The following is a 905444-nucleotide window of genomic DNA, read 5'->3' as shown; positions in this document are numbered from 1 at the left end:
CTCGACCGGACTGCCGTGCGTGAGGCACTCTCTGACCGGTCGGCCAGCGCTCTCGGCGAGGGCGTCCTGTCAGCGGATGCACTCGAAACGTGCGTCGATCTGGTCACCGGCCAGTTCGAGGGGAATCTGCGGTGGGGAATCGAGCTGCTTCAGATCGCTGCCGAACAGCTACTCGCCCGTGATGGAGCGAGGCTGACGCGATCCGACGTGGACGATGCCCGAACCGATCTCGAAACGAGACGCATCACACGAAGCCTGTTGGACGCGCCCGTACATCGGGCATTCACCTTCTTCGGCCTCGTTGTACCGACGCTCGATGAGCCTGCACCGAGGATTGGTGACGTCTACGAGTCCTACCAGCGAGTCTGTTCCGGGGCCGACGCCGATCCGATCACGGTTCGTGCGCTGCACGATCACCTCGATTCGCTCCGGTCCGACGGATTCGTGTCGGTGACGTCACACAGATCGGGAACCCCGGGTCACTACTACCGATACCATCTCGAAGCGAGTCCTGCGGCTTCTCGTCGCGCGCTCGTCGATCTGCCGCACGTCGATTCCACGCTCGTCGATCGGTGCGTCGGTGACCTCCATTCCTGATTGGAGCGATCTATGCACTGCCGATTGCCGGGGTCCGCGGCCTCCTCGAATAGGGGCCAGGCCAGGTTCACACCAGCAGACGGCTCGTCGTCGGTGCCACACGACCGGAGAACATCGTCGATACTCATTTGACCGTGGAAGCGCTGTTCCTCGATATGTCTGCTGGGCGTCCCCCAGTGCGAGTGCTGTACGTTACGGGGACCGAGCACGCCGTCGAGCTACCGACTGCAGGGCTCGAACGTCACGGGACGCTCGACGTCGAGATCGCGCTCTCCGAGGATGAGGCGATCTCGGCCATCGGCGATGGATTCGGCTGCGTCGTTTGCTCGGTCGATCTTCCTGACGAGGACTTCCAGGCCGAGGACGGCTTCGAGCTTGCCGGACAGTTAGGCGAGGACGGGGCCGTCTCGACCGTGCTCGTGGGCGAGCAGTCTGCGACCGAACTCGGTCAACGGGCGATCGAGGCAGGTGCGGTCGAGTATCTCCCGCGGAACCTTGCAACGGAATCGCCCGCGATGTTCGCAGGCAGGATTCGTCGCGTCGCGACGACAGTGGACGGCGCTGGCGATGCCGGTCCGTACCAGAGCCTTCCGTTACCAGTCCTCGTCGGTGACGACACCGTTCACTACGCAAACGACGCTGCATGCGAGCGCTTTGCCGGCGGCGGCGATCTGACGGGTCGGCCGATCGACGCGCTGTTCGAAGACGTGGCGTCGTTGTCGACGCTCGTCGACGACGGACGAAGCACGCTCCGACCTGCCGAAGCCGACAAGCAATCGGTCGTGCAAACGATGCGTACAGCAGGTGTCGTCACCGCAGTATTCGTCGGGGACGCGACCAGCATCGGGTACGACCGCGGGCCGATGGATAAGGGAGAGATGCTCGACTCCCTCCTCGAGACCATACCCTTCTCGATCTACTTCAAAGACGAGCAGAGCCGACACGTCCTCGTGAGCGAAGGCCTCACGGGAATGAATCCAGACTGGCGAATGGTCAACAGCGAGGGCAAGATCCACCACACGGCCGAAGACGTTCTTGGGAAGACCGACTTCGATCTCTACCCGTCACACCACGCGGAAGCCGCCATCGAGGACGACAAGCGTGTTCTGGAAACCGGCGAGCCGATCTACAACCAGACCGAGAATACCCACACCTCCGAGGGGGAGCCCATGACCATCTCGACGACGAAGGCGCCGTGGTACGATGCTGCGGGGAACGTCGTTGGTGTTGTCGGCGCCTCACTCGAGATCACTGACGAAGAACGCTATCAGGACGTAGTCTCTCACCAGGAGTTCGTCGTGGAGCTGATCCTCGAGGCCATCGGCGAGCACCTCGAACCTACCGCTCAGGACGTGATCGATCAGCTCAACGCAGTCAGCAATGAGACGGATGCCTCGACCACGACCGATAAGGGGGAGAGAGTTGCCGAAGCGGACGGGACGATCGTTGCCGAACTCGAATCCCATATCGACTACATGGCGACGCTCGCGGGCTATGGCTCCATCTCGACGTCGAACGAACTCGTCGACCTGGAGGAGGTTGCAGACGCGGCTTGGGCGGCCATCGACGTCGACGCATCCACCGAGGACGACGTTGCCACCGCCCCACACGCCACCGATGGCCAGCGTTCCGATCGTAACGCGACACTGTCCGTCGACATCGACGACGTCGCTCTGGCGAACCAACGGAAGGTGCGCGAGCTGCTCGAACTCCTCCTCGAGAATGCGATCGTCCACGGAGGTGATGCAGTCAGCATCCAGATCACGCAGCTTCCGAACGGATTCTTGATCGCCGATGACGGCCCCGGGATCCCATCACGTATCCGCGATCAGGTGACGGCCTATGGCTTCTCCACTCGCGAAAATCGAACCGGTCGCGGGCTCCCACTGGCGCAGGCAATCGCTGGTTCGATGCGGTGGGAACTTTCGATCACGGACAGCGCGAGCGGGGGATGCAGAGTCGATATCACTGACGTCGAATTCGAGTGACGGAGGGGTTTCGCTTCGTCGTGGGCGCTCGTTCGGCTTCGCAGGAGTAACTCCCCGTTTCGCGCGCGTTTCCGTGAACGACTTCGAATGCCGTCGGGCACACCCGCTTCGACGTTGAGTCCGACGATGTAGGTGCCCCTGACGGCGAGGGTGCTACGAATAGTGAACCACAGTCCGACCACGGCGATGATTCCGGCACCCTTCGTCAAGCCCCCACACGCAAACAGAACGCGACGACGACCTGCATGGATGACGGCGCTGGCGTCGAATTCGATGAAAGCACGTTCGATCCGACTCGCGCTCGTCGCGAGACGGTTCGTCCAGCGAGAACTCGGCGATTCGGACGCTCGCGGCATCACCAGTGGCGATCGGTTCGCTATCGAGTGGTTCGACGCGATCGTTGGGTACGAGGAGGTAGCCGTCGAATCGCTGTAGATCGGATCGGGATCGCAGCGTGGACGTCGATGGTGATGACGGATCGGCGACCACGGCCCGGCGCACTGCAGCGCCGTCGCCCTCACGCGAAGTTGGCCAGCACCTGAACGGTGAAGTAGTCGATCGGGAACGGCGGCTCGTCCCCGAACGTCACGGCCCACTGCCACGTCTCACCGGTCTCGAGACGACCGTATTCGGTCCGTGCCGACACCGAATCGTGGACACCGGATCCCTCCTGGTCGCGGTCGTAGAGCGCAACCACGACGTTGACCGGTTGTAGTGCGCTGTCACCAGTGTTGGTCGAATCGCCCGCAACCACGATTCCACGCTCCCCAGCCCGCTGGAAAATCACGTTTTCGAGGGAGAGCGCATCGGATCCCTGTGGAGGCACTTCGGTAACGGAGTCCTCGTAGGGAGCCTGATTTTCTGGAGCGTTACGCCCGATGGCTACCTCGACGTCCGCGTCGTCCGCCGAGATGGTGGAGGATCCACCGCCGTTTGTGCCACTCCCGGGACAGCCCGCGAGACCGACGCTCGCCGCCGCGGCCACCGTGGTCTGGACGAATGTTCGTCGGTTCATGGTGTTTGACGGTTGTTTGTACGGAGGCTTGAAACAGCTTCGCACGGAACGGGGACGGCATCGCACGATCGGACGGGCCGGCGTCGCGTGGAATGAGCGGATCGACGAGGGACTGCAGAGTATCCGGTCCGTGTACGCGGTCGCGACGGCCGGCCCGACGCATCGGGCGCTGCAATCGAATCGGTGAAAGCGTGCGTACCGACGTCGACGACCCGGAAAAACCCGGGAGTCAGTTCAGGCGTCGTAGCGAGGGTAACAGCTGCGATCGAATCGGACACGACAGGACTACTGGAACGTGGCTCGCAAGCATCGACCAACTGCAGAAGTCGGCGGCGGCGGATCGTTCCGTAGCTCGAACCGGCAGGGCCGTCACGCACGGTGCCGTCTCGCCTCGCCCCCAGCAACGGCAACGATCGTGCCGTGTGATTCCCCAGCCCTACTCGCGGGCTGGCTCCTCGCCACAGCTGTACGGATCTACTAACTTTTCGTCAGGGTCGTGAAGCCTCGACCGATGACTCGCAGACGATACTACGCAGCGGCGATCGCGGCGCTCACGCTCCTCGTCGTGGCCGGGCTGGTAGCACCGTCGCTCGGTGTCGGCACGTCTGCCGTCGCACCGACTGCGCCCGCCGATGACGACGCATCGACAACCGACGATCCATTGGAGGCCGACGGTGCACTGCTCCAGCAACAGCAGGCCGACGGCGCTTGCAACTACACCGAACTGTACGACGAGACGATCGACGCGGTGGTGACCGTCCAGCGTGGAGGCGGCCAGGGCTCGGGGTTCGTGACACAGATCGGTGCGAACGACTCCACACAGTACGTCGTCACGAACGCGCACGTCGTCGGCGACGCAGCGAACGTGACGATCCAGTTCGATCGTGGGGAATCCAGCACCGGGCAGGTCGTGGGAACGGACGTCTCCAGCGATCTCGCCGCGGTGAGAGTCACGGACGCGCCGGACTACGTCGAAGCGCTCTCCCTGACCAACGAGAGCCTCGAGCACGGACAGCACGTCGCCGCGCTCGGTAGTCCGTTCGGCCTCGAAGCGACGATCACGCACGGCATCGTCAGTGGGCTCGATCGCTCGCTGCCGACGAACCGGGGGTACACGATCCCGAACGTGATCCAGACGGACGCCCCGATCAGCTCCGGCAACAGCGGCGGTCCGCTGCTCACCTGCCAGGGCACCGTCGCTGGCGTGAACACGGCCGGGATCGCGGCCCAGGGTGCCGAGAACATCGGCTTCGCCGTCCCGGCCTCGACCGTCGAACTCGTCGTCCCGTCGCTCGTCCAGAACGGTACGTTCACGCACCCGACCCTGGGCGTGAGCGGCGTCAGCGTGACCCCGGCGATCGCTGAGGCGAACGACCTCGACGTGACCGGCGGCTTCATCGTGGCGACGGTGGATCAGTCCGCGCCCGCCGCGTCGGTACTCCAGGGAAGCGACCAGCAGGTGCAAGTCGCCGGACAGGTCGTGCCGGTCGGTGGCGACGTCATCGTCGCCGTCGAGGGCCAGCAGGTCGCGAATCGCGAAGACATCGCCTCGGTCCTGCTGGCCGAAACGCGACCGGGCGAGGAGGTCGATCTCACGATCGTCCGCGACGGGCAGGAGATGAACGTCACGACGACGGTCGTCGAACGGCCCGAACCGGAGCCGGTGGCGCCGTAGCGGCCGGAGAGGCGGGACGGAGCGCCGACCGTTCACCCATCCGGGTCGGACGCTGCTGGATCGAGCCCGGCGTCCTGCATGTACCCATCGAGGAGCTCACAGAGCCGTTCGGCGAACGCGTCGTCGTTCACGTCCGTCGCCAGTTCGACCAGTTCGACGTGATCGTCGAGGTTCGAACGGATCGCGTCGAACAGCGCCGCGTCCGCCTCGGGATCGTAGAACGCCTCGCCCTCGACGTCGAGCATCGAGACGCCCGCCGTAGGAAGGACGAGCGCGGTCGGGCCGGTCGCGGCGTTGCATTTCTCGGCGATGATCTCACCGAGTCGCGCGTTCTCTTCCGGCGTCGTCCGCATCAACGTTACCTGCGGATTGTGCTCGTGAAACTGGCGATCCGCGAACCGATCGGGCACCGAGTCGCGCGGGCCGAAGTTGACCATGTCCAGCGCGCCGACGGAGACCACCTGCGGGGTGCCGGTCTCCGCCGCCGCGTCCAGTCGCTCCGGACCTGCACTGAGCACGCCACCGACCAGCTCGTCGGCCCACTCGGTGGTCGTGACATCGAGGACGCCGTCGATGACGCCCTGACGGACGAGGTCCTCCATCGCCCGACCGCCGGTGCCGGTGGCGTGGAAGACGATCGTCTCGTACCCCCGGTCCTCCAGGATCTCGCGGGCGGTCTGGACGCACGGCGTCGTCACCCCGAACATCGTGATGCCGATCGTGGGGCGATCCTCGACCTCGACATCGGGCTCGTTCGTGACCATCCCCACCATCGCGAGCGCGGCGTTCGCGATGACCGTCCGGGTGAGCTGGTTGAGCCCCTCGATGTCGGCGACCGAGTACGTCATCGTGACGTCCGTCGCGTCGACGTAGGGCTCGGTGTCGCCCGAGGCCATCGTGGAAACCATCAGCTTCGGCACGCCGACCGGGAGCGCTCGCATCGCTTCGGTCGCGATGGACGTGTTCCCGGAGCCGCCGAGGCCGAGCACGCCGTCGAGCGTCCCCGCGTCGTGCATCTCACGGACGATCGACGCGGCGCCCGCTCCCATCGCATCCATCGCTTCACCGCGGTCGGCTTCATCGCGGAGGTGTTCGAGCGTCGTTCCACCAGCCGAAGCGACCGCTGTAGCGTCCGTGTCCGGCTCGATCTCCGGCTCGCCCATCACCCCGGTGTCGATCAGGTGGACGTCGACGCCCTGGGCCTCGAGGACGTCCCTGGCGAACCCGATCTCCTCGCCTTTCGTGTCGAGCGTACCGACGATGACGACGGCCATCTCAGAGATCGATCTCCTTGAACTCCCGCGCCTGGTTCTCGATCGCCGCCTCCGTGGGGAGCCGTTCGATGCTCGACGCGCCGAAGAAGCCGACCACGCCCTCCGTGTGCTCGAGGACGTACTGCGCGTCGTCGGGCCACGCGATCGGGCCGCCGTGGCAGATGACCATAACGTCGTCGTTGACGTCCGTCGCGGCGTCGTGGTGAGCCTGGACGCGCTCGGCGGCCTCGTCGAGGTCCAGCGCGGTCTCGGCGCCGATGTCGCCCGAGGTCGTCAGCCCCATGTGTGAGACGATCACGTCGGCGCCCGCCTCGGCCATCTCCCGAGCCTGGGACTCATCGAAGACGTACGGGCAGGTCAGCATGTCTTGCTCGGCAGCCTCCTGGATCATGTCGACCTCCTTGTCGTACCCCATCCCGGTCTCCTCGAGGTTCACCCTGAACTGACTGCCCTCGTCGATCAGCCCGACCGTCGGGAAGTTCTGGACGCCGGAGAACCCTCGGCGCTTGAGATCCTCGATGAAGACGTCCATCTGCCGGAATGGGTCGGTTCCGTTGACGCCAGCGAGCACCGGCGTGTCCTCCACGACCGGCAGGACCTCGTGGCCCATCTCGACGACGATCTCGTTGGCGTCGCCGTAGGGAAGCAGGCCGGCCAGCGATCCCCGGCCGTTCATCCGGTAGCGGCCGGAGTTGTAGATGATCAGGAGATCGACGCCGCCGCGCTCAGCGAACTTCGCGGACATCCCCGTGCCCGCTCCAGCGCCGATGATCGGGTCGCCGTTCGATACCGTCTGCTCGAGTCGGTCGAGGGACTCCGTTCGCGGGAACTCCATGCGTAGGTTTGGCAAGGGCGCGATCGACCTTCAAACCCGGGCAGGATCGCGACCCACCCAAGGCAAGTCCGCGAGGATGAACGTCGGGGGTGCTCCACACAGCCACGGTCACGACGCGAAGGAGAGGTTCCCGGAACTGCTTCGCCTGCTCCCCGCTCTGACTACTCCTGCTCGTACTGATCCTACCGATCCTGCTGCTCCTCGAGATGCCGGTAGCGTTCGATATTGGGGTTCTGCCGCCCTGCTGAGACGCCGTTCCGTCGACACATCGAGCCACAATCTATTTCTTCCAATCTGCCAACCGGGTGAACGATGACGCGGACACGCACCGTTCTCGCACTGGGGCTGCTGCTTGTACTCGCCGGCTGTGCCGGTTTCGGCGGGACCGACGGCGACTCCGGACCGAACGCGTCGGCGGACGTTCAGTCGCCAGCCGAGGACCCAGCCAACGGAACCGACTCCGGGACCGATCAGGACGCGAACGGTGAGGAAGACTCCGAAGACGGGCAGCAGACGACGTCGCTCGACGGGCCGCATCCCTACACGTCGGAAGGAAGCCCGAACGTCTCGGCGCTCGTCGGTGGGCACCTCGTGACGCTCCAGGACGAAGAGACGTTCACGCTCACCGACACGGCGACCCTGCGAAACGCTGCCAACGGATCGCTCCAGCTCGAGGTGACGACCGAGAAACGCTTCGACCTCGCCAGCGAGCAGCTCCTCATCGAGCGGTGGCAGACCGAGGGTTCCGGTACGGAGACCAAGACACTCGGACGCTATCAGAACGCGACGACGATCTGCACGCAGGACGGCGACAGTGTGGACTGCGGTCCCAGCGAGTTCGATTCCGGGACCGCCCTGGGACGCGTCGTCGAGATTACGACTCTCGAGAGCGTCGCCGCACCCGCGTTCAGCGCGAACGGAACCACGACGGTCGACGGCCAGGCAGTCTATCGGTTCTCGGCGGACTCGATCCGCGACGACGCCCCCGAGCAAGCGATCACCGAGCTGGGACAGAACGCGACGATCGAATCTGCGACGCTCCTGGTCGCCCCGGACGGCCACGTCGTCCGGTACGACGTCAGCTACGCCGTGGACGGCGATTCGGGCCGGGTCGCGATCGATCGGCGATACCAAATCACTCTGACAGATCAATCGTCACTTACGCCGCCAGAGTGGGTGCCGTCCTGACGGCTATCGCCACCGTGCAGGCGGAAACCGGCACTGCTCAGAGGTCGGACCGGACCGGCGGCGTCGGATGACGAAAGGTCTGGACCTCGAGCGTTCGACCGTCGGGGTCGTCCACGAAGAACTGGTAGATCTCGAAGTCCTCGTTCGTTTCGGGTGGGCCGTGAGCGACGTCGGACAGCTCGCTGTATCGGGCGTCGACCGCAGCTTCGTCGTCGAGAACAACAGTGACGACGCCGTCGGTATCGGCGGGCGCACCGTCGCAAAATCCGACGAGGAGGTTGTCGTACTCGAAGATCGTACACCCGCCGTCCTGTTCGAGCCAGCGGTCGAAGTCGAGTCGCTCGACGTAGAACTCGACGACCTCGTCGCGGCGATCGGTCCGGAAGAAGACGATTCCCGACATGGCGCTGTCGAGGAACGCGGTGCCCCTGAATGTACTGCCGTTCGCAGCGATCGGGAGGACAAACCATGGGAAAGTCACTGCGAGACGGTCCAGGTCGGGGTCACTCCCAACTCGCTTTCGGGACCGAGGACAGCCGAACGTCATCGTGGGCGCAGCATACCGCGACGAGCGAAGCGAGTCGCGGTTTCCCCGGACGCGAACGGAGTGAGCGTCCGGGTAGTTTTTCCCCCAAGTTTTTGCGACCGAGGGGCCCCGCAGCGAGCCTCCGGCTCGCGAGGAGACCCGAGGGAGTAAAAAGTGGGTGCGTATGCCGCCTCCCGGATTTGAACCGGGGACAGCTCGATCTTCAGTCGAGTGCTCTCCCAGTCTGAGCTAAGGCGGCGCATCTCCGTCTCGGTCGAAGTGACGCAAAAGGATTTCGAACCACGGCGGCGGGGAGCGAGTCGCTGGCCCCGGCTCGACCGGAAATGGGTGACCAGGCTCCACAACGGCAGGGGCCGAACGCGGAGAGCAGATGTTCGAAATTGTCCACGAAGACCCAGCCCTATTCACCGTCTCCCGAGTAAACAATCTGCACGTTGTTACCGGTAGCAACAACTGTTATACGCTGCCGTCACAATACCTAGCACAGTGGCACAGGTCGGTGGCTCTCGGCACGCGATCGATCCGCCTACCATCGAGAGCGGCTGCTCTGGTATCGCCTGCGAGGCGAACTCGATGCTCACGCTGATCGTCCTGCTGGGGGCCATCACCCTCGGTACCGTCGCCTTTCTCAGCTGCGTCCGTCGGGCGCGAGGTGCGGTCTCCTTCGAGCGCGAGCGCCTGCTCGACGAGTACGACGCCTTCCTCGAGTTCGCGGATCGCGTGGCGAACGTCCCCGTCGCACCGCGCCCCGACGGTGGTCGACCGATGAGCGGCCCGCTGGTCTCGGGCGCGAAGGAGGACAGCGGACTGAGCGAGGTCCGAACCGCCTACCGCGAGACCGTGATGGACGTTCCGCACTTCGAGACGGACTACGACGAGTCCCTGCAGGAGCATATGGCAACCGAGCTGAGTCCCGAGCTCGCCTCCGCTGTGGTAGAGGGATCACAGTTCACCCCTGCCTTGCGCCAGCCGCTCGTGAACAGCGCCAGGAGTGCGGCACACGACAGGCGGGTGCTCGCCGATCAGCTCCAGGACGAGCTCTCCGATCTCGAGGACGCCGAAGACCATTATACGGAGATCTCGAAGCGCTTCGAGGTCACGGACGGCGACGGCCTCGTCGACCGAACGTTCCCGGATCTCCAGTCGCGCTGGCGGCGACTCGACGGCCTACAGAGCGAGTGTTCCTCGATGCTCGAGCAGCGACAGGCACAGCTCCGGGACAGGACGCCCTCCTCGGGGACTCGCCTGCAGTCGCCGACGGCGGTCAGCAACTACCTCTACGCCGATCTCGACGTGGACTTCCCGGTGCTGTCGGCGGGGACTAGGCTGCTCGAACGCATCGAGGCGGAGAAGGCCAACACCGTCGAGGCGCTGACCGAGCGACGGCGATAGCGACGAGGGCTCCGTTCTCCGAGTTCGACGCCGATCGTAGCGACAGCGCTGGCGCGTCGTCTCGGCCGGGAGCCGATCGGCGGTACTCCCCGGGTGAGCGCCTCGCGATCGGCGGACGGGCCTTTTTTGGTGCCCCCACGCTTCCCTCCGGGCATGCCCGATCTCGTTTCGACCGGCGTCGATGGGTTGGACTCCATCCTCAACGGGGGAATCACGGAGCACTCGACGGTGCTGGTCTCCGGCAACCCCGGCACCGGCAAGTCGATCCTCGGCATCCAGTACCTCTACACCGGCGTCATGGAGGATGACGAGCAGGGGATCTACGTGACCTTCGAGGAGGACGCCGACGACGTCCGCATGGCCGCGGAATCGATCGGCTTCGACCGCTGGGGCGAGTTCGTCGACGACGGCTCGATCACGGTGCTCGACAAGAAGGAGATGCTCCGCGACCAGGAGTTCTCCCGCGCCGTCGAACTGCTGCTCGAGGTCGTCCAGGAGGGCGGCTACGACCGACTGGTACTCGACTCGCTGACGATGTTCGAGCTGTTCTTCGAGGACGAACACGAGCGTCGCGTCTACCTGCTGAAGTTCTCGGACATCCTGAAGGCCAACGACCTGACCTCCCTGCTGATCAGCGAGCAGGAGGCCGTCTTCCCCGAGACCGACCTCGATCTCGAGAACTTCCTCACCGACGGCAACGTCTACCTGATTCAGACGCCGACCGACAGCGGCGTCAGCCGGTACGTCTGGGTCTCGAAGATGCGCAAGCAGAACATCGACACCGACATCTTCCCGATGGAGATCGGCCAGGGCGGCATCACCGTCCACGAGCAGGCCGGCGGCTTCTCGCTGGTCGATCGGCCGGGCGGCACTTTCTGAGCGGGATCGATCACGGTACCGTCCGCGCGAGACGGGCGGCGCCCGGACGGCGACTCCGCCGCCGGCGCCACACGTAAGCCGCGGGCAGCCGACGGTCCATCTATGCTCGACGCCGTCACCGTTCGCGACGTGATGGTCGACGCCGTGGCGACCGTGTCCCCCGACGCGTCGATTCGCGATGCAGCGGACCGGATGGCCGACCGAGACGTGGGCTCGCTCGTCGTGACTGACGACGGCGAGACCGTCGGCATCCTCACGCAGTCCGACGTGATCGACGTGATCGCGGCGGGCAGTGATCCGTCGGCCACGACGGTCGCGACGTGTATGGCCGCACCGCCGGTCACGATCGGCCCGGACGCCGACGTGGTGGCAGCCGCGACGCTCCTCGCACGCGGGGGGTTCAAGCGCCTCCCGGTCGTCGAAGATGGAACCCTCCTGGGAATCGTCACCGTCACCGACCTCTCCTACTTCCTCCCGCAGTTCGCACTCGGGCGCGCCTCCGACGACGGTCGGCGACGGCCGGCTTCCAGACCCGAGATGGCCTACGACGACGAGGAGTGGACGTCCGACCTCCAGACTGGCGACGAGCCAGACGTCGGCGACACCGTCCGGTTCACCAAACGCCTCACCGAAGACGACGTCACGGACTTCGCACGCGCCAGCGGTGACACCAACCGGCTCCACCTCGACGAGGGGTTCGCCGTCGGCACTCGCTTCGGGGAGCGGATCGTCCACGGCACGCTCGTCGCCGGCGTGATCAGCGCCGCACTCGCGCGGCTCCCCGGCCTCACGATCTACCTCTCCCAGGATCTCAGCTTCCGGGCACCGGTCCCGGTCGGCGCGACCGTCACCGCCGCCTGCGAGATCACCGAAGCGCTCGGCGGCAACCGATTCCGCGTCGCGACCACCGTCTACCACGAGAGCGAGCCCGTCGTCGACGGCCAGGCCACCGTCATGATCGACCAGCTCCACGAGGCGGTGGCGCTCGGCCCCGCCGCAGTCGGCGCCGAGAACTGATCCCTCACGACGACCGCCCGCGCAACCGCCTGGATTCCGTGAGATTGCTGCTTCCGCCGGGTTTCGTGATCTTCGATGAGGACTCCGGGTGGGAATGGAAGGGGCCGACCGCTCGGCGATCGCTGACGACGGTGAGCCGAGCAGCGTCCTCGTGAGCGCAGCGAACGAGGGCTCGAGAGACGAGCAAGGCGAGTCTCTCGGTGCGAGGCGAACCTCGACAGACGAGCGCAGCGAGTCTGTCGGTGCAAGGACCGCAGGCGAGCGTAAGCGAGCCAAGGACCACAGCGAGTCAGGATCGTCGAGCGGGAGGGGGCTTCCAATTGCTGTGCTGCCGCTGGAACGCAAGAGAATACAGCGACAAGTACCGTTACTCCGAATCCCGCGTCACGTCCCCACCGAGATGGGAGAGCACGTCGAAGAAGCCGGGGAAGGAGACGTCGACGTGCTCGGCACCGGTGATCTCGACCGGTCCGTCGGCAACGAGCCCGGCGACGGCCAGCGACATGATCACCCGATGGTCACCCCGCCCCGCCACCGTTCCACCGGTCAGCTCGCTCTCGCCGCCGTGGACGTAGAGTTCGTCCTCGAGCTCGGTGACCTCGGCACCCAGCGTCGAGAGCGACTCGGCCATCGCACTCACGCGGTCGGTCTCCTTGTAGCGGACGTGCTCTGCGTCGACGATCTTCGTCGTGCCGTCGGCGATCGCACCGAGCACCGCGATCGTCGGCAGGAGGTCCGGCGTGTCGCCGACGCCGACCTCGATGCCGGAGAGCGGGGAGCGAGCGACCGCGATCTCCCCCGCGTCCCGATCCCAGGACAGTTCGGCGCCCATCCGTTCGAGGATCTCGACGATCGCGCTGTCGCCCTGCGCGCTCGGCCGAGCACCCGTCACGGTCAGCCCGTCCGGCGACGCGACGGCACCGGCCGCGAGCAGGTAGGACATCGACGAGAAATCACCCGGCACGGCGTAGCTGCCGCCCTCGGGATCGTAGGTCTGTCCGCCCGGGACTTCGTACCCGCCCTCGATCTCGGCGGTTTCGACGCCAAAATCTGCCAGCAGCTCACGCGTGATGTCGACGTATGGTGCGGACTTTAGCTCCGTCGAGAGGTCGACCTCGATTCCCGACTCCGTCACCGCACCGGCCATCAGCAGGGCGGTGACGAACTGCGAGGAGACGTCGCCGGGGATCGCTGCTGTCCCGCCGGCGATCGGCCCCTCGATCACGAGCGGCGCCTGGCCGTTTCCGCGCGTGCTGCTCGCGCGCCCGTCGAGCTGTTCGATCGCGTCGAGGAGCGGGCCCTGTGGCCGGGAACGGAGCGACTCGTCGCCGGTGAGCACCGTCGCCCCGTCGGCGAGCGCCGCCGCGCCGGTCACGAGCCGCATCGTCGTCCCGCTGTTCGCGCAGTCGATCACGTCGGCGGGAACTGCTGGCTCGCCGTCGAACCCCTGCACGCGCAGCCGCCCCTCGGGCTCCTCGCGCTCGACGGCGCCACCGAACGCTTCGACCGCACGGGCGGTCGCACGGGTGTCGGCACTCCAGAGCGGATCTTCCACGATCGCGCCGTCGGCGTAGCCCGCCGCGAGGATGGCGCGGTGGGTGTAGCTCTTGGACGGCGGGGCGCTCGCGGTCCCGCGGACCGTCGAGGCGCCGATTGCGACGTTCATGGCCGATGGCTCGCGGGGGATCGCTATGAGGGTGGCGATCGATTCGGAACCGTCCCGGAACGGTGCGACGTCGACCATCGATTCACTGGCTGTCGACCACAAGAAACTTGCCGGCTATGGATCACCCCCGACCATGCGGTCACTGGTCCCCGACGAACGATCCGGTCGCACCGAGTCATCGGCGGAACTTCCGAGCACACACAGGCGCCGCTTCCTGGCGAGCGCGACGGGTGCCAGCGCAGTGGCACTCGCGGGCTGTCTGGATCTCGGAGGCGACGGCTCTGGAGGTTCGTCGTTCGAACCGACCGACGGCTGGCCCACGTACCGCGGCGATCACCAGCGGACGGGTCGCGCTCCCGCCGAGGCCGGTCCCGGCGAATCGCTGTCCGTCGCGTGGGAGACGTCGGTGTACGACCTGATCGAGACGCGAGAGACCGTCGCGGCGGAGCGACCAGTCGAGGCGGACGAGAACGACCCCGTCGCGAGCGGCTACTGTTCGGACGTGACCCTGACGAAGGAGTTCGCGCTCTGCTCGATGTACTACCAGCTTCACCTGGAGAGCGAAGACGGCACCGCCTGGGGCGGCGTCGTGGCACTCGACGCGGCCAGCGGATCGATCGAGTGGACGATCCCGGGCACCCCGGCGATCATGCAGGCACCCACCGTCGTCGGCGACAGGCTCTACCTCTGCGTGGTCTATCCGATGACCGACGCCGTCGACGAGCCACACGTGCTCGTTGCCGACGCGTCGTCGGGCGAGGTGCTACACAGACGAACTGGCCCGACGATTACGCGAGACTCGCCGACGTTCACGGACGACGGCGCGTACCTGGTAGCCCCGGGCGAAGCCGGATACACGCTGCAGTCCGTGGATCCGGCGGACGGTGAACAGCGCTGGACTGCCGATCCGCCGACCCCGACGGCGAGGGGACTACCACTGGCGTCGCGCGACGGGTCGCTGGTGTACGCCGGTCACAACGAGGACGGTTCGGACGATCTCGTTTCGCTGGCGAGTGACTCCGGCGACGTCCAGTGGCGCCGGTCACCCGAGATGGTGACGGAGCCAGAGTTCGCCACCCCCGAAACGCTCGGGATGCCGACGATCGTCGGAGAGAGCGGGTACGTCGCGGGCCCCTTCGACGGCTACTGGCAGGGCGACGTCTACGGCGGGCCGCTCCACGCCTTCACCGCCGATAGCGGGAAACGGCAGTGGCAGTTCCGACCGAAGGCGGCTCCCTACAACGAGGTGCTCGGGGGCCAGGACGCCGTGAGCTTCTGTGGAGACGACGAGTCCTGTGAGGAGCCCCAGTTCGCGACGCTCCACGGGACGCCACTCGCTATCGACGGACGGGTCGTTGTGGGCGGCGTGGGCAAACCGGCACAGGGAGGCGAATCACACGAGAAGCACCGACACCTCTACGCCGTGGACGAAGCGGACGGATCGCTCGAGTGGTCGGTACCCGGCGCCACCGCCTCGGCGGTTGCCGCTGGCGACGTGATCTACGCGAAGATGACCCGAGGCGGCGTCCAGGCGATTTCGACCGACGGAGAGGTCCTCGCAACGGTCGAGACCGACGCCGGCCCCTCCCGGAGCAAGTCGCCAGCCGTCGCACACGGGCGCGTGTACGCACAATGGGGATCGAACGAGAACAGTCTGAACAGCCCAGACACCGTCGTGGCGATCGAGTAACGTCGCTGGCCGAGCGGCCGGCGAACCGATGCAGCGGCGATTGCCGCCGTGCACCAGCTTCATTGTGCCGGCGTGGGTTGCAGCTATCGTATATGGCATCCAACGGATCACTGTTCGGACAGATCGCAAGCAATCTCGTCGCCGCAGCGCTCATGATCTTCCTCGCCGTGCTCTCCTTCTTCGTCACGGTGTTCGTCGTCGACGTGGGCGCTGGCCTCGCAGGCTACGACAGCAACCCCCTCTTCGTGCTCGCGGCGGCGATCCTGGCCGGATCGGCGATCGTCGCGGGCGGCGTCGCGCCGATCGGCGAGGTTGCGGGCGTGGGCGGCGACGACGTGCGCGACCCGCTGGAGTAATGGGGCGAGCGATTTCTCGGACGACGATACCGGCACCGGAGTGACGGTTCCGGTCGCCGGAGCGCCAGCGTTTTTCACGACAGCCCGCCCAGCCAGTAGCATGCACGACGCGACGCCGCTCGACGCCGCGCTCGCCGACCACGGCGCCGACGGCTACGTGATCGACGCCGACGCGACCGAGGCCGACCAGTACTACCTCGCGGGCTTCGGCGCGCCGGACCCGTTCGTCACCTGCTACACGCCCGAGGGCATCCACCTCCTCGTCTCCGGGCTGGAGTACGGCCGCGCGAACGCCGAGAGCAGTGCCGACTCCGTCGCGCGCCACGCCGACTACGGGCACCGCGAGAACGTCGCCGAACACGGCGCGCTGGCGGGGCGCAACCGGACGATCGCCGCCTTCCTCGAGGACCACGGCGTCGAGCACGCGCTCGTCCCGGATCGATTCCCGACGGCGACCGCCGACGGCCTGCGCGAGCAGGGCATCGACGTGACCGCCGATCTCGAAGAGACCGTCACCACGATCCGTGCGCGGAAGACCGACGAGGAGGTCGAACACCTCAAGACCGCCCAGCGGGCCAACGAGGTCGCGATGGACCGCGCCGCGGCACTGATCGCCGGCGCTGAGATCGTCGAGGAGGGCGATGGCGTGGACGACGTCGGCGGCCCGGTCCTCCACCACGACGGCGAGCCGCTGACCAGCGAGTTCGTTACGACCGAAATCGAGATCGCGCTGCTGCGGGAGGGCTGTGCGCTGGACGAGACGATCGTCGCCGGCGGCGCCGACGGCGCGGATCCCCACGATCGCGGAAGCGGCCCACTCCCCGCCCACGAGCCGATCGTGATCGACATCTTCCCACGGGACAAGGAGACGAAGTTCCACGCGGACATGACCCGGACGTTCGTTCGCGGCGAGCCCAGCGAGGAGGTCCGACGTCGCCACGAGGTGACGCTCCAGGCCCAGCAGGCCGCCTTCGACGCGATCGAACCGGGCGTCACCGGCGAGGCGGTCCACGACGCGGTCTGTGACGTCTACGAGGCCGAAGGGTACGAGACGCTCCGGAGCGACCAGTCCACCGAGACCGGGTTCATCCACGGTACGGGCCACGGGCTCGGCCTCGAAGTCCACGAGCTCCCCCGGCTCGCGCCCGACGGCGCAGAGCTCGAACCGGGTCACGTCGTCACCGTCGAACCGGGCGTCTACGACCCCGCCGTCGGCGGAATGCGGATCGAGGACGTCGTCGTCGTCACCGAGGACGGCTACGAGAACTACGTCGACTACCCGAAGGAGCTGGTGCTGGAGTAGCAAGTTCGCTGGAGGAGTGTAGCGAGACGTACTGCGGCGAGGCAGCTGTCCAGAAGCGCTCTGAGCGTGTCACCGGCATCTTCTTATCACGTGCGTACAGGCCATCGAATATGCCCTCCCAGGACCGCGACGTTATCGACAAAATCGGTCGGACCCTCGTCGTTGCCTTCCTCATCTATCTGACGACGTTCCTGCTTCTGTTTGGTAGCGGCATGTCCGGCGTTAACACCCCGCCGCTTCTGGCTATTTTCCTCGGCTTCTTCCTCGTGTTTGCAGGATTCACGCTGTACTACTACCGGAATCCAGAGGAGGCCGTGGAGTAGCCCACTCGAATCGATCACCGAGCTGCGGTTCCTTACCGGTGGGTTCGGTACCAGAGAAGGAGCGGTTCCGACGACGTCGAATCCGGGCTGCAGCTGCCCCGGGCGCAGTGAACTCGAACCGCGAGGCGTCAGTCCGCTCGATCCAGCCCGGAGAGCGCGCCGTCGGAGCCAGTGGCCTCGTCGTCGTCCGACGCCGCATTCCGCAACCGATCCAGCCCGAGTGTCGCCACGAACAGTGCACCGCCGAGGTAGAGCAGCGACTGCGGATCGACGACGATCCGAGAGAGGAGCGTCGAGCCGTAGCCGATCGCGGTGACGAGATAGCCGAGAATCGAGGCCGTCCATCCAAGGCCGGTGATTCCGGCGAGCTGGTTCAGTGCGTCTCGGTCCTGAGTCAGGCGATGTAGCAATGACATAGAGGGCAACGTGGGCGGTACGTAGCGCCTACTCGGGAGCACCTCAAGAGTGTAGTTTCGGTGTGCGTGTGGCGTTGTTGCCAGTCGGGTTCGGGCGAGCCAATCCTCAGCGCTCGACGACGTAACAGTACTGCGTGAGACTCACGAACGTCTCGCCGCGCTCCTCCCGCGCCTCGACGTCGCGTTTCCAGGCCGACGCCGTCTGTTCCCCGACTGCCTGGTGGTCGCGGGCGTGCTCGACGACGAACGGCAGATTGTGGCCGAAGAAGGAGTCCTCGAGCGTACGTTCGGTGATCGTGAACGGCTGGACGTCGTGCACGCTGAAGCCGGCGTCCCGTAGCAACGGTGCCAGCCTCGATCCGATCCGCGGATTCGGGCAGCGTCGCTCCCACGCGTCGAGGATCCGCTGGGACCGGCGGTCGCCGTCGGCCCGCCAGACGAACGTTCGCCAGTCGGTGTCGAGGACGACCGCACGGCCACCGGGTCGCAGAATCCGGGCGAACGCAGCGAGCGTCGTCGCCGGATCTGGGAGGTACTCGAGGAGCTGTACCGCCGTCAGCGCGTCTGCCGCGTCGTCGGCGAGTGGCAGTGCCGTGGCGTCGGCACGATGGAGGTCGATCCCGTCGCGGCCCCCACAGCGATCGCGGGCCAGTTCGAGCATCGCCTGGCTCTCGTCGAAGCCGAGGACGTGGCCGTCCGTATCGAGCGCGACGAGTTCGTCTGCGATCTCCGCGGGCTCGAACCCAGGTCCGCAGCCGACGGAGGCGACGGTTTCCCCGCCCTGGAGCGCCAGCAGATCGCGAACGAACGCACGCCGACGCACTGCCGGCTCGGTTCGGTAGACCGCGAGCTCCTGGCGAGCCGCCGCCTCGTCGTAACCATGGTCGTCGCTCACGAGCCAGCGTGTGCTGCGCGCGGTGAAATTCGTTCTGGAGCAGCACAGCCACGCGACGGGCGACGACCATCGACGAATCGATCGGCCGGGGTGCCGGCCGCGATAGGGCGGATTTTTCCCCACCGGGACGCAACGGACTGCCAATGGAGCTACTCGTCGTGGGCGCGGGCACCATGGGCCGGTGGATCGCCCGCACCGTCGATGCCGAGGTCGCCTTCGCGGATCGCGATCCCGAGGCGGCCGCGGCGGCCGCCGAGGCGATCGGTGGACGGACCGTCGCACTCGACGGTGCGGAGACGTTCGACGTCGTCTGTCTCGCGGTCCCGATGTCCGCTGTCGAGGGGACGATCGCCCAGCAGGCCGGGCGGGCCCGCCACGCGATCGTGGACGTCGCCGGTGAGATGGAGCGGCCGCTCGCCGCGATGGCTGAGCACGGCCCCGACCTCGAACGCGCGAGCCTGCATCCACTCTTCGCTCCCGAGAACGCGCCGGGGACGATCGCCGTCGTCGTCGACGCGGCCGGGCCGTCGATCGACGCGCTGCTGGCGGATCTCGAAGTCGCGGGGAACGAGCTCGTCGCCACCACGCCGGAGGAGCACGACCGGGCGATGGAGAGCGTCCAGGCGGCCGCCCACGCTGCAATCGTCGCGTACGGCCTCGCACGCGAGTCGGTCCCCGAAGGGTTTGCGACGCCGGTGTCCGCCGCACTCGACGATCTCCTCGAACAGGTGACCTCGGGAGATCCCGGCGTCTACGCCGAAATTCAGGACCGGTTCGACGGCGCGGCGGAGGTCGCCGACGCGGCGACGGCGATCGAGGACGCCGACCCCGCGGAGCTCCGTGAGCTGTTCGCCGCAGCGCGGATCGAGGAACCGACGCCGTCCGAAACAGGGCCGACCCCGACGACCGAGGACGATGCCTGATCGCGAGGCCATCCGGTCGAACGCGAAGTATCTCCGGCAGGTCAGACCGATCGATCCGGAGGAGATCAGCGAGTACGTCGAGGGCGGTCCACACCCCGCCGTCGTCCGGCAGGTGCTCCGCGAGGAAGCCTTCGATCTCGGACTCGAGGAGCGCGAAGACGGCACGTTCGTCCCGATCGAATCGGGATCGATCGCGCCACCGCGACTGCCGATTACCGAGTTTCCGGACCGCTACGCTCGCGCGCTCGAGGAGCAACTCGAGGACGCCTTCGGGTCGGACTGGCACCGCGGGAGTTCCGGGGAGTCCCTCCGTGAGGCAATCCGCGAGCTGAAGGAGGCCTACCACCAGGGCTGGTCGGTCTCCTACGACGACGAGACTGCGGCGCTCGCCTACGCGATCTACCACCTGCCGGATTACTACGCCGCGATCCAGTACGTCGTCGCAGAGCTGGCCGAGGTCGGCCTGCTCGATCGCAAACTGCGGGTGCTCGAGGTCGGGGCTGGCACCGGCGGTCCGGCCCTGGGCATCGCCGACGCCGTGCCCGAGGACGCCCTCCTCAAACTCGATGCGATCGAGCCGAGCGCGAGCGCCGACGTCCTCGACGGCATGCTCGAGGCGACGGGGTCGCACGTGGATGCGACGCTCCACCGGACGACTGCGGAGGCGTTCGACGCGGACGCGTTGGCCGGCGACGGCGGCGGCGAAGGCGAAACGGAGTACGACCTCGTGGTGTTCGCGAACGTCCTCAGCGAGCTCGACGACCCCGTCGCGACGGCGCGGCGCTACGCCGACCTCGTCGCCGACGACGGCGCGATGGTCCTGCTCTCGCCGGCCGATCGGCGGACCACCGGCGTCCTCCGGGGCGTCGAACGCGCGCTCGCCGACGGGACGATGCCACAGGGCCTCGGCGACGTCTCCGACCTCCCGGATCCGGACGATCCAGGTGCCGATGACACCGCGACAGTCTTCTCGCCGACGGTTCGACTGTGGCCGAACCGGGCGCCGGCGGACGAGGGCTGGTCCTTCGCCGTCCGGCCGGATCTCGAGGTCCCCGCCTTCCAGCGCCAGCTCGACGAGCCAGCGGGTGCGGGGGGCGAGTTCGTCAACGTCGACGTACAGTACGCCTACGCGACGCTCCGATGGGACGGCGAACGCCGCGTCGCGTTCACGCCCGACCGCGGCGACTGGGCGCCGCTGGCCGAGTCCGGAGACCACGTCTCCGAGCGCATCGACTGCGTGGCGATCAAGCTCTCCCACGACCTCTCGGAGGACGGCCACCCGCTCTTCCGGATCGGCGACGGCAGCCAGGCCGTCGATCACTTCGCCGTGCTGACGAAGGAGACGACGCTGAACGACTCGCTCGCGACGGCGGCCTACGGCGACCTCCTGACCCTCGAGTCCGCGCTCGTGCTCTGGAACGACGACGAGGGCGCCTACAACGTCGTCGTCGACGGCGAGACCGTCGTCGAGTCCGTCGCGGCGCCGATTCGATAGCCACACGTCTCGACGCCGCCGGATCCGACGGGTCTCCGTGGCGCCTCGAGTACGAGGGGACGGCTGCTGTGAGTCCGCGGCCGATGACGCCGGGTGCACTGCGACGACCGCGCTATCCAGGGTTCGACGATCGTAGAATCCCGTTCGTTCGATGCCCCTATCCGTTCGATAGAGAACGTTCATCCAGAGATTTCCAGTGTCGTATCACGAACGTTCCGAAATCGCCGCGATCGGTCGTGCGTGAATCGTGCACGTGCGCGAATGGCTAACGTTCCGCGGACAGCAAGGTTACAAGGCAGGATCCCTTGATAGGGGTATTGTGACCCCTCCGCACGCCTGCGCGGGAAGTCGGGACGACGGAATCAACTCACAATGACGGACACGAACACATCACGAGTCGACGACGCGTCGCTGGAGGGGACGATCGAACCACTGCCGATCGACGCAGCTGGCGAGGTCGCCGAGGACGTCGTCGAGAACGTCGAAAAGGTGATGGTCGGGCAGCGAGCGACGATCGAACACGTCTTCGGGGCGCTCCTCGCTGGCGGCCACGTCCTGATCGAGGACGTGCCGGGCGTGGGCAAGACGATGCTCGTCCGCTCGCTCTCCGAATCGGTCGACTGCTCCTTCGGCAGAGTGCAGTTCACGCCGGACCTGCTGCCCTCCGACGTCACCGGCGTCAGCGTCTACAACCAGCAGACGCGGGAGTTCGAGTTCCAGCCGGGGCCGGTGTTCGCGAACCTCGTGCTCGGTGACGAGATCAACCGGGCACCACCGAAGACCCAGTCCGCACTCCTCGAGGCGATGGAAGAAGAGCAGGTGACGGTCGACGGCGAGACCCGGTCGCTGCCGGACCCGTTCACCGTCGTCGCGACCCAGAACGCCGTCGAGCCGAACCGGACCTACGAGCTGCCGATGGCGGAGCTCGACCGCTTCATGAAGAAGCTCTCCGTCGGCTATCCCGACGCCGAGCAGGAAAAGGAGATGGTCGATCGCGTGCTGGGGACGCATCCGATCGACGACCTCTCGCCCGTCACCGACGTCGAGACGCTCCAGCGCCTGAGCCGCACCGTCGCGGAGGTCACCGTCCGCGAGCCCGTCCGGGCGTACGCGACCGCGCTCGCCGGATTCACGCGGGAGAACGCCGAACTCGGCGTCAGCCCGCGAGGAACGGTGACGCTCCTGCAGGCCGCACAGGCCCGGGCCGTCCTCGACGGGCGGGAGTTCGTCGTCCCCGACGACGTGAAGGCCGAGGCCCGCCCCGTCCTGACGCACCGGATCCGCACCGGCGTCGAAGGCGAGTCGCCGGGCGACCTCCTCGATCGAGCGCTCGCGAGCGTGACACCGGAGTAACGGCGCTGGACTCGGCCACGACCAGATAGCACCCACGTCACACGCCACGTCACATACAAGCCACACGAATACACCTCCGATGGACACACGCCTCACGCGCCGCGGCAAGGGCATCCTCGCGATCGTCGTCGTCTGCGTCCTCCTGGGAGCGGTGTTCGGGGCCAGATCGCTCAACGCCGTCGTCGCGCCAGCCGTCGTCGCGCTCGCGGCAGGGGTCCTCGTGGTCAGACGGTCCTCGACGCCGACAGTACGCCGGGCTGCGCCATCCGACGGCCACCCCGGCGAGCGCCACGAGGTCACGCTGACCGTCGAGAACTGTGGCCCAGGGAACTACGAGCTCCGGGACATCATCGGGTCCGGGCTCCGGACCGACGAGGCGACTCACTACGTCACCGAGTCCGAGCGAACGATTCGCTACGACGTCGAGTACACCCATCGCGGCGCGTACGAGTTCGGCCCCATCCGCGGGACGGTCACGGATCTGTTCGGGCTCGCCGAGCGACCGGTCAGGATCGAGACCGTGGACGAGGTCCTCGTCTACCCGCGGCTCGTCGACCCCCCGGCCGCCGTTCGATCGATGCTCGAGACCGTCGTCGACCTCGAGCGCCGTCCCGGCCGCGACGAGTTCGACTCGCTCCGGGAGTACGTTCGCGGCGACTCGCCACGCGACGTCCACTGGAAATCGAGCGCGAAACAGCCCGACGCCGACCTCGTCGTCAAGGAGTTCCTCGGCACGACGCCAACGGATTCGGTGCTGATCGCCGTGGGCGCCCACGGATCGCGTTCGAACGTGGACGCTGCCGCACGCGCCGCCGCGAGCGTCGCGATCACGCTGCTCGAAGAAGGCGTGGAGGTGGGCCTGGAAACGCCCGATGCGACCGTCCCCGCGAGCGTCGGCGCGGACCAGCGCACAGCGATCCTCGCGGCCCTCGCCCGGCTCGGGACCGGGAGCCCGGAGACCCACGACGAGACGGTCCGGATCACGGCCGACGGGAGCGACGCACTGGTCCACGTCGGCGGCCGCGCCGTATCGTTCGGTGGCGGCGCGGAGCGGGTCACCGATCCCGAGGAGACCGAGTCACCGGGGCAGTCTCGCGAGCAAACCGGGGTGGTACCGTGAGCGCAGGTACCTCGATCCGTCGTCGTGATCCGAGACGTTCTGTGGAGGTGGGCCAATGAGCTCGACCGAGCCGACGGACGGGCGATCTGGAGCGACTGGGCCGACGCCACGGCGATCGCCGACTGCGGACGCCGACGGAAACCGGCTGCTCGACGAGTTCGCGACCCCGCGTTCGTTCGCACTGATCGGGCTCGCGACGATGACCGCGGGCTACCTGGCGACGTTGCACTGGCTGACGACGGTCGTCGGCGGTGCGTTGTGGCTTGCAGGCGGCGTCGCAATCGGCCTCGGTGCCGGCGTGCTCTGCAGAACCGTCGACGAGCGCCGGATGCTCGGCGTCGCGGCCACGGGCGCCGTGCTCGCCACGGTCCTGTACTACGCGACGGCTGCCCCCTCGATCGGCGTCGGCTCCGCCGCGCAGGCCGTCCTCGACGGGCTCGTCATGCTCAGCGGGGTCAGCGTCCTCGAGCTCACCGCCGCCGACGTCTGGATCGCGGCGCTCGTCCCGGTCCCCGTCTTCCTCACGACGTACTTCGGGCTGCGTGGCCGATACGTGCTCGCCGCCGCGGCTGGCGGGTGGCTCCTCCTGTTCCTGGCCGTGACGGGCGACGCGACCGTGCCCGAGACGCTGCTGGGGACCGTCGGCGCGTTCGCGGCGGTCGGCTTCGGCGAGCAGGACCGGCGCGGCGGCTCGGTCAGCGGGGCGAACGCGCTCATCGTAGTGATCGTCGTCATGGCGGTGCTGGCCGTCGCCGTTCCGCTCGTCCCGTCCGGCTCCGCGAGCGCACTGGACCCCGGCGGACTCGGACCGGGAGACGGCTCCGGCGAGGGCGGCAGCGATGCGGCGCCCACGCCGCTCGACGAACAGCTGATCGGCGGGAGTAGCATCACCGCCGGCGGCCCGATCAACCTCTCGACGGACGTCCAGTTCGTCGTCGAGTCTCCCGAGAAGCTGCGCTGGCGAACCGGGTCGCTCGGCGCCTACGACGGCAACTCCTGGTACCGTGCGGGCAGCTCCATGCCGTTCATCGGTGCACCGAACGGCCCGCCGGGAGCGACGCAGACCGTCGAGCAGCGCTACCAGCTTCGTGCACCGGCGACTTCGATACCGGCCGCCTCCTATCCGGTCGAGATCGACGGGATCGCGCCCGGCGCCCTCCAGCTGTCGAGCACCCAGACGATCGACGCCGCCGGGCAGATCAACGCGGGGACCAACTACACCGTCGAGAGCGAGGTGCCGACGCCCGACGAGTCGACGTTGCAGTCGGCTGGCACCGACTACCCGCAGGCGGTCGAGCGACGCTACACGAGGTTGCCGACCGACACGATACCCGACCGCGTCTACGAGATCACGAACCAGATCACCGCCGACGCCTCGACGCCGTACGAACGTGCACGCGCGGTCGAGGCCTATCTCGAGAGCGAGAAGCAGTACTCCCAGGACGTGCAGGCGCCGTCCGGCACGATGGTCGACGGGTTCCTCTTCGAGATGGAGGCGGGCTACTGCACCTACTTCGCGGCGTCGATGGCGACGATGCTCCGGACTCAGGGGATCCCGACGCGCGTCGCCGTCGGCTACGCCAGCGGCCAGTGGACCGGGAACGACACGTGGGTCGTTCGGGGCACCGACGCCCACGCCTGGGTCGAGGTGTACTTCCCCGACGTCGGCTGGATCGAGTTCGATCCGACGCCGGGCGGGCCCCGGGACTCCGCGCGGAGCAGCGCCATCCAGTCCGCCCGCGAGAACAACGCATCGAACGTGGACGTGCCCGAGTCCGTCGACGAACCGATTCGGTTCGAACCGCCGGAAGACGGAACGGGCGGCGGCACGGGGCCGTCGGGCGGCGACGTGACCGGCCCCGGCGGATCCGGCCAATCCGACGCCGGCGAGGGCACCGGCCTGGAGCGAGGCCGGCCGCGATTCTACAGCGGCAGCGGCGCGAACGCCACCGTGGCGTACGTCCAGCCGGAGCTCGGGAACGTGTCGGCGATGGAGGAGTCCGGCGGCAACGCCAGCGGCTCGAACGGCGCCACCGGCTCGCGGCCGGCAGCGGGCGTCGTCGGCGACCACAAGGCGGCAATTCTCGCCGTCCTCCTCGTCGCTGGCACGGTAGCGTGGGGTCGCCAGATCGGTGCCCGACGGCGACTCTGGCGAACGGGAAGCGTGCTCTGGCAGCGACGGACGGGGCCAGAAGCCGACGCCGAGCGCGCGATGCAGCGCCTCGAAACGCACCTCGGACGGCGGTACGAACCACGGGCCGACGGCGAGACCAGGCGCGAGTTCCGCGATCGACTGCCCGCGTCGGTCGATCCGGCGGTCGGCCAGGCATACGAGATCCACGAACGCGTCTGCTACGCCGGCGAGGTCGACCGGGCGACTGCCGACGAGCTGGTCGAGACCGTCGACGGCATCGTTCGACGGGACATCCCCGGAATCCGTCGGTTGACCTGAGCGTTTGGATGCGTCGTCGTCCCGGTCGAGGGCGATTCGCCGTTCCTGATCGCTCGAGAGAGAGAGAGAGGACCGCCGCGTCGGCCGTTCGTTTCCGGCACGGACGAGCCGTAACAGGGAGACGCGATGGCCTCGGCGACAGGGTTTAATACCACGCTTCCCAAGTTGGAAATCGTAATGTCGGAAGTCTGCTCGACGTGCGGGTTGCCCGAGGAGCTCTGCGTCTGCGAGGACGTCGCCAAGGACTCCCAGGAAATCCAGATCCGCATCGACGAGCGCCGATACGGGAAAGAGGTAACGATCATCGACGGATTCGACCCGAGCGACGTGGACCTCGACAGTCTGTCCTCCGACCTCAAGAGCAAGTTCGCCTGCGGAGGCACGGTCGAGGACGGCCACATCGAGCTCCAGGGCAACCACACCGGACGAATCGAGGACTTCCTCCGGGACAAGGGCTTCAACGTCGCCTGATCGTTTCGGCTCCGGTCTGCGGTGTGTCTCCACGTCGAGCAGCCGAGCGTCCGACCGAGCGTCCTCGATAGTCCTGGCTGCCATCCCGTTCCCGAGTAGCGCCGACCCCGTCGACGGCTACAGGTAGCCGTCTTCGGCCGCGAGCAGGAGCCCTTCGAGCGTCGCGTCGTTGGTCGGTGGTTCGCGCGCGAGCGCCAGCGCCTCCTCGACGGGTACGTGCTCGACGGAGAGGAACTCGTTCTCGTCGCGATCGGGCTCGCCGGCGGTTAGCCCCGTCGCGGCGACGATCCCGCGTCGGTGTCTGAGGACGCCGGTCGCGACGGCGTAGGACTGCAAGAGCGCTACGTTCTCGGCGACGTAGCCGGTCTCTTCGGCGAGTTCCCGCTTGGCGGCGGCCTCGTAGGCTGCGGGATCGACCGGAGCGGCGGGCGCGCCGTCGTGCTCGTCGACGATCCCCGCGACGAGTTCGTACTGGGACTCGCGGACGGTCGGCCGGAACTGCTCGACGAAGACGACGTGCTGCTCACCGTCGGCTGCGGCGTCGTCGGGGATCTCCCCGCCGTCGACGACGCCGACCACGACCACCGCCGGCGCCAGCGCGGCCCAGTAGTAGTTCTTCGCCGAGCCGTCGGGCTGGGTGAAGCGATCGTAGCCGCCGTCGTACCAGCCGGTCTCGTACTCCGTCACGGACTCGAGCAACGTCCAGTCACCGCTCATGCCCGAGCGAGTCCGCGCTCGCTCGTGGATCTTTCGGGAGGACATGGGGAAATTCGTGAAGACGTGGGAAGCACTGGTCGAGAGAGACGCTCGGGACAGCGGGAGGCGAAATCGCCAAGGCGGTAGCGCCCGCAGCCACAGTAGTGACACGCGTCTGTCTCCTGGGAAGCGAAGAGCATGACCTCCGCTTCGAGTTGCTCTCCAGGGAGACCTCCAGGGAAGCGCTCTCGACCTACGACCTCAACCAGCCCTTCGCCAACGCAGTCGGGCTGGAGACCGTCAGCCTGGGCGCTGCCGTCTCCCTGCTCAACGACCTCAACTGGTACGTCGTGCGCTTCGCCGACGACGCGTTCGTGCTCGATTCCTCCGTCAGCGAGACCGAGTGGCTCTCCCGCTCGCTCGCCGAAGCCGTCCGCGCCGACGAGGTACTGCCCGAGGAGACCGCCGAGTACTGCACGATCTACGGACTCGAACGAGAGGCGCCGTCAGACCCAGGGACGCTGGTCGAACCGCTCTACGCTCGTCGAACCGACGACGGCCTGCCCGAGTACGATCTGCGCGACGTCGACGAGACCGTCGTCGTCCGCGTCGCGGAATCGGAGTTCGACGCGTGACGACCGACAGCCCGGAGGCGTCGATGGCCACATGATCGCACACGATACCGTCCCCGGCGCAGACTCGCTCTACGTCGACGCCGACGGCCGACGGCTCCACTACCTCCGGGCTGGCGATCGCGAGGATCCACCGCTCGTCCTGCTCCACGGGAGCGGCATCGACGACGCCGCGCTCTCCTGGCGTCACGTGATCCCCGCGCTCGCCGACCGCTACTGCGTCTACGCGCCGGACTGGCCGGGCTACGGCGAGAGTCCCCGACCCGAGGTCGATCCCGACGGCGAGTACTACGCCGACGTCCTCGCGTCGTTCCTCGACGCGCTCGAGATCGAGACGGCGACGATCGCCGGGCTCTCGATGGGCGGCGGGGCGGCGCTGGGGGTCGCCCTCGCGACGCCCGAGCGCGTCCGACAGCTCGTCCTGGTCGACAGCTACGGGCTCCGGGACGCCGTGCCCGGCGGGAGCGCGTCGTACTATCTCGCGAACACGCCGTTCGCGCGGACGTTCGGCCAGCAGCTCGCGGGCGCGATGCCGGGCGGCGCCCGGGCAGCGATCGGGCCGTTCGTCGCGGATCCGGACGGACTGGATCCGGCGTTCCTCGACGCCGTCTCGGAGCGGCTCGACGATCCGGAGGCTGGCAAGGCGTTCGTCGACTTCCAGCGCGCCGAGTTCAGTCCGGACGGCGTCCGAACCCACTACGAGGAGCAGCTCGGGGAGCTGGCGGTTCCGACGCTCGTGATCAACGGCGACAGCGATCCGCTGATCCCGCTCGCGTGGGCCGAGGCCGCGGTGGCCGAGATACCGGACGCGGAGCTGGCCGTGATCGAAGACTGTGGCCACTGGCCGCCGCGGGAACGGCCGGAAGCGTTTCTCGACGCGCTGGTGGCGTTTCTCGACGCCGGGACCGCGTAATCGGCATCGCGGCGTTGGGCTCCCGTGATCCCGAATCCCGCAAGGCCTTTGCCGGTTTGTCGCGCAGGCAACTGTATGATCGACGAGACGGCCGCCGAGATCGAGGCGATGCGGACCCACAGCTCCTCGGAGGTCGCCATCAAAGCCGCGCGGGCGCTGGTGGAGCTCCGCGAGCGCGAGTACGCGACCGTCGAGGAGTTCGAGCGCGACGTGGAGCGCAACGCCAGTGCGCTCCGGCGGGCGAACCCCTCCCACGCCTCGCTCGCGACGGCGCTCGACGAGATCGAGTCCGCGGTGATCGACGGCGAGTTCGGCGACGTCGGCGCTGCCCAGGACGGGCTCGTCGAGGCCATCGACGCGACGGTGTCCGTGATCGAGGAGGCGAAGGACGAGGCAGCGGCGGTCGCTGCCGGCCTGCTCGAGGACGGCGACACCGTTCTCACGCACGACTACTCCTCGACGGTGCTGGGCGCGATCGAGCGCGCAACTGCCGACGGCGCGGAGCTAGAGGTCTACGTCACCGAGGCGCGGCCCCGTTTCCTCGGCCGGCGAACTGCCCGCCACCTCGCCGAGGTCGACGGCGTCGAACCCACGATGATCGTCGACTCGGCGACGGGCCACGCGCTCGAGTCCGTCGATCGCGTGCTGACTGGGATGACCTGCGTCGTCGGCGAGACGCTCTACAACCGCGTGGGGACCTACCCCCTCGCCGCGACGGCCGCCCAGTCCAGCGTGCCGTTCACCGTCACCGGATCGAGCGCGAAGATCGTCGACGGCGGCTTCGTCTTCGAGAACGACTTCCGGGACCAGATCGAGGTGCTCAGAGAGCCCGCCGAGGGGTTCGATATCGAGAACCCTGCCTACGACGCGACGCCGCTCGACCTGATCGATCAGCTCGCGACCGAACGCGGCGTTCGCGACCTCTGAGAACGGAGCTTCGTTCTGCGCCGGCGCAGAGGTCACGGGACCGTCCACCAATCGTAGCTACTGCGCTTCGACCAAAAAACGGCAATCTGGCCACCCACCGGGCTCCGGCCGATAGCCAAACCACAGGGTGGGACTGGAAGGGGCCGACCGGTCGTGGCTTCCGACGAAGCAAGCACGGCAAGCGGGCGGCGTCGCCGCCCGCTGCGGAGCGCAGCGAGTCAGAAGCCGCGAGCGGGAGGGGCTGTCGCGGCGACTGCCGCGACGTCGGGAGACCTTCGGTCTCCCGGAATCCGGACGGTTCGCAGTCCTCGTGATGCTCGTAGAAAGTGTCGAAGAACAACGTCCAAACTTCAGAACGAAACCCCGCCGAAATCCGATCCCTCGCGACTACTGCTTGGGTTGTCCCCAGTACTCCTGCATGCGCGGGCGGTCCTGGACGGACTTGACGTCGAGGGGCTCGTCCTGGGCCTCGATGGCCTCCAGGGCTGCCTTCGCGCTCGGGAGCGTCGAGAAGTATGTGATCTCCTCCTCGACAGCAGCCTCCAGCGGCGCGCGACGGCGGCTGATCACCAGATCGACCTCCTCGGCCTGGATGGCTTCGACGAACGACTCGTCGTCCTCGAACTCGAGCAGGTCGAAGTGTTCCTCGAAGCCGGCGCGGAGTTCCTCGCCTGCGGCGGAGTCGGGCGCGGGGAACTCGCTCTCGGAGAGGTCGACGACGGCGGTGCCCTCGAGCGGGATAGGCTTGCCCACGGCCATCTGGGCCTTCTGGTAGGCCTTGCCAAAGGTGTCGGCGGTACCCATGACCTCGCCCGTGGACTTCATCTCCGGGCCGAGACGCGGGTCCGAGCCCGGCAGGCGGTCGAAGGGCAGGACGACCTCCTTGATGGAGGTCTGGCCGGGGACCTGCTCGTCGACGTCGAGCTCCGCGAGGCTGGTCCCTGCCATGACTTTCGCGGCGAGCTTCGCGATCGGGACGCCGGTCGCCTTCGAGACGAAGGGAACTGTGCGCGAAGAGCGCGGGTTCGCCTCGAGCACGTAGACCTCGCCGTCGCGGACGGCCAGCTGGACGTTCAGCAGGCCGACGGTGTCGAGCTCGCGGGCGATCTGCTCGGCGACCTCGCGCACCCGGCGGTTCACGTCGCGGCCGAGCGAGCGCGGCGGGATCATACAGGCGGAGTCGCCGGAGTGGACCCCCGCGGACTCGACGTGCTCCATGATACCGCCGATGAGGACGTCGTCGCCGTCGGCCACGGCGTCGACGTCGAGTTCGACAGCGCCCTCGAGGAAGTCGTCCACGAGGATCGGGCGGTCGGGGCTCACGCGAGCGGCCTCCTCGATGTACTTCTCGAGAGAGTCGTCGTCGTAGACGACGTCCATCGCGCGGCCACCCAGCACGTAGCTCGGGCGCACGAGGACCGGGTAGCCGATATCGTGGGCGAGCTCGAGCGCCTCCTCCTTGCTGTGGGCGGCGCCGCCCTCGGGCTGTGCGATGCCGAGCTCGTCCATCAGCGCGTTGAACCGGTCGCGGTCCTCAGCGAGGTCCATCGCCTCGACGGTGGTGCCCATGATCTCGCAGTCGAGATCGCGGCGGGCGAGCTCGTCCTCGAGGGGCTCGCCGACGGCGACGGACGTCTGGCCGCCGAACTGGACCATCACGCCGTCGGCGCCGGTGGCCTCGACGACGTCGGCGACCTCCTCCGCGGAGATCGGCTCGAAGAACAGGCCGTCGGAGGTGTCGTAGTCCGTCGACACCGTCTCGGGATTGTTGTTCACGACGTGGGCGTCGATGCCCTGCTCGCGCAGGGCCTGCACGGCGTGCACCGAGCAGTAGTCGAACTCGACGCCCTGGCCGATGCGGATCGGACCGCCGCCGACCACGACCACGCTTTCGAGGTCGCGATCGACCTGCACCTCGTCGAAGCCGGTCGAGGTGTCGGCCGCGGCCGGCTCGCGCGCGGAGTAGTAGTACGGCGTCGAGGCGGCGAACTCGCCGGCACAGGTGTCGACCTGCTTGAACGAGCGGTCCGGCGTCTGCGTCTCGACGTCGGCGACGGTGCCGCCGTCGGCGCGTTCGAGCTCGGATGCCTGGGTGGCGTCGACGCCCGCAGCGAGCTGGGCGTCGGTGAAGCCAAGTTCCGCAGCCTCGCCGAACTCGCCGTCCTGTGCCGCCCGCGCAGCGTCGGCGATCCGGCCGAACCGCTCGAGGTACCACTCGCGGATCTCGGTCAGGTCACGAAGTTCGTCGACGGTGTAACCCCGGTCGAACGCCTCGAAGATCGCGTAGGGACGGTCGGGCGTGGGCCTGATCAGGTACTCGTCCTCGAGCTCCTCGTCGTCGATGGCCTCCCAGACGACGTCGGGCTTGTACTCCGACGATCTGAGCGCCTTCAGCAGGCTCTCCTCGAAGGTCCGGCCGATCGCCATCGCCTCGCCCGTTGACTTCATCGCCGTCGTCAGCTCGAACTCGACGTCCTCGAACTTGTCCTTGGGCCAGCGCGGCACCTTGGTGACGACGTAGTCGATCGCGGGCTCGAAGGCGGCGGTGGTCTCGCCGGTGATCTCGTTCTCGATCTCGTGGAGACGCTTGCCGAGCGCGACCTTCGCGGTCACGCGGGCGATCGGGTAGCCCGTCGCCTTCGATGCGAGCGCGGAGGAGCGGGAGACGCGGGGGTTGACCTCGACGACGCGGTACTCGCCGCCCGGCGTGCCGTCGTCGCGCCACGCGAACTGGATGTTACAGCCGCCGTGGATCTCGAGATCCCGGATGACTTTCAGCGCGACGTTGCGCATCTCCTGGTGGCCCTGGTCGGGGATGACCTGGCTGGGCGTGACGACGGTGGACTCCCCGGTGTGGATCCCCATCGGATCCAGGTTCTCCATGTTGCAGATGATGACCGTGGAGTCGTCGGCGTCACGCATGACCTCGTACTCCAGCTCGATCCAGCCCTCGATCGACTCGGTGATCAGGACGGTGTCGTCGCGGGAGAGCCGGAGCCCCTTGCGGACGCGCTCGTAGAGCTCTTCAATGTCGTCAACGACGCCCGAGCCGGATCCGCCGAGCGTGTACGTCGTTCGCGCGATGACCGGCAGGCCGTCGACCTCCTCGAGGGCGGCGTCGACGCGGCCCTGGAGCTCGGCCTCGCTCACGTCGGCGGCCGTCTCCTCGTTCTCCTGGAGCGAGACGGATGTCGACTGCGGGACCGGCTCGTCGAGCTCGTGCATGCGCTGGCGGAAGAGGTCGCGGTCCTCCGTTGCGTAGATCGTGTCCAGCGGCGTGCCCATGATCTCGACGTCGTGTTCCTCGAGGACGCCGAGTTCGGCGAGCTCTGCGGTGACGTTTAGGCCGGTCTGGCCGCCGAGCCCTGCAATCACGCCGTCGGGCTGTTCCTTCCGGATGATCTCGGCGATGGCCTCGGGGGTGATCGGTTCGATGTAAACCTCGTCGGCCATCTCCGGGTCGGTCATGATCGTCGCGGGGTTGGAGTTGACGAGCACGACCTCCGCGCCCTCCTCCTGGAGCGCGCGGCAGGCCTGTGCGCCGGAGTAGTCGAACTCCGCGGCCTGCCCGATCTGGATCGGCCCGGAACCGATCAGCAGGATGGTGCGATCCTCCACGTCAGTCTGGGCGTCGCTCATTGCTATCCCAGCGGAGTTCGCACATCGTAATAAGGCCGGCGATACAGTGCGAAAAGCGAAGTCGAATTTCGAAATTCGAATCTGTGAGTGATCCCCACGGTGGTCGGCCCCCAGAAACGGGGAGCGAACCCCGCGGGCCGCGTTCACGATAAGCAGCTAACCGGGATCGGTGGGCGTCCCACGCCCACACCACGAACGGGCGTCACGAACCGGAAACGCACTCCTACCGGGACGGGAGGACCCAACGCCCCTTATCGTTGCGCTTCTGCATCCAGCGGTCGCGGCCGCCCGTCCCGCCGCGAACGATCGTACGATGTTAAGAGGTTCCGGTGGCGAGAACGACGTATGCACACCTGCCGGAACTGCAATCAGACGTTCTCCACGGAGCTCGCACTCGAGCTCCACCGGGACGTCTGCCGCGAGGGCGACCTCCGCTGCCGGGCCTGTGGCGCTCGCTTCACCGAAGCCGAGGCGACGACGGACGGCTGGCACTACGAGTGCCCGAGCGAGGATTGCGACGGCGAGGGGCGGGGCGACGCCATCGTCGAGGTCGATCGTTCGCAGATCGAGCACCGCGCGAGTCGGTAGCGCAACCTCCACGCAGACGCGGATCGGGCGTTTCGGATCCGAGCGGCCCACCGAACTGAACGGTTTTTTACCCCTCCCGAGCCGACGTGCAGGCAATGACGACTTCCGAGGACGACGCGCTGGCCGATCCGGGCCCGCTGGACTACGAGGCGCTCGGGCTCGTGGCCGGCCTCGAGATCCACCAGCAGCTCGACACCGCGACGAAGCTCTTCTGTTCGTGCCCGACCGACCTCCGCGAACCCGAGGCCGCCACCCGGCGGTTCACTCGCTACCTCCACCCGACGAAGAGCGAGCTCGGCGAGATCGACGAGGCCGCGCTCGAGGAGAGCGTCGTCGACCGGGAGTTCGAGTATCTCGCGTTCGACTCGACCTGTCTCGTCGAGGAGGACGACGAGCCGCCGCGAGAGCTCGACGCCGACGCCCTCGACGTCGCGATGGAGATCGCCGCGCTGCTCGATATGACCGTCGTCGACCAGCTTCACGTCATGCGAAAGATCGTCGTCGACGGCTCGAACACGACCGGGTTCCAGCGGACCTCGAAGGTCGCCGACGGCGGCGAAATCCAGACTGAGGAGGGCCCCGTCGGCATCGAGGATCTCATGCTCGAAGAGGAGAGCGCCCAGCGCATCGCGGAGACGGAGTCTGGCGTCCGCTTCGGCCTCGATCGGCTGGGCATCCCGCTCGTCGAGATCGGTACGAAGCCCGACATCCGCTCGCCAGAGCAGGCCCGCGACGCGGCCGAGCGCATCGGCATGCTCCTGCGCTCGACCGGCGCGGTCAAGCGGGGCCTGGGGACCATCCGCCAGGACGTCAACATCTCGATCGCCGAGGGTGCCCGCGTCGAGCTGAAAGGCGTCCAGAGCCTCGACGACATCGACGACATCGTGCGGAACGAGGTACGCCGACAGAAGCGCCTCGTCGAGATCGCCGAGAAGCTCCAGGAGCGTGGCGCGTCCGTCGGCGAGCCCCAGGACGTGACGGGCGTGTTCGAGGGGACCGACAGCGGCGTGATTCAGGGCGCACTGACCGGCGACGGCGAGGACGCCACTGGCGGTGCGGTCCACGGCGTCCGGCTGGCTGGCTTCGACGGCCTCGTCGGCGCGGAGCTCCAGCCCGACCGACGGCTCGGCACCGAGCTCTCAGATCACGCCAAGCGCCACGGCGCCGGCGGCATCTTCCACACCGACGAACTGCCGGCCTACGGCGTCACCGCCGAGGAGGTCGCGGCGCTGCGCGAGGCGGTCGACGCCGGACCAGAGGACGCCGTGGCCATCGTCGCCGCCGACGCCGCGGTCGCGGAGCGCTCGATCGAGGCCGCTGCCGACCGCGCTGCCGTCGCCATCCAGGAGGTTCCCGAGGAGACCCGCGACGCACAGCAGGACGGCACCTCCCAGTATCTCCGGCCGCTCCCCGGCGCGGCGAGGATGTACCCCGAGACGGACGTGCCCCCGGTCGAGCCAGATCCCAGCGAGGTCGAGGTGCCCGAGCTCCTGACCGAGAAGGAGGAGCGCTACGTCGAGGCCTACGGCCTCGGCGCCGGGCTCGCAGAGCAGGTGGCCTACGGCGAGCACATGCCGCTGTTCGAGACGCTGGTCGAGACCGACGGCGTCGATCCTACGCTCGCCGCGGACACGCTCGCCTCGGAGCTGACCGGGCTCCGGCGCGACGACGTGCCGGTGGCGAACCTCACCGACGAGCACCTCCGGGACGCGCTCGTACTCGTGGATTCGGGCGAGGTGCCCAACGAAGGGCTGGAAGACCTGCTGATCGCGCTCGCGGAGAATCCAGAGTTGACTGCTGAAGAGGCCGTCGAACAGGAAGACCTCGGTGGCGTCGCAGAGGCAGAAGTCCGCGAGGCCGTCGTCGAGGTCGTCGAACGGAACAGCGAGCAGGTCGAGGAGGAGGGGATGGCCGCCTTCTCCGGGCTGATGGGGGAATGTATGGGCGCGCTGCGCGGGAAGGCCGACGGCGATACGGTGAGTGAGATTCTGCGCGAAGAGATCCAGCAGCGCGCCTAGGAATTGTACGGCGGAGATTGGTCTTCGGCGCTGTTTCTCAGAACGAAAGCCCCCGATCGCTCGAGGGCTGCGGCTCGCTGTGCTCCTCAGTCGCATCGCTTCGCTCGCTCCCTGCGGTGCTTACGTCGCCTCGCACCGTCGAGCGATCGGCCCCTTTCGATGTCCACCCAGACAACCTCAATCCTCCCCAGCCTTCTGCGCTGCTCGGGTTCGCTTCGCTCACCGCTGTGCTGCCTGAGGTGAAGCCTCAGACTTGCTGGATCTCCGATCCAGCATCGCTCGGCCCTCGCACGGTGCCTGCGATGGGCTGCTCGCCCGCTTCGGGGCTCGCAGCCCATCGCGTAGCGCGCGCCGACGCGATCCACCGGAGCGTCGCGATACCGCGCAAACAACGCCGGGTGGGAATGGAAGGGGTCGTTGACGGACTACGTCCGTCTGCTCGGGAGACCTTCGGTCTCCCGGTGACCGCTCGCAGCTCCTGAAGAAGTAAGCACCGAGCGACCAGAGGGAGCGAGGCGCGCAGCGACTGTTCCGCGAGCGTAGCGAGCGGAACGTCGGAAGTCGAGCGAAGCGGGTCTTCCGGAACAGGGGCTGCGAGCGCGAGGGGCTTCCGACGCCGTTACTGCAGAGATACCAACGTCATTCCTCTCGCGCTTCCTCGGGCGGATCGGCGAACTGCGCCCCACGCCGGAAAATCCCCGTCAGCGTACTCGCCTCCCGGTTCGTCGGATGCGCGCGAGCGACCAGCCGCCGAAACATCCGGCTGGCCTTCGGGCGCTTCTCCTCGGGGTGGCCGTTCGAGGCCAGGAAGTCCTCGAAGTGCTGGTAGAGCAGTTCGATCTCGCGCTCGCTCGCGCGGTCGTGGTCGGGATCGGGGAGCTGCGTCTCGTCCATCGCCAGCTCCCGGAGTTCGTACAGCGAGATGGTCGCCGCCTGCCCGAGGTTCAACACGGGATACTCCGCGCTCGCTGGAATCGAGCAGATTCGATCGAGGCGTTCGAGCTCCGCGTTGTCGAGCCCGTTGTCCTCGCGGCCGAAGACGAACGCGACGTCGGCGTCGACGTCGGCCAGCTCCTCGGCGAGTTCCGCGGGCGTCGCGAACGGATAGCGGACGTGGCTCGTCGCGTTCTCGTTCGTGATCGCGGTGAAGCCGACGGTGTAGTAGGATTCGACGAGTTCGTCGAAGCTCGGCCGGTCGTGTTCGGGGAGAATGTCGTCCCGGGCCTGCCCGGCGAAACCGTATGCCTCGCCCGCGGGATCGAGTTCGGGCCCGTCGATCACGAGGAGGTCTTCGAACCCGAAATTCTTCATCGCGCGTGCGATGGTGCCGACGTTCCCGGGCGTCTGTGGATCGACGACAGCAACTGCGGGGGTAGACCGCTCTGTCGAAGCAGCGTCGGCCTCGGACGGTTCGGCCGGAGCGTCCTCCGCCATGCTACTTCGAGGGGTAGTCCTGCCCGAGATCGACGTCGCGGACGTCGATTTTCTCGCTGACCTCCCACTGCTCGGCGCGCTCCTCGGCGCTGGGCGCGGAGGGCGTCGGCACGTCGAGTGGATCGGTGTCGACGTGCTCGATGCCGTCGAAGTCGTCGGGCGCGCGGTTCCCGGCTTCGAACCACTCGTAGAACTCGTCCTGGAACGCCTCCGTCCCGCGGTACTCCTTGCCGCCGGCCTCGCGGTACCAGTAGACGAGGTCGTTCTCGTGCTCGGGACAGAGGATCACTTCCGCGGCGAGCTCGCCGTAGACCGCCTCCGCGACGTTACACTCCGCGATGTTTTCGTCGCCGTGGATCAGCCAGCACGCGTCACAGGGCGAGGCGACGAGTTCGGCGAGGCGGACGACCCGCTCGCGGACGTCCTCGTCCATCTCGTCGAGCGGCAGGAACTCGCCGTCCTCGTCGAAAACGGCGTCCTCGTCGAAGCGCCACCCCCGAAGTCCCACGCTCACCTTGGCCATGCCCGCGGGTAGCTGCCGCGGGCGTATAGCGTCTGCGAAGGCAGGCGACGGAGCGAACCGATCGGGCAGGTCGAACGGTTCCACCGGTGCGATCGTGCCGGAATCGGTCGCCATTAAAGTCCGGCAGCCCAGGCACTGGTATGCGAAGCGTCGACGCCGCGGGGCTCCAGATCGGCGACGGACATCCGCCGCGGATCATGGGCGTGCTGAACGTCAGCGAAGAGTCGCCCTACGACCCCAGCGTCTTCGACGATGCAGGAGAAGCCGCCAGCTACGTCGACGAGGAGCTCATCGCGGAAGGAGCCGACATCGTGGACGTCGGACTCGAGAGCGCGAACAAGCGCTACGACGTCCTGACGATCGAGGAGGAACTCGACCGCCTGGACACCGCGGTCGACGCGATGGAATCGACCAGCGGCGACGCGGTCTTCTCGATCGAGACGCGCTACGCGGAAGTCGCGGAGGCCGCGATCGAGCGCGGGTTCGACATGATCAACGACGTCTGCGGGTTCGCCGATCCCGCGATGCCCGAGGTCGCCACGGAGTACGGCGTCGCCGTCGCCAAGATGGCGAGTCCGCCGGATCTGGAACGCCCAGGCGCGATCGACGACACTGACTGGGTGGAACGCCACTCGGCGGAGTGGCTCGAACAGTCCGACTACGTCGATCGGGTGTACGAAGCACTCAAACAGAACGGTCTCACCGACGAGACGATCGTAGATCCGGCTTTCGGCGGCTGGAGTGAACGCAAGACCCTCCGGCACGATCGCGAGACGTTCCGACGCCTCCGGGAGTTCCGGGCGCTCGGCCAGCCGATCCTCGTCTCGATCAACCGGAAGAACTTCCTCCGGACGATCGCCGACCGCTCGACGGAGGACGCGCTTCCCGTGAGCCTCGCTGCAACGGCGATGGCGATCGAACGTGGCGCAAACGTGGTCCGGACCCACGACGTCGCCGAGACGCGCGACGCAGCGCTGATCGCCGACGCCTTCGACGAAGAACCGGCTGCTCGCGTCGTCGAGGACGACGTCACCGTCGAGCAGATCTCCGTTCGAACCCGGCGGGAAGCAGCCCGTCACGTCGAGGCGGCCGGCGGCGACGCAAGTCTCGCGGGCGAGGCCGTCTCGTCGATTCTCGCCGTCGATGGGCTCGATCCCACGAGCCGAGAACGACTCCGCGACCGCGCGGAGGCGGCGGGAGCGATCGTGACCGGCGATCGTCCGACGCTCGTCATCGGATCCCGTCAGGTAATTTCTACTTTATCGGCAGAACTCACAGCAAGCGGCGGGATGGAACGTCTCGGAACGGCGATACAGTCCCTTCCTACCCTAAGAGAAAACTTATGACGGATGCCATGCAAGCCTCGGGTGCACGCCGGGAGGGCGCTCGGGTAGGGGTACACGATCGCCATTCCGGCCCGCGACAGCGGTTTCTTGCGAGTGATCGATCGCTAAGCAACGGGTGTCCCCAGCACTGACTATGGAGTTCCACGAGTGGGAGCCGTTCTACGACGCGATCCTGGCCGATTTCGGCTACGACCGGTCCAGCGACGAGCGTGCCCGAGACTGGCTCGTCGAGCGCGTCGACCAGTTCGATCTCGACGAGATCGGACTCTCCGCCGACGATACGGTCGCCGTCGCGGGCGCTGCCCCCAGCCTGGAAGCCCAGCGGTCGCTCGCCGAGGACGCAGACGCTGTCGTCGCCGCCTCCGACGCGGGCACGAGGCTCGCGGCACAGGGGATCCGCCCCGACCTCGTCGTCACCGACCTCGACGGCGATCCCAAGGGGACACTCGCCCTCGCGGGGGAGGGCGTCCCGGTCGCGATCCACGCCCACGGGGACAACCGTGATCTCCTCGAGGAGTTCGTCCCACAGTTTCCCCGGTCGCGGATCGTCGGGACGACGCAGGCCAAGCCGGTCGGCCCGCTCTACAACTACGGCGGCTTCACGGACGGCGACCGCGCCGCCTTCCTCGCCGACGCGATCGGTGGGAGGCAGCTCGTCTTTCCGGGGTGGGATCTCGACGCAGCGGCCGGACTGAAAGCACGAAAGCTCGAGTGGGCGGGGCTGCTCCTGCACTGGCTCGAGCGTCGTCGCGACGAGCGCTTCGACGTGCTCGACGGGCGGCGTGAGCGGATCGACCTCTCTGGCTATCCAGAACCCTGACTCGGACCCACGGCAGGCCAGCTACGGTCGTTCCGGGAGCTGCGACGCCTCGACGAGCACGCTCTCCCCCGCAGTCACGCTCTCGCCTTCCTCGACGGCGAGATCGCTGCGATCGACTCCCGGCGGAAACAGCACGTCGACGCGGCTGCCGAAGGAGATGTGGCCGATCCGCTCGCCGCGCTCCAGTTCGTCGCCAGTCTCGACGTAGGGATGAATTCGTCGCGCGAACGCGCCGGCGATGAGCGTCACCGTCACTGGACCGCGAGCGGTGTCGAGGTCGACGATCACTCGCTCGTTGCGCTCGGACTCCTTCGAGAACGCTGGCCGGTGGGCGCCCGGCTGGTGCTCGACGCCAGTCACGGTGCCGGAGAGGGGCGAGCGGTTCACGTGCACGTCGTGGACGTTCATGAAGGTGCCAACGAGCAGCCGCGAGCCGTCGGCGGCGTGAGCGGCGTCGTCCTCCGTCCGGACGACCGAGACCGTCCCATCCGCCGGCGCGACCGCGCCCGACGCCGGGATCGTCCGATCCGGATCGCGGTGGAACCAGACCGCAGCCAGGCCCAGGACCACGAGCAGTGCCGCCGGCGCCGGGCCGATCAAGAGCGCGGGGGCGCCCGCGGCGACGAGCACTACTCCGTAGCGGAGGCCACCGGGCGCGATGTCCATCGAGTATCCGTAGGTCGGCGCGGCCCAAACCGATTGCGGGTCCGAGGCAAGCCGGGTCGGGCCCTACGCGACGTCTCGCTCGGAGCGCACGGGCGCTCGCCAGTCGCTCGTGCGTTCGAGAAGGTCGACGAGGATCCGTCCCGTCGCGCCCCAGACGGTGTAGCCGTCGACGCGGAAGTAGTGGACGACGACCTCGCCGTGGGTCGGGTGCTCGCGGCGTTCGTACTCGTAGTTCGCCGGGTCGGTCAGCGCCGCGACGGGGAGCACCGCGATCTCGGTCGCCTCGACGCCGTCGGGCGTGTACTCCCGGTCGGCGATCGTCCCGACGAACGGCGTCACGGCGTACTCGGTGACGGTCCGGATGTCGTCGAGCCGGCCCAGGACGCGGGCTTCGTCGGCTTCCAGTCCGATCTCCTCGTTGGCCTCGCGGAGCGCCGTCGCCTGAAGGTCCGCGTCCTCCGGTTCGGAACCGCCGCCCGGGAAGCCCATCTGGCCGGGATGTTCGCCGAGGTCCTCGGATCGCTTGATGAACAGCAGCGAGTGGCCGTCGTCGCGCTCGATCACGGGCGCGAGCACGGCAGCGTCCCGCGGCTGGTCCGCCACGACGTGTGGATCGCGTCCGATCACAGCGGACAGGTCCAGCCGCATGGGGAGCCGTACACGATCCACGGTTTAGCGTTTGGCGTTCGGCGTAGCGACCGGCAGTTGCCGAGCGAGCCCGTCCATCTACTGCCTGCGAGGCTTCACACGCAGACCGGTGTCAGTCACTCGTCGGGTTCGTCGCCGGATCCGTCGTCGATATCGACGTCGAGATCGATGTCGAGTTCGTCGTCGATGCGATCGCGCACCCCATCGAGTTCGACTGCACCCCAGGCCTCGATCTCGTAGCTGCGATCGATGAGCCGCTCGCAACGCTCGCGGTCACCCGCGTCGATCGCCGCGACCAGCTCCGCCTCGAACCGATCGACGACGGTGGCGGCGACCGCGTCCCGATCGACGTCGCGCCGGCCGGCGTCGAGGATGTGCGGGAGGTCTTCGGCGCCGTCGGGGAGCGTCGGAAACGCCGCGGGTCCGGGGACGAGCCGCCCGTCGTGTTCGACGAGCGCGTAGGCGTCGATCGCGTCCTCGATCGCAGCGTCGACGACGTCGTCCTCGAGATCCGCTCCGCGGCGAAAGGCCGTCTCCGAGCACGCCCGCTCCAGCTCCGCGCGCTCGAGTGCACCGAACGTGTCGACGATCCCCGCGAGCTCGTCCGGCTCGAACATACCCGGTGGTCGCGGGCCGGCGGGATGAATCCAGCGCTCGAACCGGACGTGGTACCCGTCGATCGGGCGTTGAGGGAGCAAGGGCGCTCGAACGAGCGATCGGCGCCGGTCGCTGTTTCCGTGACGTGCACCACGAAACATTAGTACCACCGTCCCATTGTCCCGGGCGATGCGCCGTCATCGATTCCGACCGGGCGACGACGCGGTCTCGCCAGTCGTCGGCGTCGTGTTGCTCGTCGGGATCGCCGTCATGCTGACGGGAACGATTGCCGTGTTCGTGCTCGGGTTCGGCCCCGGCGAACCGACGCCGGAGACCGAGATCCAGTTCCACCAGGAGGACGGCAACGTCACCGTCACGATGGTCGAACCACGGGGCGTCAGCGCGGGCGAGCTGACGATCGAACTCGACGGGAGCGAGGCCTGCACGAAGGACGGGAGCTCGTGGTCCGGTCAGCTCGACCCCGCAGATACGATCACGGTCTACAGGGGGTCGGGTTCCAACTGTACGCCCGGATCGTCGATCGCCTCGGGTTCGGAGGTCCGGGTCATCTGGGAGTCCTCGAGTGGCGGCGGCTCCGAGATCATCGGCGAGTACGAGACGACCTGACCATCTGGTCGGCCACGACAGATATATGTGGGGCTCCGCTACTTCGGGCCGAGATGAAGCTCGGCTCCCTGTGCCGCGACGACGACGCCATCTCCTCGGTGCTCGGCGTCGTGTTGATGGTCGCGGTGACGATCATCCTCGCCGCGGTCATCGGCACGTTCGTCCTCGGCATCGGGAGCGAGCTCACCGACTCCAGCCCCTCGGCGAGCTGGGAGTTCAGCGAGAACGTGAACGACTCCGCAGCCAACAGCACCGTCACGATCCTCCACGGCGGCGGTGAGGACGTCGATGCGTCGACACTCGAGGTGACGGTCGGCGGCGTGACTGCCTACGCCGACGGTGAGGCCGAGAACGGGTTCACGCTGATCCAGAACGGCTGGGGCGACACGGTCACGGCTAGCGACCGGCTCGTCATCGAGGGCAACACCTCGGAGATGGACGGGAAGAAGATCCGCCTCTACTGGAGCGACGGCGACTCCTCGAGCATCCTCGCGGACGAGCGACTCGGATAGGAGCCGGACCGCGATTCGCACCGCCGCGGACCGTGACGCCAGCGCAGTCGGCACGAACGCTTTTTCCACGCCTGCCCCAACTGACCGAGGAGTCGCGTGTTCGACGACACTGATCGATATCCCAGCGGCGTCCCGGTGGCGAGAGTCGTACTCGTCGTGTGTCTGGTGGTCGCCGGAGCGCTGGTGGTGGCGGCCTACGCCGGCGTGCTGGCCGACCAGTATCGCGGCAACCCGACGCCCCAGGCCAGCTTCGCCTTCGACTACGACGACGAGACGGAGACGCTCACCGTTCGCCACCAGGCTGGCGACGACGTCGACGGTCGATACCTCTACGTGGTGGTAGCGAACCGGTCGGCGGCGAACTTCTCCGCCCACGAAACGGTCTCCTCGGGCGATTCGATCACTGTCGCTGGCGTCACGCGATCCGACGACGTCCGGGTCGTCTGGTGGAACGGAATCAGGTACACGGAGCTCGCACGCTGGCGATAGCGACGGTCCGATCCCGACCGGAGCGGTGCCAGCGACCCACGCCGTGGCGCTTTTGCCCCCACCCGGGGAAGGCAGCGTATGGACCGGCTGCAGGCGTCGCTGCGCGACGCGCCGATCGTCGAGAAGGACGGCTACCACTACTTCGTCCATCCGGTGAGCGACGGCGTGCCCACGCTCGATCCCGCGCTCCTTCGCGAGATCACCGTGAAGATCGTCCGGAAGGCCGAACTCGCGGACGTCGACAAGATCGTCACCCCCGCGGCGATGGGGATCCACATCTCGACCGCGCTCTCCCTGGCGACGGACCTTCCGCTCGTGGTGATCCGCAAGCGGGAGTACGGGCTGGAGGGCGAGACGCCCCTTCACCAGGAGACGGGGTACGGGGAGAGCCAGATGTTCGTCAACGACGTCCACCCCGGCGAGCGCGTGGTCGTGATCGACGACGTGCTCTCGACCGGCGGCACGCTCTCGGCAGTGCTCGGCGCGCTGGAGGAGATCGGCGCGGACGTCGTGGACACCGTCGCTGTGATCAAGAAGGTCGGCGGCGTTACCGAACTCGACGACGACCAGGACGTGAAGACGCTCGTGAACGTCGACGTCGTCGACGGCGAGGTCGTCATCGTCGACGAGGACGGCGAGGTCGTCATCGTCGACGAGGACGGCGACGGGTAGCGGATCTCCGACCGGAGTCGTCCGGCGGGATCCGCGAATCTGACCGTTACTCCTCGGTCTGTGGACAGCTCGGGTGGTAGTCGGTGGCGTACTCGCCGGGCTGGTCGTCCAGTCGATCGGGGTTGATCCGACCGCCCAGCAGCATGAAGTCGAGGATCGTACAGTAGAACAGCGCCTCGACGACAGGCACTGCGCGGGGCGGCAGCGAGGGGTCGTGCCGGCCGGTGACCTGGATCGTCTTCTCCTCGCCGGTCTCCCAGTCGACGGTCGTCTGCTCTTTCGGGATCGATACCGGCGCGTGCCAGGAGATCTCGCCGTAGATCGGCTCGCCCGTGGTGATGCCGCCCTGCAGGCCGCCGTGGTCGTTGCCGACGGGGACCGGGTCGCCCTCCTCCGCGACGACCTCGTCACCGCGCTGGCCGGCACCGGCCTCGCCGCCGTCGCCGTCCGGATCGAAAGCCTCCCAGTCCTCGTTGCGATCGTGACCCTTCACCGAGCGGGCCTCCTTGCCGATGCCGTACTCGAAGGCAGTCGTCGCGGGGATCGAGAACACCATCTGGCCGAGCCGGGCGGCGAAGCTGTCGAACCGCGGAGCGCCGAGCCCGCGGGGGACGCCTCGGCACTCGAAGTAGACCGAGCCGCCGACGGAGTCGCCCTGGCGCTGGACCTCTTCGAGGTGCTCGCGCATTTCCTCGGCCGTCTCGGGATCCGCACAGCGGACCTCGTTCTCCTCGGTGTGTTCGAGCATCTCCTCCCAGGTGACCGGCGGGGCCTCGATGTCGTCGATCTGGTTGACGTGGGCCTTGACGGTCACGTCGTGCTCGGACTGGTCGAGGACCGCCTTCGCGATCGCTCCGGCGGCGACCCAGTTGACGGTCTCGCGTGCTGAGGATCGCCCGCCGCCGCCCCAGTTCCGGGTGCCGAACTTCGCGGAGTAGGTGTAGTCGCCGTGGGAGGGTCGCGGGGCGGTGACGAACGGCTCGTACTTCCCCGACCGGGCGTCCTTGTTCTGGATCGTCATGCCAATCGGCGTCCCGGTGGTGTACCCCTCGAGCGTCCCGGAGTTGATCGTCACCTCGTCCGGCTCGCCGCGGCTCGTCGTGATCATCGACTGGCCGGGCTTGCGCCGGTCGAGTTCGCGCTGGATCCGCTCCTCGTCGAGTTCGACGCCAGCGGGGCAGCCCGAGACGGTGCAGCCCATCGCCTCACCGTGGCTCTCGCCGTAGGTGGTCACCTGGAACAGGCGACCGAACGAGTTCCCGTTCATGTCCGCCGACTCGGGGGCGGGGGCATTTATCCTTTGTATTCGTGCGGCAGCATCCAAGCGCCCCGGAGCGGGCTACTGGCCGACTGCCGAAAACGGAAGGTCCAAACGACGACCGCCACTCCGCCCGTACGAACGGACGAGCAGACGCCACGAAGCGAAACCCAGCATGGCAGGAACGAGCCTCCGGACGATCGGCCGCTACGACGCGCTGCTGTTGACGTCGCTGCTCTGGTTCCTCGCGAAGCTGTTTCGCTACGCGTTCCCGCCGCTGTTCGAGACCCTCGGCGCGGAGTACGGCGTCTCGACGGCCGCGCTCGGCTGGGCGTTCACCGGCTTCATGCTCGTCTACGCAGCGATGCAGTTCCCCTCCGGCGTGCTCGCGGATCGGATCGGTCCGACGCAGGTGCTGACCGCCGGCGCGATCGTCGGGGCCATCGGCGCGTTCGCGACCGTCGGCGGCGGACCCTTCGCGTTGCTGGTCGGTGCCATGCTACTGCTTGGCGCCGGCACCGGCGTCCACAAGACCGTCGCGATCGGTCTCCTCTCGCGCACCTACCCGGCCCGGAGCGGGCGGGCGCTGGGCGTCCACGACACGGTCGGAACGTTCGGCGGCGTCGTCGCACCGGCTGTTGTGGCGCTCGTCCTCCAGACCGACGTGGTCGGCTGGCGGGTGCTCTACCTGCTGGGTGGCGGGATCGCCGTGCTCGGTGCGGGCGCGTTCTCCGTTCGCGTGCCGCGACGCGTTCCGGATCCTCGGGCGGCCGGAGCGGCCGAGACGACCGGCGAGGCCGACGGTGCAACGTCCGAGCGCCCGTCGCTCCGATCGTACGCGCGCCCGTTCCGCAGGCCGCGATTCGCCGCGTTCGTCGCGGTGACGCTCGGTTTCGGCTTCGCGTACAACGGCGTCGTCGCCTTCCTCCCGCTCTACCTGGCCCGTACTGCCGGCGTCTCGACCGCAATCGCGAGCGTCCTCTACGCGCTCTTCTTCGTCGTGAGCCTGATCCAGCTGGGGACGGGCGAGGCGAGCGACCACGTCGGTCGTCTCCCGGTCGTCGTGGCGACGATCGGCGTCGCGACACTGGCGCTCGCGGCACTGCTCGTCGTGCCGGCCGGCGGCCCGACGATCGCGGGCGTCCCGCTCGCGACGGGTGGAATCGTCGCCGCGCTCGGTATCGGCGCGCACGGGTTCCGGCCGGTGCGAGCCGCACACCTCGAGAGCCTGCTGCCCGACGACCTCGTTGGCGGCGGGCTGGGCGTTGTCCGAACCGGACTCATGGGCGCCGGGGCGATCGCACCGGGGATCGTCGGCGTCGCCGCGACGGCGACGAGCTTCCGCGGAGCCTTCGCGGGGCTGCTGGCGGCGCTGGCGGCGTCGCTGGTGATCGCAGTCGTGCTGTGGATGAGCGAGTAACCGTCGAAAACGCTCCCCGTCCGATCGTCACGAACCGAGCCGCACCGGCGGCCAGCTACGCCCCGTCGCCGAGGATCGCGTCGACGTCCGCGTGATCGCCGAGCAGTCCCTGCATCCGCTTGACTGCGTCCGGGTCACGCGTCCGACCGCCGCTGACGACTTTCTCCGCGCGGTCGATCGTCGTCAGCGTGTCCGTCTGGACGAGCACGATCGGGACGCCCTTCTCCTCGGCCGCGCCGACGACCGCGCTGGAGGGGCGGTGGCCGCCCGTGAGGATCAGGCAGTTGACGCCGGGTGCCTCGAGCGCGGCAGTCTGGACGTCCGAGCGGTCGCCGCCGGTGATGACCGCCGCGTCGCGGGTCCGCCGGAAGTGCCGGAGCGCGGAGTCCGCGCCCATCGCGCCGACGGAGAAGCGCTCGACGTAGTCGTCGGTCGGGACGTTCGTCAGGACCCGCGCGCCGAGTTCGTCCGCGAGGTCGCCGACGGTGACGCCCGCGAGCTCCTGAACCCTCGGGATCGCGCCGAGGACGGGGACGTCGCGCTCCTCGAGAAACGGGACGGCGTCCTCTTCGAGCCCGTCGAAGGCCGCGTCGTCGACGGCGTTGAAGAGGACGCCACGAAGGCGATCCTGGCCGACGGTGTCGACGGCAGCCAGGACGTCGTCGAGGTCGCCCGGCGAGTCGTAGCCCGCGATGACGAGTACCTCGGCGTCGACGTAGTCGGCGACGTCGGCGTCGGTGAGGTCGACGATGCCGCCGGTCGTCAGCGTGCCACCGCCCTCGAGGAACATCCGGTCGGCCTCGGCCGACAGCGTATCGAAGTGCTCCTCGATCTGGGCGCGGAGGTCAGCCGGATTGGCCTGCCCGCGCACCGCCTGCTCGACGAACGTCGGCGAGTAGACGACGGGCTCCATCTCGTGCATCTCCGCCTCGAACCCGAGCAGCTCGCGGGCGAGCATCGGGTCCTCGTCGACCGTCTTGCCGACGCGGCTGCGCAGGCGTGTGCCCTTGGGTTTCATGTAGCCGACGGCCTCGTCGCGATCCCGGGCGTGGAGCCCGAGCGCGATCGTGACCGCCGTCTTGCCGGTGCCGTCCGCGAGTGCCGTGACGAGTAGGGTGTCGTCGCTCATTGGTCTGGGGTGGAGGTGGTGTCGGTCGGGGCCGTCGCCGGTGGCTCGTCGCTCCCGGAGGCGACCTCGTCGGTGCCGGGAAGCTCGGTTCGTGGCGCGTCCGCGAGCTGGTCGGGGTCGACGGTGAGCCGGACGTCGATCGCGCTCGCGCCGTCGGGACCGGCGACGAGCGGGTTGACGTCGAGCTCGAGGATCGCCGGGAACTCCCAGACGAGCTGGGAGAGGCGCTGGAGCGCCTCGACGACGGCGTCGACGTCCGCAGGCTCGCGGCCCCGCGCCCCGCGGAGCAGCGGTGCCGCCTTGATGTCGTCGACCATCGCCCGGGCCTCCGGCTCGGAAATGGGGCCGACGCGCAGCGCCGTGTCCTCGAGCACCTCGACGAAGATACCGCCGAGGCCGAAGAGCACGAGCGGGCCGAACTGCGGATCCCGGTTCGCGCCGATGATCGTCTCCGTCGCGTCGTCGAGGTCGACCATCGCCTGGACCTGGACGCCGAGGACGTCCGCGTCGGGCTGGTAGTTGTGCGCCCGCGCGACGAGGTCCTCGTAGGCGTCCCGGACGTCCTCGTCGGCGACGCCGACCCGGACGCCGCCGATGTCGGACTTGTGGAGGATGTCCGGGCTGACGATCTTCATCACGACGTCGCCATCGATCGATTTTGCGACTTCCTCTGCTGCAGCGGGCGTGTCGACGACCTCGCCGTCGGGCGTCGGGATCCCGTAGGCGTCGAGCAGGTCCATCGCTTCCACGCCGAGGCGGTTGTCCGAGCGACCCTCGACGCGGCCCAGGATCTCGCGGGCGCGCTCGCGGTCGACGTCCTCGAACGTCTCCGGTTCGGGGTACTCACGCTCGGAGATCTCGCGGTACCGGGAGAGCGCCTCCAGGCTGTCGACCGCGCGGGCGGGATCGAAGTAGTTCGGGATGCCGTGCTCGCGCAGCGCGGCGGCGCCGCGATCCGCGCTCTCCCCGCCCATGAACGCGCCGACGACGGGCTTGCCGTACTCGGCCTGGAGCGCGCCGACGGCGTCGGCAAGCTCCTCGTAGTCGAGGACGGCCGTGGGCGCAGCGAGGACGATCGCCGCGCCGACGCCGTCGTCGTTCAGCGCGACGTCGAGCGCGCCGCGGAACCGATCGACGTCGGCGTCGCCGATGACGTCCACCGGGTTGTAGCCAGTCGCCTCTTCGGGCAGGAGCTCGGCGAAGGACTCCAGCGTCTGGTCGCTGAACGACGCGAGGTTCAGCGACGAGTCGCCGACGGCGTCCGTCGCCATCACGCCGGGGCCGCCGGCGTTCGTGACGACTGCGACGTCGTCCTCGGGTAGCGGCGGGAGCCCGGAGAGCGCCCGCGCGGCGTCGAACAGTTCCTGAACGGTGTCGACGCGCAGGACGCCGGCCTGATCGAGGCCAGCTTCGTAGGCCGCCTCGCTGCCGGCCATCGTCCCGGTGTGGGAGGAGGCGGCCTGCGCGCCGGCCTCCGTCCGGCCCGACTTGACGAGCACGATCGGGGTGTCCTCGCTGGTCTCACGAGCGGCCTCGATGAACTCGCGGCCGCGGTCGATCCCCTCGAGGTAGCCCACGATCACGTCGGTATCGTCGTCCTCGCCCCATGCCCGGACGAAGTCCGTCTCGTCGAGAACCGCCTTGTTCCCCAGCGAGACGACGTCCTTGAAGCCGATCTCCTGCTGGATCGCCCAGTCCAGCACGGCGGTGACGAACGCGCCGGACTGACTCATGAAGGAGATCGAGCCCGCCAGCGCGTTGTCGGGACCGAAGGTGGCGTTCATCCCGACGGGCGTGCTCATGATGCCGAGGCTGTTCGGCCCGACGACGTTGAGGTCGTACTCGCTCGCGACGGCCTGGAGCTCCTGTTCACGCGTGGCGCCCTCGCTGCCGGTCTCGCCGAAGCCGGCAGTGATCACCACGACGTTGTCGATCCCGACCTCCCCCGCCGAGCGAACGGTCTCGATCGCGGCGTCGGGCGGCACCACGACGACGGCCAGATCGACGCGCGGCGCCGACTGGAGGTCGTCGTAACAGTCCAGCCCGAGCACTGAGCCCCGGTAGGGGTTCACCGCGACGATCTCCCCCTCGAAGTCCGCCTGGAGGTTCTCGACGATCGCCCGGCCGACGGAGCCCTCGCGGTCCGTCGCACCGACGACGGCGATCGACGACGGTGCGAACAGTTCCGATAGGCGTCCCATCAGTGATCGGATATCGTCGGCGGAGGGAGATAAAGCCAGGTGGGATTCTCGGGATGCGGGGCCGGCGCTACGCTCGTTGGGGCGTCGCCGTCAGCGATCCCGCGGCACAATCGCTCGCTCAGGCCGGGGCGAAGTCGTAGCCGTAGACGTGGTTGAGGATCACGTACGTCACCACGCCCAGCACGAGGCTCAGCACCCACGACGCGGCAGCGATCCGCCCGACGCGGGGATGCAGGGAGTCACGCAGCTCCGCGGGCGTATGCGAGATGCCCAGCAGGAACGCGTAGATCACGACCGGCATCGCGACCGCGGAGAGAACGATGTGGATCGCGAGCATGACGAAGTAGCCCAGCGCGATCGGATCCGGCACGGACTCGACGAGTCGCTTCTCGCCACCGCCGCCGACCTTCGGCAGATAGAGCGTGAGGAAGAGCAGGATGAGCCCGAACGCCGCGGTCATCGATTTCGCGTGCTTCTCGATCTCACCGCGCTTGACGTAGCGCCAGCCGGCGATCAGGCAGGCCGTCGCCGCGAGGTTGACGACGGCGATGGCGTGGCCCAGCCAGTTCACGCCCCGCTCGCCGAAGTTCGGGTAGAACGGGATCAAGCCCTCGAACGTTCCGATCACTGCGACGAACCCGACGAGGGTCAGGACTGCGGTGGCAGCCGTCACGTTGTCCTTCAGCCACGACGGTCCGTCACCCTGCAACTGCGTCCACGCGTCGGCCATTGTCGGGGGATCGTGGGCCGGATTCATGGCCGTTCCGTTTCGGCGATCGCTGACCCAATATTCTTCGGGTCCGGCTGGCACGACTACGCGGCTACCCAGGGAGGGAGACGATGCCCGAACTTGCCCGCCGATGCACGCCTCGGCCCACTCGCCGCCACCAACTCCCCGTTAGCGTGAAATGCCAGCCCCGCCAAATCGGGGTATGAGCGCGGACGCGGAACAACGGACGATCCGCTGCCTCGTCGCGAAGGTCGGCCTCGACGGCCACGACCGCGGCGCGCACGTCATCGCGCGGGCCTTCCGCGACGCGGGCTTCGAAGTCATCTACTCCGGCCTGCACAACGCCCCGGACGAGATCGTCCAGGCGGCGGTCCAGGAGGACGTCGACGTCCTCGGCATCTCGATCCTCTCGGGCGCGCACAACACGCTCGTCCCGAAGGTCATCGAGGGGCTCGAGGAGTACGGCGCGATGGACGACACGCTCCTCATCGTCGGCGGCGTGATTCCCGACGACGACGAGCAGGAGCTGAAGGAACTGGGCGTCGCCGAGGTGTTCGGCCCCGGGACGGAGCTGGAGACGACGATCGAGTTCGTTCGCGAGAACGTCCGGGACCGACGATGACCGAGGAGTCGGTCGCGGGCGACGCGTCCGATGGAGCAGCGGCTCGAGACGCCGAGGCAGCGTTCGACGTCGAGGCACTCGTCGAATCGCTGCTCGCTGGCGAGCATCGCGCACTCGCGCGAGCGATCACCTACATCGAGGACCGGACGCCGGGCTACCGGCAGCTCGTCGGCGCACTCCACGAACACACCGGGAACGCCAGCGTCGTCGGGATCACCGGCAGCCCCGGCACCGGCAAGTCCACGCTCGTCGACAAGCTCGCCCTCGAGTACCGCGACCGCGGCGAGACCGTCGGCGTGATCGCCGTCGATCCGGCCTCGCCCTTTACCGGCGGCGCGGTGCTCGGCGACCGGATTCGAATGGGCTCGACCGTCGGCGACATGGACGTGTTCGTGCGCTCGATGTCCGCCCGCGGTGCACTGGGCGGCCTCGCCGCCGCGACCGCCGACGCCGTCCGGGCGCTCGACGCCTTCGGCAAGGACCGAATCATCATCGAGACCGTTGGCGCCGGCCAGAACGAGATCGACGTCGTACGGACCGCCGACACCGTCGCCGTGCTGGTCCAGCCCGGCGCTGGCGACGACGTGCAGATGCTCAAGGCCGGCATCCTCGAGATCGCGGACTGTTTCGTCGTCAACAAGGCCGACCTCGACGGCGCGAACCGGACGGTCCAGGAGCTGACCGAGATGCTCCAGCTCGAACGGGACGTCGATCCGATCGTGCGGACCGGCCACCACGGCCCCGACGGAGGCGAAGCGCCGACGTCGGAGAGTGACGAATCTGCAGTGGAGCCGGACGGTGACACCGGGGACGGCGAGTGGCGGACGCCGGTCGTCGAGACGGTCGCGACCCACGGCGAGGGCGTCGACGCAGTGATCGAGGCGTTCGACGACCACCGCAGCTATCTCGCGAACACGGGCGCGCTCGAGGACCGTGCCAGGACGCGATACGCCGAGGAGATCCGGACGCTGCTCCGCGAAGACCTCGGTACGCTGCTGGAGGCCGAGATCGACGAGCGTGGCGGGATCGAGTCACTCGCCGCCGAAGTCCACCGCCGAGAGACGAATCCCTACGCCGTCGCCGACGAACTCCTCGGTCCGATCCGGGACTGCGTCGCCGAGGACCGGGACTGAGTGACGGACCGCGACTACGCGAGTCGAGGGCGCCCGAGTCGGCCAGCCGACTACTCGTCCGTCGGGTAGGCCTCCGCCAGCCCGTCGAGCGCGTCGTGGTGCTCGGTGGTGTGAGGGGCGGTGAGCGGCGAGACGCTCACTGCGCCGTCGAGGATCGCGTGGCGATCGGTGCCCGGAAGCTCTTCGAGGTCGCCCTCCGCCATCAGCTCCCAGATGCGGTCCTCGAGACGGACCCGGTCGCCCTCGCGAACGGCGTCCATCTCGTAGCGGTGCGACGGCGAGGTGACGCGCATCTGCGCCGGGGCACCGCTGACCGCTGTGCCGTCGCCCGCTCCCGTCTCCCCCTCCGCGTCTCCGGACGCCGTCGCGGCGAGGCGGCCGTCCGGCACTGGTGCGTTGACGTTGAGGTAGTCGGCGTGCTCGAAGACGCCAGCGTCGAGCGCGTGCTCGACGAGGAACCGGGTCGCGCGGACGGCCTCGCGGAAGTCCCGCTCCTCGACCTCGGCGTCCTCGAAGGCTGCGTCGTCGACGGGAACGTACAGCGAGGATGCGATGGCGGGCACACCGTGGAAGGCGGCCTCGACGGCCGCGCTGACCGTTCCCGAGCGGCCGAGCACGTAGCCGCCGAGGTTCGCGCCGCGGTTGCAGCCCGAAACGACGAGGTCGGGATCGGTACAGAACTCCTGGAGCCCGGCGATCACGCAGTCCGCGGGCGTACCAGTCAGCGCGACGCCGCCGTTGTGGCGCTCGATCACGACGTCCGTGGAGGTCTGGCGGCCGACCTTGCTCTGGTCGGTCGCGGGTGCGACCACGGTGACGTCTGCGACCGCGGAGAGGCCGGCTTCGAGCGCCGCCAGCCCGGGAGCGTCGATCCCGTCGTCGTTCGTGAGGAGGATTTCGGGCGGCTCGTCCATGCACGAGCCCTGTCGTGCCGGGGCGAAAAGCACTCCGGAAGTGTGGACTGCCGGGTCGACTCCGGGCACGGGAATCGCGACGAGAGGCCCCGTGCGACCGTTCGCGTGTGCCAAGACTCAAGCGGCGGCCGTCCGTCGGGGGATCCATGGCTGTCGCGGGGCTCTCGACGGGCGCCCTCGTCGTCTTCGCGCTGATCGCCGTGGCGCTCGTGCTCTTCGTCTCCGAGACGTTCCCGAGCGACGTGACCGCGATCGGGATCGTCGTGGCGATCGCGATCGCCGAGCCGTGGATCGGACTCTCCCCGGCAGAGGCGATTTCGGGCTTCTCGAACCCCGCCACGATCACGATCGTCGCGATGTACATGCTCAGCGCGGGCGTCCAGCAGACCGGCATCGTCGAGCGTCTCGGCGTCGCGCTCGCCTCGTTCACGCACGGGGATCCGGATCGGGCGCTCGTGGCGACGATCTGTACGACGGGGCCGATCGCCGGGATCGTCAACAACACGCCCGTCGTCGCGGTGTTCATCCCGATGGTGCAGGACCTCGCCCGCGACGCGGGGATCTCGCCCTCGAAACTACTCCTGCCGCTGTCCTACGCCGCGATCCTCGGCGGCACGCTGACGCTGATCGGAACCGCGACGAACATCCTCGCGAGCGACGTCGCCGGGGAGCTGATCCCCGGTCGCGACGGCATCGGGATGTTCGAGTTCACGCCGCTGGGGATCGTCGTCCTCCTCGTCGGCATCGCCTACCTCCTGACGGTCGGGCGGGCGCTGACGCCCGCTCGCGTTCCGGTCGACGCGGATCCGCTCGAACGGTTCGACATGGAGGACCACCTGGGCCGAGTCGTCGTCCGCGAGGGATCCCCACTCGTGGGCCGATCGGTCGACGACGTCGCCGAGAGCGCCGACGCCGAGATCTCGATCCTCCAGCTTCGCCGCGACGGCGAGGTGTTCGCACTCCCCGACGGTGAGGCGACCGTGCGACCCGACGACCGACTGATCGTCCACGGAACGCTGCAGGCGATCAACCGCTTCCGCGAGACGAACGACCTCCGGCACCTCCATCGCGAGGACGTGACGGCGGCGACGTTCGACGAGGCACCGACGGCGTACACGCTCGCGACCGCGGTCGTCCCCGAGGACTCCGATTTCGTCGGCGAGACGTGGGCAGAGACGGGCCTCGAGCGGTTCCACCGGACGAGCGTACTTGCCATCCGGCGGGAGGGGTCCCTCCACCGTACCGATCTCGGGGCGCTGGAACTCCAGCCCGGTGACCACCTGCTCCTGCGAACGACCCCCGAGACGATCGAGTACTTCGCCGATAGCCCGGAGCTCTGGATCGTCGACGAGCGCGTGCTCGAGGCCCGCGACGCGACCGATTCCGACGCTGTCGCGCCGCTGTCCCCCCGGACACCGGTGGCGCTCTCGATTGTGCTCGTGGTGGTGCTCGCCGCGGCGGCGACGCCGGTTCCGATCGTCATCGCCGCGCTCGGCGGCGCGTTCGCGATGTTCGTCACCGGCTGCCTCTCGCCGTCTGACGCCTACGAGGCGGTCTCCTGGAACGTGATCTTTCTCCTGGCTGGCGTGATCCCGCTCGGGCTCGCGATGGAGCGCACCGGCGGCGCGACCGCGATCGCCGACGCGCTCGCGGCGAGCGGCGAGGTGCTCCCGGCGCTGCTCGTGCTCTACCTCTTCTACGTCGTGACGAGCGCGCTCGCGAACGTCATCACGCCGGTCGCGACCGTCGTGCTCATGCTCCCGGTGGCGGTCGACACCGCGCTCCAGCTCGGCGCGAACCCCTTCGCCTTCCTGCTCGCGGTGACGTTCGCCGGCGCGACGGCGTTCATGACGCCGATCGGCTACCAGACGAACCTCATGGTGTACGGTCCCGGCGGCTACAAGTTCACGGACTTCCTGCGGGTCGGCGCGCCCCTCCAGCTCCTGCTGTCGGTCGTGACCACCGCCGGAATCTGGGTGCTCTGGGGCGTCTGACCGGAGGTCGCGCAGTTCGGGGCCGTCTGGGCACCACGGGGCCGTCGACCGGCGGTGCGTTTATGCCACTGCTCCGGCACTCTCCGGCGAATGAGCGACAGCGGAGACGCGGGGAGTGCCAGTGGCGGGGCCGGAGACCCCGCCGACGGAACGTGTGACGCCGGAACGCCGCCGCCCGGCCCCTCCCGAGATCCGGACGTGGACGCGCTCCTCGACCAGCTCGAGGAGCTGGAGGAGACCGTCGACTCCGAACACGAGCGCGAGCAGGTCCAGTCGACGATCAGTCTCGCCGAGCGCATCCCTGGCGGCGGCCTCCTCAGCGGCCACATCCAGAAGTACACGACGCGGGACGTCGCCGAGGCGGTCGTCGGCGCGATCCTCATCTCCATGCCGATGCTCGTCGAAGGGGGCGTCTTCGAGGTCGCGGCGTTCCTCAGCGACCGGTGGCGCTTCGGCGTTCCGATCTTCTTCATCGGCAACGTCGCCTTCGTCGTCGTGATGAGTATCGGGTTGCTCTACTGGGCGGACATTCGCGAGGTCAAGATCTCGAATCCGATCCTCGGAATCGTCCCGAGACGACTGGTCGGCGTGCTGGTCGCCTCCTTCCTCACGGCGGCGGGACTGTTCTTCCTGTGGGGCCGTCATCGCGTCGGGAACCCCACGGAGTTCGAGGTGCTCGCCCGGATCGTCGTGATCTGGACCGCCGCCGCGTTCGGCGCCGCGCTCGGTGACATCCTGCCCGGCGAAAGCGCGGGCTACGACATCACCATCGAGAACCTCGACGACATCGTGAAGCCGGAGGAGTAGCGGATTTCAGCGGATAGCGACCCCAGCTGGATGGCTGGAACGAGCAGTACGGCGCGTCACGAACGGCGGCCGGTGGGGCCGGTGTCTCAAGAGTTATGCCGGGGGCCGGGAAAGACGCGACCATGACGAAGTTCGGCTGGTTCGCCTCGCTCGAGGAGTTCTCCCCCCAGCAGTGTCTCGATCAGGTGGACATCGCGTACGCCAACGGCTTCGACTCGATCACCGTCAACGACCACTTCCACCCGTGGTTCCACACGAAAGCGGGCGGCGAGCCCGCGAACTGCGGGAACTGCTGGTCGTGGATGCCCGCAGCGCTCGAACGCACGGAGGACATGGAGATCGGCACGGGCGTTAGCGCGCTGCTCCGGCGCTACCACCCCGCGAACGTCGCCCACCGACTGGCGACGCTGGCGGAGCTCTACCCCGACCGGGTCTTCCTCGGCGTGGGCACCGGCGAGGCGCTCAACGAGTCGCCGCTGGGCAACCCGCTGCCCGACTACGGCGAGCGCGCACGGCGTACCGCGGAGGCCATCCGGCTCATCCGGCGGCTGTTTGAGGAGGAGTTCGTCACCTTCGACGGCAACTTCTACCAGACCGACGAGGCGAACCTCTACACCGGCCCCGACGAGGCGCCGCCGATCCACATCGCCGCGAGCGGTCCGACCGCGGCGCGGATGGCCGGCGACCTCGGCGACGGTCTCATCACCGTCTACGGCGACCCCGAGTTCATCCAGGACACCATCTTCACGCAGGTCGAGAACGGCGTCGCGAAGTCCGATCGCAACGAGCAGTTCGACGACGTCGAGAAGACCATCCACATCCACGTTTCCCTGGACGACGACTACGAGGCCGCACTGGAGCCCGCGCTGCCCTGGCGAGGCACGCTCGTCGACCGGTTCTACACCGACGACGTCGCCGATCCCCGCGTCATCCAGCAGGCCGGCGAGGAGGAGGTCAGCGAGGAAGAACTCACCGACGCCTACGTCGTGACCGACGATCCCCAGGACATCATCGACGTGACCGAGACGTACGTCGACTGCGGATTCGAACACGTCGTCTACCAGAGCCACAGCCCCGACCAGGAGCGCTTCGCCGAGTTCGTCGCCGACGACGTGATGCCGTCGTTCTGACCCCTCCGGCTGGACGTTCGGCGACCGGTTCTCGTCCGGGACCGTTGCTCACCGCAGACGTGCTTCTCTCGGAAATCGGCAGCCAGCGGCCGCATTCGCCCGCTTCGCGGTCGCATAGCTGGCCACAACTCACTTGTTCGGTCCCACCCACCTTGGGCTATACCGAATGCCGACGCTACTGCTGGTTGGAACGGTTTCGGGGACGACGATCGCCACCCTCGAAGACCGCGGCTTCTCGATCGAGGCCAGTGCGTACGAGCAGGTGAGCGGGACTGACGAGCGCTCGCGGGAGGAGCAGATGCAGAGCGACGGCGAACGTGGGGATAGCGAGCGTGTGGCGGGTGAGAGCTCGACGGCTGAACGACAGGAACCCGAACGGCGGGATCGTGAACGGCAGGAACGCGAGCGGCAGCAAGGCGACCGGCCGCGAAGCCAGCTCTCGGACGGAGGCATCACGCCCGACCGTCCGGCGGTCGCGGCGGCTTCGTCGGCGGACTGTTCGATCGTCTGTGCGGGAGACGGCGACGTCGAGACGATCGATGCGCTCCGCGCCGCCGCCCCGGAGCTGCCGATCCTCTATGCGGTGCCGGCCACGGCGGCCGACCGGGCCGGCGCCGCACTCGAAGCGGGCGCCGACGATCGGGTGCTGACCACCGGCGAGCGCGACGGGCAGCGGATCACCCGACGACTCCAGGCGCTCGACGGCGTCGCGGGCGAGTCCAACGATGTGACGACGGCCCCCGATCGCGACGATCGAACGGGCCAGTACGGCGGATCGAGCGACGAGCGGATCGGCGCGCTGCTGGAGTGCGCGCAGGCGTTCATGGACGCGGACGAAGCCCGGACCGTCGCGACGACGGCCGTCGAAACCGCCGAACGGGCGCTGGGTTACGAACTCGTGAGCGTGCACCTGTTCGAGGACGACGGCGAGACGCTTCGCCAGGTCGCCAGCTCCGACCGCGCCGAGGAGATGATCGGAGGCCTGCCGGCGGTGCCACTCGAAGAGAGCGCGCTACGGCCGGCGATCGAACACGAGCGACCGCACGAACTCGACGCGGCGACCCTGTCGGACGCGGGGATCACGGAGATCGAGTCGGCGCTCGCCCTCCCGCTCGGCGATCACGGCGTCCTGAGTTTCGGAGCGACCAGCGCCGACGCGTTCGGCCACGGCGATCGCCACGTCGGGGAGCTGCTGGCGGCGAACGCTCGCAGCGCGCTCGACCGGATCGAGCGGGTCGACCGCATCGAGGCGGTCCACGGAACCATGCGGGAGCTGCTGGACGCACGGAGCCCGGAGGCAGTTGCCCAGCAGGCAGTCGACGCCGCCGCCGATATCCTCGGCTTCCAGTTCGTCGTCTGTTTCCTGGAGGGAGCGTCTTCGGGATCGCTCGAGCCGGTCGCCTGGACCGACGCCACCGAAGCGCTGACGGGTGGCACGCTCCCGAATCCAACCGAGGGTGACGGTGCCGTCGAGGCCCTCGAGAGCGGCACCGTCGTCCGGCGGGAGAGTACCGAGACCGGCACCGGGAACGCACTGCCCGCAACGAGTAGACTCCACGTGCCGATCGGCGAGGTCGGCACGCTCCTGATCGCGACCCCCGGACCGGGCGCGTTCGACGAGTCGGACGTGCAGCTGGCGCGACTCCTCGCGACGAACGTCGCGCGGGTGCTCGACCGCGTCGAGCGCACCCGCGAGCTCGAGCGGCTCGAGACGGCCTTCGAGACGGTCGACGACATGGTCTACGTCCACGACGAGACGGGGAACATGCTCCACTGTACGCCGGTGCTCGCGGAGCGCCTCGGCTACGACCGCGAGGAAGTGCTCGGGATGAACGTCGGGGACTTCATCGACGACAGGTCCGAGGGCGATGGCGCCGAGCTGATCCGAGAGCTGCTCGACGAGCCACCCGGTGCGACCCGGACCCAGCAGATCGACCTCACCACTGGTGACGGCGAGGAGGTGCCCGTCGAGCTGACCTACAGTCTGTTGCCCGGCGACGAGTTCCGCGGCGTGGTCGGGACGGTACGGGACATTAGCGACCTGCTCGCCGTCCGGGAACAGCTCGACTCCCAGGAGGACCGCTTCGAGTACCTCTTCGAGAACATTCCGGATCCAGTGGTCGAGGGGTACTTCGAGGACGAATCGGTGATCGAGTCGGTCAACGAGGCCTTCGAGGAGACCTTTGGCTTCCGTGAAGAGGAGATCGCGGGCGATCGACTCAACGACGTGATCGTTCCCGAAGAGGACATGGATCGGGCGAAAGCACTCGACGAACAGACGGCGACCGGCGAGGTGAACCACGCCGAAGTCGAGCGAGAGACCCAGTACGGGCGCAGGGAGTTCCTCTTCCGTGGCGTTCCATACGAGGCGACCGACGGAACGACGCGCGGCTTCGGCATCTACACGGACATCACCGAGCAAAAGGAACGCGAGCGACATCTCGCGGTCCTCCAGCGGCTCCTCCGGCACAACGTCCGGAACGAGGTCAACGTGTTGCTCGCCGGAATCGACCAGCTCGAACAGGCCCGGGCGGAGGGCGACGTGCGCGAGGGCGAACTGCTCGAGACGCTCGACGAAACGGCGCGTGACCTGCTCTCGATGAGCCAGAAGGCCAAACGGATCAGTCGGGTCATCGACGCCGAGCGCCGCGAGCTCGGCGAGGTCGACGCCGCCTCGATCGTTCGATCCGTGGTCGACCGATCCCGCCGAATGGATCCCGACGCAACGATCGAGGTCGACGCTCCGGAGACGTGCCCGGTCCTCGGGTCGGGTGCGATCGAGCGAGCAGTCGAGGAGCTGGTCGGGAACGCGCTCCAACACGCCGGCCCGAATCCGACGATCACCGTCACGCTCGAGCAGGTCCCCGACGGCGCCGAGCTCACGGTCGCCGACGACGGCCCGGGGATCCCCGACGCCGAGCGAGAGGTGCTCGAAGCCGGCGAGATCACGCCGCTCCAGCACGGCAGTGGACTGGGACTCTGGCTGATCGCGCACGCGACGGCGGCCAGTGGCGGCACCGTGTCGTTCGACGACGAGGCCGACGGTGCACGGGTGACGCTGTCCTTCCGGTCGGTGGAGAGCATCGAGTGATAGTCCGGCGAGCGTACCATCGATTGGCGGCCTGGAGGCTCGTCGTCCACCGGCGAAAGAGAGCCTTCAAGGGTCTGGACGGGGAGGTTCGCCCATGGCCGAGACGTACACGCTGACCATCGAGTCGGATTCCGAGCACGAGACCGAAGAGATCGAGGTTCCCGTCGCCGCCATCGAGGCGCTCGGCGAGGGCGAATCGCCGACCGAGATGTCCGGCGACCTCGTGTTGCTCGGACTCGCACAGCAGATGCACACGCGCGTCTTCCACGCCGACGAGGCGCCCCAGGAGACCGTGAAGGAAGCCAACGACCTGCTCGAGGACCTCTTCGAGGAGCGGTTCGGCCAGACCTTCCAGGAGATGGCCGGTCACGACCACTGAGCGCACCGACCACCGACGGTGAGGAGCCGTCAGTGCGGAGTTCACGGGCCGACCGAGTGCGACCAAACTCGCCGTGACGAACGAGCCGTGACGAACGAGGGCAAATCGCCCGTGAACCGCCCACACGGCGGTTCCGCGCCCTGCCGACGTGGGCTGCTTCGACGACTTTTTATAGCCCATGACCATCGTTTCCGACGAGACAGGCTTGGCCTGTTTCACTGATCCGTAGGAGCCACAGGCGCACTACGGAGGTGAACAATGGCAGATCAGGAAATCGAACTAGCAGTTTCTCGCGCACTCGACGAGTCGCCGGACCGGAACTTCACCGAGTCCGTCGATCTCGCGATCAATCTGCGCGACCTCGACCTTGACGATCCGTCGAATCGCGTCGACGAGAGCATCGTCCTTCCTGCCGGTACCGGTCAGGAGACGAACATCGTCGTGATCGCCGAAGGTGAGACCGCGGTCCGCGCCGAGGACGTCGCCGACGACGTCCTCTCCGGCGACGACCTCGCTGACCTCGGCGACGACGACGATGCGGCGAAGGAGCTCGCGGGCGAGACCGACTTCTTCGTCGCGGAGGAGGCGCTCATGCAGGACGTCGGGCGCTACCTCGGGACGATCCTGGGGCCCCGCGGCAAGATGCCGACCCCGCTCTCACCGGACGACGACGTCGTCGAAGTCGTCGAACGGATGAAGAACACCGTCCAGCTCCGCAGCGGCGACCGGCGCACGTTCCACGCGCTGGTCGGCGCCGAGGAGATGTCCGCCGAGGAGATCGCCGACAACATCGACGTGATCCTCCGGCGACTCTACGCGGACCTGGAGAAGGGCCCCCAGAACGTCGACACGGTCTTCGTGAAGACGACGATGGGTCCCGCCGAGGAGGTGGTGTAGATGAGCGCCGAACATCGCACCGAGACGATCCCCGAGTGGAAGCGCGAGGAGGTCGACGCGATCGTCGACCTGCTCGAGAACTTCGAGAGCGTCGGCGTCGTGGACATCGCGGGCATCCCGAGCCGGCAGCTCCAGGACATGCGACGTGGCCTCCACGGCACCGCGGAGCTCCGGGTTAGCCGGAACACGCTCCTGCGCCGTGCACTCGAAGAGTCCGACCGCGGGCTCGACCAGCTCACCGGACACGTGACCGGACAGGTCGGCCTCATCATGACGAACGAGAACCCCTTCGGGCTCTACCAGCAGCTGGAAGCCTCGAAGACGCCCGCGCCCATCGGTGCGGGCGAGGTCGCTCCCAACGACATCGTGATCGAGGAGCAGGACACGGGGATCGACCCCGGCCCGTTCGTCGGCGACCTCCAGACGGTCGGCGCGGCCGCACGGATCCAGGAGGGATCCATCCACGTCACGGAGGACAGCACGGTCGCGGAGGCGGGAGACGAAGTCTCTTCCGAGCTCGCGGACGTCCTTTCCGAGCTCGGACTCGAACCCAAGGAGGTCGGTCTCGACCTCCGTGGCGTCGTCGCCGACGGCGTCCTCTTCGAGCCCGACGAGCTGGAGATCGACGTCGATGAGTACCGCGACGACGTCGCGACCGCCGCGGCGCGCGCTCGCAATCTCTCGGTCAACGCAAACTACCCGACGGCGACGACCGCGGGTACCCTCATCGCGAAGGCCCAGGGCGAGGCCAAGAGCCTCGGTCTGCAGGCCTCGATCGAGAGCCCGTCGCTGGCCGACGACCTCGTGAGCAAGGCGGACGCGCAGGTTCGCGCGCTCGTCGCACAGGTCGACGACCCCGACGCGCTCCCGGAGGACCTCCAGGACGTCGAAGCGCCCGCCCAACCGGCTGCCGAGGAGGCGGCCGACGACGGCGACGCTGCGACGGACGACGGATCCGAGGACGAACAGGCCGACGACCAAGCGGACGCGGAGGCCGACGATGACGACGACGCTGGCGACGGCGACGAAGACGCAGGTGCGGAAGGCCTCGGCGACATGTTCGGGTGATTACAAATGGAGTACGTATACGCAGCACTCATCCTCAACGAGACCGGCGAAGAGATCAACGAGAGTAACCTGACCGACGTGCTGGAGGCCGCGGGCGTGGACGTCGAGGAGTCCCGCGTCAAGGCCCTCGTGGCCGCCCTCGAGGACGTCGACATCGACGAGGCCGTCGCGGAGGCGGCCGCAGTCCCCGCTGGCGGCGCGGCCGCCAGTGGTGCCGCGGACAGCGGGTCCGCGGACGCAGACGAGAGCGACGATGACGACGAGGAGGTCGAGGAGGCCGACGAGGATCTCCCCGACACCACGGACGACGACGAGGACGAGGAGGCCAGCGGCGAGGGCCTCGGCGACCTCTTCGGCTAACTCGGGATTCGCCGTTTTTCCCGTTCGCTCGATCGCTCCGGAGCGATCGCTATCTCGAACCGTCGCTCGATAGGAAGCACGTTCGATAGCAACCTCGTTCGATGGGTAGCTCGTTCGGTGAGCGCTCACTCGAACGCCGAGAGCTGGGACTGCACGCCCGCGACCATCTCGGATTTCCGCCGCAGCTGGTCCATCTCGACGGGGAGCTCCGAGGCCACACCCTGCACCGCTCCGTGGAAGGTCTCCGCCGTCGCTGGCCGGTCCATCACGCCGTCGCCGAAGGCGTTGCGGACGGCCTCGCGGACCTGCCAGACGCCCACGGGCGCCCAGTACTCGTCGGTGACCTCCCGGAGCACCAGCGCCTTCGCCTGCCGGTCGCGTTCGACGAGCTCCTCGAGGACGCCCAGCCGCGAGGCGTAGTAGGCCCCGGCGGTCTCGTCGACGTAGCCGGTCCGGCCCTCGTACCCCTCGCTGGCGGAGGCGAGGAAGTACTCGGCCTCGTCCGGGTTCCAGACGCTGCCCGGACCCTTCATCTCGACGAGTTCGAACTCCCACTGCCCGGGCGCGAGCACGATCCAGTAGCGGTTGCCGACGTACTCGTTGTACCAGACTTCGACCTCGTCGACGCTCTGGCTGTTGCGGATCTGCCCGCGCATGAACTGCCCGACGGTGTCGTCGACGGCGGTGATCGACCACCGCGTCGGGACGAGCCGGCGGTTCGCAGATTGGCCCAGCGCGCCCGCCGAGAGGATCGTGTTGATCTCGTAGACGTCGAACCCCCGCTGCCAGAGGTAGTTCATCGCACCCTGGGCCTGCCAGTCGTCGTCCTCGAGAGTCTTCTTGACCGCTCTGGGAACGTAGGGATTCTCCGTGAGGTCGACGCGTTCGGCCGTCGCGTTCGGGCCGGTCGGCGTCGCCACGGCGTCCGTCGAGAGGTCGATCTCCGGGCGGTCGTCCAGCCCGATCTCGACGCCGACCGGCCGGTCCGCGATCGCGACCTCGCGCTGCGCGCCGACGAACCCGTCCCAGACGTCGTCGACCTCGACCTTCGCGCGGCGCTGGGAGTTGAGCAGCCCTGTCCGGCGCTGGAGCACGTCCTCGACCCCCAGGCCGTTCGCATACCAGTTCCCGCTCGTCGCGTACTCCTCGGCCTGGTCCTCGTCGCCGACGGGTGAGAGCACGCCCGTCGAGACGTCCGGGTAGCCACTCCGGCCGACGAAGATCTCCGGCGACGTCGACCCGACGAGCGTGTCGCCGGAGAGCGCGCTCTCGAACCGCGTCTCGACGTCCTCGAGGTGGTCCGTGATCGCGTAGGACTTCTCCTCGGCGAGCCGCCGCTTCTCGGCGTCGAGGTCGCGATCGAAGTCGTCGAGGAACTCGTCGAGCCGCATCTGAGATTTCGTAGGAAGTCCGTTCGTTTGAATCTCCCGCTCGGGACAGGTGTATCACGTTCAATTTCGACGGCTGCGACCGCGAACAGCCAGGAAGCCCCCTCCCGCTCGACGGTTCTAACTCGTTGTGCTCCTCGCTCCCTTCGGTCGCTCCGGTGCTTACGTCGTTAGAACGCGACGAGCGGTCGGCCCCTTCCATTCCCACCCGGCGGTTATCGGTGTCGAACGCCGAAACGGTCCCTGTCTGCTCGCGTTTCCGCCGGATCGCCACCGTCTTGCTGCGTCGGCGGATACTCGGGGTCGTGAGCGAGTTTCGCGCGGTCCTCTTCGACATGGACGGCGTCCTGGTCGACACGGAGGCCCACTGGCACGAGCTCTGGGAGTCGGCGGTCTTCAACGAGGCCGTCGACGGCGAGCCGACTCGGGACGACGTGCGCGGCCGGAGCTACCCGGAGTCGATCGCCGATCTGGAGAGCCAGTACGGACTCGAGCGCGACCGCGCCTACTACGAGGAACTGCTCGAAGAGCGCGCGATCGACCTCTACGCGAGCGAGGCCGACGCCGATCCGGCGGTGCACGAGCTGTTCGACCTCGTGCGCGAGCGCGGGCTCCCGGTCGGAATCGTCTCCTCGGCTCGTCGGGACTGGATCCAGGCGGTCGTCGATCGCTTCGATCTCGAACCGCTGGACATCGTGCTGAGCGCCTTCGACGCGCCCGGTGCCGGCAAGCCCGCACCAGACGTCTACGAGCACGCGGCCAGCGAGCTCGGCGTCGATCCGGCGTCGTGCATCGTGATCGAAGACTCGACGAACGGCGTTCGAGCGGCGGCCGGCGCGGGCGCGACCGTGATCCGGTTCGCGCTCGGCGAGGACGTCGACGCGATGGCCGGGGCGAACTACGTGGCAAACGACGCCGCCGAGCTGGAGCGAATCCTCCAGGATCTGCTCGACGGCGAGTAGCGAAACCCCAGAGTCGGAAGCGGCCAAGGATTGGCCTCAGTTTCAATCGTCTCCCGGTGCCGTATCCGGCCGGAACTCCCGGCTGATCGTCTTCCACTCGCCGGTCGCAAAGCGGTGGTAGTTCACCGCGGCTGGCACGATCGTCTCCGCGAGAATGGATGCGTAGATCCCCCAGAGCGCCAGCGGCGTCCACGCACCGAGCGCGGCGAGCGGGATCGCGAACCCGTATCGCCCCAGCAGGTTCGCGTAGAACGGCCAGCGCGTGTCACCGCTCGCCCGGAGTGGCCCCGTCGCGGCCCCGCTGACGCCCCAGAACACCACGCTCAGGGCGGCGACGCGGACGAACTTCGTCGCGAGAGGAAGCGTCGACGCCTCGTTGACGAACCCCATCGCGATCGGGCGAGCGAAGATCACGGCCAGGGCCGCGCCGATGGCGTACGTCGCGACGGCGAGGCGGAGAATGTCACGACCGTAGAGTCCGGCCTCGCGTTCGTCCCCGGTTCCCAGTTCCTGGCCGACGAGGCTCGACGACGCGAGGCTGAACCCCCAGCCCGGCGTGTTCAGGAGGTTCCTGACCTGCCGGCCGATGACGTAGGCAGCGACGGTCGTCTCCCCGAACTGGCCGACGAGGAACAGGAGGGGGAAGCGCGCGACGTTGCCAGCCGTGTTCGAGACGACCAGCGGACTCGCGATCCGGACGAGGTCGCGGAGGATCTCCCGGTCGAAGATCGGCGCGCTCCCGAGCGCGACCGTCACCGGGAACTCGCCGATGCCGGGGAGGCTCCCGCGGAGCATCCCGGCGGCGAAGGTTCCGGCGACGAGGACGTTCGCGAGGACGGTGCCGAGCGCAGCACCAGTGACGCCCATGCCGAGCCCGAAGATGAACGTCGCGTTGAGCGCGATGTTGACGATCGCGCCGCCGCCGCGGACGAGCATCGGGGTCCAGGCGTCGTCCGCGCCCACGAGCGCTCGCGAGCCGATGAGGTTCAACCCAGCCAGCGGCACGCCGATCGCCAGTACCTGGATGTACTGTGCGCCGTACTCAATGGACGCCTCGCTCGAGCCGCTCCCGACGAGCCCGATGAGCGTCTCCGGGATCGCGGCGAAGAGGACGGCGATCGGGATCGTGATGAGGAGTGCGGCCACGGCGGAGCAGGTGACGACCGTGCTCAGCTCGTCGTAGGCCTCCGCGCCGTAGCGCTGGGAGACGAGACTGATCGTTCCGCCGGCGACGCCGCCGCCCAGCGCGAACGCGAGTCCCCAGAACGCGCCGCCGAACCCGACGCCAGCGATCGCGGCCGGGCCGATCGCGAGGCCGACCATCGCCACGTCGGCGACGGACTTCGACATCCGCGCGATCCCGGTGAGGATCCGGGGCCACGCGAGGTCAGTGGTCCGCTCGATCCGCTCGCGGTCGACCAGCTCGACGCGGGAGAGCCAGCGGCCGACCGCCAGCAGGAGCCAGCGGAGGGGGTTGGGGACCGACACGTGCCGGCGTAGCTCGTAGCCGTATTAAGGGATTGTCACCGCGGAAAGGGCCGCGGGGAAAGCCAGCGCCGATTGGAGCGTAGCTCCCCCGGTCGCGAGGCTCACTCCTCCTCATCTGCCCCCTCCTCGAGTTTGTCCGTGAGATACTCGGTATCGCCGACGAGCGCCCAGTCGCGCTTGGGTTCGGGCACGTCCCAGTCGAGTGACTCGATGTCGCTGTCTTCCTGGAGGATGAACGGTCCGGCAGCGAGGGTCCTGAGCGTCACAGAAACGGATCGCACCACGTACGACGTCAGGACGAGGTAGGGGGTGAGAGCAACGGCGTAGGCGAAGACGACGCTCAACAGCAACGGCGAGAGTCCGTACACCGACACGTTCGGGAAGATTCCAGCGTCGATCGCCAGAATGACGTACGACGTGAAGACGATTACGGGCAATGCGACGTAGAGGAGCCGGCTCGAGAGATAGGCGAGTTCTCGCTTGTAGTAGAGCGATTTGAAGTATTCCCGGCTGGTGCCGACGTGTTGTAACACGTCGATGAGCTCGTCGATTGCCCGCGTTTCTTCGTCGGTGAGATCGCCGGCGTGTTTGCGTTTGAGCCCCCGAATCGCGTGGAGCTGTTCGGAGTAGTCGTAGTCGAGCCCGGCGAGCAATACCTCGAACGCACCCATATCGGCCTTCTCGAGCGCCCAACGCGATCTCTGGACCGATTCGGAAACCTCCTCGGCAAGCGTCTGGACGTCGGATCGGAACGCCTCGTTCGTGCTGTCGGCGGCCACTGCAGTCAGTTCGCGGAGCTGGGTGGAGATACCATAGAGTACGGCGACCATGAAATCGGCCGGGCGCGCGGGCGTCACGTCAGCCTCGATGTACCCCTCGACACGCCGGTGAAAGTCGAGCGATGCCTCGATGCGAGCCTCCTGATCTTCGAGGTCCGTGATCTCCTGAGAGAGAACCACGGAGTTGATCGAGACGACGACGGAGACGAGCAAAATTGCACCGCTGAGCAGGGAGCTGAACAGCCGCTGAGTGGCGTTGGACTCGTTGAGTAGTTCGTGCATCCCGACCGGTTTGAGTAGCGCGAGTCCGAGAATGACCCCGAAGACGGCGGCCATGAGCACGAGCGTCACCGTCATTCGACCGCCAGTCAGCAACAGCCAGCGTTTGAGTCTGTTCTCGCCGGGCGAGGAAAGCGGGACGTTCAGCGACTCGTCGGATTCAGCCACGTTCAGACCACCGGGGTATCGTCGCCCGTCGCTGGGCGTCGACGCTTGCACGGTCGCCGACTCCCAGCACAGATTGTGTGCACATATGATGACACGTTCTAGATTTCTGTGGAACGAATAGTAGTGAAATCCGGCATACGTCGGTATATTTCCTGTGATGATATCGAGGCCATTACAATCATATGATTGTAGAGTATTCTGGGAACAGCCTGGCCAGCAGCGAGTGTGTTGCTCCGTCGACGACCATTCATCGCCCCCCACGCAACCGTCGGTTCCGGCGTTCGTGGAGTCGTCAGCTTCTTGTCCTGCGGTCGCCGACCTGTTCTCAACACGATGGTCTCCGTGGTCGGGCTCCTCGAGGCGCTGGGCGGCTACTCCACGCCGCTCATCTGGCTCTCGATACTGGCCTTCGTCGCCGGGGCGGTCCTCGAGGTGACCGATCGCCGCTCGCTGGCGGTGCCGATCGCCGCGGGTGGCTGGGTGCTCTTTGGCGTCTACTGGTTCTCGATGTTCCACTACTTCTACGTGGAGTTCGGGAGCCCGCTGGAGGGCGTGTTGAGTCTCGCCGCCCTCCCGCTGTCCCTCTACGCGGCGTACCTGCTGCTCGACGGCCGGGACTCCCTCCTCGTCGTCTCGCGTGCGATCGCCTGCATGGGACTCATCTACCTCCCGATCGCGACGATCGAGCCGGTCAAAGTGTTCCTCATCGAGTCGGTCGCCCAGCAGTCCGCGTGGGGCATGGAGCTTCTCGGCTACGACGTGACGCTCACCGAGGGATCGAACGGGTACCAGAGCCGGTTCACGTTCGCGAGCCGACCCGAGGACAGCTACACGACGTACATCGTGCTTGCGTGTACTGGCATCGGGTCGATCTCGATTTTCGGCGGCCTGACCGCGGCCGTGCAGGCGCCACTCCGCAGGAAGCTCGGCGGGTTCCTCGCAGCCACCGGGATCATCTACGTGCTCAACCTCTTCCGGAACGTCTTCGTCGGGCTCGCAGCGCCCTTCGGCTGGTTCGGCGGCCCGCACTTCCAGACGATTGCGTCGACGCTGGGCGGCGGGGACGTGCACACCTCCTTCTTCGTCTCACATCACCTCATCTCGCAGTCGCTGTCCGTCGTCGCGCTGATCGCGATCACGCTGATCGTGATCCGGATCGTCCCCGAGGTCGTCGAGCCCCTCGAGGAGGTACTCTACGTCCTGACGAACACGGAAGTCGACTTGCGGGCAGCGATCGGCGAGCCCAGCACCACGGCCGGCGGCGTCGACGTATCGTCCGGAGGCGACGCATCGTCCGGTGCAGGAGACGGCGGGGGCAGCCCACCCGGCGAGGCGTCCGATGACCTGCAGCCCGACGGCGGATCCAGCGATGACGCCGGTCGCGACGCCAGCCGGAACGCGAGCGCCGATGACGACGCCTGAGCTTCGCGACCGCACCGCCTACTTTCCCGACGCCGACACGGTCGTCTGTGCAGATCTCCACCTCGGACGAGACCGCGAGTCCAACGTCGAACTGCCCCTCGGCGAGCGCCGGCGGATCCCCCGGCGGATCGAGACGCTGCTCGACCAGTTCCGGCCAGCGCGTCTCGTCGTCGCCGGCGACGTGCTCCACGCCTTCGACGACGTGGACGACTCCGTCACCGAGTCGCTGGCAGCGGTCGAGACCGCTGCAGCCGACGCCGACGTCGAGCCGATCTTCGTCGCGGGGAACCACGACGGGATGCTCGAGACCGTCGCCGAAGCGGCGGTCGTGGACAGCTACGATCTCGGGACGGGAACGGTCGTCGTCCACGGCGACGAGCAGCCCTCGTCGCTCGACGCTGAACGCTACGTGATCGGGCACGAGCATCCCGCCATCGTCATCGAGGGACGCCGGCACGCCTGCTACCTCGAAGGGCCGGCGCCGGATGCGGGCGCGTCCGTGTTCGTCCTCCCCGCGTTCAACCGGCTCGCGCGTGGAACGGTGCTCAACGGTGCCGCGTCGGGCGACCCCGCCTCGCCGCTGGTCCAGGACGTCGATCGGTTTCGGCCGGCCGTTCGTGACCCGGAGGCCGAAGAGACGCTCTGGTTCCCGCCGTTCGCCGAGCTACAGCCGCTCCTCTGAGACGCAGTGCGGTCCGCTCGTTCGACCGTAACGAGTCGGCCTCGACCGTCGGAGAGATCGTTTGGCCACCGGTGAGATCGACCAGGCGACTCGACCGACCGAGCAACCCTTCGTTCGACCATCGAGCCGGGACCGATCGACCGAACGTCGGCAGTCCACTCGGGGAGAGCGCAACAGGTATACCGGTCCGGGCAGGACACATCCAGCATGAAGGAGTACAAGATGCGACGCGGCGAGTACCTCGACGAACGGATGCCAGAATTAGAGGACACGATCGAGGAGGAGTTCGGGCCGATCACGGACACGGAGTCCTACAAGGGTAACGACCTCCACGTCGTCGAGGAGCCCGACAACCCCGTCTTCGAGCGAATCGTCGTCGGCAAGACCGAGTACGGCTCCAAGAAGGACAAGATCGCCGTCGAGTTCCACGAGCGCGACGTCGCCGACCTCGGGCCCGAGGAACTCGAGTACGCGGAGGAGGCCGTCTCTCTGAAGAACGATTTCCTCGAAGCTGCGACCGGCCGCGACGCCAAGTCCCGACGCGAGTCGCTCAAGCGCGAGGTCGAGGACGACCCCGACCACGACGTCGACGCGTAATCGCTTTCTCGCACGCTGTCGCGCAGCGGGCTGGTCTCGTCTGCACTCACCGAACCGATCAGCTGCGACCACACGCTTAATCCATTGACGAGCGTAGCGATCGTCGTGTGTACGATCGCGTTCGCCTGGCAGGTGCTCGCCGACGCGCCGATCGCCGTCGCGGCGAACCGCGACGAGGCGCTCGATCGTGAGTCGCTGCCACCACAGCTCCTCGAGGGCGATCTCGAGATCGTCGCTCCGCAGGACGCCGAAGCCGGCGGCACCTGGATCGGCGTCACCGAGCGCGGGCTGTTCGTCGCGATCACGAACCGGTGGACAGCCGAGGCACCACCCGATCTCCCCGCCGAGCGATCGCGGGGGCTCCTCGTTCGCGACGCGCTCGACGCGGCCGACGCGTCCGCCGCGGTCGATCTCGTCCGCGAGCAGGTGGACACGTACCGCTACGCCGGATTCAACCTCCTCGTCGCCGACGCCAATCGCGCGACCTATCTCGAGTGGGACGGCGACCTGCGCGTCGAGGACCTCGACCCCGGCGTCCACGTAATCGTGAATCCGGGTATCGACGAGGCCGACGAGCGGGCCGTCAGACTGCGCGACGCACTCGAGGAGCGGATCGTCGCCGACGAACCCCCGACCGTCGACGCTGGCGGCGGAGAACTGCCGGCGGTCGACGGCGACGCCGGCGACGCACCCTCGCCTGCCGCCGGGACGGACGCTTCACGGACGGCAGCGGCGTGGCTGGCCGACGCGGCGTCGCTGCTGCGCGATCACGAATACGAGGTGTGCATCCACCGCGACGAGTTCGGCACGCGATCCTCGTCGCTCGTCTCGGTTGGCGACGGCGGCACGGCGACGTACGCCTTCGCCGACGGCCCGCCGTGTGAGACCGACTACGTAGGGTTGGAGCTCCCCGCGTCGTTTCTCGACTCGACGGCTTCCTTCCTCGACAGGAGGGGTTAAGTAACTCCACGGCGGTCATCGTACATACGTATGCTCAGCGACCGCAATTGCTCGGGTGGTGCGCCGTGAGCGCGACGGCAGCGGAGACGGAGCTCTCCGAGGAGGAGCGCGCCGGTCTCGAGCTGGTTCGCGAAACTGGGGGCATCCACCAGAGCGAGTTCTGGAAGGAGCTCGACGTCTCCTCGCGGAAGGGCAGCCGCATCGTCGATTCCCTGCACGAAAAGGGGCTCGTCGATCGCGAGGAGGCCGTCTACGAGGGGCACAACACCTACTACATCGCCCCGGTCGCACGCGATCTCGATTTCTCCCTGCTGATGGCCGGCGACATGCTCTCTCCGTTCATCGGCGAGGAGGAGGTCGATCCACAGAGCGACGCGTTTTCCCAGTGGATCATGAACCTCGCCTACGAGGAGTGACTCGCTGCGGGCGGTCGCCGAACCGCCACCGCCGCTCCGGCCGGCGCCCTTCGAACGAATCCTGACCAGCCGTCGGTTCCATCGTCCAGTCTCGACAGTTGAAAAGAGTTAATGCCGCTGCTGGGGTCACGTTCACCAAGAGCTTTCTGCAGGTTCACGATGCCAGAAACACCCATACCCGACGGCGGCGACGAGCAGCTCCGCACCCCGATCGTCGCCGTGCTCGGGCACGTCGATCACGGCAAGACGAGCCTCCTCGACGAGATCCGGGGCTCGGCGGTCGCGGCGGGCGAGTCCGGCGCGATCACCCAGCACATCGGCGCGACGGCGGTCCCCCTCGACACGATTTCGGGGATCGCCGGCGCGCTGGTCGATCCCGACGACTTCGACCTGCCCGGCCTCCTCTTCATCGACACGCCGGGGCACCACTCCTTCTCGACGCTCCGGTCGCGCGGCGGCGCGCTCGCTGATATCGCCGTCCTCGTCGTCGACGTCAACGACGGCTTCCAGCCCCAGACCGAGGAGGCAGTGGACATCCTCCGGCGGACGGAGACCCCCTTCGTCGTCGCGGCGAACAAGGTCGACACCGTTCCGGGCTGGCGGCCGAAAGAGGGCTCGCCGATCCAGGAGAGCTACGACGCCCAGAGCGATCGGGTTCGGGGCGACCTCGACGAGGGACTCTACGAGATCATCGGTCAGCTCTCCGACGCCGGCTTCTCCGCGGACATGTACTGGCGCGTGCAGGACTTCCAGGCCAACGTCGGCGTGGTGCCCGTCTCAGCCGAGACCGGCGAGGGCATCCCGGACCTCCTCGCGGTGATGATGGGCCTCTCCCAGCGCTACATGCGCGAGGCGATGGAGATCGACACGACGGGGCCCGGCGTCGGCACCGTCCTCGAAGTCAAGGAGGAGAAAGGATTCGGCTCGACGATCGACGTCGTACTCTACGACGGACAGATTCGGCCCGGCGATACGATCGTCGTCGGGAGCCAGGACGACCCGATTGTCACGGACGTTCGCGCGCTGCTCCAGCCGAAGCCGCTCGCGGAGATTCGCACGGAGAGCCGCTTCGAGCAGGTCGACTCGGTCTCGGCTGCGGCCGGAATCAAGGTCGCCGCGCCGGACCTCGAGAACGCGATGGCTGGCGCGCCCCTGCGCGTCGTCCGCGACCAGTCCGTCGACGCCGTCATCGAGGAGGTCCAGGCGGAGCTCGCGGAGGTCGCCGTCGAGGCAACGGACGAGGGCGTCGTCGTCAAGGCCGACACGCTCGGTAGCCTCGAGGCGATCGCCAACGCGGCCGAAGAGGAAGAGATCCCGATCGTCCGCGCGGAGGTCGGTGACGTCGCCCCGCGGGACGTCGCCGTCGCCGAGACCGCGGAGGAGCCACTCCACCGCACGATCTTCGCGTTCAACGTCGACGTGCTCGACGACGCCGCTGCGGAGATCGAACGTACCGACGTCGAGCTGTTCGCCGACGACGTCATCTACCAGCTCATCGACGACTACGAGCGGTTCGTCACCGAGCGCGAGGAGGCCCAACAGGAGCAGATCCTCGACAACATCACCCGGCCCGCTCGCTTCCAGATCCTCCCCGACCACACGTTCCGGCAGTCCGACCCTGCCGTCGTCGGCGTCGAGGTCGTCGCCGGGACGCTCAAGAACAACTCCACCGTCGCGCGCTTCACCGGCAGCGAACCCGAGCGCATCGGCGAACTCTCCGGCATCCAGGAGCAGGGCGAGGACGTCGACGAGGCCCGCCGCGGCGACCGCGTCTCCGTCGCTATCGACGGCCCGACCGTCGGCCGCCAGATCGAGGAGGGCGACGAGCTCTGGACGCTGATCCCGGAGAAGCACGCGAAGATCCTCGAACAGGAGCTGACCGACGACCTCCCTGGCGACGAGATCGAGGCGCTGAACATGTACCTCGAGAAGCACCGGAACCGGGATCCGTTCTGGGGGAAGTAGCTGAATCGTGTAGTCAATTGACTACACAGCAGAGAGACACATACTCCCGATAACTCCGTCCCTTCTCGCGGTTAAGACGCTATGGCGACTCAGTCCGCTACTGCGAACGTGACAAAATTATTCTAACAGAATAGTTATCTTGAAGCACTCTTGCGATCGGGGTTTCGGGACGTGGGTTGACCCTGCCTGTGGCTAAATTAGGTCATTTCAGTGGGTCCTCACGGGCGTGGCTTGTGGGAGATTCATTTCCGATCTCTCGGATTACTCCATGCCACCCCATACATAACTATCATTATAAATAACCCTAGTCTTAAGTCGTATCAACCGTTTAACCACAAGTATGAGCAACGTAACGGAAGAGGCTGTGTTGCTCGCTCTCGACACACGGGACGATCTCTTCGACAGCCTCTATGAGATGTTGAGTAGTGACAATTATGTGAGAGTGCTAATGGCACTTGAGGAAGGAATGACTCAGACGGAAATCGCAGAGGAAGTGGGCATTGGCAACGCCACCGTTTCCCGAGCGATCTCCGAATTACAAGAATACGATCTTGTTGAAGAGGCGGATAGCGGCTACAGGAAGACTCTCGCGTCACTCAACCACCCGATGTTGCAGCACTTCTACGAAACGGAGGTTTTAGAGAATGAGTGAGACCGTCGAGGTATTGAAGGACATCCGTCGGTGGGTTAAGGTGATCGGGCTTCAAGAAGCCAAGCCGCTCTTAATGGATGCCTTATCCGACGAGGACGAGGAAAGGCAGCGAGATCTCCGAATCACGTATCACCTGACTGACGGAGAACACGGTCGGCGCGATATCGAGGACTACATTTCTTATTCTCGTGGCTGGGTAGGAGCCCGCCACACGGAATGGGCGAATATGGGGTTAGTAGAAAGAGACAGCTCCTCGTCGTCCTATCGCCACGTGATTGAACTCGAGGAGGCGGGGCTGGAAGTTCCCGAAATCCCTGATCTAGAGGAAGAAACGGAGGACTAGAAATATGGATCGAGATTCCAAGGAACTCCTCGAAAGCATAGATAACCGCCTAAAGTGGCTTCTGCAACTGCGTGTCGAAGAGCAGTTTGACGACGGAGCCACCAACAAAGAGAAGGTCAAAATGCTGTATCGGATGGGGTTTAGCACCCAGGAAATGGCGGAAGTAGTCGGTACCTCAGAAAGCAGTATCAGAGGCACCGTTTCCCAGCTACGTGACGAGGGGTTGGTTGAATAATGACTGACGAAAAAATCCTATCCGAGTTGCGTACCATTCGGACGCTTCTCGCCCTAGACAAGGAGGAGCGACTGAATGAGCGGCTAAATGGCCACAGTGACATTCAGGAACAGGTGTTAGACCAGCTTTCTGACGAGAATTGGGCTCAATTGCCGACGGCAGACCTCGCCGATGAGCATGATGTCTCTAAGAAGACCATACAAAACCACGTTGGAGATCTAATCGACGACGGCCTAATTGAGCGAAAGGGGCAGGGCGGGGGAATCGAATATCGCAAAACTGGGCTCCTGAGTGCTGCAGAGCTTGTCGCAGATTACTAACACAACTCAATCATGCCTGAAGACGACCTACTACGTGAACTGAATCAGAAGGTGGACAATCTTCAGCGGGACATCAACGATATCCAGGGAGATGTAAATATCCTCTCGACACTCAACAAAGAGCGTCACAGAGATGACCTAATGAACCTGATTGAAGGGAAATTAGGCAAATCGACCAACAAACGTCTTTGCTGGTATTACGCAGATGGTAGCTTAGATCCAGAAGGGCTTGCTGAGGAGGCTGATATCCCCATCGGGAGCGTCTACCAGTGTGTCTCCGACTTGAACCGTGAGGGACTATTAATCAAAAATGAGCGCAACGGGACTGTGTACTATGATAAGGCCGAAATCTCTGTTGATATTGGTCTTGAGAGCCGTCTAGAGGACGAACTAGACGAACTGTGACACTCTCTTCGACAGTCTATTTTGGAATCTGGGGAACCGCAGTTCTGGCTTGGTTGACCTTGGGTCATAACTATCGGAACAAGCGCGAAAAGGAACTTACTGAGCTTGGTGACGTTATCCGTAGTGTAAATGCCAGGAGTGGGTACGACCAGAGTGTGGGTCGAGAAACCTTAGCTAAGCAGTTCTACCACCCAAGAAAATCAGATAAACTTCGGGAATTTGCTGAGAATAACGATGTTTCTGAAGGCGAGTATATCACCGAGTTAGTTAATGAGATTGGCCGCCCTCGCCGACTTATTTGGGAAATTCGAATCTATCTTGCAGGCTTGCTCATTGCCTTCAGCGGAATCACCTTCGGGCTAGAACGGGGTATACTACCTGCGGAAATCTATCTGGTAGTAGTATACGCTCTTCTCCTAGTGAGCTTCGGACTTTATTGGAAATGGTGACATCTCAATCAGGTAGAGCCGACATCAATTTTCGCCCCACGGTGTAGTTTGGTATCTTTCTGAGCGCGTCTGTGTCTCTCCCCGTGGTGCACGGCTCTCGACCCCGTCGTCACCCCCTTCCAGAGACTCGGCTACCTCACGGATGTCCTCTGCAGCGGTACTTACACTCGTCTCTCGACTGAGATACCGTGCTGCCTCTTGGTCGCTGAGACCGTCGGGTCGAAGTTGACCAATTACCAGCGGGCTGAGGGGGTCGGCTTGCACACGCTGTAATAATATTTAATTAGCTCGCGACGCTGGCCATTCACGTGCACCGATCGGTCTCCCGGTACGACCTCCTGCTCGCCGTGATCGCCCTCCCCGTCGCCATCGCCGGCGTCCTCGGCGCAGTCTCGACGCTGGCGATGTCCACAGCGCTCGCTGCAGGGAGCGTGCCCGCGACCGGCGGCATCGGCTACGCGCTGTTCGTCGAGGAGCCGACCGCCGACGCGAGTTGAAGTAGTACTCGAACGTTACGCACCTGCTGAGTATCCGCCCATCCCCTCGCGTGGTTTTCATCGCAACGCATAAGCCGGCCAGCCTCGGATTTGAAACTGCGCCACGGTGGCAGAGTCCGGCCGAACGCAGCGGCCTGCAGAGCCGCCCATCCCCGGTTCAAATCCGGGCCGTGGCTTTCTGCGAGGAACGGACGTGACGAGCAGAAGCCATCAGAGGATTTGAACCCTGGAAGTCGCAGCGGCCGAGCGAAGCGAGGCCGACCGTCTTCCTCAGGTTCACAATCCGGGCCGTGGCTTCTTGCGGGGAATTTTATCGACAGTACTGACCGGTGACAATTTAACGAGGGCCTTCGAACCGTCTCGCATGCCCTCCCGGCGAGCCGTGCTGAGAGCTGCTGGACCGCTCGCGCTCGCGAGCGTAGCCGGGTGCTCCACGTTCGAAAACAGTGGATCCGACAGCCAGCCCGTCGCGATCGATCGAATCGGCGTGCTCAACCGCCGTTCCACGACGCACGCCTACCAGTTCGCCGTCCGTCGCGACGGCGAGACGATCCTCGCGCGCTCTCGGACCATCGAGGGCTCGGAGAACTCTTCCGAACCAACGCCACACGATTTCAGTGACTGGCCCGACGAGCGCCACGAATACGAGTTCGCTTTCAAGGTCGACTCGGATGACGCATGGCTTCGGACGACGCCTGCCGAGCTCGGCGTGCCAGAGGACGGCGTGGACTGCGTCCGGATCCTCTTCGTGATCAATCTCGGTAGTCGTGTGACGGCGCACCGCGCCCCAGGGTGTCCGGAGTCAGCGTAACTCTCTCGCGACGGACCCTCACGCCCGCTGACTCGTCCCGGCGATCACATCGACCCCCGGACTGTAGTACCGAACCGGCTCGCCATCCGGTACGTCGAATCCGTTCGCCCGGAACAGCGTGTTCGTCTCGATCTCCGCGTCAGCGGGATAGAGCGTCCAGGGCTCGTGATCGACGTCGGTGTAGCGGAGGGTGCCATCGGGTGCCTCGGTGTAGAACCGATACCGCTCGACGAGAAAGGATGCGAGCGAATCTTCGGGGGCGGAAAACGACTCGCCGGACGGCTGGTACGTCCCCTCGTACCGGGCCGGGCGAGCGCCCGGATGCCAGCGACGGCTCCGGAAGGCGATCCGACCGTCGGCGCCCGTCAGCGAGATTCGCGCGTAGAAGTACGGGAGGTGCTGAAACAGGCGAGCTCCGAGCACGCTCGCAAGTCCCTGCGCGTCGAGACTGAAGAAGTAGGTGGCCGGCTCGCCGTCGTGGGTAACGTAGGTCCGGAGATTGAGTTCGGGAAGGCGAATCCCCAGCGATCGCGGGAGGCCCGCCGGTCGAACGGCGACGTTGGTGAACGGCACGACCGAGAGCCAGGCCGACCCGTCGAATACGTCGGGCGACAGGGCTTCCGGGAGGTGTGCGTCCAGCAGAGAAGCATCGACCCGCCAGCTCTCGAACAGCAGATGCCGCCAGCCCATCGCCAGGGAAACGACCATAGGTGGCCTTGATCTGGCAGCTACAAGTCAGTTCGCCGCAGCCACAGCTACTCCCGGCTCGGCCGCTCCATCGCCTCGATCCGCCGAATCGCGTCGGTCTTCTCGATCTTCGCGTACTGGTCGCTCCAGGTCTCCGGATCGTAGATCCCGTTCTGGTCGAAGAAGGCCCGCGCCTCCTCGGTGACGTAGTAGAAGACGTAGGGCAGGTCGCGGGAGCGTTCGCCCACGGGGATCTCGGTCCTGCCGACGATACCCGCTTCCTGGAGCGCGTCGAGGTGCTCGCTGATCGCGCTGCGGTGGACGTCGGGGTTGACGTAGTCGAGTTCGGGGACGGAGGCCATTCCCTCCGGGTGACCGACGAGGTCCGCGACGATGCTCGCGCGGGTCTCCTGGGTGACGACCTGCATCGCCTTCCAGGTGTCGAAGCCCTCGGCGCTGTCGCCGGCGCTGGGATCGAGCGTTGCCATGTGCGACACAACGGGCCGACGCACAATAACTGTGTGGGTGGAGACCGATACGGTTCGGAACGAGTCGATACCGGCCGCTCCGATCGACGACAGCGGACGAACCGCATTGAGAAACCGAGACGCCGACGAACCCTCCTTCGACGATCGTCTATCGGAACGCGGCGGAATTATTACCCACCGCTGCGCAGGCACGGGATAGACCGATGGCCGACGATTCGGATCTCGCGAGCGTCTTCGAGGAGACCAGAGAGCTCTCCGCGAAGGAGACGCTCACGCCCGAGGAGTACCAGGCCATCAAGCGCGCCGTCTTCGGCGACGTCTTTCGCGGCATCCTCCAGGCCGACGTGACGTATTTCGTCCTCGGACGGTACGACGACGGCCCGAAGGAGCGCCGGCTCGAGGCCGTGAAGGCCCAGCTGAACGACCGCGACGGCGCCTTCGCCTACCTGATGAAGGACGTGCCCGAGGCCTGGGAGTTCTGGCCGACGAAGTTCCGTATTCTCGCCGATCGCGCGGACGCGATCGTCCCGGTCCTCGAGGACACCGCCGGCAGCCACGAGTGGGAGTTCGGCGTCGTGTCGGGACCGGACTACCGACCGAAGGTCCACGTGTGCAAGCGGGAGTACCCGACCGAGGCCGCCGAGCACGAGCAGTTCGACGCGCTCCCGGCGCAGTTCGTGGACGTGCTCGAACGGGACGGGCGGGTGGTGCGGTGGGAGACGGAGGACGAACTCGCGGCAGCGGTCGAACGGTTGCCCTGAGACCCCAGAAATCCGCAGTTCCGTCGTTTTGCTACAGCTCGATTCGGGAGCGGAACTCCTCGACGCCGCTGACGCCGGGATCGAACCGGAACAGCGAGCCGGCGCCGTCGCCCTCCACGTCGCGGCCGGTGTCGCCCTCGCCGAGCGCGGTCGTGACGTAGGCGTCGGTGTAGTCTTCGCCGCCGAACGTGATACAGGAGACCTTCTTCGCGGGGAACTCGACGCGCTCCTGCTCGACGCCGTCGGGATCGTACCGGGCCACGCGCTCACCGTCCCAGAACGCGATCCAGACGTCGCCCTCGGCGTCGACGGTGAGGCCGTCGGGGACCTCCGGCCCGTCGACTTCGAGGAAGGGGTCGAGTTCCTCGATCCCACCGGTCGCGCGGTCGTAGTCGAAGCAGTGGACGAGCCGGGCGTCGGACTCCGCGAAGTACATCCGCTCGAGATCGGGCGTGAACCCCATGCCGTTGGGGATCGCGAGGTCCTCGACGACGCGTTCCAGTTCGCCGTCGGTGTCGAGACGGTAGAGGTTCCCGCCGCGCTCCTCGGTGGGCATCGTGCCCGCGAAGACGCGGCCCTCGGGATCGGCGATCACGTCGTTGAACCGCGTCTCCGTCTCCCGCGGAATCTCCTCGATCACGACCTCGATGTCCCCGTCGTCGAACTGCTCGACGCGCCCGCGGTCCTCGAACAGGAGGAGCGAGCCGTCGGGCTGGATCGTGTAGCCGCCGATGGCGGCGGGGTCGTCGTAGACGAGCTCGTTCTCGCCGGCCTCGGGATCGTAGCGGAACAGCTCGCCGTCGGGGACATCGAGCCAGTAGAGGACGTTCTCGTCGGGGTGCCAGATCGGACCCTCGCCGGTGAGGCTGTGCGAGTCGACGACGCGTTCGGATTCCATGGCTGCAAATTTCCGACGCCCGAATATAGTTCGGTCGTATCGGACTGACCAGCCGCCGAACGCCGGTGGAGCCCCGCCGCGACGCTCCGTGGCACGTTCCACCGGGGTACCAGCCCAGCCGACAGGCGAAATTGGGTGGGAATGGAAGGGGCCGTTGACGGACTACGTCCGTCTGCTCGGGAGACCTTCGGTCTCCCGGTGACCGCTCGCGTCTTCTGACGACGGTGAGCCGAGTAACGCGAGGCGAACCTCGACAGGCAAGCAGAGCGAGTCTGTCGGTGTAAGGACCGCAGGCGAGCGACAGCGAGCCGAGGACCACAGCGAGTCAGCAGACGCGAGCGGGAGGGGGCTGTCGCGGGCCACGCCCGCGGCGTCCTGGCGAGCACCAGCGAGCCAGGGCTCGTCGATCTACGATCGACGGCGTCGGGAGATCTCCGATCTCCCGGTATCCAAGCGGCCAGTGGTGGCTGTCGAGCTATCGATCTCGCATGAGAAAACGCCGCCAGAAGCTCGGACCCGATTATTCGGCCTCGAACTCCAGTGAGACGGAGTTGATGCAGAACCGCTCGCCCGTCGGCTCGGGGCCGTCGTCGAAGACGTGACCGAGGTGCCCCTCACAGGTCGCGCAGACGACCTCCGTCCGGACCATCCCGTGGCTGGTGTCCTCCCGGTACTCGACGCGGTCCTCGGCGACGGCCTCGTAGAAGCTCGGCCAGCCGCAGTGGTGGTCGAACTTCGCGTCGCTCTCGAAGAGGACGGTGCCACAGCCCGCACAGCGGTAGATTCCGTCCTCCCAGTGGTCGTCGTAGATGCCGGAGCCGGCGGGCTCGGTGCCGGCCTCGCGGAGGACGTGGTACTCCTCCTCGGAGAGAATTTCGCGCCACTCGGCATCGGTCTGTGGGAGTTCGTCGGGAGCGGTTTCGGACATGCAAGGTACTATGTGACGGTCGCTGAAAAACGCGCGGTCGACGGCAGTATAGCAGTTCTGTCGACTGGGACTACCGACCGGAACGAAGCTGTAGCCCGACAGCAAGTAGTCCGCAGCCAACGAGCACCGCGAACAGTGGCTCCCACGTCAGATACGCCCAGACGGTCTGGCCGAACTGCTCGGGGTACGATGCGCTCTGATCGTAGACGAACTCCTGACGATTTCGAATGCGTTCGAGGGCGTCCTCGAACGTCGTGCCCGCTGGAAGCGAATCTTGGATCGCAATCGTCCTGATCCCGGGAAGCGTGAGAGCGGACCAGAGCGCGAGACCGCAGCCAGCCAGTATCGATGCGAGCGCCACGAGATAGCGATCCACAAAATAGTGGCCGGTAATCGGCGTCGGAGTGCAACTCGGGCCGTCGGCACGTGGCGCTTCTGGGGGCGAAAGCATGCCTACACCTGGAACGTTTCCGCCGTTGAGATAAATATTTACTGAAAATGTTGCAAATTTTTGTGTGTTCTGACGCGGTACGCGATTGCGACAGGAGTGGCGATCGAGGAGAGAGGGAGAGTGAGAGGTCGGCGACTCTCGAGCGTGCTCGACACCGCCCGCCACGAGCAACTTTTCCCCGCCCAGCACGTCCGGTCGCCGTAGATGCAGTCCGGTCGCGTGTCAGTGGTCGATTCCGACGCCCTCGCGGAGCTGACGACCGTCCAGCTACGGGACGCGATCGCGGCGACCGATCCCCACGCGATCGTCGCGACGAGCCCCGGAGCGCGGGTTCGCCTCCGCTCGACGCTCGCCGAGTGCGACCGGCCAGTGATCACGCCGGGAACGGACGCGAACAGTGACGATTCGGGAGCCAGCGAGTTGTCCGTTCACCGGCTCGGCGAGATTTCGGTGGTGGTCCCCGAGTCGACGTCGGCGCTCGCGTCACTCCCCGAACTAGAATCCGACGGCGCGATCGACGACGCCACCGAGACCTACGTTCTGACCGATCACCTCGAACTCTCCGTTCGGCCCACCGAACTCGCGACGGTTCGGGTGGGGCTCGAGGACTATCGCGACGCGATCAGGCGCGGAGAAGTGAGCAGCAAAGGGGACGCCGGGGACTCGCTCCGGGGCTCGTACACTCACCTCTCGACGGGACTTCCGACGGGCTACTACGGCGACTGGGAGGGGCTGACGGTCCGGGGAGCCGCGCCGGGGCAGATCGACGGCGCCCCGACGAGTGGAACCGCCGGCACGGAAACGACGGTGCCGTGCCTGGAACTCGGTACGGACGGCGCGGTTGCGACGACCACGTACCGACGGGACTCACTGGGCCTCCGGGCGATCGACGGCGTGGGAGAGCAGCGAGCGCGGACGCTCCGGGACGCTGGCTACCCGGATCGGGACGCGCTGGCGACCGCCGACGTCGCGACGCTCGCCGACCGGGACGGGCTCGCTCGCTCTACAGCCTCGAGGCTCGTCGATCGGGCCAGGGCGTTCCAGAACGGCCGCGTTCGCCGCACCTCCGACGAGCGCCTGCCCGGTCCCGAACCGATCTTCGTCGACATCGAGACCGACGGCCTCTCGCCGTCGGTCGTCTGGCTGATCGGCGTGCTGGATCGCGAGGCCGAAACGCCGTATCGGTCCTTCCTCGCCATCGATCCGGACGATCCCGCTACCGCGCTCGCGGACTTCTGTACCTGGCTCGCCGGCCACGCCCGAAACGCCGAGAACGCGCCGGATCGCCCGATCGTCGCCTACAACGGCGATTCCTTCGACTTTCCAGTGCTCGCGGAGCTGATCGACCGCCACTGCCCTCGGTTCGGCGAGCACTGGGCCGACGCCTGGACGTTCGACCCCTACTCGTGGGCGGTACGAGCGGGGAACGCCGTCCTGCCCGGGCGGACGAACCGGCTGGAGGACGTGGCGGAAGCGCTGGACGTCGATCCCGTTGATCCTGCGGGCCGGGCCGATGGTACACCACTCTCCGGCGCGGAGGTCGCTCGCATCTATCGATCGTGGATGGATCACCCAGTGCCCGAAAACGAACCGGAGTGGGAGCGCCTCGAGGCCTACTGCGAGGCCGACGTCCGAGCGCTCGCTGGCGTCTACGACGCCATCGCGGCCGCGGATCGCGTAGCGGGCGAGCCCCGGGACCGCGAGGTTTCGCCCGAGACCACACAGGGTAGCCTCGGTGATTTCGGATGAGCGACGACTCGTCCGGTGGCCGCGCCACGGACGACGGAGTGGGGGAGGCCGGGACCACGGCCACCGACGGCGGCTGGAGCGAGCACGCCGACGTGCTCGATCCCGACCACCTCCGCGAGCAGTTTCCCTCCTACGACGACCAGATCGTCCACACGCAGAGTCAGCCCGCCGAAGCCGCCGATACCGTTCCAGCGAGCGACGTGCTCCCCGACGACCTCGCCGACCGGCTCGGTCACGACCTCTACGCCCACCAGGCCGACGCGATCGACCGACTTCGCGAGGGCGAGAACGTCGCCGTCGCGACGCCGACGGCCTCCGGCAAGACGCTGGTCTACGCGCTCTACTTCGCGATTAGAAAGCGAGCGGATCCCGACGCCCGGGCGATCGTCTGCTACCCGACGAAGGCCCTCGCCCGCGACCAGCGAGCATCCATCGTGGAGCTCTACGACCGACTCGGGTTCGATCTGGAGGTCGCGGTCTACGACGGGGACACGCCCGACCACCGTCGGCCCGAGATCCGCGAGAGCGCCGACGTCGTCATGACCAACGCCGCCGGGCTCAACGTCTACCTCGCTCACCACACGCAGTGGCGGGAGTGTTTCGGCAACTGCGCGCTGCTGGCGATCGACGAGGCCCACGCCGCCTCCGGAATCCACGGGATGCACGTTGCCTGGGTGCTCCGACGGCTCCGCCGGATCCTCGACGTCTACGACGCCGATCCGCGGATCGTCTGCACGTCGGCGACGATCGGCAACCCCGCCGAGCACGCCCACCGGCTGACCGGCGAGGAACACGCGGTGGTCGATACGGACGGGAGTCCGCACGGCCGTCGCGAGATCGCGTTCTGGAAACCGCCACTGGAGGACGATCTCGACGAGGGCTACAGCATGGACGAGTATCTCGGCGCGGTGAAGCGCGCCGGCGCCGCGACCGGCGAGATCGTCGCGCATCTCGGACGCCACGGCGTCCAGACGCTGGCCTTCTCACGCTCCCGGCAGGGCACGGAGCTGACCGCGAAGACGGTCGAGCGCGAGGCCAGCGATCACCCCGCCAACAGTGGTTCGAGCAACGGGGCGGACGGCGGAGCGGTCGGCGGCTACGTCTCCGTATCCCCCTACCACGCCGGCCACGGCAAGCAGACGCGACGTCGGACCGAGGAGCGACTGCAGTCCGGCGATCTCGACGCCGTGATCTCGACGAGCGCGCTCGAACTCGGCATCGACGTCGGCAGCGTCGACGCCACCGTGCTCTCGGGCTATCCGGGCTCCAGACAGTCCTTCTGGCAGCGCCTCGGGCGCTCGGGCCGTGGAACCGACGACGCGCTCTCGGTGCTGGTCGGCCGCGCCGACGCCATCGACCAGTACGTCCTCGACCACCCCGAGTTCCTCTTCGAGGACGACGTCGAAGACGCGGTGATCGACCTCGGCAACGACGCCGTCTACGCGCGGCACCTGCTCGCCGCCGCCTCGGAGCGCCCGATCGATCGCGACGACGAGCGGTGGTTCGGTGCCGCCGCGGTGCCGGAGGGTGAGGCGGGCGGCGACGAGGACGGTCCGAGCGCCGACGACCGGCTCGACCGCGCCGTGGCTATGTGGCGAGAAGCGGGCCTCCTCGTCGGCAGTCTCGATCGCTCCGTCCAGTACGACGGCCCGCCGCGCCCGGAAGCCGATATCTCGATGTACGCGACCGACTCGGAGACGTTCCAGATCCGGAGCGCCGACGACGAAGACGACCTGGACATCGCCCCGATCGGACGCGACCGGGCGTACCGGGAGTACCACCCCGGCGCCGTCGTGCTCCACGACGGCACCGAGTTCGAGGTCGTCGAGTTCGAGGAGGACGCCCCACAGCCCTGGGTGACGCTCCAGGCGATCGACGAGGAGGTCTACACGAAGACCCACTCGACGAAGTCCGTCACCGACGTCGAGCCGCGAGCGTCCCGTGATCTCGGCGACGGCTGGCACCTGAAGTTCGGGATCGGCACCGTCAGCATCCACTACGCCCACTACGAGCGCCGGGACGTCCAGAGCGGCGATCTGATCGGCGACGTCCGCGAGACGGGGCTGGGGCCGATCGAGCTCCGCACGCAGCTCACCTGGGTCGAGGCGCCGAAGAGCCTCCGCGAGACCGCGCTTGCGGACGTGCCCGCCGACGACCTCCTGACGGAGCCGGCCCAGTACGGGAAGGGCCAGCGCCAGTACACGTTCCTCGGCGGGCTCCACGGCGCCGAGCACGCGATGATCGAACTCGCTCCGCTCGAACTCCGGCTCGACAGCTCCGAGATCGGCGGGCTGAGCATCGACCCCCATCCCGAGACCGGCGTGCCGACGTGGTTCATCCACGACGCCGTCGACGGCGGCATCGGCTACGCTCGCGGGATCTACGACAACGCCGATTCGCTCGTGGCGCGGACCCGCGAACACGTCACCGACTGTGGCTGCGACGGCGTTCGGGGCTGCCCGGCCTGCCTGATGGACGTACAGTGTGGCAATCGGAACGAGCCGTTGCATCGGCCGGCGACGGTGGCGATTCTCTCCGAACTCGAAGCGCGGCTGGAATGAGTAGTTCGCCCCGTCGTGGTCGTTGCTTGCATCGTGACTGTGCCCGCGACAGCGAAGCACTTGGAAGCCCCCTCCCGCTCGCCGCAGCTACCTCGCTGCGGTCCTCGCCTCCCTGCTGGTCGGCTGCGGTCCTTACTTCGGTACCAGCGGCGACCGGTCGGCCCCTTCCAGTCCGGGAAGAGCAAGCTCTTCCGACCTTCGCAGAATCAAAGATTCTGCTCAGTCCCACCCGGTGACGCCTATCGAATCGCACGAAACTCCGGTGGATCGTGTCGTCGAGCGTCGTCCTGAATCGGCGGCTGCGGCGCGGTGGGTCGTCGAGAGAGCGTCGGTGCCGGTGGATTGTGCGCGTCACATCGTCACCGGACGGCAAGCGTTTTTGCGCGGGTTCCCCTCCGACCGAACATGGAGACGGTCACCGATTCCGAGGGCGAGACGCTCTACGTCGCCACCGACGAGGGCGACCGGGGGTCTCGCGGTCCGTTCTTCGTCGCATTTCGAGATCGTGATCGCGAGCGGCGCTACGGCTGGTTCTGTGGCGCCTGTGACGGACTCGACGCGATGATGGACACGATGGGGCGGATCGAGTGCCGGGATTGCGGCAATCAGCGAAAGCCGACCGAGTGGGACGCCGCTCACGAGTGACCGGCGGTCCCGATTCCAGCGCCCGATTCGACGGAAATCAACTCCCGAGCGGTGCGAAAACCGCTTCGACGACCGTCGTACGCGAAGATTTAGGATGTCGTGTGCCCACAGTTCACATGGATGGCGAGCGCATCCCCCTCCCTGACGACCCGAGCGCGATCGATCTTCGACGACCTGGGCTACACCCTCGTGGGCGAGGGTGCCGAGTTCCGAGCCGAACGCGACTGGAAAGTCGTCCGCGTGACGGCGACGGACGGTGGCGCCGAGCCCGATTGCGACGGACTGCACTGCTACGTGACCTCCAGCGACCGCGCCGGACGACTCCGTCGAGAGCTCGACGGCAGCGAGGCCGACGAGTGGGCGATCATCGCGATCGACGGCGAGGAGTACGAGGTCGTCCGCGCACCCCCGGGGCCCGCCGGCCCGACCTGAGCCGTCGATCGGCGTCGATCGTCCATCGCGGCGCCCCCGGAACGCCCCGCTTGCCGGCCACGAACCGCACGCGGGAGCGGCTGCGATCACCAACACCTAAATGCGTTCCTGCGTATTCCCGAACCGATGCCCTCCACGAGCCTGTCCCGCCGATCCCTCCTCACTGCAGTCGGGACCGGTGCCGCCGCTGCGGCCGCGGGCTGCTTCTCCGAGATCCGCTCACAGATCACGTACGACGCCGCCGAGCAGATCTCGCTCAGCGTGAAGACCGTCCCCGCGGACAGGGACCCGAGCGCCGTCCTGATCGGCCAGCGCCTCCAAAACAACCTCGACGCCGTCGGCATCGACGCCTCCCACGAACTGCTGGACGAGGTGCAGCTCCTCCGTGACGCCTTCCTCAATCACGACTACGATCTGTTCGTCACGAAGATGCCAGGCCACCGCGATCCCGACGAGCTCCGTGCGCTCCTCCACTCCCAGTTCGGGCCCGAGCTCGGCCTCCAGAACCCCTTCGGCTTCGCCTCCTCGCGCAGCGACGAGCTCCTCCGGGCCCAGCGACTGCCACCAGGTGGCGTCGAGCTGGGAGAGGGCGATCAGACCGCGGACGGTTCGCCAGACGGCGCCTCGGCGGGCGACCAGGCGGCCAGCGGCAGTCAGTCCGCGACCAGCGGCTCCTCGGGGACCGGGTCGTCGGACGGCGGCGCGCCAGGCGCCGAATCGACGGACGAACTGACACAGGACGACGTGACGGTCGACGATCGAACCGAGATCGTCGAGCAGCTCCAGCGCCAGCTCCTCGATCAACAGCCGTTCCTCACGGTGGTGTCCAGGCCACACGTGGCCGCCGTCTCGCCGGACGTCTCCTTCGACGGCGCTGTCGGGTTCGCGTCGTCGCTGGCGTATCTCACGATCGAGGGGACAAACGGCAGCCTGGAGACGCTCAACGTCGGTCTCCAGCGCCCAAACGTCACCGAGAATCGGAACGTGCTCGCCGCAGAGTATCGACTCCACGACCGGTTGACGGACCTGCTCTACGACCCGCTCGTCCGCTGGATCGACGGAGACTACGTGCCGTGGCTCGCCCGCGATTTCTCGATCTCGGACACGAACATCGCCACGGTCGATCTCCGCCCGAACCTCTCCTGGCACGACGGCACGCCACTCACCGCCGAGGACATCGCGTTCACATACCGGTTCTGTGCCGATACCGCGCTCGGCAACACCGACTCGCCAGTCCCCGCGCCGCGGTTTCGCCAGCAGACGAGCCTCGTCCAGGACGCCCGGACGGTCGACCAGACGACCGTCGAGATCGACATCGATCCGACGCGGGACCCGCTCGCTCCGTCCGCGCTGACGGTCCCCATCCTCCCGAAAGCGAAGTGGGAGAAGCGCTCGTCGCTGGAACACGAGTACTTCACGAAGGCGTTGACGGCCTCCGTCGAGTCACCGGTCGGGAGTGGGCCGCTGCGCTTCGAGAGCGCGAACGCCAACAACTCCGTCACCTTCCGGCGGTTCGAGGACCACTTCCTCCGGACGACCTCCGACCTCGCGGAGCCGCTCCAGCCCTTCTCCGGCGGTCCCACCTACGAACGGTTCGAGGCTGAAGGCGCGCCGAACATCGGCGTCGTCCTCGAGGACATCGCGGAGGGCTCCGTCCACGTCCTCGACGGCACGCTCCCCGTCGAAGACGTTCCGGACGCGCGAAACCGCGACGACGTCCGGGTCATCGAATCGCCGACGCCGGACTACTACATGATCGGGATCAACGCCCGGCGGTATCCGCTCTCGAACTACACATTCCGCTCCGCACTCGGCCGGCTGATCGACCGCGACGCGATCGTCGAGACCGTCTTCGACGGGGTCGCGACCGCGACGGAGACGCCACTCCACCAGACCGCCTACGTCTCTGAGGAACTGGAGTGGGACGGCGAGAGCGTCACCGGCCCGTTCCCGGGTGAGAACGGCAATCTCGACGCCGAGACCGCTCGCCAGCTCTTCCGGGACGCCGGCTTCCGCTACCACGACGAGACGCTCCGGGGCCGGTAGCGCGTCAATGTCGGATGCCACGTTCGACGCCGGCGTACGGTGCTTGCGGTCGACGGGGACGTTCGATGCCCGCGTTCGACGCTGGCGTACGGTGCCTGCGGTCGACGGGGACGTTCGATGCCTGCTGTCGACGCCGGCGTACGGTGCCTGCAGTCGACGGGGACGTTCGATGGCTACCGCCCACGTCCGCGTTCGGCGCCGCCGCGAGGCGCCGGCGATTCCGGGGAGCTTTTATTTGGACGCCGGACGACGTATCGGTTCCATGGTATTCAAGAAGATCACCCTGATCGGCACCAGCCCCGATAGCTTCGACGCCGCCGCGGACGACGCGCTCGATCGAGCGGAGAACACGCTCGACAACATCCACTGGGCGGAGGTCGAGGAGCTCGGCGTCGAGGTCGCTTCCGTTTCGGGCCGGGAGTACCAGGCAGAGGTCACCGTCGCGTTCGAACTCGACCAGTAGCGCCGCCCGCGCTCGCTGGCAAATTTCGCGCCGCACGGCCAGTCAACTGCCGGTTAGTCGATGTTCTCGATCGCCCTGAGACGGCTGCGAACCGGCCCTGGCGTCGCCCCGTAGCCGCCCGTCACGCGGTGGTCGGGAAGGACGAGCGGAATGGGATTGTTCGCGAGCGCACTCCGGACGGTCTCCGGAGCGTCGTCGCCGTCGGGATCGAGGCCCGGAGTCCGACGGACGAGCGAATCGACGCTGGTCGACTCGCCGTAGGGGACGGTCCGCAGCGTCTGGAGCACCGTTCGCTGGTCGGTGGGAACCGTCAGCGCGATCTCGACGTCCCGGAAGTCGTCCTCGGTCTCGCCGCTCGCGTATGCCTCGATCCGATCCAGGAGCTCGTGGTCGTCGACGGCGTTCTCGTCGGCTTGCTCCGGAAACGAACACTGAATGAGCTTGCCGCTCGCGACGCCGAGTTGCACCGTCGCTTCGAGGGGCGGCACCGACCGGGCGTAGATCCCTGCTAGTTCGTCCATGGGCAGGATCCGGTGCGCGGCTCCTAAACAGTCCCGACGTGGCGAGTGCCTTCGCGGCGTGGTGAACTGGATCACCCCGGATCGCGCGCTCGCCGCCGACCTCGCGATCGCGGTTCCCGCAACGTCTTGTGTCAGGCGCTCGTCGCCGGGCGTATGCAGACCGTTCGCACGCTCCTGGTCGACGCGTTCACGGACGAGCCCCTGTCGGGCAACGCAGCGGGTGTCGTCCCCGACGCCGGCGAACTCTCCGAACCGCAACGACAGGCGATCGCCCGCGAGCTGTCCGTGAGCGAGACCGCCTTTCTCGCGCCGAGCGACGTCGCCGACTACCGGATCCAGTACTTCACGCCCGCCCAGTCGGTCGACCTCTGTGGCCACGCCACGATCGGGACCTTCGCCGGCCTCGCGGCGATCGACGAGCTCGACCCGGGGACGGTCGAAGTCGAGACGCCCGTCGGCGTCCTCGAGGTTACGGTCGAGGACGACGGCGCCGTCTGGATGACCCAGGACGATCCCTCGATCCGACGGGTCGACCTCGACCGCGACCGGCTCGCCGCAGCGCTCGGACTCCGCCCCTCCGCGGTCACCGACCTCGAAACCGAACTCCCACTGGCCGTCGCCTCGACGGGGCTCCCCTGGCTGCTCGTGCCCGTCGCATTCCTCTCACAGCTCGGCGACGCCGACCCCGACCTCGACGCAGTGTCCGCGATCGCCGACGAGGTCGATGCGGTCGGAATCTATCCGTTCACGTTCGACACGCTCGAACGCGACGCGCACGTCCACGCACGAGCGTTCGCACCGGGTGCTGGCGTCACCGAGGATCCGGTGACGGGGACCGCAGCAGGCGCGACCGGGGCGTTTCTCCGACACGTGGGCGCTTTCGACGGCGACCTGCCCGAGGAGCTGATCGTCGAACAGGGCCACTACGTCGATCGGCCCGGACGCGTTCACGTTCGCGCGGGCGAGACGGTCCGCGTCGGCGGCGACGCCACACTCGCACTGGACGGCGAGCTCGCCGTTCCCGAGATCGAGGCCGACGAGATCGTCGAGGCGTAGGCGCGAGTGAAGCCGTCGAAAAATCAGCCGTCTCGACCGATCGTCAATCAGCTGTTTCGGTAGTACTCGCCGTCGTCGTCATCGCCCTCCCACTCGAAGCCGTCGTCGCCAGCGTCGTCTTCGTCGTCGTCACTGTCGGCGACGTCGTCCGTGGACGCCTCGTTCGCGCTCGTCGCCGCGTCGCGATCGTCGTCGGCAGCGGTATCGTCGGCCCCGGAAGCTGCCTGCTCCTGACCGGCGTCGTTCGCGTCGGGAGCGGATTCCGTCGTAGACCCAGTCGAGGCGGTGGCGTCGTCGCCTCCTGCGTCTGCGTCGGTGGCTGCTGCGTCGGTGGCAGCCGTGCCGTCGGCAGCCGCGTCCGTGGCAGCCGCGTCGTCGGCACCAGTCGCGTCGGTGGCTGCCCCGGAGCTCGCGTCACTCGCGGCCCCAGCGCCCGCCGGTTCGGCGCCGCCGGTCCGCGCGGCGTCGGGGCTGGGATCCAGTTCGTCGTTACCGAGCTCGTCGCCGCGAACTCGCTGTTCGAGGTCGGTCGTCTTCCGGCTGACCTGTTCGACGTCGTTCTCGACGTCCGCGATGCGATCGTCGACCTTCGTCGCCGCGGCGCTGGCGATCCGTTCCTCGTCGACCTGTTCGTCGATGCGGCCGTCGATGGCGGAGTGCATCGCGTGGTGGCGCACGGCGGACCGACCGATCTGCCAGACGAGGAGGCCGAGCACGACGCCCACGCCGACCAGCACGGGACTGGCCGGCGAGCCAGCGTCGGACGGATCGCCGAAGAGGAGTTCGTTCAGGTAGGCGCCAGCGCCCAGCCAGACGCCGGCCCCCAGGATCGCCAGTCCGAGCAGGAAGGGAAGGAGTGCGAGCGCGCGGTCGTAGAGGCTCCACCGGAGCGACGACTTCAGTGGCATAGCCGGTGTAGAGGGCGGGAGTGGCTTAAAGGCAGTCCCCGACGTCCCAGCGAGCCGACGCCAGGGGCTCCGGTCGAGGATCGATTGGGATCCGTCGGTCGCCAGTCAGCGCCGGATTTCGAACCCCGACTCGCCCTCGGACGATGACCGCTCGACGTCGACGGTCTCGACGCGCGCCGCGTCACTCCCCTCGTGACAGAACTCGACCATCTCGTCGATCTGCTCCTCGGTACCTTCGAAGACGGCCTCGACGCGGCCGTCGTCGAGGTTCCGGACCCAGCCGTCCACGCCGACCGCTTCGGCGCGCTCGCGGGTGGTCGCGCGGAAGAACACGCCCTGGACGCGGCCGGTGACGAACACGTGTGCGCGGGTTCGATCGCTCATGGCTGAGCGTTCGGTGCGAGGCACTAAAACGGTGCGTCGGCCCGGGTCGCCGTCAGCGGCCGACGCCTTCCCCACCGTCGGCCGCCCGAAGGCGCGCGTAGTGGTAGACGCCGTCGCCGACGGGCTTGGCTTCCGTATCGCCGACCTCGACTGACACCGGCTCCGCGAAAATCGGCCCGTCGTAGACGAACGTGTGAAAGGCGCCGTGCTCGCCGCAGGGATCGACGTCCGCCGGGAGTGAATCGAGAAAGGACCGATCGAAGGACCGCCCCGCGAACGAGGCGTCGAGCGGGTCGCCGTCGACCGAGACCACCACCGCTTCGAAGCCGGCGTCGAGGAACGCGTCCGCCTGCTCCGCCGTCGACCGCCCCCAGATCGGAAACGCGGGATCGACGCCGCTCTCGGCCAGCCGCTCCTCGCGATACGAGCGAACGTCCTCGAGGAACAGGTCGGCGAAGGCGATCCGATCGACACCGCGCTCGGCGTACTCCGCGACGACCTCGGCCATGACCGACTCGTAGGCGTCGTTGTCGGGCTCCGGCGGGAGCGTGACGATCCGGAGGTCCTCACCGAGTGCCGCTGCCTGCAGTTCGTACAGCGATCGACGGACGCCGTGCATCGAACTCCGATCGGTGTCCGCAGCGACGGTCGTCAGCAGCTCTACGACGTCGTGATCGGACGCCCGCAGTTCGGCGAGCGCAGCGGCCGCGTCCTTCCCGCCGCTCCAGGAGAGGACGGTTCTCGGCATCGAGTGAGCAGACGGCCGGGGTGCGCAACGTCGTTTCGGTTCGGACCAGCCGACGAAACGATCACGCGTTCGGGCGGATCACTCGCGCGTCCGAAGATAATGGAAGACGTAGGTCTGGACATACCCCGCGTATTCCCCACCGAAACGCTCCCGGATCGCCCGCGACGTCTCGGCGTAGCCGCCGCGATCGCACTCGGGGAAGTGATCGGCGATCGCCGACTGGATCCAGGTGTCCAGCGGGACGGCCTCGAGATAGCCCAGCGAGAAGAGGAGCACGCAGTCCGCGACCTTGTCGCCGACGCCGACGAAGCCGGTGAGCGTCTCGCGGGCCTGCTCGTAGGGCTGGTCGAGCGCGTCGGTCGGGTGGAGCTCGCCGCTGGCCACCAGCTCGGCGGTCTCGACGACGTAGGGCGCGCGATAACCGAGGCCGAGATCGCGCAGCTCGGCTTCGGTCGCCGCGGCGAGCGCTTCGGGCTCGGGAAAGGCGTGGTAGGTCCGGTCGTCGAGCGTGGCCGTCTCGCCGTAGGCGTCCGCGAGTGCGGTGACCATTCCGTGGATCCGCGCGACGCGCATCTGCGTCGAGCAGATGAACGCGATCAGCGTCTCGAACGGCGGGTCCTTGACGAGTCGCATCCCGGGCGCGTACGCGATCGCGGGCTCGAGGAGCCCGTCGCTGCCGCCGCGATCATCATCGCTCGACGCGGACCCGAGGATCGCGGGCAGGTCGTCGTCGAGCCGGAGCAGCTCCTGGAGTTCGTCCTCGAGATCGGCCGTCGCTTCCCACTCGAGGCTGCCGCCGCTGTTTCCCGGCCCAGCGTCGTTCACCCGCTGGCGCACCCGCAGCACGTCCCCGTCGACGACCCGGACGTACCACGGCGGATCGCCGTCCCACGATTCGGGACCGTCGCCAGCATAACACCGACCGTCCGCCCGGCGCCAGCCGTAGGACTGGCCGCTCTCGAGCGTCGCGTAGAGGTCCAGGCCGCAGGGGAGGGCGTCGAGGTCGATCGAGCCGCTGTGCATCTGCTCGCCCTCCGCACCCACGGCGTATGGGGATTTCGCCTCCGGTGTGGCGACCTGGATTCGTCCGCGCTGGCGGTCGCCAGTGGTGACTACCGCTGACCGTCCCACATACCGGAGCGTCGCGAGCCGTTAAGTGGATCCGCCACCGATCCCGCCCATGGCGACAGTGACGGATACGGACTCGCTGATCGTGCTCCGCCGGGACCTCCACCGCCGTCCCGAGCCGGCGTGGTGTGAGTTCTACACGACGGCGCGGATCGTCGAGGCGTGCCGGGAGGTCGGCGTGGACGCACTCCACGTCGGGCCGGACGCGCTGGCGAGCGACGAACGCATGGCCGTCCCCGACGACGAGACGCTCGCTGAGTGGTACGATCGGGCGCTCGAAGCGGGCGCCGACGAGTCGATCCTCGCGGAGCTCGAAGGGGGCCACACGGGGTTGATCGCGGAGCTCCACCGCGGCGAGGGACCGACGATCGCGCTCCGGGTCGACATCGACGGACTGCCACGTGGCGAGTCGTCCGACCCCGATCACGAACCCGCTGCGGAGGGCTTTCGCTCGGAGAACGACGGCGCCATGCACGCCTGCGGCCACGACGCCCACGCGGCGATCGGCGTCGGCGTCCTCCAGCGAATCGCCGACAGCGACGCGTTCTCGGGGACGCTGAAGGTGCTCTTCCAGCCCGCCGAGGAGCAGGTCGGCGGCGCGAAGGCGATGGCCGAGTCCGGTCACCTCGACGACGTCGATTCGCTGCTAGCGATCCACATCGGGCTCGACCACCCGACCGGCGAGATCGTCGCCGGCGTCGAGGGGTTCCTCGCGGTCGCACAGCTCCAGGCGGAGTTCGAGGGTGCACCGGCACACGCCGGGGGGCAGCCCGAGGAAGGGCGCAACGCCAACCAGGCGCTCGCCGCAGCGATCCAGAACCTCTACGCGATCCCCAGACACAGCGACGGCCCGACGCGGGTCAACGCCGGGGTCGTAGAGGGCGGAACCGCGTCGAACATCATCCCCGAGTACGCCCGACTCGTCGCGGAGGTCCGCGGTGAAACGACGCCGCTGATGGAGTACATGGACGAGCGTGCGCGGGAGGTCCTCGACGGCGCGGCGACGATGCACGATTGCGACCTCACAATCACCGACGACGGCCGGGCACCCTCCGCGGAGAGCGACGACGAGCTCCGGGCGATCGTCGGCGACGTGGCGAAGACCCACCCCGACGTCGAGCGCGTGCTCGATCGCGACGACCTCGGCGGCAGTGAGGACGCGACCTACCTCATGCGCGAAGTGCAGGACAACGGCGGGCTCGCGGCCTACGTCGGCGTCGGCACCGACCACCCCGGCGGCCACCACACCGCGACGTTCGACGTCGACGAGAACTCGATCGAGATCGGCGTCGACGTGCTCGCGAAGGCCATCGAGCGGATCGCAGCCGAATCGCCCTGAGAGCGATGCCAGATCAGCCGACGGATCGCGACGAACAGGCCGATCCCGATCGACAAAGCAGTCGCGAGCAGTCGGCTGATGGTTCATATCGCCATCGAACGGGCGAATTGAAGTAGTGCCCCGAGGAGTACCAGTACAATGATTGTCGGACTCTTTCTCGCCATTGTGATCCCGCTCGTGGTGATCGGAGCCCAACGATTTCGAGTCCCTCCGTCCATTCAAGAGAAGCGTCGCTGGCTGTACTTGGTCGCTCTCCAGGTATGGATCCTCTCGATAATCGGTGTGTATGGTGTGGAAACGCAGCCGTACTTCGCCGCACTTCCTGCAATCGTGGGAGCCTCGGTTGGGGCGTGTCTCGTTATTATCTACACCCACTACGCGTTCGGTAGCATCGATTGATCTCGCAGAGTTTTCGGACGGGGCAGAAAGGCACCGAATGAGCTACCCGCCCGACAGCACCGCTGACTACTTCTCGATCCGGAACAGGGCTGCATACCGCACCCGATTTCCTATCTCTGGATCGGCCACTCCGACTCCAGCGAGGTACGTACCCGCCGGAAATTCGAACTCCCAGGCCGCGAAGTAGTCCGCAATCTCCATCGCGCCCCACTCGTGGGTCTCGCCGGGCGGGAGTTCGAGGGATCCGCTCGCGACGCCGCCGGTGTACTCGATCGCTCGCCAGCCGTCGGATCCCTGCGTTCGAAGCGCCCAGTCCCACGGATCGACGTGGAGGGTCCGGTCCGAGTCATTCGTCAGCGTCAACGTGAGTTCCGCCGGATCGTCGGCTCGCTCGACGGACGGCTGGAGGAAGATCTCGGCAGCGCCGGGATCGACGGTGTGTGAGCAGACCGTCGGCGTCCAGTCCTCTCCGCCCTCGAACGGCGGACAGTCGTACTCCGCGAGCGGCCTGTCACTGACCGACGAGCCGCGAGTGCGGAGTTCGAGAGCGGCGGCTCCGGCGAGCACCGAGCCACCGAGCGCCAGGAGGTAGGCTCGCCGACGCACGTCGAGATAATTCGACCGCAGCCAAGGTAATAATTGGGGAGACGACGATGCCGATTTTCGTTTCCGAGGTGGCCGATTATCCGATCCAGAGCGGTGACGTGGCGTCCGCTACTCGTAGTGCTTGAACAGGAGCGCGCGCACGTCGTCCTGGGTGTTCGCCGATTCCGTCGAGCCGTCGGGCAGTTCGACCTCGTAGCCGGTGTCGCCAGCGGCCGACTCCCACTTGTCGTCGTGAGTATCCATCAGCGCCATCATCGCCGAGAGCATTCCGTCGTCGCCGCCACTGGCGGCGGCAGCCATCGGCGGTGAGCTGGCACCACCGGAGTCCGCTTCCTCGTCGTCCTCGTCCGCTGCCTCGTCAGCGTCGGCTTCCTCCTCGTCGGTCTCGCTCTCGTCGTCCGCCGCGTCCTCGTCGGCGCCCGCGTCGTCTCCGTCTTCGGAATCCTCGGCGGCTCCGTCGGAGTCCTCCGCCGAGTCGTCGGCGTCCTCGGCCGGCTCGTCTGCCGGGTCGACGGCGGGCGTGTTCTCCGCGGAGACTTCCGGTCCCGCGGAGGGTGCGGTCACTGTCGCGTTGATCTCCCCCTCGTGGTTGTCGATGAGGTACTGGACGGCGTCGACCATCCGGACGTGGGCGTACTTGCCGACGACGTCCTGCTGGATGTCGTCGCGGAGGGCATCGAGGTACTCGTGCTGGTCCTCGGTGATCTCGATCGTTGGCATGCCCGTGGCGACGGCCCCGGGGCTAATAAGCGTGGAGTCTCCCGGGGCGGGCCGCGTCGATACGTCGTCCGAACGTCCGGGGAGTGGGAAGAGCGGGACCACTCGCCGCGAACGCGAACCCCAAACGAATACGGTCCTGCACCGATCATCGGCTGGTATGGAGCAGCTATACGTCGCGGCAGCTGGGGTCGGACTGGTCGCCCTCCTCCTCGTCTTCCTGCTACTCCTCCGGCGCCACCGATCCAGCGACGCCGCGGCGTCCAAGCGCGCACACGACGCCGCACAGGACCGCGAGCCGCCCGTCGAGATCGGCGAGACGTACCAGTTCGCAATCACCGAGTTCACCGACCACCACTCCGGCGAGCAGGTCGCCGTCGGGAAAGTCGAGGGGTTCGTCCTCTTCGCCGGCGAGGTCCCCAGCGGCGCTGGCGAGGGCGACGTCGTCCGCGCACGCGTGGACTCGTTCAACCGCGGCAAGACGTCCGCCGACGCGACGGTCGTCGGCACGGCCTGATCGAACGGGCCGACGGTTTCTCTCGACCATTCTCGCTGTCCGCATCCGCGAGCACCGGCGCCCGTGGCGGCGCCGCTCCCGTGCGTTCAAGACCCCTGCTGGCGAGGATCGCGTATGGTCGATCTCGACGCGCGAGCGAATCGTCTCGACGATCTCCTCGACGCCGACGGCCTCGACGCGGTCTGGTTCGCACGGCCGAACGGGTTCGCGTGGCTGACCGGCGGCTCGAACGTCGTCGATCGGGACGGCGACGTCGGCGTCGCGGCCGCGGGCTACGACGGCGAGTTTCGCGTCCTCACTGACTCGATCGAAGCCCAGCGGCTCCGCGACGAGGAGGTTCCCGACGCCTTCGACGTGGAAGCGTTCCCGTGGTACGACTCTGACCTCGGCGCGGAGCTGGCCGAACGATCACCGACGCCCGCGGCGGCCGACTTCGGCGTCGGCACCGACGGCGTCCGCGAACTCGACGCCGCGGAACTCCGCCAGCCGCTGACCGACGACGACGTCGAACGCTACCGCGATCTCTGTGAAGACGCTGCCGCCGCCGTGGAATCGGTCGCGAGGGGGCTCGAACCGGGCGACACCGAAGCCGACGTGACCGTCGACCTCACCGCGGCACTCCGTCGCGAGGGGATCGAGGTGCCGGTCGCGCTCGCGGGCGGCTCCCGCCGTGCGCAGACGTACCGGCACTACACCCCGAAGGACGAGCCTCTCGGTGACTATGCACTGCTCTCGGTCACTGCCCAGCGCGAGGGACTGTATGCCTCGCTCACCCGGACGGTCGCGTTCGATCCGCCGGCGTGGCTCGCGGAGCGTCATCGCAACGCTGCGCGGGTCGAAGCGACTGCACTCGCGGCGACGCGGGCCGCTGCGAACGCCGAGTTCCCGGCAGACGCTGGGGAGAACCAGCCAGGGACGGCAGGCGACGTCTTCGGTGCTATTCAGGATGCCTACGCTGCGCTCGGCTGGGAGGGCGAGTGGGAACTGCACCACCAGGGCGGCGCCGCCGGCTTCGCCGGACGCGAGTGGATCGCGACGCCGGACGCGACGGATCGGGTCCACGCGCCGATGGGCTACGCCTGGAATCCGACCGTCCAGGGCGCCAAGAGCGAAGACACCCAGCTGGTGACCGCCGACTCCATCGAGCCCATGACAGTCACCGGTGACTGGCCGACGATCACGGTCGAGTCCGTCGACCTGCCTGGCGTGCCGACGATCGAGCTGGAGCGACACGCACCGCTCTAGGCCGGCGGCTCACCGATCGCCACGGAACGCCAGACAGACCGGCTCGGTGACCGAGAGCGTCTCGCCCGTCGGCGAGAGCGATCCGTCGGTGGCGTCGACAGCGAAGGTGACGATCTCGTCAGTGTGGCGGTTCTCCACGAACAGGTGCTCGCCGTCGGGGGTAAGTTCGATGTCCCGCGGCCACTCGCCGCGGACGGGTTCGATGGCGATTCGTTCGATCGTGCCCTCGCCGTCGAGTTCGAAGATCGCGATCGAGTCGTGGCCGCGGTTCGAGCAGTACAGCCAGTTTCCAGAGGGATGGACGGAGATATCCGCGGTCTTGCTGGCTTCGCGCTTGTCGTCCGGGAGCTCCGCAGGTAGCGTGTCGAGTGTGTCGAGGGGCTCCAGCGCGCCGGATCCCTCGTCGATCGCCAGGACCGTCAGCGTCGAGTCGAGCTCGTTCAGGAGGTAGGCGAGGTCTCCGTTCGGGTGGAAGGCGAGGTGGCGCGGCCCTGCGCCCTCGTGGATCTCGACGGTCGGCTGCACGGCCGGTTCGAGCCGGCCCGCCTCGCGATCGAGCTCGTAGCACCAGATCTCGTCGGTGCCGAGATCGGCCGCGTAGACGAACCGGTCGCGCGGCCCAGGGACGATCGAATGAGGATAGGCGGCGTCCTGGCGCCCGGGGTGTGGGCCCGAGCCCTCGTGCTCAATCAGCTGCGCCCGCTCGCCGAGGCTCCCGTCAGCCTCGATCGGGAACAGCGAGACGGAGCCGCCGGAGTAGTTCGCGGTGAAGGCGAACTCCCCGGCTGCGTCGACGCTGACGTAACAGGGCTCCGCGCCGCCGGTCGGGTGGCGAGCGGTCTCCGTCAGTTCGCCATCGCTTCCGATCGAGATGGAGCTGATCTCGCCCCCGGCGTCGTCGTGGACGACGTAGCAGTGGTCGCCGTCCGGGGCGAGCGCGACGAACATCGGCGTCGGCGTCTCGGTCGCGGTCGTCTCCGAGAGTTCACCCGCCGACGCGGCGATGCCGAGGAGCTGACCGGCGTCGCCGCCGCTGAACGAGCAACAGATTCCGGCTGGTACGTCTTGCACGCATGCTACGACGGCGGGCTCCCCATTCAATTGGTCGGTCGTTCGATTTGTGGATCGTCGCCGCGAACGGGCAGGTAGCCGGGGACACTCGAGCGCTAACCGCCACCTAGCTATACGGATCCCAGTCGTAGTGGGGCTGCATGACCACTGTCAAGATCGTCAAGGTGCTCGGCACGTCGGAGGAATCGTGGGACGACGCGGCGGACGAAGCGGTTCGGACCGCCAGCGAGACCATCGAGGGAATCACCGGTGTCGAGGTCGAGGACAAGACCGCGAAGGTGGAGGACGGTGAGATCACGGAGTACAAGACGACCGTCGAGGTGGCGTTCCCGGTGCGGTCGGGAGGACAGTAGGGAAGCCACCACCGGGCTGCCCGACGTTTATACCGGATGCCGCGGCAATCCGGTGTACTTCTCGAAGATGGACCAAGTACCTCCACAGAGTGGACGCTACAGGCACCCTCTTCCGCCCTCGATTGCGATGCAGGGCCGAGCAGAAGTGCTAATACAATTCGATACAAATAGATACAACAATGCCGATCTCACGTGAGGACTTCCGTACAATCGGCGACGGGGAAGCGATCGATCTCTCCCGGGACACGACCCAGGGTACGATCTACCGCTTCCTCCTCGGGAACGCGAACGCGGCGTTCCGGCAGCGCGAGCTCGCAGCGTCACTCGACGTCCCGCGAGGTAGCATCGGGCCGACGCTCTCGCGACTGGAAGACCACGGACTCGTCGAACACCGGGGCGAGTACTGGTCTATCGCGGATCGCGAACACGCGGTCGCGTCGGCCGGCAGGCTCGGTGCCGCCACTGCTGACGAGCGCGACGGGGGCTTCTCCGAAGCCACCGTCGACGCGTGGCAAGCGTCGGCCGTCGATCCGATCGAAGACCGGAGTGAATCTGACGTGGACGGTTCGGAATGACCGAGCGAGGCGAGGTGATCTGGGCGCCAGATCCGTTTGCGGCGGGCGACTCGAATCCACGACCGTGGTTGCTCATCTCGACCGATCGACTGCCGTACGCGAACGAGGAGTCGATCGGCGTTGCGCTCACCACGCAGTCACACCACCCCGGCAGCTTCGACGTCACCAGTAGTGCCTGGAACAGTGGCGAGCCGTCGACCCCGAGCTACGTCCTGCCGTGGACGATCGCGACGCTCAAAGACGACCTCCACGTTGTCGGGAAGCAAGGAACAGTCACGGAGGCGTTCGTCGAACGCGTCGCGGAAACAACAGGGTCGTATCTCGATCGGTCCACAGCCGATTCGCAGGATCAGTAGAACACGCTAGCGAGTGATGCAGATACTGCAGAACAAAGGCGAGCGGACGATCAGTCGCTGATAAACTTGTTGTCCCGCCAGTTGACGCCGCTCTGAGCGGCGTCCTCGTCGGCGGGCCCCTCGACGACCTCGATGCTGGAGGGACGCTCGTCGCCCTCGACGATTCGCCAGGAGTCGAGTTCGCCGTCCTCGCAGGTGATCGCGGTCAGCGTGCCCTTCTCGGAGATGAGTGCGATCTCGCGGAGCACCTGGAACATCTCGTACTGGAGTTGGGTGTTCTGGAGCACGGTCTCGCGGTCGCCCTTGAACGCGGCGTACTCGACGAGCTCGGACTCGATCTCCTCTTCTTCCTCGTCGCCCCAGCTGGGGCCGCCCTGGCGCCGTCGGACCTCCTCGGGGTCCTCCTCATAGACGCGGTTCTCGACGACGCTCGCCTTGAGCTGCGCCGTGGGCGTGTACTTGCTGATCGAGGTGTCCTCCGCCGTGGCGCTGAGAATGAGCGTGTTGTTCCGTCGTGTGACGTCGACGTCGGCGACACCCTCCGGGAACTTCCCGTCGTCCATGAGTTCGTGGACGTCCTCGAGAGGTAGTTCCAGGGTGGAGTGGAGCCGGTAGACGCTCGCTGTGGGTTCCGATGACATGGTTGGGTGAGAGCTGCGGCAGGTAAGCGGTCGATCGTTACTAGGGCTCGGGAACTTATAGTGGCTACCGTTCGTTACGCTCAAAAAGTTGCTGGAAAAAGTTAGCAGGGGCGAGCCAAGGGCTCACACGTCACGGAGTCACGTCGGCGTACGTTCGTCGATCACGGGAGAATGCTGGCCAATACAAGCCGGCAGTGCTCGGTCACGCGACGCGTCAGTTGCAGGGCCAGTGTTCCGAACAGTTGGATTGAAGCGACGACAGCGAGGACGGGGCGCGATCGCGTCGCCGGAGTCCGTTCGGGAGAGCGCGTGCAAACTGCGGCCGATCCTCCAGTAGCGCCGCTGGAGTCCGCCAAGACGACCTCGTACGCGCGAGTTACTCGCCGGCGACGGAGATGACCTGCAGCAGCGAGTAGACCGGCACGCCCTCGATCTCGTCGACGCCGCGCTTGTCGACGAGCACCATACAGGCGACGGGCTCGCCGCCCTCGTTGCGGATCGCCTCCACCGTCTCGGTCATCGTCGTGCCCGACGTGATCGTGTCGTCGACGACGTAGCACTCCCGGTCGCGAATCCCGGCAAAGTTCCGGGAGAACGTGCCGCCGTGCTCGTCGATGTCGCCCTCCTCCCACTGGTGTTTGCGCGGGGCGTAGGCACCGAGATCGGTGTCGAGGATGCGTGCGACGCTCGTCGCGAGCGGCACGCCGGCCTTCTCGATCCCGATGGTGAGGTCGACGTTCTCGGACTCGCTCGAAAGCATGTCCGCCATCGCCGCGCCGAGGTGATTCAGTCGCGTGCTGTCCCGGCCGAACGCGCTCCAGTCGACGTGGATGTCGCTCGCGCTCGAGGAGACGACGTCGCTCGCGCTCGCGTTCGTGCCGCCGCGCTCGACCAGCCAGCTCGCCGTCTCGCGGGAGACGTTCAGTTCGTCCGCGATCTCGCCCTTGGAGAGCCCCTGCTCGGCGAGCTCCGAGGCGCTGTCGATGAGGTCGTCGACGTTCTTCATCTCGTCGAGAGTTCGACGGCCGTTTTTATAGTCGTGTTGCTGTCGTCGAACGCCGCGTCGAGCTCGTCGGTGCCGTAGACGCCGGTGATCACGTCGTCGATGAGCCAGTCGGGGAGCGCCTGCAGGTCCTCGATCGCCGCCTCGAAATGTCGGACGTGGGAGTTTACCGACCCGATCAGCGCCTTGTTGTGGAGGACCAGCTCCTCGTGGAGCGCGCCGCCGTCGACCTCGAACTCCCAGCTGCCGGGGATCCCCAGCAGCGCACCGACGCCGTTCGGTGCGAGCGCTTCGATCGTCTGGTACGCGTGGGGCGCGTAGCCCGTCGCCTCGTAGACGAGGTCCATCGACTCGACAGCGCCGGGCAACTCGTCGACGGGCGTCTCCCGGGAGTCGACGTAGGTCGCGCCGAGTTCCTCGATCACGTCGATCGTCGGATCCGGCCGGTCCCGCCGACCGAGACAGTAGCTCCGGTCGATGCCCTCGGTGTGCTCGAACATCCCCAGCGTGAGGAGGCCCAGGCACCCGTTGCCCAGCACGATCGCGCTTTCGGGGTTCCACTCGAAAGCCGATCGCGAGGCGTAGGACAGCTCCAGCGCCTTCTCCGTGATCGAGAGCGGCTCGACGAGGAAGCCGATCTCGGTCAGTTCGGGCGGGAGCGGGACGAGATACTCCGCCGGGCTGGTGAAGTACTCCGCCATGAACCCGTGTGCGCCGACGATCCCGCGCTCGTGGTACTGGCCCTCTGGCGCCATGTCGGGCTCGCCACGCTCGAAGTACTCGTTGGATTCCTGGCCCTGCGGCGCCCGTCGGACCGTCGGGACGACCACGTCGCCCTCCTCGAACGCCGTACCGTTGGGATCCGCGACGACGCCGACTGCCTCATGGCCGAGCACGAGGTGGTCCTCGCCCTCCGGAAAGCCGCCGTGGCCGCCGTTGAGCACCTCGTGATCCGTTCCGTCGACGCCGACCCGGAGCGTCCTGACGAGCGCCTCCCCCGCCAACGGGTCCGGTCGCGGTTTCTCCAGCACCGTCGGCGTCTGCTCCCCCTCACGAACTGCGACGACCTTCATGCGACAGCGATGCACATGGGTGAGGGTAAACGTTCGTATTCGGATCGTAGTAAATCAGCAGTGCAGATGGAGATGGCACCGCGAACCTCAGTCGGTCCGCTCGGCGACCGTCCGGATCGCCCGCTGGCCGATCTCGGCGACGTCTTCGTCGAAGCGGCCGTCGTCAGCGAGCTCGTCGGCGTCGAACCACTCCCAGGCGTCAGCGGGCTCCTCGCCGTCGGCCGGGTCGATCGCTCGCTCCTCGGCCGCGGCGTAGTAGACCAGATCCACGTGCTGGTGGCTCACGTCGGCGTCGGGTGCTCCTGGCTCTCCGTGGACGTTCACGTCCGCGAGCTGGAAATGCTGGGGCTGAGGCAGTGGCTCCACCGTCGGCGATCCGATCTCGTCGCGCTCCGCGACGATCGTCGCCTCGAGTCCCGTCTCCTCCTCGATCTCACGGAGTGCGGCCTCGTGTGGGAGTTCTCCGCGATCGACGTGGCCGCCCGGTGGCAGCCACTTGCCGGTCCGATCGTGCAGGTGGAGGGCGACGGCCCCGTCCGCTACGACGTACGTCGTCGCCGTGAAATGTCGCGTCGTCTCCATGGACTGATCTGCGGATCGGAGTGGTATGCTCGTTGTGGTCTCTGTGGAACGGGCGAGAGTTCGCTCAGACGAATACGACGGCTGCAAACCGCTTGGAAGCCCCCCGCTCGTCGGCCCCTTCCAGTCCCACCCGGAGGGTCTGGGCAGGTCTTCGTCGCGGTGGAACGTCGATCGGGTCGTAGCCGGCGGCCGATTCCCAGTGCATCGATCGATCGGCGGCCGGCTGATTTCGTTTCGGGGATGTACTCGCCTCCGGAGCAAGACGTGCGGAAGCAACCCTTTTGCCGCGCTGTGCCGCCAGCCAACCCATGGAGCAGTACGACCGCCTGTATCGACTCTACGCGGAGTTCGACACCGGGCGGCTGCGTGACCACCAGGCGTTCGTCGACCTCTTTCCGCCACTGGACTCCCGGGTCGCGCTGGAACACTGGGAGACGGTCAGCAAGGAGCTCGCCGAACAGAAGGCCGGGATCGTCGACTCGTTCGCAGCGGACGCGCCGCGCTCGCTCGCGACGCGACCGGACGTCGCCGCGATCAGCGACGACGCGGCGGCGACCTACGCCGAGATCGCGGCGCGGGCCTCACGCGACCAGGCGTTCACCGCACTCGACCTCCTCTCGACGTACGATCGGCCGGTGAACGTCCTCGTGCTCGACGTCGACGAGACGCTTCGCTCGGCGGGGAGCACGGACAACGAGATTCCACGGGAGACGCTCCACCTCCTGACCGAGTTTCACGAGATGGGCGTCCCAATCGTCGTCTGTACGGGCCAGACCCTCGAGAACGTCAAGGGGTTCCTGATCCAGGGCCTCGGCAGCGAGCTCGTCCACTCCGGCGAGCTGTCGATCGTCTACGAGTCCGGCAACGGCGTGTTCACGCCGGGCCACGGCGCGGACTCGAAACGACTCCTCTACGAGGACCTCGACGAGACCGTCGTCGCGATCTTCGAGGGCGTGCGCTCCCGGCTCTTCCGGGACGCGTCCGCCGACCTGCGGCGCGGGTCGCACCTCCAAGGCAACGAGTTCAACGTCACGGTCAAACCTAACGCGGCGACGGGCTCCGACCGCGCACGCGAGCTGATCGACGACGCCCTCGTCCACCAGCTCGACGTGCTCGGTGCGGTCGCGGCGGAAACCGTCGCCGACGAGGCCGTCGATTCCGCTGCCGGCGGGACCGACGCCGATGAGGTCGGTGCCAACGGGATCGGTGCCGACGAAGCGGGCGAGTGGGCCCGCGCCGCGTACGCTGCCGCTGACCCCGAGATCCGTGCCGTCCTCGAATCTCGCGACGCCGTCCCGGATCGCGACCTCGCCGACGCGCCGCCCGCACTCACCGCCGTCTTCGAGCGCATCGACGTCGCGTACTACGAGGCCGACGCCGCCGAGCTGACGAGTCGCGAGCTGACGAAGCCAGACGGCGTCGCCGCGGCCTACGACGTGCTCGGGATCGACGACCCGTTCGCGCTGGTGATGGGCGACTCGAAGACCGACCTCCGGATCATGGAGTGGGTCGACGCCGCCGGCACCGGGATCGCCGCAGCTCCCGAGCACGCCTCACCGGACGTCCTCGAACACGTCCGCTCGACGGACGATCTCGTCTTCGATCGGGGCGACGCCGCGAGCGTCCTGCGGATCGCGTACGCGCTCGATCGGCTCGCGGAGCTGGAGGCGTCGTAACCCGAGGCGGCGAGAAACTGCGCGATCAGGTCCGCAGCCGGCGCTGATCCCCGGTCCCGGCGGTCATCGCGCTCGCGACGGCCCCCTTTACGACGACGTCCTCGCCCAGCGTCGTCAGCTGGACGTCGGGGATGTTGGTGAAGACCATGTCGTCGAGGCGCTCGCGGATCGGCTCCAGCGTGAGTTCGGGGTTGTTCATCGCCACCGCGCCGCCGACGTAGATAACGATCGGCGCGTACGCGTGAACGACGTTGGTGACGCCCATCGCGTTCCAGTGGGCGATCTGGTCGACGACGTGGTCGGCGAACTCGTCGGAGCCGGCGTGTTCGAAGACGTCGGCCGCAGAAAAGTCGGGGTCGTCGAGTGGAACCGCAGTTTCGATCGGGTCGTCGTCGTGGAGGAATCGGGCGTATTTCGGGATGTTGTTGCCCGAACAGTAAGCCTCCCAGTGGCCGTCGGAGCCACAGCCACAGGTGAGGTGGCCCTGGGGGTCGAGCATCATGTGGCCGACCTCGCCGGCGTTGCCGTCCCAGCCGTCGAGGACGTTGCCGTCCACGCAGACGCCGGCGCCGATCCCCGAGGAGATGGTGAGGTAGACCATGTCGTCGGGGTTCCGGTCGCTGAAGAATCGCTCGCCGATGACGCCGGCGTTGGTGTCGTTGTGGAGGTAGACGTCCTCGCTCTCGATGAGATTCCCGATCGGTCCCGTCAGCGGGATGGTGCCGATGTTCCCGGGGAGGTTCGCGGGGTTCTCGATCGTGCCGTTGGCGAGGTCGAGCGGGCCGATCGAGCCGATCCCGGCCGCTGCGATCTCCTCGGGTTCGACGCCCGCGCGATCCGCGGCGGTCCGGAGCGCGTCGAGGATCTCTTCCGTCACGGCGATCCCGGTCGGGCCGCGCGGCGTCGGGCGCTCGTCCGCACCCAGCGTCGCGCCGTCTCCGTCCGCGACGACGACGTGCGTGTTCGTGGCGCCCAGATCGACGCCGGCGAAGTACATGTGCATGCAAGGGGCGCCCCTCCACTTAAGCGACGTTCTTCGATCCCGAGTGAAGGTTCCGGGGATGGTCCAGTCGAGTGGGTTCCGGTCACGGTCCAGTCGAGTGGGTTCCGGTCACGGTCCAGTCGAGTGGGTTCCGACGGGATCAGTCGAAGTCCGGGAGGTCGTCGGGCGACTCGTAGTCGTTCTCCCACTCGACGTACTCGGATTTGAGCACGTCACAGACGATCTGGCCCAGCTCGGCGAGCTCCGCGTTGATCGTCGAGGCGCGCTCCCAGGTGTTCAGCTCCGGGTGGACGTCCATCTCCTTCCAGTTCTCGGGGACGCCCGGCGAGTGGTAGCCGACGCGGTCGGCGAACGCGTCCCAGAAGAAGTCGAACTCGGAGAAGAGGTCGAGATCTTCGACGACGGCGAAGGTGTCCTCGTCCATGTCCGTGTCGTCACGCCAGGTGTCGAAGGCCTCCTCCCAGGCGCCGTCCTCGAGGAAGTCGCCGAGCTCCTCGCGGCGGTAGTCGCTGTCGGAGACGACCTCGACGTCGTCGTAGTCGTCGGGATCGATCGGCTCGAGCTCCGGCGGTTCGGGCGCACCAACCTCGAGTGTCATAGCGAACAGTACGCCCGGTCCGCGGATAAGGGTTGGCGGCGACGGAGCGCCGTGGCGTCCCGAGCCGGATCGACCCGGTCTAGGCCGCCACGAACTCGAACCGTGCGCCGCCGTCGGCGCTCTCGGCGGCTGTCACGCTCCAGCCGTGCGCGGCGGCGATGCGCTGGACGATCGCCAGCCCGAATCCGGTCCCCTCCTCGTCGGTCGTGAACCCGGTCTCGAAGACGTCGTCGCGTTCCTCCGGCTGGATGCCGGGGCCGTCGTCCTCGACGTAGAACCCGTTTTCGACGCAGCCGACGCGGACGACGACCTCGCCGTCGCTGTGGTCGATGGCGTTCCGAAAGCAGTTCTCCAGGAGCTGGAGCAGCCGATCGTGGTCGGCGTCGATCGTGCAGCCCTCGCAGTCGACGGTCAGGGTCGCGCTTGGCGTCGCGACGAAGTTCCAGGCCTCGTCGGCGACGGCCTGGAGATCGACCGGAGCGGTATCGGCCACGTCCTGGCCCTCGCGAGCGAGCCAGAGCATGTCGTCGATGAGCCGCTCCATCCGGTCGAGCGACTCCGTCACGGCCTCGAACGAATCAGAATCGCCGGACTCCCGCGCGAGATCGAGGTTCCCCTGTGCGATCGTTAGCGGATTCCGGAGGTCGTGCGAGACCATGGACGCGAACGCGTCGAGGCGATCGTTCTGTCGTTCGAGCCGGGTCTCGCGGCGCTCCCGCTCGAGCTCGTAGGCCATCCACTCGACTAGCAGTTCCACGAACGCCTCCTCGTCGGATCGGAACGGATGCTCCCGTGGCTCCGTGTCGGCGAAACACAGCGTGCCGTAAATCTCGCCGTCGACGAGCAGCTTGCCACCGACGTAGGTCTCGAGGCCGAAAGCGTCGTAGGCTTCCTCGGGGACCCACTCCCCCTGTGGATCCCTGGTCGCCATGAGTTCGTCCGTCTCGATAGTCCGCTGGCAGTAGGCCTGGGAGAGCGGACAGGACTCGCCGCGGACGAGCAGGTCGTGGTCGCCCTGGCAGGCGATCACGCGCTGGACCCCCTCGCCGTCTTCGGTCTCCTCGATCCGCGTGAGGAATCCCAGGCGGAGGTCGAGGCGGTCTCGGCCGAGGTCGAGCAGCCGGACGAGTTTCTCCTCGAAGGCGAGCCCCTTGTCGGCGGCGACGTCGTGGAGGTCCCGGAGCGCTTTCTCGTTCTTCGCGACCGCCATCTCGGTGCGCTTGCGATCGGTGACGTCCTCGAAGAACACGGAGAGGCCGGTTTCGCCCGGATAGGCCGCGACGGCGAACCAGGCGTCAAGTGGCTCGTAGTAGGCCTCGAACTGGCGGGGCTCGTCCGTCGCTACTGCCTCACGAAACTGCTCGTCGAAGGTCGATCCCAGCCCCGCCGGAAAGAGTTCGTCGAGTTCGATCCCCACGACGTCGCACTCGTCGACGTCGAGGAGCGCCTCTGTGTGACGGTTGACGTGCGTGACGCGCCACTCGGTGTCGACGGCGAAGAACGCCTCCGCCATCCGATCGAGGAGCTCCTCGCGGTCCCAGCGTGCGTGGACCTGCTCGGTCACGTCGCGAGCGCTGATCACGAAGCCATCGATCGCCGTGTCGACGGGATCGGTGACGGTGACCGCCGCCCACCGCCACGCTCCGTCCGCGTCCGCGATCCGCACCTCCGCTCGCTCGGTCCCGCCGGGCTCGATCCGGTCGACGAGGTCGCCGATCGCCTCGCGATCGTCGTCGTGGACGAGCGCCGCCGTGTCCCGTCCGACCAGCGCGTCGGTCTCGTAGCCGAACGCGCTCGAAACCGAGGGGCTCTGGTAGACGATCCGCCCGTTTCGGTCGGTCACCAGCACGGCTGCGCTGACCGCCGCGAGGATCGCACCTTCCGTGGATTCGACGTTCTCCAGCGTCACGACAGCGCCCCTCGATGTTCACCGATCTTCGCGGTTCCCGGAGTCATGTGGAACTTATAGAGCGACGGCGGGATAACCGTGCTGGCAGTTCCAGACCGCCACCGAGACGAGCGGGAACGGGGGTGAGCGGGGGCCAGAGTAAACGAGGACCAGGTCGCTCGGCGCAGGTCCAGTCCGAACGGTCGGCGTCGAGTCGATACCGGAGGATCAGACTGCAGCGTCGGCACGCCTAAGTTACGGCCGGCCGAACGAGGAGCCATGAACGGACGCTCCGTCGCACTCGCAGCCGGTGCCGGCATCGCAGCGGTCGGGAACCGGGCGCTCGGTCGGGGCGGCGGTGAGCTCCCGCCCGGGCTGCCGGGCGACCAGGACCACTATCGCTGGCGGGGGATGGACGTTGCGTACGCGTCGCTGGGCGATCCGGACGATCCGCCGGTCGTCCTGTTCCACGACGTCGGCGTCGTCGGCACCAGCCGGGAGTTCGTCGGGGTCGCCGAGACCCTCGCGGAGGACCACCGCGTCTACGCGCCCGATCTCCCCGGATACGGCCGCTCCGATCGCCCGCCGCTCACGTACTCCGCGAGCATCTACGAGGCGTTCGTCGGCGACTTCCTCGAGGAGGTGCCCGCCAGCGAGGACAGTCCCGCCGTCGTCGCGGGTGGGCTCACGGGGAGCTACGCGGCGCTGGCGGCGCCGGCGGCCGACGTCGACCAGCTCGTCCTCGTCACGCCAGTCGCCGACACCGGCGGACAGTCGGTCGGTCGCCGTGCACTCGTGCGTTCGCCCGTCGTCGGAACCGCGATCTACAACGGCCTGACGAGCAGCGCCAGCCTGCGAAGCGGCGCCGTCGGCGGCCGATGCTACGGCGCCCCGCCCGCGGAGTTTCTCGAGTACTGCTGGACGGCCGCTCACCAGCCCGGGGCACGGTACGCGCCGGCGTCGTATCTCAGCGGCCACCTCGATCCCGGCGTCGACGTCGAGACCGCGCTGGCAGACGTCGATGCCGACGTAACGTTGCTCTGGGGCCGGGAGTCCACCGACCCGTCGCTCGAGGCTGGCCGCGACCTGGCGAGTGCGACCGACGCCCGGCTGGTCGTGGTCGATTACGCGAAACGACTGCCGCACCTGGAGCATCCGGCGGAGACGCTCGCAGCGCTGGAACTGGGGCTCGTTCCCGCGAACGCCTGAGTGCGTTCGGGTAGGGAGCCAGAATCACCCGACGCAGCCTTCCCACCCGCTCGAAAGGAGAGCGACGCGACTCAGACCGGTCTGAAGACGATCAGCGGCTCGCCCGTCGTCTCGCGCTCGACGACGTCGGGCGAGACTGTCGCGCCCACCGCAACCTCGGCGGGGTCGATCCCACGGAGCTGTCCCGTAACTCGAACGTCGCCGAAATCGACGATCGCGACGACGTACGGTGCGTCCTCTGAGAAGCTCGGGATCGGCACCTGCGTCTCCGTGAACGTCTCGATGGTGCCGGTCTCGGGGAGCGTCCGCTCGGTCAGTTCACCGCTCGAGCAGTGCGGGCAGCGACGGCGCGGCGGGAGCGAGCCGTGGTCGTTGGGGCAGACGAGGTAGTAGCCCTCGCCCTCCGCGAGCGCAGCGAGCCACTCGTCGTAGCCCTCCTCGCCGGCGGCATCCTCCCCGCCGGCAGTGTCCTCCCCGCCGTCGGTCACTAGTGGTCGGTTCCCGGCCGCCACACCGGCATTGGCGCCTTCGTCCGTCATTCTGCCACCTCCACGACGTGGACGAACGCGCTCGCGACCGTCCCGCCGGCGTTGTGGGCGAGGCCGACGGTCGCGTCGGGAACGGCGTCGCTGTTGACGTGATCGCCCCGCAGTAGCTGGGTCAGCTCGGCGATCTGTGCGGTCCCGGTGGCGCCGACGGGATGACCCTTTGCCTTGAGGCCGCCCGAGAGGTTGATCGGTCGGTCGCCAGTCGCAGTCGTCTCGCCGCGGCGGGCCGCCCCGATCGCCTCGCCCGGCTCGTAGAACCCCAGGGATTCGAGCGCCAGCACTTCCGCGATCGTGAAGCAGTCGTGAACCTCGGCGACTTCGACGTCCTTGGGACCGATCCCGGCGTCGTCGTAGGCCTCCGTCGCGGCAGCGTCCGCGGCCGGCGAGCGGGCGAGATGCTCGCGATCGTGCAGTGCGAGGTTGTCGCCGCCCTGACCAGTGCCGGTGATCGAGACCGACGCGTCGAGGTCGTGCTCGGCGACGTACTCGTCGCTGGCGAGAACGAGCGCGCTCGCACCGTCGCTGATCGGACAGGAGTCGTAGAGGCCCAGCGGTGCGGAAACCGTCGGCGCCTCGAGCACGTCGTCGACGTCGATCCGTTGCTGGTACTGTGCGTGCTCGTTCTCGATGGCGTGCTCGTGGTTCTTGACCGCGACGTGTGCGAGGTCCTCGCGGTCGCCGCCGAACTCCTCGAAATACGCGGTGGCCATCAGCGCGTACGCGCCGGGGAACGTCACGCCCGCGCGGACCTCCCAGAGGTCGTCGGCCGCGATCGCGAGCGCCTCCGTCGCCCCGTCGGTGCCGAGATTCGTCATCCGCTCGGCGCCGCCGACGAGCAGGAGGTCAGCCTCGCCGTTGCGGAGCGCCTGGACGGCGTGTCGGACCGCTGCACCGCTCGATGCACACGCCGTCTCGAAGCGCGTCGCTGGCGCCTGGATTCCCGCGGCTTCGGCCATCAGCGGCCCCTGGTGGCCCTGATGCTCCGCGAGGGCGCCCATGAAGTTGCCGTAGTAGAGAGCGTCGACATCGGCCCGGGGGACGCCCGCGTCCGCGAAAGCTGCGTCACTGGCCTCGGCGAACATGTCCCGCCCGGTCCGCTCGGGCGTCGTTCCGAACGGCGTGAGCCCCACGCCGGCGATTCGTACCATGCCACCCGGTAGCGGAGGCGCTCAGTAAAGCGTGCCGCACTTATTTCCCTGACAGGTTTTCGTGAATCGGCAAACAGGATCGGGGGATTTTCAGATGGTATCAGATGGTTTCGGGAACGCCAGGGAAAAATCGGTCGCGATCGGGCACCGACAGCCCGCCTCACTCGAGGTCGTCCAGGAGTGACTCGCCCGTCATCACCGGGGGCTGCTCGACGCCGATCAGTCGGAGGATCGTCGGCGTGATGTCCGCGAGGGTGCCCCCGTCGCGGACGCGGTAGCCGCCGGTCCGATCGTCCGCCACCGACTCCGTTTCCGACGGCGATTCTGACGTCGACTCCGACGTCGAGCGCGATCGGGATTCCGACGCCGATTCAGACGGCGCCAGCGAGACGAACGGCACCGGATTCGTCGTATGAGCGGTGTGGGGCTCCGCCTCGGTGCCCATGTCATCGGCGTTGCCGTGGTCGGCCGTGATCAGCACGTGGGCACCGTGGTCGTCGAGGGGTTCGAGGAGTCGACCGAGCTGGGCGTCGACGGCTTCGACGGCCTCGATCGCAGCCTCGAAATCGCCCGTGTGCCCGACCATGTCCGGATTCGCGTAGTTGATTACGAGCACGTCCGGGTCGTCGGCGTCGATGATCGCGATCGCCTCGTCGGTGACGCCCTCGGCGCTCATCTCGGGCTGGAGATCGTAGGTCGGAACGTCCGGCGACTCGACGATCTCCCGGCGCTCGCCCTCGTAGGCGATCTCCCGGCCGCCGTTGAGGAAGTAGGTGACGTGGGGGTACTTCTCGGACTCGGCGAGGCGGAGTTGGGTCAGGCCGTGCTCGGCAAGCGTGCTCCCCAGCGTCGCTTCGGGTGCCTCGGGCGGGAAGGCGACGGGGAACTCGAACGTTTCGTCGTACTCCGTGAGCGTGGTCATCGTGATCTCCGGCGGATCGGTCTCGAACGGCCACGCGGGCTTCGTGTCCGTGAGCATCCGCACGAGCTGGCGAGCGCGATCCGGCCGGAAGTTGAAGAAGACGACCGCGTCACCGTCGGCGAGTGCAGGCCGGTTCTCGATCAGCGTCGGCTCGATGAACTCGTCAGTCTCGTCGCGATCGTACGCCGCCCTGACTGCCGTGGTCCCGGTTGGCGCCTCGTACTCGGCCTCGCGCTCGACGATCGCTTCGTAGGCCTTCTTCGTCCGGTCCCAGTTCGTGTCGCGATCCATCGCCCAGTACCGCCCGGTAACGGTCGCGACGTCACCAGTGCCCGCTCGCTCGGCCTGGGCTTCGAGCTCCTCGAGGTAGCCCGCACCTGCGTCCGGGTCCGTGTCCCGGCCGTCGGTGAACGCGTGCGTGACGGCATCAGCACCGCGCTCGGCGGCGAGGTCGATGAGCGCGTGGAGGTGCTGCTGTGAGGAGTGGACGCCGCCGTCGCTCACCAGTCCCATGAAGTGAACGCGGCCGCCACGCTCGCGTGCGCCGTCGATGGCGTCGAGCAGCGCCTCGTTCTCGGCGAGTTCGCCGTCCTCGATGGCGTCGTTGATCTTCGTGAACGGCTGTTTGACCACCCGGCCAGCACCGATGTTGAGGTGGCCGACCTCGCTGTTGCCCATCTGGCCGTCCGGCAGCCCGACCGCGCGACCGGAGACCGTCAGGGTTCCGTAGGCGCCCTGCTCGGCGGCGCGGTCGAAAACCGGCGTGTCCGCTGCTTTTACGGCGTCTCTCCTGTCGTGGTCGCCCAGGCCCCAGCCATCGAGGATCACCAACGCCGCCTGCATGTGTTGGATTGGAGTCCGTTCGCCCGCCGTAACTACGTATCGCTCCGTCGGCGATGGTCCTCGATGGTCTCAGATGGTGTCGGGATTTTTGCCGGCGATTTGACCGCCTACGGAAGCCCCCTCCCGCTCGACCGTCCGCGACTCGCTGCGCGCTTCCCTCGCTTCGCTCGGTCCAGTGCTTATTCCGAAACGCTCGCTGTCGCTCGCGTTTCGACGTTCGCCTCGCATCCGCTCGGCTCACCTTCGTCGAGGACGGATCGACCGGTCGGCCCCTTCCGGAGTCCCACCCAGGGAATGAGCCTCCGGTCACGACCCCCGGTGGACCACGTCGGCGCGCGCTGGCGTGGTCGGGAGCCCCGTAGCGGGCGAGCGGCCGCGGCAGACAGCGCGCGAGGGCCGAGCAGCGCAACGAGCGCTAGCGACGTGAGCAGCGCAGAAGGCTGGGGAGGAGTGAGGCTGGGCGTGACATCGAAAGGGGCAGGGCGACTCGGTTGTCCCCGGGCGACGCAAGCACCGCAGGCCGAAGGCCGAGGAGCGCAGCGAGCGTCACGCGAACGAAGTGAGCGTGACCTCGAAAGACGAGCGTAGCGAAGTCTTTCGGTGCCCGGGATATCGAGCGCTCTGGGGCTTTCGGAGATCCCAGCTTATGGAACACTGACGCTCCACAATCGACCGAACCAAAAGCGACCGGAGTATATCCTCAGCCAATGCCCTACTGGCTCCGGGAACACACCGCCGACGTCGCGGTCGAGGCCGAGGCCGAAACCCTCGACGGCGCGTTCACCGCGATCGCGGACGGCCTCGCGGCGACGATGTGTGATTCGATTCCGGAGGACCGCGGCGTGCGGTTCGACCTCGAGATCGACGCCGAGAACCGCGAGGCACTGCTCTTCGACTACCTCGACGAACTCATCTACGAGCGGGACGTGCGATCGGTACTCCCAGTCGACAACGATGCGGCGGTCCGCGAGGAAGACGATCGGTGGATCGTCGAAGCCAGTGCTCGTGGCGTCCCCCTCGACGAGATCGACGCCCGCGAGATCAAGGCCGTGACCTACTCCGATCTGGAGCTGGAGACGACCGACGACGGCTGGCGAGCATACGTCGTCTTCGACGTGTGAGACGGGGCACTCGCGTCGAGCCGAAGAGTAAGGCCCTTATCCGACCTTCCGGTAGCGGTTGGTAGGCGCCGATGGTCTAGTGGTAGGACCTGAGCCTTCCAAGCTCATGGCCCGGGTTCAAATCCCGGTCGGCGCACTCATTCCTCGCTACGCTCGTCATTCGCACACCGGAAACGTCGCTTCGCTCCGTTTCCGAGCCCGGCCTCGCTACGCTCGACCGGATGCCGACCGACCTGTTGGCGAGCGGAGCGAGTCTCTCGGCGCATACGAGGTGCGAACGAAGTGAGCGTCTCGAATGTCGCGACGAACGAAAAGAACGACCCGAAGCTGCACGGTGGCCGACACGCCTTTGCCGGCGGACGGGGAGTACGAAGCAATGAACGAGCAGATCCGGATCCTCCACGTCGACGACGATCCGGGATTTCTGGAGGTTGCAGAAACCTTCCTCGAGCGCGAAGACGATCGGTTCAGCGTCGAGACGGTGACGAGTGCGGACGCAGCGCTCGACACACTGTCGGACTCCGTCGATTGCGTCGTCAGCGACTACGAGATGCCAGGGACCAGCGGCGTGGAGCTCCTGGGGGACGTACGCGACCAATTTCCGGACCTTCCATTCGTCCTCTTCACCGGGAAGGGGAGCGAGGAGATCGCCAGCGAAGCGATCTCCGCGGGCGTGACTGACTACCTCCAGAAAGAGACCGGGACGAGCCAGTACGCGGTGCTCGCGAACCGGATCGCCAACGCGGTCGAACAGCACCGCTCGGGCCGGGAACTGCAAGCGAACCGCCGACGGCTCTCGCTTTTCTTCGAGCGATCGCCGCTCGGGGTCGTCGAGTGGAACGACGATTTCGAGTTCGCACGCGTGAACGCGTCCGCCGAGGAGATCCTCGGCTGCGACGAGGCGGAGCTCCTGGGCGAGCACTGGAGCGCGATCGTCCCCGAGTCCGAACGGGCGGACGTCGAAGCGGTAACCGACGCGCTCGTCGAGGACGAAGCCGGCTATCACAGCGTCAACGAGAACGTGCGCGCGGACGGCAAGCGGATCGTCTGCGAGTGGCACAACCGCGTCATCACCGACGACGACGGGGAGGTGATCGCGATCTTCTCGCAGTTCCAGGACGTGACGGAGCGCAAGGAACGGGAGTGGGAGCTGGAGCGCCACCAGGAGAACCTCGAACGGCTCCACGAGGCGGCAAACCGGCTCTACGCCGCCGATTCCGTCGATCGGTGCTACGACATCATGATCGAAGCCGCGGTCACGATCCTGGGGTTCGACTGGTGTACGATCGCCACGCCGGCCCCCGACGACGAGGACACGTTCGAGATCCGGGCGATCTCGGAAGCGACGCCGCTCGACGTCGGCGATCGGCCTTTCGGCACCGAGGAGGGAATATCCGGGATGGTCTACCAGACGAAAGAGGCCACCGTCATCGACGACGTCACGGAGCGACAGGAGGGCAAGCCCACGGACGACGCCATCCGCTCGGCGCTGACGGTGCCGGTCGGCGACAGAGGCATCTTCCAGGCCGTCGCGACGACCCCCGGCGCGTTCGACGAACACGACGAGAAACAGGCGGAGCTCCTCGTCGCGTCGATGCTCGCAGCCGTCGAGCGCATCGAACAGCAGGCCGAACTCCGCGAGCGACAGCGAGCGCTCGAACGGCAGAACGACCGGCTCGACCAGTTCGCGAGCGTCGTCTCTCACGACCTCCGGAACCCGCTGACCGTCGCCGACGGACGCCTGGAGCTCGCTCGCCAGGAAGTCGAGAGCGACCACCTCGAGATCGTCGCGCGATCACACGATCGGATGCAGACGCTGATCGACGACCTGCTCTCGCTGGCCCGCGAGGGCGACGCGCCGATGGATCCGACGATCCTGGACCTCGCCACGGTCGCCGAGCGGAGTTGGCGGTCCGTCGAGACGGGCGAGGCGACGCTGGTGGTGGACGTCGACCTGGCGATCCGGGCCGACGAGAGCAGACTCCGCCAGGTGCTCGAGAATTGCTTTCGAAATTCCCTGGAACACGGCAGCGAGACGGTCACCGTTACGCTCGGCGAGCTCGACGACGGGTTCTACCTCGAGGACGACGGCCCCGGCATTCCACCGGAGGAACGCGACGCCGTCTTCGAGTTCGGCTACTCGACGACGGCCGATGGTACCGGGCTCGGCCTGAGCATCGTCGCCCAGGTCGTCGACGCCCACGGCTGGGAGATCGACGTGACCGAGGCGACCGACGGCGGCACACGCTTCGAGATCCGTGACGTCGAGGAGGAACAGGAGCGCTGACGGCAGGCCCGGCGGGATCATCTTCGAGCCGCGTCGCGACGCCGTCGGAGAGACATCCTTATAGAGCGTCCAGACCGCGTGAGGGACATGTACGAGGTGGAGGTGAAGGTCGAGGCCGATCACGACGCCATCCGCGAGCGCCTCCCGGCGGAAGCCGAGCCGCTCGGGACCGTCGAGCAGGTCGACACGTACTACGACGCGCCCCACCGTGACTTCGCGGAGACGGACGAGGCCCTTCGGCTACGGCGAGAGCGCCGGGTCGACGCCGATCCCGACGATCGGGACGCTTCACCGGACGGCAAGCGGAAACCTGGGAAGCGCGAGGAGGCGAGTCCCGAGAGCGAAACGGCGAGTGCAGAGAGCGAAAAGACGATTGCCGAGGGCGAACGCACGGCTGCGGAGGGCGAACGCACGATTTCCGCGGACGAGTGGACGACGGCGGTCACGTACAAGGGACCGCTCCTCGAGGCCGCGTCGAAATCGCGCGAGGAGTTCGAGACGGTCGTCGCCGAGGGAGCGGAGCTCGCGGCCGCGTTCGATCGACTGGGGTTCGAGCCCGCCGCGGAGGTCCGGAAGGAGCGCCAACGCTACGCACTCGGTGAGTTCACGATATCGCTGGACGCCGTCGATGGGCTCGGCGAGTTCCTCGAGGTCGAGACGGAGATCCCGGAGGACGCTGGCGAGGGGAGCATCGCCGAGCCCCGCGAGGCCGCACGGGCGCTACTCGCGGATCTCGGCTGCGATCCGGAGGAGCAGATCCGAACGTCCTACCTCGGACTCCTGCTTGCCGAGAACGACTGACCGGTGAGACGCATCGGCGCTCCGTGGACGAGCTGCCGGGGACGACCGAAAACCCGACGCGAAATCGCCAGTATCGCAAGCTATAGGCCGAGGCATCTAGAACCCCAGACCAATGACTGACCGGAACATCCGCGTCGAAGCGATCGATCGCGACGCGGTCGAAGATCAGGAGGTCGAAATCGTCGAGCGGAAAGGCATCGGCCACCCCGACTCGATCTCCGACGGCGTCGCCGAGCACGTTTCCGAGGCGCTGGCGCAGGCCTACCTCGATCGCGTCGGCACCGTCCTGCATTTCAACACCGACGAGACCCAGCTCGTCGCCGGCGAAGCCGCACCGGCCTACGGCGGCGGCGAGGTCCAGTCGCCGATCTACCTGCTGATCGTCGGCCGCGCGACCAAGGAGTACCAGGGGACGAAGATCCCGACAGAGCGGATCGCCCTGGAGGCCGCACGTGAGTATCTCGAGGAGAACATTCCGAAGCTCGACGTCGGCTCGGACATCGTCGTCGACGTCAAGCTCGGCGAGGGCAGCGGCGACCTGCAGGAAGTCTTCGGCGAGGACGGCGTCTCCGTGCCGATGGCCAACGACACGAGCTTCGGCGTCGGTCACGCGCCGATGACCGAGACCGAGCGGATCGTCTACGAGGCCGAGCAGCGGCTCAACGGCGAGTACGCCGAGACGAACCCGGAACTCGGTCCCGACGTCAAGATCATGGGCAAGCGCGAGGGCGACCAGGTCGACGTCACCGTCGCCGCCGCGATCGTCGACGAGTACGTCGCCGACCTCGAGGAGTACGACGAGGCCGTCCAGGGCGTCCGGTCGTTCGTCGAGTCCGTCGCCGACGAGATCACCGATCGCTCCGTCGACGTCTACGTCAACACTGCCGACGACTACGAGCAGGAATCCGTCTACCTCACCGTCACCGGCACCAGCGCCGAACAGGGCGACGACGGCTCCGTGGGGCGGGGCAATCGCGTCAGCGGACTGATCACCCCGAACCGCTCGATGTCGATGGAGGCCTCCTCCGGCAAGAACCCCGTCAACCACATCGGGAAGATCTACAACCTCCTCTCGACGGAGATCGCCCAGGACGTCGTCGACGACGTCGAGGGGATCCGCGACCTCCGGGTGCGGCTCCTCTCCCAGATCGGCCGGCCGATCGACCAGCCCCACGTCGCCGACGTCCACGTCATCACCGAGGAGGGCGTCGCCGTCGCCGACATCGAGGCCGAAGTCACCGAAATCGTCGACGAGCGGCTCGCGGACGTCACGTCGATCACCGAGCGCGTGATCGCTGGCGAACTGGACACGTTCTAGTCCACGCCGCGTGCGTACTATCACCAGGAGGCCTACCGACACTCGGAGACCTACCGACGTCGCCGGGCCGGTGACCGAACGGAATCACGGGGACACCGCGAAAGGAATTTAGTGTGACGGCATCCATCTCTCAGTCATGACTGCCGCCGGGACGGAGACCTGCGACGGCTGCGACCGCGAGGGGCCCGCCCAGCAGCTCGAAGAGGTGATCCTTCCCAGCGGCTCGATGGTGGTCTGTCCGGAGTGTCGCTACCACGCCGAGGAGCTCGCCGAGCGCTCGACGGCCGACTGCGAGGGCTGTGGCGAGGGCGTGACTGCTGCTACGCTCGCCCGGACGGAGCTGCCCGACGGCACGGAGATGATCCTCTGCCCGGAGTGCCAGGACGCGGTTTCGGCGGGCGAACGACCGGCGGGCGCGACCTCGACCACCGACGAGGAGGAGAAGGAGGACGCCTCGACCGCCAGAAGGGGTAGCGAGCCTGACGCTTCGAGCGGGAACGCTACCGGAACGACCGCTGCCGGATCGCCAACAGACGGCCCGACCCCCGAGGAACCCACCGCGAGTACGAGCGACGCCAACTGCGCGACCGCCACGGGAACGGCGTCGAACGCCGGGGAAGCGGTCACCGACGGGGCGACCGGCAAGCCGGCGACGACGAACGACACCTGCGACCAGTGTGGCGGGCTCTTCTCGATCGAGCTCTATCAGGTCGTCACCGTCGACGGCCGGACCGAGCAGTTCTGCCCGGACTGCAAGGACGACGGGCTCGAGAACGGGATCGTCCGAGACGTGGAGCTCCGCCGCGCCCAGGCCTACGAGGTGCTGGGCCTGGAGTGGAGTGCCTCCAGCGACGACGTCCGGCAGTCGTACCTCGAGCAGGTCAAGGAAGTGCATCCCGACCGCGCCGACGGCAGCCGATCGGAGTTCATGCTCGTCCAGCAGGCCTACGAGCGGCTCCGGGACGACTGAGTTCGGCGTCGGCGCGGTGCCAGCCCGTGCCGGAGCGATCGGACGTTCGGATCACTCCTCGACGAGTTCACGAACGTACTGGCCGACGTGGTCGTCCATCCGACGTTTGTAGCCGTTCTGGCGAGCCAGTCGGTCGAGTTCGCGAGAGACGAGCGAGCCGTACTGGAGCGCCTTTTTGTCCCGGCTCGCCACCGAGGCGGGGAGCCGATCGCTCGCGACCCGACGGAGTGCCACCTTGCGTTCCTCGTCGCGGACGAGCAGCGCCTCGGGGAGGGCGAGTGCGGCCCGTACGACCCGATCGTCGAGCAGCGGCGCGACGGGCTCGACGCCAGCGGCTCGAATCGTGAGCACGTCGCGTGGCAGCTGCTCCGGGAGCGTCCGGAGGACCTCGTCGCGTGCGGCCGTGACGGAGTTCGCGTCGACCCGGTGATCACCGTTCGCCTTCGCCACCTTCGCGTAGCCGCCGAACAGCTCGTCGGCGCCCTGGCCGACCGCGAGGGCGTCGTGGCCGTCGGCGGCGACGCGCTCGGCGACGAGGTAGAGCGGAACGGCGATCGAGACGTCCATCGGGTTGGTCCGCCCGGTCGCGGCGGCGACAGCGCGAACCGCCCGAACGAGCTCGTCGTGGGTCAGCTCGATCTCCCGTAGCTCGCGGTCCATCGCCGCCGCGGCGGCGCGAGCCGCTTCGAGATCGTGGCTGTCCGGGAACCCCGCGACGTAGAGCGGCCCGTCGGTCCCGGTCGCGACGAGGGCGGAATCGACGCCGCCGGAGAAGGCCACGGGCGTCTCGGGATCGAGCGCCCCGAGCGCGTGGTCGATCGCCGACCGGAGTTCGTCGACCTCGGTTCCGGGCACGGCGGCCGCGGTCCCGCCGACGTCGCCGACGCCGGAGTTCCGCGGCAGGCGCAGGCGCTGGCGCCGGCCGTCGGCGTTCTGGATCGCACCCGGAGGGAACTGTTCGGGATCGTCGAGCACCGTGGGGTCGAACGCCCACTCTCCGGCGTCGGGATCGAGCAGTTCGTCGGTCGATGCATCCCGCTCGACGAACAGCGGCTCGCGGCCGAGCACGTCGCGAACGAGTACGTTGGAGGCGCCGTCGTCCGCACCCGAGCGATCCAGCAGCCCGGCGAAGCCGTTCGCCCCCGAGAGCGGGTCGCCCTGTTCGACGGCCGCCCGAGCAGCGTCCGGGTCGCCGCAGAAGCGCGCCCGGTTCTCGGCGGGCCGTGCGTCCGCCGCGCTGGCTCGCGAGGAGCGATCGTCGCCACGCTCACTCGAATCACCGGCTCGCTCCTCGGGATCGGTGTCCACGCGTACTCACCTCAGCCCTGTGACGGCACGTGCCGGCGGATTCGCCGCGTGACGCCGCCGGCGAACTGTCGAAGACTGATGCGCCAGGGCGTTCGCTTGCCGTCGATCTTCGTGTCGCCAGCGCGGATCGCGTCGAGCACTCCCTGGACGGATCGCTCCTTGGCGTCGATCAGCGTGCGGGCCTGGCCGACCATCTCGCTGATGTGCGCGTCGCTTCCGGCGGTCATCGGTAGCCCCTGCTCCTGTGCGAAGCGGCGGGCCTGCCGGTTCGCGCGGCCCGTGAACAGCCGGGAGTTGTACACCTCGATCGCGTCGGCCATCGCGAGCTGGTCGCGGGTGACGTTCGCCATCACGCCGTGGCGGGACTCCTGGAAAGGATGGGGGATCACCGCGATGCCGCCAGCGTCGCGAATCCGGTTGAGCGTGTTCTCGTAGGGAAGCCCTGGCTCGATGCGTCGATCGACGCCGAGCCCGAGAATGTGGCCGGCCCGGCTGGTGACCTCGAGACCGGGGATCCCGATCATACCGCGTTCGGTCGCGAGCTCCGCCGCTTCGATGCTGGCCTCGATCTCGTCGTGGTCGGTGACGGCGAGCGCGTCGAGGCCCACGGCGTCCGCCTGTTCGACGAGGAGGTCGACGGGGTCGCGTCCGTCGTGGGACAGCTCCGAGTGCGTGTGGAGCTCGCACGATAGCACGGCTCGCCGTTGGCGCGCTGCCGTCAAAAGGGGATCGGAACGCAAGAATCGCCTGCGGCCCCGCTCGGCCGGGGAGCGGCGACGGCGATCCCGTCACTCAGGCGGCGCGTCCCACGCCTCGCCCTCGTCCTCGGGCTCGTACCCGATCGTCTCGCGTGCGTATTCGAGGTCGTCGAGCCATCGGCGCTCGTTCGCGCTGACGCCGAAGAAGTGATCCCACTCGACGGACTCGTCGGTCAGACAGCACTCGACGAGGTGGGCGCAGTCGCGACGGGACTGCCAGAGCCCCTTCATCCGCGCGACCATCTCCTCGTAGTCGTCGCTCCCGCGCTCCCAGCGGCCCTCCTCGACGCCGGCCTCGGCGTCGCCATAGGGGTGATCGTAGGCGGGGTCCCGAATCGCGCCGAACCGGAGGCCGTAGAAGCGTACGTCGTGGACCTCCGCGAGGAAACGCCCGAGGTCCTCGCCGTAGCTCTTGGTGAGGCCGTACGTGGAGTCGGGCCGGTGGGGCTCGTCGTGGCCGGCGACGATCCCCTTGTCGTGGTAGACGTCGGGCTTGTTCGTCACCTCGACGAGCCCGACGGCGTGGTTCGAGGAGGCGAAGACGAGCGAGTCCACGCCGGCGTCCTCCGTCGCTTGCGCGACGTTGTGGAGCGCCTCGAGGTTGTCAGACTGCGGGTCGTCCCACGGAATGTCCCGCGCGTCGGCACCGCCAGTGCCGGGGATCAAGGCGAGGTGGACGACCGCGTCCTGCCCATCGAAGTGGGGCCGGAGCTGGTCGTACTCGGTCACGTCGGCCGTGACGACCTCGCCGGGCGGATCGCCGTCGTACGCGCCATCGGGCTCGGCGACGTCGAGCAGCGTGAACTCGAAGCGATCGTCGTCGCCGAGGTGGTCCGTGATGGCGGTGCCGACGGTGCCGTGGGCGCCGGTGATGAGAACGTTCACGTACGGAGCTTCGTTCGCTCGGACCTTAGTACACCGTCTTCTCCCGCTTCGCTGCCGCTGTCTGCGGTGGGGACCGGCACCTACCCGGCGAGCAAGAAGCCGAACCCAATTAGCACGAACACGACGCCGATACCGCGGGTGAGCGTCACGCGCCAGTCGGCGGGCTCGACCTCGGACCACGACCGCTTGCTCCCGATCGCGTCGATTCGCTCCTCGAACCGGGCGATCTCGTACGGCCAGATCACCGCTGCGAGCCCGAACGCGAGGAGGGGAATTCCGAGCGGGTTCACCATGAGCGGCGTGTTCGACGAATGCCGGCATATGTTTTGGGTCGGCGCGTCGGGGCACACCGCCGGTCGGCAGTCATGTGGGTGCTCGACGGGACGCGTGGAATTCGTTCCTTCAGGGGCAGCCGTTCCCCTTCGTGTGATTTCCATTCGTCATCCTCGTGGGTAGGCTGGTCGGACTACAACGGGCCTATACCGAAAGTCGTCGACATCCAGGAACGTCGCGCCCGTAAGGACCGCCAGATGGGCGTGAGAGAGCGCGATGGGGAATCGCCCTATCTGGAGCGTTCGCGGACCTGCGGGTGGCGGTCGGCTTCCATCCGACGGGACCCGAGCCGGCAGTCGACCTTGGCTGGGTCCCCGCAATCAGTCATAGCGGAGTGGTAGTGTGCCGGATAGAGGTTCTTACAGTTCGTATCACGGAGAACTGCCGGGCAGCGATACGACGCCCGTCGCAAGCGCAGCGATCACGAACCCAGTAATCATCGTACCTGCTCCCCAGAGGAGACTGGACGTACCCGAGTTTGACAGTGCAAGGGACAGACCACCGTATATGAAGAACGCTGCCAGTGCGAGATAGATCAACGTCGCCACTGTCGAGAGCAGTGCATCCTTCCTTGCGGAATAGATCGTCGTGTAGAGCTCTTCCTGGCTATAGGAGACTTCGGTGCCGTCCCTCGCAGGTTGTTCTTTCGAACCCATACACTGTATCTATCGTGTCTGAGGATAAAAGATTGACCCGAGCAGTGGTTCGCAACCGCCTCCATAGCCACTCCTTTCCACAGATGTCACTACTGCATCAGCTTTCGGACCCCGGCGTCACGACGAAACGTCTCCCACAGAGGAAGACAGAACAGCGTCCTTCCACGACGAAGCGGCGCATCCGGCCCGCACATCGGAAGCCATTTCTCCGGTTGCTGGCAAGCCACGATCAACATGCCCCTCGCCGAGGCCGACCGCGAACTCGTCGTCGACGAGCTCGGTCGGGAGCCCACGCGCGCCGAAGCCGCGCTGTTCGAGAACCTCTGGAGCGAGCACTGTGCGTATCGCTCCTCGCGCCCGCTGCTCGGAGCCTTCGACTCCGAGAGCGACCGGGTCGTCGTCGGCCCCGGCGACGACGCGGCCGTCGTCGCGCTGCCGGATCCGCTCGCAGACGCCATCCAGGCCGCCGCTACCGACGGCGACGCCGTCGAAGAACGGAGCGACGGTGGTGCCGTCCCCGACCTCTCCGACGCCCCGAACGGCGACGTCTACGTCACGCTGGGGATCGAGAGCCACAACCACCCGAGCTACGTCGATCCCTACGACGGCGCCGCGACGGGCGTCGGCGGGATCGTCCGGGACACGCTCTCGATGGGCGCCTATCCGATCGCGCTCACGGACTCGCTGTACTTTGGCGAGTTCGACCGCGAACACTCCCGGTACCTCTTCGAGGGCGTCGTCGAGGGGATCGCCGACTACGGCAACGCGATCGGCGTGCCGACCGTCGGCGGCAGCGTCGACTTCCACCCGGACTACGAGGGGAACCCGCTGGTCAACGTCGCCTGCGTCGGTCTCACGACGGAGGATCGGCTCGTTCGTGCGGCCGTCAACGAGCCCGGCAACAAGCTCGTACTCATCGGGAACTCGACGGGGCGGGACGGCCTCGGCGGCGCGTCTTTCGCGAGCGAGGACCTGGACGAGGACGCCGAGACGGAGGATCGGCCGGCGGTGCAGGTCGGCGACCCCTACACGGAGAAGCTGCTCATCGAGTGCAACGAGCAGCTCGTCGACGAGGATCTGATCGAGGCCGCCCGGGACCTCGGCGCAGCAGGGCTCGGCGGGGCGAGCAGCGAGATGGTCGCACAGGGGAGCCTCGGCGCCGAGATCGCACTCGAACGGGTTCACCAGCGCGAGCCGAACATGAACGCGATGGAGATCCTGCTCGCGGAGTCCCAGGAGCGGATGTGCTACGAGGTCGAGCCGGAGAACGTCGATCGCGTGGCGGCCGTCGCCGAGCGCTACGATCTCGGCTGCTCGGTTATCGGCGAGGTTACCGAGGGCAACTACGTCTGCACGTTCGAGGGCGAGACGGTCGTGGACGCGCCTGCGGCGTTCCTCGGCGACGGTGCGCCGTTCAACGACCTCGAGATGGAAGAGCCCGTGCCCCAGGATCGCGACCGCCCTGTCGGCGTCGATCCGGTCGACGCGTTCGAGGCCGTTCTCGCGAGCCCGAACACTGCCAGCAAGGAGTGGGTCTATCGCCAGTACGACCACGAGGTCGGCGCACGCACCGCGCTGAAACCCGGTGACGACGCGGCGATCGTCGCGATCAGAGAGGCCGCCGACGTCGAGGAGGGCGCCGACGAGACCGGGCGTGGCGTCGGTCTCGCGATCTCCGCCGGCGCCGCACCGAACTGGACGGCCGCAGCGCCCTACGACGGCGCCCGCGCAGTCGCCGTCGAGAACGCCACGAATCTCGCGACGGCGGGGGCGACGCCGCTCGCCGCGGTGAACTGCCTCAACGGCGGCAATCCCGAGAAGCCGGACGTCTACGGCGGGTTCGCCGCGATCGTCGACGGGCTCGCCGACGGCTGTTCGGCGCTCGACGCGCCGGTCGTCGGCGGCAACGTCTCGCTGTACAACGACTCCGTCGCCGGGCCGATCCCGCCGACGCCGACGCTCGCGATCGTCGGCACGCGAGCGGGCTACGACGCGCCGACGATCGACGCCGAGCCCGAAGGCGAACTGCTGCTCGTCGGCGACGCGGCGATCGATGGCGACGCGGCAGACAATGCCGGCCACGACCTCGGCGGCTCGGAGTATCTCGCCCAGTTCGGTGGCACCGATCGATTCCCCGCACCGCCGGCGGATCCCGCACCGATCGTGTCCAGGATCGCGGACGTCGCGCGCAGCGACGACGCCCTCGCCGTGCACGACGTCTCCCACGGCGGCCTCGCGGTTTCTCTCGCGGAGATGGTCACTGATTCGGCCGGGCTCACCGTCGAACTGCCCGGCGAGGACCCCGCTGGCGAGCTGTTCGCAGAAGGGGCGGGCCGCGTGCTGGTCCAGACGACCGACCCCGACGCCGTCGCGGCGCGTTTCGAGGGCGTGGCGCCCGTCGAGCGAATCGGGACCGGGACCGACGACGGCCGCCTCTCGATCGCGGTCGGCGAGCACGAAATCGACGTCTCCGCCGACGAGATCGCCCGGTCGCGTTCGACCATCGACCGAGCGCTCGACTGATTTTCACCGATCGAACCCACGACCGGATCAGACCGTCCGATCCAAAACGCCGACGGGTTGAAATATCGGGACTCCGTGGAACTGAACCATGTACGCGTCCGACGGTGATCCGCCGTGACCGGCGCCCGGCAGCCGGTCGTCCTCATCGTCGAGGACGAGTCCGACCTCGCCGACCTCTACAGCGCCTGGCTCGGCGACCACTGTGCGGTGCGAACCGCTTACGACGGCGACGAGGCCGTCGACGCGCTCGACGACACGATCGACGTCGTCCTGCTAGACCGCCGGATGCCCGGGCTCTCCGGCGACGAGGTGCTCGACGTGATCACCGAGCGCGGCATCGACTGCGAGGTCGCGATGGTCACCGCCGTCGAGCCGGACTTCGACATCGTCGAGATGGGGTTCGACGACTACCTCGTCAAACCCGTCTCGCGGGAGGATCTCGTCGAGACCGTCGAGCAGCTGCTCCTGCGCTCGGAGTACGACGAGCGGATCCAGCAGTTCTTCGCGCTCGCCTCGAAGAAGGCGCTGCTCGACGCCGAGAAGACCGAGCCAGAGCTGCGATCCAGCGAGGAGTACGCCCGGCTGGTCGATCGGCTCGCGGTCATCCGCGAGGAGAGCGACGAGGCGCTCCTGCAGCTCTCCGAGACGGATTCCTATCGGCAGGTGCTCGAAGACCTGTCCTGAGACGAGTGGCAGGGATCTGTTCTGAGGCGAGTTGGAGATCGGTCGGGGGAGCGAGGAGAATTCCACGGGCTCGACGGCGAACTCACGCTTCGAATCCTTCTGGATCCTCGCCACACCACGACGGATTGTGCGTCTTCCAGATCGAGAGATACGGAGAGCCGTCCCGGTCGTCGACCTGTATGCTGATCCCGATGCAAGCCGTGGAGTACTGGCCGACGTCGAGGCGTCGCCACGCCGACGGCGACGCCTCGCCGAGCCGAGCGTAGATCACGTAGGGTTCGGGCCCAGTCGGTTGCTGCTCGAACTCGGCAAAGCTCGAGGCGTCCGCAGACGCACCTGCGAGGCGTACGGACCGCCAGAAGACGGGGGTGCCGTCCTCCAGCAGGAGTACCTGGACCGTGTGCGGACTGTCGTCGTCGTTGAGGACCTCGATCGATCCGAGCTCCGGCGGCTGCGAGGAGGAATCGGCGAGCAAGCTGCATCCCGCGAGGCCAACGACAGCCGACGTGCTCGCGGCCTGCAGGACGTTCCGACGAGTCAGAGAAGGCATCACTTTGGAGCACCCACGGAGCGTGTATAAAACCGCGGTCGGACCCACCTCGAACGCGCGGCCGACGCCGATCGCGCTCACTCCTTCGTCGGTGAGAGCGTCGTGACGTCGGTGATTTCAAAGCGCATGCCGTGCTGGGTCGGGTCCGCAGTCAGCTCCCAGCCGTGGTCGCGCGCGAGCAGCCGCGCGAGCTCGAGTTCCAGCCCCACCGTTACGTCGCCGGCGTAGGGGTCAAAGGGCGGATCGCGCACCCGCCGCGGGATCACGTCGCCGTCGTCCTCGACGTAGAACCCCGAGAGCCGGCGGACCCGGGAGCTGGTGGCCTGAAGCACGCCGAGACTGATCGCGTTGGCGTCGCGCTGGGTGGCGTTCCGGACGAGCGCGCCGAACAGTTCGATGAGGTGATCGTGGTCGGCCCGGAGCGTGCCGTCGCCACTGACGACGACGGTCGGCGACTGGCGTTCGGTCTCGGCCGCGGCCGCTTCGAGTGTCTCGCCGAGCGTGAGACCGGTCCGGGCGCCGGTGGCATCCGGACGATTCGCGTACGTGCCCGCGACGTCGACGAGTCGGCGGGCGCGATCGATGGCGTCGCGAGCCTCGTCGATGGTGCCCGACTCGAACGTCTCCTCGACGTCGTCGAGCGTGGCGTTGATCGGCCCGGAGAGGACGCCCTCCAGCGAGGCGAGGCGTTCGTTCTGGCGTTCGAGCTCCGTCGCGCGGTCTTCGAGGAGCTGCTCGCGTTCGAGGCGATCGAGCACGGCCTCGGTGTTCGCAGCGAGGATCTCCGCCAGTTCGACGTCGGTGTCGTCGAACTGGCCCGGTTCGGTATCGCCGGCCATCAGGACGCCCCGGTTACCGATCGGCACGATCAGCTCGCTGCGGATCGGCGTGTCCGGATTGTAGACGTCCTCGGCGTCGGTGACGTCGTCGTGGTGCATCACTTCGTCGCGCTGGTAGGCTTTCCAGGCGATCCCTTCGCCGTCACCGAAGACGGGGAGCCCGCCGACGGTGTCGTGGGCGCCGGCGGTCGCCGCGACCGGTTCGAGCCGGTTCCGCTCCTCGTCGAGCAGCCAGATGCCGCTGATCTGGAGATCGAGCAGGTCTGCACCGGTGTGGACCGCGGCGGCGCAGGCGTCGATGATGTCCTCCGCGCGGAACAGTTCTCGGGTCGCGGCGTGGAGCGATCGGACCACGCGCTCGCGATCGCGGCGTTCGGTCACGTCACGGACGACCGCCGCGACGCGATCGTCGTCGCCACCGGGGAGCGGAGAGAGCCGAACCTCGACCGCACCGGGCCGGCCCTCGGTGTCGGGGACGGAGAGCTGGATGCGGTGATCGGTCGTTCCCGCGGACCGGACGTGTTCGATCCCCGCGCGGAGCGTACGGACGTCGCCGTCGGTGAGTTTGGTCGCCGTGGAGAGCGCGTCGAGGCTGGTGTTCAACAGCGTCGATCGGCCGGCGTCGAGCAGGCCCGTGAGCGCCTCGTTGACGAGGACGACGCGATCGTCTTCGTCCACCGCGAGGACGCCGTCCGTGACCGCCTCGACGACGGTCGCGTGTCGGGGGCCGTCCCCCGCCGGGAGGCTCGCATCGACGTCGCGGAGGAACACCTCGATACCACCGTCGTCGGTCGGATAGACGCGAACGCGATATGCCGTCTCGGTGTGGGGCCAGAACGCCTCGAACGCCGTCGACTCCCGATCGGCCATCGCCTGCCGATAGTGCTCGGCGAACGTCGTCTCGATCACGTCCGGCGCCACGGTCCAGAGATCGGCACCGAGCACGTCGCCGCGTTCGCCGCCGAGCAAGGCCGCCGCGTGGTCGTTGCACTCGACGATCCGCCACTCGTCGTCGATAGCGAGAAACCCCTCCGTCATTCGATCGAGGAGGGCGGAAAACCGCGTGGAGCGGGCGGGCGGATGCTCTGGCATGGATGACGAACTCGCTGGGTCGAACTGAATTTGGACGAGCCCCTACTTACGTCCGACGGCCGTTCTGCCCCCATCCGTGTGGAAAAAGTGAGACGGCGGCGCGGTCGGCGCCAGTTCGTTTCGGCAATTGCCGAAATCCTCCAGTGGCCGATCGCGGGGACGTTTCTCGGTGGGGACAGCCCGATCCCAATCGCAGCGCTGCGCTCCGACGGCCATCGCGCACCCTTTTGACCGATGCCGACGAAGCCACTGCCAGTGAAGACGATCAAGGACAGCGTCCACGATCACATCGACGTCCAGGGGCTCGCCCGGGCCCTGCTGGACACGCCCGCCCTTCAGCGACTCCGCCGGATCTCACAGCTCGGGACGGTCTCGCTGGTCTACCCCTCGGCGAACCACACCCGCTTCGAGCACAGCCTCGGCGTCTACCACCTTGCCGACCGCGCGCTCGCACATCTCCCCGCGCGCCAGCAACGCGCCAAGCGCGTCCGGGCGGCCGCACTCCTCCACGACGTCGGGCACGCGCCCTTCTCCCACAACGTGGAGGAGCTCCTCGCGCGGCGGACCGGAACCTACCACGACGAGGTGCACGACCGGCTCGATTCCGGCGAGGTCGGCGAGGTGCTCCGGGAGTTCGACGTCGATCCCGACGACGTCGCCGACCTCGTCGCTGGCGAGGGTCGGTACGGTCAGCTGGTCTCCGGCGAGCTCGACGTCGACCGGATGGACTACCTCGTTCGCGACGCCCACCACACGGGCATTCCATACGGCACGATCGACCACAGCCGACTCGTCCGCGAGCTGACCTTCCGGGACGGCCAGCTCGTCCTCGATGAGGGGAACGTCCAGACCGCCGAGAGCCTGCTCATCGCTCGCGCGCTGATGAACCCGACCGTCTACCGCCACCACGTCGCCCGGATCAGCAAGTCGATGCTCCGGCGCGCGACGGAGGCGCTGATCGACGAGGGAGCGCCCGACGCCGAGGCCGTCCAGCGGATGGACGACCCGGAGCTGCTCGTAGCGCTCCGGAACTGCGAGCCCGCCGCCGTCTACGCCCGCCGACTCGACGATCGGGACCTGTTCAAGCGCGCGGTCTGGGCAGAGTTCGAGGACGTTCCCGAGTCTATCGTCGACGCGGACCACGAGACCGTTCGCGAGCTCGAACTGCAGATCGCCCGCCGCGCCGAGGTGCCCGACGAGGCGGTGATCCTCGACGTTCCGGGGCGGCCCTCGATGCCCGAGAGCAGCTCCAAAGTCGTCGTCAACGGCGAGGCCCGGCCACTCGCCGAGCAGTCGCCGCTCGTGGAGGCGCTCCGGGCTGCCCAGCACTCACAGTGGCGCCTCGGCGTCTACGCGCCGCCGGAGCGAACCGAGGCCGTCGGCCCTGCGGCCGTCGACGTACTGGGAATCGACGTGGAGGACGTGCTCGTCACGGAGGTCCGTGGCTACCCCGCGACGCTCTCGGAGTTCACCGGCGAGGAGTAGCGATCGGAGCGGGACCAGCGCCTGGACAGCCGGTCGGTCCCGGGACGACGGGGTTCGCCGACGCAAAGGCCCTTGCCGCCGGCGGTCGCAGATCGAGCCATGTCTGCAAACGAGAGCGACACGTTCGACCTCGGCGGCGAGATCACGGTGCACCGGCTCGGCTTCGGCGCGATGCGCCTCACGGGCGAGGAGATCATCGGCCCGCCCGAGGACGAGGCGAACGCGCGGCGCGTCGTCCAGCGCGCGCTGGAACTCGGCGTCGACCTCATCGACACCGCCGACTCCTACGGCCCCGGCGTCAGCGAGCGGATCATCCGCGAGGCCCTCGAGGAGTCCGACGAGTTCGACCACGACGACGTCACGATCGCGACGAAGGCCGGGCTGCTCAGAGAGGCCGACGGCGAGTGGCTCAAACACGGCGCGCCGGAGTACGTCCGGAACCAGGTGCTCGTGAGCCGGGACCGCCTCGGCGTCGACACGATCGACTGCTACCAGTACCACCGGCCCGATCCCGACGTGGACTTCGAGGAGGCCGTCCAGACGTTCGCGGAGCTCAAAGACGACGGGTTCGTCGAGCACGTCGGGCTGAGCAACGTCTCGGTGGAGCAACTGGAACGAGCGCAGGACGTCGTCGACATCGTGACCGTGCAGAACCAGTACAACGTCGGGAATCGCGACGACGAGGCGGTGCTCGAAGCCTGCGAGGAAAGCGGCATCGGCTTCATCCCGTGGTTCCCACTCGGCGGTGGCGACCTGGGGGAGAAGCAAAGTGTGGTGGAGGAGGTCGCAGCCGCTCACGACGCGACACCCCAGCAGATCGCGCTCGCGTGGCTCCTCGAGCACTCCGACGTGATCCTGCCGATTCCGGGCACGTCGAGTATCGAGCACCTAGAACAGAACGTCGCCGCGACGCAGATCGAGTTGACCGACGACGAGTACGCTCGGCTGAGCGAGTAGGGCCGATCAGGTTCCGAGAGTTCTCCACAGCAGCGGCCTACGGAAGCCCCCTCCCGCTTCGGTCGGCTCCCTCCGAAGTCCTACCCCGCTGATAGTCGAGTTGGCTGAAACCGTGGGCATGCGGTGGCGCGCGTTTCGCGGCTGTGAGCCGAGCGTAGCGAGGCGAACGCCGTCGGAGCTTGCTCCGACGGAAGCGTCAGCAGCCGCGTAGCGTGCGAGGTCCTCGTGAGCGAAGCGAACGAGGGCTCGGAAGACGAGCGTAGCGACGTCTTCCGGTGGACGACCGAGCGTACGCGAGGGAGGAGGCTGGGGAGGATTGAGGTGCGGTGGGTGGGGGTGAGCGAAATCTTCGATTTCGCGATCTACGGAAGATCTCCGATCTTCCGGTACTGAGCGAGACCTTCGGTCTCGCGAGGTACGAAGGATCTGCGATCCTTCGATACATCGAAAGGGGCAGGGCGATCGATCCATCCCCGACGAAGCAAGCACCGCAGGGAGCGAGCGGAGCGACACGACTGAGAAGCGTCGTTCGAAAGGCGCGGTGCGCCTTTCGTGATCACGAGAGAGCTCTGCTCTCTCGGACGACAGCGAGTCGCGGATGGTTGAGCGTCCTGGGGCTTTCGGAGGCAATAGCTCATGGACCCCAACCATAGGATCCTCCAGATCGGTTCACCCGCGAGCGTCGGGTACAAGCCACCCGCCACCGAACCCCCACACATGCAGCTGTCGGGGACGATCCTCCGGGGTCGCGAGTTCGAGCCGGTCGAGGGAACGCTCCACGTCGAAGACGGTGAGGTCGCCGAAATCGAGGAACACGCAACCGAGTCGGACGACATCGTCTGTCCGGCGTTCGTCAACGCGCACACGCATCTCGGGGACTCGATCGCGAAAGAGGCGGGCGAGGGGCTGAGTCTCGAGGAGCTCGTCGCGCCGCCGGATGGCCTGAAACACCGCCTCCTCCGGCAGGCCGATCCCGAGGAGCTGATCGGGGCGATGGAACGGTCGCTCCGGTACATGCAGGAAGGTGGCACGGGCGCCTGCATCGAGTTCCGGGAGGGCGGCGTCGAGGGCGTCGAACAACTTCGGGCCGCAGCCGCGGCTGAGGGCATCGACCTCGATCCGGTGATCATGGGCCGCGAGGAAATCGAAGTGCTCGACGTTGCGGACGGCTACGGCGCGTCGGGGGCCAACGACGCGAACTTCGAGGCCGAGCGCACCGCCACGCGCGAGGCAGGCAAGCCCTTCGGCATCCACGCGGGCGAGGTCGACGAGAGCGACGTCGACCCCGCGATGGATCTCAATCCCGACTTTCTCGTCCACATGGTCCACGCCGAGGACCACCAGCTCGACCGGCTCGAGGACCGCGGCACGCCCGTCGTGGTCTGCCCGCGTTCGAACCTCGTCACCGACGTCGGCGTGCCGCCGATCGCCGAGCTCGCAGAGCGGACGACCGTCGCGCTCGGAACGGACAACGTCTTCCTCAACTCGCCGTCGATGTTCCGCGAGATGGCGATCACCGCGAAACTGACCGGGCTGCCGAGCGCCGAGGTCCTCGCGATGGCGACCTACCGCGGCGCCGAGATCGCGGGATTGGACTGGGGCGTCCTCGAATCGGGCAAGCCGGCCAAGCTGTTCACCCTCGACGGCAACACGCACAACCTCGCGGGCGCGAAGGATCCGGTCCGGACGGTCGTGCGCCGGGCGAGCCACGCGGACGTCGATCGCGTGGTGCTGTAAAACCGGAGACGTTCGTCCACCGATCGAGCCGATCGCTCGACGATCCGGGAACAAGGTTTTTATCAGTTCGACGTTCACGGCTAGGTGAGACCAATAAGACCACATCCAGAAACAAATATGAAGATATCGCCACCATCCGGTCGGGAATGTTTGCAGGAACGGGACGGATGCCAATCGAGAGTTGGCTGCCACCGTACGGGCCCGGAGGAGCATGCCCCAGGCCGGCAAGCGACGAGCACGCGATGACCGTTCCGGGGCGGCTGATCGAAGCTGTCGCCCGGCGGCCACTTCTGCGTCGGCTCGTTCGCCCGGTGCTCGCGTTCGGTGCCGTCGTCGCAGCGGGCGTACTCGGCTTCGTCGCGCTGACGGGGATCGGGCCCGTGAACGCTGCGTTCTGGCTGCTCGATCCCACGAGTATCGAGCTGTACTTCGAGCACCACGACGGGCCCGCACGCGTGGTCAAGGCCTACGCCATCGCCGTGCTCTCCGGGCTCGTCGTGACCGGCATCTGGACGGGCGAGACGCTCTTTTCCGCTGCCTTCGGCGGCCAGCTCACCGACGAACTCACCGCTATGACCATCGATCGACGCATCGACGAGCAGGAATCGCACGTGATCGTCTGTGGCTACGGGACCTTCGGACGGACCGTCGCCGAAGGACTCCGCGCCGACGATCGCGAACCAGTGATCGTAGAGCAGCAGCCCGAACTCTACGAACGAGCGGTCGACGACGGGTTCCTCGCCGTCGAGGGCGACGCCCGGACCGACGAGACGCTCCGCACTGCGGGTGTCGAACGCGCGGAAACTGTCGTCGGGGCCGTCGACGACACGAGTACGAACGTCCAGGTCGCCGTCGCGGCGACCGAACGCGCTCCCGACGTCCGGCTCGTCGTGCGCGCCGGCGACGAGATGGACGAAGCGCTGGCGCGGCGAGTAGGCGCCGACGACGTGATCGTCCCCGAGGTCGTCAGCGGCCAGCAGGTCTGCCAGGGGCTGTGAAACTGGGGAGCATCGTCACTTCCGGCGATCCGGCTACTATCCAGCGTGAGCGTCCGGTGGCGCTCCCGGCCGAGTGCCGACCCGTTCGAAGACGGCGTCGGCGACGCACGCCGGGCCGTCGATCGCCGACCAGTGCTCGTCGCCCCGCCTGATCGTCGCGTCCTCGAACGTGATCGCGACGGCGTAGGGCTGGCCGGAATCTGGTACCGCGAACGCGTAGGCGATCAGCCGGTCGGTGTCGTCCCGGACGAGCACCTCGATGGCGTCGTCCTCCGGAAGAGTGTCGAGGTCGACCGTGGAGATCGGCCGGACGTCGAACACGGTCGGCGTGCCGACGAGCGGCGTAGCCGGGGAATCGCAGTCCGGACAGCGGCCGTCGTCGACTGCCAGCGGAACGTACTCGGAACCGCAGTCGTAGCAGCGATCTGTGAGGGCGGTCATGGTGATCGGGGACAGTCAGTGGTTACCGGGACCCATTTTTCCACACCCCGTGAGCATTAAACTACCGGCGCCGGTGATCCGTGGGCCCGGTCGAAACTGAGGAGCTTGATGAGTGCTCAGCTACCTGCGAACCGACAGTAGCGGCGATAACGTTGCTAAGACGTGAACTCTATACAGGTCAGACACATCGCGACCCGGGGAAATTCGATATACCAAGATACGATTTAGTATATAAACACGCGACTAGATCGACGTTTCGATAGCAGCGGAGTACCGCTGCAGTACGAAGAATTGTCACTGGGAGCGGCGCAAGGAGGCGAGCTACGCACCGGTGAAGAAATCGAGAGTAGCCCTGGGCGGATTCGAACCGCCGTCAACGGCTTGCCTCCGCATCCGGCCGTGACCGAACACGTCCAAAGGCCGCTATGATTGGCCGCTACACCACAGGGCTTCGAAGTCAGCTTTTGCGCCCGTATACAAGTGCATTACCCATCTTCCGGGGACGGCAGCGAGATGGAACCGGCTTCGACTTTCCGGTGACACGGTCGGCAGAGCGAAACGACGTTGTCGAGTCGGTGTGCTTTCCCGGGATCGTCGAACGAACGGACGGGGCGGATGTGGTGTACGTCGGGATTTCGCCCCGTTTGGGACTTCTCGATTCCACAGACCTGACAGCGATACTCGTCCCTGACGCGCGCGGCGCGCCGGACAGCCGACCATCCGTGCGCGTACACGGGATCTGAAGCCGTTTGCAGATGGGACTGGCTCAGTCCGCCCGTTGCTCGACTTCCAGGAACTCACAGCAGTCCGTCTCGGCGTCGAAACAGTCCGGACACTCCTCGCGGCGGTCGATGATCGTGTCCAGTCGCTCCGCGACGGTGTCGTCGATGACGCTCTCCAGCGCCCGGGCCTCCCCGCGGAAGTCCTCGACCTCGAGGACGTTGTAGAGGAATCGCTCGATGATGCAGTACGTCTGGAGGGTATCCTCCGCCCGGACGATCCCCTCGTCGGTGAGCGTCGCGCCAGCGTACTTCTCGTGTTCGACCAGTCCACGGGACTCGAGCTTGCCGACCATCTCGTTGACGCTCGCCGGCGAGACGTCGAGCATGTCGGCGAGCGTGCCCGTCGCGGCGGGGCCGTCCTCCAGTCGTTGGGCGAGGTAGATCGCCTTGACGTACTGATCGGCTGAATTCATTCGCGTGCCTCCATGATATCGGTGACCTCCTGGACGCCCTCTTCCTCTTCGGCGCGGATCTCCCGGAGCGTCGTGAGCACGTGCTCCCGATCCACGCTGAACTCCGTGTCGCTGTCCTCGATCGCGGTGATCAGGTCGTCGTAGAACTTGTAGGCGGTCTCCTCGCTAAACAGCTGATCGTAGAGCACGCCGTCGGTGTTCCCCGGCGCGGAGTAGTGCTCCTCGACGAGGGCCTCGATCTCCTCGAAGCCGGTCGCCTCGGCGTCCAGCTCGTCGGCCAGGTCCGCGACGCGATCGCGGTGCTCGGCGGACTCCTCGGCGGCCTCCGCGAGCAGCGCCTCGACCTCGTCGTCGAGAGCGGCCCGCTCTTCGGGGTCGAGCTCCGCGAGGTGGCGCTCCGCGCGGGCCTCGACGACCTCCTCCAGCACGACCCCGATCTGCAGGAGTCGCGCGAGCTGGTGGTCGGTCGAGACGCGCTGCCCCAGACTCATACACTCCGGTCAGCAGGCCGCGCACTTACCGCTTCCCCTCTTCAGCGAGCGTGAACGGGCTGGCACAGCGGAGACTTTTGGGAGATCGGCGAGAATCTGCACCCATGGAGCGGCCCGATCTCGCCGACGCGCTCGAGGAGGCCTTCGACGCCGATTCCGACGCTGCCAGGGTCGTCGCGAGAGCCGCCGGCGATCTCGAGGACGCCGGGACCTACCGGGAAGACGTCGGCGTCGAACTTGACGTTGAACTGATCGTCACCGAGCTGGCGGACGCCCCCGAGGGGATGGAGCTCCTCGAACGCTGGAACTGGTGGATCGGCTCGCTGGATCTCGCCTTCGACGGCTACGATCGATTTCTGGTCCGCGACTAGGGGAGAGATTTGCTGGAGACGGTACTCCGACCTCGAGCGACAGCACCACAACCACCTACGGAAGCCCCCTCCCGCTCGACGGTCCGCGACTCGCTGCGCGCTTCGGCTCGCTTCGCTCGCCTCAGTGCTTACTTCGTCGGGAACGGATCGAGCGGTCGGCCCCTTCCGGAGCCCCTCCCTGTGGAGTTTCAAACGGGCATAGCACCGGTGGAACACCCACAGAGCGTCGAACAGAGGGTCAGAAGTGCGATACAGGTCTGAAACTCCCACCGAATACAGAGCCCAAAACCACCACCGGGCGGGACTTCGGAAGGGGCCGACCGGTCGCGGATTGTAACGACGTAAGCACCGCAGGGAGGGAGCGAACGCGACCGACTGAGGAGCGTCGTTCGAAAGGCGCTCCGTGCCTTTCGTGATCACGAGAGAGCGAAGCTCTCTCGGACGACAGCGAGTTAGAATTCGCGAGCGGGAGGGGGCTGTCGCGGGCCACGCCCGCGACGTCGGGAGACCTCCGGTCTCCCGGAATCCGTGTACGGCTGCTGCATCGAAACCCGTGTCCCCAGCAGCACGCGAACGAACCGACGAGGGAATAGGGCCGCCACGAGAAACTACTCCCAGATGAAACTGGAGTTCCTGGGCGGCGCCCAGGAGGTCGGGCGGAGCGCGATCCTCGTCAACGATCGCCTCTTGCTGGACTACGGCATGGCCTCGGGCACGCCCCCGGGGTTCCCGGTCGGCGACGTGGAGCCGGACGCGGTCGTCGTCAGCCACGGCCATCTCGACCACGTCGGAACCGTTCCCACCCTCTGCTCGGGCGACCGACGGCCGCCGATCCACTGGACGCCGCCGACCCGGGACCTCTGTCTCACGCTCGCGCGAGATACTCTCAAGCTCCGCGGCGGGACCTACGACTGCCCGTTCACCGAGACGGAGATCCAGCGCGTGACGCAGGTCTCCGAACCCCACGGCTACCGGGAGTCCTTCGAGGCCGCCGGCCACGAGATCACGTTCTACGACGCCGGCCACATTCCCGGGAGCGCCCACGTGCTGATCGACGACGGCGACACCCGGCTCTTCTACAGTGCTGACTTCCACACCGAGGACCAGCGCCTGCTCCCGGCCTCCACCGCACGGCCCGAGGCCGACGCCGTCCTCCTCGAGAGCACCTACGCAGACGTCGAGCGCCCGCCGCGACCCGAGATCGAGCAGTCGTTCGTCGACGCCGTCGAGACGACGCTCTGGGAGGGCGGCACCGTCGTCGTCCCCGCGTTCGCGATCGGCCGAACGCAAGAGATCCTCATGGTCTGTGCCGCCCACGACCTCCCCACGTACGTCGATGGCATGGGCCAGGACGTCACCCGGACGGTGCAGCAGTACCCCGAGTTCCTGCGAGACGCCGACGCACTGCGGGACGCAGCCGGCCACGCACGGTTCGTGCGCGGGAAGGAAGGCCAGCGGGAACGCATCGCCGAGGAGTCCGCCGTCATCGTCACCACCAGCGGGATGCTCAACGGTGGACCGGCGATGACCTACGTTCCGGAGATCGCCGGCAATCCGACGAACCTGATCGCGATGACGGGCTACCAGGTCGAGGGGACGCCCGGGCGGGAGCTACTCGACACCGGCAGCGCGCCGATCGACGGCGACGTCCTCCGGGTCGCCGCAGGCGTCGAGCGCTTCGACTTCTCCGCGCACGCGGATCGGCCGGGACTCGGAGAATTCCTCGAACCCTACGACGACGCGACGGTCCTCGTCAACCACGGGGACCGGTGTGCGGAGTTCGCTGCCGAACTGCGCGACGAGGACTACAGCGCGAGCGCACCGGAGATCGGCGACGTCGTCGAGCTCTGAACGCTGCGGCGCATCCATCGCCCGGCCACCGATCGAAGGTCTCGGCTATCGGGTCAAGTGCGTCGGTAGCACCGCTCTAACAAGGGGCCGTGATTGGGAGATTCTGGCCATCGATGGCACCCAGACACCGTCACGACCGCAACCCTGCTGATCGCGGCCGCGTCCCACCGAAGTACGACACCGCCTCGGCGGAGCACGGTCGTTCATCAGCGGAGCACGGCAGCGGGCCAGCGGAACACGACAGCACCTCAGCAGATCACGACGCTCCCACCGGCCGCGACGCCTCCGAAGACCGCCACGTCTCCGAGGACATTCACGCCTCCGACGATCACGACGATGTTCGGCACTAGCGGGATCCGCGGCCCGTTCGGCGAGACCGTGACGACCGACGTCGCGCTCTCGGTCGGTCGCGCGCTCGCGACTCACGGGGCGGAACGTATCGTGATCGGACGCGATCCCCGGTTGACTGGTCCGCTGCTCGCAGATGCCCTCTCCGCCGGCGCACGGGAGCGCGGGGCAGACGTGCTCCGGATCGGCGTCGCCGCGACGCCGACGGTCGCCCGGAGCGTCGGCTGGTACGACGCCGACGCGGGGGTCGCGGTCACGGCCTCGCACAACCCACCGGCGGACAACGGCCTGAAGTGCTGGACCGACGAGGGCGCGGCCTTCGGCGAAGAGCGTCGCGAACGGATCACCGAGATCGTCCGCGAAGGAGCGGGGGAGCCGGCCGCGTGGCACGAGGTCGGGACGGAGACGGTCGTCGGCGACGATGCGGTCCGCGACCGATCCGACGCGACCGACCGGCACCGGCAGGCACTCGCCGACGCAGTGTCGCTCGAGGAGCCCCTCTCGGTGGTCGTCGACGTCGGCAACGGCGCGGGCGGCGTCACCGCCGACGCGCTACGAGATCTCGACTGCGACGTAACCACGCTCGGCGGCGAGACCGACGGCCGGTTCCCGAGCCGCCCCAGCGAGCCGACCGCTGGGACCTGCGATGCCCTGGCTGCGCACGTCGAGGCCACCGACGCCGACCTCGGCGTCGCCCACGACGGCGACGCGGATCGAGCGATGGCCGTCGACGACCGGGGTCGATTCTGCTCGGGCGACGAGCTGCTCGCACTGTTCGCCGGCGACGCCGTCGCCGACGGCGCAGAAGTCGTCGCGCCCGTCGGGGCGAGTCTCGTCGTCGACGACGTCGTCGAGCAGGCCGGCGGCCGCGTCGAGCGCTGTCGCGTCGGCGACGTCTTCGTGGCCGAGCGCGCACGCGAGCCCGGCGTCACGTTCGGCGGCGAGCCGAGCGGTGCCTGGATCTGGCCCCAGGAGACGCTCGCACCCGACGGCCCGCTGGCGGCCTGCAAGCTCGCGGCGCTCGTCGCGCGCGCGGGGCCGCTCTCACGGCAGATCGCCGCGTTGCCGAGCTACCCCGTCGAGCGCGGTCAACTGTCCGTCGACGGCGAGCAGAAGTACGAGATCGTCGAGGCCGTGGCCGGGCTGGCCAGCGGCCGATACGCGGAGATCGACGAGCGCGACGGCGTCAGAGTCGAGACGGAGTCCGGCTGGTTCCTCGTTCGCGCGAGCGGCACGCAGCCCCTCGTCCGGGTGACGGCACAGGGCCGAACGGAGGACCGGACGGTGGAGCTGACGGAGACTGCGCGGTCGTTGATCGACGACGCGCTCCAGACTGCCTGATCCCGTGGACTGGGCCGCCACTTGTAGTTGGATCCGAAGCCGGCCCAGACTCCACCATCGTTACCAACCTGCTACCGGATCGAACGGTCTCGGGTGATTATGAGCGGTCCGACCGCTGCCTGCGGCATGGACGCGATCGTCATCGCCGCCGGCGAGGGAACGCGAATGCGACCGCTGACCGACCGACGACCGAAGCCGCTGCTCCCGGTCGGGGCGGAGACGCTGATCCAGCGGATCATGGACCAGTGTCTCGGCCCCGTCGATCGGTTCGTGCTCGTCGTCGGCTATCGAGCCGAGGCGATCCGGGAGCAAGTAGGCGAGGACCATCGCGGCGTCCCCGTCGAGTACGTCGAGCAATCCGAGCCACGGGGGACCGCCCACGCGATCGGGCGGGCGAGAGAGCTCGTCGACCGGCGCTTTCTCGCGTTGAACGGCGACGTGCTCGTCGACGACGGCATCGTCGAGAACCTCGCCGACGCCGGCGGCACGGCGATGGCGGTCCGGTCCGTCCCGGACCCGCGCAACTACGGCGTCGTCGAGACCGAATGGGACGCGACCAGCCCGCGAGTCACGGGGCTGGTCGAGAAACCCCGGGAGCCGGCCTCGGACCTGATCAACGCTGGGCTCTACGCGTTCGAACCGTCGATCTTCGACGCGATCGACCGGATCGGCGCGAGCCCGCGCGGCGAGTACGAACTCACGGACGCGATCGTGCGCGAGATCGAGAACGGCACGACGGTCCGGGCCGTCGAGCACGAGGGCACCTGGCTCGACGTCGGCCGGCCGTGGGAGCTGCTCGCTGCGACCGAACACGTCCTCGGCCAGCTAGGCCGAGGGGAGCTCGCCGACGGCGGAGACGAAGACCAGACCGCCACGGGGGACGCCGAAGGCCGCACAGATGGGGACGGGGGCACCGAACCGGAGACAGGCGCCCGACGACGCATCGAGGGAGCGGTCGAGACCGACGTCCACTTCGACGGCCCGGTCGTCGTCGAGGCGGGCGCCCGCGTCCGGTCTGGGAGCTACGTCGAGGGGCCGGTCGTGATCCGAGAGGGCGCGGACGTCGGGCCGAACGCGTACGTCCGCGGCGCGACGGTCCTTGGCCCTGACGCCCGCGTGGGCAACGCCGTCGAGGTGAAGAACTCGCTCTTGCTGTCCGGAGCGACCGTCGGGCACCTCTCCTACGTCGGCGATTCGATCCTCGGGCGCGACGTCAACTTCGGCGCCGGAACGACCGTCGCGAACCTCAGACACGACGACGAGACCGTGCGAACGTCGGTCAACGGCGATCACGTCGACACCGGCCGGCGGAAGTTCGGCGTCGTCGTCGGCGACGGAGCGAAGACCGGCATCGACACCAGCCTCGACGCTGGCGTGCAGCTCTCGACGGACGCGCGAACGGGGCCGGGGGAAACGGTCCTCCGGGATCGGTGAGCGAGATTTGGCGTCGCGGTGCTGTGTCACTTGATTGGCGATTCAGCGAGTCCTCGGACGGGGCGTCCACCAGCGAGTCGCGGCGGATCGGCGGCGCCGGGGAGGCGACCTCGACCACCCCGCTCCCGGTTCGTTCGGGGACGGGCAAGCCCTCGATCGCCGACAGCGTGGATCGCCAGCTCGCACGGTATAAACCCGGCAGACCGATGGATTCCGTGGCTGTCTAAAGGATGCGGCCCGAGAACACAGATGGGATATACGGATGGGTGATGCTTCGCGGACGCCGCTCTCGGTTCGCGTCGTCCGCTCTCTCGCAGACGCACGCGACGTCGATCCGATGGAACTCGAGTTCAGACTCGGTGACGCGATCGATACCGACGCACTCGACGCCATGGGCGACCACGACGGCGCCGACTGGGAGCTCGAGTTCGAGGTCGACGGGCACGAGGTAACCGTCGCACCGGGGGAGCGCGTGCGGGTCGACGGAGCACCGTATCGATAGGCCGTTCACGACGTGTGTCGGAGTTCCGACCGATGCCGTCGAGAGCCATGCGAGCGGACGGGACCGTTTCCCGTGGCCGCCGTCTCCAGTTCTACTGTCCGCTGTCAGGACAGACTCTCACTCGCCAACGTCCTGCATCGCCGGCCGTTCGACCGTACACCGCGGCGCAGCCTCGAGTGCAGCGCGGCAGCCGTCACACAGGGCGACGGAGACCCGTTTGTCCTCGCGCGGAAACACGACCGTGACCGGCGCAACGGCTCCACCGTTGCAGTTCGAACAGGTCATTTGGGGAACCTGGGCGGCCAGCAGTGAATAGTATTGATCGGCTACCGAGCGGCCTGCGGGGTCTCAGTGGAGCTGGTTCGTTCGCGATCGCTGGTCGATGCGCTCGAGGAGTGACTCGGCGAACTCGTCGGGAACGTACGCGACGCGCTCGCGGTCGGCATCGTAGTCACAGAGTCCGACGTCGTCGAGCGTGGGGAGGTGGACGTGGCGGAGCTGGATCGCGATCTCCGATCGCGTTCGGACCGGGGGCGGTGAGCGGTCGATTCCGTCGAGCACCGTCTCTTCGAGAACGCTGACGGGACACTCCTCGGCGGGTCGCGTCGCGAGTTCCCTGAGCACGATCCGGCGATGCGAGTTCGCGAGCGCCTGGAGGAGCTCGTCGACTGAGACGGTTGCGTCCATCGTACGATCACCTCACAGCCGGTAGTCGATTCGGTTGGGATGGCACTGGCTGATCGACCTGTTGTCGTAGCAACGTGGTCGGCCCCCTAATGATTTGTGTCGGTTGATAGCACACAACGCGGGCCTTCCACGGAGCGCCGCCCCTCGTGGCCCTGTGCACGACCCGATCCCCTGCGCGCCAGCGGCCAGGGACCGCGTCCTACTCGAATTAAGCCGATCCGGCGCTTGTGTTAACGGGGAATGGTAGCTATCCGTAGGAAGCTGGCACGGACGTGGAACGCCAACAGCTCCACGTCGCCAGCGTTCGGCCGAAACGTGCCACTACGTTTACGTAGGTAACTCCTGCCTACCGGGATATGCATCGACGGCTCTGTGGCAGTGCAGTCCGGAAGGCTCCGCGTAGCTGTGCTTGTGGCTCGGGTATCAGGACGTTACCAGCAGTAGGGTGGGCGAGAACCCCCTCCGCGCGAAGAGGTGTATCGTCGTGGTGACCGAGTCCGAATGGGAGGCGGTGGCCGACGATCCGCACCCTCAGCGTGACCTCGGGTACCGCGGCGAAACCTGGGAGGTCATCTCGGTCGAGCAGCGCGGCAGCGAACACTGCCTGTTTCTCCCGCCAGAAGAGGAGTGCATCTGGCGCGAAGAGTTCGTCATCGCCGAGGCGGAGCTCGTCTGTGACCTGACCGACGCCCGTTGAGTGACCCGAGCCGACGACAGTGAGCGGGTCGGGCCGAATGCTCGAATCAGTGGACTGCGGAGGGTACGACGGTCCTACTCCCCGTACCAGCGGCATTACAAAGGTCGCTACCTCGGCAGTGACAGCCAGCTCGCGCGGCACGACGCCGCGCAGAGGATACAATGCACGTGGAACATGCTGGACGGAACAGCGGGGGAGCGACGCGACGGGGAACCACGCAGAAGCTCGCGCTCGCTGTCGGGTTTCTGGCGCTCGCAATCGGAATCGCGATGGCGTATCGCTCGCCCGCGACCGGCTACGAACAGTCGATCTACCGGGCCACGCCGATCGCCTACTGGATGGCGATCGGTCTCGCAACGCTGATCGGCGGCTGGGTCGCGGTGACGGCCTCGCGCCGGCGGCGGGACGCCGCGCACCTGCTCGTCGCGGTCGCGGTCGTCTCGGTGCTCGCGCTACCCGCGATCAGGGGCTACTACTTCTACGGCGCGGGCGACTCGCTGACCCACCTGGGCTGGGCGAAGGAGATGGATCGCGGGACGTGGGGGCCACTCCAGAGTCTCTATCCCGGGATTCACCTCGGCGGCATCGTCTTCGGTCACGTCGCCGGTATCGAACTCCGGCGAGCGCTGCTCCTCTTGCCGCTCACCGTCTTCCCGCTGGCGTTCGTGACGTTCGTGAGCCTCAACGTCTCGGTCGTCTCGGATCGGCCGTGGGCGGCGACGATCGGCCTCCTCTCGGGGCTGTTGTTCGTGCCGATCAACGGGCTCACGATCCACCCGATGGCGCACCCATCGAGCATGGCGATCATGCTGGTCCCGTTCGTGATCTACCTGATGATCCGGTATCTCACGGCGGAGGTGAGCGCGCGCTCGCTGTTTTCGGCCAGCAGCGTCGCGTTCGGGATCGCGGCGATCGCGCTCGTCTTCTATCACCCCCAGGAGACGATGGATCTCGTCGCGATGTTGCTCGCGATCGCGGTGGTGCAGTACTGCTACCGGCGGTGGTACCCCGATCACCCGATCGCGAGCCACCACTCGATCCGGGTCCACACCGTCGTCGTTGGGCTGGCCTTCCTGGTGTGGACGTTCAGACATCCACGGGCACGCGGCCGGACGGAGTACGTGATCACCGGACTGCTCGGCGAGGGACCACAGACCGTCCAGCAGGCGGGGACGTGGTCGAGCTCGCTGCAAGCCGTCGGCGGGAGCGTCGAAGTCCTCTTCCTCAAGCTGTTCGCCGTCACCGTCGTCTTCGGCGTCCTCGCGGCGCTGCTGGCCCTGCGGACGTTCCGGAGCGACGCGCGGCCGACCACGCGCGACGCGCTCGTGACCTACCTCGTGGCCGGGTTAATTCCGCCGGGACTGCTGATGGCGTTCGTGTTCGTCGCCGACCAGGGCGACCACTACTTCCGCTTCCTCGGCTTCCTCGCGGTCCCGATCACGATCCTCGGCGCCGTCGCGATCGCGGAGTCCGTCGAATCGCTGGGCGTCAGGAGCTCCGGACGGACGGTCGCCGTCGCCATCTGCACGCTGTTCGCAGTGATGCTCGTCGTCCAGGCTGCCGGCTTCCACCAGAGCCCCTACATGTACAAGTCGAACCAGCAGGTCACCGAGGGCTCGGTCGAGGGGTACGAGACGACGTTCGAGTACCGCCAGGGCGACACCGTCGTCCTGGGGATCCGCGGCGGACCGAGACGCTACGTCGACGCGATCTACGGCACGGAAACCGCCGACACCACGCCCGCGCTCGACGCGACCGATGGGGTGAGCGGTCCGGTGTTCAACACGAACCTGACCACGGCCTACGAGGAGGATCGCTACCTCACGATCGACGACGGCGACTACCAGCGGGAGGTCGAACTCTACGAGGGGCTCCGGTACAAACAGGAAGGGTTCGACCGGCTCGAGCGCGATCCCGCGATCTCGCGCGTGATCTCCAACGGCGATCTGGAAGTCTACCGGGTGGCCGGCACCGAATCGTAGCGATCGAGAGAGAGAGAGTGAGTGAGTGAAGGAGTGAGATCGGACGTCGACCGATCGCGTACGACGGCACTGCTGTGATCGCTCGAGCAGTGGAACGGCTTTCCAGTCCACGGCTGCGTGTCGATCGGATGGAACCTTCCTGCCGGGGCGTGGCGATCGGAGTTCGCTTTCCGTGAGCAGCCGGACCGTCGGGAAAAGCAGAGAATCTGCGCTGTTCGTGAATCGTCCAGTCTACAGCCCCGCCGACAGCGTAGCACACGCTGGAATGCGTGGGGAACCTGCAGACGCCTCGGCAGGCCCATACGGCGTCCGCCCCGGAACCGAACTCGTCCGAGCCTGTCCCGTTACTCGACGGTCGGCGCGCTCGCTTCCTTGCCCAGTGCAGCCTGCCCCTCGCAGAGCTCCGAGAGGGTCATACACTCCACGCAGCCGTGGACCGTCTCGTCGTTCCCGCCGAAGACCCTGCGGAATCGGGTGCTGACGGAGGTTCCACATCGCTGGCATCGTCCGTCCGACGCGTCGCCTGACTGGGACATGGCAGTTCGGTGGGGAGCCCCGTTGTTCGTTATACAGTGCTTCCCGACTGGAACGGGCTGCTACGGCCGAATTACCGACGTTTCGGCGGTCGGCTACCGACGTACGTGGTGGTGATTACCCCGTACGTTGGCGCGGGATACCGGGCCGTCGTCGACGGGTACCCGAGTGGCGGCGGCAGGTAGCTGGAGAGTTCAGGCGACAACGGGCGGCCGACTGGCGGCATCCCAGGCTGGGGAATGCAGTCGTGGCGCGCGTCGGCGACAGCGAGTCGGTAACGAAGGCGCCCTGTCGCGAGCGTTCCATCGATCCCCGTGTCTGGACTGTTCGATCGCCACGCTCCCTACGTCGCGCCGCTGGTCCTCGGCCGATTGGCCGACACAGCCACCACGCTCTACGGGCTGACGATCGCTGGAATCTACGAGCGCAACCCCCTCGTCGCCGGACTGATCGACGCCCTCGGACCCGGCGTGGGCATGCTGCTCGCGAACCTCGTCTCGGTCGCCGTGATCGTCGCCGCCGTCGAGACGGGACTCGCGATCGCCGACCCGGTTCGCGACACGGTCGACTGGCGAGTGGAGAAACACCTCTTCGACATCGGCTATCTTCCGGCGGTCGCCGTCTCCTTCTTCGCCGCCATCCACAATCTCGGCGTGATCGCACTGGCCTGAAGCGGTGCCGGCCCGCGGAGCCAGTACACGATCAAAAAACGGCCCGTCCCCCGGCCTCACTCGACGGTGACGCTCTTGGCGAGGTTCCGGGGTTTGTCGATGGGGCGGTCGAGCAGATCCGCGACGTGGTAGGAGAGCAACTGGAGCTGGACGTTCGCCAGCAGGCCAGCGAGCTCCGGCTCGGTGTCGGGGATGGGGAGGAGGTCGTCAGCCGTCTCGACGACGCTGTGTGCGTCCTCGCTGGCGATCGCGATCACCGGCGCACCCCGGGCCTGCACCTCGCGGACGTTCGCGAGCGTCTTCTCGTCGTGCCGGCCCGTGAACACGGCCACGATCGCCGTCTCCTCCGTAACGAGGGCGAGTGGCCCGTGTTTGAGCTGCGCGGCTGCGAACCCCTCGGCGTGCTCGTAGGTGATCTCCTTGAACTTGAGCGCCCCCTCGAGGGCGACGGGATGGGCGACGTCCCGACCGATGAAGAAGTGGGAGTCGCGGCCGTCCGCGCGACGAGCGATAGTCCGGGCGTCCGTCCCGTCGACGACCGTGCGGAGCTGCGCCGGCAGGGATTCGAGCGCCTCCAGGACCGCCGTCGAGTCCTCACTCCCGGCGTCGTCGACGTCGGCCGCGACGCGCTCGGCGAGCAGGAGGATCGTCGCGATCTGCGAGCTGAACGTCTTCGTCGCTGCGACGCCGATCTCCGGGCCGGCGCGGATGTAGAGAGCGTCGTCGGCCTCCCGTGAGATCGTCGAGCCGACGACGTTCGTTACTGCGAGGGTTCGAATATCCGCGTCGGCGATTCGCCGGAGCGACTGGAGCGTGTCGGCGGTCTCGCCGCTCTGGCTGACGCCGACGACGAGCGTGCCCGACTCCAGCGTCGCGCCGGTTTCCGTGTACTCGCCCGCGCGGTGCGCGGTCGCGGGGATCCCACGGTGGGAGAAGAGACGCTGTGCGTACGCTGCTGCGTGATAGGACGTTCCGCAGGCGACGAGCTGCACGCGCTCGACGGTCTCGAAGGTGCCCGGCGGGAAGTCCTCGAGCTCGACGGTCCCGTTCTCGGCGTCGATGCGGCCCTCGAGCGTGCGTTCGAGGGCGCCGGGCTGCTCGTCGATCTCCTTGAGCATGTAGTGGTCGTAGCCGCGCTTCTCGGCGTCCTCGGCGTTCCAGTCCACGGTCTCGGGCGGTCGAACGACCATCGCGCCGTCGGCGTCCGTGATCGTGTGCGTCGACGCCGTGACGGTGGCGACGTCGCCGTCCTCGAGGTAGACCACGCGGTCGGTGTACTCGAGGAACGCCGGCACGTCGCTCGCGAGGAAGTAGCCGTCGTCGGCGATGCCGAGCACGAGCGGCGAGCCCGAGCGCGTCGCGTAGACGGCGTCGCGACCGTCGACCATCGCGACGATAGCGTAGCTGCCATCGAGCCGGTCGATCGCGGCACGGAACGCGGCTTCGGGGTCGTCGCCGGCCGCGAGCCGAGCCTCGATCAGGTGCGGGACGACTTCGGAGTCCGTCTCGCTCGTGAACTCGTGACCGGCGGATTCGAGCTCCGCGCGGAGCTCGTCGTGGTTCTCGATGATGCCGTTGTGGACGACCGCCACGTCGCCGGCACAGCACGTGTGGGGATGCGCGTTCTCGTCGGTCGGTGCGCCGTGGGTCGACCAGCGCGTGTGGCCGATGCCGATCTCGCCGCTGGGGCGGCGTCGACGGACGGCCGCGTCGAGGTCGGACGTTTCGCCCTGGCGTTTGTAGACGTCGAGTCCGTGGCCGTTCTGCAGTGCGATGCCCGCGGAGTCGTACCCGCGGTACTCGAGATTACCGAGGCCGTTCAGGAGGTCGTCGACCACGTCGTCGCGGCCGGTTCGTGCGGTGATGCCACACACGGTCAGGGCACCTCCAGCGCGGCGATCGTCGGGGGGATCGTTGCTGAGATCATCGTGTAGAGGTCCGCAGGCCGGTGCTCTCGGCCCGATCGGAACGCGCGAACCGTATCGCTGCCCCCGAATTGTTATAGAGACGTTTGCGAGATCCGCCGATAACGGGGTGCTGGATAGCCGTCTGCTACGATATCGGAGCGACTCACCGCGGTACTCGGAAGCAGGCAGCTACTTCCGGCAGCCACCGGGTTCCACGAACCCGCGCTGGACGCCCACGGACTCCCGATTCCCGATCGGCGTGTCGCTCGAGGCGTGGCTGCACGAACGCCGCGATGACGCGGCTATCTGGATCGAGCGTCGGATGCGAACGGAAGGAGCGGGGACGGGACGACGACCGAAAGTCGGCGTCCGTCGACCGGGTGTCAGGGTCGTTTCGTGAAGAGGTGCACCGCGGAGAGGACGACTGCGCCCGCGACGAGCAGGCCGACCACGAACAGCTGCGCGGCGGCAGGAGCGCCCCACGCCAGCGCGAGACCGGTTAGCACGCCACCGACGCCGTAGAGCGCGTAGTACGTGGACCAGTCCTCGGGCTCGGAGTCGTCCTCCGCGGATTCGAGCTGGTCGTACACCTGGCCCGCGTGGGGACCGAGTTCGACGGTACCCCGGTCGCCGTCGAAGTCGACGACGCCGGCGTCGTCCATGCGCGGGAGGTGACACTGGTAGAGGCCGACGTAGACGCGCTTGCGTTCCTGGGCGTCGAGCTGGGAGCGAGGTTTGTCGTTCTCGATGGCGGCGATCCGCTCGGCGAGATCGCCGAGCGTCGTACCGTCGACGTCCTCCTCGTGGAGCAGGTGGAGTACCCGACGCCGCCGCGTGTTCTTCAGGATGTCGTACACGACGTCCAGCGAGAGATCTGCTGGCTCGACTGTCGTCGTGGATTCCTGTGCTGGCTCCGACGTGGTCAGCTGTTGATCGGGCTCGATCGGCTCCGACTCGGACGCGGTCGAACTCATGGATGGGTCACTGCTGTATGATACCGATGATCGGGGGTCGTTTCCACTGCAGTTCGTCCCGGTTGGAGGCGTCGATGCTCGTTCAGATCGACCTCGGCGGCGTCGCGAGACCGTGTAGGATCCCGGATCTGAAATCGCCGTTTGCGCTCGCCGATCGCCGAACCACCCGTCCAGTTCGGCGACCGGTTTCGTCGTTGTAACATTGCACATACCACCCGTGGCAGTAGCGTCAATACTACCAACCTGTATTAATGGCCCGTACTGTTCATTGAGAGGGCCCGCTGTAAATAGGTCCTACTCGGCGACCGGGCGAGATGGTGAATGGAAACTGCCGGCAGTCCCAGCGGATACACGAGTCCTACCGAGACCGCCACGATCGGGAGAAAGCCACCCCAGTGTAGGAGTAGTGAACCACTAGGCAGTCACGAGCGCCGATCGGCGCGAGCCCGCGATCGATCTCCAGTTGAAACTATACTGTTCGAAGGGGTGTGGGGCCGTAGTCTCCCGATACCGTTGGCAATAGCACCAGGAACTGGATAGCGTCGACAGGACCCACCTGCCGAGGTCCGGCGGCTCGTCTCGATCGCCCGCCCGCGGACGCTGGGCCTGGGGTATCCGAGGGCATACTCGCTATCGGGTGGCCGTCGGCCGAGCGTTACCGACTGTCGTTGCACACCTGCCGGAGTGGGAAAATACTGCTGACAACAGCGAGACCGTGTCCAGCTGTTCACTGCCAGCTCATCCCGCGTTCGAGGACGCCCGGCGGCGCGCCTCGAGGACGGACTCCAGGCCCTCGGCGAGGTCGACCTGTGGCTCGAACTCGAGCAGATCGCGAGCCCGTTCGATGGAGGCCAGACTGTGCTCGACGTCGCCGGATCGCGGTGGTGCGTGCTCGACCTCGACGGTCTCCGCCGACCGTTCGCGGAGCAGTTCGGTGAGCTCGACGATCGAAATCCGATCGCCCGTTCCGACGTTAAAGGCGAGGCCGGTGTGTGGCGTCGTCGCGGCAGCGAGCGTCGCCCGGACGACGTCGTCGACGTGGACGAAGTCGCGGGTCTGCTCGCCGTCGCCGTGCACGCGGAGCGTCTCGCCGTCGACCACCCGGTCCGCGAAGGCCTTCACGACCCCCGCGTTGGCATCGGGACCGTAGACGTTGAAGAATCGCAGGACCGTAACGGGAAGGTCGAACCGGGCAGCGTAGACGCGGGCGTAGTTGTCCGCGGCGAGCTTGTCCACGCCGTAGGGTGACTGTGGGCGCTTGGGGTCGTTCTCGGCGACCGGCACCGACGCCGGATCGCCGTAGATGGCGGCGCTGGAGGCCAGCACTACCCGGGCGTCCTCGCGGCGGGCGAGTTCGAGGACGTCGAGCGTCGCCGCGACGTTGGTCTCGTGGCTCGTTGGGGGATCCGCCACCGACGCCTCGACGCTGACCTGGGCTGCGAGGTGAACGATCACGTCGGCGCCCGTCACCGCCTCCGAGAGGAGCGGCCGGTTGCGGACGTCGCCCTCGATCGTCGTCACCTCGTCGGGGAGCGCCGACCGGCTTCCCGTGTCGAAGGTGTCGAGGACGCGAACGTCGTTGCACGCCACGAGCGCGTCCACGAGGTGGCTGCCGATGAACCCGCCACCGCCCGTGACGAGGACCGTCCCGAGCCTGGGCACCTCGATCGTCCCACCGGCGGACCGCTCGCCGGCGCCCGGTTCGGTCGACGCCGTTTGGGGCGGCGCCGACCGCTGGCCGGTGAGATCGGTCGACGTCTCGCCGTCCTCGTCCGTCGATCCTGCATCACGTCCCGCTACGTCGGCGTCCGCGAAGGTCCGATCGTCGGTCATCTGGCCTGACTCGGCCGTGGAACGGACATTGTAATAGAGCGGTTTACCCGCCGAAGGGGCCGACGTACCGCTCGATCCGCTCGTGGCACTGTTCACGGTGGTCGTCCAGGATCGCGGCCATCGGCCGGTCACTCGACCCCCAGAGCCCGGGATGAACGAGCAGCTGCATCGCGTCGGGGACGCCCGCGGCGAAGGGACGCTCGGTTCGCCACTTGCCCGCGGAGTCGGAGACGTACTCGACCTCGGTGAAGTAAGCGGGTTCGTAGGTGTTCTCGAAGGCGTCGAAGGTCGCTCCCAGCGCCCACTCCGGCGGCTGGTGGATGGAAGTCGCGGCGACCTCGGCCACGCTCGTGTCCATCGAAGCGGCGTCGATCGCCTGGAGTTCGGCAGCGGCATCGCCCGCCGCATCGTCGACGACTCCGGACGCCGTCTCGCTGGCGACGAACCCGATCGCCTGTTCGAGCGCCGCGCGATCTTCGAGCACGCAGGCTTCGAGATCGTCGACGACGGGCTCGGCCTCCCAGTAGTAGTGTGGATCGAAGTGGAGCCCGACGTCGTGGCCCGCTTCGAGGATCGTACCGAGGTGCCGACGGCTGTCCGGAGCGAGCAGGTCGTAGAGCGGGTTCGTCACGAGGAGGCAGTACGTCGACGCGATCCCCAGGTCGGACTCGACCCGGGCCATCGCCGCGGCGCGCTCCAGCGAGATGTCGACGTCGTGTCTGAGCGCGATCTGGCCGTCGTCGATCGCGCCCTCGAAGCCGACGAACTCGTAGCCTCGTGCGAGGAGCCCCTCGAGCAGCCCGGCGTAGACGTCGAGCTCGTAGGCGATTCCCGCCGATGGGTCGGCCGATGCCGCGCCCTGCCAGAGATCCGGCGACGTCTGGCGCGGATCGAAGCGCCCGACGCCGCCGTCGGTCCGGTGATCACCGTCGCTGCAGGAATCCCCGACGCTACGTTCGTCTCCAGTGCTGCGCGAGTCACCGGCACCGGCCCCCGTCTCGTCCTCACGCATCGGGCGCCCCCGATCCCGTGAGATGCTCGCGGTGCTCGTAGCGATCGACGCGATCGTGCTCGCCGCGGGACTCGAACCGACGGCCGGGAGCGGGCTCCCAGCTGCCCTCGGCCTCCCAGTCCGTGACGAGGAGCGTACCATCCGGCGTCGCGACGACAAAGTCACCCAGTTCGAAGGACTCGACGATCACGCCCGGCTCGACGTCGAGCGCGAACTCGTCGGAGAAGGGCGTCGCCTCCCAGATCTCGACCGGGGTGCCGTCGTGGAAGGTGAACGCACCCGGGTAGGGATCCGTGACCGCCCGGACCTGGTTGTAGATATCGCGGGTGGTGTTCCCCCAGTGGATCTCGCCGTCCTCGGGGTTGCGCTTGGGGTAGTACGTCACCTCGCCGCGCTGCTCGCCGTACTCGACCTCGCCGCGAAGCACCGGCCCGAGACTCTCGAAGAGCATCTCCTCGATCGCCATCGTCACCTTGTGGTAGAGCGTCTCGATCGTGTCGTAGGTCGTCAGATCGAACTTACGGGTCGTGACGACCTCCCCGGAGTCCGCCCCGGGATCGAGCTGGATCACCGAGAGCAGGAATCGGTCGAGGTCCTCGACGAGCGACCAGTTCAGCGGGGATCGACCGCGCCCGCGCGGGAGCCCGAAGGCGCTGCCGTGGTTGCCGAGCGCGCCACGCTCGAACGTGTCGAGGATCTCGCCGGGCACGAGGCGCTGCCAGCCGTTGACGATCATGCAGTCGGCGTCGATCGTCTGGAAGTGATCGAGGTCGGCGGGATCCTCCATCGCGTACTCCTGCGGGTAGTAGATCGGGAGGTCGTGGGCCTCCGCGATCTCCGCGAACGAGCGGTACTTGCAAACCGAGCCGCGTTCGGCCATCTCGGGCGTGATCGAGACGATCTCGCTCACCGGCGCGTCGTGCTCGAGGAGGGACTCGAGCACCTCGTGACCGGGTCGGGTACAGCTCGCGTAGACGATCTCGGCGTCCTCCGGGACGTCGAGCGTGCGGTCGCCAGGAACGTACATCCTGCCGGGGACTGCCCCTGGATCGGGCTTTGTTACGACCCGGGTAGCCGGCCGTAGGGGGCTGCTACGCCGGGCAGCATGCTCCATCCGCCCAGACCACTCACTTGCCGCTCCGGAGCTTCCGCGAGAGGCCGGTCAGGAACGGCGCGGGATCGTCGAGCCGGAAGAAATCGAAGCGAGGCTCCGCGAGGCAGGACGCGGCGATCACTGCCGCCGTGCGGACGAACGACGGCCGTTCGACGAGCGGAGAGTCCTCGAAAGCGACGCTGTGGAGGTGCCCCAGCTCGCCGTGCAGGAGGTGGCTCCCGACGCCGGTCTCGTAGGTCGGGTCGATCTCGTGGCTACGGCCCGTCGCCTGGAGCCAGTAGTACGCTGGAAAGTCCGCCCCCGCCCGGACAGTCGCGGGCAGGGACTGCCAGAACCGTGGGTTGATCTCGGTGAGGACGTACTCGCCGGTCCGGGCGTCGCGCATGTACTCGATGCAGGCGAGCCCGTGCCAGTCGAGTTCGGCGAGGAGGTCGCGGGCGACGGTCTCGAGCTCGGTGTCGTGGATCGATCGCCGGTAGACGCCACCGCCGCCGGTGTAGGAGTCGCCGCGGAGCTGACGGTGCTGAAAGGTGGCGACGGGCTCGCCGCGATCGTAGAGCGCTGCGATCATGAACTCGCCGTCGGTCGGGACGAACTCCTGGACGATCGGCACGTGATCGAACGTCGCGACGACTGCGTCGACGTCCGGCTCGGTGCCGGGCGGAACGTGTTCGATCGACTTCACGACGTCCACGTCGGCCCCGGCGCGCTCCGAACAGTACGCTTCGCCGAGCACGTTGTACCGCGACTTCACGACGTGTCGCCCGTCCCAGTCCTCGACCTCCTCGAGGGATCGGGTCTCCGGGACGGGAACGCCGGCCGCCTCCGCAGCCGCCGACAGCGCGAGCCGGTCGTGGACGCGCTCGATCGCGTCGAAGGGCGGCACGACCAGGGAAACGTGTTCGGCGAAGGCGTCGGCGTATCGCGACAGGACGTAGCCGTCCTCCGCGCGAATCGGGAGGATCGTCTCGACGTCGGGACGAGTTGCGAGTGCGAGCAAGGCGTCTCGATAGGCGATACAATCCTCTCGAGGATCGGGTAACGTCGCCGTTCGGCCGACGAACCGGGAGGCGGCCGCGGGGACGTCCGTCTTCTCGGAGGCGACGATCGGCTCGACGTTCCTCGCCGCGAGCGACCGGACGCAGGCGTACGTCGCAGCCTCTCGTCCGGTCGGCAACAGGGCTGCAGTCACCGAGAGCTCCTCCCCATGTGCGGAGAAAGCAACGGCTGGCGTCAAGAGTATACTCTGCTGATCGATCCGTCCGCGCGAATAAGCCGTTCGTACGGCTGCCGGGGAACCGCTACCGGACGGCGGATTCACCGGCCGACCGCGTCACGTGGTTGGGTAGGACCACGTCGATGGAGGTTCCGACCGTGCCCGCTCCGCGACGGCACCCACCGTCGCCACGTCGACGCCGTCCTGGCGGCGGTCCGCGATCGCGGTACAGATGGCCTCGAGGCGCGCCTCGCCGTGATCGTCGACGACATCGACGGGCCGCAACCGGACGTGGAACACGCCGTCCTCGGTGTCGGCGACCCGAGCGAGGCCACGGTTCACCGCCGCGATCGCCGGGTCTGCGATCGTCCGACCGGAGAGCCAGCCAGCGGCGCCGTCGAGCCTCGCGAGATCCAGGGAGGTCGGGAGCCCGACCAGGCCGTACTCGTCGATCGTCGGGCGAACGATCGGCGGCCCGGCGATCGTCGCGTTCGCGAGCCGCCGGGCAGAGCGCGGGAGCGAGAACGACGAGCTGCGCCCGGGGACGGCCCTGCGGTAGCACTCGAATCCCCACTCGGCGAGCACGCCCCGGTGGCCGACGTCGGTGCCCAGGAACGCCGCGGTCCGTGGAACGGGCAGCGAGGCCGACGGTGACGAGGAGAGCGCGTCGAAGAAGCCGACGCACTCCGCTCTCGCGAGGTCCAGGCTGACGGCATCGTCGCCGAATTCGACGCCAGAAAAGGGCAGGAAGGCCAGTTCGTGCCCGGGCGCAGCGTCGACGGTCTCCGCGACCAGATCGGGCGCGAAGCGCAGCTCCGGGCGCTCCGCCCAGCCCTCGCGCTCGCAGGCGAACCGTCCGGGTGCCAGCGGGTGGTGTTCGTGGACGCCGTCGCAGTCCTCGAGCAGGAGGTGGCCGGCGACGCCCCAGGTAGCGGGGAAATCGTGCCGTTCGAAACGGGCCAGCGTCGTCCGCCAGCCCGAGCGAGCGGCCTCGACGCGGTCGGTCGCTGGCGGCTGGCCGTCGATGCAGTTCCAGCCCAGCGCTGCGTCCACCGAGATGACGACGGTTCCCATTCGACACGGCAGTCGGGAGATCGTCGAATAAACCCAGGCGACCGTTCGAGGGCGTAGACGGCTGTTACCAGGGAACTTCGCCGATTCGAGGTTCGTAGCACGGGGCTACGGCCGAGCGAACGCTGGTCCGAGGCTCGCGACGGGCGCTGACGACGAAATTCCGGGGACGGGATCGACCTTCGGGGAGCGACCGACGTCGATCCAAGGGGAACGGATCGCATAACAAAGCGGATGCTCGGGCTGGCTCCGGCCACACCCCGCTACGGCGGGCACTCACCTATGACGAGGGCGACACAGCGAGCGACGGACCCGATTGCATCGACCGAGACGGGATCGGTCGCCGAGGCACTGAGCCCGGCGACGGTCGAGGAACCAGTGGCCAGCGGTGGACGGGCCGCGGAATCGACTCCCGGAACGTTCGCCGACGAGTCGGCGACCGGAGGACGGTGCGCGTGACCGACGCCGCCCAGCTCGACGGCGAGAACGTCGACGTCGCGCCGACGGCCAGCCTCTCCCCGGCCGGCGTCGAGGGCGAGCCGCCCAGGATCGGCGCGAACGCGACGATCCGGGGCGGGACGGTGATCTACCCGGACGTCGTCGTCGGCGAGAACTTCTCGACGGGACACCACGCGGTCGTCCGGGAGTCGACCCGGATCGGGGACGACGTGCTCGTCGGCACGAACGTCGTGATCGACGGCCACGCCCGGATCGGCGACGGTGCCAGTCTCCAGACGAACGCGTACGTGCCGACCCAGTCGGTGCTCGGCGATCGGGTGTTCCTCGGTCCGGGCGCGACGCTGACGAACGACGCGACGCCCGTCCGGAGCGAAGACGAACGGCTCGAGGGGCCACAGCTCTGCGACGACGTCACGATCGGCGCGAACGCGACGATCCTCCCGGGCGTCGAGGTCGGCGAGGGCGCGTTCGTCGCTGCCGGTGCCGTCGTCACGAGAGACGTGCCCGCACGGACGCTCGCGATCGGAACGCCGGCCGAGCATCGCGACCTGCCCGCGGAACTCGAGGGAGGGAACCAGCTGTGAGCGACGTCTTCACCGTCGATCGACTCTACGGGACGCTCGCACCGGACGAACACCGGCGTCGTTCCTTCCAGAACGGGGAGATTCCGGTCGCGGTCTACGGCCTCGGCAAGCTCGGTCTCCCCGTGGCAGCCACGCTCGCGGAGGCGTCGAGCAACGTCGTCGGCGCGGACGTCGATCCCGAGGTCGTCCGCGAACTCCAGGCGGGCCGTTCCCACGTCGACGGCGAGCCGGGCCTCGACGAACTCGTCGAGGACGTCGTCGAGGAGGGCGCGCTCCGCACCGTGCAGGACCCGGCGAAAGCTGCCAGCGAGGCTGCGGTCCACGTGATCGTCGTCCCGACGCTGCTCGACGACGAGAACGAACCGGACCTCGCGACGCTGGTCGCAGCGACCTCCTCGATCGCTGCGGGACTGGATCCGGGTGACCTGGTGTTGCTCGAATCGACGGTACCGCCCGGAACCACCGCGGAGATGCTCGAACCCTCCCTCGCGGCCGCCAGCGGTCTCGACGCCTCCGAGTTCGGCGTCGCCTTCTGTCCCGAGCGGATCAGCTCCGGGCGCGCCCTGAAGGACATCCGGCGCGCGTACCCCAAGCTCGTGGGGGGCACGGACGAGGCTGCGACTGAGGCCGCCGCGATGGTCTACGACCAGGTCACCGAGAACGACGTGATCGAGCTGGCCGACGCGACGACGGCCGAGGCGGTGAAGGTCTTCGCCGGCGTCTACCGCGACGTCAACATCGCGCTCGCCAACGAGTTCGCCCGCTACGCGGACGAACTCGGCGTCGACGTCGCGGCGGTGACCGAGGCCGCGAACTCGATCCCGGTCACGCAGATCCTCGACCCGGGCATCGGCGTCGGCGGCCACTGCATCCCCGTCTACCCGCACTTCCTCACGAAGACCAACGCCGTCGACGGGCCGGTGATCCCCGCCGCCCGGGCGCTCAACGACGACATGCCGGCGTACGCCGTCGACCGCCTCGCGGACGAGCTCGCGGCCCGGGACATCGATCTCGGCGACGCGACGGTGCTCTTGCTGGGGCTGGCCTACAGGGGCGACGTCGCGGAGACGCGGAACAGCCCGCCGATCGCGATCGCGGAGCTACTCGCCCAGTTCGGGACGCAGGTGCTCGCCGTCGACCCGGTGCTCGACGACGAGGCGCTCGACGAGCTCCCGGTCGACGCCGTATCGATGCGGCGCGCCGCAGCGGCGTCGCCCGACGCGACGATCCTCGGCACCGACCACGAGGCGTTCGGGACTATCGACTGGACCGCCTTCGAGGAGATGGTCGTACTCGACGGGCGCAACGCGCTCGACCTCGGTGGAACGCACCATCGCCACGTCAGGATCGGGGACGGCGACGTGCCGGCGGTCGGCTCGCACTGGCTCGACGCCGACCCGCGGCGCACCGACGGGTGAGAGCGGTGGCTTCGACGACGGAGAGCCGCGAGCGCCTCGATCCTCAGCGATCACGATCCAAGATGCGCGTGCTGAACCTCGTGACGAACGACCGGGCGCGCTTTTTCACCCAGCAGGTGGCCGCCCTCGAGGAGCGCGGCGTCGAGTTCACGACGATCCCGGTGCCGAACGATCACGGCCCGGACTCGAACCGATCGGTGGTCGACTACCTCCGCCTGCTCCCGCCGACGATCCGCGAATCCTTCGGTGAGTACGACCTCGTCCACGCGAACTACGGGCTGACCGCGCCAGCAGCGCTCGCACAGCCGAAACTCCCGGTGCTCGTCTCGCTGTGGGGCTCGGACCTTCTGGGTCGCTACGGACCGATCACGCGCCGCTGTGCAGCCCGGGCAGACGACGTGGTCGTGATGTCCGCCGAGATGGCCGACGCGCTCCCCTTCGAGCCCCGAGTGATCCCTCACGGCGTCGACCTGAATCGCTTCGCTCCGCAAGACCAGCGTGCCGCCCAGCAGGCCGTCGGCTGGGATCCCGACCGTCGGCACGTCCTCTTTCCCTACGACACCGCCAGGGAGATCAAGGACTTCCCGCGGGCCAAAGCGATCGCCGAAGCGGCGAGCGCACAGGCCGACGCCGGACTCGAACTCCAGACGATCAGCGGCGTTCCCCACGAACAGGTCGCGACGTACATGAACGCCGCCGACGTCCTGCTCCTGACCTCCAGGAGCGAAGGCTCACCGAACGTCGTCAAGGAGGCGATGGCGTCGGGGCTCCCCGTCGTGGCGACGCCCGTCGGCGACGTGCCCGAGCGGCTCGCGTCCGTCGAACCCTCCGTCGTCGACGACGACGACCAGCGACTCGCCCGTGGCGTCGCCGAGATCGTCGATCGAGGTGAGCGCTCGAACGGTCGCGAACGGGTCGCCGCCGAGTTGAGCGTCGACGCGACGGCCGATCGGCTGTACGAGGTCTACCGGTCGGTCGCGAAGCAGTAACCCCGATTTTCCGTTCAGGCGGACTCCTCGACGACGGACGGCGCCGCGTGCGAGTTGATCGCGCGCTCGACGAGGAACTCCACCGCACTGCGGACGTGGTGGGAGAGCGTCTGGCGGGTCGTCCCGTACTCCTCGGCCAGCTCCGTCAGGGTGACCTCCTTGGGGGTCGCGAAGTAGCCGCGCTCGAAGGCGAGCGCGAGCGCCTGCCACTGCTTCTCGGTGATCTCACAGGACTCGCCGGTGGCCCGTATCTCGGGGGAGATTCGCTCGACGGAGACGGTCGCGCCGCGGTCGGTGAGGTCCGACTCGAACGCCCGGAGCGCGTCGCGGCTCGGGGCGCGAACGCGGACGTGGAAGCCGTCCGCGTCCCGCCGCGACTCGAGGACGGTCACGTCGTGGCGCCGGCCCAGCGGAAACACGAGCGGATCCGTCGACGCCGATCGCGAGGTGGTCACGATCCGGTAGAGCGCCCGGTCGTCGAACTCGACCAGTCGGGACCAGCCCGAGAGGGAGGCGTCGCCGTCGATTGCCGACTCGAAGTCGCCCAGCGGCGCGTCGCGAACCCAGCAGAAGAAGACGTACTGGACCGCGTCCGGTCCGGACTGGACGTAGTGGGCGTCTTCGACGGTGAACTCGGCGTTCGGAACGGTCTCGAACGTCGGGCCGAAGAAGATCGGATCTGGTAACGAGAGGTCCGCGATGTCGCTCATTCGGCCGGCAGTTGGCAGCCACCGGGAAAGTGTTTGTCGGCCAACACCTTGTCAGGAGATAGCTGGTGGCATACCTGGTCTGCCAGGATCGCGTGCTACGGGGATCGCCGGCCAGGCCACCGACGGGGAGTACCCCGACCATAACAAACCCCGCTTGGTTCGCCCCTCCTGTCGATCGACGCAATGCGCGTTCACTTCGACGTCACGCATCCCGCCCACGTTCACCTGTTCAGGCACGCGATCGAGTCGCTGGCCGCCGGAGATCACGCGGTCGGCGTCACCGCCAGGGAGAAAGAAGTGACGACGCAGCTGCTCGACGCCTACGGCATCGAGCACGAGGTGCTCTCCCGCAAGCGGGCGCCCACGTGGACCCTCGGACCGGAGTGGGGACTGCGGACGCTCAAGACGGTGGACTACGTCCGGCGGTTCGAGCCGGACGTCGTCGTGAGCCAGCTCAACCCCGCGGCCGTCGGCGCGGCCGCACTCACGAGGACGCCGAACGTCGTCTTCCACGACAGCGAGACCGCCGGCAAGCTGGCGGACGTGCTCGCGCCCCTCTCCGACGCCGTCCACTCGCCCACCGGCATCCAGCAGGATCTCGGCGCGACCCACCACGCCTACGACGGGTTCCACGAGCTCGCCTACCTCCATCCGAATCGGTTCGAGTCCGACGCCGACCTGCTGGCCGAACACGGCGTCGACCCCGACGAGCCCTACTCCGTCCTCCGGTTCGTCTCGATGGGCGCCTACCACGACGTCGGCGAGGCGGGGCTCACGCCGGCACAGAAACGCCGCGTCGCCGCGGAGCTCGCCGAGCACGGCCCGGTCTACGTCAGCAGCGAGGGCGAGCCCCCGGCGGACCTCCCCGGCGAGCCGGTGCCGGTGCCGCCCGAAGCGATCCACCACCTCCTCGCCGAAGCCGCAGTGTTCCTCGGCGACTCCGACACGATGGCGATCGAGGCGGCAGTCCTCGGGACGCCGTCGGTCCGCGTCGACTCCTTCGGCCAGGGCGACGTGCTCGGCTGTTTCCACGAACTCGAACGCTTCGACCTCGTCGAGTCGACGACAGACGGCGACGAGGCCATCGAGAGCGCCGTCGAGCTGGCCGGAGATCCCGACGCCGCGGAGCAGTGGCAGCGTCGACGCGACGACCTCCTCGACGAGACGATCGACGTCTCCGCGTACATGCTCGAGACGATCGAGGAGGTGGCGCGATGAGCGGCGAATCAGCTGACCCGCCGACGGAATCGGGCGGCGGGGTCGCCAGTGAGACAGAAAGGAGCGCTGCCGAGCGAGACGTGACTGCAGGAGAAGGTGGCACGACCGCGAGTCAGCCGAGCGAGGCCGGCGAGCGCGTGCACGGGCAGCCGCCGCGGCCGCTCAACGAGGCGACCTCCCGTCAGGACGTCCGCCACACCGTTCACGGTGGCGCCGCGAACGTCGACGTTCCGGTCGGCAGTGCCACGACCGGTCCGACCGCCTCGACGCCTGATCCGCCCGCGAGCGGGAGTAACCCGAGGACCGATCCGCCAGAGGTCGTCAATCGGATCGCCGACGGGGGTCCGCAGGTCGGCGAGGACCTCCTCACCGACCACAGCTTCGCGCTCTGTCTGACGCACGACGTCGATCGGCCGTACAAGCTCGCCCAGGCGGGCTTCTACGCGCTCCGGGACCGAGATCCGAGACAGCTCCTCGACCTACTCCCCGGGAGACAGCCGAACTGGACGTTCGATCGACTGCTCGCGATGGAGGCCGAGCTCGGCGTCCGATCGGCATTCTACTTCCTCGACGAGCAACGGCTCTTCCGCGATCGGCCGATCCGGGACTGGTTCGACCTCGACGCCTGGCAGCTCTATGCAGACCGCTACTCGCTCGAGGATCCTTCGATCGTCGAGCTGATGGACCGCCTGGATCGCGGCGGCTGGGAAATCGGCCTCCACGGCTCCTACGAATCCTACGACGACCGACAGCGACTCCGCGCCGAGAAGCGCCGTCTCGAGGACACCTTCGGGCAGCCGGTGCTGGGCGGTCGCCAGCACTACCTCAACCGGACGCTTCCCGAGACCTGGGAGCACCACGCCGCGCTCGGGCTTGGCTACGACGCGACGGTCGGCTCCTCCAGCGAGATCGGCTTCGACTTCGGTGACACGATCGATCGGCCGTTCGACGACGCGTTCGTCGCCTTTCCGCTGACGATGATGGACGTCGCGATGCCCGACCCCGGCGAGAACTCCGCAGAGGCGCGGGCCGCCTGCGATCGCGTCCTCGCCGAGGCGGCGGACCGGGGCGCGATCGCCACGGTGCTCTGGCATCCGCGCGTGTTCAACGAGAGCGACTGGCCGGGGCACACGACGCTCTACCGACACCTGATCGAGCGCGCCCAGGAGCTGGGCGCCTGGGTCGGCTCGCCGGGCGAGCTCTACGCCAGGCTGGACCATCCGGAGTGACGGCGCGAAGTCGCTCTCCTCGGCGCTCGATCGCACTCGCCGTACTGCGGTAACGGACCACCCGAACAGAACGCCTTCGCGGGCGGTACCGCGGCACTAACAATCACCCGGTACTGCGTGGCTCCGCGCGTTCGATGGATCTCCACAGACTGACCCGCGAGGAGTGGGCTGATGCACTTCCGAGTGGTGGGTTCGAGCCGTTTCACCACCCCGAGGCACTCGCCGTCCTCGACGAGCACAGCCAGGGCGAACTCCGACTGTACGGCGGCTTCAAGGGCCAGCAGCCGGTCGCGCTCCTCCCCGCAATCGTGCAGGATCGCTCCGTCGGAACGGCGGTGCTCTCCCCACCACCGGGCCGCGGCGTTCCGCGGCTCGGCCCCGTCCTGATGCCGGCGAGTCCGAAGCAGCGCAAGCGCGAGAAAGTGAATCGCACCTTCGCGGAGCTCGTTCTCGAGGATCTCCAGGTCGACGGGCGCACGACGCTGTTCCGGATGACCTGCAACGCGGACTACGTCGATCCCCGGCCCTACGTCTGGTCGGACCTGGACCTCGACACCGCGTTTACCTACCGGCTCGACACGGCGGGGAGCGATCCCGAGACGATCCGCAAAAATTTCTCGAAGAGCCTCCGCCGCGAGATCGGCGACGCGGAGGACCTCGACGTCACCGTCGAGCGGGAGGGGCTCGACGGCGCCGAAGCCATCTACCAGGAGACCAGCCGGCGCTACGCCGAACAGGATCGACCGTTCCGGCTCACCTGGCCGTACGTCGGCGATCTCTTCGACGCGCTGGGCGACCGCGCACGCGCCTACGTCGTTCGCGGCCCTGACGACGAGTTCCTCTCCGGCGTCACGGCGCTGTACTCCGACGACGCGGCCTACTACTGGCAGGGCGGCGCCCGCGCGACGTACGAAGGCACGGCCGTCAACAGTCTCGTCCACTGGCAGATCATCGAGAATCTCGCGAGCGAGTCCCCACGGGGCGCGACCACCTACGACCTGATGGGTGCCAACACCGAGCGCCTCTGCCGGTACAAGAGCAAGTTCGGCGCGGAGCTGGTACCCTACTACGTCGTCGAATCTGGCGGTGCCGGGATGGACGTCGCGAAGAAGGCGTACAGCCTGGTCGCGCGGTAGGATAGCAGGCTTTTTTCAGAGATATTGACGGTAACGCTCATTACGTCCCCTACAGTAGTTACAGTCATGTCTATCGATCGCGATACGTTCGATCGGTCCAGCGAGAGTGAACTCGAGGACCTCTCGACGGCGGATCGCGTGCTCGCCTTCCTCGGGACGAACGACGACCGTGCGTTCAAGGCGAGCGAGATCGCCAGCCGCATCGACCGCGAGGCCAGCGCAGTGAGCACCGCTCTCACGAGGTTGAAGGATCGTGGCCTCGTCGAACACAAGGGCAACTACTGGGCGATCACGACCGACGACGAACGACTCAGTGACCACGACGGCTACGCACGAGCGACCGCGCTGTTCAACGAGCAGCTGGGTGAAGAAGATCGAGCTGCCTGGCGCGAGCACGCTCCCGAGGACCCCCACCCGAGTGTCGGGGAGGACGACGCGTGAGCGAAGACGAACCACCGATCTACGAACCAGCGGACGTCGTTTACGGGGCAGATCCGTTCAAGCGGGGAACCGCTGGTCGCCCGTGGGTCGTTCTTTCCAATCACGAGGGGCGTCCATTTCACGGTCAGCAGTACCTCTCACTGGCACTGACGACGCGTACCTGGATGGAAGGATTGGTCGAACTCGAGGAGGGAGATTGGGTTCGAGGCGGGACGCCGAGCGAGAGCCGCATCGTTCCCTGGGGCGTCCAATCAATCGGTCGTGAGGACATCGAGTATTGGCAGGGACGACTCGATGACACAGTCGTACGGGAAGCGGCGAGAGTGCTCGTAACGGAACTTGAATCGGCCGTCTGAACGCATCGAGACTCCGAGCTAACTACTCCGATTCGTCCGTTCGTGGACCCGATCCCTCGGGAATCCGCTCGGTGTAGTTGTAGCTGCTGTTCATCACCGCGTCGAGGAGCATCGCACCCAGCAGCGCGGCGACGCCGGCGAGGACCAGCGCCGCCCAACGAGCGACGCTACCCGGACGAGGACCTGGAGCGTCGGGAGGTGCCTTGCTGCTTTCCGATTCGCCAGCATTGGCAGTGGCGTCGGATCGACCGTCGCCGACCGCCCCCGCTGAACTCGCCTCGTCGTCAGGCGCGTCCGCGCTGGTCGGTGGCTCGTCGTCATCGGCGGTCACGTCGTCGATGGCGGCCCGCGCAGTTCGCTCGGTGCCCGGAGAGCCGGCGTCGTCCCCGCTCGCGGCCGACAGGCCGGACGCGACGACGCCGAGAAGCCCACCGGCCGTCGCAATCGCACCGCCGAGGAACAGCGCCAGCCGCCCGCGACCGCCGTCGGCGTCGCGATCGACCCAGAGCCGGCGGAGGAAGGAGCGGAGCAACATCCCCGACACGCGCGGGATGTACGAACTGTAGGCGATGTGGCTCTCCTCGTCGGCGTAGGTCAGCGGGCATGGGACGTCGGCCACGCGGAGGTTCTCCGCGCTCAGCCGGATCAGGAGGTCGTTGCAGTAGCCGAAGAACTCGTAGAGCTCGTCGATGCCGGCGGTGTCGAGTGCCTCCAGCGAGATCGCGGTGTAGCCGTGCTGGGGATCCCCGACGGACCAGTAGCCCGTCGCGATCTTCGTGAGCACCGTCAGGATGTGGTTGCCCACGAAACGGTGGCGCGGCATCGTCTCGTGGTGCTCGTCGAGGAGCAGTCGGTTGGCCTTCGCGTACGCCGCGCGCCCGTCGACGACCGGATCGAGCAGGTCGGGCATCCAGTCGGGATCCATCTGCCCGTCGCCGCCCATCACGACGGTCACGTCGATCCGGTCGGCCCGCGCGCGCTGGTAGCCGGTCTTGATCGCACCGCCGACCCCGCGATTTGCTTCGTGGCGGATCGGAACGACGCGGCGGTCGAACGCGGCAGCGGTCGACCCCGTCTTCGCGCTCGATTCGTCGACCCACTTCGCACGTCCGGACGCCGTGGGATCCGTGCCGTTCGTCGCTACGTCGTTCGTTCGAGGCGGGCTTTCGGAGTCGACCGCGTTTTCGCTCGCGGGTCTGGTGCCGCCGTCGGGACTCATCGACCGGTCCTCGGCGTCGGACTGTCCGTCGCCGTCGGACCGTTCGTCGCCATCCGCCGATCCATCGGCGTCGATCCGTCCGTCGCCGTCCGAAGGTCCGTCGCCAGCTGCAGGATCGTCGCCGTCGATCCGGGCGGCAGCCGTCCGGATCTCCTCCCAGCTGCCGTCGGTTGAGCAGTCGTCGACGGGGTAGATCCGGTCGACGTAGTCGGGGATCGTCTCGATCACGTTTCCGACGAAACCGGCTTCGTTGTAGGTCGGGATCACGACGGCGACGGTGTGGTCCTCGTACATGTCGTTCTCGGGCGATCCCTCCGACGGCTACCGGTTTGTTATGGTGGCGGTGCCCGTTGGCGGTGATCGGTATGCTGCTGCTACGAGGACTGGAACGCGGAAGCGCGGCGAGAGCCTGGAGACCAGGAAAGAGGGACGAACGACGGCCGAACTGCGAGCGGATGGCCGCACCGGGCGCTACGCACCACGCGTCGAATCGCTCTCAGCGTTCACGGCCCGCGGCGCCGGCGACGCGCTCGGCAGTCCGGAGCACCTCGAGCCCCTGCTCGCCGGTGACGACGGGATCGTTCCCGTTGCGCGTGGCGTCGACGAAGCCGGAAAGCTCGCGCTTGAGCGGCTCGCCGTTCTCGACGGTCGGGCGCTCGACGACGTTCTCCGTCCGGTACCGCACGTCGCCGTTGATCTCGACGTACTCCGGCAGCGAGCGGTGGTTGATCTTGACGGACTGTTCCATATAGTCGACGGTCACCACGCAGTCCGTGGTCGTGATCGAGAGCTCGCGGACCTTCTTCTGGGTGACGCGGCTCGCGGTGAACGTGCCGACGACGCCGTCGCCGTAGTCGACGGTCGCGGTGACGTACTCGCCGTCGGCGCCGGCGCGAGCGTCGACGTCGCGTGCAGTCACGTCGAGCACCGACCGAACGACGTCGAGGTCGTGGATCATCAGGTCGAAGACGACGCCGCTGGAGACGCCGCGGTCGCCGTCGAAGGGCGGCCCGAGGCGACGGGCCTCCACGGCGATGACCTCGCGGTCGGCGAGCACGTCCTGGAGCGCGCGGACGGCGGGGTTGAACCGCTCGACGTGGCCGACCTGGAGCGTGACGCCGGCCTCGCGGGCCGAGCGGACGATCTCCTGGCCCACCTCGGCGTCGTCGACGATCGGCTTCTCGACGAGGAGGTCGACGCCGGCGTCGATCGCGGCATTGGCGAGCTCCGCGTGGTACTCCGTGGGGACGACGATCGAGACGAGGTCGACCGCCTCGAGCAGCGACTGGAGATCGTAAGCGGTGGTGTCATAGTTGGCAGCCACCGACTCCGCGCGCTCCCGATCGACGTCGTAGACGCCGCCGAGGTCGACGCCCGGTAGCTCGTGGTAGACACGGGCGTGGTGGCGGCCCATCGAGCCGACGCCGACGACGCCCGCAGTGAGGTCGGCCATCTACGATCCCTCCGGGTCGTACGCCGCGAGTAGCTCCGCGATCGACTCGATCTCCGCGGCCGAGAGCCCGGGATGAACCGGGAGCGAGAGCACCTCCTCGGCGGCCCGCTCGGCGACGGGGAGCGTCGACGGCCGGTCGTAGGCCGGCTGGCGGTGGATCGGCGTCGGGTAGTAGATCCCCGTGTCGACGCCGTTGCGATCGAGATAGGCCTGGAGATCGTCGCGATGGGGCGTCCGCACGGTGTACTGGTGGTAGACGTGGCGGGTGCCCGCGGGCTCGATCGGTGCGAGCACGGACGGCGTCTCCTCGAGCGCCTCGGTGTACTGCCCGGCGGCACGGCGTCGGGCCGCGGTGTAGCGCGGGAGCTTCCGGAGCTGTGCGCCGCCGATCGACGCCGCGAGGCTGGTCATCCGGAGGTTGTGGCCGACGGACTCGTGGACGTCGGCGTCGCTCCGGCCGTGGTTCACGAACCGTCGCGCGCGCTCGGCGACACCGTCGTCGTCGGTGACGAGCATGCCGCCCTCTCCCGTCGTCGCGTTCTTCGTCGGGTAGAAGGAGAAGCAGGCGGCGTCGCCGAGCGAGCCGACCGGCTGGCCCGCGATCTCCGCGCCGTGGGCCTGCGCCGCGTCTTCCAGCAACGGAACGTCGTACTCGTCGGCGATCGATCCCAGCTCGTCCATCGGGGCCGGTAACCCGTAGAGGTGGACGGCGACTATGCAGCTCACGTCACCCCCGTACTCTTCGATCGTCGCGCGCACGGCGTCGGGATCGAGCGTGTAGCGCTCGGGATCGACGTCGGCGAACACCGGCGTCGCGCCGACCAGCCGCGCGGCGTTGGCGGTCGCGACGAACGACAGCGGCGTCGTCACCACCACGTCGCCAGCGCCGACGCCGAGCGACCGGAGCGCCGTCGTCAGCGCCGCCGTCCCGTTCGCCGCTGCGACGCCGTGGCTCGCGTCGCAGTAGTCGCTAAAAGCCGTCTCGAACTCGCGGACGACGGGCCCGTCGGCGAGTCTGCCGCTCTCGGCGACGTCGATCGCTCGCGAGAGCTCGCGTGCCCCCAGATCGGGAGCGGCGATCGGGATGCTCACGCGAGCGGCACCCGTCCGGCGGCCTCGCTGTTCGATGGAGTCGATGCCCGCGTCGCGATCCGGACTGTAGCTACTGTCATTGTGACGTGTCCCCACCGCGGGGCGTGTTGGCCTGCTACCGACGATCCGGGTTTTGTTATAGCGAGCATTGCACGGCGGGTACAGGCCGGCTACGCGGCGTTCGCGGCGGACGGCGGAGTCGGGGAGGTCCGGTCGTGCCGACAGCGACCGACTACGCGCATCGAACGGCGGCGCGCACCCTCCTACCGGCGGCTGTGCGGTTCGGTCGGTCCGCTGAGCAGGTCGCCTGCTCACCGATGGAGTTCGAGCGGCACGTCGGACAGGTTGATCGTCGACGATGCGGTTCCAGCGGCAGTCACCCAGAGAGACCGGCCAGCACCACAGCGAGAACGAGGGCTATGCGCCGCGAGGATCGTCGGGATCGGACAGGACCCATGCCCGGATCGTTCCGATCCCTGGACGGCCGTCGATCACCCAGACCGCGAAGGTCGTCCCGAGGAGCAGCCCCTCGAACACGACGTAGATCCGGCCGCGAGTGGTCCGGAGGAACTCGAGGAAGGTCACGAGCACCTCGTTGGTCCGGGCCAGGAGCCCCGGCGTGTCCGCCACCGGGAGATCGATCAGCGGGTACAGCAGGAACCGGTACGCGGGAGGATGGCCGAGCGCGACCGGGAAGAACACGTCGCCAGCGAGGTGGAGGAGGTAGCTCACTGCGAAGGCGACCGCGATCCGCCGTCCGGCGGCGAGGGCAGCGAGGAGGATCGCCGGCCCGGCGAACAGCAGCGAGTGCGCGAGGGACTTGCCGCTCGGCAGGACGCCGGCACCCCAGGCCAGGGGCTTGTCGATCAGGTCGGGAAGCAACGCGGCGAACGCGACCACGACGACGGCGTCGCCGGTCGGTGCTCGGCGGTAGCGGAGACGGGCGAACAGCGAGTAGGCCAGGTAGCCGACGGCGGCGTGCTCCCAGGGGAGCATCTCAGGCGTCCCCGTCCGCCGTGGAGAGCCAGAAGTAGAGGTGGCGGTACGCCGATTCGGCGTCGGCCTCCGGCGGCGCGTCACCCCGGTAGAGGTAGTAGTGGACGCGGAGCTGCGAGCCCGAGAGCGCCGGGCGAAGCGTGTGTCTGTGGGCCCACCGCTCGCCCGGTTCGACGCTCGCGCCGTAGCGATCGAGTTCGACGGTCCGACCGGATCCGGCCGCCGATCCGTTTCCGCCGGGCGCCGTCTCGTTCCGTTCGAGCGTCACGACGACCGTGTAGTCAGTCGTCGTCCCCTCGTGGTTCTCGACGGTCGTCACGAGCGACGCCGACTCGTTGGGGGCGAGCTCGGCCGGATAGTCGCCGGCGACCAGCTGCCCCTCGTCGTTCTCGGTGAGGACGGCGAAGTTCGTGAACGTCTGGCCGTCCTGGGGCATCGCGAGCACACCGCCGACGGTGAGCAGCGCCACGATCACGCTCGCGATCACGAGCACGTTGACCGCCCGTTCCGCGGGCGACCCGCTAACGAGGGCCGCGCGGAGCTCGCCGGCCCAGCCGGCGAGTGGGATCCGGAACCGTTCCTGCGGGGGCAGGCGGCGGCGAACGAGCGCCGCGAGCAGCCCACCGATCGCGACGAACGCGACGAGCCCGCCGACGACTGTCGTTTCGGAGAACCCCCAGGGCGAGACGGCGACCGCGATCCCGAGCACTGGAAGGAAGGCGATGCTGAGACCGAAGGACAGCGCCACGCGCTCGCGGGCGGTCACCCTGTCGAGCCCCCTGAGCGACGACAGTCGGCCCGGCGCAGCGACCGGTCCCCTGTGTGGGAACAACAGTGCGACGAGGACGTACCCCGGCAGCACGAACAGCGCCGACCCACCGATGCCGATGCGGATCGTCGCTGGCGCGTCGATCGCCACGACGAGGTAGGTCGCGGCCGCGAGCAGCCACGCGAGGACGACGTCCACAGCGACGCGATCGGAGAGCGCGCGTTGCCACGTGGGCATGCGGGACTCACCGTACGTCATCGTTCGGTCGAACGGTCAGTGGGACGATGGCAGTTAGCCGGAGAACTCATTCTGGGCGGAACTCGGGGACCGACCCTGTATTGTTATACTCGGCATAGGGGTGGTAGGACCGGGCTCCCTTCGCCGTCGCTCCCGGACCGACACATCGGGCAACGAACGGATCCAACGTGGAAACAACGATGCCGTCCTGCGATTCGATCGGGTTCGGTGGAGGAAACCGGGTTGTAACAAAGTGCTAGACTCCGGAAAGGTCCGCTGTACCGAGCGGATCCACGCCGCCACAGCCGGCATCTACAAACGACCCAGCTAATGTCAGAATCCGACCAAGAGTTGTCGTCGCTCGACACGATCTTCGACCTGCTCAGCAATCCGCGTCGGCGGTTCGTGCTGCACTACCTCAAGCGCGTCGAGGAGCCCGTTCAACTAACCGAGCTCGCGGCCCAGATCGCGGCGAAAGAAAACGACGTCCCCGTCGACGAGCTGACCAGCCAGCAGCGCAAGCGCGCGTACGTGTCGCTGTACCAGACCCACGTGCCCAAGCTCGAGGAGGTGGGCGTCGTCACGTACGATTCGGAGACGGGGAACGTGGCGCTCACGGCGAAGGCCGACGACATCGACGAGCAGCTCGACCGGAACGAGACTGACGTCCCCTGGCAGTGGCTCTACCTCGGGGTGGCCCTCGCCGGTCTCGTCGGCGTGCTGGTGGCGCCGCTGGCGGGCGGCGGGAACGCGATCCAGTTCCGCATCGGCCTGTTCGTGCTGGGCGCAATCGCGGTGATCGCGCTCGCGAACTACGTCTACGCGCGCCGATCGAAGCGAGATACGCTGGCGCTCATCGAGGACGAGTGATCCGACCGTGATACACCCCATCGACGACGGACGACGACAGCACCACCCCAAGACCAGCCCGAAGAACCGGCGGCGCACTCGCTCGGGTGCCCCGCTCGGCGTGACGCGACACGAGCACAGACAACCATGAACGACGAGTGGGACGAAATCGGCTACGTGATCAGTTCGAACTACCGCACCGAGGTCCTGAGCTGTCTCGCGAACGGACCGGCGACGCCATCGCGCATCGCCGACGAAACCAGCATCTCCATCGCACACGTCTCGCGGGCCCTCCAGGAGCTACGAGAGCGCTCGGTCGTCGAGCTACTGGTGCCGGAGGATCGACGAAAGGGCAGGATCTACGGGATCACGGAGAAGGGGGATCGCGTCTGGTCGGAGATGGAAGCGGAGAACCTGATCGACTAGCCGAACTGCGTCGGTTCGCTCCGTTGCCGGCATCTCGATCGAGCGCCGACAGCACGGTCGGCGCCAGCATCGCCATCAGGCGTTAGCAGCGTCGTCGGGCAGAAACGGTCTGATCGACCACCGGCGCCTCTACGTCTCGTCTTCGACCGCCGGGGGTGCGCCGAGTGGCCTCGAGCACGCCGTCTCGGCGAGCCATCCACAGGTCGATCCGCGCTACTCCTCGGTCTCTTCGGGGGCCAACATCTCTGGCGATCGCTCGTAGCCAGGTGTGTTTGCGAACTGTGAGATTCGCTCGAGTTCGTCGTCCGACAACCACTGGGACATACAGTACGCCCGAGGACATCCGAGGGTAAATACCTACTGGACGAGGCAGAACACTACTTTCCGAAACGGCCAAATTCAGGAGTTACGGACGCCTTAAACCGAAAGTAGCGAAATCATTCTCGGCAGTTCGAAGGGTGAAATTCACTCCGCACCGACGGCTCGTCGCTGGGGAACTGTGGCCTGGTACGAACGTCGTTTCGAAGTGCTAGTGAGTAGATACGATCACGTCTGAGCCACCGTCAGCGACGGTGACTTCACACCCATCGAGCAGGAACTTCGCCGAGAGCGGCTCTCCACCGGACGCGAACAGCTGCCGAAGCGCGTCCGCGTCGACGACGTCGTTGAGCTGCTGATCGAGCCCCATCGGGTCGACGCCCTTCGCCGCGGCGACCGCGTAGACGATCGCTACGTCGAGTGGTTCGTCTGGAGCCACGCTGTACCGTCGGGTCGACACTGTTTCGAACTCTCCTGGTCGAGTCGCTTCCTGTACGCCGCCACTGTCGATGTTCGGGTCAGTTTCGCGCATTGTGGATCTCTCCCCCGTACCTCAGACGAGGTGTTGTGATAGTCGTATATATGTCTTGTGAGAATCCTGCGATAATTCATTCGAATGTGAAGAAAATACCTAGAAAAAAGAATATACTATCAGCTAATGATCTACTTCCCGGACGAAGCACCAATTACATGCCAGCAGTCAACGACCACCTCCAACCAGCTGTGCACCGTCAACGTCCCGGCGGAACCCGTCGTACGCGTACCCGACGATACCACGTTGCTGGTGATCCCGTACGATCGGAGCGTGGGCCAGCGAGGTCGTCCCCCACGCGGTGCGCCCCGACGCGGTCGCGATCCCCCGTGCGGAGGGCCCCGGATACCGGCGCTTCGATTGTAGTGATTCGAAGCGTCCAGCAGTGGCCGGCTGGCCACAGGGTGCCGTCGGCCGTACCGGGTCGATCATCGGCGTTCGATAGTCCGTCCCCCTTCAAAAACGGGGGCGATCGTTCGCACCCCGCCGCAGTCCATCGTACCACCGTACCGCGATTTTCCGTTGCCCGATTCGTGATGTTACGATTCGTAGGACGAGGTTACCAGGGACGTAGGCACAGCTTTATCACCGAACCCGCGGCGAACCCGCCTCGTGCCAACCACGACCGAACTCCTCGGGGACGGCGGTGACGCGATCCGCGTCCTCTCCGGAGACTGTACCGTCGTCGCCGACGGCGACCGTCGCGAGGAACGCCGGGGTCACGTCACCGTGGTCCTGAAACCAGATAACACCGTGCTCGTCCACGACGCGGACGGCTACCAGCCCGTCGCGTGGCTGACCCGCGCAGACGCGGTGTCGTGCTCGCGCGCGGACGACGCTCGCGGCCGTGCCACCGCCCGCACGATCGTCGGCTCGCGAATCGCCGGTGACGCTCCAGAGGCGGGCGAAGACGACGGTGCTGCGTTTACCGTCGACGCCCGCGACGGCGACGAACGGCTCCGCGTGGTCGCCCACACCGAGGACGGCTACGCCAGCTATCCAGCGACCCGCGCCGGCCACCCCGTCGGCGAGTGTCCGGACTGCGACGGCACGCTCGTCCGGTCCGGTCGCGCGGTCAACTGCATCGGCTGTGGCGATCGCTACGGCCTCCCCGACGGCGCGACCGTCCGCGAGGAGCGCTGTTCCTGTGGCCTGCCGCGGCTCCGCGTCGAGCGCGGTGCGCCCCTGGACGTCTGTCTCGATCGGAGCTGCGATCCGCTGGCCGACGCCGTGGAGGAGCGCTTCGACCGCGAATGGGCGTGTCCGGACTGCGGCGAAGACCTTCGGGTGATCCATCGCGGCGCACTCCTGCTGGGCTGTGACGCGTTCCCCGACTGTGAGGTGAGCTTCGGGATCCCGACCGGGACCGTCGTCGACACCTGTGGCTGTGGCCTCCCGATCTTCGAACTCGCCAGCGGCCGTCGCTGCCTCGACTCTGCGTGCGATCGACAGGGATAGGGAGGAAAACGCCGCGTCACGCGCACCCGATGCCACGAGAAGCGACGCGCCCGCACGTCGTTCAGGGCCCGGACGCCGCGGACCGTCGCCTCTTTGAGTACGGGCGCCGCCCACTCGCGTATGGACGCCCGCACGGAGGACGGCCGCGTCGTGGTCGGTGGCGACGCCCGGCAGCGGTTCTACGACGCCCGGGGCTACGGCTACCCGCTCGAGGGCAACGAGATCGCGCTGTCGTGGGTCGAGGCAGCGCACCTCCTGTTACGGGGCGACCTCGACGCCGTCGACGGCGCGGCCTTCGAGACGTTCCTCCGGGACGGAGCTGGGGGCGTCGAGGGCGGCGACCGGGCGGCGCTGACCTTCCTCGTCTACCTCGACCTCCGCGAGCGCGGATTCTATCTTTCGCCTGCGCGCGAGGAGTGGGTCGACGGCCCGAGAGAGGGAGTCGAGTTCGTCGTCTACCCGCGCGGGAAAGGGCCCGCCGACGACGCCGTGGCCTACGAGGTCCGCGTCGTCGGCGAGCGCGAATCCGTGCCCGCGAGCGCGCTCGGAGACTGCACGCTCGCGATCGTCGACGAGGAGAGCGAGGTGACGTACTTCGAGACGGGGACGCCCGAGTGGGAGGGATCGGCAGCGTTCGAGCGCGAAGCGCCGACGGAGGCCACCCTGCTCGCCGATCGGGCCCTCTGCTGGGAGCCGCCAGGCGCGTTCTACCAGCAGGCGTTCTACGGCCAGCCACTCGGCAAGCGTGACGAAGGCGTCGACGCCCTCCAGCTCTCGCTGGTCGAGACCGCCCAGCTCGTCGCCGCCGGAGCGCTGACCGTCGACGGCGGCTACGACGCCGTCGTCGAACGCGGCCGGGCCGTCGAGGGCGACCGCTTCGACCGCCGGCTGCAGGTCTACGCAGCACTCAGAGAGCGCGGGATCGTCCCCAAGACCGGGTTCAAGTTCGGCGCGGACTTCCGGACCTACTCCGCAGTCGAGTCCGTCGATGACCTCGGCCACTCCGAACGGCTCGTCCGGGTGGTTCCGCCGGCGTTCGCGTTCGATCCCCGGGATCTGGCGCTCGACGTTCGGCTCGCTCACGGCGTTCGGAAACAGCTTGTGGTGGCCTGGCCCGACGACGGCGCCGTGGAGTGGATCTCCGTCGAGCGACTGACGCCGTGAATTCGGTGTCGGAGCTATCGCTGCTGGCTTGACTGCGACAGCAACCGCGCACGGAATCCCCCTTCCGAAGTACCGGAAGAGCGGAGCTCTTCCGTGCCTCGCGAGATCTCCGCTCTCGCCGCAGCCCCACCCGGATCGGATTTCACCGATCGTGACACCCCTGTGGACCACGTCGGCGCGCACTGGCGGGATGAGTCGAGCGGAGCGAGGCGACCTCGTCGGAGCTTTCTCCAAAGGTGTCCTCGCGAGTGGAGCGAGCGAGGGCCCGTCGATCTTTGATCGACGGTGTATCGAGCGCTCTGTGGCTTTCGGAGATCAAGAAATTCGCCGAGTGACCCACTCCGTTCTCGGTGTGTCAATCGCTCCCTTCGAACAACGCAAGCTAATTACAGCGAGGAGCGCCTACGAGCACACATGAGCCAGCCTCACGTCGAAGTCTACACGAAGGAGAACTGCTCCTACTGCGAGAAGGCGAAGGACCTCCTCGACGCCAAGGAGGTCGAGTACGAGGAGTACGTGGTGACGGGTGACGAGGAGCTCTTCGAGGAGATGGTCGAGCGGGCGGAGGGCCGCAAGACTGCCCCCGAGATCTTCGTCGACGACGAGCTGATCGGCGGCTACGACGACCTCTCGGCGCTGGAGGAGAACGGCGAGCTCGACTCGAAGCTGGGAATCGAGGGCGACAGCATCGACGGGGAGGAGGCCATCGCCGCCGCGGACGGCGCTGCTGGCGTAGACGAACACCGACGCCTGATCGTCGCCGGCAGCGGCATCGCGGGGATGACCGCCGCGATCTACGCCGGGCGGGCGAACAACGATCCACTCGTGATCGAGGGCGACGAGCCCGGCGGGCAGCTCACCCTGACTACCGACGTCGAGAACTACCCCGGGTTCCCCGATGGGATCTCCGGTCCCGAGCTCATCAACGAGATGCGCGAGCAGGCAGAGACGTTCGGCGCCGACTTCGAGAACGGCATCATCGAATCCGTCGATGCCGACAGCCGTCCGTTCCGCGTCGAACTCACCAACGGCGACGTCTACACCGCCGACGCCGTCATCGCCGCATCCGGCGCCAGCGCGCGAACGCTCGGCGTCCCCGGGGAAAACGAACTCATGGGCTACGGCCTCTCGACGTGTGCGACCTGCGACGGCGCCTTCTTCCGCGACGAAGACATGCTCGTCGTGGGCGGCGGCGACGCCGCGATGGAGGAGGCCCACTTCCTGACGAAGTTCGCGGACACCGTCTACGTCGCCCACCGCCGCGACGAGTTCCGCGCGGAGGACTACTGGGTCGACCGCATCGAGAAGAAGGTCGAGGCCGGCGACGTCGAGATCTTGTGGAACACCGAACTCGCGGAGATCCACGGCTCGCAGGCCGACGGCGTCGATCACGTCACCCTGCTGCGCCACCCCGATGGACACCCGAAGGACAAGCGCGACGACCCCGCCTTCGAGGGCGAAGTCGAGGTCTTCGACCACGACGTCGGCGCGGTGTTCTACGCGATCGGCCACACGCCGAACACCGACTACCTCGAGGGCACCGGCGTCGAGATGGACGACGCCGGCTACCTCGCGACCCAGGGCGGCTTCGAAGGCGGCCAGACGGCGACCGACGTGGAGGGGATCTTCGGCGCGGGTGACGTCGTCGACTTCCACTACCAGCAGGCGATCACGGCCGGCGGCATGGGCTCGAAGGCCGCGATGGACGCCGACGAGTGGCTGGAGAACGAGGCCGACCTCACCGCCAGCGCCGAGGCCGACGCCGCGGCCGGACAGGCCGACGACTGAGCTCGCCCGACGGCTCGCTTTTTCGACGTTTCGTCGAAACACAGCTATAAGCGCGGGCGTTCGCAATGCGGCAGTACGAGGATGCAGTTCGACGCCTACCCGTCGGTGTCGCTCCACAACGTCGCCGAGGTACAGCCCGCCGCGTGGGCAGGCGACGGCCACCGCCTCGCACGCGTCCCGGGCGAGGTGGCGGCCCGGCTGAACGTCGCCGCCCGCGAGCGACTGGGCCACCCGACGGGGGTGGAGCTCCGGTTCGTCCCGACTCGCGACGACGCCAGCATCGAGGTCACGCTGTCCGCGCCGGAGCGGACGACGGTCTGGCCGTTCTGGGGCGCTTTCCAGTCGGCGGAACCGACCGAGATCGGGCGGCGCCCGCGCGCGATCACGCTCGGGCTCCCGGATCGGATTCGCGATCTCGATCGCGACGAGCAGCCCCGCGCGTTCGATCCACGAGTGTGTCGCCTCCGCTTCGACAGCGCCGCGCCCGTCGCGCTCCACGACGTCGAGGGGCGGTGCCGACCGCCGTCACCGGAGGAACGCCCCGAGGACCGGTACCTCGCCTACGGTACCTCGATCACGGAGGGTGCCGCGAGCACCGCCCCACACCTCGCCTACGTCGCCCAGACCGCTCGACGGCTCGGCGTCGATCCGCTCAATCTCGGCTGTTCGGGCTCGGCCTTCTGCGAGCCCGCGATGGCCGAGTACCTCGCCGACCGCGAGGACTGGGACGTGGCGACGCTCTCGCTGTCTGTCAACATGGCGAACCGGGGGTTCACCGTCGAGCAGTTCCGGGAGCGCGCTGGCCATCTCGTCGACGCCGTCGCGAGTACCCACCCGGAGACGCCGATCGCCTGCATCACGCTCTTTCCCTACCACGCGGACCTCGTTCGCGGCGACGATCCCGAACGCGCTACCGAGTTCCGGGCGGCCCTGCGAACGACCGTCGAGGAGTCACAGCACGAGCATCTCACGCTGGTCGAGGGGCCCGAACTGATGGCCTCGACGGGGCTGACGACCGACGCGCTCCACCCCGGCGACCACGGAATGATCGAGATAGGCCGTCGACTCGCCGATCGAATGGACGATATCATCGAGTAAACCGGCACCCGAAAAACCCCTCCTGCCAGACGATCCGGGGATCGACGGCAGCGATGGACGCCGACGAGTGGCGGGGAAACGAAGCTAACCTCGCTGTGGCGAAAGTGAGGCAAGGCTGCAACGGCGGAGCCCGACGCCTGATGACCACTGTAGGATCTGCGCCACTGGACCGGCCAACGCCGGCCTGTCATTTTTCAGCCTCGAAGCACAACTGGCCGGTGCAATGAGCCTGGACCTCGACGGGCTCGACAGTCTAGAAGAGCGCATCGAGGCGGTGAAAGAATCACTGGCCGACGGTACGCTCGATCCGGACTCGGTGTTCTCCGGGGAGTTCATGGCGACCAACACCGACCACGGCTCGCTGACCGACTTCTACCGGGAGAGTCCCCGGACGCTCGCCGATGACGAGCCGAACCTCCGGGACGTCGACGATGCGGGTTTCGACGCCTACGTCTCCGACAACTCGGTGTTCAAAGACTGGGATTCGATGGTTAACAAGGCCGCAGAGGACCACGTCGAAGGCCACTTCGGGAACTGACCGACGATCGTCCTCGCGACTGGACCGGCGGCCGTCCCGCAGATGCGCCGTCTGTGCACCACGCTACTGGCCGAGGTGCAACGATCCAGCCGATAACGAGCGGTGAAGGCGGACGCAGGCCAAAAAGGAGCGGAGTGTCGGCCTCGCTAGCCGAACATCTGGCGCATCAATGGCCAGTTGAGATAACATTGTAAATATTGAGGACAATATTGCTTGTAACTGCTCAAACGGAATGCCGCGTCTACAACAAATAGAACACCGCAAAATTATTCCTCTCGTCGGGTCTGATCCCGGTCGTTAATTCGCCGGATCGGCGGGACCATTTTGCAAATCATTTTTATACTACATGAGTAGCGGAGCATGCAGGTAGAAATTATGAAAGAAACAACAGAAAGCACACCCCCGCCCTTTGAGCAGCTCGCCGAGGAGATCGAAGAACGCGAGCAACAGCGCTCGCGCCGCGATCGCATGGAGCGAAGAGCGCGGTGGCGGAACAAGTACCGACTGCTGCGAAAATGGCAGTCCGCGCTCGAGGAGTACCGTGGTCCTGGTGACGCCCACCTCGTCACCGGCTACAGACCGAGTGGCTTTGTCGCCCCGATCGATGCCCCGGAGATCGCCGGACTCGCCATCTGGGATGCCACCGGAACGGCACACCACTTCCGGCTGTATCGTGATGAGACGGTCGCGTTCATCGAGTCGCCGAACGATCCCCGCGCCCCGCCTCTGGTTGATCCGATGCGCCATCCCCGGAGCGACCCTGCAGAACACCCTGGGGGGCGCCGACCGAGGTCCTCGAGCGACTCGATGCTCTGGATCTCGAACCCGCTTGGATGGACGTCTGCGACGACGACCACGATTTCGAGACCATAAACGAGGACACGGCGCGCCCAATCGTTCGCTGCGCAGAGTGTTCGACCAAGGCCCACACGCTTGGCTGGCTCGGTCACTCGCTCCCCGACGAGTAAGCCCTACGGCGCTTAGCGGGCCTTGAGGGCGCTACATCACCTACAAGTTCGAGTACGGGGAGAGCCGGGAGCACGTGCTTTGCTGCTTATTACACGGAGCGCCTTGGACCACTCAATGATGCCGATTGCACTGTGGCCCTTGGGCGTCAGGGAGGTGAGAATATGCGAACTCGACCAACACAAAACCGCCTCGAGGTGGATTACCTTCCACCGTTCGGACGGTCTGAGGTGACGGTCGTCGGCCCGGCTGCGTTACCGATTGCGATCGTAGCAGTGGTCCTAGCCGCTGTGCTCGCGTCCGATCTGAGCGATTGACTCCGCCGGTATCGCGTTCGGCCGGGAACTCGCACACCATCTGCATCGCCAACGCCTCGAAGCCGTCGCTCCGAAGGGTACGATTCTCTGGGAGGACTACGACGAATTACTCGCCCAGGCCGAGACGGAGATCGACGCAGAGGCGTCCCACGATACCGGCCTCGTTCGATTCGCAGCCTTCGAGCTCCAGTTCCTCCTCACTGGCCGTCGCTACTACTTCTACTCCGAAGAACTCGATGCCGTCTCGCCGGCGGAGCTGTGTTGTCACCCCTCTTGATCGACGACGGGAGTCGCCACCGCTCGTACTGTCTCCTCCTACTCAGACACCTCAACGTTGACGAGGAGGTCCGGCGAGAGCAGGGAGCGAAGTATGGCCTCGAAGACGAAATCGACGCCTTGCTGCGCTACCTCGAGGCTCACGGCGAGGTCCTCTTAGTTATTCGGCTGTTGCCGTTACCAGAAACGTTTCTGGCCGTACCGCTTCGAATTCGACTGTGAATCCGTGCTGACGGAGCGCACTCGCCGTCTCAGTGGCGGAATACCGCTCGTCAACGGATGGGCCGTGAGACCCACTTCCGGAAGCTGCCCAGTCCACGATAACGAGCGTCCCCTGTGAGGTGAGCACGCGACTGAGTTCGCTGAACGCCTGTTCGTTCGCGAACTCGTGGTAGGTCATCGTCGAGAACGCCGCATCGAGACTGTCGGAATCGAGTGGAAGGTCATCGACGCCACTCGTCACGAGATCGACGTTCTCGGGGACGCCTTTCTCCCGGTAGTAGTCATGCATCGCATCCTGGATGTCGACGGCGTACACGTGGTCGACAGCTGGTGCGACGTCGTCCGTATAGAACCCGGTCCCGCTACCGAGATCTGCGATCGTCTCGTCGCCGTCTGGTGACAGCGCCCAGAGGAGCTCCTCCACGGAGAGGAAGCGGTACCGTCGCTGTGCGTCCTCGAGTTTGTCGGCGCCGTCGGCGTCGAACGTGTGATATCCCATCTTAGAGGTTCGCGAACGCCTTGTCGACGAGTTCGCCAGTGTCGGCGACGATGTCGGCCATCTCCTCGTTGTCGGGCGCCATCCCGACGAGGCGGGCGATGCGCATGATGGAGACGTGGTAAACGACCTGTTTGCCCGGTTCTTCCTCCCAGATAACGACGTTACAGGCCATGAGCGCGCCGAGTTTGTTGTCGGTCGCGTCGAGCGCACGGTCGGCCACCTCGGGATTGCACGCACCGAGCACGTAGTAGGGGTCGCGGCCGGCGTCGACCTTCTCGTTGAGCATCTTGGAGGGCGAGAACTCGACGGGAACGCCGAAGCCGGCGTCCGTGAACACGTCGCGAACGTGCTCGATTGCTTCCTCGTGGCTCATCTCGAGGGTCGCTTGTTCTTCGCCGATGTCTTCCGGGTCTATCTGGCTCGGGTCGATTGGGAGCGTCATTCGTGTGCTATATTGGGCCTATAGCACAAAGTCTCTTCGGATATTTTTCCGAAGTCTGGGGCATCTTGGAGTGGAACAGGGACTCCACTGCCTGTTGCCGATCAGGTTAGATAAGACGTATTGTATTGTGTGGTAGGCCCAAGACTATTAACCATCCGGTGCGTAGAGTCTCCTAATGGCAACACAGACAGCGAAGACGGACCGCGTGGTCTCGATCGGTGACGACGACCTCGAAACGGTCGTCGAAGGCAGCAACGTCGCGCTCGTGGAGTTCTATACGGAGTGGTGTGGCACCTGCAAACGAATGAAGCCGGTCCTCGAAGCACTCGCCGAAGACACTGACGCGACGGTCCTGACGATCGACATCGAATCGAATCTCGAAACGGCAATCGAGTTCGGTGCCCAGAGCACGCCCACGTTCGTCCTCTTCGTCGACGGGCAACCGGTGAAACGGCTTCGTGGCGGCCAGAACGAACAGACACTCCGCGACCTGATCGCCCGGTATCGGGACTAACTCACCGACAACGAGATGAACCCCAGAGAACTCCGCGCCGACACGCCCGCCCTGCAGGAGGACGTCTACCTGAATTTCGGCGCTCACGGGCCGAGTCCACGGTACGTCGTCGAGGCTGCTGACGAGTTCGTACGGTCACACGAGTACGAGACGAGCACGCGAAACGACCCCTACGAGGTGGCGTTCGACGCCTACGACCGCGTGCGGGAGCGCGTCGCCACGTTCGTCGGTGCGGACGACGACGAGATCGCGCTCATGGAGAGTACGACTGCGGGCATCAACGCTGTCGCGACCGCCATCGACTGGGAGCCTGGCGACACCGTCGTTCGAACCGACCTCGAACACCCGGCCGGGACGCTCCCGTGGCAACGCTTGGAACAGCAGGGCGTCGAGGTTCGCGTCGTCCAGACGGAGAACGGTCGTGTCGATCTCGACGCCTTCGCCGAGGCTGTCGCCGACGCGCGCCTGGCCTGTTTCAGCGCGGTGACGTGGACGCACGGCACCCAGTTGCCCGTTGCCGACCTCGTCGACATCGCTCACGAGGCTGGCGCGTTCACGCTCGTCGACGCTGTCCAGGTTCCGGGACAGCTTCCGATGGACGTCGGCGAGTGGGGGGCGGACGCCGTTGCGGCGGCCGGTCACAAGTGGCTGCTGGGGCTGTGGGGCGGCGGCTTCCTCTACGTCGACCGGACAGCTGCTGATTCCCTCCTACCCACCACAGTTGGGTACCGAAGCGTCGAGACGCCGACTGCAGATCCCTACGAGTTCGCAGCTGGCGCCCGCCGATTCGAGGTCGGCTCGGCGAACCCGGCTCCACACGTCGCCCTGGCGGAAGCCATCGAGGCGATCGACAATGTTGGAGTCGACCGTATCGCTGCCCGAATCCAGGAATTGGCTGGCCAGCTGGCCGATGGGGTTCCCGACGACCGGCTTCTCAGTCCTGCAGACCCCGAGTCAGGACTCGTGACCATCGACGTGGACGACCGCGAAGCGACGGTCGACCGACTCGCGTCGGAGGGAATCGTCGTTCGTGCTGTGCCGACGCCGGACGCTGTCCGCGCGTCGGTCCACGCGGTCAACACTCACGCTGAGGTCGAGCGGCTGCTGGACGCACTCGAATCGGAGTGGACCTGACGCGACCGCTGTTCTCCGCTGCCTCCCGCTTCGACATTCGCTCAGCGTCTACTCGTTGAACTCGGATGGCGCTCCTGGAGTGGCCGTCGGGGGGATTCCGCTATCGAAAATTGCTGGCGGCTTCAGTCGACCTGTACGCGACCGCTGTCGTCGACGACGACGTCGTGACCACGATACGCGAATCGAACTTCGAGTTCAGACGCCGTCGAATCCGCGACCAACCGTTCTACTGCATCCGGATCGATGACCTCAGCTAGCGGTGGATCGAGTGTGACTGGCTCGACGCCCTCTGCCTCCGCGACGGCATCGACAATCCGGGGAATCGGATTCTCGAGTTCGTTCATCAGAGTTTAGACGAGGAGCTGGATGTCGGCGTCGGCCATGTCTTGGAGAGCGGTCGCCGCGCCGACGCCCGTGGTGACGCCGTCGTAGAAGTCGTCCTCGTCGTAGTCCATCAGGTCGATGGTCATCTGACAGGCCTGGAACTCCACGCCCATGTCGAGGCTCGTCTCGATGAGTTCCTCGATGGTGGCGGTGTCGTTGTCCGCGATCTTCTTCTCCATCATCTTCGTCGTCACACGGTCCATGCCCGGGAGCGCCGCGACGGCGTTCGGGACGGGCATGTTGGGGTTGCCGACGGAGCTGAGTTTCAGGTTCTTCGAGCGCTCCTCGTGGAGGATGTCCAGCCCCCAGAACGTGTGGAAGACGGTCACCTCGTAGTCGAACGCGGCCGCGGTGCTAGCGAGGATGAGCGGCGGGTACGCCATGTCCAGCGTCCCCTTCGTCGCGATGATGCTCATCTTCTTGCCGTCGTCCTCGCTCGTGGCTTCGGCGAGCGCGTCCTCGAGTTCGTCGACGCGCGCGGCCAGTTCCGCACGCGAGGGCGCGTCGTCGGCCGACGCGTCGGGTGTGTCCGTACTCATCGTTACTCCGTCTTGCGGACGTAGTGTTTGTACACGTCGTCGCCTTCCTCCTGCTCGACGAGCTCGACGCCCTTGGTTCCGGACGCCCAGCCGTCGATGTCGCTCATGCTCCCCGAGTCAGTCGCCAGCACTTCGAGGACCTCACCTTCCGCGAGATCGTCGATGGCGGACTTCGTCTTCACTACTGGCATGGGGCACGATGCGCCTTTGACGTCGAGCGTCTCCGTGATGTCGAATTCAGCACTCATTGGTTATCTGCTCCGTTTGTCTGTATTGGAGCTATCGCACAATACCCCCTACCCAAGTAAAAGATTGTCGGTTCTTGGGAATACTACAATAATCCAAGCAGCGGTATATCCTCCATATACCGGTCTATATGCCTTATTCCGAATGTCTGAGGAAAACGGGGCCGTCGATATCCTGGATTAGTATTGTGCAGTTGGGGAACTTCTATGCAAATGCTTTTGTACGTCCACCCTGTAGAAGCGACTGCACAACATGAACGCTGACGACTTCCCGACTCCGGACGTCGACGTGGACTCCGTCGACCCGGAGACGCTGAAGGATCGTATCGACGCCGGCGAGGACGTCACACTCCTCGACGCGCGTATGCAATCAGACTACGAGGAGTGGCGTATCGACGGTAAGAACGTCACGTCGATCAACATCCCGTACTTCGAGTTCCTCGAGGACGACATCGACGAGGACGTGCTCGCCGAAATTCCCGACGACCGCGAGGTGACCGTCCTGTGTGCGAAAGGCGGCGCCAGCGAGTTCGTCGCGGGCACGCTCGCGGAGCGTGGCTACGACGTGGATCACCTCGAGGACGGCATGAACGGCTGGGCGAGCATCTACGAGGCCGTCGAGGTCGAGCGCTACGACGGCGCCGGCACCCTGCTCCAGTACCAGCGCCCCTCCTCGGGCTGTCTCGGCTACCTGCTGTACGATGACGGAGAGGCCGCGATTATCGACCCGCTGCGGGCGTTCACCGACCGCTACCTCGAGGATGCCGACGAACTCGGTGTCGACCTGCAGTACGCATTAGACACGCACGTCCACGCCGACCACATCTCGGGCGTCCGCGATCTTGACGAGGAAGGTGTCGAGGGCGTCATCCCCGAGGCTGCTGTAGACCGTGGCGTCACGTACTCGGACGAGCTGACCACGGCCGCGGACGGCGACACCTTCGAAGTCGGCGACGCCACCATTGAGGCGGTCTACACGCCCGGCCACACGACTGGGATGACCTCGTACCTCGTCGACGACAGCCTGCTCGCGACCGGCGACGGACTATTCATCGAGAGCGTCGCCCGCCCCGACCTCGAAGAGGGCGACGACGGCGCACCCGACGCCGCACGCATGCTCTACGAGTCGCTGCAGGAGCGCGTGCTGACGCTGCCCGACGACACGCTCATCGGTGGCGCGCACTTCAGCGACGCCGCCCAGCCCGCTGCGGACGGCACCTACACCGCACCGATCAGCGAGCTCGTCGCGGAGATGGACGCGCTCACGATGGACGAACAGGAGTTCGTCGACCTCATCCTCTCGGACATGCCGCCGCGGCCGGCCAACTACGAGGACATCATCGCGACGAACCTGGGCCAGAACGTCGTCGACGACGACGAAGCGTTCACGCTCGAACTCGGCCCGAACAACTGCGCCGCCAGCCAGGACTCTCTCGCGGGTGACTAACGACGCCGATGGTTGCTGACCCAGTACTGCTCCAGGCGGTTGCCGACCTGTTCCCGAACGGGATCAGTCGGTACGCCGTCGGCGGACTGCTCGTCGGGCTCGGCACCGTTCTGATTTACATCGGGACGGGAATCCCAGCCGGGGCGAGTACGTTCCTGGAGTCGACGCTGTCGTACGTCTCCGACCAGTCCCGCTTCCAGCAGTATGTCGGCTCGCGCGACTGGCGGCTCGTGTTCACGGCCGGCATCATCCTCGGTGGGCTGGCGTTCGCGGCGACGTTCCAGTCCGGGCTGGTCACGAGCTCGCTGTACGAGCCCGGGACGACCGGCCAGCTGTATGAGGTCGCCGGGGTGACGCTCTGGACGACCGACGTCCAGCCGTGGCGACTGTTCGTCGGCGGCATCCTCGTCGGCATCGGGACCCGAATCGGCAAGGGCTGTACGTCCGGGCACGGCGTCTGCGGCGTCGGCTCGGCGTCGAAGACATCGCTGGTCGGCGTCGTGACGTTCCTGACCGTGGCGATCGGCACGGCACAGGTCGTCGCCGCACTGGGGGTGAGCCCATGAGCGACCGCCACCCGCTGTTCAAGCCGCTGATCTTCGTCGGCGGCATCGTGTTCGGGTTCGGGCTCGGGTTCAGCCACATGGCGCGGCCGGAGGTCGTGCTGAACTTCCTCCAGTTCGACGACCTCGGCCTCCCGTTCGTCATGTTCGGGGGCGCCATCGTCTCCGGAATCGCGTTCGCCCTGCTGCCCCGGATTCGGGACGCCGCCCCCCTCACGGGCGACCCCTACGAGCGCCGCCTGAAACCGTTCGACCGGAACGTCCTCGTCGGCGGCGCCATCTTCGGCGTCGGCTGGGGACTCTCCGGCATCTGCCCGGGCGCTGCGTACGCGAGCCTCGGCGTCGGCAACGTCACCATCCTCTGGGCACTCGCCGGCATGTTCGTCGGCGCGTACGCCCAGGGCTACTGGCGGAGTCGTAGCCAGAGCCGCGACACATCCCCAGCGGGCGCAGACTAACCCACTTCTATGGACCCCGCTCTCATCGCCCTCTTCGTCGGTGCAGCGCTCGCCAGCCTGTTCATGGCGTGGGTCATCGGTGCGGGGTCAAGCGGCGCAACACCGTACGCCCCTGCTGTCGGCGCGAACGCCATCGGGACGATGCGGGCTGCGTTCCTCGTCGGCATGTTCGGCTTTGCCGGCGCCGTCACGCAGGGAGGGAACGTCTCGGAAGCCATCGGGAGCGGCCTGGTCGGCGGCATCAGCCTGCCGATCGCCGGTGTCATCCTCGTGCTCGTGTTGGGTGCGGGGCTCATGGCGGTCGGTATCACGACCGGCTATCCGATCGCGACGGCGTTCACCGTGACAGGCGCCGTCATCGGTGTCGGCCTCGCCCTCGGTGGCACGCCGGTCTGGCCAAAGTACCGCCAGATCGCCGCCGTCTGGGTGTTGACGCCGTTCGTCGGTGGTGGTATCGCGTTCACAATCGCGAGCCTCCTCCCGCGTCCCGATGTCCCCGAGCGGTACAGCATTCCTGTCCTCGCCGGGCTCGTCGGGGCCGTTCTCGTGAACATTCAGTTCAGGTTTCTCGGCAAGGGAAGCGCGGCGGGAACCGTCCGCGGTTTCGGACAGCAGGTGCTCGCAGTCGACGGGCTCGCCTCGGCGGTCGGGATTACCGGCCTCGCAGCGCTGGCCGTCGCGGCTGTCGTCTGGTGGGACGTCAGTCGCGACGAACGCGGCGGCCTGCGTAGGGTGCTGCTGGCCCTCGGGTCACTCGTGGCGTTCTCCGCGGGCGGGAGCCAGGTCGGGCTCGCCGTCGGGCCGTTGCTGCCGCTGCTCGACGAGGTCGGGGTGGTCTCGACGTTCGCCGTGCTCGTCGGCGGCGGCCTCGGAATGCTCGTCGGCTCGTGGACGGGAGCGCCACGTATGATCAAGTCGCTCGCCCAGGACTACTCGTCGCTCGGTCCGCGGCGTTCCATCTCGGCGCTCGTGCCGTCGTTCTTGATCGCACAGCTGGCAGTGCTGCTTGGCGTCCCGGTCTCGTTCAACGAGATCGTCGTCAGCGCCATCATCGGAAGCGGTGCCGCCGTTGGTGGTCGGGAAGCTGTGGATGCCAGAAAAATCCTCCTGACAGTTGGGGCGTGGGCAGGGTCGTTCTTCCTCTCGTTCGCGCTCGCGTATGGCACCGCGTTCCTCCTACTGTAACCAACAGGTGAACCTGCTGAGCTCAAGAACGAATGACTACGACAACTGAACTCGAACAAGGAATCCGCGAACACCTCGGGCAGTTCTCGCTGCACGTCCTGCTCGTCTTCGCGACTGGGCTGACCATCGGCTCCGAACGGACCGTCGTCCCCGTGCTGGGGGAGGACGTCCTCGGCGTCGAGTCGTTCCTCGTGATCGGCTCGTTCGTCGTGTCCTTCGGCGTCGTGAAGTCGATCCTCAATCTCTACGCCGGCAAGTGGGGTGAGGAGTACGGTCGGAAACCCGTCCTCATCGCCGGGTGGGCGACAGCGCTTCCTCTACCGATCATCCTCATCTTTGCCCCGAGTTGGGGCTGGATCACGGTGGGGAACATTCTGCTAGGGGCCAACCAGGCGTTGACCTGGAGCATGGCGATTAACGCGAAGATCGACCTCGCAAGTCCCGACCAGCGCGGTCTTGCGGTCGGCATCGACGAGGCGTTCGGCTACACTGGCGTCGCCGTCGGCGCTTGGGTCACGGGCGTCATCGCCGGCCAGTGGAGTCTACGGCCCGAGCCGTTCTACTTCCTCGGCGTCGTCGTCGTGCTGGCGTTCCTCATCTCGATCTTCCTGATCAAGGAGACCGTTCAGTACGCGCAGGCCGAGGGTGACGACGACCATCACGACGCGAACCTCCCGTTCAATGAGGTGCTGAAGCGAGCGACGTACGGCGACCGGACGCTTTTCGCGGCGGCGCAGGCCGGCCACATCGAGAACTTCGTCGATACGCTGTTCTGGATCGCCGTCCCGCTTTATTTGGTGAGCCAAGGGCTCGGTATCGCGGCGGTCGGGGTCGTCGTCGGCGTCCACAGCGCGATGTACTTCCTCCAGATTGCGACCGGCGGGCTCGCGGACCGCATCGGTCGCCGCCCGCCCGTCATCGCCGGGATGTTCCTCGCGGGCGCGGGTGTCCTTGGGATGGTGCTCGTCGATGGCTACCTCCAGTGGGCCGTGCTGGCTGGCGTCTCCGGTCTGGGGATGGCGCTGCTGTACCCGAACCTGATGACGGTTCCGAGCGACGCGGCCCATCCGACGTGGCGCTCGGCGGGGATGGGCGTCTACCGGATGTGGCGTGACTCCGGGTACGCTGTCGGCGCGGTCCTGATCGGACTCTCGATGGAGTTCGTGAACGTTGAAGCCGCGTTTTACCTGACCGCTGGTCTGATGTTTGTTTCCGGCGCGGTGGTGTATCTCTGGATGGAGGAGACTCATCCCGAGTTCGGTACTCACGAGCCACCCGCGCCTGCGAGGGCCGGAAGGGGAAGCGTCACTGAAGACTGAATGCTCCGTGGGGGCCCGTCTCGTGGGGCCCCACGCGTCCTGAGAGCTGACAAGGGCTGCCGACGCCCAACGATATCCCAGCCCTGGTGTTGTCTCTCTCAGACTGCCCGGGGTGGCGGGACGAGAAAGACGTTTCCCGTTGCCTGTGCGACGATCTCCTCGGAGACACTCCCCAACAGGAGCCGCCGGATACGGCTTCTCCCTTTCGACCCGACAAGGACCGTCGACGGTGTTACCTCAGATTCGACGGCGAGGATTTCGTTGGCGGGATCGCCGTGTCGGACCTCGACCTGTGTCTCGATGCCCCAGTTTTCCAGCGTGCTCGCATGCTCGGCCAACTGTCCCTGTGGGCTGGCATCGGCGTCGACGTCCTCGTCTTTCGGCGACCGAACGTGAACGAGCGTCACCTCCTCGGTCGCGTGACGGAGGTACGAGAAGGCGTCGAACGCTCGGTTGGCGTTCTCAGAGAAGTCCGTCGCGAAGAGAACACGTTGAAAGAGATGTTCCCGGAGAACCACGGGGTCGTCGGTCCCCCGCTCGACGCGGTTGACCAACAACGGAACGACAGTCGTCCGCGCGAGGTTGCGAGCCGTCGAGCCGATGATCCGGTTCTCTAATGGGCTTTGTCCCCGTGAGCTGACGACCGATAGATCGGCGTGGACAGTCTCCGCGATGCCGTTGATACGTCGATAGGGAGTTCCACGGACGACGTGAGTCTCGACGTCGAATCCGGCGGCCTCAATGACCGTCCGATACTGGTCCAGCGCTCGTCGACGTTGCTCTTCGAAATTCACGCCGGGCATCCCGGAGTGAACGTTCGCCGGAACGACCGTCACGAGGTGGATCGTATCGACGCCGATGCGGCCCAAGCACTCGAGGCACGTTTCGTTCTCTATTGCGGCCTCACTTGCAGCCGACAGGTCGGTCGCGCACAGGGCCCTCATAGCGGCACTTTAGTCGAGTGTCCACAACATGGTTTTGTTCGTTTTTGTAGGAATAGTCGACAACGGCATCTCCGCTGAGCAGTTTCGTGAGCGGCCAGCGCCCATATGTTTCCCATAAGTTATCGATACTCTGTGCGAGGTTACTGGAATATAGTATTGTGCGGTAATCCCAAAATCGTTATAGGCACGAGGCGGGTAGAGCCTATTGAGCAGAAATGTGCAAACAGCGAATTTCCGTGTTCGAAACTCAGTGGGAGAACCGATGGCAGGATTAGAGATTCCCACATGGGATCCGGAGACAGCCTTGCTTATCGGCACGATACTACTGGAAGCGATCGTGCTGTACGTGGGCTACGGCGGCCTCGAACGGCTCTTCGGACCGTATCTGATGAAGCTCCTCGTCGGGGGTGACGCGGATGCTCGATAGTCTCCTCGACGGCCTCGGGATCTTGGGAACCAGTCCTGAGATGCTGGCACTGTTCGTCGGGTTCGGCCTTGTCGTCGGGGTCCTGTTCGGGTTCTTCGGCATGGGCGGGTCGTTCCTCGTCACCCCTGCACTGCTGATGCTAGACTACGAACCGTCGGTCGCCGTCGGGAGCGGGATGGCGTTCGTGTTCGGGACTGCCGTCATCGCGACCTTGAAGCACCACGATCTCGGGCAGGTCGACTACAAGCTCGGCGCCATCATGATCACTGGGACGACAATCGGTATTGAGGCCGGCCGTGCCAGTGTCTATTACCTCGAGTCGTTAGGACTCGCTGGCGGTATCATCAGCGTCGCCTACGTGGTCTTGCTCGGCGGTGTCGGGGCGATGGTGACTCGTGACGCGTTGAAGAGTAATGGCGGTGGTATCGATCACGAGGCTGCTGACAAGGACCTCGACGAGTACGAGATCCCAGAAATCGCCAAAACGATTCAGCAGACCGTTCGAATACCGCCGATGGTGACGCTCCGCGGGGACGTCCGTGTCTCCGTGTGGGTCATCACGGCCGTCGCCTTCGCGACTGGTCTTCTGTCCGGCTTCCTCGGCGTCGGTGGCGGGTTCATCCGGATGCCGGCGATGATCTACGCCATCGGCGTCCCGGTACCCGTCGCCGTCGGGACCGACCTCTTCGAGATCGTCTTCTCCGGCGGTCTCGGAAGTTACCTCTACGGACAGGGCGGCGGCGTGAATCTCGGTATCGTCGCCCCGCTGTTGTTCGGGAGCGCACTCGGTGCGCGCATCGGCTCTGCTGCGACCGCCGTCGTCGACGCTGACGGCATCAAGATCTACTTCGGGGGGATGCTTCTGATCGGTGCCGTCGCCGTGGGTATCGGCGAGATCGGCTCCTACGTCGGAAGCCCGACGATCGAGCTGCTCGGGCTGGTACTGGTTATCGGCGCGGCGGTCGTCGTCGCCTTCGCGATTCTGTACACGACGATTTCGTCGCTCCGGCAGAAGCGTCATCAGGGAACCACGGTTACCGACTGATCTGTTATTCCGCCAACCCGCTACCCGGTCGAATTAATTTGATTGTTTACTCCCTGGATCTCCCCAGAGCGACGAGTAGCTGTACACGCATTTCCTGTTTCCCTCTCTTGGTTCACCGCGAAATTGTGCGAACTGTGCAAAAGTCTTTTAATAGCTCAGTACGTACGTAGTTTCGATAACGATGCCAGATTCGATGTCTGAACAACTCCGCAGTGACATGGAGTGTGAGGGGCTGCTGGAGTGCTTCCACGGCCTCAAAGAGCTCGACAAGGAGTGCTTCCAGGCGCTCGTCGAGACCGAAGAACCGCTGACCGTCGACGAAATCGCCGACACGGTTGATCGCGAACGCTCGACGGCCTACCGCGCCATCCAGCGCCTGCTCCAGACCGGGTTCATCGAGAAGAACCAGATCAACTACGACGAGGGGGGCTACTACCACGTCTACTCGCCGGCGGACCCCTCGAAGATCGCCGACGATATGCAACGCCTGCTCAACGACTGGTACGCGAAGATGGGCCAGCTCATTCAGGAGTTCGAGACCAAGTACGAACAGTCCGAGGCTGCGGCCCCGGCCGCCGAAAGCTAACGTTTTCTTCTTCTCTCCCTCGGGTTCTGGCACTCGTCTCGGGAAGCAGACTCTTGCGTGATACAGGTTACGACCGCTCTTTCCTGCCGACAACCTGTATTGGATAGTATTGTACATATTATCCAAAACCCTTAATTAGCGCTGGTGCATACATACTGGTGATGGCAACTGATACTGCATCCGACGCTGGCACCGCGTCCACGACCGAACCGCTCCACGTCGACGGGCAGTCCCAGCTCGACGACGTCATCGCTGCGAACGACGTCGTCCTCACGGACTTCTACGCCGACTGGTGTGGGCCGTGCCAGATGCTCGAACCGACTGTCGAGGCGCTCGCCGCCGAGACCGACGCGACCGTCGCAAAAGTTGACGTCGACGCCAACCAGCCGCTCGCTGCTGCCTACGGCGTCCAGGGCGTTCCCACGCTGATCCTGTTCGCCGACGGTGAACAGGTCGAGGAAGTCGTCGGTCTCCAGGGCGAAGACCAACTCCGAACGCTCATCGAGACCTACACCGAGTAAATGACACAGGACATCCACGACCTCGTCATCGCCGGCTCGGGAATCGCCGGCCTCTCGGCAGCCGTCTACGCTGCGCGAGCCGACCTCGACCCACTCGTCCTCGAGGGCGACGAGCCGGGCGGCCAGCTCACACTGACGACCGACGTCGAGAACTACCTCGGCTTCCCCGACGGTGTTGGCGGCATGGACCTCGTCCAGCGCGGCAAAGAGCAGGCCGAGCAGTTCGGCGCCGAGTTCGAGCACGGTCGCATCGAGGACGCGGACCTGGACGGCCAGCCGCTGGAACTATCGCTGTCGACCGGCGACACGATCTACACGCTGTCGCTGATCGTCGCGACCGGCGCGAGCGCGCGCTGGGTCGGTGCCGAGAACGAAGACGACCTGATGGGGCACGGGCTGTCGACGTGTGCGACCTGTGACGGCGCGTTCCACCGGGGCGACGATGTCCTCGTCGTCGGCGGCGGCGACAGCGCGATGGAGGAGGCGTTGTTCCTCGCGAAGTTCGCCGACTCCGTGACCGTCGTCCACCGCCGCGAAGAGCTGCGAGCATCGGAGATCATGGCCGACCGCGCCCGCGAAAACGACGATGTCCAGTTCCGCTGGAATACGGAGCTCGAAGCCATCCATGGCTCGCAGGAGGAGGGCGTCACCGGTGCCACGCTGGTCTCACACCCTGAGGGGCATCCCAGAGAGAAGGCCGAGTCCGGTGCCGACGTCGAGCGAGAGACGGTCGACGTCGGCGGCGTGTTCTACGCCGTCGGCCACACGCCGAACACGCAGTTCCTCGACGGCACCGGCGTCGAACGGGACGAGGACGGCTACATCTTCACGCAGACCGACGACGCTGGGCGGCCCACAGCCCAGACGGCCGTCGATGGTGTGTTCGCTGCTGGCGACGTCGCTGATCCCCGCTACCGACAGGCGATCACGTCTGCCGGCACCGGGAGCATGGCTGCCCTCGACTCCGAGGAGTTCCTCGAAACACTCCATAACGCAGGCGAATCGACCGCTACTGCGATATCCCGTCCGGAACAATCTGCACCATGACCTCCAAGTTCACAACCACAATCGCTCGCGGTACTGCTGGCTCCATCCTACTGAGTGCATTTACTGGGATCGCCACAGCACAGGCCGGCAGTGGTCACTCCGGTGGGATGGGTGGAATGGACGGCGCAATGGGTGGCTTCGGCTGGTGGCCATTTCTCTGGTCACTCATCCTACTGAGTGTGCTTCTCATTGTCGGCTACGGAGTTTATACACACGGGCGTACCCCGGTTAATGAGCAAACTCACACGGATACTGCACTGTCGACGCTACGTTCCCGGTACGCTCGTGGAGAGCTCTCCGAGGAGGAATTCGAAGAGCGTCGTCGCCGACTTGAGGAGTAATTTGAGGACAACTACCCTTGTACCGCCAATTCGAATTACTTAGCTCTGCTACCGTCAGCCACCGCCGACTCCCTTGGAAGAGTGCGCGGAAGGCAGTGGAGCGTTGCCTTTGCGAGCACAAACCCAGGTTGTACCTCCCGGCTAGTACCGGGATCCGGTCTGTGGGATGCGGACCGACGAAGGCGGCCTGACGATGACGGCCCGACGGCAAGACCTACCACTTCTACGCCGATCGGTGCCGGCGGGCGTTCGAGGAGGCCCTGGACGAGTACGTCGGGGTCGATCCGGACGCCGACGCGGCATCGGGCGGCCACGAGCACTACTGATCGATCTTCGGACCGCGGGTGACCGGTCCGGCGCCCAGCCCGCTCAGGAGGGCGTCCCAGTCTCTCCCTCGACGACGGCCCGCCGAGAGACCACCTCGATCGCCGTCTCGGCACCCATTGCTGTGCCACCCTCGACCGTCTCGACGCGGAGGACGACGTCTTCGGGGCTCGCACAGCGGCAGTTGACGAACTCCGCCCACTCCTCGCCGACGGCGACTGGCCCGGCGTGGGCCCACCGGAGATACCGACGGTAGGTGTCCTCGTTCATGTTTTCCGTAAGCCACTCGCTGTCGGCGATCCACCAGCTCTCGTCGTCCGGATCGGTTTCGGGCGCCCGGAAGGAGACGACGATCCGGTCGGCCTGGTCCTCGACCGTCGCGGGGTCGGTCGCCCGCGGCGTTCCAGCGTCTGCTGGCGTGTCGGTGGTCATCACGTGATCGTAGGGGCCCACACGACGTAAGGGTTGTGGACAATCCGTACAATACTAAAGTCGCTCCGTCGCGGCGCCCTCGTCCGCTCCGATCCGGCCGCCACGGCCTGCTGGCCGTGGAGGAGACCGGCGTCGGGACGGTCGCCTCGACGCCCATCCAGGAGGTCGTCGTGGCGATGGAGGCTGGCCCGGGGCCGATCGCCGACGTCCTGGAGTGCGTTCACCTCGATTCCGCGCCACCTGCTCGAGCGGGGTCGAGCCCCACGTTCGCACCTCACCCGCCGTCGCCGATCACGATTCCCGGTGAGCGCGCACGAACACACGTCGCAAGACGGTCAGAAGCACGTACGTCTCGTACTTCTGGTCCCGACAGTGGTCGCAGGGCTGCATCTTCTCCGTGATCGTCTCGATCGTCTCGCCGCACAATCAAAACTCAAGCGGCTGTTTATTTTGATCTTGATGGATTAGTTATGCTTTTGCGAGGATGTCGAGGTAAATAGACCTACTTCCATGCGTTATAATCCGGTACTGTAGTATAGATTATTTGATAATATTTCGCCGGCGTGATTACTCCTCGGGTCGTGAGGCGTATCGACAGCCAGCGACCCTAATTCTAGGGGGCTATATTATAGAACCCAAGCGCCGACTTATTTTGCTAACAGCAACTGTTGTCGTCAGCTGAATTGAGGGCAATCAGTTATTGCGTACCACGGCTTACAATTATCTATATCGAATGTACGACGGCCCTCCAATCGACCATACCGATGGCTCAGCTCCTGATCAGGCACCAGATGATGGTAGGTACATAGCGCCGACTGCCTATTCGCCGTTTCTAGAGAAGGATGGCGTTGACTCGGATGGACGGAATTATGGACCGATAGAACGCCGTGGAATCGACATCGAGATCTCTTCGCCCGTTGATGACGTTGAGAGGTTATACCGACGAACACATCTCACAGCTCAGTTTCACGCCGAGAATCGTGATTTCTGGAGTGATATATCTGAGTATGCGAATGATGGCGGGGTGCTCTATGATGAGGTTGTTCTGAATCTCTGCGAGGAGAAACTGGAACTTGAGGGGATTAATCCGGCGGCCCTTGATATCCCCGAACGCCGGCTGAAAACGCTCTTTCTGCGACTAGCCCGCGGGCTAAATGGGAGGGAACTGCATACGTATTTAACTGGTCCCAATCCTGCGGATTCTGTCGTTCATACGCTGCTTGGATACGAGGGGCCGGATACTATCCCCTCGTACAATGTCTTACAGCGTGAGTTCCGCGAGCTTAGCGAGGGCAACGAATTAGATCTGAATGCCTTCGAAGATGCGGTTACCAGGACGGTGTATGCGGTCTATCGAGCGGGAGTTGTTCCACCGGAAACAATCATAGAGTCGTACCGTTTTGATGCTGTTTCGCCGCCGCTAGATGAGAAGTCCGTCTCACGTGAGACGAAAAAAGAAGAGCTGCGGAATTGGGTGCGCCTCTTGCTAGACCACACGACCGACCCGCTGACCTTCGACCGCACTACCGAGAACGCTGAACATGACATGCGAGCGTTTGTCGGTGCTCTCGCTTCATCGGCACTATTTGACTGTGGCTTAGAAGAGATGAAAGATGTCTGTGATTGGGACTATCCCCGAGAGAATATCCCGGGGGGCGGCTGGCTCCACAACTACGTCCCTGAATCAGTATCGTCCGAATATGACTTGGGCGACTTTACTCCCGACGCAGATACCGATTCGGTACCATCAATCGAGACACAATTCGATGCGGTGCACACTCAGACGCTGGACTTAGCGAAGGAGTTTGGATTTTGGTCGCAGGCAGATTCAATCAATATTGGTGCTGATATGTTCCGCATCGATTGGACGGGAGAATCTCTTGAAGCCACAATCGGTCGTCCCCCGAAGGCTGACAACGAGGCAGTTACCGAGCAGTGGACCTTTCTCGTCGCCGGTGGCATTGACACAGAGAGCCGGTTTCTCCTCGGTGGCCGATTGGTGCCGACACGGGATGACTATCCGACGGCTCTTGACGAGATTCTATCGAACGCTTCCGACACCGTCGATATCGATTCGATTTTTATCGACAGCGAAAACGTCGGTGGAGAACTGATCAAGACAGTCCGAAGTTCCGCGGACGATTGGGTCATCAGCGCGCCCGACCATACTATCATCAAAGGGTTGAGACGGCTGACACCAAGCAACCACATTGGATTCGCGCAGGACGTGAAGTGGAACGTGGAGCCCAAGCCGAATGTTGTTACATACCCTTACGATGGCGATGATCCGGATCTTATCGAAATCAACCCTGACAAGGTGTTGACTGAAAATATCCAACATGAAGAAGACGGCGAAAAAATCGCCGTCCCACTTGCTACCAATGATGAAGAGGATACCAGAGTCCAGGGCCCCCTGGTGCCTGACGATTACATACCTATGCTGACTGAAGCATTTTCGGACGTGGCCGCTCAGGATGGAGTCGGCATAAATAAACACAAAACACATGCAACATATCTCACGGATCGGTCTCTACGGGATCGCTCGGGTTCCGGCGTTCGATTTCAGTATATGCAACGGTGGGCTATCGAATCGACTATCAACCAGATTGTGAATAATTTCATGCCGCACATTAAGAGCAAAGATGACAGAAAGCGTCTGTACGGTATGCACATCGCTATTCTGCTTTATAATTGGCACACCCTGATCAACCGGTGCCTTTCCCCACGCGGACTTCGGCTTGATGTGACCCATACCCAACTCCTCCAAGCAATTCGGGACGTTGCTTTTGAGCCAGCGGATTACGATGCGTTCTGGACGGAATAGAATGTGACTGTCCCGGGGTGGTGCCAGACCCAAGTGATTAACTTCATTTCATGTGGTGGTGCGACTATGAAGCTCTGCTACTATGCTGACGCCGATATCCGGGAGTGGCACGAGCATATACTGCGATTGTTGCGGGCGTTTCACGAAGACCACGGCATCGAGGTGGAAATCGATCGGATTGACGAACAACACGACCCGATACTGGAGTTCCCCGGCGAGGTCCGGTCTTCCACGCCAGAAGCCGTCTACGAACGTGACCTCAAACGGAATCGTGCTCTGAACCAGTCCATCGAGCCGACCCCTTCAGAGGGGTTCAAACGGTACGGGGAGCTCGACATCGCCGGCAACGTCGCGCTCGTCGACGACGCGGAGACCGTTCAGTGGGCGTCGACGCTGCCAGGCTATGCTGATGGCTACGGACCTGGTGTTGAAGACCAAACTGTGATGGACTTCCTCGAAGAAATCGCCACCGCTCCAAGCAACCGCTTCTGTGTCGAGTGTCTGCACCTGCTGGGCGGCGACGAACGCTTCTGTCCGAACTGTGGCTCAGAACTCCGGTAACGAACAGTAGTAGTCCCGCGATTCCGCAGCATCGATTTGCTTCTGCGTAACCGGGTACCTGCAGGCGCCTGCCGAGTGATTGGCAGCAACGCTTTGGGAAACAGAATCGAAAATGTCGGTGCTATTCTCTCGTCACCGGTCGAACCCACAGCTCACGACGCACCTACTGCGACGCGCCCGGATCAACGATCTGCTCAAGACCAAACAACTGCAGGTCATCGCGGTCGGCTGCCGAATCATGAACAGATTGCGTGAACCCGTTCCGCGCGAACAACGCATACTCGTGCTCAACGCCCGCACCATCGGACGACCATCGAATCTCCTCCGTGTGGGATTCGAGTGAGGCGAGCGCGCTGTAATCGAGTGGTGCAGTCGTGAACTTGCACTCGCCCGTCACCATCGTCCCGTTTGCGGTGAGTCCGACGACATCCACCTCGTGCTCGTTGTACCACCAGCGCCCGATGTCGGTGAACCTCTCCTCGGGATAGAGTGCAGGCAGGATATCCTGACACCGTGTTTCGAACGCCGGACTCACGAAATCCGCTAGTTCCGGTTCGATAACCGTCTCGTACGCATCGTTTCCCAACCGCTCGTACCGGTCTTCGTTTCCGTAGACGAACCGGAACCAAAACCGGAACAACGGGTCGAGAATCCGGTACCGCCCGCGCCGAGACTTCGTCTTATTCTCCGTCACCGGCACCTCCCGTTCGACTAGCCGTAGCCGCTCCAGTTTCTGCGTATACGTCGAAATCTGCTTGCTCTCGATCCCGACTGTTTGCGCGATTTCATTCGACGTCGTGTTCCCCGCCGCAATGGCTTTCAGGATGGCAAAGTACCGATTCGGTTCGGTTAGCTCGGTTCGAAGCACGTACTCTGGCTCGTCGTGCAGGAACCCCTGCCGTGACAGCAGCGACTGCTGGATGACTGTTCCGAGATCATTGTCCAAATCGACGCCGTCCAGATAGTATGGCGTCCCGCCAAACACACCCCACGCGAGCAGCAGTTGTTCCGGAGTATAGTTCTCGGGGAAGAATGTTCGAGCGTCAGTGAAATCGAGTTGGCGCAGATCGAGTTTCTCGGTGAACCGGCCGTACAGTGGACTGTTCCCGAGGAGCGTCGCCTCCTCCATCATACTGATCGAAGATCCCACGAGTATGAGCGTCACGCCCGTTTCACGCAGTTCCTGATCCCACAGTCGCTGAATCACCGACGGGAGGCTTTCGTCGGCGTCAATCAGGTATGGGAATTCGTCTAACACGATGACTGCGTCCTGCTCGGCGAGATATCCAAGTAGCACTTCCCACTCGTTCTCGATTCGGTTGATCCCCGGGAACGACTCCGCCGCCGCGTCTACGAATGCGTCGAGTTGGACATGTCGAGTTGTTTCTGTAGCTTGGTACAGGACGGCGTCATCGCGGTCCGCCAGCGATTCTCGGACGAGTTCAGTCTTCCCGAGACGACGACGCCCGAAAATCACAACCATGTCTGCGTCACCCGACTCGTAACAATCTCGAAGCCGACTGAGTTCGTCCGTCCGATCCACGAATTGCTCCATACCCTGTGATTGGTAGCAAGACACAAAAAAGGCCCGAATAGACTAATCCAGATTAGGCTAATTGATAATTGACTATCTGAATATAGTCTCCTAGATGAGTAATGGTGACAGAAGAAGCGGTTATCTTCCTGCTGGCACCCTCGCTATCGAACGCGATCTCACCACCAATCAATACCTCAGCTACACGGCGCAAAAGTCTTCCACAGTACGTCTCCCGCCAAATTTCGACTCTTCCCACTACTCGCCTCGACACTCCCAATACTTCACCGCAACATACATCGAATCCTTCATGATCCAGAGACGGTCTCGTTCGTCGCGTAAAATCACCTGCTTGCAAGCCGCTGAGGGGGTACTCGCAGCAACTATCAACGCGTCCAATGGCGGGGATGGGGCTTGCAATCCGGGACACACACACACACATCGATCCCAACCGAGACACAGGGAGGGCCGAATAAGACACGCTGATTGAGAGCAGTCAGGAGCGACTTACAGTACGACCATTTCGCGGAACTGACTGGGCCGCCCACCACGCATCGCTGGCATCCTGACGGGCTCCTTGTGGTTCTGGACGATCTCCCCGGCTGAGCCCGCATCGTCGGTATCGCAGTTCGTCCCGAAGAGTAACTTTACCAATGTTTTTTGTGGTTGATGAGTGCGATCTGAGTAGCGCGGCTCGCCCACAGACAAGTGGGCCCCGGAGTCGAATTGGACCTCGTCCGGGGCGCCGTGCCGCCAACCATGACGGCAGAGCACAATACCAATAGCAGGAGTGATAACTCTGGTGAACAGCTGGAGGACCCTGCACCGACTACGGCGAACACAGAACCGGTTCTCAGATATCTCCAGGAGCACGAGCGTCCTGCCTCGCGGGCGGAGTTGATCACCGAGTTCGGCTACTCCGCGGCGACGATAGACCGGGCTCTGGATGCCCTTGAGGAGCGCGACGTCGTCGCCATCGATCGTGGCGAGGCCCACGACCTCGTGCAGGTCTCCGACGCCGACGAGACGATCGCCACGGCCTCCCAGGAGCAGGGGCCGGTGGTTGCTGGCACGATCGATCTACGCCCGCTGATCGCTTTCGACATCCTCGGATCGCGGCGCAGGCGGGAATTCCTTCGCCTCTTGGCCTCCGACGAGTTGTTCGACGATCCCCGAGGACACACGATCGTCCATCTGGGCGGCGCGCTCGCCGCCAGAGAAATCGGAATCGACGTTCGGGATGTGTCGGTCCAACAGCGTAGCGCCCGTGCGGCGGAACTCAAAGATCGCCACCTACCGCTGTTCGATGACTACGACGTCGTCGAGTGGGACCGCGACACCGGCCGAGTCCGCGCGACCGACACCCTCGAACAACTCGTCGAGATCTTGGACGCGCTCGGTGAGGAGTTCGACTTCGTACCGAGAGAATGACTTCTCTCTATCAATTTTCGCCGACATTCCTGTCATGCGTACACAAGTTATTTTCGATAGTGAATTGGCTATGGATAAAATAGTCGTGCGGTCGTTATTGGAACGACGCTACGAGTACGACCATGGTGTGCCTGGGTTGGGAAGGGAACATTAAGCGACGATGACCACGAGTGGTGCGACGACACTCAGGAAATCCGTGCAATACTCTTCGCTACTTGCTCTGGGCAACCTCCCGTGTTGGCTTATTCAGCCAGTACTCGTCCCACTCTCTGTAGACGTGGCTGATTCAATCGCCGGTTTGCACGACGGCTCGCTGTCGCGCTCACGAAGTCGATTGCCACGAGTTTCGGCAGTCTATCTGAATCTTGACCGTTCTAACGTTGTCCCGTTCTGCTCAGCCCTGAATTTCTTCTTCAGGACTAGGGTTCTGGCGGCCACTTGTGTCCTTTCAGGTTGATGAGGGTATCACTCCGGCTGACCTTCCGCCGCTGTGTAAACCAAAATGTAGAAAGTCGTTTAACTGTTGAGACAATATAGTTAACAAGAATGGTTACGAAGGCCGGGCTCGCTATTCTGGACGTGCTGAGCTCCGGGCGAGACGCAACTGCCCAAGAGTTGGCCACAGAAACCGGTTATAGTCGTAAACAGGTCTACCGCGTCGTCGACGACTTACTCGACAATGGGGTACTGCGCGAATCCCGAGCGCAGCACAACCAGCGTATCGTGCGCGCCACTGACGATCCCGTTGTTGAAGCGTACCGACATCTGAAATCGAATCTCGGGCAAGTGGACTGGGTAGACCTCCTCTCACCCGCCACGATACAGGTCTGCTGGTACCTCGATGAACCACGCCGCATCACCACAATCGCTGACCGATTAGGAATCACGCGACAGGCCGTCCACAAGGCCATCTCCCCACTAAAGAACCGCGCAATGCTCACTCCGGCTGGCCCAGAGTACGCCCTCGCTGACGACCTCCACCCATTACTCGAATTCACCAACACCATCGTCAGGCACGAGCACCACAATCGCGCTCGGCGGCTGGCACCAAGCGCCACGATCACGTGGTGTGACCCGAAACGCGCACTCGTCCAAGTGCAGAGCTCCGAAGACACGGACAGACTCCAGGAAGCCGATGACTGGGATGTAACCGGATTAGCGAAGTTCCAAGCGTACGGCCTGCAGTTCTTCCTCGCAGGAGAACCCGCCTTCTGGTACGCCCCAGACGATGATCTCACCCCTGCGGATGTCGTTTGCCATACACTCGCCCTCGACGCGGACTCCCGACGCGTGAGCTACGCGATGCTCCTCATTGAGCAGGAACGAATCGAACAGAAATTACTCACCGAGACTGCGACCTGGTACGGTCTGGATTCAACGATATCCCGAATGTATCGTCTGATAGACGAGGGCACTGACGGCACCGATGAGATGGAGACGGGAAGTCCCTTGCCGAGCGCTCACGAATACGCGATGCTGAAAGACCAATACGAAGTCGCATAAATGGCTGTCTTCAGTGGCGAGGATGCCCTCAGGTCGTTTCTGCTGAGTTTGACGAGCGGCTCTCAGAATCGGGGGACGTGCACTTTCTTGGGGACAGTTAGTTGACGGAGACCTATCTCTCAAACGATTTATCGAACGAGTGCTGCAAGTCTTCGTTCGACGATTTCGGATGGCCATGACGACTCTACTGTCTCGCGTTCAACGCCGAAGGTTTCCACCGCCCGATTGACGGAGTTCGTTGAGTGCTGCTGCTGCTCAAAAATGTACGAGTAGGCGGTTACCTGGAGCTCGTACCGACGTTGGGTCTCTGGTGTTTGGTCTGTCAGCGTGATCTTCACGTCGTCGACGTACCGTTCCCCGGAGGGCATTTCGACGACGAAATCGCACGTTCCGTGGATCTCGATTTCGACGTCGTCGATGGTGACGAGGCCGTCGATCGGTTTTTCGACGGTCACGTTTTCGGCCTGCTGGATCCGACTCCACAAGTCGGAGGTAAGGAAGTCGTCTAAGACCTCCTCCCTGAAGAACGCGAACAGACCGTCGCGTTCGTTGTCGTCGATTCGTGGAGCGTGGCCGTCCACGACATCGTCGAAGAGGGACCGAACCTCGTTCCCTGGGGAATGGAGTGCTCGTTCCGGCATCTCGCGTTTGACGAGTGTGGTGAGGACTTCGTGAAGGCAGGACCCGACGTCGTCTGGCCCCAATTTATCGAACTGTAGGGGGACGTGATCAGGAACGTCGTTGGCATCGGTGTGCAGGGGGTTCCCCAGGAGGTGGTTGAGTACCTGTTCGTCGAGATTTTCGGTGAGCGGGTACAGTGTTGACGGGTTGGTGAATCGTGGCACCCAGGGGACGAGTTCGGCGCGACGCGGTGGATTGACGGCGACGTCGACGTCGCGTGATGTGGATGAGTTCGTCCATGCTCCTTGGAGTGCGACGTCGTTGACGCCGACGTCGAACGAGGCGTCGTTCGTCTCGGCGTCTGGATCAACGGTGTACGTCCCTGTCTCGTCACCGGTGAAGTTGAGGCCGTCTCGAATCGTGTCGAGCCATCTGTCACGAGGTTGGGGTTCTCCGGGTAAGGACTGTGGGAGTGGTACGACGAGATGGTCCTGTGCACGGGTGAGTGAGACGTAGAGCAGTCGCCATGCCTCAGCTCGCTCGTTTGCTGCAACTCGTGTGAGTCGTTCAGGGCCGACGAGCGACGTCGAGTCCGCGGATTTGGCGACGTCGTCGGACCAATATCCTGTGGCCCAGCGAAGTCCGACGTCGCGGCTACGCGTGTCTTCCGGATCGTAGAGGCCGTTGAGGACCGTTGGGAGTGTAACGTCGGAAGGGATGTCGGTGTTTGTCGGCGGGGCGAGCCCGGCGATGTTTCCTTGCGTGATGAAGCGTTTGGCGTGTGGACCGTGGGCCCAGAGGTCGAATCCGGGATTCGCCACGACGATGACGTCGTCTTGATCGCCTTTCGAGTCGTGTACTGTGCGAAATTCGATGTCATGATTCGTGTCGGCGGTGCTCGGTTCGTTCGGTCCCATGTACGGGTCTTCTCTGAACGGGGCGAGTAATTCGGCGAGTTCACGAGGAGTGAGCTGTTCGTCTCCTTCCCATTCACCGATCGTCTCGATGAGGGCGTCGAGATTGGCGACTCGTTGTGCAGGATCGACGTCGAAACATCCACACGGATCTGCTCGGAGGGCGAGCGTCTCGATGACATCCTCTACATATGTTCTCGCTGGACGCGAGAGGCAGTCGCCGCGCCATTCGCGGAGTTCGACGAGCCCTTCGAGCACGTGCTGGTGATCGGCCGTGAGGTCGCCGTTGTCGAGAACGGCGTCAATGTCCCAGTTATTGGTCTCGAATACGTTTTCGAGAGAATCGATACCGAGATTCGACTCGGCGATGAGGCCACGCGTTCGCTCGGCGTCAGCTGGTGCGACGAGCCATTCACAGACGTCGAGAACTGTCTTGACGACGTCGCATTCGAAGAGGTGTTCACTGGCGTTCCGAACGTTGAGCCCCTCCTCTTCGAACGCTTCTTCGTACGCATCCATTTTCGAGGACCACCGGAACAATACGGTGATCCCGAGAGGGTCACCGTCATCGTCGGTGAACGTCCCATCTGCGAGCCCCTTGGAGAGGAGCGTCGCCAGCGTCGTTGCTTCCCCACGACCTTCGTGAGGTTTGACCCAGGTGTAAGAATCTGGGTTCGAAGCCACGGGGTCGAAGGCAGCGATGTGAACGTTAGAGTGTCCAGTCGGATCTCGTGCAGCATCGAGGCCCGGGTACTGGACGTCCAGCTCTCCGAGATCCCCGCGTGCCGGATCAGTGAGGGCTGCCTCAGAGATTTCGTTGATCGCTTTGGCGATGTCGGGGACGCTCCGATACGTGGTCTTGGCGGTCCGGTGCTCGTGGACGTCCCAGTCGATCCCGAGATACTTCCCGGCGGTCGTTGCTGTCCCGAAGAGGGTTGGTTCAGCGTGCCTCCACAGGTAGACGCTCTGGAGGAGGTCACCGGCTGCGAACACTCGCGTACGAGGCGTGACCAGGTGGGAGAGAGCAGCGTGCTGAATCGACGAGACATCTTGAGCCTCGTCGATGATCAAGCTCTGAATGCGAGTCTGGTACCGTTGTCTGGCTCGAGTTCGATGAGCCTCATCGACGTCGTCGATGCGTCCGTCGAAATACGCGTCCACGAGGTACGCCACGTCCGTGTGCGAGACGACTCCTTGATCGCGGATGGTTCGTCGATACGCCCGCCGATACGCTTCGAGCACGGCGCAGAAGTCCTCGATGCGGGCACTCCAGTCGTCGTAGAGCCGAGAATCAGCGTCACTGATCGTGCTTCGTTCATCGTCACCGATGTTGTCGTAGATTCTAGCGTCGACATCTGTTCCCACGTAGCGATCAACTGCAGCAACGACGTCGTCGACCGATTCGAACGTCTCGTCCCCGCCGGTGAGGATCTCGTCGATCGTCTCGGAATCGTCGTCGTCTGGAGCGTCGACGGTCGCATCGCCGATTCGATCGAGCACCGACGCTCGATCGACCGGGAACTCGAACTCGTCGTCGAGGAACTCGTGTAGGTGTGGAGGTCTCATCGTATCTCGTCCCCGTGGGTGCGGGACGCCTGGCCCCTTTCGACGGGGACCGTCCGCGAAGGTCCAAGCACCCACTTGATACGGGAGCAACACCCAAAACGCTGCCCCTCAGGTTCGTTGGAGACGGTGTTCGCGCTCGATGTCCTGCAGCTGTGGAATCAGTTCCGAGTCCGCTACCACGTGGATGATATAGCGCGGGACGTTCTGTGTCGTCCGGGCCATGAACGGCTCACCCCAGAAACTCAAGAGTGCGTCCGTCTCCTCGTGTTCCGTCCCGCGAAGGATGAACGAGACGTTCTCGTCGAGGTCGCGCCAGACGGGTTCCTTCACCGTATCCGCACCGCTGCACTCACGCACCTTCGGCTTGACCTGGGTCTTCCAGCGCTCACGTTCACTCTCGTCGAGAATGAACTGGATCGAGTCGACGTTCGGATTTTCGATCGGAGGTCGAAGCAACGCATCGAACAGATCCTGTGGAACGAACATTAGCAGACAGACGTTGAACCAGATCATGTCGCCACGGGCACCCTGACCGAACTGCGTACTCCGCGATCTAAGCTCTCCTGGGCCGATGAGTTCGAGGTCAGGAGCATCCAAACTGGCACGGATATCTTCGACGGTGCGTTCGGTGTGAGCGACGGAGTCTGAGAGATTCTCCGTCTCCGATTCACGTCTGAGATGGCTGATGAACAGGAACGCCATGAGAACAAGCGTGATCTGCAACAGTACGGCTTCGTCCACGATGTGCAAGAAGTGGAGCACGAGCGCGAGCACCGCTGCCACAATGCCCGCGACAGCCTCCCACTCGATGTCCCTGATTTGCCACCTCATATCGTTTGCATCCTTGTCACGGGGTTCTGGCTAAAGAACCATTACTCTGTTCGGTCACGCGATGGATCCCATTGCGATTCCTGGTTCTTCTGACGAGATGCCCTCAGGTCCGGTGATTCGGCGTCGGCGTTCGAGTGCACGTCTCACCTCTCGACACGGCGTCCAGAAGCGGATTCGTCTGAACGTTCATACGTCTCTACCCCGACGCTCTAGGCCCCATGGATGTCGTCGACCCTTCCACCGGCGAGCGGATCGAAACGTACGAGGAACACTCCGAAGGCGAGGTCGCAGCGGCGCTAGAGAAAGCGGCCGAGCGGTTCGAGGACTGGCGCGACCGCTCGATCCGTGACCGCGAGCAGCTGCTCGCGTCCGCGGGCGAGGTGCTCCGCGAGAACAAACGCGAGTACGCGGAGACGATGACGCGGGAGATGGGCAAGCCGATCACGCAAGCGATCGCGGAGGTCGAGAAGTGCGCCTGGGCCTGTGATCACTACGCCGAGCACGCCAGCGCGTATCTCGAGCCCGACCACCACCCGAGCCCGCCTGGAACGACGGTCAAGACCGAGTACGAGCCGCTCGGGCCGGTCCTGGCGGTGATGCCCTGGAACTTCCCGTTCTGGCAGGTGTTCCGGTTCGCCGCCCCCTACACCGTGGCCGGGAACGTCGGACTGTTGAAACACGCCTCGAACGTGCCCGGGTGTGCACTCGCCATCGAGGAGGTGTTCCGCGAGGCCGGCTACCCCGAGGGCGTGTTCCAGTCGCTGCTGATCCCCTCCGACCGCGTCGAGGGCGTCCTCGAGGACGATCGCGTCCGGGCGGCGACCCTGACCGGGAGCGGGCCGGCAGGACGGTCCGTCGCCGCGACGGCCGGCGAGCAGCTCAAGAAGACGGTGCTGGAGCTCGGCGGGAGCGACCCGTTCGTCGTCCTCGACGACGCCGACGTTCCCGCTGCGGCCGAGACCGGCGCGTGGGCGCGCAACCAGAACGGCGGCCAGTCCTGCATCGCCGCGAAACGGTTCGTCGTCCACACCGACATCTACGACGAGTTCCTCGACGCGTTCGTCGACGAGATCGAGTCGCTCGCGGTCGGCGATCCGACCGAAGATGACACCGACGTCGGCCCGCAGGCCCGGGCCGGCCTCATGGAGGAGCTCCACGGCCAGGTCGAGGACAGCGTCGCTGCCGGGGCGACCGTCGTCACGGGCGGCGAGCCCATGGACCGCGAGGGCGCGTTCTACCCACCAACCGTGGTGACCGACGTTCCGCCTGGCTGTCCCGTCGACGACGAGGAGACGTTCGGTCCCGTCGCCGCGGTCTACGAGGTGGGCGACGAGGCCGAGGCAGTCAGGAAGGCCAACGACACGCAGTACGGGCTCGGGGCGAGCGTCTGGACCGAAGACCGCGAGCGGGGCGAGCGAGTCGCCGGTCGCATCGACGCCGGCTGCGTCTACGTGAACCAGCTCGTCAAGTCCGATCCGCGGGTCCCCTTCGGCGGCGTCGGCGACTCGGGCTACGGCCGCGAGCTCGCCGAGCCGGGGATCACGGAGTTCGTCAACCGCAAGACGGTGTGGGTGGAGTGATGAAGGCCTCCGACTTGCTGGTCGCCGCGCTCGAACGCGAGGGCGTCGATCACGTGTTCGGCGTTCCGGGCGAGGAGCTGGAGGATCTCCTCTTCTCGATCCGGGACTCCACGGTCACCTTCGTCCCGGTCCGCCACGAGCAGGGCGCGGCGTTCATGGCCGACGTCCACGGCCGCCTGACCGGCGACGCGGGCGTGTGCCTCGGGACGCTCGGCCCGGGCGCGACGAACCTCCTGACGGGCGTCGCCGACGCCCACCTGGACAAGAGCCCGCTGGTCGCGATCACCGGGCAAGGCGGGCTCGAACGCCTCCACCAGGAGAGCCACCAGGCCATCGACGTGCTGCGGACGTTCGGACCGGTCACCAAGTGGAACACGCAACTGGACAGCCCTGACATCGTCCACGAGTCCGTCCGGAAGGCGTTCAAGCTCGCCGAGTACGAGAAACCCGGCGCGACGCACCTGGAGCTCCCCGAGGACGTCGCGAGCGAGGAGACCACTGCGCGGCCCCTCGAACCCCGGGGCCGCATTCGGTTCGCCGCGCCCGATCACGACACGCTCGATCGGGTGCAGGACCTCCTGGCGGCTGCGGATCGCCCGATCCTGATCGCCGGCAACGGCGCCGTCCGGACCCAGGCCGCGGCGCAACTCCGGACGTTCGTCGAGGCGACCGACGTCCCCGTCGTCTCGACGTACATGGGGAAGGGCGCGGTGTCGGACGCCGACGAGCGATCGCTGCTGACGCTCGGCTCCGGCACCGACGGCGAGGCGGCACAGGCCATCTCGCGGGCGGACCTCGTCGTCACCGTCGGCTACGACGTCGCCGAACACGACCCCGCGGACTGGAACGACGGGAGCACCCCGCTGGTCCACGTCGACAGCGAACCCGCGGAGGTGTACGAGGCCTACGACCCCGACGTCGAGGTGATCGCCGATAGCGGCCGGACGCTCGAGGCGCTGACCGACTGGCATCGCTCCGCCGACGCGTCCTTCGAGACGGGGTGGTACGACGACCTCCGAGAGCGGATCGTCGAGGGGATCGACCGGAGCCCGCGGGCGAGTGCACCGTTCACCCTCGAAGGGGTCCTCCCCGTGCTGCGCGAGGCGATGGCCGACGAGGACGTGCTCGTGTCGGACGTCGGCAACCACAAGATGGCCATCGCACAGCGGTTCCCGACGTACGAGCCGAACACCTGCATCATCTCGAACGGGCTCGCGTCGATGGGCATCGCGGTCCCGGGCGGGCTCGCTGCGGACCTGGCGGTCGACTCGAACGTCGTCGCGGCGACCGGCGACGGCGGCTTCCTCATGAACGCCGCCGAGATCGAGACCGCGACCCGGACCGGCTGTGGGTTCACCATCGTCGTCTTCAACGACGACGATTACGGGTTGATCTCGAAGAAGCAGCGCGATCACACGGGGGAGTCCTTCGGAACGGGACTCACGAACCCCGATTTCGTGACCTTCGCGGAGAGCTTCGGTATCGAGGGGTACCGGCCCGAGACGCGGGCCGAACTCGAGACGGCGCTCACCTCGGCGGTCGGCGGAGACATGTCGCTCATCGAAGTGCCGATCGCGTGAGCATGGTTTCCAGTCCAGAGAAATTGAGCCGAAATCTATTGAAACAGAGGAGGATACCGAGTCAACAGTGGGATTTCTCACCCGGTTGCTACGCCAATAAATGGTTGAACCAGTTTTATATCGCGTCGAAGTATGATGACCGGGCAACGTCCCAATCAGTGTCAACGTATGTGATCGTTGTTTCGAGCTTCGCGTGACCGGCCATCATGCGGATGAAATTCAAATCCAGGTCCGTTTCATTCGCGAGGTACGTGATTCGGCTATGGCGAAGACGGTGGGCAGTATACAAATGCTGCTGGACCGACCCATCGGGCTTTCGTACCAGAGGCTCCTGAATACCAGCGTTAAATGCAGCGTCTTTCACGATCCGACTGATAGTACTTGGTTCCAGCTGACTCCCCCTGTCGCCAATGAACAGGTACGGCGATGATTGATCCGGATCGGCTTCAGAGCGCTTTGATTCCCACCGACGCATCAAGTAATCTAAATTCGGTTCCCACCAGATATGCCTGTAGTACAGGTCTGGATGATCGTCCCGATTGAGTTTCGCTGAGCGGAGTTCAATATCTCTGTCGTCCCACGTGATATTGTCTAAACGGAGTCGGCTCAATTCGCCGCTTCGGACTGCTGTCTGCCAGAGTAACCGGCATATCAACTCATTTCTGGTCTGGGTGAACTCCTTTTTCCCCGGTACATGATCAAATATCGGCTTGAGGTTGTCGAATGATGGCGCAACGATGTCTTTTCGACCTTCCCTATCGAGGATTCGATAATAATCGCTCGTATTTTTTATATTATGATCTCTTCGGAGGTTAATGTCGGCTGTGGGGTTTTCAATATCAGCATCTATCTGCGGATCGGTGGAGACAAAGTGGTAGTACTTTGAGACAGAGGCGAAGCGGCGAGTGATTGTTGTTTCTGCGAAATCTTCCCGAATCAGATCTCGGATATAGGCGTTTACAGAGTTCCCGTCAGCATTTAGCGGATCCAAATCGCTCTCCTGGCACCAGTATAGCCAAGCTTGGACACCCGCTTTCAAACGATCAACTGTTGATTGTTTCTCCACCGAGGATGTAACCCACCCACTGTAATCAGTGAAGAATTCTTTATACTCCGCAGTGAGATCCTGGGTAGAATCAAACTGTCCCTTGTTGTTTCTTTCCATGGTTATCCCACCTAGTTGCTTTTGTTGAATAGATCGGCAGTTTCACCGGTTCCTTGTTCTTCGAGAAAATCGAAGTCGGGACTTGCGTCCGGATCGCGGACGAACCATCTCCGCTCCCCTTCATCAACCACACTCTCTACAAGCATCCCTGTGTCAGACTGCTCAAGAAATATCAGAGCCTGACGCACGTGATGAACGGGTTCCTCAAGAGCATCGGCAAGGTCCTCCGGACGCCCAGTAATCTTCGCTCTAATGCTCCCCACAGGATTCGTCACGTTATTGGACTTCACCTCTTGTTCGTATTCCTCCGGAATGTCGTTCAGATCAACCGATAGGGATCGCTGCAGGGGAGGAAATTGAATTTCGCTTTGCAGACGGGGGAGCAAGTCGTGACAGTTATTGGCCAATTTGATGAGCTCGTCGCGAGAGAATTCAGTGTCCGAATCTGCGTTTGATTGCAACGATAGGTCGTTGATTTGCTGTTCAACGACCGAAAGCCGATCATTGACCTCGGAAATCCCCTCTTCTAATCCTGCGGTATCGATTTCCGTGTTCGCCTGGTGTTTCTCCTCCAAGACCCACGTATCGTCGATCGTGTTGGAGACGGCGTCTTTGATCAGATCAGTTAGATTTCCGTGATGGTGCTCATCAGCATATTCGAGCCACTCTTTCTTCTTTCGAGGATCAATCCTGATCCTGATGTGCGGAGAAATATCCTCTAATTCGTCGTCCTCGGATGACATGGGGAGCCGTTTGTGGCCCCCCACAATAAGTGTTCAGGCTGTGTTCACAGTCAGCCGAACATCTGGCGCATCATCGGATGCATCTCCATCAACTGCTCTTCGGCGATCTCTTCGTAGAGCTTGTAGGTGATGGAGACAGTCAGCAGCAGGCCAGTGCCGGAGACGCCACCGATCGCGCCGAGCATATTGGCCATGACCGCGAGCAGCCCGACGAGGGCGCCGCCGATGACAGTCACGTGCGGGATGTACCGCTCCATGACTTTCTCGACGACGCCGACGTCCTGCCGGAACCCGGGGATCTGCATCCCGGAGTTCTGGATCTGCTGGGCCGTCGCCTCCGGCCCCATGTCCGTCGTCTCGACCCAGAAGATCGCGAAGATCGCGCCGCCGACCACCATGAACGTGAGGTCGACGCCGACGCGAATCATGATCTGCCAGGATTCGATCCCGGCGGGCGTCAGACCGGCGAACCACATCCAGTCGCCCGGGTTGTAGATCGGCGCGAGATAGTACATGAGCCCGCCGACGGGGTTGCCGTCGCTGGTGTAAACGCCCAGCCAGGACGGCATCATCCCCTGTCGGTTCAGCAGCTGGCCGAAGAACTGCACGTTCGCCTGCAGCGCGCGAACGAGGATCATCGGCAGGACGCTCGCGTAGATGAGCTTGACCGGGAACCGTCCCCGGGCACCCTTCACGCGAGCGTGGGAGAGGGGAATCTCCACGCGGACGGACTCCGCGTAGACGACCACGACGAAGATGAAGATCGTCGTCGCGAGCGCCAGCAGATTCCCCGGTTGGAGTAGCAGGCTCATCAGCCCGCCGCCGCCGACGATCGGCCCGATCTGCGTGCGGCCGGTGATGATGTCGAACCAGTTGGCGAAGAACCCGCCGTCGAGGCTGAGGAACCCGCCGACGAGCCGCTGGCTGACGCCGGCGATAATGAACAGCCCGACCCCGCTCCCGACGCCCCACTTCGAGACGATCTCGTCGAGGTAGAGGATGAGGAGCCCACCGATGAAGATCTGGGTGACCAGCAGTAGCTCGATCACGCCGGTGCTAACCCCCAGCTGGGCGGCGACGCCCTGATCAGGCCGGATGAAGCCGGCGTAGACCATCGGGATCGCCGTCAACAGCGTGACGATCACCACGAGCAGCTTCTGGAGCCCCTGGTAGAGCACCTGATCCCGTGGGTCGTCGGTGTCGAGCCCGAGGAGGTTCGCACCGCCCAGTAGCTGGAGTACGATCGAGGCCGTGACGATCGGACCGATCCCGACCTGCAGGATCGATCCCTGCGCACCGGCGAGGACGGTTCGGAACTGCCCGAACGCGTCCGTGCTGTCGGACATTCCCCACAGGAAGACGTTCGTGAGGAAGAAGTACAGTACGAGCACGGACGCGGTCCACGCCAGCTTCCGCTTGAAGGGGACGTGCGAGTCCGGTCGACGGACGACCGGCATCCGCGCGAGCACCGGTTCGGCGACCTCCTTCCAGCCCATTGGTTACTCCCCAGCGGACTCCGGTGATACGTCTTCTGATTCGGTGGCCGCTTCGTCCTCGGCGTCCGCCTCCTCCGCAGCCGCCTCGCCGCGGTCGGAGAGGACTGCCTCGCCGCCGGCCTCCTCGATGAGACCGCGGGCACTCGCGGAGAACGCGTCGGCGACGACGGTCAGCTCGCCGCGGACCTGCCCGCCACCGAGCACCTTCACCGCGTCGGCCTCGAACCCGTCCTCGACGACCTCGCGGGCGTCGATCTCGTAGCCACCGTCGGTCTCTTCGGCGAGCCCGTCGGCCGCGTAGAGGGCGGCGTCCTCGTCCAGCTTGGAAGCGTTGATCTCGAGGATCTCCTCCTGGACGGACTGGGGCCGGCTGAAGCCGTGCTTGCCCAGCGGCTCGTAGTTGTGGAACTCGTGCTTGTCGCGGCCCGCGCGACCCCGACCGCCACGGTGGCCGGCACCACGTCGGTTCTTGTGGGTGCCGCCGCCGTGCGTGCGGGAGCCACGCTGGCGTCGTTTCTTGCTCGTCATTGTTATCGCATCGACGTGAGCAGCTCGTCGATCTGCTCTGTTGTGTGGACGCCGAGCTGGCCACCCGATCCGGCGGGCTGCTTGATGCCGTCGTGACCGCCGCGGGGCGGGTGCAGGCGCAGGACCGGAGAGAGTCCCTCCTCGCGGAGCGTCGTCTCCTCGGCGACCAGCGCCGCTGCCAGCGCGTCGACGTCGTCGTAGTCGGTGTTCGATTCGATCCACTCGTCGTCGACCTCGGCCTCGCCCTCGAGGGGCTCGGCGCGCGTGCCGAGCACCGTGGCGACGACGTCCTCGGAGGGTTCGCCGTGGGCCACGACGTCGTGGACCTTCGTGATCATTCCCTCGTAGGTGTCCGTCTCGGGGACGAAGGTTGCGTGGTTGACGTGGTGGAGGTTTAGCATCTCGAGGGTGTCGACGACGTCCTCGGAGACGTTGACCTCGCCACGCAGCTGGACGATCGCGTACATCACTCGATCACCTCGCGCTGTTCGAAGGCGTGCTCGGGCACGCGAGCCTCCGCAGTCTTGCGGAGCGCGTTGAACGTCGCCTTCGCGAAGTTGACGGTGGTGCGGGTGTTCCCGCTGGCCTCCGTCCACGCGTCCTCGATGCCGGCGAGCTCGAGCACGTGCCGGGGCGTCTCGCCACCGGCGAGCCCGAGTCCGCGCGGCGCGGGCTGGAGCGTGACCTCGACGGAGCCGGCCTTGCCCTTCGTGCGCAGCGCGACCGTGTGGGGACGGCCACAGCCACACTCCCAGGAGCCACAGCCCCGCGAGACGTCGATGATGTTCAGCTTCGCGATCTCGATCGCCTTCTGGATGGCAGCGCCGACCTGGTCGTCGCGACCTTCCGCGTAGCCGACGTAGCCGTCGCGGTTGCCGATTGCGACGACGCAACGGAACTTCACGCGCCGTCCGGAGTCGGTCATCCGCTGGACCATGTTGATGTCCAGCACCTCGTCTTCCAGCCCGGGCAGCAGCCGGTCGGTCACCTCGGGCTCCTTCAGCGGAAGTCCCGAGTTGAGGGCGTCCTCCATCGTGTCGATCTCGCCCTCCTGGACCTGCCGGCCGAGCCGGGTGACCGGTTCCCAGCCGTCGTCGTTGTAGTTGTCGCTCATTGGATCTCCTCCCTGATCTGATCGAAGTGCTCGGGCAGGTCCGCCGCGTCGAACTCGCCGCTATAGAGCGGCTCGTCGAGTGACTCGGCGTACTCGGCGATGTGCTCGCCGCGATCGCGCTCCCAGTCGGGGAGGACCGCCTCGTTGTGGGGGATCTCCAGGCCCGCGTCGATCGCGCCCTCCTGGATCGCGAACACCTTGCTACCCGGCGTGGGGCTGTTCAGGCCGATGTCGAGCACGGCCTCCTCGATGCCTTCGTCGACCGCACGGGTTCCCGCGAGGAGCCCAGTCAGGTACGCGCTCGGAAGGTTCCCGGTGGGAGCCTCCCAGCCGTACTCGGCCAGGTCCGCGGAGTGTGCGCTCGCTACAGTCTCGTCGCCGTCGGGTCCGGTGGAGATCAGCTGCGCCCTGACGTGCCCGTTGCTCGTGCGCGCCACGAGTCGGGGCTTGCCGGATTTCAGCAGGCGCAACCTCTGGTGGTAGTCCGTCCGGACCTCGCGCCGACGCCGCATCGGAACGTTGTATCGTGGTCCAGTCGCCATGTTAGTACTCACTCCTGTCGATATCGATCTGGTACTGCTCCTCCGCGAAGTTGAGCAGACGGCGAACGTCGGGGAACTCGCCCCCGCGCGCCTTGTTGTAGAGCGCGCGGTACTGGGCGGGCGTCACGACGCCGTCGTCGCGCAGCTCGCGGAGCGTCTGTCGCTGTGCGCGCGCGGTGCGCGTCCAGCGATCTTTCTCGGACTGGCGGCCGCCGGACTTCCCCTTGCGGGAGCCGGCCCCGGTCTTGTGCCCGTAGGCGCGCTTCTCGGAGCGCTCGCGGGCCTTGCCACGGGAGTTGCCGGATGCGGGCTTGGCGCGTACCGCACCCTCGTCGACCAGCTCCCGAATGTCTTCTCGGGTGATGGCGTCGACCAGTTCGTCCTGTTCGTCGGGATCGAGCCAGATGCGGTTCTCGCCGACGTCGAGGACGTCTGCTGCGAGTCGCTTCTGGGCGCTGAGGTCGGTCATTGCTCGGTCACCTCGACTTCCTCGTAGGTGGGGTTGAGCACGCGAATGCCCGCCTCCTCGGCGTCGTCCTCGATGCGCTCGCGCTTGCGGCCGCCGACGCCGGAGGCGATCCGCACCGCCTCGGTGTCGCCGTCGACGCCCTCGAGGTCGTCGGGGTTGTGGACCCGAACCTCCTCGAAGCCGCTGGGGTGACGGCCGCGGACGGCCTCCGGTGATCGGAAGCCGGCCTCGACTTTTGCACCCTTGCCCTTGATGCCGCGGCGCTGCTTCGACAGCTGGCCGCGGGGCGCGCGCCACGAGGTGGGAACGCGCTTCTTCTTGTGGTAGTCCTGCCGGTTGAACTGCGGCGTGGACACCGTGCTCCGGCGCTCGAGGAGACGCTCCTCCTCGTCGCTGAGCTCGGGCGTCTTGTCCGCGTGACCGCGGGCACGCAGTTCGGTCTCGACGGTATCCTCGGTTTCCTCGGGACCCTCGTCCTCGACCTCGCCTTCCGGCTCGGCGTCGACGTCGAGGTCCCCGACGTCGGCCTTGATGCGGGCCGCCAGCGCGTTGCCGACGCCCTCCACGCCGGAGAGATCGGACTGGCTGGCACCGCGCACGTCGTCGATCGTGGTGTAGCCGGCCTCGCGCAGCGCGTCGGCCTTGCTGGCACCGACGCCGCTGATGTCCTCGAGGTCGCGGTCCTCGGGTTCGGCGTCCGCCTCGGACGCCTCCTCCGCGGCCGCGTCGGATTCCTCGGCCTCGTCGGCGTCGGAATCGCTCGCCGCACTGTCTTCCTCGTCGGACTCGACGTCGAGTTCGCCGACGTCGTCCTTCATGCGGGCGGCCAGTGCGTTACCGACGCCCTCGACCTCGGAGAGCTCCTCGACGGAGGCGGCTCGAACGTCCTCGACGGACCCGAAGCCGGCCTCGCGGAGCGCCTCGGCCTTGCTGGCTCCGACGCCAGCGATGTCCTCGATGGTGGATGGATCGCTCATCTAGGCACCTCCCTTGCGGGGCTTGTTGGTGATGTAGACGCCGTCCTGGAAGACGCGCACGTCCTTGTCGTTCACGCGTGTGAGCTGTTCGATGTCCGCGGCTGTCTGGCCGACTGCCTCCTTGTCGGGGCCGGAGACGGTGATCTCCTCTTCGTCGACCTGGACCTGGGTTGCGTCGCCGTGGATCGGCGCCCGTCGCGGGGCGCGCTCGCCGAGGAAGTTCTCGATGACGACTTCCTCGCCCTCCACGGAGACCTGCATCGGGAAGTGGTTGTAGAACACTTCCATCTCGTAGGTCCAGCCGTCGGAGACGCCGTGGAACATGTTCTCGACGTGGGACTCGAACGTGCCCAGCGTCGACATGGTCTTGGCGTCGTCGGCGTCGCTCTCGATGACCACGGCCTCGACGGACTCGGAGCCGGCCTCCTCGCCGTCGTCGCCGTCGCCGTCCTCCACGACCTCGACCTCCTCGATGGAGACCGAGACGTCGGGGTACCAGAGCCGCCGCGTCACGCTGCCGTTGTCGCCCGAAACCGTGAGGTCGAGATGGTCGATCTCGACGTCGACGGCCCCGGGGATCGGGAGTTCTGTTCGTGGCATTTGTCTAGTACACGTAGGCGATCACCTGCCCGCCGATCCCCTCCTCACGAGCCTCGTAGTGGCTCATGATGCCGTGACTCGTCGTCACGACGAGGGCGCCGTAGTCCCGAGCGGGGAGGAACCGCTTCTCCCACTTCTCGTACTCGTCGGCACCCGCGGAGTAGCGGGGCTTGACGGGACCGCAGTCGTTGATCGCGCCGTTCAGTTCGACCTCGAAGCGACCGGCTTTGCCGTCGTCGACGTGCTCGAATCCCTCGATGTAACCGCGATCGTAGAGGACCGAGAGCACGCTGCCGACCTCCTCGGAGGCGGGCGATACCTCGTGGGTGAGGTGCCCGACGCTCTCTGCATTGTCGATGCCCGAGAGCGCGTTCGCCAATGGATCGTCTGCCGTCATGGTTATCGATACTTCTTGAATCCCATGTCACGTGCGATCTCGCGGAAGCACTGTCGACACAGCCAGATGTCGTACTTGCCGACGAGGCCCTGCTCGCGTCCGCAGCGACGGCAGGCCTCGAGCTGGCCGGTCCGCTTCTCGGCGTGCTCGCCCGTGTCCTGGGTCTCCTCTTGTTCACTCTCGCTCATGCTGTCACCTCTACGTCGTACGTCGACTCGACGAAGGCCACGGCGTCCTCGGGATCGAGGCGGTGGCTCGCCGGAATCTTGCGGGTCTCCGCGTCGCGCTTGGTGACCCGGTAGCCCGGTCGGACCATGTTGACGGTCACGTCGAGTCCGAAGATCCCGATCGAGGGATCGTACTCCTGGCTCGGGAACTCGGTGTGCTCGGCGATGCCGAAGCTCACGTTCCCGGTGTCGTCGAACTGCCGTTTCGAGAGGTCGGCGATCGGCAGCGCGGTCTCGAGGAACTCGTGTGCGTCCTCGCCGCGCAGCGTCACCTTCGCGCCGATCGGGTCGCCCTCGCGGATCCCGAACTCCGGCTCGGCGGTCTTCGCCTTCGTCCGGACGGGCTGTTGCTCGGTGATCTCGCCGAGGATGTCCTCTGCGAGTCCGAGCGGCTCACCGCCCTCGCCGACGCCCATGTGCACGACGACCTTCTCGACGGTCGGCTCGCGCATCTCGTGGAACTCGGCCTGGCTCATTCGTCGTCACCTCCGTCCTCGGCGGACTCGTCGTCCGCGTCGGCGTCCTCGGATTCGGCCTCGTCAGCGTCGGAATCGCTAGTGACCTCGTCCTCCTCGTCAGCCTCGTTCGAGGCTGGCTCGTCGTCGACGAAGTTTTCGTCGATGACGACGACGTACTCCTCGACCGTCTCGAAGGTCTCGCCGTCGAGCCCCTCGACGACGACGCGATTCGGGGAGCTCCCCGCCGCCACGTCGATCGTCTCGAGTTCGCCGATCTGACCGGCGTGCTGGCCGCGAACGGCGGTCACGAGTTCGCCCTCCTCGTAGGGGAAGTGGGCGACGATCTCGCCGTCCTCGTTGTCGACGACCAGCGAGTCCTTCGGGGCGTACGGCTCGCCCGCCTCGACGACGAGCGTCTCGCCGTCGTGGAGGGTGAGCTGCACGTCGCCGCCGGCGACGTCGCGCTTGCCGACGACCTTGCCGAGCTTGGAGCCCGCGGCGTCCTCGTCGATTTCGGAGAGAGCGAGTCGACCGCCCTCGTCCGGGAAGACGCGGTAGAACTCCTCGCGCTCGATGAAGGCCAGGATGTCGAACATCCCGATCGGCCGGCTCTCGTCGCTGATCCGGTCGCCGTTGACGCGGACGGAGCCCGCCGACAGCGCGTAGCGGGCCTCCTTCCGGGAGTCGACGTAACCGAGGACGTCGCGCAGCACGACGACCAGCGGGACGCCGTCCTCACCGTGGGGGCCGGCGTCGGCCTTGACGGTGAACGTCTCGGTCTTGCGCTCGACCGGCCAGGACTTCGGCACCGAGAGGCGCTTCTGGTGGTTACTCATGATTCGTCCTCCCCGCGAATGCGGGATTCCCGCTCGGGATCGCGGTCGACCTCGAGCCCAGTGACCTTCAGGTTCGAGGCGTCCAGCGGTCGGGGGACCTCCTCGCCGTCGGCGGTCTCGACCGTGACGTCCTCGACGTGGACGACCTCGTCCTTGAGGTCGACGCGGAGCACCTCGCCGGACTCGCCGGCGAAGTCGCCGCGCATGACCTCGACGGTGTCGCCCGCGTTGACGCGGACGCGTCGAGTGTCGTACTCCTCGCGGAGATCGTCGGCCAGCGTCGAGCGAACCTGGTCGTGGCGCTCGTGGAGATCCGCGTTCGCGGTCTGGTTTCGCTGGGTGCGTGGTTGCTTGCTCATGCTATCACTCTCATACGATCATCGTCGCCGCGCTGGCGATCGTTCCGAACCGCTCGGCGACCTCCCGTGCGACGGGACCCTTGATCTCGGTCCCGCGGGGCTCCTCGTTCTCGTCGATGATGACGGCCGCGTTGTCTTCGAACTTCACGCGCTGGCCGTCGGGTCGCCGGATGGACTTGCGCTGCCGGACGACCACTGCCTCGAGCACCTGGCGACGCATCTCGGGCGTCCCCTTGGTGACCGACACGGTGATCTTGTCGCCCAGGCCCGCCTTCGGATGGCGGTTGATCGTCCCACTGTAGCCGTGGGTACTGATCACTTTGAGCTCGCGTGCGCCGGTGTTGTCGGCACACGTAATGATCGAGCCCTTCTCGAGTCCCTGGGTGACGTCGGCATTGAGCGCCTCCATCAGGCGTCACCTCCGTCGATTACTTCGACCACCACGTGACTCTTCGTCTTCGAAAGCGGTCGACACTCTGCAATCCGGACCGTGTCGCCGTCCTCGATACCCTCGAGGACGCCCGGCACGTGGGCCGGGATCCGGGAGCGACGCTTCATCAGCCGGTCGTACTTCTCGACCGGGACGTCGTACTCCCGCTGGACGACGACGGTCCGATCCATGTCCGTCGAGACGACCTCCCCTTCGAGGATCTGTCCTCGAACGGAGAGCTCGCCGTGGAACGGGCACGTCTCGTAGTCGTAGTCCTCCGGGTTCTCTGGTTCCGGAGGCGCTGATACGTCTAGTCCTATCGCCATGTGGAATCACTCCGTGTCTCCGTCCGCTCCGCAGGTCGCGCGTGGAGTCGCGCTCCATCCACCGTAACGTGGGCCACGCTCTCGCCAGCCGCCGCGGAGTCGGCAGCCAGTTTGAACGCAGTCCCCGACCCCTTGCGGGCACCCGCCGCGGGTGGGCTCGCGCCGTCGGCAGTTTCATCTGTGAGCGCAAATTCGAACGTCGTCCCGCGCTTTGGAACCTGACGATCCCGCGGCTCCCCACCGGCGGCCCCCTCGCGGTGGCCGCAGATCGTGAGCGTCGACGTCGTCTCGGCGACGACGCGGCCGGCGATCCCGGTCAGTCCGGAATCGCTGGCGTCGGCTACCCGGACGGGTAGACCGACCAGCTCGTGTCGGGGAAGCGACGCGGGCGTCAGGCTCATTCGTCGAGGTCTCCCTCCTCGTTCTGGATCGTCTTGATCCGGGCGACCGCACGCCGGAGCTCCTTGATGCGGCCGGGGTTGTCCGGGGCACCACCCGCTGCCTGGACGGACTTCGCGTTGAGCAGCTCCGTCTGGAGCTCCTCGAGCTCGGCCTCCCGCTCGGCGGGCGTCATGTCGCGGACCTCGACAGGGTGAATCTCGGTCATTCCTCGTCACCTCCATCGTCGGACTCGTCGTCCGCGTCGGCGTCCTCGGGATCGTCGTCGTCGGAGTCAGCCTCGTCGGACTCGCTCGTCGCACTGTCCTCGTCGTCGGCCTCCTCGGAGGCCGACTCCTCGGACTCCATCTCTTCGACGAGCTCCTCGGCTTCCGCCTCGGTGTCCTCGTCGAGATCTTCTTCGACGGACTCCTCGAGTTCCTCGAGCTCCTCGGCGACGTCGTCGTCATCGGGGATCTCGGGGTCCTCGAACTCCTCGTCCTCTTCGACGACTTCCTCCTCGGGGAGGTCGGCCTCGGAGACCTCGGTTGCGTCGTCTTCGGGTGCGGCCTCCTCGAGCTCTTCGAGGTCGTCCTCGTCGGGCTCCTCGAGCAGCTCCTCGACGCCGGCCTCTGCCTCCTCGGGTTCGAGCCCCTCGGTGGAGGCGCCCTCGGCGATCTCGAAGTCGTCGGGCAGCTCTGCACCCGGCGGGATGATCTTGACTGTCACGCCGATCGTGCCGAGCTTCATGACGGCGACGCCCTGGCCGTGGTCGACGACCTCCTCTGCGGGCTCGCCGTTGTGCTTGATGTAGCCGTCGGAGAACTTCTCCACGCGCCCGCGGGCGCCCGTGACCTTCCCCGACAGGACGATCTCCGCACCGAGCGCGCCGGCGTCCATGATCCGCTCGAGCGTCGTGTGGCCTGCCTTCCGGAAGTACCACCCTCGCTCGAGGGCGTTCGCCAGGCGGTCGGCGACGATCCGGGCGTTGAGGTCCGGCTCGTCGACCTCCTGCACGTCGATCTGGGGATCCTCGAGGTCGAACTCCTCCTCGAGGGTCGTGGTGATCGAACGGATGTTCTCACCGCCCTTGCCGATCACCATACCGGGCTTCTCGGCCTTCAGGACGATCTGGGTGCCCATCGGCGTCTTGGCGACGTCCATGCCGCCGTAGCCGGCGCGGCCCAGCTCCTCGGCGAAGAACTCGTCGATCTGGCTCCGCTGGAGGCCGTCCTCGATGAACTGGTGTTCGTCCGCCATCAGGCGTCACCTCCCTCGTCCTCGACGGTCTCCGCGAGCACGAGCTCGACGTCGACCTCCGGGGTGTTCCAGGCGCCCGCACGGCCCATCGCTCGGGGCTTGCGGCCCTGGCTCTCGCCGACCTTGTGGGAGGCGACGTGGGCGATCTCCATCGTCTCGCCCTCGAATCCCTGGTGCTCGGCGTTCGCGATCGCGTTCTCGAGCAGGTCGAGGAAGCCCTCGCTGGCCTTCTCGGGGTAGCGACCGGCGTCCCAGCCGTCGATGTCGGATCGGTGCCCGACGCCGCTGTTGTGCTCCCGGAAGGGGACGGAGCGCTCGCCAGCGATGACCGCTTCGAGGTAGTCGACGGCCTCCTCGGCCGTCTTGCCCTTGAGCTCGCGGGCGATCGCCTTGCTGTGCTTCTGGCTCATCTGACGCTCCCGGAGCATCGCTTTCGCCGTCGCGTCCGGGTCTACGTCCACGCTGTAGCTGATTCCCATCCTATCACCTCACTTGAGTGGTACGAACTTCGACGATCGAGTCGCACCGATACCGGCCTGACCGTGCTCGACCTTGCCCCGGGTCTGCTGGAACTCGCCCAGGTAGTGTCCGAGCATCTCGGGCTCGACCTCGACGCGCTCGAAGTCCTGCCCGTCGTGGACGGCGAACGTGAGGTTCACCATCTCGGGAAGGATCGGCATGTCGCGCAGGTGCGTTCGCAGCGGCGACTGGGCCGTTTCCTCGGGCTCGGCCTCGCGGGCGTCCTCGAGGAGCTTCTGCTTCTCGGGGGAGAGCCCGCGCGTGATACTTCGCCGCTGTCGGGCGGGGAGCAGTTCCGCGACGTCCTCGACGCTCATGTCCTGCAACTCATCGAGCGTGTGGCCACGGAAGGTAAACTCGCCCTCGTGACCGGTTCTGTAGCCTGTTTCACTCATTCGTCACCACCCCGTCCCGTCCGGCGGGATGCGATGTCGCCGACCTTGCGGCCCGGCGGTGCGTCCCGGGAAACGCTCTTCGGGCGTCCCGGGTGCTGTCGACCGCCGCCACCGAATGGGTGGTCGACGGCGTTCATCGCGACGCCACGGACCCGCGGCCAGGTCATCGCGCGCGATTTTACCTTGTGGTACTTGTTGCCGGCCTTGACCATCGGCTTCTCCGTCCGGCCACCACCCGCGACCACGCCGATCGTGGCGCGGCAGTCGGGGTCGAGACGCTTGACCTCGCCGCTTGGCAGCTGGACGACCGTAACGTTTCGATCGTGCGTGACCACGCGTGCGCTCACGCCGCTGGCGCGCGCGAAGGTCCCGCCGTCGCCGGGGTTGGACTCGACGTTACAGACCGGCACGCCCTCCGGGATCTCCGCCAGTGGGAGCGTGTTACCGGGCTCGATCGACGCCGAGATGCCGACCTGGATCTGATCGCCGACGGCCACGCCCTCGGGGGCGAGGACCAGCCGCTGGTCCCCGTCCTCGAAGGTGACCTGGGCGATCGGCGCGGATCGCGCCGGGTCGTGCTCGATGTCGACGACCTCGCCACTGACCAGGTCGCCGTCCTCGTTCTTCTTGTGTTGCTTGTCGGACTTGTAGCGGTGGGAGGGAGCCCGGAAGGTTGGGCCGCCCCGACCTCGCCGCTGTCCGCGAATGCGTCGTCCCATGTTCAGAACACCCCGATTCGCGAGGCGACTTCGTCGGCGTCGTGATCCTCGCTGAGCTCGACGATCGCCTTCTTGTAGCCGTCCATCGTCACGTGGGCGTTGACCGACGTGACGTCGACCTCGAACTGCTCCTCGACGGCCTCGGCGATCTCCGGCTTCGAGGCGTCGGTACGGCAGGCGAACTGGAGCTTGTTCTCGAAGTCCATGTCGTTCATCGCCTTCTCGGTGACGAGCGGGTGCTTGATGACGGACTGCGTGGAACTCATCGCTCGCTCACCTCCTCGAGAGCGGCCTCGGTGTACACCGTGAGCCGGCCCGGGTGCGTCCCGGGCGCGAGGTCCTCGGCGTTGACCTCGTCGCCAGTCGCCACGTCGGCGCCCGCGAGGTTGCGGGCGGCTTTCGAGGGACCGGCGTCGCTGGAGGTCACGAAGCAGATCGACTTGGGCTCCTGCGTCCGGCGGCCACGGGTCGTCCCCTGGCCCGCTCGAACGGTGCGACCCTCGTCGGCCCGAACGATGTCGTCGTGGAGGCCCGCTGCCTCCAGGAACGCGACGACCTCCTGGGTCTTCACGAGGTCCTCGAACTCGTCGTCGACGACGATCGGCGTCTCGAGTTCGTCGTCGAACTCGTGACCGCGCTCGCGCACGAGGTCGGCGTCCGCGGTGGCCGCGATGGCCGAGCGGGTCGCCGCCTGGCGCTCCTTGTCGTTGACGTCGAGACCGCGATCTTTCTCCGCTTTCGGCGGGTGTGCGCTACGGCCACCGACGGTCTGGGGAACGCGGCGAGCCCGCCCGTTCTGCTGGGGCACGTGGGCCATGCCGCGACCGCTCCCCTGGGACTCCGCGGGTGTGCGGAGGCCAGCGAAGTCGTCGGCACCGTAGTCCTGTTTCCGGTTTGCCTGTGCGGCGAGGACGGCGCGCTTGATGAGGTCGGGCCGGTGGTCGGCGTCGAACACCGACGGTAGCTCGACCTCGCCCGCGGCCTCGCCATCCAGGTCGTGTACTGTCGTCATAGATTATCCCTGGTTGGATGCCGTCGAGACGTGGCGCACCTCGGGGTCGAGGCGCGGCTGGTCTCCGGGGCGGACTGCCGGTCGGAAGCGGAGGAGCCGCTTGTCCGGACCGGGCAGCGAGCCCTTGACCAGTGCGTAGTTGCCCTCGACCTCGCCGTAGTTGACGAAGCCGCCGTCGGGCGTGACCTCGTCGTCGCCGGCGTCGACGAGGCGCTTGTTCAGTTCGGTCCGCTGGTGGTACCCCGTCTGTCCCTGCTGGGGCACCGTCGAGCGGACGCGGGAGGGGTTCCACGGGCCAAGGTTGCCGATGCGTCGGCGCCATCCCTGGCGTGCGTGCTTCCCCTTGCGTTTCTGGACGCCCCAGCGCTTGACCGGGCCCTGGGTGCCCTTGCCCTTCGTGACGCCCGCGACGTCGAGATACTCGCCGGTGCGGAAGACGTCGGTCATCGAGTGCTCGCCGCCCTCGGTGACCAGATCGAGCCCGTGGTCGACGCGCTCGTCGATCGAGCTGCCGCCGATCCGGGTCTCCATCACGTCGGGGGTCGTCCGCGGGACGCCCTGAAGCTCGCCGGGGGAGGTGTGGGTGATCGCCCGCACCTCGGCGACCTCGCCGTCGGCGGCGAGCTCGCGCAGCTCCTCGGCCTGGGCCTCGAGGTCGTGTCCCTCGGGGACGTCGAGCGCCCGCTCGAGTTCTGGGCGCGCGTCGTCGGTCCAGACCTCCGTCGTCGGACGGAGTCCGTATGGTGTGTCCTCGTACGCTCGCAGCGCGACCGCGTACATCGGCGGCGTCTCCACGATGGTGACCGGGACCGTCTCCTCCATCCCTTCGCGGGGGGAGCCAGACTGGTCGTTGATCACCACGACGTGGGACATGCCCGCCTTGTACCCGGCGAAGCCCTGCAGCGTCGGCTGTCCATCGGCGTCCGGCCACGAGTTGAAACGCGGGACCTCCGAGGTCGCGCGCTTGCGTGGACCGAACCCCATCGAGCCTTTGCGTGGTCGGCTGGGTTGTGGCATTGTGTCACTCCGTGAGCGTGCAGGTCGCGAGCGACGCGAACAGAGCCTCCTCCGTTCGCACCGTCTCGCTGCCTTGGTTCGGGATCGTGTTGAGCCAGCAGTCGAACCCGCCCGTCGCGGGTCCGACGTCCGCGTCGCCTGACGACTCGATCCCACGCGCAAGCGCGCTTGGCGAGTCGTCGACCGAATCGGCGTCGACGTCGAGGATCTCCGGCAGGCCCCGGGCGGGCGCTCCCAGTGCGAGGGTCAGCCCCTCGTCCTGGATGCGTCCGACCAGGTCCGTGAGTCGTGGCGCGGTCAGCGGCGTCCCGTGGCGGGAGGCCGCGATGCGACACGTCGATCCGGAATCCTCGATGGCCGTCGGCAGGTCCGCGCGATGAACCTCGAAGCCCGTGAGGGGCTCGTCGACGATCTTGGCGCGGACCGGTCGTCGCGAAGAGACCCTGACGGTCACGCGCTCCCCCTCCGCGACGTCCCGTTCATTGGGAGCCGGGAGTGAGATCGGGTGTTGCAAGCCGCAATTGACCCGTACGCGCCCCTCAGGTCCGACCTCGGTCACGATACCCTGTCTCAACGACCCCGGACCGCTCGATCCGGAGCCGGTCCGTGAAGAGGCGTGGAGCGGCGGCAAGACGCCCGCGAACTCCAGTTCGTCCCGCTGCCCCCATGCCTCCTTTCGGAGGTGCGGGGGCGTCGCGGCGTACCGCAGCACGGTACGGACGAACCCGCCGTCCAGCGAGCCGGTCTCGCCCGCCGGGTCGTCGAAGACGACCAGGCGATCCACCCGGTAGATCGTCGCCGCGCGGGCGACGTAGCCGAGCTTGCGAGTTGCCTCGCGTTTGTCCTCGGCTTCCCGGGCGAGGGACGACGGCACGAGTACGCTGACGTGCATGCCGTGACGCTTCCACGCCTCGCCACTAGACTGTAGCGATCTGTTTTCGATCCGGTACTAAAAGGGTGCCGCTTCCGATCCCGGAGTGTCGCGGTGTGGCAGGGGTCGAGACGGCCGTACGCGGTGTGTGACTGCGTGGCGCGTCGGCGGCGAGTGGGGACAGGCAGGTGGCGGGTGGACGTCAGCAGATCGGGCGTAGATTGCAACCAGATAGCGAATGGATGCAGCCGGATAGCGGTGGACGGCAGCCAGATCGTCGGAGAGGGCAGCGTGACGGCGGCCCCACCGTACTGGCCCAGAGTGGACAGTCGCCATTTCCAGGGGAAAATCCAATAGGGCGGCGATCGATCGCCGTGAGCATGGGCGAGACCACCCCCGACGGTGCCGACGAACTAGCTCTCCTCGTCGCCGGGTTCATGCTACTGGTCGGGCCGTTCATCTCGAGCGTGCTGGCGGCGTTCCATCCGATTCTCTGGATCGGGACTGCGCTCGCCATGATCGTGATCGGAGCTACAAAAGGCAGTTCGGGGGAGAGGCCGGAGGCGAGGACCCGCCACGGACGAACTGCAGTGACTGCGGTGCCCGGGTCCCCGCCGACCGCCCCGACTGTGACTACTGCGGCGAGCCGCTCGCGACGCAGTCCGGCGCGTAGCGGTCACCATCGACGGATCACGAACTGATTTGAGGCGCTGCAGGACGCTTTCGAGAGAGCGCGAGTGAGTAAGAGAGAGGAGAGAGAGAGAGGAGAGAGAGAGAGGAGAGAGCGATTTGCCACGTCGAACGTCCCGTGGCCACGGTCGCTTAGCGAGTCGGACTCCCAGCTACCGAGAACCAGAGCGAGGGATAAGCGTCGGGACGACGGACATCCAGCCATGGCCACGACCGGGACCCGCGACGCGGCGTTCCCCGAACCGCCGCACTCGTTCACCGATCAAGAGGGGCGCGATCACTCGATCGAAGTGTACGACGGCGATCCGGCGCCGCTCGAAGCCCTCTACGAGCAGTTCGGCGACGAGTCGCGGGCCCAGGGGATCCCACCCCGGTCCGCCGAGCGCAGGACCGAGTGGATCGAGGAGCTCCTCGAAGGGCACAACCTCGTCGCGTGGCACGACGGGGCCGCGGTCGCCCACGCAGTGTTGCTCCCCTACGACGACACGGCGGAGCTCGCCGTGTTCGTCCACCCCGAGTACCAGTCCGCTGGGATCGGCACGGCGATCGTCCGCTGCCTGCTGGAACTGGGTCGAGCAGTCGGGCTGGAGCGAGTCCGACTCGTCGTCGAACCCTCGAACACGATCGCCGTGCGGCTCTATCGGACCGTCGGATTCGAAGTCACGGACCGGCACCGCGGCGAGTTCGAGATGGAACGGACGCTGTAGCGCAATCGCCGCCGCTCAGGGCACCAGCTCTACCATCTCCCGGAGCGCTTCGTCGGGATCACCGGTCGCGTCGAACTCCGCACCGACGTACCCGTCGTAGTCCAGTGCATCGAGTTCCCGGAGGATCCGCTCGATCGCCAGTTCGCCAGTTCCAGGCTCGTTCCGACCGGGCGCGTCCGCGACGTGAACGTGCTCGACGTGATCGAGCGTGGCCTCGATCGTCGAGAGCACGTTTCCGTGCTGGCGCTGGTGGTGGTAGACGTCGAAGAGGAAGCCGACGGCGGAGCTGTCGACGGCCTCGGCGATCGAGTACGCCTCGCCGGGATCAGTGAGCAAGTAGCCGGGATGGTCGTCGACGGCGTTGAGCACCTCTGGAACGATCGTGACGCCCGCGTCCGCAGCCGCGGGCGCGACCGCGCGAAGCACCTCGACGATCGCGCTCCGCTGCTCGTGCCGGCCGAGCGTGGGCTGGCGCTGGCCGACCAGGAGGAGGACGTTCCGGGCCTCTGCCGCCGTCGCGATCTCGATCGATCGTTCGAGGTCGGCGATCGACTGCTCGACGCTGCCTGGGTCGGCGATCGCCGGCGTCGCGTCGTCGATGGTGACCGTCTCGCCGACGCCCTGCAGGACCGCAATCTCGATGCCGTGATCGGCGGCGTGATCGGCGGCCTCACCCGGTGATAGCTCGCCGAGATCCAGCAGCTCGACGGCATCGACGCCCGCCGCGGCCATCCGTTCGATCTGCTCGGCGGTCGACGCCTCCGGGAAGAACCCCCACGGGACGGCGCTCAGCTTCATCGCTCGGCCCCCGCGGGTCCGCTCCGTCCGACAGTGCGTACGACCCGCCACCCGGCAGTGTCGCTGGGACCGACGTAGCCGATGATCGTCATGCGGAATGATTGGTCGGGCCGCCCGGAAGAATGGTCCGACCGGCGATTGGATCGCCGGAACAGCGTCTATCGCGAGCGAGTTTCACTGCGAGCGACGTCGTGGCGAACGATTTCGTCGCAGCAGAGAATCCCGATCGCAGCGACCACAGCGGCGAGTCCCGGTATCACCACGAAACCCATTTCCCCGCCGCGGCGTTCCCTCACGCCATGAGCCTCGACGACCTCACCGCCGACGTAGAATCGACCTACGACGACCTCGAAGGCGACCTCACGCTCGACCTCGACGAAGAGACTCGCCGCGAGCTGACGATGCTCCAGGCGGCCCTCGACGCGGACGACTCCGAAGAGATCGTCAAGCGGGCACTCCACCTGTTCTTCCAGTCCACCGTCGAGTCCGGGCGGCTCGACTTCCACCTCCGGAGCACCTACGACGTCACCTACGACGAGTATCTCTCCGGGATGACCTACGACGAGATGACCGGCGCCGACCAGTTCCCGCAGCCCGCCGAGAACGACGATCGACGGTATCAGTTCTGAATGCAGACTGGCGTGGGTCGGGTAGGTCGTGGATAGATAGTTCGTGATCGATTCGACTACTAGGGAGATCAATTGCTGACTGCGGTGAGACTTGGACAGCAGACAGCTTGGAAGCCCCCTCCCGCTCGCGCCCGCTCGCTCGCTGCGCGCCTCGCTCAGTCGCTCCGCTCCTTCGCTACGGTGCTTGGCGTCGCGAGCGAACGCGAGCGGTCGGCCCCTTCCAATCCCACCCGGTGGATTTTGGGAGGGCCTTCACTCCGGTGGATCGCCCAGCGGGCGGATGCCGGCGGGCGATCCCCAGTGCAAAGCACACTCGAACAACCGCCGCACTTCGCTCTCTGGGACGGGCGCTGGGCGGGACTCCGGAAGGGGCCGACTGGAGCGGGAGGGGGCTTCCGTAGCGGGCTGCTGTCAGCTCACTCCACAGCTCGAAACTGATCTCCCTAGTAGTCGAATCGATCGCAACGATCCGCTCCAGCCTGGAGAGATACGTCACTCCTCACGCACGCCCGCGACCGACTGCACGGCCTCCGCGAACAGCTCGACGCCCATCGCGATCTCCCGCTCGCGGACGTCGAGCGGCGGCAGGAGCCGGATCGTCTCGTGCCCGCAGCCCAGCACGAGCAGTCCGCGCTCGAAGCACTCGCGGACGACCGCGTCGCGGCGCTCCTTGCCGTCGAACTCCACGGCGAGCATGAGTCCACGCCCGCGCGCGTCGACGGCACCCGGCAGATCGGCGTCGTCGAGCAGGTCGAGACACTGCTCGCCGCGCTTCGTTGCGTTCGCGAGGAGATCCTCGTCGTCGATGACGTCGAGCGTCAACACGCCCTGGAGCGCGCCGAGAATATCGCCGGCACCCCACGTCGAGGAGAGCCGCCCCTCGGTCTCGGGGAACGTGTCGGAACTGGCGATCGTCGCGCCGACGCGGAGTCCTTTCGCGGCAGCGATGACGTCGGGGTCGATCGGCCCGTGATCGACAGCCCAGAACTCGCCGGTACGGCCGATGCCCGACTGGATCTCGTCGACGACGAGGGGGATGTCGTGGAGGTCGGCGAGGTCGGCGAGCTCCTCGAGGAAGGGATCGGAGGGGATGCGGTAGCCGCCCTCGCCCTGGATCGGTTCGACGATGATGTAGGCCACTTCCTCGGGCGGAAGGTGGCCCGTCTTCGGATCGAGCTTCCGGCGGAGAACCGATTCGGCGGTGGCGGTGCCGTCTCCGTCGCCAACGACGCGACTCCCACCGCCGTCACCGACGAAGAACCCACAGTCGCAGTTCGCGGGGTCGTCGCCGGCGTCGTCGCAGAACGGCGCGTCGACGACCCCGCCGACGTCGGGGAACCCGCGGCGCTGGACGTGTTTGGATCGGTTCAGGGATAGTGCACCGAGCGTCCGGCCGTGGAAGGCGCCCTCGAAGGTGATCGCGCGGTGGCCGCCGGTCTCGTCGTAGCAGATCTTGATCGCGTTCTCGACGGCCTCCGCGCCGGAGTTCGAGAGGAAGACCGTGTCGAGGCCGTAGTGGCCGGCCCTGTCCGCGAGCCGATCCTGGAGCTGGGTCGGCCCCGGGAACTCGGGATCGGCTGGGGAGCCGCTCCCGCCGGCGACGTAGAAGTCCTGGCCGGCGATCTTCGCCGGCTCGGGAAGGTCGAGCGCGTCGAGGCGCTCGCGGATCGCGGGGTTGTCGTAGCCCAGCGGTGCCGCGCCGACGTGTGCGGTGAAATCCAGCAGGACGTTGCCGTCCACGTCGGTGCAGAAGGGACCGCTCGCCGGCGCGGTGTGGTCCCAGACGAACTCGTAGACGTACGTCGACGGCGCGGCGTGGGCGTGGTGGGCCTCGACCCACTCGGCCGCGCGCTCCCCGGGGATTCCCTCGTCGGTCGGCGTCGCTGTCTCGCGGTCCATGGTTTTCGTTTACGGACGACCGTGAAAAATCCGGGGGAGGGCGTAGCGGCGCACTCGTGGACAGACAGCCGATCCGATGGACAGACCGGTCGCTCAGAGCACGACGATCAGCGTCGCCGCGGTCGCGACCGCGAGCACCAGCGCCGAGCGGATCGCGACGGCCCGCGCGAACGCGCGATCGCCACCGACGCCAGTCAGCACTGCCTTGACCACGATCGAGGCGGCGGTCGCCAGCAGGACGCCGATCGTCGCGGTACCGGCCCCGATCGTTCCGGAGCGATAGAGGATGACCGCGGAGGTCGTCGCACCGCCGGAGGAGACGAGCCCGGTCGCGGCGGTCGCGGCGTAGAACCCGAGCTGGCCGAGCTCCTGTTCGGCGGCGGAGCCGGCGACGAGGACGATCGCGAAGACGGCCCCGAAGCCGACGACGTTCCGGACCGAGAAGGGGCTCTCGAGCTCGAACTCGACCGAGTCCGACCACGCCGCGGAGCGGACGGCCAGCACGAACGCGGCGACGACGATGGCGAGCAGCGGGGCCGCGACGTCGAGGAGCAGCCCCTGGTTGATCGTGAACGCGAGCGCGATCGCCAGGTTCCGGATCGCCATCGCGGCGGTCGCGAGCAAGATTGCGGCGACGGCGTAGCCCCGCGCGTCGGACTCCTGCTGGACGTAGTCGATCATCGACCCCACGACGGCCGTCGAGGAGGCCAGTCCGCCGAAAAAGCCCGTCATCGCCACGCCGCGGCCGCCGTACGTCGTCACGATCACGTAGTTCACGATACCGATCGCGGCGACGGTGACGACCATCAGCCACGCGACCCGGGGCTCGAGCGTCACGGTGACCGACTGGACTGCGAGTTCGACGGAGCCCCGGGGAAGCAACGGGTAGATCACGAACGCCAGGATGGCGAACTCCGAGGCAGAGCGGAGTTCGGGCCGCGTGAGCCCGCCAGCGATCGAGTGGAGCTCCCGCTTCTCGACGAGCAACAGGGAGGTGATGACCGCGACGGCGACGCCCTCGAGGACGAGTTCGGCCGCGACGAGCGCGCCGACGGCGTAGGCGACGAACATCGCGACCCACGTGGTCAAGGAGAGCCCCCGATCCCCGTCGAGCAACCCGCGAACCGAGAGCACGGTACCCTGCGCGAGCACGAGGACGCCGCCGAGCGCGAGGAGTATCGGCTGCTCGAGGAGCACGAACGTCGCGGCGAGTAGACTGATCAGCGCGAAGGTCCGCACGCCGGCTGCTTTCTGTGACCACTCCCGTTCGAGACCGAGGAACAGCCCGAGGGCAGTGGCGAGCACGAGGCGAACCACGGGCTGTTCGAGCGGCACACTCCCGAGCTGGAGGACGAACGACACCAGCGGCGGTACGGTTGGGCGTTACTTAATCGTAGTGCGGATCGAGACGGTGAACGGTCCGAGACCGAGATCCATCGGGATCGTCGGGGCACTCGGACGGTGCGTCGCGGAAGTGACGTCGGCCGGGAGCTGCGTCGCTCGGAACTGACGTCGCCCGTGAGTGGCGTCGCCTGTCAATGTGGTCGCTGGCGGTGGCTCGCTCGAAAACGCTATCGAAAGAGAATGTGTGAGTGAAAGTGTAAGTGGGAAGTGAGTGAGTAGTGAGTGAGAAAGGCCAGACGACTACGTAGGGAAGCGACCGAAAGCGGTCACCGAAGCGCGATGGAGCCTCCTCTGGCGGGCCGGTTCAGAGATCGACGTACTGATCCTCCCACTCGCGGCGGGCTTCGATCTCGCGCGTGCCGCGGCTGGTGAGCATGTAGTAGTTGGTCCGGCGGTCGAGCTGGCCCTTCTCGACGAGCCCCTTGTCGACGAGCGTGTCGAGGTTGGGGTAGAGCCGGCCGTGGTGGATCTCTTTCTCGTAGTAGTCCTCGAGTTCGTCCTTGATGGCGAGGCCGTGTGGCTCCTCCTTGCCTGCGATCGTGTAGAGGAGGTCGCGCTGGAATCCTGTCAGATCGTACATGAGGTGGGTTCGATCACCAGTTATTGTCGGAATGAAATAAGTATATCGGCTTTCGACGGATCGGGGGCCCTACCCGGGAGAATCCGCTGTTGTAGCGTCCAGTACTGCCGTTCTATCACCAGTACGGCCGGCGTCAGACGCTCATCAGCATTCCAGCATATCCGCGCACCTCACTGGCGGACTGTCCGGTACGGTACTGCGTCAACGGCCGATCAGGAATCGGCGTAGAGTGAGCAACTGGGAAGCATCGACACCGAACTGGACAGAGGCAAGCGGCGAATCGATCGAGAGCTCCCGTGGACGGACACTGACGCTGCTGCTGGATGGGCGTCCAGCGTCCGATCGAGAACGGGAGCGTGTCCGAATCACCGACGGCCGTCGCTACGAACCAAGCTAGTCGCGTACAGTGAAACAGAAAGCAGGAAACGGCCGGACGAAAAATCCGGCCGTTTGCCGCCCTGAATTGGTCCCCGCTGACGCTTCGGCCCTCCAAAGCGAAGCGTCACCTGAGGCAAATTGCCGTTTCCCCTTAAACGTATCGAAGCAATCGGGCGGAGTAGCCCGAGCCTACCCGACGCGGGCTGTGAAAGCAGGGCGAATTTGCCGGTTCGTCCGCCGGCCTCAGATATGCTCCTCCTCGAGCACCCAGCCGATCGCCCGTTTGTAGTGCGAAAAGAGCTCACGAACGCCCTCGTGACGCATGTCGTCGTCTTCGAGCTGTTCGGACAGGTACTCGTACTGCTCGCGGATCTCCTCCTCGGAGCGCATGCGGGTCGCTTCGACGCCCAGCTACGTCAGTCCGGTGGGAACGTGCGCCCACACACCGTCGAGGAGGACCGAACGGGCAGCGGGTCGAGACGGAACGGCCGGCGTGGACCGCGCGTCGCCAGCACTTTCCGTGCCGGTCGCGTACTCGCTCGCAGATGACAGGCGAATTCGGCCTCGTGGATCCCGAGGAATCCGAGTCCCCCGGCGACGAGTGGCCGGAGCTGGACGTCAGCGACACCGAGGCCGATCGCATCGCGCGAGAGCGGGACAGGGAGTTCGACGAGTTCCGCGAGCGCATCCGGGACGCGGACCAGTTCAAGGTCGAGGACTCCGTCTTCGACGACGCGACGTTCGCGGCGCTCTACAAGCTGGTCCAGGACGGCTACGTCGCGGCCTTCGGTGGTCCGATCTCCACCGGCAAGGAGGCGAACGTCTACGAAGCGCTCGCAGGCGACCGCGCTCGCGACGTGCTCGCCGCCGAGGACGTCTCCGCACCGATCCAGTCGGCCGGCGAGATCGAGGGCTCCGCTCGCCAGCGCGGCCGCGAGGACCAGGACCCAACCGAGGAGCTCGCCGTCGCGGTGAAGGTCTACCGTATCAACGCCTCGAACTTCCAGGACATGAGCGAGTACCTCGTCGGCGATCCGCGCTTCGAGGAGCTCGGCGACAAGAAGAAGATCGTGCTCGCGTGGACGCGTAAGGAGCTCTCGAACCTCGAACGGGCCCGCAAGGCCGGCGTCAGGGTACCGACGCCGATCGCCGTGGAGCGAAACGTCCTGATCATGGAGTTCGTCGGCGCCGACGGCGAGCGGGGCCGTCGCCTCGACGAGGTCCACGTCGAGAACCCCGAGACCGCCTACGAGGTCGTGCGCGAGTACGTGCGCCGGCTCTACGACGCGGGGCTCGTCCACGGCGACCTCTCGGAGTACAATCTTCTGGTTCACGACGGCGAGCTCGTCGTCATCGACGTCGGCCAGGCGGTCACGATCCACCACCCGAACGCGGAGGAGTTCCTCGACAGGGACTGCGAGAACGTCGCCGCGTTCTTCTCGCGGCAGGGCGTCGAGGCCGACGGCGACGAGCTCGTGGCGTGGGTTCGCGAGAACGCCGACCCACGGAGCTGAGCAGCCAGAATTCGAGCAGCCGAGCACCGAGCGCGAACGACCTACCAACGCACGATGTACCTCGTCGAGATCAAACCCGCCGCGCGTCGCCACAACGCAGCCGTCGGTGAGACGGTCAACCGCGAGGGCGGTCGTCACGAGTTCGACGATCGCGAGGCGGCGGAGGAGTGGGCCCGGGTGCTGTCCGACGACGGCGAGCACATGGTCTGGATTCAGGATGCGCCACCGCACGCGGGCGGACTCGTCGACGGCTACCTGATGAGTCGCGGATCGGTGCGGACGGCTGCGGCGCCCTTCGAGAGCGAGCAGCGGGAGCTCTCCCGGACCGGATCACGGTCGTGAGCACTGCCCCCGCGGAACCCTGATCCCTGCGCGAACTGAGCCTGCGTTGCCAGACGTACGTGGGCGGTCCGTATCGCATCCGTCGCGATCGAAGCCGAAATCGCCAGCAGCCTCGTCGGTTTGCACCACGCGTAGCGACGACCGGAGGAGCCGATACCCACGACGCGGGATGGATTCCCTTGAGCTATCGAAAGAAGTTACCCTCCGAAGAGTTTAATAATGTCCTACTATATAGTGTAATTATACGAGGTGGCGTGAAACCATGCAAGATCAACTCGCACTCGGCGTCGTGCTGTTCGGACTGCTCGTCGCACCGTTCCTGGCCTACGGCGTCCTCTCGTGGTTCGCCAGGCGGGATTTCAAGCGCAGCGACTCCCGCGAGGAGACGACGCCGTCGACGACCGGCCAGCCCCGTCGGAACATTCCCGGTGGCGGTCGGCGCAACAACTGATCCGCGTGCCTGTGCTCTAGTCCTGGTCCGGACGCGGCCATCGATCACGACGATCCGGTAGCGCGGAGATTCGATGGCACAGAGATTCGATGGCATAGAAATTCGATAGCACCGAGATCTGCGAGGGAGCAGATTCCATAGCCGCGAGGTCGGACGCTATACGCGCACGAGGAACGTTTCACTCCCGCAGGCTGCTCCTACTGCGGCCAGCCGGCTCGTAACAACGACCATCCGGTGCCAGGCCGACGTATGTTCGACTGGGGAGTGGTGGCAGTTGCCCTGTTCGGCCTGCTCGGATGCCCGTTCGTCATCGTCGCGATCCACCAGCTGTTCGCGACCGCAGATCGATCCGGAGGACGCGATCGCGGCGCGGTCGATCCGCCGTCTACGCACGAGACCTACCAAAGCCGGCGAATCCCAGGCAGCAACAGCGCTGCAGACGGTGACGGTACCGAGCGATCGAGCAGATAGCCCCGCTCACCAGGTGCCGTGGAAGGTGTCGAAGGACAGCGAGTCCAGGGGTTCGTTGCCGACCGCGATCTCGTACTCGCCGGGCGTGAGCATCGGCTTGTGGAACTGGGGGCCGTCGTCGGTCGTGATCCGCGGGCAGCCGGTGTTGACGAACGCGTCCATGTCGAAGTTCCGGAGCCGATCGGGGGTGACCTCGTCCATCGTGATGAGGTAGGCGTCGTCGTTATCCTCGAGGATCGCCTCGGCCTGCTCCCAGCGACCCTGCCCGATCTTGGTGCAGTAGATGACGCCCCACTTCTCGGCGTCCATCGCCTTGTGGACGGAGGCGTAGCGCTGCTTCAGGAACTGCTCGGTGTCGGCGACCGTGACCACGTTGTTGACGGGATCGGCGATGACGACGGTCTTCTCGGGGTGCTCCATCGCGAGCCCGAGCGGGTGGAACTTCCCGCCGCCGACGTAGAGTACCTGCTCGGCGTCGACGTCCGCGGAGGCGTAGTTACAGCCGAGCACCTGCCCCTCGTGGGTCAGCCGGTCGTCGCCGCGACGGACGTGGACATTGTAGTCTCGCTCCTCGAGCCACTCGCGCATCTCGTCGAAGCGGTTCATGTGCTGGGCCGTCGTCACGAGCCCGACGTCGGGATCCTCCGATGGATCCTCGAGCTCCGCCAGCGACTCCTCCATGATCGGGAACGGATCGACGTTCGAGAACAGCGGGACGTAGATGATCTTCTCCGACTCCTTCATCGGCGAGTGACCGAAGTGGACGAACACGTCCGAGCGCTTCATCAGGAACGTGTCCAGGTCGCAGGCGCCGTAACAGGGCTGCCCGGAGAGCATCACGGTGACGTCCTCGTCGATCAGCTCCCGGATGTCGTCCGCGACGGCGGGGCCGCGGCGTTTCAGCCCTTCCGGAAACTGCAGGCCCACAGTGTCGGCGTCGCGCTCTACGACTGCCTCCTCGATCCGCTCCAGCTCGTAATCCCACTCCCGATCGTGTTTGAGCGACATCCCCGTGTTACGGAGGTCACCCTCCGATCTGTCGCTCGACTGCTGACTCATTGTCCCGTCGTACCGGCCGCGAGCGGATAACGCCGACGCTTTCGAGATTCGACGGGCTGGTCGGTGGGGAAGGGGTTCAATGCTACGTCGGCAACACCGCTCGCTTGCTGCTTGCATCGGACGATTTCGTGATCGATTCGACTACTGGGTATTGCAAATCGCTGACCGCGGAGTGAGCTGGACGGCGAACCGCCTGGAAGCCCCCTCCCGCTCGCGCCCGCTCGCTCGCTGCGCGCCTCGCTCGGTCACTTCGTTCCCTCGCTACGGTGCTTGCTTCGCGAGCGAACGCGAGCGGTCGGCCCCTTCCAGTCCCACCCGGTGGATTTTGGAAGGGCCTTCACTCCGGTGGATCGCCCAAGAAGCAATAGCCGGCGGGTGATCCCCAGTGCAAAGCACACTCGAACAACCGCCGCACTTTGGTCTCTGGGACGGGCGCTGGGCGGGCTCCGGAAGGGGCCGACCGCTCGGCGGTGTAGGCGACGGTGAGCCGAGCAAAGCGAGGCGAACCTCGACAGACGAGCGTAGCGAGTCTGTCGGTATTAGCACCACAGCCGACCGAAGGGAGGCGAGGAGCGCAGCGAGCGTACACCGTCGAGCGGGAGGGGGCTTCCGGAGCGGGCTGCTGTCCAGCTCACTCCACAGCTCGAAACTGATCTCCCGAGTAGTCGAAGTAAGCACGCAGAAAAGACCGAGAAACCGCCCACCGCCCGAACGGCCGCTACTCCTTGCGCGGGAGGAACGCCATCCCGATCAACACGATGAAGGAGACGAGACTGATCACGCTCGCCATCGTGAGCCCGTCCATTCTGGTCTCGAAGGCCTGTTTGTCGTCGTGCTTCTCGAGGTAGGCCTCGATTCCGGCCTCGGACGTGGCGACGTCGAGAGTGCCGTCACCGGGGATGTGGACGGTGAGGTTCTGGCCGTTGATCTCCGAGCGGGAGGTCTGGCGGGCGATCCGCTCGACCTCTCTGGGATCCGACCAGCTGACGGTGACGCTCGCGTTGGTCACGGCGTCGACGCGGACCTCCCGTGACTCGTTGCCGGAGCCGATCGTCAGCATCGAGCCGTTCTGGACCTCGACACGCTCGAAGGCCTCGTAGTCCTCGAGGTCGACGTACTCGCCGTCGTCGTTGACGATCCAGTTGCCGTTCCCGTCACCGAACACGGAGACGTTGCTGCCCTCCGCGGGAGTCTCGAGCAGCGTGAAGCTGCTCGGGGACGCAGTCTGTGGGATGCGGACCCAGTATGAGGCGTTCTCGTAGGTAACGGTCGTTCCACCCGGTTCCGCGGCGTGTGTCCACTCCTCGAGCGAGCGCGCATCCTCGTCGGTCCAGACGAGCGTGGCGGTCGGCTGCCCGCGCTGGCTGCCAAAGCCAGTCAGTTCGTACTCCCGATCCCCCAGGGTGACCACCTCGCCCTGCGAGACGGATTGATCGGGGGTGTCCATCGTGGGCTCTGGCGGCTCGGCGACCGAAGCGTACGTGAACGCGCCCGCGGCGACGAGCAGAAAGACCAGCCCGTAGACCGCCGCTGCACGACCTTGCATATCTGCCGAATTGCTTACCCCCGGGTAAAACGATTGTCTTTCTCGCGCCCGCGAACCACCACGCGGTGCGATCGCCGTCCCCGTATACCGGGGGCGGCCGTGGGGAACCGCTGCAGACGAGAAGTATGTGCGCGTGTGAGTGATCGAGTGTGTGAGCGGACGAGTGGCCTCGATCCTATTTAGTCCGCACCGACGGACTCCAGCAGCCCGCGCATGTAGCCGATCGCCCAGAGCCGGCCCTTCGTGTGGTAGCCGGGGTTGGAGTTGTCCTCGCCGGCCATCGTCGGCACGTGGTCGGGACGAATCGGGCCGTCGAAGCCGACGTCGTCGTAGGCCTCGAACGCGGCGAGCATGTCCGTCGGCCCCTCGTCGTGCCAGGTCTCGACGAACGCGTCGGCGTCGCCGCGAACGTCCCGGAAGTGCGCGAAGTTGATGCGGTCGCCGAAGTGCCGGATGGTTTCGGGTACGTCGGCGCCCATCGCCGCGAAGTTGCCCTGGCAGAACGTGGTCCCGTTGTACTCCGAGTCGACGACGTCGAGCGCGCGGTCGTAGGCCTCGACGCTGTTGACGATCCGCGGGATACCCTTGACCACTTCGCGGGGCGGGTCGTCGGGGTGGAGCCCGAGTTTGACGCCGGCCTCCTCCGCGACGGGGACGACCGCTTCGAGGAAGTACTCGAGGTTCTCCCAGAGCTCCTCGTGGGTCACGTCCGCGGCTTCGTGGGGCGACGTGCCGGGCATGTCGGCGACGTCGTACTCGCTGGTGAGCGAGCCGCCACGGGCCTCGACGGTGACGTTCGTCCGCGCCCAGCGGATGCCGGCCATCCAGTCGTAGCAGATGGTATCGATGCCGAGGTCGCCGCAGTCCCGGAGGAACTGCTTGAACTGCTCGATCTCTTCGTCGCGGCCCTCGAGCCCGAGCCGCGTCGTGTCCGTGACGGGCACGGAGCCCTCGATCACGCCGATCTCGATGCCGGCGTTCTCGAACCAGTTCTGCATCCCCTGCAGGCGGTCGTGATTCCACGCCGTCCGATCGTCGCCGATCTCGAGGGCGTGGACGACGGCGGTGTCGACGCCGACCTGCTTGGCGAGGTCCCAGCGGTCGTCGGGCTCCGGCGGCATCACGAGTGCGAGTTCGACCATACCGGCCCTGGCGCACGCCGGAGTATCAGTGCTGCGAAGGTGGAAGACGGACGCCGCGGTGCGAAGAGCAGCGATCACCGCGGACCGAAAGGACTGCTCAGCTCGACCAGTCCAGGCCGTCAGGTGAGCGGGGCGGCTCCAGCGGGCTCGCGGGGACGGGCCCGTCGTGCTCGGGATCGTTGTAGCCCCGCGGGGCGACGTCGTTGGGCGCGTCCGAGCAGAACAGCGACGCGAGCGCGTGGAGGTGTTCCCGGCCCGGCCCGAGCTCGAACTGGCCGCCGAGATAGACCGTGAGGTCCTCCGATTCGCAGTGCTCGAAGGCCGCGAAGAGCGACTCGATCGAGCCGAACCTGGAGGGTTTGACGTTCAGACAGCCGGTCTCGGGCAGCTCCGCCAGGTCGCTCACGTCGTGGATCGGCGCGTCCCAGGAGATGCGATCCCACTCGTCCGCGAGCACCGGATCGGTCTCGGCGGTCACCGCGGGATCCTCGACGATCACGTCCGGGAAGGCGTCGAGCACCCGCCGGTAGAACTCCGGATCACCCGGGTTGTCGACGTCGGTGCCCTCGTAGTGGCCCTTCAGATCAACGAGTCGGACGGCGTCCGTGTCGGCGAGCGTCGCGAGCAGGTCGTCGTCGCAGTCGGGCGTCAGGTCCAGCTTGAACTCCCTCGCGGGATCCTCGGCGAGCAGCGATTCGACGCGATCGGCCGTCGGCGGATCGCCGAGCCGGGTGCTGATCACGAACCGGACCGGATCGTAGCTGGCGTCGAGCGCGGAGGCGAGCGTCTCGTCGGCCTGCTTCAACGCGAGATCGAGCGCGGCGCTCTCGAACCCCCAGCGCCGGTAGTGCCGGAAATCCTCCCGTTCGGGCTCGTCGTCGGGGAAGAGATCGAGGTCACCGACGATCTCCGAAAAGGTGTCGAGGTCGCACTCGCCCTCGAGCGGCGGCGGCCCCGTCCGCTGGATGGAGTCGTGGTGGCTCGTCTCGTAGGTGACGTCCTCGCCGGTGCCGACGTGGCCCTTTCCGGAGAGGCGGATTTCAGTGGAGACGCGCGTGAAGTCGGAGGTCGTCTCGCCCTCGAGCTGGCGGAGCTCGCAGTCCCTGATCGTGACCGGAAGCTCCGCGAGGGCCTCGTAGCCGTCCATGCGAGCCCGTAGCACCGCCGGCCACCTAACCGTTATTGCGTCGGCAGGCGAGGACGGGCAGCCGCCGACGCCGTGTGCCACCCGATCGAGCACGGTCGAGTGGGAGACCGCCGATCCGGGACGAATTCTAGAACGACTCCGAACGGAGTCGAGACGGACTCCGAACCTATCTTGAAAATTACTTTTCCCCGATCGCGCTGCAGCCTCGCTCGCAATGGCACGACGCGCACTGCTGGTCGGTCTGGTGGTACTGTGTACGATCGCGGTCCCGCTCACTGGCGGGGCCTTCGCCGCCGGGCCGGACGCCGTGGCCGCACAGGACGACGACACGGAGAACGGAAGCATGAGCGGCGACGGTGAGATGAACGGATCCATGCAGAACGATTCCACGAGCGACGACGGGGGCATGGGCGACGACTCAATGCAGAACGGCTCGATGGACGACGGGTCGATGCAGAATGATTCGATGGACGACGACGGATCGATGGACGACGGTTCCATGGAGAACGACTCCACCGGCGACAGTGACATGAGCGGCGAGGACGGAATGGACGGGAACGACATGAGCGATTCCGACGGCGGCTCGGACGACGATTCCCTGCCGCTCTCGAGCATCGCCGCCATCGGCATCGGTGGCCTCGTCGTGCTCGGCGGCGTCGGCGTCTACGTCACGAGGGGGTAGATGAACGCACCACTCCAGCCGAAGCGAACGGCGTTCTTCGCGACCGTCGCGGGGCTCGCAGGGCTCGCGGTCGGGTACGCGAGCGGCGGCTGGACGAGAGACTACTACGCCGTGGTCGTCTCCGATTTCGTCACCGAGTGGACCCCTGCAGCGGTGATGAACTGGGCGATCCAGGAGCTAGGCTCGACCGCCGAGACGCTGCAGCTACTCGGTGCGATCGTACTGGCGTTCGCACTCCTCGCTGGCGTCGCAACCGCGGGGCTGCTCGTCGGTTACCGGCGTTCCAGCCTCGACGCAGCCAGCCGCCGGATCCCGCTCGGGCTGGTCGGCGGTGTCGGGGGTGCAACACTTCTCGCGGGCGCGATCGCGTGGACCCTAACTGCCAGTCCGCTCCAGACCGTCGCGGTCGGCGCTGGCGTCGGCGTCCCGGTTGCCGTCGGCGTGCTGGGAGCTCGCGCTGGGACCGACGCTCGCGGTGAAGGCCGGTCGGTCGATCCGGAGCGCCGAGAGGTCGTCGGCGTCGTCGGTGCGCTCCTCGGCATCGGAATCATCTCGTCGGTGCTCGGGGATCTGGTTACCAACGAGGCCCGCGCGATCGACGCCGAGGGACTCGCGGACGCCGAATCGCTGCGAGCGCAGATCGAATCGGCACAGGCTGCGAGTCTCGGAATCGAAGGGGTCCAGCCGCCGATCAGCGAGATCGGGGGGTTCTACACGGTCTCCAAGAACGCCGTGCCGGAGATCGTCGACGAAGACGCCTGGACGCTCTCCGTGACCGGCGCGGTTGCGGAGGAGATCGATATCGACTACGAGGCGCTACGCGATCGGCCCGCCGAGGATCGGTTCGTCGCGCTCCGGTGTATCGGCGACGACCTCAACGGCGACCTGCTCGATACGGCGCTCTGGACGGGGTTCCCCCTCTCGGAGCTCCTCGAGGAAGCCGGCGTCGAGGCGAGCCACGTCGAGATGCACGCCGCCGACGGCTACGTCGCGAGCGTCCCGCGAGAAACCCTCGAGAACGGCTTTCTCGCCTACGGCATGAACGGCCAGCTGCTGCCCCGGACTCACGGCTTCCCGGCTCGGATCCACCTGCCAGGGACGTGGGGCGAACTCAACGTCAAGTGGATCGAGAAGCTCCACGCCACGGACGATCCCGTGGAGGGCTTCTACGAGGAACGTGGGTGGAACGGCCACGCTCGTGTGCCCGGCGTCGCGAAGATCTGGACGGATCCAGCGAACGAGCTCGACGACGGCCGCCTCGAAGTCGGCGGCCACGCCTACGCTGGCGACCGCGGCGTCGAGCGCGTCGAGGTCTCCGTCGACGGCGGGGAGACCTGGAACGACGCCGAACTGGCAGATCCGCCGCCGGGCGAGGACGTCACGCGACAGTGGCGCTACCGGTACGAGGCCGAGAACAGACACGAGGTCGTCGCCCGGACGATCGACGGCGAGGGCAATCTGCAGCCACAGGAGCGCTCCGACGCCTTCCCCGCCGGCCCGAGCGGGTGGGTCAGCAAGACGGTGGATCCGTGACCGGGACGGCGACTGCAGACGGAGCGATCGCACGCAGCAGTGGATTCGGCGAACGAGCGGGCAGCCCCCGTCCCGCCGAAGTGAATCGCACAGCGTTTTCGTACGACCGAGACCCCCTGCATCTATCACCCCCGACCGTGAACGCCCGAGGCGAGACGTGTATGGAGCAGGCGCTGTGGTACCTGTTCGTCGGGACCCGCGGGGGATCGACCCGCGTGGCGATCGTCCGGGCAATCGACGAACGGCCACGGAACGCCAACCAGCTCGCGGAGGCCATCGAGATGGACTACAACACCGTGACCCACCACCTCGACAAGCTCGAGGAGCACGACGTCGTCGAGCCCGGCCAGGAGGGCTACGGCGCGCTCTACTTCCTGACCGACCGCTTCGAGGCCCACCGGGAGGCGTTCCACGAGATCGTCGACGCCGGAGGTGAGGACTGAGCCATGGTCGATCCACTCCACGTCGCCACATTCGTCTCGGCGCTGAACATCGCGGTGCTCGCCGCGCTCAGCGCCGTCTGGATCCGGAACTACCGGGAGTTCCGCACGCCGCTGGTGCTCGCGCTGGTCGTCTTCGGGCTCGTCCTGCTCGCGGAAAACGGCGTGGCGATCTACTTCTTCTTCAGCATGAAGATGCTCTACGCCGCCGACTCGACGGTGCAGTCCGCCGTCGCGGTGCTCCGCGCGATGCAGTTGGTCGCGCTCGCCTTCCTCGCGTGGGCGACGCTGCAGTAGCGGTTCTGGGACGCACCGAACGGAACCGAAGAACTGGGCCCAAAAAGTACGGTCGCGACGCTACTCCGCAGAGTCCTCGGGCGCGTCAGGGGCATCCGGCGTCGCTGGACTCGTCGTCTCGCCGCGTTCGGCCTCGGCTTTCGCCGATTCCGCTGCTTCCGCGGCCTGCGCCGCGCCGGCGACGCCACGCCGGCGAACAATCCCGACGTTGTTCGCGACGCGCTGGGTAATCTCGCCGAAGGCGTCGGCAGCGTCGGCCTCCTCGTCGAGGACGATCGGCCGGCCGTCGTCGCCGCCCTCTCTGACTGCGGGATCGAGCGGGATCGAGCCCAAAAAGGGCATCTCGTGGACGTCCGCGAACTGCTCGCCACCGCCCGCGTCGAAGATGTCGTGCTCGCCGCCACAGTCCGGGCAGACGAACGTCGACATGTTCTCCGCGATGCCCAGCACGGGCGTATCGTGCTTGCCGAACATCTCGAGACCCTTCCGGGCGTCGTCGAGCGCGACGTCCTGGGGCGTCGTCACGATCACCGAGCCCGTGACCGGCACGGACTGGAGGAGGGTCAGCTGCGTGTCGCCAGTGCCCGGCGGCAGGTCCACGACCATGTAGTCGAGGTAGCCCCACTCGACGTCCTCCCAGAGCTGGGTCAGGACCTTGTGGACCATCGGCCCGCGCCAGATGACGGGGTCGTCCTCGCCGACGAGATAGGCCATGCTCATCAGCTTCATCCCGTACTGCTCGGGCGGGACAAGCGTCTCGTCGCGCGTCGCCTGCGGCGGTTCGTCCGCCTCGACCATCCGCGGGACGTTCGGGCCGTAGACGTCCGCGTCGAAGAGGCCTACCTCCGCGCCCATGTCCGCGAGCCCGGCCGCGAGGTTCACCGCGACGGTGGACTTCCCGACGCCGCCCTTGCCCGAGGCGACAGCGATCACGTTCTCCACGCCGGGGAGGATGTCCTCCTCGGTAGTCTCGCTCCCGTCGTCGATCTCGGCGTCGAGCTCGACGGTCAACTCCGTGTCCGCGAGCGCTTCGCGGACCTTCGCCGCCATCGCCGTCTCCGTGGGCGAGTACGGCGCCCCGAGCGCCAGCGAGACGTGCACGGTGTCGCCCTCGAGTTCGACGTCGTTGACGAGTCCGAGCGAGACGATGTCGTCGCCGAGATCCGGGTCCTCGACGGTCGCGAGTCGCTCCCGCACCGCTTCCTCGTTCATGGGTTCGAATAGGCGACGAAGCGGCGATAAGGCTTGTCGTCTGGAGAGGAATGGTGTCGTGGGGCGGTGTGCCACCGTGATGAGAGAACGGAAGTCTCAAGTGCGATTCCGGTTGTAGAATGGGCTGCGGGCTCGTAGATCAGCGGTAGATCGCTTCCTTCGCAAGGAAGAGGCCCTGGGTTCAAATCCCAGCGAGTCCACTAACCACTTTTTACTCCCTCGGGTCTCCTCGCGAGCCTCCGGCTCGCTGCGGGGACCACTCGGTCGCAAAAACTTGGGGAAAAACTACCTCGCTGCGACCGACGGGAGCAGCGAGTGAACCGCGCTCGCTCCGCTCGCGCGGATGCTCGTGCACGCCCCCGCTTCAGCTGTCGTAAACGCTTCGCGTTTGCTCGGTCCGGGCGAGTCCATCCCGCCGAACTCACCCCCGCATCTCGCCGTAGCGGAAACCCCCAAGAGCCTGCATCGAAAATGCCAGTCCGTAATGGAGTACGTACGACTCGGAGAGACTGGACTGCAGGTCTCGCCGCTCTGTCTGGGCACCTGGCGCTTTGGCCAGGAGTCCGGCGGCGTGGTCGAGACGGATCGCGAACGGGCCCACGAGCTGCTCGACGCCTTCACAGAGCACGGCGGGAACTTCATCGACACCGCCAACGGCTACGGCGGCGGCGATTCCGAGCGGTGGATCGGCGAGTGGCTCGAGGACGAGGACCGCGAGGAGTACGTGATCGCCTCGAAGTGCTACTGGTCGCAGGTCTCGCGCTTCCAGGAGAACCTCTCCCGGAAGAACGTTCGCGCGGAGGTGGAGGGAAGTCTCGACCGCCTCGGCACGGACTACCTCGACATCCTGTACCTCCACCGCTTCGACGACGACACGCCGATCGAGCGCACGCTCCGCACGATCGACGACCTCGTCTCGGAGGGAAAGGTCCACCACGTCGGGCTCTCGACGGCCGACGCCTGGAAGCTCACGAAGGGGCTCTGGAAGGCCGACGTCAACAACTACGAGGCGTTCACGGTCACGCAGCCGATGTTCCACGCGGCGTACAAGGAAGACGTCGCGGACTACCTCGACGTCTGTGCCGACCAGGACCTCGCGGTCTGCCCGTACTCGCCGCTGGGCGGCGGCTTCCTCACCGGCAAGTACGAGCGCGTCGGCGACGGCACCTACGACGTCGAAGCGCCCGACGGCTCGCGTGGCGCACTCACCGACGTCTTCGAGGACTGGTACGTCTCCGAGCGCGGCTGGCACGTCCTCGACGCGATTCGCGCCGTCGCCGACGAGGAGGACGCGACCCCGGCACAGGTCGCACTCGCCTGGCTGATGGCCCAGGAGGAGTTCACCTGCGTCCCGATCGTCGGCGCGCGGACGACCGACCAGCTCGACGAGAACGTCGGTGCCGTCGAGGTCGAGCTCTCCGACGAGCAGTTCGCGCGGATCGACGAGGCCCGCTACGACGCGGACGGGAACGTCTACGAGAGCGACGCGTAATCGCTTCGGACTGCCCAGAACCGGGTGGCCACCCCGCCGCAGGGCGAGCCGGAAAACCGACCCCGGCGAAATCGTCAGCGCGAGTACAACAACGCGTTTCAGCGGAGCTATTTGTGGACTCCGTCCGTGCGCTCGAGCGATGCCAGCCCTCGACGCCGATCGGTATCTGCAGCGCATCGACGTCGACCCGCAGTCGGTCGGCGATCCGGACCGCGAGACGCTCACCAGACTCCAGTCCGCGCACGCCCGCGCAGTCCCGTTCGAGACGCTGGCGATCACCGGCGACCCCCACGCAAACGGCGACGTCGAAGGAACGACCGGCTACGCGGGCGAGCCGATCGACCTCGACCTGCCCGCGCTCTACGAGAAGATCGTCGAGCGCGAGCGCGGCGGCTTCTGCTACGAGCTCAACGGCTGCTTCGCGTGGCTCCTCGAAGAACTCGGCTTCGAGGTCCGGCGCTGTGCAGCGCGGGTCGCCGCCGAGGACGGCGGCTACGGCGTCCCGGCGGACCACCTGACGCTCGTGGTCGATCCCCCCGATTCCGGGCGGGTGCTCGTCGACGTGGGCGTTGGAGCGCCGGTCGTCCGGCGACCCGTCCCACTCGACGGCAGCGTGGTCGACAGCGGCGTCGGCGTCGAGTGGCGCCTCGTCGAGTCCGATCGGCCGGACGCCGACTACCGGCTGGCGTACCGCAACGAGCCAGCCGGCGAGACGGACTGGACCGATCGGTACATCCTTCGAGACGAATCCCGCGAACTCACCTTCTTCGCGGCGTCCTGTGAGTACCACTCGACCGCGCCGGATTCGCACTTCACCGGCGAACCGATCGCGATGCGACCGACCGAGGACGGCCACGTTTCGCTGTCACCGGAGACGCTGACGCGGACGGTCCGCGGAGAGTCCGAGAAGCGGTCGATCGACTCCGCGGAGTACGAGCAGCTGCTCGCAGAGACGATCGGTATCGAACTGGACCCGACGTAGCGAACGTTGTGGATCCCCAACGGCGAACTCGCAACGGGCCCTGAGGTAAAGCCCGCCTTTGAGCCTGCAGTAGGCCTTCTACACTATGGCCCGTTGCCACTCGTGTATGCAGCGACGAACGTACATCGCAGGCCTCGGCACAGCACTGGCAACTGGACTCGCGGGCTGCTCCGCGCTCGGCTCCGACGGCGGCGACGATGGCAACTCGAGTGACGACGAACCCAACGGCAGTCCGTCCGACGGTACTACCGACGACGGGAACGAGCAGAACGAGGACGGCCAGGGAGACGACGGGGCCACCCCCGAGCTCGTCAACGGCTCCTTCGAGTCCGGGTTCCAGGGCTGGACGATCGGTACTGACCTTCCCGCCGTTCCCGGTGCGGAGGACGGCACCGTCGACCACGGCGTTTCGGTCCTGAACGGCGAGGCTGCCGACGGGAACGCAGCCGTAGAGTTCTACATCTCTGGCATCGCCGACGACGGGACGGTCTGGGTCGAGCAGCAGGTCGATCTCTCGGACGTGTCCACGGTCGAACTCGACGCCTACAGCGAGCAACAGTCGTTCAACGAGATCGCGATGGTCGCCTTCTTCGCGGGCGAGAAACCCGAGGACGGCCTCGAGGAAGCGGACTTCAATCGCGAGGAGAACGTCGAGGACCACGAGGGGTGGAAGACCTACAGCTACGACGTCGAGGACGTCGAGGGAGTGGCCACGATCGCCGTCGGAATGACCGTCATCTGGGAGACCGAGGTCCGGCGGCTGTTCGACGACGTCCGGCTCGTCACACAGGACGCCTGAAGGGATCTACTCGAAGAGCGCCCGGGTCCGGAAGCGCCTGCGGCGAGCGGCCGGTCCTGGATACCTGCAGTGAACGGCCAGCTCCAGGGACGCCTGCGGCGAGCGCCCGGGTCTGGGCGCCTGGAGTGAGGGCAGGCTCCGTGGACGCCTGCGTTGAGCGACCGGCCCGTTACAGCAACAGCGTGACGATCGCCAGCACGACGAAGATGATCACCAGCCACTTCGCGATCGCCATCGACACGCCCGCGACGTTGCCGGCACCGAGCACAGCGGCGACGATCGCGAGCACGAAGAACAGGATCGCGTACTCGAGGAAATCGCCGGTGAGCTGTGCTGGCAGCGCGTCGAAGGCGAACGCGAGGATCGTCGCCGGGAGGGTCAACGACATACAGACGGGTTCGGCCAGGAGTCATTTAGTTACACCCCACGTTCGAGCGGCCGGATTCGCTCGAAATTCGCCAGCCGCGGGCCAGCAGGCGGAGCTTACGCGTCCCCGGCGTCGAAGGACTGCTGGAAGGACGCGGTCGCGTCCCGCCACGCGTCGATCAGGTCGTCGTCCCGTTCGCTGTCCCAGTCGTCGATCTCGCCGTGTTCGTCGAGCCACTCGACGGTGCGCCGAACGCCCTCCTCGAAGGAGACGGTGCACTCGAAGCCCAGGTCCCGCCGCGCTTTCGCGTTGTCGAACACCGTCGAGAACTGGAAGTGGTCCACGAGCATGTCGGTACGGTCGGGCAGCGCCTCGCGGAGCTGTTCGACAGGGACGTGGACGAGCTCGGGCTCGGGTGCGTCGAGCGCGGCAGCCACAGTTTCGTGGTACTGGTTCCAGGTGATGACCTCCTCGCTGGTGACGTGGTAGGCCTCGCCGTAGGCGTCCTCGTTGCCGACTGCGCCGACGAACGCGCCGGCGACGTCGTCGCGGTGGCAGGGGCCCCACAGCGACTGGCCGGAGCCGTGGACGAGAATGGGTTTGCCCTTCCGGATGCGGTCGACGTAGTAGGTGCCGACGCCGAGGCTGTGGAGGAGGGGGCCGCCCTCGCCGTACGTGCTCCAGGGGCGGATCACCGTCGCGGCGAACGCGCCCTCGTCGTGGGCAGCCATGAACGCGTCCTCGGCGGCGGCCTTGTTCGCGCCGTACTCGCTGACGGCGGGCTCGCGCGGGGCGTCCTCCTGGACGGGGTTGGTCGCGAGCGGCCGGTGGTAGACGTCGACGGTCGAACAGAAGACGTACTGCTCGATCTCGCCACCGAAGACCTCGATCGCCTCGCGTGCCGTGTCCGGATCGAACAGGATCATGTCGATCACGACGTCGGGATCGACCGCGTCGCGCGCGTCCGCGAGGTCGGTGGGGTTCGAGCGATCGCCGTGGACGAACTCGACGGCGTCGGGCACGCGCGCCTCGCTCTCGCCGCGAGTGAAACAGGCCACGTCGTGCCCAGCCTCGACGAGCTGGCGCGTGATCCCTGTGCTGATGAGTCCGGTACCGCCCACGAGGAGTACCTGCATACCCGTGGGCGGACCGCCCGGTACAAAACTCCCGCGCACGCGGCAGTGTAGCTCTTCAGGGGAAGCAGGGCTAGTCGTCGGTGGAAACGGAATGGAAAGGGGCAGGCGCGGAGTGGGCCGGGACGGAGTCAGTTGCCGTCCGGGAGCGGCAACGTGACGAGTGCGAGCGTCTCGCGTTTGCTGCCGGTTCGACGTGAAAAGCGCCGTGTACCGGCATCTACTGGTAATGCCTCTCGGTACTTAAAGTGTCGCCCGCGAATCGGGCTGTCGGCCCGCGGGTTGTGGTGCGGCGTGCGGCCCGCACCGGTCGAGACCGGCTACGGTCGCCGGTCGTCCAGCGCGGGGAACTCCTCGCGAACGTCGGCGATCCGGTCGGGCTCGACCCTCGCAGCGACGATCGTCGCCTCGGGACCACTCGACGCGATCGGCGTTCCCCACGGATCGAACACCGTGGATCGGCCGACGAGCTGGGGGCCACCCCCGTCGGCTCCGTCGCGTTCGTCCCGACCGACCGCCGCGCCGTTGACCGCCGCGACGTAGCAGAGGTTCTCGATCGCACGCGCTCGCGGGAGGGTCTGCCAGTGCTCGAGGCGAGGCTGTGGCCACGCCGATGGAACGAGCACCAGCTCCGCGCCGGCGTCGAGCAGTTCGCGGTACAGCTCGGGGAAGCGGAGGTCGTAGCAGGTCGTGACGCCGACCTCGACCCCGCAGACCGTCGCCGTCTCGATCCGCTCGCCCGGCACGAGCAGCTCGGCCTCCGCGGAGTCGTACCCGAAGAGGTGGTGTTTGCGATAGACCAGCTGGCGTTCGCCGTCGGCGTCGAGCAGGACGGCGGCGTTCGCGAGCCCCGATTCTGCCGGCGTCGGGACTGTCGTCTCCGCCGCAGTGGCTGCGAGGTCCTCGACGATCGTCCCGGCGAGGACCGCCACATCGTGCTCGCGAGCCGCGTTGGCGAGCGCGCCGATCGTCGGCCCCTCGATGGATTCTGCTGCGCGCTCGTACGCCTCGAAGGCGAAGTAGCCGAGGTTGAAGATCTCCGGGAGCGCGACGAGGTCGGCACCGTCCGCGGCTGCCGTCGCGATCGCGTCGACGGCGCGCTCGACGTTCCCGTCGACGTCCCCGTCCTCGATCGCGAGCTGGGCGAGCGCGAGCTTCATCGCCCGCACCTCCGTCCACCCGCCGCGCCGAATCGGGGAGTCACCGAGGGCCGTTGCACGATCGGTGCTCGCCGCGGAACGGCCAAAGACGTTCCGGCACCGTCCGGCCGACGGACGTGTGAACAGGTCGCGTGCCGACGGAACGCCTAAGTAGCGGTCGGTCCTCGTCTCGGGCAGTTCCGATGCTCGCCGTGCTGTAACTGGGCCTGGACCTCGCAGGCCCACGGTCGGTCGCCTCGATCGACAGCCGCGGCGACGATTCGTGCTTCACTGGTCGTACTGACGCCTCCTCCAGAGGCATCGGTTCGGCGGTCTGTGGCGTTCCAGCGTGTCGAGCTGTAGCGAGCGACGAGAAACGCCCACGAACCCACGATTGCGAATGCGACGAACCGAACACATCCACGCCAAACGAACTGCACGGCCCGGACGAGACGCAGATCCCTCGCGACCGGCGAGCCCGGGCGGACCGACGCACAGCCAGCCGAACGCGCACGCGACTGGATCCGAAACCAGCGGACGCGGGGAGGCCACTCGATGAGCGACGCCGCGAGCGATCACTCGCGCCGGTTCACCGAGGGGCCGATCGTCTGGCCGCTCCTCGCGCTCGCAGGACCGTTGACGATGACCCAGCTCCTCCAGGTCGCCTACAACCTCACGGACACGTTCTGGGTCGGCCGGCTCGGTACGGACCCGGTGACCGCGCTGTCGTTCGCGTGGCCGATCGTCTTCCTGCTCGTGAGCCTCGGTGCCGGGATGACCAACGCCGGCACGATCCTCGTGGCACAGCACTCCGGCGCTGGCAACGAGGACCGGCTCGGCCACGTCACCGGCCAGACGATGGCGTTCAACGCGGCGCTCTCGGTCGTCGTCGCGGCGTTCGGGTTCGTCTTCGCGCCGTACCTGCTGACGGCCATCGGCGCCACGCCGGGCACTGCGGTTCACGATCAGGCGACCACGTACCTCCGGATCGTCGTCCTCGGGATGCCCTTCACGTTCGGCTTTCACGTGTTCATGGCCGTCCTCCGGGGCTGGGGCGACACGAAGACGCCGATGTACCTGATGGTCTTCAGCGTCGGACTGAACGTCCTCCTCGATCCGTTCTTCGTGCTCGGGTTCACCGGGAACCCACTGTTCGGCTGGCTCGGTCTCGAGGGGCTCCAGGCGACGCTGCACGGCGCGACCGGCTTCGGCGGCCTCGGCGTCGCGGGCGCTGCGTTCGCGACGGTCCTCTCCCGGGGGCTGGCCGCGGTCGTCGGTGCGTGGCTGCTGTTCGGCGGGCACGTCGGGCTCCGGCTCTCCATCGACGACCTCCTGCCCGAGCGCGCGACGATCGAGAAAATCGTCCGGATCGGCACGCCGGGCGCGATCGACCAGAGCACCCAGTCGATCGCGGCGATCGTCATGACGGCGCTCGTCGCGACCGTCAGTGCGGACGCCGTCGCGGCCTACGGCATCGGCAACCGGTTCGTCTCGCTGGTCTGGCTCCCGATGGCGGCGATGGGGATGTCCGTCGAGACGGTCGTCGGGCAGAACCTCGGCGGCGGCCACCGCGATCGCGCACGGCGGACGGTCTACGTCGCGATCGCGATCCTCGGGACGGTCTTCGTCGTCGCGAGCGCGCTGACGGTCGTCTTTGCCGAAGGGATCGTCGACCTGTTCGTCACCGGCGAGGGGTCGGACGCGGTCGTCGACCACGGTGCGACCTTCCTCCGGTTCGTTGCGCCGACCTGGGCGATCATGGCCGTCTACCACATGATGAACGGGGCGTTCTACGGCTCGGGATCGACCCGGCTTGCCATGATCGTCGGCGTGACGACGCTGTGGGGTGCCCGCGCAGTGCTTGCGATCGCGCTCGTGCTCCTGCTCGGACTCGGCGCGACGGGCGCCTGGACGGCGATCGCCCTCTCGAACGTCACCGCGGCGATCGCCGGTGCGTACGTCTTCCACAGGGGGTGGTGGCTGGGCGACGTTCTCGACGACGCGTCGCCAGCCGCCGCCGACGCCGAACCGGAATCGGAGGCCGACCGATCGGCAGCGGAGTGAGAGGATCGGGACCGACGACCTACCGGCTGCACGCCCGTCAGAACCCTTAAACCGGGAAACGGCGTACGAGTGATCGGTAGAGAGAGTCCGGCTCCCGCGCGTCGCACATGCGACCGTGAGGAAAGTCCCCCCACCGATCGGGCAGGCGACCGGGGACAACCCCGGGGCGGGAGACCGCCGGCGCTGGAACAGCAACGACACGTCTCCGTGCGACCGATGAGGTGCGCGACCCCGGAGCGAGCAAGTCGCGGTCCGCGCGTGGGGTGACCCGCGTGCGGCCGTCGGCAATTCAAGCGACGGGAAGCTGACCCACCGAGGGCAGACCGCGGAGGACCGATGGAACGGCGAATCCTCGCCGGTGCAAGTCGACGGCCCGATGGTAGCCCGGACACCCGCAAGGGCGGTCGTCGACGCCGAGCCGAATGCCGGAAAAACAGAAGGGGGCTTACTCCTCTCTGCCGCACTCGCTTCCCGAGCGACAGCACAAGCCCGATTTGGGTAGCCGCCTCCGCTCGAGCGATCCCCAGTTAGCGAACGACCGTCCCGCTCGTCAACCCAGCCAGCGTGCCGCTCCGGGTCCACGCCGGCGTCTCCAGCGTCAGCACGCTCTCGGCGTCGACGTCGACGAACCGGAAGGAGACGTCGAAACTGCCGTCGGCCCCGATCTTCGCGGGCTCGACCTGGCCGGTCGGCTCGTGGCGCAGGTCGACGAACTCACCGGCGTAGCTGGGATCGACGGCGCCAGAGACGACCCGCTGCTCGGCGAGCGAGACCGCGCCGTTGGAGCTTCGCATCGGATAGTCCCGCTCGAACCATTCGGCGAACCCCTCGTCGAGCGCGAACACGGCCTCGTGGCCGTTCGCGATGAGACTCGACGCCCGCTGGGAGGAGAGGTGGTGCGGGCAGCCACAGTACGTGACGATGCGCTCTGCTTCCGGCCAGGCGTCGGTTGGGTCCGAGTCCTCGAACCCGTTCGGTGCGGGACTGAACACGGCGCCCGCGACGTGGGAGTGCTCGTACTGTGCCATGCCTTTGCGGGCGTCGACGAAGCGGGCGTCACGGCGGCGGTACCAGTCGTAGGCGGCGTCGATCGGGAGCAAGGGGACGGCCTCGGCGTTGTCGGTGTTCGTCTCGAGGGCATCGACCTCGACCCCGGGAGCGGGAACGTCCGCCGTTTCGGGTGCGAGCCCGGCCTCGGTGATCGAGGGATCGGGAGCGACGCCGATCTCGACGTCCGCCTTGCCGTTGCCGTCGCTACCGCCGAGGCTACCGATACAGCCCGCGAGGAGGCCTGCAGTCGCGCTCACAGCGACGCCCTTCGCGAGAAACGACCGTCGGTGCATACGCGGTCCTGGGAGTTCGCGCTGCAAAACGGTGCCGATGGCGGCCCCCGGCGTTTTGGGCCCGTGGCTCACGGCGAGCGGCCGACAGGCACCGCGTGCCGTGCGCCTTCAGCCCGCGTGAAGGCTGGAGGACTGGGAGGCCGCCAGATCTGGAAGGTGAACGGAAACGACGGTGCCCCGCGGCTCGTTCGCGGCGAACTCGAGCCGACCGCCGAGCTTCGCGGTCGCCCAGTGGACGATCCAGAGCCCGATGCCGCTGCCGTGGGCGACGGGCGTCTCTGCGCCCTCGACCAGGACGTTGCGTTCGTACTCCGGGATTCCCGGCCCGTCGTCGGCGACCGCGAGCGTCGCGCCGTCGGCGGCCTCGGCGACCCGGACCGTCACCGTCGGCCGCTCGCGATCGCTGTGCTCGATGGCGTTGTCGAGGAGTTCGTCGAGGAGCAGTCGGAGGAGCGCTGTATCGGTGTCGAGTCGAACGGCTCGATCCGGAGCGTCGATCGAGACGTCGACGGTCCCGGCGGCGTCGGCCACATTGACTTCGGCGACACGGGCTTCGGCGACAGTGCGAAGATCGCAGGGTTCGATCGCCAGGGAGTCACCGGAGAGGAGTCGTCCAGATCGATCGACTGCGGCCGACAGCTCCACCAGGTCCGAGGCCAGCCCCTCGATGCGGTCGAACTGCGCGGCCCCGGCCTCGACGCGACCGTCGCGGACGGGCTCGGCGAAGCCGCGGATCGCGTCGAGGTCGTTCCGGAGATCGTGACGCAGGAGCCTGTTGAGTACTTCCAGTCGCTGTTCGCGGGTTTGGCGGTCCGTCACGTCCCGGAAGCGGTACGCGAACCCGAGCGGCCCGTCGTCGTTGCCGGCGATCTCGTTCCGGGTGACCGCGAACTCCCGCCGTCCGGCCGTGGTCCGAATCGACACGGGTCCCGAGAGCTCCGTCTCCGCGTCGACGCCGGCAACCGACGGGAGCGTCAGCTCTCGAAGCGGCGAGTCACCGACGCCGAAGGTCTCCCTCGCGGCCGCGTTCACGTCGAGGAGGCGGTGGTCGCGATCCGTCACGACGATCGGCGCAGCGATCGTCTCCAGCACCCTCTCCCGTGCGAGGTGACCCGCGGTCGGGGCGGGTTCGAACAGCCCATCACGACGCTGCACCAGCCCGATCAGCCCGACGATCCCGCCGATCTGGACGGCCGCGATCGAGAAAGCCGTCGCACCGCCCAGTTCCTGCCCGATCCAGATCGAGAGGGGGAGCGAAGCGACGCCGAGGCCAGCGAGGGCGAGCCCGCCACCGCGGCGGACCGGCAGGTCGTCGTAGCCGATCGTCGAGCGGACGAGCAGGACGACGCCGAGCAGTCCGAGCGAGAAGACGCCGATCTGCAGGAAGAACGTGACGATATAGGAGAGCTCGCCGATCGTCCCGAGCTCGACCCGGTCGATCTCGTGGAGCCAGGTGATCGCGGTGCTCGCCACGGTCGCGACGCCGAGCGCGCCGAGTCCGACCGCGCGATAGCTGGTCACCGCCGGACCGCGCCCTGTGTACGCGACGACGAACGCGATCCAGCACAGCGACGCGAAGACGCATCCGGCCAGTAGCCCCATCCTGGCGGGCGCGCCCGGCGCCAGACCGATTGGAGCCGTCTGCACGATCGCGACCGCGAGAGCGAGCGTTCCGAGGAGCGCGACGAGCGACGTCGCAGGCAGGACGCCCGGACGATCGGCGGCACGGCGCAATTCGCGCACGACGGCGACCGCCCCGCCGGCCACGACGAGTCCGGCGAGGAGCCACGCCCCAGTCATCGGCCGTCCTCCCCGGCCACGTCCGGTGGATGCGGGACGGTCGTCGACGGACCAGCAGCTCCCGCGCTCTTCTCGCGGACGCGATCGAAACGACCGGGGGGCGACGCGGCCAGGCGATCGCCGTCCGCTGCCGGCGGCGGCAGCTCGATCGTGACGCAGCACTGCTCGTCCGTCTGGCCCTCGACGCGGAGGATCCCGCCGGCGTGGTCGACGGCGAGTCGAGTCACCGGGAGCGAGCGATCGTCGCCGGAGACGCCGTCGGATCCTTCCTCCGCTGGCCGGTCGAACCGGAGGTGGATCGTCGGATCGCTGGCCGCCGTCGCCGTAATCGTCACCGGACCCTGCGCGAGCCGTGAAGTCTCCTCGAGGACCGTCCGCAGCAACGTCTCGAACAGGGGTATTGGCACGGCCGTGCGAAACGGGGCGTCCGGAAGCTCGACGGTCGGCGAGCTGTCGGTCCCCTCGCTGACGGACGCGACGACCGTCTCGATCCGGTTACCGAGATCCGTCTTGCCAGCGTGACTCCCGTCCGGGGCCTCGGACCTCGCGATGGCACGCTCGACGTCACGGGCGTTCGAGACGAGCGTCGTCAACGCGGTCGTCGTCGTCCAGACGTCCTCCGCGCGATCGGCGAGGTCGTGGCCACCGGAGCCCGTCGTGCGATCGTCACGTTCGAGGCCCTCTCCTGGGTCGGCCTCCGCCCCAGCAGAATCCGGACGCTCGTCAGCCTCGTCGCGCTGGGCAGCGGCGGCGGACGTCGCGACGTGCTCCATTCGGTCGCCCACGACGTCGACGACGAACTGCCGGAGGATCGAGAGTCGTTCCTCCCTGCGCCGTCGCTGCGTCACGTCTTCGCACAGCAACAGCGTTCCGAACGATCGATCCCCCGTCCCGGTGATAGGACTCCCCGTCAGCTCGACGACGGTGCCGCGATCGAGGACGAGCTCCGTGGGCTCCCCGGCCTCTGCGAGGGCCTCGGGTGCCACCTCGACGCCCAGCAGATCGGCAAGCGGGTCGCCCGTCACCGTCTCGGCGCGCACGTCGAAGAGCGACTCGGCGCGAGCGTTGCAGTCCTGGATCCGGCCGCGTCGGTCGACGACGAGGACGCCCGTGGACAGCTCGTCGACGACGCGATCCCGACCGGCGACGCGCGCCGCCGGGAGGGTGTCGAACGTCGGATATCGCCCGACTGCAGCCAGGAAAGCGCCACTGGCGATCGCTATCGTCGCGGGGAAGAGCCACGGCGCCCCCGACAGCTGTGCGAGGAAGACGCCCGGGAGGAAAACGACGACGCCGCCCGCCAGGAGCAGCGGCTCGACGGTCGGGAACGCGTTCCGTCCGCCCGAGGTCCAGAGGAGCAAGCAGACGCCGACCGCGGCCGAGAGCGCCGCGAGCAGGAGGAGCACTGCGAGCCCGTCGACGATGGCCTGCGAGGAGCCGCGGACGGCTGCGCGGACGGTCAGGAGCGCGGCGCCGATGCCGAGCAGTGTGACGCCCGCGCGAAGGCCGCGGATCGACGCGTGACTCCTGCCCGTGTAGGCGAAGGCGAACAGCGTCCAGCTGCCACTCGCCAGGATCGTCACCGTCGCCCCCTGGACGACCCACCAGTCGTCGGCCGGTTCCAGCCCGATCCGGGCGAGCGCGTCGTCCGCCGGCGACGGACCGGCGACCAGCGCGTGAGCGAGCGCCCCGATCGAGAGCACGACTGCCACGCCGAGCAACGGACGAGCGGCCGCCCTGTCTCGGCGGCCGAAGAGGTACGCGCCGAGCGCGACGGATGTACCGATCGCGAGGAGCCAGACGGCGAACCGGCCGGCAGTGATGACGTGTTCCATGGTGAATCTCGTCGATCGTCGGCGTGGCCGTCGACGCTGCCCCCGGCGGCCGTCCAACGCGAGCTGCCGACGCCGCCCTTCAGCTGTCGTTCGCCCACTGACGACGGAGTTCCGTTAATTCTGTGCAGTCCGCCCGGGGAGCCGTCAGTCGTCGAGCGGCGCCACGCACGCCACCCGTTCGCGCTCGGCGTCCTCCGGTCGGACGGTGACGTCCAGATCCTCCTCGCCGAAGGAGACCGAGATCGAGTCGACGACGAGGCAGTACTCCTTGTGGTGGTGGCCGGCGTCGGGGTCGATGCGGTGGCGAGTCGACGCGAACCCGATCTCCACCAGTTCGTTGAGCCGCCGGAACGCCGTCGGCTTCGACATCGACGTCGCTTCGGCGACCTCCGCCCCGCTCATCGGACCGTCCCGGATCGCGGAGAGCGCGAGCCGCGTGTACTCGTCGCCCAGTACGTCGAGGAGGTCGTCCGGGAGGAGGTCGTCTGGCAAGAGGTCGTCCGGTCCCGCCGAGGGGCGCCGGCCGCCGGCCGCCGTCTCCGGATCCGACGCTCCCCCCAGCGACTGCGATCCGACCGATCGGTGACGCTGCTTCTGCATGTGCTTCGAGGCAACGCGAGCGACTGCCGAAGCAGGGAGTGCTAACTATCACGAGTCCCCGGGCGGACGCTCGTCTAGCTATACAGACGCGGACCGACCCACGTCGGGAGACGGGATCGGTAGCCAGGGGGACGTGACCGGTGGCCGGAAGACGGAACCGCTGGCCAGTGGAAGGGACCGGAGGCCGGGAGACGGGACCGCCGATGAGCGACCCGGTGGCGCCGGCCCAGCCCGGAACGACAGCCGTTATGGGAGCGCAGCCGGATACTCGACACGACAGATGGCCGACCAGCCCGCCGACGACCGGTCCGATAGCGCTCGCCCACGGACGCTCGTGGTCGACGACGAGCGCGAGGTCGCGGACGCCTACGCGCTGCGGCTCCGGGAGCGGTTCGAGGTCGAGACGGCCTACGGCGGCGACGCGGCACTCGACGCCGTCTCGGATGGCGAGTTCGACGTGGTGATCCTCGACCGGCACATGCCCGGGACGTCCGGCGACGACGTGCTCGCGGCGCTGGACGAGTCGGACTTTCTCGGGCGGGTCGTCATGGTCACGGCCATCGATCCCGGGTTCGACATCCTGGACATGCCCTTCGACGACTACCTCTGCAAACCGGTCGATCGCGAGGACCTGCGAGCAGCGGTCGACCAGCAGTGCACGATTCTCGGACACGAAGTGCTGGGCGAGTACTTCGGTGTCGAGGCAAAGCGTCGCGTGATCGCGGCCGAGCTTCCCGAGACCGAACGCGCCGATCACGAGGCCTACGGGAGGGTCGAGACGCGCGCCGACCGGCTCCGGCGGCGGGCCCAGCGGCTGCTCGGCGACCCCACGGAGCTGCTCGCCGCGTTCGACGACGTCGGCCGCGAGAGCACCTGATCGGCCACTACTCTCGACGGGCTCCACTCTCGACGTGTCCGAGCAGGGATGCCACTCGATGAGCGAGCAGCAGTTCCACCGCGAAACGAGCCAGCCACCAGCCACGCGATCGCGTCTGTATAGCTAGACTCTACGCCTTTCCGAGAGCCCACCAAACGTCAGGGCGAACGCACCGATGACGCTGGACGGCCCGGACGCAGACGCGATGTCGCTGGCCGCTTGGCCGTCGCCGATCTGTTACGTCGAGGCGGCGGACGCGGCGGGGAGCGACGGCGCCGTCGTTCGAGCCGCAAACGCGTCGTTCGAGTCGACGTTCGGGTCGGATCCCACCGGCGACTCGGTGGCGCAGGCGCTGACCGCGGTCGGGATCAACGCCGACGCGCTCCCCGACGTGAACGGGCTCGTGGCAGGCGACGAACACCGACCGGCCAGGGTTTCGACGCGAGGGGTGCGCGACGCGCCCGTCGATACGTATCTCGTCCAGGGATTTCCGGCCGACGCGAAGCCGGGTCGCTATCTCGCGTTCACGCCGCTTCCCGCCGACGAGCCGAGCGAGCAGCCGTCTGGCGAACGACCGTCGGGCGAGCAGCAGTCTGGCGAACGACCGTCGGGCGAGCAGCCGTCTGGCGAACGACCGTCGGGCGAGCAGCAGTCTGGCGAGCGGCCATCGGGTGAGCAGCCGTCGGGCGATCGACCGTCGCGCGAGGTCGAACTCGAGACCGTCGCGAGCGCCATCAGCCACGATCTCCGGAACCCGCTCGACGTCGCGACGGCGCGACTCGAAGCTGCCCGCGAGAGCGACGACCTGCAGGCGGCCGAGGAGCACCTCGAACACGTCTCGCGCGCCCACGACCGGATGGAGCGACTGATCGACGACGTGTTGACGCTCGCCGGCACCGCAGGGGCGGTCGACCCGTCGGAGGAAGTCGACCTCGGTGCCGTCGCGGAAGCCGCCTGGTCGACCGTCGACACCGACGACGCCAGTCTCGTGGGGCCAGCGGACTGTCCGCCGATCGTCGCCGACGAGGGCCGACTCCGACGGCTCCTCGAGAACCTCTTCAGGAACGCGGTCGAACACGGTTCGACGAGCCCTCGTTCGCCGGTGCCTCACGAGGACGCCGTCGAGCACGGCGCCGAACGCGGCGATTCCGATCGATCGGCCAGCGGCAGCGACGACGGCAGCGACGGGCTCACGGTTACCGTCCGTCGGCTCGACGACGATGCGCCCGAGGGATTTGCCGTCGCCGACGACGGCGTGGGCATCCCGATCGACCGCACCGAGTCGGTGTTCGAACCGGGCGTCAGCTCCGAGGACCACGGCACGGGGCTCGGACTGGCGATCGTCGAGCGCATCGTCGCTCGGCACGGGTGGTCGATCGCGGTCGCCGACTGCGGCGACGGCGGTGCCAGGTTCGAGATCACCGGCGTGTCGTTCGCGTCGAACCGCTGACCGACGGTCGGACCGAGCAACAAGCGTTTACACCGGGCCAGACGACAGGAACAACGGATGGACGAACCCCTCGAACGTGCACCGATCGGCGTCGTCGAGGTCACGCCAACGGGGCGAGTGCGATCGCTGAACCGGAGCGCCGCGACGCTGCTGGAGGTCGACGCCGAGGAGAGCGCCGACGAGACCATCGACGACGTGATCCCGCCGTCGGTATCGGACGGCGTCCCGAACGCGTTCGGGTCGCCGCCGGACGCCGAGCGCTCGATCGAGGAGTACTACCCCGAGCTCGACCGGTGGCTGTCGGTGACCATCGTGCCCGGGGACGAGCGCGTCTTCGTCTATCTCGAGGACGCGACCGAGGCACACCGCTCGCAGCGGCGCCGAGAGCGTCTCGAGGCGGACCGTCGGCGGCTGACCGTCACGAACGAGCTCATCGCGGATATTCTCGCCGCGCTCGTCGACGCCTCGACGCGGGCCGAGATCGCGACGACGATCTGTGAACACCTCGGCGAGACGGAGCTGTACGACTTCGCGTGGGTGGGAGAACGCGAACCCGGCTCGGCGAACGTCGCACTCCGCGCCTCTGCCGGGACGACCGACCGCACGCTCGACGCGATCGAGGCCGCCCTCGCGGACGGCGCGAACGTCCCGGAGCGGCGTGCGATCGAGAGCGGGACCGTGGAGACCGTCCAGCCCCTCGGCGACGACGACTCGGTGCCGGAGTCGATCCGGCGCGCCGCCTTCGCCGACGGGCTCCAGTCGCTGCTCGCGATCCCGCTCCGGCACGGCTCCAGCGTCCACGGCGTCGTCGGCCTCTACACCTCGGAGCGCGACGCGTTCACCGATCGAGAGCGGAGTAGCTTCGGCACCGTCGGCGAGATGGCCGGGTTCGCCGTCAACGCGACCCGGCACCGGTCGCTGCTCCGTTCGAGCACGGTCGTCGAACTCACGTTCGCCCTCCGCGGTGCCGGGACGCCGCTGGCCGCCGCAGCGATGGAGACTGGCGCCGAGCTGTCGGTCGAAGGCGTCGTCCAGCGCGACGACCAGCTCCTCAGTTACCTGACCGTCGAGGCGGGAGGGGCCGGCCCGGTCGCCGACGCGCTCGGCGGCGTCGACGGCGTGGAGTCCGTGCGGATCGTCTCCGAACACGACGACGGGGGCTCGGTCGAACTCGTCGTTGCGAGCGACACGCCCCTCGGACTCCTCGCGTCGCAGGGCGTGACCATCGAGTCGGCGAGCTTCGGGGACGACGGACACCGGGTCGTCGCCGAGCTGCCACCGGACGAGGACGTCAAACGGATCGCTGCCGCGTTCACGCGCCGGTTCGACGCCGAGGTGATCGCGAAGCGCGAGCGCGAACGGGAGGTGCGGACCGACGCCGACTTCGAGAGCGCGCTCGCCGAGCGGTTGACCGACCACCAGACGGACGCCCTCAGAACCGCACTGCTGGCCGAGTACTTCGAATCGCCGCGGGGGAGCACGGCCGAAGCGGTCGCGAACTCGCTGGGAATCACGGGGCCGACGCTCTTGCACCACCTCCGGGCCGGACAGCGCAAGCTCCTCGAGGCGTACTTCGACCATGCCAGCGACTGATCGGCACCGGGCGCCGTTTCAGCGCCGGAAACTGTGCGGGGTCCATACTACTGATCGAGGCGTACCGGCCACTGCCCGCGGCCGGATTCGCGGGCAAGCAACGCTCGGACTCCGACAGTCGCGAGCCGAACGCCGACGGGCTCCCCGCCCATCCGATCGCCGCCGGGCGTCGGTCACGACCGACGTGCTCCGCTCCCGGCGGCTCCCCGATCGCGGACCGAGCCCGCTGGAGGTGTCGTGTCGTCTGATTGCACCAAGACCGTATCGAACCGGTGAACGCTCCAGTCACCCCGCCAACGCGAGAGGCAGTTGCCCGCGAACGACCGACAGCCGACGGTCCACGACGAGCCGGGGTTGGTCGTCGGACGACCGCGAGAACGACCGCTTTTGTAGCCGTGATACCTGAGCCCGACGTACGACCAGCTGCGCGACGGAGCGGTCGAAACCAATCCACGGAGCACCCATGACACGGCTCGATCGCCGCGGCGTCCTCCGGCTGGGAGCCGCCCTCACGGCTGCGGGCGTCGCGGGCTGTTTCGCCGATACGGGAGACGATCGGAGCGATCACTACGAGTGGGCGCCGGCCGACGAATCCACGATCGTGACCGCCCACGTCGACCTCGGCATCCCGGAGTCGGCCTCGAAGGCGAACGAACTGTTGCCGGTGATCCTTCCCTCGCGGGACGACGCCGAGACGGCCGAGTACGCACCCCGGATCTCCGGCCTCGACGAGGTCGACGATCCGCTCTTGACCGTTCCGATCGCACTCGGTGGCCGGATGCTCGCCGCCACCATCGGCTTCTACGCCGCGGGGCTCGGCTATCTCGTCGACCCGGACGGATCACAGGGAGGCGCGACCGACCTCTACTACGTGAACGGCGTCGTCGGCGTCGCCGGCGACCTCGACGTCGACCGGGCCGTCGAGAACCTCCGGTCGGGGACCGAGGGGCCGGTGTTCCAGAACGCGTTCGAACGGACTGGCGACCGCGGCGGGTTCGAGCTGTTCGAATCCACGAGCGACGGCGACGGCGCCGTCGTCGCGGTCGACGGATCGGCCGCGTTCATGGCGAACGACCGACGGGAGCTCGTCCCAGTCGTCGACGCCGCCAGCGGTGCGTCCGCACGCGCGATCGAGGAACGAGATCGGTTCGAGTGGCTCGCCGAGACGGCCGGAGAGGGACATCTCTCAGTCGGCTGGATCGGCGCGCCCGACCTCGAGCAGTTCTTCTGGGGGAACGCCGAGGAGCAGCTCTCGACGGAGTTCGCCGCCAGCCGGAGTTCCCTGTTCGCGTCCGTCAGCTTCGAGCCGGACGGAGCGCAGACTACCGCGCGCCTCGCGACCGAAGCAGTCGGCGACGACGCCAGGAAGCGTCTCGAGTCGCGACTCGGGACCGCGAGCGACGACCACGAGTTCAGCGTCGACGGCGATCGCGTCTCGGTGGTCGGGACGTACGCGAGCGACGTGCTCGACGTCGAGTACACCAGGCGCGGAGATGGTGGCGACGACGGCCAGCAGATCGACCCCGACGAGGATCCACCGCCCGTCGTCGAGGAGACCGTCCCCGACGACGCGTTCCGGTTCGACTACCACGAGTCAGAGAACCGCGTCGACGTCCACGTCGAGAAATCGTTCGCGGCGGACGAACTCACCGTCCGAGCGGTCGAGTCGGAGTGGTCGAGCTCGGTGTCGCCAGTCGAGGGTGTGAACTACCTCACCGTCTACGTCGATCCCGAGGGCGACCAGGTGGTCGTCACCGTGACGGTCGGCGACGAGTCGGGCGTGGTCGCAGCCCGGGAGTTCCAGTAGCGATCTGGCTGGGATCGGTGCGGTCGGAGCGCACTCCTTTGAGCACGCGCATTCCTGCGTCATGCCGTGGTTTCGATGGCCGGTCAGTCGCGGACGACCGTCGTCCCGCCGAGGCGGTCGCCGAGTCGTTGCTGCTCGTCAGAGACGGCGACGAGGAGGATCCCCAGCAGGTAGAACATGGGGAGCCAGTCGACGATCCGGAGGCCGTTCCGCACCAGCGACGATCGGAACGAGAGCGCGGAGCCGTCTGCCGCTGCCGCGCGAATGCCGACGAGATACTTGCCGAGCGTCTTCCCCGACCGCCACTCGAGGAGCGTGTGATAGCCGACGCCGAGACCGAGCCAGACCGCGAACCCGACCGTACCGAGCGTTCCCTCGAGTTCGGCGCTGGTCCCCTCCGGCGTGCTCTCGACCTGTCCAGTCGCGAGCGCGATACCGTACGTGGAGACGAAGAACAGCGCGAACCAGACGACCGCGTCGATCGCCATGGCCACGCCGCGGATACCGACTCCACACCGTTTCAGCCCATTGTCGTGCATCGGTACGTCGGCATCGGACGACGGCGGCAAAGGGCCGTTCGCGGAGTTTCTGGACGAGAAACCCGGCGCGGATCGTCTTTGTCCGGGCGGCCGACGGTCCGATGAAGCCGATCGGCTTCGACTCCAGAATGAACGCAGACGAGTTCACCACCGCGTACGAACCCACGGACAGCGATGCGCCGTTCCGGCGCGAGAACAGCTACGCCCTCGCGGTCGACGTCGACGGGACGACGATGGCGAAAGCCGACTCGATGGTCGCCTACACCGGCGATCTCACCTTCACCGGGAAGGCCTCGGTCGAAGGCGGCGTCACGGGCTATCTGAAGGACGCCGTCACCGGCGAGGGGACGCCGATCATGCAGATCGAGGGGCAGGGCACCGCCTACCTCGCGGACACGGGCAAGAAGATCCAGGTGCTCGAACTCGAGGCCGACGACAGGATCACCGTCAACGGCGAGGACATCCTCGCCTTCGAGTCCGACCTGCACTACGAAATCACGACGATAGACAGCCTCAGCGGCGCGCTGGCCGGCGGGCTCACGAACGTCGAGCTGGAAGGCCCGGGACTTGTCGCGCTGACGACCCACTGCGACCCGGTCGTCCTCGAACCGCCCGTCAGGACCGACCCGAAGGCGACGGTCGCCTGGACTACCGCCGAGTCGCCGTCGGTCGGGACGAACAAGAAACTCGAGATCGGCCAGACCTCGGGCGAGGCGATCCAGATGGACTTCGGCGGCCAGGACGGGTTCGTCCTCGTCCAGCCCTACGAGGAACACGGCGGCGCGTAAGGCACGGAGACAATATCCGACGAATGGGGCCCGCTGGGACTGAGCGAAAGCGGAGCTTTCGCGAACACCGGGAGACTCGCTCCGCTCGACTCCCAAGGTTCGGCTCGCGCCGCTCGCCGAACGGTCAGCGGGCCCACGACGAGGAGCGAAGTGACGAGGAGTGGGCCCGCTGGGATTCGAACCCAGGGCCACCCGGTGTCCCACGGTGTCGCCAGCGACGACGCCGATATGAGCCGGGCGCTATAACCGGACTAAGCTACGGGCCCTCGGGCAAGTGATTTCGCTGGGCGACACATTAGGGTATCGGGTCGATTTGCGGAACGGATCCCGTTCGTCGACCGTCGGGAGCTTCCTCGAAGACGCCCGGGCACTGGAGCTGCAGCGATCGCCAATACCGTCGGAAATCGCCAACGGAGACCGGTGCCAGTGGAATTTTGTACGTAGCGACTCGATATCACAGTCGGATGGGTGTGGAGACCGAGGCGAAGCTCGCGGCGTTGCTGGACATGTACACGGGCGCCGCGTTCGTCATCGACGGCGACGGCCGCTACAGGGAAATTCTCGGCGCCAGTAGTGATGACGAACTCCTGGCTGATGAGGCGTCGACGCTCCAGGGACAACGGTTCCACGAGGTGCTCCCGACGGCGCTGGCGAATCGGTTTCTCGACACCGTTGAGCGGACGCTCGAGACGGATGCGCCGGAGGTCATCGAGTACGAGATGGACGTCCAGAGCGGCACGCGCTGGTTCGAAGCGTCGGTCGCACCGATCCCCAACGGGAGCGAGCGGCCGGAATCGGTCATCTGGGCGGCACGCGACGTCACCGAGCGCAAGCGCTTCGAGGAGTCCCTGACCGCGCTCCACGACGCCGGCACGGCCATCGCGTCACAGGAATCCGCCGCCGCGATCTGCGAGGAGACGATCCACGCCGCCGAGAACGTCCTGGAGTTCGACCAGTCGATCGTCGCTCTCGAGTCGGACGGAGTGCTCGAAGCCGAGGCGACGTCCGAACGCCTCTCGGAAGCGGACGTGGCGTCGATCCCGATCGAAGAGGGGCTCGCGGGGAAGACGTACCGCACTGGCGAGAGCCAGCTGGTCGAGGACGTCGACGACGTCGAGGTCGCACGGACGTCGACGTCCTACAAGTCCGGGATCAGCCTCCCGATCGGCGATCACGGGAACTTCCAGGCGGTCGCCGAAGCGCCCGGAGCGTTCGACGAGGCGGATCTCGAGCTCGCGGAGATCCTGCTCTCACAGACCGAGGCCTCCCTGACCCGACTCGAACACGAGCAGGAGCTCAGGCGGCGCAACGAGCGCCTCGACGAGTTCGCGAGCATCGTCTCCCACGACCTCCAGAACCCACTGAACGTCGCCTCGGGGCGGCTCGAGCTGGCCAGGGAGGAGTGCGACAGCGAGCACCTCGACGAGATCGCCAGCGCCCACGACAGGATGGAAGGGCTGATCGAGGACCTCCTGACGCTCGCACAGACCGGGCGAAACGACGGCGATCTCGAGCCGGTCGAGCTACCCACGCTCCTCGAGGAGTGCTGGCAGCTCCTCGAGAGCGGCGACGCGACGCTCGACGTCCGGACCAGCAGGACGATCAGGGGCGATCCAACGCGGCTACACCAGCTGTTCGAGAACCTGCTCGGGAACGCGATCGACCACGGCGGCGACGCCGTGACTGTCACGGTCGGCGACGTCGAGGACGGAATCTACGTCGAGGACGACGGGCCGGGAGTGCCCGACGGTGAGCAGGATCGGCTGTTCGAGGCGGGGTTCTCGACCGCGGAGTCGGGGACCGGCTACGGGCTCCACATCGTCGAGACGATCGTACACCACCACGGGTGGGAGATCGCCGTCGAAACGGAGAGCGACGGTGGGGCCAGATTCGAGATCACCGGCATCGACGCGGCGTGACACCGCTCCGAACGGCCGCCCCAGGACCGATCAAACGGCCGGACAGCACGCGAACGCCGGCTGGCACGCGCCGCAGCTACCGCCGCTCGCGCAGCTCCGCTCGCAGATCCTCGACGTCCATGTCGTGCATCGACAGGAGCACGAGCAGGTGGTAGACGATGTCCGCGCTCTCGTGGGCGATCTCCGCCTCGTCGTCGTCCTTCGCGGCGAGGACGAGCTCGGTGGTCTCCTCGCCGAGCTTCTCGAGCACGGCGTTCTGGCCCTTCCCGTGCGTGAACAGCGAGGCCGTGTAGGAATCGTCGGGGAGCTCGGCCTTGCGATCCTCGATCACGTCGAACAGCTCGTCGAGCACCGGATCGGTCATGGCGTGGTGGATGAGGGCAGGGGTGAAAAACGCCTCGCGACGTCCGTAGGTGACTTGCTGGTCGATCGGGACCCGTCGAGCGTTCCGGATGTGATCGATTCGACTACTAGGGAATCAGAGTGGAGCGTGGGAGCTGGCTCGATTGCAGCTCGCCACGGAAGCCCCCTCCCGCTCGACTCGGGCGGCTCGTTGCGCTCCTCGCCTCCCTACGGTCGGCTGCGGTTCTTATTCCGAAAGACTTCGCGCCGAGAGACTCGCTTCGCTCGCCTCTCGAGCCCTGCCTCGCTCCGCTCGGCAGGACTTCGCTCGTCGTTCGACGTTCGCCTCGCTTCGCTCGGCTCACCGTCGCCGTCCTTCGTCGAGCGGTCGGCCCCTTCCGAAGTCCCGCCCTGGGAACAATTCGAGGAGCGATGTGCCGCGGGAACTCGGTCATGCTCAGCACTGGGGATCGCCCGCTGGCTCCCACTCGCCGCGGCGATCCACTGGAGCGATGACCGACTCTAATTCAACCGGGTGGGACTGGAAGGGGCCGACCGCTCGCGTTCGCTCGCGAAGTAAGCACTGGAACGAGCGACCAACGGGAGCGAGTGAAGCGCATGGTTCGAGAGAGCGGGGCTCTCTCGTCATCTCGAAAGACGCTGTGCGTCTTTCGGCGACAGCGAGCGAACGGGCGCGAGCGGGAGGGGGCTGTCGCGGGCCACGCCCGCGGCGTCCTGGCGAGCAACAGCGAGCCAGGGCTCGTCGATCTACGATCGACGGCGTCGGGAGACCTTCGGTCTCCCGGAATCCAAGCGGTCTGCTGTCCTAGTCATTCCGCGGTCAGCTAGTGATTTCCCTTGTAGTCGATGAGAGCAGCAGGGACGGCTCAGACCGTTCGAGGTCGGACAGGACGCACGATTGCCACGCGTCCTGTCCCCTACTGGATCGTGTCAGCGAACTTATCGCGGCGGTAGAGGTCGATCTCCGAGACGCCGCTACGCTCCCGCGTCGCCGCGAACCGGATCGCCTCGGCGATCTCGATCGGCTCCGTGACGCTCCCCGGCTCGAACCGCTCGGCGAAGGAGTCGCCGTCGTTCCCGCCGAACTCCGTCCGGACTTCCGAGGGATTCACGACGGACACCGCCACGCCCTGGTCGCCGACCTGCGCGCCGACGCTGTGGGCGAACCCCCGGACCCACCACTTCGTCGCAGCGTAGACAGGGTTGAACGGCCGGGGGTACTGGCCTGCGAAACTGCCGACGAAGATCAGGTGCCCCTCGCTGTCGGCGAGGTGGGGGAGCGCCGCCCTCGTGGCGAAGAAGACGCCGTCCTCGTTGGTCTCGGTCATGGTGCGGTACTCGTCGGTCGCCATCTCCGCGACCTCGCTCCCCCGGGCGAGACCGGCGTTGTTGACGAGGACGTCGAGCCGGCCGAACCGCTCGACGGTCGCCTCGACCAGCGCCTCGACGGCCGCTTCCTCGCGGACGTTCGTGGGGACGGCGACGGCGTCGACGCCGTACTCTTCCTCGAGTTCGGCGGCGATCGATTCGAGGCGCTCCGCACGACGTGCGGCGAGGGCCAGATCCAGTCCTTCCTCGGCGAGCTCGTGGGCCGTCGCCTCTCCGATCCCAGACGACGCGCCAGTGACGATCGCGGTTCGTGGCATGGGCGAGCAATGGTGTGGTAGCCGCTTCGGTGTTTGGGTGCCGGTCACACCGATCGACGGTGTCGCTCGCTCGATCCGGTTCGAAACACCCTACCGCCCCCGTCCCGTCGCTCCGGCCATGCACGGCGAGCCCGAGGTGGCAGTGCTCCGACTCGGCCACCGCCCCGGTCGCGACGACCGGATGACGACCCACGTCGCGCTGACGGCCCGCGCGCTCGGTGCCGATCGCGTGCTCCTCCCGGCCAACGCGACCGACGCCCACGACACGGCAACCGACGTCACCGGGCGGTTCGGCGGCCCGTTCGCCGTCGAATCCACCGAGCGGACGATCTCGGTCCTCGAGGAGTGGGAGGGCTCGATCGCCCACCTGACGATGTACGGCGAGCCGGTCCAGACCGTCGAGGAGGACGTCCGGGCGGCCCACCGCGAGGAGTCGTTGCTCGTCGTCGTCGGCGCGGAGAAGGTCCCCTGGGACGTCTACGAGCACGCCGACTGGAACCTCGGCGTGACGAACCAGCCCCACTCCGAGGTCGCGGCACTGGCGGTGTTCCTCGATCGGCTGTTCGAGGGCCGGGAACTCGAGCGGGAGTGGGAGAATGCCGAGCGGGCGGTAGTGCCGAAAGCTGAGGGGAAGCTGATCGAGGAACTCGACGAGGAGTGAGGTCAATTCGAACCCGGAGAGAGAAAGACGGCGCCACTGCGTACGCTACCGGGCGGCCAACAGTCGAAATGGACGCGTGAATCGGCGGAGGAGTCCGCCCGCAACGCTCGTGACGAGGTTCAGGACGAACGGAATCGGTCCGAACGCGGACTCGTCGAGGGCGTAGCAGTTTCCGTCACGCTCCACGGCGCCTTCCGATACCAGGAAAGCGAGTGCACGCTCGACGCGGGAGACGGTGAGGTTCGCGTCGTCGGCGATCTCATCGACCGTCTTCGGGCCGTCCTTGAGCGTCTCGACGATTTCCCGCTGTGCCCCGAGTCGGAGGAGTACGTCGTCCCGCTCGCCATCGACGCAGGACCAGCTGTCGGCGTGAGGATGACGATCGACGTCTGGGTCGGCGGCCGAGCCGCCGATCCGTCGATTGACGATTCCGTCCAGTGCGAGCCACCCCGCTGCGACGAGGAGTACGAGATAGACGAGGCGAGGCCCCTCGACGACCACGAGACCGACCATCACCGCGCCACCGAGCACAGCGACCACGAGCGTCGCGAGGTCGCGATCGACGGCCCGGGTTTCGGTCGCGACGTCGAGAAGTTCGAGTGCCAGAAACCCCAGGCAGATCCCGAGGAGGGTGTCGATGCCAGTACCGAAGTACCAGCCCAGCATCGCCAGGATCGTGGCGTATGCGAGGAGCGTCCGGAGGGACACCGCATCGCGGAGGGCTGTGCGAATGCCGTGGGTCATCACCCGTCGGTATGTGGCTCCTGCGTGTAAACGCCCAGGGACCGTTGCAGGGTCTGGGGCTGTGGTTCGCCGTCGGGGCCTGCCCAGCACGCAGCGCCAATCAGTCGACGACTGCTCCGGTGGGTTTAAACGACTCACGCCCCCAGAATCGGGCAATGGCTTTTGAGGATCTGCTCGAGGACCCGGTGATCCAGAAGTACCTCCACGAGCTTGTCGGTCCGAAGGGCATGCCCGTCGCCGCGGCACCGCCCGACGGCGAGGTGACCGACGAGGAGCTCGCCGAGGAACTCGACATGGAGCTCAACGACGTCCGGCGGGCGCTGTTCATTCTCTACGAGAACGACCTCGCGACCTACCGTCGGCTGCGCGACGAGGACTCCGGCTGGCTGACCTACCTCTGGACGTTCCAGTACGACAACATTCCCGAGAATCTCGAGGAGGAGCTCTACCGGCTCCACGACGTGCTCGAGGAGCGGGAAGGGTACGAGCGCGACCACGAGTTCTACCTCTGTGAGGTCTGCTCGATCCGCTTCGAGTTCGGCGAGGCGATGGAGTTCGGCTTCGAGTGTCCCGAGTGTGGCTCGCCCCTGGAGACGATGGACAACGACCTCCTCATTCAGGCGATGGACGAGCGGATCGCGGCCCTTCGCGAGGAGCTCCACATCGAGGGTTCGGACGCATAATGGCGGAATCGGTGGTCCTGGCCCGAAAGTGCTACGTCGAGGGCGACGCCCGGGAGCGCACGCTCCGGAGTCTCCGCGGGCTGCTCGGCGATCGGCTGAGCGACCTCGACGCCGACGTCGAGCTCGAACTGCGCGAGGACGACTTCCCGGTCGTCACGCTCACCGGCGAGGACGAGGTCGTCGCGCGGAATCTCGTCGCCGATGAGTTCGGCGAGATTCCCGTCGGAGCGGTCCAGGACGACGGCAGCTACAGCAGCCCGCGCTTCGAGCCCGGCGAGAGCTACGTCGGCACGCTGGAATCCTGGGACGAGGGCGGGTTCGTCCTCGACGCCGGCCGGCCGGTGCGGATCCCGCCCGACGGCATCGACCTCGGCCCCGGCAACCCCGAGCAGATCGTCGAGCGGTTCGGCCTCGTCCAGCACCTCGCGATGACGTTTCGGGTGCCCGATCCCGAGGATGACGCTGACGATCGCGACGGCCAGATCGTCGCGGAACTCGCCGATGCCGAGCGCGACCGTCTCTACGACTGGCAGCGGGGCCCCGGCCGCGTGACCGTCAACAGCGCCACGCGATCGGAGGTCCGCGCGACCGTCAACCGCGCCGGCCACGCCCAGGACATCGTCACCGTCGAGCGGCTCGGACTGCTGGAGCAGTCGATCGTCTGCAAGGACGGGACGGACCCGCCGGGACTGATCGCTTCGATCGGCGAGTACCTGCCCGCGGAGCTTCGCGCCGTCGTGTAAGGATGTCCTCGAACAGTTCGACTCGCCGCGTGCTCGTGCTCCTCGCCCTCCTGGGCCTGATCGCGCTCACGGGATGTATCGGGCAGTTCGGAACGGGCATCTCTCAGGACGAGCTCGCACAGAACAACTCCTACCAGTGGAATCAAAGCGCCACGATCGAGGAGTGGCCGACGAACGTCACGGTCCAGGTCGAGATCAAACAGGCCGGATTCTTCGCGACTGACAACTACCGCGCGATCTATACGGGGAACGAGACGCAGTTCACGCTCTCCGAACGCGGGTTCACGCGCCCACACGCCATCGACATTCGCGCGGTGAAATACCAGTACCCTAACGGCACCATCGTCGGGCCCGAGGCCGTCGACGTCGACCAGAACGCGCGCCGCACCCGCGTCCGACTCCCCGAGGGGCCGGGCCGCTTCGCGTTCACCGGCGACCGCCGCAACAAGGAGCTCCACCTCCCGGCGTTCACGGGCGGGAACTACACCGTCACGCTCCCGAAAGACCACAGCGTCGGCGACCTCTTCCTCTCCGACGTCTCGCCGCGCAGCTACAGCACGAGCACGGAGGACGGCCACACCGTGCTCCGGTGGAACGGCGTCGACGGCGATCAGACGGTGCTCGTCCGGTTCTACCGTGACCGCGACTTCTACATCTTCTACGGGCTGGTGGGCCTACTCTCGGTCACGGGCGCCGGCGTCTTCGTCTACTACCGGCGGAAGATCCGCGAGATCCAGCAGTGGCGCGCCCAGCAGGGACTGGATCTCGATCGGGACGACGATGACGACGACAGCCGGCCGCCGCCCGGGATGGGATAGTCGGCAGCGAGTCGTTTCGATCGGGCAATCCCGCCCCGCGAGCCTTTTGGCCCCGCCAGCGCAAGTGGGCCCATGAACGTCGCAGTGGTCACCGTCGGCGACGAGCTGCTCGCCGGCGACACGGCGAACACGAACGCCACCTGGCTCTGCGGCGAGCTGACCGACCGTGGCGTCGACGTCCGGCGCGTGATAACGCTCCCCGACGTCGTCGGCGACATCGCTCGCGTCGTCAACGAGTACCGCGCCGAGTACGACGCCGTCGTGATCACCGGCGGACTCGGGCCGACGCACGACGACCTGACGATGGAGTCCGTCGCCGCCGCGTTCGGGCGCGAGGTCGCCCCCAGCCAGGCGGCGGAGGACTGGCTCGTCGAACAGGGCGGTTACTCGGCCGACGTCCTCGATCCAGGTACCACATCGATCCCGAAGGGTGCCGAGCCTCTCCACAACCAGGTCGGGGTCGCGCCCGGTTGCGTCCTCGAGAACGTCTACGTCCTCCCCGGCGTCCCCGCAGAGATGAAGGCGATGTTCGCGGACGTCGCCGGGAACTTCTCCGGCCCGGAGCGGTTCGTCCGCCAGGTCGCCGTCGACGAGCCCGAGAGCCACCTCGTCGATCGGTTCGAGGCCCTCCGGGAGCGCTTCGACGTGTCGGTGGGGAGCTATCCCGGCGATCACGTCCGGGTGAAGCTCTCCGGAACGGATCGGGAGGCGGTCGAGGGTGCCGAAGCCTGGCTCCGGGACCGCGTGGACGTGCTCGAGGAGTGAAGCGGGGACGTCGGCGCCCGTGCGGCGCTCGAATCGAGACCGGGGCGTCCCAGCGAGTGGCGAGCGCCGACGCAGCTAGTACTGGCCGAGCAGTCCCTTCTGCCGCGCGCGTCGCTGGGCGAACTGGAAACAGGCGTAGCCAGCGAGCAGATACGCCGTCGACGTCGCGAACAGCAGGCCCAGCTCCCAGGCCGGCATTCCCCACAGCGGCGTGCCCTCGGCCATCGCCTGACTGGTCAGGTGGCTTCCGTGGCTCATCGGGAGCAGCCGGAGCGCGGGCACCTCGCCCACCGGAGCGGCGATCAGGCCGACGAACGCGAACTGGACGAGCTGGAAGAGGTTCTCGACGCGCTTGAACAGGAGCGCGAGGCCGGCGAACGCGAAGCCGATGCCGACGACGGAGGCCAGCGTGAGGAGGAGCAGCGGGACGACGGTCACTGGACCGACGGAGAGCGTCCGCCCGGTCACCGCCATCATCAGGGCGAGCATGACGCCGCCCCAGAGGAAGCTCAACAGGACGTTCACCGCGGTCTTGACGCCCATCACGCGGCCGAACCCGTGTGGCGACATGAACAGTCGCTCGAGCGTCCCCCACTGCGCTTCGCGCGTGACGTTCCAGGAGAGCCCCGCGTACGCGACCGTCGCCATCGTCCAGAGGAAGAAGCCGACGATGAGGCCGTCGAGCGAGTCCGTGAGCGAGGCGCCGGCGACGGCCTGCCCGCCGTAGAAGATCGCGAGGAAGAACGCGAAGATCGTCGCGAACTGGCTCGCGGTGTTGAGCGGGTAGCGCACGAGCAGGAGGAACTGCTTGTGGAGCACGACCCGAATCAGCGCGAGCAGCGACGGGCTGCTCCCGCGCTCGCCGCGATCGGCAGCCGTCGGCTCGGCTTCCCTACCGCTCGCCATCTGCGATCACCTCCGTAGCCTCGCCCGCAGCGCCGGCGGCGTGCTCGGCGGCCGCCCTCGCGTCACCGTCTTCCGCCGCGTCGCCCTCCGTCAGTCGGAGGAAGACGTCCTCGAGCGTCGGTTCGGCGGTCTCGACGTCCAGTAGCGGGTGGTCGGCCGCCCGGAGGACGTCGAGCAGCTCGGCCGCGGCTTCCGCGTCGATCCCCGTCGCGTCGATGATGCGCGTATCGTCTCCAACTGAGACGTCTTCGCCTTCGGGCACGTCCTCGTGATCGGGGGCGTCCCCTTGACCGGGGACGTCCTCCCGGTTGGGGGCGTCCTCGTGATCGGGCACTGTCGAGGACGCCGCCCGCTGGCCCGGTTCCTCGCCGGCCGCCGTCCGGATCGTCGCGTCGAACCGCTCCCGCAGCGTCGCTGTCAGCGCCTCGTCGATCGGGCCGGTCGTCGTCACCGAGAAGCGCTTCTCGCGGAGCACGTCGACCAGCTCGTCCATCGGATCGTCGGCGATCACGCGGCCGTTCTGGAGGATGACGATCCGGTCGCAGACGGCCTCGATGACTGCCATGTCGTGGCTGCAGAGGACGATCGTCACGTTCTCGCGCTCGGCGAGCCGCCGGAGTTCGCTCTGCAGTTCGATCGAGGACTCGACGTCGAGGCCCAGCGTCGGCTCGTCGAGGAAGACGACGTCGACGTCGCGGGCGAGCGTGGTCGCCAGCGAGACCTTCTGTTTCATCCCCCGGGAGAGCTCGTTGACGACCGTCCCAGCGACGTCGGCGAGATCGAGCGAGTCGAGGAGCCGGTCGTGGCGATCGGTCAGCCGGTCCGGATCGACGCCGCCGAGGCCGGCGAAGTACCGGAGGTTCTCCCGGACAGTGAGCCGCCAGTAGACGTTTCGCGCGCCTTCGAGCATCGCGTCGACGTGGCGGTAGGCGTGAGCGGGGTCGTCGTGGACGTCGACGCCACAGACCTCGACCGTGCCGGTGTCGGGCAGGACGAGGCCGAGCATCGACTTGATCGCGGTCGTCTTGCCGGCGCCGTTCGGGCCGAGCACGCCCACGACCTCGCCGTCCTCGACGGACAGCGAGAGGTCGTCGACGGCGTGGACGGCGTCGGCGCCCTCGCCGAACGTCTTCGCGAGCCCGTCGACGCTGAGGGCGGGCGCCGACCCGTCGCTCGACTGTCGCCTCGATCCGTTCTCCGTCATTGTGATAAACACGGGGAGGGAGCGTGGTAAGCGTTCCCAGAACGGCCGTTCAGTTTGGAACCTGATAGCTCGTCCCGCCCGGGTGGCTCGCGCCACGTTTTCAGCTGCCCGAATGTTCACTGTGGACAGTCGCTGCACGAGCAGTCCGGGAAGCGACGACCCGGGCATCGCGAGCAGCCACGCCGCGTCCCCCGGTTTCGCACCGACCACAACCGATACGGTCACGGCGACGAACGGGCAGTCATGACCGGAGAGGAGCCCGCTTCGCTCACCGGCGACACGGAGGCGGTGTTCTCCGCGCTGGGCGACGAGACGCGCCTGCGGATCCTGCTCGAGCTCGCGGAGCGACCGGAGCCGGATCGGTCGACGGAGCCCTACTCGTTCTCCGAACTCCGCCGTGCCGTCGGCGTCGAGGACGCTGGGCGGTTCAACTACCACCTCGACGAACTCCAGGACACCTTCGTCACCAAGAGCGATGCGGGGTACCGGCCGACGCTCGCGGGACTCAACGTGGCCTCCGCGATCCACGCGGGACGGTTCGCCAGCGGCGAGCACGAGCTCTCTGCTGAGACGGCGTTCGACTGTTCGGCCTGTGCAGCGCCGCTCCGCGCTCGCTACGTGGACGAGTCGGTGCGTCTCGAGTGTGCGAACGACCACCGATGGTTCTCCTACCCGGTGCCGGCCGGCGCGGCCGCGAACCGGTCGATGGCGGAGCTCCTCGACGTGACGGTCCGGCGCACCGCGACGAACGTCGAACTGGCACGAACCGGGCTCTGCCCGCGGTGCTGGGGCAGGACGACGGTGCAGGTCGCCGATCCCGACGGGAGCTTCGCGGAGCTCGACGAAGACTGGCGGCGCGTCGACGTCGAGTGTGCGCGGTGCTGGCTGGCGTACAACGTGCCGCTCCCGCTGTTCGTCGCGAACTCGCCGCCAGTCGTCGCCTTCTACCACGATCACGGGCTCGAGCCGAACGCTGCGATGCTCAGCGAACGCACCGTGCTGGAGGAGGCGACGACGGAGCGCGTGGGGACGTCGCCAGATCGCTTCGAGGTGACGATCGAGCTGGACGACGATCGACTGGCGCTGCTCGTCGACCGGGAGGGGACGCTTCTTGAGTACGACCCCCAGGAGAGCGCCGCTGTCGAGGACTCCTCGGGGTAGCGTTCGCGTATCCACGGCCAGGATCCGCGAGAAACCGCACTGTGACTCCCGGAAGGTCGTGCCCGCCGCGTCAGGGCCGTTCGTCCCGAACGGACTCCAGCAGGAGGCGTTGCTCGACCCGCTCGACCTCGCGCTGGACGTCCGCGACCGCGTCGACGTTCGCGGAGATGGAGGTGATCCCCGCGTCGACGAGGTGGCGGACCATCGCGGGTTTCGAGCCCGCCTGCCCGCAGATGCTCGTGCGCACGTCGTGGGCGCGGCAGGTCTCGATCACGTCGCCGATCAGCTCGAGGACGGCGGGGTGGAGCTCGTCGAAGCGATCGGCCACGCGCTCGTTGTTCCGGTCCACCGCGAGCGTGTACTGCGTGAGGTCGTTCGTGCCGAAGGAGACGAAGTCGACGCCAGCCTCGCAGATCCCCTCGACACAGAGCGCGCTCGCCGGCGTCTCGACCATCACGCCCCAAACTGTGTGCCGGGGATCGAGCCCTGCAGCCTCCATGTGCTCCTTCGCGGCACGGACGTCCTCGGCATCAGTCACCAGCGGGAGCATCAGCTCGACGTTGTCGTAGCCCAGCTCGTGACACTTCGCGACGGCCGCCAGCTCCGCGCGGAACGGATCGGGCCGATCTAGCGAGCGGCGGATCCCGCGGTAGCCGAGCATCGGGTTGTGCTCCTCGGGCTCGTCGGCGCCGCCCTCGAGCGTGCGGAACTCGTCGGTCGGCGCGTCGAGCGTTCGTACGCGCACGGGCCGCGGATAGAACGCCTCCGCGACGGGCTGGATGCCGTCGGCGACGACGTCGACGAACGCGTCCACGCCCTCCTCGGCGATGAGGTGTTCGGGCGTCTGCCCGGTCGAGAGGACGACGTGCTCGATCCGCAGGAGGCCGACGCCGTCCGCGCCGGTCGCCGCGGCGCGCTCGGCGGCCTCCGGGATCGAGACGTTGACCTTGACCTCGGTCGCGGTCGCTGGCGGTACGCGATCAGTCGCGCGCGAGCCTGCACCTGCGGCCGTCGCGGCGGAGTCGGCCGATTCGTCGGCGGCCTCGGGGCCGTCCACGTCGGTCTCGGTCGCCGCGTCTGCCTCGACTGCAGCAGCGTCGCCCTCGGTCACCCGTCCCGTCTCGCCGTCCACGGCGATCGGCTGGCCGTCGCCGATCTCGGTCGTCGCGACGCCGGCCCCGACGACCGCCGGCACGCCGAGCTCCCGCGAGACGATCGAGGCGTGGCTCGTCATCCCGCCCTCGTCGGTGACGATCGCGGCCGCCCGCTGCATCGCGGGCACCATGTCCGGCGTCGTCATCTCGGTCACGATCACGTCGCCCTCCTCGACCTTGTCCAGCTCGTCGAGCTTGTCGACGATCCGCGCCGGGCCGGCGGCGGTCCCCGGCGAGGCGCCGAGCCCGTTGACGAGCAGGGTGGCGCTGGCGAGGGCCTGGCTGCCGCCGTCGGCAGCGCTGGCCGGTTCGGCGCTGTCGCCGTCTGTTGCCGCAGAGAGTTCGGTATCGGACGCAGTGGCGCCCGATCCTCCCGAATCGTCGGCGGCGGGCAGTTCCTCGGTGGGCGATTCGACCGTCCCCGCGTCGTCCGGTAGCGTCGTGATCGGCCGGGACTGTAGCAGGTAGACCGTCGCGCCGTCGAGGCCCGCATCCGGATCGACGCCGCTAACTGGCACCTCGTCGCTCCCACGTTCCCGGTCGCCGTGTTCGACGAGGGCCCACTCCACGTCCTGTGGCGTCCCGTAGTGGGACTCGACGCGCTCGCCGATCTCCCGGAGTCGTTCGAGCGCGTCCGCACCGAGTACGCGCCGCTCGCGGTCGTCGTCGGGCACCGGCTCCTCGATCGTCTCGCCGGTCTCGGAGTCGCGAACGTACTGGATGCGTTTGTCGGCGACTGCGACGTCCGCGACCGTTCCCTGTTCGCGGTCGAGAACGTAGTTGTCCGGCGAAACCTCGCCGGCCACGACGGCCTCGCCGAGCCCCCACGCTGCTTCGAGGATCATCCGGCCGTCACCGGTCGAGGGGTGGCTGGTGAACATGACGCCGCTCGCGTCGGCGTCGACCATCAGCTGGACGACGACGGCGATGTCCACGTCGCTGGCAGGATAACCCTGCTCCTGGCGGTAGTAGATCGCGCGCTGGGTGAACAGCGATGCCCAGCACTCACGGACCGATTCGAGCAGGCCGTCCCGACCGACGTTGAGGAAGGTCTCCTGCTGGCCGGCAAAGCTCGCATCGGGCTGGTCTTCCGCGGTCGCCGAGGAACGAACCGCGACGAACGGATCGTCCTCGAGCGCCGCGCCGAGATCGTCGTAGGCCTCCAGCAGCTCCGCCTCGAATCCCTCAGGCGTCGGCGCCTCCCGGAGCAGCGTCTGTGCGCGCTCGGCGGCGCCCGCGAGCTCGCCGGGATCGTCCGCGTCGACCGACACGGCGTCGTCGAGCTCGGTCTCGATGTCGGCGGCCTGGAGGAAGGATCGAAACGTGTCGGCCGTGACGACGAAGCCGGGTGGGACGGGGAGCCCGGCGGCGGTCAGTTCGCCCAGCGAGGCGCCCTTGCCGCCCACGCTCGCTCCGTCGTCGGCCCGGACGTCGGACAGCCATCTGAGGCCCATCTGTACCGGACTGCAGGCCGACGGCGACAAAGAATGTTCCGAACGTTCATGATGAAAATGAATTCGGACGCGAGTGACCGTCCCGGACGATTGTCAGGTAGGCGGTGGCTTCGCTCGGGGGGTGAATAAGCGGCGAGTGCGATTGGATGGACGGGATCGGCCAGCGGACGAACTACGGACCAGGCACCACCGCGATTGCCTCCCCGAACGGCCGCTCAGCGCTCGTCGTCCTCGTCGCCCTCGCGTTCGATCGTCTCGACGACGTCGAGGGGCACGTCCCGGAGCGCGCCACCGACCTCGCTCTTGGCGATGCGCTGGGCGTGCTCCTCGCTGTCGGCGTTGAAGACCTCCATCTCGAGGACCAGCCCGACGAGTGCGGTCTCCGCGGCGATGAACGCCGAGTCGAAGGGCTCGCCGCAGGCCGGACAGCCAGTCGCGCCGACGTCGACCTCGACGTAGTCCATCTCTTGGTCGTTGAGGCGTTTGCCCGCCTCGCTGACGGCGACCCCGATGGCGTCGTCGATCGACCCGACGTCTCGAACGAGCCACGCTGCCTCCATCACGACGAGGTAGTTGCTCATACACCGTCGTCTGGGCCGCAGGGAGTGATACCTTGTGGTTCGGCCGCGTCGCGAGCCGCGATCGCGGCGTACCGATCTGTGCGCACGATCCCTGGATAATGGGCATAAGTTATGCCTCGCCACCGGCTCAATCAGCGCTCACTTCGGCGTCACAGCGCGCCGAACCCCCATCCGTTTGAGACGAGTACAACTCAGGTTGAATCGCAAGACTGCGCAGGGGCGATCTGTCACGATCGACCGAACTGTCCGGCAGCGGGCAGTAACGCTTATGTACGGCCCGGGGACCACGGTGGAGGTACGCCCGATGATCGATCGCGCCCACCGCGCAACCCTGTTCGCACTGTACCAGCTGTCGATCGCGCTCGGCATCGTCATGCTTCCCGTTGCCATGGCAGCCAACCGCGTCGGTCTGCGATTCCCCTTCCACCGGCTGGTCGAGGGACTCGGAAGCAAGTACGAGGCAGCCCGCGCACGCTGAACAGATGCGAGATTCGCTCCGCGATCGACCCCTGACCGGCTTCTGTAGAGAGTTCTACGCTCTCAAGTAAAGGTACCCTCGTCTACTCCCTGGCTCGTGTACCCCCGACCAATCGTCGCGTAGCGCACGGGTTCTCCGATGCGGTGAGTGGAATGCGTTGAGTGGAGTGGTTCGTCTGCAAGCCGAGTGCGATGCGCTAGTTCGTGCTGAAAGCAGCCGGATACCGCCGACGCAGGACCCGCCAGAGGACGATACCCGCAGGAATACTGGCGAGGTACGCTCCGAACAACCACCAGCCCGCCTGGTCTGCCAGAACGAGATACAGCGCGAGGAATCCAAAGACGATCCCGCCCGAGATCGCGACCAGGAGCTGTCCACCGTCGGTTTCGACCTTCAGCTCGCTGCCGGTCTCGTATCTGACAGCGACCATGACGAGGGTGAGCCCGAGAGCGGTCAGTGCTGGTAATCCAAACACGGTGAAGGCGGTTGCGGAGACCGTTGTCGTCGTAACGATGACCGACCACGCGATGAGACTGCCGAAATACCACGCAACGCCACGCAACAGTTCTTCGCCCACGACGAGGTACGAACTACTGTAGGTGAGATAGCCACCGCCGAAGTAAAACACGCCGAGTGGGCCCGCCCAGCCGAAGAACAGTCCGACGACGTTGTCCGGTCCTCCGAGTGCGTAAGCGAGGACAGCGACGGCGGAGGCGACCACCGATAGAGCAGCCCCGTACCTGTGGATGGCCTCGAACGTGGAACTGTCCATATCGGCAGTTGCATCGTCGGACGGATGTATTTACCGCGAGCATCGATTGCCGTTCCAGGTCGTGAGACGCTGCTCCCCCATCTGTGAGACAACGACTCAGTAACACCTGCCACCGCTCTCTCACGCTCTCCGCAGCAGCGCCCGACGCTGGATCGCATGCGCTATCGTATTCGCGACGAGGCCGGAGCACGACGTCCCCCGGATCGCGTATCGGCCGCTACCGGACGCCTTTTTATGCTCGGGGCCAGAACCACGACCCAATGCGACAGCCACCGACCGCCCCGCAGACGCCCGCCGGCATCGACGACGGTCCCGAGGACCCCTTCGAGCCCCGTCTGGGGTCCCTTCCCGACAACGGTAGCGAGGATCTCGACTCCGTGGCCAAGACCGGCACCACGACGATCGGCATCGCGACCGAGGAGGGCGTCGTGATCGCGACCGACCAGCGCGCCTCCCTCGCCGGCCGGTTCGTCGCGAACAAGAACGTCCAGAAGGTCGAACAGGTCCACCCCACGGCCGCACTGACGATGGTCGGCTCCGTCGGCGGTGCCCAGTCCTTCATCTCCAGTCTCCGTGCCGAGGCCAACCTCTACGAGGCCCGCCGTGGCGAGTCGATGAGCATGCAGGCGCTCTCGACGCTCGCCGGGAACTTCATCCGCGGCGGCCCGTTCTTCGCGATCAACCCGATCCTCGGCGGCGTCGACGAGGATGGCAGCCACGTCTACACGATCGACCCCGCCGGCGGCGTCATGCCCGACGACTACAGCGTCACCGGTAGCGGGATGCAGCTTGCCTACGGTACTCTCGAACAGAAGTACGCGGACGACCTCACGAACGACGAGGCCATCACCGTGGCGGCCCACGGCATCCAGAGCGCGACCGAGCGCGACACCGGCTCCGGCAACGGGATCTACGTCGCCGAGGTCACCGAGGACGGCGTCGAGATCCACGGCCACGAAGATTACGACGACGTCGTATAGCGCCCCTTCTCCGGCGGTGTATTTTCTCACGATGTCTGGTGAGCGGTGCGACGGATAGCCAATCGAGTGGGCACCTCGTGGGTCGCTCGCCACCCCGCTGAACCGTACCACCGAGCTTGTCGTTCGACGACCGCAGTTCCTCGCCGGCCGCTATCGGTGCGTCTCCGACGACGCGTGACGACGCCGGCGCCGCGTGACGGCGACCGTTTCGAATTTTCTCGAAAGTAAGTTCTAAGCAGATTATGAAGCCCAACCACAGTAAATACCACTTCTATAATATTCATTCGAACACCTTTAGGAGAATTATGCGCCCGTTTGCCAAGCATTGATACGTGCCGGTAGCCACCCTCCCAGTAATGCGAACGCAGCAGGGAACGCCGGCAAACGACGCGCTCGACGCCGAGCGCTTTGCCCACCTCTTCGAGCACGTCCAGGACGCGATCATCGACTTCGAACTCGTCGACGACGAGCCGATCGTCCGGGCAGTCAACGACGCCTTCGTCGAGCTGTTCGGCTACGATCCCGACGACGTCCGGGGCGAGTCGCTCAACGGATTGATCGTCCCGAGCTGGCTCGCCGGCGAGAGCAACCGCTTCGATCGTCGGACGGCGAGCGGCAAACAGAACCACGCCGTCGTGGATCGTCGCACGAACGACGGCGTGAAGACAGTCCTCTACCGCGGCGTCCCGTACGACGACGGCGATCGCGGGTTCGCGATCTACACGGACCTCACCGACGAGATTCGACAGGAACGGCAACTCGCCGTGCTCAATCGCGTGCTCAGACACAATCTCCGCAACGAGGTGAACGTACTCACCGGCCACGCCGAAACACTCCTCGAGTCAGCTGAATCGCCCGAACAGGCGGCCGCCGCGGAGACGATCCACGACAGCGCACTCACGCTCTCCCGGCTCGGCGAGGAGGCCCGCGACATCGAGCGCGTGCTCGACGCGGACCCGGAGCTCGAACCGACCGACGTCGCGAGCGCCGTCGAGGACGCCCGAGAGGCGGTCCCACTCGTCGACCGTGCGGACCTCGCGGTCGACGTCGTCGACGCGCCGTCCGCACTCACCGGGGGCCACCTCGACCGCGCACTCGCCTCGCTACTGGACAACGCGGTTCGGCACTCCGACGCCGCGACGCCACGCGTGACCGTCTCCGCTGCCGAGACCGACGACGGCGTCGCTGTGACGGTCGCAGACGACGGGCCGGGGCTTCCCGATCACGAACGTCGGTTGCTCACCGGCGAGCTGGACCTCACGCCGCTGGACCACGGCAACGGGCTGGGGCTCTGGCTGGTGCGCTGGATCGTCACCGCATACGGCGGGGCCGTGGAGTACGCCGACCGACCGAACGGCGGCAGCGCGATCACGATCCGACTCAACGCGGCCTGACCGTTCGGAAAAATACGGCGTGACCGTCCGGTTCGACGCGGCGTGGCTTCCGACACGGGAGGCCCGGTCGCACGAACCATTTTGACGCGACGATCGGTACACCCTGGCATGAGCGAGGACGACAGTGCGGAGGACGGAGCAGGCGCCGATGGGCGGAGCGGCGACGAAGAGCGGGGCGGCGACGAGGCGGAGCCCCGCGAACAGCCCGGGCCGACCAGACAGCGCGAGATCTACATGCAGGGGATGGCCGACGTGACGCCGGACCTCCCCGTCCGGTTCGAGGCCCTCGAGCGCGCCGCGATCGAGGCGCTCGACGACGGCGCCGCGGGCTACGTCGCCGGCGGTGCGGGCGGCGAGGAGACGATGGACGCCAATCGCGAGGCGTTCGACCGCTGGCGGATCGTCCCGCGGATGCTCCGAGACGTCGCCGATCGCGATCTCTCCGTCGAGGTGCTCGGCCAGGAGCTCGCCGCACCGGTGATCCTCGCACCGGTCGGCGTGCTCTCGATCGTCCACGAGGACGCCGAGCTCGCGGTGGCGGAGGCGGCCGCTGACCTCGACGTGCCGATCTGTCTGAGCACGGTTTCCTCCTACCAGCTCGAAGACGTCGCGGAGACCATCGACGACGTAGCCGGTACCGGCTGGTTCCAGCTCTACTGGAGCAGCGACCGCGACGTGACGACGAGTCTCGTCGAGCGCGCGGAGGCGGCGGGCTACGAGGCGCTCGTGGTCACGCTCGACACCCCACTCCTGAGCTGGCGAGAACGGGACATCGAGGAAGCGTACCTTCCCTTCCTCGACGGCGAGGGACTGGCGAACTACTTCTCGGATCCCGCCTTTCTGGACCGGCTCGACGTCGATCCCGGGGAGAACGAGCTGGCCGCGATCCGGGAGTTCGTCGATATTTTCGGGGATCCCTCGCTGACGTGGGAGGACCTCGACTGGCTGACCGACCAGACGGACCTACCCGTCGTCGTGAAGGGAATCCTGCATCCCGACGACGCCGCGGAGGCGATCGACCGCGGTGCGGCCGGCGTCGTCGTCTCGAACCACGGTGGGCGGCAGGTCGACCGGGCGGTGCCGGCGCTGGAGATGCTCCCCGAGGTCGTCGGCCGTGTGGGCGAGGAGGCGGACGTACTGTTCGACAGCGGAATCCGCCGGGGATCGGACGCGATCGTCGCACTCGCACTCGGTGCGGACGCAATCATGCTCGGCCGGCCCTACGTCTACGGGCTCGCGCTCGACGGCGCCGACGGCGTGCGAGCGGTCGGACAGAACTTCCTCGCGGATCTCGATCTCACGCTGGGACTGGCCGGGCAGCGGTCGATCGAGGGGCTCGATCGGTCGGTGCTTAGCGAACGACACTGCTAAGCGGTCGTTAGCCGGACGCTGCGCGCTCCTGGATTTTCGATCGGCGGTACTCGGGTATCGGACGGAAAACGCCGAACAGCAATCTGTTGAGTCCGATCCCGAACCACACTCCGAAGGTAAACATCCGTGATCCGTCGACGAGAGTCGGAACGCCCGCCAGCACCGCGACGATCAGCACGCCGCCGGAAACGCAGACCAGCCACTCTCCGTAGCGGCTCCGATCGGCAGCCATCCACAGCAGCGCGGTTCCCACCGCCGTCACCACGCCGAGCCACCAGTACTCGAGAGCGGGCCCATACCTGAGCGTCAGAAACGCCTCGAACGCCACTGCGAGGCCCGCTACCAGAAACTCCCAGCGATAGAACCGGGAGTCACCGTCCGGCAACATAGATCAGTGTACGGAACTGCGAGTGAAATAATTTCGGCCGCCCGGGGCTCGACGGCCGCGGCAACTCAGGGCTCGTAGTGGACCCGGTGGACCACCGTCGCCTCGTCGCCATCGATCGCCGTTACCACGATCTGGTCGCCGTCGGGATTCAGCTGGACCGATCCCCAGGAGCCCGCCCAGGTCGTCGACGCGGATTCCGTCTGCTCGTCGTAGAACTCTACCTGGGTCCCGGCGATGGTCGACTCGATGCGGACGGTGTCGGCCTCGACGCCGGGGTCGTCGGTGAGGATCACTCGCGCCCACTCGGCGTCAGCGTCAGCAGCGGCCCCGCTATCGCTCTGCTCCCAGTCCCAGTCGACCTCGGCGACGACGTCCCCCGCCTCGTCCCTGATCTCCGGCTCGAAGGCGTCTTCGGGGTTCTCCGGGGTATCGGCTTCTGTGCTCGCGAACAGGACCGTCCACTCCCCGTCGTCGGTGGCGAGCGCCCAGGTGTCCTGGTCGCTGGCCTCGAGCTCCTCGGCCGAGACCTCGACGATCGCGAGATCCGCGGAGCCGATTGCCTCCTCGAGCTGGTCGGCCTGGAACCACCGGTCGGCGTGTTCGAGCGCGAGCACGTCCTCGACGGTGGCGCCGATGGAGATGGAATCGATCTCGATCGGTTCGGGGACGGTGCCGCCCTCGAGGGAGAACTCCCAGTCGCCGCCCTCCCAGCGGTCCGGGTGCATGGGACTCGCCGGGTGGACGGCCGCGGCGAAGGCCTCGACGTCGCCGTCGACGCCCGCCTCGAAGTAGGCCTCGATGGCTGCCCGAAGGTCGGTCTTCTCGATACCGTCGTCGTTCCCGGGGAGCTGGGACACGACGTTCGAACACCCCGACAGTGCCGCGGCGATCGTGGTTCCGGTTGCGAGCAGTACGCTCCGTCGGTCGGTGGCTCGGAGGGCCATGGTGTCTCGTCGGTCCGGGAGGACCCTGTAACGGGATCCGCCGTTTCCGAGCGAGAAACGGCCCGGGACTGTATCGATCGCCTCGCGAACCGGCGCGGAGCGGTGGGCGACGTAGGACTCGGGGACGTCGTCCGATCCACTGCGGAGCGGATGGTCGTCGGGGCCGAATCGTCCTCAGTCCCCTCCGGAAAGCTCCGCACCACAGTCCGGACACCGCTCGTGGCGCAGCTCCGCGCTCGAGGAGCGGACCTCTCGCATAACCGCGGAGATCCGGTCCTCGGCTTCGAGTTCGTCCTCCACCGATAGCTCGACGCCCTCGACCTCCAGCAGGAACTTCGCGACCTCGGTGGCCTCGTACATCACGTCGTCGAGCTCCTCGGCGGTGAAGAAGTCACACATCGCGCCGTAGAGGAAGGTCGCGCCGGCGGTCCGGACCTTGTCCTCGAAGGACGACCTGGCCTGGTTCACGGCCTGGGGCGTGTAGGTGTCCGTCATGAACGGCACCAGCTCCGGCAGATTCTCGCCGATCTTCGTCATCTCGACGCCGGTCTCGGTGCGGAAGTCCGAGCACAGTCGCGCGATCGCCCACTCGCGGGCGGTGATGTATGTGCGATCGCGGAGGAACTCGTTGACGCGGTCGTACTGCGAGCCGTCGACCTTCTTGAAGCGGTCGTACTTCTGGACGTCGTCGGGGACGCCGGGCTGGTGGCCGTTGTCGGTGGCATCGGACGGTTCCGCGTCGGTCGATGCTTCCTCGTCGGATTCCGCCTCACTTTCGGCGGCGTCGTCTGCGGGCCGTGACGCCGCTTCCGAGTCGGCAGCCCGAGCGCCGGATTCGTCGTCGGTGTCGGTCTCGGCTTCCCCCTCGGAGCCTCCGGATTCGGCATCGGCGTCGTCGGTCGCCTCCTCGGCGTCCAGGGCGCTGGTCACCTGGGGTTCGTCGGGATCGCGAACGAGATCCTCGGGGTTGGGCTCCTCTCCCTCCTGCTCTTCCTTCGCTGCTTCCGTCTCTTCTCCCGCATCTGCCGCCCCTTCGGCGTCTGCGGACGCTCCGTCTGGTGATTCAGTGGCCTGCTGGGTCGGTGGCTCGTCGGGCGAGTCCTCCCGCTCACCAGGCACGCTCTCGCCGTCCGCTCCGTCGCCGGCTGGCTCCCCTGGCTCCGCGTCGTCGCTGTCGGCGTCATCGGTCCGCCCGATGGCTTCGAGCTCCTCCCTGGCGGCGTCGACGTCGGGCTCCTCCTCGCTCCGTGCCGGCGCGAGATCGCCTTCGTCCACCCCGGGCGATTCGTCCGAATCGTCCGCGGTCTGGGCATCATCGGCGTCGTCGGGGGCTCCGTCCGGATCGCGGGCGTCGGGGTCCCGGTCCGCATCGTCGGCGGACGACTCCTCGGTCATGCACCGGGGTTCCCCGCCTGCGAGCAAAAGCGTTGTGCGGTGGGGAGCGCGGAATCGGGTGGATTCGGCCGTTCGGGCGCGGCGCGAGGGGCGCCAGCGACGGTGCCCTCAGTTCGGTAGTGCCACGGCCTCGGACACGTCGATCGGGACGTTGCCGACCTCGAACCCCTCGATCCCGCGATCGGGCCGGGCCCGGATCACCAGCGTCGGCTGGTAGGGCAGGTCGGGGTGTTCGGCGCGAAGCGATCGCCAGGCGTCGTCGGGGAAGCTCGTGCAGTCCACGACGAGTAGTGCGCCGGCGTGCGTGTCGAGCTGGCCGCGGCCCTTCGAGCGGGCGGTCTCCCTGACAGCGGCGATCGGGGTGTTCGCGTTCGTCCGACGGGCTGGAGGCTGTGGCCGCGCGACCTCGACCAACGTGTCGTCGACGCGGTAGTCCAGGGCGTAGCCGCTGCCGAGCTCGATCTCGGGTTCGAGATCGTAGCCGGCGTCGTGGAGCAGCTTGGCGACGGTGAACTCACCCATCGCGGCGCGCATTCGAGTGAGGTCCAGCCGGCCGCTCGTGCCGAGCTTCCCCGCCATGGTCTCGCGGTGGGCTTCCAGCACGCCGCTTTTGAGAAACTCGTCGTAGAAGTCGAGGCCAGCCTCGCGGTTCGCGTTCGGGAACCCCGCGGCGTGCTCCTTGAAGAACTCCAGTGCGGTCTCCGTGCCGTCCTTGCTCATCAACACGGGGAGGAAGAACCACGTGAGATACTCGTAGTCCGCCAGCCACGGCGCGCGATCGTAGAGGTCGACGACCAGCTCACGTCGTGCCCAGCGCGCGAGCTCGAAGGGGACCTCCTCCCAGCCCCGCTTGTTCGTCTTCCAGAGCGCGCTCGGCGTCTCGGTGTTCCCGAGCCAGTACGCCTCGCCGTCGCGCCACGCGAACAGCGCGAGGTCACCGTTGTCGAGTTCGAACCGCGCTGCGTCCCAGCCGTGGAGGTCGTGCTCGGGTTCGACCCACGTCACGCCGGCGTAATCGTCGAGCGACTGATAGAGCTCCCGGCGGACCCGTTTGTCGGACCAGCCGCCGGGATCGAAACGAAATCGAAGCGGGCTCGCCATGGTCGTACTCGGCGTTCGCCCCGGATACCGCTTCCGGGACGGTGATTCACACGGTTTGTGGCCGGAGAGAACTGTATCGGCGGGGGCGGGACCGAGACGCAGGACACTTTGGTTCGCGCCACCAACGTCGTCGCAATGGCCACCGCCGACGCCGGCCACGTCCCCGACGACGCGGAGCTCGACGTGCCCGAGGGCACCGAAATCTACCGGTGTCCCTACTGCGACTACCCCCTCCAGACCGAGCGGCTCTGGGTCCTCCACCTCGGGATCGAGCACGAGTCCGAGATCGACGACGCCCAGCGCCAGCGCTTCGAGGAGGAACGCGACGAGGAGACCCACGACCTGTTCACGCTCCATGTCAAGCTGACCGTCGTCATCATCCTGCTGTACTTCGGGCTCTCCTACTCCTACATGTTCGTCTGGTCCTGAGGGGATCTGTTGCTGGCGCTCCCGTGCTCTCCAATCGCCCAGCAGACACGGGATTCCACCGGACCAGGCGCCGACGCCCTCGCAAATCGAGACCGCTACGCGAGCGACAGAGCCTTGACAATCCTTAAGAGCGCAACCCCGGTAGCCGACACCAACATGAACGTCGTCGTATCCGTGGGCGGCAGCGTGCTCTCGCCGGGGGATCCAGAGCGCGTCGCCGAACACGCGGCCGTGATCGAATCGCTCCGGGAGGCCGGCCACACGATCTCGGTCGTGGTCGGCGGTGGATCGACCGCGCTGGAGTACATCGACGTCGCCCGGGAGCTGGGCGCCAACGAGATGAAACTCGACGAGATCGGAATCGCCGCGACGCGGCTCAACGCCCGACTCCTCATCGAGGCGCTGGGCGACGCGGCCGTCCAGACGCCCGCCGAGACCTACGAGGCAGCGGGCGAGGCCCTCCGCCGGGGTGAGGTCGCGGTGATGGGCGGCGTCGCGCCGGCCCAGACCACCGACGCCGTCAGCGCCGCGCTCGCGGAGTACGTCGACGCCGACTTGCTCGTCTACGGCACCAGCGTCTCCGGGGTCTACACCGCGGATCCGAACGAGGATCCCGACGCCGAGCACATCCCCGAGATCTCCGCGGCTGACCTCGTCGAACGAATCGCCGGGATCACGATGAACGCGGGCGCCGCCGCGCCGGTGGACCTCCTCGCCGCGAAGGTGATCCAGCGCTCGGGTCTGCGCACGATCGTCCTCGACGGCACCGACCCCGAGCGGATCGGTCGTGCCGTCGAGACCGGCGAGCACGAGGGGACCGACGTGCTGCCCGAAAACGGCGGCGCGGATCCAGCCGACTGGGACGAATGAGCACCGACGACGCCGAGGAATCCGGCGAGGGAACGCCGTCGGCTAGCGTTCCCGGCGGAGACGATTCCCCGTCGGCATCCGACGACGCCGATCCCTACACGCTGCAGACGACCGGCGGCGACGAATCCACAGAGGACGAGAGCGCCAGTAACGATCACCACGCGTTCTGGGCCGACGAGATCGCGGATCGAATCGAACGCCGCGATCCCGACGAGCCGATCGTGCTCAAGGGCGGCATCTCGCCGTCGGGGATCCCACACCTCGGCAACGCCAACGAGATCGTCCTCCCCTACTTCGTCGCAGAGGTCCTCCGCGAACGCGATTTCGAGGTCCGACAGGTGTTCACGACGGACGACCGGGATCCGCTGCGGGGACTCCCGCGGAAGCTCGCGGATCTCGACGGCGAGATCGTCGGGCTGGGCGACGTCGACGCCGGCGCGCTCGGCCAGAACCTCGGCAAGCCCTACACCGACATTCCGGACCCCTTCGGCTGCTGTGACTCCTACGGCGCGCACTTCTCGACGCTGATCGCGGGCATCGCCGAGCAGCTCGACGTGCCGATGGACGTCGTCTCGAACACGGAGCTGTACGACTCGGGCGCGTTCGACGACCAGACCCGGCTCGTCCTCGAACGCGAGGACCTCGCCCGCGAGACGCTCGCCGAGTACCAGGACAAGGTCGACGCCGACTACGTGCCGTTCAATCCGATCTGTGCGTCGTGTGGGAAGATCACCGAGACCGTGACGGGCGTCGATCTCGACGCGGCGGATCCGACGGACGACTCTGACGACGGGGGCGACGCTGCTGATCCGATCGGCACCGTCGACTACCGCTGCACCGACCTCGAGGCCGGCGACGACGTCATCGAGGGCTGTGGCTACGAGGGGACCGCCACGCTCCGGCAGGGCAAGCTCCCCTGGCGCTTCGAGTGGGTCGCCCAGTGGGCCGAACTCGGCGTGGACTTCGAGCCATTCGGCAAGGACCACGCCGAGGGCTCCTGGCCCAGCGGCGTCGACATCGCCGAGACCGTCTTCGAGATGGAGCCACCGCTGCCGATGGTCTACGAGTGGTTCACCCTCGACGGCGAGCCCTTTTCCTCCTCCTCGGGCCACGTCGTGCTCGTCTCGGAGGTACTGGAGCTGATCGAGCCGGAGATCCTCCGCTACTTCTTCGCGAAGGACCCCTCGAAGGCCCGGGACTTCTCCATCGAGCGTCTCGACCAGCTCGTCGGCGAGTTCGACCGGCTGGAGCGGCTCTACTTCGCCGCGCAGGGCGGGCTCGATCCGGCGACGCTCACGGACGACCCGCACGCGGTCGAGGGCGTCGACGGTGCGACTGCATCCGAGCTCTCCTTTGCCGAACGGGTCTACCCGTTCCTCGTCGACGAGGTCCGCGAGGAGCGGATCCGGATCCCCTACTCCTTCGCCGCCGTCCTCGGGATGACCGACGATCCCGACCTCCGCGAGGAGATCGCACGCCGCGAGGGGCACATCCCCGACGACGCGCCAGAGTGGGCAGTCGAGGCGGCCCTCGGACGGGTCGAACGCGCCCGTCGGTGGGCCCGCCGGACGGACAACGAGTACAACTACGAGCTCAAGCGCGAGGCGATGCCAACCGTCGAGCTGGATCCGGCAACGGAGGCCGCCCTCGACGACCTCGCCGACTTCATCGCGGCCAACGACGATCCCGAAGCGATCCAGGGTGAAGTCTACGAGGCGGCGAAGCGCCACGACGTCGACGTCGGCAACTTCTTCGCCACCGGCTACCGGCTCTTCTTCGACCAGGAGGAGGGTCCGAAGCTCGGCCAGTTCCTCGCGAAGCTCGACGAGGCGTTCGTCCTGCGGCGGCTGCGGCGTGAAGGGTAATCCGTCGCGTCCGGCGCTAGGCCGCCGGAACTCCAACGGATTCACGGCCCGCTCGACTCACTCCGCGGATAGCTCGGCCGTCAGTTCGTACGTCTGGCCGCGAACCGCGACGAACCGGGTCGTTCCGTCGTAGCCGACGGCGCCCTCTGCGCCGTGCTCGTCGGTCAGCACCACCACGCGCTCGACGCCGGCCTCGAAGGCTGCCAGGGCGTTCCGGAGCCCGGTCGCGTCGCCGAATCCAGATCCGCCCATCACCTGTTCGGGAATGATCCGGTCGACGTCGGCGGCGTCTCCTGGCTCGCTCCGCTCGACGGTCAGCGTCGCGTCGGGCGGATGCTCGCCGTCGCCGTGGGCGTCGGTCGTCACGACGACCTCCGCGCCGTCCTGCTCGATACTCGCGTCGTCGGTGGGTTCGAACGTCACCGGATCGCCAGTCAGCTCGACGAGTGCTCCCGTCTGGTCGGCGGGGTATCCGAAACCGACGACGACGGCGTAGATGCCGGGGCCGAGATAGCCGCGGGTGAGACCTGCGGCACAGCCCAGTCCATCCCCATTGCCGGGCACCGCGGGCCCGTTGAACGCGCGGAGCCGCCAGTCCATCCGCTCCCCGGGCGCGATGGATCGGCAATCGCTGTAGTGGTACCACGGTCCCACTGCGTACCACTCGCCGTCGACGAGCTTGTGGAGGTCCCAGTGGCCACAGCCGGCGGACTCGCGAGCGTTGTAGACGAGTTCGAAGTCGACCGCGCCGTCGAGAGTCACCTGCTCGCGATCCGGCCGGAGCGTGACGCCCGTCGATTCGTCGGCCTCGTGGTACCACTGGATCGATGCCTCCTCGTAGATCGGTGGGACGGTCTGGCCCGCGAAGTACGAGTCGCTCTCGGGCCCGGGCGCGTCGGTGTCCCAGACGGCGATCTCCACGCGCTCGTCGCTGCCCCAGAACTCGTAGATTCCCGTCGGACGGCCCGGCGTCCCTGTCTCGCCGACGAGGAGGTACTCGAGCTGTACCTGTTCGTCGGGGTCGAGCTGCACGTGGTCCTGTATCCAGTCCCCCGCGGCTGCGACCTGCCAGAGTCCCTGTTCGTTCCGCGTACTGTCGGGGACGATCTCCGCGATTTCGTTCTGTTCCGTCGGCACGAGGTGGAGCCGGCCTTCGTGGTCGGCACCGGGGGACGTCTGGCCGTGCGGATCGCCGACGGCGGGGATTCGCTCGAGGTCGAACGTGTTCATGTAGTCGTTCTCGTTCACGAGCCAGCCAGTGAGCCTCGCGGGCGCCTCGGCGGTCGCCGTCCGGTCGAACCAGAGCGCGACGCTCGCGTCGTCGTCCGTGTGGAACTGCGTCGGCGAGAGCGCGCAGGTGCGGCCGATCGTCTCGAGGTCGATCACGCTGGCGAGACCGTCCGGCGGTTCGGGCGATGGTGAACCGTCGTCCCCGTCGTCGGTGCCGTCGCTGTCGGTTCCGTTGGTCCCGTCGGTCTCGGTATCGTTGCCGTCGTCGCTCGCCAGCTGTCCGACACAGCCGGAGAGACCGGCGGTCCCAGCAGCTATCGTCGTGAGGAGGGCTCGACGTCGCATACTCGTCGCTCTCGGGCGGGCGGCAAGTGCCTTCAGTACGGTCAAAAATCGACTGTAGTGACCGGCCGCGTCCGCCAGCCCTATGCCCGGTGACGCCCGACCTGCGTGCAATGAACGTGCTGGTGTGGGTCGTCGTCGGGATCCTGGCCTACTGGCTGCTGGCGGTGACGCTCGACCGGCAGGGCGTGCTGCCCGAGTGGGCCCACGTTAGCGGGCCGCTCCTGACGCTGCACACCCAGCGCGGCAAGCGGTTCCTCGACTGGCTGGCGCGGCCCAAGCGGCTCTGGCGTGCGTGGGCGAACGTCGGTCTCGGCCTCGCGCTCGTCGTGATGGTCCTGTCCTTCCTGTTCGTCCTCCTCTCGGCGATCCTCACGATCCAGAACCCCGGGCCGACGACGCAGGTCACCCAGCCCCGGAACGTCCTCGTCATCCCGGGCTACAACGACTTCCTGCCGTGGGAGGTCGCGCCCGAGATCCTGCTCGGCCTCCTCGTGGGCCTCGTGGTCCACGAGGGCGGCCACGGGCTGCTCTGTCGCGTCGAGGACATCGAGATCGACTCGATGGGCGTGGCGTTGCTCTCGATCGTCCCGATGGGCGCCTTCGTCGAGCCGGATGAAGAGAGCCAGCGGGCGGCGAACCGCGGCGCGAGCGCGCGGATGTTCGCCGCGGGCGTGACGAACAACTTCCTCGTCACCCTGCTCGCGTTCGCGCTCCTCTTCGGGCCGGTGGTGGGCTCGATCGGCGTCGCCGCCGGCGCGGGCGTCGGCGGGTCGCTCTCGGGCTCGCCGGCGGACGAGGCCGGCATCGATGCGGGCGATCGGATCGTCGCTGTAGGCAACGAGTCGGTGGACTCCAACGAGGAGCTCCAGAACCTGCTGGCCAACGACACCTCCGAACAGATCACGATCGAGACGAGCGACGGCCAGCAGCGGAGCCTCGATCGACGGCTGATCGTCACCGCAGCGCTCGAGGACAGCCCGGTCGAGCCGGGCGACGAGATCGTGGCGGTGAACGGAACGGCCGTTCGCACCACGCCCGCGTACGAGGACGCGCTCCGCGCCGGTGGCGAGCGCGCGACGCTCACCGTCGAGAACGACTCGACGACCTTCGAGACGACGATCGTCGCCGGCGGTCGCGTCGGAGTGCTCCCCGGCGATCCGCTCTCGGCGGCCGGCGCCGCCAGCGGTGAGGACCTCACGATCGTCTCGATCGGCGATCGGCGCGTGATCGACTACGAGGACGTCGGCGACGCGATCGACGCCCACGAGCCGGGCGAGACGGTCACGGTCGTCGGGTACGCGGACGGCGAACGCCGGACCTTCGACGTCGAAATGGGCGAGCGCAACGGCGACGCGTTCCTCGGCGTGCAGGGCTACCCCGGCACCGACGGTCTCAGCGTCGACGACCTCGGGGTTCGCTACTACCCGGCCGGCAACTACCTCGCGGTGCTCGGCGGCGACGGGAACGTCGAGGGGATGACGACCGATTCCTTCATCGGCCAGACGCTCTCGGCAATCTTCCTCCCGATCGCCGGCTTCTCGAGTGGCGGCGGGGGCGCACTGCCCTTCAACTTCGCTGGCTTCACCGAGAACGTCCAGAACTTCTACGTGATCGACGGGCCGCTCGAGTTCCTCGGCGGCGGCGTGTTCTGGCTCGCGACGGCACTGTTCTGGATCGGCTGGATCAACGTCAACCTCGGTATCGTCAACCTGATCCCGGCGTTCCCGCTCGACGGCGGCCACCTCCTCCGGACGGCCACGGAGTCGGTCGTCTCGCGGCTGCCGATCGACGCCGACTTCGCGCTGACGAAGCTGATTACCGTCTCCGTCGGGCTGGCGATGGGGCTCGGGTTCGTCGTCATGCTGTTCGGTCCCCGGTACCTGTTCTGAGGGCAGAAACCGCGACCTGGCGGTGGAGAACGCGGGAGCGTGCCGCGGCGGCGAACCGGCGGCTGCCGCTCCTCTGGATCGCAGTCAGTCGTCGTTGCCGACGCCGTGGCGCTCGTAGAACTCCTCGGGCGTCTCCTCGATGCGCTCGAATTCGCCGAAGTCCCGCTCGTGGTGGCGGATCATCTGTTCGATCATCCACGCGCTGAACGTGTCGTCGAAACACCAGGCGTCGGACCGGCAGGGAACCTCGAAGCGGTCGTCGCCGGCGAGGGCGACGTAGACGTGGTAGAAGCCGAGAATGGTGTCCGCGAAGTCGTGGGCCTTCCCGGCGCTCTCTTCCCGGCGATCCTCGAGTTCGTCCGCTCCGGCCGCCGTTAGCTCGAAATACTTGCGGTCGGGCTCGTCCTCGCGTTCGATGCGCTCGGCCCAGCCCTCCTCCTCGAACTTGTAGAGAACGGGGTAGACGGAGCCGTAGGACGGCTCCCAGTGGCCGCCGCTGATCGACTCGATTTCTTTTAGAATCTCGTAGCCGTAGCGTGGCTTCTCCTCCAACAGCTCCAGCACGAGGTAGGAAACCAGCCCCTTCGGGGCACCGCTGTACTCCATTTGTATGTGATGGGTCACGGGCGAGAAAAGGGGTTTCGATTACCGAGACGGGCCAACTGCGACGGATCGGCGATTCGGCGCGCACGCGGAACGCCGTCCACGAGCCAAGCGAACGCCGCTGTGCACGGTCGCCGACGCCGAGGAGCGCTCGTGGAGCGAGGGAATTTTTCGATCGTGGAAGAATTTCGATCGCGGTAATGCTCGATCGTGAAAACGGCCGATCGGAAGGACGGGCGTTCGTGGCCACGATCGATCGGGTGACCCTCGATCGTGGGGGACGATCGTTCGAGGCGACACTCGTCGGGATGCACTCGGCCATGGAGACACTCGACCATAGAGACGCTCGATCAGGGAGACGCTCTAACCGCGAGGGCGCATGGTGGTTCGAGCGGGTCGCTGTGGCGAAGATTCGCCGGTGCAGTGCTCGCCTCGCACTGCGCACGAACGCCCAGTTCGAGCGCCGACTCGCAAGGGACAAAGGCCCCGGCCGAGAACCGTTTCGTATGCCACGACCGCCCGAAACGGACGAGGGCTGGTACGTCCTCCACGACCTCCGGTCGATCGACTGGGACGCCTGGCGCGAGGCGCCCGGCCGGGAGCGCGACCGTGCGATCGCGGAGGGCCGCGAGTATCTCGAAGACGCCGTCGCCGTCGAGGACGCCGACGCGGGCGGCTCCGCGACGTTCGCGGTGCTCGGCCACGAAGCGGACCTGCTGATCCTCCACCTCCGACCGACGCTGGACGACCTCGACTTCCTCGAGCGGCAGTTCGCACAGACGGCGCTCGCCGGGTTCACCGAGCGCACAGCCTCCTACGTCTCGATCACCGAGGCGTCGGGCTACACCGGCGCGGAGGATTACTTCGATCCCGACGCCGAGGCCGATCCGGGGATGCGGAACTACATCGAATCGCGGCTCTATCCCGACCTCCCGGACGCGGAGTTCGTGAGTTTCTACCCGATGGACAAACGCCGCGAGCCCGAGCAGAACTGGTACGATCTCTCCTTCGACGATCGCGCGGAGTTCATGGAGGCCCACGGCGAGATCGGCCGGGAGTACGCCGGTAAGGTGAGCCAGATCATCTCGGGCTCGATCGGGCTCGACGACTTCGAGTGGGGCGTCACGCTCTTCGCCGACGACCCGACGGACGTCAAGGAGTTGCTCTACGAGATGCGCTTCGACCCATCCAGCTCGCGCTTCGCGGAGTTCGGCCCGTTCTACTCCGGCCGGCAGTTCCCGCCTGCGGATCTGGAAGCGTTCCTCGCCGGCGAGCGCGTGCCGACGGCCGACGGGTCGGCCGCCGAGAGCGTCGGTGCGGAAGCGACCGACGGCGACGCTGCGATCGACGGCGACCTCGCCGCGATCGGCGTCGACGCGCCGGCCGACGGACACGCCGTGCTCGTCCGCTCGGAGGCCGACAGCGACGCCGTCCAGTCGGAGGTCGAGGGGCTCCGCGGAAACTTCGAGCACTACGACACCCACCGCGGGACGGAGGTCCACCCGACCGACGACGGTGCCGTCGTCGTCTCCGTCTGGGAGACCGCCTCCGCCGCCGATACGGCGAGCGGGTTCCTCGCGGAGCTCGACGGAGCGATCGAGACCGTCGTCGGCGTGGTCGGTTCGGACGAGGACGTCGTCGACGCCGAAGGAGCCGATCGGGCCGCCGGGGCCGACGGCACCGACGACGCCGCGCGGGACGGTGGCTCCGCGGCGGCGACCGACCACGACCTCCGCGCCGACCTCGAGGAGCAGGGCATCTACGCCGGATCGCCCCACGGCGAAGACGTCTACGCGCTCGTGCTCTACTCCGAAGCCGACGATGCCGCGCTCGCCGAGGCCGTCGACGACCTCGCGGACGGGTTCGATCGCTACGACACGCACCGCGGCACCGAGGTCTACGAGGCCGAGGACGCCCACCCCGCGGTCGTCTCGCTGTGGGACACCGAGGACGCCGCGGAGACCGCCAGCGAGTACCTCTCGGATCTCCCGGGGATCGTCCGCGAGGCCGGCGAGGGCGAGGGCTTTGGCACGATGGGGATGTTCTACACGGTCAAGCCGGAGTACCGCGAGGAGTTCCAGGAGCAGTTCGCGACCGTCGGCGAGCTCCTCGGGGACATGGACGGCCACCGAGAGACGACGCTCTACGCGAACCGCGAGGACGCCAACGACATGTTCATCGCTTCGCAGTGGGCCGCGAAGGAGGACGCGATGGCGTTCTTCCGCTCCGACGCGTTCGCCGACACCGTCGAGTGGGGCCGCGACGTGCTCGCGGATCGGCCGCGGCACGTGTTCCTGGCCTGAGGACGACAGACGCGAAGCGGTGCGCTTCGGTACCGAACCACACGGAACGACGACGTTCTTAGGCGGACCAAAACCCTTTTTGCTTTAGGTGTGCCTAATTTCTTCCAGAGATGGAATCCGTCGACGCGAACGACGTCGAAACTGCTGTGGAGGGGGAGGATGGGAGTTCGACAGAGATCTGTATGGCCGAGAGCTGTCCCGGACGGACCGTCTTCTCCGAACGGGACAATCCCGACGGCTGGATCGGCACCGATCTCACCGTCGAGGTCGAGCCCTAGCACGGGATTCTGCGGGATTTTCTCACTCTGGACGTCCTCGAGCGACGTGCTCCTCTGAATTGGCGCTTGCGTGATCGACTCGACTACTGAGGAAATCAGAGTGGGCGTGGGAGCTGGCTTGATTGCAGCTCGCCACGGAAGCCCCCTCCCGCTCGCGGATTCTAACTCGCTGCGCTCCTCGGCTCACTACGCTCGCCTCCGGTGCTTACTTCGTTACAATCCGCGAGCGGTCGGCCCCTTCCGAAGTCCCACCCGGTGGATTTTGGGAGGGTCTTCGCTCCGGTGGATCACCCCAGAGAGTGGAGCTAGCGGGCGATTCCCAGTGCTGAACGCGCCCGATTTCCCGCCGCGCTTCGCTCCTCGAACCTTTCTCAGGGAGGTACTGGAAAGGGCCGATCGCTCGTCGGTTTAGGCGAAGGTGAGCCGAGCGAATGCGAGGCGAACGTCGAAACGCGAGTGTCAACGAGCGTTTCGGAATAAGCACCGCAGGCGAGCGTCAGCGAGCCGAGGAGCACAGCGAGCGTACACCGTCGAGAGGGAGGGGGCTGTCGCGGGCCACGCCCGCGGCGTCCTGGCGAGCAACAGCGAGCCAGGGCTCGTCGATCTACGATCGACGGCGTCGGGGGATCTCTGATCTCCCGGTATCCAAGCTGTTTGTTGTCGAAGCCACTCCGCGGTCAGCAATTGCAATACTCAGTAGTCCAGTCGAGCACCGATCCAGTCGCGAGCAGATCGGCGGACCGACGACTGTACCAGCAGCTACCGAAAGACGGAGCGACGAAAAATCGACGTCGCTACGCGGCGGTCGTCGGCCGGGCTACTCCATCGCGCCCTCGAAGACGAGGGTGTCGTCCTCGAGGTAGTGCTCGATGTGGTGGGCGTGTTCCTCGGTCGTCTCGAGGATCTCGCGCAGCTCCTCCTCGGTCGCGTAGTCGCCGAGGTTGTTCGCGAGCGCGATGTGCTCGCGGAGCGACTCGATCACGTCGCCGTACAGCTCCATGTCGTTGGCGAGGGACGTCCGGATGTCGTAGACGTCGTCGTCCTCGGGCTCGATGGAGGCGTGGTCCTCGAAGGTGGCGCCGCCGGAGAGCGGGACGCCGCCGAGGGCCTGCACGCGCTCGGCGAGGACGTCTGCGGCCTCCTCGGCGTCCATCGCAGCGTCGCCGAGGAACAGGTGGAGGTCGCGGAACTCGGCGCCTTCGACGATCCAGTGGTGCTTCTTCAGCTGGTGGTAGAGGACGTACGTGTCCGCGAGGTCGGTCTGGAGGGCCTCGACGATCTCCTCGGCCTTGTCTGCGGGCATCCGCAGCGCTTCGCTGCCCTCGACGGTGCCGGCCTCCTGACGGACGGTCTTCTGTGTGCTCATGTGCGTCTCCAACTACGGCCCCATCACACTTAAAGATTCACTTCCAGAAAAGGGAAGTTCGATCTATTAAAAGATATGTTTACGATTGCACAATCGATGTCCGGTAGAGCGGGGCCTCGGTCCCGGTGCCATGGCGAGCGTTTCATCACCCGTGACTGCACACGACCGTCCATGACCAACGGGCAGCCACTCGTCGCGGGCGAGACGCTGATCGACTTCGTGCCGGCGACGGACGATCCCCTCGCCGAGGTCGAGTCCTTCGATCGCCGCGCCGGGGGCGCGCCCGCGAACGTTGCCGTCGGCCTCTCGCGGCTCGGCCGGCCACCGCTGTTCTGGACGCGCGTCGGATCAGATCCGTTCGGCGACTATCTCGCGGACCGGCTCGAGCGAGAGGACGTTCCGCAGCGCTTCGTCGAGCGCGACGGGGACGCTCCGACCACGCTCGCGTTCGTCAGCGGCGCGGAATCGGGCCCGCGCTTTACCTTCTACCGCGACGCCACCGCCGACACGCGGCTCCAGGACGGGACCGTCCCCGACGAAACCCTCGCGTCCGTCCCGTGGGTCCACGTCGGTGGCGTCGCGCTCGCCGACGAGCCTGCGCGGAGTGCGACGCTCGATCTCCTCGAACGGGCAGTCGGGGCCGGGTGCACGGTCTCCTTCGACCCGAACGTCCGGCCCGAGCTCTGGGGGAACGAGGCCGAGCTGGCGACGGTCTGTGGCTGGGCTGTCGACCACACGGACGTGCTGATCGCGACGCCAGCGGAGCTCCGGACGCTCGGCTGTGCGGGCGAGGACCCGGCGAGCCTGACCGAGAGTGCGACGGAGCTCGGCCCCCACACGGTCGTCTCGACGCTCGGCGCCGCCGGATCGCTGGCAACCGCCACCGCCGACGCTCCCTGGGGCGCCGCGACGGCCGACCACGGCGGCTACGAGATCGACGCGATCGACGACACCGGGGCCGGGGACGCCTTCACCGCAGGACTGATCGACGCACTCCTCGATTCGACGGCGGAATCCACCGACTCACGGCCGCTCGAGGACGCGCTGGCGTTCGCCAACGCCGTCGCCGCGTCTTCGACGACCGAGCGTGGTGCGATGGAGGCGCTGCCCACGAAGGCAGCGGTCGCGACGCTGCTGGAGGAGTAGTTCGGACCGGTTGCGATCGATACTACCGGAGGGGCGTCGACGCCGCACGCGATCAGACGTCACGCGATCAGGCGTCGCCGTCCGCCTCGACGGCCCGCGCCTCGGCTTCGCTCGGCGGCTCGGAGCGCTCGGCGAACCCCGCGGAGATCACCCGAATGAGCGCGTCCTCGACGGACTCGTCGGCGGGGATGATGCGCGACTCGTCGAGTTCGATCACCCAGCCGACGAAGATCACCGGCGACGCGGGGACGTAGACGGTCGTCCGACCGTCCTCGGTGTCCCGGCCGGTCGGGAACGCGGTCATCCTGGCGTCGTTCCAGAGCTCGACCTTCGCTGGCGAGGTCAGGTCGACGTCCTCGTCGACGACGGTCTCCATCGCAATCTTGGAGGCGTTGTAGACCACCCGGAAGCCGGGCAGGTGGTTGACGCTCGCCTCGATCCGGGCGTCGAGGAAGGGCCCGAGCTTGGTGCGCATCAGCCAGGAGGAGACGAGCAGAGCGCCGAGGAGAAGCCCGATGGTGAGGAGCGCGCGAGCGATGGCCGGATCGAGCACGTCGAGGAACGTGATCCGGCGGGCGATGGTCCCCATCAGCGGGACGCCCGCGACGAAGTTGAAGATCCACCAGAGGGTGTACGCCGTCGCGAACAGGGGCGTCAGGACGATGAGCCCGCTGGCGGCGTCACGCTTGACGGAGGACCACACGGGCCGTGGTTACGCGGCCACCGTTATCGGTGTTTTCGTATCGGCCGGTTCGGAGCGCGTCGTTGCCAGAGGAAACGAGTGAGAGAACCGCTGCAGACGGGTGGTCCGGCGTCGGAGCTCAGGGATTCGGATCGAAGATCTCCGGGCGCTCCTCGCCGCTCACCTGGACGACGCCCAGGGCGCCCTTGCGCGCGGCCCGCGTGAGCGCGTGGTCCACGATCTTGATCGGCTGCGGGACCGGCGTGTCGATCTCGGCCGCTGCCACGGTGCCGGGACCGACCGGGCAGGTCTCGACGTACTTGTCCGGGGGCGACGCGAGGGAGCCGTCCCGGTAGAGGTTCGTCCAGACGTTGCCGATCGCGTGCCAGGAGCTGGTGAGATTCGGCCCGCCGTTGGAGAGGAAGATCCGGACGGTCTCGTCCTGCTCCACCTCGATCGGGCCGTACCGGTCGCTCGTGAACGCGTGGGGCTCGCCGTTGAACGTCACGTAAGTCGGCTCCTCGTTTTTCATCGCCTCGAAGTCGAACTTGTGGTGGCCCTCCTCGCCGGGATCGCCGTTCGTGTAGATCTCGTTCTGGCCGAAGAACAGCTCCCGATCGACCTCGGGGAGCCCCTCCTTGGGCTCGACCAGGATCGCGCCGTACATCCCGGCGCTGATGTGCTGGTCCATGTTCGCCACGGCGCAGTGGTAGATGTGGACCCCGGGGTACATCGCCTTGAAGCTGATCGAGGCGGACTCGCCGGGCGAGATCGTGGTGTCCTCTGCCCCGCCGCCGGGGCCGTAGCACGCGTGGAAGTCGATGTTGTGCGGGAGGCTGTTCTCCTCGGAGCTCTCGAGGGTGAGGTTCACCGTGTCACCGCGTCGGACCCGGATCATCGGCCCGGGAACGCGCCCCTCGAAGGTCATGAAGTCGAACGTGACGCCGGGCTCGAGCTCGGCCGTCACCTCCTCGGTGGTCAGCGTGACGTCGTGCTCGCGCGGGCTCGTCCAGTCGACCGGATCCGGAACGTCGGTCGGATCCGCAGCCACGCGGTCGACGTCCGTGGACTTGGCCGCGTCGAGCGGTTCGTCCTGGGTCGCCGGATCGGTCTCGTTCGCACTGACGGAGCCGTCCTCCGGTGCCGAGATACAGCCTGCCAGGCCGAGCGCTGCGCCCGCACCGAGTGCCGTCATGATCCCCCGTCGGGAGCTATCTGGGAATTCCATGGGTGGTCACCTCTACACCTCTATCTCGGTGCTGCTGTCCATATACCGGGGGCGCCAGTTCCTGTCTCCCGGGCGAGACCCCGGATATGTTCACCGAATCTCCAGTATCTGGGAATCAGTAGACGGGGCGACCGAAACCGCCGAATTCAGGCGGGAACGAGCGTTTCGGCACCGAACACGTTCAGGGCGATCTCGGTTCGACACGCTCTCCACTGGGGCGTCCAGGCTCGCGAGACTGGAACGTCGACGACGGAATCGCGAACTCAAACGTGGACAGCGGAATCGTGAACGCGAACGTCGACGGCAGAACTGGGGACGGGAACGGGGCTCCCGGATCAAGGAGCGCCCCGGACGCGGAACGACCACCGGATACGGTCTGTGGCGACCGCGTCGGAGCATGCGACAGTCCGGACTCGCCGCCGAGTCGAACGACCGACAGAGTAACCGGGACGTACTGCCAAGCGCACTGCGTGCAGCAGGGGACCACGCTCCCGGGGGTCGAGACCGGCGAGGACGAGGAGCGCATCGTCGTCCACGTCGACCTCGACTGCTTCTACGCGGCCTGCGAGCGGCTCCGCGAGCCCGAACTCGAGGGCGAGCCGCTGGTGGTCGGCATGGGCTACGAAGCCGGCCAGCCCGACGGCGCGGTCGCCACCGCCAGCTACGAGGCCCGCGAGTACGGCGTCGAGAGCGCGCAGGCCATCTCGACCGCCCTGGATCGGCTCCCGCGGGCAGAGACGGCAGCCGACGATACGTCCGACGCCGACGGGCCCGACGGCGATCCCGACGCCGTTGGACACTACCGCCCGGTCGACATGGGGTACTACGAGTCGATCGCCGCCGACGTCAAGGACGTCCTCCACGACTGCGCGGAGACGGTGCGAGAGGTGTCGATCGACGAGGCCTACCTCGACGTCACCGAGCGGACCGACTGGTCCGTCGTCGAGGGGTACGCCCGCCACGTCAAACAGCGGATCGATCGCGAGATCGGGCTCACGGCCAGCGTCGGCGTCGCGCCGACGATGCACGCGGCGAAGGTCGCCTCCGATCACGACAAACCCGACGGCCTGGTCGTCGTCGAACCCGGCGAGGTCGAGTCCTTTCTCGCACCGCTCCCGATCGACGAACTCCACGGCATCGGCCCCGTGACGGCTCGAACCCTGCGCGAACACGGCATCGAGACCGTCGCCGACCTCGCCGACGCCGACCGGGAGTGGGTCGTCGAGCAGTGGGGCGATCGCGGCGGCGAACTCCACGACAGGGCCCGCGGCGTCGATCCGCGGAGCGTCGAGCCGCGGGGCCGTCCGAAGAGCCTCTCGCGGGAATCGTCCTTCGGCGGGGCCGAGGACGATCCCGACGCCGTCGAGGAGCGGATCAGGGCGCTCGCCGAGGCCGTCGCCGACCGCGCTCGCTCCAAAGCAGCGCTCTATCGCACGATCGGCATCAAGGTCGTGCTCCCGCCCTTCGACGTCAACACCCGGGCGCGATCGCTGCCGGGCCCTGTCGACGACCCCGACCTCGTCGAGAGCGTGGCGCTCGACTTGCTCACGGAGTTCGACGGCGAGACGCCCCGCAAAGTCGGGGTACGCGTCTCGAACCTCTCCTTCGCCGACGCGGATCAGTCCACACTCGGGGGCTGGGACGACGAGCAGTCCGCTGCGGCGCTGGATCCAGCGACCGCGAGTGCCGCGTCCGACGACGACGCTGTCGATGGCGACAGGACAGCTGCCGCGGAGAACGCCGGCGGAGACGACGAAGCCGACGGACCGGCGGACGGCAGCGCCGACGGCAGCCCAGCTGGCGCTGAAGCCGCTGCAGACGCAGCCGCCGAAGACGCTGCGTCGGCGGAGTCGCCCGAATCGACCGACGACGAGCGTCCCGGGCAGTCCGTGCTCGATCGAGTCTGGTCTGACGGGCCGGCCGAGCACACCGATCCCGAGCCGATCGGGCAGCCCCCGGATCAGACCACGCTCTCGGAGTTCGAGTGAGTGCTCACCGATCGAACTATTTTCCACAGATATTCGCAGGTATGGAACTACCCCGACGCCGTCCCATGGAAATTATAAACCTGGACCCGTTCCCGCTGGGTATGGAGGGCATCTCGCATGGCGGATGACTTCTACGCGCTCCTCGAGGTGCCCCGGGACGCGTCGCAAGACGAGATCAAGACCGCGTTCCGGACGAAGGTCCGCGAGTACCACCCGGACCACAACGACGATCCCCGCGCCAACGCCCAGTTCACGGCGGTGAAGAAGGCCTACGACACGCTGGGGGACCCCGTCGAGCGCAACGCCTACGACCGGATGGGACACATCGACTACGTCGCGAAGCGCCTCTCCGGACTGCCGGATCCCGACAAGTGGGCGCCGGACGCTGACGACGACAGTTCGACCGCGAGCAGTAGTTCGGGCTCGACGGGGTCGAGCCGAACGTCGACGTCCGGAGGAAGCACGGCGACCGGAGCCTCGTCGGGGGCGACCGGGGGCAGCAGTTCCACCGCGTCGACCTCGACCAGCACCGGCGGCCGCTCCGCGAGCGCGGCCGGTAGTTCCTCGACGGGCAACGCAGGCTCCTCCGGCGGGGCCTCGACGAGCTCACCGTCGAGCAGCGCCCAGCGGACGGCGTCGGACGGCGCCGGCGCGACGGCCTCGGGGCGGAGCGTCGCGTACGCCGACGATCCGATCGTCGACTTCGTCGCTCGCCACAACTGGGTGCGGAAGGCCGTCGGCTGGCCACTGCTGTACTTCGTGATGGCCATCTACGCGGCCGGGCTCGGGGCCGTCGTCGGGGCCAACGCCGACGCCGTCGGGTCGCTCGTCGATCGGATCACTGCGGCCGGGACCGACACCGACGCGCTCGCTGGCGCCTTCGAGCGCGAGGGCGTCCCGATCGTCTACGAGGCGACGATCGGCGAGTTCGTCGCCGGCTCGACGCCGGAGCCGACCGTGATCGCCGGTACCGTCCTCCTCGCGCTCGGCGCGCTGGTGCTCCCGGCCGTCGTCTTCCTTCTCGTCTACCTCACCCGGCTCTCCGCGGGCTGGAAGCCGACCTATCTCTATCCGCTCGCGGTGCTCGGACCGCTCGCCGGGCTGGCCGCCGGTGCCGCGGTTGAGGTTCCACTGGCCGCCGAGCTCGCGCTGTTCGGCCTCCTTCCCTTCGGCGCGCTGCTGGTGATGGTGTTGAGCGCGTTCGTGCGACCGAAGCTCAAGGCGGCGCTGTTCTCCTGACGCACAGTAACTGCTTGGCTTGCCGCCGTGAACTGTAGCGAGCCGTCCACGCAATTGCACGCTCCACCGGAACGTCGTGAGCTTACGCCGATCTCACCGGGTGGGACTGAGCAGGATCTCCGATCCTGCGAAGGTCGGAAGAGCTTGCTCTTCCGGAACTGGAAGGGGCCGACAGCTCGTCGATAGCTGACGAAGGTGAGCCGAGCACCGCGAGGCGAACCTCGACAGACGAGCGTAGCGAGTCTGTCGGTGTAAGCACGACCGAGCGATAGCGAGGTCGCGCGCAGCGAGTGTTCCGCGAGCGTACGCGAGCGGAACGTCGGAAGACGAGCGAAGCGAGTCTTCCGGAACAGGATCGACGAGCGGTCGGGGGCTGTCCCGGCGCAAGCCGGGACGTCGGGAGATCGAAGATCTCCCGGAATCCAAGCGGTTTGCCGTCAAGCATACTCTGCGGTCAGCGCACGAATCCCAGATCCCTCTCGACGCTTCCAGAACGCAGGCTCGCAGAGAGGTGCCCCTGTCGAGTGGAAGTCCATACGACTCACAGCGCCGCAGCTACGAACTGTTGCTTCTGAAAGAATCGCGCTCAGCGTCGAACCTTACAGCCGGGTGACGTTGGTCGCGCGGGGGCCCTTGGGGGCCTGTTCGATTTCGAATTCGATCTCCTGGCCTTCCTCGAGGTCGGGGCCGCCAACGTCTTCCATGTGGAAGAAAACGTCCTCGTCCGCGTCCTCAGTTTCGATGAAGCCGTAACCGCCTGTGTCGTTGAAGAAGTCAACCGTACCGGATGCCATTGCAACCCATCAGAAGTCCGGATCCCGGATAAGGCTTCCGAGACGGGATGCAACACGCCACGTGCTCGCACGGCCCGACGACGCTGCCACCGCTCAGCAGCCGATTGGCGCCGGTACCCCGTGCGTGCACTTTTGACAGCGTAGTGCCAATCGCCGGCCGTGACCGAGGAGGCCGACGCCGTCGGTATCGCCCGAGCTGCCGACAGCTGGATCGCCGTGGCGTTCGACGGGGAGACGTACGTCGAGGCCGTGGCGACCGACGAGATCGGGGCGCTCTGGGGCCGCTACGGCGAGTACGCCGAGCGGATCCTCGTCGGCGTCCCGATCGGACTGTTCGGGAGCGTCGGCGCGACCGCGGACGCCGGAGACGGCCCTCGGCCCCCGGAACGGGAGTGCGACGCCCTCGCGCGCGAGGTCCTGGGCGATCGCGCGCAGGCGATCGTCACGCCACCGTCACGGGAGGCCACTCGTCGGCGCCGCTTCCCCGCTGCACGACGAGTCCACGAGCGAACGACCGGCGGCGAGCTCTCGCGGGCCGCGTTCGAGCAATCCGCCGCGATCGCCGCCGTGGACGAACTTCTGCAAGAGATCCCGGAGTCGCGATCGGTGCTCCGCGGGAGTCACCCGGCGCTGGCGTTCCGGGCCTTCGCCGGCGAGCCGCTCGAACGCGACCCGGCGACGGCGGGCGGCTACGCCGAGCGGATGCGGACGCTCGCCGACCTCGACCGCGACGCGCCGCCGACGGTCCAGTCCGCCGCGGAGGCAGTCGCCGGCGCGGCCGTGCCGATCGAGAGCGTGCTCGACGCACTGGCGCTGGCCTACACCGCACGCTCGGACCCCGACGCCGCCACGGAGCTCCGGTCGCTACCGCCCGCCCCGCCGACGGACCCGACCGAGCTGCCGATGGAGCTGGTCTACCGGTCGGCGACCCCGCTCTGAGGGCGTACGCTGCAGTCCGAGAGCGCGGCGGTCGGTCAGTCTTCCTCGTCCTGGCCTTCGCGTGACGACTGCTCCTCGCCCGCTCGTTCGGCGGGCGGCCGCTCGGCAGCGCGCTCGCGGGCCTCCTCGAGGAACTCCTCGGGCAGCGATTCGATCTCGCCGGCCTGGACGCCCCAGAGCGAAGCGTAGAGGTCGCCCCGGTCGATGAGTTCCTCGTGCGTGCCGCGCTCGACGATCTGGCCGCCTTCGAGGACGAGAATCTGGTCGGCCTCGCGGATCGTCGAGAGCCGGTGGGCGATCACGAACGTCGTGCGGTCGGCGGCGAGTCGATCCAGCGAGCGCTGGATCAACAGCTCCGTCTCGGTGTCGACGGCGCTGGTAGCCTCGTCGAAGACGAGAATCTCGGGATCCCGGAGGATGGTGCGCGCGATCGAGAGGCGCTGGCGCTGGCCGCCGGAGAGCTTGACGCCGTCCTCGCCGATGCGGGTGTCGTAGCCCTGCGGGAGGTTCTCGATGAACTCGTGGGCCTCGGCCATCTTCGCGGCCTCGACCACGTCCTCGCGGGTGGCGTCGAAGCGGCCGTAGCGGACGTTGTCCTCGACGGTGCCGTCGAAGAGGACGACGTCCTGGCTGACGTAGCCGATCGAGCGCCGGAGACTCGACAGCGAACACTCCCGGACGTCGTGGCCGTCGACGCGGATCGCACCGTCGGTGACGTCGTAGAGCCGAAGGAGGAGCTTGCAGACCGTCGACTTGCCCGCGCCGGTCGGGCCCACGAGCGCGACGGTCTCGCCGGGTTCAGCGGTGAAGTCGACGCCCTCGAGGACCAGTTCGCCGGTGGAGCGGGGCGGGTGGTCCTCGCCCGCCCGAGCGTCGGTGGCCGCCGTCGCGGCGTCAGACCCGCCGTCGGTGCCCATCCGGTCGCGTTCTGCGCCCTCTGCAGCCGCCAGCGCGCTCTCGGGGTAGGCGAAGTCGACGTCGTCGTAGACGACTCGCCCCTCGGGATCGTCGAGCTCGACGGGATCCTCGGGGTCCTCGATCCGGACCGGGACGTCCATCAGGCCGAAGACGCGCTCGCTGGAGGCCTTCGCGTTCTCGTACTGGTCGACGATGTTGCTGACCTCCGCCAGGGGCGTGACGATCCGCTGAGTCATGAAAATGAACGTGACGAACTCGCCGACGGTGAGCGAGCCCGAGAACGGTCCCGGCGGCCCGGAGAACAGCCAGACGCCGCCGACGATGAACGTCGCCGCGAAGGAGACGCCCGCGAGGAACTCCATTCCGGGCCGGTAGAGGTAGTTGAGCTTCAGCACCGACATCGTGTGCTGGAAGTAGTCGTAGGAGGCGTCGGTGACCTTCTCGGTCTCGCGGTCCTCCGTCGCCGAGGCCTTGACCAGCTCGATGCCGCTGAGGCTGTTCTCGAGGCGCGTGTTGAGGTCGCCGACGCTCGAACGCTGGGCGACGTAGCGGGGCTCGACGGCGCGCATGAACCAGAGCGTGAAGCCGATCATCACGGGGATGACCGTCAGCGTCACCAGCGCGAGCTGTGGGTTGATGTAGAAGAGCAGCGCGGCGATGCCCAGCAGCATGACGCCCAGGCGCGCGGAGTTCTGGAGCGCGTTGTCGAGGAACACCTCGAGGTTCGAGGCGTCGTTGTTCAGGACGCTCATGACCTCGCCGGTCTGCTTGTCGTCGAAGAAGGGCATGTCGAGGCGCTGCATCCGCGCGAAGGTGTCGGTCCGCACCTCGTGCATCACCCGGTGGGCGAAGATATTGGCTGCAACGCCGTAGACCCAGGTGAACACGCCCGTCACGACGAACGCGCCGACGATGAGCGCCGCCGAGAACCAGAACTGCCCGGACTGGCTGCCCGGCACCCACGCCTGGGGAAGCAGCGGCAGCGTGTACTGCGAATCGCCCACGAACACGGCGTCGATCGCGACGCCGAGCACGAGCGGCGGCAGCAGGCTCGCCGACCGCGCGATCACGTTCGCCACCATCCCGATCGAGAACCACCGGAGCTCCGGGACGCCGTACTCCTTGAACAGCCGCGACAGCGGCCGGTCGACCTGATCGCGGTAGCGCTCGAAGACGCTTTCCTCCGCAGCAGTCGCCATTCTCGTTGGGGGAGTCCGTGGAGGCCGATTAAACCCTCGACAACGGCAGCACCGCCCGTATTTCGGTCCGGTCGGAGCGACGGAGCGGCGACTCCCGGATTTGCACGGATGATGATTCTACCACGGCAAATCGCTCGCTCGTCAAGCCAACGCTCCTGGCGGACTGAAAGGGCGAGGCGGGCTCGCGCTTGTCATGGTCGTTCGGCGGCCCCTATCGCGCCGCGGGTGGTGCGGAGAGCGGCGCGATATGCCGCCGAACGGCCGCGAGCGCGCCGAGGGCTTTCGAGGCCGTATCGGAGCATTGGAAAATCGTCGGTCGGCCTGAACTCGAGAGACCGACTCCAGCTACAACTGTGTTGATTGCTACTGTCAGCCGAAGGCCAATCGTTTTCCCGACCGGGCGGGTACGCCCCGGCATGATGAAGTGGCTGCTGGCACTGCTGCTGGCGATCCCGCTCGTGGACGCCGCGGTGCTGGCGTGGCTCGGCACGAAACTCGGCTGGGCGGAGGTGGTCCTCCTCGTCGTGCTCACCGCGCTGATCGGCGGGATTCTCGTCCGCGCAGAGGGACGGCGGACGATCCGCGGCATTCAGCAATCGCTGGCGAAGGGCGAGCCGCCGACGGACGGGCTCATCGACGGCGGCCTGCTCATCGCCGCCGGCGCGTTCCTCGTCACGCCCGGGATCGTGACCGACGCCATCGGCTTCCTGCTCGTCATCCCGGTTACGCGCGCGCCGATCCGGTGGGTGCTCAAGAAGAAGGTCATCGTCCCGAAGCTGGATTCGAAGACGGGCGGGTTCGCCTCCGGCAACGTCTACACCTTCGGCTTCCCGCAGTCGGAGGGCACGGAGTCGGTGAACCCCGAGGACTTCGACCTCGGCGGTGCCGGCGGCCCTGGCGCTCCCGGCGGACCCTTCGGCGGTACGGGCGACAGTCCAGACGTCGATTCGGACGCGGGTGAGTCGGGCAGTGCGAGCGACGACGACACGGTCGACCTCGACAGCGACGAGTACGACGTCGAAGACGACGATCAGTGAGCTGGCGGGCCGCCCGCGGGCAGTCAGTTAGTAACCCTTTTGAGCAACCTCCGATTAGCGGGAAGCGCGAGGGCCACTAGCTCAATCAGGTTGAGCGCTCGGCTGATAACCGGGAGGTTCTCGGTTCAAATCCGTGGTGGCCCATGTTTTCCGCGAACCACGTGCGAGGAGCGATAGCGACGAGCACCTGTGAGCGGAAAACTTTCGCAACGAGGATTTGAGCCCTGGAAGTCGCAGCCCGGGAGCGCAGCGAGTGGAACGAGTGAGCACCCCGGACCGTCTTCCTCTGGTTCACAATCCGAGTTGGCCCATTTTCCTTCCGAATCCCCGACGACAAGCGATAGCGAAGAATACGTGCCTCGAGTAGTCGCGTGGCGTTGAACAAACTCCGAAAGCTCGATTCGGACACAATTGGCGTAACGATCCCGAAGGACCATCTCCGGCTCGATGGACTCCTCGACGAGGCGGGCGACCTGGACGGCGAGCACCACGTCCATGTCGACCGCAAGGACTCGAGCGAGTGGGAACTGACGCTCATTGAGGGGCATAGATACTCTACTAACATTAGTTGGCAGAGTGGTTTAAGTTTCTAAAGGGAGTGGGCAATGGTGATGGATAAGAGCGAGGCTAAAGATCTGTTGAATGAATTGGGCGGTGATGAACATGCCTGGGTTGACTTCAAAGTAGATTACAACATCGGGGGAATCGCCCCGAAAAAAGCAGAGTTCATACGAGATATGGCATCTCTTGCGAATGTACTGTCTGATCGGAAGGAACACTATCTGTTCGTAGGGGTAGATGATGACGGCAATATCGTGGGCATTTCTGATGATAGCGATACATACAATGGCTCTGGCCCACGTCACCTCTTCAGCTACGACGATAGTGACATTCAGGAAATTGTAGATAGTAATATCGATCCAGCACCGACACTATCATGGCATACCTTTGAGGACAGCGGAGATAGTTGGGGAGTCCTAGTTGTGAGACCACTCAGGGAACCCCCTGCAGTGATCAGTCAGCACATCAATGATACCTCTGGGAATAGATTGATCCACGAGGGTCTTGTCTTCATTAGAAAAGCTTCCGGCAAGAAGGTGGCAGGGAGAGAGGAGCTGGAATCGATAATTGACGGTCGAATCCGTCAACAGCGGGATGAAATTCTTGACGGAATCCACAAAGCCGTTGAGTTAGGGCCTGAATGGATAGATCGGCTTGAAGGCACCTTTGAGAATGCACCCGATGTTCCCTTGGCTACCACCGGAGATGAAGATGAAGCCGATCTCGCAGTCGCTCAGCGAATCACTCGGGAACCAGCCTCTACACTGGATGGGCAACTAAATGAAGATATTGCACAGTGGCAGGGGCGTGGTGATGACTACATCGAACCGGGCCCACTCTGGGAATATTATGCAAATCACGAAGAACTCCGACTTGACGAGGTTGCAATTCGGTTTCTCACGCAGAGCGCTTTGAAAAATTATCAACTTGGTTCTTATTGGATAGAAAAGACTGGTAAAGAATATTGGAGAGATATCTTACTGGAGACCCCAAATAAGCAGCATCGTCTGGAGAGGGCAGGGAAGCTTCTACTGCTTATGAACGACAGTGACTCCTTTGATAAATTAATTGATCAATCTTCAACTGATGCAGTCACCGGTGATCTAAAAACCTGCAAACGGAAAATAGGTAACACAATGGACGACCGTGTTCGATATTTGCTAGAATCTAATAGTGGATACACCCTGAAATATTCCGACTGGCGTCGAGATTTCCAACCCCGAAGCCTTGATGAAATGGAGATACGGGAGTTGATTCCGGATATCGCCGACCAACTAATTGAGTTACAGCCACTTTACGAGAGACAAAAAGCCTGGGACAGAACACGAGAATTCAGAGCCGCCCTTTGGGATCTTGAGGTGGTGCTCGGTAGAGAGGTCTTCTCGTGATTGTTTTTAACATCTGTGTCAGTTGCCACATAGAATTAATACTCGAATGACATTCCTCAGAGCCAGGTGACCTTCTCCCTTTCCCGCCGCTGTGCTTCCGTGGAATACGTCCCCCGGTAGTGATCGAGGAAGGTTTCCAGATTGTTCCAGCCGCCCCAGTCACATACCAGGAGCGGATCTACGTCAGAGGCTGAAAGCGACGTAGCCCACATCCGTCAGAGATCGTGAAACGCTAAGTGATTCCAGCCGTCCCCGCCAGTCTCATCCGCAAGCTCCTCGGCAGTCGACCGGACCCATCGCCGAAGCGATCGTGTGCTGGTGACCTCCAGGAGCGGGCTGTTCGCTGGCGCGTCGCGCACGTCGGCAACGATTCGAATCGTCGTGGCGAGATCGCGCGGAACGAGTGTCTCGCGGAATTGGTCGCCCTTCCCATGCCAAACGCGCAGGACTGTCCCGGCATCGGTGTCGACGACGTGCTCGGGCGCTACGTCGAGGACCTCGTGGGAGCGGAGCCCACAGCGCGCACCGAGTGCGAATGCGAGTCGCTGCTGGGTGCCGTCGGCGCGATCGAGGAACTGTGCTACTTCGGACTGGCTGAGCCAGACCTTCACGTCGTCTCGATTGTCGTGTTCTCGCAGATTCATGCTGTCCGGGTAGCCCGTTTCCCGGTCAGCTTCGGTCCCGTAGATAGGCGTTTGGGTGTGGTGGGCGGCGTGATCGAGCCGGAATCCGTCCGACTTGAGCGTAAAGCGGACTTCCGCCAATTTACTCGACTTCCTGAGTAGACCAATCGATCTCTGTATGCATATCCTCGGGATTGTACTCCGTGTCAAGGCGTGATTCAATTTCCCGAATAGCTTGCAACCTGAATTCACCCATCCGAATTAAGTGTTCAATGTGGGCTCGATACCTTCGAAGAGCGACATGAGGATTTTCTTCGAACATCTTCGTATCTCGCTTGTATTTGTCCAGTAATGTATAAAGCCGAATCAAAGATTGCACCTCATCCGGATGGAGTTTCCCAAGTTGGTGTAAATTCTGAGAATATACCTGAGATGGCATCATTTCTCCTTGAGGTATCATTGCGCTTTGTAGTTGGTTGAAGGAATAGACAACATCTTCAACCGGTTCTGGCTTGAGAGAGTCCATTGCGTAAAGCTCGGCAAGGAATGCTTTTCGAAGGCGTTCCCTCTCCCGATTTTGTTTCCTCCGATACAGTAGAAAACTGCCCCCGACAGTTACTGTCGCCGGGATGAAGAGACCCCAAAATACAGGAGATTCAACTAATCCATGTACACCTCCAATAACAGCCACTTGAGGGACAATTCTAGCTTGAACGATGAGAGATATGTGGGGTAAGGGCATGGTGAATTCAGATGCGACTTTGCACTTAAAATTGTACTCAAACCAATGACTTTCAATTCTTTTCACGCCAGACTTCCAGCAGTAGAATACGTAATCTCTTATGGCATTTAACCCTCTTCCTTGGATTTGCCTTCAATTCCTTCTTCACGCAAAGTCTCTATCCAGTCTGCCAGTGTTCCCGCGATCTGATCGATCAAGCGGGTCACTCCGTCTGGCATTCCGCTCAAATCTAGTTTAAGATGGAACTCATTCGATGGAGAATATTCAATATCGACGTAACCACCGGCCGGTTCTTCCGAATCAATCTCCTCCTCAGTCATGGATATCCCATTCGGCCATGTCCATATAAAATAAAGACGTTTCTTCTTCTCATCTCAATAATGTCATTTTCGAACGCCACTACAGATTCAATATATTTCAAGTACTAATGCCGACGGCAGAGGCAAGCTCATTGAACCTACTTCTTATTGTGTCAATGTGTACATCTGAAACATCACTCACCTGTTGCTGTGTCACTTTATTACCCGACATTAATGAAGCGAGGTATACTGCACCTGCTGCAAGACCACGTGGCGATTTACCTGAGAAATTAATCCGTCCCTCGCTCGCTTCCAAAATTTCGTTGGCATATGCCCCGACCTGTTCATCATCTACCGGAAGGTTTGAAACATAGCGGGGCACGTACTCCTTAGGATCTACGGGGCCAACCTCCAGTTCCAAGTCTGATACTAATTTAGTGTATATCGAATGTTGTGGCGCCATATCCTCCGAAAGCGCATTTGCAATATTCTCAAATTCATATGGTTCCCCCTCAATTCGTGCTGCTGCGTGGAATGATGCTACAACGATTTGACCAACCGTACTATATTCGATAACCTTCTCGTCAAGAGATCGTCGATAAATCGCCTGTGCGACCTGGATGGTGCTGTCGGAAGCACCTAGTTCATCGCCAATATGCTTGAAATACCGATTAACCACCTCTGTGAGGTCTTCACCGTTTGGTTTTGTCCGAATGAGCTGGTCTATCACGCACTCTCACCGTTCGGTCTGATGCCAGACTGCGACCTCTGCTGCAACGAGAGCCACAATTAGGTCACCAATCCGCTCAACAGTGAATTTCGCAAGGTAGCTGACGCCTATGAACCCGCCCACTAAAAAACCAATAATCAAAGTAAGTAGTACTGCGGAGACTGCACCTAGGATCGAGAAATCGGCCGGAGTGGGCGGAAACTTAAATAGGGGGTCCGATCCCTTCCTCTATCGGATCCTTCCTTACTCACCCAAGCCGCGCTCACGAGAATAGGAATTCTGAGCGCGGTAATTGGCACCAGGGTCTGTAGCCCGGGGATGAACCATGGTTTATCATTGGTCTGAAGGATTATAAAGAATGGTCCTTATCTGGTCGCCGAATATCTAATCCCGTTCGAGTCGGTCGGCATCAATATCTCCGACGAGATATGCCCGGCCGAGATCGCTGATCTGGTAGTAACCACCGTTAATTTTCGCTTCAAGTCGGATCGCGGTTTGGCATCGCTCCGATGTATCCACAAACTCAAACGCATCCAGAGAGATAGCACGAATACGGTACTCGCAGTCCACATCTATCTGAAGGACGAAGAGCGTCTGGTTTGAGCACTCGCCCACTCACACGAACGCAACGTCGAGCGCGTCCCGAACCCCATCGACGTCGAAGTCGTCGTCAGCGACTGCAAGCGTCTCTCCGAGCTCGATCGCCGAGCCGGCTATGAACGCGTCGCGAGCCGAGAGCGCAGCGCCTTGCTGGTGGAGTTGGTCTTGAAGCTCTGCGGCGGCTCTCGCCATCGCGGGCGTCTCCTCCACGATATCGAGCCAGGCGAGCGCTTCCTCGAGGTCGTCGAACGCCGTCGTGCCGGTCTTGAACACCTCTCCCTGGTAGAGTTCGAACGCGACGATCGGCGGCGCTACGGCACGCTCTTCGGCCCGGTTCGCGACGAACTCGACTGCGTCCTCGTCCCCGTCGAGGTAGTCGACGAGGACGCTGCTATCGTAACACGTCATCGCGAACCGACGTCCTGCTTCATCTCCGCTCGAGCGTCGCGCGCCCGTTCGGCCGCGTCGGTATCTTCCCAGAGCCCGGCGCCATCGTGGACGCTCTGGCGACGCTTCTCGACGAGTCGGCTGAGGAGCTCGTCGAACGTCTCGTCGTCCCCTTTCAGGGCGGCGAGCGCGGCATGGGTGTCTTCATCGACGCGGATGCTCTTGCTCACACAGAACCGTATACGGGCGAGTATACAAAGCAGTTCTCCCGACAGTGCGGGAGCGGACTCGTCGAACAGCAGAATGTAGCAAACCGATTCGAGAGCAACTCGGAACGTGACGCTACCTCGAATTCAGTCGTCCCCCTCCGCCCGCAGCCGGTCCGGAATCGACCCCGGCGCGTCCTGCGGCATCGAGACGTCTCGCAGCGCGAATCGCTTTGCCACCATGTCCCAGCAGAAGATCAGCGTGCCGACGATGATCAGCGTGTCACCGGGCAGGCGCGCCCAGAACAGCAGTTGGATCAGGTCCCGCTCGTAGAACGCCAGACTGCGTGCGGCGTCGTAGTTCTCCGTGAACGCGGTCTCGAGCTGGATGAACCCCACCGGGAGCACGGAGACGAAGACCATCACCGCGAGGCCGATATTCCAGCACCAGAACGCCCAGCGGAGGCGGCGCTCGGTCCACTTCTCGGGCACGGTCGCGATCCGGAGCATGTAGGTCGCCATGCCCAGTGCCAGGAAGCCGAAGGCGCCGAACATCGCCGCGTGGGCGTGGCCGACGGTGAGGTAGGTGCCGTGCTCGTAGTAGTTGATGATGGGGAGGTTGATGAAGAAGCCGAGCACCCCCGCGCCGACGAAGTTCCAGAAGCCGGAGGCGATGATGAAGGTAAAGGGCAGGGTGTAGGCGAAGTCGTCGCCGGTGGCCATCGCGCGGTACTCGTTGATCGCCTCGAAGAGGATCAGGATGAGCGGGATGAGCTCCAGCGTGGAGAAGACGGTCCCCAGCGGGAGCCAGACGTCGGGCTGGCCGACCCACCAGTAGTGGTGGGAGGCGCCGATGATCCCGCTGCCCATCACGAACAGCGCCTGGAAGGCGACGGCTTTCTCGGCAGAGCGCTTCTTCAGCAGCCCCATCGAGACCAGCGTGATCCCGATGATGGCGACGATGAAGAACTCGAAGGCGCCCTCGACCCACATGTGGACGACCCACCAGCGCCAGAACTCCGTCATCACGATGTTCGTCTCGGGCGTGTAGAACATCCCGGCGACGAACAGCAGGCCGATCGAGCCGCCGGCGTAGATGATCATGTGCGCGAGACCGTAGCGGGACTCCCGCTGGAGCAGCGGCCGGAACCCCCTGGCGACCAGCCCGGTCCAGATGACGAACCCGGCGAGCAGGCCGACCTGCCAGAGGCGGCCGACCTCGAGGTACTCCAGCCCCTCGTTGCCGATGATCCACCAGAGCTCGCCGTCGATGTAGCCGTTCGCGCCGAGCCAGACGCCTGCGAGCCCGCCGACCGCGGCGACGACGAGCGCGATCAGCAGGACGTGGACGTAGCGGTGCTGGCCGTCGGGCTCGTGGCCGGTGAGCAGCGGCGGGAGGAACAGTCCCGCAGCGAGCCAGAGCGTCGCGATCCAGAGGATGCCCAGATCGAGGTGGAACGTCTTCGCGATCGCGAAGGGCAGAATCTGCAGGACGTGCGTCCCGAAGATCTCCTCGATCCCAAAGAAGCCGGCTCGCTCGACGTAGTAGTGTGCGAGCAACCCGCCGAGTAACACCTGCGCTGCGAACAGCCCGGCGGCCACCGGGAGGAACCTGGTCGCCGCGCGCTGGCTGGGCGTCAGCGCGATCTCGTCGGGCTCGGGCACCTGGACGGCGTCGACCTCCGGCTCGGGGAGTTGGACGGCCTTGTAGAGCCAGACGCCGATCCCCACACCGGCGACGAGCAGGACCATGCTGATCACGCTCCAGATCATCGTTCCGCCGGTCGGCGTGTTCCCGGCCAGTGGCGCGTACGGCCAGTTGTTCGTGTAGGAGCTATCGGAGCCCGGCCGATCCGTCGAGGCGATCAGCGCCGTCCACATCGCGAAGTCCGCGAACTCGCGGGCGTCGGATTCGGAGTCGATCATTCCCTCGGGGACGCCTCGCTCGTGATCGCCCTCGTGGTAGCGCTCGACGTAGACCTCGCGCACCTGCTCGTGGGCGTACACCTCAGCGGCGGTGTACTGCAGCGTGCCGCCGGTGCCCGAGCGTTCCAGATCGGTCTCGACGAGCGAGTCGACGCTGGCCTGCTCGGGCGGATCGAGGGCCTCGTACGCGGTGCCGTAGCGCTCGTCGGCGTAGTACTCCTGCATGAACTGCACCTTCAGATCGAGCGCGTCGGCGGTGTAGTCCTCGCCGTAGTAGGCGCCGTTGCCGAGGATCGATCCGTGGTTCATCAGGCCGTTCTGCTGGAAGGCGATCTTGCCGTCCTGAACGCCCTCCTGGGTGACGATCGTCTCGCCGTCTGGCCCTTCGACGGCGTCGGGGATCGGCGGCGTCTGCTGGTAGGAGTACAGCGCTCCGCCAGCCATGACGACGAGGTTGACGACGAACACGATCGCGAGGAGTTTCGCAATGGTGGACCGGGTGACCTCCATACCCGGCGATTCCGGCACCCGGGACATAGCACCGGTTCCGAGTCCAACGCGCTCGAAACCCCACCGAACATTTTCGGCGGTCGCTCGGTTTCGCCGAGCATGGGGACGGGCATTTATACACTCGCGAGAGAACGCCACACCGTGACGCTCGACGGCATCGACGAACTCGATCGGGCGATCCTCTACGCGCTCCAGCGGGACGCACGTGGGATCTCCTCTGGAACGATCGCCGAATCGGCCGGCGTCTCCGCGAGTACGGTCCGGAATCGCATCGGCCGCCTCGAGGACCGTGGCATCCTCCGTGGCTACCACGCCGACGTCGATTACGAAACAGTCGGCTACCAGCTGTACACGCGGATCGTCTGTACAGCACCCGTTCCCCGTCGGGAAGAGCTCGCCTCGGCGGCCGTCGACGTGCCCGGCGTCGTGCGGGTGACGGAGGTCATGACGGGGGAGGGGAACGTGCAGGTGAGCGCAGTGGGCACGGACGGCGACGACCTGAGCCGGATCGGCCGCGACCTGGACGAGCTCGGTCTCGAGGTCGTCGACGAGGACGTGATCCGCAACGAGTACACGGGCGCCTTCGACGGCTTCCGGACCGGGGACGTGGACGACGGCCAGGACGGCGAGGGAGCGGACGTGGGGCAGCGTACCGACGCCGGGCAACGCGACGAACAAGCGAGCGGTGGCCTGTCGAACGACGGGGCGAACGACGCTCGACCGAACGACGTTCCGACCAACGACGGCGAGGCGAACGACGCGGGAACGGACGCCGAGAACGCCGGCGGGACCGAGACGAACTGATCGACGTTCCGCGGCGTGTGGCGTTGACAGTGACCCTGTCGAATCGCCAGAAAAGGTGCCATTATTTTCGCGCCTCGTTACCTACTTCGGGGAGTTTAACCACTCCCGTCCGGTATCAGGGAGTATCTACGGCGCACACACATCGATCCGATCGCAGGCGAACGGACCCCCGACGACACGCCGCTGCCGATCGAGTCCCCGACTACCGTTCAGGCAATGAAGCAACTCGAACGCGACCTCGGCCTCCCCGCGGTCCTCGCGATCAGCATCGGGGCGATGATCGGGAGTGGCATCTTCATTCTTCCCGCGCTCGCCCTGGAGATGGCCGGCCCGGCCGTCGTACTCGCGTATCTCCTCGCCGGCGTCCTCGTCGTGCCGGCCGCGCTCTCGAAGTCCGAGATGGCGACGGCGATGCCCGACGCCGGTGGGACGTACATCTACATCGAGCGGGGGATGGGGCCGATGCTCGGGACGATCGCCGGCGTCGGGACGTGGTTCTCGCTGGCGTTCAAGGGCGGGCTCGCGCTGGTCGGCGGCGTCCCCTACCTCGTGCTGGTATTCGATCTGCCGGTCAAACCCGTCGCGCTCGGCCTCGCTGTCGTGTTGATCGGCGTGAACCTGCTCGGCGCGAAGCAGACCGGGCGGCTGCAGGTCGCGATCGTGGTCGTGATGCTCGCCGCGCTCGCGTGGTTCGTCGCGGGGAGCTCGACGAGCGTCTCCGGCGGTAGCTTCGATCCGTTCCTCGACGGCGGCGTCAGCGGACTGCTCGGCGCGACGGGACTGGTGTTCGTCTCCTACGCGGGCGTCACGAAGGTCGCCAGCGTCGCGGAGGAGGTCGAAGACCCCGATCGGAACATCCCGATCGGTATCCTCGGATCGCTGGCGTTCACTACACTGTTGTACGTGCTCGTCGTCGCGATCATCGTCGGCGTCACCGACCACGGCGCGATCGTCGGCTCCCAGACGCCCGTCGCCGAGGCCGCGGAGGCGACGCTCGGCAATCCGGGCGTCGCGGCGGTCATCGTCGCAGCCATCCTGGCACTGATCTCGACGGCAAACGCCGGGATCCTCTCCTCCTCGCGCTACCCCTTCGCGATGGCACGGGACGGGCTGGTCCCCGAGTCCCTCGCCGACGTCAGCGACCGCTTTGGCACGCCGTCGGTCGCGATCTCGCTCACCGGCGCCGTGTTGCTGGCGCTGATCGCGTTCGTCCCGATCCTCGAGATCGCGAAGCTCGCGAGCGCGTTCCAGATTCTCGTGTTCGTCCTCGTCAACGTCGCCGTCGTCGCGTTTCGAGAGGGCCACGTCGACTACGAGCCCAGCTTCCACTCGCCGCTGTACCCCTGGATGCAGGTGTTCGGCGTCGTCAGCGGACTCCTGCTTCTTACCCAGATGGGACTGGTCCCGATCGTCGCAGCGGTGGGAATCACGGTCGGAAGCGCCCTCTGGTACCTGGCGTACGCGCGACCGCGCGTCCAGCGCGAGGGCGCGATGGCCGACGCCGTCCGCAGACAGGTCGGCGAGACGGTGCTCGCGGACACCGAGTCCGCGATCGAGTCCGAGACGTACGAGGTACTGTTGGCGTTCACCCGCGAGGTCGATCGGGATCGAGAGCGCGCGCTGTTGCAGCTGGCCGCCGACCTCGTGCGGCCACACGACGGCCGCGTGGCAGTCGTCTGGTTCGAGGAGACGGCAGACCAGACGCCGCTGGACTACGCCGCCGAGACCCAGTCGCCGGCGGAGATCCGCTTCGAGGAGCAGACCGAGTCCCTCGCTGCCGAGCTGGACGTGGACGTCGAGGTCGCGGAGGTCGTCAGCCACGACACCAAACACGCGGTTGTCAACCTCGCGCGCCACCGCGACGTCGACTTGCTCGTCACCGAGCACGAGCGGCTCCGGCTGCGCTCCCGCATCCTCGGCCGACCCGTCGACTGGATCGTTCGCCACGCGCACTGCGACGTCGTTCTGGTCGGCGACGGCGAGTACGTCTCGCCCCGGGAGGTCGCACTCGTCGGCGACGGCGGGCCGTTCGACCCGCTCGCGGTGTCGGTCGCGGAGGCCATCGCCGAGGCCAACAACGGACAGCTCCTGCTCCGTGACCGGAGCCTCGAGGCGGTTCCTGACCAGCAACGGGCGGCGCGAGAGGAGTACCTCAAACGCGTCGACGGCATGCTTTCCGTTCCCACCAGGCACTGGCACGGCGACGTCGACGGCCGGGATAGCGTGGATCGAGAGTACGCCGAGGCCGATGGGATCCCGCCAGTGACCGTCCACCGGGGCAGCGACCACCGGCTCCGGAGCGTCCTCCTCGACACGCCGTGGCGGGGGTTCGACGGCAGTCTCGACGTCTCCGTCTACGCCCACGAGTCCGACCGGCCGACCGTCCGGCAACGGCTGCTCGAACGGTTCCTGTTCTAGTGCGGGCACCGTAGTAACCGCCTACCAGATTTCGAACCCGTGAACGCTGCACAAACCCTTTCCGCTGGCTGTCGTAGTGGGAACTATGGCACGAACGGCGATCCAGCTCTACACCCTCCGTGACGTCGACAGTCCGCTCGAAGATCTGCTCGAGATGGTGGCTGCCTCCGGGTTCGAGGCCGTCGAGCTTGCCGGTCGCGAGACCGACCACGAGCCGGACGCAGTCAAGTCCATGCTCTCGAGGAACGGGCTCGATCTTGCCGGCGCACACGTCGGGCTCGACGACCTCGAGGCCGACCCCACGGGACTCGCCGAACGCTACCAGCGGATGGGCTGTACGGACCTGATCTGTCCGGGCGTGGGCGAGGAGTACTTCCAGAGCATGGAAGGAGTCGCCGGCGTCGCGACCCGGCTCCAGGCCGTCGCCGACGAGCTCGACGACACGGACTGTACTCTTCACTACCACACGCACGACCAGGAGTTCCAGCCGATCGAGGACGGCGTGGCGTTCGAGGCGTTCCTCGCCGCGACGGAGATCCCGATCGAACTCGACGTCGGCCACGCGTTGCGCGCGGGCGAGGACCCCGCCGAGTGGCTCCGCCGGCTCGACGGCCGTGCGGAGTTCGTCCACTTCGCGGATGTCGACGTCGCATCCGACGAGTCGGTGCCCCTCGGCGAGGGCGACGTCGACCTCGAGGCCTGTGCAGACGCCGCCGCCGGGATCGGCGCGGACTGGTACGTCTACGAGTACGAGGGCGCCGATCCCCTCGACTCGCTGGACGACTCGGCCCAGTATCTCCTGAACCTGAAGTAGTAGCAGGAATCCGCTCCGCCCAATCCCAGCAGAACGCTACGCTCGCCGGTCAGTCCTCACAGCAGCCGCCGGCCTTCTGCCCGAAGTCCATGTCGAGTGGGTCGGAGATCGCGTCGTTGATCGCCTCGAGACGGCCGGTCAGCGCGGCCTCGGCCTCGAGATACTCCTCCATCACGGGGAGCTCGTGGAGCTCGCTCTGGGCGGACTGGAGCGCCTGGAGGTCCTCCTGGCTCGCCTCGCCGATCTGGCGGGCCAGCATGAACTCTTCGCGGAGCTGCTCGACCTCGGCGATGCGCTCCTGTGCCGTCTCGTGGTCCTCGACGGCGGCTTTCGCCGATGCGTAGCGCTCGTACTCGGGGAGTCCGGTGATCGCCTCGCCGAGCTCGCGAGCGAGGGCGTCGGCCTCGGTTCCGACGCTCGTTTCCGTCTCGACGTCAGCGTCGATGCTCATACGAGCCCGTTGCCGACGAACGCGTTTCAAGCTGCCGGAACGGTGCGTCTCCGCCGGCAACACACCGATATATCGGGGGCACCCGCCGACTCGTCTGCCGGCGAAGCGCCGACTCGCTGAAACTGACAAGACTTAACCGAAGCCACGGCCAACGCCGCCCATGGCCAAATTCGAGCAAGCGGAGGATCGACTCCTGAACAAGTCGATCTGCATGCGGTGCAACGCCCGGAACGCAACGGAAGCCGATCGCTGCCGAAAGTGCGGTCACGGCAATCTCCGACCGAAGGCCCGCGAATCGCGCTCGGCCTGATCCGGTCGGCGCTCGTTCTTCCGCGGTCTTCTCCCGCCGTCTTCCCGTGGATCAGTCGTACTTGGGTTCGCGTTTCTCGGCACGGCCGAGCGCCGTCTCCACGACGTCGCGGACGTCGCCGTGGAACTCGCCGCCGTGGCCGGCGTACATGTGCTCGACGGAGTCAGGCAGCCGATCGAGCAGCCGCTCGAGCGACTCGATCAGCGTCTCTCTGGACTGCCCGGGCATGTCGGTCCGGCCGAAGCTGCCGTAGTCGAACGCGCCGTCGTCGTGGACCACGACGTCGCCGGAGTAGAGCGTCGACCCACTGACGAAGGAGAGGTGGTCGGCGGCGTGGCCCGGGGTGTAGACGGCCTCGAAGGAATCGTCGCCGATCTGTAGCTCGTCGCCGTCGTCGAGCGCGTGCGTCCGGCGGGGATGCTCGGCGTAGGCGTACAGCTCGGGGTCGAACGCGTCGAGGACGGCACCCAGTTGCTCTACGTGGTCGCCGTGCTGGTGGGTGAGCACGACGGCGTCGAGGCCGTCGGTGTGCTCGGCGATCACGTCCTCGACGCCGGCCATCGCGCCGGCGTCGACGAGGACCGTTCGCTCACCGGTGACGAGATAGGCGTTGCAGGTGAACGTCTCCGCGTCGGCGGTGACGGTGTGGACTTGCATAGTTCCGTGTTCGCTCCGGCGGCGTGAAAAGCTACGGCCCGCGGAACCCGCCGCGTGATCGGTCAGTCGAGTTTCCCTTCGATCTTGAGCAACTGCCGGAGCGTGACGCCGCTGCACTCGTAGCACTTCTCGGCGATCGGCGAATCCGCAGTGCGATAGCGAGTCGACTTGCCGACCTGGAGCTCCTCGGCCACCTGGAGAGCGACAAGATCGTCGATGTGTTCGTAAACGCTCGCGCGCGTGTGCCCCGTCTGTTCGGCCAGCTCCGTGATCGTGAACTCGCGGGACCGCTCCGTCGCGAAGATCGAGACGAGCCTGGCTCTCGCAGTGTCGCCGAACAGTTCGACGAGCGGGAGTCCGTCGGCTGCCCTGTCTCGGTCGTCCTTCGTCGCCGTGGTCATACGAATTCTGCATGTCCAGCCATACAAAAGTTTGATGCTGGCCAATACATGAAGTAGAAAAGATAATTGGTGCGCTGATAACGAGTGCATTTTGGCCAATGGAGAAAATGGCCATCTGTCCTTGATCGTTAGCTGTACGTCGTACCTGATACAATCCAGAAAGTATAGGCCGTAACAAAGATTACGTGAATGGAATGAAGGGGACCAGACGAAAGGCCCTCGCCGCGGGTGCTGTCGCGCTCCCAATCGTGACGGCCGGCGTTCTCACTACGCTCGATTGGGGTGGAAGAGAGGGTGAGACGCTGAAAACCACGACGGCCCTCGTGGAGCAGCAGTCCACCAGTGGAGAGGATACTCCCCTCGTAGCAGGCGGACTGACGGGGCACGGAGAAGCGAGGCGGCGTGCGATCCTGTTCGATTCTGAAGATGACTTGGAAGCCCTGAACCGCGAGCGGTTGCGGGCGATCGACGGAGAGCGCGCCGTCACCGTCGCTGAAACAACGGACTTTTCGAGTTCCTTCCTCGTCGTCGTTCAGGTGGTCCTTCCCTCGATCGGTCTGACGCTTCGCCTCGACCGTGCGGTTGCTCACGGGGAGGCGGTCATCCTTGATCTGACGGCAGGGTCCTCGGATGGTGGAGGGGGCGCGTCGGCTGAGGAGTTAGCAACGTTGTTCGTCCGGTGCTCTCAGGATGGTATCTCGACAATCGATACAGTGGACGTGGAATACGAGGGCCCGGGTCCCGAGGGGTCCTTCGAGGCCAGATCGTGACCGTTCAGTCGATCCTGTCGTAGCAGCCGTAGACGACAGGGCAGAACGTACGGGTCTCGTCCGCTGCCGATCCCCGTGTCGGAACCGCTTTACGCCCGACGGCCATTTCGAATCGTATGGAATACGAAGCCAGCCTCGACCGAGCCTACGACGATCTCCCCGAGCTCGGGACCGAGGAAGACCGCCTCGACGTCCCCGATCCCGCCCTCGAGACGGACGGCGCGTTCGTCCGCTTTACCAACATCGAGCGCGTCGCCGACGCCCTCGACCGCGAGCCCGACCACCTCCACCGCCACGTCCAGGCCGACCTGGGGACCGCCGGCACGTACGAGGGCGGCCAGGCGCGCTACAGCGGGTCCTTCTCCCGCGCGGACTTCGAGGCCTCCCTCGACGAATACATCGCCGAGTACGTCACCTGTTCGGAGTGTGGCCTGCCGGACACGAAGCTCGTCAAGGAGAACCGGACGCAGATGCTGCGCTGTACGGCCTGCGGTGCCTTCCGCCCGATCTCCAAGCGCACCAGCTCCAGCGCGAACCAGCAACAGGAGACCGTCGAGGAGGGCGGCACCTACGAGCTGGAAGTCACCGGCACCGGCCGCAAAGGCGACGGCGTCGCCAACCGGGGCAAGTACACGATCTTCGTGGAGGGCGCTCGCGAGGGCGAGACCGTCCAGGCCTACATCAAGTCGACCTCCGGCGACCTCGCGTTCGCGCGGAAGGCCTGAACCGGACCCGACTGCATTCGTTCTTTTCCGTATTCGCGTCCGCCAGAGCGACGGCTCGCGCCTCGCCGGCTGGCCAAGGTGTTTCACGATCCGCCGCGTACCGCCGGGCATGGAAACCAGACCGCTCGGCGAGACCGGCCACGAATCGAGCGTCCTGACCTTCGGTGCGATCGCGCTGAACTTCCTCGAACAGGAGGAAGCCGACGCGATGATGCAGGACGTCCTCGACGCGGGCGTCAACCACGTCGACGTCGCGCCGACCTACGGCGACGCCGAACTGAAACTCGCGCCGACGCTCGAGGACCATCGCGAGGACGTCTTCCTCGGCTGCAAGACCCAGGAGCGCACCTACTACGGCGCCTGGGGCGAACTCCAGCAGAGCCTCGACCGGCTCGGCGTCGACAAGCTCGACCTCTACCAGTTCCACGCCGTCACGAGCTACGACGAGCTCCGTGCGATCACGGGCGAGTACAGCCCAGAGATGGCCCAGGGCGACCACGATCCCGGCGCGCTCCAGGCGTTCGTGGAAGCGAAAGAGGAGGGACTGATCGACCACATCGGGCTGACGAGCCACGGCGATCCGGCGCTCATTCGGTCCGCGATCGACCGGATGCCCGAACTCGAGACCGTCATGTTTCCCTACAACTACACCCTCGCCGGGAAGGAGGGTCCGGAGTACGACTACGACGCAGTGCTGGAGAAGGCCCACGAGGAGGGCCTCGGCACGCTCTGCATCAAGGGGTTCGCGAAGGGGCCATGGCCCGACGACCTGCCCGAAGACGAGCGTCCGTACGACACCTGGTACGAGCCCTTCGACGACCCCGAGGAGCTCGAGGAGTGCCTGCGCTTCTCGCTCTCGAACGGGATGACCTCCATCCCGAACGCCGGCGATCCGAAGCTCGTGCCCGCGATCCTCGAAGCCGCACAGAACTACGAGTCCCTCGACGACGAGACACAGGACGAGCTCCGGGCACGCGGTGCCACCGGCGAGTCGCCGGTACCGACGACGTACATCGAGTAGGATCGCCGATCGGGCCGGAAATCGTCGTTTACAGATCCGTGGGCCAGCCCTCGTCCAGCACGACCGGTACCGAACGCTTCGCCACGTCGCTCGCGAAGGCGTCCGACTCCGAGCGGAGCGAGTCGAACGTATTGTAGTGGATCGGCAGGACGATCGCCGGATCGAGCCGCTCGGCGAGCGCGGCCGCCTCGTGGCGATCCATCGTGAACGAGCGCGCGATCGAGGGGAGGAACACGTCGACGTCGAGGGACTCCTGTTCCGGAATCGCGTCGGAGTCGCCGGTCCAGAAACAGCGCGTGCCAGCGACCGTGACGACGTAGCCACAGCCCAGTTCGTAGGGATGGGTGACCGGGACGTCCGGATCCGCGTCCGGGCCGTCCGGGAGATTGTACGCCGGGACGGCCTCGATTTCAATGGGCCCTGCCGCCCCATCGCCGCCGACCGAAATCGAATCGCCGTAGCGTACGCGCTCGACGGCATACGGTAGTTCCTCCGGTTCGACGACGTCCCGGCCGCTGTTCGCGGCGACGCCGTCCGCGGAGACGCCCTCGTAGACGACGACCGTGGCGTCGGCGCTGGCGACCCGGTGGATCCCGTCGTCCGAGTAGTGATGGTCGTGGGTGACGACGACCACGTCGCCGTCCTGGGCGTCGAACGCCGGGCCCGACGGGTGGTCGTCGCGCGCGGCGTCCTCTGGGTGCTGCTCCGCCCAGGTGCCGTCGAGCACGCCGTAGCGGCCCGGATCCGTGTATACCACCGTGCCGTCCGGGCCTTCGATCCGTGCAGTCGCGTAGCCGAGCCAGTCGAACCGAACTCCCGAAGCGTGTACTGTCACTACCGACGGCGAGGCGGCCAGGCCGGGAAAAGCCAGCCATGTCGGCAACGCGTTCGCGACCGACGGCGGATATTTCTACCCGGCACACCTACCCACCAGCGTGCCCGGTCAGGTCCACGATACCTACGTCGCTGCGATCCAGCACGACCTCGTCGAGCTCCCCGACGACGCACAGCGGATCGGCGTCGTACGCCGACCGACGCCGTGGTTCCACGGCGCCGTCGACGAAAACGTACCAGCGCTCGGGCCGCCGGAGGCGCTCCTCGACGACGCCAAGCAGCGCGAGGAGGAGCTCAAGATGCAGGGAATCTGTGACGACGACGCCCAGAACGTGGCCTGGGACGAGGTCGACTTCGCGGATCGCTATCGCGAGTATCTCGCGACCGAGACGGGATCGGAGGCCGTGACGAGCGTGGTCGAGACGCTCCGGGACGGGAGCGACGTCGTCCTCGTCTGCTTCGAGAACACCCAGAAGAAGCGCTGCCACCGGACGATTCTCCGGGACGAGATCGAGCGCCGCATCGGGTGATCGAGGGCCGCTAAGCCAGCACGATCCGGGTTTCCGACACGAGGATTTTTCAATACGAAGAAAACTGCTAGTGGGCATCGCAGACCATGGTCTCGACGAGCCCGACGCTCTGCCCGCCGTTACCGTCGAAGAGATTTTCGAGGCCGAAACCATCGAACGCCATCCGGAGGCGTCGATCGTGATCGTCGACGGCGAGCCACGGTACGATCCCTACGGCGAGTTCGCAACGGACCAGTCCGAGGAATAGCGCGCGAACACTCACACCAACACACGCTCTCGATCCGTCGCCCTGTCTGCGCTGTCTCGAACGCGATCTCCTCGAAAAATAGTGGGGACGCCGCGTCGCGGCGACGTCGTCCTACCAGTCGGCGACCGCGCTCGCGACCGCGTCAACGACCACGTCGGCGTGGTCCGTCCGAATCTCCGGGGGCTGGCCGATCCAGACGCCGTTCCCGCTGGCGCGGTTGGCGAGCACGTCCGGGTCCTGCGCGGAGAAGCGACCGTTCGCGATCTCGGCACGGGAGGCGCTCGCCGGCAGGTGGTAGTTGATCGAATCGACGACGTGTTGCTTGACGGATTCGGGGGCACCGCCGCCCACGCGGACCTGGTTCGTACAGATCCCGTGGAAGCTGATCGCATGGTCGTAGTCGTCGGCGAGCAGCGCCTCCAGCTCCGGGAAGGAGGCCGGGCTGATGGCGTCGCTCGGGACGTGCCAGCGCAGGAAGGCGCCGCCCTCCGGGCGGTAGCCCAGGGCGCGCCAGACGCTGGCGTCGGCGTCGACCGCCGCCTTGAGGTCGCTGGCCTGCTCGGCCGTGTAGGGCTCGACGTCTCCGCCGTGTGGAGCGAGGATCGCGAGTTCGGTGCCGTCGCCGGCGGCGTCCTCGACCAGTTCGCCGTTCTCCTGGGCGGCCTCGATCGAGCTGTCGCTAACGACGACCGGGTCCGCGATCGCGTCGAAGGTCTCGTCGACGAGGTCGGACGTCCCGAGCAGTTCGGGACAGCCCGTGCCGTAGTCGCCGACCTGCGCCCAGGCCGTGTTGGCGATGTCGAGACGCGCCCGCGCCCGGCGGTTCATCCGCACGGTCGAGGCGTCGGCCTCCGTCATCGCCGCGGCGACCGTGTAGATCGCGCGGTCGGTGTCGCCGCGGTGGAGCCGGACCTGGTCGCCGACGTCGACGTCCAGATCTTCGAGCAGCTCCGGATCGAGCGTGATCTGCGTGTAGCGGTCGTCTTCGATGGGATGCCGGCCCGACGCGAAGTCGACGGTGACGTCGGCGGCGTCCGCCGACGGGCCGATCGACTCGGCGTCCGCGAGGTCCGCGTCGGTCAGCCGGCGAACCGTGTCCGCTGCACCGACGCCGACGCCCCCGAGTACGGGGATGCCGAACGTCGCTGCCAGTATCGATCGTCGTGATGATACGATGCTTGTGTCGTCCGCTGAGTTGGTGTCGTCCATGGCGTGTCTGGTGTCGCTGTGGGTTCGGTGTTCGTGCGTTCAGTCGTCCAGTTCGGCCGATCCCGCATCCACGAGTCGTTCGATCCAGTCGTCGCCGAAGTCGTCAGCTCTCGTTGCCGCCGAACGTCGGGCCCGCCGGCTTCGGACGTTCGGCGATACCCCGCTCGCCGCCGGGGCGCTCGTCGCTGGACTGCTCGTCGTCGGGCTGGCCGCCTTCGTGCCGTCGATTCCGCTCGCGTGCGTCGCCAGCGCCGTCGCTGGCGGTGTCGATCTGGTCGATATCGATCGGTTCGGGGCCCGTGCGATCGTCGCCGATCCGGTCGCGCTCGCCGGCGTTGGGGCCCTCCTCGATCCGCTCCAGCTGTGCGGCGCGCTCGTCGATCGCCGTCTCCAGGTCGCGCATGAACCCGGCGACGGTGTTGCCCATCAACACGACGGGCCAGTCGTCGGCCAGCGCGTCCTCGAGGACGCGGTCGGCGTCGGCCTCGGGACCGTGCTCGACGACGGGGAAGTCGGCCTTCCGGGCGAACGGATCGGTGTTCTCGCCGACGACCCGGGCCTGCTCGACGACGCCGCTCTCGGCGAGTGAGTCGAGATAGGAGACGAACGCGTCCGAGCGCGCCCTGCGGTCCCGCCGGAGGTAGACGAGTGGCTGGATCACCGGCGCGTTCTGGCGCGCCAGCGACCGGCGGATCGCCTCCGTGCTCTCGACGTCGTTGACGGAGGCGGCGTTGAACACGCGCCCCTGTGGCAGGCGCGTCCACTCGACGTCCATCTCCTCGAGGTAGCCCTCGAGGACGCGCCCGCCGATGGGCTCGCCTTCGAGCCGGTGGACGACCGCGTCGACGGCGTAGACCACCTCGGCGCCAGGGATCGACTCGCGACCCTCGGGCAGACTGACGTGGGTGAGCGGGCAGTTTCGTCGGTTCAGCTCGCCGGAGAGTACCGAACGGATCCGCTCGTCCTGCTCGCCGCTGACCACGCGGGTCCCCTCCGGGACCGACCGGGCGAGCGCCTGGGCGATCGCCGTCCGGTCGCGGCCGAGCGTGTCGCGGTGGTCCTGGCGGACGTTCGTGAACAGGACGACGTCGGGATCGGCGAAGTAGCGGTTGAACACCCAGTTGGTGTAGTCGCTGATCGCCTGGTTCTCGAGGATCAGCACCTCCGGCGTGCCGTGTTCGCGCAGCTCCCGCTCGTTTTCGTAGAGCGTCACGGAGCCCTCGCGGTCGATCGGGTGGCGTTCGCCGTCGCGCAGACACACCGGCCGATTGCCGGTGATCTTCGCGAGCACGTCGTAGCCACGGCGCTCGAACGCCTCGTAGAGATACCGCGTCGCGCTCGACTTGCCGCGGACGCCAGAGACCACGATCGTCGTCTCGACGTCCGCCAGCCGGTCGCGGTGACGGCTGCCGCGGCCGAGCAGCGACCGCGCCCCGCTGGCGACGCTGTCGAGGAGATCGCTCACGAGTCGACACCTCCGCGGAGGCCGCCGAGATCGCTGGGCCGGCTCCCCTCGAGCACGACCAGCTCTCGCAGGGCCAGCAGGGTGACCACGCCGCCGGCGACGACCGCCGGCACGGAGGGCGCGACTGCGGGGTCCGACGCCACCGCCCAGAAGCCCGCCAGGAACCAGACGAAGACGGCTCCGGAGAGCGTCAGCGCGGCCCGTCGCTCGGCCGGCGGAACGCGATGGACGTTGTACCCGCCGACGCCGGTCAGGAGCCCGAGGAACAGCAGGACGAACCCGGGCAGCGCCGGCCCGACCGCGCCGATCACGAGCGAGAGGACGATCCCGGCGCCGATCGCCAACGAGAGCAACACCCGTCCGTAGACGAGCGTCGCGTGTGCGACGGCGCTGACCAGCGCGAAGACGAGGGCGATCCCGACGACGTACGCCGCGAGCGCCGCGGGATACTGGAGGGTGAACAGGGCGATCAGCGGGAGCGCCGCCATGCCGGTCAGGCGGACGCCCCAGCGCGCGTAGATCCCCTCCGTGACGCCGATCCCGAGCAACAGCCCCAGCGTGCCGATCCAGTGGGGCAGTGCGGGCTCGTACTGGTAGGTCGGTACGGCGACCTCGCGAGCGCCCGCGACCGCGGAGTGCTCGCTGACCAGGATCGCCGGCGTGCTCGTGCCGAGCATCGATCCGGTCGTCGGATTCACCAGCATGTAGCCGACGGCGAGCAGGCTCGCGAGTCCCGCGAGGCTCGCGACGACGTCGCGGCGACGTTTGGTCCGGTCCTCTCGCGAGTAGTTGTACGCGGCGACGCCGGGGAGAATGCTTCCGACGAACGCGACGTGGACCGGTCCCGTCGGGTTCACCGCGGAGAGCAGCGTGATCGCGACGACGGGGACGAGCGCTCCGGCGACGATCCCCGCGATGAGGAGGCTCCGCCCGAACAGCAGCGTCCACCGGCGGAGCGCGAGGATCGTCGCGTACGCGACCGCCACGCCGAAGACCGCCAGCGGGAACATCGCGAACTCGTAGAGCACGTACACCGCGGTCATCGGCACCACGACCACGCCGGACAGCCGGACGTCGGCGAACTGGACGGCGACGACGCTGTAGGCGAGGCCGAGCAGGACGATGAGACTCGCGACGAGCATCGTCAGCGGGGACCCCCAGCGACGGACGGTGATCGGTCCGCACGAGGGCGGGCCGGCGCCAGTCGAACCGGTTCAGACTGGGTCGGTCGCGATCGGCTCGAGCGCGACCAGTGCGGCAGCGATCCGGTCGTCGCGGACCGGTCCGGCCGTGGTCGGTTCGGCACTGGAGCGATACCTGTCGCTATCGGTGGGCAGTGGGTGTGCATCGGTTGGAGGGCTCCGGGATCGGCATTCCACTGTAACGCGAGCACCCCACATAAAATCAGGCTATTTCGAATGTAACAATCTTCTCGCGAGCCGGCGACGGACCTTCACGGAGCGCGCCGATCGGTCTTCGATCCAAATCTGTCAACGAACGGACCACGGCCGAGACGGCCAGCATATTCCGGAAATATCGGACGTATAGACCCCATACACGGAGAATAGCAATTGTCTGACGCGGAGCTGACGCCAACCGGATTCCGTACCTGTCTATATAGACATACGTTCGCCACACGCGGCGCTCTCCGCGAGCGTGTCGATCGTGCGCATGCTCCCCAGCGTCTCCGCGCGGTCGACCAGCGGCGCCTCGTCACGCTCCACGGCCTCGGCGAACCCCTCGACCTCCAGCGTGTACTGGTCGACCGCGTCGAAGGTCTCGGTGACCTCCCTGCCGTCGACTGCGTACGTCAGCGTCGGCTCGGTCTCGGGCGAGACGTCGAACGTGTCGCTGGCCTCGAGCCAGCCGTCGACCGTCTCGACGCGGTAGTGCTGGACGCTCTCCGTGTCGAACCCGCAGTGGACCCGCCCGGTCACGCCGTCTCCGTACTCGAGGATGCCCGAGAGCTGCGTGTCGACGCCCGAATCGCGAGTGTCGGCGGCGTGGGCGTATGCCCGCTCGGGCTCGCCGAGGAACCCCCTGACTGCGCTGACGGCGTAGCAGCCGACGTCCATCAGGCTGCCACCGGCGAGGTCGGGATCGAGCCGGATGTCGTCCTCGTGGCCCGGCCACCGCATGTTGAACGTGAACGAAGCCGTCGCGGAGCGGACCTCGCCCAGCTCGGTCTCGACGATCTCGCGCGCCCGGCGCGTCCGCGGGTGGAAGCGATACATGAACGCCTCCATCAGCGTGACGCCTGCGGCCTCGCAGTGATCGAACACCTCGGCGGCCTCCGTGGCGTCGGCGGCGAGGGGCTTCTCACACAGGACGTGCAGATCGTGATCGGCGGCTTTCTTCGTCCACTCCGCGTGGAGCCCGTTCGGCAGCGGGTTGTACACCGCGTCGAGGTCGTCGGCCGCGAGCAGCGCCTCGTAGCTGCCGTAGGCTCGCTCGATGCCGAGCGCGTCGGCCGCGTCCCGGGCCCGTTCTTCGTCGCGGGACGCGATCGCGGCCACCCGGTGGTCGCTCTTCTGGATACCGGGAATCACGTCCTCGGTGCCGATGTCCGCCGTCGAGAGCACGCCGAAGTCCATGGCCGCAACGACGGCGAGAGCGGGGATAAAGGTGCGGCGAACCCCCGGCGTGCTCCCCGCGGCGTTCGCGCTCGCCGCATTCACCGTCGCCGCCGCCCGCACCTTCACTTTCACTCCACTTCAGGCACCCATCCTTTAGCTTGCGTACCAAACGATCGCCATCATGCCCGCACGCGTCGACATCGAGATCGAGAACCGCCACGACCGCTGGCGCTACGTCTGCCCGATGGGGCATCGCTCCTGGGAGCCGACGAACCACCACTTCTGGTGCAAGCTCTGTGCGAACCACGAGGACGACGACGGCACGTTCGACGCGCTGCTCGACCGCAAGACCGACGAGCTGCTCCAGCGTGAGGAGGTCCGGCTGCTCACCGAGGCGGGCCCCTACGACGGCGACTTCGATCGGCGCGAGTCGGCCTGAGCAGCGCGGGCGCGGCAGGTGCGTTCTCGCGACTCATTCGCGGTCTCTCGACTCACTCGCGGTCGGCAGCGTGGTGCTCCAGAAAGCCGAGCAGCCGGTCGTTCAGCGGCCGCGAGCGCTCGATCGTGACGAGGTGGCCGGCGTCGGGGAAGTCGAGCCGCTCGGTCGTCGGGAGCAGCTCCGCGAGCCGGTCGGCGTTGGCCGGCGACACGACCGCGTCGGCGCCGCCCTGGACGAGCAGGGCGGGCTCGGTGACCTCGTAGGGCGGCCAGTCGCGCTCCCAGTCGGTGAACGCCGGCGCCTGCGCGTCCCAGCCCGCGCGACCGGCGTCCTCCTCGGCGCGCCACGCCGCGATTCCCTCGATCACGTCGGGGTGCTCCGCTCGAAAGTCCGCAGACAGCACGTACGAAAGCGATTCGCGGAGCGCCGCTGGATCGTTCGGCGGTGCGTGGAGCGCGTCGACGAGCCCGCCCGGCAGGTCGGCACCGGGCACGTCGGCCTCGGGCAGCCCCGGCGTCGTTCCGAGGAGTGTCAGCGAGCGGGCCCGGTCGTAGCGCGCGACGTGCTCCAGCGCGACGTGGCCGCCGAGTCCGAGGCCGACGAGATGGGCCCGGCGGGCGCCGGCGTCCGCGAGCACGGCCTCGAGGTCGTCGGCGAGCGTCGGGACGTCACAGGGGCCTGGCGGTGTGTCGCCACCGGGCGGAGCATCCGCGGCGCCGCTTTGCGCGGTGCCCCGCAGCTCCATCGCGACGGCCTGGAACGGGCCGGCGACGGCCGGGACCTGCCAGCTCCACTGCCACGCGCCGTAGCCGAGCGTGGGGACGAACGCAACGACCTCGCCGCTTCCGGCGGTCTCGTAGGCGATCTCGACGCCGCGGTTGGTCGCGGTGGGCATGGGCGCTACAGGATGGTTCGGAAGCGGCCTACTGAAAGGTCGGGGTCGCGGCGTGGGATCGCGCCGGGATCAGTCGTCGTCGACGGGCGCGGTCGCGGAGTCGCCGTCCTCGCCCGTCGTGTTTCCGGACGAGCCGGTAGCGTCGCCGACGAAGCCGGGCGGGGCCTCGTTCTCGTCGATCGCGGGGCCGCCCTCGACGGTCGGGTCGAACAGCTGGAGGGCGGTCTGGATGGTCGTCCAGTCGTCCTTGGCAGCGGCGTCCCGGAGGCTGCTCGTCGGCGCCGCCAGCAGCTTGTTGACGAGCGCGTCGGCCATCGACTCGATCGCCTCCCGCTGCGCCGCGGAGAGCTCGCCGTCAGCCTCGGCCTGCTCGATGGCGCGCTGGACCTCAGCGGTCTTGATCGCCTCTGCGCCCTCGTACATCCCGGCGATGACCTCGTCGGCGCGCTTGCGCTTGTACCGCTCGAGCAGGTGGGCGAACTCGTCGTCGATGATCGCCTCGACCTCGGTGGCGGCCGCGCGGCGCTGGCGACGGGTGCGCTCGGTCACGTCCTCGAGGTCGTCGAGGTCGTAGACCGTGGCGGGCTCGCGCTCGGCGACCGCGGGATCGACGTCCCGGGGCTGTGCGAGATCGACGAACGTCGTCTCGTCCGCGCCGTCGGCGTCGTCCGCGTCGATCAGCGGCTCCTCGCTCGCGCTGGAGGTGACGACGACGTCGGCCTGCTCGAGGACGGCCGGGATCGCGGAGAGGCCGTGGGCGCTCGCGTCGGCGTCGACCGCGGCAGCGACGTGTTCGGCGTGGGGTACCGTCCGGTTCACGACGAGCAGCTGGTCGATCCCGCGGTTGGCCAGGGCCTTCGCGGTGGCGGTGCCCATCTCGCCGGCACCCACCACGGCGGCGGTAGCGCCGTCGAGATCGACTTCCTCGGCGGCGAAGGCCGCGGCCGCCGAGCCCAGCGAGACGATCCCCTCGTTGATCTCGGTCTCGGTGCGGACGCGCTCGCCGACGTGGATCGCCTTCGTGATCGCCTCTTCGAGCGTCGGGCCGATGCCGCCGACGCCGCGAGCGTCCTGGTAGGCCTCCCGGACCTGTCCCAGCACGTGATCCTCGCCCAGCACGAGGGATTCGAGCCCGGCAGCGACGCGCATGACGTGCCGCAGGCTCTCCTCGTGGTCCATCCGCGTGACGGCCTCCTCCCGGACCGACGGCGCGAAGTCGTCGAAGGCGGCACGGCCTTCCGCGGCGTCGGCAGTGACGACGTAGGCCTCCGCACGGTTGCACGTCTGGATCGCGAACGCCTCCTGTACCTCCTCGCGAGCGGTGAGGCAGGCGACCTCGGCGCGCTGGCTCTCCGCGCCGGCGTCGGCGATCTCGTCGACCGTGGCACTATCGTGAGCCACGCTGACACCCGTGATGACGCCGGATCCCCCGAACATTATCTATGGTTCGACCCCCATCATTGTGGGTCCTCGAGGACCTCCGCCAGGAGATCCTCAGTGATCGAATCGGGATTGGCATCGCCCGCACGTAAACCTGTCCAAACGCGCGAGGATCGCGCGGCGGCCCGCACCGCGTCCCGCCGGTCCGCGGGATCGACGCCCTCCGCGCGCAAACGTTCCCGGAGCTGCCCGGTCAGATCGGCCATCGTACCGGCGCCCTCGATCTCCGACTCGACGCGCTGGCGGAGCACCCGCGCGAGCGCCGGGCTCGTCCCGCCGGTCGAGATCGAGACGACCACCGGCTCGTCGCGGATCGTGGCTGGAACGGCGACGTCGTCGACGGGCCGATCGCCACCCGACTGGTCGGTCCCGGCCGCCGATTCGTCGTCGCCGCTGTCAGATACGTCCGACGCCGCAGCGCTCCGGTCCGCGCGGTTGACGAGCGCGCCGTGGTCGCTGGCTGCGGTCGCAGCCGCGTCGTTGATCGCCGCGTCGTCGGTCGCGGCGACGACGAGGGCGGGATCGAAGCGCTCGATCCACTCCGGTACGTCCGCCGGCTCCGGGACCGCCCTGACGCGATCCGCGTCGCCAAAGTCCGAATCGGCGAACGCCGGGCTCACGACCACCACGTCCGCTTCGATCGCGAAATGTCGGGCTTTCCGGGCGCCGACGCTGCCGCCGCCGAAGATCAGCACCGTCTCGTTCGTGAAGTCGTGGGCCAGTGGGATCATTCGCTGCTGGGAGTGTCGGCGTCCGCACGGTCGCGATCGGTCGGTGCGCCGGCCTCGTCTCCATCGCCGTCCTCATTTCCGTCCCCGTCCTCATCTCCGTCCCCGTCCGCCGCGCGCTCGGCGACGTTGATACCGGTCTTCTTGAGGATCTCCGTCGAGAACAGCGTGTCCCACTGCCGGACCTCCGTCAGGTCCGCGATCGTCTCCCGGACCTCCTCGATGCGGGCCTCGCTCTCGGCCTCGGATCGACCGTGGGTCATCGCGAAGAGGTTGTACGGCCAGACGCCATCGTGGCGCGGACGCTCATAGCAGTGGGTGACGAAGGGGAGCGCGGCGACCGTCTCGCCGACCTCGCGAACGTCCTCGCTTTGCACGTCCCAGACGGTCATCCCGTTCTCGGAGTAGCCCAGCGCGTAGTGGTTCGGAACGACGCCGATCCGGCGGATCTTTCCCTCGGCCTCGAAGCGCGCCAGCGTCTCCCGGACCCACGAGGGGTCCCGACCCAGCGTCTCCGCGACGTCGGCGTAGGGGGTCCGGGTGAGCGGGAGGCCGTCCTGTACCGCGGCGATCAGGTCCAGCTCGTCGGCGGTGAGCGAATCGCGTCCGGAGCGGGCAGCAGCCTCGCCGCCGCCCGATCCGAGGTGCGTCAGGTCGATACCGTCGCCCTCGAGTGGACCCTCGACCGGGAAGTGCGCCGACACCCGGAACTCCTGGAGCTTCGGGAGGTCGTACGTCTCCTGGCCGGTCTCGGCTTCGATCTCCCCGAGGACGTCCTCGACCTGCTCAGCGTCGGCGACGGAGACGACGAACCAGACGTTGAGGTGGGGATGCTCGCGGGCGTAGTTGTGGGCGACCTCCGGCCGTGCGTTGATCGCCTCGACGACCTCGTCGTAGCGCTCCTCGGGCGCGTGGATCGCGACGAGCGTCGCGGTCCCGCCGATCTCGTCGGCGTTCACCAGCGGGCCAAAGCGCGAGAGCGTGCCGGCCTCGTCCATCGCCGCGATCCGGTCGAGCAGCTCCTCGGCGTCGATCTCGATCCCGCGCTCGGCGAGAGCGGCGGCGGCCGGCTCGAAGGGATCGGCGACGACCGGAAACCCGCCCTGATAGGCGTTGACGATCGCGCGATCGCGCGCAGAGAGATCCGCGTTCATGTCCGGCGAAACGGGGGCGAGTGGCATAAGGCGTGCGACCGTGCTGGGAGGTCTGTGAGCGGCGCTACCGGCTCAACAGGAGCGCGAACAGCCCGACTGCAGCGACGAGAACGCCCGCAGCGGTGCTGGGCTGGCCCGTTCGCGCGAGCAGGAAGACGACCGTCGTCAAGAGCACGATCCCGATCACGGCGAGACTGCTCGCGCCGACGTGGACCAGCACGCCCCGGCGGGCCGAAGCATTCCGGCCGACCTGCTGTCCGAGTCCGATCGCGTGTTCGCCGGCGTCCCAGGCCAGCACGGCGCCAGCACCGCCCAGGAGCGACAGCGCCGGCGGCGCACCGAAGGCCGCAGCGAGCAACACGCCACCGAACGCGACCGCGCCGCCCGCGGTGTGGAGCCGGCGGGTGCCCCGCTGGACGCCGACGGCCATCAGCACCGTCCCGAGCAGGGTCAGCGCCGCGGCGGGGATCGCGACCGCCGTCGCGATCACGGCGATCGTCGCGGGGACGACGGTTGCGCGCACGCCGGGCGTCGGGGCACCGACGTCGAAGGCCGGCTCGCTCACGCCGACCACCGCCGGTTGGACCGGATGATGGCGTGTTCGAACGGCTCGTCGCGGCTCCAGTCGATCGTCGGCAGCCCGGCGTGGCGCGTCGTCGTGATCCGCAGTGAGCGCGAGACGGCCGCGGTCTGGTGGCCAGCGGTGTCGCCGACGCAGGAGTCCGGGCTCACGACCGTCGTCAGGTGGCCGTGGGCGTCGAACCGGTAGGCGATCTGGGCGCTGGCGTCGTCGATCATCGGGGAGACGAAGACGACCTGCGTGTCGCTGGCGAGCCGTCGTCGGATCTCGCGGCCGGCGGCGTAGGCGTTCGTCGACGCCTCGGGCGGCCGACGGACGAACGCCTCGTGCTCGGCGAGCGCGGTCGTCAGTTCGAGCTCGTGCTCGAGCCCCTGCCCCGGTGTGATCCAGCAGGGGCGCGGCGAGACCGCCGCGAGGCCGACGGAGTGACCGTCTGCGAGCAGGGAGGCGGCGACGGTGCGCGCCGCCTCGACGCACCGATCGACGGTCGTCTCGCCGTGGGGATCGTGGGACGCGTAGGCCGCCTTCCGGGCGTCGACGACGAGCAGGACGGAGGCAGCGCGCTCCCGGCGGTACTCGACCGTCGTGAGATCCCGCGTTCTGGCGGTTCGCTTCCAGTCGATGCGGGAGAGCGGATCGCCGGCGCGGTACTCCCGGGTCGCGTGGAACTCGACGCCCTCGCCACCCTCCTCGGCGGACGCCCGGCCGGTGTAGCGGGTCGTCTGCGCGCGGAGGGGAAACGCCGGCGGATCGGCCGGGAGCGGCGGGGCACAGCGGATCCGATCTCCGGCGTCGATCTCGACGGCGCGTTCGGTCGCGCCGGTGACGTCCCGCACGATCGCCACCAGCGGATCGAACTCGTGGGCGCCGCGGGCCGCGTCGATCTCGTAGGAGAGTTCGAGGCTCTCGTCGGGCCGGAGCGCGCTCGCCGTCCGTGGCGAGCCGTTGGCGACCGACAGCCCCTCGGGGACGCCGTCGACGACGCGCAGATCGGTCACCGACCGGTCGCCCTCGTTCGTGACCGTGACCGTCACAGACACGTCGTCGCCGGGCGACGGCTCCTCGTCGGCGATCGATCGCTCGACGTCGAGGGTCGGCTCCGGTGCGGCACCGACCTCGCCGTAGGCGGCGAAGGCGACGCCGAACACGCCGGCGAGCAGCGCGGCCGGCTGTTGGATCAGGATGCCGACGCCGATCGCGACCAGCGTCAGCGCGGCGATCCCGCGCCACCGGTTCGTGCGACGGAGACCGGTCGGCACGTCGCGCGGATCCACCTCCGCGCCCCGCTGCTCGACGACTTCGTCGGGGAGATTCTGGGCCGCGGCGGGGACGCTCTGTGCGGTCATCGCTCGCCCTCCACGATCGCGGAGAGGACGTCGATCGTCCGCCGTGCTCGGCGGGTGTAGGGATGTTCGGCCCCCTCGGAACGGCGGATCGTGTTCGAGAGCTGCTCGCTGACCTCGCTCCCGCCGCCGTACGTGAAGAACTGGCTCGCGACCTCGTCGTCCGTCCAGCTGCCGTCGCGGAGGCGTTCCCGCGCTTCCGCCTCGGAGTACCCTCTGTGGATCTCGAGGACCTCGATCGCCACCGCGAGGAGTTCGTCTCGCGTCTCCGATCGGTAGAACCTGATCGACTCCGTCGAGCTGGCGACCGACCGGAGCCAGAGGAGCTCGTCGAACTCGTCGCCCGGAACGTCGACCGGGAGAACGCGTTCGCGATCGGGCGGTCGGTACCCCTGGTCCTCCTCGTCGATCCACCCCTTCAGCAGGATCGCACCGACGCCGACGCCGACGATGCCGACGGTGATCCGGAACCGGTCCTGGACGATGCCGCTCAGGTCCAGCGAGGCGGTGAACACGCTGACGATCCCCAGCGTCGCGACGATCGCGGCGACGGCGATGCCGACGGTGACGATGTCGATCCGGGGAAGGCGGTCCGTCGCCGCGCTCATCGTTCACCGGAGAGCTTCGCCCGCGCTCGTTCGGCCCGCTGCTCGATCCCGCTCGTCGGCTCGCGGTCGCCGTAGCGTACCGACTCGAACAGCGAGGTGATCTCCCGCGCCGCCGCCTCGTCGACGCCAGCGTCGACGGCGCGGTCGGCCACCTCCTCGGGCGTCTCCTGGCGAGCGTTCGCGTTGGCCGCGTTCGCCAGCGAGAGCCACGCCCGGTAGACCTCGTTGTCGGCGGGCGGGCTCGCGACGGTCGCGCCGCCGAGCGCCACGCCGCTGGTGCCGCCGCCGGACTCCTCGGGCTCCGAGGCCACGCTGGCGGCGGCGCCGTCGTCCTCGTCCTCCGCCGAGCGAGCGATCAGCGCCAGCAACAGCAGCAGGACGATCACGATGGCGATGCCCACCGCCGCGGTGAGCTCGACGCCGGTCGCCGAAGCGGTGTCGCTGACGCCCTCCGCCCCGGAGCTGAAATCGCCGGTAGAGCCGCCACCGTTCGAGAACGTCAACAGCTCGAACAGCGCGTAGATCGCGACGACGCCCAGCACGAAGAGAGCGAACGTCTGGGCTCGCGATCGAACGTACGCGAGCAGGTCGTCCCAGTCCCAGCGCAGGATCGCGAGCACGGCGGCGACCACGGCGACGACGAAGCCGCCGACGGCCACGATGCCGATCAGCATCGCGAGCACGTCGCCGGGGAACAGCGGCTCGGCCTCGTCGGGCATCGGGGCGAAGCCGCCGCCCTGGCTGCCGCCCGATCCGGACGTCGTCCCGCTGCCGGTACCGCTCGATCCGCTTCCACCGCCACCGCTGCTGTCGACGGCCGCACCCGCCGCCCCGAGCGCAGCGACTGCGAGCAACAACACGACGCCAGCACGCAAACGACGCGTCTCCATGTGCGGATCGGTAGCACAGCCCCCCGTTTGCGTTTTTCGGTTGGGACGACCCGCAGCGGCGCCGCTGATGGTGGCACCGACGCCGATGGCGACGGCGAGGAACCCGCTCGTTTCCCGACGGGATTACTCCCCGGTGACTGCCGTCGTCGGGAAGCCGGTCTCCTCGCTCGCGGCCTCGGCGATCGCCTCGCGGTCCGCACTGGCCTCGAAGTAGAAGACCACGTCGTAGCTGCCGGCACGGAGGAGCTGCTGGCACTCCCAGACGAATTCGTCGCCGTCGAGAGTCAGTCCCTGGTGCTGGTTCGAGGAGAAGTCGGGGTCGTCGTTGCCGGAGTAGACGTAGGTGTCGTTGGGGTCGTGGCCCGCGTGATCGGCGATCACGTCGCCGACCGCGAGCGTCGCGTCGAGCATCTCGATGTCGTCCTCGCTGGGGAGATCGGTGTGGACGATGAGCCCGTCGAGCTCGATCTCGCCCGGTTCGAGGAGTCGCTGGGTCCGCTGGTAGAGGTCCGGATCCGTGACGTCGTCCATGTGCGATCCTGGCAACGGGCGCCTTTACCGCTCACGATCCGCGACCGCCACCAACCAGTCTCGCGACCGCCACAGGATCCGCACGAACCCGGCTGGCCACGGCGGCGCTCCGTCGCCAGCCCTAACGAATCCGCGGATCGGCCAACCGCCTCCCTGGCGGACTGAAAGGGCGAGGCGCGCTGGCGTTCGCTCAGTCGGCCCTATCCGAGCGAGTGAAACGAGCGAGGATATCCGGCTGAGCGAGCGCGAGCGCGCCGAGGGCTTTCGAGGCTGTTGCTGTCCTATCGAAGCGGTTGCTGTCCGCGGAAGCGGCTGCTGTTCAGCGATTCGACCACACCCGCAGCTACGAAACGCAAAAAACGAAGGATCGCTTTTCGCGGGGCGCCGGCCGCTCCCGGAGTCTGGACCGCCGGTTCGTCGGATTACAGGCGAGTCAGGTCCTTCGCGCGCGGGCCTTTGTCGGCCTGCACGATCTCGAACTCGACCTCCTGACCCTCCTCCAGGTCGGGACCGCCGACGTCCTCCATGTGGAAGAAGACGTCTTCGTCCGAGTCCTCGGTTTCGATAAACCCGTAACCGCCCGAATCGTTGAAGAAGTCGACCGTACCAGTCGGCATTGCAACTCGAAAGCTCGCTCCCCAGGTATATAAAATACGTGCCACCAGAAATATAACGTTCTCAAACAAGCCGATAACTCCTATAACGCTCTCAGAACCAGTATACCGATCGAGGACGCTGGCGTCGAAACCCCTAACCGCCGTAGCATGGTAGCATATGGCATGTCCAGCGATCGAGGAACGTCGACGGACGGGGACACCGACGACGAGACGGTCGCCGCCCTCCACGAGGTCGAACTCGGCTGCGAGTGGCTCCAGCGCGCGAACGGCCACCTGCTGCAGTTCCACCACGCGACGGGCCACGGGATGGACCACCTCGCTGCGGCCGAGGAGCACCTGCGGGAGGCGGGACACACCGAACTGGCTGACGTGATCCGTGACGAGCTGCTTCCCGGTGGCGTTGTGGACGACGATCGCTGGTCCTACGACCTCGTCGAGTCCTTCCAGCAGGGGCTACTGGGCGACGTGGAGGGTTTCGAGCAGCGGAGCCGCGACGAACTAGCCGACGGCGACCGGCACGTCGCGGAGCGTCAGCAGGAACGGCGCTGGAAGGAGCGAAGCGAGGTGAGTCGGGACGAGTAGCGACGCGCCCAGGGATCTACCGCAAAGAGTCAACCCCGAGAAACGGCGGCACTATAGGCCCGGCAGCCGACAGATTCGGTATGCTCGACGTCGACCTCGCCGGACGGACAGTGCTCGTCACCGGGAGCTCACGGGGACTCGGCCGCGCGACCGCGATCGCCTGCGCGGAGCGGGGCGCATCGGTCGCGATCCACTACAACACCAGCGAGGAGGCTGCCGAAACTGCCGCCGAGGAGGCCCTAGATGCAGGGGCGGGAGGAGCCACCACCGTCCAGGGCGACGTCACCGACCCCGACGAGGTCGAAGTGCTCTTCGAGCGCGTCGAAGACCGCCTCGGCGCGGTCGACGTCCTCGTCAACAACGTCGGCGCGTTCGCCCCCGCTCACTGGACCGAGATCGATTACGAGACGTGGCAGCGCGTCTTCGAGACGAACGTCGACGCCACCTACCTCTGCTCGAAGCGCGCGCTCCCGGCGATGCGCGAGCAGGGGTACGGCAGAATCGTCAATATCGGCTACGCCTCCGCGGATCGGGGGATGGTCAGTCCGAAGAACTTCCCCTACTTCGCGGCCAAGGCCGGCGTGCTCATGTTCACGCGGATGCTCGCCGCGGACACCAGCGACGACGGCATCACGGTCAACGCCGTCTCGCCGTACGTGATCGAGAACTCCGACGAGTTCCCCGAGGAGCTTCCCCGGGACCGCCCCGCGGCCTTCGAGGACGTGATCCAGGCGCTCCTCTTCTTCCTGCATCCCGACAGTGACTACCTCAGCGGCGAGAACGTGGAAGTCGACGGCGGCTGGCTCCCCGAGCGGGTGTAGCTCGTCGATCGGCGCGGGCCGCAGGCAGTCGGTGCGTAGCGGCACCGAGGTCCCGCTCCTGCCCAGGACGCGAGACTTTTGCACGCGACCCCCGAACGTCTCGAAGTGACCGACAGAGTCGCGATCGTGGGCGCAGGCGCAGCCGGTGCCGCCACAGCCTACGGACTCCGGGGCGCCAACGCCGACGTCACCGTCTTCGAGCGCCGGAGCGAGGCGGGCGGCCGCGCGGCCACCCGCCGCCGGCGCGACTGCGTCTACGACGTCGGCGCGAACTACCTCTCCGTGGAGAGCGACCGGGTCCAGTCGCTCGTCGACGGGCCGCTCGCGGACGCGCTCGTCGCCGTCGACGGGGACGTCTGGACCGTCGACGCCGAGGGAGAGATCGCCCCAGGCCGGGACGCTGACGATCCGAAGTTGACCGGCCGCGCGGGCGTGGCGGCGATCGCGGAAGAGCTGCTCGAACGCGCCGGCACGACGCCCGTCTGGAACACCGACGTCGTCGGCGTCCAGCAGTCGGACGCCGGGAACTGGGCGATCCAGACCGGCCCGAACGAGTCGATCCCCGCGGATGCCGACGGGCGAGCGCGGAGCTCCACGTTCGATCACGTGGTGCTCACGCCGCCGGCACCCGCCACGGCGGAGCTGCTCCTCGAGGTCCCCGTCGCCGACGGGCTCCGCGAGGCCGCCCGATCGATCGAGTACCGGCCGATCACGACGGTCGCGGCGGCCTACGACCACCGCGTCGAGTGGCCCTACTACGCGCTCGTCGACACCTCCAAAAGCCGGGCTCTCGGCTGGGTCGCCAGAGAGGAGTGCAAGCCCGATCACGTCCCGGCGGGCGAATCGCTCCTGATCCTCCAGGCCAGCCCGGAGTGGTCGCGAACCCACCGGCGGACCGCGGCCCCGGCGGTGGCCGAGGCGGCCACCGATCTCGTCGCGGCGCTCGTCGACGATCCCCGGCTCGCGACGCCGGAGTGGACCGACGTCGTCCGGTGGCGACACGCGCTCACCGACGACGGCCTCGCACCGGGCGTTCGCAGTGAGCCGGCAGCCGCCGGGCTCCACGTCGCGGGGGACTGGGTCGAGGGAACCGCGAGGATCGACGCCGCGCTCCGGAGCGGGCTCGAGACGGCGGAGCGACTGGACGAGTAGCACGAAGCACGGCACGGTCGGGGGCGAACGTTCTCGCTGGGTCGAGAGTGCCCCCGAAGACGCAGCAACGAACAGAACCCACGAACGGCGAGAATCCAGCGTCAGCGCTGCCGGTGACGTTCCGGTCGATAGTGGCGTTCCAGTCGCCAGCGCTCAGCGTCGGCGGGCGAGCACCGCCACCGCCGCGAGCACACCGACGAGCGCGGCTACGACGCCAAAGCCGGGCGAGCCGTCACCGGTACCCCCGTCGTCGCTGTCGTTGGCGTCGCTGCTGCCGTTCCCGTCGCCCGAGGATCCGGAGATGCCCGTCACCGTGGCCGACTCCGCACTGAGTCCGTCGTACTCCGCCCCGACCTCGAGCTCGCCGGCGCTCGGGATTTCGACGTTCGCGACGCCCTGGGCGTCGGTTTCGCCGGCAGTTTCACCGGCAATGGAGACGCTCGCCCCCTCGACGGGCCGGTCGTACTCGTCGGTCACTTCGACGCGGAGGGTCTCGCCGACCACGACGCGTTCGTTGCTCAGGGACAGCGAGATCGACGGCTCGCGGGTGATGTTGAACGTGAACGAGTCGTCGCTCTCGCCCGTCGCGAGGCTCGTCGTCAGGTCGCTGTAGTTCGCCTTCGAGATCGTGACGTCGTAGTTCTGGTTGACTTCCAGGATGACCGAGCGGGGTTCGTCCTCGCGGGTGGTCGTGGTCAGCTCCTCGTCACCGTCGAGCGTGATCGCGACGTTCGCGCTCACCTGCCCCGGCCCTTCCGGCGTCGGATCGCTGGTGACGAGGTCGATCGTCACCTCGCCGGCTTCGATCTCGATCGTCTCGTTGGTCTGGCCCGTGACGTCGATCTCCTGTTCGACGTCGTAGTAGCCCGGCTCTTTGACGCTGACGCTGTAGGTGCCCTCCTCGATCTGCTCGGAGGTGAACGTGCCGTCGGCAGCGGTGTCGCCGCGATCGACGACGACGCTGTTCCCCTGCTTGCGGAAGCGAACCGTCGCTCCCTCGACGGGCTCGCCCTCGGTGTCGACGACAGTGATCTCGCCCGTCGCGGGCTCGAACATCGTCGTTTCGACGGTCTGGCCCGACGCGGCGTCGTCGAACTCGTGGGCGAGGTTCTGGACGTACTCGCTGTGGTTGAGGGAGACGGTCCCGTCGGCGCCGGCGGGTACGTCGAAGTAGACGCGACCGTTGCTGGTGGTCGTCTTCGTTTCCGCATTGCCGTTCACCTCGACCGTCGCTTCGGCACTGCCGATCGGGTCACCACCGGGCGTCGTGACGACGAGTTCGATCGTCACCTCCTCAGAGTCCTGTACCGTGGCGCTGCTTGCCGTCGCCAGCCCCGCCGCCCCGATCACGAACGCGAGGACGACGGCGGCCGCGACGATCGTCGTTCGTAACATTGTGCTGAGCCAAGACACGGTGCAACTTAAATGGGGGCGCTCCCTGGCCGCCGTCCGTCGGTCGATCGTCCCGGTTCGCCTCAGATACCTCGACTCGCGGCACGTAGCTACCGGTCGAGTCCGTACTCGATCGCGACCAACAGCAGGGTGCCCAGAACTGGAAACAGGATCCCGGACAGGCGGGGGAGCCCGTAGAGTGCCTCCAGCACCGGTGCGAGCGCGCCACCCGGGGAGTCCCGCAGGTCCGAGGGCGCAGAGACCACCAGTGCGAGATACACCGAGAGCACGTACGCGAAGCCGGCGAGCCCGAAGGCGAACTGGCGCTCGGGGCGGCCCTGCCGATGCCGGCGCACGACGAACAGCATCGGAACGACCATCGTCGCCACGACCGCGAGCCCGACGAGCCAGAGGAGCCCGATGCCGATCCGCTGGAGCGGCCCGCCGCCCGAGTCTGCGATCTCGACGACCCAGACCGGCAAGGCGAGCACGAACACCATGCCGACGAACAGCGCGAGCAGACTCCCGATCGCCGCGTAGCTGCGGAACAGCCGCGACTCGCCCCGAACGACGGCGTACTTCACGGCCCCGAGGACGGCGCTTCGCGAGCGGGGCACGTCGTCACTCATCGCGATTTGATTCGGCGGGTTCGCGGTTAAGACCGACGATACGGGAGCGTCGGTACGGTCGATACCCCACCCAGGTGCGCCCAGCAACGCCCGCCCGGCGGTTTCGATACCCCTTTCGGCGCCCGGTCCGGAGCACGAACGAATGACGCTTCGCGTGACGTTCCTGGGGACCGGCGGTGCGGTGCCGACCACGGAGCGCAACCCCAGCTCGATCCTCGTCAACCGCGAGGGCGACCGCCACCTCTTCGACTGCGGCGAGGGGACCCAGCGCCAGCTGATGCATTTCGGTGCCGGGTTCGACCTCTCACACGTCTTCGTCACGCACCTCCACGGCGACCACGTCTACGGGCTTCCGGGACTGCTCGAGACGCTCGATTTCAACGACCGGGAAGCCGCGCTCACGATCCACGTCCCGCCGGGGACCAAGGGCGACGTCCGCCAGTTTCTCGAGGCGCTGGGCGGCAGCCCGTCGTTCCCGCTCCGGCTTTCGACGGTCCAGCCCGAAACGGTGGTGCTGCGTCGCGAGGAGTACGAGATCCGTGCCTTCGACGTCGACCACCACACGACGGCGATCGGCTACGCGCTAATCGAAGACGATCGGAAGGGCCGATTCGACCGCGAGCGGGCCGAGGAGCTCGGGGTTCCCGTCGGCCCCGCGTTCTCCCGGCTCCACGAGGGGGAGTCCGTCGAACTGGACGACGGAGAGACGATCGAGCCCGAGCAGGTCGTCGGCGATCCGCGGCCGGGCCGGACGCTCGTCTACACCGGCGACACGCGGCCGCAGGATCGGACGGTCGAGGTCGCGAAGGACGCCGATCTGCTGATCCACGACGCGACCTTCGCGTCCGACCGGGCCGATCGAGCGCGAAAGACTGGCCACTCGACGGCCAGGGAAGCCGGCGAGATCGCGGCGCGAGCCGACGCCCGACAGCTCGCATTGACCCACATCTCCTCGCGGTACGCCCACGACGTGGCGGGCCACGAGCAGGAGGCCCGGGAGGCCTTCGACGGCGACGCGTTCGTTCCCGACGACGGCGACGTGATCGATCTGCCGTTCCCCGACGCGGACGACGCCTGAGAATCGGTCACATCGCGGTGCCGCCGCGCGTTTTATTGATCCCGAGCACCTAGTGCGTGTGTACCAATGCCACTGGGCTTCGAGTCCGGCGTCTGGCTGTGGGTGGCGGCTGCAGCGTTCGCGCTCGGTCACCTCCTCGTCCTCGCGTACTTCGTTCGCGGGAACGGGGGCCGCTCGGGGCCGTCGGTGGACGCACCGCCGGAGTTCTCCGCGGAGGCCGGTCCGGGGCGATCGAGCGACGCCGACCTGCAGGCGTCCGGCGATCCCGACCCCAGTCGGTCGCACGACGCCACGCACAGCGAGGCCAACAGCGGAAGCGGAGATGGCGGCACCGAGGAGCTCCCGCCGATCGAGCGAGAACAGGTCGTCCAGTGTCCCCACTGCGGCGTCGAGAACGCCGCGGAGTTCCGGTTCTGTCGCTTCTGCGTCGGCGAGCTCGCCGGCGGCACGACGCTGGCCGACGGCGGCGGGGCGTCGCGGGACGGCCAGGCGTTCTGAATCGGAGCCGTGCCGTCAGCTCCGTCGTGACCACGTTGGCGATCGCTCTGGCGAATCGACGGTATTTACAGGCCGGCCGGCCCAGCGCTCAGTATGGACGACCGTACCTACACTGCCGAGGCCGAGCCCGGCACGACCGCCACTATCGCCGGCTGGGTCCACGAAGTCCGCGACCTCGGAGGCATCGCCTTCGTGATCGTTCGGGACGCGACCGGCCGCATCCAGGTGAAAGTCGAGAAGGGCGAGATCGACGAGGAGCTGGAGACGCTGGCCACGGAAGTCACCCGCGAGAGCGTCGTGCAGGTCACCGGCCCCGTCGAGGAAGAGGAGCGCGCACCGACGGGCGTCGAGATGACGATCGACGAGTTCGAGGTCGTCGCCGAGGCCGAACCCGAGCTGCCCCTCGACCCCTCCGGGAAGGTCGACGCCGACCTCTCGACGCGACTCGACAACCGCACCCTGGACACCCGCAAGCCCGAGGTCCGCGCGATCTTCGAGATCCGATCGACGGTGCTCGAGGCCGTCCGCGAGGAGTTCCGGACCCTCCACTGCACCGAGATCACGACGCCGAAGATCGTCGCGACCGGCACCGAGGGCGGGACGGAGCTGTTCCCGATCACCTACTTCGGGCAGGAGGCGTTCATGAACCAGAGCCCGCAGCTGTTCAAGCAGCTCGCCAGCGGCGGCGGCTTCGAGCGGGTCTTCGAGATCGGCCCGATCTTCCGCGCGGAGGAGCACAACACGCCGCGGCACCTCAACGAGGCGACCTCGATCGACTTCGAGGGCGCGTTCTGTGACGCGCCCGACGCCATGGACGTCGCGGAGTCGATCGTCAGCGCGGCCTACGAGGCCGTCGCCGAGCAGAACGAGGCGGAGCTCGAACAGCTCGGCCTCGCCGAGGAGTTCGCCGCGCCCGAGAGCGACTTCCCCCGGCTCACCTACGAGGAGGCCCTCGAGCGCGTCAACGCGACTGGCGAGCTCGACGAGCAGCTCGTCTGGGGCGACGACCTCTCGACGGAGGCCGAGCGCGCGCTCGGCGACGCCGTCGGCGAGCACTACTTCATCACGAACTGGCCCAGCGAGGTCAAGCCGTTCTACATCAAGGACACCGACGAGGACCCCCAGGAGTCCACCGGCTTCGACCTGATGCACCCCGAGATGGAGCTCGTCTCCGGCGGCCAGCGCGAGCACCGACACGACGCGCTCGTCGAAGGGTTCGAACAGCAGGGCCTCGACCCGGCGCAGTTCGAGTACTACACCAAGATGTTCAAGTACGGCATGCCGCCCCACGCAGGCTTCGGGCTCGGCGGCGAGCGGCTCGTGATGACGATGCTGGATCTGGACAACATTCGGGAGACGGTGCTGTTCCCGCGAGATCGGCAGCGGCTCTCGCCATAGGCGAGTATCGGGTACCGGTTCTCTGACCGTATTCAGACATCCAAATACGACAGCCTCGGGACCGCCACTGCAGTTCAGTACGACAGCTCGAAAGCCCTCGGCACGCTCGCGCACGCTCATCCGGATATCCTCGCTTCGCTCGGATAGAGCCGGCTGAGACGCACGCGAAGCGGCCTCGCCCTTTCAGTCCGCCAGGATGCCGGCTGCTCAGTGGTCTTTCGCCGGCGCCCCACCTGGCGGACTGAAAGGGCGAACCCGTCTCGCGTGTCGCTGAGTGACCGCTATCCGAGCGAGCGGTAGCGAGTGAGGATATGTCGCTTGGTTCGAGAGACGAAGTCTCTCGTCATCACGAAAATCTTCGATTTTCGAACGACAGCGACCGCGAGCGGGTGAGGGCTTTCGACCGCCTTGCGGTAGTGGCTCTGATCGTCCCGAAATTAGGCATCTGCAAGGTCGATCCGTTCTCTCCCAGATCGCAGACACTCTCTTAGCCGACGCTGTATCCGACAGTCACAGACGCAGAGACACCCGCCGCCGCGCGACAGCCCGACACACCTTCGGGACGTTTATGCCCGCAACCGCACACGATTCGCCTATGACTGACGACGACGCCCAGGAGCTGGGCATCACCGAGTCGAAGGAGCACGCCACCGGCGACTGGTACGCCGAGGTCGTCCAGAAGGCAGGCATCGCGGACTACGCACCGATGGGCGGGTTCATCGTCACGCGGCCCCGCGGGTGGGCGCTCTGGGAGTCGCTGAAAGACCACCTCGACGCGAAGTTCAAGGCGACGGGCGTCGACAACGCCTACTTCCCGCTGTTCATCCCCGAGTCATATCTCGAGAAGGAGAAGGACGTCGTCGAGGGGTTCGACCCCGAGGTCGCGTGGGTGACCCACGGCGGCCACGACGAGCTGGAAGAACGGCTCGCGGTGCGTCCCACCAGCGAGTCGATCATCGCGCCGTTCATGGCGCAGTGGACCCGCAGCCACCGCGATCTTCCGATGCGGCTGAACCAGTGGTGCTCGGTCGTGCGCTGGGAGGCCACGGAGACGAAGCCGTTCTTCCGCACGAAGGAGTTCTGCTGGCAGGAGGGCCACACCGCTCACGAGACCGCCGAGGAGGCCTGGGAGGAGACGATGCTCCGGCTCGACCAGTACGAGGAGACCTACGAGGAGCTGCTCGCGATGCCCGTGCTCCGCGGGCGCAAGCCCGACCACGACAAGTTCCCCGGCGCGGAGACCACGACGACCGTCGAGGCGCTGATGCCCGACGGCAAGTCAGTCCAGGGCGGGACGAGTCACGACCTCGGCACCTCCTTCGCGGAGGCCTTCGAGATCACCTACACCGACGAGGACGAGGACGAAGCGCTCGCCCACACCACCTCCTGGGGACTCTCTTGGCGCGCGCTCGGGGCGCTCATCATGACCCACAGCGACGACCAGGGGCTCGTCCTGCCGCCCGCGATCGCGCCCACGCAGGTCGCGATCGTCCCTATCTGGCAGGAGGACACCCGCGAGGACGTCCTCGACTACGCCGACGAGCTGGCCGCGGACCTCGAAGACGCCGGGCTCCGCGTGGACCTCGACGACCGGGACACCCGCAATCCCGGCTTCAAGTTCAACGAGCACGAACTCCACGGCGTTCCCCTCCGCATCGAGATCGGCCCCAACGAGGTCGAGGACGGCGAGGCGACGCTCGTCCAGCGCCCCGACGGCGAGTCCACCGTCGCGGAGCGATCGAACGCCGTCGGCGCCGTCGAGGGGGCGCTCGACGAGGTCTACGACACGCTCTACGACGCCGCCGAGGCCAACCTCGAGGAGAACGTCCGCGAGGCCGACTCGCCCGAGCAGATCCTCGGCACCATCGGCCAGCACGGCGGCTACGTCCAGTGTGGCTGGTGTGGCGACGAGGCCTGCGAGACCGTCATCAAGGACGAGATCGCCGCGGAGATCGTGATGGTGCCCCTCGACGAGGACGAGGAGCCCGTCCACGACGACTGTGCGATCTGTGACGACAAGGCGGTGGAGACGGCGTACTTCGCACGGACCTACTGAGCGGAGGCGTCGGCGGTGCGGCTTTTCATCGACGTTTTTGGAGGGTTCCGGAGCGAACGGAGTGAGCCCGGAGCTCCTCCAAAAAGGTCGGACCGCGTACTTCGCACGGACGTACTGAGGCAGCTTCGTTCGGTAGCGGCCCGCCGACGGCCGGCGCCTACGCTGTATCGCCGTCCGAGTTCCCGCCACGGAGCCGGTGGAGCATCGCTGCACCCGCGAGCCCGCTTCCGGCGGCCAGGACGCCGAAACCAGGCGATCCGTCGCCGCTGCCGTCGGACGCAGGCGCTTCGACAGTTATCGTGCGCTCGACCGACGCTGTCCTTCCGTCCGTGGTCTGAACCGTCGCTGTGAGGACGTGTTCTCCAGTTTCAGCGAACGTCGTCGTTCCTGAGCCACCAGTCGTGACGACGGACCCGTCGACCGACCACTCCGTCTCGAGCAGCGACTGATCGTACGCACCGCTGTCAGCGACGGAGAACTCGACCGTCTCCTCGGGCGTGACCGTCGTCGAACTGACGTCGGTCTGGAGTTCGGCCGCGTCGATCGGCGTCGAGATCCGAGCGAGAAACAGCGCCGAATCGTCGTCGCCCGCCGTCCCGATCAGGTGGACGCTCCCGTCACTCAGTGCGAAGAGCCGTTGAGTCGAGGTGAACTGATCGAACTGCTGCGACGTCGACAGCTTCTGGAGGGACTCACCGGAACGGAGCACCCCCGAAGAATCGTTTGCACCAGCGAAGATGGGAACCTTCGATCCGACGGCGCGGGTCCCGGTGTAGATGCGAGTGACACTGGGGTACGTCGATCGCCACGACGGCTTCGCTCCGACCTCGGAGAGCCCCATCGCCCAGCCTTCCCCCGTGGGGGACCCTTGCTGGTCGGTCAGCTCTCCAGTGACCAGGATCTGGTCGTCGAGCTGTGATACTGATCGTGGGTACCGTCCACCGTCGACTACGGGAATCGTCGGACCAGTGGTGATGCCTTCGACGTTCGTCCGAGCCAGAACCGGTTTCGGTGGTTTGGTCGTGTTTTGGCTGGTGCCACGGATGCCGAGGAACACGACACCACCGTCGACGGGTACGAGATCCATCGGTTCGACGCCAGGTGTGAACGTCCCGTCGAACCCGGCTCGCCACCGCTCTTCTCCCGACTCGTCGTAGGCCACGAGGCCAGCCGCAAGCCCGGAGATACGCTCGCCGACTGCGACGACGTACCCCTCGTCGTCTGGAGCGACCTCGACGATCCGGGGGAACGTCACGTCACCTGGTGACGGGCTCGGGACCGTCCAGTCGACGGTCCCGTCGCTGGACACGTGTCGGAGCGGATGGTCGCTGCCGGCCAGCTCTCCGTTCTCCAGTTCCAGCTCCATGCCGCCGATCACGTAGCCCCCGTCGCCGTCAGCGGCGATCGTCTGCGTCCAGTGGGCAGTGCTGGCATCACTCGGATCCCCGATGGTAGCAATTTCGGAGACGGCTCCGTCGACACCGACGTGGATGAGCTTCGTCGCTGGGCCGAACACTCTTTCGTCGAGGAGGTTACAGACCGCAACGAATCCGTCGTCAGGGGCCCGAACGGCGTCGGTACAGCTCCAATCCAGTTCCCCGGATTCGGTGGCAGTCCACTCGAGGACGAGTTCGTCGCCGTCGGTGCTGTCGTCGCTCTGTTCCTGTCCACCGACGCTCGAACTGTTCCCGTCCTGGACTGCTGTGGCAGTCGCTGGAAGCAGCTGACTCGATACGCCGGCACCGATCGCGGCGAGCGCGGTCCGCCTGGTTGGAGGCATGCGACGGGTTCGCCGCGGCATCGTACTTGAACCCATGGAGCAACGGTCCGGTCAGTCAGTTTGACTGACGGGCCTCAGTCGGAGGACGCAGTGACCTCGCGCTGCGCGCTGCAGGCAGCCAGCATCGGGGATTCGTCGTCCGCAGCCGTGGGGTCCGCGTCGTCGCCGTCGCTCCCGCGATCTTCGGCGTCGCCGAGGACCGACCGGTAGATCCCGAGGTGCTGGCCGGCGACGGTCTCGAAGCTGTTGGCGTCCTTGTAGCGGCCGACGTTCTCGGAGAGCTGGGCGCGGCGACGGTCGTCCGCGAGGAGCGCCTCGACCCGGTCGGCGATCGTCTCGACGTCGTCGATCGCGACGGTCTCCAGGGCGCCCCACTCGGACTCGATCTGCCGGAAGTAGGACTCGTCACTCGCGAGGACAGGCAGCTCCTGTGCCGCACACCAGTTGAAGGTGCCACTCTGGGTCACGACCCGATACGGCAACAGTGCGAGGTCCGGCGTCGCGAGCGCGAGCGGGAACTCGTCGTCGTCGAGAACGCCAGTGATCGTCACGTTCGGGGGCGCCGCCGACTGCAGTTCCTCGAAAAATTCCTGATCGAACCCCTTCGATCTGGCACCGCCGGCGATCAGGAACTCGACGTCCGCAAGCTTCCTGGCGACCTCGATAAAGACGTCGTGGCCCTTCGGCGGTCGGACGAACCCGGGGATCGCCACGATCTCGTCGTCGGCATCGAACCCGAAATACTCCCGTGCGGTCGCCCGGTCAGCCGAACTGGCGTCCGCGACGTTGACGCCGTGGGGAAGGACGCTGTAGGCGTCGGGGTCCTGAGCGACGTCGTCGTGGAACCGCTCCTCGCAGTCCTCGGAGAGGAAGATCACGTGGTCGGCGACGCTGGCGATCAGCCCGTGCATCACGAAGAGGTAGAGCCGCTTCGAGAAACGCGCCTCCTCGGGAGCGGGTCTGAGAACCGAATGCATCGTCACGACGACAGCCTGCCCACGGAGCCGGGTCGCGAGCCAGAGGACCGGGAAGAAGACGAGCCCGAGCACCCCCGGGTAGATGCTCCCGGGGCGACGGAAGAGCCCGTACTCGTGCTGGACGTGGACGACGTCGGAGCCACGGAACGCGGCCCGGAGCGCGACCGAGACGAAGTGAGCGACGCTCGGCTCGTCCTGTTCGAGTTCGATCGCGTCGGTCGACGCGCCGGAGTGCGCTGCGGGGGAAGCACTGGCGTCCGATCGGGCCACTGACGCTGCACGACGATCGCTCCGGGCGTCGCTCCGGTCCACCGCGGCCCTCGCGTTCGTCGAGTCAGCACCGCCGGCCTGCCCGGTGCCACGATCGGTCGAGACCCAGCCATTGCTGGCCGTCGTCACGGTCGAAGCGTCCGAACGGTCGGCGTCGTTCGACTCGTCCGCAGTCGTCGTTCGTTCGACGTCGTCGAGGGCGTTCCGGAGGTCGCGCCCGTACGTGCCGATCCCACAGGAGGCGTCGCCGGGCGTCGCGATCATCGTCACCGAGACGTCCGACGCCTGCCTCGCCGGTGCCGTCCGCTCGTCTGCTGTCGACTGTTGGTCTGTCATGTTCGTCGAGTAGCTCAGGCCCGTCCCGTCCGTCGCGCCGCGACCCCCGGGACGTGACCGCGCTATGCGAACGAGGGAGAACAGACATACTGTAATGCGCCTCGTTGTCGGCGGTAACATCGGCGAACCACGGTTCGATCGACGGCGTTCCGTCGGCCCAGTTCGACGACGAAGGGTCGGCAACTGGCGGTCGGCTCGAAGCGCATCCCGAGCCCGGCCGGTGGCTCGCTAAGCCGGGCGTACGCCGACCGGGCCGGATCGACGGGGCGTGCGTGTGGACCGTGACGCCGTGGTCAGTGGCTCCGCGGCCGTGGGACTGCCGGGGATCTCGAAAATCGACCCCTGGAACCGCTGCGTCGGTCGCACCCTAACGCGGCCGCTCTGGGCGGCCGCTCGGGGGCACACGGGGCCGCACGGGGTGCCAGTCGCTACGATCGGCTCGAACGTGCCAGGTACTCCGCCCCTACCCTGCTGCTTGCTGGCGATTGAACCCACCCAGGTCCGGGGACGGTAACGAGGGGCTTCGGCCGAATCGTGGCCGGCAAGCAGTCGTCGGCACTCGTCGTGCAATCGGGGTAACGTGGTTGGCAGCGGGCACGCTCCCGGCACGTACCGGGCTCGCAGGGCGAACAAACGGCAGGCTACCCCGTAAAAAAGGGGATGACCCCCCAGGCCGGACGGTCGGGTAGCGATGGATCATCGACCCCAGACCGCTGGTACGGATAGCTTTCCAAGGACGCGAGCGACACAACGCGACGTTACCGGAACGGGTGAGCACGAATGACTCCCCACCGCGTCGCCTTCGTCGGAACGGGCGCCGACCCCGAAAACCCCACCAGCGACGGGTTCGCGATGGCCTACCAGCACGCTGCGGGCTACGAGAAGCTCGGGTCCTGCGAGCTCGTCGGCTGCGCTGACATCGTCCGCGAGAACGCCGAGGCCTTCGCCGTCCGCCACGACGTCCCGGAGGAAGGCGTCTTCGAGGACTACGAGGAGATGCTGGCTGCCGTCGAGCCCGATATCGTGAGCATCTGTACGCCGCCGTCGACCCACTCCGATCTCGTCGTCGGCTGTGCAGAGAGCGGCATCGTCGACGCGATCCACTGCGAGAAACCGATGGCGATGACGTGGGGCGGTGCCAAGCGGATGGCCGCGACCTGTGAACGCGCGGGCGTCCAGCTCACCTTCAACCACATGCGCCGGTTCGGCGATCCCTTCCGCGACGCGAAGGAGCTGCTCGACGACGGCGCGATCGGCGACCTCCAGCGCATCGAGTACAGCTGGGGGAACTTCTACGACAACGGCACCCACGCCATCGACATGTGCAACTACTTCAACGACGAGCGGCCCGCGACGTGGGTGATCGGGCAACTCGACTACCGGAGCGAGGAGGTCTATTTCGGAACGCACAACGAGAACCAGATGCTCGCCTCCTGGGAGTACGACAACGGCGTCTACGGCATGGCGACGACCGGCCCGGCCTCGGAGATCGCCGACGGCGACTGGCGCCTCGTCGGCTCCGAGGGCGTGATGGACGTCCACCTCACCGACGAGGTCGCGGTCCGCGTCCAGTCCTACGAGGACGGCCGTACGATCGACCGCGAGTACGACGACCTCGCCCCCGGGGAGACCTGTATCGACCGCGCGATCGCGGAGATCGTCCGGGCGTACGAGACGGGCGAGGAGTCCGAACTCAGCGCACGAAACGCGCTCAACACGACGGAGATCATCTTTGGCGGCTACGAGTCCGTCCGCCGGCGCGGGCGCGTCGACCTGCCCCTTGACATCGAGGACAATCCGCTCGAGGCGATGGTCGAGTCCGGCGCGCTCTCCCCACAGCCCGGCGACTGAACGGCAGTACGGCTCCCTTTCTCAGCCAGTTCCGCGACCGCGTCCCGCTACAGCCCTCGTACTTACGCCGCTCGCGGACCCCACGTCCGTCCATGCCACAGCCAACCGTGCAGTCGATCGACCAGAGCGACGACTTCGTCCACGTCCGGTTCCGCGATCCCGACGAGTTCGACGAGATCCGCACGCCCGACTGGGCCGCGAACGTCGGCGACTCCGTCGTCGAGGGCGCCGAAGTCCGGATGGGCGACGAGAGCGGCAACGAGGACTGGGTGGTCCAGAGCGTGCTCGTGCCGACCCCCGTCGACGCCGACACCGCGGAGCAGCAGGCGACCGAGATCGTCTCGAAAATCCGGTCCTGAACGGAGATCTGGCGATCGAGTGGCAGCGGCGATCGATCCCTGCGTCACTGCTCGCTCGCCGTCTCGAACGCCTCGTTCGTCATCCCGACTGAGTACTCCCCGTCCGTGCAGCGGTCCTGTTCCTCGACGTTGCCGCCGACGAACGCGGCATCGATGCGCGTCTGGACCGGCGCCTCGTGTCGCCAGAGCGTGCCGTGGACGTTCGCGCCGTAGAGCATCCCGAAGCGGTTGATGTTCGCCTCGTCGCCGGCGATGAGGACGCCGTCCTCGCAGGCCTCGACGTTCAGCCACTCGACGACGTTCGCGAAGGAGAGACCGCCAAAGCGCAGGGAGACGCCCTCCCGGCTGCAAGCCGAACCGGTCAGGCCGCCGAACTGGACCTGGCGCTGGTCGAGTGCGATCCCGCCGACGGTGTTGTGGACGCCGAAGTGGCGGCTGTTGAGCACGAAGTTCAGCCGACACGCTGCCGTCGCGTCGGGCGAGCCGTTGTTGGTCGCGACGTGGAGCTCGCAGCTGTTGAACGCGTCCCGGAAGTCGTCGCTCCCGAGCCGGAAGAGCACGCCGTCGCGGTGGCCCTGGAATCCGACGCCGGTGATCTCCGTGTAGAAGACGTGCGCGCGGTCGTCGTCTGCCGCCGGGTCGTCGCCGCTTCGGTCGACGATCGAGAGCCCGTCGCCCGGTCCGCGTCCGAAGTCGACGACGCTCGCTGCGGGACCGGCACCCCGGATCGAGACGTCGTTCTGGAGGTGCTCGTACTCGCCGAGGTCGATCGTCGTCGGCTCGCTCCGGGTGACCCCGCTCGGGACCCAGATCACCCCGCCGCCGCGCTCGTCCAGGCGGTCGAAGGCAGCTTCCCAGTCGCCGTCGTCGAGTCGAACGGCCTCGTCGAATCGCTGTTGCATGGGCGTACCGCGAACGACCGGGACGGGCGTGGAATAGTAGGATGGACGTAGTCGGCACGGGGCGATCGATTGCCCGACCTTACTTTGCCGCGTTCGTCCTGCTGGCGTTCCATCGACCGGTGCCGCGGGTTCGCGGACCGTTCGATCGTCCCACGCCGTCCGGCGGTCCCCGCGACCACATCGGTTTTCACGCTGGCAAACGGAGTCGGCCACATGTCCCGCTCGCGGAAGCCCGAGTGGCTCCGATCACAGATCCCCACGGGCGCGGAGTTCACCCGCGTGAAGGCGACGCTCCGCGAGCACGACCTCACCACCGTCTGCGAGGAGGCCAACTGCCCGAACCTCGGCGAGTGCTGGTCCGGCGCCGAGGGTGGCGGGCCGGCGGCATCCGAAGGTGGTGGGAGCGCTGCTGGAGATCCGGGAGCAGCCGGAAACCGCGGCGGTACGGCGACGTTCATGCTGATGGGCGACCAGTGCACGCGCTCCTGTGGTTTCTGCGACGTCGACACTGGCGGCGGACAGCCCCTCGATCCCGACGAGCCGGCGAACGTCGCGAGCGCGGTCGCGGAGATCGGCCTCGAGTACGTCGTCCTCACCTCCGTCGATCGCGACGACCTCGACGGGCAGGGCGCGGCCCACTTCGCGGAGACGATCCGGGAGCTCAAGCGTCGGGATCCTGGCGTGCTCGTCGAGGTTCTGATTCCAGACTTCCAGGGCGATCCCGATCTCGTCGGAGAGATCATCGACGCTGGCCCGGACGTGATCGCGCACAACGTCGAGACCGTCGAGCGCCTGCAGGGCCGGGTCCGGGATCCGCGGGCGGGCTACGAACAGTCGCTGGCCGTCCTCGAGCAGGTCGCGGACGAGGCCGACGCGCACGCGAAGACGTCGATCATGCTCGGCCACGGCGAGCACGCCCACGAGATCTACCAGGCGCTCGCGGACTGTCGCGAGGCGGGCGTCGACGTGATCACGCTCGGCCAGTATCTCCGGCCCTCCCGTGACCACCTCCCGGTGCGGGAGTACGTCCATCCTCAGACGTTCGAGACGTGGCGCCAGGTGGCGGAGGAGGAACTGGAGTTTCTCTACTGTGCCTCCGGACCGATGGTTCGATCCTCCTATCGCGCCGGCGAACTGTTCGTCGAGGCGCTCCAGCGCGAGGACGTGAGCCTCGCGGAGGCGCGAGCAGAGGCTCGCGCCGCGACGGCCGGTCGCAGCGGGGCCACCGCCGACGCCGAGCGGCGCAGTGCAGACGCTGGCGATCGCGCCGACTGACCGGCGCCGAGCAGTGCCGTTCGATGCCCGGCAACTTTCGCCAGTGAATACATCCGTCCACTACTGCCCTGAAGAGAGAAATGTGCGTCCAGTTCTGAAGGCGTGTTCGAGACGGAACCCCCGTAGAACCGCCGTCCTGCGTTCGTCGTGAACAATGATGACGAAAGCACTATTAGCCGAGCGACCGACGCTTCTGGTATGCTTCGGAGGGATTCGTTTTGAGCGTCTTGCAGCCCACGCCCGACGATCGCAGGCGAGTGATCGACGAGTCGGGTGCGGTGGTCGAGGGAGCGGAGGTCCCCGACCTGACCGACGACGAGCTCGTCGAGATGTACGAACACCTGCGGCTCGCCCGCCACTTCGACGAGCGCGCGGTGAGCCTCCAGCGCCAGGGGCGGATGGGCACCTACCCGCCGCTCTCGGGACAGGAGGGCGCCCAGGTCGGGAGCGCGTTCGCGCTCGGGGACGAAGACTGGATCTTCCCGAGCTACCGGGAGCACGCGACCCTGGAGATCCGGGACGTCCCACTCGAGCGCATCCTCCTGTTCTGGATGGGGAGCGAGCGCGGCAGCAGGATGCCAGAGGACGCGAACGTGTTCACGCCGGCAGTGCCGATCGCGACCCAGATCCCCCACGCCACCGGCGCGGCCTGGGCCTCGAAGCTGAAGGACGAGGAGGACAAGGCATTCCTCTGTTACTTCGGCGACGGCGCCACGAGCGAGGGCGACTTCCACGAGGGGCTCAACTTCGCCGGGGTGTTCGACACGCCCAACGTCTTCTTCTGTAACAACAACCAGTGGGCGATCTCCGTGCCGCGGGAACGACAGACCGCGAGCGCCACGCTCGCCCAGAAGGCGACCGGGTACGGCTTCGAGGGGATCCAGGTCGACGGGATGGACCCGCTCGCGGTCTACCAGGAGACTCGCCGGGCGGTGAAGAAGGCGAAGGACCCCGATTCCGTCGAACCGCGGAGCGGGGGAACGAGCGATGGGACCGGCGGCGGTGCGGCCCCCGAGGAGATCGGCGACGCCCGTCGCCCGACGCTGATCGAAGCGGTGCAGTACCGCTACGGCGCCCACACGACCGCGGACGATCCCTCGGTCTACCGCGACGAGGCCGAGGTCGAGAAGTGGCGCGAGCTCGATCCGATCCCAAGAATGGAGTCGTTCCTGCGCGAGCACGGCCTGCTCGACGACGAGCGCGACGACGCGATCCAGGCCCGCGTCGAGGAGCGCGTCGCGGAGGCCATCGAGACTGCCGAGTCCGTCGAGCGACCCGACCCCGAGGAAATGTTCGCGGACGTGTACGCCGACATGCCAAAACGGCTCCAGGAACAGCTCGACTACCTCGAACGACTGCGCGCCGACCACGGCGACGAGACGCTGCTCGAATAATCATGGCAACGGACCAATCACCGCCCGAGACCGACGACGCTCGGGGGACCGACGCGGGCGTAGAGGAACCGGACCGATCCGACTGGACGGTGTCACCCGATCCCGAGACCGTCGAGACCGAGGACCTGACGCTCGTCCAGGGCGTGCAGGACGGCCTCGCCACCGAGATGGCGCGCGACGACAGCGTGCTCGTCCTGGGCGAGGACGTCGGCGAGAACGGCGGCGTGTTCCGCGCGACGGAGGGGCTCTACGACGAGTTCGGCGAGGATCGCGTGATCGACACGCCGCTGGCGGAGTCCGGCATCGTCGGCACCTCGATCGGGATGGCGGCCTACGGCCTCCGGCCCGTCGCCGAGATCCAGTTCATGGGGTTCATCTACCCCGCGTTCGACCAGATCGTCTCCCACGCAGCCCGGCTCCGCACCCGCTCGCGAGGGCGGTTCACCGCACCGCTGGTGATCCGGGCGCCCTACGGCGGCGGCATTCGCGCGCCCGAGCACCACTCGGAATCCACGGAGGCGATGTTCGCCCACCAGCCCGGGCTGAAGGTCGTCATGCCATCCACTCCCTACGACGCGAAGGGGCTGCTCGCGAGCGCGATCCGTTCGCCAGATCCGGTCGTCTTCCTCGAACCGAAGCTGATCTACCGGGCGTTCCGCGAGCCCGTGCCCACCGGCGAGTACACCGTCCCGATCGGCGAGGCCAACGTCCGGCGCGAGGGCTCTGACGTCTCCGTGTTCACCTGGGGTGCGATGGCCCACCGGACCGTGCAGGCCGCCGAGGACCTCGAGGGCGAGATTGACGTCGAGGTGGTCGATCTCCGGACGGTCTCGCCGTTGGACACCGACGCCATCGTCGAGTCGTTCAAGAAGACTGGCCGGGCCGCGGTCGTCCACGAGGCCCCCAAATCCGGCGGGCTCGCCGGCGAGATTGCCGCGACGATCCAGGAGGAGGCGCTCGTCTACCAGGAGGCACCGATCGAGCGGATCACCGGGTTCGACACGCCGTTCCCGCTGTACGCGCTGGAGGACTACTACCTGCCCGAGGCCGCCAGGATCGCAGACGGCATCCGGGAGGCGTTCGAGTTCTAGACCATGCCACGCGAGTTCAACCTCCCCGACGTCGGCGAAGGGGTCCACGAGGGCGAGCTGATCGAGTGGCTCGTCGAGCCCGGCGACACGGTCGCCGAAGACCAGCCGGTCGCGAAGGTCGAGACCGACAAGGCGCTCGTCGACGTGCCCTCCCCGTTCAACGGCACCGTGCAGGAGCTGCGCTGGGAGGAGGGCGACGTCGTCCCCGTCGGCGACGTACTGCTCGTGTTCAACGTCGAGGGCGAGGACGACGACGCGATCGCCGCCGGCGGCGAGACGGAGGGTGGCGATCCCCAGGCCGACGCTGCCACCGCCGACTCGGCCGACGAGCCGAGCGCGACGGAGAGCCCACCACCAGCCGGCTCGTCCGAAGCCGCCGAGGCCGCCAGCGCCGGCGACAGCGGTCGCGTGTTCGCCGCGCCGAGCGCCCGCCGACTCGCCCGCGAACTCGGCGTCGACATCGGCGCGATCGATGGCTCCGGCCCCGGCGGTCGCGTCTCGGAGCAGGACGTCTCCGCTGCGGCACAGGCCGAGCCCGAGCCGAGTGACGATGCGAGAGCCGACGCGGCTGGCGACGCCGCTACTGGCCCTGAAGACGGCGACGGCAGCCAGGACGACGACGGCATCGCGGCCGCCGTCGACGCGGGCGTCGCAGACGAATCCGCGTCGGCGACCGCCACGGAGCAGGGCTCCGGATCTGCGAACACGGCCGAGCCCGCCGACCGCGAGCGAACGCTCGCCGCACCGGCGACCCGACAGATCGCCGAGGAGGCTGGCGTCGATCTCGACGCCGTCCCCGCGACCGAGGAGCGCGACGGCGAGCCGTTCGTCACGCCCGAGGCGGTCCGGGAGTACGCCCAGGCCCAGCAGTCGGCCCAGGCCGCCGACGCGGCGGCCGTTCGGCAGGACGACGCTGCCAGCGAGAGCAGGCAGGCCGCAGACGCAGGTGAGGCCGGCGAAACGGCGGCCGGCCGCACCGCTGGCGATCGCGAGCGGCCCGAACGCCGCGAGCCCTACCGGGGCGTCCGCCGCTCGATCGGCGAGGCGATGGCCGAGTCGAAGTACACAGCTCCGCACGTCACCCACCACGACGAGGTCGACGTCACGCAGCTCGTCGAGACGAAGCAGCGACTCGCCGAGCGCGCCGAGGAGCGCGGGATCAAGCTGACCTACATGCCGTTCGTGCTGAAGGCCGTCGTCGCGGCGCTGAAGGAGTACCCGACGATGAACGCGGCGCTCGACGACGAGGCCGAGGAGATCGTCTTCAAGGAGTACTACGACCTCGGGATCGCGACAGCGACGGACGCCGGGCTGATGGTGCCGGTGCTCGAGGCCGTCGACGAGAAGGGGATCCTGCAGCTCGCCTCCGAGCTCGACGAGCTCGTCGAGAAGACCCGCGAACGCACGATCTCACGCGAGGAGCTCCAGGGCTCGACGTTCACCGTGACGAACGTCGGCGCGATCGGCGGCGAGTACGCGACGCCGATCCTCAACTACCCCGAGGTTGGGATCCTCGCGCTCGGGCAGATCCGACGGAAACCGCGCGTGGTCGAGCGCGAGGCCGCCGGCGAGGACGGCGGCACCGAGGAGTCGATCGAGCCTCGATCGATCCTCCCGCTGTCCCTGTCGATCGACCACCGGATCGTCGACGGTGCGATCGCCGCACACTTCACGAACACGGTGATGGAGTACCTCGAGGATCCCGAGCTACTGCTGCTGGAGTGAAGAAGCTCGGAGGGCGTGCGGGTCGTCCGGTGATCCGGCGAATGATGACAAACATTCTACAAAAACGCGCTTCAGGGAAGGGTTATCGGGGAGCCGGTCGTAAGTGAGAACGCAATGGCCGAACGCTCTACTCCCGATCTGCCGGCACTGCCCTACGACTACGACGCGCTCGAACCGCACATCTCCGAACAGGTCGTCACGTGGCATCACGACACCCATCACCAGGGCTACGTGAACGGCCTCGACAGCGCGGAAGAGACCCTCGCCGAGAACCGCGAGGCAGGCGAGTTCGACGGCTCCGCCGCCGCGATCCGGAACGTCACGCACAACGGCTCCGGTCACTACCTCCACACGCTGTTCTGGGAGAACATGGATCCCAACGGCGGAGGCGAGCCCGAGGGCGACCTCCGCGAGCGAATCGAGGAGGACTTCGGCTCCTACGAGGGCTGGAAGGGCGAGTTCGAGGCCGCCGCGTCCGGTGCCGGTGGCTGGGCGCTACTCGTGTACGACCCGGTCGCGAAACAGCTGCGCAATCTGGTCGTCGACAAGCACGACCAGGGCGCGCTCTGGGGCTCTCACCCGATCCTCGCACTCGACGTCTGGGAGCACTCCTACTACCACGACTACGGCCCTGCCCGCGGCGACTTCGTCGACAACTTCTTCGAGGTCGTCGACTGGGACGACGTGGCAGACCAGTACGCGAACGTCGTCTCCCGCGTCGAGTAAGCGAGACTCCCACGCCGAGTCGTCGTTCCCATCCCGAATCGTCTTTCCGCGGCCGAACCGTCGCACCCGCGGCCGAATCGACGACGCACCGCGGTGCGTGGCTGGCATCCCACCACCGCACCCGCAGCGTTTTCCCGCTGACCGCTCCGTATCAGAAGTTTTTCGCCCTCCGTCTTCGAGTCGCCAAGACGTGACGCCCTCCACCGCCATCCACGCCGACGGGCTCGCCAAGCGCTACGGCTCAACGACGGCAGTCCGCGGCGTCGACCTCGACGTCCCCGAGGGCTGCGTCTACGGGTTCCTCGGCCCGAACGGCGCCGGCAAGACGACGACCATGCGGATGCTGACCGGGCTGGTCGCGCCGTCCGACGGGACCGCACACGTCGCCGGCGTCGACTGCACGAACCGGGAGCGCCTCGTCGAGCAGATCGGCCTGCTGCCCGAGACGCCGCCGCTCTACGAAAAGCTGACCGGCCGCGAGCAGCTCCAGTTCGCCGCGGACCTCCGCGGGCTCGACTGGGAGACCGTCGCCGACCGCTCGCTGTCGCTGTGCGAGGATCTCGCGCTCCTGGAGGACCTCGACCAGCGCATCGAGGGGTACTCGAAGGGGATGCGCCAGAAGGCGGCGCTCGTGCAGGCGCTCCAGCACGATCCCGCCGTCGTGTTCGCCGACGAGCCGACGAGCAACCTCGATCCGCGCGTGTCGGCGATGGTCCGCGAGCTGCTCGTCGAGCACGCCGAGGACGGGACCGTCTTCCTCTCGACGCACGTGCTCTCGCTCGTCGAGGAGGTCGCCGACACCGTGGGCGTGCTCCACGAGGGGAAGCTGGTGGCGGAGGGGCCGCCCGAACAGCTCTCGACGGACGTCGGCGGGGACCTCGAGGACGCGTTCCTGTCGATCACCGGAACGCCCGGGACGTCCGGCAGGACAGGGACGCCCGATACGGCCGGAACGCCAGAAACGGCCGATACGCCCGATACGCCGTCGCAATGACGCGGAATCCACCGGACCGACAGGCAGACGGTGTCGATTCGCCCGGTAGTGCTGGCTCGACAGGCCGCGGCGGCGTGCCCGGCTGGAACCATCCCTCCGTGGTGATCGCCCGCATGGAGATCGTGACCGGCACGCGATCGGTGCTCGGCAACACCCGGCAGCTCGCCGGCTTCGCGCTGATGGCGCTGTTCGTGCTCCAGATGCAGTTTCTCATGCTCGGGCAGGCGATCGGTGCCGGGGAGGCGCTCGTCGGGAGCGATCCGCCGATCGGATCGGTGGCGGGCGTCCTCGTCGCCGTCGTGGGGATCGGTGCCTACAGCGGGATGCACCAGGTCGCCCGGGGGTCGGACGCGGCGACGCTGCGCCCGCTCCTGTTGACGTCGGCGTCGCCCCGCTCGGTCGTCTTCGGCCAGTCCCTCGCGGAGTACCTGAAGCTACTCGGCCTGTTGGGCGCGCTGACGGCGCTGCCGATCCTCGCCGTCGGCGCCGGCGCCCGGAACCCGCTCGTCCCGCTGGCGCTCGTGGCCGGTGCGCTCCCGCTCGCGTGGGCCGGGCTGCTCGTCGGCCGCGTCGTCGGACTCGCGCTGAAGAGCGCCTATCGCCGGATTCCCGGCGCGCAGGCCGTCCGGATCGTCGTGATCGGCGGCCTGACGATCGGCGCGATGATCTGGTGGCTGCGGGTCGTCGAGGCCGAGCGCGTCGGCGCCGCCGCGTCGAACCTGCTCACGCTGGCGTCGGTCGGGCCGATGGACGCCTACGTCCGGACGCTGCTGGTCCCGATTGGCGTGGCTGCCAGCCCGGTGGACGCGATCCTCGCAGCGGGCGTCCTCCTCGCCGTGTCTCTCACGACCGCGATCGTCGTCCGGATCGAAGTCGCTCGCGACGCGTGGGAGCGTCCCGAACGAGGGAGTACGGCGGGCAGCCGGTCCGTGCCGGTCGCAATCGGCTCGCGGCCGAGCCTCCGGATCGGCTGGCGCTATCTCGTGCTCGGGATCCGCAGCCCCTCGCGGTTCTCCCACCTCGCCGTGTTACTCATCATGTTCGTCTCCGCGGGCGCGCCGGCGCTCACCGATCCGTCGATCGCGGTCGCGTACGCGCCGGAGCTCGGCCTCGCCCTCGGTACCGCCCTCGCCGGCGGTGCATTCTGTCTGAACCCGCTCGGCGACGACCGGGAGCAGCACCCCCTCTTGCTGACGACGGCGCCGTCGTTCAAGCCGCTGTTGCGAGGCCGCGGCGTCGCCGGAATCGCACTCGCGAGCGTCGTGCTCGCACTGGGGCTGGCCGTCGGACTGCTCGACGGCCGCGTCCTCACCGTCGTTGGCTACCTCGCTCTCGCGCCGTTCCTCTTCCTCTCGAGCGTCGGGACCGCGCTCGGGTTCGGCGCAGCGGTCCCGTCCTACGAGTCGAACGAGGACGGCGGGACGATCCAGCCCTCGAGCATGGCGACGATCCCGTTCCTGTTCGGTGCGATGATCGTGGGGGCGCTCGGCGCACTGCTCGTCTACGCGACGGTCCAGGGAGCGGCTCTGTCCCGGCTCGTGGCCGGCTGGGTCCTGTTCGCGGCCACGATCGGTGCAACCGGGGTCCTCGGCTACCGCTACGCAGTTGGGCGGTTCGATGAGTTGACCCTCGACGCGTACTGACCGCCGGATCGACACACGGTGTCCCCGTGGTCACCGGTGTTCCCGGTGTGTTTTTCCCGGTTCCAGTCGATCGCACCAGTTGATGTCGATCTACCGCTCCGGGACTGGCCGCGAGCGCCTCCACGAGTGCTACGACCGGGCGCTGGACGGGCTCGACGTGCCGATCGACGAGCGGACAATCGCGACGCGCCACGGCGACACCCACGTCCTCCTCGCGGGGCCAGCCGACGCCCCGCCCGTCTACTGCTTCCACGGCGGGAACGCCACGAACCCGATGACGCTGGCCTGGTACACCGACCTCGCGGAGGACTACCGGCTGATCGCGCCGGACACGATCGGCCAACCTGGCTACAGCGCCGAAACGCGGGTGAATCCGGTCGGCGACGGCTACGGCGAGTGGGTCGTCGACCTGCTCGACGCATTCGACTGTGAGTCCGCGCCGATGATCGGGACATCCTACGGCGCCGGGATCGTGCTGCGGACGGCAGCGCTGACGCCCGAGCGCATCGATCGTACGGCGCTCGTCGTCCCCGCGGGGTTCGGGACCGGCTCGATCGGATCGCTGGCTCGCGTGGGCGTGCCCGCACTCCTGTATCGCTACCTCCACCGGCAGTGGGCGCTCGATCGGATGCTCGACGCGATGTGCACGTCACTGGCGCCCGACCCGATGGTCCGCGAGACGATCGCGGCGTCGCTGCGCTACGTCGATCTGGAGCGGGAGTTTCCGACCGCGACCGCCGAGGAGTTGCAGGCGTTCGACGCGCCGACGAGGGTGTACCTCGGCACCGAGGATCCGTTCTTCCCCGCCGATCCGATCGACGCGCAGGTTCGCGATCGGCTCTCGAACGTCGAGGTCGAGACGCTCGACGAAGAGAAGCATATCCTCTCCGATGCTGCACAGGAGCGGGTAACGGGTCGAATTGGGGCGTTTCTCGGGGACTGAGCGACAGGCCAGGTCTGGTGGCCCTCTCGACCGGAACGACGTGGTGGTGCACCGTGGCCCACTCCCCCTGGTCGCACGCTGTCGGAGGTGCCTCGCGAGCTGGTGATCCGATCCACTGGTGACTGGTCGAAGGTGAACAGGACGCCGCAGTGATCGCCAGATGGGCCCACCAGCACGCAGCGAGCTCCCTGCGGCATTTATGACGCCGGCGCCCCTCGGTTCGGACAACATGGTCGTCGGCGACGTCTCCACTGGCACGGACGTACTGGTCATCGGCGGCGGGCCCGCGGGTTACACCGCGGCGATCCGCGGCGGGCAACTGGGACTGGACGTCACGCTCGTCGAGAAGGAGGCCTACGGCGGCACCTGCCTGAACCACGGCTGCATCCCCTCGAAGGCGCTGATCACCGCGACGGATCTCGCGGATCGCGCCGGCGACGCCGAGCACATGGGGATCCACGCCGACCCGGCGGTCGATCTCAACGCGATGACCGACTGGAAGGACGGCGTCGTCGACCAGCTCACCAGCGGCGTCGAGAAGCTCTGCAAGGCCAACGGCGTGAATCTGATCGAAGGAACCGCGACGTTCGCGGGCGAGGGGCGCGCTCGCGTCGCCCACGGCGGCGAAGGCCAGGGCTCGGAGACGATCGAGTTCGAGCACGCGATCGTCGCGACGGGCTCCCGGGCGATGGCCCTCCCCGGCTTCGACTTCGGCGACGAGCCGATCCTCGACGCGCGGCAGGCGCTGGCGCTCGAGGAGGTACCCGACTCGATGGTGATCGTCGGCGCGGGCTATATCGGCATGGAGCTCGCCGGCGTCTTCGCGAAGCTCGGTACCGACGTCACGATCCTCGAACTGCTGGACTCCGCGCTCCCGAACTACGACGACGAGCTCGCACGGCCGGTCAAGAAGCGACTCGAGGATCACGGCGTCGAGTTCCACTTCGGCGTCGGCGCGGAGGAGTGGACCGACAACGGCGACGGGACGGTGACGGTGACCGCCGCGGCGATGGACGGCGGAGGCGGGAGTGACGGTCCGTCGGGCGGCGGAGAAACGATGGCGGACGGCGGCGAGGCCGAGACGGCGGACCCCGGGGGAGCGAGCGATGCGGACGAGGACGCCGCCGACCCCGAGCAGTTCGTCGCGGAGAATGTCCTCGTCGCCGTCGGTCGCGAGCCCGTCACCGACACGCTCGGCCTCGACGCGATCGGCCTCGAACCCAACGAGCAGGGCGTCCTCGAGACCGACGATCGGGCCGAAACCGCCGTCGACGGCGTCTACGCCGTCGGCGACGTCGCCGGGGAGCCGATGCTCGCTCACAAGGGCTCCGCGGAGGGCAAAGTCGCCGCCGAGGTCATCGCCGGCGAACCCGCCGCGCTCGACCACCAGGCGATCCCCGCGGCGGTGTTCACCGAGCCCGAGATCGCGACCGTCGGCCTCACCGAGGACGAGGCGTTCGAGGAGGGAATCGACCCCGTCGTCGGCGAGTTCCCGTTCCGCGCGTCGGGCCGGGCGCTGACCGCCGACGAGTCCGACGGGTTCGTCCGCGTCGTCGCCGACGCCGAGACGGAGTTCCTGCTCGGCGGGCAGATCGTCGGCCCGGACGCCTCCGAGCTGATCGCCGAGATCGCGCTCGGGATCGAACTCGGCGCGCGCCTGGAGGACGTCGCCTCGACGATCCACACGCATCCGACGCTCGCGGAGGCCGTGCTGGAGGCCTGCGAGAACGCTCGCGGCGAGGCCATTCACACCCTGAATCGGTAACGGTGCGGGCGTAGCGCCGTCGAACCAGCGCTTAACTCGACGCGCGCCCAACGCCGACCGTGCCCCACGCCGGCTTCCTCCCGGATATCACGGCCCTCGGCGATTACACCTATCTCGCGACGGAGGTCGCCTTCGGTGCGCTCGCGCTCGCCCTGCTCTATCGCGCCGACGCCCTGCGGAAAGCCGGCTGGACGGTCCTCGCGTTGTACCCGATCGCGTACATTTGGGACTGGTACACGCTCCACGTCGGCGTCTTTTCCATCGAGGAGCGGATCGGCGTCGATCTGCTCGGCATCCCGATCGAGGAGCACCTGTTCATGCTCGTCGTCCCGGCGCTCGTCGTCGGGATCCACGAGAATCTGCACGGAGAGGACGGACTGCTCCGCGAACGGAATCCTGAACACGATTGATCACACGGAGGGCAAGACCGCCCTCGCTCGGTTAGACCGACCAGTCGTCGGGCGCCACCGGCTCGATCGCGATCCGCTCGGCGTCGGCGGCGTCAGCCGCGGCGCGCTCGAAGAGATCGTCGGGTTCGCGCTCGCGGATGCGGTCCAGCGAGCCGCCCGTCTCCGCGCTGTCGGGGGCGAACCGGTTGCAGCCCGCGGGGATCGTCGACTCCGCGAAGGTGTCGAGCGCCCGAGCGCGGTTCGAGATGTCGTCCTTGTCGCGGGTGAGCAGCGGCCGGTGGACCGGCAGGTCGGTCGCGGCGTCGGTGACCGCGAGGTTCCGGACGGTCTGGGAGGACTTCTGGCCGATCGCCTCGCCGGTAACGATCCCGGCAGCGTGCTGGTCCTCGGCGATCGCTTCCGCGACGGCGACCATGTAACGCCGGAAGGCGAGCATCCGGCCGCGATCGAGCGCGTCGGCGATCTTCGCGACCGACTCGCCCGCAGGAACGCGGTGGAGCTCCCAGTCCTCGCCGGGCGCGTGCCAGGCCAGCTTCCGAACGGTCTCGACCGCGCGGGCCTCGTGATCGGGGCCGCCGTAGTCCCCGAGGTCGAGGTACACCGGGACGATCGGGCTGCCCCGCCGCATGACCTCGTAAGCCGCGACCGGCGAGTCGATGCCGCCGCTGATCAGCGCGACGAGCGGCGCCTGCGTGTCGTAGGGCAGGCCGCCAGGGCCGTCGATCCGCTCCAGCGAGACGTAGGCGCGCTCCTCCCGGACCTCGACCTCGAAGGTCAGGTCGGGATCGTCCAGGTCGACGTCCGGCTCGACGTGAGCCTGCGCGCCGGCCGCGACGGCGTCGCCGCCGAACCGGCCGACGTCCTCGCTGGTGAAGGGATGGCCGTCATACGAGCGCCGGGCGTCGACGGCGAACGTCCCGCCGTCGTAGTGGGCCGCCGATGCGTCCGCGAGCGCGCCCTCGATCGCAGACTTGGTCGGCTCGACGGCGAGTGCGGCACTCGTCGAGACCGCGCCGAAGACGTCCGCCGCGGTCCCTGCCACTGCCTCGACGCGTTCCGGATCCGTCTCGAGGACAGTCCGCGCGTGGCCGACGTCGACGGTCGCTTTGAGGTCCCGATCGTCGAGGAGCGATTCGAGGTGGACCGCCAGCTTGTCACGCATCCGGGTCCCGACGGCGTGGCTCTTCGTGGCCAGGTCGCCGTAGCGCAGGAGGACCGTCGAGGCGCCCGGGGGGTGCATGGGCGTGCGTAGCTGGTTCGGGCGTTTAGCTTCATCGCACTCGGGGCGGCTCCGTGGGATCTGGACGTTGGACGGCCTCCCAGACCTGCGACGATCGACCCACCCACTACCGTACACCGACGAGCAGAACCTATAGGCGGTCCGGCGGCGTAGGCGCGGCCGAGATGTCGTGGTACATTCTGCTCCTCGCGGGCCTGTTCGAGATCGGCTGGGCGATCGGGCTCGAGTACTCCGATGGACTGACGAAACCGGTCCCGACGCTCGGCACTGCCCTCGCGCTCGTCGTCAGCATGGTGTTACTGGCGCAGGCGGTGAAGGACCTCCCTATCGGCACGGCCTACGCCGTCTGGACGGGGATCGGGGCCGTCGGAACGGCCTCGCTTGGCATCGTCCTCTTCGACGAACCGGCCAGTCTCCTCCGGGTAGGGTTCATCGGCGTGATCGTCGTCGGGATCGTCGGCCTCCACACAGTTTCCGGCGGACACTGAACCGGGGTCCGCACAGACCCCCTTGAACTATCCCGGTCGCGGACAGGAGCCGCTACCGGAGCCGCTCCTGCACGGTGACCTTCAGGATAGACTTCAGGATCGCGGCACCGCCCTGGATCGGATCGAGCTTCGTCTCGCCGGCGCGCTCCCGGTAGGGGATCGGCCGCTCGCGGACGTCGTAGCCCCGCATCAGCGGGCGGATCAGTAGCTCCGCGGAGAGCCCGGTGTTTTCCGTCCACTCGATCGCGTCGATGACCTCCTTGCGGTAGGCGCGCATGCCGGTCGTGGTGTCGTGGACGCGCCGGAGCATGAGGACGCTCGCGACGAGCGCGAACACCTGATTTCCGAAGCGGTTGAATCCCGGCATCGCGTCGGCGCCGGGCGAGATCCTGTCGCCGCTGACGACGTCGGCGCCGTCGTTGATCTCCGCGAGAAAGGCTGGCAGTTCCTCCATCGGGTAGGTGTCGTCGCAATCGGTCGTGACGACGATCGGCCGGTCGGGTGCCTGGACCGCCGCCGCGACGGCGACGCCGTAGCCCTGGGGCTCCTGCTCGATGACGGTGGCGCCGTGCTCGCGGGCGATCTCCGGCGTGCGATCGGAGGAGCCATCGACGCAGACGACCTCGGCCTGCCCGTCGGTCACCTCGTCGACGTCTTCGAGCACCGTGGCGATGGCCTCCTCCTCGTTGTAGGTGCCCATCACGACCGCGAGGTCCTCGAAGGTGTAGCCGTCGGCGTCGCCGCCGTCGGCACTCGACGCCGTCTCGCCCGTCCCGTCCGCTGCAACCCCGTGCTGGCTCATTACAATCGATTCGCGACCGGCCACGGTTAAGTTTTTAGGTTTGCCTAAAACGATGCGACGGCGTCACACGGGGGAGGGGACCGGAGCCGCGGAACGGAAGCGCGGACCGGTGCTACAGCGCCTCGTTCACGTGATCCGCGGCCTTCAGCGCGAGTGCCGCGATCGTCAGCGTCGGGTTGAGCGCGCCGCCGGTCGGGAAGACGCTGCTGGAGGCGATCCAGCAGTTCTCGAGGTCGTGCGTCTGGAGGGAGGCGTCGACCACGCTCGAATCGGGATCGCTTCCCATCCGCGTCGTCCCCATGTGGTGGTAGGCGGGGCCGGTGGCGTCCGGGCCCACGGTCCAGGTGATCTCCGCGCCCAGCGCCTCCAGGATCTCGTGCTGGACTTCGTTGGCCCGCTCGATGGTCCGGCGGGCACGGTCGCCAATCGACCAGTGGACGTCGGGAACGGGGTTGCCGTGGCCGTCGGTCTGTTCGGGGTGGAGCCCGACGTAGCTCTCCGCGCGGGGGAGCTGCTCGACGAGCCCGCCGACGGCGACGTTGTTGCCGTAGGACTCCTGGAGCCGATCGAGTAGCTCGTCGCCCCAGTCGTCGCCGGTGAGCGCGAGTTCGACGGGCGAGGGGCCGGCGTAGTTGAAGAACTCGAGTTTGAACGGTCCGACCTGTTTGTCGGCGTCGTCGTAGAACTGGTGGGACTCGCTGGTCATGAACCCGACGTGGTTCTGCCGGGTCGGCTCGTCGAGGACGCCGCCGGCACCGGCAAAGAGGTGATCCATGAAATATCGGCCCACCGCGCCGCTGGAGTTCGCGAGGCCCGCTGGGTAGTGCTCGGATTCGGAGAGCAACAGCAATCTGGGCGTCTCGACGCCGCCGGCCGCGACGACGAACGCCGACGCCTCCTGTCGGTGCTCCTCGCCGTCCGGCGTCGCGTAGACTGCCGCCTCGATCCGATCCGGGCCGTGTTCGAGACGCTGGACGGGCGCCCTATCGATCACGGTCGCGCCCCGCTCGATCGCCCGATCGGCGTGGACCGTCGCGTCGTACTTCGCGCCGGAGGGACAGACGGGCTGGCAGGTCCCGTAGCCGACGCACTGGCTCCGGCCGTCGTAGGACTCGGAGTTGCGCGCGTTCGGCACGGAGTGCATCGCGATCTCGGCCTCCTCGCAAGCCTCCGCGAACAGGCTGTCGCTGTAGGAGGGCGGAAAGGCCGGCATCGGGTGGGGCTCCTCGCGGGGCGGCGCGAAGGGGTTGTCGTCGGCGCCCGAGACGCCAAGCTCCGTCTCGGCGTCGGCGTAGTAGGGCCGGAGGTCGGCGTAGTCGATCGGCCAGTCCGGGCCGACGCCGCGCCGGGTTCCGGAGGCGAAGTCGTCCTCGTGGAGCCGCATCACCATCCCCTGCCAGTGGAGCGTCGAGCCGCCGATGCCCTTCGCCCGCGCGTAGTTGAGCGGGTAGAACTGCTCGCCCGTCGAGGCGTAGGCGTCGCGCTCGCCGCCGCCGTCCCAGACGTCGGGCCGGTCGTAGGCCGGCCGGATCGCGCGTTCCATCCGCTCGATCCGGTCGGCGTCGTCGAAGCGCGGGCCAGCGTCGAGCACGACGACCTCGTGACCCCGCGCCGCGAGTCGGTCGGCGACCAGGGAGCCCGCCGGGCCGGCGCCGACGACGCAGACGTCGGCACCGGAGACGGGGGTGCGGTCGACGTCGTCCTGGGTGGCAGTCGCGTCCGCCCCGGACGCACCGGTGACCGAGCGACCGGACGCCGCCCCGGATCCGCCCGGCCCGCTCATCCGTTCGGCCCCCGCTGGTAGCTCTCCAGGCCGCCTGGGTGACCCTGTGGGTTCTCGATTCCGACCAGCTTGCCGCCCGTCGGCGACGTGTAGAGCGCGAGCAGGAGGTCGTTCACGACGTAGTAGCGGATCCGCTCGGCGGTGGAGCCGTCGGGTGCTTCGTCGACGCCGTCCGCGCCGGTCTCCCGGAGGAGCGCGTCACGGTCCTCGGGAGGGAGCTCCGCGACCGGCGCGTCGTACCAGGCTCGAGCGAGTTCGTCGAGCTCCGCAACCGCTCGCCGGAGTCCCTCGCCGTGGCCCTCGCGGTCGATCCTGCCCGCGAGGAACCCCTCGACGAACGGCTCGATGCCCGTGACCTCGCTGGGGTAGAGCACCGCCGCCGCCGCGACCATCGTTCGGCGCACCTGCTCGTCGTCCGCGAGATCGCCGGCCGCAGTCCCGTCGTCGACGGATCGCTGCCACTGCCGAGCGCCGAGCGCGACCGCGCCGCCGGACCCCAGCGCCGCCAGCGCCGCGGCGGCGTCCCGTCTGGTCAGCTTCACGCGGGGGATTAGGCAAACCTAAACCTTATACCCGTTGGAACGGCTTCGTGCAGGTATGCCGGTGCGCGAGCGGCTGGGCAGCGCGGACGCGGAGCGACCGCCACTGCCACTGCTCGCGCTCAGCGGCGCGATCGCGCTCGTGGTCGTGTTTCCACTCGGCTGGCTACTGGTGATGGCCGCGGGGATCGACCCCGGGACCGCGTGGGAGCTGACGAGTAGCGAGGGCGCCCGGGAGGTCATGCTCAACAGCGTCTACCTGATGGTGGGCGTCACGATCGGCTCGATCTGCCTCGGCGTGCCGCTGGCCTACCTCACCGTCCGGACGGATCTGCCCTTCCGCCGATTCTGGACGATCGTCGTGGCGCTCCCGCTGGTGATTCCCAGCTACGTCGGCGCGTTCACCGCCGTCTCGGCGTTCGGACCGCGCGGGGAGTTCCAGGAGGTGCTCGCGCCGCTGGGCGTCGAGGAGATCCCGGAGATCTACGGGCTCCCCGGCGCAGTGCTCGTGATCACGCTCTACACCTATCCCTACGTCTACCTCACGACGCGAGCCGCTTTGCTGAACTTCGACGCCAGGCTCGTCGACGCGGCGCGAACGCTCAACCACGGCCGGCTCTCGGCGTTCTGGCACGTCACGCTGCCACAGATCCGCCCGGCGATCGGCGCCGGGGCGCTGCTGGCAGCGCTCTACGCCATCTCCGATTTCGGCACGCCCGCGATCATGCGGCTCCCCGTCTTCACCCGCGAGATCTACCGGGAGTTCAACATCTCCGGGCTGACCGAGGCCGCCGTGCTCTCCCTCCAACTCCTCGCGCTCGTCGTGCTCGTGCTCGTGCTGGAACGGTGGATATCGAGTGACGGCACCGCCAGCGAGGCCGAAACCGGCAGGGGACGGCCGGTCCGGCTCGGGCGCTGGCGGTGGCCGGCGACGGCGTTCCCGGCGGCGGTCGCGACGCTCGCACTGGTCGTCCCGCTGTGGATCCTCTACCAGTGGCTCTCGAGCCCCGGAACGACCCGCCGGCAGGACCTGGCCTTCGAGTGGGCGATGGCGTCGAACTCCGTCCAGATCTCCTTCGCCGCGGCCGTGATCGCGGCGCTCGCGGCGATCCCGATCGGCTACCTCTCCGCCCACCACGACTCCCGGCTCGGCGACCTCTTCGAGCGGGGGACCTACCTCGGCTTCGCCGTCCCGGGGGTCGTGCTCGGGCTCGCGCTGGTCTACTTCGGGACGCGACTGGTCCCGTGGGCCTACCAGGCACTCCCGCTGTTGATCTTCGGCTACGTCGTGCGCTTCCTCCCGGAGGCCGTCGGCAACGTCCGCTCGACGTCGCTGCAGGTCGACGGGCGGCTCGTCGAGGCCGCACGGACGCTCGGCGACTCGCCGTTTCGGGCGTTCCGGCGGGTGACGCTCCCGCAGATCCTTCCGGGGATCGTCGCCGGCGGTGCGCTCGTCTTCCTCACGACGATGAAGGAGCTGCCGATCACGCTGATGATCAAGCCGACGGAGTTCGAGACGATCGCGACGCAAATCTGGCGCGCCCAGGACGCCGCCTACTACCAGTACGCCGCGATGCCGGCGTTCATCCTGATGGTGATCTCCGGGCTCTCGATGGTCGTGTTGCTCCTTTCGGAGGGCGGCGAGCGGGGCCTGTGAGTCCCGGCGTGGCGGTCCGGGCTGCTCGTTTCGGTCGATTCCCTCCGTTCGGTCTCGTGGCCGCGGATCGAACCGCCTGAGTACACGGGGCGAACCGTAGGGGGTTTAAGCCACGCCGCGCAACCGTTTCCCCAAGGTGATTACGCATGGAGATGCCACGCCGCTTTAACACGTACTGCCCGCACTGCAAGGCACACCACGAGCACGAGGTCGAGAAGGTCCGAACCGGCCGGACGACCGGTCTCAAGTGGGACGCGCGCCGCCAGCGCGCCGGTCGAAAGGGCATCGGGAACCGCGGTCGGTTCTCGAAGGTCCCCGGGGGCGACAAGCCCACCAAGAAGACCGACCTCAAGTACCGCTGTGGCGACTGCGGCAAGGCCCACCTCCGCGAGGGATGGCGCGCCGGGCGCCTGGAGTTCCAGGAGTAACGATGGCGGGAGATTTCATCCGGGTCGAGTGCCCGGACTGTGAGAACGAGCAGGTCGTCTTCGGCAAGGCCGCCAGCGAGGTCGTCTGTGCGGTCTGTGGCACCACGCTCGCGACGCCCACCGGCGGTCTGTCGGCGGTCGACGCCGACGTCGTCGACGTCGTCGAATCCCGAGAGTCCCACTCATGAAGTACAGCGGCTGGCCCGAGCCCGGCGAGCTCGTCGTCGGCGAGATCGACGAGATCGAGGACTTCGGCGTGTTCGTCGACCTCAAGGAGTACGAGGACAAGCGCGGGCTGGTCCACATTAGCGAGGTCGCCTCCGGCTGGATCAAGAACGTCCGCGACCACGTCCAGGAGGGCCAGACCGTCGTCGCGAAGGTCCTCGACGTCGACGAGTCCAGCCAGCAGATCGACCTCTCGATCAAGGACGTCAACGACCACCAGCGCTCGGATACCATCCAAGAGTGGAAGAACGAGCAGAAGGCCGACAACTGGATGGAGATCGCGTTCCCCGACGGCGACGACGAGGAACTCACGGAGATCGCGAACGCGCTGCTGGCCGAGTACGCCAGCCTCTACGACGCCTTCGAGGAGTCGGCGATCCACGGCCACGAGGTGCTGGAGGACGTCGATCTCGAGGACGACGAGATCGACGCGATCGTCGAGGCCGCCCGCGAGAACGTCTCGGTGCCCTACGTCACCGTCACGGGCTACGTCGATCTCGAGAGCCCGGACGCCGACGGCGTCGACGACGTCAAGGAGGCGCTGCAGGCCGCGGAGGGCAACGGCGAGATCCCCGACGAGATCGAACTCGAAGTGACCTACGTCGGCTCGCCGGAGTACCGCCTCCGCGTCAAGGCGCCCAACTACAAGACTGCCGAGCGCGAACTCGAGGAAAGCGGTGCGCGAGCGGTCGAGGCCATCGAGGGCATCGGCGGCGGTGGGGAGTTCCACCGAGACCGCCGCACCGAAGACGAGTAGCGGATCAGCGGCCTGACGCGGCCACCGTTTCCACTTCGATGAAATCCGACATCCACGTCTGTTCTGTCTGGGAGTCCGCCCACGAGCGACCGATGTACACGCTCGGCGAGACGTGTCCCGAGTGTGGCGCAGAGGCGATCAACAGCGCGCCCGCTCCGTTTTCTCCGGAAGATCGGTACGGCGAGTACCGGCGCAAGGCGCGGCGGCGACGCGAGTAGCTGACTGGGCCGACAGGAGCCAACGGATCGGACGATCTCGTATTCGATATCGCACTTCCGTTCGTTTTCGACTCGACCGAAACAGATGGGACAGAGCGATCGCTCCCGCGACGATTACGCCGGGATGACGTCCAAGTCGTCGGCGTCACCGGGCGCGACCTGGATGTCGATCTCGACGGTGTCGTACCAGACGACCGGTCGCTTGGCCCTCCCCTGGTCCTCGAGTTCGACGAGTCCGAGCTCGGCCAGCTCGTTCACCGCCGTCGAGACGTTCTTGATGTCGCGATCGACCAGCCTGGCGAGATCGCGAACGCTCTTTGGCTCCTCCGTCGCAATCGTCCGGACGAGTTCGAGATTCTTCGCGCGCAGCACTCGCTCGAGTGCGTCTTCGTCGGGGAGACTGAGGACGTACTCGTCGTCGGTGGCTTCGTCGGTCTGCAGCTGGCGAACGTCCTCGAGCGCCGCCTCGAAGAACGCCGCCGTCGGTTCGACCGTGATGTGAAGCGTTTTCGTCGTCATGGATCAGGGGGAGACGTGGTCGGGAAGTTCGCGGATGAACCGCTGGAGGAGCGCTTCGACGCCCGGATAGTCGATCTCCTCGCGGTCAGTGCCTTCGTGACGCTCGTGGATGCCGTGATGGTTGCGTACCGAATGATCGGATCGTCGCTCCCTTTGGAGCCGAAGTGGAATGCATACTTGATACCCTCCGGGAATTTCTCGGACGGCGGAACGCGCAGCACGCGAATCCGTACGATCTCGTCGCCGAAGTCGCGGCGGCGTTCGCGAACGACCTCGACTGCACCGTCGCCGTCACGCTCCATCCTCGATTGATGGTATGTCTGCCATCAAAATAAATGTGTTGGTGAATTCACCATCGAACTTCCGATAACGAGTTTCGTCGTTCGACCGACAGCTCTGTGATCGGGGCACTGTACCATACGGAAGGAGCCGATCGCTCCAGTGCGAGTCGGACGATCGGAAAACGAAACCATGCAGGGACGCTGAAACCAGTCACCGGTACGCTTAGACGTAATCCAGATCATTCGTCACGGCGTCGAACGCCGTCACGATCACGGCGCCGACGATCGCGACCGCGATCGCCGCGACGAGCTCCACGGCGGAGCCGCCCATCGCGTTGCCGGCCATGCGCCCGGGCGGGAACAGGCCGCCGGCCATCAGCCCGACGAGGATCGCGATCGTCGTCGCGCGATCGCGCTCGAGTGCGCGATCGACCAGCCGGCCGATCGTCAGCAGGCCGATGACCGCGCCGGAACAGAAGGCGACGACGACGATTCCCGGCTCGATTAGCGCGGAGGGCGAGTCGCCGGTCGCGGTGCCGGCGAGTGCGGAGAGGAACTCGTCGAGCTGCCCGAGGAGATACTCGTACTGCCCGAGGATCAGGAGGAGCAGGGCGCCGGAGAGCCCGGGAAGGATCATCGCCGAAATCGCGATCGCGCCCGCGACGAAGACGAACAGCGGCGAGGGGTTGGCGAGGCTGACGGTGACGGTCGCGACGGCCACGACCAGCGCCGCGGCGACTGTCGCGAGCCCGGCCCGGACCCGCGTCCAGGGCACGTCGCGTCCGATGAGGACGACGGAGGCGGCGATCAGCCCGACGAAGAAGGCGCCCGTCAGGGCCCGGTGTTCCTCCAGCGCGATGGGGATGAGCTGGGAGAGCACGACGACCGCCGAGATCATCCCCGTGCCGAGCACGAGCAGGAAGGTAATGTCCATCTCGCGCCAGGCGTCGGCGAAGGCCGCCCGCGAGTCGGGGTCGTGGGGGCGCAGGAGATGCCGGAGTGGCGCGGGATGCAGCGCAGCGATCGCGCCGATGAGCCGGTCGTAGATCCCGGCGATGAGCGCGACGGTGCCCCCGGAAACGCCCGGCACCATGTCGGCGGTGCCCATGGCCGCGCCCTTGAGCACCGTCGTGAGGGCAGCGCGTGGCTTCACGAGGTTACCCCACGAGCGGCAGGTTCTGGAGCGGATCCACCGTCGCTCGGACCGGTGCTGCGAGGTCGCTCGCGAACGCCGAGAGGCCGGAACTGACGCCGTCGAACGCCTGCGTGACGCTGGCGGTGACGGCTGCCGTCGAGTAGCTGTTCGCCGTGGACTGGCTCTGTGCCGCGCTGGTCGTCGACGAGGCGCTCACGGAGTCCCCGGCCGGCGACCCGGCGCTCGTCGCGTCAGCGGACGAGCCACTGGCCGTGATGGCCGAGGAGCCACTCGCAGTGTCGATGCTCGTCGCGTTGCCGGTCTGGTTGCCGCCGTCGGTGCCGTTCGTTCCGTTCGAGCCGTCGGAGTCCTCGACTTCCTCGAGGTCGACGTCGATCGTGTCGCCGTCGTAGATCGCCTGTTCGGGGACGGAGACGTTCTCCGCCTCGGCTTGAATATTCAGGAAGTTCCCGGCGCTGACCGTGTAGGTGCCGTTCGCGAGCACGGAGCTGTTCGTGTAGCCGTCCTCGGTCCCGAGGTCGTTCGTCGTCGCGTACGGGACGGTGATCGCGAACTGGCCGTCCTCGCCGACGGTAGTGGACTGGGCGTACGTGAACGTGCGGCCGGTGTTGGTCTCGAGCTCGACGGACGCCTGGACGGTCTGGTTCGGCTCGGCCTCGCCGGTGATCGTCGCGCCCTCGACGCGCTCGTAGGTCTTGACCGCGGACTCCGAACGGATGTCGTACGGAACGTACGGCCCAGTGCCACTGCTGATCGAGCTGTAGACGCTCGGGTAGTACTGCTGGAGCGTGCCGATGTCGATGCCGACGAGCCCCGTGCCCTCGAGCCCGTTCTGGGTCTGGCGGGCGATCGAGAGGACCGTCGACTGGGTCGGGCTCTCGTAGACGAGCCGGTAGTGCTCCAGCGCGTTGGCGTTGGCCTGACCGACCGAGCTCCCGTCGTTGAAGTACATCCGGGCGAGCATCGTGCTGTCGTACTGGTCGCTCAGCGCCGGCAGTGAGACGGACGAATCGTTGCCGGTCGGGAACTCCTGCTGGCCGTAGTAGGCGCCGCTTCCCGGGCCGGTCCACTCGGTGATCGCGCTGAACTTCCCGCCGGCCATCTGGTCGTCGATCATGACGTAGCGAGTCTCCTCACCGGCCTCCTGTTCGGTGCGGGCGTCGATGGCAGCCTGGAGTTCGGACTCGTTGGCGCTATACAGGGCACCACCCCCGATCTCGCCGGACGGGAGCGCCTCGAGATACATGTTGGCACGTGATTCGTTGGTCTCCTGGAAGTACGCGCTCGCCGACGTCGCGCCTTGCTGGAAGGGGTTCGCAACCGGAATTCGTTCTCCCTCGGTGGTGATCCAGTGGCCATAGTCCCACCACGACATCACGCCGTAGGCACCCTCGGGATACTCGTAGTCGTCGATGGAGTCGTAGGGCCCGTAGTAGCTCATTTCGTTGTCTGCACCGCCGTAGGTGCCTGGCACGGGCGTGTTCTCCTCCATCCAGTCGAGGTTGTCGTCCCAGAAGACGACGCTACCTGGTCCGTTGTTCTCAGCCTGCTCCGCGGAAGTCGCGACTGCGAGCGGCCCAGCGATCGGGACGACGAGGAGCATGATCACGGCGATGATCGTCAGGACCTGATAGGTCTGTATGTCCTTGAAGTCGGCGAGCGACGGGAAGGCAGCGAGGCGGGCGATCTGGACCACGAGCCAGCCGTTGAGCACCGCAACGGGGAGCACGAGGTAGTAGTGGAAGCGAACCTGTGTCAGCGTCATCAGCAGGACGAAAATCGTCCAGACCGCGATGAGGAGGTACTCCTCCTTCGGACGCTCGGCGAGGAATCCCCTCGCAGTCATCCAGAGGAGCGCACCGAGTGCGGTGAACGCCGTGAACCCGTACCCGTTCCAGAACTGCTCGCCGACTGGCGGGCGATTGTCGGCGAACATCGACTGGGCCTCGCTGATGGTGAGGGTGTTGTCCGACTGGCCGAGGAACAGGATGCGCTCCATGTTCGTCCAGACGGAACGTACGAGCTCGGGGAGGACCAGCCAGAGCACGCCGATCGTAACGATGCCGAGAACGCCGATGACGGCGGGGTATCCCCACGCCTCCAGATCTTCCCGCTCCCAGTAGCGCGCGAGGGCGCCCATCACTGCACAAGCGGCGGCAACGCCCGACAGTGCAAGCACCTGAAGGAGCGAGAGAGTGGTCGTCGTCGCCTCCAGTGACTGAACGAACGGTAGCGTGACCACGAGCGCAACCGTGAGCGAGATTGTACCGGTGAACGCCAGGTGCTCGGGACTCCGACCAGTCGCCACGGCGAACGTCATCGCGATCACGAAGAACACGCCGAAGATACCGACGAGGACCACGCCAGAGGGCCACGTGAGCAGATACGCGGCGAGAGCGATCCCAGCGAGAGTGCTCGCCGTGACCGTCGGTTTGAGCCCATCCCAGTCACGATCCTGGACCTGCTCGAAGACCGGGCGTTCTCGACGGACTTTCGAGAGCGCATACACCATGCCGAACACCGCGATCGCCATCATCAGCGACTCGGCGATGTGGTGATCGTAGAAACCGACGGTGCCGCGCCGGACCCAGCCACCCTGTGGGATCAAAGCGAGGATCACTGCGGCCGTGACGCCACCAATTCGTGACCCGGAGAGCTGTTTGGCGAGGAAGTAGACCGGGACCGCGATCAGAGCAGCGATGACAGCAGGTGCAACCACCGCGACGATAGCGATCTGTCGAGACGATGGATCGCCGAGCCCGACGATCAGTGCGGCGGTGCCGACGACCTGATCCATCAGCGTTCCGTACTGGCCCACGTTCGACCCGAACGGGAACTGTGTCCAGGCGTCCCCGTAGAGTCGTCGCGGCCAGTTCTCGACGGTGTACGTCGTCGAACGGAGGTGATAGTACGGGTCGTTACCGCCGAGGTAGACGGTGTCGTCTCGCACGAAATTGTCGTAGGCCCGCGTCCGGGCCCAGAGCATGAACGCGACGACGGCCGCAATCGCGGGAACGTGATACCACCGCTGGAGGGTCTCGGCGATCGCGTCGGGGTTCGCGATCCGATCGCCGTCGGACTCGGCACTCATTACGCAAAGTGGAGTCACAAACGGGGAATAAGCCTTGTGAAAGCCAATTTAGTGATGGTCCCGTTCCCCGCGAAAAAGAGGGCAGTATAGAGAGCCGTTTGGGAGAACGTTGGCGGGAGGCGCAGGGAGGTGAGACGAATATGACGTTTGCAGCCCTCAGCACCAGCGTTCCAGTAGAGAAAATGGTAAAACGAGTGTCTGCTCCGCACCGCGAACTCCGAAGACGAGAAAAAGAGCCACGGCGGAACTGGCTGTAGAGCGTTGGGTCCATTTGAAGACTCCACTAGTGGTAAGTAGGGGTCGTTCCCTACACAGAACTATGCCAAACACCGTCGTCGTCGGACTCGACGGAGCAAACTGGGAATTACTTCAGCCGTGGCTCGATGATGGCGACCTCCCGAATCTAGGAGAACTTCGCACGTCCGGCGTGGACGCGGATTTGCAGAGCTGTCTACCTCCCGTCACCTGTCCGAACTGGCGATGCTACTCGACGGGGAAGAATCCCGGCAAGCTCGGCGTCTACTGGTGGGAGAAGATCGACGCCGAAAACCGAACGCTTTCGACGCCGAACTCTCGATCGTTCAAGAGCGCCAACTTCTGGGACTACCTCAACGAAGACGGCCAGACGGCGGGCGTCGTCAATCTCCCGATGAGCTATCCGCCCTTCGAACTCGACGAATTCATGGTCGCCGGCGGACCTGGAAGTGAGCAGGAGGACTATACAACGCCACCGGAACTGGGCGACGAACTCGACGCGGCGGGCTACGACGTCCATCCAGCGGCCGCTGTTACGTCGTCGGACGACACTGACGCCGCCGAAGCCATCGTCGACCTCATCGATCAGCGATTAGAGACATACCGCAATCTATTGCAGGACCGGGACGTCGACGTGGCTCACTGCACGGTGTTCTACGTCAACGTCCTTCAGCACTACTTCTGGCGCGACGAACCGACCCATCGTGCCTGGCAAGTAATCGACGATCATCTGGGAGCGATTCGTGAGGAACATCCCGAAGCAACGCTCGTACTCCTCTCGGACCACGGCTGTGCGGAGATCGACACGATGTTCTACGCGAACGCGTGGCTCGAACGAGAGGGGTTCCTCCAGACGAAAACGGACGCAACGTCCGCGTTCGATCGGTTCGGAGTCAACAAGAAGCGCGTTTCAAAGATCGCCGAGCGCTTCGGAGCCCGGAATTTCGTCGCGACGATCACACCCGAATTCGTCAAGCGACGCGTTCCGATGGACGAGGAGGGTGCAAAGCGAGAGCAGAAGCTCGAACGCGTGGACTGGTCCAACAGCAGAGCGATCGCGAGCGGCCAGGGATTGATCTACGTCCTCGACGACTCCGAGGAGACCCGAAACGAGATCATGGATCGGCTGAGCGACCTCGAGAGCGACGTCTCCGGGACGCCCATTGCACGCGAGGTATTGACCCGGGAGGAAGCGTACGAGGGTCCATACGTCGAGGACGCTCCAGAGATCGTATTCGATCAGACGCCAGGGATTCACACCAGCGGTGCGATCGGGGACAACCCCGTCTTCGAGGACGTTAGCCACTGGCGCGCCGAGAACGTCCGAACCGGCCTCTTCCTCGCTGATGGCCCCGACGTTGTGACGTCGGACGTGGACGGCCCAGTCGACATCACGGCAGTCGCTCCGACCGTCCTCCACTCCGTCGGCTGTCCGGTTCCCGACGACGTCGACGGCGAGCCGCTCCAGCTCTTCGATCGCGGGGAACCGACCTACCGCGACCCAATCACACCCGAGTTCGTCACCGGAACAGGGAGCGAAGAAGTCGAAGACCGACTGGAGGATCTGGGCTACCTGCAATGACGGTCTGTGTCACTGGCGACGTCCACCACATGTCGCTGGGGACGCGCGACCAGGAGTACATGGACCGGACGGAGGTCGAGGTCGCGATCGAGTACGCGGAGATCGCTGCCGAGTACGACGTGCCGGTGACGCTGTTCTGTACTGGGAAGTGCGCCGTCGAGGAGCCGGATCGGATGCGCGAACTGGCCGCGATGGAGAACGTCGAGATCGGGGGGCACAATTTCTACGCGTTCGATACGGTGGTGCACAAGGGATGGCGGGGGCTGGCGAAGGTTACGGGAGGACGCGTGGGATCGTGGAACGGACCGCGGCGATTCCAGTCCTGGGAGATCGGGAAGACGATCGCGGCGTTCGAGGAGCTGGGGATCGAAATTACGTCGTGGCGAGATCACGCGTACCGGCACGACGGTCGGACTGCATCGCTGCTTGCTGAACACGAGGTCACACACTTTTCGGACGCCAGGGGTCCCGACGAGCGCCTTCGACGCGAAGACGGCCTCACTGTCGTCCCGATAAACACACCCCCGGACCACGAACACGTTTTTCACGCGTTCCGGCAACCTGATTCCGAAGCAGTTCGCACGTTCGAGGGACCGTTCGGCTCCGAATCGATGTATCCCGACGATTGGACCGAGTGGGTACTCGAGCACGTCAACGACGTCCGCGACACCGCAACGGTTCTCGGGCATCCGGCGTGTCTCTGGCTCGCCGACGAGTTCGAGTCGTTCACGAATCTCTGTCAAACCCTCCGAAACCGCGAATCCGTGCAAATGCGTGATATCGGCGTGGCACCCGCAGGCAGGGGCGGCCGGTCGACGGAACCGACCGATACACAGCAGACAACTGAAGTATGAATCAGAACCACGTCCACGTCGGATTCGTCGGCGGCTTCGCCATCGCTGGCAACGTCAGGACGCTCCTCGAAAACCTGCGACGGCTGCTGCGAAGCCAGCCAACGGAGTTCGAGTGCGATCTACTGCTGGCGGACGGCGAATCCCTACCCGCGGGCTATCGTGGCATTCGAATTGATGCGCCGCCCGTGAACACGGCACGCGAGCGAATCACCACGTTGTCGCGCGCGATTCGGCGCTACGTCGGTCGTGAGTCTCCGGACGTGCTCGTCCAGCTCACGAAGTTCCCGACACACGGAACGGCCGTTGCGATCGCTGGCAGACTAAGTGGGACACCGACGATCACACGGCTCGCTGGCGACAACTTTCGGGAACACAAGTTCGTCCGAGGGCTTGGAGCCAGAGCCAAGACGTTTGCTCTGAAGAACGTGATCGGGCTCGCCGCGGTCCACCTGCCGAACGCGGTGATCGCACTCGGTCCCCAGGGCCGCCGCGATCTGGCGAAACGGCTTCGACGCCGGAACGTCCGGGAGATCCCGCAGCCGATCGACCGAGAGCAGTTCTTCCCGGTCGAAATCCACGAGCGCGAGCAGATCCGAGAGGAGCTCGGGATGCCAGCGCTCGGTGATGGACGAATCCTGTTGACCGTCGGCCGCGTAAGCCGCCGGAAGGGTGCCGAGACGATCCGTAAGGTGGCCGACGAGCTGCCCTCGGACATCCGGTGGTACGTGGTCGGCGATGGACCGATGCGCGAGGAACTTTCGAGCGTCGACCGGGTCCGGGCCGTCGGTCGCGTGCCCCACGACCGGATCGCGGACTACTATCGGGCGGCAGATCTCTACGTTCATCCGTCGCTACACGACGGGCTCCCGAACGTGTTGCTGGAAGCTACTGCGTGTGGAACGCCGTCGATCGCTCGCGACGTCGGGGAGTGTTCGACCGTCGCGACGGAGACCTTCGACGACGAGGACCAGCTCCCCGGACTGGTACTCGCTAACTATCCCGAGCCTGAACTGCCGGGAAGGTTCAAACCGGATCGCCTTGGAGGAGTCTACGAGGATCTGCTTGCCAATTCAGACACGGCGTGACCCGAACGCATACCGTGTAAGGTGCCTGCGGAGTAACGGGAGAGTCATCACCTTTAGGATAGATACCAGGTGAATACAAAGATACCAAGCTCCACTGGTAGTTTGTCTCGGCCTCGATATCATTGGCTATGCCGCCAGCGCGGGCTTGCAGGTCGTAAGAAGCATTGATGGTACCGAACTACCATCTAGAACCGTTCATGAATGCTGTATGGCCTCGAAGCGAGGATATCGTCGTGCCGTCGAGTATCTCAGAGAGACTATGGAGTATGACGACATCGCTATTCCACTTCAGGAATGGAGTCGAAAACGGCCGCAGTAGCATCGGGAGCAGTTCAATTGGGGCTGGCAACGCTGGGGATGGGTCAAAGTTGTCGCCAACTCCGAAAACGTAGAGACATAGATTACCTCTGGGGTGCTATCGGTAGCCCAGCGCCTCGAGACGAGCCTCCGTTTCGCCGGAAACACCCCCATGCCGATCCCTGACGGCGTCGTCGGCCCGTTCGAGAGGAACGAATGCATCCGCGAAACGATCCCCGACATCGGTATCTAGGTACTCGGTAGACCGGACATGGGTGCAGTCGAGTCGCGCCAATCGATCCCCGGTAGTCACGTACTTCAGGACGCGATCGTCATGGCGCTCGTAGACGACGCGTGCGCTGCCCTCGTACGCTGAAATGTCGACTCCGTCGGGCACGCTTTCCCGGACGTGGGGCGGCAACGACCGCAGCGAGGCGAGAACCGGCCCCTCTGGCACGAATCCATCGTGGCTCCAATCGCCGTTGATGACGTCGTCGACGACTGCGGGAAACTGCGACAAAGTTGCAGGCTCCTTGACGTGCATCTGCTCGCGCTGACCGGGGAACTGCACGACCAGCGGGACTCGAAGTACGCCCTCCTCAACGCCGCCGGTGGAGCCGTGCCCGATCGACGGCGCGTCGCGGACCTCGCCGGGTTCGCCAAACCCTTCGCCATGGTCGGCCGTAACCACGACGAGGGTGTCCTCAAGGTCGCCAGCGCGCCGCAGGTGCTCCAGTAGCCGGCCGACTTCGGCGTCGGCCTGGCGGATTCCGCCATCGTAGCAGTCTTCCAGATCCTCCAGCGTCTCAAGGGGCTCCGAGCCGCGGACGAAGTCCCAGACATAGTCGTTGACCGACGCGGCGAGAGCCCGCGCCTTGGCGTCCGCCCATTGGTCGTGCTCCGAACGAGGCTGATATGGCGTGTGCGCGTCCATGTAGTTGACGCAGGCCGCCCAAGGACCGGACCGGTCCTTGTGCCAGTCGACGAACCGGTCCGTGAAGAGCTGGCCGTCCACAGTCGTGTCGCCGGGCAGCCAGTCGGTACTGGCCGCCTTCACGGCGAGCCCGTTGACCAGCGAAGTGCCGAGCGTCCCGTCGCGGCGGGCCGCCACGAGGAACTCGCGGACGCCAGCGTCCTCCGCGAAGTCGTAGGGATTCAGCGCCTCCGGGTAGGGGAGCCGCTGCTCGCCGGCGACAACCACGTCGAATGCGTCGGAAAGTCCGATCGGCGCCTGTGTGAGGTAGGAGTTGTACGAGAAGACGCCGGTGTCGTAGCCCCGCCCCGCGAGACGATCCCATACTGTGGCCTCAGGGTCGATGGCCTTCTCGGTGCTGTTCATACCATGTTCGGCCACGTGGAGACCGGTGAAGATGCTCACGTGACTCTGAACGCTGCCAGTTCCCGGCGCACGGGCCTGCGTATAGAGCGTTGCATCCTCTGCGAACGTCTCGAGGCACGGCGTCGTCTCCCGGTCATACCCGTAGAGACTCGTGTTGCGGGCGCGAACGCTGTCGAGGACGATCAGCAACACGTTCGGTGGCATTTCCCCTATACTATCACAGGGGCCTGTATATCGCTATTGATCAGTCGTGGACCGGATGGCGCTAGTGATCGGTCAATCGGTCCGCGAGCCCCCCAGGCTGAAACCGGCTAGCGGATCCGACGTGAGCCGGCGACCGAGTCGACATCTCGATTTATCCGGGCACACAGGTCCGGAGCTGGCGCGTGACCGCAGAGCGTAGCGAGTCAAGGCCGATAGCGTCGACGAACTCCTCTGGGTGGCGGTGTAACTCTAGGAGGCGCCGGAGGCCGAGCAGCTGGAGTGCGTCGAGTTGGAGCTCAAGCAAACGGACCTGCTGGTCGTAGTGCCGGATATCGCCCGCGCCGTACTTCTCGAGGATCTGCTTGCTCTCGGCGGCCATCTCGTCGGAGACCTGCTCGGTCTTGCGCTCCTCGTGCTCGCGGTGGCCGTATAGGAGGTCGGGTACGTAGGTGAACGTCGCTCCGTGGCTCGCGCCGCGCAGGTAGAGTTCGCGGTCGCTTACGTGCCGGTACTCGTCGTTGAGGCCGAGCGACCGGAACGTGTCGCCGTCGGCGAACACGATGATCGCGAAGTTCGACAGAAGGAGCCGCTTGTGCGTCGGCCACGGATACGGCACCTTCACCTGCTTGACAGTCCCCTCGGGCCCGAGAAAGGCGTGGGAGCCGTAAACGAAGTCCGTCTCTGGCTTCCGCTGGAACGTCGACACGACGCGGCTGATGGCGTCACGCCGCGGCAGCACGTCGTCGGCGTTCAGCCAGACGACGATGTCGCCGTCGGTCTCCTCGAGCCCTCTGTTGACCGCCCTCGTCATCCCGCGGTTCTCCTGGCGCACGAGGCGCAGTTCGTGGTCGTGATCGAACTCCCGGACGAGCTGTGGCGTTTCGTCGGTTGAGCCGTCGTCGACGACGACGTGTTCGATCCGCTCGTACTCCTGCTGGCTGACGCTGGAGAGCGTCTCCGACAGGAAGCCACGCGTGGCCTCGTTGTACGCGGGGGTGACCACGCTGACGAGTGAACCTCGACGACCGTCTCCGGACAGCGACCTCGTTCCCATTACAAGAACCGTCGGTGCTTTCCTACATACCTATTGTGACGCTAGAGTCGCGGCGATCGTGCTACGTCTCGACAGCTACTAGCGTTCGCAGTGGGGCATCAGTGACGTCGGGCTCTGCATCGCGTATCGGCGTTGTGCAATGACCAGTTTCCGCCGTCGCATGGTTTGTGGTCATCGGTACCACCTCGGCCATCGGTCACCGGCCCTCCGATCTGCCATTCGCGAGAAAGCGAAAGATAGTCGTCTACCCTCGTCGATTCAACTTTTCATGGCAAACGTTCTGGTGACTGGAGGACTCGGCGCAGTCGGTTCCCCACTCGTCAACGAGCTGGAGGACAGAGGCCACGATGTCTGGGTAGCCGATATCCCCTGGAACGAGCGAGATCAGTACTACCGGGTGGACGTTAGCGAGTACCGGCAGCTCGCCAGGATCTTCGAGGATCGCGAGTTTGACTACGTCTACCACCTTGCGGCGGAATTCGGCCGCAAGAACGGCGAGGACTACTACGAGACGATGTGGAACTCCAACGCCGTTGGAACCAAACACATGATCAGGCTCCAGCGCGAGCACGGGTTCCGTATGATCTTCTCCTCCTCCAGTGAGGTGTACGGCGACTACGACGACGTGATGGAGGAGTCGGTTCCCAGGGAGGTTCCAATCAGGCAACTCAACGATTACGCTATATCGAAGTGGGTGAACGAACTCCAGATCCGCAACGCCGCGGATCGGTCCGGCACCGAGACAGTCCGCGTCCGGCTGTTCAATACGTACGGACCCGGTGAGCGCTACAGCGAATACCGGAGCGTAGTGGCGAAATTCTGCTACCACGCCCTCCACGACCAGCCTTACCACGTCTACGAGGACCACCATCGTGCGTTCACGTACGTTGAGGACACGGTCGAGACCCTGGCGAACATCGTCGATGCATTCGAACCTGGCGAGGTATACAACGTCGCCAGCACCGACTACCGCAACATCAAGGAGCTATCGGACATCGTCCTCGACCACCTCGGCAAGGACGACTCAAAAGTCGAGTACAGGGGGCGAGAAGAGCACAACACGCTGAACAAGCGACCGAGTATAGAGAAGGCCAAACGGGATCTCGACCACGACCCTAGCACGCCGCTTGAGGAAGGTATTCCAGAGACCATCGAGTGGATGCGAGACGTCTACGATGTCTGATATCCAAAAAGTCGTCGTCGTCGGGACAGGGTTCGTCGGGCTCCCCCTCGCACTGGTACTGGCCGACAACGAAACCGATGTCGTCGGCGTCGACATCGACGAGAACCTGACGCAGGCGATCAACGACGGCACGCTGAACCTCGACGAGGACGAGCTCCAGTCGCTGCTCGAGGACGAGACCGTCCAGGAGCACCTGATCGCCCAGAACACGCCCGAGTCGGGCGACGCGTTCGTGATCTCGGTGCCGACACCACTGATCCACCCCGAGAAGAGTCCCGACCTCTCGCACGTCGAGGCCGCCATCGAGTCCGTGCTCCCGCACCTCTCCGAAGGCGACGTGCTCAACATCGAGTCGACGCTCCCGCCTCGCACCTCCGACACGCTCGTTACCGACCTCCTCACCGACGCCGGGCTCGTCCCCGGCGAAGACGTCCACCTGGCGCACTCCCCCGAGCGAATCCTCCCTGGGAACGTGTTCCACGAGATCGTCCACAATGATCGCGTGATCGGGGGGGCAACCCCGGAGTGCGCCCGCCAGGCCGCCGAGATCTACGAGCCGTTCCTCGAGGGCGAGGTGTTCCAGACAGACCTCGTCTCCGCCGAGCTGTGCAAGCTCATGGAGAACACGTACCGGGACATCAACGTCGGCGTCGCCAACGAGTTCGCACTCATCGGCGATGAGCTCGGCATCGACATCCACGAGGTCATCAAACTCGCGAACAACCATCCCCGCGTGGACATCCTCACGCCCGGCATCGGGGTTGGCGGGCACTGCCTTCCGGTCGATCCCTGGTTCCTCGAGGAGGTCGATCCTGAGCACACGAACCTGATCACCACTGCCCGCCGGGTGAACGAACTGATGCCGCCGCGAGCCGCGCGACAGATCCGTCGTCTCGTCGCCGATTACACTGATCCGCAAATTCTCGCTCTCGGCAAGTCCTATAAGCCCGGCACGTACGACCAGCGGAACAGTCCCGCCAACGAGATCGTCGAGGATCTACTACTCGACGGGTACGCCGTCGCCCAGTACGACCGCCACGTCTCGGAGGCCGACTACGGCGACCTCCGCACGCTCGTCGAGCGCGAGGAACCGGACGTGATCGTTCAACTGGTCCACCACGAGGAGACCGTCGCGGAGCTGGACGGCCTGACGGACTGGCTCGCCGACCGCGGCGTCGAATCCCTCCGGTTCGAGGGCGCCGCGCTCCGGCCGATTGGCGGGGACTGAGTGCCCCAGCTTCCGACATCGAGTGATCATGCCAAGCACCGATACCGAAGTCCTATTCGTACTCGGAACGCGCCCCGAGATCATCAAGCTCGCCCCAGTGCTCCGGTCGATGGCGAGTTCCGACCAACTCTCAAGTCGGCTCCTCCATACCGGCCAGCACTACGACGACGAGTTGAGCGACGCTTTCTTTGACGACCTCGGAGTACCTGCGCCCGACGATCACCTCGGTGTGGGCAGCGGGACGCAGGCCGAGCAGACCGGGGCCGCGATGAGGGGCGTTGAGCGCATCGTCCTCGAGCGCGAACCCGATGTCGTTATCGCCGTCGGCGATACCAACGCCGTGCTCTCGGCCGCCCTCGCGGCGGCGAAACTTGACCCGTTGTTTGCCCATGTGGAAGCCGGCATTCGGTCATTCGACCGAAGTATGCCTGAAGAGACTAACCGCGTCGTCGCGGATCACGTGGCCGACATTGCGTTCGCACCGACGGAAACGGCAGTCGAGCAACTCACCACCGAGAGCGTCGCGGCCGACGTCCACATCGTAGGGAACACCGTTGTGGACGCCTGTATCGAGCACGTCTCAATCGCTGAACGTCGTTCGACCATTCGTGAGGATCTAAGCGTTAATGATCGGCCCTATGCGGTCGCAACAATCCATCGACCTCGCAATACCGACGACCGGGCTCGGTTACAGACGATTGTTGAGGCACTTGACGAACAACCTTTCCCGGTTGTGTTTCCTGTTCACCCGCGGACCGGCGCTGCTCTCGAAGAGATTGAGTTCGAGCCAACCGACTCGCTACGATTGGTTGATCCCTTGGGCTATCTCGACTTTCTCAATCTCCTCAGTGGCGCAACGGTTGCGATCACCGATTCGGGAGGTGTTCAGGAGGAGGCGTCGATCCTTGGGGTTCCCTGCCTTACGGTTCGACCGAACACGGAGCGTCCCGAGACGGTGGAGGCAGGGGCGAACCGCCTGGTTGAGCCCCACGAGCTATTCGAGTGTCTCGGGGCGGTCACCAGTGACCCGGAGTTGCATGCGAAGATGACCGGAGCTACGGACCTCTATGGTGACGGGACTGCGGGGGACCAGATCGTATCAATCCTCGAAGAGGTCCTCGACTGATCGTGACTGGACCGTCGTAGCAACCATAGTGAAGAGTATCCGTAGTGCCGGAAATGGAGTCAGAAACCGGCTCACACGCCATAATCCACCTTGTCACTCGCCGATACCGTCAATGAAACATTAGTCTCACGTAACGGGCTGATCTTCGTCGTGAACGGCGGCACACGACACTGGAGGCATTTCCAAGAACGTACCAACGATACTTTTGTGAGTAACTCGTGTAAGAACACGGTGATGAAGTACCAGAATAACCTGCTGATGGCCTTGTTTAGACGCCTGAATTCATACGTTTGAGCCGCTAAGCGCGAGTTCGACGTTTCTGACGGCGCACTTCAGCACGAACTCGCGGAATTGACCGAACCACGTTCTCGCTTGCACGATCTCGCCGTATTTTCGCCGGAGCGCGAAAAAAAAAACGTCGCTTCGATTTTCGACCGTGGATGGTACGTAGTGTCATCGAGCAAGATATTGTTGGCGATGCCATGCCAACCGAATTCGCGGTGCTTGATCACCGGTTTGACACCCTCAGAACGAAGTTTTCGTCGAAGTAACTCCCAGTCGTAGCCTTTGTCGGGGTTAGTACGTTCAATTTGTCGAGATTTCTCATGAGCAGCTGCCATGCGACTTGCGAGTCTTGCGGTTGTTTCATCGAGCAATGTATATTTAGGATTATACAAGATCTCCAGTCGATCAACGCGGTCGTTTTGACCGCTCTAAACGTGTAATTCGTCCGTTTGGCATAGTGCTGGCTCGCCGCGATCCGATCCATGCCGGCTGCGTCAATTGCCTGGATCTCGCCCGTGTCGTGCAGTTCCGCCGACAGCCGCAGAAAGTCGCGCCAGATCGACATTTTTAGTCCCGGCATGCGCGAACAGACGGTGGTAAAATCGGGCAGTTTCCTTGGTTCTGGGTTGAGAATTCGATCGATCCGCGGCATTTCATACAGGACATCCAGGAGTCGGCGGTACGGCAGATCGAGATAGGTTTTGAGGCCATGAATCGAAACGATCACCCAGTCAGCATAGCCCCCTTTTGCCACACTGTACCGCGGGTTGCGGGATTCCGACGATGGCTTTTTGAGCGAGCGAATCGACGCGCCTAGTGAAGCGGGCTAGTTTCGATTGCACCAACCGAACCTACCCGCCTCACCCTCTCGTAAGTTAGACATTTATCGTGAGCTACTAGGAACATGATACTAGTTCGTGAGTCGCTGAGCTGCCGAGTTTCGAGCGTCTAAACAAGGCCCTATCATCTAGAATCGAAATAATTTCATAGTGAGAACTGTACCCATCCCTAAATTTCAGCGATAAGGATGCCCCGGCCGGGAATCTCTTGGTCGTGGGAAATCACCGTGTACCCCTTATCACAAAGCGCGTTTCGCACATCGTGTTCTGACGAGCCGAGGTCTGCATGGTATTCGACGATGACTTTATCGGGACCGATCGACATATCTTCAATAATCTCTAGTTCCGCACCTTCACAGTCCAATATCAGTGCGTCACATGAAGATAAGTCGGAGGGGGAGACTGTTTTCGATGAAATGGAGCGGCCGTATACAGACTTAGGATCACCTACCGCCGCCTGCTTGATTGAGACAATGTCATCAACATCGTTCAGCCAAATTGTTTTCTTGAGAGCCGATGCTCTCCCAGGGTTCGCTTCGTATGTGATGAGCTCACCATTTTTACCAATTTCTGAGGCAGTTGCTAGGCTTGAAACTCCAATACCACCACCCACCAGTATCACGGTGTCTCCGAGCTCAACCGTACGCTCAATCGCTGAGGTAAGATCACGTTCCCAGTCATCTTTCTTGTCGTCAACCCACGGGGCAAAGAGACTTGAAGAATAGACGGCATATTTACCGTTTACTAGCGCAAGACGTTTGGGGACGCAATGCTCTATACGGCCGATATATAAATATTCATATAGGAGCATGCCGAGCTTTTTGGCTAAGATACGAATTATGGATCTACTATACTGAAATTGCTGTATAAGTCTAATCTTTCGTTGCTTCCTTTGCATGTAGATAGCGAACAAAATTATCCAAATTAGAATTTAACGATAGGGGTTGATAGATCGTTGCGGGACGCCATTAACCGACTCTGTTGCTTTATATAAAATAGTATTTGCAGCGTATAACGATATTTTTGAACGGGCAGTGTGCCTTGGTATTCACGATGTAGCTAGATGGTGAAGCCCAGATCCCAACCGAATCCACAATGATGTAGAACATCGGAATTTACGCCATGTGATTCCAACACTATATTATATACAATATTATAATATATAATTAATGCGTATACCTGAGATTCATCGTTGAAATGTGAAACGAACAGGACGCCAAGCATGCATTCAAGGTCGGAACAGGGCACTTTTGTCAGTCGGAACTCTGACGATAGAGTAATGGACTGCCAGAATATCCTGCTAATCACGGTCGACAGTCTTCGGCAGGATTTTGTTGGTAGTACGCAAAATGGAGAGAGGGTATCTCCCCGCCTCGACGACCTGGCGAGTCAGGGTGTTCAGTTCTCACAAGCCGTTGCAAACGGATCCAACACGCCCTCGAGTTTTCCATCGATTCTGACCAGCACCTATCCACTGATGTTCGGTGGATATCGATACCTTGACAGGGCGAGGCCTTTCGTTGCGGAAACGCTTCAAAACGCCGGATTCGAGACCGCCGCTTACCACTCGAATCCCCATCTCGGACCAGATATGAATTATGACCAAGGGTTTGCGCGATTCAACGACCGAGGAGCTTCCGAGAATCGTTCAGATATCGGCGTTCTCAACAAGGCCAAGAACGCCGTGGAACAGCGGATAGATCGGGATAGCCGATTATACGGAATACTTCGCCGAGGATGGCATCTGCTGTCGTTGACGGCGGATACTGCAGCATACGCTGATGCGACTGAAATTACCCAGTCCGCAATCGAGTGGATCGAAGGGAGGGACCCCGAACGGCCGTTTTTTACCTGGCTTCACTACATGGACGTCCACTATCCGTTCATGCCGCCCGCGGAACACCTGGCGGCTCTGGACATTGATCCACCGTCGAAGCGACGGATCGCAAAGCTCAATGGGTTAATGCACGAGAATCCCGATCAGATAACCGAATCTGATCGAGAGCAGTTGTTGGATCTCTACCGGGCCGAACTCCACTACACCGACGCCGAAATCGGACGCGTCTTGGACAGATTGGCCGAAGCCAACGAGCTCGAAGATACGATCGTCGTCGTCACTGGCGACCACGGGGAAGCCTTCGGGGAGCACGGGCGATACGGTCACCATCCGTACCTCTACGACGAGCTACTGCGCGTTCCGCTCATTCTGAACGGGCCAGGGCTCGGTGCTGGGACAGTTGTCGACGATCAGGTGTCGTTGATCGACATCGGCCCGACGCTGTACGATCTCACGGGGGTCGAGACGCCCGAGGCAGTGCAGGGGGAGAGTCTCGTCCCATTGATCGACGGCGAGGAATCCGACGAACGAGTCGCACTCTGTACTGCCCTCGGCGGTGATACACTCGCTGCGAGAACGACGGAGTGGAAATGCTTTTGGCGGGTTCGAGATGGCGAGGTTGAACTCTACGATCTCGAGGAGGATCCAGAAGAGACGAACGACGTTAGCGCGCAACGGCCCGAGGTAGTGGAACGGTTCAAAGGCGAGCTGGAGTCGTATTTGGAGGCGGCCGAAGCGACGGACATCGACCTTCCCGAGCCGACGGTCTCCAGTGAGACGAAGGGGCGGCTCCGAGACCTCGGATACGTGGAGTAACATAATCGTACTATTGCCCTACGGTTTAATTCATGACATATATGAATAGGACAGAGTGGATAGCCAGCGGTGGTCAAAAATTTAGTTAGATCAGATAATCTGCCGAACTATCGCTGCGCATCACTGTAGACAAGTTTTTTCAGGAAATTCCAGCGCGCGTAGAACCGCCCGACATTTCGAAATGTTGATGCTACTCTCTGAATGAACTGCTCACAGTGTTCGAAACGCTAGAGCGCGTCTTTGCTGGTCTAGGGTACTGCACGGTATTTATTGCGCTGGTAGCATGTATCGGCGTAATCCTTCCGCAGTTTGCCGTGCCGATCTACGTTCCCCTCGCAGCCGTTTTGATCGCAATACTATGGTTCGTTCTGAGTTTTATCTCCTTTCGAAAGGTTGTCAACCAACAAGCACCCTCTGGAAACTACCTCTGGAAAATCGTATTCATTGCATTCGCTCTCTATATACCCTTTAATTTGATACTGCTCGCTGCTGGAGTTGTAGAACTGCGATTAAACGACTTCGGTGCCTACTACAACGCAGCCGTTCGCTTCCTCGAGAGCGCACCATTATACAAGACTACTGCGGAGATACCGACGCTCGAAGCCCGGACTTCCGAGAATATGGGATATCTCTACCCACCTCTCTATGTCTTGGTATTCGTCCCATTTACACTATTCTCACCGTTCGTGGCCGGGATTCTCTGGAACGTGATCGTACTTCTATTTCTGCTCTGGTCCGTATCCAGACTGATCTCCACGTTCGATTTAGATGTTACACGGAATGAGCGCATTCTTCTCTACGTGCTCGTTGCCTCGTTTGCCCCCACAATTACCTGGATGAAGTTGGGCCAGATATCTGGTTTGCTTGCAGCCTTCTTGTGTTTATCCGGGGCAGCCCTGCGCTCGAAGCGCCACAAGCTGAGCGCGGTGACAACCGTCCTCGGGAGTTCATTTAAACCATTTTATGCAACGAGCGGCGCACATCTTCTTCGAGATCGAAGGCGGTTTCTTAGCGCCATCGCGTCGGTAGGAGGAATCCTTCTGCTGAGCGTGATACTGTTCGGAGTCGAGACTCATCTCGAGTACATCGAGGTGCTGAGAGAAGGGAAAGGTTGGGAAACTAGCCGTGGCCCGAGTGATTGGCACGCAACGCATTTCAACCCATTTTATCTACTTGGTCCATTTAAACAGGTCCCGAGAGTTGGAATCGTTCTTGGGACTGCAGCGCTGGCGTTGTATTCCAACAAGCTTGAAACCCCCATAGAATACATATTTGCGCTTGGAGTTGCAATCGTTCCCCTGGCAGGACCGACGACGAATACACTCGCATTAAATGCAGTAATTCCAGCAATGCTGATGGTCGGGTTGTACGAGTTGGAGACAGAGGGAGAAGTCCCAGCCGTACTACTGATTAGCGCCCTTCTCATCCACATGCATCCGTACACCATCGAGATTCTCGGGAAGCTTGGCCCACAAATCTATCCTCCGCTCGAAATGCTCGCTCCCGCACTTCCACTCCTCCAGCCAGCGCTATACGGAATGATACTGTTGGTCGGCTATATTCTATATCGTTCGCTCGAGACTTCTTCGGTCCAAAGACCGTTCCTAGCGTGAAAGCGTATCGAGATAGATTCCAAATACCCGACCATCACGAGAAGCGGCGGATGAGATAGGAGAGTAGCCGGTTCTCGATACCATACTTGTCTTGAAACGATTCGAGAATCATGATTTCGGTCTCTGTGAGCCCCAATAGGAAGAATATCGCAGCGAAATACAAGGTGGAAAAGACTACACACACCCCAAATATCCAAAATAATGACGTGGGGACGTAAGTCGAGACGAGATATAGAAGTCCTGTCAGCGGAAGTAAGATGGCAATTGGATTCGCAACTTTCCAACCCATCGTGGTGAACCCGGAGATGTACTTCACCTCAAGGACCGGAAGAAGTCCGAGGACGAGAAATGAAACCGTCGTTGCAATTGCCGCTCCCGTATAGCTGTACTGTGGGATGAGCAGCAGATTCAATCCTAGATTGACCCCCGCAGCAGAAGTCGTATTGAAGGCCGATAGTTTCGAAAGACCAAGCGCCTCCATCAGCGGTCCGTGGGTCAGTAGGACGTTCTTCACAGCAAACCCTACTGCGAGAATTGCGAGAGCCGAGCCGCCGACCGCGTACCCAGGCCGGTAAATAATTGCAATAATTTCATCAGAAAAAATAACCATTGGAACCAGCGCCATCCCACTGGCGATAGTCAACCAACGAGCGAATTCCTGCTGTACCTCTACCGCATCGCTCAATCGATCCTCACTCTCGAGCTCGCTTGAGACGGGCGTTCCGAGATAACTGGCTGCAGTGGAAAACATCGCCAGCAGTCGCGCTAGTGCGTATGCGACCCCGTATATTCCAACGGCAGTGCTCCCGACGAAGTACAACAGAAGGAATATATCGATGGATCGGTAGATAAAGGATGCGAGGCCGGAAACAGTGAACGGCAGCGAATAGCGCACGATCTCTGGAAGTCGGTTACGTGCTGCTGTCGAATCGCCATCCTCGGGTAGAGTCCGCTCGAACAGAACTGTCGCGATGGCCGCTCCGACGACGAACGGAATCGCGTACGCAACAGCAAAGCCAGCCTGGCCTGCACCAATGACAACGGCGACGATGATGAGAGCGAACCGGGAAGCAGGATGGAGCAAGTTTCTGACGTAAACGCGGAAGCGAGAGATCTTCTGGCCCCGAATACCGCCAATCGCGAGGTTCATTATCGCGGCGAAAGGGATCGCAGCACCAAAGACACGGATACTCGACGCGACACTTGGGTCACGGAAGATTTCGGCCGCGATGAAGTCCGCATAGACCACGGTGACCGCTGCAAGGGAGATTCCGACGGGGATTGTGAACGCGAAGAGGTACGTCGCGATAGGCCGCTTCTCGGCTGCTTCGATACGAGGAAGGTATCGCGTCAGACCCGACGAAAGCCCCAGTCCAGCCACGATACCACCGAGACTCAAAAGCGCGGTCCCAGTAGTTAGTCCGCCGAATCCGCTGATCGAGAGATGCACTGCGGCGAACCGTTGTGCGAGGAATGCGAGCGCCATCTGGGCCACGAGACCACCGTAGACGACGCCAGCTCCTTTCACGATGTCGCGTACTGCCTGGTCCTGGGTGAGCGGGGACTCGCCTTCTGCAGATGAGTCGGCCTCCTCCACGGAACTCCGATCGTCCGTCCCGGACTCGTCCGATTTCTCCCCCATGCCTCATCCACCTACCTGCTCGAGATACCGCTCGTACCGATCGTAGAGCTGTTCCCATGACCACTGATCGACGACGCTCCCGCGGCCAGTTCGGCCGATAGAACGACACCGGTCAGGATTTGAAGCGAGTTCCTCCAGCGCATTGCCGAGTTCGGCCACATTCCCCGGTTCGTACAGCATGCCCGTCTCACCGTCGTCGACGACTTCGGGGACGCCGCCGACCCTAGACGCGATCACGGGCACTTCCATCGCCTGGGCTTCGAGCACTACCCGGGGGAGTCCCTCAGTGTATGACGGCAGCACGAGGGCGTCCATCACATCGTACACTGCAGGCATTGCATCATACGGAACCGATCCGAGAAAGGTCCCTTGATCCCCGAGCTCGTCGGCCAGCCTTTCCCGCTCCGGGCCGCCGCCAGCGACCAGTAGTTGAATGTCGGCCTCCGACTGTTCGATCGCTAGCGGAATATCGCGAACGCCTTTGTACTCGTGGAGCCCACCGACGTAGCCGAGGACGAACGAATCGCCCGCGTCGTCGACGGCGTTCTGGAGCCACGTCGGATGATCAGATGCGGCCCCAGGCGAGAAGACGTCCATGTCGACTGCGTTCTTTACGTCGTAAATGCGGTCGGCGGCGACGCCCAGCTCGGTCAGGACAGTAGCGATGGCCTCGCAGACGACGAAGTATCCATCGTGGGGAGCGCGGAGTCGAGTGCGAAATGAAGCCGCGTCGAGCCGATCGAAGAGGCTTCCACCAGTGGCTTCGGGGAGGGCGCCAACGTGCGCGACGTGGGGTACGCCGACTCTTCTGGCAGCGACCAGCCCCGCGAGGTAGGTCTTCCGCGTCTTGGAAACGATCACGTCGACGTCCTCCGCTCGTGCAACCTCGATCGCGCGTCGGGTCGTACGGAGCGGCCCGTCGACGAACCGCGTCTTCGGTTGAATCGAGTGCTGGAACGGCCGTTCCGGTGAATCGTTCCAATCGACGAGGTGCACCTCGTGGCCCCGCTCGCGAAGGCCTTCGACGACGTTGCGAACGTGGATTGCGCCCCCTCTCACCATGGCGTCGGTGAAGGAGATGGGTTCCTCGGTGAGATAGAGGACGCGCATACGCCCAAGTCCCGCGCCGATCCTGTATATGCTGTTCGTTTGCTATCCGGCCCGAGAGATAGCCTGCGTCCAGTCACGATCTGGAGAGGAGTGTTTCGTACAGATCGAGGTACGTAGCAGCGACGTCGTCCCACGTTTGCAGTGTGTTCTCGAGAGCTGTCTGCGTAGACGCTGATCGCACTGCATCGGCGATCGTCTCTGGATTCGTGTTCCCGACGCCAACCACGCCGTCGCGTCGCGTCCAATCGGCCAGTGCACGAGTTTCACGGACCACTGCCGGAGTGCCAGCCGAAAGTGTCTCCCCAACGGTCATACCGTACGCCTCGAATGCGGAGAGATTGAGATATGCATCCGCGCCAGCATAGAGTCCCGGAAGTCGTTCGTCGTCGACGTAGCCGAGGAAAACGACGCGATCCTCGACCCCTGCATCTCTTGCAGTGGTTTCGAGCGTCTCTCTGTGGGGCCCTGTCCCCGCAATGAGGAGGTCGTATTCGGGGAGCAGTGGTAGCGCCCGAATCGCGTACTGGACGCCCTTGTACTCCTCCAGTCGACCGACTGTGAGGAGGTACTTGCCGTCGTAGGACTCGGGCATCGCGTCCTCGAACCGGCCGACGTCGAGTCCGTTCGGAACGACTGTGGCAGCTACACCGAAGTCCGATCTGAGCTGTGTTCGCTCCCACTCGCTGACGGCGGTGACGGCGTCAGCACGCTGCAGAACCCATTTGCCCAAGGGGTGATAGATTGAGAGCATACGATCCCTGAGAGAGCTCGCGCTCCCACCGTGGTAGTGCGGAGTGACGACCAAGGGTGCGTCGCGTGCAGCGGCGCCAGCGAACAGAACGGGTAACGCATGGTAATTGTGAGCATGGACGATATCGGCGTCGTGTCGCCGGACGGCTCGATAGATTCCAGGGGCGATATGAAAGGCACCGCCAGGAGACAGGCCGTGATACCGCTCGATCGAAACCCCCGAACGAGTCTCCCGGCCAGGGACGTCGCCGCCAGCGTCCGCAGTCAGGACAGTTACCTCGATGCCGTTGTCGGCGAGTCGCTCGCTCACCGATTGGACGTGTGTCTCGACGCCCCCGGTACGTGGCGGATACCGTGGAACGACCTGCAACACCTTCATCGGCTGGACCAAGCCGGAAGATCAGCGTGCGATCGTTCGTTCGGTTCGCCGCGAACGGTCACTCGTAGACCTCCCTGAGTTCCGCATCGACGTCCCAGATGGCGCTGCCCTGACCGGCGAGTAACTTCACCGCGGCTCGGAGGAGTGACACTTGCGTGTCGAACACGGAATATAGCGGCTGCAGCGGGCCGAGCACGTCCCGTGATCCAGCGAGAACGAACAGACCGACTGCTGCGGGGACACCGAGACCGAGGGGACCGAGAACTAACAGGCTCGTTACGGTCGCGAGAACGAGACCCCCGGCGAGCAACCAGGGCGAGACGATCATGAACCACCAGTTGAACGGGAGCACCACACGGCCGTATCGGCCGTAGCTCCCGAGGGCGTCTCGCTGTCGGACCAGCAATCTGAGTAACCCCATGGCTCGACGATCCTTCTGTTTTCGGCGCTTTCGAAATGCAGAGTGGGCTGCCTCGCGGTACCGGATCGCTGGATCGAAGAGTACGCGCTGTCCCCCTCGCCGAATACGTAGTGCGAGTTCCGTGTCGTCCGCAATCGAGTCCTCGTCGATCGGAACGATCGCGTCGTTCTCGAAGGCAGAGAAGGGACCATGGAAGATCAGCGTCGAATCCAGGTGGGACTCCAGGGTCTGGATGTGTGACTGCACGCCGCGATAGCCTGCCTCCACGTCACTCCCTCCCAAAACGTCGGCGTTCCGCCCTGTAACGGCTGCAACGTTGGAGTCCGATAGATTGGCAACTGCCTCGCGGAGTGCGTCGTCCGCCACCTCCGAGTCGCAGTCGGTCTTGACCACGACCTCGTTAGTCGCGCTAGCGTAGGCGTCGTTGAGTGCGGGTGCGAGTCCGCGGCGAGTTTCCTCCTCGAGAAGTGTTAGCTCCGGATGTTCTCGATCCTCGAAAAACTCCCGGATCAGGTCGGGCGTTTCGTCGTCACTCGCGTCAACTACGACGATTTCCATCTTGTCGAGCGGATAGTCGAGCGAACAGATACCCTCGAGCTTGCCCTCGACGATTCGCTCTTCGTTGAAAGTAGGCAGGACGACACTCACCGTTGGTTCCTGTTGTTCTTTTCTGGCTGGCGACCCTGCCGGTCGAAGTACGGCGTATAGTCCAAGAAAGCAGACGTACGGTACGGCTGCGATGGCGAAGATGGCCACTGTCGCAGCCACCAAGAGTTCCATATCTCCGAGAAGCAGTCCAGCCATTAAAATGTCTATGGGGTCGACGTTTCGCAATACACCTCAAGCAGACAATCAGCAGTGTCGTGATTCGTGGCAAATTTCACTAGCTCTCGACGCACTCGTACCCCCACACCAGATCGAAATACCGCTTCATCCCCGCCACGAACGACCCGTTCTCCGTGATCGCGGCTTGCCGCCGGTGATTGGGCACCTCTGGTTCTTCGGTCAAGAAGATCGCCTGCCCGCTCTCGTACTCCCCGCTCGGATCGATAAACGTCCCGCGCCACGGTAGCCGCTCCTCGCTGAACCGATACTCTACGTCCGGATAGTCCGCCTCGATTCGATCCACCACCTCCGCCTGCACCTCGGCCTTCTCTTCTGGCAGATGCTCCGGATCCAGAAACAGCACCGAAACCCCAATACCACGCTCCAGCGCATCCTGTACGGCCGGATCCACCGCTTCGAAGTAGGCGAAACTGTTCGTGATCACATACACGGCCTCCTCCGCGACGTTGTACAATCGCCGCGTCTCGGTCTCGCTCGGCTCACCAACGTCGACGACGTGGAACAGCTCCGCCGTCGGCGAAACGTCCTCGTCGGCCTGCTCGTACAGCGGCCCGAACGTCTCGAGCACGTCCTCGCGAAGCTCCTCGACCTCCCCGCGGAAATCCTCGTACTCCTGCCGGCGATTCTCCTTGGCCCGCTCGAGTACCTCCTCGGGAGCCTTCGGCTGGTACTCCTTCGGACGGCCGGGAATGACCTTGACGTATCCCAGATCGCCCAGTTCGGCGAGCACCTCGTACACGCGAGCCTTCGGGATCCCCGTCGCGTCGGCAACGTCCGGTGCCGTGGTCCGCCCCGCGCGCAGGAGGTGGGCCAGCGCCGTGGCCTCGTACTCCCGCAAGTCCAGCGATTCGAGCAGTGCCACGCGCTCGGACTCGTCCCTCATCGATCGATTCTCACGCCCGCATCCTCATGAATCTCCCTTCCGCTCGAGCAGTTCGCGGACCGACGACTCGACGTCGAACTCGGGCACCCAGCCCAGTCGCTCGCGAGCGCGGGACGTGTCGACAGCGAAGTCCTCGACCATCGTCTCCGCGGATCGGGGGTTCTCGACCAGTTCGACGTCGATCTCCCGGTCCAGCTCCTCGGAAGCGAGCCGCTGGACTGTCTCGGCGACGCTCATCACGGACGGGTCTTCGTCGCTGGCGATCTCGTAGGTCTCGGTTCCGGTCTCCCCAGCTTCCAGCTGCTCCAGCAACCGCTCGGTGCTGTGGAGGTACACCCGCGCCACGTCCTTCACGTGGACGAAGTTCCGGGACTGCGTCCCCGGCTCGTAGACTGTCAGCGGCTCGCCCGCGAGCGCTCGGTTCACGAAGAAGTTGATCACCGTCGGCTTCGAGACGACCGTCCCGTCGACGACGTGATCGCCGTAGAGGTTCGACTTCATGAACAGGTGTGCTGGGAACGCGCCCGCAGCGAAGGACTCGATGCTGCCCTCGCTGATCGCCTTCGTGCGACCGTACCAGTTCATCGGATCCCGCGGGAGGTCGGCCGTGATCGGGAACTCCTCGGGATCGCCGAGCACCGCCATCGAGAAGGGGAACGCCATCGCCGCACCCGTCTTCCGGCAGAACCATGCGACGTTGTTCGTCCCGGTGACGTTCACGTCGTAGGCGAGGTCCGCGTTCTGATCGCAGTCGTCGACGCCGCTGACCGCCGCGAGGTGGAGGACGACGTCCGCGCCGTCGAGCGCAGCCTCGAGCCGACCGCGGTTCCGAATGTCGACGTGATCGATCTCGACGTCGCCGACGGACGCGACCTGTGAGCGGTAGCCGTTGTCGATGCCGACCAGCTCCCATTCGGGATGCTCGCGTTCGAGGATCTCGAGCACGCGGCTGCCGATGTAGCCGCCAGCGCCGGTCACCGCGATCCGCGGCGTATCGCCGACGGTCCGGCCGTTCTCCGACGGAGCGCTCGGCGTCACGCCTCGACCACCCCGGACTCCACTCCGGTTTCCAGGAGCTGCGTCGCGATGTCGCGGACGCCCTCCTGGAGCGTCCACTCCGTCTCGAATCCGGTCTCGTCGAGTCGGTCGAAGTTCACGTGATAGGACGGGCCGGGGTGTTCCTCCTCGAGGTAGGTGATCTCGAGTTCCCGATCGAGCTCCTCTCGGACGATCCGCGCGACGTCCTCGATGCGGTAGTTCGCCTCGCCGTTGCCGACGTTGTACACCTGCTGTGGCCACGTGTCGGGATCGAGCGCCGCCTCCAGATACGCCCGCGCCGCGTCCTCGACGTGGACGAAGGGCCGCCAGTTCGAGCCGTCGCCGTAGACCGTCAGCTGGCGGTCGGTCAGCCCGCGGAACACGAAGTGATTCACGACGAGATTGAAGCGGATCCCCGGTGCCCAGCCGTAGACGGTGCTCATCCGGAGTGCCGTGCCGTCGAACCCGTGCTCCGCCATCGAATCCGCGAGCAGTTCCTCGCTCGCGACCTTCGACTCGGCGTAGGGATTCAGCGGGTTCTGTTCGGCGGTCTCGTCGATGTCCGTGCTCGCGACGCGGCCGTAGTTGTTGCAGGACGACGCCAGAACGACGGTTTCGACGTCGAACTTCCCGGCCGCTGTGAGCACGTTCTCCGTGCCGTCGCGGTTGACGGCCATCGTCTCCTCGCGACGATCGTGCGTCGAGTCGGCGCCGGTGATCGCCGCGAGGTGGATCACCGCGTCCACGTCCCGCGTGGCGCTCTCGACGTCGCCGTACTCCCGAACGTCGCCGCGTCGGAATTCGAGGTGATCGCCCACCGACCCGGCGACGTTCGCGGGCGAGCCGGAAGCGAGCGAATCGAGAACGACGACCTCCTCGACCCGATCGTCCGTGAGCAGCTGTGGCACGAGCGCGCTGCCGATATAGCCACAGCCACCGGTGACGAGGACTCGCTTGCCGGCGACCGCCGCGGACTCAGCGCTCGAGGGCGCGTCACTCATCGTCGGTCAACACGCCCGGCAGGAACCGGTCCTCGTGGGCCTCGATCGTGCCCTGGTGCTCGACCAGCGTGCCCAGAATCTCCCGGACGCCCTCCTCGTACGTCACCGACTGCCCGCCGATGAGGTCGGCGTAGCGGTCGTTCGCCATCTCCATCTTGTGGGTCTCGTCCTCGTCGCGGGGGTTCTCGAAGTGTTCGACGGCGACGTCGAGGTCGAATTCCCCGGACACGTCGGCGATCGTCTGGGCGATCTCGACGATGCTGATCGCGCGGGTGACCTGATTGTAGACGACGTGGTCGCCGGGGCGATCGGCGGGCTCGGCGTCGGCGCTCTCCCCGACGGCGAGTCGCGCGAGCCCCTCCACGGCGTCCTCCAGCGCGACGAAGGGCTTGCGCTGCTCGCCCTTGCCGTAGACGGTCATCGGGTAGCCAGCGACGGCCTGGGCGCAGAAGCGATGCGCGACGACGCCGAAGTAGTAGTCGAAGTCGAAGCGCGTCGCGAGGTCGGGATGGGCGGCGGTTTCCGGCGTTTCCGTGCCGTAGGTGATCGCCGTCCGGACGTCCGAGATCGGAATGTCGAACTGGTCGTGCGCGAGGCGCATGTTCGCCGCGTCGTGGGACTTCGTGAGGTGGTACCAGCTGCCCGCCATCGCGGGGAAGGGCACCTCGTCGCGCTCGCCCTCGTTCTCCATCACGGCACCGCCCTCGGGGATCGGGAACTCCGGAGCACCATAGACGCCCGTCGTCGTGGTCTCGACGAAGTGCGTGTCGGTCATCCCCGCCTCTTCGAGGCCCCAGAGCAGGTTCCGCGTGGCCTGCATGTTGTTGTGCTGGGTGAAGTTCGCGCGCTCGCCGTTGATCTGGGAGTAGGGCGCGGAGGGCTGGGCCGCCGCGTGGACGATCGTATCGGGCTCGTGCACGGAGAGCAGCCGATCGACAGCAGCGCGATCGGTGAGGTCCGCCTCGACGGCAGAGAGGTTCGACAGGCCGAGTTCGCGCTCGGCGGCCGCGACCCGCTCGTCCATCGACGCGATGGGCACCGCGCTCGTCGAGCCGACCGACTCGACCCACTCGCGACGACCGCCGTTGTCCACGAGGACGACCCGGTCGTCCGTGCGATCCGCGATCCGGAGGGCGGTCGGCCAGCCGATGTAGCCGTCCGCACCCGTCACGATGACTGACATAGTTACTCAGTTCTTGAGTTACTCCGGCGAGCCATAAATCTTCTCCCACGAACCGGCGGTCGAGCGTGGCTGGAATTTGAAAGAGTCTCCAAAAACCTCCCTGCCCGAGGGTTCTTATACGAAAACGGCCAATCACCATCTACGGATGGCGACGACCGACAGCCCCGAAGAGGGCCAGCGGATCGATCTCATCGAGAACCCGAGCGGACGGTGGACCGCGCGGGACCGGGAAACTGGCGTCGCTAGCCAGGGCGAAACGCGGCAAACGGCCCTCGAGAATCTCGACGAGGCACTCGCTCTCTATCGGGGCGAAACCGGCCACGAGCCGACCGACGAGGAGCTGCGCGACCTCGGCGTCGACCCGGACGTGGCCCGGTCGCAGGGAGATACGCTGCCCGACGTGCTCGAATAGATGGGCACGCGAGATTTCTCGGGCGAAGACGTCTACAAGGTGCTGGTCAACACCGGCAATTTCCGTCACGTCCGGACCAGCGGCAGTCATCTCGTCGTGGAGGGACCCCACCGCCAGACCACGATACCGATCCGCGACACGTCACGATCCCACTACACGACAGAATCGATCAGGGCACGCTCCGGAGTATCGCCGAGCAGGCCGGAGCGCACGATTTCGACGCCTTCTGCGAGTGGATCGACAGGAACCGATAACTGAGCGTTCGGCACGTCGGGCAGGACTTGACAGACGACGAGCCACCAGAACCGTCCACGCGAACGAGGGGCTCCCACGGAGTCCCACCTGTCCGAGACACACCGCGCACTCGACGATTCTCATCCCGTTCGAACTCACTCCATGTAGCCGAGCTGCTTCAGCCGGTCCTCGACGTCGTCCTGGGCGCTCCCACGATCGTCACCGAGGTCGATGGGCTCCTGCGTCCCCGGATCCGAATCCTCTGCCAGAATCGGGAGCACATCCCCGTCGACGTCGGTCGGAATCGCCACGCCGTGAGCGGCCAGCAGCGTCGGAGCGAGATCCACCAGCGACACGTCGTCCAGCTCTCCCTGCGGCTCGAAGTCCGGCCCCTTCGCGAGGAAGATCCCGGTCATCGTGTTCTCCGCGGCCCAGCGATCGGGCTCGGTGACGACCTCGCCGCCACCGAGACCGTCGTTGACGTGGACGCCGGGACGCTGCTCGACGACGACGTCGGGGCCCTCCTCGACGTACTCGCCGGAGTAGACCTCCTCGCCGCGGTAGACTTCGGGGAAGAACGGCTCACCGTCGGCGTCGGTCACAGCAGCCAGCTCCTCGATCAGCCGCTCGCGCGTCGCCTCGTCCGCCACGTCGGGGTTCAGGTAGATCGGGCCCTGGCTGCTCGCGACGGCGGCGGTGTGCTCGAGGTCGATCGCCTCCATCTTGCGGCCGCGCTTGACGCCGGCCTCCTGGGGGACCATCTGCTGGAGCCGCTCGGGAACCACCCTCGCGAGCAGCCCCACCGCACCGAGTCGCTTGGCCACCGACAGCACGTTCTCCCGGGTCAGCCCGAGCCGCTGGAAGTAGTAGTCCGCGGAGCGGTCCTTCTGCAGGTAGCCGTGCTCGGCGAGCCACTCGTTGATATAGAACTCCGCCTCCGTCTCGATGGAGCCGTGATCGGAGGTGATCACGAGATTCACGTCCTCCATTTCGTCGATCTCCGCGAGGCGCTCGTCGACGAGCTGCCAGGCGCGCAGGCTGGGCTCCTCGTCCCAGAAGAAGTGGTGGATGACATTGAGATAGAACAGCGTGACGTGGACGAAGTCGTGATCGCGTGCTTCCAGCGCGTCGATGGCGACGTCGAAGCGGAGATCGAGCAGGCGGAGGATCTCCTCGACCTCCGCGCCGGTCTCGGCGTTCGAAGAGAGCAGCGGATCCGGATGGACGTCGTAGTCGAAGCGCTCGTGGAGTTCGTCGGCGAGTTCAGGCGGTTCGGTGTAGCCCGATTCGATCGAACGGTACTCGCCCTCTGCGGCGTCGGGCCCGCCGGCGACCATGATCCCGTCGATCTCGCGGGGCGGGTAGGTCGAGGGCATGTTGACGACGCCCGTCGAGTAGCCGGCGTCGTTGAGGTAGTCCCACAGCTCCGCGGTGTCGAAGTCCGCGCCCTCCATCACGTCGATGGAGCCGTTCTCCAGATCGACGCGTTCGAACCAGAACACGCCGAGCTTGCCGGGGTTCTTCCCCGAGGCGTACACCTTCCAGTTCGGGAAAGTGACCGGCGGATGGCAGCTCCGGTTCGTCGCCCAGCTCCCCTCCTTGCGGAGCGCCGCGATGGTGGGGAGGTGTCCGGCCTCGATCCAGGGGTCGAGCAGGTCCCAGCTCGCCCCGTCGAGGCCGACGACGATCGTCTTGGTCATAGACTCGGGTTCCGGTCCGTGAGGAAATACCGTTTCGCTTCTGATCGTCGACGGACACCGATCCACGGGTACTACAGCGACGAAAGCGACGGTTTGCGACCGGGCTACGACCTATCGCCACCTGCGGACTCCCCCTGCAACAGCCGACCGAGGTCCACGTTCATCATCGGCAGCCACCCCACGAACGCGGGGAGGTAGACCCCGAGGAACCGGTCGATCAGGATCGCCGAGACGATCGCGGCCTCGGGGACCCCGAGCGCGACGAACACGTACAGCGCGGAGAACTCGGCGACGCCGACCCCGCCCGGCGTGATCGGCATGATCGTCAGGCTGTATGCGGCGACGAGCGCGATCGGCAGGACGAGGGCGGGTTCGAACGGCTCGCCGAAGGCAGACAGCAGGAGTCCCACCCGAATCGCCGGAAACACGGCAACCGTGCCCGCCATCGCGAGCGCGTACTCGATCACGCTCCGGGGATCGGTGACGGTCGCTTGAAACGTCTCGCGTGCCGGGCCAGCAATCGCTGGCAGCGCACCCCCGGCGCGGGCGACGAATGAACCGACGACCGGGACGGACGCACCGATCGCGAGGAGCCGCTGGCCGTACCGCCTGCCCACGCCGAAGCCCGTGAGCCAGATCGCGACCGTCGCGAGTAGGTACAGCCCAGTCGAGGCGGCGATGCCGACGAGTAGCCACAGCGGGAGTTCGAACGCGAAGACGGCGAGGCCGACGATCGCCACCAGCCCGTAGCAGAGGCTGTAGAGCGCCGTGTTCGAGCCCGCGATGGCGACGGCGTCGCTCCACTCCAGATCCGCGAAGTGCCGGAGAACGAGCGGCGCGACGGCGTGGCCGGCGGCTTTCGAGGGCACCACGTGGTTGATAAATTTGATGCTGAGGTCGACCTCCGCGACGGTACGCGTCGAGTGCTGGCCGACGTTGCGAAGGAGTGCGTGCCACATCGCAAAGCGCGTCCCGAACTCGAGAGCGGTGACGGCGAGGATCGCGAGCAGGACCCACGCGTCCACTCGCACGAGATTGTCCTGGAGTGCGGACCAGTCGACGCTCGAGAGCACCCAGCCCAGCAGCGCGACGCCGACGAGGAACTTCGCCGCCGTCAGCAGGCGCTGTCGGTTCACGTTCGGCCCTCCGTATCGGGAGTCCGGGACGTGCTCGACCCGACCGGCGCCTCGGTCGCGAGCGTGCGTGCCGTCACGAACTCGAAGGGCTGGTCGAGGATGCGCTCAAGCGCCCGCCAGGTCCACTCGCCCGTCCGAACGGTCACGCGCCGCGGGACGCCCTCCACCGACGGCAAGTCGGCGAGCTCCCACGGATGGACGTAGAGTACGGGCGCACGGCCGCGTCGCGCCTGGAGGCGTATTCCCGCGAGCGCGTAGTGGATCCCGAAGAGCCGCAGCCACGCGCCCGTCAGTGGGAGGCGAAGCCCCGGCATCACGGACACCGGAAGCTCGCGCAGGGCGGCGGGAGCGTCAGACCGGACCGCCGTCGCGTCGCAGGGATCCTGCAGCTGCGGGCCGCCGCCGTACCACCCGATCGAGCGGGCGGCGACGACGCTCGAGTCGTACGCGTAGCCCGCGTCGGCGAGCAGATCGAGGTAGTCGTCGCTCCGCTGGAAGGAGGGCGCACGGAAGCCGACGACGTCGGTTCCAGCCGCACGTTCGAGCGTCGCCCGGGAGTCGACGATCTCCGCGCGGCGCTCGTCGGGATCGAGCTCGGGCAGGTGGCGGTGTGAGTGAGTGTGCGAGGCGATCTCGTGTCCTCGGTCGGCGACCTCGGCGAGCAGATCGGGGTGGTCCTCGGCGACGCTGGAGACGGTGAAGAACGTGCAAGTCGCGTTGTACTCGTCGAACAGGTCGAGGAGAGGCTCGACCTGCTCGATTCCGAGATCCTCGCGATCGGTGGTCCCTTTGGCGCTGCGGTAGGCCGGCAGCTGCTGGAAGGTCTCGAGGTCGACGGTCAGGGCAGCCCTGCCTCGCACCATCGTCTACCTGTGAGGATCAGTGACGCGTACTTGGGTCTGTTGACACCCACGAGACGGCTGGTGGCAGCCGAATTCGCAAGACAGGTGGGCGATCGGGCTCGGATAGGAGCCTCCTATTCAGCGTTTCGTAACGACTAACTCGCGGGAGCGTCGTTACTTCGGTGATACCCGTGTCCGTATCGTCGCTCCCGGCGGTTGCGATCCCCGGCCTCGGGAACACCGTACTCCAGCTGTTCCTGGTCGCCGTGGCGGTGATCGTCTTCGCGTGGGGGTTCGAACGCTACCGGACGAACTTCTCCCGTACGGAGCTAGCCGTCGCAACCGCGATCTCGCTCGGCATCCTGACCGTCGGCGTCCTCCCCGGCGTGTTCGGCGCGATCGGCGGCGTGCTCAACGTCGAACGGCGCTCGCTGGTCGTCTCGCTGCTCGCGAACACCGCCTTCGCCTTCCTGTTGCTCTACGCGCTCGCGATGATCCGGGACAACCAGCTCGCCGTCGGCGAGCTGACCCGACAGCTCGCGATCCGGAAGGTCGAGGGCCCCGAGCACGACGAGCCGACGGTCGGCGTCGTGATCCCGGCCTACAACGAGGCCGACAGCGTCCGCGGCGTGGTCGAGTCACTCCCCGGGCGGGTGCTGGACCACCGCGTCGAGGCGATCGTCGTCTCCGACGGCTCCGACGACGACACCCGTGACGTCGCGGCGAACGCCGACGCGATCGTCACCGAACATCCGATCAATCAGGGCCAGGGCGGCGCGCTCAAGACCGGCTTCGCGATCGCCCAGCAACACGGCGCCGACGTCGTCGTCACGATGGACGCCGACGGGCAACACCGCGCCGAGGACCTCCCCGCGCTCGTCGCGCCGATCGTCGAGGATCGCGCGGACTACGTCCTCGGCTCCCGGTATCTCGGCGAGGACGACTCCGGGAACAGCTCGACGCGGCAGGCCGGGATCCGCGCGTTCACGGCGTTCATCAACGCCGTCTCGAAGGCGGACATCACCGACTGCACGAACGGATTCCGTGCGATTCGTGGCGACCGCCTCGACGAACTCACGCTCACGGAAGAGCGCTTCAGCGCCCCGGAGCTCATCATCGAGGCCCGCAAGAACGGGCTGCGCATCGAGGAGGTGCCGATCACGGTCCGGAGCCGAGAGGCCGGCGAGACGAAGAAGCCGAAGCTCGGCTACGCGATGGGATTGACGCGAACCATCCTCGTGACCGTCGTCCGGTGAGACCGCGACGACTGTGGCGAGGGCTCGCTTTCACAACTATGATGCCACCCGGGCGCTCACGCCCGGATATCGACCGATCGCCGTTCGAGCATCACCGATCGCCGTTCAGACAAGACCGACCGTCATTCGAACAATCGCCATGATCGCACACCGCACCGATCGACGACCGTCGGCGGGTCCCATCACGACGGAATCGACGACGCCGAGGGACCCATGAGAGACGTCGTCCTCGTCACCGCCGACTCCGTCCGGCACGATTTCGTCGACGAGATGGCGTTCGTCGACTCCCTCGACCCGATCCTCGGCGTCACCGCCGGTCACTACACCCGACCGAGCCTCGGCGGCTTGCACTCGGCGCGCCTCGCCGGATCGGTGCGCTCGAAGGCCGTATCGCCGACCATCGCGGAGGTGCTCGACGATGCCGGCTACAGCTGCCTCGGCGCCGCCGCGACCGCCCAGGCCGACCCGGCCTTCGACTTCGACGCCGGGTTCGACGAGTACGAGAACTTCATGGACGGCGGCGGGAACGCGGTGGAGAACCGCCGGAGCTCGCTCAGAGAGTATCTCGGCCAGTTCGAGATCGTCCGCGCGGTCTACCACCGGTTCTTCCCGATGGAAGCCGTTCTCTCGGGGCTCCCGCCGGACGACGACGTGATCGACCACGCTATCCAGACGTTCAACGACGCCGAGGGGCCGCGCTTCCTGTGGGTCCACCTCATGGACAGCCACCGGCCCTACGGCCGCGGCGACGACGCGCTCCCCGTCGAGATCGACCGCAAGGCCGAGGCGAGCGGGCGGGACTCGATCCTCCCCGATCCCGAACTCACCGACGCCGAACACGAGGAGCTCCTGGACACCTACCGGGAGTCCCTCGGCCGGACGGACGAGCGGATCGAGCGACTCTACGAGGAGATCGACGCTGAGGATCCGATCTTCGCGGTCACGTCCGACCACGGCGACGAACTCGGCGAAGCGGGCTACTACTACCACCAGGGGTACCGCCGCCGGGTTCCCGATCCGATCGTCCAGGTGCCACTCGCGATCGACGGGCTCGACCTCGCCGCCGATCGCGGGAGCCTGCTCGACCTCGGCCCGACGATCGCCGGCGCCGTCGGCGCGGAGGCACCCGACGTCTGGCGCGGGAACGATCTCCGAGAGACGAGCACCGAGCGGGCCGTGACCGTCGCGCCGTGGCACGAGGACGCGACGGTCGCCGTGCGGGATCGGGAGAGCACGCTGATCGCCGCCGACGCCGACGTCTCCTTCGAAGAGGCCGGCGAGGAGGCCGCCGTTGGTCGCGCCGACGTCGACGAATCGGTCGAACAGCGTCTGCAGGAGCTGGGCTACACCGATGCCGGGTGAGGATGCGGCGGGTGGTGGCCGCGAGGGCGATACGGCGAACGAACGCGATGCCGTGACTGATACTGCGCCGACCGACCCGGCACCGCCCGACGCGCCGGACGTCCTCTTCGTCTGCATCGACTGCCTCCGCGCGGACTTCGTCGGGAGCGACCACGCCGACACGCCGTTCATCGACCGGCTCGTCACGGAGGGCACCGACTACGGTTCGATGTTCGCGACCGCGACGACGACCACGCCAGCCGTCGCGAGCTTCATGACCGGCCGCTACTCCGAGGGCAACGGCGTCCACTCCCTCGACGAGGGACGGCTGCGCGAGGACGTCGGGACGCTCGCGGAACGGTTCTCGGCGGCGGGCTACGACACCACCGCGATGGTGACGGGCCCGCTCGTCGAAGACACCGATCTCGATCGCGGGTTCGACGAGTACCGTTTCCGCGATCGGCGGGAGAAACTGACCGGCGAGTGGGAGGCAACGGCCACCGAAAGAATCGAGGCGCTCGCCGAGGGCGACGACCCGTTCTTCTGTTATCTCCACCTCTGGGCGATTCACAAGCCCATCGACGTGCCGCCCGCGTTCGACGACCCCGCCTACGGCGAGACGCCCTACGCCCGGACGCTCTCCGCGCTCGATCGCTCGCTCGAGCGGGTCTGCGACCGGCTGCCTGAGGACACCGTGATCGCCCTCCACGGTGACCACGGCGAGTCCATCACCTGGATCCACAACCCCGTCCACAAGCTCGGCAAGTACGCCCGGACCGGCCTCCGGTACTACCTGGGGCTGGACACCCGCGGGATCGAGCGCCGGATCGACCGGTTCGTCGAAGACCGGTGGCCGAGCCACGTTCCGGACCGCTTCCTCGACGACCGCCACGGCGAGAACGTCGCCGACCACGTCGCGAACGTGCCCTTCGTCCTCCACGGCCCCGGCGTTCCGACGGCCAGCGTCGACGCGCAGGTCCGGCAAGTCGACGTGTTCCCGACGCTCGTGGACGTGCTCGAACGAGGAGGCGACGAGCCGGCAGCGGACGAGGAGCCGACCGACGACGACGGCGACGCCGACGTCGACGGCGAGACGCTGCTACCACCCGAGAACGTCGGCGAGCGCGACGCATACATGCGCGCTTGCGGTGCCTCGCTGCTGAAACGCGAGAGCTGGGCGCGGGCGATCCGCGCGGACGGCAAGAAGCTCGTCGTCTACCCCGACCGCGACTGGGAGCCGGAGTTTTACGACCTGGAGGCCGATCCGCTCGAACATCACCCACTCGCTGACGCCGAGGACGAGATCGAGGCCTACCGCGAGAAGTTCCCCACGCCGGAGCTCACCGAGGGCGAGCGCCTCGAGATCGACGACCTGCTCGAGGATCTGGGGTACAAGTGAGGATTACGCCGCGCAATGCTCGCCCTCGCCGGCGGGGACCGTGGGCTTCATTACGACGATTCGTGGGTTGTTCTCGTTCCGGGAGGGCGGTTCGAGCGCGAGTGCGCGTTCGAAGTTCGCGTCGGCGTCGCGTTCGAGGTTCGGATCGCTCGGGCCGAAGTCGGTGACGACCTCGTAGCCCGCGTCACCGTCTAGCAGCGAGCGGTAGAACGCGGTGCGGTTCGGCGAGACCACTGGGTCCTCGAAGTAGCGCTCGTAGTGGAAACTCGAGAGCACGAGGAAATCGGTCCGGTGGCAGCGAACGCGCTCGAGGACCCGCTCCTTCCGTTCGGCCGTGTGTCTGTCGTAGAGTGGATCGATCGAGGCTTGCGTCACGTTCGCGCCGTCGGGGATCGAGGGCAGGTAGGTCGGCTTGGTGAGCAGCGTGACCCGATCGCCGTCCTCGATGTTCGCGTGCGTCCACTCCGACGCCTCGCCGCGGGAGGTGCTCCAGGCGACCGCGCCGCTGGCGGTGTAGAACAGGGAGAGCAGGAGGACGACCGCCAGCACGGGGCCAGCGACCCGTCGCAGCCCGCTGGGCCGCTCGGCGTCGATCGCCCACCCGCCGACGAGGCCGACGAAGAGGGCGAGCAGCGGCACGATCAGCAAGATGCGGTTGTACTGCGTACTCGAGGTGAACGAGTCGACGAGATAGAAGGCGACCGCGAACCCGAGTGGGTAGAGCGCGAAGGGGCTGATCCGATCCGTCAGCGCGAGTACGGCGACCCCGACGACGGCCAGGATCGACAGCGCCAGCAGCGGCACGCCGAGCGCGGTCACGAGGTGGCCGAGGTGGGCGATCCAGCCCGGCTCGTTGGCGGCGTAGAAGGTCGCACCGCCGGACTTGACGACGAAGTAGCGGCCGATCTCCGCGGCGTAGCGGTCGGGGCGGACGAGCAGGGATGGCGTCGTCGCCACGTACGTCGCGATGGCGAGCGCCGGATACCGGATGAGATCGCGGATCGCGTCGCGAGTCAGCAACTCTTCGGGCTCGTACCGCCGGAAGGCGAGGATCGCGACCACGAACACGAGCACGCCCGCGGTCGCCTTCGTCGAGATCGCGAGCCCGGTCGCCGCCGCGCCGTAGAGCAGGTAGCGGTCCTCGCCGGTGTCGTAGTGATACGCCAGCAGGAGGAAGCTCCAGACGACGAAACAGGCGACGACCACGTCCTCCGTCGCGTACTTCGCCGTCAGCACGAACCCGAGACTGACCGACAGCGTCGCACCCGCGAGGACGCCAGCGGGTCGCCCGCCAAGCCGACGTGCGAGCAATGCGACGCCGAGCACGGTCAGCAGTCCGGCCGTCGCAGAGACGAAGCGGCCCGTGGTCACGAGCAGGTGGTAGGTGTCGAGGAGTTGCTGGTTGGCCGCGGCCCACTGGCCGCCGGCAGTGTACTGGGAGACGCGCTGGGCCTCGTCGAGCACCGCCTCGACCTGTCCGGTCAGGAACCAGTAGGTGCCAAGCGGGATCAACACGACGAGGTAGGCGAGGACGAGCAGCCAGATGTGGAGATTCCCGCCCTTCTTGAACTCGTTCATTCCGTAGGGTTCCTGGGCGATCGTCAGCGGCTGGGTCGTCGCCGCGATCTCGTCGGGGATGAACTGGTAGGGCTCGACGCGCCAGATACCGAAATAGAGGAGGACAGCGGCGACGACGAGCACGCCCGCGAGCCAGGGGTTCGCCCGGATCGCGCGGCGGATCCGATCGCGATTCATCTACCCCGAGCCGAATCTCCACAGGCGTTTCAACAGTTCGATTCGGCCCGCCTCGGGGGATCGGCCGCGAACGCGTCGCTGCGTGCGATCACGCCGCCGATTCGGTGCAGGGGTAACGCGATCTCCAGCGACACCCACAGGACTTATTACGACTGCCAAATATGAGTGACTCATACAATGAGTAACTCGGATCCCGACCGCGAGGAGCCCTCCGACGACGACCACCTCGCGGACGTCGAAGCGGGTGCCGGCTGCACGGAGATCTGGGAGCATCTCTCCGAGCGACGCGCCGCTGCGGACGACTAGCAGTCTCCGGCAATTCGATCCGAATTCTGCTCTCGGTGGTTTTTCGATTCGTCGAGAAGCGAACGCGCTCAGTGTTGGAACGAAGTCCGTTCGCGGTACAGAAAGAGCAGGAGAAGAACGGAAAGCACAGCTGTAACTATAGCGCCACTGTCGCCGTTCAACGCCATCAATCCGCTCCGAACCGACTCGATAATGAACAGGAGCATTGCAGCTCCCAATCCCCAGAGAGAGTTCGTCCAGAGGCCGTATGCGGCTGCGAGCGAGATAGGTACGAGTATCGCGTGAAACAACGACCCCTGGGTAGCTGAGATGAGCGCGCCGATACCGATAAGAAGAGAGTACGCAGCGACGATCGTGAGTCCCACCGAATGAGTTCCATTCATGAGATTGGAGTGTCTCATCAAGGAAGAATTTTAACGCGGAATTGATAGTTCTTCGGTCCAAATGCGTCTCTGGTCTACCGGTAGCAAGCAGTTCTTCGACTGCTGCGGACGTACTGGATTTGTGTCGGCAGAGTCGAAAAATACGTAAGAGCAGACGCGGACGGCTGTGATCATGTCCGAGACACAGCTACTGACTGTTGCTGTGGTGGGGATTCTCTTTGGCCCTCCGCTGGCGATATGGCCGAGAAAGCTGGCTCGCTGGGAGGAGGTCCTCGACGCGATTGGGCGGAAACCAGCCGGGAGAGTTCAGCCAGCAGACTGGAAGGTCAAACTGACGCGAGTATTTGGAATCGGCCTCTCCATTGCCGGAGCGATATCGGCACTACTCTTTTTGTTCTGACGGTGTACCCGTCCGCTTACCAATCGACTGTTGCACAATGAACCGCGACGGCTGGATTTCGAAACCTGCACTCCCTACTCCACCGTCACGCTCTTCGCGAGGTTCCGCGGCTTGTCGATCGATCGCCCCTTCGAGTCGGCCACGTAGTACGCGAACAGCTGCCAGTAGACGTTCGTGATCAGCGGCTCCAGCAGTCCGGCGTCGGGCACCGGCCACTCGACGTCGAGGTACTGGCCCGCCCCGTCACCCGACGACGCGCCGACCACCGGCGCTTCGCGCGCCTGCGCCTCCTTCACGTTGTTCAGCGTCTCCGTCGGCCGCGATCCTTCGGTCAGCACCGCGAGCACCGGCGTCTCCGGCGTCACGAGTGCGAGCGGTCCGTGTTTCAGCTCGCCCGCGGCGAACCCCTCCGCGTGGTCGTAGGAGATCTCCTTGAGCTTCAGGGCGCCCTCCAGCGCGACGGGGTGGCCGAGCCACCGCCCGACGAAGAAGAACGCATCCGAATCCGCGAGCTCCAGCGCGACCTCCTCGACGGCGTCGGCCCGGTCGAGCACCTGCTGGATGGCGCCAGGAAGCCCGCGTAGCGAGGACAGAATTTCGCTCGCACGGTCGGACGAGAGCGTTCCGCGCTGGCGGCCCAGCGCCACCGAGAGCATCGTCATCGTCGCGACCTGCGAGCAGAACGTCTTGGTCGCGGCGACGCCGATCTCGGGCCCGGCACGGATGAACAGGCTGTCGTCGACCTCGCGGGTTACGGTACTGCCCAGCGTGTTCGTCACCGCGAGCGTCCGCGCGCCCGCTCGGCTCGCCTTCCGGATCGCCGCGAGCGTGTCCGCGGTCTCGCCGCTCTGGGTCACCGCGACGACGAGCGTCCGCCAGGGATCCCGGCCGCCGTCGAACTCGTACTCGCTGGCGATCTCGACGGTCGCCCGGACGTCGGCGAGTTCCTCGACCAGCTCCGCGGCGTAGCGCGCCGCGTAGTTCGAGGTACCGGCGGCGACGAACTGCACCTCCTCGAGCGAGCCGACGTACTCGGCGGGCAGGTCGAGGTCGAGATCGACGGTGCCCGCGTCGGGGTCGATCCGGCCGGAGAGCGCTTGCCGGAGCGCCGTGGGTTGCTCGTGGATCTCCTTGAGCATGTAGTGCTCGTAGCCGCCCTTCTCCGCGGCGTCGGCCTCCCACTCGAGCGTCTCGCGCTCGGGCTTGATCCGCTCGCCATCCCGCTCGATCGTCACGCCATCCGGATCCAGAATCGCCAGGTCACCGTCCTCGAGGTAGGTCACCTCCCGAGTGTGTTCGAGAAACGCGGTCACGTCGCTCGCGACGAACGCCTCGCCGTCGCCGTGTCCCACGACGAGCGGGCTGTCCTGCCGGGTCGCGAACAGCGCGTCGACGCCGGCCATCGTCACGACGACCGCGAAGCTTCCCTCGAGCCTGCCGACCGCCCACTGGACGGCGTCCTGCGGGGACTTCCCGTCGGCCAGCGCCGTCTCGATCAGGTGCGGGACGACCTCGGTGTCCGTCTCGCTCGTGAACTCGTGGCCTGCAGCCTCCAGCTCGGCTTTCAGCTCGTCGTAGTTCTCGACGATCCCGTTGTGGACGACCGCCACGTCGCCGGTGCAGTCGGTGTGGGGATGCGCGTTGGCGTCCGTTGGCGGGCCGTGTGTCGACCAGCGCGTGTGGCCGATCCCCAGTCGGTGCTCGGCGGACTCCGGCAGCGCGGCCAGCAACGCCGAGACCTCGCCGGAGCGCTTGTAGACGTCCACCGATCCATTCGAGAGCGCAACGCCCGCGGAGTCGTAACCCCGGTACTCCAGGTTCTCGAGCCCCTCGGTGACGATCGGGAGGGCCTGCCGTGGGCCGTTGTAGCCGACGATCCCACACATGCTACCCCCTCCGGATCTGCGTGCCCTGCTCGACCGTCCCGCTGACGCTCGCACCAGGAGCCACGTCGACCTCGTCGTGGAGGACTGCGCCGGGCGCCAGCACGGCACCGCCGCCGACGCTCGCGTTGTCGCCGACGACGCCGCCCAGGCGGACGTCCTCGTGGACGCTCCCCTCGACGATCACCGTCGCCTCGCCACCTGGAACCGTCGCGTTCGCGCCCACGGTCGCGTTCGCGCCGACGACGCAGTCCCGGACGACGGCGCCAGGGCCGATCGTCGCGTCCGGGAAGACCACCGAGCGCTCGACGACGGCGTTGGCGCCGACGCTGGCATTGTCGGCGACTGCCGTCCCTCTGCCGAGCGTCGCGTTCGGACCGACGCGCGCACCAATTGCCAGATGTGTGGCGTCCGAAACCGTCGCGCTCTCCGCGACGGGGCCGTCGACCGCCCCGCCCGACCGGTCGAGCATCCGGCCGGTCACCGAGAGGAGGTCCCAGAGGTGAGAGACGTCGAGCCAGAGCCCGTCGTAGCGGACAGCACTGACCGCACCCTCCGCGATGGAGTCCGCGATCGCCGCCGTGATCGACTGCTCGCCGTCGGCCCCGGTCGGCGTCGCCCGGATGGCGTCGAACACGGCCGGCGTGAACCCGTAGACGCCAGCGTTGATCAGCTCCGAGGGCGGCTCGTGCTCGGGCTTCTCGACGAGGTCGACGACGCGATCGCCTTCGACGGTGACGACGCCGTAGTCGGCGGGCGTCGGCGAGCGCGTGACTGCCATCGCGAAGTCGTTCCCAGCAGCCTCGGGGGACGTCTCGTCGAGCACCGCGTCGTTCGCCAACGTCTCGCGAACGGACTCGACCGCCGTGGGCTCGATGATCCGGTCGCCGTTGAGTACGAGGAACGGTCCCTCGACCAGATCCTCTGCCTGGAGGACGGCGTGGCCGGTGCCGAGCTGAGTCTCCTGGACGGCGTAGCTGATCTCGACGCCCCAGTCGTCGCCGTCCCCGAAGTGCGTCTGGATGCGGTCGCGCTCGTAACCGACCACGAAGACCACGTGGTCGATGCCCGCGTCCGCGACTGCCTCCAGCACGTACTCCAGCAGCGGCCGGTCCGCGATCGGAAGCATCGGCTTCGGCCGACGGTTCGTCAGCGGCTCCAGCCGGCGGCCCTCGCCCGCCGCGAGGATCACCGCCGTCGTCGCGTCTGTCATGTGACTTCGTATCGCTGGCGCACACTTGAATACACCGTCGGCCGGTGGCCGTTCGGGGCTGCTGTCGCTCACACCCAGCTCAGAAGAGTGGGCTCGGCCTCGGTACGTGCAGATTATCCAGCCATTCGGTCGGTCCCGCAGAAAGATGCGTCGAGACGACAACCGTTGTTTATGGTGCGGAGGTCGCCGTGTCGCCAGCATCCGGATCGAACGGGAGGTTAATGACCAGTTCGTCGAACCAGACGACAGGGCGCTTGCTCTGGCCGTCCTCCTCGAAGAAGATGATGCCTAGCTGGGCGAGTCGACTGAGTTCCTCGTGGACGTTCTTGACGTCTCTATCGACGACCCGTGCTGTCTCGTTGATACTGGATGGTTCCTCTCGCCGGATAGCTTCGATGAGATCGAGGACGCGTGGCGTCAGCGTCTCCATGAGGTCATCGTAGCTAGTAAACGAGAGCGTCGGCGTGGAATCGGCCTCGTTGCCACGTTCGAGATCCTCGATGCCAGTGAGTACGTCGTCGTAAAATTCACTAGAACTGGTGACGGTTACGACGAGGGTGGATTCGCCCCGGAGCTGTTCACGCTCCATCGGGTGCAGCGGTGGCGTTGAATCAGTCATGGTATCACCGTGGTGGGGTGGCTTCAGTTGACCTCGAATTCCAATTTCGGAATTTCGCTCCAGAACCGTTCCCAGAGTTCGACCATTCCGGGGAACGTAACGTTGGTTGGTTCGGGATCCGGTGCGACGTGGAGTTCGTGCCCTTTGGTGTCCTCGTGTGAGTTGTCGTATCGTCGAATCGTGCCGTCCTCGAGTGTGCGGGGCGGATCCGGCTCAGTGTCACCATAGTGGAGTTTGTAGGCCCATTCAGACGGGTACGCCTCACGATCTGTCCGCATGCAGAACACGCGGACGACGGTCCCATCGGGGTACTTTCTCCCCTCACTCACGCCATCCAGGTCGTCACCGGTCACCGAGGCCATCCTCTACCATTGGTACGCAGACCAATGCAATAAGCGTGCTGGTCGAGGGAACCCCTGAGCGTCCGGCGCAACCTTATATGCCGAGACGAACCACGATTGCCTATGGCGACTTCCGGATCGGGCTCCGGGACGCCCTCAGACGTCGACGTGCCACGAATCGTCAAGACCGAGGGTGTTCTCGGCGGCGACCCACGCATCGACGGGACGCGAATCGGCGTCTTTCACGTCTACCAGCGCTACGTCGATGGCGACGAAGACCCCAGTTCTATCGCCGGCGGGCTCGACATTTCGGTCGCCGAAGTCCACGCCGCGCTGGCGTACGCGTTTCACAACGGCGAGGAGATCCGTGCCATCGAGGAGCGCGACCCGGATCTCCCGGGTCGCCGCGTCACACCGGACGACTAGTTCTAGCGATATCGGCACGTACGACCGATCAATGAGCAACGGTGAGCCAGTATATCGCGACTGAACTCACTCCCGGCCGCGATCCCGCCGCACGGACTCGCCGGGCTCCGTCGCTGCTCCCGTCCCGAGCACGACTCCGGCGTTCAGGCTCGTGTCGATCCCGGTCTTCGCGCCGTCGCCGAGCACTACCCCGAGCTTCCGGCGACCGGTGTCGACCGCCTCGCCCTTCACGCGCATCCGGACGTTCGCGTCGTCGTGCCGGAGGTTGGCGACGACGGTCCCGGCGCCGAAGTTTACGTCGCGACCGAGCACGGAGTCGCCGACGTAGGAGAGGTGGGCGGCGTGTGCACCCGCCATCAGGACGGAGTTCTTGACCTCGACGGCGTTGCCCACGCGCACGTCCGGACCCAGGACGGTCGCACCGCGAACGTAGGCGTTCGGCCCGACGTCGGCACCGGAGCGGATCACCACCGGGCCCTCGACGTACGTACCGGAACGCACGCGAGCACCATCCTCGACAACGACCGCGCCGTACAGGTGAGCGCCGTCCTCGACAGTGCCTTCGATCATCTGCTCGGAAGCGTCGTCGCCATCCAGCTCCCCCAGCACCGCCTCGTTCGCCGTGAGGAGGTCCCAGGGCCGCCCGACGTCGAGCCACGTGCCGTCGTACTCGACGGCGGTGATCTCGGCGCCGTCCTCGAGAAGGAGCTCGATGGAGTCAGTGATCTCGTACTCGCCGCGGGGGCTCTTCGTCGTCCGGTCGATCGCGTCGAAAATCGATGGCTCGAAGGCGTAGACGCCGACGTTCCCGAGGTCCGAGGGCGGGTCGTCGGGTTTCTCGACGATCCCCGTGACGCGGGGGAGGCTGTCGTCCGCCCCGGACCCAGCGATGCCGTCGCCACCCGCGACGTCGACGACGCCGTACTCCGTCGGATTCGGCACGGTCGTCACCGTGAGCGCGTGGCCGTCGGTCGCCGCGAGCGCCTCGAACAGCGAGTCGTCGAGCACGAGGTCGCCGTTACAGACGACGAACCGATCGTCGACGACGTCGGCGACGCACCCGACGGCGTGGGCGGTTCCCAGCCGCTCGCGCTGTTCGACGTACTCGACCGGCGCGCCCTCGAAGGACTCGCCGATCGCCTCGCGGATCTGCTCGCCGCGGTAGCCCACGACCAGCACGAATCGCTCGACGTGGGGTGCACACTGTGCCATCGTCCGCTCGAGTAGCGTCGTCGTGCCGACGGGCAGGAGCGGCTTCGGTCGCTCGTCGGTCAGCGGGCGCATTCGGGTTCCCTTGCCCGCGGCGACGATCACGGCGTCCATGGCTGTGGGTTTTCGCGTGTCGAGGTAAAACGGTTCGGCTCGGCGTGCGGGTCGTCCATTTCCGCACGCCGACAGACGTATCGAGCCGACTCACTCCACGAGCGCGTCGTCGAGCAGCGAGTGGCCGGTTTCGAGGAGGTCGTCCGCCCGATCGGGCTCACGAGCCTCCGCGGTCAGGCGGATCAGCGGCTGGGTGCCACTCGCCCGGAGGAGGAGCCAGCCGTCGTCGGTCGTAATCCGGACGCCGTCGATATCGTCGACGTCGGCGTACTCCGCCGTCGCAGCTGCCCGGATCCGGTCCATCGTCGCGCCCTTCTCGGCGACCTCCCGGCTGTCGCGACGGATCGGATACTCGTCGAGCTGCCCGACGAGCTCTGAAAGCGGGCCGCGCTCTGCGACCATCGCTGCGAGGTTGCAGGCCGCCAGCGGGCCGTCCGGGCACAACGTCTCCGCTGGCCAGATCCACGCACCGCTCGGCTCGCCGCCGAAGACGACGTCCGGTTCGTTGGCTCGTTCCGCGACGAACACGTCGCCGACGCGCGTCCGGACGACCTCGGCGCCGACGGCCGCGAGCGCGTCGTCGACGGCGAGGCTGGTGTTGACCGGTGCGGCGACGCGGCGGTTTTCGCGGTCCGCATCGCCGTCGACGGGCGCCGAATGACGCACCGCGTCCACCGCGAACAGCGCGAGGAGCGCGTCGCCGCGGACGAACGCACCGGTCTCGTCGACGGCCATCGTTCGATCCGCGTCGCCGTCGTGGGCGACGCCGAGATCGGCGTCCGTCGCCGCCACGACGGAGCGAAGCGTCGAGAGCGTCTCCGCGGTCGGCTCGCTCGGACGGCTCGGGAAGTGACCGTCGGGCCGCTCGTTCAGCGCGGTCACCGAACAGCCGAGCGCGCGGAGCGCCTGGACGGTCAGCCCGCCCGCGCCGTTACCGACGTCGACGACGACATCGAGATCCGAGAGCGAGCTCGTGGAGTCTCCCCCAGTGACGGCGCTCTCGATCGCACCGACGTGGCGATCCGCCGCACCGTCCCACGCCGATCGCTCGCCGACCGCGTCCCACGCGGCCGCCGTCGCGTCGTCCGCCCGGACACGCTCGGCGATCCGCTCGCGGCGCTCCTCGTCGAAGGCCTGTCCCGAGCGCTGCCAGAGCTTGATCCCGTTGTCCTCCGGCGGGTTGTGCGAGGCCGTGACCGCGATTCCGGCGTCCGCGTCCTGCCACGCGACGCTCCGTGCGATCGTCGGCGTCGCAGCGACGCCGAGGTCGATCACGTCCGCGCCGCACTCGCGGGCACCCGCGGCGACCGCGTCCGCGAGGAGGTCGCCCGTCGTTCGCGGATCCCGGCCGATCACGATCCGGTCGGCGCCGTCGGCCGCGACCGCGCGGCCGATCGACAGCGCGAGATCTGCCGTCACGTCCGTGCCGAATGGCCCGCGGACGCCGCTCGTTCCGAACACGACCGGGCGTTCGGCGCAGGGGTACTAAGCAACACCGGAGGGGAGCGGCCGCTGGTCGGCGGCGTCCATTGGGTCCCGTCGTCCCGACCGAGGCGCCGCTACGGCTCCTCGTCGGGATCGGCGAGATACTCCTCCTGCACGGCCACGACGTCGGCCGAGTCGGCACATGCAGCGTACCGCCGTAGCGGCTCGTCGTTCATGTCGATGAACGCCTGGCCCCAGGAAAAGCCCGCGAGCAGCTCCTCCGCGGCCTCGCGCTCGCCCAGGATCGCGAGCCCGGCGGCAAGCGCCTCCGCCGTCGTCAGCTGGAACGGCTTGCCGAAGTTCACGGGGTTCGCCGCGACGAGGAATGGGAGCGCACGGTGCTCGCCGGCGATCGAGAACTGCGCGGCCTCGGCGGTCTCCCAGGAGCAATCGAGCGCGATCAGCCGGTTGCCGACGGCCCGATCGGCCGGCGAGAGCGCCTGCTCGGCGTGGGGGTTCAACACGATGCCGTAGGGCGTCTCGCGGTCGCTCCGGTGGAGCGTGAGGTGGCCCTCGCGTTCGAGCCGGCGGGCGGTGCACTTCTTGGGATCGTCGTCGCCCTCGTATCGCGCGTGCAGGGCCAGTGGCTCGCGGGCTGGGTCGTCGCTTGGAGCAGACGGGGAAGCGTCCCGTGGATCGCCTGGCGAATCGTCGAGCGAATCGTCGGCCACGTCCTGGCTACTCGGGCCGATACCAAAAGCGCCGCGGGGTAGGGCGGCCGCGCCGGGCTCGATCGTGTGGGCGTCTGCAGTGTGGGGGTCGGTGGCGCTCGCCGGTCGAAGCGCTACTCGGAGGGGTCGTTCCCGCGCCGGTGGAGGTACACCATCTCCCAGAGTGCCGCCTCGAGGTCCTCTTCGGCGGCCTGGTCGAGCTGGCTGTACAGGGAGTCTGACACCGTGATCTCGGGCATCATCGGAGGAAACGTCGGGGAGGAGCATTAAACTACTGCAATTCGTAATAGAGTTAATAAGGTGGTTCGGGGACGATCGTTTCCGGGGTCCCAGCGGGGCAGATCGCTGGAGCGGATGGTGTCCAGGTGGACGACGCCGGACCCGGAGCCCGGTCCGGACTGCCAGAACACTCTTGTCCGGTCCGCTCTCCCTCCCATATGATGCGCGTGGCAACAGGGGTCCCCGGGTTCGACGAACTCGTCGACGGCGGGTTGCTGACCGATCGGCTGTACATCGTCAGCGGTCCGCCTGGCAGCGGCAAGACGACGTTCGCGTCCCAGTTCGTCACCAAGGGGGCCATCGACGGGCAGACGTCGCTGTTCCTCTCCCTCCACGAGACGCGAGACGAGCTGGTCGAGGACATGGGCAACTACGAGTTCGGATTCGACAAGGCCGTCGGCTCGGGCCGGGTGAAGTTCCTCAACGTCTTCGAGAGCGAGGCCAAGCGCCTGCTGGCTCCCTCCTCTCGGTCCGGCGGGGACTTCCCCGACAACGTCGAGAACATGACCAACCAGATCGTCTCCTTCATCGAGAACAAGGAGATCGATCGGCTGGTCATCGACTCCGCGATGTTGCTCGAGTACTACTTCTCCGACGACCTCGACGACTTCATCAAGTTCCTCACCGCGCTCAAGCGCGCGGACGCGACCGCGCTCGTCATCTCGGAGATGACCGACCCGACCTCCTACTCCGACGAGCACTACCTCGCCCACGGCGTGTTCTTCATGCACAACTATCTGGAGGAGGGCGGCATGCAGCGGGGCGTCCAGATCATCAAGATGCGCGGGACCAAGATCGACAGCAACATCCACGCCGCCCGCTTCAGCGAGCGCGGGCTGCGCGTCGATCCCGACGCGATCATCGGTGACTGATCCGGTGAGTTCCATGCCCGGGAGACCCACCTGAGATGTACGAAGACCGCTTCGGCACCGACTGGACGTCGATCGACGACCGCGAAGAGGCCGTCCGCCGCGCGTTCGCACTCGGCGTCGACGCGCGAATGGGGGAGCACTACCCCGGCGAACTCGACCGGATCAGCGACGAGGTCGAGTCGAACTACGACCGGAGCTTCGTCGAGCTCGCCTACCACGAGGGCCGGGACAAGGCCGACCGCGTCGATCCCGAGCCCGGCGACGATCCCAACGACGTCTGGGAGCAGGTCGTCGCGGAGACGACCCAGCTCGACCCGTCAGACCGGCCCGACGCCCCCGAACCACACGAGAAAGAGGGCCTTCCGGGCGCGCTTGGCGGGTACGACCTCGACAGCCGTCCCGACGATTCCCGGGAGGCCGTCGGCCGGCCGAAGTTCCTCAGCAGGCAGGACGCCGAGGAGCCCGAGCACCGCCGTCGGCGCCGACGGAGTTCTGGCCCCTCGGGTGGCGGCGACGATGACGAGGAGGGGCCCAGCGAGGAGGAGCGTGCCGAGTTCGAGGAGATCCTCGATCCCGATAGCGGGAGCAGCAGTGGCAGCGACGGCGACAGCTGATCCGCGTCGGATCACACGTTCTGGTCGTTCGCTATGGAATCGGAAGCTCAGCGCCCGCAGCGCTGCGTGTGCGGTGCTCAGACCGCTCCGGACCGCGACTCGCCGTCCGTCGGGTCGCCGAGCCCGCGAAGGAGAAGCGCGACTCCCGCAGCGTAGAGCCCGAGCGGCACGAACACGATTAGGAGACCGACGATCGCGCCGGCGTCGACGGAGACCGCGACGGTGAACAGCAGGAACGCGATCGGCACCGTCAGGACCAGCCCCGCGATCCGGAGGAGCCGGAGTCTGGTCTGCACTCGCATACGCTCTCTCGGGTCGCCGGACGTTTCACGGTGGCGCTCACCTGCCCGGAGCGCCGGTGCTTTAGGCGGCACAGCCCAAGCGCGGGCATGAGCGGACCGACTGATCGCAACCGTCTCGACGCCGAGGCGAGCCCCTACCTCCAGCAGCACGCGGACAACCCCGTCAACTGGCAGCCCTGGGACGACGCCGCACTCGCGGCCGCCCGCGAGCGCGACGTCCCGATCTTCCTCTCGGTAGGCTACGCCGCCTGCCACTGGTGTCACGTGATGGAAGAGGAGAGCTTCGAGGATCCGGCCGTCGCCGAGACCCTCAACGAGAACTTCGTCCCGATCAAGGTCGACCGCGAGGAGCGCCCCGACCTCGACTCTGTCTACCAGACGGCTTGCCAGATGGTCTCGGGACGGGGCGGCTGGCCGCTCTCAGCGTGGCTGACGCCCGAGGGCGAGCCGTTCTACGTCGGGACCTACTTTCCCAGGGAGGCCCGCCAGGGGATGCCCGGCTTCCTGGATCTGCTCGACGACGTCGCCGACTCCTGGGCGGACCCCGAAGAGCGCGCCGAGTTCGAGGACCGCGCCGAGACGATCACTACTCGAATTCGCGGCGAACTGGAGCACACCGACGACGATACGCCGACGGCGTCGGCAACGGGCGTCGACAGCGACGGGGTTCCCGGCGGAGCGGACGACGAGGGGCCGAGCCCGCTGGAGCGCGCCGCCAGCGCCGCACTCCGGAACGCCGACCGCGAGCACGGCGGCTGGGGCCAGGGGCCGAAGTTTCCCCAGCCCGCCCGGATCGAGGCGCTGTTCGACGCCGGCGCGGGGGATCGGACCGACGATACCGAGGAGAATAGCGACACCGGATCGCACTCCGAGTTCCACGCCGTCGCGAACGCAGCGCTCGCGGCGATGGTGGACGGCGGCCTCTACGACCACGTCGGCGGCGGGTTCCACCGCTACTGCACCGACCGTGACTGGACGGTGCCCCACTTCGAGAAGATGCTCTACGACAACGCGGAGCTTCCGCGCGCCCTCCTCGCCGCCCACCAGCTCACCGGCCACGATCGCTACGCGACCGTGGCCAGGGAGACGTTCGACTTTCTCGACCGGGAGCTGGCCCACCCGGACGGCGCCTTCGCCGCCACGCTCGACGCGCGCAGCGCCGTGCCCGCGGATCGTACCGACGACGGCGAGCCCGGCGAGCAGGAGGAGGGCGCGTTCTACGTCTGGACGCCGGCGGAAGTCCGAGCCGTGCTCGAGGATCCCGAGCTCGACGACCTCGTCTGCGACCGCTACGGAATCACTGAGCGCGGGAACTTCGAGGGCGCGACGGTGCTCACGATCGCCGCCTCGATCGAGGAGCTCGCGGGGGAGCACGATCTCGATCCCGAGCCGATCCGTGCGCGCCTCGACGACGCTCGACAGCAGCTCCGCACCGCTCGCGAGGACCGCCCGCGCCCGCGTCGGGACGACAAGGTGATCGCGGGCTGGAACGGGCTCGCGATCCGCGCGCTGGCGGCGGGCGCGATCGTGCTCGAAGACGACGATCTCGCCGAGCGGGCGAGTGACGCGCTCGAGGCCGTCCGGACGAATCTCTGGGACGGCGAGTCCCTCGCGCGGCGATACGTGCCGATGGGCGACGGACAGGACGCCGACGGCTCGGCGGGGTCGGCGGCGGTCGACGTTCAGGGGCGGGGCTATCTCGAGGACTACGCCTTCCTCGGCCGCGGCGCGCTCGCGTGCTATGAAGCCACCGGCGACGTCGACGCCCTCGCGTTCGCGCTCGATCTCGGCGAGAGGATCGTCGAGCAGTTCTACGACGAAGGAGCCGCGACGCTCTACTCGACGCCTGCCGGTGGCGAGGACCTGATCGCCCGCCCGCAGGAGCCCCGCGACCAGTCGACGCCGTCGAGTCTCGCCGTCGGGACCGACCTGCTGCTCGCCCTCGACGCGTTCCGACCCGACGATCGGTTCGACCGGGTGGGCCGCCGCGTCCTCGCCACGCACGCCAGCCGGCTGGAGAAGCGACCGCTGGAGCATCCCTCCCTCGCGCTCGCGGCCGAGCGGGCCCGCGCCGGATCGACGGAGGTGACGATCTCGATAGAGGGACTCGGATCGAGTGCTGGCGACGACGAGTCTGCGGGACGCGTCGGCGTCCCGGGGCCGTGGGGAGCCTGGCTCGCCGACCGCTACCTCCCGCGACGGCTGCTCGCACCGCGACCCGCGACGGCAGACGGGCTGGCGGACTGGCTGGACCGGCTCGACCTCGACGAAGCGCCGCCGATCTGGGCGGGACGAGAGGCCCAGGACGCCGATGCTGCGGAGGCAGCCGGTAGCCCGACGGCGTACGTCTGCCGCGATTTCACGTGCTCGCGGCCGCTCACGGATCCGGCCGAGGCCGACGAGTGGCTCGACGGCTGAGTGGCGCACGCTGTCCGTCGTTCTCGGCCGGAGGGCGCCAGGAACCATTTGCCCCCGAGTCAACTTCCAATCAAAGCAAAGTTTATTGTCACCGCACTCGCTACGTGTGAGCATGGCAGACGAAGCCGAACTCCGCGAGCAGATGATCGAGGCGTTCGAAGGCGCAGACTACCCGATCTCGAGTCCGATGGACCTCGTGCCCGCGCTGCCCGAGGGGCCCTCGACGACGTTCGAGTCGGGCGACTTCTCGATGACGGCGATGGAGCTCAACACCAAGCTCGGCGGCGGGGACTTCCCCTACGACGACGTCGAGGCGTTCGTCGACGACGTCATCGACCAGCTGAACGACCAGGACCTCATCTAGGTCGAGCCGACGGTCGTCGGCCGAACCAGCGGACGATTTTTCGAAGCAGTAGTTCGAGCGACAGCAAGCGGGCCGAAACGAGCGAACCGAAGCGAGCCGGGGACGTCCTCAGTCGTCGCTGGCGGGCTCCGCATCGCCGAGGCCAGCGGACGCGTCGGAAGCCAGCTCGGTTCGGGCCCACTCGGGTCCGAGGAACCGCGTCCAGACGACCAGCAAACTCGGCAACACGGCGACGCTCGCGAGGAACGCGAACCCGATCGACGTCGCGGTGATGAGACCGAACTGCTGGAGCACCGGGAGGAAGGCGAACGTCAACACGCCGAACCCGCCGGCCGTCGTCGCCGCGCTGCCCAGCAGCGCGCCGCCAGTCCCAGTGACGGTCGACCGGAGTGCGTCCGCGACGCTGTCGCGATTCGCGAGCTCCTGATTGTAGCGCTCGGTGACGTGGATGGAGTAGGCGACGCCGATGCCGATCGTGAGGCTCGTGATCATCCCCGTCATCGAGTTGAAGGGCATCCCGATCAGCCACATCGTCCCCAGCACCCACGAGAGGGCGAGGAGGATCGGTGCCATCGCGACGAGGCCGAGCGTGCCCCGGCCGGCGGTGAACCGATACGCCACGATCAGGAGCACGCCGACGGCGGCGAGCGTGACGACGAGGCTCCAGAGCACCGTGTCGAGGATGTCCGAGGCGACCTGCTGGGTCAGCACCGTCCGCTGGCCGGTCGCAATCGCCTCGACGGCACCGTCTCCGCCTGCACTGGCTGCCGTTCCGCCCTTGGCGTCGATCCGCGACGCGGCGTCGCGAGCGTTCGCGACGAGCGCCGCCCGCTCGTCGCTCCCGGTAGCGAGCACGGTGAGTCGGAGCGAGCGATACGATCCGTCGTCGGTGCGATCGACGACGGCCGACGCCGCGGCGGGGTCCGCCGCGTAGAGCGCGTCGTAAACCTGCTCGACGTTGCGATCGGGGAGCCCGTCGCCGTCGGTGTCGCTGGCTGCGAGCGTCGCGTTGAACGACTCGTTCTCGGCGGCGACCCGTCGCATCGTCGTCGTGGGGCCCGTGATCGCGGCGCGGCCGTTCGGAAGCCTGGCCGTGGAGTCGGCGGCGGCGAGATCGCCCGACGCCGCGTCGACGCGCTCGAGCGTCGCCGGGTCCGTCACGGCCCCCTCGATCAATATCTGTGCGTCGAGGTCCTGGCGGACGAACTCGTTCTCCAGGACGTCCATCGACTCGACGGCAGTGTACTCGCTGGGCTGCATCGCACCGGGCAACGACTCGGTCCACCCCGGCGGATCGTCGGCGAGGAAGTCCCGACTCTCGAAGCTCGAGTCGACCTGCGTCGCGCCGTAGGCGCCGCCGAGGCTCACGAGCAAGGCGAGCACGAGGACGATCGCCGGTGCGCGGCGAGCGACCGTCGCGGTGGCCTCGAGGAGCCCGTTGAGTCGGCCACCGGAGCCGAAGGCCGCGGCGCTGCGATCGCGGCCACGGCGCTCGAGCCAGGCGTCGATCTCGACTTTGAGCGTGGGCACGAAGATCGTGAAGACGACCAGCGCGGCGACGATCCCCGCGGCGTTGACGATCCCGAACTGCGCGATCGGCTGGATCGGGCTGACGACGTTCGAGAGGAACCCGACCGCGGTCGTAACCGTCACGAGCACGAGGGCGAGGCCAACTCCAGCGAGCCCGCCCTTCATCGCTTCGTCGACCGAGGGCATGCGGGCGGCGGGAGCGGCGTCGGCGCGTGCAGTCGCGTCGGCGGTGTCGCCAGCCGTGCGGGCCTCCCGCGAGCGCATGAAGACGTGGATCGCGTAGTCGATCGAGAGCCCGATCAGGAGGACCGGCACCGCGACGAACAGCTGGTTGAACGGGATGCCGACCCAGCCCATGAAGCCGAAGGTCCAGACGAGCACGAGGAAGATGCCACCGAGCCCGAGCGCGACGTCGATCACGTCGCGGTACGCGATCGCGAGCACGACGAGCACGAACAGGAGCGCGAACGGCCCGACGATCGCGAGGCTCTCGTTCAGCGACGCGGTGAACTCGTTGGCCGTGACGCCGACGCCGAAGACGTGGTAGTCCGCGCCGGTTCGTGCGTCCCCGAGATCGATCATCGCCTGCTGACTCTCGATCAGGTGATCCGGCGCGGTGTCGATCGAGACGTACTTGCCGCGGGTGTCCTGCCGGACGAGCACCATCGTCGCGTCCGCGGAGGTGTCACCGACGGCGTAGTCCTCGGGGAGGAGCATCAGCAGCTCCGGACGATCGGCGGTGAGGACGGACTCGACGGTCGCGTCGATCTCCGCGTCGCTCATCGATTCGAGCTGTGCGATCTGGGCGTCGAGCGACGACGGCGCGGCGGCGCCCGCGGCGGCCGATCCGTTGTTGCTCCCGTTCGCGGAGCCGGAATCGCCCGGTTGGGCCAGTTGCTCCTGCCGGATCGCCGCGGTGGCGACCGTGGAGGCGACGCTCGTCGTCGGCGATCCCTCGGCGGCGAGCGTCGGCGCGATCGTCTCGTCGCTGGCGAGCGCGCGCTGGTAGCGCAGCGTCTCGAGCAGCCCGGCCTTGCTCAGGACGTCCTCGCGCTCGACGACGACCTGCGCCGTCGTCACGTTCTCGCCGGATCGGTCGTAGCGCTCCTGGATCCGATCGAGCGCCCGGGACTCCGGGGAGTCCGTCTGGAACCCGTCGAGCGAGCTCTGCTGTTCGACCTGCGTCGCCCCAGCGACCATCCCGGCAGTCACGAGGAGGAAGGCGACGATCACCAGCCGGCGGTGGTCGACGATCGTCGCAGCGAGATCGCTCACTCGCACGAGCCGTCACCACCGTCGGAGCCGACCGAACGTTCGGTCATATCTCGAACGAACGTTCGGTTTGCATTAACCGTTGCGGAACCGGGGCGCGGCTCGTTCGTCGCGTCGTTTAAACGGCGGCGGACCGAACGATCGGTCGAGATGGCCACGCAGGTCGACCTGTTCACGGACCCGGAGACGAGCGAGGAGGAGATCTTCCGGGCGACGTACCAGGCGCTCACGCGCCACGGTTTGGCGGACCTCTCGATCCAGCAAATCGCCGACGAGGCGACGCTGGGCAAGTCGACGATCTACCACCACTTCGACAGCAAGGATGACCTGCTCACCTCCTTCGTCTCGGAGTTCATGCGTGCCCACGTCGACGCGCTGCTGATCGAGCTTCCCGAGGGCGGCCTGCAGGAGCTCTTCGCCTACGCGCTCGACATCTTCATCACCGGCGAGGCGCCGGACGGCACCGAGCGCGCGGAGCTGGACGGTGCGGACATCGATCAGGTGTACCTGCAGCTCCGAGCGCAGGCGGCGATGGACCCCGCGTACAAGACCGCGATGGCCGAGGCCGACGCCGTCGCGCGCGAGCGGATGGCGGACCTCGCCGAGCTCGCTATCGACGAGGGGTTCTTCCGGGAGGACGCCGATCCACAGCGCGTCGCCGCCACGCTCTACGCGTTCATCGAGACGTCACTGCTCGTCCAGAGCACCAGTGACGACGTCGACTGGCTCCGCCACGTCCGGGCGAGCGCCGACGATTACATGGAGTCGATCGTCGCGGAGGACGTCGAGTGGCAGCGATCGGAGGTCCTCGCGCGCGACGACGCGTGAGTGTCCGAGGAAGAGCGAGCGGTCAGTGAATTTCGTCGAGCAGACAGCTGCCGGCTCACTCCGAGAGACTTTACCGGGGCGATCGCCAGCGCTCCAACGTGATCGGCATCGTCGAGAGCAGGGCGGACGAGGCCTCCGAGCACGTCTGTGAGCACCTGCACAGACTCGGCGCGTTCGAGGAGCGCACTGACGACACGCTGTCCGACGGCGCGGGCGGCGGCACCGTCTACCGCTCGGACGCCTTCGAGCTACGGAGCTTCGACGACCTCCACCTCGAACTGGACGGCGTCGCCGACGCCTTCGACGATCCCGAGTTCGTGATCTTCGCCTCGCGACATTCCGGGGACACCGGACCCCTCCTCTCCGCGCACTGTACCGGGAACTTCGGCGACGCGGAGTACGGCGGCGCGGACCGATCCCTCGCCCGCGCGCCGCCGAACGCGCTCGCGGCAGTGCTCGATCGGCTCGCCGAGCACGCCCCTGAGGAGTACGACGTCAGCCTGGAGTGCACCCACCACGGCCCGACCGACGTCGGCGTGCCGTCGATGTTCGTCGAACTCGGCAGCGGCCCCGAGGAGTGGGCGGATCCGGACGGTGCTGCGGCCGTCGCACGAGCGATCCTCGATCTCAGCGGTGTGGCCGCAGACGGAGAGCCTGACGCCTCCGCCGACGCTCCGTCATGCGAGGGTGCGTACCGTCATCTCGTGGGCTTCGGCGGCGGGCACTACGCGCCGCGGTTCACCCGGATCGCCCGCGAGACGGACTGGGCCGTCGGACACGTCGCCGCGGACTGGTCATTGGAAGAACTCGGTGCGCCCTCCGCGAACGCCGATGTCCTCGAGGCAGCCTTCGAGCAGAGTCGCGCAAGCCACGCCGTCGTCGAGGGCGAGCGACCCGGGCTGGCGTCCGCGATCGAGGATCTCGGCTACCGGATCGTCAGCGAGACCTGGGTGCGGGAGACGAGCGACGTTCCGCTGTCGCTCGTTGGGATTCTCGAGGAGCGGCTCTCGACCGTCGACGACGGGCTCCGGTTCGGGGATCCGGCGCGGGAGTGGGATAATGGAGGGTCGGCGGCGAACGCAGCGACTCCCGCCGAAGCCACCGAACTCGAGAACGTGACGGTCGTCGATCTCCCAACGGAGCTCCTCGACGCCGCGGCGAGCGTCGATCGCGAGGCGACGATGGCCGTGCTCGGAGAGACTGCGCTCGCGTTCGAGACGCGAGAGGGTGGCACGCTTCCCGGCGAGCGCGCGTGCTTCCCTGGCGGTGGGCTTCCGGAGACCGTGGTTGGACAGCTCGCCGCAATTCTGCGCGAGCGCTACGACTCGATCACCGTCGAGGCCGAGCGGATCGTCGCCGAGGAGACGGCGTTCGATCCGGGGTTGGCGAAGGCAGCCGGGGTTCCAGAGGGGCCCGCGTTCGGGAAGCTGTCGGCCGGGGAGTCGGTCGAGGTGGATGGCCGGACCGTCGAGGCATCAGACGTTCACGAGCGACGCACGGTGACCTTCGAGATTCCGAGTTGGCGGACGGGAGACTGATCGGCGGAGGCGAGGGCGTTGGTCGTTTCGATCTGCTGGAATCGGCGATAGTTCTGCTGGATTCGATCGTCGTTCTTCGGTGGCTTCGTCGCTGAAGTCCGGTGGCGGGTATCTCCGATCGCATCCCGGCCCGTACGGAAGCCCCCTCCCGCTCGTGCACTCTCACTCGCTGTGCTCCTCGCCGACCTCCGGTCGGCTGCGGTGCTTGCGTCGTGAGAGTACACGACCGGTCGGCCCCTTCCGGAGTCCCACCCGGAGAGTTGTTTATGCAACGCGATTCGGCAGTGGGAAGCGCGGTGGCGCGCGTTTCGCGGCTGTGAGCCGAGCGTAGCGGGGCGAACGCCGTCGGAGCAAGCTCCGACGGAAGCGTCAACAGCCGCGTAGCGTGCGAGGTCCTCGTGAGCGAATGAAGCGCGCAGCGAGCGTCACGCGAACGAAATGAGCGTGACCTCGAAAGACGAGCGAAGCGAAGTCGTTCGGTGCTGAGCCGAGCGAACGCGAGGCGAAGCCCGTCGGAGCTCGCTCCGACGGTGCCCGGGTCACCGAGCGGCCTGGGGCTTTCGGGGCTGGTTGTAACAGCCAGAACGGAACCAACCGCTACACAATTCGCCCGATCTTCGAAACGCGTGTTCGCTCCCCTAGCAGCCACTCGACACACCCCCACTCGCGACCTTCGATTCACGTGGAAATCAGGCCGACCTATCGAGTAAATAAGGATTGGGGAAGGGGAATCGCCGAAAATCGCCAGACTCGGCCACGTCTTGCGCGCGTCTGACAGAGGGGGAACAATAATAACCCTTCACCCGCTATCCGTTCGCCAAATGGACTCGCTCGTAGACGAGGCAATCGAAGAGGCGGAGGATGGGGAGACCGAATCCGGCGCTGAGCCGACCGACGACGAACCGGTCGAGTCCCAGAACCGGACCGGGAACATGACCGACGAGGAGCTCGAGGACGTCCTCGAGGACCTCCAGACGAACATCACCGTGGTCGGCTGTGGCGGCGCTGGCAACAACACGGTCAACCGGATGTTCGAGGAGGGCATCCACGGCGCGTCCCTCGTCGCGGCGAACACCGACGTGCAGCACCTCGTCGAGATCGAGGCCGACGAGAAGATCCTGATCGGCGAGGAGAAGACCGGCGGTCGCGGTGCCGGTTCGCTCCCGCAGGTCGGCGAAGAGGCGGCCCTGGAGAGCCAGGAGGAGATCAACGAGGCCATCGACGGCTCCGACATGATCTTCGTGACCGCGGGGCTCGGCGGCGGTACCGGGACCGGCGCGGCACCCGTCGTCGCGAAGGCCGCCCGCGAGTCCGGAGCGCTGACGATATCGATCGTCACGACGCCGTTCACCGCGGAGGGCGAGGTCCGGCGGACGAACGCCGAAGCAGGGCTCGAGCGCCTCCGCGATGTCTCCGACACCGTCATCGTCGTTCCGAACGACCGCCTCCTGGATTCGGTCGGCAAGCTCCCCGTCCGACAGGCGTTCAAGGTGTCCGACGAAGTCCTGATGCGCTCCGTCAAGGGCATCACCGAACTGATCACCAAGCCCGGCCTCGTCAACCTCGACTTCGCCGACGTACGAACCGTTATGGAGCGCGGTGGTGTCGCGATGATCGGTCTCGGCGAGTCCGACTCCGAGGCGAAGGCCCAGGACTCCGTCAAGTCCGCGCTCCGCTCGCCGCTGCTCGACGTCGACATCTCCGGTGCGAACTCCGCGCTCGTCAACGTCACCGGCGGCAACGACATGGCCATCGAGGAGGCCGAGGGCGTCGTCGAGGAGATCTATGACCGGATCGACCCCGACGCCCGCATCATCTGGGGGACCTCCATCGACGAGTCCCTCGAGGGCTCGATGCGTACGATGATCGTCGTCACGGGCGTCGAGTCGCCACAGATCTACGGCGGCGGCGACACCCAGCCCGACATGTCCGCAGCTGCCGCGAGCGCGCCCGAGCCCGCCGCGAGCCAGCCGCCTGTGGATGACGACGACGGCGACGACATCGACTTCGTCGAGTAATCGCGGCCGACCCTCGTCGGATCGATCCCGTTGCCGTAGCCTTCCACCGTTCCTCCCCCTTCCTTCCGGTGATCGACGATCTGTCTGCAGAATCAGTGAGGCCAATCGACATTTATCATCATTATTCATTTCAAAACCTTCTGTGTGCATTGTTGTGTATGCCCAAACTAAGAGCCATCTAAACTGACTATACAGCAAATATATTCCAGAATATCCAACAGACACAGATAGATTTCCCAGTGTGACCACAGTCCAGGAAGATATTTCCCAAATCCTCTCAAAGATCCACAAAATCATTTAAGTAGTTTCAGTGTACTAACTAGTCTGCAGCTAGAGACCGACCGCTATCTGGGGAGTAGCGGTACACTGGGTGGAGACAATGAACTGGAACAGTGGGGGAGACGACCACGCGAGAGGGAATCGAGAGCTGGACATCGGGAGAGAGCAGTCGGGACCGGACGACGGCGAGTTCACCAACCTGAAAGCCGAGACGAAGCAACTGGACTACGAGGGGCTGCTCGACGATCCCGAGTACGTGGATTTTCTCGAGGCGTTCGGCGAGCTCGAAATGCCGAGCGACGGCGGCGTCGACATCTCGGAACTGCTCGAATCCGACGAAGACGAAGAAGCGGAAGCGGTGGACGAGCCGGACGACGACACGAGCGCGAAGCTGTCCCTGGGCGAAATCCCCGAGGAGGTTGCCAACGGCGGGCGCTCTGATGCCGACGTGGCGGAGTCGAACGCCGACGAAACAGCCGACGTCGCCGTCGAGGGGACAGGAGACACTCGGGACGGCGATGTCACAGGCGAGCCCACCAGCGACAGGTCAGAAGATGGCGATGCCGTCGCCAGTGACGACGCCGAATCAGACGAGGTTCCCGAAACGCGTTCTCCACCCGTCGACGACTTCATCGAATCGGTCTCCGCGGAGGACGTGACCGACGAACAGCGGGCGGAGATTCGCAAGGCGCTCGGCGTCGGCCCGCCCAAGCGCGTCGAAGTACAGCTCAACCACCTCAAATCACGGTTTCTGGATCTCGAAGCGTACATCCAGGCGATGGAGGACATCCTCGACGCCGAGGCGGATCCGCTGGGCGACATCGAATCGCTCGAGGAGGACGTCGCATCGCTGCAGCGCGAACTCGACGCAGTGACTGACCAACTCGATTCGCTGGAGTCGTCGGTCGAGTCGTTAGAGGCCGCTCAGACGGACGACGTCGAGCGGATGGAGGCGTCGATCGAGGAACTCCGGTCGTCCGTCCAGCACGACGTTTCGGCGCTCGCCCAAAACCTCCGGTCGTTGCTCACGTGGCGCGAGCGACTCGGCGAGGCGATGCAGCACGACGAGTCGCGGGGCGCCACCCGCTCCACGGCGATCGGGCGCCGTGCGACGGACGAGGATCGGGATCCCGACGCTGCGATCGATCAAACGTTCGAATTCCCCGAGCAGTGAGCGTCAGGTCGGTCGTTACGCGGACTCGTCCAGTCGCTCGATTTTGTCGACCCGCTCGTCAGCGTCGGCCCACGCATCGAGCGTGGCATTGGCGCGACGCCGAGCCCCGACGGGTCGCTGAAATCCTGGACGAAGTGATCAATGTAGATGACGGTGCGCTCGAACGGGCAGAACGAGAGAGGGAGAAAACAGGGGCGTGAGAAGCATAAAAATTCAAAGAGTAGTAGAAATAACACAGAAGTGTGTCATATAACTATGGGGCGTGGAGATTGCGGACGGGATCTTCGGCCGTTCCGGCCCCAGAATCGACTATATGACACAAGATATCGCAAAAATATGGCCAGAGCGCGCATTTGTAGAATTAAGATTCAAATACCGAATGACACCCCCTTAGATCGTGGGGCCCCAGGATCGAGAGCCCGATCGATCCATCACTGCCGAACTATCCGACCCTTCTGAACGTAGTCAGCCACGTACTACCGTGAATTTGTGGCCATACTGAGGATGAAAAATTCATCTTGGAGGAGGCCACCGGACGGACCAGCAGATCCATTTCTGACGCCAATATATAAATTATAAATACAATACTACGAATTGGTAGTATTCTCTCCATCGGGGAGTGGCAGAGGGCCGACTGCTGTGACACGAGCGGCGATCCAGCGGAGCGAGTGAGAGCGAGAGAACCACAACAATCGGTGTCGACTCCGCTCGAGGCTCCGGGACTGGCGGCAGGTACGCACCCCGCCGGTCAGCGGCCAGTCACCGAGAGCGCCGACCGGTCACACTTGACGACGCAGAGATCGTAGGCGCCGACGGTGCCGTCACCGACGATCCAGGTCGCGTCCTCGGGCACGTCCACCGACCGGGGCTCCCCAGTGAAGTTCGTCACCCAGACGTAGCCGTCTCGCTGTGCGATGCGGACGCCGTCCCGGAGCGGATCGTGCGTGGGAACGCCAGCGCGCTCCAGCAGCGACCCCGTGATCGCGTCGGCGAGCTCGCGCTCCGGCCACACGCCGCAGTACGTGACGGAGCCGTCGCCGCGCTCGGCGTCGACGATCGCCGCGCGACCGGATCCCGTCCCGCTCTCGTACCGGCCGCGAACCGTCGCATCGTCGACGTCGAGCCACTCCGCCCATGTCCGGTAGTCGTAGGGATCGCCGTCGTAGGTGACGCGCGTCTCGAGCTGCTCGGGCAGGCTCTCGTGCTGGTCGACCGTCGCACCGACGAGCGGCGCGAGCGGGCCGGGCTGAAGCTCCTCGTGGAGCTGGTTGTACTGGTCCTTTTCGCCGGTTCGTGCCGTCAGGAGGAGCTCGCCGCCCTCCCGCACGTAGTCGGCCAGTCGCTCGCTCAGATCGTCGCCGAGGAGATACTGGAGCGGGGCGACGACCGCCGCGTAGTCGTCGAGATCACGGTCCGGCGGGACGACGTCGACCTGGACCCCACGGCGGCGGAGCGCGCCGTAGTAGGTTTCCAGGAAGTCCCAGTAGTCGAAGTCGGGTGAGTGGGGCTGGACGCCGATCGCCCAGAGGTTCTCGTAGCTGTGGAGCATCGCCACCGGGGCGTCGACGGGGCCGAGGTCGAACAGTTCCTCGGCGGCGTCGGCCGCATCGGCGTAGCCACGGTCCGGCGACCCGTCCTGCTTGCGGAGTCCGGCGTGGTACTGCTCCTGGCCCTCGCGGCAGCGACGCCAGCGGAAGTACACGACCGCGTCGCCGCCGTGGGCGACGGCGTGGTGGGCCCACAGCCGCATCGCTCCCTCGGCGGGCTGTGGCGCGTGGGGCGGCCAGTTGATGTCGCCGGGTTGCTGTTCCATCACCCAGAACGGCCGGTCGAGGGCTGCCCGGTAGACGTCGTGATTGATCCCCACCTGGTCGGGGTTGCCCGCCCGGAGTTCCTCGCGCGTCGGTTCGTCGGTGTGGCGGTCCTGGACGAACCCCGTCGGGTAGGAGTCCCACGAGACGAAGTCGAGGTCCTCGGCCACGTCGTAGGCGTCGAGCGTCGGGAACTTCCCCATGAAATTGTGCGTCACGGCCCAGTCGTCGTTGGCCTCGCGGAGGAGCTCCGTCTGTAGCTGGTTGTACTCGACGACGCTGTCGCTCGCGAACCGGTAGTACTCGAGCAGCCGCGAGGGATGCTGCTCTGCCGCGGTGTGTCCCGGCGGGTCGACGGCCTCGAAGGACGGGTACTGCTGGCTCCAGAACGTCGTCCCCCAGGCGTCGTTGAGCTCGTCGACGTCCTCGTAGCGTTCCCGGAGCCACGTGCGGAAGGCGCTCGCGCAGTCGTCGCAGTAACACCGGACGGTGCCGTGACAGCCGTACTCGTTGTCCGTCTGCCAGCCCGTCACGTGTGGATCGTCGGCGTACCGTTCCGCCATCTTCGTGACGATCCGGCGCGTCTCCTCGCGGTAGGCCGGCGAGTTGAAGCAGTAGTGCCGGCGGCTTCCGAACTGTCGAGTGGTGCCGTCGATCTCCTCCTGGAGGATTTCCGGGCGCTCGTCGACGAGCCACTTGGGCGGCGTCGCGGTCGGCGTACAGAGCACGACCTCCATCCCGTGGTCGCCGACCAGTTCGATCGCCTCGTCGAGCCACTCGAACTCGAACTGGCCGCGCTCGGGTTCGAGCCGTGCCCACGAGAACTCCGCCATCCGGACGTACTCCAGCCCGGCCTCGGCCATCTGTTCGACGTCGGTCTCCCAGCGGTCGGGGCTCCAGTGTTCCGGGAAGTAACAGACACCCACACTCATGGCGAACGAATCGCAATCCGCGGTTATAGGATTTCTGTTCGACCACCGATCAGACGCCGTGACGCCGAAACGATGCGAGGCTCGTCGTGGGGCTCCGTACAGAAGGAGCGGAAAGCGAGAGAGAGAGAGAGAGAGAAACCGCGTCGTCAGTGGCCCTTGAAGCCGCCACTCGCGAGTCCTTCGACGACCCACCGCTGGACGATGGCGAACAGCGCGACGACTGGCGCCATCGTCACGACGGCGGCTGCGATCAGCAGGTTCCACGCGACCGTGTTCTGTGACTGGAACAGCTGCAGACCGAACGGGAGCGTTCGCGTCGCGTTGGTCTGTGAGAGGATCGACACGAGCAGGAAGTCGTTCCACGACAGGATGAACGTGTAGAAGCCCGCGACCGCGATCCCGGGCATCGCTAGCGGGATGATGACCCGCCAGAGCACCTGCAGGCGCGAACAGCCGTCCATCATCGCCGCCTCGTCGAGCGCTTCGGGAATATCGTCGATGTACCCCTTCAGCAGCCACGTACCGAGCGGGATGCCGATCACCGAGTGCGCGATGATGATCCCGAGCAGCGTGTCGAGCAGCTCCAGCTGGAACATGACCACGTAGAACGGGATCAGGATGAGCACGATCGGGAGCATCTGGGTCGACAGGAACGCGTACAGCAGCCCAGAACGACCGGGGTACTCGAAGCGACTCATCGAATAGCCCGCCAGGAGACCGACGGTCAACACGAGCAACGTCGTCGAGGTCGCCACGATCACCGAGTTGACGAAGTACGTCTGGAACTCCCCGCGGCTCAGCACGGTCCGGTAGTTCTCCAGCGTGAGGTCGCTGATCGACGGGACGAGCTCCGGCGAGAACAGGAACTCCTGCGTGGTGAACGACACGATGACCATGTACAGCACCGGCGACAGCAGGAACGCGAAGTAGAACCCCAGGACTGCGTAGACGGCCAGCGCGCGACGGGGCGACACGTCGTTGTCGAGCCACGCGTCGAGCTTCTGGACGACGTTCCGGTCGTCGGTGTCGGACTGTGTCGCCATTAGTCGACCTCCTCCAGTTTGACGTAGATCACTGTGAACACGAGCATGAGGATCAGCATGACGACGCCGATGCTGGCGCCGTAGCCGAGTGCGTACTGCTGGAACGCCTGGTCGTAGACGTACGTCGCGAGCACCTCGGTGTTACCCAGCGGACCGCCGCCGGTCGCGAGGTAGATGATGTCGAAGTTCTTGAACGTGTAGGTAACGTGCAACACGATCATGATCATCGACACGTACGAGATCTGGGGCAGCGTGATGTACCGGAACCGTTCGAGCGGACCGGCACCGTCGAGCCGCGCCGCCTCGTACTGCTCCTCCGGGATCGCACTCATCGCTGCCAGCAACGAGATGGCGTAGAACGGGACGTTCCGCCAGACGTGCATGACCACGATCAGCGGGAAGGCGACGCCAGGTTCGCCGAACCAGTAGGTCGTCTCCATCCCCAGCGAGTCGAGGATGATGTTGACCGGGCCGAACCCGTTCTGCACCAGGAACCGGAAGATGATGACCATCACGATCACCGGCATCACCCAGGTCACCATCGACAGGCTCCGGAAGATCCCCGCGCCCGGCACCTTCTCGCGCAACGCGAGCGCGAGTCCGAGGCCGAGGAGGTACTGCAACGACACCGCGGCGCCGGTCAACACGACCGAGTGCCACAGCGCCTCCTTGAACACCGGGTCGCTGGCGAGAGCAGTGAAGTTCTCGAGCCCGACGAACTGCATCTCGTTGGGGCTCAACAGCGACACTTCGAAGAACGCCAGGTAGATCGCTCGAACCGTCGGATAGCCGATGACGACGGCCAGAAGCAACGCTGCCGGGACGACGAAGGCGTACCCGAGCCACGTCTCCCGCAGGAACGACGAGAATTCGTTCCTGTACCGACCGAACCACGATTCAGACTGGGTTGCCATTATCCGGGTTAGAGTTCACTTTCCAGACCCTTCAGCGTCTCGTGGAAGCTGTCGCCGGCGTTGTACGGATCGGTCTCCCCGTACGCGACCTCCTGCATCACGGTGTAGAACTCGTTCCGAACGGGCCCCCAGGTCACCTTCGCGAGGGCTCGGCCGGTCTCGAAGATCTCCGTGAACGGCTGCCAGTTCTCGTTCTCGATGGTCGACTCGACGTCCTCGTGGACGGGCGTCATCGCCTTCCCACTGGCCTCCGGGTCCTGTGCCATGCCCTGGTTCAGCGTCTCGGGGTCGGAGTAGGCTGCCGCAGCCGCCTCGCCGTTCTCGAGATTGTCGGCGTGAGCGTTGACCATCACCGGCTTGATCTCGAGGAAGGTCCCACGGGAGGCACTCTCGGCGTGTGGCGGATGCGCGATCTGCGTGCGGTTGTTGAGGATGTCGGCTGCCTGGTCGCTGTTCTGGATGTTCTCACCGGACGTCCAGTTTCGCATCCACGTCCCGCCCGGAACCATCGCGTAGTTCCCGTTGATGTAGCCGGGATCGTTGGTCTGCCACCCAGTGCCGAGATCGTCCGGATCGCCGATCGGGTCGTCCGCGGCGTAGATCTGGTAGTACCAGTTGTCGAAGATCTGGCCCAGCGCGTCCGCCTCGATGTTGAGCGACCAGCTATCGCCGTCCGGGACGTAGAGCTGGTCGGTGTGCTGGTACACGTGCGTCATCCACTCCTGGAACGACCTCGTGCCGCCTGCCATCGTGCAGTTGTGGAAGGCGGTCATGTCGTCGTACTCCTGGTTGATCAGCCGGCCGAGCTGCTGGAACTCTTCGGCGGTCTCCGGGACGTCCTGTCCGAGATCGTCGAGGACGTCCTGTCGCACGAAGAGCGCTCGAGCGTTGCCCTCGTAGGGCAGACCGTACAGCGTGTCCTGGTAGGTCATCGCGTCGATCGCACTGTCGAGATAGCCGTCGAAGTGTTCGAGCGACTCGGCCAGGTCGTCGAGTGGCTGCAGGTTGTCCGCCGCGATGTACTCGCCGAGGTGGTTCAGCGTCCCCTCGATCGCGTCGGGATCGCCCGTCTGGGCACCCGTGAGGAAGTTCTGCCGGAGGTCCTCGTAGGCGTATCGGGCGATTTCGATGTTCTCTCCCGTCCGTTCCTCGTAATTCGCTTCGAATTCGTTTCGCCAGACCGGCTCGGCGCCCTGGGTATTCGGGAAGCCGTACTCCCACAGCAGGGTTTTCCCGCCACCGCCGCCGGTCAGGAAGCTACAGCCGGCGAGTCCGGCCGTAGCTCCCACGCCGAGCGTTTTGATGAGCGATCGCCTGTTGAGTCCACTGGCATCCGGGTCGTTCACGATAGTACACCCAATACCCACGTGCTCCTCTTATTATTTATATTTTACTAGGGCACCCCGTGGGTCCGGTACAGAATTCTCGTGAGACCGGGGACGATCTACCGAGAGATCGAGGAGAACCCCGCCAGTGTTCGTGGTCGCCGACGGCGAGCCCTGCACGCGCAGTCGCCACCGGTGAATGGATACCGGTGAATGGAGGTGCGAATCGAGAGGAGTGGATCGGTCGGCGGCGTCACGAGCATCCGCGGGATCGCTGAACGACGGCCCGTTACGACGCTCCAGAAACGACGACCGCGGAGACGGCCGTCACTCGACCTCGGCGCCGACGCTCTCGCCGTCCTGGAGGCCACGGAGGGCGTCGATCGTATCGTCGTCAGTGGGCTCGCGGTGTCGAAGTGCCGCACCAGTTTCGCCGTCGAACAGGTGGATCCGGTTCTGGGGGAATCTGACCGTGAGCGCTCGCCCGGAGTCGATCACGAAATCGCCCTCGACCGTCGCCGTGTACTGCTCGCCCTCGACGTCGAGGTAGACGTACGTGACCTCTCCGAGCGGCTCCGTGACCTCGACCGTCGTCGGGATGGCGTTGCGTTCGTCCGCCGTCGCGACCTCGATGTCCTCCGGGCGAATGCCGAGCGTGAACCGATCGCCGTGATCGACGACGTCCTCGTAGACGTCCTCGTCGAGTTCGTAGGTGAACCCCGGATGGCTCAGCGCGGGGGTGCCGTCGTCGACCAGATCGACCTCGAAGAAGTTCATCGACGGCGATCCGATGAACCCGGCGACGAACTCGTTTTCCGGTTCGTGGTAACACTCCAGTGGCGTCCCGATCTGCTGGAGCTGCCCCTCGTCGAGCACGGCGATCCGATCGCTCATGGTCATCGCCTCGGTCTGGTCGTGGGTGACGTACAGCGTCGTCACGTCGAGATCCTGCTGCAGGGACTGCAACTCGGTGCGCATCTGGGTCCGGAGCTTCGCGTCGAGGTTCGAGAGTGGCTCGTCCATGAGGAACACTTCCGGATCGCGAACGATCGCGCGGCCGAGCGCGACCCGCTGTTGCTGGCCGCCGGAGAGCTCGTCGGGCTTCTTCCCCAGGAGCTCCGAGATGCCGAGCATCTCCGCCGTCTCGGTGACGCGGGACTCGATCTCGTCGCTCGAGAGGTCCGTCGCCATCTTGAGACCGAACGCCATGTTCTCGCGGGCCGTCATGTGCGGGTAGAGCGCGTAGCTCTGGAACACCATCGCCATGTCCCGCTTCTTGGGCTTCTGGTCGGTGACGTCGGTGCCGTCGAGGACGATGTCGCCGCTCGTCGGGTCTTCCAGCCCGGCGACGCAGCGCAACGTCGTGGACTTGCCACAGCCCGACGGTCCGACCAGTACGATCAGCTCCCCGTCCTCGATTTCGACGTCGAGGTCGTCTACTGCGACGATGTCGCCACCGTCGTCTTCGAATACCTTCGTGAGGCTCTGGATGTCGAGGTCTCCCATGGCAAGAGCATCTCGACTCGTACACTTATATTTCTAGTACCCGGAGGTCGGCGGCCCTCGCACGGACGCGAGCGGTGACGATCCGAGAAACGAGATTATCCGGGGGAACGAGGGGTTCCGGAGAAACGGGAGGTTCCGGAGGAACGAAGGCTCGAACGCGACGGGACGCTGACCGGGCGGCGAAACGTCGACAGATCGCCGGAACGGCGGTCCAACGGCGTGACAGCAGCGTGACAGCGGCGTGACAGCGGCGACCGGTGGAACGGCAGGGGACCACGAGACGCCGACCGCGCGAGGGGACGAGCCGGTCGTCGGGCCGAAAACCGGATCGGACGCTCCAGAACTAGGAAAGAGTTATTCCGATAGCCTCTTCATCCGCACTCATGTCCACCATCTCCTTCATTGGAGCCGGCAGTATGGTGTTTGCAACGAACCTCGTCGGAGACATCCTCTCCTACGACGCCCTGGCCGACAGCGAAATCCGACTGATGGACGTCGACGACGCCCGACTCCAGCAGACGACCGCGGTCGCCGAGGCCATGGTCGAGAACGAGGGGCTCGACGCCACGGTCGAGGCGACGACGGACCGCTCGGCCGCACTCGAGGGAGCGGACTACGTCCTCAACATGATCAACGTCGGCGGGGTCGAGCCATTCGAGAACGAGATCAGGATCCCCGAGAAGTACGGGATCGAGCAGGCCATCGGCGACACGACGGGGCCGGGTGGCGTGTTCCGCGGGCTCCGGACGATACCGACCATGCTCGACATCGCGCGGGACATGGAGGAGCTGTGTCCCGACGCGCTCCTGATGAACTACACCAATCCGATGGCGATCGTCTGCAAGGCGATCTACGAGGCGACCGACGTCGAGGTCGTCGGGCTCTGCCACTCGGTGCCTCACACCGCCGAGGCGATCGCGGAGTACGTCGACGTCCCGCAGGAGGAACTCGACTACTGGGTCTCGGGAATCAACCACATGGCGTTCTTCCACGAGGTTCGCCACGACGGCGAGTCCGTCTACCCCGAGCTCCGCGAAGCATACCACGACGAAGCGACGTATCGCAAGGACACGGTTCGCTTCGAGATGCTGCGCCACTTCGGGCTGTTCCCGACCGAGTCCAGCCACCACCTGAGCGAGTACGTCCCCTACTTCCGGACCGACGAGGCGACGATCGAGGCGATGAACGGGACCGGCTACGCCGAGCGAATGCCGACGGCGTCGTACCTGGAGGGTTGGACGGAGCGCTCTGTGGAACGGGACGATCCCGATCTCGACGTCGACCTCGCCGACGTCGAGGTCGAACGATCCGAGGAGTACGCCGCGCGACTCATCCACTCCCTGGAGACCGGCACGAAGCGCCGGTTCAACCTCAACGTCCCCAACCACGAGAACGCGATCGAGAACCTGCCGAACGACGCCTGCGTGGAAGTTCCGGCGTTCGTCGACGGAACCGGGATCCACCCGAGCGCCGTCGGCGAACTGCCGCCACAGATCGCAGCGCTCGACCAGCAACACACCGCCGTCTACGAGCTCGCCGTCGAGGGAGCCCTCGAGGGGAACCGGGAGAAAGTCCACCAGGCAATCAAGCTCGACCCGCTCTCGGCGGCGGCCTGTACGCTCGATGAACTCCACGAGATGACCGAGGAGCTCATCGAGGCCAACGAGGCGTACCTGCCGGAGCTTTCGTTCCCGGCCGAGACGCGGGCGAGGTCCGCACCGCCGCTCGACGACTGATGCCTGTCCCACGCGCGTTGCCGAGTGGCCGAGCCTGCCAGCGCCGAGGGTACGAACCGGCCGATCGGCGATCTGGGACCCAGTCGTTCACGAAACATGAACGGCTGCAGAACGGCTACAGAACGCCGACGAACGCGCGAATCCCTGTACGCTTCGCAGGGACGGAGCAGCGAGATCGGCGCGTGAACGTACGCCAGATCAGTTCACGCATCATGAACAGTTATCCCGCTGGACCGTGACCGATGCACATGGACAGAACGGAAATCCCGCCGGCGGACGAGTTCGACCGGCAGATCGCGACGACGCCCGTCACGACGTTCAGGATCGTCGAGACGCTCAAACGAGAATCACTCGCGCGCGTGAGCGACGTCGCCGAGGAGCTCGACCTGGCGAAAGGCACCGTACACAAACACCTCACGACGCTCGAGGCGGTGAACTACGTCGTCCAGGAGGGCGATCAGTACCGGCTGAGCCTCCGGTTTCTGGGGCTGGGGACGAGCGTCCGGTCGCAGCTGGACGTCTACCAGGCGGCGTACGCGCCCCTGGAGAACCTTGCCGAGGCGACGGGGGAAGTGGCGAGCGTCATGGTCCCCGAGAACGACCGGGGCGTCTACGTCGTCCGTATCAGCGCCCAGGGACGTCCCGACGTCAACATCCGGCAGGGAGAGAGCGTTCCGCTGACGGCGACGGCTGGCGGGAAGGCCATCCTCTCGCAGCTGGAGCCGGCCGCCTGGGACCGCATCGTCGAGCGCCAGGGGCTGCCGGAACTGACCAACGAGACCGTGACCGACGCCGAGGAGCTGAAAGCCGAACTCCGCCGCATCCGCGGCAAGGAGCACGCCGTCGATCGGGGGGAGTACCGGTCCGAGCACCACTGCGTCGCGTCCCCGATCACCGACTTCGACGGGACGGTCGTCGGATCCGTCACGGTGTCTGCACCCGCGGAACGGATGGACGAGAAGCTCTCCGGCGCGGACTTCGTGAGCCTCGTCGGCAGCACGGTCGACTCGATCCAGAGCAGACTGTGATTCGACGCACTCGCTGCGAGCGAAGAGTACATACGATCTCCGGCGCCATTCACGAACCATGAACGAAAACGAGGCCCGGCCGAACGTCGTCCTGGTGCTGACCGACCAGCAGCGGTGGGACACGCTGGGAGCCTACGACAACCCGATGGGGTTGACGCCCACGCTCGACGAGCTGGCCCGCGAGGGGACGACGATCGAGCAGGCCATCTCGCCACAGCCCCTCTGTGGCCCGTTCCGGGCCGCACTCCAGACCGGGACGTACGCCACGGAGACGGGGGTCTGGGAGAGCGCGATCCCGCTGGACGAGGACGAACAGACGCTCGCTCACCTGTTCAAAGCCGCTGGCTACGACGTCGGCTACGTCGGGAACTGGCACCTCGCCCGGACCTTCGACGATCCGGTGCCGCCGGAACAGCGAGGCGGCTACGAGGACTTCTGGGTCGCCGCCGACGTCCCGGAGTTCACCACCGAGCCCTACGAAGGGACGCTGTACGACGACGAGGAGGAGCCGGTAACCTTCGACCAGTACCGCGCCGACGCGTTCACCGAGTACGCGATCGACGGGATCGACTCCCTCTCGGAGCCGTTCTTCCTCGTCGTCGGCTACGTCGAGCCACACGACCAGAACGATCTCTGGACGTTCGTCGCGCCCGATGAGTACGCGGATCGGCACCGGACGGATCCGTACGTCCCAGCGGATCTGCGGGATCGCCCCGGGGACTGGAAACGCGAGCTCCCGGACTACTACGGGATCGTCCAGCGCCTCGACGAGTGCGTCGGCGACCTCATCGACGCCCTCTCCGACCGCGGAATCCGCGACCGGACCCTGTTCGGCTACACGGCCGACCACGGCTGCCACTTCCGGACCCAGCCCGGGGAGCACAAGCGGACGCCACACGACTCCGCGATCAGGGTCCCCGCGATCCTCTCCGGGCCGGGGTTCGACGACGGGCAGAACGTCCAGCGCGTGACGAGCCTGCTCGACCTGCCGCCGACCCTCCTCGACGTCGCCGATATCGACGTGCCCGAACACATGCGAGGTGAGAGCCTGCTCCCGGTCGTCAACGGCGACGTGCCCGACGAGGACGGCGAGGCGTTCGTCCAGGTCAGCGAGTCCCAGGTCGGACGCGCACTCCGGACCGATCGCTGGAAGTACGCCGTCGCCGCCCCGACGATGACGGGATGGCGTGGCGGGAGTGGCGAGCCCTCGAGCGATCTCTACGTCGATCGATACCTCTACGATCTGTGGCGCGATCCCGGTGAGCAGGTCAACCTCGTCGGCCACCCGAACTACCGCGATACCGCCGCGGACCTGCGGGAGCGGCTGCTCTCCTACATCGAGACGGTCGAAGACGAGCAGCCGACCATCAAACCGTTCGACATGGGGTATCCGTGACCGACCGGAGTGGCGCCGATACGCAGCAGAAATTTACAGAACTACGCCTGTAAAGCAATGGCCGATCCGTCCTCGCTGGTCCAGACAGCACCGCCGTAGCGAAGGAGAGCCACACAGTCAGCGAACCCACCGACTCAGATTTCCCGGACGTAGTCGTAGGAATCGGAGATCCCGGCGGCGTCCTCGGGGAGCAGGACGACGACGAGGTACTCCACGTACGACTCGAAGTACTCGATCAGGCTCGCGATGCGGTCCGTGTCGATCGCCTCCAGCGAGTCCAGGAGCATGACCGGCAGCTCCTCGCCGAGATCGTGGACCAGGAACCCGGCGAGCGCGAACACCAGCCCCGTCACCGCCCGCTCGCTCTCCGAGAGGTGCTCGACGGTGTCGCGATAGGTCGTTCCGTCGGCAGTCGTGCGGACGACGTGGAGGTCGAACACCGTCTTCGTGACCGTTCGGCGGCCCTCGCGCGTCTCGCGTTCGAGTCGCTCGATCCAGATCCGCTCGATGTTGTCGTACGCGAGCGTCTCGAGGATCGAGGCCATGTGGTCGTTGAACGACTCCACGGCGTCGGCCTCGATCGTGTCGACGCGCGTCCGGAGGTCGGTGAGCTCCCCCTGGAGGTCGTCGCGCTCCCCAGCGAGCTCGTCCCGGCGTTCGAGGTCCGCTTCGACCTCCTCGATCCGCTCGACGACGGACGCCCGGTCGCTCTCGAGGCGGTCGATCTCGAGCTCCAGCTCGTTGACCTCGCGATGGGCCTCGAGCAAGTCGTCCTGGTCGGCCGTCTCGAACTCGTCGACCTCGGTCTCGAGACGCTCGACCGCCTCGGCGGCCGACTCGCGATCCCGCTCGAGCGCCTCGATTCGCTCCCGAGTCCGCTCGACGTCGTCCTCGAGCGAGTCGAGGCGGTCGCGCTTGCGTTCACGCTCGCGCTTGCGCTTTCGACGCTCGTCCCGTTGCTCCGTGAGCGAGCCGATCTCGTCCTGCAGTTCGTTCCGATCGTCGACGAGATCCGTGCGAATGGACCGGAGCTCGTCGATCGTCTCCTCGACGTGGTCGGTCGTCACCTCGGAGCCACAGGTCCAGCAGCGGAGGTCGTCCGAGTCGGCGACGAGCGCGTCGGTGACTGGGCCGTCGTCGGCCGATCCGACGCTCCCTGCCAGATCGGGGCCACCACCCTCGAGCGCGTCCTCGTTGAAGCCGATCACGCGCTGGAGCTCGTTGAGGGTGCTGTCGAGGGACTGTTTCCGCTCCCGGAGGTCCTGGATGCGGCTCTCGAGCGCCGCGGGGTCCTCGACGTCGTCGGACGTCGCCTCGAGCTCGGCCGCCACGCTCTCCCGCTCGGCTTCGAGCGCCTCCAGGGACTCCCGCTCGGTCTCGAGGTCGAACTCGACGGATTCGAGGGCGGACTGTTTGTTCCGAAGCTCGTCGAACAGCGCCTCGAGCTCCTCCTTCTGTTCGCGGCGTTCAGCCACGTCGACGTCCCGTTCCTCGACCTCGGCCCTGCGTTCCTCCAGCTGCTCTCGCGTCTCCTCGAGTTCGTCCTCGATCTCCCGCTTTTTCGCCTCGAGCCCCGGGAGGTCGTCCGCGAGCGAGGAGAGTCGATCGAGTTCGTCGTCCAGCTCCTCCTTCTCGGCTTCGAGGCGCTCGATCTCGGCCTCGATCGAGGCGGTGTCGACGGGGTCCATGATGACGTCGTAGAGGTCGTCGCCGCGCTCGACCGCGAGCCGCGCCTCGTTGTCGCCGAGGAGGAAGGCGAAGGTGTCCGCCAGATCTGCGTCGTCGAGATATGGGTCGCCGGAGAAGGTGACGCCGGCGCTCGTTCGCTCGAGGGTCCGTCGGTACGTCTCGTCGCCGACGTCGAGGACCACCTCGCCCGACTCGGCGTCGCCTTTCAGCGACGACTCGGTGCTCCCCATCCCGGCCATCACCGCCTGGAGAAACGACGTCCGGTTCGTGGCGTTCCGACCGGTGAGGATCGTCACGCCGGGATCGATCGCGACCTCGGTGTGATCGATCCCGCCGATGTTGTCGGCAGTGATCGTCAGGGACTCCACGTCGGCGTCAGCCAGTGACATGTATCGATCCGCGACGCCCCGTATATTAAATCTGGTTGCTCCACGTCCGGATCGAATCACCCACGCACGTCGAGTAGCTGCAGACAGCTCGTGTCGGGCAAGTACCGACAGTCACGACGAGCAGGTACAGCCGCCTTCGCGCACCAGATCGGCCGCGTCGTAGCTCGTGCCACAGTCCTCGCAGACGACCTGGACGTCGGCGAAGACCTCGTACTCGTGGTCGGTCAGTGCGTCACGGTCGATCAGCCGATCGATCGTCGACTCGACGACGACCGTAGCGCGCCCCTGGAGGCGCTGAATACTGTCGGCTTCGCGCTCCGGCCTGGGAGGCGTTTCCGGCAGCGACGCACCACGCTCGGACGTGAGATACGTGTGGATCGTCTGGTGAGTCACGAAGTCCGAACGTACCGCGTCGACGTCTAGTCCCTCCTGCTCGAGTTCGCGCTCCTTTCGCAGCCGGTCCGCCTGCGAGACGGAATCGTCGGTGAGCGTCTCGTAGGCACTGCCGGCGTCGCGGTCCGTCATCGAGATGCCCGATCGATCGAGCGCCGTCTCGAAGACCGCGCGGTTCAGCGACGCAGCGAGGTCACGGAGGCTCTCCCGATCGCCGTCGGCCCCGGTCCAGCGGTCCTCGAGCCGCTGTCCCCAGCCGTCGAGGTCGTACTCGTCGATGACCCGCGCGACCTTGTTGTCGGGCGGTGAGTCGGCACCACTCATGTACTGACGAAACCATCTGTGCCGTCCAGTATAGGCGTACTGGTGTCTGTGCGGGCCGGTCCGTACGATCTCCGGACCGGGCCGTGGTCGTAGCCGGCCGAGGATTACAGTAGAATCGGCGTCAAGCGCTGTGCCTCACGGCTCCGTCGAACCGGCGTGATAGGTCCCAACGCCCGGCCTGTGGCCGGACCGCGGACGGTCGCTGGGGAGCGAGGGCGCGCTTGAGGACGGAAATATATAATATTTCGATAATAGAAAGGAAAATGAGTTCTATACACGAGAGAACGCGAGTCCTCTGCCACCGAGCGCAATAAGAGAGGCGACTGACGGTGCGATCGTTTGAAAGGGGACGGAATAATAGTAATCGGATAGAATACGTCGAAATATCACATAAATATCCCCATATACTACTTCATGGTTCCGGAAACAAAGATAGGTCAGCCAATCCCACAACGAATAGGAAGACAGTGAAATCGATACCCCCGACCAGTTTGTTCGCTCAGCTCGAACACGCGAAACGAGCCTGACACCACTAAACGGGAACGAATAAGCGGATATCGATACCGAGCTCGCCGGTCGATACCCTGGGCTGTTGGCGTGTCGGGAGTTCGTGACCGCAGCCACAGCGAGGCGTTTCACGGAGCTCGGACGATCCCGACGATCGAGGCCGACGGTTGATGATGGTTAGATTATGGAAATAGAATACGATCAAAAAATCGTTATTTAGTTTCACGGTTCAGTCGGCGCCACGCTCACCGGTCGGTTGTTTGCGGTGTGAGCGGTGGACGGAACGCGAAGCTACGGGGTAGCGTTCTCCAGACCGTCCAGGTCGCACGTCGCGATCGCTACCCGGCGGCTGAAATCGATTTCAGTAACGCTCGTTACAGAAGTATCATTCAGGATACAGTTAAGGAGTTCGCACCCCACCGTTCGCATATGAGGAGAAACACGCCCCTTCCAGCGTTCGACGCCAGAGCGAACCGTCCCGATCCCACGCTCAGAGGTACGCTCGGCGCGGCGTTGCTTCCCGTGGCATTCGTCGCACTGCTCGCCGTTCCCGAACTCGTGCTGGCCGGCGTGATCGGTGCCGTCGCCGTCCCGGCCTGGCGGCGCATTCGGAGCGGCATCGAGCGGCTGGCGAGCCGACGAGCGCCGGTGGCCGTCACCGACAGTCCGACCGCGTCCCGATAGCCCGTCCATTCTACGGCGGCCAAACCCGCCAATCGACCCGCGCCGGCGGGTCTCGCGGATCAGTCCTCGCCAGTCAGCGCCGCCGACCGCGATTCGTCGCCGATCTCCGCCAGCACTCGCTCGTGGAACTCCTGTAACACCGCGCTCTCGTCCTCGGCGAGCACCACGTCGCTGGCCGCGAGCGTCGCCAGCCCGAACGCCGCGGGCGACGGCGTGTCGACGGTGAACTGCTCGATCGCCAGATCGCCGGCCTGCACCCGCTGGCAGGCCCACTCGATCCCGGCGACGTGGAGTTTGTCCTCGAGGATCTCGCGGTAGGTCTCCTCGATCACCGCGAACTCCTCGAGCCCCTCGGCGAACGAGAGGAGCATCTCGCTGGAGACCTGCTGCTCGCTGGCGGACTTCTCGTAGCCCTTGTACCGCTTCAGGATGAGCAGCGACCGCGTCGCGTTGATCCGGAAGTAGCGCTGGAGGAGGTCGGTGCCCTCGAGCGACGCCCGGAGATCCTCGCGAACCGCCGCAGGGTCGAGGTCCTCGAGCAGCCCCTGGAGGTCGACCTTCCGGTTCAGCGGCATCGTGAGCGTGAAGCCGGTGTCCGCGACGGCGATCGAGACGTTCGCGCCGGTCGCCTGCGCACAGCGGTAGGCGAGCAGGCGCGAGAGCCCGTCGTTGAACCGCCGGCCGTAGCAGGAGCGGACGTGGTAGTGTCGACTGTAGTCGTCGTGGTCGCGCTCGACCTCGACGACGAGCCGGTCCGGCGTGCTGACGCTCTCCGCGCCGGCGAACTCGAGTTGCGTTTCGAAGAAGCGCACCAGCGCGCGGACGGTGTTGTCGTCGAGGGGGAACTCCCGCAGCCAGGTCCGGGCAGCGGCGGGCCCCCGGTTCTCGAGGACCTCGATCAGCTCCTGCTGGAAGGTCAGGATCTCCCGGCCGAGATCGAAGGAGAGGGGCAGGCGTTCGGAGTACCAGGAGGGGACCGTCGGCCGCGAACTCGTCGGATCGACGTAGACCTTCGATCCGCGTCGGTAGCGGTACTCGAAGCGCTCGCCGCCGAGGACGAACACGTCGCCGGGTTCGAGCGTGTCGAGGTAGCCTTCGTCGAGCTGGCCGGCCCACTCGTCGCTCCCGCGGGTCACGACCTGGCAGGTGAAGGAGTCCGGGATCGTCCCGATGTTCGTCATGTAGATGACCCGCGCCAGCCGGCCCCGCTTGCCGATCAGCCGCTGGCCCACGTCGTACTCGTCGTAGTGGTGCGGGCCGTCCGGCGGGTCGTTCTCGTCGCGCCAGATCTTCGCGTAGACGTTCCTGTCTTCCAGGTCGTCGTACTCCGCGCGGAGGTAGCGGACGAGCTGCTCCCACTGGGCGTCGTCGTAGTTCCGGTAGGGGTAGGCGCTGCGCAGGATTCCGACGACCTCCGATTCGGGCCGGGGCCCGTTGATCGCCATGCCGTAGACCTGCTGGGCGGCGACGTCCTGGGCGTTCTCCGGGATCGAGACGGAGTCGACGAACCCCTCCTCGGCCTTCTTCAGCATGACCGCACACTCGATCAGCTCGTCGCGGTCGAGCGCGATCACTCGCCCCGTCACGGTCTGGCCAACGCGGTGGCCCGCCCGCCCCACCCGCTGGAGCAGTTCGGCGACGGACTTCGGCGAGCCGACCTGGACGACCATGTCCACGTGAGGCATGTCGATTCCCAGTGCGAGGCTCGTCGAGGAGGTGACGACGTCGAGGTCGCCGTCCTTGAGGCCCTGCTCGATGCCTTCCCGCTTCTCCCGTGAGAGGCTGCCGTGGTGACAGCCCGACGTCTCCTCGTCGTAGTCGTCGTAGCGGTCCCGGAGCGTCTGGAGGACGCGCTCGGCGCCCGAGCGCGTGTTCGTAAAGACGATCGTGTTGGTGTTGGCCTGAATCAGTTCGTGCAGACGGTCGTAGAAGCGGCCGGTGACGGCCTCCCGTGGCGTCCCGATCAGATCGTCCGTCGGACACTCGAGCGCGAGGTCGAACTCGCGGGCGAAGCGGGTGTCGACGATCTCGACGTCGCGATGCGGTCCACCCGGTTCTCGCTGCCCGACGAGGAACTCACCCACCGCCTCCAGGGGCTCGATCGTCGCCGAGCAGCCGATCCGCGTCGGCGAGCCCTCCGCGAGCGCCTCGAGGCGCTCTAAGGAGACCGAGAGGTGGGTGCCGCGTTTGCCGTCGGCGAGCGCGTGGATCTCGTCGACGATCACGTACTCCACCGACCGCAGCTTCTCCTTGAACTTCGGCGAGTTCAGGAGGATCGCGAGCGTCTCGGGCGTCGTGTTGAGAATGTGGGGCGTCTCCTCGAGCATACGCTGGCGCTCGGCGTCGTCGGTGTCGCCGTGGCGGATCGCGTGGCGAATCTCGACGGGGTCGTCCTCGGCATCCGCTCCTGTCTGGCCGTCCGCCATGCGGTTGCCCTCGGCCATCAGCTCCTGAATGCCCTCCAGGGGCTCGGTGAGATTCCGGTGGATGTCGTTGGCGAGGCTCTTCAGCGGGGAGACGTAGAGGCAGTAGACCTCGTTGTCGAGGGTGTCCGCCCGGCCCTTGCGAATGAGGTCGTCGATGACCGCCGTAAAGCTGGCAAGGGTTTTGCCTGATCCGGTCGGCGCACAGATCAGCGCGTTCTCGCCGTCGAGCACGTGCGGGATCGCCTCCTCCTGTGGCGGCGTGAAGAAGCCCTCGTTCTCGGGGACGAACTCGCCGAACTGATCGATCCACCACTGGCGCACGGCGGGGTCGAGACGGTCGAGCAGGTCCGCGTCCGACACCCGATGCTCGTCGGGGTCGAATCCGGTTGCAGCGGCGAATCCGTCCCGCCAGGTCATCGCCACGTGTTCGGGCCCCAGGCCGTAAGACGATTCGCCTCCCGGAGTGAAAGTGGTCGATGGCGACCGGATGGAGACGGCTGGTACCCGGAAGCCGACGGAGTGGATCCGGTTCGATCTGGGCAGGCATCCGATGCCGGCCACGTACCGTCGATTCTGGATCTGGACGTCGCCGGGTGGGTGCGCGATCGAATCGCCCCGCCACGACCGGGGGACCATTATTGTCGTCCGTGCTGAACGAGTCCGTATGTCCGCTGACGGCGCCACCGAGGCCGAGACGGTGCTCGCCGATCTGGAACTGTCACGGAGCCTCGCGATCCAGTGGGCCGTCGTCGGGACGATGGGCGTCGGCGTCGCGCTCGGCGCGTTCAGCGGCCTCTATCAGGCCGCGACGGGGCAGACGCCGTCGTACCTGATCGCGCCGTCCGGGGTCGGTTGGTGGGTCGAGCCGCTCTCGGTGCTGGCGATCCTCGCCCTCGCGAGCGTGATCATCGTGCCCCACGAGTGGCTCCACGGCCTGGCGATCGCTACTACGGCGGCGAACCGCGGTACGGCGTCGGCGTCGCACACTTCGTCCTGCCCTATGCCTACGCGACGACGGACCACCGCTTTTCGCGGAACGAGTTCGTCGTCGTGTGCCTGACGCCGCTGATCGTCCTCACGCTGGTCGGCGTCCCGCTGATGATCGTCTTCGAGTGGGGCTGGCTGGTCCTTCCCCTCGCCGCGAACGCCGGCGGCGCGGTCGGTGATCTCTGGATGGCGATGGTGCTACTGGGCTACCCGTCCCACGTCCGGGCGGAGGACCACAAGACCGGGATCCGAATCCTCGGCCAGCCCGGCGACGAACCCCGCGATCTCCCGATGACGAGGGCGGTCTGGGACGCGCTCGTGGGGGCGGCCCTCGTGGCGATCGGACTTCTCGTCGTCCTGAGCTTCGGCGGCCTCTTCCTGCTCGACGCGCTCGGCGTCGAGTCGCTGACTGTCGGCGAACCGGGGACGATCACGTTCGTCTTCGAGTACGTCAACACGCCGGAGGAGATCTCGATCGGCGTCGGATCGGGCGTGTTGCTCATCGGCGCGCTGCTCGGACTCGTCTACTCGTTCGCCCGGAGCTATCTGCGGGTGCGGACGCCCAGCACGGCGGAAGCCTGAGCTGGCCGCGATGGCCCACGGACAGGCCGAGCTCCGCAACGTTTGTATACATTGTCTGCATTGTAAACAGCATGGGGACGATCTCCGCTCGCGTACCGGACGACCTCGAAGACGAACTGGAGGCCTATCTGGAGGCCGAACAGTTCGACCGCAGTACTGCCGTCCGAAAACTACTCGCCGAGGGACTCGACGCGTGGCGAAAGGAGCGTGCGCTCGATCTGCTGGAGGCTGGTGAGGTCTCGTTCGCCCGGGCCGCCGAGATCGCCGACGTGTCGGTGTGGGATTTCGCCAGGCTCGCGGAGGAACGAGACGTTACCTGGGTGGGCGGCGACCACCTCGCCGAGGACCTCGAGGAGCTTTGAGGAATGTACGTCTTCGACGCGACGCCGCTGATCTACCTCGCAAAAGTCGAGCGCCTCTCACTCGTCCTCGGTACCGTTTCGGAAGCGGTCGTTCCCGAGCCAGTCCACCGGGAGGTCGTCGTCGACGGGATCGAGGCGGGGCACGCCGACGCCCGGCGCGTCGAGCGAGCGATCGACGAAGCGGCGCTCCGGGTCGTTCCGGTGTCCGACGCCGATACGTTCGATCGGATCGTGCGGAACGAGCGACTGACCGACGCGGACGCAGCTGTCCTCGCAGTCGCAGCCTCGGCAGACGCGATCGCAGTCATGGACGAGCAGTACGGCCGCGACGTCGCCGACGCGGAGGGGATTCCCACGCGCGGGACGGCGTTCCTCGTGCTCCGCGCGCTGCGCGACGACCACATCGATGCCGAGGAAGCCCGGACGATCGTCGACGACATGGTCGACGCCGGCTGGTACTGTGCGCCCGATCTCTACGCCAAACTGCTCGAGAAGATCGAAGAGCTCGGCTGACCCACGCGGACCGGAGCGCTTTTGCTCGCGACGACAGCACTCCGATGCATGACCGAGGACGGGGCCGACGGGACGGACGACCCGGCGACCAAACCGGGCGAGGAGGGGCTCACCTACTCCGAGGCGGGCGTCGACATCGGCGAGAGCGAGGCCGCGACCGCCGCGTTGCTCGACGCCGTGGGCAACGTCGTCGACACTGAATACGCGGGCATGCTCGAGGTCGGCGACCAGTATCTCGCACTCGCAACCGACGGCGTCGGAACGAAGCTCATGGTCGCCGAGGCCATCGAGGACTACACCACGATCGGCATCGACTGCGTCGCGATGAACGTCAACGACCTCGTCGCCGCGGGCGTCGAGCCGCTGGCGTTCGTCGACTACCTCGCCGTCGACGAACCCGGAGAGACGCTCGCCAACGAGATCGGGCAGGGGCTCGCCGTCGCGGCGGAGGAGACCGGGATCGCGCTGCTCGGCGGCGAGACCGCCGTCCTCCCGGAGGTCGTCACCGGGTTCGACCTCGCGGGCGCCTGCGTCGGGATGGCCGATCAGGACGCCGTCTTCCCCGGCGAGGCCGAGCCGGGCGACGCGCTCGTCGGCGTTCCCTCAACGGGGATCCACTCCAACGGCCTCACGCTCGCTCGCGAGGCAGCCACGCTCGATCACGAGTACGCGGACCCGTTCCCCCCGGAGCCCGACCGGACGATCGGCGAGGTCCTCCTTGAACCGACCGCGCTCTACGTCGACCTGCTCGAGCCCATGCGAGCCCACGGCGTCCGCGCCGCTGCCCACGTCACCGGCGGCGGCTGGACGAACCTCGAGCGGATGGGCGAGTACCGTTACGAGATCGAGAACGCGTTCGATCCCCAGCCCGTCTTCGAGTTTATCCAGAAATGTGGCAACGTCTCCGAGGAAGAGATGCACCGGACGTTCAACATGGGCACGGGCTTCGTCGCTGCGCTGCCCGAGGATCGGGCCGCTGCACTCGCCGACGCCGTCGACGGGCGCGTGATCGGACGCGTCGAGGAAGGGAGCGGCGTCTCGATTCGCGACGTGGAACTCTGAAGAGTAGGTGCAAATCGGCGACAGCACAGGTCTGTCCGGCCGGGATCCAAATCGGAAAGGGCCAGCCCTATCTGGCGATACGCATCGTCGCTATGCACGCCAGATCGGACCATGGCAGTGACCTGGAGTCACACATGCAGACACGTTTATTACGCTGGGACGGCACGATCTGAACATGAGTCGTTCTCGTCCCGACGATGGGCAGGAAAACGGCGACGAGGATCCACAGCGTCCGGAGGTCCCGGAGGGTGTCCTTCGCGGGATCGAGGACATCGCGGAGGGACGGACGGCGAGCAAAGAGGATATCGAGGCGCTTCTGGAGTACTGATACGGTTTCGAGGTAGCTGTGCGTCGCGTTCCGCTATCGGACGAAGAAACGAGAGTAATCTTTGCTGGTGAAGCAGCGCGATGCCTGGCCGAGCTCGACGCAACGGGACAGGAAGAGATAGTCAGCAGACTTCTGAATATCGTCGCGAGCGATGCTCTCCCGAGTTCGTTTGTGCACGAACGAATTGCCAATCTCGATATTATCACTGTTGGCGATCAGTGCCGATTGTACACCAGAGTCGTGGACGAGATCCCGCGAGGAGACACGGAATACCACGTCCTATTTCTCTTCTTCATCGACCCCACACACGAGTATCCCCACGCTACAATGGCTGAATACAGCCGGAGTGCAGAGGCGAAGGCCGAGATCGTCACTGCCCTCGAGACGGTGCCGGACGTCGATAGTTTCTCGCGGCCCGCGATGCACTCGACGAAGATGACTTGCGGGATCTACTCCCATAGCGCTCTCTGGAACTCGAGGCACCGAATCGGTATTTCCCAGTCCACCGCATTCGGCCAGTGATTGTTCCCTACCCGAGGCTCACGTCGAGGAACAGCATCACGATCGTCCCGACCATGAGCCCGAGCGTCGCGAGCCGCTCGTTCCCGCGGAGGTGCGTCTCCGGGATGATCTCGTCGGAGATCACGAACAGCATCGCGCCCGCGGCGAAGCCCATCGCGTAGGGGAGCAACGGCTCGACCTGGGAGACGGCGACCGCGCCGAGCACCGCCAGCGGGATCTCGACGACGCCCGCACGCAGCCCTGCGACCGCCGCGTAGAAGCGCCGGTCGAGGCCGGCGTTGATGGCCGCGACGGAGACGGCCAGCCCCTCGGGCACGTTCTGCAGCCCGATCGCGACCATCAGCGCGAGTCCGTTCTCGACCTCGCCGGAGCCGAAGCCGACGCCGACGGCGAGCCCCTCCGGCATGTTGTGGAGCGTGATCGCGAGGATGAAGAGGACGACGGGCGCGAGACGCTCCTCGTCGAGGTCGATGTCGTCGGGCGGGTTCGCGGCGTCGCTGCGACGGCGCCCGGTCAGCAGGTAGTGGGCGTGGGGAACCAGCCGGTCGGCCTGGTCGAGAAAGAGGGCACCGAGCGCGACGCCGACGAGCGTCGGGATCGGGTCGCCGCCGGAGTACTGCTCGATTCCCGGGATGATGAGGCTCGTGAACGCCGCGGCGAGCATCACCCCTGCCGCGAACCCGAGCGCGGCGTCGAGCCCGCGCTGGGTCGGGTTCCGCCAGATGAGCACGAGCGACGCGCCGAGGAGGTTCATGGCCGCGATGACGAGCCCGCCGACGAACGCCTGGAGGACGGGATCCGTGCCGACGAGATCGACGAACGCCTCGGCGAGACTCATCACGACCGGACCTCGTCGAGACCGCCACACCACCGCGACGGCAGTCGATGCCCAGCGCTCCTTCGCATGTTTCTCGAACTACGAGACGGACTGCCAAGAACCCACATGGTCTGGATTGGGACCGTAGCCGGGATCGAACTGGATTCGGCGAAGGGTCCACTCACCGCCGCCGCTCAGGAGACCTGCGCGGCGATGTCGGCCTCGGTGATCACGCCGACGAGCTCGCCGTGGGAGACGACGAACACTGCCCGATTGTGGTCGAGGTAGCTGTCGACCTCGTCGAGCGGGGCGTCCGGCTCGACGGTGCTCACCGACTCGTGCATGACCTCGGAGACGGGCAGCTCGCCGATCGTGTCCTCCGGTCCCTCGCGGGCCTCCCGGATATCCGTGTTCGAGATGATCCCCTGCGGGGCGCCGTCCCGGACGACCGGGAGCTGGGAGTAGCCCTCCTCGAACATCACGTCCTTGGCCTCCCGGACGGCGTCGTCCGGGGCGACCGTGACGACGTCCTCGTACATCAGATCCTCGGCGCGGACGACGCCACCCTCTGCCTCCTCGAGCCCCTCGACGATCCGCCGCAGCGTCGAGAGCCGCGGATCCACGTCGCCGCCCTCGATGCGGGCGATCAGGGGCTGTGAGACTTCCGCGGCGTCGGCGAGCTCGCTCTGGGTGAGGTCGAGCTCGTTCCGGCGCTCTCGGAGGTCCGCAGGCGTGGGGAGTTCCATGACGGGTGATTACCTTGGGTTATACTAAAACGTTCGGGTGGACGGTGTTGGTCCCTGACGTCCACCCGACGGATCACGTCGGACCGCGTGCTCACCGATTCCCGATCCTTTTTCGCCGGCACGACCCACGAGCCGACCATGACAGTGCGACTGGTGGGCCAGGGGCCGGCGATCGACGCCGTCGCGGCCGCACTCGGCGACGTCGACGTCCGGGTCGAGCGCGGCGGCGTCGACGGACTGACCGACGCGAGCCTCGGCGTCGTCTGTGCCACCGCTGGCGACGGCGTCTTCGAGCGCGCGAATCGCCTGCTCGCGGACGGAGGAGCAACGGCCGACGACGGAGCTGGTGGCCGCTGGATCGCGATCGAGGTCGGCGGGATCGGCGGCGTGCCGATCGAGGGCATCGACGCAGCGATCACCGGCTTCGCGCCCGGCGGTCCCTGCTATCACTGCCTCCAGCAGCGCGTCGCGGCGAACGGGCCGGAGCCGGCCGACGCGGCCAGCGCGGACCGGAGCGCCGTGCGGATGGCAGGCGCGGTTGCGGGGCGGGAAGTCGTCCGCGCGCTCGCGGGCAAGGATCGGCTCTCCGGGCGCGTGATCGAGATCCCTCACGCCGAACGAGAGCTGTTGCCCGTCCCCGGCTGTGAGTGTGCGGACAGTGGGGAGAGTAGCGACGATCGCGACGCCGCCGGGGGATCGGTCCCACGAACGTTCGAGGATCGGCCGCTCGAGGAGACCGTCGCGCGGATGGACCGGGCGATCGACCCCCGCGTCGGGATCGTCTCCGAGATCGGCGAGGCCGAGTCGTTCCCAGCGCCGTACTACCTCGCGACGCTCGCGGACACGACCGGGTTCAGCGACGGCGACGCGCCGCGGCAGGCCGCCGGGATCGCCGACGACTGGAACGCAGCGCTCGCGAAGGGCGTCGGCGAGGCACTGGAGCGCTACGGTGGCGCGATCTACCGGGAGGACGCGTTCCGGCGGGCTGCACCCACATCGCTGGACGGCGCCGTGGCACCAGCGGCGTTCGCTGGCGCGGGCGAGGATGCGCCGGACGGCGAGGCCGAGCGATCGATCCCCTGGGTTCGTGGCGAAGCGCTTGCAACAGGCGACGAAATTGGGCGGAACGGCGAAGACGGCGACGCGTGGCTCCCCGCAGCGGCGGTCCACTTTCCGGGGCCCGAGCCCCGCGTGGTCCCCAGCATCACCACCGGTCTGGGCCTCGAATCCTCCGGCGTCGGCGCCTTGCTCGCAGGCCTCACGGAGTCGATCGAGCGCGACGCGACGATGCTCGCGTGGTACTCGACGTTCGAGCCGCTCGGGCTCACCGTCGACGACGAGGCCTTCGACCGGCTCGCGAAACGGGCCAAGAGCGAGGGGCTGGACGTGACCCCGCTGCTGGTCACCCAGGACGTCGACGTGCCGGTCGTCGCCGTCGCGGTCCACCGCGAGGATCCCTGGCCGCGGTTCGCAGTCGGCTCCGCCGCCGCGCTCGATCCGACCGCGGCCGCGACTGGTGCGCTCGAGGAGGCGATCCAGAACTGGATGGAGCTGCGCTCGATCGGCCCCGAGGCCGCTGCGGACCGCCAGGACGCGATCGGCCACTTCGCCGACTTCCCCGACTCCGCGCGGGAGTTCGTCGACGTCGACCCTACCGTCGCCGCGAGCGACGTCGGGCCCGCGGACCCGTCAGAGGGCGAGGCCGCGCTGACGGCGCTCCTCGAAGCGCTCGGCGACGCCGGAATGGAAGCCTACGCGGCTCGATTGACGACGCGAGATCTGGAACAGCTGGGGTTCGAGGCCGTTCGGGTGCTGGTACCCGACGCACAGCCGCTGTTTACCGGGACCGCTCGGTTCGGTGAGCGGGCCGAGCGCGTTCCGGAATCGCTGGGCTATGAATCCCGGCTGGATCGCGAGCACCACCCGTACCCCTGACTGGCGCCGTGGGAGTTCGCAACGTCTCGACATTGGCACAGCGACTCGATGCACGTCACGGTGGCGTGCGCGGGCCGGTTTCCCGGTAATCCCACACGACGGCGACGAGCCTTTCGGGCCAGCCGCCCTATCCTCTCCCACCCATGAACATGCTCGTCGACGGCGAGTGGCGGACGGACGCTTACGAATCCACGGACGACGACGGCTCCTTCCAGCGCCAGTCCACGGATTTCCACGACGTCGTCGAAGACGATCCCGATGCCGATCATCCCGCGGAGGCCGGTCGCTACCACCTGTACGTCTCGCTGGCGTGCCCGTGGGCCCACCGGACGCTCCTCGCCCGGTCGCTGAAGGGGCTCGAGGACGCGATCAGCGTCGACGTCGTCGACCCGTTCCGCGCCGACGACGGCTGGCAGTTCACGCCGGAAAAGGAGGGCTGCACGCCCGACACCGCCAACGGCGCGGACTACCTTCGGGAGATCTACGTGAAGGCCGACCCCGACGCGACCTGCCGGGTGACGGTGCCGGTGCTCTGGGACAAGGAAGCGGAGACCATCGTCAACAACGAGTCCGAGGAGATCCTCCGGATGCTCGACACCGCGTTCGACTCGATCGCGACCCGCGACGTGGACCTCTACCCAGAGGGCTACCAGGACGACGTCGACCGGATCATCGACGAGATCTACGAGCCGATCAACAACGGAGTCTATCGGACGGGGTTCGCCGAGACGCAGGAGGCCTACGACGAGGCAGTCCACGAACTGTTCGACGCGCTGGAGCACTGGGATTCGGTCCTCGCAGACCAGCGCTACCTCGCCGGCGATCGGCTGACTGAAGCCGATATCTGCATGTTCACGACGCTCGTGCGCTTCGATTCGGTCTACCACACGCACTTCATGTGCAACCACAAGCTGATCAGAGAGTACGAGAACCTCTGGCCGTACCTGCGCGACGTGTATCAGACGCCGGGCGTCGCGGACACCGTGAATCTGGATCACATCACGGAGCACTACTACACGACCCACCCCGACGTGAGCCCGAAGCGGATCGTCCCGATGGGCCCAGACCTCGATTTCGAGGCACCGCACGACCGCGACGAACTGGCCGGCGAGCCGCCCGAAGCGCTGGCCGCGCTGGTCTGAGGCGGCGTCCGGAGCCAGGTGTAGCCCCGTCCAGAATCGCAGAACCGCGCCTCGCCGAGGCCTCACGTTAAGGCCCTGCCTTCCCAACGTCGTAGCATGCCGAGCTTCCGGATCGGATCGGCCTTCGGCGTGCCGGTCAAGCTGGACCTGACCTTCCTCCTCGTGTTGCCGCTGTTCGCGTATCTCATCGGCTCCCGGATCGAGGACACCGCGGAGCTGTTCAACGAGACGCTCGACGCGGGACTGTCCGTCGGCTCGCTGACGGCCGGATCGACGCCGTGGCTCCTGGGGATCGTCGCTGCACTCGCACTGTTCGCCTGCGTGCTCGCCCACGAGTTCGGCCACTCGCTCGTCGCGATGCACTACGGCTATCCGATCGACTCGATCACCCTCTGGATCTTCGGCGGCATCGCGTCGCTGACGGAACTCCCCGAAGACTGGAAGCAGGAGTTCCAGATAGCGATCGCGGGACCGGCGGTGAGCGTCGCCATCGGGATCGGGAGCTTCGGGCTCGCGACGGTCCTCCCGATCGGCAGCGACGGTCTGACCTACCTCCTGCTCTACCTCGGCGTCTTGAACGTCGCCCTCGCCGCGTTCAATCTGCTACCGGCGTTTCCGATGGACGGGGGACGGATCCTCCGGGCGCTGCTCGGGCGGACCCGCTCGTTCGCGGAGGCGACCCAGACCGCCGCCAACGTCGGCAAGGCGATCGCGATCCTGATGGGGCTCGTCGGGCTGCTTCGGTTCGACATCATCCTCGTCGGCATCGCCTTCTTCGTGTACATCGCGGCGGCCGGCGAGGCCCAGCAGGTCACGACCAAGGCCGCATTCGAGGGCGTTCTCGTCTCTGACGTCATGACGCCCGTCGATCGCCTGCACGTGATCGCGCCGGACGCGTCGGTCCAGGAGCTCCTCCAGCGGATGGTCCAGGAGCGACACACCGGCTACCCAGTCGTCGAGAACGGCGAGCCCGTCGGCATCGTCACGCTCGACGACGCGCGTGAGGTCCGGGAGGTCGAGCGGGAAGCGTACGAGGTCGGCGAGATCATGAGCACCGACCTCGTCACGATCACGCCGGAAGAGGAAGCGATGACGGCAATGACCCGCATGCAGGAACACGGCGTCGGCAGACTCCCGGTCGTCCACGACGGCACGCTCGTCGGACTCGTTTCGCGGAGCGACCTGATGGCCGCGCTGGACGTGCTCCAGGAGGGCGGGAGTCTCACCGAGACCGCCGCGGCCGGTCGTGGCCCGGTGGACCGCCCCCGCTGACAGCACGCTGTCGTCGCCGACCCCCTATCGCTGGGGCGTCGATCGGCTCCGTGCCGGTTCCTTTATGGGGCGCGCAGGTCGTGATCCGGTCGATGGTTCGGGATCCGTTCGAGGAGGCCGACACGCCTGACCTCGCCACCCTCCTCGACGCGCTGAGCGACCCGGACTGCCGCGAACTCGTCAGCGCGATCGACTCCCCGATGACCGCGGCGGAGCTCTCGGAGGTCTGTGACATCCCGCAGTCGACGACCTACCGGAAGCTCGACCAGCTCTCGGAGGCGACGCTCCTCGAGGAGCTGACCGAGATCCGCTCGGACGGCCGGCACACGACCCGCTACGCCATCGCCTTCGAGAACGTCGACGTCGGCCTCGACGAGGATCGAACGTTTACGGTGGAGATCACGCGGCCCACGCGGACCGCCGACGAACGGCTGGCCCGCATGTGGTCGGAGGTACAGAAGGAACTATGAGCCCCCACGCAACCGTCGGCGTAGAGGTACAGCTCGCGATCATGATCGTCAAGACGTTGATCCTCGTGACCGGCGGAGCGGTCACCTTCTTCGCGTACAAGGCGTACGCCCGCACGGAGGAGCGATCGCTGGGGCTGCTCGCGACGGGTTTCGGGTTGATCACGCTCGGCGTGCTACTCGCGGGGTTCCTCTCGGAGCTACTGCACCAGTCCCTCGGCGTCGGCATCCTCTTCGAGAGCCTGCTCGTGCTCGCGGGGTTGCTCGTGATCGCGTACTCGCTGTACGAGCCCTGAGACGTCAGCTCGGAACCGTTCCGCGTCGCGTCCCGCGTTCGAGGAAAACGTTACTCCGCTGCCTCGGCTTCCTCGCCGCCGTCTGCGGCCGCCTGGTCTTCGCTCTCGTCCTCGGCATCGCCGTCTGCCTCGAGCGCAGCGGCAGCGTCCTCCAGATCGCCCCGAAGCTCCGGGATCGTCGAGGTGAGGTCGGCGACGTCCTCGTGGGCGTCCTCGACGGTCTCGAGCAGCTCCTCGACCGTCTCGATCTCGGCCTCCAGATCCTCGGCGTCGTCGAACGCGTCGGCGCGCTCGCCCATCGTGTACCACTTCTTGGCGTCCCGCAGGTGCTCCTCGGCGTCGCCGACGTCGAGGGCAGTCTTCAGCCCGTTGAGCACGCCGAGCGTGTTGTCCGCGTCGATCTCCCAGACGTCGTCGGCCGCGGGGAGGGCGCCGCGAGCCTGTGCGAGCGAGTCCTCGACGTCGGCGCGCATCTCGGTTGCCGCCTCGCCGAAGAGGTCGTCGTCCGCCAGCGTTGACTGGCTCATACCTCGGCTACGGGCCGCGGGTGATTAAGCGATGTCCCGAGAGTGAAAGTGAAACTGAACGACTCGACCGGCGAAACGGCAGAATTCGACCGGATGCCGTTTCACTATCGATTCGCAGCCAGATCGCGACGGGGTGGCCCCGCCGAGTACCAGTTCAGACGGTTGATCGTCGGGCCCGAACTGCGCAGCTCAGACAGCGATGCCGTCCTCGCTCCGGGTTTCCGCCCGGAGCTCCGGGATCAGGTCGAGTTCCCCGTCGACGTCGCCCAGCACGAGCAGGGCGTAGATCCAGAGGTAGCACTGGAAGGGCACGGCAATCACGGCCCACGCGGCGACCCCGACGAGCACGAAGATCGCGAGCAACACTCCGAGCACGGCGATCGCGACGCTCCCCAGCGAACCGAACCCCCCGGCGAGCACGATCGCGATCGCGGCGAGCGTCCCGAGCACGACTCCGGCGAGGGCCAGAATCACGACGATCGCGATCGCAGCCGCGATCCCCACCGCGACGCCCAGCCCGATCCGCACGACGCCGTAGAGCAGGTACTCGACGGGATCGCCACGGAGCGTCGGCCAGAACCGCCGCCAGCCGGCGACGACGCCGCGATCGGCCGCGATCATCGTCGGCACGACGAACTGCAGGGTCAGTACCTCGATCGCCCACGCGACGACGAGGACGACCGTCGCTGCTGTCCCGAGGACGGCCCCGCTGGTGCGGTCGAGCGAAGAAACGTCGAGCCCGGTGCCGACGACGGCCACCGCGACGAGTCCGAGCGTGACGATCGTCAGCCCCCAGATCACGATCCTGAGCACGAGCACCCCGATCGCGTTCCGGAGATGCCGCCGGCCGTCCCGCCGGATCCGGACCCCGTCGGTGCGCAGCGCCTCGACGAGAACGAACCGCATCAGCGTCCCGACCAACACGTACGCGACCGTCAACAGGAGGACGATTCCCAGCACTGCGAGCAGCCAGCCGGGCCAGGTCCCCGGCGACGCGAGTTCGACGCCGTCGGCGAGGATCGTCGCGTCGGGGTCGGCGTTCGTCGCGGCCGTCGGATCATATATCTCCCAGAACCGCGGATCGGCGAACTGTGGGTTCGCCGGGATCGGCGTCCCGGGCGTCCCCATGAACAGCACGACCAGCGCCAGCGACGCGACCCGGTGAATGGAGAGGGGCAGCACGAACAGCCGCGTGGCCTCGATCGCGTCACTGACGCTTCGAAGCGCCGTGCGAGCCATGACCGGTCGGTTGCGCCCAGGGCGGCTAATAGCTCCCGGTCGGACCGTCGACCACGACCGGGGCGGTTGAGCTCTCGTGCACGAGCGCGTCGGCCGGATTGCCGGTCACGAACGGGCCGGTCGGACGGGGCGTGGCGGTCACGCGGAGTCGTCGCTCGTCTCGTCCGCCCGCTCGACCTCGTCTCCTTCGGCCTCGTCTCCCCCGACTGCCTCCCGCTCCGCGTCGGTGCCCGCCGCTCCGTCGTCGGCGTCCTCGGCCGACGCTTCGACCTCGGCGGTCTCGACTTTCGGCAGTTCGACCTCCAGCGTCCCCCGGTCGGTCAGCGTCGCCTTCGCGTGCTCGGCCGTCACCACTGCGTTCTCCGGGAGCTCGACCTCGCCGTCGAGTGAGAGACCGCGGCCCGGGAAGCGCATGGAGAAGCCGTCGTGGAACTCCCGAAAGCGATCGACGCGGACGAGCACGCGACCGTCGGCGTAACGCACCTGCACGTCGCTGGTCGTCGCGCCGGGCGCGTCGAACACCGCCAGGTACCCCTCGTCGCTCTCGAGGAGATCGACCGGGAGCGAGCGTCGCTCCTGGACGCGCGCCGCTGCTCGCCCGGCGCGAGTCGCCACGGCGTCGCCGACGGACTCCCCGAACTCCCTGATCACAGCTCGATCGCCCGGAGATCCCCGGACTGGCAGACGGGACAGACGAGGTCGTCGATCCCGTAGTCGTCGGGCACGTCGTAGGTGTAGTGGTTCTCGAACATGTCGAGGAAGCAGTCCTCGTTCTCGCAGGCGACCTCCTGAGTCGGTGGCATGGGAGCGGGTTCGGTCGCGGCCCTATTCAATGGCGGGTGTCCGGGTGGCTCCGCCGGTACCGGGACGTCCGCGAGACGCCGGTCAGGCCCAGTGAGCGGTCGGATGCCCGTGAGCGGTCGGATGCGGCCGATCGGCGCGAACGAATCGGACAAACCAACTAAGATTGTCCTACACCAACTGAGTTGGGAAACCTTTATGGCCCGTCCAACAGACGCCACATATTGCGGCCAGTACGACCGACGCCCCATATGTAGGCTGAAGGGCCTGGAGGTACGACCAGTGACAACCATGCACTGCCCAGACTGCGGGCACGACCGGACGCGCGTCGTCGACACCGGCGCGAGCGACGACGGTTCGTCAGTGCGCCGTCGCCGCGAGTGCCAGCGCTGCAGCTTCCGGTTCACGACCTACGAGCGCCCGGAGTGGGACAGCCTCCAGGTGAAGAAACGAGACGGCGAGATCGAGCCGTTCCGCCGCGAGAAGCTGCGGGCGGGCGTCGAGCGCGCCGTCGAGAAGCGACCCGTCGACGACGCAGCGGTCGACGAACTCGTCGACGACGTCGAGGCGGAGCTGCGCGAGACCGACACCCGAATCGTGAACACGAGCGTCGTCGGCGACCTCGTCTCCTCTCGACTGCGGGAGCTCGACTCCGTCGCGTACATCCGCTTCGTCTCCGTCTACAAGGCCTTCAGCGAACCAGAGGAGTTCCTGCGAGAGCTCGACGCAGTGCTCGACGCGGAGCTCCCCGGCCACGGGGCGTCGGCTGCTGGCGCCGCCGACTCCCACCCAGATTCTCCCGATCATGAGCCAGACCACGACACCGACTGAGAGTCAGACCGAGACCGCTCGCTCGATCCTCGAGCGGGCACGCACCGGCCACGAAGCCAGCGTCACCGACGCCGACGTCGACGAGATCGTCGAGGACGCCCAGCGCGACCTCTACGACGGCGCCGACCGCGAGACGATTTACGAGGCACTCCTCAACGTGACGACCGCCCGGATCGAGCGCGATCCCGTCTACAAGCAGGTCGCCGCGGACGTCTTTCGACAGCGCTACTATCGCCGCCTGCTCGGCGACGAGTTCGGCCTCGACGCCGACGAGCCGGCACCGCTCGAGGGCTACGAGTTCGACCGCGCCTACCGGGAGACGTTCGTCGAGAACCTCCATCGCGGGATCGAGGCCGGCCGCCTCGACGACCGCCTGATCGAGGACGACCGGTTCGACCTCGCCGCGATCGGCGACGCGCTGGTCCCCGAACGTGACGAGAAGCTGGAGTACCTGGCGATGTCGACGCTGGAACAGCGGTACTTCCTCCAGCTCGACGGCGACGACCAGCCCCTCGAACTCCCGCAGGCGTTCTGGATGCGCGTCGCGATGGGCCTGGCCATCGAGGAGGACGATCCCACCGAGCGCGCCCTGGAGTTCTACGAGGTGCTCTCGACGCTGCGCTTCACGCCCTCCACGCCGACGCTCTTCCACGCCGGCACCGCCCACCCGCAGCTCTCCTCCTGCTATCTCACCACCGTCCAGGACGATCTGGAAGACATCTTCGAATCCTACAAACACCACGCCCAGCTCTCGAAGTGGAGCGGCGGGCTCGGCAACGACTGGACGAACCTCCGTGCGGCCGGCTCGCTGATCGAGTCGACCGGCGTCGAGTCCACCGGCGTCGTCCCCTTCCTCCGGATCAGCAACGACGTGACGGCCGCGATCAACCGCTCGGGGAAGCGCCGCGGCGCCGCCTGCGCGTACCTCGAGTGCTGGCACCTCGACTTCCCGCAGTTCCTCGATCTGAAGCGCAACACCGGCGACGAGCGCCGGCGCACCCCCGACATGAACACCGCCGCCTGGATCCCGGACCTGTTCATGGAGCGCGTCCAGGCCGGCGAGGAGTGGACGCTGTTCTCGCCCGACGAGGTGCCGGACCTCCACGGCACGTACGGGGAGGCGTTCGCCGAGCAATACGAACACTACGAGTCCCTCGCGGAGGCCGGCGAGCTTCGACAGTACGAGAAAATCGAGGCCGCCGAGCTCTGGCGACAGCTCCTCACCCGCCTCTTCGAGACTGGCCATCCCTGGGTGACGTTCAAGGACCCCTGCAACGTCCGCAGCCCGCAGGACCACGAGGGCGTGATCAACTCCTCCAATCTCTGTACGGAGATCACGCTCAACACGAGCCAGGACGAGCACGCGGTCTGCAACCTCGGGAGCGTGAACTTCGCGAACCACGTGGCCGCTGCCGCAGACGGGGAAAGCGCCGACGCGCCCGGCGCCGGATCGCTGGACCGCGACCTGCTCTCGGACACGATCGAGACCGCGATGCGGATGCTCGACGACGTCGTGGACCTCTGCTTCTACCCCACTGACGAGGCCGAGGACTCGAACATGCGCCACCGGCCAGTCGGCCTCGGCACGATGGGCTTTCACGACGCGCTGATGGAACTGGAGATTCCGATGGCCTCCGAGGACGCCGTCGAGGCCGCCAACCGCTGGCAGGAGTTCGTCTCCTACCACGCGATCCTCAACTCCTCGAAGCTCGCGAAGGAGCGGGGCACCTACCCCTCCTTCGAGGGCTCGAAGTGGGACCGCGGGCTGCTCCCACAGGACACCGTCGACCGGCTCGAGGAGGAACGAGGGCAGGAGATTCCGACCGAGCGCGAGGAGACGATGGACTGGTTCGTCGTCCGCGAGCACGTCGCAGAGCACGGCATGCGGAACTCGAACACGATGGCGATCGCGCCGACCGCGACGGTCTCGACGATCAACGGCACGACGGCCTCCATCGAGCCGATGTACTCGAACCTCTACGTGAAGTCCAACATGAGCGGCGACTTCACGATCGTCAACGACCACCTCGTCGAGGACCTCCAGTCCCGCGACCTGTGGGACGAGGAGATGATCGACCGGATCAAGTTCCACGACGGCTCGATCCAGGAGATCGACCGGGTGCCCGACGACGTCAAAGAGCTGTACCGTGGCGCCTTCGAGATCGACCCGCGCCACCAGCTCCGATTGACCGCCCATCGCCAGACCTGGATCGACCAGTCCGTCTCCCACAACGTCTTCTTCCCGTCGACGGACGGCTCGCTGCTCGACGACGTCTACACGGAGGCCTGGGAGCTCGGCCTGAAGACGACCTACTACCTCCGGACGCTCGGCGCGTCCCAGATCGAGAAGTCGACCCTGGACATGGCGGAGTACGGGAAGACGCAGCATCGCGACGGCGAGGCGATGACCGACGGTGGTTCGCGGCGATCCGGTGGAGCGGGCTTCGACGACGGCTCGAAAGAGCTCTGTTCGATCGAGGACCCGACCTGCGACGCCTGTCAATGATGGGCTGAGATCGGTTCAAATCCGGGAGGCGGAGTTGAAATCCCTCCACCGGCTTCGTTCCCTCCTCGACGTTCGAAGCCCTCCCCGGGCATCGGATCTCGGCGCACTGCACCGTTCGCTCACCGACTGCGGCCAATTCAAACGATACCACAATGCCAATCCTCGACACCGACACGCAGCACGACCCGAACAAGATCCTGCCCATCGACTACGACTGGGCACGAGAGTACTACGAGGCGGGCGTCGCCAACAACTGGGTTCCCGCAGAGATCCCGATGCAGGACGACGTCTCCCAGTGGAACGGCGACGAACTGACCGACGCCGAACGCCAGCTCGTCGAGTGGAACCTCGGCTTCTTCTCGACGGCCGAGTCCCTGACGGCGAACAACGTCGTCCTCGCGATCTACGAGCACGTCACCGCGCCGGAGTGCCGGCAGTACCTCCTCCGACAGGCCTACGAGGAAGCGATCCACACGGACACGTTCATCTACTGCTGTGACACGCTCGGGTTCGACCCCGAGTACCTCTACGGCATGTACGACCGCGTCCCCTCCATCGAGGAGAAGGACGAGTTCGTCGTCGAGCTTACCCGGACGATCGACCAGGACGACTTCGAGATCGAGACGGTCGAGGACGTCCGGGCGTTCCTCCGGGACCTCGTCGGCTTCTACGTGATCATGGAGGGGATCTTCTTCTACGCCGGCTTCGCGATGATGCTCGGGCTGCGCCGGCAGAACAAGCTCCCCGGCATCGGCCAGCAGTTCGAGTACATCATGCGCGACGAGTCCCTCCACGTCGGGTTCGGCGTGGACCTCATCCAGCAGCTCCGCGAGGAGCATCCCGGCGCCTGGACCGACGAGTTCGGCCAGGAGGTCACGGCGCTGATCGAGGAGGCGGTCGAACTCGAGCAGATCTACGCGCTGGAGGCCTGCCCCGAGGAGGTGCTGGGGATGAGCGGCGACCAGTTCGCAGAGTACGTCGAGTTCGTCGCCGACCGCCGACTCCGACAGCTCGACCTCGACGAGCGCTTCGGCACCGAGAACCCCTTCCCCTGGATGTCCGAGCAGGTCGACCTCAACAAGGAGAAGAACTTCTTCGAGACGCAGGTGACCGAGTACCAGAGCGGCGGGGCGCTGGAGTGGTGATCCGCGGTCACCGCCAGCGTCGCTGGAAGGGCGATCACAGAACGACCGACTGAACGAAGCTGGCCGAGGGGGAGCGAGCGTCGACCGCTAGATCGCTTCTTCGACGCCGTCGTCGATGTCGCCGCCCTGGGACTTCTCCATCGCCCGCAGCGTGTCCTCGTTCAGCTTGACGATGTGACAGAGCGGATTGCCGGGGTAGACCACCGGGTTCTCGAGCACCCCGGCCAGCAGCCCCGTGAACGGCGCCTCGACCACGTCGCCCTCGCGCTTGAACGGGCTGGTGATCGTGCAGATGGCCTCGCCCTCCCGGACGAGCCCGCCGCGGTCGGCGTGCATGTCGACGATCCCGCCGATGTCCGCGCGGAGCCACGTCTTCTCGGAGCTCTCCTCGATGACGGTGCGCCAGCCGGGCCACATTACCGGGGCGTCGGGATGGAGACCGAACTCGGCGAAGACGCTCGCGACGCCCGTGAGCGCACGGTCGATCAGCCCGCGCTGGAAGCGGTGGGCCTCGCCCATCTCGACGGTGATGGTCGGGACGCCCGCCTCGCTGGCCTCCCTGCGCAGCGAGCCACTCGGGCCGTCGGAGTCGATGATCACGTTGGAGGCGAACCCCCGCGCGACGCGGGCCACGTCGTCGTTCGCCATCTCCGCGCGGACGTGGAGCATGTTGGTCCGCCCGCGCGTCGAGGTGTGGAAGTCGATGCCGAGATCGCAGGGCTCGACGAAGTTCTGGAAGATCGCGTGGGCGATACGCTTGGCGCTCGTGGAGTCCGCGTCGCCCGGGAAGGATCGGTTGATGTCGCGGTCGTAGATCGGGAGGTAGCGCTGCTGGGCGAGGAATCCGGGGACGTTGAGCACCGGCAGACAGACGAGCGTGCCGTGGAGGCTCTCGTGCGACCAGTCGTGGGCGACCTCGCGCACGACCTCGATCCCGTTGAGTTCGTCGCCGTGGGCCGCCGCAGTCAAGCAGACCGTCGGTCCGGGATGAGCGCCGTTGACGATCGTGACGGGGATCCGGACGGGGTCGCCGAGGTACGTCTCGCTGACGGTGAAACGGAGGTTGGCGGTCTCGCCGGGCTCGACCTTGCCTCCGCTGTAGGTAAAGTCGGCCGCGTCGGGCATACGCACCGTGGGGGTGCCTGTGGGATAAAGCCGCTGGCACGGTGACGTCGCCGCCGGTTTTCGCGGATCCTGGCACAAGGCCCATCCGCCAAGGCGCCGTACGACCAGTGAGATGCCCGAGCAGCAGCTCGGTCTCGTGGCGTGCGTCTCGATGGCACTGGGCGGAATGATCGGCGGCGGGATCTTCGCAGTGCTCGGCGTCGTGGCCCAGCTCACGGGCCCGGCGACGTGGGCGGCGTTCGCGCTCGCCGGTGCGGTCGCGGGCTGTGCAGCCTACTCGTTCAACGCCCTCAACCGGATCGTCGACGACAACGGCGGCTCGGTCACGTTCGTCCAGACGTTCACCGGCAACTCGACGCTCGCCGGGATGACGGGCTGGACGTTGCTCGTCGGCTACGTCGGCTCGATGGCGATGTACGCGTACGCGTTCGGGAGCTTCGCCGTCGGCCTTTCCGTCGTCCCGGGGAGCCTCGCGGGGGTCGGTCTCCGGCCCGTCGTCTCCGTGCTCGCGATCGCCGCGTTCGTCGGGCTCAACCTCCTCGGCGCGCAGGCGACCGGCTCCACGGAGAACGTCCTCGTCGGGCTGAAGGTCGGCATCCTGCTCGTGATGGGGCTCGGCGGGCTCTACTACGGCGCGACACACGAGGGGCTCTCGACGGGCGTCGGCCGACTCACGCAGATCTCTCTGGACCCGATCATGGCCGCGGCGGTCTCCTTCGTCGCGTTCCAGGGCTGGCAGCTGCTCTTCTACGACCAGGAGTCGATCGAGAACGCCACGGAAACGATTCGAAACGCGATCTACGTGTCGATTCCGACGGCGGCGCTGCTCTACGTGATCGTCGCGATCACCACGCTGTCGCTGGCGCCCGACGACGTCATCCGGAGCCATCCCGAGCGCGCGCTGGCGGTGGCCGCCGATCCGTTCCTCCCGGCGGGCTTCCTGCTCATCTCGCTGGCGGCGCTGTTCTCGACGGGGAGCGCGATCAACGCCACGCTCTTCTCCTCGGGCTACCTCGCGAAGGGGATGCTCTCGGCCGACCTCCTGCCGGATCGCGCTGGCGATTCGAGCGCGAGCGGCGCGCCTCAGCGGACGGTCCTCTGGCTGGGCGCGATCACGGCACTCTTCTCCGTGGTCGGCAGCCTCGGCGCGATCACCTCCTTCGCCTCGCTGGCGTTCATCGTCGTGTTCGGCGCGATGTGTGCGATCGCTCTCGATCAGCGCGACGCCGAGGCGATCAACCCCGTCCTGCCCGCTGCCGGCCTGATCGGCTGTGTCTCCTTTTTCGTCCTCATGTTCTACCACCTCTACCGATCCGAGCCCGGAACGCTCGTGACGGTGATCGCGATCTCCGCTGCCGTCATCGGTACGGAGCTACTGTACTTCGAGCGGGACGTGCTCGAGGAGGAGATCGAGGAAGTCGAGGAGCTGGTCGAGGACGCGGTGCCGGGTAGAGCGGACGCGGCGGACGGGGAGTGATCCAGGCGAAGCGCTCGCTGCCACGTTCACGGAGCACGCTCGTCATCCTACTCTCAGCAAGCATCCGCGCGAGCGAAGCGAGCGCGGTTCACTCCGCGCGAACAGAGTGAGCGCCGAGGGCGGTCTTTTTCCCCAAGTTTTTGCGACCGAGTGGTTCCCGCAGCGAGCCAGCGGCGTAGCCGCTGGCGAGCGAGGAAACCCGAGGGAGTAAAAAGTGGGTGATGGAGCGGGCCGGGAGGGACTGAGCGATTCCATCGGAATCGCGAAGGTCGAAAGGCGAGCGAAGCGAGTCTTTCGGGAGTTGAACCACGCCGAGACGGTCCGGGCTGCGGCCTCGCTTGCGCTCGGCCGGTCCGGGCTGCGACTCGTCTACTTCAACTCCCTTCGTGGCCGCTTCGCTCCTCACGTCCGTTCGTCGCGAAGCGGGCCGGGAGGGAGTTGAACCCCCGACCATCTGGTTAAAAGCCAGACGCTCTGCCTGACTGAGCTACCGGCCCTACGAGACGACTCGCCGGCCGCCGATTAAAACGCTTCCCACTCCGCCAGCGCCTCGTCGACGATCTCGCCGGGGGACCGCCCCTCCGTCGCCGCCCGCCGTCGCAGCTCGCGGTAGGTGTCCATCGGGAGCTGGAGCCTGAGCGCGCCCGGCTGGACGCCGTGAGCGGAGAGCGCCGCTGCCGGCGTCGCGCCGTCGTTGATCTCGCTGGCGATCGAGCGGACGTCGCGAACGGTGAGATCGTGGTCGAGCGTCGCCCACGCGAGATCGTAGCGGGCGGGACCGCTGACGCGCGCGATGTGTTTGGCGGCGGTGGGCGCGATCTCGCCCATCGCGACGTGGCGGCGGACGGCCCGCGGGAGGTCGTGGACGCGCGCCCACTTGCGGATGAACGCGACTGTGACCTCCTCGCCCGCACGTTCGGCTGCGGCCTTGTATGAGCCCTCGCCACGGACGAGTGCGGCGCAGGCTGCGGCGCCGCGGAGCATGTAGATGTTGTCCTCGGCACCGACGGTGTCCGTGGCGAAGGAGTGCACGACGTCTGCGGCGCGAGCGAGGCTCTCGGGATCCTCCGGGTCGAACTGGACGGCCTCCTCGGCCCGCTGGCCGGCGATCTCCTCGTCGCCGCGGATCACGGGCTCGCCGACCGGCGACTCCCGGTCGGCCGGAATCTCCTCGGTCCCTCGCTCGCCAGTCATCGATTCCCGGTTCGACCCCAGCGGGTAAAAACGGTCGGCCTCCGGCGGATCCCCGGACGTGATCGATCCTGCGGCTGTCGAGCTACGGTGACAGCACTGGAGATGCGGCTCGTCACTCCTCCCGGCGCTCGGAGAGGTGCTCCCAGATCTCCGTACATCCGGCACCCTCCTCGACGTCGGCCAGGTGTTCGTCTGCGCGCTCTTCCTCCTGTTTCGTCGCCCCCTCGGTCATCGCGAACCCTCCGTGGGCGACCCTGCTCGATGCAGGTCGTCGGACGACACTGCGTAGACGCTCATCGATACCCCGTATTCGGGCGACGCTCATAAAGCAACGTGCGCCAACAAGCATGGCCCGCGCTAGCCAGAACAGGATATTGTTTCCTCTATCTGGGTCAGGTGAATCGGCGGAAATCGCCAGCAGGCAGCCCGATCCCTGGAAAACGGGCGTCGCGAGTCAGCCGTCGTCGTCCGGCGCCGGTACGGCCGAGCCGCGACGACGGTATCCCCCGGCGTTCGACCGGCGGGGCTGTCGAGACCCCCTTGCAGCGACGAGTGCTGCCAGACCTGGCCTGGCCGTGGACCAGGGCCCCGGTGAAATCTATCGGCAAAATCGTCCTGTTTCCCTGCCGACTGGCAGGGATCCACCCCAATGTCGGTCCCTGGACCCATGCTGCCACGCGACCGGCGCCATCCACGGCACCGCCGCCCAGTTCGTGGGCTACCCATAGGCCAACGATTAAGCGGCTCCCTCCCGATACTGTGAGCACATGATCGGGCGAAACAATCGAGGGGGCAGACGGGCGAGGCCCCCACTACATGCTTGAGGACAGTCAGGTCGAGCGGAGCCGGGCGATCCAGCGGCGCACGGGACCCACCTTCTACTTCGCGACGAAGTTTCTCCCGGACCGCGTCCGCGAACCGACGCACGTCCTCTACGCCTTCTTTCGGATCGCCGACGAGGTCGTCGACGACGTCGAGGCCGTGGACCGGCCCGCCGGGGAGAAGCGCGAAGCCCTCGAGTCGTTCCGGGCCGAGGCCATCGGCGACGCCGAGCCGAGTGACCCGGTGCTCGACGCGTTCCGCGAAGTGAAGGCCGCCCACGACATCCCCGACGAGGAGGTCCACGCCTTCGTCGACGCGATGGAGACCGACGTCGCGAAGTCCCGGTACGCCGACGTCACGGAGCTTCGCGAGTACATGCGCGGCTCCGCCGCCGCCGTCGGTGCCATGATGACCGCGATCATGGAGCCCGCCGATCGCGACCGGGCGATGCCCCACGCGAAGGCCCTCGGCGAGGCGTTCCAGCTGACGAACTTCCTGCGGGACGTCCGCGAGGACGTCGTCGACCGCGACCGGATCTACCTCCCACAGACCACGCTCGACCGCCACGGCGTCGATCCCCAGCAAATCGCCGACCTCGAGTTCGACGCGAGCGTCGCAGCCGCGATCCGGGAGGAGCTCCACCGCACCGAACGGTTCTACCGCCACGGCGTGAGCGGGATCGAGACGCTCCCCGCGGACTGTCAGTTTCCCGTGCTCCTCGCCGCGGTCCTCTACGCGGACTACCACCGCTCGATCCGCGCGAACGGCTGCAACGTGATCGACGCGGCGCCGACACTGACGCGGCGGCGCACGCTCTCGCTGTTCGCGAAGACCCGCCTGCGCTGGCAGTTCGATCGCGATCCCGCCTCCGTCTTCGACGCGGTCAGTCCCGTCGGAATGCCGGATCGGACCGACGAGGAACCGACCGGCGAGCCGTTGACGTTGCCGACGCCCTGATCCGTCGATCCGGGCGAAACGGCTGCTCTCGATAGACGGTCTCGAAATTACTCGATCGTTCAGTTATCGCTCGACTGTCCAGGGACCGACGGACAGTCCAGCGAAGTCGAACCACGGCGCCCGCACGAGCACGAGGAGGATCCCGAGTGCGATGAGCGCCGGAACGACCTGTAGCGACGCCGCGTTGACCAGCCCCCAGAAGATCGCGAAGTTGATCAAGTCGTCGAGCAGGTACGGACACGTCTCGAGCCGCGCGACGATCGCGTCGTGATCGAACGCGAGCGTGAGGATCCCCACCGCGACCGTCGCCGCGAGGATCCATCCGAGGAAGTTCACGATCGGCACGCCGTAGTACGGTCCCGGCTCCGCCCAGCCCCAGAACGACAGCGAGACTGCACCGGGATCGAGCACGAGATCGAGCACGACGACGAGCGCTACGACGATCGGGAACCGGACCGCGAGCCGATCGGCCCGATCGCCGAGGGCGAGCACGCCCAGGAGATAGCCGTTGAGCAGGATGGGAACGAAAAACACCGGCAACGCGAGCGGAATTTCGCCGAACAGCATCGGGCCCAGCTCGCGCTGATAGGCGAACTCGCCGTAGGGAAGCCCGGTGGTGACGCCGACGTACTCGATCGTCCAGGTGAACGCAGCGAGCGCAAGCAGTCCGAATGCGGCCCGGCGGTCCACGAGCGGCGCGATCCCGGCGATCAGCGGCAGGGCCATCACCGTCACCGCCGCGACCATCATGTAGGGGTTGAACGCGAGCGCGTCGGGGACGTAGCCCGCCTCGCCGGCGAGCAGCAGGACGACGCCCACGAGCGGGACCGTCACCGCGATCGTCACCCGGTTCTCGCGGACGATCGCATCGAGTGCGGACTCGACGCGCTCGCGATCCGTCGCACCGCCGAGGCGATCCATCGACTGTGGCTGGCAGCCGCTGGGACAAGAAGGGTGCGCTCGCGGCGGGATCTGGACCGTCAACTGTGCTGCGGTGGGTCGATCGTCACAGCAGCGAGGACGGCGGCACCACCTGCGCGAGCCCCCACATCGTCAGCCCGGCGCCGACGAGCCCGTTGATCGCGGGATACCACCAGTACGCGCGATCGACGGAAACGCTCGACAGCCAGACGGCGGCGACGAGCACCGGGTACAGCGCCAGCACCGCACCGGCCCGGAGATCCGCCAGCGCGAACGCCGCCGCGGCGAGCGCCCAGACGCCGAAGCAGTACGCGAGCGTCCGCGGCTCGCCCAGCAGCGTCGCGGTCGTCTCGATCCCGGCCGCACGGTCGGGCTCGACGTCCGGGATCGCCGAGAACGTGTGCATCGCCATCGTCCAGAGCACGCCGCCGAGGAGCGGCCAGAGCGGCGGCTGGGCTCCGGCGACGGTCGCGTACGCTGCGGCGCCCGGGAGCACGTAGAGCCCGTTCGAGAGCGAGTCCAGCAGCGGCGTAGTCTTGAATCGGAGCGGCGGCGCGCTGTAAGCCGTTGCGAGCAGCCCGAACCCCGCGAGCCAGGGCCACGCGATCGGATCGACCAGCGCGACGACGCCGAGGAGCGCGATGCCGGACGCGAACACGACGATCGGGACGAACCGCTGACCACGGTAGCGGACCTCCCGCTCGTCCTTCTTCGGGTTCTCAGCGTCGATCGGTGCGTCGAAGACGTCGTTGACGCCGTAGAGGTAGACGTTCGCGGGCAGGAGGAAGTAGGCGAACAGCGCGACTGTGGCCGGCGTCACGAGGTCGGCGCGGGCGTCCGCCGCGTAGACGACGCCGACCATGACCGGGCCGGCGAGGTAGAGCCAGAAGCGTGGCCGCGAGAGCGCGAGGAGGTAGGCGAGGGCGTCGCGCAGCCCAGCGTCGGACCCCTCGTCGCCGTAGTCGTCTTCCGAGTCCTCCGCACTCACTCCCGTCATCGGTTCAGGCGCCGTAGTCCTCGAGGACCTTCGTCGCCGTGTGCTCGCCACCGATCAGACACATCGGCACGCCGATACCGGGCGACGTGTAGGAGCCGGTGAAGTACAGGCCGTCGACGGCGTCCGAGCGGTGCGACGGTCGCATGACCGCAGTCTGGGTGAGCGTGTGGGCCAGCCCGAGCGCGGTGCCGCCCGGCGCGTTGTAGCGCTCGCCGAACTCCGACACGGAGAACGACTCCTCGACGACGATCCGATCCCGAACGTCCTCGCCGGCGTGCGCTGCGAGATCCGCGAGCACCTGGTCGCGGTAGGCCTGGCGCGTCGTCCGGTCGTCGTCGAGCCCGGGTGCGATCGGGACGAGTACGAAGAGGTTCGAGTGGCCGTCGGGAGCGACCGCCTCGTCGGTGACGGAGGGCGCACAGACGTAGTACGCCGGATCGTCGGGCCACGCCGGCTCCTCGAAGATCTGGTCGAAGTGGCCCGACCAGTCCGTGGGGAGGACGAGCGTGTGGTGGTCGAGGTTCGGCACGTCGCCCTCAACGCCGAGGTACAGCAAGAATGCCGAGGGCGCGTAGGTTCGATCCTCCCAGTACTCGGGGTCGCGATCGCGCCGGCCCGCTTCGAGGATCTCGGTCTCGACGTGGGCGAGGTCGGCGTCGGAGACGACGACGTCGGCAGGGACGGCGGCGGTGGGCGTCCGTCCGCTGGCCGTGCCGCCGTTTGGCGCGGCCGTGGGATCGGTCGATTCGGCTGCGTCGGCCTCCGCGCTCGGAACGAGCCGTCGGTTCCCCGTCGGCGGGCCGTCCTCGGCCAGCGCGATCGCTGGCGGGAGCTCGCCGGGGATCTCGGCGGCCGGATCGAACCCGCCGTTTCTCTGCGTCCGCGCCACGTCGAGGCTGAACCCGCCGCGACGGCCACGGATCGCGGTCACGTCGCAGTTGACGCGGTACTCGACGCCCAGCTCGGTGCCGAGCTCGACGAGCGCGTCGACGACGACGCCCATCCCGCCCTCGGGATACCAGACGCCGAGACCGAAGTCGACGTGGCTCATCAGGTTGTACAGCGCGGGCGTGTTCGAGGGCGAGCCGCCGAGGAAGACCAGCGAGTACTGGACGATCTGGCGGAGCTTCGGGTGCTCGAAGTAGTCCGCGACGTGGTCCTCCATCGAGCCAAGGAAGGAGAGTCCGCGGCCGTGTTTCGCGAGCCCGGGGTCGAGCCAGTCCTCGGGCCGCGAGCGGTCCTCGTAGACGAAGTGCTCCATCCCGGTCTCGTAGGTGCGCTCGGCCTCCGCGAGGTAGCGCTCGAAGGCGGCTCCGGCGCCCTCTTCGTACTCCTCGAAGAGGGGGATCGCGGCGCGGGGGTCCGCAGGAATCTCGACGCTGTCGCCGTCCTTGAAGAAGATCCCGTAGTGGGGATCGAGGTGTTCGAGGTCGTAGAAGTCAGTCGGCTCGCGATCGAAGTGAGCAAAAAAGCGCTCGAAGACGTCGGGCATCAGATACCACGACGGCCCCATGTCGAACCGGAAGCCGTCGCGGTAGAGTCGGCTGGCCCGCCCGCCGAGCTGCTCGTTGCGCTCGTAGACGGTGACGTCCGCGCCGGCGTCCGCGAGGAAGCACGCCGACGCGAGCCCGCCGAAGCCGCCCCCGATCACCGCGACGGACTGCTCCCCGATCTCGGTCATGCCACCGACTTCGGAGCGCCGGATGTTAAACAGTCACCATCCGGTGGCCCACGCCACCGCGATTTGGGAGTCGATCCGCCACCCGCAACGAACCGCGACCGCCACCGCTCGGCGCTCCACTCCACAGTCCACAGGGTAACAGCCTGCTCGACGATCACACCCGGGTGGGACTGGAAGGGGCCGACCGCTCGACGGATTAGGCGAAGGTGAGCCGAGCGTATGCGAGGCGAACGTCGAAAGGCGAGTGCAGCGAGCCTTTCGGAACAAGCACTGGACCGAACGAGCGTAGCGAGTGAGGGAAGCGCACAGCGAGCGTAATCCGTCGAGCAGGAGGGGGCTTCCGAGCGGTTCGCTGTTCCAGCAGTACAATCCGCGGAACTGAAGCGAAGGAACAGCAAACCGGCCGATCAGTACAGCTCGCCGACGAGCGGAACGTCCGAGTCCGGGGTCACGAGCACGGGATTGCCGTCCTCGCCCGGAACCCCGACAGTCAACGCCTCCGAGGTGAGTCAGCGATCTTCACGGTCCCGAGGTCGGTCGCACGGAGCACCTGTCGACCGGGGAGCTCGCCGATATCGTAGTTGAATCTGGCTGCGCTGCGGAGTACACAGTCTCCTCGCCCAGATCGATCTCGAGTTTCACCAGCGCCTCGGTCCGGGCTTCCTCGAAGGGCGCTGCGTCGACGATTTCGCCGACCTGGAACGTGGTCTCGAAGGGGCCGTCGCTCATGCGTGGATCGTCGGCAGCGGCCGAGAAAACGTTGGGGTCGCCAGTAATCGAGGTGCTCGCAGCAGGGTACCAGCCAGTCCGCCCTACCCGATGTAGCGCAGATCGTCGTCGGTCGGCGCGGGCGCCTGCTGCTGTTGCTCCATCTCGCGGATCTTGCCGACGACCTCCTCCATCTCCTCGGCGCGGTCCTCCAGGTCCTCGTCGTCGACCTCGATCTCGAGGACGGCCTCCAGCACCTCGAGCACTGCCTGGGCGGACTTCGGATCGACGAGGTAGCCGGAGGTCTCGCCCATGAGACACGCGGCGTCGAGGCCACGGCGGGCGCCCATCCCGAGCAGGAGGCCACTGACGCCGACGATGCCGCCGGCGGGCTCGTCCTCGCGGAACTCGACGCCGTGGCCCTCCAGCGCCTCGACGATCTCGTCGCTGCTCGCCGCGCCGAGGACGTCGTACTCCTCGATCAGTTCGCCCGTCGGGACGCCGCCGAGCGCGTAGACCTCGCTGACGTCGAACTCGCTCGCGACGTCGAGGATCGCGTCGGTGAGGTGGTAGTGCCCCTCGTTGCTCTGGGCCTGGTGATCGCCGGTGAGCATGAGGAGATCCCGCCCTTCCGTCGAGACGGCGTGGAACTCCGCCGCGGCGAGGCTCGCGACGCCGTCGTCGGCGACGGTGACCTGCGGCGGGAAGTGTTCGGAGTGGATCCGACAGACCGTCTCGGCGTCGAGCTCCTCGACGAGGTGCTCGGCCGTCAGCTTGCCAACGTGGCCGACGCCCGGCAGCCCCTCGATGAGCACTGCGTCCTCGAGGTCGACCTCGGCGGGTCGCTCGATTTCGAACTCGTCCATGCCCGAATCGGGGAGGTCACGGCGTATCAACGCGTCGGTCGCGGGACAGGTCTCGAAGGCAGGTGGCGAGAGCGAGCGCCGATACAGCCCGGCGATTCAGTCCCGCTGAACGTCCGCGATCGACATCAGCGGGTAGTCGCCCGCCGTCGCCATCTCGGCACGAACGGCGACTCCCTCGCGCTCGATCTCGATTTTCGCGTCGAAGAGCGTGCCCGTGAGTTCGGTGTAGTCGGCCTCGTCGGTGGCGTCGCCTGCGGTGGACTCGGCGTCGCTGGCAGTGGATTCGGCGTCGGAACTGGAATCGGTCGGGGCGTCGTCGCCGAGCGGATCCAGACCGGCGATCGCGCGCTCGATCCGATCCTCGTGGGGCCGGACCTCGACGTTCGTACAGAAGGGCTGGTTCTCGATCGACTCGGCCATCGCCGTCGCGAGGCTGTCGGCGCTGTCGGGGGAGACCGGGGTGCCGGCGAACTGGTGGTAGAGCGCGCCGAACTTGATGCCGGCCTCGAAGGCGGCCTGCTCGGCGTCCGTGGGCTCGGGCATGGAATTGGGTGAGTCCGCCTGTGGCAAGTGCGTGCCGGTCGAACGGATCAGATTGACGGGGAGAGAAATTGCTCGTGAGCTTGGGAATTGCTTGCACCGAGAACCGCCAGGAAGCCCCCTCCCGCTCGACTCGGGCGGCTCGTTGCGCTCCTCACCTCGCTCCGCTCGGTTGCGGTGCTAACGTCGCCGTCCTTCGTCGACCGGTCGGCCCCTTCCATTCCCACCCTGCCCGGGTGGCCCAGGAGCTACGATCCGGAGAGGTCCACCGGAGCTCTGCGGTAGGGGTTCACCAGGCTACGCTCGGTGGACATCCCCTGGCGCTACGCTCGGTATAATCACCAAAGGGTGGGACTTCGGAAGGGGCCGACTGCTCGTCGGATGTAACGAAGCAAGCACTGCAGCGAGGCCGGAGGCCGAGCGAAGGGCGCAGCGAGTTAGATCCGACGAGCGGGAGGGGGCTTCCGTGGGCGGTTGCAGTCACGATCCAGACTTCGCGACCGGTCGGAATCCCATCCGCAGATCCACCAGCACCAGATCGTCGTTCCCCACTCGCTCACACACCACCGCTCGAAGCGTAACCCCCTTATCGGCCCCATCCGTGGCTCCGGTCGAGCGATGGACGAACCGGTCGTACTGACGGGGGCAGGAGGTCGCGTCGGCACCGCGATTCTCGAGGGGATCGGCGAGGCGTACGACTGGCGGCTGTTCTACCACAGCCATCCCGACGAAGTACTCGTCGACGGCGAGGTGATCGTCGGCGACGTCACCGAGGAGGAGAAAGTCCGCGAGCTGGTCGAGGGCGCCGGCGCAGTCATCCACCTCGCTGGCGACCCGCGACCGGAAGCGCCCTGGGACAGCGTCCTCGACAACAACATCCACGGGACGAAGGTCATCATGGATGCCGCTGCCGAGGCCGGCGTCGAGAAGTTCGCCTACGCCTCCTCGAACCACGCCGTCGGCGCCTTCGAGACCGACGAGCGTACCCCGGAGATGTACCGTCCGGAGGACGAGTTCCGCCTCGACGGCTCGGAGTTCCCGCGCCCCTCCAATCTCTACGGCGTCTCGAAAGCCACCGGCGAGGTGCTAGGGCGCTACTACTACGACCACTCCGAGATGGACGTCGTGAGCGTCCGGATCGGGAATCTCACGCGGGACCACCCGCCGAAGGAGTACGAACGCGGCCAGGCGATGTGGCTCTCCTACCGCGACTGCGCCCACCTCTTCGATCGCTGTCTCCAGGCCGACTACGAGCACGCGATCGTCTACGGCATCTCCGACAACGAGCGGAAGTACTACTCGCTGGAGAGCGCTCGGGAGGTGCTGGGCTACGAACCGCAGGACGACTCGGCGGAGTTCACGTTCGAGGGCGAGCCGAAAGACGCGCAGTAGACTGCAACCGTCCGGCGTTTTCTCGGCAATCGTGGCGAACGTCCCAGTGGCGTCACCCACCCAGCGTCATCACGTTCCAGGTCTTCGTCGCAGCGTACGCACCGATCGGGAAGAAGATAATGCTCAGCATCAGGAGCACCGACGCCGCGAACCAGAGCGCGGCCAGCCACCACCCGATCAGCAGGAACCAGACGATGCGGATGAGGAGGTTCACGGACGGTCAGAGGGCCGCGACGCAGTTGGCGCTTGCTACCGATTCGAGGCACGATGGTGACGACGTTGGCCATCGACACACCTCCGCGAGGACGACCCGTACCGATCAGTCTTTCTCGGTCAGGAGTGGATACGCGACCTCCCACAGGTGACCGTCCGGATCCGCGAAGTACCCAGAATACCCACCCCAGAACGTATCCTGTGCGGGCTTGACGAGCTCGCCGCCAGCGTCGACCGCTTCGTCCAGCACGTCGTCGACTGCCGCCTTCGTGTCGACGTTGTGCGCGATCGTCACGCCGGCGAAGCCCGATCCGTCGTCGGGTACGGTCGCGTCCTCCGCGAGCAGTTCCCTGGGATACAGGGAAAGCCAGGTCCCATCGAGTTCGAAGAAGGCGACGTCGCTATCGGGCTCGCGATCCTGCATCGGCAATCCGAGCCCGTCGCGGTAGAACCGGATCGATTCCTCGAGGTCCGTGACGCCGAGCGTGACCAGCGAGATGGAGGGATCCATACGTGAGTATCGCTGCACCGTGGCATAACGGTACGCCCCATTGCGTGCGAGCGGTCCGGAATGCGAGCGAGAGGGCTAGATTCTTTGGCGTGGCACGAACCGGATGAAAGTATGCTACTTCCGCTACCGGAGAAGCGAGCGGCGTGGGTGGACGCCCTCGAAGCGATGTACGAGCTGCAGCTCGACCGGGAGCGGCCGGTAGTCTCGGACGACGAATCGGAGCACGCGTTCGCCGCCGGGCTGAGCGCCGAGCGCATCGCCGCGGAGGCGGACCTCACACGCGAAGCGATCCGCGACGCACTGGGCGTGCTCCGCGAGCTTGGGCTCGCTACGGGGAACGTGTCTGACGACACCCTCGACGACTTCGGACTGACAGCGGACGGGGTGACGATGGCGCACAGGGTCAAGACCGAACGACAGCAACGGCGAACCAATCAGCACTTGCTGAGCATCTCGATCCTCCTGTTGGTGCTCCTGACGTTCGCTATCGTCCTCTAGCTCCCCTCGAACAGTCCCTCCACGTCCCGATCCCGCGCTTCCTCCCGCTCGACGTGCTCGGCCAGCCGCTGGAGGACGATCCCCCGCGAGTCACTCGACGTGACGAGATCCTCCAGCAGCGCCCGGAACCGCGATGCGTTCTCCGTCGATCCTCGCTCCAGCCGTTCAGCGGCCCGCTCGGGGACCGTCGCGTCGAGCCCCTCGTCTGCAGCCACGGTCGCCGCCGCGATCCCCAGCTCCGTCGCCGACAGCTCCCCCACTACGATCGCCTCGCCGTCGATCGCGAGCGGCCACGCCGGCGCGCGCTCGATGCGCTCGGGATCGCTCGCGAGCAGGTCGAGGTACTCCCGCGCTCTCGCGACGTCGACGTCGCGGTAGTCCGTCGGGATCTCCGAGAAGTAGGCCGCTCCGCTCTCGGCGAGGCCCACCGCGCCGGCCCAGTTCCGATTGGTCGCGTGGTGGATGGCCGCGGTGTACTGGATGAGCCCGTGGAGCAGCCGCTCGTCGTCGGTGCCCGCCTCGAGATCGAGCCAGTGGGCCTCCCAGGCGTCGTGGGCGGCGTGGTACTCGCCAGCGTTGTAGACGGCGAGGCCGGCGCGGAGGCGCTGCTTCATAGCGGACTCCAGCGGCGCTGGCGACAAAAGGAACCCCGTCTACAGGTGGGGCATCGCCGCGATCGCCGCGCCGATCGCGAGCACGATCGCGCCGACGGCGCGTGCGGCCCAGCGGTGCCAGGATTTGAGTTCGAGCGTTCCGTCGTCGTCGCCCCAGCGGCCGCTGCGACCGGTGGTGGACGCGTCGAACAAGAACCACTGGAGGCGGAGCACGGCTTCGGGTTTGAGGACGAGCGCGATCCCGAGCACGCCGGCGAGGACGATCGCGAGCAGATCGCGAACGGTGTACATGGACGGGGGCAGTCACGCGGGATGCAAAAAGCTACCCGAGCGGATCGCTCGGCACGGCAAGAGCCGTTGCGGACTCGTGCGGGCTCGATGCGGTTGCTCACGCCTCCAGATCGTCGAGGAACCGTCCCATCGCCGAGTTGAACGCGTCGGGCCGTTCGAGCATCGCCATGTGCGCGGCGTCCTCGACGACGGCCAGCGCCGCATCGGGCAGCTCGCTCGCGAGATACTCGTGGTACCGCCGCGGCGTGAGCTGGTCGCCCTCGCCGACGATCGCGAGCGCCGGCGCGTCGATCTCGCCGAGGCGATCCCGCACGTCGAACGTGTGGCAGGTCAGGAAGTCCCGCTCGGTGACCGCACGCCCCGTATCGCGCATGACAGTCTCCGACGCGTCGACTAGCTCGGGCTCGGGATCGGCGAAGAGGCGGCCGGGCGCGTGGAGAAACTCGATCGCGCGCTCGAAGTCCTCGGCGAGCCACTCGCGCAGGGATTCGAGCACGGCGAGACGCGCGCCAGTGCCCGCGAGCACGAGCCCGTCGAGGTCGAGCTCGTCGGTGCGCTCGAGGGCGACGTGCATTGCGACGGCGCCGCCCATGGAGTTGCCCACGACGATCCGGGCGTCCGTGGCCTCGGCGACGGCGACGACGTCGTCCGCGTACGCGGCGAGCGTCTCGTAGCCCGGATCGGCGTCGACGTCGTCGGACTCGCCGTGGCCGCTGAGATCGAGCGCGACGACGGGTCGGTCGTCGGCGAGGCGGAACTGCGAGCGCCAGATGGCGTGGCAGCCGCCGCTGCCGTGAACGAGGAGGACCGGCGCGCCGTCGCCGCCACGGTCGGACTCGCGGTACGCCGTGGTCCGGCCGTGATGGCTGACCGTTTGCATACGTACCGGTACGGTCCGGTGAGGGATAAAACGCTCCACGTTCGAGTGCACGAGTCGGATCACCGGGTCCAGTCCGTGGAAGGCCGGAGCGAAGGTCGCCTCCTCGCGGGGGACGAGACGTCGGGTTCGATACCTTCCAGCCACCCGACCATACCTGCAGCCCCCTTCCACCGTCGGCCACCATCGACGTATCAGGTACGGTTTCATTAGTCGTGTGAGGGCGACGGTTCCAGCGACGTGTCAGGATATAACAATCAGGTGGTCTCCCCAATCCCGGGACGTGTTGTCTTCGAGATCGAACACAGCGGCCGTGGTACTGCTCACGATCGCGCTCGTCGGTGCTGCGGTGACGTTCGGCGGCGTCGCGGCGATGGACGGCGACGGACAGAGCGACGTCGACGTGCTGAGCCAGGACGACGAACAGGACCAGAGCGACGACCAGAATCAAACCGACGGACAGAACCAGACTGACCAGCAGAATCAGACCGACGGCGAGAACGAGACCGACCTGCAACGATCGGCGTACGTGAGAGCGGTACACGCCTCGCCCGACGCACCGGCGGTGGACGTGATGGTCGACAACGAGACGGTCCTCACCAACGTCTCCTTCGGTGACGTCAGTGACTACCTGGCCGTGGAGGCAGGCACCTACAACGTGACCATCGCAGCGACCGACGATCCCGATACCGTCGTGTTCGACGAGGCAGTCACCTTCGATCCGCGCACGGTGACGACGATGGCCGCCAGCGGCGAGATCAGCGAGGACGCGGAGACGACGTTCCAACCGATCCTCTTCGAGGACTCGGCGTTCACGCCCTCGGAGAATGAAAGCGCCCTCAGCATCGTTCACCTCGCGCCCGACGCGCCCGCCGTCGACGTCACGGCAGAGAACGGGAGCGTCGTGCTCGCCGAGAACGTGAGCTTCCAGAACGCGTCGGACTACGTGACCGTCCCCGCGGGCAACTACACGGCCGAGATCAGGGAGGCAGCAGCGGACAACAACGGCTCGATCGTCACGACCGTCGACGTGTCCCTGGAGGGTGAAACCGCGTACTCGGCACTCGCCGTCGGCTACCTGAACCCCGACGAGGCGCCCGCCAACACGTCCTTCGAAGTGATCCCGACGGAGGACGCCACGATGACGCTCCAGTTGCCATCCGACGACATGGACGAGATGACGGGGGGCGACGGAGGCAACGAAACGGAGAGTGACGAGAGCGAGGAAGACGGCGAGTCGCAGGAGGACGAAACTGTGCAGGAAGAAGAGTAGAGAGTGGAACGAGGAAGGAGGAGAACGAGAACGAATGGCGCCAGCGATCGCCGGCACTGAGCGATCGTAGGCCTCGACTCATTTTTCGAGCGGTCCGATACTACACTGCAACGTAGCCTCCAATCCGCCATTCGACTCCGTGAACTACAAATCCACTGAACACCGAATACGAGATGACGAATCGGTCGCAGTACCCGGGTTAGGCCGACGACATCTTTAAATACTTGCCGCACTAACGTGGGGTTAGTCGAATGGAATTACAACAGTTCATCGCAGACGACGATCAGGCGATTCGTTCCGTCCGCCGGGACGACGGCCAGACCGTGGTCGCGGACTTCGGTCCCGACGCGAGCGGCGCGTCGGTGGACCTGGTCGGCGACACCGCGATCGTCATGCACGACGAGGAGCAGACCGATATCGACCTTCCCGAGTCCGCCGCACGAGCGTTTATGCAGAACGGCGTGCTAACTATCGAGTTGGAGGACGACGAAGAATGAGACTGACTGTCAAACCACTCAAACAGAAGGACGCCGGCCGCGGACTCGCCGCGGTCGATCGCGCCTCGATGCAGGAGCTCGACGTCGAGAATGGCGACTACGTGCTCATCGAGGGCCCGGGCGAGGGCAAGGCCGTCGCCCGCGTGTGGCCCGGCTACCCCGAGGACCGGGGCAAGGACATCGTGCGCGTGGACGGCCGGATCCGCAAGCAGGCCGGCGTCAGCGTCGACGACCGCGTCGATATCGAGGCAGCTGACGTCCAGCCCGCCGACTCGGTCACCGTCGCGCTCCCCCAGAACCTCCGCATCCGCGGCAACATCGGCCCGCTCGTCCGCGACAAGCTGAGCGGCCGCGCCGTCGCGGAGGGCCAGACGATCCCCTTCCCGCTATCCTTCGGTCCCCTCTCGGACTCCAGCCAGGCCGTCCCCGTGAAGGTCGCAGAGACCGAGCCCACCGGCACAGTCGTCATCACCGACTCGACAGAGGTCGTCGTCAGCGAGACGCCCGCCGAGCAGATCGCCGAGTCCAGCGACGGCGCCCACGACGGCGTGCCCGACGTCACCTACGAGGACATCGGCGGGCTCGATTCCGAGCTCGAGCAGGTCCGCGAGATGATCGAGCTGCCGATGCGCCACCCCGAGCTGTTCCGCCAGCTCGGCATCGACCCCCCGAAGGGCGTGTTGCTCCACGGCCCGCCGGGCACCGGCAAGACGCTGATGGCCCGCGCGGTCGCCAGCGAGATCGACGCCCACTTCGAGACGATCTCGGGCCCCGAGATCATGTCGAAGTACTACGGAGAGAGCGAGGAGCAGCTCCGCGACATCTTCGAGGACGCCCAGGAGAACGAGCCGGCGATCATCTTCATCGACGAACTGGACTCCATCGCGCCCAAGCGCGGTGAGGCCCAGGGCGACGTGGAGCGCCGGGTCGTCGCACAGCTCCTCTCGCTGATGGACGGCCTTGAGGACCGCGGCCAGGTCACCGTCATCGCCGCGACGAACCGCGTCGACGACATCGACCCCGCGCTCCGCCGCGGCGGCCGCTTCGACCGCGAGATCGAAGTCGGCGTCCCCGACAGAGAGGGTCGCCACGAGATCCTGCAGGTCCACACCCGCGGGATGCCCCTCGTCGACGGCATCGACCTCGAGGAGTACGCCGAGAGCACCCACGGATTCGTGGGCGCAGACCTCGAGTCCCTGACGAAGGAGGCCGCGATGAACGCACTGCGGCGCATCCGCCCCGAAATCGACCTCGAGGAGGAGGAGATCGACGCCGAGATCCTCGATTCGCTGCAGGTGACCGAGAAGGACTTCCGCGAGGCCCAGAAGGGCATCGAGCCGTCCGCCCTCCGGGAGGTCTTCGTCGAGGTCCCCGACATTACCTGGGAGGACGTCGGCGGGCTCGAGGACACGAAGGAGCGCCTCCGTGAGACCATCCAGTGGCCCCTCGAGTACCCCGAGGTCTTCGAGGAGCTGGACATGCAGGCCGCGAAAGGCGTCCTCATGTACGGCCCGCCCGGCACCGGGAAGACGCTCCTCGCGAAGGCCGTCGCCAACGAGTCCCAGTCCAACTTCATCTCCGTGAAGGGGCCGGAGCTGCTGAACAAGTTCGTCGGGGAGTCCGAGAAGGGCGTCCGCGAGGTCTTCAGCAAGGCCCGCGAGAACGCCCCGACCGTGGTGTTCTTCGACGAGATCGACGCCATGGCCGGCGAACGCGGCCAGGGCTCCGGCGACTCACAGGTCGGCGAGCGCGTCGTCTCCCAGCTGCTGACCGAGCTGGACGGCGTCGAGGCCATGGAGGACGTCGTCGTCATCGCGACGACGAACCGCCCGGATCTCATCGACAACGCCCTGCTGCGGCCCGGCCGCCTGGACCGTCACGTCCACGTGCCCGTGCCCGACGAGGAGGCCCGCCGGAAGATCTTCCAGGTCCACACGAAGAACAAGCCCCTCGCCGACGGGATCGACCTCAACTGGCTCGCCCGCGAGACCGAGGGCTACGTCGGCGCCGACATCGAGGCCGTCACCCGCGAGGCCGCGATGGCCGCCAGCCGCGAGTTCGTCAAATCGGTCGAGAAGGACGAGATCGCCGAATCCGTCGGCAACGTCCGGATCAGCAAGGAGCACTTCGAGCACGCGCTCCAGGAAGTCAACCCCAGCGTGACCAAGGACGTCCGCGAGCGCTACGACGAGATCGAGAAGCAGTTCGATCGCGACGAGCCCGAGCCCGCGGGCGGGGAACCGAGCAGAACGTTCCAATAGAACCTTTTTCCGAGGCGGGGGTCGCGCGGCGACCCCCGCCTCGCAAAAACGTTCATGAAAAAGGCCGCCCCGCGGCGGCCGCACGCTACTTCTTTCCGCTACCGCACACAGCTCCGCTCTGCACAGCTACCGCACCGCACAGCAACCACACCGTACCGCAACCGCACCGCACAACAAAACCACACACCGTACCGCTACCGAACCGCACAGCAACCACACCGTACAGCTACCGCACCGCACAGCGAACGCCCTCAGGGCCGCTCAGCGCCCCGGTCCTTTCGCTCAGTCTTGCTCCTCCGGAGGGAGGAATCGCCGAATCAGCGGGATCCGCACCCCCAGCGAATTCTCCGCGAACTCGACGACGATCCGGTCGTCCTGCTGGAGACAGCCCGTCACGGCGACGACCGCGATGCTCAGCAGTCCGACGATCACGAGCCACGGCAAGAGCGTGAAGATCGACAGCGAGAGGTGCTGAGAGGCGAGGTACGCCGGCGGGACGAGCGCGATCGGAAGCACGAGGAAGGTCCTGATCGACCACCGCGAGAGCGGCGTGATCCCCCAGCGATACCAGAGGATGAGGCAGGCGGTGAAGTTCAGGACGGCGTAGGCGGTCGCCGAGGCGACGGCGGCGCCGACGAGTCCGTAGGGAGGGATGAGCCAGAGGTTCAGCACGACGTTGATGCCAAAGGCCGCACCGTTGACGACCATGAGGTACTTCGTCACGCCCAGCGCGGAGATCGTCTCGCGGTTCCGGCCGCCGATCGCGTTCGTGAAGAAGCCCACCGAGAGGATCGCGAGCGCGATCGGGGCCTCGCTGTACGCGCCGCCGAAGACGATCGCGACCACGTCGTCGGCGAACAGCACGAACGTCAGGAGCGCCGGGAAGGTGACGAGATAGATCCACTTCGTCGTGGTCGTGTAGATCGAGTCGATCTCCTCGTGTTCGTCGTCTGCGTCGAGCCGGGAGGCCATCGGGAGGTAGAGAAAGCCGAAGGAGGAGATCACGATGATCAGGCCGTTCGCGATCGGGTACGCCGCGGCGTACTGGCCGACCTCGTAGGTGTCCCGGAAGTAGGAGAGCATCAGCGTGTCCGTCCGCGTCAGGAGCACCGTCAGGACGCCCGAAACGACGACCGGGAGCGAGAACCGGCCCACCTCACGGACGTGCGTCCGGACCTGCCCGCGGAGCGCGGTGAGCCGGTGGAGGAGCAGTAGGGCGACGGCGAAGGACAGCGCGGCGGCCACGAGATACGCGTAGCCGGCCGCGAGGACGTCCAGCCCGACGAAGAGGAGGGCGACGAGGAGGACGATGCGCGTCAACGGGTAGGCGAGATCCTGGGCGTAGATCCGGTAGATCGCGTTGTTGTGCCCGCGGATCGCTGCGACGGTGATCTTCATCCCGACGACGAACGGCAGCGCCAGCACGAACAGCGCGAGCATCCGCGGCGAGTCCGCACGCGCGAGCAGCGTGTCGGTCAGGAGTTCGACGTTCACCAGCAGGACGGCCGTGAGCGCGATCGCGACGATCCCCGTGACGACGAGACCGCCGACCCAGACGCCGCGGCGGTCCGCGTCGTCGTCGAATCTGGAGACGTAGCGCGGGACGCCCTGTGAGAAGCCGACGAGCGACGCGGTCGTCGCGAACGCCAACAGCGCGAGCCCAACGGACACCTCGCCGTAGGCCTCCGGCGTGAGCACGCGCCCGATGATCACCCGCTCGCCCAGCGTGGTGAACGAGCCGACGAGCTTCCCGATCGTGACGAGCCCGGCACCGGTGAGCAGCGTGGTCAGGTGCTGTTCTCGCGTGGTCGTCACGCGTCGAACTCACTCCGAGCGCCCGCCGTTGCGGATCGATTCCGTCGTGCTGCGTCGCTGTTCCTCACGCGGGACGCCCCGATCCGCACGCGTGCCTCGGCGACGGTCATGCTGGCGAGAGGTGGCCGGCAGGCACCCATTGTTATGGTCGCGCTACGTCGGTAGGTCGCTCGTAGGGGCGCGGGATGGCGAGTGGGCAAGGCCCGACGAGGCCGGTGGACGCCGTGACTCCACCGGCGCTCCGCTCACAGCCTGTTGTTCGTTCGCTGGAGCTGGGAGTGGTCGAGGACGAGCGGATCCCCGGTGACGTCGATCTCGGAGTCCCGGAGCGTCGAGTTCGTCGTCCGCACGAGGTGCACGCCGTCCCTGCTCGTCCCGGTCTGCTGGATGTCGAGGTCGTCCAGCAGGCAGTTGTTCCGGTCGGAGATCTGCACTGCCGATCCGTCGCCCGAGCTACCGGTGACGGTCACGCCCTGGAAGTCGATCTCGGTGTCGGTCGCGTCGTGCTGGGCGGTCTTGACGTGGACGGCGGGGTAGCCGTCGACGGAACACTCGATGTCGACGTTCCGTACCGTCGCCGACTCCATCATCGGCTCGATCACGAGCCCGCCGTCGGTGTAGGTCAGATCGTGCATCTCGATCGTGCAGTTCTCGACGAGGATCGACTCGCCGTGGCGCAGTCGGATCCCGCGCATGTTGCGAAACCCCTGGGGCGACTGGTCACACCGGACGGTGACGTCGCGCACCGTCGCCGGACTGCTCACGCGGACGCTCGCGATCCCGTTGTTCTCGTAGGTGCCCCCGACGACCTCGATCGGCCCGTTCGAGGGCGAGGCGTAGAGTCCGTTGCCGGGGAAGCCCGAGACGCGGCAGTCCTCGAAACGGAGGCTCCCCTGGTTCGCCGGGCCGACGAGCACGCCGACGGGGTTGGGCTCCCGGCCGCCGTCGGGCATCTGCAGATTGCGAATCACACCCTCGCCGTCGGGGTCGGTCACGTCGAAGCGAGCGGTGCCACCGATCCCCTCGACGGTGACGTCCTGGACGACGAGCCCGTCCTCGATCTGGGCCTGGATCGGCCGCGGCGCGGTGTCTTCTGCGCTGAAGTCGAACTGCATCCCCTCGAAGCGAAGGTCGGCGGCGCTGTGATCGGGAAGCCCGAACACGAAGAGGTAGCCGAAGTCCCCGTCCTGTGGAACGATCGTCGCGTCCTCGCCGACGACGGCGAGGTGCTCGAAGGACGGCAGCTCCCAGAGATCGTTCAGCAGGTATCTGCCGGGCGGGAAGTAGAGCAGCGTATCGTCGCGGGCGTGCTCGTCGAGCACGGGGACGATCGACTCCGACGCGGTGGGATCCGCGCCGCCCTGGGCGACGACGTCGACGACGGTCCCGTACTCGTCGGCGTAGGGGATCTCGTCCGCGTCGGTTGGCGGCGGTGAGTCGGTCTCGTTCGTCGGCTCGTCGCGTCCGGAGTCGCCGCCCGAACAGCCTGCGACCGCGGTCGCGAGGCCGACCGCACCGAGCCGGAGGAGATCCCGGCGATCGAGGCGATCGGTGGACCGTGGGCTGGAGGTATCGTCCGGTGGCCGTTCTCCCGCCGAGCGGTCGGTTCGCGACGGACTGTCATCCGGTCGACCGGCCTCGCCAGTCATCGATCTACGCTCGCGCCGGTCTCGGTCGGTGATCCGGCGTTGCCGTGAGCGGCCTCGGCGCCGGAACGGTTCTCCACGGTACCCCGGCTCGCCCCGGCGACAGCGGCTGGTGCAGCGTCACCACCGACCACATCACCACCGTCGCCCTCCGGCGCCAGCCCGCGCCCGGGACGCTCGACCTCGCCGTCGGCCTCCAGCGTGCTCGCAAGCGCCGTGACCGTCGCGAGGAACTCGAGTTGTCCGGCGTCGTACGCGCCCGGCGAGGCGATCACGTCGGTCGTCGCGTCGCCGGAGAGTCCGGCGGGCTCCAGCCGCGGCAGGTCCGCCCGGATCGCGTCGGCGACGGATCGTGCGTCGGCACCGTCGCTCGTGACCAGATCGACGACGCGTCTGCGGACGTTCGGGTACCGCTCGAGCGCGTCGTAGACGAACTGCTTGGCGCGATACCGCCGCGTGGAGATCGGTGCGCCGTAGTTGGGGTAGGGTAGATCCACCAATCCGGGATCGAGCCGTTCGAGGATCGCCGACTGGAGCCGTCGGTAGGCCTTCTGGTCGTCCGGGCAGTCCATCGCGTACTCGAAGACGGGGAGCGCGTAGAACGGCGAGACGCTCCAGGCGTAGTAGCGGTTGCGGTCCTCGCCGTGGAGGAGGAAGTTGATGCCGCGCTCCCTGATCAGGAAGTGGACGTAGCTCCGTGTGAGGTCGGACTCGGGATAGCTGTCGATCCGCTCGGCGACGGAGGCCCGGATCGCGTCGGGATCGACGTTCGCGATCGCGGCCGCGTCGCCGATCGGGAGCCGGCTGTTGGCGTCGACGACGTGGTCGACCAGCGCAGCTTCCGAATCGAACGAGGTGGCTGGTTCGAGACCGACGAGGAGCTTGTCGCCGCCGTCGCCCGTGACGTAGGTCGTCGTGCCGTGGCGCGACCGGAGCTGCTCGAAGAAGTCGAGGACGAACGCCATGCCGAGATAGTTCAGCCCCTGCTTGGTCTGGAGGAGCGTCTCCCGGCGTTCCGGAGATGACGCGACCGTGTGGACCGTCCAATCGAGATCGAGATGGTCCGCAACGGCGCCCGCGGCCGCGACCTCCGGGGAGTTCCGATCGGTAGTGCGCTGGAACGTCGCCGCGATCGGGGTGCCGTCGTTCGTTTCTGCACCGCCGTTCCCGGCATCCGCTGCTGTGGTGGAATCGGTAGCCGCGTAGGCCGCCGCGACCGTTCGCGAGTCGAGCCCGCCGCTGAGCGAGACGACGGTCCGGCGCTCCGGATCGGACCGTCGCCGGCACGCGGCGGTGATTCGGTCGACCAGCTCGTCGGCGTTCGCCGCGACGCTCCGGTCGGCGTGGGCGCAGTGCTCGAAGTCGTGCTCGTAGAGGGACTGGATCTCGACGCCGGGGAGATTCGAGGCCTCGGCAGACACGCTCGCCGCCTCCGTCGCGGCAGCCGAACCGCCCCCGATCCGAACGAGCGATCCGGGCGGGATCGACCGGACGCCCTCGAACGGCGTCCGCGTCCCCAGAGGGTAGCCGAAGGCGAGGAGCTGGCCGATCGCGAGCCGGTCGAGGGCGAGTGGTTCCTCGCGACGGCGGGCGAACTCGCGGACGAACGCGAGCTCGCGCGAGCAGACGACGGTGCCGTCGATCGTCGCACAGTAGGCAGGCAGGCGTGCGAAGGCGTCGTTGAGGATCGTCGTCTCGGCGCCGTCGACGACCGCGATCAGGAAGTCACCGTCCCGGGCACCGACCCACTCGCGGAGCCCCTCGACGTCGTCGGGTGCGATCATCGCTGCGACGCGTTCGAGCTGCGCGTCGATCTCGCCAGGGTCGACGTCGTACAGTTTCCCCTCGAGGAACGCGGTTCCGTGCTCGGTCTCGACGCGCCGAACGGGGTAGCCCTCGTAGCTGGCAGCGCCGACCAGCACGTCTCCGGTGTCTGTGAAGGTACGGGTACCGCTGTCGGTGGCGCCGTCGGCGTCGGCCGGCCCGGCCGCGGATTCGCCGGTCGCGACGTCGAACCGCCCGGTTTCGTAGTGGTCGAACCACGCCGTGGCGTCGAGCGCAGCGGCGACCTCCCCGTCGATCACGTCGGCGTCGCCGTACGCAACGCTGAGTCCTGGCATGAACTACCGGGCTCCACGAAGGAGGTCGCCTTTGTAACGACGCGCGTATTCGCGGTGTAGGACCGCCGTACCCGGGATCGTCGCGTCGTTCACGGCGGCCGTCGTTCGGCGTGGCCCGCGATCGAGGCGGTCGTCGATCGCCGGGCGCCTGGGCGCACCGCGACGAACGCCATCGCGGCAGCGACGGCTCGTTGGGGGTAGGCCCCCGTTACCGAGGGTATGGTCTGCCCTCCCGGGCTGCGAACGCGCTCCCTCGTTCGTCGGGAGCCAGCGCGACCTGTCTGGAGCGAGGGGTTCCGTAGCACGGTGTGGCCGGGGAATTAACCAGTAGCTACGATCAACGAAGCCAGACGCCCGGGTAGCTGGCAACCGACTGGTACGCTCCCGGCGGTAGCAGGGGTCTAAAACAGCCAACGGCAGGCCGTTCTGGTGAGAACGGTTAAGCGAGTAACTCCGTCCTACCCGGCTATGGCACGAAGGCCAGATTCGAACGGTGGCGATACCGACGAACCTACCACGAGCGAGGGAACCGAGACGGGGGGAGAGGAACCGCTTACCCAGAGTAACGGAGATCATACCGAGGATGCAGCGGGCGCTACAGAGGGTACCGATGGCGCCACCGGAGGGAAGGAGGCCCATACCGTGGGCGGAGACGGCGAGAACGAACCGGCAGACGGCAGTGCCGACCTCGACGACGAGCCGTCGACGCTCGTCGACCGCCGCGATTGCATGAAGCTCCTGGGTGGCACGGCGGCGGCCGTCGTGGGACTCGGAGCGACGGCGACGGCAGGTGCCGCAGAGTCCTACGAGCTGATCGAGGTCGGGGCAGGCGAGTCCTACTCCGTCAGCCTCGGCAGCGGCGACACGCTTGAGAACGTGCTCATCGACGTGCGCGCCGACAACGCCGACGTGCACATCGGCGCCGACGGCGACGGCTGGGTGGTCAGGAACGTCGGCATCCGCGGACGCATCGACATCGGCGACGACAGCCCCGGCGGCGACGACGCCTCCTTCGAAGGGGGCTACAACTCCGTGTTCACCGTCGACGCCAGCGCAGGCGGCACCGGACTCATCGAGAACGTCTACCTCGGCGACGGGCTCGCGCCGGGCACGGACAAGTCCGCGCTCGTCACGGCGACCAACCACGAGGGACACATCGACGTACGGAACTTCAACTGCGGCGGGTTCTCGACGACCGCCTTCTACGTCTCCGGCTTCGGCCGCGAGCAGACCGGCGGCACGATGACCATCGAGGACTCCTACTTCGCGAACTCCGCGGGGACCGCCCACATTCGCCCCGCCGGGAACGTCGAGATCCGGAACTGCACGATCACGAACACTAACGAAGCGATCTACCTGCCGCGGACCTTCGGCGGCGTCGAACAGGCGATGACCGCCCGCGGGATCTGGACGAGCTACAGCGGCTCGACGACGCTCGTCGAGAACTGCGACGTCGACGTTCGCGAGGAGAACACCTGCGACGCGCCGTGGGACTACTCCGGCCCGTGCATGGCGACGTCCGTCTACGCCGGCGAGGCGCCGATCGACCTCGTCGACAGCCAGGTCCGGGGCACCGTCGGCGGCAACGTGAACGAGTCGAACGTCGGCTCCGAGCCCGACCTCTCGTTGCCGGCCGGCTGTCCCGCGGACCCAAAGGTAGCGGCGAACGGCACCAGCGGTAGCGGGTCCGGTGACACCGGGTCCGGTGGTTCGGGAAATGAAGACGGCGGTGATGGCAGCAGTGTCATCACCGTGAGCGGCGGCAGCGGCTCGAACGTCGTCACGTACGCCTTCGAGGTCAGCGAGTCCGTCGAGCTCGGCACCTCCGCCAACAGCGAGGACACCGCCTCCGGCACCACGGCGACGGGCAAGCTCGCTGGCGGCACCGACAGCTTCCGGTTCACCGACGAGGTGACCGACTTCGGCGCCGACGGCGAGGTCACCGTCAGCATCGACGGTCTGACCGTCGATCCGAACGAGCTGGCGAGCGACGGGGACTACCGAAACGACGAGGGAACCGACGACGCCGAAGAGGACCAGGCTGACGAGGAGCCAGTGCTCTCCCGGTCGATGACGCTCTCGGGGGGCACCCGCGACGACCCCGTCGAGTACGCCTTCTCTGTCAGCGAGGCCGTCGCCAAGGGCGACCGCGCCAACAGCGAGGAGTCCGTCTCCGGTACGAACGCGAGCGGGCTCGTCATCGGCGGTACGGACAGCTTCGACTTTGCCGGCGAGATCACGAGTTTCGACGCCACAGGCGACCTTACCGTCACGGTCGACGGCGAGACGGTCGACCAGACCGCGCTCGGCGACGACGCGGAGGACGAGTCGGGAAATGAAGAATCGCTCCCGAACGGAGTCGCGATCTCCGGCGGGAGCATCGACAGCCCCGTCGAGTACAGCTTCACCGTCAGCGAAGCCCTCGCGGAGGGTTCGAACGCCAACAGCGAGGACACCGTCTCGGGCACGAACGCCGAGGGACTCGTCGTCGGTGGCACGGACGACTACGAGTTCGCCGGCGAGATCGCGAGTTTCTCCGCCACCGGCGACCTCACCGTGACCGTCAATGGCTCCGAGGTCGATCAGGCCGAACTCGGAAACGACGAGTCGGACGGCTCCAGTGGAGACGAGGAGTCCCCCGAACTCGACCGGACGCTCACGGTGTCGGGCGGCAGCGCCTCGAACACCGTCGACTACTCCTTCACGGTCAGTGAGGCCGTGGCGAAGGGCGAGCGAGCGAACTCCGAGGAGTCCGTCGACGGAACTGCTGCACAGGGCCACGTCGGCGGCGGCACGGACAGTTTCGCGTTCGCCGGCGAGGTCACGAGCTTCGACGCCTCGGGCACCGTCTCGCTCACGATCGACGGGCAGACCGTCGATCCCGACGAGTTCGACACCGGCTCCGACGGCTCCAGTGACGACGGATCGGGCGATTCCAGCGAGGACGACGCGCCCGACCTCTCCCGGTCGCTCACCGTCTCCGGCGGGAGCACCACCAACACGATCGACTACTCCTTCGCCGTCAGTGAGGCCGTCGCCAAGGGCGAGCAGGCCAACAGCGAGGAGTCCGTCTCCGGCACGACCGCGAGCGGCCACGTCGTCGGCGGCACGGACAGTTTCGCGTTCGCTGGCGACGTGACCAGCTTCGAGGCATCCGGCGACGTGTCGCTGACGATCGACGGCGAGTCCGTCGATCCGGCGTCGTTCGGCGGCGGGAGCGACGAGCAGAAGGACGCTCCGACGCTGTCGAACACCGTCCGGATCTCCGGCGGGAGCATCGACAGCCCCGTCGAGTACAGCTTCATCGTCAGCGAGGCGGTCGCGAAGGGCGACCGTGCCAACAGCGAAGAGTCGATCGCCGGTGCGACCGCGAGCGGCCTCGTCGTCGGGGGCACGGACAGCTTCGATTTCGCCGGCGAGATCACGAGCTTCGAGTCCACCGGCGACCTCACCGTCACGGTCAACGGCTCCGACGTCGATCTGTAAGTCGGTCTATAGCGCGGCTGCGAGAAGCAGGGGAGCGCCACCGTGACCGTCCCGGCGCTCACCGGTCGGGCAGCTGAACCGGTCGGGCAACGGGGCAGCGACGCGCCCGTCCACGTTCTCCGTTCGAATCGCCACTGTTCGATCCCCAGCGGACCGGTAAGCAGTCCTTACTCCATGTAGCCGAGCCCGCGGAGGCGGTCCTCGACGGAGCCCATGTCCTCGGAGGCGTCTGCGCCCTCGCCGACGGCTCCGGCGGTACCGTCCTCCCCGTAGGGCACCGTCTGCACCGCCGTCCGCGCCGGGGGGCTCCCGGCGGCGAACAGCTCCGTGAGCACCCGGCCGTCGACGCGATCGGGGATCGGCTCGCCGAGGTCGTGCAACAGCGTCGGCGCGAGGTCGTAGACGGTGGCCTCGGCGGGCGACGCGCCAGCCTCGATCGAATCGCCCCACGCGAGGAGGACGCCGTCCATCCGATGGCCCGCCGCCATCGTGCCGGCGTCGGACAGGACCTCCTTCCCGCGCCAGCTATTCGCGACCTCGTAGCCGTCCCGGCCTTCGATCGCGAGATCCGGCGACTGGGGGTCGGCGGGGAACAGTTCGTCGCCGTCGACGACCTCGAGCACCGGCTCGCCGGTCGCCGGGTCGGTGATGGATTCGAGGACGTCCGCGACGGCCGCCGTCACCTCGGGCACGTCCGACGGCGCGACGATCCCGGAATCGAAGCGCTCGGTGTCGTTGACGTAGACGTTCCCGGGGCCGTGGACGAACGCCTGCGTCGCCTCGAAATCGACGTCGTAGAGCACGTCGTCGCCGGGGATCTGACTCGCGACGGAGTCGACGAGCGACCGCGGGAGGTGTGAGAGGAGGGTCTGCTGGTCGATGCCGACGCGATCGAGCGCGCCGAGCACGCGATCGCGGTCGATGCCGAGCCCCTCGAAGGTGCTCCGCGTCCCGGAGCCGTCCCGACCCTGGAGGAGCCCGGCGTCGGCCAGTGCCCGGTTCGGGGCAACGATCGTCTCGACCGGGCCGAAGCCGTGGTCGGAGACGACGTACAGCGTCGCGTTCCGCTCCTCGGCGTACTCCATGGCCTGCCCGACGACGCCGTCGAGGTAGCGGTAGTGATCGAGGAGGACGGACTCGTCCCAGCAGAGGTGCTGGAGTCGGTCGGGCGCGGTGTAGACGAAGAAGAAGAGGCGCCAGGGCTCCCGTTCGAGCAGGTGCTCCATCAGCGCGCGGCGGGATTCGACGAGCGACTGGAGGTCGGTCCGGAACTCGGGCGTCGCGCCGTCGTAGTCCTCCCAGTAGAGCCCGATCCGGTAGCCGGGGATCACGGCGTCGATCTCGTCGGCCAGCGTCGCTGGCGCGGTAAAGCCCTCGTCGTCGGTGTCCGGCGTCATCAGCCCGGCGACCATGCTCCCCTCGATCTCGCGGGCGGGGTAGGTCATCGGAACGTTCCCGACGACGGCCGGCGAGAGGAGGTCCCAGAGGAAGGGCCCGGAGACGTCGTTGCCTGTGTACATCCGATGACTGTAGGACTGCGAGAGGTCACGCCAGCCGTAGATTCCGTGTTTGTCGGGCCCGACGCCGGTCGCGATCGAGGGCCACGCGAGCGGCGTCGTCGCGGGCGTGGTGCTCTCCATCGGCCCGGCGGCGCCCTCCTCGAGCAGTCGTGCGACGTTGGGGAGCTCGCCGGCCTCGGCCCAGTCGCTGAGGAGATCCCAGGGGACGCCGTCGAGCCCGAGAACGAACGCGCGCGTGGCGCTGGTGGACTCGTCCGGGCCCGCCGAGCCGGCGGTCGTCGCCGTTGCCGACCCGTCGTCGGCGGTCGGTCCCTCGCTCATCGTCGCTGTCCGGCGCTCGAATCGGGCCACTCGAGACTCTCCGCTCGTGGCTGCTGGGGTGGGAACATCTGGTGATCTACCGGGCGGTGTCCCGAACCGGGCATTGTTATGCTCCGATTAGCCCGACGGCAGCGTCGATCGGGGGAGTAGCCGGTCGCTGCCGGTCGCTTCGCTCCCATCGATCACTCCACGGCGTCCCCATCCGTCATTCACTCCTCGCGCGTCGTTCCGTCCGTCATTCCTCCGTGCGCGTTGCCCCGCCCATCACTCAACGCGCGTCGCGGCGTCCTTCTCGACGAGCGGCATCGCGTTCTCCTCGGGGAGCGTCACGACGTCGTCTGCCTCGAGATCGTACGCGGTGCCGTCGACGCCGACGATCTCACCCACGTCGGCGGTGATCCGGACCGTCACGCGATCGGGCGACCCCATCGCCGCCGCGGCGTCTGTCGCGAGGTCGTCGGCCGCCTCCCCACCGGCCGCCGACCCGTCGTCGGAGGCGGTGTCCTCTCCGGCTGCGGTGACGGACGACTCGCCCGAATCGTCGGGGGCGGTCGCGGCGACCGCCTCCGCCGGCGGGCGGTCGGCATCGTCCTCGCCGTCGCCCGCTTCGTCCTCGTCCCCGTCGCTCGCGGCGTCGCCAGTGGGCGCGGCGTCGGGCGGACTCGGCGGTTCCGGCGGGCCGTCGTCGACGACGGGCGGTCCGCCGCTCTCCCGGTCCAGCGGTGACTCCGCGTCGCCCGGCGGTCCGGCACCGTCCTCGCCGGAGAGGACGTCGAGGACGGTCTCCTGGTTGTCCTCGATCCGGTCGACGAGGTCGTCGAAGAGGTCGGACTCCTCGGCGGTCAGCCCCTCCGTCTCCGCGCGGTAGCCGGCAGCGGCGAGGCTCGCGGTCTTGACGACCTTGCCCATGCGGCGCTCGTAGATCGACTCGGCGACCTCCTCGGCGGTCTCGATCTCGTCGGTGAGCCGGCGGACCTCCGCGTCGGCGAAGGGGTCCTCCGCGCGCTCGGCCTGGCGCTCGCGCTCGGCGCGGAGGTCGCCGATGTACTGGCCGACCTCGCTGTAGAAGGAATCGCGCAAGTGCTGGAGACTGTCCTTCTCGCGCTCGCGGTCCTGGACCGCGCGTAGCTCGTCGAGATTCACGGCGAGCACCTCGAGGGAGAGCTAGCGCTCGGGAGCGGCGAGCCGCCAGTGTGCCGGCGCGGCGTACTCCGGATCATTCCTTCTCCTTCTCCGCGCGATCCCTGGTCAGCAGGAAGATCGCGACGGGCTCTGGAAGCAGTTGTGTGCCGGGACCCACCCTAAAGCTGTCGCCGCCGATCTCCACGATCCCCTGCTGGTCGTCGTCGAAGGGGACCATGCCCGAGAGGTCAGTCACCTCGACGGTGATCTCGTTGCCGGCGAACGTCTCGGGGACGGCGTCGACCAGCGGGTCGAAGTCGTCGAGGTCCTCGCGGTCGATCCGCGTGACGGCGAGCCCGCTGCCGCCGTGGAGGCTGCCGGGCAGGCGAATCAGCCGGTGGGTGTCGGTCGTCACCGGCTCGTCGATCGGCGCGCTGTCGGCGGCGACGGTCTCCTCGATCAGCGCCTCGACGAGCCCCTTGAAGGAGCCGTGGACGTCGACGTTGCCCGCCCTGATCGCGTCGGCGTTCTCGTCGATGGCGTTCGCGATGGCCGCCGAGCGGCCCTCACCGATCCCCTCGAAGGACTGCAGCCGCTCCTTCGCGGTCGCCTCGTCGGCGGCTTCGAGCTCCTCCACGAGCTCGACGACGCGGCGGTGAACGCGCGCACTCCAGCCGCCGCTCGTATCGAGCGTTCGCTTGTCCGCAGGGGAGGTCCGGCCGGCCTCGCCGACGACGGCCTCGGTGTCGACGACGCTGTCGGCGTCGACGTTCACCCCGCGAACGTAGTCGACGATCTCGCGGCGAGCCTCGCGATCGAGCGTCCGCACGCCCTCGTCGCGCACGTGAACGTGGTAGCCGCGGCCCCCCGAAAACGCGATCGTCAGGTCCGAAAAGCCGAAGTCCTCCTCGAGGAAGGAGAGGAGCTTCATGAGCGCGCCCTTGCACGCCGCGAGCATGTCGGCGTAGCTCGTCGTTTCGGGGTCGACGCCCGGCAGGTGGTCGGCGTCGAGGTCGAAGACGAGGTCCGAGCCCCGCCAGCCCTTCGCCTCCATCGCGTCCGCGCCGGGGTCGTGGTAGACGCCCGCGGAGAAGTACACGTGTCGCGGGCGCTCGCGCTCGAGGAAGCTCTCGACCGCACCGAGTTCGAGCAGCGACTGGTGGCGCACCATCGTCGTCCCGCCCCGCGACCACGGGATGTAGCCCCACTCGCGGCGCTCCGCGAGGGGCGGCATCGTCAGCTCCGCCCGCCGGTAGTGGTCGCGAAACCGGCCGCGAAGATAGGCGCGGGTGCGCTCCTCCATCTCGCTTGCCTCGTTGGCGAGACTGGCCTAAAACGCTGCCGAACGTTGTATGTGGTAGTCGATGGGTTCGAAGCGGACTGGATTGTTGCCATGCGTGTGAGACTGGAACGGATTCGACGGCGAGAAGAAGACTGCGAACCGCCTGGAAGCCCCCTCCAGCCCCACCCAGAGATCGAATTGGGAGAGCTACGACGGTGGGAAGTCGATTCGAGTGTCGGACGTTTCGGAGCCGCTGACCGTAGCCCGCTGAACGATCCACCGGAGCTACGGCCTGCTCGAACAACACCGGGTGGGACTGGAAGGGGCCGACCGCTCGCGTTCGCTCGCGACGTCAAGCACCGCAGGAGAGCGAACGAAGTGAGCGAGCCGAGGAGCGCAGCGAGCGAGCGGACGCGAGCGGGAGGGGGCTTCCGAGCGGTTCGTTGCCGTCGAGTGAGTTCCCAAGCTACCCGCTAGAAACCGTAGTTCACGCTCGGCAGTATAGTTCAGTCAGCGGAGCGCGTCGGTGATGCGGCTCGTCAGGCCGGTGTCCTCGCCGAGTTTGAGGTAGTAGGCGTCGCCACCGTCCTCGTAGTAGTTGTCGATGCGTCGCTGGATTTCGAAACCGAGGCTTTCGTAGAACCCCAGCGCGTCGTCGTTCGAGGCGCGGGCGTGGCAGGTGATCGAGTCGTTCTCCTCGGCGACGCGGGCGATGAGTCGCTCGCCGAACCCCTGGCCGCGGTACTCCGTCGCGATCGCGAGGAAGAGCACGTAGCCGTCGCGCCGGACGGCGGCGAAGCCGACGAGCTGCTCGTCGGCCAGGAGGACGTGGACCCGCGAGCGGCGGAAGGCGTCCGCGAAGAACCCCCGGCGCTGTTTCAGAACGCCTTCGGAGCGCCGGATGCGCTCCTTGAGCTCCCAGGCCGCCTCGAGGTAGTCATCGCTCCCCGGAGCGACGGACCTGGTCTCGACGGTGACACTCACTGACGGAGCATAGCGGAGAGGCGATAATAACTCCACCGGCAGTTCGGCAGCTGCCGTACCGATCGCGCTCGCCTCCGGGAATCCGGCGGCTGGCTGCACCACCGCAGCCGAAACCGACGGCTGCGCTCGGTCCGATCGGCACGGTTTTCCGGCGGCCAGCCGATCGATGGAGTATGAGCGGCGACGTCGTAGACGGCGGTAGTGAGGGAGTGGGTGACAGCAGTGAAGCGACCGACGCGGAGGCGGCGGTCGACGGCGCGGAGGGCGCCGAGGAGGGTGCCGGCGACGCGACCGCGGCCGCGGCGACCGACGCCGTCCGCGTGGGCGTCCTGAGCCTCCACACGAGCAAGGAGACGAAGGCGATCTGCAACGCGATCGAGGGGCTCGGCCACGAGCCGGTCTGGCTCCGCGCGGAGAACCTCGCGGTCTCGATCGAGGCGGGCGAGGTGACCCTCGAGCCGGCTGTCGACGCGATCTGCAACCGCCTGCTGCTCTCGAACACCGAGGAGCCGGCGGAGGGGCTCGGGCTCGCGATGACGCTGAACCGGATCCGCCCGATGTGCAACGAGCCCGGGCCGGTGCTCGCGGCGCTGCACAAGTTCGCGACCGCCACCACGCTCGCCGACTGGAAGGTCAAGGTACCCGACGCGCTGCTCGCGCTCTCGAACGACCGGATGAACAGCGAGCGCGACCGGTTCGGCGACGTCGGCGTCTACAAGACCGCGATCGGAACCCACGGCGGCGGGACGTGGAAGGTCGACCTCGACGAGCCCGTCAATCCGAGGGTCGGCAACCGCATGGCGTTCCTGCAGGACCTCATCGAGCGCGACGAGGCCGAACACCGCGACGCGCGGGTCTACGTCGTCGACGACGAGATCGTCGGTGCGATGTACCGCTACGCGCCGGAAGGCGAGTGGCGCACGAACGTCGCGCTCGGCGGCGACGTCGAGGACGCGACCGACGACCTTCCCGAGGAGGCCCGCGACACCGCACTCTACGCCGCGGAAGTCATGGAACTGGACTACGCCGGCGTCGACCTGATCGAGGGTGAGGACGGCTGGTTCGTCCTCGAGGTCAACCCCACCGCCGGCTTCAAGGGGCTCTACCAGGCGACGGGCCGCAGCCCCGCCCCCTACATCGCGAAGCTCGGCATCGAACGCGCCGGCGGCGAGGTCGACCCGGAGCGCGTCGCGGAGCTCGCCGGCACGCTCGACGACTCCCGACCGAGCTGTGCGCCCCGCCCCGATCCGCGCGGCACCGGCGCCACCGTCCCGACGATCGGCTACACCGAGGAGGTCGTGGTCTCCGGCACCAGCGGCTCGACGACGACCCTCGCGAAGTCAGACACGGGAGCGACCCGCTCGAGCATCGACACCGGGCTCGCCGCCGAGATCGGCGCCGGCCCGATCAAGAGCATGACCAGGGTCAAGTCCGGGAGCGTCAAGCAGGGGAAGGCCCGCCCGGTCGTCGACCTCGTCGTCGGGATCGGCGGCACCCAGCACACCGTGACCGCGAGCGTCGAGGACCGGAGCCACATGAACTACCCGCTCCTGCTGGGCCGGGACATCCTCGAGCACTACCAGGTGGACGTGCGCAAGCGCGTCGACGCCGAGGAGCCCGACGAGCAGGAGCTCGAAGAGGAGTAGCCGAAGCGAGGAATCGGAGCGGAGCGGCTGAAGCGGAATAGTCGAAACCGTACAACTCGGCGGCTCGTTCGAACGAATCAATCCACGGCTCGCCAGAGCAGCAGGCTCGCGTACGACCGGTGTGGCGCCCACGTCTCGGCGTGCTCGACCATCTCGGCGCGGGTAAGCTCCGGGTCCACCAGTTCGTGCATCCCCTGCCGGATGCCCAGATCCCCGACGGGAAAGACGTCCTCGCGGCCGAGGCCGAACATGAGCACCATGTCGGCCGACCACGGCCCGACGCCGGCGATCTCGGTGAGTTCGTCGACGACGGCCTCGTCGCTCATCCCCGCGAAGTACTCGTGGTCGTAGCCGTTGGCGTCGAACGCCCTCGCGACGTTCTGGACGTACTCGGCCTTGCTCCCGGATAGCCCCGTCTCCCGGAGCGTCTCCTCCTCGGCGGCGAGGACGCCCGCGGGCGTAATCTCGACGGCCTCGAACAGCCGCTCGCGGATCGCCGCGGCGGAGTCCATCGACAGCTGCTGGCGGACGATCGAGACGATCGTCCGCTCGAAGAGGTCGTCGGCCGGCTCGATCGTCACCGGACCGTGGTCCTCCCAGAGCGGGTGAAGGTGTGGATCCGATTCGAACGTGTCACTCGGCGATGGCACGTCCGGGGATCGAACCGCGACCTACCTGTGTGTACCGATCCCCGACGGCGGAGCCGCCCGGGACACGCGCCGGCCAGCGGTCCGTCCCGTTGCCACCGTCGAAACGCCCATCCCGGACAGGCACCGACCCCAAATATGGCGACCGTCAGCGCCGGCGCGCGGCTCCACGTCGGCTTCTGCAATCTCTCGCTCGCGCACGAGCGCCTCTACGGTGGGATCGGCGTGGCGCTCGGGGAGCCCCGGGTGACGGTCACGGCCGAGCCAGCCGACGGGATCCACGCCGAGGCCGCGGACGCAGGCGAGCACGACGCGCTCGCGGCGGAGTACGCCTCGCTGGCGGCAGACCACCTCGCGGTCCCCGGCGCCGCGGTGACGGTCGAGGATCGGCTTCCGCGCCACGTCGGGCTTGGCAGCGGGACGCAGCTCGCGCTGACCGTCTACGCGGCGATCGCGCGGGCGTACGACGAACCGGTGGACGTCGTGGCCGCTGCGCCGGCGCTCGGGCGGGGCGGTCGAAGCGGGATCGGGGTCGCCGCATTCCAGCGCGGCGGGTTCGTCGTGGACGGCGGCCACCCGACGGCCCGGTTCACGACCGAGCGACCCGCTCGCGGCGAGTGGACGGTGCCGCCGGTCGTCGCCCGCCACGAGCTCCCCGACGACTGGCGGTTCGTGCTCGCGATGCCGGACGTCGAGAGCGACGAGCGGGCAGCCGGGGGCGAGCGACAGCGGACCGCGACCGAGCAGCGGGATACCGACTCCGAGCGTGGCCGCCACGGCGACGACGAGGACGCCGCGATGCGTGCGGTCGTCGAGACCGCGAATCCCGCCGTCGCCGACGAGGTCTCGGCCACGGTCGTCCGCCAGCTCCTGCCCGCGGCAGCGTCGGGAGATCGGGCTGCCTTCGGATCGGCGGTCGCCGAGATCGAGCGACTGAACGGGAGCTGGTACGCCGACGCCCAGGGCGGCGTCTTCCGGCCGCCGGCGGGCGCGATCGTCGAGTCGCTGACGACGGCCGACGCGATCGACGCCGCCGGACAGTCCTCCTGGGGACCGACGGTCTACGGACTCACGAGCGAGCGACAGGCCGACGCGGCGGCCGATGCAGCCGCCGACGCGCTCGCGGCGGCAGGCTGTACCGGGACCGTCGAGATCGTTCGGCCCGCGAACGAGGGCGCTGAGCTGTAGACGTCGACCCCGCCGGGGGTGACGCGACGACCGCTGCCGAGCCGCTGCTCGCGATCGCCAGCGAATCCGACGCGAAGGCCTTTGCCCGGGGGCTCCGATGAGTCGAGCATGTACCGGATCGCCTTCATCGCGCACGACGAGGAGAAACCCGCCCTCATCGCGTTCGTCCAGCGACACAGCGACGCCCTCGAGGACTGCTCGCTGGTCTGTACCGGAACGACGGGGAAGCGGGTCCAGGAGGAGACCGGCCTCGACGTCGAACGCAAGCAATCGGGACCGCTCGGTGGCGACCTCCAGATCGGCGCCGAGGTCGCCGACGAGAGCGTCGACGCAATCTGCTTCTTCCGGGATCCGCTGACCGCCCAGCCACACGAGCCGGACATCTCCGCCCTCCTTCGGATCTGCGACGTGCACGACGTGCCGCTGGCGACCAACGAGGCGTCGGCGCAGTACCTCCTGGAGGGGCTGCTCGACCTGTAGGAGAGGTAGGACGGCTGCTAGCGCCCGGACCCGTTCGCGATGGCTCAGTCGTGTGGGTGGAGCATCTCGAGGGCCTCGTGAACGGACGCAGTCCGCCCGAGCACGGTGAGGTGGTCTCCACACTCGAGTTCGAAGTCGGCGTCCGGGATCGTGTTCTCCCCGTCCCGGCTGACGAGCGCGACGATGCAGCCCTCGGGGAGTTCCTCCCCGACTTCGCCGACCGTTCGCCCCTCGAGCGCCTCGTCGGTCACCTCGATCTCCTGGACGTCGCCGCCCTGTCCCAGCTCGTTCATCCAGTCGGCGAGCGCCGGCCGCTCGATCAGGTTGTCGATCGCCCACGCCGAGGCCATCGACGACGAGACCGTCTGGACGTCCAGCTCCTCGAAGGCCTCGAGGTTCTCGGGCTGGTTGACGCGAGCGATCACCCGGTCGACGCCGAAACGGGAGCGTGCGAGCTGGGCGACGAGCAGGTTCGTGTCGTCGTCGCCGGTGGCCGCGACCACGATCTTCGCGTTGGCCGCCCCCGACGACTCGAGGAACTCGACGTCCGTCGCGTCGCCGGTACGGACCGCGTGTCCGTCCGCCCGTAGTTCGTCGGTCGTTTCGTCGTCGGAATCGAGAATGACGACGTTCTCTCCGCGTTCTTCGAGGCGGTCAGCGAGCGCGACGCCCACTCGACCACCCCCGATGATGAGTACTCGCATTGGAATCACGTCGAGTTTTGCCGCGATGCGCCGGGCGAAGCCGCCCTGGAAGACGACAGTGAGGAGAATGGCGAGGAAGACGGTGCCGGCGAGGACGTCGGCAGCGTAGGGATCCGTCGGTGCGACGGCCGTATTCCGCAGCTGGATGGCGAACAGCGTCGCGACGCTGGCGGGGATGATCCCGCGTGGGCCGACCAGGCTGATGAACAGCTTCTCGTTCGTGGTGAACCGGTCGCCACGCGTCGAGACGAAGACGAGGAGCGGCCGCAGGACGAGCGCGACCACGAAGACCACCGCCAGCTTCGCGATCCCGAGGTTGAACAGGACGTCGAACTCGATCAGCGCCGCGAGCGCGACGAAGACGAAGGAGAGCACGATGAGCGTGACGTCGCCTTTGAACTCCTCGATCTCCTCCTCGAAGGGGAGGTCCGCATTGCCGAGGATGACGCCAGCGGTCGCGACCGACGCAACGCCAGCCTCCGTCGCGATCTGGTCGGCGACGGCGAATGCCAGCACCGCGCTCGCGAGGGTCAGGAGCCGTGCGCTCTGTGGCGTCCAGCCGGAGCCCAGATCGACGTGCTCGAGGAGGTACCAGAGCAGGATCGCGGTTCCGATTCCGACCGCGACGCCGATACCGAGGCGCCGGGCGAACTCGAAGAGGTAGTCCTCCGGACGCGCTTGCCTGCTCGCGATGAGTTTGAAGATCACGACCGCGAGGATCGCCGCCGTCACGTCGTTGACGATCCCTTCGGTCTCGAGGACCGCACCGACGCGGTCGCGAACCGGAACGACCGCTAGAATCGGCGTGATGACGGTTGGGCCGGTCGCGACGAGCAGGGCACCGATCGTCGCCGAGATCCCCCAGCCAGGATCCAGGAGCAACTGGACGGCGAGCGTCGTGCCGACGAATGAGATCGCAGCGCCGAGGGTCACCATCAGGAGCGCTGCCGTCGGGGCCTCCCGAACCTTCTCGAACTTGAGGTGGAAGGCGCCCTCGAAGACGATGATGGCGACGCTGACGCCGACGATCGTCCGGAGCGCCGGCTCGAGGTCCTGGTACGTGACGAGCCCGAGCATCTCGGGACCCACCAGGATTCCGGCGACGATCAGGAAGACGACGCTCGGCACCCGAAACGCGTCGCCAAGTATCTGCGCGGTCACGCCGAGGGCGAGGATGATCGCGACGATGAGGAGCGTGTTCGAATCGCCGCTCCCCGCCAGCGGCAGTGCGACTGACGCGAGTGCGCTCCCGATCGATACCGTCACCACTGCTCGATCACTCGTGGTGGGGCCGGAACGGCGTTCTGTTCTCGCTCGGGGCCATCGACGGTCGAACGAATGAACGGGAGGCAGATAAAACGGCGCGATCGGTGTGCGTCGCTACGACGACAGCCAGCCCGTACCCAGGTGTGATGGTTCAGACGATCAGATCGCCGCCCTTCTTGCGAACCTCGACCTCGCTGTCCTCGACGCGCTCGACGTCGAGCCAGTGGGGGACGAAGTCCCGCTCGACGTACGTCTCGCGCTCGTCCTCGGTGCCGACGACACACCACAGCTGGACGCGCTCGGGGCCGTGCCAGTCGCCGTTGCGCGTGACCTGGAATGCCACGAGTTCCTCCCCGTCGACAGTAATCTCCGCGTCCTTCCGGAACCCGGCGTCCCCGTTGACGATGAGCCGCTTCATGGACGAGGGTTCGTGGGAGCGTCAATTAAGAGCTTCGAGAGCGGGTAGTTGGGAGGAACGCTCGCACACCGACCCAGACCTGCCTACGAAGAGTATGCCAGAAACGGAGCTACTCAGTGGGTCCGGCTGAAGTCGACGTTGTTGAACGCCTCGGGCTGTTCGCCCTCCGTCGCGTAGACGTACAGCGCCGTCCGGGCGACGTAGCCGAGCGCGCTGCCGAAGAGGTACGCTGCCAGCAGGACGGCCGCCCCGACGACGATGCCGCCGACGATGCCGATCGTTCCAGCACCGAGAACGAGGACGATCCCCAGCGCGAGCGCGAGGCCGACGATCGCGAACACGGCGGTGACGATCCCGACGCCGAACCCGGCGCCGGCGGTCTCGCCCCAGGTGGATTTGAACGTCTCACCGCTGCGTTTGAACATCTCCGCCGGACCGACGTCCTCGAAGACGATCACAGGAACGATGAAGTAGGTCAGGATCCCCCACGCGACGCTGAACAGCATGGCAGCGATCTGCGCGAGCGGATTGTCGTTGCCCTCGATCATCCGGAGGATGACCCCGACCGTCGCAGCCGCCAGCGCCCAGATCGCGAGCGGCCGCCGATGGCTCCACGCGGCGCGAAGTCCCTCCTCGAGCGTCGGATCGTGCCCGTGGAACACCTCGCGAGCGTTGTAGACGAGTGCGGCGTTGAAGAAGGCGGCAATGAACGTCGAACCGAAGTAGAGCACGAAGAGCAGGGCGTACGTGATCGGGCCCTGCTCGAGGCCCATCGTGACGTAACTTCCGCCGAACAGCGCAGCCATGAAGACGAGGCCGAAGATCCCGCTCAGAAGTGGGAACACCGCGAGCGAGGGCTCCTGGCGGAGCACGTGCATACTGTCTTTCGCGAGGTTCCATCCGGTCTTGAGCCGACTGAAGAATCCCATGGAGGGGCATTGACAGAGGGGTAGTTAGCTGTTGTCGTCTTGGTTCGGGCGTTCGGGAGCGACGAGACGCTGTTCGCCCAAGTGCTCGCGCCGAGACTCACCGAGCGAACGCGTCGAAGGGATTCGTCACCGTGAGCTGTTCGACGACGTCCTCCCCCGTCCCTGCGGCACGGAGTTCGGGCAGGAACTCGTCGATCAGGTAGGTGTAGGGCTTCACCTCGCCGCCACGGGGCTGGCTCGGGTCGTACCAGCCCCGATCCTGGCTCAGCAGAATCTGGTCGCCGAGTCCAGCCTCCAGGAGCCGCCGGATGCGCTCGACGTACTCGGCGTCGGGCTGGTCGTCGCCGCCGATCCAGTCGTACTCGATCCAGGCACCGCGCTCGGCGAGTTCGACGTGGCGATCGAGGTCCGCCTCCGCCTGCGCGTGGATCCAGACGAACCGGTCGGCTGCGTAGCCCACCTCTTCGATCACGTCGAGCTGTGTCTCGACGAGGTCGGCGTAGAGCGTGTGGCTCCCGATCGCGGCGCCGGTCTCCGCCCCAGCTCGTGCAGCAGCGCGGAGGATCTTCTCCTCGTCCTCGCTCAGGGCGTCTGGATCGTCGTCGTCCGTGCTGACCTTGATGAACGACGCCGTCGTCTCGGCCTCCTCGACGCCCTCGGTCAGCTCCTCGATCATCCAGTCGGTCAGTTCTTCCTCGCTGGCCGCCCGCGCCCAGTCAGGAATCCGGGGCTCCTGGTAGACGCCCGTTGCGACGGCGATCGGGAAGTCGGTCGCCTCGGAGACGGCCTCGACGGCGTCGACGCGTCGGCCGACGCCCGTCGGCGTGGGCTCGACCATCGCCGTGGCGCCGGCCGCTTTCGCCCGCTCGATCTCCGGGCCGATCACCTCGACGACCTCCTCGAGGTCAGCCGTCTCGTACGCTCGCTCCTCCATCGGGCCGAGGTCGGTGAAGACGTGCTCGTGGGGAAGAATCAAATCGAGATCGTCCCGATCGAGGGGCCCCTGCGTGGTGTGGAGTTTCGCCATACGGCCGCTCAGCGGGCCCGGTCAATCAAACGGCGGGCTCGCGGCAAACGACGTGTTGGCGGGGCGATCGCTCGAAGCGACGATCGAATTGCGGCATGCGGTGCGGTTGCTGTGCGGTAAGCGAAAAGCATCCGCGAGCGCCGTAGGCGCGAGCGGTTCACCGTCAACGAGGGGCGAAGCCCCGAGTTGGCGGCCTTTTTTGGTCCAGATTTTTTCGAGGAGGGTTCCCGCAGGTCGCGCGAAGCGCGACCGAGGAAACCCGACGAGAAAAAAGGTGGCTAGTCGTCCGCGGGACTCGCTCGGCTCGTCACGTCGACGTCGGGCGCGTCGACGTCGAGCTCGTCGAGAGCGGACTGTGCTGCGCGCTTGCCGGAGATGAGCATGGCACCGAAGGTCGGGCCCATGCGCGGGAGACCGTAGGTCGTCGCGGTCGCCATGCCGGTGACGATGAGGCCGTCGTGGGCGAGGCCGGTGTGCTCGACGACGGCGTCCTCGCTCTTGCCGACCCACATCGAGTCGTGACCGGGCGAGTCGTGGCCGGGGGCGCCGTAGGTGTCGTCGCCGGTCTGGTCCATGCCGGAGGCCTCCTCCTCGAGGCCGGGGGCGTTCAGGACGCCGCGCTCGTCGAGCTTCTTGACGGCCATCGCGTCGTGGCCGGTGGCGTCGATGACGAGGTCGGCCTCGACGGCGATCGGGTCGACGCAGGTGATCTCGCGGGGCAGCGCGTGGACGGGCGTCCAGTTCATGACGATGCCGCCGACGCGGTGGTCCTCGCGGATCACGATGTCGGTGAACTCCGTCATGTTCTGCATCTTCGCGCCGGCGTCACAGGCGGCCTTGATGAGCCCGGAACAGGCTTCGGGGCCGTTGGCGACGTAGAGGCCGTCGGAGTCCTGGGACTGCTTGAAGTCGACGTCGAGGTCGTCGAGGACGTGCTGGGCCGGGTCCCGGACGGTGACCTTGTTCATGAGGAAGCCACCGAGCCAGAACCCGCCGCCGAGATAGTTGTTCTTCTCGACGACCATGACCTGGACGCCGCGCTCGGAGAGCTCCTTCGCGGCCATGAGGCCGGAGGGCCCGCCGCCGATGATGATCACGTCGGAGTCCGAGAAGTCCATGAACTCCTCGGTCCACTCCTGGCCGATCGCTCGCGTGACTTCCGCCTCGCCGACGTCGCTGAACTTCTCGAATGAATCGGATTCGCTCATACCACCTGGTGTTACTACGGGGTGGTGGTTATGTGTTGCGTTCCCCTGCGTCCGGCGGCCCCGTACGTGGAGAATTCATATACCCACAAACGGACGATAGTAATAGACAGTCGAACAGTTAGTTCGTAATTAGTGTGTATGTAGGCCCCTGTAATCAGACTTTTACGTCGTACGTGAAGAAGGAGACCATGACGAACGTCGTCCAATCGCTGCAGCGGACTGCACTCGATCAGACGGACGCGGTCGCGATCGACGCCGATCGCGAGGTCAGCTTCTCGGAGCTCTGGTCGAAGACGGACCAGTTCGCTGGGGGACTGCGAGATCGGGACGTGACCGTCGGCGACGCCGTCGGGATCTGCCTCGGCAGTCCGGTCGAGTTCCTCGTTGCCGTCTACGGCACGCTCCGGAACGGGAGCGTTCCGGTCGTGATCCCGCCGTCCTACGACGGCGACGCGATCGAACGGGTCGCCGAAGACACTGGCGCACAGGCGCTCGTCGTCGACGATCGGCGATTCCTCTCGATCGTGGTCGGGATCCCGGAGATCCGCTTCGCCGTCACGGTCGACAACGAGCAGCTCCTCGGCGTCGACTTCGAGGCGTTCCTCGGCGGGACGGGGATCAACGCCGGGGGCTCACGGACCGGTCTCGACGTCATCGGTCGCAACGACGAGGATCCGGCGATCGTCTCCTACCTCGACCAGCCCGACGATCCCGTCGGCGTCGTCCGCTCACACGGTGCCCTCCAGGCCGCGGCGAACGCCGGCACCGACGCGGTTGTGGAGGGATCGATCGAGACCCACCTCGGCTGCCTCCCGCTGACGCGGCCCAGCGGCCTCGTCTTCGGTGCGACGGCGACGATCTTCGACGGCGGCTGTTATCGTGCGGTCACCGAGTGGGACCCGCGAGCGGTCACCGGCGCGCTCTACGAGGGCGAGATCGACCGAACGTTCCTGACGCCAGAGCAGTACGCGGCACTCCGCGAGGAGGGGCTGGAACCGGGCCACGACGGGGTCGCGGTCGTCGACCCACTGACCGATGCGGCGTCGGCGCCCTCCGACGGCTCGACCCGCCTCGTCGCAACCGAGGAGACGGGCATCACGCACGTTCGGAGCCCCGCCGACGTCCAGCGGGGGCACCTCGGGACGCCGCTCGACGGCGCCCGAGTCCGCGTGGCCGACGGCGGCGAGCGCGGCCGGCTCGCGGTGACGGGCGACACGGTCATGGACGGCTACTTCGGGCGACCGTCGCTGACGGACGACCGAGTCGAGGAGGCGGAGGGCGAGGAGTGGATCCGGACCGAAGCCACCGGCCAGGTTCAGGACGGCGAGGTCGTTCTCGTGGGGTAGCTCGGTTTCGACGACCCTGGCGCATATGACGGAATACCGCCAATATTCCGAGGTGCGTTCTTGCAGCGCTCGGGAAGTTGCGGTGCTCGCCGCGACGGTCGCGGTCTGCTGCTTCCTCGGTGCGCTGGGTTGGTATCTCCGAAGGCCGGGGTACACCACGTCACGGCTGGTCTTCTTCGCGATCCTCAGTGGCGCGGGCGTGCTCGCACTCTACGGAATCGTCACCGATCGGGGCACCGTTGCAAGCGCTGGCATCGTCGCCCGCTTCCTGCTCGGATTCTGGCAGGCCGTCCTCTGGTTCGTCATCTATCCGGTGATCGCCGTCTTGCTCGTCGCGATGCTGGTCGGTGACACCGAAACGACGGCCCAGGCTGCAGAAACTGACTGAGCGCCGCTCCACCGACGTCGGTGAAGGTCGCCTCTACTCCCACGCTGCCGTCCGAATCCGCTCCTCTGCGTCCCGGAGGTGGTCCTGGGCGTCGAACTCGGCGACGATCGTCTCGAGCTCCTCGTCGCTGGTCTCGGCGTCGAGCAGTTCGCGGGCGTGCTCGGTGATCGTGGGGATCGCCCGGACGACGTTGTCCACGATCGGGATCGTGGCGGTCTGGGGCGACCGGGAGAGCGGGTTCAGGTCAATCACGATCTCGGTCTTGCCCATCTCGCCGAGCGCCTCGGCGCGGTCGCCGTCCTCGAGCGGCACGAGCACCACGTCGGCGCCCTCGATGCCGTCGGCGTCGACGATCCCACGGTAGTGGCCGATCGCGGGCACCTCGCCGTCGCCCTCGAGGCCCTTCACCTCCTCGGCGCCGTGCTCGCGCAGGTGCTCGACGATGGCCTCCATGCGCTCCTCCGTTCGGTTGAACAGGTTCACCTCGAGATCGGCGTCCACCACGTCGGCGAGTTCGACGTACTCGTCGGGCACCAGCGCCGCGACGTTGCCGTTGACGGAGAGCACGGCGTGCTCGGCGAGCAGGAGCTGGGCGGCAGCAGCGCGGGCGGCCTCCTCGGCGCTCGGGATCGTCTCCTCGCCGAGCAGGTAGTCGAAGGCCGTGCCGCGGCCCTCCGCGTGCATCCCCTGGATGTGGGTGATCCCCTTCTCGACGCCGGCCTCGATCCGGTGGCGGGTCTCGAGGTCCTCGGATCGTGGGTGGTCGTCGGGGGTGTGCTCGGGCTCACCGGAGTCACCGTGGTCGGCAGCGTTCTCGGTGCCGTCGTCCCCGAGCGGCACGTCCGCGACCGCCTCCGCGACGGCCGACTGGCTCGCCGAGTTGGCGTCGGCCCGCTCGGCGTCAGTACCGCTGCTGCCGTCGGCGCCGGAGCCGCCGCTCCCGTCCGTGGCGGGGCCATCCCCGTCGCCGCCGGGCCTGGCCTCGCTCGCGTGGTCGTCGTCGCTCACGGTCCAGCGTGGGGGATCGGCCTGCAAAAGATATCCGGTCCTCCGGCCGGTGGGATCCGGTCATCATCGATCACCGCGACCGCAGCTACCCTGAAAGCCCTCGGCCGGCTCCGGTCGCGCGACTCGCTGCGCACTTCCCTCGCTCACTCCGTTCGCTCGGTCCAGTGCTTATTCTGAAAAGCTCGCTACGCTCGCTTTTCGACGTTCGCCTCGCTCCGCTCGGCTCACCTTCGTCGTGCTTCCCGGACCCGGCCTCGCCCTTTCAGTCCACCAGGAGGCGGATGGTCGGCGTCGCTACGAACGGCGGAAAATCGGCGACGGAAACGATCGGCGGAAAGTCAGCGGGCTGCGCTGGGGTTGCCGGCGGCTACCAGGTCACGACGGTCTCGCCGTTGGGGCCGTGCTCCTTGACGGTCAGCATCTCCTCGCGCGCTTCCTGGCGCGAGGGATGGGGTTCGACGGACTCGGCGAGCGAGTGGCCGTTCTCGTCGACGAGCCGCCAGATCCAGCCGCCGCCGCGCTCGTGGAACTCGAAGGCGGCCTCGTCGATCTCGAGGATGCTGGACTCGCCGACGACGTCCTTGGTATCGCCGATGGCGGTCTGGACGTCGTCCCGGACCTCGTAGTTCGCGGCGCTGACGGCGCGAACGCGCTCGCGCTCGTCGAGCAGGCGCCACGCCCAGCCCTCCGCGTCGTCCTGATGGAGCTCGAATGCCAGCGTCTCGAACTCCAGCGTCCCGGCGTCAGGCGCGCGAGACTGCACGTCCTCGACGGCCTCGACGGCGGCGTGCCGGCTCTCGAAGCGCTCGGCGGACACCGCGACCGTCTCGCGGTCGGCATCGAGAAGCCGCCAGCCCCAGCCGTCGTCGGTCTTGTCGATCCAGATCGCGCCGTCGCCGAGCTCGAAGACCGGCGCCTCGTCGGCACCGTCGATGACCGCGTGGGCGTCGGTGAGTGCCGCGCCGCGGTCCTCGTAGGTCCGGTCGCCCGTCGCGACGGGCTCGCGGTCACGGTCGATGAGCCGCCAGTGCCAGCCACTGCCGTTGCGGAGCTGGACGGTGAGCGCACCGACCTCGTCGACGTCGGCACCGTAACCGGCCTCGGACACGTCGGCGATCGCCGCGACGGCGTCGTCGCGGGTCGGGTAGCGCTCGGTCCCCTCCGCGAGGATCGTGCCGTCGGTGTCCACGAGCCACCAGTCCCAGACGTCGGCCTCGGCATCCGTCGAGAGCTGGAAGATCGCGGTCTCCATCCCGCGGACCCGGGCGTCGTCGAGGTGCTCGGTCAGGAACTCGACGGCGTCGCGAGCGGACGCGCGGGAGGGATGCGTGTCGGCGCCCTCCGCGACGAGCTTGCCAGCCTCGTCGATGAGCCGCCAGGCGTACTCCCCGGCGTCGGTCTTGTAGATCTCGAAGGCCGCAGTATCGATCTCGAGGACGTCGGCGTCGGGCGCGTTCTCCTTGAGCGTCGTCATACCGTCCATGACCTCCTCGCGGGAGCCGTACTCCTCGCCGCTGTCGGCCATCACCTGGCCGTCCTCGTCGATGAGCCGCCAGCGCCACTCGCCGCCGGACTCGTACTGCTGGAAGGCTGCCTGCTCGAACTCGATGAGGTCCGCCGCGAGCGCCTGCTCGCGAACGCGCGTCGCGGCGTCTTCCGCGGCCTCGCTGTCCGCGAACGTCTCGGTACTGTCGGCGAGCAGCCGGCGGTCCGCCGAAACGAGTCGCCAGTTCCAGGCTCGCCCCGCGCCGTTCTGACTCCCAGCCTCACTGTCGCCCGCGCCGCCAGCACCAGACGCGCCGGCATCGTCTACGGGATACACTTCGTAGTCCGCGCCAGCGACCTCGACGGTCTCGGCGCCCCCGACGACGTCACGGGCACGCTCGGCGTGCTGGCGATTCGTCTCCGCCCGCTCGACGGTGGCCGGACTCCGCGCGATCAAGTCGTCGGCGTCGTCGCGGAGCCGCCAGCGGTAGCCCTCGCCGACGCCGTAGCACTCGAAGCCGGGCACGCCACGCTCGACGATCGTGGCGTCGCCGACGCGCTCGGCGGCGTCGTTGGCGGCCTGTTCGGCGCTGCGGCGCGTCTCGTAGGCCGCCTCGCTCGTCACGAGCGCGCGATCCTCGCGGTCGACGATCCGCCAGTGCCAGCCGGCGTCGCCGGGCAGGAGTTCGATCCCGACGTGCGGGAAGGAGAGGATCCGCGTGCCGTCGACGCCCGCCACGAACTGATCGGTGGCGCGCTCGGCCGCCGCCTCGTCGTCGTAGCCGCCGGGGTCGGTGGCGAGGGGCTGGCGCTGGTCGTCGAGCAGCCGCCAGTGCCAGTCGCCGCGTTCGTCCTCCGAGACGTCGAACGCCGCCGAGCGGATCTCGATGACGCTCGCGCCCGGGATCGCCTCCTTGAGGAACGTGACCGTCGACTCGGCCTCGTCCCGCGTGGCGGCTGGCTTGTCGCTCCGGGCGAGGACGCTCCCGTCGTCGCGGACGAGCGACCAGCGCCAGCCGCCCTCGTCGGTCTTGTAGAGCCGGAAGGCCGCGGTCGTGATCTCGAGCATGCCGGCGTCGCCGATCGTCTCGCGCACGTCGTCGATCGCGAGCCGAGCGTCGGTGTCGGACGGCGCGAGGTCGGCGGACTCGCCGACGGCGTCCCGCTGGACGATCCGCCAGCCCCAGTCGTTCGTCGGGTGTTCATAGACCGCGAAGAAGGCGTCCTCCTTCTCCTCCCCGAGGAGGACCGGCGAGGCGTCCGAGTCGATCCCGAGTTCGGGCTCGACGAGCAGTCCCTTCTCGCCCGTCACGACCGGAACGAGCACCGCGACGCCGGCGACGACGCCCACGCCGAGGCTGTAGATCGCGATGATCAGCGGCGCGTAGTCGGTGCCGGTGCTGACGTTCCAGCTGCCTGGGTAGACCTGCCAGAAGACCGGCAAGGAGAGGAGCGCGATCGCGGAGCCGACGAGACTCGCCTGCATGGCCCGTCTGCGGACCGGCAGGAGTGTGACGATCCCGAGGAGCCCGAAGACGCCGCCGCCGGCCGCGAGCGTGATCGCGACCCTGCGGAGCGCCCAGTTCTGGCCGCCCATCACGACGCCGACCTCGTAGATCACGAAGCCGAGGATCCCCGCGACGGTGCCCATGAGGAACAGCCAGTAGCCGTAGACGTCGCGTTTGGAGTCCGGTTCGCCGACGTAGCGGTGGTAGAGTTCGACGAGCCGCCCGTCCTGAATGTCAGCTGCTGCCATGGTGGTGCGAAACGTGCTCACAGCGGGGGCATAAACCCCAGCACCTGTTCTCCGGCCGGCAGATCGACGGGTGGAGACGGGAATAATCGAGGGACTGCAACGGTATCGTCGGGCCGTCGGCATCGTGAACAGTTCGGTCGGCTTACCTGACGATCGGCCGAAAGCGATATTACGAACCCGTCGTTCGCGACCGTCGGTGGCGAAAAAAAACAGTGACGAGAACCCCACCGAATTACGGAAGCAAACTCGCCCCCGCCGGGTCGATCTCCGTCCGCTCGGCGTCGTAGCCCGCGTCGGTGAGGCCGGTACCCAGACAGAAGACGGTCTCGCCGAGCATCGCCATCGCGGCGTCGCCGCCGGCCTCGTTGGCCTCCTGGATCGCCTCGATCACCGGCGGGGTCAGTAGCTCCGTCTCGCGCGCGAACCGCCGCGACGCGCGCATGAACGTCTCGACGGTCGGCTCCGAGCGGACGATCTGGAGGCTCTGCTGACCGAACTCGCTCAGCGCGTCCGTCTCGCCGTCCAGCACCTCCGCGGTCGAGAGCTCGTCCATCGCGAGATACTCGACGGTCTCGCGGGCGGGAATCCCGTCGAGAGCACCCTCGCCGGGCGCGCCGGGCTCCGTCCGGAGGACCATTCCCCCACGAGCCTGCGCGACGACGTCTCCCAGGCCAGTGCCTGCCCGGACCTCTGCGCCGTGGGCCAGCGATATCAGCTCGTTGAGGGAGTACTCCAGCTCGAAGCACTTCGCCGCCGCGAGCACGGTGCCCAGCGTCGCCGCGCCGGACACGCCGAACCCACAGCCCGGCGGGAGCGCGCTCTCGACGAGCACCGTCGCGTCGACGTCCAGCGCCTCGCGGACGCGCTCGACCGGCGCGATCGGCGCGCTCGCGTCGTCGAGGTAGGTCTCGCGCTCGCCGGTCCGGACGGTGACCGTCACGCCGTCGGCGAGGGTGAGCCCGCCACCGATCGAGCCGGTGGCCATCGGACTCTCGCCCTCGTGGACGGCGAAGAAGCCGGTGACGTGGCCGGGGACGAACGCCGTGACCGCCTCGCCTGCCATGGGGCTGCCTTGGGGCCCTCCCAAAAACCGGTTTCGACCGAGCGACGTGGTTACTGATACAGCTCCAGGCCGGCGGGACCGGTTCGCGCGACCTCGCGGAGCTCGTCGCCCTCCTCGCCGACGTGCGCCTCGACCCAGACGGCCAGTGCTTCTTCGAGCTCGGCGGCCACCTCGGGACGTTCGGCGACCAGATTCTCCTGCTCCCAGGGATCGGCCGCCATATCGAACAGTGCGCGCTCCGGCAGCTCCCAGGCGCCCTCGTTGTACGTGCGGACGAACTTCCAGCGGTCGGTCCGGACGGCGCGCTGGGCGGTGTAGAGGCCGTGATCGACGACGATCCGGTCACGCCAGTCGGCACCGGGATCGTCGAGCACGGGGCGGAGCGAGCTGCCCTGCCACGCGCCGGGCGCCTCGAGCTCCGCGAACGCGGCGATCGTCGGTGCGAGGTCGACGTTCGTCACGAGCGCGTCGCTGGCGGTACCGCGAATGCCGGCATCGACTCCCGCGTCCGCGGGCGGTTTGACGAGCAGCGGGACGCGCTGGGTCCCGTCGTGGGTGCTCCAGTGCTCTCGATAGCAGCCGTGTTCGCCGAACTCCTCGCCGTGGTCGGCTGTGAGGACGATCAGCGCGTCGTCGTACAGGCCGCGCTCCCGGAGCTCGTCGAGGAAGCGACCGATATGCGCGTCGACGGAGCGGATCTCCGCGTCGTAGTGAGCGAGAAGTTCGCCGAGCGCCTCGCGATCCTCGACGCTGTCGTAGTCGGAGTGACGGAGCGAGTGGGCGAGGTCGGGGTCGGCGGCGCTCCGCCAGCGATCCCACTCGTGGTGCTCGTCGATCTGGTCCCGCGTCGGGTAGGGCGGGAGCTCGCCAGTGCGGAACGGCTCGACCTCCTCGTCGCTGCGGAGATACGGTGCGTGGGGATCCCAGAACTGGACGTAGAAGAGGCCGTCACCCAGGGCCCGGTCGGCGGTGCCGCTCCTGGCGAGGTCGTCCAGCCGCTCGATCGCGAGGTCGGCGACGTGCTCGCCCCTGGGCGTCTGGAAGTTCTCGATCTCACCTGGTTCGCCGGGACCGCCCCGCGTCGGCTCGCGGGGATGGTGGAAATCCGTCCAGAGGTGGTAGAACCACGGCGAGGGATGGCGCGGGAACGACGAGATCGCGACGGCGGCCTCGCCGGCGTCGAAGAAGAGCTCCGGCAGCGTGCGATAGGCGGGCGCCGCGTCGAAGATATCGCCATCGTAGTCCGTCCAGGAGGCTGGCGACGAGAGGACCTGCGAGCGCGGGCCGTGAGTCTCGATGCCGTTACTGACGCCGTGCCTGCCGGAGAGCAACGCGGCGCGGGACGGCATGCACGGCGAGTTCGCGGCGTACGCCCGGTCGAAGCGAACCGCGTCCGCCGCGAACTCGTCGATGCGCGGGCTCGTCGGCTTCTCGTACCCGTACGCGCCGAGGTGATCCGGCCGGAGCGAGTCGACGTCGATGACGAAGACGTTCACGCAGGCGGGATCGGGCCGACCGGTCCTAAAGCTTCGGCGCGGACGAGCCGCCCGGCGGTTCGGCAGCGGGCTTGACTGCCCTTGCGACTCGACAGCGGCCGGCTGTTCCGATGGCTCGGCAACGGCCTGACTTCCTCACCCCACGACACTGGGCCTGGCTGTCCACGTGACGCGACAGTGCAGCCGATCGATCCCGGCGGCCCCGGCCGCATGCCCGTGATTTGCGCACCGTGCCCCTGCCGAATCGATCACGTAAGGCATTTTGCCCAGCGTAATTATATCTCATTACACGATGTCCGACAGCACGACCGCAGTCCCCGAGGTCGACGTCGACTACGAGGACGGCGCCGGCGAGGACCCCGAGGACTACCCGAACCTGCAGGCGAAGATCGAGAAGGCGATCGACGTGACCCGCGAGGGGCTCGAATCCTACGACAACCCCGCGGTGATGTGGACTGGCGGGAAGGACTCCACGCTCACGCTGTACTTCATCAAGGAGGTCGCCGAGAAGTACGACCTCGAGGTGCCCCAGGCGGTGTTCATCGACCACTACCAGCACTTCGACGAGATCCACGACTTCGTCGATCACTGGGCCGAGGAGTGGGATCTCGACGTCGTCTACGCCCGCAACGAGGACGTCGGCGAGTACGTCGACGCCGAGGGGCTCGAGCCCGGTGACGACATCCCGATCGACGCGCTGTCAGAGCACAACCAGCACCACGTCCGGAACATCCTCGAGTACGAGGAAGAGGAGTTCCCGTTCCTGCTGGACACCTACGTCGGCAACCACCTGCTCAAGACCGTCGCGCTCAACGACGCCCTCGAGTCCGAGAACATCGACGGCGTCATCTCCGGCGTCCGCTGGGACGAGCAGGAGGCCCGCGCCGACGAGACGTTCTTCAGCGCGCGCCACGACCCCGACATCTACCCCCCGCACGACCGCATCCAGCCGATCCTGCAGTTCGACGAACGCGCAGTGTGGGACGCCTTCTGGCACTACGTCGTCCCCGACACCGTGCCCGCCTTCCCCGACGAGGGTCACGTCCCCCAGGACGCCGACGACCTCCCCGAGGGCGTCGAGTGGGAGGACATTCCGATCTCGCCGAAGTACGTCAAGGGCTTCCGCTCGCTCGGCAGCGAGGTCTCCACGGAGAAGACCACCGAGGACCCCGCGTGGCTGCAGGACCTCGAAGACACCACCGAGCGCGCCGGCCGCGCCCAGGACAAAGAAGACCTGATGGAGCGACTCCGGGATCTCGGCTACATGTGAACCATTTTGCGAGTCGGGTTCCCTCGCTCGTTGCGCTCGCTGCGGGAACCCTCCTCGCAAAAACGTTCATGAAAAAGACCTCCTGCTCGCTCCGCTCGCAGGAGTAAAACCGCGGCCTCCGGCCGTCGTACGGTTGCGCTGACCGCAACCGCACCGCACAGCACCGCACTACTCACTAACGAACCCGTACTTCTGTTCGGTTCACGAAGCGCCCCAATCCGGCAGCTCGGCTGTCGTGGCGATCCTGGTTCCCGATCCACCCACCTTTCCGTCCGGATCTCACAGTCCCCGGCATGAGCGATTCCGAGGACCTGAACGTCCACGGCGAGCCGCTGACGCCCTGCAGTCTCGATCCCGAGACGGGCTACGAACGCGACGGCTACTGCCGGGATATCCTTGCAGACGCCGGGCGGCACGAGATCTGCGCCGTGATGACCGAGGAGTTTCTGGAGTACACGGCCGCACAGGGCAACGACCTCCGGTCCGCCCAGCCGGAACTGAACTTCCCCGGTCTCGATTCGGGCGATCGCTGGTGCGTCTGCGTCCCGCGGTGGCTCGAAGCCGAGGAGGCGGACTGCGCACCGCCGATCGTTCCGGAGGCGACCGCGAAGAGCGTGCTGACCCACGTGTCGCGGGAGACGATCGAGGCGTACGCACAGGAGGCCAGCACCGAGGAGGGAGACGGCGCACCGTAGCGATCCCGGCGGCGATCACTCCTCGAGCCCGTCGATCAGCGACTCCAATGTCGCGACGTGTTCCTCGAACAGGGCCTCCCCGTCGTCGGTCAGCCGGTAGGTCGTCCGCGGTCTGCGATCGACGAACTCCTTCTCGACGGCGAGCGCGCCCGCATCCTCCATGGTCTGGGCGTGACTCGAGAGGTTCCCCTCCGTAACCTCGAGTTCCTCCTGCAGCTCCGGGAAGGTCGCCGCGCCGTGGCGGTAGAGATACGCGAAGATCCGCAGCCGCGTCGGCTGGTGGACCAGTTCGTCCAGCTCCATCGTTACTCCCTCGTCACGAGGTAGGCAGCCAGCGAGTGGACCGCGAAGAGCGCGCCGAAGATGGCCCACCCGCCGAGCTGGAGTGCCCGGACGTGCGGGATGAACGCCGCCAGGAGGAGCATCCACGCACCGCCGACGTAGAAGGGCAGGCGATCGCGGCGTTCGATCCGTTCGGCGCCGAGCACGATCCCGACGACGAGGAAGGTGAGCCCCAGGAAGACCAGTACGTGGCTGAAGTACTGGGCGCCCCGCTCTGGTCCTTCGATCGCAGCGTTCGCGATCAGGTCACCGAGCGCCGTCCAGAGCGCCAGCAGTGCGACGACCATCGCGCCGAACAGCTGGCGCCAGTCGACGCCCGGGGCGGAGCCGGCGGAGGTTCGCGAGACGAGTCGCCACTGCGCCGCGATCACGACCGCGACGAGCGCGAACCAGATCCCGACGTAGCCAGCGTTGGGCATGTCGACGGCGAACGCGACGTTGGTGACGATCGAGGCGAGCCCGATCGCGGCACCGTAGATCAGCCACATCTTCGCCTGGCCGGGGTAGCGTTGCTCGAGCCCCATCGCGGACTTGATCGCGTCGAGATCCTCGCGGAGGGCGTCGGGATCGACCTGCTCTCCGCCGCCGGACGGGTCGCCCGCCCGTCGATCGTCCTCGGTCATTGCTCGGGGGCAGCGGGGCCAGCCACGTCATCGTTCGGATCCGCCGTCGCGGCGGCCATCGCCGCACCGGTCGCCGACGTGCCGTCCACGTCGGTCGATTCCTCGCCCGCGAGATACGCGTAGTAGTTGAACAGGTCCGTGAAGGAGGGTGGGTCGATCTCGACGAGCGCGTCGTCGGGCAGCTCGGCCTCGATCGCCTCGATGGCCGCCTCCTCGCGGAGGAATCCCCGGACCTCGTCGCCGCGGCCGAACGCCCGATCGCCGACGAAGCGGTCGTCGTCGGGCACGGCACCCCGAACGCGGAGCACCGGCGGGAGACCGTCCAGCAGGGCGTCGGGCGCTCCGTCGGCGAAGACCCGCCCGTCGCGGAGGAAGACGAGCCGGTCGGCGATCTGGGCGTCCAGCGGCGTGTGGCTCGTCAGGAGGATCGAGGCCCCGTCGTCGCGGCGGGAGAGCAACTCGTCGTGGAGCACCCGGAGCATCGAGAGGTCCAGCGCGGCCGCGGGCTCGTCGAGCAGGAAGCAGGGGACGTCGGCGCTCAGCGCGCTCGCGAGTTCGACCTTCCGGGCCATCCCGCCGGAGTAGTCGGCCACCGTCCGATCGAGATCCGCCGACAGCTCGAGGCGATCGGCGAGCCGGCGCCAGTCGTCGGTCCCGGCGGGATGGAGCTGCGTGAAGAACTCGCAGTTCTCTGCGCCAGTGAGGTCGGGATCCGCCACGTCGCCCTGGATCGCGACGCTGAACAGCCCCCGGGCCGCGCGGGGCTCGTAGGCGTCGAAGTACTCGATTGAGCCGTCGTCGTGGGCGAGCGCACCGGCACACGCCGAGAGGAACATCGACTTGCCGGCGCCGTTGGGGCCCATGAGGACGACGATCTCGCCGTCGTCGATTCGCAGGTCGACGCCGTCGAGCACCCGCTGGTCGCCGATCGACAGCCCGACGTCACGCGCGACGAGGGTCGGTCGGTCGGTAGCGGCCCCGTCGGCGTCGCTCGCTAGGGCAGCCCCGGTCCCGTTCTCGATGTCCTTCTCGTCGGTCCCGCGGCTCGCCGCCGCGTCGAGGGCGCTCGCGATCCGCTCCATCGGGCCGGTCGACTCCCCGTCGTGAGCGGTCACAGCGGATCACCTCCGTACGCGACGCGGCGGACGAGAGCGATCGATCCGCCGAACAGGGCCACGGCGTAGCCGGCCGTCAGCGCGAGATACTCGATCCCGACGGGGAACTCCGGCGGGATCATTCCCGAGTCGGCGAAGTCCGCGTCGAACAGCGCGTAGATCTGCATCCGGGTCGTCAGCGAGTTCGGCAGCACGTTCACGAACCACGCGTCCTCGGCGATCATCCCGGGCTGGATCCCGTTGAACCCGGTGACGTAGTAGGCGATCAGCGCGGCAACGACGGCGATCGTGGTCATGTACTCGGGTTTCGAGACGATCGCTCCGAGGACCAGCGCGAGCGCGAGCGCGACCACGCAAAACGCGACGAGCGTGAGCAGGAGGACGCCCGGTGCCGTGATGCGGGGCTCGAAGCGGGCGCCGGTCGCGAACGCCACGCCGATCACCGCGACGTAGGAGCCGACCGCGAGCACGAGTCCGGCGAGAAACCTCCCCGCGAGGTCGGCGCTCGGCGCGATCGGCAGCGAGCGGAACTTCCGGTAGCGCCCGCCGTCGAGGTCGCCGGCGAACGCCCCGGCAAACACCGCGACGACGACCGTGAACGCACCGAACAGCGCGTAGCTCACGGCGGTTGCGCCGAAGGAGAGCGGGCCGGCGTCGTCGGGCAAGAACACGACCACGGTCAGTGCGTACCACGCGAGCGGCCAGCCGACCGCGAGGAAGAGGACCATCGGACTCCGCGCGAGCGCCCGGAGGTGGCGCTGTGCGAAGGCCCAGGCCTGTCGCTGCCAGGGGACCTGCTCGGGAACGGGCGGTGCGGTGGCGTCGGGTGTGGACGGCTGCGTAGACATCCTCCTGGCTGGTCGAAGGGCACACTCTCACAAAAAGATTTGCAGTACAAAGTGAATGGTTAGATAATCAACTACTGTGCGCAGATGATCCACGGTCTGCTTCAACGCGATTGGATTCCGGCGGGAGCCAGCCAGTCGCTCCGCCCACGGGGTGAAACCGCGACTCCCCACGTGGCGTCGTGCGATTCGATTGTATCTATGGGTGGGACTGGAAGGGGCCGTTGACGGCCTACGTCCGTCTGCTCGGGAGACCTTCGGTCCCCCGGTGACGGGTCGCGTTCGCTCGCGAAGGCAAGCACTGCAGTGAGGGAGTAGCGCGACCGAACGAAGTCGTTCGAGAGAGCGAAGCTCTCTCGTGATGACGAAAGACGCTTCGGGTCTTTCGAACCACGCGCAGCGAGCGAGCGGGCGCGAGCGGGAGGGCTTCCAAGGTGGCTGTTGCGGTACCGATTTCTGTCACAGCCCAACTCGACCCAATACCAACCCCAGAACGCGAACGGAAACCGTTAGGGTCGCCAGGCCACAGCATCGACCATGAGCAGCGAGGACTTCCCGACGGACCAGCCTGCCGTCGTCACCTGCGGGCTTCCCTACGCCAACGGGGACTTGCACATCGGCCATCTCCGCGGGTACACCGCCGCGGACGCGTTGAACCGCGCGCTGAACCGGATCGGCCAGCAGTCCGCCTACGTCTCCGGCTCCGACATGCACGGGACGCCGGTCGCCGTCAACGCATGGAAGGAGGGCGTCGATCCGGAAGAGTTCGCCCTCGAGTGGCACGAGCAGTACGCCGAGACCTTCCCGAAGTTCGACGTCGACTTCGACAACTACGGCCACACCCACGACGAGACCAACACGGAGCTGACCCGCGAAATCGTCCGCACGCTCGAGGCCGAGGGGTACGTCGAGGAGCGCACCATCGAGGTCGCCTGGGATCCCGAGGAGAACCAGGCGCTCCCCGATCGCTACGTCGAGGGGACCTGCCCCTACTGCGGCGAGCAGGCCCGCGGCGACGAGTGCGACGAGGGCTGTGGCCGCCACCTCGAACCGGGCGAGATCGAGGACCCCGTCTCGACGGTCACCGGGAACCCGGCGGAGTACCGCGAGCGCGAGCACAAGTTCTTCACCGTCTCGACGCTCGCCGACTTCCTCACCGAGTTCCTCGATGGACTGGAGGGCACCGACAACGCCCGGAACCAACCACGGCAGTGGATCGAGGAGGGCCTCCAGGACTGGTGTATCACCCGGGACATGGACTGGGGGATCGACTATCCCGCAGCGGAGGGCGACGACGGCGACGCGGAGGAGCTGGTCCTCTACGTCTGGGTGGACGCACCGATCGAGTACATCTCCTCGACGAAGCAGTACTCCGAACGCGTCGGCGCCGACGAGTACGACTGGGAGGACGCCTGGAAAGGCAGCAAGCGAGACGGTGACGCCGGCGACGGGAGCGGCGTGGCCGGCGAGATAATCCACGTCATCGGCCGGGACATCATCCAGCACCACACGATATTCTGGCCGGCGATGCTCCACGTCGCGGGCTACGACACCCCGCGAGCGGTCTGTGCGACAGGGTTCATCACGATCAACGGCAAGGGGCTCTCGACGAGCCGGAACCGTGCCATCTGGGCGAAGGAGTACCTCGACGAAGGGTTCCATCCCGACCTCCTGCGATATTACCTGACCACCAACGGCGGCCTCCAGCAGGACATCGACTTCGCGTGGTCGAAGTTCGCAGATCGCGTCAACGGCGAGCTCGTCGGCACGCTCGGAAACTTCTGCTACCGCGGCACCCTCTTCGCATTCCGAAACTACGACGGCACGCCCGACGCCTCCGTCTCCGAGGAGGTCGAGGGCGAGATTGAGGATGCCATCGAGGCGTTCCAGGACGCCGTCAACGAGTACGACGTGCGCGCGATCGGGACCGCCGCGGTCGAGCTCGCGCGCTTCGGCAACGAGTACATCCAGCGAAACGAGCCCTGGTCGCTCGTCGACGACGATCCCGACGCCGCTGCCCAGGTCATCTACGACTGCGTCCAGCTCTCGAAGGCCTGCGCCGTGCTCGCGGAGCCGGTCATGCCCGGGAAGGCAGCGGATCTCTGGGCCCAGCTCGGCGAGGACGGCTCCGTCCACGACGTCGGCGTCGAGGCCGCCCTCGAGCCGCCGGCCGACGAGTTCGACGAGCCCGGCGAGCTGTTCGAGGGCGTCGAGGACGAGCGCGTCGAGGAGCTCGACGCGAAGCTCGAGGACCGGGTCGCGTCGGCTGGCGGCGAGGACGGGGAAGCGGCCGACTCCGGGGCCGGCGACGATGCCGAGTCCGGAGCCAACGGCGATGCCGAGGCGGCCGCGGACGGCGACACCGAGGCCTCAGCGGCCGACGATCTCGACCCAGTCCTCGAGGACCGGATCAGCTTCGAGGAGTTCCAGGAGCTCGACCTCCGCGTCGGACGGATCAAGACCGCCGAGGGGATCGACGGTGCCGACGAACTCGTCCGGCTCGAGGTCGACATCGGCGTCGAGACCCGACAGATCGTCGCCGGGCTGAAACAGCTCCATGACGTCGACGAACTGCCCGGCACGAAGGTGGTCGTGATGGCGAACCTCGAGGCCACGGAGCTGTTCGGCGTCGAGTCCGACGGCATGGTGCTTGCTGCGGGCGAACAGGCCGACCTGCTGACGACCTACGAGGACGCGGTGCCGGGCGAGCGCGTGCGGTAACGGCGCCCTGATTCCCGGTACTGCAGGTGTTTCGCGACCTTCGCACGGTTTTCTCGACGCTGTCGCTCGTCACTGTGAGCGGACGGAAAGGAGGGCCGCACCGTCAGCTGAGAACGTGAACCGCACCGTGACGGGCCCTCGCGGGTCGATCGGAGGCGTTACGCGTCGGCGTCGTCGCTATCGTCCGAGTCGTCATCGTCGTCTGCTTCTTCGTCCTCGGACTCTTCCTCGTCAGCGTCGTCGTCGGCGTCCGATTCGCTGTCGTCGCCGTCGTCAGCGTCGTCGGCCTCCTCGGCGTCGTCCGCTTCGTCGGCGTCGTTCTCGGATTCGGCATCGTCGTCGCTCTCCTCGTCGTCGGCGTCATCCTCCACGCCGACGATATCCGAGATCGCGGTGCCGAGATCGTCGATCGTACCGTTCAGGAACTCGGTGATCGTCTGGTGGATCTGGACGACGTGGTCAGGCACCTGCTCGGGCATGTCCGTGGGCGGGCCCTGTTCGCCGTCCGGGCCGGCGTGGTCGGGCGCGCTGCCGTTGCGGTGCTCGGCTGCACTGCCGTCGTGTCCAGCGACGCTGTCGGAATCGTTCTCGGCGGCGCTGTCGTTCTCGTCGTCCGCGCTATCCGCCGCCGCGTCGGCCTCGTCCTGCGCGTGGCCGTTCTGCGCGGCGTCGTTCGCGAGCGGTGCGTCCTGGGGCATGGCGGCGCCCGTGGCAGCGACGCCACCCACGAGCAGGGTGGCCGCCAGGGCGACCGCGAGCAGTTTGCGTCCGATCATCGCATCCGACCCCTGTGGCCAGGGGATAAAGAGGGGGTCAGGCGCTGACCACGAGTTCCAGCGCCTCAGCGCGACTCAACCCCAATTAAGCCGAATTAAACGAGTGAATCGGCGGTCGCTCGCCACTGGCAGGCGCGGGGCGGCGGCTGGCGGCCACCTGCTGCCGGCGCGCACCGGCCGCGAGCTACTCGCGGTGATCGGCTGCGGCGCTGGACGCTGCGGGACGAACCGATCGCGAGGAAGGTGGCGACGGGCGAGCAGTATGCCGTCTCAGGCGAGCTTCTTCCGGAGCGAGTACCACGCCAGCCGGAGCCGGTAGCTCGTCGACTTGAGGAGGTAGATGATCATCTCGCCGAACTCGAGGATGACGCCGGCGAGCCCGCTCCGGTTCGCCGGCCGTTCCGGCGGCGTCGGTCGTCGCGGCGCCGTCGGCGTCGACGCCGACGCGCCATCAGTACCCGAGCCGGCCAGCGTCGTCTGTTTGGAATCCCGGGCCGGGGTCGGAGGCGTCGACTTCCTGGGCGAGGGCACCCCTCCGGCGTCGTCTGCCGTGCCGCTGGCGTCGCCGGTGCTCCCGCCGGCGCCAGTGGCGCTGGTGGCGGCGGTCGAGCCGTCGCCGTCGGCCGCGGTCGCGAACGACGGCTGGTCGGCGTGATCAGCGGCGTGTTCGTGGTCGGGCTCGATCGACTGGAGGAGCGTTCGGAGCTCCTCGACCTCCCGTTCGAGCACGCGATTGCGCTGTTGCAAACGCTGGACGGCCTCCTCCGGTTCGTCCCCGTCGACGTCGATTGGCTGAGTCTCGATCGGCGAGCCCGGTGGCCCCTCGACCTCGCCGGAATCGGTGGCCGCATCCCCGTCCGCAGCCCCGTCGCCAGTCCCGCCAGCCTCCTCCGTCTCGGTCGTGGCGTCGGGTGTCGATTCGGGTAGCGTCAGGTCCTCGAGACTGCCTGTCTCGGGCTCGGGTTCGGCCCGTTCGGCGTTCGCATCGGCTTCGGCCTTGCTCTGTTCGGAGGACTCGATCTCCTGGATGAGGTCGTTGCCGACGGTCTTCAGGTCCGGACGGTCGTAGGATTCGAGCCCGGGGGTCGCACCGGCGTCGTGGGTGTGCTTGCGCCGGAACTGGACGCGCTCGATCGTGTCGTCCCAGTCGGTCATGAGGAACGCCTCCCCCGGATCGAGGTCGGTGAGCGCCTCCTTGCGATCCGAGCCGATGATCTTCGAGACGACCTTCACGTCGGCCTCCCAGGTGAGCCGGTGCCAGGCCATCCAGTCACACTGCGTGATGAAGTCCTTGTCCACCGAGGAGGGGCGCTGGGAGACGCCGCACATGCCGAGGCCGCGCTTGCGGCCGCGCTTGGCGACGCGTTCGAGGATCTCACCGAGTTCGCCGCCGCTGCCCTGCTGTGGGAGGTACTCCTGCATCTCCTCGACGACGAGCAGGAACGGTTTGCGGACCTTCTTCTCGCGACGGAACAGCTCCTCGATCGTCCGCTTGATCAGCTCCTGGGACTCGTCGACGTCGTCGAACCCCGAGACGTCGAGGATGATGGGGACGTTGCGCTCGAGCCCGATCTCCGCGAGCTTCTCGGCGTGATCGGGGCCGACGCGGACGTCGGCGAACTCGTCGCCACCGACGTGGAGGAGCTGGTACTCCTCCTGGAGCCCGTAGTACTCGCCCTCCGTGTCCACGATGAGGAAGTTGTAGCCGTTCTCGAGCAGCTCCTCCGCGATGACGCCGACGGTGTTGGACTTGCCACTCCCGGACTTCCCGGAGACGAACCCCCTGCCCGTCAGGAGCTCGACAACCGGGAGCGACCGCGCGTCCGTGGTGGGCACGATCCACTCGGCGTTGCTGCCCTGGGCCATCAGTCCTCGGAGGGTAGCCCCGGAGTCGTTAAATGCTTGTTGTCACCCCGGTGGTTCGAGTTACTCAGCACGCCGACGGTGCTACGTCACAGCCTATCGAACCGGCCGACACGGGCGCTGAACGATCGCCGCTGCGAGGAAGGCGTAGCTTACTGTACCGAACTGGCAGTCTTCGAAGGGTTCGGTAGTGGCCCCAAACCACCTCAGCGATCGGACCTGTTCGACCACGGACGAACACGCTTATCACCCTGGTGTGCATGGCTCGTCGGTGTGCACTTTGCGGGACGTCCGGCGAAATCTGGACCGTACAATTCACCGGACGGCGGACCGTTCGCCTCCGCTGGGGGCGGCTGTGGGGATCAGGAATGAACGAGAACGACGCTTCCGCGACGGACGAGCCCGAGGACGCCGACCACGCCGACCGTGTCGGCGACCGCGGTGAGCAGTCGGAGGAGTCGCTCGGCCAGCAGGGGTCCGACGAGCAGCGGACCGGCACGCCCGACGGCGGCGCGAGCGACGCGCCCCAGGACGAGCAGGGGCGGGGCACCCTCGCGACCGGACGCAAGGCTGGCGACGATATCGACGACGATACCGACGAGCCAGCGAGCGACGGGCTCTTCGACGAACTGCTCGCCGGCGAGCGGATCTTCGAGGACAAGGAGGTGCTTCGGCCCTCCTACACGCCGAACCGACTGCCCCACCGCGGCACCCAGATCAACGACATCGCGACGGTGCTGGTCTCCGCGCTGCGGGGAGACACGCCGTCGAACATCCTCGTCTACGGGAAAACGGGGACGGGCAAGACCGCGAGCGCGAAGTACGTCAGCCAGGAGCTCGAACGCTCCGCCTCCGAGTACGAGGTCGACTGCGAGGTCGAGTACATCAACTGCGAGGTCACGGACACCCAGTACCGCGTGCTCGCACAGCTCGGCAACGAGTTCATCGAGGACAACCTCGAACGAGCGGAAGACGACATCTCCGAGCTGACCGCCATCGTCGACGCCGTCAACGTCGAGCGCGCCAACGAGCTCGGGTACGAGGATCTCGCGGCCGTCCGCGATCGCATCGAGGAGCTTCGTGCATACACGGAGACGACCGAGGAGATCCCGATGACCGGCTGGCCGACGGACCGGGTCTACCAGTCCTTCTTCGAGGCGATCGACCTCTACGAACGCGTGCTCGTCTTCATGTTCGACGAGATCGACAAGCTCGTCGAGAAGTCCGGCGACGACACGCTGTACAACCTCTCGCGGATCAACTCCGGACTCGAGCGCTCGAAAGTCTCGATCATCGGCATCTCGAACGACCTCAAGTTCACGGACTTCCTCGACCCTCGCGTCAAGTCCTCGCTAGGCGAGGAGGAGATCGTCTTCCCGCCCTACGACGCCCAGCAGATCTCGGACATCCTCGACCAGCGCGCGGAGATTGCGTTCAGCGAGGACGTCATCGAGCAGGACGTCATCCCGCTGTGTGCGGCCTTCGCTGCACAGGAACACGGCGACGCGCGACGCGCGCTCGACCTCCTGCGCTGTGCCGGCGAGTTCGCCGAGCGCGACGGCGAGGATCGCGTCGGTGACGAGCACGTCCGACGCGCCCAGGACAAGATCGAACTCGATCGGATCGTCGAGGCCGTTCGCACGCTCCCGACCCAGTCCAAGCTCGTCCTCCTCTCGATCATCGATCTCGACGAGAACGGCGAATCGCGCGTGACGACGGGCGAGGTCTACAACGTCTACCGCACGCTCGCCGAGGAGGCAGGGCTCGATCCGCTCACGCAACGCCGCGCCACCGACCTGATCTCCGAGCTCGACATGCTAGGAATCGTCAACGCCGTCGTGGTCTCCAAGGGCCGCTACGGCCGGACGAAGGAGATCAGCGTCTCCGTCCCGACCGACCGCACGCGGGAGGTCATCGAGCAGGACGCACGGCTAGGCGAGGACGAGTAACGGGCTGCGCTGTCGACTACATCTCTCCTCGACGAAGCGTCGCGAGGAGTGTCCGGGATCAGTTCTCTCGCAGCGCGACAGTCGCGTAGCCAGCGCCAGCACCGGCGACGATCGCTCCAACGGTCACGGCAGCGGCTGGCTCGAGGAGATCGACGACGTCCGGACTCGTTTCAGCTCCCGTGGTCACCAGCAGCCCGGACAGCACGACGAACGTGAGTCCCACGCCGAGGCCGTTCGCGGCGGCACTTCGAACCGCAGCGACGCCGCCAGTATCGGCCGACTGTGCCAGATAGATGCCGAGCACGATCGCAAGCAGGATACCGGACTGGAAGATCCTCGTGTACGCAACGAACGCCGCCCAGAACAGCGGTTGATCGGTGTTTCCGCCAGTGAATTGGATCGATCCCAGCGTAAACCGCGAGTCCAGCAACGACGTGCCGAGGAGCGACGTCGCCATCGCACCAACAGCCAGCACGCCGAAGACGGCGAGGCCGAACGTGATCGCTCCGAGAATGCCACCCATGCCAGTTCGCAGGTGGATGCCACCGTCCGGACGGGGCCGTCGGTCCGTCGTGGCGCTTGCCGCATCGTCGTGACCGGCGGACTGTGCCGGCTGTTTGTCATCACTTTCAGCCACAATAATTCGACGAATAAACGCACGGCACTTAGTCGTTGTTCGACCTAGACGGGGAGACGTTCACCTGGACTGTGCTGGAAGATCGCGCCGGGAACGGGTACTGCGTGAGCGAGGGGTCCTGAGCACTGGGACCTGGCAACCGCTGCGACGCTGTTCGTCGTAGCGTGCGGTAGAGAGGCCGGACCTCAATGAGCGTCCGCGAGCGAAGCGAGCGGTTCCCCGGTGGCTCGCTCCGCTCGCCACCGATCTTTTTTTGGTCCAGATTTTTTCGAGGAGGGTTCCCGCAGGTCGCGCGAAGCGCGACCGAGGAAACCCGACTCGAAAAAAGTGGGCTCTAGATGTAGTCGACGCCCTCGGGCAGCTCTTCCTTCATGCCCTTGCGCTCGCGGATTTCGCCGATGATCTCGCGCTGGAGGTTGTCGGCCAGCACGCGGAAGCCGGCGTTCTCGGTGTTCCAGGACGCGCGGCCCTCGGTCGCGGAGCGGATGTCGCTGGAGAAACCGATCATCTCGTCGACGGGCGCGACGCCCTCGACGACCATGAGGTCGCCCTCCTGGTACATGTCGTCGACGCGGCCACGACGCCCCTGGATCTCGCCGGAGGCGGCGCCCATGTGGTCGTTGGGCACGTCGATCCGGACCTCCTGGATCGGCTCGAGGAGCCGGATCTCGGTGTGGATCAGCGCGCGGTGGACCGCGTTGCGGACCGCGGGGATGACCTGTGCGGGTCCGCGGTGGATGGTGTCCTCGTGGAGCCGGGCGTCGTGGAGCCGGAGCAGCGACCCTTCGACGGGCTCGCCGGCGAGCGGGCCTTCGTCGAGGGCGTCCTCGAGGCCCTCGATAACGAGCTCCATCGTCTCGTTGAGGTGCTGAATCCCCTTCGTGTCGTCGATGAAGATGTTGGCGCCGTGGATCTCCTCGACGTTCTGGGAGGTGTCCTTGTCGAGGCCGGCGTCCTGGAGCGCCTCGCGGCGCTCGAGCTCGGGCATGTCCATCGACACTTCGCCCTTCTTCAGCGCATCGATGACGTCCTGGTCGAGCGGCTCGATGGAGATGTAGAAGCGGTTGTGGCGGTTCGGGGAGATCCCCTCGACCTCGCCACCGGTGGGCTGCTGGGGCGCCTCGCGGAAGACGACGATCGGCTCGCCGGTCTTGACGGGGATACCCTGGTTGCGCTCGATGCGCTGGGTCTGGACCTCGAGGTGGAGCTCGCCCTGCCCGGAGATGAGGTGCTCGCCCGTGTCCTCGTTGATCTCGATCTGGATCGTCGGGTCCTCCTTGGAGACCTGGCGCAGCGTCTCGATGAGCTTCGGCAGGTCGTCCATGCTCTTGGCCTCGACGGCCTTCGTGATGACGGGCTCGGAGATGTGGTCGACGCTCTCGAAGGGCGTCATCTCGACGGAGGAGACCGTCGAGCCGGCGATCGCGTCGGGGAGACCTGTCACGGACGCGATGTTCCCCGCTGGCACGCGATCCACTTCCTCGCGCTCGTCACCCATGAACAGCCCGACGCTCTGGACGCGGTTCTTCCCCGCAGTTCCGGAGACGTAGAGCTCCTGGCCCTCCTCGAGGGTCCCGGAGAAGACGCGCCCGGTGGCGATCTCGCCGGCGTGGGGGTCCACGCCGATGTCGGTGACCATGAACACGACCTCGCCCTCGGGGTCGACGTCACGCATCGTGCCGGCGAGCTCGGACTCGGCGTCGCCGCGCCAGACCCGCGGGATGCGGTGGGGCTGGGCGTCGACGGGGTTCGGGAAGTGCTCACAGACCATGTCGAGCACGACGTCGGAAAGCGGGGTTCGCTCGTGGAGCTCCTGGCGCTTGTCGGCGCGCTCGAGGTCGATGATGTCGCCGAAGTCCATGCCGGTCCGCTGCATCGAGGGCATGGAAACGCCCCACTTGTAGAGGGCGGAGCCGAAGCCGACGGTGCCGTCCTCGACGGAGACCGTCCAGTCCTCGGTGATGTCGTCCATCTCCTCGGTCATCCCGCGGATCAGCTCGTTGACGTCGCGGATGACGGCGAGGAGCCGCTCCTGCATCTCCTCGGGCCCCTCCTGGAGCTCGGAGATGAGGCGGTCGACCTTGTTGATGAACAGCGTGGGCTTGACGCCCTCGCGAAGCGCCTGTCGCAGCACGGTCTCCGTCTGGGGCATCGCGCCCTCGACGGCGTCGACGACCACGAGCGCACCGTCGACGGCGCGCATCGCGCGGGTGACGTCGCCGCCGAAGTCGACGTGGCCCGGCGTGTCGATGAGGTTGATGAGGAAGTCCTCGTCCTCGTACTCGTGGGTCATCGAGACGTTCGCGGCGTCGATCGTGATGCCGCGCTCCTGTTCGTCCTCCTCGGTGTCCATCGCAAGCTGCTCACCGGCGGTGTCGTCGGAGATCATGCCAGCGCCAGCGAGGAGATTGTCTGTCAGCGTCGTCTTGCCGTGGTCGACGTGGGCGGCGATGGCGATGTTCCGGATCTGCTCCGGATCGTCCATCAGCCGCTCGCACTGTTCCACGATCTTCTTGCGGCGTCCCATTGGGGAATCGTATCGCCAGCGGGGTCAAAAGGGTAGTGATCCGCGGGCGCGGGCGGCGACGCGCGGTGTCACGCACCGGCATCGCTCCAGGAACGACGCCGCGCGAGCGGGACCAGAACAGTTACCTGCCGATCGGCCGGAGCCAACGGCGTGCTCCGTCGTCTCGCCGCAGCGGTCGCCGGGATCGGATTGGCCGCCGGACTCACCGTTGCTCTCGGACAGCTCCTGGCGTTCCGCTACGCGCTCGCCATCGGCGCGGGGATCGGCACGGGCGTCTTCCTCGTCGTCGACGGCTCCGCCGGCGCCGGCGAGGGATGGGTCTACCACGAGGCCCGCCCCCGGAGCGAGCGGTTCGTGGACTTCCAGCGAACCGCGGGGATCGCAACCGCGATCGGGCTCCTGGTCGCGTGGGCGACCACCAACACGACCGTCGGTCGGATCGGCGCAGCGGTGATCGTGGTGGTCGCCACGCTGATCGTCGCTAACCTGGTCTTCCTCTACCGGCGTCCGGCGTACGAGGACGCGCTGGAGGAGTGAGGGCGGGGGTCTCGAACAGCCCACTGACCGAACTGACCGCTTATAGTCTGGCGAGGGCCCGTCCGCCGTTACTCGATTTCTTCCGGTACGAACTCGTGGAGGCGTTCCACGGCGCTCGTGACAATGTCGCCGTCGAGCGTTCCCTGTCGATCATCGAGATCTCGGTATTTGATGGTCGTGACGTACCACGGTGAGACGAACGCATCCGTGCGTGATCCACCGCGAATCCATGCAGTCTCTGGCACTGGAATACCCGCGTCGTGGTCCTGCGTCGTCATCGCGAGCGCGACCGCCTCGACGTCGGCGAACGGCGTAGTACCGTCGCTGACGATCAACCACGGTCGATAGGACGGAGAAGATTTGTGTGGTGCTGGCCCCCACCAGACCTCTCCACGTCGGTTCGTCATCTACGAGTCCGTCTCGACGCCAGGGCCCCAGTCGTCCGGGTCCTCTGGACCGAGCCGATCCGACGCAGTTCGGGCGGTCGACATGGCGGCGAGCGTCACGTCGACGTCGGCGTCGGGCTCGATTGCCCAGTACTCGCCGCGGTGGCGAACCAGCTCCCGATCTTCGAGCCGTGAAAGAACCACGCCGACACTCCCGCGAGGGATCTCCGTCGCCTCGTGGATCTCCTTGGGGGTGAACGCCTGCTCGGCGTTTGCTGAAAGGAAGGACAGCAGTATCTCGGCGTTCGTGTGCCCCTCGGCGCGCAACTCGGCTTCGTCGTCCTCGTCGAAGCGGTCGATGCGGATCGGCACAGGCGGAGTTTCCCACCCTAACGTAATAGGTGTAATGGGTATAATCGATGTAATAGTACTCCGTAGCACGTCACCTTCTGGCCGAGGCATCAGATAAAAAGGTCCGCACAGAAGCGACCGGAACTCAGTCGTCAGCGGGCGCGGGGCTGTCGCCGCCCTGCGCCTGCTCCTTCGTCCATGCGAGCTTGCCACCGGCGGCGAGCATGTCGCGCTCGCGCTCGGAGGCGTCGAGGGTAGCGGTGGCCTCCCAGTCGTCGTTCACGCGGATGGTGAACTCCTCCTGGCCGGAGGCGACCGCCTCGTGGACGTCGTCGACGACGGCGATGTCGTCGCCCTGCTCGATCTTCTCGTAGGTCTCCTCGTCGATGAGGAGCGGGACGAGCCCGAAGTTGAAGAGGTTCGCGCGGTGGATCCGGGCGAAGCTCTGTGCGAGGACGCCCTCGATGCCGAGGTACATCGGGCACATCGCGGCGTGCTCGCGGGAGGAGCCCTGCCCGTAGTTCTCGCCGGCGACGAGCCAGCCGCCGTCGGCGGCGGCCGCGCGGTCGGCGAAGGTGTCGTCGACGCGGGAGAGGGTGAACTCCGAGAGCTTGTCGATGTTCGACCGGTACATCAGAATGTCCTGGGTCGCAGGGATGATGTGGTCGGTCGTGATGTTGTCGCCCATCTTGAGGATCGCGGGGCCGTCGATGTCGGCGTCGAGCGCGTCCTTGATCGGCACGTCGCCGATGTTGGGGCCCTTGACGAGCCCGTCGTCGGGGGCCTCGTCTGGGGTGATAAGGTCGGCCTTGGAGCCGTCGTACTCCTCGGGGAGCTCGAAGCCTGGGTCCTCGAGGTCGCCGAGTTCGTCGGCGAGGTCTCGCGGATCGACGATCTCGCCCTTGATCGCTGCGGCGGTCGCGACCTCGGGGCTACAGAGGTAGACGTTGTCGTCCTCGATGCCCGAGCGACCCTCGAAGTTGCGGTTGAAGGTGCGCAGCGAGACGGAGTCGGAGGCGGGCACGTGACCGATGCCGATACACGCACCGCAGGTGGCCTCCGAGAAGTTGACGCCGGCGGCCATCATCTCGGCGACCCAGCCCTGTCGGGCCAGCATCTCCGAGGCCTGCTTGGAGCCGGGTGCGACGATCATCTCGGTCGTCATGTTGACCTCGCGCCCCTCGAGCATCTTCGCGGCGGGGAGGATGTCGGCGAAGGCGCCGTTCGTACACGAGCCGACCATGACCTGATCGACGTCCTGGCCCGCGACTTCGCGAACCGGGACGACGTTGTCGGGCATCGAGGGCTCGGCGATGAGCGGCTCGAGGTCCGACAGGTCGACGACGATCTCGTCGGCGTACTCGGCGTCGTCGTCGGGCTGGAGCTCGACGTACTCCTCCGCGCGGTCGACCTTCTCGAGGTACTCCTGGGTGCGCTCGTCCGTCGGGAAGATCGACGACGTGGCGCCGAGCTCGGTGCCCATGTTGGTGATCGTCATCCGCTCGGGCGCGGAGAGGGTCTCGACGCCGGGACCGGTGTACTCGAGCACCTTGCCCACGCCGCCCTTGACGGAGAGGCGTCGGAGCAGCTCGAGGATGACGTCCTTCGCGGTCGCCCACTCGGGCAGCTCGCCCTCGAGGCGAACGTTGTGGACCTCGGGCATCTCGATGTAGTAGGGAGCGCCACCCATCGCGACGGTGACGTCGATCCCGCCAGCGCCGATGGCGAGCTCGCCGAGCCCGCCGGGCGTCGGCGTGTGGGAGTCCGAACCCAGCATCGTCTTGCCGGGCGCCGCGAAGTTCTCGCGGTGGACGTTGTGGCAGATACCGTTGCCGGGCCGAGAGAAGTACGCGCCGTAGGTGCCGGCTGCAGAGCGCAGGAAGCGGTGGTCGTCCGTGTTCTTGAAGTCGAACTGGTAGGTCTGGTGGTCGCAGTACTGTGCGGCGATCTCGGTCTGGACCTCGTCCAGCCCCATCGCCTCGAACTGCAGCCACACCATCGTCCCCGTGGTGTCCTGGGTCAGGACCTGGTCGATCTCGATACCGATCTCCTCGCCGGGCGTCAGCTCGCCCTCGACGAGGTGGTCATCGAGAATTTTCTCGGTGAGAGTTTGTCCCATAGCGGCCGAATATCGTCACCGCGCGGGTATAAATCCCGCGAGATCCGCGTGTACGACCGTGGGAGATTCGGCCGGCCGAACGCAAGAACTGCCCGTAGTTTGCCGGGTTCGACACGCTCGACGGATTCGTTCGCACCGTCTGGCCCCGAAACCCACTTGCCTGCCCCCGGGCCAGGAATCGTATGTTCCGTTCCGGAGCCTTCGTCGCAGACCAGCTCGGGGAGATCACGGAGGAGCAGGTGCAGCCAAACGGCGTCGATCTCACGCTCGACGCGGTGCTCGAACCCGATGACGTCGGGCGGATCGGGCGCGACGGCAAGACCGTCGCCGACCGGACCGAGATCGAGCCCACCGGCGAGGAGCGGACCTACCACCTGCAGCCGGGCGGCTACGTCGTTCGCTACGCCGAGACCGTGGCCATCCCGGAGGAGCACGTCGGGTTCATCCTCCCGCGCTCCTCGCTGATGCGCAACGGAACGACGCTGGAGACCGCCGTCTGGGACGCCGGTTACGAGGGCAAGGGCGAGGGGCTCCTGCAGGTCACCCATCCCATCGAGATCGAGCAGGGCGCTCGATTCGGCCAGCTCGTGCTGGCGGCCGCCGATCACGAGGGGCTCTACGACGGCGCCTACCAGGGAGAGCGGCTGGAGTGAGACAGGCGGGATCGCAGCCATCGCGATCCCGCCCACGTGGCGAATAGCGGGCTCCGCCCGTTCGATGCGGCAGGAAACGGGTCTACGCGTCCCGAGCGGCCTCGACGGTCTCGCGGACCGCGTCGACGCCCTCGTCGTGTACCAGGTCGCCGACGATCACGACATCGGCTTCGCTCGCCATCGTATGCGCAGAGTCGTAGTCGTGGATGCCGCCGCCGTAGAACAGCGTGGCCTCCTCGAGCGCGTCCGCGGCGGCGCGGACCTTCTCGGGGTCACCGAACATGCCGGAGTACTCGACGTAGACGATATCTTGGCCGAACATCTCCTCCGCGATCTCGGCGTAGGCACCGACGTCCTCGGCGTCGAGGTCGCACTCGGCCTCGGTGAGCTGGGCGACGCTCGAGTCGGGGTTGAGGATGATGTACCCCTCCGTCGTCGTCCGGGACCAGTCCACCGGTTGGGACTTCACCCACTCCTTGTGAAAGCCCGTCATCCAGGCCATGTCGCCGGCGTTGAACACGACCGGGACGAGAAACCCGTCGACGGCCTCGTCGTCGACGACGACGGCGGGGTTGCTCGGCTCCTGGTAGAGCGGCACGTCGTACTCGGCGCAGGCCTCGATCACCCGGCTCATCTTCTCGCTGGTGATGTCGAGGGTCCCGCCGATCTCGATGGCGTCGGTTCCGGTCTGGCAGACGTCGGCGTAGGTCTCGCCCTCGACGAGGGACTTGTCGGGATCGATCTTCAAGATGTGATCCCACTCCGTCCACGGCGCAGTCATTACGCAGGGGGTATCCAGCGGTCGCCAAAAAGCCGTCGAAAGTGGGGGTCCAGACGGCCGATCACGACGAGTCGAGGGGATCGACTCAGGCCTTGGCCTTCCACTCGCGCAGCCGCTCGGCGCTGACGCCGTCGACGTCCGCGGCGACGTGCTCGGGATCGGACTCCACGAGGTCGTCGATGCTCTCGACGCCCGCGTCCATGAGCTTCTGGGCGGTCGCCGCACCGACGCCCTCCAGCGCTTCGAGGTCGCTCCCGGACTCGGACTCCCGGGCCTGGTACTCCCGGAAGTTGCAGATCGGACAGCCCAGCTCCCAGGGCTCGTCGTCCTCGTCGTCGTCCTTGACGAGGAGTTCTGGGAGGCCGTGTTGCTCGCAGGTCTCCTCGGTCACCTCGATCTCGCCGTTGCGGGGCAGCGGCAGCGAGTAGTCGCAGTCGGGGTAGCGCGTACAGCCCACGAGCCGCGAGCCGTTCTCGAGGGTCTTGATCGCCAGTTCGCCATCGTGCGCGGTCCCACACTCCGGACACTCGCCGAGGATCGCGCCCTCGCCGGCCTCCTCCTTCCGGCAGAGTGGGCAGCCGTGGACGAACGTGCTCCGGCCGGCGAGCATCTTGACGTGCAGGAGGCCGTGCTCTTCACAGCGCTCCTCGAGCAGGAGGGGGTCGCCGGTGTCGGGCAGCGGCAGCGTGTACTCACAGTCGGGGTAGCCGTCGCAGCCGACGAAGGAGCCGCCGTAGCGCGATTCGCGCAAGAGCAGGTCCTCGCCGCAGTCGGGACACTCGCCGAGCGCCTTGTCGGCCTTCAGCGAGTCCCGGAGGTGCTCGCCGATCTCCTCGCGGGACTCGACGAGCGCCTCGAAGACGACCTCGAGCATCTCGCGGGACTCGTCGGTCACCTCGTCGAGGTCGATCTCGCCCTCGGCGATCGCCGTCATGTCGGCTTCCAGCTCCGCAGTCATCTCCTCGCTGACGACGGTGTCGGCGTGCTCTTCGGCGGCCTCGACGACCGCCATCGCGAGCTGGGTGGGCCGCGGCGGATCGCCCTCGATGTAGCCCCGGTCGTAGAGCTTCTCGATGGTGTTGTGCCGCGTCGACTTCGTGCCGATCCCCATGTCCTCCATCGTCTCGATGAGCCGGGACTGGCCGTACCGGCGCGGCGGCTGGGTCTGCTTGGCCTCCAGCCGCGAGTCGTCGATCGGGAGGACCTCGCCCTCGGTAACGTCGGGCACGTAGTTCTCGCTGGTGGAGAAGTAGGGATAGACGTCGTGGTAGCCGGCCTTGAGCAGGCGCTTGCCGTTAGCCTTCAGGCTCACATCCTTGCTGCCGTCGGGCAGCACCGTTTCCGGGCTCGCCAGCGCATCGTCGGCCGGCACCGACGCAGTGACGCGGAGATGTTCCCAGCGAGCCGGATCGGCGACGGTCGCGAAAAAGCGCCGGACGACCAGCTCGAAGATCTCCCACTCGTCGTCGGAGAGCTCGCCGCGGTCGGGCCACTCGCCCGTCGGGTGGATCGGCGGGTGGTCGGTCGTCTCGTCGTCGCCCTCGGTGGGGTCGTTCAGTCCCGCCTCCAGCAGCGCTTCGGCGTCCTCGCCGAGCGTCGGGTGGCCCTCGTAGGCCGACACCAGCTCCTCGGGATCGAGGTCGTCTGGATAGACCGTGTTGTCCGTCCGCGGGTAGGTGATGAAGCCAGCGGTGTAGAGGTCCTCGGCGATCGACATCCCGCGCTGGGCGCCGTAGCCCAGCGCGCCCGCCGCACGGATGAACGCGGTCGTGTTGAACGGCGCCGGCGGATCGTCGCTCCGGGTGCGACGGTTGACGTCTTCGACCGTCGCCGCAGCCGAGTCCGCGGCCAGCACCTGCTCGACTGCTTCCGCCGCCGACTCGTCCCAGACGCGCTCGGCCTCGGTGTCGTCCTCGTCGAGGTAGAAGTACTGGGACTCGAACGTCGCAGCATCGCCGCCCTCGGTCTTCTGCAGATCCGCAAAGAGCTCCCAGTAGTCCTCCGGATCGAACGCCTGGATCTCTCGCTCCCGATCCACGAGGAGCTTCAGCGTCGGCGTCTGTACCCGGCCCACGGAGATGAAGTCGTCCCCGAGCTGTCGGGACGAGAGGGAGAGGAATCGCGTCAGTGCGGCACCCCAGACGAGGTCGATGACCTGCCGGGCCTCTCCCGCGGCCGCCAGCTCGAAGTCGATCTCGTCGGCGTCGGCGAACGCCGATCGGACCTCAGTTTGCGTGATCGAGGAGAAGCGCACGCGGTCGATCGGCACGTCCTCGTTGACGTCGCGGACGAGCTCGTAGGCCTCCTTGCCGATCAGCTCGCCCTCGCGGTCGTAGTCCGTGGCGATCGTGACCCGGTCGGCCCCCTCCGCCAGTGACGTCAACGTGTTGACGATCCCCTCCTGGGTGGCCCGCTTCTCGATCGGCGCGTCGATCAGTTCGACGGGCTCGACGTCGCGCCAGTCGGAGTACTCCGGTGGGAAGTCGACCCCGACGACGTGGCCGGAGAGCCCGACGCAGGCGCGGTCGCCCCAGCGGTAGACGTTCACGTCTCCCTGGCGATCGACGTCGGCGCCGCCGTCGCTGAGAATCTCGGCGATGCGACGGGCGGCGTTCTCCTTCTCGGTGACGATGAGATCCATTCGGTCGTCTCTCGATACGGCGATCGGGATCCTAAATCTTCCGGAACCGCAAGAAGGCGCGGGTGTGCGTGGGTGCGCGCAGCGGGTGTGGGCGGGTGCGCACGCCGGGTGCGGTCGCGGGAGTGGGCCCGCGTGTGAGCGTGCGCGAGGACTGTGATCCCTCGAAGGATTTGGCCCGTGATCCCTCGGTGGGTATGATCGGTCATCTCTCGGCGAGGATGATCCGATGGCACGCGAGTAATCGATCCATTACAACGGCCGGTCCCGTCGAGCCACCGACCGTGTCCCAGTTCGACCGATCCGCCCAGCACCCCGAGTTCGAGCCGTGAGTTTCCTCCACGTACTGCCGCTCGCGGTCGTCATGATCGCCGGGCCGCAGTTTCTCAGCGCGATCTTCCTCGCCACGTCGGAGCGGTGGCGGGCGAACTCCCTGGCCTACGTCGCCGGCGCGGCGATATCGATCAGCGCCGTCGTCACGGTGGCCTACCTCCTGAGCGACGGTGCCGTCGACCGGACGGGGGCGAGCGGGCCCCTCGACCTCGTGATCCTCGCTCTGCTCCTCCTGGCCATGCTCTACGTCTACCTGCACCGCGAGGGGTCCGAGCCACCGGGGTGGATGGGGAGACTCGCGACCGCCACGCCGCGATTCTCCTTCGCGCTCGGCGCGTCGCTGCTGGGCGTCTTTCCCACCGATCTGCTCACCAGCGTCTCCGTCGGCTCCTACCTCGCGAGTCAGGAACTGCCGTTGACCGACGCCCTCGGCTTCCTCGCGCTCACGCTCGCCCTGCTCGCGACGCCCGCGCTCGCCGTGGTCGCCTTTGGCGAGCGAGCGGAGGCGTCGTTGCCGCGGGCTCGAGAGTGGATGAACGAGAACGCCTGGCTCGTCAACGAAGCAGTACTCCTGTTCTTCGTCGCGATCGTCGGCAGCAACGTCGTCAGCTAGCCCAACCCGGGAGGCCCAGCAGTGACGGCGCCGACGCGCTCACGTGCCCTGCCCGGTTGCAGGGGGTCACTCCGATCGCAGGTTTCACTCCGGTCGCAGATCACTCGCGCTGGCGGAGCGCGAACACCGCACCGAGCAGCGCGACGATCGCGACCGGCACGCCGAAGCCGGGCGAGCCGTCGTCGCCGCCGTCGTCGGACGCGTTCGGCTCACCGTCGTCAGCCGACCCGTCCGGATCGCTCGCTCCGTCGTCGACCGAGTCGCCGTCGGTGCCGTTCTCACCCGACTCCGCGTACGCCTCGGAGTGGAGCTGTTCGGAGACCTGCTGGATCGCCAGCACGAACCGGGGTGCCGGCTGGTTCCAGTAGTTCGAGTCCACCGTGAGCACGTCGCCCTCCTGTGCGGCGGTGGTCTGCTGGACGGGGTGATCCTCGGGGAGAGAGCCGCCTTCGGTCACCAGGAAGTAGTCGGGATCCTCGGCGACGATCTCCTCGGGCTCGGCCTGTGGCGGCTGGCCGAGGTCGATGTTCGCGGCCGCGTTCGTGGCGCCAGCGAGTGTGATCCCCTCGTCCTGGAAGCTGCCCGGCGTCGCGGTGAACCCGCTGCCGAGCCAGTAGAAGACGCTCGGTCGGTCCTCGTCGGCGACGGTCTCCTCGACCGTCGAGAGCGTCTCGTTCATCCACTCGATGGTGTCGTCGGCTGCGCCACAGGCGCCGAGCAGTCGACCGGTCGTCTCGGTGCGCTCTCGAATGTCAGCGACCGAGCTGGCGTCGTTCTCTCGGTAGACGGTGTGGCCGGCGTCGCGGAGCGCCTGGACGTCCTCGCTCGCGATGATGTTCGGCGCGATCACGAGGTCGGGGTCGAGGTCGGTGACGACCTCGAGATCGACGTTGATGCCGTCGAGCACGTGCGTCCGGTTGTCGGAGCCGTTCAGGTAGGCCGTGCTGCTGTCGACGGGCATCCCGACGACCTTCTCCTGCTCGCCGATCTCCCAGACGGTCTGGGCGCTACTGGCCCCGAGCGTGACCACGGTCTCGGGCTCCTCTTCGAGCGTCACTTCGGTTCCCGACGCGTCCGTGAGCGTCACCGGGAACGAACAGTCCTCCTGTGCGACCGCGGCATTCGCCGACGGTGCGGCGCCTGCGGCCGCCAGGCCGCCGGTCGTCGCGCCGACCTGCGAGTCAGCAGTCGCGCCGACGTGGCCGACGCCCCCCACGAGGGCGGCGAGCACGACGAGCGCTGTGAGTACCACGTGTGTCGTTCGCGTCATCGTCAGATCGAGACCGCGGGAGCAACAAAAGTGTATCTACTTCAACCCAGCTTGACCGGCGATTTCGGCGGCGTGCGGAGCCACAGACTGCGTCGAACGGCGCCCTGTGGCCCGAAATCGGCGTGAACCACCAGACTTTAGCAAACACAACTCCGATGAACGACCGATGCACGCCCACCGGCGCGCCGCGACGTACTCCACCGGGCTGCTCGCAGTGCTCCTCGCGGTGGTGGTCGCGAGCGCGGCGATCGGGAGCGTCGACGTGCCGCCCGAGCACGTCGTCAAGGCCGTGATCAACCAGATCGCGATCCCGACGTCGGTGGGCATCACGACGACCGCGGTCGGACTCCCCTTCGTGGACGCAGCGATCCCGGTTCCGACGCCGACCGCCACCTTCTACGAGCCGTTCTCGCTGGCCGTCCCGAGCACGGACGAGACGATCGTCGTCGACATTCGCCTGCCCCGAGTCGTGCTCGCCGCGACCGTCGGCTGTGGGCTCGCCGCGGCCGGGACCGTCATGCAGGGGCTCTTCCGGAACCCGCTCGCGGACCCCTCGATCATCGGCGTCTCGACAGGCGCGGCCGTCGGCGCCGTCGCCGCGATGACGCTGCCCGCGCTCGTTCCGCTCGGCCTCCAGCCGATGGCCTTCATTACGGGCCTGTGCACGGCCTTCGCCGTCTACTGGATCGCGACCGAGAACGGCCGAACGCCCGTCGCGACGCTCCTCCTCGCGGGCGTCGCGATCCAGGCACTACTGGGCGCGGCGACCTCCTACATGCTCATCACCAGCGGCGACAGCATGGAAGAGGTCGTCTTCTGGCTGATGGGGAACCTCCACGCGGCACAGTGGCCGGACCTCCACTACACGTTCCCGATCGTCCTGCTCGGCACGCTCGCGCTCTGGGCGTTCGCGGCGGATCTCAACGTCCTCGTCATGGGCGAGGAGGACGCCCACCACCTCGGCGTCGAGGTCGAGCGCACCAAGCGGATCCTGCTGGGCCTCGCGACCATCGTCACAGCCGCCGGCGTCGCCGTCGCGGGCGTCATCGGCTTCGTCGGGCTGATCGTTCCCCACGTTCTCCGCCTCCTCGTCGGGCCGGACCATCGCGTGCTCGTCCCGACGAGCGCGCTCACCGGTGGCGCCTTCCTCGTCGCCGCGGACGCGATCTCGCGCACCACGCCGGAGGCCATCCCGGTGGGGATCGTCACCGCGGTCGCCGGCGGACCGTTCTTCCTCTATCTGCTCCGGGAACGGGAGGTGCACGGACTGTGACCTCGACCGACGGCGACGCCGACGTGAACGAGAGCGATCCGCCGGAACGGCCGGCCGTCGAAGTCGACGGTGTCGCGATGGCATTTGACGACGAGGGCGTCCTCGACGGCGTCGACGCGACGGTCGAGCCGGGCGAGCTCGTCGGACTCGTCGGTCCGAACGGCGCCGGGAAGACGACGCTGCTGCGAGCGATCAGCGGCGCGCTCACACCGGACGCCGGCAGCGTCCGCGTCGCCAGCGACGATCCAGGACGAGCGCTCGAGGACGTCCAGGCGCTGTCCTCGGCGGCCTCCAGCCGCAGGATCGCCGTCGTTCCACAGACGACGACGCTCTCCTTCTCATTCACCGTGCGGCAGCTCGTCGAGATGGGCCGACATCCCCACCGCTCGCGGTTCCAGCCACCATCGCGAGAGGACCGCAAACTGGTCGACGACGCGATGGAACACACCCGGACTGCCCGCTTCGCCGACCGGTCGATCGAGGACGTCAGCGGCGGCGAGCGCCAGCGAATCCTGCTCGCGAGAGCGATCGCCCAGGACGCGCCGGTACTCCTGCTCGACGAACCCACCGCGAACCTCGACCTCCACCACGCAGTCGAGACGATGTCCCTCGTCCGCAAGCTCGTCGAGACCGACGACACCGCGGCGCTCGCCGCAATCCACGACCTCGAACTCGCCGCGCGCTTCTGCGACCGGATTCTCGTCCTCGCCGGCGGCGAGATCGTCGCGTCGGGCGCCCCCGAGTCCGTCCTCGAACGCGACGTGCTCGAAGCCGCCTTCGACGCCCGGATCGCCGTCGAACCCTCGCCGATGGACGGCGGCGTGACGGTCCGGGCGCTGGACGATTCCGAGATCGACCACCGGGTCCACGTCGTTGGCGGTGGCGAGCCCGCCGCGGCCGCGATCGGCCGGCTCGGCGAGGCTGGCGCCGACTGCTCGCTCGGCCCGGTGCCGGCGGGCGACCGCGCGGTCTCGACGGTCCGGGCGTTCGATGGGGCGGTCGCCACTGCGCCGCGGTTCGCTGGCGTGGACGAGCAGACGCGAGCGCGAGCGCACGACCTCGCCGCCGCGGCCGACGTCGTCGTACTCGCCGCCGATCGGGTGGCCGCCGAAGACGAGCCGTGGCTGGACTGCTGTGGATCGGCCGACGGGGCCCCACTGGTGGTCCTCGAGGGCACCGAAATCTCGCCAGAGATTCCGACCGCCGATTCGGCGTCGTCGCTGCTGGATCGCGCTCCGAAGACGAACGTCGACTCGTTGCCAGGGACCGTCGAGGCAGCCGCCGGCCGGAGCGGGGCCACCGACGAGCCTTCGAACGCCGACGCGCTGGCGGACGCGACGCTCGCGGACGGCGGGACCGATTCCGACGCCGACGGTGCCGGAGCCCCCGCCGACGGCGTCGACGACCCCGACGACGCGTCCTGAGATCGGCCTCGCGGAATGCCTCGAACCGCGCGACCGCCGGCGAGCGTTTTTGAACGCGTCGCGACAACAAACACGCGTGAGAGACCCTTCGTTCGACGACGGCTCCGGCCCGTTTCGCCTCGCCTACGATCCGGGGGCGATCCGGTACGGCGCGGGCGCCGTCGGCTCGCTCGCCGAGGACCTCGCGACGCTCGGATTCGACCGCGCGCTCGTCGTGACCGGCAGCACGATCGGCGAGACCGCCGCCGTGATGGACCCGATCCGGGCCGGTCTGGGCGACCGACTCGCCGGAGTCTTCGCCGAGACGACGCCCGAGAAGCGGCTCGCGACGGCCGTCGACGGCGCCGCAGCCGCACGCGAGTGCGACGCCGACGTGCTCGTCGCCGTCGGCGGCGGCAGCTCGATCGACACCGCGAAAGCGATCGCTACGGTCGCTGGTCGGCGGCATGAGAGTGACGGCAGTCCCTCGACGGGAGACGACGCCACCTCCGCAGAACTCGGCGAGGAGTTCGCCGCGACCGGCACCCTGGCGGTGCCGGACGATCCGCTGCCGATCGTCACCGTGCCGACGACGCTCGCCGGCGCGGACTTCACGCAGGGTGCTGGACTCTCCGCTGGGCCCGAGGGCGGCCTCGTCGACGATCCGATCGCCGGCGGACTCGGCGATCCCGCGCTCGCACCCGCCCAGGCGGTCTACGACCCCGACCTCGTCGCGACCACGCCGAGATCGATTCTCGCCGGCTCCGCGATGAACGGGTTCGACAAGGCGCTGGAGACGCTCTACTCCCGGCACGCCACGGCAGTGACGGACGCGACGGCGGTGCGGGGGCTCCGTCGGTTCCGCGAGGGGTTGCTCGCGTTCGGCGGCGGAGCCGACGTGGACGAATCCCATCTCGACGGGATTCCCGCCGCCGTCGAGGGGCTCCTTCTCGCGCAGTACGGCATCTCCAGAGCGGACTGCACGACGATGTCCGTGATCCACGCGTTCGGGCAGGAGGTCTCCGCTGTCGGCGACGTGCAGCAGGGCGTCGCCCACGCGATCTGTGCGCCCCACGTACTCGAAGCGACGCTGGCAAACGCCGACGTGCGGACTGGGCTCCTCGCCGACGCCGTCGGCGTGGCTGACGCCGCCGATCCCGCGGCAGCTGCCGTCGAGGCCGTCGCCGAAACGCGGGACGCGCTGGGGGTGACGACGCGACTCCGCGACGTAGACGGACTGACACGCGACGACCTGGCGGCGGTCGCGACGACGATCGCAGGGCATCGGTTCCTCGAAAACGGACCGCCCGGCTACGATCCCAGCGCCACAGAGCTGGGGGCGGTGCTCGACGCTGCCTGGTGAACAGCGGTGACGCCGCGGAAGCAGTCGGCCAGCAGCCGGCTACTCCGACTCCGGCAACTGGTCGGGGAGATCCCACCCCTGGCCTTCCAGATCTTCCACAGCGGCGTTCTCGCTGTCGATCCGATACATCGGACTGATACCGACGGTGCGAGGCTGCTCGACCGACATCGCAGTGGTCTCTTCCAGTTCGGAGTGACCTTTTCGGCCCCGTTCGCCGTCGTTCAGGGAGGTGTACCAGGGATCGTCTCCTGTGGCAACAGCATTCTAGGCCCGGAACGGTCACGCGGTGCTACAGTACGAAACTGGCGCGCAAGTTGGTAGCGCGCCCGAGAAAAGTGACTATTTTGTGCGCCAACTACTGCCGAATGAGAGCAAACAATTATTCATATTTGCATAAATATACCACATTAAACGGCAATTAATACCACCAGTTCAAGATTATTCCAACACAATGAATAAATTACATGCCTAACTATCCTATATAAAGAGCAGAGGTGCCAGGCCAGGAGAGGTTTGAATACTACAGCATACGATCGTGATAGATCGGGAATATTCACACATTCTGCCGATCGACAGTGACATCGTTAGCGTTCGATCCGGATGTCCATGCATTGAATACCGTATTATATTCCTGAAACGATCGAAGCCGATATATGGGTGAACTCGTTTGCGGATTTCTGTTGGTTGTGATCCCTGTTACACAATACCGCGGCTGTGCAGGTGGCTGTCGACGACGCGACTGGATCGACGCAGATCGAACACCGGCCACCTCGGTTGGTGGCCAGCCACTACGGACCCACGCCGATCGACAGGGGATCGGCGGACAGAGCGGCAGGCAGTGGACACGGCACAATAGATCTACCGTATGAACGAAACTCGACGCAGCATCCTACGGAAGGCATCGGCACTGTCAGCGCTCGCTGTCGGAGCGAGCGCCACAGCAGCAGCGGCTGACTGCAGCGGCGTCCCGGAGTGGGACGCCAGCGTCGCCTACAGCGGCGGCGACCAGGTCACCTACGACGGCACCCTCTTCACCGCCGAATGGTGGACGAAAGGCTCCCAGCCCGACGGATCAAAGTCCGTCTGGACGGAGGAGGGTGCCTGTGGCGGCGGAGGCGGTGGTGGCGGTGGCAGCAAGGCTGACTGCAGCGGCGTGTCCGCGTGGGACGCCTCGTCGGCCTACACGGGTGGCGAGCAGGTGTCCCACGACGGCACACTCTGGACTGCCGAATGGTGGACCCAGGGCACCGAGCCAGCGACCAGTGAGAACGTCTGGACCGCGGAGGGACCCTGCGTCACGAACGAGGTTCCCTCGGCGTCCTTCACAGTAACCCCGTCGAACCCCTCGCCCGGCTCCAGTGCCAGCTTCGACGCCTCGGACGCTTCGGACCCCGACGGCTCGATCAGCTCCTACGACTGGGCGTTCGGCGACGGCTCGAGCGGGAGCGGTGAATCGACGACGCACACCTACGAAGCCGCCCAGATAGTCACGGTCACGCTGACCGTCACCGACGACGACGGCGAGACCGCGAGCACGACCCAAGACGTGACGGTTGGCGATCCCAACGCCGCGCCGACGGCGGCGTTCACCACGGACCCGGCCTCGCCGGACCCCGGACAAACCGCGACGTTCGACGCTGGCGGCTCCGGTGACGCCGACGGCTCGATCAGCTCGTATCAGTGGGAGTTTGGCGACGGCAGCTCCGCGACCGGTCAGACAGTCGACCACACGTTCGCCAGCGAGGGCGTCTACGCCGTCACCCTCACCGTGACGGACGACGAGGGAGCGGCCGGTACCACGACGACGGACGTCAACGTGACGACCGGGCCGTCCGACGAGTTCAAGGTCATCGGCTACTACCCTGGCTGGAAGGCGTCCTCGCCCTACGACTACTACCCCGAGGATATCCCGTGGGGGAAGGTCACTGACGTGCAGTACGCCTTCCTCGGTGTCGACCCGGCCGCCGCGGAGCCGACGATCATGAGCAAACAAGACGAACAGAACTTACAGACGTTCAAGGAGCTCAAGTCGGGGCCCGCATCGGACACGCGCATCACGCTCTCCGTGGGCGGCTGGGCAGACTCGGAGGGCTTCTCGCAGATCGCGTCGACGCAGGCCAACCGCGAGTCCTTCGCGAACCGCTGTGTCGAAATTCTGCGAGAGTACGACCTGGACGGGATCGACATCGACTGGGAGCACCCCGGCAGCTCCCAGGGCAAGTGTCAGTGCGGGTCGAACGAGGACTACGTCACGCACGTCGATCTGCTGCAGGCGATTCGCGATGCGCTAGACGCCGCCGGACAGGAGGACGGCAAACACTACAACCTCTCGGTTGCTAACGGCGGCTCCGACTGGAACGCCGGTGGCCTGCGCCACGGTGACGTCGGCGAGGTGTGTGACTACACCTCGATCATGGCCTACGACTTCACAGGGTCCTGGCAGGACCAGGTCGGCCAGAATGCGCCGATCTACGGCACCCAGCATCCCCTGGAGACGACGGAGTACGGGACGAAGTACCAGAATCAGTACTTCGTCGAGTACGCCGTCGACGAACTCTACGCTGGCAATCACGACGAAACGGGCTACTGGCCTGGCCAGTGGGAGTACCCGCCCGCGGAGCCTGCCGACTACGACGAGCTCGTGCTCGGCCTGCCGTTCTACGGCCGCGGCTTCAACGGCACCGAGATGTACGGCAGCTACTCCGGATTGCCGAAAGGCACCTGGCACAGCGCACTCGAGGACGGCGCCGATCCGACCGGCGCGTTCGACTACGGTGACATCGAAGAGAACAAGGAGGGCGCAAGTGACTGGAGCAAATTCCGCCACGAGCCCGGCGCGGTGCCCTACATCGTCAACGAGTCCGAGGAGACGATCATCAGCTATGACGACGCGCAGTCGATCGCGGAGAAGGTCTCTTTCGCAAAGGAACGTGGCATGCAGGGTGTGATGTTCTGGGAGCTCTCCCAGGACTGGAACCACACGCTGCTCGACGCGATCCTCGAGGAGATCTGAGGGAAGACGGTCGCGGGCGATCGCCGCCTGCACCGTTCGCTATCCGTACCATGCTCGTCCGGGAGCCGTCGTTCCGGTGCGTACGACCGATTCGCACCAACGACGAATACTGTCCGTGTACATCCTTGCCTACCGGACAGGATCGGCCGAGTTACACAGGAGAGGAACGATTCGCGACCTCACGCACCATTCGAACGTGTGGTTGAAGCGGAGTCGGCGTTCGCCGTCCGAGCATCGGGGCTGTAAATCCGTACATCGAAGCGCACGGCAAGAGGAGATCGTTTTTCGTCGGAGACACTCCCAACGTGGGCCGACTCCCCCGTATCGGACCACTGCCAGTACGGGACGCCACAGCTGTTTCCGTGAAACCGAGGCGGACCGCAGGTACCGTGGAGGACGACCAGACGCTTCGAAACAAGATCGTCCTGCAGCGCGCCCGCGAGAAGATCGTCGGACGCCACAAGAAGCACGCCAATACCGCCAAAAACTGGTTCGCGCCGAGTGATCAGGGCCACGTCGAATCGCCGTCGAGAGACGATGTGCGATCCTGCCTCGCCGATCGAGGGGTGCGGGAGCCGAGACGACGTTCGGCTCACGAGTATCGAGGCGGCCGAGACGTACATCCAATCGGACTGTGGCGACCTACCGTGGGGACTCAGAGACGAGTGAGCCTGACCTTCCCAGACCGCACGCAGCTGGGGCGAGGCCAGCTGGACCCGGTATCGACCTACTGTCCGCTTCCAGCTACCCCACCAAGCCGCTCGATCCGGCTTCCGACCGTCGGCTCGACGTCGAACAGCGCGCGCCAGAGCCGGCCGGATTCGAGCGAATCGCCGCGCAGTTCGGCGGCCCACTCGACGGACTCGCGCAACGTTTCCCGCCCGACGAGATCGCCGGCCGCGGCGTCGGCAGCGTAGTACTGCCGGCGGACGAGCGCGATCCCCGCGATGACGATCGCCCACCCGACGACCATCGCGGGCAGGAAATCGATCGGCGTGACGTACGCCGCTGCGATGATCCCGACGGCGAGCCCGGTCGAGAGCGACTGGGCGACCTGGATCCGCGAACGGCCACGCGCGACCTCGACCGCGAGGAGCGCGCGGAGCGCCTCGTCGTCGAGCGCCTGGAGAGCCGCGTCCGTGATCACCAGCGTTCGGCGGCCCGGAAGCCCGATCACGTCGCACTCGACGGCGCCGTCGTAGTTCGTCGTCCGGATCGCGACGTCGAGGTCGGACGCTCCGAGATCGGCGCGGAGCCGACCGAGACGCTCGCGTTCGTCGTCGGTCGGGTCGCGGAGGGAGTAGCCCATTCGCGGACCGAACGCGACCAGCGCCAGCGAGAGCGCGGCCCCGAGGACCCCGACGAGGACGGCGAGCCAGAGCATGTCGGTCGAGGAGAGACGGTCGCGCCGAAAAAGCGTTGCCTCCCGATCACGGGCGAGGCGGCGCTCCGTCGCCAGCCGCGGGCTCAGCGGGACTCGGGGGGTCAGGACGCAGGGACTCAGGACACAGGGGGTCAGGACTCCAGGGAGTCCCGGAGGAGCTCGTTGACGGTGCCGGGATCCGCGCTGCCGCCGGTAGCCTGCATCACCTGGCCGACGAGGAAGTTCAGGGCGCCGTCGTCGCCGTCGTGATAGTCCGCGACGGCGTCGGGGTTCTCCTCGATCGCAGTCTCGACGGCGGCCTCGATCTCGCCCTCGCCAGTCTTCCCGAGGTTCTCGGCTTCGACGACGTCGTCGGGCGCGGCGCCGTCGTCGAGCATCGTCCGGAGCACGATCTCGCGGGCGTTCTTCGCGGTGATCTCGTCCTCGGCGACGAGCTCGACGAGGCGGTGGATCTCCCCGAACCGGTCGTCGACGTCCGTGATCGCCATGTCGCGGTAGTTGAGCTCACCCAGCAGCTCGTCGGCGACCCACGTCGCGGCGAGGTCGGGGTCAAACTCGGCGGCGACGTCCTCGAAGAAGTCCGCGACCTGCTTCGTCGAGGTGAGCTTGTCAGCTGCTTCCTCGCCGAGGCCGTACTCCTCGCGGAACCGCTCGCGGCGGGCGTCGGGGAGCTCGGGGATCTCGATTTTCTCCTTCCAGTCGGCGACCTCCAGGGGCGGCAGGTCGGCCTCCTCGAAGTAGCGGTAGTCCTTCTCGGCCTCCTTCGATCGCATCGAGACGGTGACTCCCTTGCCCTCGTCCCAGTGGCGGGTCTCCTGTTGCACCTCGCGACCGCGCGAGACGGCGTTCTTCTGGCGAGTGACCTCGTAGGCGAGCGCCTGCTCGGCAGCCTTGTGCGAGGAGATGTTCTTGACCTCGGTGCGGTTGGCGTCCTCGAGCACCGACGTCGGGATCGCGCCGGTCTCGTCGTCGACCTCGTCGGCGTCGACGATCGAGATGTTCGCGTCGACGCGCAGCGAGCCGTCGCGCTCGGCGTCGAACACGGCGAGGTACTCCAGCACCTCAGTGAGCTTCGCGAGGAACGCCCGGACCTCCTGTGGCGCGCGGAAGTCCGGCTCCGTGACGATCTCGAGGAGAGGCGTGCCCGCGCGGTTGTAGTCGACGAGCGTGTACTCCGCGGTGTCGATCGAGCCGCCGACGTGTCGCAGCGAGCCGGGGTCCTCCTCGAGGTGGGCGCGCTCGATGCCGACGACGCGTCGCTCGCCCTCGTGGCTGATCTCCAGTTCACCGTCCTGGCAGATCGGCTCGTCGTACTGCGTGATCTGGAAGTTCTTCGGCAGGTCGGGGTAGAAGTAGTTCTTCCGGTGGAACCGGGTGGTCTCGGGGATCTCCGCGTCGATGGCCTTTCCGACCTTCACCGCCGCCTCGACGGCGCCCTCGTTCAGCACGGGCAGGGCGCCGGGGAGACCGAGACAGACGGGGCAGGTCCGGGTATTTGGCTCCTCGGCGGGCTCCGTCGAGCAGCCACAGAAGATCTTCGTCTCCGTCTCGAGCTGGACGTGGACCTCCAGCCCGATGACGACCGCGAGGTCCTCCGTCGATGCGGCCTGAGCGCTCATTGCCGACGGATTCGGGGTTGCCTCGCTAAAGCGCTTCGCTGCGTCGCGGGGGTCGCGACCGGGTCGCCGTTACCGGGGTACATGTTGGTCGGCAGATCCCGTCTATCGCCCGATTCAGAAGAACTCTCGCAAGCAGACCGGCTCGGGCGCGAACAGCTCCTCGAGCGTCGATCGAACGCCCCCGTTTCGAACCGACAGATCACCGAGCCGCTCCGCTCGCTCGACGCCGATCCCGCCCATGGCGAGCCGCGAGAGCGTCCCGTTCCCCAACGTCGCGTCGGGATCCCCTCCCGCTCCAGCCGGATCTACGGTTGCCTCGCCGTCGCCGACCTCGACGACGAACGTCCCGTCGTTGTGATCGAGCAGCGGGTCCGCGACGTCGAGAACGAATTGCCCCTCCATCCCTGCCGGCCACGCGATCGAGGCGAGCCCCCGTTCGACGTCGGTCAGCCGGATCATCGGCCCATCGGTCGTCTCGGCGTCGAGCTCTCCGGGATCTGGCACGAGTTCGTGGAGCTCGCCAGCGAGCGGCCCCTCCAGTCTGACTGTCTCGACCTGCGAGTCGAAGTTCGCGAGCCAGCGCAGGAGCCGTCGTTCCGTCGCGTGATCGACGCCCGCGAGGTCCTGGACGTCGAGCCGCCTCCCGTCCTCGCCCTCGCGCGCCTCAGTGAGGACGTACCCGCGGAGCTCCCCGTCGGCCTCGTAGCCGTGGACGTACGGCGCCGTGTCGCCGGGCCACGCCGCGAGCGTGCGCTTGCGCCACCAGTCCCCGGAGCGCCGGAGGGAGAGTCCGAACCGCTGGGCACGCGCGACCTCGACCTCGCGGAGGCGCTCCCAGTCCTCGGCTTCGAGCTGCCGGAATCGGCCGCCCTTGGCGTCGACCGACCCGTCGGCGATTCCCGCCAGCTGGTCGGGTGGAACGTCGGCCTTCGTACTCCAAGCGGCGGTCCCCCAGCCCAGCCCATGGTAGAACCGGACCGTCGAGGGCCACAGCGCGACGAGGTCGACGCCGCGGTCGCGGTACTCCTGCAGCGCGCCCCGGAGCGTCTCGCGGGAGTACCCTTTCCGGCGGTGTTCGGGCGGGGTCGCGACGCCGCCCAGTCCGCCGATCTCGGTCCACTCGCCACGGACGGTCGCGTCGAGGTAGTAGAGTTTGCACACCGAGCGGAGTTCGCCGTCGTCGACGACGCCGCGGGGATCGGAGAGGTCGGGTGGCCACTCGTCGGGCTCGTCGGCTTCGTACGTCGGCGCCGGGCCGCTCTCCAGATCGAACGCCTGCTGCAGGATCGCGTGGTATCGCTCCCGGCGTTCGTCGGAGATGGGTCGGTACTCGGTCATACGACGAGATGGGGCTGGCCGTCAATCAGGATGTCCATTCGTCGCCTTCGAGGCGTCTCGCTCGGCGGCGGCCGGAGCGATTATGCCACTACCGCTCCCAGAAAGTGGGTATGCGCCGACGGGATTTCGTCGTCGGAGCGAGCGCCGTCACGATCGCGGCCTCGACTGCCGGCTGTTTCGTGGTCATCGACGAGATTCTCGACCGGACGGACACCACCCGTCGACACAGGCTGGTCGATCCGTCGAGGTGGACGGATCGAGAGACCAGCGGCTCCGTGGCGACGTCGCGGATCAGCGGGACCGTCGAGATCCCGGCAGGGTACTACGCGACGCAGTCCCTGGAGCCGGAGGCTCCCGTCGAGTACCACTGTGAGTGGGAGACGGAGGGGAACCCGCTCGACGTCCTGCTCATGGAGGAAGAGGAGTACGACGATCGGTTTCGCGACGCCGAGGTGAGCGAGTTCCTGTCCTCGCCGTCGAGAGAGGGGACGACCGGCGGCTCGGTGACCGAGGAGATCGGCGACGGCGAGTACGTCCTCGTGCTCAGCAACTCCGAGAAACTCGGCACGAGACCGGACGGGACGGTCGTCGTGGACGTGACGATCGAGACGACGTACCTGTGACCGGTGGTGCCGTCGGGAGCGCCGCAGGGAGCGACGCCGATCGTCCGCGTCGACCCAACCGAGCCGTACCGGACGGTAGCGGCCGTGGCACTGACGCGTCCACGGAGATTGCCCACGCCCCGATCGTTTTTGCGGGGGCGGCCGAACGTCCTCTATGGAGTACACGACCCTCGGCTCGACGGGGATGGAGGTCAGCCGGCTCTGTCTGGGCTGCATGAGCTTCGGCAACAGCGACTGGCGCGAGTGGGTCCTCGACGAGGAGGAGTCCCGCGAGATCATCGAGCGGGCGATCGACCTCGGGATCAACTTCTTCGACACGGCGAACATGTACTCGGCGGGCGAGTCCGAGCGGGTGCTCGGGAACGTCCTCGCCGAGTACGACCGGGACGAGCAGGTCGTCGCCACGAAGGGCTACTTCCAGATGGACGAGGCGAACCCGAACTCGGGCGGGCTCTCCCGGAAGGCGATCGAGCAGGAACTGGTGAACTCGCTCGATCGGCTGGGGATGGACACGATCGACCTCTACCAGATTCACCGGTACGATGACGACACGCCGATCGAGGAGACGCTCCGCGCGCTCGACGACGCCGTGCGACGCGGCCAGATCCGCTACGCCGGCGCGTCGTCGATGTGGGCCCACCAGTTCGCCGACGCGTTACAGACGAGCGACGGGCTCGGGCTCGACCGGTTCCAGACGATGCAGAACCACTACAACCTCGTCTACCGCGAGGAGGAGCGGGAGATGCTGCCGCTCTGCGAGCAGGAAGGCGTCGGCGTCATTCCGTGGAGCCCGCTGGCCCGGGGCTACCTCACGCGCCCGCACGAGGAAATCGACGCGACGACCCGGGGCGAGACGGAGGAGCACATGTACGAACACCCCTACCGCGAGGGCGGCGGCCGCGAGATCAACGAGCGCGTCGCGGAGCTGGCCGCGGAGAAGGGCGTGACGATGGCCCAGATCGCGCTCGCCTGGCTGCTCCACCAGGAGGCCGTCGACGCGCCGATCGTCGGCACGACGAGCGTCGAGCACCTCGAGCAGGCCGTCGAAGCACTGGAGATCGACCTCTCGGAGAGCGACCAGGCGTACCTCGAGGAGCCCTACGAGCCCGTGCGGGTCTCCGGGCACGAGTAATCAGAGCGAAGGAACGCGGCTGCAGGCCGTGGCCGCTCACTCTACCGAGGCTTGCCAGTAAGAGACCGACGCGAGGTGGTCCCCGCCGGGCAGCGACCCGAGCCCGCCGTCCACGAAGCGGAACGGCTTGGCGATAGCGCCGGGGAGCTGGCGGTAGAAGCCGTAGGGGAACACCCAGTCGTGGTCGGCGTCGGCGAGTTCGAGGTTCGCGCTCTCGAGCAGCGACTCGACCTCCGATCGCGAGTAGAGCCGGGAGCCCATCGGCAGCGCCCAGTTGTAGATCGACCGGAAGCTGTACCGCCGGAAGGTGTCGAAGACGATCGTGTCCGTCGTCACGCGCTCCATCTCGGAAAGGAACGCCTCGGGGGCGTCCGCGAGGTGGAAGAAACGCATCGCGAGCACCGCGTCGAAGTGATCGTCGGGGAAGGGTAGGCGGCCGGCGTCGCCGCGCAGGAAGTCGAGGTGGTCCTCGACGCCGGCGGCGCGGGCCTTCTCGCGGCCCTGGGTGAGCATGGCCTCGGAGATGTCGAGCCCGACGACGTCGGCGCCGCGCTCGGCGAGGAGGACGGTGAACCGGCCGGTGCCACAGGCGATTTCGAGGATGCGATCGCCGTCGACGGGGCCCAGCGCGTCGAGCACCGCCTCTTTCTCGCGTCGGTCGATGAGCCGGCCACCGCCGGAGAAGCGCTTGTCCTCGTACGCCTCGGCGACGTCGTGCTCCTGGTACCACTCCTGTCCCTTCACGCTATGGGACGGATCGACACTCCGGTGATAAAACTGTGCTGAATGCGATCGACCGCGGGGAGCGATCCACGCGGAGCGGTCCGTCGGCCGACGATCCCGGTTACTGCCCGGTCACGACCTCGTCCGGCTCGATCCGAACGATCACGCGAGCGCCCTCGTCGGCGTCCTTGTAGGGGTACTCCTCGACGTCCATGTACCGCCGCGCGAGCTCGTCGATGTGGTCGACGGCGCCGTCCTCCGACGTCTCCACGACCTCGCCCCAGGCCGAGCAGTAGCGATAGGGGTTCTCGGGATCGCACATAGAGACGCCGACGGCCGGGTTGGCCTGGATGTTGCGCTCCTTCCGGCGGCCGCGAGCGGTGTTGAAGAGGACGTGATCCCGCTCGGGATCGTAGTCGATCCAGACCGGCGTGACGTGTGGGAGGCCGTTGGGTAGCATCGTCGCGACGTGTGCGAGCGTTTCCTTCTCGAAGAGATCCTGGAACTCCGCTGGAATTGGCTCCATGTGCTGTCTCTGGAAGGCGAGTCTGAAGTGTGCGACGGCTGCCGAGGATTCGGCCGCATTCCTCGTCGGCCCCTGGAGGTGCCGGTCCGATTTGCTCAAATTCGCAAGCGGGCGGAGACCAGGACGGGCGAGGGAGCAGCCGAATATAAGTGGGAATTAAACACCTTATATTGTACCTATAATATTTACAAGAGTATACCAAGTTTTACCACTGGTTGAATCTTGCAGTGGACGTATGAGCACGACCACCGCGGAAGAACGTGCGGAGGAGGCAGAAACGCTCTCGGAGACCGAGTACCGCGACCGACTCCGCGAGCTGCCACCCAGTGCGAAGCTCGTCGCGAAGGTGCTCGAGAGCGATCACCCGCTCTCCCAGGGACAGCTCGCAGAGGAGTCCCTGCTGCCGGATCGGACGGTTCGCTACGCGCTCAACAGGCTCGAGGACGCCGACATCATCGGCTCCCGCTACTCCTTCCGGGACGCCCGCAAGCAGGTCTACTACCTCCGAACCTGAGGAGCCGGTCGGCCCCAGTAACGACCGTTCCACCGCCAGCCCCGCCCGAAGCAGAGTTTTCGAACGTCCATATTTTCTGGAAATAGCAATTCATTCGTCAAATAGCAGTCCGTCGGGCAAAGGGCGTCCTCGCTCCACGTGGCCTGCATCGAATCAACAGATGTGGAGTGTCCGGTACGTAAACGGCCCAGAAAGGACGCTTTGCGAGGAATGGAACGGAACGCTCTGGGAGGGACCGATCAGGAGCGACGGAGCGCGGCGCCCGGCCCCGACTCAGTCGTCGGTGGCCGGAACCGCGCTGCGTCGAACCGCCCGGACGTCCGCGAGGAACGCCTCGAGCGTCTCCTCGGTCACGTGGGGCATGCAGACGACGCGGAGCTCCCCAGCGCGGGTACGAGAAATTCGCCAGCCCTCCTCGCGCAGGGCGTCGAAGGCCGACGCGCCGATATCGGCGGCCACGAGGGGGAGCGACGGCTCGACGACGTCGAGGCCAAGGTCGGAGAGCTCCCCCGCGAACCACTCCGCGAGCGTCTGCTGGCGCTCGTAGGTCTCGCGGTAGCCCTCCGGCCAGAGCTCCTCGATGGCCGCCGCGGCGCTCGCCACGCCGGCACCGGAGCGGGTCCCCGTGAGCGTGGCCTGGGTCGTCGACTCGAGGTAGGGCGTCTCGACGGCGAGTGCGTCGACGGTCGCTTTCTCGCGGGCCAACAGGCCGCCGGCGGGGATCGCCGCGCGGCCGAGCTTGTGGGGATCGATCGTCAGCGTGTCGACCGCGTCGACCGCGAAGTCCCAGTCGTAGTCGGTGAACGGCAGCGCGAACCCGCCCCACGCCGCGTCGACGTGGAGCATGGCGCCCGCGTCGGTCGCGACCTCGCCGAGCGCCGGGATCGGATCGACGCGGCCGTACTCGGTCGATCCGGCGACCCCGACGACCAGCGCCGTGTCGGCGTCCGTCGCGGCGTCGATCGCGGCAGGGTCGGCGCGGAAATCCTCGTCGACGGGCGTCGTCCGAAGCTCGACGTCGAGGACCTCGGCGGCTTTCCGGACGGAGAAGTGGACGGTCTCCGGTGCGACGACGTTCGGATCGCGGGCGTCCGAGCGATCTCGCGCCGCCCGGACCGCCTGGATGTTGGCTTCGGTGCCGCCGCTGGCGACGAAGCCGTGTGGAGTCGAGAGCGACGTGATCTCGCCGAGCGCGTCGACGACCTCGGCTTCCATCTCCGCGACGGCCGGGTAGGTCGCCGGATCGCCGGGGTTCGTCGCGAGGAACCGCTCGGCGGCCTCGCGCGCTGCCGGATGTGGCGGCGTGCACATCGAGGACAGCACCCGGTCGAAAGACTGGGGCTCGGCGCGCATACGAGCGACGACGGGAGCCGCGATGTTAGGGGTTGCGCTTCACGAAGGCGGCCCCTGCAGTCGGTCTCCCGGTCGATTCAGGCGTTTCCGGAGTACAGTGCACGTCGTCGGTCACCGACGGACGACGATGATCGGACGCGTGCCGGATCCGCCGCGGTTTAGGGGCTGGGACCCCCACTGAACCCCAATGGAGTACGTGCAGGAGCGGGTCGCGACGCTCCACGACCTCGGCGGGACGGTGCCCGAGGCACCGTTGTCGGAGACTGCGGTCGTCGTGCCGACGATGCCCAGGGAGATCGGGCGGCCCGCTGCCGAGCACACATTCGAGACGCTGGCGGAGCTCGACGTCGGGCGGGTCGTCGTCCCCGTCCGCGCGCCCGCCGAGCGGATCGGGGAGATCCGGGCCTGGCTCCGCGGATTCGATCTGCCGCTGACGGTGCTGTGGTGCAACGGCCCCGCCGTCGAGCAGCTGCTCGCCGACGCTGGCCTCACCGACGCCGACCTCGCCAGCGACGGCGACGAGCCGACCCAGCAGGGGAAGGGAGCGGACGTCTGGCTCGGACTCGGCGTCGCAGCGAGCGGCGCCGGCACGCACGACGGTGCCGACGATGCGAGCGACGTGGGGTACCCGCGCGACGCTGCCGCGGCGAGCGGTCCCGAGTACGTCGTCGTCCACGACGCCGACGCGACGAGCTACGACGCGGGCCACGTCCCCCGGCTCGTCGCGCCGCTGGCCGGCGAGTTCTCCTTCTCGAAGGGGTACTACGCCCGCGTCGAGGACGACGGGCTCTACGGCCGGCTCTTCCGGCTGTTCTACGAGCCGCTGTTGGCCGCGCTCGACGACGTGTCGGCCGATCCGGCCGTCGACTACTTCGGCGCGTTCCGCTACGCGCTGGCCGGCGAGTTCGCCATGACCGCGGACCTCGCGCGGTCGATGCGCGCCCAGCGCGCCTGGGGCCTCGAGATCGGCACGCTGGGGGAGGCGTTCCGACTCGCCGGCGCGGCCGGCTCCGCACAGGTCGACCTCGGAATCCACCGCCACGATCACCGCAGCGTCGACGGCGACGGCGGTCTCGCGTCGATGAGCGAGCAGGTCGGCGCGGCGCTGTTCCGGGCGCTGGCCGACCAGGACGTCGACCCCGACTACGAGGAACTGCGTACGCACTACCGCGAGCACGGTGATCGGCTCGTCGAGCAGTACGCCGCGGACGCCGCGCACAACGGGCTATCGTTCGACCGCGCGGCCGAGCGCGAGCAGGTCCGGGCGTACGCGGACGCGATCCGGCCACCGGGGGCAGACTCGCGGCTGCCGGCGTGGACGGAGGTGTCGCTGGAGCCAGCGGCGGTCCTGGCGGCGTCCGAGCGAGCGCTCGCGAACGTCGACGCCGCGTCGTCCCCGCATCGAGCGGAGTAGCCGACGCCGTTCGTCCGTGGGATGGAGCCTCGCCCCTTCGGGACGCTTTTTATCCCTTCGCGACGCACACACCGAGTATGAGCCAGCAGCCCGAGCCCACGGACCAGGGCGAAGACGCAGCGGGCGGCAAGCCCGAGAAACGTGAGGACCTCCCGTCGACGGAGGTCACCGAAGGCTACGACAAGGCGCCCCACCGCGCGATGTTCCGCGCGATGGGCTACGACGACCAGGACCTCTCCTCGCCGATGATCGGCGTCGCGAACCCCGCCGCTGACGTCACGCCGTGTAACGTCCATCTCGACGACGTGGCCGCGTCGGCCTACGACGCCGTCGACGCGGGCGAGGGGATGCCCATCGAGTTCGGAACGATCACGATCTCGGACGCGATCTCGATGGGGACGGAGGGGATGAAGGCCTCGCTGATTTCGCGGGAGGTCATCGCGGACTCCGTCGAACTCGTCGCCTTCGGCGAGCACATGGACGGCCTGGTCACCGTCGGTGGCTGCGACAAGAACATGCCGGGGATGATGATGGCGATGATCCGCACCGATCTCCCCTCGGCCTTCCTCTACGGCGGCTCGATCATGCCCGGCGAGCACGACGGCCGCGAGATCACGATCCAGAACATGTTCGAGGGCGTCGGCGCGGTCGCCACCGGCGACATGAGCGAGGACGAACTCGTCGAGATGGAGCACCAGGCCTGCCCCGGCGCGGGCTCCTGTGGCGGGATGTTCACCGCGAACACGATGGCGAGCCTCTCCGAGGCGCTCGGGTTCTCCCCGCTTGGCAGCGCCGGCCCGCCCGCGGAGGTCGAGGAGCGCTACGACGTCGCGAGCGAGACCGGCGAGCTCGTCGTCGAGGCCGTCGAGCGGGGCTGGTCGCCCTCTGACTTCCTCACCCGGGAGAGCTTCGAGAATGCGATCGCGCTGCAGGTGGCCATCGGCGGCTCCACGAACGCCGTGCTCCACCTGCTCGCGCTCGCCGCCGAGGCCGACATCCCCCTCGACATCGAGGACTTCGACGAGATCTCCAAGCGGACGCCCAAGATCGCAGATCTCCAGCCAGGCGGCTCGAAGGTCATGAACGACCTCCACGAGGTCGGCGGCGTCCCCGTCGTCCTGAACGCCCTGTACGAGGGCGGCTACCTCCACGAGGACGCGCTCACCGTCACCGGCAACACGATCGGCGAGGAGCTCGAGCGCATCGACCCGCCCGCAATCTCCGAGCTCGACGTCGACTTCCTCTACCCCGTCGACGACCCGATCCACGAGGAGGGCGCGATCAAGATCCTCACGGGATCGCTCGCACCGGAGGGCGGCGTCATCAAGATCACCGCCAAGGACGGCACGATGCACCACGAGGGGCCCGCCCGCGTGTTCGAGGACGAGGAGGACGCCATGGAGTACGTGCAGGAAGGCAACGTCGAGTCCGGCGACGTCATCGTCATCCGCAACGAGGGGCCCCGCGGCGGCCCGGGCATGCGCGAGATGCTCGGCGTCACCGCGGCCCGCGACGGCCAGGGCCACTCTGAGGACGTCGCGCTGATCACCGACGGCCGGTTCTCCGGCGCGACCCGCGGGCTCTCGATCGGCCACGTTGCTCCCGAGGCCCACGACGGCGGCCCGATCGGCCTCCTTGAGGACGGCGACCAGATCACGATCGACATCCCCGAGCGCACGCTCGACGTCGACGTCCCCGAGGACGAACTCGACGCCCGCCGCGAGGACTGGGAGCAGCCCGACACCGGCTACGAGAGCGGCGTCCTCGCGAAGTACGGCGCGCTCTTTGGCTCCGCCGCGAACGGCGCGATCACGAACCCCGGCGCGACGCAGGAGTAGCCCGACCACCACGACGCAGCTCGATCGACCAACACCGACCGACGCTCTTCTTCACGTTCCACCGAGGTTTCGCGTCCACTCGACGATCATCTCCGGGTGGGACTGGAAGGGGCCGACCGCTCGTCGCAGGTACCGACGGTGAGCCGAGCACCGCGAGGCGAACCTCGACAGACGAGCGGAGCGAGTCTGTCGGTGTAAGCACCACAGCCGAACGAGCGAAGCGAGTGAGGCGAGGAGCGCAGCGAGGTAGCTGCGTCGAGCGGGAGGGGGCTTCCAAGCGGTTCGCGGTCGCAGTATCAGTAGTCGCGGTCGCGTCACTCACAGTCAAACATAGAACAGCTACCCCTAGCGGGCCAATCTATTAGTCCGCTCCACACCAAGTTCCTCGCGGTGAATCCCCGCATGAGCACCTCCTCTGCAGAACCGGCCACGCTCGTCTGTCACCAGTGCCGATTCACGGCGCCCGCTGGCGACGACTGGGAGAAAATTGAGGTCACGGGCGTCGGCACGATGACGCGCTGTCCGGAGTGTGGCAGCACGCGCGTCGAGCACAAGCGCTGAGCAGCACGACCGCTGCTGTCCCCGTCCGTCGGTGGCGTCGGCTCAGATGTAGCCCCGCTCGCGGAAGCCCCAGGCCATCAACAGTGCGACGAGCAACATCCCGAGCATCACCGCCGGATAGCCAAACTGCCAGCCCAGCTCCGGCATGTTGTAGGGACCGCCCTCGAAGTTCATGCCGTAGACGCCGACGACGAAGGTCAGCGGCAGGAAGATCGTCGCGATGACGGTCAGCACCTTCATCACCTCGTTGGTGGACTGGGAGACGGTGTTGAGGTAGATGTCCCGCGCGCCGATCGTCAGGTCGCGGTAGGTCTCGACGAGGTCGACGACCTGGACGAGGTGGTCGTAGACGTCGCGGTAGTACTTCTCGGTCTCCTGGGCGACCTGGTCGGGGTCGCCGCGGGAGAGCACCGCGAGTGCCTCGCGCATGGGCCAGGCCAGCTTCCGGAAAGAGAGGAGGTCCCGGCGGACGGCGTTGATCGCCTCCAGCGTCTCGATCTCCGTCGAGACGAGCACTGCCTCCTCGACCTGTTCGATCTGGTCGCCGACGCGATCGAGGAGCGTGAAGTACTCGTCGACGACGGCGTCGATGATCCGATACGCAGTGAAGTCGGGGCCGCGCTGGAGGATGCGCTCGTCGCCGCGCGCGACGGCGTCCCAGACGCGGCCGATCGGCTCGTCGTCGCCGGGCGCCAGCGAGACGATCCAGTCCTCGCCGACGAAGACGCCGATCGGCTCCTCGACGACCTCCTCCTCGAAGCTCGTCTCGCCGCGAGAGAGCTCCGCGCTCTTGATCAGGACGAAGGTGTAGGCGGGGAACTCCTCGGTCTTCGCCCGGACCTCGCCGAACACGTCCTCGATCGCGAGTGGGTGGATGCCGAACGTCTCCGAGATCGTCTCGCGCTCGGCCGCCGTGGCGTCGGCGACGCGAATCCAGGTCGTGCCCTCGGCTTCCCGGGCCGTCGCCACGTCGTCGTACTCGGTCGTCCCGCGCTCGTCGTAGACCACGGCCTGGACCGTCACGGCGCCACCTCCTGGCCAGTACGGCCGAGGCCGAGGAACCCGATCCCGACCATGATCGCCGTGACGGAGAACGCCCGGCCCGGATACGCGGTCTCGATTCCGACGACGTAGCCCAGGAGCCCCAGGCCGAGCAGCGCGACGCCGACGGCGACCAGCCGGTGCATAGCCGGCCAATTGCGCGCTCGCGAGATAACGTTTGGGCGGGCCGAACGGCGATCGCTGGCGAGGCCGGCCCACGAGCGGTCGCCGACAGACTGACCTCGCTGACGCCCCCAGCGTCCCACATGCCCGAGGAGCCCGCACGGAACATCAGCGGCGGCGCGTCGGGAGGCGGCCGCGACGCCCGCTTCGACGCAGCCGAGCCGGCCACGCGCGCCGAGGCAGTGGTCGATCGACTCGGCGAGCTGTTCTGGCAGAAGTCCTACGGCGGCCGCGATCCCTTCGACTGCCTCGTCCGGACGATCCTCTCTCAGAACACCTCCGACGCGGCGAGCCAGCCAGCCTACGACGCGCTGATCGAGCGGTTCGATCCGGCGACCGACGACGGACTGGACCCCGACCTCACGTTCGCCGAGGGCTCGCCTGCAGATCTCGCGGAAGCACTCGCGACGACCGACCGCACCGCGATCGCCGAGACGATCGCACCGGCCGGCCTCCACAACCAGAAGTCGAAGGTCCTCCAGACCGTCGCGGAGCTGATCCTCGCGGAGTACGGCTCCGCGGCGGCCTTCGATCAGTTCGTCGCCACCGCGGAGTACGAGACGGTTCGCGAGACGCTCCTCGCGATGAACGGCGTCGGGCCGAAGACCGCGGACTGCGTCCTCCTCTTCGCCGCGGGGCGCGACGGCGTCTTCCCCGTCGATACTCACGTCCACCGGATCTACCGACGGCTCGGGATCGCGCCCCCAGACGCCGATCACGAGGCGGTCCGGGCGGTGCTCGAAGCGGAGCTCCCCGGCGAGAAATGCGGGTTCGGTCACACCGCGAGCATCCAGTTCGGGCGCGAGTACTGCTCGGCCCGGACGCCCGCGTGCCTCGACGGCCCCGAGGCCTGCCCGCTGTTCGATTTGTGCGATCGGGTGGGCGTCGATCCGGAGACGGGCGAGGTCGTCGACCCGGCCGACGCGGCGGCAGCCGGCAGCGACGGCTGACGGCGGAGGAGCGAGTCGACCAGCCCGCGGCGACGTACTATGCGCTCTCCTCGACCACGAGATGCATCGCGAGGAGCATCGCCGGCACCGCGAGCACGGAAAGCTCCAGCCCGCGAAGTGGCAGCGCAGTCAGGCCCCCGTCCTCCCCAGCAAATCCCGCGAGGCCCGCGAGTACGGCGGGACCGAACGCTGCGGCGACCACCGCGAGTACGCCGACGACGACGCCCGCGTCGCGACGGTCGGGATCCGTCGAGCCACGATCCGGTACGATCGCCTCGCCGAACAGCACCGCGACGGTGACGCCAGCGACCACCGCAACGACCAGCCCCGCTACGTCGGCGACGCTCGCGGGCAGTCCGCCGACGAACGGGAGGTAGAGCAGCAGGAACTCGGCCTTCGCGCCGATCGAGAGATCGCCGGCGAGGACGTCCGCGACGAAGGGGAGCCGTCGGGATATCGAGGTCGCGGTCGCGACGAGCACCGCGACGAGCAACGCCAGCGGGAGCAGCCCGGGCGTCGTGAGCGTCCGGCGGATCGCCCGCCAGATCGACGACCACCCCGATCGAGTCGTGGGGAGGTCGATCACGGACCGGGACCCCCCGCGGCGCCGCGTCGTTCCTGGGTCGACACGGTACTCGATAGGGCTGCCGACTGGCATAAATCGGTCCCCGGAGTCGAGCGCGATCGCGGGGAGACCGGAGGCGGTGGACGTTCGGGGATCGATCGCAACCGTTACTCCAGGTCGGCCGCGCTGAACCGTCGGTAGCCGATCGCGAGCGGAACCAGGGTCCAGCCGAGGAAGGTCACGATGGAGAACCACGGCTGGAGGTAGAACGGCTCGCTCCCCTCCACCCGGGCGCTCGTCCGGAGGTCCGAGGCACTGGCGTCGGCGTAGGAGACGTCCTCGAGGCCGAGCTGGACGAACGGCCAGACGTAGGAGTCCGTGATCGCGCCGATCGCGATCCGGTAGCTCTCCAGGGGGTTCGCCTGGTAGAGCGCGAAGTACCAGGCCTCCGCTTCGAGGCCGGGTCGGGTCCCCTCGACGAGGTAGTAGATCCCGACGGCGAGCGCCTCCCACATGACCAGCATGAGGAAGAAGAGCCCGACGGCCCAGGCGAGTGCCCTGCCGCGGGAGGAGGTCGCGGCGGAGATGCCGACCGCGAGCGCGGTGAACGTCACGCCCAGCATGATCGTGAATCCGGCGACCAGCACGAGATCGACGACCGCGACGTCGCCGGTCATCGGCACACCGAGGACCGTCACCACGAGGAAGCCGAACAGGATCGTCGCCGCGACGGCGACGCTCCGACCGACGGCCTTGCCGGTGACGATCTCCGAGCGCGAGAACGGGTAGCTCAGGAGGACCCGGAGGCTCCCGGATCTGCGCTCGCCGACGATCGCCATGTAGCCCGCGATCAGCGCGATCAGCGGAACGAAGAAGGCCACGAACTGCGCCATCCCCGAGAGCAGGTCCGTCATCGTCGCGTCGTCGGTGTCGCCGGAGAGCCATCCGACGATTAGGAAGAACGTGAGCAGCCCGACGAACCCGAGGGTGATCCCCCAGAGGAGCTTCGAGCGGACGACGTCCTCGAAGTCCTTGCGCGCGACGTCCCGCCAGGAGACCGTCATCGGAGCACCCCCGCGAGCCGGCCGGAGTCAGCTGCCTGTTCGCCCGCCGCCCCGGCGTCCTCCTCGACGAGTTCGACCTCGCCGTTGGTGTAGGCGGCGAACACGTCCTCCAGCGAGACCGACGAGGCGTCCACGTCGAGCACCTCGACGCCGGCGTCGAGCAGCGTGCCGATCACCCGAGCCTTCGCGCGGGGGTCGTCGCAGGTCACCGTCAGCCGGCTGTCCTCGTAAACGACGTCGGCGACGCCGTCGATCCCGTGGAGGTCGACAGGTGGCTCGGTGGCGACCCTGAGGTACAGCTCCGCGTGGGCGCCGATCGCCTCCCGGAGCCCGTCGACGGTGTCCACCGCGACCAGTTCGCCGTCGTTGAGGATGCCGACGCGGTCACAGACCGACTCGACCTGGCCGAGGTCGTGGCTCGAGAAGAAGACCGTCGCGCCGTCGTCGGCCGCGTCACGGACCAGCTGGCGCATCGTGCGGATCCCGTTGGGGTCGAGACCCGTGGCGGGTTCGTCGAGGATCAGCAGGTCCGGATCGCCAGCCAGCGCCATCGCCAGCGCGAGCCGCTGTTTCATCCCCTTCGAGTAGCCCGCGACCGTGCGCTCGGCAGCGTCGACGGAGAGACCGACGCGCTCGAGCAGCGACTCCGGGGGCTCCGTGCCGTCGGCCCAGTCGAGCGCGAGTTCGAGGTGTCGGCGGCCGGTTAGCCGGCCGTAGAGGTCGATGCCCTCCGCGAGCACGCCGATGCGTTCGCGGATCGCCTGGCTCTCCGCACGGGCGTCCATCTCGAGGACCGTCGCACTGCCCGACGTCGGCCGGACGAAGTCCAGCAGCATGTTGATCGTCGTCGACTTGCCGGCGCCGTTCGGGCCGAGGAAGCCGAACACCTCGCCCTCCTCGACGACGAGATCGAGCCCGTCGACGGCGGCCTCGTCGCCGTACCGTTTCGTCAGCGTCTGCGTTTCGATGGCCGTCATCGATCGCTCCGACGGGTGGAACCGCGGTATAAACAGGGTGCGGGCTTCCGCCCCGGTATCCGGGCCGAGCGTTTATATAGGAGGAGCGAGGCGCGGTGGGTCGCGAACGAGCCGAAACGAGTCCGCCCGGCGACCGATCGCGGCCCGCGCTACTTGAACCGGAACGTCTCGAGGTTCTTCGGCGCGAACGTTCGCATGTCGAACTTGTGGTAGAGCGCCGAGGAGAGGTCCTGTACGGAGGACTCGTCGCCGTGGACGCAGAGCACCTTCTCGGGGCGCGGGTTCATCGTCTTCACGAAGTCGACGAGCCCCTGGCGGTCGGCGTGGCCGGAGAAGCCGTCGACGGTCTCGATGTTCATCTTGAGCTTGAGGGTGCCCGAGCGACCACCGTTGTTCCCGCGATCGTCCATCGGGATCTCGTCCCACCCGTTCTGGATCCGGCGGCCGAGGGTTCCCTGGGCCTGGTAGCCGACGAACGCGAAGGTCGTGTCCGGGTCCGGGCCGAGGTGGCGCAGCCAGGACATGATCGGGCCGCCTTCGACCATCCCCGAGGTCGAGAGGACGATGCAGGGGCCGCCGTCGGCGACCTCCTGGCGCTCCTCCTCGCCACCGTCGATGTGGTTGAACTGGTCGGCGAGGAACGGGTTCTCGTCGTCGTGGAAGATGCGATCGCGGAGGTCGTCACGGAGATACTCCGGATAGGTGGAGTGGATCGCGGTCGCCTCCCAGATCATCCCGTCGAGGTGAACCGGCATCTCGGGGATCTCGCCCTCGCGCATCGCCTCCTCGAGCACGAGCATGAGCTCCTGGGAGCGTCCGACGGCGAACGCGGGAATGAGGACCTTACCGTCGATCTCGTGGGCCTCGTTGATGATCCGCTTCAGCTTGCGTTCCGAATCGGCCTGGTCGGTCTGGTAGTCGTTGCGCCCGCCGTAGGTCGACTCGAGGACGAGCGTCTCGACGCGCGGGAAGTCGTTGTGCGCGCCGTTGAACAGCCGAGTGTCGTCGTAGTGAATGTCCCCGGAGAAGCAGACGTTGTAGAGGCCGTCGCCGATGTGGAAGTGCGAGACCGCGGAGCCGAGGATGTGGCCGGCGTTGTGGAGCGTGAGCTTGACGTCCGGCGCGATGTCGGTGACGTCGCCGTACTCCAGCGGGATGGTGTGTTTGATCGTCTCGCGAACCATCTCGGACTCGTACGGCGGCGCGCGACCCTCCTTGGCGGCGACGTCGAGGTAGTCGAGCTGGAGGAGCCCCATCAGGTCCCGCGTCGGCTCGGTCGTGTAGATCGGGCCGTCGTAGCCGTACTTGAAGATCAGCGGGAGGAGCGCGGAGTGGTCGAGGTGCGCGTGCGTGAGCACGACGGCGTCGAGGTTCTGTGCACCCGCGCCGAGCGCCTCGGGCACCTGAAGGTATGGTACCTCGCCCTCCGCACCGGGCTTGTCACCGCAGTCGATGAGGATCCGCGTTTCGGGGGTCGAGAGGATGAAGGCGGCGCGGCCGACCTCCCGGCAGCAGCCGAGCGTCGTGATCCGCACGTACTCGTCGTCGGAGAGCTCCTCGCGGTGGATCTGCCGGCCGATCCGCTCGAGGATGTCGCGACGGTCGTCCCGTTCCTGTTTGAGGAAGTTCCGGACGTTCGAGACCGTCGAGGACTCGATCGGTGGCGTCCGGACGACCTCGGGTGTCCAGCCGACCTCCTTCGTGATGTCGCGGAGCGTCGAGCCGTGACGGCCGATGACCATCCCGGGCTTCTCGGCCTCGATGACGACCTCTCCGGTGTCGGCGTGGAAGTCGAGGTCCGTGACGCCCGCGTCCTCGGGAATGACGTCCATGACCTTCTCCTCGGCCTCCTCGGGCCGCAGGAGGACGTCGGGATCCGGGCGGACCGTGATGCGCTTGCGGAGCTTCGAGGCCAGCTGGCGCACGAGGTCGCCCTGCTGGGCGAACTCCTTGGGATCGCGGGTGTAGACGACCAGTTCGGGGCCTTCGTAGGTGACCTCCGAGACGGTGACGCTGCTCGGAAGTTCGCTGACGATCTCTGCTTTCAGTTCGTCGAGTTGTTGCTCTACAGCACTCATATGTAGCTACGGGAATACCGACGGGGCACCGGACTGCGTCGAATCGCCGGCCGATCGTCGGTCAGGTCGGACGAGTCGATCGCCCGTGGCGACGCCGGCAGTGATACCGTTACAGGACATCGTACGCTCCGATCGAAGTCGGTGACCGCGGCGGTAGAAACCGCTTGCTTCGTTTTATCCACTCACCATTATAAAAGCCTTGGCAAAAATCGGGAACGGCACGCAGACGCCGCGCTTCCCGCCGAAAACGGCATTGCGATCGCACCACCAGGGTCGGTATGGCCGCGCCACCGACGCCCGACATCGACGTCACCCCCGACCGGGTCGCCGCGGAGTGCTCCTGGGTGCTCGATCGCTCGACGACCGTCGTCCCGCTCGTCAACGACGTTCGCACCGATCTCGACGACGCCTTCGACACCACCGTCGATCCGATCGACGCTGCGGACTACGAACGAGCCGTCACCGAGACGTTCGCCGACGGCGACCGCGCGGTGAACGTCGCCGCACTCGTCGCGATCCTCCGCGGGCTCGACGTCGAGGACGACTACCCCGGCTTCGTCGTCGACGAGTGGTTGGGGCGGGAGCTCGCCGCCACGATTGCCGGGGAGCAACCGTTCCGGCTGCTCGCGGAGGCGACGTTCCACTACGCGGATATTCGGCACCACGCCGGTGAGAGCGCCGGGATGGACGATCTGGATGCCGCCCTGGCTGCCGGCGTCCAGACCCGGCTTCCCGGGTGGGACTGGACCGAAGGGGAGAGCCCCTTCGGGGTAGATGCAGCGCCGGAGTGAGTCGCCCCTGCAGCCGGCACACTTTCAAGTAGGATTCCGCGGCGAACCCGCCCATGGTCGAACTCGAGTGCACGACGGCACGGCCGGGCGGCGTCACGCTCGTCGCCGTGCGACTCGACAACCGCGTCGAGGCGCCCGGCGTCGATGCGCATCTGGTCCGCCTCGTCTCGGAGATCGACGGGGCGACGTGGCCGCCACGCGTGGAGGGCGTCCCCGCCGCGCCGTGGGACGGCGACGCCGCGTCGGTCGTGGTCCCGACCGGCGCGGTGGGGAGCCTCGGCTTCGCGAGTCCCGAACCGCCCGTCGAGCCACCGGTGACGATCGAATCGGTCGAACCAGCCGACGAAACAGCGCAGGACGGGACTGCCGCCGGTGCGATCGCGACCGCCGGCAGCAGTGGCGATCCGACGGCCAACGACGTCCTGCGCGTGCTCGGTGACCCGACACCGCCGCGGGACGCCGTCGCGCCGACTGCAACGGATGCACGGCCAACTGGAGACGACGCAGACGAGACCGCCGAGATTGGTGAGGAGCCGGCGGGTGCCAGCCCGTGATCCTCGCAGTCGTCGGCGGGAAAGGAGGCGTCGGGAAGTCGACGGTCGCTCTCAACGTCGCGGACGCCCTCGGCGGGGTGGTGGTCGACGCCGACCTCGGGATGGCCGATCTGCCGTACGGGCCCGGTCCGGACCTCCACGACGTGCTCGCCGATCGGGCCGGCGCGATCGAAGCGGTTCGCGAGGGTGGCGAGGCTGCGAGCGGCCCCGGCGTCGACGTCCTGCCGTGCGGACGGACGCTCGCGGGCGCCCGTGCAGCCGATGCGACGGCACTGGTCACAGCCCTGGACACCGTCGACGACCACTATGGCCCGGTCGTCGTCGACTGTCCCGCGGGGATGGCCGCCGACGCCGGACTGCCGCTCTACGCCGCGGACAGCTGCCTGCTCGTGACGACTCCCGACGGCGTCGCCGTCCCCGACGCGCTCCGGACCCGCGCGCTCGCTCGCGTCCTCGACGCCGGCGTCGAGCGCGTGGTGCTCAACCGCGCCCACGATCCGCCGGTCGAGCACGTCGAGCGAACGCTCGGTGCGCCGGTGACGGTCGTGCCCGAACACGAGGCGGTCGATCGCGCCAGGACCGACGGTCGGCCCGTCGGCGCACTCGCGCCCGAGAGCGTCCCGGCGGCGCGGTTTCGCGAACTGGCAGCCGCGTTACGATGAGCGTGGCTGGTCGCTGCAGTCGAAACGAGGCCGGCGACGGACTGCGTCCGCCTACCGTAGCCGCTCGTGGTGCAGCAGATCGTCGTACCCCTCGCGACCGCGGAGCACGGAGACCTCGCCGGCGGCCAGCCCGACCTCCGCAGGCTTGGGCTGGGAGTGGAACTGGTTGGCGAGTTCGATGCCGTAGGCGCCGGTGTTGCCGATCGCGAGGAGGTCGCCCCGCCGGGGCTCGGCGATCGGCCGGTCCGTGCAGAACACGTCCGCGCTGGTACAGAGCGGCCCGCCGACCGAGGCGGGGATCGCGTCGCGATCGGTGGCGTCTGGCCCAGTCACGGCGCTGCCGTTGCCGTAGGCGGAGAGGTTCCGGATCGGGTGATAGGAGTCGAACATCGCCGGCCGGATCATCGTCGCGAGACTGGCGTCGACGCCGACGACGTACGCGTCGGGCGCCTCCTTGATCGTGTTGACCTCGGTCAGCACGAGGCTGGCGTCGGCGACGACGTACCGGCCGGGCTCGGCCTTGAGACGAGCCTCGACGTCCGCGAACGTCTCGTGGAGGTAGTCTGCGACGGCGTCGAGGTCGAGTGGGTCCTCGTCCTCGCGATAGGGGACGCCGAAGCCGCCGCCGACGTCGACGAACTCGAGCGCTCCCGATCCCTGTTCGGCTTCGATCGCCGCCGCGCAGTCGGCGACCCGCGCGAGCGCGCGGCGGTGGGCGTCGAGGTCCTCCTCGGTCAACATGCCGCTGCCGACGTGGGCGTGGAGGCCGACGAGATCGAACCGCTCGGCTGCGTCGGCGGCGACGTCGGGCACGGCCTCGTGCGGGATCCCGAACTTCGCGTCCTTGCCGGTCGCGACCTTCTCGTGGTGGCCGGCACCGATTCCGGGGTTGACGCGGATCGCGAGTCGGCCGTCGAAGCCACGCGCTTCGAGCCGGTCGAGGGTATCCGTCGCGCCGATGGTGACAGTCAGCTTCGGGGCGTCGGTCTCCCAGAAATCGACGACCCAGTCGAGGTCCCTGGCCGGTGGGTTGGTCGCGGTGTACTGGAGAGTGTTCGGATCGGCACCGGCCTCGACTGCACGGTGGAGCTCGCCCGCGGCGGCACACTCGATCGTCGCGCCTTCCTCGAGCAGTCGGGCCATCACGGCCTGGCCGGTGTTGGCCTTCGCGGCGTACATGCACTCGATCCCCTCGAAGGCGTCGTCGATCCGGGCGTAGTTCTCCGCGACCCGATCGAGGTCGGTGACGTACAGCGGCGTGTCGTACTCGTCGGCGAGGGCGGTCAGGGCGTCGTGGTCCCAGTCCGCGAGACGGCGGATCGGGGGCGAGGAATCGGTCATTGGGCTACGAACGGCGGCTTGGCCCAACAAAGGTTCCGTTTCGGCCGAATCGAGGGCTGCGGACCGTACGGCCCCAAAAGGTCTATTGCGGCATGTGTGGGGACCCCACGGGCGGAGTAGCTCACAGGACTTTTCAACGTCGTTTCGCAAGACGCCAGGCAACGAATGGTTCGTACGTTCGACGGCGACCCGCCCGACCGACCGCAACAGCCCCCGCTGGGAGGGATCACCTGAATGCCCGCCCCGCGACGATCCAACCCACGCCCCCGAGCAACGGCCCAGAACTAACATCCATGGCACCAACGTCCTCCGCGGAAGTTCAGAAGTCATTCCTCAAGTACCAGCACTTCTTCGTGTTCGCGGCGCCGGTGCTGTTCGTCGTGCTCGTCGTCGCGGCGGCGCCGACGCCCGCGAACGCGGGGCTGGACTACTGGCTCGAGTACTGGTGGCTCTTCTTTTTCTTCCTGCTGGGCGCGACGATCGTCAACACGGTCGGCATCAGCGGGTCGGCGATGTTCGTCCCGTTCCTGATCTTCATCTTCCCGTTACTCGCGTACGAACTCGAGCCGGAGACGATCGTCAAGGTCGGCCTGATCAGCGAGTCCTTCGGCCTCTCGAGTTCGGCGGTCGCGTTCATCCAGTACGGGCTCGTCGACCGGCGGCTCGGACTGTCCCTCGTCGTCGGGAGCATCCCCTTCGTCGTGGGCGGCGCACTCCTCTCATTCTACATCCCGGAGCCACTGTTCCACGCCGCGCTCGCGGTCGCGTTGCTGGGCGCCGCCTATCTCCTCTACACCGCCGATCTGGCCCACGACGGCCACGAGGGCGAATCGGCGGACGGAGCGGGGTCCGGAGACGCCACGGACGCCCACCAGAGCGCCCCCGACGGCGGCGAGCCGGCGAGCGCTGGCGGCGGCGAGCTGCCCGACGACGACGGCAAGCTCGGCCCTGCCGGCGTCGGCGTCGACGACGAGGGGACGGTTACCCGCGTCGACCGCGAGGGCGACAGCTACAGTTACACCTGGGGCGGCTACCTCGAGCGGTTCGCGAACTACGGCGTCGGCGGCGTGTTCCAGGGCCTCGCCGGCTTCGGGATCGGCGAACTCGGAATCATCTCGATGCTCAGGACGAACGTCCCGGTCCGCGTCGCCATCGGCACGAACCACGTCATCGTGGCGCTGACGGCGGTGCTGGCGTCGCTGGTCCACGTCTTCGCGGGTGGGTTCCTTCCCGGCGCTCACTCGCTGAGCCTGGCGTCGACGCCCTGGAACATGGTGGTGTTCACCGTACCGGCGACGACGCTCGGCGGCCAGATCGCCCCCTACGTCTCGAACGCGCTGGACACCGACACGATCACGATGGGCGTCGCCGGCCTGTTCAGCGTGATCTCCGTCGCGCTGTTCCTGATGGCCGTCGGGATCTGAGCGGGCGTTTCGCCCCGCCAATCTCCGCGCCGAGGACCTCCGCCCATCGCGTCGTGACCGCCACGGTCGGTCCGCAGGACGGCGTTTTTCAGCAAGGAGCCACAACCTCCCGGAGACAGATGTACGACGACGTACTGTTGCCGACGGACGGGAGCGAGGGAACGACCGCCGTCGCGGCCCACGCCGCGAACCTGGCACAGGCCAACGACGCGCTGATCCACGTCCTCTCCGTCGCAGACGCGCGGAACCGGTTCGAGAGCCCGAGCAGCGGCCTCGCCGGGGACGCCTGGGAGGACGCCGAACGCGAGCGCGCAACTGCGGCGATCGACTCGGTCGTCGCGGCGCTGCCCGAAGACGTCCCGATCGAGCGCGAAGTGGTCGCCGGAGTGCCACACGAGGCCATCCTCGATCGGGCACGCGAGGGCGCAGTCGACGCGATCGTGATGGGAACCCACGGCCGGACGGGACTCGATCACTACCTCATCGGCAGCGTCGCCGAACGCGTCGTCCGGCAGTCCCCCGTTCCGGTGATGACGGTCAGGGTCGGCGAGGCGGAGGAGAAAGAGGAGGCGGCGGAGTAACCACGTGAGAGTATCCCGAACTATTATGCATCACACGTGCGAACGTCTAGCAAGATGAGCTATCCCGAGGATCCACGGCCGGGTGATGGGGCGAACGCGTCCGATCCACGGGGCGTCGAGACACAGCCACAGGGCGTCCTGGGGACGCTCGTTCGAGGGTTCAGGCGCCACGTCCGGACCTGGCCCGGACGCTACGTGGAGATGCGGATCGAGGCGCGGACCGAGAAACGAGACTGATCGAAGACGAACGGTCGGCTCAGTAGGAGACGACCTCCAGCGCTTCGATCCGCTCGAAGTGGCTCGTGTTTCGCGTTACCACTGGGAGATCGTAATCTATCGCCGTCGCAGCGATCATGACGTCTGTCTCGTCGACGGGCTGTCCGGAGGCGACGAGTTCGGCGTTGATCTGGCCGGCTCGTTTCGCGCAGGCTCGATCGAACGGGATCTCGTTGATGCCGTCCAGCATCTCTTCGACGACCGCACGCTCTCGTTCGGTCGACTCCGCGAGATAGATCCCCTCGTAGAGTTCCATGACTGTCACGCTCGTCACGAACGGCGGCCCCGAACCGTCCACCTCCCCGAGGAGCTCCTCGACGGTCCCTTCACCACGCAGTACGTCGATCAGGAACGTCGAATCGAGGATCACTTTTCCAGCTCGTCGACGATGCGATCGACGCGTTCACGGTGCGTGTCGGATCTGGCTTCTCGTCGCTTCTCGACGATGCGATCGAGTTCCTCACCCGTATCGTCGTCGAGCACCCCGTAGTACTCCCGCAGGGAGAAATCGTCGCCCGTGAGCCGACGAACGACGTCGCTAAAGCTCTCTCCTTCACGCTTGTGACGCTTCAGCCGGTCGTAGGCGTCGTCGGCGAGTGAGATCGTCTTCGTCCCCATGTCTGTGTATGTGTGCACATACAAATATAAAATTGTGCCAACGAGCGTCTGGCTCAGACGCGGCGCGTCCGGGGCGACTCGATCCATCCTGGACGAACAATCCGCTCACTCCCGCAGCGCGTCCTCCCGCTCCGTCGCCTCCAGCGTCTCACTCCCACCTTTTTCGTCGTCGAGATCGCTCGCGCTGCTCGCGATCCGACTCGAAAAACGTGGGTGAAAAACGCCACTGTCCGGCACTCCACTCACTCCCGCAGCGCGTCCTCGCGCTCGGTCGCCTCCAGCGTCTCTTCCTCGACGTGCGTGGCGACGACGGCTGGCTTGTACGCACTGCCCGGGATCAGGTCCTCGTCGCTGACCGAGGATTCGACGAAGCGCTGGAAGGCGCGGCGTTCCGGCGGCAGTCGGCCGTAGAGCACCTCGTCCTCGACGAGGTCGTAGACGGGAATTCGCGGCGTGAGCAGCGTGTTCTCGCCGACGATCGAGTCGTGGCCGACGACGAACCCGGAGGTCACGCGACAGCCCGCGCCCAGCGAGACACCGTCCTCGATCACGACCGGCGCGTCCTCGACGGGTTCGAGCACGCCGCCGATCAGGGTGTTCGCGCCGAGCTTGACGTTCGCCCCGATCTGGGCAGCGGAGCCGACAGTGTCACAGGAGTCGATCAGGGTGCCGTCGCCGACGTAGGCGCCGATGTTGACGAAGCTCGGGCTCATCATGATGCAGTCGCTGCCGAGATAGCAACCGCGGCGCATGACGGTGCCGTCGGGCGTGTTCCGGGTGCCACGCTCCGCGAGGTCGTCCGTGCGGCGGAGCGGCAGGACGTCGGTGTAGGTGACGTCGCCGTACTCGTGACCGACGTTCTCGCGCAGGCCGAAGTTCAGGAGGACGCCCTGTTTGACCCACTCGACGGCCGCCCACTCGGCGGTCGCGGAGGCGACTTCTGGCTCGTTCTCGCCGTCGCCCACGGAGGCCGCGTCGGCGGGTTCGACGGGCTCGGCGGCGCGGAGTTCGCCAGCTTCGAGCGATTCGAGGAACGCTTCGAGGGTTGCGAGGTCGTCCTCGCTGGCGGTCGCGGCGTCGACTGCGCCGTCCTGGTAGCGGCCCCAGAGGGCCTCGACGTCGGATTGCAGGCTCATGGACGCTCCGAGTCAGCCCCCGGACAAAACGTCCCCGAAGTCGTACCACCCAGCGTCGCGACCGTCGAGCCAGACCGCGGCGTCGACCGCGCCGGCCGCGAAGACGCCGCGATCCTCCGCGCGGTGGGTCAGACGCAGTTCCTCGCCGTTTCCGGCGAGGAGGACCTCGTGGATCCCTGTGATGTCGCCAGCGCGGACCGCGTGGACGCCGACGTCGCCGTCCTCCCGCGGCGCGTGCCCCTCGCGACCGTGGACGCGATCGTCCTCGCTGCCGTCGCGAGCGCCCTCCAGTTCACGCAGGATCGCCTTCGCGGTGCCGCTGGGCGCGTCGCGCTTCCCGTTGTGGTGGGTCTCGATCAGCTCCGCGTCGTACCCCTCCATCGCCGCGGCGGCCTCGCCGACGATCTGCAGGAGCGCCTGCACGCCGCGGGCGAAGTTCGCGGCCTTGAGCAAGGGCGTCCGCTCGCTGGCGTCCCGCAGCGCCGCGGTCTCGGTGCTGTCGAAGCCGGTGGTGCCGACGACGGCGGCGACGCCGGCCTCGGCTGCAGCTTCGACGGCGCCGACGCAGGGCTCGGGAACGGTGAAGTCGATCAGCACGTCGACGTCGCGCTCGGCGAGGAGCGCGGGCAGGTCGTCGGCGTCCGCCAGCTCGACGCCCTCGATCGGCCCGTCCGCTGGCGTCCGGCTCGTCGCAAGGGCAACCTCGACGTCGTCCCGGCCCGTTACCTCGGCGAGCAGCTCCTCGCCCATCCGACCGGTCGCGCCCGTGATCGCGACCCGCGTTGCGTCGGTCATTGGTCGATCGGCGTCGGCGCGAACGTCGCGTTCGCCAGCGATTCCTCGCGCGTCGCTTCCAGTTCGTCGAGCAGCTCGCGAAGTGGCTCGCGGTGCTCCTCGGCGAGCCGCGAGAGCGGCGGCCGGATCGTCGGCTCACAGTGGCCGCGCATCGCGACTGCCTCCTTGACCGGGATCGGGTTCGTCTCCACGAACAGCTCGCGGAACAGCGGGCCGAGCTCGTGGTGGAGTTCCCGAGCCGTGTCGTACTCCGGCGCGCGCTCACCGTTGGCGCCCCCGAGGGCACTGTGGACCATCGCGACGGTGCGTTCGGGCTCGACGTTGGCGGCGACGGAGATGGTCCCGGTCGCGCCGACGGAGCACATCGGCAGCGTGAGCGCGTCGTCGCCCGAGAGGACCGAAAAGTCGTACTCCCGCGTTCGCTCGACGACCTCGGTGACCTGCCCGAGATCGCCGCTGGCGGCCTTGTAGCCCGCGACGTTGGGGTGGTCGGCGAGATTCACGACGGTGTCCGGTTCGACGTTCTGGCCGGTCCGGCTCGGAACGTTGTAGACGATCTGTGGGAGGTCGATCGCGTCGGCGATCTCACGGAAGTGGGCCTCGAGGCCGCGCTGTTCGGGCTTGTTGTAGTACGGCGAGATGAGCAGGAGTGCGTCCGCGCCGACGTCCGCCGCGGCGTGGGAGAGCTCCAGGGCTTCGCGGGTGTTATTGGATCCCGTGCCGGCGATAACGGGGACGTCCTCGACGGCGTCAACGACCGCCTCGACGACGTCGACGTGTTCGTCGTGGGAGAGCGTCGCGCTCTCGCCGGTCGATCCGACCGGGACGAGGCCGTCGACGCCGGCGGCCTCGAGCCGGCGGGCTTCGGATCGAAGCTGGTCGTAGTCGATGCTTCCACCCTCCGCGAACGGCGTGACCATCGCCGGATAGACGCCGCGGAAGGGGTCGTCCGTGGAGTGGGTGTCTGCTGTCATTGGTCGAACGTGGTGTCGTGGGGACGTAAGTCCCCGCGTCTGGGGCTCGGCCTTCGCGTGCGTCGATCGCGGTCGAACCGATCGAGTACGGGCGAAACGGTCGAACCGATCGAGTACGAGCGAAACGGCCGAACCTGGTCGAAACCGTCGGTTCGGAGAATCGAGATCGCCCGGGACGGGTCGCCAGCCTCGCCCCGAGCGTATTACTGGGCGCGTTTGACGGGGCTGCGTTTCCCGGGCGCGTCGCTCGCCGACGAACTGTGATCGCGAGCGGCGAGTGGCTGCATACGTCCACGCCCGGTCGCCGCGTGCTTGAACGTTACGTCGTTTCGCTGCGGAACGGCGTTCCGACGCGTCGATTCCCGGGCGGACCGCCCGGACGACCGGTGGCGGGCGCGGGGGACTGCGGCGCCGGGTACCTGCACCGTGATAAATTTATGCGTCGGCTAACGGTGAAAATTTTTATTGCTGTCGGGATTGTTTGATCCGACTCCATGACACGCGCCCACGCATCGGACCGCGCCGGTCGCGGAGCCGTCTACGAGACGGAGGTGGCGACCGTCAGCGTCCGGCCGCGCGCCAGCGACGGCGGCCGGCAGGCGCTGGAGTACGCGGTCGAGACGGACCATCCAGCACCCGTGCGCGTTCGCGTCCGCCAGCCGATTCCCGACGGGACCGCCATCGACGACCTCGGCTTTCCCGGGGACTGCGGCGAAGACTGGGAGCGCGACGGCGACGCGCTCTGTTTCGAGCGCGAGATCACGCCAGGGACCATCGTCCGGACGGCCTGGGGCATCGAGGGCGACCTCGATCCCGATCTCGAACCACCCACTGTCGAGGCCGACCCGGTGACTTCCGACGCGGGATCGATCGCCGATCTGGCGTCCAAATCCGACGGCGCAGGGGAGTTCGAGGCACGTCCCAGTTCGGGAGCACCGGACGCCGCAGGCGAGCAATCGGAGAGGAACCCGGCCGCTGGCGCTGCTGTGGACGCTCCGGGGGCCGAGGCTGCCCCTGACGACGCTCTCGACGAGGACGCCGCCCCTGGAGACAGCGGTGAGGTCGACGCGGAAGCGGACGCGTCACTGGTGCTCGATCTCGACGATCCGATGGGGGACTCCGACGGCGACGAGCCGCCCGCGGACCAGTCGCCGGACGAACCAGCCGACGCGAGTGACGTCGAACTCGACAGCGTGCCCGATCTTCGGGACCTGTCGGAGCAGACCGCGGAAGCGAGCGAGTCGATCCCATCGTCGGGCGGGGCCGACGGACGCGACGGTGGCGAGGGAATCGAAGCCGTCGAGGAAATCGAACGGACCGAAGAGATCGAAGAGACCGACTCCGGATTGCGATCAGCAGCCGACGCAGACGGCGGGGACGGCAGTGCCAATACCACCAGAACCGGGGCAGACGGCGTCGGGTCGTCGACCGACGAGGACGATAGCGGTAACGCTGCGTCGGAGCGGACGGGCGAGGAGGACGCCGACACGGACGACGACGCGTCCGACGACGCGACGGACTCCGTCGTCCATCAGCTCCTCGAAGAACTCCACGGCGAGGAACTCGAGGAGCGCCACCGCGACGCGCTCGCGGACGCACTCGAGGTCCGGCTCTCTGACTCGACCAACGCGTTCGTCGAGCACGTTCGCGATCGCCAGCAGCGGCGAACCGAGCGACTCCGCGACGACGTCGAGACCCTCGAGGAGAGCGTCGAGGGGCTCTACGGGCTGAAAGCCGACGCCAACGAGGTCGCGACGCTGAAACGAGCGATCACGCGGCTCGACGACGCGAAGGCCAGCGACGGCGACCTCCGGGATCTCCGGGACGAACTGGACGACGTCGCCGAGACGAGTGCGACCCGGGAGACCGTCGACGGGCTCCGCGATGACCACGAGTCCCTGTCCACGTCGGTCGAGGCGCTCGCCGAGGACCTCCAGGCGACCGCTGACGACCTCGACGAACTCGACGAGACCGCTGCGGCCGAGCGGGCGTCGATCCGCTCGGACGTCGACGGCGTCCGGGAATCGCTCGAAGCGCTCGAGGACGACGCGGCGTCGGAGCAGCGAGTCGACACCGTCGCCGACGACGTCGCGACGCTCCGGGACGCGGCCGCGACTGAGGAGGCGCTCGATCGCCTCGAAGACCGCGTCGACGACGTCAAGGCCGAGTCCGCGACGGAGGCCGACCTCGACGCGCTTCGCTCGGAACTGGAGTCCGTCGAGAGCGAACTCGACGAGCGCATCGACCTGCTCGCGGATCGCCACGACGAACTCGCCGCCGAGTCCGCCACCGACGCGGCACTCGAGTCCCTCCGCGAGGAACAGCTCGAACGACACAACGCGACGACCTCCGAGATCCAGTCGCTCCGGGAGACCCTGGAGGCCGAGTACACCAGCGACCAGGAGATCAGCGCCGAGATCGACCGGCGAGTCCACCGCGGGCTCGGCCACCTCGTTGCGTTCGCCGTCGGCGCCGTCGGCCTCGTCGCGAGCGTCGCGCTGGCGGTCGCCGGCTCGCCCGCTGCGGCGGTGACGTTCCTCGGTGGTGCCGGCGTGCTGGGACTCTGGTGGCGAGCGATCGGACCTGGGGCTGCTACGGACGAGGGCCGTTCGTCGGCGAGCAGCGCCGAGCACGGTGGGGAGAGCGACGCGGAAGGAACGTGAGAGAGATAGCGAACGACGAGCGGCAGAGAGACTAGGGAGTGGTTCGGGGATCGCCGCTCCGCGGCTCGTTCGGCCGGCGGTGTGTGCCGATCGGCAACGGTGCTGCCGCCGACCCGTGTCCTTAAGACATCTCGGTGGCTACTTTTTCGCGATGAATCACAGAGGATTGCAGCTCAGGATGGCGATCGTGGGGACCATCCTGTTCGGGTTCTATCTCGCGATCGCGACCATCGCGTACGCGGCCCTGGGGATTCCCCTCGCGATCGTCCTGGTCGGATCGTTCGCACTCGTCGGCATCCAGTACGTCATCGGTAAGAAGATGGCAATCTGGTCGACTGGGGCGGAGGACATGCCCGAGGACGGCGAGTACGCCAGAGTCCACCGGAGCGTCGAGGAGTTCTCCGAGGAGATGGGGATCGAGAAGCCCCGACTGATGGTCGCCCGGATGGGCGTCCCCAACGCGTTCGCGACCGGCCGTCGCGGCGCCGGGATCGTCGTCGTCTCCGAGGAGCTGATGGCGGTCCTCGACCACGACGAGCTGGAGGGCGTTCTCGCCCACGAGCTCGCCCACATCGAGAACCGCGACGTCCTGACGATGACGATCGGCCAGTCGATCGCGATGATCGTCGGGATCGGCGTCCACTGGATCGTGATGATGACCGGCGAGCGCTCCATCGCGAACTACTTCCTCGGCTGGATCGCCGGCATGCTCGCCCAGATGCTGGTGATGGTGTTCGTGATGGCGATCTCGCGGTACCGCGAGTACGTCGCCGACGCCGACGCTGCAGCCGTGATCGGCAGCGGCGACCCGCTCGCTCGCGCGCTCGAGAAGATCTCGCGTGGCGCCCAGTCCAGCGGCAACGAGGTCGACGACTCGGTCGCCGCGCTGTGTATCTTCGGCGGTGCCGACAGGCTCCTCTCGACGCACCCGCCGACGGAAGAGCGGATCTCCCGACTCCGGTCGCTCTGAGGCAGCCCGGTCCGGCTTTCAGCCAGTCATTTTCCCGTCGTCGTAGCGTCGAGAGGCGTCCCCAGCGTTTTCGGTCCCCCGCCACCAACGGCGAGGTATGCGCGTCACCATCTCGGACGCTCGCGAGTCCCCCATCGCCGCAACAGTGTTCCTCCTGGGCGTCGCGGCCGCCGGCGTCGCGATCGTCTTCGGCGACGGCGAGTTCGGTGCACCGGCGGGGAGCCCGCTGTTCCTCGCTGGGCTCGCCTTCGCGGCGATCGCCGTCGTGGGCTCGATCGTCTACCGGGGCCGGTCCTGACGCCGGCTGGAGACCGGTGCCCCTGGCCGTCCAGCGGCACCGCCAATCGGCAGCCAGCGAACCGCGCCACCAAGCTTCAAGGGTTCGCCTGCCGTCGGCACGGGTATGAGCGCCGACTGCATCTTCTGTGCGATCGTCGACGGCGAGATTCCCGGTACCGTCGTCTACGAGGACGAGGACGTGCTCGCCTTTCTCGACGCGAACCCACTCGCGAAGGGCCATACGCTGGTGATCCCGAAGACACACCACGAGACGCTCGCCGACCTTCCCGGCGATCTCGGCGCCGCGATCGGTCGCGTCGCGACCGAGCTCGCGCCGGCGGTCGAGGCCGCCGTCGACGCCGACGGGACCACGGTCGCGTTCAACAACGGCAAGGCCGCCGGCCAGGAGGTGCCCCACGTGCACTGCCACGTCGTCCCGCGCTTCGACGGCGACGGCTACGGGCCCGTCCACGCCCTCTTCGGCGCCGGACCCGAGCTCGACGAGAATGAAACCGCGGCCGTCGCCGACGCGATTCGGGACGCCCAGTAGCCCCGGATCGAATCTGGCACCTCCGGCCCCGTCGGCTGCAGCCGCTCGCGGCCGCTGCGCTCGACAGCTGGCCACGGTCCGCCGCAGTGACGGCGCCACCGGGGGAGAGGACACACCTTTATTGCAGTTGCCGAACCACGAATCGTGTGATGTCCTCGACGACAGCCGCCGTCGTGAAGGCCACTGGTGGTGCCGGCGCGACCCGGACCAGCCTCGAACTCGCGACGACGCTCGGTCGCGGCGGTTACGCCGTCGGCGTCCTCGACGTCGACTTCGCCACGCAGGGGCTCGCCGCGCACGTTCCCGGGCGGATCGAAGACGACCTCACCCGAGTACTCGTCGAGGGAGCATCCCTGCCCGCGGCGACCGTCGAGCTCGATCTCGACGCGGTCAGCGAGGCCGGTGGACGGGTTGCCGTCTGTCCCGCACGAGCGCCGTTCGAACGGCTGGCACGCGCGAAGACGCCCGACGCAGCGCAAGCCTTCGAGGAGCTCCTCGCCAGCGCCGGCGAGCGCTTCGAGTTCGTACTCGTGGACGCGCCGCCAGTCGCGACGAATCCGGCCGTCAGCGCCGTGACGACGGCCGACCGCGTCGCCGCCGTCACCCCCGCGAGCGAGCGCGGCGTGGACGCACTCCAGACGCTCCGCGAGCGCCTGGAGGACGTCGGCGCGGCGCCCGGACTCGCGATCGCGAACCGCGCCGACGGCGACCATCCCGTCGACGCCGCTGACGCAGCGCTGCCGACCCACGAGGTGCCCGAGGACGCAGTGCCGAGCACCGCAGAGCCCCATCCCGCCTACGCGCCGGCCGTCGCCGAGGCGACGAAGGCGCTGTTCGACGTCGAGCTCGATCTCGAGTTTCCCGACGACGGGTTGCTCGCCGGTCGGTTCGGATAGCGCGGACTGGTCGCCGAGGGCCGCCGCAGTGCCCCGGACGGCGAGCAGCGCAGCTGCTCCGTGGCGACGGCAGAACGCGACGAGGAGCATTTCGATCGGAATCGATCGCCCGGAATCGCTGGACCTGTTGCTCAGAGGAACTCCGCTGCGTCGGTCATCGTCTCGGCGAGGTGGTCGTCGGTTGCCAGCGGCGCGTCGCCCGGCCCCAGGACGGGTTCGACAGCCGTCCGCGCGGCTGGGATCGGTTCGTGCGTCTCGAGGAAGGCCGTCAGCAGGAACTCGGTCTCGGAGGCACCGGTGAGCTCCCGGGCCTCGCTTCGCGGAAGCTCGCCGGCGATCCAGTCGCCGACGATCTCGCGGACCATCGGCGCGAGCGGGCAGACGCCGTCGACGCCGACGAGGTGGAGGGTCTTCGCGGCGGTGATCGGGGGAACGCCCGCAGCGTCGCCGGCGCCACCGACGCTCGCCCCGGCTGCGTAGGCCTCGACCAGCGCGGCCGCGGCGTCGGCCGAACAGGGAAGCTCGTCGGCGACCGGTGCGAGGCGCTCGGCGAGCGCGCCGTCGGTCTCGTCGACCGTCGCGACCCCGCGGTCGCACTGCTCGGCGGTGACGGCGAGATCGGCGGCGATGTCCGAGAGCCCCATCGACAGATGGTTTCGGAGAAGACTGGTTAAAATTTTCGTCATCGGGCCGGCTGCGTCGGACCGAACTCCTTCCGAGCCGATCGCCACGGGCGGTAACCTACCGGTTACCGGTAGGTTCGTCACCTCGCTTCCTGCCGATTCGTTGCGGTCCGAGAAGTGTTTAAATAACCCTTCCGTGCGTAGCTCCACTCGTGATGAGCGCCGACGATCGCTGTCCCGAATGTACCGCTTCGCTCGTCCGGGAGGACGACGAGACCGTCTGTACCGCCTGTGGCCTGGTCGTGGACACCGACCGGCTGGATCGCGGGCCCGAGTGGCGCTCCTTCGCGGGCGAGGAGTCGAACCGCGAACGGACCGGCGCACCCCTGACCCGCAGCCGCCACGACAGGGGGCTCAGCACCGAGATCGGCTCGGACGCGGGCGTCCGCGTGACCGGCCGGAAGCGCAAACGGCTCGCGCGGATGCGCCGCGAGCACAGCCGCGCCCAGCTGGCGACCAAGCAGGACCGCAATCAGGTGTACGCTTTCACCGAGATCCGCCGACTGATCGGCGAGATCGACCTGCCGCGAAACGTCCGCGAGCAGGCCTGTGCGCTGTTCGACTCCGCCCAGTCCGAGGACCTCATCAAGGGGCGCTCGCTGGAGGGGTTCGCTGCGGCGACGGTCTACGCAGTCTGTCGGACGCGATCGATCGCGCGTACCGTCGACGAGGTCGTCGCAGGTGCCCGCGCGGACGAGGACGAACTCCGCGCCGCCTACGACGCACTGAACCGGGAGCTCGGGCTGCCCACCGGCCCGATCGACCCCGGCGAGTACGTCCCGCGGTTCGCCTCCGAGCTCGACCTCCCGGACGCCGTGGAACGCCGGGCGCTCGAGCTCGCGGTCCTGGGCCAGGACGCCGCGATCGCCGGCGGGCGCGACCCCAGCGGGTTCGCCGCAGGCTGCCTCTACACGGCGGCACAGGACTGCGGACACGGCCTGACCCAGTGCGACGCCGCGGACGCCGCCGGCGTCTCGCCCGTAACGCTCCGGAAGGCCCACTACGACATCGAGGAGGTCAGGGCCGAGCGGGAGGAGAATGCAGTGGGCGCCGGGGAGCAAGCCACCGAAGATCAGGCCACCGAGGAACAGGCTGCCGACCAGTCCCAGCCCGAGAGGGTACCGGACCAGAAGGAGGCCGATCACGGCTCGGAAGACGGCCACGTACCGCGGACGTCGACGGCGAGTCCGGCGGCGACCTTCGCGCCGAGCGACGACTGACCTGCGGGCCCCATTGCGATCGACGACGAGACGTCGGAAGCGTGAACGCCGACGCCGCGACGCACCGATCACCAGCGTCGGCGCGCCGGCCCAACGACTAAGCGCCGGGGCGTTGGCATCCCTCCATGGTCTACGTGGTTCCGTTCGACAACTCCCCACTCTCGCGCACCGCCCTCCGACGCGCCGGCGAGTTCGCCAGCGCGATGGACGAGTCCGTCGTCGCGCTGGTCGTCGTCCCGCCGAGCACGGAGTACGCCCGCGAGAAAGGGTGGATCGGCCCCGACGAGCCCTTCGACGCCGATCGAATCGCACGCGGGCTCCGGACGGTCGTACGCGACCTCGCACCCGACGCGGAAATCGAGGTCGAGACGACGGAGGAGACGGACTACCGCGCGTCGGTCACGACCGACGTCGTTCGGCGAATCCGACAGACCGCCGCGGAGTTGGGCGCGTCGGTGCTGTTCGTCGGGAGCGCGAACGCCGGCTCGGTGACCACGCCGGTCACGAGCGTCGGTTCGCCGGTCTCGGACGACCCCCAGTACGACGTCCACGTGATTCGCCACGCGGACGAGGATCTGCAGGACTGAGCTGCCGGTGTGGTCGCTGGACCGTCGAAACGGCCGAGGTCAGAGGTCGCGTCGACGCCCCTTCGGCACCATCGATCGCAGCTCGCCGTGCACGTAGAGGCCGACGCCGAGGATCGCCCGCTCGCCAGCGATCTCGTGGGCGGCGATCAGATAGCCCCAGTCGCCGTCCCAGCGATCGATCTCCTGATCGTCGCCAGCGGCGAACCGGCGGGCCTCCTCGCGTTCGAGGTCGATCACGTTCCGCGTCGCGAGCGGGCCGAAGCGCTGGACGGCGTCGGTCGTTGGCTTCCAGTGCTCCTGGCGAGTCCGGAGGAACGTCAGTCCGAGCGCCTCGACGTCGCAGGGATCGGGCGCGTCGCCGGCCAGCACCCAGAGCTTGCCGTTACCCTTCTCCCAGAAGGAGTGGTCGTCGAAGGTGTCCGTCGGAATGCCGAACCGCTCCGCCCACCACTCGAGGACGGCCTCGCGAGAGGGGCGGCCCTCGACCGTCCGCTCGGCGTCCGTCGGGGCAAGCCGGTCGAAGCGGTGGCTGACGTTCTCGGCGAGGTCGCGGTCGTCCGGCACGTCCGCCCCGGCGCCGTCGTCGCTCATCCGCCCACCTCCAGCGTCGCGAGGAAGAACCCGCCGGTGTCGTTCAGGTGTGGATAGACCCGCGCGGCGCGCGCGACGCTCGGATCGAACTGCTCGCCCTGCCACTCGGTGACGCCGGGGCGGGTCTCGACGGGCAGCGCCTGATCGACGATCCGACAGTCCTCGGCGTCGAGGACGGCGTCGAGCACCGCCTCGTTCTCCTCGGGCGCGTAGGTGCAGGTGGAGTAGACCACTCGGCCGCCCGGCTTCGTGGCCTGGATCGCCCGTCGAAGGATGTCCGCCTGAACGCCGGAGACGTCCGCGAGGAACCCCTCGCTCCAGCTCTCGAGGGCGGCGGGATTTTTCCGGAGCGTCCCCTCGCCCGAGCAGGGCGCGTCGACGAGCGCGCGGTCGAACTCGTCGACGGCCAGCGGGTCCAGCGAGTAGTTCCGGGCGTCGCGGTTCGTGACGATCGCGTTGGTCACGCCGAGGCGCTCGGCGTTGAACCGTAGCGCCGAGAGCCGGCCCATGTTCCGGTCGTTTGCGACGACCCGCCCCCCGTCGTCCATCATCGCGGCGAGCTGGGTCGTCTTGCTCCCCGGCGCGGCGCAGGCGTCCCAGACCGTCTCGCCGGGCCGTGGATCCAGGGCGATCGGCGGGAGCGTGGAGACCGCCTCCTGGGTGTGGATCCAGCCGTGAAAGGCCGGCCACGTCGAACCGGGACCGTCCGTGTCGACGGCGAGGAGGTCCGCGTTCCACTCGGTCGGCTGGGCGGCGATCCCGGCCTCCTCGAACGCCGCGCGGACGCGATCGGCGTCGGCCTTGATCGTGTTCACCCGGACCGTCTTCCCGAGCGGCCGCTCGATCGCCGCCGTGAAGGCGTCGAACTCGTCGACGATCGGCCGGTAGCGCTCGAGGACCTCGTGCATTCGACTCTATCAGCGGTGGGACCGGGTTTGTGGGTGTCGGTTCCGAGATGAGATCGCTGGAGTGTGGGCGTCCGTTCGACCGATACTGCCTACGGAAGCCCCCTCCCGCTCGACTCGGGCGGCTCGCTGCGGTCCTCGGTTCGCTCGCTGTCACTCGCTCACCTGCGGTCCTTACTTCGCCGGCCTTCGTCGAGCAGTCGGTCCCTTCCAGTCCCACCCGGTGCATATGGGTAATCAGCGATACGCGATGGAGAGCGGCAGCGCACGGTTCGGGCCTCTGGCAGGCGGAGCGATGCGATCTGGAGCGTAGTGAGTGACGAGGACAGTCGACCGTCGCGTCCGAAGCGGACGATCGAATCCGGTGCGACGAATCGTCTCGCCCGGACCATTAAGCCGCCGGCCCGCCAACCCTCACGGCATGGCAGGAATCACCGTCCACGCCGATCTCGACCTCCAGTCCCCGACGCTCGTCGAGGGGCTCCCCGGCGTCGGCCTCGTCGGGAAGATCGCGACCGATCACCTCGTCGAAGAACTCGACATGACCTACTACGCGAGCGTCGAGTGCGAGGGACTGCCGCGGCTCGGCGTGTACGCCGAGGGCGAACGCGACGTCCAGCCGCCGGTTCGCCTCTACGCCGACGCGGCCAACGACCTGCTCGCCCTCCAGAGCGACGTCCCCGTCTCGCCCCAGGCCGCGCCGGCGTTCGCGGACTGCGTCACGGGCTGGCTCGACGCCGAGAACGTCACGCCGGTGTACATCAGCGGCCTCGGCACCGAAGAGCGGGCCACGCCGCCGGAGCTCTTCGGCGTCGCGACCGGCGGTACCGGCGATCGTCTCGACGACCTCGATCTCGCGACGCCGAGCGAACGCGGCGCGATCTCCGGGCCGACCGGCGCGCTGGTGGCCGCCGCGACCGAGCGATCGCTCCCCGGGTTCGGGCTCGTCGTCGAGACCAATCCGCAGTTCCCCGATCCCGAAGCCGCCCGCGTGCTGATCGAAGACGGCGTCGGGCCACTGGCCGGCGTCGAGGTCGATACCGACGCCCTCGTGGAGCAGGCCGAGGACGTCCAGGCCCAGCGCGAGCAGCTCGCGAAGAAGCTCCAGGAGGCAGAGGGCGACGCGAGTTCGGAGGCGAAGCCGCTCAGGATGTACCAATAGCACCTTTTTCGGGCGGTCCCGCAGCGAGCGCCCGGACGGCGCGAGCGAGGAAACCCGCCCGAAAAATCTGCACCAAAAACCGCACCGCCACATCCAACCGTAGGTCGATCGATACCGGCACCGGCCCTGGCGCCGTCGAACGCCACAGAACTGCCGATCATCGCACTTTTGCGGGGTCCGCTCCTACGGACTGCCAGTGAGCGATCCGATCCCGACCGGCTGTGGGGCACTCGACGAGCTGCTGGACGGCGGCTTCGAGCGCGGGACCGTCACGCAGCTCTACGGCCCGCCGGCGGCCGGGAAGACGAACGTCGTGCTCTCCGCCGCGGCGGCGGTCGCGGCCGACGGCGGCACCACGGTCATCGTCGACACGGAGGGGATCTCGATCGACCGGTTCGAGCAGGTCGTCGGTGCACGCGCCGCGGGAAATGGAGAACGGCGTGACGCCGAGGGTGGCACTGGCGAGGGCGGCGTGAGCGACGCCGAGGGCGGCATCGGCATCGACGACGCGATCGGTGCCGGACAGGCCAGCGAGGAGGGAACGGCGAACGCCGACCCCAATCCTGCCGGCGAGGACCTCCAGGCGCTCGCCGAGCGGATCGTCGTCCAGGACGCCCTGGACTTCGACGAGCAACGCGAGGCAGTGCGAGACGTCGAGGCGTTCGCCGAACAGGCCGACCTGATCGCTCTCGACAGCGCGACGGGGTTCTACCGCCTCCAGCGCGACAAGGACGAGGAGGGCGGCGAGGCGCTCCGGGCCGTCGCCGACCAGATCACGCACCTCCTCTCGCTGGCGCGCCGGGAGGACCTCGCGATCGTGATCACGAACCAGGTCTACACCGACCCCGAGGAGGACCGGATCAGTGCGCTCGGCGGGCACACGCTCGATCACTGGACCGGGACGATCCTCCGGCTGGACCGGTTCCGCGGCGGGAATCGCCGTGCGACGCTCGAGAAACACCGCGCGAAGCCCGCCGGCGAGACCGCCCAGTTCCAGATCACGGACCAGGGGCTGGCCGGGAGCGAGGGCGATCGGCTGTAGCGCGACGCCGACTGCGGAATCCAACCCGGGACGGTATCGCAGCAGCCCCGTCCGCCGCCAGACGGAACGCTTAGGCGCGCGCCGCTCCCCAGGCACTGTCGTGCGCGAGTGCTTCGAACTGCGGGACGTCGACGCCGCCGGACGCATCGGCGAGCTGACGGTCCCGCGCGCGGACGTCACGGTGGAGACGCCCGCACTTCTGCCGGTGATCAACCCCAACATCGACACCGTCTCGCCGGCCGATCTCGAAATGGAGTTCGGCGCGGAGATCCTCATCACGAACGCCTACATCATCCACGGGAACGAGGGGCTCCGCGAGCAGGCGCTCGATGAGGGGCTCCACGAGATGCTCGGCTTCGACGGCGCGATCATGACCGACTCCGGCGCCTTTCAGCTCGCGGAGTACGGCGAGATCGACGTGACGACGGAGGAGATCCTGGCGTTTCAACGCGAGATCGGCTCGGACGTCGGCACGCCGGTCGACCTCCCGACGCCGCCGGACGCGAGCAGGGAGCGCGCCGAAGCCGAACTCGACACCACGCTCGAGCGCCTCGAGATCGCCGACGATGCCGACACGGGCGAGATGCTCGTCACGGCGCCGATCCAGGGTGCGACGTTCCCCGACCTCCGGGAGCGCGCAGCGCGAGCGGCCTACGCCACCGACCTCGACGTGTTCCCGGTCGGCGCGGTCGTCCCGCTGCTCGGTGATTACCGCTTCGCAGAGATCGTCGACGTCGTCGCGGCGGCCAAACGCGGGCTCGGTGAGGACGCCCCCGTCCACCTCTTCGGCGCCGGTCACCCGATGACGTTCGCACTCGCCGCGGCGGCGGGCTGTGACCTCTTCGACTCCGCGGCGTACGCCCTCTTCGCTCGCGACGACCGCTACATGACGGTGCGGGGCACCGAACAGCTCGACGAACTCGAGTATCTCCCCTGTTCCTGTCCGGTCTGTACGGAGTACGACGCCGACGGGCTCCGCGCACTCTCGAGTGGCCAGCGTGAGCGCCGGCTCGCCGAGCACAACCTCTCGGTCAGCTTCGCGGAGATCCGTCGGATCAGGCAGGCGATTCGGCAGGGGAACCTCCTCGAACTCGTCGAGACCAGGGCCCGGGGGCATCCCGCACTGCTCGCTGGCTACCGCGCCCTGCTCGAACACGAGGAGTGGCTGGAGGCGTCCGATCCCGTCGTCAAGGACACGTTCTTCTACACCTCCGCGGAGAGCGCCGACCGCCCGGAGGTCGGACGTTACCACGACCGCCTCGCGCGCCTCGACGTCGAGGCCGACTCGCTGCTCGTCTCCGAAGCCGATCCACACGGCGACTACGAGGAGTGCTGGGACCTCCGACCGCCGTTCGGGCCGGTACCGCCCGCACTCGCACGCGCCTACCCGCTCACCGCGGAGCTGCCGGAACGACCGGATCGCCGCGCTCGCGAGCGGGCCGTCGAGGCGATCGCACGACTCGACGCCGAGCACGCGGACGTCTCGATCACGGTCGGGCACCGCGGCTGGCCGGCAGCGGTGATCCACGGACTGCCCGAGGCGGTCGAGGCCGTCGACGTGTCGGGCATAGACGAGTAGACGGAACAGTGCTCGGCGCGTCTGGGAGGAGTAGACGGAGCCGTGTTCGGTACGTGGAAACGAGTAGGCAGAATCGTGTTCGGCGCGTCGGAGCGGAGAGCAAACGCCCGAGTGGTGGCGCCGGAGCGATCAGGCCGATTCGGCGTCGTCGGAGTCCTCCTCGTGTGGCTCTCCACGGGCCGCGACGGCCGTGGACTGCGCGGCGGTGTTCTCGAGGCGGCGCTCGATGAGCGCCTCGAAGTCCTCCGTGCGGTCGTACTCCTCGCGGAGTTCGACGGCTGCACGACCCTCGTCGGTGATCTCGTAGAGCCCGGAGCGCTCTGCGGGCCCGATCTTGCGGACGAGACCGTAGTCGGCCAGGACCGGGAGGCGGTTGTTGACGTTCTTGCGGCTCTTGCCGGTCGTCTCCGCGACGTTCGTGGCGACGTTCCGGCCGTACGTGTGCAGAGCCTCGAGTATCAGGAAGTCAGTCGGCTGGCGAAGGCGCATGGGCGAACTGTTACTGGATATGGCGGATTTCCTTATAATACTTTGGGCCATCTGGATAATTGTACGACTCCACCGGGGCATTCTACGATCGACCCCGCATTGGAATCGGCAACGCCAGCACACTTTTGGCGTTGGGAAGCTAGCACTCTTCCACTACTCCCCATGGCCGACCCCCATTCACCGGGTACCCTGATCACCCCGTCGTTCGGGGTCGACCACGGGCTCGACGTCGTCGATCCGATCGAACGACTCAGGCGCACGATCCGGACCGCGGAGCCGATCGACCCCGAACCGATCGACGGCGACGTCTTCGCCCTGCCCGTCGAGTCGGCCGTCGAGATCGAGACGTCGGGCCTCACGCTGCCGCTGGAGTCACAGGTCTACGTCCGGGACGGCGACGGCCACATGATCGACGAGGTGCAGCTGGGAAGCACGCGATCCTTCCCCGAGGGCACCTACTGCATCGAACCGACGTGGATCCTCAAAGTGTATCTCCGCGTCGAGAGCGGCGTCGAGATCCGACAGAAAGGCAACACCACCGAGATCGAGTTCGACGACGTCGTTTCGGTCCGCGTCGGGAGCTGCTCGACCCACGAACGGCCGGCAGCGACGGTGACGGTCACGGAGGATCCGGCCGACGTCCTCGCGGGGATCTCGACGTTCGGGTCCGCGCTGAAGACGCTCAGCCCCGAACGGTCCTTCCCGACCCACAGGGGCCATCCACCCACGATCGAGCTCGGCGAGGAACGCGACATTCCCGAAGGGCTGACGCCACCGGCCGAGGACGTCCACGTCGAGGTCCCGGGAGACCTCGCCGCCGCGTTCGCGGTCGCACCGCTCGCCTACTACCTCGGAGCGGGCGTCCGGGAGGGCCCGGTCGCGCGCATCGTCGGCGAGTCGATCGACTATCCACTCGCTCACCGGGGAAACCTCGAGGACGGCGTCGAGCGGACGCTCGGCAAGCTGTTCCTGCTGGATTGTGTCACCCGAACGGAGGGGATCTACCAGCTCGATCTCCACGAACGGGAGCTGTTCGAGCAACGGATCGACCTCCCGCTCGCCGACCTCTACGACGCCCCGCACGCCGAGCGACTGGCATCGTATCTCGAGGTCCCCTACGATCAGATCGCCGACCTGCTCCCGGACTGGAAGCAGGTCGCGCACGTCGATCCGTCGGTGGACGCCGTCGAGGCGCTGCCGTATCTGGTCGACGACCTCTCGATCGTCAAGACCGAGGATCCCGACCCGGTTCCCGCAGAGGAGCTGCAAAACGGCGGGATGCAAGGGCGACTCATGCGCGGTGACGTCGCCACCGAGACGTCGTTCGTCCATCCCGTCCAATCCGAAACTGCGATCGAAGAGACGTGGGTTGGCGACGGAACGCCACTCGGCGTCTCCAAGGCGCTTCCGGAGGCCTTCGAGAACCGCGTCGGCCGGTCCACCTCGACGGGTAGCATCGACATCTCCGTGATCTGCAACGACCCCGAGATGGCCGACGAGGAGGACGTCGTCGACGACACGTACGGCTCCCGGAGCGAGCTGCCCTTCGACGTCACCGTCGAGACGGATACGACCAAGGCGGAACTCGCCGACCTGCTCGCGGAGGACCGGGATTTCCTCCACTACATCGGCCACATCGACGACGACGGCTTCCGCTGCTCGGACGGTCGCCTCGACGCGACGACCATCGACGAGGCCGGCATGGACGCGTTCTTCCTGAACGCCTGCCAGTCCTACGAACAGGGGATGGAGCTCGTCCGGAAAGGCGCAATCGGCGGCATCGTCACGGTCAGGGACGTGGCGAACATGGGCGCCGTTCGGATCGGGCAGGCCGTGGCGAGGCTGCTCAACTGCGGATTCCCGCTCCGCCCCGCGCTCAACGTCGCGCGCGACGAGAGCGTCATCGGCTCTCACTACATCGTCATCGGCGACGGCGGGCTCTCGATCGTGCAGCCCGAGAGCGGAACGCCGCACCTGCTTGAAATCGGGAAATCGGGCGACGAGTACCAGATCGATATCGACCTCTTCGGCGCTCATCCGGGTATGGGCGGCCTCTTCTGTCCCCACCTGCAGGGGAACGACGACAGGACCCAGTACTATCTGGCGTCGGGGAACGTATCCAACGTCGACATTCCTGCAGAAGACTTCGAGGAGTTCCTGCACCGCGAAACCTGTCCCGTTCGTCGGAACGGGTTCCTCTCCTGGAGTAACGAACTAACAGCGTCTGACTTTTAGACGACCGTCGATCCGTGCGCAGCGGCGGCGCCGCCGACCTGGGACAGCACCAGCAGGAGCGTGAACAGCACGCCGATCTTTCGGGGGTTGTTCGCAAGGTACTGCTTCATACGACCATTGGTATCGGACATTGCGATTGGATACAGAACCGGCCCCAAATTAAAATTATCTAATACTTTCCGATGAAAGATGGGTGTATGCCAGTCCATCGCCGGGTGGTAACCAGCCTATGAAAGAGAATTCCGAGATGCCGTTAGCCATTCGTATCGGCCCCCAGCCGCACGAATTCGAGCGGTGAGAGCGGCCGGAGGCGGCGTCGAAGTCGTCCACACGGCAAGAGGAGGCAGGACCGTCGCCTGCCCGAACACACAAGCCACAGCGGGAGGGTTTCACACTCATGGACCACCAGACCGACCGCGTCCGGGAGCTCGTCGACGAGCTCACGCGAGAGGAGAAGCTATCGCTCGTCCACGGCGACGTGGACCCGACACGCACTGCGACCGGCTATCTGCCGGGCGTCGAACGCCTCGACGTCCCCGACTTCCGGCTCGTCGACGGCCCGCTCGGCGTCCGGGTGCCCGGGGAACCCGCGACGGCGTTTCCGGCGCCGCTGGCGGCCGCGGCGACGTTCGATCCCGAGCTGTCCCGGAAGAAGGGAGCAGCCATCGCACGCGAGGCGCGGGCGCTCGATCAGGACGTGCTGCTCGCGCCGGGGCTCAACCTCATCCGGGTACCCCACTGTGGACGCAACTTCGAGTACTTCAGCGAGGATCCAGTGGTGACGGGGGCGTTCGCCGCCGCGTCCGTCGAGGGCGTCCAGTCCGAAGACGTGATCGCGACGCCGAAACACTACGTCGCGAACAGCCAGGAGACCGACCGCGCCGTCGTCAGCGCGGACGTCTCCGAGCGCGCGCTCCGGGAGTGCTACCTGCCGGGATTCGAGGCCGCCGTCGAGGCGGGTGCGGGATCGGTGATGACCGCGTACAACCGCGTCAACGGCACGTACATGTCCGAGCACCGGGAGCTGGTCACGGACGTCCTGAAAGACGACTTCGGGTTCGACGGGTTCGTCGTCTCGGACTGGTACGGCACCGAGAGCACCGTCGACGCCGCAAACGCCGGCCTCGACCTCGAGATGCCGGGTGTGCCCATGCACCTGATGATGGCCGGGGCAGCGGAGGAGGGCGACGGCGGTGACGCCGACGGCGAAGGAGTGGCGGACGCCGGTGGGGAAGCGGACGGCGAGCCCGACGCCTCGCCGGAGGAGATGGACTTCGGCGAGTTCGAGGGCGGCATGCCCGACCCCGAGAACCACGGCCAGTTCGCCGAGGCGCTGGGCGAGGCCGTCGACGCCGGCGAGGTGCCCGAGTCCCGCCTCGACGACATGGTCGCGCGCGTGCTCGGCCAGATGGCAGCGTGTGGCGCGCTCGACGACACCCAGATCCAGGGCGAGCTGGACACCGACGAGCACCGCGAGCTCGCCACGGAGATCGCGAGCCGGGGGCAGGTCCTGCTCGAGAACGACGGCGTCCTCCCGATCGCTGACGACGCCGACGTCGCGCTGATTGGGCCGAACCTCCACGAGCCGACGCTGGGCGGCGGGGGCTCCTCGGAGACGACGCCTGTCGAGGCGACGCCGACCGCCGAGGGCGTCGAAGCCCGCGCCGAGTCAGGCGGCGGCTCAGTGAGCGTCGCGCGCGGTGTCCCCGAGATCGAGGACCGGTCCTTCTTCGACCTCGGCGGGGACGACGAGGACGAGCCCGAGCCCGACGTCTCGATCGACGACGCGGTCGCGGCCGCCGAAGCCGCCGACGTCGCAGTCGTGGTCGTCCGCGATCGCGCGACGGAGGCCGCGGATCGCGAGTCCCTGGAGCTCCCCGGCGAGCAGGACGAGCTCGTCGAAGCGGTCGCGGCTGCCAACGACCGGACCGTCGTCGCGGTTCGCTCCAGCGGCCCGGTCGAACTCCCGTGGCGCGAGGACGTCGCTGCGATCGTCGCGTCGTGGTACCCCGGACAGGCCGACGGTGAGGCGCTGGCCGCGCTCTGCTACGGCGACGTCGATGCCTCCGGGCGGCTGCCGGTCACGTTCGCTCCGGAAGCGGAGTACCCAGCGGGCGAGCCCGAGCAGTACCCGGGCGTGGACGGCGCCGCGACCTACGAGGAAGGCGTCTTCGTGGGGTACAAACACTTCGACGCGGGGCGTGGGAGCGCTACCTACCCCTTCGGCCACGGCCACTCCTACGCGGCCTTCGAGTACCGCGACGTGGAGGCTGTCGACGACTCGACGATCGCAGTGACCGTCGCGAACGTCGCCGACCGTGACGGCCGCGAGGTCGTCCAGGCCTACGTGCGGCCGCCCGAAGCTGACGGCGAGACCGACGGCCCCGATCGCCCCGTGCGCGAGCTCGGCGGCTTCGCCGCGGTCGACGTCCCCGCCGGCGAGGCGGTCCGCGTCGAGCTCGAGCTGGACGAGCTGGCGCTCGAACACTACGACGAAGCGGGCGACGGCTGGACGACGCCGGCCGGCGAGTACGCCGTGGAAGTCGGCCGCTCTGCGGGCGATCTGCGCCTCGAGACGGCGATCGAACGATAGCTTAGCGACGCCGGCCGTCGCCACTCCTCTCGCCGGCCGATCGTCGCTCGATCCGACATCCGATCCGTCTCCCGCACGCAGTCGCTACGAACTCGCCGCCTCGGTCGAGATCCGGGCCAGCAGTTCGCCAGTTTTCACGTCCATTGTCAACACTTATCACAGTTCGCGGCGTAGCTGCTCGTTGGGCCAGCCCATGAGCATCAAAGACGCGGTCCAGAACCTGCTCGGTGGCTCGGACGACGCGAGCGAGACGTCGACCGAGACGCCGGACGAACCCCCGACCCACCGCTGTCAGAGCTGTGGCGAGGAGTACTACGCCGATCCGGAGATGGAGATCACCTCGTGCCGGAGCTGCGGCGGCGTCAAGATCGAGCGGCTGTAGATCGCGTCGCTCCCGTCGTTTTTCACCGCGGGATCGTCGTTCGCACGGGCTCGATCGCAAGCCAACGAATTCTCTCACTCATTCTCACTCACACTCACTCTCGCCGTGCGTCGCCCCTCGTCCAACAGACCGACACGCCTATTCGCCGAGCGGTGCCGAGACTGGGGTATGACGGAGTACTTCGAGGTCCACGAGCGCGACGGGGCGGCCCGTGCCGGCGAGCTTCGCCTGGCAGATGCGCTTCTCACGCCCGCGCTCGTGGACGGCGGTCGCGACCGCGACGGCGTCCTCGCGGACGCGGGCAGTCTGTGGAGCGAGGAGCGCGACGTGCCCGACGCAGGCGCGGACGACGTCCTCACCGTCCTCCCATACCGCGGGTTCCCAGCAGGCACCGACCCCGAGGTGCAGTCCTCGTTCCAGCCCGAGTACCCCGACGTCGACTACCCCAGCGCCGCAGTCGTTCACCAGGACACAGCCGCGGCGCTGGGCCAAGACGCCTACGTGCTCTCGACCGCGCAGGGGATCGTCGGCCACGCCGCCGCGTTCGTCGACGCGATCGTCGCAGTCAGGGAGGCGATCGAGCCGGATTCGGCGCTCTACCTCCCGGGCGTCGCCACCCCCGGAAACGTCGCGACGCTCGCGTACGCGGGCGTGGACCTGTTCGACGCCGACCGGGCGGTCGTCAGGGGAACGCAAGGCTGGTATCTCACGGCCGACGGCGAGCAGCGGATCGGCGAGCTGGAGGGCGACGAACTGCCCTGCCCCTGTCCGGCCTGTCGCGGCCCCGCCAGCGAGTTCGACCGGGAGGACTGCGTCGAGCACAACGTCGCGGCGCTGCGCGCGGAACTCGCACGCGTTCGCGCGAAGATCCGGAGCGGAACGCTCCGGGACTACCTCGAAGGGCAGGCCCGCCACGAGCAGTGGTACACGGCCGTGTTCCGCCGGCTCGACCGGCAGTGGAGCTACCTCGAGGAGCGGACCCCGCTGGTCCGCCGCGCGGAGATCACCGCGGCGAGCGAGGACACCCTCCGCCGCGTCGAGATTCAGCGCTACGCCGAGCGCGTCACCTCGCGCTACCGACCGCGCTTCGACTCCTACCCGCTCGTGCTCGTGCCCTGCTCTGCATCGAAACCCTACAGCGACTCCCAGAGCCACCGACAGTTCCACGACGCGATCGACTTCCGGGGCCACGTCGTCTCGATCACGAGCCCGATCGGGGTCGTCCCCGCCGAACTCGAACTCACCTACCCCGCCCAGCACTACGACTCGGTGGTCACCGGCGACTGGTCGGAGACGGAGGTCGCGTTCGTCGCGCGCGTCCTCGCGGCCTATCTCGAACGGGCGGACTACCCCCGGATCGTCGCGCACGTCCCCGAGGACTACCGGCCGATCGTCGAGCGCGCGATCGCAGAGCTCGGCGGGGGCGAGCACGAGAATGGCGCCGACGACGATCCTGCCGACCTCCCCGTGGAGTACACCGTCGCCGACCACCCGACGACGGTGGAATCTCTTTCGAACCTCCGGGACGCCCTCGACGGCGAGCTTCGCTACAGCAGGGGCCAGCGCTACCGCTCGATCGTCCGCGGGATCGCCGACTACATGCTCGGTGACGGCGCTGGCGACGAGCTCTTCGAGGACGTCACCGTCCACGGCCGCTACCCCAAGCTGCAGGTCGACCGGGCCGACGCGAGCGAGCGATCCGACGAGGGGCAGCTCGCCGCCGTCGTCCCGCAGTACGGCACGCTGGCGTTCACGCTCGAGGGCGCGAAGCAGTGGGTCGAGTCGGACGCGCCGGTCAAGCGCGTCGAGATCGACGAGTTCGTCCCCCACGGCAGCGCGCTCGCGCCGGGCGTCGTCGACGCGGACGAGGAGATCCGTCCCGGCGACGAGGTGATCGTCGAGGGGCCGCTGGCGTTCGGCGTCGGCCGCGCCGTGACGTCCGGGCCGGAGATGGTCCGGAGTTCGCGGGGCGTGGCGGTCGACGTGCGCCACGTCGAGGAGCGGTGAAGCGGGCTCGAAGAGAGCCGACGAGCACAGACGAGTCGCCGCGATCGGTCACCGAGGGATGCAAGTGCCCGGCCGACCGATCCGGCGGCATGGCCGACACCGCAGTCTGGTTCGACCTCGACGGCACGCTCTGTCAGTTCGACCAGTCCTTCGACGTGTTCGTACGAGACGCGCTCGTCGCCTCGGGGGTCCGGAACCCGCCGGAGGCCGCCCACGACGTGTTCGCCGAGCGGATCTTCTCCGCGCTGGAACAGTGTGAGGCCGAGCCGTTCGAGCTCGCGTTCGAGGCCGTCGCCGCGGAGCTCGGCGTCAGCGTCGATCCGGCCGAGGCAGCCACCGCCTACCGCGAGATCGAGGTCGAGTCGACGAGCCTGGTCGACGGCGCCCGGGAGACCGTCGAGGCAGCGGCGGACCGCGCGGCCGCCGTCGGCGTCCTCTCCAACGGCGAGGGCGAACTCCAGCGCGAGAAGCTCGCCGCTCACGGGCTCGAGGACGCCTTCGACGCCGTCGTGATCTCCAACGAGATCGGCGTCCGCAAACCCGACACGGAGATATTTGCGACCGCTGCCGACCGGCTCGCTTCGAACGGCGTCGAGGCCACCGAGCACGTCTACGTGGCCGACGAGTACGAGACCGACGTCGGCCCGGCGGAGCAGGCCGGCTGGACGGCGATCCACGTCCGGAACGACGAGGGGCCGTCCGCGAGCGTGAACCGGCTCGGGTCGCTGGAGACGCTGTTGTTGTAGGAATTCGCGTCTGGCCGCTTCCAGGGCGGTCTGTTACTCGGCGAGGCGCTGCAACGCCACGCCATCGAGTTCGTAGCACTTCGTAGCTACCGGGGAGTCCGCCGTCCGGTACCGCGTTCCACTGCTCGCGTCGACGGGCTCGGCGACGCCGAGTGCCACGAGATCGTCGATGTGGTTGTAGACGCTCTTGCGGGAGATTCCGGCGTTCTCGGCCAGCTCTGCTATCGTGAACTCCCGCGAGCGCTTCCCGACGAATACGGAGATGAGCTTCACGCGCGCCGTGTCTCCCAGCAGTTCGACGAGCGGCGTCCCATCGGCGTAGGCCTCCGCTTCGCCGGATTGCGTCGTCGCCATGGGGAGTACTACGGTTCCCATCGGTCAAAAGTGTGTTGTGAAATCCTCCATCTGTGAAAATATTTTCATACTCGGGTTTATCCAGGACGACGCGGCGAAATCGTGCCGATGGACGACCAGGCAATCAAGAACGAGATCGTCTACACGATGGTCCGAAAGCGGGTGACCGGCGGCCACAAGAAGCAGGTCACCACGCTCGTCGGGATGGCACTCCCGTCCCATCTGGAGGGCCGCGGCAAGGACCTCGTGGACGATCTCGTGCAAGTGGGCGTCGTCGAGCGATACGGCGGCGGCCATCGTGCGAACGTCCGGCTGTGCAGCCTCGACGCCGGAATCTCTTATCTCGAGCGCAACGACGGTGAGGTCCCGTTCGGATTCGACTGAGGACGAGCGGGTCGGTCGAACGCGCCGGTCGACCGATCGACCAATTTCGCGACTACTACCCCGCTCCAACTGGCGGATTCGCCACCGCGCGCCGGGAACGGCGGAGCGGCCAACCACCGTGTTTTTCCCGGGGTCCGTCCATAGCTCTCGCATGCGCAACGCGAAAATCGTCTGCACGCTGGGGCCTGCCTCCGGCTCCCGCGAGACAATCCGCGAGCTGGCCCAGGCCGGGATGTCCGTCGCCCGCCTGAACGCCAGCCACGGGAGCCGGGAGGATCGACGCGCCATGATCGAGCGCGTCCGGTCGGTGGACCGGGAGCTCGATCGGCCCGTCGCCGTCATGCTGGACCTCCAGGGGCCGGAGATCCGAACCGCGCCGCTCGAGGAGCCCATCGAACTCGAGACCGGGTCGATGGTCCGCTTCGCCGAGGGGGACGACGCGACGCCCGAGGAGGTCGGGCTGTCGATCCCGCTCTCTGGCGTCGAGCCCGACGATCAGGTGCTGCTCGACGACGGCCGGATCGAGACGATCGTCGCCGAGGTCGACGGCGACGAGGTGGTCGCCCGCGTCGTCAGCGGCGGCGAACTCGGCGGCCGGAAGGGCGTGAACGTCCCCGGCGTCGACCTCGAACTCGACGTCGTCACGGAGAAGGATCGCGCGGACCTCGAACTCGCGGCGGATCCGGGCGTGGACTTCGTCGCGGCGAGCTTCGTTCGGGATCGCGAGGACGTCCTCGCGGTCAACGGCGTCCTCGAAGACGTCGGCGCGGACGTCCCGATCATCGCGAAGATCGAGCGCGCGGGCGCCGTGGACAACCTGGAGGGGATCGTCGACGCCGCCTACGGCGTGATGGTCGCCCGCGGCGACCTCGGCGTCGAGTGCCCGATGGAGGACGTTCCGATCATCCAGAAGCGGATCATCCGGGAAGCCCGCTCGGCCGGCGTTCCCGTCATCACCGCGACGGAGATGCTCGACTCGATGATCGCCGAGCGCCGGCCGACCCGTGCGGAGGCCTCCGACGTCGCCAACGCCGTCCTCGACGGCACCGACGCGGTGATGCTCTCCGGCGAGACCGCCATCGGCGCACACCCCGTCCGCGTCGTCGAGGCGATGGATCGGATCGTCCGCGAGGCCGAGGAGAGCGACGAGTACGCCGAGCTCCGGGAGCAACGGGTCCCCGCCGCGGGTGAGAGTCGCACGGGCGCGCTCGCTCGCTCGGCCCGCTTCCTCGCCCGGGACCTCGGCGCCACGGCGGTCGTGGCCGCCTCCGAGTCAGGCTACACCGCGCTCAAGACCGCGAAGTTCCGACCCGGGGTCCCGGTCGTCGCGACGACGCCCAGCGAGACCGTCCGCCGGCAGCTCGCGCTCTCCGGCGGCGTCATTCCGATGACCCGATCCTTCGTCGAGGGCGGCGCGGACAAGGTGGTCGAGACCTCCGTCGAGTCCGCGCTGGCCGCCGGCGTCGCCAACAGCGGTGACACCGTCGTCGTGCTGTCGGGCATGATGACCGAGCTCGAGGGTGCCCAGACGACGAACATGCTGAAAGTCCACGTCGCCGCCGAGACCGTCGCGACCGGGCGCTCCGTCGTCGCCGGTCGGGTCAGTGGCCCCGTCTCGCGCGCTCCCGACGGCGACCTGACGTCGGTCGAGGCCGGCTCGCTCCTGGTGCTCGACGAGTCGTTCGACGCCGAGTTCACCGGCGACGCCGCCCGACTCGCCGGCATCGTCGACGCCCGGGAAGGCATGACCGGCTACCCGGCGATGGTCGCGCGGGAGCTCGACCTGCCGATGATCAGCGGCGCACCGGTCGACGACTGGATCGAGGCCGGCGACGTCGTGACCCTCGACGCCGAGCGCGGCGTGGTCTACGCCGGCAACATCGATCGCGGGCGCGACGGTCGGCGGGCGGATCCCGACCGCGACCGGCCAGATACCCCCTGATCGGCCCGGGGACGGTGCATTTCGCGACGGGACGCGCCCTTTTTGCGTCGGGAGCACCGAACCGACTGTATGAGCGACGGGTCCGACGGCGTCGGATGGGACGACGAGCACGGCGAGGACGCCGGTCGGGGCGGGGACGCTGATCGGGCCGTCGGCGACGATCGCAACGGGGGCGATCGCAGGAACGAGGATGGCGACCATCGAGCCGAGGACGGCGATCCCAGCGCCGAGGAAGCGGAGTACGAGCCGTCGATTGCGGGGGTGTTCGGCGCTCGACCGGACGACGCACCGCCGCGACGGCCGATCGTGCCCGAGACGCCGGAGCTCGAGAACGTCGCGTTCGTCCTGCTGGGCGTCCTGCTGGGGCTGTTCGTGATCTATCGGGCGGCCGTGGTCTTCGGCGGCTGATCGGCGTGCCGCCCGGCGACGGCGCCGCGATTTCACGTCGTGGCCAGCGGAAGGATTAATCGGCCGGGGCGGGAAGCTGTAGCCATGGCAGTCTTCGGGTTCGAGTTGCCGGTCCTGCTGATGCTGATCGGGCTTGGCCTCATGATCGCCGAGGCGATGTCGCCGGGCGCCCACCTCATCGTACTCGGCGTCGCCCTGCTCTTCGCGGGGATGCTCGGCGTCGTGGTCACGCCGCTGGCCTCGCCGATCGCGCTCGCGGGCACCACGCTGGCGATCGGCGCGATCGCACTGTTCGTCTACCGCGAGTACGATCTCTACGGGGGGACCACCGCCCAGACGAGCAGCTCGGACTCGCTACGCGGTGCGACCGGACGCGTCGTCGACCGCGTCACAGAGACCGACGGCCGGGTCAAGCTCGAAGACGGCGGCTTCAACCCCGTCTACCAGGCCCGTGCCGTCGATCGAGAGATCGAGGAGGGCGAGGAAGTGATCGTCGTGGACCCCGGCGGCGGCAACGTCGTCACCGTGACCGCGCTGGAGGGGCTCGAGGACGACGAGATCGACCGAGAACTCGCCCGAGAGACCGAGGCGGGAGCACAAAGCGACGACGAGTCGGTCGGGGACGAGGGAGACGGCGACGGCACAGTCGAGGAGCGCGGCTCGCACTCGAGCGTGTAGCGCCGTCGACGACCGCAACAGCCCGACCGCGGTGCGAGAGACGCGATCGCCGGGCTGCAAGGATTTTTCACCCGGCTGCTTGAAGAAGGAACTATGATCGGGGTCCTCCCGCTGCAAGCAGTCACACAGGGCGCGACGATCGTCGGCGCCGTCCTGTTGATCCTCGCGATCGTGGCGGTCGCGAGCTCCATCGAGATCGTGAACGCCTACGAGAAGCGCGCGCTCACCGTCTTCGGGGAGTACCGAAAGCTCCTCGAACCGGGCATCAACTTCGTGCCGCCGTTCGTCTCGAAGACCTACACCTTCGACATGCGAACCCAGACCCTCGACGTCCCCCGCCAGGAGGCGATCACGCGGGACAACTCGCCGGTCACCGCCGACGCGGTCGTCTACATCAAGGTGATGGACGCCAAGAAGGCGTTCCTCGAGGTCGACGACTACAAGAACGCCGTCTCCAACCTCGCCCAGACCACGCTGCGGGCCGTGCTCGGCGACATGGAGCTGGACGACACGCTCAACAAGCGCCAGCAGATCAACGCCAAGATCCGCACTGAACTTGACGAACCCACCGACGAGTGGGGGATCCGCGTCGAGTCCGTGGAGGTCCGCGAGGTCAACCCCTCGCCGGACGTCCAGCAGGCGATGGAGGAACAGACCTCCGCCGAGCGCCGTCGCCGCGCCATGATCCTCGAGGCGCAGGGTGAACGCCGGAGCGCGATCGAGACCGCCGAGGGTGACAAGCAGTCCAACATCATCCGCGCCCAGGGGGAGAAGCAGTCCCAGATCCTCGAGGCCCAGGGTGACGCCATCTCCACCGTGTTGCGCGCCCGCTCCGCGGAATCGATGGGCGAGCGCGCGGTCATCGAGAAGGGGATGGAGACTCTCGAATCGATCGGCCAGGGCGAATCCACGACGTTCGTGCTCCCACAGGAGCTGTCCTCGCTGGTCGGCCGCTACGGCAAGCACCTCACCGGCTCGGACGTCCAGGGCGACGGCGCGGAGCTCGACTCGCTCGATTTCGACGCCGAGACCCGCGAGATGCTCGGGCTCGACGACATCGACGAGATCCTGCAGAACATCGACGAGGAGGCCGACATGCAGGGCGCGATCGAGGAAATCGAGGAGCAGGCCGAGGCCGTCAAGGAGGGCCAGACCTCCGCGAACATCAAGGACCCCGACGAGGTCGTCGACGAGGCCGACGACGAGTTCGAGTTCGACGACTCGAAGGACTCCTGACGCGCTTCGTTTCGAGACTGTCGTCCTGCGTTTCGCCGATCGGCGCGGAGAGACAACGGCGCTGACCGGTCGAAATGCGCGGATTTAGCCCGTCAACGAGACGCTTCTCACTCCTCTCCGAACCGCTCAGCAGCGGTGTCGAAGCTGGCTTCCTCGAACTCCTTACCGCGTCGTTGTTCCCGCACGGCCATCGCCTCCGGATCGGGCGAGACGTCGTCGTCGATCCGCGCCCAGGACTTGTGGACCTTGGTGTGACACCACCGGCAGAGTGCGACGGTCACCTCGTGGTCGCACTCGTCTCCGTCTCGCGGCTCCGTGCCGTCACCGCTCGATCGGTCCGAGCCGCTTGGCGCCTCCTCATCGGCGTAGGAGAGGTGGTGTTCCTCGATCAGCGGTCGGTCGCCGGAGTGGGCCATCCGGCGTTCCTCGAGCCCGCAGCGGCGACACTCCTTTCCGTCGGTCGTGGCGGTGAAGTTCGGGCACTCGCTGGCCTCCCAGTCCCGGTCTGCGTCGGGATTCACGACGGGACAGCGGTACTCGTCGTCGCGGCGCTGCTCCGCGAACGTCGGGTCCTCGGTGAACCGCTCGAACGCGAACCGGCAGGTCCCCTCGTCGGTGCAGTGATCGCAGCGGTCGACGTGCAGATAGGGGTCGTCGACCCCGACCGGGGTGCCCGTCGGCGTCTCCTCCATCGACTACGACGTCCGGTCGGATCGACCAAAAGCCCTCCGAGGTGTGACGGTCTATCGGCCGTGCCGACGCAGCTGTCCCAGTGCAGTGGACATCGAGGAGGATATCGGGGAGGGTGTCGGGGAGGGTGTCGGGGAGGGTGTCGGGGCACACGGCATCGTATATAAACCCACGCCCGTCACGGAGTAACACACCCGCTGAGGGCGCCCCCGTCCCGCGATGTCGCGATCGTGTACGGAACATTTATATAGAATCACAATCAATCCTCCAGATAGCCATGTCACAGCAGATGGGCAACCAGCCGCTGATCGTACTCTCCGACGACAGCCAGCGCACGTCGGGGAAGGACGCCCAGTCGATGAACATCACGGCCGGCAAGGCCGTTTCCGAGTCCGTCCGGACCACACTCGGTCCGAAAGGGATGGACAAGATGCTCGTCGACTCCACGGGCAACGTCGTCGTCACGAACGACGGCGTCACTATTCTCAAAGAGATGGAGATCGAGCACCCCGCGGCCAACATGATCGTCGAGGTCGCGGAGACCCAGGAGAGCGAGGTCGGCGACGGGACGACGACCGCCGTGGTCGTCGCCGGCGAGCTGCTCAAGAAGGCCGAGGACCAGCTCGACCAGGAGATCCACGCGACCACGCTCGCGCAGGGCTACCGCCAGGCCGCCGAGGAGGCCAAGGCCGCCCTCGAGGACATCGCCATCGACGTCGAGGAGTCCGACACCGAGATCCTCGAGAACATCGCCGCGACGGCGATGACCGGCAAGGGCGCGGAGAACGCCCGCGACCACCTCGCCAGCCTCGTCGTCCAGGCGGTCCGCTCCGTCGCCGACGAGGACGGCATCGACACTGACAACATCAAGGTCGAGGACGTCGTCGGCGGCGCCATCGAGGAGTCCGAGCTCGTCGAGGGCGTCATCGTCTCGAAGGAGCGCGTCCACGACGACATGCCCTACGCGGTCGAGGACGCCAACGTGGCCGTGCTCGACGACGCACTCGAGGTCCGCGAGACCGAGATCGACGCCGAGGTCAACGTCACCGACCCCGACCAGCTCCAGGAGTTCCTCGACCAGGAGGAAGAACAGCTCAAGGAGATGGTCGACGACCTCGCCGAGGCCGGCGCCGACGTCGTCTTCGCACAGGACGGCATCGACGATATGGCCCAGCACTTCCTCGCCCAGGAGGGCATCCTGGCCGCACGCCGCGTCAAATCCAGTGACGCCGGCAAGCTCGCCCGCGCGACGGGCGCGAACGTCGTCTCCAACGTCTCCGACATCGAGGCCGACGACCTCGGCTTCGCGGGCTCCGTCGCCCAGAAGGACGTCGGCGGCGACCAGCAGCTCTTCGTCGAGGACGTCGAGGAGGCCAAGTCCGTCACCCTGATCCTCCGTGGTGGCACCGAGCACGTCGTCGACGAGGTCGAGCGCGCCATCGAGGACGCGCTCGGCGTCGTCCGCACCACGCTCGAGGACGGCAAGGTCGTCCCCGGCGGCGGTGCACCCGAGATCGCGGTCGGCCTCGCGCTGCAGGACTTCGCCGACTCCGTCGGCGGCCGCGAGCAGATCGCCGTCGAAGCGTTCGCCGAATCGCTGGACGTCATCCCGCGCACGCTCGCGGAGAACGCTGGCCTCGATCCGATCGACTCCATCGTCGAGCTCCGCTCCGAGCACGCCGACGGCGACTCCAACGCCGGGCTCGACGCCTACACCGGCGACGTCACCGACCTCTCCGAGGACGGCGTCGTCGAACCCCTCCGCGTCAAGACCCAGGCCATCGAGTCCGCCACCGAGGCGGCCGTGATGATCCTGCGCATCGACGACGTGATCGCCGCTGGTGACCTGAAAGGTGGCCAGGTCGGCGACGATGACGACGCAGGCGGTCCCGGCGGTCCCGGTGGCGCCCCCGGCGGAATGGGCGGCGGCATGGGTGGCATGGGCGGTATGGGCGGCATGGGCGGCGCAATGTAGCGCAGGCCACCGCCACGCTCACCACCTGACCCACTGCGGTTCTGTACCGACCGACGACCGATCCGCTCCGATCGGCTCCCCACCCGATCGCGGCGATACGAATTTCCGTCGGCCGACCCGCTTTGATCGGCCGTTTTCTCGGTTAGAACAGCTCCTTTCTGTAGAGTAGCACGTCGTACTCTCGCCACTGCACCGAATCCGCCTGCTCGTAGCCGAAGGACTCGTAGAGCCGCTGGGCGCCGTCCTGCCGAGCGGTCGTGTCGAGCACGAGCACCTCGTAGTCGAGCTCGCGGGCGCGCTCCTCCAGGCGTTCGACGAGCTGCGTGCCGATCCCCTGCCGCTGGAACGCCGGGTCGACGCGCATCCGCGTGATCTCGGCGGCGGGGCCGTCGTCCTGGCGGACGATCTGATCGGCCTGGAAGGTCCCTTCACCGATCGGTTCGAGGGCGCCCATGCCCACGATTCGCTGCTCGGAGGAGGGACGATCGCCGGCGTCCGCATCGCTTTCGTCGTCGGGGACCGTCTCGGCGACGAGGAAGTCCCCGCCGACCTCGACGTAGTTCGTCTCGACGTCTTCGAGGTCCTCGTCCATGCCCGCCTCGACCGCATCCTCCGCGTAGGCGTCGACCTGCCGGAGCGCAACCTCGTTGAGCTCTCGGATGCGGGGTGCGTCGGCGGCCTCGGCGCGGCGGATCGCGATCTCCTGGGGCACGATTACGGCGCGCCGACGAGGACCCACTGGCTGTCCTCCTCGACCTCGATGGATCGCGAGGCGTCGGCGTCGATCCGGACGGCGTCGCCCGCCTCCATCGCGACCTCCTCGCCTTCGATCGTCACGGTCGCGGCACCCTCGAGTAGGACGTAGACCTCCTCCTGGCCGTCCTCGGCGTGGTCGTGCTCCATGCCGTCCCAGCCCGCTTCGGCGTCGAGGACGGTGACGCCGAGGTTCTCGGCGTCGAGTGCGTCGCGAAGGAAGTGCATGCCCGGTGCGGCCGGCTCGACGGATTCGTAGTTGACGGTGTCGTATGCCATCGACCGGGGGTTCGTGAGCCAGCCACTTCATGGCTGGTCAGCCGGCGAAGGAGACGGATCGGCGAGCGCGTCTCGTAGCGATCAGTCGTCGGCGGCCGGCGCCGCGGAGGGATCGTCCGTGAGGTCCGCCTCGCGCCAGGTTCCCCGGGAGAACCACGCGTAGGCGAGGGCGGCGGCGGCGACGTTCGAGATCGTGAACGCCACCCAGATTCCGGTCTCGGCCATCGAGGCCGCCATGAGGTCCGCGATCACGGTGCCGGCGAGGACGTCCGTGGCGACGCGGCCGATCACGGGGAGGTCAATGGCGATCGTGGAGACGTCGATCGATCGGGAGGCGACCCACGCGATCGGAACGCGGATGCCGGCGAGCATGATGATCGCGAGCGCGGCGGCGGTGAGCGTGCGGCCGGCACCGCGGAACCCGCCGGAGTAGGCACGGACCACGCCGATGAAGCCGAACGTCGGTGCCGTCCAGCGGAGGAAGTCGGCGCCGACCCTGACGACCTCCGGATCGTCGTCGAACACGCGGACGATCTGGGGCGCGAAGACGAACACGATCACGCCGACGCCCGCGAGGATCAGGAAGGAAACCTTCGCGGCGAAGTGGTTCGCGACGGCAGCGCGATCGGGTTTGCCGGCACCGATGTTCTGGCCGGTCATCGTCTCGACGCCGCGGTCGACCGCGATCGCGGGCATGAAGATCAGCGAGAAGATCCGGACGCCGACGCCGAAGGCCGCGACGACCGGCGTCGCGAAGGTCCCGACGACGAACAGCATCATGTTGACCGAGATCGAGCGGCCCGTTCCCTCGACGGTCGCCGGGCCGCCGATGCGGACCAGGCGCCGCGCGTAGCCGGGATCGGGCACCATCTCACTGAGCCGGATCTGGATGCCGTGGTAGCCACGGAACATGATCGTGACGCCGACCAGCATCGCGACGATGCGGGAGAACACCGTCGCGATGGCGGCGCCCTGCACGCCCAGCTCCGGGAACGGGCCGACCCCGAAGATCAGGAACGGGTCGAGCACGACGTTGAGGATCACCGTCCCGAGCATGACCAACATCGGCGTCACCGTGTCGCCGGCACCCCGCATCAGGTCGATGAACACGATGAAGCCGAACATCGCGAACAGCCCCAGCGACATGACCTCGAGGTAGTTCGTGGCCTGCGGGGCGACGTCCGGCTGCGCGCCGAGCGCCCGGACGAACCGGCCGACGAAGAAGTAGCCCACGGAGCCGAGCACGACCGAGAACAACAGCGCGTACGTGACCGTCTGCGAGGCTGCGAACTCCGCCTGCTCGTACTCCTCGGCACCGGTGTGCTGGGCGACGAGGACGCTGCCCGCCACCGCGACGCCCATCCCCAGCGAGATGAGGAAGAAGACGAGCGGGAACCCGAAGGTCACGGCCGCGAGCGCCTCGGTGCTGTACTGGCCGAGCCAGAACGTGTCGGCGAGGTTGTACGCGACCTGCAGGAGGTTGGTGACGACGATCGGCGCCGAGAGATAGAGCAGCGGCTTGCCGATCGGGCCGTCGGTCAGCTCGAGGTTCTCCTGGTCACGGAACGGCGCAGCCAGCGTGTTGCCGGCCGAGCGGAGCCGCTGCCGGAGCCGATCGAGCCGTCCGCTCACTGCGATCCCTCCGCGACGGATCCGTCGTCGCCGTCCTCTCCGCTACCGTCGGTGACCGGCGGCTCCGCGGATCCGGCGGCGCGACTGGCTGCCGGCTCGCGGCCCTCGACGAGCAGGTGGTCGTCGACGTAGTCGTTCAGCGACGCGATCGCGCATTCCACGGGTGCGTCGGCGACGACGTGGCGCGTGCCCGCGCCGTCGAACACCGTGAGCACGAACTGGCCGACGTGGTCGGGATCGACCGAATCGCGGTAGATGCCTTCGGCTTGCCCCGCTGCGACCAACGCGCTGACGGTGGTCGTGACGAACTCGTCGAACTGGCGGATCTGCTCCTGGAAGGCGTCCTGATAGGGCACCTGTGCCTTGATCTCCATCAGCGCAGTCCGGAACTCCCGGGCGTCGCCGTCCGCTGGCGGATGGAGGGCGGCGTCGATAAACGCCCGGAGCTGCTCGTCGGGATCGACGTCCGCGTCGACGGTCCGCGCCGCTTCCGCGTCGTCCTCGCGCGCGGCGTCGAGCCGGTACTCGCCGAGCCGGTCGTCGAACGAATCGTAGAGGTGCTCGAGAAAGGCGACCAGCAGCCCCTCCTTGTCGTCGTAGTGGTAGTGGAGGGCGGCCTTGCTGCGGTCGGACTCCTCCGCGATATCCCGCATCGTGAGATCCGCATAGCCGTGTTCGCAGAGCGCCCGAAACGTGGCGCCCATGATGTCTTCTGCAGGATCGTCCATCACCGTAGCTGACCAACCGGTCAGTCAAAAGAGTTCTGAAAGACAAGGGCCGTGTCGGTAGCTCGCATCCCCTACAAGCCCGCCCCCGCACGCGATTCGGCAGCGAGGATCCCGCTCCCCAACCCTCATGCGTCCGGCAGCCGATTTGCTCGCATGCCCACGCTTCTGGACACCTACATCGAGAACCGCCACCGCGTGCAGCCCAACCACGCCAACACCGTCGGCACCGCACACGGTGGCAACGTGATGAAGTGGCTCGACGAGGTCGGCGCGATGTCGGCGATGCGCTTCGCCGCCGAGACCTGCGTCACCGCGCGGATGGACCCCATCGAGTTCCACCGCCCGATCGGCGTCGGCGACGTCACCGTCATCGAATCCTACGTCTACGAAACCGGCGAGACGAGCGTCCGCGTCCGACTCACCGCCGATCGCGAGGACCCCCGCACCGGCGAGCGCGAACGAACGACCACCTCCCACGCCGTCTTCGTCGCCGTCGACGAGGACATGCAGCCGACCGAAGTCCCTGACCTGACCGTCGAGACCGAGCGCGGCGAGAACCTCCGTGCTGCAGCCCAGGAGTCCCGCGAAGAGTACTGAGCAGCCGCCAAACGAACGGCAGCAGCCGCCACACCTCACAGCTGCTTCCACCGTCCACCGGGGTTTCGCGACCTCTCCAAACCACCATCGGGTGGGACTGGAAGGGGCCGACCGGTCGACGATATCTGACGACGTAAGCACCGGAAGGAGGGAGCGAAGCGACCGACTGAGGAGCACAGCGAGTCAGGATCGGCGAGCGGGAGGGGGCTTCCAGGCTGTTCGCGGTCGCGGCCCCAACTCCAGCGGACGCTGGATCGATCCCTCGCGAACTTCGCGGCAATTGCCCCAGACGGTTCAAGCCCGAGTATTTTCGAGGTGCCGGACCGGGACAGAGTCGCCCTCGCGATTGGCGACGAGGTAACTGTCCATGAGGCTCGAGAACAGATCAAGGCGGACCTCGGGCTCGTCGACGCGGAGGAAGCCCCGAGGAGCCACCGCGAGTGGGCAGATGGGTGTCGACGACTAAATGTTGGCTCGTTATTAACGGGTCGCGATTGATTGACACCTCGGCGACAGCAAGTGATTGAGGGGTCTTCAGCATGTATCGATATCAGAGATAAATGGAAATGGAATTTTTTTGATAAAACCGTGGCTTATATGTTGGTGGAAATAATATGAATTGGTAATGGATGGAAATCAATACCGGACGACAGATATACTCCTGCTTCTTTTTGCAATAGTGTTTATTCTACTTGATGGATTTTCATCATCACCAACCTGGTTTTCTTCCTTCGAAATACTTGGAATTCTGATCGCATTATTTGTCCTATTTAGAGAATTATACCATCTAACGACGTAGGCTATCCATCAGTAGCAGTAACGAAAAACGTGTAAAAACTACTCCTCGTCGGTGTGGTCCCAGGAGCCGATACTGTCGAAGAACTCCTCCTCCTCTTCGTCGACGTCGACGAGGAGATGCAGCCCACGGAGGTCCCGGATCTGACGGTCGAGACCGAGCGCGGGGAGAACCTCCGCGCTGCTGCTCAGGACTCCCGCGAGGAGTACTGAGCAGCCGCCACCTGACGACAGCGGCCGCCCTGCCCACCGCAAACGTTGCTTCCACCGTCCACCGGGGTTTTGCGCCACTCGGCCATCACCACAGGGTGGGACTGGAAGGGGCCGACCGATCGTCGGTTTAGGGGACGCAAGCACTGGACTGAACGAGCGAAGCGCGTGGTTCGAAAGAGCGAAGCTCTTTCGCCATCTCGAAAATCTTCGATTGTCGGCGACAGCAAGCATAAACCGACGATCGGGAGGGGCTTCCAAGCTGTTTGCTGTCGCGGTCCCAACTGCACTGACGGGTCAACAGCCGTTCCCTCCCCAATTTCGCAGGCTCTATCCTCCAGGCCGCCCAAGTCCGATCATGTTCGAGGTGCCGGACCGAGACGCGCTCGGCCTCGCCGTCGGCGACCACCTCACGGTGATCGCGATCGTCGGATGGGGCGTCGTCGACCACAACGGCGTGGCCGGGCTGACCGACCCGACGGAACTCCTGCGGACGATCGGTCCGTTTCTGGCCGGGTTCGCCGTCGCCGCACTCCTCGTGGGCTGTTACGAGCCGACGCGAACCGCGACCGCAGCGACGCAGCTCCGATCGGTCGCGGCGGCCGCCGTCGGCGCGGTCGGACTCGGGCTCGTGATTCGCATCTCGCCGCTAGTGGCGGGCGGTGCCGCGTGGCCGTTCCCGCTCGTGATGCTCGGGACGATCACGGTCGGGCTGCTCGGCTGGCGAACCGTCGCGCTCGCCGTCGGCCGCTATCGCTCAGGCGTGACCGAGGCGGCCGGTGGCGAGCCCGCCGGCGAGTAGCGCCGCGACTGCTGCGATAGCGGCCAGTCCGGCGAACAGCACGCCGGCAGTGGCAACCGTGAGCAGCCCGCCAGCGAGCGCGCCGCCGAGCGCACCGATACCGAACACGCAGAGGTAGGTGAGTCCGTACGAGGCGCCGCGTGCCGCCTCGGGAGTGTACTCGGCGACCGCCGCCTGGTAGAGGGGCTGGACGACGAACAGCGCCCCGCCGAGCAGCGCGGCGATCGCGAGCAACGGCACGGCACCGGCCGCCGCGGCGATCGGGAACGCCAGCGCCAGCACCGCCAGTCCGACGAAGGCGACGGCAATTCCGCGCTCCGGCGCGACGGTATCTGAGAGCCGGCCGCCGACGAGCTGGCCGACGACGCCGACGGCGAGCACGCCGACGTAGACCAGTCGCGACGCTGGCAGCTCCCTGCTCCCGAGGTCGACCGGCGTCAGCCACTCGAGGTCGGCCAGGATCTCCGGGAGGAAGGTGAGCGCGCCGCGGTAGTACAGCCCGGAGGCGATCACGATCGCGAGCACGACGAGAAACGGGCCGCCGACGACCGATCGGATCGTGGCGAGCTCGTCGCGCAGGGACCTGGGCTGGGATTCGGAGTCGGCCGCGCCGCCGTCCGGCGTCGCCTCGGCAGCTGTGTCGGCGTCGGTACCAGCCTCGGCCGATTCGACGTCGAGCAGCGTGGCCGCCGTGCCGACGAGGAGCGCACCGATCCCAAGCACCACGGCGACGGTCTGCCACGCGACGACTTCGAGCAGCAGGATCGTCACGAGCGGGCCGACCGCGATCCCGACGTTCCCCGCCGCGCCGTGGAGTGCGAACCCGCGGCCGCGTTGCTCGACGGCGGTGCTGAGCAGCGTCAGCCCCGACGGATGGTACGCGCTCGCGGCGACGCCCCAGCACGCGAGCGCCAGCGAGATGGCCCAGATCGGCCCCGGCACGCCCAGCGGGGCGACGCTCTCGATTGGGAGCCAGCCAGCGCCCCCGACGAGCAGGAACGCCGCGCCGGAGCCGAGCAGACTCGCACCGATCAGCCTGCTCGCGCCGACGCGATCGGCGAGAATCCCCGCCGGGAGTGCGCCGGCGCCGAAGCAGCCGTAGGCGATCGTCGCGACGACGCCCAGCAGCGCCGGCGTGACGGCGTACTCCGAGAGCCAGACCGAGATGAGGATGGGGATCGACAGCTCGTGGGCGTGGACGAGCGCGTGGGACGCCGCCGCGGTACCGACGACGCGTCGATCCTCCGATTGCACGGATGAGCAGCGCTACGAGTGGGGGTCGTTTGAATGCGTTGGGAGGCGAACGTTTGGTGGGTTTCTCGCTGGAGAACGGACGCAACGAACCGCTCGGAAGCCCCCTCCCGCTCGACGATCCTGCCTCGCTGTCGTCCGAGAGAGCAGAGCTCTCTCGTGATCAGACGGGAGCAAAGCTCCCGTCGACCTCGCGGGATCGAAGATCCCGCTCAGTCACGAAAGGCGCTGTGCGCCTTTCGAACGACGGTCCTCAGTCGCTACGCTCCTTGCGGTCCTTACGTCGGTACGATCGCCGAGCGGTCGGCCCCTTCCAGTCCCACCCAGAGGTACGTTCGGTAGTGTCGGTGCATGGGACGACGCGGCTGCACTGAAGAGTGGACCCCAGCGAAGCGCCGCCGTAGGGATCCGGACTGCGCGTGCGGAAACTCAGGACACCGACAGCGCGGTCTCGATGTCCTCGCCGGCGATCAGCGAGCGGACGCGCTCCTCCGGGGAGTCCGTCTCGACGACGTTCTCCATGAGCACCGTCTCGCTCGGGAACAGCTTTGCCCCGAGATCGAGCCCGTGGTCGCGGGCCGTCGACCCGGTGACGGTGAGGTAGACGCCCAGTCCCGCGTCGGCGATGGCGGCCTCCTCCTCGCGACCGTTCTCGGGGTGAACGAACTCGACGCCCTCGATGGCGTCGGTGCCGAGCACGGCGGCGACGAGGCGTTCGTACCGCGGCGAGACGCAGAGTGGCCCCTCGTACTCCGTGACGAACTCGCGGTCGAGATCGGCGGGCTGTCCCCCATCCGAACGTCGTAGCTCTGGCGTCCCGAGCAGCGTGTGATAGACCGTGTCGCCGAGTCCGGTCGCGACCCGGACGTCGGTGTCCTGTGGGTCGATCCGGGCGTTGAGGTCCGCGATCGTGGTGAGTGGCTCGGGCCGCAGTTCGACGACCTCCTCGAGGACGAGGTCGGCGCTGTCGAAGGCCAGTGGCACCTCGTGGGTTCGCACCGCGCGGAATGGCTCCTCGCGGCCGACCAGCCGGATCGCGACGCCGTCGATCCACAGCGTCAGCGCGTCGAAGACGATCCGGCGCGGGCGACCGGCGCGGTCGTCGCGGAGCAGCGTGAACTCGGGACGGTAGGGAACCTCGAGATCGCTGTACTCGGCGAGCCGGTCGTAGACCGATTCATCGGCGTTCGCGTCGTCCTTCGTGATCTCCTTCTCGTAGCGCAGGGTCGAGATGACCTCGTCGGCGACCTCGGCGACCGTTGGGGCGTCCTGGGGATTCCCGTGGCCGTCGCTCGAACGATCGACCTTCGCGGCGTCGCCCGTGCGATCGGCGCCACTCGACGGAGCCTCGTCGCCGGCAGGGGCGGCGCTCGCGTCGCCGGCCCGGTCGGCGAGTCGCCCGAGGACGGCCTCCAGCGGGCGACCCTTGCGTGGCACTGCGACGTCGACCGGCTCGCTCATGTCCAGACGGCCGCGACGACCGACTTTACCCGTTGCGTTTCCGATCGAACCGTGATCGGGCGCTGACCGGCAGGTCACCCGAACGAACCGATCTGCAGAACGGAGCGACGGATCGAGCCGTAGTCGCGACCGCGACGTGATCGACAGTGAGACCGACGGTCAGTCCGTGAACATCTCGCCGAGCTGGCTGCGCCACTGCTTGATGTCCTCGACGTCGGAGGAGAGGGAGTCGACCTCGTCCTCGAGCGCGGAGAGCTCGTCGAGGCGGCTGCGGAGTTCCTCGACGTCGCCCTGCAGGTCCGCCTCGAGGTCGTCGACGTGGGTCTCGACGTCGTCCACCGACCCCTCGACGGTGCCGACTCGGTTCTCCACGCCGTCCACGCGGCCCTGGACGCTGTCGACGCTACTCCGGACGCTGTCGACGTTGCTCTCGACGCTCCCGAGTCGTTTCCGGACGTCGTCGACGGACGCCGACACGTCGTTCGTCGTCGCTTCGACGTCGTCCACGGACGTCTGCAGGTCGTCGATCTCGCCGGTCGCCGACGCGAGGTCCTCCTCGACGCCGGCGACGTCGTCGGCGACGTCGTCGACGTCCGTGGTGACCGCCGAGACGTCGTCGTCGAGATCGCCGACCCAGCCGGTGAGGTCCTCGACGTCGGTCGTCACGTCGTCGACGTCGCCCTCCACGGCGTCGAGCTGCTCGGCCATCCCGTCGACCTCCGCGTCGAGCGCCGCAACGTCCTCGCGGAACTCCTGGATGAGCTGCTCGCCGGTGCCCTCCTCGTCGAGGAACTGTTCCATCGCGTCCGCGTAGGCCGCCACCTCGTCGACGCGGCCCTGGAGGTGGCTCAGGCGCGCTTCGACGCTGCCGCCACTCGTCGCAGCGTCGGCTTCGTCGTCGCCGACGTCGAGTGCGTCCTCGAGCGCCTCGCGCTCGTCGTCGGGCACGTCGCCGGACTCCAGTTCGGCGGCGAGCGCCCCGGCCAGCGAGTCGTACTCGGCGAGCGCGTCGGCGGTCGCTCCGGTGACGGCGGGTTCCACACTCGCATCCGCCTCGTCCGTCGATTCGTCGGCAGCTGCGTCGTCCGTCTCGGCCGCGGCCGCAGCGGGCGCTTCGGCCTCCGCGTCGGCGACGGCTTCGTCGACGGCCGCCTCGATGCCGCTTTCGGCCGTCTCATCCTCGGGCGCCGCCGCTTCCTCGGCCGCCTCCGCTTCGGCTGCCTCCGCTTCAGCCGCCTCGTCCGCCGAGTCCGCGTCGTCGAGTTCCGCCTCGGTTTCGGTCGCGTCGTCCGTCTCTGCCACTGCATCCGGCGCTTCCTCGGCGTCCGCCTCGACGACGTCGGAGGCATCGGCGTCGTCCTGGGTCTCCTCGTCCGCCAGTGCTTCGTCGTCCGCCGGAGCTTCCTCGTCCGCCGATGCTTCCTCGTCGAGCACCGCCTCGTCGTCCACCGTCTCTTCGTCCTCGCTCGCAGCCTCGTCTTCGGAGGCCTCCGCGTCCTCGTCGGCCACTGTGCTCTCTCCGTCCTCGTCCTCCGATACAAGTTCCTCGTCGGCAGCCGGCTCCGCGTCCGTCACGTCACCCTCCGCGTCGTCGTCCTCGCCACCGAGGTCGAGGATCGGCTCGTCGTCCTCGGGCGCGAGCGGGTCGTCGGATTCAGCCTCGCCCACCGCCGCGTCGTCCGCGGTCGCTGCAGCCGCATCCTCGTCCTCGGCGGCGTCCACCTTCTCCTCGGCTGCGTCGACGTCGATCTCGATCTCCGGCGCGTCGTCGGCCGCGTCCGCTTCCGCCGCATCCCCCGTCGATTCGTCGGCAGCTTCGTCGCCCTCCGCCGCGGCAGCATCCGTCTCGAGATCATCGAGGTCCTCGTCGCCGAGCCCCAGGTCGAGGTCCACGTCGTCGGCGTCCTCGAGATCGTCCTCGGCCTCGTCGGGCGCCGCCTCGCCGAAGTCGAGGTCGATGTCCGGCACGTCCTCTTCGCTCGCACCCGCCGGGTCGGCCTCTGGCTCGTCGGCGGTCTCGTCGGGCTCCGTGTCGACGTCGCCGAGATCGAGGTCGAGCCCGTCGTCGAGATCGTCGGCGGCGACGTCGTCCTCGCCGCCGATCATCTCCTTGACCGCTTCGTCGTCCTCCGCGGGCGCGATGTCGTCGATGGTCGTGCCGTCGATGGACTCGCCCTCGCCGGGTTCGAGCGTGACGCCGTCACCCGCCGGGCTGACTTCCGCGATCTCGGGATCGGTCATGAACGGGCCGGCCTCGCTGGGGTCGTCGATCCTGATGCCGTAGACCGTCTCGATCTCGTCGTCGGGCTCGATCGTGCGCTCGTACTCGACGTGGTGGTCCTGGAACGCCGCCCAGTTGTCGCTCTCGTAGTCGGGGTGAAAGCCGACGCCGTCCATCGGGAACTCCTCGGGGATCGTCTCCGAGAGCCGGACGGAGACGGTCTCCGACCGCTCCGACGCGATCAGGAATCTGATCGCCGGAACGGGGAAGTCGTCCGCACTGAACTCCTTCTGGACCGTGATCCCGTTGTCGGACACGGTGATCTCGTCGTCGGGGGCGCCCTCGGTACTCATATGGGGTACGTTCCCCGAGCACGCCTATAAATGGAACGACGGGGGGCACGTCCCGCCAGCCAAACGCGAGTGGAAGTTTCGACCGCGTCCGTCGCGCTCTGGTGGCCCCTCGCCGCGGAGCGCGGGCGGCTGCTCGCCGGGAAGCGCGGACGGTCGCTCACCGGAGAGCGCAAGCGCCCGCTCCGCCACACCACGGCCGCGTTCTGCGCCGTCGACGTCGGCCCGCGTCTGACGCCGGACAGCCCTGCGTCGGACGGACGTCGTATCGGCTTGTAGCTTGCGGCCGAAGCCTTATAGCCGGTCCCGCTGCAACGTGTATTCCGAATGCCAGCACGGCTCGAAACGGGGATCGACGTCCTCGACCGGAAGCTCGCCGGGGGGATCCCCGCCGGGAGTCTGATCGCCGTCTGCGCCTCGCCCGCGAGCCAGGCAGAACTACTGCTCTACCAGCTCACCAACACACGCGGGACACTCTACATCACGACCAAGCGCTCCGATCAGGCCGTCCGGGACGCGATCGACGCGACGCAGGCGCCCGTCGGCAGTCCGACGGTCCGCGACATCGCCGGCAGTGAGCCCCTCGACCAGGCCAACCGGCTGATCCGGGCGCTCCCGGAGGGGGCGAACCTCATCATCGACCCCGTGGACGTGCTCGAACGCCGCGAGGACGCGCGCTACACGAACTTCCTCAACGAGCTCCAGACCCACATGGTCAACACCGGCTCGATCGCCTTCCTCCACTGCCTCGACGGCGGCGATCCTCCGGACAACCGCGACACCACCCAGCACATGGCCGACGTCGTCTTCGACCTCGAGACGACGACCCGGGGCAGCGACCTCGTGAACTTCCTCTCCATCCCGAAGTTCCGCGGCGGCCAGCCGCTGACGGAGACCATCAAGCTGCAGCTGACCGGCGAGGTCGACATCGACACCAGCCGCGACATCGCGTAATCGCAGGTGACGGTGCTACCCGGAGCCGCAACCGTCGGCGGCCAGCGGCGCTTTTCAGGCCTGTTCCGGTTCGGAGCAGTACTGCTGATCGTCGCTCCACAGCAACATGACGTTTCGATCGCCTTCGACCGACCCGAACACAGTGAAACAGTCCGGATAGTCCCAGCTGGCCGGGTCGAGTTCCAGCCACTCCTTGCCCCGAACGCGGGCTTCGACGAGGAACCGGCCAGGCTCGTCCGGCCACGTTTGCTCGGCGACCATCCTCGACGGCGTATCGGCGTCCGGTTGCTCCGCCGCGAGCTCGTAGGATCTGTCGTGGACGACCTCGCCATCCCACGTCACGCGGATATCGACCGTCCGGGGCCCCTCGGCCCCGTTCGAGAGGGTCACTTCGTTGAGTCGGCTCTGTCCGCCGTTGCCGTCGCCGCCGAGCGAGAGACAGCCGGCGACGCTGGCCGTCCCGATCGCTGCGAGCAGTTGTCGTCTGGAGGGGCTCGTCACGCATAGACGCGCGACTGGCGAGGCCGTAATCGTTTCGGCAGGAACCGAACGCAACGAATGGGGCGGAAAACGGGGATTTCGGGGCGTCTACGCGTCGTCTTCGAGCTCCTCGACGAGCTCGTCCGCGTCGACGTCGGCGTCCTCCAGCGCGTCCTCGATGTCGCCGCCACCGCCGCCCATGCCGCCCATCATGCCACCCATCGGGCCCATGCCCATGCCGTCGATGGTCTCCTGGACGATCACGCGGTCGATGCCCAGGCGGTCGATGAGCTGCTGGGCGATCTGCTGCTTGCCCATCATCCACTGCTGGTTCATCGTCAGCTGCGGAGTCGCCTCGACGTAGAGGGTCTCCTTCTCGACGACCTCGGTCTCGTACTCGGGCTCGGCGTCCTCGTCGTCATCTCCGTCCGTATCCTCGCCATCCTCGGGCTCGACGAGCGTCTCCTCCTCGACCTCGTCGGTCTGGAGCCACATCTCGAGGTCGATGTCGAGGAACGCGCCCATGAGGCCCTTGGCCTGCTCGAGCCGGTCGTCGACCTCCTCGAGGATCTCGTACTCGTACTCGATGTCGCGGCCCGCCAGCGCGTGGTTGAAGTCGACGCGGGCGCGGCCGCCGATGATCGCCTCGACGTGCCCGTGCTCGCCGTCGACGTTGACGTGCGCGCCGGGGTAGCGGTCGTCCTCGGGGATCTTGTCGGCGCTGACGGTGCGGACCTCGTCGGAGTCCTTCTCGCCGAAGGCCTCTGCGGCGGGGACGACGACGGACCCCTCATCGCCGGCTTCCTTGCCGCGGATGTCCTCCTCGACGGGCGGGAAGAGGTGGCCCTCGCCGAGCACGATGACGCGGGGCTCGAAGGTCTGGTCCTCCTCGTCGACGCCCTCCTCCTCGGCGACCTCCTGGGAGGTGGTGTCGACGAGTCCGTCGTTCTCTGTCTCGCGGGCGGTGTAGGCGATACGGACGAAGTCGCCGTCCTGCAGTCCATCGGGCGCTTCTTCCTCGGCGTCTTCGGCCGCGTCCTCGGCTGCGTCGTCCTCGGGGGCAGCCTCGGCGTCTTCCTCGGTCATACGGAGTACGACTGCCGTTCGGCATATAAGGGCCACGTTTCGGGTGCGAGCGGTGGCGGGCGCGTCGCCGTCCGGGAGACTGCCGCGACACCGTGGGGACTGCCAAAAAACCGGTCGCAGCCGTCGACCCGATCAGACCTCGAACTCGTGCTCGTGGAGCTGGACGTAGCCGCCGTCGCGGAATTTGCGCTTCGTCCACCAGTACTGGAGGTAGAGCTTCAGGCCCGACAGCCCCGCCGACGGCGAGAAGCCGACCAGCGAGCCCTCCCGCTGCATGAGCTTCCGGGCCGTGCTGAACGCGTTATCCCAGTCGGCGGGCTCGTAGTCCGCGACGATGTCCGCGAAGGAGACGTTCCGGAGGATCTCGTCGCCGATGGCCTCCTTCCAGGCGTCGTTGTAGGCGTCGAGGCGTCGGGTCGCCGCAAGCTCGCCCGCGATCGCGCCCGAACGCACGGCGACGTGATAGCCACCCTCGTGGAACGCTGAGGTCGTGCCCATCGCGCCGCCGGCGACGGCGATCCCGGCGGCGGTCGGCGAGTCGATCGGGCGCGTCGAGGAGATGGCGTAGGTCTCGGTGCCGTCTCGCTTGCCCCGATCCTCCACGAGCGGGAAGTCTGAAAGCTCGTATTCGGGGTACGCGCGCTCGAGCAGGCGCTCGATGTACTCCGAGCCCGAGGGGATCGACTCGTCGTCTTCGTCGAGCAGGAGGTAATCCTCCTGATTCTCGATCTCGTCGAGATCCAGGCCGATCGGCATCGTCAGCCCGACGCGGGCGACGTCGCCGTCGTTGGGGAACACCCACGGATACGCCGTCTCGCCGGGCATCGCACCCCACCAGAACTTGAGGAAGTCCTTCTCGATGGCGTCCTCCGGAAACTCGCGATGCTCCTGGTAGGCGATGTGGTTGGCGTCCGTCGTGCCGAGGTAGTCAGTGATCGCCTGGCCCTCGGGAAGCAGCGGGTCGAGCACCCGGTTGGTCACCTGGCGCTGCGGGCCGTCGGCGAGGACGAGGCGCTGGGCCTCGATCTCTTCGCCGTCGCGCAGCGAGAGGACGTGCTCGGGATCGCCGGTCAGCTCCGAGTCGACGCCCGTCACGCTCGCCTCGACGCGGTACTCCGCGCCGGCGCCCTCCGCGCGCTCGATGAGCCAGTCGTCCATCCGGGCGCGCTGGAAGGTGTACCCAAAGTGGGGATACTCGGCGTCCATCCCCGTGCGCTCCAGCCGGAGGGACTCCGTCGGCCCCTCGAACTCCGTGCCAGAAAGCTCCCGCAGGATCACGTCGTCGGGCAGCTCGGACGGATCGATCCCCATGATCTCGATCCAGTAGTCGAGCATCCCCGCCGCGTCCGTCGAGTCCGGGCCCAGGCCGTCCCGGTCCGCCCGCGGGACGCCCTTCTCGAGGACGACCGTCTCCGCGCCCCGGCTGGCGGCCTCGTACGCTGCTGCGGCGCCAGCCGGACCCCCGCCGACGATCGCCACGTCGTACCGGTCCATACCGTCAACGCCCGCCCCCGACCCCTATAATAACCCCGTTTCGCAGTACCGGGTACAGCGCTGCGCTTCCACCCCCGACTGCAACCGCCCGCACCACCGTTTCCCGCGAGCACCCGCCATCCACAGGGAATCGCACCCTTCGACACGACCTCCGGGTGGGACTGGAAGGGGCCGACCGCTCGATCCGTCCCCGACGACGTAAGCACCGCAAGGAGGGAGCGTCAGCGACCGACTGAGGAGCGCAACGAGTCGCGGACGGTCGAGCGGGAGGGGGCTTCAGGGCTGTTTGCTGTCCCGCAAGCATCCGTAGCTGTGCGGCCACGAGCCCCACGCGAAACCACCGCACAGAAGCGCGGATCGACCTTCAACAGGTACTTACACCGAGCGGAGCCACATTTACACAATGAGCGAGCAGGAGGCCGAACAGAGCGATCGACAAAAGTACGAGTTCAAGAAGGTCATCGAGAAGCTCGACGAGTACGAGGGCTCGGGGACCCAGCTCGTCTCGATCTACGTTCCCGGCGGCACCCGTATCAGCGAGGTCCAGGCCCACGTCACGCAGGAGCACAGCGAGGCCTCCAACATCAAGTCCAAGCAGACGCGGACGAACGTCCAGGACGCCCTCTCCTCGATCAAGTCTCGTCTCCAGTACTACGAGGAGGCCCCCGAGAACGGGATGGTGCTGTTCTCCGGGGCGATCGACGCCGGCGGCGGCCAGACCGACATGGTGACGGAGGTCTTAGAGAGCCCGCCGGACCCCATCGAGTCCTTCCGCTACCACTGCGACTCACACTTCCTCACGGAGCCCCTGGAGTACATGCTGGCGGACAAGGGGCTCTACGGACTGGTCGTCCTCGACCGCCGCGAGGCGAACGTCGGCTGGCTGAAGGGCAAGCGCGTCGAGCCCGTCAAGAGCGCGTCGTCGCTGGTCCCGGGCAAGCAGCGCAAAGGGGGTCAGTCAGCCCAGCGATTCGCCCGACTGCGCCTCGAGGCGATCGACAACTTCTACCAGGAGGTCGCGGGGATGGCCGACGAACTGTTCGTCCCCGAGCGCCACGAGATGGACGGCATCCTCGTCGGCGGCCCCTCGCCGACGAAGGACGAGTTCCTCGACGGCGACTACCTCCACCACGAGCTCCAGGACCTCGTCCTCGGCAAGTTCGACGTCTCCTACACCGACGAGTCCGGGCTCCACGACCTCGTGGACAACGCCTCGGAGGTCCTCGCCGACGCGGAGATCATGGAGGACAAGAACCTCATGGAGACATTCTTCAGGCAGCTCCACGAGGGCGAGGAGGCCACCTACGGGTTCGGCGCGACGCGCCAGAACCTGATGATGGGCTCCGTCGAGACGCTGCTCCTCTCGGAGGACCTCCGCCAGGACGTGGTCGTCGCCGACTGCGATGCCTGTACGAACACGACCTACGAGCTCGTCGATCGTCGCCACGCGACGCCCGACGCCGTCGACTGCGAGGACTGCGGCGAGACGGTCGAGGTGACCGAGGAGGATCGCGAGGACGTCATCGAGCACCTGATGGCCATCGCCGAGCAGCGCGGCACGGAGACGGCCTTCATCTCGACGGACTTCGAGAAGGGCGAGCAGCTCCACGACGCGTTCGGTGGAATCGCGGGCATTCTGCGGTACTCTACTGGTGTGTAAGGACTGTTCCGTCAACGATCGAATCGGGTCCGTGGAGCTCAATTGAGTGGATCTCGGCAGTGAGGAAGTACCAATGATCTACCTCTCAAGCAGCCGCCTGTCGTCCCATCTGGCGCTGCACACCGTTCAGTAGGGTTCCACGATGTCGAGTACCTCGCGGGCCTGGTACCGCCGATTTCGGTCGTTTCCAGTCGTCTCCTCGACGACACCGTCGTCCCAGAGCGTACGGATGGCGCCGTTGATCGCGGGCTGAGATCGGTCGAGGGTATCGACGGCCTGCGGTTCAGTGAAGTACGGTTGCTGAATGATAAAATCGAGTACCTCCTGAATCACTGGGCCCTTCCCGTGATACTCAGATCGGTACCTATCGCGGATAGAAATGAGCGCCCGTGCGACGTCATATGCTTCTTCACCCTGTTCGCTAAGGGCGTCGAGGAAGAATCCGATCCACTCGTCCCACGCTGCCTCCTGGCTCACGGAGAGGAGTAGGTCGAGGTATGCATCGCGATTCACGTTGAAGTACGACGACGGGTACAGATACGGTCCGGGGACTAACTCCCACTCGTACAACAACAGCATCACTAGCAGACGCCCGAGGCGCCCATTTCCATCCTCAAACGGATGTATCGTCTCGAACTGATAGTGCACCAGACCGATGTCGATGAGTGGAGCGAACGTCGGCCCGCCCCTCGCATAGTGTATCAGGCTACGGAGGGCGTAGGGGACTGTCGAAGCTGGTGCTGCGACGAATCTCGCCTCCGAGAGCGGTGTTCCAGGTTCATCAAGGCCTGCAGGCTCCTCTCGAAGCTCACCTGGGTTCTTCTCTTCCCCTCTCACTCCGCCGCTCAGTAAAATCTCGTGAAGTTCACAGAGTAGTTCGACGTCGATGTCATCACCGGATCGGAGCCTATCTATCCCCGTGGTTATGGCACGCACGTAGTTCGATGCCTCGAGGATGTCCTCCCGCTCCGTGCTCGACTCGCCGGGAGTCCCTCCGGCTTCACGCTCGTAGAGATCCGAGAGGGTAACGCCCGTCGTAGTTTCGATGTTCGATGATTCGGTTGCCTCCCTATGGACCAAGGGGCTGAGGATTATCTCGGGAGTGTCCAGCCACACTTCAAGGTCCGCCAATCGCCCAAGGGCGTACATCGCGTCACCGTGCTTCCGAGCGAGTTCGTGTGACGGAGCGAGTTCAGGGGGGAGTGGGTCGGGACTGTACGAGAAGACGCCATCGACCATCTGTACGTCCCCAGGATGCCCCTCTTCGAAATCTTCCGGACGCATCGTTATCTACAGGACGTTACAGGCGGCCATATATAGAGTTTCTCCACTATCCTTATCCAAGGATGGATTATTTGCCCGTATACAAAACAGTTCTCGGAAACGGAAATCGATAGATCTCCGATCCATCGAGCCAAATCCCGTGCAGATGCGAGTCATGCGGCAGGACTACGCCGTGTGGGGGGCCCATGCAAAACGAATTGGGAGTATCGTTATTTAATACCCCGTCAGCACGTCCTATCGATAACGACGCGTAACTGAGCTTCACCCTTCGGAGAGGGTAGGCGGTCCGCGACAACCAGCGAATGTCGGTCTCGCATCGAGTCCCGGACGCCATTGGACAGGTGGTGCTGATCGACGACACCGAGCGTAGCCGGCGGGGGTGTCGCTTGCAACGTTCGCCGAAAATCCAGAATCGCGAACCGCCGTGGACGGCGGTCAGTACGTCTCGCGGAGGTGGGTCACCGAGAGCGCGTCGGCGACGGAGCCATCCTCGCCGCTCTGGTGATCGAAGGTCACCGTTCGCTCCTCGCCGGCGGCGAGGTGGAAGAAGTTGTCCGAGAAGTGGCCCTGGAGCTCGCCGGGATCGAGCCGGACGTAGAGTGCTGCGTCGTCGGCAGCGACGGCCACCTCGTCGCCGTCGACGGTGACGTCGAGGTCGACCTCGGGGAGGTCGAGGCGCTTGTAGACGTTCAGCACTTCGTGGGCGACGTAGGATTCCTCGGGACCGGTGTACTCCGCGCGGAGCAGGAGATCGGATCGGTCTGCGTCGATCTCGTCGTCGCCGAGCGCGTCGGGATCGAGCGTGGCGACGACCGCGCTCTCCTGTGCGCCGACGTCGGCCGGGACGGTCTCCTCGTGGTGGATCGTCTCGCCGTCGAACGTCTCCGCCGTGATCTCGATGTCGCCATCCAGCGCGTGGGTCTCGTCACTGGTGACCCAGACCTGTGCAGCGGCGGGCTCCTCGTCGCGACCGATCGGATCGCCCTCCTCGTCGACGGGGACGATCGAGACGAGCACCGGCGCGTAGAACCGCCGAGTCATGTGCTGGAGCGCCTTCCAGCGGCCGCCGTACTCGATCGACGACCAGGAGGCGACCTGCCACATGTCGTTGAGCTGCCAGTAGATCGTCCCGCCACAGTGGGGCTTGATCCGCCGCCAGTGCTCGATGGCGGTCTCGATCGCGAGCCCCTGCTGGACCTGGCTGAGGTAGACGAAGTCCGCCATGTCGAAGGGGACCCGGAAGTGGTCGACCATCCGCTGGAGGATCCGACCGTTCCCACCGGGGTTGCGCTGGTGGTGTTCCATCAGCGGCGCCGTCGGGTTCATGTCCGCCGGCTCGAGTACGTCCGAGAGCGTCTCGATCGAGGGGAACGACTGGTAGCCGAACTCGGAGGCGAAGCGCGGCTCGGCGTCGAGGTAGGCCGAGAACGGCTTGCCGGAGTGCCAGACGTCCCAGAAGTGGACGTCGCCCTCGCTGTTGTCGTTGGGGAGCACGTCGGGGCTCGAACTGTGCGGGGAGGCCGGCCAGAACGCGCGGTCGTCGGGGTCGACGTTCTCGACGACGGGTCCGAGCGTGTCGAGGTAGAGCGCGTCGTAGTCCTCGGCGTAGGTGTCGTAGTCCTCCGCGCCCTCGCCGATCCACTCCCGGAGCATCTCCTCGTTCTCGTTGTTCCCACACCACAGCGCGATCGAGGGATGGGAGGAGAGCCGGCGGACCTGGTACTCCGCCTCGGCCGCGACGGTGTCGATGAACGCGTCGTCGCTGGGGTAGAGCGCGCAGGCGAACATGAAGTCCTGCCAGACGAGCAGCCCCTGCTCGTCGCACGTTTCGTAGAATTCGTCGCGCTCGTAGATGCCGCCGCCCCAGACGCGGATGCAGTTCATGTTCGCGTCGACGGCGTCGGAGAGGAGGCGCTCGTAGTCCGAATCGTCGACGCGGGTCGGGATGCCGTCTGTCGGGATCCAGTTCGCGCCCTTCGCGTAGACCGGCTGGCCGTTGACCTCGAAGCCGAAGGACTCGCCGGCGTCGTCGATCTCGCGAACGAGTTCGATCTCGCGGAAGCCGATCCGTTCGGTGGCGGCGTCGGCCGTGATTCCCTCGGCAGTCGAGAGTTCGACGCTTAGGTCGTAGAGGGGCTGGTCGCCGTGGCCCGCGGGCCACCACAGCTCGGGATCCTCGACGGTCAGCGAGACGCTCGGCTCGGAGACGCCGGCGTCGATCGAGACGGTGGTCGTCGCCGCTGCGTCGAGTGTCTCGTCGTCGATCGCGACGGCGACGTCGTACTCGCCGGCCTCGGGTGCCTCGACGCGGAGGTCGACCTGGAGGTCGACGGTGTGTGCGCCACCGCTGTCGTCGTGGTCCTGTCCAACGGCGACGTCCGTGATCCGGGGCTCGGAGAAGCCGACGAGTTCGACGTTACGCCAGATCCCCATCGTCGGCAGACAGGTGCCCCAGTCCCAGCCGAAGTGACACTGAGCCTTCCGGATGAAGTTCCGGTGGGGCTGCTCGACGGGGAACTCGATCGAGCGCACGTCGTAGGGGTACTCGGCGGCGCGTTCGGCGGCGTAGTCGACGGGGGATGCGAAGGCCACTTCGAGCTCGTTCGCGCCGGCCTCGAGTGCTGCGCCCACGTCGAACTCGTACCGGCGATGCATGTTGTCGCTCGTCCCGACGACCTCACCGTTGACGGAGACCTCCGCGACGGTGTCGAGGCCTTCGAAGACGAGCCGGTGCTCGTCGTGAGCGAGCGTCTCGTCGTCGACCTCGATCGTCGTCTCGTAGGTCCAGTCGGTTTCGCCGACCCACTGGACGTCGAGTTCGTTGTCCTCGACGAACGGGTCGGCGATCTCCTCGGCGCGGAGCAGGTCGTGGTAGACGTCGCCCGGCACCTCGGCGGCGAGCGAGCCGTCGAGCCCGGCGTCCGCGGGGGCGTCCTGTGGCGTCGCGCCCGTCTGGCGGACGCTCCACTCGCCCGCGAGCGACTGTCGGGTGATCTGATCGGCCATACGGGTAGGCGCTCGCGCTGTGCCTTGTAGCTGACTCCTCCGGGTCGGGTCGCCGGATTCGGTGGTTGCTGGCCAGCCAAACGTCCGCGATCAGCAGGGGTCTTTCGAGGTTCCTCGAGGCTTCGACCGGCGCTACCACTCCAGCCGAACGGCCATCGCGCCGGTCCGGTCGGCGAGCAGCGATTCGTAGAGCGCCGGTGCCTCCTCGTAGGCCACCTCGTGCGTGTAGAGGTCGGTCACGGAGAGCCGCCCCTGCTGGAGATACTCGAAGAACAGTTCGGCGTGACGGGGCTTCGTCCAGGGGTTCGCCGGCGTCGCCACGGGCGGATGCGATTCCTGGTGAGCGCCGATGATCTCGTGGCTCGGCCCGTTGACGAGGTCGTGGAAGTCGAGCGTCGTCTCGCCGTGGGGACTCGAGAGGAGCACCAGTCGGCCCTGCTCGCGGAGCACGTCGAACTCGCCGGGGACCGCATCGGGGTTGCCGGTGACCTCGATAGCGACGTCGGCGAGCCGACCGTCCGTAACGGTCTTGACGGCCTCCGCTGAATCGCGCTCGGTCGGATTCACGCCGACGACGCCGGGGTCGTCGGGGAGGTAGTCGAGCCGGTCCTCGGCGAGGTCGATCCCGACGACGGTCTCGGCGCCCGCAACCTGCGCGAACCGGACCGCGAGCTGGCCAAGGATGCCGAGGCCGTAGACCGCCACCGTCTCGCCCCAACGCACCCGACCGCGCCGGAGCCCGTTCATGACGATCTGGGCGATCGCGAACAGCGCGGCCTGGTCGTCGTCGATCGCCTCGGGCACGACGACGCAGTCCTCGGCACTGGCGGTGACGAACGCCGCGTGTGGCGTCCAGGTCGCGACGCGGGTTCCGGGCTCGATCGTCGCGCCGGTCGCCGACGTCACAGCGGTTTCCGAATCCTCGCCGCCGATCTCGACGACCGTCCCGACGTTGGTGTAGCCCGCGACGAAGGGGTACTCCGCGTAGCCGTCCCAGTTCGAGCCCTCGGGGAATTCCCCGGAGAGCACCGTTAGCTCCGTCCCCGTGCTGACGAGCGATGTATCGGTCTCGATCAGCACCTCGCCGGGGCCTGGTGCCGGGCGTTCGCGGTCCTCGATCTCGACGGAGCGGGCCTCCGGAAACACGACTGTCGGATTCACGGGTTCGACGGTCGCGGAGCGATCTGATAGTCGTTTGCCTCGCGGTGAAGGAGTCGGCGGGAAAGCGCGGATTGGCTACTTCTGTGACCTCCGAACGCCCGGGCGATCGATACCCCGGGCTCGCCACGCAACCGGAGCGGGTGGCATTCAGATGCGCCGGTGTTCCTGACCGATCCCATCGTCAGCTCCCGGCGGTCTTATTTCGCGGAGGGCCCAACCTCGAACGTGATCGTCGTCGCGACGGAGGACTTCGAGGTCTACCACGACGTCGTCGCGGAGCTGCGGGATCGCGACGCCGTCTTCACCACGGTCGAACAGGGCGAGGCGCTGCCCGAGCGGGCATCGGTCCTGATCGTCGCGAGCGAAGAGGTTGAGGACGCGCGTGCGGAGCTACGGGACGCCGAGGAGCCCCACGATGGCATCGAGGTCGTCGGCGCAGAGCCCGGCGACGCACGGACCGCCGTCGAGGCGGCCCTCCAGCTCGCTCGTGGCGAGGACGGACGGGTCGTCGTCGGGATCGATCCGGGCGACCGGCCGGGGATCGCGGTGCTGATCGGGGACACCGTCGTCGCGGCCTACCACGTGCCGCTGGCGGACGTCGGCGAGATCGTCCGGGAGGAGGTCGGGGACGCGCCGGACCCGGTCGTCCGGATCGGTGACGGCGCGCGGCTGCAGGGCGCGCGGCTCGTCGATTCGCTCGAAGAACTCCGCGTCGAGCTGGTCGACGAGACCGGCACCACGCCGTCGCTGGGCGCGGGCGCCAGCGGCATGGGCGACGTGCTCGCGGCAGCGAACATCGCCCGGCGCGAGGGCGAGGTTATCGAGGCGCGGGACGTCGATCCCACCGTCGGCGAGCTCCGGCGGATCCAGGAACGCTCCCGCGAGGCGGGCGAGGACAATCGTGCGATCGACGAGCGGCTCGCACGCCGGGTCGCCAGCGGCGAGTTCACCGTCGACGAAGCGCTGGAGGAACACCGCGAGGAGTGAGCTGATCGGGAGCACGGCGTTCGACGCCGTGCTGTGCGTCGGTAGCGTGCTGCAGGAACGGAAATCGGCCCGGGACAACCACCGGGCCGAGATCGGACGTGTATGCCAGTCAAGTGAGGATCGTGAGGCGAACGGGCCGGACGGACCGTCGGTCGGCCGGGCGTCCTACGCGGCGGATCGCGCCTCCGTCCACGTGCACTCCGGGCAGTCGAGCCTGCCGTGGCAGTTGATCCTCCCGGTGCCACAGTGTGGACAGTCGGTCGCGCCCGGTGTCGCGGTCCGAACTGTCCCGACGCCGGTCGTTCGCGTCGGGGTGGCCACGGCGGGCGTCGTCGCCGCCGAGTGTGGAAGTTCGTCGGGCATCGCATCGGGCGCCAGGTCGTTCGGTGGTCGGTCTGTGGTCGGCATCCACGTGAATCGTCCGCATGGTAGTGTAAAAGGCTGACCCTGATACGAACGCTAGGCATTTTATCGATATAAGGGCCATTCAGGACAGAATTGCACCGAATACAGAACGTACGTCGATCGCCAACGGAACGCTCCAACAGAACCACTCCCGGCGCTATCGCTCGAGTCGGTCCCGCGCCGCAGCCTCCGCCCGCCGGCGGACCTCCCGGACCGGAAGCCCACTCTCCCGCGCGAGCGCCGCCGCGTCGTCGAACTCGGCGCTAACGTCGAAGATCTCGCCGTCGGTGTCCGTCCCGATCTTGACGGGGAGCTCGTGGGCGTCGCCGTCGATCTCGACGGTCACCGACTCGATCCGGCGCTCGGCGACCCACCGGTGCGCCGCGCCGGCCTCGCGGACACCGAGGGTCCCCGTCTCCTCGGCGAGCCGGCGGGCGACCGCCGCCGAGTCGGCCGGGTCGACGATCACCTTGATCAGGTGGCCGGGCCGTGACTTCTTCATCGTCGTCGGGACGATCGAGACGTCCTTCGCCCCGACCGCGGCCAGCGAGTCCTGGAGATCGCCGAGCACCTCCGGCGACACGTCGTCGACGTTCGTCTCCAGCACCGAGATCGGCTGGCACTCGAACGCGGCGCGCTCCTCGCCGACGACCGCGCGGAGCACGTTCGGGCGGTCGCCGAGGTCGTAGCCGCCGGCGCCGTAGCCCGAGCCGGCGACGCGCAGCGGCGGAACGCGGGTCCGGCCCTCGGCGACGTGCGCGAGGATCGCCGCACCGGTAGGCGTCAGCAGCTCCCGGTCGACCGGCCCGTGTTCGAGCTCCCAGCTCGCGCGTTCCGCCAGCTCGACGACGGCGGGTGCTGGGACGGGGTAGGTGCCGTGGCTCGACTCGACCTCGCCACCGCCGGCGGCGACGGGCGTCGTCACCACGGTATCGACGTCCAGATCGTCGAGGAGCACCGCCGCACCGACCACGTCCGCGATCGCGTCGTCGGCACCGACCTCGTGAAAGTGCGTCGCGTCGAGGTCGGTGCCGTGGACCGCGGCCTCGGCCTCGCCAAGCAGCTCGAAGATGGCAAGTGCGTCCTCGCGAGCGGCCTCGGGGATCGGCAGCTCCCCGACGATCTCGCGGACCTCGGCGTAGGAGCGGTGAGGGCCGTGGCCCTCGGCGGGCGTGGCGTCGTGGTCGTCGGCGTGGTCGTGGGATCCCTCGTGGTGGTGATCGTGGCTGTGGCCGTGTTCGTGTCCGTGGCCGTCGTCATCGGCGTGACTGTGATCGCGAGTGTGACCGTTGCCGTGATCGTCTCCCCCGTCGTCGCCGTCGGACTCGTCGCGGAGCACGCGAACCCGCGTGGCTTCGATCCCGACTTCGTCGACGGACGCGACGTCGTAGGCGATGGGAAGCGCGGCTTCGACCGGGTCGAACGCCGAGCGATCCGCGCCGGCAGCCAGCAGGGCGCCGAGGAGGAGGTCGCCGCTCGCACCGGTCCGACCGTCGAACGCGAGCGTCGTCATGTGTTCGGGAACGCAGGGCGTCCCGAAAAGCACCGCGGTCGGCCGGGGGGACGAGATGCGGCGGTAGCGTCCTCGATCGGCACGACGCGCCAGCGTCAGGCGGCGTCGTCGCTGGTCTCCCGATCGAGCACGTGTGCCTCGAGCGAGCCCCAGATCACGGCGAGCAGGAGCGCCCCACCGCCGAACAGCGTCAGATAGAGGCCGAGCTTCGGCTCGTGGGTCGGGTAGTCGCTGACCTGGTCCCAGGCGTTGTAGCCGACGGCGATCGTGACCACGCTCGCGAGCGCGCCGCCGAGCCGCGTGACGACGCCCCACTCGAAGGCCGCACCGAGCGCAAGCGTACCCAGCGCGACGCCCAATGTGGTGTAGCCGTCGTCGTACTCGAGCCCCGTCGTGGGATCGCCGTTCTGGACGAACCAGGGGAGCAACGCTGCGACGATCACCGCGAAGACGCCGCCGAGCGCGAGGTACGCGCTCCAGGGCACCTCGTCTGGGTCCGTGTACACCATCGTGTCGAGGGCACGCGCCGGGTTACTAAATGCATCGGGGAACGGTCCGGCCGACTGACCGATCGGGTGCCCCCGACCGGGTGCCGTCGGACGCTCGTCTGACGATGTCGCCGACATTCCTAAGTCGGCAGACACCGGAGTTAGGTACGTTAGCACGAACCATGCATACGGGACACTCGGCGCGGTCGAGGCGAGGGGTACCGCGTGGCAACCGCCCAGGATTGCCAGGACCGAAATCCAGGGCCAGTAGACGGTCGCGTACCAGCACAAGACATATCGGGCACCGCACCCGAGCACGCCACAACCCTCCCCACCAATGAACGAAGTCCAACTCGAAGTCGCGAAGGCCTACCCCAACGACTCTGGGCGAGGCATCGCCCGGCTGGATCCGGACACGCTGCTCCACCTGAAGCTCTCGCCCGGCGACATCATCGAGATCGAGGGCGCGGACTCGACCGCGGCGAAGGTCTGGCGCGCCGACCGCCAGGACTGGAACACCGACACCGTTCGCATCGACGGGTTCACGCGCCAGAACGCCGACGTCGGCATCGGCGAACGCGTCGAGATCCGGAAGGCCGAAGCGACGAAAGCCGACTCGCTCGTGCTCGCGCCGCCGGAGGAGGCCTCGGTGCAGTTCGGCTCCGACGCCGCCGGCATGGTGAAACGCCAGATTCTGAAGCGGCCGGTCGTCGAGCGCGACATCGTCCCGGTCATGTCCTCGACGAACCATCCGTTCATGCGGTCGCCGGGGCAGGCGATCCCCCTCATTGCGGTCGAAACGGAGCCCGAGGGCGTCGTCCTCGTCACCGAGGACACCGACGTCGAGCTGCGCGAGGAGCCCATCTCCGGGTTCGAGAAGACCGGTGGCGGCATCACGTACGAAGACATCGGCGGCCTCTCCGGCGAGATCCAGCGCGTTCGCGAGATGGTCGAGCTGCCGATGAAACACCCCCAGATCTTCAAGAAACTGGGGATCGAGCCGCCACAGGGTGTCCTGCTGCACGGCCCGCCGGGGACGGGCAAGACGCTGCTCGCGAAGGCAGTCGCCAACGAGACCTCTGCGAGTTTCTTCTCTATCGCCGGCCCGGAGATCATCTCGAAGTACTACGGGGAGTCCGAACAGCAACTCCGGGAGATATTCGAGGACGCGACCGAGGAGTCGCCGTCGATCATCTTCATCGACGAGCTCGACTCCATCGCGCCCAAGCGCGAGGACGTCACCGGCGAGGTCGAACGCCGGGTCGTCGCCCAGCTGCTGACGATGATGGACGGCCTCGAGAGCCGGGGCCAGGTCATCGTCATCGCGGCGACGAACCGCGTCGACTCGGTCGACCCGGCCCTGCGACGGCCCGGCCGCTTCGACCGCGAGATCGAGATCGGCGTCCCCGACGAGACGGGTCGCGAGGAGATTCTCCAGATCCACACTCGTGGGATGCCCCTCTCCGACGACGTCGACCTCGGCCACCTCGCCGACGAGACCCACGGCTTCGTCGGCGCGGACATCGAGAGCCTGACGAAGGAGGCCGCGATGAAGGCGCTGCGCCGCTACCTCCCCGAGATCGACCTCGACGAGGAGGACATCCCGCCGAGCCTCATCGACCGGATGATCGTCAAACGGGACGACTTCCGCGGCGCGCTCAACGAGGTCGAGCCCTCCGCGATGCGCGAGGTGCTCGTCGAGCTCCCGAAGGTCTCCTGGGACGACGTCGGCGGTCTCGACGATGCCAAACGCGACATCAAGGAGTCCGTGGAGTGGCCGATGCGTGATCCCGAGCGGTTCGTCCGGATGGGGATCGAGCCGCCGAAGGGGATCCTGCTCTACGGCCCGCCCGGCACCGGGAAGACGCTGATGGCGAAGGCCGTCGCCAACGAGACGAACGCGAACTTCATCTCAGTGCGGGGGCCACAGCTCCTCTCGAAGTGGGTCGGCGAGTCCGAAAAGGCGATCCGGCAGACGTTCCGGAAGGCCCGCCAGGTCGCCCCGACGGTGATCTTCTTCGACGAGCTCGACTCGCTGGCGCCCAACCGGAGCCAGGAGATGGGGAGCAACGTCTCCGAGCGCGTCGTCAACCAGCTGCTGACCGAGCTCGACGGCCTCGAGGAGATGGAGCACGTCATGGTCATCGGCGCGACGAACCGCCCGGACATGATCGACCCCGCACTGATCCGCTCCGGACGGTTCGACCGCCTCGTCATGGTCGGCCAGCCCGACCAGGAGGGCCGCGAGCAGATCCTCCGGATCCACACCGACGACACGCCGCTGGCCGCCGACGTCAGCCTCCGCGAGATCGCCGAGCGCTCCGACGGCTACGTCGGTTCCGACCTCGAGACGATCGCGCGCGAGGCTGCCATCGAAGCGCTGCGCGACGACGACGATGCCGAGGAGGTCCAGATGAAACACTTCCGAGCGGGCATGGAGACCGTCCGGCCGACGATCACGGAGGAGCTCCTCGAGTACTACGACGGCGTCGAAGAGGAGTTCCGCGGCGGCAGTGCCGAGCCCGGCCGCAGAGGCAGTCGAATCGGTTTCCAATAGCGGACCTTTTTACTTCGTCGGGTTTCCTCGGTCGCGCAAAGCGCGACCTGCGAGAACCACTCCTCGCAAAAATCTCCACCAAAAACAATCTGGTCGCTCACGAAGTTCGCGACCAGCGAAACCGCTCGCGCCTGACGGCGCTCGCGGTATGCCAGTGTGCAGCAGCGGTGGGGAACGCACTTGATCCCCGGCTGCGGAGCATCGAACGACTCCGATGGCCACGGCCAGATCCATCCGCGCCGACGAACTCGACGAGCTGCTGGAGCTGTACGAGATGCTGAGCACGAGCAACGAGTCGCTCGATCCCGACGACCCCACGGTTCGCGAGGAGTTCGACCGGATGCGCGCGGACGATTCGCTGACGATCGTCGCGGTCGAACGCGACGATCGCGTCGTCGCGACCTGCATGGTCTCGGTCACCCGGAACCTCACGCACGACGTGCAGCCGTGGGCGGTGATGGAGAACGTCGTAAGTCACGAGGACTACCGCGGCGAGGGGTTCGGGACGGCCGCCGTCGAGTACGGGTTCGAGGTCGCGGACGACGCGGGCTGTTTCAAGGTCATGCTACTGACAGGGCGCGAGTCAGCCGCCGTGCACGGCTTCTACGAGGACTGCGGGTTCGATCGCGAGGAGAAGACCGGTTACGTCCGGTATCTCGACGAGAACTGACCGCGGTTGCACACCGCGGCTCGGCGGGGAGCCGGCGATGGCCGCAGTGACGCGCCGGTCGGGACCGGCCCAGTAGCTTGAAGGAGCCGAGCCATCCACCTACCGTCATGTCTCCCGCCGAAGCGTCGCTCGAGAACGGTGGCCCACCTGGGGTCGCCACGATCGTCGTCGGGATCGCAATGGTACTGATCGACGTCGCCGTGGTCTACGCGTTGCTCGTGACCAGCGGGCTCCCAGCGACGGCGACCTACGGCGGGACCGCACTCGTCGTGCTCGTGATCGGCGGCTCCTTCCTCGCAGTGGTTGGCCGACGGCTGTCCGGGAGCGCGGCCACGGCCGGGACCGATCCGTCGCCGCTCACGCGAGTGAGCCGGGTCGTGGTCTCGATCACCGTGCTGACGGGCGTGACCGTGCTGCTGGGCTACGGCGGTGGCCTCCTGCTGGCCCTCTCGGCCGCGCTCGGCGGCCCGGATCCGACGACGGCGGACGGTGCGCTCCTCCGAGATCGCCTGCTCGAATGGCCCGAACGGAATCGCCAGTTCCTGGACACCAACGGGCACGGGGCGGTGCCGCTCCGGCCCTGATCCTCCCGCTGACAGCGTTCTCACTCTCCACGCCCCCGGCTCGCTGATCGGGACGCTCCCGACCGGCGTGATCGGCGGACGGCGTTCCGGGGCGCCGTCGACCGGCGTGCCCGACCGTACCAATGGTCACCGCTGTGGTCGCTCAGCCGGGATCACCGTTCGGTCGTGAGCACCACACGAGCAGGAAATCGCAAGCGGGCGCTGCGTTGCACGACCGTACCAAACCCGCTAAGGGAGTCCCAGCCCTCCAGACGAATATGAGCGCGACCGCCGCGGCCTCGGCAACCAGCCTCTCGGACAAACAACAGCGAATCCTGGGCTACCTTCGCGAGCACGTGCCCGCGAAGACCTACTTCAAGTCCCGGCTCATCGCCGAGGAACTGGGCCTGAGCGCGAAAGAGGTGGGGACGAACATGACCGCCATCGCCGACGGCGACCTGGACGTCAACGTCGAGCGGTGGGGGTACTCGTCGTCGACCACCTGGAAGGTGACCGTGTAAGGGGCGTAGCCGCGCCGACCCCAAATTTCCGTCGCGGACCACGGTTGCGGTGCGGTTGCGGCCCGTTTTTCTCGCAGTTGCCGCTCGAATCACGCCGAACTCGATCGCGGCTTCGGGTCGATCGTTCCGCAACGACGACGCGAGACGATCGCACGACGTGAGCCGTACGGAGTGCTCCGGAGCCAACCCCTGCACGATATATCAGTTTTAAGATAGGTTGAAGGTGATGGGAACGGTAGCAGCAGGTGGAGCATGTCCGAACCGGACGTACGGGAGCCCACGACGACTCGCGACGGCGTCGGCGGCGTCGCCGCCACCCTCGCGCGGTTCGATCGACCGCGCGGCCCCAAGACCACCTTCGCGGTCCTCGCCGACACACACCTGACGGAGCCGGGGAACAGCCAGCGACCGACCGTAGCGGAGGAGGGATCGGCAACGACCGCCCGGCAGCAACGCGAGCCGAGCCGGCGGCGACTTCAGCGTGCCCTCGCCGACGCGGAGCGCCTCGACGTCGACGCCGTGCTCGTTGCTGGCGACCTCACGAGGACCGGCGCGGGCGTCGAGCACGAACTCGCCGCCGACCTGCTCGGGGACGCGCCAGCGCCGGTGATCACGGTCCCGGGCGACCGCGACGTCGCCGCCGACGGCGAACCGCCCTATCCCGAAGACTGGACCGCGGCCGCAGGCCCGACGGCCTGTCCCTACGCGCGCCGCATCGACGGCGTCACCGTGCTCGGCGTCGACACCGCGACGGGCGACGACGCCGTGCCGACCGCGACGCACGGCGGTGCGATCACGCGCGCCGAGCGCTCCTGGATCGCGCGAACCGCTCGCGCCGATCCGGACCCGACGATCTGCCTGACCCACCACCCGATCGCGCCGCTCCCGGGCACCTTCGACGACGAACTCGACGACCGACGGCACAGGGTGCGTTCGCCAGCCAGGACCGCCGACGTGCTCGCCGACGCCGGCGTCGAGCTCGCGATCGGCGGCCACCTCCGCTGGCCGACCGCGACGCGCTACCGCGGATGCAACGTCGTCGGAGCGCCTTCCACGACCGCCTTCCCGCCGTCCTACCTCCTGATCGACGTCGAGCCCCGCGGCACGACCGTCTCGCTGGTCCCGCTGACCGACTGGGCCGGGCTCGAGTCGGCCTACGAGACCGCCTGTAGAGCGGGCAGCCGCGGCGACGCCGTCCGCAGCGCGGTCACCGACGGCTACTTCGGCGACCTCCCGGCCGTCGACGCCCAGCGCGATCCCTCCCCACAGCGGACTGCGTCGCCCACACCCCTCCGGCGACCATGAGTGCTCCGGACGACGCGCCGTCGAAGCAGTCCCCCAGCTCGATGGACGACGGGCAGATGGATCCGCGATCGAGGGTCGACGACCGCCTCAAGGCTGCACGCGGATGCCTCCGCGTCGAGCGCCGAATCCTGAGCGACGAACGCGCCGCCTTTCGGAGCTTCGGCGATCGGCTGCTCGCCCTCGACGCCCCCGTTCGAACGGCGACGATCGAGTCTCACTACCGCGAGACCGTGATGGCGGTTCCCCACTATCGATCGGAGTACGGCGACACGTTCGCCCAGAGCGTGGCGGCGGAGTTCGGCTCCACGATCGCGTTCGACTGCACGTGCGATCGGCGTCTCGAAGCGCCCGCCGTCGGCGCCATCCGGGACGCGACCCGGCGCTGCTGGCGCGCCCGCGACGAACTCGTGGATCGGATCGACGCCGAGAGACACGCCGTCGCCACTGCAGCGGACGCCCTCGAGAAACTGTGGGACAGCCTGGAGTCACTCGACGACAGCGCGGGCGAGGAGAACGGCGCGCGACTCCGCCTCGCCGTGCTCAGAGAGCGCTGTGACGCGCTCGCTCGGCGCAGACGGGCGACGCTGGGTGGCGACGGACGGGACAGTGACGAGGGACGGACGCCAGCCGAGAACCAGCCGGCAGACGGCGAGGCCGGGCCGCCGCCGGGCTGTGAGGAACGGATCGTCGACGGCGACCTCCGGTCGCTGTGCTATCGCGACCTCGACGCCGATCGGCCCGTGCTCGCGGCGATCGACGAGCTCCGGCGAGCGATCGAGCGACGACGCCGGACGACGATCGGTCGAGGGGCGGACGATCAGTGAGGTAACCTCGTCGTCTGGCAGCGAGCGAACGCTCCGCTGGCGTCGATCGAAAATCGACTGCTCGTCGCACTGGTCGGCACGCTCAGGGATCGAACGCGATCAGCTCGTCCGCCTCGCTGGCGAGGGCGACCGCGTCGGCGTCGAATGAGTTCGCGTACCGCACCACCAGCGACAGGACGGTCTCGGGCTGTTCGAGCGCGTAGCCGTCCTCGCCGCGCCCGAGCAGCCCTGCGCTCTCGAGAGCACCCGCGTGACGACTGACCGTCGAGCGGGAGACCCCGGCGGCGTCGGCGAGGCTCGTGCCGGACTGACCGGGCTCCCGGAGGAGTGCGATCACCATCGCCCGCGGCGTCTCCTTTCGTAATGCCGCGAGCGCGGTCCGCTCGACGTCGGAGAACGTGTCGGCGGGGTAGTAGCGCGCGTAGTCGCCGTCTTCCTCCCGGACGACGGCGCCGTCGGCGGCGAGCTGCCGGAGGTGGTGCTGGGTCTCGCCGGTGCCCAGCCGGAGGTCGTCGCGGACCTTCGAGAAGTGAGCGCCGGGAGTGGCCGAGAGGTAGCCGACGATCGCCTCGCGGGCGTCGCTGCCCGCCGCCGCACTGCTGCCGGAGGCCGCGAGACCCGTCGGGATCGCGGCACCCAGCGCTGCGAATCGTCGCAGCGTGGCCCGCTTGTCCTCGTCGACGCCCCGGTCTGTCATTGGTGAAAGTACGGCGGTTGGACGGTTACGTCCGTTGGTCGTGACCCGGTGCGCGCGGTAAAAAGGGTTGCGTCGGCGGATTGCGGTGGTATGGATCGGGGGAGTATCGGGAGCCCCGGAGAGATCGAATACCGCGGAACACGGACGGTCGCTCAGTTCGCGCGGAGAATGTCGCCGACGCGGCGGGGTTCCCCGCGCAGCTCCGGGCCCTTCTCGACCATCTGGAGGACCTCGTGGTCGGTGACCTCCCAGTAGTTCTTCTGGGTGGCCTCCTCGATGAGCTCCTTCTCGAGGCGGAACTCGGTGCCCTGGTAGACGACGTCCACGCCCTGCTCGTCGAACGCGAGTGACGTCATACCTGCAGTTCGTCCCGGGGTGGCAAAAGCGCCTCGGCAGCAACGAATACCGCCGGTCCGATCGCGCCCACTCGCCGCGACGGCCTACCGTTTTTGCCCGCCGCAGCCGATTACCCGGGTATGAGTATCACCGACCACGTCGATGGAATCGTCCACGAGCCGACGCAGCTCCACGAGAAGGGGACGGCGATCGACCTCACCGCAGCCGAGATCTACGAGATCACGGATCCGGGCCGCATCGACTTTGGAGGGGGCGAGCTCGAACCCGCCGAACTGGAGCCCCACGACCGCGTCTGGCGAAACGAATCCGACGACTACCAGTGGTGGCACCTCGACGCGGGACAGTACCTCGTCGAGTTCAACGAGACCGTTTCAGCGAGCGATCGACTCGTCCTCCAGCCCCGTGACGCGGTCCTCGAACGCGGCGCGAGCCACCCGACGCTCCACGTCGAGTCGATCGAGCGGATTCCACTGTCAGTCGGCGGCGCCGGCCTCCGATTGAAGGAGAACGCCCGGGTTTCGACGTTGCTGGCGCCCTGATCGGCCGCTCCGGTCGAGGGGCCCCGATTTCAGCCGAAAGCGGGTACCGACGCACGCCTTTATCTCCGCTCCTGCCGTAGGAACGGGTATGGAAGAGACAGTCTTCGAGAGCGAGGGCCGGATGGAACGCGCGGAGATCGCCGAGTACCTGCGGGCAATCGCCGAGTCGCTGGACCGCGGCGCGACGTTCACGCTCACGGAGGGCGAGGAGTCGGTAACCCTCGACGTGCCCGAGGAGCCGACCTTCGAGGTCAAAGTGGAACACGAGGGGCCGGAGGGCGCGATGACCGAGCGCTCCGTCGAGTTCGAGATCGAGTGGGACGAGGCCGAGGAAGCCACCGGCACCGAAGCCGGGGAGCTGACGATCGAGTAAGGCGGCCGGACTCGGGGGCGAAGGACCGGACCGGGGACGAAGCGGCCGGATCGAGGACGGAGCGACCGGACCGGGGACGGAGCGGTCCGCTCGGGAGCGAAGCCACCGACGCTCGAACCGCGACGTCCGCGCTACTCCCAGCCCGCGAGCACCCGCTCGTGCTGGTCGGGATCGTGGCCGTAGATCACCTCGGCGTCGTGGCGGCGCTCGAGGTCCTTCAGCGTCCGAATGCTGTCTTCCCACGCCTGTCGGTCCCGCAGGAGGGATGCGCCCAGCGGCCGCTCGTCCTCGTAGTTCGCGGAGAGCTCGGCGACGTCGCTACCGAAGAGCACCGAGCCGTGGTCGTCGAGGTGGACGAGCATCCCCAGGAGGCCGGGCGAGTGGCCGGGAAGCCGGACGAGTTCGACGTCCGCGAATGGCTCCACGCGGTCCCGGTGGAGGAGCTGCCACGCGAGGTCGTGGTCGAAGTCCTCGCGAACGTAGCCGCCACCGTCCCCACCGGGTGTGCAGGCACTGTAGTAGGCGAACTGCAGCTCCTCGGCGTGGACGTAGATCGGCGTCTCCGTGCCGGCGAACGCCTGGAGGCCACCGGCGTGGTCGACGTGAAGGTGTGAGCAGACCACGGCGTCGACGTCGGCGACGTCGTAGCCGGCGTCCGCGAGATCGTCCACCAGGTGGTGGTCCGCGGCGTCGGGCTGTTCGAACGCCTGGTAGGTAGCGGCGGGCCAGTGCCCCTCGCCCGCTGCCGGATGGGAGCCGGTATCCCAGAGGATCGTCGCGTCGGGATGGTCGATCACGAGGTTGTAGATCGGCGTCGCGATCCGCTCGGCGGTCGGTGCCGGTTCGGCGGCGGTCGCGACGGTCTCCGCCTCGAGGTGGAAGTTCACGTCGCTGCAGATCGTGCCGCGGTGGATGCCCTGGATCGTCGCGTCGACCATGCGCGTACTCGCCGCTCCAGGCGCAAATGCTTCGGCCCAAGTGTGTGACCAAGCCACACGGCGAGCGCAGCCGCTGGCGCCCACATAGCAACCGTTAACGGCCCCCCACGGCTTGCCGGAGGTATGAAGGTACTCGTCACCGACCCCATCGCGGAGGAAGGTATCGCAACGCTCCGCGACGCGGGCCACGAGGTCGAGACGGCCTACGACGTGGAGGGCGACGCGCTGCTCGAAGCCATCGCGGACGCCCACGCGCTGATCGTCCGCTCCGGCACCGACGTCAGCGAGGCGGTGTTCGACGCCGCCGAGGAGCTCGTCATCGTCGGGCGTGCCGGCATCGGCGTCGACAACATCGACATCGAAGCGGCGACCGACCACGGCGTCATCGTCGCGAACGCGCCGGACCCGAACGTCCGCGCGACCGCCGAGCACACCGTCGGCATGATCTTCGCCGCCGCGCGCTCGATTCCGCAGGCGCACAGCCGCCTGCAGGACGGCGAGTGGGCCAAGAGCGACTACCTCGGCACCGAGCTCAACGGCAAGACGCTCGGCGTCGTCGGGCTGGGCCGCGTCGGCCAGCAGGTCGCCAAGAAGTGCGACGCGCTCGGGATGGACGTGGTCGCGTTCGACCCCTACATCTCCGCCGAGCGCGCCGAGCAGATCGGCGCGGAGCTCTACGAGGACCTCGACGACGCGCTCGCGAAGGCGGACGTCGCGACCGTCCATACGCCGCTGACTCCCGACACCGAGGGGCTGCTCGGCGAGGAAGAGTTCGCACAGCTCGAGGACGGCTACGTCGTCAACTGCGCACGCGGCGGTATCCTCGACGAGGACGCGCTCGCCGATGCGGTGGCCGACGGCGTCATGCAGGGCGCCGCGCTGGACGTCTACGAGACGGAGCCGCTCCCGAAGGACTCCCCGATCCTCGACGTCGACGAGATCGTCACGACGCCCCACCTCGGCGCGAGCACCGCCGCCGCCCAGACCGGCGTCGCGACGCTCACCGCCGAGCAGGTGCTGGCTGCCTTCGAGGGCGAGCCAGTGCTGAACGCGCTCAACGCGCCTTCCGTCGACGAGAGCGCGTTCCCTCGCATCGAGCCGTACCTCGACGTCGCCGAGACCGCCGGCAAGATCGCCGCCCAGCTGTTCGACGGGCGAATCGAGTCCGTCGAGGTGCGCTACGAAGGCGAGATCGCCGAGGAGGACCTCGACCTCGTCACCGCCTCGGCCCTGAAGGGCGTCTTCGAGCCCCTCGAGTGGCAGGTCAACGCCGTCAACGCCCCGCAGGTCGCGGAGGATCGCGGCGTCGACGTCACCGAGTCGAAGTCCCACCAGACCGAGGACTTCCAGAGCGTCGTTCGCGTCACCGTCGCGAACAACGGCGAGGAGATCAGCGTCGACGGCACGCTCTTCGCCGGCGAGGACCCCCGCATCGTCCGCATCGACGGCTACCGCGTCGACGCGATTCCCTACGGCACGATGCTCGTCGCCCGGAACAAGGACGAACCCGGCACCATCGGCCTCATCGGCACCGTGCTGGGCAACGCAGGCGTCAACATCGCGGGGATGTTCAACGCCCGCGAGACCATCGGCGGCGAGGCGCTGACCGTCTACAACCTCGACGACCCCGTGCCCGACGAGGTCGAGGCCGAGCTGCTCGCCGACGACCGGATCACCGAGGTCCGCGAGATCACGCTCGACGGCCGGGAGTAAGCAGTCGTTCGGGCGCGTAGTCGTAACTGCCCGGGAACGACGTCGTTCATCCGACCGCGAACGTCGCCATCTATAATTATTCCAGCACTGAGCTGTTGCTAGCAACCATGGAGAGCGACGTCAGAGGAGCCCTCGTCGGGCTCCAGATCAGCATCTCGGCACAGCATTACTTGCACTCTCGAGCGATCCTGACGAGACAGCCACGATGGGAACGGTGGGAGCGGTCGTTCTCATCGCAGGAATCGTCCTGGCAGCGAAATATCTGTACTGATCCGTACTGACGGGTCGGATCGGTCGCTACACGCCGAGAGGCCCCGAGACGGTGCTGTCGGCCGGAATCGAGACTCGCAGTTCACTGTGCTCCGGGCAACGTTTATCCGCCTTCTTCGCCTACGCCCACGCGAGAACAGATCATGGGAGGGAAACGCACGGAGGCCTGTGGCCGCTGTAGCGTCACCACGGTTATCGACGCCAAGGAGGCCGTCGATGGCGAGGAGGGCCCTGGCAGCAGCGACGGTGGCGAGAGCGGTGCCGACGCTGCTGGCGCCGATACCGCCGCTACCGCCGGCCAGAACCCCTTCGACGGCGAGCGCATCGAGCTCTCCGAGCGCGAGCTGACCTCGGTCGTGCGGCACGAGGTTGCGATCGGGAAGCTCCGCGCAAAGCTCGACTCGTTCGCCAGCCGGCTCATCTACGGAGCCTAGTTGGCCACCGACACGGGACCAGCGAGCCAGAACGCATTTCACGCAGCCCCACTGACCCACGTTCCCACCAGATGGAAGAGCGCGTTTCCGGCTTCCGCGTGACCGGCGACTGGCCGGCGATCGTCGAGCATGGCGAGCGTATCACCCGCGCCCTCCGCGACCTCGACGTCAACGAGGACGGCCCGTTCGTCGACGCCTTCGACGAGTGGGAGGAGTGGCGCCCCAAGACCCACGAACGCATCGAGGAGGACGTCCCCGAGAAGACCGCCGAGCAGGCCAGCGTCGCCGAGGGCGAGGGCGAGAAGGCAGGGGAATCCCCCGAGGACGACGTTCGCAACGCTGGCGAGAAGCTCTCCGAGTCCTACGAGAAACTCGAGCACGACGGCGACGCGGCCGGCGCCCGCGAGAAGTGGGGCGAGTCCATCGAGTACGTCGCCCGCGCGGCCGACTCCGCGGGCCGCAAGGCCCTCCGGAAGGTCGAGGGGACCGTCTACCAGCGCGTGATGACCCAGCTCGCGCCCTACTACTTCGACAACGCGCTGATCAGCGCGAACCTCCAGCAGTCGGGTCGCGGCGACGAGCGGTTCGTGTTCGAAGTGAACGTCAACGACGACGAACTGAAGACCGAGGTCGGCGACCGCCTCCGCGAGTACGAGGACGCGGTCGATCGCTGGCACGTCGACACGGAGAAAGAGACCGAACACGTCGAGGCCGCCGAAGGCGTCGAGACGCCCGTCGAGGACGGCAACGGCCGCTCGAAGCATACGACGAACTGAGCGTTCCATTCCTGCCGAGTTCGGCGGCCCGACGCAGTGACCGCGCTCCTATAGCCCGAACGCCAGTGCCATCACGGTGTAGAGCCCGAACCCGAGTCCGATCGCGAGCACCAGCGACGCGATCCACGCCAGCACGGTGTAGCCCATCTTCGACTTCGAGACGCCCTCGCCGCCGGCGTAGCCCGCGCCGACGATCGAAGAGACGATGATCTCGTTGAACGAGACCGGGATACCGAAGAGGACGGCGGCCTGCGCGATCGCGAAGGAGGGGATCAGCGCCGCGATCGAGCGCCGGGGCCCCAGCGAGGAGTAGTCCTGCGAGATCGCCTTGATCATCCGCGGCGCGCCGGTCCAGGAGCCGACCAGGAGCCCGAGCCCGCCGCCCGCCAGCACCGCGAAGACGTTGACGTCGTAGGGGTCGAGTAGCGGGAGGAGCGGGCCGATCGCGAGCCCGACCTGACTGCCGCCGGCGGAGAAGGCGACGAGACCACCGAGCGCGAGCAGGAATCGTCGCTGGCCACGCGAGGGGTCGATCCCCATCTCGCGATAGAGCGCGACGGCGAACGTCACCGCGAACGCTACGGTCACGAGACCGTGGCCGACGGTGCCGGCGGCCGGGACGCCACCGCCAGCCTCGGCGGCCAGGGTGCCGCCAGCCGCCGCGGCGATCGAGGCGCCGCCGTCGCCGAGCAAGGCGACGTCGACGTTCGCGATGAGCGCGCCGACGACCCCCGCGAGCACGGGCAGGGCGACCCGCTCGGCGGTCGCCTCGCTACGGAGGAACCGTGCCGTCCCGAAGGCGATGCCGCCGCCGACGAAGGGGACGAGCACCCACAGCGCGCCGATCTCGGTGTACTTCGCCCACGCGGGGTCGCCGCCCATCGCGAGCCCGACGCCGACGACGGCGCCGGTGACGGTGAAGGCGGTCGCGATCGGATACCCCGCGAAGATTCCAATTGCGACGAGCGCGGCGGCGATCGTCAGCGCGAGCGCGGCCGCCTGGGCCGTGAGCGGATCGCCGACGATCAGCTCCCGGCCCACGGCCTCCGTGACGTTCGCACCCTGGACGACCGCGCCGGCAAAGCCCAGCAGGCCGACGACGAACCCCGCACGCATGATGGAAATCGCGTTGGCGCCGACGGCGGGCGCGAACGGCGTCGAGCCGGAGGAGCCCGCACCGATGGCCCACGCCATGAAGAGACTGGCGAGTCCTGCGACGAGGAAGGTCGCGATCGTCGCGGGGTCGACCATTCGTCCGACGGTTCTCGCGCGTGGTACAATAGGCTACCGGGCTCGGCGACGCAGTGGGGGTTCGGCCCGCACCACGCCAGGGATCGACGCCAGCTGCGCCCCGTTCGAGAGCGCAACGTAGTTGGCGACGGCGGGGGTGCCGTCGGTATGGATCGGAACCGTCGTGCGGGGGTCGTTCGCCTCGCTGGAGTTGCGGTAGGGGTCCTCGGCGGCGTGCTGGCGGTCGCCGGCACGCTGTCGCTGGTCCCGTGGCCGGTCGGGGCGCTCCTGGTCGGACTCGGCTGCGTGCCGATCGGACTGCTCGTCGTGACCGCGGGGCGGCGCCTGGACGGGCGCCGCGAGGCCGGCGACGCCCTCGTCGTTCGCGGCGGGTTCGGGCTCCACCTGATCGCGCTGCTCGTGACGCTCGCACTCGCTGGACGCTGGCTGCTCGGCGATGCCGGCGGCGTGCCCGTGGCTGCACTCGGCTGGGGCGGCGCGGCTGCCGGATACGCGGCGCTGGCCTACGGCTGGGATCGGGCAGTGCCGACGGACGTCGACGCGGTCTGAGCCGGCGATCGCCGGCCGGCCGGTCAGTTCTCGGCCTCGTCCTCGGCCAGCAGCTCGGCGTCGCCGTCCTCGATCTCGTGTTTCTGGAGCCGGGCCTCGAGGATGCGCGTGTTCTCTACGCGCTCGACGCGGATGTCGACGTTCTCGTAGCTGATCTCCTCGCCGGCCTCGACGAGCCGCCCGGCACGGTTGAAGATGAAGCCGGCGATGGTCTCGAACTCCTCGCCCTCGGGGATGTCGACGCCGAGGGCCTCGTTGACCTCCTCGATGTTGACCTCGCCCCGGACGACCACGGTGTCGTCGTCGATTCGCTCGATGGGCTGGTCCTCCTCGCCCTCGAGGATCTCGCCGACGATCTCCTCGACCATGTCCTCCATCGTGATCAGTCCCTCCGTGGTGCCGAACTCGTCGATGACGACGACCATGTGGACGCGCTCCTCGCGCATCTCGCTGAGGAGCTCGTCCGCGTTCTTGGACTCGGGGACGTGCAGCGTCGGGTTGATGAGGTCGCGGATGTCCACGTCGTTCTCGCCGAACTGGGTGTCCCGGACGAGATCCCGGATGTGCACGACGCCGATGACGTTGTCGAGGCTGCCCTCGTAGACGGGGATTCGGGCGTGGCCGCTCTGGACGCAGGTCGTCAGCGCCTCGTCGGCGCTGGCCTCGACGTCGACGGCGGTCATGTCCAGGCGCGGCGTCATGACCTCCTTCGCGATGGTGTTGTTGAACCGGAAGATGCGCTGGAGGAGCTGGTGTTCGTCCTCCTCGAGCACGCCGGCGCGCTCGCCGGTCTCGATCATGTCCTTGATCTCCGAGCGGGTGACGTACGTGCTCTCGATCGAGGATCGACCGCCGGTGACGCGGTTGAGGATCCGCGTGAGGTAGTCGACCAGCACGACCATCGGGAGCATGACGTACTCCGAGAACTTCAGCGGGCGAGAGACCTTGAGCGCCCACGACTCGGTGTTCTCGACCGCGTAGGATTTGGGTGCGCTCTCCCCGAACAGCAGGACGATCATGGTGATCCCGAAGGTGCTCACCAGCACCGCCGTCCCGGGGCTGTAGTAGATCCCGACGATGGCGGTCGCGATCGACGACATCGCGATGTTGACGACGTTGTTCCCGACGAGGATCGTCACGAGCAGCCGGTGTGGGTCGTCCTTGAGCGACTTCAGCGTCCCAGCTCCGGGAACGTCGTCCTCGGCGAGATTGTCGACGGCGTGGGCCGGGAGCGAGAACATCGCGATCTCCGAGGAGGAGAAGAAGGCCGACAGGCCCAGCAACAACAGGATCGCCAGCGCGCCGAGAATCGTGATCGTCGACGTGGAGGGGTCGACGAGCTGCAAGACGAACTCAGGAGTCGTCAGTACGGGCACCCAATGCATCGAGCCGATAGTTGCTCGGGTACTGAAGTAAGTCTGTTGACCTGGCACGAGGAAACGGGCAGTTCTGACCGGGAAATTCCCCCGATCCGTCGATCGGCGCGGTGGTGCCGATGGTGCCGCCCAGCCGAAGATCACTCCGAGCGCCCGATCCGCCCGAGATGGGTGTCCCGGAAGCTCCCCTCCTTCAGCCCGTAGCCGATCGAGCGGTCCATGCCGACGTGGAACAGCCAGACCAGCCCGCCGCTGATCGCCAGCGCCCCGCCGCTCCAGAGCCCGATCCCGATCAACGCCAGCGGCCAGGTGTAGACGTGCGCCAGGTTGTAGGTGAACGCACCGACCTCGTCGCCGAGCAGGTAGCCAGCCGACGACAGGTCCGGTGCGAACAGCAGGAGGACGAACAGCAGGAGCCCGCCCCCGTTCCAGTAGTAGCCGACGCCAGCGGCCGCGAGGACCGCCAGCGCCTCGAACCGCAGGTACAGCCTCGTGTCCATGCAGGCCGCTCGCGGGCCGCAGAGAAAAGCGTGTACCAAACGCATCCGCAGCGAACGGGAACTGATCCACCGCCGAAGCGCCGGGGCCACCGCCACCACCGCCGGACGCTCCGCGACGCAATCCACCGGGGTAACGCGAGATTCGACAGAGTATCCGGGTGGGAATGGAAGGGGCCGTTGACGGACTACGTCCGTCTGCTCGGGAGACCTTTGGTCTCCCGGTGACCGCTCGTCGATTCTAACGAAGGTGAGCCGAGCCTCGGCGAGGCGAACCTCGACAGACGAGCGCAGCGAGTCTGTCGGTGTAAGCACTGCAGCGAGGCCGAAGGCCGAGCGAAGCGCGCAGCGAGTTAGCTGCGACGAGCGGGAGGGGGCTTCCAAGCCGTTGCCGGTGCGGTCCGAGCTAGTCAACGAACAGCTACAGCTTCACCTATTCGCCGTCGAGCTGTTCGGCGATGGAAGCCAGCGAGTCGTCTGGCGAACTCGAGGGCGCGTCGTACACGGTCGACGCCCCGGGCGCTCGCAGCCCGTAGGCGAACCCGGGCTCGATCACGTCGAGGTGGACGGTCCGACCCAGCGACAGCCCGGTGTCGTCCATCCACTCCCGCAGCCGGTTCTCGCCGTCGGCGGGCGAGCGGACGAGGTCGGGCGCGTCGAAGACGCCGGTCGTGCGGACGCTTCCCGAGTACGTCTCGAACCGACAGCGTCGGGTCGAGCCGTCGAGCACGATCCGCAGCATCTCGTCGGTCGGCACTGTGCCGTCAGTGCCAGTGTCGACGTCCGCCGGTAGCTCGATCGCCGGGCGGTCGATCGCGCCGTGGCCGACGAGGCTCGCGTCGATCGTCTGGAGGGCGTCGGAGCGCACGCGGTTCATGCACGACGCTGGGCGCTCTGCGCGCAAAACGGTGGCGAAGCGGGGGCTGGCGAGCCCGCCGTCGCCGGCCGTGGCCGACGCGGACCGACTCGCACGACCGTCACGGCTAAGCGAGCGGAGCAGCAAGCACCGCCAGTGTCGCACTTCGCGTACCCGTGTCCGGACTGCCGGTCCACCACCGACCTGCACGATCCGGACTGCGACTTCGGCGGCCGTTCCCGCTCGGAGATCGAGCGGGCCTACACCGACGTGCTGGCGATTCTCTCGACGGGACCGCTGCCGGCGACGGAGCTCCGGCGAAGCGTGCCCGGCGAGTGGTCGCCGCTGCACGACGGCGCGCTCGCCAGACTCCGCCGCGAGCACCGGGTGCGCGAGGACGGGGACGCCCTCGAGATGCTGACGCCGGAGGAGCGCACGGAGGCGATCAGCACGCCGACCCACGAGCCGCTGCGGACTGTCTACGAGCAGGGGACGGTGCCCGGCTGCCACGACAACGGCGTCTTCGCGATGATCGCCTACTACGAGATGGTCGGGCTCTCCTGGGAGGAGACGAGAGAGCGCGTCGTCGAGTGGCTCGAGGAGAGCGGCGCCTGGGCCCGCGGCGGGTTCGAGGAGTCCTCGCCCGAGAAGCTCGTCGAGGACAAGCGCCACGTCTACGACCAGGGCTACGGCTGGAAGGAGAAGGCGACCGCCGCCAAGCGAGTCATCGAGCGGCGGGCGTGACCGAAGCTCGGGAGCTTCGACGGACGGACGCTGGCGGGGGCTGAACGGCCCCAGGGCGAACGTTCTCCAGCCGGTGCGCCGCCGAACGCCCCGAGCAACGAGCCCGCAGGCCGCCAGCGTCGCCGAGCCGCCCGATAACAGAGCAACATGGCTAAGTGACGGCGCGTCGGAGCACGCGCCAATGGGGCCGGATCTGGAGGGCGAGGCGACGGACGCCGCCGGGGCCGCCAGCGAGGCGGCCGACGAACGCGACGACGCACCCGAGATCGCCGCGACGATCGGCGCGGCGTCGCCCGGCGAGGTCGTCACCTCGATCGTCCTCCCGGCGTACGACGAGGTCGGGAACCTCCGGCCGCTGGTCGAGGAGATCGTCGAGGTCGTCGCGAGCGACGCGATGGCGGCCTACCGACCGGTCGAGGTCCTGATCGTCGACGACGGCAGCACCGACGGCACCGCGGAGGTCATTCGCGAGCTCACCGAGGAGTACGACGCCGTCGCGGGCGTCTTCCTCCGGCGGAACTTCGGCCAGAGCGCGGCGCTCTGTGCCGGCTTCGACACTGCCGCCGGCGAGTACGTCGTGCCGCTCGACGCCGACGGCCAGAACAACCCCGCGGACATCCCGATGCTGCTCGACCGGCTCGGCGACGGGTACGACTGCGTCTCCGGCTGGCGCAAGGACCGGGACGACCCGATCACGAAGACGATCCCCTCGGGGATCCAGACCTACCTCGCTCGATTCACCGGCCCGGACATCCACGACTTCGGCTGCACGCTCAAGGCCTACCGCCGCGAGGCCGTCGACGAGCTGAATCTGCGGGGCGAAGGGCACCGCTACATCCCCGCGAAGCTCTACGATCGCGGCTACAAGATCACGGAGGAGCCCGTCGACCACCGACCGCGAACCCACGGCTCGACGAAGTACGGCGCCGGCCGGCTGGTTCGCGGGTTCGTCGATCTCGCGTTCAACATCTTCTGGAACAAGTACTCGATGCGCCCGATGCACATCATGGGCGGCATCGGACTGCTCCTGCTCGCGGTCGGCGGCCTGATCGGCAGCCACGCGGTGTTCATGAAGTACGTCCTCGGCGACGCACTGTTGCCCCACCTTCCGCGACTGGTACTTGCGGTCGCGCTGATCCTCTTTGGCTTCCAGATGCTGATGTTCGGCGTCCTCGCGGAGATGCTGACGAAGATCCACTACAAGGGCGAGGTGCCCTACCGGATCGAGTCCGTCGAGCGCGGCGACGACGAGTCCTCGGCGTGATCGAGGGCACGATGGAGGTCGGGCCGCTGGCGTCCTTCTCGCCACGCGCGAACCACGACCGTATATTAGGCTGCCTGGGATAGGCAGATCCAACGTGTCCACGCCCCAGGACTGCGACGCGGAGCCGACCCGAACGTCGAGCGACCGCTTCGCCGCGCTCTCCCGTCGCCTTCCGGCGGGCCTCACGGCGGGCCACCTCCTCTTCGCCGCGATCGTCGGTATCTGGGCCGCGCTCTACCTCTACGGCCTCGGCGACCTCTCGCTTCGCGTCTGGGACGAGTCCCGCTACGCGACGCCCGCCCGGATCATGGCCGACGGCGGCAGCTGGCTCGATCCGAAGATACGCGTGCCGACCCACGAGGACGCCCTCGGCGAGCAGCTCCGGCTGAACAAACCGCCGCTTGGCTACTGGCTCCAGGCGACTGCGATGACGATCTTCGGCGTCTCGGAGTTCGCGGCGCGGCTCCCGACCGCGCTCGCGACCCTGGGGTGTGCCGCCCTCGTCTACCACGTCGCGACGGTGACCTACCGCGGTGGAGTCGATCATGACGACGACGGCGAGCGGAGCGGGATCGACCGCCGGGCTGGATTCGCCGGCGCGCTCGCCTTCCTCGCGTTCCCGGGAATGTTGCTGGGGAGCCACGGCGGCGCGGCGGCGGTCGTCGACACCCCGCTCGCCCTGTTCGGCTCGCTGTTCGTCTGGCTCACCTGGCGGGGCAGGAAGGATCCACGGCTCCTCCTGCCCGCCGGAATCGCGGCCGGCCTCGCGGTCATGGTCAAGGGGCTCGCCGCGGGCGTGTTCGTGATCGTCCTGCTGCCGGTCGGCGCGATCTACCTCCGCAGATATCTCAACCGCTGGACCGTCGCCGCCGTCGCGAGCACGACGCTCATCGCGCTCCCCTGGCACCTCTACGCCTACCTCGAACACGGCGACCTGTTCGTCGAAGAGTACTTCCTCACGAGCGTCGGCCAGCGCGTCGCCGGGCAGGCGACGGAGCCGCCCGCCGAGCCACTGCTGCCATTCCTGAACTACCCATGGATCAAGTTCGCCGCCGGAACGCTCGTGCCGCCCTACCAGTACGCGATTCCGTTCTTCGGCACCGGCGTCGTCCTCGCGTTTGCGTTCGCCTGGTGGCGCCTGCGCGCGGACGGGCTCCGGCTGCGCTCCAGCGGATCGGAAGCCAACGCTGCTGGCGGCTGGAGGGGATATCTCCCCACCGGCCCCCGCAGCGATCCGACCCTCCTGCTGCTCGTCTGGTGGACGCTCGCCGTTCCGGCCACGTTCGTCTTCGGCGGCGGCAACCACGCCTGGTACCTCCTGCCGATGTACGTCCCCGGCGCCGTGTTGCTTGGCCACCTCGTCGCCGGGATCGCGGACGGCAGCTTCGGCGATCGACTGGACGACGCGATCGCGGGGACGCGTCTCGACAGTGCTGGGGAACGCCGGGGCCGCATCGCCGGAGCACTCGCCGGGTTCCGTGCCCGACTCCCCTCGACGCGGGCGGTCAAAGCTGGCGCCGCGGAGCGCTGGGGCGGAGCCGCCGGCGCGGCGGTCTACCCGGCGACCTGCGTCCTGCTCGTCGTCCTGTTGCTCGCGAGCTACGGCGCGCCGCTCCACGAGTCCTACAACGACGAGCAACGCGCGATCGGAACGACCATCGCCGAGGAGGTGCCCGAGGGCGAGACCGTCCACGTCTGGCTCGGCGAGGACGGCGACACGCAGTCGATCATGAGCGTGGACTTCTACGCCGACCGGGCGCTCGAACGGACGACGCCCGACGAGCTCGAGGGCGATCCAGCGATCCGCTACGCGATCGTTCCCTACGGACAGGCCGAGACGATCGATCGGTCCCACCGCGTCGTGATCGAAGGGCCCGCGAACGGGATCACGGTGATCGCGTTCGAGGGATCGTAGGAGACGGAGCAGCCAGTCGGGACTGCGCCGACGGAGCGTCCGCTCCGAGAGCGTCGCTACCCTTCGACGGCGTCGTCGACGACGTCGGCAATCTGGAGCGCGCCGTTCTCGTGGCCGACGGGCGCGTCGAGCGTCCCGAGGTGGCCGAGCACGTCCTCGATCGTCTCGGCGACGCCGAACCCGCGCTCGTCGGCGATCGCCCTGGCGACGCCGCGTTGCTCGGAGGTTTCGGGCAGGACCACGCAAGGCGTCCCCGCCACGGCGGCCTCCATCACCGTCGAGTAGCCGCTACAGACGACGAGGTCGGCCGCGCGGACGTAGGGCTGGAGCGAGGGCTGGAGCTCCCAGTCCTCGCCGCCGACCAGCGTCGTTCGTCGGTCGCGCTCGGCGAGGGCGGCGGCGAGCTCCCGTTCGTCGACGGAGAAGGCGCTGGGGACGACGAGCACGTCGACGTCGGGGAGCTCCGACTCGGGCGTGTCGTCGACGGGGGCCATCGGCCCGACCTCCATCGCGCCCTCGATCACGGGGTCGCCCGACCAGACCTTTGGGAAGCAGAAGCTCGCCGCGCTCACCGCGGGGAGTCCGTTGCGGAGCCTGGCGCTGGCCCGTTCGGGGAGGGTCTCGTAGAACCCGACGGGATCGTGAGAGACGTAGACGAATCGCTCGCGGGCGAGCGTGGCGGCGACCGCGCCGCCGAAGTCGTCGGTGACGAACGCGACGGGGTCGAGCTCGCGAAGCCAGGCGACGTAGGCACGCACCCGCGCGCCGAAGTCCGACATGCCGCCGGCGACGGCGCGGAGCGATCCCTCCGATGCCCCGTTTCCCTGGTAGCGATCGATGAAATCCACCGTCGGGAGCGGATGCTCGGTGTAGCCGTTCGCCTCGACGAACGGCTCGCCGGGGCCGCCGCCGGCGATCTCGAACGCGTAACCGGCGTCGGCGAGCGCCTCGGCGACGGCGAGCATCCGCGTCGCGTGACCCGCCCCTTCGCAGTAGTGCCCGACCGCGATCGTTCCGCTGCTGGCCGCGCTCGCACCGCCGCGCTCTCGATCCCCGACGGTCGTCACAGTTGGAAGATCGTAGTCGCGTCTCCGGCATAAGTATGCGCACATCCGACCGTCAGTTCGGCAGGGGCCGCCGGCGACGCACCACAACGAATTTCTTCCGGCAGCGGGAACGGAAGATTATGCTCCCGCTCGCTGGCGTTCCACTCGGCCCCGAGATCCTGATTCTCGTGCTCCTCGGACTGTTCGCCCTTCCGTTCGTCCTCGCGATCTGGGTGTATCAGGACGCCACGGAGCGTGGCAACGACAGCGCCGCGATCTGGGCCGTCCTGGTCGGTGGACTGGGCTTTCTCACCTTCTTCGGCGGCATCCTCGCGTTCGTGATCTATCTCCTGGATCGCGAGTGACTGGGGGTTCGGGGCGACGCCTCCGCGCCGTCGACCCGTCGGTGACCGGGGCGTCGAGCGCCGCGGCGCTCGGCCGCGAGCGGGGATACGGAACCTTGATATGCGTTCTGTCTGATTGGTTTCCCTATAGCCAGCATGACAGAGAGCCAGCCGTGGCCACCGCGCGGGCCGGGGGGATCCCGCGGTCGCGAGCTGCTCGCCGGGATGGCTGTGAGCGCACCAGAGCCGACCGGCGTCGCCGGAACGGAGGCGGATCGATAGCATGCGCATCGGCTTCTTCACGGACAGCTACTTCCCCGAGATCGACGGGGTGACCTACACCATCCAGCTCTGGCGCGAGCGTCTCGAAGCGGCCGGGCACGAGGTGTACGTGGTCTATCCCGACGGCGACTACGAGCCCGACGGGCGCGAGATTCCCGTCTGCTCGCTCCCCAACCCGTTCTACGCGGGCTACCGGCTCCCGACGTTCCGCCGGCCCTCGACGCTTCCCGATCTCGACGTCGTCCACTGCCACGGGCCGGCGTCGGTCGGAATGCTCGGGCGCTACTACGCCCGGAAACACGACCTGCCGGCGATCTACACCCACCACACGCCCGTCGAGGAGTACTTCCACCAGAGCGTGAAGTCCAAGCGGCTCGGCGACGCCCTCGGCAAGCTCTACGTGCCCTACGAGAACGCCTTCCTCGGCACCTTCGACGTCGTGACCGCCTCGACGAGCCGGATCGACCGCGACGTCGACCACGTCGAACTCCCGGTCGGCATCGACATGGAGTTCTTCCAGCCAGACGGCGAGGACTGGTACCCCGACGAGACGGTGATCGGCTACAGCGGCCGCATCTCCAACGAGAAGAACGTCGGCGAGATCCTCGAGCTCGCCGAGATGCTCGCGGACTACCGGTTCGTCATCGTCGGCGAGGGGCCCTACCGCGAAAAGCTCGAGAAGAAGGCGCCGCCCAACGTGGAGTTCCGTGACTTCCTCCCCCGCGAGGACCTCCCCGCTTTCCTCACCTCGATCGACGCCTTCGTCACCGCCTCGACCGCCGACACGCTCGGCCTCTCGACGCTGGAAGCCAACGCCTGTGGCACGCCCGTCGTCGCCGCCGACGTCCCGCCGTTCACGGACACGATCGGCCGCGAGAACGGCCACCGCTTCCCCTACGGCGACGTCCCCGCGATGGCCGGCGCCGTCGAGGACTGCCTCGCCAGTGAGTGGGACACCCGCACCGCCGTCGAGCGCTTCTCGGTCACCCGGACGATGGCCCAGCTCCAGTCGATCTACCGCGAGGCCGCTGGGCTGGAGACGCCGAACACGGCCGCCGCGACGGAGACGCCAGCGTCCTCCTCCGTCGCCGAAGCGGGCACGGACTGAGGACCGTTTCTCGACCCCGGTTTTCCACGACTCAGCAGCGACACCGTCCACTGGAACATCGACTCCACCGCACCACCGCGGGCGGGACTGGAAGGGGCCGACCGCTCGATCCGTCCCCGGCGAAGTAAGCACTGCAGCGAAGGAGCATTGCGACTGAGCGAAGCGCGCAACGAGCCGCGGGCGGTCGAGCGGGAGGGGGCTTCCAAGTGGTTCGCAGTGCGACCAGTTGTAGTCGAAGCGCTTGCAACCCGAATCACCAAACCACACCATCGCAACCGGATCGGTACGACTTTTCCCCGCCCACCCCGTACCCGACCTCGTGCAGGTCGTCGACTACGTCCGGACGGGCCACGACGGCGGGCCAGCGCTGCTGCTCGCCGAGGAGAGCGGCGAGATCGAGCGGCTCGCGCTCGAACCGGGCGTCGACCTCGCCTACAGCCTCGGGGAGCGCCGCTGTGCGGGGACGCTCGCCGACGGCACCCACGAGGCCTGCGAGGCGACCGCAGCGCCCTACTGCGACGTCCACACCCACACCTGGGTCTGTGCGCGCTGTACCGGCGACTGCCTGAAACCGGAGATGGACTGCCACGGCGAGCACGCGATCTACCTCGCCGGCTTCGCGCCGGACGTCCACAAGATCGGCGTCACGTATCTCGACCGGCTCCCGACGCGGCTACAGGAGCAGGGCGCCGACCGCGCGGCGCACGTCCGCACCGTCGCGAACGGGCGGATCGCTCGCGAACTGGAGTCCGAGATCGCCGAGCGGATCCCCGATCGCGTCCGGGTGCCGACGAAGATCGCGGGGCTCCACGCCGAGTTCGACGAGGGGGCCTTCGCCGAGACGCTCGAATCCGATCTTCCACCGGACTTCGAGGTCCACGACCAGTTTTCGTTCGACTACGGGTTCGAGGTCGAGGACGCGCCCGTTCCCGAGACGACCGCGACGGGGACCGTCCGCGGCGTGAAGGGCCGGATCCTCGTCCTCGAAGAGCACGGGACGAACTACGCCGTGGACATGCGGGACCTGCTGGGCTACGAGCTCGAAGCCGGTGCGAGCGATCGGGGCAAGCAGGCCAGTTTCGGCGCCTTCTCCTGAGACTGGTCGCTCGACGCAGCGTCACATCGAGACCGCCCAGCAGTCACTCGTCGAGTCCGGCGTCGGTGCCCACCGGACGCCGCCAGTCACGGTAGCCGGAACCGGCCAGCGGTGCTTCGGCTGGCGGCGCCAGCGCCGTGACGGCGCCACTCCCGGCCTCGACCGGCAGTTCGTGTGCGACCGGATCGTAGCGCGGCGTCCGGGGATCCAGCCGCCGCAGCCGCTCGCGGTACTCGATCGTCACAGTGGCTGCCTGGGCCGCAGTCTCCCGATCCGGGAAGCGATAGCCGTCGATCGGCACCGGCGACTCGCCGGTCCGCGCACAGGCGACGACGAACTCGCCGTCGACCGTCGAGAGCTCGCGGATGCGCTCGCGCAGCTCCGCGAGCGTCGCCGGCGAATCGGACGGGTCGCCGGCGTCGTTCATCGCCGCTACACCTCCCCACGGACGATCGACGCGACCGTCTCGCGGTCGAACAGCCGTTCCTCGGCGGGAATCTCGGGGTAGTGCTCGCCGTCCTCGTAGGCGGGCCACTCGCCGAAACGCTCCGGGTAGAGCTGCTTGGCGCCCATCTCGATCTGGAACAGGTTCATGATCGGGCCGTGGTAGCGCATCCCGGCGGGGTAGACACGATCGTTCTCCACCGCGGTCAGCCGGCTGCCCGCGTCGTGGGCTTCGAGTTTCGACCGCGTCTCCGCCATGCTGTAGTTGGGCGTCAGGCCCCAGAGGTGGAGGAACACGTCGGGGTCGGCCTCGAGCATCGTCTCGTAGCCGACGGTGCCCCAGAGCCCGTCCCAGTCGGCGTCCGCGAAGGCGTCGTTCGCGCCGAGCGGCCGGGTGTCCGCGAGCCAGTAGCCCGGTTCGTTCAGATGGTAGGTGTAGAACGAGCTGCCGTCCGCGGCGAGCGTCGCGCGGACCGCCGTCGGCCGCTCCTCGGGCGGCGGGAGCTCCGCCTGGATCGACGTGACGAGATTCGAGTGCACTTCGGCGAGCGCCTCGTAGCGCTCGCGCTCGTCGAAGACGTCCGCGACGTGGCCGAACAGCTCCCAGAGCGTGTAGTACTCGTAGTCGCTCCCCCAGTCGCCGGGCGGCGTGGCCCGGGTCCCGCTGTAGAAGTTCCCGAACCACGGCGCCACGGTCCCGGCGATCTCCACGGTGTCCGAGCGATCCCAGTTGTTCTGGCTGGCCGCCCACGCGGGATCCGTGAGGTGGACGTCGCTGTCCAGCGAGTACAGCTGCTCCTTGCCGAACCCGTCGCTGAGCGGATCGACCAGTCCGTCCCACTCGAAGGCGACGCCGTCGAGGTGCTCGTAGTAGTGGTTCATCGTCGTCCCCGACATCTCGGGGACGTAGACGGCGTTGATCGCGTCGCCGTGGCCCAGCGCAACGGCCATGTCGGCGTACTGGGTGAAGACGGTGAACACGTCCTCGGGGACCTGGTCGAAGCTCACCTCGCCCACCGGCGAGACCGAGGCCGTGTAGGAGCCGTCACCGGCGTCACCGTCGCCGCTCGGCGTGTAGCCCGCACAGCCCGCGAGGAGGCCAGTCCCGAGGAGCGCGCCGGCCCCCGCTACGTACTCGCGTCGCGTCGATCCGTCGGCCGTCGGCTCGTCCGTTGCCATGTGTTTTAGGCCCGCCTAAACAAATATAGGCCTATCGGTTTTTTGGCTGGCCTAAATTCCGGGTCGTCCAGTCCGAACGAAGCGCAGAAGGTGGTCAGAACGGCGCGCCACAGCCCGGGCAGACTGGCGGTCCCTGTGGCGGTCTGGCGATCCCGCAGTCCGGGCAGGCGTCGTCGGGTGCAGTCATCGCCTCGACGGCGTCGTCGGTGGTCGCTTCGATGCCCTCGACCGTGCCGATCGTCGCTGGCAGGTCGACGTCGGTTCGATCGTGCGGAGATGCGGCGCTCCTGGCGAACTCGATCCGATCGACGGCGAACGGTTCGTCCGGTCGTTCGACGGCGGACGGCTCCCCGGGTTCGTCGAATTCTCGGCAGATCGTCTCCGGGACGTCGACGGCCGCGGAACGAGCGAGGATCCCGAGCGTCTCGCAGAGTCGGCCGAGTACGAACGCACCGTCCTCTCCATCTTGCGATTCTACTGCCACGCGCTCGGCCAGCTCGTCGCTGACCGGAACGACGGCATCGGGCCGCTCGCTGGCGATCGCAGCCAGTGCGGTAGAGCAGTGATAGCGCACGAGCTCGTCCTCGTCGTCGACGTGCTCGGCGATCGTCTCGGCGTGGTGGGCGAGCCGCGCCGGATCGCCCAGTGCGACGTGTTCGAGCGCCTTCGCGAGCTTCGTCTTCACGGCCGGCTCGTCGAAGGCGAGGCCGACCGTCAGGTCGGCGAGCGTGTCCGGGCTCGCGACCACGTCCGGGGAGGCGAGCGCGACGTAGCCCAGCGCCTCGGCGGCCCGTGCGCGAACGAAGTAGAACTCCTCGTCGTCGGCGAGCCGCTCGCCCAGCGCGGGAACGGTCGGCTCGACCGCCTCGGGCAGCGGTCTGGCGACGGCGACGAACAGCTTCGCCGTCGTCAGGCGCACCGCCCGCTCCTCGTCGGTCAGGAACGTGACGAGCGCCGCGAGTAGCTCCTCGACCTCGTCCCGGGCGCGCTCGAGGCGATCGGGATCCGCCTCGATGCGATCGCGGAGCGACCGGATCGTCGCCTTCCGGTCGTCTGCCGGCGCAGACTCGAGTTCGGCGATCGCGTCCTCGATCGATCGCTCGGCCGCCTCCGGTTCGTCGAGATCAAGCAGTCGAGTCGCGGTGGGTGCGGTCGGGGCGTCGTCCATCGGTGCGGTTCGTCTTGCTCTCACACGGCCGCCGTCAAAAATGCCCCGTGCCCACGAGCGACGGGGACGGACGGGGCCTCGACACGGGAATCAGCACCGCCGCACCAGGTGTTTGCGAACCGCCCGCTGGCAGTCGGCACAGACGTCGTCGAGCCGGACGACGGTGACGAGCACCGGGTGGTCGATCGGGAAGTCCTGGTAGCAGTACTCCAGGATGTGCCGGTGGCGGACCCCCAGTTCCGCGCCCTCGCTCGTCGTCCCCTGGAGGAACGCCTGCCGGTCCATCGCGAGCGCCTCGCAGCGATCGCGGTCGCTCGCGAGCCGCTCGTGGCGACGCCGGAGCGCGTCGAAGCCGAGCTCGGAGAGGGGCCGTTCGTCGGCCTCGACGATCCAGCCGGTGATCTCGTCGACGACGTCGGCTGCGGCCGCGAGCTGGGCCGCCTCCCGATCGAGGGCGCGACGGAAGACGGCGGCTTCAGCACGCCGCTTCCTGGCCTCTGAGACGATTAGCTCCACCAGCCCAGGGGAGAGTGTGGTGTCCGTCGTCGGCGCGAGCGCGACCGCGATCGAATCGGAGAGCTCCGACCGGATCGTCTCGAGGAGCGGCTCCGGATCGTCGAGGTCGTCGACGCTGTGGGGACGGACCGTCTCCGCGAACGCCGACCGGACCGCCGCACAGCCGTCGTCGTTCGGGGACGAGGTCCGGGCGAGCAGCCCGTTTGCGGCCGTCGCCACCGCGCCCGTCGTCGACGGCGCCGGCGAGAGCTCCTCGACCCGATCGACGAACGAGTCGAACGCCGCTTGCTTCGCCTCGACCGCGTCTCGCTCGGCGTCGATCCGATCCCGTGCGCGATCGACGTGCGTCGTCACCATCGCTATGCCCTCCGTCGAATCGGCGCGCTGGCGAGCCCGCGTGGCGGCGTCTCGTCGGCCAGCGTCAGGCGGAGCTTCCAGCCCACGTCGAGGGCGACGACGTCGAGCGTCGCCGGCTGCCAGTCTGGCTGGCGTCGAAGCAGTTCGACGACGACCGGGAGCACGGGCAGCCGTCCGTCACGCGGCGACAGCACGTAGCCGTCCACGAGCGCGACGACGGATCTGGCGCCATCGGGGTCGGCGGACCACCGCGACCGGGCGTGGCCGGCGAGCAGCCCGCGCGCCTGAAGGTCCTCGAGCGTCGCCGAGAGCGGCCGGTCCGTCGGCTGCGGTGCGGGCAGCCGGTCGGCGGCGTCCGCGACGACGGCGGCCTGCTGGCGCGGAGAGAGTTCTCGGTCGATCTCGGCCGCCATGCACTCGAGGAGACAACAGCAGAGCTCGTCGGGATCCTCGACCGCCTCTGCAAGCTCGACGTAGGCGTCCATCACCGCGGACTCCACGGCGTCGTGGCCGGCCGCCGAGAGCGCCTCGAACGCCGCGGCGACGACGCGGTGGCAACACTCGACGAGCGCCGATCGCTCGCCGGAACTCGCACTGGCCGCTGGCGTGAACCGACCGCTATCCCCCGCGTCACCGCCAGCGCGTCGGTCCCTCCCAGCAGTGGCCGTCCAGACGCCCCCACTGCGCCCGTCGGATTCGGTCTCGCCGGCCTGGCAGGCGACGACGTCGTAGTAGGGGAGCTGGGGATCGTACCGGCGGAGCGCCGCGCGGTACTGCTCGGTCGCGGTCGCGGCTGCGCGGGCACACGCCCTGCTATCGAAGCGGAGGTCGGCCGCCGGCACCGGGCGATCGCCGGTGCGAGCGCAGACGAGGTAGTAGCTCCCGTCCTCGCTGGAGAGCGCCTCGACGGCGGAGCGGATCTCGCCGAGCGTCGTTCCGATCACGAACGGACCACCTCCGACGGGCGGGAGCGCGGCCGAACGCCCGGTTGAGTCCCAGTGCGTGTCATGGCTCAGAAATCGCCGGCGACGACGTCCGCGACCTGCTGGCGATCGAACAGTCGTTTGCTCTCGGGGACGTCGGGGAACGACTCGACGTCGAACGATCCGAACGCCTCCGGATAGAGCTGCTGGGCGACCATCTCCGTCTGGAGCAGATTGACGAGCGGTCCCTGGGACCCGTACGCTCCAGGGTAGACGTCGCCGTTCTCCACGGCCGTCAGCCGACTGCCCGCGGAGTGGGCCTCGAAGGGTTCGACGTACTGCTCACGGAAGGCAGCGGGCGAGAACTGGTCGCCGCCACCAGTCGTTCCGATACCCCAGTGGACGACGATGACGTCCGGATCGAGGGCCAGCAGCAGTTCGTAGTCGATCGACCCACCTGCTGCCGTCTCGGCGGAGAAGACGCTCCCGACGCCGAGGTCGCGGTACGGTTTCGTCTCGACGCCCTCCGCTTGCGTGTGCATCGGGTAGAACGTTCCCTCCGCCGGACTCGACGCGCTGTTGATGAGCGCGATCGACGGCCGCTCGTCCTCGGGCGGCAATCGGGACTGGACCTCCGCCTGGACGCTATCGTGGATCTCGGCGATGGCTTCGTAGCGCTCGCGCTCCTGGAAACACTCCGCCAGCCGCTCGAACGCCTCGTACAGGGAGTAGAGCCGGTAGTCGTGCCACTCGCGTCGCCGCAGGATGTTGTTGCCGAAGAAGGGTGCGACCTTCTCCGCGATCTCCTGCGTGTCGGACTCGTCCCACGTGCTGTCCCAGCCGGTGGCGTGCATGTAGTTCGGGTCCATCAGGATGACGTCCGGCTCCTCCTCGTAGAACACCTCCTTGTCCCAGCTGGTGGTGTCGAGGCTGGCCGTCTCCGAGCGCGGCGGAACGTCCAGTCCGAAGGGCTCGAAGAGGAACCCGGGGGTCATCGTCGTCGCCGTCAGGAACCCGTCGCGCTGCCCGAGGGCGAACGCCATGTCGGCCCACTCGCCGTTGTTGACGATGTAGGTCTCCGGCACCGCCTCGAACCCGACACAGCCCACCGGCTCGATACAGGCCTGGTAGCGCTCCGTCGCATCGTCGCCGGAACCGTTCGAATCCCCGCTCAGACAGCCGGCGAGTACGCCACCGCCCAGGACCGCGCCGCCGTACTTCACACAGTCTCGTCGCGTCGGTGCCTCGCGCGTGTTCTCGTTGTCAGTCATGATCAGAACCCTCCGTTGACGACGTCCGCGACTTCCTCGCGATCGAACAGCTGCTCTCCACCGCCGACCTCCCCGAACTCCCCGGGGTAGAGTCCCTTGGCCGCCTGCTCGAGCTGGAAGAGGTGGATGATCGGCCCCTGGTAGGTCAGGCCGCCGTAGACCACGCGGTCGTTCTCGACGGCGGTGAGCTGGCTGGCGAGGTCGTGGTCCTGCATGTGGGACGTGATCTCCTCGTCGATGTAGGACTGGGTCACCTCGCCCTGGAGCCGGATCGCGATCACGTCCGGATCGATCTCGATGAGCCCCTCGTAGTCCAGCGTGCCGCCGCCGGCCTGCGCGTCCGTGACGCCCGCCTGCGTCAGCGCGCACTCCACGCCGAGGTCGTTCCAGTGCTTGGATTGGGCGCCATCGCCGATCAGGTACGGGTAGAAGGCGTCCGGTGGCACCTCCGCCGGGTAGAGGATCGCTACGCTCGGCGTCTCGTCGGGCAGGCGGGCCTGCACGTCCGCGAGGACCTCGTCGTGGTAGGAGCGGAAGGCCTCGAACCGTTCCTGCTCCTGGAACAGCTCGGCCAGCTTCTCGAAGGCCTCGTAGAGCGAGTAGTAGGCGTAGTCGTCGTGCCAGCCGTAGGCCCGCGAGAAGATCGTGTTGCCGAAAAAGGGGCCGACGCCGTCACCGATCTCCTCGACGTCGCCCTGGTCCCACCCGATCCGGTTGATCATGAAGTTCGGATCGATGACGTGGACGTCGGCGTCGAGTTCGTAGAAGATCTCCTTGCCCGTGCCGCCCTGCCAGAGCTCGGTCAAGCCGGATTTGTCGACGGAGACGCCGGGTAGCTCCTCGTAGTGGTGGGTCCCGAACCGGGCCTTGACGCCGATCGCCGAGAGCCCGTCGGCCTGTCCGAGCGCGACGCCCATGTCGGCGTAGTCACCGGTGTAGGGGAACCACGTCTCGGGCACCTCGTCGAACTCGACGGTGCCGACGGGCTCCATCGAGACCGAGTAGGGGCCGGACTCGCTGGCGTCGCCGTCCCCGGTGCCCCCGTCGCTCGCGGAGTCGTTTCCGTTCGGCTCGGCGTCGCCGGTCTCGCCGTCGCCGGCCTGGCCGTCGTCGGTCCCACCGTCGTCGTTCCCGCTCAGACAGCCGGCGAGCAGGACGCCGCCGACGGCAGCACCGCCGATCTTCACGTACTCTCTCCGGGTCGGTGCTCCGACCGGGACCCCGTCGTCCTCGGTCATGGCTACAGATCCCCGTTGACGATCTCCGCGACGCGGTCGCGGTCGAACAGCTGCTCCCCGGCTGGAATCTCGGGGTACGGATCGCCGTGGCTGTATCCCGGCCACTCGCCGAAGGCGTCGGGATAGAGCTGCTTGGCGGTCATCTCCAGCTGGAAGAGGTTGGCGAGGGGTCCCTGGTTCCGCGTCCCTTGCGTGTAGACGCGTCCCTCCTCGACCGCCGCAATCTGGCTCGCCGCCTCGTGAGACTCCAGCTCCGCGCGAACGTCCGAGATCTTCGGTGAGCCCGACATCGGACCCAGCACCAGGAGCACGTCCGGATCGGCGTCGATGAGGAGTTCGTAATCCAGCGTGATGTTTCCGCCATCGGCACCGTAGCCCGAGCCGACGGCGTCGGCGAGCGCGTCCGTCGCACCGAGTGGTCTGGTGTGGGCTGCGTAGTATCCCGGATGGTTGAGCTTGTAGCCCCAGATACTGTCACTCGACGTAGAGAACAGTACGAGCGCGGCGTCCGGCCGCTCGCTCTCGGGCGGCAGATCGGTCTCGATCGTTCCCAGCAGTGAGTCGTGAACCTCCGCGAGTGCCTCGTAGCGTTCCTGCTCCTGGAACACCTGTGCGACCTTCTCGAAGATCTCCCAGAGCGTGTAGTACTCGTAGCTTCCCGCCCAGGAGTCCGGCGGGCTCTGGTGCGTATCGCTGAACGTGTTCCCGAACCAGGGTGCGACGCTCTCGGCGATTTCGTCGACGGCGTCGCGATCCCACCCGTCGGCCGATTCGACCTTCGCCGGGTCCGCGAGATGGACGTCGCTGTCGAGTTCGTAGAGCATCTCCTCCGCCGGTGGCCACGAGGAGTACAGTCCCTCCCAGTCGACGCTCACGCCGTCGAGGTGGTGCGTGAACTTTCGCCACAGCGACTGGTAGTACTCCGGTCCGTGTATCGCGTTGATCGCGTCGCCGTAGCCCAGCGCCAGCGCCATGTCCGCGTGGTGTGTCAGAATCGTGAACACGCTCTCGGGCACCGAGTCGAACGTCACCTCACCCATCGGCGCCATCTCGACGGTGTAGCTACCGTCGCCACCAGTCGAGTCGGTCTCGTTCCCCGATCCGCCATCCCTGTTGCCGGTTGCGGTGTCGTCGGAATCGCCAGAGTCGTTCCCGCTCAGACAGCCGGCGAGCACGCCACCGCCCAGGACTGTGCCACCGTACTTCACGCAGTCCCGTCGCGTGGGTGCAGCGCGTTCCGTGCCGGCGTCGTCGCGAGCCATGCTCAGAACTCACCCCGGATGATCGCGGCGACCTGGTCGCGATCGAAGAGCGCCTCGTCCTCGGGGATCTCCGGGTACGGCCCCTCCGCGTAGTAGGGCCACTCGCCGAAGACGTCGGGATAGAGCTGCTTCGCGGTCATCTCCAGCTGGAAGAGGTTCAGGATCGGTCCCTGGTACCGGGCGCCCTGGGCGTAGACGCGGTCGTTCTGGACGGCGGTGAGCTCGCTGCCGACGTCGTGGTCCTCGAAGCTCTGCCGGATGCCTTCCATCCCCGTGTCGGGGTGCATCCCGCCGAGCGCGAAGATCACGTCCGGATCCGCCTCGAACATCGTCTCCATGTCGACCGTCGACTGGGAGGTGACCTCGTCGCTGAACGCGGGATTGGGCTTCAGCGGTCGAACGTGGGAGCTCAGGAAGCCGGGGTTGTCGAGCGTGTAGGCGTAGATGCTCTCGATCGAGCTCGCACCGATCAACACCGCACTCGGGCGCTCCCCCTCGGGCGGCAGATCGGCCTCGATGGTCGCCAGCAGCGAGTCGTGGATCTCCGCGAGCGCCTCGTAGCGTGCCTGCTCCTGGAACACCTGCGCGACCTTCTCGAAGATTTCCCAGAGCGTGTAGTACTCGTAGGCGTCGCGCCACCCGCTGGGCGCCTGGGTGTGACGATCGCTGAGCGTGTTGCCGAACCACGGACCGACGCCGTCGCCGATCTCCTCGAGATCGGACTTTCCCCAGTCCGAGAGCTGGGCGACGCTCGCGGGATCGGCGAGGTGGACGTCGCTGTCGAGGGAGTAGAGCTTCTCCTTGCCCGGCTCCCAGGAGGAGTACAGCCCCGTCCAGTCGAGTGAGACGCCCTCGAGGCGCGGCGTGAACTGGTTCCAGAGCGCGTCGTAGTAGCCGGGTGCGTGCATCGAGTTTACGTCGTTGCCGCGACCGAGCGCGAAGGCCATGCCGGCGTGGTGGGTCAGCCGCGTGAAGATGGTCTCCGGGACGGTGTCGAACTCGACCTCGCCCATCGGCGCCATCTCGACGGTGTAGCTGCCGTCGTCACCGGTCGGATCAGACTCGTTGCCGGATCCCCCGTCGCCGTCACCGCCGTCGGCGGCGTCGTCCGAGTCGCCGGAGTCGTTCCCGGACAGACAGCCGGCGAGCAGGGTGCCACCCACGGCCGCACCGCCGAGTCGCACGTACTCACGTCGGGTCGGTTCCACACTGCTCCACTGATCCCGTTCCATGGTTTTAGGCTTGCCTAAATATTTAAATGCGTTTCGATTTCTTAGGCCAGCCGAAAAACGCGGCGCCACGGTGCGGTCGTACGGCGACGTCCCGGAGCGGAAGGCAGCGCATTCGCTCAGCCCGGGCGGACAGTCCCAACGTAGCGCCGTCATCGAACTCCAGATTTGATCGGACGAACCCGTCACCGTCCGTCGGTTGGACCCCAATCGAGGGTCGGCAATCCGATACCGCAGTAGATGGGCGCTCCGGCAGCGTACGCAGGAATATGGCCGGTTTTTGATATTGCGTTATACGATATACTATATAAATAACGCCAGCTGCGACGGGACGTTTTCGCTGTGTCAGGCTCCATTCGATCATCGTATCGGGCGGCACTAATGCGATTACGAAGAACGTGCGTACAAAATTCCCTGCACTTGCAGGATCGAATTCCAATTCCAGACGGAATCATTGCCACAGCAACCAACGACTTATCTCTCGTTAGGCCCAATTGGTCCGTGAATCCCTATGAGAACCAAGATCGCAGCTCTCGTCGCACTCGGCGCCGGCGTACTGACCGTCCGCACCATCCGCAAGCGGCGAGCGGAGGACGAAGCGCCCGACCCGCGCACCGAGGCCCGGGCAGAAGCGAACGAGGCGACCGACCACGCGACGGCGGCGCTCTCGCACGCGCGAACGGCCGGCGGGCACGCTGTCGAGTATGCACGCGGCGAGATCGAGAACGCCGACGTCCCGGCTCCACGCGAGACCGAACAGACGAGTCCCCGACTGCTGCAGCGGCTGCGGTAAGAAGCGTCCACACGATTCGAGGGACCGGACGGCCTCGCGGCATCGGGACCACCGTAATCCTCCCGACGTTTTTCCGGCCAGGCCGTCGACTGCCCGTATGCCACCACTCTTCCTCGGCGTGACGGTCGGCGTCCTCGTCTGTCTCGTCACGATCAGCGCGTTCTTTTCGAGCAGTGAATCGGCCATCTTCTCGCTCACCGACGACTGGATCGACGAGCACGAGCGAACCGACGATCCCCGCGTCGCGACGCTCCAGGCGCTCCGGAGCGATCCCCACCGGCTGCTCGTGACGATCCTCGTCGGGAACAACGTGGTCAACGTCGCGATCGCGAGCATCACGACCGTCGTCGCGATCGAATATCTCCCGGCGGGCAGCGCCATCACGGTCGCGACGGTGGTCGCGAGTTTCGTCGTCCTCGTCTTCGGCGAGATCGTCCCGAAGTCCTACGGGCTGGGCCAGTCCGAGCGGTGGTCGCTGGTCGTCGCGACCCCGCTCTCGATCGCCGGCCGCGTGCTCTACCCACTGGTCGCCGTCTTCGACGCCGTGACCCGCCGGGTGAACGAACGGATCGGCGGCGAGACGCGAATCGAGACGGCATACCTCGAGGAGTGATCAGTCTGGTCAGGGGGCGATTTCGACAGGGGGACGCGGTGACAAACCATATGACGCGATATGAAATGATTGCGTGTAGCCGTCCCGCCCAGTTCGAGCAGTCTTCGGCACGCGACGCCGCTGAGGTCGGTCTGTCACACCCAGTAGGCGGACGATCGGCGCGACGGGACCGGCCGTTCCCTGGCGATCCAGACTCACTCGGCCTCGAGCCAGTCGGCGATCGGCGTCGACGCGGCTGCAGCGGCCTCGAACTGGCTGTCGAGCCACGCCCGGGCGGCGAGGGCATCGGATTCGACGAGCACCGTAGGAAGACCAGTGTTGGGATCGTGCCCCGTGATCGAGACGTCATCGTCGTCGACGGTGAAGGAGAAGGGAATCGCGTCGTCGGGGGCGACAGAGAGCGAGACGTGCGGGCGCTCGATCGAATCGAAGAACGTCTCGTCGGCGACGGTCGCGTGGGCCTCGAGCGCGCTCTCTGCGAAGATCCACTCCAGGCGTTCGACCGCGTCGATCATCGAGACGGCGTCCTCCAGCGCCTCGGCATCGTTGATGCTGGCGCTGACGCCGCGAGCGCGGTCGGCCGCCTCGAAGCGTTCGATCGCCCGCTCGACGACCCGGTAGGGGTTCGAGGCGTCGACGGTGGTCACCCGTGGATCACCGAGCAGGTGGGCGTTCGCCCGGAGCTCCGGGGAGGGGATCGCGTCGAAGAGCGGACCGAGCCGTTCGATGGAAACGATCGCGTCGAGAAACGAGTCGGCGGCACCGGCGAGTGCGATCCCACGATCCGTCGTTCGATAGCCGTCGGTGGTTCCTTCGAGCCAGCCGCGCTCCTGGAGCTCGACGGTGGCCCGATAGGCGGTCGTCCGTGAAAGCCCGGTGCACTCGACGAGCTGCCGGCGATCGAGGGCAGCCTCAGCGCAGGCGTCGAGCACCAGACGGCGACGAAGCACCGCGCGACCTGCATCCCCCTCCCCCTCTTCCATGGGATCGACTCTCGTGGCGACGACTATAACGGTTCACACTCGGACCGGCTGTTCAGGGCTGAACAGCTGGCTCATCGGTGGCTATAACCTCGGTATCGGGCAGTTCTCGTCTATGCGTACCAGGGGAGTCAGGGTGGGTGTGCTGGTGGTAGCGTGCTGTCTCGTCGGGCTCGCAATGGCGTCGGCGCCAGCCACGGCGTCGGGGCCAGAGGGAATGGAGGGATCCGGGACCGCGAGTGACCCATACGAGATCACGAACGCGACGCAACTGCAGGCGATGGAGAACGATTTGGATGCCCACTACGTGCTCGTCGAGGACGTGGACGCGAGCGCAACAGCAGGCTGGAACGGCGGTGCGGGTTTCGATCCGATAGGCACCAGCGGCAACGAATTCAGCGGCACCTTCAACGGTAACGGGTACACGATCGATGGGGTCACAATCGATCGCTCCGGGGTGGCTATCGGGTTGTTTGGAAGCAACAGTGGGACGATAACGAACGTCAGTCTCGCCAATGTCGCGTTTACTGGCGATCCCGACACCACCGTCGGTGGCGTCGTCGGAGTCAATGTGGGAGTAGTCTCCAAATCATCCGTTGCAAGCGGCGTGGTTGAAGGGGGACACGGGGGAGGTATTGCTGGCGAGGTTTTGAACGATGCGAGCGTGTCTGACTCGTACGCGAACGCCACAGTCACTGCCCAAGAGAATGCGGGCGGGCTCGCCGGAACAAACTACGGTGCAATATCAACCAGCTACGCAACAGGCGTCGTAACGCTCGGCGATACCGACGATCGGGTCGGTGGCATCGTCGGCTACAACCAGGGGTCGGTTTCGGATTCGTACTGGAACCAGGACAGCGACGGCGACGCGACGTCCGGCGTCGGGAGGAATGCCGACACCGTCACCAATGTGGCTGGCCTTTCGACCGGCGAAATGACCGGCGCGAATGCCACCCAGACGATGAACGGCCTCTCGTTCGATTCGACCTGGACCGCCATCGATGGCGACTATCCCGTGCTTTCCAGCCAGGTCGAGAGCTACGACCTCGCGCTCGCGAACGACGAGATCGCAGTCGACGGCGGTCCGACTGACGCCACGGTCACCGTCACGCTCCGGGACGGAACGACGAGGACCGCGACGACCACCTCGACCTACGCCACGGGCGGAAACGTCTCGGTCGCGGCGGACGGCACCGTCACCGCAGACGCCTACGGCCCGGACACCGTGACCGCCACTGCTGGTGGCTTCTCTGGTGCAGTGGCTGTCACCGCGCTCGACGCCGACTACGAGGTCACGTTCACCGATGCCCCGGCTACCGTCGCTGCTGGGGAATCGTACTGGATCAACGCGACCGTCGAGAACGTCGGGAACGACGAGGGGTCCGACAACGTCTCACTGACGTTCGGCAACGCGACGATCTACGACGAACCGACGACCGTCCCTGCTGGCGCGGCCGAGCGGATCGCGGTCGGGTACGAGATTCCGGAGGATACGGCCATCGGAGTGGTCGCCCTGAACGCCACGACGCCCGACGACCAGGCGACCCGGAGCGTCCACGTGAACAGCACCGAGACGCTCTCGGGTACCGTCACTGACGGCGTCACCGGCGATGCGCTCTCGGGCCTGACGGTCACGATCGACGACGGTACCTCGACGAAGACGAGCACGACGAACGCGAGCGGCGCATATTCGATCGAGATCCTCAACGCCTCGAACGTCAGCGTCTCCGCGACCACGACGATGGACTGGGGCGAGGGGGCCGTCGCGATCTCTGGCTCGAACGCGACGACGATCGACGACGCGACGACGCTCGATCTCACACTCTATCGGACACTTCCCGGAAACGGCACCGAGAGTGATCCCTACCGGATCGACACGGCCGCCGAGTTACAGACGGTGAGTCAGAATCTGTCGGCGAACTACACGCTCGTTGGCGACGTGGACGCGAGTGGGACGGCCGCCTGGAACGACGGCGCGGGCTTCGAACCAATCGGGCAGGACGACGGTCGCTTCTCGGGGACCTTCGACGGCGACGGCAACGAAATCGAGGGGCTGACGATCGATCGGCCGGGGGAAGACAACGTCGGGCTGTTTAGCGAGACGAACGGCACCATCCACGACGTGGCGCTCTCGAACGCGTCGGTCGTCGGAGACCAGACCGTCGGTGGCCTGGTTGGGTTGGGCCACTCGGATGGCATGATTCGGAACGCGACGGTGAGCGGAGACGTTCGTGGAGATTGGTGGGTCGGTGGATTGGCCGGAGAGACCTATCTTCCCGTCACGAACGCCTCTGCTAGCGCGAACGTAAACGGATCCGGGAACGTCGGCGGACTCGTGGGGACCGTGAATAGCCTCGCACCGATCGATCGTTCGTGGGCCAGCGGGACCGTAACTGGGACCGACAACGGCATCGGTGGACTGGTCGGAAGTACTGTTGGAAACCCGTCCATCACCAACTCGTGGGCGAGCGGCGACGTGATCGGTGTCGGGGCTACCAGATACGTCGGCGGATTGGGTGGGAATATCGAACCGGACCTGTCGAACGTGAGCGCCACCGGTGACGTGACGGCGCCGGACGCCGACAACGTAGGCGGGCTCGTCGGGGCGGCAGGCGCGGGAGAAATCACGAACACGTGGGCTAGCGGGAACGTGACCGGCGACGAAGACGTCGGCGGGCTGATCGGTCACGGGTACGAGACCTCCAGATCGTACGCGACCGGGACCGTGACCGGCAACGCGTCGGTCGGCGGGGCCATCGGATACGTCTCGTCCTACGGTTCGACTATCGACGTCTACTGGGATGCCGACGCGTCAGGGCAGAACACCTCCGCCGGCAACGCGACCGGGCTCACCACCGCGCAGCTGACTGGCGCGGCAGCGAACGGCTCGCTCACGGGCTTCGACTTCGAGAACACCTGGACCCTCACGGACGGCTCCCCACGACTCCAGGCAGCCGTCGAGGGGCTCGATCTCTCGATCAACGACGCGTCGCTGCAGCCCGGCGACGCTGCGACGGTAACGGTCGCGCTCGATCTCGTCGGGGGCGAAACTGCGACTGCGACGACGGTCGCGAACTACACGGTTTCGGACTCCAGCGTCGTCGCTGTCGACGAGGGCGCGATCACCGCGGTTGGTGCGGGTACCGCGACGATTTCGGCGACGGTCGCGGGCGTGAACGATTCGGTCACGATCTCGGTCGACGCGCCGCCATCGGAGGGTTCCGACGACGATTCGGACGGGCCCACGACCATCGACCTGCTCGACGACGGCCCGGCTGCCGGCATCGAACTGGCCGTCGAAAACGCAAAGCAGGGCGACGTGGTCGTCCTCGACGGAGAGACCGCTGGGACCGACGACGGCGGGATCGTCACAGCGGGGAACGCCTCGATCGACGCGATCGAGATCGAAATGGGACAGGACCGGGACTTCACGCTGACCGCCACCGGCGGTCCAGAGCCGCCTGGAGAGTTCGGGTCAGCGACGGGAACGGCGCCGCTCGGCACGCTCGATATCGAGCACGATCTCTGGCCCGTCGACGTCGAATCGGTGACGTTCACCTACACCGTCCCGCGAGCTGCGCTGGAGGAAAGTGCGGCAGGGGACGGGATCGGTGCGGCGCCCGAGGACGTCGCACTCCACCGGCTCGCCGACGGCGAGTGGCAGCGGCTCTCCACGACCGTCACTGGCGGGAACGACACCCAGGTGACCTTCCAGAGCGTCTCGCCCGGCTTCTCGACGTTCACCATCGGCGCGGACGCGGCCGTCTACGAGGTCGCGGAGTTCGCCGCCGCCGAGACCGTCGCTGTTGGGGAAACAGTGACCGCGACGGCGACCGTCGAGAACCAGGGCCTCCGGAACGGCACGTTCGAGCGGGCGGTCGTCGTCGTCGACGGCACGGTCGTCGACACCATCTCCGTCGCCGTCCCATCGGACGGAACCGCGACAGTGAACGCGACGCACGCCTTCGAGACCGCGGGAACGCACGAACTCTGTCTCGGAGGGACCTGTACGTCGGTGACGGTGGCGGAGGAAACCGGCGGTTCCAGCGACTCGACCGACCCAGGGGACCGCGCGGAGGGCGATAGCGGGACCGACGATAGCCTCCCCGGATTTGGAGTACTCGTTACGCTGTTCGCGATCGCTCTATTGGCCGCTGTGGGGCGACTTCGTCGGGAATAGCAACCGTCGAGAGTCGGGTCGGCCGCTCGCGTACGGGTTTCGAGTGCAGCGTGCGTAATCGATTCGACTACTAGGGAAATCAATCGCTAACCGCGGAGTGACTTGAACAGCAGACAGCTTGGATACCGGGAGATCGCAGATCTCCCGACGTCGCGGGCGTGGCCCGCGACAGCCCCCTCCCGCTCGCGTCCGCTCGCTCGCTGCGCGCCTCGCTCAGTCGCTCCGCTCCTTCGCTACGGTGCTTATTCCGAAAAGCTCGCTGACGCTCGCTTTTCGACGTTCGCCTCGCGTTGCTCGGCTCACCTTCGCGAGCGAACGCGACCGGTCGGCCCCTTCCAGTTCCGGAAGAGCAAGCTCTTCCGACCTTCGCAGGATCAGAGATCCTGCTCAGTCCCACCCAGTGGATTTTTATCGGTCGCCGCTCCGGTGGATCGCCAGCGAGTGGAAGCTAGCGGGCGATCCCCAGTGCTGCACGCACCCGAATTCCCGCCGCACTTCGCTCTTCGATCAATTCTTGGGTGGGGCTCCGGAAGGGGCCGACAGCTCCGGGAAGCACGGCGAAATAAGCACTGCAGCGAGCGCTAGCGAGCGAAGTCGTTCGAGAGAGCAAAGCTCTCTCGTGATGACGAAAGACGCTTCGCGTCTTTCGAACCACGCGCAGCGAGCCGCGCGACCGGAGCGGGAGGGGGCTTCCGTGGCGGTTCGCTGCCCAGCCTACTCCATAGCTCCACACTGATTTCCCTGGTAGTCGAATCACGCGCATCGCTCCGTGGACGGACCGTGAACACCGCACCCATTCCCGGTTCCAGAACCCACCCAGCACGTAGAAATCCAGCGCTCACTCCGGCACGGGCGGATCGCCGTCGTAGGCCGAGTGGTCGGTGTAGAAGTTCCGAATGGCGAACTTGAGCTTCTCCGGCGCGACGTCGATCAGCTCCTCGCGTTCCTCCTGCGGGAACGTGTCGTGGACGCTGTACTGGCCAAGCTGTCCCTGCCCCGCGGCAGTGTAGCGCCGATCGAGGAGCACCCGGACGCCCAGGTCCTCCGGCGATCGGAGCACGCGGCCGAGCGCCTGCCGCGTCTTGCGAACCGTGGGGATCTCCACGGCGTACCGCCACCCGGGGTCGTCGACCGGCCGGTCCTGGAAGGCGAGCTCGTAGGCGTCCTGGACGGCCTTCGCGCGGTCGTCGAGATGGGGATAGGGGACGCCGACGACGGCGACGGTAGTCGCGTCGTCGCCGTCGAAGCTCACGCCCTCGGTGAGGGTGCCCCAGAGCGAGGTGAAGAGCACGGCGTGGTCGTCGTCGACGAAGCGCTGGCGGAGATCCTCGGCGGCCGTGCCGGGGCGATCGAGGTAGACCGAGGTGTCGTCGTCGAGGCGGAGCGTGGCCGTGCCGGCGTCGACGCTGCTCCCCGCAGTGCTCCCGGCGGCGACCGTGCGCTCCCCCGTCAGCAGGTCGTGGTAGCGCTCGGCCTCGCTGTAGCTCGGGAAGAAGGCGAGGGCGTTGCCGGGCGTGAACTCGACGGCGTCGCGAAGCGCCGCGGCGACAGTGGCCTGGACCTCGGGATCGTCGCGATCGCTCGAGAAGAGCGGTGGGGTGTCGACCGCGAACGTCCGACGTCGCTCCTCCGGGAAGGAGAGCCCGTAGGCCATCGTCGCGGGATCGTCGAGCCCGAGGACGTCCTCCAGCACGTCGAAGGGGCGCAACGTCGCGCTCATCAGCACCGTCGCGTGAGTCTCGGCGGCGAGATCGCCGGTCACCGAGCCGGGCAGGCAGGCGAACAGCTCCGCGCGGCCGTAGATTTCCTCGGTACCCTGATCGCGCCGGACGCCGAGCGTGGGGTAGTAGCCCGGATCGGGCGCGTCCTCGAGCCACCGATCGAGGAAGCGGGCCGACTGCAGCGTCTGGCATTCCTTTCGTTCCTCGGCGTCGCCCTCGCGATAGGCGTCATCGTACTCCGAATCGAGCTCCTGACCGAGGGCGATCGCGTCCTCGAGGTCGTCCTCGACGCCGCGGCCGGAGTACGCCTGGAGGAAGGCGAGCGTGAGGTCGTCCCGGCGGTCCTCGTTGTCGATGGCGACGTCGGTCCAGTGCTCGCCGACCTCGCCGAAGCCCAGCCCGTCCTCGTAGCTCTCGCGGAGCGCGGCCAGGAACGGTTCGAGGACGTTCGCGGCGGCGTCGGTGCGGGGATCCGGCGTGGCCTCGAGCTCGTCCAGTGCCTGTTCGATCGTGTTCTCGGTACAGGTCCGGGTCGCGTGCTCGCGAGCGGCATCGGCGACGTTGTGGGCCTCGTCGAAGACGACGATGACGTCCTCGGGATCGCAGTCCAGCCAGCGGAGGAACGCCTCGCGGATCTGCGGATCGAGCAGATGGTGGTAGTTGCAGATCGCCAGATCGACGTCGTCGACGCCCTCCTTGAGCAGCTCGTAGCCACAGAAGCCCGCGGCCTGGGCGCGCTCGTAGATCTCGTCGGGCATCCGGACGTCGTCGTAGAGCCACTGGTAGAACTCGGTGGGGTCGCGTTCGAGGTTCGCGCGGTAGTGGTCGCAGGTCGCGGCGTCGTCGAGGTTCTCGAGGTCGGCCTCGACGGCCTCCAGCTCGTCGACGACCGCACTGTAGGCCTCCGCGGCGTCGGTGCCGGAGTCACCGCCGTCACCGCCTCCCTCGCCGCCATCGCTCGCGCCGGCCTCCGCACTCGCCCGCAACGCTTCCGCCCGCCGCTCGAGTTCGTCTCGCTCCTGTTCGAGGTCGACCCGCTCCCGGGTCGCGTCCCGGAGCACCTGACACTCCTGGTAGTCGACGTCGATGTGGCACATCGACCCCTTCCCGCGGAAAACGACCGCGCGGATGTCCTCCTGGTCGTTGATCCGGCGGGCCTCCCGGACGAACTGGCGCTGTTGCTGGTGGACGTTCGTGGTGATGACGACGGTCTTGTCGGTCTCGCGGGCGTGCTCGAGCGCGGGCGCGAGCGCGGCGAGGGTCTTCCCGGTCCCACAGGCGCCTTCAAACGTGACGTCCTGGCCGCGGGTGAGGGCGTTGTAGATCCGGTCCATCGCCTCCCGCTGGTGTTCGAAGGGCTCGCCGTAGGGGAAGAAGCGGGTGTAGCCGTTCGTCGACGCCACGGTCCTATCTGGCTACCATTTCGACGCCGAGCGGTAAAGCGTTCGCGTCCCCCGCAGCGAAAGTGATCGTCGTCGGACCGGTCGCAGCCGCCCGGCTGCCCACTGACGACACCTGCGAGCGCCGGCAGCCGGCGCAGCGCTCGGCCGATCAGTCCACCGGGGTATCGTGCCATTTCACGTACCACCATCGGGTAGGAATGGAAGGGGCCGACCGCTCGCGTTCGCTCGCGAAGCAAGCACCGCAACCGAGCGACCGAAGGGAGCGAGGTGAGGAGCGCAGCGAGCGAGCGGGCGCGAGCGGGAGGGGGCTTCCGAGCGGTTCGCGGCACGGCGATCCCCTGTCGCTGTTGCGGTACGTAGGACCGAACGCCCAAGACGCTCGGGCACTCACTCTGCAGACATGCCCCAACTGACCCTCCTCGGAACGCGCCTCGCGACGGAGGGCCAGGAGTTCGTTTACCAGGGCGAGACGGCGGCCTGCGAGGGCTGCCCGTATCGCAGCCAGTGCCTCAATCTCACGGAGGGCGTGAAGTACGCAGTCACCGAGGTCCGGGAGAACACGCAGAAGCTCGACTGCGCCGTCCACGACGACGGCGTTCGCGCGGTCGAGGTCGAACCCGCGTCCGTCACCGCGAACGTCCCCAGCACCGGCGCCTACGCCGGGAGCGCGACGTCGCTCGCGGGCCCCTGCCCGCACACGTCCTGTCCGAGCCACGAACTCTGTGAGCCCGACGGCGCGGCGTTCGACGAAACGTACCAGATCCAGGAGGTGCTGGGTGATCCCCCACACGAGTACTGCGAGCTGGACCGGGAGCTGACGACAGTGGAGTTCGCGCCGAAAGAGGAGTAGCACGCTTCAGCTGGACGATTTTTCAGTTATAGCCATTCAGATCCGACGTAGATCAGCCCCTGGAGTTCCGCTTGCGGGTACCGAGTCATGATCTCGTGCAGGGCATCAGCAGCGTGATCGGTCGGAACGGTGGCATCGGGCAGATAGAGCGGAGCGGTGTACCCGTCCTCGGAGATCTCGAGGACGAAATCGTCGTCGTACGTGACGATCACCCGATCTTCGTGGCGAGAGTATCGACCGAGTGCCTCATCCTCGGCCCCTTTACCGAGGGCCGCGACGAAGTCGACGTGCTCGACGTCGTGGCCGTAGTGCTCCAGACGATGGCCGATTTCGTGCTCGACGTTTTCGTCGAGAAGGAGTCGATAGGCCACGCTCAGTCTTCGGATGGATCGACCGACGACCGCCGCTTCGCTTCCTCGATCGCCCGCTCGTGACGTTCCTCGACCTCGTGCATCGCTACGGGGTTGGCGTGGTAGTACGCGAGCGCCTCGTAGACGATGCCGATGTCGAGATCGTAACGCTCGGCGACCCGTTCGGGAGCGATTCCCCGCCCCTCGACGCGCTGTTGGATGTCTCGAACCGTAATTCGGCTCCCCTCGACGTGTGGCTCGCCGTGGAGCGTCGAGTCGGCAGCGGAGACGATACGATACTGCTGGGTCGCCATGACGGGCGAACGTTGGCGCGGAATCCGATTTAAAGTTTCGCCACTTCAGAACCGCTCAGCCGAGTAGTGGCGGGCATCTTACCCCTCGATCGAACCCACGCGCTCGGCGGCGTAACCGTAGATCCCCTCGTACCCCTCCGCGGACATGAGCACCGGGTAGAACGGCTCGTCGGCCACGATCTGCTCGTCGTCTGCCGACGCGAACGGCTCGCCGGAGCCGACGCGCTCGAAGTTCGCGACGAGGAGGTCGTAGTCGGTCGCAGCGGCCTTGGGCACCGAGCGGGAGAGGCGGTAGACTGGCAGATGCGTGCTGCGCTCGATCTCGCCGGGGAGCACACCGGTCGCTTTCAGGAAGGCGTCGACGAGCAGCGCGGCGTTCTCGGCGGCCCGCTCGCTGCCCTGGTGACCGGCCTCGACCTCGATGACGTTCGCGACGTCGAGAAGCCGCCCGTCGGTGAAATCGCCGGACGTGACCAGTGCGTCGACCGGCAGCGCGGGGACGATCTCCCGCGCGAGGTCGTTGACGGACGCGGTGATCGCGAACGGCTTCGGATAGGACTGCGTCGAGTGCAGGGAGAAGGCGACGGTGCCATCCAGTTCCTCGGTGAGCCGCGCCGCGAGCCGCCCCTCGTGAGTCTCGGCGTCGTGGCTGCCCGGGAACGCGCGATTGAGGTCCTCGTCGAGATAGCGCTCGTTGGCTGCGAGCGCCTCCTCGTTCGCGACGATCAGCTTGACCGGGCGCTCGACCTCGGGCGGATCCTCCATGAGAGCCTCGACGGCTCGCTGGCCCGAGGGCTCGTCGCCGTGGATGCCACCGACGACTGCGACCTCCGGCTCCCCGTCCCCGATCGTTTCGACCCGCATTCGGACAGTAATCGGCACCGTGGGCTGTTAGGCCATTCGGTCGCGGACCGCCATCGCCACGCGACGAATGCGCCCAGCAAGCGTCGGAATTTAGGGAGGCGCGCGGGATCCGACGAACGAATGACCGACCCGGAGACCATCGCGACCTACGAGGCCGTCGCCGAGGAGTACCGCGAGCGCCACGGCGACCGCGAGGCCGTCGCCGGAATCGTCGAGGCGTTCCTGGCGGCGCTCGACGATGCGCAGGCCGAGCGATCTGCCACGGCCCCCGCTCGCGTGCTCGACGTCGGCTGCGGTCCGGGCTGGGAGTCGGCGACGTTCGCCGAGGCTGGCTACGACGTGTTCGGAATCGACGTCACGAACGCCTTCCTCGACGCAGCAAGCGATACCGCGCCGGACGGCGACTTCGCACGAATGGACATGCGCCGGCTCGGCATCGCCGAGGACGCGTTCGCTGGGCTCTGGGCATGCGCGTCCTTCCTGCACGTCCCCCGCGAGGCGGCACCGGCCACGCTCGAGGGGTTCTCCCGGGTACTCGAACCCAGCGGCGTGCTCGCACTGACCGTCAAGCGCGGCGACGGCCGGCGGGACGGCGACGCGTACGAAGCCGACGAACGGGAGTTCGTGCTCTACCAGCCCACGGAGCTCCGGGGGCTCGTCGCGGATGCGGGGTTCGATATCGAGCGGGTCGACGCTGACGAGGAAAACTGGATGTTCCTGCTCGCAAGGGTCTGAGAGACGCCGAAGCCGCTCCCCCGTTCGCTCAGTGCTCCAGCGCCTCGACGTACGCGTAATCGGCATCCCCGGCCACCCGCACCGCTCCGTCGAGGCGGAGCTGCCAGCCCTCGATCACGTCGGGATCGTCCAAGGCCCGGGTGAGCTGCGTCCGCACGTCGAGCAATTCGACGCCGTAGTAGTCCCGCGGGAGGTGGGCGAGGTAGTCCAGCGCGGTCTCGAAGAGACTCGCCATGCCGACGTCGTCCTCGAAATCGTGGTGTTTGTACGCGCCTGCGGCGACCTGGACCATCCCGTGGAGAAAGCGGCTCTCGTCGGTCCCGTTGCCGTAGTTGTACCACTCGTCCTCGAAACAGTCGTGGGACTCGTGGTAGTCGCCGGCGTTGAACAGGCGGACGCCGTGGACGAGCGCACGGCGGAGGGTGGCGTGCTCCCAGTGCCTGGCCGTCTGATCCCAGCCCGTCGGTGCGCCGCTCGCTGGCGGCGCGACGGAGTCATCGCGGGTGTGGTCGTTCATCGAAGCGAAGCAGACGGCGAACGCTACCGTTCGTCGGTGTCGCGCTCCGACGACCCGAAGCGAGGAAGGCGGTCGACGAGCCACCGCGGCCCCTTGTAGACGCGCGTCGTCTCCGGTCGGCCGGATTCCTCGGTATCGCTCATGCCCACAGGTAGGTCGGCTCGGCGTAAAAGGCTGTGCCGTCAGAGGAGCCGAAACATTCCAACGGCGACAGCCGCCAGGCCAATCACGAGCAACCACTGTGAGACGAGCAGATACGTGCTATTCGATCCGATCTCCCGGTTGTTGTCGGCGATCCACTCTGCGTACCGGTGCAACAGATCGGCTTCCACAGAATCACCCGACTCGAGCCGTTGATCGGCAGTATCGAGATAGCCGGATCCAATGCCGAGACTCGGACGATCGACGGAGTAGGTCATCACGGCGACGATGAGCGACCCCAACAGCGAGGCACTCCCCGCCACGTGCCAGCGGTTCAACGAGTCTCCCGGCGCATCCGCGAGCGACGCTGCCGAGAGCAACAGTCCCAGAATCACGGCCACAACACGAGCGGTCGCCATCGCCTTCCGGTCGGTTTCGCGGAGAACCGCTAGCTGACTCTCAAGAACGTGACGGGATTCCTCACGGACGATCGAGGCGTGGTGCTCTCGATCGTTCGTGCGATCCGAGTCCGCCGCAGACGGTGCCATCGCTTTGGGCTGGCCTCGGGTTCGTACAAGAACCTGTTCGGATATCCCGCTGAAGCCTTCAGCGATCGCTCAACGCCGCCACCACGTCCTCGCCCTCCAGAAACGGAATCCCGTGTCGGTCCGCGTACTCCCGTGCGCCGGCCACGGACAGCTCCTCGCCGGTCGCGTCGTCGAGCATCTCACAGACGACGACGGCGGGCGAGATCTCGGCCGCTGCGGCGAGTGCGATCGCGAACTCCGTGTGGCCGCGGCGGTCGGCGAGCAGGTTCGGGGCCGCGCGCAGCAGGTGGACGTGGCCCGGAACCCGGAACGCGTCCGCGAAGGCGGCGGTCGGATCGGCGACGTCGCCGCCCTGGGTGTGCTCGCCAGCGCCGTCGTCCGCGCCGACGGCCGCGGCGAACGCGCCCAGCTCCGAGATCGTCAGCGCACGATCGTCGTCCGTGACGCCGGTGTAGGTGTCGCGGTGGTTCACCGTCAGTGAGAAGGAGGGCCGGTCGCCGTAGGCCGTCTCACCGCCCCCTGCCGCGGGATGGTCCACGGCGTCTGCGTAGTAGGGAAGGTCCGCCGCGTCGGCAACGGCCGCGGAGAGCGCGACGCAGACCAGCCCGCCGGCGTCGTTTCGCAGTTGGGCGAGCGCGTCCGCGTCGACGGCCGTCGCGGGGTAGAAGAGGTCCGTCTCGCCCTCGCGATCGTCGGCGTCGTGGACGCAGACTGGCTCGCCGGCCCGGAATGCCGCCACCGCGCGGCCGAGTGCCGTCTCGGCCTCCGCGCCGACGTCACCATCGACGTCGTCGACGCGCTGCTCGCCGTCGGGCGCCGTGGCGTCCCCTTCGCCCTGGGCGTCGCTCCGTCCCATTTCAGGTCCCCCGAACGGTGACCGTGACGTGGTCGCCGTCGTCGAGATCGATCTCGTCGCGGAGCTTGTCCGACGCGATGACCTCGAGCTGGTCCTCGTCGTGGTGGGTACGCTCGGGGGCGATGACGTGCGCGCCGTCGTAGGCTGGTGCGTCGTCCTCCCCGCTCGAGCCGCCGGCGTCGGGATCGCTCTTCGCAATCGTCGCAGGATAGCAGACCGCGGGACCGTAGGTGCGTTCGTCGTCCTCCCAGCCGTCGATCGGCACCGGATCCATCGCCTCGAGTGCACCGCGGCGGCGCACGCTCGCCTCGGTGAGGTCGACGTTCAGCGTGCCCGGGAACGGTTCGTAGCCCAGGCGCTCACGGAACTGCTCCATGTAGCCCGGGAGCGTGATGTAGTGTCGCCCCTCGCCCATCCCGCCGGTGACGGTGCCGAGCAGAGCGACGCGGGAGACGCCCTCGAAGATGCGCCGGTAGTCCTCGTACTCGTTGCGGAGCTCGCGCTCGCCGTCCTCGGTCAGCTCGACCCACTGGCCGTCGCTGACGGTGTCGCGGACGAGCAGGCCCGCGTCCTCAAGGCGCTGGAGGCGGCGCGAGGCCGTCTGCGTGGACGCGCCCACGGCGTCGCCGAGCGCGCCACAGGAGGTCTTGACCTCCCCGTCCAGCCCGCCGTCGAGGGCGAGCAGCTTCAGGACCGCCAGCTCGTCGTAGCCGACCGCACCGCGTGCGGCGTTGCTCATGCCCGTCGTTTGCGCCCGATCGCGCATAAGCGTGCCGAATGCGTGATGCGTCCAGAAATTGGGACGACCGCTGGTGGCAACGGGGACGGAAGCGGAGATAGCAGCCGCCGTCGACCCAGCGCTTTCGCCGCCGAACCCCCGCAGGTTCAAGACGGATGCCGCGGCGAGCAGTGGATGGTCCCCGCGACCTTCGGCGTTGTACTGGCGATTCCGGCGTCGTACTGCCGGCCCAGCGGGGCATCTGCGCGCCGGACCACACCGAGTCCGGCCGACACCGGAGATCGCCGGATTGCTCGGCGTCGATCCGTCTGATTTTCACTTTCACTCCCCTGTAAACGGGGGTTTATGTCCCATCCCGCCTGACTCCCTGGTATGGCAGCAGACGCTGACCTCGAAGACCTCCCGGGCGTCGGCCCGGCGACCGCAGAGAAGCTGACAGACAACGGCTTCGAATCCTACCAGAGCCTCGCCGTCGCGAGCCCCGGCGAGCTCTCGAACACGGCGGACGTCGGCGAGTCCACCGCCGCTGACATCGTCAACGCCGCGCGCGAGGCCGCCGACATCGGCGGGTTCGAGACCGGCGCGGCCGTGCTCGAGCGCCGCGAGCGCATCGGCAAACTTTCCTGGATGGTCGACGAGGTCGACGAGCTCCTCGGCGGCGGCGTCGAGACCCAGTCGATCACCGAGGTCTACGGCGAGTTCGGCTCCGGCAAGTCCCAGGTGACCCACCAGCTCTCGATCAACGTCCAGCTCCCCAAGGAGCACGGCGGACTCGGCGGCTCCGCGATCTTCGTCGACAGCGAGGACACGTTCCGCCCCGAACGCATCGACGACATGGTCAAGGGACTCCCCGAGGAGGCCCAGGAGGCCATGCTCGAGGAACGGGAGATCGAGGGCGACCTCGACGACGACGAGACGATGGAGGCACTCGTCGACTCCTTCCTCGAGTACATCCACGTCGCGAAGGCGTTCAACTCCAACCACCAGATGCTGCTCGCGGAGAAGGCCCTGGATCTGGCCAGCGAGACCCAGGACGACGAGTACCCCGTCCGCCTGCTCTGCATCGACTCCCTCACCGCGCACTTCCGCGCGGAGTACGTCGGCCGCGGGGAGCTCGCCGACCGCCAGCAGAAGCTCAACAAGCACCTCCACGACCTCGACAAGGTCGGCAACCTCCACAACACGGCCGTCGTCGTGACGAACCAGGTCGCCTCCAACCCCGACTCCTTCTTCGGGGACCCGACCCAGCCGATCGGGGGCAACATCCTCGGCCACAAGTCCACCTTCCGGATGTACCTCCGGAAGTCCAAGGGCGACAAGCGGATCGTCCGGCTCGTCGACGCCCCGAACCTCGCCGACGGCGAGGCCGTCATGCGGATCGAGGGCGGCGGTCTCAAGCCGGAATAACGAGGACCTTTTTTGCGCTCGGGTGTCCTCGGCCGCTCTTCGAGCGGCCTGCGGGCACCACTCGCGCAAAAAATCTCCGCCAAAAAAGACCGATAGCTCGGGCTTCGCCCTCGCTATCGGAGAACCACTCGCTCCCTTCGGTCGCTCGCGGACGTTGACAACCGCAAACTGTGACTCGACCAGCTACCGCCGGGTGGGACTGGAAGGGGCCGACCGCTCGTCCGTTTAGGCGACGTAAGGACCGCAACCGAGCGGAGTCCTCGTGAGCGAAGCGAACGAGGGCTCGAGAGACGAGCAACGCGAGTCTCTCGGCGCGAGGTGAGGACCGCAACGAGCGTAAACGGACGAGCGGGAGGGGGCTTCCAAGCTGTCTGCTGTTCGCAAGCGAGAAACCACGGCTGTTTTGCTTCCAACCGTCATTCCCACACTCGAATGAATCGCTCGCGGGCCGCGACCCAGGAGGTCTACGATAGAATCGCGGCCCACTTCGCGGAGACGCGACAGTACCCCTGGCCGGAGGTCACCGAGTTCCTCGAAGCCGCACCCAGTGGCGCCGTGGGCCTCGACGTCGGCTGTGGAAACGGCCGCCACCTCCCACCGCTCGCCGACCGCGTCGACCGGCCGATCGGGCTCGACATCAGCACGGAACTGCTCGACATCGCGGACGAACGCACAGACGTCGACGCCGACCTCCTCGCCGGTGACGCGGCCCGACTCCCCCTCGCCAGCGATTCAGTGGCCGTCGCGATCTCCATCGCGACGCTCCACCACCTCCCAACGCGGGAACTCCGGGTCCGGAGCCTCGACGAAATCGCTCGCGTCCTCGAACCCGACGGTCGCGCGCTCGTCTCCGCGTGGAGCGTGGCGGCCGATCGCTTCGAGGCGACGGAGAGCTTCGACGCAGACATCGAGTGGGAACTCCCCAACGGCGATACCGTCGATCGGTTCTACCACGTCTACGACGAAGTGGAGTTCGAGGCCGACCTCGCGGCGAGCGACCTCGAGATCGTCGGATCCGAGATCTCCAGCGGGAACTGCTACGCGACTGTCACCGTCAAGTAGCCCGATGCTGGCCCGGAATCCGGGATCTCAGTTCGCGTCGAGCCACGCCTCGATCTCGTCGGCCATCGCGCCGCGGCGGTGGATTTCCCCGGCCTCGACGTCGACGACGGTGCTCTCCGTTCCCGGCGTCTCGGCATCGTCGAGAACGGCCGCGACCGATTCGAGGACGGATTGGTCCAGCGCGTCGGCGGTTCGAACGCTCCCGGTGCCGCTCAGGTTCGCGCTCGTGGCGGTGATCGGCGCATCGGCGGCCTCCAGCAACGCCAGCGCGACCTCGTGATCGGGAATCCGTACGCCGACCCGATCGCTTCCGGCGGTCAGCATGTCCGGCACGACTGCTTTGCGCTCGACGACGACCGTCACCGGCCCCGGGAGAAACTCGTGCATGAAGCGCCGCTCGCGAGCGGTCGGAACGGTGTACTTCAGGGCCGCCTCGACGTCGGGGACGCCCAGCGAGATCGGGTTCGATCGGTCCCGGCCCTTGACGTCGAAGACGCGCTCGACCGCATGTGCGTCGATCGCATCCGCGCCGAGTCCGTAGACCGTCTCCGTCGGGTAGACGACGAGGTCGCCGCGCTCGATGGCGGCCGCGGCGGCGTCGACGTCCGCGTCGATGGGACCGTCGGCAGTCATCGACCTGTAGTCGATGCTCCATCCGCAAAAGCCGGCCGGGTTCGATGTCGAAGGGAGAGGAGGATCGAACGCGAGGTCGTTACAGCGCTGACAGTTCCTCTTCGATCTCGTCGTACGGCGGGAACTCGGGCCACTCCTCGGCGACCCAGGCGTACTGGACCACGCGCTCCTCGTCGATCAGGTAGACGGCGGGCCGGGGCTCGGAGACGCCCGCCATCCCGTCGAGGTCGTTGACGATGCCGAACTGCTCGGCGACGCTGTTTGCGGGATCCGAAAAGAGCGGCGCGTCGATCCCGCGGTCCTCGATCAGGTCAGCGTGCTCGTAGGGCGTCGAGATCGACAGGCCGACGACCTGGAGATCGTACTCGCCCGCCCAGTCGCGATCCCGGAGTTCGCTCCAGACGTAGGTCGCGGGGAACGCGCCGTCCATCGAGTGGAAGACGAGTGCGACCGGGCCGTCGTCGGTCAGTTCGGAGAGCGCGACGTCCTCCCAGAACTCGTCGTTGACCAGCGGGCGCTCGAAGTCGGGCGCCTGCTCGCCGGTCTCGACGTGGTCGGTCTCGGGGAGCGGCGAAACGTCGAAATCTGGCATCAGACGTCACCTCCGGCGTGGTGGTCTCCGTCGGTTGCCGTGTGGCCGCCGTCCGTCGCCACGCGGTCGCCACCCTCGTCGTACGTTCCGTCGAGGTACTCGACGACGTTCGCGCTCTCGGCCATCGTGACGCCGGTGTTCTCGTCGACGATCACGGGCACTGTCCGGACGCCCGCGACCCGCTTCACCACGTCCCGATCGCCGTGCATCGGTTCGATGAACCGAGACTGGAAGTCGAGGTCGAGTTCGTGCAGGCGGCGGACCACCCGCTCGCAGAAGGGGCAGGCCTGGAGCCGGTACAGCGTGATCGCGGGCTGCTCTCCGGTCGATTCGGCTGGCATGGGCGACCGTAGGGCCGAACGCCGGGTAAGCCCATCGACGACCCGGGCGGCTTGCCGGCGACACACTCGATGGGCACCGCACCAACCGCATACCGCTCGACCGCTCGCTCACCCCAACGTTCAGGATCCACCGCTTGGAAGCACGAGCTCGTGGGCGAGCACGCGCGCCGGATCCAGGAACGCCTCGCGGAGGGACTGACAGCCGAGCGGCCCGACGCCGCGTGGAGCGTCGAGCACCGCGTCGGCGGAACGCCCGTCGACGTCGCGGGGGAGACCGACGAACGGCTGATGCTCGTCGAACTCGAGTGGCGCCGGGCCGATCCTGCGAACAACACCGCGAAACTGTTCCGCCATCTCGCCGAGGGCGGCGCGCTCCGGGAGGAACTCGACGGCCGCGACGCCGTCGTGATACAGGTGTTCACGCGTCACTACGAGCTACAGGACGGGAGCCCCTCCTCGAAGCGACGGGACGCGACGTTCGTCGGCGCCGCGGCAGCGGAGTACCTCGACGACGTGCGCTATCGGGCCATCACGCTGGACGTCGAACCGCCGAAAGCCGGCGGCGACCTGCCGGAGGGCTGGACCGACGCCGTCGACGCCGCGGTGGAATCGGTCCGCGAATGCGTCGACGAGGGCAACGGTGGCAGCGACCGTCGGTAGCGGCGGGATTACTCGCCGATCTCGATCCGCTGGCCGACCTCCTCGGGAGCCTCCTTCGGGAGCGTGATCCGGAGCACGCCGCGCTCGTCGAGGTCGGCGTCGATGCCGTCGGCGTCGACCGGATCGGGCAGTCGAATCGTGCGCTCGACGGCGGTGCGACGCTCGTTCCGGACGAACTCGGTCTCGACGCGCTCCTCGCGCTCGGCGGCGATCGAGAGCCGCCCCTCCGAGTACGTGAGGTCGAGATCCTCGGCCTCGAAGCCGGGGAGTTCGGCCTCGACGAGGAACTCGTCGTCCTCGTCGATCACGTCGACGGCGATCCCGCGGCCAATGGTTCCCTGTCCCTCGAACTGGGACTCCATCCTGTCGAACAGTCGCTCGAGTTCCGCAAATGGTGTGCGTGCCATGACGTTCTGTCCTTCGTCCCGGGGCGTAATAAGCCTCTGCGAGAATTTGCTGTCTGATCTGGGAATACTGGGTAGGGAACCGCTTGGAAGCCCCCTCCCGCTCGACCGTCCGCGACTCGCTGTGCTCCTCGCTCACTTCGTTCGCTGCGGTGGCCGGAGGTTTCCTCCGGCACTTGACGAGCTTCGCTCGTCATCGCTTACTTCGTCGGGGACGGATCGAGCGGTCGGCCCCTTCCAGTCCCATCCCATAGTAGATGGTCAGGGGCCGCGAAACCCCGGTGGATGTCGAAAATCGCGATACCAGCCGGCGGTGTCGGGTGCCGTTACTCGCTCAGTTCGACGACGCCAGCGTCGAGGAGGTCCGCGAGCACGTCGCGAGCGTGGCCGTCGGGCGAGACGTCCTCGTAGACCCGCCAGATTTCGCCATCGAGGAGCACGAAGGTCGTCCGGGCGGCGGCACCGCGGCTCGCGTCGACGTCGAACGCGTCGGCGACCTCCGCGTCGGGATCGGCCAGCAGGTCGAAGGCGAGACCCTGCGCGTTGCAGAAATCGCGGTGGGACTCGACGGAGTCAGTCGAGACGCCGTAGACGGCGACGCCGGCGTCGCGGTAGCTCTCCAGTTCCGCCTGGAACTGGTTGGCCTCGGTGGTACAGCCCGGCGTGTCGTCGCGGGGGTAGAAGTAGACGACCGTGGGGCCGTCCGTCGAGGGGCTGACGACCTCGCCGTCCTGGTTCGGTGCCGTGATCTCGGGGGCTGGCGCGCCGGCGTCGAGTGACATATCGGAGTCCTGCCGGGCCGGGGGCTTACCGCCACCGATTCGAGTGAGTTCGCGAAACGGCTATCGCCACCGACGGAAAGCCCGGAAAATCGAACGCCGAAGTGGTCAGTTCTGGGTGACGTTCGTGGCGGACATGATGACGTCTGCACCGACGTCCACCGGGTTCGCGTACGCGGTGCCGCTGACGGTCACGCAGTCGCCCTCTTCGACGCCGTCGGGGACGACGGGGATGAACGCAGTGCCGGAGCCGTCGTCGATGGCGTAGGAGTTGCCCTGATTCGTACCCTGCCCCTCGGGCGTGGCAGTCTTGATGACCTCGCCAGTGAAGGTGACCTGCTGTTGCTCGGTCATGCTTGTGCCGGCGACGGACGAAATCTTCGTCTCACCGGGGCCGCAGCTACTTCCGCCGCCATCGCCGCCACCAATAGCGCCACAGCCGGCGAGTGAGACCGCGAGAACGAGTGTGAGAGCGATACCGATCGAGCGGAGAGAGCGTCCCCGTTCCATGGAGAAGTATCCGCGCGTGGGATGCCCTAAAATTATCGAATCGTTGCGGGGAGAAACGTTCGATTCTCGGCCACCGTCGCTCAGACCACCGTCTCGACGTCGTAGGAGCCGAGCTCCCGCACCCAGCCCGCCGATGCAATCTCGCGGATGTCGTCGAGCGCAGCTTGCGTGCGATCTTCGTAGAGCCCCGCCGCGACGTCGAAGTGGAAGACGTAATCGCCGAGGCGCTCGCCACTGGGCCGGGACTCGACGCGCGTGAGGTTCACGTCGCGGTCGGCGAAGGGCTCGAGCAGCTCGAGCAGGAGCCCGGGGTAGTCCGTGTTCGGGTAGACGACGAAGGAAGACTTGCCGCCCGCGTCGGTGGCGTCCTCCGGTGCAGCGATGACGAAGAAGCGCGTCGAGTTCGAGGAGCTGTCCTGGATATCCTCCGCGAGCACCTGGAGGTCGTCGCCCGCATTGGCAGGGTGGCCGATCGCCGCGACGGCGGGATCCTCGCGAGCGTGCGCGACGCCGCGGGCAGTGGAGGCGACGGCCTCGCGGTCCGCGTCCGGGTAGTGCTCGTTGAGGTACTGCCGGCACTGCGCGAGCGCCTGCGTGTGGCTCTCGATCCGCTCGAAGGACTCGCTTTGGGCGAGCAGCGCGTGGCGGATCGGCGTCACGATCTCCCTGACGACGGCGACCTCGCTGTTGGCCAGCGCGTCGAGGCTCTCCGTGACCGAGCCCTCGATGCTGTTCTCGATGGCGATGACGCCCCGCTCGAACTCGCCGCTCGCGACGGCCTCGACGATAGCCGTCACGGACTCGCGGAACGCGACGCTGTCGTCGACGGCCTTCGCGGCGCGGTGTGAGTAGGTGCCTTCGGGCCCGAGCGTGACTGCGGTCATGCTCGCGAGTTCTCCGCGTCGGGACAAAAGGCCACCGCCGTAGGTTTTTGCCCACGCAGTCCCTTGGTTCGCCCAGTGAGCCCACGCACGCGGGCACTCGACGAGGCCATCTTCGGCGTCGACGTCCACAGCGGGGACGTTCGCGGCGACGCACCCTCCTACGCGCTGGTCGTCCTCGAAGACGATCCGGACGGCGAGGAGAACGAGCAATCCGGTGGCGACGGCGTCTCGATCGAGCGCGACGTCGTCTCCCACCGGAAGCTCCGCCGACAGATCGAGTCCGAGGAGCCAGCCTTGCTGGCGACGGACAACGTCTACGAACTGGCGAGTGACGCCGACGACCTCGTGCGCTTCCTCCGGGAGCTACCCGACGGAACGCGGCTCGTCCAGGTCACCGGCGACGAGCAGCCCGAACCACTCTCCCGGGTCGCCAAGCGCCACGACGTGCCCTATGGTAAGGACCCGATGCAGGAAGCGGAGGCGTCGGCTCGCCTCGCCGCGGCGAACGTCGGGCAGATCGTCTCCGCCTTCACGGACACGACGGAAGTCAAGGTCGCTCGGGGGCGCTCGACCGGCGGCGGTGGCGGCTGGAGCGAGGACCGCTACACCCGGAAGATCCACGGCGCTGTGCGACGGCGGAGCCGCGAGGTCGAGTCGGCGCTCGACGCCGCGGGGCTGGAGTACGAACAGGAGATCACCGAGAAGTACGGCGGGTTCTCCCGTTCGGTGTTCCGCGTCGAAGCCAGCCCCGACGAGCTGCCGGTCGGCCGCGAGCGTTCCGGCGACGTCCGCATCGAGATCGAACGCGAGCGCCGCGACGGTATCGAGTTCGAACCGCTCGCGAAGCGCCGCGATCACGTCCTGGTGGGCGTGGATCCGGGCACGACGACGGCGGTCGCACTGGTGGGTCTCGACGGCGAGATTCTGGACGTTCGATCGACGCGGACTGCCGACGCCGCCGAGATCACCGAGTGGATCGTCGAGCGCGGCCGACCGCTCCTCGTCGCCGCCGACGTCGAGCCGATGCCCGAGACCGTCGAGAAGCTCCGCCGGAGCTTCGACGCCGCGGGCTGGATTCCCGAGACGGATCTGCCGGTCGACGAGAAGCTCCACCGCGCGCCCGATCACAGCTACGACAACGACCACGAGCGCGACGCCGTCGCTGCAGCGCTCTTCGCCTATGACGACCACGCCGACCAGTTCGAGCGGATCGCACGGAAGGTCCCCCGTGACGTCGATCGCGGCGCGGTGACCGCGCGAGTGCTCGCCGAGGACCTCTCGGTGGAGGCCGTCCTCGAGGAACTGCGAGCTGACGAGGACGGCGGGGGCGGGGACGGTGAGGAGGGCGAGGGCGACCACCAGCCCCGGGAGCTCTCCGCCGACGAGAAGCGCATTCGCGACCTGGAGTCGCAGGTCGAACGCCTCCAGGATCACGTCGCGGAGCTCGAGGAGACCGTCACGGAGAAAGACGACCGGATCGAGGAGCTCGAGTCCGACCTCGAAGCCGCGCGGAGTCGCGAGCGCCAGGAGGTCCGCGAGACCCGCGAAGTCACGCGGCTGCAACGCCGGAACGAGGCCCTGGAGCGCGATCTCGACGAGAAGGACGAGGAGATCGAGGCCCTCGAAGGGAAGCTCGATCGCCTGAAGGCGCTCTGGAAGCTCGACCACTCGAACTTCGCCGACGTCGATCCCGAGAAGCGCGGGCTCGTCCCCGTCAAGCCCGTCGACGAGTTCACCTCCTCGGCGATCGAGGCCGCACACGAGACCTACGGGCTCGCCGAGGACGACGTCGTCTACCTGCGGGACGCGGGCGGAGCGGGGCGGTCGACCGCCGAGACGCTCGTCGACATCGGCCCGCGTGCGGTGCTGCTCGGGAACGGAAATCTCTCGGAGATCGCCGACGCCGTGCTCTTCCAGGCCGACATTCCGGTCGGGCCGGCCGAAGACGTCGCGATGCAGGAGGTCGACGAGCTCGCCGTTGCAAGGGAGTCCGACGTCGAGGCCGTCGTCGACGACTGGGAGCGTCGCGCGCGGGAGCGCGAGCGCGAACAGACTGCCGAGATGGTCGATCAGCTGATCAGCGAGCACCGCGCCGGCGACAACGAAGCCTGAAATTCGTTGTTCGGTGGACTCTGGGTGTTCTTTCGGCAGTCGCAGCGACCTGTTCGGAGCAGGTTTGCACGACCGCAACAGCGAACGTTTGGAAGCCCCCTCCCGCTCGCCGCACCTAACTCGCTGCGCTCCTCGCTCCCTGCGGTCGCTGCGGTGCTTGCTTCGTTACGCGCGACGAGCGGTCGGCCCCTTCCAGTCCCACCCGGAGTGGTTTTCTGGCGACGGATTGCCCGGTGGATAGCGCGGTGGCGCGCGTTTCGCGGCTGTGAGCCGAGCGAAGCGAGGCGAACGCCGTCGGAGCTTGCTCCGACGGAAGCGTCAACAGCCGCGTAGCGTGCGAGGGACGAGCAGCGTCGTTCGAAAGGCGCTACGCGCCTTTCGTGATCACGAGAGAGCTTCGCTCTCTCGGACGACAACGAGCGCCAGCGACGTGAGCAGCGCAGGAGGTTGGGGAGGATCGAGGTGCGGTGGGTGGGACTGAGCGAGAGCGAAGCTCTCGCGAGGTACGGAAGATCTCCGATCTTCCGGCACTTCGAAAGGGGCAGGGCGTTCACGGCGCACAGCGCCGTGAGCTCGGGAGAGCTCTGCTCTCCCGGTGGTCGGCTGTCCCCGGGCGACGGTGAGCCGAGCAATGTCCTGCTGAGCGAAGCGAAGCAGGACTCGAGAGACGAACGAAGAGAGTCTCTCGGTGCGAGGCGAACGCCGAAAGACGAGTGAAGTCCTGCCGAGCGGAGCGAGGCAGGGCTCGAGAGGCGAGCGAAGCGAGTCTCTCGGCGCGATGTCTTTCGGAATAAGCACTGGACTGACTGAGCGTAGCGAAGGAGAGAAGCGCGCAGCGAGCGTCACGCGAACGTAAGTGAGTGTGACCTCGAAAGACGAGCGAAGCGAAGTCTTTCGGTGCTGAGCCGAGCGAACGCGAGGCGAAGCCCGTCGGAGCGAGCTCCGACGGTGCCCGGGATTCCGAGCGCTCTGGGGCTTTCGTAGGCCACAGCTCAATAAACACGGCCTCAAACACGCGAACCCCAGGCCCACACACGATATCGTGCTAGTCGGCGACACGCTTTTGCGAGCCGGTCCGATACACGACCTACATGACGCTCGCAGAACGCATCGACGAGTACCTCGACGCCCTGGAGGTGTGGGCGCGGGGGCTCTATCACGGCATGCTCACCCACCCGGCCTACGAGAAGATTGAGAAGGAGGCCGAGGATCTGGAGGATGCGTTCATGCTCGCCTGCTTCCCGGACGCCTTCGGCATCCCCAGCCCGGTCTCCTACTACACGGCGGAGTTCCTGCCCTACCTCTCCGAGGAGTTCGAGGCCTGGCAGCGTCGGATGTGGGATCGGGACTCGGTGGTCGAACGCAAGGGGCAGCAGTACCACTTCTGATGGCAGGGAGCCAGCGGACCGCGGCGACAGGGCCGCCGACGGCCAGGGAGGCTCGCTGATGGCCCGCTTTCGGTTCTTCGGCGGGAAAGGCGGCGTCGGGAAGACGACCGTCTCCTCGGCGTACGGGCTGAAGTGCGCGAACGCGGGGCTGGAGACGCTCGTGGTCTCGACGGATCCGGCCCACAGCACCTCCGACGTATTCGATCAGGACTTCTCAGATACGCCCGAATCCGTCGCGGCCCACGACCACCTCCACGCCATGGAGATCGACCCCGACGAAGAGGTCCAGAACCACCTGCAAGAGCTCCGCCAGCAGCTCGGCGAGCAGCTCAGCCCCGCGATGGTCAACGAGGTCTCCCTGCAGCTCGAGATGGCCCACCAGACGCCGGGCGCGTACGAGGCCGCCCTCTTCGATCGGTTCATCGAGGTGATGAAGGAGTCCGATCCGTACGACCGCGTGGTGTTCGACACCTCGCCGACTGGCGGCACGCTACGGCTGCTCGCCCTCCCGGAGCTCCTCGAGGGGTGGATCGATCGGCTGTACCACAAGCGCGAGAAGTCCATCGACTACTACGAGAAGGCCGCCGTCGGGAAGCAACAGGCCCGCCGAATGAAGGAGGGTGATCCGATCCTGCAGCGGCTCCAGGAACGGAAGGAGCGGTTCGCGTACGCGGGCGAAACGCTCCGCGAGCAGGCGACGTTCACGTTCGTCCTGAATCCCGACGAGCTGTCGATCCGGGAGACCACCCGGGCGATCGGCGGCATCGAGGACACGGAGCTTCGCGTGGACGGACTCGTCGTGAACAAACTCACGCCCGAACCCGATCCCGAGGAGGAGGGCCGCGGGGCAACGTTTCTCCGGGATCGCGTCGAGACGGAGCGCGAGCGCCTCGAAGAGATCCGGTCGGGGTTCGACGTGCCGGTCGTCGGCGAAATCGAGACGCGCGTTCGCGAGGTCAAGGGCACGCTGCTCGACGACGTCGCACGGGAGATCGAGATCGATCCAACGACCGAAATCGCCGCCGGGGACTGAGGCGATCGGCTCGCGTCCCGCCGCGGGTGGTGCGTTCTTCGCCGTTTGCCCGCCACGATCGCATGCGCTTCGTCCGTCAGCTGGTGACGCGCCACGGCCCCACACGATGTTTAGAACCCGTTCTGTCGGCGGCGATTGTCCAGAATACTATCAATTTTAATGGATTATATTTATGAGTGTGATCTTCATGATCGTACCTGTGGTATGTCATGGCAGGGGTAATTTGGATCGTGGCGCTGGTACTCGCGGCGTTCTCCGTCTCGTACTTCACGTACGGACGGTATCTGTCCCAGTTCGCGGAACTGGACGATAGTCGCGACACGCCGGCCCACAAATACGACGACGGTCAGGAGTACGTACCGGCAAAGAAACCGGTGTTGCTCGGGCACCACTACTCGAGCATCGCCGGCGGGGCCCCGATCGTTGGGCCGATCATGGCGTCACTGATTTGGGGCTGGGTCCCGGCGTTATTGTGGGTCGCGATCGGTAACCCACTGCTGGGCGCCGTCCACGACTTCACGTCGCTGTCGAGCAGTCTCCGGCACGAGGGGAAGTCGATCGGGTACATCATCGGCGAGTACGTCGGGGAACGGGGGAAGGACATGCTGCTGTGGTTCGCCTTCCTCCTGATCATCCTCGTCGTCGCCGTGTTCGCCCTGGTGATCGGCGTCGTGTTCAACGCCTATCCCTCGGCCGCGACCGCCAGCCTGATCTACATCACGCTGGCGATCCTGTTCGGGTTCTGGCTCTACCAGTTCGACCTGCCCTTTAGCGTCGGGACGGTGCTGTTCGTCGCTGGCGTGTTCGGGTCGGTCTGGGTTGGCGTCAACTACCCGCTGGCGCTGTTCGGCACGCAGAGCGCCTTCGGCAACGCCAGCAACGACGTGATCATCCTGCTGGGAGACTCCGGGCCAGACGTCCTGGAGATATCCGGTAGCACCAACATTGGTGCCTGGCTGGTCACGGTTCTGGTTTACGGCGGCATCGCGAGTATCCTGCCGGTCTGGATGCTGCTCCAGCCGAGAGATTACCTCTCCTCCTTCCTGCTGTATACGGGGGTCGGAGGGGCACTGCTCGCGGTCGTCGTCGGCACCTTCATCACTGGGCTCGACGCGTCGCATCAGGATGCAGCGCTCGATCTCAGTATCGAACTCGACATGTGGTACGGCTTCATGGGCGACGGAAGTCCGTTCGGGGACACGCTCCCGCTCATGCCGCTGTTCCCGGTCCTGTTCGTCACGATCGCCTGCGGGACGATCAGTGGGTTCCACTCGCTCGTCTCCTCGGGGACGACGGCGAAACAGCTCGATAAGGAGTCCGACGCCCGCCTGATCGGCTACGGCGGGATGCTCGGCGAGGGGCTCCTGGCGTCGGTCGCGATCGCTGCAGTCGCCATCGTCGCACTGCCCGTCGATCCGAGCAGTGGTATCGCGAACGCGTTACCCAACTTCGCGACTGGCGGTGGAGCGATCCTCACCGCGCTCGGGATTCCGATGGAGTACGCGGCGCCGTTCATGGCACTCGTGCTCGCGAGCTTCCTCCTGACGAGCATGGACACGGCCTGCAGATTGGGCCGGTACATGATGGAGGAAATCGTCGGCACGCCGGAGACGACTGCCGATGAGTTCGCGGCGAACCGCTACGCGAACACGAGCGTGATCGTCGTCGCCGCATTCCTCCTCGTGTACACTGGCAACTGGGCCGACCTCTGGACGCTGTTCGGCGGCGCCAACCAGTTGCTGGCAGCGATGGCGCTGCTGACCGCGACCGTCTGGATCGCCAACTGGGACGACACGAAGCAGCTCGTCTCGACGGGTGTGCCGATGGCACTCATGGCGGTGTTCTCGATCTGTGGCCTGCTGTGGACGACGCTGTACACAGTGCTCGGGGGACGCTTGCTCGGCGAAACCGCCGACGCAGAAACCGAGATACTGGCACAGCTGTCCGCGGTCGCACAGCTGATCATCGGCCTGACGCTGGTCGGACTCGCGCTCGGCCTGCTCTGGATGGGCTACAACAACATCACGGAGGTACGGGACTTCGGCGGCGAGCGCGTCGCCGCGGATGGAGGAGACCCGGACCAACCGAGTGACGACTGACGGCCGTCATCGCTGACGGTGCTCATTTTTCGGACCGATCGACGGCGAGCCAGCCCACAGAACCGCCCACCTGCCGCAGTGTCGAACTGCCGTGACACGTATGTCGTCGGACCGAGACACGTGGACGTATGCCGACCCTGGACGCCTGGGTGCTCGGAGTCCACATCGCCGCCGGGGCGGTGGCCGTCCTCGCGGGCGTGGGAGCGCTCGTCACGACGAAAGGCGGACTGCGACACCGGCGAGCCGGTCGAATTTTCGTGTGGGCAATGGCAGTCGTCGTCGGGACGGTGTTCGTGCTGACGCTCCGTGACGCCACGTCGTTCCGGATCGCCCTCTCGCTCGTCGCGATCTTCAGCGGCTATCTCGCGTTTTCGGGCTATCGCGTCCTGGCCAGAAAGCGTCCTGTAGCGACCGCGCAGCCACTGGACTGGGCGGTCGTGGGAACTGTCATAGTCGCCTGCCTCGCGCTGGGGACGTGGGGGGTCACGTTGGCCGCCGACGGGCAGTCCTTCGGCATCGTGATGGTCGTGTTCGGCGGGATCGGGGCCGCATTCGGAACGCTGGAGATTCGAGAGTTCCGGAGCGACGGCGTCGGCGAGTGGCGGGTGGCCCACCTCCAGCGGATGATCGCTGCGTTCGTCGCGACGGTCAGCGCGGTGTCCGCAGTGAATCTCACGCCGCTGCTTGGCGTCGTGGCGTGGCTGTGGCCGACGGTCGTCGGTACGCCGCTCATCTACTACTGGTCGAGGGAGTACAGTACCGCCGGATCGTAGCCGATCACGTCGCGAGCGGTTCGCGAGACGATCTAGATCTGCAGCCGCCGCGAGATCAGCCCGAGCAGTCCCCGTTCCTTCTTCTCGATTGACTCCCAGAGCGTGAGCGCCTCGCGAACGTCCGCCTCGTCGCTGGCGACCAGCTCCTCGCTGTCGGGCGATACCACGGCGGCGTGGACGTCGTAGTGGCCGTTGTAGCCGTACTTCAGGAGCGTGCGCTCGTCGATCCCCTCGATCCGTTCCCGGACGTCCGCGGGGATCTCCGGGGCGACGAGCACGAACGTGAAGTCCGTGCTGTAGTGCTCCGGGTCCGGATCGATCCAGTCGTCGGCGAGGTCGTGGCCCAGTTCGACCAGCCGATCGATCTCCGCGACCGTGGCGGAGGACACCCGGCGGAGGAAGAGGTGCTCGCGGGACTCGTGGTGAGCGAAGGAGATCGAGGGGTGGAGCACGTGTTTCTGGCTGTGCAGTTCCATCTCGCCGTAGAGGTCGAAGGTCTCGCCCTCGACAGTACGATCCTGCTCGAGGTCGTAGTTGTGGACGAGCCGGCCCGCGACCTCGTTGACGTACTCGTCGTCCCACTCGGGGACGTCGGCGAAGGGATCCTCTGCGTCGTCTCCCGCGCCGGTCTCCGCCTCTCCGGGGTTGCCTGCCTCGCTCATGGTTCGTAGGGATGGGCGTCGTCGACGGACGGCGCGCCGATCACGAGCACTTCCGCGGGCCCGCTCGCGTCCTCGGCGACGTATGCTCGCTGTGGGCTGTCCGGTTCGACCACGAGCACCTCGCCAGCGTCGACGGAGAGGACCTCCTCCGGCGTCTCGACGGAGAGCGTTCCCGACGTCACGTAGAACAGCTCCTCCTGTTCGTCGTGGTAGTGGTAGGCCAGCGGGACCGTCTCGCCCGGCGCGGCCTCGTAGACGTGTGCGCCGAGGTTCCCGAGCCCCACCGCGTCGCTGATCGATCGCTTGCTCGCCTCCCTGTCCCCGTCGTCGGCGACCGGCAGTTCCGCAGGATCGATCACTGCATATCCCATGTGTGAACACCTGCCACCCGGGAGGTACATACCTTTCGCCCGTGGAGTCGACGGCCACAACGTCACTCGCTGGATTCGTGCGAGGGAAGAAAGAGCGAGGCCCAGCGACGTCGAACGGTCCGATCTGCCGGTCGACTACCGGAGGAGGTCGAGCAGTCCGGCGCCGGCGTCGGGTACCGGCCCGTCCCCTGCGGCCCCGTCGTCGTACGCCCCGCGATCCAGAATCGCCTCGTACTGCCGGCGGACGGCCTCGATCTCTGCGTCCTTCCGTTCGATCTCGGTTTCTAGCTGGCTGACACGCGAACGGAGTCGGCTCACTTCCCCGTCCCCGTTGATCTCTGCGGCGGCCTGGGCCGCAGCGGGCCTGTCACCGTTCCCGCCTGCGGTCGTTCCGTCCTCTGGAGGTGCGGACATGGCGACACACGTCCAGGGGACGATCGGTCAAAAGGGTTTGTCAGACGACCGTCACACGCCCGGCCCTGCTTGCGATTCGGCGGGTGCTGGTGGGGGTCGTTCTGGTCGCGGAGTGGGCGGGTCGAAGCGTGGCTCGACGATCCGACTACTCGCCGAGGTGCTCGAGCACGCCGTCGGTCGTCCCGGGAACGGGCTCGGGCTCGGCACCCGCCGCAGCGGCCGCGTCGGGGTCCTTCAGCAGATGCCCCGTCGTCAGGCAGACGACCTGCTCGTCGTCGCCGACCACGCCGCGATCCCGGAGCTCGCGGAGGCCTGCCAGCGAGGCCGCTGAAGCGGGCTCGACGCCGACGCCCTCTTCGGCGAGGTCGCGCTGGGCCTCGGTGATCGCCTCGTCGTCGACGGCGACGGCGGTGCCCCCGGTCTCGCGGATCCCCGGGAGCGCCTTCGGCCCGTTGACGGGGTTGCCGATCCGGATCGCCGTCGCGCGCGTTTCGACACTGTCCCAGCGCTGGATCTCGTCCAGGTCGTTCTCGATGGCCTCGACCATCGGCGCGGCGCCGCTCGCCTGGACGCCGGTGAGCTTCGGGACCTGCTCCGGCGCCAGCTCGCCGGCCTGGACGAGCTCGCGGAAACACTTGTACAGCGCCGCCGTGTTGCCGGCGTTGCCGACGGGGAGCACGATCCGATCGGGGAAGCTCCCGAGGCGCTCGCGGTGAGCCTCGAGGATCTCCAGCCCGATCGTCTTCTGGCCCTCGAGGCGGAAGGGGTTCAGGGAGTTCAGGAGGTACGCCTCGCCCTGGCTCGCGAGGTCCTGTACGATGTCGAGGCAGACGTCGAAGTTCCCGTCCACTTCGAGGATCCGCGCGCCGTGGAGGCTCGCCTGCGCGACCTTTCCGGCCGCCACCTTCCCGGCAGGGAGCAGGACGAGCGTCTCCATCCCGGCGCGTGCGCCGTACGCCGCCAGCGCCGCGGAGGTGTTGCCCGTCGAGGCACAGGCGAGGCGGTCGACGCCGAGTTCCTTCGCGGCGCCGACGCCCACCGTCATTCCGCGATCCTTGAAGCTGCCCGTGCCGTTCATCCCCTCGTGCTTGACCTGGAGGGAGTCGACGCCGACCTCGGTCTCGAGGCGGGGGACCGAGTACAGCGGCGTATCGCCCTCGTCGATCGAGACGTGCTTCGGGACCGGCAGGGCGGCGTCGTAGCGCCAGACGCCCGATCCCTCGAACTGGTCGAAGGTCGGCGGCTCCGCGTAGCGCACCTCCAGCAGGCTATCGCACTCGGGGCAGGTGTAGACGACCGATTCGAAGGGTGCGAGGGTCTCCCCGCAGTCGATGCAGGCCAGCCAGACGCCGTCGTCGGCGACGTCGGGCGCCGCGGACGCGGGCTCGGTGAGTGAGAGGCTCATTGGAAGTAGCGTCGCGGGCCGCGGCCAAAAGCGGGGTGGTTCACCGCGTCGGACTGCGTGGCGGACAGAGCAGTCGGCCCGCTCGAAACGTCGTCGCGCGGGGACGCGCATCACTCCACGTTCGGCTCGAACTCCTCGATGGCGCCGTGGACCGCCTCCGTCCAGGCGTCGAGCGCCTCGTGGAGCAGCTCCTTGGCTTCCGGGAGCGGGACCGCGGTGTACTGGTAGACGTAGCCGCCGGGGTCGAGCAGGCGACGGTTCCGTGTGACGAGGCCCTTCTCCAGCAGCGTCGTCAGCGATCGGTTGACGTTCGAGCGGTCGCGGTCGAGGACGTCGGCGATCTCTTCGGCAGTCGTGCCCGGCTGCTCGAGGAGCGTGAGGTACGTTCGCGTCTCGTGCTCCTGGATCCCGAACACGCAGGTCATCACGGCGTCGAACTCGGGATCCGCCGTCTCCATCAACGACGCCATGTCGTGATCGGGGTCGCTCATGGGGCGGATTGGAGACGGCGGCTCCTAAGCGTGTTCCTCGGCGGTATGGCGGTCGAACTGCGACGTGGATCGGAGACCACGAGAAGAGTTAGCTGTCCGTGGCGGTGCCGTGCTCGATGCACCGACGCATCGCTTCGCGGGAGACGTTCGCGTCGAGCGTCGTCGAGGAGTCGCAGTAGTAGTACTGCTCGCCGTCGTGGCGGAGCCTGCCGTCGTGGGCCACCCGGAGCGTCGATGCTGACGACGACCGACTGGCCCTCGCTGAGCGCGGACAGGAGTAGCTCGACCGTCACTTCACCCGCTTCGATCCGTAGCGGCCCGCTCGTACGTCGCCCGTCGCTCGCGCTCCACTCCGCTCCCCTCGTCGTCTTTTGATCCGTTGTTCACGAAACGTGATACTTTTACCCGACCGAAGCAGAGGTGAACGGTAATGCCGGTCATTCCGTGGGACGTACTGGGCTACACGCTTGGGCCCACGGTCGCCCTCGTCGTGGTGTTCGCCCTCGTAACGGGGTGGATTAGCCACGCCAGGGCGGCGCTGGAGCGCGACCTGGTCGGGCGGGCGCTGGAGCTACTGCCGTACACGAGCGTGCTCGCGCTCGTGTTGTTGTTCAACGCGTCCCTCCGCCCCCGCATCGACGAGTTCTCCTCCGCGTTCGCGGTGAACTTCACCCACGAGATCCACGACTTCGAGGGGAATCTCGTCGCCCACCTCCAGGAGGCGATCCCAGAGCCGATGTTTCTCTACTTCTCGGCGGTCTACGTCGTCGGCTACGGCGCCCTGCTCATTTACCCGCCGGTCGCCTACGTCGTCCTCGAAGACGTCGTCAAGCCGGCCATGCTGTTCGTCGCCTACGCGGTGAACTACTTCGTCGGCGCGCTCTGTTACATCGTCTTCAACGTGTTCGGGCCGCGGAACCTCCAGGTCGGACGGGTCCGACAGCCACTGTTCGAGGAGTTCCCCGAGGTGATGTACATCACGAGCGCGATCAACACCAACTCCAACGCCTTCCCGTCGCTGCACACCTCGATGGCGGTGATGGTGCTGATCTTCGCCTGGTACACGCGCGAGGAGTACCCCCGCTGGCTGGCGATCGTTGCGGTGATCGCGCCCAGCGTCGTGATCGCGACGATGGCGCTGGGCATCCACTGGTTCACCGACGTCGTCGCGGGGATCGGGCTCGCGCTGCTGAGCGTCGGCACCGCGCAGTGGAGCGTCGCACGCTATCGCGGCGAGACCGACGACGACCGACGGCCGCTCGACCCGGTGCGGCTCTGAGCGAACGGCTGTAGCGACTTCGACGGCCTCGATCGGCAGTACAGACGCGAGACGATTCACTCGACGACGCAACAGCCCGTTACGTTCCGGAGCCCGATCGAACGCGTTCGCCAGCCGTCGCCGGCGTCGGCACAGACCGTGCCGTCCGCCGCGACGGCGTAGATCGGGTTGCCGTCGTCGTCACAGGCGACGCCCGCGACCGGCGAAGCGGCCGGCCACTCGATCGGCGACCAGGCGCCGTCCGTCCGGGCGAGAAGGTCGGTACCCGCCGCTGCGTAGGCGGCTGGCCCCCGTTCGTCGCCAGCGTCCGAGGCTGGTTCGGTCGCGCCGTCGACGGTCGCGACGAGATCGAACGCTCCGGCGCGCTCCTCGGTCCACCCCGGCCCGAGCCGGAAGAGCCCGGATCCCGTCGCGGCGAAGGGGCCGGCAGTGCCGTTCGCGGGGGCGGCGACGTCCCGCGCGTCGTCGAGCCCCACGTGTTCGATCGACGAGTCACCGGCCCGGTAGACGCCGCCTGGCGTCGCCAGGAGCGTCCGATCTGCGGCTCGAACCGTCGCTTCGCCGAGATCGGTCCACGCGGCGGGGTCGTCATCGCCGGCGTGCTCGATCGCGGTTCCGAGGACGGCCGAGCGAGGGGCGCGACGGACGACGCCGTCGCTGCCGGCCGCGACGACGGCGTCGTCGGCGACCGTAACGGCGGCCGTTCCACCGGCGCCCGTTCCCGCGCTACTGACGGTCGCTGCCACGCCGTCGTCGCCGAGTGCGACGACGAGCAGGTCCTCGTCGGTCGCCACGAGCAGCCGGCCGTCGCCCGCAGCCACGACGTCGCGAACCGGCTCGCGGAGCGCCAGCCCGAACTCGCCGATGACGTCCGCGGAGATGCCGACGACCGCGAGCCCCTGCCCGGTAGCGACCGCGAGCCGAGTCCGGCCGGCGTTCGCCGCGTCGTAGACGCGCTTCTCGGCGATGTCCATGCAGGAGTGTGATCGGAGGCGTGAGGAAAGCGTTCCGTTGGCGGCCGCGCGATAGCGACGAGCGGGCCAGACGCCGGGCGGCGTTCCACCCTGCGCGGCCGTCGATCCTACTCGGCAGCAGCGAGCAGCTCGGCGACGATGCGTTCGTACCCCAGCAGGTAGATGCCGGCGTAGAGGAAGAGCATGCCGAGCAGTGCGAACCACACGCCCGTGCTGGGGTGGCCACCGGCGAAGCTGAGCATGCTCTGGAGTTCGACGAACAGCCCCAGGAGCGTGAACGCCAGCGCGCCAGCGAGCGAGACGGCGAGTTCGGCGATCGAGTTCATCGCCAGAACGCAGCCTCCGGAGTGCTATCACCCTTTCGGAGGACAGCGGCGCTCGACCGGCCGCGACCACCGGTCCGAGCAACCGGCCGTCTGCGCCGGGAGCGGAACGGGGTCGACGCTCAGGCGAGGTGATCGGCGACGTCTTCGATCGCCCCACGACAGTACGGGCAGCGGTAGCTCGTCGAGAACCCGTCGGACTGGGTGACGGTGTTCGCTTCGAGTTCGTGCATCGCGACCTCGCGATCGCACTCGGGGCACGAGACTTTCGGCACGTACGTTCGTTCCCGACGACGGCAAAAAAGCCCCCGATCCGTGTGGCGTGCTGCCCCTTCACACGGAGAGCGGCTTGGAGGCGCTCGAGGCGGCGCCGACGCCGGAACTGCCACGCCGTCGCGCCCGGTCAGCGCTCCAGGCGATCGAGCACCGCGTCGGCCTCGTAGGCGAGTCGAATCTCCCTGGAGCGCCCGCGGCCCTCGAGGTCGGCGTACTCCGTCTCGACGATCCCCAGCTCGTCGAGCTTGTTGACGATCTCGGAGTAGCGGGTGTAGCCGAGGTCGGTCGCGTCGCGGAACGCCTCGTAGACGTCGCCGGCCTGCTCGCCGTCGTGCTCGGCGAGCACCTCGACCAGCTCGGCTTCCGAATCGGAGAGCGTCCGGAGGCTGTGCGTGAGGTGGACGTACTTCGCGGCGTCGAAGGCCTCCTCGACGTCCTCGAGAATCACCTCGCGGCTCCCGCGCATCTCGGCGTTGAGCCCCGCCCGGCGCAGGAGGTCGAGGCCGACGCGGACGTCGCCGCTCTGGGCGGTCAGCTCCGCGACGCGGTCGAGCACCACCTGCCCGACGACGCCCTCGTTGAACCCGCGTTCGACGCGCGCGCCGAGGATGTCCACGAGCTCCGCCTGGCCGTAGGTGGGGAAGTACACCTTCTCCGGGCGGAACACGCTCTGGACGCGGCCGTCGAGCGCCTCGATCACGTCGAGATCCGGATCCGAGGAGACGACGAACACGCCGATCTTTGCGCCGCCGCGCTCCTCGTGGGCCCGCAGCATCGAGTAGAGCGTGTCCGAGGCCTCGTTCTCGTAGAACAGGTAGTTCACGTCGTCGAGCGCGACGATGAGGATTTCCTCGTTCTCGACGAGCCGCTCGGTTATCTGGCGAAACAGCTTCTTGAAGGAGACGCCCGAGGCCGGCGGTTCGTAGTCGAAGACGTGCTCGAACAGCCGGGAGAAGACGGCGTAGCGGGTGTCGTTCACCTGGCAGTTCACCCGCACCGTCGAGACGTCCGCGGCGGCGCCGAGCTCGCCGAAGAGCTTGTGGATCGCCGTCGTCTTGCCGGTGCCGGGCGGCCCCCGCACCAGCGCGTTCAGCGGCCGCGAACCCCGCACCGCCGGCCGGAGCGCGTACTTCAGGCTCTCGAGTTCGGACTCGCGGTGTGCGAACGTCTCGGGCACGTAGTCGATTTCGAAGACGCGCTCGTCACGGAACACCGTCTCGTCCCACGCGAGCATCCCCTCATCGGGGTCCCCATCCATCACTTTCACCACGCTGCCCAGTGGCCTTAAGCTTTCGGCGTTCCCGGCGGCGAGCGCGCGCCTTCCGGCGATCTCTCGGAGCGGACCGGCGCGCGAGTCACGCACCGCGCCGTTGGAAGAGCCCGCCGGAATCGTTACTCGTCGCCAGCGACCTCGCGCTGTCGGCGACGTGCGGCGACGAACGCCCCACCGAGCGCCGGCACCGTCAGCGCGCCGAGGAGCCAGCCGTACTCGCTGCCGTACCGTCGGACCGAGGTCGCTGTCGCGGACTCCACGCGGAGCGTACCCGCTCCACTCCCGCTGATCGCGATCTCGTACTGCCCGCGCTGGTCGAACGATCGCTCGAAGGTCACCTGCTCCGTCGCGCCGGGTCCGACCTGGACCGCTCGCTCGTCCACGACCACGCCGCCGACCACGAGCTCGGCCGTGAACGTGTCGGTCGCGGCGCCGTCGTTCGTCACGTCCGCAGTGATCGTCGTCGACTCGCCGGGCTCGATCGCCGCCGGCGAGAGCGAGGCGTTCGAGATCGTGAATCCGCCGCCGGAGGTCGGCTCCGTGACCGTGACCGTTCCTGCGGTCCGCCAGCCAAGTTCGACGGTGAACTCACCAGCCTGCTGGAACGTGCGCTCGAAGGAAACGGTCCGCGTGCTGCCGGCGTCCACGCCCACGGTTCGCTGCTCGACGACCGTGCCGTCGACGGACAGCCGAACGGTGTGAGGCTCCCGCGTGGAGCCCTCGTTGTAGATCGTCGCGGTCGCGGTCACCGACTCGCCGACAGTGATCTCGGTGGGCGAGACGTCCGCCTCGACGATCGACGTCGAGGAGTTCTCGTCATCGTCCGCCTCCTGTTCGTCGATCTCTGCGACGACGGTGAACTCCCCGCCGTCGACGTCGTCGTAGCTGTCGATGCGGACGCCGACAGCGACGGAGTCGCCGGGCTGGACCGTTCGTGCGTCGCTGGCGTCGGCGCTCGGATCGCCGCCCCAGTAGAAAGTGACCCCCGGCGCGTCGGTTTCGATCGAGACGTCCGCAGCTTCGGTGGCGGTGACGTCGACGGTGAACACATCGTCGACCGTGGTCTCGGCGTCCTCGTTGAGGTCCTCGAACAGCAGCGCCAGCTCGCCGTTGCCGTTCACCTCGGCGTAGTCGCCATTGGCGCCGGAGGCCGGCGAGAGAGAAATGACCGAGCCGTTGGACGTGTCCACGGTCGCCGCGGCGGTCCCGGGGCCGCCGTCAGTCCCAGCGGCACCGCCAGCCAGCACGATCGCCGACCCCCCCACGAGCGCGAGTGCGAGCGCGACGTACGCGAGCCGGGTGTGCATAATCTGAGGCCGTCAGGTCTGCGGATGTCAGAAAGCGGTACACCGGTCAATTAGTGACCGAAAAACCCGTCAGTGGTTATTGCTCTTCGGCGACTATCGTGATTTCGTCCGGCGCATTCGCTGCATCGTCCGTGTTGAACACGAACGTGAGATTTGCCGACTCGCCGGCATTGGCGTCAGCAGTAACCACGTTCGTGCCATTTACGACAGAATTGCCGCTCCCGTCCTGGATGTCCATAGGCTTGCCAGCCCCCAGGTCCGTAGCGCTCTCAACGTAGATATCGTACGTCCCGGAGCTGTCTGCGGGGCTTGGAGTAACCGTGAGAACGTCCGCAAACTCGGTGGATGCGTTCTTGTTGAGGCTATCGAATGTGAACTCTATGGTTCCATCGCCGGATTCACTCACGTAGTCTCCATCGCCGGAAAGCTGGAGATTGGCGTTTGAGTCAGAAACTGTTTCGGCAGTAACCGATCTGTCCGCGGATACTTGCGTAAACGCGCCCGTACCGAACAGTGCGCCGCCCACGATCGTCAGTACGCCCAGGATAACCAGGACGTTGCGTCGAGTTGCTCTCATTGTTGGATCGTTGTGTTTGTCACACGCGGTCCGTGGCACCTCTCCCCCGGTCCACGCGGTGTAAGCAACCCATACCACCCCACCCCCTTCGTATTGAGCCGCTTGAACAGCTCCAAGGTGGGCTTGAACATCCTCCGCTGGGGCCGAAAGCCCTGCTTGAACCCCGACGCCCTCCGGGGATCGGGCCGGAAACACTTTGTGTCGGGCAATCCAGGGCTGAAACCACAGTGGCGACGAGTGAGGCTGGCGACGGCGGCCCGGGCCGGGACGAGGTGTTCGACCTCCTCTCGAATCACCGCCGGCGCTACACGCTGCACTACTGCAAGCAGGCCGACGAGCCAGTGACGACCTCAGATCTGGCCGAGACAGTGGCGTCATGGGAACTCGACAAGGAGGTCGCCGAGCTGACCTCGGACGAGCGGAAGCGCGTGTACACCTCGTTACAGCAGACGCACCTACCGACGTTGGCGGATGCGGGGATGATCACCTACGAGGATCACGAGGTCGAGCTGACTGAGGACGCGCGGCGGCTGGAGGTCTATATGGACATCGTCCCCGAGGGCGAGATCCCGTGGGGCGTCTACTATCTGGGGTTGTCGGTGGTCGGTTTTGCGGTGCTCGGCGGCGTTTCGGCAGGGTACTTGCCGAGTGAGGGGCTGTCGGCGATCGGCTGGGCGGGACTCGTCGTCGGTATCTTCGCGGTGTCGGCTGCGGTCCATACGTACACGAGTCGCCGGCACCGGCTCGGGGATCGGGAGCGGCCGCCGTGACGAAAACGTGGTGACAATCGTCGCCTATCGCTACACTGGCTCGAATACCCACTTCTGATTCTCGACCGCTACGTCGTTGCCTTTCCAGCCATAGAGTATGACGTTCGCTCCCTCAGAAGTGGATCCCCCCTCGACGTCGAGGACGTCGCCCGGATTCGCGGCGTTTTCGATTCGATACGTTCCGTCAGCATTCTCGATCAGATTCCACTGTTCTCCGTTTGATGCCCACCAATCGGGTGTACCTACGTTGACGGCTTCCTGGAAGCTATTTCCTTGCTCGGCTGTCCCGATCCTGCCACCGGAAGAAACCTGCTCAAGCGTAGTCCCAGACCAATCTTCTTGAACTGTCCAGTGTTGCGTTTCCGACTCTTGGAACGAGGACTGATACACGTCTCCAGTCGGAGGGTCCCACCAAGGGTCGTCTCCTGGTGCATCGGCGTCGAGATAGAGCCCGCTGTGGACGTTTCTGATACGGAAAGTGGAGCCAGGGTCGGGGGTGGCAGGCAAGGAGATAGTTCGCTCGAGATCGATCGTGAAGGGTTGGTCGTCACTGTTCTGCACCTCTGCGACGAATGAAACCGCGTCCCGATTCCCGTTTTCAGGCGCAAACTGAATATCCCGAGAACCGCCGGATACGAGTGTGAAAGACGGCTGGTGGTCGCTGGGACCGTTCTCGATCCGGAACGCCTGCGTCGAAACCGTGAGGGCCATCGCGCCGTCGGCGTTGTTGATCACCGTGATCTCGTCATATGGAGCTCCGTCGACACCCTGTATTCCAAGCAACGCGTTCGGATCGTCCGCTGTCTCGACGTTTGTCAGCCGATTCGCGACGGTGCTCGTCATCCCGCGAGTGTAAGGGATTGCCGTCGCTATGCCCACACCGACGAGGGCGATCCCTGCTCGCCGCGTCATCCGCGTTCGATCCACCATTCTCTACCGATCCCATTGACTCGCGAGATGGCGAGTCGCTATTTTCGATCGCGGACCCAACCTCCGGAGCGACCCGGGCCACCAACCCGGGCCGTCCACCAGACGGCTGCGACTGAACCGGTCGCAGCGCACCGGAGACGGGTTCCTGTAAACTGGTGAAAAGATCCACTCGCTAAAATCTTCTGGCAGATATGCTCCAAATTCTTATCTCTTAATGGTAATTGGCAATGGAATTCTTAGCCATCCAAGGCCAGCAATATTACATAGCTCCGGCTAATATTCATCTCATCACGCGCGGCTGCGAACGTTCGCTGCGGTGGAACATATGCACTGGAACGTGGGCTACCTCGGGCTGGCGTTAGTCCTAGTCGGAGCCACGCTGCTCGCAACCCCCACGCTCGGCTTCCAGACGATCGCAGCTGATCGGACGACGCAGATCGAAACTGCACCCGACGAAAGTGCGCTAATCGGATTCGAGCCGACTGGCGACTCGATCGATAGTATCGGTGACACTGCAACGGTGTTTACCCTTCACAATAACGCGGACGAGCCGCTCACTTTCTCGGTCGAGACCGCCCCCCAATCGGGAGACGTTCAAATCGGGACCTCCGGGAGCGGTGAAGTCGCAGTTGGTGGGACGACCAACGTCACGGTTCAGTGTAACGGTGAAAGTGGCTCGGGTACCACTACTGTGACGACGACGGTCACTCACGCCACTGGTGAGCGGATCGAGATCTCGGGCGCGTCGGCTTCGACGTCACTCGACTACCAGTGCACTGGCGGTGGCGGTGGTAAGCCGGGGAGCGGTCCGGCAAGCTTCGCGGCGAACACTCCGTACTACGACGGGCAGCAGTGGGTTCAGGAGTTCGAAATTAATGCCGACAGAATGGGGAACAAAGACGAGTTCACGATCGACCTGAGTGATGCGCAAGCCAACGCCGGCGTCGACTACAGTGATGCGACTGCGACCGTCGCCAGTGGACAGGGATACCGCGATTTCGAGTTTGACAAGGGTAGCTGGACAATATCCTATTCCGCACAGGGGGCAACCGACGGTCCGTTCGTCATCAGGCTGACCGGCGTTCAGATCACGAGCGATCAGGACGGGACGGCGTACTTCTCCGATTGGAATGGGGAGGAAGACTCGGATACGTTCGACGTGCCGGCAATTGGGAACGACGGTACTACCGAAACCGATGGCGATCTCGTCGTCGAAGACGGAACGAGTGCGGACGACGAGATCGACGCGGGCGGTAGCGTCACTATCGGCGACGGCGCAACAGCCAACGACGACGTCGACGCTGGTAGTGACGTCACCGTGGGGGACAGCGGCACGATCCACGGTGACCTCGATTCTGGTGGCGACGTCTCGCTCGGCGACGGTGCAACTGCGAACAATGAGGTCGAAGCGGACGGCGACGTCGCCGTCGGCGCCGACGGAACTATTCACGGCGAACTCTCTGCAGGCGGCGACGTAACCATCGGCCCAGACGGGACCGCAAGTGATGACGTGACAGCCGGAGGCGACGTGACGGTCGGGATGGCGGTACCATCGACGGCGACGTAGATGCCGACGGCTCGCTCTTCCTCGGGACCGACGCCACAGTAAACGGTGAAGTTGACGTTGGAGGAACCGTGACAGCAGAAAGTGGCTCGACGCTGAATGACGATATCACCGCTGGTGGAAATATCACTCTCGAGGATGGTGTCACCGCTTGGAATGACATTGAGACCAGCGGAACGCTGTACGTGGGGTGTAACGTCGATTACAGTGAGACAAACGTCGACGCAGACGGTGGCGTGGTAAACACTTGCAACAACTGATTCCGGCCAGCCGCTTTCAGCTATCCTCCACCGGCCGCCCCTCCTCCGTCCGCGGCGCGACGTGATCGACGTAGGCCTCGACGCTGGGTTCTTCCACCCGTACCCGCACGTGAATCTCACCGAGCTCGTCGGGCTTCCCGACGGCGAAGTTCACGACGCCGACGAAGGCGGCCTGTTTCTTGAGGTCGAAGGCAATCGTGTCGCCTCGATGGTTCGCGAAGAACTGGTCGCGGGCGGTGTCGAGGATCTCGCGCTCGTGCAGGAGCTCCGAGAAGCGCTCCATCGAGTGAGCGGTGCCGGCCAGTTCGCCCTCGCGGTGCTCGATCTCGGCCGTGGGGAAGACGTTGTGGACCGCGTCGGCGACGCGGTCGGTGACTTCGGTGGCGTAGACCGGTGCGGTGATCTCGACGTCGACCTTGTAGACGTCGTCGGGTGAGTCCTCGGCAGGCGCGGCGGCGTCGACGGGGCTCGGGTCGCCGTCGCTCGGCTCGTCCCCACCGTCGAGTGCTGCTTCGAGGATGCCGCGGATGCGCTCCTGGAACGCGTCGAGACTGTCGGTGTTCTCGATCGTGACGTCGGCGCGCTCCATCGCGTCGTCCATCCCGAAACCACGCTCGCGCTCGTCGCGATCCTCGAGGGACTCGCCCTCGAGGTTGTCCCGGCCGCGCTCGGTCAGGCGATCCTGCCGGAGTTCGAAGGGCGCCTCGATCGAGACGAGGTGGAAGTCCTCGCCGAAGGCCTCCTCGAACTCGTCGACCTCGACGCCGCTGCGGACGCCGTCAACGAGGACCACGTCGCTGTCTTCGAGGGCGTCGCGAATCTGTGGCAGCGATTCGGCTGCGATCGCGCCGGGGCCGTTCTCCTCCCGGAGCGCCTGTGCGACCTCGCCGTGGTGCTCGGCGGGGTCGAGCCCGCGATCCCGGCACGCCTCGCGAATCACGTCGCCCATCGTCACCACCGGAACGCCGAGCGACTCGGCCTGGTTGGCGGCCTCCCCTTTCCCGCTGCCGGGCAGGCCGACCGTCGCGATAACCGTCATTGCGCCCGGCTAGACCGCTGTGGACCTTACGGCTTGTTATCCGGCGAGCGCCGGCGGAGCGCGTGAGAGTGCGGGGCGGGCCCCGAGCTGGAACAGCGAACGGGCGGGGAGTGAACCACGACGAGCCGTCAGTCGCCGCGACCGGTCAGCTCGTCGAGCTCGTCGAGGTACGTCTCGCGGGGGACCTGGTAGCTCGCGCGGTAGTCGATCGCACCGTCGGCGAAGTCCGCGGCGATCTGTTCGAGCCGATCGAGCGCGTCGGAGCGCCGCTCGAAGCGCTCCTCGGTGACCGTGACCTCGGGTTCGAGGAAGAGCGTGACGAACCAGTCCGCCCCGGCGTCGCGATCGGGGCCGGGGCGCCGGTCGTTGCGCCGGCCGCGGGTGAGATAGCACGTCGGTATGCAGGCGGCGGGGAAGGCGTCGCCGTCGAAGACGTCCGGACGGTAGGCCAGCACGATCCGGCCGTCGTCGCCAGCGCTCCACACCGTCCAGCCCGCCGGAGCGTCGTCCATGGGCGCGGTAGGGACGGTGGCCGGTAAAGTCGTGCGGACTGCTCGGCGGCTGCGCCGCTGGCACGCCATCGAGCGCCGATATCGGCGGACGCGAGATCGATTGCTATCATACCCTATTTAAATCCCTCAGCGGACTGTGGCGGCGCGATACCGACCACAGCGCCCGCAGTCGATCTCGGTGGCCGAGAACGGGGTTAATATTGCCATCATATATCTTTTGGGGCCACGCTTATGTCGCTGGAAACCTGGTAATGAAAGGAGTATCGGTACACCGCTACCGATCAGCCCGCCGGTCCCCGCCGAGTCCCTCGCCGTCGCGCCGTGTCCCGTCGCCGCCGGGTGTGGTATGTATACACATGTCTAAGAACGACCGACGCGCCCGCCGCCGCGGGCGGCACGAGCGCGCACGAAACAGGCCAGAGCGATCGAACTGCGGACAGAGCGATCGAACGCACCAGAACTGCGGTCGGCACGGCGGCGGGAGTTCCCGAGGCGGAGACCCCGCCGACCGGAGGTGGACAGATGAGCGACGGTAGCGTCGAACTCGAGGAGCTGAGCGCGGAGTACCAGGCGTCGATTCCGGAAGATCTCCGGGAGCCTCGCTCCTTCGAGTGGTACCTCGACACGCTGACGGCGGAACCCGCGGTCGCGCGCAACGCCCACCAGCGGGTCGCCGACATGTTCGATCACTACGGTGCGGAGTACGACGAGGAACGCGGCGTCGTGGAGTACCAGCTCGCCAGCGAGGACCCGCTCCACGACGGCGAGAACACGTTCTACGGCCGGGTCGTCCACGAGGCGATCCACGAGTTCGTCAACAAGGTCAAGTCGGGTGCCCGCGGGCTCGGGCCCGAGCGCCGGATCCTGCTCCTGCTCGGTCCCGTCGGCTCGGGCAAGTCCGCCTTCGACGCACAGCTCCGGCGGTACTTCGAGGACTACACCATGCGCGACGAGGGGCGGATGTACACGTTCCGCTGGACGAACCTCCGGGACGTCGTCCCCGACCAGGATCCGGCGGACGACACCGTCCGCTCGCCGATGCAGCAGGATCCCCTCGTCCTCCTGCCCCAGGAGCAGCGCGACCAGGTGCTCGAGCAGCTCAACGAGGCGCTCGACGCTCCCTACACCATCCGGAACGAGCAGAACCTCGACCCGGAGAGCGAGTTCTACATGGACGAGCTGCTCGCCCACTACGACGACGACCTCGAGGCCGTCCTCGAGAACCACGTCGAGGTCGTCCGGCTCGTCGCCGACGAGAACAAGCGCCGGGCGCTGGAGACCTTCGAGCCCAAGGACAAGAAGAACCAGGACGAGACGGAGCTGACCGGCGACGTCAACTACTCGAAGATCGCGGTCTACGGCGAGTCCGACCCGCGTGCCTTCGACTACTCCGGCGCGTTCTGTAACGCGAATCGCGGCATCTTCTCCGGCGAGGAGCTGCTGAAACTCCAGCGGGAGTTCCTCTACGACTTCCTCCACGCCACCCAGGAGCAGACGATCAAACCCCGGAACAACCCCCGGATCGACATCGACCAGGTGATCGTCGGGCGCACGAACATGCCCGAGTACAAGGACAAGAAGGGCGACGAGAAGATGGAGGCGTTCAACGACCGCACGAAGCGGATCGACGTTCCCTACGTGATGGCCTACGAGGACGAGGCCGAGATCTACCGGAAGCTGCTCGACAACGCCGACGTTCCCGACGTCCACATCGAACCCCACTCCCTCGAGATGGCGGGCCTGTTCGGCGTGCTCACCCGGATCGAGGAGCCCGACGCCGACACCGTCGACGTCCTCCAGAAGGCCAAGGCCTACAACGGCGAGGGCGACGCCCTCGAGGACGTCGACGTCAAGAAGCTCCGCGAGGAGGCCCAGGAAGCAGCCGCCGTCGGCGAGGGGATGGAGGGCGTCTCGCCGCGGTTCATCGGCGACGAGATCGCGGAGGCGATCATGGACTCGACCCACCGCGGTCGAGACTACCTCTCGCCGCTGACGGCGTTCGCCTTCTTCGAGGAGAACCTCGAACACCACGGTTCGATCCCCGAGGAACGTTTCGAGGAGTACTACCGCTACCTCGAGACCGTCCGCGAGGAGTACCGCGAGCGCGCCATCGAGGACGTCCGGAACGCGCTGGCCTACGACGTCGAGGAGATCCAGCGACAGGGCGAGAAGTACATGGACCACGTGATGGCCTACATCGACGACGACACCGTCGAGGACGACATTACGGGCGCGGAGTCCGAACCCGACGAAACCTTCCTCCGTGCCGTCGAGGAGAAACTCGACATTCCCGAGGACCGCAAGGACGACTTCCGCCAGGAGGTCTCCAACTGGGTCTCCCGCCGGGCCCGCGAGGGCGAGGCGTTCGATCCGACGGACAACGAGCGGCTCCGCCGCGCACTGGAGCGCAAGCTCTGGGAGGACAAGAAACACAACATCAACTTCTCCGCGCTGGTCAGCGCCAACGACCTCGACGAGGACGAGCGCACGAAGTGGGTGGACTCGCTGATCGACCTCGGCTACTCCGAGGCCGGCGCCGGCGAGGTCCTCGAGTTCGCGGGCGCGGAGGTCGCCAAGGCGGAGCTGGAGGACGACTGATGGCGGGGGAGCACCCGGAACCGACGATCGGCCCGTCGACGACGTCCGCTCCGCTTCGGCGGCTCCGAGAGAGGGCGGACGCCCGTGCGGTTCGCGGGCCGTCCGACCAGCGTCAGCTCGGGGACGACGGCGACGTCGGGGACTGTGCCGATCATTCTGACCGTGGCGGTGGTGTGGGATGAGCGGCGAGGAGTACGTCGAAGCGGCGGACCGCTCGCTCGCGGCGGCCTACGAACCACCCACGAGCCTCGCCGAGTACGTCGATCGCGTGCTCGAGGAGCCGGGCGTCGCGGCCCACGCCGCGAAGTATCTCGTCGACGCCATCGAGGCCGCGGGTACGCGCACGGTGATCGAGCGTGGTGAGGAGTTCGAGCGCTACCGCTTCTTCGACGATCCCCACAACGACGGCGAGCACGCCATCCTCGGCAACACGGCGACGCTGAACGCACTGGTCGACGATCTGCGCTCGATCGCCGCCGGCCGGGGAAAACGCGAGAAGATCGTCTGGATCGAGGGACCGACGGCGACTGGGAAGTCCGAACTCAAGCGCTGTCTCGTCAACGGGCTGCGCGAGTACTCGAAGACCGACGCCGGTCGCCGGTACACGATCGAGTGGAACGTCCAGGGCACCGGCGACGCCCGCGGGCTCTCCTACGGCGACGAGGAGCCAGCCGACGAGGACGACTGGCACCAGAGCCCCGTCCAGACCCACCCGCTGGCAGTGTTCCCCGAGGACGTTCGCGAGGACGTCGTCGCCGCGATCAACGACGCGCACGACGATCACGTGCCGATCCGCGTCGAGACGGATCTCGATCCGTTCTCGCGGGAGGCCTACGAGTATCTCGAGGAGCGCTACCGGCGGCAGGGCGTCGAGGACCTGTTCTCGGCGATCACCGACCCGGACCACCTCCGGGTGAAGAACTACGTCGTCGACATCGGCCAGGGCATCGGCATCCTCCACGCGGAGGACACCGGCGGCCCGAAGGAACGCCTCGTCGGCTCCTGGATGGCGGGTATGCTCCAGGAGCTGGACTCTCGCGGGCGAAAGAACCCGCAGGCGTTCAGCTACGACGGCGTGCTCGCACAGGGGAACGGCCTCGTGACGATCGTCGAGGACGCCGCCCAGCACGCCGACCTGCTCCAGAAGCTGCTCTCCGTGCCCGACGAGGGACGGGTGAAACTCGACAAGGGCATCGGGATGGACCTCGATACGCAGCTGCTGGTCATCTCGAACCCCGACCTCGAGGCGACGCTCAACCAGCACGCCGAGCGCGCCGACGCTGACCCGCTCAAGGCGCTCAAGCGCCGGCTCGACCGCCACGATTTCACCTATCTGACGAACATCTCGCTGGAGGCCCAGCTCGTCCGGCGGGAGCTGACCGGCGAGCACGAGGTCTGGACCCGCGACGACGCCGAAGCTCGCGGCGAGCGCGTCCGTGCGCCCGCCACGCTGTCGGTGCGAGGATCGGGATCGATCGCGGCCAGCGGCGAGGACGCGATCGCCAGCGTCGACGGAGCGGCCGGCACCACCGTGAAGACCGCCACCGGGCGGGAAAGTGACGACGGGAACGGGCACGATCCTGCCAGCGTCCGCGAGATCGAGCTCGCGCCACACGCGATCGAGGCCGCCGCGACGTTCAGCGTCCTCACGCGGCTCGCCGACGAGGAGGGCAACTCGGCCGATCTCGATCTCGTCGAGAAGGCGCTACTCTTCGACCAGGGGTACCTCACCGAGGGCGACGAGCGCGTCGGGATCGAGGCGTTCGACGTGGACGGTGCCCGCGACGGCCGCCACGGGATCCCGGTGACGTTCACGCGGGACGTCCTCGCCGAGCTGCTCCAGGCCGACAGAGACCGCCACCACCCAGATCTCCCCGTCGAAGACGTGGTGCTGCCCGAGGACGTGCTCGACGCAATGGTCGCAGGGCTCGAAATCGCGCCCGTGTTCTCGCCAAAGGAACGCACGGAGTTCGCGTCCCGGGCCGATCCAGTTCGCAAGCGGATTCGCGAGCGCCAGGCGGAGGACGTGATCGCCGCGATCACCGCCGATCGCTCCGTGGACGCCGACGCTGTCGAGGAGTACGTCAGGCACGTCTACGGCTGGGCGACGGGCGAGCCCATCGAGAACGACCGTGGCGAGCGGATCCAGCCCGATCCGCTGACGATGAAGGTCTTCGAGATCGAATCGCTTGGCCGGTTCGTCGAGGGCGACTACGCCGGGAACGAGGCCAGCGACGAGGTCGCCCAGTTCCGGCAAGAGCAGGTGGTGACCGCGCTGAACCGTCACGCCTGGGAGCACCGCGGCGAGGACTTCGCCGTCGACGACGTCGACCTGACCGCGATTCCCGTGATCGCCGACGTCCTCGAGACCGCCGACTGGGACGACGTCCGCCGGCGTCACGAAGAGTTCGATCCGAGCCAGTGGGCGGACCCGCCGGGCTCGACGGAGACGGCGGCCGTCAAGGAGCGAGCGATCGAGCACATGGTCGAGGCACAGCAGTACTCGCCGGCCTCCGCGGAGCTGACCAGCCGGCGGGTGATGGCATCTGTCGCCGACGACTGGGCGGACAGCGATCGAGACGCCGGCGGCGGCCGAGGCACCGACGACGGACCCGCCGACCGGCGGGGCGGTCGAGACGGGGGTGCGTAGTCGATGGGACTGATCGACGACCTCGAACGGTTTCGGTCGGTTGGCGAGGACCGCCGCGAGGACCTCCGGGAGTTCGTCGCCTACGGCGACCTCTCGGCGAGCGACGCCGACAGCGTCCGCGTGCCGATCAAGATCGTCGACCTCCCCGAGTTCGAGTACGACCAGCGCGATCGGGGCGGCGTCGGCCAGGGCGACGCCGAGGTCGGCCAGCCCGTCGACGCCGAGCCCCAACGCGACGAGGAGGGCGATCCCGGCGAGGAGGGCGGCGAGCACGAGTACTACGAGATGGACCCCGAGGAGTTCGCCCAGGAGCTCGACGAGGAGCTCGGGCTGGACCTCGATCCGAAGGGCAAGCAGGTCGTCGAGGAGGTCGAGGGTGACTACACCGACGTCGCCCGCGCGGGCCCGGACTCGACGCTCGACTTCGAGCGGATGTTCACGGAGGGGCTCAAACGCAAGCTCGCGACGGAGTACGACGAGGCGTTCCTGCGGGAGGTCTGCAAGGTCGAGGGCGTCACCGTCGAGGCAGTCTTCGAATGGGCCCGGAGCGAGCACGTCCCCGTCTCCTACGCCGCGATCGAGGGGATCCACGAGGACGTCGCCGCCGACCGCGGCACGTGGGACTCGATCGCCGATGTCGAGGCGAACGTCGAGCGGACGCCCGTCCGCCAGCGCATCCGACAGGAAGGGCTCGACCACGTCCCCTACCGTCGCGAGGACGAGCGCTACCGCTACCCGGAGGTCGTCGAGGAGCGCGAGCGCAACGTCGTCGTGGTCAACATCCGCGACGTCTCCGGGTCGATGCGCCAGAACAAGCGCGAGCTCGTCGAGCGGGTGTTCACCCCACTCGATTGGTATCTCCAGGGGAAGTACGACACCGCGGAGTTCGTCTACATCGCCCACGACGCGGAGGCCTGGGAGGTCGAGCGCGAGGAGTTCTTCGGGATTCGCTCCGGCGGCGGGACGAAGATCTCCTCGGCGTACGAGCTGGCCGAGGAGCTGCTGGAGTCCTACCCCTACAGCGAGTGGAACCGCTACGTGTTCGCCGCGGGCGACTCGGAGAACTCGAGCAACGACACGGAGCAGGCCGTGATCCCGAAGATGGAGGCCATCGACGCGAACCTCCACGCCTACGTCGAGACCCAGCCAAGCGGCAACGCGATCAACGCCACCCACGCCGAGGAGCTGGAGACCTACTTCGGTGAGGACGCCGAGGACATCGCGGTCGCCTACGTCGGCGGCCCGGAGGACGTCGCCGGCGCGATCTACGACGTACTGTCCACGGAGGAGGAGGCCAGTGAGTAAGACAGACCGCTACGAGGCACGACGACAGGCGCGCCAGCTCGAACGACCGGTGGCCGCCGCCCGCGAGCTCGCCGAGAAACTCGGGCTCGAGCCGGTCCCGGTGAACTACTGGATCGTCGACCACGACGAGATGAACGAGCTCATCGCCTACGACGGGTTCCAGACGCGCTACCCACACTGGCGGTGGGGGATGAAGTACGACCGCCAGCGCAAGCAGGACCGCTACACCGGCGGCAAGGCCTTCGAGATCGTCAACAACGACAGCCCGGCCAACGCCTTCCTCCAGGAGTCGAACCCGCTGGCCGACCAGAAGGCCGTCATCACCCACGTCGAGGCCCACGCGGACTTCTTCGCGAACAACCAGTGGTTCGGGCTCTTCCCCGGCGAGGAGGGCGGTGCCGCGGCGATGCTGGAGCGCCACGCCACGCGGATCAGGGAGATCGTGAACGATCCAGAGATCGATCGGGAGGCCGTCGAGTCCTGGATCGACACCGTGGTAGCGCTGAGCGACACGATCGACCAGCAGCGAGCCTTCCAGCGCGATCTCGGCGGTGACGGCGAGAGCGCGGCCGAGGAGGTCGATCTCGCCGAGCAGCTCGCCGACCTCGACGTCAGCGACGAGGTCCGCTCCGAGGTCTTCGACGACGAGTGGCTCGACGCCCAGGCCGAGGCGGACCAGATCGACCGCGACGCACCGGAGGCTGACGTGCTCGCCTTCCTCCGGGAACACGGCATGGCCTACGACGAAGACGCCGAGCGCGCCGTCGAGCTCGACGAGTGGCAGCGGGAGGTCATCGAGCTGCTCCGCGCTGAGGCCTACTACTTCGCCGCCCAGCGGATGACGAAGGTCATGAACGAGGGGTGGGCGGCCTACTGGGAGTCGATCATGATGTCCAGGGAGGCGTTCGCCGACGCCGACGAGTTCGTCACGTACGCCGACCACATGGCGAAGGTGCTCGCCTCGCCCGGGCTCAACCCATACGCGCTTGGGCTCGAGCTCTGGACCTACGTCGAGAACCGGACGAACCGCCGCGAGGTCCTCGAACGGCTGCTGGCCGTCGAGGGCGTCTCCTGGCGGAGCTTCAGCGACGACGTGGACGTCGACGCCGTCCTCGAGACGCTCGAGCCGCCAGCGGCACTGGCGAACCTCGCTGGCGCATCACTCGAGGCGATCGCCGACCTGCCCGAGGCCTACGTCGACCAGTCGGCGCTCGATCGCGCGGCGTCGGGGGACCTCGAGTGGACCGACGAGCCGTGGCGCCTGCTGACCTATGAGGGGCTGGCCCGGCGCCACTACTCGCTGTGCCGTCCGGAACACCGCAGCTTCCTCGCCGACGTCTCGCGGGACGAACTCGAAACGATCGGCCGGTACACGTTCGACGACGCGCGCTACGCGAAAATCGAGGCGGCGCTCGCCGACGTCGAGTGGACCGCCGGCTGGGACCGGATGCGCGAGATTCGGGAGAGTCACAACGACGTGACCTTCCTCGATTCCTTCCTCACCGAGGAGTTCGTCGACGCCAACGACTACTTCACCTACGAGTACTCCCGGGCGGCCGAGGAACACCGCGTCGCGAGCACCGATCCCGAGGACGTCAAGCAGAAGCTGTTGCTCCAGTTCACGAACCTCGGCAAGCCGACGATCACCGTCGAGGACGGCAACTACGGCAACCGGAACGAGCTGCTGCTGGGCCATCACTACAACGGCGTCGCGCTCGACCTCGAACAGGCCGAGCGCGTCCTCGAGCGGACCTTCGAGCTCTGGGGTCGCCCCGTCAATCTCGCGACGATCGTCAAGGAGGTCGACGAGCACGACGTCGAAGTCGCTCGCAGGCGGAGCCGCGAGCCCGAACCGGAGGAAGCCGGCAAACTCCTCCGCTACGACGGCGAGGAAATCGACGTCCGCGACCTCCCCTGGGGCGAGGTCGAACACCTCGCGGCCGACGACGTCGATTACGACACCAAACCCGAGGACTGGCTGCAGTGAGGTCGGAGGGCGAACGCGGTCGAACGCTCGGTGCGACGGACCACGACGTTTGACCGGTCTAACCGCCATTACCGACCTCAACTGCGTAATTGTATTACTACTACGAGATAGTACAACGCTATACTTAACAAGTAAGAAAGCGAACTGACGACCATGACGATCGACGCCACCGACGGTGCCGCGATCGGCACCGAGCTCATCAACTCCCGGACCTGTGCCGACGACACCATCGCCTGCCACCTGCACGCGGCACTCGAACGGACGGACGATCCCGCCGCTCGATTCCACATTCGAGAGGCGTTGCAGCTGCTCGTGACGGAGTAACGATCGTCCAGTTCGCGACCGGAGCGATCTGGAGTCGGCGAGTAGGAAACAGCAGCTCCCCGCCGTGTAGTACTAGTTCGTCCCGTAGTCGTCGGTGTCCATCGTTCCGGAGATGATGACCGAGCGACCGCTCCTGTTGAGACTCACGTCGTCGATGTCGTCGAACGAGTCGGACTCGTCCCGGTAATCCTCGACGTCTCCCATGTCGATGTCGTCAGCGGAGTCGAAGAGGTAGATCGCCTGTATGTCCATCGTTTCCCCCTTGACGTCCGAGGCGGAGCCCTGTGCGACGGCGCCCTCGAACCGACCGTTCGGGGCGTCCGTCTCCTCGGTCTCCTCGTGCGTCGCCGCGAAGCCGAACGTGCCGCCGTTGAGCCGGCTGGTGAGTGCCGCGAAGTTCTCGTTCTCGTCGACGTAGCGATCCTCCTCGCCGTTGTAGGTGTCCACGGCCGTCTCGAGCACGTCGATCGCCTCGTCGTCGGTGTTCCAGCTGCCACTCGTCACGACGATCTCGTTGTTCGTGACGCCGACTGCCCGGGACTCGTTGGGGCCGAGGAACACCTGGACGCCCTCGTACTCGTCGTCGTCCTCGTAGTCGTTGTCCTCGAGGGACTCGACGATCTCCGAGCGGTCCACAGTGTATCCGGAGAGCAACGTAGCGAGGAACCCGCCGAAGTACGTACGGGATTCGACTTCGTCGAAGTCGAGTCCGAGGTATTCGTAGCTATCCTCGAAGCTCTGCTCGGTATCGTCGTAGTAGTCGCTGTCGAACTGGTCCTCGTTGTTGGCGATCTCCATGGTCCCCTGGTACGAGATCGTGTGGTGGTCAGTGTCGGCGATCGCACCCGGTTCGAAGTACCAGTCCGTGTGCGCAGTCAGTCCGCTGCCGCCACCGCCGCCACCGCCGCCGAGGATGCCAGTACAGCCCGCCGATGCACCCAGTAGTCCCGTTCCAACCACTGCACCGCTCGCCTTGAGGAAGCGCCGCCGTGATCCTTCCATAGTAGCACCTTCATTTGGCTATCAGGTACTTATACCCAACGGCTGTTCGGTCAGGCGATTTCTCCCGTTGGGACTCGTACGAGGAGAACAGATCTCCCGCCCGTGTGCCCACTATTCCCACGACCGGTGGGACTCGATCGGGAGCGCGAGAATTGCAGAGCGGACGCCCTGGAACGCGTCGTCGAAGGTCGCTCCTACACTCCGATGTCGTCGGTGTCCATCGTGCCGGTGACGACGGCGGACCGGCCGCTGGTGCTGATCGAGATGTCGTCGACGTCGTCGAACGTCTCGACCTCTGAGCTTTCCGTCCAGTCCTCGAGGTCGCCGGTGTCGACGTCGTCCGCGTCGCCGAAGGTGACGACCCACTCGACGTCGGAGGTCTCGCCGTTGACCGTCGCGGACTGGCCCCTGGCGACCGCACCCTCGAACTGGCCGTAATCTTCCTCGGTCTCTTCGGTCTCTTCGAACGTCTGCCCGCTGATGATGGTCCCGGTGGTCAGCGTGCTCGTCAGCTCGGCGAAGGCCTCGCTGTCGTCGACGTACCGACTGCCGTTCCCGTTGTACGTGTCGACGATCGCCTGGAGGACCGTCGTGGGGTCCACCGGCGTGCCGACGAGCGTGAGCGTCAGCGTGTACGGCGTCGTCTCGCCGGAAGAGTACGTCTGAGCGTTGATCGTGTACTGGCCGCTCTGCGGGAGTTCGTACTCCTCGATCCGCGCCGAACCGCTGGAGCCGCCGTCACTGGGGCCCGCTCCGTCGGGACCCTCGAGTGCGATCCAAGGGTCAGCCTCCGTCGCCTCCATGACGATCGTGATGATGTCGCCGGCAGATCCCTCGAACGTCACCGGCTCGTTGTGGTACAGACCGCTGTACTCCGGATCACTCTCTTCGATCTGGCCCTGCCAGCTCTCGCCGTAGCTGATCGAGCGGAGGTCCTGCGTGCTGCCGCTCTGCCCGTCGCCAGCGACCGGGTTGTCCGTCCCGCCGGTCATCGCGGTCGAGCGACCGATGACGATGTCGCTGTCGTCGATACCCACTGCTCGCTGCTGGTTCGGGCCGACGAACTGCTGGTAGCCCTCGTACTCATCGCCCTCCTCGAACTCGTTGTCTTCGAGCGCCTCGGTGACGTCCTCTCGATCGGCCGTGTAGCCCAGGAGCACCTGTGCTGTGTTGCCGTCGAAGCTGAGCGTGGTCTCGATCTCGTCGAAGTCGATGTCGAGGAACTCGTACTGGCTTTCGAAGGTCTGCTCGGTGGAGTCGAAGAACTCCTCGTCGAAGGAGTCCTCGTACTCGTCGACCTCGATCGGCGCCATCGCGCTGAACGAGTAGTGATCGGTGTCACGGATCTCGCCGGGCGCGTACTGCCAATCGACGTAGCTGCCGGGAATGGCACCGCCGCCACCCCCACCACCACCGCCGAGGATGCCCGTACAGCCCGCCGATGCACCCAGTAGTCCCGTTCCAACCACTGCACCGCTCGCCTTGAGGAAGCGTCGTCGTGATCCTTCCATGTGTATCGACCCTTCGTTTGGCTATCAGGTACTTATACCCAACGGCCTGTTTCCATGATATCGATAGTAATTCCTCTCAAAAAATGACATTGTCGTCCATACAGTTCGGCAACCAGAACCTTCTGCAGCGGCGCGCTTTTCAATCCACAATTCTTGGAGAGTTTCGCCAGGCTCCGGTGTCAATCGATCGAGTTGCGATCGGAGTCCCCACATCCCCGGGACGGTTCGGCGGCCGTTCGTCCCCGACGTTCATGCCCGGGGAGTCTGTAGAGTGCTAGCATGTATCGGAACGTTCTCGTGCCAACCGACGGGAGCGACGCGGTCGAGACGGCGCTCGAACACGGGCTGCGCATCGCCGAAAACGACGGCGCAACCGTCCACGCGCTCTCCGTCGTCGACAGGCGAATCACCACGGCCGCGGACCCGGAGACCCGTCCGGACGTCGAGGCGACGCTGACCGAGGAGGCCAACGACGCGCTCCAGCGGGTCGCGGCGGCAGCGGATCGGAAGGGACTCGCCGCGGTGACAGAACTGCGTCACGGGACGCCACACAAGGAGATTCTCGACTACGCCGAAACGGAGGCAATCGACCTCGTGACCATCGCGTCTCACGGGAAATCTCCCCGCGAGAAGATGACGTCGATGGGGAGCGTCTCCGAGCGCGTCGTCGACGGAGCCAGGACGCCGGTGCTCGTCGTCCGCGCAGACGACCAGTCGGCCGAAGTGAACTGAGTCGGAGACGCCGCCGTGAGGGCGGCACTGGCCGGCCGTCACGATCGTCGGAGACACCACCCATCCGCTCGGCTGCTCCATTTAGTCCTCGAGGGTCCAGGCGCCCTGCTCGACCACGACGCCGGGCAGCCGGGCCAGTCGCGGGCGAACGAACGCCCACCACGACTCCGCGTCGTCGAACCCCGCTTCGTGCGCCGGGTAGACCACGTCCCGAATCTCGTCGGGGGCGCAGGGGCCCGCCGTCTCCAGGTGCTCGCGAGCGGCACGTACGGCGTCGCGCTTCCAGTCCCGCATCATCTCGCTGGCGCCGGGGACGTCCATCCGAGCGAGTCGGCGGGCGATCGGGTCGGCGTCAGCGTGCATCTCGCTCCCGTCGCGCGTGCCGACGGTCTCGACGAGATCCGCCGCCGGCCGGTGATAGACGTCGATCGCCGCGCCGAGGTCGACGGTATCGTCGTTCTCCGCGTGCTTGCGCTGTCGGATGTCGACGCCGCGGACCGAGGCGTGGCGCAGGTCGCCAGCCGCGACGAGCTCCTCGAGGGCGTCCCTCGCCGCGGGCTCCGGGACGTCCGCTGCCACGGCGACCTCCGCCGTGCGCAACGGCTCCGCGTCGACGAACGCGCTCCGGACCCGCTCGAGCAGTTCGGGCCCGTCGACCTCCAGCGACATGGACGGAGGTTCGTGAGCCGACCACTTGTGGCTACCCCTCGCGGCGTCGGAGCCGGGAGGCGCGGTCGGATCGTCGGGAGAAGGGGTACGAAGTGGAGGGCCGAACAGCGGGTACCTGTGGAGCACCCGAGTTCGGCTTCACGTCCCGTACAAAAGGGACTGCTGTAGACTCAAACGCGCGTTTCACGCTTGTCGCCAGTACCAGCCGGCGAGCCCGATCGCGAGCAGACAGCTCCCGACCAGGAACACGAGCAATGCGGGCGGAAGCCCGGCAACGTCGAGTGGCTCCACCATCCAGGCGAACTCCTGGGCGAGTGGCTCGACGGTCTGCTCGCTGGAGGACTGGGCGTCGTGGGCGACCTCGGTCGTTCCGTCGGTCGCGTCCACGCTCACGTCCAGCGTGTAGTCGCCCGAGCCCGCCGCGTCGTCGGCCGTCGCGTCGGCCCCACCGTCGCTGGCGTCCGTGAACTCCACCGACGCTGCACCGGTGCCGGCCGATTCGCTGGCGGTCTGCGTCTCGGTCGCGTCGACGAGCCCACGCACCGCGAGGCTCAGCCCGGTCAGCGCACCGAGGCCGCCGAGCAACCGGCCCAGCGCACGCTGGAGCAGGGTCTCGTCCTCCGCGTCGCCGGCGAACAGCACGAGCGGCCGGTCCGCTGGGGCGTAGACGTCCATCTCGCGCCCCTTCTCCGAGTACGCGGTGTCGACGACCTCGATCACGCCCGCGTCCTCGAGGTTCCCGAGGTGGTACTGGACGTTCTGGAGCGAGGTATCCACGCGGTCGGCCAGGGCGGAGGGATGGCCTGGGTCGTCGTTCAGCGTAGCGAGCAACTCACGGGCAGTCGAGGACGCGAGCGCACCGAGCACCGCGTCCGCGTCCTCGTCCTCGAGGCCGACGACGCGCGGCTCGGCGTCGTCCCGAGCCGACGCGTCCGGGATGGAGGGCAGGAGGTCGGCCATTCGTACGGCGCATGGAGGCGATCGTATATGGGCTTTCGGTCAGCGCGCGGCGAACGAGCCGGTACGGACGGGAGCGCACGGGGAGTCGGCGACAGCGCACGGGGAATCCCCGGCCGTCGAAACGCCTTTGCGGACGCCCCCGGTACCCCCGTCTATGCCACCAGTCCCTGCGCTGCTCGGCTTCGATCCCCTCTTCTGGATCCTCGCAGTGGTCCTGCTCGGGCTGATCTTCTTCGGCTTCCTCCTCTTCCGACGGACCGTGATGGGGTTCAAGGAAGGGGTCGACGACGCCAAGCGCTGATCGGAGCGGACGTCACCGATCGAACGGCCGAGATTAGCCGTCGGCGAGCGCCGCTTTGACCAGTGACAGCGCCTCCTCGACGTCACCCGCGTCGACGTCGCGGTGGGTGCAAAAGCGCGCTGTCGTCTCGTCCATCACGGTGCAGGCGACGCCGGCGTCGGCACATCGCTCCGTGAACGCCTCGGCACTCGCTGCGGCGTCGGCGACGTCGACGAGCACGATGTTGGTCTCGGGGGCGACGACCTCGAGATCCGGAAGGTCGGCGAGGCCGGTGGCGAGTCGCTCGGCGTTGCGGTGGTCCTCCGCGAGCCTGTCGACGGCGTCGAGCGCCAGGAGGCCGGGGCCAGCGATCACGCCAGCCTGGCGCATTCCGCCGCCGAGCAGTTTCCGATTCCGTCGGGCCCGCTCGACGAACTCCGCGGGGCCGGCGAGCATCGAGCCGATCGGCGCGCCGAGCCCCTTCGAGAGACAGGTCATCGTCGTGTCGACGTTCCGTGTCAGTCGCTCGGCAGGGACGTCGTGGGCTACGGCGGCGTTGAACAGCCGTGCGCCGTCGAGATGTACCGGCACGCCGCGGTCGTGCGCAGCCTCGGCCGCTGCGTCGATCCGTTCCGGCGCGATCGCGAGTCCGCCGCGGCCGTTGTGGGTGTTCTCGAGGCAGACGAGCCCGGTGCCGGCGCGGTGGACGGACTCCTCGACGTACCCCTCCTCGATCGCCGCAGGCGTGGGCACCCCACGCTCGCGGCCGTCACGCTGGACGGTCTCGGCGTAGGGGCGGGGCTGGAGCCCACCGTGCTGAGCGAGCCCGCCGACCTCCCAGTTGTAGACGTGGGCCTCGCGGTCGACCAGGATCTCCTGGCCGCGCTCGGTGTGCGTGCGGATCGCGATCTGGTTGCCCATCGTCCCCGTCGGGACGAAGACGGCGGCCTCGTGGCCGAGCCGGTCCGCGACGGCGGCCTCGAGTTCGTTGACGGTCGGGTCCTCGCCGTAGACGTCGTCGCCGACGTCGGCGTCGCGAGCGGCGTCGCGCATCGCATCGGTCGGCGTCGTGACGGTATCGGAGCGAAGGTCGATCACGACTCGGCGTTGGTCGGGGCGGCTGAAATAGCTGGCCTGGTTGCCGGGATCCGTAGCGCGACCACTATTTGATAAGTGGTACCACGTCACAGTTTAGCACTTCAGTCAGTGGTTCGTCGATTCAGATATGTCGCGACTGGCGACCCATTACGAGAGCGTCCGGAAGCGGTTCGGATACGACGCTGTCGATGACACGGTGGCGCCACCCTGGCTCCAGCCACTCCGGCGGCGCTTCGTCGCCGCCGATGACGCAGTGGTCCTCGAATCAGCACTCGATCGTCCGACCCTCGTCTGCATGGGCGTGGGGATGACGGGGTCACCGCACCTCGGCACCGTTGGGCAGCTCCTGACGGCGATCGAGCTGCAGGAAGCCGGCCTAGACGTGCAGTTCGTGCTCGCCGATCTGGAGCCCTACCACGACGGCGCGAACGCGGAGCGAATCGGCCGGCTCGCCGAGCGATACCGCGAGTTCGCGCTCGATCTCGGGTTCGATCCCGATCGCGGCGTGCTACGGACCCAATCGGAAGCCTACGACGTCATGGCGACGGGCCACCGGCTCGCGCGATACTATCAGCCGGCGGATTGGCAGGGTGCGGACGACGAGGCGAGCGAAACCGCGTGGGAGGAAGCAGTCGAATCGCTCTACGCAAGCGAGGACGGCAAGAGTGGCAACGGCGAGAGCCGATCTGCCGGACCGACATCCGATGCCGCGGCCGCCCACAGCTCGGTGCTCCACGGCGCGGACTTCCTCCATCCGCTGTGCGAGAGAGGGCACGAAGAAGGGTCCGTAGGAGAGTATGAGCAAATCCTCCTCGCGTTCGGTATCGACGAGCACGGGCTGGCGTCCTGGACCAGACAGTTCCGTGACGCCGCAGGCGTGTCGGGGCGCATCGGCGGTCTCTACACCCGGATGGTGCCGGGGTTCGACGGCGTCCCGAAGCAGTCGAAGTCGATCGGTGCGGGGGTGTCCCTCGACGCCGATCCAGGGATCGTCCACGAGCAGATTGCGTCGGCACCGGACGCGAACGAGCCGGAGCGCTCGACCGTCTTCGAGGCGATGTGTTTCGCCTCGCGGTACGACGTCGATCGCCTCGACGCGTTCGAAGCCGCGTGCGAGTCGGGTGGTGCCGAGTGGGACGACGCCCGCCGGGCGTTCGCCGAGTCCGTGGCCGGACTCGCAGAGCGATGGCACGCGACGGCTGACGGCGACGAGTAGCCCGGATCGCCCGACAACCGGAACCGGTTTGGTCGCCGAAACGTCACGATCCTCCATGGACCCGCGCATTCGCGAGCACGCGGAGATTCTGATCGATCACTCGGTCGGCCTCGAGGAGGGAGACAACGTCGTCGTCAGCGCGCCCCCGGTCGCGGAGGACCTGGTCGTCGCGCTCGTCGAAGTCATCGGCGATCGCGGCGGCAAGCCGCTGACGCTCCTCGGCAGCGACCGGGTGCACCGGGCGTACCTGAAATCCTGCGAGGAGTTCGAGACCCCCGAGCACACGCTGGCGATGGTCGAGGAGAGCGACGTGCACGTCTCGATCCGCGCCAACGAGAACGTGACCGAGACCAGCGACGTCGATCCCGAGACGAACTCGGCACACACCAAGGCGATGATGCCGATCCGCGAGGAGCGCCTCGGCAAGCAGTGGAACCTCACCCAGTATCCCGCGCCCGCGAACGCCCAGCTGGCGGAGATGAGCACCGAGGCCTACGAGAACTTCGTCTGGGACGCCATCACGAAGGACTGGGAGGCCCAGGCCGCCCACCAGCAGCAGATGGTCGATCTCATGGACGACGCCGACGAGGTCCGGATCGTCTCCGGCGACACCACGGACGTCACCATGAAACTCGGCGACAACCCGACGATCAACGACGACGCCGAGCACAACCTCCCCGGCGGCGAGGTGTTCACCGCCCCGATCCCCGACAGCGTCGAGGGCGAGGTGCTCTTCGACATGCCGCTCTATCACCAGGGCCGAGAGGTCACCGACGCCCGGCTGACCTTCGAGGGCGGCGAGGTCGTCGAGCACGCTGCTGCGAAGAACGAGGACACGCTGACCGAGGTGCTGGAGACCGACGCCGGCGCCCGCCGACTCGGTGAACTCGGCATCGGGATGAACCGCGACATCGACCAGTTCACCTACAACATGCTCTTCGATGAAAAGATGGGCGACACCGTCCACATGGCGGTGGGTCGTGCGTACGGAGATACCGTCGCCGAGGGCAACGAGCAGAACAAGTCCGCCGTCCACGTCGACATGATCGTCGACATGAGCGAGGACTCCAAGATCGAGCTCGACGGCGAGGTCGTGCAGAAGAACGGGACGTTCGTCTTCGAGGACGACTTCTAGGGATCGGTGGGGTTGTTGAGCGATCTTTTTGAGGGGCCGCTGAAGGTAGAGGCCTTCGAAAGGGCCCCACCCACCGCACCTCGGTCTTCCCCAATCTTGCGCTGCTCGGCCTTCGGCCTGCGCTGCCGTCCCTCGCGCGCCTAGAGCGCCGGCACGAGGTCGGCGCAGCGCGCCGACGTGGTTATCGGGCTCGAAACGATGGAAGTTCAGGCGATCTGGGACTGCTATGGGGCTTCTCCTGCCAGGAACCGGAAGATAGCACGGCTCCTGCGATATGATATTGCCACTGAACATTGCACAAGACATTTTCAGCGTGCCTGAATCATTGGTAGTATGAAACGTCGTGCGTTCCTCGGTGCGGCCGTTACCACAGGCGCCGTGGCGATCGCTGGCTGCTCGAGTGCGGGCAGCTCCACCGCCGGCTCGCCCGAGGGCATCAGGCGGAAAATCGACGTCGAAGTGGATTCCCCGCTACCGGACGAGGCACCGGTCGACTTCTCGATCGCCGTCGCCGATCAGTGGGCGACGAGTGAATCGACTGCGACGCTGGAGGCTACTGTCGAAAATACTAGTGACGAGGCTCGAAGCTGCCCACCGCCGTACTACAAGGGACACAGCGACGATGCTGGCGAGGAGGGAATCATCCTGTACAATCTCCAAGCGGCCAACGATCTAACTGCCAGTTTCGTACCATCGTGCTTTGTGGACGATCGAGCGGAAGAGGACGTAAACAACGACAATAGGTTCGTGTACTGGTCGCAGGAAACCTACTTTGGCCCGGAACTCTCGCCGGGCGAGTCGACCACCGATACAATTCTCGTCGTCGACGATCCCACCACGAACGGCTGTCTCCCTGCGGGAAGCTACGCGTTTCGATCGAGCGTCTCCGACGGTGACGACGTTTCCTTCGATTGGTCGTTCACGGTCACCGTCGAGGACGTCTCCGAATCGCAGCCCTAGACTACCGAGTTAGTCACTCGCGTGCCGATCAGCCCTCGACGGCGGCGGGATCTGCTCGCCGTCGGCCAGCGGATCCGGGCCGGGGCGAACGCAGCGATCGCGCTCCTCGTTCACGTGGGCGTAGCGATCCGGGGAGTTCGCGAGCGGATGCGCTGGATTCGCGTCGCTGTCGATCCGCGCGGCGCGGAATCCGTCGAAGCCGGCGATCCTGGCGCGGATCCCTCGCCAGTGGTGGCCCGTCGCGGGCGGGAGATGCACCTCAGGGAACGGTTCGCGGGTGCGAGATCGGTCGGCCAGCACGGTCGCGTTGACGTTGGCGGCGAGCTCGTCGTGGTCGATGAGAACGCCGACGCTGGAGCCACGTGGAACGCGTTCGGCGAGGACGTCGAGGCCGAGATGCAGCGCGCGATACTCGGCGACGTTGTTGTCGGGGGCGGCGTCGGGCAGGGAGAGCCGGAGCACCCGATCGCCGGTCCGCGTTTCGGCCACGACGCCCAGCCCGCCGCCGGACTCCCGGAAGGAGCCGTCGGTCGCGAGGTAGTACTCGCGGTGGTGTGTGCGGGGCGGGTGAGCAATGTGCGGAGTGGGTGAGTCGTCGAACAACTCGCGCAACGCCGGCCGGCCGTGTGCGGCCATACGCCAGTTTGTAGCGGATCGAACATGAATGCTATGGTTACGTCAACTGTTGGCACGCACTGCGAGTGCGGGACGGCAGTGGGTCGGTCGCCGGGCAGGGAGGCCTGACGGCCGCCGGGATACGTCGGGTGCGACGGCCAGTACCCGGGAGGACGTGCGTTGGCCAGTGCTCGGGAGGATCCAGCACTCATTTCGAACCGAAACGCTTGCACCCCCGCCGCGCGGAGCGTCGAGCGTGTCCGCTCGCCGGAATGCGCTCCTGTTCTTCGCCCTCGCCGTGGTCTGGGGCTCGGCGTTCGTGGCGATCACCGCCGGCCTGGAGTATTTCCCGCCGGTGCTGTTCGCGGCGTTGCGATACGACGTCGCCGGGATCGTCATGCTCGCCTACGCGTATTTCGCGACCGAGCAGCCGCTACCACGCGGCCGCGACCAGTGGCGCGTCGTCGCCGTCGCGGCAGTCTTCCTCATCGCGGCCTACCACGCGCTGTTGTTCGTCGGACAACAGCACACGACGAGTGCGACCGCGGCGATCGTAGTGAGCCTCTCGCCCGTGCTGACGACCGGGTTCGCCCGGCTGATCCTCCCCCAGGAGCGACTCACGCCGATCGGGCTCGCCGGGCTCGGCCTCGGGGTCGTCGGCGTCGCCCTCATTGCACGGCCGGATCCCGACGCACTCCTCGCGCCGGACGCCGTCGGCGTCCCGCTGATCGCCGGCGCCGCGGCCGCGTTCGCCCTCGGGAGCGTCCTGACCCGCCGCGCCGAGACGGGGCTACCGACGATCACGATGGAGGCCTGGGCCATGGTCGTCGGCGCGGCGATCATGCACGCCGGCAGCCTCGCGATGCCCGGCGAGTCGATCGCCGACGTGTCGCTCACGGCGGAGGCGCTCCTCGCGATCGGGTACCTCTCGCTGGTCGCCAGCGCCGCCGGATTCATGCTGTACTTCGCGCTCCTCGATCGGCTCGGGCCCATCGAGGTCAATCTCGTCTCGTACGTCGCGCCGATCGTCGCCGCCGTGGTGGGCTGGCTCCTGCTCGGCGAGACGGTCGACGCGGTCGCGATCGTCGGCTTCGGGACGATCGCCGTCGGGTTCGCGCTCGTCAAACGCCGCGCGATCGCCGCGGAGCTGGCGGCGCTACGCGCGTGACGGAGCGACGAGTGGCGGACAGTCGGTGGCTAACCGCCCTGGCGGCGGTACTGGTCGAACGTGCCCGTCGCTCGCGGAGAATGCTCGGGTGCTGAACGAAGGACGGCGAGGTGCGCCGTGCCGGGGAGCCCGCCGGAGTCATCCTGGCAGGGATCGGGATCCGGCGCGGGCCGACCGGCGTCGACGACGCGGATCGGGGTGGGTGCGGGTCGGAGTCAGTTGTGTGGCTGTGCAACGCTCGCGCGGACGGTCGTATCAGGAGCGCCCGGGCGAGTGAGAGTGTCCCAGCGCGACCGCGACGACGTTCGCCGCCAGCAGCGCGAGGAACACGGAGAGTTCGGCCTGGGTCTCGAGCCCCGTTGCGACGAGCGGTACGTAGAGGAAGGGCAGAGCGACCGCGCTCCAGAAGCCGACGGCACGCACGGGCGTGAACACGTGGTGGCGGGCCGTCTGGAGGACCGAGCGGGCGCGCTCGTCGAACGATGCGTCGGCACCGTCGGAGGGCAGCTCGAGGTTGGATGGGGGACTCGACATTGGAGTGGGCACCTCGCCTGAATACGGCAAGGGACCCTACCCCCATATAACGGCGCGAGCTTTGGGTCGCTTTCGCGTCGTTTTACGCGGTTACAAGGGTGCTTCGGGACGTTTTACGACGGCTTCTCCGGGCAGCTAAAAATTTATCGAGCGCTCTCGTGGCGTAACGCCGTTCCCTCGGAGATCTGTCGGATTCGCCGCCGACGCTCGGCCGCGACCGACTCCGGATCGGAGCCAGAATTCACACCGCGAACGACCGCCGAATCGGAGCCGTTTCGCCTCGATCGCCGGTTCGATCGGGCCGTCGTCCGACGAGCGCGCCGACGGCGGCGCAGTTCAGGACTCGACGACGATCGTCCCGGTCGCGGTACCGTCGCTCCCATGGACGGCAACCTCGTAGCTCCCCGGCTCCGCGGGCGCGCTGAACTGGAAGGTCACGGGTGCTTGCTCTCCGGAGGCCAGCGCGTGGACCTCGCTCGCGAGGCGCTCGCCGTCCAGCGAGAGGACGAGGGTATCCGATCCGTCGTCCGGACCGAGATTGGTCGCGGTCGTCGAGACCGTCACCGTCGCGCCTGGCTCCGAGGCGTTGGGTGCGTCGAGCTCCCCGAGTTCGAACGTCGCGTTCGTCACCGACAGCGACAGTTCGGCGGCCTCGAACGTCGTCGAGGAGCTGTTCGCAGCCGTGACGACGATCGCGTGCTCGCCCGGCGTCGCGACGGTCGTCTCGAGTTCGCCGTCGGGGCCGGTCGCGTACGCGTCGCCGGCGACGGTGACCGTCGCGTCGACCGGTGCGCCGGTGTCCGCTCTGGTGACGGTCACCGAGATCGAACCGCCAGTGGTGATCGCGCTCCGATCGACGCTCGCCGCGAGTGCCACCTGGCGGCGCTGTACGCTCACCGACGCCGAGTCGGGCGTGAACGTCACGGCCGGCGTCGAGGGGACGGTCGCCTCGATCGTTCGATCGCCGGCCGACTCGAGCGCGACCGCGACCTCGCCGTCCGGGCCGGTTTCGATCGATCGGCCGTCGACGGAGAGCGTGGCAGCGATCGGCTCGCCCGTGTCCGCCCGGCGGACCGTCGCAGTCACCGCCTCGCCGGCGACGGATTCGGAGGGATCGACGGAGAGGTTCAGCGGCACAGTCCGGCGCTCTACCTCCAGGGCCACGCTGGCCGTCTCGAACGTCTCGTCGACGTCGGTCGCTCGCGTGCCGTCGACGTAGAGCGTCCCCGCTCGGTCGGGGACCAGCACCAACGTCGCGCCGTCGACCGTCTCGAACTGCGAGGGAACCGTTGCGCCCTCGCCGGCGACCGCGGCGGCGATCGACCCCTCGACCGGCTCGCCGCTGTCGGCCCGGACCAGCGTCAGCGCGATCGGCTCGCCGGCAGTCGCGACCGAACGGTTCGCCTCGATCTCGAGCTGGACGCGTCGGTGCGCGACCGAGAGGCCGACGTCATTGCTCTCGCGCCACGTGTCGTTCGCGCCCGGCGCGGTGGCCGTCGCGGTGTGTGCTCCGGCCGTCGCGACCCGGATGACCACGCGCCCCTCGTCGTCGACCGTGCGGCGAGTCGCACCGATCGACACCGTCGCGTCGCGCACCGCGGAGCCGTTGGCGTTCGTCACCGTGAACGCGACCGGATCGCCGGCGGTGAGTTCCGTTCGGTTCGCCGCGAGGGTGAGCTCCGCGTCGCTGCCGCCGTCGCCGGAGAGAATGTCCATCACCGGAAACACGCCGTCGCCGTCGTCGCCGGTCAGCGCCGGGCCGATCGTCGCGCCACCGACGAACATGAGCCCCGCGAGCAGCGAGATCGTCAGCAATACGAGCACCGTCGGATCCTTCCACGGCGAGTAGCCCGGGCCGAATCCGAACGGGCCCGCTCGATCAGCCGGCGACGATCCACGGTCCGCGTCGCTATCCGGCACCGGACGCGGCGCTCTCCGCGGGTCGGATCCCCTGCACCGGACCGACTCGCCAGCGCGCACGATGGCCGTGTAGTCACCCGAGCGGGAAAGCCGTGCGGGCCGATCAGCGGAAGTGCGACACTCGTCGACAGACCTGCCCACTGACGCGGGGCTACCGTCACGAACGTGCCCGCCGCGCGGGCGAACCACTATACCGCTCGCCTGCTGACCCCAACGCATGCAGACGCTCCTACTGGATAGCGACGCCGTCGCGGCCAACGCGCAGATGCCGGACGTGATTCCCGCGGTGGAGGAGGCATTCGCGGCCGACGACCGCGGCGACGTCCAGATGCCCGCGAAGTCCTACATCGAACTCGAACAGTACAACGGCGACTTCCGCTCGATGCCCGCGTACCTGGACGTATCGGGATCCGCGACGGCCGAAGACTGGGACGCCGCGGCGGTCAAGTGGGTCAACGTCCACCCCGACAATCCGGCCGACCACGATCTGCCGACCGTCATGGGCACGCTGATCTACTCGGACCCCGAGACGGCGTTCCCGCTGTCGATCATGGACGGCACGGAGCTGACCCTCCAGCGCACGGGCGCGGCCGCGGCGGTCGCGACGGATCACCTCGCGATCGAGAACGCGACAAGCCTCGGGATCGTCGGGGCGGGCGTCCAGTCCTACTCACAGCTCGAAGCCATCGCCGAGGTGCGACCGATCGAGACGGTCGTGGTGTCGGACCTGGACGACGCGCGGATCGAGGCGTTCGTCGAGGCCTTCGGCGACCGGTTCGACGTCCGCAGCGGCTCCATCGAGGAAGCCGCCGGCTGTGACGTGCTCTCGACGGTGACGCCGGTCCGGGAGCCGATCGTCCCGCGTGACGCGCTCGGCGAGCACACCCACGTCAACGCGATCGGTGCCGACGCCGAAGGGAAACAGGAGCACGAGGCCCAGACGCTGCTCGACGCGAAGGTCGTCATCGACGACTACGAGCAGTGCACCCACTCCGGCGAGATCAACGTCCCCTGGGCGAGCGGGGTGTTCGGCGAGGCGGACCTCTACGGCGAACTCGGCGCAATCGTCACCGGACGGATCGAGGGCCGGACCGCCGAGGACGGGATCACCCTCTTCGACTCGACGGGGCTGGCGATCCAGGACGTGGCCGCGGCGCACGTGGTGTACGAGCGAGCGAGGGCAGACGGGGAGGGCACCGAGTTCGACCTGCTGGGGCTGGACTGATCGACCGCTCCCTCTCGGTTTCGGGGGGGACCGTCCGCCGCAGAGATCCGACGTCCGCCTGCGCCCCGCGCAGGTCCGAAACGACTGTATGCCACGCTTCGGGAGTTCGTTGCATGTCGACGGGCGTCGATCAAACCCACGCCGTGACCGTCGAATCGGAGCTTCACGGGCTGCGGGCCGCTCCAGTTCGGATCGCGCTCGGTGTGCTGTCGATCGGCACCGCACTCTGGGCGGGACTCGTCGTTGCCGTTCCGGTGGCGTTGCTGGTCGGTATCCTCCTCCTGCCCGTTCCGCCTGTGATCGGCGTGCAGATCGTGCTGTTCCTCGCGTTCGTGTTCTGGGCGAATGGCGGTGGCTACAACCGCAAGCGAACGACCGTCGATCCGGCTGCGGGCACGGTCAGCATCGAGCGACCCTCGGGCATCGACGGTCGAAAGGCCGACGTCCACGATCTCGAGGCGGTCGAGGCCGTCGCGATCCAGCGGCTGGGCCGGGTCGGGCTCGTCACGATCTGGTCCGAAGCCTCGCTGATGACTGCGTCGCGGTTCGTGGCGCCGGCGACCGATCTCCCCGCCGTCACGAAGGCCATCCGGTCAACTGGCGTTCCGGTGGTCGGCTCCGAGGTCGGGCTGTTCGGCGACGGAGCCGACGGCGCGGATCGGACCGAGATCGAGAGCGCCAGTGACGCGAACACGCCGGGACCGCGCACCAGGCTCGTGGCGACGGCACTGCTGCTGCTCGGCATTCCGGTCGTGATCCTGGTGGCGTTCGGCTCGGGGCCAGTGGCACTGGGCGCGGCCTGGGTGCTGATGGTCGGCGGGATCGCCGTGATCGGCGGCGGTCTCCTCCGATTCCTGGCAGGCGGGTGAGCCATTGGCACTCCGACGCCAGTCCTGCACGCCGCGACGGCGGATCGGTCGCTTCTCGTCACAGGGATCCCCGCCCACAGCACCCGGGAACGCTACCCGAACCCCTCGGACTCGATCCGCGTCGCGGGCACGCCCAGGCGTTCGGCCGCTCGCACGAGGCTGTAGACCATCGCGTTGATCCCGCAGGCGTAGACGTCGACGTTCGTCGGGTCCAGCCGGGCCGAAACCCCGGACTGTGGTTCCTTCGCGAGCCATCGCTCGAGGCGTTCGCCGATCCCGGCCGCGACCGTCGTGGCATCGGTGTGCTTGAGGAGGGCGTGCTGGACGTAGTCGGTTTCACCCTCCCAGTCGGAGAGCGTCGGCTCCCGGCTCAGACAGGGGACGAAGTGGAAGTTCTCGCGGCGCTGGTGGAGGCTCCGGAATGCGTCCCTGTACGGCAGATCGTCCTTCCAGGCTGCGCCGAGGAACAGCCACACGTCCCGGCGCTCGCCCTCGTACTCGTCACGGCCGGTCTCGACGACGTAGTCGATCATGCTCTTGAAGGGCGCGACGCCGGTCCCGGTCGCGAGGAAGACCATGTCCCGGGCAGAGCGCTCCTGGAGCACCAGGTCGCCGTAGGGCCCGCGGACGGTTACCTCGTCGCCGACGTCGAGGTCGTCGCAGATCCGCGGCGAGAGCCGCCCGCCCGCGACGCGCCGCACGCAGATTTCGAGGTCCTCGCGGGTCGGCGAGGACGCCAGGGAGTACGCCCGGGAGGTTCCGTCGTACCTGAGCCCGACGTACTGGCCCGCGAGGAAGTCGACCTCCTCCTCGGTCTCCAGTTTGACGCGGGTCAACATCGGTTTCGGCCGGTCGTAGCGCTCGGCGAGCGTCGCGATCCGCCGCGCGACCGTCGGGTGGCCGTCGTCGGCCAGGCGACGGTGGAGCGCGGTCCAGTCCTCGACGTTTTCGACCGGCCCGTAGCGATCGAGCAGGCCGTGGCCCTCCAGCCACCGGACGATGGCGTCGGTGACTTCGGGGCGCCGGTCCTGATCCATCTTGGTGACGTGGGCTACCCGGGCGGACTCCGTGATCAGCGGGAGCTCCCCGATCGCGTCGTGCTGGGACGCGTGCTCGACGACGTCGGCGTCCATGTTGGATTGTACGGGGAGGTGTGACCGGAAAGGCGTACCGGTGACCGAGGAATGGAGGATCGAGATTCGCGTCAGAGAGGGGCGTGGCGGCAGGGACCCCCGAAAGCCCCAGGGCGCTCGGGGCTCCGGAAGGGGCCGACCGGTCGACCCGTCCCCGACGAGGCAAGCACCGCAGCCCGGAGGGCGAGGAGCGCAGCGAGTCGCGGACGGTTTCGCGAGCGCAAGCGAGCGAAACCTCGTCGGAGCTTGCTCCGACGGCGGTCGAGCGGGAGGGGCTTCCGTGGGCGGTAGCTGTCGCGTTCGCTGTCGATCGGGGATCTCCAGACCCACGCCACGCCGTCTCAGAGAATGAAAAGCTATAGCACCGCCGAACCCGGAGACGAACCCATGACCACCGGAGAGCCGGAGCCACAGGAGCGCCGGTTCGACCACGCGGAGATCGAACCTGCCTGGCAGGCGGCCTGGGACGAAGCGGACGTGTTCCGTATCGAGGACGAGGAGACCGACCCCGAGTACGTGCTGGCGATGTTCCCCTACACGTCGGGGAGCCTCCACATGGGCCACGTGCGGAACTACACCATCACGGACGCCTACGCTCGCTTCGAGCGCCTGCGCGGGGAGAGCGTCCTCCACCCGATGGGCTGGGACTCCTTCGGCCTGCCCGCAGAGAACGCCGCCGAGGAGCGAGACACCAACCCCCGCGAGTGGACGATGCAGTGCATCGACTCGATGAAGGACCAGCTCGGTGCGATGGGCTTTGGCTACGACTGGGAGCGCGAGATCACCACGTGCGAGCCGGAGTACTACCAGTGGAACCAGTGGCTCTTCCAGCGGTTCCGCGAGGAGGGGCTGGTCGATCGCCGCGCCGAGGAGATCAACTGGTGTCCCTCGTGTGAGACCGTCCTCGCCGACGAGCAGGTCGAGACGCCCGACGGCGAGGCCGGCAGCGGCGACGGCGGCGTCGCCGGCGAGGGGATCTGCTGGCGCTGTGACTCCGTCGTCGAGACGCGCGAGCTCGACCAGTGGGTGTTCACGATCACGGACTACGCCGACGAGCTGCTCGAAGAGCTCGACGAGCTCGACGGTTGGCCGGCGAACGTCCGGGAGATGCAGCGCAACTGGATCGGGCGCCAGGAGGGCGACTCCGTCGAGTTCGACCTCTCCACCGGCGATGCGGTCGAGATCTTCACCACCCGCCTGGACACGATCCACGGCGCGACCTTCTTCGCGATGAGCCCCGGCCACGAGGTCGCCCAGCGGATGGCCGACGCCCCGGAGGAGTACCCCGAGGTCGCCGAGTACGTCGAGCGCGCCGAGGCTGCTGGCGACGACGAGGACCTCCCTGAGACCTCCGGTGTGTTCACCGGCGAGTACGCGAAGAACCCCGCGACGGGCGAGGAGATCCCCGTCTACGTCGCCGACTACGTCCTCGAGGACGTCGGCACCGGCGCGCTCTACGCCGTGCCGGCCCACGACGAGCGCGACCACGCGTTCGCGAAAGAGCACGACGTCCCGATCCAACAGGTCGTCGAGCCGAGCGAGGACGCGGCGGCCGATCCCGACGAGATCGACGTCCAGAAGGCTGCGTATCCCGAGGACGGGGTGCTCGTCAACTCCGGCGAGTACGACGGCCTCGAGAGCGCTGCGGCCCGCGAGCAGTTCGTCGACGTCTTCGACGGCGAGCACCGGGTGGAGTACCGACTGCGGGACTGGCTGATCTCGCGGCAGCGCTACTGGGGCACGCCGATCCCGATGATCGACTGTCCCGACTGCGGCTACGTTCCGGTGCCCGAGGACGACCTCCCCGTCGAGCTCCCCGAGTTCGTCCACACGACCGGGAACCCCCTCGACGCCGCCGAGGACTGGAAGCACGTCCAATGTCCCGACTGTGGCGGTGACGCCGTCCGCGAGACGGACACGATGGACACCTTCGTCGACTCCTCGTGGTACTTCCTGCGCTACTGCTCGCCGGACCTGTCGGACGCGCCGTTCGACTCCGAGCGAGCCAGCGACTGGATGCCCGTCGACCAGTACGTCGGCGGGATCGAGCACGCCGTCATGCATCTGCTCTACGCCCGCTTCTTCACGAAGGTGCTCGACGACGTCGACCTGATCGATGGGACGCGCGAGCCGTTCCAGAACCTGACGAACCAGGGGATGGTGCTCGGCGAGGACGGCAACAAGATGTCCAAGAGCCGGGACAACGGCGTCTCGCCCCAGCGGATCGTGGACGAGTACGGCGCCGACACCGCCCGACTGTTCATCATGGAGGCCGCCCAGCCCGAGAAGGAGTTCGCCTGGAGCCCCGAGGGCGTCGCATCCGCCCACCAGTTCCTCCAGGGCGTCTACGAGCTGGCGACGCGGGTGGCGGACGGCGACGAATTCGACGCGGAGGCTGGGGACGTCTCCGCGAGCGAAGCGAGCGGAGGCTCGTCGGAGCGGAGCTCCGACGGTGTCGCGGACTACGTCGACCGCGAGATCGACGCGACCGCCGCCGTCGCCACCGAGGAGTACGGGGCGTTCCGGTTCAACCACGCGCTGCAGTCCACGCGCGAACTGGTCTCCCTGCTCCGCCGGTACGCCGACCGCGACGACGCGGCCAGCGCACCACTCGAGCGCGGCGTCGACGTCGTGGCGCGGATCCTCGGTCCGGTCGCACCCCACGTCGCCGAGGAGATCTGGGACCTGCTCGACCGCGACGGCCTCCTCGCCGAGGCCGAGTGGCCCGAGGCCGAGCCGCCAGAAGACTACGATATCGCCCAGCGGCTCGTCGAGAGCACCCGAGAGGACGTCCGGGACATCGTCGACGTCGCCGACATCGACGATCCACAGACGATCGACGTCGCCGTCGCCCCGGCGTGGAAGCATCGCGCACTCGAGATCGCCAGGAACGCCGACGGCGACGTCGTCGGCACCGTCATGGGCGACGAGGAGCTCCGCCAGCGCGGGAACGAGGCCGCGGACTTCGCGAAGGACCTGGCAAGCGAAGCTGAGGCCCTCGACGACCAGCTCTCGCCCGAGGACGAACGTGCAGCGCTCGAGCGAGCGGCGTGGCTGCTCCGGGACGAGTTCGGGGCCGAGGTGCGGATCCTGCGCGCCGAGGACGCCGACGACGATCTCGCGAGCAAGGCCGAACCGGGACGTCCCGCCATTCATATCGAGGAGTAGCGCCGCGATGCGGGCGCGGCGGTTTCGTTCTCTTTCGACCGTCCGTGAGCGACGCCTTCGTAACGCAGGTGCCCCGTGAAATGAGTCGAGCGTCGAACTGACTGGACCGTCGGCTCGTTTCTCTCACTCACGTCAGCGTCACGAACGGTGCTCCCGCTCGGTGTGAGAACTCGGAGACGTCGGCCTCGAAGAAAACTGCAACGGCGAGAAATCGAATCCCGACGCCCTACATCAGGTAGAACATCGGGAACAGGAACACCCACACGATGTCGACGAAGTGCCAGTAGAGCCCGAACAGCTCGACCGGCTCGTCGTCCTCGAGATAGGCGCCGTTCGTCGCCCGCCAGAGCATGAAGATGGCGACCGCCATCCCCAGGATGACGTGCAGCCCGTGGAGGCCGGTGGTCACGAAGTAGGACGTGTACCAGATGTCCGTCCACGGGTAGATCCCGTGGCTGAACTCGTAGGACCACTCCCAGGCCTTGATGCCGAGGAACACGAACCCGAGCAGGATCGTCGTTCCCAGCGAGGCGACGAGGCCACGCTTGCTACCACGTTCGGCGTAGACCATCGCCAGCACGACCGTGAAGCTGGAGGTCAGCAGGACGAGGGTGTTGACCATCCCTGGCCAGAGGAACGGCGGGACGACCTCGCCGTGGGCCCACTCCGACCAGCCGTACGCGATCCGGCTGAAGATGTAGGCGCCGATGACGGCGCCGAAGACGACGACGTCGGAGGCGAGGAAGAACCACATCCCGAGCTTGTTCTTCCCGACGCCTTCGAACGGCCAGCGCTCGGCGACCGCCGGCTCGGGCGCGTTGAACTCCTCCAGCCCGAAGCCGAGACAGGCGCCGAGGAAGAGGAGGAGCCCGACGCCCGTGACCGCGGTGTACATCGGACCGCCCGTGGTGAGCCCCGAGAGCCCGAGGAACAGCACGAACATCCCGAGCCCGATCGCCGCCGGCCAGATGCTCGCGTGGTCGGGATGGACGTCCTCGTGGTCGTCGGAGTGGGGCTCGATGGCGTCGGTCTGGCTCGCGACCATCGAACCGCCGTCCGTCGCAGCGGTGCCGCCGTCGGCGGCTGCCGCCCCGCCATCACCTGCACCGGTGTCCGTCGAGACGAACTCCAGCGACCCGCTCGCGTAGCTCACGCGCCCGTCCCAGTTCTCGAGTGTCGGTGGGGAGTCGACGGCCCACTCGGCGGTCTGGGAGTACTCCCAGGGGTTGGCGGGGGCGTCAGCGCCGTGGAGATAGCTCCGCGCGAGCGTGTAGAACATGATGACGAACGAGAAGGCGAACACGAACGCGCCCACCGTCGCTAGCTGGTGCCAGATCGTGTGCGAGCCGCCGTAGTTGAACACGCGGCGTGGCGTCTCCCAGGCGAAGAACATCGGGAGGTAGAGCAGGTTGAACCCGATGAAGTACGTCGCGAAGTGGAGTTTTCCGAGATACTCCGAGTACATCTTCCCCGTCATCTTCGGCCACCAGTAGTAGATGCCGCCGACCAGCGCGGTGACCCCGGAGACCATCACGTAGTGGAAGTGCGCGACGACCCAGTAGGTGCCGCGGAACTCGTAGTCGAGCACGACCGCGCCGAGGAAGACGCCGGTGATCCCACCGAGGATGAACAGGAGGAGCGCGCCCAGCACGAACAGGAACGGCGTCGCGAAGCGCACCTTCCCCTTCACCGTCGTGTAGATCATCGAGAAGACCATCAGGTCGAACGGCAGGCTGATCCCGATGGTCGTCGCCATCATCAGCGTCTTGATCTCGAGGTTGATCGCGGAGAGGAACATGTGGTGCATCCAGACGAGGAACGACTGGACCGCGACCAGCACCATCGCCAGAATGACCCACTTCCGGCCCACGATGCGGCGGCCGGTGAACGTCTGGAACACCTCGAACATGATGCCCAGCGCGGGGAAGAAGACGATGTACACCTCGGGGTGACCGAAGAACCAGAACAGGTGTGCCCAGAGCAGGGAGCCACTCGCCTCCGGGCCGAAGTAGTGGATCGCGTCGGCGCCACCGATCCCGTAGGCGATGATGCGATCGTAGGCCAGGAGGAGCAGTGCGGCCAGCAGCGCCGCGAACGCGAAGAGCATCATCCAGACCGTCAGCAGGATCGACCAGGTGAACATCGGGAGGTTCCAGAGGCCCATGCCCTCGGCCCGACCGCGGTGGATGCTGGTCAGGAAGTTGATCGTACTGACCGTCGTCGAAATGATGAAGAGCATGAGACCGAGAATCGTCGCGGTCCCGCCGATCGTCGGCGTGTTGATCGGCATGTTCAACGGCGCGTACATCGTCCAGCCGCCGGAGAACGCACCGCCCTGGAAGAATGACGCGAACACGACCAGCCCGGACGCCAGGTAGAGCCAGTAGCTCAGCGCGTTGAGCCGGGGGAAGGCCAGGTCCTTGGCCCCGATCTGGAGCGGGACGAAGTAGTTCGCGAAGCCGAAGCCGATCGGCGAGAGGAACCAGAAGACCATCAACAGACCGTGGAGCGTCACCGCCTGGTTGTAGTCGACGGCGCTGAGGATCGTCCCGCCGGAGCTCCAGAGCTGCACCCGGATGAGGAGCGCGAGGGTCCCACCGGCGACGAGGAAGAAGAGGGCGGTGAGGATGTAGAGGATGCCGATGTCCTTGTGGTTGGTCGTGACCAGCCAGCGCTTGATGGAGGATTTCGGCGGCAGGTGCCCGCCGTCGTCGTGGTCACCGCCGTGAGCTGCCTCGGTCATGCGCCGACACCTCCGGCGCTACCGGCGGTCGCAGCACTCGCGTTGGTGCTCGCCGAGGCGTTGCCCGTCGAGTCCGACCCGTTCGCCCCGTCGGTGACGGTACTCTGGCCGTACGTGCCCGCCTCGAGCGCTTCGATGGCTGCGTCGATTTCGATCACCTGTCCCTCGTACCAGTTCTCGTACGATTCGTTGTCCATTGCGATCACGGTGCCCGTCATGCCGGAGTGGCCGGAGCCACACAGCTCGTAGCAGGCGATGTCGAACTCGCCCGTCTCGTCGGCCACGAACCACGTCTCGGAGGTTTCGTCGGGGATGGCGTCGGACTTGACCCGGAACTCCGGGATCCCGAAGTTGTGCCAGACGTCGCCTGAGGTCGTGTCGATGTGGATCTCCCTGGCGATCGGCACGCGCATCGTCGAGACCGTCTCGTAGTTCGTCACGACGTCACTCTCGGTGACGCTCTCGTTCGATGCGGCGTCCATCCGTGCGGCCAGCGCCGCCGAATAGGAGAGGCTGTCGTTCGATCGCGCCTCCGCCAACGCCTCGGCTGTCGCCTCCTGGCCCATCATCTCGACGGAGTCGTTGAGCTGGTCGCGGGGGAGCGTGTCCCCGTCAGTGTACTCGTACTCCCAGGCGAAGTTGTCCCCGACGACGTCGATTTCGACGCCGTTTTCGGGGACTTCGGCGCCTCCCGTCTCGACGTAGAGCAAGAGCCCGTAGGTCCACGCGATCAGCGAGATGACGATGATCGCCGAGAGGGTGAAGGAGAGGAAGAGTTTCCGACCACCCTTGTCCGCCCCCGTCGGGAGCTCGCCGAGCTGTGGTCGTCCGACGTCGTATTCGTGATCGTTGCCGGCTCGATACTTGTACACCTTGTAGAGAGTGTACGTGACGACGACGGTGCCGACGATCGTCCCGAGAACGAGGAAGACCAGGTAGATCTGCGAGAAGACGTCGACCCGCGTCATGCCGTCGTACCCCCCGCTCTGGAGGAGCAGGTCTACGGCGGCAGCCGGATGTGCGATGTCTGGTGCCACGTCTTCCCGAGGGTTTCGGGCTCACGACCTTGAACGTTTGGAGTTACGCGCATGGCGCGCGGGCGCTCACCCGTCCAGCGTCCCCCGGTATACGGGGGGCGAACCGGTTCGGCAGTGGGGTCTACTGGCGCCCTGGCGGGTCGCCCGGGGCAGTCACCGGAGCGAGAGCACCTGCGCGTGCCGCGTGCCGTCGACCTCGAGGACGTTCTCCTCGTCGACGATCCCCGCCTCGATCGCCATGCCGACGGCGCGCTCGCCGACGAGGTTCGCGACGGTGGCGCGGCGCAGGCTCGCCAGCGCGGACGCTTCGTCGACCGTCTCGCCGCCGTAGAACTCCTCGGTGACCGTCAGCGATATCTCGCCCTCTTCGAAGGACTCGCCGAGCACTTCGTCGTCGCAGATCGCGACGAGTAGCCCCTCGTCCGTCGAGCGTTCGCTACAGATCATTCGGTGTGCCGATCGACCATCTCGGCCTCGGCCTGTTCGCGGAGCTCCTGGGCCTCGTCGGCGACCTCTTCGGCGCGGTCGTACTCCCCGATCTCCTCGTGGGCGCGAGCCTTCTCCTCGAGCAGCTCCGGCGTCCGCATCCCGAGCCGCTGGGCGTTCTCGAAGGCATCGAGAGCGTCCTCGGCGAGCCCACGCTCGAGCAGGAAGAAGCCACGATTGTACCAGCCGCGGGCGAAGCGCTCGTCAGCCTCGACGGCACGTTCGGCGTGCTCCAGCGCCTGGGCGGTCTGGCCGGCCTCCCAGAGCGCGTACGCGAGGTTCGTCTCGGCGGAGGCCTCGTGATCGCTCGTACCGTCGATCGACAGGGCCTCGCGGTAGGCGCCGATCGCGGCGTCGTACTCCTCGAGTTCGGCGTGGGCGACGCCCTTGTTCGTCCAGGCCTCCTGTTCGACGTCCTCGCGATCGGCGTAGCGAGCGGCCCGTTCGAACGTCTCCGTGGCCTCCTCGTAGCGGTTGATCCCGATGTAGTTCAGCCCGACCTCCAGCAGCTCCTCGGCCTCGACGTTCTCGCTGGCGATCTGGCGATCGTCGATCTGGTCGGCGACGACCCGCGAGTCCACGGGGTCGACCTGGTCGGGATCGACGGCGAGCTCCGGCGGGTCGAGGTCGAACCCTTCCGGCGACTCCGGAAGCCCCTGCCCCTCCGAGTACTCGTGATCCTCTGGATCTGTCATTGCACGGAATTGGCGTCCAGCGATGTTAAGGCCTGCGTCACCGGGACGAGGACGGACAGGAGACGGCTACGCGAACCGGGCCGGGGGAATCCGGTCGGCCCGAAACTCAAAATGCCCGCAGCGCTGCCAGCACGGCCTCGGCGCTGCCGTCGTCGATGGCCGCGCGAGCGTCCTCGAGTCCCGCTTCCAGCGAATCGGCGTCCCCACCGGCGTAGATCCTGAACGCTGCGTTGAGCGCGACGGCGTCCGCGAACTGGTCCTCGCGCTCGCCAGCGACGACGGCCTCCGTGATCGCCGCGGACTCGCCGGCCACGTCGTCGACGCCGAGGTCCTCCTCCTCGAAGTCCATCCCGTACTCCGCGGTCTCGATCTCGAAGTCGTCGAGCGCCTCGCCGGCCTGCCAGTCGGCGACCTTCGTGTAGCCCGGCCGGATGTCGTCGTAGCCCTCCATCCCCTGGAACATCACGACGCGGTCGGGAGACCACTGCTTGCTCTCCTGGGCAGTCTCGACGATCTTCTTCGCAAACGCCAGGTGGTAGAAGCTGCCGAGGTGGACCGAGGCCTCGGCGGGGTTGGCCAGCGTCTCGATCGTGTTGACGAAGGTTCGAACGCCCATCTGGTCGCGCCGGTCCGCCAGGGCGTCGATGCCGGGGTTGAACGCCGGCTGGTAGTAGAAGCCGAAGCCAGTCTCGTCAGTCATGTCGGCACTTCCCTGCGGGTCGAGTTCGGTGCGGACGCCCAGCTCGTCGAGAACGTGCTTGTACGCGTCCTGCTTCTGCGTGGGAACCCGATCGCCGCTGTGGGTGACGACGGGGGTTCCCGCGCCGGCCGCGACGATCCCCGCCGCGACGCCGAGGATCGCGCTCCGGCCCTTGCCGTCGTAGTTCGCGCCGCAGTCGACGGGATCGCACTCGGGCGCGACCGTCTCGACGCATTCCTCGTGCATGACGTCGACGTAGGCGCCGAGCTCCTCGGGGACGTTTCGCTTCCATCGATTGGCGAGCCAGAACGCGCCGAGGGTGGTCTGGTCGGGCTCGCCGGCGAGGATGCGCTGGAACGCCTCGCGGGCCTGCTCGCGGTCCATGTCGTCGGCCGATTTCGGTCCCGAGCCGACGACCGCCGTCATCAGCCGCTTCAGGGGCCACTCGCCGAACTCGCTGGTCGCCTGGGCCATGTCTGTTCGTGGGTTGGCGCGTGGCCGTCAAAGGCCCGTCGCTCCCCCACGAACGAGTGGACGAACGTGTTCGATTCTCGGACGCTCGGGGCCTCGATCGTTCCACTCGAGGAGTTCGACGAAGGTTCGTGTCCCGGACACTCTGGGCCCGAATACTGGCGGCAGTGGCTGGACGCGTTCGTGGGGCTTGAAATAGCACTCGAGCGACAATCCACGTATGGGCGATACGTTCGTCGAGGGGGAGCAGGTTCGAGACGACCGCGTCTCCGGTCGCCTCTACACAGGACTTGGTGCCGAACCAGGCCCAGGCGCCCTCGTCCTCCACGGTGGCGGTGGCGCAGGCGGGTACGAGCGGAACTACGCCGAACTGCTCGCCGAGCACGGGTATACGACGCTGTGCGTCGAGTACTTCGGAGCGTGCGGCGTCCCCGATTCGCTCTGTGAAATCTCACTGGAACGGTTCGGTCGGGCGGCGCGCTGGCTCCTCGAGCGGGACGACGTCACTGGTGAACGGGTCGGCGTCGCCGGCTTCTCCCGCGGCGGCGAAGCAGCCCTGCTTACGGGCGCTCACTTCGGGACCGTCGGCTCGGTCGTCGCGTACGTGCCGAGCTGCTACGCCTGGCCAGCGCCGTCCTGGATGGACGGCGTCGATCCGCACGAAGCCGCGTGGACGCTCGATGGCGAACCGCTGCCGTTCATCGACGTCGACGCTCACGTCGACGAGGGAGAGGTGAGCGATCCACTGACCGGCGAACCCGACGCTGCCACGCTGGCGGTCGAGCGAGCCCCATCCCAGGAGCGAGAGCGTGCAATGATCCCCGTCGAGGACATCGACGGCCCGGTACTGCTGGTCTCGGGCGGCGAGGACACCGTCTGGCCCGCCACAGAGTTCGCAGATCGGGCACTGAGACGTCTCGAAGCGCACGACCACGACTGGCCGACGGAACACCGCCACTACTCCGACGCAGGACACGCCATCCGGGTCCCGTACCGGTTCGACGGGGAGGCTCCCCACGCGGAAACGCACGAGTACGGCGGCACGAACGCAGCCAACGCCAGCGCCGCAGCGGACGCCTGGCACGGGGCGTTGCAGTGCCTCTCCGAAGGGTTGCGCTCGGAGCGATGACACTGGACATTCCGTGGAGGTGACGATCCGTGAGGCCCAGTGGCAGGGTGCGGAACTTGCCGGTCATCGAACGGTACCGTCAATTAGATCGGTTCTCGCCGTTGTTCGGCGCGTCTATTTCTGATTGCTTCGACTACTAGGAAAATCAGATGGGAGCGTGGGAACCGGTTGGACCGCGACCGCCTTCGGAAGCCCCCTCCCGCTCGACGGTGTACGCTCGCTGTCGTCCGAGAGAGCAAAGCTCTCTCGTGATCACGAAAGGCGCGGAGCGCCTTTCGAACGACGCTCCTCGGCTCGCACCGGAAGACGTTCCTGCTCGTCGCTACGCTCCTGTGCGGGCTGCGACTTCCGAGCCCTGTCTCACTTCGCTCGACAGAACTCCGCTCGCCTGCGGTGCTTGCATCGCCTAAACCGACGAGCGGTCGGCCCCTTCCGGAGTCCCTCCCTGGGAACGGTTCGAGGAGTGATGTGCGGCGGTTGTTCGGGTGCGCTCAGCACTGGAGATCGACCGCCGGCTCCGCCCCGCTGGACGATCCACCGGAGTGAAGACTCTCCCAAAATTCACCGGGTGGGACTGGAAGGGGCCGACCGCTCGCGTTTGCTCGGGAAGCAAGGACCGCAGCGAGTGAGCGGGCGCGAGCGGGAGGGGGCTGTCGCGGGCCACGCCCGCGACGTCGGGAGATCGCAGATCTCCCGGTATCCAAGCGGTTCGCCGTCCAGCTCACTCCGCGGTCAGCGATTTGCAATACCCAGTAGTCGGATCGATCACGAAGTCACGCTGACGGCCAGTCGGGATCGACGCCGACCAGGTCCGCGCTGCGCTCCCAGAGCCGCTCACGTATCGTCGAATCCCGCGCTTCGGCGGAGGGCTCGGAAACGGAGCCACCGCTGACGTAACAGCCCGTCCGCTCGCCGAACTCGGGATCGGCAGCCAGCTGGACGAGCCGGTCCCCGCCGTCGGCCTCCGTGCTGCCGAGTCCCGGTAGCAGCCCGGCGAGGCGGACCGCCGCGCGGACGTGGAACTTCGCGTCGCGCCAGAGGTCGGTGTCGGGCACGAACCCCGGATGGAAGCAGTTCGCCGTCACGAGCGGCGAGCCGGCTGCGTCGGTACCCGAGATCGCTTCGAACCGTTCGGCGAGCTCGATCGTGAACGCGACGTTCGCGAGCTTCGAGCGGGAGTACGCCGAAAGCGTGTCGTACCCCGACTCGAACTGGAGATCGTCGAACTCCAGGTGGCCCTGGGATTCGAGGGCGGACGCGGTGACGACGACGCGCCCGCCGCCGTCGAGGAGCCGGTCGGCCAGCTCGTGGGTCAGCAGGTAGGGCGCGAGGTGGTTGACGGCGAGTGTCAGCTCGATGCCGTCGGGGGATTCCGTCCGCGTCCCGGCGCTCAGGCCGGCGTTGTGCGCGAGGACGTCGAGCCGGTCGTAGCTCGCGCGCAGCTCCGCGGCGAGGTCTCGAACGGTCGCCTGCTCGGCGAGGTCAGCGCGGTGAAACCGGACCGCTCCCGGTGCGTCCGCTGCCTCGTCGACGACAGCGTTTCCTGCCTGCTCGTCCCGGCCGACGACGGCGACCGTCGCTCCACGATCCGCGAGTTCGAGTGCGGCGTGGCGACCGATACCGCTGGTCCCGCCGGTCAGCACGACGGTGGACTCGCCCGGCGCGTTCACGCCGTCGGCGGCACCGTCGGTCGCCGCTGCTGAGTCCGTCACGGCCGTTCCTGCGGACGCCAGCGCTATAGGAATGACGTACGCGAACCAGGGAGAAACACGCCGCGTGGCGAACTCCCTAAAGCGGCGATACTACCGGCCGGAGAACGCCCCGGAGACAGCTACCGATCGGAGAGCGAGCCGAAGGCAGCTACCGGCCGTACAGCAGGTAGGAAACCGCAACGAAGCCGATCGCTCCACCGACGACCGCGCCGATGCTGGGGATCAGCGGGTCCGTCGGGGCGTCGCCGCTACTGGCTCCGACCGCTCGAAGTCGCGACGTACCACACGTCCGTTAGTACCCCACGCCCGTTGCCGGGAACGGACGAACAGCGCGATTCGATCCCGAAAGCGATACACCGGCACTGCTCCTAGCCCGCACGATGAGCGAGGCGACGGGGGAGTGGCGAGCGGCGATCGACGGGATCGACGCGCGCATCCTCGACGGGTTCCAGAGCGGGTTTCCGATCGAACAGCGGCCGTTCCGCGCGGTCGGCGACGCGATCGGGACCGACGAAGCGGACGCACTCGCCCGCGTCGAGGCGCTGCTCGATCGCGGGCTGCTCCGGCGGTTCGGACCGGTGCTGAATCCGCCGGTGATCGGTTCCTCGACGCTCGCGGCGCTGAAAGTCCCGGAGGGTGACGGCGCCCGGGACACCCGAAGCGCAGCCACAGCGGATCGCTTCGACGCGGTCGCCGAGGCCGTCAACGCCCACGAACAGGTGAACCACAACTATCGGCGCGACCACGAGTGGAACATGTGGTTCGTCGTGACGGCGGGCTCCCTCGATCGCCGCGACGCCATCCTCGAAGAGATCGCGGCGGAGACCGGTCTCGAGCCCCTCGTCCTCCCGATGCTCACGGACTACTACATCGACCTCGAGTTCCCGGTGGTCAACGACGACCGCTTCGCCCGGGAGAGCGCCGCCGCGGAGGGCGTCGAGGCGACCCGGATCGCCGAATCCGCCAGGGGAGACCTCTCGGCGTTCGACGCCGATCTCCTGCTCGCGATCCAGGAGGGGTTCCCTCTCACGACGACGCCGTACGCCGACCTCGCGGCTGCCCTCGACGCGCCCCACGGGGCGAGCGCCAACGCGACCGCCGAGGACGTCCTCGACGGCGTCCGGCGGCTCCGCGACGCGAACTGCATCAAGCGGATCGGCTGCGTCGTCAACCACGTCGCGACCGGGTTCGACAACAACTGCATGGTCGTCTGGGACGTGCCCGACGACGAACTCGACGAGCGGGGGCGCACCGTGGGCGGGCTCCCATCCGTAACGCTGTGCTACCACCGCCCGCGACGGCCCGAGCGCGACTGGCCGTACAACCTCTTCACGATGATCCACGGCCGGGACGCCGACGCCGTCGACGCCAAGGTCGACGAACTGGCCGAAACGTACCTGCCGGTCGAGCACGAGCGACTGTTCTCGACGGCGACGCTCAAACAGACCGGCGCCCGGTACGAGGCGCTGCTGGAGTAGTCACTGCAGGCAGTCGAAGCGTACGTGCGTGACGAAGCGACCGTCCGACCGAGTTACTCGTCCGACGTAAGGTAGAGCAGTGGCGCGAGGACGATCAGGACGATGCCCAGCAGCCGCCACTGGAAGCCGCTCGCCGAGATCGGTGCGAGCGCGAAGATCACGCCGAACAGGCCGGCGTTCAGCGCGAATAGCTTCCGGGACTGCAGGGGCAGGACGGCGACGATAGAGAGGACGAAGCCCACGAAGAGCGCGTGCCCGATGTTGTATTCCAGCAGGAAGTCGTTCATCCACTGGAGCGGTACCGGCGTCATTCCTGCTCGTATCTCCCCGAGTTGCACCCTTGAAAGTTCCGTTCCGGCGCCGTCTCGAGACCGATCGAGCCGCGAACTGCCCCATCGCGTCGGTGACTGCACCCGGAACCCATTCCTGCAGCCGTACGCTCGCGCAGTGGAGCCCCCAGCATCGAGGGTCCGGCGAGACGGCGGCGCGTCGCCTGCCAGTGCAGCCGCTCCGGAGAGCAGGGAGCGGACGCACGGAATCCCATGGAGCGTGTGACGTGGGCGTGCGTCCGGTCGCCGCTAGCGGCCGAGCACGCTACAATCTTGTTCCCAACTGGTGACGCCGAGCGGGCGCCGATCCGCCGATCCACGGTCTCCGGTGGCTGCCCGCCGTCGGCGCGAGTTCCGCCCGTTACGGCACGTTTTTCTCCCTCCACCTCGCACCGACGCCAAATGGTAGATCCGACGTCGGACCTCGGCGAGGACGTCACCGCCGAGAACGCGCCAACGTGTGCGACCTGCGGAGATCCGATCGTGCAGGACCCCGAACACGTCGTCGAGACGTGGGTCGAGGACGGAAGCGTGCAGTCCCGACACTTCTGCGGCCAGGACTGCCGAGCGGAGTTCTGAGAGGCCCGCGACGCCACGATCGCGACCGCTGCCACCGAGTCAGTTCTCGACGCCGAAGCGATCCCACCGCAGAATCCGAACCGCTCCGCCGGTCAGTCGGTCGTTCCGCCCGCTTCCTCGCTCTGGACCGCGTCCCCGAGCCCGTCGACCGGCCGGTCGGGGTTCGCCAGCCGCGCTTCGCGGGAGAGCCCGAGCTGGTAGGCGGATGGATCCGCCTCGTCGCGGAGGTGGGTGCGCCCGCGGTGGACGTGGACCTCGCCCTCGAGGTGGAGCCGGACGGCCTCCAGCAGTGCCTCGGCCTCCAGGGGCTGCCCGCGCTGCTCTAGCTCCTCGGCGGTCGCGCCGTCGGGCACGTCGAAGGCGCGCTGCGTGATGATCGGCCCCTGATCGAGGTCCGTGGTGACGTAGTGGGCCGTGACGCCCGCGATGCGGACGCCCTCCTGGCGGGCCTGCTCGTAGGCGCGAGCGCCTGGGAAGGAGGGCAGCAGGCTCGGGTGAATGTTGATGATCCGGTCCTCGTAGCGGAAGACGACCTTTGGCGAGAGGATCCGCATGTAGCGGGCGAGGACGATGAGGTCGACGTCGTATTCGCCGAGCAGCTCGAGCAGTTCCTCCTCGTCGGGCTGGCCGCCGTCGCTGCCGACGTCGTGGAAGGGGACGCCGTGGCTCGCGGCGAGAGGCTCGAGGTCGTCGTGGTTCCCGATGACGACGGAGACCTCCGCGCCCAGTTCGTCGTTCGTCCAGGCGTCGAGGAGCGCCTCGAGGCAGTGTGACTCCTGGGTCACGAGGACGGCGATCCGTCGCGTCTGTCGCTCGGCGGGAAAGCGGACCTGCACCTCGACGCCGAGGTCGTCGCCGAGCTCCTGGAGGTCCGCGCGGAGTTCGTCCTTCGTGCACTCCATTCCCGAGGCGTCGACCGTCATCGACATCCGGAAGAGCCCCTCCCGGACCGCCTGGTCGAGGTCCTCGATGTTGATCCCCCGCTCGAACAGGAGCGTGGTGACTCGCGCGATCAGTCCCGTGTCGTCGTCTCCGATCACCGTGATCTCGGTGAACTCGCTCGTCATCGCTGCCACCTCCGCGGGACTGTGCGCTGCATACCCGGTCCGTGGCGCGTCTGCGAGCAAAAGGCTTCCCGTCTCCCGGCAGTCGCCGGACGGCAGAACGAGGCCGGCGGCGACGGTGCCGTCCCACCGTTTTCGGGCGGAGCGGCCGCTCGGTTACGACCTGCAGACGACGTAGTTGCGGCCTGGGGACGAGAACCGGCCATCCGCCGACGCTCAGCAAACAAATACTTCCGAACTGCTACCGAATTTGTTCCCAATGAATCGGCTACGTGTCGCGATTGCTGCGGTCGTCGTTATCGCGATCGCGACGGTGGCGATCGTCGGCGCGACCTCACTGGTCGGGGTCGACGGGGACGACGAACCAGCGTTCGCCGAACTGGCGGAGGGGACGGATCCGCTCGCCGCCGACAGCGACGGCGACGGCCTCGACGACACCGCCGAGCAGGCAGCCGGGACGAACCCTACCAATCCCGACTCCGACGACGACGGGCTGGAGGACGGGCCGGAGGTCGACGCCGGCGCGGATCCACTGACGGCGGACACTGACGGGGACGGTCTCGAGGACGGCGACGAGGTCCACGAGCACGGGACCGATCCGACCGCCGCCGACACCGACGAGGACGGGCTCGACGACGGCGAGGAAGTGAACGAGTACGGGACCGATCCGACCGCCGCCGACTCCGACGCCGACGGCCTCGAGGACGGTGCCGAGATCGAGACGTACGGAACCGAGCCGACCGTTGCGGACACCGATGGCGACGGGCTGGAGGACGGGCCGGAGGTCAACCAGTACGGCACGAACCCGCAGGTCGCCGACTCCGACAGCGACGGACTGGACGACGGGGCCGAGGTGACCATCTACGGCACGGACCCGGGGAGCGCCGACACCGACGCGGACGGCCTCGACGACGGTGCGGAGGTCGACGTCTACGCCACGGACCCGGCAGACGCCGACACCGACGCCGATGGCCTGGAGGACGGCGAAGAAGTCGCGACGTACGGCACCGATCCGACCGACGACGACACCGACGGCGACGGGCTGCTCGACGGCCCGGAGGTCCACCAGACCCAGCTCTACCCCGGCGCGGATCCACTCCGAACGGACGTCTACGTCGAGGTCGACGTGATGCAGGGAACGTCGCTCCCCTACACCGACCGGAGTGAGATCGTGGACAGGTTCGCGAACGCCCCGATCTCGAACCCCGACGGCTCGACGGGGATCAGCCTACACTTCGAACACAGCGACGTCGTCCCCGCGGAGTCCACGACGAGCTGGGAGGGCTCCTACCAGAACTACCGGGCGGCGTACAAGGACTACGGCGGCGAGGGGTACCACTACCTCCTCATCGTCGAGGACGCGTACTCGAGCGGGACGAACGTCGCTGGAGTTGCATCCTCACCGGACATGATGGTCCAGTACTTCGCCTACGAGGACTACACCGGAAGCACGGTGATGCACGAACTCGGCCACTCGCTGGGACTCTACTCGAGCACGTTCAACGGCGTCGACTCGTACCGCTACGACTACTGGGAGTACCCCAGCGTGATGAACTACAACGCACCGGGCGACGCCTACGGGTTCTCGAACGGCGACGCGTCGATCTACGACTTCGACGACTGGGGCTACATCGAGGACAACATGTACACGCCGCCGACGTACGCCGTCACGGTGGAAGACTGACGATCGCGTCCGGCACAGCAGTCGGCCCGATCGATCCCCTCCACGCCGATACCCTACGCGCCTACGTCGATGTCTACGCCTCAACGTCGATGCTTACGCCTCCACGTCGATCTCGAAGAGTCCCGCAGCCGTCCGGTAGCCGACGTTTCGCGCCTTCGCCTCGGGGAGCCGCCCGAGCGCCGAGCGCCCCACGTCGACCCACGTGTCGAGCACCCAGTCGTTGAAGTGCCACTGCCAGCTGGCGTCCATCCCCCACGTCACGCGCTCGGAGTAGTTCTCGAGAATCGGCTGGAACCGGTCGTAGAGCCGCTGGGCGTGGCCCTCGACTCCGCCGTGTTGTCGCATCTGGGTCTCGAACCACGTCTGTGAGCGAGTCTCCTGGTCGCTGATCGTCGTGGGATCGTCGTCGGGCGGCCGGCGCCAGTTGTAGGCGTAGGGCGAGGCCTGTCCGGAGATGTCGAACACGAAGTTCGGATGTCGATCGAAGAGGGTCGCGACGGCCTCGCCGACCGGCACCTCCGTCTCGCCGTCGATCGTGACGCCGTTGATGAAGGTGCCGTGGACGAGAAAGGTGCAGTCGCGGTTGTGCTCGAACGCCGCCACCATGTGGTCGACGGGGTCCTCGCCGTTGCCGTAGATGCCCTGCTGACCGCCGTGGACCATCACCGGGAGATCGCGCTCCGCGGCGAGGTCGTACACGTCGAGCAACACCGGATCGTTCGCCGGCAGCGGCGGCTCGCCGCTGGGACCCGCGACGTGAAAGAGCCCGAACTCGCCGACCCCCTCATAGAGCGGGTACTCGTCGAGGCGCTCCGCGATCGCAGCGGCGAGCCGGTCGCGTTCGTCCCGAACGAGATCCATGGCGTGGCAGTAGGGCACCAGCCGGTCGTCGTGGGCGCTGACCACGGGCGCGTAGTCGGTGTACGTGATCGCCATCGCCTGGGCGACCCGATTGCGCGCCATCCACCGGACGTACCAGTCCATCGTCTCGTCGGTCATGCCGAACCCGTCCGGCCCGTGCATGTGCTCGTGGGCCGAGACCAGCGGGCCGCCGTAGTACGCGGCGGGCCACTCCCGTGGCTCGACCGACGCTGCCGGGTCGCCCGATCCGAACACGTCCTCGAGGCAGCCCGCTGTCGCCGCGATCGTGGCGAGCGCGCCGCGCCGGGTCAGCCGACGGCGCATGCGAATTGGTCGCATGCCAGATCACAAATAGCCGTTGGCCGGCCGCGAAGAGCCCGTACAGACACTTGCCGGATTCTCGAACCCGACACCGCAAACGCGACGCGGCCACCGCCGAAGGGGCGCTCGATCCGCCAACCAAAGGCCTAAGCACGTTCGTAGCCAATCCGGGCGTATGAGCACCGAGACACAGGGCGGCGACGACCTGGAGGATCGCGTCGCGAACTTCCTCCGGCGTAACTTCCCGCAGATTCAGATGCACGGCGGCTCCGCGGCGATCCAGGACCTCGACCGCGAGACCGGCGAGGTCACGATCCAGCTCGGCGGCGCCTGCAGCGGCTGTGGTATCTCCCCGATGACGATCCAGGCGATCAAGTCCCGGATGGTCCAGGAGATCCCCGAGATCGAGAAGGTCAACGCCTCGACCGGCATGGACGGCGGCGGCCACGGCGGCGGTGAGGGCATGAGCCCCTCCTTCCCCGGCGAGGAGGCCGGCGGCGAGGAGCCCGAATCCGACGAAGGCCCGCAGGCGCCGTTCTGAGGCCGTCGAACTGACGGTTTTTCTGTTGGCGGTTTCGATCACGACGCCGAGCGACGACCACGGCGACCCCGACCAGTGATCGGCCCACGAACCGACGCTATCGCAGTTCCTGTCCGCGCTCCCAGGCCCGAACGAGCGACGCGAGCGTCCGGACGGTCGGCACGGAGACGCCGTGCTCGTCGGCGCGGTCGATCACGGTCCCCGCGATCGCGTCGATCTCGGTCCGCCGGCCGGCCTCGACGTCCTGGAGCATCGAGGAGCGATTGTCCGCCGTCGCCTCGATCACGGCCTCGAGCTCCGCAACGACCTCGGCGTCGTCGAGGTCGATGCCGGACGCTCGCGCCACGCGTGCGACTTCGATCGCAGCTCGCTCGGCGGTGTCGCCAGCGTCGCCCCTGGCGAGTGCGCCGTTCTGGACCCGGGCGAGCGCGGTGACGGGGTTGATCCCGGCGTTCACGGCCAGCTTCAGCCAGAGCCGCTCGGGCATCGCCTCGTCGACGACGACCCGGGGGTGAGCGCCGAACGCCGACTGCTCGTCCGCCGATCCCGACAGCGCTACGCCGATCCGCTCGGCGAGCGCAACGTCCACTTCGGGCGCCGGCGTGCCAGGACGAGGGCCGATCGCGAGCTCACCGAGTCCCGTGCAGGTCACCGAGCCGGGTGCGCTTCGATCCGCGCCGTAGGTCGCCGTTCCCGCGAGGACCGGCGCGTCGAGCGTCGCCGCCAATTTCGCCTCGTTGTCCAGGCCATTCTGGAGCGACCAGACGGCGTCGACGTCGACGGAGCCCAGGCGCTCCGCTGCGCGCTCGGTATCGGAGGCCTTCACCGCCACGATCGCGAGGTCGAAACCGCTCCCACCGAGATCCGTCGTCGCCGACGGACTGACCAGTTCCTCGAGTTCGCCGCCGATCGCGAGTCCGGACTCGCGGACCGCCTCGACGTGTGGCTCCCGGCCGAGCAGCGTGACGTCGTGGTCAGGGGCGAGGAGCCCGCCGACGAGGCTGCCGAGGCTCCCCGCGCCGATCACGAGTACGTCCATAGTTCGCAGTTGGGCCGGCCCGGCTTTTGCGTGCCGGTCGCTGGGGCGCACCGACACGTGAGCGCGACCCGGCGAGTCCGCTCTCCGCCGGGATCAGAGCCCGACCGAAACGAGGATTCCCGCACCCACCGCCAGCAGCCCGAGCCCGAGCAGGCCGTACGTCCGGCAGAATCGCCGCGCGTGGGCTTTCGCCGCCTCGGCGGTGACGCGGACGACGAGCAGCGGCGGACCGTCGGGTTCGTCGACGATCTCGATCTCCCCGTCGGCGGTCTCGCGGGCCGTGCCGAGCACGTACACCGGATCGCCGGGATCGAGCCGGCGCTCGCTGTACTCGCGCGGTCGCGATCGGGTGCCGCGGGCGAGTTCGTCGGAGACGGGCGCCGTGGCGCCCGGCTCCGCGGGTACCGTGCGCTCGAGCCCGTCGAGCGTCGACCCCGCCGGCCCAGCCCGGGCGAGCCGGCTGGTCGGCGAGAGCAGCGGGAACTCCGCGTTCGGGCCGTCAACGGCGACAGATTTCGCGTCTGCTGGGAGTTCCACGTCGGAATCGCCGAGCTCCGCACGGAGCGTCCCCGGCAGCTCACGACCGCCCTCGGCGGCCTCGCCGCCCAGCGCAGCCGCGCTGACGATGCCGAACGGAACCGCGTCGTCGGCCACGGAGACCGACGACCACGTCGAGTGGGCGTACCCCCTGCCGAGGACGGCGTACTCTTCGTGGGTCACCGCACGGTAGGCAAGGGTGTCCGTCTGGGTGACCGAGGAGGGCACGCGATCGTCGAGGGGGATCGCCCGCCCCTCGAGCTGAACGGGGCCCGGCTCGACCTCGTCGGGAGCGACCACCGGCAGTTGGCGGCTCCAGCGGTACCAGTCGCGGTTGCCCACGGCGACGGTGACGGCGGCCGTTCCGAGCGCGAGCAGCCCCGCACAGATCGTCATCGTGACGGGCGAGTCCGGAACCCACGCGAGGACGAGGAGCGCCGCGCTCGCGGCGAGCAACAGTCCGCCGACCGCGAGCGCCAGGGCGTCCAGCCGGAACACCCGACGGACCGTTCGGAGGTCCTGGCGGACGGCGTAATGTCTGGCCACCCACGCGAGCGGGACGAGGACCAGGGCGAGCAAGAGCGCAAGCGAGAGGAGTCCGCCGACGTCGGGAGCCATCTGAGCGGAATGTGGCGCGCCGACGGTGCTTCAACGCTTCCCTTCGGCGCTCGACGACCCGGTCGCGCCGCGGACGTGATCGCGAGGAGAGCGTCTCGCGACGGGTCAGTCCTCCGTCCAGTAGTAGAGCTCCTCCTTCCCGGAGCCACAGGAGGGGCAGCTGTCGGGGATTTCCTCGATGCGCCCGGTCTCGCCACACTGCCAGCACCGCCACATCAGGTTGATCTCGCCGACGTCGCCAGTCGTGCTCCGGGACTGGGGATGCGGGGCGTCGACGCCGTCTCGCAGCGTGACGTAGAACCCGTTGTCGTCGAACCCACGGACGGTGCCGAGTCGCTGGCCGTCCTCGGTGTAGATGCCGTCGCCGAACGCGACGCTGGGAGCGTCCTGTGTTGCCATGTGTGAGCATTCAACACGGATCGGCATAAATGAACCGCAGCGGTTGGTTCGAGAATCGCCGATCCCACGAACCCCAGCCGGCGACGCGCTGTGGAGCTACGTCGCCGTGCCGACCGACCGCCGACCCGCTCGCCTCGCCAGCGAGCTACCGCAGCCCGTACTCGAGGTTCTCGAGCAGTCGCCCGACGAAGAGTCCGAGCCGCGGCGAGATGCCCGCCTCGTCCGCCGTATCGACCGGCTGTGCGGCCAGCGTCTCGACGAAGGTGTCGCCGAAGGTCATCGCGTTGATCGTGTCGACCACGTCGACGGTCAACCCCTCGTCGGCGGTGCTCAGTTCGGGATGGGCCTGTTTCTCGCGATCGGAGTACTCGATCGTCCAGGCGGGGCCGCCGACGAGCTCGACGATCGTCGCCAGGTCGCCGACCTCGAGGCGCTCCTCGCTCGTGGCGACGTAGACGACGTCGTCCTCGACGACGGTCTCGTAGCGAGCCATCCCGGGATCGTTCCCACGATAGGCGCTCACACACCGTCAGTGTTCGGGCAGTTCGCCGGAGACGGGCCGGCTGCTCACTCGTCGATGTCGCCCAGTCCGTGAAGTCGCCGGGGGACGTAGCCCTCGAGCGCGTCGTCGAAGCCGGGGACGATGCCCGGGAGCGCGATGATCGTCGCCACACCGAGTCCGGCGGCACCGGCCAGCGCGAACGTCGCGTCGCTGGCGAGCACTCCGGCGGATCCGATAACGAGTACTGCGCCGGCGCCGCCAATGGCCGCCAGTCCACGCCACGCCGACCGCTCAGCGACCGCACGCTGCCGGTACTCGTGCGCCTGCCAGCCCGCGAATGCCCCAAGTGCGACGACCAGCGCAAGGAAAGGGTGATGAGCGACGTGGAAGCGCCCGGAGGCGGCGGAATCGAGGGGCAGCGTCGTCAGCGCGACGCCGGCGACGCCGACCGCGACGGCGAGTCCGAACGCCGTCGTCGGCGGGGTCGCCGGGGAACTCCGCACGGCGACGGCCACGCCGGTGAGCACTGCCAGTCCGAGCATGACCCCGACGACCACGTCGACGAGGAAGTGGACGCCGAGCGCGACGCGCGTGAGCGAAATCACGCCGATCAGCCCGATCGCGAGCCCCGCACGCCGACGCGGCGATCCGATCCGAACCGCACCGGCGAGCGCGAGCAGCATGGCCGTCGAGAGCGTGGCGTGGCCGCTGGGAAATCCGTGGCCGCCGGCGGTCGCCGTCGCCTCGACGATCCCGTGGAGAACCGTCGGGTAGCCGTCGGTCGTCGCGAGCGGCGTTCCGGGTCGCGGGACGCCGAAGAGGCCCTTGAGCGCTTCGACGACCGCCGCCGTCGTGATCCCGATGCCGATTGCGACCGCGACCAGGTCGCGATCCGCGGGACGGAACCAGTAGCAGGCGATCGCCACCGCGAAGAGGAACCAGACGTCGCCGAACTGGGTCAACAGTCCGAACGGCAGCGCTGCCGCCTCGGGTAGCACCGAGTGCACGGCGTCGACGGCACCGATGTCACGCGACACGGCCCGGAGTATCCCGTCGAGCGTCGTAAGGACTGTGGAGGCGGCGCTCGTCGGGCCCCAGTCCGAGACGGCACCGGCGCGTGGGAGGTCGCCGCACGCACCCGGAAGGCAAAAGGCCGCTGCGCCACCGAGATCGGTCGATGGCGGACGTCTTCGGGCGGATGGTCGCGGACTACCACCGGGACCAGCTGGCGGGACAGCCAGTCTACGAGCGCAGCGATGGCGACGAGTCGCCCGCCCACTGTGCGTGGTACTTCGCCGGCCCCGAGGAGTGGGGCCCGCTCGAACGGGCGGCGATCGACGCCTGCGACGGCGGACCCGATTCCGACCGATCCGACGACGCCCACCGCTCCACTCGCGTCCTCGACGCCGGCTGCGGCCCGGGCCGTGCGCTCGGTCCGCTCGCCGACCGGGGCCACGAGGTGCTCGGGATCGACGAGAGCCCGGGCGCGATCGCGGTCGCTCGCGAGTGGACCGGCCTGCCCGCGATCGTCGGCGACCTCGCGACGCTCCCGCTGGCTGGCGGCGTCGAAGCACGGGAAGCGGACCGGCTCGACGCGGCACTGTTTCTCGGCACGCACGTCGGCACCGGCGGCACCGTCGCGAAACTCCGCTCCCTCCTCGCCGAACTCGACCGTGTGCTGGCGCCGGGGGGACGGATCGTCGCCGATCTCTACGACCCGACTGCCGTCGAGAGCGATGCGCTCCGGGCGTATCTCTCGGATCGATGGCTGGAATCGCCCGATGTCGGAGGATCCGACGACGCCGGCACCGATCGCGGCGACGAGATCGCCACGCGACAGTTCCGACTGCGCTACGACGGCGAGAACGGACGCTGGCGGACGCTCCTGATGGCCTCACCCGCGGCGCTCGAATCGATCGTGGCGCCGACGGCGTGGTCGGTCGCCGAGATCGAGCGGGGCGAGGACACGCGCTACCTGTTCGTCCTCGAACGGGACTGAGCGGCCGGTCCAGGGGCAGCGAAGGTCGGTCTCTCGATCGCTACAGCTCGAAGGATTCGACCGTCTCGTACACGGGGCCGTCCGGCCCCAGCGTCGATTCGGTGAGGCGCACCTCCTCGACGCGGAACGATCCGACGTTCGGCGAGCGCTCGGCCAGCACCTCTTGAACGAGCTCTTTGCCGCCGGCGTGGTCCATCCGCCCGATCGTGACGTGCGGGGTGAACTCGTGGTCCTCGGGATCGAAGCCGATCCCTACAGTCTGCTCCTCGACGTGCTCGTGGAGGGTCGCGAGCTCCGCGGTGCCGTCCCCGAACCCCAGCCAGAGCACGTTGATGTACTCGGGAGAGGGGAACGCACCCAGCCCCTCGACCGACGCTTCGAACGGCTCCACGTCCGCGGCCTCGACGCCACGGCGAACCGCCTCGATCGTCGCGTCGAGATCCGGACCGTCGTCGGCGCCGTCAGCACTCGATCGCGGGACGTCACCGAGGAATTTCAGCGTGACGTGGGCCTGTCCGGGGTCGGTGGGCCGGACGCCGCTGGCGTCCTCGAAAGCTGCTTGCACCTCGGCCACTGCGGCCGAAAGTTCGTCGGGCAGGTCGACGCTGACGAACAGTCGCATGGTCGAAGTCGGGCGAGCGGAGACAAAAGCTCACTGCGGTCGGTGCGGACGGAGCGGCGGTGCGGTGGTGCAGCGGTGCGGACGTGGGTGCGGATGTGGCTACAGTTGTGGTCGGTGGATGGTGGCTATCGCGGTACGGTAGCGGCGGCAGCGGTTGCCGTGCGGTAGCGGCGGCGGTTGCGGTGCAGTGGCTGCAGGCTGGCCTTTTTCATGAACGTTTTTGCGGAGCGCGGGCGCTGAGAGCGCCCGCGCTCCGGAAAAAGGTTCACATGAAGTCGTCTAGACTGCTCGCCTTGTTCTTGTCGTTCTCGAACACCCGGTCGATCGACTTCTCGAGGACCTCCAGACGCTGCTTGGTGTAGTTCCGGGCGCCGTACTCCTCGGCGACCTCCATGGCGGTCTCCATGTACTTGTTCACCGAGCCCTCGTGGACGGTGAGCGTGATGTCGCCACCACACTCCCGACAGTCCCGGGAGAGTGGTGCGCGGCGGAACTTTTGCCCGCAGTCGAGACACCGGACCTCCTGCCGGGAGAAGGCCCGGAGGTTGCCGATCAGATCCGGAAGGAAGTGGTACTCAATGACCCGCTCGGCGACGTCGGTCTCGTCGACTGCCCGGAGCGTGCGGGCGAGCTCGAGCTGGGCGTTCATCTTGTCCATCATCGAGTCGAGGGTCTTGTACGCCGAGAGGTCCGGCCCGGCGGCGATGTCGGTGGTCTCGTGGGTGAACCCGAAGCCGGAGTACTCCGCGTCGGTGCCGAGCGTGTCCTCGACGATCTCGATGTCGACGTCCTCGGGATCGGCCTGCTCGCGGGTGGCCTCGTAGAACTCGCGGGGGTACTGGTCGACGACGTCGACGTTGTGGGCCTCGTCGTCGATCTCCTGGGGATCGATCCGGGAGGACATCACGAGCGGGGCGTCCATTCGGCCGCCGCGCTGGTCGGGGAGGTAGGTCTTGCTGAAATTCAACAGACCATCCAACAATAACATCACACAATCTTCGTCCCCATCGCAATTCCGGCGCTTCGCTGCATGAAAGTACGGATGCGCGTACCCTCCAGCTACGTTCGTAAATCCAATAACTCGGCCGACGACCGCCGCGGACGTGTGGGGCGCCATCCCGAAGACCAGTTCGCCGACGAGGTCGTCGTTGTCCTCGAGCTCGTAGTAGGGGTCGAGCCCGTAGTAGGACTCGAGAAGGTCGTCGACGAAGTCGGCGGTTTTGAGCATGTGCTCTGCCCCGCCCTCGGAGAGGATCACGTCCTGCACTTTCAGCTCGACCACCTGATCCTCGTGCGTGAGCGGCTCGCCGTCGACGTCTTCCTCGTAGCCGAGTTCGCGGAACTGGTCGACGGAGACGTCGAGTTCGGCTGGCTTGACCGACGTGACGGGGAGGTCCGTCATGTCGTAGCGAACGGTGCCGTCCTTGAACGCGGAGACGTCGTGTTTGGCCCGCAGGACCCCCTTCTCGATGGGTTCGGGCGTCTTAAGGCTGGAGGTGAGCCCCTTGACGCCTTTGAGCATGTCGAAGGCGTGCTCGCGCTCGCCGACCGCGTTCATCGCGTCGTGGTAGGCCTCGCCGACGTCGATCCGGCGCTCCTCGACGGCGGAGCCCTCGACCTCGCAACGATCGCACTGCACCCGGCCTGCGTCGTCGGGTTCGAGCACCATTTCGCAGTCCGGGCAGGTGTAGTGGGGTTCGATATGCTCGCCGCAGTCCGGACAGCGCGATTTGTGCGTCTCGAGGTCGCAGTCGTCACACCGCCGGACGCCGATCTCGACGGAGATCTCGCCGGGCGTCTCCGAGAGGGAGTCCGCGTGGTGGGTCGCCGCGCCGACGTCGCGCTGGTCGCCGCCGGCGTCGCCGATCGGGAACAGGGTGTGGACCGCCGGCGAGAGCTCGCGGTCCTCCGATTTCTCGGGACGGCCCATTCGACAGCCGACGCGGGTCGGAGCCTTCTCGCGGATCTCGAAGGGGGCGACGGCGTTGACGGCCTTCACGGCGTTCTCCCACTCCCGAGCCTCCGCCGGGAGGTCGTCGAGCTCCCAGTCCCGCTCGCGATCCGCGTCGAGGCCCAGCGAGCGGGCGAGCGGTCGCCACGTCGGGACGAATATCCGATCTTCGCGCTGGCGGTGGGGAACGAGCAGCGTCTCCAGCGTCCGCGCGACGTCGCCGTCGGAATCTGACTCCAGGACGAGTTCGGCGGTAGGCTCCCCGGCGTCCTCGGCGGGCGACGTCGTCGCGGTGCCGCCGTCGGAGCGGAACTCCGACGAGGTTCGCCTCGCACCGGAAGACTCGCGTCGCTCGCCTTCCGAGCCCCGCCTCGCTTCGCTCGACGGGGCCTCGCTCGGCTCACCGCCGTCGGCCACTGCACCGCCGGCCCCCGAGCTGGCGCCCTCGACGTCGCCGGCCTCGATCGCTGCGGCGAGTCGGTCGGCGTCCTCGACGGAAACGTCGTGCCAGACGTATGTGTAGTCGGGGTGGAGCGGCGCGTCGTGTTCGACCGCCCACTCGATCGCGGTCTCGGGCCCCGGGTCCGCGAGGTCGACGGCGGGATCGTCCTGGAGGGCTTGCACGTCGACGCCCGCGGCCTCGAGGTCCTGGATCCACCACTCCGTCGCGTACGCGGCGGGCGCGAGCGGATGATTGTTCTCGACGAACTCGCCGTAGTTCACGAGGTACTCGCCGAGGTCGAGGATCGCCTCGACGCCGTTGCGGACCTCCTTGGCCTCCGCGTCGTCGGCGATCCGGCGGACGTCGCCGTTGGCGAGGCGGACTGTCGGCCCCTCGATGGAGTCGACGGGGACGACGCCCGCGGCCTTGCCGGGCAGTTCGGTCTTGATCTGGGTGCCCGGCGCGAGGAAGTCGTCGACGAGGCGCATCGTCGCGGGGTGGACGCCCGCGGTCGCGTCGCCGAGGTTCCGGCTCCGCCCGTAGCGCAGCCGGAAGCCCCCGGACTCACTGGGGTGGCCGAACACAGGGCGACCGGCGATGAGGTCACGGAGGAACTTGCCGTTGGGATCGACGCGGGGCGGTCCGGCGGGCTCGTCGGCGCTGTCCTCTTCGGCACGCTCGGCGTCGTCGTTCGTTGCCTCTGACGTGCCGTCGTCGGCCGCTTCGTCCGCGTCGTCGCCGCTGTCGTCCCCGATCGTGCCGTCGATGAGATCCTGGAGCCAGGGCCACTCGACCTCGTCGAGGTCCCGGGTGTAGCGCTGGATCTTCGGGGCTTTGAGCGCGATCCCCTCCGCGAGCACGAGACACATCCCGCCGCGGGCGGCGTTGGTGTCGATGCGCTCGAGATCCCGGAACCCCGAGACCTCCTCGTCGCTGGTGGCCTCGCCGTCGAGCATGACGGGGCAGTGTTTCGTGATGAACTTCGACTCCTTGTCCTTGGGCGTGTACTGGAGCCCGGTTTCGTTCGAGTAGAGCTCGATCTCCTCGGCGTAGCGCTCGATCTCGTCGTCGCGTGGCTGGAACGCGCCGACGTCGAGCAGGCTGCGGGCGTAGTCTGCGACGAGCACCGACAGTGCCTGGGCGGTCCCGCCCGCGGAGCGGATCGGGCCGGCGTAGGCGACGGTGACGTACTCGGTGCCGTCGTCGTTTTGCTGGATCTCGACGCGGTCGATCCCCTCGATCGGCGCGGCGACGACGCCCTCCGTGAGCAGCGCGACCGCGGTGCGGACCGCGCCCTCGATCTTGCCGGCGTCGGACTCGTAGCTGCCGACCCGTCCCTCGACGAAATCCTCGACGAGTTCGAGGGCGGCCTCCTCGCGGCTGAACTCCTCCTCGAGTTCGCGGACGCGCTCGGCGACGCCCTCGATGCCGAGAATGTTCTCGACGCGGTCGGCCATGTCCCGCGCCGTCGGGATCTCGACCTCCGGCCGCGGATCTTCGCCGCGGGACTTCGCTTCTTCGGCGAGCTCGATTGCCCGGTCGAGCTCCGTCTCGATCTCGTCGAAGTACGCCTCGTCCTCGGGTCTCACTCGTGCCACCTCGCTGGCGCTCCCGGCGACGCGGTTCGAGGCGACGCTCGGCGATCGCTCGTCACAGCCACAGGTCCAGATCGGTCGGCTCGTGGTGGTCTCGTTCGAGCGGTTCCGCGAACGCCCGGAAGTGGATCTCGCCGGCGAACACCGTCGCGGCGTCGATGTGGCCCGCGAGCGCAGTGCCGTCCGGCCGCGAGAGCACCGCGTGGGTGTGGGCGAACCGATCCCCCTCCAGCAGCGAGACGTTGCCCACGCACGCCGCGACTTCCAGCGGTTCGTCGAAGGAGACCGGTTCGTACTCCTTCGTCTCCTGGTCGTAGAACCAGACCTCGGCGTCCGAGACGGAGCCGAGCCCGGTGAACCAGCCCGCGTCGGCGTCGACGTCCTCGGCGAGCGCCTCGATCTCTGCGCGCCAGTCCGCGCCCGTCTCCATCCGGGCGACGTACTCCGCGGTCGTCTCGACGGCCCGGTAGTCCATGTGCGAGCCAGACGGCGGCCGACTCCTTTAGTGTTGACTTCGCGGACGGCTTGGGATGGGTGGCGGCCCCGAAGACCCCGCTCGCTCCCCCCTGTCCACCGCGTCGCTCTCTTGCGAATCGGTGGTGCAGCCCTCGGGTGCGCAGTGGTCGAGTCCTGAGCGAGAGCGGTCCGGTCACAGTCAGGTACCGGCACCCCCGAAAGGCTGTTTCCCCGTCGCACCCGCCATCGGGTATGCCAAGCGAGAAGGAGAAGATGCTCGCAGGCGAGCGCTACGACGCCAGCGATCCCGAACTCGCGGCCGAGCGCCAGCACGCCAGCGAGCTGACCAAACGGCTCAACGACAGCGATCCGAACGAGGACGACCGCCGGCGCGAGCTGCTCGTCGAGCTGGTGGGGTCGGCCGGCACGTCGCCGTGGGTCGAGCCGCCGTTCCGGTGTGACTACGGCTACAACATTCACCTCGGCGACGACTTCTACGCGAACTTCGACTGCGTGTTCCTGGACGTGTGCCGGATCGAATTTGGCGACGGCTGCCTGCTCGGACCGGGTGTCCACGTCTACACCGCCACGCACCCCATCGATCCGGAGACCCGCGGCGACGGGCTGGAGTCTGGTGATCCGGTGACGGTCGGCGACGACGTCTGGATCGGTGGGCAGGCCGTGATCAACCCCGGCGTGTCCGTCGGCGACGGCGCGGTGATCGGCTCCGGTGCAGTCGTCACGAAGGACGTCCCCGAGCGGGTCGTCGTGCAGGGGAACCCCGCCGAGGTCGTGAAAGAGATCGAGTGAGGAGAGCGGTGTGATCGGCACAACGCCCGGCGAAACGGGGATCCTGACGCGTCACTCGGCGTCGATCGCGACGCTCGCGAGCCGATCGCCCGCGGTGACCGTTGCCTCCCGGGTGAGCGCGTAGAGCACGCCCGCGCGGTCGGTTTCGACGGACTCCAGCGGCTCGTAGGTCGTCGGCTGGTAGACGGTCCCGAGCTGGTGCCCCTCGGGAACGCGCTGGCCGAGTTCGACGTCGGCGGTGATCCGGAACAGGCCGGAGTGGTTCGCGGTCACGCGACCGAGGTGGTTCCGGGCGATCGTGGGCTCCTCGCCGGAGATCCGCTGGCCGCGGAGCGCGTCCATCTCCCGGAGGACGCCGAGCACGCCCCGGACGCCGACGTCGATGGCGTCCTCGACGAGCTGCTTGTTGTGGGCGAGCTCGGGCGTGATCGCCGGGATCCCCTCGTTTGCGGCCGCCACCCGGAGCTTGCCGTCGAAGCTGCGCTCGTGCCACTCGTCGCTGGCGGACTCGCCGGCGGGCTCCGCGAGGAGGAGCTCGGTACCGAACGCGATCGCGAGCTCGCGAGCCCGCTGATCGCCTTCCGTGAAGACGGCGTGGGTCAGCATCTCGACGGAGCCGGTGTGGAGGTCGACGATGGCGTCGGCCTCGCCGGCAACCTCCCAGAGCCTCGCGGCCATGCGCTCGTGGATCGTGCCCTCGGCGTCGCCGGGCCAGACCCGGTTCATGTTGGGGTTGACGCCGTCCAGCGCCTCCGGGGTCGTGTAGGAGACGCGATCGAAGGTGAGCGGGTTGGCGACGGGAACGACGATCACTCGACCGAACAGCTCCTCGGGGTCGAGCCGGTCGTCGAGGCGGCGACAGACCTCGGTGCCGTTGATCTCCTGGCCGTGCTGGGCGGCCTGGACGTACACCGTCGGTCCGTCGCCTGCGCCCTCGTACGTGTGGATCGTGGTGGCCACCTCGGTGCCAGCGGGGAGCCGGGCCAGGGTGACGGGTTCGGCGTGGTGGCCGGCCATAGTCTAGCCATGGGAGTCGGTGTAATTAGTGGTTCTGCCCGTTTTCGACAGCAGGCGCCGGCTACCGGACGGCCGATCGCGGGGATGCCAGCGACGTCCCTGGCGGTCCGGGCCGAAGCGAGGCGACGGCTCGTGATCGGGGCCGGAGCCAGGAGACAGCTCGTGACCTGCGGTCGAGAGCGCCAACCTGGAACGGCAGGGCGGGGCCACGACGATCCTCAGAACGACCGCCGCCGGTGGATTCGGGCGAGGAGTGCCGCACCCAGAACCCCCGCGACAGCCGCCAGCACGCCGAAGCCGGGGAGCCCGTCGCCGCCGCTCGCGTCGGTGCCGTTGGCGTCGCTGGCGTTCCCAGCGGCGCCGTCGCCAGCAGTTCCGTTGCCGTCAGCGCCACCCTCGGTCGGCGAGATCGACGTAGCGGCCTCGGTGCCCATCGTCACCGATTCGAAGCAGACGTCGCCGTCGCTCACGCCGATCAGCGATCCCTTGAGCGAGATGCGGAAGTCGTGGCCGCCGTGCGTCGTGAGACCGCTCTTGCCCGTGGAGAACGTGGCGTCGGAGAGGTCGAACGTGTGGGTCTCCCAGGCGCCGTCGCCGTCGAGTTCCACGACTTCGGAGACGCCGCCCTCGTACTCGATGCCGAAGGAGCCGTTGCCGTCGTCGAAGTAGCGGACGGTGACGGCAGCGTCGGTCCCGGTCCCCGAGAAGTGGTCGTCGGAGAGGTCGACGGAGAGCGTGTGGCCCGTCGGGCCGGCCGCGACGTCGCTCTGGTAGCAGGCGACGCCGTTCCGACTCGTCGCCGTGAACGCGCTGTGGTCGGTGCCGACGTCGTTGACCTCGGAGTAGCCGTTCCACTGCCCCTCGTTGATCGTCTCGACGGTCATCCCGGTCGCGAAGGCGGGCTCCGTGAACTGCGCTCGCGGGACGCCGACGGGCGCCTCCAGCCGCCCGACGACCTGCCCGTCGATCCGCACGGTGTCGACGGCGACGGCGGCCTGGTCGCCGTACGCGTCGGGGACGGCCATCGTCGAACTCGCGGTAGCGCCGCTCTCGGCGGTGAGCGAGACGGAGTCGCCAGCGACGTCGTGCGTGAGCGTGCGTTCCGTGGAGCCGCCGTTCTCGTAGGTCGCGGTGAGCTGGCCGGCAGCGGAGCCGCTCTGGACGGACGACTGGAGGTCGACCGGCGCGCCCGCCTCGATCTCGTCGATCGCCCCGTCGAGGTACAGCGGATCCGGACCGGCCGTGAGATAGACCTCGCCGTCGACGGGCGTGAGCGTCTGCTCCGCACCGGTCATCGTGGTGAGCGTGAGCGGTTCGTCGGTCTGGATCGTGACGTCGGTGCGCGCCTCGTTCCAGAGCACGTTCGTCTCCTGCTCGCCGTCGGCGAACGTGTAGCGCTCGACCGGGTCGGAGTAGGATGCTTCGAACTCCCTATCGGCGAGCTGGCGGGTCATCGTGGCGTAGGCGAGATAGCTGGGCTTGGGGGTGTAGCCACCCAGCGGATTGCCCGCACCACGCAGGAGGCCGAACTGGTCGCTGCCGCCCTCGTGCTGCCAGACGTCGTCCTTGTAGTAGGTGTCGACCTGGGTGTACCAGTAGTAGCGCTCGATCCCGGCCGCCTGGAGGCGGGCGTGGCTCTGGACGAGGTGGCGGGCCTGCGTGGACTCCCCGTCGCCACCCGCGAGGTGGGGCGAGGTCGCCCAGCCGAGCTCCGTCACCCAGATCGGGAGCGACTCGCCGTCGTTGTACTCGCGGGTGAGCTCGCGGAGCTGGGCGAGGTCGCCCTCGAATCCGGCCGGCTCGTTACGATAGAGGTGGACAGACATCGCGTCCATGTGCTCGGCGCCGCCGGACTCGAAGATCCCCTCCCAGTAGCCGTAGTCGACGTTCGGCGGAACCCCGCTCGCGCTGTAGTTCCGGGTCGTGCTCCCGCCGACGACGGTGACGTCCGAGCGGACCTCCTGTACCGCGTCGTAGGTCGTCTCGAGGAGGTTCGCGTAGGCCGTCGGATCCTGACCGGCGGGGCCGACGGAGAAGCTCTCGATGTTGGGCTCGTTCCAGACCTCGACGTGCTCGAGATCGGGGTACTCCTCGAGCACCGCTTTGGTGTAGTTGGCGTAGCCCTGCCTGGCTTCCTCGGTGCTCGGGAACGTGAAGATCCCGTCCCACTCGTCGGCGTAGAGCTGGTTCGCGTAGACGAGGAGGAACAGCCGGTCGAAACCGCGCTCCTCGAGTTTCGCCATGAACTCCGAGCGGGTCGCTCCGGAGAAGTCGTACTCGCCGGGGGACTGCTCGACGTCGTGCCAGCCGTGCTCGTCGCGGACAGTTCCGACGCCGATCTGCTCGAGCGTGTCCATCATCTCGTGGTCGCGACCGGCCCCGAACTTCGTCGACATCGCGTAGAACTCGTCGTCGGTTTCGAAGCCGTCGGCGGGGAGCACGCCGATCGAAGTCCGTGTGATCGTCGGGGCCTTGGCCTGTCCGGCAGCGCCCGCGTCGTCCGCCGCGTCGTCGCCCTCTGCGGGTCCGTCGGCGGGGAGCACCCGGAACGTGTAGTGACCGACCGCGTCGATCGGCAGCTCGATCGTCGTCTGGTCGTCGACGGACTCGGTGCCGCTGGCGACGACCTTGCCGTAGTAATCTTCGACGCGCCACGCGATTTCGCCGTCGGCGTGGAGGGTGAGGCGTGGCGTCTGGTTCGTGAGGAAGAGGTTCCCGCGCTCTTCCTGATCGATCGCGACGGAGACGGTCGACTGCGCCGCTCTCGTGGCGGTTGGCGTCGACGACGCGGCGGCCGGCGTGCTCGGAGCCGCGCTGCTATCTCCGGGCGCGAGCACGCCCGCTGCCGGGAGCGCGATCGCTGCCCCTGCCAGCAGACAGAGTGCGGCGCCGATCGTGAGCAGAGCACCGCGCCGGTCGTCGAGCGGTCCGGACATGGATCGGTGAGACGGATGTACGTCCCCGGAAAGGCGGAAAAAAGTTCCGGGTGTAGAGAAGCGCCGATCCCCGAATCAGTCCGCGTCGACCGTACAGCCGCCCTCGTAGGTCACGTCACCGACCGCCTGGATCGTCGCGTCCTCACCACAGACCGGACAGTCTGGCCGCCGTCGCAGCTCGACGGTCTCGGTGCCGGGATTCCGCGCGTCGTAGTAGACCACGGCCTCCGTCAGCGGCTCGCCGACGTCCAGCAGGAGCTTGATCGCCTCCGTCGCCTGCATCGCGCCGATGGTGCCGGGGAGCACCCCGAGCACGCCCGCCGTCGCGCAGTTCGGAACGGTGCCCGCCGGCGGTGCCTCCGGAAAGAGGCAGCGATAGCACGGGCGTCCGCCGGCCGCGATCGTCGTCAGCTGTCCCTCGAACTGGAAGACGGCGCCGTGGGCGAACGGCGTCTCCGCGAGCACGCAGGCGTCGTTGACCAGAAACCGCGTCGGGAAGTTGTCGCTGGCATCGAGGACGACGTCGTAGTCGGCGATCAGCTCCGGCGCGTTCTCGGCAGTGAGCCGCGTTTCGTGGGGTTCGACCGTGACGTCCGGGTTCAACGCTGCGACCGACTCCGCCGCGCTCTCGACCTTCGGCCGGTCGAGGTCGGCCTCGCCGTGGAGCACCTGCCGCTGGAGATTCGAGCGCTCGACCACGTCGTCGTCGACGATCCCGAGTCGCCCGATTCCAGCGGCGGCGAGGTACTGGATCGCCGGACAGCCCAGCCCGCCCGCGCCGACGACCAGGATCGAGGCGTCGAGGAGGGCGGCCTGCCCCTCGGGCCCGACGTCGTCCATGACCACGTGCCGGGCGTAGCGTTCGAGCTGCTCCGGCCCGAGGTCGAGCTCGCTCATGCGCGGAACGTAGTGGGGAACGGCAAAAAGCAGTCGGGACCGAACTGCTGTATCTGGAGTGGTAGTCGAATAACGGATACGCCCGAAAGCCCCAGAACGCTCGGTATCCCGGGGCTCGCTGCGCGCTTCGCTCGGTCGTTCCTCCCTCGCTCCAGTGCTTGCTTCGCCCGGGGACAGCCGACCACCGGGAGAGCGGAGCTCTCCCGAGCTCACGGCGCGCAGCGCCGTGAACGCCCTGCCCCTTTCGATGTCCCACCCACCGCACCTCGATCCTCCCCAACCTCTTGCGCTGCTCACGTCGCTTCGCTCGTTGCGCTGCTCATCCCTCGCACGACGTCGGCGAGTGGCCGCTCGCCCGTAAGCGGGCTCGCGGCCATCGCGCAGCGCGCGCCGACGTGGTCCACCGGGGTGTCGCGATCGGTGGAAAATCCACGGGGTGGGGCTCCGGAAGGGGCCGACCGCTCGACGATATCTGACGAAGTAAGCACTGCAGCGACCGCAGGGAGCGAAGCGCGCAGCGAGTCAGGATCGTCGAGCGGGAGGGGGCTTCCGAGCGGTTCTCGGTCCTTGGCGAGCGTCCGTTGCACTCGACGACGGTTCCTAGCCCTCGATTAGTTCGAGATTCAGGTTCCCATCCAGCACCTCGGCGCGGTACATCGTGGCCCGATCTGCAGGCGCGGCCCCGGTCGCGCTGCCGGGGTTCAACAGCCGCATGCCCTCGACCGTTTCGTCCATCACCGCGTGCGTGTGGCCGGACACGCCGACGGCATCCCCATCCTGCTCGCGAACGATGCCGGCGACGCGCTCCTGGTAGTCCGGTTTCGCCTTCGAGCCGGTGCCGTGGGTCACCACGAACGTCACGCCGCCGACGGTTCTGACTGCGACCCGCGGGAGCCCCATCGGTGGGTCCGTGTTCCCGGCGACGGCGGTGAGGTCGCCGGCGAGGTCCTCGATGGCCTCGTAGCTCTCCCGGCTGTCGAAGTCGCCGGCGTGGATGGTGCAGTCGGCAGCGGCGAGTTCCTCGCGGACGAACCCCGGGAGGGCGGCCCGTCGCGATGGTATGTGGGTATCGGAGCAGATCGCAATCCGTGGCATTGGCGGGCGTTCACCGCCGAGGCCCGTAGCCGTTTCCGTCGACGACGCCGCGTCGCGTCACGGCGCGAGCGGCGTGGGTCGCCGTCGGGAGCGTCGCGGGGCGACCACTCGCCGGCCGCCGTCGAAAGGGATAGGCCGCTACCCCACGACCCGCCGGACATGGAGGCAGTCGCGGTCGCGACGGCGTTCGTGCGCCACGACGGGGAGATACTCGCCGTCAGTCGGAGTGACGACGCCCCGACCTACCCCGGGCGGTGGGATGGAATCTCCGGGACGATCGAAGCAGCAGAAATCCAGTCGGGGGCCAAAGCCCCGATCGCAGCGGCCCGCCGGGAGGTCAGGGAGGAGGCTGGCCTCGAGGACTTCGACTTAGTCCGCGCGGGCGAGCCCCTCCGCGTCGAAGCGCCGGAGTACGACGCTGCGTTCGAGATCCACCCGATGCTGTTCGACGCGCGCGACCGGACGGTCGCGCTCGATTCGGAGTTCCAGGCCGCCGAGTGGGTGCCCGCGACGGAGCTGCTCCGCCGGGAGACCGTCCCGCGACTGTTCGAAACCTACCAGCAGGTGGCGCCGACGGTTCAGTCCGTCGCGGCGGACGACGAGCACGGCGCGGCGACGCTGTCGATCCGTGCGCTCGAAGTCCTCCGGGACCGGGCGGGGCTGCTCGCCGTCGAGGGGGAGACCGACCTCGGCGAACTGGAGTACCTCGCGGACCAGCTGCGGACCGCCCGGCCGAGCATGGCGGTGCTCCGCAACCGGGTGAATCGGACGCTCGCGGAGGCACGGAGCGGCAGCGTCGGCGGTGGCGAGGGACAGCCCGACGATGCCGCGGCCGCCACGCCGGCGGCCGTCGAACAAGCCGCGATCGCCGGAATCAATCGCGCGCTCGCCGCGGACGCGGAGGCGGCGATGCGCGCTGCCGGTCTCGTCTCGGGCTGGCACGTCCTGACGCTCTCGCGATCGAAGACGGTGCTCGAAGTGCTGCAAGCCGACACCGTCACCGAACTCTCGATCGCCGAATCCCGTCCGGCGCGGGAGGGAATCGGCGTGGCGGAGACGCTCGCTGGCAGCGGTGGAGAGGATACTGCACCGAACGCCACCGCAGCGCGCATCGACGCACCGATCACTGTCCACACCGACGCTGCGATCGCGCACCGGCTGACCTCGGCAGGCGTCGACGCCGTCCTCGTTGGTGCTGACACGGTGCTGCCGGACGGGAGCGTCGTCAACAAGACGGGCACCCGCGGCGCAGCGATCGCGGCCGCGCGGGAGGGAATTCCAGTCTACGTCGTCGGGGCGTCGGACAAGGTTACGACCAGCGGGGGCGTCAACCTCGAATCCGGCCATCCCGCAGCGGTCTACGACGGCGACGCGCCTATCGACGTCGCGAACCCGACCTTCGACGTAACGCCGGCGGACGCGATCGCCGGGATCGTCACCGAGCGGGGCGTGCTGGAGCCTGGGGACGTTTCGGAAGTCGTCGCGGAGCTCGAAGAACTGGAGCCCGAGTAAGGCGGGCGCTACGATGGAGGCGCCCGACGCAGTCCACCGCCGTACCCCAGGCGCGAACCGTTCACCGGAACCGACGCGGCGACTAAGGGCCCGGCAGCCCAACGACCAGGCATGGAGCCTCCGATCGAGAGCGTTCTCGTCGCGACCGACGGAAGCGAGCCCGCCGAGCGCGCGGCTCGGCACGGCATCGCGCTGGCTGCAACGACCGACGCCGACCTCCACACGCTCGCCGTCGTCGACGAAGCGGCGAGTCGAGTGGCCCGGACCGCGCTCGCCGACGCGGACACCGACGACGTGCTCACTCAGGCCGGTGAGGAGGCGGTCTCGTCGATCGCGGATCTCGCGGCGGAGTACCCGGCAGCGCCCGCCGTGACGACGGCAGTGCGTACCGGCACGCCACACCAGGAGATCTCCGAGTACGCCGACGAGCACGGCGTCGACGTGGTCGTCACCGGCACCGAAGGACGCTCCGGACTGGATCGCGTGCTGCTGGGTAGCGTCGCGGAGAACGTCCTCCGGACGAGTACCCGGCCGGTGCTCGTCGTTCCGCCGGGCGCCGGCGATCCGGACGCAGACCAGACGCCCTACGACGAGCTACTCCTCCCGACGGACGGCAGCGACGGTGCCGCGAAGGCGACGCGCTGGGCCGTCGGCCTCGCCGATCACTACGGCGCCCCGCTGCACGCGCTGTTCGCCGCGGACGCGACGCCCTACCCGACGACGGTACGATCTCAGCAGCTGCTCGACGCGCTGAACACCGCCGGTAACGACGCGATCGAGACCGTCCGCCAGCGCGGCGACGCCGCCGGGGTCGATGTCGTCGGTGCGGTTGGCGCCGGTGCGCCCGCGCCGACGATCCTCGAGTACTGCGAAGACGAGCCGATCGACCTCGTCGTGATGGGCTCGCACGGGCGCTCGGGGCTCGACCGGTTCCTCCTCGGCAGCGTGACCGAGCACGTCGTGCGCGAGGGCGACGTGCCGGTGTTCTGCGTGCCGATGCGGGAGGGCGAGGAGTAGTCGCCCACGCGCAGCTGGCGTCCGCTCGCGGCGTCGGGTCGCTACAGACGCTCTCCCGAAGATTCTGCGCAGACACAGTCGTGGCCTCGTGCAGATCGGCCAGTGACGAAGGCGTGAATCTCGACAGCAAGTTCGAAAGTCGTCTCAGCACGGTCGGCCGTTGCGAGTCCGTCACGGTAGTACGTCTTCGCTCGATGATCCCGCCACAGGTCTGCGAGGTCTGCTGCGATGGAGTCGGAGAGGATTCCCAGACGTGCTGCTTCGCGATACACCCCGGGATGCGTCCCCGGAAGGTCGTCGGGCCTGGTCCGACCACGTTCGAGCAGGCGGTACTCGATCGTTCGTTCGATCGCGACGAACGACGCCTCGACGACGAGCGTGTAGTAGCCCGCATCGCGGAGCTCCGTGGCGCCAGCGAGAAGCCGACAGGCCTTTCGGAGCTGCAAGATCGACGCGTCGCTGACGTCCAATCCCGTTTCGATCGTTTCCGGGCGCCGGTCGAATGCGGCCTGAACGGCGTCGATTCGCTGTTCGATGCGCGTACTACTCATCCGATTGCACCGCGGCACGAAGCGACGCGAGACGGTCGCCGCCGTAGATGGCGATACCGTCCTCGAAAATCTCCTCGAGTTGCTCCCCGGCACGGGTCGCGCTCGCCGCCGTCTCCACGTGGGACTCGAACGCGAACCGGTTCCCGTCGAACCGTCGCTCCTCGAGCGTCTCCGTCACGTCCGCCACGACCCGGCGGGCGCTCGTCCGGTTGCCCTCGACGACGACGAACAGGTCGACGTCGCTCCGGCGATCGGCCTCGCCGCGGGCCACGCTGCCGAAGACGATCACGCCGAGCAGGTCGTGGACGTCGTCGCTGTCCGCGATCGCCGTCTGTACCGCCTCGAGAAACGCACGTACCGGATCGTGAAACTCCGGCTGGTCGATGGCGAGGACCGGATCGTCTTTCACCAATCGCTCCGGATCGACGCGCACGTAGTTCCGCTGAGGCGTCTCGCGGATCCGAACCACGCCCGCGTCATCCAGGAGGTCGACCGCTCGCCAGACGGTGGAACGCGCCTTTCCCGTCGCGTCGACCAGTTCCGGGATCGCGAACTCTGCGTCGTGGGTGTCGACCAGCACGCGAAGCACCTCGTCCGCCGCCTCGTACCGGAAGAGGCCGTCGTCCCGGCCGTAGACGTCAACGCGTACACTTATCCCTTGTTTCTCTGAATCGGACACTGTCCTAATTAGTGAAACAAGGTATAAGAACCTGTGGACGGCCTCGTCTGGAGGCGCCATCGTCTCGGGGAATTGTTTTCACAGGGCAGACGCAAGCGGTGGTCGGTGGCGATGACGACGAGTTACCCCCGCTGAGCCCCGTGTGACGATAGCACCTGACCGAGCCACCATCTCTCGAAGCACTGCTGGCCGAATCCGCCGCTGACGCCGCTGGACGCGGAAACGGCAACGCGACTGCCCGGAACCGCCGCGCTTATCGGCCACCGACGAGTCCGCCAGCACATGCTCAAGCATCTCGGTATCGGCGGCATCGTCGGTCTGCTCCTGCTCGTCGGCGGCATCGCGATCATCGCGTGGCAGAATCTGCTCATCGCCAGCGGGCTGGCGATCGCCATCGCCGGCCTCGGTCTGATCGTCCGCTCGCTCGTCTCCAGCGCGCTCGGCGCGATGGGGATGGGCGGGATGGTGTAGATCGGGTCGAATCGGGCGCTCCACGACGCCTCCAGCCCGGAGCGAGCGCCGGCTGGGGCTCGTTTCGCTCCGCGAAACTCTCCACCGCGAGGCGCGCCACTGCACTTCCCACCGGAAAATCGGCCCGCTCAAATCACGCTCCGGGTGGGACTGAGCAGAATCTTCGATTCTGCGAAGGTCGGAAGAGCTTGCTCTTCCGGAACTGGAAGGGGCCGACCGTTCGTCTCACGTAACGAAGCAAGCACTGCAGCGAGGCCGGAGGCCGAGCGAAGCGCGCAGCGAGTTAGGTGAGACGAACGGGAGGGGGCTTCCGAGCGGTTCGCGGCGGGTGGACCTGCTCTGCTGATCGGCGGTCTGCTCTCACCGCGATCCGCCCCGACAGCCCCACGTCCAGACCGACATCTCCGTACGTCCCTTCGAAAGCGTTTTGCTCGCAGCATTGGGAGCAGGACGTAATGGCAGCGTTCACCGCGACGGTCACCGTCCGGCTGAAATCGGGCGTCCTCGATCCGGAGGCAGCGACCACCCAGCGCGCCCTCGAGCGCCTGGACTTCGAACTCGACGACCTCCGCTTCGCGGATCGTTACGAGATCGATCTCGATGCCGACGACGAGGCGGCGGCGGCGGATCGCGCGGAGTCGATGGCCGAGCGCCTGCTCGCCAATCCGACGATCCACGACTACGACGTGGAGGTCGAGCCGCGAGCATGACGGTCGCCGTCGTCCGCTTCGGCGGCTCGAACTGCGACCGGGACGCCCTTCGCGCGCTGCAGGACCTCGACACCGACGCCGAGATCGTCTGGTACGAGGACGGCCTCCCCGAGGACACCACCGGCATCGTGCTCCCCGGCGGCTTCTCCTACGGCGACTATCTCCGCGCCGGCGCGATGGCGGCCCGGACGCCGATCATGCAGGAGGTCCGCGAGGCGGCCGCCGACGGCACTCCCGTCCTGGGGATCTGCAACGGCGCGCAGATCTGCGCGGAGATGGGGCTCGTCGAGGGCGCGTTCACCGTCAACGAGAGCGCACGGTTCCAGTGCGAGCCGGTCCACCTCCGCGTCGAGACGACGGACTCGCCGTTCACCCGCGCATTCGAGGAGGGCGACGTAATCGAGCTCCCGATCGCCCACGGCGAGGGACGCTACGAGGTCCAGTCCGAGACCTACGACGACCTGATCGCCGAAGACAAGGTCCTCTTCCGGTACTGCGACGCCGACGGCGAGGTCACCGACGCTGCGAACCCCAACGGTTCGAAGGGGAACGTTGCGGGCGTCCTCGGCGACTGCGAGAACGGCGCCGTGCTGATGCCCCATCCGGAGCGCGCGACCCTGCCGGAGCTGGGCGGCACCGACGGCCGCGCGATCATCGAAGGACTGACCGGGTAGCCCGCCGCGCCGATCGAAGGCCGCTCCTTCTGTCGCTTCCAGCTCCGTTCCGTCTGCTCCGCTGCTCCGTCGAGTCGCACCTCCGTTCCTTGCCGATTTGGTCGGCGTGGCCCCGTGCTACCGCCCGAGCAGTGCCGTTGCCCTCAAGACCTAAAGCAGTGGGGATGCTACCAACTGCCATGATCGTCGCGGTCCTGATCGCCCTCCTCGGACTCGCGATCGTCGCCGTCAGCGCACGCCCCGGCGACGGCCGCGCCGAGACCGCGATCGCCCTCCCACTCGTCGCCGCGGTGTCCGTGCTCGTCCCCGCGATCCTACTGGTCGTCCTCGCGGGAGCGAGCGTGGCCCTGCTCGCGCTCGCCGTCGTCACGCGCCGGACGCTCCTCCACGGGCGTCGGCTGCGCGCGGTCGCCGCCGTCGCCGGCACGATCGTTCCGCTGGGTACGCTCGCGATCGCCACCGCGCTCGGCGAGCCGGCGGCCTTCCCGGAGCTGTGGCTCGTGGGCGCCGTCGTCCCGGGCGTCCTCGCCGACGACCTGCGGCGCCAGCCCGCAGAGCAACGCGGCGCGATCGCGATCGGCGGCGTGACGGCGCTGCTCGCGCTCGCGCTCTCCGGGCTGGTGCTCCGGGGTGCACTGGCAGGCGCCGAGCTCGGCCAGCTGGTCGAGGCGAGCGCGGTCGGCGACGTGAGCGTCGGATCGCTGGCCGTGCTGGCGGGCGTCCTGCTGCTCGCGCTCGCAGCGGGGACGCTCGCACGGTGGCGCTACGGAATCCACACCGGCCCGGTGTCCGTGCCGCTGCTCGCCGTCTGGTCGCTCGAGAGCGTCGCAGTGCCAGCGACCTTCCTCCTCGCGGGGATCGTGAGCGCGATCGCCATCGCGACGCTCCAGCCCAGGCTTCGCCTCCCGAGCCGACGGCTCGCGGCGACGGTCGGCGTCCTCGGCGCGGCGATCGGTGGCATCGCCGTCGCGTTCGGCGCGCCAGCGCTGCCCGCACTGCTCGCCGGTACGTTCGGTGCGGAGGACGCCCGGCTGTTCGGCCACCACGCCGGTGCGGACCTGCTCGACGGGATCGCACTCGGCAGCGCGCTGTACGTCCTCGCCGTCGTTTCCCTCGTCGCCACCGCGGGACTGGGCGGAGCGCTCCCCGGCGTCCTCGGTGCGATCGCGGTGCTGGTCGCGCTCGGTACGGCGGGGCTGGTGCTGGCCCGTCGCGAGCGCGAGCGCCCCAGCGAGCTGCGCCTCCGTGCCGCCGAGGGGAGGTGGCCGTCGTGAACTGCGGTCGCTCTGTGGCCCTCGGAGCGCGGCGGAGTGGACCCATCGACCCCGAGGTGATCCGGGGTGTTTGACCCCTCGTGGTCGAAAACTGCCAGGGAGAGCTACCGCGAGTCGTCGGGGCGACAGTCCGGCGACGGCGGTGGACTGCTTCGCTCGATCCGGGGGATCCTCCGACCGCGCCGCGGCGCCGTCGAGGCACGCGTGTTCGTTCTCGGCACCGTCGGGACCGCCGCCGTAACCGAGCAGCTACGCGCGATCCTCGAACGCCGCGGCTACGCGGCCCGCTCCGTGACCATCGACGAGGAGGATCCGACGCTGGACGGCCGCGGCGATCGGGGTGCCGTCGACGTGCTGCTGGTCGACGCCCACGGCGACGGCGAGGCTGTCGGTCGTGCCCGCGACATGCTCGGCCCGCCGGACGTCGCCGTGGTGACCGCCGCCGGCAGCGACGGCACCGCGACCAGGGGGCCGGGACGGGGCGACGTCGTCCGGTCGATCGCCAGCGCGGTGCCCGCCGGTGCCCACGTCGTCAACGCCGAGGGAACGCCCGCAGTACGACGGTATCTCGCGACCGCGGTCGAGCGCCGCGGCGCGACGATCTCTCACGTCGGCGCCCACGACGCCGACGCACCCGGTGCGGAGCTCGGCTCCGCGATCGACGGCGCGCTCGCCGCGCTCGAGGAGGCGCCGATGCCCGACGAGGAGCGCGAGGCGCTCGCGGCGTCCTCCCGGCCGGAGTGGATCGACCTGCCCGCGGGCCGGTGTTACGACGCCCTCGGCGTCACCGACGCGGTCGCGCTCGAACGGCTCCGCCGCGCGCTCTGCGCCGACGGCGAGCCGATCGAACTCGTGGTCGTTACCGATCGCTCACGCCGCGCGGTTGCTGCCACGCTCGCGGACTACGCCAGCGAGTGCCACGAACGCCGGACGGTCCCGACGGTCTACGTGGTCGGCGCCCTCGCCGAGCAGTTCGCGGAGCGCTGTGCCGCGCCGACGGTCGTCCACGACACCGACGCGGTGGGCGAGCGCGTGCTCGACGAGGCGCTAGCTGCCGGGCCGACGCTCGTCACCGGCGTCGAAGAGACGCCCGCCGGCACCGCGATCACCGACGCGATCGCTGGCCGGTTCGAGCGCTCGGGGACGCCAAAGATCGGGTGAGCGGGCCGCGTTTTCGAAGCGACCTGAGAAAACCGAGCGAAGAGTGCTCCGGCGTTCAGGAGCTCGTGAGGCCGACCGGGCCGCCAGCTTCGCTGGTCCGTCGGGCGAGCCACAGCGTCGCGACCGCCAGCGCGAACGCGACCGCGAGCCCGGCAGCGACGGTCGCCTGCCCGGTCGGATCGAGCCGCACGCGCCCGACGACGATCGCGATCGCTGCGGCGGCCGCACCACCGCCCGCAGCGAGCCGCGTCGGTCCGTCGGCTGCCTGTGCGAGGCTCGCGACGAAGAGGGCGAGGAACCCGCCGAGCGCCAGCGCGTTGAACAGCACGTGGAGTTCGGCGGTGTGCGCGATCACCACGCCGGGCGTCAGCAGCGTTGCGGGCGCGAGCACCGCGGCCGCGACCCCGACGAGGCGATCGATCGGGGGCTCCCAGTCCACGGTCCAGATCGTGCCCGCCGCGAACAGCGCCAGGATCGCCAGCGCGGAGGCGAAGTGGGTCGCGAGGATCAGCCGCTCGTAAGTCGTTACCGTCAGCGCGCCGAGCACGATCTGCATGGGCGTGAGCACCAGCGCGAGCGCGAAGGCGACGAGCACGCGGCGCTCGACGCCGGCCCGCCACGCCGAGATCGTCGTGCCCAGGATCGCGAAGCCGACGATCATCGCGACGAGTCGGTGGAACCACTCGACGAAGCTCCCGAAGTTCGCCGGGAACAGGCCGAACACGGCGCCGTCACAGATCGGCCAGCGCCCCTCACAGGTGAGTCCGTAGCCGCCGACGGCGGTCCAGATCCCCAGCAGCATCAGGACGAACGTGAGCGCGAGGGTGCCCACCGCGAGTCGGGGGAGCGACGGGACGATCGCGCCGGCGCGCGAGCGAAGCGACATTGTCGGAGTTCGGGACCTGACACATATGAGTCTGACCGTCGATGGCGGCTAGCAGGAAACGTAAGAGTCAGTGTCGATTGCCGACCAGGGAGGGGAGCACCGTCGGAACTGGTGCCTCCGAAAGCCCCAGAACGCTCGATGACCCGGGCACCGAAAGACTTCGCTTCGCTCGTCTTTCGAGGTCACACTCACTTCGTTCGCGTGACGCTCGCTGCGCTCCTCAGTCAGTCACTTCGTTCCCTCCTTCCGGTGCTTACTTCGCCCGGGGACAGCCGAGTCGCCCTGCCCCTTTCGATGTATCGAAGGATCGCAGATCCTTCGTACCTCGCGAGACCGAAGGTCTCGCTCAGTACCGGAAGATCGGAGATCTTCCGTACCTCGCGAAATCAAAGATTTCGCTCAGCCCCACCCCGCACCGTCTACCGCAACCTCGTCCTCCCCAACCTCCTGCGCTGCTCGCATCGCTTCGCTCGCTGCGCTGCTCGTCCCTCGCACGCTACGCGGCTCCAGAAGGAGCCGCGAAACGCGCGCCACCGCCCAACGTGGGCTCGCTGGATTGAGCAAACATCCGGGCGGGGCTGAGCGAGAGCGAAGCTCTCGCGAGGTACGGAAGATCTGCGATCTTCCGGTACTCCGGAAGGGGCCGACCGCTCGCGTTCGCTCGCGAAGGTGAGCCGAGCGGAGCGAGGCGAACGTCGAAAAGCGAGCACAGCGAGCTTTTCGGAAAAACAAGCACTGAACGAGCGACCAACGGGAGCGAGTGAAGCGCGCAGCAAGTGAGCGGACGCGAGCGGGAGGGGGCTTCCGTGGCGGTCTACTGCGGTAGCGATCACGCGTCCTTCTCAACAGCCACCTGCTGCCCCTAGGATCGAAACACGTTTTCGCGGCCCGGGCGCACCGATTTGTATGATCGTCAGCGGGTCCACGTCGCAGTCCCTGGCCGCCGCGCTCGCCGCAGAGCTGGGCGAGCCACTCGGCGCCGTCGAGCAGACGGCGTTCCCGGACGGCGAATCGAAGTTCGCGCTGGCGCCGCCAGCGAACAAGTCTTTCGCGGACGTCGACCGGGCGGTGATCGTCGCCTCGACGACGACCGCCGAGGCCCACCTCGAGGTGCTCCAGCTCCAGGACGCAGCCCGGGAGGCCGATATCAACGAGGTAGTCACCGTGCTGCCGTACATGGGCTACGGCCGTCAGGATCGCGCCTTCGAGGCGGGCGAACCGGTCACGGCGCGCGCGATCGCACAAGCACTCTCGGCCGGCACGGACCGGATCCTCACCGTGACGCCCCACGAGCCCGACGTCTGCGAGTTTTTCGACCCGCCAGCGACCGCGGTCGACGCGGAGGCGCTGCTCGCCGAGCCGCTCCAGACCACCCCCGACCCTACCCTCGCCGATCCCCTCTTCCTCTCGCCGGACGCCGGCGCGATCGAGATCGCGGAGACGGTGCGCGACGCCTACGGCGCCGGCGCAGTCGACCACTTCGAGAAGACCCGGAACTCCGGCACCGACGTCTCGATCGAGCCCGGCGGCGCGGACGTCGCAGACAGAGACGTGGTCGTCGTCGACGACATCGTCGCGACGGGCTCGACGATGAGCGAGTCGATCGGGGTGCTCCAGGACCGGGGCGTCGATCGCGTGTTCGTGGCCTGCGTCCACCCGTTGCTGGCCCGCGACGCGCGGAGCAAGCTCGCCCGCGCCGGCGTCGAGGCGATCGTCGCGACGGACACCATCGAGCGGACCGTCAGCACGGTCTCGGCGGCCCCGGCGATCGCCGAGGAGCTGTAGCGCGAGACGCGTCCCGATTGAGACGAGCGGGACGCAATCAGTCCGAGCGAGCCAGGTCCGATTTCACGAGGTCGTAGCCCTGCTCGGCGACAGCGACGCCGTCGGCAGCGATCCTGTCCACGGAACGCTCTGCAGTACTGCTCTCGACGCCACAGTCCGCCGGCGAACAGTCGAACGTCGTCGCGTGGGCCAGAGCGCCCCAGCTCCGGGGCGTCACCGGGCGCTGCGTGTAGGCGACGGCTGCCGCGCGTGCCACCGGACCGCCTGCCGACTCGACGGCATCGGCGAAGGCGGCGGCGTCGAAGCCGGCTGGACCCGCGCGAGTCCACTCCGCCAGCACCGCCTGGAACGTCGCCGCACCGCCGGTCGCCGCACGGATCCGTCGGTCCAGCGCGGCGACGACGAGCGCGCCCTTGCGGTACTGGGCGTCGCCGGTCCATGTCGCGGGATCGGCGAGAATCGCGTCGGCGTGCTCGCCGCCAGCCCCGCGATCGAGGACGGTTCGGTAGGCGTCGAACCCGATCTCGCCGCGTTCGAAGGCCTGTGTCACCGCGTAGTACTCGGCAGTCGCCTCGAGGAGCCACTCGGTCGCGGGCGTCACTGCCTCGCGATCCTGCCGGGTATGGACGTACTCGTGCACCCAGATGTTCGTCGGCGCCGCAATTGGTGCCGTGTCGTTGACGCGCGCGTCCGGCCCGAGCGAGAGGCCCCGATGCGCCCAGCTGACGCCCGTCGTCGGCGCGACGAACACCGTCACGACGTCGTTTCGTCCCCCGCCTCCGAGCCGTTCGCTCGCCGCGACGAGCGAGTCGAGGACGCGCTCCCGACCGGCGGCGAGTTCAGCAGCGTCCGGAACGACGAGGCGGAGCGTCTCCGTCGGCGCCTCACGTCCTTCCGTGGTTCCCTGGCCCGATCGTGAGGCGTCGAGATCGGAGCCGAATCCGTCGGGATCGTGCTCGACGCGGCATCCGGCAGTCTCGTGCTCCACGCGCCGTTCGGCGACCTCGTGCTCGCCGAGGAAGGCGAACTGCTCGCCGGCGACGCCGGTGCCCTGGACGTCGGCCGCCCGTTCGATCTGGGGCTCGGTCCCCCGGTAGCGCCAGCGCGTGTGCGTCCGGGGACGCAGACAGAGCGCCGAGTCGTCGGTGCCAGCGCCGTAGGTCGCCGGGGTCGCGTCGAGTGGCTGCCGGAGGACGACCGTTGCGCGGTCACCGGTGCCGTCCCACTCGAAGGCAGGGCCCTCGACCTGCCCCTGCCAGGTGTAATCGCCCACGTCGCTGGACGCGAAGCCGTCCGTGGCGACGACGGACACCTGCGGCCGCTCGATCCAGAACGCCAGCTTCGAGACGCTCTCCGGAATCTCGTACACGATAGCGAGGTCGACCACGCCGCTGGCGGCGTCGTCGCGGTAGACCGTGCGCTCGACGACGGTCGGCGGAGGAGCGTCCGCGTCGGCGGCGGGAGTGGACCGACGGACGTCGGCGTCGTCGCGCCCGGAACGGGCGATCGGTCGGTCGGCCGCGGATCGCCCTGCCATGGCCCGGTGGTTTGGGGGAGTTTTGCATTGTAATAGAGCGCATGCAGCGCGGTACGGAGTGCATTCTGGGCCCGGCGGCGGTCGATCGCCGGCCGGGAACGGCGGTAGGAGCGGCGTTCTGCGAAGCGAAGGCCCTGTCGAACGTCGTCGAGGCGATGGAAGTGATGGAGATGCTAGAAGTGTTGGAGATGTTGGAGATGTTGGAGATGTTGGAGGTGTTGGAGATGTTGGAGGTGTTGGAGGTGTTGGAGGTGTTGGAGATGCTGGAGGTACTGGAAGTGATGGAAGCGTTGGAGGCGGTGGAATCGACGCTCAAGCGGGGGAACTGCCCACGACCGATCGGGCGGGCCTACCGCCGGCGAATCGCGGCCAGCGACAGTGCGCCGACGAACAACAGGAGAACGACGGCACCGACCGCGACCGGCGGCACGAGATCGAGCGGGCCGGCCTCCTCGACGGTGACCGAAACGGAGAGGTCCCCAGCGGTGACCTCGTACTCGCCGGCGTTCGCGAACTCCGTCGAGATCGCGACCGTTCCGTTCGCGCCGGGAGCCAACTGGACGCGCTCGGTGCCGATCACCTCGCCGTCCGCGCGGATCGCGACCGTTCCGTTCGCCGGGCGGCTCGTCGGGTTCGAGACAGTGGCGACGACGTCGACGGTCTCGCCGGTGACGGGCGACTCGGGCTTCACCCGCAGGCGCTGGACGCTCGGCGTCGCCGGCTCGACGACGGTGACGGTGCGGGCGTAGTCGCCCGCGACGATCCGGAGGTCGCCGGTCGCCTCGAGGCGGGCGGCGAGCTCGACGGTCTCGGTTTCGCCGGGAACGAGGGTGCCGGTGGCCTCGGCCAGCACCTGGCCGCCGACGGTGATCGTCGCGCGGTAGGTCCCCTCGACGTTTCCGACATTGTCGACGCGAACGCGCGTCGTGACGTTCTCCCCGACGGCCAGCGGATCGACGAGTTCGCCCTGTCTGTACGGGCTCGACACCGACAGTGGGGGCTCGGAGACGACGCTGTAGTCGAAGCGGGGTTGCTCGACGGCAAAGAGCTGCTCGTGGGTGTTCTTCCCCCAGACGGAGGGCGTCGCGTCCGTTCGCGTGTAGGTCTCGACGAACTCGCCCACGGACTCGCCGCCGAGCGCAACGGCTGCCGCCTCGAGATCCGCAGCGGTGAACGTGTCTGCCTTGTTCCACCGCTCCATCACGTCCTGGAACGTGGCCTGGCCGTCGGTCGCCGCGCGGAGCTTGCGGTCGATCGCACCGACGACGAGCGCGCCCTTCTCGTACTCCGCGTCGTTGGTCACCCAGGTGGAGCGGTCGGCGAGCACGGCGTCGGCGGCGGGCGGCTCGGTGCCGCGCTCGAGGACGGACTGGAACGTCTCGAAGTCGATCAGCCCCTGCTCGTAGCTCGTCAGCGTAGCGTAGTACTCCGCACTGCCCTCGATCAGCCAGTGGGCATTGTCGGCGACGGCGTCGCCGTCGGCCCGGTCCGCGTCGCGATACTGGCGCGTGTGGACGTACTCGTGGACCCAGACGTTGACCGGGTCGTCGACCGCCGCGTCGGCGCTGACGCGGGCGTCCGAGCCGATGGCCAGCCCCGGCGGGCTCCAGTCTGCACCGTCGGTCGGCGCTGCGATCAGCACGACCTCGTCGTTCCGGTTCGTGTCGCCGAAGTGGAGCTGCTCGCTGGCGTAGGCCACGGAGTCGAGGATCTCGGTCGGCGTCGAGGCCGGATCCGCGGCGTCGGGAACGACGAGGGAGAGCTGCTCGCCGGAGACCGTCTCCTGGTGGAGCTCGTGGGGGCCGAGGAAAGCGAAGCGATCGCCCGCGTAGCCCTCGCCGTCGGTCGCGAGTTCGTACTCGAGTCCGGGGTTCGTGCCGGTGTAGTTCCACCTGGTACCGGTCTGGGGACGGGTGACGATCGCCCAGTCGGCGGTCCCGTCGACGTAGCGCCCGTCGACGTCCCCCTCCCGGAAACTCTCGGTGACGTCGTGGCGGATCGTGACGGTCCCGCCGTCGCCGGTGCCGGTCCACTCGAACGTTCCCTGTTCGGTCTCCTCGAACCCGTCGAGTCCGACGACCTCGTACTCGCCGTGGATGATCCAGAACGTCAGCGTCTCGACGCCGTCGGGGATCTCGTAGCTGATCGTCGCCTCGACGCGATCGGGCTGGCCTGGGCGGAGCCCGTACTCGACGCGCTCGACGATCGAGCCACCCGACTGGGCCGCGCTCGCGGACGCACCGCTCGCGTTCGACGCCGAGGAGGCGGAGGAGGAGGACGTCGATAGCCCGGTCGCGCTGGACGCCGGGGACGCACTGGAACCTGCGGTGGTCGTACTGGATCCCCCGATCGTCGTACTGGCGCTGTCGATCGTTTCGGCGTCGACCAGTTCGATACTGCCCGCTTCAACGTCGCTCGTCCGCAGTCCCTTCTCGGGCGTGATCGCCGTTCGGTGGGCGTCGTGACCGGCGAGATCGGCCGTACCAGCGTCGGCGTGGGCGCCCGGACCACCCCCTGTACCGGCGCCGCCGACCGCTCCAACCGCGACGCCGCCCGCGATCGCCACGATGAGGAGGAGCGCGATGCACCCGAGACGCGAGCGCCGCCAGTCTCGATCGCCCGACCGCGCTCGTCGCTGCATGACGGTTCGCTCGGAGGGCAACCGCAATAACCGCATTGGCAGGCGGTCGGGCAGGACCGTGAAAAGAAGCAGCGGACTACGCCGAACGTAGCTCCGCCATTCGTCGGCTGGCTGCAGCCGGTACCGTATACCTGCCGTCGTTCGGACGCCGGTGCTCGCCGACATTCAGACAGGGAGCGGCCAGCGTCATACGGGTGTCTGACGGCCGTTTATTATCGTGGGTCGCCCACGTATCGTGTATGGCGCTCCGGAACCGGCCACTCGACGAGCTCGTGATTCCAGACGGAACGACCGTCGAGGAGCACGACCTGGTCACCGACGGCGACGTCGTCGTCGGCGGCCGTGGAACCGTCGAGTTCGGCGTCCGGGGCAGGAACGTCCTCGCCGGCGAGGGCACGCAGTTCGGCGGGGACATCGAGGCGGAGGCGGACTGCCGGCTGGACATGTGGTCCGACGTCGCGGGGAACGTGCTGGTGGGCCGCGACGCCTACCTCGGCGAGCGCGTCCACGTCGACGGCGAGCTGAAGGTCGCTGGCGACCTTGACATCGGCGACGACGTCGAGATCGAGGAGGGGTTCGAGGCCAACGGCTGGATCGTCATCCGGAACCCGATGCCGACGATCGTCTTCCTGTTCGTCTACCTCTCCCAGCTGCTGCGGATGGGCGAGGAGGACGCCGCCCAGGAGCTCGTCGGCAACCTCACCGAGAGCGACTCCATCGAGGCCGAACCACTCGTCATCCCGCGGGGCGCCCGCGTCGGCGACGAGACCTGGCAGACCGACACGCCGGCTCACATCGGCGACGACTGCCGGCTCCACGGCAACGTCCGCGCGACGGAGATCGTCGTCGGCGAGGACAACGACGTGTTCGGGAGTCTGCGCGCGAAGGGCGACGTCGTGGTCGGCGACGGCACCACGATTCACGGCGACGTCTCGACTCGGGACGGCACCGTCTCGCTCGACGGCGACGCTCGGGTGCTCGGCGACGTCGCGTGCTCGGATCTCGCGGTGAGTCGCGGCGCGGACGTCGACGGCACGATGCGCGCCAGCGGCGAAGTGAAGATCGTCGAGGGTGCCGCGCTCCCCCGCCCGAGCGACTGAGTCGGGGCTCGATCGGCGATGCGCGAGGGGCGACGACGCGCGATCCACGGACGATTTTCCTCACCGGCAGCTATCGTCGACGCCAGGATCGACTTGGACTGCGGAGCTGTGCGAACGGCTTCCGAGCATCGCCCAGCAGCCTTTTCCAGGCCCAGCCGCTGACACATCGCAACGATGGCTGACGAGGGGGAACCGGGGAACACCGACGGTACTGGACCGGAGGACAGCGAGCCGAGGGACGCCGGAGGCGCCGAGACCGATGCGAGCGAGGCAGCGGGGAACGACCAGCCCGCCGCTGACGCAGCTGACGCGCCCTCGGCGCCGAGCCCCGAGACCCAGGCGGCCGACGAAGCGACGGGGAGCGGTGGCGTCCCCGGCGCGATCGCGAGCACGCTCGGTGGGGTCGGCAGCACGCTCGGCGGCGTCGTCTTCGCCTCGAAGCTCCGCATCGCGCTGTTCGTCGTTCTCGGGCTGGTCGGACTGGTGGGCGCCGCCTTCCTTCTCGGCGTGATCGGTGCGCCGGAGGTCGCCGCGATGCAGAACGACGTCGGGACCGTGACGAACGAGACGACGATCATCGAGACGAACCTGACCGTCCACAACCCGAACCCGATCGGCGTCTCGCTGGGCGGGGTCACCGCCGACTACCAGATCCGGATGAACGACGTCGCGATCGCCAACGGGACGAAGGAGGGGATCTCGATCGGGACGGGGAACTCGACGATGTACGTCGAGACGACTCTCTACAACGACCGGATCCCGCCGTGGTGGGCGAGTCACGTCAACAACGGCGAGCGGACGACCGTCGTGGTCGACACGAAAGTCTCCGCGAGTGCCATCGGGCAAAGCAAGACGTTCACCAGCGAAGAGCAGATCCAGACGGATATCCTGGGAGCGTTCGCGTCCGAGGAGGATCGCCCCATCGACGGGAACCTCCCGATCGTGGACGATCCGCTCCTGATCGTGAAGGAGACCGACGCCGCCTGGGGATCGGCCTCGAAGACGGAGACCCCGCTGAACATGGCGTTCCGGGTGTACAACCCCAACATCGAGCCGTACGCGATCTCCGAGCTCCGGTACAACGTGACGATGAACGACGTGCTCGTCGCGGAAGGCGCATCCGAGGACCCCTTCGTCGTCACCGGCGGCGCCACCAACACGCTGCAGGCGTCGACGGCGATCCAGAACCAGCGCCTCGACGAGTGGTGGGTGTCCCACCTCGACGAGTCCGTCTACGGCCACCAGGTCACCCGGTTCCGGATCACGTTCACCGCCGTGATCGAACTCCCCAACGGCGAGACGACGACCGTGCCGCTCGAGGAACTCGACTACGGCGAGTGGATCGGCACCGACATCTTCGACGAGGGCGGCGACGTCGGCGTCCCGCCCGAGGAGGCGCCCGACGACGAGGGAGGTTTCGTCGGCGGCGACGGGACGAGCGGTGACGGAACGACCGACGGCGACAGCGGCGACGGTACCAACACGACCGACGGTTCCGGCGACGACGGCTCGGACGACGGTGGCTCCGACGGCGGGATTCTCGGCAGTGTTGCTGTGGGCACTGACGACCGGTGAACTCTCACTCCCTGGCGCAGTCGGATCGGACGCCGGGCGCAAGCGAACAGTCGTGTCCGACGGGTGATCGATCCGCGCGCGAGCGAGCGGGGCCTTTCCTTCGGAGCAAATGCTACCCGAACGCGGGGGTGCTGGCGCCCGGGGGCGAGCCACGGCGATGCGACGACGAGACGCATCACGCGTACGATACGCGTGGCCGCCGTGCTGGGGGAGCGTCCAGTGTGGTATGGTATGACGGTGCGAGCGATTTAAGTGATCGCTGGCCCCGCTCCTAGTCAGCAATGGCCATAGACCCGAACTTCGAGGAGAACCGCGATGTCGTCGACGAGCACGAGGGCCACGACGTCTGGGGGCCCGTCGACGAGCCCGACGAACTCGGTATCCACGGCACCCACGTCGCCGTGGACTTCGACATCTGCATCGCCGACGGCGCGTGTCTGGAGGACTGCCCAGTTGACGTCTTCGAGTGGGTCGACTCGCCGGACCACCCCGAGAGCGAGATCAAGGCCGACCCCACCCACGAGGAGCAGTGTATCGACTGCATGCTCTGCGTCGACGTCTGCCCCGTGGACGCGATCGACGTCGACGCCGGGCGAGCGGGCCGCAAGTGAGCGCCGCTGGGACCGTGCGACGCCAGCCACCCGCGCGAGGGACGGCAGGGACAACCGCGGTCACTGCGACGACTGACCGATCGACGTCACCGACGACGGACCGACCGATGCCGACGACGATGGACCGGCCGATGCCGACGACGGACCGATCGAAGCGACCGACGAATCGGCCCGAGACGACCGACGAGCGACCACTACTCCAGATCTGATCCCATGAAGTTACTCGCACTCACGAAGGGCGTACCGGACTTCAGCGAGGGCGCCGTCTCTTTCGACGAGGACGGCCACCTCGAACGGGGGGACACTCCCACCGTGATGAACCCGAACGACGAACAGGCCCTCGAGGCTGCCCTACAGACGAAGGTCCGCCACGGCGGCACCGTCGGGCTCATGAGCATGGGGCCGCCGGGCTATCAGGACATCCTCGAGGAGGGGATGGAGTCGGTGTACGCCGACGAGCTCTACCTCTGCTCGGACCGGGAGATGGCCGCCGCCGACACCTGGGCGACGGCGATCACCGTCGCGACGGGGATCGAGCACATGGACGAGGAGCCCGACATCGTCTTCGCGGGCTTCAAGACCGCCGACGGGGAGACCGGCCACACCGGCCCGCAGACGTGCTGGGCGCTCGACCGCCCGCTCATCACGCACGTCATCAACCTCGACGTCGACCCCGAGGAAGAGACCGTCCGCGCGAAGCGCCTCGTCAAGGGCGACGTCTCCGAGATCGAGACCGTCGAGGCGCCGCTCCCGTGTGCGATCGTCACCGATCCCGAGTTCGAGCCGGTCTACCGCAAGGCCGAGCACCGCCTCCGGCACAAGGACCTCCGCGCGGAGACCCAGGAACGCGTCGAAAACGCCGACGACCACCTCACCGTCTGGGACCACGCGGATCTCAATCTCGATCCCGACTACATCGGACTGGACGGCTCGCCGACGATCGTCTCCGGCGTCGACCCCATCCCGAAAGCGCCCGACGAGCGCGAGGCGACGGTGATCGAGCAGGACGACCAGGAGGGGATGCGCGAGGTCGTCCAGGAGATCCAGCAGTTCGCGGCCGGAGGTGACTAGCGATGCCCGAAATCGACCCCACCGAGCACGACATCTCCGAACTCGGGCCGAAAGTCAACGGCGTCGAGGACGTGGAGGAACTGGAGGCGATGCTGGAACTGGAGGAAGGCGGCGAGGACCGCCAGCCGGTCAAGACGCTCATCGAGAGCCGGATCGAGACGCTCGAAGCGGAAGACGAAGAGCCAGAGGACGCGGGCGAGATCGACCTCACCGAGAAGACCGCCGCGGACGTGGGGAACCTCGTTCGTGACATCGACGAGGTCGAGGAGCTGGAGGCGCTGCTCGAACAGGAGGAGGCCGGCGAGGACCGCGACTCGGTCAAGCGGCTGATCAACCAGCGCATCGACTCCGTGCAGGGCAGCGCCGACGACGGCGAGGAAGAAGAGATCCTGCCGCCGGAGGAGGCCCACCCCGATCTCGACCACCCGACGGCGGACAAGAAACACGTCCGCGCGCTCGAGGACGGCGACTACCGCGACATGTGGGTCTACTGCGAGACCCAGCACGGCGAGCTGCTCGACGTCTCGAAGGAGATGCTCGGAAAGGCTCGCGAGCTGATGGACGGCTATAACGAGGACTACGACGAGTCCGAGAAGGTCGTCGCAGTCGTCATCGGCGACGACGTCGAGGCGATCGCGGAGGAGGCGATCGCGTACGGCGCCGACGTCGCGGTCTACTACGAGGACGAACGCCTCGAGCGGTTCCGGCACAAGCCCTACGCCGAGATCTACTGCGACGTGGCGCGGGGCGCGGGCCATCCCTACGGCCGCGAGGATCGCCCCGAGGCGGACTGGCACGGCTACGACGAGCCGCGCTACGCCATCTTCCCGGCGACCCACAACGGACGGGACCTCTCCGCGCTGGTCCAGGCCGAACTGGACTCCGGGCTCGCCTCGGACTGTTCGGACCTCTACATCGAGAACGAGGTCATCTCCAACCCGGTCAAGACCGGCGCGAAGGACAAGGTGGAGTTCGAGCGCGTGCTTCACATGCCGCGGCCGGACTTCTCCGGGTTCGAGTACTCGACGATCCTCTGTCTGGACTCCCCGCGGCGGGAGTTCCACCCGCAGGGCGCGTCGGTGATCCCGGGCAAGTTCGAGCTGCCCGATCCCGACACAGAGCGCGAGGGCGAAGTCGTCGAACACAGCTTCGACCTCGATACCTCGTGGCTCGACGTCGAAGTCACCGACCACGACCGGCTCGAAGGCGGCGTCGACCTCACCGATCACGAGGTCGTGGTCTGCGTCGGCCGCGGGATCGACCGCGACCCGACAGAGGGGATCGAGCTCGGCGTCGAACTGTCGGAAGCGTTCGATGACGGCGCCTTCGGCCTCACGCGCGGCGTGATCACCTCCTCCTTCCAGTTCGCCGGCCACGTCGAGCAGTACACCGGCGAGGACCGCCAGATCGGCGAGTCCGGCCAGGAGGTCGAACCGAATCTCTACGTCGCCGCGGGCGTCTCCGGGGCGATCCAGCACAAGGTCGGCTGCGAGGAGTCGGACACGATCGTCGCGATCAACACCGACGAGCACGCGGACATCCGCGACTGGTCGGACTACTACATCCACGGCGACCTCTTCGACGTGTTGCCCGCGTTCACCGAGGCCGTCGAATCCGGCGACGTGGACGCGGCACTCGCGGAGTTCGGTGCGGTGCCAGCTGGAGGTGGTGACGATGACTGACGACGCGACCACCACGGAGACCGGAGCGGACACGGAGCCGGCAGTCGATCCCAGCGACGCGGCCGACGATCCGACGGCAGACCCATCCATGGACGAGCACGAACACTACGAGGCGCTGGTCGTGGGCTGTGGCCCCGGCGGCGCCGCGGCGGCAGCGGCACTGGCAGCGAACGACGTCGAGACGCTCGTGCTCGAACGGGGCGTCGACGCGGGCTCGAAGAACGTCTCCGGCGGGCTGATCTACGCGGAGGAAGCCGCACCGTACACGATCGACGACCTGTTCCCCGACTTCCGCGAGGAAGCCACCGAGCGGCCGGCCCAGGAGTACAAGATGCACAACCTCGCGGAGGACAAGGTCGCGACGTTCGACCTCGAGGACATCCACCACGGCGGCACGGAGTGGTGCGATGCGGTGCTCCGCCGCGAGATGGACTCCTGGCTCGCCGAGCAGGTCCACGAGCGGACCCGGGAGACAGGCGGCGGGCTGCTGACGGACGTTCGCGTCAACGGACTCCTGCGAGAGGGCGGCGAGATCGTCGGCGTCACCTGCGACGAGCTCGATCCGATCACCGCCGACCTCATCGTCGCCGCCGACGGCGTCAACTCCGAGCTCGCGCGGGACGCAGGGCTGATGGACTGGGACGAGCCCGACGACTGGTTCCAGGGCGTCAAGGCGGTCGTCGACATGGACCGCGAGAAAATCGAGGAACGCTTCGACCTCGACGGCCCCGACGACGGAGCAGCCCACCTGTTCTCCGGCGACCTCTTCGAGGGCGTCCGGGGCGGCGGGTTCCTCTACACCAACGAGGACTCGCTGTCGATCGGGACCGTGTTCCACCTCGACTCGCTCGCCCGGGAGCGCGCCGAGCCCCAGGACCTGCTCGACGCCCTGCTCACCCACCCGCTGCTCGACCAGTGGTTCCAGGGCGAGTACGAGGAGGTCGAGTACTCCGCGAAGCTCGTGCCCGACTCGAAGAAGGTCGCGAACCCCTCGCCACACTCGGGGCGCCTGCTGCTCGTCGGCGACGCCGCCGGCCAGATGCAGGCCCAGGGTCCGATCATCAAAGGGATGAACCACGCCGTCTCCGCCGGCGGGCTCGCCGCGGAGGCGTTCCAGGACGCGAAAACCCGGGGCGATCCGAGCCTCGCGGGCGACCTCTACGAGCAGAAGCTCGAGGAGGAGGGCGTCATGGACCAGCTGCGGCCGACCCGCTACGAGGCGACCAGCTGGCTCTCGGAAAGCTCCGTCGCGACGTCGATCGGCTCCGCAGTGATGAACTCGCCGATCGGCCGCTTCGGCGTCAAGACGTTCGACGGGCTGCTCGAGAAGTCCTTCAACTCCCCGTTCGTGCTCGGGATGATCCCGGACACGAAGATTTCCTACGTCACGGTCCCGACGGTGATCGGCGACGTGCTCGGGGAGCCGATCGACGCCACGAACGACATCGAACCGCCGGATCTCGCCGACCGGATCGGCGACCTGACCTACGACGTGGGCGATCCCCACATCGAGGTGCTCGACAACTCCTACGAGGCCAGCGGCACGGCCGTCACGGCCTGTCCGGTCTCCGCCGAGGACTTCGGTGGTGGCTGCTACCGGTCCGAGACCATCGAGACCAACGGCAGCAAAGAGCGCGTCGTGAGTCTCGACACCCAGCCCTGCGTGGAGTGTGGCACCTGCGCCGTCGTCGCCGACACGCACTGGGAGCACCCCGCCGGCGGCAAGGGCGTCGAGTTCAAGCAGGGATGAGCGACGGCGACGCGGCCGGTGGTGCGGGTCGCCGGGCTGCCAACGGTAGCGGCCGAAGCGCCGACAGCACGGACTCGCCGCCACCGCCGCCCGGCGTTCCAGACGCGACCGAGACCGATCTGGACGCGCTGCGCGGGACCGCGGAAGGTCTGGAGGCCCGCGTCGACGACTTGCACGAGATCGCCGCAGCTGCGCGGGAGGCCTTCGAGGTGCCGGAGGATCCCGAACTGCGCGCGATGGCGTACTGCCGCCACGGGCTCTGGCCGGTGCTTGCGGTCTACGTCGATCGGCGGGGCGCCCACGCACAGCTCGGGCAGCCCCACCACGATCGGCTGGAGACGGCACTGAACACGTGGCTGGAGCTCTACGCCCTGAGCTACGGTGAGGCGGTGTCGGTCGATTTCAGCGTGCGCGAGGCCGCGGAGCTGTTCGTCTCGACGCACAACGTTCGCGACGTGGCGCAGCTGCTGACGGACGTGCCGGAGCGATAGTATGCGACGATCAGTAGCCGGCTATCGGTCGCCGGCGGCAGCGGCGGTTGCTATACCGAATCGAGGAACGTCCGCAGCTCCCGGTTCGCAGTTTCCCGGTCGTCACGGAACACGCAATGGCCCGCACCGTCGACGTGGACCAGTTCGCCGTCGGACAGGTAGCCCGCGTTTTCGCGGTCGCGTTCCCGGCCCGCCTCGTCGGCGTCGGCCTTGAGAATCAGTGCCGGCACGTCGATTTCGGGATAGATTTCGGCGGGTTCCGCCCAACCGCCCGTGAATACCGCCGATATCGCGGGGTCGACGCGCAATCGAGCGTCGGCGATCAACCCGGCGAGTCGCTCCTCGCCGGCCTCGACGTGGCCCCGGATTTCGTCGTCGTCCTCGAGGAGTTCCGCCTTCGAACGGTCGTGCCACCACTCGATCTGCTGGCTCGCCCACGCGGCCGCCTCCTCGGGAGACTCTTCGTGGTCGAGCATCCCGGCGGGGTCCTCCAGCACGATCGCTCGCGGGAGATCGGGGTGTGCCGCTGCGGTCGCGGCGACGGTATCGCCACCCATCGAATGCCCGAAGAGAACGGGATCCGCGAGACCGAGGCCCTCGATCACGCCGACGAGGTCCGCGACGCGGTCGGCCATCACGTAGCCGTCGGTCGGCGCATCGGTGCGGCCGTGGCCGCGCGCGTCGACGAGGATCACGTCGAATTCGTCGGCGAGGTCGCGGGCGAGGGGTGTGCGGCACGGGCCGTCGTCGAAGACGCCGTGGCAGACGACGAGCGGTTGTTTGTCGGTGTCCGGGTCGGTGGTTCGGGTGTAGTGGATCTCGATACCGTTGGCGTGGGCGGTGTCTTCGGTCCAGCCCTCGGGAAGCGGCTCGGGGTCCTCCGGAGTCATTGGCTCGTGGTCGGTTCGGTGCGTGCAAAAAGCTCTGGAAAGCGGGTCTCGGGCGTGGGGATTGGGCGTAGGTATTCAGCAGTCCGAAAGCCCCAGGGCGCTCGATATCCCGGGCACCGAAAGACTTCGCTTCGCTCGTCTTTCGAGGTCACACTCACTTCGTTCGCGTGACGCTCGCTGCGCTCCTCAGTCGCTAGCGCTCCCTGCGGTGCTTACTTCGCCCGGGGACAGCCGAGTCGCCCTGCCCCTTTCGATGTACCGGGAAGATCGGAGATCTTCCGTAGGTCGCGAAATCGAAGATTTCGCTCGCCCCCACCCACCGCACCTCAGACCTCCCCAGCCTTCTGCGCTGCTCGGGCTCCCGCTGGTCGCCACTGCGCTGCTCGGCCCTCGCACGCTGGCTCGCGAGGGCTGCTCGCCCGCTTCGAGGCTCGCAGCACCGTCGGAGCAAGCTCCGACGAGGTTCGCCTCGCTCCGCTCGGCTCACCCCCGCCAGCGCGCGCCGGGAGAGTCCGCCGGGTTTCGTGACCCGTGGGAAATCATCCGGGTGGGACTTCGGAAGGGGCCGACCGGTCGACCCGTCCCCGACGACGCAAGCACGGCTGAGCGAAGCGAAGCCGCGCGCAGCGAGTCGCGGACGGTCGAGCGGGAGGGGGCTTCCGTGGGCGGCTGCGGTACCGTGGACTCCTCCAACACAGGATCATCAAACAGAACGTCTCACACCCGACCGCGCAAACACAGCACCTCGGGCGGTCGTGTCACGAACGCCTCGTAGGCCTCGGGCCATCGCTCCCGAAATTCCGTATCGGGGACGGGCTCCCTGGTCCCGTCGAGAGCGAACCCATCCTTGCAGGACCGAAGTGGCTACACTTATCATTCGCCGAGATAACCACTGGAACATATGACTCGGATCCCCTCGCTCCCGGCGCGATCGACGCTCCGGAAACTCGGAATCGCGTTGCTCGTCCTCGGGGTGATCGCCGGCGCGGGCTGTACCGGCATCGCCAGCGACGGCGGTAACGGGACGGACCCCAACGGAACGGCCGCTAGCGGAACGAACGCGGCCGGGACGACCGCCAGCGGAGCCAACGCGTCGCTCGAGGGGGTCTCCCTTATCGACCACGTGCCCGCCGAGCAGAACCTCGTGATTCACGTGAACGGCTCGATCGCCGAGGACGCGACGACCCAGGCGTTCCTCCAGGCCGGTGGCGAGGCGGCCGAACAGCAGTCCGAAGCAACGCCCGAGCAAACGCCCGAGGACGTGGACGGGGCGGAGCTCCAGGGGTCACTCGACGAGTTCGAGGAGTCGACGGGTCTCGACCCCCGCGAGTTCGAAGAAGCGATCTACTTCGGCCAGTTCGACGACGTGCCCGAGTCCGTGGAGGCCGCCGACGCCGAGGAGCAGTTCGGCCTCATCGCCAACACGGGCTGGACGACCGCGGAACTGACCGACGCGATCGAGTCCAACGATTCCATCGAGATGGAGGCGCTGGACTACGAGGAGTCCGGCGTCTTCTACGAGCTCACGAACGCCGAGAACGACGCGGAGGACCCGCTCTACCTCGGCTTGCTCGGCGACGGCGCGTACGTGCTCGGCGTCGAGTCCACCGTCGAGGGAACGCTCGACGTCGCCTACGCCGACGGCGACGCGCTCTCGGGGACGCTCCGGGATGCCTACGACGACACCCGCGACGGCTTCGCGACGGTCGCGATGACCATCCCCGAAGACGAGAATGCGGGCGGGGCAACGACCGGCCCCGGCGCGGAGATCTCCAACAACATGGAGGTCCTGACCGGCACGTACTACACCGAGGACGGCGAGATCGGCGTCGAGGGACGGATCACGATGAGCAGCGAGAACTACGCGACCCAGCTGTCCGCCACTGCCTCGATATTCGTGACGCAGGCCGAGCAGAACGAGGACGCGCCCGCGGCGCTCCAGCACCTCGAGATCGAGCAGGACGGCAACGTGGTGATCGTCAACTACGGCTCGGACGTCGAGACGCTGATCGACCTCACCGACTCGGCGTAACCGCGCCGGCGCTGGCAGTCCCGGGCGATGCTGGACGAGGGGCTGCTACGAGGACGAAGACGACGTGCCGACACCCGAGCTTCTTTCAGGCTCAGTACTGCCCCTTCGCGTCCCAGATAGCCGTGAGCAGCTCCGCGAAGGCCGCGGCGCGCTTGGGATAGCCCGCCTCGGTCTCGCCCGCCGGTGCGTCCGCGATCTGCTCGACGAACTCGTCGTCGAACGTCGTCTCGCGGATCGTCTCCCGGACCTCGAAGCTGAGCGTGCCATCCTCGTCGGTGTCGAGCCAGCCGACCTGGCGCTGGCGGTCGTCGTACTGAAGCGTGTACGTCTCCCCGCCGATCAGCTCGCAGACGTCGTCCATCGCGCCGACCTCGATCCAGCCGTCTGGCGTCTCAAGGTGGAGGACGCCGTCGCGAACGTCCGTCTCGTATCGCTTCACGCTCGATCCAAACCGGTCCCGGGCCTAAAGCTCCACCATTCGGCCGCTAGCCGAGCGTCACGATCGAAACCGAGCCGGTGTCCGTCGACACTTCGATCTCCTCGCTCCCGTCGCCGACGACGACGGTCCCGCCGCTTTCCGTAGACTCCACGTCCGCGAACCCGGTGCCGTGGGCGTCGAAGTCGCCGGCCTCCGTCGTCACCGACACCGTCGCATCGAGGGACGACGCGAGGGCGAGCGAGACGTCGCCCGTGTCGGAGACGATCGAGGGCGTTCCGGCGGTTTCCCGGACCGTCGTCTCGACCGACCCGGTGTCGGTGCGAATGCCCTGTACCACACCGTCGACGGTGACCGAGCCGGTGTCGGATCGTGCGGCGATCGGCGCGTCGACGTCGCGCACGATCACGTCGCCCGTGTCGGTGCGGGCGTCGATGGCGCCTTGCACGTCGGAGACGTAGATGTCGCCGGCGTCCGTGCGGGCGGTGAGCGGCCCCGCGACGGACTTGATCTCGACGTCGCCACTGGCCGTCTCGGTGCGATCGACCCGAACGCTAGCTGGTACCTCGACCTCGAGATCGAAGGTCGGCTGGCGCCACCAGCCGGTCGGCCACGGGCCGTCGCCGAGGGCGGTCTCGAGGACGAGCTGGTCGCCGTCGCGGCGCTCGTTCAGGGAGAGCGCGTCGAGGGCGTCCTCACTGGCCGCCTGTTTCTCGCCGTGGACGTGGAAGGCGGTGCCAGACGTGACCGCGACAGAGCCGACCTCGTGCTCGATGGCGACCGTCTCCACCGAGGCGTCGTACTGCCGCTCGATCGTCTCGTGCTCGTCGCGCTCGATCCACCCACAGCCTGCGGTGAGACTCACGGCGAGCACACCGCTGCCGGCGAGTACCCGGCGGCGAGAGACGGTCATATCCTCCGATACGACACGCCATTAATAAAACCCTCACTGACCGTTGCAGAACCTGAAACTGTGCTATTGGGAGACTGTACCACGATGTCGCCACCCCGGCCGACGGCCCTGGACCGGCGACCCCCCGACCCCTCCGTTTCAACTGGAGATTATCCGCTGCGAATCGGTCGAAGGCGTCCATACGGCGCGTCTGGTGTCCACCGCGGCTGCCCGATCGCCGCGTTCGGACGACGCGGGGCGAGGCGACGCGTACTTTGGCACTCACCAGCTAGACCCGGCAGTGACAGACGAGGAGGAAGCGGACGCGGAGGCGGGATCGAAAGCCGCCGAGGACGAAGCGCCCCGGCCCGGCGGAGCCGGAGGAGCCGACGGAACGGCCGCTGGGGAGGAGCCCAGCGTCACGGTTGGCGCCGGTGAGGACGCGACCGAACTCGCCGTCGACGACGTCCAGGCGGCCCTCCAGGGGCTCGGCCAGCCGTTCGCGACCGCCGACCAGCTCTCCAGGGAACTCGACGTCACGCAGGCGGACGCCAGCGACGCTCTCGACAGGCTCGCCGAGCGAACGACAGCCCTCGAACGCGACGACGTCTCCCACGATCCCGTGGTCTACTCTCCGCACGCAGTCGCCGACCTCGCGAAGACCGAGCGGGTGGTCCCATTCCCATCGCGCAAGGAGATCGTCGTCGACAGGCCGCGCCAGTTCACCCGCGCGCGGCTCTCGCAGTTTGCCCGGCTCGTCGAGGCCGACGACGGCCGCTACCTCTACGAGCTACGGCCCGAGGACGTCTGGGCGGCGCCATACGACAGCATCGAGTCCCTGATCGCGTCGCTCCGGGCGGTCCTCCCCGACCAGGAGCCCGCCCTCGAAGGGTGGATCGCCGACCAGTGGGCCCGCGCCGGGAAGTTCCGGCTCTACACCCACGAGGACGGCTACGAGGTGCTCGAAGCCGAGTCGGCATCGCTGATGGGCAACGTCGCCGAGCCAAAACTCGAGGAGGACCAGCTCCGCGCCCGGATCTCCGACACGGAAGCATGGGTCGCCGAGGAGGCGATCGCCGCGGTCAAGCGCACGCTCTACGAGGCCGGCTACCCCGTCAGCGACGAGCGCGAGCTCGAATCCGGCGAGGCTATCGAGTTCGACCTCCGCCTCCAGCTCCGGGAGTACCAGCAGGACTGGGTCGAGCGGTTCGAAGACACCGGCGCCGGCGTGCTCGTCGGGCCGCCGGGCTCGGGCAAGACCGTCGCCGCGATGGCGATCATGGCCGCGATCGGTGGGGAGACGCTCGTGCTGGTTCCCAGCCGGGAGCTGGTCTCGCAGTGGCGCGAGGAGCTGCTCACCCACACGACGCTCACCGAGGACCAGGTCGGCGAGTACCACGGCGGCAAAAAGCAGATCCGGCCCGTGACGATCGCGACCTACCACGTCGCCGGGATGGATCGTCACCGCGAGCTGTTCGAAGAGCGAGAGTGGGGCCTGCTACTGTTCGACGAGGCCCACCACGTCCCCGCGCCGGTCTACCGTCGGAGCGCGGATCTCCAGTCCCGGCACCGGCTCGGCCTCTCCGCGACGCCCCTTCGCGAGGGCGACGACGAGGCGGACATCTACACGCTGATCGGCCCGCCGATCGGCACGGACTGGGACGCGCTGTTCGACGCCGGCTACGTCGCGGAGCCCGAACTGGAGTTGCACTTCGTCCCGTGGCCCGAGCGAGACCAAGCCGGCGGCGAAGCCGGGGAACCCAGGACAGACGACAAAAGTCTTGGCAATACCCGCAAAGATAGTGCTGGAGATCAGGGGGATACCGCTGAGACATCCGGTGCAGCCGAGGGCACAGAGGAGGACGGCGTCGCCGTCCCGACGGAACCACCCGAGAGCGGTCCGAACGCGTCGACGGTGACTGCACAGGACGAGTACGCCGCCAGCCACGGCCACGAACGACGCCAGGCCGCCGCGACGAACCCCGCGAAGATCGACCACGTCGCGGCGCTGCTCGCCGAACATCCGACCCAGCAGGCGCTCGTCTTCGTCGACTACCTCGATCAGGGCGACGCGATCGCGGAGGCCATCGACGCACCGTTCCTCTCGGGCGAAACCCGCCACGCGGAGCGCGAGCGGTTGCTCTCGGCCTTCCGCACGGGCGAGCTCTCGACGCTCGTCGTCTCCCGGGTCGGCGACGAGGGAATCGACCTTCCCGAGGCCGAGGTCGCGATCGTCGCGAGCGGGCTCGGCGGCTCGCGCCGCCAGGGTGCCCAGCGAGCGGGGCGGACGATGCGTCCGGCCGGGAAGGCCCAGGTGTACGTCCTCGCGACGACTGGCACCGAGGAGGAGGAGTTCGCACGCCAGCGCACACGGCATCTCGCGGGCAAGGGCGTCGACGTCCGGGAAGTACACGTCGACGCGCCCGGCGAGATCGAGCACTGACTGTTCGGCGCTCACACCCCCTGCCGCTCACTCCCGCCCCGACGCGCCACACGGTATCGCATCACCCACAACTATTGTGCCACCGGCGCCGATCCGTCGTCCATGTCCGAACTGCGCGAGATCACCAGCGACGAGGAGTGGGAGCGCGGGGCGGCGATCCTCCGACAGCTCTGGAGTCACGTGGACGAGTCGTTCGTCTCCGCCTGGCGCGAGGAAGACGACTACCGGCTGCTGGGCTGGTACGTCGGCGATCCCGGTGGCGGCGGGGCCACGTCGGCCGAGGAACCACTCGCCGACGGGAGCTCGAACGCGACGCTCGTCGCCGTCGCGGGCGTCTACGTCCAGACCGTGCTCCACCACGAGCGGAGCCTGTGGGTCCACGACCTCGTCGTCGACGAGGCCTATCGTCGCCAGGGCCACGGCGAAGCGCTGCTGGCGGAACTCGAGCAGTGGGGCGAAGCGCGGGGCTGCGATCACTTCGCGCTCGTCTGTAGCGAGGACAACGACGCCGCTGCCGAATTCTACGAGGACGCGGGGATGGAACCGTTCGGCACCGTCTACGAACTCGGCATCTGAGCTGCTAACAGCAGAAACCGACGCCACTGCAAGGCTCGGTGCCACGAGTGCGACGCCGCACCTGGTTTTATACCCTCGGTGGGCGGATCCATCTGCATGAATCGAGAGCAGGCGTTCTTCCTCGTGTTGCTCGTCGCCACCGCGCTAGCGAGCTTCTACGTCCTCCTGCCGTTCGTCAACTACGTCCTCGGGGCGCTCCTGCTCGGCTACGTCCTCCGGCCGGTGCACTGCCGGCTCGCTCCACGCATCGGCCAGCGCCCGGCCGCGATCACGGTGATCGCCGGCGCTGCGGTCGCGATCGTCCTGCCGCTGATCTACATCGTCTACGTCGTCTACCGCGACGCCAGAGACCTCGCAGAGGGCGAGACGGATCTCGATCTTGCGGCAGTCGAAGCGGAGCTGGAGTCGCTCACCGGCCGACAGCTCGACCTGGCGAGAGCGACGGGAGACTTCGGGTCGCTCCTCGGCGATTTCCTCTACGGCAACGCCCCCGAGATCGTCTCCTACGTGACGACGCTCATGCTCGGGCTGACGCTCGTCCTCTTCCTCGTGTACTACGTGCTGATCGACGGCCCGGCGTTCGTGCAGTGGGCCGTCTCGACGGCGCCCCTCGACGACGCCGTCGCCCACGAGATCGTCTCGCGGATGGACCGGATGACCTGGGGCGTCGTCGCCGGCCACATCTTCGTCGCGTTCGTCCAGGGGATCGTCGGCGGCATCGGGCTATGGATCGCCGGGATCCCGAGTCCGATCTTCTGGGCCGCCGTGATGGTGATCACTGCGCTGCTCCCGGTGATCGGAGCCTTTCTCATCTGGGGACCGGCCACCGGCTACCTCTTCCTCGTCGGGGACACGACGATGGGGATCTTCCTGCTCCTCTGGGGGCTCGTGGTCGTGAGCCTGGTCGACAACTACCTGCGCTCGATCGCGATCGACCAGTCAGCCGACGTCAATCCGGGGGTGATCCTCGTCGGCGTCGTCGGCGGGATCTACTCGCTGGGTGCCGTCGGCCTCTTCGTCGGCCCGCTCGTGATCGGGCTCCTCGCGGCGATGATCCGCGCATTCGACGCACACTACGACGCGCTCGGCACCGACACCCCGCCGCCAAAACCGCCAGACGATGGCCGGCTGAGCTGGCTCGAGACGAACCCCGCCGCTACGCAGGACGATTTCGGCGGCCACGCCGCGCCCGACGACGGGAGCGAGAGCTAACGGCAGTTTCCAGCGATCCGAGGCGACCGCGTCGGCCGACGGCTACGCAGTCTCCCAGTCGTCGATACACTCCGCCGTGCAGAACTCGTGATAGACGATCCGGCCGCTGGTCCGGATCGCCGCGACCTTGAACCGCTCTCCCGCGTCGATGGCCTCACCACAGGCCTCGCACTCCCCCGATCCGTCGTCGAATCTGATCCGCGTCGAGACCGACTGGATCGGGCCCTCGTTCACGCTACTCTCTACCATAACAGTGGATAAACATGTGTACACTTATAGGCGTCGGCTCGGGGGAGAATTTGATCGTTCGTTACAGTTTGCTCGAAGAATACGGGACGGTTACCGGCCACGTCCGGGCCGGAGTCACCAGCCGATCCGGGAGCTACCAGGGCTCGTCCTTGAGCCCGAGCTGGTAGGCGATCACGTTGGTGCCCACGTGTAGCGCCGGGGTGAGCACGGCGACCGCGAGGAGCACGGGGGGCGTGAAGACGTCGGTGAACCAGCCCCAGTCGAGGAGTGCGGTCAGCCCGAGCGCGCCGATCACGAAATCGAGCTGGTCGACGCCCGGGAACGCCGCGCCGCGCTCTCTGCCCGTTCGGCGTTTGAGGAACGAGGCCCCGATATCGCCCGCCATCGCACCGGCCGACAGCGCGAGCGCCGCAACGATCGGGAATCCCGGGAGCTCCACGCCGAGCGCGCTGCCGACGTTGCCCGCCACTGCGTCGAGGACGAGCCCGAGCGCCAGCCCCGCACCGATGCCGAAGGCGGTTCCCCGCCACGTCTTGCCGTCGCCGAGGAGCCTGGATCCGCCCCAACGACGGCCGCCGTCGATCGGTCGACCGCCGCCGGCGAGCACGGCGACGTTGTTCGGGACGTACGCCGGGAGCATCGCCCAGATCGCGACGGCGAGGACCTCGAGCACCATACTCCGCTGGGTGTGGCCCGCCCACATAAAAGAGGCGGCGCGGGCCGCCGAGCCGGACTCGAGGGGCTCAGCTTCCGGTGACTGCTCGGGACTGCTGGCGACGCCGCCCGTCGCCACCGACCGTCACGAACGATCATCGAACATATACCGGACGGCTGCAAAGTCCGCCCATGATCCCGCCGATCGCGAGCCGGTTCGTCGGGGGCGAGACTGCCCCTGAGGCACTCGAGACGGCCCGAACCCTCCAGGATCGGAACGTCGGAGCGATCCTGAATCTGCTCGGAGAACACTACACCGACCCGGCGGACGCCGCAGCCGATCGAGACGCGTACCGCGACCTCCTCGCCGACATCGGCGGGAGTGCGGGGCTGGCGAACGGGGCAGGTACCGGAGTCTGCGTCTCGGTCAAACCCTCCCAGCTCGGGCTGGACGTCGGCGAGGAGACGTTCCGGGAGAACGCCGAACTGGTCGTCGAGGCCGCCAGCGAGCACGACGGGTTCGTCTGGTTCGACATGGAGGACCACGAGACGACCGACGTGACGCTCGACGCCGTCGAGGCGTTCGCGCGCGAGGGCCACGACGTCGGCGTCTGCATGCAGGCGAACCTCCGGCGCACCGCCGCCGACGTCGAGCGGTTCGCCGACGTGCCCGCGAAGGTCCGGCTCGTCAAAGGTGCCTACGACGAGCCCGCCGAGATCGCCTACACCGATTCCGCCGCCGTCAACGACGCCTACCGCGACCGTCTCACCCAGGCCTTCGAGAGCTACGACGGTGGCATCGCCGTCGGCTCCCACGACGAGGCGATGGTCGAGCACGCGCTCGAGTGCCACGAGGAGCACGGGACCCCCTTCGAGTTCCAGTTCCTCGCGGGCGTGCGAGAGGATCGCCTCTTCGAACTCGCCGAGGAGTACGAGTGCTGGCAGTACGTCCCCTACGGGGATCGGTGGCTCTCCTACTTCTACCGGCGCGTGATGGAGCGCAAGGAGAACGCGCTGTTCGCGCTCCGGGCGATCGTCGGCCGGTGAGGGAGCGTACCAGCCGAGACCGGTGGCCGACGCGACGGGATCCGCTTCGCGGCAGGTCCTACGACGCGGCGGCGATCGGGAAATCCACGCGGCTTCGGTGTCCGAAACGAACACGCTCATTACCCCGGCGGGCGCAGTATGTGGCGAATGGCCACCTGGAAGCGGGACTTCGCGAGCGGACTCGTGGTCCTCGTCCCGATCATCGTCACGATCTGGGTGGTGCTGTGGGTCTACGGCATCATCGCGAACGCCCCCTTCCTCGCCGCCGTCGATGAAAGCCTGCTCGAGTCCTTCGGGCTCGGCGGCGTTCCCGTCGAACTCGTCCGGGTGCTGGTCACCCTCGTCGTCTTCGCGTTGCTCGTGCTCGGGGTCGGCTACCTCATGCGGACCGCCGTCGGGAACCTCTTCGAATCGACGCTCGACCGCGTCGTGAACCGCGTCCCCGTGCTCCGTGTGGTGTACAACGCCTCGAAGATGGCCGCCGAGACCGCGCTGACCGGTACGCAATCGCTGCAGACGCCGGTGAAGGTCGAGCCCTGGGACGGCATGCGGCTGACCGCGTTCAAGACGGGAAAGCAGACCCAGGACGGCCGCGAACTCCTCTTCATGCCGACGGCGCCGAACATCACGACCGGCTTCGTCGTCGAGGTCGCCCCCGAGAACGTCGTCGAGACCGACGAGGGCGTCGAGACCGCGTTGACGCGCCTGCTGAGCGCTGGCTTCGGCAACGAAGAGGAGGCGAACTCTGGCGTGCTGCCCGAGGGCGCGACCGAGGAGCAGGCGGAGGTCGCGGACGCGCTCTCCGAGGACGGCGGGTCGCCCGAGCGTGCGAACGCAGCGGTCGACGCCGAGATCACCGACGAACTGCTCGAGGACGACGAGATCGGCCTCGATCGCGATCAAGACGCGTCGGCCGGCGGGTCCGACGGCTCGGCGAACGATTGAGAAGGAGCGCGGCTTCGTCGCTGGAGGATTCGGTCCTACGGCCGTTTCAGACGTAGCTGAACCACTCCTCGTAGTCGTCGGTGCGTCGCTCGACGACATCGAAGAAGCGCTGCTGGAGCTCCTCGGTGACAGGCCCGCGGCTCCCCGAACCGATCTCCACGTCGTCGACGGTCCGGATCGGCGTGACCTCCGCGGCGGTGCCGGTGAAGAACAGCTCGTCGGCGGTGTACAGTTCGCCGCGGCTGATCGACGCCTGGTCGTGGACGGTGTAGCCCTGGTCGCGAGCGATCTCGATCAGGGAATCGCGGGTGATCCCCTCGAGGATGCTCTCCGACAGGCCGGGCGTGAAGATCTCGCCGTCGCGGACGAGGAAGAGGTTCTCGCCGGGACCCTCCGCGACCTGGCCGTCCTTGTTCAGGACGATCGCCTCGACGTAGCCGTTCCGGCGGGCCTCCTCGCCGGCGAGCATGCTGTTGACGTAGGGGCCCGTCGCCTTGACGTTCGTCGGAATCTGGCTCGGGTGGTGTTTCCGCCAGGAGGAGATCATCACGTCGACGCCCTCCTCCAGGGCTTCCTCCCCGAGGTAGGCGCCCCAGGGCCACGCGGCGATCGCCGTGCGCGTCGGGCAGTCCTTCGGGCTCACGCCCAGGCTGTCGTAGCCGTAGAAGGCGATCGGCCGGATGTAACAGGACGGCAGGTCCTGCTCGCGAATCAGCTGTTCGGTGGCCTCGCGCAGCTCCTCTGGCTCGTGCTGGATGTCGAGCTCCAGGGGTTTCGCCGACTCGTAGAGCCGCTCGACGTGCTCGTCCCAGCGGAAGATCGCCGGTCCGTCCTCGGTGTCGTAACAGCGGATGCCCTCGAAGACGGCGGTACCGTAGTGGAGGCTGTGCGTGAGCACGTGAATCTGGGCGTCCTCCCAGTCCACGAACTCCCCGTCCAGCCAGATCGTGTCCACGTCCATGTCCTCGAATCCCATGCTCGAACGCAAGACGCGGTGCCTACTAAGTGTGTGCGATCCGCGTGGCGTGCTACACAGGGGCAACCTCCCCAGTGTCGTCCGTTCGTGGGGAGGTTCGGTGAAAACGAGTGGGCGCAACGCGGCGATCGGCCCGAAACAATCGATCGCCGGCCGCCAGTGGAGCTACTCGTACTCGATCGTCGCCGGCGGCTTGTGGGTCACGTCGTAGACGACTCGCGAGACGGTTTCGTTCTCGCCGGTGATACGGGACTGGATGCGCTGGAGCGTGTCCCAGTCGATCTCCTGCGCGCGGGCGGTCATGCCGTCCCGGCTCTCGACGGAGCGCACGGAGACGACCCAGCCGTGAACCCGATTGTCGCCCTTTACGCCGGTCGCTTTGCCGATGACGGCGGCCAATGCCTGCCAGGGCTCGTACTCCTCCAGTTCCTCCTCGACGACGTGGTTCGACTCCCGCGCGACCTCGAGCTTCTCCTCGGTGACCTCGCCGATGATCCGCACCGCGAGCCCGGGGCCGGGGAACGGCATCCGCTCGGAGACCACTTCCTCCAGATCCAGCGCGCGTGCGACCTCGCGAACCTCGTCCTTGTAGAGGTCCCGCATCGGCTCGACGATCCCCTCGAAGTCGACGACGTCGGGGAGTCCGCCGACGTTGTGGTGGGACTTGATCGTCCCCTCCGACTCGATGCGGTCGGGATAGATCGTCCCCTGGACGAGGTAGTCCGCGTCGACGTCCTTCGCGACGGTCTCGAACTCCCGGATGAACTGCTCGCCGATGACGTGGCGCTTCTCCTCGGGGTCGGTGACGCCTTCGAGCCCCTCCAAGAAGCGCTCGCGAGCGTCCACGATCCGGAGGGAGTCCATGTAGTCGAACGTCTCTTCGATCTGCTCGGTCTCGCCCTTGCGCATCAGGCCGGTGTCGACGTAGACCGGCGTAAGCTGGTCGCCGACGGCCTCGTAGGCCAGCGCGGCGGCCGTCGAGGAGTCGACGCCCCCCGACAGCGCGATGACGGCGTTGGCGTCGCCGATGGCGTCGGCAATCTCTTCGATCTTCTCGTCGATGAATTCGTCTGCGTTGACCATCAGCGGGTCACCTCGGGTTGTGCGGTGCGGTCTACAGCGCCCGTCGTCGGGCGGCGAGAAACGGAGTCGGTCGGCATAGTCCCGCTCCGATTGGCCGGCGCAAAACGGTTTCGGACCAGTCACCACGACATCGCTAGAGCATCCTGCCAGCCCTGACCAGCGGAGTCATCGGACGTCGGTCTCTTTCTTGATCGAGCGGTAGAAGCGATCGACGGCCTCCCGTGACTCGAATTCGACGACGGGCGCACCTGCCCTGATCGATTCGCTCCCCGGCATGATCTGCAGATCGAGACCAATGTTATTCACCTCGACATCACCGAGTTCGAGGGGCTCCCACGCTGCGTTCGCTTCGAATCGACAGCAATCAACGGCATTCCATTCCTGCATACATCCGAGAGGATAGTACGGAGGTTTCGGAGCGACGTCCTTCTGCTCACCTCTTTTTCTCCCCTGCTCAGGGATGCGAACTATTACAATCGTCGAGAAACTCTCGAAATATATGTTGCCGGGTGGGTCATTGCTAGCCAACTCCGATATAACGACAATCGGTAGCGTACTCATCGCCGCCACGACTGTCTCGGTTTGTGTTCTGTTTCGAAAGCCTCTCACAGCTACCCGTGCGCGGATCCTCGGCGCAGGCGTGGCGTACGCACTCACGGCATTGGGGGCGTGGACGAGTATTCGTGTTCTATCGAACGGATTTCACTGGCGTCCGGTGGGGGACGTATCCGGTCTTGCGGTGCTAATTATTTTCATTGCTACCGCGTTCGCGGCATTTACACTCCAGTTGTCAATCCCGCTCTGGTTCCTTGGCCAAGGGACGTCGGTTGGACCACTTTCCGGATTGTTCGTCGGAACGGTATTGCTGTTCGTCTTCGTCCTCAATATAAGCCACGAGAGTGGGAATTTGGTCGTTTATCTGGTGGGGATCTATCCGCTCGTGATGGGTGGAGTCGTCATACTGGGGACGGTTGAACGCTCAGTTCGTCGGAATTTCGGGGCTACAATGGAATCGTAGGCGTTGTAATTTCATACACACCGATATACCAATTTTGAAGTAAATATAAGACCATCAATCCCCACCCGACAACCGCCAAGGAGCGTCAAAACCCTAACATACACGCACAGGGCCGTTGTCGTTTATTCGTGATCTGTCTGTTTCCTTGGCCTTCGGAAGCGTTACTTGATTGATTCCTGTTCAGGTCACCTTCGTCTTCTGAAAGGATGATTATTGGGGGCCAGGAATCGTCGTCGTCCGGAATCCCGAATCCATCGTTGTGGATCTCGGCCACTTTGCCGTCGTGTGAATCTGTACCGTCGTGTGTATTACCTGCGTACCATCGATCGACATCTGCAGGCCCGGTATCATCGCCAACGTCGTGGCTTGAATCATTACTGTTCCAGAGATCAGCTGCGCGGTCTCGGGAATCGCTGAACTCCCAAGACCCGCTGGGGAGTTCGCCAATATTCTCACCGATTTTATTATGGTCAAAAGGATCGTGATGGACCTGCCCGACTACGGATACACCTGACACCGTGCCACTCAGGTCATACAAACGAATGTGATCTTGAATCGATGTTACGGAGACACCACTGTATGCAGCGTCCATTACGTGCGCATCTGTCTCAATGAGGTTCCCTCCCTGGTTTATGTACTGATCAACAGTGTACTCGTCGAAGATTTGAAGGAACTGCGTCCAGCCGAACTCTTCCATCCAAGATCGGATCTCACTAGCAGGTCCGTCAGACCAGGCAAGATTGATCGGTGAACCCCGATCAGTGAGCTGCTGCTGAGCATGGAAGCTCGTTTCGTAACTAAAGAGTGGGATATCATCAGTTGGGTCTGTAATACTGGCAAGGGCGCCCCAGTTATTGTCGGCTTGTAAAATTCTTTTCTCGGACCGATTTTGCTCAGTTGGTCTGCCAATCACTCGTGATGCTTTTCGCTCATATTGTATCTCCCCTTCGTTCAGGGCTCTAGATTCCAAATACTTGGCCGGAATCGTTACTGGTTCGTACTCAAAGACGGGATCACCAAAGTGCTCGTACAGTTCCCGACTCCGGAACGTTCTTTCGTGAATTATCTCCGGTCCTGAGCGTTTGATCGCTCCCTTCATTTTCCCGTTCGCTTGAACGGCAAGTCCTTCATCGTTCCCTGCAGGACCAGCTCCAATCGCAGTGACTACGTCCGATACTCCGTCATCTCCCGCTGCGGGGGTCGCGAGACTGCTAATTGCCAGTGCGCTACCAACACTCTTAATGAACGACCTTCTTTTTTGCATGGCAACAGAATATATTTCTATATGAAACTACTTAATATTATTCCTAGAATTCTAATTTACTTTTTTATGTAATATTGTTATTGTATATTGAATTGATCCCTCCTAGAGTAATATTAGTCCAGAATTGGCAGACTCTGCTCTTTTTGAGTGTAAGATTCCGGTAGTAAAACGGTAAATTGGGCGGGAGAAACGCTGGCTAGAACATGGCCAATGAGGACACGACCCAGATAAGAATTCGCCCCACGAAAATCATACTGGCGAGGAAACTCAAGCCTCGACTTCTCGCGTCCCCACGTCACCGTCTGACTGCTCTACGATCGCCTCGACCAGTCCCACGAACGGCGGGCTCGCCCGCCCCGGCCGCGAGCGGAACTCGGGGTGGAACTGCGTGCCGAGGAAGTAGGGGTGATCCTCCAGTTCGACGATCTCCATCCGGTTGTTCGAGCGCCCGGAGAAGGTTAGCCCGGTCTCCTCGATCCGGTCGATGTACTCCGGATTCACTTCGTAGCGGTGGCGGTGGCGCTCGGTGCAGGAGGTCGTCCCGTAGATTTGGTGGGCGAGGCTGCCGGGCTCGATGTCGGTGTCGTGAGCGCCGAGTCGCATCGTGCCGCCCATGTCCTCGACCTCGTACTGCTCGGGGAGGATGTCGATGACCGGATGATCGGTCCCCTCGTCGATCTCCGTGCTGTGCGCTCCCGTGAGGCCCGCCAGGTTGCGCGCGGCCTCGATGACGGCCATCTGGAAGCCCAGGCACAGACCCAGATACGGAACGTCGTTCTCGCGGGCGTACCGGACGGCGTTGATCTTGCCCTGGGTGCCCCGGGAGCCGAAGCCGCCGGGGACGATGATGCCGTCGACGTCGTCGAGTTCGCCGTTGACGCCGTCGGCCAGGCTCTCGCTGTGGATCCAGGTGCGCTTCACGTCGACGCCGGCTTCCATGCCGGCGTGTTTGAGCGCCTCGTGAATCGAGATGTAGGCGTCCTCGAGGCCGTACTTCCCGACGAGGGCGATCTCGATCTCTCCCGACTTCTCGCGGGTCACGAGCTGTCGCCATTCGTTCTCGCGCTGATCGGCCGGGATCGCGGCGTCGGCGAGGCCGAGCCGATCCATCACGTACTCGTCGAGGCCCTCCTCCTCGACCATCAGCGGCACCTCGTAGATGTCCTCGACGTCGGGGTTGGAGAACACGGCGTCCGTCGGTACGTCACAGAACAGGGCGATCTTCTCGCGGGTCTCTTCCTCGAGACGGTCCTCGGCGCGCCCGACGAGGACGTCTGGCTGGAGACCGATCGAACGGAGTTCCTTGACGGAGTGCTGGGTGGGCTTGGTCTTCTGCTCGCCGTTCTTCGAGTAGGGCACGAGCGTGACGTGGGTGAAGAGAATGTCCTCCTCGTCTTCCTCGTGAGCGAACTGCCGGAGGGCTTCGAGATACTGCATCCCCTCGATGTCGCCCACGGTTCCCCCAACTTCGACGATGCAGACGTCCGTGCCCTCGGCGGCCTCACGGATGCGCCGCTTGATGTCGTCGGTGACGTGCGGGATGATCTGGACGGTCTTGCCCAGGTAGTCGCCGGCGCGCTCGGCCTCGACGACGTGCTGGTAGACCTTCCCCGTCGTGACGTTGTGGTCGGAGGTCATCTCCTCGTCGAGGAACCGCTCGTAGTTCCCCAGGTCGAGGTCCACCTCGCCGCCGTCGGAGAGGACGTACACCTCGCCGTGCTCGAAGGGGTTCATCGTCCCCGCATCGACGTTGAGGTAGGGATCGACCTTCACCGCCGTGACGTCGAACCCGGCGTTCTTGAGGAGCCGGCCGGTGCTGGCGGCCGTGATCCCCTTGCCGAGTCCCGACATGACGCCGCCGGTGACGAAGATGAACTTGTTCCCGAGAGAAGGATCGTAGTCTGTGGCGGACTCCGTCGGCATACCGAGGGTGTGTCGGGGCCGACCTAAACCGTTTCGGAGGGACGGGTGGAGTGGGTGTGAGTAGCGTGGCGGGCAGGACCGAGAACTGAGAGACGGCGTGGACCGAGCGTCGGTCGTCCGGCGGTGTCCAGCCGGACCGCGGCGCCGAGCGCTGGCCCAGCGCTGACGCCACGACGGCCGGGACCGGCGGCGAGTCAGCGGGTCTCACTGGCGAAATCCGCACTCGTTGGAAGAAGAACGACTATATACCGGGGAACGAATCGCGAAGTAAATGGTCCAGACAGCAGCGATCGCCGCCGTGCTCGACCCCGTCCTGCTCGAGGCGGGGGGGCACGATCCTCCAGGGAGCCAGTGACGTCAGCCAGCAGCAGTTCGACTCGACGATCCGAGCGGGCGCCGGGTTTCTCGCGACGCTGATCGTCGGCGCGTTGATGTTGGCGATCGCACCGAACTTCGTCGATTCGATGGTCGAAGCCATTCAGGACGAGCCCGTCGCGAGTTTCGCGTGGGGGATCATCGCGCTCGTCCTGTTCGTGGTGGTCGTGATACTGCTGGCGCTGACGATCGTCGGAATCATTCTGGTCATCCCGCTGGCGATCGGGTTCGCGATCCTCGCCGTCGTCGGGAACGTGCTGGCGTTCATCGCGGTCTGTGACGGGGTCGTCGACAACCGGTGGGTGGCGCTGGCGATCGCCGCCGTGGCCGTCGCAGTGGTGAACGTGATCCCCGTCGTCGGGAGCCTCATCAGCTTCGTCGTCGGCAGCATCGGCATGGGAGCGATCGTTCGGCGCGTGATACAGTAGTCGAGCGAGCCGAGCCGCGACCGACCGCCGCCGAATCCGGTGCCGTCCCAGCGGCGACGAACCGGCCGGCATCGCACGACCACATCCTTTTGGTACTCGCTTCGTAGTTCACGCTATGAACCTCACAGAACTCCGCGACGCGTTCGCCGAGCGCGACTGGCAGCGCACCGAGCCCGATTCCGACGACCCGATCCGCTTCGCGATGATCGGGCTGGGCTGGTGGACCGTCGAGGAGATGCTCCCCGCCGTCGCCGCAGAACCCGGCGTCGAGACGACCGTGCTGGTCTCCTCCACCGCGGAGAAGGCCGAGCGCGTCGCGAACGAGACCCACACCGACGCCGTGGGGATCGACTACGACGACTTCCACGACGGCGACGCCGCCCAGGAGTACGACGCCGTCTACGTTTGCACGCCGAACGCGCTCCACCTGCCATACGTCGAGACCGCTGCCGACCTCGACAAGGCCGTTCTCTGTGAGAAGCCCCTCGAGTCGACTGCCGAGCGCGCCGAGCGGCTCGTCGAGGCCGCCGAGGGGATTCCGATCATGACCGCGTATCGAATGCACACCGACCCCTCGATCCGGATCGCGAAGCGGCTGTACGAGGACGGCGCCATCGGCGATCCCGTCGCGGTCCAGGGCCACATGACCCAGGACGTCCTCGACATCGCCGGCGCGGACAGCTGGCGGCTGAACCCCGACCTCGCGGGCCCCGGCGCCTCGGTGACGGACCTCGGCATCTACCCGATCAACACCGCACGGTACGTCCTCAGTCAGGACCCCGTCGCCGCCCAGGCCACGATGCGCAGCGAGCACGAGGCGTTCGCGGACGTCCCGGACGAGGCTGCGAACTTCCTGGTCGAGTACGAGGGCGGCGTGACCGGCAGCTACACCGCGAGCCAGCACGCACAGCTCTCCGGGTCGCTCCGGCTCATCGGCACCGAGGGCGAGCTCCGGCTCGAGCCGGCCTTCTTCAACGACGACCGCGCGACGCTCCACCTGCGAACGGGTACATCGGCCGTCACCGACACCTCGATCGAGTTCGATACCATCGATCAGATGCAGGTCGAGGCCGCCTACTTCGCGGACTGCCTGCGCGACGGCCGGCCGTTCGAGGCCGACGCCGAACACGGCCTGCTCGACATGCGAGCCATCGAGGCGGTCTACGAGGCGGCCGAGCGCGGCGAGCGCGTGGAGCTTTGAGAGCGCCGGCGGCGGATCGAGCGGACCGGCGGATCGTCGGAATCGAGTAAGTGCCAGATACTGCGTCGGCGGCGTTCCTGCAGGCGGCCCGATAATCGCTCGCCGCGGGCCGGTACCTCGGCTATAACAAAGGGCGGTTGCTGCTTGCCCGACGTTACATGCCGGACGATACTGCGGACGGACTCCGGACGCTCCTCGTCGGGATCGACGGGGCGTCGCTCGAAGTCCTGAACGAACGGGGATCGGGGGTCGTTCCGACCATCGAGACGCTGTTCGAGGAGGGTGCATCGGGACCGCTCGAATCGCAACTGCCGCCGTGGACGCCGAGCGCGTGGCCGTCGGTCTACACCGGCGTCAACCCCGGGAAACACGGCGTCTTCGGGTTCCTCCGGTTCGAGGGGTACGACTGGGACGTCGTCGACTACACCGACGTCCGGGAGCACGCGATCTGGGAGCTCCTGAGCGAGCGAGGCCACTCGAGCGTCGTCGTCAACGCGCCGGTGACCCACCCGCCGGCGTCGTTCGACGGCGCGCTCGTTCCTGGCTACGTCGCACCGGAGTCGCCCGAGTGCCACCCGGCGGGGCTGCTCGACGACCTCGAGGACGAACTCGGCGAGTACCAGCTCTACGACGACGAAACCGCCCCTGACGGGCCGACCGCTGGTGAGACGGCCTCGGCCGACGACCGGGCGGAACAAATCGAGCGCTACGAACGGCTCGTCGAGTCACGGGGCGAGGCGTTCCGCTACCTCGCGGACAGGTTCGAGCCCGACTTCGGCTTCCTGCAGTTCCAGCAGACCGACACCGTGTTCCACGAGTCGCCGGAGGACGACGCGGTCGTCGACGCCGTCTACGCCGCCGCGGACCGAGAGATCGCCGCGACGATCGAGGCCTGCGACCCCGACGTCGTCGTGTGCTGTAGCGACCACGGCATCGGCCCCTACGGCGGCCACGAGTTCCGCGCCAACAGCTTCCTCCGGGACCGCGGCGACCTGGCGACGACGGCCGGCGACGGCGGGATGCCCTCCTGGGCCTCGATCGCCCGGAACGAACTGCAGACGGGTGGTGGTGACGGCGACGGGACGACGGCAGACGGCGGTGGTGCGGCGGGCGGGAAGGGAGCGGGCGGCTCGACGCTGCTCGAACGCTCCGTCTCGGTCGCTGCGCGCGTCGGACTCACGAGCCAGCGCATCGGACGAGTCGCGAGACGGCTCGGGATCGAGGAGCAGCTGCTGGCGATCGCGCCCACGGACGCGGTCCGGGCCGGTGCCGAGCACGTCGACTTCGCCAGCTCCCGTGCGTACGTCCGAGATCGCATCGAACTCGGCGTCCGAATCAACCTCGAGGGGCGCGAGCCCGAGGGCGTCGTCAGCGAGGCGGAGTACGAGGGCTTCCGGTCAGAGCTGATCGACGCACTCGCCGCAGTCGAGACGCCCGACGGCAAGCCCGTCTTCGAGTCCGTCGTCCGGCGGGAGGACGTGTTCGAGGGCCCGTACGTCGAGAAAGCGCCGGACGTCGTCGTCGTTCCCGACGAGTTCGACCAGTTCCTCTCGGCGTCGCTCCGGGACGAGCAGTTCGGGCCGCCACAGGAGCCCTGGAACCACAAGCGCGACGGCGTCGTCGCCGTGACGGGGGACCTGGCCGACGTCGGTGGCGTCGACGCGGGCACCGCAGAGCTCGCCGACGCACACCTCTTCGACGTTGCGCCGACGATTCTGGCGACGTTCGGGATCCCGGCACCTGCCAGAATGGACGGGGCGGTGCTGCCGGCCGTCGATCCCGCTGGCGTCGAGGAGTATCCGGCCTACGAACCGCCGGCGGCGATCTCCAGGGACGGCGCCGAGCCCGACGCGTCGCCCGGCGGCGGACCGGAGGCTGGTGAGGCGGTCGAGCAACGGCTCGCGGAGATGGGGTATCTGGAGCGATGAGCGTCGATACCTCGCTGCTCCGCGACGCGGAGGCGTGGAACGAGCTGGTCGAGCGGTCCGAGGAGACGACGCCGTTCCACCGGTACGAGGCGCTCGAGGTCCTCGCCGAGCACTCCGGCACGACCCTGTATCCCTACGTCGGCTACAAGGGACAGGAGCCGATCGGACTGTTTCCCGTGTTCGCCCTGGAACGGTGGCCGCTCCGGACGGCGTTCTCCCCGCCGCCAGACCTCGAGGTGAGCTACCTCGGCCCTGCGCAGCTCAACGGGCACAGCGCGAAACAGCGGAAGGCCGAGAAGCGACACCGCCGGTTCGTGGAGGCCGTCGTCGACGCCGTCGACGAAGAGATCGCACCCCACTACGCCCACGTCCGCGCCGGCACTGCCTACGACGATCCCCGGCCGTTCATCTGGAACGACTTCGATCCGACGCCGCGATACACCTACCACGTGGACCTCACCCCCGACGTCGATGACCTGTTCATGTCCTTCAGCAGCGACGTCCGGCAGAACGTCCGGAAGGCCGAGGAGTTCGATTACGAACTCGAACTGGGCGACGGCGACGACGTCGAGCGCATCATCGAGCGCGTGCAGGCACGCCACGACGAGCAGGACGTCACCTACAACGTCACGCCCGCGTTCGCGCGTGACCTCTACGAGTCGCTCCCGGAGGGAGCCGCCCGCGCCTACGTCTGCGAGCTCGATGGCGCGTTCGTCGGCGGGAAGATCACCCTGGAAGACGAGGAGACCTGCTACGGCTGGCAGACCGTCACCGACCTGGAGAGCGACCTGCCCGCGACGGACCTCATCGACTGGACAGTGATGCAGGCGGCGAAGGAGCGAGGGCGCGAGCGGATCGATCTGATCGGCGCGAACGATCAGCGACTCTGTGGCTACAAGGCCAAGTTCAACCCCGAGGTGCGAACCCACTACAGCCTCGAGTCCAGCTCCGCCCCCACCGACGCGATCAAGGCGGTGTACAAGCGGGTCCGGTGAGCCACCGGGCCTCGTGAGCGACTGCGGGGCGTCGGGGGTCTGCGGGCGTCGAGTGACCGCAAATCGGCGGCGGAGCGTCGCAGGCGCACTCCCTGATGCGATCGCGGTAGCGGTAAGCGGTCGCTAGCGCGGAGCGATCTCGAGCCGATTGAACCGAACCGCCAGCGACCGCGGTTTCGTTCGGCGACCGGTTCCTGCGGGGACGTTTCCAGCTACGTGCCGGTTCGCGACGACTCGCCACGGCCGTTTGCAGTAGTATAACAAAGTGGGTCTCCCGGCCTGGACTTGGTAACCACAGCCACACGGCCGCTCGTCGCTGTGCCCGCTCCAGGTCCCATGTGCTATCCAGCCCCTTCCACGAACGAACCGACGTCGAACGACCCCGAATTCCACGGCCATCCAGCCGGTGAGTGCCGATGACGGAGCGACGCCACGCCTCGGCCGCGCTCGCGACCATCGCCGTCGCCGTTGTCGGATTCGCGCTGCTCGCGTCCGCCCCGACCGCCGTCGCCGACCCACACGGCAACGGATCGAGCGCGTACGCGATCAGCCAGGGCGAGCAGTGTATCGACGTCACGCCGATCGTCGACAAGAGCCAGTCCGTCGAGGCGTTCTACGACTACCGGTGGAACGGATCCGGACAGGACTACAGCTCCTACGGGACGAAACCCTACCAGGAGAACGATACGAGCACGCTGTTGCTCTACCAGGGCTCGGAGGGAACCAGCCTCGTCGTCGTCCACGATCGGCACCACCAGCCCGCCGAGAGCGGTACGTTGGGCGGGTTCGCGACGTTCAGCCTGAGCGGACTCCCGGCGGCGGGCGAGTGGGTCGTCACGGACGACGATTACGTCGGCCAGGACGACGAGTTCGCGGACGACGGGCGCACGATGATCTGGGGGTGGTCCCAGGGCAGGACCGACGGCGGCGCGTTCCGCGGCCTCACCGGCGAGACCGAGATCACGATCGATCCGACGTTCAACGACTCTTCGGAGCACTCCGTCAACCCGGAGAACAGTCCGTCCTACGACGGGCTGATCCACGACTGGGACGTCGTCACGGGACAGACCGACGGCACCGACCGCGTCCGACTCGACAGCCTCGGCGAACCCGTCACGATCGAGGGAGGGTACTGCACGCCACCAAACGCCAGCCTCACGGTGAGTAACGCGACGCCCACGGCCGGACAGATCGTGACCCTCGACGCGAGCAACGCCACGTCGTCGGCCGCCGTCACCGAGTACCGCTGGGACACCGACGGCGACGGGACGACCGACGCGACGACCACGAGTCCGACCCTCGACTACGAGTTCCAGCACGCCGGCGAGCGGACCGTCACCGTGACTGTCGACGACGGCTACGAGAGCGGCGCCGCGTCGGCGGTCGTCAACGTCACCGACGAGACGCCACCGACCGCCCAGGTCAGCACGAACGGGACAGCGGCGGCGACGGAGCCGCTCGCCTTCTCCGCGAACGGCAGTCAGGACGCCGGCGCGATCGTCAGCTACGAGTGGCAGTTCGGCGACGGCGAGACCGTCAGCGGCCCGGATCGAGCGAACGTCAGCCACACCTACGCCACCGCGGGCGAGTACGAGGTCCAGCTCACGGTGACCGATTCCGGAGGCAACGTAGACAGCACGAACGTCACCGTCACCGTGACCGAACCGCCGGACCCGGTCGCCTCGCTCCCCGCACCGGACGCCGCGACCGTCGGCGAGACGATCGCTCTCGACGCCGGCGGCTCCGACACCGGCCCGAACGCGAGCTACTCGTGGTCGATCGACGGCAACGCGACGAACGCCAGCGGCGCCACCTTCCAGCACGCGTTCTCGACCTCCGGCGAGCACACCGTCTCCGTCAACGTCTCCGACGACTACGGCTGGGACGTCAATCAGACGACGATCGAGGTGTTCGCACCCGCGACCGCCGAGATACGGGCGAACCGAACGGCCGTGGAGACCGGCGAGGCGATCGCGTTCGAGGCCGGCGGCCCGACGGCAAACGTCGTCGACTACACGTGGACGTTCGGTGACGTGACCGACCCCGCCGGCAACCAGACCGTCACGCACGGCTACGACGAGGCGGGGAACTATACGGTCACCCTCACGGTCACGGATTCGGCCGGGAATGCGAACACGACGACCGAAATCGTCCACGTCGAGCCGTCCAGCGAGCCCGCGGGACCGACGGCGGTCCTCGACGCTCCCGGTTCCGCGACCGTCAACGAGACCGTCACGTTCGACGCCGGCGATTCGGCGGGCACGATTACGAGCTACCAGTGGACGTTCGGTGACGGCGAGACGGCAAGTGGCGAGAGCCCGACGGTCCAGCACGTCTACCAGGAGTCTGGGAACTACACGGTCGAACTCACCGTCGTCGGAGCGAACGGCACGAACGCGACGACGACCACCCTCACCGTCGCTGCGGAGGAGGACGATGGTGACAGCGAGAACGGCGATGGTGGCCAGGACGGCGGTGACGGCGACGGTGGCGACGGCAGCGGCTCCGACGAGTCCGACTCCGGCGACGCCGGGAGCGGATCGAGTGGCTCCGGCGGCTACGCGCCGCCAGCGCAGCCCGAACCGGATCCGATCGAGACGAGCGTCGAGCGAGCGAACGGCACGATCGTCGTGACCGTCGAGCACGCGAGAGCAGACGAAGCCGTCTCGGTCGACGTTCCCGCCGGAGCGAACGCCGAGGCGGCGGGTGGAAACCGGGCCGTCGAGCTCCGATCGCTCGCGATCCGCCCCGCCCACGACGCTGACGCGATGACCGTTCGCTTCGAGCCGGCGGATCGGGCGGTCCCGGGGCGGTTCACCCGGCCGGCCGCCTACGTCCCCGACGCGACGGTCGAGCTCGCGGACGTGGGCTACGAGTTCGCGATCGACCCCAACGCGACGGGGGCGGCCGGCGTCTCCACGGAGAATCTCACCGCGTACGCGGGCGGCGCCGAGTGGACCCCCGTCGAGACCACCGTTGACGCGGGAACGAATGGAAGCCCGATCGTCGCGTCGGCGACCGCCGACGGCGGCTCACCGGTCGGTCTCGGCAGCCAGGGAGCCGCACTGCTGGTGACGGACGTGCGGACCGTCGGCGTGGCCGCAAACGGGACGGTCCGGCTCGCAGTCACCGCGTCGAACACCGGGAGCGCGGCCGGAGCGTGGACGGTCCCCATCGCCGCAGCCGGTGGGATCGTCGGCGAGCAGTCCGTCGCACTCGACCCCGGCGAGGAGAACGTCCTCGAGGCGACCGTCGCGGTGGATGCGCTGACCGACCTCGCGGGGGAAACGGGTGGTGCCAGCGTCACGATCGCCGGCGCCCGACGCAATCTGGCGCTGCTCTCGGTGTCCGCGCTGGAACTCTCTTCGAGTGCGCCCGCGCCGAACGAGTCCGTGACGATCTCGGCGACGGTGCAGAATCGCGGGAGCGAAGTCGGCGAGTTCGACGCGACGCTCCGGCTCGACGGCGAACCGGTGGCGAGCGAGTCCGTGGTCCTCGAGCCGGGGCAGCGCACGACGGTCAGCTTCGAACGCCAGTTCGCGAGCGGCGGGCGCTACGAGCTCGCGATCGGGAACGCCACGGCGTCCGTCGACGTCGAAGCACGGGACAGCTTCGACGGCGGGGAAGAGAGCCAGAGTGGCGCGACGAGTGGGTTCGGCGCGCTGGCGGCGCTCCTCGCAACGGCGGTCGTGATCCTCGCCGCGCTCGTCGGCTCGGGCAGGCTGGGGAAGCGACCGTAGCGAGGAGCAGCCGCGGGGCAGTCCTCGCACGTCCAGCGGCGTGGAGACCGGTCATCGGGGCACCGGCTTTTTGCCGGACGGCGTTGTAGCTCCAGTTAGTTCCGGGCTTCCCACGCCCGATTTCACCATGCCCTCCGACGACTCGATGCGCTTGCGGGTGCCCGGCAACCGGTTCAAGCTCTGGCTCCTGCTCGGCGCAAACCGGTGGGCGGTCGCGGGACTCGTCCTCGCGATCGTCTTCGCGGTCCTCGCCGTGCTCGTCGCGGTCGATCCGGTTCCGCTGGAGGACGCGATCGCCGGCTCGGACCCAGCGGATACGCTGTTCCAGGCGATGATCACGTCGATCATCACCGGCGTCACGCTCGTCGTCACGATCAATCAGGTCGTGCTCTCCCAGGAGCTCGGTGCCGTCGGCGACCAGCGCGACCGGATGCAGGCCGCGCTCGATTTCCGGGACGACGTCGCCGACGACCTCGACGAACCGGTCAGCCCACCCGAGCCGTCGGCGTTCCTCGAGGCGTTACTCGGCGCCACGGCCGATCGGGCGCAGGAGCTTCGCGACGCGACGGCGGACGTCGAGGACCCCGACGCTCGCGAGACGGTCGAATCCTTCACCGACGGGCTGATCGAGAACGCCGAGACGGTGCAGGAAGGACTCGACGGCGCCCAGTTCGGCACCTTCGGCGTCGTCCAGGCCGCGCTCGGGTTCAACTACTCGCTCAAGATCTACGAGGGGAAACGGATCCAGGGCCTGTACGGCGCTGTTGCGGACGACGACGGCGAGGGAGACGACGGCGAGGACGGGGACGAACCGACCGAGAACGAGACGGGCGCGTCCCTCGACGAGGAGGCGACGGCAGCGCTCGACGACGTGGTGGAACTGCTGGAGCGGTTCGGCCCGGCTCGCGAGCACGTCAAGACGCTCTACTTCCAGTGGTCGCTGACCGATCTCTCGCGGGCGATGCTCTACTCGGCGATCCCCGCACTGGTGGTCACGATCGCCGGGTTGCTGGTGCTCGGTAACGCGGGGACCGTGGGCGGCTCGACGCTCGGCGTTGCGAACCAGTCCTGGCTCGTGCTCGGCGCCGCGACGGTCGCGCTCGCGCCCTTCGCGATCCTCCTCTCTTTCGTCCTGCGGATCGCGACCGTCGCCAAGCGGACGCTGGCGATGGGGCCCTTCGTCCTCCGCAACACCGACCACACGGACGGCGACGGAGCCTGATTCTCGACGATCCCCGGTGGTTGCACCGCGTCGAATCTGGGCAGCTCCGGAGCAGCCCCCGGTAGTGTGGGACGGCTGGACCCGGTATCCACGGCCTTTTGCCCACGGAGCCGTTTGGATCGCCAATGAGTATCGAGGCGAAGCTCGCGGCGGCGAAAGCGGATCTCGCCGGGCGAGAGAACGCACTCGTCGCCTTCTCGGGAGGCGTCGACTCCGCCGTCGTCGCCGCCATCGCCCGCGACGCGCTGGGCGAGGACGCCGTCGCCTGCACAGCCAAGAGCGAGACGCTCCCGGCCGCCGAGCTCGACGACGCACGCGAGGTCGCCGACGCGATCGGGATCCGCCACGACGTCGTCGAGTTCTCCGAACTGGACTCCCCGGAGTTCGTCGCCAACGGCGAGGACCGCTGCTATCACTGCCGGACGATGCGCCTCGGGCGGATGTACGAGCACGCGAAAGAGCTGGGCATCGAGACGGTCTGTGACGGCACCAACGCGTCCGATCCCGGCGAGGGACACCGGCCTGGACTGGAGGCCGTCGCCGAACTCGACGCCCACTCGCCGCTGCTCGAACACGACATTTCGAAAGAAGAGGTCCGCGAGATCGCCGAGCACTACGACCTCCCCGTCGCCGACAAACCCTCGATGGCCTGCCTCTCCTCCCGGATCCCGACCGGGCTCGAGGTCACCGAGGAGCGGCTCACTCGCATCGAGAAGGCCGAACAGCTGCTCCGGACCTGGGGGTTCGACCAGTTCCGCGTCCGGGACCACGACGGCCTCGCACGGATCGAGGTCGGGGCGGACGAGCTCGAGATCGCCCTCGACGCCGGCTTCGCCGACGCCGCCCGCGAGCACATGCTCGATCTCGGCTTCGATCACGTTACGCTGGATCTGCAGGGCTACGAGACCGGCAGCGTGAGCCCGGACGAGGACGCTGCGGAGACGGCGGATTCGGCGGAGGTTCCCGGGGAGCCGGGGCAAGAGGCGAGCGCGGCGGACGACGAACCTGTCGTCGAGGACGTCTTCGACGTCGACTATCCCACGTCGGACTGAGCGGCCGCTGCAGCCGGCCGCTCCAGGCCCCGGGTTACGCCGCGCCGTCTTCGGCGTCGACCCGCTCGACGGCGTAGTTGTCGCCGATTTCGGTGGTGTTCTCCTCGTCGGCGATCCGCTTGGCCTCGCTCCGGGTGTCGAAGGGGCCGGCGACCCGGTCGTCGAAGCAGGTCACGTAGTAGACTGCCATCGGAGAAACACCGTAGCGGGGCGGAATAACGGTTGCGGGCGTGGATCACCCCGGGATCGTGGTTCAGAGGACAGCAGGCTACTCGAGGGTGCGCTGTTCGTTCTCGACGCTCTCTCGAACGTCACTGGCCGCCTCCGCGATGCGGTCGAGCTGGTCGGCCGCCTCGCCGTCGAGATCGTCGGCGTACTGCTCGTGGAAGGTCAGGAGGAGCCCGGTGAGTGCTTCGAGGGACTCGTTCTTGCGATCGAGCAGCCGCTGCTGGGCGGAGAGCATCGACTCGACGCTGTCGAGCAAGTCGGCGTGCTGTCGATACTGCGCCTCGACCTGTGGATCCTCGGCCTCGTCGGCGAGCCGGCGTGCCTCCTCGATCTGCGTGCGGAACTGCTCGATGCCCATACCCGGTGGCGGCGCGCGCCGCGGTTAGGTCTTTCTCCGCGGACGTGTGCCGCGAGGAATCGGTCCGCAGAACCGGCCGCTCACTCCTCGTCGCGCTCGCCAGCGACCCAGTTCTGGGAGAAGGCGGCACCACAGGAACAGTGGGCGTAGGCGTGAATCACGTCGCCCTCGGCGTAGCGCCCGCCAACGTCCTCGTTTTCCTCCTCCGCGAAGGCGAAGACGAACCGTGGGACGTGTTCTTCCTCCTCGGGCGTGTCGGGATCGTCGACCTTCGGACAGTTCGCACCGGTCAGGTCCCGCGAGATCTCGCCGTCGGTCTTCATGGCCTTGCCGGCGAAGCCCATCGCGTCCATCTCCGTCGCGGACTGGAAGACGCTCCGGCCGGTCTCGCCGTCCATCACGAGTAAAACGCCGCCGGGGACTTCCTCGCCGTACTCCAGCAGTGCCGCGGGGTCGTCGAGCACACGGTCGCTGAGGAACAGCGCCACGTCGTCGGGTCGCTCGCCCGCGAGAAACGCCGCGCGTGCGTCGGTCATGGACGAATTCGGGTCGATAGCCGCAAAAGGTCGGCGATTCGGCGACCAACATACCACCACAGCCTGGAGCGGACCCCAGACGAACGCGAGCGCCACAGCCACGCAGCGCTCGGTGACGCCCCCACCGGGGTCTCGCGATATTCGACGAACAGCACCGGGTGGGACTGGAAGGGGCCGACCGGTCGCGTTCGCTCACGCCGCAAGCACTGGACCGAGCGACCAGAGGGAGCGAGCGAAGCGCGCAGCGAGTGTTCCGCGAGCGTAGCGAGCGGAACGTCGGAAGACGAGTGGATCGAGTCTTCCGGAACAGCGGACGCGAGCGGGAGGGGGCTTCCAAGCGAGCTGTTGCAGTCGTGCAATTGCATCGCTTTTCAGAGCAACAATCCCGCCCAGCGACACCTACAAACGCCACGAACCCCCACCGTCGCGCATGCAGGTCCTGGGCGTGGTCGGCCCCTCCAACTGCGGGAAGACCACTCTCGTCGAGCGCCTCGCGAGCGCACTCGCCGATCGCGGCCGGGTCGCCACGATCAAACACTGTACGCACGAGCCCGATCTCGATACCGATGGCAAGGACACCACGCGACACCGCACCGCCGGCGCGGACGCGACGTTCGGGCTGACCGACGACGCGGGCTGGTTCGCGACGGGCGCCGACCGGTCCCTCCAAGAAACGCTCGACGACCTCGCCCCCGAATACGACTACGCGATCGTCGAGGGGTACAGCGACGCCCGGATTCCGCAGGTCGCGCTGGGCGGTCGAGAAGCGGGCGGCGACGTCCTGCTGGAGGCCGAGGAAGCCGACGCCGTTGATTTCGAGGAACTCCTCGCAGCGCTCGAGGCCACGGACCCTCACGAGACGCTCGAATCCCTGATTGCCGAAGTCGAAGCATCCGAATCGGCGGATCGTGCGGGTGCGATCGCGACGTTTACCGGGCGCGTACGGACGCGCGACGGCCCGGACGACGAGCCCACGGAGCGCCTGGAGTTCGAGCGCTACGACGGGCTCGCCGATGACCGGATGGCGGCCCTCCGGAGCGACCTCGAGGCCCGCGACGACGTCCAGGCCGTCGCGCTCCACCACCGCACCGGCGTCCTCGAAGCAGGCGAGCACATCGTCTTCGTCGTGGTGCTGGCGGGACACCGTCGATCGGCGTTCCGGGCCGTCGAGGACGGTATCGACCGGCTGAAGGAGGAGGTGCCGCTGTTCAAGAAGGAGGTCACGGTCGACGACGAGTACTGGCGACACGAGACGTGAGGAGCCGACACGGATTCGCTGGGATCGCCATCCCGGCGAGCGTCGAATCGGCCGACCCGCTCCGAGCACGCTCGATCACCGCTCGCCGGAGTTCGTTCCACGCGACGCTGCCCCGGGCACAGCGTCAGACGAACTGCGCGCGACGGCCCCGAACCGCGATTTCGGCGGGATTGGCGGGATTCCTGGCGTAAAACGAACAGGTGAATTTCGTGTGGAGATAACGGCCTCAGAATAATTTCTAAAAGGTCTCGTCGGTTCTGAGCGCTTCGTAAAAGGTTCGTTAAGCAGCCCGAAAGGTGTGAAACGTCGCCGATTTGGGAGAATACGTCCGAAATCGGCCGAAGCGACTGTCCCTTATAACAGGTAGTGAGCGATAGGCAGGAGTGACGCATGAGCGCCACTACCCAGCCCTCCAGCGAGGGTACGCCCGCAAAGCAGGAGCGACTGCAGGACTACCTCTCGAACAAGGTCAGCGAGGAAGGCGTCGTGTACTTCAAGAGCAAGTTCATCGCGGACGAGGTCGGGCTCTCGCCCAAGGAGATCGGCGCGCTGATGGTCAAGCTCAGCGAGTCCGCCCGCGAGATCAGCGTCGAGAAGTGGTCGTACACGAGCGCGACGACCTGGCGCATCGAGCCGAACTGACCCGCTAGTCCCGCCAGACGGCAGAGCGTGCTGGTCCCCGCTCGACGCCGTAGCGACGATTCGGTTCCCGATTTTCTCGCTTCCGCCACCGACAGCCGGCCGCTCGTGCCGGGGCGGAAACGCTTTCGTAGCCGCCACGAGGAGCGACGGACGTGTCGCTGCTCGACGCACTCACGCAGGCAGTGTTGCCGGTGCTGGCGATCGCTGGCGCCGGCTACGCTCTCGGCCGTCTCCGCGAGGTCGACGTCGATCCGCTGGCGGCGATCACCATCTACGTGCTGACGCCCGCGCTCGTCTTCCACAGCCTCGCGACGACGCCCATCGGCGGTAAAACCGCACTCAAGCTCGCCGTCGGCGTCACCGCGTTCACGCTCGGAATGGTGGCGATCGCGGTCGGCGTCGCCCGGGCGATCGGGCACCCCGACGAGACGCGCGGCGCGATGGTGCTCGCGAGCACGTTTCCCAACGCCGGGAACTACGGCATTCCACTGGCGGCCTTTGCCTTCGGGAGCGTCAGTCGCTCGACGGCGATCCTCTACATCGTCTTCCAGGCCGTGTTGATGTACACGCTCGGCGTCTATCTCGCTTCGCGCGGGACGATGGCCTCCGCCCGCGAGGCCGCGATCGAGGTGTTCACGCTGCCGCTCGTCTACGCGCTCGCGGCGGCGTGGCTGGCCCGGGTGCTTTCCGTCGTGCCGCCCGCGGACTCCGCGGCGATGGAGGCCATCCAGCTCACCGGTGACGCCGCGATCCCGGTCATGCTGTTGCTGCTCGGCATCCAGCTCGCCAACACGACCCACGGTGCGGCCCTGCGCTCCGCCGTCCCCGCCTCACTACTGAAGCTGTTCGTCGCGCCCGTGGTCGCGCTGGCGCTGGCGATCCCGCTCGGGCTGCCGACGGACGTCGGCCGGGTGTTCGTCCTGGCCTGCGCGATGCCGGCCGCGGTGACGCCGCTGATGCTCGTCGTCGAGTACGGCGAAGACCGGGAGGGCGTAACGGCACCGGAGTTCGTCAGCACCGCCGTGCTGGTGACGACGCTCGCGAGTACCGTGACGCTCACCGTGCTCATCGCGCTGTTGCAGGACGGCGTGGTGCTATAAGGTGGATCCAGCGGTGCTCGAGCGCTCACTCGCCGGCACCACCGGGATGATTAGGTAGGCGACCGACTGTCGAGACGTGCACGTCCTCCTGACCGGCGCGACTGGGTTCGTCGGCCGCCATCTCCTCCCGGAGCTCCGCGAGCGGGGCCACGAGGTGACGGCGCTCGTGCGGGACCGGTCTGCAGCCGGGCTGCCTGCGGACGTCCGGGTGATCGAGGGTGACCTGCAGGAGCCCGCCGCAATGCGCGTCTTCGAGCCCGGTGATGGCGGAGCGGAATCGGCGGGGCAGGCGACGAGCTTCGCGGACGCGATCGCCGACTGCGAGGCGGCCTACTACCTGATCCACTCGATGCGCGCCGGCGAGGACTTCGAGGAACTCGACAGGACGCTCGCGCGGACGTTCGCCGAAGCCGCGTCGACGGCGGGGATCGAGCGCGTGATCTACCTCGGCGGTCTCGGGGAGGGGACCGGCAGCCCACGATCCGGTGCAGGCGACGGGAGCGAGGACGCCCGTGGGCGCACGATCGACGACCTCTCGGCTCATCTCCGGTCGCGTCGCGAGGTCGAGGCGATCCTCGCCGACGGCAGCTACGAGCTGACCACGCTTCGTGCCGCGATCATCGTCGGCAGGGGAAGCGCGGGATTCGACATCGTCCGGCAGCTCGCGGTCAAGCTCCCGGTCATGGTCACGCCAAACTGGGTCCGGACGCCGTGCCAGCCGATCGCGGTCGCGGACGCGGTCGCGTACCTCACGGGCGTGCTCGAGGCGCCGGAGACCGCCGGCCGGACCTACGGCATCGGCGGGCCGGAGGTGCTGACCTACGAGACGATGCTCCGGCGCGTCGGCCGTGCGCTCGGTCGCGAACCGTACATCGTCCCAGTCCCCGTGCTCTCGCCGAGGCTATCCTCCTACTGGGTCGGTCTCGTCACCGACGTCGACGCGGCGATCGCGCGGCCGCTGATCGAGGGGCTGCGGACCCCTGTGGTCGTCGAGGACCCGGCGATCGAAGACCACGTCCGGATCGATCGGACGTCGTTCGACGACGCGGTGGCGGCGGCGCTCGGGGAGGCCGAGTCGTGACGCCGAACGCTCAGACGCCATCGGGGACGACCGGCGCGGAGCCCAGTTCCGAGGGGTCGGAGCCGCCGGCGGACGACGAGCGCGTCGAGGGGCCAGTTTACGGCGAGACGTGGACGTACGAGGGGCTAATCGGTGCGATCCCCGGCGTCTCGATCACCCCGTGGGCCGCGGTCGCGCTCCAGGTCGTCGGTTTCGAAGTCGCGGTGCTCGGCCTCGCCTGGTACTACGGGCTCTGGGACGCCGTGGTTTCGGGCACGATTGCCGTGCTCGTCGCCGGCGGTGGGAGTGCGATCACGCTCCGGATGGGCGCGAGGCTGCGCGCGCTCGCGCTGCCCGCGGCCTATCGCCGGCTCGCCTTCGGGTCGCGGGTCGAGATCGTGCTCTCCGTGCTGGCCTACGTCGGGCTCGTGACCTACCTCCTCGCGGCAGAACCGGTGGGGACGGAGACGTCACTGCTCGAGTCGGCGCTGGGCCCCGATCCACCGCTGCTGGCGACCTACCTCGCACTGCTCCTCGCGTGGGACGTCGTCTACCGCATCGGCATCGGGTGGTGGGCGAGCGTGGCCGCAGTCTGGCGGTCCTGGCGCTACGAGTTCGATCCCGGGACCGCGCGGGCCGTCGCGAGGGTGGACCGCTGGCCGCTGGCCTTCGCGGCGTTGCAGCTCGCCTTGCTCCCGATCGTCTGGGGGCGGCCACTGCTCGTCGGCGCGCTGCTGGGTCACGTGCTCGCCGTCTCCGTGGCGGTCGGACTCTCCGTCGGCTTGCTACGACGGTGAGCGTGCGGTCAGCGGAATGCGGCGGCAGGACTAGGATTTGATCTCTTCGAACTGGTCGAGCAGATCCTCCGCGGAGTCCCCCGAATCGTACTCCATCGACCCCTCGTACTCGTGCCGATCGTCGTCGAAAGCGGCGTCCACCGTGTTGGACTTGCGTTCGCGACGCTCGTGCTCGTCTTCGTCATAGGCACCCATTGACATGGTAGTGTAACACAGTGTTAGATAGTACCAATAATGAATGTAACGGTAGTTCGGATCGTCGTCCCGTGATTGCCAGTTACACCAGGAATACTGGCCGAACACGGCCTTCGTGGGCGCTTCGTAAACGCGAGGACTCCGCGAACGCGCTCACGTGGAAAGTGGGGTGGAATCCGAACCGCCCGGAACGTTCGGCCGCCCGGACGCGTTCGAGTGGCCTCGGCACGTTCGAACGGCCGATCACGGCGAGCGCCCGCCGTCCGGTCCCGCGCGATTTAAGCCCGCCCCGCCGTTCCCCACGTCCATGAGCGAGGCCGACGCCGACGGGGCCGACGACGCTGTCGCCACCAGGGACGACGTCTGGGTCGAGAAGTACCGACCACAGCGGCTCGCGGACGTCGTCGGCCACGAGACGATCACCGAACGCATCCAGCAGTACGTCGCTGGCGACGACCTGCCGAACCTGCTGTTCGCCGGTCCGGCAGGCGTGGGCAAGACGACGACCGCCGTCGCGATCGCCAAGGAGATCTACGGCGACGACTGGCGCGAGCACTTCCTCGAACTCAACGCGAGCGACCAGCGCGGGATCGACGTCGTCCGCGGGCGGATCAAGGACTTCGCGCGGACCTCCTTCAGCGGCGACAAGTACGGCTTCCGGATCATCTTCCTCGACGAGGCCGACGCGCTGACGAGCGACGCCCAGTCCGCGCTCCGGCGGACGATGGAGCAGTTCTCGAACAACACCCGGTTCATCCTCTCGTGTAACTACTCCTCCCGGATCATCGACCCGATCCAGTCACGGTGTGCGGTCTTCCGCTTCCCGCCGCTCTCCGACGAGGCGATCCGCGAGCAGATCGAGATCGTCGCGAGCGAGGAGGGCATCGAGGTCGAGGAGAGCGGCTACGACGCGATCGCCTACGCCGCCGACGGCGACATGCGCCGGGCCATCAACGCGCTCCAGGCTGCGGCCGCGACCGGCCAGACCGTCGTCGACGAGGAGGCCGTCTACGAGATTACCTCGACCGCCCGCCCCGAGGAGGTCCTCGAGATGGTCGAGCACGCTATCGACGGCGACTTCCTCGCCGCCCGCGCGGCACTGGAATCGCTGCTCATCGACCGCGGCATCGCCGGCGGTGACGTCATCGACCAGCTCCACCGCTCGGTCTGGGACCTCGAACTCGAAGAGCAGGCAACCGTCCGGCTGATGGACCGGATCGGCGAGGCGGAGTACCGCATCGTCGAGGGCGCCGACGAGCGGATCCAGCTCGAGGCGATGCTCGCGTCGCTGGCGCTGGAGTAAGGCCAGGAACGGAGTTCGTTCGGTAGATTCGACCGAACCGGAGAGAATCGTCGCTAGTACTCGCCGAGACCGGCCTGCTCGACCGACGCCAGCACGTCTTCGGAGGTTTGCCAGCTTCGCCGGGCGCACTCGGGGAGTCGCTGGTGCTCGCGAACGTACCGCTCCAGGAAGGACCTGGTCGTCGGATCGCTCGGGTAGCCGCTCCCGACGTCGGTACCGACGGCGTCGGCGATTTCGGCCACACGTGCGTCACGTTCGACTTTCGCGACGATCGAGGCCGCGGCGACGATCGGATCTTCGTCGTCGGCGCCGTGGCGGGCCTCGACGTCGAGATCGTGGCCCCCGACCTCGCTGCTGGCGATTGCGTCGTCGATTGCCCCGGAGAGCCGTCTGGCGAAGCGCGCTTCGCTGGTGTCGCAGGCGTCTGCGAGCACCCCAATCTCGTCGGCGGCCGTGGACGGGTCGGCCGAGAGTATCGCCGCCGTCGCGTCGGCGTGACCAGTCACGGTCAGCCCGTTCATGTCCGTCTCGGGATCGTCGATCCGCTCGACCTCGATCGCCGCGACGCCGACGGCGATCTGGTCGTCGTCGCGGATCGCGGCGTCGAGCGCCTCGCGGCGCTCGGGAGCGAGCCGCTTCGAGTCCGCGACGCCGTCCGGAAGGACGTCGGGATCGGGGACGCCGACGGCGGCCGCCACCATCGGTCCGAGTACGGGCCCTTTACCGGCTTCGTCGATCCCGACGCGCATAGCAGGTCCTGCTGGCGCTGCGCGCTTAGTCGTTTCCGAAATATGTGGTCGGTGTACTCAGTCGTCGGCTGCAGGCGGTGCCTCGGCCAGGGACCGCTCGATGTCGGGGGCTTCGTCGGCGTGCTCGTCACTGATCGGCGCCGTGGTGGTCAGTTGCTCCCTCTCATAGTGGTGGCACATAGGGGTATCCCCTCCGCAGTGTGCTACCGTTTCACAGATCAAAAACGATGTGGTGAGCGTCGGTCGTCGTCGAACCTGGATCGTCGACGGGCCAGGCAGGGCCAGCAGCCACCTCCCCGGCGCGGCTACCGGAACTTCCGGATCGTCACGTCGAGCGTGTCGAGGTCGACGATCGGCGCGTAGCCCACGTCGGGATCGATGTTGACGCTGCGCTGGAAGTCGGTCTGGGCCTGCCAGCAGCCGGAGTTGATCGCGAGGACGTTACGGTACTTGCCGTAGCCGAGTTTGTGGACGTGGCCGGTGTGGAAGACGTCCGGCACCTCGTCGATGACGAGGTAATCCTCCTTCTCGGGGGCGAGGCGCATGTGGCCGCCGTACTGCGGCGCGACGTGGCGCTTCTTGAGGAGCTGGTACATCGGCTTCTCGGGCTCGTCGTAGTTGGCCTTCTCCTCGGGGAGTTCGGCGATCATCTCGTCCAGCGAGACGCCGTGGTACATCAGGACGGAGACGCCCTCGATCGTGACCGTGGAGGGGTTGCCCGTGATCCGCGCGTCGTGGGCGGACATGATGTCCCGGAGCTCCTCGTCGAAAGCGGGCTGGGGTTCGGCGAGCCGGACGGCGTCGTGATTCCCCGGGATCATCACGATCTCGACGTCCCCCGGCACCGCCTTGAGGTGCTCCGAGAACGTTTCGTACTGCTCGTAGACGTCGATGATGTCGAGCTCCTCGTCCTGATCGGGGTAGACGCCGACGCCCTCGACCATGTCACCCGCGATGAGCAGGTACTCGATCGACTCGGCCTCCTCGGTGTGGAGCCAGTCGGCGAAGCGGTTCCAGGCGTCGGCTTCGAACTCCTGGCTGCCGACGTGGACGTCGCTGACGAGCGCGGCCTGGACGTGGCGGTCCGCCGTCGAGGGCTCGAACGTGCGCGGGACCTCGGGGAAGTACAGATCGTCGACGAACAGGATGGTGCCGTCGTCGGAGATCGTCCCCTGGACGGCGATCACCTCGTCGGTCAGGATCTCGTCGACGTGCTCGGCGGCGTCGCGGTCCTTCATGATCAGGACCGGGAACGTACCGTTGGTGTCCTCGACGTCGATGATCCAGTGGCCGTTCGCCGTCGATCGGATCTCGTCGACCATCCCGACGACCGCCGCCTCGCTGCCGCCGGGCATCGACTCGAGCGTGTCCGTTGGACGGTGGTTGACCCGCCCGCGGAGCTGCCCGGAGAGCCGCTCGAAGCGGTCTTTGAACAAGTCGACGAAGTCCGAGTAGTCACCCGTCCCGGTGCTCTCGCCCGTAATGTCGCCCGCGATCTCGAGGGATCGCTCGTCGGTGGAGCGGTTCGCCGCTTCGGACGGTCCGGCGACGCCCCCAGCGTCGGCTGTCGTCGAGCCGCCACCGTTGCCGGTGCCGCGGTCGCCGCGACCGCCGCCCGCTGTAGCCCCTCCACCCGACGATACGTCCCCCTGCATTTCGGGTGCAACAGCCACCTGATCCGACGACGTGGTTCCGTTATCTCCAGTGGAAACAGTGGGGTCTTTCCCAGCAGCTCTATCGTCGGAATCGGCCTTTTGAGCCGCTAAGACCTCCCGAACGACGTCGGTTTCGACACGGACTGCGTCGTCCGGGGTCGCCTCCGCTGCCGCGGCGAGAGTCGCCGCGGGATCCGCCGCACCGGCAATCAGGGTGACGGCCTCGCGTTCGACGAGGTATCCCCGGTCGGCCAGCTCGCTGACGATCCTGGCCGACGACTCCAGTGGCACGTACGTTCCTCCCCCGCGGTCGCGCAAAAGCGTGCCGGACGTCACCGGACGCTCGCCCACGGCAGGTGTCGGCCGTGGGGCGACGAAACGCCCGCACACGCCGATCGATCGCCGACGATCGGGCCGCTCGTCGACCGATCGGCACAACGGAAACGTTGATTCCCCTCGGCGAGCAAGCCGGGAGCGATGAGTGATTCCGGGGGCGGCAACCCCCACCCGGACGAGGACGTCGACGACTCGGCCGACGATTCCTCCAGGCCGCCGTCCCAGCAGCCCTCCGAGCCGCCGTCCGAGAACGTGACCGTGGACGGGCGATCGTCCGAGCGTCCGCCGGCTGGGCCGTCCGCCAGGAGCCCATCGGTCCCCGATCCGACGAAGCGCCCGGTCGTGTGGTATCTCCGCTCGGAGCGACCGCTGGTCGTCGCCTCGCGAGATATCCTCTCGAGCGTACTGCTCGTCTCGGTGCTGGGACTCGCGCTCTTCGCCGTCAGCGGGGTCTGGCCGCCGCTGGTCGCCGTCGAGAGCGGAAGCATGCAGCCCAACATGGAGCAGGGCGACCTCGTGCTCGTCGTCGAGGAGGAGCGCTTCACCTCCCAGCTCGCCGACGAACACGGGATCGTGACCCGTGCCGACGCCATCGGCACCGATCACCAGCAGTTCGACGGCAAAGGGAGCGTGATCGTGTTCAAGCCGGACGGCACCGACGGGACGCCGATCATCCACCGTGCGGCCTTCTACGTCGAGCAGGGCGAGAACTGGGTCGAGGATGCGGACGCCAACCCCGCCTATCTCGGTGGTGAAGAGTGCTCCGACGTCCCCGAGAGCTGCCCGGCGCCCCACGACGGGTATATCACGCGCGGCGACGCGAACGCGAACTACGACCAGATCAGCGGCCAGAGCACTGTCGTCAAGCCCGCCTGGATTCGCGGGCGTGCGGTCTCGCGGACGCCGTATCTCGGCTGCGTCAGACTGGCGCTCTCCGAAGGCGGCATCTGCGGCGCCTGACCGAGACGATCGATCCCGACGGTTCCGGACGGTCCCCGAACGCATCCGGACGGTCCCGCACTCCCGACGATACGACCCCTCCGTTTCGGGTGGACCTCGCCACTCGGCCGATAACTCACGATGCCTATCGATCGGAACCACACGAGGGTATGCTGCCGACTGCGTCAGCTATCTGCAGGCGAAACTGCTCCGTTTGAAGACATGTGTCTGACGTAGGATTAAGTAACCGCGGGACGGTCCCCTGACTAGCACCACCAGGTGCGGGAGCAAGGATGGGACTGCTTACAGGACTCAAAGCCAGCATCACGCGGGCCACCGACCGCCTGTTCTCCGAGCAGGATCCGAAACGGATCGGTATCTACGGGCCGCCGAACGCTGGCAAGACGACGCTCGCGAATCGCATCGCACGCGACTGGACCGGGGACGCGGTCGGGCCGGAGAGCCACATCCCCCACGAGACCCGTCGCGCACGCCGCAAGGAGAACGTCGAGATCGAGCGCAACGGCAAGTCCGTGACGATCGACGTCGTGGACACGCCGGGCGTGACGACGAAGGTCGACTACGAGGAGTTCCTCGACTTCGACATGGAGGAGGAGGACGCCGTGCGCCGGTCCCGCGAGGCCACGGAGGGTGTCGCGGAGGCCATGCACTGGCTCCGCGAGGACGTCGACGGCGTCATCTACGTGCTCGACTCGACGGAGGACCCGTTCACGCAGGTCAACACGATGCTCATCGGAATCATCGAGAGCCGCGACCTGCCGGTCCTCATCTTCGGGAACAAGATCGACCTCGAGGAGTCGAACATCCAGCGCGTCTCCTCGGCGTTCCCACAGCACGAGACCGTGCCGCTGTCGGCGCTGGAGGGAGAGAACATGGACGAAGTGTACGACAAGATCGCGGAGTACTTCGGGTGAGACGATGCCGGAAGCAACTGCACCAACCGAGGACGGAAGCGGGGTCCAGATCGACCTGATCAGCGGCGAGCGAATGGAGGGACTGGCCTCGATGGAGAAGATCCGGATCATCCTCGACGGCGTCCACGACGGCAACATCGTGATCCTCGAGGAGGGGCTGACCCCCGACGAGGAGAGCCGCCTGATCGAGGTGACGATGTCCGAAATCGACCCCGACGGGTTCAACGGGATCGAGATCGAGACCTACCCCCAGAACGACGCCCGCGACCGGAGCCTGCTCGGCCGCATCATGGGCCAGGAGGACACCGCGAAGCTCACGGTCATCGGGCCGGCCAACCAGATCGAAACGCTGCACAAGGACGAGACCCTGATCAGCGCGCTGGTCTCGCGGAAGTAACCCACAGCACCACCAATGCCACACCAGTGCACCGGCTGTGGGCACGTCTTCCCCGACGGCTCCAAGGAGATGCTCTCGGGCTGCCCGGACTGCGGCGGCAACAAGTTCCAGTTCCAGCCCAGCGGGGCCAGCGGTGACGACACCGCGGGAGCGTCCGCGAGCGACGTCGATGGGACTGCCGCGGATCCCCAGCCCCCGGACGAGCCGCCCGAACCGCCGGAGCCACCGAGCCCCGGCGGCTCGGTCGCGGAGACGGTCGCCAGCGCCACCCAGCGAGTCAAGAACGCGGTCGGTAGCGGTAACGACGGCGTATCCGCCTCCGGTGGCACCGCTGCCGGTGCCGACGACCACGAGTGGCCGGCCGTCGGCTGCGAGGACGGCACCGACGCCAGCGCCGACGTCGCGGAGGACACCGCACAGGCCAGCGCCCGCTCGGGCACCGTCTCGCCCGACGAGCTCCCGGATCGACCGACGCCCGACGACCCGGGGTTCCCCGACGAGCCGCCGGAAGCGCCCGCTGCCGAGGCGTCGACGACACCGTCGGCCGGCGACGGCACTGTCGAGGAGCCCGCAGGCGACGACGGTGCCGCGAGCACCGGCAGTGCTCCATTCACCGGGAGCGGCGACCGCGAGGAACAGGGGGAGGAGACCCCGGACCTCTCGGAGCTGCGCGCCGAGCTCAACGACCAGTTCGAGTCGATCAAGATCGTCGAGCGCGGCCAGTACGAGCTCAACCTGATGGAACTCTACGACCGCGAGGAGTACATCATCTCCCTGATGGAGGACGGGCGCTACGCGATCGAGGTGCCCGAAACCTGGCGCGGCGAGTCCTGAGCGATCGACTGCTCCCGTATTCTCTCCCACTCGCTGCCTGCCGCTCGTTTTTCGCGACTCACGTCGAATGGACACGCCCATAGGCGTTCCACGCGAAGCCGCCGCCAGATGCGCGGGGTGTACTCGCGGTGACCCAGTGGGTCGAGGACGTCGAGGGCGGTCGCCAGCGCGGGCTCCGCGGGCTCGCGAAAAGCTGGGCCGAGATCCTCGTCCGGCCGCGAACGTTCTTCGAGGCGGGCGTCGCCCTCGGCGACCAGGGGCCGGGGCTGACGTTCGCGGTCGCGGTCGTGCTGGTCGCGCAGGGCACCCGCTTCGCGGTCGGTGCGGATTCCTACACCGTCGTCGGGGGACAGCCGCTCCTCTCGGGTGCGTTCTGGCTCCTCGCAATCGCGGTGCTCGTCGCGCCGGTCGTCCTGCACGTGATCGCGGCGCTCCAGACGCTCCTGCTCGCCGCCGGGACCGACGAGCGCGGGGGCGTCAGCGAGACCGTACAGATCCTCGCGTACGCGAGCGCGCCCTGCGTGGCGGTCGGCGTGCCGTTCCCGCCGCTCCAGGTCGCGGTCGCGACGTGGGCCTGCGGCCTCTACGTGCTCGGCCTTTCGACCGTCCACGAGCTGTCGGTGCCCCGGGCGCTGGCCCTCGGCGTCCTGCCCGCGATCGTAGCCTACGGCTACGCGTTCCGCGCTGCCGACGCGCTACAGACACTGCTTCTCGGGGGGTGAACCCGTCGATCTGCAGACGGCGGTAGCACCCACCAAATCGCAAGCCTGCGGCGGTGCGTTCCAGACAGTGGGCGGATAGTTACCAGCTGCGGACGTGTCGGCTCCCGTCTAGTACCGCAGTTTCGAGGGGTACGACGATCGCCGAGTAACCAGTTCAGTACCGCGATTGAACGATTGACCCCCATTATGTACGCGCCGCGAGTGGGATACATTCGAGTGGGTTCCCCGTGGGAGCAATCAACAGACTGAAACGCCTGGTCGGGACGGACGATCCCGGCGAGTACGTGTGTCGAGGGTGCGGGATGGCCTATCCCGTAGAGCACTACACCTGCCCGGAGTGTGGGAGTTACAGCGTCGAACGACCACCTGAGTCAGCCGCCGACTGAGCCGGCGGCGACAGCTGGGAGACGGGTGCCGTAGAAATCGTCGATCACCGCCGCTGGCGAAACGCGATCTCATCGAAAAATGATCGACCAGCTACGGAACGAGCTGGGTCAGTTACTGACGTACTGGCGCTCGAACTCCTCGTCGGTCTTCGTGAGGTAGAGGATACCCTCGATGATCCCGATGATGATCGGGATCCCGGTCCAGCTGAAACACAGGTAGAGGATGCCCATCCCCGTCTCGTTCAGGTAGAACTTGTGTGCGCCGATGCCGCCGAGCAGGATCGCGAGGATCCCCGCCGTCGTCCGGTCCTTGTTGGAGCTGCCACCGCTGCTGGACTTGTTGCTGACACCGCAGGACGGACAGATCTCCGCCTCCTTCTTCATGACCTCGCCACAGCTCGAACAGAACTGCTCGTCCGCGCCGAGTTTCCGATCGTTGCCTCCGTTACCACCGTTTCCGGCGTCACCCTGATCTGCCATAGACGGGTATGCTTTAGCCTCCCATAAATAAGTGACTGCTATCGAATACGAAGTTGGTAACCGCTGACTACCCTCGCCTTCGTTCTCGAATTGTGAGCAGGACGAACGCGACGATTCCGTACCCGAGCCCGACGAGCAGCACCCGTCGGTCGCCTCGACCCAGGAAGAGGACGGCGCCGAGTCCGTAGGCGTAGCCCAGCAAGAGCCCGGTCGCAGTGCGAACGGCGTTGTAGCCGCGCCGGGGGGTGAACCGCGTCGCCGTCCACTCGACGAGCGCGGGCGCCGGGAGCAGGGCGACGAACAGTAGCGACGCGAACCACCCGCCCGCGAAAATCCCGGCGAGGAGCCCCGCGGCGATCCCCGGATAGACGCCCGTACACCGGGCACAGAGCCGCGCCCGCCGGCCGAACGCCGACACGAGGTAGGTCCGGTAGTGGTCGTGTGGCTCGTGGTGGGAGAGCAGATACCGCCGCGTCTCCGCGAGGGCGTCGCTGAACTCCGACCAGTCGACCATCGGCTCGAACGAACGACCCCGAACGGGTAGGTGTTGCTCTCCGCGGGGCACCGCCGACTCCACAGCCCTTTACCCGATCGGGCGCCCACCCAACTTTATGACGGAGTCGTCGGACTGGCGCGATATCTTCGGGCACGAGGCGCCCTACGAGCCCCAGGTCGACGGCATCGAGACGGCGCTGGAGACCGCACGCGACGGCGGCTATCTCGCACTGGAGGGCGCCTGCGGGACGGGCAAGACGATGCTCGCGCTCACCGCCGGCCTCCACCTCGTTCGCGACCAGTCCAGCGACTTCGAGCGCGTCGTCGTCCTCACGAGCGTCAAACAGCAGCTCCGCCAGTTCGAGCAGGACCTCCGACTGATCAACGACCAACTCGACGACGAGTGGCGACCGTTCTCGGGGCTCACCCTCGTCGGCAAGGCCGACGTCTGTCCGTACAGCCGGGAGCACGCCGGCGGCATCGACGAGGAGAACGTCTACGACCGCTGTGAGGGGCTCCGGGATCGCACCCGCGCGCTGACCGGCGAGGGCGGCGAGACGTCGGCGAGCCAGCTGGTCAGTGCCGCCCGCCGCCAGCAGATCGGGCTCGACGACGGCGCGACGCGCGGCGCCAACGCCGCGACCTACCTCGAGACCGCTGGCGAGCCGGCGCCCTACCCCAGGGAGCTCCCCGAACACCAGGACGAGGTCGAGTACTGCCCCTTCTACGCGCAGTTCCTCGACGAACTGCCCGAAGACGGGGAGCCCGCAGAGGCGATCCCCTTCGAATTCGACGACCGCGGACTCTTGGACACCGAGGACCTCGTCGGGCTCTCCGTCGAGCACGGCACCTGCCCGCACTCGATGATGGGTGCGCTGCTCGGCCGCGTGGAGGTCGTGCTCGGAAACTACTACCACGCGTTCGATCCGACGACTGCATCGGCGTTCACCGCACCGCTGCTCGACGACGAGACGTTCGTGATCTGCGACGAGGCACATATGCTCGAACCGCGCGTCCGCGACCTCGTCTCCGACGGCGTCGCCGACGCGACGCTCCGGGACGCCGAGGCCGAACTGACGCGGGTGATCGAGCCGCTCCGGGAGGGCCGCACCGAGGGTGGTGCCGACGAGCAGCTCGTGAAGACCGAGCTGGCGTCGGTCGACCTCACGCGCTCGGACCTCGAGTCCGTCCGGTCGTTCGTCCGTGACCTCCGGGAGTCCCTCGATCGGCGCGTCGTCGACTACCTCAACCGCGAGCACCCAGGCTGGCGGGACTCGCTGGAGGGGCTGCCCGACGAGGAGATCCCGCTCCGCCCGCCGGAGTCGCCACAGACCGACGCGATCACGGAGTGGGCAGCGAACAACGGCCACGAGGACGCCTGGCACCGCGCCGAGGCCGTCGGCGCGTTCGTCGGGCGGCTGCTCGACGAACACGAGGACGAGGAGCGGGAACGCGCCGCGCCCGCCGCCGGTCGCACGCTCGCCGCGTGGGCGCGCTGTGACCACGAGCACTACTTCCGCTCGCTCGCGCTCGAGCGGACCTGGGACGCGACGCATCCGCCCGAATCGTGGCGCCGCGCGTACAACGGCCGGCTGAACCTCCACAACTGCGTCCCCGGCGACGCGATCGGCGACCGCCTCGCTGATTTCGGCGGCGGCGTGCTGATGAGCGCGACGCTCGCGCCGCTGGACGTCTTCGCGGAGGTCTCGGGCCTCGAGCACCTCCAGGCGGAGTACGACCGCCCCGTCGAGACCCGGCAGTACGGACTCGACTTCCCCGTCGAGAACCGCGAGAGCTTCGCCGTCGCCGCGCCGAAGTTCACCTACGACAACAGGGGGCCGCCTCCGGCTCGCGGCGGACTCGGCGGCCCACCCGACGACGCTCCCGGAGCCGCCGCAAGCGACGGCGGCCGAGCCGGCAGCGCAGGCGCCGAGAGCGCCGCTGACGCTGGGAATGGCTCCGAAAGTGACAGCGGCTACGACGGCGTCGGCGACGAGGGCACCCGCGCCGTTCGCCGGGCGTACCTCGACGCGATCTCGACGGTCGCCGACGCCCCGGGCAACGTCCTCGTCGGGATGCCCAGTTACGCGGAGGCGGAGTGGGCAGCGGCGGGCCTCGACGGCGACGAGCGCGTCGACAAGGAGATCCTCCTCGACGAGTCCAGTGCCGACTCGGCGACCCAGGCGCTCAAGGACGAGTTCTTCGCGGGCGCACCGAAGGTGCTCGTGACGAGCCTCCGCGGGACGCTCACCGAGGGCGTCGACTACCGCGGCGACCGGCTCGCGGCCGCGGTCGTCTGTGGGGTGCCGATCGTCGACACCTCGAGCCCCCGGACGCGAGCGATCCGGGCGGCGTACGATCGGGCCTTCGGCGGCGGCGAGCGCTCGGTCGGGTTCGAGTACTCGCTGACGATCCCCGCAGTGCGCAAGGCCCGCCAGGCGATCGGTCGGGTGATTCGCGGCCCCGAGGAGGTCGGCGTCCGCGTGTTCGTCGACGAGCGATACGCGCGCGAGGACTGGGACAGCGTCCGACAGTACCTCCCCGAGGAGTTCGACGCGGTATCACCCGACATGCTCGAGTACGGCCTGGAGCGGTTCTGGGAGCGCCACGGCCGCTGACGGCACCGGACGCCACTTCGACGGGTCGGTCCGCTCGCCCTCTCGAACAGGACCCCCGAACCCCTTCGTTTCGACTGGAGATTCGGGGGCTCTCCGAAACGTGAGCCGACCGGAGCGCTGAGGAACACGTTTTTGCCGGCTGCGCGTCTCTCACCGGTAGTGCGACGCAGAACTGGACTGGCGGCGTTGCTCGTCGCGACGGCGCTGCTCGCTGCCGTCGTCCTCCAGGCGGTACTGGCGACCAGCTTTCTCGCGTTGACCGTGGTCGTCGTCGTTCGGCCCCTGTATCGCTGGCTCGTCGATCGAGGCGTTCAGCGGCACGTAGCGAGCGCGATCACCACGACCTGCGTGTTTCTCGGCGTCGTCGCCCTGGCTGCGCCGATCGCCTACGTCCTCTACCAGCGGCGAGCGGACGTCATTACCGTCGTCGAGGACCTGCCAGGGGAGGTGCCGATCGGCCTCGGCGGCGTCGAGTACACCGTCGAGACCGCAGAGGTCCAGGCGTACCTGGTCGAGTACGTCTCCGACGTCGCGCTCAGAGTGCTCGCGAGCACGCCGGACCTCATGCTCCATCTGACGCTGTTCACCGTGGTGATCTTCGGCGTGTTGCTCGGCCAGCGGCGGGTCGGTGCCGCGATCGATACGCTCGTTCCGTCGGCGTACCAGGAGGTCTACGAGGCGATCGCGGAACGGACCGAGCACACGCTGCAGGCGATCTACGTGCTCCAGCTCGCCACCGGCGTCGCCACGTCCGTCATCGCGATCCCGGTGTTCTACCTCCTGGGCTACGAGTACTTCCTCACGCTGGCGATCGTCTGTGGGATCCTCCAGTTCGTGCCGATCGTCGGCCCCAGCGTCGTGTTGCTCGCACTGGCAGCCTACCACGTCTCCGTGGGCGAAATCGCCGCGGCGGCCGCCGTGCTCGGGATCGGCGGCGTCCTGATCGCCATCCTGCCCGACGCCGTCGTGCGCCCGTATCTCGCTCGCGCCTCGGCGGACATGCCAGCGACGCTGTACCTCGTCGGCTTCATCGGGGGGCTGTTGAGCCTCGGGCCGGTCGGGATCGTCGCCGGGCCCCTCGCCGTCGCCTTGCTCTCCGAGGCCGTCGAGCTGCTGGGGACGGAGCTGCGCAACGGCCAGTAAGAGCAGCTGGGCTGATCCGCACCGCCGCGAGCCGGCCTGGGCGAGCGGGCCCGCTGCGGCCGCCCGATCGCTACGAGCGTAACACGTCCAGCACCGCCGGCGCCTCGTACACCTTGTTGCGCTGCTTGCCGGTGGTCTCCGCGACGATCCCCTCGGCCTCGAGCGCCTCGATGGCGTCGTACACCGCGGGCTTCGACCGGCCCGTCGCCTCGACGGCGCGCGGCCCGGTCAGGTAGGGCTGCTCGAAGACGTAGTCGACCAGCTCGCGTGCGACCGGCGAGGACGGGAACTGCGAGCGGTACGCTTCGCGGAGCTCCGTCAGCTCGATGCCACAGTCGTGGGCGTCGATGGCCTGCTCGGCGATGGCGTCGAGAACGAACGTGCACCAGCCCTCCCAGTCGCCCTCCCTGCTCACGGCGAGCAGCCGGTCGCGGTACTCGTCGCCGTGGCGCTTGAAGTACGCGCTGAGATAGAGGTAGGGCCCGGGGAGCAGCCCAGCGTCGTAGAGCTGGAGCATCATCAGCAGGCGACCGAGCCGGCCGTTGCCGTCACGGAAGGGGTGGATCGCCTCGAACTGGTAGTGAGCGATCGCGACGTCGACGACCGGCGGGTAGTCGCCGCGCTCACAGTAGGCCAGCAGCTGGTCGAGCAGGATCTCGACGACGTCCGGGCTCGCGGGGATGAACGCCGCTTCTTCGGGCGTTCCGTCGGGCGAGCCGATGTAGACGGGGACGTCCCGGAGTTCGCCCGGGGCGTCCGCCTCGCCCCGAACCCCACCGAGCAAGCGCTCGTGGAGCGACTTGACGAGAGCGACGTCGATCGATCCCCCGGAATCGAGCTCGTCGAACCCGGCCGAGATCGCGTCCACGTAGTTGTACGCCTCCCGGACGTCGGCCATTTCCGCGGCGGATCGCTCCGGCTCGGCGTCGACCTCGTGCTGGTAGATGTCGGAGATCGTGACGTTCGTCCCCTCGACCTGGGAGCTCATCGCCGCCTCGCGGTGGACGAACGGCGCGATCAGCAGCGTGGGGTTGTCGAGGTCGCGGTGGAGCGTCGCGAGGCGACCCAGCGCGTACTGGGCATCGCCGTAGACGTCGAAGAGGTCGTCCGTGTACGCGAGATCCGGCGGGAGCGTCGGTGGGCGGTGACAGGCCAGCCCGTCGTAGTCGTCGAAGGAGCCCGGGCCGTCCGCGAAGTCGGCGACGTCCATGGTGAACTAACGGTGGCGCCCGGGCATGATTAAGTTAACGGATATCTTAGAATCTTACTAAGTGGCGTGTTTCGCGGCCAGTAGTAGTCGGTACGGGGCCAATGGCTATCCTGTGGCCCCGGTTCGAGCGCTGTAGTTTGCGGCACCGCGGTTCGGGCCAGACGCGGGCCGAGGGGCCCGCAGCGCCCTGCAGTCCTGCCCGCACCGACACCCTGAGGTGACTCGCTCCCCTGACACCGCTAATGAGCGACAGCGGTCCCCTCTCCGCCGACCGACCGGACGCCGAAGCCCCGTTTCGGGTCGACGCACCGTTCGAGCCGGCGGGCGACCAGCCCGACGCCATCCGCCAGCTCGTCGACGGCTACGAGAACAAACACGACGACCAGACCCTCCTCGGCGTCACCGGCTCCGGGAAGACCAACACCGTCTCCTGGGTGATCGAGGAGCTCCAGAAACCGACGCTCGTCATCGCCCACAACAAGACCCTCGCCGCGCAGCTCTACGAAGAGTTCCGGGAGCTGTTCCCCGACAACGCCGTCGAGTACTTCGTCTCCTACTACGACTACTACCAGCCGGAGGCCTACGTCGAGCAGACGGACACCTACATCGACAAGGACGCCTCCGTCAACGACGAGATCGACAAGCTGCGCCACTCCGCGACCCGCTCGCTGCTGACGCGGGACGACGTCATCGTCGTGGCGTCGGTCTCGGCGATTTACGGGCTCGGTGACCCAGCGAACTACCGCGACATGTCCCTCCAGCTCGAGGAGGGCCAGGAGATCGATCGCGAGGACCTGCTCGCCCGACTGGTCGACCTGAACTACGATCGCAACGACGTCGACTTCACCCAGGGCACGTTCCGCGTGCGCGGAGACACGGTCGAGATCTTCCCGATGTACGACCGGTACGCGATGCGCGTCGAGCTCTGGGGCGACGAGATCGACCGGATCGTCCGCGTCGATCCCCTCGACGGCGAGGTCGTCGGCGAGGAGCGCGTGGCCCTGCTCCACCCCGCAGAGCACTACTCGATTCCGAAGACCCAGCTCGAGAAAGCGATCGAGGAGATCGAGTCGGACCTGCAGGACCGAATTTCGTACTTCGAGCGCCAGGGCAACCACGTCGCCGCCCAGCGCATCGAGGAGCGCACCACTTTCGACCTCGAGATGATGCGCGAGGCCGGCTACTGCTCGGGGATCGAGAACTACTCCGTCTACCTCTCCGACCGCGAAAGTGGCGACGCACCCAACTGCCTGCTCGATTACTTCCCCGACGACTTCCTCACCGTCATCGACGAGTCCCACCGGACGGTGCCCCAGATCAAGGGCCAGTACGAGGGCGACCGCTCCCGGAAGCAGTCCCTCGTCGAGAACGGGTTCCGGCTCCCGACGAGCTTCGACAACCGCCCGCTCACTTTCGAAGAGTTCGAGGAGAAGACCGGCCGCACGCTCTACGTCTCCGCGACTCCGAGCGACTACGAGCGCGAGCAGAGCGGCCAGGTCGTCGAGCAGATCGTCCGGCCGACCCACCTCGTCGACCCCGCGGTCGAGGTCTCGCCCGCGGAGGGCCAGGTCGACGACCTCATCGACCGGATCGACGAGCGGGTGAACGCCGAGGGCGTCACCGGCGGCGAGGACGGAGCGGCCGCCGCGGACGGCGCCGCCACCGGGGAGCGCGTCCTCGTCACCACGCTCACCAAGCGGATGGCCGAGGACCTCACGGAGTACCTCGAGGGAGCGGGCTACGACGTCGCCTACATGCACGACGAGACCGACACCCTCGAGCGCCACGAGCTGATCCGCTCCCTGCGACTGGGCGAGATCGACGTGCTGATCGGCATCAACCTCCTCCGGGAGGGCCTGGACATCCCCGAGGTCTCCCTCGTGGCGATCCTCGACGCCGACCAGGAGGGCTTTCTCCGATCCGAGACCACGCTCGTCCAGACGATGGGCCGGGCCGCCCGGAACGTCAACGGCGAGGTCGTGCTGTACGCCGACGAGGTCACCGACTCGATGGATCGTGCGATCGAGGAGACCAAGCGACGGCGGGAGATCCAGCGGGAGTTCAACGAGGAGCACGGGTTCGAGCCAACGACCATCGACAAGCCGATCGGCGAGACGAACCTCCCCGGCGCGGAGACCGACACCAGCAGCGTTGCGGGCGTCGGGCCGGAGGGCATGGAGGAGGCCGAACGACACGTCGAGGAGCTGGAGCGGCGGATGGCCGAGGCCGCGGACAATCTGGAGTTCGAGCTGGCGGCGGACATCCGCGATCGGGTCGTCTCGATCCGTGAGGAGTTCGACCTCGACGCCTCCGCCGGCGAGGACGGGATCGCGCCGGAACCCGACGCGGAGTTCTAACCGGTCGGCGCAACGGGTCAGGCGTTCACGGACGCGTCGTCGTGGTCAGAATCGCCGAGCAGCGGGTAGTCGATGTGCATTTCGATGCGATCGAAGGGGACGATGGGCTGCATCGCGCCACCAGGCCCACCCTCCTCGAGCCGGAGGACGCCGAGCACTTCCAGCTGCTTGAGATCCGCGTGGACGTCCGAAATGTCGCGATCGACGAGCCGTGCAGCGGCGCGCATACTCTCTGGCTCCTGGGCGACGATCGCGCGGATCAACGCGAGGCGGGTCGGCGTGAGGCTATCGACGAGGTCGTCGTAGGACCCGAACTGGAGCGTCGCGCGCCCGTCGCTGTCGTCCAGATCGTCGGCCTCGGCAGCCTGGACGAACTCCAGGGCGTCCTGTCGGAGCGGTTCTCGATCGCCGACGGTGATGTGGAGTGTGGTCATGGTGGTACAGTGCTATTCGTGTGGTCTCGGTGGGTCGCCACCGACGGCGTCCCAGTACTCGTCGGTGCTCGCCCAGAACTCGAGGAGCCGCTCCTCCATTCCGGGGAAGTCGGCGGGCTGCTCACCGGCGGCAGTGTGAAGCTCGTGTCCCTTGGTGTCCTCGTGAGCATTGTCGTATCGGAGCAGCGTCAGGTCCTCGAGCGTGCCCAGATGGAGCGTGTATTTCCAGCCGGACGGATACGTTTCAGTGTCTTCGGTGCGCCGAAGGGCGACGTTCTCGACCAGGCCGGCCTCGACGTGCGTGTAGCGGAACGTCGGCGCTCCGGCCATCCTGGCTGTTGGTACGGTTCCCAACATCAAGTAGGTGTTGGTGAACTCCCCAACAGGAACGACAGTCGCTGGCGCGTACGGAAGAGTGCGCTCGAATCCGCGTCGGTATCAGCTGGACGCGTCGTCAGCACCACCGCCGATCCCGTACGCGTCGGCGATCGTCCCCGTGGCGCGAGCGCCGATCTCCCGTAGTGCATCGCGGCGGCGGTAGAGCATGCCGGCCGAGAGCACCAGATAGACGACGGTGTAGATCTGCAACAGCAGGATCGAGTAGTCCGTCGCCTCCGGCTCGGCAACGAGCCGGATGATCCCGAACTCGATCACCACCTGGGAGAGGAATAGCGCGAACAGCAGTACCGACTCCTTGACCGAGATGCGGAAGTTCACGAGGATCGCGATGGCGAAGAGGCTCTGTGCGGCGGTGATCCAGATCTCCGCGGCCTGCTTCGAGTCGAAGGGCAGGACGCCGTACCGGCCCAGCGCGATCGAGTAGACGACCGCGAGCGTCCCGATCAGCAGCGTCCACTGGTTGAGCTTCGAGGAGATCAGCGCGTTAAAGGCCGCCGTCGAGCGGGCCTTGTTGACGAGATAGGCGACGACGATCAGCTCGGGGCTCTCACTGGCCAGCGGCGCGATCCACTGGATCATGAAGAACTCGGGGATACCGTACTGGAGGCCGATCGCCTCGAGGCCGTGGGCGAACGGCTCGACGGCGGTGAAGATCATGAGCCCCGAGTAGACGAAGAGTGTGAGCGAGGCCGCCGACCGCACGGGGAAGGACTTGCGCTGGAGATACCGCGGAACGCCGACCTGCTCGCCGTGCTCCTCGACGTCGCCCTTGATGACGACGGAGATGTAGACGACGTAGAGCCCGACCAGGACGAGCGTGTCGATGGCGCCGATGCCGCCCATGAACGGGACCGTGAACGCGACCGCCGTCGCGGCGAGCAAGAAGAGGATCTCGAGGGAGAGGTCGGGATCGATCTCGACGGCGCCGTCGCGGAACCGTTCGGTGTCCCGGACGTTCGGGTCCGCGCGGCCCTGCCAGGCTTTCCAGACGGTGAACAGGGCGATGCCGGACCAGCCCAGCCCGATGAGGATGCGGTTCGCGCCGGTCATGTTCGCGACGGCGAGGTTCGCGTCGTGACACGCCCGGGCGAGCTCGGTCGAGCCCTGCTCCATCGCGGACTTCGAGACGCCGCTACAGGCCTTCGCGGTCGCCTCGCCGCTGCCCGCCTGCCAGGCGTAGAGCGCGTCGACGGCGTACTCCGGCGCGACGGCCAGCACCGCGAGGACGGCGATCGCGAACGCGCGGGGGACGTCCTTCTCTGCAGTCTCTGCACCCCACGCGAGCAGGAACGAGGCTCCGAGTACCGCGATCCCGCTGAGCGCGACGCGCGGGCCGACGCCGATCGCGTGCACCGATCCGGTGAGGTAGATCAGCACCCAGGGGACGGTCAGCCCCAGGGCGGCGACGAGCGCCCAGAGCGGATGTCGCAGACGATCGAATAGCACTATCTCGACCCAGCGGTGGGAGGGTCGTTATTGTTTCGAACCCACCTTTTTCTCGTTCGGCCCTCGCCACGCGAGGGCCTCACTCGAAAAACGTGGGCGAAAAAAACGCTCTGCCTCGCTTCGCTCGGCCCCGGAGAGAATGCTTACTCGACTGTGGGCGGAAGTAGCGAAGGAAATTCGATCACCGCCAGAACACCGTTTCCCGTTCCCTGTGGCGGTGAAAATCGCACCGCCCACTTTTCTCGGCCTCGCGGGCAGCTCAGTCGGCCGTTTCGGTGGCGCCCGGATCGATCGCGATGTCGATCTCGATCCCTTCGACCTCCCACTGTTCACGGTGGCCGTCGGTGACCCCACCGACCGAATCGGCACGAACCTCCTCCGCGATCAGGTCGTCGTGCTGGGCGACGAGATCGGCGACGCGATCGTCGGCGATCGCGTACTCCAGCCGGATCGGCTCCTCCATGTCCAGATCCAGTTCCTTTCGCATCTCCTGGACGCGCCGGATGACCTCGCGGGCGTAGCCCTCGCTCTCGATGTCGTCGTCGAGGGTCGTGTCGACGTAGACGACGCCCAGCTCCTCGCCCTCGTCGACGATCGGCGTGCCGGAGACGTCGTCCGGAGACTCGGTGACGGGCTCGACCATCGCCTCGGTGAGTTCGTCGGGATCTTCGAGCACGCCCTGCTCGTGGAGTGCAGCGGCGAATGCCTCGACGGTGGGTTCCTCGACCCGGGACTCGTTGAGCGCGGTCATGATCTCGTGCGCACGGTCGCCGAAGGCGGGACCGAGCTCGCCCATGTCGGCGTCGGCGCTGTACTGGAGTTCGCCCCAGTCGGCGTCGGGATCGAGGAGTTCGATCTCGCGGGCATTGAGCCGGTCCGCGAGGAGGTCGCGGTGGCGATCGACGCCGTCGTGGACGTCGGCGTCGCCGGGCGCGACGACCACGCGGCTGACGGGCCAGCGGAGCTTGCGCTCGGCCTGCTGGCGGGCGTTCGAGCCGGCCTCCTCGACCTCCCGCAGGACGTCGAGGTCGGCCTCGAGCTGCTCGTCGACCCATCGATCCTCGGGCTCGGGGTAGTCGAGCATGTGGACGGTGGGGAAGCCCTCGTCTGCGGCGTCGCCGGCCCCGTCGCTGGCTGCAACACCGCCCGTGAGCTGGTCGTAGATCTCGTCGGTGAGGTAGGGCGCGAACGGCGCGAGCAGCGCGACCACGCGGTGGAGCGCGTAGGTGAGCGTCTCGTAGGCTGCCAGCTTCTCCTGGCTCTCGGCCTCGTCCCACATCCGCTCGCGAACCACCTGGACGTAGAACCGGGAGAGGTCGTCGACGACGAAGGAGCGGACGGCCTCCAGCGCCCGGTCCTGCCGGAAGTCGTCCCAGTGGGCGTTGGCCTCGGCGGCGACGGTCTGGAGCCGGGCGAGCAGCCAGCGATCGACCGTGGTGAGCGCGCCGTCGTCGGCCAGCGACGCGAGGCGCTCCGGATCGGCGCTCGCTGGGTCGAAGTCATCGAGCTCCATGTACGGCAGCGGGAACCGGAACACGTTCCAGAGGATGTTGAGGTCCCGCTGCATCGTCTCGGTGCCCTCCCAGGAGAAGCGCATGTCCTCGCCCTGGGGGTTCACAGAGAGCAGGAACGATCGCATCGGGTCCGCACCGTGTTGCTCGATGACCTCGCCGGGCTCCACGGTGATCCCCTTGGACTTGCTCATGCCGCGGCCGTCGGGCATGTTCGCGTAGCCGTGCATCAGCACCTCCTCGTAGGGGATCTCGTCCATTGCCGCGGTGCCCATCCCGAGCTGGGACCAGAACCAGCCCCGGGTCTGGTCGTGGGCCTCCATGATGAGGTCGGCGGGCCAGAGCTCGTCGAACTCGTCGGTCTTCGAGGGGTAGCCGATCGTGCCCCAGCTCGCGACCGAGGAGTCGAGCCAGACGTCGAACACGTCGGGCACCCGCTCGTAGGTCGTGCCGTCTTCGGTGATCGTGAGGTCGTCGACGGTCCCCTTGTGGAGGTCGACGGATTCGGGATCGATCTCCTGGTCGACGCGCTCGGCAAGCTCCTCGCGGTCGCCGATCACGATCGCGTCGGCCATGTCGCCGGACCAGTCGACGCTGTCTCGCGGGCTCCGCCCGCTCGACTCGTCCGAGGCGCTTCGCGCCTCGCTCGGGAGCCAGATCGGGATCGGGATCCCCCAGTAGCGCTGCCGGGAGACGTTCCAGTCCGGCGCCTCCTCGACAAAGTCCCGGAAGCGGTTGTCCCGCGCCCACTGGGGGTGCCACTCGCTGTCCTCGATGTTCGCGAGGAGCTGCTCCTTGACGTCGGTGATCGTGATGAACCACTGGTCGGTGACGATCTGGAGGATGCCGGTGTCACACCGCCAGCAATGGCCGTAGCTGTGGGTGGTCGTGTCGCTGGCGAGCAGCAGGTCCGCCTCTTGCAGGTCGGCGATGATGTCCGGGTCGGCGTCCTTGACGAACTCGCCGGCGTACTCGCCAGCGGCCGAGCCGTAGACGCCGTCGCCGCCGACGGGACAGAAGATGTCGAGACCGAGTTCGCGGCCGCGCTCGAAGTCCTCCTCGCCGTGGCCGGGCGCGGAGTGGACCAGTCCGGTCCGGTCGACCTTGACGTAGTCCGCGGCGTAGACCTGCAGCGCGCCCTCGCCGTCGGGGTGGTCGGGCACGCGGTCGGCGAGGGGGTGCTCGTACTCCCAGCCGAGGAGCTCTTCGCCCGGCATCGTCTCGGCGACCTCGTAGTCCGTATAGCGGCCCTCGGTGAGCACGTCCTCGACGCAGTCGGCGGCAATGTAAAGCCGCTCGTGCTCGCCGTCCTTCTCGGCGTCGACGGCGGCGTACTCGACCTCCGGGTCGACCGCGACGAAGGTGTTCGCCGGGATCGTCCACGGCGTCGTCGTCCAGATGACCAGCTTGCCCTCGCGGTCCGTCAGGTCGAACTTCACGTAGATCGAGGGGTCCTCGACCTGCTCGTACTCGACCTCGTTGTTGGCGATCGCGGTCTCACACCGGGGACACTGCGAGATCGAGCGCTTGCCCTGTTCGACGAGTCCGCGCTCGTGGGCCTGCTCGAATCCCCACCACGCGGCCTCCATGTACTCCGGATCGACCGTCTTGTAGGGGTCGTCCCAGTCCATCCAGACGCCGAAGGACTGGAAGTCCGACTGGAGCCCCTCCAGTTGCTCCTCGGCGAACTCCTTGCACTCCTCGATGAACGCCTCCTCGCCGAAGTTCTCGATGTCCTTCTTGTTCTCGAAGCCGAGTTGCTCCTCGACCTTCGTCTCGATCGGCAGGCCGTGCATGTCGTAGCCCGGTCGATCCGTGACGTCGTAGCCGCACATCCGGTGGTAGCGGATGTAGGCGTCCTTCAGCGTCTTGTTCCAGGTGGTGCCCATGTGGGCCGCCCCGGAGGTGTAGGGCGGGCCGTCGACGAAGAAGAAGTCCTCGCCGTCCGCGCGGTGCTCGACCGTCTTCTCGTAGGCGTTCCGTTCCTCCCAGCGATCCTCGACGCGGTCCTCGACCGCGTGGGGATCGTACTGGTCCGAAACGTCCTCGGCATCGCTCATAGGCCAATCCTCTCCCTCCGGGGATAAAGGCGGATCGGACCGGTGGTGGGCTTTGGCACGATGGAACTGTGAGGGTGCTTGTGTTGATTCACGGTCCGCGACGGCTCCCGGAAGCCCCCTCCCGCTCGACCGTCCGCGACTCGCTGCGCGCTTCACTCGGTCGCTTCGCTCCCTCGTTTCAGTGCTTGCGTCGTCGGGGACGGATCGACCGGTCGGCCCCTTCCGGAGTCCCACCCGGTGGTTGGTCCGGGGAGCGTAGCTCGGTGGGCGGTTCCACGGAGCTACGTGCGTGGAATCGGCCACCGGCTACAGCAGCCGGGGATCCACCGCGCTCAGACCCGTCAAATGATCCCGGGTGGGACTGGAAGGGGCCGACCGCTCGCGTTCGCTGACGTAGCAAGCACTGCAGGCGAACGAGCGACGCGAGTGAGCCGAAGCGCGCAGCAAGTCAGCGGGCGCGAGCGGGAGGGGGCTTCCTGGCTGTTTGCCGTTGCAGTCGTGGTCACGGCGCCAGTAGTCCCGAAGTGACCCGTTACAACACCACTCCACTCACGCCGTCGAGACGATCTTGATGACGTCGCCCTCTTCGAGTTCGTGATCGTCACCGATGTCCCGACCGCTCCGCGCGTCGACGGCGTGGAGATACCCCTCGCCGATGTCCGAATGCACCGCAAACGCCAGATCTCGCGGCGTCGCGCCGCGCCGGAGCAGGTGGGCGTCGGGCAGCACGGTCCCGGTCCCGTCGGTCCACTTGCTCTGGTCCTGGACGGGGTAGGCGGTGATCCGGTCGAGCATGCCGTAGATCGACTCGTCGAGCGCGGTCTGGACGCCGGTGCCGTCGTGCTCTCGAACCGTCGCCTGGAGCCCCTCCAGCGCCTCGCGCTGCTCGTCGCTGACCTCGCCGACGATCGCGAAGTCTTCGTCGCCGGGATCGTAGTCGACGAGATCGGCCTCAGCAGCCCGTCGGAGCGCCAGCTCGCCCTCGGCGGTCGTCGGCACCACGGGCTGGTCCAGCTCGAGCAGGCGCTCGAGATTCTCCGCGGGTGCGATGTCGGCCTTGTTCGCGGCGACGAGGATCGGCTTGGTCTCCCGGCGGAGCACCGCCGCGAGTTCGTGGCGGTCGTCGTCCTTCCACGCGATCGGATCCTCGGGATAGTCGATCGAGCGCAGGCAGGCCGCGACGTCAGCTTCCGTCGCGCCGAAGCCGGTCAGCACGTCCGCGAGCGCCTCGTCGACGTCGAAGTCGGGCGAGCGCGAGCGGCGCTCGATCGTCTCCCAGTTGCGACCGAGGATGTCCGCCAGCCACTCGACGAGCTCGGACTCGACGAAGTCGACCTCCTCGACCGGATCGTAGCTCCCGACCTCGACGGGCTCGCCCTCGGCGTTCGTCGCGCCGGCGGCGTCGACGACCGCGATCACGGCGTCGGCGTTGGTCAGCTCATCGAGGAACTGGTTGCCGAGCCCGCGGCCCTCGTGGGCACCGGGAACGAGGCCGGCGACGTCGAGCAGCTCGATCGGCACGTAGCGCTTGCCGTCGCGACAGTGTTCGTGCCCGCAGCGCTCCTCGCGATCGAGGCAGGGACACGCCGTCCGGACGTACGCGACGCCGTGGTTCGGGTCGATCGTCGTGAACGGGTAGTTGGCGGACTCGACGGAGTCGCGGGTTGCAGCCTCGAAAAACGTGGACTTGCCGGCGTTGGGCTTGCCCGCGAGCGCGACGGTCAGCATGATGCTTTCCTCCGCCCGGGCGGGGGAACTGCCTTTCGTTTCCGGGAGTCGTCGCGGCCCGCTGCGAGCACCGCTCCGGCCGGCCGATTCAGCGATCCGATCGCGCGGCCAGCGCCACGGCCCCGAGCAGGGCGATCAGCGCGACGGCGACGCCGAAGCCGGGCAAGCTGTCGCCGGAACCGCCGTCGTCGGAGCCGTTCGCGTCGCCGTCGGCGTCACCCTCCGAGCCGTTGGCGTCGATCGCCAGCTCCGGCGCGACCGTGCTCAGCGCCTCCGTGGAGGGGCCGGAGACGATCGTGACCTGGTCCCCCTCGGTGACGACGGCGACCGAGCCCTCGTAGTCGCTGCTCGATTCGAAGGCGTAGACGTTCGCGTCGTCGGCGGTCTCGCTCGCCCCGCGGATGTCGAGCAGTTCGACGTAGGCGTCGGCGAACTCCTCGGCCTCGGCGTCGTCGGCCCACGCGGTCCGCCAGACGGTCGCGGTCTCCTCGCCGGACTCGTAGACGGCCATCCGGTCGCCGCGCCAGCCCATCGCAGGCTCCTGCTGGTAGCTGACCGGGCCGACGTCGGCCGCCTGGCCGTCGGGGCCATAGTTGTAGATGTCGCTCGGCGGCTCGATGATGTTCTGCTCGAACTCGCTCTCCAGGGACGGTGCCATCATCATGCTCGCGATCCAGCCGGGGCCGACCTCGTCAGTGTCCGACGCGTTGGGGATCGTGAGCTGCTCCCAGTCGCCGGATGGCTCGACGTCGATCTCGGGATCGACGAACTCGGCGCCCTCGGCCGCTGCCGGATCGATGATCGTGACGGACGTCTCCGGGATGTAGTCGTAGAGCGCGTTCACCGCGTCCCAGCCACCGCTCTCCTGGTAGAGCTGCTGGACGAACGGCGGCCCCTCGTAGTAGGGGAAGGCTCGCTCGAAGGTCACGCCGAAGCTCGGCGGATCGGAAGCCTCGCCGCTCCCGCTTCCGGGTTCGGATTCGGGCTCGATGCAGGGCTGGGCCCACCGACCTTGCTCACAGCGCTGGGTGAACCGGTACTCGAGCCAGTTCATGTCGCCCTCGATCACGCCGAGCCACGCATTCTGCTCGTCGCTCGTCATCGGTTCGGACTGAGAGAGGTTGAACTGCTGGTCCTGGAGCGCGTGGCCCAGCTCCTGGAACAGCGTGGACTCCCGGATCGGCGTCGTGCTCCCCTCCGGCCGCACGAGCACGATGCGGTCCTCCTCGATGAAGTACTGGCCGAGCGTGCCGTTGGCCTGGGTCTGCTCGATCACGCCGACGCCGCTCTCCTCGTCGGGGACGACGAGCATCGTCTCGAACTGCGCGTCCGTCGAGCGCGACGTGGCCTCGGAGACGTTCGCGAACCGATCGCCGGTGCGCTCGGCGAACTCCTCGTTGGTCAGGATCTCGATCGGCGGGAGCCCCTCCTCGAACGGAAGACAGCGAAGCGCCTCGACGCGGGCCGCCGTGCGCGCTGCCACGCTCTTGAGTTCATCGTCGTTCAGTCCATCACTGGTGTCGACGTCGAGGGGCTCGTCGTACCAGACGCCGTCTACGAACCCGATCGTGCCGGTGGTGCCGCCGGCGGGATCGGCGTAGTCGTCGGGCATGTCGGCAGCGCAGGGCTCGACGAGGGGCGCCTCGCCGTCCTGGCTGGCTGCGTCGGCGGGCGTCGTCGCCATCGCACCGCCGGCGACGAGCGCAACCGCTCCGATCGCGAGCAAGAGTACCGTCCACCGCCGGGGTCGGACCGATCGCGGGGCCATTACCCGGCGTTGGAGGGGACGCCCCTAAAGTCGACCGGGCTGTCGCAAGCGCTGCAACTGTCGGGATTCTTCACCGTGAAGCCCGGCGACGGACCCCGGCAGTCGCGGTCCTCAGAGCTCGACGGCGAGCATCGTCTCGTCGACGTACGCCCCCTCGATCACGTAGTGGTCCTCGCGGACGGCCTCGATCGACCAGCCGTGGCCCTCCAGAAATGCGATCGCCTCCTCGTTGGTCGCCGGAAGCGACTGGTAGACCTTCTCGAAGCCCCGGCTCGCTGCCCACTCCAGACCGCGCTGAAGGAGGTGGCTGCCGATCCCGTTGTCCCGGTACTCCTCGAGGACGCCGACCGTCAGTTCCGCGGTGTGGGCGAGCTTCGCCAGCTCCGGCGAGCGGAGGTGGACCCACCCGACGACCTCGTCGTCGACGGTCGCGACGAAGAACATTCGCGACTCGATTTCGTTGTGCCGGAGCAGCGCCTGGTCGTGATCGACCTCCTGGGCGACCGTCTCCGCGACGATGTAGCTGCCGTCCTCGACGACCTGGCGCATCGCGCCCACGATCCCCGTCAGGTCGGCCTGACGGGCTGGCCGGACGCGGAAGGAAACCTCCTCGCGATCGAACTCCTCCGCGACCTCGTCCGTGTCGATGGCGACCTGCAACTGCCCGTCGGGCGTCCGCTCGAGGTGGCCGTTCCGTCGGAGGATCGCGACGTGGTGGCGGAACCCGCCGGGATCGTGGGGAAGGCAGTCCGCCTGGGCGTCGTCCGGGTCGACGGCGCCGTGTTCCTCGACGTACTCGTAGAGTGCCTTGCGGTCGTCGTGGTCGAACTCGAGGGGCCGGCGGAGCGTCATAGCCGTGCTAATGCGTCACACGTTAATATACGTTTGTGGTGGTTCGGATCGCTGTGCGGAGGACGGTCGGACTGCCGAGAATCCGTCGAACAGGGGCTCGATCGGTGCTACGCCAGCGAACGACGGGCGCGGAGCAATCAAAAAAAACAGACTGCCTCGTTCACATGGGACAGCAGAATCGCGACCGGGCGTGAGCCGATCGACGCCGTGGTCGTACGACGGTGCCTGCTCAGTCGATCTGGACGACGTCCACTTCGACGTTCACGTCGTCGGGTGGGGACGGCTCGCCGACGCCGACGTCGGGCGCCTCCGGTTCGGCACCGTCGGTCGCCCCATCGCCCTCCGTCGTCTCGACGTCGCCGATGGTGGCCGATCCACCGCCACCGTCGGAGACGCTCGGCGTGCCGATGACCAGTCCACTCCCGTCCTCGGTCGTGTTCATCTCGACCGGGACGGAGCCGCCACCGTCGGATTCGAACTCGACGAGCGCGATGACGTCGTTGTAGTCCGGGTCGCTCTCGTCGTCGTGTTCGAGCGCGTACTCCCACATATCACCGGGGACCTGCTCGGTCGTGGTGGTCATCTCGAAGAGGAACACCGCCTCGTTGGGATCCAGCGTGAGCTCGTTGGTCTCCGGATCGATGCGGTCCGAGGCGCCCTGGTTGAGGATCTGCGAAGCGTTGCGCTGGTCCGGGAGGACGCCCGAGACCTGCGGAACCTGATCGCCGTCGGTCAGGACCTGCACGTTCTCCGGGTTCTGGTTCGTGCTCGCGTCGACGCGGCGCGCGATCGAACCGAGTCCGTTCGAGGGCTGGTAGTCGTACCAGGTCACGCCCTCCTCGGTGCGCTGATTGACGTACTGGTAGCCGCCGGCGGGGTTCCAGTACGTCGACCGGAGCGTAATGGTCGTGGATTCGCCCGCGGACTGCTCCCAGCTGTACTCGTAGGTGTCCGTCTGCGTGTCGTAGGAGTTCAGGTTGCGCTCGTCCTCGACGTCCCCCTCGTCGTTCTCGAACTCGTGGACCTGTTCCTCGCCGTCGGTCTCCTGGAGCACCGAGACGCTCGTCGGCGCCCAGCGCTTGCTCCACTCGGAGCCGGAGTTTGGCCACTCGCCGGAGATCTCCGTGCCGAGGACGGTCACCGTTCCCTCGCCACCGCCGCTGATCGCAACCCCATCGTCGCCCTCGTCGAGCGAAGAGAGTTCGAGCGTGCCCGAGGCCGACTCGTCGCCGTACGCGACGGTGAAGGTGTGGTTGCCGGCGAGCGAACTGACGTCGAGTGCGAAGCTGACCGTCCCTGTCGATCCCCAGCGCGTGGTGACCGACTGCTGGGGCGTGCTCTCGAAGTCGATCGCGGTGCCGTCGGGCGCAGTCATCGAGAGCGTCGCGCTGTCGGTGCCGTTCGCGAGCCCGGCGTTGTCCAGCGTCGCGGTGATCGTCGCCGATCCGTTCGTCACCGTCGCGTTCACCGACTGGACGCCGAGATCGCTTCCCGGTTCGCCGATGTAGACGGAGCCCTCGAGCGTCTCGGTCTCGCCGCCGCTGTCGAGCGTGATCGCGTAGTCGTGGGTCTGCCCGGGGGCGAGTGCCGCGAGCGCGTCGCCGTCGATCTCGAGCGTGGCGGTCTCGCCGTCGCCAGGAGCGAGCGAGACAGTGGTCGACGTCGCGGGACCGCCGACGACGTCCAGCGTGAGGTCGCCCGAGGCCGTCTCGTTGGCGACGTTTTCGATCGACACCGTCGTCGCGAACGACTCGCCGACCGCGAGCGTCGTGGCGCTGGCGTCGACGTCGGTGATCCTGAGATTGCCCACGACCGCCCCGCCGTCGGGTCGGTCCGCGATCGTGAATGCGTCGGTGACGGTCCCGTTCGGACCGGTGACGGCGTACTCGTAGTAGCCCGCAGCGAGCCCCGAGACGTTGACGTCGAACGCGACGGCGGTCGCGCCGCCGCCCGCGACGTCGACGGGACCGACGGTCTGTGGCGGGGCGTCGACGCTCGGGTCAGTGAGATTCAGTGAAACCGAGCCGGTGCCGTTTTCCAGGCCGGCGTTTTCCAGGGTCGCCGTCACGGTGAGATCGTCGTCACCGTTGGCGAGCTCGTGCTCGACGGTCGCCAGCGAGACCATCGGCGCGGTCGTTCCGAACGTGACCGAGCCGTTCGTGGTGCTGACGGCCGTTCCCGTGCCGTTTCGGACGGTGATCGAGTACTCGTAGGTCGTTCCCGGAGTGAACGACGCGTTGATCGTGGCCGCGTCGATCGTGAACGCGGCCTCGCCAGTGTCGAAGGCGTCGACTGCCAGCGTCTCGTTCCGGGAGACGTTGGTGCCGGTGACGTCGAGTTCGACTGTCGCGTTCGCGTTCTCGAACGCGTCGTTGGCGATCGCCGTTTCCACGGTGAAGGCGTCCCCGGGCGCGAGTGCGGTCGGGGCCTCGACGGACTGAATGCCGAGTCCGTCCACCGCAATCGGGGCCGTCGCGTCTTCGATCGTCGCGACGACGCTCTCCTCGGTCGGCTGGGTAATCGTGACGTTGCTCGTCGTGGCGACCGACTGCTCGAAGTGCTCCGCCCAGGCCTCGTGGTAGGGGCTCTTGACGTTGATCCGGAGATCGGTGTAGTCGCCGGCGGGACAGGCCGTCAGGAGGGTCTCGATCTCCTGGGAGAGGTGCTTTCGTTCGGTTTCGTTGGGCTCGGCGACGAGCTGGCCGGAGTCGGTCGTCGTCGCAGCCGAAACGGAGAGCACCGAAACCGTGGTGCCGTTCGGCCCGTGGCTGATCGGCGGTGCCTGCTCGATTGCGAGCCCACCCTCGGTCTCCGACCAGATCGCACCGCCCTCGTAGATCATCGCCCCGTCGCCGCCCTCGTAGCGGAGCGCACCGAGATCTTCGGTCAGTCGCTGAGAGCAGGCGTTCGCCCCGTCGTGCATCGATATCGTCAGCGTGCCGCCCTCGACGACCTCGGCGTCGACGGCACTGCCGCCCATCGGAATCTCCTGGGGATCGCCCGTCGTGGCAGCTTCCGACAGGACGCTGTGAGCCTGCATCGCGGTGTCCTGCGTCGTCTCCCACTCGGTGGTGTCCTGCACTGACTGCAACGCCATCGCCCCGATCGCGATCGTCAAGAACGCCGCGACGACGATCACGCCGATCAGGACGACCATCCCGAGGACCTCGGACTGGCCGCGGTCGCGTGGATGGTCGTCGCCGTCGGAGAGGGCATCTGATATCGGCCGCATTGTGGCGTAATTTATTGATCCAACGTAATAGAATTAACTAACGGGAGCGGACAGGTTATCCGTGCTAGCGTGTGACAATAAGGAGGAGGATAGTCCGAATTCCGCGCGCACGAACGGGGGAACAGCCGTTTTGAACGCGAAGCAGGCGTCGCCTCAGCCGATCACGATGCCGCCGACCTCGACGTTGATCTCCTCGGGGCTGGAGGGGTTGCCGGGATCCGGCGACTGGGGCTCCGGTGACGACGGCTGGCTACCCGTTCCCGGACCCTCAGTGCCGCCGCCGAAGTCGATGTCCTGTGGTCCCGAGTCGTTGGTCTCGTCCGGGTCGCTCGGTGCAGGGCCGAAGGAGACCGAATGATCGCCGGCGGTGAGGGTCACGTCCTCGGGGTTGTCGGGGTTGAAACTCACCTTCGCGATGACGTCGTTGTAGTCCGGATCGCCTTCTGTTCCGTACGCGTCCTCCCACATCCCGGGGTAGGCATCCTCGGTCAGCTCGAAGAGGAAGATCGCTTCGTACGGTCCCAGCACGACCTTTCCGTCCTCCAGTTCGACGCCATTCTGTTCGAGGATCTGTTTGGCCGACCGCTGATCCTCGCCGGACGTTTCCGGGTTCGGCACGTCGTCACCGTTGGTCAGGACCTGTACCGCCTCCTTGTTCGTATCTGCTTTGGCATTGACCGTGCCGGCGGGATTGTCGTCGAGTACATCACTGCCGGGCTGTAAATCTTCGATGCCGTTAGCGTAGCTTTTGGTTTCTTCGTCCTCTACTCCCCAGTAACTCGAACTGACTGTCAGGCTCGCTGTCTCGCCTTCCACCTGCGTCCAATGAGTGGTATAGACGGCATCCTGCGTATCGTAGGTGTTGAGATTCGTCTTATTGTAGTAGCTTGAATCGTCAGTTGCCGTATTGTTGAAGGGAATAACCGACTTTTCGCCATCGATCTCGAGGATCGTCGACACCGTGGTTGGCGCCCAACCCTTATGAGGTGGATCGAGATATCCGCAACTGTATCTGTTGCAACCGAAATCGGCAAAGTAAGATATCTCTGTCCCCAGCACGCTCACCGTCCCGTTCCCAGGCGCGGTGAACGAGACGTTACCGTCGCCAGTGTCGGCCTCGCCCTCGCTGAAGTAGCCCTTGACGGTCTCCTCGCCGTAGCTCACTTCGTAGCGGTACGCACCGCTGAGATTTCCGACGTCGAACCCGAACGGCATCTTCGTCTGGTTCGCTGCGCCGAGTTCGATCGGTTCCCCGGTATCGACGCTCCCCAGTTCGTCGTCTGTCTCGTTGTCGTAGATCGTCAACGTCGCGGTGGCCGACCCGGTGTCGTTGCCGTGGTTGGCGAGCGTGGCGTTGATCCACCGGTAGTCGCCGTCTTTCTCGGTCCAGTGGTCGTCGATCTGGAGGGACGCATCGGGCTCCAGCACGACGAAGGAGCCGGGGAAGGACTGCGCCTCGCCGTCGTTCGCGATCGTTACCTCGTACTCGTGGGTGGTTCGCGTCGCGAGTTCGTCGGCGATCTTCTCGCCGTCGAGGTGGACGGTCACGTTCGTTCGCGACGCGCCGTCGATCGCCACGTCCTCAAGCGTCGTGGAGAGACTGTCGTTCAGCAGCTCGATGGACACGTCGGTCGTCGTGTCGTTCGCCGCGGTGTTGTAGAGCTGTACCCGGACCTCGAAGTCCTCGCCGCTCTCGATCACGTCGCTCGCCGGGTCGATCGCCTCGACGCGCACGTCGCCGACGATCGCCCCGCTGTTCTCGAGGGGATCGTGGATCGTGAACGAGCGTTCCAGGGTGACGCCGTCGTGACGGAGTTCGTATTTGTACGTGCCCGCGCGGAGCTCCGAGACGTTCATCTCGTAGCTGATGCCCTTCGTGCCGCCGTAGGCGGGCACGTCGATCAAGGGGTCGTCGACGGGATCGGGCATGTCGACCTCGCTGTCGGTGATCTGGAACTCCACCGTCTGGTCGGTGGCGTTCGTCGTGAACGTGTTGATGAGCGTCGCGTTCACGAGGAGCGTGTCCTCGTCGTCCACCAGCTCGTGGCTGTCGTCGAAGAACGTGACGTTCCCGCCGCCGCTGCTCTCGAGGAAGAAACGGCCGGTCGTCTGCTCCACGACGGTACCCTCGCCGTCGAGGAGATAGAGGGTGTACTCGTGCGCTTCGTTCGGTGCCAGCCCGAGATCGTCGATGAGATCGGTCTGGCGCTGGAGCGGGAGATTCGCGAAGGAGGCGCTCTCGTTGCCGACCGTCGGCACAGTGATCGGCGCGGACGTATAGTTGTGCCCGGCGATCCCCAGCGTGACGCTCGCCTCGCGCGCGTTGAACCCGTCGTTGGTGAGCGCGACGTCGACGCTGAAGTTATATGGGTCGGGACTGTCGCCGTGAGGGCCGACCACAGTCGGTCCGGAGACGTTCGCGAACCGCAGCCCGCGACTGGCGTGTGCGCTGGTGGCGTTGGTGATCGTCGCAGTCACGGTCTGGTCGTCCGGACGGCCGACGGTGACGTTCGGGCCGGTGTCGACCGCCGCGTCGAAGTGCTGCTTCCACGCGTCCGCGTAGTTCGGGCTCGTCACGGTGATCTCGAGGTTGGTGTAGCCGTTCGCGGGACAGTGGGTGAGCATCCGGTTGGTCTCCTCGACCATCGCGGCCTGCATCGACTCGTTCGGCTTGGCCATCTGCCCCTCGAAGGAGTCCTCCTCGGCCGTCACGGTCTGGATCGAAATCCGTGCCGTCTCGTTGTCGAAGCTGATCGGCGGGGCGCGCTCGATCGAGAGGCCGCCGTCCATCTCCTCCCAGATCGCGCCGCCCTGGTAGACGACGGCACCTTTTGGCGTCTCGTAGACGATCGCGCCCATGTCGGCCTGCACGGGATCGACGTCGTCGACCTCCGCCGAGCAGACGCCGCCGGAGCCGTCGCGCATCTCGATGGCGATCGATCCCGACTGCTGGACGTCCATCTCGACCCCGTCGCTCACCGAGAGTTCACGGGCTTCGCCGCTCTGCAGGGCCTCCGAAATCGCCTGGTGGGTCTGGAGCGCACTGTCGACGGCGATTTCGTGCTGAGAACTGCCCTGGACATCGTCGATGAGCGCGCCGCTGGTGACGAGTACCGCGGCAGCGCCGAGGAAGATCATGCCGAAGAGAATGACGATCGCGATGACGTCGGACTGCCCCTGAAGCCGGGACTCCCGACCTCGCAGCCGACGTCTCGACGGGCCGTCCGTTTGTTCCGCTGAACGGGGGCGTTTATCCATGTCAAATGCTGTTGTCTGGCCACTAACTTAATAATGTTTGATAAATAACGAGCAGCTAACCGTTATTTCATATGTATTCAGCTAATATATTCTCTGTATAATTCTCGGTTGAAACTGGTTTCGGCGCTCCCCCCGATCAGAGCCAGGGGGACGGGCTTCGTCGGAAGACTGGATCGCGACCGTTCGGAGGCTGCGTGCAAGAGATGCCGGTGGTCGGTCGCTGCGGGGCGAAACTGTCCTGATCCTTCGGACGAAGGTAAACGTATGGACCGCTGTGCAGCAACCGCCTGCGATCGGCAGGCTGCCGTCCGCCTCCACGTGCCGTGGGGTGAGGACCGGACGGTCTGTGCGGCGCACGCTCGGTCCCTGGCGACGAAGGATGGCGTCGTCGCCGAGCCCCTCGGGGACGCCGACGGTGAGTATCCGTAGACGGCGAGGGGCCCCAGATCCGTATCGGCCCCGACACCACTTTGAGGGAGCCCGTCGAACCCCTTCGCCATGCGACCCGCGATCGAGCACGACGACGTGACCGAATCCGGCGTCTACGTCGCGGGCAACGAGCTTCGCTACCTCCGGGCCGGTCGGGAGAACGACTCCGCCGTCCTCCTGCTCCACGGCGGTATCGTCGACGCTGCACACCTCTCGTGGGGCTCCGCGATCGGCCCGCTCGCGGCCGAGCACGACGTCTACGCACTGGATCTGCTCGGCTACGGACTGAGCGACGTGCCGTCGGGCCCCTACACGACCGAACGCCACGTCGACGTCGTCGCGAACTTCATGGACGTCGTCGGACTCGACTCGGCACACCTCGTCGGGACGTCGCTCGGCGGTGGGATCGCGATCCAGCTCGCACTCGAGCAGCCCGAGCGCGTCGACAAACTCGTTCCGGTGAGTGCGTTCGGGCTCGGGACGGAGCTCCCGAACGGGCGCCGGAGCTGGCTGCTCGCGAAGCTCGGCGTGTTCAACCGGGCGGGACTCTGGCTCGCATCACGGCGCCGTTCGATCGCGAAGTCGAGCCTCGGAACCGTCGTCTCCGATCCCGATTCGCTGCCGACCGAGCTCGTCGACGCGTTCGTGGCCGAGCTCCAGCGACCCGGGGCCGGGGACGCCTACCGGAGCTGGCGAGCGGCCGAAGTCGGCTACGGCGGCTGGAACACGTACTACTACACCCGTCTCGACGACCTCGAGTGCCCGACGCTGTTCGTCCACGGCGGTCAGGACGAGCTCTTCCCCGCGCGGTGGGCGGAGCGCGCGGCGGGGATCGCCCCCGACGGCGAGGTCGAGGTGTTCGAGGACGCCGCACACTGGCTGCCGCGTGATCGACCCGATCGCTTCGAGGAGCTCGTGACCGCCTACCTGCGCGAGTGACGTAGAGGAGTGCCGCGCGAATAACGGGCGCGCTGGCGGCTGCGACGGCAGGAGTCGAGAACACCCGGGCAGCGATCGTCGCGTCGAGATCCAGTTTGGGCCACCGGAGGAACGAGCCCGCTCCACCGCGCGATTTAACCGGGCTCGCCAGCAACGTCGTCGCCATGGAACGCCGCCACGCGCGATTCCCATTCTTCGAAAGCGCCCGCGAGGCCGTGCAGGCCGCGGACGTCGAAATCGGGGCGCTCGTCGGCGGCGCCGACGGGACCGGAGACGCCGACGAGATGGTCGTCAGGCGTGCACGCGAGCGCGTCGAGACCGCGCTGTCGGAAGGACACGTCGGAACCGGCGGCGAGACGGGCGACGAGACCGGCATGCACCGATCGACGCGGATCGAGCTGCTCTCCTACCCGATCGCGCGGATCCTCGTCTCCCTGCTCGAGGAACCGATGGCGATCGAGGCCTACGCCCGCGCCGAAGCCGCGACGGCACGTCAGCGGCTCCAGGCGGCTCTCCCCGAACCAGGCGGGAGCGCCAGCCCCGGAGGTGGGATCGCCGGCGACGATCCCGATCCCGATCTCGACGTCGACGAACTCCTCGCCGAGTTCGGGCTCGCGGAAGCCGTCGACGGCCGCGACCCGTTCGCGGTCGACGTCGCCGTCTACCTCGAGCTGTCGCGTGATCTCGAGGGGGACGAGTGGGCGCTGGTGAACCGATCGCTCTCGGCGGGGCGCGTTCCCGTCGATCGCGGCGAACTGTACGATCTCCTCGAGCGGGCGGTCGCCGACCGCGTCGCCGACGGCCTCCCGCTGTCGGTGCCAGACCAGCTCGCGGAGGCGCTGTCGGCGCCCAGAGAGACGATCGAGGGGATGCTCGCCGACGAGGAGATCCCGCTCTCCTTCGATCGCGTCGAACCGGCACAGTTTCCGCCCTGCGTGATCGCCCTCCTCGAACGGGCTCGCGACGGCGAGACGCTGCCGGCTCACTCTCAGTACTCGCTCGTAGGGTTTCTCGGGGCCGCGGGAATGGACGCCGACGCGATCGTGGAGCTCGCGGGAGGCGAACTCGATCGCGAATCCGTCGACTTCCAGCTCGCACACGTCCGCGACGAGCGTGGACTCGAGTACGCACCGCCGTCCTGTGCGTCGATGGACGCCTACGGCGACTGCGTCAACAAGGACGAGCGATGTGACACGATCAATCATCCGCTGTCGTACTACGAGTCCGCGCTGGCCGACGTCGCAGAGGAGTGACCGACGAGTGTGACGGCGGCAGGATCTCGGTTCCAGTACTGCGGCGAATCACCTGGTAGCGTCGACGCCGAGGGACAGGCAGTAGCCTCGCCAGTCACACTCGAAATGCGCCTGCTCGAACGAAAGGGGGTTACGCGCTACTCGAATCGGAGCCGTCCTCCTCGGCTTCGGGGATCGTCACAGTGTAGGTCAGAACGACGCCGGCGACCGCCATCAACACGATGAATGCGACGATAGCGTAGACGACCATCTCGCCGCCCGACGGGCTGAGGATCTGGTGACCGTTCGACGCCTCGTCGGTGTAGTTCAGCCCGATGACGTAGAGCAACGCCACCATGATACCGACGCCGGTGAGAGAGACGCCGATCTCGATAAGCCGCTCGCGCGCGATCATACCGTTGGCTCGGCGAGGACTCGGCAAAAGCGTGTCGGAGAGGACATTGGATCCGACGTGCCCGGTACCGGCGCCGACGAAGGGCATCGTTTCGTGTCGACGAGGAAGGAGCCACGAGGATCGCGTGGGCGTTGCACCCCTCCGTTTCAGGTGGAAATACGCAGTACAGTGGCGTGATGCTTCGAACCATCAATACGCGTCTATCGGTTGTTTCCGTCCAGAAGGAGCCGGCGGACCCGTGTCGTGGTCCCACGAGAAGGCGAGGTTCCCTGTCGTCAGTGCTGTGGCGCAGTCAGGTCGCGGAACTCCTCGCGAACTTTCTCGACCTTCGGGAGGATCTGCGCCGCGCAGTAAGGCTTGTCGGGATTCTTCTCGAAGTAGTCCTGGTGGTACTCCTCGGCGACGTAGAACTCGCCGATCGGTTCGATCTCGGTGACGATCGGATCGTCGTAGACGCCCGCGGACTCGAGCTCTTCGACGAACGCTTCGACGGTCTCGCGCTGTGCGTCGTCGTGGTAGTACACCGCGGATCGGTACTGGGAGCCGACGTCGGGGCCCTGTCGGTCCTCCGTCGTCGGGTCGTGGATGCTGAAAAACACTTCCAGCAGGTCGGCGTAGGCGACGACGTCCGGATCGTACTCCACGCGAACCGCTTCCGCGTGGCCGGTGGTCTCGCGACAGACGGCCTCGTAACTGGGATCCTCGACGTGCCCGCCGGTGTAGCCGGAGGTCGTGGACTCGACGCCGTCCAGCTCCTCGAGTGCCGCATCGATACACCAGAAGCAGCCGCCGGCGAACGTCGCTCGTTCGGTCATACTTCTCCTTCGAGCCGAATCCGGTTAAGCCCACGGCGAGTCGGCGGCCCTCCGGGGCCGGAATCCGCACTTCGATGGACGCTTCGCGGCCGAAGTTACTGCGGCGCGTCGTCGGTGCGCAGGAGGGGAGGGGAGAGCGAAGGGGAGCGGAATAGGGGAAGAGAGGAAGAGGGGAACCCCTCCGTTTCGACTGGAGCAGCCGCCGGTCGTGGCCGAGATCGGTGCCGAGTTGCGAGAACATACTAGATTTCCCAACAACAATACCGCGCTCCACCACCTAAATACGGGACTGTAATGGATTACGGATACGGTTTCTCAGTATGTGTGATAAAGTTTCCCCTATTCAAATCTCGCTGCCGGCCCCACACTCCCTCCGCGTTCCAGTTGAAACGAAGGGGTGCCCCTCTCCCGTCAACTGCGGCGAGCGTCGTTGCCGATCGCCCTCGCCACGTGCCCCTCCGATCGTCCTCCTACGGTCGTGGACCGAGTTTACTCGCATCCTGCGACTTCGAGGCTGGCCGTCGCCACGCGAGTACCACGAGAAGTGGTGCTGGCCAGACCGGATCGTCGCGAGCCGCGGAAATTCGCCAGTGCCGTGAATGTTCGACGACCGTTGAAGGAAGCGTTTAAGTCACTGGTCTACCTCGGGTTCCGCTGCACCGATTGCGTGGTAGCGTATGATCGAAAGGGGAAGAATTCGGGGGTGTGGCGGGGTTAGCGGCCGTCCGCGAGCGCCTTCGCCGCGTATTCCAGGCGAAACGAGGGGGTCGATCGCAGCGTGAGCGGCGATCCCGACCCCGACGCCGAATTCGACCCAGATTCCGCGGAGGCCGAGGACGACGCCACCGAGGCGTCCTCCGAGGACGCGAGCGACGAGTCGAATTCTGCGTTCGAGTTCGACGTCGCACAGAGCGTCCTCGGTGATCACCAATCGGACAACGACGCCGATCGGGCTCCGGACGTCGACGACGGGCCTGACGCCGACGACGGGTCTGATGCCGACGCGACGGCCGACGGCGCGACGCAACTCGACGACGCAACCACGCCGCCCGACGACGAAACGACGGCAGATCTCGACCTCTCGACAGGCGTCGACGACGTGTCTGCCGTCGACGCGGAGCTCGATCGCGATCTCGACGGCGACGCCGAAGCAGCATCCGGATCCGCTGACGAGGAGGGGCTGTTCGACGATCTCCTCGCCGGCGACCCGATCTTCGTCAGCAAGGAGGTCCTTCGTCCCTCCTACACGCCACGGGAGCTGCCCCACCGCAACGAGCAGATCAACAAGATGGCGACCATTCTCGTCTCCGCGCTACGCGGGGACACGCCATCGAACATCCTCATCTACGGGAAGACGGGGACTGGCAAAACCGCGAGCGCGAAGTACGTGAGCCAGGAGCTCGAGCGCACTTCCCAGAAGTACGAGGTTCCCTGTGACGTCGAGTACATCAACTGCGAGGTGACGGACACCCAGTACCGCGTCCTCGCACAGCTCGCCAACCAGTTCAACGACCAGAACCGGGAGGCGATTGCCGACGCGATCGACGACCTCGAAGCGCTGCGCGAGCGCGCACAAGAGGATCCGTCCGTGCTCCAGTCGAACGCCTTCGACGCCAGTCCCACGGGCGATGGCGACGACTCCTCCGCCCAGGACGGTGGGCTCGCCGCCGAGTACGACGTCTCGTCGATCGACGAGATCGACGATCGGATCGAGGAATTCGAGGCCGATCGCGACGACATCGAGGAGGTCCCCATGACGGGATGGCCGACGGACCGCGTCTACAACGTCTTCTTCGACGCCGTCGACTACCGCGAGCGCGTGGTCGTCATCATGCTCGACGAGATCGACAAGCTCGTCGAGAAGTCCGGTGACGACACGCTGTACAATCTCTCGCGGATGAACTCCGACCTCGAGAACTCCCGCGTCTCGATCATCGGCATCTCGAACGACCTCAAGTTCACCGACCTGCTGGATCCTCGAGTCCGCTCGTCGCTCGGCGAGGAGGAGATCGTCTTCCCGCCGTACGACGCGACCCAGCTCCAGGACATCCTCGAACACCGCTCGGAAGAAGCGTTTGAACCCGACGCGCTCTCCGAGGACGTCATCCCGCTCTGTGCGGCCTTCGCCGCCCAGGAGCACGGCGACGCCCGGCGCGCGCTCGATCTCCTCCGTACCTCCGGCGAGCTCGCCGAGCGCGACCAGGTCGAGGAGATCCAGGGCGATCACGTCCGCAAGGCACAGGAGAAGATCGAACTCGATCGCGTCGTCGAGGTCGTCCGCACGTTGCCGATGCAGTCCAAGATCGTCCTCTACGCGATCATCCTCCTCGAGAACCGCGGCGTCGCCGCGATCAACACCGGCGAGGTCTACAACGTCTACGACCAGCTCTGTGACGAAATCGACGCCGATCCGCTCACGCAACGGCGCGTGACCGACCTCATCTCCGAGCTCGACATGCTCGGGATCGTCAACGCCGTCGTCGTCTCGAAGGGCCGCTACGGCCGGACGAAGGAGATCAACCTCTCCGTTCCACGAGAGGAGACCGAAGCAGTGCTGACCTCGGACTCGCGGCTCGGCGAGATCGAGGACACCCAGCCTTACGTCCAGTCGCGGTTCGACGGCTAGGGTCTGTTTTCGTGGGTGTGTCAGGGGGTGTTTGGCTGATTCGACTACTAGGGAACCCAATTGCTGACCGCGGAGTGACTTGGACAGCAGACAGCTTGGATACCGGGAGATCGCAGATCTCCCGACGTCGCGGGCGTGGCCCGCGACAGCCCCCTCCCGCTCGCGTTCGCTCGCTCGTTGCGCGCCTTGCCTCACTCGCTTCGCTCGTTCGGCTGCGGTGCTTGTTTCCGAAAAGCTCGCTACCGCTCGCTTTTCGACGTTCGCCTCGCACCGAGAGACTCTCTTCGTTCGTCTCTCGAGCCCTGCTTCGCTTCGCTCAGCAGGACGTTGCTCGGCTCACCGTCGCGAGCGAACGCGACCGGTCACCGGGAGACCAAAGGTCTCCCGAGCAGACGGACGTAGTCCGTCAACGGCCCCTTCCAGTCCCACCCGGTGGATATCGGGAGGGTCTTCGCCCCGCTGGATCGCCCAAGAAGCGGTAGCCAGCGGGCGATCCCCAGTGCTTCGCGCGCCCAAATACCCGGCGCATTTCGCTTCCCAAGCCGTTCTCAGGGAGGGGCTTCCGTAGCGGGCTGCTGCCCAGCTCACTCCACAGCTCAAAACTGAGTTCCCGAGTAGTCGAATCGATCGCCCGAGTCCGTCCGAGACCCATCGACGCGCGTAAGTCCCCCGACTCCCAACCGCTCATTCGCGTGCGAGGGTAGCCAAGCCCGGAAACGGCGGCGGACTCAAGATCCGCTCCCGAAGGGGTCCGAGGGTTCAAATCCCTTCCCTCGCATGCCTGAGCGCTCACCTGCGCTCGCATGCACCCGTCCGATGCAGACGCACACCGCGTTTCGGGCGGATGGCAAGACGGAGCGTCTTGCCCTCGCAACTGGTTCTACAGCCTTCGAGCGGCAGCTTCGCTCTCTTACAGGACGGCTGCACCAGCTCCCGCGACTCGACCTCGCCACTGGGATCTGCGGGTCGCTAGCCACGTCAGAAACGCTTTATTGTGTAGGAATAGTACAAAATGTTATGTCCAGACTCTCGACCGCGGACGCCGACGTGACCAGTCAGCGGGACGGCACGGCGGACCCAGAGACGGAGACTGGATGGCCGATCACGCTGTGGTTCGTCACGGGCGCGTTTGCGCTGTCAGCAGCGCTGACCCTGCTTCAGGGCGACTCGATGCTACACACGAACGGTGCGGTGACTGCCGTACCGGCCGCTCTCGTTTTGCTCGTGATCGCCGGCGGGCTGTGGCACCGACAGCGGTGGGCGATCGTCGGTGCGATCGCATTGCAGGCTGCCGGACTCCTGCTGGCCTTCCTCACCGTCGACTTCCCGGCGGTCGTGGGATCGCTCGTCCTTCTCGGGGCCATGTTCGCCATCCCGGCCCACGTCTGGGAGTGAACACGCTGGATCGGTCGCGTTGCCTCGACGCGCGCGACCGGAACGCTGAAGCGCCGGGCTGCCGGGCAATCGCGCATGGACGACGTCTTCGATCGGCTCGACCCGGAGACGGTCTGGGCGGGCGTGGTCGCCGCTCTCGCGCTGGCCGGGACGATCGGCTCGCTCCTCTTCCCGACGCAGGTCTACGACCAGTTCATCTGGAAGTACTACTGGGGCCCCGTCGCCGCGGACGGCAAGGGCGCGACCTGTGCGGTGCGGGAGGGCGGATCGACCAGCTTCTACGGCACCCAACAGGCGTGTGCGTCGGCGTCGGGCGTCCTCGCCGAACCGGGCTACACCGTCGTCTCGACGGTGAGCTACGCGGTCCTGCTCGTTCTCCTCCTCGCGGGCGTCTACTTCCTCGTCGAGCGCCTCGAGATCGAGGCGGAGGTCGAGGCGCTGTACCCGCTGTTCCCGTGGGTGCTCTTCGGTGGCGCGCTCCGCACCGTCGAAGACGCCAGCGTCGCGATGCTCCGCGCCACCGGTGATCCGGCGATTCCGTTCCCCTGGAGCGCGGCGATCATCAGTCCGTTCATCTACGTGACGGTATTCCTCCTCGCAGTCGTCGCGATCGTCGCGAGCGTCTGGCTCGAGCGGACCGGCCGCGTCGAGCGCTGGGAGCGTCCCTTCGGAGCGACGGGCGTCCTGCTGTTCTCGATGGCGATCCTCGCGCTCTCCTATCTCGCGGCGACCACCGAGCCCGTCGAGTTCGACCCGCTCATCCTGGTCGTCGTGCTCGTCGTCGCGACAGCGGCCACGGCCATCGCGTGGTTCGGAACGGAGGCGTACTGGCCGGAGGTCAACGTCGGCACGGGGATCACGGGTACCCTGATCGTCTGGGGCCACTCCGTCGACGGCATCGCGAACGTCATCAGCCTCGATTGGCCCGGAGCGTTCGGCCTCGCTCACGACTACAGCCCGAAACACGTCGTCAACTCCGGCATCCAGGACGTCACCCGGTCGATCCAGCCCGCCTGGCTGAACGACGCGATCGGCGTCACCTGGCCCTTCTTCCCGATCAAGGTCGTCGCAGCGGTGCTCGTGCTCTGGCTGTTCAACGACGAGATCATCGAGGAGAGTCCGCGCTACTCGGTGCTGATGCTCCTGGCGGTGCTCGCGGTCGGGCTCGGACCGGGGACCCGGGACGTCCTCCGGGCGGCGTTCGGCGTCTGATCGCGGGGACCACCGTCACCGCTGTCCGTCCGGCACAGCTCTTCCGAGCTCAGGTTCGTCGCTGGTGACCGACCCGATCGAGCGTCTGCTCGGGGACGTACCGATCGCCACACTCGGGACACTCCGCCACGGAGACCGTCTCGTCGCTCTGCACGCCGAGGGGCGTCGCGTCGACGGACCGTTCTTGCAGGGCGCCGCCGCAGGTTGCACAGCCGAGATCGAACTCGGTGGTCATCGGGCCCACCATGCCAGTGCGCCCGCCAGTGTGTCATTCACTCCCATAGCAACTATTCACACGTTCGCCGCGAGTATAAATATATTCGAAGCGACCTGATGGGACGATCCGAATTCGATCGTACCGAGGGGAGCAGCGCCGCTCCGATCGATTTCTCCGGTGAGCGGAGTCGGAGACTGTGCGACCTGGATTGGACGGACGCGTCGACGGTCACGCTCGGTTCGCTTCGCTCACCTGCGCGTGGTGCGTTTTCGATCTCTCTTGAATCGAGAGAGAGAGCTACCGCTTCGGTACGTCGATCTTCGAGAATAGTCCCACCTGGATTCGAACCAGGGTCGCGAGCCCCAGAAGCTCGCAGGATTGGCCACTACCCCACGGGACTGTGCGGCTGAGAGTAACCCGCGCCGTCTTGTAAGCGTTGCGCGTTGGATTCGACGTGCGACGGCGTGACACTCCACGACGGCGCAGCTTCCCGCGGCAGTTACTCCGGAACCGATAGCGTCGCAGTGGTCCGGAGGTCCCGCGAGGACCGTCCGACGGCGAGTTCGTGCTCGCCAGCCTCCACCGCCCACTCGGCTTCCTCCTCGTCGTAGTACGCGAAGTCCCGGCGATCGACCTCGAGCTCCACGGTTCGTTGCTCTCCGGCGTCGAGTTCGACGGCGTCGAAGGCGACCAGCTCGCGAGGGGGCCGGTCGATCGCTTCACCGGGCGAGGACAGGTAACACTGCACGACCTCGCGCCCCTCGCGATCGGCCGTGTTCTCGACAGTGACCGAGACGGTCGCTTCCGGCCCCGTCCCGTCGGCTGCGTCCCCGCTCGATTCGACCGATAGCTCGCCGTACTCGAAAGTAGCGTAGCTCTCCCCGTGGCCGAAGGGGTAGATCGGCTCGACGTCGGCGTCGTCGAAGTGCCGGTAGCCGACGAAGACGCCCTCGTCGTACTCGACAGACCCCGCTCGGCCGGGGTAGCTTTCCTCGGTGTTCGCCGGGTAGTCCTCGGGGGCGGCGCCGAAGGTGACCGGGAGCCGCCCGCCGGGGTCGGTCTCGCCACAGAGTACGTTCGCGACGGCGTCGCCGTCGGACTGTCCGGGGTACCACGCTTCGACGATCGCGTCGACGGACTCGCGCCAGGGCATCGCGACCGCACCGGAGGTCTTCAGGACGACGACCGTTCGATCGGCCACCGCCGCCACGCGTTCGATCAGCTCGTCCTGATCGCCCGGCAGCGCAAAGTCCCGATCCGCACCCTCGCGGGCGTCGTCCTGTGCGATCACCACTGCGACGTCGGCCGCCGCTGCAGCACGCTCGGCGTCGGCGATCTCCGGTCCGTCCGACCCGCGGAACGGCAGCTCTGGCAGCGGACTCTCGACGAACCCGTCCATCTCGATGCGCTCGACGCCGCGTTCGACGGTGACGTCGACGTCGTCGCCGAGGGTCTCGCGGAGCCCCGCTGCTGGCGCAGTCGTCCGGACGGCGTCGACCTCCGAACTCCCGCCACCGCCGACTTTCGGCTCGTCGGCGTTCGGGCCGATCAGCGCGACCGGATCGAGATCGTCGCCGTCGGGATCTAGTGGGAGGACGTCGCCGCCGTTCTCGAGGAGGACGGTGCCCCGCTCGGCGATCTCCCGTGCGAGTTCGGCGTGGTCCGGCGCGTCGATCGCGCCCTCGGGCCGGGGATCGTCGCCGGCCGCGGCGTCGAGCAGCCCGAAGCGCTCGTACTGGCCGAGGATGCGGCCGACCATGCAATCGATGTCGGCCTCCGTCACGCGGCCGTCGTCGATCGCTGCTGTCAGCTCACTCCCGAAGTGGCTCTCCTCGAGGACGTGTGGATTCGGGTTCTCCGGCTGCCACGGCGCGGTGAGCAGCTCCGCAATCCGCCGTTTCGGGAACCACGCACCGTCGGGCAGTGCGTCGAGGAGATCGAGCATCTTGCTGCCGTGTTCTTGCCACTCGTAGACCGGCATCCCGGGCATGTCGAGGTCCATGCCCGCCAGCGCCGCGTCGGGGCCGTCCGTCGTCGCCCACCAGTCCGAGACCACGAACCCCGAAAAGCCCCACTCCTCCCGGAGAATTTCCGTGAGGAGACGACGATGCTCGGTGGCGTGGGTGCCGTTGATCCGATTGTACGCCGCCATTACCGAGGCGACGTCGCCCGATTTCACGGCATCCTCGAACGCCGGGAAATAGAGCTCCCGGAGCGCGCGCTCGGGAATCTCGGCGCTGACGGTGTGGCGGTCGGTCTCCTGGTTGTTCGCGGCGTAGTGTTTGACCGTCGCCATCACGCCGGCGGACTGCACGCCCTCGATCGTCGCCGTCGAGCACGCGGCGGTGAGTGTCGGGTCCTCGCTGTAGTACTCGAAGTTCCGGCCACACTGGGGCACGCGGGCGATGTTGACGCCCGGCGCGAGCAGTGCGTCCTGCCCCGCGCCGCGAGCTTCCGTCCCGATCGTCCCGCCGAAGCGCTCGGCCAGCTCGGGATCCCAGCTCGCTGCGAGCGAGACCGTCGCCGGGAACGCCGTCGAGCTGACCGCGCGGATGCCCATCGGCCCGTCGACGAGAGAGAACCCCGGGATGTCGAGGCGCTCGATCGGGGGAACGTAGCCCGTCGCGATGCCGTCGGGATCCACGGCACCTTTGATAAGCACGCGTTTCTCGCCGAGCGTGAGTTCCTCGAGGAGTGTGGCGACCCGGTCACTCCGCGGAGCTTGCTCGGCATTCGGGCTCGACTCCGTCGATCCGTCTGTACCGTCCGCTGTCGCGTCCGCCGCTCCGTCTGTCATGACTCCCCATCCGTCGTCCTCCCGTTAGTAACCTCGGACCGTCTGACCGCCCTCGGCTGGTACGCGCTGTATAACAATCATCGGCCGAGCGCTCGTGTCGTGATGGCTGGTGCGACGCGGAGTTCGGCCAGCCACTCGGTTCCCCGCTCCCCAGGGTTCCGGACCGCCGCCGTCCGACCCCCCGGTGGCGGTCTCTACCCGCCTTCGATCGCGGGTCCGCGACTCCGCGGCAATCACTACTATGCACACGTTCACAGAAACGGACGAAGGAAAGCGGGTCGTGAACGCGTCGGGCGACAAAATCGGCGTCGTCAGCGGCGTTCGCAACGACACCGTCTACGTCGACGCAGACCCCAGTATCAGCGACCGCATCCGTGCGCGACTCGGCTGGGAATCGGTCGACGAGGACGACTACGTACTCGAACAGTCGAAGATAGACACCGTCACCGACGACGAGATCAGGTTGAAACGCGACATGTAGCTCGCGGCGTCGGTCCCCCTGACGTTCACTGCGAGCCGATCGCTTGCCGTCTCCTGGTCGGTCGACCATGCAACGGCGGGCGTCGGGTTCCACTCCACACCCTCCTCTCACCGTTCGATCGACGTCCTCCGTCAGTGCGCTGCAGTGAAGCGACCGCCCAGCGCAATCGCCATCTCGCGATGCGCCCTCGAGCGTCTCAGCCCACGAGTGCCGTCCGAGCCGCCACTCTCGGGACGCTCGTCGCTACCTCGCGTCGAGACGCTCAGCCACCGACTCGACGTGATCGACGCCGAGGACGGCGACGACGGCCCCCGATTCCGCAATCGAGGCGAGCCGGTCAGCCATGTGGGCCTCCCGGAGCTCGTCGCGCGTCGCGACGGATCGGTCCCGTCCGAACGCCGCCGCGACCGACCGCGCGAGCCGCACCTGCTTTCGCTCGTCCCGGGCCTGCTCGGCTGGCGGATCGTCGGCCGTGACCGCGTGCTCCCGCGGGGCAGAGAGCTCCGGTCCACGACCAGTTAGGGCAGCGAGCACCGCTCCTGCCCTGCAGGCCAGTGCGTGCCCGGAGGCCCGTGCGAACCGTTCGACGGCCGTGCGAGCGGTCGGCAGCGGCGGCCGCTCCGCGAGGAGGTGCCGCCCGAGCTGCACCGCGAACCCCGGCGTCGGGCCGTCGATCCCCGCCGTTCGATCGGCGTCGCTCGCCTGGATCGCGGCGCTCATCTCGCCGCCGGTCTCGGGCGGCCACGACGCGTCCTCGGCGTACCGTTCGAACAGCGGGACGGCGAGCGGCGGCAGCTCGAGGGCGAGCGCGTCGTGGTTCCGGTCGGCGATGACGCGCTGGACCCTGGCGACGCTCGCGGGGTGGTCGTGGACGACGCCGACGAGCGTGATCGTGCCAGCGTCGGCGCTCGGACTGGCTCCGCCAGTCCGTGCTTCGCGTCCGTCGGTCCGCCGGTCAGATCGCCGCGGCTCCGCGCGTTCGATAGTCCGAACGTACTGGGTCGAGTGCCGGGGATCCCCGTCCCCGCTCTCGCCCGCGTCACCGCACGAATCGGTGGAGTCGCCAGCCATCGGTTCCTCGTAATCGCTCCCTACGGTGAGGTAGGGATCGGCCCACTTGAGGCTTGACGCTACATCTATTCACGCCGGACGTGGCTCCGGCGACCAGCCCTGGTTGGAGCCCCGGCCCATCCGGCGCCTGGCAGGTCCACCTAGAGCACGCCGTACTCCTCGTAGACCTCGTCGATGGGCATGCCTTTCTCGATTTTCTGACGCTCTTCGGTCTCCTCCTCGTAGATATCCTCGACGCGCAGGAGCACCTCGTCGACGACCTCGCGAGGAATCAGCTGGACGCCGTCGAGGTCGCCAAAGAGCCAGTCGCCGGGCCGGACCGTGACGTAGTGGCTGAGGTGGCCGGGAACGTGGATCGGCTGTGCGACCTCGATGATCTCCCAGCCGCCGTGCCAGTTCGGCGTCGTGCCCAGCGTGTACACCGGGAACTCCTCCATTTGCTGGACGTAGCGCGTGTCACGGACGTTGCCAGCACAGAGCATCCCCCGCGCCCCGTGGGCTTTCGCGAGCGTACAGCTCATCTCGCCGAAATGTGCTGGCTGCATGTCGCCGCCGGTGTCGAAGACGAGCACCGAGCCGTCTGGATCCGACTCGACCGTTCGCATCAGCTCCTTCTGGGGATGCACGCCGTCGTTCTCTCGTTCCCACTTCTCCTTGAGGTAGTCCTCCACTTCGTCGGTCTTCGGGTAGGTGTGGAGCTTCACCGGGAGCGCGCGGCCGACGAGTGTCTGGCCGCGGTTGATCCCGAAGAAGTCCTGGTCGAAGACGGTGCGACGCAGCCCGACGTCGTACAGTGCGTCGGCGACGCTGCCCCCGTAGCCAGCCTCACGGAACCGCTCGATCCGCTCGAGGTCGGTAACGTCGAGCTCGCGCGGTTCGTCGTCGAGGTCGAACTGGTAGTCCGGATCCATGGCCTGGGTCTCGGCGAGTGGCCATTTGGTTCTGTGGGGCGGGGCAGTCCGTGCGCGGATGACTCACGACGTGTCGGTTCGACGCCCAACGCGATCGGTTCCGTCGCCGACCACTGCCAGCCATCGGCGCACTCAAGGAGGCGGCACCCGGACGCCTCCACATGACTACGTTGCGCGTCGCCGGCGGTCGCGTGCTCCGCCCCGACATGACGATCGAGCGTGCAGACGTCCTGGTCGACCAGAACGCTGGCGAGATCCTCGCGGTCGGCGATCCGGATGCTGCCGGCGATTCAGAGGCGATCAACGACGCTCCCCCGTTCGACGACGCCGACCGGACGCTCGACGCCGAAGGCGACCTCGTCGTCCCCGGACTGATCAACGCGCACACCCACGTCGCGATGACGCTGCTCCGCGGGCTGGCCGACGACAAACCTCTCGACGCCTGGCTCCAGGAGGACATCTGGCCGGTCGAGGCCGAGCTCACCGCCGAGGACGTCCGGGTGGGCGCGGAGCTCGGCATCATCGAGATGATCCGCTCGGGGACGACCACCTTCTCGGACATGTACTTCCACGTCGATGCGATCGCCGACGCCGTCGACGACGCGGGGATTCGCGCCGTGCTCGGCCACACCGCGATCACGGTCGGCAAGGACGAGGACGCCGCGACCGCGGACGTCCAGCAGAGCGTCGACGTCGCCGCCGACCTCGACGGCGCTGCGGACGGTCGGATCTCGACCGCCCTCCAGCCCCACAGTCTGACGACAGTCGACGAGGACGCCCTGTCGACCTTTGGAGAAACCGCCGAAGCATCCGAAAGTCTCCTCCACTTCCACGCAAACGAGACCGCAGACGAGGTCGAGCCGATCCTCGAGGAACGGGGCGGCACGCGACCGCTCGCGTGGGCCGACCAGCTCGGCCTGCTTCGCGAGGATGCCGCGCTCGCGCACTGCGTCCACGTCGACGAGTCCGAGCTCGACCTCCTCGCCGAGCGAGGCACCGGCGTCGTCCACTGCCCCGCGTCGAACATGAAGCTCGCCAGCGGGATGGCGCCCGTCCAGGCGATGCTCGATCGTGGGATTCCAGTCGCGATCGGCACCGATGGCGCCGCCTCGAACAACGACCTCGACGTCTTCGACGAGCTGCGAGACGCCGCCATGATCGGCAAGCTGGCGGCCGACGACGCTGCCGCCGTCGCCGCCGAGGACGCCGTCCAGATGGCGACCGCCGGCGGTGCGGACGTCCTCGGGATCGACGCCGGCCGGATCGAGCCCGGGGCAGCGGCCGACCTCGCCGTGATCGACCTCGACGCCGCCCACCTGACGCCCCAGCACGACCTCGTGAGCCACCTCGCCTACGCGGCGCGGGGCAGCGACGTCCGGCACACAGTGTGTGACGGAACGGTGCTGATGGCCGATCGCGAGGTGACGACGCTCGACGAGGCGGCCGTTCGGGAGCGTGCTGAGCGACACGCAGCAGCGCTCATCGAACGGGCCGGTGCTGACTGACTCGGGTTGGCGAGAAGGAAAGGGGCGTTCGCGAGGACGGTGATTCAGTTCCGTCCTCGAAGCGCCAGCATCGCCGCGATCGCAGCGCCGATCGTCAGCACGAATCCGGGAGCTGGCTGGCCGCTGCCGCCGTCGTCGCCAGCACCATCGTCTGCGCCGTCGCTCTCCGAGTCAGCGCTTCCACCGGATTCGTCTGCGTCGCCATCTGCTCCGTCGTCATCCTCACCGTCGCTCGCACCGTCATCGCTGTCGTCACCCTCGTCAGTTCCGCTGCCATCGTCGTCGGTGCCGTCGCTGGATCCGTCGCCATCGTCGCCGTCGGCATCGGCGTCACCGTCGGATTCGCCGTCGTCACTTCCGTCTCCGTCGTCGGTGCCGCTTCCTCCGTCGCCGCTGCCGCCGTCGCCAGCACCGCCGCTTGGCGTCAGCTCCACGACGGTTCCGCTGCTGGTGGCGACGTAGCCGGCGTCGCTGCCGACTGCGGCTGGCGTCACGAGCGTGCCGTCGACGTCCGACGCCCACTGCTGGTCCCCGTCGTTCGCCGCGAGTCCGAGGACCTCGCCAGTGTCGGTGCTCGCGAGGACGGTCTCGCCGGCCGAACTGAGCTGCGGGCCGATCGTCTCCGCCGAGGGGACCGTCGTGGACCACTCCGCGTCGCCGTCGGCCGCCGCCAGTGCGCTGATCGAGCCGTTCGTCGACGCGACGACGACTTCGTCGCTGGCGATCGCTGGCGCCCACATCACGTCGGCCGGGACCGTGGCGCTCCACGACGTTGCACCACCGCTCCCGTACGCAGCGACCGTCCCGTTCGCGCTCGCGACGTACACCGAGCCGCCGTCGACGACGGGCGAGGTCAGTCGGGCCCCGTCGCTCGCGGCGGACTTCGTCCACACCGAGGAGCCGTCACTCGCGGCGACGGCGTGCAGCGTTCCGTCGGCCGCGCCAGCGTAGACGGTACCGTTCGCGACCGCGGGGGTCGTGGCAGCCAGCGAGGCACCGGCGTCGTAGCGCCACTGCTCTTGGCCGACCGTGCTGTGTGCGTACAACGTGCCGTTGGCCGTCGCGGCGTAGACGAGCCCGTCGTCGACGGCGACGGAGCCGGCGACGGCGTCGTCGAGCTGCTCGGTCCACGCCACCGCGCCGGTGTCGGCGTCGAGTGCGGTGAGCTCGTCGCCAGCCACGACGAAGATCCGCGCGTCGGTGACCGCGGGCGTTCCGGTGACGGAATCACCCAGGTCTCGGCTCCACCGCTCGCTGCCGTCGCCGTCGTACGCGACGACGGTCTCACCCGAGCCGACGACGATCCCGTCGTTCGTCACCGCCGGTTCGCTGGCGACGTCGCTGCCTGGCGTGGCGAGCTCGGCCGTGGACACGTCGTCGAAACCGGTGGCGCCGGGTGCGGCGCCGCTGTTGCCCGGGCCGTTCGCGTGGCTGTTCCACTGTGCAGCAACGGGCCCGACGGCGCTCGCGAGGAGCGTCACGCCAACGAGCGCCAGGACCACTGCGGCGAACAGCGTCCGCCTGGTTCCGGCCACGGTCGCACCGTCGCGATCGCGGCTCATTGGTCGCCCTCCGTTGCGTTCGTGGCGGCGTCACGGATCCTCCCGTAGTCCACCTCGCCGGCGGACAGCCCGATGCCCTCCGGCGCGTCGCCGTCCAGCCACGCGCCGGCGACCTGCCGGGCTTGTGCAGCCGAGAACGACGGCGTCTCGACGGTGACCGTGTTGCTCAGCGGCGTGTCGTTTCCGTCGCTGACGATGCCAACGACGCCGAACCGGTAGCGGGTCTGCGAGGAGAGCCCGGTGGCCTGGAACTCGGTCGTCCCGCCGCTGACGGTGCCGATTGCCGTGGATCCTTCCAGCACGGCGTACTGGTCGACGTCGACGCTGCTGGCGTCCCAGGACAGCGTGACGGCGGTCGCACTCGTCGCATCGACGCCGAGATTCGACGGGCCGCCGGCCTGGCTGTCGCCGGCGAACTCGTGAGTCAGCTGGTCGGTCTCGAGGGATTCGCCCGCCCGCTCGTACTGGAACGCGTAGTCGACGGTGTCGCCCGCCGACAGCGACCCCAGGACGACGTACCAGCTGCCCCCGTCGTCGATCAGCTCCAACGTCGTCTCATTCCCGCCGTTGCGCTTGACCGTCACCGACGCGTCCGTCACCCGTCCCTCGGGATCGAACCGCAGCTCCAGCGTCGACGGGCTGAGCTCCGTCGGCGTCTCGGTGTACGCCGCGAGCGCCACGGTCGTGTCGACGGTCGTCGTCGCTGCCGGCGACGCGTTGCCGGCGACGTCCACGGACTCGACTGTGACGTCGTGGGTCCCACCGGGCGATAGTCCGGAGACGACCGCCGACGTCGCGGTGACGCGTCGCGCCAGCGCGCCGTCGACGAAGACGTCGTAGTGCTGTACGTCGGCGTCGCCCGGCGCGCCCCAGGAGAGCGTCGCCTGGTAACCGGTCTGGCTGTCGACGGTCAGATCCGACGGGGCGCCGGGCGCCGTCTCGTCGTTCCGCAGATCCGACACGGACTCGAAGGCGTTCAGATCCGTGATCTTCCACCAGTTCGTGCTCGAATCGTCGCGTTCGACCAGGCGGAAGTACCGTCCGGTCACGCTGCCGAGGTCGACGATCATCGACGCCGCACCGTCGACCGTCGCAGCTGTCGTCCAGTTCGAGCCGTCGCTCGATAGCTGGACGTCCATCGTGGACGGCGCCTGTGGCTCGCCGATGTGGTCGATCGTGATCAGACCGACGTCGTGGGACTTGCCCATGTCGACCGTGTACTCGATCGCGGTCGTCTGGAACTGGATGTTGCTCGCCCAGTCCGATCCGGGGTCGCCGTCGATCGCGCGACCGCCGTCGGCGTCGTGATAGGCCGCCGTCGGCGTCACTGCCCAGTCCGAGCGGTCGATCGCTTGCCCGCGGCTGTGGGAGACCTCGAAGTGGTCCAGGTTGAACCCGCCCTGGGAGACGAATCGCAGGACGTGCGTCCCTTTCGTCAGTGGGACCTCCTCGACAGGCCCTTGCGTTTCGTAGGTACTCCAGTTGCCGGTGCCGGACGCGGAGACCGTTCCTGTGACGTTCACGCCGTCGACCTCGAGGTGGAAGTCGCCGCCGCTGCCGCCCGCACAGACGCGGTAGGCGACGTCGTAGAGGCCGGTCGCCGGCACCTCGATCGTGTACTCCATCCACTCGCCGTCGGTGATGTAGCCGACGTTGTAGTTGCTGTCGCTCGTCGCGCCGACGTCCACGTCGGTCTCGTCCCGGCGTTCGATCCCAGCGTCGTACAGGACGTTGACCTGATTTCCGGCAGTCGTGTCCGCGTAGGAGATGCCCTGGCCGCCGGTGTCGAACTCCTCGGCGTGGATGGTTCCGGGGAGTTCGATCGGCTCGTCGAAGGGTGCCTGGCCGGTCTCGTCGGCGGTCGTCACCGTGACCGTCGCCGCCGATCCCTCGTTGCCGGCGGCGTCGACGGCTCGCACGCTGACCTCGTAGGTCGTCGCCGCGGAGCGATCGTCGACGGTCGCCCACAGCTGGTCGGTCTCGAGGACGTCCGTGCCGTCGACCGAGACCACGTAGTGATCGACGCCGACGTTGTCGCTCGCGGCGTCCCAGGCGAGGTCGAAGGATCCCATCGTCCGTCCGAGTGCCCGGACGTTCGAGGGCGCGGACGGCGGCGTGCCGTCGTCCTCGGGGAGCTTCGTCGTCGCGGAAACCGTGGTCGTGCTCGACTCGTTGCCGAACGCGTCGACCGCGGCGACGCCGAACTCGTACTCCGTGCCACCGCTGAGCCCCTCCATCGTGGCGGACGTCCCCGCGGCCGTCGCGACGGGCGAGCCGTCGCGATAGAGCTGGTAGTAGAAGACGCTGCTCCCGGTGTCGCTGGCGGCGTCCCAGGAGAGGTCGACCGAGTACTCGCCGGGGGTCGCCGTCGGGTTCGACGGCGCGGTCGGCGCGGCGTCGTCGCCGCTGCCACCCTGTTCGCGGATCTCCAGGTAGTCCAGGTTGAACCCGCCGCCCTCGCAGTAGAGTCGGACGACGTACTCGCCGGCGCTGTCGAAGGTGACGGTGCCGAACTGGGTCGTCGAGAACGAGGTCCACGAGTCGCTCGTCGGTATCTCGTAGGGCCCGCCGATCGTCGAGCCGTCGACTTCGAGTCGGATCGGGCCACTCGGGGTTCCCCCGCCGTTCGCGAAGCTTCCGTAGACGTCGTACGTGCCTGCCGCGTCCACCGAGACGGTGTACTCTAGCCACTCGTACGTGGCCGTGTACGCGATGTTGTAGCCAGTCGGGGCGTCGGTGCCGATCGCGACGCTCGCGTTCGGCCGCAGACTCGCACTCGCTTCTTTGCCGGCGGTCGTATCGCGGTAGGCGACGTTCGAGCCCCCAGTGTCGAAGTACTCGACCTGGAGCCGCCCCGGCAGGGGCTGGGCCGTGTCGAAGTACGGCTCGTTCGTCGCCGAGGGGTCCTCCAGCGTGACGGTGATCGGATCGGACTGGTCGGACTCGTTCTCTGCGGCACCGCCGTTGACGGCGCTCACCGTCAGCGTGACCTCGCTTCCGGAGAGCCCGGTCAGCGTGTACGGCGGCTCGCTCGCTTCCGTGTGTTTCGTGCCGTCCACGTAGAGGTTGTAGTGGTCGATGCCGAAGTCCAGATCCGTCACGGCCGACCAGCCGAGTTCGACGGAGTCGGCGTCCCACTCGATCGCGAAGGGGACGTCGGGCGCGTCGGGAATTGCCGTGTCGGCGGTGTCGGTCGTCCCCGTCGTCGACGCCGCGCTGGATTCGTTCTCCGCGAGGTCGACTGCCGTGACCTCGATCGTGTACTGGGTGTCGACGGTGAGGTCGGTGAGCGTCGTCTCCGGTTCGGCAGCCTCCGCGACCTTCTGGCTCCCGTCACTACTGCCGTCGTCCAGATAGACGGCGTAGTAGAACAGGCCGCTCTCCTCGTCGGTGACGGCGTCCCAGCTGAGGTCGATCGAGTTGTAGGACGTGCCGTCGACGGCGAGGTTCGCCGGCTGTTCGGGCGCCGTGCCGTCCGGATCGTAGTGCGCGCTGGAGGAGTTCGCCAGCGTCTGTCCCGGATCGACCGTCATCGAGTAGCCGTCGCTGAACGATACGGTCGTCGACGAGCTACCGGCGTTGTGCGCGACGTAGGTGCGCTTGGAGCCGTCCGCGAACACCTGGTAGAACGGCGTGTCGGCGGTCACGTCGTCCGGCGTGCCCATCGCGTCGAGCGCGTGCGCGAACTGGTAGCCGGCGGGCCCGCTGTTGCCTCCGTCCTTGAGAATCGGGCCGTCGCTGGCCGACATCGCTCCGTCGGCGATCGAGGCGGCGTCGCCGGGGTTCGAGAGCGCCCGATAGCTCCACGCGGCTGCCTTCCAGCCGCCGAGGAAGTCCCCGTCCGGCGCGGCGGAAATGTCGGGATCGTTCGCCCGCGCGTCGAGCATCGCCTGCCAGTTGGCGTTTGCGTAGGCACGATTCCGTCCGAGGTAGAATGAGTGGCCGCCGGTCGGGATCCAGTTGATCCCGTAGTGCTCGATTGGATCCACCGGCGACCACCAGAGGTCGCGGTCGAAGCCGATGCCCCGGACCTTCGTCGCGTACTCGAACGTCGATTCCGGCGATCCAGCGAGCCCGGGATCGTCCACGTTCGCGCCCCAATTGTCGGGCTGGGTCGCGTCGTCGACGTCGAACCAGTACTCCCAGACGGCGTGGACCTCCTGCGTGTAGAGGAAAATCCCGGCGTCGCGGATGTCCGGGTTGTCGGTGATCTCGCCCCAGCGGATCATCGCGGCGTAGGCGTTGACCGCCTCGGAGGACGCTTCCTGGTTGTTGCCGTTCCAGGAGCCGAGCCCGCCGGCCCAGGAGTGGCCAGCGTAGGCGTCGAAGTTCCGCAGGAACGGGAACGCGTCCTTCGGCGCGTTCTTGGGCGTCTGGCCGTCGACCGTCGCGGTCGGGGAGCCGTCCCCGCCGTTGGTCGGGCGCTGCCAGTTGGCGTAATCCCTGATCAGCAGGTCCACCATGTCGCCGTACTCGTCGGCCCAGCCGTCGTTCTGTCTGGCCACCTCGCTCGCGGCGTAGACGAAGTAGCCGTAGTGGAAGTGGTGGTCGTTCATCTGCCGGGAGAGGAAGAACTCGCCCGACGGGTAGCCGAGCATCGTGCCCAGCGTCGGATCGTAGTAGAAGAGCTCCCTGGCGTCGCCGGCGTCGGTCGTCGTGTCGTAGGTGTCACCTGCGTGCGTGAACGCCGTCGCCATCGCGTCGAACCAGTGCTCGAGGCGGTCTTGCACCGCGTCCAGAAACACCGATGCGCTGGCGCCGCTGCTCGCGTGCTGCTGGGCGACCGGTGCGGCGACCGTGTTCCGGAACAGCGTCTTTCCGACCCAGTAGGTCGCTGCGGGCGGCTGCCACTCGGTGTAGGGGCCGCTGCCGTCCGCCGATGCCGTCGCGTCCGAATCGGTGATCAGCTGGTCGACGTAGCTCTGGAGGGAGTCGGTCGCACTCGCATCCAGCTGGTCGCCCGGCAGCTCCGGGAGGATCCCGCGGTAGGTCTTCGTCGTCTGGAAGCTCGTCCCCGACCACAGCTTCAGCGTTCCCTTCGCGGAGAACAGCGTCTGGCCCTCCTTCAGCCCGGCCTCGGAGTACTTGTACTGGTGGGGGAACAGCCAGGACAGCGCGCCCGACGCCGTCGACTCGGATTTCGCGTCGATCGAGTACTCGAAGGTCGTCACGACCTCCGACACGTGATTGCCGTTCTCGTCGGTCTGGACGTACTCCCAGTCGACCGTGGTGTCCGTGACGACGTTGTAGGCGTACTTCTCGAACTCCTCGATCGTCGAGGTGACGTCGTCGGGCAGCGGCGCGACGGACAGATAGCCCCCGTTGTCCTGGAGCCCGCTGGTCGTGATCGTCGTGGCGTCGAGCGTCCCGCTGTTGTCGACGCCGTCGAAGGTCACGTTCGCAGGCGCGAAGATTCCGTAGTGTTTCGTCTCGCCGCTCGCGGTCACGGTCAGCCCGAGGACGTTCCCGCCGTCGTAGAAGACGGCGGCGTTCCCGCCGTCCGGTCCGAGCGGATTGTCGTCGGCGTCGACGAGGGAGAACGCGGCCTCACCGCCCGCGTACTCACAGAAGGTGAACGCCGCGCCCTTGGTGAACGTCGCCGTCAGCGTCGTGCTCCCGCTGCCGTACTGGATCTCCGCGTGCCAGTCGCCGTAGCCGGCGAGGTGGCTCCCGTCGAACTCGTTGGTGCCGGCGTGGCCG

General features: G+C 67.3%; 841 protein-coding genes, 10 tRNA genes, 1 other RNA gene and 13 pseudogenes (2 of these 865 only partly in view). 424 read left to right on the top strand and 441 right to left on the bottom strand.

Annotation, left to right across the window (positions count from 1 at the left end):
* The 3 genes from ACZ5KP_RS12735 to ACZ5KP_RS12725 all read left to right on the top strand — a co-directional run.
* Positions 1 to 597, top strand: the 3' portion of a protein-coding gene (locus ACZ5KP_RS12735) for a Cdc6/Cdc18 family protein (RefSeq protein WP_460918072.1). 573 nt of this gene lie to the left of the window's left edge; 597 of the gene's 1170 nt are visible here — the last part of the coding sequence; its start codon lies beyond the left edge, outside the window; it ends in the stop codon at positions 595 to 597.
* Positions 598 to 752: 155 nt separating this feature from the next.
* On the top strand, positions 753 to 2585 hold the full coding sequence (locus tag ACZ5KP_RS12730) for a PAS domain-containing protein (RefSeq protein ID WP_460918070.1): 1833 nt from the start codon (positions 753 to 755) through the stop codon (positions 2583 to 2585).
* A 273-nt stretch (positions 2586 to 2858) separates the two neighbouring features.
* Positions 2859 to 3020, top strand: coding sequence for a hypothetical protein (locus ACZ5KP_RS12725; RefSeq protein ID WP_460918068.1), 162 nt, complete (start codon positions 2859 to 2861; stop codon positions 3018 to 3020).
* Between the two features lie 82 nt (positions 3021 to 3102).
* Here ACZ5KP_RS12725 and ACZ5KP_RS12720 read toward each other — a convergent pair whose 3' ends face one another.
* On the bottom strand, positions 3103 to 3600 hold the full coding sequence (locus ACZ5KP_RS12720) for a twin-arginine translocation signal domain-containing protein (RefSeq protein ID WP_460918066.1): 498 nt from the start codon (positions 3598 to 3600) through the stop codon (positions 3103 to 3105).
* 511 nt (positions 3601 to 4111) lie between these two features.
* Here ACZ5KP_RS12720 and ACZ5KP_RS12715 point away from each other — a divergent pair.
* Positions 4112 to 5275, top strand: coding sequence for a S1C family serine protease (locus ACZ5KP_RS12715; protein ID WP_460918063.1), 1164 nt, complete (start codon positions 4112 to 4114; stop codon positions 5273 to 5275).
* A gap of 32 nt (positions 5276 to 5307) precedes the next feature.
* Here ACZ5KP_RS12715 and ACZ5KP_RS12710 read toward each other — a convergent pair whose 3' ends face one another.
* Positions 5308 to 6549 (bottom strand): Tm-1-like ATP-binding domain-containing protein, encoded by a 1242-nt coding sequence (locus ACZ5KP_RS12710; protein ID WP_460918061.1) that lies wholly within the window; start codon positions 6547 to 6549, stop codon positions 5308 to 5310.
* Between the two features lies 1 nt (position 6550).
* Positions 6551 to 7384, bottom strand: coding sequence for a phosphoenolpyruvate hydrolase family protein (locus ACZ5KP_RS12705; protein ID WP_460918059.1), 834 nt, complete (start codon positions 7382 to 7384; stop codon positions 6551 to 6553).
* Between the two features lie 312 nt (positions 7385 to 7696).
* Between ACZ5KP_RS12705 and ACZ5KP_RS12700 the strand changes: the two genes are divergently transcribed.
* Entirely contained in the window at positions 7697 to 8572 is an 876-nt protein-coding gene (locus ACZ5KP_RS12700; RefSeq protein WP_460918056.1) for a hypothetical protein, read from the top strand.
* A 37-nt stretch (positions 8573 to 8609) separates the two neighbouring features.
* Here the strand turns inward: ACZ5KP_RS12700 and ACZ5KP_RS12695 are convergent, their stop codons facing one another.
* Positions 8610 to 8975: a VOC family protein gene (locus tag ACZ5KP_RS12695; RefSeq protein ID WP_460918054.1), complete on the bottom strand. Its 366-nt coding sequence runs from the start codon at positions 8973 to 8975 to the stop codon at positions 8610 to 8612.
* A gap of 308 nt (positions 8976 to 9283) precedes the next feature.
* A tRNA-Phe gene (locus ACZ5KP_RS12690) sits at positions 9284 to 9357 on the bottom strand.
* A 248-nt stretch (positions 9358 to 9605) separates the two neighbouring features.
* Between ACZ5KP_RS12690 and ACZ5KP_RS12685 the strand changes: the two genes are divergently transcribed.
* The 3 genes from ACZ5KP_RS12685 to ACZ5KP_RS12675 all read left to right on the top strand — a co-directional run bounded on the left by ACZ5KP_RS12685 (position 9606) and on the right by ACZ5KP_RS12675 (position 12407).
* A complete protein-coding gene (locus tag ACZ5KP_RS12685) occupies positions 9606 to 10511 on the top strand; it encodes a DUF7260 family protein (protein ID WP_460918052.1) in 906 nt (301 codons plus the stop codon).
* Between the two features lie 153 nt (positions 10512 to 10664).
* Positions 10665 to 11390: an RAD55 family ATPase gene (locus ACZ5KP_RS12680; RefSeq protein WP_460918050.1), complete on the top strand. Its 726-nt coding sequence runs from the start codon at positions 10665 to 10667 to the stop codon at positions 11388 to 11390.
* Between the two features lie 102 nt (positions 11391 to 11492).
* Complete coding sequence (locus ACZ5KP_RS12675; RefSeq protein WP_460918048.1) at positions 11493 to 12407, top strand: CBS domain-containing protein; 915 nt, start codon at positions 11493 to 11495, stop codon at positions 12405 to 12407.
* A gap of 367 nt (positions 12408 to 12774) precedes the next feature.
* Here the strand turns inward: ACZ5KP_RS12675 and aroA are convergent, their stop codons facing one another.
* Positions 12775 to 14073: a 3-phosphoshikimate 1-carboxyvinyltransferase gene (gene aroA, locus ACZ5KP_RS12670; protein ID WP_460918046.1), complete on the bottom strand. Its 1299-nt coding sequence runs from the start codon at positions 14071 to 14073 to the stop codon at positions 12775 to 12777.
* Positions 14074 to 14206: 133 nt separating this feature from the next.
* On the opposite strand from aroA, the gene ACZ5KP_RS12665 reads away from it, so the two are divergent.
* The 4 genes from ACZ5KP_RS12665 to ACZ5KP_RS12650 all read left to right on the top strand — a co-directional run bounded on the left by ACZ5KP_RS12665 (position 14207) and on the right by ACZ5KP_RS12650 (position 17745).
* Positions 14207 to 15763 carry an outer membrane protein assembly factor BamB family protein gene (locus tag ACZ5KP_RS12665; RefSeq protein ID WP_460918045.1) on the top strand — a complete coding sequence of 519 codons (1557 nt, stop codon included), beginning with the start codon at positions 14207 to 14209 and terminating at the stop codon, positions 15761 to 15763.
* A gap of 92 nt (positions 15764 to 15855) precedes the next feature.
* On the top strand, positions 15856 to 16119 hold the full coding sequence (locus tag ACZ5KP_RS12660; RefSeq protein WP_460918043.1) for a hypothetical protein: 264 nt from the start codon (positions 15856 to 15858) through the stop codon (positions 16117 to 16119).
* Between the two features lie 100 nt (positions 16120 to 16219).
* Positions 16220 to 17422, top strand: coding sequence for a M24 family metallopeptidase (locus ACZ5KP_RS12655; RefSeq protein ID WP_460918042.1), 1203 nt, complete (start codon positions 16220 to 16222; stop codon positions 17420 to 17422).
* Positions 17423 to 17532: 110 nt separating this feature from the next.
* Entirely contained in the window at positions 17533 to 17745 is a 213-nt protein-coding gene (locus ACZ5KP_RS12650) for a hypothetical protein (protein ID WP_460918041.1), read from the top strand.
* A 128-nt stretch (positions 17746 to 17873) separates the two neighbouring features.
* Here the strand turns inward: ACZ5KP_RS12650 and ACZ5KP_RS12645 are convergent, their stop codons facing one another.
* Both ACZ5KP_RS12645 and ACZ5KP_RS12640 read right to left on the bottom strand, forming a co-directional pair.
* Complete coding sequence (locus tag ACZ5KP_RS12645) at positions 17874 to 18161, bottom strand: hypothetical protein (protein WP_460918040.1); 288 nt, start codon at positions 18159 to 18161, stop codon at positions 17874 to 17876.
* A 106-nt stretch (positions 18162 to 18267) separates the two neighbouring features.
* Complete coding sequence (locus ACZ5KP_RS12640) at positions 18268 to 19056, bottom strand: methyltransferase domain-containing protein (protein ID WP_460918039.1); 789 nt, start codon at positions 19054 to 19056, stop codon at positions 18268 to 18270.
* A 143-nt stretch (positions 19057 to 19199) separates the two neighbouring features.
* Between ACZ5KP_RS12640 and ACZ5KP_RS12635 the strand changes: the two genes are divergently transcribed.
* The 6 genes from ACZ5KP_RS12635 to yciH all read left to right on the top strand — a co-directional run bounded on the left by ACZ5KP_RS12635 (position 19200) and on the right by yciH (position 26870).
* Positions 19200 to 19979: a prephenate dehydrogenase/arogenate dehydrogenase family protein gene (locus ACZ5KP_RS12635; RefSeq protein ID WP_460918038.1), complete on the top strand. Its 780-nt coding sequence runs from the start codon at positions 19200 to 19202 to the stop codon at positions 19977 to 19979.
* Positions 19972 to 21474 (top strand): small ribosomal subunit Rsm22 family protein, encoded by a 1503-nt coding sequence (locus ACZ5KP_RS12630; protein ID WP_460918036.1) that lies wholly within the window; start codon positions 19972 to 19974, stop codon positions 21472 to 21474. Before ACZ5KP_RS12635 ends, ACZ5KP_RS12630 begins: the two co-directional genes overlap by 8 nt.
* Positions 21475 to 21846: 372 nt before the next feature.
* Positions 21847 to 22827, top strand: coding sequence for an AAA family ATPase (locus ACZ5KP_RS12625; RefSeq protein ID WP_460918035.1), 981 nt, complete (start codon positions 21847 to 21849; stop codon positions 22825 to 22827).
* Between the two features lie 79 nt (positions 22828 to 22906).
* The gene (locus ACZ5KP_RS12620; RefSeq protein ID WP_460918033.1) at positions 22907 to 23947 is read left to right on the top strand and encodes a DUF58 domain-containing protein; all 1041 of its coding nucleotides are present in this window, start codon (positions 22907 to 22909) and stop codon (positions 23945 to 23947) included.
* A 55-nt stretch (positions 23948 to 24002) separates the two neighbouring features.
* The gene (locus ACZ5KP_RS12615; protein ID WP_460918031.1) at positions 24003 to 26399 is read left to right on the top strand and encodes a transglutaminase TgpA family protein; all 2397 of its coding nucleotides are present in this window, start codon (positions 24003 to 24005) and stop codon (positions 26397 to 26399) included.
* Between the two features lie 177 nt (positions 26400 to 26576).
* Entirely contained in the window at positions 26577 to 26870 is a 294-nt protein-coding gene (gene yciH / locus ACZ5KP_RS12610; protein WP_248516497.1) for a stress response translation initiation inhibitor YciH, read from the top strand.
* Between the two features lie 117 nt (positions 26871 to 26987).
* On the opposite strand, the gene ACZ5KP_RS12605 is transcribed toward yciH, so the two are convergent.
* Positions 26988 to 27587, bottom strand: a complete 600-nt coding sequence (locus ACZ5KP_RS12605; RefSeq protein WP_460918030.1) for an NUDIX hydrolase — start codon at positions 27585 to 27587, stop codon at positions 26988 to 26990.
* 143 nt (positions 27588 to 27730) lie between these two features.
* Here ACZ5KP_RS12605 and ACZ5KP_RS12600 point away from each other — a divergent pair, with 143 nt between their 5' ends.
* The 3 genes from ACZ5KP_RS12600 (at position 27731) to ACZ5KP_RS12590 (ending at position 30038) form a co-directional block, all read left to right on the top strand.
* Positions 27731 to 28201 (top strand): DUF5804 family protein, encoded by a 471-nt coding sequence (locus tag ACZ5KP_RS12600; protein ID WP_460918029.1) that lies wholly within the window; start codon positions 27731 to 27733, stop codon positions 28199 to 28201.
* 31 nt (positions 28202 to 28232) lie between these two features.
* Complete coding sequence (locus tag ACZ5KP_RS12595) at positions 28233 to 29111, top strand: alpha/beta fold hydrolase (protein ID WP_460918028.1); 879 nt, start codon at positions 28233 to 28235, stop codon at positions 29109 to 29111.
* Between the two features lie 75 nt (positions 29112 to 29186).
* The gene (locus tag ACZ5KP_RS12590) at positions 29187 to 30038 is read left to right on the top strand and encodes an eIF2B alpha/beta/delta subunit family protein (RefSeq protein WP_460918026.1); all 852 of its coding nucleotides are present in this window, start codon (positions 29187 to 29189) and stop codon (positions 30036 to 30038) included.
* Between the two features lie 387 nt (positions 30039 to 30425).
* Here ACZ5KP_RS12590 and carB read toward each other — a convergent pair whose 3' ends face one another.
* Positions 30426 to 33677, bottom strand: a complete 3252-nt coding sequence (gene carB / locus ACZ5KP_RS12585; RefSeq protein ID WP_460918025.1) for a carbamoyl-phosphate synthase large subunit — start codon at positions 33675 to 33677, stop codon at positions 30426 to 30428.
* Between the two features lie 345 nt (positions 33678 to 34022).
* Here carB and ACZ5KP_RS12580 point away from each other — a divergent pair, with 345 nt between their 5' ends.
* Positions 34023 to 34265, top strand: a complete 243-nt coding sequence (locus ACZ5KP_RS12580) for an HVO_2901 family zinc finger protein (RefSeq protein WP_460918023.1) — start codon at positions 34023 to 34025, stop codon at positions 34263 to 34265.
* Positions 34266 to 34360: 95 nt separating this feature from the next.
* Positions 34361 to 36283: a Glu-tRNA(Gln) amidotransferase subunit GatE gene (gatE, locus tag ACZ5KP_RS12575; protein WP_460918022.1), complete on the top strand. Its 1923-nt coding sequence runs from the start codon at positions 34361 to 34363 to the stop codon at positions 36281 to 36283.
* A 639-nt stretch (positions 36284 to 36922) separates the two neighbouring features.
* Here gatE and ACZ5KP_RS12570 read toward each other — a convergent pair.
* Positions 36923 to 37717 carry an RNA methyltransferase gene (locus ACZ5KP_RS12570; protein ID WP_460918020.1) on the bottom strand — a complete coding sequence of 265 codons (795 nt, stop codon included), beginning with the start codon at positions 37715 to 37717 and terminating at the stop codon, positions 36923 to 36925.
* Between the two features lies 1 nt (position 37718).
* Complete coding sequence (locus ACZ5KP_RS12565) at positions 37719 to 38240, bottom strand: hypothetical protein (protein WP_460918019.1); 522 nt, start codon at positions 38238 to 38240, stop codon at positions 37719 to 37721.
* Between the two features lie 140 nt (positions 38241 to 38380).
* On the opposite strand from ACZ5KP_RS12565, the gene folP reads away from it, so the two are divergent.
* Entirely contained in the window at positions 38381 to 39586 is a 1206-nt protein-coding gene (gene folP, locus ACZ5KP_RS12560; RefSeq protein ID WP_460918016.1) for a dihydropteroate synthase, read from the top strand.
* Between the two features lie 133 nt (positions 39587 to 39719).
* Entirely contained in the window at positions 39720 to 40406 is a 687-nt protein-coding gene (locus ACZ5KP_RS12555) for a 6-hydroxymethylpterin diphosphokinase MptE-like protein (protein WP_460918014.1), read from the top strand.
* A 21-nt stretch (positions 40407 to 40427) separates the two neighbouring features.
* Here the strand turns inward: ACZ5KP_RS12555 and ACZ5KP_RS12550 are convergent, their stop codons facing one another.
* The 3 genes from ACZ5KP_RS12550 to ACZ5KP_RS12540 all read right to left on the bottom strand — a co-directional run bounded on the left by ACZ5KP_RS12550 (position 40428) and on the right by ACZ5KP_RS12540 (position 42337).
* The gene (locus tag ACZ5KP_RS12550; protein ID WP_460918013.1) at positions 40428 to 41072 is read right to left on the bottom strand and encodes a protein sorting system archaetidylserine decarboxylase; all 645 of its coding nucleotides are present in this window, start codon (positions 41070 to 41072) and stop codon (positions 40428 to 40430) included.
* 63 nt (positions 41073 to 41135) lie between these two features.
* Positions 41136 to 41720, bottom strand: coding sequence for an NUDIX hydrolase (locus tag ACZ5KP_RS12545; protein ID WP_460918012.1), 585 nt, complete (start codon positions 41718 to 41720; stop codon positions 41136 to 41138).
* A gap of 116 nt (positions 41721 to 41836) precedes the next feature.
* A complete protein-coding gene (locus ACZ5KP_RS12540) occupies positions 41837 to 42337 on the bottom strand; it encodes a DUF7109 family protein (RefSeq protein ID WP_460918011.1) in 501 nt (166 codons plus the stop codon).
* Between the two features lie 169 nt (positions 42338 to 42506).
* Here ACZ5KP_RS12540 and ACZ5KP_RS12535 point away from each other — a divergent pair, with 169 nt between their 5' ends.
* The 4 genes from ACZ5KP_RS12535 (at position 42507) to hpt (ending at position 44617) form a co-directional block, all read left to right on the top strand.
* Positions 42507 to 42944: a type IV pilin domain-containing protein gene (locus tag ACZ5KP_RS12535; RefSeq protein WP_460918010.1), complete on the top strand. Its 438-nt coding sequence runs from the start codon at positions 42507 to 42509 to the stop codon at positions 42942 to 42944.
* Positions 42945 to 42997: 53 nt separating this feature from the next.
* Positions 42998 to 43456, top strand: a complete 459-nt coding sequence (locus ACZ5KP_RS12530; RefSeq protein WP_460918009.1) for a type IV pilin domain-containing protein — start codon at positions 42998 to 43000, stop codon at positions 43454 to 43456.
* A 96-nt stretch (positions 43457 to 43552) separates the two neighbouring features.
* The gene (locus ACZ5KP_RS12525; protein ID WP_460918008.1) at positions 43553 to 43945 is read left to right on the top strand and encodes a type IV pilin domain-containing protein; all 393 of its coding nucleotides are present in this window, start codon (positions 43553 to 43555) and stop codon (positions 43943 to 43945) included.
* Between the two features lie 78 nt (positions 43946 to 44023).
* Positions 44024 to 44617 carry a hypoxanthine/guanine phosphoribosyltransferase gene (hpt, locus tag ACZ5KP_RS12520; protein ID WP_460918007.1) on the top strand — a complete coding sequence of 198 codons (594 nt, stop codon included), beginning with the start codon at positions 44024 to 44026 and terminating at the stop codon, positions 44615 to 44617.
* Between the two features lie 46 nt (positions 44618 to 44663).
* On the opposite strand, the gene aroC is transcribed toward hpt, so the two are convergent.
* On the bottom strand, positions 44664 to 45884 hold the full coding sequence (gene aroC / locus ACZ5KP_RS12515; protein WP_460918005.1) for a chorismate synthase: 1221 nt from the start codon (positions 45882 to 45884) through the stop codon (positions 44664 to 44666).
* A gap of 166 nt (positions 45885 to 46050) precedes the next feature.
* Between aroC and ACZ5KP_RS12510 the strand changes: the two genes are divergently transcribed.
* The gene (locus tag ACZ5KP_RS12510; RefSeq protein ID WP_460918004.1) at positions 46051 to 47295 is read left to right on the top strand and encodes an MFS transporter; all 1245 of its coding nucleotides are present in this window, start codon (positions 46051 to 46053) and stop codon (positions 47293 to 47295) included.
* 55 nt (positions 47296 to 47350) lie between these two features.
* Here ACZ5KP_RS12510 and ACZ5KP_RS12505 read toward each other — a convergent pair whose 3' ends face one another.
* The 3 genes from ACZ5KP_RS12505 to ACZ5KP_RS12495 form a co-directional block, all read right to left on the bottom strand.
* Positions 47351 to 48424: a phosphotransacetylase family protein gene (locus tag ACZ5KP_RS12505; protein ID WP_460918003.1), complete on the bottom strand. Its 1074-nt coding sequence runs from the start codon at positions 48422 to 48424 to the stop codon at positions 47351 to 47353.
* A complete protein-coding gene (locus tag ACZ5KP_RS12500) occupies positions 48421 to 50625 on the bottom strand; it encodes an acetate--CoA ligase family protein (RefSeq protein WP_460918001.1) in 2205 nt (734 codons plus the stop codon). The genes ACZ5KP_RS12505 and ACZ5KP_RS12500 overlap by 4 nt, the downstream gene beginning before the upstream one ends.
* A 118-nt stretch (positions 50626 to 50743) precedes the next feature.
* Positions 50744 to 51355: a DUF420 domain-containing protein gene (locus tag ACZ5KP_RS12495; protein WP_460917999.1), complete on the bottom strand. Its 612-nt coding sequence runs from the start codon at positions 51353 to 51355 to the stop codon at positions 50744 to 50746.
* A gap of 202 nt (positions 51356 to 51557) precedes the next feature.
* On the opposite strand from ACZ5KP_RS12495, the gene ACZ5KP_RS12490 reads away from it, so the two are divergent.
* Positions 51558 to 51977 carry a cobalamin B12-binding domain-containing protein gene (locus ACZ5KP_RS12490; protein ID WP_460917998.1) on the top strand — a complete coding sequence of 140 codons (420 nt, stop codon included), beginning with the start codon at positions 51558 to 51560 and terminating at the stop codon, positions 51975 to 51977.
* A complete protein-coding gene (meaB, locus tag ACZ5KP_RS12485) occupies positions 51974 to 53110 on the top strand; it encodes a methylmalonyl Co-A mutase-associated GTPase MeaB (RefSeq protein WP_460917997.1) in 1137 nt (378 codons plus the stop codon). The genes ACZ5KP_RS12490 and meaB overlap by 4 nt, the downstream gene beginning before the upstream one ends.
* Positions 53111 to 53160: 50 nt before the next feature.
* Here the strand turns inward: meaB and surE are convergent, their stop codons facing one another.
* Positions 53161 to 54024: a 5'/3'-nucleotidase SurE gene (gene surE, locus ACZ5KP_RS12480; protein WP_460917995.1), complete on the bottom strand. Its 864-nt coding sequence runs from the start codon at positions 54022 to 54024 to the stop codon at positions 53161 to 53163.
* 146 nt (positions 54025 to 54170) lie between these two features.
* On the opposite strand from surE, the gene ACZ5KP_RS12475 reads away from it, so the two are divergent.
* From ACZ5KP_RS12475 to rpl12p, 8 genes are all read left to right on the top strand, one after another.
* Positions 54171 to 56018: an SLC13 family permease gene (locus ACZ5KP_RS12475; protein ID WP_460917994.1), complete on the top strand. Its 1848-nt coding sequence runs from the start codon at positions 54171 to 54173 to the stop codon at positions 56016 to 56018.
* Positions 56019 to 56108: 90 nt separating this feature from the next.
* Complete coding sequence (locus ACZ5KP_RS12470; RefSeq protein WP_460917993.1) at positions 56109 to 56825, top strand: DUF2391 domain-containing protein; 717 nt, start codon at positions 56109 to 56111, stop codon at positions 56823 to 56825.
* 122 nt (positions 56826 to 56947) lie between these two features.
* Positions 56948 to 57955, top strand: a complete 1008-nt coding sequence (locus tag ACZ5KP_RS12465; RefSeq protein ID WP_460917992.1) for an LLM class flavin-dependent oxidoreductase — start codon at positions 56948 to 56950, stop codon at positions 57953 to 57955.
* Positions 57956 to 58121: 166 nt separating this feature from the next.
* Positions 58122 to 61046, top strand: a complete 2925-nt coding sequence (locus tag ACZ5KP_RS12460; RefSeq protein WP_460917990.1) for a PAS domain S-box protein — start codon at positions 58122 to 58124, stop codon at positions 61044 to 61046.
* A gap of 94 nt (positions 61047 to 61140) precedes the next feature.
* The gene (locus ACZ5KP_RS12455; RefSeq protein ID WP_460917989.1) at positions 61141 to 61425 is read left to right on the top strand and encodes a DUF7545 family protein; all 285 of its coding nucleotides are present in this window, start codon (positions 61141 to 61143) and stop codon (positions 61423 to 61425) included.
* Between the two features lie 258 nt (positions 61426 to 61683).
* Positions 61684 to 62322 carry a 50S ribosomal protein L1 gene (locus ACZ5KP_RS12450; RefSeq protein WP_460917988.1) on the top strand — a complete coding sequence of 213 codons (639 nt, stop codon included), beginning with the start codon at positions 61684 to 61686 and terminating at the stop codon, positions 62320 to 62322.
* Entirely contained in the window at positions 62323 to 63390 is a 1068-nt protein-coding gene (locus ACZ5KP_RS12445) for a 50S ribosomal protein L10 (protein ID WP_460917987.1), read from the top strand.
* 6 nt (positions 63391 to 63396) lie between these two features.
* Positions 63397 to 63750: a 50S ribosomal protein P1 gene (gene rpl12p / locus ACZ5KP_RS12440; protein WP_460917986.1), complete on the top strand. Its 354-nt coding sequence runs from the start codon at positions 63397 to 63399 to the stop codon at positions 63748 to 63750.
* A 125-nt stretch (positions 63751 to 63875) separates the two neighbouring features.
* Here the strand turns inward: rpl12p and nreA are convergent, their stop codons facing one another.
* Complete coding sequence (gene nreA, locus ACZ5KP_RS12435) at positions 63876 to 65141, bottom strand: DNA repair protein NreA (protein WP_460917985.1); 1266 nt, start codon at positions 65139 to 65141, stop codon at positions 63876 to 63878.
* A gap of 302 nt (positions 65142 to 65443) precedes the next feature.
* Here nreA and ACZ5KP_RS12430 point away from each other — a divergent pair, with 302 nt between their 5' ends.
* Positions 65444 to 66100, top strand: a complete 657-nt coding sequence (locus ACZ5KP_RS12430; RefSeq protein ID WP_460917984.1) for an HAD family hydrolase — start codon at positions 65444 to 65446, stop codon at positions 66098 to 66100.
* Positions 66101 to 66142: 42 nt separating this feature from the next.
* Here the strand turns inward: ACZ5KP_RS12430 and ACZ5KP_RS12425 are convergent, their stop codons facing one another.
* Positions 66143 to 67588, bottom strand: a complete 1446-nt coding sequence (locus ACZ5KP_RS12425; RefSeq protein WP_460917982.1) for an MATE family efflux transporter — start codon at positions 67586 to 67588, stop codon at positions 66143 to 66145.
* Positions 67589 to 67689: 101 nt separating this feature from the next.
* Positions 67690 to 68814, bottom strand: coding sequence for a DUF7972 family membrane protein (locus ACZ5KP_RS12420; RefSeq protein ID WP_460917980.1), 1125 nt, complete (start codon positions 68812 to 68814; stop codon positions 67690 to 67692).
* Positions 68815 to 69147: 333 nt separating this feature from the next.
* Here ACZ5KP_RS12420 and artA point away from each other — a divergent pair, with 333 nt between their 5' ends.
* From artA to ACZ5KP_RS12345, 15 genes are all read left to right on the top strand, one after another.
* Positions 69148 to 70236 carry an archaeosortase A gene (gene artA, locus ACZ5KP_RS12415; protein WP_460917979.1) on the top strand — a complete coding sequence of 363 codons (1089 nt, stop codon included), beginning with the start codon at positions 69148 to 69150 and terminating at the stop codon, positions 70234 to 70236.
* Positions 70223 to 70918 carry a metallophosphoesterase gene (locus ACZ5KP_RS12410; RefSeq protein WP_460917978.1) on the top strand — a complete coding sequence of 232 codons (696 nt, stop codon included), beginning with the start codon at positions 70223 to 70225 and terminating at the stop codon, positions 70916 to 70918. The genes artA and ACZ5KP_RS12410 overlap by 14 nt, the downstream gene beginning before the upstream one ends.
* 207 nt (positions 70919 to 71125) lie before the next feature.
* On the top strand, positions 71126 to 71515 hold the full coding sequence (locus ACZ5KP_RS12405) for a DUF5611 family protein (protein ID WP_460917977.1): 390 nt from the start codon (positions 71126 to 71128) through the stop codon (positions 71513 to 71515).
* Between the two features lie 105 nt (positions 71516 to 71620).
* The gene (locus ACZ5KP_RS12400) at positions 71621 to 72475 is read left to right on the top strand and encodes an NRDE family protein (protein ID WP_460917976.1); all 855 of its coding nucleotides are present in this window, start codon (positions 71621 to 71623) and stop codon (positions 72473 to 72475) included.
* A 65-nt stretch (positions 72476 to 72540) separates the two neighbouring features.
* Complete coding sequence (locus ACZ5KP_RS12395; RefSeq protein WP_460917975.1) at positions 72541 to 72891, top strand: helix-turn-helix transcriptional regulator; 351 nt, start codon at positions 72541 to 72543, stop codon at positions 72889 to 72891.
* Between the two features lie 159 nt (positions 72892 to 73050).
* A complete protein-coding gene (infB, locus tag ACZ5KP_RS12390; protein ID WP_460917973.1) occupies positions 73051 to 74856 on the top strand; it encodes a translation initiation factor IF-2 in 1806 nt (601 codons plus the stop codon).
* 340 nt (positions 74857 to 75196) lie between these two features.
* Positions 75197 to 75508 carry a winged helix-turn-helix domain-containing protein gene (locus ACZ5KP_RS12385; protein WP_460917972.1) on the top strand — a complete coding sequence of 104 codons (312 nt, stop codon included), beginning with the start codon at positions 75197 to 75199 and terminating at the stop codon, positions 75506 to 75508.
* On the top strand, positions 75501 to 75851 hold the full coding sequence (locus tag ACZ5KP_RS12380; RefSeq protein ID WP_460917971.1) for a hypothetical protein: 351 nt from the start codon (positions 75501 to 75503) through the stop codon (positions 75849 to 75851). The genes ACZ5KP_RS12385 and ACZ5KP_RS12380 overlap by 8 nt, the downstream gene beginning before the upstream one ends.
* A gap of 4 nt (positions 75852 to 75855) precedes the next feature.
* Complete coding sequence (locus ACZ5KP_RS12375; protein WP_460917970.1) at positions 75856 to 76086, top strand: hypothetical protein; 231 nt, start codon at positions 75856 to 75858, stop codon at positions 76084 to 76086.
* Positions 76086 to 76406, top strand: a complete 321-nt coding sequence (locus ACZ5KP_RS12370) for a hypothetical protein (RefSeq protein ID WP_460917969.1) — start codon at positions 76086 to 76088, stop codon at positions 76404 to 76406. Before ACZ5KP_RS12375 ends, ACZ5KP_RS12370 begins: the two co-directional genes overlap by 1 nt.
* A gap of 12 nt (positions 76407 to 76418) precedes the next feature.
* Positions 76419 to 76811: a hypothetical protein gene (locus ACZ5KP_RS12365; protein WP_460917968.1), complete on the top strand. Its 393-nt coding sequence runs from the start codon at positions 76419 to 76421 to the stop codon at positions 76809 to 76811.
* The gene (locus ACZ5KP_RS12360; protein ID WP_460917966.1) at positions 76808 to 77260 is read left to right on the top strand and encodes a hypothetical protein; all 453 of its coding nucleotides are present in this window, start codon (positions 76808 to 76810) and stop codon (positions 77258 to 77260) included. The genes ACZ5KP_RS12365 and ACZ5KP_RS12360 overlap by 4 nt, the downstream gene beginning before the upstream one ends.
* 308 nt (positions 77261 to 77568) lie before the next feature.
* The gene (locus ACZ5KP_RS12355; RefSeq protein ID WP_460917965.1) at positions 77569 to 77757 is read left to right on the top strand and encodes a DUF8015 family protein; all 189 of its coding nucleotides are present in this window, start codon (positions 77569 to 77571) and stop codon (positions 77755 to 77757) included.
* A gap of 100 nt (positions 77758 to 77857) precedes the next feature.
* A tRNA-Cys gene (locus ACZ5KP_RS12350) sits at positions 77858 to 77933 on the top strand.
* Between the two features lie 188 nt (positions 77934 to 78121).
* Positions 78122 to 78568 (top strand): hypothetical protein, encoded by a 447-nt coding sequence (locus ACZ5KP_RS12345; protein WP_460917964.1) that lies wholly within the window; start codon positions 78122 to 78124, stop codon positions 78566 to 78568.
* Between the two features lie 18 nt (positions 78569 to 78586).
* Here the strand turns inward: ACZ5KP_RS12345 and ACZ5KP_RS12340 are convergent, their stop codons facing one another.
* Positions 78587 to 79276, bottom strand: coding sequence for a YqjF family protein (locus ACZ5KP_RS12340; protein ID WP_460917962.1), 690 nt, complete (start codon positions 79274 to 79276; stop codon positions 78587 to 78589).
* Between the two features lie 47 nt (positions 79277 to 79323).
* Positions 79324 to 79743: a winged helix-turn-helix domain-containing protein gene (locus tag ACZ5KP_RS12335; RefSeq protein WP_460917961.1), complete on the bottom strand. Its 420-nt coding sequence runs from the start codon at positions 79741 to 79743 to the stop codon at positions 79324 to 79326.
* Positions 79744 to 79946: 203 nt separating this feature from the next.
* On the opposite strand from ACZ5KP_RS12335, the gene ACZ5KP_RS12330 reads away from it, so the two are divergent.
* Positions 79947 to 80504: a DUF8170 family protein gene (locus ACZ5KP_RS12330; protein ID WP_460917960.1), complete on the top strand. Its 558-nt coding sequence runs from the start codon at positions 79947 to 79949 to the stop codon at positions 80502 to 80504.
* 31 nt (positions 80505 to 80535) lie between these two features.
* Here ACZ5KP_RS12330 and ACZ5KP_RS12325 read toward each other — a convergent pair whose 3' ends face one another.
* The 3 genes from ACZ5KP_RS12325 to ACZ5KP_RS12315 all read right to left on the bottom strand — a co-directional run bounded on the left by ACZ5KP_RS12325 (position 80536) and on the right by ACZ5KP_RS12315 (position 82691).
* The gene (locus ACZ5KP_RS12325; protein ID WP_460917959.1) at positions 80536 to 81402 is read right to left on the bottom strand and encodes an SMP-30/gluconolactonase/LRE family protein; all 867 of its coding nucleotides are present in this window, start codon (positions 81400 to 81402) and stop codon (positions 80536 to 80538) included.
* A gap of 520 nt (positions 81403 to 81922) precedes the next feature.
* Positions 81923 to 82330, bottom strand: a complete 408-nt coding sequence (gene msrB, locus ACZ5KP_RS12320) for a peptide-methionine (R)-S-oxide reductase MsrB (RefSeq protein ID WP_460917958.1) — start codon at positions 82328 to 82330, stop codon at positions 81923 to 81925.
* Between the two features lie 70 nt (positions 82331 to 82400).
* Positions 82401 to 82691 (bottom strand): hypothetical protein, encoded by a 291-nt coding sequence (locus tag ACZ5KP_RS12315; protein WP_460917957.1) that lies wholly within the window; start codon positions 82689 to 82691, stop codon positions 82401 to 82403.
* Between the two features lie 294 nt (positions 82692 to 82985).
* Here ACZ5KP_RS12315 and ACZ5KP_RS12310 point away from each other — a divergent pair, with 294 nt between their 5' ends.
* From ACZ5KP_RS12310 to ACZ5KP_RS12285, 6 genes are all read left to right on the top strand, one after another.
* Positions 82986 to 84530 carry a ribonuclease H-like domain-containing protein gene (locus ACZ5KP_RS12310; protein ID WP_460917956.1) on the top strand — a complete coding sequence of 515 codons (1545 nt, stop codon included), beginning with the start codon at positions 82986 to 82988 and terminating at the stop codon, positions 84528 to 84530.
* Positions 84527 to 87091, top strand: coding sequence for a DEAD/DEAH box helicase (locus ACZ5KP_RS12305; RefSeq protein ID WP_460917955.1), 2565 nt, complete (start codon positions 84527 to 84529; stop codon positions 87089 to 87091). The genes ACZ5KP_RS12310 and ACZ5KP_RS12305 overlap by 4 nt, the downstream gene beginning before the upstream one ends.
* A gap of 405 nt (positions 87092 to 87496) precedes the next feature.
* Positions 87497 to 87736, top strand: coding sequence for a DUF5816 domain-containing protein (locus tag ACZ5KP_RS12300; RefSeq protein WP_460917953.1), 240 nt, complete (start codon positions 87497 to 87499; stop codon positions 87734 to 87736).
* 120 nt (positions 87737 to 87856) lie between these two features.
* A complete protein-coding gene (locus ACZ5KP_RS12295) occupies positions 87857 to 88168 on the top strand; it encodes a DUF7116 family protein (protein ID WP_460917952.1) in 312 nt (103 codons plus the stop codon).
* 126 nt (positions 88169 to 88294) lie between these two features.
* Positions 88295 to 90214, top strand: coding sequence for an ABC transporter substrate-binding protein (locus tag ACZ5KP_RS12290; protein ID WP_460917950.1), 1920 nt, complete (start codon positions 88295 to 88297; stop codon positions 90212 to 90214).
* Positions 90215 to 90476: 262 nt separating this feature from the next.
* Positions 90477 to 90677, top strand: coding sequence for a dodecin (locus ACZ5KP_RS12285; protein WP_460917949.1), 201 nt, complete (start codon positions 90477 to 90479; stop codon positions 90675 to 90677).
* Positions 90678 to 90730: 53 nt separating this feature from the next.
* Here the strand turns inward: ACZ5KP_RS12285 and ACZ5KP_RS12280 are convergent, their stop codons facing one another.
* A complete protein-coding gene (locus ACZ5KP_RS12280; protein WP_460917947.1) occupies positions 90731 to 91198 on the bottom strand; it encodes an MGMT family protein in 468 nt (155 codons plus the stop codon).
* A 153-nt stretch (positions 91199 to 91351) separates the two neighbouring features.
* Between ACZ5KP_RS12280 and ACZ5KP_RS12275 the strand changes: the two genes are divergently transcribed.
* Positions 91352 to 92254, top strand: a complete 903-nt coding sequence (locus ACZ5KP_RS12275; protein WP_460917945.1) for a PhzF family phenazine biosynthesis protein — start codon at positions 91352 to 91354, stop codon at positions 92252 to 92254.
* 47 nt (positions 92255 to 92301) lie between these two features.
* On the opposite strand, the gene ACZ5KP_RS12270 is transcribed toward ACZ5KP_RS12275, so the two are convergent.
* From ACZ5KP_RS12270 to ACZ5KP_RS12255, 4 genes are all read right to left on the bottom strand, one after another.
* A complete protein-coding gene (locus tag ACZ5KP_RS12270) occupies positions 92302 to 93162 on the bottom strand; it encodes a hypothetical protein (RefSeq protein WP_460917944.1) in 861 nt (286 codons plus the stop codon).
* A gap of 105 nt (positions 93163 to 93267) precedes the next feature.
* The gene (locus ACZ5KP_RS12265) at positions 93268 to 93546 is read right to left on the bottom strand and encodes an acylphosphatase (protein ID WP_460917943.1); all 279 of its coding nucleotides are present in this window, start codon (positions 93544 to 93546) and stop codon (positions 93268 to 93270) included.
* 52 nt (positions 93547 to 93598) lie between these two features.
* The gene (locus ACZ5KP_RS12260) at positions 93599 to 94294 is read right to left on the bottom strand and encodes a Dph6-related ATP pyrophosphatase (protein ID WP_460917942.1); all 696 of its coding nucleotides are present in this window, start codon (positions 94292 to 94294) and stop codon (positions 93599 to 93601) included.
* Positions 94295 to 94372: 78 nt separating this feature from the next.
* On the bottom strand, positions 94373 to 95317 hold the full coding sequence (locus ACZ5KP_RS12255; RefSeq protein WP_460921048.1) for a DNA-3-methyladenine glycosylase family protein: 945 nt from the start codon (positions 95315 to 95317) through the stop codon (positions 94373 to 94375).
* Positions 95318 to 95474: 157 nt separating this feature from the next.
* Here ACZ5KP_RS12255 and ACZ5KP_RS12250 point away from each other — a divergent pair, with 157 nt between their 5' ends.
* Positions 95475 to 96761, top strand: a complete 1287-nt coding sequence (locus ACZ5KP_RS12250) for an amidohydrolase (protein WP_460917941.1) — start codon at positions 95475 to 95477, stop codon at positions 96759 to 96761.
* A gap of 138 nt (positions 96762 to 96899) precedes the next feature.
* Complete coding sequence (locus ACZ5KP_RS12245; RefSeq protein WP_460917940.1) at positions 96900 to 97160, top strand: hypothetical protein; 261 nt, start codon at positions 96900 to 96902, stop codon at positions 97158 to 97160.
* 66 nt (positions 97161 to 97226) lie between these two features.
* Here ACZ5KP_RS12245 and ACZ5KP_RS12240 read toward each other — a convergent pair whose 3' ends face one another.
* Both ACZ5KP_RS12240 and ACZ5KP_RS12235 read right to left on the bottom strand, forming a co-directional pair.
* On the bottom strand, positions 97227 to 97766 hold the full coding sequence (locus ACZ5KP_RS12240) for a hypothetical protein (protein WP_460917938.1): 540 nt from the start codon (positions 97764 to 97766) through the stop codon (positions 97227 to 97229).
* Between the two features lie 108 nt (positions 97767 to 97874).
* On the bottom strand, positions 97875 to 98486 hold the full coding sequence (locus tag ACZ5KP_RS12235; protein WP_460917937.1) for a hypothetical protein: 612 nt from the start codon (positions 98484 to 98486) through the stop codon (positions 97875 to 97877).
* Positions 98487 to 98643: 157 nt separating this feature from the next.
* On the opposite strand from ACZ5KP_RS12235, the gene ACZ5KP_RS12230 reads away from it, so the two are divergent.
* Positions 98644 to 99000 carry a TRAM domain-containing protein gene (locus ACZ5KP_RS12230; protein ID WP_460917936.1) on the top strand — a complete coding sequence of 119 codons (357 nt, stop codon included), beginning with the start codon at positions 98644 to 98646 and terminating at the stop codon, positions 98998 to 99000.
* A 114-nt stretch (positions 99001 to 99114) separates the two neighbouring features.
* Positions 99115 to 100245, top strand: coding sequence for a M24 family metallopeptidase (locus tag ACZ5KP_RS12225; protein ID WP_460917935.1), 1131 nt, complete (start codon positions 99115 to 99117; stop codon positions 100243 to 100245).
* Positions 100246 to 100254: 9 nt separating this feature from the next.
* Here ACZ5KP_RS12225 and ACZ5KP_RS12220 read toward each other — a convergent pair whose 3' ends face one another.
* Positions 100255 to 101316 (bottom strand): lactonase family protein, encoded by a 1062-nt coding sequence (locus ACZ5KP_RS12220; RefSeq protein ID WP_460917933.1) that lies wholly within the window; start codon positions 101314 to 101316, stop codon positions 100255 to 100257.
* Positions 101317 to 101456: 140 nt separating this feature from the next.
* Here ACZ5KP_RS12220 and ACZ5KP_RS12215 point away from each other — a divergent pair, with 140 nt between their 5' ends.
* The 3 genes from ACZ5KP_RS12215 to ACZ5KP_RS12205 all read left to right on the top strand — a co-directional run bounded on the left by ACZ5KP_RS12215 (position 101457) and on the right by ACZ5KP_RS12205 (position 102600).
* Positions 101457 to 101669, top strand: a complete 213-nt coding sequence (locus ACZ5KP_RS12215; protein ID WP_460917932.1) for a dodecin family protein — start codon at positions 101457 to 101459, stop codon at positions 101667 to 101669.
* 179 nt (positions 101670 to 101848) lie between these two features.
* Positions 101849 to 102244, top strand: a complete 396-nt coding sequence (locus ACZ5KP_RS12210) for a MarR family transcriptional regulator (RefSeq protein ID WP_460917931.1) — start codon at positions 101849 to 101851, stop codon at positions 102242 to 102244.
* Positions 102241 to 102600 (top strand): type II toxin-antitoxin system PemK/MazF family toxin, encoded by a 360-nt coding sequence (locus ACZ5KP_RS12205; protein ID WP_460917930.1) that lies wholly within the window; start codon positions 102241 to 102243, stop codon positions 102598 to 102600. The genes ACZ5KP_RS12210 and ACZ5KP_RS12205 overlap by 4 nt, the downstream gene beginning before the upstream one ends.
* A gap of 50 nt (positions 102601 to 102650) precedes the next feature.
* On the opposite strand, the gene ACZ5KP_RS12200 is transcribed toward ACZ5KP_RS12205, so the two are convergent.
* The 4 genes from ACZ5KP_RS12200 to ACZ5KP_RS12185 all read right to left on the bottom strand — a co-directional run bounded on the left by ACZ5KP_RS12200 (position 102651) and on the right by ACZ5KP_RS12185 (position 105899).
* The gene (locus ACZ5KP_RS12200) at positions 102651 to 103241 is read right to left on the bottom strand and encodes a DUF7110 family protein (protein WP_460917929.1); all 591 of its coding nucleotides are present in this window, start codon (positions 103239 to 103241) and stop codon (positions 102651 to 102653) included.
* A 376-nt stretch (positions 103242 to 103617) separates the two neighbouring features.
* Entirely contained in the window at positions 103618 to 104247 is a 630-nt protein-coding gene (gene gfcR, locus ACZ5KP_RS12195; protein WP_460917928.1) for a transcriptional regulator GfcR, read from the bottom strand.
* Positions 104244 to 105317, bottom strand: a complete 1074-nt coding sequence (locus ACZ5KP_RS12190) for a glucose 1-dehydrogenase (RefSeq protein WP_460917927.1) — start codon at positions 105315 to 105317, stop codon at positions 104244 to 104246. The genes gfcR and ACZ5KP_RS12190 overlap by 4 nt, the downstream gene beginning before the upstream one ends.
* 87 nt (positions 105318 to 105404) lie before the next feature.
* Positions 105405 to 105899 (bottom strand): NUDIX hydrolase, encoded by a 495-nt coding sequence (locus ACZ5KP_RS12185; protein ID WP_460917926.1) that lies wholly within the window; start codon positions 105897 to 105899, stop codon positions 105405 to 105407.
* A gap of 308 nt (positions 105900 to 106207) precedes the next feature.
* Here ACZ5KP_RS12185 and ACZ5KP_RS12180 point away from each other — a divergent pair, with 308 nt between their 5' ends.
* On the top strand, positions 106208 to 107575 hold the full coding sequence (locus tag ACZ5KP_RS12180) for an HAD family hydrolase (protein WP_460917925.1): 1368 nt from the start codon (positions 106208 to 106210) through the stop codon (positions 107573 to 107575).
* Between the two features lie 25 nt (positions 107576 to 107600).
* On the opposite strand, the gene ACZ5KP_RS12175 is transcribed toward ACZ5KP_RS12180, so the two are convergent.
* From ACZ5KP_RS12175 to ACZ5KP_RS12165, 3 genes are all read right to left on the bottom strand, one after another.
* Positions 107601 to 108572: an ROK family protein gene (locus ACZ5KP_RS12175; protein ID WP_460917924.1), complete on the bottom strand. Its 972-nt coding sequence runs from the start codon at positions 108570 to 108572 to the stop codon at positions 107601 to 107603.
* Between the two features lie 145 nt (positions 108573 to 108717).
* The gene (locus ACZ5KP_RS12170; protein ID WP_460917923.1) at positions 108718 to 109176 is read right to left on the bottom strand and encodes a hypothetical protein; all 459 of its coding nucleotides are present in this window, start codon (positions 109174 to 109176) and stop codon (positions 108718 to 108720) included.
* A 79-nt stretch (positions 109177 to 109255) separates the two neighbouring features.
* Positions 109256 to 111085 carry a sensor histidine kinase gene (locus ACZ5KP_RS12165; RefSeq protein WP_460917921.1) on the bottom strand — a complete coding sequence of 610 codons (1830 nt, stop codon included), beginning with the start codon at positions 111083 to 111085 and terminating at the stop codon, positions 109256 to 109258.
* 258 nt (positions 111086 to 111343) lie between these two features.
* Here ACZ5KP_RS12165 and ACZ5KP_RS12160 point away from each other — a divergent pair, with 258 nt between their 5' ends.
* A complete protein-coding gene (locus ACZ5KP_RS12160) occupies positions 111344 to 112273 on the top strand; it encodes an alpha/beta fold hydrolase (protein ID WP_460917920.1) in 930 nt (309 codons plus the stop codon).
* A gap of 71 nt (positions 112274 to 112344) precedes the next feature.
* Here ACZ5KP_RS12160 and ACZ5KP_RS12155 read toward each other — a convergent pair whose 3' ends face one another.
* The 3 genes from ACZ5KP_RS12155 to gpmI all read right to left on the bottom strand — a co-directional run bounded on the left by ACZ5KP_RS12155 (position 112345) and on the right by gpmI (position 115734).
* On the bottom strand, positions 112345 to 112812 hold the full coding sequence (locus ACZ5KP_RS12155) for a Zn-ribbon domain-containing OB-fold protein (protein ID WP_460917919.1): 468 nt from the start codon (positions 112810 to 112812) through the stop codon (positions 112345 to 112347).
* Positions 112809 to 113969, bottom strand: coding sequence for a thiolase domain-containing protein (locus ACZ5KP_RS12150; RefSeq protein ID WP_460917918.1), 1161 nt, complete (start codon positions 113967 to 113969; stop codon positions 112809 to 112811). The genes ACZ5KP_RS12155 and ACZ5KP_RS12150 overlap by 4 nt, the downstream gene beginning before the upstream one ends.
* Before the next feature lie 160 nt (positions 113970 to 114129).
* Entirely contained in the window at positions 114130 to 115734 is a 1605-nt protein-coding gene (gpmI, locus tag ACZ5KP_RS12145; protein WP_460917917.1) for a 2,3-bisphosphoglycerate-independent phosphoglycerate mutase, read from the bottom strand.
* A 707-nt stretch (positions 115735 to 116441) separates the two neighbouring features.
* Between gpmI and ACZ5KP_RS12140 the strand changes: the two genes are divergently transcribed.
* From ACZ5KP_RS12140 to ACZ5KP_RS12115, 6 genes are all read left to right on the top strand, one after another.
* Positions 116442 to 116855, top strand: a complete 414-nt coding sequence (locus ACZ5KP_RS12140; RefSeq protein ID WP_460917916.1) for an archease — start codon at positions 116442 to 116444, stop codon at positions 116853 to 116855.
* Positions 116856 to 116920: 65 nt separating this feature from the next.
* A tRNA-Gly gene (locus tag ACZ5KP_RS12135) sits at positions 116921 to 116991 on the top strand.
* Positions 116992 to 117231: 240 nt separating this feature from the next.
* On the top strand, positions 117232 to 119142 hold the full coding sequence (locus ACZ5KP_RS12130) for an ATP-binding protein (RefSeq protein ID WP_460917915.1): 1911 nt from the start codon (positions 117232 to 117234) through the stop codon (positions 119140 to 119142).
* Between the two features lie 87 nt (positions 119143 to 119229).
* Entirely contained in the window at positions 119230 to 119943 is a 714-nt protein-coding gene (gene cyaB, locus ACZ5KP_RS12125; protein ID WP_460917914.1) for a class IV adenylate cyclase, read from the top strand.
* Between the two features lie 112 nt (positions 119944 to 120055).
* Positions 120056 to 121261: a methionine adenosyltransferase gene (locus ACZ5KP_RS12120; protein ID WP_460917913.1), complete on the top strand. Its 1206-nt coding sequence runs from the start codon at positions 120056 to 120058 to the stop codon at positions 121259 to 121261.
* A 136-nt stretch (positions 121262 to 121397) separates the two neighbouring features.
* Positions 121398 to 122231, top strand: a complete 834-nt coding sequence (locus ACZ5KP_RS12115) for a J domain-containing protein (RefSeq protein ID WP_460917912.1) — start codon at positions 121398 to 121400, stop codon at positions 122229 to 122231.
* Between the two features lie 51 nt (positions 122232 to 122282).
* Here the strand turns inward: ACZ5KP_RS12115 and ACZ5KP_RS12110 are convergent, their stop codons facing one another.
* The 5 genes from ACZ5KP_RS12110 to ACZ5KP_RS12090 form a co-directional block, all read right to left on the bottom strand.
* Entirely contained in the window at positions 122283 to 123539 is a 1257-nt protein-coding gene (locus ACZ5KP_RS12110) for an asparagine synthase C-terminal domain-containing protein (RefSeq protein ID WP_460917911.1), read from the bottom strand.
* Between the two features lie 11 nt (positions 123540 to 123550).
* The gene (locus ACZ5KP_RS12105; protein WP_460917910.1) at positions 123551 to 124234 is read right to left on the bottom strand and encodes a PHP domain-containing protein; all 684 of its coding nucleotides are present in this window, start codon (positions 124232 to 124234) and stop codon (positions 123551 to 123553) included.
* A 93-nt stretch (positions 124235 to 124327) separates the two neighbouring features.
* Positions 124328 to 125182, bottom strand: a complete 855-nt coding sequence (locus ACZ5KP_RS12100) for an NAD-dependent epimerase/dehydratase family protein (protein ID WP_460917909.1) — start codon at positions 125180 to 125182, stop codon at positions 124328 to 124330.
* 80 nt (positions 125183 to 125262) lie between these two features.
* Complete coding sequence (locus tag ACZ5KP_RS12095) at positions 125263 to 125475, bottom strand: DUF6199 family natural product biosynthesis protein (RefSeq protein ID WP_460917907.1); 213 nt, start codon at positions 125473 to 125475, stop codon at positions 125263 to 125265.
* Positions 125476 to 125886: 411 nt separating this feature from the next.
* Positions 125887 to 126171 carry a hypothetical protein gene (locus ACZ5KP_RS12090; protein ID WP_460917905.1) on the bottom strand — a complete coding sequence of 95 codons (285 nt, stop codon included), beginning with the start codon at positions 126169 to 126171 and terminating at the stop codon, positions 125887 to 125889.
* A 234-nt stretch (positions 126172 to 126405) separates the two neighbouring features.
* On the opposite strand from ACZ5KP_RS12090, the gene purL reads away from it, so the two are divergent.
* Complete coding sequence (purL, locus tag ACZ5KP_RS12085; RefSeq protein ID WP_460917904.1) at positions 126406 to 128694, top strand: phosphoribosylformylglycinamidine synthase subunit PurL; 2289 nt, start codon at positions 126406 to 126408, stop codon at positions 128692 to 128694.
* A gap of 114 nt (positions 128695 to 128808) precedes the next feature.
* The gene (locus ACZ5KP_RS12080; RefSeq protein ID WP_460917902.1) at positions 128809 to 129378 is read left to right on the top strand and encodes a HalX domain-containing protein; all 570 of its coding nucleotides are present in this window, start codon (positions 128809 to 128811) and stop codon (positions 129376 to 129378) included.
* A gap of 82 nt (positions 129379 to 129460) precedes the next feature.
* Here ACZ5KP_RS12080 and ACZ5KP_RS12075 read toward each other — a convergent pair whose 3' ends face one another.
* Together ACZ5KP_RS12075 and ACZ5KP_RS12070 are read right to left on the bottom strand one after the other, a co-directional pair.
* A complete protein-coding gene (locus ACZ5KP_RS12075) occupies positions 129461 to 129928 on the bottom strand; it encodes a hypothetical protein (RefSeq protein WP_460917901.1) in 468 nt (155 codons plus the stop codon).
* 77 nt (positions 129929 to 130005) lie between these two features.
* Positions 130006 to 131859, bottom strand: a complete 1854-nt coding sequence (locus tag ACZ5KP_RS12070) for a PAS domain-containing protein (RefSeq protein ID WP_460917900.1) — start codon at positions 131857 to 131859, stop codon at positions 130006 to 130008.
* Positions 131860 to 132114: 255 nt separating this feature from the next.
* On the opposite strand from ACZ5KP_RS12070, the gene ACZ5KP_RS12065 reads away from it, so the two are divergent.
* The 5 genes from ACZ5KP_RS12065 to ACZ5KP_RS12045 all read left to right on the top strand — a co-directional run bounded on the left by ACZ5KP_RS12065 (position 132115) and on the right by ACZ5KP_RS12045 (position 137036).
* A complete protein-coding gene (locus ACZ5KP_RS12065; protein WP_460917899.1) occupies positions 132115 to 133344 on the top strand; it encodes an HD domain-containing protein in 1230 nt (409 codons plus the stop codon).
* A gap of 99 nt (positions 133345 to 133443) precedes the next feature.
* Positions 133444 to 134301 (top strand): aldo/keto reductase, encoded by an 858-nt coding sequence (locus tag ACZ5KP_RS12060; RefSeq protein ID WP_460917898.1) that lies wholly within the window; start codon positions 133444 to 133446, stop codon positions 134299 to 134301.
* Positions 134302 to 134526: 225 nt separating this feature from the next.
* Entirely contained in the window at positions 134527 to 134694 is a 168-nt protein-coding gene (locus ACZ5KP_RS12055) for a hypothetical protein (protein WP_460917897.1), read from the top strand.
* A 324-nt stretch (positions 134695 to 135018) separates the two neighbouring features.
* Positions 135019 to 136038, top strand: coding sequence for an amidohydrolase family protein (locus ACZ5KP_RS12050; RefSeq protein ID WP_460921046.1), 1020 nt, complete (start codon positions 135019 to 135021; stop codon positions 136036 to 136038).
* A gap of 242 nt (positions 136039 to 136280) precedes the next feature.
* Positions 136281 to 137036 carry a potassium channel family protein gene (locus ACZ5KP_RS12045; protein ID WP_460917895.1) on the top strand — a complete coding sequence of 252 codons (756 nt, stop codon included), beginning with the start codon at positions 136281 to 136283 and terminating at the stop codon, positions 137034 to 137036.
* 36 nt (positions 137037 to 137072) lie between these two features.
* On the opposite strand, the gene ACZ5KP_RS12040 is transcribed toward ACZ5KP_RS12045, so the two are convergent.
* The 5 genes from ACZ5KP_RS12040 to ACZ5KP_RS12020 all read right to left on the bottom strand — a co-directional run bounded on the left by ACZ5KP_RS12040 (position 137073) and on the right by ACZ5KP_RS12020 (position 139163).
* Positions 137073 to 137477, bottom strand: coding sequence for a hypothetical protein (locus ACZ5KP_RS12040; RefSeq protein ID WP_460917894.1), 405 nt, complete (start codon positions 137475 to 137477; stop codon positions 137073 to 137075).
* 347 nt (positions 137478 to 137824) lie between these two features.
* Positions 137825 to 137928, bottom strand: a tRNA-Gln gene (locus tag ACZ5KP_RS12035).
* 34 nt (positions 137929 to 137962) lie between these two features.
* Positions 137963 to 138211, bottom strand: a complete 249-nt coding sequence (locus tag ACZ5KP_RS12030) for an HNH endonuclease (protein WP_460917893.1) — start codon at positions 138209 to 138211, stop codon at positions 137963 to 137965.
* Between the two features lie 32 nt (positions 138212 to 138243).
* Positions 138244 to 138672, bottom strand: coding sequence for a metal-dependent transcriptional regulator (locus tag ACZ5KP_RS12025; protein ID WP_460917892.1), 429 nt, complete (start codon positions 138670 to 138672; stop codon positions 138244 to 138246).
* Complete coding sequence (locus tag ACZ5KP_RS12020) at positions 138669 to 139163, bottom strand: ferritin-like domain-containing protein (protein ID WP_460917891.1); 495 nt, start codon at positions 139161 to 139163, stop codon at positions 138669 to 138671. Before ACZ5KP_RS12020 ends, ACZ5KP_RS12025 begins: the two co-directional genes overlap by 4 nt.
* Before the next feature lie 104 nt (positions 139164 to 139267).
* Between ACZ5KP_RS12020 and ACZ5KP_RS12015 the strand changes: the two genes are divergently transcribed.
* The 5 genes from ACZ5KP_RS12015 (at position 139268) to ACZ5KP_RS11995 (ending at position 145010) form a co-directional block, all read left to right on the top strand.
* A complete protein-coding gene (locus ACZ5KP_RS12015; RefSeq protein WP_460917889.1) occupies positions 139268 to 139534 on the top strand; it encodes a hypothetical protein in 267 nt (88 codons plus the stop codon).
* A gap of 618 nt (positions 139535 to 140152) precedes the next feature.
* Complete coding sequence (locus ACZ5KP_RS12010) at positions 140153 to 141385, top strand: MBL fold metallo-hydrolase (RefSeq protein ID WP_460917888.1); 1233 nt, start codon at positions 140153 to 140155, stop codon at positions 141383 to 141385.
* Positions 141386 to 141721: 336 nt separating this feature from the next.
* Positions 141722 to 143074 (top strand): phosphoglucosamine mutase, encoded by a 1353-nt coding sequence (gene glmM / locus ACZ5KP_RS12005; RefSeq protein WP_460917887.1) that lies wholly within the window; start codon positions 141722 to 141724, stop codon positions 143072 to 143074.
* A gap of 126 nt (positions 143075 to 143200) precedes the next feature.
* The gene (locus ACZ5KP_RS12000; RefSeq protein WP_460921044.1) at positions 143201 to 144508 is read left to right on the top strand and encodes a sugar phosphate nucleotidyltransferase; all 1308 of its coding nucleotides are present in this window, start codon (positions 143201 to 143203) and stop codon (positions 144506 to 144508) included.
* Between the two features lie 262 nt (positions 144509 to 144770).
* Positions 144771 to 145010 (top strand): HalOD1 output domain-containing protein, encoded by a 240-nt coding sequence (locus tag ACZ5KP_RS11995; RefSeq protein WP_460917886.1) that lies wholly within the window; start codon positions 144771 to 144773, stop codon positions 145008 to 145010.
* Between the two features lie 117 nt (positions 145011 to 145127).
* On the opposite strand, the gene ACZ5KP_RS11990 is transcribed toward ACZ5KP_RS11995, so the two are convergent.
* Positions 145128 to 145295 (bottom strand): hypothetical protein, encoded by a 168-nt coding sequence (locus ACZ5KP_RS11990; RefSeq protein ID WP_460917885.1) that lies wholly within the window; start codon positions 145293 to 145295, stop codon positions 145128 to 145130.
* Positions 145296 to 145358: 63 nt separating this feature from the next.
* Positions 145359 to 145697, bottom strand: coding sequence for a DUF7344 domain-containing protein (locus ACZ5KP_RS11985; RefSeq protein WP_460917883.1), 339 nt, complete (start codon positions 145695 to 145697; stop codon positions 145359 to 145361).
* A gap of 487 nt (positions 145698 to 146184) precedes the next feature.
* Here ACZ5KP_RS11985 and ACZ5KP_RS11980 point away from each other — a divergent pair, with 487 nt between their 5' ends.
* Both ACZ5KP_RS11980 and ACZ5KP_RS11975 read left to right on the top strand, forming a co-directional pair.
* On the top strand, positions 146185 to 146394 hold the full coding sequence (locus tag ACZ5KP_RS11980; RefSeq protein WP_464761839.1) for a hypothetical protein: 210 nt from the start codon (positions 146185 to 146187) through the stop codon (positions 146392 to 146394).
* A gap of 161 nt (positions 146395 to 146555) precedes the next feature.
* Positions 146556 to 148376, top strand: coding sequence for a hypothetical protein (locus ACZ5KP_RS11975; protein ID WP_460917881.1), 1821 nt, complete (start codon positions 146556 to 146558; stop codon positions 148374 to 148376).
* Between the two features lie 344 nt (positions 148377 to 148720).
* Here ACZ5KP_RS11975 and ACZ5KP_RS11970 read toward each other — a convergent pair whose 3' ends face one another.
* Entirely contained in the window at positions 148721 to 148912 is a 192-nt protein-coding gene (locus tag ACZ5KP_RS11970; protein WP_460917879.1) for a DUF7563 family protein, read from the bottom strand.
* Between the two features lie 312 nt (positions 148913 to 149224).
* On the opposite strand from ACZ5KP_RS11970, the gene ACZ5KP_RS11965 reads away from it, so the two are divergent.
* Entirely contained in the window at positions 149225 to 149581 is a 357-nt protein-coding gene (locus tag ACZ5KP_RS11965; protein WP_460917878.1) for a DUF5658 family protein, read from the top strand.
* Positions 149582 to 149637: 56 nt separating this feature from the next.
* Here the strand turns inward: ACZ5KP_RS11965 and glmS (ACZ5KP_RS11960) are convergent, their stop codons facing one another.
* The 7 genes from glmS (ACZ5KP_RS11960) to ACZ5KP_RS11930 form a co-directional block, all read right to left on the bottom strand.
* Complete coding sequence (glmS, locus tag ACZ5KP_RS11960) at positions 149638 to 151455, bottom strand: glutamine--fructose-6-phosphate transaminase (isomerizing) (RefSeq protein WP_460917877.1); 1818 nt, start codon at positions 151453 to 151455, stop codon at positions 149638 to 149640.
* Between the two features lie 416 nt (positions 151456 to 151871).
* Entirely contained in the window at positions 151872 to 152462 is a 591-nt protein-coding gene (locus ACZ5KP_RS11955; protein ID WP_460917876.1) for a DUF7344 domain-containing protein, read from the bottom strand.
* Between the two features lie 738 nt (positions 152463 to 153200).
* Entirely contained in the window at positions 153201 to 154295 is a 1095-nt protein-coding gene (locus ACZ5KP_RS11950; protein ID WP_460917874.1) for an NAD-dependent epimerase/dehydratase family protein, read from the bottom strand.
* A 43-nt stretch (positions 154296 to 154338) separates the two neighbouring features.
* Complete coding sequence (locus tag ACZ5KP_RS11945) at positions 154339 to 155307, bottom strand: polysaccharide deacetylase family protein (protein ID WP_460917872.1); 969 nt, start codon at positions 155305 to 155307, stop codon at positions 154339 to 154341.
* Positions 155300 to 156334: a methionyl-tRNA formyltransferase gene (locus tag ACZ5KP_RS11940; RefSeq protein ID WP_460917871.1), complete on the bottom strand. Its 1035-nt coding sequence runs from the start codon at positions 156332 to 156334 to the stop codon at positions 155300 to 155302. Before ACZ5KP_RS11940 ends, ACZ5KP_RS11945 begins: the two co-directional genes overlap by 8 nt.
* Before the next feature lie 100 nt (positions 156335 to 156434).
* Entirely contained in the window at positions 156435 to 157613 is a 1179-nt protein-coding gene (locus tag ACZ5KP_RS11935; protein ID WP_460917870.1) for a carboxylate--amine ligase, read from the bottom strand.
* Positions 157614 to 157754: 141 nt separating this feature from the next.
* Positions 157755 to 158711 carry a polysaccharide deacetylase family protein gene (locus ACZ5KP_RS11930; RefSeq protein ID WP_460917868.1) on the bottom strand — a complete coding sequence of 319 codons (957 nt, stop codon included), beginning with the start codon at positions 158709 to 158711 and terminating at the stop codon, positions 157755 to 157757.
* A 452-nt stretch (positions 158712 to 159163) separates the two neighbouring features.
* Here ACZ5KP_RS11930 and ACZ5KP_RS11925 point away from each other — a divergent pair, with 452 nt between their 5' ends.
* The 3 genes from ACZ5KP_RS11925 to ACZ5KP_RS11915 are packed head-to-tail and all read left to right on the top strand — an operon-like array spanning position 159164 to position 162158.
* Positions 159164 to 159751, top strand: a complete 588-nt coding sequence (locus tag ACZ5KP_RS11925; RefSeq protein ID WP_460917866.1) for an acyltransferase — start codon at positions 159164 to 159166, stop codon at positions 159749 to 159751.
* Positions 159748 to 161169, top strand: coding sequence for a nucleotide sugar dehydrogenase (locus ACZ5KP_RS11920; protein WP_460917865.1), 1422 nt, complete (start codon positions 159748 to 159750; stop codon positions 161167 to 161169). Before ACZ5KP_RS11925 ends, ACZ5KP_RS11920 begins: the two co-directional genes overlap by 4 nt.
* A gap of 5 nt (positions 161170 to 161174) precedes the next feature.
* Positions 161175 to 162158 carry a glycosyltransferase gene (locus tag ACZ5KP_RS11915; protein ID WP_460917863.1) on the top strand — a complete coding sequence of 328 codons (984 nt, stop codon included), beginning with the start codon at positions 161175 to 161177 and terminating at the stop codon, positions 162156 to 162158.
* Positions 162159 to 162172: 14 nt separating this feature from the next.
* On the opposite strand, the gene ACZ5KP_RS11910 is transcribed toward ACZ5KP_RS11915, so the two are convergent.
* Positions 162173 to 162868, bottom strand: a complete 696-nt coding sequence (locus ACZ5KP_RS11910; protein WP_460917861.1) for a helix-turn-helix domain-containing protein — start codon at positions 162866 to 162868, stop codon at positions 162173 to 162175.
* A gap of 183 nt (positions 162869 to 163051) precedes the next feature.
* On the opposite strand from ACZ5KP_RS11910, the gene ACZ5KP_RS11905 reads away from it, so the two are divergent.
* From ACZ5KP_RS11905 to ACZ5KP_RS11885, 5 genes are all read left to right on the top strand, one after another.
* A complete protein-coding gene (locus ACZ5KP_RS11905; RefSeq protein ID WP_460917860.1) occupies positions 163052 to 164086 on the top strand; it encodes a DUF354 domain-containing protein in 1035 nt (344 codons plus the stop codon).
* Positions 164083 to 165315: a polysaccharide deacetylase family protein gene (locus ACZ5KP_RS11900; RefSeq protein WP_460917858.1), complete on the top strand. Its 1233-nt coding sequence runs from the start codon at positions 164083 to 164085 to the stop codon at positions 165313 to 165315. The genes ACZ5KP_RS11905 and ACZ5KP_RS11900 overlap by 4 nt, the downstream gene beginning before the upstream one ends.
* A 134-nt stretch (positions 165316 to 165449) precedes the next feature.
* Positions 165450 to 166451 (top strand): GNAT family N-acetyltransferase, encoded by a 1002-nt coding sequence (locus ACZ5KP_RS11895; protein ID WP_460917856.1) that lies wholly within the window; start codon positions 165450 to 165452, stop codon positions 166449 to 166451.
* A gap of 66 nt (positions 166452 to 166517) precedes the next feature.
* Entirely contained in the window at positions 166518 to 166892 is a 375-nt protein-coding gene (locus ACZ5KP_RS11890) for a MarR family transcriptional regulator (protein WP_460917854.1), read from the top strand.
* Entirely contained in the window at positions 166889 to 167248 is a 360-nt protein-coding gene (locus ACZ5KP_RS11885) for a type II toxin-antitoxin system PemK/MazF family toxin (protein WP_460917853.1), read from the top strand. The genes ACZ5KP_RS11890 and ACZ5KP_RS11885 overlap by 4 nt, the downstream gene beginning before the upstream one ends.
* A 22-nt stretch (positions 167249 to 167270) precedes the next feature.
* Here the strand turns inward: ACZ5KP_RS11885 and ACZ5KP_RS11880 are convergent, their stop codons facing one another.
* The 5 genes from ACZ5KP_RS11880 to ACZ5KP_RS11860 all read right to left on the bottom strand — a co-directional run bounded on the left by ACZ5KP_RS11880 (position 167271) and on the right by ACZ5KP_RS11860 (position 173035).
* The gene (locus ACZ5KP_RS11880) at positions 167271 to 168761 is read right to left on the bottom strand and encodes a glycosyltransferase family 2 protein (RefSeq protein ID WP_460917852.1); all 1491 of its coding nucleotides are present in this window, start codon (positions 168759 to 168761) and stop codon (positions 167271 to 167273) included.
* Positions 168762 to 168963: 202 nt separating this feature from the next.
* Positions 168964 to 169920 carry a Gfo/Idh/MocA family oxidoreductase gene (locus ACZ5KP_RS11875; RefSeq protein ID WP_460917850.1) on the bottom strand — a complete coding sequence of 319 codons (957 nt, stop codon included), beginning with the start codon at positions 169918 to 169920 and terminating at the stop codon, positions 168964 to 168966.
* Positions 169921 to 171048, bottom strand: coding sequence for a DegT/DnrJ/EryC1/StrS family aminotransferase (locus ACZ5KP_RS11870; protein WP_460921042.1), 1128 nt, complete (start codon positions 171046 to 171048; stop codon positions 169921 to 169923).
* A 381-nt stretch (positions 171049 to 171429) separates the two neighbouring features.
* On the bottom strand, positions 171430 to 172008 hold the full coding sequence (locus ACZ5KP_RS11865) for a metal-dependent hydrolase (protein WP_460917849.1): 579 nt from the start codon (positions 172006 to 172008) through the stop codon (positions 171430 to 171432).
* A gap of 1 nt (position 172009) precedes the next feature.
* Positions 172010 to 173035 carry a DUF1616 domain-containing protein gene (locus ACZ5KP_RS11860; protein WP_460917848.1) on the bottom strand — a complete coding sequence of 342 codons (1026 nt, stop codon included), beginning with the start codon at positions 173033 to 173035 and terminating at the stop codon, positions 172010 to 172012.
* A gap of 309 nt (positions 173036 to 173344) precedes the next feature.
* On the opposite strand from ACZ5KP_RS11860, the gene ACZ5KP_RS11855 reads away from it, so the two are divergent.
* Both ACZ5KP_RS11855 and ACZ5KP_RS11850 read left to right on the top strand, forming a co-directional pair.
* On the top strand, positions 173345 to 173884 hold the full coding sequence (locus ACZ5KP_RS11855; RefSeq protein WP_460917846.1) for a DUF7344 domain-containing protein: 540 nt from the start codon (positions 173345 to 173347) through the stop codon (positions 173882 to 173884).
* Positions 173885 to 174010: 126 nt separating this feature from the next.
* Positions 174011 to 174289: a helix-turn-helix domain-containing protein gene (locus tag ACZ5KP_RS11850; RefSeq protein WP_248516636.1), complete on the top strand. Its 279-nt coding sequence runs from the start codon at positions 174011 to 174013 to the stop codon at positions 174287 to 174289.
* A gap of 529 nt (positions 174290 to 174818) precedes the next feature.
* Here ACZ5KP_RS11850 and ACZ5KP_RS11845 read toward each other — a convergent pair.
* Positions 174819 to 175046, bottom strand: coding sequence for a HalOD1 output domain-containing protein (locus ACZ5KP_RS11845; RefSeq protein ID WP_460917845.1), 228 nt, complete (start codon positions 175044 to 175046; stop codon positions 174819 to 174821).
* A 705-nt stretch (positions 175047 to 175751) separates the two neighbouring features.
* Between ACZ5KP_RS11845 and ACZ5KP_RS11840 the strand changes: the two genes are divergently transcribed.
* The 6 genes and pseudogenes from ACZ5KP_RS11840 to ACZ5KP_RS11815 form a co-directional block, all read left to right on the top strand.
* Positions 175752 to 176597, top strand: coding sequence for a PDDEXK family nuclease (locus ACZ5KP_RS11840; protein ID WP_460917844.1), 846 nt, complete (start codon positions 175752 to 175754; stop codon positions 176595 to 176597).
* Between the two features lie 120 nt (positions 176598 to 176717).
* Positions 176718 to 177761, top strand: coding sequence for a tRNA-intron lyase (gene endA, locus ACZ5KP_RS11835; RefSeq protein WP_460917842.1), 1044 nt, complete (start codon positions 176718 to 176720; stop codon positions 177759 to 177761).
* 414 nt (positions 177762 to 178175) lie between these two features.
* Entirely contained in the window at positions 178176 to 179549 is a 1374-nt protein-coding gene (gene grxC, locus ACZ5KP_RS11830; protein WP_460917840.1) for a glutaredoxin 3, read from the top strand.
* Between the two features lie 81 nt (positions 179550 to 179630).
* Entirely contained in the window at positions 179631 to 180647 is a 1017-nt protein-coding gene (locus tag ACZ5KP_RS11825; RefSeq protein WP_460917839.1) for an SGNH/GDSL hydrolase family protein, read from the top strand.
* 223 nt (positions 180648 to 180870) lie between these two features.
* Positions 180871 to 181185 (top strand): hypothetical protein, encoded by a 315-nt coding sequence (locus ACZ5KP_RS11820; RefSeq protein WP_460917837.1) that lies wholly within the window; start codon positions 180871 to 180873, stop codon positions 181183 to 181185.
* A 1299-nt stretch (positions 181186 to 182484) separates the two neighbouring features.
* Positions 182485 to 182966 (top strand): annotated as a pseudogene (locus tag ACZ5KP_RS11815) (transcriptional regulator TrmB); the annotation flags it as partial.
* Here the strand turns inward: ACZ5KP_RS11815 and ACZ5KP_RS11810 are convergent.
* Entirely contained in the window at positions 182905 to 183465 is a 561-nt protein-coding gene (locus ACZ5KP_RS11810; protein WP_460917835.1) for a class I SAM-dependent methyltransferase, read from the bottom strand. The pseudogene ACZ5KP_RS11815 and the gene ACZ5KP_RS11810 sit on opposite strands and share 62 nt — an antisense overlap.
* A gap of 1 nt (position 183466) precedes the next feature.
* A complete protein-coding gene (locus tag ACZ5KP_RS11805; protein WP_460917834.1) occupies positions 183467 to 183907 on the bottom strand; it encodes a DUF302 domain-containing protein in 441 nt (146 codons plus the stop codon).
* A 175-nt stretch (positions 183908 to 184082) separates the two neighbouring features.
* On the opposite strand from ACZ5KP_RS11805, the gene ACZ5KP_RS11800 reads away from it, so the two are divergent.
* Both ACZ5KP_RS11800 and ACZ5KP_RS11795 read left to right on the top strand, forming a co-directional pair.
* Positions 184083 to 184421, top strand: coding sequence for a thioredoxin family protein (locus tag ACZ5KP_RS11800; protein WP_460917832.1), 339 nt, complete (start codon positions 184083 to 184085; stop codon positions 184419 to 184421).
* Between the two features lie 15 nt (positions 184422 to 184436).
* Entirely contained in the window at positions 184437 to 185555 is a 1119-nt protein-coding gene (locus ACZ5KP_RS11795; RefSeq protein WP_460917831.1) for an aminotransferase class V-fold PLP-dependent enzyme, read from the top strand.
* 122 nt (positions 185556 to 185677) lie between these two features.
* On the opposite strand, the gene ACZ5KP_RS11790 is transcribed toward ACZ5KP_RS11795, so the two are convergent.
* From ACZ5KP_RS11790 to ACZ5KP_RS11780, 3 genes are read right to left on the bottom strand one after another with little or no spacing between them, the layout of a single operon-like run.
* Complete coding sequence (locus ACZ5KP_RS11790) at positions 185678 to 185899, bottom strand: HalOD1 output domain-containing protein (protein WP_460917830.1); 222 nt, start codon at positions 185897 to 185899, stop codon at positions 185678 to 185680.
* Positions 185900 to 185905: 6 nt separating this feature from the next.
* The gene (locus ACZ5KP_RS11785) at positions 185906 to 186478 is read right to left on the bottom strand and encodes a DsrE/DsrF/DrsH-like family protein (protein ID WP_460917829.1); all 573 of its coding nucleotides are present in this window, start codon (positions 186476 to 186478) and stop codon (positions 185906 to 185908) included.
* Positions 186479 to 186480: 2 nt separating this feature from the next.
* Positions 186481 to 186726, bottom strand: a complete 246-nt coding sequence (locus ACZ5KP_RS11780; RefSeq protein WP_460917827.1) for a sulfurtransferase TusA family protein — start codon at positions 186724 to 186726, stop codon at positions 186481 to 186483.
* A 250-nt stretch (positions 186727 to 186976) separates the two neighbouring features.
* On the opposite strand from ACZ5KP_RS11780, the gene ACZ5KP_RS11775 reads away from it, so the two are divergent.
* Genes ACZ5KP_RS11775 through ACZ5KP_RS11755 form a run of 5 tightly spaced genes read left to right on the top strand, consistent with a single transcriptional unit; the run spans position 186977 to position 191695 of the window.
* Positions 186977 to 188170, top strand: coding sequence for an MBL fold metallo-hydrolase (locus ACZ5KP_RS11775; RefSeq protein ID WP_460917825.1), 1194 nt, complete (start codon positions 186977 to 186979; stop codon positions 188168 to 188170).
* Positions 188171 to 188178: 8 nt separating this feature from the next.
* Positions 188179 to 188736 carry a YeeE/YedE family protein gene (locus ACZ5KP_RS11770; RefSeq protein WP_460917824.1) on the top strand — a complete coding sequence of 186 codons (558 nt, stop codon included), beginning with the start codon at positions 188179 to 188181 and terminating at the stop codon, positions 188734 to 188736.
* On the top strand, positions 188733 to 189191 hold the full coding sequence (locus ACZ5KP_RS11765) for a YeeE/YedE family protein (RefSeq protein WP_460917823.1): 459 nt from the start codon (positions 188733 to 188735) through the stop codon (positions 189189 to 189191). Before ACZ5KP_RS11770 ends, ACZ5KP_RS11765 begins: the two co-directional genes overlap by 4 nt.
* 9 nt (positions 189192 to 189200) lie before the next feature.
* Positions 189201 to 190376, top strand: a complete 1176-nt coding sequence (locus ACZ5KP_RS11760) for an inorganic phosphate transporter (RefSeq protein ID WP_460917822.1) — start codon at positions 189201 to 189203, stop codon at positions 190374 to 190376.
* A gap of 32 nt (positions 190377 to 190408) precedes the next feature.
* The gene (locus tag ACZ5KP_RS11755) at positions 190409 to 191695 is read left to right on the top strand and encodes an MFS transporter (protein WP_460917820.1); all 1287 of its coding nucleotides are present in this window, start codon (positions 190409 to 190411) and stop codon (positions 191693 to 191695) included.
* Between the two features lie 98 nt (positions 191696 to 191793).
* Here the strand turns inward: ACZ5KP_RS11755 and ACZ5KP_RS11750 are convergent, their stop codons facing one another.
* The gene (locus ACZ5KP_RS11750) at positions 191794 to 192639 is read right to left on the bottom strand and encodes a universal stress protein (protein WP_460917819.1); all 846 of its coding nucleotides are present in this window, start codon (positions 192637 to 192639) and stop codon (positions 191794 to 191796) included.
* A gap of 262 nt (positions 192640 to 192901) precedes the next feature.
* Here ACZ5KP_RS11750 and ACZ5KP_RS11745 point away from each other — a divergent pair, with 262 nt between their 5' ends.
* The 6 genes from ACZ5KP_RS11745 to ACZ5KP_RS11720 all read left to right on the top strand — a co-directional run bounded on the left by ACZ5KP_RS11745 (position 192902) and on the right by ACZ5KP_RS11720 (position 196606).
* On the top strand, positions 192902 to 193066 hold the full coding sequence (locus tag ACZ5KP_RS11745; protein ID WP_201289496.1) for a DUF7512 family protein: 165 nt from the start codon (positions 192902 to 192904) through the stop codon (positions 193064 to 193066).
* Positions 193056 to 194111, top strand: coding sequence for a sulfite exporter TauE/SafE family protein (locus ACZ5KP_RS11740; RefSeq protein ID WP_460917817.1), 1056 nt, complete (start codon positions 193056 to 193058; stop codon positions 194109 to 194111). Before ACZ5KP_RS11745 ends, ACZ5KP_RS11740 begins: the two co-directional genes overlap by 11 nt.
* A gap of 181 nt (positions 194112 to 194292) precedes the next feature.
* Complete coding sequence (locus ACZ5KP_RS11735; protein WP_460917816.1) at positions 194293 to 194697, top strand: helix-turn-helix domain-containing protein; 405 nt, start codon at positions 194293 to 194295, stop codon at positions 194695 to 194697.
* Between the two features lie 161 nt (positions 194698 to 194858).
* Positions 194859 to 195218, top strand: a complete 360-nt coding sequence (trxA, locus tag ACZ5KP_RS11730) for a thioredoxin (protein WP_460917815.1) — start codon at positions 194859 to 194861, stop codon at positions 195216 to 195218.
* On the top strand, positions 195219 to 196265 hold the full coding sequence (locus tag ACZ5KP_RS11725; RefSeq protein WP_460917813.1) for an NAD(P)/FAD-dependent oxidoreductase: 1047 nt from the start codon (positions 195219 to 195221) through the stop codon (positions 196263 to 196265).
* Positions 196262 to 196606 carry an SHOCT domain-containing protein gene (locus ACZ5KP_RS11720; RefSeq protein WP_460917812.1) on the top strand — a complete coding sequence of 115 codons (345 nt, stop codon included), beginning with the start codon at positions 196262 to 196264 and terminating at the stop codon, positions 196604 to 196606. The genes ACZ5KP_RS11725 and ACZ5KP_RS11720 overlap by 4 nt, the downstream gene beginning before the upstream one ends.
* Positions 196607 to 196975: 369 nt before the next feature.
* Here the strand turns inward: ACZ5KP_RS11720 and ACZ5KP_RS11715 are convergent, their stop codons facing one another.
* Together ACZ5KP_RS11715 and ACZ5KP_RS11710 are read right to left on the bottom strand one after the other, a co-directional pair.
* Positions 196976 to 197362, bottom strand: a complete 387-nt coding sequence (locus ACZ5KP_RS11715) for a hypothetical protein (RefSeq protein ID WP_460917810.1) — start codon at positions 197360 to 197362, stop codon at positions 196976 to 196978.
* Positions 197363 to 197653: 291 nt separating this feature from the next.
* Positions 197654 to 197779 (bottom strand): annotated as a pseudogene (locus ACZ5KP_RS11710) (ArsR family transcriptional regulator); the annotation flags it as partial.
* Between the two features lie 316 nt (positions 197780 to 198095).
* Between ACZ5KP_RS11710 and ACZ5KP_RS11705 the strand changes: the two are divergent.
* Both ACZ5KP_RS11705 and ACZ5KP_RS11700 read left to right on the top strand, forming a co-directional pair.
* Positions 198096 to 200186, top strand: coding sequence for a hypothetical protein (locus ACZ5KP_RS11705; RefSeq protein ID WP_460917809.1), 2091 nt, complete (start codon positions 198096 to 198098; stop codon positions 200184 to 200186).
* A gap of 66 nt (positions 200187 to 200252) precedes the next feature.
* Complete coding sequence (locus tag ACZ5KP_RS11700; RefSeq protein WP_460921040.1) at positions 200253 to 200747, top strand: DUF8045 domain-containing protein; 495 nt, start codon at positions 200253 to 200255, stop codon at positions 200745 to 200747.
* Positions 200748 to 200910: 163 nt separating this feature from the next.
* Here the strand turns inward: ACZ5KP_RS11700 and ACZ5KP_RS11695 are convergent, their stop codons facing one another.
* A complete protein-coding gene (locus tag ACZ5KP_RS11695) occupies positions 200911 to 202302 on the bottom strand; it encodes an ATP-binding protein (protein ID WP_460917807.1) in 1392 nt (463 codons plus the stop codon).
* Between the two features lie 705 nt (positions 202303 to 203007).
* Between ACZ5KP_RS11695 and ACZ5KP_RS11690 the strand changes: the two genes are divergently transcribed.
* On the top strand, positions 203008 to 203712 hold the full coding sequence (locus ACZ5KP_RS11690) for a DUF7344 domain-containing protein (RefSeq protein ID WP_464761838.1): 705 nt from the start codon (positions 203008 to 203010) through the stop codon (positions 203710 to 203712).
* Positions 203713 to 204258: 546 nt separating this feature from the next.
* Positions 204259 to 205215, top strand: a complete 957-nt coding sequence (locus ACZ5KP_RS11685) for a helix-turn-helix domain-containing protein (RefSeq protein WP_460917804.1) — start codon at positions 204259 to 204261, stop codon at positions 205213 to 205215.
* Between the two features lie 128 nt (positions 205216 to 205343).
* Here the strand turns inward: ACZ5KP_RS11685 and ACZ5KP_RS11680 are convergent, their stop codons facing one another.
* Positions 205344 to 208316: a DUF5789 family protein gene (locus ACZ5KP_RS11680; RefSeq protein WP_460917803.1), complete on the bottom strand. Its 2973-nt coding sequence runs from the start codon at positions 208314 to 208316 to the stop codon at positions 205344 to 205346.
* A 108-nt stretch (positions 208317 to 208424) separates the two neighbouring features.
* Positions 208425 to 209147: a hypothetical protein gene (locus ACZ5KP_RS11675; RefSeq protein WP_460917801.1), complete on the bottom strand. Its 723-nt coding sequence runs from the start codon at positions 209145 to 209147 to the stop codon at positions 208425 to 208427.
* 218 nt (positions 209148 to 209365) lie between these two features.
* On the opposite strand from ACZ5KP_RS11675, the gene ACZ5KP_RS11670 reads away from it, so the two are divergent.
* Together ACZ5KP_RS11670 and ACZ5KP_RS11665 are read left to right on the top strand one after the other, a co-directional pair.
* On the top strand, positions 209366 to 210727 hold the full coding sequence (locus ACZ5KP_RS11670) for an NAD-dependent succinate-semialdehyde dehydrogenase (RefSeq protein ID WP_464761837.1): 1362 nt from the start codon (positions 209366 to 209368) through the stop codon (positions 210725 to 210727).
* Complete coding sequence (locus tag ACZ5KP_RS11665; RefSeq protein WP_464761836.1) at positions 210727 to 212307, top strand: acetolactate synthase large subunit; 1581 nt, start codon at positions 210727 to 210729, stop codon at positions 212305 to 212307. Before ACZ5KP_RS11670 ends, ACZ5KP_RS11665 begins: the two co-directional genes overlap by 1 nt.
* A 115-nt stretch (positions 212308 to 212422) precedes the next feature.
* On the opposite strand, the gene ACZ5KP_RS11660 is transcribed toward ACZ5KP_RS11665, so the two are convergent.
* From ACZ5KP_RS11660 to ACZ5KP_RS11525, 28 genes and pseudogenes are all read right to left on the bottom strand, one after another.
* Entirely contained in the window at positions 212423 to 213472 is a 1050-nt protein-coding gene (locus ACZ5KP_RS11660) for a tyrosine-type recombinase/integrase (RefSeq protein ID WP_460921163.1), read from the bottom strand.
* Positions 213473 to 213483: 11 nt separating this feature from the next.
* Positions 213484 to 214215, bottom strand: a complete 732-nt coding sequence (locus tag ACZ5KP_RS11655; RefSeq protein WP_460921165.1) for a hypothetical protein — start codon at positions 214213 to 214215, stop codon at positions 213484 to 213486.
* A gap of 50 nt (positions 214216 to 214265) precedes the next feature.
* Entirely contained in the window at positions 214266 to 215711 is a 1446-nt protein-coding gene (secY, locus tag ACZ5KP_RS11650) for a preprotein translocase subunit SecY (RefSeq protein ID WP_460921167.1), read from the bottom strand.
* A gap of 3 nt (positions 215712 to 215714) precedes the next feature.
* Positions 215715 to 216239, bottom strand: coding sequence for an uL15m family ribosomal protein (locus tag ACZ5KP_RS11645; RefSeq protein ID WP_460921169.1), 525 nt, complete (start codon positions 216237 to 216239; stop codon positions 215715 to 215717).
* Between the two features lie 2 nt (positions 216240 to 216241).
* On the bottom strand, positions 216242 to 216706 hold the full coding sequence (locus tag ACZ5KP_RS11640) for a 50S ribosomal protein L30 (RefSeq protein WP_460921171.1): 465 nt from the start codon (positions 216704 to 216706) through the stop codon (positions 216242 to 216244).
* Positions 216706 to 217353, bottom strand: coding sequence for a 30S ribosomal protein S5 (locus ACZ5KP_RS11635; protein ID WP_460921173.1), 648 nt, complete (start codon positions 217351 to 217353; stop codon positions 216706 to 216708). The genes ACZ5KP_RS11640 and ACZ5KP_RS11635 overlap by 1 nt, the downstream gene beginning before the upstream one ends.
* Complete coding sequence (locus tag ACZ5KP_RS11630; RefSeq protein WP_460921175.1) at positions 217350 to 217895, bottom strand: 50S ribosomal protein L18; 546 nt, start codon at positions 217893 to 217895, stop codon at positions 217350 to 217352. Before ACZ5KP_RS11630 ends, ACZ5KP_RS11635 begins: the two co-directional genes overlap by 4 nt.
* Before the next feature lies 1 nt (position 217896).
* Positions 217897 to 218364, bottom strand: coding sequence for a 50S ribosomal protein L19e (locus ACZ5KP_RS11625; protein ID WP_460921177.1), 468 nt, complete (start codon positions 218362 to 218364; stop codon positions 217897 to 217899).
* Positions 218361 to 219029 carry a 50S ribosomal protein L32e gene (locus tag ACZ5KP_RS11620; protein ID WP_464761901.1) on the bottom strand — a complete coding sequence of 223 codons (669 nt, stop codon included), beginning with the start codon at positions 219027 to 219029 and terminating at the stop codon, positions 218361 to 218363. Before ACZ5KP_RS11620 ends, ACZ5KP_RS11625 begins: the two co-directional genes overlap by 4 nt.
* 204 nt (positions 219030 to 219233) lie before the next feature.
* Positions 219234 to 219341: pseudogene (locus ACZ5KP_RS11615) on the bottom strand (helix-hairpin-helix domain-containing protein); the annotation flags it as partial.
* Positions 219342 to 219941: a 50S ribosomal protein L6 gene (locus ACZ5KP_RS11610; protein WP_460921180.1), complete on the bottom strand. Its 600-nt coding sequence runs from the start codon at positions 219939 to 219941 to the stop codon at positions 219342 to 219344.
* A 4-nt stretch (positions 219942 to 219945) separates the two neighbouring features.
* On the bottom strand, positions 219946 to 220338 hold the full coding sequence (locus ACZ5KP_RS11605; protein ID WP_460921182.1) for a 30S ribosomal protein S8: 393 nt from the start codon (positions 220336 to 220338) through the stop codon (positions 219946 to 219948).
* A gap of 2 nt (positions 220339 to 220340) precedes the next feature.
* Positions 220341 to 220526, bottom strand: coding sequence for a 30S ribosomal protein S14 (locus ACZ5KP_RS11600; protein WP_460921184.1), 186 nt, complete (start codon positions 220524 to 220526; stop codon positions 220341 to 220343).
* A complete protein-coding gene (locus ACZ5KP_RS11595) occupies positions 220523 to 221041 on the bottom strand; it encodes a 50S ribosomal protein L5 (RefSeq protein WP_460921186.1) in 519 nt (172 codons plus the stop codon). Before ACZ5KP_RS11595 ends, ACZ5KP_RS11600 begins: the two co-directional genes overlap by 4 nt.
* Positions 221038 to 221859 (bottom strand): 30S ribosomal protein S4e, encoded by an 822-nt coding sequence (locus ACZ5KP_RS11590; protein ID WP_460921188.1) that lies wholly within the window; start codon positions 221857 to 221859, stop codon positions 221038 to 221040. The genes ACZ5KP_RS11595 and ACZ5KP_RS11590 overlap by 4 nt, the downstream gene beginning before the upstream one ends.
* On the bottom strand, positions 221856 to 222218 hold the full coding sequence (rplX, locus tag ACZ5KP_RS11585; protein ID WP_460921190.1) for a 50S ribosomal protein L24: 363 nt from the start codon (positions 222216 to 222218) through the stop codon (positions 221856 to 221858). The genes ACZ5KP_RS11590 and rplX overlap by 4 nt, the downstream gene beginning before the upstream one ends.
* Positions 222219 to 222228: 10 nt before the next feature.
* Positions 222229 to 222627 (bottom strand): 50S ribosomal protein L14, encoded by a 399-nt coding sequence (locus tag ACZ5KP_RS11580; RefSeq protein ID WP_460921192.1) that lies wholly within the window; start codon positions 222625 to 222627, stop codon positions 222229 to 222231.
* A gap of 2 nt (positions 222628 to 222629) precedes the next feature.
* Positions 222630 to 222974 (bottom strand): annotated as a pseudogene (locus ACZ5KP_RS11575) (30S ribosomal protein S17); the annotation flags it as partial.
* Complete coding sequence (locus tag ACZ5KP_RS11570; protein ID WP_460921194.1) at positions 222965 to 223375, bottom strand: ribonuclease P protein component 1; 411 nt, start codon at positions 223373 to 223375, stop codon at positions 222965 to 222967. The gene ACZ5KP_RS11570 and the pseudogene ACZ5KP_RS11575, both read right to left, overlap by 10 nt.
* Positions 223372 to 223581 (bottom strand): 50S ribosomal protein L29, encoded by a 210-nt coding sequence (rpmC, locus tag ACZ5KP_RS11565; RefSeq protein WP_460921196.1) that lies wholly within the window; start codon positions 223579 to 223581, stop codon positions 223372 to 223374. The genes ACZ5KP_RS11570 and rpmC overlap by 4 nt, the downstream gene beginning before the upstream one ends.
* Positions 223578 to 224612, bottom strand: coding sequence for a 30S ribosomal protein S3 (locus ACZ5KP_RS11560; protein ID WP_460921198.1), 1035 nt, complete (start codon positions 224610 to 224612; stop codon positions 223578 to 223580). Before ACZ5KP_RS11560 ends, rpmC begins: the two co-directional genes overlap by 4 nt.
* Positions 224612 to 225091 (bottom strand): 50S ribosomal protein L22, encoded by a 480-nt coding sequence (locus ACZ5KP_RS11555; RefSeq protein WP_460921200.1) that lies wholly within the window; start codon positions 225089 to 225091, stop codon positions 224612 to 224614. Before ACZ5KP_RS11555 ends, ACZ5KP_RS11560 begins: the two co-directional genes overlap by 1 nt.
* Before the next feature lie 9 nt (positions 225092 to 225100).
* Complete coding sequence (locus ACZ5KP_RS11550; protein ID WP_460921202.1) at positions 225101 to 225526, bottom strand: 30S ribosomal protein S19; 426 nt, start codon at positions 225524 to 225526, stop codon at positions 225101 to 225103.
* Positions 225523 to 226245, bottom strand: a complete 723-nt coding sequence (locus tag ACZ5KP_RS11545) for a 50S ribosomal protein L2 (RefSeq protein WP_460921204.1) — start codon at positions 226243 to 226245, stop codon at positions 225523 to 225525. Before ACZ5KP_RS11545 ends, ACZ5KP_RS11550 begins: the two co-directional genes overlap by 4 nt.
* 2 nt (positions 226246 to 226247) lie before the next feature.
* Complete coding sequence (locus ACZ5KP_RS11540; protein WP_460921206.1) at positions 226248 to 226511, bottom strand: 50S ribosomal protein L23; 264 nt, start codon at positions 226509 to 226511, stop codon at positions 226248 to 226250.
* Positions 226508 to 227257 (bottom strand): 50S ribosomal protein L4, encoded by a 750-nt coding sequence (gene rpl4p, locus ACZ5KP_RS11535; RefSeq protein WP_460921208.1) that lies wholly within the window; start codon positions 227255 to 227257, stop codon positions 226508 to 226510. The genes ACZ5KP_RS11540 and rpl4p overlap by 4 nt, the downstream gene beginning before the upstream one ends.
* Before the next feature lie 3 nt (positions 227258 to 227260).
* A complete protein-coding gene (locus tag ACZ5KP_RS11530) occupies positions 227261 to 228274 on the bottom strand; it encodes a 50S ribosomal protein L3 (RefSeq protein ID WP_460921210.1) in 1014 nt (337 codons plus the stop codon).
* A 4-nt stretch (positions 228275 to 228278) separates the two neighbouring features.
* The gene (locus ACZ5KP_RS11525; protein WP_460921212.1) at positions 228279 to 229166 is read right to left on the bottom strand and encodes a putative RNA uridine N3 methyltransferase; all 888 of its coding nucleotides are present in this window, start codon (positions 229164 to 229166) and stop codon (positions 228279 to 228281) included.
* 359 nt (positions 229167 to 229525) lie between these two features.
* Here ACZ5KP_RS11525 and ACZ5KP_RS11520 point away from each other — a divergent pair, with 359 nt between their 5' ends.
* Both ACZ5KP_RS11520 and ACZ5KP_RS11515 read left to right on the top strand, forming a co-directional pair.
* A complete protein-coding gene (locus ACZ5KP_RS11520) occupies positions 229526 to 229846 on the top strand; it encodes a hypothetical protein (RefSeq protein ID WP_460921214.1) in 321 nt (106 codons plus the stop codon).
* Between the two features lie 192 nt (positions 229847 to 230038).
* Positions 230039 to 230542 carry a GNAT family N-acetyltransferase gene (locus tag ACZ5KP_RS11515; RefSeq protein ID WP_460921216.1) on the top strand — a complete coding sequence of 168 codons (504 nt, stop codon included), beginning with the start codon at positions 230039 to 230041 and terminating at the stop codon, positions 230540 to 230542.
* 15 nt (positions 230543 to 230557) lie between these two features.
* Here the strand turns inward: ACZ5KP_RS11515 and ACZ5KP_RS11510 are convergent, their stop codons facing one another.
* Positions 230558 to 231340, bottom strand: coding sequence for a TIM barrel protein (locus tag ACZ5KP_RS11510; protein WP_460921218.1), 783 nt, complete (start codon positions 231338 to 231340; stop codon positions 230558 to 230560).
* Between the two features lie 299 nt (positions 231341 to 231639).
* Between ACZ5KP_RS11510 and ACZ5KP_RS11505 the strand changes: the two genes are divergently transcribed.
* The gene (locus ACZ5KP_RS11505; RefSeq protein WP_460921221.1) at positions 231640 to 231969 is read left to right on the top strand and encodes a hypothetical protein; all 330 of its coding nucleotides are present in this window, start codon (positions 231640 to 231642) and stop codon (positions 231967 to 231969) included.
* Between the two features lie 492 nt (positions 231970 to 232461).
* On the opposite strand, the gene ACZ5KP_RS11500 is transcribed toward ACZ5KP_RS11505, so the two are convergent.
* The 4 genes from ACZ5KP_RS11500 to ACZ5KP_RS11485 all read right to left on the bottom strand — a co-directional run bounded on the left by ACZ5KP_RS11500 (position 232462) and on the right by ACZ5KP_RS11485 (position 236620).
* The gene (locus ACZ5KP_RS11500; RefSeq protein ID WP_460921224.1) at positions 232462 to 233868 is read right to left on the bottom strand and encodes an aminotransferase class III-fold pyridoxal phosphate-dependent enzyme; all 1407 of its coding nucleotides are present in this window, start codon (positions 233866 to 233868) and stop codon (positions 232462 to 232464) included.
* A gap of 93 nt (positions 233869 to 233961) precedes the next feature.
* On the bottom strand, positions 233962 to 235230 hold the full coding sequence (locus ACZ5KP_RS11495) for an MgtC/SapB family protein (RefSeq protein WP_460921226.1): 1269 nt from the start codon (positions 235228 to 235230) through the stop codon (positions 233962 to 233964).
* A gap of 346 nt (positions 235231 to 235576) precedes the next feature.
* Positions 235577 to 235852 (bottom strand): helix-turn-helix transcriptional regulator, encoded by a 276-nt coding sequence (locus tag ACZ5KP_RS11490; RefSeq protein ID WP_248516669.1) that lies wholly within the window; start codon positions 235850 to 235852, stop codon positions 235577 to 235579.
* A gap of 621 nt (positions 235853 to 236473) precedes the next feature.
* Positions 236474 to 236620: a hypothetical protein gene (locus tag ACZ5KP_RS11485; protein ID WP_460921228.1), complete on the bottom strand. Its 147-nt coding sequence runs from the start codon at positions 236618 to 236620 to the stop codon at positions 236474 to 236476.
* Positions 236621 to 236775: 155 nt separating this feature from the next.
* Between ACZ5KP_RS11485 and rio1 the strand changes: the two genes are divergently transcribed.
* From rio1 to ACZ5KP_RS11470, 3 genes are all read left to right on the top strand, one after another.
* The gene (rio1, locus tag ACZ5KP_RS11480; RefSeq protein ID WP_460921231.1) at positions 236776 to 237744 is read left to right on the top strand and encodes a serine/threonine-protein kinase Rio1; all 969 of its coding nucleotides are present in this window, start codon (positions 236776 to 236778) and stop codon (positions 237742 to 237744) included.
* A gap of 54 nt (positions 237745 to 237798) precedes the next feature.
* Complete coding sequence (locus tag ACZ5KP_RS11475; protein ID WP_460921234.1) at positions 237799 to 238086, top strand: DUF8081 domain-containing protein; 288 nt, start codon at positions 237799 to 237801, stop codon at positions 238084 to 238086.
* Positions 238087 to 238348: 262 nt separating this feature from the next.
* On the top strand, positions 238349 to 238537 hold the full coding sequence (locus ACZ5KP_RS11470; protein WP_460921237.1) for a hypothetical protein: 189 nt from the start codon (positions 238349 to 238351) through the stop codon (positions 238535 to 238537).
* 477 nt (positions 238538 to 239014) lie between these two features.
* Here ACZ5KP_RS11470 and dph2 read toward each other — a convergent pair whose 3' ends face one another.
* The 4 genes from dph2 to ACZ5KP_RS11450 form a co-directional block, all read right to left on the bottom strand.
* Positions 239015 to 240067: a diphthamide biosynthesis enzyme Dph2 gene (dph2, locus tag ACZ5KP_RS11465; protein WP_460921242.1), complete on the bottom strand. Its 1053-nt coding sequence runs from the start codon at positions 240065 to 240067 to the stop codon at positions 239015 to 239017.
* Positions 240068 to 240785: 718 nt separating this feature from the next.
* Positions 240786 to 241613: a hypothetical protein gene (locus ACZ5KP_RS11460; protein ID WP_460921244.1), complete on the bottom strand. Its 828-nt coding sequence runs from the start codon at positions 241611 to 241613 to the stop codon at positions 240786 to 240788.
* A gap of 179 nt (positions 241614 to 241792) precedes the next feature.
* The gene (locus ACZ5KP_RS11455) at positions 241793 to 242755 is read right to left on the bottom strand and encodes a mannonate dehydratase (RefSeq protein ID WP_460921246.1); all 963 of its coding nucleotides are present in this window, start codon (positions 242753 to 242755) and stop codon (positions 241793 to 241795) included.
* 97 nt (positions 242756 to 242852) lie between these two features.
* Positions 242853 to 243902 (bottom strand): enolase-like domain-containing protein, encoded by a 1050-nt coding sequence (locus ACZ5KP_RS11450; protein ID WP_460921248.1) that lies wholly within the window; start codon positions 243900 to 243902, stop codon positions 242853 to 242855.
* 214 nt (positions 243903 to 244116) lie between these two features.
* Here ACZ5KP_RS11450 and ACZ5KP_RS11445 point away from each other — a divergent pair, with 214 nt between their 5' ends.
* From ACZ5KP_RS11445 to ACZ5KP_RS11430, 4 genes are all read left to right on the top strand, one after another.
* On the top strand, positions 244117 to 244584 hold the full coding sequence (locus ACZ5KP_RS11445; protein WP_460921250.1) for a hypothetical protein: 468 nt from the start codon (positions 244117 to 244119) through the stop codon (positions 244582 to 244584).
* Positions 244585 to 246117: a molybdopterin-dependent oxidoreductase gene (locus tag ACZ5KP_RS11440; RefSeq protein WP_460921252.1), complete on the top strand. Its 1533-nt coding sequence runs from the start codon at positions 244585 to 244587 to the stop codon at positions 246115 to 246117. It abuts the gene before it with no gap.
* Between the two features lie 161 nt (positions 246118 to 246278).
* The gene (locus ACZ5KP_RS11435) at positions 246279 to 246560 is read left to right on the top strand and encodes a winged helix-turn-helix domain-containing protein (RefSeq protein ID WP_460921255.1); all 282 of its coding nucleotides are present in this window, start codon (positions 246279 to 246281) and stop codon (positions 246558 to 246560) included.
* 3 nt (positions 246561 to 246563) lie between these two features.
* Complete coding sequence (locus ACZ5KP_RS11430) at positions 246564 to 246854, top strand: DUF8036 family membrane protein (RefSeq protein WP_460921257.1); 291 nt, start codon at positions 246564 to 246566, stop codon at positions 246852 to 246854.
* Positions 246855 to 246914: 60 nt separating this feature from the next.
* Here ACZ5KP_RS11430 and ACZ5KP_RS11425 read toward each other — a convergent pair whose 3' ends face one another.
* Complete coding sequence (locus ACZ5KP_RS11425) at positions 246915 to 248066, bottom strand: Mrp/NBP35 family ATP-binding protein (protein ID WP_460921260.1); 1152 nt, start codon at positions 248064 to 248066, stop codon at positions 246915 to 246917.
* A 128-nt stretch (positions 248067 to 248194) separates the two neighbouring features.
* Between ACZ5KP_RS11425 and ACZ5KP_RS11420 the strand changes: the two genes are divergently transcribed.
* From ACZ5KP_RS11420 to ACZ5KP_RS11405, 4 genes are all read left to right on the top strand, one after another.
* Positions 248195 to 248266 (top strand) — tRNA-Ala (locus ACZ5KP_RS11420).
* A 284-nt stretch (positions 248267 to 248550) separates the two neighbouring features.
* Entirely contained in the window at positions 248551 to 249558 is a 1008-nt protein-coding gene (locus ACZ5KP_RS11415; RefSeq protein ID WP_460921263.1) for an aldo/keto reductase, read from the top strand.
* Between the two features lie 139 nt (positions 249559 to 249697).
* Positions 249698 to 250540 (top strand): arylamine N-acetyltransferase family protein, encoded by an 843-nt coding sequence (locus ACZ5KP_RS11410; RefSeq protein WP_460921265.1) that lies wholly within the window; start codon positions 249698 to 249700, stop codon positions 250538 to 250540.
* A 106-nt stretch (positions 250541 to 250646) separates the two neighbouring features.
* On the top strand, positions 250647 to 251339 hold the full coding sequence (locus tag ACZ5KP_RS11405; RefSeq protein ID WP_460921268.1) for a hypothetical protein: 693 nt from the start codon (positions 250647 to 250649) through the stop codon (positions 251337 to 251339).
* A 169-nt stretch (positions 251340 to 251508) separates the two neighbouring features.
* Here ACZ5KP_RS11405 and ACZ5KP_RS11400 read toward each other — a convergent pair whose 3' ends face one another.
* The 3 genes from ACZ5KP_RS11400 to ACZ5KP_RS11390 form a co-directional block, all read right to left on the bottom strand.
* The gene (locus ACZ5KP_RS11400; protein ID WP_460921271.1) at positions 251509 to 251727 is read right to left on the bottom strand and encodes a DUF1328 domain-containing protein; all 219 of its coding nucleotides are present in this window, start codon (positions 251725 to 251727) and stop codon (positions 251509 to 251511) included.
* 95 nt (positions 251728 to 251822) lie between these two features.
* The gene (locus ACZ5KP_RS11395; protein ID WP_460921273.1) at positions 251823 to 252842 is read right to left on the bottom strand and encodes an NAD-dependent epimerase/dehydratase family protein; all 1020 of its coding nucleotides are present in this window, start codon (positions 252840 to 252842) and stop codon (positions 251823 to 251825) included.
* Positions 252843 to 253159: 317 nt separating this feature from the next.
* A complete protein-coding gene (locus ACZ5KP_RS11390; protein ID WP_460921275.1) occupies positions 253160 to 253999 on the bottom strand; it encodes a nitrilase-related carbon-nitrogen hydrolase in 840 nt (279 codons plus the stop codon).
* 534 nt (positions 254000 to 254533) lie between these two features.
* Between ACZ5KP_RS11390 and ACZ5KP_RS11385 the strand changes: the two genes are divergently transcribed.
* On the top strand, positions 254534 to 256042 hold the full coding sequence (locus tag ACZ5KP_RS11385; RefSeq protein WP_460921277.1) for an MATE family efflux transporter: 1509 nt from the start codon (positions 254534 to 254536) through the stop codon (positions 256040 to 256042).
* Positions 256043 to 256117: 75 nt separating this feature from the next.
* Positions 256118 to 256502: RNase P RNA component (rnpB, locus tag ACZ5KP_RS11380), an RNA gene on the top strand.
* Positions 256503 to 256569: 67 nt separating this feature from the next.
* Here rnpB and ACZ5KP_RS11375 read toward each other — a convergent pair.
* The 4 genes from ACZ5KP_RS11375 to ACZ5KP_RS11360 form a co-directional block, all read right to left on the bottom strand.
* Complete coding sequence (locus ACZ5KP_RS11375) at positions 256570 to 257385, bottom strand: rhodanese-like domain-containing protein (RefSeq protein WP_460921279.1); 816 nt, start codon at positions 257383 to 257385, stop codon at positions 256570 to 256572.
* 108 nt (positions 257386 to 257493) lie between these two features.
* Complete coding sequence (locus tag ACZ5KP_RS11370) at positions 257494 to 259185, bottom strand: sensor histidine kinase (protein WP_460921282.1); 1692 nt, start codon at positions 259183 to 259185, stop codon at positions 257494 to 257496.
* Positions 259182 to 261020: a PAS domain-containing protein gene (locus ACZ5KP_RS11365; protein ID WP_460921285.1), complete on the bottom strand. Its 1839-nt coding sequence runs from the start codon at positions 261018 to 261020 to the stop codon at positions 259182 to 259184. Before ACZ5KP_RS11365 ends, ACZ5KP_RS11370 begins: the two co-directional genes overlap by 4 nt.
* A 144-nt stretch (positions 261021 to 261164) precedes the next feature.
* Positions 261165 to 261620, bottom strand: coding sequence for a helix-turn-helix domain-containing protein (locus ACZ5KP_RS11360; protein WP_460921288.1), 456 nt, complete (start codon positions 261618 to 261620; stop codon positions 261165 to 261167).
* A gap of 280 nt (positions 261621 to 261900) precedes the next feature.
* Here ACZ5KP_RS11360 and ACZ5KP_RS11355 point away from each other — a divergent pair, with 280 nt between their 5' ends.
* The 4 genes from ACZ5KP_RS11355 to ACZ5KP_RS11340 all read left to right on the top strand — a co-directional run bounded on the left by ACZ5KP_RS11355 (position 261901) and on the right by ACZ5KP_RS11340 (position 267347).
* Entirely contained in the window at positions 261901 to 262497 is a 597-nt protein-coding gene (locus ACZ5KP_RS11355; RefSeq protein ID WP_460921291.1) for a response regulator, read from the top strand.
* A gap of 175 nt (positions 262498 to 262672) precedes the next feature.
* A complete protein-coding gene (locus tag ACZ5KP_RS11350) occupies positions 262673 to 263947 on the top strand; it encodes a sensor histidine kinase (RefSeq protein WP_460921294.1) in 1275 nt (424 codons plus the stop codon).
* Positions 263948 to 264004: 57 nt separating this feature from the next.
* Positions 264005 to 265540 carry a bacterio-opsin activator domain-containing protein gene (locus ACZ5KP_RS11345; RefSeq protein ID WP_460921297.1) on the top strand — a complete coding sequence of 512 codons (1536 nt, stop codon included), beginning with the start codon at positions 264005 to 264007 and terminating at the stop codon, positions 265538 to 265540.
* A gap of 463 nt (positions 265541 to 266003) precedes the next feature.
* Positions 266004 to 267347 carry a hypothetical protein gene (locus tag ACZ5KP_RS11340; RefSeq protein WP_460921299.1) on the top strand — a complete coding sequence of 448 codons (1344 nt, stop codon included), beginning with the start codon at positions 266004 to 266006 and terminating at the stop codon, positions 267345 to 267347.
* A gap of 83 nt (positions 267348 to 267430) precedes the next feature.
* Here ACZ5KP_RS11340 and ACZ5KP_RS11335 read toward each other — a convergent pair whose 3' ends face one another.
* Positions 267431 to 267835, bottom strand: a complete 405-nt coding sequence (locus ACZ5KP_RS11335; protein ID WP_464761835.1) for an RDD family protein — start codon at positions 267833 to 267835, stop codon at positions 267431 to 267433.
* A 179-nt stretch (positions 267836 to 268014) separates the two neighbouring features.
* Here ACZ5KP_RS11335 and ACZ5KP_RS11330 point away from each other — a divergent pair, with 179 nt between their 5' ends.
* Positions 268015 to 268674 carry an AIM24 family protein gene (locus ACZ5KP_RS11330; protein WP_460923397.1) on the top strand — a complete coding sequence of 220 codons (660 nt, stop codon included), beginning with the start codon at positions 268015 to 268017 and terminating at the stop codon, positions 268672 to 268674.
* A gap of 161 nt (positions 268675 to 268835) precedes the next feature.
* Here ACZ5KP_RS11330 and ACZ5KP_RS11325 read toward each other — a convergent pair.
* A tRNA-Ile gene (locus ACZ5KP_RS11325) sits at positions 268836 to 268940 on the bottom strand.
* A gap of 198 nt (positions 268941 to 269138) precedes the next feature.
* Here ACZ5KP_RS11325 and ACZ5KP_RS11320 point away from each other — a divergent pair.
* Positions 269139 to 270593 (top strand): PAS domain-containing sensor histidine kinase, encoded by a 1455-nt coding sequence (locus ACZ5KP_RS11320; RefSeq protein ID WP_460921303.1) that lies wholly within the window; start codon positions 269139 to 269141, stop codon positions 270591 to 270593.
* A 76-nt stretch (positions 270594 to 270669) separates the two neighbouring features.
* Here ACZ5KP_RS11320 and hisE read toward each other — a convergent pair whose 3' ends face one another.
* Positions 270670 to 270957, bottom strand: a complete 288-nt coding sequence (gene hisE, locus ACZ5KP_RS11315) for a phosphoribosyl-ATP diphosphatase (RefSeq protein WP_460921306.1) — start codon at positions 270955 to 270957, stop codon at positions 270670 to 270672.
* 916 nt (positions 270958 to 271873) lie between these two features.
* Positions 271874 to 272602 (bottom strand): SDR family oxidoreductase, encoded by a 729-nt coding sequence (locus ACZ5KP_RS11310; RefSeq protein WP_460921309.1) that lies wholly within the window; start codon positions 272600 to 272602, stop codon positions 271874 to 271876.
* 118 nt (positions 272603 to 272720) lie between these two features.
* Between ACZ5KP_RS11310 and ACZ5KP_RS11305 the strand changes: the two genes are divergently transcribed.
* Positions 272721 to 273263: a tRNA (cytidine(56)-2'-O)-methyltransferase gene (locus ACZ5KP_RS11305; RefSeq protein ID WP_460921312.1), complete on the top strand. Its 543-nt coding sequence runs from the start codon at positions 272721 to 272723 to the stop codon at positions 273261 to 273263.
* Positions 273264 to 273308: 45 nt separating this feature from the next.
* On the opposite strand, the gene ACZ5KP_RS11300 is transcribed toward ACZ5KP_RS11305, so the two are convergent.
* Complete coding sequence (locus ACZ5KP_RS11300; RefSeq protein ID WP_460921314.1) at positions 273309 to 274007, bottom strand: ArsR family transcriptional regulator; 699 nt, start codon at positions 274005 to 274007, stop codon at positions 273309 to 273311.
* A gap of 155 nt (positions 274008 to 274162) precedes the next feature.
* Between ACZ5KP_RS11300 and ACZ5KP_RS11295 the strand changes: the two genes are divergently transcribed.
* The 4 genes from ACZ5KP_RS11295 (at position 274163) to ACZ5KP_RS11280 (ending at position 277016) form a co-directional block, all read left to right on the top strand.
* The gene (locus tag ACZ5KP_RS11295; RefSeq protein WP_460921317.1) at positions 274163 to 274690 is read left to right on the top strand and encodes a transcription factor; all 528 of its coding nucleotides are present in this window, start codon (positions 274163 to 274165) and stop codon (positions 274688 to 274690) included.
* Positions 274690 to 275433: a DUF2110 family protein gene (locus ACZ5KP_RS11290; protein WP_460921319.1), complete on the top strand. Its 744-nt coding sequence runs from the start codon at positions 274690 to 274692 to the stop codon at positions 275431 to 275433. The genes ACZ5KP_RS11295 and ACZ5KP_RS11290 overlap by 1 nt, the downstream gene beginning before the upstream one ends.
* 2 nt (positions 275434 to 275435) lie before the next feature.
* The gene (locus ACZ5KP_RS11285) at positions 275436 to 276251 is read left to right on the top strand and encodes a DUF5803 family protein (RefSeq protein WP_460921321.1); all 816 of its coding nucleotides are present in this window, start codon (positions 275436 to 275438) and stop codon (positions 276249 to 276251) included.
* A gap of 72 nt (positions 276252 to 276323) precedes the next feature.
* Complete coding sequence (locus ACZ5KP_RS11280) at positions 276324 to 277016, top strand: competence/damage-inducible protein A (protein ID WP_460921324.1); 693 nt, start codon at positions 276324 to 276326, stop codon at positions 277014 to 277016.
* 75 nt (positions 277017 to 277091) lie between these two features.
* Here the strand turns inward: ACZ5KP_RS11280 and ACZ5KP_RS11275 are convergent, their stop codons facing one another.
* Both ACZ5KP_RS11275 and ACZ5KP_RS11270 read right to left on the bottom strand, forming a co-directional pair.
* Positions 277092 to 277922 carry an ABC transporter permease gene (locus ACZ5KP_RS11275; RefSeq protein ID WP_460921326.1) on the bottom strand — a complete coding sequence of 277 codons (831 nt, stop codon included), beginning with the start codon at positions 277920 to 277922 and terminating at the stop codon, positions 277092 to 277094.
* Complete coding sequence (locus ACZ5KP_RS11270) at positions 277909 to 279126, bottom strand: ABC transporter ATP-binding protein (RefSeq protein ID WP_460921329.1); 1218 nt, start codon at positions 279124 to 279126, stop codon at positions 277909 to 277911. Before ACZ5KP_RS11270 ends, ACZ5KP_RS11275 begins: the two co-directional genes overlap by 14 nt.
* 243 nt (positions 279127 to 279369) lie before the next feature.
* Here ACZ5KP_RS11270 and ACZ5KP_RS11265 point away from each other — a divergent pair, with 243 nt between their 5' ends.
* Complete coding sequence (locus tag ACZ5KP_RS11265; RefSeq protein WP_460921332.1) at positions 279370 to 280287, top strand: winged helix-turn-helix domain-containing protein; 918 nt, start codon at positions 279370 to 279372, stop codon at positions 280285 to 280287.
* A gap of 70 nt (positions 280288 to 280357) precedes the next feature.
* Here the strand turns inward: ACZ5KP_RS11265 and ppsA are convergent, their stop codons facing one another.
* Both ppsA and ACZ5KP_RS11255 read right to left on the bottom strand, forming a co-directional pair.
* Positions 280358 to 282895, bottom strand: coding sequence for a phosphoenolpyruvate synthase (gene ppsA, locus ACZ5KP_RS11260; RefSeq protein ID WP_460921335.1), 2538 nt, complete (start codon positions 282893 to 282895; stop codon positions 280358 to 280360).
* 215 nt (positions 282896 to 283110) lie between these two features.
* Positions 283111 to 283476 carry a DUF555 domain-containing protein gene (locus ACZ5KP_RS11255; RefSeq protein WP_460921337.1) on the bottom strand — a complete coding sequence of 122 codons (366 nt, stop codon included), beginning with the start codon at positions 283474 to 283476 and terminating at the stop codon, positions 283111 to 283113.
* Positions 283477 to 283780: 304 nt separating this feature from the next.
* On the opposite strand from ACZ5KP_RS11255, the gene ACZ5KP_RS11250 reads away from it, so the two are divergent.
* The gene (locus tag ACZ5KP_RS11250) at positions 283781 to 283954 is read left to right on the top strand and encodes a hypothetical protein (protein ID WP_460921339.1); all 174 of its coding nucleotides are present in this window, start codon (positions 283781 to 283783) and stop codon (positions 283952 to 283954) included.
* Between the two features lie 196 nt (positions 283955 to 284150).
* On the opposite strand, the gene ACZ5KP_RS11245 is transcribed toward ACZ5KP_RS11250, so the two are convergent.
* Positions 284151 to 284726 carry a hypothetical protein gene (locus ACZ5KP_RS11245; RefSeq protein ID WP_460921342.1) on the bottom strand — a complete coding sequence of 192 codons (576 nt, stop codon included), beginning with the start codon at positions 284724 to 284726 and terminating at the stop codon, positions 284151 to 284153.
* A gap of 260 nt (positions 284727 to 284986) precedes the next feature.
* Between ACZ5KP_RS11245 and psmB the strand changes: the two genes are divergently transcribed.
* The 3 genes from psmB to ACZ5KP_RS11230 all read left to right on the top strand — a co-directional run bounded on the left by psmB (position 284987) and on the right by ACZ5KP_RS11230 (position 288471).
* On the top strand, positions 284987 to 285706 hold the full coding sequence (psmB, locus tag ACZ5KP_RS11240; protein WP_460921344.1) for an archaeal proteasome endopeptidase complex subunit beta: 720 nt from the start codon (positions 284987 to 284989) through the stop codon (positions 285704 to 285706).
* 356 nt (positions 285707 to 286062) lie between these two features.
* Positions 286063 to 287100, top strand: a complete 1038-nt coding sequence (locus ACZ5KP_RS11235) for a PAS domain-containing sensor histidine kinase (RefSeq protein WP_460921347.1) — start codon at positions 286063 to 286065, stop codon at positions 287098 to 287100.
* A gap of 234 nt (positions 287101 to 287334) precedes the next feature.
* A complete protein-coding gene (locus ACZ5KP_RS11230) occupies positions 287335 to 288471 on the top strand; it encodes an alpha-hydroxy-acid oxidizing protein (protein WP_460923399.1) in 1137 nt (378 codons plus the stop codon).
* Positions 288472 to 288478: 7 nt separating this feature from the next.
* Here the strand turns inward: ACZ5KP_RS11230 and ACZ5KP_RS11225 are convergent, their stop codons facing one another.
* The 4 genes from ACZ5KP_RS11225 to ACZ5KP_RS11210 form a co-directional block, all read right to left on the bottom strand.
* Positions 288479 to 288859, bottom strand: a complete 381-nt coding sequence (locus tag ACZ5KP_RS11225; protein WP_460921350.1) for a hypothetical protein — start codon at positions 288857 to 288859, stop codon at positions 288479 to 288481.
* Positions 288860 to 288924: 65 nt separating this feature from the next.
* Complete coding sequence (locus tag ACZ5KP_RS11220; RefSeq protein WP_460921351.1) at positions 288925 to 289803, bottom strand: hypothetical protein; 879 nt, start codon at positions 289801 to 289803, stop codon at positions 288925 to 288927.
* Between the two features lie 174 nt (positions 289804 to 289977).
* Positions 289978 to 290721 (bottom strand): DUF5806 family protein, encoded by a 744-nt coding sequence (locus ACZ5KP_RS11215; RefSeq protein ID WP_460923401.1) that lies wholly within the window; start codon positions 290719 to 290721, stop codon positions 289978 to 289980.
* A 585-nt stretch (positions 290722 to 291306) separates the two neighbouring features.
* A complete protein-coding gene (locus ACZ5KP_RS11210; protein WP_460921353.1) occupies positions 291307 to 292299 on the bottom strand; it encodes a DUF5784 family protein in 993 nt (330 codons plus the stop codon).
* 135 nt (positions 292300 to 292434) lie between these two features.
* On the opposite strand from ACZ5KP_RS11210, the gene ACZ5KP_RS11205 reads away from it, so the two are divergent.
* The 3 genes from ACZ5KP_RS11205 to lysS all read left to right on the top strand — a co-directional run bounded on the left by ACZ5KP_RS11205 (position 292435) and on the right by lysS (position 295463).
* Positions 292435 to 292728, top strand: a complete 294-nt coding sequence (locus ACZ5KP_RS11205; protein ID WP_460921356.1) for a DUF7410 domain-containing protein — start codon at positions 292435 to 292437, stop codon at positions 292726 to 292728.
* Positions 292729 to 292884: 156 nt separating this feature from the next.
* Positions 292885 to 293598, top strand: coding sequence for a UMP kinase (pyrH, locus tag ACZ5KP_RS11200; RefSeq protein WP_460921359.1), 714 nt, complete (start codon positions 292885 to 292887; stop codon positions 293596 to 293598).
* A complete protein-coding gene (gene lysS, locus ACZ5KP_RS11195) occupies positions 293595 to 295463 on the top strand; it encodes a lysine--tRNA ligase (RefSeq protein WP_460921361.1) in 1869 nt (622 codons plus the stop codon). Before pyrH ends, lysS begins: the two co-directional genes overlap by 4 nt.
* Positions 295464 to 295520: 57 nt before the next feature.
* Here the strand turns inward: lysS and ACZ5KP_RS11190 are convergent, their stop codons facing one another.
* Positions 295521 to 297038, bottom strand: coding sequence for a hypothetical protein (locus ACZ5KP_RS11190; protein ID WP_460921363.1), 1518 nt, complete (start codon positions 297036 to 297038; stop codon positions 295521 to 295523).
* A gap of 110 nt (positions 297039 to 297148) precedes the next feature.
* Between ACZ5KP_RS11190 and ACZ5KP_RS11185 the strand changes: the two genes are divergently transcribed.
* Positions 297149 to 298927: a PDZ domain-containing protein gene (locus tag ACZ5KP_RS11185; RefSeq protein WP_460921366.1), complete on the top strand. Its 1779-nt coding sequence runs from the start codon at positions 297149 to 297151 to the stop codon at positions 298925 to 298927.
* Between the two features lie 84 nt (positions 298928 to 299011).
* Here ACZ5KP_RS11185 and ACZ5KP_RS11180 read toward each other — a convergent pair whose 3' ends face one another.
* Positions 299012 to 299533 carry a PadR family transcriptional regulator gene (locus ACZ5KP_RS11180; protein ID WP_460921367.1) on the bottom strand — a complete coding sequence of 174 codons (522 nt, stop codon included), beginning with the start codon at positions 299531 to 299533 and terminating at the stop codon, positions 299012 to 299014.
* 503 nt (positions 299534 to 300036) lie between these two features.
* Between ACZ5KP_RS11180 and ACZ5KP_RS11175 the strand changes: the two genes are divergently transcribed.
* Together ACZ5KP_RS11175 and ACZ5KP_RS11170 are read left to right on the top strand one after the other, a co-directional pair.
* Positions 300037 to 301833, top strand: a complete 1797-nt coding sequence (locus ACZ5KP_RS11175; RefSeq protein ID WP_460921369.1) for a heme-binding protein — start codon at positions 300037 to 300039, stop codon at positions 301831 to 301833.
* A 110-nt stretch (positions 301834 to 301943) separates the two neighbouring features.
* Positions 301944 to 302111, top strand: a complete 168-nt coding sequence (locus ACZ5KP_RS11170; RefSeq protein WP_460921370.1) for a hypothetical protein — start codon at positions 301944 to 301946, stop codon at positions 302109 to 302111.
* A gap of 817 nt (positions 302112 to 302928) precedes the next feature.
* Here ACZ5KP_RS11170 and dpsA read toward each other — a convergent pair.
* The gene (gene dpsA / locus ACZ5KP_RS11165) at positions 302929 to 303477 is read right to left on the bottom strand and encodes a DNA starvation/stationary phase protection protein DpsA (RefSeq protein ID WP_460921372.1); all 549 of its coding nucleotides are present in this window, start codon (positions 303475 to 303477) and stop codon (positions 302929 to 302931) included.
* Positions 303478 to 303648: 171 nt separating this feature from the next.
* On the opposite strand from dpsA, the gene ACZ5KP_RS11160 reads away from it, so the two are divergent.
* Positions 303649 to 304623: a carbohydrate kinase family protein gene (locus tag ACZ5KP_RS11160; protein ID WP_460921375.1), complete on the top strand. Its 975-nt coding sequence runs from the start codon at positions 303649 to 303651 to the stop codon at positions 304621 to 304623.
* Positions 304624 to 304690: 67 nt separating this feature from the next.
* Here ACZ5KP_RS11160 and ACZ5KP_RS11155 read toward each other — a convergent pair whose 3' ends face one another.
* Positions 304691 to 305326 carry a DUF502 domain-containing protein gene (locus ACZ5KP_RS11155; RefSeq protein WP_460921377.1) on the bottom strand — a complete coding sequence of 212 codons (636 nt, stop codon included), beginning with the start codon at positions 305324 to 305326 and terminating at the stop codon, positions 304691 to 304693.
* A 118-nt stretch (positions 305327 to 305444) separates the two neighbouring features.
* On the bottom strand, positions 305445 to 306533 hold the full coding sequence (gene nirK / locus ACZ5KP_RS11150; RefSeq protein ID WP_460921379.1) for a copper-containing nitrite reductase: 1089 nt from the start codon (positions 306531 to 306533) through the stop codon (positions 305445 to 305447).
* A gap of 470 nt (positions 306534 to 307003) precedes the next feature.
* Between nirK and ACZ5KP_RS11145 the strand changes: the two genes are divergently transcribed.
* A complete protein-coding gene (locus ACZ5KP_RS11145; RefSeq protein WP_460921382.1) occupies positions 307004 to 308521 on the top strand; it encodes a DNA polymerase Y family protein in 1518 nt (505 codons plus the stop codon).
* A 117-nt stretch (positions 308522 to 308638) separates the two neighbouring features.
* Positions 308639 to 309760, top strand: coding sequence for a DnaJ domain-containing protein (locus tag ACZ5KP_RS11140; protein WP_460921384.1), 1122 nt, complete (start codon positions 308639 to 308641; stop codon positions 309758 to 309760).
* 599 nt (positions 309761 to 310359) lie between these two features.
* Here ACZ5KP_RS11140 and ACZ5KP_RS11135 read toward each other — a convergent pair.
* Positions 310360 to 310554, bottom strand: a complete 195-nt coding sequence (locus tag ACZ5KP_RS11135; RefSeq protein ID WP_020447035.1) for a cold-shock protein — start codon at positions 310552 to 310554, stop codon at positions 310360 to 310362.
* A 159-nt stretch (positions 310555 to 310713) separates the two neighbouring features.
* Here ACZ5KP_RS11135 and ACZ5KP_RS11130 point away from each other — a divergent pair, with 159 nt between their 5' ends.
* Positions 310714 to 311493, top strand: coding sequence for a DUF429 domain-containing protein (locus ACZ5KP_RS11130; protein WP_460921388.1), 780 nt, complete (start codon positions 310714 to 310716; stop codon positions 311491 to 311493).
* 35 nt (positions 311494 to 311528) lie between these two features.
* On the opposite strand, the gene ACZ5KP_RS11125 is transcribed toward ACZ5KP_RS11130, so the two are convergent.
* Positions 311529 to 313610: an ABC transporter ATP-binding protein gene (locus tag ACZ5KP_RS11125; protein ID WP_460921390.1), complete on the bottom strand. Its 2082-nt coding sequence runs from the start codon at positions 313608 to 313610 to the stop codon at positions 311529 to 311531.
* Between the two features lie 416 nt (positions 313611 to 314026).
* On the opposite strand from ACZ5KP_RS11125, the gene ACZ5KP_RS11120 reads away from it, so the two are divergent.
* The 4 genes from ACZ5KP_RS11120 to ACZ5KP_RS11105 all read left to right on the top strand — a co-directional run bounded on the left by ACZ5KP_RS11120 (position 314027) and on the right by ACZ5KP_RS11105 (position 316596).
* Entirely contained in the window at positions 314027 to 314647 is a 621-nt protein-coding gene (locus tag ACZ5KP_RS11120; RefSeq protein ID WP_460921392.1) for an FxsA family protein, read from the top strand.
* A gap of 70 nt (positions 314648 to 314717) precedes the next feature.
* A tRNA-Ile gene (locus ACZ5KP_RS11115) sits at positions 314718 to 314791 on the top strand.
* Between the two features lie 227 nt (positions 314792 to 315018).
* The gene (locus ACZ5KP_RS11110) at positions 315019 to 315240 is read left to right on the top strand and encodes a hypothetical protein (protein ID WP_464761834.1); all 222 of its coding nucleotides are present in this window, start codon (positions 315019 to 315021) and stop codon (positions 315238 to 315240) included.
* Positions 315241 to 315258: 18 nt separating this feature from the next.
* Positions 315259 to 316596: an AlbA family DNA-binding domain-containing protein gene (locus tag ACZ5KP_RS11105; protein ID WP_460921395.1), complete on the top strand. Its 1338-nt coding sequence runs from the start codon at positions 315259 to 315261 to the stop codon at positions 316594 to 316596.
* A gap of 56 nt (positions 316597 to 316652) precedes the next feature.
* Here the strand turns inward: ACZ5KP_RS11105 and ACZ5KP_RS11100 are convergent.
* The 7 genes and pseudogenes from ACZ5KP_RS11100 to ACZ5KP_RS11070 all read right to left on the bottom strand — a co-directional run bounded on the left by ACZ5KP_RS11100 (position 316653) and on the right by ACZ5KP_RS11070 (position 322619).
* Positions 316653 to 317240: pseudogene (locus tag ACZ5KP_RS11100) on the bottom strand (tyrosine-type recombinase/integrase).
* A gap of 121 nt (positions 317241 to 317361) precedes the next feature.
* Positions 317362 to 317961 (bottom strand): hypothetical protein, encoded by a 600-nt coding sequence (locus ACZ5KP_RS11095; protein ID WP_460921397.1) that lies wholly within the window; start codon positions 317959 to 317961, stop codon positions 317362 to 317364.
* A 107-nt stretch (positions 317962 to 318068) separates the two neighbouring features.
* Positions 318069 to 318281: a hypothetical protein gene (locus ACZ5KP_RS11090; protein ID WP_460921400.1), complete on the bottom strand. Its 213-nt coding sequence runs from the start codon at positions 318279 to 318281 to the stop codon at positions 318069 to 318071.
* Positions 318282 to 318378: 97 nt separating this feature from the next.
* Positions 318379 to 318990, bottom strand: coding sequence for a transcription initiation factor IIB family protein (locus ACZ5KP_RS11085; protein WP_460921403.1), 612 nt, complete (start codon positions 318988 to 318990; stop codon positions 318379 to 318381).
* Between the two features lie 615 nt (positions 318991 to 319605).
* Positions 319606 to 319998 carry a PIN domain-containing protein gene (locus tag ACZ5KP_RS11080; protein ID WP_460921406.1) on the bottom strand — a complete coding sequence of 131 codons (393 nt, stop codon included), beginning with the start codon at positions 319996 to 319998 and terminating at the stop codon, positions 319606 to 319608.
* Positions 319995 to 320207, bottom strand: coding sequence for a DUF7557 family protein (locus ACZ5KP_RS11075; protein WP_460921409.1), 213 nt, complete (start codon positions 320205 to 320207; stop codon positions 319995 to 319997). The genes ACZ5KP_RS11080 and ACZ5KP_RS11075 overlap by 4 nt, the downstream gene beginning before the upstream one ends.
* Before the next feature lie 123 nt (positions 320208 to 320330).
* Complete coding sequence (locus tag ACZ5KP_RS11070; protein ID WP_460921411.1) at positions 320331 to 322619, bottom strand: nitric-oxide reductase large subunit; 2289 nt, start codon at positions 322617 to 322619, stop codon at positions 320331 to 320333.
* Positions 322620 to 322760: 141 nt separating this feature from the next.
* Between ACZ5KP_RS11070 and ACZ5KP_RS11065 the strand changes: the two are divergent.
* The 3 genes and pseudogenes from ACZ5KP_RS11065 to ACZ5KP_RS11055 all read left to right on the top strand — a co-directional run.
* Positions 322761 to 323228: pseudogene (locus ACZ5KP_RS11065) on the top strand (Lrp/AsnC family transcriptional regulator); the annotation flags it as partial.
* Positions 323229 to 323639: 411 nt separating this feature from the next.
* Entirely contained in the window at positions 323640 to 325841 is a 2202-nt protein-coding gene (locus ACZ5KP_RS11060) for an amino acid permease (RefSeq protein ID WP_460921414.1), read from the top strand.
* 85 nt (positions 325842 to 325926) lie between these two features.
* Positions 325927 to 326655, top strand: a complete 729-nt coding sequence (locus ACZ5KP_RS11055; RefSeq protein WP_460921416.1) for a sugar phosphate isomerase/epimerase family protein — start codon at positions 325927 to 325929, stop codon at positions 326653 to 326655.
* 49 nt (positions 326656 to 326704) lie between these two features.
* Here the strand turns inward: ACZ5KP_RS11055 and ACZ5KP_RS11050 are convergent, their stop codons facing one another.
* Positions 326705 to 327106 (bottom strand): YlbF/YmcA family competence regulator, encoded by a 402-nt coding sequence (locus ACZ5KP_RS11050; protein ID WP_460921419.1) that lies wholly within the window; start codon positions 327104 to 327106, stop codon positions 326705 to 326707.
* A gap of 160 nt (positions 327107 to 327266) precedes the next feature.
* Between ACZ5KP_RS11050 and ACZ5KP_RS11045 the strand changes: the two genes are divergently transcribed.
* On the top strand, positions 327267 to 327416 hold the full coding sequence (locus ACZ5KP_RS11045) for a 50S ribosomal protein L40e (RefSeq protein WP_460921422.1): 150 nt from the start codon (positions 327267 to 327269) through the stop codon (positions 327414 to 327416).
* Positions 327417 to 327467: 51 nt separating this feature from the next.
* Here the strand turns inward: ACZ5KP_RS11045 and ACZ5KP_RS11040 are convergent, their stop codons facing one another.
* Positions 327468 to 328073 (bottom strand): MBL fold metallo-hydrolase, encoded by a 606-nt coding sequence (locus ACZ5KP_RS11040; protein ID WP_460921424.1) that lies wholly within the window; start codon positions 328071 to 328073, stop codon positions 327468 to 327470.
* A gap of 62 nt (positions 328074 to 328135) precedes the next feature.
* Positions 328136 to 328474 carry a helix-turn-helix domain-containing protein gene (locus ACZ5KP_RS11035; protein ID WP_460921427.1) on the bottom strand — a complete coding sequence of 113 codons (339 nt, stop codon included), beginning with the start codon at positions 328472 to 328474 and terminating at the stop codon, positions 328136 to 328138.
* A gap of 194 nt (positions 328475 to 328668) precedes the next feature.
* On the opposite strand from ACZ5KP_RS11035, the gene ACZ5KP_RS11030 reads away from it, so the two are divergent.
* The 3 genes from ACZ5KP_RS11030 to ACZ5KP_RS11020 all read left to right on the top strand — a co-directional run bounded on the left by ACZ5KP_RS11030 (position 328669) and on the right by ACZ5KP_RS11020 (position 330990).
* Entirely contained in the window at positions 328669 to 329244 is a 576-nt protein-coding gene (locus ACZ5KP_RS11030; protein WP_460921430.1) for a hypothetical protein, read from the top strand.
* Between the two features lie 116 nt (positions 329245 to 329360).
* On the top strand, positions 329361 to 329969 hold the full coding sequence (locus ACZ5KP_RS11025) for a translation initiation factor IF-2 subunit beta (RefSeq protein ID WP_460921433.1): 609 nt from the start codon (positions 329361 to 329363) through the stop codon (positions 329967 to 329969).
* Between the two features lie 109 nt (positions 329970 to 330078).
* Positions 330079 to 330990: an aldo/keto reductase gene (locus ACZ5KP_RS11020; protein ID WP_460921436.1), complete on the top strand. Its 912-nt coding sequence runs from the start codon at positions 330079 to 330081 to the stop codon at positions 330988 to 330990.
* 28 nt (positions 330991 to 331018) lie between these two features.
* Here ACZ5KP_RS11020 and ACZ5KP_RS11015 read toward each other — a convergent pair whose 3' ends face one another.
* On the bottom strand, positions 331019 to 331825 hold the full coding sequence (locus ACZ5KP_RS11015) for an MBL fold metallo-hydrolase (RefSeq protein WP_460921439.1): 807 nt from the start codon (positions 331823 to 331825) through the stop codon (positions 331019 to 331021).
* 100 nt (positions 331826 to 331925) lie between these two features.
* Here ACZ5KP_RS11015 and ACZ5KP_RS11010 point away from each other — a divergent pair, with 100 nt between their 5' ends.
* Complete coding sequence (locus tag ACZ5KP_RS11010) at positions 331926 to 332354, top strand: DUF488 family protein, N3 subclade (protein WP_460921441.1); 429 nt, start codon at positions 331926 to 331928, stop codon at positions 332352 to 332354.
* Positions 332355 to 332424: 70 nt separating this feature from the next.
* Positions 332425 to 332601, top strand: a complete 177-nt coding sequence (locus ACZ5KP_RS11005) for a hypothetical protein (RefSeq protein ID WP_460921443.1) — start codon at positions 332425 to 332427, stop codon at positions 332599 to 332601.
* A gap of 111 nt (positions 332602 to 332712) precedes the next feature.
* On the opposite strand, the gene ACZ5KP_RS11000 is transcribed toward ACZ5KP_RS11005, so the two are convergent.
* The 4 genes from ACZ5KP_RS11000 to ACZ5KP_RS10985 all read right to left on the bottom strand — a co-directional run bounded on the left by ACZ5KP_RS11000 (position 332713) and on the right by ACZ5KP_RS10985 (position 337869).
* Positions 332713 to 333810, bottom strand: a complete 1098-nt coding sequence (locus ACZ5KP_RS11000) for a poly-gamma-glutamate hydrolase family protein (protein WP_460921445.1) — start codon at positions 333808 to 333810, stop codon at positions 332713 to 332715.
* A gap of 103 nt (positions 333811 to 333913) precedes the next feature.
* Positions 333914 to 335275, bottom strand: a complete 1362-nt coding sequence (locus ACZ5KP_RS10995) for a Mur ligase (protein WP_460921448.1) — start codon at positions 335273 to 335275, stop codon at positions 333914 to 333916.
* A complete protein-coding gene (locus ACZ5KP_RS10990) occupies positions 335272 to 336417 on the bottom strand; it encodes a poly-gamma-glutamate biosynthesis protein PgsC/CapC (protein ID WP_460921451.1) in 1146 nt (381 codons plus the stop codon). Before ACZ5KP_RS10990 ends, ACZ5KP_RS10995 begins: the two co-directional genes overlap by 4 nt.
* A 471-nt stretch (positions 336418 to 336888) precedes the next feature.
* Positions 336889 to 337869 carry a Gfo/Idh/MocA family protein gene (locus tag ACZ5KP_RS10985; RefSeq protein ID WP_460921454.1) on the bottom strand — a complete coding sequence of 327 codons (981 nt, stop codon included), beginning with the start codon at positions 337867 to 337869 and terminating at the stop codon, positions 336889 to 336891.
* Positions 337870 to 338032: 163 nt separating this feature from the next.
* Between ACZ5KP_RS10985 and ACZ5KP_RS10980 the strand changes: the two genes are divergently transcribed.
* Entirely contained in the window at positions 338033 to 338290 is a 258-nt protein-coding gene (locus ACZ5KP_RS10980; RefSeq protein ID WP_460921457.1) for a hypothetical protein, read from the top strand.
* A gap of 52 nt (positions 338291 to 338342) precedes the next feature.
* On the opposite strand, the gene ACZ5KP_RS10975 is transcribed toward ACZ5KP_RS10980, so the two are convergent.
* The 10 genes from ACZ5KP_RS10975 to ACZ5KP_RS10930 form a co-directional block, all read right to left on the bottom strand.
* Positions 338343 to 339185, bottom strand: a complete 843-nt coding sequence (locus ACZ5KP_RS10975; protein WP_460921459.1) for an alpha/beta fold hydrolase — start codon at positions 339183 to 339185, stop codon at positions 338343 to 338345.
* 69 nt (positions 339186 to 339254) lie between these two features.
* Positions 339255 to 340622, bottom strand: a complete 1368-nt coding sequence (hemA, locus tag ACZ5KP_RS10970; protein ID WP_460921462.1) for a glutamyl-tRNA reductase — start codon at positions 340620 to 340622, stop codon at positions 339255 to 339257.
* 20 nt (positions 340623 to 340642) lie between these two features.
* A complete protein-coding gene (locus ACZ5KP_RS10965; protein ID WP_460921465.1) occupies positions 340643 to 341356 on the bottom strand; it encodes a precorrin-2 dehydrogenase/sirohydrochlorin ferrochelatase family protein in 714 nt (237 codons plus the stop codon).
* Positions 341353 to 342507, bottom strand: coding sequence for a siroheme decarboxylase subunit beta (gene ahbB, locus ACZ5KP_RS10960; protein ID WP_460921468.1), 1155 nt, complete (start codon positions 342505 to 342507; stop codon positions 341353 to 341355). The genes ACZ5KP_RS10965 and ahbB (ACZ5KP_RS10960) overlap by 4 nt, the downstream gene beginning before the upstream one ends.
* Before the next feature lie 64 nt (positions 342508 to 342571).
* Positions 342572 to 343072, bottom strand: a complete 501-nt coding sequence (locus ACZ5KP_RS10955; RefSeq protein ID WP_460921471.1) for a DUF7519 family protein — start codon at positions 343070 to 343072, stop codon at positions 342572 to 342574.
* A complete protein-coding gene (locus ACZ5KP_RS10950; RefSeq protein WP_460921474.1) occupies positions 343069 to 344433 on the bottom strand; it encodes a DUF58 domain-containing protein in 1365 nt (454 codons plus the stop codon). The genes ACZ5KP_RS10955 and ACZ5KP_RS10950 overlap by 4 nt, the downstream gene beginning before the upstream one ends.
* Positions 344430 to 345038, bottom strand: a complete 609-nt coding sequence (locus tag ACZ5KP_RS10945) for a DUF7269 family protein (protein ID WP_460921477.1) — start codon at positions 345036 to 345038, stop codon at positions 344430 to 344432. The genes ACZ5KP_RS10950 and ACZ5KP_RS10945 overlap by 4 nt, the downstream gene beginning before the upstream one ends.
* Complete coding sequence (locus ACZ5KP_RS10940; RefSeq protein WP_460921480.1) at positions 345035 to 345928, bottom strand: DUF4129 domain-containing protein; 894 nt, start codon at positions 345926 to 345928, stop codon at positions 345035 to 345037. Before ACZ5KP_RS10940 ends, ACZ5KP_RS10945 begins: the two co-directional genes overlap by 4 nt.
* A 123-nt stretch (positions 345929 to 346051) precedes the next feature.
* Positions 346052 to 346459 (bottom strand): DUF5778 family protein, encoded by a 408-nt coding sequence (locus tag ACZ5KP_RS10935; protein ID WP_460921483.1) that lies wholly within the window; start codon positions 346457 to 346459, stop codon positions 346052 to 346054.
* A gap of 422 nt (positions 346460 to 346881) precedes the next feature.
* Positions 346882 to 347076, bottom strand: a complete 195-nt coding sequence (locus ACZ5KP_RS10930) for a cold-shock protein (protein ID WP_020446775.1) — start codon at positions 347074 to 347076, stop codon at positions 346882 to 346884.
* A gap of 162 nt (positions 347077 to 347238) precedes the next feature.
* On the opposite strand from ACZ5KP_RS10930, the gene ACZ5KP_RS10925 reads away from it, so the two are divergent.
* The 3 genes from ACZ5KP_RS10925 (at position 347239) to ACZ5KP_RS10915 (ending at position 349631) form a co-directional block, all read left to right on the top strand.
* Positions 347239 to 347658, top strand: coding sequence for a hypothetical protein (locus ACZ5KP_RS10925; RefSeq protein ID WP_460921487.1), 420 nt, complete (start codon positions 347239 to 347241; stop codon positions 347656 to 347658).
* 80 nt (positions 347659 to 347738) lie between these two features.
* Positions 347739 to 348479: an SDR family NAD(P)-dependent oxidoreductase gene (locus ACZ5KP_RS10920; protein WP_460921490.1), complete on the top strand. Its 741-nt coding sequence runs from the start codon at positions 347739 to 347741 to the stop codon at positions 348477 to 348479.
* A 105-nt stretch (positions 348480 to 348584) separates the two neighbouring features.
* Positions 348585 to 349631 carry an NAD(P)/FAD-dependent oxidoreductase gene (locus ACZ5KP_RS10915; RefSeq protein WP_460921492.1) on the top strand — a complete coding sequence of 349 codons (1047 nt, stop codon included), beginning with the start codon at positions 348585 to 348587 and terminating at the stop codon, positions 349629 to 349631.
* Between the two features lie 153 nt (positions 349632 to 349784).
* Here the strand turns inward: ACZ5KP_RS10915 and ACZ5KP_RS10910 are convergent, their stop codons facing one another.
* Both ACZ5KP_RS10910 and ACZ5KP_RS10905 read right to left on the bottom strand, forming a co-directional pair.
* On the bottom strand, positions 349785 to 351026 hold the full coding sequence (locus ACZ5KP_RS10910) for a carboxypeptidase regulatory-like domain-containing protein (RefSeq protein ID WP_460921495.1): 1242 nt from the start codon (positions 351024 to 351026) through the stop codon (positions 349785 to 349787).
* Between the two features lie 107 nt (positions 351027 to 351133).
* Positions 351134 to 351652 (bottom strand): hypothetical protein, encoded by a 519-nt coding sequence (locus ACZ5KP_RS10905; RefSeq protein ID WP_460921498.1) that lies wholly within the window; start codon positions 351650 to 351652, stop codon positions 351134 to 351136.
* A gap of 142 nt (positions 351653 to 351794) precedes the next feature.
* On the opposite strand from ACZ5KP_RS10905, the gene rnz reads away from it, so the two are divergent.
* From rnz to proS, 4 genes are all read left to right on the top strand, one after another.
* Positions 351795 to 352730, top strand: coding sequence for a ribonuclease Z (gene rnz, locus ACZ5KP_RS10900; RefSeq protein ID WP_460921501.1), 936 nt, complete (start codon positions 351795 to 351797; stop codon positions 352728 to 352730).
* A gap of 66 nt (positions 352731 to 352796) precedes the next feature.
* Positions 352797 to 353228 (top strand): zinc ribbon domain-containing protein, encoded by a 432-nt coding sequence (locus tag ACZ5KP_RS10895; protein WP_460921504.1) that lies wholly within the window; start codon positions 352797 to 352799, stop codon positions 353226 to 353228.
* 93 nt (positions 353229 to 353321) lie between these two features.
* Positions 353322 to 354626 carry an aspartate--tRNA(Asn) ligase gene (aspS, locus tag ACZ5KP_RS10890; protein WP_460921507.1) on the top strand — a complete coding sequence of 435 codons (1305 nt, stop codon included), beginning with the start codon at positions 353322 to 353324 and terminating at the stop codon, positions 354624 to 354626.
* 595 nt (positions 354627 to 355221) lie between these two features.
* Entirely contained in the window at positions 355222 to 356682 is a 1461-nt protein-coding gene (gene proS / locus ACZ5KP_RS10885) for a proline--tRNA ligase (protein WP_460921510.1), read from the top strand.
* Between the two features lie 157 nt (positions 356683 to 356839).
* On the opposite strand, the gene ACZ5KP_RS10880 is transcribed toward proS, so the two are convergent.
* Positions 356840 to 358462 carry a hypothetical protein gene (locus ACZ5KP_RS10880; protein WP_460921513.1) on the bottom strand — a complete coding sequence of 541 codons (1623 nt, stop codon included), beginning with the start codon at positions 358460 to 358462 and terminating at the stop codon, positions 356840 to 356842.
* Between the two features lie 74 nt (positions 358463 to 358536).
* Positions 358537 to 360045, bottom strand: coding sequence for a glycosyltransferase family 4 protein (locus ACZ5KP_RS10875; protein WP_460921516.1), 1509 nt, complete (start codon positions 360043 to 360045; stop codon positions 358537 to 358539).
* A gap of 780 nt (positions 360046 to 360825) precedes the next feature.
* Here ACZ5KP_RS10875 and ACZ5KP_RS10870 point away from each other — a divergent pair.
* Positions 360826 to 361896: a Gfo/Idh/MocA family protein gene (locus ACZ5KP_RS10870; RefSeq protein WP_460921519.1), complete on the top strand. Its 1071-nt coding sequence runs from the start codon at positions 360826 to 360828 to the stop codon at positions 361894 to 361896.
* A gap of 92 nt (positions 361897 to 361988) precedes the next feature.
* On the top strand, positions 361989 to 362255 hold the full coding sequence (locus tag ACZ5KP_RS10865; RefSeq protein WP_460921522.1) for a hypothetical protein: 267 nt from the start codon (positions 361989 to 361991) through the stop codon (positions 362253 to 362255).
* A gap of 44 nt (positions 362256 to 362299) precedes the next feature.
* Here the strand turns inward: ACZ5KP_RS10865 and ACZ5KP_RS10860 are convergent, their stop codons facing one another.
* Positions 362300 to 363157: a hypothetical protein gene (locus ACZ5KP_RS10860; protein WP_460921525.1), complete on the bottom strand. Its 858-nt coding sequence runs from the start codon at positions 363155 to 363157 to the stop codon at positions 362300 to 362302.
* 213 nt (positions 363158 to 363370) lie between these two features.
* On the opposite strand from ACZ5KP_RS10860, the gene lipA reads away from it, so the two are divergent.
* From lipA to ACZ5KP_RS10810, 10 genes are all read left to right on the top strand, one after another.
* The gene (gene lipA / locus ACZ5KP_RS10855) at positions 363371 to 364432 is read left to right on the top strand and encodes a lipoyl synthase (RefSeq protein ID WP_460921528.1); all 1062 of its coding nucleotides are present in this window, start codon (positions 363371 to 363373) and stop codon (positions 364430 to 364432) included.
* A 218-nt stretch (positions 364433 to 364650) separates the two neighbouring features.
* Positions 364651 to 365826 carry a thiamine pyrophosphate-dependent dehydrogenase E1 component subunit alpha gene (locus tag ACZ5KP_RS10850; RefSeq protein ID WP_460921531.1) on the top strand — a complete coding sequence of 392 codons (1176 nt, stop codon included), beginning with the start codon at positions 364651 to 364653 and terminating at the stop codon, positions 365824 to 365826.
* Positions 365827 to 365828: 2 nt separating this feature from the next.
* Complete coding sequence (locus tag ACZ5KP_RS10845) at positions 365829 to 366917, top strand: alpha-ketoacid dehydrogenase subunit beta (RefSeq protein ID WP_460921534.1); 1089 nt, start codon at positions 365829 to 365831, stop codon at positions 366915 to 366917.
* 3 nt (positions 366918 to 366920) lie between these two features.
* A complete protein-coding gene (locus ACZ5KP_RS10840) occupies positions 366921 to 368642 on the top strand; it encodes a dihydrolipoamide acetyltransferase family protein (RefSeq protein WP_460921537.1) in 1722 nt (573 codons plus the stop codon).
* A gap of 114 nt (positions 368643 to 368756) precedes the next feature.
* Positions 368757 to 369368 carry a superoxide dismutase gene (sod, locus tag ACZ5KP_RS10835; protein WP_460921540.1) on the top strand — a complete coding sequence of 204 codons (612 nt, stop codon included), beginning with the start codon at positions 368757 to 368759 and terminating at the stop codon, positions 369366 to 369368.
* A gap of 190 nt (positions 369369 to 369558) precedes the next feature.
* Positions 369559 to 370362, top strand: coding sequence for an ABC transporter ATP-binding protein (locus tag ACZ5KP_RS10830; RefSeq protein WP_460921543.1), 804 nt, complete (start codon positions 369559 to 369561; stop codon positions 370360 to 370362).
* Positions 370359 to 372005: a hypothetical protein gene (locus ACZ5KP_RS10825; protein ID WP_460921546.1), complete on the top strand. Its 1647-nt coding sequence runs from the start codon at positions 370359 to 370361 to the stop codon at positions 372003 to 372005. The genes ACZ5KP_RS10830 and ACZ5KP_RS10825 overlap by 4 nt, the downstream gene beginning before the upstream one ends.
* 82 nt (positions 372006 to 372087) lie before the next feature.
* A complete protein-coding gene (locus ACZ5KP_RS10820) occupies positions 372088 to 372948 on the top strand; it encodes an alpha/beta fold hydrolase (RefSeq protein ID WP_460921549.1) in 861 nt (286 codons plus the stop codon).
* Positions 372949 to 373177: 229 nt separating this feature from the next.
* Positions 373178 to 374713 (top strand): dihydrolipoyl dehydrogenase family protein, encoded by a 1536-nt coding sequence (locus ACZ5KP_RS10815; RefSeq protein ID WP_460923403.1) that lies wholly within the window; start codon positions 373178 to 373180, stop codon positions 374711 to 374713.
* A 59-nt stretch (positions 374714 to 374772) separates the two neighbouring features.
* Positions 374773 to 375123, top strand: a complete 351-nt coding sequence (locus ACZ5KP_RS10810) for a lycopene cyclase domain-containing protein (RefSeq protein WP_460921552.1) — start codon at positions 374773 to 374775, stop codon at positions 375121 to 375123.
* Positions 375124 to 375154: 31 nt separating this feature from the next.
* Here the strand turns inward: ACZ5KP_RS10810 and ACZ5KP_RS10805 are convergent, their stop codons facing one another.
* On the bottom strand, positions 375155 to 376363 hold the full coding sequence (locus tag ACZ5KP_RS10805; protein ID WP_460921555.1) for a tRNA sulfurtransferase: 1209 nt from the start codon (positions 376361 to 376363) through the stop codon (positions 375155 to 375157).
* Positions 376364 to 376527: 164 nt separating this feature from the next.
* On the opposite strand from ACZ5KP_RS10805, the gene ACZ5KP_RS10800 reads away from it, so the two are divergent.
* A complete protein-coding gene (locus ACZ5KP_RS10800) occupies positions 376528 to 376851 on the top strand; it encodes a DMT family transporter (protein ID WP_460921558.1) in 324 nt (107 codons plus the stop codon).
* A gap of 52 nt (positions 376852 to 376903) precedes the next feature.
* Here ACZ5KP_RS10800 and ACZ5KP_RS10795 read toward each other — a convergent pair whose 3' ends face one another.
* The 3 genes from ACZ5KP_RS10795 to ACZ5KP_RS10785 form a co-directional block, all read right to left on the bottom strand.
* Positions 376904 to 377551, bottom strand: coding sequence for a dolichyl-phosphate hexose transferase (locus ACZ5KP_RS10795; RefSeq protein ID WP_460923405.1), 648 nt, complete (start codon positions 377549 to 377551; stop codon positions 376904 to 376906).
* Positions 377552 to 377765: 214 nt separating this feature from the next.
* Positions 377766 to 379436, bottom strand: a complete 1671-nt coding sequence (locus ACZ5KP_RS10790) for a GMC family oxidoreductase (protein WP_460921561.1) — start codon at positions 379434 to 379436, stop codon at positions 377766 to 377768.
* Positions 379433 to 379978, bottom strand: coding sequence for a gluconate 2-dehydrogenase subunit 3 family protein (locus ACZ5KP_RS10785; RefSeq protein WP_460921564.1), 546 nt, complete (start codon positions 379976 to 379978; stop codon positions 379433 to 379435). Before ACZ5KP_RS10785 ends, ACZ5KP_RS10790 begins: the two co-directional genes overlap by 4 nt.
* 55 nt (positions 379979 to 380033) lie before the next feature.
* Here ACZ5KP_RS10785 and ACZ5KP_RS10780 point away from each other — a divergent pair, with 55 nt between their 5' ends.
* The 5 genes from ACZ5KP_RS10780 to ACZ5KP_RS10760 all read left to right on the top strand — a co-directional run bounded on the left by ACZ5KP_RS10780 (position 380034) and on the right by ACZ5KP_RS10760 (position 383260).
* Complete coding sequence (locus ACZ5KP_RS10780; RefSeq protein ID WP_460921567.1) at positions 380034 to 381632, top strand: ABC transporter permease; 1599 nt, start codon at positions 380034 to 380036, stop codon at positions 381630 to 381632.
* A gap of 146 nt (positions 381633 to 381778) precedes the next feature.
* The gene (locus ACZ5KP_RS10775; protein ID WP_460921570.1) at positions 381779 to 382060 is read left to right on the top strand and encodes a 50S ribosomal protein L44e; all 282 of its coding nucleotides are present in this window, start codon (positions 381779 to 381781) and stop codon (positions 382058 to 382060) included.
* Positions 382061 to 382062: 2 nt separating this feature from the next.
* Complete coding sequence (locus ACZ5KP_RS10770) at positions 382063 to 382248, top strand: 30S ribosomal protein S27e (protein ID WP_460921573.1); 186 nt, start codon at positions 382063 to 382065, stop codon at positions 382246 to 382248.
* The gene (locus ACZ5KP_RS10765) at positions 382245 to 383042 is read left to right on the top strand and encodes a translation initiation factor IF-2 subunit alpha (RefSeq protein WP_460921576.1); all 798 of its coding nucleotides are present in this window, start codon (positions 382245 to 382247) and stop codon (positions 383040 to 383042) included. Before ACZ5KP_RS10770 ends, ACZ5KP_RS10765 begins: the two co-directional genes overlap by 4 nt.
* A 38-nt stretch (positions 383043 to 383080) precedes the next feature.
* Positions 383081 to 383260, top strand: coding sequence for an RNA-protein complex protein Nop10 (locus ACZ5KP_RS10760; RefSeq protein ID WP_460921579.1), 180 nt, complete (start codon positions 383081 to 383083; stop codon positions 383258 to 383260).
* A 114-nt stretch (positions 383261 to 383374) separates the two neighbouring features.
* Here ACZ5KP_RS10760 and ACZ5KP_RS10755 read toward each other — a convergent pair whose 3' ends face one another.
* The 4 genes from ACZ5KP_RS10755 to ACZ5KP_RS10740 form a co-directional block, all read right to left on the bottom strand.
* Positions 383375 to 383779, bottom strand: coding sequence for an HVO_A0114 family putative DNA-binding protein (locus ACZ5KP_RS10755; protein ID WP_460921582.1), 405 nt, complete (start codon positions 383777 to 383779; stop codon positions 383375 to 383377).
* Entirely contained in the window at positions 383776 to 384081 is a 306-nt protein-coding gene (locus tag ACZ5KP_RS10750; protein WP_460921585.1) for a hypothetical protein, read from the bottom strand. The genes ACZ5KP_RS10755 and ACZ5KP_RS10750 overlap by 4 nt, the downstream gene beginning before the upstream one ends.
* Positions 384082 to 384283: 202 nt before the next feature.
* Positions 384284 to 385213: a DUF368 domain-containing protein gene (locus ACZ5KP_RS10745; protein ID WP_460921588.1), complete on the bottom strand. Its 930-nt coding sequence runs from the start codon at positions 385211 to 385213 to the stop codon at positions 384284 to 384286.
* A gap of 4 nt (positions 385214 to 385217) precedes the next feature.
* Positions 385218 to 388307, bottom strand: a complete 3090-nt coding sequence (locus ACZ5KP_RS10740; RefSeq protein ID WP_460921591.1) for an oligosaccharyl transferase, archaeosortase A system-associated — start codon at positions 388305 to 388307, stop codon at positions 385218 to 385220.
* A gap of 319 nt (positions 388308 to 388626) precedes the next feature.
* Here ACZ5KP_RS10740 and ACZ5KP_RS10735 point away from each other — a divergent pair, with 319 nt between their 5' ends.
* From ACZ5KP_RS10735 to ACZ5KP_RS10725, 3 genes are read left to right on the top strand one after another with little or no spacing between them, the layout of a single operon-like run.
* Positions 388627 to 390144 (top strand): alkaline phosphatase family protein, encoded by a 1518-nt coding sequence (locus ACZ5KP_RS10735; RefSeq protein ID WP_460921594.1) that lies wholly within the window; start codon positions 388627 to 388629, stop codon positions 390142 to 390144.
* Positions 390141 to 390998, top strand: a complete 858-nt coding sequence (locus tag ACZ5KP_RS10730; protein ID WP_460921597.1) for a hypothetical protein — start codon at positions 390141 to 390143, stop codon at positions 390996 to 390998. The genes ACZ5KP_RS10735 and ACZ5KP_RS10730 overlap by 4 nt, the downstream gene beginning before the upstream one ends.
* A complete protein-coding gene (locus ACZ5KP_RS10725) occupies positions 390995 to 392083 on the top strand; it encodes a glycosyltransferase (protein WP_460921601.1) in 1089 nt (362 codons plus the stop codon). The genes ACZ5KP_RS10730 and ACZ5KP_RS10725 overlap by 4 nt, the downstream gene beginning before the upstream one ends.
* 415 nt (positions 392084 to 392498) lie before the next feature.
* On the opposite strand, the gene ACZ5KP_RS10720 is transcribed toward ACZ5KP_RS10725, so the two are convergent.
* Positions 392499 to 393923 (bottom strand): sulfatase, encoded by a 1425-nt coding sequence (locus ACZ5KP_RS10720; RefSeq protein ID WP_460921604.1) that lies wholly within the window; start codon positions 393921 to 393923, stop codon positions 392499 to 392501.
* A gap of 151 nt (positions 393924 to 394074) precedes the next feature.
* The gene (locus ACZ5KP_RS10715) at positions 394075 to 394926 is read right to left on the bottom strand and encodes a glycosyltransferase (RefSeq protein ID WP_460921607.1); all 852 of its coding nucleotides are present in this window, start codon (positions 394924 to 394926) and stop codon (positions 394075 to 394077) included.
* A 319-nt stretch (positions 394927 to 395245) separates the two neighbouring features.
* On the opposite strand from ACZ5KP_RS10715, the gene ACZ5KP_RS10710 reads away from it, so the two are divergent.
* From ACZ5KP_RS10710 to wecB, 3 genes are read left to right on the top strand one after another with little or no spacing between them, the layout of a single operon-like run.
* On the top strand, positions 395246 to 396160 hold the full coding sequence (locus tag ACZ5KP_RS10710) for an NAD-dependent epimerase/dehydratase family protein (RefSeq protein ID WP_460921610.1): 915 nt from the start codon (positions 395246 to 395248) through the stop codon (positions 396158 to 396160).
* Positions 396153 to 397388, top strand: a complete 1236-nt coding sequence (locus ACZ5KP_RS10705) for a nucleotide sugar dehydrogenase (protein WP_460921613.1) — start codon at positions 396153 to 396155, stop codon at positions 397386 to 397388. The genes ACZ5KP_RS10710 and ACZ5KP_RS10705 overlap by 8 nt, the downstream gene beginning before the upstream one ends.
* 28 nt (positions 397389 to 397416) lie before the next feature.
* Complete coding sequence (gene wecB, locus ACZ5KP_RS10700) at positions 397417 to 398514, top strand: non-hydrolyzing UDP-N-acetylglucosamine 2-epimerase (protein ID WP_460921616.1); 1098 nt, start codon at positions 397417 to 397419, stop codon at positions 398512 to 398514.
* Between the two features lie 282 nt (positions 398515 to 398796).
* Here wecB and ACZ5KP_RS10695 read toward each other — a convergent pair.
* Both ACZ5KP_RS10695 and ACZ5KP_RS10690 read right to left on the bottom strand, forming a co-directional pair.
* Positions 398797 to 399641: pseudogene (locus tag ACZ5KP_RS10695) on the bottom strand (IS5 family transposase).
* A gap of 166 nt (positions 399642 to 399807) precedes the next feature.
* On the bottom strand, positions 399808 to 400449 hold the full coding sequence (locus ACZ5KP_RS10690) for a class I SAM-dependent methyltransferase (RefSeq protein ID WP_460921619.1): 642 nt from the start codon (positions 400447 to 400449) through the stop codon (positions 399808 to 399810).
* Positions 400450 to 400917: 468 nt separating this feature from the next.
* Between ACZ5KP_RS10690 and ACZ5KP_RS10685 the strand changes: the two genes are divergently transcribed.
* Positions 400918 to 402291: a sulfatase gene (locus ACZ5KP_RS10685; RefSeq protein WP_460921622.1), complete on the top strand. Its 1374-nt coding sequence runs from the start codon at positions 400918 to 400920 to the stop codon at positions 402289 to 402291.
* A 215-nt stretch (positions 402292 to 402506) separates the two neighbouring features.
* Positions 402507 to 403904, top strand: coding sequence for a glycosyltransferase family 87 protein (locus ACZ5KP_RS10680; RefSeq protein WP_460921624.1), 1398 nt, complete (start codon positions 402507 to 402509; stop codon positions 403902 to 403904).
* Between the two features lie 34 nt (positions 403905 to 403938).
* On the opposite strand, the gene ACZ5KP_RS10675 is transcribed toward ACZ5KP_RS10680, so the two are convergent.
* The 8 genes from ACZ5KP_RS10675 to ACZ5KP_RS10640 all read right to left on the bottom strand — a co-directional run bounded on the left by ACZ5KP_RS10675 (position 403939) and on the right by ACZ5KP_RS10640 (position 413157).
* Positions 403939 to 405546 (bottom strand): flippase, encoded by a 1608-nt coding sequence (locus ACZ5KP_RS10675; RefSeq protein WP_464761833.1) that lies wholly within the window; start codon positions 405544 to 405546, stop codon positions 403939 to 403941.
* Positions 405547 to 405549: 3 nt separating this feature from the next.
* Complete coding sequence (locus ACZ5KP_RS10670; protein ID WP_460921628.1) at positions 405550 to 406656, bottom strand: glycosyltransferase family 4 protein; 1107 nt, start codon at positions 406654 to 406656, stop codon at positions 405550 to 405552.
* Positions 406657 to 406729: 73 nt separating this feature from the next.
* Positions 406730 to 407785 (bottom strand): glycosyltransferase family 4 protein, encoded by a 1056-nt coding sequence (locus ACZ5KP_RS10665; protein WP_460923407.1) that lies wholly within the window; start codon positions 407783 to 407785, stop codon positions 406730 to 406732.
* 58 nt (positions 407786 to 407843) lie between these two features.
* Entirely contained in the window at positions 407844 to 408986 is a 1143-nt protein-coding gene (locus ACZ5KP_RS10660) for a glycosyltransferase (protein ID WP_460923409.1), read from the bottom strand.
* Between the two features lie 103 nt (positions 408987 to 409089).
* Positions 409090 to 409935, bottom strand: a complete 846-nt coding sequence (locus ACZ5KP_RS10655) for a TrmB family transcriptional regulator (RefSeq protein WP_460921630.1) — start codon at positions 409933 to 409935, stop codon at positions 409090 to 409092.
* 24 nt (positions 409936 to 409959) lie between these two features.
* Positions 409960 to 410973, bottom strand: a complete 1014-nt coding sequence (locus ACZ5KP_RS10650) for an NAD-dependent epimerase/dehydratase family protein (RefSeq protein WP_460921632.1) — start codon at positions 410971 to 410973, stop codon at positions 409960 to 409962.
* A complete protein-coding gene (locus tag ACZ5KP_RS10645; protein WP_460921634.1) occupies positions 410970 to 411974 on the bottom strand; it encodes an NAD-dependent epimerase/dehydratase family protein in 1005 nt (334 codons plus the stop codon). Before ACZ5KP_RS10645 ends, ACZ5KP_RS10650 begins: the two co-directional genes overlap by 4 nt.
* A complete protein-coding gene (locus ACZ5KP_RS10640) occupies positions 411967 to 413157 on the bottom strand; it encodes an NAD-dependent epimerase/dehydratase family protein (RefSeq protein ID WP_460921636.1) in 1191 nt (396 codons plus the stop codon). The genes ACZ5KP_RS10645 and ACZ5KP_RS10640 overlap by 8 nt, the downstream gene beginning before the upstream one ends.
* A gap of 145 nt (positions 413158 to 413302) precedes the next feature.
* Between ACZ5KP_RS10640 and ACZ5KP_RS10635 the strand changes: the two genes are divergently transcribed.
* Together ACZ5KP_RS10635 and ACZ5KP_RS10630 are read left to right on the top strand one after the other, a co-directional pair.
* Positions 413303 to 413569 carry a type II toxin-antitoxin system HicB family antitoxin gene (locus ACZ5KP_RS10635; protein WP_460921638.1) on the top strand — a complete coding sequence of 89 codons (267 nt, stop codon included), beginning with the start codon at positions 413303 to 413305 and terminating at the stop codon, positions 413567 to 413569.
* Positions 413570 to 413823 (top strand): annotated as a pseudogene (locus tag ACZ5KP_RS10630) (type II toxin-antitoxin system HicA family toxin).
* A 135-nt stretch (positions 413824 to 413958) separates the two neighbouring features.
* Here the strand turns inward: ACZ5KP_RS10630 and ACZ5KP_RS10625 are convergent.
* The 3 genes from ACZ5KP_RS10625 to ACZ5KP_RS10615 form a co-directional block, all read right to left on the bottom strand.
* Positions 413959 to 415503 carry an alkaline phosphatase family protein gene (locus tag ACZ5KP_RS10625; RefSeq protein ID WP_460921640.1) on the bottom strand — a complete coding sequence of 515 codons (1545 nt, stop codon included), beginning with the start codon at positions 415501 to 415503 and terminating at the stop codon, positions 413959 to 413961.
* Between the two features lie 104 nt (positions 415504 to 415607).
* Positions 415608 to 416639, bottom strand: coding sequence for a lysylphosphatidylglycerol synthase transmembrane domain-containing protein (locus ACZ5KP_RS10620; protein WP_460921642.1), 1032 nt, complete (start codon positions 416637 to 416639; stop codon positions 415608 to 415610).
* Positions 416636 to 417502: a polysaccharide deacetylase family protein gene (locus ACZ5KP_RS10615; protein WP_460921644.1), complete on the bottom strand. Its 867-nt coding sequence runs from the start codon at positions 417500 to 417502 to the stop codon at positions 416636 to 416638. Before ACZ5KP_RS10615 ends, ACZ5KP_RS10620 begins: the two co-directional genes overlap by 4 nt.
* 170 nt (positions 417503 to 417672) lie before the next feature.
* On the opposite strand from ACZ5KP_RS10615, the gene ACZ5KP_RS10610 reads away from it, so the two are divergent.
* The 3 genes from ACZ5KP_RS10610 (at position 417673) to ACZ5KP_RS10600 (ending at position 421477) form a co-directional block, all read left to right on the top strand.
* Positions 417673 to 418737: a DUF2304 family protein gene (locus ACZ5KP_RS10610; RefSeq protein ID WP_460921646.1), complete on the top strand. Its 1065-nt coding sequence runs from the start codon at positions 417673 to 417675 to the stop codon at positions 418735 to 418737.
* A gap of 213 nt (positions 418738 to 418950) precedes the next feature.
* Positions 418951 to 420099 carry a sulfatase-like hydrolase/transferase gene (locus tag ACZ5KP_RS10605; RefSeq protein ID WP_460921648.1) on the top strand — a complete coding sequence of 383 codons (1149 nt, stop codon included), beginning with the start codon at positions 418951 to 418953 and terminating at the stop codon, positions 420097 to 420099.
* Entirely contained in the window at positions 420089 to 421477 is a 1389-nt protein-coding gene (locus ACZ5KP_RS10600) for a sulfatase-like hydrolase/transferase (RefSeq protein ID WP_460921650.1), read from the top strand. Before ACZ5KP_RS10605 ends, ACZ5KP_RS10600 begins: the two co-directional genes overlap by 11 nt.
* Positions 421478 to 421480: 3 nt before the next feature.
* Here the strand turns inward: ACZ5KP_RS10600 and ACZ5KP_RS10595 are convergent, their stop codons facing one another.
* On the bottom strand, positions 421481 to 423232 hold the full coding sequence (locus tag ACZ5KP_RS10595; RefSeq protein ID WP_460921652.1) for a glycosyltransferase family 39 protein: 1752 nt from the start codon (positions 423230 to 423232) through the stop codon (positions 421481 to 421483).
* Between the two features lie 177 nt (positions 423233 to 423409).
* On the opposite strand from ACZ5KP_RS10595, the gene ACZ5KP_RS10590 reads away from it, so the two are divergent.
* Positions 423410 to 423538, top strand: a complete 129-nt coding sequence (locus ACZ5KP_RS10590; RefSeq protein WP_460921654.1) for a hypothetical protein — start codon at positions 423410 to 423412, stop codon at positions 423536 to 423538.
* Positions 423539 to 423606: 68 nt separating this feature from the next.
* On the opposite strand, the gene ACZ5KP_RS10585 is transcribed toward ACZ5KP_RS10590, so the two are convergent.
* The gene (locus ACZ5KP_RS10585; protein ID WP_460921655.1) at positions 423607 to 423903 is read right to left on the bottom strand and encodes a hypothetical protein; all 297 of its coding nucleotides are present in this window, start codon (positions 423901 to 423903) and stop codon (positions 423607 to 423609) included.
* Positions 423904 to 424093: 190 nt separating this feature from the next.
* Between ACZ5KP_RS10585 and ACZ5KP_RS10580 the strand changes: the two genes are divergently transcribed.
* Entirely contained in the window at positions 424094 to 424321 is a 228-nt protein-coding gene (locus tag ACZ5KP_RS10580) for a DUF6199 family natural product biosynthesis protein (protein ID WP_460921657.1), read from the top strand.
* 74 nt (positions 424322 to 424395) lie between these two features.
* Here ACZ5KP_RS10580 and glmS (ACZ5KP_RS10575) read toward each other — a convergent pair whose 3' ends face one another.
* From glmS (ACZ5KP_RS10575) to ACZ5KP_RS10560, 4 genes are all read right to left on the bottom strand, one after another.
* A complete protein-coding gene (gene glmS / locus ACZ5KP_RS10575; RefSeq protein WP_460921659.1) occupies positions 424396 to 426207 on the bottom strand; it encodes a glutamine--fructose-6-phosphate transaminase (isomerizing) in 1812 nt (603 codons plus the stop codon).
* 1 nt (position 426208) lies between these two features.
* Complete coding sequence (locus ACZ5KP_RS10570) at positions 426209 to 427417, bottom strand: sugar phosphate nucleotidyltransferase (RefSeq protein ID WP_460921661.1); 1209 nt, start codon at positions 427415 to 427417, stop codon at positions 426209 to 426211.
* A 169-nt stretch (positions 427418 to 427586) separates the two neighbouring features.
* The gene (locus ACZ5KP_RS10565; RefSeq protein ID WP_460921663.1) at positions 427587 to 428036 is read right to left on the bottom strand and encodes an HVO_A0114 family putative DNA-binding protein; all 450 of its coding nucleotides are present in this window, start codon (positions 428034 to 428036) and stop codon (positions 427587 to 427589) included.
* A 23-nt stretch (positions 428037 to 428059) separates the two neighbouring features.
* On the bottom strand, positions 428060 to 428398 hold the full coding sequence (locus tag ACZ5KP_RS10560) for a toxin-antitoxin system TumE family protein (protein WP_460921665.1): 339 nt from the start codon (positions 428396 to 428398) through the stop codon (positions 428060 to 428062).
* Positions 428399 to 428500: 102 nt separating this feature from the next.
* Here ACZ5KP_RS10560 and ACZ5KP_RS10555 point away from each other — a divergent pair, with 102 nt between their 5' ends.
* A complete protein-coding gene (locus ACZ5KP_RS10555; protein WP_460921667.1) occupies positions 428501 to 428803 on the top strand; it encodes a DUF433 domain-containing protein in 303 nt (100 codons plus the stop codon).
* A gap of 66 nt (positions 428804 to 428869) precedes the next feature.
* Here ACZ5KP_RS10555 and glmU read toward each other — a convergent pair whose 3' ends face one another.
* The 4 genes from glmU to ACZ5KP_RS10535 form a co-directional block, all read right to left on the bottom strand.
* Positions 428870 to 430126: a bifunctional sugar-1-phosphate nucleotidylyltransferase/acetyltransferase gene (glmU, locus tag ACZ5KP_RS10550; RefSeq protein ID WP_460921669.1), complete on the bottom strand. Its 1257-nt coding sequence runs from the start codon at positions 430124 to 430126 to the stop codon at positions 428870 to 428872.
* Positions 430127 to 430216: 90 nt separating this feature from the next.
* A complete protein-coding gene (glmM, locus tag ACZ5KP_RS10545) occupies positions 430217 to 431587 on the bottom strand; it encodes a phosphoglucosamine mutase (RefSeq protein WP_460921671.1) in 1371 nt (456 codons plus the stop codon).
* A 98-nt stretch (positions 431588 to 431685) separates the two neighbouring features.
* Positions 431686 to 432195: a DUF367 family protein gene (locus ACZ5KP_RS10540; RefSeq protein ID WP_460923411.1), complete on the bottom strand. Its 510-nt coding sequence runs from the start codon at positions 432193 to 432195 to the stop codon at positions 431686 to 431688.
* 200 nt (positions 432196 to 432395) lie between these two features.
* The gene (locus tag ACZ5KP_RS10535) at positions 432396 to 432524 is read right to left on the bottom strand and encodes a phosphohydrolase (protein WP_460921673.1); all 129 of its coding nucleotides are present in this window, start codon (positions 432522 to 432524) and stop codon (positions 432396 to 432398) included.
* Positions 432525 to 432722: 198 nt separating this feature from the next.
* Here ACZ5KP_RS10535 and ACZ5KP_RS10530 point away from each other — a divergent pair, with 198 nt between their 5' ends.
* Both ACZ5KP_RS10530 and ACZ5KP_RS10525 read left to right on the top strand, forming a co-directional pair.
* Positions 432723 to 433433, top strand: coding sequence for an RAD55 family ATPase (locus ACZ5KP_RS10530; protein WP_460921675.1), 711 nt, complete (start codon positions 432723 to 432725; stop codon positions 433431 to 433433).
* A 35-nt stretch (positions 433434 to 433468) separates the two neighbouring features.
* Positions 433469 to 434047, top strand: a complete 579-nt coding sequence (locus ACZ5KP_RS10525) for a hypothetical protein (RefSeq protein ID WP_460921677.1) — start codon at positions 433469 to 433471, stop codon at positions 434045 to 434047.
* A 77-nt stretch (positions 434048 to 434124) separates the two neighbouring features.
* Here the strand turns inward: ACZ5KP_RS10525 and ACZ5KP_RS10520 are convergent, their stop codons facing one another.
* The gene (locus tag ACZ5KP_RS10520) at positions 434125 to 434349 is read right to left on the bottom strand and encodes a hypothetical protein (protein WP_460921679.1); all 225 of its coding nucleotides are present in this window, start codon (positions 434347 to 434349) and stop codon (positions 434125 to 434127) included.
* Between the two features lie 87 nt (positions 434350 to 434436).
* Between ACZ5KP_RS10520 and ACZ5KP_RS10515 the strand changes: the two genes are divergently transcribed.
* Positions 434437 to 436767 (top strand): thioredoxin domain-containing protein, encoded by a 2331-nt coding sequence (locus ACZ5KP_RS10515; RefSeq protein WP_460921681.1) that lies wholly within the window; start codon positions 434437 to 434439, stop codon positions 436765 to 436767.
* Positions 436768 to 436879: 112 nt separating this feature from the next.
* Positions 436880 to 437131 carry an MTH865 family protein gene (locus ACZ5KP_RS10510; protein ID WP_460921683.1) on the top strand — a complete coding sequence of 84 codons (252 nt, stop codon included), beginning with the start codon at positions 436880 to 436882 and terminating at the stop codon, positions 437129 to 437131.
* 108 nt (positions 437132 to 437239) lie between these two features.
* Here the strand turns inward: ACZ5KP_RS10510 and ACZ5KP_RS10505 are convergent, their stop codons facing one another.
* Complete coding sequence (locus tag ACZ5KP_RS10505; RefSeq protein WP_460921685.1) at positions 437240 to 439936, bottom strand: efflux RND transporter permease subunit; 2697 nt, start codon at positions 439934 to 439936, stop codon at positions 437240 to 437242.
* A 147-nt stretch (positions 439937 to 440083) separates the two neighbouring features.
* Here ACZ5KP_RS10505 and ACZ5KP_RS10500 point away from each other — a divergent pair, with 147 nt between their 5' ends.
* The 4 genes from ACZ5KP_RS10500 to ACZ5KP_RS10485 all read left to right on the top strand — a co-directional run bounded on the left by ACZ5KP_RS10500 (position 440084) and on the right by ACZ5KP_RS10485 (position 445770).
* A complete protein-coding gene (locus tag ACZ5KP_RS10500; protein WP_460921687.1) occupies positions 440084 to 440761 on the top strand; it encodes a TetR/AcrR family transcriptional regulator in 678 nt (225 codons plus the stop codon).
* 98 nt (positions 440762 to 440859) lie between these two features.
* Positions 440860 to 442299, top strand: a complete 1440-nt coding sequence (locus tag ACZ5KP_RS10495; RefSeq protein ID WP_460921689.1) for a D-aminoacyl-tRNA deacylase — start codon at positions 440860 to 440862, stop codon at positions 442297 to 442299.
* An 821-nt stretch (positions 442300 to 443120) separates the two neighbouring features.
* Positions 443121 to 444317: a cell division protein FtsZ gene (ftsZ, locus tag ACZ5KP_RS10490; protein WP_460921691.1), complete on the top strand. Its 1197-nt coding sequence runs from the start codon at positions 443121 to 443123 to the stop codon at positions 444315 to 444317.
* A gap of 379 nt (positions 444318 to 444696) precedes the next feature.
* Complete coding sequence (locus tag ACZ5KP_RS10485) at positions 444697 to 445770, top strand: hypothetical protein (protein ID WP_460921693.1); 1074 nt, start codon at positions 444697 to 444699, stop codon at positions 445768 to 445770.
* Between the two features lie 748 nt (positions 445771 to 446518).
* Here ACZ5KP_RS10485 and ACZ5KP_RS10480 read toward each other — a convergent pair.
* The 5 genes from ACZ5KP_RS10480 to ACZ5KP_RS10460 all read right to left on the bottom strand — a co-directional run bounded on the left by ACZ5KP_RS10480 (position 446519) and on the right by ACZ5KP_RS10460 (position 453301).
* Positions 446519 to 448513 (bottom strand): beta-galactosidase, encoded by a 1995-nt coding sequence (locus tag ACZ5KP_RS10480; RefSeq protein WP_460921695.1) that lies wholly within the window; start codon positions 448511 to 448513, stop codon positions 446519 to 446521.
* Positions 448514 to 448659: 146 nt separating this feature from the next.
* Entirely contained in the window at positions 448660 to 449556 is an 897-nt protein-coding gene (locus ACZ5KP_RS10475) for a carbohydrate ABC transporter permease (RefSeq protein ID WP_460921697.1), read from the bottom strand.
* Positions 449556 to 450470: a carbohydrate ABC transporter permease gene (locus ACZ5KP_RS10470; RefSeq protein WP_460921699.1), complete on the bottom strand. Its 915-nt coding sequence runs from the start codon at positions 450468 to 450470 to the stop codon at positions 449556 to 449558. Before ACZ5KP_RS10470 ends, ACZ5KP_RS10475 begins: the two co-directional genes overlap by 1 nt.
* Before the next feature lie 8 nt (positions 450471 to 450478).
* Entirely contained in the window at positions 450479 to 451816 is a 1338-nt protein-coding gene (locus ACZ5KP_RS10465) for an ABC transporter substrate-binding protein (RefSeq protein ID WP_460921701.1), read from the bottom strand.
* A gap of 306 nt (positions 451817 to 452122) precedes the next feature.
* Positions 452123 to 453301: an ABC transporter ATP-binding protein gene (locus ACZ5KP_RS10460; RefSeq protein WP_460921703.1), complete on the bottom strand. Its 1179-nt coding sequence runs from the start codon at positions 453299 to 453301 to the stop codon at positions 452123 to 452125.
* A 383-nt stretch (positions 453302 to 453684) separates the two neighbouring features.
* Between ACZ5KP_RS10460 and melA the strand changes: the two genes are divergently transcribed.
* From melA to ACZ5KP_RS10445, 3 genes are all read left to right on the top strand, one after another.
* On the top strand, positions 453685 to 455037 hold the full coding sequence (gene melA / locus ACZ5KP_RS10455) for an alpha-galactosidase (protein WP_460921705.1): 1353 nt from the start codon (positions 453685 to 453687) through the stop codon (positions 455035 to 455037).
* 248 nt (positions 455038 to 455285) lie between these two features.
* Entirely contained in the window at positions 455286 to 456065 is a 780-nt protein-coding gene (locus ACZ5KP_RS10450; protein WP_460921707.1) for an IclR family transcriptional regulator, read from the top strand.
* A gap of 58 nt (positions 456066 to 456123) precedes the next feature.
* Complete coding sequence (locus ACZ5KP_RS10445) at positions 456124 to 457461, top strand: sulfatase-like hydrolase/transferase (RefSeq protein WP_460921709.1); 1338 nt, start codon at positions 456124 to 456126, stop codon at positions 457459 to 457461.
* A 134-nt stretch (positions 457462 to 457595) separates the two neighbouring features.
* On the opposite strand, the gene ACZ5KP_RS10440 is transcribed toward ACZ5KP_RS10445, so the two are convergent.
* Positions 457596 to 459539, bottom strand: a complete 1944-nt coding sequence (locus ACZ5KP_RS10440) for an archaea-specific SMC-related protein (protein ID WP_460921711.1) — start codon at positions 459537 to 459539, stop codon at positions 457596 to 457598.
* Positions 459540 to 459650: 111 nt separating this feature from the next.
* Positions 459651 to 460256, bottom strand: coding sequence for a rod-determining factor RdfA (rdfA, locus tag ACZ5KP_RS10435; protein ID WP_460921713.1), 606 nt, complete (start codon positions 460254 to 460256; stop codon positions 459651 to 459653).
* Between the two features lie 936 nt (positions 460257 to 461192).
* Here rdfA and ACZ5KP_RS10430 point away from each other — a divergent pair.
* Complete coding sequence (locus ACZ5KP_RS10430; protein WP_460921715.1) at positions 461193 to 461447, top strand: hypothetical protein; 255 nt, start codon at positions 461193 to 461195, stop codon at positions 461445 to 461447.
* Positions 461448 to 461506: 59 nt separating this feature from the next.
* Here the strand turns inward: ACZ5KP_RS10430 and ACZ5KP_RS10425 are convergent, their stop codons facing one another.
* The gene (locus ACZ5KP_RS10425) at positions 461507 to 464290 is read right to left on the bottom strand and encodes an ATP-dependent helicase (protein ID WP_460921717.1); all 2784 of its coding nucleotides are present in this window, start codon (positions 464288 to 464290) and stop codon (positions 461507 to 461509) included.
* 247 nt (positions 464291 to 464537) lie between these two features.
* Between ACZ5KP_RS10425 and ACZ5KP_RS10420 the strand changes: the two genes are divergently transcribed.
* From ACZ5KP_RS10420 to ACZ5KP_RS10390, 7 genes are all read left to right on the top strand, one after another.
* Positions 464538 to 464933: a hypothetical protein gene (locus ACZ5KP_RS10420; protein WP_460921719.1), complete on the top strand. Its 396-nt coding sequence runs from the start codon at positions 464538 to 464540 to the stop codon at positions 464931 to 464933.
* Complete coding sequence (locus ACZ5KP_RS10415; RefSeq protein ID WP_460923413.1) at positions 464867 to 465442, top strand: DUF3267 domain-containing protein; 576 nt, start codon at positions 464867 to 464869, stop codon at positions 465440 to 465442. The genes ACZ5KP_RS10420 and ACZ5KP_RS10415 overlap by 67 nt, the downstream gene beginning before the upstream one ends.
* A gap of 71 nt (positions 465443 to 465513) precedes the next feature.
* Positions 465514 to 465804: a UPF0175 family protein gene (locus tag ACZ5KP_RS10410; RefSeq protein WP_460921720.1), complete on the top strand. Its 291-nt coding sequence runs from the start codon at positions 465514 to 465516 to the stop codon at positions 465802 to 465804.
* A gap of 3 nt (positions 465805 to 465807) precedes the next feature.
* Positions 465808 to 466317 carry a PIN domain-containing protein gene (locus ACZ5KP_RS10405; RefSeq protein WP_460921722.1) on the top strand — a complete coding sequence of 170 codons (510 nt, stop codon included), beginning with the start codon at positions 465808 to 465810 and terminating at the stop codon, positions 466315 to 466317.
* Positions 466318 to 466365: 48 nt separating this feature from the next.
* Positions 466366 to 467379 carry a phosphoribosylformylglycinamidine cyclo-ligase gene (purM, locus tag ACZ5KP_RS10400; RefSeq protein WP_460921724.1) on the top strand — a complete coding sequence of 338 codons (1014 nt, stop codon included), beginning with the start codon at positions 466366 to 466368 and terminating at the stop codon, positions 467377 to 467379.
* A gap of 175 nt (positions 467380 to 467554) precedes the next feature.
* On the top strand, positions 467555 to 467707 hold the full coding sequence (locus tag ACZ5KP_RS10395) for a hypothetical protein (protein ID WP_460921726.1): 153 nt from the start codon (positions 467555 to 467557) through the stop codon (positions 467705 to 467707).
* An 18-nt stretch (positions 467708 to 467725) separates the two neighbouring features.
* Positions 467726 to 468229, top strand: a complete 504-nt coding sequence (locus ACZ5KP_RS10390; RefSeq protein WP_460921728.1) for a hypothetical protein — start codon at positions 467726 to 467728, stop codon at positions 468227 to 468229.
* A 7-nt stretch (positions 468230 to 468236) separates the two neighbouring features.
* Here ACZ5KP_RS10390 and ACZ5KP_RS10385 read toward each other — a convergent pair whose 3' ends face one another.
* Positions 468237 to 469067 carry a ZIP family metal transporter gene (locus ACZ5KP_RS10385; RefSeq protein WP_460921730.1) on the bottom strand — a complete coding sequence of 277 codons (831 nt, stop codon included), beginning with the start codon at positions 469065 to 469067 and terminating at the stop codon, positions 468237 to 468239.
* A gap of 173 nt (positions 469068 to 469240) precedes the next feature.
* Complete coding sequence (locus ACZ5KP_RS10380) at positions 469241 to 469792, bottom strand: CBS domain-containing protein (RefSeq protein WP_460921732.1); 552 nt, start codon at positions 469790 to 469792, stop codon at positions 469241 to 469243.
* A 138-nt stretch (positions 469793 to 469930) separates the two neighbouring features.
* On the opposite strand from ACZ5KP_RS10380, the gene ACZ5KP_RS10375 reads away from it, so the two are divergent.
* The 5 genes from ACZ5KP_RS10375 (at position 469931) to ACZ5KP_RS10355 (ending at position 474904) form a co-directional block, all read left to right on the top strand.
* Positions 469931 to 471727 carry a YcaO-like family protein gene (locus tag ACZ5KP_RS10375; protein WP_460921733.1) on the top strand — a complete coding sequence of 599 codons (1797 nt, stop codon included), beginning with the start codon at positions 469931 to 469933 and terminating at the stop codon, positions 471725 to 471727.
* A 143-nt stretch (positions 471728 to 471870) separates the two neighbouring features.
* Positions 471871 to 472869, top strand: coding sequence for a glutathione S-transferase family protein (locus ACZ5KP_RS10370; protein WP_460921735.1), 999 nt, complete (start codon positions 471871 to 471873; stop codon positions 472867 to 472869).
* Positions 472870 to 472965: 96 nt separating this feature from the next.
* A complete protein-coding gene (locus ACZ5KP_RS10365; protein ID WP_460921737.1) occupies positions 472966 to 474141 on the top strand; it encodes a CBS domain-containing protein in 1176 nt (391 codons plus the stop codon).
* Between the two features lie 92 nt (positions 474142 to 474233).
* Positions 474234 to 474611, top strand: a complete 378-nt coding sequence (locus ACZ5KP_RS10360; RefSeq protein ID WP_460921739.1) for a helix-turn-helix domain-containing protein — start codon at positions 474234 to 474236, stop codon at positions 474609 to 474611.
* Entirely contained in the window at positions 474608 to 474904 is a 297-nt protein-coding gene (locus ACZ5KP_RS10355) for a DUF7521 family protein (RefSeq protein WP_460921741.1), read from the top strand. Before ACZ5KP_RS10360 ends, ACZ5KP_RS10355 begins: the two co-directional genes overlap by 4 nt.
* A gap of 50 nt (positions 474905 to 474954) precedes the next feature.
* On the opposite strand, the gene ACZ5KP_RS10350 is transcribed toward ACZ5KP_RS10355, so the two are convergent.
* The 4 genes from ACZ5KP_RS10350 to ACZ5KP_RS10335 all read right to left on the bottom strand — a co-directional run bounded on the left by ACZ5KP_RS10350 (position 474955) and on the right by ACZ5KP_RS10335 (position 477473).
* On the bottom strand, positions 474955 to 475431 hold the full coding sequence (locus tag ACZ5KP_RS10350) for a DUF5790 family protein (protein WP_460921743.1): 477 nt from the start codon (positions 475429 to 475431) through the stop codon (positions 474955 to 474957).
* Between the two features lie 189 nt (positions 475432 to 475620).
* Positions 475621 to 476670 carry a DUF7544 domain-containing protein gene (locus ACZ5KP_RS10345; protein ID WP_460921745.1) on the bottom strand — a complete coding sequence of 350 codons (1050 nt, stop codon included), beginning with the start codon at positions 476668 to 476670 and terminating at the stop codon, positions 475621 to 475623.
* Positions 476671 to 476808: 138 nt separating this feature from the next.
* Complete coding sequence (locus ACZ5KP_RS10340; RefSeq protein WP_460921747.1) at positions 476809 to 477321, bottom strand: Hsp20/alpha crystallin family protein; 513 nt, start codon at positions 477319 to 477321, stop codon at positions 476809 to 476811.
* The gene (locus tag ACZ5KP_RS10335; RefSeq protein ID WP_460921749.1) at positions 477318 to 477473 is read right to left on the bottom strand and encodes a DUF7559 family protein; all 156 of its coding nucleotides are present in this window, start codon (positions 477471 to 477473) and stop codon (positions 477318 to 477320) included. Before ACZ5KP_RS10335 ends, ACZ5KP_RS10340 begins: the two co-directional genes overlap by 4 nt.
* A 289-nt stretch (positions 477474 to 477762) precedes the next feature.
* On the opposite strand from ACZ5KP_RS10335, the gene nrdR reads away from it, so the two are divergent.
* The 3 genes from nrdR (at position 477763) to ACZ5KP_RS10320 (ending at position 481953) form a co-directional block, all read left to right on the top strand.
* Entirely contained in the window at positions 477763 to 478302 is a 540-nt protein-coding gene (gene nrdR, locus ACZ5KP_RS10330) for a transcriptional regulator NrdR (RefSeq protein WP_460923415.1), read from the top strand.
* Entirely contained in the window at positions 478277 to 480808 is a 2532-nt protein-coding gene (locus ACZ5KP_RS10325; RefSeq protein WP_460921751.1) for a ribonucleoside-diphosphate reductase subunit alpha, read from the top strand. The genes nrdR and ACZ5KP_RS10325 overlap by 26 nt, the downstream gene beginning before the upstream one ends.
* A 152-nt stretch (positions 480809 to 480960) precedes the next feature.
* Entirely contained in the window at positions 480961 to 481953 is a 993-nt protein-coding gene (locus ACZ5KP_RS10320) for a ribonucleotide-diphosphate reductase subunit beta (protein WP_460921753.1), read from the top strand.
* A gap of 87 nt (positions 481954 to 482040) precedes the next feature.
* Here the strand turns inward: ACZ5KP_RS10320 and ACZ5KP_RS10315 are convergent, their stop codons facing one another.
* Positions 482041 to 483078 carry a succinylglutamate desuccinylase/aspartoacylase family protein gene (locus ACZ5KP_RS10315; protein ID WP_460921755.1) on the bottom strand — a complete coding sequence of 346 codons (1038 nt, stop codon included), beginning with the start codon at positions 483076 to 483078 and terminating at the stop codon, positions 482041 to 482043.
* A gap of 112 nt (positions 483079 to 483190) precedes the next feature.
* Here ACZ5KP_RS10315 and ACZ5KP_RS10310 point away from each other — a divergent pair, with 112 nt between their 5' ends.
* Entirely contained in the window at positions 483191 to 484555 is a 1365-nt protein-coding gene (locus tag ACZ5KP_RS10310) for an APC family permease (protein ID WP_460921757.1), read from the top strand.
* A gap of 423 nt (positions 484556 to 484978) precedes the next feature.
* On the opposite strand, the gene ACZ5KP_RS10305 is transcribed toward ACZ5KP_RS10310, so the two are convergent.
* Together ACZ5KP_RS10305 and ACZ5KP_RS10300 are read right to left on the bottom strand one after the other, a co-directional pair.
* A tRNA-Lys gene (locus ACZ5KP_RS10305) sits at positions 484979 to 485052 on the bottom strand.
* A gap of 25 nt (positions 485053 to 485077) precedes the next feature.
* On the bottom strand, positions 485078 to 485749 hold the full coding sequence (locus tag ACZ5KP_RS10300; RefSeq protein WP_460921759.1) for a DUF7119 family protein: 672 nt from the start codon (positions 485747 to 485749) through the stop codon (positions 485078 to 485080).
* An 816-nt stretch (positions 485750 to 486565) separates the two neighbouring features.
* On the opposite strand from ACZ5KP_RS10300, the gene ACZ5KP_RS10295 reads away from it, so the two are divergent.
* A complete protein-coding gene (locus ACZ5KP_RS10295; RefSeq protein ID WP_460921761.1) occupies positions 486566 to 487528 on the top strand; it encodes a phytoene/squalene synthase family protein in 963 nt (320 codons plus the stop codon).
* 63 nt (positions 487529 to 487591) lie between these two features.
* On the opposite strand, the gene cruF is transcribed toward ACZ5KP_RS10295, so the two are convergent.
* The 6 genes and pseudogenes from cruF to ACZ5KP_RS10265 all read right to left on the bottom strand — a co-directional run bounded on the left by cruF (position 487592) and on the right by ACZ5KP_RS10265 (position 493244).
* Entirely contained in the window at positions 487592 to 488449 is an 858-nt protein-coding gene (cruF, locus tag ACZ5KP_RS10290; RefSeq protein ID WP_460921763.1) for a bisanhydrobacterioruberin hydratase, read from the bottom strand.
* 85 nt (positions 488450 to 488534) lie between these two features.
* Complete coding sequence (locus tag ACZ5KP_RS10285) at positions 488535 to 489446, bottom strand: prenyltransferase (protein ID WP_460921765.1); 912 nt, start codon at positions 489444 to 489446, stop codon at positions 488535 to 488537.
* 4 nt (positions 489447 to 489450) lie between these two features.
* On the bottom strand, positions 489451 to 491127 hold the full coding sequence (locus ACZ5KP_RS10280; protein ID WP_460921767.1) for a phytoene desaturase family protein: 1677 nt from the start codon (positions 491125 to 491127) through the stop codon (positions 489451 to 489453).
* 407 nt (positions 491128 to 491534) lie between these two features.
* A pseudogene (locus ACZ5KP_RS10275) lies at positions 491535 to 491856 on the bottom strand (tRNA-binding protein).
* An 83-nt stretch (positions 491857 to 491939) separates the two neighbouring features.
* A complete protein-coding gene (locus ACZ5KP_RS10270; RefSeq protein ID WP_460921769.1) occupies positions 491940 to 492701 on the bottom strand; it encodes a proteasome assembly chaperone family protein in 762 nt (253 codons plus the stop codon).
* Between the two features lie 96 nt (positions 492702 to 492797).
* Positions 492798 to 493244: a dihydroneopterin aldolase family protein gene (locus ACZ5KP_RS10265; RefSeq protein ID WP_460921771.1), complete on the bottom strand. Its 447-nt coding sequence runs from the start codon at positions 493242 to 493244 to the stop codon at positions 492798 to 492800.
* Positions 493245 to 493859: 615 nt separating this feature from the next.
* Between ACZ5KP_RS10265 and azf the strand changes: the two genes are divergently transcribed.
* Positions 493860 to 494633: an NAD-dependent glucose-6-phosphate dehydrogenase Azf gene (gene azf / locus ACZ5KP_RS10260; protein WP_460921773.1), complete on the top strand. Its 774-nt coding sequence runs from the start codon at positions 493860 to 493862 to the stop codon at positions 494631 to 494633.
* A gap of 52 nt (positions 494634 to 494685) precedes the next feature.
* Here azf and ACZ5KP_RS10255 read toward each other — a convergent pair whose 3' ends face one another.
* Both ACZ5KP_RS10255 and ACZ5KP_RS10250 read right to left on the bottom strand, forming a co-directional pair.
* Positions 494686 to 494847, bottom strand: a complete 162-nt coding sequence (locus ACZ5KP_RS10255) for a YccF domain-containing protein (protein ID WP_460921775.1) — start codon at positions 494845 to 494847, stop codon at positions 494686 to 494688.
* A gap of 105 nt (positions 494848 to 494952) precedes the next feature.
* A complete protein-coding gene (locus tag ACZ5KP_RS10250; RefSeq protein WP_460921777.1) occupies positions 494953 to 495357 on the bottom strand; it encodes a VOC family protein in 405 nt (134 codons plus the stop codon).
* Positions 495358 to 495468: 111 nt separating this feature from the next.
* On the opposite strand from ACZ5KP_RS10250, the gene ACZ5KP_RS10245 reads away from it, so the two are divergent.
* Complete coding sequence (locus ACZ5KP_RS10245) at positions 495469 to 495855, top strand: hypothetical protein (protein ID WP_460921779.1); 387 nt, start codon at positions 495469 to 495471, stop codon at positions 495853 to 495855.
* Here ACZ5KP_RS10245 and ACZ5KP_RS10240 read toward each other — a convergent pair.
* The 3 genes from ACZ5KP_RS10240 to ACZ5KP_RS10230 form a co-directional block, all read right to left on the bottom strand.
* Positions 495852 to 496469, bottom strand: a complete 618-nt coding sequence (locus ACZ5KP_RS10240; RefSeq protein ID WP_460921781.1) for a DUF309 domain-containing protein — start codon at positions 496467 to 496469, stop codon at positions 495852 to 495854. The two genes, ACZ5KP_RS10245 and ACZ5KP_RS10240, sit on opposite strands and share 4 nt — an antisense overlap.
* Positions 496470 to 496508: 39 nt before the next feature.
* Positions 496509 to 496760: a DUF6199 family natural product biosynthesis protein gene (locus ACZ5KP_RS10235; RefSeq protein ID WP_460921783.1), complete on the bottom strand. Its 252-nt coding sequence runs from the start codon at positions 496758 to 496760 to the stop codon at positions 496509 to 496511.
* Positions 496761 to 496857: 97 nt separating this feature from the next.
* Entirely contained in the window at positions 496858 to 497640 is a 783-nt protein-coding gene (locus ACZ5KP_RS10230; protein ID WP_460921785.1) for an alpha/beta fold hydrolase, read from the bottom strand.
* A 310-nt stretch (positions 497641 to 497950) separates the two neighbouring features.
* Between ACZ5KP_RS10230 and ACZ5KP_RS10225 the strand changes: the two genes are divergently transcribed.
* The 3 genes from ACZ5KP_RS10225 to ACZ5KP_RS10215 all read left to right on the top strand — a co-directional run bounded on the left by ACZ5KP_RS10225 (position 497951) and on the right by ACZ5KP_RS10215 (position 501668).
* Positions 497951 to 498910: a DUF4397 domain-containing protein gene (locus ACZ5KP_RS10225; protein ID WP_460921786.1), complete on the top strand. Its 960-nt coding sequence runs from the start codon at positions 497951 to 497953 to the stop codon at positions 498908 to 498910.
* 251 nt (positions 498911 to 499161) lie between these two features.
* Positions 499162 to 499407, top strand: coding sequence for a DUF7127 family protein (locus ACZ5KP_RS10220; protein ID WP_460921788.1), 246 nt, complete (start codon positions 499162 to 499164; stop codon positions 499405 to 499407).
* Positions 499404 to 501668 carry a CDC48 family AAA ATPase gene (locus ACZ5KP_RS10215; RefSeq protein WP_460921790.1) on the top strand — a complete coding sequence of 755 codons (2265 nt, stop codon included), beginning with the start codon at positions 499404 to 499406 and terminating at the stop codon, positions 501666 to 501668. Before ACZ5KP_RS10220 ends, ACZ5KP_RS10215 begins: the two co-directional genes overlap by 4 nt.
* 282 nt (positions 501669 to 501950) lie before the next feature.
* Here the strand turns inward: ACZ5KP_RS10215 and ACZ5KP_RS10210 are convergent, their stop codons facing one another.
* The 3 genes from ACZ5KP_RS10210 to ACZ5KP_RS10200 all read right to left on the bottom strand — a co-directional run bounded on the left by ACZ5KP_RS10210 (position 501951) and on the right by ACZ5KP_RS10200 (position 507249).
* Complete coding sequence (locus ACZ5KP_RS10210) at positions 501951 to 503483, bottom strand: oligosaccharide flippase family protein (RefSeq protein ID WP_460921792.1); 1533 nt, start codon at positions 503481 to 503483, stop codon at positions 501951 to 501953.
* 245 nt (positions 503484 to 503728) lie between these two features.
* A complete protein-coding gene (locus ACZ5KP_RS10205; RefSeq protein WP_460921793.1) occupies positions 503729 to 505132 on the bottom strand; it encodes a right-handed parallel beta-helix repeat-containing protein in 1404 nt (467 codons plus the stop codon).
* A complete protein-coding gene (locus ACZ5KP_RS10200) occupies positions 505129 to 507249 on the bottom strand; it encodes an asparagine synthase-related protein (RefSeq protein ID WP_460921794.1) in 2121 nt (706 codons plus the stop codon). The genes ACZ5KP_RS10205 and ACZ5KP_RS10200 overlap by 4 nt, the downstream gene beginning before the upstream one ends.
* A 468-nt stretch (positions 507250 to 507717) precedes the next feature.
* On the opposite strand from ACZ5KP_RS10200, the gene ACZ5KP_RS10195 reads away from it, so the two are divergent.
* Positions 507718 to 510735 carry a hypothetical protein gene (locus tag ACZ5KP_RS10195; RefSeq protein WP_460921796.1) on the top strand — a complete coding sequence of 1006 codons (3018 nt, stop codon included), beginning with the start codon at positions 507718 to 507720 and terminating at the stop codon, positions 510733 to 510735.
* Between the two features lie 167 nt (positions 510736 to 510902).
* Here ACZ5KP_RS10195 and ACZ5KP_RS10190 read toward each other — a convergent pair whose 3' ends face one another.
* The 4 genes from ACZ5KP_RS10190 to ACZ5KP_RS10175 form a co-directional block, all read right to left on the bottom strand.
* The gene (locus ACZ5KP_RS10190) at positions 510903 to 512576 is read right to left on the bottom strand and encodes an alkaline phosphatase family protein (protein ID WP_460921798.1); all 1674 of its coding nucleotides are present in this window, start codon (positions 512574 to 512576) and stop codon (positions 510903 to 510905) included.
* A gap of 264 nt (positions 512577 to 512840) precedes the next feature.
* Positions 512841 to 513719, bottom strand: a complete 879-nt coding sequence (locus ACZ5KP_RS10185) for a DNA replication complex subunit Gins51 (RefSeq protein ID WP_460921800.1) — start codon at positions 513717 to 513719, stop codon at positions 512841 to 512843.
* Between the two features lie 73 nt (positions 513720 to 513792).
* Positions 513793 to 515001 (bottom strand): DNA primase small subunit PriS, encoded by a 1209-nt coding sequence (gene priS / locus ACZ5KP_RS10180; protein WP_460921802.1) that lies wholly within the window; start codon positions 514999 to 515001, stop codon positions 513793 to 513795.
* Between the two features lie 489 nt (positions 515002 to 515490).
* Entirely contained in the window at positions 515491 to 515964 is a 474-nt protein-coding gene (locus ACZ5KP_RS10175; protein WP_460921804.1) for a GNAT family N-acetyltransferase, read from the bottom strand.
* A gap of 173 nt (positions 515965 to 516137) precedes the next feature.
* On the opposite strand from ACZ5KP_RS10175, the gene ACZ5KP_RS10170 reads away from it, so the two are divergent.
* Positions 516138 to 517610, top strand: coding sequence for a putative ATP-dependent zinc protease (locus ACZ5KP_RS10170; protein WP_460921806.1), 1473 nt, complete (start codon positions 516138 to 516140; stop codon positions 517608 to 517610).
* 77 nt (positions 517611 to 517687) lie between these two features.
* Here ACZ5KP_RS10170 and ACZ5KP_RS10165 read toward each other — a convergent pair whose 3' ends face one another.
* Positions 517688 to 518260, bottom strand: coding sequence for a DNA-3-methyladenine glycosylase family protein (locus tag ACZ5KP_RS10165; RefSeq protein WP_460921808.1), 573 nt, complete (start codon positions 518258 to 518260; stop codon positions 517688 to 517690).
* Between the two features lie 135 nt (positions 518261 to 518395).
* Between ACZ5KP_RS10165 and ACZ5KP_RS10160 the strand changes: the two genes are divergently transcribed.
* Positions 518396 to 519445: a beta-ribofuranosylaminobenzene 5'-phosphate synthase family protein gene (locus ACZ5KP_RS10160; protein ID WP_460921810.1), complete on the top strand. Its 1050-nt coding sequence runs from the start codon at positions 518396 to 518398 to the stop codon at positions 519443 to 519445.
* 108 nt (positions 519446 to 519553) lie between these two features.
* A complete protein-coding gene (locus ACZ5KP_RS10155; RefSeq protein ID WP_460921812.1) occupies positions 519554 to 519925 on the top strand; it encodes a methylglyoxal synthase in 372 nt (123 codons plus the stop codon).
* Positions 519926 to 519969: 44 nt separating this feature from the next.
* Here ACZ5KP_RS10155 and ACZ5KP_RS10150 read toward each other — a convergent pair whose 3' ends face one another.
* The 5 genes from ACZ5KP_RS10150 to ACZ5KP_RS10130 all read right to left on the bottom strand — a co-directional run bounded on the left by ACZ5KP_RS10150 (position 519970) and on the right by ACZ5KP_RS10130 (position 525477).
* Positions 519970 to 521850 carry a cation:proton antiporter gene (locus tag ACZ5KP_RS10150; protein WP_460923417.1) on the bottom strand — a complete coding sequence of 627 codons (1881 nt, stop codon included), beginning with the start codon at positions 521848 to 521850 and terminating at the stop codon, positions 519970 to 519972.
* 196 nt (positions 521851 to 522046) lie between these two features.
* The gene (locus ACZ5KP_RS10145) at positions 522047 to 522313 is read right to left on the bottom strand and encodes an HAH_0734 family protein (RefSeq protein ID WP_460921814.1); all 267 of its coding nucleotides are present in this window, start codon (positions 522311 to 522313) and stop codon (positions 522047 to 522049) included.
* Between the two features lie 113 nt (positions 522314 to 522426).
* A complete protein-coding gene (locus ACZ5KP_RS10140) occupies positions 522427 to 523242 on the bottom strand; it encodes a DUF6159 family protein (RefSeq protein ID WP_460921816.1) in 816 nt (271 codons plus the stop codon).
* Positions 523243 to 523339: 97 nt separating this feature from the next.
* Positions 523340 to 524269 (bottom strand): phosphotriesterase family protein, encoded by a 930-nt coding sequence (locus tag ACZ5KP_RS10135; protein ID WP_460921818.1) that lies wholly within the window; start codon positions 524267 to 524269, stop codon positions 523340 to 523342.
* Positions 524270 to 524547: 278 nt separating this feature from the next.
* A complete protein-coding gene (locus tag ACZ5KP_RS10130; protein WP_460921820.1) occupies positions 524548 to 525477 on the bottom strand; it encodes a sulfide-dependent adenosine diphosphate thiazole synthase in 930 nt (309 codons plus the stop codon).
* A gap of 188 nt (positions 525478 to 525665) precedes the next feature.
* Here ACZ5KP_RS10130 and ACZ5KP_RS10125 point away from each other — a divergent pair, with 188 nt between their 5' ends.
* Both ACZ5KP_RS10125 and ACZ5KP_RS10120 read left to right on the top strand, forming a co-directional pair.
* A complete protein-coding gene (locus ACZ5KP_RS10125; protein WP_460921822.1) occupies positions 525666 to 526823 on the top strand; it encodes an AMP-binding protein in 1158 nt (385 codons plus the stop codon).
* Between the two features lie 52 nt (positions 526824 to 526875).
* Positions 526876 to 527211, top strand: coding sequence for a hypothetical protein (locus ACZ5KP_RS10120; protein ID WP_464761832.1), 336 nt, complete (start codon positions 526876 to 526878; stop codon positions 527209 to 527211).
* A gap of 33 nt (positions 527212 to 527244) precedes the next feature.
* Here ACZ5KP_RS10120 and ACZ5KP_RS10115 read toward each other — a convergent pair whose 3' ends face one another.
* From ACZ5KP_RS10115 to ACZ5KP_RS10100, 4 genes are all read right to left on the bottom strand, one after another.
* Positions 527245 to 528051 carry a phosphopantothenate/pantothenate synthetase gene (locus ACZ5KP_RS10115; protein WP_460923419.1) on the bottom strand — a complete coding sequence of 269 codons (807 nt, stop codon included), beginning with the start codon at positions 528049 to 528051 and terminating at the stop codon, positions 527245 to 527247.
* Positions 528052 to 528586: 535 nt separating this feature from the next.
* Positions 528587 to 531460, bottom strand: a complete 2874-nt coding sequence (locus ACZ5KP_RS10110; protein ID WP_460921827.1) for a DUF1508 domain-containing protein — start codon at positions 531458 to 531460, stop codon at positions 528587 to 528589.
* A 232-nt stretch (positions 531461 to 531692) separates the two neighbouring features.
* Positions 531693 to 532523, bottom strand: a complete 831-nt coding sequence (locus tag ACZ5KP_RS10105; protein WP_460921829.1) for a pantoate kinase — start codon at positions 532521 to 532523, stop codon at positions 531693 to 531695.
* A gap of 50 nt (positions 532524 to 532573) precedes the next feature.
* The gene (locus tag ACZ5KP_RS10100) at positions 532574 to 534019 is read right to left on the bottom strand and encodes a sulfatase family protein (protein WP_460921831.1); all 1446 of its coding nucleotides are present in this window, start codon (positions 534017 to 534019) and stop codon (positions 532574 to 532576) included.
* A 292-nt stretch (positions 534020 to 534311) separates the two neighbouring features.
* Between ACZ5KP_RS10100 and ACZ5KP_RS10095 the strand changes: the two genes are divergently transcribed.
* A complete protein-coding gene (locus ACZ5KP_RS10095) occupies positions 534312 to 535289 on the top strand; it encodes a phosphoadenosine phosphosulfate reductase family protein (RefSeq protein ID WP_460921833.1) in 978 nt (325 codons plus the stop codon).
* Between the two features lie 293 nt (positions 535290 to 535582).
* Positions 535583 to 535984: a DUF2237 family protein gene (locus ACZ5KP_RS10090; protein WP_460921835.1), complete on the top strand. Its 402-nt coding sequence runs from the start codon at positions 535583 to 535585 to the stop codon at positions 535982 to 535984.
* Between the two features lie 15 nt (positions 535985 to 535999).
* On the opposite strand, the gene ACZ5KP_RS10085 is transcribed toward ACZ5KP_RS10090, so the two are convergent.
* The 4 genes from ACZ5KP_RS10085 to ACZ5KP_RS10070 are packed head-to-tail and all read right to left on the bottom strand — an operon-like array spanning position 536000 to position 538912.
* Positions 536000 to 536287: a winged helix-turn-helix domain-containing protein gene (locus ACZ5KP_RS10085; RefSeq protein WP_460921837.1), complete on the bottom strand. Its 288-nt coding sequence runs from the start codon at positions 536285 to 536287 to the stop codon at positions 536000 to 536002.
* A 2-nt stretch (positions 536288 to 536289) separates the two neighbouring features.
* Positions 536290 to 536949: a hypothetical protein gene (locus ACZ5KP_RS10080; protein ID WP_460921839.1), complete on the bottom strand. Its 660-nt coding sequence runs from the start codon at positions 536947 to 536949 to the stop codon at positions 536290 to 536292.
* Complete coding sequence (locus ACZ5KP_RS10075; RefSeq protein WP_460921841.1) at positions 536946 to 538064, bottom strand: ATP-binding cassette domain-containing protein; 1119 nt, start codon at positions 538062 to 538064, stop codon at positions 536946 to 536948. Before ACZ5KP_RS10075 ends, ACZ5KP_RS10080 begins: the two co-directional genes overlap by 4 nt.
* Positions 538061 to 538912 carry an ABC transporter permease gene (locus ACZ5KP_RS10070; RefSeq protein WP_460921843.1) on the bottom strand — a complete coding sequence of 284 codons (852 nt, stop codon included), beginning with the start codon at positions 538910 to 538912 and terminating at the stop codon, positions 538061 to 538063. Before ACZ5KP_RS10070 ends, ACZ5KP_RS10075 begins: the two co-directional genes overlap by 4 nt.
* 534 nt (positions 538913 to 539446) lie before the next feature.
* Here ACZ5KP_RS10070 and metG point away from each other — a divergent pair.
* Positions 539447 to 541630, top strand: a complete 2184-nt coding sequence (metG, locus tag ACZ5KP_RS10065) for a methionine--tRNA ligase (protein WP_460921845.1) — start codon at positions 539447 to 539449, stop codon at positions 541628 to 541630.
* Between the two features lie 158 nt (positions 541631 to 541788).
* Here metG and ACZ5KP_RS10060 read toward each other — a convergent pair whose 3' ends face one another.
* Both ACZ5KP_RS10060 and ACZ5KP_RS10055 read right to left on the bottom strand, forming a co-directional pair.
* Positions 541789 to 542406 (bottom strand): hypothetical protein, encoded by a 618-nt coding sequence (locus ACZ5KP_RS10060; protein ID WP_460921847.1) that lies wholly within the window; start codon positions 542404 to 542406, stop codon positions 541789 to 541791.
* A gap of 270 nt (positions 542407 to 542676) precedes the next feature.
* Positions 542677 to 544272, bottom strand: coding sequence for an ATP-binding protein (locus tag ACZ5KP_RS10055; RefSeq protein WP_460921849.1), 1596 nt, complete (start codon positions 544270 to 544272; stop codon positions 542677 to 542679).
* A 365-nt stretch (positions 544273 to 544637) separates the two neighbouring features.
* Between ACZ5KP_RS10055 and ACZ5KP_RS10050 the strand changes: the two genes are divergently transcribed.
* Positions 544638 to 546218 (top strand): Cdc6/Cdc18 family protein, encoded by a 1581-nt coding sequence (locus ACZ5KP_RS10050; RefSeq protein WP_460921851.1) that lies wholly within the window; start codon positions 544638 to 544640, stop codon positions 546216 to 546218.
* Positions 546219 to 546276: 58 nt separating this feature from the next.
* On the opposite strand, the gene ACZ5KP_RS10045 is transcribed toward ACZ5KP_RS10050, so the two are convergent.
* Together ACZ5KP_RS10045 and ACZ5KP_RS10040 are read right to left on the bottom strand one after the other, a co-directional pair.
* On the bottom strand, positions 546277 to 546855 hold the full coding sequence (locus tag ACZ5KP_RS10045; RefSeq protein WP_460921853.1) for a hypothetical protein: 579 nt from the start codon (positions 546853 to 546855) through the stop codon (positions 546277 to 546279).
* A 334-nt stretch (positions 546856 to 547189) separates the two neighbouring features.
* On the bottom strand, positions 547190 to 549382 hold the full coding sequence (locus ACZ5KP_RS10040) for an elongation factor EF-2 (protein WP_460921855.1): 2193 nt from the start codon (positions 549380 to 549382) through the stop codon (positions 547190 to 547192).
* Between the two features lie 150 nt (positions 549383 to 549532).
* On the opposite strand from ACZ5KP_RS10040, the gene ACZ5KP_RS10035 reads away from it, so the two are divergent.
* On the top strand, positions 549533 to 549919 hold the full coding sequence (locus ACZ5KP_RS10035) for a hypothetical protein (RefSeq protein ID WP_460921857.1): 387 nt from the start codon (positions 549533 to 549535) through the stop codon (positions 549917 to 549919).
* A 68-nt stretch (positions 549920 to 549987) separates the two neighbouring features.
* Here the strand turns inward: ACZ5KP_RS10035 and ACZ5KP_RS10030 are convergent, their stop codons facing one another.
* The 3 genes from ACZ5KP_RS10030 to ACZ5KP_RS10020 all read right to left on the bottom strand — a co-directional run bounded on the left by ACZ5KP_RS10030 (position 549988) and on the right by ACZ5KP_RS10020 (position 552775).
* Positions 549988 to 550326: a type II toxin-antitoxin system PemK/MazF family toxin gene (locus ACZ5KP_RS10030; RefSeq protein WP_460921859.1), complete on the bottom strand. Its 339-nt coding sequence runs from the start codon at positions 550324 to 550326 to the stop codon at positions 549988 to 549990.
* Complete coding sequence (locus tag ACZ5KP_RS10025; RefSeq protein WP_460921861.1) at positions 550327 to 550677, bottom strand: MarR family transcriptional regulator; 351 nt, start codon at positions 550675 to 550677, stop codon at positions 550327 to 550329.
* A 124-nt stretch (positions 550678 to 550801) separates the two neighbouring features.
* Complete coding sequence (locus tag ACZ5KP_RS10020) at positions 550802 to 552775, bottom strand: aconitate hydratase (protein ID WP_460921863.1); 1974 nt, start codon at positions 552773 to 552775, stop codon at positions 550802 to 550804.
* 182 nt (positions 552776 to 552957) lie between these two features.
* Here ACZ5KP_RS10020 and ACZ5KP_RS10015 point away from each other — a divergent pair, with 182 nt between their 5' ends.
* On the top strand, positions 552958 to 553428 hold the full coding sequence (locus ACZ5KP_RS10015; protein WP_460921865.1) for a deoxyuridine 5'-triphosphate nucleotidohydrolase: 471 nt from the start codon (positions 552958 to 552960) through the stop codon (positions 553426 to 553428).
* A gap of 82 nt (positions 553429 to 553510) precedes the next feature.
* Here ACZ5KP_RS10015 and ACZ5KP_RS10010 read toward each other — a convergent pair whose 3' ends face one another.
* Together ACZ5KP_RS10010 and ACZ5KP_RS10005 are read right to left on the bottom strand one after the other, a co-directional pair.
* On the bottom strand, positions 553511 to 554209 hold the full coding sequence (locus tag ACZ5KP_RS10010; protein WP_460921867.1) for a phosphoglycerol geranylgeranyltransferase: 699 nt from the start codon (positions 554207 to 554209) through the stop codon (positions 553511 to 553513).
* Between the two features lie 85 nt (positions 554210 to 554294).
* Positions 554295 to 556850 (bottom strand): DNA topoisomerase I, encoded by a 2556-nt coding sequence (locus ACZ5KP_RS10005; RefSeq protein WP_460921869.1) that lies wholly within the window; start codon positions 556848 to 556850, stop codon positions 554295 to 554297.
* 325 nt (positions 556851 to 557175) lie between these two features.
* On the opposite strand from ACZ5KP_RS10005, the gene ACZ5KP_RS10000 reads away from it, so the two are divergent.
* Positions 557176 to 557793 carry a GAP family protein gene (locus tag ACZ5KP_RS10000; protein ID WP_460921871.1) on the top strand — a complete coding sequence of 206 codons (618 nt, stop codon included), beginning with the start codon at positions 557176 to 557178 and terminating at the stop codon, positions 557791 to 557793.
* 100 nt (positions 557794 to 557893) lie between these two features.
* On the opposite strand, the gene ACZ5KP_RS09995 is transcribed toward ACZ5KP_RS10000, so the two are convergent.
* Positions 557894 to 559063, bottom strand: coding sequence for a PGF-CTERM-anchored ABC transporter substrate-binding protein (locus ACZ5KP_RS09995; protein WP_460921873.1), 1170 nt, complete (start codon positions 559061 to 559063; stop codon positions 557894 to 557896).
* A gap of 166 nt (positions 559064 to 559229) precedes the next feature.
* On the opposite strand from ACZ5KP_RS09995, the gene btuC reads away from it, so the two are divergent.
* From btuC to ACZ5KP_RS09980, 3 genes and pseudogenes are all read left to right on the top strand, one after another.
* Positions 559230 to 560336 (top strand): vitamin B12 ABC transporter permease BtuC, encoded by a 1107-nt coding sequence (btuC, locus tag ACZ5KP_RS09990; protein WP_460921875.1) that lies wholly within the window; start codon positions 559230 to 559232, stop codon positions 560334 to 560336.
* A 119-nt stretch (positions 560337 to 560455) separates the two neighbouring features.
* Positions 560456 to 561760, top strand: a pseudogene (locus ACZ5KP_RS09985) (ATP-binding cassette domain-containing protein); the annotation flags it as partial.
* Positions 561761 to 561836: 76 nt separating this feature from the next.
* The gene (locus tag ACZ5KP_RS09980; RefSeq protein WP_460921877.1) at positions 561837 to 563102 is read left to right on the top strand and encodes an iron-containing alcohol dehydrogenase family protein; all 1266 of its coding nucleotides are present in this window, start codon (positions 561837 to 561839) and stop codon (positions 563100 to 563102) included.
* Positions 563103 to 563141: 39 nt separating this feature from the next.
* On the opposite strand, the gene ACZ5KP_RS09975 is transcribed toward ACZ5KP_RS09980, so the two are convergent.
* On the bottom strand, positions 563142 to 563270 hold the full coding sequence (locus ACZ5KP_RS09975; protein ID WP_460921879.1) for a hypothetical protein: 129 nt from the start codon (positions 563268 to 563270) through the stop codon (positions 563142 to 563144).
* 697 nt (positions 563271 to 563967) lie between these two features.
* Here ACZ5KP_RS09975 and ACZ5KP_RS09970 point away from each other — a divergent pair.
* The gene (locus tag ACZ5KP_RS09970; protein WP_460921881.1) at positions 563968 to 566115 is read left to right on the top strand and encodes a glycosyl hydrolase family 18 protein; all 2148 of its coding nucleotides are present in this window, start codon (positions 563968 to 563970) and stop codon (positions 566113 to 566115) included.
* A 727-nt stretch (positions 566116 to 566842) separates the two neighbouring features.
* Here ACZ5KP_RS09970 and ACZ5KP_RS09965 read toward each other — a convergent pair.
* From ACZ5KP_RS09965 to ACZ5KP_RS09955, 3 genes are all read right to left on the bottom strand, one after another.
* Positions 566843 to 567499 carry a M48 family metalloprotease gene (locus tag ACZ5KP_RS09965; RefSeq protein ID WP_460921883.1) on the bottom strand — a complete coding sequence of 219 codons (657 nt, stop codon included), beginning with the start codon at positions 567497 to 567499 and terminating at the stop codon, positions 566843 to 566845.
* Positions 567500 to 567630: 131 nt separating this feature from the next.
* Positions 567631 to 569118, bottom strand: coding sequence for an Asp-tRNA(Asn)/Glu-tRNA(Gln) amidotransferase subunit GatB (gene gatB, locus ACZ5KP_RS09960; protein ID WP_460921885.1), 1488 nt, complete (start codon positions 569116 to 569118; stop codon positions 567631 to 567633).
* Positions 569119 to 569232: 114 nt separating this feature from the next.
* Positions 569233 to 570456, bottom strand: coding sequence for a GNAT family N-acetyltransferase (locus ACZ5KP_RS09955; RefSeq protein ID WP_460921887.1), 1224 nt, complete (start codon positions 570454 to 570456; stop codon positions 569233 to 569235).
* Positions 570457 to 570566: 110 nt separating this feature from the next.
* Here ACZ5KP_RS09955 and ACZ5KP_RS09950 point away from each other — a divergent pair, with 110 nt between their 5' ends.
* Entirely contained in the window at positions 570567 to 571079 is a 513-nt protein-coding gene (locus ACZ5KP_RS09950) for a hypothetical protein (protein WP_460921889.1), read from the top strand.
* A gap of 154 nt (positions 571080 to 571233) precedes the next feature.
* On the top strand, positions 571234 to 572211 hold the full coding sequence (locus tag ACZ5KP_RS09945) for an aldo/keto reductase (protein ID WP_460921891.1): 978 nt from the start codon (positions 571234 to 571236) through the stop codon (positions 572209 to 572211).
* Between the two features lie 36 nt (positions 572212 to 572247).
* On the opposite strand, the gene ACZ5KP_RS09940 is transcribed toward ACZ5KP_RS09945, so the two are convergent.
* Both ACZ5KP_RS09940 and ACZ5KP_RS09935 read right to left on the bottom strand, forming a co-directional pair.
* The gene (locus tag ACZ5KP_RS09940) at positions 572248 to 572955 is read right to left on the bottom strand and encodes a class I SAM-dependent methyltransferase (protein ID WP_460921893.1); all 708 of its coding nucleotides are present in this window, start codon (positions 572953 to 572955) and stop codon (positions 572248 to 572250) included.
* 100 nt (positions 572956 to 573055) lie between these two features.
* Positions 573056 to 573460: a PPOX class F420-dependent oxidoreductase gene (locus ACZ5KP_RS09935; protein WP_460921895.1), complete on the bottom strand. Its 405-nt coding sequence runs from the start codon at positions 573458 to 573460 to the stop codon at positions 573056 to 573058.
* 235 nt (positions 573461 to 573695) lie between these two features.
* Here ACZ5KP_RS09935 and ACZ5KP_RS09930 point away from each other — a divergent pair, with 235 nt between their 5' ends.
* Entirely contained in the window at positions 573696 to 573974 is a 279-nt protein-coding gene (locus ACZ5KP_RS09930) for a winged helix-turn-helix transcriptional regulator (protein WP_460921897.1), read from the top strand.
* Positions 573975 to 574247: 273 nt separating this feature from the next.
* On the opposite strand, the gene mfnA is transcribed toward ACZ5KP_RS09930, so the two are convergent.
* Positions 574248 to 575327 (bottom strand): tyrosine decarboxylase MfnA, encoded by a 1080-nt coding sequence (gene mfnA, locus ACZ5KP_RS09925; RefSeq protein WP_460921899.1) that lies wholly within the window; start codon positions 575325 to 575327, stop codon positions 574248 to 574250.
* 187 nt (positions 575328 to 575514) lie between these two features.
* Here mfnA and ACZ5KP_RS09920 point away from each other — a divergent pair, with 187 nt between their 5' ends.
* The 3 genes from ACZ5KP_RS09920 to ACZ5KP_RS09910 all read left to right on the top strand — a co-directional run bounded on the left by ACZ5KP_RS09920 (position 575515) and on the right by ACZ5KP_RS09910 (position 579140).
* Positions 575515 to 576741: a glycosyltransferase family protein gene (locus tag ACZ5KP_RS09920; protein WP_460921901.1), complete on the top strand. Its 1227-nt coding sequence runs from the start codon at positions 575515 to 575517 to the stop codon at positions 576739 to 576741.
* A gap of 77 nt (positions 576742 to 576818) precedes the next feature.
* Complete coding sequence (gene ilvD / locus ACZ5KP_RS09915) at positions 576819 to 578579, top strand: dihydroxy-acid dehydratase (RefSeq protein ID WP_460921903.1); 1761 nt, start codon at positions 576819 to 576821, stop codon at positions 578577 to 578579.
* 402 nt (positions 578580 to 578981) lie between these two features.
* The gene (locus ACZ5KP_RS09910; RefSeq protein ID WP_460921905.1) at positions 578982 to 579140 is read left to right on the top strand and encodes a DUF8106 domain-containing protein; all 159 of its coding nucleotides are present in this window, start codon (positions 578982 to 578984) and stop codon (positions 579138 to 579140) included.
* Positions 579141 to 579182: 42 nt separating this feature from the next.
* On the opposite strand, the gene corA is transcribed toward ACZ5KP_RS09910, so the two are convergent.
* A complete protein-coding gene (gene corA, locus ACZ5KP_RS09905; RefSeq protein WP_460921907.1) occupies positions 579183 to 580163 on the bottom strand; it encodes a magnesium/cobalt transporter CorA in 981 nt (326 codons plus the stop codon).
* The gene (locus ACZ5KP_RS09900; RefSeq protein ID WP_460921909.1) at positions 580160 to 580327 is read right to left on the bottom strand and encodes a hypothetical protein; all 168 of its coding nucleotides are present in this window, start codon (positions 580325 to 580327) and stop codon (positions 580160 to 580162) included. The genes corA and ACZ5KP_RS09900 overlap by 4 nt, the downstream gene beginning before the upstream one ends.
* Positions 580328 to 580447: 120 nt before the next feature.
* On the opposite strand from ACZ5KP_RS09900, the gene ACZ5KP_RS09895 reads away from it, so the two are divergent.
* Entirely contained in the window at positions 580448 to 581314 is an 867-nt protein-coding gene (locus ACZ5KP_RS09895; RefSeq protein WP_460921911.1) for an endonuclease III domain-containing protein, read from the top strand.
* A gap of 37 nt (positions 581315 to 581351) precedes the next feature.
* On the opposite strand, the gene ACZ5KP_RS09890 is transcribed toward ACZ5KP_RS09895, so the two are convergent.
* The 4 genes from ACZ5KP_RS09890 to ACZ5KP_RS09875 form a co-directional block, all read right to left on the bottom strand.
* Positions 581352 to 581900, bottom strand: coding sequence for a hypothetical protein (locus tag ACZ5KP_RS09890; RefSeq protein ID WP_460921913.1), 549 nt, complete (start codon positions 581898 to 581900; stop codon positions 581352 to 581354).
* Positions 581901 to 582046: 146 nt separating this feature from the next.
* Entirely contained in the window at positions 582047 to 582943 is an 897-nt protein-coding gene (locus ACZ5KP_RS09885; protein WP_460921914.1) for an ABC transporter permease subunit, read from the bottom strand.
* Positions 582940 to 583920: an ABC transporter ATP-binding protein gene (locus ACZ5KP_RS09880; RefSeq protein ID WP_460921916.1), complete on the bottom strand. Its 981-nt coding sequence runs from the start codon at positions 583918 to 583920 to the stop codon at positions 582940 to 582942. Before ACZ5KP_RS09880 ends, ACZ5KP_RS09885 begins: the two co-directional genes overlap by 4 nt.
* A 149-nt stretch (positions 583921 to 584069) precedes the next feature.
* Entirely contained in the window at positions 584070 to 585998 is a 1929-nt protein-coding gene (locus ACZ5KP_RS09875; protein WP_460921918.1) for a beta-CASP ribonuclease aCPSF1, read from the bottom strand.
* 302 nt (positions 585999 to 586300) lie between these two features.
* On the opposite strand from ACZ5KP_RS09875, the gene ACZ5KP_RS09870 reads away from it, so the two are divergent.
* Genes ACZ5KP_RS09870 through ACZ5KP_RS09860 form a run of 3 tightly spaced genes read left to right on the top strand, consistent with a single transcriptional unit; the run spans position 586301 to position 588005 of the window.
* Complete coding sequence (locus tag ACZ5KP_RS09870; protein WP_460923422.1) at positions 586301 to 586789, top strand: hypothetical protein; 489 nt, start codon at positions 586301 to 586303, stop codon at positions 586787 to 586789.
* Positions 586790 to 586842: 53 nt separating this feature from the next.
* Positions 586843 to 587343 carry a DUF7857 domain-containing protein gene (locus tag ACZ5KP_RS09865; protein ID WP_460921920.1) on the top strand — a complete coding sequence of 167 codons (501 nt, stop codon included), beginning with the start codon at positions 586843 to 586845 and terminating at the stop codon, positions 587341 to 587343.
* On the top strand, positions 587340 to 588005 hold the full coding sequence (locus ACZ5KP_RS09860) for a MinD/ParA family ATP-binding protein (protein ID WP_460921921.1): 666 nt from the start codon (positions 587340 to 587342) through the stop codon (positions 588003 to 588005). Before ACZ5KP_RS09865 ends, ACZ5KP_RS09860 begins: the two co-directional genes overlap by 4 nt.
* A gap of 51 nt (positions 588006 to 588056) precedes the next feature.
* Here ACZ5KP_RS09860 and lysA read toward each other — a convergent pair whose 3' ends face one another.
* A complete protein-coding gene (lysA, locus tag ACZ5KP_RS09855; RefSeq protein WP_460921923.1) occupies positions 588057 to 589346 on the bottom strand; it encodes a diaminopimelate decarboxylase in 1290 nt (429 codons plus the stop codon).
* A gap of 293 nt (positions 589347 to 589639) precedes the next feature.
* Here lysA and ACZ5KP_RS09850 point away from each other — a divergent pair, with 293 nt between their 5' ends.
* The 3 genes from ACZ5KP_RS09850 (at position 589640) to ACZ5KP_RS09840 (ending at position 591588) form a co-directional block, all read left to right on the top strand.
* The gene (locus ACZ5KP_RS09850) at positions 589640 to 590770 is read left to right on the top strand and encodes a TSUP family transporter (protein ID WP_460921925.1); all 1131 of its coding nucleotides are present in this window, start codon (positions 589640 to 589642) and stop codon (positions 590768 to 590770) included.
* Between the two features lie 119 nt (positions 590771 to 590889).
* Complete coding sequence (locus tag ACZ5KP_RS09845; protein WP_460921927.1) at positions 590890 to 591351, top strand: universal stress protein; 462 nt, start codon at positions 590890 to 590892, stop codon at positions 591349 to 591351.
* Between the two features lie 54 nt (positions 591352 to 591405).
* Positions 591406 to 591588, top strand: a complete 183-nt coding sequence (locus tag ACZ5KP_RS09840) for a hypothetical protein (protein ID WP_460921929.1) — start codon at positions 591406 to 591408, stop codon at positions 591586 to 591588.
* Positions 591589 to 591607: 19 nt separating this feature from the next.
* On the opposite strand, the gene ACZ5KP_RS09835 is transcribed toward ACZ5KP_RS09840, so the two are convergent.
* From ACZ5KP_RS09835 to dapA, 5 genes are all read right to left on the bottom strand, one after another.
* Entirely contained in the window at positions 591608 to 591997 is a 390-nt protein-coding gene (locus tag ACZ5KP_RS09835; RefSeq protein WP_460921931.1) for a PIN domain-containing protein, read from the bottom strand.
* Positions 591994 to 592245 (bottom strand): antitoxin VapB family protein, encoded by a 252-nt coding sequence (locus ACZ5KP_RS09830; RefSeq protein ID WP_460921933.1) that lies wholly within the window; start codon positions 592243 to 592245, stop codon positions 591994 to 591996. Before ACZ5KP_RS09830 ends, ACZ5KP_RS09835 begins: the two co-directional genes overlap by 4 nt.
* Before the next feature lie 242 nt (positions 592246 to 592487).
* Entirely contained in the window at positions 592488 to 593381 is an 894-nt protein-coding gene (locus tag ACZ5KP_RS09825; protein WP_460921935.1) for a 2,3,4,5-tetrahydropyridine-2,6-dicarboxylate N-succinyltransferase, read from the bottom strand.
* Between the two features lie 12 nt (positions 593382 to 593393).
* Positions 593394 to 594176: a 4-hydroxy-tetrahydrodipicolinate reductase gene (dapB, locus tag ACZ5KP_RS09820; RefSeq protein ID WP_460921937.1), complete on the bottom strand. Its 783-nt coding sequence runs from the start codon at positions 594174 to 594176 to the stop codon at positions 593394 to 593396.
* Positions 594173 to 595150 (bottom strand): 4-hydroxy-tetrahydrodipicolinate synthase, encoded by a 978-nt coding sequence (gene dapA / locus ACZ5KP_RS09815; RefSeq protein WP_460921939.1) that lies wholly within the window; start codon positions 595148 to 595150, stop codon positions 594173 to 594175. Before dapA ends, dapB begins: the two co-directional genes overlap by 4 nt.
* Before the next feature lie 494 nt (positions 595151 to 595644).
* Between dapA and ACZ5KP_RS09810 the strand changes: the two genes are divergently transcribed.
* The 5 genes from ACZ5KP_RS09810 to ACZ5KP_RS09790 all read left to right on the top strand — a co-directional run bounded on the left by ACZ5KP_RS09810 (position 595645) and on the right by ACZ5KP_RS09790 (position 600508).
* On the top strand, positions 595645 to 597813 hold the full coding sequence (locus ACZ5KP_RS09810) for a hypothetical protein (RefSeq protein WP_460921941.1): 2169 nt from the start codon (positions 595645 to 595647) through the stop codon (positions 597811 to 597813).
* A gap of 151 nt (positions 597814 to 597964) precedes the next feature.
* Positions 597965 to 598783, top strand: a complete 819-nt coding sequence (locus ACZ5KP_RS09805) for a M48 family metalloprotease (protein ID WP_460921943.1) — start codon at positions 597965 to 597967, stop codon at positions 598781 to 598783.
* Between the two features lie 97 nt (positions 598784 to 598880).
* The gene (locus ACZ5KP_RS09800; protein WP_460921945.1) at positions 598881 to 599081 is read left to right on the top strand and encodes a hypothetical protein; all 201 of its coding nucleotides are present in this window, start codon (positions 598881 to 598883) and stop codon (positions 599079 to 599081) included.
* Between the two features lie 105 nt (positions 599082 to 599186).
* Complete coding sequence (locus tag ACZ5KP_RS09795; RefSeq protein WP_460921947.1) at positions 599187 to 599612, top strand: HIT family protein; 426 nt, start codon at positions 599187 to 599189, stop codon at positions 599610 to 599612.
* Positions 599613 to 599761: 149 nt separating this feature from the next.
* Positions 599762 to 600508 (top strand): AAA family ATPase, encoded by a 747-nt coding sequence (locus ACZ5KP_RS09790; protein WP_460921949.1) that lies wholly within the window; start codon positions 599762 to 599764, stop codon positions 600506 to 600508.
* Between the two features lie 131 nt (positions 600509 to 600639).
* Here the strand turns inward: ACZ5KP_RS09790 and ACZ5KP_RS09785 are convergent, their stop codons facing one another.
* The gene (locus ACZ5KP_RS09785) at positions 600640 to 601152 is read right to left on the bottom strand and encodes a DUF7858 family protein (protein ID WP_460921951.1); all 513 of its coding nucleotides are present in this window, start codon (positions 601150 to 601152) and stop codon (positions 600640 to 600642) included.
* A 194-nt stretch (positions 601153 to 601346) separates the two neighbouring features.
* Here ACZ5KP_RS09785 and ACZ5KP_RS09780 point away from each other — a divergent pair.
* Both ACZ5KP_RS09780 and ACZ5KP_RS09775 read left to right on the top strand, forming a co-directional pair.
* Positions 601347 to 602207 (top strand): annotated as a pseudogene (locus ACZ5KP_RS09780) (transcription initiation factor IIB); the annotation flags it as partial.
* Between the two features lie 329 nt (positions 602208 to 602536).
* Positions 602537 to 602998, top strand: coding sequence for a universal stress protein (locus ACZ5KP_RS09775; RefSeq protein ID WP_460921953.1), 462 nt, complete (start codon positions 602537 to 602539; stop codon positions 602996 to 602998).
* A 39-nt stretch (positions 602999 to 603037) separates the two neighbouring features.
* On the opposite strand, the gene ACZ5KP_RS09770 is transcribed toward ACZ5KP_RS09775, so the two are convergent.
* Both ACZ5KP_RS09770 and ACZ5KP_RS09765 read right to left on the bottom strand, forming a co-directional pair.
* Complete coding sequence (locus tag ACZ5KP_RS09770; RefSeq protein WP_460921955.1) at positions 603038 to 603589, bottom strand: DUF7122 family protein; 552 nt, start codon at positions 603587 to 603589, stop codon at positions 603038 to 603040.
* A complete protein-coding gene (locus tag ACZ5KP_RS09765; RefSeq protein WP_460921957.1) occupies positions 603586 to 604497 on the bottom strand; it encodes an RsmB/NOP family class I SAM-dependent RNA methyltransferase in 912 nt (303 codons plus the stop codon). The genes ACZ5KP_RS09770 and ACZ5KP_RS09765 overlap by 4 nt, the downstream gene beginning before the upstream one ends.
* Before the next feature lie 418 nt (positions 604498 to 604915).
* On the opposite strand from ACZ5KP_RS09765, the gene ACZ5KP_RS09760 reads away from it, so the two are divergent.
* The 3 genes from ACZ5KP_RS09760 to tgtA all read left to right on the top strand — a co-directional run bounded on the left by ACZ5KP_RS09760 (position 604916) and on the right by tgtA (position 608277).
* On the top strand, positions 604916 to 605656 hold the full coding sequence (locus tag ACZ5KP_RS09760) for a proteasome assembly chaperone family protein (protein WP_460921959.1): 741 nt from the start codon (positions 604916 to 604918) through the stop codon (positions 605654 to 605656).
* Between the two features lie 196 nt (positions 605657 to 605852).
* The gene (locus ACZ5KP_RS09755) at positions 605853 to 606698 is read left to right on the top strand and encodes a DNA repair protein RadB (protein WP_460921961.1); all 846 of its coding nucleotides are present in this window, start codon (positions 605853 to 605855) and stop codon (positions 606696 to 606698) included.
* A gap of 100 nt (positions 606699 to 606798) precedes the next feature.
* A complete protein-coding gene (gene tgtA, locus ACZ5KP_RS09750) occupies positions 606799 to 608277 on the top strand; it encodes a tRNA guanosine(15) transglycosylase TgtA (RefSeq protein ID WP_460921963.1) in 1479 nt (492 codons plus the stop codon).
* Positions 608278 to 608406: 129 nt separating this feature from the next.
* Here the strand turns inward: tgtA and ACZ5KP_RS09745 are convergent, their stop codons facing one another.
* Positions 608407 to 608766 carry an ArsR family transcriptional regulator gene (locus ACZ5KP_RS09745; RefSeq protein WP_460921965.1) on the bottom strand — a complete coding sequence of 120 codons (360 nt, stop codon included), beginning with the start codon at positions 608764 to 608766 and terminating at the stop codon, positions 608407 to 608409.
* A 162-nt stretch (positions 608767 to 608928) separates the two neighbouring features.
* Here ACZ5KP_RS09745 and ACZ5KP_RS09740 point away from each other — a divergent pair, with 162 nt between their 5' ends.
* On the top strand, positions 608929 to 611001 hold the full coding sequence (locus ACZ5KP_RS09740) for a hypothetical protein (RefSeq protein WP_460921967.1): 2073 nt from the start codon (positions 608929 to 608931) through the stop codon (positions 610999 to 611001).
* Here the strand turns inward: ACZ5KP_RS09740 and ACZ5KP_RS09735 are convergent.
* Positions 610998 to 611111: a DUF7503 family protein gene (locus ACZ5KP_RS09735; RefSeq protein WP_460921969.1), complete on the bottom strand. Its 114-nt coding sequence runs from the start codon at positions 611109 to 611111 to the stop codon at positions 610998 to 611000. The genes ACZ5KP_RS09740 and ACZ5KP_RS09735 overlap by 4 nt on opposite strands.
* Positions 611112 to 611398: 287 nt before the next feature.
* On the opposite strand from ACZ5KP_RS09735, the gene ACZ5KP_RS09730 reads away from it, so the two are divergent.
* The 4 genes from ACZ5KP_RS09730 to ACZ5KP_RS09715 all read left to right on the top strand — a co-directional run bounded on the left by ACZ5KP_RS09730 (position 611399) and on the right by ACZ5KP_RS09715 (position 616729).
* On the top strand, positions 611399 to 613594 hold the full coding sequence (locus ACZ5KP_RS09730) for a beta-glucosidase (RefSeq protein ID WP_460921971.1): 2196 nt from the start codon (positions 611399 to 611401) through the stop codon (positions 613592 to 613594).
* Between the two features lie 193 nt (positions 613595 to 613787).
* Complete coding sequence (locus tag ACZ5KP_RS09725) at positions 613788 to 613976, top strand: hypothetical protein (RefSeq protein WP_460921973.1); 189 nt, start codon at positions 613788 to 613790, stop codon at positions 613974 to 613976.
* Between the two features lie 168 nt (positions 613977 to 614144).
* A complete protein-coding gene (arcS, locus tag ACZ5KP_RS09720; protein ID WP_460921975.1) occupies positions 614145 to 615983 on the top strand; it encodes an archaeosine synthase subunit alpha in 1839 nt (612 codons plus the stop codon).
* A gap of 89 nt (positions 615984 to 616072) precedes the next feature.
* Positions 616073 to 616729, top strand: a complete 657-nt coding sequence (locus ACZ5KP_RS09715) for an HAD family hydrolase (protein ID WP_460921977.1) — start codon at positions 616073 to 616075, stop codon at positions 616727 to 616729.
* Positions 616730 to 616762: 33 nt separating this feature from the next.
* Here ACZ5KP_RS09715 and ACZ5KP_RS09710 read toward each other — a convergent pair whose 3' ends face one another.
* Positions 616763 to 617083, bottom strand: coding sequence for a winged helix-turn-helix domain-containing protein (locus ACZ5KP_RS09710; protein ID WP_460921979.1), 321 nt, complete (start codon positions 617081 to 617083; stop codon positions 616763 to 616765).
* Positions 617084 to 617191: 108 nt separating this feature from the next.
* Between ACZ5KP_RS09710 and ACZ5KP_RS09705 the strand changes: the two genes are divergently transcribed.
* The 5 genes from ACZ5KP_RS09705 to ACZ5KP_RS09685 all read left to right on the top strand — a co-directional run bounded on the left by ACZ5KP_RS09705 (position 617192) and on the right by ACZ5KP_RS09685 (position 621731).
* The gene (locus ACZ5KP_RS09705) at positions 617192 to 617467 is read left to right on the top strand and encodes a hypothetical protein (protein ID WP_460921981.1); all 276 of its coding nucleotides are present in this window, start codon (positions 617192 to 617194) and stop codon (positions 617465 to 617467) included.
* A 151-nt stretch (positions 617468 to 617618) separates the two neighbouring features.
* The gene (pyk, locus tag ACZ5KP_RS09700; protein ID WP_460921983.1) at positions 617619 to 619409 is read left to right on the top strand and encodes a pyruvate kinase; all 1791 of its coding nucleotides are present in this window, start codon (positions 617619 to 617621) and stop codon (positions 619407 to 619409) included.
* Between the two features lie 69 nt (positions 619410 to 619478).
* A complete protein-coding gene (locus ACZ5KP_RS09695; RefSeq protein WP_460921985.1) occupies positions 619479 to 619817 on the top strand; it encodes a DUF7312 domain-containing protein in 339 nt (112 codons plus the stop codon).
* Between the two features lie 84 nt (positions 619818 to 619901).
* The gene (locus ACZ5KP_RS09690) at positions 619902 to 620495 is read left to right on the top strand and encodes an NfeD family protein (RefSeq protein ID WP_460921987.1); all 594 of its coding nucleotides are present in this window, start codon (positions 619902 to 619904) and stop codon (positions 620493 to 620495) included.
* A 93-nt stretch (positions 620496 to 620588) separates the two neighbouring features.
* Positions 620589 to 621731, top strand: coding sequence for an SPFH domain-containing protein (locus tag ACZ5KP_RS09685; RefSeq protein ID WP_460921989.1), 1143 nt, complete (start codon positions 620589 to 620591; stop codon positions 621729 to 621731).
* 107 nt (positions 621732 to 621838) lie between these two features.
* Here ACZ5KP_RS09685 and ACZ5KP_RS09680 read toward each other — a convergent pair whose 3' ends face one another.
* Positions 621839 to 622423, bottom strand: coding sequence for a DUF7097 family protein (locus ACZ5KP_RS09680; RefSeq protein WP_460921991.1), 585 nt, complete (start codon positions 622421 to 622423; stop codon positions 621839 to 621841).
* A 287-nt stretch (positions 622424 to 622710) separates the two neighbouring features.
* On the opposite strand from ACZ5KP_RS09680, the gene thsA reads away from it, so the two are divergent.
* Entirely contained in the window at positions 622711 to 624396 is a 1686-nt protein-coding gene (gene thsA, locus ACZ5KP_RS09675) for a thermosome subunit alpha (RefSeq protein WP_460923424.1), read from the top strand.
* A gap of 142 nt (positions 624397 to 624538) precedes the next feature.
* Here thsA and ACZ5KP_RS09670 read toward each other — a convergent pair whose 3' ends face one another.
* From ACZ5KP_RS09670 to ACZ5KP_RS09655, 4 genes are all read right to left on the bottom strand, one after another.
* Positions 624539 to 625108, bottom strand: coding sequence for a GNAT family N-acetyltransferase (locus ACZ5KP_RS09670; protein WP_460921993.1), 570 nt, complete (start codon positions 625106 to 625108; stop codon positions 624539 to 624541).
* A gap of 2 nt (positions 625109 to 625110) precedes the next feature.
* Entirely contained in the window at positions 625111 to 625428 is a 318-nt protein-coding gene (locus ACZ5KP_RS09665; protein WP_460921995.1) for a cupin domain-containing protein, read from the bottom strand.
* A gap of 81 nt (positions 625429 to 625509) precedes the next feature.
* Entirely contained in the window at positions 625510 to 627060 is a 1551-nt protein-coding gene (locus tag ACZ5KP_RS09660; RefSeq protein ID WP_460921997.1) for an MATE family efflux transporter, read from the bottom strand.
* Positions 627057 to 627788, bottom strand: coding sequence for a TetR/AcrR family transcriptional regulator (locus ACZ5KP_RS09655; RefSeq protein WP_460921999.1), 732 nt, complete (start codon positions 627786 to 627788; stop codon positions 627057 to 627059). Before ACZ5KP_RS09655 ends, ACZ5KP_RS09660 begins: the two co-directional genes overlap by 4 nt.
* A 153-nt stretch (positions 627789 to 627941) precedes the next feature.
* On the opposite strand from ACZ5KP_RS09655, the gene ACZ5KP_RS09650 reads away from it, so the two are divergent.
* The 3 genes from ACZ5KP_RS09650 to ACZ5KP_RS09640 all read left to right on the top strand — a co-directional run bounded on the left by ACZ5KP_RS09650 (position 627942) and on the right by ACZ5KP_RS09640 (position 630192).
* Positions 627942 to 628385 carry an acyl-CoA thioesterase gene (locus ACZ5KP_RS09650; protein ID WP_460922001.1) on the top strand — a complete coding sequence of 148 codons (444 nt, stop codon included), beginning with the start codon at positions 627942 to 627944 and terminating at the stop codon, positions 628383 to 628385.
* 852 nt (positions 628386 to 629237) lie between these two features.
* Positions 629238 to 629393 (top strand): hypothetical protein, encoded by a 156-nt coding sequence (locus ACZ5KP_RS09645; RefSeq protein WP_460922003.1) that lies wholly within the window; start codon positions 629238 to 629240, stop codon positions 629391 to 629393.
* A gap of 355 nt (positions 629394 to 629748) precedes the next feature.
* Positions 629749 to 630192 (top strand): DUF3054 domain-containing protein, encoded by a 444-nt coding sequence (locus ACZ5KP_RS09640; protein ID WP_460922005.1) that lies wholly within the window; start codon positions 629749 to 629751, stop codon positions 630190 to 630192.
* On the opposite strand, the gene ACZ5KP_RS09635 is transcribed toward ACZ5KP_RS09640, so the two are convergent.
* The 3 genes from ACZ5KP_RS09635 to ACZ5KP_RS09625 form a co-directional block, all read right to left on the bottom strand.
* Positions 630148 to 631446, bottom strand: a complete 1299-nt coding sequence (locus ACZ5KP_RS09635) for an MFS transporter (protein ID WP_460922007.1) — start codon at positions 631444 to 631446, stop codon at positions 630148 to 630150. The two genes, ACZ5KP_RS09640 and ACZ5KP_RS09635, sit on opposite strands and share 45 nt — an antisense overlap.
* Before the next feature lie 426 nt (positions 631447 to 631872).
* Positions 631873 to 632904, bottom strand: a complete 1032-nt coding sequence (locus ACZ5KP_RS09630) for a hypothetical protein (protein WP_460922009.1) — start codon at positions 632902 to 632904, stop codon at positions 631873 to 631875.
* A 159-nt stretch (positions 632905 to 633063) separates the two neighbouring features.
* A complete protein-coding gene (locus tag ACZ5KP_RS09625; RefSeq protein WP_460922011.1) occupies positions 633064 to 635478 on the bottom strand; it encodes a midas domain-containing protein in 2415 nt (804 codons plus the stop codon).
* Positions 635479 to 635802: 324 nt separating this feature from the next.
* On the opposite strand from ACZ5KP_RS09625, the gene ACZ5KP_RS09620 reads away from it, so the two are divergent.
* Positions 635803 to 636429, top strand: coding sequence for an RAD55 family ATPase (locus ACZ5KP_RS09620; RefSeq protein WP_460922013.1), 627 nt, complete (start codon positions 635803 to 635805; stop codon positions 636427 to 636429).
* 54 nt (positions 636430 to 636483) lie between these two features.
* Here the strand turns inward: ACZ5KP_RS09620 and ACZ5KP_RS09615 are convergent, their stop codons facing one another.
* The 3 genes from ACZ5KP_RS09615 to ACZ5KP_RS09605 all read right to left on the bottom strand — a co-directional run bounded on the left by ACZ5KP_RS09615 (position 636484) and on the right by ACZ5KP_RS09605 (position 639489).
* Entirely contained in the window at positions 636484 to 636930 is a 447-nt protein-coding gene (locus ACZ5KP_RS09615; protein ID WP_460922015.1) for a hypothetical protein, read from the bottom strand.
* An 87-nt stretch (positions 636931 to 637017) separates the two neighbouring features.
* The gene (locus ACZ5KP_RS09610; protein ID WP_460922017.1) at positions 637018 to 637995 is read right to left on the bottom strand and encodes an FKBP-type peptidyl-prolyl cis-trans isomerase; all 978 of its coding nucleotides are present in this window, start codon (positions 637993 to 637995) and stop codon (positions 637018 to 637020) included.
* A 132-nt stretch (positions 637996 to 638127) separates the two neighbouring features.
* A complete protein-coding gene (locus tag ACZ5KP_RS09605) occupies positions 638128 to 639489 on the bottom strand; it encodes an NAD(P)/FAD-dependent oxidoreductase (RefSeq protein WP_460922019.1) in 1362 nt (453 codons plus the stop codon).
* Between the two features lie 403 nt (positions 639490 to 639892).
* Between ACZ5KP_RS09605 and prf1 the strand changes: the two genes are divergently transcribed.
* Entirely contained in the window at positions 639893 to 641149 is a 1257-nt protein-coding gene (gene prf1, locus ACZ5KP_RS09600) for a peptide chain release factor aRF-1 (protein WP_460922021.1), read from the top strand.
* 126 nt (positions 641150 to 641275) lie between these two features.
* On the opposite strand, the gene ACZ5KP_RS09595 is transcribed toward prf1, so the two are convergent.
* The 3 genes from ACZ5KP_RS09595 to ACZ5KP_RS09585 all read right to left on the bottom strand — a co-directional run bounded on the left by ACZ5KP_RS09595 (position 641276) and on the right by ACZ5KP_RS09585 (position 646600).
* On the bottom strand, positions 641276 to 642388 hold the full coding sequence (locus ACZ5KP_RS09595) for a Fic family protein (protein ID WP_460922023.1): 1113 nt from the start codon (positions 642386 to 642388) through the stop codon (positions 641276 to 641278).
* Positions 642389 to 642868: 480 nt separating this feature from the next.
* Complete coding sequence (locus ACZ5KP_RS09590) at positions 642869 to 645439, bottom strand: beta-mannosidase (RefSeq protein ID WP_460922025.1); 2571 nt, start codon at positions 645437 to 645439, stop codon at positions 642869 to 642871.
* A 132-nt stretch (positions 645440 to 645571) separates the two neighbouring features.
* A complete protein-coding gene (locus tag ACZ5KP_RS09585) occupies positions 645572 to 646600 on the bottom strand; it encodes a zinc-dependent alcohol dehydrogenase (protein WP_460922027.1) in 1029 nt (342 codons plus the stop codon).
* Positions 646601 to 646825: 225 nt separating this feature from the next.
* On the opposite strand from ACZ5KP_RS09585, the gene ACZ5KP_RS09580 reads away from it, so the two are divergent.
* On the top strand, positions 646826 to 647587 hold the full coding sequence (locus ACZ5KP_RS09580; protein ID WP_460922029.1) for a hypothetical protein: 762 nt from the start codon (positions 646826 to 646828) through the stop codon (positions 647585 to 647587).
* Positions 647588 to 647752: 165 nt separating this feature from the next.
* Here the strand turns inward: ACZ5KP_RS09580 and ACZ5KP_RS09575 are convergent, their stop codons facing one another.
* The 3 genes from ACZ5KP_RS09575 to ACZ5KP_RS09565 form a co-directional block, all read right to left on the bottom strand.
* Positions 647753 to 647995, bottom strand: a complete 243-nt coding sequence (locus tag ACZ5KP_RS09575) for a hypothetical protein (protein WP_460922031.1) — start codon at positions 647993 to 647995, stop codon at positions 647753 to 647755.
* Between the two features lie 154 nt (positions 647996 to 648149).
* On the bottom strand, positions 648150 to 649505 hold the full coding sequence (gene larC, locus ACZ5KP_RS09570; RefSeq protein WP_460922033.1) for a nickel pincer cofactor biosynthesis protein LarC: 1356 nt from the start codon (positions 649503 to 649505) through the stop codon (positions 648150 to 648152).
* Positions 649506 to 649600: 95 nt separating this feature from the next.
* On the bottom strand, positions 649601 to 650014 hold the full coding sequence (locus tag ACZ5KP_RS09565; protein WP_460922035.1) for a hypothetical protein: 414 nt from the start codon (positions 650012 to 650014) through the stop codon (positions 649601 to 649603).
* Between the two features lie 316 nt (positions 650015 to 650330).
* Between ACZ5KP_RS09565 and ACZ5KP_RS09560 the strand changes: the two genes are divergently transcribed.
* The 6 genes from ACZ5KP_RS09560 to ACZ5KP_RS09535 all read left to right on the top strand — a co-directional run bounded on the left by ACZ5KP_RS09560 (position 650331) and on the right by ACZ5KP_RS09535 (position 656433).
* Positions 650331 to 652550 carry a CDC48 family AAA ATPase gene (locus ACZ5KP_RS09560; RefSeq protein ID WP_460922037.1) on the top strand — a complete coding sequence of 740 codons (2220 nt, stop codon included), beginning with the start codon at positions 650331 to 650333 and terminating at the stop codon, positions 652548 to 652550.
* A 214-nt stretch (positions 652551 to 652764) separates the two neighbouring features.
* Complete coding sequence (locus tag ACZ5KP_RS09555) at positions 652765 to 653220, top strand: GNAT family N-acetyltransferase (protein WP_460922039.1); 456 nt, start codon at positions 652765 to 652767, stop codon at positions 653218 to 653220.
* Between the two features lie 107 nt (positions 653221 to 653327).
* Positions 653328 to 653804, top strand: a complete 477-nt coding sequence (locus ACZ5KP_RS09550; RefSeq protein WP_460922041.1) for a hypothetical protein — start codon at positions 653328 to 653330, stop codon at positions 653802 to 653804.
* 257 nt (positions 653805 to 654061) lie between these two features.
* The gene (locus ACZ5KP_RS09545) at positions 654062 to 654304 is read left to right on the top strand and encodes a DUF7123 family protein (protein ID WP_460922043.1); all 243 of its coding nucleotides are present in this window, start codon (positions 654062 to 654064) and stop codon (positions 654302 to 654304) included.
* 252 nt (positions 654305 to 654556) lie between these two features.
* On the top strand, positions 654557 to 655609 hold the full coding sequence (locus ACZ5KP_RS09540; protein ID WP_460922045.1) for a metallophosphoesterase family protein: 1053 nt from the start codon (positions 654557 to 654559) through the stop codon (positions 655607 to 655609).
* On the top strand, positions 655606 to 656433 hold the full coding sequence (locus tag ACZ5KP_RS09535) for a DUF7260 family protein (protein ID WP_460922047.1): 828 nt from the start codon (positions 655606 to 655608) through the stop codon (positions 656431 to 656433). Before ACZ5KP_RS09540 ends, ACZ5KP_RS09535 begins: the two co-directional genes overlap by 4 nt.
* Before the next feature lie 82 nt (positions 656434 to 656515).
* Here the strand turns inward: ACZ5KP_RS09535 and ACZ5KP_RS09530 are convergent, their stop codons facing one another.
* Positions 656516 to 657130: a winged helix-turn-helix transcriptional regulator gene (locus ACZ5KP_RS09530; protein ID WP_460922049.1), complete on the bottom strand. Its 615-nt coding sequence runs from the start codon at positions 657128 to 657130 to the stop codon at positions 656516 to 656518.
* Between the two features lie 152 nt (positions 657131 to 657282).
* Complete coding sequence (locus tag ACZ5KP_RS09525) at positions 657283 to 657486, bottom strand: DUF5800 family protein (protein ID WP_460922051.1); 204 nt, start codon at positions 657484 to 657486, stop codon at positions 657283 to 657285.
* 120 nt (positions 657487 to 657606) lie between these two features.
* Here ACZ5KP_RS09525 and ACZ5KP_RS09520 point away from each other — a divergent pair, with 120 nt between their 5' ends.
* Both ACZ5KP_RS09520 and ACZ5KP_RS09515 read left to right on the top strand, forming a co-directional pair.
* The gene (locus tag ACZ5KP_RS09520) at positions 657607 to 658026 is read left to right on the top strand and encodes a dCTP deaminase/dUTPase family protein (RefSeq protein WP_460922053.1); all 420 of its coding nucleotides are present in this window, start codon (positions 657607 to 657609) and stop codon (positions 658024 to 658026) included.
* A gap of 88 nt (positions 658027 to 658114) precedes the next feature.
* Positions 658115 to 658399: an amphi-Trp domain-containing protein gene (locus ACZ5KP_RS09515; RefSeq protein ID WP_460922055.1), complete on the top strand. Its 285-nt coding sequence runs from the start codon at positions 658115 to 658117 to the stop codon at positions 658397 to 658399.
* A 131-nt stretch (positions 658400 to 658530) separates the two neighbouring features.
* Here ACZ5KP_RS09515 and ACZ5KP_RS09510 read toward each other — a convergent pair whose 3' ends face one another.
* Positions 658531 to 659337 carry an N-acyl homoserine lactonase family protein gene (locus tag ACZ5KP_RS09510; protein WP_460922057.1) on the bottom strand — a complete coding sequence of 269 codons (807 nt, stop codon included), beginning with the start codon at positions 659335 to 659337 and terminating at the stop codon, positions 658531 to 658533.
* Positions 659338 to 659460: 123 nt separating this feature from the next.
* Between ACZ5KP_RS09510 and serA the strand changes: the two genes are divergently transcribed.
* The 3 genes from serA to ACZ5KP_RS09495 all read left to right on the top strand — a co-directional run bounded on the left by serA (position 659461) and on the right by ACZ5KP_RS09495 (position 662530).
* A complete protein-coding gene (gene serA / locus ACZ5KP_RS09505) occupies positions 659461 to 661050 on the top strand; it encodes a phosphoglycerate dehydrogenase (protein WP_460922059.1) in 1590 nt (529 codons plus the stop codon).
* 413 nt (positions 661051 to 661463) lie between these two features.
* Positions 661464 to 661754, top strand: coding sequence for a hypothetical protein (locus ACZ5KP_RS09500; RefSeq protein ID WP_460922061.1), 291 nt, complete (start codon positions 661464 to 661466; stop codon positions 661752 to 661754).
* Between the two features lie 71 nt (positions 661755 to 661825).
* Positions 661826 to 662530 carry a DUF5828 family protein gene (locus tag ACZ5KP_RS09495; protein WP_460922063.1) on the top strand — a complete coding sequence of 235 codons (705 nt, stop codon included), beginning with the start codon at positions 661826 to 661828 and terminating at the stop codon, positions 662528 to 662530.
* Between the two features lie 48 nt (positions 662531 to 662578).
* Here the strand turns inward: ACZ5KP_RS09495 and ACZ5KP_RS09490 are convergent, their stop codons facing one another.
* Positions 662579 to 663781: an inorganic phosphate transporter gene (locus tag ACZ5KP_RS09490; RefSeq protein ID WP_460922065.1), complete on the bottom strand. Its 1203-nt coding sequence runs from the start codon at positions 663779 to 663781 to the stop codon at positions 662579 to 662581.
* A gap of 147 nt (positions 663782 to 663928) precedes the next feature.
* On the opposite strand from ACZ5KP_RS09490, the gene ACZ5KP_RS09485 reads away from it, so the two are divergent.
* Positions 663929 to 664330, top strand: coding sequence for a hypothetical protein (locus ACZ5KP_RS09485; RefSeq protein WP_460922067.1), 402 nt, complete (start codon positions 663929 to 663931; stop codon positions 664328 to 664330).
* 23 nt (positions 664331 to 664353) lie between these two features.
* Here the strand turns inward: ACZ5KP_RS09485 and ACZ5KP_RS09480 are convergent, their stop codons facing one another.
* From ACZ5KP_RS09480 to ACZ5KP_RS09470, 3 genes are all read right to left on the bottom strand, one after another.
* Positions 664354 to 665715, bottom strand: a complete 1362-nt coding sequence (locus ACZ5KP_RS09480) for a hemolysin family protein (protein WP_460922069.1) — start codon at positions 665713 to 665715, stop codon at positions 664354 to 664356.
* Between the two features lie 131 nt (positions 665716 to 665846).
* A complete protein-coding gene (locus ACZ5KP_RS09475) occupies positions 665847 to 666206 on the bottom strand; it encodes a DUF4260 family protein (RefSeq protein ID WP_460922071.1) in 360 nt (119 codons plus the stop codon).
* 430 nt (positions 666207 to 666636) lie between these two features.
* Entirely contained in the window at positions 666637 to 667080 is a 444-nt protein-coding gene (locus tag ACZ5KP_RS09470; protein ID WP_460922073.1) for a DUF7112 family protein, read from the bottom strand.
* 135 nt (positions 667081 to 667215) lie between these two features.
* On the opposite strand from ACZ5KP_RS09470, the gene ACZ5KP_RS09465 reads away from it, so the two are divergent.
* The 3 genes from ACZ5KP_RS09465 (at position 667216) to ACZ5KP_RS09455 (ending at position 670982) form a co-directional block, all read left to right on the top strand.
* Positions 667216 to 667803 (top strand): DUF7474 family protein, encoded by a 588-nt coding sequence (locus ACZ5KP_RS09465; protein WP_460922075.1) that lies wholly within the window; start codon positions 667216 to 667218, stop codon positions 667801 to 667803.
* Positions 667804 to 667984: 181 nt separating this feature from the next.
* Positions 667985 to 669067 (top strand): glycosyltransferase family 2 protein, encoded by a 1083-nt coding sequence (locus tag ACZ5KP_RS09460; RefSeq protein WP_460922077.1) that lies wholly within the window; start codon positions 667985 to 667987, stop codon positions 669065 to 669067.
* A 94-nt stretch (positions 669068 to 669161) separates the two neighbouring features.
* Positions 669162 to 670982 (top strand): ArnT family glycosyltransferase, encoded by a 1821-nt coding sequence (locus tag ACZ5KP_RS09455; RefSeq protein WP_460922079.1) that lies wholly within the window; start codon positions 669162 to 669164, stop codon positions 670980 to 670982.
* A gap of 56 nt (positions 670983 to 671038) precedes the next feature.
* On the opposite strand, the gene ACZ5KP_RS09450 is transcribed toward ACZ5KP_RS09455, so the two are convergent.
* Positions 671039 to 672049: a glycosyltransferase gene (locus ACZ5KP_RS09450; RefSeq protein ID WP_460922081.1), complete on the bottom strand. Its 1011-nt coding sequence runs from the start codon at positions 672047 to 672049 to the stop codon at positions 671039 to 671041.
* Positions 672050 to 672168: 119 nt separating this feature from the next.
* Here ACZ5KP_RS09450 and ACZ5KP_RS09445 point away from each other — a divergent pair, with 119 nt between their 5' ends.
* The 3 genes from ACZ5KP_RS09445 to ACZ5KP_RS09435 all read left to right on the top strand — a co-directional run bounded on the left by ACZ5KP_RS09445 (position 672169) and on the right by ACZ5KP_RS09435 (position 674858).
* A complete protein-coding gene (locus tag ACZ5KP_RS09445) occupies positions 672169 to 672393 on the top strand; it encodes a hypothetical protein (protein ID WP_460922083.1) in 225 nt (74 codons plus the stop codon).
* Positions 672394 to 672655: 262 nt separating this feature from the next.
* Positions 672656 to 673762 (top strand): glycosyltransferase, encoded by a 1107-nt coding sequence (locus tag ACZ5KP_RS09440; RefSeq protein ID WP_460922085.1) that lies wholly within the window; start codon positions 672656 to 672658, stop codon positions 673760 to 673762.
* 319 nt (positions 673763 to 674081) lie between these two features.
* Positions 674082 to 674858, top strand: coding sequence for a DUF2797 domain-containing protein (locus tag ACZ5KP_RS09435; RefSeq protein ID WP_460922087.1), 777 nt, complete (start codon positions 674082 to 674084; stop codon positions 674856 to 674858).
* Between the two features lie 43 nt (positions 674859 to 674901).
* Here ACZ5KP_RS09435 and ACZ5KP_RS09430 read toward each other — a convergent pair whose 3' ends face one another.
* From ACZ5KP_RS09430 to ACZ5KP_RS09390, 9 genes are all read right to left on the bottom strand, one after another.
* Positions 674902 to 675285 carry a DUF7552 domain-containing protein gene (locus ACZ5KP_RS09430; RefSeq protein ID WP_460922089.1) on the bottom strand — a complete coding sequence of 128 codons (384 nt, stop codon included), beginning with the start codon at positions 675283 to 675285 and terminating at the stop codon, positions 674902 to 674904.
* A 5-nt stretch (positions 675286 to 675290) separates the two neighbouring features.
* On the bottom strand, positions 675291 to 676481 hold the full coding sequence (locus tag ACZ5KP_RS09425; protein ID WP_460922091.1) for an ABC transporter substrate-binding protein: 1191 nt from the start codon (positions 676479 to 676481) through the stop codon (positions 675291 to 675293).
* A gap of 94 nt (positions 676482 to 676575) precedes the next feature.
* Entirely contained in the window at positions 676576 to 677649 is a 1074-nt protein-coding gene (locus ACZ5KP_RS09420) for a HEAT repeat domain-containing protein (RefSeq protein WP_460922093.1), read from the bottom strand.
* A gap of 90 nt (positions 677650 to 677739) precedes the next feature.
* A complete protein-coding gene (locus tag ACZ5KP_RS09415) occupies positions 677740 to 678522 on the bottom strand; it encodes a DUF7260 family protein (RefSeq protein ID WP_460922095.1) in 783 nt (260 codons plus the stop codon).
* A 2-nt stretch (positions 678523 to 678524) separates the two neighbouring features.
* Complete coding sequence (locus ACZ5KP_RS09410) at positions 678525 to 679466, bottom strand: DUF7551 domain-containing protein (RefSeq protein ID WP_460922097.1); 942 nt, start codon at positions 679464 to 679466, stop codon at positions 678525 to 678527.
* Between the two features lie 68 nt (positions 679467 to 679534).
* Positions 679535 to 680716: an ABC transporter substrate-binding protein gene (locus ACZ5KP_RS09405; protein WP_460922099.1), complete on the bottom strand. Its 1182-nt coding sequence runs from the start codon at positions 680714 to 680716 to the stop codon at positions 679535 to 679537.
* A 2-nt stretch (positions 680717 to 680718) separates the two neighbouring features.
* Positions 680719 to 681954, bottom strand: a complete 1236-nt coding sequence (locus ACZ5KP_RS09400) for an ABC transporter substrate-binding protein (protein ID WP_460922101.1) — start codon at positions 681952 to 681954, stop codon at positions 680719 to 680721.
* A 2-nt stretch (positions 681955 to 681956) separates the two neighbouring features.
* Positions 681957 to 683216 (bottom strand): ABC transporter substrate-binding protein, encoded by a 1260-nt coding sequence (locus ACZ5KP_RS09395; RefSeq protein WP_460922103.1) that lies wholly within the window; start codon positions 683214 to 683216, stop codon positions 681957 to 681959.
* Positions 683217 to 683218: 2 nt separating this feature from the next.
* Positions 683219 to 684448: an ABC transporter substrate-binding protein gene (locus ACZ5KP_RS09390; RefSeq protein ID WP_460922105.1), complete on the bottom strand. Its 1230-nt coding sequence runs from the start codon at positions 684446 to 684448 to the stop codon at positions 683219 to 683221.
* Positions 684449 to 684956: 508 nt separating this feature from the next.
* Here ACZ5KP_RS09390 and ACZ5KP_RS09385 point away from each other — a divergent pair.
* Positions 684957 to 685238, top strand: coding sequence for a hypothetical protein (locus tag ACZ5KP_RS09385; protein ID WP_460922107.1), 282 nt, complete (start codon positions 684957 to 684959; stop codon positions 685236 to 685238).
* A 97-nt stretch (positions 685239 to 685335) separates the two neighbouring features.
* The gene (locus ACZ5KP_RS09380) at positions 685336 to 685851 is read left to right on the top strand and encodes a DUF21 domain-containing protein (protein ID WP_460922109.1); all 516 of its coding nucleotides are present in this window, start codon (positions 685336 to 685338) and stop codon (positions 685849 to 685851) included.
* Positions 685852 to 686045: 194 nt separating this feature from the next.
* On the opposite strand, the gene ACZ5KP_RS09375 is transcribed toward ACZ5KP_RS09380, so the two are convergent.
* Entirely contained in the window at positions 686046 to 686834 is a 789-nt protein-coding gene (locus tag ACZ5KP_RS09375; RefSeq protein ID WP_460922111.1) for a helix-turn-helix transcriptional regulator, read from the bottom strand.
* A 661-nt stretch (positions 686835 to 687495) separates the two neighbouring features.
* On the opposite strand from ACZ5KP_RS09375, the gene ACZ5KP_RS09370 reads away from it, so the two are divergent.
* Positions 687496 to 691011 (top strand): GLUG motif-containing protein, encoded by a 3516-nt coding sequence (locus ACZ5KP_RS09370; RefSeq protein ID WP_464761831.1) that lies wholly within the window; start codon positions 687496 to 687498, stop codon positions 691009 to 691011.
* 838 nt (positions 691012 to 691849) lie between these two features.
* On the opposite strand, the gene ACZ5KP_RS09365 is transcribed toward ACZ5KP_RS09370, so the two are convergent.
* A complete protein-coding gene (locus ACZ5KP_RS09365; protein WP_460922115.1) occupies positions 691850 to 694135 on the bottom strand; it encodes an ATP-dependent DNA helicase in 2286 nt (761 codons plus the stop codon).
* A gap of 400 nt (positions 694136 to 694535) precedes the next feature.
* On the opposite strand from ACZ5KP_RS09365, the gene ACZ5KP_RS09360 reads away from it, so the two are divergent.
* Entirely contained in the window at positions 694536 to 694985 is a 450-nt protein-coding gene (locus ACZ5KP_RS09360) for a UPF0179 family protein (protein ID WP_460922117.1), read from the top strand.
* Positions 694986 to 695011: 26 nt separating this feature from the next.
* On the opposite strand, the gene ACZ5KP_RS09355 is transcribed toward ACZ5KP_RS09360, so the two are convergent.
* The 3 genes from ACZ5KP_RS09355 to ACZ5KP_RS09345 all read right to left on the bottom strand — a co-directional run bounded on the left by ACZ5KP_RS09355 (position 695012) and on the right by ACZ5KP_RS09345 (position 696513).
* Positions 695012 to 695356 (bottom strand): DUF5615 family PIN-like protein, encoded by a 345-nt coding sequence (locus ACZ5KP_RS09355; protein ID WP_460922119.1) that lies wholly within the window; start codon positions 695354 to 695356, stop codon positions 695012 to 695014.
* 2 nt (positions 695357 to 695358) lie between these two features.
* Positions 695359 to 695649, bottom strand: coding sequence for a DUF433 domain-containing protein (locus ACZ5KP_RS09350; RefSeq protein WP_460922121.1), 291 nt, complete (start codon positions 695647 to 695649; stop codon positions 695359 to 695361).
* A gap of 78 nt (positions 695650 to 695727) precedes the next feature.
* On the bottom strand, positions 695728 to 696513 hold the full coding sequence (locus ACZ5KP_RS09345) for a M14 family metallopeptidase (RefSeq protein WP_460922123.1): 786 nt from the start codon (positions 696511 to 696513) through the stop codon (positions 695728 to 695730).
* A 120-nt stretch (positions 696514 to 696633) separates the two neighbouring features.
* Here ACZ5KP_RS09345 and ACZ5KP_RS09340 point away from each other — a divergent pair, with 120 nt between their 5' ends.
* On the top strand, positions 696634 to 697248 hold the full coding sequence (locus ACZ5KP_RS09340; RefSeq protein WP_460922125.1) for a class I SAM-dependent DNA methyltransferase: 615 nt from the start codon (positions 696634 to 696636) through the stop codon (positions 697246 to 697248).
* Positions 697249 to 697276: 28 nt separating this feature from the next.
* On the opposite strand, the gene ACZ5KP_RS09335 is transcribed toward ACZ5KP_RS09340, so the two are convergent.
* The 4 genes from ACZ5KP_RS09335 to ACZ5KP_RS09320 form a co-directional block, all read right to left on the bottom strand.
* Positions 697277 to 697765: a DUF309 domain-containing protein gene (locus ACZ5KP_RS09335; RefSeq protein ID WP_460922127.1), complete on the bottom strand. Its 489-nt coding sequence runs from the start codon at positions 697763 to 697765 to the stop codon at positions 697277 to 697279.
* A gap of 182 nt (positions 697766 to 697947) precedes the next feature.
* Positions 697948 to 698454 carry a hypothetical protein gene (locus ACZ5KP_RS09330; RefSeq protein WP_460922129.1) on the bottom strand — a complete coding sequence of 169 codons (507 nt, stop codon included), beginning with the start codon at positions 698452 to 698454 and terminating at the stop codon, positions 697948 to 697950.
* A gap of 58 nt (positions 698455 to 698512) precedes the next feature.
* Positions 698513 to 699310, bottom strand: coding sequence for a 3,4-dihydroxy-2-butanone-4-phosphate synthase (gene ribB / locus ACZ5KP_RS09325; protein ID WP_460922131.1), 798 nt, complete (start codon positions 699308 to 699310; stop codon positions 698513 to 698515).
* A 1-nt stretch (position 699311) separates the two neighbouring features.
* On the bottom strand, positions 699312 to 700049 hold the full coding sequence (locus tag ACZ5KP_RS09320; protein WP_460922133.1) for a DUF120 domain-containing protein: 738 nt from the start codon (positions 700047 to 700049) through the stop codon (positions 699312 to 699314).
* 372 nt (positions 700050 to 700421) lie between these two features.
* Between ACZ5KP_RS09320 and radA the strand changes: the two genes are divergently transcribed.
* Complete coding sequence (radA, locus tag ACZ5KP_RS09315) at positions 700422 to 701456, top strand: DNA repair and recombination protein RadA (protein WP_460922135.1); 1035 nt, start codon at positions 700422 to 700424, stop codon at positions 701454 to 701456.
* A 432-nt stretch (positions 701457 to 701888) separates the two neighbouring features.
* Positions 701889 to 702518: a class I SAM-dependent methyltransferase gene (locus ACZ5KP_RS09310; protein ID WP_460922137.1), complete on the top strand. Its 630-nt coding sequence runs from the start codon at positions 701889 to 701891 to the stop codon at positions 702516 to 702518.
* Positions 702519 to 702545: 27 nt separating this feature from the next.
* Here the strand turns inward: ACZ5KP_RS09310 and ACZ5KP_RS09305 are convergent, their stop codons facing one another.
* The 3 genes from ACZ5KP_RS09305 to ACZ5KP_RS09295 form a co-directional block, all read right to left on the bottom strand.
* Positions 702546 to 703151, bottom strand: a complete 606-nt coding sequence (locus ACZ5KP_RS09305) for an L-threonylcarbamoyladenylate synthase (RefSeq protein ID WP_460922139.1) — start codon at positions 703149 to 703151, stop codon at positions 702546 to 702548.
* Between the two features lie 79 nt (positions 703152 to 703230).
* Positions 703231 to 703743, bottom strand: a complete 513-nt coding sequence (locus tag ACZ5KP_RS09300; protein ID WP_460922141.1) for a redoxin domain-containing protein — start codon at positions 703741 to 703743, stop codon at positions 703231 to 703233.
* Complete coding sequence (locus tag ACZ5KP_RS09295; protein ID WP_460922143.1) at positions 703743 to 704084, bottom strand: glutathione S-transferase N-terminal domain-containing protein; 342 nt, start codon at positions 704082 to 704084, stop codon at positions 703743 to 703745. Before ACZ5KP_RS09295 ends, ACZ5KP_RS09300 begins: the two co-directional genes overlap by 1 nt.
* 150 nt (positions 704085 to 704234) lie before the next feature.
* On the opposite strand from ACZ5KP_RS09295, the gene ACZ5KP_RS09290 reads away from it, so the two are divergent.
* Positions 704235 to 704744, top strand: coding sequence for a hypothetical protein (locus tag ACZ5KP_RS09290; RefSeq protein WP_460922145.1), 510 nt, complete (start codon positions 704235 to 704237; stop codon positions 704742 to 704744).
* A gap of 8 nt (positions 704745 to 704752) precedes the next feature.
* Here ACZ5KP_RS09290 and ACZ5KP_RS09285 read toward each other — a convergent pair whose 3' ends face one another.
* The 4 genes from ACZ5KP_RS09285 to pheA form a co-directional block, all read right to left on the bottom strand.
* A complete protein-coding gene (locus tag ACZ5KP_RS09285) occupies positions 704753 to 705151 on the bottom strand; it encodes an Hsp20/alpha crystallin family protein (RefSeq protein WP_460922147.1) in 399 nt (132 codons plus the stop codon).
* 323 nt (positions 705152 to 705474) lie between these two features.
* Positions 705475 to 705930 carry a peroxiredoxin gene (locus tag ACZ5KP_RS09280; RefSeq protein WP_460922149.1) on the bottom strand — a complete coding sequence of 152 codons (456 nt, stop codon included), beginning with the start codon at positions 705928 to 705930 and terminating at the stop codon, positions 705475 to 705477.
* A gap of 105 nt (positions 705931 to 706035) precedes the next feature.
* Positions 706036 to 706437, bottom strand: coding sequence for a hypothetical protein (locus ACZ5KP_RS09275; protein WP_460922151.1), 402 nt, complete (start codon positions 706435 to 706437; stop codon positions 706036 to 706038).
* 80 nt (positions 706438 to 706517) lie between these two features.
* A complete protein-coding gene (pheA, locus tag ACZ5KP_RS09270; RefSeq protein WP_460922153.1) occupies positions 706518 to 707321 on the bottom strand; it encodes a prephenate dehydratase in 804 nt (267 codons plus the stop codon).
* 75 nt (positions 707322 to 707396) lie between these two features.
* Here pheA and ACZ5KP_RS09265 point away from each other — a divergent pair, with 75 nt between their 5' ends.
* The 5 genes from ACZ5KP_RS09265 (at position 707397) to ACZ5KP_RS09245 (ending at position 714726) form a co-directional block, all read left to right on the top strand.
* Positions 707397 to 709433 carry a DUF460 domain-containing protein gene (locus tag ACZ5KP_RS09265; protein ID WP_460922155.1) on the top strand — a complete coding sequence of 679 codons (2037 nt, stop codon included), beginning with the start codon at positions 707397 to 707399 and terminating at the stop codon, positions 709431 to 709433.
* A 1091-nt stretch (positions 709434 to 710524) separates the two neighbouring features.
* The gene (locus ACZ5KP_RS09260) at positions 710525 to 710821 is read left to right on the top strand and encodes a DUF7990 family protein (protein WP_460922159.1); all 297 of its coding nucleotides are present in this window, start codon (positions 710525 to 710527) and stop codon (positions 710819 to 710821) included.
* Between the two features lie 58 nt (positions 710822 to 710879).
* Entirely contained in the window at positions 710880 to 711854 is a 975-nt protein-coding gene (locus ACZ5KP_RS09255) for an ArsA family ATPase (RefSeq protein ID WP_460922161.1), read from the top strand.
* Positions 711855 to 712063: 209 nt separating this feature from the next.
* The gene (locus ACZ5KP_RS09250) at positions 712064 to 713953 is read left to right on the top strand and encodes a carbon starvation CstA family protein (RefSeq protein WP_460922163.1); all 1890 of its coding nucleotides are present in this window, start codon (positions 712064 to 712066) and stop codon (positions 713951 to 713953) included.
* 128 nt (positions 713954 to 714081) lie between these two features.
* Positions 714082 to 714726 (top strand): hypothetical protein, encoded by a 645-nt coding sequence (locus ACZ5KP_RS09245; RefSeq protein ID WP_460922165.1) that lies wholly within the window; start codon positions 714082 to 714084, stop codon positions 714724 to 714726.
* Between the two features lie 32 nt (positions 714727 to 714758).
* On the opposite strand, the gene ACZ5KP_RS09240 is transcribed toward ACZ5KP_RS09245, so the two are convergent.
* From ACZ5KP_RS09240 to ACZ5KP_RS09215, 6 genes are all read right to left on the bottom strand, one after another.
* Positions 714759 to 715388 carry a DUF8052 family protein gene (locus ACZ5KP_RS09240; protein WP_460922167.1) on the bottom strand — a complete coding sequence of 210 codons (630 nt, stop codon included), beginning with the start codon at positions 715386 to 715388 and terminating at the stop codon, positions 714759 to 714761.
* Positions 715385 to 715759 carry a cupin domain-containing protein gene (locus ACZ5KP_RS09235; protein ID WP_460922169.1) on the bottom strand — a complete coding sequence of 125 codons (375 nt, stop codon included), beginning with the start codon at positions 715757 to 715759 and terminating at the stop codon, positions 715385 to 715387. Before ACZ5KP_RS09235 ends, ACZ5KP_RS09240 begins: the two co-directional genes overlap by 4 nt.
* A gap of 135 nt (positions 715760 to 715894) precedes the next feature.
* Positions 715895 to 716173 (bottom strand): hypothetical protein, encoded by a 279-nt coding sequence (locus tag ACZ5KP_RS09230; protein WP_460922171.1) that lies wholly within the window; start codon positions 716171 to 716173, stop codon positions 715895 to 715897.
* A gap of 145 nt (positions 716174 to 716318) precedes the next feature.
* Positions 716319 to 717578: a threonine synthase gene (gene thrC / locus ACZ5KP_RS09225; protein ID WP_460922173.1), complete on the bottom strand. Its 1260-nt coding sequence runs from the start codon at positions 717576 to 717578 to the stop codon at positions 716319 to 716321.
* A gap of 110 nt (positions 717579 to 717688) precedes the next feature.
* Entirely contained in the window at positions 717689 to 718069 is a 381-nt protein-coding gene (locus ACZ5KP_RS09220; protein ID WP_460922175.1) for a helix-turn-helix domain-containing protein, read from the bottom strand.
* Positions 718070 to 718157: 88 nt separating this feature from the next.
* Positions 718158 to 718292: a hypothetical protein gene (locus tag ACZ5KP_RS09215; protein WP_460922177.1), complete on the bottom strand. Its 135-nt coding sequence runs from the start codon at positions 718290 to 718292 to the stop codon at positions 718158 to 718160.
* 207 nt (positions 718293 to 718499) lie between these two features.
* On the opposite strand from ACZ5KP_RS09215, the gene ACZ5KP_RS09210 reads away from it, so the two are divergent.
* Positions 718500 to 719348, top strand: a complete 849-nt coding sequence (locus ACZ5KP_RS09210) for a phosphatase PAP2 family protein (RefSeq protein ID WP_460922179.1) — start codon at positions 718500 to 718502, stop codon at positions 719346 to 719348.
* A gap of 56 nt (positions 719349 to 719404) precedes the next feature.
* Here the strand turns inward: ACZ5KP_RS09210 and ACZ5KP_RS09205 are convergent, their stop codons facing one another.
* The 6 genes from ACZ5KP_RS09205 to ACZ5KP_RS09180 form a co-directional block, all read right to left on the bottom strand.
* Positions 719405 to 720322 carry an HVO_0234 family beta-propeller protein gene (locus tag ACZ5KP_RS09205; protein WP_460922181.1) on the bottom strand — a complete coding sequence of 306 codons (918 nt, stop codon included), beginning with the start codon at positions 720320 to 720322 and terminating at the stop codon, positions 719405 to 719407.
* A 107-nt stretch (positions 720323 to 720429) separates the two neighbouring features.
* A complete protein-coding gene (locus ACZ5KP_RS09200; RefSeq protein ID WP_460922183.1) occupies positions 720430 to 720648 on the bottom strand; it encodes a hypothetical protein in 219 nt (72 codons plus the stop codon).
* Between the two features lie 119 nt (positions 720649 to 720767).
* Positions 720768 to 720920, bottom strand: coding sequence for a hypothetical protein (locus ACZ5KP_RS09195; protein WP_460922185.1), 153 nt, complete (start codon positions 720918 to 720920; stop codon positions 720768 to 720770).
* A 128-nt stretch (positions 720921 to 721048) separates the two neighbouring features.
* Positions 721049 to 722179: an ORC1-type DNA replication protein gene (locus tag ACZ5KP_RS09190; RefSeq protein WP_460922187.1), complete on the bottom strand. Its 1131-nt coding sequence runs from the start codon at positions 722177 to 722179 to the stop codon at positions 721049 to 721051.
* Positions 722180 to 722313: 134 nt separating this feature from the next.
* Positions 722314 to 723501, bottom strand: a complete 1188-nt coding sequence (locus ACZ5KP_RS09185) for a CARDB domain-containing protein (RefSeq protein ID WP_460922189.1) — start codon at positions 723499 to 723501, stop codon at positions 722314 to 722316.
* Between the two features lie 76 nt (positions 723502 to 723577).
* Positions 723578 to 724117, bottom strand: coding sequence for a hypothetical protein (locus ACZ5KP_RS09180; protein ID WP_460922191.1), 540 nt, complete (start codon positions 724115 to 724117; stop codon positions 723578 to 723580).
* Between the two features lie 188 nt (positions 724118 to 724305).
* On the opposite strand from ACZ5KP_RS09180, the gene ACZ5KP_RS09175 reads away from it, so the two are divergent.
* Positions 724306 to 724848, top strand: coding sequence for a DUF7344 domain-containing protein (locus ACZ5KP_RS09175; protein ID WP_460922193.1), 543 nt, complete (start codon positions 724306 to 724308; stop codon positions 724846 to 724848).
* 30 nt (positions 724849 to 724878) lie between these two features.
* On the opposite strand, the gene ACZ5KP_RS09170 is transcribed toward ACZ5KP_RS09175, so the two are convergent.
* On the bottom strand, positions 724879 to 725691 hold the full coding sequence (locus ACZ5KP_RS09170) for an RICIN domain-containing protein (RefSeq protein WP_460922195.1): 813 nt from the start codon (positions 725689 to 725691) through the stop codon (positions 724879 to 724881).
* 778 nt (positions 725692 to 726469) lie between these two features.
* On the opposite strand from ACZ5KP_RS09170, the gene ACZ5KP_RS09165 reads away from it, so the two are divergent.
* Positions 726470 to 727345: a bactofilin family protein gene (locus tag ACZ5KP_RS09165; RefSeq protein WP_460922197.1), complete on the top strand. Its 876-nt coding sequence runs from the start codon at positions 726470 to 726472 to the stop codon at positions 727343 to 727345.
* Between the two features lie 68 nt (positions 727346 to 727413).
* A complete protein-coding gene (locus ACZ5KP_RS09160; RefSeq protein ID WP_460922199.1) occupies positions 727414 to 727602 on the top strand; it encodes a hypothetical protein in 189 nt (62 codons plus the stop codon).
* A gap of 16 nt (positions 727603 to 727618) precedes the next feature.
* On the opposite strand, the gene ACZ5KP_RS09155 is transcribed toward ACZ5KP_RS09160, so the two are convergent.
* The 3 genes and pseudogenes from ACZ5KP_RS09155 to ACZ5KP_RS09145 all read right to left on the bottom strand — a co-directional run bounded on the left by ACZ5KP_RS09155 (position 727619) and on the right by ACZ5KP_RS09145 (position 729153).
* A complete protein-coding gene (locus ACZ5KP_RS09155; protein ID WP_460923426.1) occupies positions 727619 to 728005 on the bottom strand; it encodes an RNA-binding domain-containing protein in 387 nt (128 codons plus the stop codon).
* Between the two features lie 66 nt (positions 728006 to 728071).
* Positions 728072 to 728641, bottom strand: a pseudogene (locus ACZ5KP_RS09150) (AAA family ATPase); the annotation flags it as partial.
* Positions 728642 to 728769: 128 nt separating this feature from the next.
* On the bottom strand, positions 728770 to 729153 hold the full coding sequence (locus ACZ5KP_RS09145; protein ID WP_460922201.1) for a DUF5820 family protein: 384 nt from the start codon (positions 729151 to 729153) through the stop codon (positions 728770 to 728772).
* Positions 729154 to 729675: 522 nt separating this feature from the next.
* On the opposite strand from ACZ5KP_RS09145, the gene ACZ5KP_RS09140 reads away from it, so the two are divergent.
* The 5 genes from ACZ5KP_RS09140 to ACZ5KP_RS09120 all read left to right on the top strand — a co-directional run bounded on the left by ACZ5KP_RS09140 (position 729676) and on the right by ACZ5KP_RS09120 (position 738017).
* The gene (locus ACZ5KP_RS09140) at positions 729676 to 731751 is read left to right on the top strand and encodes a PrkA family serine protein kinase (protein WP_460922203.1); all 2076 of its coding nucleotides are present in this window, start codon (positions 729676 to 729678) and stop codon (positions 731749 to 731751) included.
* Positions 731752 to 731929: 178 nt separating this feature from the next.
* The gene (locus ACZ5KP_RS09135; RefSeq protein ID WP_460922205.1) at positions 731930 to 734401 is read left to right on the top strand and encodes a PrkA family serine protein kinase; all 2472 of its coding nucleotides are present in this window, start codon (positions 731930 to 731932) and stop codon (positions 734399 to 734401) included.
* A 3-nt stretch (positions 734402 to 734404) separates the two neighbouring features.
* Positions 734405 to 735706 carry a YeaH/YhbH family protein gene (locus ACZ5KP_RS09130; protein ID WP_460922206.1) on the top strand — a complete coding sequence of 434 codons (1302 nt, stop codon included), beginning with the start codon at positions 734405 to 734407 and terminating at the stop codon, positions 735704 to 735706.
* Positions 735699 to 737693: a SpoVR family protein gene (locus ACZ5KP_RS09125; protein ID WP_460922208.1), complete on the top strand. Its 1995-nt coding sequence runs from the start codon at positions 735699 to 735701 to the stop codon at positions 737691 to 737693. Before ACZ5KP_RS09130 ends, ACZ5KP_RS09125 begins: the two co-directional genes overlap by 8 nt.
* A gap of 153 nt (positions 737694 to 737846) precedes the next feature.
* On the top strand, positions 737847 to 738017 hold the full coding sequence (locus ACZ5KP_RS09120) for a hypothetical protein (protein WP_460922210.1): 171 nt from the start codon (positions 737847 to 737849) through the stop codon (positions 738015 to 738017).
* A gap of 72 nt (positions 738018 to 738089) precedes the next feature.
* On the opposite strand, the gene ACZ5KP_RS09115 is transcribed toward ACZ5KP_RS09120, so the two are convergent.
* Together ACZ5KP_RS09115 and ACZ5KP_RS09110 are read right to left on the bottom strand one after the other, a co-directional pair.
* Complete coding sequence (locus ACZ5KP_RS09115; RefSeq protein WP_460922212.1) at positions 738090 to 739019, bottom strand: twin-arginine translocation signal domain-containing protein; 930 nt, start codon at positions 739017 to 739019, stop codon at positions 738090 to 738092.
* Positions 739020 to 739213: 194 nt separating this feature from the next.
* Positions 739214 to 740530 (bottom strand): twin-arginine translocation signal domain-containing protein, encoded by a 1317-nt coding sequence (locus ACZ5KP_RS09110; RefSeq protein ID WP_460922214.1) that lies wholly within the window; start codon positions 740528 to 740530, stop codon positions 739214 to 739216.
* 279 nt (positions 740531 to 740809) lie between these two features.
* On the opposite strand from ACZ5KP_RS09110, the gene ACZ5KP_RS09105 reads away from it, so the two are divergent.
* Positions 740810 to 741262 (top strand): universal stress protein, encoded by a 453-nt coding sequence (locus tag ACZ5KP_RS09105; RefSeq protein WP_460922216.1) that lies wholly within the window; start codon positions 740810 to 740812, stop codon positions 741260 to 741262.
* Between the two features lie 81 nt (positions 741263 to 741343).
* Here the strand turns inward: ACZ5KP_RS09105 and ACZ5KP_RS09100 are convergent, their stop codons facing one another.
* Positions 741344 to 741931 carry a hypothetical protein gene (locus tag ACZ5KP_RS09100; protein ID WP_460922218.1) on the bottom strand — a complete coding sequence of 196 codons (588 nt, stop codon included), beginning with the start codon at positions 741929 to 741931 and terminating at the stop codon, positions 741344 to 741346.
* A 183-nt stretch (positions 741932 to 742114) separates the two neighbouring features.
* Positions 742115 to 742891: an ArsR/SmtB family transcription factor gene (locus ACZ5KP_RS09095; RefSeq protein ID WP_460922220.1), complete on the bottom strand. Its 777-nt coding sequence runs from the start codon at positions 742889 to 742891 to the stop codon at positions 742115 to 742117.
* Positions 742892 to 743045: 154 nt separating this feature from the next.
* Between ACZ5KP_RS09095 and ACZ5KP_RS09090 the strand changes: the two genes are divergently transcribed.
* A complete protein-coding gene (locus ACZ5KP_RS09090; RefSeq protein ID WP_460922222.1) occupies positions 743046 to 743192 on the top strand; it encodes a DUF7859 family protein in 147 nt (48 codons plus the stop codon).
* A gap of 33 nt (positions 743193 to 743225) precedes the next feature.
* Here ACZ5KP_RS09090 and ACZ5KP_RS09085 read toward each other — a convergent pair whose 3' ends face one another.
* On the bottom strand, positions 743226 to 744269 hold the full coding sequence (locus ACZ5KP_RS09085) for a threonine aldolase family protein (protein WP_460922224.1): 1044 nt from the start codon (positions 744267 to 744269) through the stop codon (positions 743226 to 743228).
* Between the two features lie 127 nt (positions 744270 to 744396).
* Between ACZ5KP_RS09085 and ACZ5KP_RS09080 the strand changes: the two genes are divergently transcribed.
* The 3 genes from ACZ5KP_RS09080 to ACZ5KP_RS09070 all read left to right on the top strand — a co-directional run bounded on the left by ACZ5KP_RS09080 (position 744397) and on the right by ACZ5KP_RS09070 (position 747580).
* Positions 744397 to 745485 carry a nucleotidyl transferase family protein gene (locus ACZ5KP_RS09080; protein WP_460922226.1) on the top strand — a complete coding sequence of 363 codons (1089 nt, stop codon included), beginning with the start codon at positions 744397 to 744399 and terminating at the stop codon, positions 745483 to 745485.
* A 55-nt stretch (positions 745486 to 745540) separates the two neighbouring features.
* On the top strand, positions 745541 to 746620 hold the full coding sequence (locus ACZ5KP_RS09075) for an aminopeptidase (protein WP_460922228.1): 1080 nt from the start codon (positions 745541 to 745543) through the stop codon (positions 746618 to 746620).
* Between the two features lie 333 nt (positions 746621 to 746953).
* Positions 746954 to 747580, top strand: coding sequence for a hypothetical protein (locus ACZ5KP_RS09070; protein ID WP_460922230.1), 627 nt, complete (start codon positions 746954 to 746956; stop codon positions 747578 to 747580).
* Between the two features lie 9 nt (positions 747581 to 747589).
* On the opposite strand, the gene ACZ5KP_RS09065 is transcribed toward ACZ5KP_RS09070, so the two are convergent.
* Positions 747590 to 748216 carry a ribonuclease H family protein gene (locus tag ACZ5KP_RS09065; RefSeq protein WP_460922232.1) on the bottom strand — a complete coding sequence of 209 codons (627 nt, stop codon included), beginning with the start codon at positions 748214 to 748216 and terminating at the stop codon, positions 747590 to 747592.
* A gap of 235 nt (positions 748217 to 748451) precedes the next feature.
* Here ACZ5KP_RS09065 and ACZ5KP_RS09060 point away from each other — a divergent pair, with 235 nt between their 5' ends.
* Complete coding sequence (locus ACZ5KP_RS09060) at positions 748452 to 749363, top strand: DMT family transporter (RefSeq protein ID WP_460922234.1); 912 nt, start codon at positions 748452 to 748454, stop codon at positions 749361 to 749363.
* 255 nt (positions 749364 to 749618) lie between these two features.
* Here ACZ5KP_RS09060 and ACZ5KP_RS09055 read toward each other — a convergent pair whose 3' ends face one another.
* A complete protein-coding gene (locus ACZ5KP_RS09055; RefSeq protein WP_460922236.1) occupies positions 749619 to 749897 on the bottom strand; it encodes a DUF8028 family protein in 279 nt (92 codons plus the stop codon).
* A gap of 336 nt (positions 749898 to 750233) precedes the next feature.
* Positions 750234 to 751817 carry a hypothetical protein gene (locus ACZ5KP_RS09050; RefSeq protein WP_460922238.1) on the bottom strand — a complete coding sequence of 528 codons (1584 nt, stop codon included), beginning with the start codon at positions 751815 to 751817 and terminating at the stop codon, positions 750234 to 750236.
* A gap of 217 nt (positions 751818 to 752034) precedes the next feature.
* On the opposite strand from ACZ5KP_RS09050, the gene ACZ5KP_RS09045 reads away from it, so the two are divergent.
* On the top strand, positions 752035 to 753042 hold the full coding sequence (locus ACZ5KP_RS09045; protein ID WP_460922240.1) for an ornithine cyclodeaminase family protein: 1008 nt from the start codon (positions 752035 to 752037) through the stop codon (positions 753040 to 753042).
* A 113-nt stretch (positions 753043 to 753155) separates the two neighbouring features.
* Positions 753156 to 753911 (top strand): hypothetical protein, encoded by a 756-nt coding sequence (locus ACZ5KP_RS09040; protein ID WP_460922242.1) that lies wholly within the window; start codon positions 753156 to 753158, stop codon positions 753909 to 753911.
* A gap of 92 nt (positions 753912 to 754003) precedes the next feature.
* On the opposite strand, the gene ACZ5KP_RS09035 is transcribed toward ACZ5KP_RS09040, so the two are convergent.
* Positions 754004 to 755044, bottom strand: a complete 1041-nt coding sequence (locus ACZ5KP_RS09035) for a ferredoxin--NADP reductase (RefSeq protein WP_460922244.1) — start codon at positions 755042 to 755044, stop codon at positions 754004 to 754006.
* Between the two features lie 387 nt (positions 755045 to 755431).
* Between ACZ5KP_RS09035 and leuS the strand changes: the two genes are divergently transcribed.
* A complete protein-coding gene (gene leuS / locus ACZ5KP_RS09030; RefSeq protein ID WP_460922246.1) occupies positions 755432 to 758212 on the top strand; it encodes a leucine--tRNA ligase in 2781 nt (926 codons plus the stop codon).
* Between the two features lie 226 nt (positions 758213 to 758438).
* Here leuS and ACZ5KP_RS09025 read toward each other — a convergent pair whose 3' ends face one another.
* The 5 genes from ACZ5KP_RS09025 to ACZ5KP_RS09005 all read right to left on the bottom strand — a co-directional run bounded on the left by ACZ5KP_RS09025 (position 758439) and on the right by ACZ5KP_RS09005 (position 764347).
* Positions 758439 to 760955: a cbb3-type cytochrome c oxidase subunit I gene (locus ACZ5KP_RS09025; protein ID WP_460922248.1), complete on the bottom strand. Its 2517-nt coding sequence runs from the start codon at positions 760953 to 760955 to the stop codon at positions 758439 to 758441.
* Positions 760952 to 761923 carry a cytochrome c oxidase subunit II gene (gene coxB, locus ACZ5KP_RS09020; RefSeq protein WP_460923428.1) on the bottom strand — a complete coding sequence of 324 codons (972 nt, stop codon included), beginning with the start codon at positions 761921 to 761923 and terminating at the stop codon, positions 760952 to 760954. Before coxB ends, ACZ5KP_RS09025 begins: the two co-directional genes overlap by 4 nt.
* Positions 761924 to 762145: 222 nt before the next feature.
* Positions 762146 to 762439, bottom strand: coding sequence for a DUF424 domain-containing protein (locus tag ACZ5KP_RS09015; protein WP_460922250.1), 294 nt, complete (start codon positions 762437 to 762439; stop codon positions 762146 to 762148).
* Positions 762436 to 763173 carry a tetratricopeptide repeat protein gene (locus tag ACZ5KP_RS09010; protein ID WP_460922252.1) on the bottom strand — a complete coding sequence of 246 codons (738 nt, stop codon included), beginning with the start codon at positions 763171 to 763173 and terminating at the stop codon, positions 762436 to 762438. Before ACZ5KP_RS09010 ends, ACZ5KP_RS09015 begins: the two co-directional genes overlap by 4 nt.
* Positions 763174 to 763279: 106 nt before the next feature.
* A complete protein-coding gene (locus tag ACZ5KP_RS09005) occupies positions 763280 to 764347 on the bottom strand; it encodes an anthranilate phosphoribosyltransferase (protein ID WP_460922254.1) in 1068 nt (355 codons plus the stop codon).
* A 217-nt stretch (positions 764348 to 764564) separates the two neighbouring features.
* Here ACZ5KP_RS09005 and ACZ5KP_RS09000 point away from each other — a divergent pair, with 217 nt between their 5' ends.
* Positions 764565 to 765473, top strand: coding sequence for an acyl-CoA thioester hydrolase/BAAT C-terminal domain-containing protein (locus ACZ5KP_RS09000; RefSeq protein WP_460922256.1), 909 nt, complete (start codon positions 764565 to 764567; stop codon positions 765471 to 765473).
* 773 nt (positions 765474 to 766246) lie between these two features.
* On the opposite strand, the gene ACZ5KP_RS08995 is transcribed toward ACZ5KP_RS09000, so the two are convergent.
* Positions 766247 to 767185, bottom strand: coding sequence for an SDR family NAD(P)-dependent oxidoreductase (locus tag ACZ5KP_RS08995; RefSeq protein ID WP_460922258.1), 939 nt, complete (start codon positions 767183 to 767185; stop codon positions 766247 to 766249).
* A 148-nt stretch (positions 767186 to 767333) separates the two neighbouring features.
* Positions 767334 to 767399, bottom strand: coding sequence for a hypothetical protein (locus tag ACZ5KP_RS08990; protein WP_464761900.1), 66 nt, complete (start codon positions 767397 to 767399; stop codon positions 767334 to 767336).
* A gap of 166 nt (positions 767400 to 767565) precedes the next feature.
* Between ACZ5KP_RS08990 and ahbB (ACZ5KP_RS08985) the strand changes: the two genes are divergently transcribed.
* Positions 767566 to 768663 carry a siroheme decarboxylase subunit beta gene (gene ahbB, locus ACZ5KP_RS08985; protein ID WP_460922260.1) on the top strand — a complete coding sequence of 366 codons (1098 nt, stop codon included), beginning with the start codon at positions 767566 to 767568 and terminating at the stop codon, positions 768661 to 768663.
* Positions 768664 to 768716: 53 nt separating this feature from the next.
* On the opposite strand, the gene ACZ5KP_RS08980 is transcribed toward ahbB (ACZ5KP_RS08985), so the two are convergent.
* Positions 768717 to 768974 carry a hypothetical protein gene (locus ACZ5KP_RS08980; RefSeq protein ID WP_460922262.1) on the bottom strand — a complete coding sequence of 86 codons (258 nt, stop codon included), beginning with the start codon at positions 768972 to 768974 and terminating at the stop codon, positions 768717 to 768719.
* Between the two features lie 420 nt (positions 768975 to 769394).
* On the opposite strand from ACZ5KP_RS08980, the gene ACZ5KP_RS08975 reads away from it, so the two are divergent.
* Entirely contained in the window at positions 769395 to 769571 is a 177-nt protein-coding gene (locus ACZ5KP_RS08975) for a DUF7576 family protein (protein ID WP_460922264.1), read from the top strand.
* Between the two features lie 92 nt (positions 769572 to 769663).
* Here ACZ5KP_RS08975 and ACZ5KP_RS08970 read toward each other — a convergent pair whose 3' ends face one another.
* Complete coding sequence (locus ACZ5KP_RS08970) at positions 769664 to 770638, bottom strand: formyltetrahydrofolate deformylase (protein ID WP_460922266.1); 975 nt, start codon at positions 770636 to 770638, stop codon at positions 769664 to 769666.
* A 256-nt stretch (positions 770639 to 770894) separates the two neighbouring features.
* On the opposite strand from ACZ5KP_RS08970, the gene ACZ5KP_RS08965 reads away from it, so the two are divergent.
* The gene (locus ACZ5KP_RS08965) at positions 770895 to 772319 is read left to right on the top strand and encodes a zinc metalloprotease (RefSeq protein WP_460922268.1); all 1425 of its coding nucleotides are present in this window, start codon (positions 770895 to 770897) and stop codon (positions 772317 to 772319) included.
* Between the two features lie 93 nt (positions 772320 to 772412).
* Here the strand turns inward: ACZ5KP_RS08965 and ACZ5KP_RS08960 are convergent, their stop codons facing one another.
* Positions 772413 to 773504 carry an amidohydrolase family protein gene (locus ACZ5KP_RS08960; protein ID WP_460922270.1) on the bottom strand — a complete coding sequence of 364 codons (1092 nt, stop codon included), beginning with the start codon at positions 773502 to 773504 and terminating at the stop codon, positions 772413 to 772415.
* 172 nt (positions 773505 to 773676) lie between these two features.
* Between ACZ5KP_RS08960 and ACZ5KP_RS08955 the strand changes: the two genes are divergently transcribed.
* Positions 773677 to 774042, top strand: a complete 366-nt coding sequence (locus tag ACZ5KP_RS08955; protein WP_460922272.1) for a NifU family protein — start codon at positions 773677 to 773679, stop codon at positions 774040 to 774042.
* Positions 774043 to 774139: 97 nt separating this feature from the next.
* Here ACZ5KP_RS08955 and ACZ5KP_RS08950 read toward each other — a convergent pair whose 3' ends face one another.
* The 5 genes from ACZ5KP_RS08950 to ACZ5KP_RS08930 form a co-directional block, all read right to left on the bottom strand.
* Entirely contained in the window at positions 774140 to 775081 is a 942-nt protein-coding gene (locus ACZ5KP_RS08950) for a ketopantoate reductase family protein (protein ID WP_460922274.1), read from the bottom strand.
* Positions 775082 to 775174: 93 nt separating this feature from the next.
* Positions 775175 to 776236, bottom strand: a complete 1062-nt coding sequence (locus ACZ5KP_RS08945; protein ID WP_460922276.1) for a hypothetical protein — start codon at positions 776234 to 776236, stop codon at positions 775175 to 775177.
* Between the two features lie 105 nt (positions 776237 to 776341).
* The gene (locus ACZ5KP_RS08940; protein ID WP_460922278.1) at positions 776342 to 776635 is read right to left on the bottom strand and encodes a DUF7130 family rubredoxin-like protein; all 294 of its coding nucleotides are present in this window, start codon (positions 776633 to 776635) and stop codon (positions 776342 to 776344) included.
* A gap of 145 nt (positions 776636 to 776780) precedes the next feature.
* Complete coding sequence (locus ACZ5KP_RS08935) at positions 776781 to 777158, bottom strand: hypothetical protein (protein WP_460922280.1); 378 nt, start codon at positions 777156 to 777158, stop codon at positions 776781 to 776783.
* A gap of 44 nt (positions 777159 to 777202) precedes the next feature.
* Positions 777203 to 778174 (bottom strand): phosphatase PAP2 family protein, encoded by a 972-nt coding sequence (locus ACZ5KP_RS08930; RefSeq protein WP_460922282.1) that lies wholly within the window; start codon positions 778172 to 778174, stop codon positions 777203 to 777205.
* A gap of 140 nt (positions 778175 to 778314) precedes the next feature.
* Here ACZ5KP_RS08930 and ACZ5KP_RS08925 point away from each other — a divergent pair, with 140 nt between their 5' ends.
* On the top strand, positions 778315 to 779136 hold the full coding sequence (locus ACZ5KP_RS08925) for a class I SAM-dependent methyltransferase (protein ID WP_460922284.1): 822 nt from the start codon (positions 778315 to 778317) through the stop codon (positions 779134 to 779136).
* 40 nt (positions 779137 to 779176) lie between these two features.
* Here the strand turns inward: ACZ5KP_RS08925 and thpR are convergent, their stop codons facing one another.
* From thpR to ACZ5KP_RS08910, 3 genes are all read right to left on the bottom strand, one after another.
* Positions 779177 to 779758, bottom strand: coding sequence for an RNA 2',3'-cyclic phosphodiesterase (gene thpR, locus ACZ5KP_RS08920; RefSeq protein ID WP_460922286.1), 582 nt, complete (start codon positions 779756 to 779758; stop codon positions 779177 to 779179).
* A gap of 265 nt (positions 779759 to 780023) precedes the next feature.
* Entirely contained in the window at positions 780024 to 783740 is a 3717-nt protein-coding gene (locus tag ACZ5KP_RS08915; protein ID WP_460922288.1) for a DNA polymerase II large subunit, read from the bottom strand.
* Between the two features lie 61 nt (positions 783741 to 783801).
* A complete protein-coding gene (locus ACZ5KP_RS08910) occupies positions 783802 to 784221 on the bottom strand; it encodes a PPC domain-containing DNA-binding protein (protein ID WP_460922290.1) in 420 nt (139 codons plus the stop codon).
* Between the two features lie 233 nt (positions 784222 to 784454).
* Between ACZ5KP_RS08910 and ACZ5KP_RS08905 the strand changes: the two genes are divergently transcribed.
* Entirely contained in the window at positions 784455 to 785012 is a 558-nt protein-coding gene (locus ACZ5KP_RS08905) for a sugar O-acetyltransferase (protein ID WP_460922292.1), read from the top strand.
* A gap of 51 nt (positions 785013 to 785063) precedes the next feature.
* Here ACZ5KP_RS08905 and ACZ5KP_RS08900 read toward each other — a convergent pair whose 3' ends face one another.
* The 4 genes from ACZ5KP_RS08900 to ACZ5KP_RS08885 all read right to left on the bottom strand — a co-directional run bounded on the left by ACZ5KP_RS08900 (position 785064) and on the right by ACZ5KP_RS08885 (position 790957).
* Positions 785064 to 786029 carry a succinylglutamate desuccinylase/aspartoacylase family protein gene (locus tag ACZ5KP_RS08900; protein WP_460922294.1) on the bottom strand — a complete coding sequence of 322 codons (966 nt, stop codon included), beginning with the start codon at positions 786027 to 786029 and terminating at the stop codon, positions 785064 to 785066.
* A gap of 218 nt (positions 786030 to 786247) precedes the next feature.
* Positions 786248 to 788965, bottom strand: a complete 2718-nt coding sequence (locus tag ACZ5KP_RS08895) for a glycosyl hydrolase (protein ID WP_460922296.1) — start codon at positions 788963 to 788965, stop codon at positions 786248 to 786250.
* A gap of 75 nt (positions 788966 to 789040) precedes the next feature.
* Positions 789041 to 789862 carry a HesA/MoeB/ThiF family protein gene (locus ACZ5KP_RS08890; RefSeq protein ID WP_460922298.1) on the bottom strand — a complete coding sequence of 274 codons (822 nt, stop codon included), beginning with the start codon at positions 789860 to 789862 and terminating at the stop codon, positions 789041 to 789043.
* A gap of 600 nt (positions 789863 to 790462) precedes the next feature.
* The gene (locus ACZ5KP_RS08885) at positions 790463 to 790957 is read right to left on the bottom strand and encodes a metallophosphoesterase family protein (RefSeq protein WP_460922300.1); all 495 of its coding nucleotides are present in this window, start codon (positions 790955 to 790957) and stop codon (positions 790463 to 790465) included.
* A gap of 159 nt (positions 790958 to 791116) precedes the next feature.
* Between ACZ5KP_RS08885 and ACZ5KP_RS08880 the strand changes: the two genes are divergently transcribed.
* Positions 791117 to 792469: an eIF2B alpha/beta/delta subunit family protein gene (locus ACZ5KP_RS08880; protein ID WP_460922302.1), complete on the top strand. Its 1353-nt coding sequence runs from the start codon at positions 791117 to 791119 to the stop codon at positions 792467 to 792469.
* A gap of 111 nt (positions 792470 to 792580) precedes the next feature.
* Complete coding sequence (locus ACZ5KP_RS08875) at positions 792581 to 793486, top strand: universal stress protein (protein WP_460922304.1); 906 nt, start codon at positions 792581 to 792583, stop codon at positions 793484 to 793486.
* A 41-nt stretch (positions 793487 to 793527) separates the two neighbouring features.
* On the opposite strand, the gene ACZ5KP_RS08870 is transcribed toward ACZ5KP_RS08875, so the two are convergent.
* Together ACZ5KP_RS08870 and ACZ5KP_RS08865 are read right to left on the bottom strand one after the other, a co-directional pair.
* Positions 793528 to 794037 (bottom strand): hypothetical protein, encoded by a 510-nt coding sequence (locus tag ACZ5KP_RS08870; protein ID WP_460922306.1) that lies wholly within the window; start codon positions 794035 to 794037, stop codon positions 793528 to 793530.
* Entirely contained in the window at positions 794030 to 794716 is a 687-nt protein-coding gene (locus ACZ5KP_RS08865) for a nucleotidyltransferase domain-containing protein (protein WP_460922308.1), read from the bottom strand. The genes ACZ5KP_RS08870 and ACZ5KP_RS08865 overlap by 8 nt, the downstream gene beginning before the upstream one ends.
* Positions 794717 to 794998: 282 nt before the next feature.
* Here ACZ5KP_RS08865 and ACZ5KP_RS08860 point away from each other — a divergent pair, with 282 nt between their 5' ends.
* The 5 genes from ACZ5KP_RS08860 (at position 794999) to ACZ5KP_RS08840 (ending at position 799006) form a co-directional block, all read left to right on the top strand.
* Positions 794999 to 795187: a DUF7470 family protein gene (locus tag ACZ5KP_RS08860; protein WP_460922310.1), complete on the top strand. Its 189-nt coding sequence runs from the start codon at positions 794999 to 795001 to the stop codon at positions 795185 to 795187.
* A gap of 455 nt (positions 795188 to 795642) precedes the next feature.
* Positions 795643 to 795897, top strand: a complete 255-nt coding sequence (gene purS, locus ACZ5KP_RS08855) for a phosphoribosylformylglycinamidine synthase subunit PurS (RefSeq protein ID WP_460922312.1) — start codon at positions 795643 to 795645, stop codon at positions 795895 to 795897.
* A complete protein-coding gene (purQ, locus tag ACZ5KP_RS08850; RefSeq protein WP_460922314.1) occupies positions 795894 to 796571 on the top strand; it encodes a phosphoribosylformylglycinamidine synthase I in 678 nt (225 codons plus the stop codon). Before purS ends, purQ begins: the two co-directional genes overlap by 4 nt.
* Before the next feature lie 179 nt (positions 796572 to 796750).
* Positions 796751 to 797845, top strand: coding sequence for a poly-gamma-glutamate biosynthesis protein PgsC/CapC (locus tag ACZ5KP_RS08845; protein WP_460922316.1), 1095 nt, complete (start codon positions 796751 to 796753; stop codon positions 797843 to 797845).
* Positions 797846 to 797911: 66 nt separating this feature from the next.
* The gene (locus ACZ5KP_RS08840; protein WP_460922318.1) at positions 797912 to 799006 is read left to right on the top strand and encodes a hypothetical protein; all 1095 of its coding nucleotides are present in this window, start codon (positions 797912 to 797914) and stop codon (positions 799004 to 799006) included.
* 55 nt (positions 799007 to 799061) lie between these two features.
* Here the strand turns inward: ACZ5KP_RS08840 and ACZ5KP_RS08835 are convergent, their stop codons facing one another.
* The gene (locus ACZ5KP_RS08835) at positions 799062 to 799892 is read right to left on the bottom strand and encodes a COX15/CtaA family protein (protein ID WP_460922319.1); all 831 of its coding nucleotides are present in this window, start codon (positions 799890 to 799892) and stop codon (positions 799062 to 799064) included.
* Positions 799893 to 800798: 906 nt separating this feature from the next.
* On the opposite strand from ACZ5KP_RS08835, the gene prs reads away from it, so the two are divergent.
* A complete protein-coding gene (gene prs / locus ACZ5KP_RS08830) occupies positions 800799 to 801677 on the top strand; it encodes a ribose-phosphate diphosphokinase (RefSeq protein ID WP_460922321.1) in 879 nt (292 codons plus the stop codon).
* Positions 801678 to 801714: 37 nt separating this feature from the next.
* On the opposite strand, the gene ACZ5KP_RS08825 is transcribed toward prs, so the two are convergent.
* On the bottom strand, positions 801715 to 803214 hold the full coding sequence (locus tag ACZ5KP_RS08825; protein WP_460922323.1) for a hypothetical protein: 1500 nt from the start codon (positions 803212 to 803214) through the stop codon (positions 801715 to 801717).
* Between the two features lie 349 nt (positions 803215 to 803563).
* Positions 803564 to 805855: a hypothetical protein gene (locus tag ACZ5KP_RS08820; RefSeq protein ID WP_460922325.1), complete on the bottom strand. Its 2292-nt coding sequence runs from the start codon at positions 805853 to 805855 to the stop codon at positions 803564 to 803566.
* A gap of 239 nt (positions 805856 to 806094) precedes the next feature.
* Here ACZ5KP_RS08820 and ACZ5KP_RS08815 point away from each other — a divergent pair, with 239 nt between their 5' ends.
* From ACZ5KP_RS08815 to ACZ5KP_RS08785, 7 genes are all read left to right on the top strand, one after another.
* A complete protein-coding gene (locus ACZ5KP_RS08815) occupies positions 806095 to 806955 on the top strand; it encodes a polymer-forming cytoskeletal protein (RefSeq protein ID WP_460922327.1) in 861 nt (286 codons plus the stop codon).
* A gap of 174 nt (positions 806956 to 807129) precedes the next feature.
* The gene (locus ACZ5KP_RS08810; RefSeq protein WP_460922329.1) at positions 807130 to 808530 is read left to right on the top strand and encodes an LEA/WHy family protein; all 1401 of its coding nucleotides are present in this window, start codon (positions 807130 to 807132) and stop codon (positions 808528 to 808530) included.
* Positions 808531 to 808811: 281 nt separating this feature from the next.
* Positions 808812 to 809141 carry a 4Fe-4S dicluster domain-containing protein gene (locus ACZ5KP_RS08805; RefSeq protein ID WP_460922331.1) on the top strand — a complete coding sequence of 110 codons (330 nt, stop codon included), beginning with the start codon at positions 808812 to 808814 and terminating at the stop codon, positions 809139 to 809141.
* A gap of 213 nt (positions 809142 to 809354) precedes the next feature.
* Positions 809355 to 810212 (top strand): electron transfer flavoprotein subunit beta/FixA family protein, encoded by an 858-nt coding sequence (locus tag ACZ5KP_RS08800; protein WP_460922333.1) that lies wholly within the window; start codon positions 809355 to 809357, stop codon positions 810210 to 810212.
* A 2-nt stretch (positions 810213 to 810214) separates the two neighbouring features.
* Positions 810215 to 811894 carry an electron transfer flavoprotein subunit alpha/FixB family protein gene (locus tag ACZ5KP_RS08795; protein ID WP_460922335.1) on the top strand — a complete coding sequence of 560 codons (1680 nt, stop codon included), beginning with the start codon at positions 810215 to 810217 and terminating at the stop codon, positions 811892 to 811894.
* 88 nt (positions 811895 to 811982) lie between these two features.
* Positions 811983 to 813644, top strand: a complete 1662-nt coding sequence (locus ACZ5KP_RS08790) for an FAD-dependent monooxygenase (protein WP_460923430.1) — start codon at positions 811983 to 811985, stop codon at positions 813642 to 813644.
* Positions 813641 to 814135, top strand: a complete 495-nt coding sequence (locus ACZ5KP_RS08785) for a hypothetical protein (RefSeq protein ID WP_460922337.1) — start codon at positions 813641 to 813643, stop codon at positions 814133 to 814135. Before ACZ5KP_RS08790 ends, ACZ5KP_RS08785 begins: the two co-directional genes overlap by 4 nt.
* 50 nt (positions 814136 to 814185) lie before the next feature.
* On the opposite strand, the gene ACZ5KP_RS08780 is transcribed toward ACZ5KP_RS08785, so the two are convergent.
* Positions 814186 to 815025: an alpha/beta fold hydrolase gene (locus tag ACZ5KP_RS08780; protein WP_460922339.1), complete on the bottom strand. Its 840-nt coding sequence runs from the start codon at positions 815023 to 815025 to the stop codon at positions 814186 to 814188.
* Positions 815026 to 815926: 901 nt separating this feature from the next.
* On the opposite strand from ACZ5KP_RS08780, the gene ACZ5KP_RS08775 reads away from it, so the two are divergent.
* Positions 815927 to 817057, top strand: coding sequence for a hypothetical protein (locus ACZ5KP_RS08775; protein WP_460922341.1), 1131 nt, complete (start codon positions 815927 to 815929; stop codon positions 817055 to 817057).
* A 91-nt stretch (positions 817058 to 817148) separates the two neighbouring features.
* Here ACZ5KP_RS08775 and ACZ5KP_RS08770 read toward each other — a convergent pair whose 3' ends face one another.
* The gene (locus ACZ5KP_RS08770; protein WP_460922343.1) at positions 817149 to 817496 is read right to left on the bottom strand and encodes a hypothetical protein; all 348 of its coding nucleotides are present in this window, start codon (positions 817494 to 817496) and stop codon (positions 817149 to 817151) included.
* Positions 817497 to 817542: 46 nt separating this feature from the next.
* Positions 817543 to 818406: a DUF4097 family beta strand repeat-containing protein gene (locus ACZ5KP_RS08765; protein WP_460922345.1), complete on the bottom strand. Its 864-nt coding sequence runs from the start codon at positions 818404 to 818406 to the stop codon at positions 817543 to 817545.
* Positions 818407 to 818686: 280 nt separating this feature from the next.
* On the opposite strand from ACZ5KP_RS08765, the gene ACZ5KP_RS08760 reads away from it, so the two are divergent.
* From ACZ5KP_RS08760 to ACZ5KP_RS08750, 3 genes are all read left to right on the top strand, one after another.
* Positions 818687 to 820828, top strand: a complete 2142-nt coding sequence (locus ACZ5KP_RS08760; RefSeq protein WP_460922347.1) for a DEAD/DEAH box helicase — start codon at positions 818687 to 818689, stop codon at positions 820826 to 820828.
* Between the two features lie 102 nt (positions 820829 to 820930).
* The gene (locus ACZ5KP_RS08755; RefSeq protein WP_460922349.1) at positions 820931 to 821404 is read left to right on the top strand and encodes a GNAT family N-acetyltransferase; all 474 of its coding nucleotides are present in this window, start codon (positions 820931 to 820933) and stop codon (positions 821402 to 821404) included.
* Positions 821405 to 821500: 96 nt separating this feature from the next.
* Positions 821501 to 822616 carry an AI-2E family transporter gene (locus tag ACZ5KP_RS08750; protein ID WP_460922351.1) on the top strand — a complete coding sequence of 372 codons (1116 nt, stop codon included), beginning with the start codon at positions 821501 to 821503 and terminating at the stop codon, positions 822614 to 822616.
* Between the two features lie 42 nt (positions 822617 to 822658).
* Here the strand turns inward: ACZ5KP_RS08750 and ACZ5KP_RS08745 are convergent, their stop codons facing one another.
* Both ACZ5KP_RS08745 and ACZ5KP_RS08740 read right to left on the bottom strand, forming a co-directional pair.
* Positions 822659 to 822865: a DUF7576 family protein gene (locus tag ACZ5KP_RS08745; RefSeq protein WP_460922353.1), complete on the bottom strand. Its 207-nt coding sequence runs from the start codon at positions 822863 to 822865 to the stop codon at positions 822659 to 822661.
* Between the two features lie 133 nt (positions 822866 to 822998).
* The gene (locus ACZ5KP_RS08740; protein WP_460922355.1) at positions 822999 to 823541 is read right to left on the bottom strand and encodes a CDP-2,3-bis-(O-geranylgeranyl)-sn-glycerol synthase; all 543 of its coding nucleotides are present in this window, start codon (positions 823539 to 823541) and stop codon (positions 822999 to 823001) included.
* Positions 823542 to 823711: 170 nt separating this feature from the next.
* Between ACZ5KP_RS08740 and ACZ5KP_RS08735 the strand changes: the two genes are divergently transcribed.
* Positions 823712 to 824566: a proline dehydrogenase family protein gene (locus ACZ5KP_RS08735; RefSeq protein ID WP_460922357.1), complete on the top strand. Its 855-nt coding sequence runs from the start codon at positions 823712 to 823714 to the stop codon at positions 824564 to 824566.
* Positions 824567 to 824713: 147 nt separating this feature from the next.
* A pseudogene (locus ACZ5KP_RS08730) lies at positions 824714 to 825352 on the top strand (DUF502 domain-containing protein); the annotation flags it as partial.
* A 205-nt stretch (positions 825353 to 825557) separates the two neighbouring features.
* Here ACZ5KP_RS08730 and ACZ5KP_RS08725 read toward each other — a convergent pair.
* From ACZ5KP_RS08725 to ACZ5KP_RS08705, 5 genes are all read right to left on the bottom strand, one after another.
* Positions 825558 to 826487 (bottom strand): branched-chain amino acid transaminase, encoded by a 930-nt coding sequence (locus ACZ5KP_RS08725; RefSeq protein ID WP_460922359.1) that lies wholly within the window; start codon positions 826485 to 826487, stop codon positions 825558 to 825560.
* Positions 826488 to 826652: 165 nt separating this feature from the next.
* Positions 826653 to 827570: a glutamine-hydrolyzing GMP synthase gene (gene guaA / locus ACZ5KP_RS08720; protein WP_460922361.1), complete on the bottom strand. Its 918-nt coding sequence runs from the start codon at positions 827568 to 827570 to the stop codon at positions 826653 to 826655.
* A 165-nt stretch (positions 827571 to 827735) separates the two neighbouring features.
* Complete coding sequence (locus tag ACZ5KP_RS08715; protein WP_464761830.1) at positions 827736 to 828131, bottom strand: hypothetical protein; 396 nt, start codon at positions 828129 to 828131, stop codon at positions 827736 to 827738.
* Between the two features lie 542 nt (positions 828132 to 828673).
* A complete protein-coding gene (locus ACZ5KP_RS08710; RefSeq protein ID WP_460922365.1) occupies positions 828674 to 829687 on the bottom strand; it encodes a hypothetical protein in 1014 nt (337 codons plus the stop codon).
* A gap of 432 nt (positions 829688 to 830119) precedes the next feature.
* Positions 830120 to 831775: a CTP synthase gene (locus ACZ5KP_RS08705; RefSeq protein WP_460922367.1), complete on the bottom strand. Its 1656-nt coding sequence runs from the start codon at positions 831773 to 831775 to the stop codon at positions 830120 to 830122.
* A 215-nt stretch (positions 831776 to 831990) separates the two neighbouring features.
* On the opposite strand from ACZ5KP_RS08705, the gene ACZ5KP_RS08700 reads away from it, so the two are divergent.
* The 7 genes from ACZ5KP_RS08700 (at position 831991) to larE (ending at position 842716) form a co-directional block, all read left to right on the top strand.
* Entirely contained in the window at positions 831991 to 832578 is a 588-nt protein-coding gene (locus tag ACZ5KP_RS08700; RefSeq protein WP_464761899.1) for a DUF8173 domain-containing protein, read from the top strand.
* A gap of 115 nt (positions 832579 to 832693) precedes the next feature.
* On the top strand, positions 832694 to 833779 hold the full coding sequence (gene gfo6 / locus ACZ5KP_RS08695; RefSeq protein ID WP_460922371.1) for a D-xylose 1-dehydrogenase Gfo6: 1086 nt from the start codon (positions 832694 to 832696) through the stop codon (positions 833777 to 833779).
* Positions 833780 to 833937: 158 nt separating this feature from the next.
* Positions 833938 to 835707: an alkaline phosphatase family protein gene (locus ACZ5KP_RS08690; protein WP_460922373.1), complete on the top strand. Its 1770-nt coding sequence runs from the start codon at positions 833938 to 833940 to the stop codon at positions 835705 to 835707.
* The gene (locus tag ACZ5KP_RS08685) at positions 835704 to 836702 is read left to right on the top strand and encodes a GNAT family N-acetyltransferase (RefSeq protein ID WP_460922375.1); all 999 of its coding nucleotides are present in this window, start codon (positions 835704 to 835706) and stop codon (positions 836700 to 836702) included. Before ACZ5KP_RS08690 ends, ACZ5KP_RS08685 begins: the two co-directional genes overlap by 4 nt.
* Before the next feature lie 416 nt (positions 836703 to 837118).
* Entirely contained in the window at positions 837119 to 840442 is a 3324-nt protein-coding gene (locus ACZ5KP_RS08680; protein WP_460922377.1) for a PKD domain-containing protein, read from the top strand.
* Between the two features lie 127 nt (positions 840443 to 840569).
* Complete coding sequence (locus ACZ5KP_RS08675; protein ID WP_460922378.1) at positions 840570 to 841664, top strand: DUF7972 family membrane protein; 1095 nt, start codon at positions 840570 to 840572, stop codon at positions 841662 to 841664.
* Between the two features lie 125 nt (positions 841665 to 841789).
* Positions 841790 to 842716, top strand: a complete 927-nt coding sequence (gene larE / locus ACZ5KP_RS08670) for an ATP-dependent sacrificial sulfur transferase LarE (protein ID WP_460922379.1) — start codon at positions 841790 to 841792, stop codon at positions 842714 to 842716.
* Between the two features lie 34 nt (positions 842717 to 842750).
* Here larE and ACZ5KP_RS08665 read toward each other — a convergent pair whose 3' ends face one another.
* The 3 genes from ACZ5KP_RS08665 to ACZ5KP_RS08655 all read right to left on the bottom strand — a co-directional run bounded on the left by ACZ5KP_RS08665 (position 842751) and on the right by ACZ5KP_RS08655 (position 843838).
* On the bottom strand, positions 842751 to 842906 hold the full coding sequence (locus tag ACZ5KP_RS08665; RefSeq protein ID WP_460922380.1) for a hypothetical protein: 156 nt from the start codon (positions 842904 to 842906) through the stop codon (positions 842751 to 842753).
* Between the two features lie 78 nt (positions 842907 to 842984).
* Complete coding sequence (locus ACZ5KP_RS08660; protein ID WP_460922382.1) at positions 842985 to 843302, bottom strand: hypothetical protein; 318 nt, start codon at positions 843300 to 843302, stop codon at positions 842985 to 842987.
* Positions 843303 to 843382: 80 nt separating this feature from the next.
* Positions 843383 to 843838, bottom strand: a complete 456-nt coding sequence (locus ACZ5KP_RS08655; RefSeq protein WP_460922384.1) for a DUF5807 family protein — start codon at positions 843836 to 843838, stop codon at positions 843383 to 843385.
* Positions 843839 to 844268: 430 nt separating this feature from the next.
* Here ACZ5KP_RS08655 and ACZ5KP_RS08650 point away from each other — a divergent pair, with 430 nt between their 5' ends.
* The 5 genes from ACZ5KP_RS08650 (at position 844269) to ACZ5KP_RS08630 (ending at position 848695) form a co-directional block, all read left to right on the top strand.
* Positions 844269 to 845096 (top strand): molybdopterin synthase, encoded by an 828-nt coding sequence (locus ACZ5KP_RS08650; RefSeq protein ID WP_460922386.1) that lies wholly within the window; start codon positions 844269 to 844271, stop codon positions 845094 to 845096.
* 390 nt (positions 845097 to 845486) lie between these two features.
* A complete protein-coding gene (locus ACZ5KP_RS08645; protein WP_460922389.1) occupies positions 845487 to 845738 on the top strand; it encodes a DUF7123 family protein in 252 nt (83 codons plus the stop codon).
* Positions 845739 to 845890: 152 nt separating this feature from the next.
* A complete protein-coding gene (locus tag ACZ5KP_RS08640) occupies positions 845891 to 846838 on the top strand; it encodes an AEC family transporter (RefSeq protein WP_460922391.1) in 948 nt (315 codons plus the stop codon).
* Positions 846839 to 846914: 76 nt separating this feature from the next.
* Complete coding sequence (locus ACZ5KP_RS08635) at positions 846915 to 847919, top strand: NAD(P)H-binding protein (protein ID WP_460922393.1); 1005 nt, start codon at positions 846915 to 846917, stop codon at positions 847917 to 847919.
* A gap of 128 nt (positions 847920 to 848047) precedes the next feature.
* The gene (locus tag ACZ5KP_RS08630; protein WP_464761898.1) at positions 848048 to 848695 is read left to right on the top strand and encodes a DUF7530 family protein; all 648 of its coding nucleotides are present in this window, start codon (positions 848048 to 848050) and stop codon (positions 848693 to 848695) included.
* A 30-nt stretch (positions 848696 to 848725) separates the two neighbouring features.
* Here ACZ5KP_RS08630 and ACZ5KP_RS08625 read toward each other — a convergent pair whose 3' ends face one another.
* Positions 848726 to 848896 carry a DUF5786 family protein gene (locus tag ACZ5KP_RS08625; RefSeq protein WP_460922397.1) on the bottom strand — a complete coding sequence of 57 codons (171 nt, stop codon included), beginning with the start codon at positions 848894 to 848896 and terminating at the stop codon, positions 848726 to 848728.
* A 301-nt stretch (positions 848897 to 849197) separates the two neighbouring features.
* Here ACZ5KP_RS08625 and ACZ5KP_RS08620 point away from each other — a divergent pair, with 301 nt between their 5' ends.
* Positions 849198 to 850193 carry a replication factor C small subunit gene (locus tag ACZ5KP_RS08620; protein WP_460922399.1) on the top strand — a complete coding sequence of 332 codons (996 nt, stop codon included), beginning with the start codon at positions 849198 to 849200 and terminating at the stop codon, positions 850191 to 850193.
* A gap of 53 nt (positions 850194 to 850246) precedes the next feature.
* Here the strand turns inward: ACZ5KP_RS08620 and rnhB are convergent, their stop codons facing one another.
* From rnhB to ACZ5KP_RS08605, 3 genes are all read right to left on the bottom strand, one after another.
* Positions 850247 to 850942: a ribonuclease HII gene (gene rnhB, locus ACZ5KP_RS08615; protein WP_460922401.1), complete on the bottom strand. Its 696-nt coding sequence runs from the start codon at positions 850940 to 850942 to the stop codon at positions 850247 to 850249.
* Positions 850943 to 850999: 57 nt separating this feature from the next.
* Complete coding sequence (locus tag ACZ5KP_RS08610) at positions 851000 to 851122, bottom strand: hypothetical protein (RefSeq protein ID WP_460922403.1); 123 nt, start codon at positions 851120 to 851122, stop codon at positions 851000 to 851002.
* A 125-nt stretch (positions 851123 to 851247) separates the two neighbouring features.
* On the bottom strand, positions 851248 to 852888 hold the full coding sequence (locus ACZ5KP_RS08605) for a DNA-directed DNA polymerase II small subunit (RefSeq protein WP_460922405.1): 1641 nt from the start codon (positions 852886 to 852888) through the stop codon (positions 851248 to 851250).
* Between the two features lie 186 nt (positions 852889 to 853074).
* Between ACZ5KP_RS08605 and ACZ5KP_RS08600 the strand changes: the two genes are divergently transcribed.
* The 5 genes from ACZ5KP_RS08600 to ACZ5KP_RS08580 all read left to right on the top strand — a co-directional run bounded on the left by ACZ5KP_RS08600 (position 853075) and on the right by ACZ5KP_RS08580 (position 856760).
* Positions 853075 to 853893 (top strand): S26 family signal peptidase, encoded by an 819-nt coding sequence (locus tag ACZ5KP_RS08600; RefSeq protein WP_460922407.1) that lies wholly within the window; start codon positions 853075 to 853077, stop codon positions 853891 to 853893.
* A 272-nt stretch (positions 853894 to 854165) separates the two neighbouring features.
* The gene (locus ACZ5KP_RS08595) at positions 854166 to 854807 is read left to right on the top strand and encodes an Era-like GTP-binding protein (RefSeq protein WP_460922409.1); all 642 of its coding nucleotides are present in this window, start codon (positions 854166 to 854168) and stop codon (positions 854805 to 854807) included.
* 4 nt (positions 854808 to 854811) lie between these two features.
* On the top strand, positions 854812 to 855204 hold the full coding sequence (locus ACZ5KP_RS08590; protein ID WP_460922411.1) for a DUF2073 domain-containing protein: 393 nt from the start codon (positions 854812 to 854814) through the stop codon (positions 855202 to 855204).
* 15 nt (positions 855205 to 855219) lie between these two features.
* Entirely contained in the window at positions 855220 to 856038 is an 819-nt protein-coding gene (locus ACZ5KP_RS08585) for an OapC/ArvC family zinc-ribbon domain-containing protein (protein WP_460922413.1), read from the top strand.
* A 128-nt stretch (positions 856039 to 856166) separates the two neighbouring features.
* A complete protein-coding gene (locus ACZ5KP_RS08580) occupies positions 856167 to 856760 on the top strand; it encodes a YIP1 family protein (RefSeq protein ID WP_460922415.1) in 594 nt (197 codons plus the stop codon).
* 494 nt (positions 856761 to 857254) lie between these two features.
* Here ACZ5KP_RS08580 and ACZ5KP_RS08575 read toward each other — a convergent pair whose 3' ends face one another.
* Both ACZ5KP_RS08575 and ACZ5KP_RS08570 read right to left on the bottom strand, forming a co-directional pair.
* On the bottom strand, positions 857255 to 857626 hold the full coding sequence (locus tag ACZ5KP_RS08575) for an NINE protein (protein ID WP_460922417.1): 372 nt from the start codon (positions 857624 to 857626) through the stop codon (positions 857255 to 857257).
* 67 nt (positions 857627 to 857693) lie between these two features.
* The gene (locus tag ACZ5KP_RS08570) at positions 857694 to 858140 is read right to left on the bottom strand and encodes a DUF2085 domain-containing protein (RefSeq protein ID WP_460922419.1); all 447 of its coding nucleotides are present in this window, start codon (positions 858138 to 858140) and stop codon (positions 857694 to 857696) included.
* Positions 858141 to 858237: 97 nt separating this feature from the next.
* On the opposite strand from ACZ5KP_RS08570, the gene ACZ5KP_RS08565 reads away from it, so the two are divergent.
* Entirely contained in the window at positions 858238 to 860739 is a 2502-nt protein-coding gene (locus ACZ5KP_RS08565) for an ATP-dependent DNA helicase (protein ID WP_460922422.1), read from the top strand.
* Between the two features lie 159 nt (positions 860740 to 860898).
* Complete coding sequence (locus tag ACZ5KP_RS08560; RefSeq protein WP_460922424.1) at positions 860899 to 861882, top strand: AI-2E family transporter; 984 nt, start codon at positions 860899 to 860901, stop codon at positions 861880 to 861882.
* A gap of 70 nt (positions 861883 to 861952) precedes the next feature.
* Here ACZ5KP_RS08560 and ACZ5KP_RS08555 read toward each other — a convergent pair whose 3' ends face one another.
* Positions 861953 to 863092, bottom strand: a complete 1140-nt coding sequence (locus ACZ5KP_RS08555; protein WP_460922426.1) for a Fic family protein — start codon at positions 863090 to 863092, stop codon at positions 861953 to 861955.
* Positions 863093 to 863334: 242 nt separating this feature from the next.
* Between ACZ5KP_RS08555 and uvrB the strand changes: the two genes are divergently transcribed.
* Entirely contained in the window at positions 863335 to 865449 is a 2115-nt protein-coding gene (uvrB, locus tag ACZ5KP_RS08550; protein ID WP_460922428.1) for an excinuclease ABC subunit UvrB, read from the top strand.
* 17 nt (positions 865450 to 865466) lie between these two features.
* Here uvrB and ACZ5KP_RS08545 read toward each other — a convergent pair whose 3' ends face one another.
* From ACZ5KP_RS08545 to ACZ5KP_RS08505, 9 genes are all read right to left on the bottom strand, one after another.
* A complete protein-coding gene (locus ACZ5KP_RS08545) occupies positions 865467 to 865883 on the bottom strand; it encodes an HVO_A0114 family putative DNA-binding protein (RefSeq protein WP_460922430.1) in 417 nt (138 codons plus the stop codon).
* A gap of 12 nt (positions 865884 to 865895) precedes the next feature.
* Positions 865896 to 866213 carry a toxin-antitoxin system TumE family protein gene (locus tag ACZ5KP_RS08540; RefSeq protein ID WP_460922432.1) on the bottom strand — a complete coding sequence of 106 codons (318 nt, stop codon included), beginning with the start codon at positions 866211 to 866213 and terminating at the stop codon, positions 865896 to 865898.
* A gap of 108 nt (positions 866214 to 866321) precedes the next feature.
* Positions 866322 to 867728, bottom strand: a complete 1407-nt coding sequence (locus ACZ5KP_RS08535) for a sodium:calcium antiporter (protein WP_460922434.1) — start codon at positions 867726 to 867728, stop codon at positions 866322 to 866324.
* Between the two features lie 259 nt (positions 867729 to 867987).
* Positions 867988 to 871299 carry an isoleucine--tRNA ligase gene (gene ileS, locus ACZ5KP_RS08530; RefSeq protein WP_460922436.1) on the bottom strand — a complete coding sequence of 1104 codons (3312 nt, stop codon included), beginning with the start codon at positions 871297 to 871299 and terminating at the stop codon, positions 867988 to 867990.
* 549 nt (positions 871300 to 871848) lie between these two features.
* Complete coding sequence (locus ACZ5KP_RS08525) at positions 871849 to 873027, bottom strand: redox-regulated ATPase YchF (RefSeq protein WP_464761829.1); 1179 nt, start codon at positions 873025 to 873027, stop codon at positions 871849 to 871851.
* 88 nt (positions 873028 to 873115) lie between these two features.
* Positions 873116 to 874795, bottom strand: a complete 1680-nt coding sequence (locus tag ACZ5KP_RS08520) for an Hvo_1808 family surface protein (RefSeq protein WP_460922440.1) — start codon at positions 874793 to 874795, stop codon at positions 873116 to 873118.
* Positions 874796 to 874906: 111 nt separating this feature from the next.
* Positions 874907 to 875647: a GNAT family N-acetyltransferase gene (locus ACZ5KP_RS08515; protein ID WP_460922443.1), complete on the bottom strand. Its 741-nt coding sequence runs from the start codon at positions 875645 to 875647 to the stop codon at positions 874907 to 874909.
* A 229-nt stretch (positions 875648 to 875876) separates the two neighbouring features.
* The gene (locus ACZ5KP_RS08510; protein ID WP_460922445.1) at positions 875877 to 878879 is read right to left on the bottom strand and encodes a DUF7289 family protein; all 3003 of its coding nucleotides are present in this window, start codon (positions 878877 to 878879) and stop codon (positions 875877 to 875879) included.
* Positions 878880 to 879032: 153 nt separating this feature from the next.
* Positions 879033 to 882137 (bottom strand): DUF7289 family protein, encoded by a 3105-nt coding sequence (locus ACZ5KP_RS08505; protein WP_460922447.1) that lies wholly within the window; start codon positions 882135 to 882137, stop codon positions 879033 to 879035.
* Between the two features lie 264 nt (positions 882138 to 882401).
* Between ACZ5KP_RS08505 and ACZ5KP_RS08500 the strand changes: the two genes are divergently transcribed.
* From ACZ5KP_RS08500 to ACZ5KP_RS08490, 3 genes are all read left to right on the top strand, one after another.
* Positions 882402 to 882566 carry a hypothetical protein gene (locus ACZ5KP_RS08500; RefSeq protein WP_460922449.1) on the top strand — a complete coding sequence of 55 codons (165 nt, stop codon included), beginning with the start codon at positions 882402 to 882404 and terminating at the stop codon, positions 882564 to 882566.
* Positions 882567 to 882635: 69 nt separating this feature from the next.
* The gene (locus ACZ5KP_RS08495; RefSeq protein WP_460922451.1) at positions 882636 to 883505 is read left to right on the top strand and encodes an alpha/beta fold hydrolase; all 870 of its coding nucleotides are present in this window, start codon (positions 882636 to 882638) and stop codon (positions 883503 to 883505) included.
* A gap of 164 nt (positions 883506 to 883669) precedes the next feature.
* Entirely contained in the window at positions 883670 to 884758 is a 1089-nt protein-coding gene (locus ACZ5KP_RS08490; RefSeq protein WP_460922453.1) for a DNA primase regulatory subunit PriL, read from the top strand.
* Between the two features lie 130 nt (positions 884759 to 884888).
* Here the strand turns inward: ACZ5KP_RS08490 and ACZ5KP_RS08485 are convergent, their stop codons facing one another.
* Positions 884889 to 885152 carry a DUF7472 family protein gene (locus ACZ5KP_RS08485; RefSeq protein WP_460922455.1) on the bottom strand — a complete coding sequence of 88 codons (264 nt, stop codon included), beginning with the start codon at positions 885150 to 885152 and terminating at the stop codon, positions 884889 to 884891.
* A 275-nt stretch (positions 885153 to 885427) separates the two neighbouring features.
* Complete coding sequence (msrA, locus tag ACZ5KP_RS08480) at positions 885428 to 885967, bottom strand: peptide-methionine (S)-S-oxide reductase MsrA (protein ID WP_460922457.1); 540 nt, start codon at positions 885965 to 885967, stop codon at positions 885428 to 885430.
* A gap of 778 nt (positions 885968 to 886745) precedes the next feature.
* Here msrA and ACZ5KP_RS08475 point away from each other — a divergent pair.
* The 4 genes from ACZ5KP_RS08475 to ACZ5KP_RS08460 all read left to right on the top strand — a co-directional run bounded on the left by ACZ5KP_RS08475 (position 886746) and on the right by ACZ5KP_RS08460 (position 891200).
* Positions 886746 to 888593 (top strand): Cdc6/Cdc18 family protein, encoded by a 1848-nt coding sequence (locus ACZ5KP_RS08475; RefSeq protein WP_460922459.1) that lies wholly within the window; start codon positions 886746 to 886748, stop codon positions 888591 to 888593.
* Positions 888594 to 889287: 694 nt separating this feature from the next.
* Positions 889288 to 889371 (top strand) — tRNA-Leu (locus ACZ5KP_RS08470).
* Positions 889372 to 889610: 239 nt separating this feature from the next.
* Complete coding sequence (locus ACZ5KP_RS08465; RefSeq protein ID WP_460922461.1) at positions 889611 to 889988, top strand: hypothetical protein; 378 nt, start codon at positions 889611 to 889613, stop codon at positions 889986 to 889988.
* A 75-nt stretch (positions 889989 to 890063) separates the two neighbouring features.
* The gene (locus ACZ5KP_RS08460; protein WP_460922463.1) at positions 890064 to 891200 is read left to right on the top strand and encodes a DUF63 family protein; all 1137 of its coding nucleotides are present in this window, start codon (positions 890064 to 890066) and stop codon (positions 891198 to 891200) included.
* 49 nt (positions 891201 to 891249) lie between these two features.
* Here ACZ5KP_RS08460 and ACZ5KP_RS08455 read toward each other — a convergent pair whose 3' ends face one another.
* From ACZ5KP_RS08455 to ACZ5KP_RS08445, 3 genes are all read right to left on the bottom strand, one after another.
* The gene (locus ACZ5KP_RS08455) at positions 891250 to 891435 is read right to left on the bottom strand and encodes a DUF7479 domain-containing protein (protein ID WP_460922465.1); all 186 of its coding nucleotides are present in this window, start codon (positions 891433 to 891435) and stop codon (positions 891250 to 891252) included.
* Between the two features lie 309 nt (positions 891436 to 891744).
* Positions 891745 to 891817: transfer RNA gene (locus ACZ5KP_RS08450), tRNA-Gln, on the bottom strand.
* Positions 891818 to 891916: 99 nt separating this feature from the next.
* Positions 891917 to 894214: a beta-glucosidase family protein gene (locus ACZ5KP_RS08445; protein ID WP_460922467.1), complete on the bottom strand. Its 2298-nt coding sequence runs from the start codon at positions 894212 to 894214 to the stop codon at positions 891917 to 891919.
* A gap of 241 nt (positions 894215 to 894455) precedes the next feature.
* Here ACZ5KP_RS08445 and ACZ5KP_RS08440 point away from each other — a divergent pair, with 241 nt between their 5' ends.
* Complete coding sequence (locus ACZ5KP_RS08440) at positions 894456 to 894695, top strand: PRC-barrel domain containing protein (protein WP_460922469.1); 240 nt, start codon at positions 894456 to 894458, stop codon at positions 894693 to 894695.
* 243 nt (positions 894696 to 894938) lie between these two features.
* On the opposite strand, the gene ACZ5KP_RS08435 is transcribed toward ACZ5KP_RS08440, so the two are convergent.
* A complete protein-coding gene (locus ACZ5KP_RS08435; RefSeq protein ID WP_460922471.1) occupies positions 894939 to 895766 on the bottom strand; it encodes a hypothetical protein in 828 nt (275 codons plus the stop codon).
* A 140-nt stretch (positions 895767 to 895906) separates the two neighbouring features.
* A complete protein-coding gene (locus tag ACZ5KP_RS08430; protein ID WP_460922473.1) occupies positions 895907 to 896677 on the bottom strand; it encodes an RraA family protein in 771 nt (256 codons plus the stop codon).
* A 161-nt stretch (positions 896678 to 896838) separates the two neighbouring features.
* Here ACZ5KP_RS08430 and ACZ5KP_RS08425 point away from each other — a divergent pair, with 161 nt between their 5' ends.
* A complete protein-coding gene (locus ACZ5KP_RS08425) occupies positions 896839 to 898182 on the top strand; it encodes an amidohydrolase (protein ID WP_460922476.1) in 1344 nt (447 codons plus the stop codon).
* A 44-nt stretch (positions 898183 to 898226) separates the two neighbouring features.
* Here the strand turns inward: ACZ5KP_RS08425 and ACZ5KP_RS08420 are convergent, their stop codons facing one another.
* Together ACZ5KP_RS08420 and ACZ5KP_RS08415 are read right to left on the bottom strand one after the other, a co-directional pair.
* Positions 898227 to 899744, bottom strand: a complete 1518-nt coding sequence (locus ACZ5KP_RS08420; RefSeq protein ID WP_460922478.1) for an outer membrane protein assembly factor BamB family protein — start codon at positions 899742 to 899744, stop codon at positions 898227 to 898229.
* On the bottom strand, positions 899741 to 905444 hold the 3' portion of the coding sequence (locus ACZ5KP_RS08415; RefSeq protein ID WP_460922480.1) for a fibronectin type III domain-containing protein. The gene runs 494 nt beyond the window's last position; the window shows 5704 of its 6198 coding nt (coding positions 495–6198); its start codon lies off the right edge, out of view; its stop codon occupies positions 899741 to 899743. Before ACZ5KP_RS08415 ends, ACZ5KP_RS08420 begins: the two co-directional genes overlap by 4 nt.

The organism is Salinarchaeum chitinilyticum (assembly GCF_055390775.1).
This window is presented reverse-complemented; position numbering and strand designations above follow the sequence as displayed.

Coding starts and splice junctions, on each gene's coding strand:
- ACZ5KP_RS12720 (WP_460918066.1), bottom strand. CDS start 3,600: ATGAACCGACGAACATTCGTCCAGACCACGGTGGCCGCGGCGGCGAGC.
- ACZ5KP_RS09840 (WP_460921929.1), top strand. CDS start 591,406: ATGAGCTATCCCGAGGATCCACGGCCGGGTGATGGGGCGAACGCGTCC.
- ACZ5KP_RS08705 (WP_460922367.1), bottom strand. CDS start 831,775: ATGCCGACGGAGTCCGCCACAGACTACGATCCTTCTCTCGGGAACAAG.
- ACZ5KP_RS10355 (WP_460921741.1), top strand. CDS start 474,608: ATGAGCCCCCACGCAACCGTCGGCGTAGAGGTACAGCTCGCGATCATG.
- ACZ5KP_RS08765 (WP_460922345.1), bottom strand. CDS start 818,406: ATGACCGTCTCTCGCCGCCGGGTACTCGCCGGCAGCGGTGTGCTCGCC.
- ACZ5KP_RS11020 (WP_460921436.1), top strand. CDS start 330,079: ATGGAAACCAGACCGCTCGGCGAGACCGGCCACGAATCGAGCGTCCTG.
- ACZ5KP_RS08925 (WP_460922284.1), top strand. CDS start 778,315: ATGGCGGACGTCTTCGGGCGGATGGTCGCGGACTACCACCGGGACCAG.
- ACZ5KP_RS09630 (WP_460922009.1), bottom strand. CDS start 632,904: ATGAGCGAGCCGGTCGACGTCGCAGTGCCACGCAAGGGTCGCCCGCTG.
- ACZ5KP_RS09605 (WP_460922019.1), bottom strand. CDS start 639,489: ATGGACCGGTACGACGTGGCGATCGTCGGCGGGGGTCCGGCTGGCGCC.
- ACZ5KP_RS10645 (WP_460921634.1), bottom strand. CDS start 411,974: ATGAGTGACGCGCCCTCGAGCGCTGAGTCCGCGGCGGTCGCCGGCAAG.
- ACZ5KP_RS08600 (WP_460922407.1), top strand. CDS start 853,075: ATGAGTGATTCCGGGGGCGGCAACCCCCACCCGGACGAGGACGTCGAC.
- ACZ5KP_RS09955 (WP_460921887.1), bottom strand. CDS start 570,456: ATGACCGAGTACCGACCCATCTCCGACGAACGCCGGGAGCGATACCAC.
- ACZ5KP_RS10635 (WP_460921638.1), top strand. CDS start 413,303: ATGGCGACGACCGACAGCCCCGAAGAGGGCCAGCGGATCGATCTCATC.
- ACZ5KP_RS12730 (WP_460918070.1), top strand. CDS start 753: ATGTCTGCTGGGCGTCCCCCAGTGCGAGTGCTGTACGTTACGGGGACC.
- ACZ5KP_RS09740 (WP_460921967.1), top strand. CDS start 608,929: ATGGCCGACCCCCATTCACCGGGTACCCTGATCACCCCGTCGTTCGGG.
- purQ (WP_460922314.1), top strand. CDS start 795,894: ATGACGGTCGCCGTCGTCCGCTTCGGCGGCTCGAACTGCGACCGGGAC.
- ACZ5KP_RS12215 (WP_460917932.1), top strand. CDS start 101,457: ATGACCACTGTCAAGATCGTCAAGGTGCTCGGCACGTCGGAGGAATCG.
- ACZ5KP_RS12075 (WP_460917901.1), bottom strand. CDS start 129,928: ATGCCTTCTCTGACTCGTCGGAACGTCCTGCAGGCCGCGAGCACGTCG.
- ACZ5KP_RS11125 (WP_460921390.1), bottom strand. CDS start 313,610: ATGGCGACTGCTGCGGAGGAAAGCGTCTTCGAGCGCTACCGCGATCAG.
- ACZ5KP_RS08750 (WP_460922351.1), top strand. CDS start 821,501: ATGAATCGAGAGCAGGCGTTCTTCCTCGTGTTGCTCGTCGCCACCGCG.
- ACZ5KP_RS11755 (WP_460917820.1), top strand. CDS start 190,409: ATGACTACGACAACTGAACTCGAACAAGGAATCCGCGAACACCTCGGG.
- ACZ5KP_RS11105 (WP_460921395.1), top strand. CDS start 315,259: ATGGATAAGAGCGAGGCTAAAGATCTGTTGAATGAATTGGGCGGTGAT.
- ACZ5KP_RS09710 (WP_460921979.1), bottom strand. CDS start 617,083: ATGGCGACGACGCAATCCGGCGAAGCGGAGGCCTACGCCGATGGGACG.
- ACZ5KP_RS09055 (WP_460922236.1), bottom strand. CDS start 749,897: ATGTCGAGTCCCCCATCCAACCTCGAGCTGCCCTCCGACGGTGCCGAC.
- ACZ5KP_RS12225 (WP_460917935.1), top strand. CDS start 99,115: ATGGTCGATCTCGACGCGCGAGCGAATCGTCTCGACGATCTCCTCGAC.
- ACZ5KP_RS09850 (WP_460921925.1), top strand. CDS start 589,640: ATGGCACCAACGTCCTCCGCGGAAGTTCAGAAGTCATTCCTCAAGTAC.
- ACZ5KP_RS09680 (WP_460921991.1), bottom strand. CDS start 622,423: ATGGAGGAGACGCCGACGGGCACCCCGGTCGGGGTCGACGACCCCTAT.
- ACZ5KP_RS09210 (WP_460922179.1), top strand. CDS start 718,500: ATGCCGGTCATTCCGTGGGACGTACTGGGCTACACGCTTGGGCCCACG.
- ACZ5KP_RS10010 (WP_460921867.1), bottom strand. CDS start 554,209: ATGACTGCGCCGTGGACGGAGTGGGATCACATCTTGAAGATCGATCCC.
- aroA (WP_460918046.1), bottom strand. CDS start 14,073: ATGAACGTCGCAATCGGCGCCTCGACGGTCCGCGGGACCGCGAGCGCC.
- ACZ5KP_RS10760 (WP_460921579.1), top strand. CDS start 383,081: ATGAAATCCGACATCCACGTCTGTTCTGTCTGGGAGTCCGCCCACGAG.
- ACZ5KP_RS09790 (WP_460921949.1), top strand. CDS start 599,762: ATGTCCTCGACGACAGCCGCCGTCGTGAAGGCCACTGGTGGTGCCGGC.
- ACZ5KP_RS11390 (WP_460921275.1), bottom strand. CDS start 253,999: ATGAAGCTCGCGCTCGCCCAGCTCGCGATCGAGGACGGGGACGTCGAC.
- ACZ5KP_RS11910 (WP_460917861.1), bottom strand. CDS start 162,868: ATGAGCGACATCGCGGACCTCTCGTTACCAGATCCGATCTTCTTCGGC.
- ilvD (WP_460921903.1), top strand. CDS start 576,819: ATGAGCCAGCAGCCCGAGCCCACGGACCAGGGCGAAGACGCAGCGGGC.
- ACZ5KP_RS11940 (WP_460917871.1), bottom strand. CDS start 156,334: ATGTACGTTCCTGGCGACCGCACGCTCGACGTCCCGGAGGACGCCGAG.
- ACZ5KP_RS08485 (WP_460922455.1), bottom strand. CDS start 885,152: ATGATCGCGCGCGAGCGGCTTATCGAGATCGGCGTCTCTCTCACCGGC.
- ACZ5KP_RS11245 (WP_460921342.1), bottom strand. CDS start 284,726: ATGGACAGTTCCACGTTCGAGGCCATCCACAGGTACGGGGCTGCTCTA.
- ACZ5KP_RS09885 (WP_460921914.1), bottom strand. CDS start 582,943: ATGACGGTCTCCTGGCGGGACGTCGCGCGCAAGGACTTCGAGGACGTC.
- ACZ5KP_RS12630 (WP_460918036.1), top strand. CDS start 19,972: ATGCCTGATCGCGAGGCCATCCGGTCGAACGCGAAGTATCTCCGGCAG.
- ACZ5KP_RS09090 (WP_460922222.1), top strand. CDS start 743,046: ATGCCACCAGTCCCTGCGCTGCTCGGCTTCGATCCCCTCTTCTGGATC.
- ACZ5KP_RS10015 (WP_460921865.1), top strand. CDS start 552,958: ATGTTCCGTTCCGGAGCCTTCGTCGCAGACCAGCTCGGGGAGATCACG.
- ACZ5KP_RS10450 (WP_460921707.1), top strand. CDS start 455,286: ATGGACAGAACGGAAATCCCGCCGGCGGACGAGTTCGACCGGCAGATC.
- ACZ5KP_RS10220 (WP_460921788.1), top strand. CDS start 499,162: ATGGAATTACAACAGTTCATCGCAGACGACGATCAGGCGATTCGTTCC.
- ACZ5KP_RS11770 (WP_460917824.1), top strand. CDS start 188,179: ATGGTTGCTGACCCAGTACTGCTCCAGGCGGTTGCCGACCTGTTCCCG.
- ACZ5KP_RS11160 (WP_460921375.1), top strand. CDS start 303,649: ATGACCAACGGGCAGCCACTCGTCGCGGGCGAGACGCTGATCGACTTC.
- ACZ5KP_RS11790 (WP_460917830.1), bottom strand. CDS start 185,899: ATGAACGAACTCGAGAATCCGATTCCCCGGATTGTCGATGCCGTCGCG.
- ACZ5KP_RS11945 (WP_460917872.1), bottom strand. CDS start 155,307: ATGCGTGAGGACGAGACGGGGGCCGGTGCCGGTGACTCGCGCAGCACT.
- ACZ5KP_RS11425 (WP_460921260.1), bottom strand. CDS start 248,066: ATGAACGAGGAAGCGGTGCGGGAGCGACTCGCGACCGTCGAGGACCCG.
- ACZ5KP_RS12545 (WP_460918012.1), bottom strand. CDS start 41,720: ATGCGGCTGGACCTGTCCGCTGTGATCGGACGCGATCCACACGTCGTG.
- ACZ5KP_RS08735 (WP_460922357.1), top strand. CDS start 823,712: ATGATCCCGCCGATCGCGAGCCGGTTCGTCGGGGGCGAGACTGCCCCT.
- ACZ5KP_RS09425 (WP_460922091.1), bottom strand. CDS start 676,481: ATGGCAACGGACGAGCCGACGGCCGACGGATCGACGCGACGCGAGTAC.
- ACZ5KP_RS11930 (WP_460917868.1), bottom strand. CDS start 158,711: ATGGGAACCGTCGTCATCTCGGTGGACGCAGCGCTGGGCTGGAACTGC.
- rnhB (WP_460922401.1), bottom strand. CDS start 850,942: ATGCGCGTCGGGATCGACGAAGCCGGTAAAGGGCCCGTACTCGGACCG.
- ACZ5KP_RS11655 (WP_460921165.1), bottom strand. CDS start 214,215: ATGTCATCCGAGGACGACGAATTAGAGGATATTTCTCCGCACATCAGG.
- ACZ5KP_RS12500 (WP_460918001.1), bottom strand. CDS start 50,625: ATGGGACGCCTATCGGAACTGTTCGCACCGTCGTCGATCGCCGTCGTC.
- ACZ5KP_RS11210 (WP_460921353.1), bottom strand. CDS start 292,299: ATGGCGAGCCCGCTTCGATTTCGTTTCGATCCCGGCGGCTGGTCCGAC.
- ACZ5KP_RS10795 (WP_460923405.1), bottom strand. CDS start 377,551: ATGGGCACCTACAACGAGGAGGAGGCCATCGCCACGGTGCTCGAAGAC.
- ACZ5KP_RS11905 (WP_460917860.1), top strand. CDS start 163,052: ATGCGCGTTCACTTCGACGTCACGCATCCCGCCCACGTTCACCTGTTC.
- ACZ5KP_RS11280 (WP_460921324.1), top strand. CDS start 276,324: ATGAACGTCGCAGTGGTCACCGTCGGCGACGAGCTGCTCGCCGGCGAC.
- ACZ5KP_RS08435 (WP_460922471.1), bottom strand. CDS start 895,766: ATGGCTGGCGACTCCACCGATTCGTGCGGTGACGCGGGCGAGAGCGGG.
- ACZ5KP_RS10420 (WP_460921719.1), top strand. CDS start 464,538: ATGTCCGCTGACGGCGCCACCGAGGCCGAGACGGTGCTCGCCGATCTG.
- ACZ5KP_RS11990 (WP_460917885.1), bottom strand. CDS start 145,295: ATGACCTGTTCGAACTGCAACGGTGGAGCCGTTGCGCCGGTCACGGTC.
- ACZ5KP_RS09475 (WP_460922071.1), bottom strand. CDS start 666,206: ATGGACACGAGGCTGTACCTGCGGTTCGAGGCGCTGGCGGTCCTCGCG.
- ACZ5KP_RS12445 (WP_460917987.1), top strand. CDS start 62,323: ATGAGCGCCGAACATCGCACCGAGACGATCCCCGAGTGGAAGCGCGAG.
- hisE (WP_460921306.1), bottom strand. CDS start 270,957: ATGACCGATCCGGTGCTCGACGAGCTGTTCGACGTGATCGAGGATCGC.
- ACZ5KP_RS10425 (WP_460921717.1), bottom strand. CDS start 464,290: ATGACCTGGCGGGACGGATTCGCCGCTGCAACCGGATTCGACCCCGAC.
- ACZ5KP_RS12580 (WP_460918023.1), top strand. CDS start 34,023: ATGCACACCTGCCGGAACTGCAATCAGACGTTCTCCACGGAGCTCGCA.
- ACZ5KP_RS11450 (WP_460921248.1), bottom strand. CDS start 243,902: ATGGACGGCTACGAGGCCCTCGCGGAGCTTCCGGTCACGATCAGGGAC.
- ACZ5KP_RS12555 (WP_460918014.1), top strand. CDS start 39,720: ATGGAGTTCCACGAGTGGGAGCCGTTCTACGACGCGATCCTGGCCGAT.
- ACZ5KP_RS09015 (WP_460922250.1), bottom strand. CDS start 762,439: ATGATCTGTAGCGAACGCTCGACGGACGAGGGGCTACTCGTCGCGATC.
- ACZ5KP_RS09690 (WP_460921987.1), top strand. CDS start 619,902: ATGGCAGTCTTCGGGTTCGAGTTGCCGGTCCTGCTGATGCTGATCGGG.
- ACZ5KP_RS08960 (WP_460922270.1), bottom strand. CDS start 773,504: ATGCGCCGTCGGCTGACCCGGCGCGGCGCGCTCGCCACGATCGCGGCG.
- prf1 (WP_460922021.1), top strand. CDS start 639,893: ATGAGCGAGCAGGAGGCCGAACAGAGCGATCGACAAAAGTACGAGTTC.
- arcS (WP_460921975.1), top strand. CDS start 614,145: ATGACGGAGTACTTCGAGGTCCACGAGCGCGACGGGGCGGCCCGTGCC.
- surE (WP_460917995.1), bottom strand. CDS start 54,024: ATGGACGAGCCGCCCGAAATCCTCCTCACGAACGACGACGGGATCGAC.
- ACZ5KP_RS10840 (WP_460921537.1), top strand. CDS start 366,921: ATGCCACGCGAGTTCAACCTCCCCGACGTCGGCGAAGGGGTCCACGAG.
- ACZ5KP_RS10945 (WP_460921477.1), bottom strand. CDS start 345,038: ATGAGCGCGGCGACGGACCGCCTTCCCCGGATCGACATCGTCACCGTC.
- ACZ5KP_RS09520 (WP_460922053.1), top strand. CDS start 657,607: ATGAGTATCACCGACCACGTCGATGGAATCGTCCACGAGCCGACGCAG.
- ACZ5KP_RS12535 (WP_460918010.1), top strand. CDS start 42,507: ATGCGCCGTCATCGATTCCGACCGGGCGACGACGCGGTCTCGCCAGTC.
- ACZ5KP_RS10670 (WP_460921628.1), bottom strand. CDS start 406,656: ATGCGCGTCCTCTATCTCACCGAGGAACCCATCTCCTTCACCGACGCC.
- thsA (WP_460923424.1), top strand. CDS start 622,711: ATGGGCAACCAGCCGCTGATCGTACTCTCCGACGACAGCCAGCGCACG.
- ACZ5KP_RS10320 (WP_460921753.1), top strand. CDS start 480,961: ATGCCAATCCTCGACACCGACACGCAGCACGACCCGAACAAGATCCTG.
- ACZ5KP_RS08465 (WP_460922461.1), top strand. CDS start 889,611: ATGTCCAGACTCTCGACCGCGGACGCCGACGTGACCAGTCAGCGGGAC.
- ACZ5KP_RS12250 (WP_460917941.1), top strand. CDS start 95,475: ATGGCGACAGTGACGGATACGGACTCGCTGATCGTGCTCCGCCGGGAC.
- ACZ5KP_RS12700 (WP_460918056.1), top strand. CDS start 7,697: ATGACGCGGACACGCACCGTTCTCGCACTGGGGCTGCTGCTTGTACTC.
- ACZ5KP_RS12510 (WP_460918004.1), top strand. CDS start 46,051: ATGGCAGGAACGAGCCTCCGGACGATCGGCCGCTACGACGCGCTGCTG.
- ACZ5KP_RS09285 (WP_460922147.1), bottom strand. CDS start 705,151: ATGGCACGCACACCATTTGCGGAACTCGAGCGACTGTTCGACAGGATG.
- ACZ5KP_RS09005 (WP_460922254.1), bottom strand. CDS start 764,347: ATGGCCCAGGCGACCAGCGAGTTCGGCGAGTGGCCCCTGAAGCGGCTG.
- melA (WP_460921705.1), top strand. CDS start 453,685: ATGTCCACCATCTCCTTCATTGGAGCCGGCAGTATGGTGTTTGCAACG.
- ACZ5KP_RS10930 (WP_020446775.1), bottom strand. CDS start 347,076: ATGCCGACTGGTACGGTCGACTTCTTCAACGATTCGGGCGGTTACGGG.
- ACZ5KP_RS08430 (WP_460922473.1), bottom strand. CDS start 896,677: ATGGATCCGGACTACCAGTTCGACCTCGACGACGAACCGCGCGAGCTC.
- ACZ5KP_RS12210 (WP_460917931.1), top strand. CDS start 101,849: ATGCCGATCTCACGTGAGGACTTCCGTACAATCGGCGACGGGGAAGCG.
- lysA (WP_460921923.1), bottom strand. CDS start 589,346: ATGACCGATTCCTCGCCCCCGATCCGCCGTCTCGCGGACTGGGACCAC.
- ACZ5KP_RS09390 (WP_460922105.1), bottom strand. CDS start 684,448: ATGGAACGGGATCAGTGGAGCAGTGTGGAACCGACCCGACGTGAGTAC.
- ACZ5KP_RS09070 (WP_460922230.1), top strand. CDS start 746,954: ATGAAACGTCGTGCGTTCCTCGGTGCGGCCGTTACCACAGGCGCCGTG.
- ACZ5KP_RS11760 (WP_460917822.1), top strand. CDS start 189,201: ATGGACCCCGCTCTCATCGCCCTCTTCGTCGGTGCAGCGCTCGCCAGC.
- ACZ5KP_RS10565 (WP_460921663.1), bottom strand. CDS start 428,036: ATGACTGATTCAACGCCACCGCTGCACCCGATGGAGCGTGAACAGCTC.
- dapA (WP_460921939.1), bottom strand. CDS start 595,150: ATGACAGCAGACACCCACTCCACGGACGACCCCTTCCGCGGCGTCTAT.
- ACZ5KP_RS11695 (WP_460917807.1), bottom strand. CDS start 202,302: ATGGAGCAATTCGTGGATCGGACGGACGAACTCAGTCGGCTTCGAGAT.
- ACZ5KP_RS12460 (WP_460917990.1), top strand. CDS start 58,122: ATGCCGACGCTACTGCTGGTTGGAACGGTTTCGGGGACGACGATCGCC.
- ACZ5KP_RS10350 (WP_460921743.1), bottom strand. CDS start 475,431: ATGAGCCAGTCAACGCTGGCGGACGACGACCTCTTCGGCGAGGCGGCA.
- ACZ5KP_RS12675 (WP_460918048.1), top strand. CDS start 11,493: ATGCTCGACGCCGTCACCGTTCGCGACGTGATGGTCGACGCCGTGGCG.
- ACZ5KP_RS12270 (WP_460917944.1), bottom strand. CDS start 93,162: ATGCCACTGAAGTCGTCGCTCCGGTGGAGCCTCTACGACCGCGCGCTC.
- ACZ5KP_RS12465 (WP_460917992.1), top strand. CDS start 56,948: ATGACGAAGTTCGGCTGGTTCGCCTCGCTCGAGGAGTTCTCCCCCCAG.
- ACZ5KP_RS11855 (WP_460917846.1), top strand. CDS start 173,345: ATGTCAGAATCCGACCAAGAGTTGTCGTCGCTCGACACGATCTTCGAC.
- ACZ5KP_RS08795 (WP_460922335.1), top strand. CDS start 810,215: ATGCCCGAAATCGACCCCACCGAGCACGACATCTCCGAACTCGGGCCG.
- aroC (WP_460918005.1), bottom strand. CDS start 45,884: ATGAACGGGAACTCGTTCGGTCGCCTGTTCCAGGTGACCACCTACGGC.
- ACZ5KP_RS09805 (WP_460921943.1), top strand. CDS start 597,965: ATGAATCACAGAGGATTGCAGCTCAGGATGGCGATCGTGGGGACCATC.
- ACZ5KP_RS08500 (WP_460922449.1), top strand. CDS start 882,402: ATGGACCGCTGTGCAGCAACCGCCTGCGATCGGCAGGCTGCCGTCCGC.
- rpmC (WP_460921196.1), bottom strand. CDS start 223,581: ATGACCGAGATTCACCCTGTCGAGGTCCGCGACATGACGCCCGCCGAG.
- ACZ5KP_RS12190 (WP_460917927.1), bottom strand. CDS start 105,317: ATGAAGGTCGTCGCAGTTCGTGAGGGGGAGCAGACGCCGACGGTGCTG.
- ACZ5KP_RS09280 (WP_460922149.1), bottom strand. CDS start 705,930: ATGTCACTCGACGCCGGCGCGCCAGCCCCCGAGATCACGGCACCGAAC.
- ACZ5KP_RS09900 (WP_460921909.1), bottom strand. CDS start 580,327: ATGCACCGGCTGGTCGCCGTCGGCGTCGCGCTGCTCGGCCTGGGGCTC.
- proS (WP_460921510.1), top strand. CDS start 355,222: ATGACTGACGACGACGCCCAGGAGCTGGGCATCACCGAGTCGAAGGAG.
- ACZ5KP_RS09135 (WP_460922205.1), top strand. CDS start 731,930: ATGAGCGGCGAGGAGTACGTCGAAGCGGCGGACCGCTCGCTCGCGGCG.
- ACZ5KP_RS09255 (WP_460922161.1), top strand. CDS start 710,880: ATGGCCCGCTTTCGGTTCTTCGGCGGGAAAGGCGGCGTCGGGAAGACG.
- ACZ5KP_RS12325 (WP_460917959.1), bottom strand. CDS start 81,402: ATGGAATCCGAACGCGTCGTCGACTCGCACAGCCTCACCGGCGAGGGT.
- ACZ5KP_RS09235 (WP_460922169.1), bottom strand. CDS start 715,759: ATGGGATATGCAGTGATCGATCCTGCGGAACTGCCGGTCGCCGACGAC.
- ACZ5KP_RS12380 (WP_460917971.1), top strand. CDS start 75,501: ATGAGTGAGACCGTCGAGGTATTGAAGGACATCCGTCGGTGGGTTAAG.
- ACZ5KP_RS11680 (WP_460917803.1), bottom strand. CDS start 208,316: ATGAGACCTCCACACCTACACGAGTTCCTCGACGACGAGTTCGAGTTC.
- grxC (WP_460917840.1), top strand. CDS start 178,176: ATGAGCCAGCCTCACGTCGAAGTCTACACGAAGGAGAACTGCTCCTAC.
- ACZ5KP_RS08905 (WP_460922292.1), top strand. CDS start 784,455: ATGCCAAGCGAGAAGGAGAAGATGCTCGCAGGCGAGCGCTACGACGCC.
- ACZ5KP_RS09595 (WP_460922023.1), bottom strand. CDS start 642,388: ATGGTCGATGGCGTCTTCTCGTACAGTCCCGACCCACTCCCCCCTGAA.
- ACZ5KP_RS12115 (WP_460917912.1), top strand. CDS start 121,398: ATGACTGCCGCCGGGACGGAGACCTGCGACGGCTGCGACCGCGAGGGG.
- ACZ5KP_RS09250 (WP_460922163.1), top strand. CDS start 712,064: ATGGCAGGGGTAATTTGGATCGTGGCGCTGGTACTCGCGGCGTTCTCC.
- ACZ5KP_RS12260 (WP_460917942.1), bottom strand. CDS start 94,294: ATGCCGAGAACCGTCCTCTCCTGGAGCGGCGGGAAGGACGCGGCCGCT.
- ACZ5KP_RS12385 (WP_460917972.1), top strand. CDS start 75,197: ATGAGCAACGTAACGGAAGAGGCTGTGTTGCTCGCTCTCGACACACGG.
- ACZ5KP_RS08800 (WP_460922333.1), top strand. CDS start 809,355: ATGAAGTTACTCGCACTCACGAAGGGCGTACCGGACTTCAGCGAGGGC.
- ACZ5KP_RS09120 (WP_460922210.1), top strand. CDS start 737,847: ATGACGATCGACGCCACCGACGGTGCCGCGATCGGCACCGAGCTCATC.
- ACZ5KP_RS10690 (WP_460921619.1), bottom strand. CDS start 400,449: ATGCTCCTATATGAATATTTATATATCGGCCGTATAGAGCATTGCGTC.
- ACZ5KP_RS10845 (WP_460921534.1), top strand. CDS start 365,829: ATGGCAACGGACCAATCACCGCCCGAGACCGACGACGCTCGGGGGACC.
- ACZ5KP_RS09075 (WP_460922228.1), top strand. CDS start 745,541: ATGGACCCGCGCATTCGCGAGCACGCGGAGATTCTGATCGATCACTCG.
- ACZ5KP_RS10410 (WP_460921720.1), top strand. CDS start 465,514: ATGGGGACGATCTCCGCTCGCGTACCGGACGACCTCGAAGACGAACTG.
- ACZ5KP_RS08455 (WP_460922465.1), bottom strand. CDS start 891,435: ATGACCACCGAGTTCGATCTCGGCTGTGCAACCTGCGGCGGCGCCCTG.
- ACZ5KP_RS11785 (WP_460917829.1), bottom strand. CDS start 186,478: ATGAGTACGGACACACCCGACGCGTCGGCCGACGACGCGCCCTCGCGT.
- ACZ5KP_RS10740 (WP_460921591.1), bottom strand. CDS start 388,307: ATGAGTGCCGAGTCCGACGGCGATCGGATCGCGAACCCCGACGCGATC.
- ACZ5KP_RS12090 (WP_460917905.1), bottom strand. CDS start 126,171: ATGGGTTCGAAAGAACAACCTGCGAGGGACGGCACCGAAGTCTCCTAT.
- ACZ5KP_RS11600 (WP_460921184.1), bottom strand. CDS start 220,526: ATGAGCGAGAGTGAACAAGAGGAGACCCAGGACACGGGCGAGCACGCC.
- ACZ5KP_RS08445 (WP_460922467.1), bottom strand. CDS start 894,214: ATGACAGACGGAGCGGCGGACGCGACAGCGGACGGTACAGACGGATCG.
- ACZ5KP_RS10280 (WP_460921767.1), bottom strand. CDS start 491,127: ATGACCGAGATCGGGGAGCAGTCCGTCGCGGTGATCGGGGGCGGCTTC.
- ACZ5KP_RS08965 (WP_460922268.1), top strand. CDS start 770,895: ATGAATCGGCTACGTGTCGCGATTGCTGCGGTCGTCGTTATCGCGATC.
- ACZ5KP_RS12335 (WP_460917961.1), bottom strand. CDS start 79,743: ATGGCAACGCTCGATCCCAGCGCCGGCGACAGCGCCGAGGGCTTCGAC.
- ACZ5KP_RS11375 (WP_460921279.1), bottom strand. CDS start 257,385: ATGCACCGACGGTCGTTTCTCGCGAAGGGCGTCGCTGTGAGCGCGACT.
- ACZ5KP_RS11950 (WP_460917874.1), bottom strand. CDS start 154,295: ATGACCGACGATCGGACCTTCGCGGACGCCGACGTAGCGGGACGTGAT.
- gfcR (WP_460917928.1), bottom strand. CDS start 104,247: ATGAAGAACGTCGACGACCTCATCGACAGCGCCTCGGAGCTCGCCGAG.
- ACZ5KP_RS10860 (WP_460921525.1), bottom strand. CDS start 363,157: ATGCAACAGCGATTCGACGAGGCCGTTCGACTCGACGACGGCGACTGG.
- ACZ5KP_RS11780 (WP_460917827.1), bottom strand. CDS start 186,726: ATGAGTGCTGAATTCGACATCACGGAGACGCTCGACGTCAAAGGCGCA.
- ACZ5KP_RS11045 (WP_460921422.1), top strand. CDS start 327,267: ATGGCCAAATTCGAGCAAGCGGAGGATCGACTCCTGAACAAGTCGATC.
- ACZ5KP_RS09775 (WP_460921953.1), top strand. CDS start 602,537: ATGGTCTACGTGGTTCCGTTCGACAACTCCCCACTCTCGCGCACCGCC.
- purS (WP_460922312.1), top strand. CDS start 795,643: ATGGCAGCGTTCACCGCGACGGTCACCGTCCGGCTGAAATCGGGCGTC.
- ACZ5KP_RS10135 (WP_460921818.1), bottom strand. CDS start 524,269: ATGGCGAAACTCCACACCACGCAGGGGCCCCTCGATCGGGACGATCTC.
- ACZ5KP_RS11190 (WP_460921363.1), bottom strand. CDS start 297,038: ATGCGACGTCGAGCCCTCCTCACGACGATAGCTGCTGGGACCGCCGGT.
- ACZ5KP_RS12285 (WP_460917949.1), top strand. CDS start 90,477: ATGGTATTCAAGAAGATCACCCTGATCGGCACCAGCCCCGATAGCTTC.
- ACZ5KP_RS12255 (WP_460921048.1), bottom strand. CDS start 95,317: ATGCACAGCGGCTCGATCGACCTCGACGCCCTCCCCTGCGGCCTGGAC.
- ACZ5KP_RS08805 (WP_460922331.1), top strand. CDS start 808,812: ATGGCCATAGACCCGAACTTCGAGGAGAACCGCGATGTCGTCGACGAG.
- ftsZ (WP_460921691.1), top strand. CDS start 443,121: ATGGACTCGCTCGTAGACGAGGCAATCGAAGAGGCGGAGGATGGGGAG.
- ACZ5KP_RS09735 (WP_460921969.1), bottom strand. CDS start 611,111: ATGAAGCAGTACCTTGCGAACAACCCCCGAAAGATCGGCGTGCTGTTC.
- ACZ5KP_RS09945 (WP_460921891.1), top strand. CDS start 571,234: ATGGAGTACACGACCCTCGGCTCGACGGGGATGGAGGTCAGCCGGCTC.
- ACZ5KP_RS11040 (WP_460921424.1), bottom strand. CDS start 328,073: ATGCAAGTCCACACCGTCACCGCCGACGCGGAGACGTTCACCTGCAAC.
- ACZ5KP_RS10030 (WP_460921859.1), bottom strand. CDS start 550,326: ATGACGAACCGACGTGGAGAGGTCTGGTGGGGGCCAGCACCACACAAA.
- ACZ5KP_RS09190 (WP_460922187.1), bottom strand. CDS start 722,179: ATGGATGGGGACCCCGATGAGGGGATGCTCGCGTGGGACGAGACGGTG.
- ACZ5KP_RS12530 (WP_460918009.1), top strand. CDS start 42,998: ATGAAGCTCGGCTCCCTGTGCCGCGACGACGACGCCATCTCCTCGGTG.
- ACZ5KP_RS09770 (WP_460921955.1), bottom strand. CDS start 603,589: ATGAGCGACGACGGCGCCGGGGCGGACGTGCCGGACGACCGCGACCTC.
- ACZ5KP_RS09300 (WP_460922141.1), bottom strand. CDS start 703,743: ATGCCAGATTTCGACGTTTCGCCGCTCCCCGAGACCGACCACGTCGAG.
- ACZ5KP_RS08585 (WP_460922413.1), top strand. CDS start 855,220: ATGCCACACCAGTGCACCGGCTGTGGGCACGTCTTCCCCGACGGCTCC.
- ACZ5KP_RS11955 (WP_460917876.1), bottom strand. CDS start 152,462: ATGAGTTCGACCGCGTCCGAGTCGGAGCCGATCGAGCCCGATCAACAG.
- ACZ5KP_RS12010 (WP_460917888.1), top strand. CDS start 140,153: ATGAAACTGGAGTTCCTGGGCGGCGCCCAGGAGGTCGGGCGGAGCGCG.
- btuC (WP_460921875.1), top strand. CDS start 559,230: ATGCACGCCCACCGGCGCGCCGCGACGTACTCCACCGGGCTGCTCGCA.
- ACZ5KP_RS09550 (WP_460922041.1), top strand. CDS start 653,328: ATGTCTCCCGCCGAAGCGTCGCTCGAGAACGGTGGCCCACCTGGGGTC.
- ACZ5KP_RS08555 (WP_460922426.1), bottom strand. CDS start 863,092: ATGGACGTCGCCGACTTCGCGGACGGCCCGGGCTCCTTCGACGACTAC.
- thpR (WP_460922286.1), bottom strand. CDS start 779,758: ATGCGACTGTTCGTCAGCGTCGACCTGCCCGACGAACTTTCGGCCGCA.
- ACZ5KP_RS12595 (WP_460918028.1), top strand. CDS start 28,233: ATGATCGCACACGATACCGTCCCCGGCGCAGACTCGCTCTACGTCGAC.
- ACZ5KP_RS10300 (WP_460921759.1), bottom strand. CDS start 485,749: ATGACTGGCGAGCGAGGGACCGAGGAGATTCCGGCCGACCGGGAGTCG.
- ACZ5KP_RS12140 (WP_460917916.1), top strand. CDS start 116,442: ATGCCCTACTGGCTCCGGGAACACACCGCCGACGTCGCGGTCGAGGCC.
- ACZ5KP_RS09515 (WP_460922055.1), top strand. CDS start 658,115: ATGGAAGAGACAGTCTTCGAGAGCGAGGGCCGGATGGAACGCGCGGAG.
- infB (WP_460917973.1), top strand. CDS start 73,051: ATGCCAGAAACACCCATACCCGACGGCGGCGACGAGCAGCTCCGCACC.
- ACZ5KP_RS09340 (WP_460922125.1), top strand. CDS start 696,634: ATGACCGACCCGGAGACCATCGCGACCTACGAGGCCGTCGCCGAGGAG.
- ACZ5KP_RS12265 (WP_460917943.1), bottom strand. CDS start 93,546: ATGAGCGATCGAACCCGCGCACACGTGTTCGTCACCGGCCGCGTCCAG.
- ACZ5KP_RS11255 (WP_460921337.1), bottom strand. CDS start 283,476: ATGAGCAACTACCTCGTCGTGATGGAGGCAGCGTGGCTCGTTCGAGAC.
- ACZ5KP_RS08680 (WP_460922377.1), top strand. CDS start 837,119: ATGACGGAGCGACGCCACGCCTCGGCCGCGCTCGCGACCATCGCCGTC.
- ACZ5KP_RS11385 (WP_460921277.1), top strand. CDS start 254,534: ATGAGCGACGCCGCGAGCGATCACTCGCGCCGGTTCACCGAGGGGCCG.
- lysS (WP_460921361.1), top strand. CDS start 293,595: ATGAGCACCGACGACGCCGAGGAATCCGGCGAGGGAACGCCGTCGGCT.
- ACZ5KP_RS10245 (WP_460921779.1), top strand. CDS start 495,469: ATGCTACTTCCGCTACCGGAGAAGCGAGCGGCGTGGGTGGACGCCCTC.
- ACZ5KP_RS08715 (WP_464761830.1), bottom strand. CDS start 828,131: ATGAGTACGCTACCGATTGTCGTTATATCGGAGTTGGCTAGCAATGAC.
- ACZ5KP_RS11435 (WP_460921255.1), top strand. CDS start 246,279: ATGGAGCAGGCGCTGTGGTACCTGTTCGTCGGGACCCGCGGGGGATCG.
- ACZ5KP_RS09685 (WP_460921989.1), top strand. CDS start 620,589: ATGATCGGGGTCCTCCCGCTGCAAGCAGTCACACAGGGCGCGACGATC.
- ACZ5KP_RS12275 (WP_460917945.1), top strand. CDS start 91,352: ATGCAGACCGTTCGCACGCTCCTGGTCGACGCGTTCACGGACGAGCCC.
- ACZ5KP_RS11400 (WP_460921271.1), bottom strand. CDS start 251,727: ATGTCGTTGACCCTCCCGGCGACGATCCTCGCGTTCGCCTTCGACGCG.
- ACZ5KP_RS08820 (WP_460922325.1), bottom strand. CDS start 805,855: ATGCAGCGACGAGCGCGGTCGGGCGATCGAGACTGGCGGCGCTCGCGT.
- ACZ5KP_RS08540 (WP_460922432.1), bottom strand. CDS start 866,213: ATGGCCGGAGCGCCGACGTTCCGCTACACGCACGTCGAGGCCGGCCTG.
- ACZ5KP_RS09395 (WP_460922103.1), bottom strand. CDS start 683,216: ATGGCTCGCGACGACGCCGGCACGGAACGCGCTGCACCCACGCGACGG.
- ACZ5KP_RS12725 (WP_460918068.1), top strand. CDS start 2,859: ATGAAAGCACGTTCGATCCGACTCGCGCTCGTCGCGAGACGGTTCGTC.
- ACZ5KP_RS12185 (WP_460917926.1), bottom strand. CDS start 105,899: ATGGAGACGACGCGACATTTCACGGCGACGACGTACGTCGTAGCGGAC.
- ACZ5KP_RS10130 (WP_460921820.1), bottom strand. CDS start 525,477: ATGAGCGAATCCGATTCATTCGAGAAGTTCAGCGACGTCGGCGAGGCG.
- ACZ5KP_RS12175 (WP_460917924.1), bottom strand. CDS start 108,572: ATGTACTTCGCCGGCGTCGATCTGGGCGCCACGAACACGCACGTCGTC.
- ACZ5KP_RS08970 (WP_460922266.1), bottom strand. CDS start 770,638: ATGACGAGCGAGTTCACCGAGATCACGGTGATCGGAGACGACGACACG.
- ACZ5KP_RS12605 (WP_460918030.1), bottom strand. CDS start 27,587: ATGAGCGGTGACTGGACGTTGCTCGAGTCCGTGACGGAGTACGAGACC.
- ACZ5KP_RS09995 (WP_460921873.1), bottom strand. CDS start 559,063: ATGACGCGAACGACACACGTGGTACTCACAGCGCTCGTCGTGCTCGCC.
- rpl12p (WP_460917986.1), top strand. CDS start 63,397: ATGGAGTACGTATACGCAGCACTCATCCTCAACGAGACCGGCGAAGAG.
- ACZ5KP_RS08625 (WP_460922397.1), bottom strand. CDS start 848,896: ATGTCAATGGGTGCCTATGACGAAGACGAGCACGAGCGTCGCGAACGC.
- purM (WP_460921724.1), top strand. CDS start 466,366: ATGACCGAGGACGGGGCCGACGGGACGGACGACCCGGCGACCAAACCG.
- dpsA (WP_460921372.1), bottom strand. CDS start 303,477: ATGAGCACACAGAAGACCGTCCGTCAGGAGGCCGGCACCGTCGAGGGC.
- ACZ5KP_RS10325 (WP_460921751.1), top strand. CDS start 478,277: ATGAGCCAGACCACGACACCGACTGAGAGTCAGACCGAGACCGCTCGC.
- ACZ5KP_RS08525 (WP_464761829.1), bottom strand. CDS start 873,027: ATGCTGACCGTCGCGCTCGCGGGCAAGCCCAACGCCGGCAAGTCCACG.
- ACZ5KP_RS08910 (WP_460922290.1), bottom strand. CDS start 784,221: ATGGACTACCGGGCCGTCGAGACGACCGCGGAGTACGTCGCCCGGATG.
- ACZ5KP_RS11000 (WP_460921445.1), bottom strand. CDS start 333,810: ATGGACGACACCAACTCAGCGGACGACACAAGCATCGTATCATCACGA.
- ACZ5KP_RS10790 (WP_460921561.1), bottom strand. CDS start 379,436: ATGAGCGGGCCGGGCGGATCCGGGGCGGCGTCCGGTCGCTCGGTCACC.
- ACZ5KP_RS11825 (WP_460917839.1), top strand. CDS start 179,631: ATGCAGTTCGACGCCTACCCGTCGGTGTCGCTCCACAACGTCGCCGAG.
- ACZ5KP_RS10775 (WP_460921570.1), top strand. CDS start 381,779: ATGGAGATGCCACGCCGCTTTAACACGTACTGCCCGCACTGCAAGGCA.
- ACZ5KP_RS11410 (WP_460921265.1), top strand. CDS start 249,698: ATGCCAGCCCTCGACGCCGATCGGTATCTGCAGCGCATCGACGTCGAC.
- mfnA (WP_460921899.1), bottom strand. CDS start 575,327: ATGCGCGCCGAGCCCCAGTCTTTCGACCGGGTGCTGTCCTCGATGTGC.
- ACZ5KP_RS10780 (WP_460921567.1), top strand. CDS start 380,034: ATGCCGGTGCGCGAGCGGCTGGGCAGCGCGGACGCGGAGCGACCGCCA.
- ACZ5KP_RS10520 (WP_460921679.1), bottom strand. CDS start 434,349: ATGCGAGTGCAGACCAGACTCCGGCTCCTCCGGATCGCGGGGCTGGTC.
- ACZ5KP_RS09260 (WP_460922159.1), top strand. CDS start 710,525: ATGACGCTCGCAGAACGCATCGACGAGTACCTCGACGCCCTGGAGGTG.
- ACZ5KP_RS12045 (WP_460917895.1), top strand. CDS start 136,281: ATGACCGTTCCGGGGCGGCTGATCGAAGCTGTCGCCCGGCGGCCACTT.
- ACZ5KP_RS11590 (WP_460921188.1), bottom strand. CDS start 221,859: ATGAGTAACCACCAGAAGCGCCTCTCGGTGCCGAAGTCCTGGCCGGTC.
- ACZ5KP_RS10725 (WP_460921601.1), top strand. CDS start 390,995: ATGAATCAGAACCACGTCCACGTCGGATTCGTCGGCGGCTTCGCCATC.
- ACZ5KP_RS08955 (WP_460922272.1), top strand. CDS start 773,677: ATGAGCACCGAGACACAGGGCGGCGACGACCTGGAGGATCGCGTCGCG.
- ACZ5KP_RS11275 (WP_460921326.1), bottom strand. CDS start 277,922: ATGGCGAGCGGTAGGGAAGCCGAGCCGACGGCTGCCGATCGCGGCGAG.
- ACZ5KP_RS12660 (WP_460918043.1), top strand. CDS start 15,856: ATGGCATCCAACGGATCACTGTTCGGACAGATCGCAAGCAATCTCGTC.
- ACZ5KP_RS12410 (WP_460917978.1), top strand. CDS start 70,223: ATGACGACGCCTGAGCTTCGCGACCGCACCGCCTACTTTCCCGACGCC.
- ACZ5KP_RS12130 (WP_460917915.1), top strand. CDS start 117,232: ATGAACGAGCAGATCCGGATCCTCCACGTCGACGACGATCCGGGATTT.
- ACZ5KP_RS08725 (WP_460922359.1), bottom strand. CDS start 826,487: ATGGGATTCGAGGACATGGACGTGGACACGATCTGGCTGGACGGGGAG.
- dph2 (WP_460921242.1), bottom strand. CDS start 240,067: ATGAGTCAGCAGTCGAGCGACAGATCGGAGGGTGACCTCCGTAACACG.
- yciH (WP_248516497.1), top strand. CDS start 26,577: ATGTCGGAAGTCTGCTCGACGTGCGGGTTGCCCGAGGAGCTCTGCGTC.
- ACZ5KP_RS09460 (WP_460922077.1), top strand. CDS start 667,985: ATGGGGCCGGATCTGGAGGGCGAGGCGACGGACGCCGCCGGGGCCGCC.
- ACZ5KP_RS11225 (WP_460921350.1), bottom strand. CDS start 288,859: ATGTTGCCGGACGGTGACTCCCGGTTCTATCGCTGGGAGTTTCTGGTA.
- ACZ5KP_RS08610 (WP_460922403.1), bottom strand. CDS start 851,122: ATGTGCCACCACTATGAGAGGGAGCAACTGACCACCACGGCGCCGATC.
- ACZ5KP_RS11415 (WP_460921263.1), top strand. CDS start 248,551: ATGGAGTACGTACGACTCGGAGAGACTGGACTGCAGGTCTCGCCGCTC.
- ACZ5KP_RS09535 (WP_460922047.1), top strand. CDS start 655,606: ATGAGTGCTCCGGACGACGCGCCGTCGAAGCAGTCCCCCAGCTCGATG.
- ACZ5KP_RS10500 (WP_460921687.1), top strand. CDS start 440,084: ATGGCCACGCAGGTCGACCTGTTCACGGACCCGGAGACGAGCGAGGAG.
- ACZ5KP_RS08515 (WP_460922443.1), bottom strand. CDS start 875,647: ATGACGCTCCGCCGGCCCCTCGAGTTCGACCACGACGACCGCAAGGCA.
- ACZ5KP_RS11705 (WP_460917809.1), top strand. CDS start 198,096: ATGTACGACGGCCCTCCAATCGACCATACCGATGGCTCAGCTCCTGAT.
- ACZ5KP_RS08860 (WP_460922310.1), top strand. CDS start 794,999: ATGCTCAAGCATCTCGGTATCGGCGGCATCGTCGGTCTGCTCCTGCTC.
- ACZ5KP_RS10200 (WP_460921794.1), bottom strand. CDS start 507,249: ATGCCAGGACTCAGCGTTGCGTACGGCGACGCCGACGTGATCGACGGG.
- ACZ5KP_RS10140 (WP_460921816.1), bottom strand. CDS start 523,242: ATGGGATTCTTCAGTCGGCTCAAGACCGGATGGAACCTCGCGAAAGAC.
- ACZ5KP_RS10395 (WP_460921726.1), top strand. CDS start 467,555: ATGAGTCGTTCTCGTCCCGACGATGGGCAGGAAAACGGCGACGAGGAT.
- ACZ5KP_RS11300 (WP_460921314.1), bottom strand. CDS start 274,007: ATGACCCACGGCATTCGCACAGCCCTCCGCGATGCGGTGTCCCTCCGG.
- msrB (WP_460917958.1), bottom strand. CDS start 82,330: ATGTCCGAAACCGCTCCCGACGAACTCCCACAGACCGATGCCGAGTGG.
- ACZ5KP_RS12655 (WP_460918042.1), top strand. CDS start 16,220: ATGCACGACGCGACGCCGCTCGACGCCGCGCTCGCCGACCACGGCGCC.
- ACZ5KP_RS08425 (WP_460922476.1), top strand. CDS start 896,839: ATGACTACGTTGCGCGTCGCCGGCGGTCGCGTGCTCCGCCCCGACATG.
- ACZ5KP_RS10530 (WP_460921675.1), top strand. CDS start 432,723: ATGCGCGTGGCAACAGGGGTCCCCGGGTTCGACGAACTCGTCGACGGC.
- ACZ5KP_RS09730 (WP_460921971.1), top strand. CDS start 611,399: ATGGACCACCAGACCGACCGCGTCCGGGAGCTCGTCGACGAGCTCACG.
- ACZ5KP_RS11860 (WP_460917848.1), bottom strand. CDS start 173,035: ATGACGTACGGTGAGTCCCGCATGCCCACGTGGCAACGCGCGCTCTCC.
- trxA (WP_460917815.1), top strand. CDS start 194,859: ATGGCAACTGATACTGCATCCGACGCTGGCACCGCGTCCACGACCGAA.
- ACZ5KP_RS08825 (WP_460922323.1), bottom strand. CDS start 803,214: ATGGCAGGGCGATCCGCGGCCGACCGACCGATCGCCCGTTCCGGGCGC.
- priS (WP_460921802.1), bottom strand. CDS start 515,001: ATGGAGGAGCGCACCCGCGCCTATCTTCGCGGCCGGTTTCGCGACCAC.
- ACZ5KP_RS09640 (WP_460922005.1), top strand. CDS start 629,749: ATGTTCGAGGTGCCGGACCGAGACGCGCTCGGCCTCGCCGTCGGCGAC.
- ACZ5KP_RS10595 (WP_460921652.1), bottom strand. CDS start 423,232: ATGAATCGCGATCGGATCCGCCGCGCGATCCGGGCGAACCCCTGGCTC.
- ACZ5KP_RS10310 (WP_460921757.1), top strand. CDS start 483,191: ATGCCCGAGCAGCAGCTCGGTCTCGTGGCGTGCGTCTCGATGGCACTG.
- ACZ5KP_RS12025 (WP_460917892.1), bottom strand. CDS start 138,672: ATGAATTCAGCCGATCAGTACGTCAAGGCGATCTACCTCGCCCAACGA.
- ACZ5KP_RS10095 (WP_460921833.1), top strand. CDS start 534,312: ATGTCCGACAGCACGACCGCAGTCCCCGAGGTCGACGTCGACTACGAG.
- gatE (WP_460918022.1), top strand. CDS start 34,361: ATGACGACTTCCGAGGACGACGCGCTGGCCGATCCGGGCCCGCTGGAC.
- ACZ5KP_RS09100 (WP_460922218.1), bottom strand. CDS start 741,931: ATGTCGCTGGAGGTCGACGGGCCCGAACTGCTCGAGCGGGTCCGGAGC.
- ACZ5KP_RS09650 (WP_460922001.1), top strand. CDS start 627,942: ATGCCCACGCTTCTGGACACCTACATCGAGAACCGCCACCGCGTGCAG.
- ACZ5KP_RS10925 (WP_460921487.1), top strand. CDS start 347,239: ATGTCCAGCGATCGAGGAACGTCGACGGACGGGGACACCGACGACGAG.
- purL (WP_460917904.1), top strand. CDS start 126,406: ATGCCCCTCGCCGAGGCCGACCGCGAACTCGTCGTCGACGAGCTCGGT.
- ACZ5KP_RS11360 (WP_460921288.1), bottom strand. CDS start 261,620: ATGCAGAAGCAGCGTCACCGATCGGTCGGATCGCAGTCGCTGGGGGGA.
- folP (WP_460918016.1), top strand. CDS start 38,381: ATGCGAAGCGTCGACGCCGCGGGGCTCCAGATCGGCGACGGACATCCG.
- ACZ5KP_RS12490 (WP_460917998.1), top strand. CDS start 51,558: ATGAGCGCGGACGCGGAACAACGGACGATCCGCTGCCTCGTCGCGAAG.
- metG (WP_460921845.1), top strand. CDS start 539,447: ATGAGCAGCGAGGACTTCCCGACGGACCAGCCTGCCGTCGTCACCTGC.
- ACZ5KP_RS09510 (WP_460922057.1), bottom strand. CDS start 659,337: ATGGTCGACGCGACGATCCAGGGCATCCACCGCGGCACGATCTGCAGC.
- ACZ5KP_RS10750 (WP_460921585.1), bottom strand. CDS start 384,081: ATGGAGCGTGACGGCGACGGTGCAGTCGAGGTCGTTCGCGAACGCCGC.
- ACZ5KP_RS11220 (WP_460921351.1), bottom strand. CDS start 289,803: ATGGCCCTCCGAGCCACCGACCGACGGAGCGTACTGCTCGCAACCGGA.
- ACZ5KP_RS12205 (WP_460917930.1), top strand. CDS start 102,241: ATGACCGAGCGAGGCGAGGTGATCTGGGCGCCAGATCCGTTTGCGGCG.
- ACZ5KP_RS09000 (WP_460922256.1), top strand. CDS start 764,565: ATGGGCGATACGTTCGTCGAGGGGGAGCAGGTTCGAGACGACCGCGTC.
- ACZ5KP_RS11475 (WP_460921234.1), top strand. CDS start 237,799: ATGTACCTCGTCGAGATCAAACCCGCCGCGCGTCGCCACAACGCAGCC.
- ACZ5KP_RS11230 (WP_460923399.1), top strand. CDS start 287,335: ATGCAGGGGATGGCCGACGTGACGCCGGACCTCCCCGTCCGGTTCGAG.
- ACZ5KP_RS09245 (WP_460922165.1), top strand. CDS start 714,082: ATGCCGACCCTGGACGCCTGGGTGCTCGGAGTCCACATCGCCGCCGGG.
- ACZ5KP_RS10205 (WP_460921793.1), bottom strand. CDS start 505,132: ATGACTGGCGAGGCCGGTCGACCGGATGACAGTCCGTCGCGAACCGAC.
- ACZ5KP_RS11320 (WP_460921303.1), top strand. CDS start 269,139: ATGGGTGTGGAGACCGAGGCGAAGCTCGCGGCGTTGCTGGACATGTAC.
- ACZ5KP_RS11025 (WP_460921433.1), top strand. CDS start 329,361: ATGGAATACGAAGCCAGCCTCGACCGAGCCTACGACGATCTCCCCGAG.
- ACZ5KP_RS09865 (WP_460921920.1), top strand. CDS start 586,843: ATGGTCGAACTCGAGTGCACGACGGCACGGCCGGGCGGCGTCACGCTC.
- nirK (WP_460921379.1), bottom strand. CDS start 306,533: ATGGAATTCCCAGATAGCTCCCGACGGGGGATCATGACGGCACTCGGT.
- ACZ5KP_RS12645 (WP_460918040.1), bottom strand. CDS start 18,161: ATGTCATTGCTACATCGCCTGACTCAGGACCGAGACGCACTGAACCAG.
- ACZ5KP_RS12650 (WP_460918041.1), top strand. CDS start 17,533: ATGCCCTCCCAGGACCGCGACGTTATCGACAAAATCGGTCGGACCCTC.
- ACZ5KP_RS10345 (WP_460921745.1), bottom strand. CDS start 476,670: ATGGCTCGCACGGCGCTTCGAAGCGTCAGTGACGCGATCGAGGCCACG.
- secY (WP_460921167.1), bottom strand. CDS start 215,711: ATGGGCTGGAAGGAGGTCGCCGAACCGGTGCTCGCGCGGATGCCGGTC.
- pyk (WP_460921983.1), top strand. CDS start 617,619: ATGCGCAACGCGAAAATCGTCTGCACGCTGGGGCCTGCCTCCGGCTCC.
- thrC (WP_460922173.1), bottom strand. CDS start 717,578: ATGAGCCTCTCACTCACCGAGCCCGCGTCCGCGGCGCCCGACGTCGCC.
- ACZ5KP_RS11865 (WP_460917849.1), bottom strand. CDS start 172,008: ATGCTCCCCTGGGAGCACGCCGCCGTCGGCTACCTGGCCTACTCGCTG.
- ACZ5KP_RS10270 (WP_460921769.1), bottom strand. CDS start 492,701: ATGGACGAGTTCGAAATCGAGCGACCCGCCGAGGTCGACCTCGAGGAC.
- ACZ5KP_RS11405 (WP_460921268.1), top strand. CDS start 250,647: ATGCAGCGACGAACGTACATCGCAGGCCTCGGCACAGCACTGGCAACT.
- ACZ5KP_RS10510 (WP_460921683.1), top strand. CDS start 436,880: ATGGCAGACGAAGCCGAACTCCGCGAGCAGATGATCGAGGCGTTCGAA.
- ACZ5KP_RS11095 (WP_460921397.1), bottom strand. CDS start 317,961: ATGCCCTTACCCCACATATCTCTCATCGTTCAAGCTAGAATTGTCCCT.
- ACZ5KP_RS10570 (WP_460921661.1), bottom strand. CDS start 427,417: ATGACAGACGCGACGACGGCGGTGATCCTCGCGGCGGGCGAGGGCCGC.
- ACZ5KP_RS09065 (WP_460922232.1), bottom strand. CDS start 748,216: ATGGCCGCACACGGCCGGCCGGCGTTGCGCGAGTTGTTCGACGACTCA.
- ACZ5KP_RS09445 (WP_460922083.1), top strand. CDS start 672,169: ATGCTCCCGCTCGCTGGCGTTCCACTCGGCCCCGAGATCCTGATTCTC.
- ACZ5KP_RS10230 (WP_460921785.1), bottom strand. CDS start 497,640: ATGCAAACGGTCAGCCATCACGGCCGGACCACGGCGTACCGCGAGTCC.
- ACZ5KP_RS11765 (WP_460917823.1), top strand. CDS start 188,733: ATGAGCGACCGCCACCCGCTGTTCAAGCCGCTGATCTTCGTCGGCGGC.
- ACZ5KP_RS11880 (WP_460917852.1), bottom strand. CDS start 168,761: ATGTACGAGGACCACACCGTCGCCGTCGTGATCCCGACCTACAACGAA.
- ACZ5KP_RS10240 (WP_460921781.1), bottom strand. CDS start 496,469: ATGAAGCAGCGCCTCCGCGCCGGCCTCGCCGTCTACAACGCTGGCGAG.
- ACZ5KP_RS10170 (WP_460921806.1), top strand. CDS start 516,138: ATGAGCGGCGACGTCGTAGACGGCGGTAGTGAGGGAGTGGGTGACAGC.
- ACZ5KP_RS11805 (WP_460917834.1), bottom strand. CDS start 183,907: ATGACGCTCCCAATCGACCCGAGCCAGATAGACCCGGAAGACATCGGC.
- ACZ5KP_RS11030 (WP_460921430.1), top strand. CDS start 328,669: ATGAAGGGGACCAGACGAAAGGCCCTCGCCGCGGGTGCTGTCGCGCTC.
- ACZ5KP_RS10440 (WP_460921711.1), bottom strand. CDS start 459,539: ATGTCACTGGCTGACGCCGACGTGGAGTCCCTGACGATCACTGCCGAC.
- ACZ5KP_RS08675 (WP_460922378.1), top strand. CDS start 840,570: ATGCCCTCCGACGACTCGATGCGCTTGCGGGTGCCCGGCAACCGGTTC.
- ACZ5KP_RS08650 (WP_460922386.1), top strand. CDS start 844,269: ATGCAGGTCCTGGGCGTGGTCGGCCCCTCCAACTGCGGGAAGACCACT.
- ACZ5KP_RS12495 (WP_460917999.1), bottom strand. CDS start 51,355: ATGGCCGACGCGTGGACGCAGTTGCAGGGTGACGGACCGTCGTGGCTG.
- ACZ5KP_RS12570 (WP_460918020.1), bottom strand. CDS start 37,717: ATGGCGGAGGACGCTCCGGCCGAACCGTCCGAGGCCGACGCTGCTTCG.
- ACZ5KP_RS11140 (WP_460921384.1), top strand. CDS start 308,639: ATGGCGGATGACTTCTACGCGCTCCTCGAGGTGCCCCGGGACGCGTCG.
- ACZ5KP_RS11355 (WP_460921291.1), top strand. CDS start 261,901: ATGGCCGACCAGCCCGCCGACGACCGGTCCGATAGCGCTCGCCCACGG.
- ACZ5KP_RS09705 (WP_460921981.1), top strand. CDS start 617,192: ATGGACGACCAGGCAATCAAGAACGAGATCGTCTACACGATGGTCCGA.
- ACZ5KP_RS11330 (WP_460923397.1), top strand. CDS start 268,015: ATGAACGCAGACGAGTTCACCACCGCGTACGAACCCACGGACAGCGAT.
- ACZ5KP_RS11720 (WP_460917812.1), top strand. CDS start 196,262: ATGACCTCCAAGTTCACAACCACAATCGCTCGCGGTACTGCTGGCTCC.
- ACZ5KP_RS10640 (WP_460921636.1), bottom strand. CDS start 413,157: ATGTCAGTCATCGTGACGGGTGCGGACGGCTACATCGGCTGGCCGACC.
- ACZ5KP_RS11370 (WP_460921282.1), bottom strand. CDS start 259,185: ATGACTGGGGCGTGGCTCCTCGCCGGACTCGTCGTGGCCGGCGGGGCG.
- ACZ5KP_RS10940 (WP_460921480.1), bottom strand. CDS start 345,928: ATGGAGACGCGTCGTTTGCGTGCTGGCGTCGTGTTGTTGCTCGCAGTC.
- ACZ5KP_RS10655 (WP_460921630.1), bottom strand. CDS start 409,935: ATGAGGGACGAGTCCGAGCGCGTGGCACTGCTCGAATCGCTGGACTTG.
- ACZ5KP_RS08620 (WP_460922399.1), top strand. CDS start 849,198: ATGAGCGAGGCCGACGCCGACGGGGCCGACGACGCTGTCGCCACCAGG.
- ACZ5KP_RS12540 (WP_460918011.1), bottom strand. CDS start 42,337: ATGTTCGAGCCGGACGAGCTCGCGGGGATCGTCGACACGTTCGGTGCA.
- ACZ5KP_RS10605 (WP_460921648.1), top strand. CDS start 418,951: ATGAGAGACGTCGTCCTCGTCACCGCCGACTCCGTCCGGCACGATTTC.
- larE (WP_460922379.1), top strand. CDS start 841,790: ATGAGTATCGAGGCGAAGCTCGCGGCGGCGAAAGCGGATCTCGCCGGG.
- ACZ5KP_RS12310 (WP_460917956.1), top strand. CDS start 82,986: ATGCAGTCCGGTCGCGTGTCAGTGGTCGATTCCGACGCCCTCGCGGAG.
- ACZ5KP_RS10405 (WP_460921722.1), top strand. CDS start 465,808: ATGTACGTCTTCGACGCGACGCCGCTGATCTACCTCGCAAAAGTCGAG.
- ACZ5KP_RS11295 (WP_460921317.1), top strand. CDS start 274,163: ATGGCTTTTGAGGATCTGCTCGAGGACCCGGTGATCCAGAAGTACCTC.
- ACZ5KP_RS10765 (WP_460921576.1), top strand. CDS start 382,245: ATGAAGTACAGCGGCTGGCCCGAGCCCGGCGAGCTCGTCGTCGGCGAG.
- ACZ5KP_RS09490 (WP_460922065.1), bottom strand. CDS start 663,781: ATGGTCGACCCCGCGACGATCGCGACCTTCCTCGTCGCAGGACTCGCC.
- nreA (WP_460917985.1), bottom strand. CDS start 65,141: ATGCGGCTCGACGAGTTCCTCGACGACTTCGATCGCGACCTCGACGCC.
- ACZ5KP_RS10250 (WP_460921777.1), bottom strand. CDS start 495,357: ATGGATCCCTCCATCTCGCTGGTCACGCTCGGCGTCACGGACCTCGAG.
- ACZ5KP_RS08570 (WP_460922419.1), bottom strand. CDS start 858,140: ATGGTCGACTGGTCGGAGTTCAGCGACGCCCTCGCGGAGACGCGGCGG.
- ACZ5KP_RS10865 (WP_460921522.1), top strand. CDS start 361,989: ATGCCACAGCCAACCGTGCAGTCGATCGACCAGAGCGACGACTTCGTC.
- ACZ5KP_RS12245 (WP_460917940.1), top strand. CDS start 96,900: ATGATTGTCGGACTCTTTCTCGCCATTGTGATCCCGCTCGTGGTGATC.
- ACZ5KP_RS10515 (WP_460921681.1), top strand. CDS start 434,437: ATGAGCGGACCGACTGATCGCAACCGTCTCGACGCCGAGGCGAGCCCC.
- ACZ5KP_RS08845 (WP_460922316.1), top strand. CDS start 796,751: ATGATCGTCGCGGTCCTGATCGCCCTCCTCGGACTCGCGATCGTCGCC.
- ACZ5KP_RS11900 (WP_460917858.1), top strand. CDS start 164,083: ATGAGCGGCGAATCAGCTGACCCGCCGACGGAATCGGGCGGCGGGGTC.
- ACZ5KP_RS12235 (WP_460917937.1), bottom strand. CDS start 98,486: ATGCCAACGATCGAGATCACCGAGGACCAGCACGAGTACCTCGATGCC.
- ACZ5KP_RS12020 (WP_460917891.1), bottom strand. CDS start 139,163: ATGAGTCTGGGGCAGCGCGTCTCGACCGACCACCAGCTCGCGCGACTC.
- ACZ5KP_RS10190 (WP_460921798.1), bottom strand. CDS start 512,576: ATGAGCGAGGGACCGACCGCCGACGACGGGTCGGCAACGGCGACGACC.
- ACZ5KP_RS11050 (WP_460921419.1), bottom strand. CDS start 327,106: ATGAGCATCGACGCTGACGTCGAGACGGAAACGAGCGTCGGAACCGAG.
- ACZ5KP_RS09935 (WP_460921895.1), bottom strand. CDS start 573,460: ATGGAGCCAATTCCAGCGGAGTTCCAGGATCTCTTCGAGAAGGAAACG.
- ACZ5KP_RS09575 (WP_460922031.1), bottom strand. CDS start 647,995: ATGCCGACCACAGACCGACCACCGAACGACCTGGCGCCCGATGCGATG.
- ACZ5KP_RS09240 (WP_460922167.1), bottom strand. CDS start 715,388: ATGAGCGAGGCAGGCAACCCCGGAGAGGCGGAGACCGGCGCGGGAGAC.
- ACZ5KP_RS10590 (WP_460921654.1), top strand. CDS start 423,410: ATGAGTAACTCGGATCCCGACCGCGAGGAGCCCTCCGACGACGACCAC.
- ACZ5KP_RS11250 (WP_460921339.1), top strand. CDS start 283,781: ATGATCGATCGCGCCCACCGCGCAACCCTGTTCGCACTGTACCAGCTG.
- ACZ5KP_RS12565 (WP_460918019.1), bottom strand. CDS start 38,240: ATGGCCAAGGTGAGCGTGGGACTTCGGGGGTGGCGCTTCGACGAGGAC.
- ACZ5KP_RS11850 (WP_248516636.1), top strand. CDS start 174,011: ATGAACGACGAGTGGGACGAAATCGGCTACGTGATCAGTTCGAACTAC.
- ACZ5KP_RS09440 (WP_460922085.1), top strand. CDS start 672,656: ATGCGCATCGGCTTCTTCACGGACAGCTACTTCCCCGAGATCGACGGG.
- ACZ5KP_RS11090 (WP_460921400.1), bottom strand. CDS start 318,281: ATGACTGAGGAGGAGATTGATTCGGAAGAACCGGCCGGTGGTTACGTC.
- ACZ5KP_RS09880 (WP_460921916.1), bottom strand. CDS start 583,920: ATGACGGCCATCGAAACGCAGACGCTGACGAAACGGTACGGCGACGAG.
- ACZ5KP_RS10965 (WP_460921465.1), bottom strand. CDS start 341,356: ATGATCCCACTGGCCCACGACTTCACGAACGAGACGGTGCTGATCTTC.
- ACZ5KP_RS11715 (WP_460917810.1), bottom strand. CDS start 197,362: ATGACCACCGACACGCCAGCAGACGCTGGAACGCCGCGGGCGACCGAC.
- ACZ5KP_RS10905 (WP_460921498.1), bottom strand. CDS start 351,652: ATGAGTGACGACGTGCCCCGCTCGCGAAGCGCCGTCCTCGGGGCCGTG.
- ACZ5KP_RS10580 (WP_460921657.1), top strand. CDS start 424,094: ATGTCCGAGACACAGCTACTGACTGTTGCTGTGGTGGGGATTCTCTTT.
- ACZ5KP_RS10480 (WP_460921695.1), bottom strand. CDS start 448,513: ATGAGTGTGGGTGTCTGTTACTTCCCGGAACACTGGAGCCCCGACCGC.
- ACZ5KP_RS11985 (WP_460917883.1), bottom strand. CDS start 145,697: ATGGACGCAACCGTCTCAGTCGACGAGCTCCTCCAGGCGCTCGCGAAC.
- ACZ5KP_RS09105 (WP_460922216.1), top strand. CDS start 740,810: ATGTATCGGAACGTTCTCGTGCCAACCGACGGGAGCGACGCGGTCGAG.
- ACZ5KP_RS11060 (WP_460921414.1), top strand. CDS start 323,640: ATGAAGCAACTCGAACGCGACCTCGGCCTCCCCGCGGTCCTCGCGATC.
- ACZ5KP_RS11630 (WP_460921175.1), bottom strand. CDS start 217,895: ATGGCGACTGGACCACGATACAACGTTCCGATGCGGCGTCGGCGCGAG.
- ACZ5KP_RS12590 (WP_460918026.1), top strand. CDS start 29,187: ATGATCGACGAGACGGCCGCCGAGATCGAGGCGATGCGGACCCACAGC.
- ACZ5KP_RS12340 (WP_460917962.1), bottom strand. CDS start 79,276: ATGGTCGTTTCCCTGGCGATGGGCTGGCGGCATCTGCTGTTCGAGAGC.
- ACZ5KP_RS11080 (WP_460921406.1), bottom strand. CDS start 319,998: ATGACGTGTTACGATAGCAGCGTCCTCGTCGACTACCTCGACGGGGAC.
- ACZ5KP_RS10950 (WP_460921474.1), bottom strand. CDS start 344,433: ATGACCGCACAGAGCGTCCCCGCCGCGGCCCAGAATCTCCCCGACGAA.
- ACZ5KP_RS11810 (WP_460917835.1), bottom strand. CDS start 183,465: ATGGGATATCACACGTTCGACGCCGACGGCGCCGACAAACTCGAGGAC.
- ACZ5KP_RS11335 (WP_464761835.1), bottom strand. CDS start 267,835: ATGGCGATCGACGCGGTCGTCTGGTTCGCGCTGTTCTTCGTCTCCACG.
- ACZ5KP_RS09610 (WP_460922017.1), bottom strand. CDS start 637,995: ATGACCGAGGAAGACGCCGAGGCTGCCCCCGAGGACGACGCAGCCGAG.
- sod (WP_460921540.1), top strand. CDS start 368,757: ATGGCCGAACGCTCTACTCCCGATCTGCCGGCACTGCCCTACGACTAC.
- ACZ5KP_RS11530 (WP_460921210.1), bottom strand. CDS start 228,274: ATGCCACAACCCAGCCGACCACGCAAAGGCTCGATGGGGTTCGGTCCA.
- ahbB (WP_460921468.1), bottom strand. CDS start 342,507: ATGAACGCGGATCTCTCTGCGCGCGATCGCGCGATCGTCAACGCCTAT.
- ACZ5KP_RS12290 (WP_460917950.1), top strand. CDS start 88,295: ATGCCCTCCACGAGCCTGTCCCGCCGATCCCTCCTCACTGCAGTCGGG.
- ACZ5KP_RS09380 (WP_460922109.1), top strand. CDS start 685,336: ATGCCACCACTCTTCCTCGGCGTGACGGTCGGCGTCCTCGTCTGTCTC.
- ACZ5KP_RS10825 (WP_460921546.1), top strand. CDS start 370,359: ATGACGCGGAATCCACCGGACCGACAGGCAGACGGTGTCGATTCGCCC.
- ribB (WP_460922131.1), bottom strand. CDS start 699,310: ATGGGACGGAGCGACGCCCAGGGCGAAGGGGACGCCACGGCGCCCGAC.
- ACZ5KP_RS11660 (WP_460921163.1), bottom strand. CDS start 213,472: ATGGAAAGAAACAACAAGGGACAGTTTGATTCTACCCAGGATCTCACT.
- ACZ5KP_RS10720 (WP_460921604.1), bottom strand. CDS start 393,923: ATGCCACCGAACGTGTTGCTGATCGTCCTCGACAGCGTTCGCGCCCGC.
- ACZ5KP_RS10080 (WP_460921839.1), bottom strand. CDS start 536,949: ATGACCGAGGACGATCGACGGGCGGGCGACCCGTCCGGCGGCGGAGAG.
- ACZ5KP_RS09115 (WP_460922212.1), bottom strand. CDS start 739,019: ATGGAAGGATCACGGCGGCGCTTCCTCAAGGCGAGCGGTGCAGTGGTT.
- ACZ5KP_RS09875 (WP_460921918.1), bottom strand. CDS start 585,998: ATGAGTGCTGTAGAGCAACAACTCGACGAACTGAAAGCAGAGATCGTC.
- ACZ5KP_RS10090 (WP_460921835.1), top strand. CDS start 535,583: ATGAGCGATTCCGAGGACCTGAACGTCCACGGCGAGCCGCTGACGCCC.
- ACZ5KP_RS08655 (WP_460922384.1), bottom strand. CDS start 843,838: ATGACCGACGCACGCGCGGCGTTTCTCGCGGGCGAGCGACCCGACGAC.
- ACZ5KP_RS09040 (WP_460922242.1), top strand. CDS start 753,156: ATGTCGACGGGCGTCGATCAAACCCACGCCGTGACCGTCGAATCGGAG.
- gfo6 (WP_460922371.1), top strand. CDS start 832,694: ATGAACCTCACAGAACTCCGCGACGCGTTCGCCGAGCGCGACTGGCAG.
- ACZ5KP_RS09825 (WP_460921935.1), bottom strand. CDS start 593,381: ATGAGCCTGCAATCCGACGTCGAGGCCCTCTGGGGCCGCTACCAGGAC.
- ACZ5KP_RS08950 (WP_460922274.1), bottom strand. CDS start 775,081: ATGGACGTACTCGTGATCGGCGCGGGGAGCCTCGGCAGCCTCGTCGGC.
- ACZ5KP_RS11430 (WP_460921257.1), top strand. CDS start 246,564: ATGGTCGATCCACTCCACGTCGCCACATTCGTCTCGGCGCTGAACATC.
- ACZ5KP_RS08520 (WP_460922440.1), bottom strand. CDS start 874,795: ATGGCCCCGCGATCGGTCCGACCCCGGCGGTGGACGGTACTCTTGCTC.
- ACZ5KP_RS09170 (WP_460922195.1), bottom strand. CDS start 725,691: ATGACGAGCACCGTCGCGAATCGGCTGACAAACGTCGAGACAGCGGAC.
- ACZ5KP_RS08755 (WP_460922349.1), top strand. CDS start 820,931: ATGTCCGAACTGCGCGAGATCACCAGCGACGAGGAGTGGGAGCGCGGG.
- ACZ5KP_RS09495 (WP_460922063.1), top strand. CDS start 661,826: ATGGAAGAGCGCGTTTCCGGCTTCCGCGTGACCGGCGACTGGCCGGCG.
- ACZ5KP_RS12160 (WP_460917920.1), top strand. CDS start 111,344: ATGAACGGACGCTCCGTCGCACTCGCAGCCGGTGCCGGCATCGCAGCG.
- ACZ5KP_RS11645 (WP_460921169.1), bottom strand. CDS start 216,239: ATGACGAGCAAGAAACGACGCCAGCGTGGCTCCCGCACGCACGGCGGC.
- ACZ5KP_RS10195 (WP_460921796.1), top strand. CDS start 507,718: ATGGCACGAAGGCCAGATTCGAACGGTGGCGATACCGACGAACCTACC.
- ACZ5KP_RS10285 (WP_460921765.1), bottom strand. CDS start 489,446: ATGACGGGAGTGAGTGCGGAGGACTCGGAAGACGACTACGGCGACGAG.
- ACZ5KP_RS09025 (WP_460922248.1), bottom strand. CDS start 760,955: ATGACCGAGGCAGCTCACGGCGGTGACCACGACGACGGCGGGCACCTG.
- ACZ5KP_RS12370 (WP_460917969.1), top strand. CDS start 76,086: ATGACTGACGAAAAAATCCTATCCGAGTTGCGTACCATTCGGACGCTT.
- uvrB (WP_460922428.1), top strand. CDS start 863,335: ATGAGCGACAGCGGTCCCCTCTCCGCCGACCGACCGGACGCCGAAGCC.
- hemA (WP_460921462.1), bottom strand. CDS start 340,622: ATGTTCGGGGGATCCGGCGTCATCACGGGTGTCAGCGTGGCTCACGAT.
- ACZ5KP_RS08775 (WP_460922341.1), top strand. CDS start 815,927: ATGACTCGGATCCCCTCGCTCCCGGCGCGATCGACGCTCCGGAAACTC.
- ACZ5KP_RS10295 (WP_460921761.1), top strand. CDS start 486,566: ATGCTTGAGGACAGTCAGGTCGAGCGGAGCCGGGCGATCCAGCGGCGC.
- ACZ5KP_RS08900 (WP_460922294.1), bottom strand. CDS start 786,029: ATGGCCGGCCACCACGCCGAACCCGTCACCCTGGCCCGGCTCCCCGCT.
- ACZ5KP_RS11170 (WP_460921370.1), top strand. CDS start 301,944: ATGGAATCCGTCGACGCGAACGACGTCGAAACTGCTGTGGAGGGGGAG.
- ACZ5KP_RS10085 (WP_460921837.1), bottom strand. CDS start 536,287: ATGGAGCTGGACGAACTGGTCCACCAGCCGACGCGGCTGCGGATCTTC.
- ACZ5KP_RS12620 (WP_460918033.1), top strand. CDS start 22,907: ATGGACACACGCCTCACGCGCCGCGGCAAGGGCATCCTCGCGATCGTC.
- ACZ5KP_RS08810 (WP_460922329.1), top strand. CDS start 807,130: ATGGCTGACGAGGGGGAACCGGGGAACACCGACGGTACTGGACCGGAG.
- ACZ5KP_RS12280 (WP_460917947.1), bottom strand. CDS start 91,198: ATGGACGAACTAGCAGGGATCTACGCCCGGTCGGTGCCGCCCCTCGAA.
- ACZ5KP_RS11625 (WP_460921177.1), bottom strand. CDS start 218,364: ATGACCGACCTCAGCGCCCAGAAGCGACTCGCAGCAGACGTCCTCGAC.
- ACZ5KP_RS08420 (WP_460922478.1), bottom strand. CDS start 899,744: ATGAGCCGCGATCGCGACGGTGCGACCGTGGCCGGAACCAGGCGGACG.
- ACZ5KP_RS09525 (WP_460922051.1), bottom strand. CDS start 657,486: ATGACGTCACTCGCGTTCGACGAGCAGGGCGTGGACGTCGTCTACCAG.
- ACZ5KP_RS10125 (WP_460921822.1), top strand. CDS start 525,666: ATGACGAACGTCGTCCAATCGCTGCAGCGGACTGCACTCGATCAGACG.
- ACZ5KP_RS12365 (WP_460917968.1), top strand. CDS start 76,419: ATGCCTGAAGACGACCTACTACGTGAACTGAATCAGAAGGTGGACAAT.
- ACZ5KP_RS09695 (WP_460921985.1), top strand. CDS start 619,479: ATGAGCGACGGGTCCGACGGCGTCGGATGGGACGACGAGCACGGCGAG.
- ACZ5KP_RS10975 (WP_460921459.1), bottom strand. CDS start 339,185: ATGCCCACCGCGACCAACCGCGGCGTCGAGATCGCCTACGAGACCGCC.
- ACZ5KP_RS09295 (WP_460922143.1), bottom strand. CDS start 704,084: ATGCCAGCCGAATCGACCGGAGAGCAGCCCGCGATCACGCTGTACCGG.
- ACZ5KP_RS12710 (WP_460918061.1), bottom strand. CDS start 6,549: ATGGCCGTCGTCATCGTCGGTACGCTCGACACGAAAGGCGAGGAGATC.
- ACZ5KP_RS10755 (WP_460921582.1), bottom strand. CDS start 383,779: ATGACGACGAAAACGCTTCACATCACGGTCGAACCGACGGCGGCGTTC.
- ACZ5KP_RS11605 (WP_460921182.1), bottom strand. CDS start 220,338: ATGACGGCAGACGATCCATTGGCGAACGCGCTCTCGGGCATCGACAAT.
- ACZ5KP_RS10800 (WP_460921558.1), top strand. CDS start 376,528: ATGTCGTGGTACATTCTGCTCCTCGCGGGCCTGTTCGAGATCGGCTGG.
- ACZ5KP_RS09045 (WP_460922240.1), top strand. CDS start 752,035: ATGCAGACGCTCCTACTGGATAGCGACGCCGTCGCGGCCAACGCGCAG.
- ACZ5KP_RS08575 (WP_460922417.1), bottom strand. CDS start 857,626: ATGGCAGATCAGGGTGACGCCGGAAACGGTGGTAACGGAGGCAACGAT.
- ACZ5KP_RS09310 (WP_460922137.1), top strand. CDS start 701,889: ATGAATCGCTCGCGGGCCGCGACCCAGGAGGTCTACGATAGAATCGCG.
- ACZ5KP_RS10040 (WP_460921855.1), bottom strand. CDS start 549,382: ATGGGACGCCGCAAGAAGATCGTGGAACAGTGCGAGCGGCTGATGGAC.
- ACZ5KP_RS11820 (WP_460917837.1), top strand. CDS start 180,871: ATGAGCCTGGACCTCGACGGGCTCGACAGTCTAGAAGAGCGCATCGAG.
- ACZ5KP_RS12405 (WP_460917977.1), top strand. CDS start 71,126: ATGAAGGAGTACAAGATGCGACGCGGCGAGTACCTCGACGAACGGATG.
- ACZ5KP_RS10060 (WP_460921847.1), bottom strand. CDS start 542,406: ATGATCGGACGCAAACTGCTCGCGGTCGCCCTGGCGGCCACCCTGCTC.
- ACZ5KP_RS09200 (WP_460922183.1), bottom strand. CDS start 720,648: ATGAACTCGATCGCCGAACTCGCCGTCTCGCTCGCTGGCGCGCTGGCG.
- ACZ5KP_RS08945 (WP_460922276.1), bottom strand. CDS start 776,236: ATGGCTCCCGACGTCGGCGGACTCCTCTCGCTTGCGCTCTTGCTCGCC.
- ACZ5KP_RS11595 (WP_460921186.1), bottom strand. CDS start 221,041: ATGAGCCAGGCCGAGTTCCACGAGATGCGCGAGCCGACCGTCGAGAAG.
- ACZ5KP_RS10235 (WP_460921783.1), bottom strand. CDS start 496,760: ATGTACACCGTTCGCGATCTGCTCGCGATCGTCCTCGCCGGCGTGCTC.
- ACZ5KP_RS12635 (WP_460918038.1), top strand. CDS start 19,200: ATGGAGCTACTCGTCGTGGGCGCGGGCACCATGGGCCGGTGGATCGCC.
- ACZ5KP_RS09830 (WP_460921933.1), bottom strand. CDS start 592,245: ATGGGGACGAAGACGATCTCACTCGCCGACGACGCCTACGACCGGCTG.
- ACZ5KP_RS09795 (WP_460921947.1), top strand. CDS start 599,187: ATGAGCGCCGACTGCATCTTCTGTGCGATCGTCGACGGCGAGATTCCC.
- ACZ5KP_RS12150 (WP_460917918.1), bottom strand. CDS start 113,969: ATGGTACGAATCGCCGGCGTGGGGCTCACGCCGTTCGGAACGACGCCC.
- ACZ5KP_RS11205 (WP_460921356.1), top strand. CDS start 292,435: ATGGCCACCGCCGACGCCGGCCACGTCCCCGACGACGCGGAGCTCGAC.
- ACZ5KP_RS11350 (WP_460921294.1), top strand. CDS start 262,673: ATGACGCTGGACGGCCCGGACGCAGACGCGATGTCGCTGGCCGCTTGG.
- ACZ5KP_RS10155 (WP_460921812.1), top strand. CDS start 519,554: ATGTACCGGATCGCCTTCATCGCGCACGACGAGGAGAAACCCGCCCTC.
- cruF (WP_460921763.1), bottom strand. CDS start 488,449: ATGGATCGCCTCGGCGGTGCGACGGATCGCGAGCGCGTCGAGTCCGCA.
- ACZ5KP_RS09810 (WP_460921941.1), top strand. CDS start 595,645: ATGACACGCGCCCACGCATCGGACCGCGCCGGTCGCGGAGCCGTCTAC.
- gatB (WP_460921885.1), bottom strand. CDS start 569,118: ATGAGCGCTCAGGCCGCATCGACGGAGGACCTCGCGGTCGTCATCGGG.
- ACZ5KP_RS12060 (WP_460917898.1), top strand. CDS start 133,444: ATGTCTGCAAACGAGAGCGACACGTTCGACCTCGGCGGCGAGATCACG.
- ACZ5KP_RS11670 (WP_464761837.1), top strand. CDS start 209,366: ATGGATGTCGTCGACCCTTCCACCGGCGAGCGGATCGAAACGTACGAG.
- ACZ5KP_RS12680 (WP_460918050.1), top strand. CDS start 10,665: ATGCCCGATCTCGTTTCGACCGGCGTCGATGGGTTGGACTCCATCCTC.
- ACZ5KP_RS09800 (WP_460921945.1), top strand. CDS start 598,881: ATGCGCGTCACCATCTCGGACGCTCGCGAGTCCCCCATCGCCGCAACA.
- ACZ5KP_RS09305 (WP_460922139.1), bottom strand. CDS start 703,151: ATGACTGCCGACGGTCCCATCGACGCGGACGTCGACGCCGCCGCGGCC.
- ACZ5KP_RS09745 (WP_460921965.1), bottom strand. CDS start 608,766: ATGCGCCTTCGCCAGCCGACTGACTTCCTGATACTCGAGGCTCTGCAC.
- ACZ5KP_RS11265 (WP_460921332.1), top strand. CDS start 279,370: ATGACCGGAGAGGAGCCCGCTTCGCTCACCGGCGACACGGAGGCGGTG.
- pyrH (WP_460921359.1), top strand. CDS start 292,885: ATGAACGTCGTCGTATCCGTGGGCGGCAGCGTGCTCTCGCCGGGGGAT.
- ACZ5KP_RS10145 (WP_460921814.1), bottom strand. CDS start 522,313: ATGAAGCGGCTCATCGTCAACGGGGACGCCGGGTTCCGGAAGGACGCG.
- ACZ5KP_RS11490 (WP_248516669.1), bottom strand. CDS start 235,852: ATGTACGATCTGACAGGATTCCAGCGCGACCTCCTCTACACGATCGCA.
- ACZ5KP_RS11120 (WP_460921392.1), top strand. CDS start 314,027: ATGATGAAGTGGCTGCTGGCACTGCTGCTGGCGATCCCGCTCGTGGAC.
- endA (WP_460917842.1), top strand. CDS start 176,718: ATGGACGCCCGCACGGAGGACGGCCGCGTCGTGGTCGGTGGCGACGCC.
- ACZ5KP_RS09845 (WP_460921927.1), top strand. CDS start 590,890: ATGTACGACGACGTACTGTTGCCGACGGACGGGAGCGAGGGAACGACC.
- ACZ5KP_RS10990 (WP_460921451.1), bottom strand. CDS start 336,417: ATGCTCGTCGCGAGTCTCATCGTCCTGCTCGGCCTCGCCTACAGCGTC.
- ACZ5KP_RS11395 (WP_460921273.1), bottom strand. CDS start 252,842: ATGCAGGTACTCCTCGTGGGCGGTACCGGACTCATCAGCACAGGGATC.
- ACZ5KP_RS09080 (WP_460922226.1), top strand. CDS start 744,397: ATGTCGCGACTGGCGACCCATTACGAGAGCGTCCGGAAGCGGTTCGGA.
- rplX (WP_460921190.1), bottom strand. CDS start 222,218: ATGAGCAAGCAACCACGCACCCAGCGAAACCAGACCGCGAACGCGGAT.
- ACZ5KP_RS11775 (WP_460917825.1), top strand. CDS start 186,977: ATGAACGCTGACGACTTCCCGACTCCGGACGTCGACGTGGACTCCGTC.
- ACZ5KP_RS08940 (WP_460922278.1), bottom strand. CDS start 776,635: ATGGCAACACAGGACGCTCCCAGCGTCGCGTTCGGCGACGGCATCTAC.
- ACZ5KP_RS10625 (WP_460921640.1), bottom strand. CDS start 415,503: ATGACCAAGACGATCGTCGTCGGCCTCGACGGGGCGAGCTGGGACCTG.
- ACZ5KP_RS08460 (WP_460922463.1), top strand. CDS start 890,064: ATGGACGACGTCTTCGATCGGCTCGACCCGGAGACGGTCTGGGCGGGC.
- ACZ5KP_RS09485 (WP_460922067.1), top strand. CDS start 663,929: ATGGATCGGAACCGTCGTGCGGGGGTCGTTCGCCTCGCTGGAGTTGCG.
- ACZ5KP_RS12180 (WP_460917925.1), top strand. CDS start 106,208: ATGGAGCAGTACGACCGCCTGTATCGACTCTACGCGGAGTTCGACACC.
- ACZ5KP_RS10935 (WP_460921483.1), bottom strand. CDS start 346,459: ATGGACGACGTCACGGATCCGGACCTCTACCAGCGGACCCAGCGACTC.
- ACZ5KP_RS09480 (WP_460922069.1), bottom strand. CDS start 665,715: ATGCATTGGGTGCCCGTACTGACGACTCCTGAGTTCGTCTTGCAGCTC.
- rnz (WP_460921501.1), top strand. CDS start 351,795: ATGACGCTTCGCGTGACGTTCCTGGGGACCGGCGGTGCGGTGCCGACC.
- ACZ5KP_RS12695 (WP_460918054.1), bottom strand. CDS start 8,975: ATGTCGGGAATCGTCTTCTTCCGGACCGATCGCCGCGACGAGGTCGTC.
- ACZ5KP_RS10005 (WP_460921869.1), bottom strand. CDS start 556,850: ATGGATCTCATCGTCACCGAGAAGGAGAACGCCGCCCGTCGCATCGCC.
- ACZ5KP_RS12095 (WP_460917907.1), bottom strand. CDS start 125,475: ATGGTGAACCCGCTCGGAATTCCCCTCCTCGCGTTCGGGCTCGCAGCG.
- ACZ5KP_RS11875 (WP_460917850.1), bottom strand. CDS start 169,920: ATGGCCGACCTCACTGCGGGCGTCGTCGGCGTCGGCTCGATGGGCCGC.
- ACZ5KP_RS08980 (WP_460922262.1), bottom strand. CDS start 768,974: ATGACGCCGGTACCGCTCCAGTGGATGAACGACTTCCTGCTGGAATAC.
- ACZ5KP_RS09415 (WP_460922095.1), bottom strand. CDS start 678,522: ATGGTGACGACGCACGTCGATCGCGCACGGGATCGGATCGACGCCGAG.
- ACZ5KP_RS08835 (WP_460922319.1), bottom strand. CDS start 799,892: ATGTCGCTTCGCTCGCGCGCCGGCGCGATCGTCCCGTCGCTCCCCCGA.
- ACZ5KP_RS09910 (WP_460921905.1), top strand. CDS start 578,982: ATGAGCACCTCCTCTGCAGAACCGGCCACGCTCGTCTGTCACCAGTGC.
- rdfA (WP_460921713.1), bottom strand. CDS start 460,256: ATGAGTGGTGCCGACTCACCGCCCGACAACAAGGTCGCGCGGGTCATC.
- ACZ5KP_RS11895 (WP_460917856.1), top strand. CDS start 165,450: ATGGATCTCCACAGACTGACCCGCGAGGAGTGGGCTGATGCACTTCCG.
- ACZ5KP_RS12450 (WP_460917988.1), top strand. CDS start 61,684: ATGGCAGATCAGGAAATCGAACTAGCAGTTTCTCGCGCACTCGACGAG.
- ACZ5KP_RS12375 (WP_460917970.1), top strand. CDS start 75,856: ATGGATCGAGATTCCAAGGAACTCCTCGAAAGCATAGATAACCGCCTA.
- ACZ5KP_RS08565 (WP_460922422.1), top strand. CDS start 858,238: ATGACGGAGTCGTCGGACTGGCGCGATATCTTCGGGCACGAGGCGCCC.
- ACZ5KP_RS11520 (WP_460921214.1), top strand. CDS start 229,526: ATGGGCGAGACCACCCCCGACGGTGCCGACGAACTAGCTCTCCTCGTC.
- ACZ5KP_RS11345 (WP_460921297.1), top strand. CDS start 264,005: ATGGACGAACCCCTCGAACGTGCACCGATCGGCGTCGTCGAGGTCACG.
- ACZ5KP_RS11175 (WP_460921369.1), top strand. CDS start 300,037: ATGCCACGACCGCCCGAAACGGACGAGGGCTGGTACGTCCTCCACGAC.
- ACZ5KP_RS09760 (WP_460921959.1), top strand. CDS start 604,916: ATGGCAGGAATCACCGTCCACGCCGATCTCGACCTCCAGTCCCCGACG.
- ACZ5KP_RS10665 (WP_460923407.1), bottom strand. CDS start 407,785: ATGAAGGTGTTGCAGGTCGTTCCACGGTATCCGCCACGTACCGGGGGC.
- ACZ5KP_RS09950 (WP_460921889.1), top strand. CDS start 570,567: ATGCGCCGACGGGATTTCGTCGTCGGAGCGAGCGCCGTCACGATCGCG.
- ACZ5KP_RS09375 (WP_460922111.1), bottom strand. CDS start 686,834: ATGGAAGAGGGGGAGGGGGATGCAGGTCGCGCGGTGCTTCGTCGCCGT.
- ACZ5KP_RS12200 (WP_460917929.1), bottom strand. CDS start 103,241: ATGTCATCGGAACCCACAGCGAGCGTCTACCGGCTCCACTCCACCCTG.
- ACZ5KP_RS12070 (WP_460917900.1), bottom strand. CDS start 131,859: ATGCCAGAGCATCCGCCCGCCCGCTCCACGCGGTTTTCCGCCCTCCTC.
- ACZ5KP_RS11310 (WP_460921309.1), bottom strand. CDS start 272,602: ATGCCACGAACCGCGATCGTCACTGGCGCGTCGTCTGGGATCGGAGAG.
- ACZ5KP_RS09330 (WP_460922129.1), bottom strand. CDS start 698,454: ATGGCACCGTCTGCGGCGGACTCGGATCGCACGAACGATCGAGAGCAC.
- ACZ5KP_RS09970 (WP_460921881.1), top strand. CDS start 563,968: ATGAACGAAACTCGACGCAGCATCCTACGGAAGGCATCGGCACTGTCA.
- ACZ5KP_RS09565 (WP_460922035.1), bottom strand. CDS start 650,014: ATGGTGTACACGGACCCAGACGAGGTGCCCTGGAGCGCGTACCTCGCG.
- ACZ5KP_RS11750 (WP_460917819.1), bottom strand. CDS start 192,639: ATGAGGGCCCTGTGCGCGACCGACCTGTCGGCTGCAAGTGAGGCCGCA.
- ACZ5KP_RS09500 (WP_460922061.1), top strand. CDS start 661,464: ATGGGAGGGAAACGCACGGAGGCCTGTGGCCGCTGTAGCGTCACCACG.
- ACZ5KP_RS11525 (WP_460921212.1), bottom strand. CDS start 229,166: ATGCACGTCAGCGTACTCGTGCCGTCGTCCCTCGCCCGGGAAGCCGAG.
- ACZ5KP_RS11290 (WP_460921319.1), top strand. CDS start 274,690: ATGGCGGAATCGGTGGTCCTGGCCCGAAAGTGCTACGTCGAGGGCGAC.
- ACZ5KP_RS09320 (WP_460922133.1), bottom strand. CDS start 700,049: ATGAGCAACGCCGCACGCGGTGCGGTCGGCTACGACGAGCTGGCGGTC.
- ACZ5KP_RS12305 (WP_460917955.1), top strand. CDS start 84,527: ATGAGCGACGACTCGTCCGGTGGCCGCGCCACGGACGACGGAGTGGGG.
- ACZ5KP_RS11700 (WP_460921040.1), top strand. CDS start 200,253: ATGAAGCTCTGCTACTATGCTGACGCCGATATCCGGGAGTGGCACGAG.
- ACZ5KP_RS09715 (WP_460921977.1), top strand. CDS start 616,073: ATGGCCGACACCGCAGTCTGGTTCGACCTCGACGGCACGCTCTGTCAG.
- ACZ5KP_RS09185 (WP_460922189.1), bottom strand. CDS start 723,501: ATGCACACCCGGCTCGCGTACGTCGCGCTCGCACTCGCGCTCGTGGGG.
- ACZ5KP_RS10805 (WP_460921555.1), bottom strand. CDS start 376,363: ATGCACCCCCCGGGCGCCTCGACGGTCCTCCTGCGCTACGGCGACCTG.
- ACZ5KP_RS11570 (WP_460921194.1), bottom strand. CDS start 223,375: ATGAGCCTGACGCCCGCGTCGCTTCCCCGACACGAGCTGGTCGGTCTA.
- ACZ5KP_RS09400 (WP_460922101.1), bottom strand. CDS start 681,954: ATGACCGAGGACGACGGGGTCCCGGTCGGAGCACCGACCCGGAGAGAG.
- ACZ5KP_RS09555 (WP_460922039.1), top strand. CDS start 652,765: ATGGCCACGGCCAGATCCATCCGCGCCGACGAACTCGACGAGCTGCTG.
- ACZ5KP_RS12615 (WP_460918031.1), top strand. CDS start 24,003: ATGAGCTCGACCGAGCCGACGGACGGGCGATCTGGAGCGACTGGGCCG.
- ACZ5KP_RS08895 (WP_460922296.1), bottom strand. CDS start 788,965: ATGTCCGGACCGCTCGACGACCGGCGCGGTGCTCTGCTCACGATCGGC.
- ACZ5KP_RS11070 (WP_460921411.1), bottom strand. CDS start 322,619: ATGGAGGTCACCCGGTCCACCATTGCGAAACTCCTCGCGATCGTGTTC.
- ACZ5KP_RS10485 (WP_460921693.1), top strand. CDS start 444,697: ATGAACTGGAACAGTGGGGGAGACGACCACGCGAGAGGGAATCGAGAG.
- ahbB (WP_460922260.1), top strand. CDS start 767,566: ATGAGCGAGGCGACGGGGGAGTGGCGAGCGGCGATCGACGGGATCGAC.
- ACZ5KP_RS11035 (WP_460921427.1), bottom strand. CDS start 328,474: ATGACCACGGCGACGAAGGACGACCGAGACAGGGCAGCCGACGGACTC.
- ACZ5KP_RS12155 (WP_460917919.1), bottom strand. CDS start 112,812: ATGACGGACGAAGGCGCCAATGCCGGTGTGGCGGCCGGGAACCGACCA.
- ACZ5KP_RS12625 (WP_460918035.1), top strand. CDS start 21,847: ATGACGGACACGAACACATCACGAGTCGACGACGCGTCGCTGGAGGGG.
- ACZ5KP_RS12705 (WP_460918059.1), bottom strand. CDS start 7,384: ATGGAGTTCCCGCGAACGGAGTCCCTCGACCGACTCGAGCAGACGGTA.
- ACZ5KP_RS08780 (WP_460922339.1), bottom strand. CDS start 815,025: ATGACTCCGGAGGACCCCGAGCCGCTTCCCGAGGGCTGGACCGAAGAC.
- ACZ5KP_RS09010 (WP_460922252.1), bottom strand. CDS start 763,173: ATGACAGATCCAGAGGATCACGAGTACTCGGAGGGGCAGGGGCTTCCG.
- ACZ5KP_RS11545 (WP_460921204.1), bottom strand. CDS start 226,245: ATGGGACGACGCATTCGCGGACAGCGGCGAGGTCGGGGCGGCCCAACC.
- ACZ5KP_RS11365 (WP_460921285.1), bottom strand. CDS start 261,020: ATGGAACACGTCATCACTGCCGGCCGGTTCGCCGTCTGGCTCCTCGCG.
- ACZ5KP_RS09345 (WP_460922123.1), bottom strand. CDS start 696,513: ATGCGGGTCGAAACGATCGGGGACGGGGAGCCGGAGGTCGCAGTCGTC.
- psmB (WP_460921344.1), top strand. CDS start 284,987: ATGCGACAGCCACCGACCGCCCCGCAGACGCCCGCCGGCATCGACGAC.
- ACZ5KP_RS09350 (WP_460922121.1), bottom strand. CDS start 695,649: ATGGCGACCCAGCAGTATCGTATCGTCTCCGCTGCCGACTCGACGCTC.
- leuS (WP_460922246.1), top strand. CDS start 755,432: ATGACCACCGGAGAGCCGGAGCCACAGGAGCGCCGGTTCGACCACGCG.
- azf (WP_460921773.1), top strand. CDS start 493,860: ATGGACGAACCGGTCGTACTGACGGGGGCAGGAGGTCGCGTCGGCACC.
- ACZ5KP_RS10380 (WP_460921732.1), bottom strand. CDS start 469,792: ATGGAACTCCCCACGCCTGCGGACCTCCGAGAGCGCCGGAACGAGCTC.
- ACZ5KP_RS09405 (WP_460922099.1), bottom strand. CDS start 680,716: ATGACTGACAACGAGAACACGCGCGAGGCACCGACGCGACGAGACTGT.
- ACZ5KP_RS11485 (WP_460921228.1), bottom strand. CDS start 236,620: ATGCGCTCCGAGGAGGAGATCCGCGAGCAGTACGAGTACCTGTCCGAA.
- ACZ5KP_RS08880 (WP_460922302.1), top strand. CDS start 791,117: ATGGAGGCAGTCGCGGTCGCGACGGCGTTCGTGCGCCACGACGGGGAG.
- ACZ5KP_RS09220 (WP_460922175.1), bottom strand. CDS start 718,069: ATGAGCGACCCCGATCACGACATGGCGTCGTTGATGGAGACGGCGGAT.
- ACZ5KP_RS10710 (WP_460921610.1), top strand. CDS start 395,246: ATGGCAAACGTTCTGGTGACTGGAGGACTCGGCGCAGTCGGTTCCCCA.
- ACZ5KP_RS09765 (WP_460921957.1), bottom strand. CDS start 604,497: ATGCACGAGGTCCTCGAGCGCTACCGGCCGATCGTCGACGAGTTCGAC.
- ACZ5KP_RS09590 (WP_460922025.1), bottom strand. CDS start 645,439: ATGGCCGATCAGATCACCCGACAGTCGCTCGCGGGCGAGTGGAGCGTC.
- wecB (WP_460921616.1), top strand. CDS start 397,417: ATGCCAAGCACCGATACCGAAGTCCTATTCGTACTCGGAACGCGCCCC.
- ACZ5KP_RS08885 (WP_460922300.1), bottom strand. CDS start 790,957: ATGCCACGGATTGCGATCTGCTCCGATACCCACATACCATCGCGACGG.
- meaB (WP_460917997.1), top strand. CDS start 51,974: ATGACCGAGGAGTCGGTCGCGGGCGACGCGTCCGATGGAGCAGCGGCT.
- ACZ5KP_RS08505 (WP_460922447.1), bottom strand. CDS start 882,137: ATGGATAAACGCCCCCGTTCAGCGGAACAAACGGACGGCCCGTCGAGA.
- ileS (WP_460922436.1), bottom strand. CDS start 871,299: ATGAGCGATGCCGAGGACGTTTCGGACCAGTACGATCCCCACGCGGTC.
- ACZ5KP_RS11975 (WP_460917881.1), top strand. CDS start 146,556: ATGCACGTGGAACATGCTGGACGGAACAGCGGGGGAGCGACGCGACGG.
- ACZ5KP_RS09625 (WP_460922011.1), bottom strand. CDS start 635,478: ATGAGTACCGAGGGCGCCCCCGACGACGAGATCACCGTGTCCGACAAC.
- ACZ5KP_RS11510 (WP_460921218.1), bottom strand. CDS start 231,340: ATGAAGCTGAGCGCCGTCCCGTGGGGGTTCTTCCCGGAGGCGTCGACC.
- ACZ5KP_RS10430 (WP_460921715.1), top strand. CDS start 461,193: ATGAGGAGAAACACGCCCCTTCCAGCGTTCGACGCCAGAGCGAACCGT.
- ACZ5KP_RS11235 (WP_460921347.1), top strand. CDS start 286,063: ATGCGAACGCAGCAGGGAACGCCGGCAAACGACGCGCTCGACGCCGAG.
- ACZ5KP_RS10730 (WP_460921597.1), top strand. CDS start 390,141: ATGACGGTCTGTGTCACTGGCGACGTCCACCACATGTCGCTGGGGACG.
- ACZ5KP_RS08665 (WP_460922380.1), bottom strand. CDS start 842,906: ATGGCAGTCTACTACGTGACCTGCTTCGACGACCGGGTCGCCGGCCCC.
- ACZ5KP_RS12550 (WP_460918013.1), bottom strand. CDS start 41,072: ATGGACATCGCGCCCGGTGGCCTCCGCTACGGAGTAGTGCTCGTCGCC.
- ACZ5KP_RS12040 (WP_460917894.1), bottom strand. CDS start 137,477: ATGACCGCCCTCACAGATCGCTGCTACGACTGCGGTTCCGAGTACGTT.
- ACZ5KP_RS10385 (WP_460921730.1), bottom strand. CDS start 469,067: ATGAGTCTCGCCGAGGCGTTCGTCGATCTCGTCGGCACGGATCCCGTC.
- ACZ5KP_RS09385 (WP_460922107.1), top strand. CDS start 684,957: ATGAGAACCAAGATCGCAGCTCTCGTCGCACTCGGCGCCGGCGTACTG.
- ACZ5KP_RS11305 (WP_460921312.1), top strand. CDS start 272,721: ATGCACGGCGAGCCCGAGGTGGCAGTGCTCCGACTCGGCCACCGCCCC.
- ACZ5KP_RS08645 (WP_460922389.1), top strand. CDS start 845,487: ATGAGCGCCACTACCCAGCCCTCCAGCGAGGGTACGCCCGCAAAGCAG.
- ACZ5KP_RS11185 (WP_460921366.1), top strand. CDS start 297,149: ATGAACGTGCTGGTGTGGGTCGTCGTCGGGATCCTGGCCTACTGGCTG.
- larC (WP_460922033.1), bottom strand. CDS start 649,505: ATGACGACGCTCGCGTTCGACGGTCGGACCGGTGCGAGCGGCGACCTC.
- ACZ5KP_RS10375 (WP_460921733.1), top strand. CDS start 469,931: ATGACAGTGCGACTGGTGGGCCAGGGGCCGGCGATCGACGCCGTCGCG.
- ACZ5KP_RS12120 (WP_460917913.1), top strand. CDS start 120,056: ATGACTGACCGGAACATCCGCGTCGAAGCGATCGATCGCGACGCGGTC.
- ACZ5KP_RS10985 (WP_460921454.1), bottom strand. CDS start 337,869: ATGGACTTCGGCGTGCTCTCGACGGCGGACATCGGCACCGAGGACGTG.
- ACZ5KP_RS11270 (WP_460921329.1), bottom strand. CDS start 279,126: ATGACGGAGAACGGATCGAGGCGACAGTCGAGCGACGGGTCGGCGCCC.
- ACZ5KP_RS12050 (WP_460921046.1), top strand. CDS start 135,019: ATGCAGCTGTCGGGGACGATCCTCCGGGGTCGCGAGTTCGAGCCGGTC.
- ACZ5KP_RS08590 (WP_460922411.1), top strand. CDS start 854,812: ATGCCGGAAGCAACTGCACCAACCGAGGACGGAAGCGGGGTCCAGATC.
- ACZ5KP_RS11795 (WP_460917831.1), top strand. CDS start 184,437: ATGAACCCCAGAGAACTCCGCGCCGACACGCCCGCCCTGCAGGAGGAC.
- ACZ5KP_RS08710 (WP_460922365.1), bottom strand. CDS start 829,687: ATGAAGGGAGCGATCAAACGCTCAGGACCGGAGATAATTCACGAAAGA.
- ACZ5KP_RS10105 (WP_460921829.1), bottom strand. CDS start 532,523: ATGGCAGGCGAGGCGGTCACGGCGTTCGTCCCCGGCCACGTCACCGGC.
- ACZ5KP_RS11550 (WP_460921202.1), bottom strand. CDS start 225,526: ATGAGTGAAACAGGCTACAGAACCGGTCACGAGGGCGAGTTTACCTTC.
- ACZ5KP_RS10875 (WP_460921516.1), bottom strand. CDS start 360,045: ATGACAGACCAACAGTCGACAGCAGACGAGCGGACGGCACCGGCGAGG.
- ACZ5KP_RS09920 (WP_460921901.1), top strand. CDS start 575,515: ATGGAGTACGTGCAGGAGCGGGTCGCGACGCTCCACGACCTCGGCGGG.
- ACZ5KP_RS11460 (WP_460921244.1), bottom strand. CDS start 241,613: ATGCAAGGTCGTGCAGCGGCGGTCTACGGGCTGGTCTTTCTGCTCGTC.
- ACZ5KP_RS09095 (WP_460922220.1), bottom strand. CDS start 742,891: ATGGCCGACCTCCTGCCCTCCATCCCGGACGCGTCGGCTCGGGACGAC.
- aspS (WP_460921507.1), top strand. CDS start 353,322: ATGGACGACCGTACCTACACTGCCGAGGCCGAGCCCGGCACGACCGCC.
- ACZ5KP_RS09785 (WP_460921951.1), bottom strand. CDS start 601,152: ATGGGGCTCTCGGACATCGCCGCCGATCTCGCCGTCACCGCCGAGCAG.
- ACZ5KP_RS09140 (WP_460922203.1), top strand. CDS start 729,676: ATGAGCGACGGTAGCGTCGAACTCGAGGAGCTGAGCGCGGAGTACCAG.
- ACZ5KP_RS08685 (WP_460922375.1), top strand. CDS start 835,704: ATGAGCGTCGATACCTCGCTGCTCCGCGACGCGGAGGCGTGGAACGAG.
- pheA (WP_460922153.1), bottom strand. CDS start 707,321: ATGACCGCAGTCACGCTCGGGCCCGAAGGCACCTACTCACACCGCGCC.
- ACZ5KP_RS11970 (WP_460917879.1), bottom strand. CDS start 148,912: ATGTCCCAGTCAGGCGACGCGTCGGACGGACGATGCCAGCGATGTGGA.
- ACZ5KP_RS08740 (WP_460922355.1), bottom strand. CDS start 823,541: ATGGTGCTCGAGGTCCTCGCCGTCGCGATCTGGGCGATGCTCCCGGCG.
- cyaB (WP_460917914.1), top strand. CDS start 119,230: ATGTACGAGGTGGAGGTGAAGGTCGAGGCCGATCACGACGCCATCCGC.
- ACZ5KP_RS08975 (WP_460922264.1), top strand. CDS start 769,395: ATGGTAGATCCGACGTCGGACCTCGGCGAGGACGTCACCGCCGAGAAC.
- ACZ5KP_RS10815 (WP_460923403.1), top strand. CDS start 373,178: ATGGTCGTCGGCGACGTCTCCACTGGCACGGACGTACTGGTCATCGGC.
- ACZ5KP_RS11455 (WP_460921246.1), bottom strand. CDS start 242,755: ATGGTCGAACTCGCACTCGTGATGCCGCCGGAGCCCGACGACCGCTGG.
- ACZ5KP_RS08545 (WP_460922430.1), bottom strand. CDS start 865,883: ATGACCACACTCCACATCACCGTCGGCGATCGAGAACCGCTCCGACAG.
- ACZ5KP_RS10110 (WP_460921827.1), bottom strand. CDS start 531,460: ATGGCAGCAGCTGACATTCAGGACGGGCGGCTCGTCGAACTCTACCAC.
- ACZ5KP_RS10920 (WP_460921490.1), top strand. CDS start 347,739: ATGCTCGACGTCGACCTCGCCGGACGGACAGTGCTCGTCACCGGGAGC.
- ACZ5KP_RS10525 (WP_460921677.1), top strand. CDS start 433,469: ATGTACGAAGACCGCTTCGGCACCGACTGGACGTCGATCGACGACCGC.
- ACZ5KP_RS08870 (WP_460922306.1), bottom strand. CDS start 794,037: ATGAGTAGTACGCGCATCGAACAGCGAATCGACGCCGTTCAGGCCGCA.
- ACZ5KP_RS09545 (WP_460922043.1), top strand. CDS start 654,062: ATGAGCGCGACCGCCGCGGCCTCGGCAACCAGCCTCTCGGACAAACAA.
- ACZ5KP_RS09110 (WP_460922214.1), bottom strand. CDS start 740,530: ATGGAAGGATCACGACGACGCTTCCTCAAGGCGAGCGGTGCAGTGGTT.
- ACZ5KP_RS10615 (WP_460921644.1), bottom strand. CDS start 417,502: ATGGTGCGAGGCAGGGCTGCCCTGACCGTCGACCTCGAGACCTTCCAG.
- ACZ5KP_RS09895 (WP_460921911.1), top strand. CDS start 580,448: ATGCCCGAGGAGCCCGCACGGAACATCAGCGGCGGCGCGTCGGGAGGC.
- ACZ5KP_RS11180 (WP_460921367.1), bottom strand. CDS start 299,533: ATGGAGTACAGCGGTGCCCCGAAGGGGCTGGTTTCCTACCTCGTGCTG.
- ACZ5KP_RS08785 (WP_460922337.1), top strand. CDS start 813,641: ATGAGCGACGGCGACGCGGCCGGTGGTGCGGGTCGCCGGGCTGCCAAC.
- glmS (WP_460921659.1), bottom strand. CDS start 426,207: ATGTGTGGGATCGTCGGCTACAACGGCCCACGGCAGGCCCTCCCGATC.
- ACZ5KP_RS12300 (WP_460917953.1), top strand. CDS start 87,497: ATGGAGACGGTCACCGATTCCGAGGGCGAGACGCTCTACGTCGCCACC.
- ACZ5KP_RS10555 (WP_460921667.1), top strand. CDS start 428,501: ATGGCGACTTCCGGATCGGGCTCCGGGACGCCCTCAGACGTCGACGTG.
- ACZ5KP_RS08510 (WP_460922445.1), bottom strand. CDS start 878,879: ATGCGGCCGATATCAGATGCCCTCTCCGACGGCGACGACCATCCACGC.
- ACZ5KP_RS11285 (WP_460921321.1), top strand. CDS start 275,436: ATGTCCTCGAACAGTTCGACTCGCCGCGTGCTCGTGCTCCTCGCCCTC.
- ACZ5KP_RS08660 (WP_460922382.1), bottom strand. CDS start 843,302: ATGGGCATCGAGCAGTTCCGCACGCAGATCGAGGAGGCACGCCGGCTC.
- ACZ5KP_RS10685 (WP_460921622.1), top strand. CDS start 400,918: ATGGACTGCCAGAATATCCTGCTAATCACGGTCGACAGTCTTCGGCAG.
- ACZ5KP_RS12345 (WP_460917964.1), top strand. CDS start 78,122: ATGCCCTCCCGGCGAGCCGTGCTGAGAGCTGCTGGACCGCTCGCGCTC.
- ACZ5KP_RS10335 (WP_460921749.1), bottom strand. CDS start 477,473: ATGCCACCGACTCAGGAGGTCGCCTGCGAGAACGAGGACTGCTTCCTC.
- guaA (WP_460922361.1), bottom strand. CDS start 827,570: ATGGTCAACGCAGACGAATTCATCGACGAGAAGATCGAAGAGATTGCC.
- ACZ5KP_RS10895 (WP_460921504.1), top strand. CDS start 352,797: ATGCCACTGGGCTTCGAGTCCGGCGTCTGGCTGTGGGTGGCGGCTGCA.
- artA (WP_460917979.1), top strand. CDS start 69,148: ATGGTCTCCGTGGTCGGGCTCCTCGAGGCGCTGGGCGGCTACTCCACG.
- ACZ5KP_RS10020 (WP_460921863.1), bottom strand. CDS start 552,775: ATGGGACAAACTCTCACCGAGAAAATTCTCGATGACCACCTCGTCGAG.
- ACZ5KP_RS10980 (WP_460921457.1), top strand. CDS start 338,033: ATGCCCGCACGCGTCGACATCGAGATCGAGAACCGCCACGACCGCTGG.
- ACZ5KP_RS12330 (WP_460917960.1), top strand. CDS start 79,947: ATGGCCGACGATTCGGATCTCGCGAGCGTCTTCGAGGAGACCAGAGAG.
- ACZ5KP_RS09275 (WP_460922151.1), bottom strand. CDS start 706,437: ATGGAACGGGGACGCTCTCTCCGCTCGATCGGTATCGCTCTCACACTC.
- ACZ5KP_RS10910 (WP_460921495.1), bottom strand. CDS start 351,026: ATGTTACGAACGACGATCGTCGCGGCCGCCGTCGTCCTCGCGTTCGTG.
- ACZ5KP_RS09975 (WP_460921879.1), bottom strand. CDS start 563,270: ATGTCGGTCGAGCAGCCTCGCACCGTCGGTATCAGTCCGATGTATCGG.
- ACZ5KP_RS11135 (WP_020447035.1), bottom strand. CDS start 310,554: ATGGCATCCGGTACGGTTGACTTCTTCAACGACACAGGCGGTTACGGC.
- rpl4p (WP_460921208.1), bottom strand. CDS start 227,257: ATGACGACAGTACACGACCTGGATGGCGAGGCCGCGGGCGAGGTCGAG.
- ACZ5KP_RS10820 (WP_460921549.1), top strand. CDS start 372,088: ATGTCGATCTACCGCTCCGGGACTGGCCGCGAGCGCCTCCACGAGTGC.
- ACZ5KP_RS10370 (WP_460921735.1), top strand. CDS start 471,871: ATGAACATGCTCGTCGACGGCGAGTGGCGGACGGACGCTTACGAATCC.
- ACZ5KP_RS11635 (WP_460921173.1), bottom strand. CDS start 217,353: ATGAGCGACAACTACAACGACGACGGCTGGGAACCGGTCACCCGGCTC.
- ACZ5KP_RS10475 (WP_460921697.1), bottom strand. CDS start 449,556: ATGGCGACACAGTCCGACACCGACGACCGGAACGTCGTCCAGAAGCTC.
- ACZ5KP_RS10770 (WP_460921573.1), top strand. CDS start 382,063: ATGGCGGGAGATTTCATCCGGGTCGAGTGCCCGGACTGTGAGAACGAG.
- carB (WP_460918025.1), bottom strand. CDS start 33,677: ATGAGCGACGCCCAGACTGACGTGGAGGATCGCACCATCCTGCTGATC.
- ACZ5KP_RS08790 (WP_460923430.1), top strand. CDS start 811,983: ATGGACGAGCACGAACACTACGAGGCGCTGGTCGTGGGCTGTGGCCCC.
- ACZ5KP_RS09560 (WP_460922037.1), top strand. CDS start 650,331: ATGAACGAAGTCCAACTCGAAGTCGCGAAGGCCTACCCCAACGACTCT.
- ACZ5KP_RS12295 (WP_460917952.1), top strand. CDS start 87,857: ATGGCGAGCGCATCCCCCTCCCTGACGACCCGAGCGCGATCGATCTTC.
- ACZ5KP_RS10445 (WP_460921709.1), top strand. CDS start 456,124: ATGAACGAAAACGAGGCCCGGCCGAACGTCGTCCTGGTGCTGACCGAC.
- ACZ5KP_RS12455 (WP_460917989.1), top strand. CDS start 61,141: ATGGCCGAGACGTACACGCTGACCATCGAGTCGGATTCCGAGCACGAG.
- ACZ5KP_RS11685 (WP_460917804.1), top strand. CDS start 204,259: ATGGTTACGAAGGCCGGGCTCGCTATTCTGGACGTGCTGAGCTCCGGG.
- radA (WP_460922135.1), top strand. CDS start 700,422: ATGGCAGCAGACGCTGACCTCGAAGACCTCCCGGGCGTCGGCCCGGCG.
- ACZ5KP_RS11500 (WP_460921224.1), bottom strand. CDS start 233,868: ATGGACCGCGAGACAGCGACGCCGACCGACGAGGGAATCCCCGGGGAG.
- ACZ5KP_RS09035 (WP_460922244.1), bottom strand. CDS start 755,044: ATGGACGCCGACGTCGTCGAGCACGCGTCCCAGCACGACGCGATCGGG.
- ACZ5KP_RS10735 (WP_460921594.1), top strand. CDS start 388,627: ATGCCAAACACCGTCGTCGTCGGACTCGACGGAGCAAACTGGGAATTA.
- ACZ5KP_RS10070 (WP_460921843.1), bottom strand. CDS start 538,912: ATGTCTACGCAGCCGTCCACACCCGACGCCACCGCACCGCCCGTTCCC.
- ACZ5KP_RS08745 (WP_460922353.1), bottom strand. CDS start 822,865: ATGGTAGAGAGTAGCGTGAACGAGGGCCCGATCCAGTCGGTCTCGACG.
- ACZ5KP_RS09420 (WP_460922093.1), bottom strand. CDS start 677,649: ATGGACGACGCCCCGACCGCACCCACCGCGACTCGACTGCTTGATCTC.
- dapB (WP_460921937.1), bottom strand. CDS start 594,176: ATGACCGACGCAACGCGGGTCGCGATCACGGGCGCGACCGGTCGGATG.
- ACZ5KP_RS10365 (WP_460921737.1), top strand. CDS start 472,966: ATGCCGAGCTTCCGGATCGGATCGGCCTTCGGCGTGCCGGTCAAGCTG.
- ACZ5KP_RS11640 (WP_460921171.1), bottom strand. CDS start 216,706: ATGTACGCGATCGTCCAGCTGCGTGGCGAGGTCAACGTCTCCGAGGAC.
- ppsA (WP_460921335.1), bottom strand. CDS start 282,895: ATGGGCCTCAGATGGCTGTCCGACGTCCGGGCCGACGACGGAGCGAGC.
- ACZ5KP_RS10160 (WP_460921810.1), top strand. CDS start 518,396: ATGGCGACCGTCAGCGCCGGCGCGCGGCTCCACGTCGGCTTCTGCAAT.
- ACZ5KP_RS10535 (WP_460921673.1), bottom strand. CDS start 432,524: ATGATGCCCGAGATCACGGTGTCAGACTCCCTGTACAGCCAGCTCGAC.
- nrdR (WP_460923415.1), top strand. CDS start 477,763: ATGCACTGCCCAGACTGCGGGCACGACCGGACGCGCGTCGTCGACACC.
- ACZ5KP_RS11470 (WP_460921237.1), top strand. CDS start 238,349: ATGCAAGATCAACTCGCACTCGGCGTCGTGCTGTTCGGACTGCTCGTC.
- ACZ5KP_RS11440 (WP_460921252.1), top strand. CDS start 244,585: ATGAACGCACCACTCCAGCCGAAGCGAACGGCGTTCTTCGCGACCGTC.
- ACZ5KP_RS11340 (WP_460921299.1), top strand. CDS start 266,004: ATGACACGGCTCGATCGCCGCGGCGTCCTCCGGCTGGGAGCCGCCCTC.
- ACZ5KP_RS11580 (WP_460921192.1), bottom strand. CDS start 222,627: ATGGAGGCGCTCAATGCCGACGTCACCCAGGGACTCGAGAAGGGCTCG.
- ACZ5KP_RS08690 (WP_460922373.1), top strand. CDS start 833,938: ATGCCGGACGATACTGCGGACGGACTCCGGACGCTCCTCGTCGGGATC.
- ACZ5KP_RS11540 (WP_460921206.1), bottom strand. CDS start 226,511: ATGAGTTCCACGCAGTCCGTCATCAAGCACCCGCTCGTCACCGAGAAG.
- ACZ5KP_RS09665 (WP_460921995.1), bottom strand. CDS start 625,428: ATGGCATACGACACCGTCAACTACGAATCCGTCGAGCCGGCCGCACCG.
- ACZ5KP_RS09335 (WP_460922127.1), bottom strand. CDS start 697,765: ATGAACGACCACACCCGCGATGACTCCGTCGCGCCGCCAGCGAGCGGC.
- ACZ5KP_RS11675 (WP_460917801.1), bottom strand. CDS start 209,147: ATGAGGTGGCAAATCAGGGACATCGAGTGGGAGGCTGTCGCGGGCATT.
- ACZ5KP_RS10870 (WP_460921519.1), top strand. CDS start 360,826: ATGACTCCCCACCGCGTCGCCTTCGTCGGAACGGGCGCCGACCCCGAA.
- ACZ5KP_RS10880 (WP_460921513.1), bottom strand. CDS start 358,462: ATGCCTCCAACCAGGCGGACCGCGCTCGCCGCGATCGGTGCCGGCGTA.
- ACZ5KP_RS12665 (WP_460918045.1), top strand. CDS start 14,207: ATGCGGTCACTGGTCCCCGACGAACGATCCGGTCGCACCGAGTCATCG.
- ACZ5KP_RS09360 (WP_460922117.1), top strand. CDS start 694,536: ATGCCCCAACTGACCCTCCTCGGAACGCGCCTCGCGACGGAGGGCCAG.
- ACZ5KP_RS08440 (WP_460922469.1), top strand. CDS start 894,456: ATGCACACGTTCACAGAAACGGACGAAGGAAAGCGGGTCGTGAACGCG.
- ACZ5KP_RS11745 (WP_201289496.1), top strand. CDS start 192,902: ATGGCAGGATTAGAGATTCCCACATGGGATCCGGAGACAGCCTTGCTT.
- ACZ5KP_RS08890 (WP_460922298.1), bottom strand. CDS start 789,862: ATGAGCGAGCTCGACCTCGGGCCGGAGCAGCTCGAACGCTACGCCCGG.
- ACZ5KP_RS09470 (WP_460922073.1), bottom strand. CDS start 667,080: ATGAACCGCGTGCGCTCCGACGCCCTCCAGACGATCGACGCGAGCCTC.
- ACZ5KP_RS12015 (WP_460917889.1), top strand. CDS start 139,268: ATGGAGCGGCCCGATCTCGCCGACGCGCTCGAGGAGGCCTTCGACGCC.
- ACZ5KP_RS11505 (WP_460921221.1), top strand. CDS start 231,640: ATGAGCCTCGACGACCTCACCGCCGACGTAGAATCGACCTACGACGAC.
- coxB (WP_460923428.1), bottom strand. CDS start 761,923: ATGACGCGGGTCGACGTCTTCTCGCAGATCTACCTGGTCTTCCTCGTT.
- ACZ5KP_RS10460 (WP_460921703.1), bottom strand. CDS start 453,301: ATGGGAGACCTCGACATCCAGAGCCTCACGAAGGTATTCGAAGACGAC.
- ACZ5KP_RS11995 (WP_460917886.1), top strand. CDS start 144,771: ATGGGTGATGCTTCGCGGACGCCGCTCTCGGTTCGCGTCGTCCGCTCT.
- ACZ5KP_RS12170 (WP_460917923.1), bottom strand. CDS start 109,176: ATGACACTCGAGGTTGGTGCGCCCGAACCGCCGGAGCTCGAGCCGATC.
- ACZ5KP_RS12000 (WP_460921044.1), top strand. CDS start 143,201: ATGGACGCGATCGTCATCGCCGCCGGCGAGGGAACGCGAATGCGACCG.
- ACZ5KP_RS10705 (WP_460921613.1), top strand. CDS start 396,153: ATGTCTGATATCCAAAAAGTCGTCGTCGTCGGGACAGGGTTCGTCGGG.
- ACZ5KP_RS08495 (WP_460922451.1), top strand. CDS start 882,636: ATGCGACCCGCGATCGAGCACGACGACGTGACCGAATCCGGCGTCTAC.
- ACZ5KP_RS09205 (WP_460922181.1), bottom strand. CDS start 720,322: ATGGACATCGCCGAGAAGCGCGTCTACGACGCGGCGAACGCCGGCCGG.
- gpmI (WP_460917917.1), bottom strand. CDS start 115,734: ATGCAGGCGGCGTTGGTGATCCTCGATGGCTGGGGCCTGGGCGACCAC.
- lipA (WP_460921528.1), top strand. CDS start 363,371: ATGTCCCGCTCGCGGAAGCCCGAGTGGCTCCGATCACAGATCCCCACG.
- ACZ5KP_RS10600 (WP_460921650.1), top strand. CDS start 420,089: ATGCCGGGTGAGGATGCGGCGGGTGGTGGCCGCGAGGGCGATACGGCG.
- ACZ5KP_RS09930 (WP_460921897.1), top strand. CDS start 573,696: ATGAGCACGACCACCGCGGAAGAACGTGCGGAGGAGGCAGAAACGCTC.
- glmU (WP_460921669.1), bottom strand. CDS start 430,126: ATGGACGCCGTGATCGTCGCCGCGGGCAAGGGAACCCGAATGCGCCCG.
- ACZ5KP_RS11665 (WP_464761836.1), top strand. CDS start 210,727: ATGAAGGCCTCCGACTTGCTGGTCGCCGCGCTCGAACGCGAGGGCGTC.
- ACZ5KP_RS12230 (WP_460917936.1), top strand. CDS start 98,644: ATGGAGCAGCTATACGTCGCGGCAGCTGGGGTCGGACTGGTCGCCCTC.
- ACZ5KP_RS09655 (WP_460921999.1), bottom strand. CDS start 627,788: ATGGACGATCCTGCAGAAGACATCATGGGCGCCACGTTTCGGGCGCTC.
- ACZ5KP_RS11890 (WP_460917854.1), top strand. CDS start 166,518: ATGTCTATCGATCGCGATACGTTCGATCGGTCCAGCGAGAGTGAACTC.
- ACZ5KP_RS10360 (WP_460921739.1), top strand. CDS start 474,234: ATGGTTCGGGATCCGTTCGAGGAGGCCGACACGCCTGACCTCGCCACC.
- ACZ5KP_RS08875 (WP_460922304.1), top strand. CDS start 792,581: ATGGAGCCTCCGATCGAGAGCGTTCTCGTCGCGACCGACGGAAGCGAG.
- ACZ5KP_RS11610 (WP_460921180.1), bottom strand. CDS start 219,941: ATGCCACGAACAGAACTCCCGATCCCCGGGGCCGTCGACGTCGAGATC.
- ACZ5KP_RS11555 (WP_460921200.1), bottom strand. CDS start 225,091: ATGGGAATCAGCTACAGCGTGGACGTAGACCCGGACGCGACGGCGAAA.
- ACZ5KP_RS09530 (WP_460922049.1), bottom strand. CDS start 657,130: ATGACAGACCGGGGCGTCGACGAGGACAAGCGGGCCACGCTGCGACGA.
- ACZ5KP_RS10215 (WP_460921790.1), top strand. CDS start 499,404: ATGAGACTGACTGTCAAACCACTCAAACAGAAGGACGCCGGCCGCGGA.
- ACZ5KP_RS10050 (WP_460921851.1), top strand. CDS start 544,638: ATGAACGAGAACGACGCTTCCGCGACGGACGAGCCCGAGGACGCCGAC.
- ACZ5KP_RS12505 (WP_460918003.1), bottom strand. CDS start 48,424: ATGAGCGACGACACCCTACTCGTCACGGCACTCGCGGACGGCACCGGC.
- ACZ5KP_RS10055 (WP_460921849.1), bottom strand. CDS start 544,272: ATGGCCCAGGGCAGCAACGCCGAGTGGATCGTGCCCACCACGGACGCG.
- ACZ5KP_RS08815 (WP_460922327.1), top strand. CDS start 806,095: ATGGCGCTCCGGAACCGGCCACTCGACGAGCTCGTGATTCCAGACGGA.
- ACZ5KP_RS11560 (WP_460921198.1), bottom strand. CDS start 224,612: ATGGCGGACGAACACCAGTTCATCGAGGACGGCCTCCAGCGGAGCCAG.
- ACZ5KP_RS09230 (WP_460922171.1), bottom strand. CDS start 716,173: ATGTCCGCACCTCCAGAGGACGGAACGACCGCAGGCGGGAACGGTGAC.
- ACZ5KP_RS10470 (WP_460921699.1), bottom strand. CDS start 450,470: ATGGCAACCCAGTCTGAATCGTGGTTCGGTCGGTACAGGAACGAATTC.
- ACZ5KP_RS12715 (WP_460918063.1), top strand. CDS start 4,112: ATGACTCGCAGACGATACTACGCAGCGGCGATCGCGGCGCTCACGCTC.
- ACZ5KP_RS12470 (WP_460917993.1), top strand. CDS start 56,109: ATGAGCGACAGCGGAGACGCGGGGAGTGCCAGTGGCGGGGCCGGAGAC.
- ACZ5KP_RS10265 (WP_460921771.1), bottom strand. CDS start 493,244: ATGCCCGAGCCCACGGACGCCGAGCAGGCCGCCTTCGAGGCCGGCATC.
- ACZ5KP_RS11055 (WP_460921416.1), top strand. CDS start 325,927: ATGGCACGAACGGCGATCCAGCTCTACACCCTCCGTGACGTCGACAGT.
- glmM (WP_460917887.1), top strand. CDS start 141,722: ATGTTCGGCACTAGCGGGATCCGCGGCCCGTTCGGCGAGACCGTGACG.
- ACZ5KP_RS11725 (WP_460917813.1), top strand. CDS start 195,219: ATGACACAGGACATCCACGACCTCGTCATCGCCGGCTCGGGAATCGCC.
- rio1 (WP_460921231.1), top strand. CDS start 236,776: ATGACAGGCGAATTCGGCCTCGTGGATCCCGAGGAATCCGAGTCCCCC.
- hpt (WP_460918007.1), top strand. CDS start 44,024: ATGGACCGGCTGCAGGCGTCGCTGCGCGACGCGCCGATCGTCGAGAAG.
- ACZ5KP_RS09145 (WP_460922201.1), bottom strand. CDS start 729,153: ATGGACGACGCTCCGGCGGGCTGGACGGTGTGGAGCGCTGGCGACGAC.
- ACZ5KP_RS09540 (WP_460922045.1), top strand. CDS start 654,557: ATGTCCGAACCGGACGTACGGGAGCCCACGACGACTCGCGACGGCGTC.
- ACZ5KP_RS09965 (WP_460921883.1), bottom strand. CDS start 567,499: ATGCTCTGGCTCGCCGTCCTCGTCGGGGTCCTCGGGGCCGCGCTCTCG.
- ACZ5KP_RS09130 (WP_460922206.1), top strand. CDS start 734,405: ATGGGACTGATCGACGACCTCGAACGGTTTCGGTCGGTTGGCGAGGAC.
- prs (WP_460922321.1), top strand. CDS start 800,799: ATGATCGTCAGCGGGTCCACGTCGCAGTCCCTGGCCGCCGCGCTCGCC.
- ACZ5KP_RS08490 (WP_460922453.1), top strand. CDS start 883,670: ATGGAACGCCGCCACGCGCGATTCCCATTCTTCGAAAGCGCCCGCGAG.
- msrA (WP_460922457.1), bottom strand. CDS start 885,967: ATGACCGAACGAGCGACGTTCGCCGGCGGCTGCTTCTGGTGTATCGAT.
- ACZ5KP_RS11740 (WP_460917817.1), top strand. CDS start 193,056: ATGCTCGATAGTCTCCTCGACGGCCTCGGGATCTTGGGAACCAGTCCT.
- ACZ5KP_RS11735 (WP_460917816.1), top strand. CDS start 194,293: ATGCCAGATTCGATGTCTGAACAACTCCGCAGTGACATGGAGTGTGAG.
- ACZ5KP_RS09430 (WP_460922089.1), bottom strand. CDS start 675,285: ATGAACGACGCCGGCGACCCGTCCGATTCGCCGGCGACGCTCGCGGAG.
- ACZ5KP_RS10675 (WP_464761833.1), bottom strand. CDS start 405,546: ATGGGGGAGAAATCGGACGAGTCCGGGACGGACGATCGGAGTTCCGTG.
- ACZ5KP_RS08595 (WP_460922409.1), top strand. CDS start 854,166: ATGGGACTGCTTACAGGACTCAAAGCCAGCATCACGCGGGCCACCGAC.
- ACZ5KP_RS10315 (WP_460921755.1), bottom strand. CDS start 483,078: ATGCCCGACGCGGCCGACTTTACCTACAGCGGAGGCAAGGTCGAGCCC.
- ACZ5KP_RS11445 (WP_460921250.1), top strand. CDS start 244,117: ATGGCACGACGCGCACTGCTGGTCGGTCTGGTGGTACTGTGTACGATC.
- ACZ5KP_RS11800 (WP_460917832.1), top strand. CDS start 184,083: ATGGCAACACAGACAGCGAAGACGGACCGCGTGGTCTCGATCGGTGAC.
- ACZ5KP_RS09620 (WP_460922013.1), top strand. CDS start 635,803: ATGCCAGCACGGCTCGAAACGGGGATCGACGTCCTCGACCGGAAGCTC.
- ACZ5KP_RS11515 (WP_460921216.1), top strand. CDS start 230,039: ATGGCCACGACCGGGACCCGCGACGCGGCGTTCCCCGAACCGCCGCAC.
- ACZ5KP_RS09725 (WP_460921973.1), top strand. CDS start 613,788: ATGAGCATCAAAGACGCGGTCCAGAACCTGCTCGGTGGCTCGGACGAC.
- ACZ5KP_RS12475 (WP_460917994.1), top strand. CDS start 54,171: ATGGCTGTCGCGGGGCTCTCGACGGGCGCCCTCGTCGTCTTCGCGCTG.
- serA (WP_460922059.1), top strand. CDS start 659,461: ATGAAGGTACTCGTCACCGACCCCATCGCGGAGGAAGGTATCGCAACG.
- ACZ5KP_RS10560 (WP_460921665.1), bottom strand. CDS start 428,398: ATGGCCTCGGTGACCGGTGACGACCTGGATGGCGTGAGTGAGGGGAGA.
- ACZ5KP_RS10660 (WP_460923409.1), bottom strand. CDS start 408,986: ATGGAACTCTTGGTGGCTGCGACAGTGGCCATCTTCGCCATCGCAGCC.